Origin of the sequence: Streptomyces sp. ID05-26A, assembly GCF_033794685.1 — a bacterium.
Classification (GTDB): domain Bacteria; phylum Actinomycetota; class Actinomycetes; order Mycobacteriales; family Pseudonocardiaceae; genus Lentzea.
Window position 1 is genome coordinate 457,706 of record NZ_JARAYZ010000001.1, and the last position, 775,923, is coordinate 1,233,628.

General features: G+C 68.8%; 725 protein-coding genes, 3 tRNA genes, 8 pseudogenes and 3 riboswitches (1 of these 739 running past the window's edge). Of the genes and pseudogenes, 297 read left to right on the plus strand and 439 right to left on the minus strand.

The window, feature by feature from the left end:
- Positions 1-8,063, minus strand: partial view of a colicin E3/pyocin S6 family cytotoxin gene (locus tag PV646_RS02240; RefSeq protein ID WP_500339768.1) — the 5' portion only. The gene continues 1,057 nt to the left of window position 1, outside the view; the window shows 8,063 of its 9,120 coding nt (coding positions 1-8,063); its start codon is at positions 8,061-8,063; its stop codon lies beyond the left edge, outside the window.
- A gap of 278 nt (positions 8,064-8,341) precedes the next feature.
- On the opposite strand from PV646_RS02240, the gene PV646_RS02245 reads away from it, so the two are divergent.
- Together PV646_RS02245 and PV646_RS02250 are read left to right on the plus strand one after the other, a co-directional pair.
- Positions 8,342-10,306, plus strand: coding sequence for a tachylectin-related carbohydrate-binding protein (locus PV646_RS02245; RefSeq protein WP_500339769.1), 1,965 nt, complete (start codon positions 8,342-8,344; stop codon positions 10,304-10,306).
- A 119-nt stretch (positions 10,307-10,425) separates the two neighbouring features.
- Positions 10,426-12,345, plus strand: a complete 1,920-nt coding sequence (locus PV646_RS02250) for a tachylectin-related carbohydrate-binding protein (RefSeq protein WP_500339770.1) — start codon at positions 10,426-10,428, stop codon at positions 12,343-12,345.
- Positions 12,346-12,406: 61 nt separating this feature from the next.
- Here the strand turns inward: PV646_RS02250 and truB are convergent, their stop codons facing one another.
- From truB to rimP, 11 genes are all read right to left on the minus strand, one after another.
- Positions 12,407-13,300, minus strand: coding sequence for a tRNA pseudouridine(55) synthase TruB (gene truB / locus PV646_RS02255; protein WP_500342235.1), 894 nt, complete (start codon positions 13,298-13,300; stop codon positions 12,407-12,409).
- A gap of 5 nt (positions 13,301-13,305) precedes the next feature.
- Positions 13,306-14,631, minus strand: a complete 1,326-nt coding sequence (locus tag PV646_RS02260; RefSeq protein ID WP_500339771.1) for an MFS transporter — start codon at positions 14,629-14,631, stop codon at positions 13,306-13,308.
- Positions 14,632-14,768: 137 nt separating this feature from the next.
- Positions 14,769-16,070: an MATE family efflux transporter gene (locus PV646_RS02265; RefSeq protein ID WP_500339772.1), complete on the minus strand. Its 1,302-nt coding sequence runs from the start codon at positions 16,068-16,070 to the stop codon at positions 14,769-14,771.
- A 50-nt stretch (positions 16,071-16,120) separates the two neighbouring features.
- Positions 16,121-17,254, minus strand: a complete 1,134-nt coding sequence (locus tag PV646_RS02270; protein WP_500339773.1) for an ROK family protein — start codon at positions 17,252-17,254, stop codon at positions 16,121-16,123.
- Positions 17,251-18,237 (minus strand): DHH family phosphoesterase, encoded by a 987-nt coding sequence (locus tag PV646_RS02275; RefSeq protein ID WP_500339774.1) that lies wholly within the window; start codon positions 18,235-18,237, stop codon positions 17,251-17,253. The genes PV646_RS02270 and PV646_RS02275 overlap by 4 nt, the downstream gene beginning before the upstream one ends.
- 172 nt (positions 18,238-18,409) lie before the next feature.
- On the minus strand, positions 18,410-18,859 hold the full coding sequence (gene rbfA / locus PV646_RS02280; protein WP_189153683.1) for a 30S ribosome-binding factor RbfA: 450 nt from the start codon (positions 18,857-18,859) through the stop codon (positions 18,410-18,412).
- 13 nt (positions 18,860-18,872) lie between these two features.
- Positions 18,873-19,169, minus strand: a complete 297-nt coding sequence (locus PV646_RS02285) for a DUF503 domain-containing protein (RefSeq protein WP_090073823.1) — start codon at positions 19,167-19,169, stop codon at positions 18,873-18,875.
- Between the two features lie 70 nt (positions 19,170-19,239).
- Positions 19,240-22,455 (minus strand): translation initiation factor IF-2, encoded by a 3,216-nt coding sequence (infB, locus tag PV646_RS02290; protein WP_500339775.1) that lies wholly within the window; start codon positions 22,453-22,455, stop codon positions 19,240-19,242.
- A gap of 87 nt (positions 22,456-22,542) precedes the next feature.
- On the minus strand, positions 22,543-22,893 hold the full coding sequence (locus PV646_RS02295; protein WP_500342237.1) for a YlxR family protein: 351 nt from the start codon (positions 22,891-22,893) through the stop codon (positions 22,543-22,545).
- A 15-nt stretch (positions 22,894-22,908) separates the two neighbouring features.
- Positions 22,909-23,922, minus strand: coding sequence for a transcription termination factor NusA (nusA, locus tag PV646_RS02300; RefSeq protein WP_500339776.1), 1,014 nt, complete (start codon positions 23,920-23,922; stop codon positions 22,909-22,911).
- Complete coding sequence (rimP, locus tag PV646_RS02305; protein WP_500339777.1) at positions 23,919-24,443, minus strand: ribosome maturation factor RimP; 525 nt, start codon at positions 24,441-24,443, stop codon at positions 23,919-23,921. The genes nusA and rimP overlap by 4 nt, the downstream gene beginning before the upstream one ends.
- A 128-nt stretch (positions 24,444-24,571) precedes the next feature.
- Here rimP and PV646_RS02310 point away from each other — a divergent pair, with 128 nt between their 5' ends.
- Positions 24,572-25,015: a hypothetical protein gene (locus PV646_RS02310; RefSeq protein ID WP_500339778.1), complete on the plus strand. Its 444-nt coding sequence runs from the start codon at positions 24,572-24,574 to the stop codon at positions 25,013-25,015.
- Positions 25,012-25,440 (plus strand): ferritin-like domain-containing protein, encoded by a 429-nt coding sequence (locus PV646_RS02315; protein ID WP_500339779.1) that lies wholly within the window; start codon positions 25,012-25,014, stop codon positions 25,438-25,440. Before PV646_RS02310 ends, PV646_RS02315 begins: the two co-directional genes overlap by 4 nt.
- A 92-nt stretch (positions 25,441-25,532) precedes the next feature.
- Here the strand turns inward: PV646_RS02315 and PV646_RS02320 are convergent, their stop codons facing one another.
- From PV646_RS02320 to PV646_RS02335, 4 genes are read right to left on the minus strand one after another with little or no spacing between them, the layout of a single operon-like run.
- Entirely contained in the window at positions 25,533-26,264 is a 732-nt protein-coding gene (locus tag PV646_RS02320) for a hypothetical protein (RefSeq protein WP_500339780.1), read from the minus strand.
- Between the two features lie 55 nt (positions 26,265-26,319).
- Positions 26,320-27,273: an aminotransferase class V-fold PLP-dependent enzyme gene (locus PV646_RS02325; RefSeq protein ID WP_500339781.1), complete on the minus strand. Its 954-nt coding sequence runs from the start codon at positions 27,271-27,273 to the stop codon at positions 26,320-26,322.
- Positions 27,266-27,730 (minus strand): DUF4442 domain-containing protein, encoded by a 465-nt coding sequence (locus tag PV646_RS02330; RefSeq protein ID WP_500339783.1) that lies wholly within the window; start codon positions 27,728-27,730, stop codon positions 27,266-27,268. Before PV646_RS02330 ends, PV646_RS02325 begins: the two co-directional genes overlap by 8 nt.
- Before the next feature lie 11 nt (positions 27,731-27,741).
- Positions 27,742-28,695: a glycosyltransferase gene (locus tag PV646_RS02335; RefSeq protein ID WP_500339784.1), complete on the minus strand. Its 954-nt coding sequence runs from the start codon at positions 28,693-28,695 to the stop codon at positions 27,742-27,744.
- Between the two features lie 23 nt (positions 28,696-28,718).
- Between PV646_RS02335 and PV646_RS02340 the strand changes: the two genes are divergently transcribed.
- A complete protein-coding gene (locus PV646_RS02340) occupies positions 28,719-29,276 on the plus strand; it encodes a sugar O-acetyltransferase (RefSeq protein ID WP_500339785.1) in 558 nt (185 codons plus the stop codon).
- 4 nt (positions 29,277-29,280) lie between these two features.
- Positions 29,281-29,688 (plus strand): secondary thiamine-phosphate synthase enzyme YjbQ, encoded by a 408-nt coding sequence (locus tag PV646_RS02345; RefSeq protein WP_500339786.1) that lies wholly within the window; start codon positions 29,281-29,283, stop codon positions 29,686-29,688.
- On the opposite strand, the gene PV646_RS02350 is transcribed toward PV646_RS02345, so the two are convergent.
- Positions 29,584-30,561 (minus strand): YhgE/Pip domain-containing protein, encoded by a 978-nt coding sequence (locus PV646_RS02350; RefSeq protein ID WP_500339787.1) that lies wholly within the window; start codon positions 30,559-30,561, stop codon positions 29,584-29,586. The two genes, PV646_RS02345 and PV646_RS02350, sit on opposite strands and share 105 nt — an antisense overlap.
- A gap of 119 nt (positions 30,562-30,680) precedes the next feature.
- Here PV646_RS02350 and PV646_RS02355 point away from each other — a divergent pair, with 119 nt between their 5' ends.
- Positions 30,681-31,652 (plus strand): DUF8017 domain-containing protein, encoded by a 972-nt coding sequence (locus tag PV646_RS02355; RefSeq protein WP_500339788.1) that lies wholly within the window; start codon positions 30,681-30,683, stop codon positions 31,650-31,652.
- An 88-nt stretch (positions 31,653-31,740) separates the two neighbouring features.
- Here the strand turns inward: PV646_RS02355 and PV646_RS02360 are convergent, their stop codons facing one another.
- On the minus strand, positions 31,741-33,471 hold the full coding sequence (locus PV646_RS02360; protein WP_500342239.1) for a proline--tRNA ligase: 1,731 nt from the start codon (positions 33,469-33,471) through the stop codon (positions 31,741-31,743).
- A 147-nt stretch (positions 33,472-33,618) separates the two neighbouring features.
- Between PV646_RS02360 and PV646_RS02365 the strand changes: the two genes are divergently transcribed.
- Positions 33,619-33,978 carry a VOC family protein gene (locus PV646_RS02365; protein WP_500339789.1) on the plus strand — a complete coding sequence of 120 codons (360 nt, stop codon included), beginning with the start codon at positions 33,619-33,621 and terminating at the stop codon, positions 33,976-33,978.
- Here the strand turns inward: PV646_RS02365 and PV646_RS02370 are convergent.
- Positions 33,975-34,931: a GNAT family N-acetyltransferase gene (locus PV646_RS02370; protein ID WP_500339790.1), complete on the minus strand. Its 957-nt coding sequence runs from the start codon at positions 34,929-34,931 to the stop codon at positions 33,975-33,977. The two genes, PV646_RS02365 and PV646_RS02370, sit on opposite strands and share 4 nt — an antisense overlap.
- A gap of 86 nt (positions 34,932-35,017) precedes the next feature.
- On the opposite strand from PV646_RS02370, the gene PV646_RS02375 reads away from it, so the two are divergent.
- The gene (locus PV646_RS02375) at positions 35,018-35,773 is read left to right on the plus strand and encodes an SAM-dependent methyltransferase (protein ID WP_500339791.1); all 756 of its coding nucleotides are present in this window, start codon (positions 35,018-35,020) and stop codon (positions 35,771-35,773) included.
- Positions 35,774-36,055: 282 nt separating this feature from the next.
- Here PV646_RS02375 and PV646_RS02380 read toward each other — a convergent pair whose 3' ends face one another.
- Positions 36,056-36,283, minus strand: a complete 228-nt coding sequence (locus tag PV646_RS02380; RefSeq protein ID WP_500339792.1) for a hypothetical protein — start codon at positions 36,281-36,283, stop codon at positions 36,056-36,058.
- Between the two features lie 317 nt (positions 36,284-36,600).
- Between PV646_RS02380 and yaaA the strand changes: the two genes are divergently transcribed.
- From yaaA to PV646_RS02405, 5 genes are all read left to right on the plus strand, one after another.
- Positions 36,601-37,329: a peroxide stress protein YaaA gene (yaaA, locus tag PV646_RS02385; protein ID WP_500339793.1), complete on the plus strand. Its 729-nt coding sequence runs from the start codon at positions 36,601-36,603 to the stop codon at positions 37,327-37,329.
- 211 nt (positions 37,330-37,540) lie between these two features.
- The gene (locus tag PV646_RS02390; RefSeq protein ID WP_500339794.1) at positions 37,541-38,509 is read left to right on the plus strand and encodes a serine protein kinase RIO; all 969 of its coding nucleotides are present in this window, start codon (positions 37,541-37,543) and stop codon (positions 38,507-38,509) included.
- A 234-nt stretch (positions 38,510-38,743) separates the two neighbouring features.
- A complete protein-coding gene (locus PV646_RS02395; RefSeq protein ID WP_500339795.1) occupies positions 38,744-40,294 on the plus strand; it encodes a DEAD/DEAH box helicase in 1,551 nt (516 codons plus the stop codon).
- Between the two features lie 354 nt (positions 40,295-40,648).
- Positions 40,649-41,059, plus strand: a complete 411-nt coding sequence (locus PV646_RS02400) for a hypothetical protein (RefSeq protein ID WP_500339796.1) — start codon at positions 40,649-40,651, stop codon at positions 41,057-41,059.
- Positions 41,060-41,293: 234 nt separating this feature from the next.
- Positions 41,294-42,469 carry an MFS transporter gene (locus tag PV646_RS02405; protein ID WP_500339797.1) on the plus strand — a complete coding sequence of 392 codons (1,176 nt, stop codon included), beginning with the start codon at positions 41,294-41,296 and terminating at the stop codon, positions 42,467-42,469.
- Here PV646_RS02405 and PV646_RS02410 read toward each other — a convergent pair.
- From PV646_RS02410 to PV646_RS02480, 15 genes are all read right to left on the minus strand, one after another.
- Positions 42,408-44,246, minus strand: a complete 1,839-nt coding sequence (locus tag PV646_RS02410; RefSeq protein WP_500339798.1) for an ABC transporter ATP-binding protein — start codon at positions 44,244-44,246, stop codon at positions 42,408-42,410. The two genes, PV646_RS02405 and PV646_RS02410, sit on opposite strands and share 62 nt — an antisense overlap.
- Positions 44,243-45,973 carry an ABC transporter ATP-binding protein gene (locus PV646_RS02415; protein WP_500342241.1) on the minus strand — a complete coding sequence of 577 codons (1,731 nt, stop codon included), beginning with the start codon at positions 45,971-45,973 and terminating at the stop codon, positions 44,243-44,245. The genes PV646_RS02410 and PV646_RS02415 overlap by 4 nt, the downstream gene beginning before the upstream one ends.
- A 129-nt stretch (positions 45,974-46,102) precedes the next feature.
- The gene (locus PV646_RS02420) at positions 46,103-47,008 is read right to left on the minus strand and encodes a ricin-type beta-trefoil lectin domain protein (RefSeq protein ID WP_500339799.1); all 906 of its coding nucleotides are present in this window, start codon (positions 47,006-47,008) and stop codon (positions 46,103-46,105) included.
- Positions 47,009-47,087: 79 nt separating this feature from the next.
- Entirely contained in the window at positions 47,088-48,296 is a 1,209-nt protein-coding gene (gene cobA, locus PV646_RS02425; RefSeq protein WP_500339800.1) for a uroporphyrinogen-III C-methyltransferase, read from the minus strand.
- A gap of 51 nt (positions 48,297-48,347) precedes the next feature.
- Positions 48,348-49,061 (minus strand): PIG-L deacetylase family protein, encoded by a 714-nt coding sequence (locus tag PV646_RS02430; RefSeq protein WP_500339801.1) that lies wholly within the window; start codon positions 49,059-49,061, stop codon positions 48,348-48,350.
- A gap of 41 nt (positions 49,062-49,102) precedes the next feature.
- Complete coding sequence (locus PV646_RS02435; protein ID WP_500339802.1) at positions 49,103-49,879, minus strand: S1 family peptidase; 777 nt, start codon at positions 49,877-49,879, stop codon at positions 49,103-49,105.
- A gap of 123 nt (positions 49,880-50,002) precedes the next feature.
- Positions 50,003-51,370: a M4 family metallopeptidase gene (locus PV646_RS02440; RefSeq protein WP_500339803.1), complete on the minus strand. Its 1,368-nt coding sequence runs from the start codon at positions 51,368-51,370 to the stop codon at positions 50,003-50,005.
- 101 nt (positions 51,371-51,471) lie between these two features.
- Entirely contained in the window at positions 51,472-52,728 is a 1,257-nt protein-coding gene (locus PV646_RS02445; protein ID WP_500339804.1) for a cobalamin biosynthesis protein, read from the minus strand.
- Entirely contained in the window at positions 52,725-53,546 is an 822-nt protein-coding gene (locus PV646_RS02450) for a hypothetical protein (RefSeq protein WP_500339805.1), read from the minus strand. Before PV646_RS02450 ends, PV646_RS02445 begins: the two co-directional genes overlap by 4 nt.
- A complete protein-coding gene (locus PV646_RS02455; protein ID WP_500339806.1) occupies positions 53,546-54,598 on the minus strand; it encodes a cobalt-precorrin-4/precorrin-4 C(11)-methyltransferase in 1,053 nt (350 codons plus the stop codon). The genes PV646_RS02450 and PV646_RS02455 overlap by 1 nt, the downstream gene beginning before the upstream one ends.
- A 34-nt stretch (positions 54,599-54,632) precedes the next feature.
- Entirely contained in the window at positions 54,633-56,012 is a 1,380-nt protein-coding gene (locus PV646_RS02460) for a cobyrinic acid a,c-diamide synthase CobB (RefSeq protein WP_500339807.1), read from the minus strand.
- 91 nt (positions 56,013-56,103) lie between these two features.
- On the minus strand, positions 56,104-56,718 hold the full coding sequence (gene cobO / locus PV646_RS02465; protein ID WP_500339808.1) for a cob(I)yrinic acid a,c-diamide adenosyltransferase: 615 nt from the start codon (positions 56,716-56,718) through the stop codon (positions 56,104-56,106).
- A gap of 10 nt (positions 56,719-56,728) precedes the next feature.
- Positions 56,729-58,633, minus strand: a complete 1,905-nt coding sequence (locus tag PV646_RS02470) for a putative cobaltochelatase (RefSeq protein WP_500339809.1) — start codon at positions 58,631-58,633, stop codon at positions 56,729-56,731.
- Positions 58,634-58,671: 38 nt separating this feature from the next.
- A riboswitch (cobalamin riboswitch) is annotated at positions 58,672-58,802 on the minus strand.
- Positions 58,803-58,823: 21 nt separating this feature from the next.
- On the minus strand, positions 58,824-59,786 hold the full coding sequence (locus PV646_RS02475) for a threonine aldolase family protein (RefSeq protein WP_500339810.1): 963 nt from the start codon (positions 59,784-59,786) through the stop codon (positions 58,824-58,826).
- 19 nt (positions 59,787-59,805) lie between these two features.
- Positions 59,806-60,867, minus strand: a complete 1,062-nt coding sequence (locus PV646_RS02480; protein ID WP_500339811.1) for a cytochrome P450 family protein — start codon at positions 60,865-60,867, stop codon at positions 59,806-59,808.
- 37 nt (positions 60,868-60,904) lie between these two features.
- Here PV646_RS02480 and PV646_RS02485 point away from each other — a divergent pair, with 37 nt between their 5' ends.
- The gene (locus PV646_RS02485; RefSeq protein ID WP_500339812.1) at positions 60,905-62,104 is read left to right on the plus strand and encodes an 8-amino-7-oxononanoate synthase; all 1,200 of its coding nucleotides are present in this window, start codon (positions 60,905-60,907) and stop codon (positions 62,102-62,104) included.
- Here the strand turns inward: PV646_RS02485 and PV646_RS02490 are convergent.
- Together PV646_RS02490 and PV646_RS02495 are read right to left on the minus strand one after the other, a co-directional pair.
- Positions 62,058-62,516, minus strand: coding sequence for a GNAT family N-acetyltransferase (locus PV646_RS02490; RefSeq protein ID WP_500339813.1), 459 nt, complete (start codon positions 62,514-62,516; stop codon positions 62,058-62,060). The genes PV646_RS02485 and PV646_RS02490 overlap by 47 nt on opposite strands.
- Positions 62,517-62,529: 13 nt before the next feature.
- Positions 62,530-63,264, minus strand: a complete 735-nt coding sequence (locus tag PV646_RS02495; RefSeq protein WP_500339814.1) for a serine protease — start codon at positions 63,262-63,264, stop codon at positions 62,530-62,532.
- A gap of 148 nt (positions 63,265-63,412) precedes the next feature.
- Here PV646_RS02495 and PV646_RS02500 point away from each other — a divergent pair, with 148 nt between their 5' ends.
- Complete coding sequence (locus tag PV646_RS02500) at positions 63,413-64,021, plus strand: LysE family translocator (protein WP_500339815.1); 609 nt, start codon at positions 63,413-63,415, stop codon at positions 64,019-64,021.
- 14 nt (positions 64,022-64,035) lie between these two features.
- Here the strand turns inward: PV646_RS02500 and PV646_RS02505 are convergent.
- The 3 genes and pseudogenes from PV646_RS02505 to PV646_RS02515 form a co-directional block, all read right to left on the minus strand.
- Positions 64,036-64,746: pseudogene (locus PV646_RS02505) on the minus strand (S1 family peptidase); the annotation flags it as partial.
- Positions 64,747-64,760: 14 nt separating this feature from the next.
- Positions 64,761-65,537 carry a S1 family peptidase gene (locus PV646_RS02510; protein WP_500339816.1) on the minus strand — a complete coding sequence of 259 codons (777 nt, stop codon included), beginning with the start codon at positions 65,535-65,537 and terminating at the stop codon, positions 64,761-64,763.
- Between the two features lie 15 nt (positions 65,538-65,552).
- Entirely contained in the window at positions 65,553-66,461 is a 909-nt protein-coding gene (locus PV646_RS02515; protein WP_500339817.1) for a M48 family metallopeptidase, read from the minus strand.
- Between the two features lie 184 nt (positions 66,462-66,645).
- On the opposite strand from PV646_RS02515, the gene PV646_RS02520 reads away from it, so the two are divergent.
- From PV646_RS02520 to PV646_RS02535, 4 genes are read left to right on the plus strand one after another with little or no spacing between them, the layout of a single operon-like run.
- Positions 66,646-67,542 carry an alpha/beta hydrolase gene (locus tag PV646_RS02520; protein ID WP_500339818.1) on the plus strand — a complete coding sequence of 299 codons (897 nt, stop codon included), beginning with the start codon at positions 66,646-66,648 and terminating at the stop codon, positions 67,540-67,542.
- A gap of 34 nt (positions 67,543-67,576) precedes the next feature.
- The gene (locus tag PV646_RS02525) at positions 67,577-69,451 is read left to right on the plus strand and encodes an ABC transporter ATP-binding protein (protein ID WP_500339819.1); all 1,875 of its coding nucleotides are present in this window, start codon (positions 67,577-67,579) and stop codon (positions 69,449-69,451) included.
- Positions 69,448-70,083 carry a CatB-related O-acetyltransferase gene (locus tag PV646_RS02530; RefSeq protein WP_500339820.1) on the plus strand — a complete coding sequence of 212 codons (636 nt, stop codon included), beginning with the start codon at positions 69,448-69,450 and terminating at the stop codon, positions 70,081-70,083. The genes PV646_RS02525 and PV646_RS02530 overlap by 4 nt, the downstream gene beginning before the upstream one ends.
- A complete protein-coding gene (locus PV646_RS02535) occupies positions 70,080-70,622 on the plus strand; it encodes an AAA family ATPase (RefSeq protein ID WP_500339821.1) in 543 nt (180 codons plus the stop codon). Before PV646_RS02530 ends, PV646_RS02535 begins: the two co-directional genes overlap by 4 nt.
- Before the next feature lie 3 nt (positions 70,623-70,625).
- Here PV646_RS02535 and PV646_RS02540 read toward each other — a convergent pair whose 3' ends face one another.
- Together PV646_RS02540 and PV646_RS02545 are read right to left on the minus strand one after the other, a co-directional pair.
- Positions 70,626-71,468: a helix-turn-helix domain-containing protein gene (locus PV646_RS02540; protein ID WP_500339822.1), complete on the minus strand. Its 843-nt coding sequence runs from the start codon at positions 71,466-71,468 to the stop codon at positions 70,626-70,628.
- A 15-nt stretch (positions 71,469-71,483) separates the two neighbouring features.
- On the minus strand, positions 71,484-71,654 hold the full coding sequence (locus tag PV646_RS02545; protein WP_500339823.1) for a hypothetical protein: 171 nt from the start codon (positions 71,652-71,654) through the stop codon (positions 71,484-71,486).
- 123 nt (positions 71,655-71,777) lie between these two features.
- On the opposite strand from PV646_RS02545, the gene PV646_RS02550 reads away from it, so the two are divergent.
- The 4 genes from PV646_RS02550 (at position 71,778) to srmL (ending at position 76,142) form a co-directional block, all read left to right on the plus strand.
- Complete coding sequence (locus tag PV646_RS02550; RefSeq protein WP_500339824.1) at positions 71,778-72,311, plus strand: GntR family transcriptional regulator; 534 nt, start codon at positions 71,778-71,780, stop codon at positions 72,309-72,311.
- 33 nt (positions 72,312-72,344) lie between these two features.
- Positions 72,345-73,067 (plus strand): GntR family transcriptional regulator, encoded by a 723-nt coding sequence (locus PV646_RS02555; protein ID WP_500339825.1) that lies wholly within the window; start codon positions 72,345-72,347, stop codon positions 73,065-73,067.
- Between the two features lie 41 nt (positions 73,068-73,108).
- Complete coding sequence (locus tag PV646_RS02560) at positions 73,109-74,989, plus strand: patatin-like phospholipase family protein (protein ID WP_500339826.1); 1,881 nt, start codon at positions 73,109-73,111, stop codon at positions 74,987-74,989.
- Positions 74,990-75,113: 124 nt separating this feature from the next.
- Positions 75,114-76,142: a PheS-related mystery ligase SrmL gene (gene srmL / locus PV646_RS02565; protein WP_500339827.1), complete on the plus strand. Its 1,029-nt coding sequence runs from the start codon at positions 75,114-75,116 to the stop codon at positions 76,140-76,142.
- Here the strand turns inward: srmL and PV646_RS02570 are convergent.
- On the minus strand, positions 76,115-76,912 hold the full coding sequence (locus tag PV646_RS02570; protein ID WP_500342242.1) for an SAM-dependent methyltransferase: 798 nt from the start codon (positions 76,910-76,912) through the stop codon (positions 76,115-76,117). The two genes, srmL and PV646_RS02570, sit on opposite strands and share 28 nt — an antisense overlap.
- Positions 76,913-76,997: 85 nt before the next feature.
- Between PV646_RS02570 and PV646_RS02575 the strand changes: the two genes are divergently transcribed.
- Positions 76,998-77,702, plus strand: coding sequence for a hypothetical protein (locus PV646_RS02575; RefSeq protein WP_500339828.1), 705 nt, complete (start codon positions 76,998-77,000; stop codon positions 77,700-77,702).
- Between the two features lie 76 nt (positions 77,703-77,778).
- Complete coding sequence (lon, locus tag PV646_RS02580; protein ID WP_500339829.1) at positions 77,779-80,127, plus strand: endopeptidase La; 2,349 nt, start codon at positions 77,779-77,781, stop codon at positions 80,125-80,127.
- Between the two features lie 63 nt (positions 80,128-80,190).
- Here lon and PV646_RS02585 read toward each other — a convergent pair whose 3' ends face one another.
- The 3 genes from PV646_RS02585 to PV646_RS02595 all read right to left on the minus strand — a co-directional run bounded on the left by PV646_RS02585 (position 80,191) and on the right by PV646_RS02595 (position 81,929).
- The gene (locus PV646_RS02585) at positions 80,191-80,667 is read right to left on the minus strand and encodes an AMIN-like domain-containing (lipo)protein (protein ID WP_500339830.1); all 477 of its coding nucleotides are present in this window, start codon (positions 80,665-80,667) and stop codon (positions 80,191-80,193) included.
- Between the two features lie 63 nt (positions 80,668-80,730).
- A complete protein-coding gene (locus tag PV646_RS02590) occupies positions 80,731-81,180 on the minus strand; it encodes an AMIN-like domain-containing (lipo)protein (RefSeq protein ID WP_500339831.1) in 450 nt (149 codons plus the stop codon).
- Positions 81,181-81,245: 65 nt separating this feature from the next.
- Positions 81,246-81,929 carry a polysaccharide deacetylase family protein gene (locus tag PV646_RS02595; RefSeq protein ID WP_500339832.1) on the minus strand — a complete coding sequence of 228 codons (684 nt, stop codon included), beginning with the start codon at positions 81,927-81,929 and terminating at the stop codon, positions 81,246-81,248.
- A 177-nt stretch (positions 81,930-82,106) separates the two neighbouring features.
- Here PV646_RS02595 and PV646_RS02600 point away from each other — a divergent pair, with 177 nt between their 5' ends.
- The 3 genes from PV646_RS02600 to PV646_RS02610 all read left to right on the plus strand — a co-directional run bounded on the left by PV646_RS02600 (position 82,107) and on the right by PV646_RS02610 (position 84,947).
- Entirely contained in the window at positions 82,107-82,634 is a 528-nt protein-coding gene (locus PV646_RS02600) for a YbhB/YbcL family Raf kinase inhibitor-like protein (protein ID WP_500339833.1), read from the plus strand.
- A 461-nt stretch (positions 82,635-83,095) separates the two neighbouring features.
- Positions 83,096-84,469, plus strand: a complete 1,374-nt coding sequence (locus tag PV646_RS02605) for a mycothione reductase (protein WP_500339834.1) — start codon at positions 83,096-83,098, stop codon at positions 84,467-84,469.
- A 64-nt stretch (positions 84,470-84,533) separates the two neighbouring features.
- Positions 84,534-84,947 carry a hypothetical protein gene (locus PV646_RS02610; protein ID WP_500339835.1) on the plus strand — a complete coding sequence of 138 codons (414 nt, stop codon included), beginning with the start codon at positions 84,534-84,536 and terminating at the stop codon, positions 84,945-84,947.
- A gap of 5 nt (positions 84,948-84,952) precedes the next feature.
- On the opposite strand, the gene PV646_RS02615 is transcribed toward PV646_RS02610, so the two are convergent.
- Both PV646_RS02615 and PV646_RS02620 read right to left on the minus strand, forming a co-directional pair.
- Positions 84,953-85,357, minus strand: coding sequence for a VOC family protein (locus tag PV646_RS02615; RefSeq protein ID WP_500339836.1), 405 nt, complete (start codon positions 85,355-85,357; stop codon positions 84,953-84,955).
- Positions 85,358-85,448: 91 nt separating this feature from the next.
- The gene (locus PV646_RS02620) at positions 85,449-86,636 is read right to left on the minus strand and encodes an MFS transporter (protein WP_500339837.1); all 1,188 of its coding nucleotides are present in this window, start codon (positions 86,634-86,636) and stop codon (positions 85,449-85,451) included.
- A gap of 111 nt (positions 86,637-86,747) precedes the next feature.
- Between PV646_RS02620 and PV646_RS02625 the strand changes: the two genes are divergently transcribed.
- The 5 genes from PV646_RS02625 to PV646_RS02645 all read left to right on the plus strand — a co-directional run bounded on the left by PV646_RS02625 (position 86,748) and on the right by PV646_RS02645 (position 94,260).
- The gene (locus PV646_RS02625) at positions 86,748-87,413 is read left to right on the plus strand and encodes a FadR/GntR family transcriptional regulator (RefSeq protein WP_500339838.1); all 666 of its coding nucleotides are present in this window, start codon (positions 86,748-86,750) and stop codon (positions 87,411-87,413) included.
- Between the two features lie 53 nt (positions 87,414-87,466).
- Positions 87,467-88,570: an epoxide hydrolase family protein gene (locus PV646_RS02630; protein WP_500339839.1), complete on the plus strand. Its 1,104-nt coding sequence runs from the start codon at positions 87,467-87,469 to the stop codon at positions 88,568-88,570.
- Complete coding sequence (locus tag PV646_RS02635) at positions 88,567-89,658, plus strand: winged helix DNA-binding domain-containing protein (RefSeq protein WP_500339840.1); 1,092 nt, start codon at positions 88,567-88,569, stop codon at positions 89,656-89,658. The genes PV646_RS02630 and PV646_RS02635 overlap by 4 nt, the downstream gene beginning before the upstream one ends.
- 73 nt (positions 89,659-89,731) lie before the next feature.
- Positions 89,732-93,700: a phage tail protein gene (locus PV646_RS02640; protein WP_500339841.1), complete on the plus strand. Its 3,969-nt coding sequence runs from the start codon at positions 89,732-89,734 to the stop codon at positions 93,698-93,700.
- The gene (locus PV646_RS02645; RefSeq protein ID WP_500339842.1) at positions 93,697-94,260 is read left to right on the plus strand and encodes a hypothetical protein; all 564 of its coding nucleotides are present in this window, start codon (positions 93,697-93,699) and stop codon (positions 94,258-94,260) included. Before PV646_RS02640 ends, PV646_RS02645 begins: the two co-directional genes overlap by 4 nt.
- Before the next feature lie 238 nt (positions 94,261-94,498).
- Here PV646_RS02645 and PV646_RS02650 read toward each other — a convergent pair whose 3' ends face one another.
- On the minus strand, positions 94,499-95,392 hold the full coding sequence (locus PV646_RS02650; RefSeq protein ID WP_500339843.1) for a LysR family transcriptional regulator: 894 nt from the start codon (positions 95,390-95,392) through the stop codon (positions 94,499-94,501).
- Between the two features lie 72 nt (positions 95,393-95,464).
- On the opposite strand from PV646_RS02650, the gene PV646_RS02655 reads away from it, so the two are divergent.
- A complete protein-coding gene (locus PV646_RS02655; RefSeq protein ID WP_500339844.1) occupies positions 95,465-96,358 on the plus strand; it encodes an EamA family transporter in 894 nt (297 codons plus the stop codon).
- Here PV646_RS02655 and PV646_RS02660 read toward each other — a convergent pair.
- Positions 96,282-97,784: a cobyric acid synthase gene (locus tag PV646_RS02660; protein ID WP_500342243.1), complete on the minus strand. Its 1,503-nt coding sequence runs from the start codon at positions 97,782-97,784 to the stop codon at positions 96,282-96,284. The genes PV646_RS02655 and PV646_RS02660 overlap by 77 nt on opposite strands.
- A gap of 28 nt (positions 97,785-97,812) precedes the next feature.
- On the opposite strand from PV646_RS02660, the gene PV646_RS02665 reads away from it, so the two are divergent.
- On the plus strand, positions 97,813-98,493 hold the full coding sequence (locus PV646_RS02665) for an alpha/beta fold hydrolase (RefSeq protein WP_500339845.1): 681 nt from the start codon (positions 97,813-97,815) through the stop codon (positions 98,491-98,493).
- Here PV646_RS02665 and map read toward each other — a convergent pair.
- From map to dxr, 7 genes are all read right to left on the minus strand, one after another.
- The gene (gene map / locus PV646_RS02670; RefSeq protein ID WP_500339846.1) at positions 98,480-99,337 is read right to left on the minus strand and encodes a type I methionyl aminopeptidase; all 858 of its coding nucleotides are present in this window, start codon (positions 99,335-99,337) and stop codon (positions 98,480-98,482) included. The genes PV646_RS02665 and map overlap by 14 nt on opposite strands.
- Before the next feature lie 10 nt (positions 99,338-99,347).
- Positions 99,348-99,476, minus strand: a complete 129-nt coding sequence (locus PV646_RS02675; protein ID WP_500339847.1) for a hypothetical protein — start codon at positions 99,474-99,476, stop codon at positions 99,348-99,350.
- Positions 99,476-101,266, minus strand: a complete 1,791-nt coding sequence (locus PV646_RS02680) for a penicillin-binding transpeptidase domain-containing protein (RefSeq protein WP_500339848.1) — start codon at positions 101,264-101,266, stop codon at positions 99,476-99,478. The genes PV646_RS02675 and PV646_RS02680 overlap by 1 nt, the downstream gene beginning before the upstream one ends.
- A gap of 18 nt (positions 101,267-101,284) precedes the next feature.
- Positions 101,285-102,136 carry a GNAT family N-acetyltransferase gene (locus PV646_RS02685; protein ID WP_500339849.1) on the minus strand — a complete coding sequence of 284 codons (852 nt, stop codon included), beginning with the start codon at positions 102,134-102,136 and terminating at the stop codon, positions 101,285-101,287.
- A gap of 207 nt (positions 102,137-102,343) precedes the next feature.
- Positions 102,344-103,498, minus strand: coding sequence for a flavodoxin-dependent (E)-4-hydroxy-3-methylbut-2-enyl-diphosphate synthase (gene ispG / locus PV646_RS02690; RefSeq protein ID WP_500339850.1), 1,155 nt, complete (start codon positions 103,496-103,498; stop codon positions 102,344-102,346).
- A 28-nt stretch (positions 103,499-103,526) separates the two neighbouring features.
- Entirely contained in the window at positions 103,527-104,738 is a 1,212-nt protein-coding gene (locus PV646_RS02695; RefSeq protein ID WP_500339851.1) for a M50 family metallopeptidase, read from the minus strand.
- A 7-nt stretch (positions 104,739-104,745) separates the two neighbouring features.
- Positions 104,746-105,876, minus strand: coding sequence for a 1-deoxy-D-xylulose-5-phosphate reductoisomerase (gene dxr / locus PV646_RS02700; protein WP_500339852.1), 1,131 nt, complete (start codon positions 105,874-105,876; stop codon positions 104,746-104,748).
- A gap of 136 nt (positions 105,877-106,012) precedes the next feature.
- Here dxr and PV646_RS02705 point away from each other — a divergent pair, with 136 nt between their 5' ends.
- Positions 106,013-106,279, plus strand: a complete 267-nt coding sequence (locus PV646_RS02705) for a GlsB/YeaQ/YmgE family stress response membrane protein (protein ID WP_500339853.1) — start codon at positions 106,013-106,015, stop codon at positions 106,277-106,279.
- 60 nt (positions 106,280-106,339) lie between these two features.
- Here the strand turns inward: PV646_RS02705 and PV646_RS02710 are convergent, their stop codons facing one another.
- Positions 106,340-106,990 carry a response regulator gene (locus tag PV646_RS02710; protein WP_500339854.1) on the minus strand — a complete coding sequence of 217 codons (651 nt, stop codon included), beginning with the start codon at positions 106,988-106,990 and terminating at the stop codon, positions 106,340-106,342.
- A complete protein-coding gene (locus tag PV646_RS02715; protein WP_500339855.1) occupies positions 106,987-108,591 on the minus strand; it encodes a sensor histidine kinase in 1,605 nt (534 codons plus the stop codon). The genes PV646_RS02710 and PV646_RS02715 overlap by 4 nt, the downstream gene beginning before the upstream one ends.
- 186 nt (positions 108,592-108,777) lie before the next feature.
- Between PV646_RS02715 and PV646_RS02720 the strand changes: the two genes are divergently transcribed.
- Entirely contained in the window at positions 108,778-109,233 is a 456-nt protein-coding gene (locus PV646_RS02720) for a peptidase inhibitor family I36 protein (RefSeq protein ID WP_500339856.1), read from the plus strand.
- Between the two features lie 66 nt (positions 109,234-109,299).
- On the opposite strand, the gene PV646_RS02725 is transcribed toward PV646_RS02720, so the two are convergent.
- The 3 genes from PV646_RS02725 to PV646_RS02735 form a co-directional block, all read right to left on the minus strand.
- On the minus strand, positions 109,300-110,130 hold the full coding sequence (locus PV646_RS02725; RefSeq protein ID WP_500339857.1) for an ArsR/SmtB family transcription factor: 831 nt from the start codon (positions 110,128-110,130) through the stop codon (positions 109,300-109,302).
- 88 nt (positions 110,131-110,218) lie between these two features.
- Positions 110,219-111,025: an ABC transporter permease gene (locus PV646_RS02730; protein ID WP_500339858.1), complete on the minus strand. Its 807-nt coding sequence runs from the start codon at positions 111,023-111,025 to the stop codon at positions 110,219-110,221.
- A complete protein-coding gene (locus tag PV646_RS02735) occupies positions 111,022-111,861 on the minus strand; it encodes an ABC transporter permease (RefSeq protein WP_500339859.1) in 840 nt (279 codons plus the stop codon). Before PV646_RS02735 ends, PV646_RS02730 begins: the two co-directional genes overlap by 4 nt.
- Positions 111,862-111,905: 44 nt before the next feature.
- Between PV646_RS02735 and PV646_RS02740 the strand changes: the two genes are divergently transcribed.
- Positions 111,906-112,445 carry a TetR/AcrR family transcriptional regulator gene (locus PV646_RS02740; protein ID WP_500339860.1) on the plus strand — a complete coding sequence of 180 codons (540 nt, stop codon included), beginning with the start codon at positions 111,906-111,908 and terminating at the stop codon, positions 112,443-112,445.
- Positions 112,420-113,532, plus strand: a complete 1,113-nt coding sequence (locus PV646_RS02745; RefSeq protein ID WP_500339861.1) for a cytochrome P450 — start codon at positions 112,420-112,422, stop codon at positions 113,530-113,532. Before PV646_RS02740 ends, PV646_RS02745 begins: the two co-directional genes overlap by 26 nt.
- Here PV646_RS02745 and PV646_RS02750 read toward each other — a convergent pair.
- Together PV646_RS02750 and PV646_RS02755 are read right to left on the minus strand one after the other, a co-directional pair.
- A complete protein-coding gene (locus PV646_RS02750) occupies positions 113,519-114,649 on the minus strand; it encodes a polyamine ABC transporter substrate-binding protein (RefSeq protein ID WP_500339862.1) in 1,131 nt (376 codons plus the stop codon). The genes PV646_RS02745 and PV646_RS02750 overlap by 14 nt on opposite strands.
- Entirely contained in the window at positions 114,642-115,781 is a 1,140-nt protein-coding gene (locus PV646_RS02755; RefSeq protein WP_500339863.1) for an ABC transporter ATP-binding protein, read from the minus strand. Before PV646_RS02755 ends, PV646_RS02750 begins: the two co-directional genes overlap by 8 nt.
- A gap of 156 nt (positions 115,782-115,937) precedes the next feature.
- Between PV646_RS02755 and PV646_RS02760 the strand changes: the two genes are divergently transcribed.
- The gene (locus tag PV646_RS02760) at positions 115,938-116,195 is read left to right on the plus strand and encodes a DUF2631 domain-containing protein (RefSeq protein WP_500339864.1); all 258 of its coding nucleotides are present in this window, start codon (positions 115,938-115,940) and stop codon (positions 116,193-116,195) included.
- On the opposite strand, the gene PV646_RS02765 is transcribed toward PV646_RS02760, so the two are convergent.
- Positions 116,192-117,091 (minus strand): NADP-dependent oxidoreductase, encoded by a 900-nt coding sequence (locus PV646_RS02765; RefSeq protein ID WP_500339865.1) that lies wholly within the window; start codon positions 117,089-117,091, stop codon positions 116,192-116,194. The genes PV646_RS02760 and PV646_RS02765 overlap by 4 nt on opposite strands.
- Positions 117,092-117,170: 79 nt before the next feature.
- On the opposite strand from PV646_RS02765, the gene PV646_RS02770 reads away from it, so the two are divergent.
- Positions 117,171-117,557 carry a winged helix-turn-helix transcriptional regulator gene (locus PV646_RS02770; protein WP_500339866.1) on the plus strand — a complete coding sequence of 129 codons (387 nt, stop codon included), beginning with the start codon at positions 117,171-117,173 and terminating at the stop codon, positions 117,555-117,557.
- On the opposite strand, the gene PV646_RS02775 is transcribed toward PV646_RS02770, so the two are convergent.
- On the minus strand, positions 117,547-119,076 hold the full coding sequence (locus tag PV646_RS02775) for a serine/threonine-protein kinase (protein WP_500339867.1): 1,530 nt from the start codon (positions 119,074-119,076) through the stop codon (positions 117,547-117,549). The genes PV646_RS02770 and PV646_RS02775 overlap by 11 nt on opposite strands.
- A gap of 192 nt (positions 119,077-119,268) precedes the next feature.
- On the opposite strand from PV646_RS02775, the gene PV646_RS02780 reads away from it, so the two are divergent.
- From PV646_RS02780 to PV646_RS02790, 3 genes and pseudogenes are all read left to right on the plus strand, one after another.
- The gene (locus PV646_RS02780) at positions 119,269-119,760 is read left to right on the plus strand and encodes a hypothetical protein (protein WP_500339869.1); all 492 of its coding nucleotides are present in this window, start codon (positions 119,269-119,271) and stop codon (positions 119,758-119,760) included.
- Positions 119,761-119,845: 85 nt separating this feature from the next.
- Positions 119,846-120,223, plus strand: a pseudogene (locus PV646_RS02785) (ricin-type beta-trefoil lectin domain protein); the annotation flags it as partial.
- Positions 120,224-120,342: 119 nt separating this feature from the next.
- A complete protein-coding gene (locus PV646_RS02790) occupies positions 120,343-120,831 on the plus strand; it encodes a beta-class carbonic anhydrase (protein WP_500339870.1) in 489 nt (162 codons plus the stop codon).
- A gap of 30 nt (positions 120,832-120,861) precedes the next feature.
- On the opposite strand, the gene PV646_RS02795 is transcribed toward PV646_RS02790, so the two are convergent.
- From PV646_RS02795 to rlmN, 3 genes are read right to left on the minus strand one after another with little or no spacing between them, the layout of a single operon-like run.
- Positions 120,862-121,506, minus strand: coding sequence for a hypothetical protein (locus PV646_RS02795; RefSeq protein WP_500339871.1), 645 nt, complete (start codon positions 121,504-121,506; stop codon positions 120,862-120,864).
- Entirely contained in the window at positions 121,503-122,138 is a 636-nt protein-coding gene (locus PV646_RS02800; RefSeq protein ID WP_500339872.1) for a hypothetical protein, read from the minus strand. The genes PV646_RS02795 and PV646_RS02800 overlap by 4 nt, the downstream gene beginning before the upstream one ends.
- A 44-nt stretch (positions 122,139-122,182) precedes the next feature.
- Positions 122,183-123,289, minus strand: coding sequence for a dual-specificity RNA methyltransferase RlmN (gene rlmN / locus PV646_RS02805; RefSeq protein ID WP_500339873.1), 1,107 nt, complete (start codon positions 123,287-123,289; stop codon positions 122,183-122,185).
- A 77-nt stretch (positions 123,290-123,366) separates the two neighbouring features.
- Here rlmN and PV646_RS02810 point away from each other — a divergent pair, with 77 nt between their 5' ends.
- Positions 123,367-123,870, plus strand: a complete 504-nt coding sequence (locus PV646_RS02810; RefSeq protein WP_500339874.1) for a PadR family transcriptional regulator — start codon at positions 123,367-123,369, stop codon at positions 123,868-123,870.
- A gap of 1 nt (position 123,871) precedes the next feature.
- Here the strand turns inward: PV646_RS02810 and PV646_RS02815 are convergent, their stop codons facing one another.
- Both PV646_RS02815 and PV646_RS02820 read right to left on the minus strand, forming a co-directional pair.
- Entirely contained in the window at positions 123,872-124,849 is a 978-nt protein-coding gene (locus PV646_RS02815) for an aldo/keto reductase (RefSeq protein WP_500339875.1), read from the minus strand.
- Positions 124,850-124,871: 22 nt separating this feature from the next.
- On the minus strand, positions 124,872-125,687 hold the full coding sequence (locus tag PV646_RS02820) for a class I SAM-dependent methyltransferase (RefSeq protein WP_500339876.1): 816 nt from the start codon (positions 125,685-125,687) through the stop codon (positions 124,872-124,874).
- A 22-nt stretch (positions 125,688-125,709) separates the two neighbouring features.
- Between PV646_RS02820 and PV646_RS02825 the strand changes: the two genes are divergently transcribed.
- A complete protein-coding gene (locus PV646_RS02825) occupies positions 125,710-126,528 on the plus strand; it encodes a VOC family protein (RefSeq protein WP_500339877.1) in 819 nt (272 codons plus the stop codon).
- 13 nt (positions 126,529-126,541) lie between these two features.
- Here PV646_RS02825 and PV646_RS02830 read toward each other — a convergent pair whose 3' ends face one another.
- The 5 genes from PV646_RS02830 to rpsB all read right to left on the minus strand — a co-directional run bounded on the left by PV646_RS02830 (position 126,542) and on the right by rpsB (position 130,658).
- Positions 126,542-127,396 carry a phosphatidate cytidylyltransferase gene (locus PV646_RS02830; protein ID WP_500339878.1) on the minus strand — a complete coding sequence of 285 codons (855 nt, stop codon included), beginning with the start codon at positions 127,394-127,396 and terminating at the stop codon, positions 126,542-126,544.
- Between the two features lie 68 nt (positions 127,397-127,464).
- Positions 127,465-128,022 carry a ribosome recycling factor gene (gene frr, locus PV646_RS02835; protein ID WP_439661074.1) on the minus strand — a complete coding sequence of 186 codons (558 nt, stop codon included), beginning with the start codon at positions 128,020-128,022 and terminating at the stop codon, positions 127,465-127,467.
- Positions 128,023-128,083: 61 nt separating this feature from the next.
- Positions 128,084-128,794 (minus strand): UMP kinase, encoded by a 711-nt coding sequence (gene pyrH, locus PV646_RS02840; protein WP_301325822.1) that lies wholly within the window; start codon positions 128,792-128,794, stop codon positions 128,084-128,086.
- Between the two features lie 121 nt (positions 128,795-128,915).
- Positions 128,916-129,731, minus strand: a complete 816-nt coding sequence (gene tsf, locus PV646_RS02845) for a translation elongation factor Ts (protein WP_500339879.1) — start codon at positions 129,729-129,731, stop codon at positions 128,916-128,918.
- 72 nt (positions 129,732-129,803) lie between these two features.
- Positions 129,804-130,658, minus strand: a complete 855-nt coding sequence (gene rpsB, locus PV646_RS02850; protein ID WP_500339880.1) for a 30S ribosomal protein S2 — start codon at positions 130,656-130,658, stop codon at positions 129,804-129,806.
- Between the two features lie 370 nt (positions 130,659-131,028).
- Between rpsB and PV646_RS02855 the strand changes: the two genes are divergently transcribed.
- Complete coding sequence (locus tag PV646_RS02855) at positions 131,029-131,496, plus strand: M23 family metallopeptidase (protein ID WP_500339881.1); 468 nt, start codon at positions 131,029-131,031, stop codon at positions 131,494-131,496.
- Positions 131,497-132,590: 1,094 nt separating this feature from the next.
- Here PV646_RS02855 and PV646_RS02860 read toward each other — a convergent pair.
- The 4 genes from PV646_RS02860 to PV646_RS02875 form a co-directional block, all read right to left on the minus strand.
- Positions 132,591-133,382, minus strand: a complete 792-nt coding sequence (locus tag PV646_RS02860; protein ID WP_500342245.1) for a FliA/WhiG family RNA polymerase sigma factor — start codon at positions 133,380-133,382, stop codon at positions 132,591-132,593.
- Positions 133,383-133,560: 178 nt separating this feature from the next.
- Positions 133,561-134,538, minus strand: a complete 978-nt coding sequence (locus tag PV646_RS02865) for a tyrosine recombinase XerC (RefSeq protein ID WP_500339882.1) — start codon at positions 134,536-134,538, stop codon at positions 133,561-133,563.
- 411 nt (positions 134,539-134,949) lie between these two features.
- A complete protein-coding gene (gene dprA, locus PV646_RS02870; RefSeq protein WP_500339883.1) occupies positions 134,950-136,101 on the minus strand; it encodes a DNA-processing protein DprA in 1,152 nt (383 codons plus the stop codon).
- Positions 136,102-137,105: 1,004 nt separating this feature from the next.
- A complete protein-coding gene (locus PV646_RS02875) occupies positions 137,106-137,402 on the minus strand; it encodes a magnesium chelatase subunit ChlI family protein (RefSeq protein ID WP_500339884.1) in 297 nt (98 codons plus the stop codon).
- Here PV646_RS02875 and PV646_RS02880 point away from each other — a divergent pair.
- The 5 genes from PV646_RS02880 (at position 137,359) to PV646_RS02900 (ending at position 143,385) form a co-directional block, all read left to right on the plus strand.
- A complete protein-coding gene (locus tag PV646_RS02880) occupies positions 137,359-137,991 on the plus strand; it encodes a helix-turn-helix domain-containing protein (RefSeq protein ID WP_500339885.1) in 633 nt (210 codons plus the stop codon). The two genes, PV646_RS02875 and PV646_RS02880, sit on opposite strands and share 44 nt — an antisense overlap.
- On the plus strand, positions 137,988-138,956 hold the full coding sequence (locus PV646_RS02885; RefSeq protein WP_500339887.1) for a hypothetical protein: 969 nt from the start codon (positions 137,988-137,990) through the stop codon (positions 138,954-138,956). Before PV646_RS02880 ends, PV646_RS02885 begins: the two co-directional genes overlap by 4 nt.
- Complete coding sequence (locus PV646_RS02890) at positions 138,953-141,112, plus strand: hypothetical protein (RefSeq protein ID WP_500339888.1); 2,160 nt, start codon at positions 138,953-138,955, stop codon at positions 141,110-141,112. Before PV646_RS02885 ends, PV646_RS02890 begins: the two co-directional genes overlap by 4 nt.
- A 493-nt stretch (positions 141,113-141,605) precedes the next feature.
- Positions 141,606-142,220: a hypothetical protein gene (locus PV646_RS02895; protein ID WP_500339889.1), complete on the plus strand. Its 615-nt coding sequence runs from the start codon at positions 141,606-141,608 to the stop codon at positions 142,218-142,220.
- Between the two features lie 142 nt (positions 142,221-142,362).
- The gene (locus PV646_RS02900; RefSeq protein WP_500339890.1) at positions 142,363-143,385 is read left to right on the plus strand and encodes a hypothetical protein; all 1,023 of its coding nucleotides are present in this window, start codon (positions 142,363-142,365) and stop codon (positions 143,383-143,385) included.
- 45 nt (positions 143,386-143,430) lie between these two features.
- Here the strand turns inward: PV646_RS02900 and PV646_RS02905 are convergent, their stop codons facing one another.
- Entirely contained in the window at positions 143,431-143,760 is a 330-nt protein-coding gene (locus tag PV646_RS02905) for a hypothetical protein (RefSeq protein WP_500339892.1), read from the minus strand.
- Complete coding sequence (locus tag PV646_RS02910; protein WP_500339893.1) at positions 143,757-144,026, minus strand: hypothetical protein; 270 nt, start codon at positions 144,024-144,026, stop codon at positions 143,757-143,759. The genes PV646_RS02905 and PV646_RS02910 overlap by 4 nt, the downstream gene beginning before the upstream one ends.
- A 116-nt stretch (positions 144,027-144,142) precedes the next feature.
- On the opposite strand from PV646_RS02910, the gene PV646_RS02915 reads away from it, so the two are divergent.
- The 4 genes from PV646_RS02915 (at position 144,143) to PV646_RS02930 (ending at position 147,308) form a co-directional block, all read left to right on the plus strand.
- Positions 144,143-145,471: an NsdA family TPR-like regulatory protein gene (locus PV646_RS02915; protein WP_500339894.1), complete on the plus strand. Its 1,329-nt coding sequence runs from the start codon at positions 144,143-144,145 to the stop codon at positions 145,469-145,471.
- A 16-nt stretch (positions 145,472-145,487) separates the two neighbouring features.
- Positions 145,488-146,111: a 2'-5' RNA ligase family protein gene (locus tag PV646_RS02920; protein ID WP_500339895.1), complete on the plus strand. Its 624-nt coding sequence runs from the start codon at positions 145,488-145,490 to the stop codon at positions 146,109-146,111.
- 127 nt (positions 146,112-146,238) lie between these two features.
- Positions 146,239-146,853: a DUF433 domain-containing protein gene (locus tag PV646_RS02925; protein WP_360047355.1), complete on the plus strand. Its 615-nt coding sequence runs from the start codon at positions 146,239-146,241 to the stop codon at positions 146,851-146,853.
- Complete coding sequence (locus PV646_RS02930; RefSeq protein ID WP_360047356.1) at positions 146,850-147,308, plus strand: PIN-like domain-containing protein; 459 nt, start codon at positions 146,850-146,852, stop codon at positions 147,306-147,308. Before PV646_RS02925 ends, PV646_RS02930 begins: the two co-directional genes overlap by 4 nt.
- A gap of 19 nt (positions 147,309-147,327) precedes the next feature.
- Here PV646_RS02930 and PV646_RS02935 read toward each other — a convergent pair whose 3' ends face one another.
- Positions 147,328-148,317 (minus strand): site-specific integrase, encoded by a 990-nt coding sequence (locus tag PV646_RS02935; protein ID WP_500339896.1) that lies wholly within the window; start codon positions 148,315-148,317, stop codon positions 147,328-147,330.
- A 456-nt stretch (positions 148,318-148,773) separates the two neighbouring features.
- Between PV646_RS02935 and PV646_RS02940 the strand changes: the two genes are divergently transcribed.
- Positions 148,774-149,130 (plus strand): site-specific integrase, encoded by a 357-nt coding sequence (locus tag PV646_RS02940; protein WP_500342248.1) that lies wholly within the window; start codon positions 148,774-148,776, stop codon positions 149,128-149,130.
- A 118-nt stretch (positions 149,131-149,248) separates the two neighbouring features.
- Here the strand turns inward: PV646_RS02940 and PV646_RS02945 are convergent, their stop codons facing one another.
- The gene (locus tag PV646_RS02945) at positions 149,249-150,541 is read right to left on the minus strand and encodes an AlbA family DNA-binding domain-containing protein (RefSeq protein ID WP_500339897.1); all 1,293 of its coding nucleotides are present in this window, start codon (positions 150,539-150,541) and stop codon (positions 149,249-149,251) included.
- A 137-nt stretch (positions 150,542-150,678) separates the two neighbouring features.
- On the opposite strand from PV646_RS02945, the gene PV646_RS02950 reads away from it, so the two are divergent.
- The gene (locus tag PV646_RS02950) at positions 150,679-151,134 is read left to right on the plus strand and encodes a hypothetical protein (RefSeq protein ID WP_500339898.1); all 456 of its coding nucleotides are present in this window, start codon (positions 150,679-150,681) and stop codon (positions 151,132-151,134) included.
- Between the two features lie 73 nt (positions 151,135-151,207).
- Here the strand turns inward: PV646_RS02950 and PV646_RS02955 are convergent, their stop codons facing one another.
- Positions 151,208-152,020, minus strand: coding sequence for a hypothetical protein (locus PV646_RS02955; protein WP_500339899.1), 813 nt, complete (start codon positions 152,018-152,020; stop codon positions 151,208-151,210).
- Positions 152,021-152,147: 127 nt separating this feature from the next.
- Positions 152,148-152,729: a DUF6919 domain-containing protein gene (locus tag PV646_RS02960; protein WP_500339900.1), complete on the minus strand. Its 582-nt coding sequence runs from the start codon at positions 152,727-152,729 to the stop codon at positions 152,148-152,150.
- 351 nt (positions 152,730-153,080) lie between these two features.
- Here PV646_RS02960 and PV646_RS02965 point away from each other — a divergent pair, with 351 nt between their 5' ends.
- The 3 genes from PV646_RS02965 to PV646_RS02975 all read left to right on the plus strand — a co-directional run bounded on the left by PV646_RS02965 (position 153,081) and on the right by PV646_RS02975 (position 155,501).
- Positions 153,081-153,722, plus strand: a complete 642-nt coding sequence (locus PV646_RS02965) for a hypothetical protein (protein ID WP_500339901.1) — start codon at positions 153,081-153,083, stop codon at positions 153,720-153,722.
- Between the two features lie 248 nt (positions 153,723-153,970).
- Positions 153,971-154,546, plus strand: coding sequence for a hypothetical protein (locus PV646_RS02970; protein ID WP_500339902.1), 576 nt, complete (start codon positions 153,971-153,973; stop codon positions 154,544-154,546).
- Positions 154,539-155,501, plus strand: coding sequence for a hypothetical protein (locus PV646_RS02975; protein WP_500339903.1), 963 nt, complete (start codon positions 154,539-154,541; stop codon positions 155,499-155,501). Before PV646_RS02970 ends, PV646_RS02975 begins: the two co-directional genes overlap by 8 nt.
- Positions 155,502-155,552: 51 nt before the next feature.
- On the opposite strand, the gene PV646_RS02980 is transcribed toward PV646_RS02975, so the two are convergent.
- The 21 genes from PV646_RS02980 to PV646_RS03080 all read right to left on the minus strand — a co-directional run bounded on the left by PV646_RS02980 (position 155,553) and on the right by PV646_RS03080 (position 171,830).
- Positions 155,553-156,140, minus strand: a complete 588-nt coding sequence (locus PV646_RS02980) for a hypothetical protein (RefSeq protein ID WP_500339904.1) — start codon at positions 156,138-156,140, stop codon at positions 155,553-155,555.
- Between the two features lie 368 nt (positions 156,141-156,508).
- The gene (locus PV646_RS02985; RefSeq protein WP_500339905.1) at positions 156,509-158,062 is read right to left on the minus strand and encodes a relaxase/mobilization nuclease domain-containing protein; all 1,554 of its coding nucleotides are present in this window, start codon (positions 158,060-158,062) and stop codon (positions 156,509-156,511) included.
- The gene (locus tag PV646_RS02990) at positions 158,059-158,463 is read right to left on the minus strand and encodes a plasmid mobilization protein (protein WP_500339906.1); all 405 of its coding nucleotides are present in this window, start codon (positions 158,461-158,463) and stop codon (positions 158,059-158,061) included. The genes PV646_RS02985 and PV646_RS02990 overlap by 4 nt, the downstream gene beginning before the upstream one ends.
- A gap of 417 nt (positions 158,464-158,880) precedes the next feature.
- Positions 158,881-160,056, minus strand: coding sequence for an AAA family ATPase (locus PV646_RS02995; protein ID WP_500339907.1), 1,176 nt, complete (start codon positions 160,054-160,056; stop codon positions 158,881-158,883).
- Positions 160,053-160,295 (minus strand): hypothetical protein, encoded by a 243-nt coding sequence (locus PV646_RS03000; RefSeq protein WP_500339908.1) that lies wholly within the window; start codon positions 160,293-160,295, stop codon positions 160,053-160,055. Before PV646_RS03000 ends, PV646_RS02995 begins: the two co-directional genes overlap by 4 nt.
- Entirely contained in the window at positions 160,295-160,504 is a 210-nt protein-coding gene (locus PV646_RS03005) for a helix-turn-helix domain-containing protein (RefSeq protein ID WP_500339909.1), read from the minus strand. Before PV646_RS03005 ends, PV646_RS03000 begins: the two co-directional genes overlap by 1 nt.
- A 45-nt stretch (positions 160,505-160,549) precedes the next feature.
- On the minus strand, positions 160,550-161,275 hold the full coding sequence (locus tag PV646_RS03010; RefSeq protein ID WP_500339910.1) for a hypothetical protein: 726 nt from the start codon (positions 161,273-161,275) through the stop codon (positions 160,550-160,552).
- Between the two features lie 151 nt (positions 161,276-161,426).
- A complete protein-coding gene (locus PV646_RS03015) occupies positions 161,427-162,893 on the minus strand; it encodes a recombinase family protein (RefSeq protein WP_500339911.1) in 1,467 nt (488 codons plus the stop codon).
- 95 nt (positions 162,894-162,988) lie between these two features.
- A complete protein-coding gene (locus PV646_RS03020; protein ID WP_500339912.1) occupies positions 162,989-164,422 on the minus strand; it encodes a YifB family Mg chelatase-like AAA ATPase in 1,434 nt (477 codons plus the stop codon).
- Between the two features lies 1 nt (position 164,423).
- Positions 164,424-164,798 (minus strand): YraN family protein, encoded by a 375-nt coding sequence (locus PV646_RS03025; RefSeq protein ID WP_500339913.1) that lies wholly within the window; start codon positions 164,796-164,798, stop codon positions 164,424-164,426.
- Between the two features lie 209 nt (positions 164,799-165,007).
- Positions 165,008-165,334, minus strand: a complete 327-nt coding sequence (locus tag PV646_RS03030; protein WP_189153781.1) for a DUF2469 domain-containing protein — start codon at positions 165,332-165,334, stop codon at positions 165,008-165,010.
- Positions 165,334-166,125 carry a ribonuclease HII gene (locus tag PV646_RS03035; RefSeq protein WP_500339914.1) on the minus strand — a complete coding sequence of 264 codons (792 nt, stop codon included), beginning with the start codon at positions 166,123-166,125 and terminating at the stop codon, positions 165,334-165,336. The genes PV646_RS03030 and PV646_RS03035 overlap by 1 nt, the downstream gene beginning before the upstream one ends.
- On the minus strand, positions 166,122-166,988 hold the full coding sequence (gene lepB, locus PV646_RS03040) for a signal peptidase I (protein WP_500339915.1): 867 nt from the start codon (positions 166,986-166,988) through the stop codon (positions 166,122-166,124). Before lepB (PV646_RS03040) ends, PV646_RS03035 begins: the two co-directional genes overlap by 4 nt.
- A gap of 4 nt (positions 166,989-166,992) precedes the next feature.
- Entirely contained in the window at positions 166,993-167,733 is a 741-nt protein-coding gene (gene lepB / locus PV646_RS03045; protein WP_500339916.1) for a signal peptidase I, read from the minus strand.
- 3 nt (positions 167,734-167,736) lie between these two features.
- Positions 167,737-168,096 (minus strand): 50S ribosomal protein L19, encoded by a 360-nt coding sequence (gene rplS / locus PV646_RS03050; RefSeq protein WP_189153785.1) that lies wholly within the window; start codon positions 168,094-168,096, stop codon positions 167,737-167,739.
- Positions 168,097-168,246: 150 nt separating this feature from the next.
- Positions 168,247-168,993: a tRNA (guanosine(37)-N1)-methyltransferase TrmD gene (trmD, locus tag PV646_RS03055; RefSeq protein WP_500339917.1), complete on the minus strand. Its 747-nt coding sequence runs from the start codon at positions 168,991-168,993 to the stop codon at positions 168,247-168,249.
- Complete coding sequence (rimM, locus tag PV646_RS03060; RefSeq protein ID WP_500339918.1) at positions 168,983-169,498, minus strand: ribosome maturation factor RimM; 516 nt, start codon at positions 169,496-169,498, stop codon at positions 168,983-168,985. Before rimM ends, trmD begins: the two co-directional genes overlap by 11 nt.
- A 19-nt stretch (positions 169,499-169,517) precedes the next feature.
- Entirely contained in the window at positions 169,518-169,751 is a 234-nt protein-coding gene (locus tag PV646_RS03065) for an RNA-binding protein (RefSeq protein WP_500342251.1), read from the minus strand.
- Between the two features lie 2 nt (positions 169,752-169,753).
- On the minus strand, positions 169,754-170,197 hold the full coding sequence (rpsP, locus tag PV646_RS03070; RefSeq protein ID WP_500339919.1) for a 30S ribosomal protein S16: 444 nt from the start codon (positions 170,195-170,197) through the stop codon (positions 169,754-169,756).
- Positions 170,198-170,322: 125 nt separating this feature from the next.
- Positions 170,323-171,054, minus strand: a complete 732-nt coding sequence (locus tag PV646_RS03075; RefSeq protein WP_500339920.1) for a LamB/YcsF family protein — start codon at positions 171,052-171,054, stop codon at positions 170,323-170,325.
- The gene (locus PV646_RS03080; protein WP_500339921.1) at positions 171,054-171,830 is read right to left on the minus strand and encodes a CPBP family glutamic-type intramembrane protease; all 777 of its coding nucleotides are present in this window, start codon (positions 171,828-171,830) and stop codon (positions 171,054-171,056) included. Before PV646_RS03080 ends, PV646_RS03075 begins: the two co-directional genes overlap by 1 nt.
- A 251-nt stretch (positions 171,831-172,081) precedes the next feature.
- Here PV646_RS03080 and PV646_RS03085 point away from each other — a divergent pair, with 251 nt between their 5' ends.
- Positions 172,082-172,420, plus strand: coding sequence for an HIT family protein (locus tag PV646_RS03085; RefSeq protein ID WP_500339922.1), 339 nt, complete (start codon positions 172,082-172,084; stop codon positions 172,418-172,420).
- On the opposite strand, the gene PV646_RS03090 is transcribed toward PV646_RS03085, so the two are convergent.
- A complete protein-coding gene (locus tag PV646_RS03090; protein WP_500339923.1) occupies positions 172,421-173,296 on the minus strand; it encodes an RNA polymerase sigma-70 factor in 876 nt (291 codons plus the stop codon).
- Between the two features lie 114 nt (positions 173,297-173,410).
- On the opposite strand from PV646_RS03090, the gene PV646_RS03095 reads away from it, so the two are divergent.
- Positions 173,411-173,890 carry a carboxymuconolactone decarboxylase family protein gene (locus PV646_RS03095; RefSeq protein WP_500339924.1) on the plus strand — a complete coding sequence of 160 codons (480 nt, stop codon included), beginning with the start codon at positions 173,411-173,413 and terminating at the stop codon, positions 173,888-173,890.
- On the opposite strand, the gene PV646_RS03100 is transcribed toward PV646_RS03095, so the two are convergent.
- The 8 genes from PV646_RS03100 to PV646_RS03135 form a co-directional block, all read right to left on the minus strand.
- Positions 173,887-174,942, minus strand: coding sequence for an amidohydrolase family protein (locus PV646_RS03100; RefSeq protein WP_500339925.1), 1,056 nt, complete (start codon positions 174,940-174,942; stop codon positions 173,887-173,889). The genes PV646_RS03095 and PV646_RS03100 overlap by 4 nt on opposite strands.
- Positions 174,943-174,944: 2 nt before the next feature.
- Positions 174,945-176,510, minus strand: coding sequence for a signal recognition particle protein (ffh, locus tag PV646_RS03105; RefSeq protein ID WP_500339926.1), 1,566 nt, complete (start codon positions 176,508-176,510; stop codon positions 174,945-174,947).
- 26 nt (positions 176,511-176,536) lie between these two features.
- The gene (locus PV646_RS03110; protein ID WP_500339927.1) at positions 176,537-177,151 is read right to left on the minus strand and encodes an HAD family hydrolase; all 615 of its coding nucleotides are present in this window, start codon (positions 177,149-177,151) and stop codon (positions 176,537-176,539) included.
- Complete coding sequence (locus tag PV646_RS03115; protein ID WP_500339928.1) at positions 177,148-177,708, minus strand: AAA family ATPase; 561 nt, start codon at positions 177,706-177,708, stop codon at positions 177,148-177,150. Before PV646_RS03115 ends, PV646_RS03110 begins: the two co-directional genes overlap by 4 nt.
- A 69-nt stretch (positions 177,709-177,777) precedes the next feature.
- A complete protein-coding gene (locus tag PV646_RS03120) occupies positions 177,778-178,788 on the minus strand; it encodes a hypothetical protein (RefSeq protein ID WP_500339929.1) in 1,011 nt (336 codons plus the stop codon).
- Between the two features lie 276 nt (positions 178,789-179,064).
- Positions 179,065-181,389 (minus strand): [protein-PII] uridylyltransferase, encoded by a 2,325-nt coding sequence (locus PV646_RS03125; RefSeq protein WP_500339930.1) that lies wholly within the window; start codon positions 181,387-181,389, stop codon positions 179,065-179,067.
- Between the two features lie 18 nt (positions 181,390-181,407).
- The gene (locus PV646_RS03130) at positions 181,408-181,746 is read right to left on the minus strand and encodes a P-II family nitrogen regulator (protein WP_359845425.1); all 339 of its coding nucleotides are present in this window, start codon (positions 181,744-181,746) and stop codon (positions 181,408-181,410) included.
- The gene (locus PV646_RS03135) at positions 181,743-183,086 is read right to left on the minus strand and encodes an ammonium transporter (RefSeq protein WP_500339931.1); all 1,344 of its coding nucleotides are present in this window, start codon (positions 183,084-183,086) and stop codon (positions 181,743-181,745) included. Before PV646_RS03135 ends, PV646_RS03130 begins: the two co-directional genes overlap by 4 nt.
- A 175-nt stretch (positions 183,087-183,261) precedes the next feature.
- On the opposite strand from PV646_RS03135, the gene PV646_RS03140 reads away from it, so the two are divergent.
- Positions 183,262-183,972: a hypothetical protein gene (locus PV646_RS03140; RefSeq protein ID WP_500339932.1), complete on the plus strand. Its 711-nt coding sequence runs from the start codon at positions 183,262-183,264 to the stop codon at positions 183,970-183,972.
- Here PV646_RS03140 and PV646_RS03145 read toward each other — a convergent pair.
- The 9 genes from PV646_RS03145 to PV646_RS03185 form a co-directional block, all read right to left on the minus strand.
- Positions 183,969-184,958 carry an SAM-dependent methyltransferase gene (locus PV646_RS03145; protein WP_500339933.1) on the minus strand — a complete coding sequence of 330 codons (990 nt, stop codon included), beginning with the start codon at positions 184,956-184,958 and terminating at the stop codon, positions 183,969-183,971. The genes PV646_RS03140 and PV646_RS03145 overlap by 4 nt on opposite strands.
- Positions 184,955-186,733 (minus strand): FtsX-like permease family protein, encoded by a 1,779-nt coding sequence (locus PV646_RS03150; RefSeq protein WP_500339934.1) that lies wholly within the window; start codon positions 186,731-186,733, stop codon positions 184,955-184,957. Before PV646_RS03150 ends, PV646_RS03145 begins: the two co-directional genes overlap by 4 nt.
- 55 nt (positions 186,734-186,788) lie before the next feature.
- The gene (locus PV646_RS03155; protein WP_500339935.1) at positions 186,789-188,321 is read right to left on the minus strand and encodes an alpha/beta hydrolase; all 1,533 of its coding nucleotides are present in this window, start codon (positions 188,319-188,321) and stop codon (positions 186,789-186,791) included.
- 113 nt (positions 188,322-188,434) lie between these two features.
- Positions 188,435-189,427 carry an allantoicase gene (alc, locus tag PV646_RS03160; protein WP_500339936.1) on the minus strand — a complete coding sequence of 331 codons (993 nt, stop codon included), beginning with the start codon at positions 189,425-189,427 and terminating at the stop codon, positions 188,435-188,437.
- Positions 189,424-190,722, minus strand: coding sequence for an allantoinase AllB (gene allB, locus PV646_RS03165; protein WP_500339937.1), 1,299 nt, complete (start codon positions 190,720-190,722; stop codon positions 189,424-189,426). Before allB ends, alc begins: the two co-directional genes overlap by 4 nt.
- Positions 190,719-191,714 carry a glycerate kinase family protein gene (locus PV646_RS03170; RefSeq protein WP_500342252.1) on the minus strand — a complete coding sequence of 332 codons (996 nt, stop codon included), beginning with the start codon at positions 191,712-191,714 and terminating at the stop codon, positions 190,719-190,721. The genes allB and PV646_RS03170 overlap by 4 nt, the downstream gene beginning before the upstream one ends.
- Positions 191,715-191,719: 5 nt before the next feature.
- On the minus strand, positions 191,720-193,420 hold the full coding sequence (gene gcl / locus PV646_RS03175; RefSeq protein ID WP_500339938.1) for a glyoxylate carboligase: 1,701 nt from the start codon (positions 193,418-193,420) through the stop codon (positions 191,720-191,722).
- A 3-nt stretch (positions 193,421-193,423) separates the two neighbouring features.
- On the minus strand, positions 193,424-194,281 hold the full coding sequence (locus PV646_RS03180) for an NAD(P)-dependent oxidoreductase (RefSeq protein WP_500339939.1): 858 nt from the start codon (positions 194,279-194,281) through the stop codon (positions 193,424-193,426).
- Positions 194,278-195,024 (minus strand): hydroxypyruvate isomerase family protein, encoded by a 747-nt coding sequence (locus tag PV646_RS03185; protein ID WP_500339940.1) that lies wholly within the window; start codon positions 195,022-195,024, stop codon positions 194,278-194,280. The genes PV646_RS03180 and PV646_RS03185 overlap by 4 nt, the downstream gene beginning before the upstream one ends.
- A gap of 139 nt (positions 195,025-195,163) precedes the next feature.
- On the opposite strand from PV646_RS03185, the gene uraD reads away from it, so the two are divergent.
- A complete protein-coding gene (uraD, locus tag PV646_RS03190; protein ID WP_500339941.1) occupies positions 195,164-195,646 on the plus strand; it encodes a 2-oxo-4-hydroxy-4-carboxy-5-ureidoimidazoline decarboxylase in 483 nt (160 codons plus the stop codon).
- Positions 195,647-195,650: 4 nt separating this feature from the next.
- Positions 195,651-196,529: a factor-independent urate hydroxylase gene (pucL, locus tag PV646_RS03195; RefSeq protein WP_500339942.1), complete on the plus strand. Its 879-nt coding sequence runs from the start codon at positions 195,651-195,653 to the stop codon at positions 196,527-196,529.
- Here the strand turns inward: pucL and PV646_RS03200 are convergent.
- The 4 genes from PV646_RS03200 to aceB form a co-directional block, all read right to left on the minus strand.
- Positions 196,456-197,739, minus strand: a complete 1,284-nt coding sequence (locus tag PV646_RS03200) for an NAD(P)/FAD-dependent oxidoreductase (RefSeq protein ID WP_500339943.1) — start codon at positions 197,737-197,739, stop codon at positions 196,456-196,458. The two genes, pucL and PV646_RS03200, sit on opposite strands and share 74 nt — an antisense overlap.
- A 30-nt stretch (positions 197,740-197,769) precedes the next feature.
- Complete coding sequence (locus PV646_RS03205; RefSeq protein ID WP_500339944.1) at positions 197,770-198,237, minus strand: Imm1 family immunity protein; 468 nt, start codon at positions 198,235-198,237, stop codon at positions 197,770-197,772.
- A 76-nt stretch (positions 198,238-198,313) separates the two neighbouring features.
- Positions 198,314-199,483 (minus strand): DUF6986 family protein, encoded by a 1,170-nt coding sequence (locus PV646_RS03210; protein ID WP_500339945.1) that lies wholly within the window; start codon positions 199,481-199,483, stop codon positions 198,314-198,316.
- On the minus strand, positions 199,483-200,967 hold the full coding sequence (aceB, locus tag PV646_RS03215; RefSeq protein WP_500339946.1) for a malate synthase A: 1,485 nt from the start codon (positions 200,965-200,967) through the stop codon (positions 199,483-199,485). Before aceB ends, PV646_RS03210 begins: the two co-directional genes overlap by 1 nt.
- Before the next feature lie 76 nt (positions 200,968-201,043).
- Between aceB and PV646_RS03220 the strand changes: the two genes are divergently transcribed.
- A complete protein-coding gene (locus tag PV646_RS03220; protein WP_500339947.1) occupies positions 201,044-201,790 on the plus strand; it encodes an IclR family transcriptional regulator in 747 nt (248 codons plus the stop codon).
- Between the two features lie 405 nt (positions 201,791-202,195).
- On the opposite strand, the gene ftsY is transcribed toward PV646_RS03220, so the two are convergent.
- A complete protein-coding gene (ftsY, locus tag PV646_RS03225) occupies positions 202,196-203,485 on the minus strand; it encodes a signal recognition particle-docking protein FtsY (RefSeq protein ID WP_500339948.1) in 1,290 nt (429 codons plus the stop codon).
- Positions 203,486-203,599: 114 nt separating this feature from the next.
- On the opposite strand from ftsY, the gene PV646_RS03230 reads away from it, so the two are divergent.
- The gene (locus tag PV646_RS03230) at positions 203,600-204,730 is read left to right on the plus strand and encodes an anhydro-N-acetylmuramic acid kinase (RefSeq protein ID WP_500339949.1); all 1,131 of its coding nucleotides are present in this window, start codon (positions 203,600-203,602) and stop codon (positions 204,728-204,730) included.
- The gene (locus PV646_RS03235) at positions 204,718-206,277 is read left to right on the plus strand and encodes a sodium:solute symporter (RefSeq protein WP_500339950.1); all 1,560 of its coding nucleotides are present in this window, start codon (positions 204,718-204,720) and stop codon (positions 206,275-206,277) included. The genes PV646_RS03230 and PV646_RS03235 overlap by 13 nt, the downstream gene beginning before the upstream one ends.
- Here the strand turns inward: PV646_RS03235 and PV646_RS03240 are convergent.
- On the minus strand, positions 206,227-207,150 hold the full coding sequence (locus PV646_RS03240; protein WP_500339951.1) for a GNAT family N-acetyltransferase: 924 nt from the start codon (positions 207,148-207,150) through the stop codon (positions 206,227-206,229). The genes PV646_RS03235 and PV646_RS03240 overlap by 51 nt on opposite strands.
- A 90-nt stretch (positions 207,151-207,240) precedes the next feature.
- On the opposite strand from PV646_RS03240, the gene PV646_RS03245 reads away from it, so the two are divergent.
- The 3 genes from PV646_RS03245 (at position 207,241) to PV646_RS03255 (ending at position 208,884) form a co-directional block, all read left to right on the plus strand.
- Complete coding sequence (locus tag PV646_RS03245) at positions 207,241-207,678, plus strand: tetratricopeptide repeat protein (protein WP_500339952.1); 438 nt, start codon at positions 207,241-207,243, stop codon at positions 207,676-207,678.
- A 170-nt stretch (positions 207,679-207,848) separates the two neighbouring features.
- On the plus strand, positions 207,849-208,145 hold the full coding sequence (locus PV646_RS03250; protein ID WP_500339953.1) for a hypothetical protein: 297 nt from the start codon (positions 207,849-207,851) through the stop codon (positions 208,143-208,145).
- A gap of 25 nt (positions 208,146-208,170) precedes the next feature.
- Positions 208,171-208,884, plus strand: a complete 714-nt coding sequence (locus PV646_RS03255) for a lysophospholipid acyltransferase family protein (RefSeq protein WP_500339954.1) — start codon at positions 208,171-208,173, stop codon at positions 208,882-208,884.
- Between the two features lie 236 nt (positions 208,885-209,120).
- On the opposite strand, the gene smc is transcribed toward PV646_RS03255, so the two are convergent.
- Genes smc through PV646_RS03275 form a run of 4 tightly spaced genes read right to left on the minus strand, consistent with a single transcriptional unit; the run spans position 209,121 to position 214,264 of the window.
- Positions 209,121-212,759, minus strand: a complete 3,639-nt coding sequence (smc, locus tag PV646_RS03260) for a chromosome segregation protein SMC (RefSeq protein WP_500339955.1) — start codon at positions 212,757-212,759, stop codon at positions 209,121-209,123.
- 60 nt (positions 212,760-212,819) lie between these two features.
- Positions 212,820-213,455: an anti-sigma factor family protein gene (locus PV646_RS03265; protein WP_500339956.1), complete on the minus strand. Its 636-nt coding sequence runs from the start codon at positions 213,453-213,455 to the stop codon at positions 212,820-212,822.
- Entirely contained in the window at positions 213,452-213,958 is a 507-nt protein-coding gene (locus PV646_RS03270) for a sigma-70 family RNA polymerase sigma factor (RefSeq protein ID WP_500339957.1), read from the minus strand. The genes PV646_RS03265 and PV646_RS03270 overlap by 4 nt, the downstream gene beginning before the upstream one ends.
- Positions 213,959-213,991: 33 nt before the next feature.
- Entirely contained in the window at positions 213,992-214,264 is a 273-nt protein-coding gene (locus PV646_RS03275) for an acylphosphatase (protein ID WP_500339958.1), read from the minus strand.
- A gap of 81 nt (positions 214,265-214,345) precedes the next feature.
- Between PV646_RS03275 and PV646_RS03280 the strand changes: the two genes are divergently transcribed.
- From PV646_RS03280 to PV646_RS03290, 3 genes are all read left to right on the plus strand, one after another.
- Positions 214,346-215,077 carry a CAP domain-containing protein gene (locus PV646_RS03280; protein ID WP_500339959.1) on the plus strand — a complete coding sequence of 244 codons (732 nt, stop codon included), beginning with the start codon at positions 214,346-214,348 and terminating at the stop codon, positions 215,075-215,077.
- 22 nt (positions 215,078-215,099) lie between these two features.
- On the plus strand, positions 215,100-215,570 hold the full coding sequence (locus PV646_RS03285; RefSeq protein WP_500339960.1) for a hypothetical protein: 471 nt from the start codon (positions 215,100-215,102) through the stop codon (positions 215,568-215,570).
- A gap of 128 nt (positions 215,571-215,698) precedes the next feature.
- Positions 215,699-216,187: a hypothetical protein gene (locus PV646_RS03290; RefSeq protein WP_500339961.1), complete on the plus strand. Its 489-nt coding sequence runs from the start codon at positions 215,699-215,701 to the stop codon at positions 216,185-216,187.
- A 15-nt stretch (positions 216,188-216,202) separates the two neighbouring features.
- On the opposite strand, the gene PV646_RS03295 is transcribed toward PV646_RS03290, so the two are convergent.
- Together PV646_RS03295 and PV646_RS03300 are read right to left on the minus strand one after the other, a co-directional pair.
- The gene (locus PV646_RS03295; protein WP_500339962.1) at positions 216,203-216,883 is read right to left on the minus strand and encodes a response regulator; all 681 of its coding nucleotides are present in this window, start codon (positions 216,881-216,883) and stop codon (positions 216,203-216,205) included.
- Entirely contained in the window at positions 216,880-219,369 is a 2,490-nt protein-coding gene (locus tag PV646_RS03300; protein ID WP_500339963.1) for a DUF4118 domain-containing protein, read from the minus strand. Before PV646_RS03300 ends, PV646_RS03295 begins: the two co-directional genes overlap by 4 nt.
- A gap of 330 nt (positions 219,370-219,699) precedes the next feature.
- Here PV646_RS03300 and PV646_RS03305 point away from each other — a divergent pair, with 330 nt between their 5' ends.
- Entirely contained in the window at positions 219,700-220,140 is a 441-nt protein-coding gene (locus PV646_RS03305; RefSeq protein WP_500339964.1) for a MarR family winged helix-turn-helix transcriptional regulator, read from the plus strand.
- A 33-nt stretch (positions 220,141-220,173) separates the two neighbouring features.
- Here the strand turns inward: PV646_RS03305 and PV646_RS03310 are convergent, their stop codons facing one another.
- The 5 genes from PV646_RS03310 to PV646_RS03330 form a co-directional block, all read right to left on the minus strand.
- The gene (locus PV646_RS03310) at positions 220,174-221,301 is read right to left on the minus strand and encodes a DUF1700 domain-containing protein (RefSeq protein ID WP_500339965.1); all 1,128 of its coding nucleotides are present in this window, start codon (positions 221,299-221,301) and stop codon (positions 220,174-220,176) included.
- Positions 221,298-221,624 carry a PadR family transcriptional regulator gene (locus PV646_RS03315; RefSeq protein WP_500339966.1) on the minus strand — a complete coding sequence of 109 codons (327 nt, stop codon included), beginning with the start codon at positions 221,622-221,624 and terminating at the stop codon, positions 221,298-221,300. Before PV646_RS03315 ends, PV646_RS03310 begins: the two co-directional genes overlap by 4 nt.
- A 164-nt stretch (positions 221,625-221,788) precedes the next feature.
- Positions 221,789-222,391: a PASTA domain-containing protein gene (locus tag PV646_RS03320; protein WP_500339967.1), complete on the minus strand. Its 603-nt coding sequence runs from the start codon at positions 222,389-222,391 to the stop codon at positions 221,789-221,791.
- Positions 222,388-223,794 carry a toll/interleukin-1 receptor domain-containing protein gene (locus PV646_RS03325; RefSeq protein WP_500339968.1) on the minus strand — a complete coding sequence of 469 codons (1,407 nt, stop codon included), beginning with the start codon at positions 223,792-223,794 and terminating at the stop codon, positions 222,388-222,390. The genes PV646_RS03320 and PV646_RS03325 overlap by 4 nt, the downstream gene beginning before the upstream one ends.
- Positions 223,791-224,423 (minus strand): DUF4230 domain-containing protein, encoded by a 633-nt coding sequence (locus PV646_RS03330; RefSeq protein ID WP_500339969.1) that lies wholly within the window; start codon positions 224,421-224,423, stop codon positions 223,791-223,793. Before PV646_RS03330 ends, PV646_RS03325 begins: the two co-directional genes overlap by 4 nt.
- A 73-nt stretch (positions 224,424-224,496) precedes the next feature.
- Between PV646_RS03330 and PV646_RS03335 the strand changes: the two genes are divergently transcribed.
- Entirely contained in the window at positions 224,497-225,816 is a 1,320-nt protein-coding gene (locus tag PV646_RS03335; protein ID WP_500339970.1) for a TIR domain-containing protein, read from the plus strand.
- On the opposite strand, the gene PV646_RS03340 is transcribed toward PV646_RS03335, so the two are convergent.
- From PV646_RS03340 to PV646_RS03355, 4 genes are read right to left on the minus strand one after another with little or no spacing between them, the layout of a single operon-like run.
- A complete protein-coding gene (locus PV646_RS03340) occupies positions 225,817-228,423 on the minus strand; it encodes an ATP-binding cassette domain-containing protein (protein ID WP_500339971.1) in 2,607 nt (868 codons plus the stop codon). It lies immediately after the preceding gene.
- A complete protein-coding gene (locus PV646_RS03345; protein WP_500339972.1) occupies positions 228,423-229,595 on the minus strand; it encodes an OmpA family protein in 1,173 nt (390 codons plus the stop codon). The genes PV646_RS03340 and PV646_RS03345 overlap by 1 nt, the downstream gene beginning before the upstream one ends.
- Positions 229,592-230,689, minus strand: a complete 1,098-nt coding sequence (locus PV646_RS03350) for a hypothetical protein (RefSeq protein ID WP_500339973.1) — start codon at positions 230,687-230,689, stop codon at positions 229,592-229,594. Before PV646_RS03350 ends, PV646_RS03345 begins: the two co-directional genes overlap by 4 nt.
- Complete coding sequence (locus tag PV646_RS03355; protein WP_500339974.1) at positions 230,686-231,336, minus strand: hypothetical protein; 651 nt, start codon at positions 231,334-231,336, stop codon at positions 230,686-230,688. Before PV646_RS03355 ends, PV646_RS03350 begins: the two co-directional genes overlap by 4 nt.
- 249 nt (positions 231,337-231,585) lie before the next feature.
- Here PV646_RS03355 and PV646_RS03360 point away from each other — a divergent pair, with 249 nt between their 5' ends.
- Positions 231,586-232,482 carry a hypothetical protein gene (locus tag PV646_RS03360; RefSeq protein ID WP_500339975.1) on the plus strand — a complete coding sequence of 299 codons (897 nt, stop codon included), beginning with the start codon at positions 231,586-231,588 and terminating at the stop codon, positions 232,480-232,482.
- Positions 232,483-232,563: 81 nt separating this feature from the next.
- Here the strand turns inward: PV646_RS03360 and mutM are convergent, their stop codons facing one another.
- The 6 genes from mutM to PV646_RS03390 all read right to left on the minus strand — a co-directional run bounded on the left by mutM (position 232,564) and on the right by PV646_RS03390 (position 236,084).
- Positions 232,564-233,421 (minus strand): bifunctional DNA-formamidopyrimidine glycosylase/DNA-(apurinic or apyrimidinic site) lyase, encoded by an 858-nt coding sequence (mutM, locus tag PV646_RS03365; RefSeq protein WP_500339977.1) that lies wholly within the window; start codon positions 233,419-233,421, stop codon positions 232,564-232,566.
- A gap of 1 nt (position 233,422) precedes the next feature.
- The gene (locus PV646_RS03370) at positions 233,423-233,623 is read right to left on the minus strand and encodes a hypothetical protein (RefSeq protein WP_030467960.1); all 201 of its coding nucleotides are present in this window, start codon (positions 233,621-233,623) and stop codon (positions 233,423-233,425) included.
- Positions 233,624-233,631: 8 nt separating this feature from the next.
- Entirely contained in the window at positions 233,632-234,435 is an 804-nt protein-coding gene (rnc, locus tag PV646_RS03375) for a ribonuclease III (protein WP_189153834.1), read from the minus strand.
- Positions 234,436-234,451: 16 nt separating this feature from the next.
- The gene (gene rpmF / locus PV646_RS03380; protein WP_030467958.1) at positions 234,452-234,634 is read right to left on the minus strand and encodes a 50S ribosomal protein L32; all 183 of its coding nucleotides are present in this window, start codon (positions 234,632-234,634) and stop codon (positions 234,452-234,454) included.
- Between the two features lie 2 nt (positions 234,635-234,636).
- Positions 234,637-235,092: a YceD family protein gene (locus PV646_RS03385; protein ID WP_500339978.1), complete on the minus strand. Its 456-nt coding sequence runs from the start codon at positions 235,090-235,092 to the stop codon at positions 234,637-234,639.
- 275 nt (positions 235,093-235,367) lie between these two features.
- Entirely contained in the window at positions 235,368-236,084 is a 717-nt protein-coding gene (locus PV646_RS03390; RefSeq protein ID WP_500339979.1) for a hypothetical protein, read from the minus strand.
- A gap of 168 nt (positions 236,085-236,252) precedes the next feature.
- Here PV646_RS03390 and PV646_RS03395 point away from each other — a divergent pair, with 168 nt between their 5' ends.
- A complete protein-coding gene (locus PV646_RS03395; RefSeq protein WP_500342254.1) occupies positions 236,253-236,645 on the plus strand; it encodes a GNAT family N-acetyltransferase in 393 nt (130 codons plus the stop codon).
- Here the strand turns inward: PV646_RS03395 and coaD are convergent.
- The 4 genes from coaD to PV646_RS03415 form a co-directional block, all read right to left on the minus strand.
- The gene (gene coaD, locus PV646_RS03400) at positions 236,642-237,124 is read right to left on the minus strand and encodes a pantetheine-phosphate adenylyltransferase (RefSeq protein ID WP_086660746.1); all 483 of its coding nucleotides are present in this window, start codon (positions 237,122-237,124) and stop codon (positions 236,642-236,644) included. The genes PV646_RS03395 and coaD overlap by 4 nt on opposite strands.
- Before the next feature lie 52 nt (positions 237,125-237,176).
- Entirely contained in the window at positions 237,177-237,731 is a 555-nt protein-coding gene (gene rsmD, locus PV646_RS03405) for a 16S rRNA (guanine(966)-N(2))-methyltransferase RsmD (RefSeq protein ID WP_500342256.1), read from the minus strand.
- Between the two features lie 878 nt (positions 237,732-238,609).
- Positions 238,610-239,683, minus strand: coding sequence for an MBL fold metallo-hydrolase (locus tag PV646_RS03410; protein WP_500339980.1), 1,074 nt, complete (start codon positions 239,681-239,683; stop codon positions 238,610-238,612).
- Positions 239,684-239,808: 125 nt separating this feature from the next.
- Positions 239,809-243,186 carry a pyruvate carboxylase gene (locus PV646_RS03415; protein ID WP_500339981.1) on the minus strand — a complete coding sequence of 1,126 codons (3,378 nt, stop codon included), beginning with the start codon at positions 243,184-243,186 and terminating at the stop codon, positions 239,809-239,811.
- 318 nt (positions 243,187-243,504) lie between these two features.
- On the opposite strand from PV646_RS03415, the gene PV646_RS03420 reads away from it, so the two are divergent.
- Positions 243,505-244,785, plus strand: coding sequence for a coiled-coil domain-containing protein (locus PV646_RS03420; RefSeq protein ID WP_500339982.1), 1,281 nt, complete (start codon positions 243,505-243,507; stop codon positions 244,783-244,785).
- A 3-nt stretch (positions 244,786-244,788) separates the two neighbouring features.
- On the opposite strand, the gene PV646_RS03425 is transcribed toward PV646_RS03420, so the two are convergent.
- From PV646_RS03425 to PV646_RS03435, 3 genes are all read right to left on the minus strand, one after another.
- Positions 244,789-245,910 carry an exo-alpha-sialidase gene (locus PV646_RS03425; RefSeq protein ID WP_500339983.1) on the minus strand — a complete coding sequence of 374 codons (1,122 nt, stop codon included), beginning with the start codon at positions 245,908-245,910 and terminating at the stop codon, positions 244,789-244,791.
- 137 nt (positions 245,911-246,047) lie between these two features.
- A complete protein-coding gene (gene recG, locus PV646_RS03430; RefSeq protein ID WP_500339984.1) occupies positions 246,048-248,204 on the minus strand; it encodes an ATP-dependent DNA helicase RecG in 2,157 nt (718 codons plus the stop codon).
- 14 nt (positions 248,205-248,218) lie between these two features.
- A complete protein-coding gene (locus tag PV646_RS03435) occupies positions 248,219-249,829 on the minus strand; it encodes a DAK2 domain-containing protein (protein ID WP_500339985.1) in 1,611 nt (536 codons plus the stop codon).
- A 148-nt stretch (positions 249,830-249,977) separates the two neighbouring features.
- On the opposite strand from PV646_RS03435, the gene rpmB reads away from it, so the two are divergent.
- Positions 249,978-250,169, plus strand: coding sequence for a 50S ribosomal protein L28 (gene rpmB / locus PV646_RS03440; RefSeq protein ID WP_258947721.1), 192 nt, complete (start codon positions 249,978-249,980; stop codon positions 250,167-250,169).
- A 19-nt stretch (positions 250,170-250,188) separates the two neighbouring features.
- Here rpmB and PV646_RS03445 read toward each other — a convergent pair whose 3' ends face one another.
- The 5 genes from PV646_RS03445 to PV646_RS03465 form a co-directional block, all read right to left on the minus strand.
- Positions 250,189-251,406, minus strand: coding sequence for an MFS transporter (locus PV646_RS03445; RefSeq protein WP_500342258.1), 1,218 nt, complete (start codon positions 251,404-251,406; stop codon positions 250,189-250,191).
- Entirely contained in the window at positions 251,391-252,065 is a 675-nt protein-coding gene (locus PV646_RS03450) for a uracil-DNA glycosylase (RefSeq protein WP_382441118.1), read from the minus strand. Before PV646_RS03450 ends, PV646_RS03445 begins: the two co-directional genes overlap by 16 nt.
- 183 nt (positions 252,066-252,248) lie before the next feature.
- Positions 252,249-252,770: a gamma carbonic anhydrase family protein gene (locus PV646_RS03455; RefSeq protein WP_500339986.1), complete on the minus strand. Its 522-nt coding sequence runs from the start codon at positions 252,768-252,770 to the stop codon at positions 252,249-252,251.
- Positions 252,771-252,780: 10 nt separating this feature from the next.
- Positions 252,781-253,191: a GNAT family N-acetyltransferase gene (locus PV646_RS03460; protein ID WP_500339987.1), complete on the minus strand. Its 411-nt coding sequence runs from the start codon at positions 253,189-253,191 to the stop codon at positions 252,781-252,783.
- Positions 253,192-253,247: 56 nt separating this feature from the next.
- Complete coding sequence (locus PV646_RS03465) at positions 253,248-254,216, minus strand: thiamine-phosphate kinase (RefSeq protein WP_500339988.1); 969 nt, start codon at positions 254,214-254,216, stop codon at positions 253,248-253,250.
- A gap of 97 nt (positions 254,217-254,313) precedes the next feature.
- On the opposite strand from PV646_RS03465, the gene PV646_RS03470 reads away from it, so the two are divergent.
- Together PV646_RS03470 and PV646_RS03475 are read left to right on the plus strand one after the other, a co-directional pair.
- Positions 254,314-254,547, plus strand: coding sequence for an Lrp/AsnC ligand binding domain-containing protein (locus PV646_RS03470; protein ID WP_090008449.1), 234 nt, complete (start codon positions 254,314-254,316; stop codon positions 254,545-254,547).
- Positions 254,548-254,570: 23 nt separating this feature from the next.
- Complete coding sequence (locus tag PV646_RS03475; protein ID WP_500339989.1) at positions 254,571-255,134, plus strand: DUF3515 domain-containing protein; 564 nt, start codon at positions 254,571-254,573, stop codon at positions 255,132-255,134.
- Here the strand turns inward: PV646_RS03475 and PV646_RS03480 are convergent.
- Positions 255,131-256,180: a D-alanine--D-alanine ligase family protein gene (locus PV646_RS03480; protein WP_500339990.1), complete on the minus strand. Its 1,050-nt coding sequence runs from the start codon at positions 256,178-256,180 to the stop codon at positions 255,131-255,133. The genes PV646_RS03475 and PV646_RS03480 overlap by 4 nt on opposite strands.
- A gap of 57 nt (positions 256,181-256,237) precedes the next feature.
- Here PV646_RS03480 and PV646_RS03485 point away from each other — a divergent pair, with 57 nt between their 5' ends.
- Entirely contained in the window at positions 256,238-257,191 is a 954-nt protein-coding gene (locus tag PV646_RS03485) for a GNAT family N-acetyltransferase (protein ID WP_500339991.1), read from the plus strand.
- Here the strand turns inward: PV646_RS03485 and pdxR are convergent.
- The gene (gene pdxR / locus PV646_RS03490) at positions 257,175-258,545 is read right to left on the minus strand and encodes a MocR-like pyridoxine biosynthesis transcription factor PdxR (protein ID WP_500339992.1); all 1,371 of its coding nucleotides are present in this window, start codon (positions 258,543-258,545) and stop codon (positions 257,175-257,177) included. The two genes, PV646_RS03485 and pdxR, sit on opposite strands and share 17 nt — an antisense overlap.
- Positions 258,546-258,612: 67 nt before the next feature.
- On the opposite strand from pdxR, the gene PV646_RS03495 reads away from it, so the two are divergent.
- Entirely contained in the window at positions 258,613-259,302 is a 690-nt protein-coding gene (locus PV646_RS03495; RefSeq protein WP_500339993.1) for a pyridoxamine 5'-phosphate oxidase family protein, read from the plus strand.
- Here PV646_RS03495 and PV646_RS03500 read toward each other — a convergent pair.
- The 4 genes from PV646_RS03500 to PV646_RS03515 form a co-directional block, all read right to left on the minus strand.
- Positions 259,283-259,741, minus strand: coding sequence for a cysteine dioxygenase (locus PV646_RS03500; RefSeq protein ID WP_452255307.1), 459 nt, complete (start codon positions 259,739-259,741; stop codon positions 259,283-259,285). The two genes, PV646_RS03495 and PV646_RS03500, sit on opposite strands and share 20 nt — an antisense overlap.
- A 119-nt stretch (positions 259,742-259,860) precedes the next feature.
- Positions 259,861-260,928, minus strand: a complete 1,068-nt coding sequence (locus PV646_RS03505; RefSeq protein WP_500339994.1) for a cystathionine gamma-lyase — start codon at positions 260,926-260,928, stop codon at positions 259,861-259,863.
- On the minus strand, positions 260,925-261,935 hold the full coding sequence (locus tag PV646_RS03510; protein WP_500339995.1) for an NAD(P)H-dependent glycerol-3-phosphate dehydrogenase: 1,011 nt from the start codon (positions 261,933-261,935) through the stop codon (positions 260,925-260,927). The genes PV646_RS03505 and PV646_RS03510 overlap by 4 nt, the downstream gene beginning before the upstream one ends.
- Positions 261,936-261,937: 2 nt before the next feature.
- On the minus strand, positions 261,938-262,645 hold the full coding sequence (locus PV646_RS03515) for a lysophospholipid acyltransferase family protein (protein WP_500339996.1): 708 nt from the start codon (positions 262,643-262,645) through the stop codon (positions 261,938-261,940).
- Positions 262,646-262,716: 71 nt separating this feature from the next.
- On the opposite strand from PV646_RS03515, the gene cofC reads away from it, so the two are divergent.
- The 3 genes from cofC (at position 262,717) to PV646_RS03530 (ending at position 265,707) form a co-directional block, all read left to right on the plus strand.
- Positions 262,717-263,340, plus strand: coding sequence for a 2-phospho-L-lactate guanylyltransferase (gene cofC, locus PV646_RS03520; RefSeq protein ID WP_500339997.1), 624 nt, complete (start codon positions 262,717-262,719; stop codon positions 263,338-263,340).
- A 53-nt stretch (positions 263,341-263,393) separates the two neighbouring features.
- Positions 263,394-264,368, plus strand: a complete 975-nt coding sequence (locus PV646_RS03525; protein ID WP_500339998.1) for a hypothetical protein — start codon at positions 263,394-263,396, stop codon at positions 264,366-264,368.
- 172 nt (positions 264,369-264,540) lie between these two features.
- Positions 264,541-265,707, plus strand: a complete 1,167-nt coding sequence (locus PV646_RS03530) for an acyltransferase family protein (protein WP_500339999.1) — start codon at positions 264,541-264,543, stop codon at positions 265,705-265,707.
- On the opposite strand, the gene PV646_RS03535 is transcribed toward PV646_RS03530, so the two are convergent.
- Positions 265,629-267,065: an LVIVD repeat-containing protein gene (locus PV646_RS03535; protein ID WP_500340000.1), complete on the minus strand. Its 1,437-nt coding sequence runs from the start codon at positions 267,063-267,065 to the stop codon at positions 265,629-265,631. The two genes, PV646_RS03530 and PV646_RS03535, sit on opposite strands and share 79 nt — an antisense overlap.
- A 418-nt stretch (positions 267,066-267,483) precedes the next feature.
- Here PV646_RS03535 and PV646_RS03540 point away from each other — a divergent pair, with 418 nt between their 5' ends.
- Both PV646_RS03540 and PV646_RS03545 read left to right on the plus strand, forming a co-directional pair.
- Positions 267,484-269,769, plus strand: coding sequence for an RNA degradosome polyphosphate kinase (locus tag PV646_RS03540; protein WP_500340001.1), 2,286 nt, complete (start codon positions 267,484-267,486; stop codon positions 269,767-269,769).
- The gene (locus PV646_RS03545) at positions 269,766-270,686 is read left to right on the plus strand and encodes an NUDIX hydrolase (RefSeq protein ID WP_500340002.1); all 921 of its coding nucleotides are present in this window, start codon (positions 269,766-269,768) and stop codon (positions 270,684-270,686) included. The genes PV646_RS03540 and PV646_RS03545 overlap by 4 nt, the downstream gene beginning before the upstream one ends.
- A gap of 532 nt (positions 270,687-271,218) precedes the next feature.
- Here PV646_RS03545 and PV646_RS03550 read toward each other — a convergent pair.
- The 3 genes from PV646_RS03550 to leuC all read right to left on the minus strand — a co-directional run bounded on the left by PV646_RS03550 (position 271,219) and on the right by leuC (position 274,088).
- Complete coding sequence (locus PV646_RS03550) at positions 271,219-271,887, minus strand: HU family DNA-binding protein (protein ID WP_319977642.1); 669 nt, start codon at positions 271,885-271,887, stop codon at positions 271,219-271,221.
- 188 nt (positions 271,888-272,075) lie between these two features.
- Entirely contained in the window at positions 272,076-272,678 is a 603-nt protein-coding gene (leuD, locus tag PV646_RS03555) for a 3-isopropylmalate dehydratase small subunit (RefSeq protein ID WP_500340003.1), read from the minus strand.
- Positions 272,679-272,681: 3 nt separating this feature from the next.
- Positions 272,682-274,088 (minus strand): 3-isopropylmalate dehydratase large subunit, encoded by a 1,407-nt coding sequence (gene leuC / locus PV646_RS03560; protein ID WP_500340004.1) that lies wholly within the window; start codon positions 274,086-274,088, stop codon positions 272,682-272,684.
- Positions 274,089-274,161: 73 nt separating this feature from the next.
- Between leuC and PV646_RS03565 the strand changes: the two genes are divergently transcribed.
- Positions 274,162-274,863, plus strand: coding sequence for an IclR family transcriptional regulator (locus PV646_RS03565; RefSeq protein ID WP_053736944.1), 702 nt, complete (start codon positions 274,162-274,164; stop codon positions 274,861-274,863).
- 405 nt (positions 274,864-275,268) lie between these two features.
- Here the strand turns inward: PV646_RS03565 and PV646_RS03570 are convergent.
- The 3 genes from PV646_RS03570 to PV646_RS03580 all read right to left on the minus strand — a co-directional run bounded on the left by PV646_RS03570 (position 275,269) and on the right by PV646_RS03580 (position 276,463).
- A tRNA-Glu gene (locus tag PV646_RS03570) sits at positions 275,269-275,341 on the minus strand.
- Positions 275,342-275,504: 163 nt separating this feature from the next.
- Positions 275,505-275,576 (minus strand) — tRNA-Gln (locus PV646_RS03575).
- 149 nt (positions 275,577-275,725) lie between these two features.
- Positions 275,726-276,463 carry an HAD family hydrolase gene (locus PV646_RS03580; RefSeq protein WP_500340005.1) on the minus strand — a complete coding sequence of 246 codons (738 nt, stop codon included), beginning with the start codon at positions 276,461-276,463 and terminating at the stop codon, positions 275,726-275,728.
- A 379-nt stretch (positions 276,464-276,842) separates the two neighbouring features.
- Here PV646_RS03580 and PV646_RS03585 point away from each other — a divergent pair, with 379 nt between their 5' ends.
- Positions 276,843-278,099, plus strand: coding sequence for an FAD-dependent oxidoreductase (locus PV646_RS03585; protein ID WP_500340006.1), 1,257 nt, complete (start codon positions 276,843-276,845; stop codon positions 278,097-278,099).
- Here the strand turns inward: PV646_RS03585 and PV646_RS03590 are convergent.
- The 6 genes from PV646_RS03590 to PV646_RS03615 all read right to left on the minus strand — a co-directional run bounded on the left by PV646_RS03590 (position 278,089) and on the right by PV646_RS03615 (position 284,139).
- A complete protein-coding gene (locus tag PV646_RS03590; protein ID WP_500340007.1) occupies positions 278,089-278,748 on the minus strand; it encodes a LuxR C-terminal-related transcriptional regulator in 660 nt (219 codons plus the stop codon). The genes PV646_RS03585 and PV646_RS03590 overlap by 11 nt on opposite strands.
- A gap of 67 nt (positions 278,749-278,815) precedes the next feature.
- Complete coding sequence (locus tag PV646_RS03595; protein WP_500340008.1) at positions 278,816-279,574, minus strand: fumarylacetoacetate hydrolase family protein; 759 nt, start codon at positions 279,572-279,574, stop codon at positions 278,816-278,818.
- Between the two features lie 17 nt (positions 279,575-279,591).
- On the minus strand, positions 279,592-281,175 hold the full coding sequence (gene cimA / locus PV646_RS03600) for a citramalate synthase (RefSeq protein ID WP_500340009.1): 1,584 nt from the start codon (positions 281,173-281,175) through the stop codon (positions 279,592-279,594).
- Between the two features lie 203 nt (positions 281,176-281,378).
- Positions 281,379-282,359: an ABC transporter substrate-binding protein gene (locus PV646_RS03605; RefSeq protein WP_500340010.1), complete on the minus strand. Its 981-nt coding sequence runs from the start codon at positions 282,357-282,359 to the stop codon at positions 281,379-281,381.
- Positions 282,356-283,096 (minus strand): ABC transporter ATP-binding protein, encoded by a 741-nt coding sequence (locus PV646_RS03610; RefSeq protein WP_500340011.1) that lies wholly within the window; start codon positions 283,094-283,096, stop codon positions 282,356-282,358. The genes PV646_RS03605 and PV646_RS03610 overlap by 4 nt, the downstream gene beginning before the upstream one ends.
- Positions 283,096-284,139 (minus strand): FecCD family ABC transporter permease, encoded by a 1,044-nt coding sequence (locus tag PV646_RS03615; protein ID WP_500340012.1) that lies wholly within the window; start codon positions 284,137-284,139, stop codon positions 283,096-283,098. Before PV646_RS03615 ends, PV646_RS03610 begins: the two co-directional genes overlap by 1 nt.
- A 12-nt stretch (positions 284,140-284,151) precedes the next feature.
- Positions 284,152-284,287: riboswitch (cobalamin riboswitch) on the minus strand.
- Between the two features lie 96 nt (positions 284,288-284,383).
- Between PV646_RS03615 and PV646_RS03620 the strand changes: the two genes are divergently transcribed.
- Positions 284,384-284,794 (plus strand): YciI family protein, encoded by a 411-nt coding sequence (locus PV646_RS03620; RefSeq protein WP_500342259.1) that lies wholly within the window; start codon positions 284,384-284,386, stop codon positions 284,792-284,794.
- A gap of 72 nt (positions 284,795-284,866) precedes the next feature.
- Here PV646_RS03620 and PV646_RS03625 read toward each other — a convergent pair whose 3' ends face one another.
- The 3 genes from PV646_RS03625 to serA all read right to left on the minus strand — a co-directional run bounded on the left by PV646_RS03625 (position 284,867) and on the right by serA (position 291,294).
- Positions 284,867-285,904 (minus strand): 3-isopropylmalate dehydrogenase, encoded by a 1,038-nt coding sequence (locus tag PV646_RS03625; protein WP_500340013.1) that lies wholly within the window; start codon positions 285,902-285,904, stop codon positions 284,867-284,869.
- A 276-nt stretch (positions 285,905-286,180) separates the two neighbouring features.
- Positions 286,181-289,453 (minus strand): S8 family peptidase, encoded by a 3,273-nt coding sequence (locus PV646_RS03630; RefSeq protein ID WP_500340014.1) that lies wholly within the window; start codon positions 289,451-289,453, stop codon positions 286,181-286,183.
- 245 nt (positions 289,454-289,698) lie between these two features.
- Positions 289,699-291,294, minus strand: coding sequence for a phosphoglycerate dehydrogenase (gene serA / locus PV646_RS03635; protein WP_500340015.1), 1,596 nt, complete (start codon positions 291,292-291,294; stop codon positions 289,699-289,701).
- Between the two features lie 505 nt (positions 291,295-291,799).
- Between serA and PV646_RS03640 the strand changes: the two genes are divergently transcribed.
- Both PV646_RS03640 and PV646_RS03645 read left to right on the plus strand, forming a co-directional pair.
- Complete coding sequence (locus PV646_RS03640) at positions 291,800-292,105, plus strand: hypothetical protein (protein ID WP_500340016.1); 306 nt, start codon at positions 291,800-291,802, stop codon at positions 292,103-292,105.
- Between the two features lie 95 nt (positions 292,106-292,200).
- Complete coding sequence (locus tag PV646_RS03645) at positions 292,201-292,605, plus strand: hypothetical protein (RefSeq protein ID WP_500340017.1); 405 nt, start codon at positions 292,201-292,203, stop codon at positions 292,603-292,605.
- A gap of 100 nt (positions 292,606-292,705) precedes the next feature.
- Here PV646_RS03645 and PV646_RS03650 read toward each other — a convergent pair whose 3' ends face one another.
- The 4 genes from PV646_RS03650 to PV646_RS03665 all read right to left on the minus strand — a co-directional run bounded on the left by PV646_RS03650 (position 292,706) and on the right by PV646_RS03665 (position 296,576).
- Complete coding sequence (locus tag PV646_RS03650; protein ID WP_189153879.1) at positions 292,706-292,969, minus strand: DUF397 domain-containing protein; 264 nt, start codon at positions 292,967-292,969, stop codon at positions 292,706-292,708.
- Positions 292,970-293,070: 101 nt separating this feature from the next.
- Positions 293,071-294,084: a ketol-acid reductoisomerase gene (gene ilvC / locus PV646_RS03655; protein ID WP_500340018.1), complete on the minus strand. Its 1,014-nt coding sequence runs from the start codon at positions 294,082-294,084 to the stop codon at positions 293,071-293,073.
- A gap of 153 nt (positions 294,085-294,237) precedes the next feature.
- Positions 294,238-294,744, minus strand: coding sequence for an acetolactate synthase small subunit (gene ilvN, locus PV646_RS03660; RefSeq protein ID WP_030467896.1), 507 nt, complete (start codon positions 294,742-294,744; stop codon positions 294,238-294,240).
- Positions 294,744-296,576, minus strand: coding sequence for an acetolactate synthase large subunit (locus PV646_RS03665; protein ID WP_500340019.1), 1,833 nt, complete (start codon positions 296,574-296,576; stop codon positions 294,744-294,746). Before PV646_RS03665 ends, ilvN begins: the two co-directional genes overlap by 1 nt.
- A 232-nt stretch (positions 296,577-296,808) precedes the next feature.
- Here PV646_RS03665 and PV646_RS03670 point away from each other — a divergent pair, with 232 nt between their 5' ends.
- From PV646_RS03670 to ilvD, 3 genes are all read left to right on the plus strand, one after another.
- Positions 296,809-297,255, plus strand: a complete 447-nt coding sequence (locus PV646_RS03670) for a PH domain-containing protein (protein ID WP_500340020.1) — start codon at positions 296,809-296,811, stop codon at positions 297,253-297,255.
- The gene (locus PV646_RS03675; protein WP_500340021.1) at positions 297,252-297,677 is read left to right on the plus strand and encodes a vitamin K epoxide reductase family protein; all 426 of its coding nucleotides are present in this window, start codon (positions 297,252-297,254) and stop codon (positions 297,675-297,677) included. The genes PV646_RS03670 and PV646_RS03675 overlap by 4 nt, the downstream gene beginning before the upstream one ends.
- Positions 297,678-297,754: 77 nt before the next feature.
- Complete coding sequence (ilvD, locus tag PV646_RS03680) at positions 297,755-299,599, plus strand: dihydroxy-acid dehydratase (RefSeq protein WP_500340022.1); 1,845 nt, start codon at positions 297,755-297,757, stop codon at positions 299,597-299,599.
- Here the strand turns inward: ilvD and PV646_RS03685 are convergent.
- The 3 genes from PV646_RS03685 to PV646_RS03695 form a co-directional block, all read right to left on the minus strand.
- Positions 299,596-299,838: a hypothetical protein gene (locus PV646_RS03685; protein WP_500340023.1), complete on the minus strand. Its 243-nt coding sequence runs from the start codon at positions 299,836-299,838 to the stop codon at positions 299,596-299,598. The two genes, ilvD and PV646_RS03685, sit on opposite strands and share 4 nt — an antisense overlap.
- Before the next feature lie 10 nt (positions 299,839-299,848).
- Entirely contained in the window at positions 299,849-300,577 is a 729-nt protein-coding gene (locus PV646_RS03690; protein WP_500340024.1) for a DoxX family protein, read from the minus strand.
- Between the two features lie 69 nt (positions 300,578-300,646).
- Positions 300,647-301,561, minus strand: coding sequence for a 2-hydroxyacid dehydrogenase (locus PV646_RS03695; protein WP_500340025.1), 915 nt, complete (start codon positions 301,559-301,561; stop codon positions 300,647-300,649).
- A gap of 28 nt (positions 301,562-301,589) precedes the next feature.
- Between PV646_RS03695 and PV646_RS03700 the strand changes: the two genes are divergently transcribed.
- Positions 301,590-302,468, plus strand: coding sequence for an alpha/beta fold hydrolase (locus tag PV646_RS03700; RefSeq protein WP_500340026.1), 879 nt, complete (start codon positions 301,590-301,592; stop codon positions 302,466-302,468).
- 36 nt (positions 302,469-302,504) lie between these two features.
- Positions 302,505-303,665 carry a PQQ-dependent sugar dehydrogenase gene (locus tag PV646_RS03705; protein ID WP_500340027.1) on the plus strand — a complete coding sequence of 387 codons (1,161 nt, stop codon included), beginning with the start codon at positions 302,505-302,507 and terminating at the stop codon, positions 303,663-303,665.
- Here the strand turns inward: PV646_RS03705 and PV646_RS03710 are convergent.
- Entirely contained in the window at positions 303,622-304,602 is a 981-nt protein-coding gene (locus PV646_RS03710) for a LysR family transcriptional regulator (RefSeq protein WP_500340028.1), read from the minus strand. The two genes, PV646_RS03705 and PV646_RS03710, sit on opposite strands and share 44 nt — an antisense overlap.
- A 124-nt stretch (positions 304,603-304,726) precedes the next feature.
- Between PV646_RS03710 and PV646_RS03715 the strand changes: the two genes are divergently transcribed.
- The 3 genes from PV646_RS03715 to PV646_RS03725 are packed head-to-tail and all read left to right on the plus strand — an operon-like array spanning position 304,727 to position 305,972.
- Positions 304,727-305,251 (plus strand): hypothetical protein, encoded by a 525-nt coding sequence (locus tag PV646_RS03715; RefSeq protein WP_500340029.1) that lies wholly within the window; start codon positions 304,727-304,729, stop codon positions 305,249-305,251.
- On the plus strand, positions 305,248-305,616 hold the full coding sequence (locus PV646_RS03720) for an SgcJ/EcaC family oxidoreductase (RefSeq protein ID WP_500340030.1): 369 nt from the start codon (positions 305,248-305,250) through the stop codon (positions 305,614-305,616). The genes PV646_RS03715 and PV646_RS03720 overlap by 4 nt, the downstream gene beginning before the upstream one ends.
- Positions 305,613-305,972, plus strand: a complete 360-nt coding sequence (locus tag PV646_RS03725) for a VOC family protein (RefSeq protein ID WP_500340031.1) — start codon at positions 305,613-305,615, stop codon at positions 305,970-305,972. Before PV646_RS03720 ends, PV646_RS03725 begins: the two co-directional genes overlap by 4 nt.
- Positions 305,973-306,066: 94 nt before the next feature.
- On the opposite strand, the gene PV646_RS03730 is transcribed toward PV646_RS03725, so the two are convergent.
- From PV646_RS03730 to gatC, 8 genes are all read right to left on the minus strand, one after another.
- Entirely contained in the window at positions 306,067-308,568 is a 2,502-nt protein-coding gene (locus PV646_RS03730) for a M14 family zinc carboxypeptidase (protein WP_500340032.1), read from the minus strand.
- A gap of 211 nt (positions 308,569-308,779) precedes the next feature.
- On the minus strand, positions 308,780-311,158 hold the full coding sequence (locus tag PV646_RS03735) for a CHAT domain-containing protein (RefSeq protein ID WP_500340033.1): 2,379 nt from the start codon (positions 311,156-311,158) through the stop codon (positions 308,780-308,782).
- Between the two features lie 288 nt (positions 311,159-311,446).
- Positions 311,447-311,740, minus strand: coding sequence for a hypothetical protein (locus PV646_RS03740; protein WP_500340034.1), 294 nt, complete (start codon positions 311,738-311,740; stop codon positions 311,447-311,449).
- 221 nt (positions 311,741-311,961) lie between these two features.
- The gene (locus PV646_RS03745) at positions 311,962-312,669 is read right to left on the minus strand and encodes a hypothetical protein (protein ID WP_500340035.1); all 708 of its coding nucleotides are present in this window, start codon (positions 312,667-312,669) and stop codon (positions 311,962-311,964) included.
- 65 nt (positions 312,670-312,734) lie between these two features.
- Positions 312,735-314,237, minus strand: a complete 1,503-nt coding sequence (gene gatB, locus PV646_RS03750; protein ID WP_500340036.1) for an Asp-tRNA(Asn)/Glu-tRNA(Gln) amidotransferase subunit GatB — start codon at positions 314,235-314,237, stop codon at positions 312,735-312,737.
- A complete protein-coding gene (locus PV646_RS03755; protein ID WP_500340037.1) occupies positions 314,234-314,431 on the minus strand; it encodes a hypothetical protein in 198 nt (65 codons plus the stop codon). The genes gatB and PV646_RS03755 overlap by 4 nt, the downstream gene beginning before the upstream one ends.
- Positions 314,428-315,912: an Asp-tRNA(Asn)/Glu-tRNA(Gln) amidotransferase subunit GatA gene (gene gatA / locus PV646_RS03760; RefSeq protein ID WP_500340038.1), complete on the minus strand. Its 1,485-nt coding sequence runs from the start codon at positions 315,910-315,912 to the stop codon at positions 314,428-314,430. Before gatA ends, PV646_RS03755 begins: the two co-directional genes overlap by 4 nt.
- The gene (gene gatC / locus PV646_RS03765) at positions 315,909-316,208 is read right to left on the minus strand and encodes an Asp-tRNA(Asn)/Glu-tRNA(Gln) amidotransferase subunit GatC (protein ID WP_189154510.1); all 300 of its coding nucleotides are present in this window, start codon (positions 316,206-316,208) and stop codon (positions 315,909-315,911) included. Before gatC ends, gatA begins: the two co-directional genes overlap by 4 nt.
- Positions 316,209-316,424: 216 nt before the next feature.
- On the opposite strand from gatC, the gene PV646_RS03770 reads away from it, so the two are divergent.
- Positions 316,425-317,093: an ACT domain-containing protein gene (locus PV646_RS03770; protein ID WP_500340039.1), complete on the plus strand. Its 669-nt coding sequence runs from the start codon at positions 316,425-316,427 to the stop codon at positions 317,091-317,093.
- On the opposite strand, the gene PV646_RS03775 is transcribed toward PV646_RS03770, so the two are convergent.
- The gene (locus PV646_RS03775; protein ID WP_500340040.1) at positions 317,090-317,773 is read right to left on the minus strand and encodes a 3-keto-5-aminohexanoate cleavage protein; all 684 of its coding nucleotides are present in this window, start codon (positions 317,771-317,773) and stop codon (positions 317,090-317,092) included. The two genes, PV646_RS03770 and PV646_RS03775, sit on opposite strands and share 4 nt — an antisense overlap.
- A gap of 60 nt (positions 317,774-317,833) precedes the next feature.
- On the opposite strand from PV646_RS03775, the gene PV646_RS03780 reads away from it, so the two are divergent.
- Complete coding sequence (locus tag PV646_RS03780; RefSeq protein WP_500340041.1) at positions 317,834-317,956, plus strand: hypothetical protein; 123 nt, start codon at positions 317,834-317,836, stop codon at positions 317,954-317,956.
- 66 nt (positions 317,957-318,022) lie between these two features.
- Positions 318,023-318,256 carry a hypothetical protein gene (locus PV646_RS03785; protein WP_500340042.1) on the plus strand — a complete coding sequence of 78 codons (234 nt, stop codon included), beginning with the start codon at positions 318,023-318,025 and terminating at the stop codon, positions 318,254-318,256.
- Here PV646_RS03785 and PV646_RS03790 read toward each other — a convergent pair.
- Positions 318,253-318,687: a GNAT family N-acetyltransferase gene (locus PV646_RS03790; protein ID WP_500340043.1), complete on the minus strand. Its 435-nt coding sequence runs from the start codon at positions 318,685-318,687 to the stop codon at positions 318,253-318,255. The two genes, PV646_RS03785 and PV646_RS03790, sit on opposite strands and share 4 nt — an antisense overlap.
- Before the next feature lie 38 nt (positions 318,688-318,725).
- On the opposite strand from PV646_RS03790, the gene PV646_RS03795 reads away from it, so the two are divergent.
- Positions 318,726-319,142, plus strand: coding sequence for an SWIM zinc finger family protein (locus tag PV646_RS03795; protein WP_500340044.1), 417 nt, complete (start codon positions 318,726-318,728; stop codon positions 319,140-319,142).
- Here PV646_RS03795 and PV646_RS03800 read toward each other — a convergent pair.
- From PV646_RS03800 to PV646_RS03825, 6 genes are read right to left on the minus strand one after another with little or no spacing between them, the layout of a single operon-like run.
- On the minus strand, positions 319,131-319,640 hold the full coding sequence (locus PV646_RS03800; RefSeq protein WP_500340045.1) for a hypothetical protein: 510 nt from the start codon (positions 319,638-319,640) through the stop codon (positions 319,131-319,133). The genes PV646_RS03795 and PV646_RS03800 overlap by 12 nt on opposite strands.
- 60 nt (positions 319,641-319,700) lie before the next feature.
- Positions 319,701-320,201: a GNAT family N-acetyltransferase gene (locus tag PV646_RS03805; protein WP_500340046.1), complete on the minus strand. Its 501-nt coding sequence runs from the start codon at positions 320,199-320,201 to the stop codon at positions 319,701-319,703.
- Positions 320,194-322,317 (minus strand): NAD-dependent DNA ligase LigA, encoded by a 2,124-nt coding sequence (gene ligA, locus PV646_RS03810; RefSeq protein ID WP_500340047.1) that lies wholly within the window; start codon positions 322,315-322,317, stop codon positions 320,194-320,196. The genes PV646_RS03805 and ligA overlap by 8 nt, the downstream gene beginning before the upstream one ends.
- Before the next feature lie 33 nt (positions 322,318-322,350).
- Entirely contained in the window at positions 322,351-323,004 is a 654-nt protein-coding gene (locus PV646_RS03815) for a hypothetical protein (RefSeq protein WP_500340048.1), read from the minus strand.
- A gap of 5 nt (positions 323,005-323,009) precedes the next feature.
- A complete protein-coding gene (locus PV646_RS03820) occupies positions 323,010-323,567 on the minus strand; it encodes a YdeI/OmpD-associated family protein (RefSeq protein WP_500340049.1) in 558 nt (185 codons plus the stop codon).
- Entirely contained in the window at positions 323,564-324,079 is a 516-nt protein-coding gene (locus tag PV646_RS03825) for an LppU/SCO3897 family protein (protein ID WP_500340050.1), read from the minus strand. Before PV646_RS03825 ends, PV646_RS03820 begins: the two co-directional genes overlap by 4 nt.
- A 65-nt stretch (positions 324,080-324,144) precedes the next feature.
- Here PV646_RS03825 and PV646_RS03830 point away from each other — a divergent pair, with 65 nt between their 5' ends.
- Positions 324,145-324,624: a GNAT family N-acetyltransferase gene (locus PV646_RS03830; RefSeq protein ID WP_500340051.1), complete on the plus strand. Its 480-nt coding sequence runs from the start codon at positions 324,145-324,147 to the stop codon at positions 324,622-324,624.
- Here the strand turns inward: PV646_RS03830 and PV646_RS03835 are convergent.
- From PV646_RS03835 to PV646_RS03850, 4 genes and pseudogenes are all read right to left on the minus strand, one after another.
- Positions 324,611-325,714 (minus strand): hypothetical protein, encoded by a 1,104-nt coding sequence (locus tag PV646_RS03835; protein WP_500340052.1) that lies wholly within the window; start codon positions 325,712-325,714, stop codon positions 324,611-324,613. The two genes, PV646_RS03830 and PV646_RS03835, sit on opposite strands and share 14 nt — an antisense overlap.
- A 71-nt stretch (positions 325,715-325,785) precedes the next feature.
- A complete protein-coding gene (locus PV646_RS03840) occupies positions 325,786-327,639 on the minus strand; it encodes a glycoside hydrolase family 9 protein (protein WP_500340053.1) in 1,854 nt (617 codons plus the stop codon).
- Positions 327,640-327,731: 92 nt separating this feature from the next.
- The gene (locus PV646_RS03845; RefSeq protein ID WP_500340054.1) at positions 327,732-328,733 is read right to left on the minus strand and encodes a methionine synthase; all 1,002 of its coding nucleotides are present in this window, start codon (positions 328,731-328,733) and stop codon (positions 327,732-327,734) included.
- 265 nt (positions 328,734-328,998) lie between these two features.
- Positions 328,999-329,079: pseudogene (locus tag PV646_RS03850) on the minus strand (transposase); the annotation flags it as partial.
- 64 nt (positions 329,080-329,143) lie between these two features.
- Here PV646_RS03850 and PV646_RS03855 point away from each other — a divergent pair.
- The 3 genes from PV646_RS03855 (at position 329,144) to paaI (ending at position 331,334) form a co-directional block, all read left to right on the plus strand.
- Positions 329,144-330,475 carry an RNA-guided endonuclease InsQ/TnpB family protein gene (locus PV646_RS03855; protein ID WP_500340055.1) on the plus strand — a complete coding sequence of 444 codons (1,332 nt, stop codon included), beginning with the start codon at positions 329,144-329,146 and terminating at the stop codon, positions 330,473-330,475.
- On the plus strand, positions 330,436-330,711 hold the full coding sequence (locus PV646_RS03860) for a hypothetical protein (protein ID WP_500340056.1): 276 nt from the start codon (positions 330,436-330,438) through the stop codon (positions 330,709-330,711). Before PV646_RS03855 ends, PV646_RS03860 begins: the two co-directional genes overlap by 40 nt.
- A gap of 236 nt (positions 330,712-330,947) precedes the next feature.
- Positions 330,948-331,334 (plus strand): hydroxyphenylacetyl-CoA thioesterase PaaI, encoded by a 387-nt coding sequence (paaI, locus tag PV646_RS03865; RefSeq protein ID WP_500340057.1) that lies wholly within the window; start codon positions 330,948-330,950, stop codon positions 331,332-331,334.
- On the opposite strand, the gene PV646_RS03870 is transcribed toward paaI, so the two are convergent.
- Positions 331,273-331,671, minus strand: a complete 399-nt coding sequence (locus tag PV646_RS03870; protein ID WP_500340058.1) for a hypothetical protein — start codon at positions 331,669-331,671, stop codon at positions 331,273-331,275. The genes paaI and PV646_RS03870 overlap by 62 nt on opposite strands.
- A 38-nt stretch (positions 331,672-331,709) precedes the next feature.
- Positions 331,710-332,852 carry a hypothetical protein gene (locus PV646_RS03875; protein ID WP_500340059.1) on the minus strand — a complete coding sequence of 381 codons (1,143 nt, stop codon included), beginning with the start codon at positions 332,850-332,852 and terminating at the stop codon, positions 331,710-331,712.
- A 36-nt stretch (positions 332,853-332,888) separates the two neighbouring features.
- Between PV646_RS03875 and PV646_RS03880 the strand changes: the two genes are divergently transcribed.
- The gene (locus PV646_RS03880) at positions 332,889-333,392 is read left to right on the plus strand and encodes a DUF6584 family protein (protein WP_500340060.1); all 504 of its coding nucleotides are present in this window, start codon (positions 332,889-332,891) and stop codon (positions 333,390-333,392) included.
- A complete protein-coding gene (locus PV646_RS03885) occupies positions 333,389-334,240 on the plus strand; it encodes a serine/threonine dehydratase (protein WP_500340061.1) in 852 nt (283 codons plus the stop codon). Before PV646_RS03880 ends, PV646_RS03885 begins: the two co-directional genes overlap by 4 nt.
- 214 nt (positions 334,241-334,454) lie before the next feature.
- On the opposite strand, the gene mnmA is transcribed toward PV646_RS03885, so the two are convergent.
- The 8 genes from mnmA to PV646_RS03925 all read right to left on the minus strand — a co-directional run bounded on the left by mnmA (position 334,455) and on the right by PV646_RS03925 (position 342,022).
- Entirely contained in the window at positions 334,455-335,537 is a 1,083-nt protein-coding gene (mnmA, locus tag PV646_RS03890) for a tRNA 2-thiouridine(34) synthase MnmA (RefSeq protein ID WP_500340062.1), read from the minus strand.
- The gene (locus tag PV646_RS03895; protein ID WP_500340063.1) at positions 335,534-336,703 is read right to left on the minus strand and encodes a cysteine desulfurase family protein; all 1,170 of its coding nucleotides are present in this window, start codon (positions 336,701-336,703) and stop codon (positions 335,534-335,536) included. Before PV646_RS03895 ends, mnmA begins: the two co-directional genes overlap by 4 nt.
- Positions 336,703-338,046 carry an MFS transporter gene (locus tag PV646_RS03900; RefSeq protein ID WP_500340064.1) on the minus strand — a complete coding sequence of 448 codons (1,344 nt, stop codon included), beginning with the start codon at positions 338,044-338,046 and terminating at the stop codon, positions 336,703-336,705. The genes PV646_RS03895 and PV646_RS03900 overlap by 1 nt, the downstream gene beginning before the upstream one ends.
- Complete coding sequence (locus PV646_RS03905) at positions 338,003-338,875, minus strand: lysophospholipid acyltransferase family protein (protein WP_500340065.1); 873 nt, start codon at positions 338,873-338,875, stop codon at positions 338,003-338,005. The genes PV646_RS03900 and PV646_RS03905 overlap by 44 nt, the downstream gene beginning before the upstream one ends.
- Positions 338,872-339,648, minus strand: coding sequence for a GNAT family N-acetyltransferase (locus PV646_RS03910; protein WP_500340067.1), 777 nt, complete (start codon positions 339,646-339,648; stop codon positions 338,872-338,874). Before PV646_RS03910 ends, PV646_RS03905 begins: the two co-directional genes overlap by 4 nt.
- 129 nt (positions 339,649-339,777) lie before the next feature.
- The gene (locus PV646_RS03915) at positions 339,778-340,107 is read right to left on the minus strand and encodes a hypothetical protein (RefSeq protein WP_143022527.1); all 330 of its coding nucleotides are present in this window, start codon (positions 340,105-340,107) and stop codon (positions 339,778-339,780) included.
- Positions 340,108-340,272: 165 nt separating this feature from the next.
- The gene (locus tag PV646_RS03920) at positions 340,273-341,226 is read right to left on the minus strand and encodes an electron transfer flavoprotein subunit alpha/FixB family protein (protein WP_500340068.1); all 954 of its coding nucleotides are present in this window, start codon (positions 341,224-341,226) and stop codon (positions 340,273-340,275) included.
- A gap of 13 nt (positions 341,227-341,239) precedes the next feature.
- A complete protein-coding gene (locus tag PV646_RS03925; RefSeq protein ID WP_500340069.1) occupies positions 341,240-342,022 on the minus strand; it encodes an electron transfer flavoprotein subunit beta/FixA family protein in 783 nt (260 codons plus the stop codon).
- A gap of 236 nt (positions 342,023-342,258) precedes the next feature.
- On the opposite strand from PV646_RS03925, the gene PV646_RS03930 reads away from it, so the two are divergent.
- Both PV646_RS03930 and PV646_RS03935 read left to right on the plus strand, forming a co-directional pair.
- Positions 342,259-343,080 carry a DegV family protein gene (locus tag PV646_RS03930; protein WP_500340070.1) on the plus strand — a complete coding sequence of 274 codons (822 nt, stop codon included), beginning with the start codon at positions 342,259-342,261 and terminating at the stop codon, positions 343,078-343,080.
- 64 nt (positions 343,081-343,144) lie between these two features.
- On the plus strand, positions 343,145-343,294 hold the full coding sequence (locus PV646_RS03935; RefSeq protein ID WP_189153923.1) for a hypothetical protein: 150 nt from the start codon (positions 343,145-343,147) through the stop codon (positions 343,292-343,294).
- On the opposite strand, the gene PV646_RS03940 is transcribed toward PV646_RS03935, so the two are convergent.
- The 4 genes from PV646_RS03940 to PV646_RS03955 form a co-directional block, all read right to left on the minus strand.
- Positions 343,291-344,100: an isocitrate lyase/PEP mutase family protein gene (locus PV646_RS03940; protein WP_500340071.1), complete on the minus strand. Its 810-nt coding sequence runs from the start codon at positions 344,098-344,100 to the stop codon at positions 343,291-343,293. The two genes, PV646_RS03935 and PV646_RS03940, sit on opposite strands and share 4 nt — an antisense overlap.
- A gap of 144 nt (positions 344,101-344,244) precedes the next feature.
- Complete coding sequence (locus PV646_RS03945) at positions 344,245-345,243, minus strand: hypothetical protein (protein WP_500340072.1); 999 nt, start codon at positions 345,241-345,243, stop codon at positions 344,245-344,247.
- 11 nt (positions 345,244-345,254) lie between these two features.
- On the minus strand, positions 345,255-345,809 hold the full coding sequence (locus tag PV646_RS03950; protein WP_500340073.1) for an OmpA family protein: 555 nt from the start codon (positions 345,807-345,809) through the stop codon (positions 345,255-345,257).
- Positions 345,806-346,759: a hypothetical protein gene (locus PV646_RS03955; RefSeq protein ID WP_500340074.1), complete on the minus strand. Its 954-nt coding sequence runs from the start codon at positions 346,757-346,759 to the stop codon at positions 345,806-345,808. The genes PV646_RS03950 and PV646_RS03955 overlap by 4 nt, the downstream gene beginning before the upstream one ends.
- Positions 346,760-347,074: 315 nt before the next feature.
- Here PV646_RS03955 and PV646_RS03960 point away from each other — a divergent pair, with 315 nt between their 5' ends.
- On the plus strand, positions 347,075-347,917 hold the full coding sequence (locus tag PV646_RS03960) for a DegV family protein (protein WP_500340075.1): 843 nt from the start codon (positions 347,075-347,077) through the stop codon (positions 347,915-347,917).
- Positions 347,918-347,922: 5 nt separating this feature from the next.
- Here PV646_RS03960 and PV646_RS03965 read toward each other — a convergent pair whose 3' ends face one another.
- Positions 347,923-348,558: a TetR/AcrR family transcriptional regulator gene (locus PV646_RS03965; protein ID WP_500340076.1), complete on the minus strand. Its 636-nt coding sequence runs from the start codon at positions 348,556-348,558 to the stop codon at positions 347,923-347,925.
- Between the two features lie 120 nt (positions 348,559-348,678).
- On the opposite strand from PV646_RS03965, the gene PV646_RS03970 reads away from it, so the two are divergent.
- From PV646_RS03970 to PV646_RS03990, 5 genes are all read left to right on the plus strand, one after another.
- Positions 348,679-349,026: a hypothetical protein gene (locus PV646_RS03970; protein WP_500340077.1), complete on the plus strand. Its 348-nt coding sequence runs from the start codon at positions 348,679-348,681 to the stop codon at positions 349,024-349,026.
- 10 nt (positions 349,027-349,036) lie between these two features.
- Positions 349,037-349,765, plus strand: coding sequence for a class I SAM-dependent methyltransferase (locus PV646_RS03975; protein WP_500340078.1), 729 nt, complete (start codon positions 349,037-349,039; stop codon positions 349,763-349,765).
- A complete protein-coding gene (locus tag PV646_RS03980; RefSeq protein ID WP_500340079.1) occupies positions 349,762-351,225 on the plus strand; it encodes a 1,4-alpha-glucan branching protein domain-containing protein in 1,464 nt (487 codons plus the stop codon). The genes PV646_RS03975 and PV646_RS03980 overlap by 4 nt, the downstream gene beginning before the upstream one ends.
- 4 nt (positions 351,226-351,229) lie before the next feature.
- Positions 351,230-352,477 carry a glycosyltransferase family 4 protein gene (locus PV646_RS03985; RefSeq protein ID WP_500340080.1) on the plus strand — a complete coding sequence of 416 codons (1,248 nt, stop codon included), beginning with the start codon at positions 351,230-351,232 and terminating at the stop codon, positions 352,475-352,477.
- A 66-nt stretch (positions 352,478-352,543) separates the two neighbouring features.
- A complete protein-coding gene (locus PV646_RS03990) occupies positions 352,544-353,302 on the plus strand; it encodes an SGNH/GDSL hydrolase family protein (protein ID WP_500340081.1) in 759 nt (252 codons plus the stop codon).
- A 1-nt stretch (position 353,303) separates the two neighbouring features.
- Here the strand turns inward: PV646_RS03990 and PV646_RS03995 are convergent, their stop codons facing one another.
- Positions 353,304-354,056, minus strand: a complete 753-nt coding sequence (locus PV646_RS03995) for an acyltransferase (protein WP_500340083.1) — start codon at positions 354,054-354,056, stop codon at positions 353,304-353,306.
- Positions 354,057-354,113: 57 nt separating this feature from the next.
- Here PV646_RS03995 and PV646_RS04000 point away from each other — a divergent pair, with 57 nt between their 5' ends.
- The 5 genes from PV646_RS04000 to PV646_RS04020 all read left to right on the plus strand — a co-directional run bounded on the left by PV646_RS04000 (position 354,114) and on the right by PV646_RS04020 (position 361,207).
- Entirely contained in the window at positions 354,114-354,383 is a 270-nt protein-coding gene (locus PV646_RS04000; RefSeq protein ID WP_500340084.1) for a hypothetical protein, read from the plus strand.
- Positions 354,384-354,387: 4 nt separating this feature from the next.
- Positions 354,388-355,242: a nucleoside hydrolase gene (locus PV646_RS04005; protein WP_500340085.1), complete on the plus strand. Its 855-nt coding sequence runs from the start codon at positions 354,388-354,390 to the stop codon at positions 355,240-355,242.
- A gap of 58 nt (positions 355,243-355,300) precedes the next feature.
- Entirely contained in the window at positions 355,301-358,558 is a 3,258-nt protein-coding gene (locus tag PV646_RS04010; protein ID WP_500340086.1) for a GH92 family glycosyl hydrolase, read from the plus strand.
- A gap of 62 nt (positions 358,559-358,620) precedes the next feature.
- Positions 358,621-360,456 carry a hypothetical protein gene (locus PV646_RS04015; protein ID WP_500340087.1) on the plus strand — a complete coding sequence of 612 codons (1,836 nt, stop codon included), beginning with the start codon at positions 358,621-358,623 and terminating at the stop codon, positions 360,454-360,456.
- Between the two features lie 25 nt (positions 360,457-360,481).
- On the plus strand, positions 360,482-361,207 hold the full coding sequence (locus tag PV646_RS04020; protein ID WP_500340088.1) for a hypothetical protein: 726 nt from the start codon (positions 360,482-360,484) through the stop codon (positions 361,205-361,207).
- Here the strand turns inward: PV646_RS04020 and PV646_RS04025 are convergent.
- Positions 361,143-361,532 carry a DUF4267 domain-containing protein gene (locus PV646_RS04025; protein WP_500340089.1) on the minus strand — a complete coding sequence of 130 codons (390 nt, stop codon included), beginning with the start codon at positions 361,530-361,532 and terminating at the stop codon, positions 361,143-361,145. The genes PV646_RS04020 and PV646_RS04025 overlap by 65 nt on opposite strands.
- Positions 361,533-361,624: 92 nt before the next feature.
- Between PV646_RS04025 and PV646_RS04030 the strand changes: the two genes are divergently transcribed.
- Entirely contained in the window at positions 361,625-362,212 is a 588-nt protein-coding gene (locus tag PV646_RS04030) for a TetR/AcrR family transcriptional regulator (RefSeq protein ID WP_500340090.1), read from the plus strand.
- Here the strand turns inward: PV646_RS04030 and PV646_RS04035 are convergent.
- The 4 genes from PV646_RS04035 to PV646_RS04050 are packed head-to-tail and all read right to left on the minus strand — an operon-like array spanning position 362,171 to position 365,881.
- Positions 362,171-363,331, minus strand: a complete 1,161-nt coding sequence (locus PV646_RS04035) for a THUMP-like domain-containing protein (RefSeq protein ID WP_500340091.1) — start codon at positions 363,329-363,331, stop codon at positions 362,171-362,173. The genes PV646_RS04030 and PV646_RS04035 overlap by 42 nt on opposite strands.
- Before the next feature lies 1 nt (position 363,332).
- Positions 363,333-364,289 (minus strand): class I SAM-dependent methyltransferase, encoded by a 957-nt coding sequence (locus tag PV646_RS04040; protein ID WP_500340092.1) that lies wholly within the window; start codon positions 364,287-364,289, stop codon positions 363,333-363,335.
- Complete coding sequence (locus tag PV646_RS04045) at positions 364,279-365,058, minus strand: enoyl-CoA hydratase/isomerase family protein (RefSeq protein WP_189153944.1); 780 nt, start codon at positions 365,056-365,058, stop codon at positions 364,279-364,281. Before PV646_RS04045 ends, PV646_RS04040 begins: the two co-directional genes overlap by 11 nt.
- 55 nt (positions 365,059-365,113) lie before the next feature.
- The gene (locus PV646_RS04050) at positions 365,114-365,881 is read right to left on the minus strand and encodes an ABC transporter ATP-binding protein (protein WP_500342261.1); all 768 of its coding nucleotides are present in this window, start codon (positions 365,879-365,881) and stop codon (positions 365,114-365,116) included.
- A 164-nt stretch (positions 365,882-366,045) separates the two neighbouring features.
- Here PV646_RS04050 and glgX point away from each other — a divergent pair, with 164 nt between their 5' ends.
- The 4 genes from glgX to PV646_RS04070 all read left to right on the plus strand — a co-directional run bounded on the left by glgX (position 366,046) and on the right by PV646_RS04070 (position 370,568).
- Positions 366,046-368,160, plus strand: a complete 2,115-nt coding sequence (gene glgX, locus PV646_RS04055; protein WP_500340093.1) for a glycogen debranching protein GlgX — start codon at positions 366,046-366,048, stop codon at positions 368,158-368,160.
- Between the two features lie 246 nt (positions 368,161-368,406).
- Entirely contained in the window at positions 368,407-368,994 is a 588-nt protein-coding gene (locus PV646_RS04060; protein ID WP_500340094.1) for a cysteine dioxygenase, read from the plus strand.
- Positions 368,991-369,380, plus strand: coding sequence for a rhodanese-like domain-containing protein (locus PV646_RS04065; protein WP_500340095.1), 390 nt, complete (start codon positions 368,991-368,993; stop codon positions 369,378-369,380). Before PV646_RS04060 ends, PV646_RS04065 begins: the two co-directional genes overlap by 4 nt.
- Positions 369,381-369,446: 66 nt before the next feature.
- Positions 369,447-370,568 (plus strand): hypothetical protein, encoded by a 1,122-nt coding sequence (locus PV646_RS04070; RefSeq protein WP_500340096.1) that lies wholly within the window; start codon positions 369,447-369,449, stop codon positions 370,566-370,568.
- A gap of 71 nt (positions 370,569-370,639) precedes the next feature.
- Here the strand turns inward: PV646_RS04070 and PV646_RS04075 are convergent, their stop codons facing one another.
- The 4 genes from PV646_RS04075 to PV646_RS04090 form a co-directional block, all read right to left on the minus strand.
- Positions 370,640-370,963: a hypothetical protein gene (locus tag PV646_RS04075; RefSeq protein ID WP_285646903.1), complete on the minus strand. Its 324-nt coding sequence runs from the start codon at positions 370,961-370,963 to the stop codon at positions 370,640-370,642.
- 239 nt (positions 370,964-371,202) lie between these two features.
- Complete coding sequence (locus PV646_RS04080; protein WP_500340097.1) at positions 371,203-371,562, minus strand: hypothetical protein; 360 nt, start codon at positions 371,560-371,562, stop codon at positions 371,203-371,205.
- 486 nt (positions 371,563-372,048) lie between these two features.
- Positions 372,049-374,643 (minus strand): alpha-glucan family phosphorylase, encoded by a 2,595-nt coding sequence (gene glgP, locus PV646_RS04085; RefSeq protein ID WP_500340098.1) that lies wholly within the window; start codon positions 374,641-374,643, stop codon positions 372,049-372,051.
- Positions 374,644-374,796: 153 nt separating this feature from the next.
- On the minus strand, positions 374,797-376,383 hold the full coding sequence (locus PV646_RS04090; RefSeq protein WP_500340099.1) for a serine/threonine-protein kinase: 1,587 nt from the start codon (positions 376,381-376,383) through the stop codon (positions 374,797-374,799).
- 240 nt (positions 376,384-376,623) lie between these two features.
- Here PV646_RS04090 and PV646_RS04095 point away from each other — a divergent pair, with 240 nt between their 5' ends.
- The 4 genes from PV646_RS04095 to glgB all read left to right on the plus strand — a co-directional run bounded on the left by PV646_RS04095 (position 376,624) and on the right by glgB (position 383,935).
- Positions 376,624-378,600 (plus strand): alpha-1,4-glucan--maltose-1-phosphate maltosyltransferase, encoded by a 1,977-nt coding sequence (locus PV646_RS04095; protein WP_500340100.1) that lies wholly within the window; start codon positions 376,624-376,626, stop codon positions 378,598-378,600.
- A 113-nt stretch (positions 378,601-378,713) separates the two neighbouring features.
- Positions 378,714-380,441, plus strand: coding sequence for a maltose alpha-D-glucosyltransferase (gene treS / locus PV646_RS04100; protein ID WP_500342262.1), 1,728 nt, complete (start codon positions 378,714-378,716; stop codon positions 380,439-380,441).
- Between the two features lie 4 nt (positions 380,442-380,445).
- Positions 380,446-381,756, plus strand: a complete 1,311-nt coding sequence (locus PV646_RS04105; protein ID WP_500340101.1) for a maltokinase N-terminal cap-like domain-containing protein — start codon at positions 380,446-380,448, stop codon at positions 381,754-381,756.
- A 4-nt stretch (positions 381,757-381,760) separates the two neighbouring features.
- Entirely contained in the window at positions 381,761-383,935 is a 2,175-nt protein-coding gene (gene glgB, locus PV646_RS04110) for a 1,4-alpha-glucan branching protein GlgB (protein WP_500340102.1), read from the plus strand.
- On the opposite strand, the gene PV646_RS04115 is transcribed toward glgB, so the two are convergent.
- Positions 383,858-384,532, minus strand: a complete 675-nt coding sequence (locus PV646_RS04115) for a DUF7850 domain-containing protein (RefSeq protein ID WP_500340103.1) — start codon at positions 384,530-384,532, stop codon at positions 383,858-383,860. The genes glgB and PV646_RS04115 overlap by 78 nt on opposite strands.
- 132 nt (positions 384,533-384,664) lie before the next feature.
- On the opposite strand from PV646_RS04115, the gene PV646_RS04120 reads away from it, so the two are divergent.
- Entirely contained in the window at positions 384,665-386,035 is a 1,371-nt protein-coding gene (locus tag PV646_RS04120; RefSeq protein ID WP_500340104.1) for a neutral zinc metallopeptidase, read from the plus strand.
- A 60-nt stretch (positions 386,036-386,095) separates the two neighbouring features.
- Here the strand turns inward: PV646_RS04120 and PV646_RS04125 are convergent, their stop codons facing one another.
- From PV646_RS04125 to PV646_RS04135, 3 genes are read right to left on the minus strand one after another with little or no spacing between them, the layout of a single operon-like run.
- A complete protein-coding gene (locus tag PV646_RS04125) occupies positions 386,096-386,806 on the minus strand; it encodes a hypothetical protein (RefSeq protein WP_500340105.1) in 711 nt (236 codons plus the stop codon).
- The gene (locus PV646_RS04130; RefSeq protein ID WP_500340106.1) at positions 386,803-387,258 is read right to left on the minus strand and encodes a DUF6114 domain-containing protein; all 456 of its coding nucleotides are present in this window, start codon (positions 387,256-387,258) and stop codon (positions 386,803-386,805) included. Before PV646_RS04130 ends, PV646_RS04125 begins: the two co-directional genes overlap by 4 nt.
- A complete protein-coding gene (locus PV646_RS04135; protein ID WP_500340107.1) occupies positions 387,249-387,839 on the minus strand; it encodes a DUF6230 family protein in 591 nt (196 codons plus the stop codon). The genes PV646_RS04130 and PV646_RS04135 overlap by 10 nt, the downstream gene beginning before the upstream one ends.
- A 181-nt stretch (positions 387,840-388,020) precedes the next feature.
- Between PV646_RS04135 and PV646_RS04140 the strand changes: the two genes are divergently transcribed.
- Together PV646_RS04140 and PV646_RS04145 are read left to right on the plus strand one after the other, a co-directional pair.
- Complete coding sequence (locus PV646_RS04140; protein ID WP_500340108.1) at positions 388,021-389,463, plus strand: neutral zinc metallopeptidase; 1,443 nt, start codon at positions 388,021-388,023, stop codon at positions 389,461-389,463.
- A gap of 33 nt (positions 389,464-389,496) precedes the next feature.
- On the plus strand, positions 389,497-390,294 hold the full coding sequence (locus tag PV646_RS04145; RefSeq protein ID WP_500340109.1) for a helix-turn-helix domain-containing GNAT family N-acetyltransferase: 798 nt from the start codon (positions 389,497-389,499) through the stop codon (positions 390,292-390,294).
- Positions 390,295-390,302: 8 nt separating this feature from the next.
- Here PV646_RS04145 and PV646_RS04150 read toward each other — a convergent pair whose 3' ends face one another.
- The 6 genes from PV646_RS04150 to PV646_RS04175 form a co-directional block, all read right to left on the minus strand.
- Positions 390,303-390,782, minus strand: coding sequence for a YbaB/EbfC family nucleoid-associated protein (locus tag PV646_RS04150; protein ID WP_500340110.1), 480 nt, complete (start codon positions 390,780-390,782; stop codon positions 390,303-390,305).
- Positions 390,779-391,699: a hypothetical protein gene (locus tag PV646_RS04155; RefSeq protein ID WP_500340111.1), complete on the minus strand. Its 921-nt coding sequence runs from the start codon at positions 391,697-391,699 to the stop codon at positions 390,779-390,781. Before PV646_RS04155 ends, PV646_RS04150 begins: the two co-directional genes overlap by 4 nt.
- A gap of 14 nt (positions 391,700-391,713) precedes the next feature.
- Positions 391,714-392,034 (minus strand): hypothetical protein, encoded by a 321-nt coding sequence (locus PV646_RS04160; RefSeq protein ID WP_500340112.1) that lies wholly within the window; start codon positions 392,032-392,034, stop codon positions 391,714-391,716.
- 566 nt (positions 392,035-392,600) lie between these two features.
- A complete protein-coding gene (locus PV646_RS04165) occupies positions 392,601-393,572 on the minus strand; it encodes a tetratricopeptide repeat protein (RefSeq protein ID WP_500340113.1) in 972 nt (323 codons plus the stop codon).
- Positions 393,569-394,393 (minus strand): SCO6745 family protein, encoded by an 825-nt coding sequence (locus PV646_RS04170; protein ID WP_500340114.1) that lies wholly within the window; start codon positions 394,391-394,393, stop codon positions 393,569-393,571. Before PV646_RS04170 ends, PV646_RS04165 begins: the two co-directional genes overlap by 4 nt.
- Positions 394,394-394,542: 149 nt before the next feature.
- Positions 394,543-394,848, minus strand: coding sequence for an MTH1187 family thiamine-binding protein (locus PV646_RS04175; RefSeq protein ID WP_500342264.1), 306 nt, complete (start codon positions 394,846-394,848; stop codon positions 394,543-394,545).
- Positions 394,849-394,899: 51 nt separating this feature from the next.
- Here PV646_RS04175 and PV646_RS04180 point away from each other — a divergent pair, with 51 nt between their 5' ends.
- The 3 genes from PV646_RS04180 to PV646_RS04190 all read left to right on the plus strand — a co-directional run bounded on the left by PV646_RS04180 (position 394,900) and on the right by PV646_RS04190 (position 397,541).
- Positions 394,900-395,397, plus strand: coding sequence for a MarR family winged helix-turn-helix transcriptional regulator (locus PV646_RS04180; protein ID WP_500340115.1), 498 nt, complete (start codon positions 394,900-394,902; stop codon positions 395,395-395,397).
- A gap of 84 nt (positions 395,398-395,481) precedes the next feature.
- On the plus strand, positions 395,482-396,501 hold the full coding sequence (locus PV646_RS04185; RefSeq protein ID WP_500340116.1) for a phosphotransferase: 1,020 nt from the start codon (positions 395,482-395,484) through the stop codon (positions 396,499-396,501).
- Positions 396,498-397,541 carry a phosphotransferase gene (locus tag PV646_RS04190; protein ID WP_500340117.1) on the plus strand — a complete coding sequence of 348 codons (1,044 nt, stop codon included), beginning with the start codon at positions 396,498-396,500 and terminating at the stop codon, positions 397,539-397,541. Before PV646_RS04185 ends, PV646_RS04190 begins: the two co-directional genes overlap by 4 nt.
- On the opposite strand, the gene PV646_RS04195 is transcribed toward PV646_RS04190, so the two are convergent.
- The 6 genes from PV646_RS04195 to PV646_RS04220 all read right to left on the minus strand — a co-directional run bounded on the left by PV646_RS04195 (position 397,513) and on the right by PV646_RS04220 (position 405,263).
- On the minus strand, positions 397,513-397,836 hold the full coding sequence (locus PV646_RS04195) for a DUF3817 domain-containing protein (protein WP_500340118.1): 324 nt from the start codon (positions 397,834-397,836) through the stop codon (positions 397,513-397,515). The two genes, PV646_RS04190 and PV646_RS04195, sit on opposite strands and share 29 nt — an antisense overlap.
- 60 nt (positions 397,837-397,896) lie before the next feature.
- Positions 397,897-398,940: an ABC transporter permease gene (locus PV646_RS04200; RefSeq protein WP_500340119.1), complete on the minus strand. Its 1,044-nt coding sequence runs from the start codon at positions 398,938-398,940 to the stop codon at positions 397,897-397,899.
- The gene (locus PV646_RS04205) at positions 398,937-399,848 is read right to left on the minus strand and encodes an ABC transporter ATP-binding protein (RefSeq protein WP_500340120.1); all 912 of its coding nucleotides are present in this window, start codon (positions 399,846-399,848) and stop codon (positions 398,937-398,939) included. Before PV646_RS04205 ends, PV646_RS04200 begins: the two co-directional genes overlap by 4 nt.
- 77 nt (positions 399,849-399,925) lie before the next feature.
- Positions 399,926-400,720 carry a 3-methyl-L-tyrosine peroxygenase-related protein gene (locus PV646_RS04210; RefSeq protein ID WP_500340121.1) on the minus strand — a complete coding sequence of 265 codons (795 nt, stop codon included), beginning with the start codon at positions 400,718-400,720 and terminating at the stop codon, positions 399,926-399,928.
- 93 nt (positions 400,721-400,813) lie between these two features.
- Entirely contained in the window at positions 400,814-403,027 is a 2,214-nt protein-coding gene (locus PV646_RS04215; RefSeq protein WP_500340122.1) for an ATP-binding protein, read from the minus strand.
- Between the two features lie 28 nt (positions 403,028-403,055).
- Positions 403,056-405,263 (minus strand): GH92 family glycosyl hydrolase, encoded by a 2,208-nt coding sequence (locus tag PV646_RS04220; RefSeq protein WP_500340123.1) that lies wholly within the window; start codon positions 405,261-405,263, stop codon positions 403,056-403,058.
- Positions 405,264-405,635: 372 nt separating this feature from the next.
- Here PV646_RS04220 and PV646_RS04225 point away from each other — a divergent pair, with 372 nt between their 5' ends.
- The 7 genes from PV646_RS04225 (at position 405,636) to PV646_RS04255 (ending at position 413,656) form a co-directional block, all read left to right on the plus strand.
- Positions 405,636-406,619, plus strand: a complete 984-nt coding sequence (locus PV646_RS04225; RefSeq protein ID WP_452253008.1) for a LacI family DNA-binding transcriptional regulator — start codon at positions 405,636-405,638, stop codon at positions 406,617-406,619.
- 29 nt (positions 406,620-406,648) lie between these two features.
- Positions 406,649-407,647, plus strand: a complete 999-nt coding sequence (locus tag PV646_RS04230) for a class I mannose-6-phosphate isomerase (protein ID WP_500340124.1) — start codon at positions 406,649-406,651, stop codon at positions 407,645-407,647.
- Positions 407,644-408,408 carry an ATP-binding cassette domain-containing protein gene (locus tag PV646_RS04235; protein ID WP_500340125.1) on the plus strand — a complete coding sequence of 255 codons (765 nt, stop codon included), beginning with the start codon at positions 407,644-407,646 and terminating at the stop codon, positions 408,406-408,408. The genes PV646_RS04230 and PV646_RS04235 overlap by 4 nt, the downstream gene beginning before the upstream one ends.
- Positions 408,408-409,439 carry an ABC transporter permease gene (locus PV646_RS04240; RefSeq protein ID WP_500340126.1) on the plus strand — a complete coding sequence of 344 codons (1,032 nt, stop codon included), beginning with the start codon at positions 408,408-408,410 and terminating at the stop codon, positions 409,437-409,439. The genes PV646_RS04235 and PV646_RS04240 overlap by 1 nt, the downstream gene beginning before the upstream one ends.
- Before the next feature lie 17 nt (positions 409,440-409,456).
- Positions 409,457-410,431, plus strand: coding sequence for an ABC transporter substrate-binding protein (locus PV646_RS04245; RefSeq protein ID WP_500340127.1), 975 nt, complete (start codon positions 409,457-409,459; stop codon positions 410,429-410,431).
- Positions 410,432-410,597: 166 nt separating this feature from the next.
- Entirely contained in the window at positions 410,598-412,124 is a 1,527-nt protein-coding gene (locus PV646_RS04250; RefSeq protein WP_500340128.1) for an alpha/beta hydrolase, read from the plus strand.
- A gap of 14 nt (positions 412,125-412,138) precedes the next feature.
- Entirely contained in the window at positions 412,139-413,656 is a 1,518-nt protein-coding gene (locus tag PV646_RS04255) for an alpha/beta hydrolase (RefSeq protein ID WP_500340129.1), read from the plus strand.
- Positions 413,657-413,694: 38 nt separating this feature from the next.
- On the opposite strand, the gene PV646_RS04260 is transcribed toward PV646_RS04255, so the two are convergent.
- The 4 genes from PV646_RS04260 to wecB are packed head-to-tail and all read right to left on the minus strand — an operon-like array spanning position 413,695 to position 418,163.
- Complete coding sequence (locus PV646_RS04260; RefSeq protein ID WP_500340130.1) at positions 413,695-414,432, minus strand: hypothetical protein; 738 nt, start codon at positions 414,430-414,432, stop codon at positions 413,695-413,697.
- Positions 414,433-414,466: 34 nt separating this feature from the next.
- Positions 414,467-415,081: a hypothetical protein gene (locus PV646_RS04265; RefSeq protein ID WP_500340131.1), complete on the minus strand. Its 615-nt coding sequence runs from the start codon at positions 415,079-415,081 to the stop codon at positions 414,467-414,469.
- Positions 415,082-415,137: 56 nt separating this feature from the next.
- Positions 415,138-416,910, minus strand: a complete 1,773-nt coding sequence (locus PV646_RS04270) for a DUF2334 domain-containing protein (protein ID WP_500340132.1) — start codon at positions 416,908-416,910, stop codon at positions 415,138-415,140.
- Positions 416,907-418,163, minus strand: a complete 1,257-nt coding sequence (wecB, locus tag PV646_RS04275; protein WP_500340133.1) for a non-hydrolyzing UDP-N-acetylglucosamine 2-epimerase — start codon at positions 418,161-418,163, stop codon at positions 416,907-416,909. Before wecB ends, PV646_RS04270 begins: the two co-directional genes overlap by 4 nt.
- A 342-nt stretch (positions 418,164-418,505) precedes the next feature.
- On the opposite strand from wecB, the gene PV646_RS04280 reads away from it, so the two are divergent.
- Complete coding sequence (locus PV646_RS04280; RefSeq protein WP_500340134.1) at positions 418,506-419,828, plus strand: glycosyltransferase family 2 protein; 1,323 nt, start codon at positions 418,506-418,508, stop codon at positions 419,826-419,828.
- Between the two features lie 13 nt (positions 419,829-419,841).
- Here the strand turns inward: PV646_RS04280 and PV646_RS04285 are convergent, their stop codons facing one another.
- From PV646_RS04285 to PV646_RS04305, 5 genes are all read right to left on the minus strand, one after another.
- On the minus strand, positions 419,842-420,495 hold the full coding sequence (locus PV646_RS04285; protein ID WP_500340135.1) for a response regulator: 654 nt from the start codon (positions 420,493-420,495) through the stop codon (positions 419,842-419,844).
- Entirely contained in the window at positions 420,486-421,997 is a 1,512-nt protein-coding gene (locus PV646_RS04290) for a GAF domain-containing sensor histidine kinase (protein ID WP_500340136.1), read from the minus strand. The genes PV646_RS04285 and PV646_RS04290 overlap by 10 nt, the downstream gene beginning before the upstream one ends.
- Before the next feature lie 149 nt (positions 421,998-422,146).
- Positions 422,147-422,755: a hypothetical protein gene (locus PV646_RS04295; RefSeq protein WP_500340137.1), complete on the minus strand. Its 609-nt coding sequence runs from the start codon at positions 422,753-422,755 to the stop codon at positions 422,147-422,149.
- Entirely contained in the window at positions 422,752-423,702 is a 951-nt protein-coding gene (gene meaB / locus PV646_RS04300; RefSeq protein ID WP_500340138.1) for a methylmalonyl Co-A mutase-associated GTPase MeaB, read from the minus strand. The genes PV646_RS04295 and meaB overlap by 4 nt, the downstream gene beginning before the upstream one ends.
- A gap of 9 nt (positions 423,703-423,711) precedes the next feature.
- Positions 423,712-424,890, minus strand: coding sequence for an acetyl-CoA C-acetyltransferase (locus tag PV646_RS04305; protein WP_500342265.1), 1,179 nt, complete (start codon positions 424,888-424,890; stop codon positions 423,712-423,714).
- A gap of 137 nt (positions 424,891-425,027) precedes the next feature.
- Between PV646_RS04305 and mce the strand changes: the two genes are divergently transcribed.
- From mce to PV646_RS04320, 3 genes are all read left to right on the plus strand, one after another.
- Positions 425,028-425,468: a methylmalonyl-CoA epimerase gene (mce, locus tag PV646_RS04310; RefSeq protein ID WP_500340139.1), complete on the plus strand. Its 441-nt coding sequence runs from the start codon at positions 425,028-425,030 to the stop codon at positions 425,466-425,468.
- A 111-nt stretch (positions 425,469-425,579) separates the two neighbouring features.
- Complete coding sequence (gene ccrA, locus PV646_RS04315; protein WP_189153991.1) at positions 425,580-426,893, plus strand: crotonyl-CoA carboxylase/reductase; 1,314 nt, start codon at positions 425,580-425,582, stop codon at positions 426,891-426,893.
- 36 nt (positions 426,894-426,929) lie between these two features.
- Positions 426,930-428,192, plus strand: coding sequence for a chromosome segregation protein (locus tag PV646_RS04320; protein ID WP_500340140.1), 1,263 nt, complete (start codon positions 426,930-426,932; stop codon positions 428,190-428,192).
- Here PV646_RS04320 and PV646_RS04325 read toward each other — a convergent pair.
- Positions 428,164-428,709, minus strand: a complete 546-nt coding sequence (locus PV646_RS04325; RefSeq protein ID WP_500340141.1) for a histidine phosphatase family protein — start codon at positions 428,707-428,709, stop codon at positions 428,164-428,166. The two genes, PV646_RS04320 and PV646_RS04325, sit on opposite strands and share 29 nt — an antisense overlap.
- 24 nt (positions 428,710-428,733) lie before the next feature.
- Between PV646_RS04325 and PV646_RS04330 the strand changes: the two genes are divergently transcribed.
- Complete coding sequence (locus PV646_RS04330) at positions 428,734-429,279, plus strand: GNAT family N-acetyltransferase (protein WP_500340142.1); 546 nt, start codon at positions 428,734-428,736, stop codon at positions 429,277-429,279.
- Positions 429,279-429,971 carry an alpha/beta fold hydrolase gene (locus PV646_RS04335; protein ID WP_500340143.1) on the plus strand — a complete coding sequence of 231 codons (693 nt, stop codon included), beginning with the start codon at positions 429,279-429,281 and terminating at the stop codon, positions 429,969-429,971. The genes PV646_RS04330 and PV646_RS04335 overlap by 1 nt, the downstream gene beginning before the upstream one ends.
- A gap of 3 nt (positions 429,972-429,974) precedes the next feature.
- Here the strand turns inward: PV646_RS04335 and PV646_RS04340 are convergent, their stop codons facing one another.
- Positions 429,975-430,268 (minus strand): Rv1322 family protein, encoded by a 294-nt coding sequence (locus PV646_RS04340; RefSeq protein WP_500340144.1) that lies wholly within the window; start codon positions 430,266-430,268, stop codon positions 429,975-429,977.
- Between the two features lie 32 nt (positions 430,269-430,300).
- Between PV646_RS04340 and PV646_RS04345 the strand changes: the two genes are divergently transcribed.
- A complete protein-coding gene (locus tag PV646_RS04345; protein WP_319987431.1) occupies positions 430,301-430,507 on the plus strand; it encodes an FmdB family zinc ribbon protein in 207 nt (68 codons plus the stop codon).
- On the opposite strand, the gene PV646_RS04350 is transcribed toward PV646_RS04345, so the two are convergent.
- The 5 genes from PV646_RS04350 to dhaK form a co-directional block, all read right to left on the minus strand.
- Complete coding sequence (locus PV646_RS04350) at positions 430,504-431,109, minus strand: DUF3558 family protein (RefSeq protein ID WP_500340145.1); 606 nt, start codon at positions 431,107-431,109, stop codon at positions 430,504-430,506. The two genes, PV646_RS04345 and PV646_RS04350, sit on opposite strands and share 4 nt — an antisense overlap.
- A 44-nt stretch (positions 431,110-431,153) precedes the next feature.
- Complete coding sequence (locus tag PV646_RS04355) at positions 431,154-432,929, minus strand: 3-hydroxyacyl-CoA dehydrogenase family protein (RefSeq protein ID WP_500340146.1); 1,776 nt, start codon at positions 432,927-432,929, stop codon at positions 431,154-431,156.
- Positions 432,930-433,666: 737 nt separating this feature from the next.
- A complete protein-coding gene (gene dhaM, locus PV646_RS04360; protein WP_500340147.1) occupies positions 433,667-434,374 on the minus strand; it encodes a dihydroxyacetone kinase phosphoryl donor subunit DhaM in 708 nt (235 codons plus the stop codon).
- The gene (gene dhaL, locus PV646_RS04365) at positions 434,371-434,997 is read right to left on the minus strand and encodes a dihydroxyacetone kinase subunit DhaL (protein ID WP_500340148.1); all 627 of its coding nucleotides are present in this window, start codon (positions 434,995-434,997) and stop codon (positions 434,371-434,373) included. The genes dhaM and dhaL overlap by 4 nt, the downstream gene beginning before the upstream one ends.
- A 1-nt stretch (position 434,998) precedes the next feature.
- Positions 434,999-435,991 (minus strand): dihydroxyacetone kinase subunit DhaK, encoded by a 993-nt coding sequence (gene dhaK, locus PV646_RS04370; protein WP_500340149.1) that lies wholly within the window; start codon positions 435,989-435,991, stop codon positions 434,999-435,001.
- 144 nt (positions 435,992-436,135) lie between these two features.
- Between dhaK and PV646_RS04375 the strand changes: the two genes are divergently transcribed.
- The gene (locus PV646_RS04375) at positions 436,136-437,128 is read left to right on the plus strand and encodes an ABC transporter substrate-binding protein (protein WP_500340150.1); all 993 of its coding nucleotides are present in this window, start codon (positions 436,136-436,138) and stop codon (positions 437,126-437,128) included.
- Between the two features lie 20 nt (positions 437,129-437,148).
- Here the strand turns inward: PV646_RS04375 and PV646_RS04380 are convergent, their stop codons facing one another.
- From PV646_RS04380 to PV646_RS04395, 4 genes are all read right to left on the minus strand, one after another.
- Positions 437,149-438,654: an aldehyde dehydrogenase family protein gene (locus PV646_RS04380; protein WP_500340151.1), complete on the minus strand. Its 1,506-nt coding sequence runs from the start codon at positions 438,652-438,654 to the stop codon at positions 437,149-437,151.
- A gap of 85 nt (positions 438,655-438,739) precedes the next feature.
- A complete protein-coding gene (locus PV646_RS04385; protein WP_500340152.1) occupies positions 438,740-439,750 on the minus strand; it encodes a hypothetical protein in 1,011 nt (336 codons plus the stop codon).
- Positions 439,751-439,977: 227 nt separating this feature from the next.
- The gene (locus PV646_RS04390; RefSeq protein ID WP_500340153.1) at positions 439,978-440,214 is read right to left on the minus strand and encodes a hypothetical protein; all 237 of its coding nucleotides are present in this window, start codon (positions 440,212-440,214) and stop codon (positions 439,978-439,980) included.
- A gap of 11 nt (positions 440,215-440,225) precedes the next feature.
- Positions 440,226-441,917, minus strand: a complete 1,692-nt coding sequence (locus tag PV646_RS04395) for a sodium:solute symporter family protein (RefSeq protein ID WP_500340154.1) — start codon at positions 441,915-441,917, stop codon at positions 440,226-440,228.
- Between the two features lie 186 nt (positions 441,918-442,103).
- Between PV646_RS04395 and PV646_RS04400 the strand changes: the two genes are divergently transcribed.
- Positions 442,104-442,484 (plus strand): hypothetical protein, encoded by a 381-nt coding sequence (locus tag PV646_RS04400; RefSeq protein WP_500340155.1) that lies wholly within the window; start codon positions 442,104-442,106, stop codon positions 442,482-442,484.
- Between the two features lie 4 nt (positions 442,485-442,488).
- Here PV646_RS04400 and nucS read toward each other — a convergent pair whose 3' ends face one another.
- Positions 442,489-443,148 carry an endonuclease NucS gene (gene nucS, locus PV646_RS04405; RefSeq protein ID WP_500340156.1) on the minus strand — a complete coding sequence of 220 codons (660 nt, stop codon included), beginning with the start codon at positions 443,146-443,148 and terminating at the stop codon, positions 442,489-442,491.
- 54 nt (positions 443,149-443,202) lie between these two features.
- Here nucS and PV646_RS04410 point away from each other — a divergent pair, with 54 nt between their 5' ends.
- Positions 443,203-443,739: an NUDIX domain-containing protein gene (locus PV646_RS04410; RefSeq protein WP_500340157.1), complete on the plus strand. Its 537-nt coding sequence runs from the start codon at positions 443,203-443,205 to the stop codon at positions 443,737-443,739.
- Here the strand turns inward: PV646_RS04410 and PV646_RS04415 are convergent.
- Positions 443,730-444,647, minus strand: coding sequence for a GlxA family transcriptional regulator (locus PV646_RS04415; protein ID WP_500340158.1), 918 nt, complete (start codon positions 444,645-444,647; stop codon positions 443,730-443,732). The two genes, PV646_RS04410 and PV646_RS04415, sit on opposite strands and share 10 nt — an antisense overlap.
- Positions 444,648-444,757: 110 nt before the next feature.
- On the opposite strand from PV646_RS04415, the gene PV646_RS04420 reads away from it, so the two are divergent.
- Together PV646_RS04420 and PV646_RS04425 are read left to right on the plus strand one after the other, a co-directional pair.
- The gene (locus PV646_RS04420; RefSeq protein WP_500340159.1) at positions 444,758-445,336 is read left to right on the plus strand and encodes a DJ-1/PfpI family protein; all 579 of its coding nucleotides are present in this window, start codon (positions 444,758-444,760) and stop codon (positions 445,334-445,336) included.
- Positions 445,333-445,740, plus strand: coding sequence for a hypothetical protein (locus PV646_RS04425; protein ID WP_500340160.1), 408 nt, complete (start codon positions 445,333-445,335; stop codon positions 445,738-445,740). The genes PV646_RS04420 and PV646_RS04425 overlap by 4 nt, the downstream gene beginning before the upstream one ends.
- Here PV646_RS04425 and PV646_RS04430 read toward each other — a convergent pair.
- Positions 445,737-446,435, minus strand: coding sequence for an SDR family oxidoreductase (locus tag PV646_RS04430; RefSeq protein WP_500340161.1), 699 nt, complete (start codon positions 446,433-446,435; stop codon positions 445,737-445,739). The genes PV646_RS04425 and PV646_RS04430 overlap by 4 nt on opposite strands.
- A gap of 102 nt (positions 446,436-446,537) precedes the next feature.
- On the opposite strand from PV646_RS04430, the gene PV646_RS04435 reads away from it, so the two are divergent.
- The gene (locus PV646_RS04435) at positions 446,538-447,392 is read left to right on the plus strand and encodes a helix-turn-helix transcriptional regulator (protein WP_500340162.1); all 855 of its coding nucleotides are present in this window, start codon (positions 446,538-446,540) and stop codon (positions 447,390-447,392) included.
- Here the strand turns inward: PV646_RS04435 and PV646_RS04440 are convergent.
- Together PV646_RS04440 and PV646_RS04445 are read right to left on the minus strand one after the other, a co-directional pair.
- Positions 447,307-448,065 carry an enoyl-CoA hydratase-related protein gene (locus tag PV646_RS04440; RefSeq protein ID WP_500340163.1) on the minus strand — a complete coding sequence of 253 codons (759 nt, stop codon included), beginning with the start codon at positions 448,063-448,065 and terminating at the stop codon, positions 447,307-447,309. The two genes, PV646_RS04435 and PV646_RS04440, sit on opposite strands and share 86 nt — an antisense overlap.
- Positions 448,066-448,082: 17 nt before the next feature.
- Complete coding sequence (locus PV646_RS04445; protein WP_500340164.1) at positions 448,083-450,077, minus strand: protein meaA; 1,995 nt, start codon at positions 450,075-450,077, stop codon at positions 448,083-448,085.
- A gap of 103 nt (positions 450,078-450,180) precedes the next feature.
- Between PV646_RS04445 and PV646_RS04450 the strand changes: the two genes are divergently transcribed.
- Complete coding sequence (locus PV646_RS04450) at positions 450,181-450,468, plus strand: hypothetical protein (protein ID WP_500340165.1); 288 nt, start codon at positions 450,181-450,183, stop codon at positions 450,466-450,468.
- On the opposite strand, the gene murA is transcribed toward PV646_RS04450, so the two are convergent.
- Positions 450,458-451,723 (minus strand): UDP-N-acetylglucosamine 1-carboxyvinyltransferase, encoded by a 1,266-nt coding sequence (murA, locus tag PV646_RS04455; RefSeq protein ID WP_500340166.1) that lies wholly within the window; start codon positions 451,721-451,723, stop codon positions 450,458-450,460. The genes PV646_RS04450 and murA overlap by 11 nt on opposite strands.
- A 35-nt stretch (positions 451,724-451,758) precedes the next feature.
- On the opposite strand from murA, the gene PV646_RS04460 reads away from it, so the two are divergent.
- Complete coding sequence (locus PV646_RS04460; RefSeq protein ID WP_500340167.1) at positions 451,759-452,331, plus strand: cob(I)yrinic acid a,c-diamide adenosyltransferase; 573 nt, start codon at positions 451,759-451,761, stop codon at positions 452,329-452,331.
- 52 nt (positions 452,332-452,383) lie between these two features.
- Here PV646_RS04460 and PV646_RS04465 read toward each other — a convergent pair whose 3' ends face one another.
- Together PV646_RS04465 and PV646_RS04470 are read right to left on the minus strand one after the other, a co-directional pair.
- Entirely contained in the window at positions 452,384-452,776 is a 393-nt protein-coding gene (locus tag PV646_RS04465; RefSeq protein WP_500340168.1) for a DUF2550 domain-containing protein, read from the minus strand.
- Positions 452,777-452,837: 61 nt separating this feature from the next.
- Positions 452,838-453,194, minus strand: a complete 357-nt coding sequence (locus tag PV646_RS04470) for a F0F1 ATP synthase subunit epsilon (RefSeq protein ID WP_166044914.1) — start codon at positions 453,192-453,194, stop codon at positions 452,838-452,840.
- Between the two features lie 115 nt (positions 453,195-453,309).
- On the opposite strand from PV646_RS04470, the gene PV646_RS04475 reads away from it, so the two are divergent.
- The 3 genes from PV646_RS04475 (at position 453,310) to PV646_RS04485 (ending at position 455,939) form a co-directional block, all read left to right on the plus strand.
- Positions 453,310-453,798 (plus strand): SigE family RNA polymerase sigma factor, encoded by a 489-nt coding sequence (locus PV646_RS04475; protein ID WP_500340169.1) that lies wholly within the window; start codon positions 453,310-453,312, stop codon positions 453,796-453,798.
- Positions 453,789-455,027 carry a hypothetical protein gene (locus PV646_RS04480; protein ID WP_500340170.1) on the plus strand — a complete coding sequence of 413 codons (1,239 nt, stop codon included), beginning with the start codon at positions 453,789-453,791 and terminating at the stop codon, positions 455,025-455,027. The genes PV646_RS04475 and PV646_RS04480 overlap by 10 nt, the downstream gene beginning before the upstream one ends.
- A 47-nt stretch (positions 455,028-455,074) precedes the next feature.
- Positions 455,075-455,939, plus strand: a protein-coding gene (locus PV646_RS04485) for an IS5 family transposase (protein WP_500342266.1) whose coding sequence is annotated in 2 segments (ribosomal slippage) — positions 455,075-455,425 and positions 455,427-455,939 — 864 coding nt in all. Because the reading frame shifts where the segments join, the coding sequence is not laid out codon by codon here.
- Between the two features lie 15 nt (positions 455,940-455,954).
- Here PV646_RS04485 and PV646_RS04490 read toward each other — a convergent pair.
- Positions 455,955-456,929 (minus strand): hypothetical protein, encoded by a 975-nt coding sequence (locus tag PV646_RS04490; protein WP_500340172.1) that lies wholly within the window; start codon positions 456,927-456,929, stop codon positions 455,955-455,957.
- 127 nt (positions 456,930-457,056) lie between these two features.
- Between PV646_RS04490 and PV646_RS04495 the strand changes: the two genes are divergently transcribed.
- Positions 457,057-457,590, plus strand: coding sequence for a DinB family protein (locus PV646_RS04495; RefSeq protein ID WP_500340173.1), 534 nt, complete (start codon positions 457,057-457,059; stop codon positions 457,588-457,590).
- A 131-nt stretch (positions 457,591-457,721) separates the two neighbouring features.
- Here PV646_RS04495 and PV646_RS04500 read toward each other — a convergent pair whose 3' ends face one another.
- From PV646_RS04500 to PV646_RS04555, 12 genes are all read right to left on the minus strand, one after another.
- Positions 457,722-459,449: an ABC transporter ATP-binding protein gene (locus tag PV646_RS04500; protein ID WP_500340174.1), complete on the minus strand. Its 1,728-nt coding sequence runs from the start codon at positions 459,447-459,449 to the stop codon at positions 457,722-457,724.
- Entirely contained in the window at positions 459,446-460,951 is a 1,506-nt protein-coding gene (locus tag PV646_RS04505) for an ABC transporter transmembrane domain-containing protein (RefSeq protein WP_500340175.1), read from the minus strand. Before PV646_RS04505 ends, PV646_RS04500 begins: the two co-directional genes overlap by 4 nt.
- Positions 460,952-460,966: 15 nt before the next feature.
- Positions 460,967-462,133, minus strand: coding sequence for an MFS transporter (locus tag PV646_RS04510; protein WP_500340176.1), 1,167 nt, complete (start codon positions 462,131-462,133; stop codon positions 460,967-460,969).
- Positions 462,134-462,358: 225 nt separating this feature from the next.
- A complete protein-coding gene (atpD, locus tag PV646_RS04515) occupies positions 462,359-463,786 on the minus strand; it encodes a F0F1 ATP synthase subunit beta (RefSeq protein ID WP_500340177.1) in 1,428 nt (475 codons plus the stop codon).
- Position 463,787: 1 nt separating this feature from the next.
- A complete protein-coding gene (locus PV646_RS04520; RefSeq protein WP_500340178.1) occupies positions 463,788-464,702 on the minus strand; it encodes a F0F1 ATP synthase subunit gamma in 915 nt (304 codons plus the stop codon).
- An 8-nt stretch (positions 464,703-464,710) separates the two neighbouring features.
- Positions 464,711-466,357, minus strand: a complete 1,647-nt coding sequence (gene atpA / locus PV646_RS04525) for a F0F1 ATP synthase subunit alpha (protein ID WP_500340179.1) — start codon at positions 466,355-466,357, stop codon at positions 464,711-464,713.
- Between the two features lie 46 nt (positions 466,358-466,403).
- Complete coding sequence (locus PV646_RS04530; protein WP_500340180.1) at positions 466,404-467,231, minus strand: F0F1 ATP synthase subunit delta; 828 nt, start codon at positions 467,229-467,231, stop codon at positions 466,404-466,406.
- 9 nt (positions 467,232-467,240) lie between these two features.
- Positions 467,241-467,795 carry a F0F1 ATP synthase subunit B gene (locus PV646_RS04535; RefSeq protein ID WP_500340181.1) on the minus strand — a complete coding sequence of 185 codons (555 nt, stop codon included), beginning with the start codon at positions 467,793-467,795 and terminating at the stop codon, positions 467,241-467,243.
- 29 nt (positions 467,796-467,824) lie between these two features.
- A complete protein-coding gene (locus PV646_RS04540; RefSeq protein ID WP_500340182.1) occupies positions 467,825-468,085 on the minus strand; it encodes an ATP synthase subunit C-like protein in 261 nt (86 codons plus the stop codon).
- A 67-nt stretch (positions 468,086-468,152) separates the two neighbouring features.
- The gene (gene atpB, locus PV646_RS04545) at positions 468,153-468,929 is read right to left on the minus strand and encodes a F0F1 ATP synthase subunit A (RefSeq protein WP_500340183.1); all 777 of its coding nucleotides are present in this window, start codon (positions 468,927-468,929) and stop codon (positions 468,153-468,155) included.
- Positions 468,930-469,078: 149 nt separating this feature from the next.
- Positions 469,079-469,525, minus strand: coding sequence for a Cg1360 family ATP-synthase-associated protein (locus tag PV646_RS04550; protein WP_500340184.1), 447 nt, complete (start codon positions 469,523-469,525; stop codon positions 469,079-469,081).
- Positions 469,526-469,574: 49 nt separating this feature from the next.
- A complete protein-coding gene (locus PV646_RS04555) occupies positions 469,575-470,333 on the minus strand; it encodes an AfsR/SARP family transcriptional regulator (protein WP_500340185.1) in 759 nt (252 codons plus the stop codon).
- 128 nt (positions 470,334-470,461) lie between these two features.
- On the opposite strand from PV646_RS04555, the gene PV646_RS04560 reads away from it, so the two are divergent.
- Positions 470,462-470,848, plus strand: a complete 387-nt coding sequence (locus PV646_RS04560) for a hypothetical protein (protein WP_500340186.1) — start codon at positions 470,462-470,464, stop codon at positions 470,846-470,848.
- A gap of 9 nt (positions 470,849-470,857) precedes the next feature.
- Here the strand turns inward: PV646_RS04560 and PV646_RS04565 are convergent, their stop codons facing one another.
- Both PV646_RS04565 and PV646_RS04570 read right to left on the minus strand, forming a co-directional pair.
- Complete coding sequence (locus PV646_RS04565) at positions 470,858-472,000, minus strand: glycosyltransferase family 4 protein (RefSeq protein ID WP_189154032.1); 1,143 nt, start codon at positions 471,998-472,000, stop codon at positions 470,858-470,860.
- A gap of 81 nt (positions 472,001-472,081) precedes the next feature.
- Positions 472,082-472,732 (minus strand): L-threonylcarbamoyladenylate synthase, encoded by a 651-nt coding sequence (locus tag PV646_RS04570; RefSeq protein WP_500340187.1) that lies wholly within the window; start codon positions 472,730-472,732, stop codon positions 472,082-472,084.
- Between the two features lie 221 nt (positions 472,733-472,953).
- Between PV646_RS04570 and PV646_RS04575 the strand changes: the two genes are divergently transcribed.
- The 6 genes from PV646_RS04575 (at position 472,954) to PV646_RS04600 (ending at position 478,440) form a co-directional block, all read left to right on the plus strand.
- Complete coding sequence (locus PV646_RS04575; RefSeq protein ID WP_500340189.1) at positions 472,954-473,397, plus strand: type VII secretion target; 444 nt, start codon at positions 472,954-472,956, stop codon at positions 473,395-473,397.
- On the plus strand, positions 473,398-473,925 hold the full coding sequence (locus PV646_RS04580; protein WP_500340190.1) for a DUF3558 family protein: 528 nt from the start codon (positions 473,398-473,400) through the stop codon (positions 473,923-473,925).
- A 22-nt stretch (positions 473,926-473,947) separates the two neighbouring features.
- Positions 473,948-475,186 carry a hypothetical protein gene (locus tag PV646_RS04585; protein ID WP_500340191.1) on the plus strand — a complete coding sequence of 413 codons (1,239 nt, stop codon included), beginning with the start codon at positions 473,948-473,950 and terminating at the stop codon, positions 475,184-475,186.
- Positions 475,183-475,932, plus strand: coding sequence for an ESX secretion-associated protein EspG (locus PV646_RS04590; RefSeq protein WP_500340192.1), 750 nt, complete (start codon positions 475,183-475,185; stop codon positions 475,930-475,932). The genes PV646_RS04585 and PV646_RS04590 overlap by 4 nt, the downstream gene beginning before the upstream one ends.
- 508 nt (positions 475,933-476,440) lie before the next feature.
- Positions 476,441-478,120: an AbeC-like domain-containing protein gene (locus PV646_RS04595; RefSeq protein ID WP_500340193.1), complete on the plus strand. Its 1,680-nt coding sequence runs from the start codon at positions 476,441-476,443 to the stop codon at positions 478,118-478,120.
- The gene (locus PV646_RS04600) at positions 478,117-478,440 is read left to right on the plus strand and encodes a hypothetical protein (protein WP_500340194.1); all 324 of its coding nucleotides are present in this window, start codon (positions 478,117-478,119) and stop codon (positions 478,438-478,440) included. The genes PV646_RS04595 and PV646_RS04600 overlap by 4 nt, the downstream gene beginning before the upstream one ends.
- 3 nt (positions 478,441-478,443) lie before the next feature.
- Here the strand turns inward: PV646_RS04600 and prmC are convergent, their stop codons facing one another.
- The 5 genes from prmC to rpmE all read right to left on the minus strand — a co-directional run bounded on the left by prmC (position 478,444) and on the right by rpmE (position 483,322).
- A complete protein-coding gene (gene prmC, locus PV646_RS04605; protein ID WP_500340195.1) occupies positions 478,444-479,313 on the minus strand; it encodes a peptide chain release factor N(5)-glutamine methyltransferase in 870 nt (289 codons plus the stop codon).
- A gap of 15 nt (positions 479,314-479,328) precedes the next feature.
- Positions 479,329-480,714: a dihydrolipoyl dehydrogenase gene (gene lpdA, locus PV646_RS04610; RefSeq protein WP_500340197.1), complete on the minus strand. Its 1,386-nt coding sequence runs from the start codon at positions 480,712-480,714 to the stop codon at positions 479,329-479,331.
- An 11-nt stretch (positions 480,715-480,725) separates the two neighbouring features.
- Positions 480,726-481,934: an acyl-CoA thioester hydrolase/BAAT C-terminal domain-containing protein gene (locus tag PV646_RS04615; RefSeq protein ID WP_500340198.1), complete on the minus strand. Its 1,209-nt coding sequence runs from the start codon at positions 481,932-481,934 to the stop codon at positions 480,726-480,728.
- Between the two features lie 22 nt (positions 481,935-481,956).
- Positions 481,957-483,021: a peptide chain release factor 1 gene (prfA, locus tag PV646_RS04620; RefSeq protein WP_500340200.1), complete on the minus strand. Its 1,065-nt coding sequence runs from the start codon at positions 483,019-483,021 to the stop codon at positions 481,957-481,959.
- Positions 483,022-483,109: 88 nt separating this feature from the next.
- Positions 483,110-483,322 carry a 50S ribosomal protein L31 gene (gene rpmE, locus PV646_RS04625; protein WP_191301393.1) on the minus strand — a complete coding sequence of 71 codons (213 nt, stop codon included), beginning with the start codon at positions 483,320-483,322 and terminating at the stop codon, positions 483,110-483,112.
- Positions 483,323-483,589: 267 nt separating this feature from the next.
- On the opposite strand from rpmE, the gene PV646_RS04630 reads away from it, so the two are divergent.
- On the plus strand, positions 483,590-483,949 hold the full coding sequence (locus tag PV646_RS04630; protein ID WP_500340201.1) for a hypothetical protein: 360 nt from the start codon (positions 483,590-483,592) through the stop codon (positions 483,947-483,949).
- A 573-nt stretch (positions 483,950-484,522) separates the two neighbouring features.
- On the opposite strand, the gene rho is transcribed toward PV646_RS04630, so the two are convergent.
- The 6 genes from rho to argS form a co-directional block, all read right to left on the minus strand.
- Positions 484,523-486,586, minus strand: coding sequence for a transcription termination factor Rho (gene rho / locus PV646_RS04635; RefSeq protein ID WP_500340202.1), 2,064 nt, complete (start codon positions 486,584-486,586; stop codon positions 484,523-484,525).
- A 317-nt stretch (positions 486,587-486,903) separates the two neighbouring features.
- Complete coding sequence (thrB, locus tag PV646_RS04640; protein ID WP_500340203.1) at positions 486,904-487,758, minus strand: homoserine kinase; 855 nt, start codon at positions 487,756-487,758, stop codon at positions 486,904-486,906.
- Entirely contained in the window at positions 487,755-488,807 is a 1,053-nt protein-coding gene (gene thrC, locus PV646_RS04645) for a threonine synthase (protein ID WP_500340205.1), read from the minus strand. Before thrC ends, thrB begins: the two co-directional genes overlap by 4 nt.
- Positions 488,804-490,096, minus strand: a complete 1,293-nt coding sequence (locus tag PV646_RS04650; protein ID WP_500340206.1) for a homoserine dehydrogenase — start codon at positions 490,094-490,096, stop codon at positions 488,804-488,806. Before PV646_RS04650 ends, thrC begins: the two co-directional genes overlap by 4 nt.
- A gap of 28 nt (positions 490,097-490,124) precedes the next feature.
- Positions 490,125-491,543 (minus strand): diaminopimelate decarboxylase, encoded by a 1,419-nt coding sequence (gene lysA / locus PV646_RS04655; RefSeq protein ID WP_500340207.1) that lies wholly within the window; start codon positions 491,541-491,543, stop codon positions 490,125-490,127.
- On the minus strand, positions 491,543-493,180 hold the full coding sequence (gene argS, locus PV646_RS04660; RefSeq protein ID WP_500340208.1) for an arginine--tRNA ligase: 1,638 nt from the start codon (positions 493,178-493,180) through the stop codon (positions 491,543-491,545). Before argS ends, lysA begins: the two co-directional genes overlap by 1 nt.
- Before the next feature lie 142 nt (positions 493,181-493,322).
- On the opposite strand from argS, the gene PV646_RS04665 reads away from it, so the two are divergent.
- The 3 genes from PV646_RS04665 to PV646_RS04675 all read left to right on the plus strand — a co-directional run bounded on the left by PV646_RS04665 (position 493,323) and on the right by PV646_RS04675 (position 496,862).
- A complete protein-coding gene (locus tag PV646_RS04665) occupies positions 493,323-494,177 on the plus strand; it encodes a thioredoxin-like domain-containing protein (protein WP_500340209.1) in 855 nt (284 codons plus the stop codon).
- Positions 494,177-494,866, plus strand: a complete 690-nt coding sequence (locus tag PV646_RS04670) for a DUF305 domain-containing protein (RefSeq protein ID WP_500340210.1) — start codon at positions 494,177-494,179, stop codon at positions 494,864-494,866. The genes PV646_RS04665 and PV646_RS04670 overlap by 1 nt, the downstream gene beginning before the upstream one ends.
- Positions 494,867-494,987: 121 nt before the next feature.
- A complete protein-coding gene (locus tag PV646_RS04675) occupies positions 494,988-496,862 on the plus strand; it encodes an acyl-CoA dehydrogenase family protein (RefSeq protein WP_500340211.1) in 1,875 nt (624 codons plus the stop codon).
- Positions 496,863-497,073: 211 nt separating this feature from the next.
- Here PV646_RS04675 and PV646_RS04680 read toward each other — a convergent pair whose 3' ends face one another.
- Positions 497,074-498,252, minus strand: coding sequence for an ROK family transcriptional regulator (locus tag PV646_RS04680; protein ID WP_500340212.1), 1,179 nt, complete (start codon positions 498,250-498,252; stop codon positions 497,074-497,076).
- Between the two features lie 147 nt (positions 498,253-498,399).
- Here PV646_RS04680 and PV646_RS04685 point away from each other — a divergent pair, with 147 nt between their 5' ends.
- The gene (locus PV646_RS04685) at positions 498,400-502,629 is read left to right on the plus strand and encodes a GH92 family glycosyl hydrolase (RefSeq protein WP_500340213.1); all 4,230 of its coding nucleotides are present in this window, start codon (positions 498,400-498,402) and stop codon (positions 502,627-502,629) included.
- Between the two features lie 262 nt (positions 502,630-502,891).
- Here the strand turns inward: PV646_RS04685 and PV646_RS04690 are convergent, their stop codons facing one another.
- Complete coding sequence (locus tag PV646_RS04690) at positions 502,892-503,800, minus strand: cation diffusion facilitator family transporter (RefSeq protein WP_500340214.1); 909 nt, start codon at positions 503,798-503,800, stop codon at positions 502,892-502,894.
- 149 nt (positions 503,801-503,949) lie between these two features.
- Here PV646_RS04690 and PV646_RS04695 point away from each other — a divergent pair.
- A tRNA-Arg gene (locus tag PV646_RS04695) sits at positions 503,950-504,024 on the plus strand.
- Between the two features lie 824 nt (positions 504,025-504,848).
- Here PV646_RS04695 and PV646_RS04700 read toward each other — a convergent pair.
- Both PV646_RS04700 and PV646_RS04705 read right to left on the minus strand, forming a co-directional pair.
- Positions 504,849-505,010, minus strand: a pseudogene (locus tag PV646_RS04700) (recombinase family protein); the annotation flags it as partial.
- Between the two features lie 65 nt (positions 505,011-505,075).
- The gene (locus tag PV646_RS04705; RefSeq protein WP_500340215.1) at positions 505,076-505,270 is read right to left on the minus strand and encodes a hypothetical protein; all 195 of its coding nucleotides are present in this window, start codon (positions 505,268-505,270) and stop codon (positions 505,076-505,078) included.
- A gap of 475 nt (positions 505,271-505,745) precedes the next feature.
- On the opposite strand from PV646_RS04705, the gene PV646_RS04710 reads away from it, so the two are divergent.
- Positions 505,746-506,549 (plus strand): ABC transporter ATP-binding protein, encoded by an 804-nt coding sequence (locus PV646_RS04710; protein ID WP_500342267.1) that lies wholly within the window; start codon positions 505,746-505,748, stop codon positions 506,547-506,549.
- Positions 506,550-506,552: 3 nt separating this feature from the next.
- Entirely contained in the window at positions 506,553-509,057 is a 2,505-nt protein-coding gene (locus tag PV646_RS04715; RefSeq protein WP_500340216.1) for an ABC transporter permease, read from the plus strand.
- Between the two features lie 356 nt (positions 509,058-509,413).
- Here PV646_RS04715 and PV646_RS04720 read toward each other — a convergent pair whose 3' ends face one another.
- Positions 509,414-510,070 (minus strand): response regulator, encoded by a 657-nt coding sequence (locus PV646_RS04720; protein ID WP_500340217.1) that lies wholly within the window; start codon positions 510,068-510,070, stop codon positions 509,414-509,416.
- Entirely contained in the window at positions 510,058-511,272 is a 1,215-nt protein-coding gene (locus tag PV646_RS04725) for a sensor histidine kinase (RefSeq protein ID WP_500340218.1), read from the minus strand. Before PV646_RS04725 ends, PV646_RS04720 begins: the two co-directional genes overlap by 13 nt.
- A 291-nt stretch (positions 511,273-511,563) precedes the next feature.
- Here PV646_RS04725 and PV646_RS04730 point away from each other — a divergent pair, with 291 nt between their 5' ends.
- The 4 genes from PV646_RS04730 (at position 511,564) to PV646_RS04745 (ending at position 515,440) form a co-directional block, all read left to right on the plus strand.
- On the plus strand, positions 511,564-512,694 hold the full coding sequence (locus PV646_RS04730; RefSeq protein ID WP_500340219.1) for a serine hydrolase domain-containing protein: 1,131 nt from the start codon (positions 511,564-511,566) through the stop codon (positions 512,692-512,694).
- Positions 512,695-513,058: 364 nt separating this feature from the next.
- Complete coding sequence (locus PV646_RS04735; RefSeq protein ID WP_500340220.1) at positions 513,059-514,174, plus strand: serine hydrolase domain-containing protein; 1,116 nt, start codon at positions 513,059-513,061, stop codon at positions 514,172-514,174.
- 283 nt (positions 514,175-514,457) lie between these two features.
- Positions 514,458-515,339 (plus strand): RsbRD N-terminal domain-containing protein, encoded by an 882-nt coding sequence (locus PV646_RS04740; protein WP_500340221.1) that lies wholly within the window; start codon positions 514,458-514,460, stop codon positions 515,337-515,339.
- Positions 515,255-515,440: a helix-turn-helix domain-containing protein gene (locus PV646_RS04745; RefSeq protein WP_500340222.1), complete on the plus strand. Its 186-nt coding sequence runs from the start codon at positions 515,255-515,257 to the stop codon at positions 515,438-515,440. Before PV646_RS04740 ends, PV646_RS04745 begins: the two co-directional genes overlap by 85 nt.
- A gap of 1,456 nt (positions 515,441-516,896) precedes the next feature.
- Here the strand turns inward: PV646_RS04745 and ccsB are convergent.
- The 5 genes from ccsB to PV646_RS04770 form a co-directional block, all read right to left on the minus strand.
- The gene (gene ccsB / locus PV646_RS04750) at positions 516,897-517,739 is read right to left on the minus strand and encodes a c-type cytochrome biogenesis protein CcsB (protein WP_500340223.1); all 843 of its coding nucleotides are present in this window, start codon (positions 517,737-517,739) and stop codon (positions 516,897-516,899) included.
- Positions 517,736-518,116 (minus strand): hypothetical protein, encoded by a 381-nt coding sequence (locus PV646_RS04755; protein ID WP_500340224.1) that lies wholly within the window; start codon positions 518,114-518,116, stop codon positions 517,736-517,738. The genes ccsB and PV646_RS04755 overlap by 4 nt, the downstream gene beginning before the upstream one ends.
- Positions 518,109-518,489 (minus strand): hypothetical protein, encoded by a 381-nt coding sequence (locus PV646_RS04760; protein WP_500340225.1) that lies wholly within the window; start codon positions 518,487-518,489, stop codon positions 518,109-518,111. The genes PV646_RS04755 and PV646_RS04760 overlap by 8 nt, the downstream gene beginning before the upstream one ends.
- Positions 518,490-518,820: 331 nt before the next feature.
- Complete coding sequence (locus PV646_RS04765) at positions 518,821-519,474, minus strand: GNAT family N-acetyltransferase (RefSeq protein WP_500342268.1); 654 nt, start codon at positions 519,472-519,474, stop codon at positions 518,821-518,823.
- A gap of 138 nt (positions 519,475-519,612) precedes the next feature.
- Positions 519,613-520,479 (minus strand): quinone oxidoreductase family protein, encoded by an 867-nt coding sequence (locus PV646_RS04770; RefSeq protein ID WP_500340226.1) that lies wholly within the window; start codon positions 520,477-520,479, stop codon positions 519,613-519,615.
- 214 nt (positions 520,480-520,693) lie between these two features.
- On the opposite strand from PV646_RS04770, the gene PV646_RS04775 reads away from it, so the two are divergent.
- Positions 520,694-521,677, plus strand: coding sequence for an AraC family transcriptional regulator (locus PV646_RS04775; protein ID WP_500340227.1), 984 nt, complete (start codon positions 520,694-520,696; stop codon positions 521,675-521,677).
- Here the strand turns inward: PV646_RS04775 and PV646_RS04780 are convergent.
- Positions 521,670-522,353, minus strand: a complete 684-nt coding sequence (locus PV646_RS04780; protein ID WP_500340228.1) for a TetR/AcrR family transcriptional regulator — start codon at positions 522,351-522,353, stop codon at positions 521,670-521,672. The genes PV646_RS04775 and PV646_RS04780 overlap by 8 nt on opposite strands.
- 95 nt (positions 522,354-522,448) lie before the next feature.
- Here PV646_RS04780 and PV646_RS04785 point away from each other — a divergent pair, with 95 nt between their 5' ends.
- The 3 genes from PV646_RS04785 to PV646_RS04795 all read left to right on the plus strand — a co-directional run bounded on the left by PV646_RS04785 (position 522,449) and on the right by PV646_RS04795 (position 525,303).
- Positions 522,449-523,381, plus strand: coding sequence for a zinc-binding dehydrogenase (locus PV646_RS04785; protein ID WP_500340229.1), 933 nt, complete (start codon positions 522,449-522,451; stop codon positions 523,379-523,381).
- A 427-nt stretch (positions 523,382-523,808) separates the two neighbouring features.
- Positions 523,809-524,012, plus strand: coding sequence for a hypothetical protein (locus PV646_RS04790; RefSeq protein WP_500340230.1), 204 nt, complete (start codon positions 523,809-523,811; stop codon positions 524,010-524,012).
- Positions 524,013-524,457: 445 nt separating this feature from the next.
- Positions 524,458-525,303, plus strand: a complete 846-nt coding sequence (locus PV646_RS04795; RefSeq protein ID WP_500340231.1) for a trimeric intracellular cation channel family protein — start codon at positions 524,458-524,460, stop codon at positions 525,301-525,303.
- Positions 525,304-525,413: 110 nt separating this feature from the next.
- Here the strand turns inward: PV646_RS04795 and PV646_RS04800 are convergent, their stop codons facing one another.
- Both PV646_RS04800 and PV646_RS04805 read right to left on the minus strand, forming a co-directional pair.
- On the minus strand, positions 525,414-525,935 hold the full coding sequence (locus PV646_RS04800; RefSeq protein ID WP_500340232.1) for a hypothetical protein: 522 nt from the start codon (positions 525,933-525,935) through the stop codon (positions 525,414-525,416).
- Between the two features lie 39 nt (positions 525,936-525,974).
- Positions 525,975-526,202, minus strand: coding sequence for a hypothetical protein (locus PV646_RS04805; protein WP_500340233.1), 228 nt, complete (start codon positions 526,200-526,202; stop codon positions 525,975-525,977).
- A 465-nt stretch (positions 526,203-526,667) separates the two neighbouring features.
- Here PV646_RS04805 and PV646_RS04810 point away from each other — a divergent pair, with 465 nt between their 5' ends.
- A complete protein-coding gene (locus PV646_RS04810; RefSeq protein WP_500340234.1) occupies positions 526,668-527,135 on the plus strand; it encodes a hypothetical protein in 468 nt (155 codons plus the stop codon).
- Here PV646_RS04810 and PV646_RS04815 read toward each other — a convergent pair.
- The 4 genes from PV646_RS04815 to PV646_RS04830 all read right to left on the minus strand — a co-directional run bounded on the left by PV646_RS04815 (position 527,132) and on the right by PV646_RS04830 (position 533,887).
- Positions 527,132-529,213, minus strand: coding sequence for a M6 family metalloprotease domain-containing protein (locus PV646_RS04815; RefSeq protein ID WP_500340235.1), 2,082 nt, complete (start codon positions 529,211-529,213; stop codon positions 527,132-527,134). The genes PV646_RS04810 and PV646_RS04815 overlap by 4 nt on opposite strands.
- Positions 529,214-529,278: 65 nt before the next feature.
- Positions 529,279-531,837: an RCC1 domain-containing protein gene (locus tag PV646_RS04820; RefSeq protein WP_500340236.1), complete on the minus strand. Its 2,559-nt coding sequence runs from the start codon at positions 531,835-531,837 to the stop codon at positions 529,279-529,281.
- Between the two features lie 71 nt (positions 531,838-531,908).
- A complete protein-coding gene (locus PV646_RS04825; protein ID WP_500340237.1) occupies positions 531,909-533,225 on the minus strand; it encodes a HAMP domain-containing sensor histidine kinase in 1,317 nt (438 codons plus the stop codon).
- Complete coding sequence (locus PV646_RS04830; RefSeq protein ID WP_500340238.1) at positions 533,222-533,887, minus strand: response regulator transcription factor; 666 nt, start codon at positions 533,885-533,887, stop codon at positions 533,222-533,224. The genes PV646_RS04825 and PV646_RS04830 overlap by 4 nt, the downstream gene beginning before the upstream one ends.
- 152 nt (positions 533,888-534,039) lie before the next feature.
- Between PV646_RS04830 and PV646_RS04835 the strand changes: the two genes are divergently transcribed.
- Positions 534,040-535,251 carry a bifunctional glycosyltransferase family 2/GtrA family protein gene (locus PV646_RS04835; RefSeq protein WP_500340239.1) on the plus strand — a complete coding sequence of 404 codons (1,212 nt, stop codon included), beginning with the start codon at positions 534,040-534,042 and terminating at the stop codon, positions 535,249-535,251.
- A 38-nt stretch (positions 535,252-535,289) separates the two neighbouring features.
- Here the strand turns inward: PV646_RS04835 and PV646_RS04840 are convergent, their stop codons facing one another.
- Positions 535,290-536,069 carry a hypothetical protein gene (locus tag PV646_RS04840; protein ID WP_500340240.1) on the minus strand — a complete coding sequence of 260 codons (780 nt, stop codon included), beginning with the start codon at positions 536,067-536,069 and terminating at the stop codon, positions 535,290-535,292.
- A 299-nt stretch (positions 536,070-536,368) separates the two neighbouring features.
- Here PV646_RS04840 and PV646_RS04845 point away from each other — a divergent pair, with 299 nt between their 5' ends.
- The 3 genes from PV646_RS04845 (at position 536,369) to PV646_RS04855 (ending at position 539,476) form a co-directional block, all read left to right on the plus strand.
- Complete coding sequence (locus tag PV646_RS04845) at positions 536,369-537,679, plus strand: DUF2252 domain-containing protein (RefSeq protein ID WP_500340241.1); 1,311 nt, start codon at positions 536,369-536,371, stop codon at positions 537,677-537,679.
- A 76-nt stretch (positions 537,680-537,755) separates the two neighbouring features.
- Entirely contained in the window at positions 537,756-538,874 is a 1,119-nt protein-coding gene (locus PV646_RS04850; RefSeq protein ID WP_500340242.1) for a glycosyltransferase, read from the plus strand.
- Positions 538,871-539,476, plus strand: coding sequence for a TetR/AcrR family transcriptional regulator (locus tag PV646_RS04855; RefSeq protein ID WP_500340243.1), 606 nt, complete (start codon positions 538,871-538,873; stop codon positions 539,474-539,476). The genes PV646_RS04850 and PV646_RS04855 overlap by 4 nt, the downstream gene beginning before the upstream one ends.
- A 4-nt stretch (positions 539,477-539,480) precedes the next feature.
- On the opposite strand, the gene PV646_RS04860 is transcribed toward PV646_RS04855, so the two are convergent.
- Positions 539,481-540,410 carry a GGDEF domain-containing protein gene (locus tag PV646_RS04860; protein WP_500340244.1) on the minus strand — a complete coding sequence of 310 codons (930 nt, stop codon included), beginning with the start codon at positions 540,408-540,410 and terminating at the stop codon, positions 539,481-539,483.
- A 217-nt stretch (positions 540,411-540,627) separates the two neighbouring features.
- Between PV646_RS04860 and PV646_RS04865 the strand changes: the two genes are divergently transcribed.
- The 4 genes from PV646_RS04865 to PV646_RS04880 all read left to right on the plus strand — a co-directional run bounded on the left by PV646_RS04865 (position 540,628) and on the right by PV646_RS04880 (position 544,532).
- Positions 540,628-541,335, plus strand: a complete 708-nt coding sequence (locus PV646_RS04865; protein WP_500340245.1) for a hypothetical protein — start codon at positions 540,628-540,630, stop codon at positions 541,333-541,335.
- Positions 541,336-541,399: 64 nt separating this feature from the next.
- A complete protein-coding gene (locus tag PV646_RS04870) occupies positions 541,400-541,957 on the plus strand; it encodes a hypothetical protein (protein WP_189154086.1) in 558 nt (185 codons plus the stop codon).
- Positions 541,944-543,158, plus strand: a complete 1,215-nt coding sequence (locus tag PV646_RS04875; protein WP_500340246.1) for an MAB_1171c family putative transporter — start codon at positions 541,944-541,946, stop codon at positions 543,156-543,158. The genes PV646_RS04870 and PV646_RS04875 overlap by 14 nt, the downstream gene beginning before the upstream one ends.
- On the plus strand, positions 543,159-544,532 hold the full coding sequence (locus PV646_RS04880; RefSeq protein ID WP_500340247.1) for an FAD-dependent oxidoreductase: 1,374 nt from the start codon (positions 543,159-543,161) through the stop codon (positions 544,530-544,532).
- Here the strand turns inward: PV646_RS04880 and PV646_RS04885 are convergent.
- The gene (locus tag PV646_RS04885; protein WP_500340248.1) at positions 544,516-544,989 is read right to left on the minus strand and encodes a VOC family protein; all 474 of its coding nucleotides are present in this window, start codon (positions 544,987-544,989) and stop codon (positions 544,516-544,518) included. The two genes, PV646_RS04880 and PV646_RS04885, sit on opposite strands and share 17 nt — an antisense overlap.
- Before the next feature lie 82 nt (positions 544,990-545,071).
- Here PV646_RS04885 and PV646_RS04890 point away from each other — a divergent pair, with 82 nt between their 5' ends.
- Complete coding sequence (locus PV646_RS04890) at positions 545,072-546,025, plus strand: helix-turn-helix transcriptional regulator (RefSeq protein ID WP_500340249.1); 954 nt, start codon at positions 545,072-545,074, stop codon at positions 546,023-546,025.
- A 295-nt stretch (positions 546,026-546,320) separates the two neighbouring features.
- On the opposite strand, the gene PV646_RS04895 is transcribed toward PV646_RS04890, so the two are convergent.
- Entirely contained in the window at positions 546,321-546,800 is a 480-nt protein-coding gene (locus tag PV646_RS04895; protein ID WP_500340251.1) for a DUF4262 domain-containing protein, read from the minus strand.
- A gap of 371 nt (positions 546,801-547,171) precedes the next feature.
- Here PV646_RS04895 and PV646_RS04900 point away from each other — a divergent pair, with 371 nt between their 5' ends.
- The 4 genes from PV646_RS04900 (at position 547,172) to PV646_RS04915 (ending at position 552,680) form a co-directional block, all read left to right on the plus strand.
- Positions 547,172-550,204, plus strand: a complete 3,033-nt coding sequence (locus tag PV646_RS04900; RefSeq protein WP_500340252.1) for a TIR domain-containing protein — start codon at positions 547,172-547,174, stop codon at positions 550,202-550,204.
- A 119-nt stretch (positions 550,205-550,323) separates the two neighbouring features.
- The gene (locus tag PV646_RS04905) at positions 550,324-550,794 is read left to right on the plus strand and encodes an RNA polymerase sigma factor (protein ID WP_500340253.1); all 471 of its coding nucleotides are present in this window, start codon (positions 550,324-550,326) and stop codon (positions 550,792-550,794) included.
- Positions 550,787-551,818, plus strand: coding sequence for a tetratricopeptide repeat protein (locus PV646_RS04910; protein ID WP_500340254.1), 1,032 nt, complete (start codon positions 550,787-550,789; stop codon positions 551,816-551,818). The genes PV646_RS04905 and PV646_RS04910 overlap by 8 nt, the downstream gene beginning before the upstream one ends.
- A gap of 58 nt (positions 551,819-551,876) precedes the next feature.
- Positions 551,877-552,680, plus strand: coding sequence for an SAM-dependent methyltransferase (locus tag PV646_RS04915; RefSeq protein ID WP_500340255.1), 804 nt, complete (start codon positions 551,877-551,879; stop codon positions 552,678-552,680).
- Here PV646_RS04915 and PV646_RS04920 read toward each other — a convergent pair.
- Positions 552,677-553,045 (minus strand): annotated as a pseudogene (locus PV646_RS04920) (ricin-type beta-trefoil lectin domain protein); the annotation flags it as partial. The gene PV646_RS04915 and the pseudogene PV646_RS04920 overlap by 4 nt on opposite strands.
- Before the next feature lie 42 nt (positions 553,046-553,087).
- Positions 553,088-554,290: pseudogene (locus tag PV646_RS04925) on the minus strand (PI-PLC domain-containing protein); the annotation flags it as partial.
- A 151-nt stretch (positions 554,291-554,441) separates the two neighbouring features.
- On the opposite strand from PV646_RS04925, the gene PV646_RS04930 reads away from it, so the two are divergent.
- The 7 genes from PV646_RS04930 to PV646_RS04960 all read left to right on the plus strand — a co-directional run bounded on the left by PV646_RS04930 (position 554,442) and on the right by PV646_RS04960 (position 562,621).
- Positions 554,442-554,948: a SigE family RNA polymerase sigma factor gene (locus PV646_RS04930; protein WP_500340256.1), complete on the plus strand. Its 507-nt coding sequence runs from the start codon at positions 554,442-554,444 to the stop codon at positions 554,946-554,948.
- Positions 554,945-555,856 carry an LCP family protein gene (locus PV646_RS04935; protein WP_500340257.1) on the plus strand — a complete coding sequence of 304 codons (912 nt, stop codon included), beginning with the start codon at positions 554,945-554,947 and terminating at the stop codon, positions 555,854-555,856. The genes PV646_RS04930 and PV646_RS04935 overlap by 4 nt, the downstream gene beginning before the upstream one ends.
- A gap of 86 nt (positions 555,857-555,942) precedes the next feature.
- Positions 555,943-558,702, plus strand: a complete 2,760-nt coding sequence (locus PV646_RS04940) for a helix-turn-helix transcriptional regulator (RefSeq protein ID WP_500340258.1) — start codon at positions 555,943-555,945, stop codon at positions 558,700-558,702.
- Between the two features lie 143 nt (positions 558,703-558,845).
- On the plus strand, positions 558,846-559,766 hold the full coding sequence (locus tag PV646_RS04945) for a hypothetical protein (RefSeq protein ID WP_500340259.1): 921 nt from the start codon (positions 558,846-558,848) through the stop codon (positions 559,764-559,766).
- 63 nt (positions 559,767-559,829) lie between these two features.
- Complete coding sequence (locus PV646_RS04950; protein ID WP_500340260.1) at positions 559,830-560,345, plus strand: TetR/AcrR family transcriptional regulator; 516 nt, start codon at positions 559,830-559,832, stop codon at positions 560,343-560,345.
- Positions 560,346-560,377: 32 nt separating this feature from the next.
- Positions 560,378-561,454, plus strand: a complete 1,077-nt coding sequence (locus PV646_RS04955) for a nucleotide disphospho-sugar-binding domain-containing protein (RefSeq protein ID WP_500340261.1) — start codon at positions 560,378-560,380, stop codon at positions 561,452-561,454.
- A 21-nt stretch (positions 561,455-561,475) separates the two neighbouring features.
- Positions 561,476-562,621: a glycosyltransferase gene (locus tag PV646_RS04960; protein ID WP_500340262.1), complete on the plus strand. Its 1,146-nt coding sequence runs from the start codon at positions 561,476-561,478 to the stop codon at positions 562,619-562,621.
- A gap of 104 nt (positions 562,622-562,725) precedes the next feature.
- On the opposite strand, the gene PV646_RS04965 is transcribed toward PV646_RS04960, so the two are convergent.
- From PV646_RS04965 to PV646_RS04975, 3 genes are all read right to left on the minus strand, one after another.
- Positions 562,726-563,109 (minus strand): STAS domain-containing protein, encoded by a 384-nt coding sequence (locus PV646_RS04965; protein WP_500340263.1) that lies wholly within the window; start codon positions 563,107-563,109, stop codon positions 562,726-562,728.
- Positions 563,110-563,212: 103 nt separating this feature from the next.
- Entirely contained in the window at positions 563,213-563,344 is a 132-nt protein-coding gene (locus tag PV646_RS04970) for a hypothetical protein (protein ID WP_500340264.1), read from the minus strand.
- Positions 563,345-563,349: 5 nt separating this feature from the next.
- Entirely contained in the window at positions 563,350-564,345 is a 996-nt protein-coding gene (locus tag PV646_RS04975) for an FAD-binding oxidoreductase (protein WP_500340265.1), read from the minus strand.
- A 70-nt stretch (positions 564,346-564,415) separates the two neighbouring features.
- On the opposite strand from PV646_RS04975, the gene PV646_RS04980 reads away from it, so the two are divergent.
- Together PV646_RS04980 and tuf are read left to right on the plus strand one after the other, a co-directional pair.
- Positions 564,416-565,285, plus strand: a complete 870-nt coding sequence (locus PV646_RS04980) for a LysR family transcriptional regulator (RefSeq protein ID WP_500340266.1) — start codon at positions 564,416-564,418, stop codon at positions 565,283-565,285.
- A 207-nt stretch (positions 565,286-565,492) separates the two neighbouring features.
- Entirely contained in the window at positions 565,493-566,674 is a 1,182-nt protein-coding gene (tuf, locus tag PV646_RS04985) for an elongation factor Tu (RefSeq protein ID WP_500340267.1), read from the plus strand.
- Between the two features lie 77 nt (positions 566,675-566,751).
- Here the strand turns inward: tuf and PV646_RS04990 are convergent, their stop codons facing one another.
- The 7 genes from PV646_RS04990 to PV646_RS05020 form a co-directional block, all read right to left on the minus strand.
- Positions 566,752-567,117 (minus strand): hypothetical protein, encoded by a 366-nt coding sequence (locus PV646_RS04990; protein ID WP_500340268.1) that lies wholly within the window; start codon positions 567,115-567,117, stop codon positions 566,752-566,754.
- Positions 567,118-567,189: 72 nt separating this feature from the next.
- On the minus strand, positions 567,190-568,140 hold the full coding sequence (locus PV646_RS04995) for a TIGR03557 family F420-dependent LLM class oxidoreductase (protein WP_500340270.1): 951 nt from the start codon (positions 568,138-568,140) through the stop codon (positions 567,190-567,192).
- Complete coding sequence (locus tag PV646_RS05000) at positions 568,137-569,900, minus strand: thiamine pyrophosphate-requiring protein (RefSeq protein ID WP_500340271.1); 1,764 nt, start codon at positions 569,898-569,900, stop codon at positions 568,137-568,139. Before PV646_RS05000 ends, PV646_RS04995 begins: the two co-directional genes overlap by 4 nt.
- Positions 569,897-570,616, minus strand: a complete 720-nt coding sequence (locus tag PV646_RS05005) for a metallophosphoesterase family protein (RefSeq protein ID WP_500340272.1) — start codon at positions 570,614-570,616, stop codon at positions 569,897-569,899. The genes PV646_RS05000 and PV646_RS05005 overlap by 4 nt, the downstream gene beginning before the upstream one ends.
- Positions 570,613-570,861 carry a BON domain-containing protein gene (locus tag PV646_RS05010; RefSeq protein ID WP_090066705.1) on the minus strand — a complete coding sequence of 83 codons (249 nt, stop codon included), beginning with the start codon at positions 570,859-570,861 and terminating at the stop codon, positions 570,613-570,615. The genes PV646_RS05005 and PV646_RS05010 overlap by 4 nt, the downstream gene beginning before the upstream one ends.
- Positions 570,824-571,414 (minus strand): nucleotidyltransferase family protein, encoded by a 591-nt coding sequence (locus PV646_RS05015; protein ID WP_500340273.1) that lies wholly within the window; start codon positions 571,412-571,414, stop codon positions 570,824-570,826. The genes PV646_RS05010 and PV646_RS05015 overlap by 38 nt, the downstream gene beginning before the upstream one ends.
- 36 nt (positions 571,415-571,450) lie before the next feature.
- Positions 571,451-571,951 carry a GNAT family N-acetyltransferase gene (locus tag PV646_RS05020; RefSeq protein WP_500340274.1) on the minus strand — a complete coding sequence of 167 codons (501 nt, stop codon included), beginning with the start codon at positions 571,949-571,951 and terminating at the stop codon, positions 571,451-571,453.
- Between the two features lie 86 nt (positions 571,952-572,037).
- Here PV646_RS05020 and PV646_RS05025 point away from each other — a divergent pair, with 86 nt between their 5' ends.
- Positions 572,038-572,262: a zinc-ribbon domain-containing protein gene (locus tag PV646_RS05025; RefSeq protein ID WP_500340275.1), complete on the plus strand. Its 225-nt coding sequence runs from the start codon at positions 572,038-572,040 to the stop codon at positions 572,260-572,262.
- A gap of 58 nt (positions 572,263-572,320) precedes the next feature.
- On the opposite strand, the gene PV646_RS05030 is transcribed toward PV646_RS05025, so the two are convergent.
- On the minus strand, positions 572,321-572,905 hold the full coding sequence (locus tag PV646_RS05030; protein ID WP_500340276.1) for a DUF998 domain-containing protein: 585 nt from the start codon (positions 572,903-572,905) through the stop codon (positions 572,321-572,323).
- Between the two features lie 136 nt (positions 572,906-573,041).
- Between PV646_RS05030 and PV646_RS05035 the strand changes: the two genes are divergently transcribed.
- Together PV646_RS05035 and PV646_RS05040 are read left to right on the plus strand one after the other, a co-directional pair.
- Entirely contained in the window at positions 573,042-573,725 is a 684-nt protein-coding gene (locus PV646_RS05035) for an SRPBCC family protein (protein WP_500340277.1), read from the plus strand.
- Positions 573,722-574,543: an alpha/beta fold hydrolase gene (locus tag PV646_RS05040; RefSeq protein ID WP_500340278.1), complete on the plus strand. Its 822-nt coding sequence runs from the start codon at positions 573,722-573,724 to the stop codon at positions 574,541-574,543. The genes PV646_RS05035 and PV646_RS05040 overlap by 4 nt, the downstream gene beginning before the upstream one ends.
- On the opposite strand, the gene PV646_RS05045 is transcribed toward PV646_RS05040, so the two are convergent.
- The 3 genes from PV646_RS05045 to PV646_RS05055 are packed head-to-tail and all read right to left on the minus strand — an operon-like array spanning position 574,453 to position 576,686.
- Positions 574,453-575,658, minus strand: coding sequence for an MFS transporter (locus PV646_RS05045; protein ID WP_500340279.1), 1,206 nt, complete (start codon positions 575,656-575,658; stop codon positions 574,453-574,455). The two genes, PV646_RS05040 and PV646_RS05045, sit on opposite strands and share 91 nt — an antisense overlap.
- Before the next feature lie 27 nt (positions 575,659-575,685).
- The gene (locus PV646_RS05050; RefSeq protein ID WP_500340280.1) at positions 575,686-576,264 is read right to left on the minus strand and encodes a Pr6Pr family membrane protein; all 579 of its coding nucleotides are present in this window, start codon (positions 576,262-576,264) and stop codon (positions 575,686-575,688) included.
- Between the two features lie 23 nt (positions 576,265-576,287).
- On the minus strand, positions 576,288-576,686 hold the full coding sequence (locus PV646_RS05055) for a DUF2000 family protein (protein WP_500340281.1): 399 nt from the start codon (positions 576,684-576,686) through the stop codon (positions 576,288-576,290).
- Between the two features lie 50 nt (positions 576,687-576,736).
- Here PV646_RS05055 and PV646_RS05060 point away from each other — a divergent pair, with 50 nt between their 5' ends.
- A complete protein-coding gene (locus PV646_RS05060) occupies positions 576,737-577,498 on the plus strand; it encodes an AraC family transcriptional regulator (RefSeq protein ID WP_500340282.1) in 762 nt (253 codons plus the stop codon).
- Between the two features lie 4 nt (positions 577,499-577,502).
- Entirely contained in the window at positions 577,503-580,100 is a 2,598-nt protein-coding gene (locus PV646_RS05065; RefSeq protein WP_500340283.1) for an ATP-binding protein, read from the plus strand.
- Here the strand turns inward: PV646_RS05065 and PV646_RS05070 are convergent.
- The 3 genes from PV646_RS05070 to PV646_RS05080 are packed head-to-tail and all read right to left on the minus strand — an operon-like array spanning position 580,057 to position 582,480.
- Complete coding sequence (locus PV646_RS05070; RefSeq protein ID WP_500340284.1) at positions 580,057-581,091, minus strand: FAD-dependent monooxygenase; 1,035 nt, start codon at positions 581,089-581,091, stop codon at positions 580,057-580,059. The two genes, PV646_RS05065 and PV646_RS05070, sit on opposite strands and share 44 nt — an antisense overlap.
- Positions 581,092-581,126: 35 nt before the next feature.
- On the minus strand, positions 581,127-581,723 hold the full coding sequence (locus PV646_RS05075) for a DUF305 domain-containing protein (RefSeq protein WP_500340286.1): 597 nt from the start codon (positions 581,721-581,723) through the stop codon (positions 581,127-581,129).
- A gap of 4 nt (positions 581,724-581,727) precedes the next feature.
- Positions 581,728-582,480 carry a lytic polysaccharide monooxygenase gene (locus tag PV646_RS05080; protein ID WP_500340287.1) on the minus strand — a complete coding sequence of 251 codons (753 nt, stop codon included), beginning with the start codon at positions 582,478-582,480 and terminating at the stop codon, positions 581,728-581,730.
- A 282-nt stretch (positions 582,481-582,762) separates the two neighbouring features.
- On the opposite strand from PV646_RS05080, the gene PV646_RS05085 reads away from it, so the two are divergent.
- From PV646_RS05085 to pip, 3 genes are all read left to right on the plus strand, one after another.
- Positions 582,763-583,236: a hypothetical protein gene (locus PV646_RS05085; protein ID WP_500340288.1), complete on the plus strand. Its 474-nt coding sequence runs from the start codon at positions 582,763-582,765 to the stop codon at positions 583,234-583,236.
- 78 nt (positions 583,237-583,314) lie between these two features.
- The gene (locus PV646_RS05090; RefSeq protein WP_500340289.1) at positions 583,315-583,860 is read left to right on the plus strand and encodes a DUF305 domain-containing protein; all 546 of its coding nucleotides are present in this window, start codon (positions 583,315-583,317) and stop codon (positions 583,858-583,860) included.
- Between the two features lie 91 nt (positions 583,861-583,951).
- Positions 583,952-584,899, plus strand: coding sequence for a prolyl aminopeptidase (gene pip / locus PV646_RS05095; RefSeq protein ID WP_500340290.1), 948 nt, complete (start codon positions 583,952-583,954; stop codon positions 584,897-584,899).
- On the opposite strand, the gene PV646_RS05100 is transcribed toward pip, so the two are convergent.
- From PV646_RS05100 to PV646_RS05110, 3 genes are read right to left on the minus strand one after another with little or no spacing between them, the layout of a single operon-like run.
- Positions 584,896-586,440, minus strand: a complete 1,545-nt coding sequence (locus PV646_RS05100; protein ID WP_500340291.1) for a tannase/feruloyl esterase family alpha/beta hydrolase — start codon at positions 586,438-586,440, stop codon at positions 584,896-584,898. The two genes, pip and PV646_RS05100, sit on opposite strands and share 4 nt — an antisense overlap.
- Before the next feature lie 46 nt (positions 586,441-586,486).
- Positions 586,487-588,460 (minus strand): APC family permease, encoded by a 1,974-nt coding sequence (locus tag PV646_RS05105; RefSeq protein WP_500340292.1) that lies wholly within the window; start codon positions 588,458-588,460, stop codon positions 586,487-586,489.
- Between the two features lie 26 nt (positions 588,461-588,486).
- The gene (locus PV646_RS05110; RefSeq protein WP_500340293.1) at positions 588,487-590,616 is read right to left on the minus strand and encodes a bifunctional diguanylate cyclase/phosphohydrolase; all 2,130 of its coding nucleotides are present in this window, start codon (positions 590,614-590,616) and stop codon (positions 588,487-588,489) included.
- A 331-nt stretch (positions 590,617-590,947) separates the two neighbouring features.
- Between PV646_RS05110 and PV646_RS05115 the strand changes: the two genes are divergently transcribed.
- A complete protein-coding gene (locus PV646_RS05115) occupies positions 590,948-593,620 on the plus strand; it encodes an AfsR/SARP family transcriptional regulator (protein WP_500340294.1) in 2,673 nt (890 codons plus the stop codon).
- Between the two features lie 32 nt (positions 593,621-593,652).
- Here PV646_RS05115 and PV646_RS05120 read toward each other — a convergent pair whose 3' ends face one another.
- Positions 593,653-594,078 (minus strand): hypothetical protein, encoded by a 426-nt coding sequence (locus tag PV646_RS05120; RefSeq protein ID WP_500340295.1) that lies wholly within the window; start codon positions 594,076-594,078, stop codon positions 593,653-593,655.
- Positions 594,079-594,152: 74 nt separating this feature from the next.
- Entirely contained in the window at positions 594,153-594,572 is a 420-nt protein-coding gene (locus tag PV646_RS05125) for a DUF2690 domain-containing protein (RefSeq protein WP_500340296.1), read from the minus strand.
- A 130-nt stretch (positions 594,573-594,702) separates the two neighbouring features.
- Here PV646_RS05125 and PV646_RS05130 point away from each other — a divergent pair, with 130 nt between their 5' ends.
- From PV646_RS05130 to cobF, 3 genes are read left to right on the plus strand one after another with little or no spacing between them, the layout of a single operon-like run.
- A complete protein-coding gene (locus tag PV646_RS05130) occupies positions 594,703-595,365 on the plus strand; it encodes a DUF2306 domain-containing protein (RefSeq protein WP_500340297.1) in 663 nt (220 codons plus the stop codon).
- A 33-nt stretch (positions 595,366-595,398) separates the two neighbouring features.
- Entirely contained in the window at positions 595,399-596,037 is a 639-nt protein-coding gene (locus tag PV646_RS05135) for a peptidylprolyl isomerase (RefSeq protein ID WP_500340298.1), read from the plus strand.
- A 34-nt stretch (positions 596,038-596,071) separates the two neighbouring features.
- Positions 596,072-596,815, plus strand: coding sequence for a precorrin-6A synthase (deacetylating) (gene cobF, locus PV646_RS05140; protein ID WP_500340299.1), 744 nt, complete (start codon positions 596,072-596,074; stop codon positions 596,813-596,815).
- Here cobF and PV646_RS05145 read toward each other — a convergent pair.
- Entirely contained in the window at positions 596,812-597,336 is a 525-nt protein-coding gene (locus PV646_RS05145) for a TetR/AcrR family transcriptional regulator (protein WP_500340300.1), read from the minus strand. The two genes, cobF and PV646_RS05145, sit on opposite strands and share 4 nt — an antisense overlap.
- Before the next feature lie 92 nt (positions 597,337-597,428).
- On the opposite strand from PV646_RS05145, the gene PV646_RS05150 reads away from it, so the two are divergent.
- From PV646_RS05150 to PV646_RS05160, 3 genes are all read left to right on the plus strand, one after another.
- Positions 597,429-598,244 carry an oxidoreductase gene (locus tag PV646_RS05150; RefSeq protein ID WP_500340301.1) on the plus strand — a complete coding sequence of 272 codons (816 nt, stop codon included), beginning with the start codon at positions 597,429-597,431 and terminating at the stop codon, positions 598,242-598,244.
- Positions 598,245-598,302: 58 nt separating this feature from the next.
- Positions 598,303-599,196 carry a helix-turn-helix transcriptional regulator gene (locus tag PV646_RS05155; protein WP_500340302.1) on the plus strand — a complete coding sequence of 298 codons (894 nt, stop codon included), beginning with the start codon at positions 598,303-598,305 and terminating at the stop codon, positions 599,194-599,196.
- A gap of 176 nt (positions 599,197-599,372) precedes the next feature.
- Positions 599,373-601,142, plus strand: coding sequence for an alpha/beta hydrolase (locus tag PV646_RS05160; protein WP_500340303.1), 1,770 nt, complete (start codon positions 599,373-599,375; stop codon positions 601,140-601,142).
- Between the two features lie 56 nt (positions 601,143-601,198).
- Here the strand turns inward: PV646_RS05160 and PV646_RS05165 are convergent, their stop codons facing one another.
- Both PV646_RS05165 and PV646_RS05170 read right to left on the minus strand, forming a co-directional pair.
- Positions 601,199-601,807 (minus strand): SMI1/KNR4 family protein, encoded by a 609-nt coding sequence (locus tag PV646_RS05165; RefSeq protein WP_500340304.1) that lies wholly within the window; start codon positions 601,805-601,807, stop codon positions 601,199-601,201.
- A gap of 22 nt (positions 601,808-601,829) precedes the next feature.
- A complete protein-coding gene (locus tag PV646_RS05170) occupies positions 601,830-602,525 on the minus strand; it encodes a PP2C family protein-serine/threonine phosphatase (protein WP_500340305.1) in 696 nt (231 codons plus the stop codon).
- A gap of 53 nt (positions 602,526-602,578) precedes the next feature.
- Here PV646_RS05170 and PV646_RS05175 point away from each other — a divergent pair, with 53 nt between their 5' ends.
- Complete coding sequence (locus tag PV646_RS05175; RefSeq protein WP_500340306.1) at positions 602,579-603,961, plus strand: HsdM family class I SAM-dependent methyltransferase; 1,383 nt, start codon at positions 602,579-602,581, stop codon at positions 603,959-603,961.
- Positions 603,962-603,980: 19 nt separating this feature from the next.
- A complete protein-coding gene (locus PV646_RS05180; protein WP_500340307.1) occupies positions 603,981-604,928 on the plus strand; it encodes a serine/threonine-protein kinase in 948 nt (315 codons plus the stop codon).
- Here PV646_RS05180 and PV646_RS05185 read toward each other — a convergent pair.
- Positions 604,834-605,805, minus strand: a pseudogene (locus PV646_RS05185) (DNA-3-methyladenine glycosylase family protein); the annotation flags it as partial. The gene PV646_RS05180 and the pseudogene PV646_RS05185 overlap by 95 nt on opposite strands.
- Positions 605,806-605,835: 30 nt before the next feature.
- Positions 605,836-606,549, minus strand: coding sequence for a response regulator (locus PV646_RS05190; protein WP_500340308.1), 714 nt, complete (start codon positions 606,547-606,549; stop codon positions 605,836-605,838).
- Positions 606,550-606,753: 204 nt separating this feature from the next.
- On the opposite strand from PV646_RS05190, the gene PV646_RS05195 reads away from it, so the two are divergent.
- Positions 606,754-609,162, plus strand: a complete 2,409-nt coding sequence (locus PV646_RS05195; RefSeq protein ID WP_500340309.1) for an ATP-binding protein — start codon at positions 606,754-606,756, stop codon at positions 609,160-609,162.
- Here PV646_RS05195 and PV646_RS05200 read toward each other — a convergent pair.
- The 4 genes from PV646_RS05200 to PV646_RS05215 are packed head-to-tail and all read right to left on the minus strand — an operon-like array spanning position 609,152 to position 611,542.
- A complete protein-coding gene (locus PV646_RS05200; RefSeq protein WP_500340311.1) occupies positions 609,152-609,823 on the minus strand; it encodes an HAD family hydrolase in 672 nt (223 codons plus the stop codon). The genes PV646_RS05195 and PV646_RS05200 overlap by 11 nt on opposite strands.
- A complete protein-coding gene (gene ribB / locus PV646_RS05205; RefSeq protein ID WP_500340312.1) occupies positions 609,820-610,476 on the minus strand; it encodes a 3,4-dihydroxy-2-butanone-4-phosphate synthase in 657 nt (218 codons plus the stop codon). The genes PV646_RS05200 and ribB overlap by 4 nt, the downstream gene beginning before the upstream one ends.
- Before the next feature lie 42 nt (positions 610,477-610,518).
- Positions 610,519-610,698 carry a DUF397 domain-containing protein gene (locus PV646_RS05210; protein ID WP_500340313.1) on the minus strand — a complete coding sequence of 60 codons (180 nt, stop codon included), beginning with the start codon at positions 610,696-610,698 and terminating at the stop codon, positions 610,519-610,521.
- A 13-nt stretch (positions 610,699-610,711) separates the two neighbouring features.
- Positions 610,712-611,542, minus strand: a complete 831-nt coding sequence (locus PV646_RS05215; RefSeq protein ID WP_500340315.1) for a helix-turn-helix domain-containing protein — start codon at positions 611,540-611,542, stop codon at positions 610,712-610,714.
- Between the two features lie 287 nt (positions 611,543-611,829).
- On the opposite strand from PV646_RS05215, the gene PV646_RS05220 reads away from it, so the two are divergent.
- Positions 611,830-613,395 (plus strand): glycosyl hydrolase family 18 protein, encoded by a 1,566-nt coding sequence (locus tag PV646_RS05220; RefSeq protein WP_500342269.1) that lies wholly within the window; start codon positions 611,830-611,832, stop codon positions 613,393-613,395.
- Between the two features lie 61 nt (positions 613,396-613,456).
- Here the strand turns inward: PV646_RS05220 and PV646_RS05225 are convergent, their stop codons facing one another.
- The 5 genes from PV646_RS05225 to recD2 form a co-directional block, all read right to left on the minus strand.
- Positions 613,457-614,521, minus strand: a complete 1,065-nt coding sequence (locus tag PV646_RS05225) for a serine hydrolase domain-containing protein (protein ID WP_500340316.1) — start codon at positions 614,519-614,521, stop codon at positions 613,457-613,459.
- 2 nt (positions 614,522-614,523) lie between these two features.
- Complete coding sequence (locus PV646_RS05230) at positions 614,524-615,615, minus strand: serine hydrolase domain-containing protein (RefSeq protein WP_500340317.1); 1,092 nt, start codon at positions 615,613-615,615, stop codon at positions 614,524-614,526.
- Between the two features lie 82 nt (positions 615,616-615,697).
- A complete protein-coding gene (locus PV646_RS05235) occupies positions 615,698-616,780 on the minus strand; it encodes a serine hydrolase domain-containing protein (RefSeq protein ID WP_500340318.1) in 1,083 nt (360 codons plus the stop codon).
- A 13-nt stretch (positions 616,781-616,793) separates the two neighbouring features.
- Complete coding sequence (locus PV646_RS05240; protein WP_500340319.1) at positions 616,794-618,071, minus strand: M14 family zinc carboxypeptidase; 1,278 nt, start codon at positions 618,069-618,071, stop codon at positions 616,794-616,796.
- 290 nt (positions 618,072-618,361) lie between these two features.
- The gene (gene recD2, locus PV646_RS05245; protein ID WP_500340320.1) at positions 618,362-620,533 is read right to left on the minus strand and encodes an SF1B family DNA helicase RecD2; all 2,172 of its coding nucleotides are present in this window, start codon (positions 620,531-620,533) and stop codon (positions 618,362-618,364) included.
- 84 nt (positions 620,534-620,617) lie between these two features.
- On the opposite strand from recD2, the gene PV646_RS05250 reads away from it, so the two are divergent.
- The 5 genes from PV646_RS05250 to PV646_RS05270 all read left to right on the plus strand — a co-directional run bounded on the left by PV646_RS05250 (position 620,618) and on the right by PV646_RS05270 (position 629,328).
- A complete protein-coding gene (locus PV646_RS05250) occupies positions 620,618-621,307 on the plus strand; it encodes a response regulator transcription factor (protein ID WP_500340321.1) in 690 nt (229 codons plus the stop codon).
- The gene (locus tag PV646_RS05255; protein WP_500340323.1) at positions 621,304-622,302 is read left to right on the plus strand and encodes a HAMP domain-containing sensor histidine kinase; all 999 of its coding nucleotides are present in this window, start codon (positions 621,304-621,306) and stop codon (positions 622,300-622,302) included. Before PV646_RS05250 ends, PV646_RS05255 begins: the two co-directional genes overlap by 4 nt.
- 93 nt (positions 622,303-622,395) lie before the next feature.
- Positions 622,396-624,297, plus strand: a complete 1,902-nt coding sequence (locus PV646_RS05260) for a DUF4153 domain-containing protein (protein ID WP_500340324.1) — start codon at positions 622,396-622,398, stop codon at positions 624,295-624,297.
- Positions 624,298-624,397: 100 nt separating this feature from the next.
- Positions 624,398-628,135: a Pls/PosA family non-ribosomal peptide synthetase gene (locus PV646_RS05265; protein ID WP_500340325.1), complete on the plus strand. Its 3,738-nt coding sequence runs from the start codon at positions 624,398-624,400 to the stop codon at positions 628,133-628,135.
- The gene (locus PV646_RS05270; protein WP_500340326.1) at positions 628,132-629,328 is read left to right on the plus strand and encodes a M1 family metallopeptidase; all 1,197 of its coding nucleotides are present in this window, start codon (positions 628,132-628,134) and stop codon (positions 629,326-629,328) included. Before PV646_RS05265 ends, PV646_RS05270 begins: the two co-directional genes overlap by 4 nt.
- On the opposite strand, the gene PV646_RS05275 is transcribed toward PV646_RS05270, so the two are convergent.
- From PV646_RS05275 to PV646_RS05300, 6 genes are all read right to left on the minus strand, one after another.
- Entirely contained in the window at positions 629,306-629,950 is a 645-nt protein-coding gene (locus PV646_RS05275) for a hypothetical protein (protein WP_500340327.1), read from the minus strand. The two genes, PV646_RS05270 and PV646_RS05275, sit on opposite strands and share 23 nt — an antisense overlap.
- Complete coding sequence (locus PV646_RS05280; protein WP_500340328.1) at positions 629,901-631,115, minus strand: adenylosuccinate synthetase; 1,215 nt, start codon at positions 631,113-631,115, stop codon at positions 629,901-629,903. Before PV646_RS05280 ends, PV646_RS05275 begins: the two co-directional genes overlap by 50 nt.
- Positions 631,115-632,095, minus strand: coding sequence for a hypothetical protein (locus PV646_RS05285; RefSeq protein ID WP_500340329.1), 981 nt, complete (start codon positions 632,093-632,095; stop codon positions 631,115-631,117). Before PV646_RS05285 ends, PV646_RS05280 begins: the two co-directional genes overlap by 1 nt.
- 2 nt (positions 632,096-632,097) lie before the next feature.
- Entirely contained in the window at positions 632,098-633,102 is a 1,005-nt protein-coding gene (locus PV646_RS05290; RefSeq protein ID WP_500340330.1) for a protein kinase family protein, read from the minus strand.
- Between the two features lie 133 nt (positions 633,103-633,235).
- On the minus strand, positions 633,236-633,685 hold the full coding sequence (locus PV646_RS05295; protein WP_500340331.1) for a DUF4279 domain-containing protein: 450 nt from the start codon (positions 633,683-633,685) through the stop codon (positions 633,236-633,238).
- Positions 633,682-640,254 carry an RHS repeat-associated core domain-containing protein gene (locus PV646_RS05300; protein WP_500340332.1) on the minus strand — a complete coding sequence of 2,191 codons (6,573 nt, stop codon included), beginning with the start codon at positions 640,252-640,254 and terminating at the stop codon, positions 633,682-633,684. Before PV646_RS05300 ends, PV646_RS05295 begins: the two co-directional genes overlap by 4 nt.
- A gap of 349 nt (positions 640,255-640,603) precedes the next feature.
- Between PV646_RS05300 and PV646_RS05305 the strand changes: the two genes are divergently transcribed.
- The 3 genes from PV646_RS05305 to PV646_RS05315 all read left to right on the plus strand — a co-directional run bounded on the left by PV646_RS05305 (position 640,604) and on the right by PV646_RS05315 (position 647,603).
- Complete coding sequence (locus tag PV646_RS05305; protein WP_500340333.1) at positions 640,604-645,979, plus strand: LamG-like jellyroll fold domain-containing protein; 5,376 nt, start codon at positions 640,604-640,606, stop codon at positions 645,977-645,979.
- A 115-nt stretch (positions 645,980-646,094) separates the two neighbouring features.
- A complete protein-coding gene (locus tag PV646_RS05310) occupies positions 646,095-647,177 on the plus strand; it encodes a mechanosensitive ion channel family protein (RefSeq protein WP_500340334.1) in 1,083 nt (360 codons plus the stop codon).
- A 150-nt stretch (positions 647,178-647,327) separates the two neighbouring features.
- On the plus strand, positions 647,328-647,603 hold the full coding sequence (locus PV646_RS05315; protein WP_500340335.1) for a hypothetical protein: 276 nt from the start codon (positions 647,328-647,330) through the stop codon (positions 647,601-647,603).
- Positions 647,604-647,654: 51 nt separating this feature from the next.
- On the opposite strand, the gene PV646_RS05320 is transcribed toward PV646_RS05315, so the two are convergent.
- Together PV646_RS05320 and PV646_RS05325 are read right to left on the minus strand one after the other, a co-directional pair.
- Positions 647,655-650,888 (minus strand): S8 family serine peptidase, encoded by a 3,234-nt coding sequence (locus PV646_RS05320; protein WP_500340336.1) that lies wholly within the window; start codon positions 650,886-650,888, stop codon positions 647,655-647,657.
- 251 nt (positions 650,889-651,139) lie between these two features.
- Positions 651,140-651,682 (minus strand): hypothetical protein, encoded by a 543-nt coding sequence (locus PV646_RS05325; RefSeq protein WP_500340337.1) that lies wholly within the window; start codon positions 651,680-651,682, stop codon positions 651,140-651,142.
- A gap of 118 nt (positions 651,683-651,800) precedes the next feature.
- Between PV646_RS05325 and PV646_RS05330 the strand changes: the two genes are divergently transcribed.
- Entirely contained in the window at positions 651,801-652,487 is a 687-nt protein-coding gene (locus PV646_RS05330) for a hypothetical protein (RefSeq protein WP_500340338.1), read from the plus strand.
- 268 nt (positions 652,488-652,755) lie between these two features.
- Here the strand turns inward: PV646_RS05330 and PV646_RS05335 are convergent, their stop codons facing one another.
- Complete coding sequence (locus tag PV646_RS05335; protein ID WP_500340340.1) at positions 652,756-653,175, minus strand: cupin domain-containing protein; 420 nt, start codon at positions 653,173-653,175, stop codon at positions 652,756-652,758.
- A 74-nt stretch (positions 653,176-653,249) separates the two neighbouring features.
- Here PV646_RS05335 and PV646_RS05340 point away from each other — a divergent pair, with 74 nt between their 5' ends.
- Genes PV646_RS05340 through PV646_RS05350 form a run of 3 tightly spaced genes read left to right on the plus strand, consistent with a single transcriptional unit; the run spans position 653,250 to position 655,906 of the window.
- Positions 653,250-654,905 carry an FAD-binding dehydrogenase gene (locus tag PV646_RS05340; RefSeq protein ID WP_500340341.1) on the plus strand — a complete coding sequence of 552 codons (1,656 nt, stop codon included), beginning with the start codon at positions 653,250-653,252 and terminating at the stop codon, positions 654,903-654,905.
- 57 nt (positions 654,906-654,962) lie between these two features.
- Complete coding sequence (locus tag PV646_RS05345; protein WP_500340342.1) at positions 654,963-655,442, plus strand: NADPH-dependent FMN reductase; 480 nt, start codon at positions 654,963-654,965, stop codon at positions 655,440-655,442.
- The gene (locus PV646_RS05350) at positions 655,439-655,906 is read left to right on the plus strand and encodes a flavin reductase family protein (protein WP_500340343.1); all 468 of its coding nucleotides are present in this window, start codon (positions 655,439-655,441) and stop codon (positions 655,904-655,906) included. The genes PV646_RS05345 and PV646_RS05350 overlap by 4 nt, the downstream gene beginning before the upstream one ends.
- Here PV646_RS05350 and PV646_RS05355 read toward each other — a convergent pair.
- A complete protein-coding gene (locus PV646_RS05355) occupies positions 655,895-657,589 on the minus strand; it encodes an FAD/NAD(P)-binding protein (protein WP_500340344.1) in 1,695 nt (564 codons plus the stop codon). The two genes, PV646_RS05350 and PV646_RS05355, sit on opposite strands and share 12 nt — an antisense overlap.
- Before the next feature lie 192 nt (positions 657,590-657,781).
- On the opposite strand from PV646_RS05355, the gene PV646_RS05360 reads away from it, so the two are divergent.
- From PV646_RS05360 to PV646_RS05375, 4 genes are all read left to right on the plus strand, one after another.
- Entirely contained in the window at positions 657,782-658,882 is a 1,101-nt protein-coding gene (locus tag PV646_RS05360; RefSeq protein WP_500340345.1) for an LLM class flavin-dependent oxidoreductase, read from the plus strand.
- Positions 658,879-659,346: a GNAT family N-acetyltransferase gene (locus PV646_RS05365; protein ID WP_500340346.1), complete on the plus strand. Its 468-nt coding sequence runs from the start codon at positions 658,879-658,881 to the stop codon at positions 659,344-659,346. Before PV646_RS05360 ends, PV646_RS05365 begins: the two co-directional genes overlap by 4 nt.
- Before the next feature lie 180 nt (positions 659,347-659,526).
- Positions 659,527-661,560 carry an EAL domain-containing protein gene (locus PV646_RS05370; RefSeq protein ID WP_500340347.1) on the plus strand — a complete coding sequence of 678 codons (2,034 nt, stop codon included), beginning with the start codon at positions 659,527-659,529 and terminating at the stop codon, positions 661,558-661,560.
- A 66-nt stretch (positions 661,561-661,626) separates the two neighbouring features.
- Complete coding sequence (locus PV646_RS05375) at positions 661,627-662,457, plus strand: S1C family serine protease (protein ID WP_500340348.1); 831 nt, start codon at positions 661,627-661,629, stop codon at positions 662,455-662,457.
- A gap of 51 nt (positions 662,458-662,508) precedes the next feature.
- On the opposite strand, the gene PV646_RS05380 is transcribed toward PV646_RS05375, so the two are convergent.
- Together PV646_RS05380 and PV646_RS05385 are read right to left on the minus strand one after the other, a co-directional pair.
- Positions 662,509-663,741, minus strand: a complete 1,233-nt coding sequence (locus PV646_RS05380; protein WP_500340349.1) for a class I SAM-dependent methyltransferase — start codon at positions 663,739-663,741, stop codon at positions 662,509-662,511.
- Positions 663,742-665,049, minus strand: a complete 1,308-nt coding sequence (locus PV646_RS05385) for an FAD-binding oxidoreductase (RefSeq protein ID WP_500340350.1) — start codon at positions 665,047-665,049, stop codon at positions 663,742-663,744. It abuts the gene before it with no gap.
- A gap of 113 nt (positions 665,050-665,162) precedes the next feature.
- On the opposite strand from PV646_RS05385, the gene PV646_RS05390 reads away from it, so the two are divergent.
- Positions 665,163-666,701: an acyl-CoA dehydrogenase family protein gene (locus tag PV646_RS05390; RefSeq protein ID WP_500340351.1), complete on the plus strand. Its 1,539-nt coding sequence runs from the start codon at positions 665,163-665,165 to the stop codon at positions 666,699-666,701.
- A 6-nt stretch (positions 666,702-666,707) separates the two neighbouring features.
- Here PV646_RS05390 and PV646_RS05395 read toward each other — a convergent pair whose 3' ends face one another.
- The 4 genes from PV646_RS05395 to PV646_RS05410 form a co-directional block, all read right to left on the minus strand.
- Positions 666,708-667,859, minus strand: coding sequence for an acyl-CoA dehydrogenase family protein (locus PV646_RS05395; protein ID WP_500340352.1), 1,152 nt, complete (start codon positions 667,857-667,859; stop codon positions 666,708-666,710).
- A gap of 5 nt (positions 667,860-667,864) precedes the next feature.
- Positions 667,865-669,778 (minus strand): acetyl/propionyl/methylcrotonyl-CoA carboxylase subunit alpha, encoded by a 1,914-nt coding sequence (locus PV646_RS05400; protein WP_500340353.1) that lies wholly within the window; start codon positions 669,776-669,778, stop codon positions 667,865-667,867.
- A 2-nt stretch (positions 669,779-669,780) separates the two neighbouring features.
- Positions 669,781-671,370 (minus strand): carboxyl transferase domain-containing protein, encoded by a 1,590-nt coding sequence (locus PV646_RS05405; RefSeq protein WP_500340354.1) that lies wholly within the window; start codon positions 671,368-671,370, stop codon positions 669,781-669,783.
- Between the two features lie 138 nt (positions 671,371-671,508).
- Positions 671,509-672,294: an SGNH/GDSL hydrolase family protein gene (locus PV646_RS05410; RefSeq protein ID WP_500340355.1), complete on the minus strand. Its 786-nt coding sequence runs from the start codon at positions 672,292-672,294 to the stop codon at positions 671,509-671,511.
- 162 nt (positions 672,295-672,456) lie between these two features.
- On the opposite strand from PV646_RS05410, the gene PV646_RS05415 reads away from it, so the two are divergent.
- Positions 672,457-673,029 carry an SACE_7040 family transcriptional regulator gene (locus PV646_RS05415; protein WP_500340356.1) on the plus strand — a complete coding sequence of 191 codons (573 nt, stop codon included), beginning with the start codon at positions 672,457-672,459 and terminating at the stop codon, positions 673,027-673,029.
- Here the strand turns inward: PV646_RS05415 and PV646_RS05420 are convergent.
- From PV646_RS05420 to PV646_RS05430, 3 genes are read right to left on the minus strand one after another with little or no spacing between them, the layout of a single operon-like run.
- Positions 673,026-673,646: a response regulator gene (locus PV646_RS05420; RefSeq protein WP_500340357.1), complete on the minus strand. Its 621-nt coding sequence runs from the start codon at positions 673,644-673,646 to the stop codon at positions 673,026-673,028. The genes PV646_RS05415 and PV646_RS05420 overlap by 4 nt on opposite strands.
- Positions 673,643-674,761, minus strand: a complete 1,119-nt coding sequence (locus PV646_RS05425; RefSeq protein ID WP_500342270.1) for a sensor histidine kinase — start codon at positions 674,759-674,761, stop codon at positions 673,643-673,645. The genes PV646_RS05420 and PV646_RS05425 overlap by 4 nt, the downstream gene beginning before the upstream one ends.
- 5 nt (positions 674,762-674,766) lie before the next feature.
- Positions 674,767-675,849, minus strand: coding sequence for a DUF418 domain-containing protein (locus PV646_RS05430; protein WP_500340358.1), 1,083 nt, complete (start codon positions 675,847-675,849; stop codon positions 674,767-674,769).
- A 364-nt stretch (positions 675,850-676,213) separates the two neighbouring features.
- On the opposite strand from PV646_RS05430, the pseudogene PV646_RS05435 reads away from it, so the two are divergent.
- Positions 676,214-676,495, plus strand: a pseudogene (locus PV646_RS05435) (phospholipase A2); the annotation flags it as partial.
- Positions 676,496-677,807: 1,312 nt separating this feature from the next.
- Here PV646_RS05435 and PV646_RS05440 read toward each other — a convergent pair.
- Genes PV646_RS05440 through PV646_RS05455 form a run of 4 tightly spaced genes read right to left on the minus strand, consistent with a single transcriptional unit; the run spans position 677,808 to position 681,352 of the window.
- Positions 677,808-678,830 carry an acyltransferase family protein gene (locus PV646_RS05440; protein WP_500340359.1) on the minus strand — a complete coding sequence of 341 codons (1,023 nt, stop codon included), beginning with the start codon at positions 678,828-678,830 and terminating at the stop codon, positions 677,808-677,810.
- The gene (locus PV646_RS05445) at positions 678,827-679,531 is read right to left on the minus strand and encodes an alpha/beta hydrolase (RefSeq protein WP_500340360.1); all 705 of its coding nucleotides are present in this window, start codon (positions 679,529-679,531) and stop codon (positions 678,827-678,829) included. Before PV646_RS05445 ends, PV646_RS05440 begins: the two co-directional genes overlap by 4 nt.
- A gap of 52 nt (positions 679,532-679,583) precedes the next feature.
- On the minus strand, positions 679,584-680,237 hold the full coding sequence (locus PV646_RS05450; RefSeq protein ID WP_500340361.1) for a response regulator: 654 nt from the start codon (positions 680,235-680,237) through the stop codon (positions 679,584-679,586).
- On the minus strand, positions 680,234-681,352 hold the full coding sequence (locus tag PV646_RS05455; protein WP_500340362.1) for a sensor histidine kinase: 1,119 nt from the start codon (positions 681,350-681,352) through the stop codon (positions 680,234-680,236). Before PV646_RS05455 ends, PV646_RS05450 begins: the two co-directional genes overlap by 4 nt.
- A gap of 120 nt (positions 681,353-681,472) precedes the next feature.
- Between PV646_RS05455 and PV646_RS05460 the strand changes: the two genes are divergently transcribed.
- Positions 681,473-681,979 carry a hypothetical protein gene (locus PV646_RS05460; protein ID WP_500340363.1) on the plus strand — a complete coding sequence of 169 codons (507 nt, stop codon included), beginning with the start codon at positions 681,473-681,475 and terminating at the stop codon, positions 681,977-681,979.
- Here the strand turns inward: PV646_RS05460 and PV646_RS05465 are convergent.
- A complete protein-coding gene (locus PV646_RS05465) occupies positions 681,951-683,078 on the minus strand; it encodes an erythromycin esterase family protein (protein WP_500340365.1) in 1,128 nt (375 codons plus the stop codon). The two genes, PV646_RS05460 and PV646_RS05465, sit on opposite strands and share 29 nt — an antisense overlap.
- 81 nt (positions 683,079-683,159) lie before the next feature.
- Here PV646_RS05465 and PV646_RS05470 point away from each other — a divergent pair, with 81 nt between their 5' ends.
- Complete coding sequence (locus PV646_RS05470) at positions 683,160-683,327, plus strand: hypothetical protein (RefSeq protein WP_500340366.1); 168 nt, start codon at positions 683,160-683,162, stop codon at positions 683,325-683,327.
- Here PV646_RS05470 and metX read toward each other — a convergent pair.
- Both metX and PV646_RS05480 read right to left on the minus strand, forming a co-directional pair.
- A complete protein-coding gene (gene metX, locus PV646_RS05475; RefSeq protein WP_500340367.1) occupies positions 683,290-684,303 on the minus strand; it encodes a homoserine O-acetyltransferase MetX in 1,014 nt (337 codons plus the stop codon). The two genes, PV646_RS05470 and metX, sit on opposite strands and share 38 nt — an antisense overlap.
- Positions 684,303-685,589 carry a bifunctional o-acetylhomoserine/o-acetylserine sulfhydrylase gene (locus PV646_RS05480; RefSeq protein ID WP_500340368.1) on the minus strand — a complete coding sequence of 429 codons (1,287 nt, stop codon included), beginning with the start codon at positions 685,587-685,589 and terminating at the stop codon, positions 684,303-684,305. Before PV646_RS05480 ends, metX begins: the two co-directional genes overlap by 1 nt.
- Before the next feature lie 195 nt (positions 685,590-685,784).
- Between PV646_RS05480 and PV646_RS05485 the strand changes: the two genes are divergently transcribed.
- Entirely contained in the window at positions 685,785-686,792 is a 1,008-nt protein-coding gene (locus PV646_RS05485) for a Gfo/Idh/MocA family protein (RefSeq protein ID WP_500340370.1), read from the plus strand.
- A 64-nt stretch (positions 686,793-686,856) separates the two neighbouring features.
- On the opposite strand, the gene PV646_RS05490 is transcribed toward PV646_RS05485, so the two are convergent.
- Positions 686,857-687,555 (minus strand): NUDIX hydrolase, encoded by a 699-nt coding sequence (locus tag PV646_RS05490; RefSeq protein WP_500342271.1) that lies wholly within the window; start codon positions 687,553-687,555, stop codon positions 686,857-686,859.
- Positions 687,556-687,592: 37 nt separating this feature from the next.
- On the opposite strand from PV646_RS05490, the gene PV646_RS05495 reads away from it, so the two are divergent.
- On the plus strand, positions 687,593-688,540 hold the full coding sequence (locus PV646_RS05495; protein ID WP_500340371.1) for an SPFH domain-containing protein: 948 nt from the start codon (positions 687,593-687,595) through the stop codon (positions 688,538-688,540).
- Entirely contained in the window at positions 688,537-689,388 is an 852-nt protein-coding gene (locus tag PV646_RS05500; RefSeq protein WP_500340372.1) for a hypothetical protein, read from the plus strand. Before PV646_RS05495 ends, PV646_RS05500 begins: the two co-directional genes overlap by 4 nt.
- On the opposite strand, the gene PV646_RS05505 is transcribed toward PV646_RS05500, so the two are convergent.
- Entirely contained in the window at positions 689,320-690,579 is a 1,260-nt protein-coding gene (locus PV646_RS05505; protein WP_500340373.1) for an MFS transporter, read from the minus strand. The two genes, PV646_RS05500 and PV646_RS05505, sit on opposite strands and share 69 nt — an antisense overlap.
- A gap of 105 nt (positions 690,580-690,684) precedes the next feature.
- Here PV646_RS05505 and PV646_RS05510 point away from each other — a divergent pair, with 105 nt between their 5' ends.
- The 3 genes from PV646_RS05510 (at position 690,685) to PV646_RS05520 (ending at position 694,002) form a co-directional block, all read left to right on the plus strand.
- Positions 690,685-691,554 (plus strand): SGNH/GDSL hydrolase family protein, encoded by an 870-nt coding sequence (locus PV646_RS05510; RefSeq protein ID WP_500340374.1) that lies wholly within the window; start codon positions 690,685-690,687, stop codon positions 691,552-691,554.
- 166 nt (positions 691,555-691,720) lie between these two features.
- On the plus strand, positions 691,721-692,038 hold the full coding sequence (locus PV646_RS05515) for an SSI family serine proteinase inhibitor (RefSeq protein WP_500340376.1): 318 nt from the start codon (positions 691,721-691,723) through the stop codon (positions 692,036-692,038).
- A gap of 86 nt (positions 692,039-692,124) precedes the next feature.
- On the plus strand, positions 692,125-694,002 hold the full coding sequence (locus tag PV646_RS05520; protein WP_500340377.1) for an ABC1 kinase family protein: 1,878 nt from the start codon (positions 692,125-692,127) through the stop codon (positions 694,000-694,002).
- On the opposite strand, the gene PV646_RS05525 is transcribed toward PV646_RS05520, so the two are convergent.
- The gene (locus PV646_RS05525) at positions 693,999-694,403 is read right to left on the minus strand and encodes a hypothetical protein (protein ID WP_500340378.1); all 405 of its coding nucleotides are present in this window, start codon (positions 694,401-694,403) and stop codon (positions 693,999-694,001) included. The genes PV646_RS05520 and PV646_RS05525 overlap by 4 nt on opposite strands.
- A gap of 70 nt (positions 694,404-694,473) precedes the next feature.
- Here PV646_RS05525 and PV646_RS05530 point away from each other — a divergent pair, with 70 nt between their 5' ends.
- Both PV646_RS05530 and PV646_RS05535 read left to right on the plus strand, forming a co-directional pair.
- Complete coding sequence (locus PV646_RS05530) at positions 694,474-695,124, plus strand: TVP38/TMEM64 family protein (protein WP_500340379.1); 651 nt, start codon at positions 694,474-694,476, stop codon at positions 695,122-695,124.
- A 1,348-nt stretch (positions 695,125-696,472) separates the two neighbouring features.
- The gene (locus PV646_RS05535) at positions 696,473-696,826 is read left to right on the plus strand and encodes a winged helix-turn-helix transcriptional regulator (RefSeq protein ID WP_452253495.1); all 354 of its coding nucleotides are present in this window, start codon (positions 696,473-696,475) and stop codon (positions 696,824-696,826) included.
- A gap of 1 nt (position 696,827) precedes the next feature.
- On the opposite strand, the gene PV646_RS05540 is transcribed toward PV646_RS05535, so the two are convergent.
- Both PV646_RS05540 and gcvH read right to left on the minus strand, forming a co-directional pair.
- Positions 696,828-698,192 carry an L-serine ammonia-lyase gene (locus tag PV646_RS05540; protein ID WP_500340380.1) on the minus strand — a complete coding sequence of 455 codons (1,365 nt, stop codon included), beginning with the start codon at positions 698,190-698,192 and terminating at the stop codon, positions 696,828-696,830.
- Between the two features lie 43 nt (positions 698,193-698,235).
- Positions 698,236-698,619, minus strand: coding sequence for a glycine cleavage system protein GcvH (gene gcvH / locus PV646_RS05545; protein WP_500340381.1), 384 nt, complete (start codon positions 698,617-698,619; stop codon positions 698,236-698,238).
- Positions 698,620-698,680: 61 nt separating this feature from the next.
- A riboswitch (glycine riboswitch) is annotated at positions 698,681-698,773 on the minus strand.
- 225 nt (positions 698,774-698,998) lie between these two features.
- On the opposite strand from gcvH, the gene ald reads away from it, so the two are divergent.
- On the plus strand, positions 698,999-700,111 hold the full coding sequence (ald, locus tag PV646_RS05550; protein WP_500340382.1) for an alanine dehydrogenase: 1,113 nt from the start codon (positions 698,999-699,001) through the stop codon (positions 700,109-700,111).
- Between the two features lie 55 nt (positions 700,112-700,166).
- Here ald and PV646_RS05555 read toward each other — a convergent pair whose 3' ends face one another.
- Together PV646_RS05555 and PV646_RS05560 are read right to left on the minus strand one after the other, a co-directional pair.
- Positions 700,167-700,847, minus strand: a complete 681-nt coding sequence (locus PV646_RS05555; protein WP_500340383.1) for a TetR/AcrR family transcriptional regulator — start codon at positions 700,845-700,847, stop codon at positions 700,167-700,169.
- Between the two features lie 9 nt (positions 700,848-700,856).
- Complete coding sequence (locus tag PV646_RS05560) at positions 700,857-702,305, minus strand: MFS transporter (protein WP_500340384.1); 1,449 nt, start codon at positions 702,303-702,305, stop codon at positions 700,857-700,859.
- A gap of 431 nt (positions 702,306-702,736) precedes the next feature.
- On the opposite strand from PV646_RS05560, the gene PV646_RS05565 reads away from it, so the two are divergent.
- From PV646_RS05565 to PV646_RS05600, 8 genes are all read left to right on the plus strand, one after another.
- Positions 702,737-702,919, plus strand: coding sequence for a hypothetical protein (locus PV646_RS05565; protein WP_045312139.1), 183 nt, complete (start codon positions 702,737-702,739; stop codon positions 702,917-702,919).
- A complete protein-coding gene (locus PV646_RS05570; protein WP_500340386.1) occupies positions 702,919-703,356 on the plus strand; it encodes a hypothetical protein in 438 nt (145 codons plus the stop codon). Before PV646_RS05565 ends, PV646_RS05570 begins: the two co-directional genes overlap by 1 nt.
- A gap of 22 nt (positions 703,357-703,378) precedes the next feature.
- Positions 703,379-704,335 carry an ABC transporter ATP-binding protein gene (locus PV646_RS05575; RefSeq protein WP_500340388.1) on the plus strand — a complete coding sequence of 319 codons (957 nt, stop codon included), beginning with the start codon at positions 703,379-703,381 and terminating at the stop codon, positions 704,333-704,335.
- The gene (locus PV646_RS05580) at positions 704,335-705,207 is read left to right on the plus strand and encodes a hypothetical protein (RefSeq protein ID WP_500340389.1); all 873 of its coding nucleotides are present in this window, start codon (positions 704,335-704,337) and stop codon (positions 705,205-705,207) included. Before PV646_RS05575 ends, PV646_RS05580 begins: the two co-directional genes overlap by 1 nt.
- Positions 705,208-705,233: 26 nt before the next feature.
- Entirely contained in the window at positions 705,234-708,977 is a 3,744-nt protein-coding gene (locus PV646_RS05585) for an ABC transporter ATP-binding protein (protein ID WP_500340390.1), read from the plus strand.
- Positions 708,978-709,719: 742 nt separating this feature from the next.
- Positions 709,720-710,553 (plus strand): hypothetical protein, encoded by an 834-nt coding sequence (locus PV646_RS05590; protein WP_500340391.1) that lies wholly within the window; start codon positions 709,720-709,722, stop codon positions 710,551-710,553.
- A 352-nt stretch (positions 710,554-710,905) separates the two neighbouring features.
- Positions 710,906-714,538: a multifunctional oxoglutarate decarboxylase/oxoglutarate dehydrogenase thiamine pyrophosphate-binding subunit/dihydrolipoyllysine-residue succinyltransferase subunit gene (locus PV646_RS05595; protein ID WP_500340392.1), complete on the plus strand. Its 3,633-nt coding sequence runs from the start codon at positions 710,906-710,908 to the stop codon at positions 714,536-714,538.
- A 78-nt stretch (positions 714,539-714,616) separates the two neighbouring features.
- The gene (locus PV646_RS05600) at positions 714,617-714,796 is read left to right on the plus strand and encodes a DUF6104 family protein (protein WP_030471325.1); all 180 of its coding nucleotides are present in this window, start codon (positions 714,617-714,619) and stop codon (positions 714,794-714,796) included.
- A 1-nt stretch (position 714,797) separates the two neighbouring features.
- On the opposite strand, the gene PV646_RS05605 is transcribed toward PV646_RS05600, so the two are convergent.
- A complete protein-coding gene (locus PV646_RS05605; RefSeq protein WP_500340393.1) occupies positions 714,798-715,790 on the minus strand; it encodes an aldo/keto reductase in 993 nt (330 codons plus the stop codon).
- A 156-nt stretch (positions 715,791-715,946) separates the two neighbouring features.
- Between PV646_RS05605 and PV646_RS05610 the strand changes: the two genes are divergently transcribed.
- Entirely contained in the window at positions 715,947-717,113 is a 1,167-nt protein-coding gene (locus PV646_RS05610) for a S8 family peptidase (protein WP_500340394.1), read from the plus strand.
- A 38-nt stretch (positions 717,114-717,151) separates the two neighbouring features.
- Here PV646_RS05610 and PV646_RS05615 read toward each other — a convergent pair whose 3' ends face one another.
- Complete coding sequence (locus PV646_RS05615) at positions 717,152-718,036, minus strand: hypothetical protein (protein WP_500340395.1); 885 nt, start codon at positions 718,034-718,036, stop codon at positions 717,152-717,154.
- A 177-nt stretch (positions 718,037-718,213) separates the two neighbouring features.
- Between PV646_RS05615 and PV646_RS05620 the strand changes: the two genes are divergently transcribed.
- Positions 718,214-719,386 carry a S8 family peptidase gene (locus tag PV646_RS05620; protein WP_500340396.1) on the plus strand — a complete coding sequence of 391 codons (1,173 nt, stop codon included), beginning with the start codon at positions 718,214-718,216 and terminating at the stop codon, positions 719,384-719,386.
- A gap of 131 nt (positions 719,387-719,517) precedes the next feature.
- On the opposite strand, the gene PV646_RS05625 is transcribed toward PV646_RS05620, so the two are convergent.
- From PV646_RS05625 to PV646_RS05660, 8 genes are all read right to left on the minus strand, one after another.
- Positions 719,518-720,399, minus strand: a complete 882-nt coding sequence (locus tag PV646_RS05625) for a hypothetical protein (RefSeq protein WP_500340398.1) — start codon at positions 720,397-720,399, stop codon at positions 719,518-719,520.
- Between the two features lie 66 nt (positions 720,400-720,465).
- Complete coding sequence (gene hutI / locus PV646_RS05630) at positions 720,466-721,599, minus strand: imidazolonepropionase (RefSeq protein ID WP_500340399.1); 1,134 nt, start codon at positions 721,597-721,599, stop codon at positions 720,466-720,468.
- Positions 721,596-722,870, minus strand: a complete 1,275-nt coding sequence (locus PV646_RS05635; protein WP_500340400.1) for a formimidoylglutamate deiminase — start codon at positions 722,868-722,870, stop codon at positions 721,596-721,598. Before PV646_RS05635 ends, hutI begins: the two co-directional genes overlap by 4 nt.
- Positions 722,867-724,036, minus strand: a complete 1,170-nt coding sequence (locus PV646_RS05640; RefSeq protein ID WP_500340401.1) for an allantoate amidohydrolase — start codon at positions 724,034-724,036, stop codon at positions 722,867-722,869. The genes PV646_RS05635 and PV646_RS05640 overlap by 4 nt, the downstream gene beginning before the upstream one ends.
- Positions 724,036-725,676 carry a urocanate hydratase gene (hutU, locus tag PV646_RS05645; RefSeq protein ID WP_500340402.1) on the minus strand — a complete coding sequence of 547 codons (1,641 nt, stop codon included), beginning with the start codon at positions 725,674-725,676 and terminating at the stop codon, positions 724,036-724,038. The genes PV646_RS05640 and hutU overlap by 1 nt, the downstream gene beginning before the upstream one ends.
- Positions 725,676-727,181, minus strand: a complete 1,506-nt coding sequence (hutH, locus tag PV646_RS05650) for a histidine ammonia-lyase (protein WP_500340403.1) — start codon at positions 727,179-727,181, stop codon at positions 725,676-725,678. The genes hutU and hutH overlap by 1 nt, the downstream gene beginning before the upstream one ends.
- A 75-nt stretch (positions 727,182-727,256) precedes the next feature.
- The gene (locus PV646_RS05655; protein WP_500340404.1) at positions 727,257-728,153 is read right to left on the minus strand and encodes a hypothetical protein; all 897 of its coding nucleotides are present in this window, start codon (positions 728,151-728,153) and stop codon (positions 727,257-727,259) included.
- Positions 728,150-728,677: a SigE family RNA polymerase sigma factor gene (locus PV646_RS05660; RefSeq protein ID WP_189154231.1), complete on the minus strand. Its 528-nt coding sequence runs from the start codon at positions 728,675-728,677 to the stop codon at positions 728,150-728,152. The genes PV646_RS05655 and PV646_RS05660 overlap by 4 nt, the downstream gene beginning before the upstream one ends.
- A 113-nt stretch (positions 728,678-728,790) precedes the next feature.
- Between PV646_RS05660 and PV646_RS05665 the strand changes: the two genes are divergently transcribed.
- From PV646_RS05665 to PV646_RS05680, 4 genes are read left to right on the plus strand one after another with little or no spacing between them, the layout of a single operon-like run.
- Entirely contained in the window at positions 728,791-729,576 is a 786-nt protein-coding gene (locus PV646_RS05665) for an IclR family transcriptional regulator (protein ID WP_500340405.1), read from the plus strand.
- A gap of 36 nt (positions 729,577-729,612) precedes the next feature.
- Complete coding sequence (locus PV646_RS05670; protein ID WP_500340406.1) at positions 729,613-730,035, plus strand: MarR family winged helix-turn-helix transcriptional regulator; 423 nt, start codon at positions 729,613-729,615, stop codon at positions 730,033-730,035.
- Between the two features lie 11 nt (positions 730,036-730,046).
- Positions 730,047-730,889: a haloalkane dehalogenase gene (locus PV646_RS05675; RefSeq protein WP_500340407.1), complete on the plus strand. Its 843-nt coding sequence runs from the start codon at positions 730,047-730,049 to the stop codon at positions 730,887-730,889.
- Positions 730,890-730,898: 9 nt separating this feature from the next.
- Complete coding sequence (locus PV646_RS05680) at positions 730,899-731,885, plus strand: GNAT family N-acetyltransferase (protein ID WP_500340408.1); 987 nt, start codon at positions 730,899-730,901, stop codon at positions 731,883-731,885.
- A 31-nt stretch (positions 731,886-731,916) separates the two neighbouring features.
- On the opposite strand, the gene PV646_RS05685 is transcribed toward PV646_RS05680, so the two are convergent.
- The 4 genes from PV646_RS05685 to PV646_RS05700 are packed head-to-tail and all read right to left on the minus strand — an operon-like array spanning position 731,917 to position 735,198.
- Positions 731,917-732,813, minus strand: a complete 897-nt coding sequence (locus PV646_RS05685) for an ABC transporter substrate-binding protein (RefSeq protein ID WP_500340409.1) — start codon at positions 732,811-732,813, stop codon at positions 731,917-731,919.
- Positions 732,810-733,475, minus strand: a complete 666-nt coding sequence (locus tag PV646_RS05690) for an ABC transporter permease (protein ID WP_500340410.1) — start codon at positions 733,473-733,475, stop codon at positions 732,810-732,812. Before PV646_RS05690 ends, PV646_RS05685 begins: the two co-directional genes overlap by 4 nt.
- 5 nt (positions 733,476-733,480) lie before the next feature.
- Positions 733,481-734,119: an ABC transporter permease gene (locus tag PV646_RS05695; protein ID WP_500340411.1), complete on the minus strand. Its 639-nt coding sequence runs from the start codon at positions 734,117-734,119 to the stop codon at positions 733,481-733,483.
- Positions 734,116-735,198: an ABC transporter ATP-binding protein gene (locus tag PV646_RS05700; RefSeq protein ID WP_500340413.1), complete on the minus strand. Its 1,083-nt coding sequence runs from the start codon at positions 735,196-735,198 to the stop codon at positions 734,116-734,118. Before PV646_RS05700 ends, PV646_RS05695 begins: the two co-directional genes overlap by 4 nt.
- Before the next feature lie 132 nt (positions 735,199-735,330).
- Here PV646_RS05700 and PV646_RS05705 point away from each other — a divergent pair, with 132 nt between their 5' ends.
- The gene (locus tag PV646_RS05705; protein ID WP_500340414.1) at positions 735,331-736,881 is read left to right on the plus strand and encodes a bis-aminopropyl spermidine synthase family protein; all 1,551 of its coding nucleotides are present in this window, start codon (positions 735,331-735,333) and stop codon (positions 736,879-736,881) included.
- Here PV646_RS05705 and PV646_RS05710 read toward each other — a convergent pair.
- Positions 736,843-740,019, minus strand: a complete 3,177-nt coding sequence (locus tag PV646_RS05710; protein WP_500340415.1) for a sensor domain-containing protein — start codon at positions 740,017-740,019, stop codon at positions 736,843-736,845. The two genes, PV646_RS05705 and PV646_RS05710, sit on opposite strands and share 39 nt — an antisense overlap.
- A gap of 225 nt (positions 740,020-740,244) precedes the next feature.
- Positions 740,245-741,483 carry an NAD(P)-dependent malic enzyme gene (locus PV646_RS05715; RefSeq protein WP_500340416.1) on the minus strand — a complete coding sequence of 413 codons (1,239 nt, stop codon included), beginning with the start codon at positions 741,481-741,483 and terminating at the stop codon, positions 740,245-740,247.
- Positions 741,484-741,774: 291 nt separating this feature from the next.
- Here PV646_RS05715 and PV646_RS05720 point away from each other — a divergent pair, with 291 nt between their 5' ends.
- Complete coding sequence (locus PV646_RS05720; RefSeq protein WP_500340417.1) at positions 741,775-742,374, plus strand: dTDP-4-dehydrorhamnose 3,5-epimerase family protein; 600 nt, start codon at positions 741,775-741,777, stop codon at positions 742,372-742,374.
- On the opposite strand, the gene PV646_RS05725 is transcribed toward PV646_RS05720, so the two are convergent.
- Positions 742,364-742,645 carry a S24 family peptidase gene (locus PV646_RS05725; RefSeq protein ID WP_500342273.1) on the minus strand — a complete coding sequence of 94 codons (282 nt, stop codon included), beginning with the start codon at positions 742,643-742,645 and terminating at the stop codon, positions 742,364-742,366. The genes PV646_RS05720 and PV646_RS05725 overlap by 11 nt on opposite strands.
- Positions 742,646-742,742: 97 nt before the next feature.
- On the opposite strand from PV646_RS05725, the gene sodN reads away from it, so the two are divergent.
- Positions 742,743-743,150 carry a superoxide dismutase, Ni gene (sodN, locus tag PV646_RS05730; protein WP_093592081.1) on the plus strand — a complete coding sequence of 136 codons (408 nt, stop codon included), beginning with the start codon at positions 742,743-742,745 and terminating at the stop codon, positions 743,148-743,150.
- Positions 743,151-743,237: 87 nt separating this feature from the next.
- Here sodN and PV646_RS05735 read toward each other — a convergent pair whose 3' ends face one another.
- Both PV646_RS05735 and PV646_RS05740 read right to left on the minus strand, forming a co-directional pair.
- Entirely contained in the window at positions 743,238-745,877 is a 2,640-nt protein-coding gene (locus PV646_RS05735; protein WP_500340418.1) for an alpha/beta hydrolase family protein, read from the minus strand.
- Positions 745,878-746,051: 174 nt separating this feature from the next.
- Entirely contained in the window at positions 746,052-746,213 is a 162-nt protein-coding gene (locus PV646_RS05740) for a hypothetical protein (protein ID WP_500340419.1), read from the minus strand.
- Between the two features lie 68 nt (positions 746,214-746,281).
- Here PV646_RS05740 and PV646_RS05745 point away from each other — a divergent pair, with 68 nt between their 5' ends.
- The 3 genes from PV646_RS05745 to PV646_RS05755 all read left to right on the plus strand — a co-directional run bounded on the left by PV646_RS05745 (position 746,282) and on the right by PV646_RS05755 (position 747,899).
- Positions 746,282-746,878, plus strand: coding sequence for a histidine phosphatase family protein (locus tag PV646_RS05745; RefSeq protein ID WP_500340420.1), 597 nt, complete (start codon positions 746,282-746,284; stop codon positions 746,876-746,878).
- The gene (locus PV646_RS05750; protein ID WP_500340421.1) at positions 746,878-747,351 is read left to right on the plus strand and encodes a GNAT family N-acetyltransferase; all 474 of its coding nucleotides are present in this window, start codon (positions 746,878-746,880) and stop codon (positions 747,349-747,351) included. Before PV646_RS05745 ends, PV646_RS05750 begins: the two co-directional genes overlap by 1 nt.
- A gap of 125 nt (positions 747,352-747,476) precedes the next feature.
- The gene (locus PV646_RS05755; protein WP_500340422.1) at positions 747,477-747,899 is read left to right on the plus strand and encodes a DUF5684 domain-containing protein; all 423 of its coding nucleotides are present in this window, start codon (positions 747,477-747,479) and stop codon (positions 747,897-747,899) included.
- A gap of 76 nt (positions 747,900-747,975) precedes the next feature.
- Here the strand turns inward: PV646_RS05755 and PV646_RS05760 are convergent, their stop codons facing one another.
- The 3 genes from PV646_RS05760 to PV646_RS05770 all read right to left on the minus strand — a co-directional run bounded on the left by PV646_RS05760 (position 747,976) and on the right by PV646_RS05770 (position 750,143).
- Complete coding sequence (locus PV646_RS05760; protein WP_500340423.1) at positions 747,976-748,776, minus strand: SAM-dependent methyltransferase; 801 nt, start codon at positions 748,774-748,776, stop codon at positions 747,976-747,978.
- 154 nt (positions 748,777-748,930) lie between these two features.
- A complete protein-coding gene (locus PV646_RS05765; protein WP_500340424.1) occupies positions 748,931-749,641 on the minus strand; it encodes a S1 family peptidase in 711 nt (236 codons plus the stop codon).
- An 82-nt stretch (positions 749,642-749,723) separates the two neighbouring features.
- Positions 749,724-750,143, minus strand: a complete 420-nt coding sequence (locus tag PV646_RS05770; protein ID WP_500340425.1) for a hypothetical protein — start codon at positions 750,141-750,143, stop codon at positions 749,724-749,726.
- A 251-nt stretch (positions 750,144-750,394) separates the two neighbouring features.
- Between PV646_RS05770 and PV646_RS05775 the strand changes: the two genes are divergently transcribed.
- Both PV646_RS05775 and PV646_RS05780 read left to right on the plus strand, forming a co-directional pair.
- Positions 750,395-751,330, plus strand: a complete 936-nt coding sequence (locus PV646_RS05775; protein WP_500340427.1) for a diacylglycerol/lipid kinase family protein — start codon at positions 750,395-750,397, stop codon at positions 751,328-751,330.
- Positions 751,331-751,577: 247 nt separating this feature from the next.
- Positions 751,578-751,832: a WhiB family transcriptional regulator gene (locus PV646_RS05780; protein ID WP_015104912.1), complete on the plus strand. Its 255-nt coding sequence runs from the start codon at positions 751,578-751,580 to the stop codon at positions 751,830-751,832.
- Positions 751,833-751,995: 163 nt separating this feature from the next.
- On the opposite strand, the gene PV646_RS05785 is transcribed toward PV646_RS05780, so the two are convergent.
- Positions 751,996-753,474, minus strand: a complete 1,479-nt coding sequence (locus PV646_RS05785; RefSeq protein ID WP_500342275.1) for a histidine kinase N-terminal domain-containing protein — start codon at positions 753,472-753,474, stop codon at positions 751,996-751,998.
- A gap of 53 nt (positions 753,475-753,527) precedes the next feature.
- Here PV646_RS05785 and PV646_RS05790 point away from each other — a divergent pair, with 53 nt between their 5' ends.
- Positions 753,528-753,602, plus strand: coding sequence for a 50S ribosomal protein bL37 (locus tag PV646_RS05790; protein WP_369809028.1), 75 nt, complete (start codon positions 753,528-753,530; stop codon positions 753,600-753,602).
- A 63-nt stretch (positions 753,603-753,665) separates the two neighbouring features.
- Here the strand turns inward: PV646_RS05790 and rsrA are convergent, their stop codons facing one another.
- Together rsrA and PV646_RS05800 are read right to left on the minus strand one after the other, a co-directional pair.
- A complete protein-coding gene (gene rsrA / locus PV646_RS05795; protein ID WP_189154252.1) occupies positions 753,666-753,926 on the minus strand; it encodes a mycothiol system anti-sigma-R factor in 261 nt (86 codons plus the stop codon).
- Positions 753,923-754,555 (minus strand): sigma-70 family RNA polymerase sigma factor, encoded by a 633-nt coding sequence (locus PV646_RS05800; protein WP_500342277.1) that lies wholly within the window; start codon positions 754,553-754,555, stop codon positions 753,923-753,925. The genes rsrA and PV646_RS05800 overlap by 4 nt, the downstream gene beginning before the upstream one ends.
- A gap of 92 nt (positions 754,556-754,647) precedes the next feature.
- Here PV646_RS05800 and ybaK point away from each other — a divergent pair, with 92 nt between their 5' ends.
- Positions 754,648-755,124 carry a Cys-tRNA(Pro) deacylase gene (gene ybaK, locus PV646_RS05805; protein ID WP_500340429.1) on the plus strand — a complete coding sequence of 159 codons (477 nt, stop codon included), beginning with the start codon at positions 754,648-754,650 and terminating at the stop codon, positions 755,122-755,124.
- Here the strand turns inward: ybaK and PV646_RS05810 are convergent.
- From PV646_RS05810 to PV646_RS05825, 4 genes are all read right to left on the minus strand, one after another.
- On the minus strand, positions 755,121-755,621 hold the full coding sequence (locus tag PV646_RS05810; protein ID WP_500340430.1) for a hypothetical protein: 501 nt from the start codon (positions 755,619-755,621) through the stop codon (positions 755,121-755,123). The two genes, ybaK and PV646_RS05810, sit on opposite strands and share 4 nt — an antisense overlap.
- 129 nt (positions 755,622-755,750) lie before the next feature.
- On the minus strand, positions 755,751-756,293 hold the full coding sequence (locus PV646_RS05815) for a DinB family protein (protein ID WP_500340431.1): 543 nt from the start codon (positions 756,291-756,293) through the stop codon (positions 755,751-755,753).
- Positions 756,294-756,304: 11 nt separating this feature from the next.
- Positions 756,305-756,916 carry an alpha/beta hydrolase family protein gene (locus tag PV646_RS05820; RefSeq protein WP_500340432.1) on the minus strand — a complete coding sequence of 204 codons (612 nt, stop codon included), beginning with the start codon at positions 756,914-756,916 and terminating at the stop codon, positions 756,305-756,307.
- Positions 756,913-757,602 (minus strand): SOS response-associated peptidase, encoded by a 690-nt coding sequence (locus tag PV646_RS05825; RefSeq protein ID WP_500340433.1) that lies wholly within the window; start codon positions 757,600-757,602, stop codon positions 756,913-756,915. The genes PV646_RS05820 and PV646_RS05825 overlap by 4 nt, the downstream gene beginning before the upstream one ends.
- A gap of 67 nt (positions 757,603-757,669) precedes the next feature.
- Between PV646_RS05825 and aroA the strand changes: the two genes are divergently transcribed.
- From aroA to PV646_RS05850, 5 genes are read left to right on the plus strand one after another with little or no spacing between them, the layout of a single operon-like run.
- Positions 757,670-758,956, plus strand: a complete 1,287-nt coding sequence (gene aroA / locus PV646_RS05830) for a 3-phosphoshikimate 1-carboxyvinyltransferase (protein ID WP_500340434.1) — start codon at positions 757,670-757,672, stop codon at positions 758,954-758,956.
- Between the two features lie 3 nt (positions 758,957-758,959).
- A complete protein-coding gene (gene rsgA, locus PV646_RS05835) occupies positions 758,960-759,958 on the plus strand; it encodes a ribosome small subunit-dependent GTPase A (protein WP_500340435.1) in 999 nt (332 codons plus the stop codon).
- 28 nt (positions 759,959-759,986) lie between these two features.
- On the plus strand, positions 759,987-760,475 hold the full coding sequence (locus tag PV646_RS05840; protein ID WP_500340436.1) for a hypothetical protein: 489 nt from the start codon (positions 759,987-759,989) through the stop codon (positions 760,473-760,475).
- The gene (locus PV646_RS05845) at positions 760,472-760,939 is read left to right on the plus strand and encodes a hypothetical protein (RefSeq protein ID WP_500340437.1); all 468 of its coding nucleotides are present in this window, start codon (positions 760,472-760,474) and stop codon (positions 760,937-760,939) included. The genes PV646_RS05840 and PV646_RS05845 overlap by 4 nt, the downstream gene beginning before the upstream one ends.
- 54 nt (positions 760,940-760,993) lie before the next feature.
- Positions 760,994-761,722: an NAD-dependent epimerase/dehydratase family protein gene (locus PV646_RS05850; RefSeq protein WP_500340438.1), complete on the plus strand. Its 729-nt coding sequence runs from the start codon at positions 760,994-760,996 to the stop codon at positions 761,720-761,722.
- On the opposite strand, the gene pruA is transcribed toward PV646_RS05850, so the two are convergent.
- Positions 761,719-763,347, minus strand: a complete 1,629-nt coding sequence (gene pruA, locus PV646_RS05855) for an L-glutamate gamma-semialdehyde dehydrogenase (RefSeq protein WP_500340439.1) — start codon at positions 763,345-763,347, stop codon at positions 761,719-761,721. The genes PV646_RS05850 and pruA overlap by 4 nt on opposite strands.
- 36 nt (positions 763,348-763,383) lie before the next feature.
- Between pruA and PV646_RS05860 the strand changes: the two genes are divergently transcribed.
- The gene (locus PV646_RS05860) at positions 763,384-763,770 is read left to right on the plus strand and encodes a VOC family protein (RefSeq protein ID WP_189154265.1); all 387 of its coding nucleotides are present in this window, start codon (positions 763,384-763,386) and stop codon (positions 763,768-763,770) included.
- Positions 763,770-764,597, plus strand: coding sequence for a GNAT family N-acetyltransferase (locus tag PV646_RS05865; RefSeq protein ID WP_500340440.1), 828 nt, complete (start codon positions 763,770-763,772; stop codon positions 764,595-764,597). Before PV646_RS05860 ends, PV646_RS05865 begins: the two co-directional genes overlap by 1 nt.
- On the opposite strand, the gene PV646_RS05870 is transcribed toward PV646_RS05865, so the two are convergent.
- The 3 genes from PV646_RS05870 to PV646_RS05880 all read right to left on the minus strand — a co-directional run bounded on the left by PV646_RS05870 (position 764,594) and on the right by PV646_RS05880 (position 767,310).
- Positions 764,594-765,085: a DUF6912 family protein gene (locus PV646_RS05870; RefSeq protein WP_500340441.1), complete on the minus strand. Its 492-nt coding sequence runs from the start codon at positions 765,083-765,085 to the stop codon at positions 764,594-764,596. The two genes, PV646_RS05865 and PV646_RS05870, sit on opposite strands and share 4 nt — an antisense overlap.
- Positions 765,082-766,473, minus strand: coding sequence for a WS/DGAT/MGAT family O-acyltransferase (locus PV646_RS05875; protein WP_500340442.1), 1,392 nt, complete (start codon positions 766,471-766,473; stop codon positions 765,082-765,084). The genes PV646_RS05870 and PV646_RS05875 overlap by 4 nt, the downstream gene beginning before the upstream one ends.
- Before the next feature lie 171 nt (positions 766,474-766,644).
- Positions 766,645-767,310 (minus strand): phosphotransferase, encoded by a 666-nt coding sequence (locus tag PV646_RS05880; RefSeq protein ID WP_500340443.1) that lies wholly within the window; start codon positions 767,308-767,310, stop codon positions 766,645-766,647.
- Between the two features lie 105 nt (positions 767,311-767,415).
- On the opposite strand from PV646_RS05880, the gene PV646_RS05885 reads away from it, so the two are divergent.
- Positions 767,416-768,162, plus strand: coding sequence for a TrmH family RNA methyltransferase (locus PV646_RS05885; RefSeq protein WP_500340445.1), 747 nt, complete (start codon positions 767,416-767,418; stop codon positions 768,160-768,162).
- Between the two features lie 51 nt (positions 768,163-768,213).
- On the opposite strand, the gene PV646_RS05890 is transcribed toward PV646_RS05885, so the two are convergent.
- The gene (locus tag PV646_RS05890) at positions 768,214-768,513 is read right to left on the minus strand and encodes a hypothetical protein (RefSeq protein WP_500340446.1); all 300 of its coding nucleotides are present in this window, start codon (positions 768,511-768,513) and stop codon (positions 768,214-768,216) included.
- 84 nt (positions 768,514-768,597) lie between these two features.
- Positions 768,598-769,008, minus strand: coding sequence for an HAD-IA family hydrolase (locus PV646_RS05895; protein WP_500340447.1), 411 nt, complete (start codon positions 769,006-769,008; stop codon positions 768,598-768,600).
- 68 nt (positions 769,009-769,076) lie between these two features.
- Here PV646_RS05895 and PV646_RS05900 point away from each other — a divergent pair, with 68 nt between their 5' ends.
- Positions 769,077-769,487, plus strand: coding sequence for an Rv3235 family protein (locus tag PV646_RS05900; RefSeq protein WP_500340448.1), 411 nt, complete (start codon positions 769,077-769,079; stop codon positions 769,485-769,487).
- Positions 769,488-769,959: 472 nt separating this feature from the next.
- Here PV646_RS05900 and secA read toward each other — a convergent pair whose 3' ends face one another.
- Both secA and hpf read right to left on the minus strand, forming a co-directional pair.
- Positions 769,960-772,908 carry a preprotein translocase subunit SecA gene (secA, locus tag PV646_RS05905; RefSeq protein ID WP_500340449.1) on the minus strand — a complete coding sequence of 983 codons (2,949 nt, stop codon included), beginning with the start codon at positions 772,906-772,908 and terminating at the stop codon, positions 769,960-769,962.
- Between the two features lie 364 nt (positions 772,909-773,272).
- Complete coding sequence (gene hpf, locus PV646_RS05910; protein WP_500340450.1) at positions 773,273-773,938, minus strand: ribosome hibernation-promoting factor, HPF/YfiA family; 666 nt, start codon at positions 773,936-773,938, stop codon at positions 773,273-773,275.
- A gap of 990 nt (positions 773,939-774,928) precedes the next feature.
- On the opposite strand from hpf, the gene PV646_RS05915 reads away from it, so the two are divergent.
- Positions 774,929-775,546, plus strand: a complete 618-nt coding sequence (locus PV646_RS05915) for a ComF family protein (RefSeq protein ID WP_500340451.1) — start codon at positions 774,929-774,931, stop codon at positions 775,544-775,546.
- The last annotated feature ends 377 nt before the right edge of the window (positions 775,547-775,923 follow it).

Sequence of the window (775,923 nt, forward strand, 5' to 3'; positions counted from 1 at the left end):
CCGCTTCCCGTGCCGGAGCCGATGTTGCCATCGCCGAACCACCCCGCGCAGATCCAGAAGTAGACAAGGCAGAACCCACCGCCGCCGTCGTCGTCGCCGCACGGATTGCCGCCGGCGAAGGCGTGGCAGGGGTTGTGGCCGGTCGGGTCGACGTAGTTCACCGGCGAGCCGAGGCCGTAGGCGTAGCGGTTGGCCATGCCGGACGGCGACGGGGAGAGCGTCCACGAGTCACGCGACTGGAACCCGCCGCTGCCCGGGTTGTACCAGCGTGCGGCCATGTTGACCGAGCCTGTCGCCTGGTCGGTCCACTCGCCCTGGAAGCCGACCGAACGCTTCGCACCCGAGGTGACGACACCGAACGGGTCGTAGGCGGTGGAGTCCGCCAGCGACGTCATGGCACCGGCCGGGTCGAGGCTGCCGACGACGTCTCCGTGGTTGTCGGACACGGCGAGCTTCTTGTCGCTGCCCTGACCGACGGCCAGCAGCGCGCCGGCGGCGTCGCGACCGTAGACGGAGGTGCCGTCCGACACGACCGCACCGGACATGCCGTTGTACTGGAACGACTTGTCGTTGCGCTTGGCCACGCGGTCGAGCGAGTCGTAGGAGTACGTCTGCGAACCCTGACGCACCATGCGGTCGAAGGCGTCGAACGCGGCTGTGGTCCCGGCACGCGACGTCACACCGCCACGCGCGTTGTGGGAGACGACGGCCCCGTTCTCCGTGCGGAGGCGGTTGCGTTCGTCGTAGGTGGATTGTGCGTCGCCGACACGCGTGCGGTTGCCCGCCGCGTCCCAGCCGTACGCGACCGTGCCGGCCGGCGAGGTCCACGACTTCAGACGGCCTGAGTGGTCGTAGTCGTACGTCTGCTGTCCGGCGGAGGCCGTACCGGTCGACGTCTTGGTCGCCACCCTGCTCGCGCGGTCGTAGGTGTAGGCGATCGAGGCGGCTCCGGCGACCGTGTCCTTCGACAGTCGGGCTCCGTCGTCGTACTCGAAGGTCCGCGTGCGGCCGTTGCCCATGTTCAGCGACTTCAGCAGGCCGGCGGTGTCGTAGCCGAAGGTCTGCGTCAGACCGGTCACGCCGTCCTGCACGGACTGGGTGCGTCCGCTCAGGTAGGTGTACCGGGAGGTGCCGGACGCGTCGGTGCGGCTGGTCAGGTTGCCGTCGTCGTCGTACTCGCGGGACCCGGTGCCACCCGGCCCGGAGGACGTCAGCGGCAGACCGCGGTCGTTGTAGGTGAACGTGTCCGTGCCGTCCACGCCGGACGAGGCGACCAGGCGTCCCAGCACGTCGTAGTCGTAGCCGCGGTCGGCGGTGGCGGCCTCCGCGCCCGAGCCGGTCTCCTTCTTCAGACGGCCCATCGCGTCGAACGTGCGGGTGCGGACGACGCCACCCGGCGCCCGTTCCGCCACTGGGTCACCGGCCGCGTTGTAGGACGTGGTCCACGTGCGGTCGGCCAGAGCGGGGTGTTCGGCGGTGGAGGCCTCGATCGTGGACTCCGGCAGGCCGAACGTGTTGTAGGTGTAGGCGGTGCGGTTGCCGCGGCCGTCGACGAGCCGCGTGCGGTTGCCCGCCGAGTCGTAGCCGAAGGACGTGGTGATGGACTCGGTGTCGGAGACCGGCTCCACCTGGCCGGTCGTGCGGTTCAGCGCGTCGTGGGAGTAGGTGCTCTTGCGGCCCAGCGGGTCGGTGGCGGTGGTGAGGTTGCCGGCGGCGTCGTGGACGAACGTCGAACGGCTGACCAGCGCGCCGGTCACGCCCAGCTGACGGATCGACTCGACCCGGCCCGCCTGGTCGTACCCGGTGAACGTGGCGCGGCCCGCGCCGTCGGCCACCTTGATCCGGCGGCCGGCGAGGTCGTAACCGAGGGAGCTCACGACACCGGCCGCGTCGGTGCTGCGGACGAGCGAGCCGACCACGTCGTACTCGAGCTTCGACTCGTTGCCGAGCGGGGACCTGACCTTCTCCAGCCGGTTGGCGGCGTTGTAGGAGTACGTGGTCGTCAGGGTCTTCGCGGGCGAGCGTTCCAGCACGGTGCTCGTGGCGAGACGGCCGAACACGTCGTAGGTCGACTCGGTCCGCGCGTTGTTCTCGTCCACGGTGGACAGCAGTTCGCCCGCCCTGGTGAAGGTCCGCGCGACACTGCCCGCCGGGTCGGTGGTCTTCACCACGCGGCCCAGCTGGTCGTACTCGAACGTCGTCGAGCCACCCCGCGAGTCCACGGCTTCGAGCACGTTGCTCATGGCGTCGTAGCGCGCGGTCGAGAAGCCCTCGATCGACTGCGACGCGCCGGGTGGCGTGTAGGAGGGCTGGTAGGACTTGACCGTCCGGCCGAGTCTGTCCACTTCGGACCGATGCACGACACCGTTGGCGTCCTGCGCCTGCTGCGACTCGCCGAAGGCGTTGTAGCCGACCCTCGTCACGGGCCGGACGTTCGCGGGGCTGTTCTCGGCGGTCACGACGGAGACGGTGGGCGAGGTCGTGCTGACCAGGCGGCCCGCAGCGTCGTAGGCCAGGTCGGTCGTGAACGCGGCGGCGTTCGCGCCCTGCTCGTTGCCGCGCGGTGGCACCACCTTGCGCACGAGGCCGCGCTGGTCGTACTCCCACGTGGTGCGCAGCTTGCCCGTTCCCAGGCTCACCTGCTCCGACGTGCGCCGCCCGAAGGCGTCGTAGCCGTAGTCGACGATCTCCGCCGTCCCGGTCTGCAACTCCCCCGCGTTGGAGGAGTTGCCGCTGCGGACGACCTGGGTGATGCTGCCGTTCAGGTCGTAGGCGAAGGCGGTGCGCCTGTTCAGACCGGTGGGGTCGTCGGTGCTGGTGAGCGTGCGGCCGACGGCGTCGTAGGTGTACTTGGTGACGAGGTTGCCCGGCGCACGGCGTTCGACGAGGTTGCCGGCGCCGTCGTAGAAGTTCGTCTCCAGGTCGAGTTTCGGCGGCGCGCCGGTCCCCGTGTGCACGCCCAGCAACTTGCGCGACTGGATCAGGTCGTCGCCGTAGTACTCGCGCACCTCGGTGCGGTTCATGGCGTCCGTGCTGCGGATGAGCCGGCCTGCACGGTCGTAGCTGTTGCGCTGCACCACGAGGTAGCCGTTCGGCAGTGCCGGCGCGCCCTCCGGGTCACCGTTCCAGCCGCGCAGACGCACCTCGGAGACGGCATTGCGGGCCGTGTAGGCGAACTCGGTGCGAACACCGTTGCCGTTGACGACGAACGCGGTGTTGCCGAAGGAGTCGTACCCCAGCGAGGTCTCGCCGCCCTCGGCGTCCACCACCCGTTCCGGACGACCGCGCGTGTCGTGGTGCGTGAACGTCTCGCGGGTCGGGTCACCACCGGTGAGGTCGGCACGTGACACCTGCGTCCGGTTGCCGTCGGCGTCGAACACGACGGACGTCTGCACGGTGTGGGTCTTGCCGGTGATCACGTTCGAGACACCGGGAGACGTGACGCGCACGACCCGCGACAGTTCGTCGTACTGGTAGGTCGTCTGCAGCCCGTTCGGATAGGCGTCCGAGATGCTCTTGCTCGTGATCCGGCGGCCCAGACCGTCGTAGGTCGAGAGCTGCCGCAGACCGGCAGGCGAACGGACCTCGGCCACGTCACCGTTGCGGTAGTACAGGTACGTCGTGGTGGCGCCCTTCGGGTCGCGGCTCGTCTTCACCAGACCGGAGGGCTCGTTGCCACCGCCGACGGCCGCGGAGTTGCCGTCGGTGTAGGTGTGTTTGACGGACGCGCTGTCCGCCGTCACCTGCTCCAGCAGCCGGCCCTTCTGGTCGTACGAGTACTTCGTCAGATAGGTGTTGTCGGTGGCGTTGGCCGACCGACCATCACGGTGCTCGAGAACCTTGTCGTTGCGCGGGTCGGTCAGGTCGGACGTGTTGAGGTAGTAGGTGTAGTAGGCGAACTGGCAGTCGCTGTCGCGGCGGCACGTCTTGCGGGACTTCACGTTGCCGCGGTCGTCGTGCGCCAGGACGACCTGGTTGCCGACCTCGTCGGTGATCGTCGTCTGGAACCCGGCCTCGTCGTAGGTGAAGTTGCGCACGCCCTGGAACTCGACGTTCACGAAGCCGCCGCCGCCGGATACCGGGACATCGCAGAAACTTCCGTCGGGCTGCGGCGCGCAGGAGGGGTCGCCGGGTGCGGGTGCGGGAGTTCCCGGTGGACGGTCCTCCCTGCGGGTGTCCATGCCCAGCGGCGAGAGGTAACGCAGGATGCGGCCGCGCAACGGGTCGAAGTCGTAGAAGTGGTGGCGGTCGCCGGGATCGGTGACCCTGACCGTGCGCACCGGGTTCTGCTCGTTGCCGGTGAACGCGGGCGCGCCGAAGCGCCACGAGCCGCCGTTGCGGTCGATCTGCTCGCTGACCCGGTCCCGGACCGTGTCGTAGCGGACCTCGCTCGCGACCCTGCCGCTCGGCAGGGTCACCCCGGTGATCTGGGCACTCGGCATCTTCGCCGCCTGCACGTGGGCCTTGACCTCGTTGAGTCCCAACGGGTGCGCGTAGACCGCGGCCTCGTCGATCTCGCCCTGGAAGAACCACCTGGGCGTTCCCCACGCGGGGCCGGAGCTGTTGCCGGCGCCGAGCTGGCCGTGTTTCAGCGTCGCCGTCTGCACGTCGCCGGCGATGTCACCGATCCTGACGCCGTCGACGAAGAGGACCTGCGAGTTGACGTCCGCGCTGAGCACGACGTGGTGCCAGTTGCCGTCGTTGACCGCGCCCGGCGTCGTGATCGGTTCGGGCTGGGTGGCGGCGGTGGTGGCGAACCTGGCGCGCAACTTGCCGTCCGTGCCCACGTACATGCCGTTGAACCCGGCGTTCTCGGTGAACGGCTTGTCCTGGAAGGCCGCCAGCGGACCGGACTTCGTGGTCTTGAACCACAGTTCGACCGCCAGGCTGCGGTTCTTGCGGATGGCGTTGTCCGGCAAGGTGATCCGCGACTTCGTGCCGTCGAAGGACACCGCGCTGTCCGGTGAGCCCTGGGCCACGCCGGTCGCGCCGCGGGTGACGTCGACGTAGGTGGCCGCGTCGGCGCCCAGGTTGAGGCCGATCTGGCTGTGCGCCTTGGCCGAGCCGTCGGTCTCGCCCAGCGTCCAGTAGGACTCGGGCCTGGTGTCGAGGACCGTGCTGCGGTAGTGCGAACCCCAGCCGTAGGAGTAGCCGGTGCAGTTGCCCTTCGGGTCGCACACCTTCTCCAGCCTGCGCCCGCGGTCGGCCAGGTCGGTGGAGCCGGAGTAGGTGTAGGACCACTTCAGGTCGGTGCCGTCGACGGTCGCCTTGACCTCGGTGACGACGTCGCCGGTCCAGGTGAAGGACAGGGTGCGGCCGGACGCGGGGCTGCCCGCCGTCCTGAGCTTGCCGGTGACGCCGTCGTAGGTGAACTCGATCGTGCGGCCGGTGTTGTCGCCGATCTTCGACAACCTGCCGTCGGGGCGGAAGAAGTACCCGGTCGAGTTCTTGTCGACGAGGGTCCAGCCGCTCTCGTTGCGGAAGAACGTGGCGTAGCGGCCGGGCGGGGACGAGAACGTGCCGGCACCGTTGTGGCCGAAGCGGACCTGCTGGCCGTCGGGGTAGGTGACCACGGCGTTGCCGGAGCCGTCGGTGTCCTCGACGACGCTCATGTCGAACTGGGTGCTCCAGCCCGCGCCGAACGTCAGGTTCCGGCGGGGGTCGAGGCTGTTGTAGGTGCGGGCGACGCCGAGCGAGGGCCCGACACCGCCGACCGACAGATCGAGCGCACTGGTGCGGTAGTTGCCGACCTGCGCGTCCACCTCACCGGTGCTGCCGCTGTAGGGCGCGTTGCCGAGGTGCGAGGTGATCTCCGGCTGCGGCACGGCGGTGAGCAGGGTGCTGCCCTGCACCGGCTGGCTCTCCGCACCACCGGCGTCCTTGACGAACGCGTTCCACAGGTAGGTCTTGCTCCACTTCAACGCGCCTGCCGGCACCGTCCACGACTGGTTCGCGCTGTAGCCGGAGTCGGTGCAGGACTGGGCGTTGTCCTTGTCGCAGACCTTGAACCGGTACTGCAGGCCGGCGCCACCGTTGTCGATGTCGACGCCGTTGGCCCACAACGTCGGGCGCAGGGTCGGCGCCGAGTACCCGTTGGGCGGGTACTGCTCCTGCAACGCGGGCGGCACGTTCTGCATCTCGAGCCCCAGCACCGCTGGCGGGATCTGCTCGTCGACGAAGTACGCGTGTCCCTTGCGGTGCATGGAGAACTCGAACGTGTACTCACCCCAGTCGGCGGGTGGGAGGATCTTCGCCTCCAGCGAGACGGTCTGCCCGCGGCCGACATCACCAGACAGCACGGCGGAGTCGTTGACCTGCACCATGGGCGCGCCGCTGGCGGCGAACTGCCGATACGACAGCACGTACTCGCCGGGCGTCCACGTGGTGGCGCCCTTGTTCGTCACGCTGATGCCGATCGTGCCGGGAGCGCCGCCCTTGAGCAGCGCGGGCTTCGGCACCGGGCGGTCGAAGCGGTACTCGGCGTCGTACGGCGTGTGCGTGATCGACAACTTGGGCTTGTTCGCCGTCGCGTGCCCGTAGAACTTCTTCCAGCCGTAGACGTCGGTCTCGGAGGCCCGGACGGTGAGGCCGAAGTTGGCCTGCGCGCCCGTGACCCAGCGTTGCACCAGGTCGCGGCCGGCCGCGCCGAGGTCGATCGCCGCGGTCGACTGCGGGCAGTTGGACCGCGAGCTGCCCGGCGCGATGTGGCCGTAGGCGAACGACGAGCTCGCGAGCTCACCGCCGAAGGACGGGCCGGGGTAGGAGTACCTGGAGGCGAACCCGTCCCAGCCCTGCGTGACCGGGTGCACCGACACCGGCCGCGCCCCGCACGAGTACGACCACTCGTTGGTGATGCCGAGGGTGGCACCGAAGATCTTGTGGTTGCGCAGGTCGTTCTCGACGCCGGGGAACTGGAGGTAGGTCGCGGCGTTGATCCGCACGCCGTTGTCGACCACCGTGCCGGCCCTGAGCTGCGCGCCGTCCGAGTAGCTGGTGTTCGACGAGTTGCCGACGCGCTGCACGTACATGGTGTGGCCGGACTCCGGAGTGGTCACCGTCGGGTCGACCACGACCGGGTACTTGCGCGCCGGGTCCTTCAACCACGCGTCGTCGAGCGTCACGCGCAACGTCTGCCCGACCAGGTCGTACCGCACGCCCTGCGACTGCACACCACCGGCGGGGCCGTCGTGCGCGTCCACCATGAACCCCGCCGGCACGACGGCGACGACCTTGCCGTCCCTGCTCAGCTCCAGGTTGCCGTTGCTGATCCGCGGCGTGAGTCCCTTGAGGTGCAACGGGAAGTCGAACGTGCGCGGCGTGTCCGCCGAGTGCAGGACGATGGACTCCTTGACCGTGCCGGCGCTGACGTCGAACCTGAGGTCGACCCGCGGCTGGACGGCGGGATAGGTCACGGAGGAGCCGCTCACCCGACCGGCGGACGCGGCGGAACCTTGGAGGGAGAAGCCGAACTCGCGTTCGCCGTCGAGGGCGTAGCGGACGAGCGGCGCGGAGTTCGCCGTGGCGGCGAGCCGGATGTCGACGCTGTCCGAGGCGTTGCGCCAGCCGTTGCCCGCGGCGACCAGGTTCGAGTCGACGGGTGCCCAACTGCCGTCGGGCTTGCGGTGGTTGACCGGCTCCTGGCTGACCTCGGTGGTCTCGGTGCCGTCGGCGTTGGCGAACGTGCGGCTCGTCCCGGTGCGCCGGTCGGTCAGCTCCTTGCTGGTGGCGGCGTCGAAACCGCGGACGTCGGCACGCGGCTTCTCGACGACCTCGGCGGGGTTGTCCTTCGCCGACGGTCTGTCCTGGCCCTTGACGGGCTGGTACTTCGCCTTCAGCGACTGGGGATCTGCCTTGTTCGCGGCGGTTCCGCCGTCCGCGGCGGCCGCCTCGCCCCAGTGCTGGCCGGGTCCCGAAGCGGGTCCCATCGCGTTGATGGTGCGCTGCAACGCTTCCGGGAAGACCTCGGCGAGCGCCGGGCCGGCGACCGAGAGCACCATCACACCGGCGATGCCGACCAGGGCGGCACGTCGACCGCGCCGAAGTCCAGACCGTTTTTCAGGCACGCCAAAGAACCGTCGTTCAGCCACGTTGAAATCCCCCCAGAATTCCACCCAGTGCGCCCAGCCCGGCACCTGCCGGTGCGAGCTCGACGCAGCGGTCAGCATGGGACTCGGGGCAAGCGAACGCAAGACCCCTTGCGGTGAACGGGGTGCACGCAGCATGCTTCCAGCGCTGTGCACGGGCCGTTGGCAAGGCACCGGCGGCGCCACAACTTCACAAAACTTCCTGGGGGAACATGATGCGGCCTTCGCTGTCGCGAAGAAGAAGCACGTCCATCGCCGTGGCCGTAGCCGTTGTGCTCGGCACCGCGGTGGTGCCGAACACGGCCACAGTTGCACAAGCGGCCGACGACTACCTGACGTGCAACTCCGAGGCGCTCGTCTTCTCCGTCTACCCCAACGGCACGCTCTGGCTCTACCCGCACCAGGAGCCGGAAACCGGTGCCCCGCAGTGGTCCCAGTGGACCGAGATCGGCTCCGGCTGGGATTCCAGGGCGTTCGGCGGCCGCGACCGCCGGGTCTACGACGTGAAGCCGGACGGAACGCTCTGGCGCTTCCGGCTGGACCCGAACACCGGCTGGGAGGACGGGGGCGCGGGGCGCCAGATCGCCACCGGCTGGCAGGACCACGCCGACCCGAACTTCAAGAACCGCGTCACCGTCGACTCGCTCGGGCACTTCTACCTGGTGGACAAGCAGGGCAACCTGCACTGGCGCAGCTACGACGAGCCGAACAACACCTGGAATTCCACGATCCTCGACACGGGCTGGGATCAGTACGACCTCATCGCGGCAGCGGGCAACGGCGTGATCTACGCCCGCAAGCCGGGTGCCGCCGGTGAGCTGCACCGCTACCGCTACCACGCGCCGTCGCAGCGCTGGCTCCAGTACGCGAAGCCGGTCGGCTTCGGCTGGCAGATGTTCAACCGCGTGTTCTCCCCCGGCGGCGACGTGCTGTACGGCGTCAGGCCCGACACGGGCCAGTTGCTCTGGTACCGCTACAACGAAACGGCCAACACCTGGCAGGGCGACCCGGTCACCCAGCTGGGCAGGGAGGTCGGCAGCGGCTGGCACGACGACCTGTCGGTGTTCGCGTCGAGCGACAACTGCTCCCGCGTCACCGAGCCGAACCCGGACCGCCCGGTCGTCCCGCGGAACCGCCTGGCCGCCGCGGCGCTCACCAAGACGTCCAACGGACACCTGCAGTACGCCTACGTCGCGGACGACGGCAGGCTCGTCCACGCCGAGGTTCAGGACATCTACAACGTGGGACCCAACGGGTTCCAGGCGTTCCCCGGCCACACGAACTTCACCGGCGTCCCGTCCGTCGTGGACAACCAGAACGGTTCTCTGCGGATCGCCGCGCACACCGAGGACTCGGAAGCCCGCGGTGCTTTGCAGGCACAGCCGGGAAGTCCGTTCGGCAACATCGTCAGCCTCGCCGGCTGGATGCAGTCACCACCACAACTCGTGCGCACCGCCAACGGCCTCGTCTCGTACGTGGCCGTGGACAAGGACGGCTTCCTCTGGACGCGGTCGCAGAAGACCCCGAACGGCCGCCTGCTCCCGTGGCTGCAGGTGAAGGGCCAGTCGTTCCAGACCGGCGCACCCCGTCCCACCGGCCAGATCTCCGCGGTGAACACCGGCAACACCATCAAGGTCGTCGCGCTGCGCACCGACGGCACCTACGGCACCGCGGCGATCTCGCCGACCACGGAAACCGTTGTGTGGCAGAACAACGGCGGCACGGGTAACACCGGACCCACCACCGCGGTCGCGCTGGACGGCGACGTCCTGCAGCTGTTCGCCCGGCGCTCCGACGGCAAGATCTACACCCACAGTTCGGCGGCGAACGGCACCTGGACGCCGATCCTCGGTGATCTCACGCCCGGCGGTGTCAAGGCGGCAGGCCCGCCCGCCGCCGTCCTGGCGCCCAGCGGCACGCTGGAGGTGACCGTCCGCGGCGACGACGGCTTCGTCTACCGCACCGGCCAGAAGGTTCCGGCCGCGACGGCGTGGTGGGACTGGCACGAGATCACCGGGTACGCCGACGAGACCGACGTCGACCCGAGCATGTCCCGCGCCAAGGGCCTCACCCAGGACACCTGGGTCATCGCGTTCCGCACGGCGCAGGGCGTCCCCAAGCTGCGCCGGTTCGAACCGACGCCGGCCGGTCAGACCGCGGCGGCCCGTTCCGCGGCCGGCGACGGCAAGGGCTCGTTCATCGACGTTCCGCTGAGCCGCTAGTTGTCTCGGAGGGTGCCCGGCTGGTCCGGGCACCCCTGTCGTCCGCGATCGTCAACTTCACGCACCTGGGGGAAATCATGCGACTGATGCTGTCGCGCAAAAGATCACTGCCTGCGGCCATGGCCGTCCTCGCTGTCGCGGGTGTGCTGTCCGCGACACCGGCGCTGACGGACACGGCGAGCCCCGCCGCGGCCGCCGGTGAGTTCACCTGCAACTCCGGCGCGGCGTTGTGGGAGGTGCAGGGCAACGGGGGGTTGTCGAGGTTCGAGCACCTCGAGCCGGAGACCGGCATCGACTCGTGGGGCCCCGTCCAGCCGATCGGACAGGGCTGGCCGGCGGCCACGTGGGCCGCTCCGGACGGCTGGATGTACTTCGTGCGGCCGGAGGACGGTTCCCTCAACCGCCAGCGCTGGAACGGAGTCGCCTGGGAGGGCACCAGCAGACAGATCAACAGCAACATGGGCTACTGGGCCGACAACCCCGGCAAGCTCACGATCGACAAGACCGGCGCGTTCTACCTCGTCGACCAGAACGGCGAGCTCCGCCGCCGCACGTTCGACGCGACCACCGGGGCGTTGGACGAGGTGGTCATCGACGGCGGCTGGGGCGGCTACGACAAGATCTTCTCCGCCGGCGACGGCGTGCTCTACGCCGCCGACAAGGGAATTCTGCGGCGCTTCCGCTATCACGCCGGATCGCAGCGCTGGTTGCAGCACAACGTGATCGTCAACCCCCGCAGCGGCGGCCTTCCCCTTGCCTTCCTCTGGACCCGCACCGCCACGTCGCCGGGCGCCGACATCATCTACGGCATCGAGAACACCAAGCTCGTGTGGTACCGCTACAACGAGTCCACCGGCCTGCTGTCGCAGGGAACCCAGACCGGCACCTGGCTGGGCAACAGCAAGACGATCTCGGCCGCACCCGACTCGTGCCGGCTCGTCACCGAACCCAACCCCGACCGGCCGAACCTGAACCCGCCCGACCGCCTCGCGAAGGCGGCGCTGCTCAAGACCTCGAACGACCGCCTCCAGTACGCCTACGTCGACACCGAGGGCAAGGCGGTGCACGGCGAGTTCCACGACATCACCAACCCCGCGCCGGCCGGGTTCTCGACGCTGCCCGACCCCGCCGGCTTCACCGGAACCCCCGCGATCGGCGAGAACGCCGGCGGGTCGCTGCGACTGTGGGCGCAGGGCGTCGACGCCGACGTCCGCGGGTTCGGCAGGGCCGCCGGAGGCGTGAGCTGGGACTCCGCCGTCAACCGCTTCGGCCGCATGGCCACCCCGCCCCAGGCGGTGCGCACCGCCGACAACCGGGTCGCCTACTACGCGCTCGACTCGAACGGCCACGTCTGGACGAAGTACCAGACCCAGGCGGACGGCACGCTGTACGCGTGGCGGCAGTTCACCAGCGGTCCCGCGATGAGCTTCACCAGGAACTTCACCACCGTGGCCGTCGGCAACACGGTCCACCTGATCGCGCTGCGCACCGCCGGTGACTACTGCAAGATCACCATCGTGCCCGGCTCGGTCACCCCGTGGACGTGCGGCGGCGCCTCCGCGACGAGCGCTCCGGCCGTGGTTCCCATGCCGGACGGCACGCTTCAGCTCTTCGCGCGCCGCACCGACGGCAAGATCTACACCAGCCGCACCTCCGCGAGCGGCGACATCAACGGCGCCTGGACCCCCGCGGCCCCCGGCGACCTGCCGAACGGCGTCCAGGCGGTCGGCGACCCGGCCGCGCTGACGGCACCGGACGGCAAGATCCAGCTGGTCGTGCGCGGCACGGACGGCTTCACCTACCGCACCGGCCAGCAGGCCTCCGCCAGCACGGCGTGGTGGCCGTGGACGGAGATCACGAACTACGAGCACGAGACCGCGGTCGACCCGACCGTGACGACCGTCGCCGGCACCTGGGTGATCGCGTTCCGCACCCCGTCCGGCGTCCCGAAGCTGCTGCGGTGGCAGGCGAACGCGGCCGCACGCACGGCGAGCGCCTCCACCGCGGGCGAGTTCGTCGAGGTGCCGAGCAAGCGCTGAGCCCCCGCTCGGCACAGGGCCGCGGCGTGGACCTCTTCAGGTCCGCGCCGCGGCTTTCTCGTCAGCCTGCCGGGCTCAGGACCACCACGGGCTTGCACGCGGTGCCCTCGTCCTTGGCCAGCGCGATGACGTGGCCGTCCGGCCCGAACACGCCGTAGGTCCCCTCGATCCCACCGGCGCGCAACCGCTGCCCGTGCGACAGCGCCGACGCCTCGTTCGGGTCGATCTCCCGGCGCGGGAACGCCGTCGCGACCGCGGAGTCCAGGTCGAGCGACAGGCCGGGCGTCTCCTCCAACTGCTCCAGGGTCTTCGCGACGCGGAGGTCGAACGGACCGACCCTCGTGCGCCGCAACGCGCCCAGGTGCCCGCCGACGCCCAGCGCGGCACCGAGGTCACGGGCCAGCGCGCGCACGTACGTGCCGGAGGAGCACTCGACCATCACGTCGAGCAGCACGGTCTTGTCCTCACGGCGCGAGAACAACACGTCGAACCGGTGCACGGTCACGGGCCGTGCGGGGATCTCGACCTCTTCGCCGGCGCGCACGCGGGCGTAAGCGCGCTTGCCGTCGATCTTCACGGCGGAGACGGACGACGGCACCTGCTGGATGGGGCCGGTCAGCTTCGCGATCTCGGCGGCGATCGCGTCGTCCGCGACACCGGAGGCGTCCTCAGTGGACAGCACCTCGCCCTCGGCGTCGTCCGTGGTGGTGGACGCGCCGAGCACGATCGTCGCGAGGTAGGCCTTGCTGTCGAGGGCCAGGTGGCCGAGGAGCTTCGTCGCTCGTTCGATGCCGAGCACGAGCACGCCGGTCGCCATCGGGTCGAGCGTGCCGGCGTGGCCGACCTTGCGGGTGCCGAGGATCCTGCGCACACGCGCCACCACGTCGTGCGAGGTCATGCCGTCCGGCTTGTCGACGACGACCAGGCCCGGTGCAACAGAGGGTTTCACGGCGATAGAGCTTAAGCGACGTGCAGAGCGTCCCAGCGACGACGCCGGATCTGCACCGGCACGGTCTCCCCGCGCTCCTCCGCCTCGAACACCGCGGCACGCGCGCGCCGCCACCAGACGAGCATCCTCCAGCTGCCCAGGGCCAGCACGAGCACGCAGAAGCTGAACGCCACCCGGAACGCCGTGGCGGGCTCCAGAAGGCCCTCCACGAGGTCCAGCAGCACCCCGACGCCCAGCGCGGTCATGGTCACCGCGAGGAAGCCTCCGACGTTGACCAGGCCACTGGCCGTGGACTGCCGGTGCGACGGGTTGTAGTCACGCGCGAGAGCGAACGCCACGCCCGAGATCGGCCCACCGACGGTGAGCACCAGGAACACCACGGCGATGACCGGCCCCGGCACGTGCCCGCCCGGCCAGAGCAGCAGCACGCCCCACCCCGTGAACGCGAACGCCAGGAACCCGACGGAGATCGGCATGCGCCACTCGGGGTTGCGCGAGAACAGCCCGCCGATGATCGGGCTCGCCACGATCGCGCCGATCACGAGCAGGCCGAGCGTGGAGGACGCGGCGCGCGGCGACATCCCCTGCGCCTGCACGAGGTACGGGTACCCCCACAGCAGACCGATGACGGCAGGCGTCGACATGGTGCTGAAGTGCGCCCAGAACCCGAGCCTGGTGCCGGGCACGCTCCACGCCTGCCGCACCTTCGGCCAGATCCTCCTGAACGGCACGACCTCCGGCTTCGGTGCGACGAACCCCTCCGGCACGTCACGCACCCGCAGGAACGCCACGACCGAGTAGAGCGCCGTGACACCGCCCGCGATGAGGAACGCCCAGGTCCACCCGATCGAGCCGAGCATGAGCGTCAGCGGCACCGTGGCGACGAGGTTGCCGACACCGCCGATCGCGGCCGTGACGGCGACGACGAGCGAGTACTGGCGCGGTGGGAAGTGCGTCGCGACGAGGCGGATCACGCTGATGAACGTCATCGCGTCACCCATGCCGAGCACGGCGCGTGCGGCGAGCCCGAGGCCGTAGGAGTCGGCGATGGCGAAGAGCACCTGGCCGGTGCCCATGAGCAGGGCGGCGACCGTGAGCACGCGGCGCGGCCCGTAGCGGTCGACGAGCAGACCCGTGGGGATCTGCATCAGGGCGTAGACGCCGATCTGCAGCACGGTGAACACACCGAGCTGGGCGGGTCCGAGCCCGAATCGTTCGCTCGCCTCCAGTCCGGCCACACCGAGCGTGGTGCGGTGGAAGAGCGCGGCGAAGTAGACGAAGACGGCGGTGGTCCAGATCAGCCACGAGGTTCGGGTGGCGCGATCGACCGACGGCAAGGCGGCACTCTCCCAGGTCAGAAGCAGGGCGGATATTAGTTACATCGCACTAAGCAACCTTCTTGGTAACGGTTTCATGCCGTGAGGTCGCCCACAGCGCCCGTTCAGGGAGTCGCTCAGTGGCCCTGCTCACAGACCTACCGGACCGCGCCCTCGACCGCCCACTCCCCCGACCGCGTCCGCCACACCACGGCGAGCAGCCGCAGCACCATGAACGCCGACAGGCCCGTCCAGATGCCCGCGAGCCCCCAGCCGAACGCCAGCGAGGCCCACACGAGCGGCAGGAACCCGATCACCGCCGACCCGAGCGTCGCCGTGCGCATGAACTTCACGTCACCGGCGCCGAGCAGCACCCCGTCCAGGGCGAACACCACACCCGCGATCGGTTGCAGCGCGACGAAGAACCACCACGCGTTCGGGATCTCGGCCAGCACACCGGCGTCCGTCGTGAACGCCCGCGGCAACACGGTGACCAGCGCCGCGAACACCAGCCCCAGCCCGATGCCGAACACCAGCCCGTACCGCGTGATCTGCCAGGCGAGCTTCTCCGCCTGCCGTCGTTTCGACGCCCCCAGGGCCGCGCCGACGAGTGACTGCGCCGCGATGGCAAGCGAGTCGAGCACAAGTGCGAGGAACGTCCACAGCTGCAACACGACCTGATGCGCGCCCAACGCCCCGACGGACGTCCGCGCCGCCACAGAGGCCGCGCTGATGAAGCACGCCTGGAACGCGAGGCTCCGCAACACCAGATCGCGCCCCATGCCGAGCTGCGCGCGCATGGCGGTCCACTGCGGCTTCAACGACACGTGCTCCGCGAACAGGGCCTTGAAGAACAGCCCGGCCGACAGCACCTGCGCCACGACATTCGCGATGGCCGAGCCCTCGAGCCCCCAGCCCGCGCCGTAGACCAGCGCAGGACACAGCACCGCGCTGATGCCGTTGCCGATCAGGATGTACTTCAGGGGCCGCTTCGTGTCCTGAACACCGCGCATCCACCCGTTGCCGGCCATCGTGACGAGGATGAACGGCGCACCGAACAGCGCGATGCGCACCCACTCCACCGCCGCGTCCGCCACGGCACCAGGCCCGGCGAGCAGTTCCGCCAGCGGCCGCGCGAACAGCTGCCCCAGCAACACCACGAGCACACCGGCGGCCAACGCCAGCCACGTCGCCTGAACGCCCTCCTCGACGGCCTCCTGACGACGCCCTGCCCCGTGCAACCGAGCCGTGCGGGCCGTCGTGCCGTACGAGAGGAACGTCAGCTGCGTCGACACCTGCGTGAGCAGCACACCGCCGAGAGCGAGCCCGGCGAGCGGTAACGCCCCCAGGTGCCCCACGACCGCCGTGTCCACGAGCACGTACAACGGCTCGGCCGCCAGCACCCCCAGGGCGGGCACCGCCAGCCCGATGACCCGCCGAGCGGGAACCCGATCCTCCACCCGATGAACCTAAGCTTTGCGAAGCTCTTTCGTCCGGTGACGGCGGCCACTCACGACCGTTGGGGCAAGCCGAAGACCTGCTCGCGCGCCACGGCCAGCGCCGAGTGCAACGCGCCGGACCGGACCGGGTTCGCGGTGATCTGCGCTAGGTGCACGGGCGTCCGCGGCACGACGAGCTTCAACAGCTCCTGCGCCACGAGATCGCACAACGTGTCGCCGCCCGCGTGCGCCACCCCACCGGACAGCAACACCAGTTCGGGGTCGAGCACGCACACGACGTTCGCCAGCCCGAGCGCTATCCGGTGCGCCAGCACCGTCAGGAACGCCCTGCCCTCGGTCCCGGCGTTCAGCGCGTGCGCCACGGCCTCCAGCCCGGACGACTCGTTGATGCCGTGCTCGGCCGCGAGAGCCACGATCGCCTCGCTGTCGACCTGGTCGCCGTAGCGCCCGCCGGGCACCTGCATCGAGTCGATCTCACCCGCACCGCCCGTGACGCCGCGCAGCAGCACGCCGTTGATCACGACCGCCGAGCCGATCTCGTCCGCGGGCCAGAACAGCACGAAGTTGCGCACCCCGACCGCACGGCCGGAGCTCATCTCCTCCAGCGCGGCGAGGTTGATGTCGTTCTCGATCGACACCGACGTCCCGAGCAGGTCCCGCAACGTCGACGGCAGGTCGACGTCGACGAGACCCGGCAGGTGCGGCGCGAACCCGAGGTGCCCGGTGGCCGGTTCGACCGCACCCGGCGTGCCGACGACGACGTGCGACAGCGAGTCGAGCTTCAGCCCGGCCAGCGCCGCCGCCTTCTGCACCGTCTCCCGGAACGCCTGGAGCGTGTTGTCCTTGGGCATCGGCGCGCTGTGCTCGGCCAGCAACGACCCGGTGATGTCCGCGATGGCCACGTCGATCAGTTCCGGCGTCAACGCCACCGCGGCCACGTACCCGACACCGCCGTTGACGGCCCACATCTGCGCCCGAGGCCCGCGCCCGCCACCACGCAACCCGGTGCGGACGACCATGCCGTCCTCTTCGAGCCGCGCCAGCAACTGAGCGGTGGCGGGCTTCGAGAGCCCGATCACCTCTTCCAGTTCGGCCCGCGTCATCGCCCCGCTGCGCAGCAACGTCTCGATCGCGGCCCGGTCGTTGATCTCCCGCAGCAGCCGCGGGCTCCCTGTCCGTGTCATGACCCCACCCGCTCCAACGCGCCCTTCAGCGCGGCGACGACCTGCTCCGAGGTCCCGTCGAACGTGAACCCGGCCGCCAGCCGGTGTCCACCACCCCCGAGGACCTGCGCCACCTCACGAACGTCGACCCGGCTCACAGCCCGCAGCGACACGGACCAGAACCCCGGCCTGAGCTCCTTCACCACGGCCGCGACCTCGGCCTCGGAAGTCGAGCGCACCACGTCGATGACGCTCTCCACCTCTTCACTACGAACCTCTTGAGCGTCCTCGAGGCTCACCACCGCATGAGCAAGCCCCAGCCCGTGCGCAGCCTTTTGGTCAAGCTCAGCCTTGGCTAGAACACGCGACAACATGCCGAGGTATGCAAACGGATGCGCGTCCATCAACGGCCGCGTAACCGCATACGCGTCCACTCCGGTCTCCAACAACCGAGCAGCAGTCTGGTGAGCCTCCGGCCCGGCCTTTCTGAAGCCCCCGGTGTCGGTGACGAGTCCGGCGTAAATGCATCGCGCGATCGGCTCGTCGATCTCGACGTTCATCTCGTCGAGCAACTTGAGCGCAATGAGCGCCGTGGCTTCCGCGTGCTCGTCAATGCAGTGCAACGTCCCGTACCGCGTGTTCGACACGTGGTGGTCCACGACGATGACGGGTCCACGGCAGGCGGCGACACGCCCCTTGAGCGGCCCCAGCCGTTCCAGGCTGCCCGTGTCCATGACGACCAGCAACTCCGGTGCCTCAGGCACCTCGTCGCGATGAACGAGCAGCCCGGCCGTGTCCAACGCCCTGAGCGACTCGGGTACGGCCTCGGGCTCACCGAAGGCCACGCGCACCGCCACCCCACGCCGATGCAGCGCGAGCCCCACCGCCAACGCACTCCCGAGCGTGTCAGCGTCGGGGTTGATGTGACTCAGCAAGGTCACATCACGGGCGTCGGCCAGCAAACGCGCGGCCTCGGCAATGGTGGTGCTCAGGTCGTCTGCCACAGGGAGACGTTAGCCGCTCATTGACTCAAAGTGCTCTGCGGCACCCTCGGACAAGACAGTTTCCATCCAATTCCAGCGCCACTGTGCCAAGTGGACCACAGCAGAAACCCAGAGGGCGGACACGGTGAACGTGTCCGCCCTCTGGTCGTGCGAAGAAAAGTCCGACGAGGACTCAGTCCTCGTCCTCGGCCTCGCGAGGCGCCTTGTACGGGTCGGCCTCGCCGGCGGGAGTGGCTCCCGCCGACCGACGCAGCACCTCGGCGTCGGAGGCCTGGGCCTTGGCCAGCAGCTCTTCCATCTTCCGAGCCTCGTCCGGCACGGTGTCCGTCATGAACGTCAGCGTGGGCGTGAACCTGACCCCGGTCTGTGCTCCGACCATGGATCGCAGCACCCCCTTGGCCTTCTCCAGAGCCGCTGCGGCCCCGGCGTAGTCGGGTTCGACGTCCAGACGCTCGCCCAGGACGGTGTAGTAAACGGTCGCGTCGTGCAGGTCCCCGGTCACCCTGGTGTCGGTGATCGTGACCCGGGCCAGCCGCGGGTCCTTGACCTCGTGCTCCAAAGCCGAAGCGACGATCTGCGAGATCCGCTTGGCGAGCTTGCGGGCACGTGCCGTGTCGGCCACGAGCCTCCCCTTCCTAGTCGTCCTCCGGCCCGACGAAACGAGTCCGGGCGGAGAGCAGTTCGAGTTCGGGCCGTCCCGCGACCAGCCTTTCACAGCCGGCGAGAACGTCCCTGACGTGCTCCAGGTCGGCGGCGACCGCCGCGACCCCGATCAAGCTGCGCCGATGCAGGTCCAGATGACCGGCCTCGGAGACAGCGACCTCGAAGCGCTTGCGCAGTTCGGCCACGAGGGGCCGCACCACCGAACGCTTCTCCTTCAACGAGTGGACGTCGCCCAAAAGCACGTCCAATTCCAGAGCACCCACGTACATGGGCGAGATCCTCCAGAAGAAAAGGGTGCGGAGCCACCGGTTAAACGGCTCCGCACCCCTCACCTACCGACTAGGCGCGCGGCTTCTCGCGCATCTCGAAGGTCTCGATGATGTCTTCCAGCTTGAGGTCGCTGTAGTTGCCGAGCGTGAGACCACACTCGAAACCTTCGCGGACCTCGGTGGCGTCGTCCTTGAACCGCTTGAGCGAGCTGATCGGGAGGTTCTCCGCGATCACCTTGCCGTCACGGAGCAGGCGAGCCCTGGCGTTGCGACGGATCTCGCCCGACAGGACCATGCAACCCGCGATCGTGCCGACCTTGGAGGACTTGAAGACGTCGCGAACCTCGGCGCGGCCGAGCTGGACCTCTTCGTACTCCGGCTTGAGGAGACCCTTGAGTGCCGCCTCGATCTCGTCGATCGCCTGGTAGATGACCGTGTAGTAACGGACGTCCACACCCTCGCGGTTCGCGAGCTCGGTCGCCTTGCCCTCGGCCCGGACGTTGAAGCCCAGGACGATGGCGTTACCGGCCACGGCGAGGTTGATGTCGCCTTCGGTGATGCCACCGACACCGCGGTGGATCACGCGCAGCTCGACGTCGTCGCCGACCTCGATCTTCATGAGCGCGTCCTCGAGGGCCTCGACGGTACCCGAGTTGTCACCCTTGATGATCAAGGTGAGAGCGCTGGTTTCCTTGAGCGCTGCGTCCAGGTCTTCCAGGCTGACGCGCTTGCGCTTCGCCGCGTTGGCGGCGTTGCGGGTGCGGGCCTGACGACGCTCGGCGATCTGGCGGGCCACCCGGTCCTCGTCGACGACGAGGAACGAGTCACCGGCGCGCGGCACCGAGGTCAGACCGATGACCTGCACCGGACGCGACGGGGTCGCGACGGTGACGTCATCGCCGTGCTCGTCGACCATGCGGCGCACGCGACCGTACGCGTCACCCGCGACGATCGAGGAGCCGACGCGGAGCGATCCGCGCTGGACGAGCACCGTGGCGACCGGGCCGCGACCGCGGTCGAGGTGCGCCTCGATCGCGACACCCTGGGCCTCCATGTCCGGGTTGGCCCGGAGGTCCAGCGAAGCGTCGGCGGTGAGCAGGATCGCGTCGAGCAGGCTGTCGATGTTGATGCCCTGCTTCGCCGAGATGTCGACGAACATCGTGTCGCCGCCGTACTCCTCTGCGACGAGGCCGTACTCCGTCAGCTGCTGACGGATCTTGGAGGGGTTCGCACCCTCCTTGTCGATCTTGTTGACCGCGACCACGATCGGCGCCTGAGCGGCCTGCGCGTGGTTGATCGCTTCCACGGTCTGCGGCATCACGCCGTCGTCGGCGGCGACGACGATGACCGCGATGTCGGTCGCGTTCGCACCACGAGCACGCATGGCGGTGAACGCCTCGTGACCCGGGGTGTCGATGAAGGTGATGAGCCGCGGGTTGCCCTCGAGCTCGGTCTGCACCTGGTACGCACCGATGTGCTGGGTGATGCCACCCGCTTCGCCCTCGGCCACCTTCGCCTTGCGGATGGTGTCGAGCAGGCGGGTCTTACCGTGGTCGACGTGACCCATGACGGTCACGACCGGCGGGCGAACCTGCAGGTCGTCCTCGTCACCGGCGTCCTCGCCGTAGGTGATGTCGAACGTCTCGAGCAGCTCGCGGTCCTCCTCCTCGGGGGACACGACCTGCACGACGTAGTTCATCTCGGTGCCGAGCAGCTCCAAGATCTCGTCGGACACCGACTGGGTCGCCGTGACCATCTCGCCCAGGTGGAAGAGCACCTGCACGAGCGACGCCGGGTTGGCGTTGATCTTGTCGGCGAAGTCGGTCAGCGAGGCACCGCGCGGAAGGCGGATCGTCTCGCCACTGCCCTTGGGCAGGCGGACGCCACCGACCGAAGGCGCCTGCATGTTGTCCATGTACTCCTGGCGCTTCTGGCGCTTGGACTTGCGTCCACGACGCGCAGGACCACCCGGACGACCGAAGGCACCAGCGGTACCGCCGCGACCAGCGCCGCCGCCACCACCGGGACGACCGCGGAAACCGCCGCCACCGGCAGGGGCACCGCCACCTGCGCCGCCGCCACCACCGGGACGGAAGCCACCGCCGCCGCCACCGCCGCCACCGGGACGGAAGCCACCGCCGCCGCCACCGCCACCGCCGGGACGGAAGCCGCCACCGCCGCCACCGCCACCGCCGCCGGGACCTCCGCGGAAGCCGCCGCCACCGCCGCCGCCCCCACCGGGACGACCGCCGCCACCGCCGCCCCCACCGGGACGGCCACCGCCGCCACCGCCGGGACCAGGACGATTACCGGCCGGACGGTTGCCCGGCATCATGCCGGGGTTCGGCCGCGGGGGCATGTTGCCCGGGTTCGGACGGGGACCGCCCTGACCGGGGCCACCGGGACGAGGACCACCCTGACCGGGGCCGGGACGACCGCCACCCTGCGCTGCCGCAGGACGCGGGCCACCCTGACCCGGAGCGCCACTGGGGCGCGGGTTCGCCGGACGCGGGTCGCCGGGCTTCGGGCCGCCTGCGGGGCGGTCGCCGCCCTGCTCGGGCCGCGGGCCGGGACGGGGTCCGGGGCGCGCCGACGGAGCGTTGCCGCCACCGACGCCGAAGGGGTTGTTGCCAGGACGCGGGGCGCGCGGGCCTGCGGGCTTGGGAGCCTGCGTGCGCGGCGGCACCACGGACTGGGACTGCTGACCACCGGCGGCCGCGGCGGGTGCCTGCGGCTGCTGGGGCTGTTGAGGCTGCTGCTGCGGAGCCGGGCGCGGGCCGGGACGCGGTCCGCCACCCGGCTTGGTGCCGGGAGCCGGAGCGGCCTTGGGCTCAGCCGGAGCCGACGCGGCGGGTGCCGGTGCGGCGGCCGGAGCCTGGGGCTGGGCAGCGGGTGCCGGTGCGGGCGCCGCGGGGGCTGCCGGAGCCTGCGCGGCAGGAGCTGCCGGGGCGGGCTTCGGAGCCGGCGGGCGCGGGGCGGCCGGACGGGGTCCGGGCATGCCCTTGGGCGCAGCGGGCTTGTCGGCCGCAGGCTTCGACTCCGCCGGGGCGGCGGGCGCTGCTGCGGCAGCGGGTGCGGGTGCCTTGGGCTTCGGAGCGGACGGCTTGGGAGCCGGCTTCGAAGACTTGGCTTCGTAGGCGTCACGGAGCCGCCGGGCCACGGGGGCCTCGACGGTGGACGACGCGGACTTCACGTACTCGCCCTGTTCGGCGAGCTTGTTCAGAACTTCCTTGCTCGTAACACCAAGCTCTTTTGCGAGCTCGTGCACGCGGGCCTTGCCTGCCACTGCTCTCCTAGGTCGTGAGGCCGGCGGGCAAGTCCCATCGACCTCGTATTAACGTCGCGCGTTCATGTCTTCAGCTTCACGGCTGACTCATGACGGGTCGACCTGCTTCCTCGATGCGTGTTGGCCATGGGGCTGTCCCGCGGCCAGTTTCTCGTGCTGCTCCACGTGCTCGCGCAGCGGAGCGACGTCGAGTGCTCCCTGGACCTTGAGGGCCCGTGGGAACGCCCGTCGCCGCTCGGCGTTGCGGAGACATTCGAGATCGAAATGCAACCAAGCACCTCGACCAGGAAGCCGCCGATGGACGTCCGGAACCACCGAACCGTCCACCGCGACCACTCGCAGCAGCTCAGAGGGCAACGTCCGCGTGCGGCATCCAATACACGTACGAACAGGGCCGATGTGCTGGGAAGCCGCTCCCGACGTTGAACCGTTGATAATTCTATCCCCTGGAGCTCATTCAGCCGAACCGGAGGTGACCGCACCGGCGGCCGGAGCCTCCGCATCGCTGCGGATGTCGATGCGCCAGCCCGTCAGACGGGCGGCCAGGCGGGCGTTCTGCCCCTCCTTGCCGATCGCCAGCGAGAGCTGGAAGTCCGGCACCACGACACGGGCCGTCTTGGCACGCTCGTCGACCACCTTCACCGACACGACCTTCGCTGGTGACAACGCATTCCCGACGAAAGTGGCCGGGTCGTCGGAGTGGTCGATGATGTCGATCTTCTCGCCACCGAGCTCGTGCATGACGTTGCGCACACGGGCACCCATGGGGCCGATGCAGGCGCCCTTGGCGTTCACTCCGGCAACCGTTGATTTCACCGCGATCTTCGAACGGTGACCTGCCTCACGTGCCACCGCGGGGATCTCCACGGTGCCGTCCGCGATCTCCGGGACCTCGAGGGCGAACAGCCGCCGCACGAGGTTCGGGTGGGTGCGCGAAAGAGCGATCTGCGGGCCCTTGGCGCCGCGCGACACGCTCACGACGTAGCACTTGACGCGCTCGCCGTGGTTGTACTGCTCGCCCGGCACCTGCTCGGCCGGCGGCAGCACGCCCTCGGTGTCGCCGATCTGGACGACGACCATGCCGCGGGCGTTCGCGCGGGCGTCGCGCTGGACGACACCCGCGATGATCTCGCCCTCCTTGGTGGCGAACTCGCCGAAGGTGCGCTCGTGCTCGGCGTCGCGCAGGCGCTGCAGGATGACCTGCCGCGCCGTGGTGGCCGCGATGCGGCCGAAGCCCTCAGGAGTGTCGTCCCACTCCTCCTGGACCGCACCGTCCGGCCCCAGGTCCTGCGCGATCACGCGCACGACACCGGTCTTGCGGTCGATTTCCACGCGCGAGTGCGCCGCGTGCCCTTCGGTGTGCTTGTAGGCGGTCAGCAGTGCTGACTCGATCGCCTCCAGGACCGTCTCGAAGGGGATGTCCTTTTCACGTTCGATCGCCCTCAGGGCGGCGATGTCGACGTTCACCTCGGCTCCTCCTTCGGTGCTTTCCGAGTGAGCCGAGCCAGTTCCTCGACCGGCGGCTGCTTGAACTCGATCTCCATGACCGCGCGTTCGATGTGGCGGTACTCCACGCGTCGCAGCTCGTCCTTGTGCAGCAGCTCGACACCGGTCTCGTCGCACTCGCCGACCCGGCCGAACCACTCGGCCTGGTCGGGCTGCTTGATCTTCACGAGACGCAGGTGAGCGCGCTTCCAGTGGCGCGGGCGCGTCAGGGGGCGGTCGACACCCGGCGAGGTGACCTCGAGGGTGTACGGCCCGTTGATGATGTGATCGTGCTCGTCGAGAGCGGCGGAGACCACGCGGCTCGCCTCGGCGACCTCGTCGAGCCCGATGCCGTCCTCACCGTCCACGACGACCTTGACCAGACGGCGGCGCCCAGCCTGGTTCACGTCGAGCGCGTCGAGGTCGAAGCCGGCGGCTTCGAGAGCTTCCCGCACGACGGGTGCTAGCTGCGCGGAAAGCTCTCCGCGCGGCGGGCTGGACACGTGGTGTCTCCTTCAGTTCGAACGCATGAAAACCCCGGCCGACGCTGTTTCCGGCGGCCGTGGACGTTCAGACTATCTCGTTCGCCCGGCTCCCACCGACCCGCACGGCTGCTGGCACCATGGGTCGCGTGATCTCCGAATCGGTCAGCCGCCGCCGTGTGCTGCTCGCGGTGGCCGCCGCACCGCTCGCCGTCGCGTGCACCGCAGAACCGCCGCCGCCACCGCCCCCGGACCCGCTGTCGGCCCTCGCCGCGCAGGCCCGTGCGGACGTCAAGCTGGCCCAGGCGCTGACGACGGTGCCGGCGGCCGCCGAGATCGCGAAGGCCCGGGAGACGCACGCCTCGCTGCTGCAGGCGGAGGTCGACCGCGAACGCCCGCCGCTGTCGTCCACGGCGCCGCCCGCACCCACCTCGCCTCCCACCCCGCCGGACCCGCTGGCCGCACTGCGCACCGCGCTCGACGAGTCGGTCCGCGAGGCCTCGGCGGTCGTCGCCTCGCTGCCCGCCCACCGCGCCGGCCTGGTCGGCTCGGTGGCCGCCGGCTGCGCCTCGCTGCGGGAGGTGCTCGCATGAGCGTCGACTCCGTCCAGACCGCGCTCGGCACCGAGCACGCGGCGCTCTGGACCTACGGCATGGTGTCGGCGTTCCTGAACGACCAGGCCGCCGCCGTCGCGGAGGGCGCGAACCTGCACCGCGCGCGCAGGGACACGACCGAACGCTGGCTGCGCGACCGCAGCGCGACTCCGAACCCGCCCGCGGCGGCCTACCTGCCGCCGGCGCCGGTGTCGGACGGGCCTTCCGCGCTCGCCGCGCTCGTGGCCGTCGAGCAGGACACCTGTGCCGCGTGGCGCGGGGTGCTGGAGCGGACCGACGACTCCGCGCTGCGGACGTCGGCGCTGGAGGCGCTGACGACGGCCGCGGTGCGGGCGACGCGGTGGCGCAAGGCGGCCGGGTCGAACCCGGCATCGATCGCGATGCCGGGTGTCGCCTCGGGCTAGGCCCTGTCCTGCCAGTCTCGTCGGGCGACAGCGGCGGCCGAGGGCCCGCGTCTCTCCCCTGACGAACTCGCAGGACAGCACCTAGTGACGCGTCACTGGTCCGCGAACGAGGTCGCGAGCCTGATCGCGTCGTTGGAGACCTTCTTCATCTCCTTGTTGTGCGCGAGCGCGTCCGGACCCTTGGTCGGCGAGTCGGACTCCACGATCACGACCAGCTGGTCGCGCTGCTCGGAGGCGTACCCGCCGTTGGCCAGCGTGACCAGCGGCGGCACGCTGATGGCCTTGTCCAGCACCAGGTCCTTGACGTTGCCGGTGCCGTCCTTCTGGGTCAGCTCCCGCAGTTGCCGCGCCTCGTCCGCCGTCTTCATCTTCACGACGGACACCGACGAGTACACGGTGCGGCCGTCCGGCAACTTGGCCGTGTAGAAGGCACGCGTCAGCTGGATGCACGGCGTGGTCTTGAAGAACGCCTGCGTCTGGCTCGTCGCGTGGGCCGCGCAGTCGCTGTCCTTCACCGGTTCCGGCAACTCCGGGACGGTGACGAACTCGAACTCCCCCGCGGTCTTCTGCGGTGGTGCGACCGGCTGGTCGACCGGGTCCGACGGCTGCAACACCCACCACACGAACCCGGACATCACCGCGACGCCGACGAGCGCCAGCGCCTTGCCCACCCACGTCGTCTTGCGCTGGGGCGGAGGCGGTGGCGGGGGCAGGTGCCCCTGACGGTTGTCCATGATCGACTGGAGCTTCACGAGCTCGTCGGCCGGGTACAACGGCGCGGTGTCGGTGGGCCTCGGTGGGAAGCGAGGCAGGTTCTGGGTCACCTCTTCAGGTGACTGGCGTGGTTCCGACACAAGGACCCACGGTAACGGACGGCAGTCATGCGAGCGCTTCGAGCACCCGGTCAACGTCCTCGATCGTGTTGTACATGTGACATGCATACCGTGTGCGACCTGCACGAACCGAGGACACGACCCCCTGAACGGGTGGCGTTGTGACCGAGACGATCGCCGAGCCGGTGGACGGCAGGCCCAGACCGGCCAGGAGGCGATCCGTCAGATTCACGCAGTGCGCGCGTACGGCTTCGAGGTCCAAAGAGGCCACCCACGGGAGCGCGACCGCCGCGCCGACATGGGAGAACCACGTCGGCGAGAGGTCGAACCGCCGTGCGTCCGAACGGAGCACAAGCTCGGTGCCGTAGTTCTCGCCGGTGCTGTACCAGTTGGCCGCCAACGGCTTTATGAACTCCATCCGGTCCGGCCGCACCGCCATCCAGGCCGCGCCACGCGGTGCCATCAGCCACTTGTAGGCCACGCCGACGACGAAATCGGCCCACGCCAACGACAACGGCCGCCAACCGGCTGCCTGCGACACGTCGAGCAGCACCGGTTTCCCGCTCGCCTGGAGCGCGTCGAGGTCCGCGATCGCCCCGTCCGCCGACTGGACCACGCTCAGCGCGACGAGGTCGGCTTCCTCCACTGTGGACACGATCCGGTGGCCGGCCGCGACGAACGGCAGCGTGACGCTCGTGAAGTCGCCGGGGTCGGTGTAGACCTTCGAGCCGGCCGGCAGCGACTGCGCGACCAGCGACACGAACTGCGAAACCGTTGCACCGCAGGCGACCGAGGTCGCGGGCACGCCGACCAGTCGTCCGAACGCCTCGCGCGAGGTCTCCACGACCTCGTTGAACGTGGACGACGTGTCCTGGCCGCGCCGCCACCGTTCGTGAGACGCCATCACCGCGTCGGCGACGTGCCGCGGCGGCACACCGATGGACGCCGTGTTCAGGTAACCGGGCTCGACGTCGAAAACCGCTCCGAAGGCCTCACGCATGCGCGAGCTGCTTGTCGCGCTTGCGGCGTGCGTAGACCTGCTTCTTCACCCGTGCGATCACGGCCCCATCCTGCCCGACGACATCCGTGTCGAACCAGATCAAGGCCTTCTCGCCGTCCCTGGTCTGGCCCAGGACCTCGGCGACGTGCTCGTCGGTGAGCCGGAACTCGGCGTACACCGTGCCGCGGCCGGGCGCGACGAACTCGATCTCACCGGCCCGGTCCCACACGACGTGCTCGCCCTTGAGCTGGTTGAACAGCAGCAGCACCCAGAACGGGTCGGTCATCGCGAAGAGCGACCCGCCGAAGTGGGTCCCGAAGAAGTTGCGGTTCCACGGACGCAGGCGCATCCGCACCCGCGCGTACCGGTAGTCCGGCGAGATCTCGACGACGCGGATGCCGGCGAACAGGAACGGCGGCCACAGGTTCATCCCGAAGCGCAGGCGGCTTGCCTTCATAAAAAACAGTGTTACACAACGTCCGCCAGACTGTCCGCAACTTCTTCCGGCGAAGGCGTGTGACGTATCTCCCGAGCTATCTGACCAGCGGCTTCGCGGTAGGACGCGTCCACGAGCAGCTGCCGCACGCAGTCCGCGATCGGACCGGCGCTGAACGCGGCCGGGCGCAGCGCCGCACCGGCCGCGACGAGCGCGGCCGCGTTGCCGGGCTGGTCCGCCCCCTGCGGCAGCACGACCTGGGGCACCCCGGCGGCGAGCGCGCCCAGCATCGTGCCGCTGCCGCCGTGGTGCACGGCGACGTCCGCGTACCGGAGCACCTCCGCCTGGGGCAGCCACGGGTGCACCGTCACGTTCGGCGGCACGTGGTCCAGCTCGACGTGCGGCGCGGCCACGACCACCTGCGCCTCGGGGATCTTGCCGAGCCCCACGACCGCCTCGGCGAGCAGTTCGCGCGTGCCGAACGCGGTGCCGAGCGTGAGGTAGATCAGCTTCCCGGCGGTGCGCACCGGCACGTCGCCGGGCGGCGAGAACGGCACCGGCCGCAACGGGATCCGGTCCTCCCGCAGGAAGTCCGGGTCCTGCAACGAGGGCGGGCAGATGTCGAGGTGCCGCCCGCCGGTGGGCCGGACGAGGCCGATGCCCTCGCGGAACATCCGCCCGAACCCGTGCCACAGCGCGGGAAACCCGCGGCGCCGGGCCTCGGACACGACCTCGGGCACGGCCCACTCGCCGATCACCAGGTCCGGCAGCAGGCGTTCCAGCTCCTGCGCGATGTCCTCGGCGTAGATCTCCCCGAACACGAGTCCCGGGCGGAACGGCCGCAACCCGAGCTTCCCGAGCACCGGGTGCATGTCCTCGCCGACCGCGAAGTGCACCTCGTGCCCGGCTTTGCGCAGGGCCGACGCCAGCGGGATCAACGGGTACGTGTGGCCGACGGTGGCCATGCTGGCGAAGAGCACGCGCATGCTCGTGACGATACTGAGTCCTCATGGGAACCAACCGCGAGAAGATGATCAACGGCGAGCCCTATCTGCCGGCGGACCCCGAGCTGGACGCCGACCGGCGCCGCGGCTGGCGCGAGATGGCCAGGTTCAACGCGCACGACCCGGAAGACCTCGACGGGATGTACGACATCCTCAAGGGGTTCGTGGCGGAGATCGGCGAGAACTCGACGTTCATGCAGCGCCTGCAGATCGAGTACGGCTACAACACCCTCGTCGGCGCGAACAGCTTCATGAACTACGGCGGCGTCATCCTCGACTGCGGCCCGGTGACCATCGGCGATCACGTGATGATGGGTCCGAACGTGCAGCTGCTGACGGCGCTGCACCCCATCGAGGACCACGACGCGCGCATCGCGGGCTGGGAGACGACGGCGCCGATCGTCATCGGGGACAAGGTGTGGTTCGGCGGCGGCGTGATCGTGTGCCCCGGTGTCACGATCGGCAACAACACGGTCGTCGGCGCGGGCAGTGTCGTGACGCGTGATCTGCCTGCTCACGTGCTCGCGGTCGGCAACCCCGCACGGGTGGTTCGTAAGATCTGAGGTCATGCGCAGCGAGGAGATCCAGATCCGCACCGGTGCCGACGAGGTCGTGCACGACCTCACGCGTGAGTGTCAGCGGTTCCTCGAAGACGAGAACGGCGACGGCCTGCTGCACGTGTGGGTGCCGCACGCGACCGCGGGTGTCGCCATCATCGAGACGGGCGCGGGCAGTGACGACGACCTGCTGACCGCCTTGGAGCGCATCCTCCCCCGCGACGTGAAGTGGCGGCACCGGCACGGCACCCCCGGTCACGGACGTGACCACGTGATGCCCGCGCTGGTACCGCCTTACGCGACAATCCCTGTTCTAGGCGGTGTGCTGACGCTCGGCACTTGGCAGTCCATCTGCCTCGTCGACACCAACGTCGACAACCCCGTCCGCACGGTCCGTCTGAGTTTTCTTGCCGGCTAGTTCTGTTTTCTTCACGGCAAGCAGCACGAGCCCGATGAGTGCGATACCGCCGAACACCCACCACTCGGTGCTGATGGCGTTGTCGTACATGAGGCTGCGCAGGCCTTCCGCGGAGAACCTGAACGGCGTCCACGACCAGAGGACCGCCTTGTAGGCGGGGTTGAGCAACTCCGGGACCTGGCCCGCGACGGCCGGTGCCATCAGGTAGAGGATGCCGAGGACGCCCATCGCGCGGATGCCGAGGTGCTGGAACAGCCCGGCCTGCAGGAGCGCGAACGACGCGGCGACGGCGAGCATGAACGCGAGCGCCTGCGCGTTGAGCGTGACGCCCCACCACGCCAGCAGTCCCGCGGTCGAGCCGGTGACGAGGACGGCCGTGGTCAGCGCCGACAGCCACCGTCCGCGGGTGCCCTTCAGGACCACGAACAGCAGTCCGGCGATCATCCCGCCGACCCACAGCAGCGCGCTCGCGGCGAGCGGCGCGGTCCGTTCGGCGGCGGTGGGCGTGGCGGCCTCGACCTCGACGGGCAACCCGGCTCCCTGCGCGACGCCGGTCAGCACCTGCTGGGCGACCTGCGTGCCGGACGGGTTGATCGCGGGGTTCAGCCGGATCGTCGCCTGACCGGGCACGATCTCCAGCACTCCGTAGACCTCTTTGTCCCGCAACAGGTTCCGGGCCTCGTCGGCCTGCACGACCCTGATGTCGACCTCGGGCGAGTCGGCTCTCGCGACACGTTCCGCTATCGGTGGAGGCGCCACCACGGCGAGCGGGACGTCGTGGGGGTGCACAGTCGCCTGCACGCCGAACGTCAGCAGGCCCAGAAGAAACGCCACCACAGCACCTGCGACGGCGGTGACCAGCACGGTGCGCATCATCGATCCCCTTAGTTCATCATGCGTTGAATTTAACGAGCACGCTACGCCGCGTCCGTCCCGAAAGTCAACGCGTGATGAATTAAGCCTCTGTCAGACCCACCAGGTACCGTTCCCCCGTGACTTACCCAGGTGGCGGCGGACAGGGCGGCTGGAACGACCAGCAGGGCTGGGGCCAGCAGCAACAGGGTGACCACCAGAGCGGTGGCTACCAGACCGGCGGCTACCCGCAGACCGGTGGCTTCCCGCAGCAGGGCGGCTGGACCGACCAGCAGCAGGGCGGCTTCCCGCAGCAGGGTTACGGCGGGTACGGCGGCCTCGGCGTGTACGGCGGCTTCGACAGCGAACCGCCGAAGAAGAGCAACAAGACGCTCTGGCTCGTGCTCGGCACCGTCGTCCTGGTGCTGCTCGTCGGCGGCGGCCTCACCTGGTTCCTGCTCTCGCGCTCGGGCGGCACGACCGCGGAGCCCGGACCGTCCAGCACGGCCAGTTCGTCCTCGCAGCCGGCCGACGGCCCCTGCCCGAAGAGCGACGGCCAGCAGTGCGTGGAGACGGCGCTCGGCTTCAACTACGTGGTCCCGAAGAACTGGGACATCATCGCGGACGCCAAGATCCCGGTGGAGGGCATCGCCGGCATCTCGCTGTCCGGCGTCACCAGCTACGGCGACTACACCTGCGAGGGCAAGTCGTTCACCAAGGGCACCAACGGCGGCACGCTGCTCCCCAAGAGCGAGATCAACACGGCGGCCACCGACTTCACCAAGGCTCTCGCCACGCAGTACTACTCCTCGGGCGGCGACCCGAAGGTCACGACGACCCAGCCGAAGCCGGTGAAGATCCAGCACACCCAGAAGGACGGCACGAAGGTCACGATCGAGGGCGTGCAGGTCGACGCCACCGTCACGCAGACCGGCAACAAGTGCCTGGCGAGCAAGGGCATGGTGAAGGTCGTCGTGCTCAACGGCAGCAACAAGCTGCACGTGCTGGCCGTGAACGGCGACCTGGAGGGTGGCGGAGGCGGCTCCACCCCGCCATTGCCCAAGGAGTCGGACCTGCAGAAGATGGTCGACTCGCTGGTGCCGACCTCGTAACGTTCAGATCCCTTGTCCTGCGAGGGATTCCCGAAAAGCCGAACGCCCGGCCGCACAGTGCGGCCGGGCGTTTCAGTTGGTTCGGACGTCAGCTGGTGACGACCTGCACCAGGTGGTCGACGGCCTCCGCGACCGGCACCTCGACGCGCTCGCCGGAGCGGCGGTCCTTGACCTCGACGGTGCCGTCCTTCAGGCCGCGGCCGATCACGAGGATCGTCGGGATGCCGACGAGCTCGGCGTCCGCGAACTTCACGCCGGGGCTCGCCTTGCGGTCGTCCAGCAGGACCTTGAGGCCCTTGGCGCTGAGCTGCTTCGCGAAGTCCTCACCGGCGTTCAGCAGCGTCTCGTCCTTGCCGGCGACCACGACGTGGACGTCGGCGGGAGCGACGTTGCGGGGCCAGATCAGGCCGCGGTCGTCGTGCGACTGCTCCGCGATGACCGCGACGAGCCGTGAGACCCCGACGCCGTACGAGCCCATGGTGATGCGGACGGGCTTGGAGTCCGGGCCGAGGGCGTCGAGCGAGAACGCGTCCGCGTACTTGCGGCCGAGCTGGAAGATGTGGCCGATCTCGATGCCGCGTGCCGCGGTCAGCACGCCCTTGCCGTCCGGGGACGCGTCGCCCTCGCGGACCTCGGCGACGTCGATGACGCCGTCGGGGGTGAAGTCGCGGCCCGCGACCAGGTCGACGACGTGGTGGTCGGCCTTGTCGGCGCCGGTGACCCACGCGGTGCCCGTGACGACGCGGGGGTCGGCGAGGAAGCGGATGCCGTTGGCCTGGATGGCGCCCGGACCGATGTACCCCTTGACCAGGAACGAGTTCTTGGCGAAGTCGGCCGCTTCCAGCATCGCGACCTCAGCGGGTTCGAGGGCTGCCTCGAGGCGCTTGAAGTCGACCTCGCGGTCGCCGGGGACGGCGATCGCGAGCAGTTCCCAGTCCTTGCCGGGGTGCTTGACCTTGACCAGGACGTTCTTCAGCGTGTCCGCCGCGGTGAACTTGCGGTCGGTGTTCGCGTTCAGGAAGTCGACCAGCGTCTCGATGGTCGGCGTGCTGGGCGTGTGGTGCACCTGCGCGGCGGGCTTGTCGTCGATCGGCTGCGCGGCGGGCGCGGGGGTAGCGACGGCCTCGACGTTCGCCGCGTAGCCCGACTCGGTGCTGCGCACGAACGTGTCCTCGCCCGTCTCGGCGACGGCGAGGAACTCCTCGGACGCCGAACCGCCCATCGCGCCGGACGTGGCGGAGACGATCACGTACTCCAGGCCGAGCCGGTCGAAGATGCGGATGTAGGCGTCGCGATGGTTCTTGTACGACTCGCTGAGGCCCTCGTCGGTGAGGTCGAAGGAGTACGAGTCCTTCATCAGGAACTCGCGGCCGCGCAGGATGCCCGCACGGGGACGCGCCTCGTCGCGGTACTTGGTCTGGATCTGGTACAGCGTGACGGGGTAGTCCTTGTAGGAGCTGTACTCACCCTTCACGGTGAGGGTGAACATCTCCTCGTGCGTGGGGCCGAGGAGGTAGTCGGCGCCCTTGCGGTCCTTGAGGCGGAACAGGTTGGGGCCGTACTCCTCCCACCGGTTCGTCGCCTCGTAGGGCTCCTTGGGCAGCAGCGCGGGGAACTGGATCTCCTGCGCGCCGAAGGCGTCCATCTCCTCGCGGACGACGGCCTCGATGTTGCGCAGGACCTTGAGGCCCAGCGGCAGCCAGGTGTACCCGCCCGGCGCGACGCGGCGGACGTAGCCGGCGCGCACCAGCAGCTTGTGGCTGGGCACTTCGGCGTCCGCCGGATCCTCGCGAAGGGTGCGCAGGAACAGCGACGACATCCTGGTGATCACGGTGGGTACTCCTCGTTCACGGGCAGTTGAAGCAGCGTACTGGTTGGACGTTCCGCGAAATCGCGCGCGGTGCTTTGCGTGGGCTCTGACCTGCGGCGACCGGAATTGTCAGACCCCCTGAGTAGCGTCCTTCCCATGCCGCTGACCATTGACATGATCACTCTCGACACGGGCGACGCGCGCAAGCTCGCGGAGTTCTGGACGGCCGCTCTGGGCACCACGATCCAGAACGACTGGGGTGAGTTCCTCGTGCTCGCGCCGACCACCGAGTCCAGCGTCGTGCTCGGCATCCAGCAGGTGCCGGACGCGACACCGGGCAAGAACAGAGTCCACTTCGACTCGCACGTGCCGGACCGCCTGGCCGAGGTCGCCCGCCTCGTCGCGCTCGGTGCCACGGAGGTCGGGGTGCACAGCGTTCCCGGCCTCGTGTGGTCCGTGCTCGCCGACCCGGACGGCAACCAGTTCTGCGTCGGCCAGCCGGGCGAGGAGCTCTAAAGCTCGACGGGCTTCCCGTAGTCGATCCAGGTCCGCGCCACCTCGAACCCGGCGCGCTCGTACACGCCGAGCGCACTGGTCGCGTTGGCCGTGTCCACGGAGAGTCCCGCGCGGTGGTAGCCCTTCGCCCTGCCCTGAGTCAGCGTCCAGCTCAGCAGGGCGGAGGCCACGCCACGGCCGCGGTGCTCTTCCAGGGTGCCCACGTCCCCGATCCACAGTTCGCGGACGCCGGTGAGCTCCTCGACGACCGGGTAGTGCCGTGCGAGCACGAACCCGACCACGGAGTCGTTCGAGAGCGCGAGGAAGGAGGACTCGGGGACGAACCTCGGGCTGTCGGTGAAGGACGCCGCCCACTCCTGCGGGCTGCGCTCGACCGACCCCCAGTGCTGGGCGAACGCCACGTTGGCGACGTTGCGGACCTCTTCGTCGCGAGCGGCGGAGAACGGCACGATCTCGTAGCCGGACGGGATCGGCGCCTGGGCGAGTGACTCGCCCAGTGCCACCTCCAGTTCGTGAAAGTGGCGGTCGGCGGTGAAGCCGAGCCTCTCCGCCAGCGCGACGTGTCCACCGGACCGGCTCTCGATCATGGTGCACACGGAGAGCGGCATGTCCGGATGCCGTGCGACGTGGAGATCCCGTGCGAGCGAGGCAAGACGTGGCAGGAGCCGCAGTCCGATACCCGCACGCCGGAACTCGGGGTGCACCATGCCGTCGAGCCGGACCCGGTGCGTGCCAACAGGATTGTCGCGCAACGCGACGAGCCCGTAGGCCACCAGCGTTCCGCCGGCGAGCACGGCCAGCGATCCGCCGGGCAGGTCGGCCTCGCCGAACGACCGGGCGAAGTCCTCTTCGGACAACAGCTCGCCGGTGTCGTCGACCGCCTCGGCCGCGTTGTACAGCGCGGCCACCACAGGGATGTCCGCTGTCGTGAGCGGGCGCCACACGAGTTCCACGCCAACCGAAGCTACGGAAGGGAGGCACCTCCAACAACCGAATATCGCGTTGCCCGCGACGCACCGCCTGGGCCATCCTGCGAGCGATGACGACACCAAAGATCGCACCGCTGTACGAGGACGTGACGTTCCACGGCCCGTTGTCCGAGGAACGAGCAGCCCGCCTCATCCGCTCGTTGCTGCCGCTGGACGACGGCTACGTGATCGACCTGGGCTGCGGCTGGGCCGAGTTCCTGCTGCGCACCCTGGAAGCCGCCCCCACCGCCACGGGCACGGGAGTGGACCGCAACGCCGTGGACATAGCCCGCGCCCAGGCGAACGCGGACACCCGAGGCCTCACCGCCCGAGTCAGCCTCCAGGTGGCCGACGTGACCGAGTGGCAGCCGGACCGGCAAGCCGACGCCGTGATCGTCAACGGCGCCAGCCAGGTGTTCGGCGGAGACCCGTTGCACCACACGGTCAACGCACTCACCGCGGCCAGAAGCCTGCTCCGCCCCGGCGGCAGACTCCTGCTGGGCGAGGGCTTCTGGGAACGCGAACCCACCGAGGCCCACCTGGCAGCGATGCCGGTCCCCCGCGACCAGTACAGCTCGCTGGCCGACCTGGTGGACCTGGCCCTGACCCACGGCTACCGCCCGCTAGCGGTGGAACAGGCGAGCCTCGACGAGTGGGACGTCTTCGAGAACGGCCACGGCCTGGCCTGGGAACGCTGGCTGCGCGCCAACCCGGACTCCGAACACGCCGAGGAGATCAGGGCGAAGGCAGACCGCCAGCGCACCTACCGGCTACGCGGCTGGCGAGGCACGATGGGCCTCGCCTACCTGACCCTGCAGGCACCGTAAGCGGTCGAGGCGGCGAGCCGAGGCTTGAGCGCGCTGGGGAACGAACCTGGCCGGGCCGGCGCGCTCACCTGACGCTCATGTCCGGCAAGCCAGGGTTCATGTGCGGCCTGTACGGGGAGGCGTGCGGTTCCGTTGTGCGGCAGCACCATCGAGCCGCCAACGCCTTGCACGCCCACGGGCCGATCCGGCCGGCACCGCCAGCGGTACCGGACACGACACGCATCGCGTCCGCCTCGGCGATGACACGGTGCTCGGCGCCCGTCAGCGCGGGCCGGGGCCACCTCACGGCACCCGCCAGCGCGAGCAGGCTTTCCCACCAGCCCCGTTCAGCGCGGAGCCGGACCGCTCCGGCAGCGCCCGCCGGCGCGGGCCAGACCTCACCACGGCACCCGCCAGCACGAGCCCGCGCCGCACCACATCCGCCGATGCGAGCAGGCCTTCCCGCCATCGTCCGCCGATGTGAGCCAGCTCCAACAACACCGCCGGTGCGTGCAGCCACCCCCACAGCACCCGCCAACACGAGCCCGCCTCCTCGCAGCACCCGCCAACGCGAGCCCGCCTCCCCGCAGCGCCCACCAACGCGAGCCCGCGCCTCACCACAGCACCCACCAACGCGAGCCCGCGCCTCACCACAGCACCCACCAACGCGAGCCCGCGCCTCACCACAGCACCCACCAACGCGAGCAGACCTCCCCGCCAGCACCCTCGACGTCCCCAGACTCGTCCGGCCACCGAGCGACCCCGCGCACCCGGTCGAGCGCGTCCCCCGACCCCAGGAACACCCCGCAGGTCCAGCGGTTTCCCCCCGCTGCCCTACCCTTTGCACCGTGCTGGTGCTGCTCCCCCCGTCGGAGACCAAGGCGATCGGCGGCGAGGGTGCGCCGCTCGACCTCGACGCCCTGTCGTTCCCCGAGCTCAACCCCGTGCGCGACAAGCTGGTGTCCGCGCTGGCCGATCTCGCGCGGGACGTCCCGGCGAGTCTCAAGGCCCTCGACATCTCCGAGCGCCAGGTCGACGAGGTGCACCGCAACGCCTCGCTGCGCACGTCGGAGACCACGCCCGCGCTGCTGCGCTACACCGGCGTGCTCTACGACAACCTCGACTTCCCGTCGCTCCGCAAGGCCGAGAAGGAACGGGCCTACGAGCGGCTCGCGGTCTCGTCCGCGCTGTTCGGGGTGCTCAAGGGTGGTGACGCCGTGCCCGCGTACCGGTTGTCCGGCGGCAGCGCGCTCCCGTCGCACGGCAGCCTGCGCACGGTGTGGAAGCCCGCGCTGGAGCCGGTGCTGAAGGACGCCGACGAGTTCGTCGTCGACCTGCGGTCCGGCGCGTACTCGAGCCTCGCCAGGATCCCGCACGCCGTCGTCGTCCGGGTGGTCACCAGCGAGGGCAAGGTCGTCAGCCACTTCAACAAGGCGCACAAGGGCCTGCTCGCCCGCGCCATCACGAAGTCCGCTGCCGAGCCCGCGGACCTGAAAGGCCTGGTCAGGCTTGCGCAGAAGGCCGGGTTGAAGATCGTGCCGACGGGCGAGAGGACTGCGGACCTGATCACCGGTTAAATCGGTTGCGGGCGCGAGAGCCCGCAGTGCAAGCTTCTCCCCGAAGCGTGACAACGGAGCTGGATCGAGGAGGTGCGAGATGTCAGAGCCTGTCTTTGGGCGCGGCGCCGCATTCGCGACCCGTCCAGCCGTCCTTCGCGCCTGATCAGCACCGTTTGATCGCAGAGCGCCAGTAGGGCGGTCACCCTTCATCTCGCTGGGAGACCCCACCGTGCGCGAGCACGATCTTTTCGAACGTTACGAATCTGCTTTCGACGGCGCCGACGACACCATGCGGCGCAAGGGAAAGCGCACCAACCGCAAGGCCGACGACGCGGAACCCACGCGTCGCGGCCGCATGACCGAAGAAGAGAAGCTGCGAGTCGCGCGAGTGCGCGAGGACCAGCTCAGCACGGCGGACACTCCCGAGGACGGCGACCGCTGGTCCACGTGGGGTGACGCCGAGCAGGGTCCGAAACCGCATCCGAGCTGGCTCATCACGGAACTGGCCGCGGTCGACCGCGAGCTGGGCATCGTGAAGACCGGCAAGGAGGCGGACGTCTTCCTGCTGGAACGCGCGATGGGCGACCGGGCTTGCCTGCTCGCCGCGAAGCGCTACCGCAGCAACGACCACCGGATGTTCCACCGCGACGCGGGGTACCTCGAGGGTCGTCGCATGAAGAAGTCCCGTGAGACGCGGGCGATCGCGAACCGCACCGCGTTCGGGCGCAACCTGATCGCGGAACAGTGGACCGTCGCCGAGTTCGCGGCTCTCACGAAGCTGTGGCAGATCGGCGCACCCGTGCCGTACCCGGTGCAGCGCAGCGGTACCGAGCTGCTGCTCGAGTTCATCGGGGACGCTGACGGCAACGCGGCACCGCGGCTCGCGCAGACCCGTCCCGACGAGGACGAGCTGCTCGACCTGTGGCGCCAGCTGGTCGCGACGCTCATGACGCTCGCCGAGGCGGGCATCACGCACGGCGACCTCTCGGCGTACAACCTGATGGTCCACGACGGCAGGCTGATCATGATCGACCTGCCGCAGGTGGTCGACCTCGTCGCCAACCCGCGCGGCGTGGAGTTCCTGGACCGCGACGTCCGCAACATCTGCGGCTGGTTCGCCTCGCGCGGCCTGCCGGCGGAGATCGGCGACCCGTCCGCGCTGGTGGCAACGCTGCTGGACGTGGCGGGTATGGCGTGACCCACCTTGCGCGCCGGGCCGTGTCCAACGACACTGCCGGGCGCGCAAGGTCTCGCCATTGATCAGCTAGACTGTGCTGTACACCGATGAAGGCTTGACGGCCGTTGACCGGTGTTTCCACCCACTCATCAGCGGCGTGACCATCACGCCGGGCCCGTCCTTGTGATCGGCACCGCGGTAGCACGCGGGGCAGCCTCGAGACGTGCCATGTCCCGGAGGTTTGTTTTGCCATCAATGTCCGAAGGTCGTTCCGAGCACGCACAAAGCCGCAGGTCACCGCGGCGCCGCTCGGGTCGCCAGGGCAACTCCTCGCGTCCGCAGCAGCGGGTCGAGGAACCGATCGTCGCCGAGCACTTCGAGAGCACGTTGCCGGAAGGCCCGCTGCCCTCGTTCGCTGAGCTCGGCTTGGCTGACGCACTCGTCAAGTCGCTCGCAGCCAACGACATCACCGAGCCGTTCCCCATCCAGGCGGCCACCCTTCCCGACGCGATGTCGGGCAAGGACATCCTCGGCCGCGGCCAGACCGGCTCCGGCAAGACGCTGGCGTTCGGCCTCGCGATGCTGACGCGCCTCGCGTCCGGCCGCTCGATGCCGCACAAGCCGCGCGGCCTGATCCTCGTTCCGACCCGCGAGCTCGCGATGCAGGTGGAGACGGCGCTCATGCCGCACGCCCGCGCGCTGGGCCTGTGGTGCCGCGTCGTCGTCGGCGGCACGTCGTTCCCGCGCCAGATCGAACACCTGCGCCGCGGCGTCGACCTGCTGATCGCCACGCCGGGCCGGCTGTCCGACCACGTCCGCCAGGGCACGTGCGACCTCGGCTCCGTCGAGATCACCGCGCTGGACGAGGCCGACCAGATGGCGGACATGGGCTTCATGCCCCAGGTCCGCGCGATCCTCGACCTCACCCCGCAGGACGGGCAGCGCCTGCTGTTCTCCGCGACGCTCGACGGCGACGTGGACAAGCTGGTCCGCCAGTACCTGCACTCCCCGGTGACGCACTCGGTGGCCCCGTCCACCGCGAGCGTCACGACCATGGAGCACCACCTGCTGTTCGTGTCCGCAGAGGACAAGCAGAACGTGGTGACCGAGGTGGCCGCGCGCGAGGGCCGCACGATCATGTTCGTGCGCACCAAGCACCACGTCGACCGTCTCGCCAAGAAGCTCCGCTCGGTCGGTGTCGCCGCCGGCGCACTGCACGGCGGCAAGGCGCAGAGCGCGCGCACTCGCGTGCTCGGTGAGTTCCGCGAGGGCACCACGCCCGTCCTGATCGCGACGGACGTGGCGGCCCGGGGCATCCACGTCGACGACGTGTCCCTGGTCGTCCACGTGGACCCGCCGGCCGACCCGAAGGACTACCTGCACCGCGCCGGCCGCACGGCTCGCGCAGGCCAGTCCGGCACGGTCGTCACGCTGGTCACGCACGACCAGCGCCGCGCCGTCCAGGGCATGGCCCAGCGCGCGGGCATCCGTCCGGAGAGCACGAAGGTGCGCCCCGGCGACGACGACCTGGTCCGCATCACCGGTGCTCGCACGCCTTCGGGCGAGCCGATCATCGAGCGCGAGAAGCCGGCCCGTCGCAGTGGCGGCAGCGGCGGACGTCGCTTCGGTGCTCCGGCTGCCGGTGGCGGTCGCGGTGAGTACCGCGGTGGCTCCGGTCGTCGCACCGAGGGCGGCGGCGAGTTCCGCGGCGGTCCGCGCCGTTCGGAGCGCACCGAGGGTGGCCGTGGTTTCGGTCGCCCCGAGCGCAGCAGCGCGGGTCGTCCGCGCCGGGCGCCGCAGCACTGAGCTCGATCTGATCAACGGTTGAGGCCGCTTCCCTTCGGGGAGGCGGCCTTTGCCGTGTTCGGGGTCGCAGCCTCCACGGTGCGTGCGTGGTGAGTGTCCGCAGATCGGCAGTCGGAGGGTTGGCACGCGTGGACCATCACGGTCGACGTCGTGCAGAAGTGCTGGAACGACAACCGTCAGCGACAGGTCCGCATATGTGTTCATCAAGATCCATAAGCGTAAATCATTGCCCATACGCGGATGAGAGGCTATGGTCGCATTGTGAGCAGCCGCCATGGGGATGAAACCCCATACACGATTTTCGTCCCGCATGGACACGACAAGGTTCGACTAATCGGCCCAGGAGGAGTCGAAGTGATCGTGCAGTTCCGAGCCGTGTCGACCGAGACTGCCGACGCACCGCTTTTCACCACCGAGGTACGAGATCGAATCAATCGGTGGCGTCAGTACGACCCCGCCTCACCGGCACCCGACCTGGCCGAACGGCTGGTGCGGGAGTTCGGCTACGAGGTACAGCAGCCGCCGAAGTCAGGGGCCGAACTGCGATTCATCTTCGCCAAGCCCGGCAAGGGGGCCGCGACGCTCTGGATGAACACCACAGGCATCCACAGCATCGCGGCGCCTCAGACCGAGTTCGCGGCCAGATTGCAAGGCGCACAGAAGAAGGAAGACAACCGCGTCGTCTTTCTGTTTGACAGCGAAGACTTCGACTTCGACCTCATCGCGACCCGTTTCGCTGAGTGGGCGTCGAAGGAAATCTACTGACACAGCAACGAATCCCGGTCCACAACGGATTGGGATTCGTTGCTGTGTCAGGACGCGTTGCTGACGATGAACGGGGCACGAGGGTTCGACACGGTGCCGACAACGATGCGTCTCGTGGCCGGCTTGTCGGCGAGTTTGTTCAAGCGCTCGTTGGTCCTTCACCGCGTAGCCCACTGAGTTCGCGATGAGCGCCTGCGCCGTGTCGGCGTCGAGCACGCGTGTGTACGGTGCCCCATGGGGCGGAACTGGTACTTGCTGTGGAGCGGGAGCGCCGTCTCCGCGCTGGGAGACGGCATCTTCCTGGCGGCACTGCCGTTGCTCGCCACCACGCTCACCCAGGACCCGAAGCTCATCGCCGGTGTCAGCTTCTTCGGCACGCTGCCCTGGCTGCTGGTCTCGCTCTCGGCCGGAGCGGCGGCGGACCGGTACGACGGGCGGCGCCTCCTCCTCGCAGCGCTGTGGGTCCAATGTGCGCTGATGGCCGTCCTTGCCCTGTTCCACAACGCGCCCATCGCTTTCCTGTACGGCATGGCGTTCCTCGTCGGCACCGCCGAGACCGTGCCGAGAGCGGTCGGGCAGCCGCTCATCAAGGCCACTGTGGAGAATCATCTGCTGGAGCGGGCCAACGGCAGGCTGTTCGCGTCGCAGGCGGTCGCGCTGCAGTTCCTGGGGCCTCCGCTCGGCGGACTGCTGTTCGCCATGGCGGTTCCGGCGCCGTTCTGGGTCAACGCGCTGACGTTCGCCATCGCGGCGGCGCTGGTCACCAGGATGCGCACCAGCCACGAACGACCACCCGTCAGGCCGAAGGCCAGAGAAGGCCTGCGGTGGCTGATGAACCACAAGGCGCTCAGAACGATCACTGTCGTGTCGGCGACCACGAACCTGTGCATCGCGATGACCATGGCGACGCTGGTGTTGTTCGCGCAGCAACGGCTGGGGCTGACGAACGCGGGGTTCGGGGTCTTCCTGGCCACGCTCGCCTTCGGTGGCGTGGCGGGTGGACTGCTCGCCGAACGGTTGATCCGGTATCGCCACACGGTCGTGACCACCGTGGTGCTCATTCCCTTGATGTGGCTGGGAATTGCCACGGTCGCCCATGACCTCGAGACGGTCGCGGTGTTCGCGGTGGTGAGTTCGTTCTGCACGGCCGTGTGGGGTGTGGCGACCGCGAGCTTCCGGCAACGCACCGTGCCCACCGAACTGCTCGGGCGCGTCAGCAGCGCGCAGACGCTGATCACCTGGGGTGTTCAGCCGGTCGGCGCGCTGCTGGGTGGACTCACCGCGGACTACTTCGGGCTGCTGGCTCCCTGGTACGTGGCGATAACCTTGCGAACCGTCGTGGGGGTGCTCAGTCTGAGATCGCTGCAGCGAACTGCGCTGAGTACAGCCGGTGGTACGCGCCTTCCCTAGCCAGCAGCCCGTCGTGCGTGCCCTGTTCGACGATGCGTCCGGCCTCCATCACGAGGATCAGGTCGGCGTCGCGGATCGTGGACAGCCGGTGGGCGATGACGAACGACGTGCGCGACGACCGCAGGGCTGCCATGGCGTGCTGCACCGACGATTCCGTGCGGGTGTCGACGGAACTGGTGGCCTCGTCGAGGATCAGCAGCGTCGGGTCGGACAGGAACGCGCGGGCGATGGTGAGCAACTGCTTCTCGCCCGCCGAGACGTTCGAGCCCTCCTCGTCGATGACGGTGTCGTAGCCGTCGGGCAGGCATCGCACGAAACGGTCCACATAGGTCGCCTCGGCCGCGGCGAGGATCTCCTCCTCTGTGGCGCCTGGCTTGCCGTAGGCGATGTTGTCGCGGATCGTGCCGCCGAACAGCCAGGTTTCCTGCAGCACCATGCTGGCCTGTGCGCGCAGGTCCTCGCGGCGCAACGAGGTGATGTCGACGTCGTCGAGGGTGATGCGGCCGCCGTTGAGTTCGTAGAACCGCATGATGAGGTTGACGAGGGTCGTCTTGCCGGCGCCGGTCGGGCCGACGATGGCGATCATCTGGCCGGGTTCCGCGACCAGCGACAGGTTCTCGATCAACGGCTTGTCGGGCTCGTAGGAGAACGAGACGTTCTGGAACTCGACCTTGCCGCAGCGCCACGGGGGTGCGACTGCGCCGGCCGGGTCCGGGAGCTGTTCGGGGGCGTCGAGCAGTTCGAACACCCGCTCCGCCGACGCCACGCCGGACTGCAGCAGGTTCGACAGGGACGCGGCCTGGGTGAGCGGCTGGGTGAACTGGCGCGAGTACTGGATGAACGCCGTCACCTCGCCCAGGGTCATGCCGCCGGACGTGATGCGCAGACCGCCGATCACCGCGATGGCGACGTAGCTCAGGTTCGACAGGAACATCATCGACGGCATGATCAGGCCGGACACGAACTGCGCGCCGGCCGCCGCCTCGTAGAGTTGCGAGTTGCGGCGGCGGAACTCCGCCTCGGACTCCTGCTGCCGCCCGAACGCGGTCACGAGCTGGTGGCCGCTGAACGCCTCCTCGATGTGCGCGTTCAGCTCGCCGGTGTGCTTCCACTGCGCCACGAACTGCTTCTGCGCGCGCTTGCCGATCGCGCCCGTCAGCGCCACCGAGAGCGGGATGACCAGCATCATCACCCCCGCCAGCAGTGGCGAGATCACGAACATCATCACCGTCACGCCGACGAGGCTCAGGACAGCGGTCAGCAGCTGGCTCATCGTCTGCTGCAACGTCGTCGAGATGTTGTCGATGTCGTTGGTGACGCGGGAGAGCAGCTCACCGCGGGGCTGGCCGTCGAAGTACTTGAGCGGCAACCGGTGCAGCTTCTCCTCGACGCTCTCGCGCAGCCGGTAGACCACGCGCTGCACGACGCCGTTCAGCAGCCGCCCCTGCAGCCAGCTGAACAGCGAGGACAGCACGTAGAGGCCCAGCGCGAACGAGAGCACCGAGGCGAGAGCGCCGAAGTCGATGCCCGGGCCGCGCAGGCCGTTGAAGATGATGTCGGTGGCGTCGCCGAGGATCTTCGGTCCGAGGACGGTGAACGCGATACCGAGCACGCCGAGTCCGACGACGGCGACGAACGTGACGCGTTCGGGTTTCATCAGACCCGCCACGCGGCGGGCCGAGGTGCCGAAGTTCGCGGCCTTGCTCACGGGCGCCTGCATGGCGAACCGTCCGGCGGGGCCGCCCATCGGCCGCGGCTGCTCACGGGTGGTGGTCATGACGCCTCCTCCGGCGTGAGCTGCGAGTGGACGATCTCCAGGTAGGTGGGGCAGCTGTCCATCAGCTCGCGGTGCGTGCCCCTGCCGACGATCTCGCCGTTCTCCAGCACGAGGATCTGGTCGGCCTGGGCCACTGTGGACACCCGCTGCGCCACGACGATCACGGCGGCGTCGCGCGTGTACGGCTTCAGTGCCGCGCGCAACGCCGCGTCCGTCGCGAGATCGAGTGCGGAGAACGAGTCGTCGAACAGGTACACGTCCGGCCTGCGCACGAGGGCACGTGCGATGGAGAGCCGCTGCCGCTGGCCGCCGGAGAGGTTGGTGCCTCCCTGCGTGATCTTGGCGTCGAGACCGCCCATCGCCGTGACGAAGTCCCGTGACTGCGCGATGTCCAGCGCCGTCCACATCCGCTCGTCGGTGGCGTCGGGCGCGCCGTGGCTCAGGTTCGACCGGACGGTGCCGGTGAACAGGTACGACACCTGCGGTACGAGCCCGATCCGCGACCGCAACGCCCCGGGGTCCTGCGCCCGCACGTCGACGCCGCCGACCCGCACCTCCCCCGCCGTCACGTCGATCAGCCGCGGGATGAGGCTCATCAACGTCGTCTTGCCGGATCCGGTGCTGCCGATGATCGCGGTGGTCCGCCCCGCGCCCACGGTGAACGACGTGTTCCTGAGCACCGGCGCGTCGGCACCGGGATAGCGGAACTCCGCGCTGTGGAAGGAGACCTGACCGATCCCGGCGGGCGCGGGCACAGGTTCGGCAGGAGCGTGCACCGACGGTTCGGTGTTGATGACCTCCATGATCCGTCCGGCGCTGACGGAGGCGCGCGGCACCATCGTGGAGACGAACGACGCCATCATCACCGACATCAGGATCTGCAGGAGGTAGGCGAGGAACGCGGTCAGCGCGCCCACCTGCATCTCCCCGTCCGCCACCCGGTGCGCCCCGAACCACAGGACCGCGACGCTGGAGACGTTGAAGATCAGCATGACCGTCGGGAAGATCATCGCCTGCAACCGGCCCGCCCTCAGCGCGATGTCGGTGAGCTGCGCGTTGGCGTCGGCGAAGCGCTCGGTCTCGGACTTCTCCCGCACGAACGCCCGCACCACGCGCACGCCGGTGAGCTGTTCGCGCAGCACCCGGTTCACGTGGTCGATCCGCTCCTGCTGGCGGCGGAACAACGGCACCATCCGCACGGTGATCATGCCGATCGCGATCGCCAGGACCGGCACGCAGACCAGCAGCAGCCACGACAGCCCGACGTCCTCGCGCAGCGCCATGACCACACCGGCGACGGACATGATCGGCGCCGCGACGAACATCGTCGTCAGCATGACCACGAGCACCTGCACCTGCTGCACGTCGTTCGTCGTGCGGGTGATCAGCGACGGAGCCCCGAACCGCGCGACCTCCTGCGCGGAGAACGAGCCGACCCGGTGGAACACGCCCGACCGCACGTCCCTCCCGAACGCCATGGCGGTGCGCGTGCCGTACCAGACGGCCACGATCGAACAGGCGATCTGCAGCACCGAGACGACGAGCATCCAGACGCCCTGGTCCACGATGTACGACGTGTCACCGCGCGCGACACCGTTGTCGATGATGTCGGCGTTGAGGCTCGGCAGGTACAGCGAGGCGATCGTGCCGACGAGCTGCAACGCGACGACGATGCCGAGCTCCCGGCGGTACGGCTGCAGGTAGGTGGTCAGCAGGCGGGTGAGCACCCGGTCCCCGCCGGGCGGCGAGGCTGTCCGCTGAGTCGGCACGAAAGCTCCTGTGGGTCGAGGTGGAACACGAAAAACCACCGTCCAGACCGAAGCCTGAACGGTGGCTCGTGAAGCCGCAGAACGAGGTTACTTCTTGGCGGCCGCCTTGAACGTCCATTGGGCGGCGCTTCCGGAACACGACGCCGCGGTCACCTTTCCGGACGCGTCCCGATAACACTTCGTGTTGTACTGCATGTCCGAAATCGTCTTGTTCGGGTTGATCGACCATTGCTGGTTCGGGCCGCCGTCACACTTCTTCAGCAGCACCTTCCCGGACGACAGCGTCGTGCACTGCTGGGGCGACCCCTGCTCCATGAACGCGCCGTGGAACTTGAACTTCTGCTTCTCGGAGCCGTTGCAGGTGGCCGTCGTGAGCTGCGCGCCGGACGCGCCGCCCTGCAGGCACTTGCCGGTCGAGACGTTCTTGTACTCGCCGTTGGTGGTCTTGGGCTTCGCGCCGCCGTAGCACTCGCCGGTCGAGGTGTTGAAGATCGGCGTCGGGTCCACCTGCAGGTTCGACGGCGGGTTGAGGATGGTCTCCTCCATCACCGGCTTGCCGTCGTCGTGGTAGTTCGTCAGCGCGTCCTCGCAGTCGATCGCGTTCATGGCGTTGCCGCCCTTGCCGCCGATCCACGCGTCGAAGTGCCACAGCTTCGGGCCGCCGTTGGGGCCGTTGCCGTTCCAGTCCTGCTCACAGGAGGAACAGGAGTCCTCCATGACGAAGTACTTCTTGACCCGCGGGAAATAGATCTTCGTGCCCGGCTTGGCCTCTTTGCTGGACGTCGCGAACGTGATCGGGTCGGACCACGTGCCCTTTCCGCCGGCCGTGTCGTGCAGGCCCGGGTAGGCGATGTCACCACCGGGCGGCGTGTTGTCGTACCAGCCGTAGAAGGTCCAGAAGACCTGTTGGGACGCCGCGTTCGCCGGGGTCGAAACGACCAAACCGGACATCGCGAGCACAATGCCTGCCACCAAAGACAGGACGCGTTTCATGCGAGCCTCCGCAAACCGGTGGACTTGGCGGCGTGAATGCAGAGTCCACCGGCTGCGCGGCTTTTGTAAAGAAACTTATCTAACTATTTGCGGAGGCAATGTCGGCGACCGCGCCCACCACGATGATCGCCGGAGGACGAATCTCGTGGGCCTTCACGTCCGCGCCCAGCGAGTCCAAAGTGGACCGCAGTACGCGCTGAGCTGCCGTGCTGCCCTCCTGGACGACGGCGACGGGGGTGGAACCGGGACGGCCTTCCATCAACGCCGTGGCGAACGCACCGGCCCGTTCCACCGCCATCATCAGCACGACGGTGCCGCGCAGGCGTGCGATCGCCGACCAGTCGACGAGAGAGCGCGGGTCGTCCGGTGCGACGTGACCGGAGACGACGACGACCTCGTGCGCTACGCCTCGGTGCGTCACGGGGACACCAGCCAATGCGGGCACACCGAACGCCGACGTCACGCCCGGCACCACGGTCACGGGGATCCCGGCCTCGGCGCACGCCAGCAGCTCCTCGAAGCCGCGCCCGAAGACGTACGGGTCGCCGCCCTTGAGCCGGACGACGAACTTCCCCTCCTTGGCGCGGTCGATCAGCGTCTGGTTGATGAACTCCTGCGTCGCCGCCCGGCCGTAGGGGATCTTCGCCGCGTCCACGACCTCGACGTGCGCGGGCAGCTCCTCCAGCAGCTCGCGCGGGGCGAGCCGGTCCGCGACGACCACGTCCGCGTGCGCCAGCAAGCGCTTGCCCTGCACCGTGATCAGCTCGGGGTCACCGGGTCCGCCACCGACCAGCGCGACACCGACGGGCGGTGCGGCCTGGTCCGCGATGCGGCCGTCGCGCAACGCCGCCACGAGCCCGTCCCGCACCGAGGCCGACCGGCGGTGCTCACCACCGGCCAGCACACCGATCAGCATGCCGTCGTGCATCCCGCTGGCCGGCGTGACAGCCGTGCCTTCGACGGCGATGTCCGCGCGCACGCAGAACACACGCTGCGAGAGCGCCTCTTCGCTGATCTGCGCGTTCACCTCGACGTCGGACGTGCACGCCAGCACGTACCAGGCACCCTCGACGTCACCGGCCTCGAACAGCCTCTCGTGCCACGTCAGCTCCCCCGCGTCGACCATGCCCTGGACGGAGGGGGTGACGGATGGCGACACGAGCTCGACGACGGCGCCGGACGCGATCAGGCGAGGAAGACGGCGCTGCGCGACCGTGCCTCCGCCGACCACGAGGACGCGCCGGCCCCGGAGGTCGAGGCCGGCCAGGTAGTGCTGTTCAAAGGGCATGCGTAGAAGCATCCACACCGGACCCGCCGTGTCCAGCCGAAGGGAACATGGTCACACGGCCAGCAGCTCGAAAGAGGTGGCGAGCACCCCTCCGAAGCGCTTTCCCGCGGCCTCGGCCATCGAACGGAGGAACGTCGCCGGGTCGGCCATGTCGCCGCTCAACGCTTCCAAGTAGGCCTTGTGCGCGCGCAGAGAGACCACGGAGGCATAGAACGAGTCGGTGATGTCCACTGCGTGCGTCGCCAACGGCGAGGACGCCGCCGCCACGTACTTCACACCTTCCCACTTCTCCAGCCCGAGCTCCGGGAAGATCCACCGGTTGCCCGCGTCCCGGACCGCGTCGACCGCAGCGCGTCCGACGGCGATGTGGTCGGCCATGTTCAGGCCGCCACCGGGCCAGGTCTCGCGGTAGTTGCCGGTGATCACGAACTCCGGCCGGTGCCGGCGGATGGCCGCCGCGATGTCGCGGCGCAACGGAAGTCCGTACTCGATGGTGCCGTCCGGGTGATCCAGGAACTCGACCTCGGTCACGCCGACGGCCACGCACGACGCAATCTGCTCCGCGACCCGCAACGGCCCGCAGACAGTCGGCTCCAACGTATCGATGCCGTTCTCACCGCGGCACGCGAGCAGGTACGTGATGTTCTTGCCTTGGGCGGTCCAACGCGCGATGGCGCCCGCACCGCCGTACTCCATGTCATCGGGGTGAGCGACGACGACCAGCGCGCTCGACCAGTCTTCCGGCACAGGTTCCAGATCAGCCATGCGTGCAGGGTGCGCGCCGGAGCACGCACCCTGCAACAGGCTTACAGCTGAGCGGTGATCACGGAGTGGTAGGTCGCGATGCGGCCGTACACGCCGGGGTAGCCGGCGCCGGCACAGCCACGGCCCCACGAGGTGTCACCGATGAGCTTGCCGCCGTACACCAGCGGGCCACCGGAGTCGCCCTGGCAGGTGTCGGTGCCGCCCTGCGGGAAGCCCGCGCACACCATCGAGCTGTTGCTGTACTGCGGGTAAGCGGTCCGGCAGGTCGCGTCCGAGGTCAGCGGCACGTTCGCCTTGAGCAGGTAGCGCGAGGCGGAACCACCCGAAGAGGTGGTGCCCCAGCCGAGGATCAGCGCCGAGTTGCCCGCCGCGTACAGCGCGGTGTCGGACGGCGTGGCCAGCGGCAGGGTGGCCGAGTTGATGTTGCGGTCGAGCGTCAGCACGGCCACGTCGTAGCCGGACGTCGCGGAGCGGTAGCTCGGGTGCACCCAGATCCGGGTGACGCTCGCGACCGTGCCCGCGGTGCTCTGCTTGTCGTCACGTCCGTGCACGACACGCGTGCTGGAGGCCGAACGACCGGACACGCAGTGGGCGGCCGTGACGACCTTGTTGGCCTTCACCAGCGTTCCACCGCAGAACTGCGATCCGGACGTGGACGCCAGGTAGACGACCCACGGGTAGGTCGCGGTGCTCGCCCGCGTACCACCGACGATCATCGGCGACACGTCGCCCGCGTTGGCCGCGGGGGCGACGAAGAAGATGCTTGCGAGAGCTGACACAACGACGGACACGATCAGGCGATGCAGGGTTTTCGCCATGTTGCCAGTCCTTCCCAATGACGCTGTGTGTGCAGGGGGTGAAGCACGGCACACACAGCGTCAAGGGCGGGGATTCGGCGGCGTAACCGCCATTAGTCGGACATGTCCGACTTCACTTTTGACTCAGCCGATGCCACGCGCCGTGAAAGCGGCCTGGACGGTGGCGGCGTCAGCGTCGCCGTAGAGCTTCTTCGCCGCCGCGACGGTCGCCTTGGCCGCCGCCGCGAAGTTCGTCGACGGCGAGTAGGAGAACTGCGCCTCCAGCACGATCTTCGCCGACTTGTCGCGACCGAACTTCTGGTAGAGGTCCCACAACGCCCGCGACCAGATCTGGCCGTCGAAGTGGACCTCGCCCTTGCGGTCGGCGTACTTCAGGTCGGTGTCGGTGCGACGCAGGCAGTGCGGCGTCTCGGTCGTGTACGCCGTGGCGTCCCAGTCCATGATGCACGCCAACGGGACCGTGGCCGTGTCCTTGGCGTCCGCGGAGGACATGATCAACGCCCACCAGTCGCCGAAGCCCTCGCCGATCGAGCCGCCCTCGACCGTGGAACCGAAGCCGGGCACCTGGGCGTCCTGGATCGCGTGGCCGAGTTCGTGCCACACCACCTCGACGTCCTCGGCGTCGTCCACCCCGCCCGTGCCGAACGTGATCTGGTCCTTGTTCGGGTCGTAGAACGAGTTGTCCTCGGTCAGGCCGAGCGTGGTGATCTTCTGCGCCTCGTTGTTCACGTTCTTGAACCCGAGGCTCTGGATGTACTTCTGCGCCTCCGTCACGCCCCAGTAGGCGTTGACCTGCTCGAAGAGGTCGTTGGCGCGCGTGTACTCGAACTTGTTGTTCTTGTTGTACGCGAGCTTGCTCTTGGCACCGGTCAGCTGGGCGTAGTTGCCCTTGAGGTAGCCGGAGCCGTCCAGGTTGGACAGCGTGACCGTCTTGTACGCGGACGCGGGGACGGCCGAATCGGCGTCGTTGTCGTCCTTGAGGTTCTGGTTCTGCTGCGACGACACGGGGTTCGGGCTGAACACCTTGCCGGTGCCGTCCGCGTGCTTGACCAGGCTCTCGGTCTTCACGACCGCGCCGGACTCCGCGTGCACCAGCGTGCGCTCGGATCCCTTGCCGCTGTCGGAGATCACCTCGTAGACGAGGCCGGTGCCCGGCAGCACCTTGAGGTTCGCGCCTTCGGGAGCCGCGACCCTGGTCTTGGCGTCCTCGGTGGAGATGGCCGGCGTGACGTCGACGGAACCGACCGAAAGGCGGCCGTCGTCCACGGTCTTCTCGCCGGTCGCCTTGTCCACGTGCTCGACGTAGTACGCGCCCAGCACCGGTTTTCCGTCGTAGGTCTGTTCGTACCAGGTGTGCGTGGCGGTCAACGAGTCGCGAACGGTCAGCAGCCGCAAGCCTTCCTTGGGCGCGGCGGCCTGGGCGGTGATCGTCAGCAGGGACAGTGCGACGCCGGCGGTGCAGGCGACAGCGACGAGACGACGGGCTCTCATGCCGGTCTCCAGTGCTTTCGGGCCCGGGCAGGGTGGGCCGTGTGCGTGGCGACGCTAATCAAGAAAACTTCAGCGGAGACCCTACGAAAGAAGGAAAAACGTCAGTGTTCCCAGACTCCGGGAACAACAATTACGTCGGCTTCGACCGGATTGTCCAGCGTTGGTCCGGTTCCGAAAGCGACGAACGCGACGGCCGCACCCCGAGCGGCCAAATCGCACGCGCCCTCGTGGCGAACTTCGGTGCCGGAACGCAGAAGCGGGCTCACCACGGTGATCGCCTCGGGCGTGCCGACCACGAACGCCGCGCGCCGGATCTCCGCCTCCGCACGGGGCGTGCGCTGCTCGGCCGCACCCGGACCGAGCCCGACGAGAGCGAGCCGGCCGCGCGGCAACACCCGCGCCGCGGCCACGGTCACGTTGTCCCGCTTGAACTTCTCGGCCGCCAGCTCGATCGGCCCGCCGTGCCCGATGCTCCGCGCGCCCCGCAACGCCGCCGCCTCCGCGACGCTCGCGGTACCCATCGAGTTGCGCACCACCGAACTCGGGTTCGGCACCCCGATCTCGGCGAGCTCCTCGGTCGGGAACGTCAGCAGCTCGGCCGTGTCGCCGTGCCAGAAACCCCAGTCCTCCACGGCGTCCACGATGCCGGGTTCGTCCGCCTTGGCGTCCGCCGTCGCGAACGCCTTGATGGCCCGCAGATCCAGACCACCCTGAGTGTCCAACTCGGACAGTGCGGCACCGACGCTCGTGGCCGACGCACCGCGCGTCGAGCCCACTCCGACGACGAGCGTGCGCGGCACGATCCGCAGCACGTGCTCCTTCGCCGCCGCGGCCCGGTCGTCGATGACGATCACCCACGTCGCGTCCTCGCCGCCCGCCACCACGTTGGGCGGCAACGCGGGCAGCGGGAAGTTCAGCGGGTTGCGCAGCACGACCTTCTCGCCGGCCTCGATGGCGGCGGTGCAGGTCGCGACGTCACCGTCCGCCGTGGCGTCGAGCTGCTCGACCAGCTCGTCCAGCATCGAGTCGACCATCGGCCCGCTCGTCACGACGGCCGTGCGGTTGAGCAGGTCCGCGACGTGGTGGGTGAACACGTCCGCGTCACCGGCCAGCGCGACGACGAAGTGCTCGTCCACGCACACCACGGCGGGGTCGGATCGCCTGTCCCGCAACAGGGGCGCGACCAGCCGGACCGCGGACCCCGCGTCCAGGAAGAGCACGACGGCGCCGAGACGGGGCCAGAGGTTGCGGACGGCGGGCAGGACCTGGCCGTCGGGGACGACGGCGTCGGCACCGAGCAGGCCGGCGAGGTCGGCGGCGTCACCGCGCTGGGCGGGGCCGGCGAAGACTCCGATCACTTCTTGTTTCCCCACAACAGGGTCACCGGGACGGCCGGGGCGAATCCCGAGTCCAGCAGGCGCGAGGCGGTCCAGTGCACGCCCTCCACCTCGTACCCCGCGGCCACCAGCGCGTCCCGGGCGGGCACGATCTCGTCGACCCGTTCCGTCGCGACGACGACACGACGGGCCGACGCCGCCGCACTCGCCCTGACCGCGCCGATCTCACCCCGGCCGACGAACACCGCGTCCGGACGCGGCAACGAGGGCGCGTCCAGCTCGGACTCCTCGACGCGGACGTCGACACCGTGCGCGGACGCGTTCGCGATGATCCGCACGCACTGCACGGGATCCGGCTCGACCGCGATCACCGCGGCACCCAGCCGGGCGCACTCCACGCCGACCGCGCCGGAACCCGCGAGCACGTCCCACACCAGCACGCCGGGGCGCGGGGCGAGGCGGGCCAGCACGAACGCGCGCACCTCGGCGCCGAGCACGTGGGTGCGGCTCGCGAAGGCGTCGTCCGGGAGGGCCCAGCCGTCGCTGGAACGGAGGAACTCGTTGTCCGCCAGGCACAACACGGCGTCCGGCGCGGTCCAGCGGCGTGTCACCGCGTCCCGCGGGTCGACCGCGACCAGCTCGCCGGAGTCCTGCACCGTCAGCGTGCGGCGCCAGCCCGCGAGGCCCGCGCCGATCTCGGCGGGGCCGATGCCCTCGGCCAGCCTGACGATCACGGCGGAGTGGGCGCGGCACACGTTCAGCGCGGGGCGCAGGCCGTCCGCGGCGTCGACGACCTCGACCGGACGACCCGCTGCCACCAGCAGCTTCTCGAGGGACATCAGTTAGCGGACCGCTTGGGCTTGCGGACCGGCTTCTTGCGAGCGGAGGTCGAGGCGTTGACCGTCGGAGGCTTCGGCATCTCCGCCGCCACCACCGTCAGCTTCGGCTTCGGAGCGGGCTCCTCGGCGGGCTTGCGCACCGACTGCTGTATTTCCTCCACCGCCGTCCACGCCGGGTTCGGCTCGGCCACGGGAGCGGTGGGGACGGACGGCGCGGGGATGGGCTCGTCCGGGCGCGCCGGGATCGGCTCGTCCACGCGCGTCGCGATGCGCGAGGCGGCACGGCGCGACCACTTCGTCGGGCGGGCGGCGCGCAACGGCTCGTCGACCGACGTCGTCGCCGAGGTCGACACCCGGCGCGTGGGCGCCTTCACGGCCGCACCGACGAGGAACAGCGTCGGGCGGTACAGCTTGTGCTTCTTCACGACCGACTCCAGCTCACCGACCGTGGTGTGCACGACCAGTTCGTCGGCCTGGCTCACCTTGTACGCGACGACGACCGGCGTGGCCTCGGAGTACCCGCCCTGCAGCAGCTTCTCCACGAACTGGCCGGTGCGCGCGCCCGAGACCGTGGCGGCCATCGTGGTCTGCAGCGCGGCGAACTCCTGGACCAGCTCGCTGCTCTCCGGCGAGATCAGCACCGTGGACGACGCCTCGGTCTGCGTGAGCTCGCGGCCGATCTTGGCGGCCGCGGCGGCGACGACGGACACGCCGGGCACGACCTCGACCTCGAGGCCGAGGCGCACGCAAAGGTCGTGCTGCTCCTGGACGCCACCACCCGTCGCGGCGTCACCGGAGTGCAGGCGCACCACGACCTGGCGCGACGCGGCGGCGCGGCGGTACAGGTCCGTGATCTCCTCCGGCGTGACGCGCGAGAAGTCGACCAGTTCGGCGTCGGCACGGGCGTGTTCGCGCACGCACTCGACGTCCACCGCTGTGGGCGCCCAGATGACGACGTCGGCTTCGGCGATGCGGCGCGCGCCTCGGAGAGTGATGAGGTCGGCGGCACCGGGACCGGCGCCGACGAAGGTGACCCGACCGGTCGTCGTCACGACAGCTCCACAGGGGGTTTCGGGGGAGAGAGACTTAGGCGAAGACCGTACCGTCTGCCACTCCGGCCACGAACGGGTGGCAGGCCCGCACGAATCGGGCTACCGCCTCCGGATCACCGGCCGGGTGCGTGTGGAGGTACGAGGCGTGCACGCCGCCCACCACGAACCCTTCGGCGACAGGCCGTGAGTCGACGCCGCGCCAGTGCCACGCGGGCGGGGTCGAGTGCGGTGTGGACAGCTGGGTCCGGTGGAACTCGTGGCCGGTCACACGGCTGCCGGGCGGGTGCAGCGGGGAACTCGCGGACGCCACCGCGTCCCGGTAGCCCAGGGTCAGCTTCGGGGTCATGAACCCCTCGGCGTCGAGCACGCCGCACATCGGGTGCCCGTCGAGCGACCGCGCGAGGTACAGCAACCCTCCGCACTCGGCGTGGACCGGCGCACCCGAACGAGCGAACCGAACCACTGCTTCGCGCAACTTCGTGTTGCCCGACAGCGCTTCCGCGTGCTGCTCGGGAAATCCGCCCGGGAGGACGAGCCCCGCGGTGCCCTCCGGAAGGTCCTCGTCGTTCAGCGGATCGAGGACGGCCACCGCCGCGCCCGCCGCTTTCAGCACCTCGACGTGCTCGGCGTAGCCGAACGTGAAAGCCGCTCCGCCGGCGACCGCGATCACCGGTTCGTCCTCGATGCGTTCGACCTGCGGTTCCCACGCGGCGACGGCCATCGCGGGCACCGACCGGGCCAGCCTGCGGACCGCGTCGAGGTCGACGTGCTTGGCCACGGCGGCGGCGATCGCGTCCACCGCGGCCACGGCCTCCGACCCGTGCTCCGCGGCCGTCACGAGCCCCAAGTGCCGTGAGGGCAAGGAGAACTGCGGGTCGCGCGGCAGCACGCCGAGCACGTCGAGACCGACCTCGTCGCACGCCGACCGCAGCACCTGCTCGTGCCGTTCGGACCCGACCTGGTTGAGGATCACACCACCGAGCCGGACCGTGGGGTCGTAGCCGCGGAACCCGTGCAGCAGCGCGGCGAGCGACCGGCTCTGCCCGCGTGCGTCCACGACGAACAGCACGGGCGCGTTGATCAGCTTGGCGACGTGCGCGGTCGAGCCGATGCCGGCGGTGTCGATGCGGCCGTCGAACAGCCCCATCACGCCCTCGACGACGGCGATGTCACAGCCCTTGGAGCCGTGCGCGAAGAGCCCCGGGACGCGGTGCTCGCCGACCATGACCGGGTCGAGGTTGCGGCCGGGGCGGTTCGTGGCGAGCGAGTGGTAGCCGGGGTCGATGTAGTCGGGGCCGACCTTGAACGGCGCGACCCGCGACCCGGCGCGGCGCAACGCGGCCATCAGGCCCGTCGCGACGGTGGTCTTGCCGCTGCCCGAGGCGGGGGCGGCGACGACCAGCCTGTTCACCATCCCGGGCCCCGCAGACCCGGGCTGGTGACCGCGTCCGCCGACCCGTACACCACTCCGGTCCTCAGACCCGGGCCGGTGGCCATCAGCCGCTTCACCACTCGATCCCCCGCTGGCCCTTCTGACCGGCGTCCATCGGGTGCTTGACCTTGGTCATCTCCACCACGAGGTCGGCGGCGTCGATCAACTTCTGCGGCGCGTACCGCCCGGTGATCACGACGTGCTGGTGGCCGGGCCGGTTCGCGAGCGTGTCCACCACCTCGTCGACGTCGATCCAGCCCCAGTGCAGCGGGTACGTGAACTCGTCGAGCACGTAGAAGCCGTGGCGTTCGGACCGGATGCGGCGTGCGATCTCCGCCCAGCCCTCCTGCGCGGCCGAGGCGTGGTCGTCCTCGGTGCCCTGCTTGCGGGTCCAGGACCAGCCCTCGCCCATCTTGTGCCACTCGACGGCGCCGCCCTCGCCGGTCTCGTCGTGCAGCCGGCCGAGCGCCTTGAAGGCCGACTCCTCGCCGACCTTCCACTTGGCGGACTTCACGAACTGGAACACGCCGATGTCCCAGCCCTGGTTCCAGCCGCGCAGCGCCATGCCGAACGCCGACGTCGACTTCCCCTTCATCTCACCGGTGTGCAGCATCAGCAACGGCCGGTTGCGGCGCTGGCGGGTCGTCAGGCCGTCCTTCGGCACCTCGGTGGGTTGTCCTTGAGGCACAACGATCTCCTTACGCGGCCCGGACGACGCCGGCGAGGTGGTCGGCGGACAACTGATCGAGCCGGACGCACGTGCCCTGCAGCGCTTCGGCGATCTTCTGGGCGAGGCCGAGGCGGACGTGGCCCTGTTCGCAGTCCACGACCACGACAGCGGTCTGCTCCAAGAGGCCCGCGGCCTTCAGCGCGTCCTTGGTCGGGTCGCCGCCGAGGCCGGACGACGTCGCGCGGCCGTCCGTCAGCAGCACCACCAAGGGCCGCTTCCGCGGGTCGCGCATCCGTTCGATCTCGAGGACGCGGTGGGCCTTGAGCAGGCCGTCCGCGAGCGGGGTGCGGCCGCCGGTGCGCATCTTCTTCAGGCGCGTGGCCGCCGCGTCGACGGACGTGGTCGGGGGCAGGGCCACCTCCGCGGTCTGGCCGCGGAACGTCACCACGCCGACCTTGTCCCGGCGCTGGTAGGCGTCGCGCAGCAACGAGATCACCGCGCCGCTGACCGCCGACATCCGCTTCTGCGCCGCCATCGAGCCGGAGGCGTCGACGACGAACAGGACGAGGTTCGACTCCTTGCCCTCCCGGACGGCCTTGCGCAGGTCGGCGGCGGTGAGCAGCAGTCCGGGACCGCTGCGGCCCCGCGCCGCCTGGTGTGGCGCGGCGTTCGTCAGGGTGTCGACCAGGTGCAGCCCGTTGCCGTCCACTTTGGACGAACGGACGATCCGGCCGGTGCGGGCACGGGCCCGCGAACGCTTGCCGGGCGCGCCCTCGCCGACTCCGGGGACCTCCAGCAACCGCGCCTTGAACGCGGGCGAGGGCTCCGGTGCCGGACGGTCCTGGGGCGCGTTCCCGTTGCCCTTCGGGCCGTCCTGCGGTTCGGGCAGCTCACCACCGCCGGGGCCGTCGTCGTCCGGGCCTTCGTCGGGGTCGGAAGCGTGCTCGGCCGCCTGCTTCATCGCGTCCTCGAGCTGCTGCTCCTCGATGCCGGGCTCGTCGAACGGGTCGCGGCGGCGCCGGTGCGGCAGAGCGAGCCTGACCGCGGTCTCGACGTCGGTCTCCTCGACCTCCGAAGCGCCTCGCCACGCCGCGTGGGCGGTGGCGGCACGGGCGACGACGAGGTCCGCGCGCATGCCGTCGACCTCGAAAGCCGCGCAGACGGCGGCGATCCGGCGCAGCTCACCGTCCGGAAGGGACACTCCCGGCAGCTTCGAACGTGCCTCGGTGATCTGCTGCTTGAGCTCGGCGTCCGCACCGGCCCACTTCGCCGCGAACGTCACGGGGTCGGCCTCGTAGGCGAGCCGGCGCCGGATGACCTCGGTGCGCACACCGACGTCCCGCGCGGCCTTCACCGCCACGGTCAGCCCGAACCGGTCGAGCAGCTGCGGCCGCAGCTCGCCCTCCTCCGGGTTCATGGTGCCGACCAGCAGGAACTGGGACGGGTGCGAGATCGAGACGCCCTCGCGCTCGACGTGCGCGCGGCCCATGGCGGCGGCGTCGAGCAGAAGGTCGACGAGGTGGTCGTGCAGCAGGTTGACCTCGTCGACGTACAGCACGCCCCGGTGAGCCGCGGCCAGCAGACCGGGCTGGAACGCCCGCACGCCCTCGGTCAGCGCCTTCTCCAGGTCGAGCGACCCGACCAGCCGGTCCTCGGTGGCGCCGACGGGCAGCTCCACGAGCCGGGCCGGTCGCCGGTCGACGCCCTCGTGCGGCGCGTCGGGGCAGTCGGTGGTGCCGGGCACGCAGCCGAACCGGCACCCGGCCGAGACGTCGAGTTCCGGCAGCAGCGCGGCGAGGGCACGCACGATGGTCGACTTCGCGGTCCCCTTCTCGCCGCGGACGAGAACGCCGCCGATGCCGGGGTGCACGGCGTTCAGCAGCAGGGCCAGCCGGAGGTCGTCGTGTCCGACGACAGCCGAAAAGGGGAACATGCTCGGCGATGTCCTTTCCTCGGGTGTCCACGCCCGTGGTGAGGTGAAGAGGGGGACGAGTTCCTGACTCCCGACACGCGGTCGGTCACAGTCGCGGGACGGCGCCGGAGTCACACCGGCTTCCTCGCACTCCCCTCACAGCCCCGGCATCGTCGCACTTCGCACGGCCGGGTCCAACAGCCACGTCGTCCTAGATCAGGCTGAGGAACTCCTCCCAGGCCGCCCGGACCTCGTCCGCCGTCCACTCCAGCGCGGGCTCCGCGATCGTGACCTCGGTCTTCGCGAGCGTCCCGGCGCGCCAGAACCCGCCGAGGAACTTCCCGCTCACCTCCTTGAGGTGTGCGGGATCACCGGGCAGGTGCAGCGCGAACTGGTGGGTGTGCGGTTCGGGCAGGTCCATGGCGGCGGCCACGACCTTGGCGTGCTCGACGTACGCGCCGAGCCTCGGCAGCACGGTGTCCAGGCCGTGCAGCGCGGACAGCGCCGCGGGCCACTGCTGGAACAGCATGCCGCCGTACCGGTGCCGCCAGACACGTGCCTGGTCGACGAAGTCCTGGCTGCCCGCGAGCGCCGCTCCGGAGATGCCCTCCAGCGACTTGTAGAACGACACGTAGACCGAGTCGAACAGGCCGGCGATCTCGGCCAGCGGCTTGCCCAGGCCGTGCGTGCTCTCCCACAGCCGCGCGCCGTCGAGGTGCACGACCGCGTCCCGTTCGCGGGCGAGATCGACCATCGAGGTCAGCTCGTCCCAGGTCGGGAGCACGAACCCGGCCTCGCGGTCCGGCACCTCCAGCAGCAGCGTGCCGAACGGTTCGGGGCACGAGCCGATGTCGGCGTCGCGCACCTTGATCGGCCGCAGACCGGACAGCACGGTCAGCGCGTCGTCCTCGTGGTGCAGCGGGTGCGCCTGCGGGTGCATCGCGACGATCGGGTTGTGCGTGCGGTCGGCCCAGCACTTCAGCGCGATCTGCTGCGCCATGGTCCCGGTCGGCACGAACAGCGCGGCCTCGGTGCCCAGCAACTCCGCCACCCGCGTCTCCAGCGCCCCCACCGGGCCGCCGTCGCCGTAGCGGTCGGGGTCGACGTCCGGCACCGGGCCGAGCGTCTCCAGCAGCGTCTTCTTGCGGACTCCGGAAAGCTGACGGTTCAACACCCCAGCATCAAACCTCAGGTCAGCGGCTCACGGCCACCGACTTCGGCGCGCGGAACGACAGCAGGTTCAGCCACTCCGGCTTCGGGCCGACGAGGTGCAGCGACGGTTCGTGCTCGGCCACCGTCCGCAACGTCACAGCGGCTTCCAACCGGGCCAGCCCGGCGCCGAGGCAGAAGTGGCGCCCGTACCCGAACGCGAGATGCCGGGAATCGGTTTCCTTACCGCTCAACAACAACACGAGCTCCGCACCGGCAGGCACGCGCACACCGGACAACACCACGTCACGCGCGGTCAGCCGCCGCCACGTGACGACGGGCGTCTCGGTCCGCAGCACGTCCTCGACGAACGACTCGGCCACGCCCGGCTCAGGTAGTCGCGCCCACAGCGAACGGTCCTGCAACGCGCGGCGCAGCGCCGTGGACAGGAGCTGGGTCGTCGTCTCCTGGCCCGCGATCAGCAGGAAGTAGCAGAGCCCGGCGGAGTCCTCGGCGGACACTCCGGCATCGGCCAGCGCGCAGAACAGCTCACCGTCCCGCGCGTGGTAGCGCTTGATCAGCCACTGGTGGAAGTCGCCGACGTCGTCGACCAGTTCCAGCTGCCGTTCGCGGGTGATGTCGCCCCAGAAGAACTCCAGCGAACCGGTGCTCCACCGCTTCAACGTGGGGATGTCGACGTTCTGGAGTTCGAGCAACTCCGTCAGCACGATCGCCGGCAGGTCCCAGGCCAGGTCCCGCACGAGATCCGCGCCACCCAGCCGTTCCAAAACCAGCGACCGGATGCGAGGCTCCGCTGCGGCGACACGCGCCGGCGTGAAGAACGACGCCACGAGTCGCCGCAGGTCGGCGTGCGACGAGGACCCGTTGTTCGCGAGCGTCGGCGGCAGCGAGAAGCGGGCGCGGACCAGCGACCGCAACGCCGCCGGCGCCACCGGTGTCACGGCGGTCAGCGCGTTGTCGGGCAGGTACGTGACCGGATCGGCCAGCACGGCACGCACGTCGTCGTAGTCGGACACCACCCAGCGTCCGCCGATGAACTGCACCGGCGAGGTGAGTTCGGCGCGCGTGAAGGTGAACAGGTCCACGAGCGGCACGCTAGCGGGCGGATGGGAGACTCGGCCGGTGACCGTGAGCACAACTGAGGCGATTTCCAGTGACGGTGAGCCGACGCTCGACTGGATCGACGTCCGTTCTGAAGCGCGCGCCAAGGCCGGTCTGACCCGGCGGCTGCGGCCGCGCACGGCGGCCTCGACGGACCTCGACCTCGCGAGCAACGACTACCTCGGGCTCGCCAAGGACAAGCGGGTCGCGGGTGCCGCGGCCGCCGCCACGCTGAAGTGGGGCGCGGGATCCACGGGATCACGCCTGGTCACGGGCTCGACGGAGCTGCACGCGGAGCTGGAGTTCGAGCTCGCGAACTTCTGCGGCTCGCAGTCGGCACTGGTGTTCAGCAGCGGGTACATGGCGAACCTCGCCGCGGTCACGGCGCTGTCCGGCCCCGGCACGGCGATCGTCGCCGACCAGCACATCCACGCGTCCCTGATCGACGGCACGCGCCTGTCGAAGGCGGACGTCGTCGTCGCGGACCACTGCGACGTCGGCAAGGTCCGCCACGCGCTCGAGACCCGCGGCAAGCGGCGCGCGATCGTCGTCACGGACTCGGTGTTCAGCGTCGACGGCGACATCGCCCCGCTCAACGAACTGCACGAGGCCTGCCGCGCGACCGGCGCAGCGCTGGTCGTGGACGACGCGCACGGACTCGGCGTCGTCGGACCCGGTGGCCGGGGCGCGGTCGCCGAGGCGGGCATCATCAAGGCGCCGGACGTGATCACCACGCTGACGCTGAGCAAGTCGCTGGGCGCGCAGGGCGGTGCCGTGCTCGGCCCGAGCCGGGTGATCAGGCACCTGATCGACACCGCGCGTCCGTTCATCTTCGACACCGGCCTCGCGCCGAGCAGCGCGGCGGCGGCCCTGGCGGCGATCAAGATCCTGCGCGAGGAGCCGGACCGTCCCGAGCGCGCGCTGACGGTGGCGCACGACCTGAGCAACCGCCTGAAGGAGGCCGGTTTCCAGGTCAGCACCCCGACCGCCGCGGTCGTGAGCGTGCGCGCGCCCAGCCCGGAGCAGGCGTTCCAGTGGGCCGAGACCTGCCGCACGAGCGGTGTGGTCGTCGGCTGCTTCCGGCCGCCGTCGGTGCCGGACCAGATCAGCAGGCTGCGGCTCACCGCGCGCGCCGATCTGACCGAGGCCGACATCGAGCGCGCGGTGCGCGTGATCAGCGAGAGCGCCGCATCCGCAGGTGTGGGATCCCGTCGTCCATGAACTCGTCCCCCTCGGCGACGAACCCGAACGACGCGTAGAAGTCGGCGACGTACGTCTGCGCGTCGAGCACTGACGGCGTGGTGCCGATGTCCACGAGCGCGGCCTGCATCAGGCGACGGCTGTAGCCACGGCCGCGGGCCATGCGCGCGGTGGCGACGCGGCCGACGCGGAACGTGCCGTCCGGTTCCTCGAGCAACCGCAGGTACGCGAGCGGATCGTGCGATCCCTCGGCCTCCAGCCAGAAGTGCCGTGTGCCCTGCTCGAGATCTCGGCCGTCCGCGTCCGCGTAGACGCAGTTCTGCTCGACGACGAAGACTTCCTGGCGCAGTCGCAGGATCGCGTAGAGCTGGGCGGGGCTCAGGTCGAGCCCCCACTGCCGGCGGAGGGTGGCGGGAAACTGTGTGGTTCGCACCTGGTCGTGGATATCAGAAGCCCAGCGTCTGCCGGTAGTTCGCGAGCCGGGTGTAGACACCGGGTTCATCCGGCCGAGCACAGCCGCGGCCGAACGACACGACGCCCGCGAGCCTGCCGCGCACCACGAGCGGACCGCCCGAGTCGCCTGTGCAGGCGTCCCGGCCACCGCGTCCGGCGCACAGCATCGCGCCCGGCCGGTAGTCCGGTTCCTTCAGCAGGCACTCGGAGTCGGTCAGGATCGGCACCGTCACCTTGCGCAGCGACAGGGCGGGCGGGGTGTTCTCGGCGGTACGGCCCCAGCCGAGCACGACACCGTCGTCACCGACCTCGCCGAGCGCGATCGTCCGGTACGGCACCTGCCGGTCCAGCGTCAGGACCGCCACGTCGTCGCCCTTGGTGACCTCGACGTAGTCGGGGTGGCGCCACACGCCCGCGACGGCCGCCTCGACGCCCTCGCCCTTCTGCCGCAGGTCGGTGCGGCCGGCGACCACGCGCAACTGCTCGGCGGGACGCTGGTTCTTGCCGAGCACGCCCTTGATCGTCACGCAGTGCGCGGCCGTCATGACCTTGTCCGGCGCGACGAGCGCGCCGCCGCAGATCAGCTGACCGTCCGTGGTGGTGATCGCCACAACCCACGGGGTGTCCGCCACCCGCGCGGGTGTCCCCCCAACGATCGCATCGGCGGACGTCCCGCCGCTGACCAGGGCGATCACCGCCACCAGCACGGCAAAACGCTTACCCCTCACGGACCACTCCTCGTTGCGCCAGGTGGACGATCGGTCACCAACGGTAGCGATCGCGCTAGGACGGCGTCAAAACCGGAGATTCTCGTGTTAGTGTCCCGTCAGACCGGAGATTTTGCGGTCTGAGACTTAGATCACGGGGGTATGTACGGTGTTGTTCGACTTCGGCCAGGTTCCGGCCTTCCTCATCGCGTGCGCGGTCGTCATCGTGACCCCCGGCGTGGACGCGTTCCTGCTCCTGCGCACGTCACTGCGGTCCGGCACCCGCGCCGGACTCCTCGCGCTGGGCGGCATCCACACGGCCGCGGCGGTCCAGGTCGCCCTGGTCATCTCGGGCCTCGGGGTGGTGCTCGCGCAGTACCCGATGGCACTCACGGCGTTGCGTTGGATCGGTGCCGGCTACCTGCTCTACCTGGCGATTTCCATCACGCGCGGGCTCATCAGGCGCTCCGGCGGCGAGCCGGAGGAGGTCATGAGCGCGCGGCCGTTCCGGCAGGGCTTCCTGACCAACATCACGAACCCGAAGATGATCCTGTTCTCGCTGGCGTTCCTGCCGCAGTTCATCGGATCGGGTGAACCGGCACCTCAGCTCACGATGCTCGCGGCCGTGTTCCTCGGACTCGCGGCGGTCTGGGAGCTGATGATCGTGCTGGCGGCGTCCCGCGTGGCCGGGAAGCTCAAGCGGCCGGGCGTGACGACGGCGCTGGACGCGGTGTGCGCGGCCGTCTTCCTGACGATGTCCGTCGGCCTGGTGCTCTGACCGAGGTACGTCGCGACCCGCGTGTAGACGCCCGGCATGTTCGGACGTGCGCAGCCCGTGCCCCACGACACGATGCCCGCCAACCGTCCGTCGACGACGAACGGACCGCCGGAGTCGTCGGTGCACGCGTCGATCTCACCGCCGGGATAGCCCGCGCAGAACATGGCCCCGGCGTCGAACTGCGGGTACGTCGCGGCGCACTGCCCGTCCGGCACGATCGGGATGTACGCCTTGTGCAGCAACGGACTCTTGTTCGTGTCGTGCTCGGTCTGCCACCCCCAGCCGTACACGACACCGACGCTGCCGCCCATGTACGCGGTGGGCGCGGCGATCGGCAACGGCCGGTACGGCATCGGCTCGGTGAGCGTCAGCACGGCGATGTCCTTGCCGCTGGACGGCGTCGTGTAGCCGTCGACCAGGCGGAAGGCCGCCACCAGAGAGGTGGATCCGCCATCGGTGCGCAGGTCGAGCCGGCCGCCGACGGCGCTGATCGAACCGGGCATGCGGCCGTGGACGCAGTGCGCCGCCGTGGCCACCTCCCGCGGCCCGAGGAGCGCTCCGCCGCAGAACTGGTCACCCTGGGGTGTCGTCAGGGCGACCATCCACGGCGCCTCGTCCGCGTCGTCCACCACGACGCCGCCGACGATCCTGGGTTCGGCGTGAGCCGGGGTCACCGTGCTCACGAGCAGAGCCAGAACCGCCGCCAGCAGTCGCATGGTTCCCATCAGTACGCAGAGGCCTACGGGTCGACAACCGCAGGCGACGAAGCATCCACGACCGAGTGAAGTTCCTTGGCGTAGCGGGAGATCCGGACGTACACGCCCGGCTTGTTCCTGCGCGCGCAGCCCTCGCCCCAGGACGTGACGCCGACGAGCTTGCCGTCCGCCACGATCGGGCCGCCCGAGTCGCCCTGGCAGGTGTCGACCTTGCCGCCCTCGAAACCCGCGCAGAACATGTCCGCCCTGACGAACTGCGGGTAGGTGTCGACGCAGAACGCGTCCGGCAGCACCGGCACGGTGGCCTGCAGGAGGAAGCGGGACGTCTTGCCGTTCTCGGAGGTCCGCCCCCAGCCGAGCGCGCGCAGCTCCGTGCCGGGCTCGTACAACGCCCGATCGGACGGTTCGGCGAGCGGCAGCGGCGAGTACGGCAGCGCCTTCCTGAGGGTCAGCACCGCCACGTCCTCGCCCTCGTCGGCCGAGGTGTACTGCTTGTGGATCCAGATGCCGGTGACCGCGGCGACCACCCCGGCCTCGCGGTCGAGCTTGTCCTCACGACCGGCGACGACCTGCACGTCCCTGGGCGAGCGGCCGAGAGCGCAGTGGGCGGCGGTGAGCACCTTCGCGGGCGCGACGATCGTACCGCCGCAGAACTGGGTGCCGCGGTCGTCGAGGAGGTAGACGGCCCACGGGTTGGCCTCGATGGACGCCCGCTCGCCGCCGACGACCTGCACGTCGGCGGCAGCGGTGCCCGTTGAGGCGAGCAATGCGGTGAGGACCAGCACCAGGAGTCGTCTCATGACTCCAGATGGTAGCTACTCCGCTGGACCGTTCGGAGCAACCTTGCTCCACATCCGTCCCGCCGCGCCCATGACCGTCTCGCCGATGTCGTTGATCGTCTTGATCAGCGGGTCGGCGGAGTTGCTCATGGACTCCTTGTACGAGCGGGCGGCACCCTTGATGTCGTCGGTGAGGTTCGACGTCGGTTTGTCGTCCTCCCGGCGCGCGTACGTGCCCGTCAGGATCTCGCGGTACTCCTCGCTCGCCGACCAGCGCTGCAGTTCGGCGGCGCGCACCACGACGAGCGGGTGCGTGCGGGTCTCGGTGTGCAGGAGCTTGAGGATGCTGTCGCGGATGTCCTCGACCTCCTCGTACTCCTTGGCCTGGGCGAGGAACGACGCGATGTCGACCTGCCCGCCGAGGTCGCCCGCGAGCGCGAGGTGCGTGCGCAGCGCGGCCTGCGGGTCCTGGCAGGCCAGCAGGCCCGCCCGGTCACAGGAGAGCTCGGTCTTGCGCTGCCACTCGCGCAACGCCGCGATGACCGCGCGCATGGCGATCGCACCGGCCGGCACCCAGGCGAACGACGTCGTGAGGTCGACCAGCCTGCGCAGCAGCGTGTTGTAGAGCGCGTGGCCCGACATCGCGTGGCCCATCTCGTGACCGATCAGGAAGCGCAGCGACTCGTTGTCGAGCAGGTCGACCGAACCGGTGCTGATCACGATGAACGGCTTGTCGATGCCGTAGGTGTAGCCGTACGCCTGTGCGTTGCGCTCGACGAAGAGCTCGGGCACCTCGGCGAGGTCGAACGCCGCCGCCACCTCGTTGCGGATGCGGTCGAGCTGCGGGTACTGCTTGGGACCCACCCGGACGGACGACGCCACCTGAAGCAGGCGCTCACCCCGTTCGGTGAAGGCTCCGGCGACCGCCTTGAGGATCGGTGCCACGGCGGGCACCGCCCTCAGCACCGCGAGGGCGCCTCGGTCGGCAGGATGCTCATAGGCGCGTGGGCTGATCCCCGGGAACCGCACCCTCGATGACTGCTCAATATCCCCCGTCACGTCATCCAGGTTAGACACGATCCGGACAAGGCTGCACGGAATCGGCGTCAGACCGTTGCAAACTTGCGCGGTGAGCAGCGACGAAGACACCACGGTTCTGCCCTTGCGCGGCGGGGCCTCAGCGACCCTGGTCCGCCGCCGCGCGGTCGCCAACGACCGCGGCGCGATCCTCTACGTGCACGGATTCGCGGACTACTTCTTCCAGGAGCACGTGGCCGAGCACTACACCGCCCAGGGCTACGACTTCTACGCCGTCGACCTGCGCGGATACGGCCGGTCGCTGCGGGATGGCGAGCTGCCGAACTACACGACCGACATGACGGTGTACTTCGAGGAGATCGACGCCGCGATCGCCGTCGTTCGTGAAGAACACTCGCGTGTGGTCCTCATGGGTCACTCGACCGGTGGCCTCACGACGTCGCTGTGGGCACACGAGCGGCGTGCCAACGACCTGATCGACGCTTTGGTGCTCAACAGCCCGTGGCTCGACGTCGTCGAACCACCGTTGATGCGGCAGGTCGTGAAGCTGATCGGCGGTCTCGCGCCGAAGGTGAAGATCCGCGCGAACCTCGGTGAGGCGTACGGAGCGGCGATCCACAACTCGCGCAACGGCGAGTGGGACTTCGACCTCAAGTGGAAGCCGCTCGCCGGCTTCCCGGTGCTCGCCGGGTGGATCCGGGCGGTGCTCGTCGCGCAGGAGAAGGTCCACAAGGGACTCGACGTGCCGGTGCCGGTGCTGGTGCTGCACTCCGACAGGAGCGAGCTGAACGCTCGCGAGTGGAGCGAGGCCGTCTCGAAGGCGGACGCCGTGCTCGACGTCGAGGGCATGCGCAAGTGGGGCCCGAAGCTCGGCACGTCGGTCAAGGTCGTGGAGATCAAGGGCGGCATGCACGACCTGTTCCTGTCGCCTGCGCCAGTGCGTGCGGCGGCCCTCGCCGAGGTCGACGAGTTCCTGAAAACGGCTTGACCTCGTTGTAGGTCGAGGTTCGAGACTGGTCGTCATGAACATCGACTTCAACGCCTGGTACGCGCTCGAAAGCGCGATGCAGGACGAGAAAAGCCGTCGCGTGAGCCGGGCGACGTTGAAGCGTGTCGCCCGGTTCGCCCACCCCCAGCGGCGAGCCGTGTACTTCCTGCTGGCCATCAGCTCGGTCGCGGCCGTGCTGGCCGTCGCCTCTCCGGTGCTGGCCGGACGCGTCGTCGACACCATCATCGGCGGCCGTGACTACGGACTGGTTGTGTGGCTCGCACTGGCGATCGCCGGCGTGGCGGTGCTGGAGGCCGGGTTCTCGCTGGTCGAGCGGTGGCAGTCGTCGCGGGTCGGCGAGGACCTGATCCTGCGGCTGCGGCAGGCAGTCTTCGACCACGTGCAGCGGATGCCGATCGCGTTCTTCACCCGCACGCGCACCGGTGCGCTGGTGTCGCGGCTGAACAACGACGTGATCGCCGCGCAGCGGGCGTTCTCCGAGACGATCTCCGGCGTGGTCACGAACGTGATCGCCCTGGCGCTGACCCTGATCGTGATGCTGACGCTGTCGTGGCAGGTCACGGTGCTCGCGATGGTGTTGCTGCCGATCTTCCTGCTGCCCGCGCGGCGGATGGGCAAGCGTTTGGCGTCCATGCACCGCGAGGCCGCGAACCTCGACTCGGCGATGACGACCCAGATGACCGAGCGGTTCTCCGCGCCGGGCGCGACGTTGATCAAGCTGTTCGGCCGGCCTTCCATCGAGAGCGCGGAGTTCGGCTCTCGTGCGAAGCGTGTGCGGGACATCGGCGTGCGGACGGCCGTGGCGCAGTGGCTGTTCCTCGTCGCCTTGACGCTCGTGTCGTCGTTGGCGCTGGCGCTGGTCTACGGGCTGGGCGGGTACTTCGTGTTCGCCGGACAGATGGCGCCGGGCACGATCGTGACCTTGGCGCTGCTGCTGACGCGGCTGTACGCGCCGTTGACGGCGTTGGCCGGCGCACGGGTGGACGTGATGACGGCACTGGTGTCGTTCGAGCGGGTCTTCGAGGTGCTGGACCTGCCGCCGTTGATCAAGGAAAAGGCCTCTCCCGTCGCCGTGCCGGACGGCCCGGTGGAGGTCGAGTTCGCGGACGTGAAGTTCGCCTACCCGTCCGCGGACAAGGTCTCACTGGCGTCGCTGGAGGAGGTGGCGTCGCTCGACACCCGTGGCGGTGAGGAGATCCTCGGCGGGATCTCGTTCGTCGCCGCACCGGGTTCGCTGATCGCACTGGTCGGCGCGTCGGGTGCGGGCAAGTCCACGATCGCCTCCCTGCTGCCCCGCCTGTACGACGCGGACTCCGGCTCCGTACGACTGTCCGGTGTGGACGTCCGCGACCTGTCGTTCGACTCGATCCGCGAGACCGTGGGCATGGTGACGCAGGACGGGCACCTGTTCCACGAGTCGATCGGCGCGAACCTCCGTCTCGCCGCTCCCACGGCCACCGACGAGGAGATCTGGGACGCGCTGACCCGCGCCCGCCTCGCGGACCTGGTGGCGTCGCTGCCGGACCAGCTGGACACCGTCGTGGGCGAACGCGGCTACCGCCTCTCGGGCGGCGAACGGCAACGACTCACGATCGCGCGGCTGCTGCTGGCCAAGCCCCGCGTGGTGATCCTGGACGAGGCGACCGCTCACCTGGACTCGCGCTCGGAGGCCGCCGTGCAGGAAGCGCTGGTCGAGGCACTGGCGGGCCGCACGTCACTGGTCATCGCACACCGGCTCTCGACCATCCGGGCGGCGGACCAGATCCTCGTCGTGGACAGCGGTCAGATCGTCGAGCGTGGTACGCATGAAACGTTGCTGGCCAGGGAAGGCCACTACGCGAAGCTGTACCGCACTCAGTTCAGTGAAGAGCCGATCGGAGCACCTTGACCATCCCCTCGCCCGACAACCTCTACCCGTTGCCGGACTACGCGCGCACGGTGCTTTTGAAGCCGTTGGTGAAGAATCCGCAGATCGAGATCGGCGAGTACACCTACTACGACGACCCGCACCACGCCACGGAGTTCGAGCAGCGCAACGTGCTCTACAACTTCGGCGCCGAAAAGCTGGTCATCGGCCGTTACTGCGCGCTGGCCGAGGGCGTGCGGTTCATCATGTCCGGCGCCAACCACAGCATGGCGGGCGTGTCGACGTTCCCGTTCACGATCTTCGGCGGCGTCTGGGGCGAGAAGACGCTCGACATCGCCCTCGGCGCGCCCTCCCGTGGCGACACGGTGGTGGGCAACGACGTCTGGATCGGCTACAACTCCCTGATCATGCCGGGCGTGCGGATCGGCAACGGCGCGATCATCGCCGCCGGCTCCGTCGTCGTGTCGGACGTTCCCGCGTACGGCATCGTCGGCGGCAACCCGGCGAAGCTCCTGAAGACCCGCTACAGCGACGAAGACGTCGCACTGCTGGAGCGCATCGCCTGGTGGGACTGGCCGGTGGAGAAGGTGACAGAGCACGTCCGCACGATCATGGCGGGCACCCCCGCCGAACTGGCCGAGGTCGCGCCGTGAAGGCATTGCTGATCACCGGCCCGGTCGGCGTGGGCAAGACGACGGTCGCCGAGGAGGTCGGTTCGCGCCTCGCCGAGGCCGAGGTCCCGCACGCGGTGATCGACCTCGACTGGCTGTCGTCGTGCTGGCCCGCGCCCGCCGACGACCCGTTCCACTTCGAGCTGCAACTGCGGAACCTGCGAGCCGTGGTGCGCAACTACGCCGACGCGGGTGTGCACCGCATCGTGCTCGCGGGCGTCGTGGAGAGCCAGGCCGACCGCGAGCGGTACGCCGAGGTCGTCGGCGCGAAGCTGAACGTGTGCCGGTTGAAGGCGGACCTGTCCGTCGTGCACGAGCGGCTCGTGCGGCGGCACCACGCCGAGGCCGACCTGCGGTGGCACCTCAACCGGGCCGAGGAGCTGGAGATGCTCTTCGCGGCTTCGTGGATCGAGGACTTCGTGGTGTCCGCCGACCAGCCGGTGGCCGAGGTGGCGCAGGACGTGATCTCGTGGTGGCTGGCGGCGGAACGGCTGCCGAACGAACCTGTGGCGTCCGAGTGAACGTCAGCTGACTCGCGCACCGAGGGTCTCGTACGAGCGAAGGATCAACGCCTTGGACGCGTCCTCGTCCAAGGCACTGTCCTCTAGTGCGCGTACGACTCTTTCGTAGCCCTCGATTGCATCATCCGCCTCGATGAAGAGACTGGAGTTCTCGGTCTCGACCCACACCAATGGCCGGTACCTGCTGAACGTCAGCCGGGTGAACGGCCCGGCCGCCCCGGCATGCGCGCCCCGGGCCGCAGGCACGATCCGAATCCTGACGTTCGGACGGTTCGCCATGAACATCAGGTGCAGCAGCTGACCCGCATGTGTTTCAGCGCCACCGACAGGAAGGAGCAGCGCCAATTCGTGGATGATGAAGGTGCAGGCCATGCCGTGCTGGAGGAACGTCTGCATCGCTAGCCGCGCCTGCACGCGCTCCTCCCGTTCATCTGTCGAATCGGCATCCAGCACCTCGCGCATGTAGTCGGCCGTCTGCAGGAAGAGCGGCACCAGGTGCGTGTGCCAGCACGTCATCGTCGTAGCCACCTCCAGGTGCTCTACGACCGTGCGGCAACCGACGGGCGAGCACGCGCCGTGCTGCTGCCACCACCCCCGAACGTTCTTTTCGCAGTAAAGCGAGAGCAGGCGCGCAGCCTCGTCGGCCTTCACCCGGCAGACGCCCAGCAACAGTGCGACTTCGACTTGGCTGGCACCGCCTTTGCCGTTCACGAGGTTCGAGATCTTGCCTTCGTCCCAGTCCAGGACTTCGGCGGCGTGACGCGATGTCAGGCCTGCAGAAGCAAGTGCATCTCTCAGCACCGCACCGAATTCGCGCCCACGCGCGGTCGAGACCTTCGTCGGCATGCTTCCCCTCCGATCTCAGCGCACCCCGGCCACCGCTTGACGGAACAGCAACAGTCCTTGCATCGCGGTGTTCGTTTCTTCGCAATCCAGCGCCGACGTGACCACCACCGCAGCTCTGGCCAGCACCGCGACCTGCGAACGAGTCAGGTTCACGACTACCGGGACCATGTCCTCGGCACACGCCATGGTCAGCTCCTCTCGCCCCCAACCTTACTGCAATATCCGAAAGGTAGCAGACTCGACGCGAGCTGACCTTGCTGCCTTACGACTAAGGTCAACGCAGAGCCATCGGACCAAGGGAGTCGACCTATGACGAACGCCGGCCCGTGGACGAGCGTCTCGATGCCGTATGTGAGCGGCCGGCGCGGTGACGCATGGGGCGCCGAAGCTGCCGCGCACGGTGGCACCGGCACCCAGAAGTTGCTCGGCGTGGAAGAAGTGCCCGCCACGGCGGCCATCGCCGACATGCTCAACCTGGCCGCAGGCGATGCGGTGATCGCGAGACGCCGTCTGATGCTCTTCGACGACCACCCCGTCGAGATCACCGACTCGTACTACCCCGCAGCCATCGCCCGCGGTACCCGGCTGGCGGGGGCTCGTAAGATCCCCGGTGGCGCGGTCGCCCTCCTGGCCGACCTGGGTCATCAGCCACGGCACGTCCGCGAGGACGTCAGCGCACGGTTGGCCACCCAGGACGAACAAGCTGTGCTGCGACTCGGCATCCAGTCCTGCGTGTTGCTGCTCGCGCGCACGCTGTTCACGGAGAAAGATCTCCCTGTCGAAGCCAGCGTCATGACGATGACAGCGGACGGGCGGCGGTTGCGCTACGAGCTGACGCCATGATCTCCACGACGAATTGCCAACGAGGAGCCGGTTTTGCCCCGCGCGCGTGACCTTCGACCCAGGCACCAGCAGATCGCGGCAGATCTGCGCGATCTCATCATGCGTGGCGATCTGGGCCCGGGCACGCAACTGCCCTCCACCTCTCAGCTCGTCGCGCAGTACGGCGCCGCGAACGCGACTATCCAGCACGCGCTGAAATCCCTGAAGGACGAGGGTTTCCTCGACAGTCGTGTCGGCAAGGGCGTCTACGTGCGTGACCGGCAGCCACTCGTGGTCGAAGCCACCTCCTACATCGCACCCGCACCCGGTCGGTTCCGCTATCAACTGGTCGCCGTCACGACCGCGGCACCACCGGCGGACGTCGCTGACGGATTGCGGCTCGGTCCAGGCGCGACAGCGGTCGTGCGCACGAGGATCCTCTTTCACGACGACCAGCCAGTGGAGTTGTCAGCGTCGTACTACCCCACCGACATCGCCGCCGGCAGCAGACTCGCGAAGCCCGCGAAGATCCCCGGCGGCGCCCCGAAGGAACTCGCGGAGCTCGGCTTCCCGCAGAGGACCTTCGTCGATCGCATCTCGGCGCGTCCTCCTACCGTGGAGGAAGCCGAGTCTCTCGACCTTCCTGACGGAACGCCGGTGATCCGGCAGCTTCGTGTCGTCCACAGCGACGACGAGCGACCCGTCGAAGCGTCCGTGCTCATCAAGGGCGCGCACCTCTACGAGCTTCTGTACCGCCAGACTGTGGCGTCCGAGTGAACGTCTTGAGCCGCCGCCGCTGACCGCGCGATCATGGGCACATGGAGTACGACCGCTACTGCGACCTGACCATGCGGGGCGGCACGACCAGCGGAGTCGTGTACCCCCTCGCGGTCGCCTCGCTGGCCCGCCACTACGAGTTCAAGCAGATCGGTGGCGCGTCCGCCGGGGCGATCGCCGCGGGGTTCACGGCCGCGGCCGAACGCGGGCGGGCGACCGGTGGGTTCGAGAAGCTGGCCGGGCTGATCACGTGGTTCACGTCCGGTTCCGGTGCCGAGCGGTGGCGGATGGCGCAGCTGTTCCAGCCCGCCGAGAAGACGCGGGCGCTGTACCGGATCGTGGTGGCGTCCATGCAGAAGCGTGAGACGACCGGGCGCAGTGCGGTCACGTGCCTGTTCTTCGCGTTGCTCGGGGCGGTCGGTTTGCGGGCCAAGGCCGTACTGGCGCTGATGGCGTTGCTGTGGCTGGGTGGGCCCGTGCTGTACTCGGCGTGGCTCGCGCCGTCGGCCTATCCGGGTTGGCTCGCGGTGACCGTCGCCGTGGTGGCGCTGGCCTGTCTTGTCACGGTGTTGTGGCCGTTGCGGTCGAGTTTGTCCTGGCCTGTCTGGGTGTTCGCGGCGGTGCCGCTGGTGCTCGGGCTGGCGTTCTCCCGGCACTACGCGACCGCGGCGATCGTGCTCCTGGTGTGGCTGGTGCTGTCGCTGGCGGCCGTCAGCGCGCTGATCGTCACGTACGGGTACGCGATGCAGCGGTTCCTGAAGTTCAACGCCCGATCCATCCACTTCGGACTCGTGCCGGGCACGGGCGACTTCACGCCGTCGTGGCTCGACCGGCTGGCCGGCGTGCCGAAGTCGACGGGGGTGCCGCCGCTCGCCGACTGGATCGCCGACCAGCTCGACGACATCGCGGGTACGTCCGACGCCCTGACGTTCGGCGATCTCGGTGACATCAACCTCGTGCTGATGACGACCGACGTGTCCGAGGGGCGGCCGTACCGGTTGCCGTTCAAGGAGGAGTGGCAGTACTGCGACGAGTGTCTGAACTACGTGCTGCCGCAGCGGGTCGTCGAGCAGTTGAACGGACCCGAGACCGCCCTGAAGTGTCCGCTGCACGAGCACATGCCGCTGCGCACGTTGCCGCCGAAGGACCATCTGCCGGTCGTGCTCGCCGTGCGGATGTCGTTGTCGTTCCCCGGTCTGTTCGCCGCCGTGCCGCTGTGCCGGGACGGGCGCGTGCACTGGTTCTCCGATGGCGGCATCACCAGCAACTTCCCGATCCACTTCTTCGACGCGCTGCTGCCGCGCTGGCCCACGTTCGGCCTCACCATCCAGCCCTACCCGAACGGCGACAGGAACGACGTGTGGCTGCCCGAGCAGGACGCGTCGGCCTCCGGTACGCCGTACACCACGCTGGACTCCGTGCCGCGGTTCCTGGTGTCCATCCTGAACACCTTCCTGGACTGGCGCGACACCATGCAGTCGGCGTTGCCCGGGTATCGCGGCCGGATCGCGCACGTGCGGCAGTCCGAGGACGAGGGCGGTTCGAACCTGTTCATGCCGCCGGCCACGATCGAGCGGCTGGCGTTGCGCGGGCAGAAGGCCGGTGACCTGCTGCGCGAGCGGTTCCAGCAGCAGCACAACACCGACCGCTACCGCTGGATCCGGCTGCGCATGGCGTTGCGCGAGTACCAGGAGCTCGGGGTGCAGGCCGCCGACCGGGACGCGTTGTACGACGAGGTGCTGGCGCGGTTCGAGATCCCCGCCGAGCTGCACGAGTGGTTCCGCACTCCCCCGGCCGACGGTGATCCGTTCCGGGAGGAGATCGAGGTCGCGCTGGACCACGTCGGACGGCTGAAGGACGACGGGCCGTTCGACGGGGTGCCGCCGGTGGATCCCGATTTGCGGCTGACGCCACCCGAGTAGGCGCGCTAACCTGGTCCCGTGACGCGATTTAGCCACCCCCGACCCGCGTGGGTGGCGCGCGCCTGAAATTCCCGTTGGTCGGGGGACTCCGCACCCCACACCGACCAGCAGAACGGGAATCCCCATGTACCGCACCGAAGAACTCGTGCGCGCCCTGAACGTCCGCGATCTCACCGATCCCGCGCAGGGCCCGCACGCGCTGCAGCTCCTGATCGCCGATCTCACCGCCGTGCTGGACGATCCGCAGGAGGTCCGCCACCACCCGCTCGTCCCGATCGAGCACAACTACGAACACCTCGGCTACCCCAGGGACGCCATCACCCGCGAGGCCCGCTACACCCGGTACGTCAGTGAGACGTGCATGCTGCGCAGCCACACCTCGGCGATGATCCCGCCCGCGCTCGCACACGCCACCCCGGACGTGACGCTGGTCTGTCCCGGCCTCGTCTACCGCCGCGACACGGTCGACCGCCTGCACACCGGCACCCCGCACCAGCTCGACGTCTGGCGGATCAGCACCCGGGAGGAGTCACTCGACGACCTCATCCACCGGGTCGTCACGACACTGCTACCCGGTAAGCGTTATCGCACAACGGATGCCGAGCACCCGTACACGACGCACGGCAAACAGATCGACGTCGAGCACGACGGCGAGTGGGTCGAGATCGGCGAGTGCGGACGGGCCGCGCGGCACGTTGTCAAACACCACCCGCACGGCCTCGCGATGGGTCTCGGACTGGACCGGATCCTCATGCTGCGCAAGGGAATCCCGGACATCCGGCTGCTGCGGAACGCCGACGAGCGCATCGCGGCGCAGATGCTGGACCTCACCGAGTACCGCCCGATCTCCCGGCACCCGGCCGCGATACGGGACATCTCGATCATGGCGAGCAGCGACGAGGACGTCGAGACGCTCGGAGACCGCATCCGCGAACTCGTGCCCGAGGACGTGGTCGAGGAGATCGAGATTCTGAGCGAAACTCCTGCGGAAGACCTGCCCGAGCACGTCCAACGACGCCTGGAAGCCCAGCCCGGTCAGAAGAACGTGCTCCTCCGCGTGACGATGAGGGCGCCGGAACGCACCCTCACCGACCGCGAGACCAACGAGATCAGGGACAGGCTGCTTCAGCTCTTGCGGCCGACCGCGCCGTAGATGCCCACGTGGGCGTCGTCGAAGGAGTCCGGGCGCCAGTCGTTGACCGCGACGACGCCCGGCTCCAGCATCTCCATGCCGTCGAAGAACCTGGTCACTTCGGCGTGCGTGCGCATCGTGAGCTTGTTGTCCGAGTTGCTGTAGATCTGGGCGACCTGGCGCGCCTCGGCGAGCTCCTGCTCGGACAGGGTGTCCCAGGTGGCGTGGGTGATCGCCAGGTACGAGCCGGCGGGCAGCTCGGCCATGTACTGGGCGATGGCCTCGTACGGGCTGTCGGTGTCCGGGACGAAGTGCAGCGCGGCGATGACCAGCACGCCGACCGGCCGGGAGAAGTCGAGCGTCTCGCGGGCGCCGGTGAGGACCGCGGAGGTCGCGCGCAGGTCGGCGAGGATCGCGTTCGCGTTGGGGTTGTCGGCGAGCAGTGCGTTGCTGTGCGAGACGGCGACCGGCTCGAAGTCCACGTAGACCACGCGCGCGTCCGGGTTGTCGTGCTGGGCGATCTCGTGGACGTTGCCCACGGTCGGGATGCCGGAGCCCAGGTCGAGGAACTGGTCGACGCCCTGCGTCATGAGGTGGCGGACGACCCGGCGCAGGAACGAGCGGTTCGCCTGCGCGCTCTGGGCGACGCCGGGGAAGATCTGTTCCACCTGCTTGGCTGCGGCACGGTCGGCTTCGAAGTTGTGCGAGCCGCCCAGGTAGTAGTCGTACATCCGCGCCACGCTCGGGCGCGTGACGTCGACCGTGGACGGGACCCACTTCAGCTCTTCCATCACGTGCGCATCCTCCGTCGTCGCCGCACGGGTGTCCACCGCCACACAACCGAACCAGGACGGTTTCGGTCACGTGTGAGGAACCATGCACTCCAGCACCGCTGAACGCCACGCGAGGTTCCGCCTTCTCAGGGAACGCTCCCCGGTGCACTTCGACGCCGATATCGGTGGGTGGTGCATCACCCGTTACGACGACGTACTCACAGTGCTCGGCATCGATTCCGGTGGTCCACAGCCCCTACCCAAACGGGTGATCGCGCACGCCGTGAAGCTCGCCAGACCCGTGATCACCCTGAGCACGCTCGAAATGCTCGACGCCGACGACGCCACGTTCGCGCAGTCGGTCGCGGCCACGGCGGCCGAGGCGTTCACGCTCGCGCACGGCGTCGAGACGTTCGCTGCCCTCGAGACCACGCACGCGTTCCTCACCAACGCCCTGCGCGCGCTCCAAGACCATCCCGCTCAGGCCGAGCTGCTCAGGAACGACCCGGCACTCGCCGGGGACGCCGTCGAGGAGCTCCTCCGCTACGACACCCCGATCCCCATCGCTCCCGCTCGCCGGACGCCGGACGCGCTCGTGCTGAGCGGGCGTACGGTCGAGGCAGGTGAGGTGCTCGTGCCGTTCGTCGCGGCGGCCAACCGGTGCTCGGTGAAATTTCCCGGCGGCGACCGCCTCGACCTGCGACGCAAGCCCGTGGGAGTGCTGTCCTCGTGCCCCACGAGCACCGCTCTCGCCCGCGTGACCGGCGAGATCGCGCTGGTCAGACGCCTTCGGGCCGCTGCTCGCTGACAGCGAACACGTCAGGGGAACACCGGCAGACTCCAGTTGGTTGAGCGGTACAGACTCAACTTTGGAGGATGACGAGATGGGCGAAACCCTGGCCCTGCCGGTACTGCCGCTGGACGACGTCGTGGTGCTGCCCGGCATGGTCGTGCCGATCCGCATCTCCGGCGAGGACGCGAGCTCCGAGGCGCGTGCGGCGGTAGACGCGGCCACGACCGCGGCGAATCATCAAGTGCTGCTCGTCCCGAGGCTGGACGGGAAGTACGCGGCCGTGGGCACGCTGGCCGAGATCGAGCAGGTTGGCCGCCTGCCCGGTGGCGAACGCGCTGCCGTCGTGCGCGGCACCAAGCGCGTGCGCATCGGCACGGGCACCACGGGTCCGGGCGCGGCCCTGTGGGTCAACGCGACGATCGCGGACGACTCCGTGATCACCGACCGCACGCGGGAGCTCGCGAAGCAGTACCGCGCGCTGGTGACGAACATCCTGCAGACGCGCGGCGCGTGGCAGATGGTCGACTCGGTGCAGCAGATCAGCGACCCGTCGGCGCTGGCCGACCTCGCGGGTTACGCCTCCTACCTCGACGAGAAGCAGAAGATCTGGCTGCTGGAGACGAGCGACGTCACCACGCGGCTGGAGAAGCTCGTGGAGTGGGGCCAGGCGCACCTGACCGAGCTCGACGTCAACGAGACGATCGCGAAGGACGTCAAGGAAGGCGTCGAGAAGCAGCAGCGGGAGTTCCTGCTGCGCCAGCAGATGGCCGCGATCCGCAAGGAACTGGCCGAGCTCGACGGCAAGCCCGCGACCGAGCAGGACGACTACCGCGCCCGCGTGGAGGCGGCGGACCTGCCGGAGAAGGTCGCGAAGGCAGCCCTGGCCGAGGTCGACAAGCTGGAGCGCACCTCCGAGCAGTCGCCCGAGGTGGGCTGGATCCGGACGTGGCTCGACACCGTCCTCGAGATTCCGTGGAACGAGCGGACCGAGGACTCCTACGACATCAAGGCGGCGCGCGAGGTCCTCGACGCCGACCACGCGGGCCTCGACGACGTGAAGCAGCGCATCACGGAGTACCTGGCCGTGCGCAAGCGCCGTGCCGACCGCGGCATGGGCGTGGTGGGCGGGCGTCGTTCCGGCGCCGTGCTCGCGCTGACGGGCCCTCCCGGCGTCGGCAAGACGTCGCTCGGTGAGTCCGTGGCACGGGCGATGGGCCGCAAGTTCGTCCGCGTCGCCCTCGGCGGTGTGCGCGACGAGGCCGAGATCCGCGGTCACCGCCGCACGTACGTCGGCGCGCTGCCGGGCCGGATCGTCCGCGCGATCAGCGAGGCCGGGTCGATGAACCCGGTCGTGCTGCTCGACGAGATCGACAAGGTCGGCTCGGACTACCGCGGCGACCCCACGGCGGCGTTGCTCGAGGTGCTGGACCCGGCGCAGAACCACACGTTCCGCGACCACTACCTGGAGGTCGAGCTCGACCTGTCGGACGTGGTGTTCCTCGCGACCGCGAACGTGCTCGACACGATCCCGGCGCCGTTGCTCGACCGCATGGAACTCGTGCAGCTCGACGGCTACACCGAGGACGAGAAGGTCACCATCGCCGGCGGGCACCTGCTGCCCCGCCAGATCGAACGCGCCGGCCTCACCCCTGAGGACATCACGTTCGACAAGCCCGCACTGCACCAGCTCGCGAGCGAGTACACGCGGGAAGCCGGTGTGCGGCAACTGGAACGGGCCCTCGCGCGGATCCTGCGCAAGGCGACCGCGAAGGTGGCGCTGGGCGAGGCGGAGTTCCCGATCACGGTCGACCAGCCGTCGCTGAAGTCCTACATCGGCAGCCCGAAGAACACGCCCGAATCGGCGGAACGCACGTCGGTCCCCGGCGTGGCAACGGGTCTGGCCGTCACGGGTGTCGGCGGTGACGTGCTGTTCATCGAGGCCTCGCTGGCCCCGAAGGACACCGGCGCGTCCGGCGTCACGCTGACCGGCCAGCTGGGCGACGTGATGAAGGAGTCCGCGCAGATCGCGTTGTCGTACCTGCGTTCGCACGACGAGAAGGCCGCGGCGCTGGCCGACCGGGGAGTGCACATCCACGTCCCGGCGGGCGCGGTGCCGAAGGACGGACCGTCCGCGGGTGTCACGATGACGACGGCGCTGGCATCACTGCTCTCGGGCCGCCCGGTGCGTTCCGACGTGGCGATGACCGGCGAGATCTCGTTGACCGGCCGCGTGTTGCCGATCGGTGGCGTGAAGCAGAAGCTGCTCGCCGCTCACCGTGCGGGCATCACGACCGTGCTGCTGCCACAGCGCAACGAGCCGGACCTGGACGACGTGCCGGAGTCGGTGCGTGAGCAGCTGACGGTGCACTTCGTCTCGGACGTGGCCCAGGTGCTGGAGCACGCGCTCTCGAAGGAGGCCGTCGCAACCGTTGCGGCGTAACGGACACAGACCCCTCGTGGGGGCAGTAGCGGCGACTGCTGCCCCCACGAGGCTTTTCGCTGTCTAGAGGCCGACGTCGATGACGAGCCGGTTCGGGCTCGTCAGCGTGAAGACCCGGTGCCACGAGTAGGGATTGGTGTACCCGACGGCAACCCCGAGCGTGGCCTCGAAGTCGCACGTGAGCGCGACGCCGCGGACGTGGCTCAGGCCGGGAGTCGCGAAGTTCTGCGACCCCGTGTACGTCAGGTTCCCGTTGTCGTCGTGCGCCGCCGCACCGATCAGCGTGACCGACAGGATCTCGTTGATCCCAGGCCCCGCAACGGTGATCGGGTTGCCGGAAGCGCACTGCGACACGCTGGTGACCTCACTGACCCGGTGCTCCGTCGGCAGTCCGGTCAGGTCCAGCACCACGCGGCTGAACCCGACGTTCTGCCCGGTCCGGATGTTCGACAGCGTGGGAGTGCTCTGCGCCGATGCGACCGGCACGAACGTGAACACGGCCAGCGCCGCCGTGAGCACCGCGACAAGACGTTTGTTCATCTTCGGCCCCCTCTCAGGGCTCGCTTGATGTCTACAAGACGTGTGACCCAAGCCACAGTTGCGTCAGCTGTTGTCGATGTCGATCACGACCCGGCTCGGGTTGTCCAGGAACGAGACCGCGTACGACCGCCCCGTGCCCGAGTACCCGATGCCGAAGCCCAGGTGCGCCTCGAAGCCACACGTGTTCGTGACACTCCGGACCTTCCCGAGCCCAGGCGTCTCGAACGAGCGCGGCCCGGGATACGTGTACGCGTTCGCGGGCTGCATGGTGACCTCGAGGAACTCGTCACCCGTGGCCGAGATCGGCTTGCCGGACCCGCAGTTGTACAGCTCGGCGGTGACACCTTCCGTCACGGTCGGCCGCGGCCCGCTGAACTCGAACACCACCCGGTCGAACCCGGCGTGCACCCCGGTCCGGATGTCCGTCAGCTCGCTCACCTCGGCCGCCGAAGCGGCCGGCACGACACCCACCGCCATCCCCACGGCGACGAGCGCGACAGCAGTTCGCTTCATCTCTCCCCCTCTTCCCCGAAAGATGCCCGCGCAGTACACGCGCGATCGCACTCCGGGGTTGCCCGCTAGCCCAGGAAGTCCTCCAGCGGCACCGGCGTCAGCCCGTCCTGCTTCGCCCGGTTCAGGAAGGCCGTGAAGTCCTCGACGAACGTCGTCCGGAAGTGCATCAACACGATGTCCCCTGGATTGAGCCGATCCCCCTGCTGGAACTGCACCCGCCCGTCGTTGACCGCGGCAGTCCAGTTGACCAGCGCCTTGAACCCACAGCTGGCGGCAGCGTGCCGAGTGGTCGAGTCGTAGTTCCCGAACGGCGGCCGGAACAACGTGGGCCGCTTCCCGTACTCGGAAGCCAGGAAGTCCGCGTTGCCGCAGATCTCGTTCTTCTGGAACTCCAACCCCTTCCCCATCAGGTTGGGATGGTTCGTCGTGTGGCTGTGCACGGTCACCGGCAACTGCTTGAAGTAGTCCTTGTGCCCCTCGGCGTACTTCGTGTTCAGGAAGACCGACGGCCACACCCCGGCCGAGATCATCAGCTCCCGAGCCTTGGGGTGCTGCACAGCCCCGTCATCGATGGTGATGAACACGTACGGCTTGTCAGTCGGGATCCGCGTGAGAACGGGCACCATCCCGTCGACGACAGCGGGCGCCTTGGCCTGCACCGTCCCATATGGATAGGGCGGCTCGAACATCCGCGAGGGTCGCGGCACCGCGGTGGTGGTGCTCACCGGCCCGGCAGAGGTGGTGAGCACGGGCCCACCGGGTTGCGACTCGGCCGCGTCCGCACACGACACCACACCCGCAACCAGCAAAAACGCAGCAAGAAGCCGCAATCTGGACATCAAAATCCCCCTCTACGCGAAAGACGTCGCGCAGGCCCCCATGGTTGCACGGGACTAGGGTCGAGGTGATCACAAAAGGAGGACCTCATGAGCCTCGAGCGCCCAGTCGCTCCCGACCCCTACCAGCTGCTCCCGCAGGTAGGCACCTTCACCGTCACCTCAACGGACGTGCAGGACGGCGAACAGCTCCCCGACGCCCAGGTCTTCGAGGGCGGCAACACCTCCCCGCACCTGGCCTGGCAGGGCTTCCCGGAGGACACCCGCAGCTTCGTGGTGACCTGCTACGACCCGGACGCCCCCACCCCCTCGGGCTTCTGGCACTGGGTGGCCGTGAACCTCCCGGCAACCACCACAGAACTGCCCACAGGTGCAGGAGCGTCAGACGACACGCTCCCCGGCGACGCCTTCCACGTCCGCTCCGACTACAGCACCCGTGCCTTCGGCGGAGCGGCACCACCCAAGGGCGACCACCCGCACCGCTACTACTTCGTGGTGCACGCGGTAGACGTGGACAAGCTGGACGTGGACGAGAACGCATCCCCAGCGGTGGTCAGCTTCAACCTGGCCTTCCACACCCTCGCAAGGGCCATCATCACCCCGACCTACCAGCACTAGCCTGGTAGAACGCAACGCCGAAGGCGAGCCGTCCTCAGCAGGCGGTCCAGGCGGTGGGGTCCCATCACGAGTCGCGCCATAGCTCTTGCTGCATGCCTGGAGGGGTGTCAACTCGACGCGCTTTTTGTCGAGTTGACACCCCTCCAGGCATGTGGCCCGCTCTTGGCTCGGCTCGTGATGGGACCCCACCGCCAACGCAACCCTCAAAGCAACAGGCAGCCGCCCAACGCAACAGGCGTGCCATCAACCTGCTCGTGGCGCGGGCCCCCTGATCAGATTGCCGGGGGTCTGGGGGCAGCGCCCCCAGGGGAAGCACGCAAAGCGACCAGGCCGCCCGCAAGGTGACCACCCGCCCGGTCGCGGATCGCAAAGCAACCACCCAACGAAGCCGCACCCCCACGTAAGCCCCCCGTAACCCCACGAGGGGAACACCCCTCCCCCCAAAATGGTTGGATCCACACGTGAGGCACTTCGACCTGGTCATCATCGGCACCGGCTCCGGCAACAGCATCCCGACCGAAGCCACGGCAGGCTGGCAGATCGCCATCCTGGAAAAGGGCACCTTCGGCGGCACCTGCCTGAACGTCGGCTGCATCCCGACAAAAATGTTCGTCCACACCGCTGACCAGGCCGCAGCCCCAGCGAACGCCAAGAAACTAGGCGTGGACGCACACACCGACACGGTCCACTGGCCAGAAATCCGAGACCGGATCTTCAACCGGATCGACCCGATCGCCGAAGGCGGCCGCAACTGGCGCGCCAACGAGAACGCGAACGTGACGGTCTACGAGGGCACGGCCCACTTCATCGACGCCCACACGATCGACACGGGCACCGGCGAACAGATCACCGCCGACCGCGTCGTCATCGCCGCAGGCAGCCGCCCCACCATCCCGGCCATCGCGGACCTGGACACCACGGGCTTCCACACCAGCGACACGATCATGCGCCTCGACGAACTCCCCGAGAGCCTGATCATCGTCGGCAGCGGCTTCATCGCCTCCGAGTTCGCGCACGTCTTCAGCAGCTTCGGCGTCAAGGTCACGATGATCGCCCGCTCGAACCTCCTCCTCCGCCACGAGGACCTGGAGATCGCGGAACGCTTCACGAACATCGCGAAGGACAAGTGGGACGTCAAGCTCAACCGCAAGACCACCCGCGCCGAGAAGACAGCGACCGGCGTGAAGCTCCACCTCGAAGGCCCGAACGGCGAAGAAACCGTTGAGGCGCAACAGCTCCTCATCGCCGTCGGCAGGCAGCCGAACAGCGACCTCCTCCAGGTCGGCAACGCCGGGCTCGACCAGCACGAGGACGGCCGCGTCAAGGTCGACGAGTACCAGCGCACGAGCCAGCCGCACATCTTCGCCCTGGGCGACATCAGCTCGGACTACCAGCTCAAGCACGTCGCGAACCACGAGGCCAAGGTCGTCCAGCACAACCTGGTGAACCCGGACGACCAGATCCAGAGCGACCACCGTTTCGTCCCGGCCGCCGTCTTCTCCAGCCCGCAGATCGCGAGCGTCGGCCTGACCGAGGAGGAGGCGAAGGCCAAGGGCATCCGCTACGTCACCTCCAGCCAGGCCTACGCGTCCATCGCGTACGGCTGGGCGATGGAGGACACGACCGGCTTCGCGAAGCTGATCGCGGACCCGGCCACCGGCCAGTTGCTCGGCGCGCACATCATCGGCCCGCAGGCGTCGACGGTGATCCAGCCGTTGATCCAGGCGATGAGCTTCGGACTGGACGCGAAGTCCATGGCACGTGGGCAGTACTGGATCCATCCGGCGATGCCCGAACTGGTCGAAAACGCCCTTCTGAACCTGCCGCTGGACTGAAGGCCTTAAACGACAGGGACTTCCGCCGCTGCCGGAAACCGGCGGCAGCCACCACGATGCAGCGATGACAGACAGAGTCCTGGTCGCTTACACGTCGAAAATCGCCGCCACAGACGAGATAGCCGAGATCATCGGCACCGAACTCGCGGGCTGCGGGCTGAGAGTCACCGTGCTCTCGGTCGCCGCGGCCGAATCGCTGCACGGGTTCGGTGCCGTGATCATGGGTGACGCGGCGACGCGTGACGCCCACAGGTTCGTGAAGCGGCACCGGGTTTCCCTCAAGTACACACCGATGTGGCTGTTCCACCGCGGCACGCCTCCTGTGCCGAACGACGTCACGCGCATGGTCCGCAGGCTCAGTGCCGTCGGCCCGATCAGCTTCGGCGGCGCGGCACCGGACTGGGACCGCGCCAAGGCCTGGGCCCGGTACCTCGCCGACCAGCTCACCGTGCTGCACCGAGGTTTCGTCTCGAACTGAGAACGTCAGGCCTGCTGGATTCGCACGGTGTTGCCGGAGGGGTCGCGGAACACGCAGTCACGCGCACCCCAGGGCTGTGAGGTCGGCTCCTGCACGACGTCCGCTCCGCCCGCCTGCAGCTTGTCGAACACTCCGTCGAGATCCGGTGTGGCCAGGTTGATGAACGCGTACGAGCCGCTGTCGATCATCTCGGCGATAGCGGTGCGCTGCGAGTCGGTGAGCCCGTCCGCCATGGCAGGCGGCTCCAGCACCACAGCGGACCCCGAACCGACCGGGGCGACGGTGATCCAGCGCATCGTGCCCTGGCCGACGTCGGCCCGGACCTCCCAGCCGAGCAGGTCGCGGTAGAACACGAGCGAGGCGTCGGGGTCGGTGGCCGGGAGGAACGTGGCGTGAATGCTGATGTCCATGCCGACAACGCTAGGACCAGCGCGAACGCACCGCTTCTCGATTCCTGACCAGCTGGCCGGCGTGCACCGGCCGCCTGGCTGGGCGTACCGGCTAGACGTACCGCGGACGCCCGGCGACCATGCCGAGCACGGTCAGCGCGACCAGCAGCACCAGCTGCAGCGTCAACGACACCGTCCACGTCCCGGTGGCCTCACGCAGCACCCCGAACGCGAACGGCCCGGAAGCCGCGATCAGGTAGCCGAGGCTCTGCGCCATGGCCGACAACCGGGCGGTGTCCGAAGTGGACTTGGTGCGCAACGACATCACCAGCAGCGCCAGCGGGAACATGCCCATGCCGAACCCGATCAGCACGACCCACAGCCCGGGGGCGGCGGCGGGCGCCACCAGCATGCCCAGGATCCCGGCGAACGACAGCACACCCAGCGCCAGCACCATCGGCGCCTGGCTGGAGAACCGGGCGGCGATCGGTGGCACGAACAGGCTCACCGGAACGCTCAGCAGCATCGAGACCGCGAGCAGCATGCCGGCGGTGTTCCGGTCGACGCCGGAGTCGACGAGCATCGCGGGCAGCCAGCCCATGACGGTGTAGGCGAACAACGACTGCAACCCGAAGAACACGGTGATGACCCACGCGAGCGGACTGCGCAGCAGCGAGCGCTGCGCAGCGGGAGCGACCGACCGCACCACGGAGGCCGCCGAACCGTGCCGAGCGGCAGCGGCCCACACGACGACAGCCCCCAGCGACAGCAACGCCCACGCGCCGACAGCCAGCCGCCACGAGCCGAGCCAGTCCTCCAGCCGCGGGGTCAGCGCGGCGGCCAGCGCGGCACCGGCGGACAGCGTGCCCGTGTACACACCGGTGATCAGGCCGACCTTCGTGGGGAAGGAAGCCTTCACCACCACCGGGATCAGCACGTTGGACACCGCGATGCCCGCACACGCGATGAAGGTGCCGCCCAGCACGACCCACGGACCGTCGATCACGCGCAGCACGAGGCCGAGCGTGAGCACCCCCAGTGAAAGTCCGATCGCACGGGCCATGCCGAGGCGGCGACCCAGCCAGGGGGCCGCGAACGCCGCGAAGCCGAAGCAAAGCGCCGGAACGGCCGTCAGCGCACTGGTCCAAGCGGCCGAAACCCCAAGGGCGGCGCGGACATCACCGAGCACCGAGGCCAGACTGGTCACCGCAGGACGGAGATTCGCGGCAGCGAGGGCGACCCCGATCGCGAGCAACGCGGACCCGACCAGCGGAACGTGACGATTCAGGACGACCGTCACCCTGCGACCTCGATCGGTGGCAGTCTGTGCGGCAAGAGTCGTCTGCTTCATCGTCACGCGCTTCACTATCGCAGACGTAGGATGTTCGGATGAAAGGATGACGCTGTGCCGTTGGCCACTACCCGACGGGCGGGTCTCGTCGACCAGGTGATCGAGCAGATGCGCGGCGCGATCACGACTGGTGAATGGCCCGTCGGGCAGCGCATCCCGCCCGAGCCCGAGCTGGTCACAGCGCTCGGGGTGGGGCGGAACACGGTCCGCGAGGCCGTGCGCGCGCTCTCCCACGCCGGACTTCTGGAGGTGCGGCAGGGCGACGGCACGTTCGTCCGCGCGACCAGCGAGATCTCCGGCGCGGTCCGCCGCATGTGCGGGACCGAGCTGAAGGAGGTGCTCCAGGTCCGCCGCACCCTCGAGATGGAGGGCGCGCGCCTGGCCGCGAAGCACCGCACGGACGCCGAACTGGCGCGCCTCACCGAGCTGCTGCAGAAGCGCGACGCGGCGATGGAGGGCGAGCAGTGGACCGAGGTGATCGAGCACGACACCGCGTTCCACGTGCTGCTCGTGCAGTGCTCGCACAACACGCTTCTAGCCGAGCTCTACCAGGGCTTGACCGAGGCGGTCAAAGCTTCGGTGGCGGCCTCTGTCGACACCAGCCAGCCTGGTCAGGACCAGGTGTCGCACACCGGGCTGCTGCACGCGGTCCGGGACGGTGACCAGGAGAAGGCGGCGATCGAGGCGGGCGGTTTCTTCGAGGAGCTGATCGAGAAGTTCTGCTGATAGCGCTGAACCGCGGACAAAGGCTGTCCGCATGAGCTCATAGCGTGGGGGCCATGGAGATCACGCCGTTCCGCATCGAGATCCCGCAGACCGACGTCGACGACCTCCGCTCGCGTCTGGCCGGCACGCGCTGGCCGGAGGAGGACCTGCCCGGTGTCGGCTGGTCCTACGGCATCCCGCTGAGCTACCTGCGCCCGCTGGCCGAGTACTGGCGCGACGGGTTCGACTGGCGCGCGCAGGAGGAGCGGCTCAACTCCTACCCGCAGTTCACGACGGAGGTCAGCGGGCAGCGCATCCACTTCCTGCACGTCCGCTCGCAGAACCCGGACGCGACGCCGTTGCTGCTGATCCACGGCTGGCCGGGTTCGTTCGTCGAGTTCCTCAACGTCATCGAGCCGCTGTCCCAGGACTTCCACCTCGTCATCCCGTCGATCCCCGGCTTCGGCTTCTCCGGTCCGGTGAAAAAGCCCGGCTGGAACGTCCTGCGCGTCTCGTGGGCGTTCGCGAAGCTGATGGAGGGCCTGGGCTACGACCGCTACGGCACCCAGGGCGGCGACTGGGGTTCCGGCATCGCGCAGGAGATCGGCCGGGTGTTCCCCGAGCAGGTCATCGGCGTGCACGTGAACATGCTGCAGACCTTCCGGCCGCAGGGCGTCAACGACCTGAGCGACGAGGAACTGCGCGCGCTGGAATCACTCGACCACTACCAGAAGGAACTCTCCGGCTACATGCACCTGCAGCGCAGTCGGCCGCGCACGCTCTCCTACGCGCTGACGGACAGCGCGGTCGGGCAGCTCGCGTGGATCGCGGAGAAGTTCCACGACTGGACGGACAACGAGGGCGCGCCCGAGGACGCGGTGGACCGCGACCAGATGCTGACCAACGTCTCGATCTACTGGTTCACCGGCACAGCGGGCTCCTCGGCGGCCCTGTACAAGGAGCAGTCGGCGAACTGGGGCAACCAGCAGCCCTCGACCGTGCCGACCGGCGTCGCGGTCTTCCCGCACGACCTCAGCCTGCCGGTGCGATCGCTGGCGGAGAAGATGATCCCGTCGATCGTGCACTGGACGGAGTTCGACCGCGGCGGTCACTTCGCCGCGATGGAGGAGCCGGACCTGTTGGTCCAAGACATCAGGAAGTTCTTCGGATCACTGTGAGCACAACACTCTCGAACCGCACCCTCAACCGGACCCTGCTCGCGCGGCAACTGCTGCTGGAGCGGACGTCCATGCCGATCGTGGAGGCCGTCGAACACCTCGGCGGCCTGCAGGCCCAGGCACCGATCCCGCCGTACCTCGCGCTGTGGACGCGGCTCAAGCCGTACAAGGTCGACGCGTTGAGCAAGCTCATCATCGACCGCTCACTGGTGCGGATGACGTTGTGGCGCGGCACGTTGCACCTGATCTCGGCGAACGACGTCTACTTGATGCGCACGGCTTTGCAGCCGGAGCTCAACAAGTGGGCGAAGATCGTGATGCCGCCCGCCACGCGGGTCGAGATCGACCTCGACAAGCTGGCGCGCATCACGCGCGAGTACATCGACGCCGAACCGCGCACGGTCGCGGAGATCGGCGCGCACCTGGAGGAGCACTTCCCCGAGGCCAAGGCGCGGGAGATGTCGACGCAGGCGCAGATGCTGGTGCCGATGATCCAGGTGCCGCCGCGCGGGATCTGGGGCGTGGGCGGGGTTCCGCAGAACGTCGCGATGGCCACGTGGCTCGGGCGCGAACTGCCACCGCAGGCCGCCGTGCCGGAGCTGATCAAGCGCTATCTGCGGGCGTTCGGACCGGCGACGTTGGCGGACATGCAGGCCTGGTCCCGGTTGATCGGGTTGAAGGCGCACGCGGCGGATCTCGACCTCGTGGAGTACAAGAACGAGGACGGCAAGGTGCTGCTGGACGTGCCGGACGGCGTGATCGTGTCCGAGGACGTGCCGGCGCCCGCGCGGTTGTTGCCCGCGTTCGACAACGTGCTGCTGGGGCACGCGGATCGCCAGCGGATCATGAGCGAGGACGCGCGGTCGAGGTGGGGCGCGGTGCGCAACGGCGTGTTCCCGCCGACGTTCCTCGTGGACGGGTTCCTGCGCGGCACCTGGAACGTGGTGGAGAACAAGGACGCGGCGACGTTGACGATCGAGCCGTACTCCAAGACCACGAAGAAGGACATGGCCGGCGTCATCCGCGAGGCCAAGGCGGTGCTGAAGGTGATGTCCCCGAAGAAGCCGCACGTCATCATTGCCCCTTAGGGCGGTATTTCCTGCCCCCGAGGGTGTCTGACGGCCATGTCCGCGGCAGGCCCTCGCGGGACAGGCTCGGGGCATGGTCTCCGCACGCCGGGAAGCCGAGGGCACGGAGGCTCTCGCGGACGGCAGGCGTCAGGCTGTCCGCGTTTCCGGGAGCCCGCACGCCCTGCTCGCGTTGCAACGCAACGCGGGCAACGCCGCCGTGGGCGCGCTCATGGCGGCCAAGCAGAAGCAGCCGGACGAGAGCGCGATCGACGCGGCGTTGAAGGAGGTCCGCCGCGACGAGCCGGAGATCGACGTCGTCGAGAAGGGCCTGAAGGCCGCGCAGACGGCCGGGGTGCCGGTCACGCTGGAGGGCCCGAAACCACCGGCGTCCGCGCTCGCCGTGACGACGACGGGATTCGGCCCGAACGCGGTCGCGCCCAAGAAGCCCACGCCTCCCGCGAAACCGGTGCCCGCGCAGTCCAAGCTGGGCAAGGCGGGCGCCCGCCCCGCCACGAAGGCCGGTGGCTCGTCGGCGAAACCCGGTGCGGCACCGGCGGTTCCGGCCGTCGCCGCGGCCGATCCGGCGTTCGTGCAGGTGACCGAGAAGGTCAAGGGCTTCGCGGCGGCCAAGAAGGCGCACCCGCCCGCCTCGGCGAAGGCCAAGGAGGCGCAGGACGCCGCGCAGGCGCCGGCCGACGACCTGGCGGGCCAGGCGAAGGTGTCCAAGGTCGACACGATGGACGCCCAGCAGGCGGGGTCGTTCGACAAGCAGGCGTTCATCGCGGCGGTGAAGACCGCGATCGAGGCCAAGTCGCCGAAGACGTTGCAGGAGGCCACGGCGCCGCAGGGCAAGGCGGACGGTGTCGGCGCCGAGGTGAAGGGCATGGTCTCGCAGGGCAAGGACGGCCAGGCCAAGGACGTCGAGACTGCCACCGACGCTCCGCCGGACCAGTCGAAGGCCGTGCCGAAGCCGGTCACCCCGATGGCGCCGGAGAACCCCGGCACGGCACCACCGATCCCGGCCGCCGGTGCCGTCCCGAAGCCCGCGCCCCCCGCGCAGACCGATCTGAGCGCGGGCAAGAACCAGGTCGCGCAGGAACAGGGCGACGTCACCGACGAGCAGTTGCAGCACTCGAACGAACCGCAGTTCCAGCAGGCCCTGGACGCCAAGCAGACCGCCGCCGCGCACGCCGACACCGCACCCGGCCAGTTCCGTGCCCAGGAGCAGCAGGTGCTCGGCCAGGCCAAGGCCGACGCGGGTGCCGTGACCTCCGCGGGCGTCGCCGGCATGCAGGGCGCGAAGGGCGCGGCGCTGGCGAGCCTGGTGGCGGACAAGGGGAAGACGAAGACCAAGGACGAGGCGAAGCGCGCCGACGTGACGACGCGCGTGCAGAGCATCTTCACGGCCACCGAGACCGCCGTGAAGAAGATCCTCGAGGGCATCGACCCGAAGGTCGAGGAGGCGTTCACCAAGGGCGAGGCACAGGCGAAGCAGGCGTTCGAGTCGTTCGTCGCGGCCAAGGTCGGCGCCTACAAGCAGGACCGCTACAGCGGCTGGCTCGGCGGGTTCCGCTGGGCCAAGGACAAGCTGCTCGGCATGCCGGACAAGGTGAACGAGTTCTACACCGCCGGCCGCGAGGTCTACCTCAAGCAGATGGACGGCGTGATCTCGCGCGTCGCCGACATCGTGGGCGGCGACCTCTCCCTCGCCAAGCAACGGATCGCGTCCGGCAAGGCCGAGATAGCCGCGTTCGTGAAGACCCTCTCCCCCGACCTGCAGAAGGTCGGAGCCGAGGCGTCCGCCGAGATCGACGACAAGTTCTCGCAGCTGGAGAGCGACGTCACCGACAAGCAGAACGCCGTCGTCGACACCCTCGCCAGCAAGTACGTCGAGGCACGCCAAGGCCTCGACGAACGCATCGAGGCGCTGCAGGCCGAGAACAAGGGCTTCGTCGACGCGGCGATCGACGCCGTCAAGGGCGTGATCAACACGATCCGCGAACTCGCCGGAATGCTGCGCGACGTCCTGTCCCGCGCCGCCGGGGTGGTCGGCGACATCATCAAGAAGCCCGTCGAGTTCCTCGGCAACCTGGTCGCCGGCGTGAAGGGCGGCATCCTCAAGTTCAAGGACAACATCCTCGACCACCTGCGCAAAGGCCTGATGGGCTGGCTCTTCGGCGCGTTGGCCGAAGCGGGCATCGAACTCCCCGAGAAGTTCGACGTGCGCGGCATCATCAAACTACTGGCGTCGATCTTCGGCCTGACCTGGTCGAACATCCGCAACCGCCTGGTTCGCCAAATCGGCGAGAAAGCCATGGCAGCAGCCGAAAAGGGCGTAGAGATCTTCCAGGTCCTCACGTCCCAGGGCGTCTCGGGCCTGTGGCAGATGCTGCTGGACAAGCTCGGCGACATCAAGGAGACGATCCTCGCCCAGGTCAAGGACTTCGTGATCACGAAGATCATCACCGCGGGCATCACCTGGCTCATCGGCCTGCTCAACCCGGCCGCCGCGTTCATCAAGGCCTGCAAGCTCATCTACGACGTCGTGATGTTCTTCGTGAACAACGGCAGCCGCATCATGAAGTTCGTCAACACCGTGATCGACTCCGTCGCCGACATCGTGCGCGGCAACGTCAGCGGCGTCGTCAACAAGATCAACGACGTGCTCGGCCAGATGGTCCCGCTCATCATCGGCTTCCTCGCGAGCGCCATCGGGCTCGGCGGCATCGGCGCGAAGATCCGGTCGATCATCGAGACGCTGCAGAAGCCGGTGAACAAGGCGCTGGACTGGGTGATCAAGAAGGGGCTGGCGCTGGCGGGGCCGATCATCCGCGGTGTCAAGGGCGTCGGCGCCAAGATCAAGGCGAAGGTGCTCGGTGGCGACGACAGCCCGGAGGGGAAGCAGAAGCGCCTGGAAGCCGGCGTTCGCGGTGGCGTCTCGGTGGCCAACCGGTTCGCCGGCAAGAAGGTCGGCGACCGCGTGCTCAAGCCGTTGCTCGGCGCGGTGCGGATCCGGTACGGGCTCGCGACCCTCGAGCCGGTGAAGCAGGGCGCCCACTGGGCGGTGCAGGGCACGGTCAGCCGGATGGCCGAGAAGTCCGACGCCCTGGTCGTCGACTCGGAGGACCTGGACACGCTCAAGATCAGGCGCGATGCCACCAAGGAGGAACGAGAGAACGCGCACAAGGCGGTCACCGCGCTGGGACCGCCCGGCACGAGGCCGGAGATCGAGAGGGAGCTCGGGCAGGTCGACGCCGACTACGCCCAGAAGTCCAGCCGGGTCGACGCGATCGTGCACGCCAAGCAGGCCGCGCAGGGCGAGACGGAGGACCTCGGCCAGTGGTTCCTCACCGCGACCGCCCGCTACGACGATATCCGCGTGAAGGCGCTCAAAGCCGTCCCGCCCGCGTCCCCGCAGCAGGTGGAGGCGGACAAGCTGTTCAAGGACGCCAGAGCCGCTCTGGAGAAGGCGGACCAGGAGATGGCCAAGCCCGAGATCCAGGCAGGGCTGGTCATCCCGGCACAGGCACCGGAGCCCACGCCGATCGAGCGGATCCGCACCGCGCGAGCAGCGCTGCAGGCCGCCGTCGACGCGGCACCGACTCGGGTCACCGACGAGGCTCAGCTCGCGATCGTGCGAGGGTTGATCCAGCCGACCAGCTCCCTCACCAGGGCCGTCGGTGAGGCAGCGAACGAGATCAAGGCGGAGAACCAGGTGCGGACGCAGGTCGCGGCCGTCGACAACGTCTACAACGAGACGACCAACTACGGCACCGAAGGCGACCGGACCACGGAAGGCGCCGCCGACATCGAGATCAGGACCGGCCGGCCGGTCGCGGGCCGGTGGCACGGCGAGAAGTGCCGTGACTACGCGACCAACCTCGACACCATTATCGCTAACCTGAGCTTGCAGAAGGCGAACCTGCCCAAGCGGGTCCACCGCACGATCGACCAGGCGGTCAGCCGCGCGGAGCTACGCCGGGACAAGCTGCGGGCAGCGTGGGTGCGCTGGGACGCCCATCGAAGCAGGAACCCTGGATTCGGAGTGCGGACACCATGAGCGCGAACGACCTGAACACCAGATTCACCGAGGCGACGGAGTCCGGCGACCCGGAACGGATCGCCGCGGCATTGCACGAGCTCAGGGAAGTCTTCCCGCGAGCGCCGATCCAAGCGCCCCACCCGGACGTGCTGGACGCGTTCGCCGGCGGTGCTCCTGGTTCCGTGGTCATGGACTACGTCTGGGTGCTGGGCAACTATCGGCCGTTCGCGCCGCCGGTGGACGCGACCGAGATCCTGCGCTGGTGGGCGGAGGCTGTGGTCCGTCACCCCGACGGAGCGTCCGCCTTGCAGATCACCCTCTACCTCCGCCACGACAGCCTGCCGGCCGGTGCCGATGTGGGTGACGTCATCGCCTATCTCGCCGAACGAGGCGTGCGGTCGGGCAAGGAGGAGCAGGGCGCCGAATACCTCGCCCGCTACTTCCTCGATCATTCGCAAACTTACGCCCGCGCGGTCGCGACCCTCACGCTGTGGGTGGGCAAACCCGTGCTCGGCGACGTCCTGCGCCAGGTGACCCCGTACGTGCGTCCGGAAGACCGCGCCGGACTCGGGCTCTAGAGCGTCGGTCAGGTACTCACTGATCGACCGGTGCTCCAGCCTTGCCCCGAGCCGACGTGGCTGGCTACCCACCCCTGGCCCCGCCCACGTGGTCCGCCGTGTTGCCGGACCGCACGCGGGCCCCTCACGTTCGCTCCATCGAGGACGGCGAACTCGGCTCCGCCGAAGGAGAAACGGCCGGTGCCGACGCAATGGCAGTGCAGGTCCGGCGACCGCGGGGTGCCCCGATCTTTCAACATCAGTGGACCACGGACCTGATCACGTCCAGGGTCGCCGTGATAGCCGGCCTCCGGGAAGCCTGCGTCCGCCACACCGCGTACAACCGCCGCGTCGGCGTAGGCCGCAACGGCACCGCCACAACCCCGTCCGGCACCTCCTCCCGACCGAGCCGCGGGATCAACGCCACCCCGATCCCCTTGGCCAGCAACGCCATCTGCGTCCGATACTCGCTGATCCGGTACGCCACAACAGGTTCGATGCCCGCCCCGTGGAACGTCCGCTCCAGCCAGTCGAAGCAGATCGACCCCTCCGTCTGACAGATCCACCGCTCGCCGGCCAGGTCGACGGGCTCAAGGAACTCCCTGCGCGCCAAAGGATTCGCGACCGGGACCAGCACCTCGGCCACGTCGTCGCCGATGAACGCGCGCGACAGCGACTCCGGCACCGGCAACGGGGTGTTGGCCCAGTCGTGCACGATCGCCATGTCCAGCTCCCCGCGCGCGACGGCCTCGGTCGCGTAGGGCGGGTCGATCTCCGTGAGTCGCACGTCCAGGGCGGGGTGCTGCGAGCCCAGCGCCACCAGGACATCGGGCAGCAGGCCTCGGGACGCCGTGGCGAACGCGCCGATGCAGAGGCGGCCGATGGCGGCGCCGCGCTGTTCCTCCAGCGCCACCTCTGCCTCTTCTACGAGCTTCAGCACCTGGCTTGCGGTTTCGGCGAGCAGGCGAGCGGCGTCGGTTAGGCGGACGCCTCGGCCGTTGCGTTCCAGCAGCGTGGTGCGGGTCTCGCGTTCTAGTTTGGCGATCTGCTGCGAGACTGCGGACGGCGTGTAGCCGAGCACGTCCGCGGCGGCGCCTACCGTGCCGTGCACGGCGATGGCGTGCAGCGCCTTCAGCCTTCCCAAGTCGAGCATGTAGTGATGCTAAACCCATCACCTAAGTAATCGGAACTGGTGCTAAATAGTTAGCGCGCGCAAGCTTGGGGCATGAGTCCCCGTCACGTGCTGCTCGCCGTTCTCGTCGCCGCCATCTGGGGCTTCAACTTCGTCGTGCTCAAGGTCGGTCTGGACGAGTTCCCGCCGATCCTGTTCTCCGCACTGCGGTTCCTCGCGGCGGCGGTGCCCGCGGTGTTCTTCGTCGGACGGCCGTCGGTGGCGTGGCGCTGGGTCATCGCGGTCGGGCTGGTGCTCGGCGTCGCGAAGTTCAGCTTCCTGTTCATCGGGCTCAAGGCCGGCATGCCCGCGGGTCTGGGGTCGCTGGTGCTGCAGAGCCAGGTGATCTTCACGACGCTGTTCGCCGCGGTCGTGCTGCGTGAGCGGCCCAGGCCCGTGCAGGTCACCGGCATCGCGTTGGCGGTCGCGGGCATCGGCGTGATCGCGTGGGACTACGGGCTGAGCTCGCCGTTGCTCGGGTTCGCCCTGCTGGTTGCGGCGGCAGCGTGCTGGGGTGTGTCGAACGTGCTGATGCGGTACGCACGGCCTGCGGACATGGTGCGCTTCATGGTGTGGGTGAGCGCCGTGGCGGTGCTTCCGCTCTTCGCGTTGTCCGCGCTCACGGAGGACATGAGCGCGCTCGGCCGCCTCGACTGGGGCGGTGTCGGCGCGGTCGGGTACGTCGCGTGGATCTCGACGCTGCTCGGGTTCGGCATCTGGGGATTCCTGCTGCGCCAGTACGAGTCGTCGGTCGTGGCGCCGTTCTCGTTGCTCGTGCCGGTGTTCGGGATGTTCTCGGCCTGGGCGTTCCTCGGCGAGGAGATGAGCACGCTCCAACTCGCGGCCGGCGGGCTGGTGCTCGCCGGACTCGCTATCCCTCAGTTGCTGGGGCGCCGGGCGGTACGAACGGAAGTCCTGCCGGAGCCCCTCGTTCCAGCAGGTCGATGACGGCCAACGTGTCGAGGTGATCGGCGACCAGGTCGCCCAGCAGGTCCAACTGGGCCTCGCGGGCGGTCTGGAAGCTCACGTCCGCCACGGGTTCGAAGTCACGGCCCGCGCACTCGGCCGCCCAGCGCAGGAACTTCCGCCGGAACGCGTCGTTCTCCAGCAGGCCGTGCCAGTGCGTGCCGAGCACGCGGTCGGTCTGCGCGCCCTCCTCGCCGACCAGCGGCCGTTCCCCGCTCCGCACGACCTGGCCGTGGTGGATCTCGTAGCCGGTGACGGGTTCGTCCCACGCGACATCTGATGGCGTGGCCAGGGTCTTGCGCGTCTGGAAGCGAATGTCGACGTCGAGCAGGCCGAGCCCGTCGACCGTGCCGTGGCCCGACTCCACGTCGTCCTCGATGTGCTTCGACAGCATCTGGAACCCGCCGCAGATGCCGAGCACCGGACCGTCGAAGCGCTGGATCGCTTGCGCCAGGCCGGTTTCCCGCAACCAGGCGAGGTCGGAGACGGTGGCCTTGGAGCCCGGCAGCACGACCAGGTCCGCGTCGGCCAGCCGCGAAGGCTCCGTCACGAACCGCACCGAGACGCCCGGCTCGCAGGCCAGCGCCTCGACGTCGGTGGCGTTCGAGATGCGCGGCAACCGGATCACGGCGACCCGCAGCCAGTCCCGCACGGGCGGTCGTGGCCTGCCCACCACGCCGTCCGCGTTGTAGGACAACGAATCCTCGGCGTCGAGCCAGAGTTCCTCGCGCCACGGCAGCACTCCGAGCACCGGCCGCCCGGTCAACGCCCTGAGCTGGCGCAGCCCCGGTTCGAGCAACCTGGCGTCACCGCGGAACTTGTTGACGACGAAGCCGGAGATCAACGCCTGGTCCGCCGCGTCCAGCACCGCGACCGTGCCGAAGAGGTGCGCGAACACACCACCGCGGTCGATGTCGCCGACCACGAGCACCGGCAGGTTCGCGCGCGTCGCGAGCCCCATGTTCGCGATGTCGTTGGCGCGCAGGTTGATCTCGGCCGGCGAGCCCGCGCCCTCGCAGATCACCACCTCGTGATCGGCCCGCAACGAGTCCAAAGTAGAGAGAACGGTGCCGAGCAGCTGCTGCTTGCGTTCGCGGTAACTCAGCGCGGAGACCTCACCCACCGCCTGACCGAGCACGACCACCTGGGACGTGCGGTCACTGCCGGGCTTGAGCAGCACCGGGTTGAACCGGACGCTCGGCTCCTTGAACGCGGCCCGTGCCTGGAACGCCTGAGCCCGCCCGATCTCCCCGCCGTCGAGTGTGACGAACGAGTTGTTGGACATGTTCTGCGCCTTGAACGGCACGACGTCGACGCCCTGGCGTGCCAGAAAGCGGCACAGACCGGCCACCAGGACGCTCTTGCCCGCGTCCGAGGTCGTCCCACAGATCAACATCGCGCCCCGCATGGACGCCAATGCTGCCATCATCACCCCCATGGTCTCCGTCGTGCTCATGCACAGCCCGTTCCTCGGCCCGTCGAGCATGCGACCGCTCGCCGACGAACTGGCCTCCGACGGGGTGGCCGTCCTGCTGGTCGACCTGCAGATGACCATCAACGAGGCCCCGGTGCACCAGCGCCTGATCGGCGCGTTCGCCGACGCCCTGGAGGACTCCGGCGTCACCGGACCGCTCGTGCTGGTCGGCCACAGCGGCGCGGGCCCGTTGCTGCCGGGCTTCGCCGACGCCCTCGAACTCGACGTGGCCGGCCTGGTGTTCCTCGACTCGGACCTGCCGACGCCGGGCAAGGCGTGGCGCGAAACCGTCGACCCGGCCCTCGTGAGCCAGGTCAAGGCATCGGTGCGGGACGGCAAGCTGCCGCGCTGGGACCGCTGGTTCGACTCCGACCCGCTGCGGCTCGTGCCGGCGGGGCTGCGCGAGGAGATGCGCGACGAGGCACCCGAGGTGCCGTGGGACTTCCTGAAGGAGCAGCGCCCGAGCGTCGAGTGGTCCGGGCCTGCCGGGTACGTGCTGCTGTCGCCGGTCTACGAGGCCGCGGCCGCGCGAGCCGAGGAACTGGGCTGGCCGGTCGAGCGCGTCGAGTCGCACCACCTGGCGGCCGCGACGTCACCCTCGGCGGTCGCGGCCGCGCTGAAGACGGTGGTCAGCACACTGTGAGGATCTCCGAGCCGGTCTCGGTCACGACGATCGTGTGCTCGAACTGAGCGGTCCAGCTCTTGTCCTTCGTGGTGACGGTCCAGCCGTCGTCCCACATCTCGCCCTCGTAATTCCCGAGCGTGATCATCGGCTCGATCGTGAACGTCATGCCGGGCTCCAGCACCGTCTTCACCGACGGCTCGTCGTAGTGCAGGACCACGAGGCCGCTGTGGAACGTGCGGCCGATGCCGTGGCCGGTGAAGTCGCGCACCACGCCATAGCCGAACCGGTTCGCGTACGCCTCGATGACACGGCCGACGACGTTGAGCTCGCGGCCGGGCTTCACGGCCTTGATGGACCGCATCGTGGCCTCGTGCGTGCGCTCGACGAGGAGCTTGACCTCCTCGGAGACGGTGCCCGCGAAGAAGGTCGCGTTCGTGTCGCCGTGCACGCCGCCGATGAACGCCGTCACGTCGATGTTCACGATGTCGCCGTCCTCGACGACGGTGCTGTCCGGGATGCCGTGGCAGATGACCTCGTTGAGCGAGGTGCAGCACGACTTCGGGAAGCCGCGGTAGCCCAGCGTCGACGGGTACGCGCCGTTGTCGCACAGGAACTCGTGCGCCACCGCGTCGATCTCGTCCGTCGTCACGCCGGGCACGACGACCTTGCCGGCCTCCTGCAGCGCCTGGGCGGCGAGGCGGCCGGCGATCCGCATGGCTTCGATGATCTCCGGCGTCTGCACCCACGGGTCGGTCCCGCGCGTCGGCGCGGGCTTGCCGACGTACTCGGGACGCACGATGCGCGAGGGCACCTGCCGCCTTGGAGATTGCACACCGGGTTGCAGCGTCGCACGAACAGCCATGCCCTCCAGATTAGCCGCCTACGCGCGCACCACCTGGAACCTGGTCCTCCGCCCGCGGCTCCGGCACCCGAGGGACGGGCAACAGGATGCCCGCCCGGATCAGGCGTTCACGCGTGGTCAGTTCTCTGGTCTTGCTCATCACGGCACCGCCTTGAGGAACCTCGCCGCCACCTCCACGGCCGGAGTCGAAGTTTCTCCGCTGAGCACCAGCGTCGCGAACGCGAGATCGCCGCGGTAGCCCATGAACCACCCGTGTGAGTGCACGCCGTCACCGAACTGTGCGGTGCCAGTCTTGCCCCTCACGTCTCCGTACGGCTTGAGTTGCGGTGCAGTGCCGGACTCGACGACCTCGCGCATCATCGCGCGCACCGGCTCGAGCGACGCCGCGGGCGGCGCGACAGGCTGTTTGTCCGCTTTGGTCTCCTTGCCGCGCACCAGCTGCGGCACCGGCATCGAGCCCTTCGCGATGGACGCCGAGACGAGTGCCATGCCGAACGGCGACGCCAGCACCTTGCCCTGACCGAACGCGTCCTCGGCCCGTTCCACGACGTCGGTCGCGGGCGGGACGGACCCGGTGATCGTGGTGAGCCCCGCGACGTCGAAGTCGACGCCGAGGCCCAGCGACAGCGCGGCGTCCGGCAGCAGGTTCGCCGGCATGTCGACGGCGAGCTGCGCGAACGTCGTGTTGCACGAGAACGCGAACGCCGAGTGCAGCGGGATCGTGCCCTTGTCGAACTCGTTGGAATTCGGCACGATCCGCCGGCCGTCGATGGTGGTCTTGCCGGGGCACGGCAGCGGGGTGTCGGCGGTGACCTTGCCGGACTGGATCGCGGCCAGCGCCGACACGGCCTTCATGGTGGAACCCGGCGGGAAGCGGCCGGTCAGCGCCAGCGCACCCTGGGCGTCGGCGGGGTCGTTCTGCGCGACGGCGAGGATGTCGCCGGTCGACGGCTGGATGGCGACCAGGATCGTGGGCTGCGTCAAGGGCTCCACGGCGTCCTCGGCGGCGGCCTGGATCGCGCGCGACAACGCGATGTTCACGGCCTTGGCGGGCTCGGGCGCCTTCGAGTGCAGTTCCTCGACCTCGGTGCCCTGTGCGTCGACCGTGCTAACGCGGAAGCCCGCGTTGCCCGCGATGTCGTTCTCCATGAGCTTGCGCACCGCCGGCAGCACCTGGGTGCCGAAGTTGCGGCTCGGTGCCAGTAGCGACGTCTGCGAGCTGAACCGCACGCCGGGCAGTTCGTAGATCTTCGGCTTCACGGACTGGTAGTCCGCGTCCCGCAGCGCCGCCACCTGGTAGGCCTGGCCCTCCGGGGTCTTGCCCACGCCGTCGGTGATCGTCTGCTGGGTGATGGCCTTGTCGAGCGGGCCCAGCGCGTCCGCGAGAGCCTTGCTGACGGCTCCGACGTCACCGGCCTCCTTCCCGACGAGCAGGACCGACACGACGCGTTCGGGGGCGAGCAACGGCGTGCCGTCGCGGTCGAGCACGGGCGCCGGGTCCGGGGTGAGCTCGGTGAGCTTCACGGTCTGCTGCGGCGTGAGCTTGGGGTGCGCCACCGACGGCGCCCAATGCACCTTCCACGTGTCGCCTTCCTGGCGCACGTCGAACTTGGTCGGGTACGTCCAGTGGCGGTTCTTGCCGAGGTTCCAGTCGAACGTGACGGACGCTTCGGACGCCAGCTCGCCGTTCTTGCGGATCTGGTCGACCTTGGTGCTCAGACTCTCGGGCTTGAGCGCTCCGCGGAACTTCTCGAGTGTCTCCTTGGCGTCGTTCGGGTTGTCGGTCATCCCGGCGGCACCCTGCACGTCACCGGACGCGAGCTTCGCCAGGAAGTCGTTGGTGATCTCCGGCGGCCCGGGCTCCGACTCGAACAGCCCACAGCCGCTCACCGTCACCAGCACTACCGTGATCGTTGCGAGAAGGCGCACTCGCGCGAGTATGCCCGGTCAGAAGAGCACAGTGGCGTATTGCCCGACTTGTTCGAATCCGATTCGGCGGTAGGCGGCCTGCGCCACCTGGTTGTAGCCGTTGACGTAGAGGCTGGCCGTGCGGTTGAGCACCCTGGTCAGCCGGTCGGCGACCGCCGCCGTGCCTGCCGTGCCGATGCCCTCGCCGCGGCGGTCCGGGCGGACCCAGACCCCCTGGATCTGGCCGACCTTGCTCGACATCGCGCCAATCTCGGCCTTGAAGACGACCTCGCCGTGCTCGAACCTAGCGAACGCCCTGCCTGCGGCGATCAGCTCGGACACCCGCGCCCGGTAGCCCGCGCCGCCGTCCTCGGCGCACGGGTCGATGCCGACCTCCTCGATGAACATCGAGATGGCGGCGGGGAGGTAGCGGCCCAGCTCGCTCGGGCGGACCTGGCGGACCATCGGGTCCGGGGTGACCTTCGGCGCCGTCGAGATGGCCATCAACGGCTGGTCACCGCGCACCTCGCGGGCGGGCCCCCAGTCGGGCCGGAGCTCGTCCCACAGCGTCAGGACCTGCTCGGCGGGACCGACGAGGCTGGAGCACATCCGGCCCCGGCGGCGGGCGCGGTCGGCGAACATCCGCATGGCCGCCGCGCTGCCCTTGAGCGGGATGAGGTTGGGGCCGGAGAAGCAGAGACCTTCGACCTTGCCCCTGATCGGCTTGGAGTCGGAGCCCCACATCTCGCCGCCCAGGCGCCACGGGTCCAGGCCGGCGACCTCGACCCGTGCCGCGACCATGCACGACGCCACGGGGTCGTGGTCGAACACCCCGCGCACGTCGATCAGGTCGCGCTCGTCGAGAACACGCGCTCCGGCAAGCCTCAGCACGTCACCTAGCGTGCCAGATGGACCGTGTGGATGACATCAGCCAACAGTGCGCTGTGCCTGGACACACGGTGAGGGCCCGTCTCAGTTCGCAGCCCGGGGTGTGGGGTGCCCCCACCGAACACAGAAGGGACGAGGTGTGCCTGCGCTTTCTGCAGGCACACCTCGTCCCTCGGCCCGCAAGACGGGCCCTCAGTCGTTCGTGTGGATCTAGCCGACGGTGACGGCCGGAGTGCCGCCTTCGACGGGCTCCATCTCCTCGGCGAGGCGCATGGCCTCCTCGATGAGGGTCTCCACGATCGCGTGCTCGGGCACGGTCTTGATGACCTTGCCCTTCACGAAGATCTGGCCCTTGCCGTTGCCGGACGCGACACCCAGGTCGGCCTCGCGAGCCTCACCGGGGCCGTTCACGACGCAGCCCATGACGGCGACGCGCAGCGGCACCTCCATGCCCTCCAGACCCGCCGTGACCTGCTCGGCGAGCGTGTACACGTCGACCTGGGCGCGGCCGCACGACGGGCAGGAGACGATCTCCAGCTTGCGCGGGCGCAGGTTGAGCGACTGGAGGATCTGGTGGCCGACCTTGATCTCCTCGACCGGCGGGGCGGACAGCGACACCCGGATGGTGTCGCCGATGCCCTGGCGCAGCAGCGCGCCGAACGCGACGGCCGACTTGATGGTGCCCTGGAAGGCGGGGCCGGCCTCCGTGACGCCCAGGTGCAGCGGGTAGTCGCACTGCTCGGCCAGCAGTTCGTACGCGCGCACCATGACGACGGGGTCGTTGTGCTTGACGGAGATCTTGATGTCGTGGAAGTCGTGCTCCGCGAAGAGCGAGGCCTCCCACATCGCCGACTCGGCCAGCGCCTCGGGCGTGGCCTTGCCGTACTTGGCGAGCAGGCGCGGGTCGAGCGAACCGGCGTTGACGCCGATCCGGATCGGGGTGCCGTGGTCCTTGGCGGCGGCCGCGATCTGCTTCACCTGGTCGTCGAACTTGCGGATGTTGCCCGGGTTCACCCGGACCGCGGCACAACCAGCCTCGATGGCGGCGAAGACGTACTTCGGCTGGAAGTGGATGTCGGCGATCACGGGGATCTGGGACTTCCGGGCGATCGCCGGCAGCGCGTCCGCGTCGTCCTGCGAGGGGCAGGCGACGCGCACGATGTCGCAGCCGGACGCGGTGAGCTCCGCGATCTGCTGCAACGTCGCGTTGACGTCCGACGTGAGAGTCGTCGTCATCGACTGGACGGAGACGGGGAACTCGCTGCCGACACCGACGTTGCCGACCATCAGCTGCCTGGTCTTGCGTCGTTCGGACAGCACCGGCGGCGGCAGTGCCGGCATTCCGAGCATCACGCCGTCACTCATGGGTTGTGCACCTTTCCGTGGATCACTCTTATTGCAACCTGATCGGGTTGACGATGTCGGCGGTCACGGTCAGCAGCGTGATGGCGCCGCCGATGAAGATGACCACGTAGGTGAGCGGCAACAGGCGCATGTAGTTGACCGGGGCGCCGGCGGGCTTCCCGCGCAGCTTCCTCACCCAGTCTCGCACCCGTTCGTAGAGGTTGACGGCGATGTGACCACCGTCAAGCGGCAGCAGGGGCAGGAGGTTGAACACACCGACGAAGAAGTTCAGGCCCGCGAGCATAAGGATGAAGAACGCCCACAGACCGCGTTCGGCGGCGTCACCACCCAGTCGTGACGCGCCCACCACCGAGATGGGCGTGTCGAGGTCTCGCTCTCCGCCACCGATGGCCTTGACCACGGCCGGGATGCGCTCCGGGAAGCGCATGAGGCCCTTCCAGGTGTTCACGAACATGTCGCCGGTGAACGCGATGGAGGCCGGGACCGCCGCGAGCGGGCTGTACTCGAAGTTCTGCTGCCAGGTGACGCCGATGGCGCCGACGTCCTTGACCTCGCGGCCGCCCTTGCCGTCGAGCACCTCGCGGGAGACCTGCGGCACGTTCACCGTGAGAGCGAGCTCCTTGCCGTCGCGCAGGACCTTGAACTCGGTCGGGCCGCTGAGCGCGCGGGTGATCTCGAGCATCTCGGACCACGTCTTGATCGGCTTGCCGCCGATGGACGTGACCTCGTCACCGGGCTGCAGGCCCGCGTCCTTGGCTGGGGCCGGGGCGCCGGGCTGGCACGGCGCGGTGAGGCCGACGGTGTGGTCCTGCACGCAGGGCGTGATCTCGGCGAGGACCGGCAGGTCCTTGTTGTTCGGCAGGCCGAGCGACATCGCGAGGAACAGCAGGATGAGGAAGCCGAGGATGAAGTGCGTGATCGAGCCGGCGGACAGCACGACGACGCGCTTCCACACCTTCTGGTTGTAGAAGGCGCGCTTGCGGTCGTCCGGGTGCACGTCCTCCAGCGCCGTCATGCCGGTGATCTCGCAGAAGCCGCCGGCCGGGATCGCCTTCAGGCCGTACTCGGTCTCGCCCTTGCGGAACGAGAAGAGCTTCGGGCCGAAACCGATGAAGTACCGGGTGACCTTCATGCCGTAGAACTTCGCCGTCAGCAGGTGCCCGAACTCGTGCAGCGCGATCGAGACCGCGATGCCGAACGCGAACAACAGCACCCCGAGGATGTTGATGAATGTGTTCACGGAAAGTTCAGTTCCTTCCAACCAGCTCGCGGGCACGTGCGCGTGCCCAGTCCTCGGCGGCCAGGACCTCCGCGACGTCCGCGGGGTCGTGATGCCATTCGTTCGCCTCGCCGAGAACCTGGCCGATGGTGTCCACGATCGACAGGAACGACGTGTGGCCGGCGACGAAGGAGGCGAGTGCCTCCTCGTTCGCGGCGTTGTAGATGGCAGGAAGGCAACCGCCAGCGGTGCCGGCCTGCCGCGCGAGCTCGACCGCCGGGAACGTGACGCTGTCCAGCGGTTCGAACGTCCACGAGGTGGCGGTGTCAAAGGTACAGGCGGCGGCCGCACCCGCGACGCGCTCGGGCCAGCCCAGCCCCAGTGAGATGGGCAGCCGCATGTCCGGGGGCGACGCCTGCGCGAGCGTCGAGCCGTCCGTGAACGTGACCATCGAGTGAATGATGGACTGAGGGTGCACCACGACGTCGACGCGGTCGTACGGGACCCCGAACAACAGGTGCGCCTCGATCAGCTCCAGGCCCTTGTTGACGAGGTTGGCCGAGTTGATGGTGACGACCTGTCCCATCGACCACGTCGGGTGCGCCATGGCCTGCTGCACGGTGACCGATTCGAGCTCTTTGCGGCTTTTGCCCCGAAATGGCCCGCCGGAGGCCGTGAGAACGAGTTTGTGCACCTCGTTCTCGGTGCCGCCGCGAAGGCACTGCGCGAGCGCCGAGTGCTCGGAGTCGACCGGCACGATCTGGTCGGGCTTCGCCGCCTTCAGCACGAGCGGCCCGCCCGCGATGAGCGACTCCTTGTTCGCGAGCGCGAGCGTCGCCCCCGTCTCGAGCACCTTGAGCGACGGCTCCAGCCCCCTGGACCCGTCCATGCCGTTGAGGACGACGTCCGCCGGACACGCCTCGATCAGGTCGACCATGCTGGTCAGCGTCCTGACACCGGGCACGTCGGCGCCGTTGGCCACCGCGACCGTCTTCACGTCGAACTCTGCTGCCTGCTGCGCGAGCAGGTCCAGCTGACGTCCACCCGCGCCGAGCCCGACGACCTGGAAGCGGTCGCGGTTGCGCCGGATGACGTCGAGCGCCTGGGTGCCGACCGAGCCGGTCGACCCCAGGATCAGGACAGTGCGTGGAGTACTCATCGCCCCTCATTGTTCCGGAGAGTGCCTGAGAGCCTCGGCACAGCCCGTTACTTTGATAACGGAGTGGTTTTGGAGGTGTGAAGTCGCCAGATCGGGGGCATTCCAGCGTCGTCAAGTCGTTGGAAGGAGACTCTCGGTGGGCATCCTCGGATGGATCGTGCTCGGCCTGTTGGCCGGAGCCATCGCCAAGGCGATCATGCCGGGCAAAGACCCGGGCGGAATCATCATCACGATGCTGATCGGCATCGTTGGCGCGATCCTGGGCGGTTTCATCGGATCTGCCGTCTTCGCAACCGATCTCGGCTCGTTCTTCGATCTGCGGACGTGGCTGCTGGCCATTCTCGGGTCGCTGGTGCTGCTGGGCATCTATCGACTGGTGACGGGCAGGCGTACGCACGCTTAGCCGTACACGACGTTGGAGGCCGTCCGGGTGTCACCCGGACGGCCTCTCGTCTGTCCGGGGTCAGTTCGCGATGCCCGCGTCCCGCGCCAGCAACGCCGCCTGCACCCGGTTCGTCAGCCCCAGCTTCGCCAGCAACCGCGACACGTACGTCTTCACCGTCGCCTCGGACATGTGCAGCTTCGCCCCGACATCGGCGTTCGACATGCCCTGCCCGAGCAGCGCGAGCACCTCGACCTCGCGGTCGGTCAGCCCCTCGACGGCCTTCTGCGCCTCCTGCCGCTTCGGCTGTCCGGAGGTCGCCACCATCCCCACCACACGTGACGTGACCATCGGCGACAGATACGCCTCGCCGTTGTGCACGGCACGCACGGCCCTCAGAAGCTCTTCGGGCGCGGAGTCCTTCAACAGGAAGCCGGCCGCACCGTCGGACAGCGCGCGCACGATGTTGTCGTCCTCGCCGAACGTGGTCAGCATCACGACCCGCACCGACGGTGCCACGACGCGGAGTTCCTTGGCGCACGCGAGACCGTCCATGCGCGGCATGCGGATGTCGAGCACCGCCACGTCCACCCGGCGCTCGCGGACGATCTGCAGCGCCTCGCGGCCGTCGCCGGCCTCCGCCACGAGCTCGATGTCGTCGGCGGTGCCGAGGATGGCCTTGATGCCCGCACGCATCAGCGGCTCGTCGTCGGCGATGAGCACCCGGATCATTGACCTGTCCTCTGCACGTGGATCTTCTTCTCGACCAGCTTGCCGTCTCGGAAGCAGAAACGCACCACTCGGGTGCCCTTCGCTAGGTACGACTGCTCGTCGGTGATGTGGTAGACGCAGCGCGCGCCCGGCGGTTCGGGGGCGGCCTGGGACTTGCGTTCACCGTCGGCCACCAGGGGTTCGTCGCCCGCCGGGAGCATCCGGAGCACGTCCGCCTCGGACTGGCCCTCCTGGATCCGGTCGAGGTTCTCCTGGGAGACGACCTCGGTCACCGGCTGGGCGCCGAGGTAGGTGAAGCCGCCGATGATGATCGCCAGGACCACGGACGCGCCCGCGATGGAGCCGATGCCCGCCCACTTGCGGATGCCGCGCGGCGATTCGGTCTCGTCCTGCTCGTCCTCGGGCTCGTCCGGGAGCGGTGTTTCCTCGTACGGCAGCACGGCGGCGATGCGGAAGCCACCGGACGGCAGTCCGCCCACGTGCAGGATGCCGCCGGCCACGCGCACGCGTTCGGTGAGACCGATCAAGCCCACGCCCGGTGTGCCGTTGGAAGAGCCGTTGCGTGACGGGTTGTTGCGCACCTCCACGACGAGGGCGTCCGGCTCGTACTTCACCGTCACCTGCACGGCGGCGCCTGGCGCGTGCTTCGCGGCGTTGGTCAGGCCCTCCTGAGCGACGCGATAGGCCGCGTGAGAGACACGGGACGGCAACGGATGCGCCTGCCCGCCACGCACCAAGCTGACCAGAACGCCTGCCTTGCGCGCGTCACTCACCAACGAGTCGATGGACTCCGCGGTCCGTGTCGCGGGGTCGTCGTCGGGACCGTCCTCGGCGCGCAGGACGCCGATGATCGCCCGTAGCTCCCCCATGCCGGTCAACGCCGCCGAGCGCAGCACCCCGATCGCCTCGCGTTGCTTGTCCCCCAGCGACGGGTCGAGGGCGAGGGCGCCGGCGTGCACGGAGATCAGCGAGAGCCGGTGGCCGAGGCTGTCGTGCATGTCCTGGGCGATGCGGCTGCGTTCGCGCAGCCGGACCTGCCGTGACAGCAACTTGTGCTCGCCGCGCATGCGCGCCTCGCGGTCCTGCATGGCCTGCACCAGCGCCTCGCGCTGCGCGAGGTAGCGCCCGACGAGGAACGGCAGCGCCACGCCCACGCCGAAGATCGTGACCAGGATCAGCATCCCGTAGACGGGTTCGATCTCGAGCGGGCGCTGGTCCCAGTCCCACACCAGCACCACCACGACGAACGTGATCGTGGTCGACGCGACCGCCTTGACCCACGACTCGATCCGGCGGCCGGCGGTGTAGCTCAGCACCACCATCATCGCGGGTCCGATGAACGGGATCGCCGCGCCGGCGATCATGGCCGTCGCCGGCAGCAGGTGCCGCAGCGGGAGCAGCACCACGTAGACGACGGCGATCGCCACCAGCGTCCAGCCGGACGCCTTCGTCTCGGCCCACGGACCCGGCCACACGTCCAGCAGGACCGCGGCGACCATCACGATCAGGTCGCCGACGAGCCGGACCACGGTCAGCTCCCGGAACCGGGCCAGGGTGTCGGCGCGGAACGCCTCGGCCCTGGTCCGCACAGCGGTAATCACGCTTTCAAGCTACGAGACGTCCCATGTCCGCGCGGCACGCTGGAGTATCGATTTCCCGCGACGAAAGTTGACGCCCGCATCAGATCCAGGTCGTTCGGAATCCCTTCGACGAGGTTCGAAGGACCCTCTGCGCCCATGATCGTCTCGGCATACTCCGCCTCCTGCACATCAATCTCAGGGGGAAACATGAGAAAAGCGTTGTGTGTGCTGTTCGCCGCCGCGTTCGCGCTGATGTCGTTGCTGGGGACGGCAGCCGCGAAGCCGGTCGAGATCAACCTGAGCGGCCCGGCGGAGGTGGGCGCGCCTGCACAGCCGGACGTGTCGGCCCAGGCGCTGTCGTGCGGCAGCGGCAACATGTGCGCGTGGCCGGTCGGTGACGGCAGCAGCAGCCGCTGCAGCTGGGGCACCGCCGACCCCGACTGGCAGGGCGGGGACGTCAGGTGCTCCTGGTCGGGCACCCGTCCGGTGCGGGCCGCCGAGAACGCCGGCGCCAGCACGGCCTACACCAGGGTCTGCCTGTACCCCGGCGCGAATTACTCCGGCAGCATCGCCTACTACATCCCGCGAGGCGTGGAGGCACCGAACTTCCCGAACGTGCTGATCCGCTCCCACAAGTGGGTCACCGGGAACACCTGCTGGTGACCAGCTGAGAGCCGAGGGTCGTCGGCAGCGTCCGAAGTGGACGCTGCCGGCGGCCCTCGGTCGCGTTCACCGACCGGCGGCCAGCACCCGCAGTCCCAGCGGGGTGATCAGGTGCCGGGCGAAGTTCTCCTCGCGTTCGGTGGCGATGAGGCCCGCCTCGCGCAGCACACCGGTGTGATGGCTGACCGTCGCCGGCGCCACGCCCACCAGCTTCGCCAGCCTGGTGGTGGTGCTCCCGCCGATCACCGACCGCAGGATCGACGCCCTGGTGGCACCGAGCAGCGCGGTCACCTGATCACCGCCCGCGCGCCCGCCGGCGAGGAGCCGGGACTCGGTCCGGATCGGGAACACCAGCACCGGGCACGACCGGGGTTCCGCCGGCGCGACCGGCTGTCGCACGGCGAAGTAGCAGGGGATCAACGTGAGGCCCCTGCCGCCGAGGTGCAGGTCGCGGTCGTGCGCGTGGTCGACGGACAGCACCGGCGGATGCCATCGGGTGGTGTCCCCGAGCGACCTGAGCAGCCCCTCCGGGCCGGAGTGCAGGTACTGGTGGATCCTGGCCGCCGCGTCGGTGCACAGGCCGTCCTCGATGATCGGCAGATGCGGCTCGATCACGCACCGGCGGTAGACGCGCAAGGCCTGGAGCAACGCGGCGGGAAGGTCGTCGGGCCAGCAACAGGCCGCGTGCGGTGCCTCGGCCATCACGGTGTGCAGCGCCATCCGCAGGTCCGGGTCGCGAGCGGCCTGGTCACGCACGTGCCGACGCCACGAACCGAGCGCCAGGTCGTCGTCCTTGTGTCGCAGGACCTGAGCGCTACCGACGATCTCCCACGTCAGGTCGGTCTCCAGTTTCAACCGGGTGTGCGCGATGTCCCAATCAGTGAAGTGAATGCGCAACTGCGGCACGTCTTCCCCCAAAGAGCTGCCGATGAACTCATGGGAGAAGTCGCTCGCACACAGACGGAGATACAGCCCTGGCGCGAAGTTAGGCCAGCTGTGCGATGGATCCCGACCTGCGCGCCCGCCAGGACGCGATGACCACACCGATGATCAGCAGCAACGCCGTCGCGGCCACCATCAACGTCGACAACGCCACGATCTCCGGCGAGATCCCCCGCTTCGAGGCCTGCGCGTAGACGAACACCGGCAGCGTCGTCGACCCGACACCGGTCAGGTACGACGAGATCACCACGTCGTCGAACGACAGCAGGAACGCGAACGCCGCACCAGCCGCCACCGCGGGCGCCACCAACGGCAGCGTCACGGTGCGGAACGCGACGAACGGCGACGCCCCGAGGTCGGCCGCGGCCTCCTCCAGCCGGACGTCCATTCCGGACACCCGCGACCGCACCACGACGACCACGAAGCTCAACGAGAACGCCACGTGCGCGAACAGCAAGGCCCCGAAACCCAACGGCACCCCGGCGAGCTTCACGAAGAACCCCAGCATCGCCACGCCCATGACGACCTCGGGCACCACCAAAGGCAACGACAGCAACACGGTCCAGAGCCCACGACCGGGAAACGCGCGCCGCAGCCCGAAAGCGGCCAACGTCCCGATGACCGTCGAGATCACGGCCGACGCCAACGCCAACTGCAACGTCAGCTGCAAAGACGCGAACACGCGCGAGTCGTCAGCGAGCTCCGCGTACCACTGCAACGAAAACCCGCTGATCCGCGACAACGACCGCGACGAGTTGAACGACGCGATGGCGAGCCACGCGATCGGTGCGTACAAGAACAGGAAGACCAGGCACACCACAGCGCCGAGCACCCACGGACGACGGTTCACAGCACGTCCTCCCCACGCCGTCCGCGCACCACGAGCACGAACACCACCAGCACGAGCAACAACACCGCCATCGCCGACCCCAGCGGCCAGTTGTTGCCCCCGCGGAACTGGTCGTCGATCACCGACCCGAACGTCGACTGTTCCACCCCGCCGAGCAGCTTCGGCGTCACGAAGTCACCCGCCGCGGGCACCAGCACCAGCAACGACCCGGCCAGCACGCCACTCATGACCCCCGGCAGCACCACGCGGAAGAACGTCGACACCCGCCCGTGCCCGAGGTCGTACGACGCCTCCACCAATCGCACGTCGAACCGTTCGCACGCCACGTACAGCGGCAACACCATGAACGGCAGGAACCCGTACGTCAGACCGAGCACGACAGCACCGTCGCTGAGCAGGAACCCTCCGTCGCGGTCGAGCCCGACCCACCCGAGCACGGTGTTCACGAGCCCCTCGCCGTCCAGCAGCGCCTTCCACGCGTAGATCCGCGCGAGGTAGCTCGACCAGAAAGGGATCAGCACCGCCGCGAGCAGCGCCGTCCGATAACGCCCGCCGTACCGCGCGATGAACCACGCCACCGGGAACCCGAGCAGCAGGCACGCGACGGTCGTGGCGCCCGCGTACAGCAGGGTCCGCCCGAAGATCGGCAGGAACGCCGGGTCCAGCGCCGTCCGGTAAGCCTGGACCGTCCACGGCAGCACGGCGCGGGCGATGCCGGTGTTCCGCGTGGCGAAGCTGAACTCGACGACCACGACGAGCGGTGCGATCAGGAAGAACCCCAGCCAGAGGCCGGTAGGGGCGAGGAGGGCGTTGGCCTTCAGCCAGCGTCGGAGCACGAATCGGCATCCTAGGTCCTGAACATCTGTGTACCGTTGTGAACATGAGTGTTCACCTGCTGCAGACGGCGACGTCCGTGCTGCTCAAGGACCCGACCGCGTCCCTGGGCGATGTGGCGCGGGCGGCGGGTGTCGGCAGGACCACACTCCACAAGCGCTTCCCGACCCGGACGGACCTGGTCCGCGCCGTCGCGAACGACGCGCTCGACCTGATCGACTCCGTGGCCTGCCAGGTGGACTTCGACCGCGACGACGCGCTCGAGGACCTGATGACGCGCCTGGTCGCGCTCGGCCCGCGGGTGGAGTTCCTGCTCCGCTTTCCCGGCCTCGAACGCGACGCGGAACTGAGGGCTCGCATCGAAGCGATGGACCAGCCCGTCCTCGACCTGATCACCCGGCTGCAGGGCACCAGGCTGCGCCGCGACCTGCCCGCGTGGTGGATCCTGCACACCCTCTACGCCGGGCTCTTCAACGCCTGGGAAGCGATCAGCTACGGCCGTCTCGCGCCGCTGGACGCTCCCCGGTTCGTGCTCACCACGGTGTTCGAGGGGGTAGCAAGTGCTGGAGCAACTGACCGGACATGAAGACCCGAATCCGATCTACGAACAGCTACGCGCGCACGGCCCGCTGACGCGTGACAACGGCATGTGGCTGACGACGAGCCACCCGCTGGCCAACAAGATCCTGCGCGACCGCCGGTTCGGCGTCAGGTACACCGACGGCACCTATCCGGGCAACGCCGGTCTGCTGCCCGAGTCGTTCCTGGAGACGGACCCGCCGGACCACACCAGGCTGCGCCGGATCGCCACGCCGGCGTTCAGCCCGAAGAAGATCGACGAGTACCGCACGCGCGTCGAGAAGGTCGCGGATTCGTTGCTGGACAAGGACGAGTTCGACCTGATCACGGACTTCGCGGCGCCGCTGCCGATCTCGGTGATCAGCGACCTGCTCGGCATCCCGGACGCCGACACCGCCGAGTTCGCGGACTACGGCGCGCTCGTCGCGGCCTCGTTCGACACGGGTGTCACCGCGGAGATGGCCAACGCCAACGACAAGGTGCTCGCGCTGTTCGACCGCCTCATCGCGGAACGCCGCAGGACACCCGGTTACGACGTGATCAGCTCACTGGTCGCCGCCGAGGCCGAGCAGCGGCTGACCCCGCAGGAAATGCTCGGCACGCTGGTGTTGCTGCTGGTCGCGGGCTTCGAGACCACGGTGAACCTGATCGGCAACGGCACCCGCGCCCTGCTCGACCACCCGTCGCAGTGGCAGCTCTTCAAGGCCAACCCGGAACTCGCGCCCGCGGTCGTCGAGGAGACGCTGCGGTGGGCGCCACCGGTGCAGCTGACCAGCCGGATCGCGCACGAGGATGTCGACGGGATCGGCCGCGACGAGATGGTCACGCTGCTGATCGCCGCCGCGAACCGCGACCCCGAGGTCTATCCGGAGGCGCACAAGTTCGACGTGATGCGCGTGCACAAGCCCGAGCACCTCGCGTTCTCCAGCGGCATCCACTACTGCCTGGGCGCGACGCTCGCACGGATGGAGGGCGCCGTGGCGTTCCGCGCGCTGGCCCGCCGGATGCCGGAACTGCGGCAGACGGGCCCGATCGAGTTCCGCGACTCGGTGGTGATCAGGGGAATGAGGTCGATGCCGGTCAGCCGGTCTTGACCTTCGTCCAGGCGTCCGCGTAGAGCGCTTCGGCGTCGCCGCCGAGGTCCTTGGTGAACGGGAGCTTCGCGAGCTGGTCGTCCGGCGGGTAGACCACCGGGTCGTTCAGCAGTTCCTTGTCGATCAACGGCTTCGCGGCGGCGTTGGGGCTGCCGTACCGGACGGCGTTGGACAGCGCCGCGCCCGCCTCCGCGCCGAGGACGAAGTCCATGAACCGGTGCGCGTTCGCGGCGTGCGGCGCGTCCTTCGGGATGACGAGCAGGTCCACGTAGGACAGTCCACCCTCGACGGGGATGGCGTACCCGATGTCGTCGTTGGCGGCGCGGGCCTGGAACGCGTCACCGGAGTACGACTGCGCCAGCCGCACCTGGCCGGACGTCAGCGGCTCGATCACGTCGGAGGTGATCTGGCCGAGCTTCTTCTTCAACGACAGCAGGAAGTTCGCGGCGTCGTCGATCTGCCTCGCGTCGGTGGTGTTCGGGTCGTGGCCGAGTTTCAGCAACCCGATCGCCATGCCGTCGCGGGCCTCGTCGAGGATCGAGCTGCGGCCCCGGGCATCCGGCAGGTCGAAGGCGTCGAACCCGGTGACGTCGCCGCCGATCTGCGACTTCGAGTACGCCAGACCCGTCGTGCCCCAGGCCCACGGCACCGAGAACCGGTTGCCGGGGTCGTACTCGGCCTCCGCGAACCGGGGCTCCAGGTTGCGCAGGTTCGGGATCGCGTCGTGGTCCAGCGGCTGGAGCAGACCGGAACGCAGGAAGCGGCGCAGGAAGTTGTCCGACGGCACCACGAGGTCGTAGCCGGCCTGACCGGACGCGATCTTGGCTTCCATCTCGTCGTTGGTCGAGAAGTTGTCGTACGTGACCTCGATGCCGCTGACGGACGAGAAGCCCGGCAACGTCTCGGGCGCGATGTAGTCGGTCCAGTTGTAGAAGTTGAGCTTCGGCTCGTCGGTCAGGTTCGCCGCCTTGGCCGCACTCGTACCCCCGGCGTTCTCCGGTGCCGGGCCGACCGCGCAGGCGGCGAGCGCGAAGAACGCCATCGAGCCCAGCATCGTGCGCCGGGTCACCCGTGGGCTGTCGACGTCCCACAGCCGGGCGATCCGGAGCTCACCCATCCGAGGACTCCAGCAGCACGGTGAACTCCGGGTCCCAGGCCACCCGCACGGACTGGCCGGGCGCGCCCGCGTCGTCGATGCGCTGGGCGTTCTGCACGAACGCCGTCAGCACGCCGCCGGGAGTGTCGACCACGAACTGCGTGGACACGCCCGTGTAGACGACGTCCTGCACCACACCGGCCAGCACGCACCACCCGGTGGGCGGCTCGGCGGACTCGTTGAACAGGTGCACCTTCTCCGGGCGCACGGTCGCGGCGACCTTGCGCCCGTGGGTGACGCTGCCGGAGAACTTGGCGCGCAGGTTCGTGGCACCGGGAGCCGTCAGCGAGACCAGTCCACCGTCCACACCGGACACCTCGGCGTCGAGGATGTTCGACGTGCCGATGAACCCGGCGACGAACCGGGTCGCGGGCCGTTCGTAGACGTCCTCCGGGTAGCCGACCTGCTCGATCCTGCCCACGTTCATCACGGCGATGCGGTGCGAGAGGACCAGCGCCTCTTCCTGGTCGTGCGTGACGTACAGGAACGTCGTGCCGACCTCGCGCTGGATGCGCATCAGCTCGATCTGCAGTTCCTTGCGCAGCTTGGCGTCGAGCGCGCCGAGCGGTTCGTCGAGCAGGAGGAGCCGCGGGCCGGCGGCGAGCGCACGGGCGATGGCCACGCGTTGCTGCTGACCGCCGGAGAGCTGGGTGGGCCTGCGCCGGGCGAACTGCGACAGCCGCACCAGTTCGAGGTGCTCGCCGACGCGCTTCTTCAGCTCGTCGCCGCGGATCTTCTTGCGCTTGAGGCCGTAGGCCACGTTGTCCCACACCGACATGTGCGGGAACAGCGCGTACGACTGGAAGACGGTGTTGACGTCCCGCCGGTACGGAGGGACGCCCACCATGTCGTTGCCGTCGAGCTCGATGCGGCCCTCGTCGGGGTCGACGAACCCGGCGATCATGCGCAGGACCGTGGTCTTGCCGCAGCCGGACGGGCCGAGCACCGAGAAGAACTCGCCCTCGTGGACGTCGAGCGAGACGCCGTCGACCGCCACCTGGTCGGAGAAGCGCTTGCGCACACCGCGGAGACCGATCTCGACGGGGGCGAACGTGTCCGGGGCGGAGGCCTCGGCGGGAGAGAAGCCGGTCAAGTCGAGGCGCCTTCACAGGGTCGGACGGGTGTGGCCGCGTCGAGCGTAGACCGGCACGACCTCGCCGGTAAGCCGTGCGCGCGCGACCTCACACATCCGTGCTCACTCACATGTGCGACGATGGCCTCGTAATCCGGATGAGCAGTGGAGGAAACCGTGGCTACGTCCTCGGAACTGGACAAGCGTCCTGCCGTCGACCCTCACGAGGAGCCGTCGCACGAGTGGGGCTGGCACGGCCAGCTGCCCAAGGGCACGCGCATCGCCGGCTGGCTCTCCGCGATCTTCTGCTTCCTGATGCTGATCGGCAACCACCACGGCCAGACCGAGAACATCTGGCTCGTGCTCTCCGGTGTCACGATCATCGCGCTGCTCGTGTGGGACGCCGCGCGCCGCAAGAAGCCCTGGCGTCGCTAGATCGCCTCGAGCACGATCTTGCCCTGGGTGCGGCCCGTCTCGCCCAGGGCATGTGCTTTTCCGGCCTCTTCCAGGGGGAACGTCGCGTCGACGTGCACCCTGAGCTCCCCCGACTCGACCAGCGCCGCGATCGCCTCCAGGCCCGCGCGGTCGGGTTCGACCAGGATCGGGCTGGTCCTGATGTCGTCGCGCATCGGCCTGTCCACTCCGGACGGCACGCCGACGAACAACCCGCCGGGCCGCACCGAGGCCGGTGACGCGCCGCCGACGAGGTCCACGAACACGTCGACGTCGTTCTTGTCGTAGTCGCCCCGGGTGTAGTCGATCACCTCGTCGGCGCCGATGTCCTTCAGGAACGCGTGCTTCGGCTCGCGAGCGGTGCCGATGACGTACGCGCCGTGAGCCTTCGCGATCTGCACCGCGAGGTGGCCGACACCGCCCGCCGCGGCCGTGATCAGCACCTTATGCCCTTTGCGCAGGTCAGCGGTGTCGATGAGGATCTGGTGGGCGGTGAGTGCGGCCAGCGGCAACGCGGCCGCCTCGACGTGGGTGAGGCTCTTCGGCTTCTTCGCGAAGTGGCGGGACGGCGCCGTGACGTACTCGGCGTACGCGCCCGCAGCGCGCGGGAACCAAGGCATGCCGTAGACCTCGTCGCCGGGCTTGAGGGTCGTGACGCCGAAGCCGACCTCCTCGACCACACCGGAGACGTCCCAGCCGTTGATGAACGGGAAGGTCTGCATCCCGGCCATGCCACCGCCGGCGCGGGTCTTCCAGTCGACGGGGTTGACGCCGGCCGCGTGCACCCTGACCAGGACCTCCGTCGGGAGGGGCGTGGGCTTGGGGACGTCGGTGAGGGTGAGGGGACCGCCGAACTCGTTCTGGATGATCGCTCGCATGCCCACTAGCTTGGGAGAGCAGGTCTCTTTTCGCAATTAGGCACTATCTTGTGCACTAGGTACCTGATAGAAACTATCTGTGATCAGGGACGTTTACCTCAAGATGTGTCCGTGTCGCGACCTGCTGGACATGGTCGCGTCCAAGTGGACGGCATTGGTGATCGGCGCACTTGAGGACGGGCCCCAGCGGTTCGGTGAGCTCAAGCGCCGGCTGGAGGGCGTTAGCCAGAAGATGCTCACACAGACGTTGCGCACGTTGGAACGCGATGGGCTCGTCACGCGCACGGTCTACCCCTCGGTGCCGTTGCGCGTCGAGTACGAACTGACCGAGCTCGGGCGCAGCGTCACGGGACCGCTGGCCGCGCTGCGGGTGTGGGCGCAGGCGAACTACGAGTCCGTGGCCGAGGCCCGTGAGACGTTCGACAGCGCCGAGCCGGTCGGGCTGGAGCCCGCGATCAGCCGGTGACGACCCAGCCGTACGACCACTCCGTGCGCTGCCCCTCGCACTTCGGGTCGAGCGAGTCGAAGTGGGCGTTCTCGAAGATGCAGCGGTAGAGCTGCATGGCCGGGACGTCGGCGGGTTTGTCGTTGAAGACGTAGCCGAGGTCCCAGAGCTTGTCCTGTCCCTCGCAGTCAGGCCACGGCGACGTCATGTGGTCACCTGAGCCCTTCACGCGGCACGCGACCAGCAGCTTGGTGCCCGGCTCCTCCTTCGCGAGCATCTTGCCGAGGCCTCCGGTCTGCTCGGCGGTGAAGCCCGCGGGAGGCCCCTTGCCCGGCACACCGCTGTAGTGGAACGGCGTGCCCTGCTTGACGTACCGGGTGATCGCGAGCGTCTGCCGCGGCGGTTTCGGCTGTGTCGTCTGCTGCGGGGGCGGGGCCTGGCTCTGGGACTTCGACGTGCTCGACGGCGCCGAGCTGGACGAGACCTGGCTGCTGCTCGGGGCGGCCGAACTGCTGCTCGTCACCGCGCTCGACGACGCCGGGGCCGTGGTGGTCGTCGTCGCACCGACGTTCTGCTGGGCGACCGCAACCCCTTGCCGCGCATCGGGTTGGAGGATGAACACAGCGGCGAGCGCGATCACCACGAGCGCGGCTGCGGCCCCGGCGAGCACACCGATCTTCTTGCGGGACTTGGGTTTGTCGTCGTTCCAGTCGTCGCGCGTGTGCGTCTGCGGCGTGACGTAGCTGGTGACCGGTTCGATGACGACGGTCTGCTCGGACGGTGTGAGCGGTTTGACCACCGCGGTGGCGCCGCTGAGCCGTTCCCTCAGTTGGGCCGCCGTGAGCCGGCGGGTGTCGTCCTGGGTCAGCAAAGCCATGATCGTGTCGGCGAGCGGGCCCCTGGTCCGCCGCAGGACCGGCTCCTCGTACATGATCGCGTGCATGGTGGCCGCGGTCGTGTCGCGCTGGAACGGGGATCGGCCCTCGACGGCGTGGAACATGGTGGCGCCCAACGCCCACAGGTCACTCGCCGGTGACGGAAGCTTCCCCGCGAACAGTTCTGGAGCCATGTAACCGGGTGAGCCCATGATGCCGCCGGTCGCCGTCAGCCCCGGATCGTCCATCGCGCGGGCGATGCCGAAGTCGGCGAGCTTCACGCGTCCGTCGGGCAGCACCATGATGTTGCTGGGCTTGACGTCCCGGTGCACGATGCCCGCCGCGTGCGCCGCCTCCAGCGCGTTGAGCGTCTGCAGGCCGATGTCCGCGACCTCGTCCTCGGTCAGGGACCTGCGCGTCATGACCTCGGAGAGCGTGGGCGCCTCGACGAGTTCCATGACGAGGTACGTCGCGCCGTGCTCGACGATGACGTCGTAGATGCCGACGACGTTCGGGGTGTTCAGGCGGCCTGCCGTGCGGGCTTCCCGCAGCACCCGCTCGGTCTCGGTGGTCCGCAGCTCCTTGAGCGCGACCTGCCGCCCGATGACCCTGTCCTCGGCGAGCCAGACGACCCCCATGCCGCCCCGGCCCAGCTCTCTGAGCATCGCGTATCGGCCCGCGACCAGCCTTTGTCTCGTCCCCCACGACGCCGCATGGTAGCCGCACGGTCGTGTCGGCTGGTTTCCTGTCCTGTTCTGTCCGCTGACAGTGCGTGCCGGTTTCGCTACCGTTCGAGATGGTCTAGACCGCTTCCCTGTCATCGCGTTGAAGGCGGTCCGCTCAAGCGCGTCCAGGCCGTGTACGTGCGCGGCGACCAGTCAGCGGACCGTTGTCCGCAGTTGCTCGGCCAGTTCCAGACGTTCGCCGACCAGATCGACAACTCGTTCGTCGAGGCGGCGTCACGCCTGGGCGGCGGCGTCCGGCACGTGCGGTTCGTGACGCAGCCCGACTGCCGCACGAAGGTGGACAACGTTGTCGTCCCGCAGTCGGCGATGTCGTCCCCCTCGGCTGTCGCAGACCAACTGGCCGCGCGCGGGTACAACCGCACCGATCGCAAATACCTGTTCTGGCACGACTCCGGTGGCTGCGGCGTGGCGTGGGGCGCGCCGGGCGACGACCGTCCCGGCGCCGACAACGGCTACAACTCCGGACCTTCTTACGCCGCAGTGGGAACGGGCTGCTGGACGTGGCAGGCAAGCGGCCACGAACGGCGGCATCCCGAACCCGCCCGGTGGCCTGGTGAACGTCTGCCCCGGAGCCCCCGAGAACCAGCTCGACTGCGGCGGTGACGACTACTTCCACACCAACCCCGCTTCGGGCTCCTACCTGGCGACGCACTGGAACGTGGCGCGCAGCCAGTTCCTTTCGTCGTCGGGTTCGGGTTCCGGCGCGATCGTGGGCATCGGCGGGAAGTGCGTCGACGTCAGCAACTCCGGCACCGCGGACGGCACCGTCATCCAGCTCTGGGGCTGCAACAGCACCGGCGCCCAGCAGTGGTCGCGCTCCGGAGACACGTTGCGCGCCCTGGGCAAGTGCATGGATGTCAACGGTTCCGGCGTCTCCGACGGCACGGTCGTGCAACTGTGGACGTGCAACGGCACCGGCGCGCAGGTGTGGTCGCGCGTCGGGAACACGTTGCGCAACCCGCAGTCCGGCAAGTGCCTGGACGCCGCCGGCAACTCCTCCGCCGACGGGACGAGACTGCACATCTGGACGTGCACCGGCGGCGCGAACCAGAACTGGCGGCTGTAGAAGTGTCGGCCCCCGCTTGTGTCTGAGTGGGGGCCTTTCTCACCTGTCGGGCGCTGTTGCAGGTATGCGCATACGACAGTTTGCTCACCTATACATCCCAGGTGAGAGGACTTCGCATCATGTCGGTCACGGACGAGCTGCTCGCCAACAACGCCGCGTACGCCGCCCAGTTCTCGGGTCCGCTCCCCCTGCCTCCTGCCAAGCACGTGGCCGTCGTGGCGTGCATGGACGCCCGCATCGACGTGTACCGCGTGCTGGGCCTTCAGGAGGGTGAGGCGCACGTCATCCGCAACGCCGGCGGCGTCGTGACCGAGGACGAGATCCGTTCGCTCGCGATCAGTCAGCGCCTGCTCGGCACGCGCGAGATCATCCTCATCCACCACACCGACTGCGGGATGCTGACGTTCACCGACGACGAGTTCAAGCGCTCGATCCAGGACGAGACCGGCGTGAAGCCCTCCTGGTCCGCTGAGGCGTTCGGCGACCTGGAGGAGGACGTGCGCCAGTCGATCGGCCGCATCACCGGCAACCCGTTCGTGCCGGTGAAGGACTCGGTGCGCGGCTTCGTGTTCGACGTGGCGACCGGAGTGCTGACCGAGGTGAAGTAGCCGCACGAGACACCCGCGACTCGAGGCCCCTCAGGCGTGCACGCGATGCTCGTCGCAGTAGACCACGTGCAGCCAGTTCCAATGCTGTCGATCCTCGGTGATCTCCGCACAGCAGTGCTCGCCGGGGTTCTCGTGCATGAACTGAGGGCCGTCCTCGACCAGCCGGCGGAACTCCTGCCCCTGGGAGTGGAACGCGGTCGCACTGCCCACCATGAACAGGGTGTCGCTCACGATCTCGCCGCGCAGCACGTCCCGGTTGTCCCGCCAGTGCAGCCGTTCGTAGTCGGGCTCCGACCCGAACCCTTGGCACGTAACGGTGTGCGGCCGCGCCTGCCGGAGCTTGGCACGCACTTCCTTCCACTTCGACAACCGGAAACCCAGACTGTGGTGCACCAGCACCAGGTCGAGGAACGGGCCGTCGCTCCAGACGCACTCCTCCGCGCCACTGTGCTTCAACGGCAAGTACACCAGCGTGCGCGGCGACCGCATCGCGAACTCCCACGCCATGGCGATCGTCCGTGCCGCGGCTTTGTCCACAGACGCCTCAACGCCTACGTACCCCTCGTACAACGGCGCGTGCTTCACAGGCTGAGCAGGCTGCACCACGCGGTACTCGTCCTTGCCCAGCCTCACCGTGCTGACGAGCGTGCGCCACCGTTCCCCGTCGATCTTCATCGGCGTGTGCTCACCCGATGCTCGGCGCAGTACACGACGTGCAGCCAGTTCCATTGCCGGTCCTTCGCCGTGACCTCGGCACAACAGTGCGTGCCGGGCGCCTCGTGCATGTGCCGTGGACAGTCCTCGACCAACTGCCGGAACGCCTGCCCACCGGCCTGGAACGCAGGCCTGTCACCAACGACGAACACCGTGCTCTCCACGATCTCGCCGCGCGGCAACTCCTGCTTCCACCGAGGCACCGCCCGTTCGCGCGGCATCCCTTGGCACACAACGGTGTGCGGCCGCACCTGCCGGAGCCGTGCGCGCACGTCCTTCCACTTCGACAGCCGGAACTGAAGGCTGTGGTGCAGAAGCACCAGGTCCAGCGCAGGTCCGTCGCTGCTCCGGCACGCGCAGTCGCTCTGCCGCAACGGCAGGTACACCATTGTGCGCGGCGACCGCATCGCGAACGCCCAAGCCATGCTGATGCTGAGCGCCGACGCCTTGTCCACGCACGCCTCGACGCCCATGTACCCCTCGTACAGCGGCGCGTGCTTCACCGGCTGAGCAGGCTGCACCACGCGGTACTCGTCCTTGCCCAGCCTCACCGTGCTGACGAGCGTGCGCCAGCGTTCCCCCTCGAGTTTCATCGCGGGGAACGCTAGAAGGTCACCGGCTGTTCAGGCGACTGATTTCAGCCCTCGGCGGCGAGCTGACCGCAGGCCGCCGCGATCTCCTGCCCACGCGTGTCCCGCACGGTGCACTCGACACCCTGCTCCCGCACCCGCCGCACGAACTCCCGCTCCACCGGCTTCGGCGAGGCATCCCACTTGGACCCAGGCGTCGGGTTCAGCGGGATCAGGTTCACGTGCACCAGCTGCCCGAGGTGCTTGCGCAACTTCTTGCCCAGCAGGTCCGCACGCCAGCCCTGGTCGTTGATGTCGCGGATCAACGCGTACTCGATGCTGACGCGCCGCCCGGTCTTGTCCGCGTACCCGCGCGCCGCCTCGAGCACCTCGGCGACGTTCCACTTCGTGTTGACCGGCACCAGCGTGTCGCGCAGTTCGTCATCCGGCGTGTGCAGCGACACCGCGAGCCTGACCTGCAGGTTCTCCTCGGTCAGCTTCTTGATCGCCGGCACCAGGCCGACCGTCGACACCGTCACGTGGCGCTGCGAGATGCCCAGGCCGTCCGGCGCGGGGTCGCAGATGCGGTGCACGGCCTCGAGGATCCGCTTGTAGTTCGCGAGCGGCTCGCCCATGCCCATGAAGACGATGTTCGACAGGCGGCCGGGACCGCCGGGCAGGTCGCCGTCGCGCATGGCGGCGGCACCGAGGCGCACCTGGTCCACGATCTCCGCGGTCGACAGGTTGCGCTGCAGGCCACCCTGGCCGGTCGCGCAGAACGGGCACGCCATGCCGCAGCCGGCCTGCGACGAGATGCACAGCGTCGCGCGGTCCGGGTAGCGCATGAGCACGGACTCGATGAGCGTGCCGTCGTGCGCGCGGAGCAGCGTCTTCGCCGTGGTGCCCTCGTCGGCCGTGACCTTGCGCACGACCGTGAACAACGGCGGCATCAGGTCGGCGACGAGCTTGTCACGGGTGTCCGCCGGGATGTCGGTCATCTCGGCCGGGTCGACGGTCAGGCGGCTGAAGTAGTGGTTCGACAGCTGCTTCGCCCGGAAGGGCTTCTCACCAAGGGCCGCAACGGCTTCCGCGCGTTGGGCGGGCGAGAGGTCGACCAGGTGGCGCGGCGGAAGGCCGCGCTTGGGCGCGTCGAAGACAAGGGGAAGCGAGGTCATAGCACATCTAGTGTCCCACGAACTTCACCAACACAAGACCGTTGCATCGCGATAGCTTCCGATATATCGTTAGCGACATGATGATGAAACCACACCACAGAGAGCACCACCACAGGCATCGCCGCGGTCCCTTCGGGGGCGGCGGCAGGGGCGGCCGCCAGAGGCGCGGCAACGTCCGGGCGGCGGTTCTGTCCTTGCTGGCAGAACGGCCGATGCACGGCTACGAGATCATTCAGGAGATCGCCAGGCGCACCGGCGGCGTGTGGAGCCCGAGCCCCGGCTCGGTCTACCCGACGCTGCAGATGCTCGCCGACGAGGGCCTCGTCTCCGCGGCAGAAGAAGGAGGCAAGAAGCTGTTCAACCTGACCGAGCACGGCAGGACGGAGCACCCGGCCCCGCCCTGGCGCGACATCGAGTTCCAGCTCGACCCGGTCGACGGCGAACTGCGCTCGGCAGTCCGCCTGCTCGGCGCCGCGATGGAGCAGATCTCCCACGCGGGCACGCCCGAGCAGAAGACCCGCACTGTCGAGCTCTACAACGAACTGCGGCGCAAGCTCTACGCCATCCTCGCCGAGGAGTGACCTACCACCGGTCGTGCACGTGCGGCCGGATCAGCTCGTCGTACACCTCGGCGACGGCCTTGCCGTCCACCGGTTCGAGCGCGGCCGCACCCGAGTTGCCCCGCGCCTGCTCGACGTTGCGAGCACCGGGAATCACCACCGTGACGCCGGACTGGTCCACGATCCACCGGAGCGCGAACTGCGCCATCGTGGCCCCCTCCGGCACCAGCGGCCGAAGCCGTTCAACGGCCTCCAGGCCCACCTCGTAAGGCACCCCGGAGAAGGTCTCGCCGACGTCGAAAGCCTCACCGTTGCGGTTGTAGTTGCGGTGATCATCGGCACCGAAAGTCGTTGCCCTGTCGTACTTCCCGGTCAGCAACCCGGACGCGAGCGGCACCCGCGCGATGATCGCGACCCCGGCCTCGGCAGCCTGGGGCAGCACCTCTTCGAGGGGCTTGAGCCGGAACGCGTTCAGGATGATCTGCACGCTGGCCACGTGCGGACGCCTGATGGCCTCCAGCGCCTCCTCGACCTTCTCCACCGACACGCCATAGGCAGCAATTCGTTGCTGCTCAACCATTTCATCCAAGGTGTCGTACACCTCGTCACGGCTGTAAACGGCAGTGGGCGGACAGTGCAGCTGCACGAGGTCCAACGTGTCGACACCGAGATTGCGGCGGCTCCGGTCGTTCCACGCGAGGAAGTTCTCCCGGCTGTACCCCTCCGCGACCTGCGCCGGCAGCCGCCGCCCCATCTTCGTGGCGACGAAGATCCCGTCGTCCTTGCGCTCCTTCAGGAACCGCCCGACCAACGTCTCGCTACGGCCGTCGCCGTACACGTCAGCGGTGTCGAAGAAGTCGACCCCCGTGTCGGCCGCGGCGTGCAGCAACGCGAGCGCGTCGCTCTCGTCCACCTCACCCCAGTCGGCGCCGAGCTGCCAGCAACCCAGCCCGACGACGCCGACCTGGCGGTTCAACCTGCCTGCGTTTCGCTTCTCCACGAATCGAGAGCCTAGTCGCGAATCACACGATCAGCCCTGTTGGCTTGCGCCGGACGTGCAGCCGGTAGCCGACCTGAAAGCTCAACCCGGCCACGGAGGCGATGGCACGTTCGGCGACTTTCTCCGAGAACTCGATGCGCAACACCGCCTCCAGGTCCTCACGTTTCTCGAAACGCCATTCCGCGGTGACCCGCCGAAGCGAAAACCCGTTGTCCGCGAAGAACTTCTCGACCGCAGCCGGGTCGTAACGCGGTTCGTCCGCACGCAACCACGGACCGTACGGATCCGCCGTACCGTCCAAATCGACGATCGCGAGTGCGCCGCCCTGCCTCAGCACGCGGTCCGCCTCGTGCAGTCCAGGTTCACATCCGGGACCGAAGAAATACGCCGTGCGGGCGTGCACGAGATCCGCGGAAGCGTCGTCGAGCGGCAGCCGTTGTGCGGGACCGGAAACGACGCGTGCATTCGACATGGAAGCAATTCGGTGCTTGGCGCGCACGACCAGCGGCGGGTGCGGTTCCACGCCTGTGACGGACTTCGCGGTCTTCGCGAACAGCGGCAGGTGGAAACCATCACCGCAGCCGACGTCCACGACATCCCGGCCGACAAACGGACATTCTTCGCTTAACGCCGCCCAAATCGCGCCGTTGACGTCCTGTGCGCGGTTCTCGACCTCGTAGACGTCAGGCCAGTGCCAGATGTTCGGGCTCGGCACGACATCTACCGGACGCACCGCGTTCAACGCCGCCCGCACGAATCCCCTCACAAAACCACTGTAGGGCCTCCATTTGCCTGTGACCGTTCGAATTCGTCCAATCACGGCGTAGCGTGTTGGCATCTCGTTCCTGCAGGAGGCGGCAGTGTCGATCGCTCCCAACACGCCCAAGCTCGCGCCGTTGTTGTCTGGAAGTCCGTGCTGGGTCGAGCGAAGCGTCGACGACCTCAAGGGCGCGATCGAGTTCTACACCGGCCTGTTCGGCTGGCACTACGCCGACGACGCCGGCTACACGGTGGCGATGGTCGACGGCATCCCCGTCGCCGGACTGCCCCAGGGCGACGCGGACGCATGGCGGTTGTACCTGGTCACACCGCATGCACGCGCTACCGCGGAGAAGGCTTTCCACCTCGGCGGGTCGGTGCTGCGCAACCCCGAGGACGCCGCCGACCACACGCAGAGCACCGTGATCGCCGACCCGACCGGTGCCGTCGTCGGGTTCCGGCACGTGCCGCCGGACTGGCGGTTCGGCATGGGAGGCCACGGTTCCTACGCCTGGGCCGAGTTGAACACCCGGGACGGTGCGGCGGCCGACGAGTTCTTCGGCGAGCTGTGCCACTACGACATCACGCAGATCGGCGACGGGCACCGGCTGGACTACGCGTCGTGGTCCGTCGAGGGCACCGAGGTGATCGGGCGGCAGAAGATGGGGCGCGAGTTCCCGTACGGAGAGCGCTCCCACTGGATGGTGTACTTCAACGCCGCGCCCGAGATCGGCATCGACTCGGTGGCGTACCGGGTGCTGGAGCTCGGCGGCCGGGTGACCGTCGAGCCCTACGACACCCCGTTCGGCCGCATCACCGTGGTCGAGGACCATGCGGGGATGGCGTTCTCGGTGATCGACCCGTCCCGCGTGATCGAGGCCGAGCCGCGCACCGAGGTGGACGACCCGTACGACGACTGACGCGAAGGCCGGGCTACTGCACGAAGAGGTGCAGCAACAGCCAGGAGGCGACAGCGGACGGGAGGAGCGAGTCCATCCGGTCCATCAGGCCGCCGTGGCCGGGCAGCAGCGTGCCCATGTCCTTGATGCCGAGGTCGCGCTTGATCAGCGACTCGACCAGGTCGCCCGCGGTGGCCGTGACGACGAGCACGGCACCGAAGAGCGCGCCCTGCCACCACTGGCCGTCGAGCAGCGTCGTCACCGTGATCGCGCCACCGACCGCACCGGCGGTCAACGAGCCGGCGAAGCCCTCCCAGGACTTCTTCGGGCTGATCGTCGGCGCCATCGGGTGCTTGCCGAGGAAGACGCCCGCCGCGTAGCCGCCGACGTCGGACAGCACGACACCGATGATGAACGCGAACGCGCGGCCCGCTCCGTCCTCCGGGACGACGAGCATGGCCGCGAACGCCGCGAACAACGGGATGTACGCGACGGTGAACACCGACGCGCTGAGGTCGCGCAGATAGCCGTCCGAACCGCCGCGGAACCGCCAGATCATGCACACCAGCACGGTGACCACGAACGCGGTCATCATGCCGGAGCGCTCCAGCGGCCACGACAGCCAGATGATCGCCTGGCCGCCGATCAGCGCGGGCCAGAGGGCGACGTTGATACCGCTCTTCTTGAAGGCGTTGGCGATCTCCCACGTCGACACCGCCGCGGCGGCCGCGACGATGCCGATGAAGGTCTGCCGGACGGTCAGCAACGACACGATGATCATCGCGCCGAGGCCGACACCGACCAGGATCGCCGCCCGCAGGTCGCGCCCCGCGCGCGACGGCTTCGACGTGGGCACGTCCGCGGGACCGCCTGCCACCTGTGCTCCCATCAAGACCTCCGCCCGGCCTGGGCAATCACGCCTGCGGCGTCTCGGCCGGGCGAACCATCAGTGGAACATCAGACTTCGAGAAGTTCGGCTTCCTTGTGCTTCACGAGCTCTTCGACCTGCGCGACGTAGCGGTGGGTCAGAGCCTCGAGCTCCTTCTCACCACGTGCGCCGTCGTCCTCGCCGACCTCGCCGTCCTTGACGAGCTTGTCGATCTCTTCCTTCGCCTTGCGACGGACGCCGCGCAGGGAGACCTTCGCGTCCTCGCCCTTCGACTTGGCGACCTTCACCATGTCCCGGCGGCGCTCCTCGGAGAGCTGCGGGATGACGATGCGGATGATCGAGCCGTCGTTGCTCGGGTTGACGCCCAGGTCGGAGTCCCGGATCGCCTTCTCGATGGCGTTCAGCTGGCCCGCGTCGTACGGCTTGACGACCGCCATGCGCGCCTCGGGCACCGTGATGCTGGCCATCTGGTTCAGCGGCGTCATCGAGCCGTAGTAGTCGATGTGGATGCGGTTGAACATCGAGGGAGTCGCACGACCGGTTCGGACGGAGGAAAGGTTCTCCTTCGCGACCGAAACCGCCTTTTCCATCTTCTCCTCGGCGTCGAGGAGGGTCTCGTCGATCACGACTGCTCCTTGCTCTGCGTGTTCGTGCCCAATTCCCGGTCCTGGAGAGATCCCACCAGGTCTAGAAGGCCGGACGGCCACCGGGGGTGCTGACCAGAGTGCCGATCTTCTCACCACGCACCGCGCGGGCGATGTTGCCCTCGGTGAGGAGGTTGAAGACGAGGATCGGCATGTTGTTGTCCATGCAGAGGCTGAACGCCGTCGCGTCGGCGACGTTGAGGCCGCGCTCCAGCACCTCGCGGTGGGTGATGTTGTCGAACATCAGCGCGTCCGGGTCGATCTTGGGGTCGGCCGTGTAGACGCCGTCGACGGCCTTGGCCATCAGGACGATCTCGCAGCCGATCTCCAGCGCGCGCTGGGCGGCCGTGGTGTCCGTGGAGAAGTACGGCAGACCGGCGCCACCGCCGAAGATGACGACGCGCTTCTTCTCAAGGTGGCGCATCGCGCGGCGCGGGATGTACGACTCGGCGACCTGCGTCATCTGGATGGAGGTCTGCACGCGCGTGTCGATGCCGTGCTCGCGCTCGAGGAAGTCCTGCAGCGCCAGGCAGTTCATGACCGTGCCGAGCATGCCCATGTAGTCGGCTCGCGAGCGGTCCATGCCGCGCTGCTGGAGCTCGGACCCGCGGAAGAAGTTGCCCCCACCGATCACGACGGCCACCTGCACGCCGGACTTGTGGACCGCCGCGATCTGCCGGGCGACTGTCTGGACGACGTCGGGGTCAACGCCGACGCCACCGCCGCCGAACATCTCGCCACCGAGCTTGAGCATCACCCGGCTGTAGCCGTGGCTACCTTCTTCGCTCACAGGTCCTCTCCTTTGGCCCCGGGGAACTACTTGTGACACGCCAAGGGCGGGGTCGCTGGTACCTGCAACCCCGCCCTCTTGCGAATCAGCTCTGGCCGACCTCGAACCGAGCGAAACGGGTAACCGTCACGCCGGCCTCGTCCAGAAGAGCCTTGACCGTCTTCTTGCTTTCCGTCACGGAAGCCTGCTCGGTGAGCACGACGTCCTTGAAGAAGCCGTTGACGCGACCCTCGACGATCTTGGGGAGCGCACCCTCGGGCTTGCCCTCCTCGCGAGCGGTCTCCTCGGCGATGCGGCGCTCGTTGGCGACCAGCTCCTCCGGGACCTCGTCACGGGTGACGTACTTCGGACGCATCGCGGCGATCTGCATCGCGGCGCCCTTGGCGGCCTCGGCGTTGTCACCGGTGTACTCGACGAGCACGCCCACGGCGGGCGGCAGGTCGGCAGCGCGCTTGTGCAGGTAGACCGAGACGGTGCCGTCGTAGTCGACGGCCTTGGCAAGCTCGAGCTTCTCGCCGATCTTGGCGGAGAACTCCTGGACCAGCGCGTCCACGGTCTTTCCGTCGACCTCGACGGCCTTGAGGGCCTCGACGTCGGCGACCTTGTTCGCCTTGGCGAGCGCGACGATGTCGTCGGCCAGGGCGATGAAGTCGGCGTTCTTCGCCACGAAGTCGGTCTCGCAGCGCAGCTCGACCATCGCGCCGTCCTTGACGGCGACGAGGCCGTTGGACGTGGTGCGCTCGGCGCGCTTGCCGACGTCCTTGGCGCCCTTGATGCGCAGGATCTCGACGGCCTTGTCGAAGTCGCCGTCCGCCTCGTCCAGCGCCTTCTTGCAGTCCATCATGCCGGCGGCGGTCAGCTCGCGGAGCTTCTTGACGTCCGCGGTGGTGTAGTTCGCCATCGTTTTCCTTCTGCGATGTACGCGCTTAGGTCACGAGGTGCCCGCTTGTGTGCGGGCACCTCGTGGGGGAGATCAGGACTGGACGGGCTGCTCGGCCGGAACCTCGGCCTCGGCCTCGGCCGGGGTCTCGGTCGCGACGGCGGCGTTGGTGGTCAGGAGCTCCTGCTCCCACTCCGCCAGCGGCTCGTCGGCGGCGGGCTGGGGCTTGTCCTGGCCGTCAGCGGCGTCGCGGCGACCACCGGAGCGCTGCATGAGACCGGCGGCGGCGGCCTCGGCCACGACCTTGGTCAGCAGAGCGGCGGAACGGATCGCGTCGTCGTTACCCGGAATCGGGTAGTCGACCTCGTCCGGGTCGCAGTTCGTGTCGAGGATCGCGACGATCGGGATGTTCAGCTTGCGAGCCTCACCGACCGCGATGTGCTCCTTCTTGGTGTCCACGATCCACACGGCGCTGGGCACCTTGGACATGTCGCGGATACCGCCGAGCGTGCGCTCCAGCTTGTCCTTCTCGCGGTTCATCATCAGGATTTCCTTCTTGGTGAAACCCTGGAAACCGCCGGTCTGCTCCATCGACTCGAGCTCCTTGAGGCGCTGAAGCCTCTTGTGGACCGTCGAGAAGTTGGTGAGCATGCCGCCCAGCCAGCGCTGGTTCACGTAGGGCATGCCGACGCGGAGCGCCTCGTTGGCGATGGCCTCCTGCGCCTGCTTCTTCGTGCCGATGAACAGAATCGACCCGCCGTGCGCGACCGTCTCCTTGACGAACTCGAAAGCCCGGTCGATGTAGGTCAGCGTCTGCTGCAGGTCGATGATGTAGATGCCGTTGCGCTCGGTGAAGATGTAGCGCTTCATCTTCGGGTTCCAGCGCCGAGTCTGATGCCCGAAGTGCACGCCGCTGTCGAGCAGCTGCCTCATGGTTACGACGGCCATGGCCGGTTCGCACCTCATCTGTAGGACGCGCCAGGTCTGGCCTTTGCGCGTCGATCCGGTTGTCGCCTCTGGCCGGTCCGGCCTTCAGCCCTGGTGCCTTCGCCTACGTCCGCACCCGCGAGGCATCTCTGCACCCTCGGGACCGTCGGACGTCGTGACTCGACGCAGCTGGGATCAGCCGGTCGGATCTGCGTTGGCACGCGAAGTCGCCCCGCGCACAGACGGGACGCGCCCAAAAGTCTACTCCCCACCCCCGACAAACTCCGAATCGCCCCCGTCTCGCAGGGCGTAGTTGTCCACAACCGGCGAGTAATCCACAGATCCCCGATACCCGCTGGTCCCCGGCGTGCCCCTGGCCCACCGTTGACCCATGCCCCTCCTCCCCACCGCCCTGCTGCTCACCACCCTCCTGGCCCCGCCGCCCGACCGCTTCGCCTGGCCGCTGCCCCCACCGCACCCGGTGGTGCGCGCCTTCGAGGCCCCGGCCACCCCGTTCGGCCCGGGCCACCGAGGAGCAGACCTCTCCTCACCGTCCGACACCCCGGTCCTGGCCGCGGCCGACGCCACCGTCGTCTTCGCAGGCGCGGTGGCAGCCAGAACCCTGGTGTCGCTCCAGCACCGCAACGGCCTGCGCACCACGTACGAACCGATCACCCCCACCGTCACAGCGGGCAGCGCGATCCGCCGGGGCGAGGTGATCGGCCACCTGCAGCCGGGCCACTGCCCGACCCCGTGCCTGCACTGGGGCGCCCGCCGCGGCCACGCCTACCTGGACCCGCTCCGCCTGGTCACCTCGGGCCGAGTCCGCCTGCTACCGCTACCCGCCGCCCCCACCTAGGGGCCGGCCACGAGCCCGCGCCGCGACGTTCCCTCGCACGGCGCTCCAACGGGCGCCTCCCGCCGCTCCCTCACCGCGGCCGGACAACGCGGCGCACCCCGATCCCGCCGCAGCGCGCCCGTCAGGCGCCGGGAGGCGGCCACCCCTCACCTCGCCGCCTCCCGGCCCACCTGCCCAAGCCGTCCGCCATGTCTCTCAGCCACCAGCCGCCACGTTCCCACCCCCGATCGGCGTGGCGGCGAGTTGCTCGCCCGCCGGCCACGGCGGCGACCAAGCGCTCAGGTCACCTCAGCGGCAGACCCATGTCAGCGGAAGGCGCGGGTCAGCGAGAGGACCCACGCCAGCGGAAGGCTCCGATCAACGGGAGACGCACACCATGCGGAGGGCTTAGGCCAGCGAGAGACCCAGGGCGGAAGGCCCCAGGTCCGCCGAACGTCAGGTCCACCGAACGTCAGGTCCGCCGAAGCTTTGGTCCGTCGAACGTCAGGCCCGTCAGAACGTCAGGCCCGTCGAACGTCAGATGTGGTGAACGTCAGATGTGGCGAACGTCAGGCCCGCAATCGACACCTTGTCGAATCGCCTGCCCTGCCCCGGCCCGCCTTCCGACTCGTTCCCGCTCCCTCTGCCAGCCTGCATCCGCCCAGCTGCACATCCCCTGGCTGTGGGCCACTCATCTACTCGCTCCAGCGGTAGCCGATCGCCCGAATCCCAGCCGCCGTGTCCGCCGTCTGCCCGTTTCTCAGCGCGGCTGGTCGCGTCCCCATCAGCTGCCGGGTCAGGCGCTCGCGGGTGTCCGCCCTGCGGGAATTGTGGTCGACGACCACATCGCGGTGGTTCCGCGCGGCTCGGCGTCGGTGCGGCACTCGGCGCGTTCGGTCGGCGCTCGCCCGAGTCGTGGTTCGGGCGTTCGGCGGAATGCCCGAGTGGGCACTCGGCGTGCTTGGACCGAGTCCAACTGCCACCCGTTCGAGTGAATTAAGCCCGACAACGGACAGAAAGGGGGTTTGAGGCCCTTTGTGAGGGTTGCGAAGCTTCCCGGTACGGGTGTTCGGCAGCCGGCTTGCTCGCCTGGCTGCTGGGGGTTCGAGGTGCGGTCAGGCCTCGGACTGCTCGTTGAGCTTCGTGCGCAGCCGCAGGACGGCTCGGGTGTGCAGCTGGCAGACCCTGGACTCGGTCACGCCGAGGACCTTGCCGATCTCGGCGAGGGTCAGGTTCTCGAAGTAGTAGAGGGTCACGACCACGCGGTCGCGTTCTGCGAGCTGGGCGATCGCGTCGGCCAGCTGACGGCGGCTGTCCTGGTCGACGAGGCTCGCCACCGGGTCTTCGGCGGCGTCGTCGGGCAGCGACTCCGCGAGGGAGGAGCCGCCCTTGTTCGGGGCGATCAGCTCGTCGAGTGCCACGACGCTGGTGAGCTGGAGCTGGCCGTAGAGCTCGCGGAGCTCGGCCAGGCCGATCTTGAGCTCTGCGGCGAGCTCGCGGTCGGTGGGCGTGCGCTGCAGCTTGGCGCCGAGGCGTTCGAGGGCTCGTTCGACGTCGCGGGCGCGGCTGCGGACCGAGCGAGGCACCCAGTCCTGAGAGCGCAGGTCGTCGAGGATCGCGCCGCGGATGCGCTGCATGGCGTAGGTCTCGAACTTGAGGCCGCGTTCCGGCTCGAACTTCTCGATCGCGTCGACCAGGCCGAAGATGCCGGACTGGATCAGGTCGGCCACGTCCACGTGCGCGGGCAGGCCCGTGCCGACGCGGCCGGCGACGTACTTCACCAGCGGCGCATAGTGCAGCACCAGGCGGTCGCGCTGGCTCTGGTCGCGGGACTCGCCGTAGCTGCGCCACAGGGCGACGATGCCGGCCTCGACGTCGTCACCGGACCGCACGTCCGCGCGCGTCACCGCAGTCGGAACGGCCGCCGGCGTCCCGTTGACATGCGTGTTGGCACCGGGCTCGGGGGTCGCCTCGGTGCGTGGCGCGCCGTTCTGACGGTGCCCGTTGCTCGCCTGCTTCGACACTGGTGCGGGCAGGACGGGTTCAGGGGGCACGGTCGCCGTACGCGATCCTCCCCCTGCGGCGTCAGGAACGGGGGTGGGTTCGGTCATGGATCGCCTTCAGCCGTTCGACAGTGACGTGTGTGTAAAGCTGAGTCGTTGCGAGCGTAGCGTGACCAAGCAGTTCTTGGACGGTGCGCAGGTCCGCTCCTCCTTCCAGCAAATGGGTCGCAGCGGAGTGGCGCAACCCGTGCGGCCCGATGTCCGGTGCATCCGGTACCACGGCGACCACCTCGTGCACCAGGGTGCGAACAGCACGCTGGTTCAGCCGGCCGCCACGGGCACCGAGGAACAGAGCCGGTGGCGAATCCGGTGCTACCAGGGCGTTTCGCCCCTCGTCCACCCACCGCCGCAGCGCACGCTCGGCCGGCACGCCGAATGGCGTGCTGCGCTCGCGTCCACCTTTGCCCAGAACTCGAATCACCCTTAGGGAGTAGTCCACGTCGCCGAGATCCAGACCACAGAGTTCGGCCACGCGGATACCTGTGGCGTACAGCAACTCCACCACGGCCTGATCACGCAGCGCAACCGGATCGCCTTGGGACGCGCCAGAGGATACGGCCCCCATCACGTCTTTCGCCTGGTCTTCCCGCAACACCGACGGCAGCGTCCGATGCGGCCGCGGAGCAGCCAGCCTCGGCCCCGGATCCGAGGCCAAATGCCCTGCTCTGTGCGCCCACGCGGTGAACGCGCGCGAAGCTGCGGCACGCCGCGCGAGTGTCGTCCGGCTCGCACCGGCAGTGCGTTGCGCGGCAAGCCAAGAGCGCAGATTCGTGAGGTCGATGCGCTCGACATCTGCGTTTCCCGGGATATTCCGAGCGACGTGTCCAAGCAATGCCACCGCATCACCGATATAAGCGCGCACCGTGTGCGGCGACAGATCACGCTCCAACATCAGGTGCCGTTCGTACTGCCGCAGCACGTCTTCGACGTTCGCCGGCAGATTTTCGCGCAGGCGAACGAGATCGACACGACGTGTCCGACCATGCGGCGGCGGGGACATAGGCCAAGACGCTGCGCCAGTCGGGGCGATTGGTCAAGTATCGCCACACCCTCGCGCCATTTGGGAGCGCTCTCATGATCAGCAAGACGGCAAGGCTTCAACTCCCTGTGACGAGCGGAGGGTCGTCGGCCCTCACAGATCACCTTTCGGAGTAGCGGCGACGGCCGCCACGACCGCCCGAACAGCCGCTGGAGCCGGCCCGCCCAGACATGCCCGAGCAACCGACCGACACGCCCCACGCGGCCGGAGCAGCAGCGCCGTGATGCCGTTTCGCTCGAACCGGTCACGTTCCCGGTACCGAAAGGGCAACGAACCAGCTGAGCACCGCCGAGCACCGGACTGGCGAAAAATCGACTTGATGACCACCGAAGTCCCAGGTCAACTCGACCGACTATCCACAGTGGACGAACTTCATCCCACCTCCAGCTTCTGCCAGCCCTGGTCCACTTGCAACGCGAGCCCGGCGAGTTCCAGTTCGGGCAACAACGCCCGCACCCGGTCCAACGGCACCCCGGACTCGACCGAGACGGCCTCGTCGCTGACACCGTTCCGCTTCCCCAGGGCCTCGTACACGCGCATGGCCTCCCCCTGGGGCGCACCCAGGTCGCTCTCCTTCTCGGCGGGCTGCGTGGCGAGGTCGTCACCGAACCGCCCGACCGACTCGACGATCTCGGCCACCGAACTCACCGACACGGCCTGCCCGTCCCGCAACAACTCATGACAGCCGACCGAGCTCACAGACGTGACAGGCCCCGGCACCACCATCAACGGCCGCCCCAAGGCGAGCGTGATCGCGGCCGTGTTCTTGGCCCCGCTGCGCCGCCCTGCCTCCACGACAACGGTGCCGCCGCTCAACGCGGCGATGAGCCGGTTGCGGGTGAGGAACCGGTGCCGCGCAGGCGTCACTCCGGGCGGGTACTCGCTGACGATCAGTCCTTCCCGCGCGACCCTGGCGAGCAATCCCTGGTGACCAGCGGGATAGGCGTTGTCCACGCCGCACGCGAGGACCGCGATCGTCACCCCACGGCCCCCGAGCGCACCGCGGTGAGCAGCACCGTCGATCCCGTACGCGGCCCCAGAGACAACGGTCACCCCGGCCGACGCCAACCCGAAGGCGAACTCGCCGGCAACGTGCTCGCCGTACCCGCTGGCAGCCCGGGACCCGACCACCGCCACAGCCTTGTCCACCACGTCGGCGAGAAAGTGCGGCCCACGCACCCACAGCGCAAGCGGCTCACCTCCACACCGCCGCGCAGCCACGTTCTCAAGACCGAGCAACGGCCAGCGCGGCCACTCGTCGTCCTCGGGAACGACGAGCCGCCCACCACGCCCAGCGATGAACTCGAGATCAGCGCGGGCACGCTCCTCAGCCCGCCGCGCGGACGTCTGACTGGCCACCGACGGCGAAACTTCGCCGGCCCGCACCATCTCCGCAGCCTCGACCGGCCCGACCTCGGCGACCAACGCCGCGAGCGCAGCCGGGTAGGGCTCCGCGACGCGCGAAAGGTAGGCCCGGGCCAGGCGAACGGCGTCAGCGGCGGACCTGGTCCGCGGCGCGGTCATCGGAACCACCACCAGGGCAGCCAGCGCTGCCAGGGCTCTGGGCGCCACGGGCTCGGTGGGCCGGCACCGGAGGCGTGCCTTCGGACTGTGCACCGCAGGTGGAGGAGTGCGGGTACGGCGGCGGAGAGGGAGGTTGCGGCGGGGATGAGAAGTGGGGTCACGGCTGGGCTCCTTTCGAGCAGTTCAGGCGGTTCGAGGGGCGGACGGAGTCCACCGGGATGCGGGGCGAGCGGGAGGGCGGGTGAGCCGCGGGGCGGGGGGCCGGATGAGCCGGGGGCGGGGTGAGCGCAAGGGCGGGTGAGCCCGGGGTGCGGGGCGAGCGGGAGGGGCGGGGTGGGGCGCCTGCGGGCGAAGCAAAGGTGCGGCCTGGGGCGCGGGGGCCGGGGCGGGGCTGTGGCGGCTACTGAGTGAGCGGCCAGGTGAGGAGAGCGGCCAGGTGAGGAGAGCGGGTCGGTGAGGAGAGCGGGTCGGTGGGGTGAGCGGGTCGCCCGCTGGGAAGGGACGGGCGACCCGCTCGGACCGGGCGCGAGTTGAGGCTCGGAGCTCGCGTCCGGTGGTTCGGGCGCCTGGGTTGGGACAGGCGCCCGAACGTTTAGGTGCGGTGGGTGCCGGGCGCGGAGCGGGAGTGGGGCTTCGCGCCCGGCGGTCTGTGGGCGGGCTGGTGCCGCGCTTTGGGGTTGTGAGTGGGGCTAGTGCCGCGCCGCGCTCGGGGTTTGTGGGTGGGGCTCGTGCCGCGCTTGGGGTTGTGGGTGGGTGAGCGGGCGCTCGCAGGGGGACGAGCGCCCGCTCGGCTGGGGCCGGGCGCGGAGTCGGGGCGTTGGTGCTCCGCGACCGGCTGCTTGGGGTGGGCTGGTCGCTCTGGTGGCGACAGGGGAGGGAGCGCTGGGGGTTCGCGGCTCGGGGTGGGGCTGTACGTACTGCTTAGGGGAGGCCTGGCCGCTGGTTAGTGGAGGCCTGACCGCTGGCGGTGGTGGGGGTGGTGGGGGTGGTGGTGGGTTGCTGGGTCAGGTGTGGGCTCTGCGTTCTCGGAACTGGAGGGCTGCGGCCACGTGGTCTTGGGTTGGGGTGTCTGCCTCGGCCAGGTCGGCGAGGGTCCAGGCGACCGCGAGAAAAGCGAAATAGCTGAACTGGCGGGCCACCTCCAAGAACAAGGCAGCCCCGCCTGGTGCGCGAACACCAAGACGGGGCCTCGACCTGGACAACGGAGGTCCAAGCCGTGCACTCATCGTGCCAGGAGCCCCGACCGGCGGTGACGCCGTGAGCCTCGAAGCCATCACGTGGGCGCTCAACCACGCCCCCATCCCCCGCGACCGACGCGACGCCTCGTCTCTGGCCGTCGTCCTGCTGGGCCTCGCGAACCACGCTGGCCCCGACGGCTGCAACGCCTTCCCGGCCGTGTCCACTTTGGTCCGCTACACCCGCCTGTCTGAGCGGTCCGTCCAGTACGCGCTGCGTGCCCTGGAGGAACTGGAGCTGATCAGCGCGTCCGACCCGACGATCGTGGCCGCGTACGTGAAGCGCTCCGACCGTCGCCCGCGCGGCTGGGACCTGGCAGTCCACAGGACTGATCAGCCTGTGGATAACCCCCAGGACGGGGTGCAGAGTCTGCGCCCCGCTGACCAGCACGGGGTGCAAACTCGGGTCCACGGGGTGCAAGCAGCGACGGCACGGGGTGCAAACACTGCACCCGAACCGTCCTTTAACCGTCCTAAGAACCATCCCGCGTCGAGCGCGCCCGGCGGGCGCTCGACGGTGCCGCCGGAGTGCGGGCAGTGCGACGCCCGGCCCGGTGATCCGATCAGCGCCCGCGTCATCTGGACGGACAACGACCGCACCCGCTCCACCTCGTGCCCGCGCTGCGCGCCGCAGAGGTCCGGGGGTGCCCGGTGAGCACCCCCATCCCCATCCCCGAACCGAGTGACGACGACGTGGAGCGCGCAGTGGCCGAGCTGGAGAAGTTCGTGGCAGGACACGCCCCGGCTGTGCGGTCGGCTGACGAACTGCCCGCCTCGAAGCGAGTGCGGGAGCTGCGCGCCGAGGTGGCCGAGTCGCACGCCCTGCTGGAGTTGCAGGCCGACACCGCTCCCCTGCTGGTCGACACCGACCGCGTACGCCGCAGCCGCAAGCGCTCCGCCGAGGCCGCCCGCCTGCACGAGCTGGCGCAGGACCCGACCGCCCGTGCCTGGCAGGCCGCCCGCATCCGCTCCACCCTCACCACCGTGGCGCTGACCGCGCTGGTTGGCGCGCTGGCCTGGTCCACCACGGGTGTGCACCACACGCTGACCCGCACCATGACCGAGCAGGGCGCGGCCTGGTGGGGAGCTTGGGCCGTGGAGCCGGTCATCTCGGCCGTGCTGCTGGTGATCGTCGGAGCGCGTGCCTTCCTGGCCACCCGTGGCCGGGCGCTGCACCACCGCCACCTGACCGTGGTCGAGTACGGCGCGCTGCTGGTGACGCTGACGTTGAACGTGTGGCCGTACCTGCCGGGGCAGGCCGACCGGTTCGACCCCATTCAGCTCCTGGCACACGCCATCGGCCCCTTGGTGGCGGTCGGCGCGGTGGCCGTGCTGCCCATCATCTGGTCCGCGTTCGCCGACCTCGACCACGGCACTGCGGCCTCCCCTACTCCGAGCCCTACTCCCCCGGAGTACAGGGAAAACACCCCCCGCCTGGAGGCCGAGGAGCAGGGGTCTACCGACCCTCGCGCCGCCGTCCTGGTGGACCGCGTCCGCCGAATGATCGCGGCCGGGGAGCTGCCCGCCAACCCGTCCGCGACTCGGCTCCGTGAGGTGCTGGAGTGCGGCACGGACACGGCCCGCGAGGTCCGGGACGCACTGCGCGGAGGTGCCGCGTGAGCGCCCCCTATTACAAGGACACGGAGACCGGCGGCGAGCTGATCCCGTTCCCGAACGTGGCCGCCGCCGACGAGACCCAGGCCCGCAACGAGAACACGGCGGTGGACGCCACCCCGCCCGTGCTGGACGGCGAACTGATCACCGAGGAGGAGTACCGGCGCTCGAAGGCGCGGCGGCTCGCTGACTCGGCGGTGTCGCGCCTGCCCGCGCAGTGGCAGACCCCCGAGTCAGCCCGTCAGGCTGGCGCGGAGCTGGCGGGTCAGGTGGCGCTCGTTCCGGTGCGGTACCCGGCCGCTGTTGGGCGTGGCCTGGCGGTGTCTGCCCGCGCCTGGTGGGCGTGGGTGCGGGTCTCCGACTTCTACGAGGCCTCGAAGGCGGCCGACCGGCTGGCCGACAAGTGGCAGGAGATCGCGGTGGTGCGCCGCCGTCGGGGTGTGATCTCCCTGGTGGCCAGCGGGGTGACCGGTCTTGGCGTGCTGATCGTGGAGCTGACCGCCGGTTCCCTGCCGCTGCTGCTCACGGGCGGCGCGCTGTCGGCGCTGCTGGCCGTGGCCGGACGGCGCAAGGACGGCGCTGGCGGGCGCACGACCCGCCTCGGTTCGCGCTCGCTGGCGTGGCTGATGAACGGGGACCACCTGGTGGTGGCATTCCGTGAGGCGAAGCTGATCGGCCGGGACGAGTCGTTGATGCTGGTCAAGGCTCCGCGCCACGACGGCACCGGTTGGGCGCTGACCATCGACTTGCCGCCGTCGCGCAAGGCGTCGGACGTGATCGGCAAGCGGGAAGCGCTGGCCTCCGCCCTCGCGGTGGACGAGGTGCGCCTTATCGTGGAGCGGGTGCGGGGCGATGCCGGCCACGCCGGGCGGCTGGCCCTGTGGGTGGGCGACGCGGACCCGTACGCGGCCGACCCGGTCCCGAGTCCGCTGGCCACGGCGTCGAGCTGGGACCTGTGGCGTCCGGTGCCGTTCGGCACGACGGCGCGCGGCGTTGCGGTGAACCTGCCGGTCGTGTGGACCTCGCTGCTGATCGGCGCGATTCCCCGCCAGGGCAAGACGTTCGTGGCACGCCTGCCGCTTACGGCCGCCGCACTGGACCCGCACGTGCGCGTGATCATCGCGGACGGCAAGGGCGGCAAGGACTTCCGGCCGTTCGAGCAGGTGGCCCACCGGTTCATCCGCGGTTCTCGGGAGTCCGACGCCAGGCGGCTGATCAGCGTGTTGGAGGAGTGCGCCGCCGACGTGGCCGACCGGTTCGACCGGCTGGCCGAGATGGACGACGAGCTGTGCCCCGAGTCCAAGGTGACGCCGGAGATCACCCGCGACCCGGCCCACGGGATGCCGCTGACCGTGATCGGCATTGACGAGGTGCAGAACTTCCTGGGCCTGGACGTGCCGCTGGACCTCGACAACCCCAAGGGCAAGAAGGTGGGGACGCGGATCTGCGAGTTGCTGACCTACATCGCAAAGACCGGCCCGGCCGCCGGGTACTCGCTGGTCCTGGCGACGCAGAAGCCCGATGCCCAGGTGATCCCGGACGGTCTGCGCGGCCAGCTCGGGACCCGGTTCGCGCTGAAGGTCATGACCTACCAGGCGTCGGAGACCATCCTCGGCGCTGGCACCTACCGAGCCGGGATGGATGCCTCCAAGCTGCTGACCAGCCACAAGGGCGTGGGGCTGCTGCTCGGTGCGGACGGCGAAACGGAGCTGTCCGCCGGGGACGCGGTGACGGTGCGGACCCACCTGCTCCACATCGCGGCCATTCGCGCGGCGTGCGAGCGCGGCCGGGCGCTGCGTGAACAGGCCGGGACCCTCACCGGTGACGCCGCCGGAGACCACGACCTGGCGGCACTGGACCCGGCCGCGACCGAACGCCTGGCCTCCGAGGTGACCGCGACCATCCCGCAGGCCGTGGACGCCGAACTGGTGCACGAGCTGCCCGAGGTCCTGGCGCTCCTGGCCGACGTGATCGGCGACGAGTGCGGCCTGGTGCCCACTGGCGAGTTGGCCGCCCGCATCGGCTGGGAGACCAAGCCGTTCGGGGAGGCACTGCGCGCCGCCGGGGTGCCCTCGGCGGGCAAGCGCCGGATGCCGGGCCACGACAACCCCGTCAGCGTCGCCGACATCGAGGCCGTCAGGCAGGCGATCTCCAGCGCTTGAGGCCGGAACGGGGTCGGCACACACGACCGGCCCCAGTTCCAGCCGTTCCAGCCTCCACCGCCGGGCCACCAACCGCGCTGATCTGCACGAACGCAGAGCGTTCCGACCTAGAGCGCGGTCGGCCCGAGTCCCCTTCAGCACCCCGAATGAGCCCTGAACGGGGCTTTGTTCCAACCCCTCGGCACACCGCCGAGGCCGACAAACCCAGAGAGGAACCCGATGCCCACCATCAACAGCTCCCGCGAGTTCCGTCCCGGCCGCTGGCTCGCGCTTGTCGCCGCCGCGTGCTTCGCGGCCTACCTGTTCGGAGCAAACTCGGCAGCGCCCGCTGACCCGGCTCGCACGTCGTCTCCGGCGGCAAGCTGCGCGAACTGAACCCGCCACGACACGGGGCCGCCCTGGCGCAACGACAGGGCGGCCCCGTCATGTCTGCGGCCTTACCCTTCTGTCCTCATCTATGCGCCGACGCAGAGTCGGCGGGACGGAGGCGGAGGTGGACACCGGAGACGCGGCGACCTGGTTCGCGGCGGGGGTCGCGATCATCGCGGCAGTGGTCGCGATGAGCAACGCGAACTCCGCCAAGACGCAGGCCGGGGCAGCCCTCAAGCAAGCCTTCGAGGCGAAGAAGGCGCGAGAGGCCGCCGAAGCTCAGGTGGCCGAAGCACAGAAGGCCGCCACGGCTGCGGAGCAACAGGTCGAGATCATGCGACAGACTCTCGCCGCCGAGAACGCCGACCGCCACGAACGAAGTGGTCCTCAGTTCACCATCGCTGAAGGGCGACGACGAAGAGGGATGGGCAGAATCATCGGGGTCACGATGCTCTCTGGCCCAGCAGTCGTATGGGTGAGGCCAAGTTGGACGAACGACGACTCGGTGCACGAGACGGATGGCAATGATGTAGGCGCGCTCCAGTCAGGTGACTACGCGATCCAAAGGATGGTCACGAACCGCAGCTTTGACATCGAAGTCAGCCTTCCAAAGATCACGAAACCCGTCGAGATTGAGGTCTACCTCCACTGCACCGACGGCGCGGACGAGAACCGCATCTGGGAACGCACCTACTCAGTGACGTTGAACCCGCCTCCCAGCGTGAAGATCATTACCTAGCCGCCCGCATCAGAGGCCCCGTCCTCACAGCACCACTAGTTCGGGTGTCTGCATCGCCGCCTCCCGCAAGCTGCCGCTGTCTGGTCGTACTCTCACCAACTCAGACAAGCGCCGAGCGGGGACGGCGGGATGAGGAGCCCGTGTGGATGCAGGAAACTGGATCACGATCGCCGCTGCTTCTGTCGCTGCGGCGGTAGCCGCCTGGCAAGCGTATGAAGCTAGGAAGGCGCGTAAAGCCTCAAGAGACCAGGCTGACCGGGCGTTGGACGCTCTAGCGGAGAGCAAAAAACAGAGCGCGGCAGCCGAGAAGTCCGCGACATCGGCGATGCTGGCCCTTGGTACCGCAGAGCGAGCGGCAGATGCCGCAGAGGTTCAGGTACACCTAGCCCGTCGAGCGGTAGTCGCCGCTGAAGCACAGGCGTTTGAGGCCCGGAGGGCGAACGAAATCGCCCTCCTCAAGGACAGTGACCAGGACGAACGCGGTCAGCCAGCATCGGCAGATGTTGAGCCGACGGCACAGATGGAGGCGGAGGCCGCGGCACAGGCAGCTCAGGCCCGGCAGGTACGAGGGTCGCTGGCCAACATGGGCGGCCTCTCGCTCAAGGTGACGAACTACGGAGTCGAGACCGTTTTCGACCTTGAGCTCGAATCCATCGAAGCAATCGGCTTCCCCGATCTGCTGTGGAGAGCGAATCCCCGAACCATCCCGAGCAGGACCACGTGGGACACCCTCGAACCTCACAAGTCACGAACCTTCTACGTCGAGTTCACCGACGAGGAGGGCGTCGCGCACCGGGCACCCAGCAGGGAGTACCGCTTCACGATCAGCTACACCACGGCCAGTGGACGCTGGCGTCGGACTGGTAACGCGGAGCCGGTCCGCGTGGAGCAGGGCGATACGGAAAGCACGCGTGTCGCCGCTTCCGAGGCGAGCCGTAGGTTTCAGCTCCTTCGCGAACTCGCCAACCGGATCGCAGGCAACCACCAGATCAACATTGCGGCGTTGCCTGAGCAGCTGGGTGTGGACGATGACCTGGTCCAGGAAGACCTGCGTCGGTTGTACGAGGATCGCCACATCATCGCGCTGCCTGGAGATGACAGGATCGTGTCGGTACACGAGATCACCGCGATGGGACGGGACGCCTTGGAGCGGAGCGGCTACTGAGGTGCTCTGCTTGAGCATCTCGCGCCAGGACTGCGAAGCAGACCGCTAGCGCGGTCCCTTGCCCTTCGCCAGGCGCGGAGCTAGACGATCGGCGGGGTGGGGCAACACCATGAACTCGTGCACGACCTCGGCGAGCGCTCCGGCGAACTCCCACACGATCGCGTTGTCCCGGTCGGTGCGGATGCCAAGCGCGTCGTCCTCGTCCTTGCACCTGATCGAGTCCGTCCAGCCGCCGGGCCACTTGTGGAACCCGTCCAGGTAGTCCTGCTCCGGCTCCATCGGCAGGAACTTCCACCCGCCGTCCTTCAGGTCGAGCAGGTGTTGCAGGACCGGGTACATGGCGACGAGCCCAGAGCTGGGAACGATGAGGTTCACGACGCACGCCCCACGGGCGCAATGGAACCGTCCAGAGCGGCCAGGTCGGGGTCACTGGCCGCTCTGGACGGAGTCGGGTAGCGGGGTGCCTTGTCCGCGCCGCAGCGCTGGCGCAGCTCGGCCACGCTGATTCGGCCGGCCAGAGCCGCGCGGACGCGGTCGGCCTGGCGGCGGCGCAACGTCTCGCGGCGGACGTGGTGACCGAGCCAGCAGACCAGGCCAACGGCGACGGCCCCCAGCATCGTCACGATCGCAATTGCACCCATGTGCTCAGAGTCGACCGATCCCAGCAGCCGGTGCAGGGCATCACGCGGGGCAGATCGGGGCAGGCCGGGGCACGCAGCTCCATGACTCGCCGCATCAGCGCGGTTACGCTCGAATCGTGCCGGAGCCGAACCCCCTCCTCCGAGCGGTCCGCGAAGCCACCGCGTCCCGCCAGGTGACGGGTGCGCGCATGAGCCGCCGCGAGCTGGCCGAGGCCGCCTGCGCCTGGCTCTGGGAGACCACCCGCCAGCGCTTCCCGCTGGACGCGCACTACATCGCGAAGATCGAGCGCGGCGCAGTCGGGGTGCCCTCGGATCACTACCGGGCCGCGTTGCGTGCCGTGCTAGGCGTCGCGTCGGATGCCGACCTCGGCTTCAGCACGACCAACAAGACCTCGTCGGCACCGGCCGTCATCGTGTCGACTCCGGCGAGCGTGAGCACGGTCAAGGAGGTGCTGATGAGCGCGGCCGACGAGTCCGCCGAGTTCCTCGCGTGGGCCGAGTCCACGAACGTCGGTGAACTGACGATCGAGCAGATGCACTCCGAGGTGCGGCGCATCGCGCGCTCCTACCTCAAGATGCCCACGCTCCCTCTGTTCGCACGCACGAAAGCGTTGCGGGACAGGGCTTTCACGCTGCTGGCCGGACACCAGGCGCCGCAGATGTCGAGGGAGCTGTACGCGGCTGCTGGCTGGTCGCTCACCGTGCTCGCGTGGATGTCCGTGGACCTTGGCCGGCCAGACGCCGCCGAGGACCACGCCCGTACCGCGTGGCTGTGCGCCGAGCGTGCCGACTACAACCCGCTGCGCGCCTGGGTGCGGGCGACGCAGCACACCGCGTCGTTCTGGCAGGACGACTACCTGGCGGCAGCCGACTACGCGGCGGACGGGCTGCGCTACACCGCCACCGGCTCCGCCGAGCTGTACCTCTCCAGTGCCCTCGCGCTCGACCTCGCGCGGGCAGGTGACGCAGGTCCTGCGGCCGAGGCACTCCTACGCGCCCAGGACGCGGCGAACCGGCTCACCCGCGCCGATGACGAGCTGGCAGGGCCGTTCACGTGCTCTCTGGACCGCGCGGGATCGCTCTGGGCAGACACCCGGCTCTCCCTCGGCGAGGCAGACGAGGCCTTGGCCTACGCGGACCGGGCGGTGGCGGCGTTCGAGGAACAGCCCTCGCATCTGCGCAACCTCGGCTCCGAGCGCATGACCCGGCTCGTGCAGGTCAAGGCCCACCTCGTGCGCGGCGACATGGGCGGAGCCGAGCACACCCTTGGGCCGGTTCTGGAGACCGCGCCGCAGCTCCGCGTCCGGCCCTTGCTGCACCGCGTCGCCGAGGTCGACATGATCGCGGCGCAGACCGGCAACCCTCGGGACCCGATCACCCGCCGCGTGCGGGGCTCGATCGCCGAGTTCCAGCGTGACAGTGTGATCAAGGAGCTGTCCGCGTAGACCTGGGAGGCGTGCCGTGACCGAGCTGGAGCCCATGCGAGACCACTGGTGGTGGCGTCCAGGCTGGGAGGCCGGACGCTCCTTCTATACGTGGCACATCACGTTCGCGGACCAGCCCGAGGCGCACGCCCTCGTGGAGCATTACGCGCCCGTGCTCGCGCAGCTCCCCCAGCTCGACCCCGTGCCGGTGAAGTGGCTGCACCTCACGCTCCAGGGCATCGGCTTCACCGACGAGGTAAGCCGCGGTGACGTGGACCAGATCGTGGAGGCCGCACGCGCGAGGTGCGCAGCGTTGAAGCCGTTCACGCTCACCATCGGCCCTGCTCACGTCGACCCCGAGACCATCCAGATGCCTGGCCGGCCACTGGAGCCGGTGGCCGAACTCCGCCTTGCGATCCGTGCCGCGATTGGGGACGTGTGGGGCGTGAAGAACGTCCCGGAGCGAGAGGACGGGTTCCGGGCTCACGTCAGCCTCGGGTACTGCAACTCCGCTGGACCGGCCGAACCGGTCGCCGAGGCATTGAAGGCGCACGGAGAGCGCACGGCGAACGTGACCGTGTCCTCTGTGTCGTTGATCGACCTCAACCGGGACCGCAAGGCGTACGAGTGGACCGACGTGGCGACGGTTCGGTTGGGTTAGCCGAGGACGCGGTGGTAACACCAGGGCCAGGATCAGCGACCAATCCCCGAGACCACAGGACTGGCGGGGGTTGTGAGCATCCGTGATGATGACGCTTCGGTTTAGGCTTCGACGGGTGGTGAGGTAAATGGCATTTCCTAGCGCCCTGGCATCCATACTTACCGGCGCATCCCCTAGCCAGCTCGCCAACTGGCGGCAGCATCCCGCCCTCCTTGTCCCTGAGATTCAAACCTCTCCCAGGGCCTTGTACTCATTTCAGGACCTGGTGGCGCTTCGAACTTTCGTGCACCTGCGCAAAGAGGTACCCCTCCAGCGCATCCGAAAAGCGCTAGCCGGACTGCGTGAGCTGGACTTGACGGAACATCCGTCCCGCTATCAATTCACCACAGACGGCGAATCGGTGTTCCTAGTAGAAAATGGCGTAGCCGTTGACCTGGTACGCAAGGGGCAGATTGTAATAACGAGCCTTGAAAACGTCTACGGTCCTTTCATAAACCTTCAGGGCCACGAAGTCGTGGACTTTCAGCGGCCTCGCCCTCTTCTCCGCGTAGACGTTGCACGCCTTGGCGGCTGGCCCACCATAGACGGAACCCGAGTGGCGTTCGACTCGGTAGCGAGCCTGGTGGAAGGTGGCCTACCTCCCGAACGGGTGGCGAACTACTACCCCCGAGTGGGCCGGGAAGCCGCGCTTGACGCCCTGAGCCTCCAAGAGTCGATCAACCACGTCGGGGAGGCAGCGTGAAGTTCTTCCTGGACGAGAACGCCCCCATCACGATGCTGGGGCCACTGCGAGACCTCTTCTACGACCACGAGTTCCGCTCCGCAGAAAATGAAGGCACTACGGCAATGACGGACATTGCCCTGTTCGAGCTGCTGGGTTCCAGGAAGTTCGACGCCATCATCACGCGCGATCAGAACCAGCTCCGCGACGCTGACGAACGTGCAGCGCTAATCCACAACGGCCTTCACTGGATCGGCCTGGGCGGCGCATCGATCAAGGGCATACGCGGCATAGCGCTGGAAACCGCAGCCGTCATGGGCTCCATGCCCGAAATCGTGGAGCACATGCGGGAACTGGAATCCCCGTCCGCGTTCCACGTGAAGGGCCTCGGAGCGCAGCCAGGGCAGCGGTATCGCTTGAGTCCCATGCTTCTCCCGGACGGCTCGACCGGCCGGGCTCGCGCTGCGGCGGCCTGAGTAGCACTCCAGGCAGCGACTACAGCCCGATGCCGACCACCGCGTTGTCCGCCCACTGGTCCACGGTGCGCATGTAGTCGTAGGGGACCGGCGAGTTGGGGGCGTGGCCGGTGTGCTGGCTGATCGTCTTGGCGTCGTGCCCTGCCCGCCGCGCCTCGGTGGCCAGGCCCGCGCGGGCGGAGTGGCCGGTGAACCGCACGGTGACGCCCGCCCGCTCTCCTGCCGTGGTGATGATGGTCCCGACCGACTGGGCGGCCAGGCCGCCGAGGATGCGCCCGTGCCGGTTGATGCGCCGGAAGGCCGGACCCTCGGTGATGCTGGACGCGTCGAGCCACGCGCGCCAAGCCCTGACGGGACAGGTGCTCTCGTGCGAGCCGTACGGGACGGCCACGGTGCGCCCGCCGGTCTTGCCGGACCGGATGGTGATCACCAGGCCCTCCGCGGCTTCCACTACATCGGAGACGAGCAGGGCGGCCACCTCGGAGCGGCGGCCCGCGACGGAGAACGCGATCAGCACCACGGCGCGGTCCCGGACGCCGTTGAGGGTCTCGGGACACGCGGCGGAGATCGCGCGCAGGTGCTTGATCTCCATCGCCGGGGCCTTCCCACGGCCGCGCTTCTCCCCCGCCTCGGCGAGCCGACGCCGGTAGCCATTCAGTGCCGCCCTGGCGGCCTCTGTGGCGGCCTTGGGCGGCTCCGCGCCGTGCTGGCGGAGGCCGACGACAGCACCGGCCAGGCGGCGGTCCACGGTCGTCGGAGCGGCGTCCTGGCGCTCCAGCCACACGACGAAGCCGACGAGCGCCCCGGCGGTCGCGGAGTCCTCGGGGATGCCCAGCTCGGTGACGTACCGCGCCCAGACCTTCCAGTCACCCTCGTAGGCGCGCTGGGTGTTCGCGGGCCGCTGGGTGCGGACGTACTCCTGGGCCGCCGTGTCGAGCGCGGCGAGACGCTCCTCCGGGGTGGCGGGGAGGGCGTCAACGGGGGCGGCCTGGACCAGATCCTGACTCACGATATGGCAACTCGTCGACAACTGACCGAACATGATCAACAACCGTCTGAAGCGTGCTCGCGACGGAAGGTTTCTGCACGTACGTCTACGTCGCCATGCAGGACGTCCGACAGAAGGCGATGTCCCCACGGCCGGGCTGCGCCGACAGGCGGAGCCCGGAACGGCGCTGGCTTCATGCGCCAACAGGAGTCCGTCTTCCTCGACGCTCGGCTCGCCCAGGGCTTCTCTACCCTGCAGCAGCCGCGGGAGAAGACTTCCGGACCGGTCGCTCATATGAATCAGGGGCCAGCCAGGTGTTCTCGAAGTCCCTGCCTCGCCGTACCGATGACGGGGTCTACCGGGTCGACGGCCTCTGGCTCGCGTCGTGACAGATGAGTCATCGGGTTCTCCATCGCGTCCCGCCGCAGCGAGCTCTCCAGCCTCGACGTCGACGACGTCGTCGAGCAGCCAGAGGGACTGCTGGTCACCGTCCGGTTCGGTAAGACCGGCGCTCGCACCGTCGCGGTCGGCCCCGGCACCACCCCGCTGACCTGCCCGGTCACCGCGACCCAGGCCTGGATCGCCGCGGCGGAGCTGACCGAGGGGCCGCTGTTCCGGCGGATCACCCGCTGGGGCCAGCTGCTGCCCGACCGGCTCTCCGGCCGCGCGCTGGGCGAGATCGTCACGAAGACCGGGCAGCGTGCGCAGGTAGCGGTAAAGCTGACCGGGCACTCGATGCGCTCCGGGCTGGCCACCGAGGCCCGCCGCGCCGGCCACGACGCCAAGACCATCGCCGCCCAGGGCGGCTGGCGCCCGAACTCCAAAGAGCTGTAACGCTACATGCAGATCGTTGACCAGTGGAGCGACAACGCTCTCAACGGCATCGGCCTGTAGGGCCCCGGCCACGTGCGGCCGGGACATGGCTGCAGGCGCTGTTCGGCCTGGACCTCGGCTACTGGTCAGGCGTCTTCGTGTCACGCTCGGCAGGCGGGCCAAGGTAGCTGTCGGTCTCGTAGCGGTCGAGCACGCCGAACCCGCGGGCGAACCGCATCATCAGTCGGCGGGTCACCGCAGCCGGCTGCTCCGCGAGTTCGATGGTGCTGGCCATCGTGCCCGTCACGTAGCGGTCCTCGCTGAAGGTGTCGAGCTCCTCGGGATCGGTTCGATACTGCAGCCGCTCCGGCACCTCGTCCGCACGCCCCATCAAACCGGTCACGCCGACAGCGAACTGCCACTGCCCGGCATAGCCGAACTTGGCCCCGAGCGCGCCGGCCAGCTTGACCGTGCCGCGGACCAGGCCCAGCACGTGCCCGACTCGCACGGCCAAGAAGTCCTTGCCCACCAGCTTCATGTTGCTCGACATGGCGTTGGCGTACAGGGTGAGTGTGCCGTCGTCCCAGACCTCCAGGTCCGACGCGACGCGACGCCCCCGCTCTCCCGGCTCATGCTTCATCCGGCGGCCACGCAGGTTCGGCGAGCACCAGCCGACCCCTCTCGCCCGATGCTCGTTGTACTTCAGCAACCGGTGCCATGTCGTGTCCGCGTCGTCTGGCGCCGCTTCAAAGATCAGGGATCTAATCGCAGGGTCGATCAAGTGCTCGGTGAGCAGTTCCGGCGGGCTGGCGAGCGGCTTCGCCACCACATACAGGCGAGTATCACCGGACTTCTGGACCGGGTCCCGGGCGATCTCGTTGTCGATCAGTTCCTCGGCGAGGACCTGACGTGCGCGGCGTATGACGTGCAGGCGCTCGACTTCGGCATCGGAGAGCACGTGCTTCACCGAGTCGCCACGGCCGTGGTATTTGCCCTTGACCATGTGCGGCGCGAGCGGGCTGGGCGGCACTTCCACGGCCAGCACGCCCTGGTTCGCCCCGCCTGGAGCGCTGGGGTCGACGATGCGGTGGCACCGCACGAACAACGGCGGATCGCAGCGGTAGCGCACGATCTGCTCGATCTTCTCGGGGAGCCCGTCCAGCGGCTGCGGCTGCACGGAGAAGGTGCCTGCCTGCTTGTCCTCAACGATGCCGATCAGCAGCACGCCGCCGTCGTTGGCGAACGAGGCGAGGTCACGCGCCAACTCCTCCTTCTTCCCGGGGCTGAAGCCGACCTCCTGCTTGGCCTCAAGCCAATGGCCCTCGGCTAGCTCGCCGGCGTCGAGCAGAGCCTGGACGTCGGCAAGGGTGCGTGGTTGCCAGCGGGGCAGTTCAGGCCCCAGGTACAGCACGGTCGGTGCGGGCTCGATCATGCCGCCATCATCGAGCGTTCCGAGCCACGGCCGCCATCGCCGATCAGCCGCGCACACCCTGACCCGACGACCGACGTGCTGATCAACCCGAGAGGTAAGAATGAAGATCACTCGCATCGAAAGGACCGCATCCACCGATGAGCACCTACTGGTTGCGCACCCACGACGGCGTGCTCGTTCGCGCCGACTGGATCATGAACATCAGCCCTGTCCGGTCCCAGCGATCCAGCGCCGGGACCTACCAGGTCACCCTCACCACCGTCGTACCTGCCGGCGGCAGCGGACAGTTCGGAACCCACCTCGAACCGGTGTCGTACCCGTTCGCCTACCTCGACTCCCAGGCCGACGCTGATCTCCTGGCGTTCAACATCGTCGCCACGCTGGCCCAACCGCGCGACGACGCGGCGGTTCTGATCGTCGAGGACGGAGGACTGGACGTCGTCACGGCGGACGATTTCTATGCGTACGTGTCCGCAGTCGCGACCGCGGAGGGAACCCCGCTCAAACACTCCGAACCGCGGGTCAAGACCCGCTGGTCCTCGATCACTCCGCGCCGTAAGTCGTTGGCTAACAGGGACTCCGACGAGTCCTGACGGCCCCAAGGTCGACCTGGTCACTCGTGCGCCGCCTCGTCTGCGTCGACGTCGACATCGAACAGGGATGCCGCTACGACTGGCCGAGCAGCCACTGCCATCGTGTCTGGTTCCGATCGATCGCGGCCCTGGCTAGCCCGCCGATCACGGCGGGCAGTTCCTGCGGGTTTTCCCAGCCGTGGATGCGGGCGATCAGCCGCAGGGCGTGCTCGCCAAGCTGATGCACGGCCGCCTGGTCCCGGTCGCCGAGCCGCCGTCCACAGCCCAGGCACTCGTAGGAAACGGAGTCGCCCTGGACGAGCTCGCGTACCTGGCAGTCCCGGTCCAGCACCGGGACGACGTCGAGGATCGTGCGCCACGGTTCGCCGTCGCGCGTGGGGTTGCGCGCGGCGCGCAGGGCGACGGTGAGTTTTCCCTTGGCGTCGAAGTCCTCCGGGTCCAGCCAGGGACGCAGCAGGGCCGTCCACTCGCGCGTCACCCCGTTGCTGAGCATCTGCTCCGAGGGGTTGATCGTGCCGTCGGAGTTCCAGACCGGGGCGTCGGCACGGCCCCACACCCGGTAGCGCCACTCGCGTTCCCGCTGTTCGTCGGCGGTGAGCGAGAGTCCTGATGCCACGACGCGGATGATCCGCGCCCGCCTGCAGCGCAGGAAGACGTCCGGGAACCAGGCGTTGTCCGGGTCGGGGTGCAGCGCGCCCACGGGTTCTACTTCGTAGACGTCACCGGGAACCACCCGGCCGTCACGAGCGCAGTAGCGGCTGGCGAACCCGGCCGCGACGCCCTCGTCGGTGGTGAGGTAGGTCCAGGCGGGATCGTGCACGGCGTAGCGGGAGAAGTACCGGTAGGAGACACCGAGCTCGGCCGCGGACAACAGCACCGTGCCCACTGCCAGACCTGGCGCGCCTCCGTGGAAGTACGGGCCCCCGCCGGGGACCCGCCGACGAGCCCTCGCCGACTTTCCCAACACCGTCTCCTTCTCCGCCGAATGATCCTGCGGCCGGTGCTGATGGCGTTCAGCCGGCGGCGCCGGTGAATCGGCGCAGCTGATCCCACAGCAGGTCGTTGCGCCCCCAGACGGGGTCGACGATGTGCAGTTGCCAGGCATCGCCCAAGGCCTCGATCGCGGCTTCGGACAGGTCGTCGCCGTAGATGTCGTAGAGGTGGCCCAGGTCCGCCGGGCTGCCGAGCCAGGTGAACTCCTGGCCGTCGTCGACGGTGACGACTACCTGGCCGCCTTCTTGGCTGCCGGGCGGGAAGATGAGCGTGACCAGGTCGGTGTGCAGGGTCGCGCGCCGCAGCAGGTCCGCGGTGTGTTCGGTGCAGAACCCGTCCAGCGAGGCCCGTTGCGCGTGGCCGTCGACCAGGGGTTCGCCAGGCTGGGAGAAGGTGGTAAGCACGCCGGCCCGATTGACTGCGGCGAGCACCTCTACCAGCTCAGAGGTCTCCGGGTCGGGGCCTGGGGCGCCGTATCCCGGCTGATAGGTGATGGTGCCGTCGAGCCACTGCGCCATCAGCTCACCGAGCTGGCCGACAGTGGCCGGGCCCTTCCACAACAGGCGGTGCTCTTCGGCCCGGCCGTACTCGTCGACCTGCACGCGGTCCGTTCCTCTTCGCTCGAGTGTCCTATTGCGGTGGAGACTGCCCGATGTCATCGCAGGTCAGCGACTGGGTTGCACCGGCGTGAGCATCCCATCCGACCTACGCAGATATAGGCGGTGAAACAACAAGGCACCCCCTGGCGAAGTGCCTGAGGGTGCCTGATGTACACTACGAAGCGGATCTCTGTATGCATAGAGATCACGGCATCCTAGCTAACGTTTGTATCTGGCGATATCAAACTTAACCCCCAACGACGGGGGGCGTCAAGCCGAGTTGCCACCCGATCGGGCTGGCAGCGGTGACGTGCGACACGGGGTGCTGTCCTACGTTGAACAGGAGAAACACGTTTGAACAGCCCCAACATCAAGATCAGTGGCCTCGTCTGGCTCGACTACGTCCTGGCCGGTCCGCGTCGTGCGGTGAAGCTGGTCAAGGCGCACAAGAAGCGCTACCTCGATCCGGCCTCGATGGCCTGGTCCGGCTACGAGAAGTTGTTCGGCGCGATGCGCCAGTGCCTCAACTCGCCTGACCCGCAGGCGACGATGCAGGGCGCGGTCGCCTGGGCGGATGCCCGTCAGGACTGGCGCGGCCCGGTCTACCGCCAGGCGGCGGACGGGTTCCTCGCCCTGGTCGCGAAGCTGCCGGGACGCCGCCCGACCGGCGTCAAGGTTCAGCAGCCGCAGTGGATCGAGGGCGGGCTGACCGTCACGGTGCGCAACCTGCTGGGCATCCGCCTGAGTAACGGCAAGCTGTTGCTAGTGGCGCCGTACTGCAAGGAGCCGGAGCTCGACCAGGAGTCCGCAGACATCCTGCTGTACATCCTCGAGTCCGTCGTCGACCAGGCGCTGCCCGGCGCGACCCCGGTCCTGTGGGACCTGCGCCGCGGCAAGGCCTTCACCTTGCACGCCCGCGCGAACCGTCCCGAGCTGGACGTCGCGGTGCGCGGCCTGGTCGCGAAGTACCTCACCGAGTGGGATCTGGCCGCGTAGGCCACGACGCGGGGAGGAGACGCGCGCCGGCCTCGGCCGCGTTTCCTCCCCACACGCTGCCGCTGATCCGTCACCGGAGCCTGTGCCGCTGGTCAGCGGCCTGGTCCGTGTGCCCCTTCACCAGGACCGATGACGCCGTCCGCCTGCACGGCCCGGTGTTGTTGGTACTGCTGGCTACATTGCGAACACGTCCAGTAGCCGCGCCCTGATCCCAGGGCGCGTCACGCCCCTTTTGGAGAGTGTCGTTCGTGGATGTCTCTGTCGATCCCCGGTCCGAGTACCGCGCCGCACAGACACGACTCGATGAACTAGCTGGTCAGCTCGACGCCGCCGAGCCGGGTAGCTCCGCTCAGGTGGCCGCCTACAACGAGGTCTCCCGGGCGGTGAAGGAGCTCGCGCGGCTGCGCGGCGAACTGCCCGCCAAGCTGCGCGCACGCGACATCGCCCACCACGAGCCGCGCACGCGTTCCCTGGCGGCGGCGGGCGTGCTCGCCGGCGTCGGCGTCATCGCGGCCGTCGTCTTCGGTTCCACCAGCGCGGCGCTGCTGTTGCTGCTCGCGCCGCCGCTGGCCGGGTCGCTGCTGCTGGTGGTCCGGCCGGTGTCGTGGGGCACGGCCACGCCCGAGGACCACTACATGACCGCGCTGTTCGCGCTGGTCGCGACGCTCGGCTGCCTGGCCGTCGCCCTGCTCACCGCCTGGCTGCTGATCCTCGCGATCCCCGCGGCCGTCATGGCGACCGTGGGCTGGACCGACATGGTCGGCCTGATCTCCCTGCCCGCCACCACGAACTCCAGCACCGCCAAGGGGGCGCAGCGTGTCTGAGGACGTCGAGGAACTACAGAGCCAGATCGAGGAGCTCGTCGAGCGGCTGGACCGGCTCACCGGGCACGACTCCTGGATGAAGCTGTCCAGCGTCACCGACCGACTCGACGCACTGGAAGGCAGCGTCGAGCACCACTCCGTTCACGACCTCGCCGACGAGGTCGAGCGGCTGCGCCGCACCGTCACCGAGCTGACCGGCACCCCCGACGACCCCATCGTCTCGACCCGCAGCCTCGACGAACGCCTGCGCCTGCTCGAACGGCGCACCCGCATCACCGCCAAGACCAAGACCGCCGACCTGGACACCTGGCCCGCCAGCACCCAGAAACTGCTGCAGGCCATCCGAGACGGCGACACCTACCGCCCCTCACTGCTCGGCGATCACCAGCAGCGCGCCTACGACTTCCGCATCGCCGAACCGCAACGGCTCGACCAGCAACGCCAGCAGCACTTCAAGGCCAGCGCGGCGGCCGCGCACGCGATGGCCGCCGCAGGCGACGACGCCGCCGCGTGGGAACAGGCCCGGACCTCCTGGAACACGGCCGTCACCGCGATCCAGGACCTCGGCCCGCGACTCGACGAGGCTCAGGAGAGCTCCGCGGCCGAACGCGAGAAACTCGGCCTCGCGCTGTTCGCCCACAACGCCGCGGTCCCGATCGTCCTGGAGGGCGGGCGGTGCCGCACCGTACTGCAGACCATCATCCGCACCCGCCTCGCCGACGCGCTGCGCGACGACCTGCTGCTGCCCGGCTGGTTCGACCGCGTCCTGGGCCCCACCGCCCCGGCCGAGAACACCGAACTATGGCTCGACACCGCCGTTGACGTCATCCTCTACCGCCTGCAGCACGAGATCACCGACCCCGTGATCGCACTGGGAAGCCGCCCCAGTAGCCACGGCCAGCGGCAAACCCAGTTCGACCGGCTGAGCACCTCGTGCTCCTCACTCAGGACCTGACCCCATGCGCACGGCCGCCAAGCACCCAGGCGCGCTCGGCGGCCGTGCGGCTCAGGTCTTGAGGCCGGTGATGAGCCTGCGGGCGGCCGACTTGGTCAGCCGCTTGACCGCCGTCATCGCCCGCTCCCGCTCGCCGCGCGCCGCGATCTTCGTGCCCTTGATCGCGGCCGCGAACTCAGCGGCGAACCGCTCCTTGCTCGCCCCGGTGATCAGCGACTCCACGTACTTCAGCTGCGCCGGCGAGATCGGTTCGGTCTTGGACGCCGCCGCACGGGCACGCAGGGGCGCGTACATGCGATCGTTGTCGGCCTTGCGCTCAGCCTCGGCAGCAGGGCTGCGGTCAATGACGATGACCTGCTCGAACCAGTCCTGCGTGCTCAGCTCACCGGTGACGGCCTCCCACAGCGCGCCCGTGGTCAGCCGTTGCTCGTCGACATCCTCGGTCAGGCCGGGCCCGACGAACACGACGAAGCTGCCGCCGTCACGCACCACAGTGAATCCGGCCGGGACGGCGTGGTGAGTGATCCAGTTGTTCCCGCAACCGCAACGACTGTCGTGGTAGCGACCCCACTTGCCCGTCAACGCCTCGTAGACCAACCGGTCGCCGTAGTACTTCGGATCGCGCGTGAACCCTGACATTCCGCGATCCTCACACCCCGGATCAGCGCCTCCCGGCGATGACGAACGAGCGTCGGCCCACCATCGCCAAAGACCATCCGTTCGGGTGTCACGACCGCAGACGTGAGCAGCCGAGCGACTTATCGTGAGCCAGAGCCTTTATCCAGCGTTTTGTATCCGCGCCGCTTAGCCTGCCTGACATGGGTCGACCACCGCGCTGCTGCCCCAGAGCTGACCATGAACTCCATGGCGCGGTTAATCTTGCTGGCGCCCGCGTATCACAAAGATGGGCTGGCTGCCCACCCCTCGGGCGGTCAGGTCCAGGAGCTGACCGCCCGGCGCAGCAGCGACGCGCGCGTGAACAGCACTTGATCATTGCGCTGCCGCTATCAGCGTGCTCGGCCGCGATATGCGTCCGGTAGCGGATCATGTCCTCGTCTGGGTGGTCGCTGTCGGGTTGTGCGTCGTTGGTCTGGCTGTAGTCCCGGTGTCGTGTTAGGCGTCGGTGTGCCCGTGGCGTGGCGAGGCGCTCTCACACTGTTGTGCTCCCAGGTGCCGCCGTCGATGTTCACGAGGTCGGCAGCGCGTTGCGCCGCAGCGGCTTGCCGTGTTTGTCCGGCCTGTTGTCGCCATGCCGCGGTCTGGGCCAGGAGCCCGGCGAGGGCGACGAGCAGGGCGACAGCCGCCACGCTGGTGCTGGCGCGTTTGGACAGGATGCCTGCCTTGAGGAGTGCTCGGGCGGCGGTGCGGAGTTCGACGGCGGCCTGGGACCACTGGACGGGTTGGACCCGGTGGGGTGCAGTAGCAGCCCATTCGTAGGCGGCGGCGGCCTCGGTGAGGGCACCGGGTGTCGGTCTGTCGATCGTTGTCGCCACGGCGATGAGCATGTCAGCGGCGGCGTGGGTGATGCCGTCGCCACCTCCACCGGTCGAGGTGTCGCTCGCGTCGAGGAGTGCCGCTAGGTGGCTTCGAGCATTCTCGGTGGCCTGCGTCGCCCGCGCCAGCAGATCGTTCGCGTCGCGACGCGCCCCCGCAAGCTCGTCGTCGGGACCGGCCGCTGCGCTGGTGGCGGCCCAGCGGTTGGTGAGTTTGGGTGCGGACAGGTCGTGGGCGAGGCTGCCGCCGCCGTACCAGACCCGGCCGTCCGGCGAGGTGGTGCTCCAGTCCCCGGATGCCGCGACGCGGTAGCCGGTCAGGGAGCCGTGGTGGTCCCAGCGGGCTTCCACGGTCACCAGCAGCTCTCGTTGGAGGAGTTGGATGAACTCGGTCGCCGATGCCGCTTCGGCCGCGGCGGCGCGGACTGCCCGACGCAGGAAGTCGCGGCTGGTGCCGGGTCGGTGATTGCGGGCGGCCTTCTCGGTTTCGGCTCGGGTCGGGCGGATCGCCGCGGTCTTGTCGGCTGGGGAGGTGCGGGTGAGGCCGAGGCGGTTCTCGACGTCCAGGCACCATTGCCTCCAGCGGGGCCAGTCGCGGTAGGTGTCGGCGATGGTGCCGTCGCCCCGGACGAGGTTGACGGCGAGGTGGACGTGGTCGTTGCCGTCCTTGCTGGGGCCGTGATGGACCGCGACCCAGCGGCAGCCGGCGCGACCGTCGTCGGTCGGGCCGAAGCCCACGCGGTCGACGGCCTCCTCGACCAGTGCGCGCCACCGGGCGTCGCCGAGCTGTCCGTCCTGGCGGGGTAGGGACAGGGCGACGTGGTAGACGTGGCCGCCGTCGAGCTGGACGGCGTGCCCGGTCATGGGTGCGTCGATCTCCCGTGCCAGCCGGGCCAGCCACCCGCGTCGGCGTTCGGCGAACACACCGCCCGCCAGCCACTCGGGGTCCCAGGAGGCGATCAGGTGCGGGTTGGTGTGTTCGTTGCTCTTGCCGGGGCCGAACAGGTAGCGCAGCAGCCCGTAGGTGTCCTTGCCGTACTTGCCCTTGGCCGGTGCCTTGGCAATCACAGCGACTCCTCGCGCGAGGAGTCGGCCGGGTCGATCGCCTCCATCACCGTGCGGAGTTGGTCGAGCGTGACGGCGAGGTAGTCCAAGGCGGCGGGCAGCCCAGGTAGCGGATGGCCGGTGCTGTTGGCGACGGTGGCGATCTGGTTGAGGTTGGTGCTGATGCGGATAAGCCGGGTCTCGACGGTGTCGAGTCGTTCGGCCCACCACCGCTGCTGCCGCAGGCTCCACCCGGTGTCGGTGTCGCGCAACCCGGACTCGACCAGGTAGCGCGGCACCGACAGTCCCGCCACAGCGGCACGGACGATCAGGGCGGCGTAGGTGGTCTCGGTGGTGCGGACGTGGATGCTGACGGGCGAGCCGCCCCTCACGCGACGCTGCCGCCGCGCCTTCCGTTGCGTCATCAGTCCCCCCGACTGATCGGCGGGCGTGCCCCCTGCACGCCCGTTGGTGTCGGCCACGTCGTCGTGGCCGTGGTCTGGCATCCGGTTACCGGATGACTAACTTGCTGACCCGTCACCAGGCTGGCGCAGAAGTCCTTGCCAGTACTGGGTTTTTGCCCCGGTAACGCCCTGCGGAACTGGGTCCGTCGACGTCTGCGGCGTGCTTGAGTTCGCACCGGGAGCGGCGTCGGCAGGCGCGCGGAATACACCCGCCGACTCACCTTCCGGCAGCCGGCGGCCCGGCTCGGCACCGGTCCTGCGTGCCGCTGGCCGCCCTCGCCCCTGACGGATCGGTCGGACTCGGGGAAGGCGGCGGTCTCGTGCGCGCTCCCGACGGGCGCCGAGGGATCGCCATTCGGCTCATTGGGCTCAATCCGTTCACCCCCTGGTTGCTTGATCCGAATGAGCCGAATGAGGGTCGGCGGGCTCCAGCGACCACACCGATCCGCCCTTGTACCCGACGCGGGTGAACGTCACCCCTGCCTTCGATCGCGCCCGCTTGAGGGTCGACTCGGCGATCCCGTCCGCCCTAGCGGCAGTGAGGATGTCCCTGAACTTCGCCGAGCCGCCCTGCTCCACGAGGTAGCCCCGCAGCCACTCGGCGGCCTCGGTCCGCTCGGCCTGGGACTCCCCCTCGCTCGCCCTGGACTCGCGCAGGATGTCCTCCACCGAGCGCTGCGACTCGCCCAGGAACACGAACCGCCCCGTGCGGGCGACCCCCGCCGGGGTGGGGATCTCGGCCTCCTCGACCCGATAAGACAGCGACGGCAGGCGCCGACGCCCCAGGCTGTTCTTCACCTGGGTCACCACACCTCGGTCGTCGTCGACGGTGTCGTCGGGAGCGAACCCGAACACCGACCGCGGCACGTTCTTGAACGCCCCCGACCCGGTGATCAACGACGCGGCGTCGGCGTGCCCGCCCTTGCCGAAGTGCGCGATGCCCATCACCACCGCGCCCGTCCGGTCGGCGATCCCCGCGACCGGGTCCAGCACCTGCCGCACCTGCCGCTCCCGATGCGTGTCGATCCGCTCGGAGATCACCGACATCAGCGGATCGACCACGATCAGCGCCACCCGGTCGTGGACGATCGTCTGCTCCAGCAGGTCGTTGTCCACCGGCAGGGACAGTTGCACAACGCGGTCCAGTTCGGTCACCACGTCGAACCGCGCCACCTTGGTGAGGTCGGCTCCCGCTGCGATGAGCCGGGGCACCAGGGTGTGCTTCCAGGAGTCCTCCACCGCCACGTACAACACGGTGCGGACCTGCCCGTGGAAGGCACCGGGCAGCAGCCCGCGGGTGATCTGCGCGGCCATCCAGATCCCGAACGAGGACTTCCCGGTCCCCTCCCGACCGGCCGCCACCGTCAGCGATCCAGCCGGAATGCGGCCCTGTCCCTCGGGTTCCCACGCCCACGACACCGGCTCCGGCTCGATCTCGGAGGCCCACGTCAACCGAGCCCGGCGGCCGACGCCCGCGGGCGCGTCGGCCGCCGGGCCGGACGGCGCGGCCTGTGGGGCGGTGTGCCTGCTTGATGTGTCCGGTGACCGGGTCATCGCGCCCGCCTTCCGCCGTTGGAGGTGCGCCGCTCGATCCGGGTTCTGTGTGCGGTCGCACTGGTGCCCAGAAGGCTGGTCAGGCGCGCTTTCTGCTCGGTCGACAGCGGTGGGGCGCAGTCCACGAGCTTCTTGATGTAGTCCTCGAGGCCCGCGGTGGCGGGTGCCCAGACGGCGTCGCGGCACGTGCTCGTGCGGCGCGGATTCGGCGCGCGGCCGGGGTTTTCGTGGTGCGTCACTACCGCTCACCCGCCTGCCCGGTGACTCGGCGGGCGGCGGCGAAGGCGTCGAGATCGGGCAACGCGACACGGATCGCGCGCCCGAACCTGACGTAGGGCAGGTTGCCTTCCCGGATGGCCCGGCGCAGCGAGACCACGGAGAGGTTCAGGTACGCCGCCGCCTCGGTGATCTTGAGGTAAGCGGTCGGAATGGTGTTGTCGTCTGCCACGGTGTGGCCCTTCCAGCACAGGAAGGCCGACGACGGGCTGTGGGACTAAGGCGTTCCCCCCGGACGCTCACAGCTCGACGCGGCCCTCGCTGCAAGCGACAGCGAGGGACCGTCCCGTCCCGGCGCACGCGCGACACGAGGGCCTTGCATCACCAGGCGGCCTGGCGGCCGGACCACCTGGGGAGGTCTCTTCAGCACCGGCAGCCATCCCGCCGTACGCCGGGCGGTCGCCATGCCGGTGATCAGCCAGAGCAGAATCAGCAGCAACTCGGTGGGATACCGGCGCAGCGCGGTCAGGGACAGCAGGAGAAGCACGCGCACGATGCGCAGCGTGTCCTCCGCCAGTCTGTCCAGGGCCGCAAGCAGGTCCGGACGCGTGTACTGGAGGTTCCCCGCCGAGTGCCGGAACGCCGGTCGCTCGGCCGTGAGGATCGACTTCGGGTTGTGGAAGATCAGCTGGCCGAACTCGGTCCACGGCAGCCCGCCAGCGGGATGCAGCATCCGCTCCCGGTGACGATGCCTGCCCGCGATGCGGGCTCGCTCGCGGTCCCACTGCTCGACCTGCGCGAGGAAACCGTCCACCTGGCCCCTAGGCGTCTCGGCCAGCAGTGCCTCGCGGCGCTCCGCGCTCAACCCGGCACTGGCCTTGCGCCAGTACGCCGCTTTCCGGCGGATCTCATCCGCCGAGTAGCAGAAGCCGAGCTGCGCCGGACCCGCCAGCACCCTCGCCACATCACTCGCCGTCACATCGCGACCGACCACTACCCCCATACAGACCAGCGTAGATCACAAAAGAGCAGGAGGCGACCCACAAGATCCGTCACGGATTGTCACAGCGGGTCGCCTTCGGTGGGACATGACCACTGCACGACCATCGCGAGAAGCAGGCTTCCGGACCCTAGAACGCGGCACCAGGCGGGGGTCACCGAGCGCGCGAGCCCTTCCGGCCGGACGTCCCTTCGTCCCGCCACTTGATGGCGACCGTCTCCGGCCGGAAGGTCCGTGTGCCCCGCCCCACCAGATGAAGCCTGACGACCATAAGGGTGTCGATCACGGCACGGCGTTTCGCCGTGTTCATCGCCTCCCAGGCGTCGTCCACGTTGTCGGCCTGGACGAGGGGGCCGAGGATGTCCACCCGGCCGGCGTCAGCCAACTGGGCCTCGATCTCGGCGATCCGCGACCGCAGTCGGGCGGTGGCCGCCCGGAGTTGGGCCGGGGTGACCGTGTCGTCGTCGGCGAACTCGACCGCCACCTGCTCCAGCCGCGTCCGCTTCGCGTTGACCTCGTCGAGGAGTTCGCCGATGTTCGGCTTCTCGTAGTCCACCAGCAGCTCACGGGCATCAGGGCGCTTGAGCCGCTCCACGGCGACCATGCTCACGAACTCGTCCACCGGCGCCGCCATGCGATTGACGTGCTTGCCCGAGGTGCACCGGTAGACCGGCTTGCCATGGCTGGCCCCGCCGCCGTGGACCGTCAGTTCGCACCCCTTGACGCCGCACAGCGCGACCGCCGTCAGGAGCTGCTGCTCCGCCCTCGCACCGCTGTACCTGGAGGCGTCGTTCAGCAGGGCCTGCGCGGCACGGAAGGTCTCCTCGCTCACGATCTCCGGCCACAACGCCGGGCCGACCTCCTCCCCCCGATAACGGCGGATGCCCGCGTTACGCGGGTTGAGCAGCACAAGGCGGACCGTGTCGTGCGTCCACCTGGTCAGCGACCCCTGCGGCCCCTTCGGGCTGTCGAACTGCCGCGTCTGCCCGCTGAACAGGCCAGCCGCGTTCCAGTCCCGCCCAATCTGAGCCAGTGGTACGCCCGCCAACAGGTCGGCATACCCCTGCTTGATCGCCGCCGACTCCTCCGGGATCAACTCCATGCCGTTCAACTCGTACCCGAACGCCTTGCGGCCACCGACCCTGCGCCCCTGCTTCGCGGCCTGCTCCTGGGCGCGACGGTGCCGCTCACCCTTGACCTTGATCTCGCCGCGGGCCGCCGCCGCGAGGTGGTCGGCGACCTGCTGGCCGGTCGCGGTCGTCATGTCCAGGTCAGCGCCACGCGCGAACGCCATCACCATCCCGGCCTTCTCGCACTCCTCGTACAGCCAGACCTGGTCCCGACGATTCCGGAGGAACCGGTCCAGCATCCACGCGGTGACGACCCGCAACTCCCCGGCCTCGATGGCGTGCATCATCCGCACGAAATCGGGCCGGTCCCTCTTACCCGCCGCAGACAGGTCGTTGTCGACGAAGACGTGCCGCCGGTCCAGCGCCCACTTCCGCGCCTGGAACACCGCCAGCAGATCCTCAAAGTGCCGGTCTATCCCCAACTCATCGCCCTCGCGGTCCTCGGAGATCCTGAGGTAGACCCCGCCTTGGAGCTCGCCGCGCTCAGGCACCCCAACGAGCAGGTCGCGGTGGCGTTCTAGGAGTTGGCGGACGACGCCGCTGGAATCTCGGTGGCTTCGTGGTCTCACATCCGCTACATTACGTTTCAGGTGACCCGTAGGCAGCGGTCGGCCCCTCGGCCCGTCAGGGCGCCTACCGCCAGGGCTCGGTCCAGCAGGGTCGTTGTTGGTCTGGGGAGGGCGAACTCGCGGCGTAGGGCTGGGCCTGGGACCAGGGCGTTCGCCTGCCAGGTGTGGCCGTGGGACGACCAGCGGGTTGCGGCTCTTGTCCTGGCTTTGAGGACTCTGGCTCTTACCACCGCTGTTGGTTCTGGTGGGGTGGCGTCCGCGTTGGCCATGGCCGTCGTCGCCCTCATGCGGACCCTCAGGTCCACCCTGTCCAGGAGTGGGCCGGAGAGGCGGGACTGGTGGCGGCGGCGGACTGTGGCCGTGCAGATGCAGTCGGTTTCCTTCGGTGGGGCGCAGGGGCAGGGGTTGGTGGCGAGGATCAGCTGGAAGCGGGCTGGGTAGCGGGCTATGCCGTCTCGGCGGGGGATGCGGACCTCGCCCTCTTCCAGGGCTGTGCGGAGGGTGTCGATCGTCTTCTGGCCGAACTCGCAGGCCTCGTCGAGGAAGAGGACTCCCTTATGGGCTCTGGAGGCCGCGCCTGGTTTGGCCATGCCGCTGCCGCCGCCTATCAGGGCCGCTATCGACGTCGTGTGGTGCACGTTCACGAACGGCGGGCTGGCCACCAGGGGGTAGTCGGAGGACAGGACGCCTGCCACCGAGTGGACTGCCGTCACCGCGAGGGACTCCTGGCGGTTCAGGGGTGGGAGGAGGCCCGGGAGGCGTTCGGCCAGCATCGTCTTGCCGGTGCCCGGCGGGCCCGTCAGCAGGAGGTGGTGGGCTCCTGCTGCGGCCACCTCCAGAGCCCAGCGGGCCTCTGGCTGGCCCACCACGTCGGCCAGGTCCGGTACGGCCGGCAGTGGTGGGTCTGCCGGTTCGGGTGGCTCGTGCAGGGCCACTGCTTCGCCTCGGAGCCAGGCCAGGACCTCGGCGAGGGTCTGGGCTCCGTGCAGGGTGATGCCGTCGACCAGGGCTGCCTCGGGCAGGGCGTCCACCGGGACGATCGCGGTCGTGAGGCCTGCTCTGCGGGCTGCCAGCAGGGACGGCAGGACGCCTCGGACCGCGCGGACCCGGCCGTCCAGGGCCAGTTCGCCCAGCAGCACCGTGGTGGCCAGGCGCTCGCACGGGACCGAGCCGGCGGCGGCGAGGGTGGCGCAGGCGATCGCTACGTCGTAGCTGCTGCCGCCCTTGGGCAGGTTCGCCGGGGACAGGCCTAGGACGATGCGCTGCTTCGGCCACTCCTCCTCGCTGTTGCGGACGGCGGCCTTCACCCGCTCCTTCGACTCGTGCAACGACGCGTCGGGCAGGCCGAGGAGATGGGTGCGGGGCTGCCCCACCCCCACGTCGGCCTCGATCTCGACCGCCAGGCCGTCGACCCCGTAGAGCGCGACGGACCAGGCCTGCGCCAAGCCCATCTCAGGCTCCCCGCAGGTGCTGCAGGCACGGCTCGCCCGAGGGAGGCCAGGTGACCGAGATCAGGTCGACGCGGACGTTGCACCAGCCGACGCCGTGCGACGCCAGCCAGCGCAGGGCTGTGCGCCGCAGGCGCGAGAGCTTGCGTTGGTCGACCGCCTCGTCCGGGCGGCCCCAGACCGGGCCGGATCTGGTCTTGACCTCGCAGACGACCAGGCGGTCGCCCTCCACGGCCACGACGTCGAGCTCACCGTCGCGGCACGTCCAGTTCCGCGACAGGACGACCAGGCCCTGCCCCTCCAGGTACCTGCACGCCAGGTCCTCGCCCTGGCGGCCCTTCTCCTGCTGCCTGGTCTCGACCAGTGCCCGTTGCGCCACTGCTTTCGCCTCCCTGCGGGTCGTTGGTGTCGACCTTGCAGGGTGGGACGGGGTGAGCGACCGGGCCGCGGGGAATCTGTGGACAACTCAGCGGCTGTGGACAAGTCGGCCGTTGTGGATGTTGAGTCGGCGGAATTGTCGGTGGGATGTGCTAACGGCGCCGCCCTCGCGTTCCGGGGTCCGGGACGCGAGGGCGGTGCTGTGAAACCTCAGGAGGAGGGGAACGGCCCGCTTTCCGGCAGACGCAGGTCCGGCTTGTCCAGCTCCTCCACGTTCACGTCCTTGAACGTGATGACACGAACGTTCTTGACGAACCTCGCGGGGCGGTACATGTCCCACACCCACGCGTCCGACATGCGCACCTCGAAGTACACCTCGCCGTCGGCGTTGCGCACCTGCACGTCCACCGAGTTGGCCAGGTAGAAACGCCGTTCGGTCTCCACGACGAACGAGAACTGGCTGACTATGTCGCGGTACTCCTTGTACAGCGACAGTTCCATCTCGGTCTCGTACTTCTCGAGATCCTCTGCACTCATTACGCCTCCGCGCGGGTCATCTGCTCCGCGCCCTCCCTCGTCGCGAGCTCCCCGACGTCAGCCGGGGCTGCATCATTCTGGACCACGGCCGTCGCGGTCGTGGCGCGCGCCACCCTGTGCGGCGCGGCGAGACCGTGCTTGGCAGCCGCTGCTGCCACATTTACATACGACCAGCGATGCTCTGCACACGGGCCGTGCTCCATCAGCGCGGCCGTGTGATCGGGCGTGCAGTACCCCTTGTGCACGTTGAACCCGTACTCGGGATGACGATCATGCAGGTCCGCCATGATCCGGTCCCGCGTGACCTTGGCCAGCACCGATGCCGCCGCGACGCACGCCGCGGCCTGGTCCCCCTTGAGCACCGCCACGTTCGGCGCGGGCATCCCCGGCACCTTGAAACCGTCCGTGAGCACGTAACCGGGGTGCGTCGCCATCTGCGCCACCGCCCGCCGCATGCCCTCGATGTTCATGACGTGGATGCCCAGCCAGTCGATGTCGGCGGGCGAAACGACCACGACCGAGTGATCGAGCGCACGCTTGAGCACCAGGTCGTACATCCGATCGCGGGCCGCCGCCGTCATCAGCTTCGAGTCGTTCAGCCCTTCGAACCGCGAAGCATCACCCGGTCGAAGGACACACGCGGCGATCACCAACGGCCCGGCGCACGGTCCGCGCCCGGCCTCGTCGACGCCGGCGACGGGTCCGAGGCCCCGGCGCTCCAGAGTGCTCTGCAACGCCCAGTTCCCCGACGAGCCCCGCACCACCGCGCGGGGCGGCATCAGCATGGTCATCGGCGGAATCGGTCTCGCACTCGACGCCCGAGCAGCAGAAGCGGCCACGCCGCGACGATACCGAGCCCCAGCGGGACGTTCTGCTGCCATCCCGGTGCACCCATCGACACAGTCTGCGGGTCGTGGTCCGACACCCCGCCCCACCTCGACGGAGGCAGCACGATCACGCGCGCCTTGCCGATCACGTCGCTCACCGGCACGAGCCCGTTGAGCCCGCCCTGGCCCTGGCAGCGCGAGTCGCACGAGTGGTTGCGGTTGTCGCCGAGCACGAACAGCATCCCGTCCGGGATCTTGAGCTCCTCGAACGACTCCTGCTCGGCCGGCGTGCCCTCGTCGAAGTGCTTGTACGGCTCGTCGAGCGGCTTGCCGTCCACGGTCACGCGGTTCTGCTCGTCGCAGCACTTCACGGTCTGCCCGCCGACGGCGATCACGCGCTTGACGAAGTCCTCCTCGTTCGCCGACGGCAGCCCGATCAGCGACCCGAGCCACGACAGCCCCTGCGACACCGGGTTGCCCGGCTCGTCGGAGATGAAGTCGTTCTGCCACGACGGCGGCCCGCGGAAGACGATCACGTCGCCTGGCGCCGGGTCGGTGAAGCGGAAGGTGACCTTGTCGACGAGCACCCGGTCGCCGTAGCAGTCGGTGCACCCGTGCAGCGTCGTCTCCATCGACTCGGACGGGATCATGTAGACGCGGCCGAGGAAGATCTGGATGCCGATCGCGAGGCCGAAGGCGACCAGGATGAGTACGGGCAGTTCCTTCCAGAAGTTGCCCTTTTTCTTCTGCTTCTTACCGGGCTTGTCCGAAGCGTCCGAACTGGGCTCGTCACCGGGCGGGTTCTGCTCTGGAGCGTCGTCGACCACGAGATCAGCCTAGGGGCTGGGGGTTGTGATCCGACACAACACTCCACCGATCTTTCGGGAAAACGACGTACCGCGCCTTCCCGATGACGTTCTCGATCGGCACGGTGCCCGCTACGCCCCCGCCGCCCTGTTTGCGCGAGTCGGTGGAGTTCATCCGGTTGTCCCCCATCACGAACAACCGTCCATCCGGCACGCGGAACGGCGCGAACGGTTCGTGGTCCGCGGGCGAAGTCCCGGCCTGCCAATGCACATAGGGCTCGTCGAGTGGTTTGCCGTCCACAACGACACGGTGCTGCTCGTCGCAACACATCACTGTCTGACCGGGCAACGCGATCACGCGCTTCACGAAGTCGCGCTCGTTCGCGGGCGCGATGCCCAGCAGCGAACCGATGTTCTGCACGAAACCCGCGACGGGGTTGGTCGACCGGGGAGCGCGGAACTCGTTGTGGGTCCACGCCTCGGGGCCGCGGAACACGACCACCTCGCCCGGCTCGACGTCACCGAAGCGGTAGGTGATCTTGTCGACCAGCACTCGGTCGTTCTCGCAGCCGGTGCAGCCGTGCAGCGTACTTTCCATCGACGCCGAGGGGATCACGTAGACCCGCGCCACGAACGCCTGGATCAGCACCGTCAGCACGACGGCCGTCACGACGACGTAGAGAACATCTCTCCAAACAGGGGTACGCCCCCGCTCCGGTTCATCCGGTGCGGAGGCGTCCTCTGAGTCTTCTGGGCTCGAAGCCACCGATCAGGAGACCGGACGGGCCTCGCGCTTCTCCTTGATCTTGGCGGCCTTGCCGCGCAGCTCGCGCAGGTAGTACAGCTTGGCGCGACGGACGTCACCGCGGATGGCGACCTCGATCTCGGCGATGTTCGGGGAGTGCACCGGGAAGGTGCGCTCGACGCCGACGCCGAAGGAGACCTTGCGGACGGTGAAGGTCTCGCGGATGCCGCCACCCTGGCGACGGATCACGACGCCCTGGAACACCTGGACGCGCTCGCGCGAGCCCTCGATGACGCGGACGTGGACCTTCAGCGTGTCACCGGCGCGGAACGCCGGGATGTCGGTGCGCAGCGACTGGGCGTCGAGTGCGTCCAGGATGTTCATCGGTGTTCCTCACGTGTCTTGAACTCCCCAGAGCATGCTCCATGACAGTGCACGACATGATGGGGGTCGGCTTGTGTGCGCACGCCGATGTGCACCGGCTGCGGCAACTGTTCCAGTGTGCCAGACCAGGCACTCCGGAATGAAATCGGGCTACTCCCCACCCTCGCGCAGGTGCGTGAGCAGGGCACGGTCGTGCTTGTCGAACGCGTCCGCCGGCAACGATTCCAGCAGGTCGGGACGCCTTTCGAAGGTACGGGCGAGTGACTGGTCACGTCGCCAGCGGTCGATCAGCCTGTGGTTGCCGGAACGCAGGACGTCCGGCACCTCCAGGTCGCGCCACACGAGCGGCCGCGTGTAGCTCGGCCCTTCGAGCAGCCCGTCCTGGAACGAGTCCTCGGCGTGCGACTTCGGGTTCCCGAGCACGCCGGGCAGCAACCGCGCGACCGCTTCCACGATCGCGAGCACCGCCACCTCGCCACCGACCAGCACGTAGTCGCCGATCGACACCTCGTCGACGCGCACGCGCCGTCGAGCGTCATCGACCACACGCTGGTCAATGCCTTCGTAGCGACCGCACGCGAACACGAGGTGCGACTCTTCCGCGTACTCGTGCGCGACCGCCTGCGTGAACGGGCGCCCGGCCGGCGTCGGCACGATGAGACGCGTCTCGTCCGTGCACACGTCATCGAGGGCAGGACCCCAGATGTCGGCCTTCATGACCATGCCGGGCCCACCGCCGTACGGGCTGTCGTCGACAGCCTTGTGCACGTCCTGGGTCCAGTCACGGAGGTCGTGCACACCGACGCTGATCAGGCCCTTGTCGATCGCCTTGCCGAGCAACGCCGCGCGCAGCGGCGCGAGGTACTCGGGAAAGATCGTGACAACGTCAATCTGCATCGAGCAGGCCCTCTGGCGGGTCGATCACGACGCGACCGCCGCGAACGTCCACAGTGGGCACGATCTCGCGCACGAACGGAATCAGCGCCTCGCCCTTGTCACGGATGACGACGAGCAGCTCACCGCCGGGTCCGTGCAGGATCTCCTTGACCGTGCCGATCTTCGTCCCGTCGACGAGTTCGGCCGCGAGCCCTTCGAGCTCGTGGTCGTAGAACTCGTCCGGGTCGTCGATCGCCGGCAGGTCGTCGGTGCTGCCCAGCAACAGGGTGCCGCGCAACGACTCCGCGACGTCCCGCGTGAGAACTTCCTCGAAACGCACGAGCAGCCGCCCGGCATGAGGCCGGGCGGCTGACACGGTGAGGCTTCGGGACGTGCCGTCACGCAGCCTGGCCTGGAGCGTGGCTCCGAGCTTGAACCGCATTTCGGGTGAATCTGTGCGCACGTCAACGGAGAGTTCCCCGGTGATCCCGTGCGCCTTGGCCACTCGGCCGACGACGACGTCCATTTGCCCTTGAAGTTCGTTCTCAGCGGTCGGTGTCGACGACGTCGACCCGGACACCACGACCACCGATACCGGCCATCACGGTGCGCAGGGCCGTCGCGGTGCGACCGCCACGACCGATCACCTTGCCGAGGTCGTCCGGGTGGACGTGGACCTCGAGGGTGCGGCCGCGGCGGGTCGTGACGAGGTTCACCCGGACTTCGTCCGGGTGGTCGACGATGCCGCGAACGAGGTGTTCGAGGGCGTCAGCCAACAAACTCACGCCTCGTCCTTGGGCGCCTCGGCGTCAGCCTTGGGCGCGTCGTCGGCCTTCTTGGCCTTCTTCGCCTTGGGCGTGGTGGCCTCGGTCATCGGCTCCGAGTTCGCGGCGGCGAGCGCGGCGGCGAACAGCTCGGCCTTCGGAGTCTTCGGCTCCTTGACCTTCAGCGTGCCCTCGGCGCCCGGCAGGCCCTTGAACTTCTGCCAGTCACCGGTGATCTCCAGCAGGCGCTGGACCGACTCGGTCGGCTGCGCGCCGACACCCAGCCAGTACTGCGCGCGCTCGGAGTCGACCGCGATGAACGACGGCTCTTCCTTGGGGTGGTACTTGCCGATCGTCTCGATGGCCTTGCCGTCGCGACGGGTGCGCGCGTCGGCGACCACGATGCGGTAGTACGGCTGGCGGATCTTGCCGAGACGCTGAAGCTTGATCTTGACGGCCATGGGCCTGGTACTCCTCGAAAGCTCTGTGTTGATGGTTCGCACAGTCGCGGCCCGGGCAGAGGGGCCGACCACGACGGACAGCGCGCAATTGTGCCAGATGGGGACCGGTGGATCCGAATCGGGTCCTACGCGAACGGCGTCACGGTGCCGAGCGCTTCCCTCACCGCACGGGCGTGCGCGACCGCTCCCGGCGTGTCGCCGTGCACGCACAACGACTCCGCGGCCGTCTTGAGGACCGTGCCGTCGACCGCGACGAGCTCGCCTTCCAGCAGCCTTCGAGCCCGTTCGACGATCTGCGCGGTGTCGGTGAGCAGGGCGCCCGGCCTGCTGCGCGGGACGAGCGTGCCCTCGGGGGTGTAGCCGCGGTCGGCGAACGCCTCCTGGACCGGCCTCAGCCCGGCACGCGCCGCTGTGGCGAGCAGTTGGGAGCCGGGCAGGCCCAGGATCGGCAGGTCCTTGAACGCCTTGGTGCCGTTCACGACCGCTTCGGCCTGCTTCTCGTGGTGCACCGTCGCGTTGTAGAGCGCGCCGTGCGGCTTCACGTAGACGACCTCGGTGCCTGCTGCTCGTGCGCACGCGTCGAGAGCGCCGATCTGATAGAGCACCTCGTCCGCGAGTTCGACCGGGTCGGCGTCGATGAACCGGCGCCCGAACCCGGCGAGGTCGCGGTAGCTGACCTGGGCGCCGATCTTCACACCGTTCTTCGCCGCTTCCTCGCACACGCGACGCATCGTGGACGGATCACCGGCGTGGAAGCCGCATGCGACGTTCGCGCTGGTGATGACGCCGAGGAGCGCGGCGTCGTCGCCGAGCTTCCAGATGCCGAAGCCCTCGCCGAGGTCGCTGTTCAGGTCCATCAGATGACACCGGCCGACAGGAGCAGGAGGGACAGGCCGGGAAGGAAGTTGTTCAGCACGTGCGCCACCATGCTCGCCCCGAGGTTGCGGGTGATCAGCCGGGCCACGCCGATGGGGATCGCGATCACCAGGAGCAGCCACGTGCGCTGCGGTTCGAGGTGGCTGACCGCGAAGATCACCGTGGTCAGCACGAACGCCGCCCACCGGCTCCAGCCCTGCCGCTCGACCGCGCCCCAGAGCAGCCCGCGGAAGATGATCTCCTCGCAGATCGGGCCGATGAAGCTCATGTAGACGAACATCGTGATGGCCGCGGACAACGGCAGGTTCGCCTGGCTGAAGAGCTCGCCGATGGCGCTGGTGGCGTTCTCCTTGCCGACGAACTTCGCCCAGAAGTACGCCGCGAAGTAGGTGAAGAGCAGCCCGACGACACCGATCTTGAGACCGAAGACGACGTCCGCCTTGGTCAGGCGCAGTCTCAGGTCGACGACGGGACCGTTGCCGCGCACGTACGTGATCACGATGGCGAGCGCGGCGGCGAGCATGATCGGCACCAGTGAACCGACCAGCACGAGCGTGGTCGACGTCTCCAGGGTCGCGCCGAAGCTCGCGCCGACGGCCGTGATGAACACGGCGCTCAGGATGAAGACCGCCTCCACCAGGAGGAACGCGCCGAACCCCCAGCGCTGGCCGACCCGTTCCGGCTCCGGGTTGCGGCTGATGTCCCGCACGCTCTCGAGGAAGCCGCGCTTGGGCTTCAGGGCTTCCGGCTCGCTCACGCTCTGCAATTTAGTCACGCCGCGGCCACCAGCGGTGCAGCAGCAGGCAATGGCACTCTCATAGATCAGCCCACCTCGCGATCGACGCCGCCGGCCCCGGAATCCGAGGCTACTGTGCGGCATTGACGGAAACCGGGCCAAGCACCTGGCCAAAAGATGGTCAGATCGGGTCCCCGCCGAATGTCCCAACTCCTGTTGGTTGGATCGGCGTACAAACGCCGCTACTAAACCCCTGTGGCTAACGTCGTGGCATGGGGCCGGACTGGTACTGCGACGACGTCATCCCGGGCAACGTGCAGGTGGAGGTGCTCGCCCGCACCGCGAACACGCTCGCGTTCCGCCCGCCGATCCCCGGCTTCGGCACCGACCACGTCATCGTGATCCCGACCCGGCACGTGTCCTCGTTGCTGGAACTGGACGACGAACTGGCCGTGGAACTGCTGGCCTCGGTGAAGAAGGCGGCGGCGCACGTCGTCGAACTGCACGGCGGTTGCCAGGTGCTCACGACGCTGGGCGACGAGCAGCACAACAAGCACCTGCACTGGCACGTCGCGGCCGGCGCGGGCGTCGCGCGGTTCGTCGCCCGCTGATCACCGCCGCAGCGTCGTCTCCTCGGCCATGTGCGAGAGCTTGGCCGGGTTGCGCACCGCGTACAGGCCGCTGATCCGCCCGTCCTCCACCCGCACCGCGATCACGGTGTCGAGCTCGCCGCCGAACCGCACGACCAACGCCGGGCAGCCGTTGACCTGGGCCGGTTCCATCGACCAGCCGGTCACCTTCAGCAGGCCGCCGAGCAGCATCCGCGCGACCTTCGACGACCCCACGACGGGGCGTGGGACGGCCTGCTTCACGCCTCCACCGTCGCCGAGGAACACGACGTCCGGTGCGAGCAGGTCGAGCAGGGCCTGGAGGTCTCCGGTCTCGGTGGCGCGCTGGAAGGCGGCCAGGGCCTCGCGGGACGCCGCCTGGGTCACCACCTCGCGCGGGCGGCGGGCGGCCACGTGGGAACGGGCCCGGTGCGCGATCTGGCGGACGGCCGCCGGGTTCTTGTCGACGGCCGTGGCGATCTCGTCGTAGTCCACGTCGAAGACCTCGCGCAGGACGAAGACCGCGCGTTCGGTCGGGGTGAGGGTTTCGAGTACCAGCATCATCGCCATCGAGACGCTGTCTGCCAGTTCGACGTCCTCCGCCACGTCCGGAGTGGTCAGGAGCGGTTCGGGGAGCCAGGAGCCGACGTAGGACTCCTTGCGGCGGCCCAGGGTGCGCAGGCGGCCCAGTGCCTGGCGGGTGACGATGCGGACCAGGTAGGCGCGGTGGTTCTCGACGGTGGCGTGGTCGACGCCGACCCAGCGCAGCCAGGTCTCCTGCAGCACGTCCTCGGCGTCAGCGGCGGAGCCGAGCATCTCGTAGGCGATCGTGAAGAGCAGGTTGCGGTGGCTGACGAACGTGTCGGTCGCGGCGTCCATGGACACAAGACACCACCCGGCCGGGCTTTGTGACAGTGGGCCGGATCACAGTCACACGGAGCGCGGGTCCGGCATCTCGTGGTCGTCAAGCAAGTCCACGAGGGAGGAAAGACCATGGAACCGCGTTTCAACCTCTTCGGCACCGAGACCGGCAGCAAGCTCGCGAAGCGGTTCGCGGGGCTCGGGCAGGCTCTCCACCAGTCGCCGTTGCCCGCCATCACGTCGGAGCTCGTCAGCCTGCGGGCGAGCCAGCTCAACGGGTGCGGCTTCTGCCTCGACATGCACGTCAAGGAGGCCGTCGCGGCGGGTGAGGACCCGTTGCGGCTGCACCTGGTGGCCGGCTGGCGCGAGACCACGGTGTTCACCGAGGCCGAACGGGCCGCGCTGGCGTTCACCGAGGAGGGCACGGTGCTCACGCGGGACGGCGTGAGCGACGAGACCTGGGACAACGTGCGCAAGCACTTCGACGACGAGCAGGTCGCGGCGCTGGTCTGCCTGCTCGGGCTGATCAACGCCGCCAACCGGATGGCCGTCATCACGCACCAGAAGGGCGGCGACTACGAGGTCGGCGCGATGGCCGAGTTCAAGGCCTAGTGGATCCGGCCCCGGAGCATGACCATGCGCGGCGACCGGAGGACCTCCAGGTTCTCCCGCGGATCCTCGTCGTAGACGACGATGTCCGCGGCCGCGCCCTCGGTCAGCGACGGGAAGCCGAGCCACTCGCGGGCACTCCACGACGCGGCGCCGATGGCGTCGACCGCGCTCATCCCCACGCCGTGCAGGGCGACGATCTCGTCGACGATGCGGCCGTGCGCGATGCCTCCGCCCGCGTCGGTGCCCGCGTAGACGGGAACGCCCGCCTCGATCGCGGACGCGACCGTGGCGGAGACGCCGGCGTGCAGGTCACGCATGTGGTTCGCGTACTTCGGGTACTTGCTGGCCTTGTCCGCGATGCCGGGAAAGGTCTCGATGTTGATCAGCGTGGGCACCAGGGCGGTGCCGCGTGAGGCCATCAACGAGATCGTGTCGTCGGTCAGGCCGGTGCCGTGCTCGACGCAGTCGATGCCCGCGTTGATCAGGCCGGGCAACGCGTCCTCGCCGAACACATGGGCCGTGACCTTCGCACCCGCGTCATGGGCGACCTTGATGGCCTGGGCCAGCTCGTCGTCCGTCCACAGTGGAGCCAGGTCGCCCTCGGCGCGGTCGATCCAGTCGCCGACGAGCTTGACCCAGCCGTCGCCGTACGCGGCCTGCTCGGCGACCGCCGTGACGAGGTCGGTCTCGATCTCCACGCCGATGTGCGGGATGTAGCGCTTCGGCCGGGCGATGTGCCTGCCCGCGCGGATGATCCGCGGCAGGTCCAGGCGCTCCTGCAACGGCCTCGTGTCGATCGGCGAGCCGCAGTCGCGGATCAGCAACGTGCCCGCGTCGCGGTCGGTGATCGCCTGCTCGACGGCCTCGGGCAGCTCGACGCCGCCCTGCGGGCCCAGGCCGACGTGGCAGTGCGCGTCGACCAGGCCCGGGACCAGGAACCCGCCGTCGACGACGGTCTGCGCGCCCGGCACCGCCTTGGTGCGGACACGGCCGTTGACGACCCACAGGTCTCGCGGCTCGCCGTCCGGCAGGACGACGCCGCGCAGGTGCATGGTCACTTCTTCTTGTCGTCGCCGTCGAACTTGAACTTCGACGGGTCGAAGCCGGGGGGAAGCTCGTTCATGCCGCCACCGAGGGCGGAGAGGTCGGGCATCCCGCCGGGAGGCATTCCGGGCATGCCACCCGGCATGCCGCCGGGGAACATCCCGGGCGGGAAGCCGCCCTTGATCTTGGGGGGCGTCGGGCCGCGTCCGCCCTTGCCCTTCTTCCCCTTCTTGCCCTTGCGGGTCTTGCTGCCGCCACCGCCGCCGCCGAAGCCCATCCGGCCGGCCATCGACGCCATCATCTTGCGGGCCTCGAAGAAGCGGTTGACCAGGTCGTTGACGTCGCTGACCTTGACGCCCGAGCCGTTCGCGATGCGCAGGCGGCGCGAGCCGTTGATCATCTTGGGGTCGTCGCGCTCGGCCGGGGTCATGCCGCGGATGATCGCCTGGATGCGGTCGAGGTGCTTCTCGTCCAGCATGCCGAGCTGGTCCTTCATCTGCCCGGCGCCGGGCAGCATGCCGAGCAGGTTCGCGATGGGACCCATCTTGCGGATCGCGAGCATCTGCTCCAGGAAGTCCTCCAGCGTCAGCTGGCCGGTGTGCAGCTTCGCTGCGGCCTTCTCGGCCTGCTCCTGGTCGAAGTGCTGCTCGGCCTGCTCGATCAGGGTGAGGACGTCACCCATGCCGAGGATGCGCGACGCCATCCGGTCCGGGTGGAAGACGTCGAAGTCCTCGAGCTTCTCACCGTTGGACGCGAAGAGGATGGGCTGGCCGGTGACCTCGCGGACCGACAGCGCGGCACCACCGCGGGCGTCGCCGTCGAGCTTCGTGAGCACGACACCGGTGAAGCCGACGCCGTCGCGGAACGCCGTGGCCGTGTTGATCGCGTCCTGACCGACCATGGCGTCGACCACGAACAGGATCTCGTCCGGGTTGACCGCGGCCCGGATGTCGATGGCCTGCTGCATCATCTCCTCGTCGACGCCGAGCCGGCCGGCCGTGTCGACGAGGACGATGTCGTGCTGCTTGGCCTTGGCCTCCGCGATGCCGAGGCGCGAGACCTCGACGGGGTTGCCGACGCCGTTGCCGGGCTCGGGAGCGAAGACGGGCACGCCCGCGCGCTCACCGACGACCTGGAGCTGCGTCACCGCGTTCGGGCGCTGCAGGTCGGCGGCGACGAGCAGCGGAGTGTGACCCTGGCCCTTCAGCCACTTGGCCAGCTTGCCCGCGAGCGTCGTCTTACCGGCACCCTGCAGACCCGCCAGCATGATCACCGACGGGGGGTTCTTGGCGAGGTTCAGCCGCCGCGTCTCGCCACCGAGGACGTTGACGAGCTCCTCGTTGACGATCTTCACGACCTGCTGCGCCGGGTTCAGCGCCTGGTGGACCTCGGCGCCCTTGGCGCGCTCCTTCACCTTGGCGATGAAGTTGCGCACAACGGGCAGCGCGACGTCGGCCTCGAGCAGGGCGACCCTGATCTCGCGGGCGGTCGCGTCGATGTCGGCGTCGCTGAGACGGCCCTTGCCGCGAAGGCCCTGGAGAACCGTGGTCAGCCGGTCGGAAAGCGTGGAGAACACGCCTTCCAGACTAGCTAACCGGACGTTCACCCGATCCCGTGGCTCGCCAGCGCCTCCAACAGGACCGGTTCACGGCGTCCGACCGGAGCAGTGGTGATCCGCGCGAACCGCAGCCCGGCGGCGACCGCGGCACCGTCCGCGACCGGGTCGTCACCGACGTACAGGCACTCCGAGGGCTCGACTCCGAGGCGGACGCACGCCGCGTCGAAGGCCCGCGGGGACGGCTTCGAGACGCCGAGTTCGAAGGACAACAGGAAGGAGTCCACGGACAGCGACTCGCGGGCGAACACCCGCCGGATGTCCCAGGAGATGTTGCTCAGCACCCCGACCTTCAACGGCCGCGCCGCCTCCAGCGCGGCGGCGGTGTCGGAGTAGGGCAGCCAGAACGCCGGGTTGTGCAGCCGCTGGAACAGCTCGTCGTCGAACGGCAGCCCGGCGAGGCGGAACAGGATCCAGTGCGCCGACCGGTTCGCCAGCGCGGTGAGGTCGCGGGCGTCCCACACCGCGCGCTCGGCGGCGTTCATCCGCGCCACGAACGGCGCCGGCGCGCGCAGCACGGAGAGGTGCCGCTGCGACAGCCACTGGTAGGTCGGACGCCCGAAGAGGGTGCCCGCGAAGTCGAAGAGGACAGCCTTGATCACGACACCATGATGCGCAGACCACCCGAGGTCCTCGCACGGGTGAGGAGCGTCACGCCGCTGAATCCGAACGGCACCCAACCGGCCTCGAACTGGGAACGCATCGAATCACCGCGGCGAACGTGTCGCTCGAAAGCATGAGTGCGCACGACGCGCTTGCGGGCGATCTGGCCGTCGAGGGCCTGGGCCGCCGAGGCGTCCAGCCACAGGAAGTGGCGGGAGCGCCCCGACAGCAGACCGGCGAGCACCAGCATGAAGCGCGTGCCGGGCCGGGTGGACGGCTCGTGCACCACCAGCAGGCCCGTGCAGAACAGCGCTGCCCAGAAGACGCGCAGGCGGTGCGTGAGGTGCACGAACACGCGCCAGTACTTGTACGGCAGGCGCACGCGCGGCTCCAGCCACGCGCGCACCTGGTCGGAGTCGAGAACGGTGACCGGTTCGTCGGCGTCGAGCCGTGTGAGCAGCGTCGTCTTGCCCGCGCCGGGGATCCCGGCGAGGACGACGAGCGAGCGCGGCTTCACTCGGACGGTGGCGATCTGCGTGTTCAACACGGCGGTCATGTCCTAGAAGACGTTTCGGCCATCCCTCTCGTTCAGTTTGGTCCGATTTCGGGTGAAATGCACGGGGTTCTAGCGCCAGGCCACCGCGCGGTAGGTGCCGTCGGCGAAGGTCGCGACGCCGCTGACGTGCCCGACCTCGCTCAGACCGGTCACGGAGTGACGTGCGGCACCGGACAGCGCCGGCAGCACGGTCCGGGTGCCGCCCATGTCCCACGTGGCGGCCGAGGTGCCGACGGTGCCGGCGACGACCCAGGAGTTGTTGACCTCGGAGGCACGCGACGGTGCCGGTGCCAGCGTCTCCATCGAGCCGGTGAAGACGTCCCACCGGGTCGCCTGCGACGACAGCTCGCCGACTGCGGCCCCGTTGTCGTTGATGTCGAACGGCCGTGCGGTGGCACCCAGTTGCGTCTTGCCGTTGCGCAGCCACAGCACACCGTTGCCACCGGCGGTGCCGGTCGCCTCGCCGAGTTGGTTGGCACCGAGGAACACGCCCGCGTCGAGCACGGTGCGCACGCCCGAGGAGTTCCAGCGGACCACGTCGTTGCCACTGGTGCCGATGACCGTGTTGCTGGTGGTCACGTGCCGTGCGCTGCCCTCGCCCAGGATCGTGGCCTCACCCCACGAGGCCCACAGCACCGCCTGTGTGACGCCATTGATCGTGGCGGCTCCCGCGACCGTGCCGGAGTCGTTGACGTCGTAGGCGATGGAACTGGTCGCGCCCGGCACGGTCAGTTGCGTCAACTGGCCGGAGGAGCCCCACTTCACGGCCTGTGTCTGGCCCGCAGCGGTGATGGCGTACCCGGCGACCACGTAGTCGCGGTTGATGGCGGTCGCCCCGGAGTCGAATCCGAGGTCGGCGAGCTTCCTGATCTGTTCGAACCGGTCCCACCGCACCGCGTGCTGCGAGGTGCCGGAGCCGTAGGAGTTGCCGGCGACGGAGCCGGAGTCGTTGACGTCGACGGAAGCGCTGCGCAGATCACCCGGCAACGTGCCGAGGTCTTCGAGAGCGAGCGGAGCGGCTTGTGCGGTGCCCGGAACGAACAGGGCCGCGACGACGGCGGCCACCGTGGCGATTCTCAAGTTCTTCCTCCCCAGTCAGAACAACGAGATCTCGACCTTGCCCAGGTCTGCCGGAGCGTGTCCAGGAACCTGTCTCGTTGTCAGACAAGGGATTCGGCGGCGGTGCGGGTGCCCGGTACCTCCCCCGGCGCCGTCACCTCGCACCACCGCCTCTGCCAGTCCGGGAAGCCATCCACCCCTCGAGGACGCTTTCCGGACACCACGAACCCTGCCGTGTTTCCGGACCGCGCAGGAGCGTGAGCACCCGGAGAGGTTGTGCGTAGAGCTACTCAACCTCTACCTGGCCGCGTCGAGCACCGCCCGTTCGATCCGGCGCCGGTCGAGGTCGTCGCCCGCGATGCTGAACGAGTCGACGACCGTCGCGCCCAACGTGGACACGCGTGCCCACTGCACGTCGGCGCCGCACTGCTCCAGCGCTCCCGCGACGCGGTGCAGCAGCCCGATCCGGTCCGCGGCGCGCAGTTCCAGCACCACCGCTCCGGTCGCCTCGTCGTCGAACCACAGCACGCGAGCGGGCGGCGGGTCGAGCGGCGGGCCGCCGTAGTCGCGTTCCTTCGCGGCGAGCTTGTCGGCCAGCGGCAACGAACCCTCGATCGCGCGGGAGAGCTGTTCGCGCAGCAGTGAAGCGTCCGGCAGCGAGCCGAACCGCGGTGACACCGTGAACGCGTCCACCGTCGCACCGCCGTGCGAGCGCAACGTCGCCGCGTGGACCTCCAGCGAGTTCAGCGCGAGCACCCCGGCGGCCTTCGAGAGCATGCCCGGACGGTCCGGCGCGAGCACCGTCACGACCGCCGCGTGGTCCTGCTTCTCCAGCAGCACGTCCGGTTTCCCCGACGCCGCAACGCGTTCCGCCATCGCCACGTGCACGGGGTCGAGCGGTTCCGGCTTGGGCAACGCCTCCCCCGCCATCGCCGTGCGGCAGCGGGCGACCAGGTCGGCCAGCAGCGCGGCCTTCCAGTCCGTCCACACGCCCGGCCCGGTCGCGATGGAGTCCGACTCGGCCAGCGCGTACAGCAGTTCCAGCAGGACCGCGTCGCCGCCGAGCGTCTCGACGACCCGGTGCACGGTCGCCTCGTCCTCGACGTCGCGCCGGGTCGCGGTGTGCGGCAGCAGCAGGTGGTGGCGGACCATCGCGGCCAACGTCTCGACGTCCTGCGGCCACAGCCCGATCCGCTCGCCGATCTGGGTCGCCAGCGCGGCTCCCACCTCGGAGTGGTCCTGCTGGCGGCCCTTGCCGATGTCGTGGATCAACGCGCCCAGCAGCAGCAGGTCGGGCCGCGCCACCGTGGTCGCGAGCCGGGCCGCGTGCGCGACGGTCTGCACGAGATGCCGGTCGACCGTCCACATGTGCGCGGCGTCGCGGGGCGGCAGGTCCCGCACCGCGCCCCACTCGGGGAACAGCCGGCCCCACAAACCCGTGCGGTCCAACGCTTCCACGACGTCCACGAGCCCGTTACCGCTCCCCAGCAACGCCAGCAACTCCTCGCGGGCCTCCCTCGGCCACGGCTGGCGCAGCTCCGGCGCGGAGTCGGCGAGCCGGGTCAGCGTTCCGGCCGCGATCGGGTGCTTGCTGCGCGCCGCCGCCGTCGCGACACGCAACAACAACGCCGGGTCACGGCTGGGAATCGCGTCACGGGCGAGAGACACCTCAGACCCGTGCAGCACAACGCCTTCGTCCAACGGTCTGCGCGGGGGCTGGCCCCGGAGGAACGCACCGAGGCCCCGTTTCGGAGCGGCGGCACGAGCGGCGCGCATGGCCACGTCGAACGCGTAGACGACCGTGCGTGCGGCGGAAGAAAGCGAACGGGCGAGGGCGAACCGGTCCGCCAGCCCCAGGGCGGAGGCCACCTCGTCGCCGTCCTGCGCCCGCAGCACGTCACGAGGTTTCCGCGCCACCCGGCGGAGTTCGGTGCGCACGTCCAACAGCAACCGCCGTGCCTCACCGACGTCGGCGGACGGCCGGTCCACCAGCTGCGCGAGCGACAGCGCGTCCAGGATCGTGAGGTCTCGCAGTCCCCCGCGTCCGTGTTTGAGGTCGGGTTCGACGCGGTGCGCGATCTCGCCGCTGCGGGACCAGCGCTTCTGCGACGACTCGGCGATCTCGTCGAGCCGGTTGCGGACGTTGCCGCGCCACGCCTGCCGCGCGCCCTCCGCGAGCTTCTGCGTGACCTCGGGATCACCGGCGATGTGACGAACGTCCAGCAGTCCCAACGCCGTGCGCAGGTCACCCGCGGCGACCCGGAGCGCCTCCCCGACCGTGCGGACGGAGTGGTCGAGCCCGATGCCGGAGTTCCACAGCGGGTACCAGAGCTTCTCGGCGATCTCATCGATGTTCTTGACGCCGTTGTGCACGAGAACGAGGTCGAGGTCGGAGTAGGGCACGAGCTCCCGCCGCCCCAGCCCGCCGACCGCCACGAGCGCGATACCCGTTCCGGATATCCCCGCTCCCCCCGCGTGTTTGGTGAGCCAGAACTCGTGGAGGTCCACGAGTGCCTCGCGCAGCGGTTCGGCGGTCAAGCGACGACGACCTGGCACGAGCAGCCTTTCGCGTGCTCGCACCAGGTCGTCAGCCGTGACGACGGCCGTTTCGTTGTTCTCCACGGACCGTCTCCTATGCAGTTAAAGCGCGTCCGATCCACGTTCGCCCGTGCGCACACGAACGACTGTCTCGACCGGAGTCACCCAGACCTTCCCGTCGCCGATCTTGCCGGTGCGGGCGGCCTCGACCACCGCTTCCAGCACCTTGTCGACGGCGGCGTCGTCGATGACGACCTCGATCTTGATCTTGGGTACGAAGTCCACCGAGTACTCGGCGCCGCGGTAGACCTCGGTGTGGCCCTTCTGGCGGCCGTAGCCCTGCACCTCGCTGACGGTCATGCCCAGCACCCCGAGCTGTTCCAGGGAGCTCTTCACGTCGTCGAGCGTGAACGGCTTGATGATCGCGGTGACCAGCTTCATTTCTTGTTGCTCCCCTCGAGGACCGCGGTCGCACCAGCGGCCACGCTCGGCTTGCCGGTACCCCGTGCACTGGTGAGGCTGCCGTACTCGTACGCGCGCTCAGCGTGCTCGGACTCGTCGATGCTCGCGACCTCGGCCTCTTCCGAGGCGCGGAACCCGACGGTGAACTTCACCAGGTAACCGAGGGCGAGGCTCAGGACGAACGAGTAGCCGAGCACCGCGAACGCACCGACGGCCTGGCGCCACAGCTGGTCGAAGCCGCCGCCGTAGAACAGGCCGTTGACCTTGGCGGGCGCGGCGTCGCTGGCGAAGAAGCCGATCAGGATGGTGCCGGCGAGACCACCGACGAGGTGCACGCCGACGACGTCGAGCGAGTCGTCGAAGCCGAAGCGGTACTTGAGCGACACGGCCAGGGCGCAGAGGACACCGGTGATCGCGCCGATCGCGATGGCACCGATCGGGGTGACGGCGGAACAGGCGGGCGTGATGGCGACCAGACCGGCGATGACACCCGACGCGGCACCGAGCGTGGTGGCCTTGCCGTCGCGGATGCGCTCGATCAGCAGCCAGCCGAGCATCGCGGCGCAGGTGGCGACGATGGTGTTGACGAACGTGACGCCCGCAGTGCCGTTGGCGCCCAGGGCGGAACCGGCGTTGAACCCGAACCAGCCGAACCACAGCAGACCGGCGCCGAGCACGACCAGCGGCAGGCTGTGCGGCTTCATCGGCTCCTTGGGCCAGCCGACGCGCTTGCCGAGCACGATCGCGAGCGCGAGGCCCGCCGCACCGGCGTTGATGTGCACCGCCGTGCCGCCGGCGAAGTCGATCGCGAGGAGCTTGTTGGCGATCCAGCCGCCGGGGTCGATGACGTTGCCGGCCTCGTCCTTGCCGTCGAAGTCGAACACCCAGTGAGCGACCGGGAAGTAGACGATCGTGGCCCACAGACCGGCGAACAGCAGCCACGGGCCGAAGCGGGCGCGGTCGGCGATGGCACCGGAGATCAGCGCGACCGTGATGATCGCGAACATCGCCTGGAACGCGACGAACACCGTGCTCGGGATCTTGCCGAACAGCGAGTCCGCTGCCAGCAGCCCGTCCAGGCCGAAGTACTCGAACGGCTTGCCCAGCAGGCCTCCGCCGACGTCCGCGCCGAATGCCGTCGAGTACCCGAACAGCACCCACAGGACACCGACCACGGCCATCGCGCCCAGGCTCATCATCATCATGTTGAGCACGCTCTTCGAACGGACCATGCCTCCGTAGAAGAAGGCCAGGCCCGGCGTCATCAGCAGCACCAATGCGGCGCTGGTGAGCACCCAGGCGGTGTCCCCTGTATCCACTTCGACCTCCACTGCACGTCGGTTGCAGGGAGCATCGAGATGTCCTGTTTCACCGGGCGGCGTGGAACGTTTCGCGGAGGTGAACTGTGGGGCCGACGTTGTTACGTCCGCGTTTCGCGGTGTTCAACGCCCCGATTCGACCACCTCACGGGAGCCTTCTGATTACCGTGGGCTGATGCGCGCCTTCCTGATCGTGCTGATGGTCGTCCCCTGTTTGTTGCTCGCGGCACTCGGCGTGATCGGGTACAAGCTCCTGCACGCGTTCCCCGTTCAGCGGGGCGTGGAAACACCCGTCACCACACCACCGGAGCCCTCCCCTTACGAGCTGGCGGTCTCCAGCGCGGCAGAAGGCGGGTGGACCCTGCTGACGTCCTGGCGGCTGCAGGACGAGGGCGGTCCGGCCACGTGCGGAGAGGCCCACCGCCGCTACGCGTACCCGACGACGTTCGACGCGGGGCGCAGCGCCATGACCCTGAAGGCGACGCCGCAGTCCGGCCAGAAGCTCGTCCTGACCGCGGTGCGCGTCCGGTTCGTGAGCGCCGAGCCCCTCCCGCCCACGCCGCACCACCTGGCCCACTGCGCGGGTGACCACCAGCCCCCGGTGGTGCGCGCGGAGGGTCGCGCCGGCGAGGTCGTCGACGTCGGCGTGGCTCCGCGGGAGGTGGGTCCGGACGGCTTCCGCCAGGACTTCGCGGTCGAGGTGACCGGCACGCGGACGGCGACGTGGCAGGTCGAGGTGGACCTGACGATCGACGGGCTGGCGGTGACGAAGGTGCTCCCCAAGGCCTCCAGCGGACACCTGCTGGTCACCGCTCCCGTGCCGGCCGACGTCACCGGGCACGCGGTGTGGTGCGACCGAGCCTTCCGCGTCGGCGAGAGCTGCTAACCCGGCTTGCGCATCACCGCGCACCGGCCGAACCCGGTGACCGCGATGCGCACCAGTTCGAACCCGGCGGCCTCGGCCTCGGCGACCAGGTCCTCCGCCGGCCTGCCGAACGGCACGCCCCACCCCCGGTAGACCAGCCCGCGCAACCGGTACGCGCCCAGCCCCTCGCCCTCGGGCTCGGACTCCATCTCCTGCATGAACAGGTACCCGCCGGGTTCGAGCGCGGCCAAGACCATCGCGAGCGTGCCCGGCCTGCTGTCGCGCGGGAAGAACGGCTGCGCCCAGAACGCGGCGGAGAACGCGTCGCGTTCGGTGAAGTCGCGGGCGTCCTGGCAGCGGATGTCCACGCGGTCGGCGACGCCCAGCCGTTCGGCCGTCCGCCGGGCCTCCTCCGCCACCACCGGCAGCAGTTCGACGGCGGTCGCGCGGAGGTCCGGGTGCGACGACGCGAGGGAGAGCGTGGAGCCGGCGACGCCGCAGCCGACGTCCAGCCAGCGGCCGCGGCCGAGTGCGGCCGGGATCTCCTCCAGCTGGGTGAGCAGCAGGCCCATGACGGCGGCGCCCACCTCGCCCGCCCTGCCTCCCGCGGCACGGGCGATGGCCAGCGCGTCCTCTTCGGACAACGACGGGCCGCCGAGCTCCGGCACCGCGCGCAGCAGCACCAGCGCGTTGTCGAGGGAGTCGTCGAACCCGATGAACGCGTCGTCCGCGGTGAACTCCAGGAACGCCGGCGCGAGACGAGACGTCTCGTCTCGCAGCTCGGTCACCCCGTGCGCGACCAGCACGTCCACCACGTCGCGGACCCGTTCGACGGGCAGGCCGGAGAACTCCGCGAGCGCCTCGAAGCTCCTGGGCTCGCGCAGGAACCGGAACCAGCCCTGCTCCCGCAGCCTCGTCACCAGAGCCAGCACCTGGGCTCCCGCGGACCAGGACGACAGGCTCGCCTCGGCGGTCATGGCGAGCTGGAAGCGTTCCACGGGCGTCATCTGCCCATGATCGCCGATTCCCCGCTCGACCGCCGCAGCACGATCAACGGTGTGGACGCGATCAGCAACGCCACCACCAGGCCCGACACGATCACGACGGCGAACCCGGGGGTCGGCAGCGGTCCCTTCGTCGCGACCAGCGTGAGCACGCCCAGCACCACGCCGAGCCCGGTCATCGCCACCAGCGGCACGCCCGTCTCCAGCACCACCACGCGGCGCAGCTGGCCGAGAGTCGTCCCGCTCGCCCGCAGCAACGCGAACGAGCGGCGCCGTTCGAGCACTCCTCCGGCCGCGCCGGCGGCCAGTCCGCAGCCCGCGACCACCACCACGACCACGACGGCGAAGTGGACGACGGACTCGACGTCGTCCCAGAGCCGTTGCTCGCGCAGCACGAACTCGCGGCGGGTGTTGATGATGGCGTTCGGGGCGGCGACGGCCTCGCGGGTGCGGATGCGCTCCTCGTCGGCCACCGTGCCGTCGCTGACGATCTGCCGGTCGCCGCCGTCGTACACGGTCACCACGCCCGGAGGCGTCGCGGTGCCGGACTGGTCGCCGTACGCGCTGACCAGGCCGCTCAGGTACGTCGCCGCGAAAGCCGCGAACACCAGTGCGCTCGCCGCCCGGAACGATGCCTTCGGGTCCTGCTCGATCCGGCGCGCGGCCAGCACGGTCGTGGCGTCGGAGGCCCGCGCCAGCAACCGTCCGACCTGCAGGCACACCCACGGCCCGACGACGGCGACACCGACGAGGGTCGCGATCGCGAACAGCGCCGTCAGCTCGTCGAAGCCGGCCGCTGACGTGTACGTGACCAGGAACAACCCGCCGATCCCGACCACCAGCGGCAGCACCCGCACGGCGGTCGGCGGCTTGGCCGCGGCGCGCCGGATGATCCCGAGCGGGCCGATGTCGAGGCGGTGCACCGACGCCACGGCGACGAGCACCGCGAGCAACGGCACCGAAGCCAGCACGATCAACGGCGCACGCACGTCATCGGCGTGGAACGGAAAACCTTCGTACGTAACGGAAGAAGCAAGCACGCGACGCAAGCCTTCGTAAGCGAGCCACCCCACGAACGTCCCCGCCAGCGCGGCGATCCCGGTCTCCGCGGCCGCGATCGACGCCGTCTGCAACCGGGTGGCGCCGACCAGACGCAGCGCTGCCAATCGACGTTCTCGTTGTGCCGCAGCGATCCTGGTCGCCATCGCCACGAACACCACCACGGGCACGAGCAGCACCAGGGCAGCGATCCCGAGGATGATCCGGGTGAACGCGAAGAACGCGTGATCGGGCTCGGCGGCGATGCCGGACGCCCGGAACATGCCGGGCACCTGCCCACCGACCACGGCGACGAGCTGCGCGGGATGGGCCAGCACGTCCACGGGGATCGTGCCGGTGACGACACCCGGATACCGGTCGTCGAGCTGATCGTCCGGAGTGGACTCGAACAACCGCTGCATCGCCGGTGACGCAACGACTTCACCGTCACGCGGCAACGGGAAGCCAGGTGAAGGCGATGAGGGACCGACGTCCGCGACGTGGATCCGCAGCATCTGCTCGCCGTGGAAGTAGTCGGTGACGGCGAGCCACTGCACAGAGCCGGACCCCGGCGTGTCCGCGCGGGTGTACTGCCACGCCGAACGGTTGGACCGGCCCTGCAACGCGCTTTGGGCCGTGAGGCAAAGCATCAGCACCGTCACACCGACGGCCACGCCGAAGGCCGTGAACGCGAACCGCGCCCACGCATCCCTGCCGCGAGGCCACCACAGACCAGCCATGGCGCAGCACTATACCCCCGGCGTATACACCGGGGGTATAGCGGACGACCTGCTGTTAGGCGACCGAGAACGGACCCGCCGGGATCCGCGGCTTCACGGACATGGCCGACGGTCCGGCCGGCGGCTCGACAGCGGCACACGAGGTGCCGTTGCGCGGGAGCTTCAGCGAGACCAGGTACTCGTTGTTGATCTTCAGCGTGCACTCGCTGCGGTCGTAGACGCCATGGCCCCAGCCTTCGTAGGTCACGAAGACGGTGGTGTCACGGGACTGACGGTGCGCGTTGACAGCCCACTCGTACGCCGTCGCCGGGTCGTGCTTGGCGTTGGTGAGCAGGATCTTCGGCGCGTTCTTGATCTTCAGCGTGCGCTGCGGGTTCGTGGCCTTCGGGAACCCGACACAGCCCATCATGGCGCCGTGGCCGAGCGAGGAACCCCGCGTGTTCGGCGCGATCCGGTACTCCGACTTCGTCAGCGACTGGTACTCGCCCCACGAGCTGACGCGGAGGTTGTAGTCGTTGCAGAAGATGCCGGGGAACGGGTTGTCGAACGTCTCCTCAGCGAACGCCGAGAACGCCGACTTCGGGGCCTGCGCGCCGTCGATGATCTGCTTGATCTGCTCGGCGAACCGCTGCCAACTCGGCCCGTAGGCCATGCTGACCACACCGCCACCGAGGTCCTCCGGCGTCATCTTGACCGTCGGGTCCCACGGCGCGGGCACCTCACCGCGTTCCGCCTTGGCCAGCAGGTCCTTCCAGATCTTGCGGAGGTCCTGGCCGGCGAACGGCGAGGTGGCCGTGCGGTCGTTCCACTTGATCCACTCGTTGAACGAGTCCTCGGCGGTGCGTGCCTCGGAGTCGAGGAACTGCTTGGTGCCGAGGCTGTGGTCCATGTTGGAGTCGATGATCATGGCGCGGATGTTCTTGCCGAACTTCTCCGCGTAGTGCTGACCCATGATCGTGCCGTACGAGATGCCGTAGTAGTTGATCTTCTTCTCGCCCAGCGCGCGCCGGATGGAGTCGATGTCCTGCGCCACCTCCGCGGTGGAGGCGTTGTCGAAGATCGCGCCGGACTGCTTGCGGCAGTCCTCGCGCAGCGCCTTGTTGAACACGACCAGCGCGTCGAACTCGGCCTTGGTCTTCGGATAGCTCGACGGCGTCTTCTGCAACAACTCCGCCGAGCACTTGATCGGCGCACTGCGCGCGACGCCACGCGGGTCGAACCCGATGACGTCGAACTTGTCGACGATCTCCTTGCTGAAGTACCGGTCGGCGCCGAACGAGAAGTCGACACCCGACCCGCCCGGCCCACCGGGGTTGATCACCATCGCGCCGATGCGCTGGGACGGGTCGTTCGCCTTGCGGCGCGACACGGCCAACTGGAACTTCTCACCCCTCGGCTTGGCGTAGTCGATCGGCAACTCGAGGAAGCCGCAGTCGACCGTCGGCATCTCTTCGCACGGCTTCCAGTCGATCGCGCCGACCTTGTACTCCGGCTGCCCTTCCGGAGCCGCGATCGCGACCTGACTCGCACCTAGAACCAATGCAGAACTCGCGAGCGCGGCACCGAAGACGCGCACCATCGGTTGCATGGAATTCCTCCCTGGATCCCCGAACTTCCGGGAGGAACGCTTCCACCGATCGTGTGACGCAGACAACCAACCTAGGTAGGGATCAGAATCAGACCGTGGTCGGACAACCACCGTCAGTTAGTCGTTTTGGCCCACATCGTCTGAAGGTGTGCTACGCCGTCACTCGTAAGGGCGCCGAGGATTCGGAGGCGCGCCATGCCGCCGTCCGGATAGATGTCGAGGCGGACGGCCGTCGCCTCGGTCGCCTCCACGACGAACCGGTGCCGCGTGTCGGGCTGCAGCCGGGTGCGCGGGAGCAGGTCGAACCACGTGTCCGGGTCCGTGCGCTCGTCGCAGCCGCGGACGGACGCCCAGCCCGGCGCGTTGCCCTTGAAGTGGCTGGTGTCGAGCTCGACGAGCTGCACGACACCGGGTGCGGCGAGCCGGAGCGACACCCAGTCGTTGCCGTCGTCACGGCGGCGCGCGGTCTCCCAGCCCTCCCCCATGACCGTGGCCTGACCAGGGGCGATGAGGTTGTTGGGTGAGCTGTAGAACATGTTGCTGCAGCCGGTGACGACCGCGCCGTTCTCCAGCGCGGCGAGGTCGACTCCACCCACGAGCAGACGCGGGTCCGCGAGCGGTTCACCGTGCACGCGCAGCCGAGCCACACCGCCGTCGGGGTCGATGGTCAGCCGTACGTGCGTGACGCGGCGTCCTTCGGTGACGTCGAAGAAGTGCTTCTCGTCGCCCTTCAACGCGGTGCGTTCGACCAGCGGGAACCACTCGGTGATCTCGTCGGCGTTCGGGTAGCCCTCGACCTGGGCGCCCTCGACCCAGCAGAACGGCGGGTAGTTGCCCTTGAAGAACGCCGTGTCGACGACGATCCCACGCACGACACCGGGCATGCCGAGCCTGACCACGGCCTGGTCGACACCCTCCTCACGCCTCCGCCGGGTCTCCCAGCCGTCGTAGACCTGGCCTTTGTGGCCGAAGGTGTAGGTCTGGTAGACCGGCTCGGCGGGCTTGATCAGGTTCTCCCGCTCGGCGAACAGCTCGTCGTTCGCCCACACCACACCACCACCGGCCGCGCGCGAGGCGAGGTCGGGAAGCCGGGTCCACTCGGTCATGCTTCTCCTCTTCTGAGCAGTCTTCCTTGCGTCGTGCTGATCTCCTTGCCACGCAACCACGTCTGCCGCACGACGCCATGCAGCGTGCGACCGTGGTACGGCGTGACCGGGTTGCGGTGGTGGAGCTTGTTCTTGTCCACCACGAAGGTCTCGTCCGGCGCGAAGACCACGAGGTCCGCGTCCTTGCCGGCCTCGATGGCGCCCTTGGTCCCCAGCCCCACCTGCCGCGCGGGATGCGTGGACATCCAGCGGACGACATCGGTCAGGTGGAAGCCGCGTTCGCGTGCACCCGTCCACACCGCCGGCAGACCCAACTGCAACGACGCGATGCCGCCCCACGCGGTCGCGAAGTCGCCTTCCTTCAGCTCCACCGTGCTCGGCGAGTGGTCGCTGACGACCAGGTCGATCACGCCGTCGCGCAGGCCCTGCCACAGCGCCTCGCGGTTCTCCGCCTCGCGGATCGGCGGGCAGCACTTGAACTCCGTCTGCCCGTCGTGGATCTCCTCGGCGGTGAACGTGAGGTAGTGCGGGCAGGTCTCGGCGGTGATCGGCAGGCTTTCGCGCTTGGCGGCCTCCAGGATCGCGAGCGCGTCGGACGACGAGAGGTGCAGGACGTGCGTCCGCGCGCCGGTCTTGCGGGTCAGCGCCACGACGTCGCTGATCGCCTTGTTCTCGGCTTCGCGCGGCCGTGAGGCAAGGAACCCCGGATAGTCCGGTTCGGACTCACGGACCGTGTGCGCGTCTTCGGCGTGCACGATCGTCAACGCATCGAGCGTCGCCAACTGCCTGAGCGCCGCTTCCAGTTCGTCAGGGGTGACGGCCGGGAACTCGTCCACCCCCGAGTGCAGCAAGAAGCACTTGAAGCCGAAGACGCCGGCCTCGTGCAACGGCTTCAGGTCGGCGAGGTTGCCGGGGACGATGCCGCCCCAGAACCCGACGTCCACCGAGACGGTCGCCGCCGCCTTGCGCTTGATCTCCAGCGCGGCCGCCTCGACCGTCGGCGGGATGCTGTTGAGCGGCATGTCGATGATCGTCGTGACGCCACCGGCGGCCGCGGCGCGCGTGGCGGTCTCGAAGCCCTCCCACTCGCTGCGACCCGGGTCGTTGACGTGCACGTGGGTGTCGACCAGGCCTGGCAGCAGCACCTCGTCGTCCGCGAGGTGCACGACGTTCGGCGAGTCGAGGAACGGCTCGACGGCGACGATCCTGCCGTCGGCGACGCCCACGTCGCACGCGATCTCACCCTGCGGGGTCACGACCCTGCGGGCGCGGAAGACCAGGTCCATGTCCCTCACTGTGACACCCAGTCGCGGGCGATGCGACCGCCGAGAACGCCGAGGAGCGAATCTGCCCGGGCCATGCACCGGCTGACGTCCGGTTCGACGTCCACCAGCGCGTAGGCGGCCTTCAACCCCAGGTCACCGGGTTCGACCGAGCACTGCCCCGCCACCGCGACCACCGGCACGTCACCCGAGGCCTTCACGACCCCGTACGGCGCCTTGCCGTGCCGGGTCTGCGCGTCGAGCGAGCCCTCGCCGGTGATCACCAGCGACGCGTCCGCGACGGCCTCGGCGAACCCGGCCAGTTCCAGCACCACCTCGATGCCCGGCCGGAACCGGGCGCCGAGCACCGCCAGTGCCGCGAAGCCGATCCCACCGGCCGCACCCGCGCCGGGCCGTGAGGCGTGCTCCGGCCCGACCCGGTCGGCGAAGGCCCTGAGCCGTGCCTCGAGAAGCTCCACCTGCTCGGGTGACGCGCCCTTCTGCGGCCCGTAGACCGCCGCCGCGCCGGACGGCCCGAGCAGCGGGTTGTCCACGTCCGAGGCCAGCACCAGGTCGACGCCCGCGAACGACGCCCCGCCGAGCGCCTCCAGCATCCCCGCGCCGCCGTCCGTGCACGCGCTGCCGCCCAGCCCGAGCACGATCGTCGTGCAGCCGACGTCCAGTGCGGCCTTCAGCAGCTCGCCGACGCCGTAGCTGGTGGCGTCGAGCGGCGCGGGCCGCTCCAGCAACGTGAGCCCAGCCGCCGAGGCCACCTCGACCACGGCGGTCGTGCCCTTGACCGCGAAGGACGCGGGCACCGACCGGCCGACCGGCCCGGTGACCCAGCGCCCCACCTTCAGGAACCCGGCGGCGACGGCGGCGTCGACGGTCCCGTCGCCGCCGTCCGCCACCGGGAGGCAGCGCACGTCCACGTCCGGGACCGCCTCCCGCAGGCCGCGCGCGACAGCGGCGGCGACCTGCGGGGCGGTGAGCGATCCCTTGAACTTGTCCGGCGCGACGATCACGCGTGTCACGGCAGCGGCTCGAATTCCTTCATCGCGGCGATCGACGTGCCGTTCGCGGTGTTGCCCTCGCGTTCGATCATGATCTCCACGAGGACGGGTCGGCTGGTCCTGTCCGCCTCCTTGCGCGCCCACTCCAGCGAGGTGCGGATCTCGCTCGGATCGGCGACCCGGATGCCGGAGCAGCCGTAGGCCTCCATGATCTTCACGTTGTCCGAGCCGCTCGTGTCGTAGTGGATGTCGACCTCGTACTTCATGTCGTAACCACCGTGGTCCTCGGCCATCCTGATCAGGCCGAGGTACTCGTTGTTCAGCATGATCAGCACGAACGGCACGTCGTACTGGGCGCCGACCGCGAGTTCCTCCACGAGGAACTGGAACGAGTAGTCGCCGACGACACCGACGACCTCGGCGTCCGGCCGGGCCTTCTTCACGCCGATCGCCGCCGGGATCTCCCAGCCGAGCGGGCCGGCCTGGCCGCAGACCTGGTAGTGCCGCGGCTTGTGCGCCTTCTGGTGCTGGCCGGACCAGATCTGGTAGAGCCCGATGGCCGTGACGAAGTAGGTGTCCGGGCCGTAGAACTCGTTGATCTCCTTGAAGACCCGCGGTGCCTTGACCGGCACGGTGTCGAAGTCTTCTCGCCTGAGCAGCGTCCTCTTCAGCTCCTGGCACCGCTCCACCCACTCGCCCGCCGCGCGCGGACCACGAGCCTTCGCCTTCTCGAGGAGGGCCTGCAGGAACACCTTGGTGTCCGCGACGATCCCGAGGTCGGGCCCGAAGACCTTGCCGATCTGCGTCGGCTCGACGTCGACGTGGATGAACTTGCGGTCACCGCGGTAGGTCGCGAGGTCACCGGTGTGCCGGTCGCCGAAGCGCGCACCCAGCGCCAGCACCAGGTCCGACTCCAGGAACGACGCGTTGCCGTAGCGCTGCGAGGTCTGGATGCCGGTCATTCCCGCGTAGAGCGGGTGGTCCTCGTCGAGCGCGCCCTTGCCCATCAGCGTGGCCTGAACGGGGATCTGCAGGAACTCAGCCAGGTCCAGCAGCTCGGCGGACGCCTCGCCGAGGATGACACCGCCACCCGCGAGCAGCAGTGGGCGTTCGGCGGCGAGCAGCATCTCCAGCGCGCGCTCGACCCGTGCGTCACTCGGTGCGATTTTCGGCACTGGCAACGGTTCGTCGATCGTGGAGTCCCACTCGATCTCCTGCTTCTGCACGTCGATCGGCAGGTCGATCAGGACCGGGCCGGGCCGGCCGGAGCGGGCGATCCGGAACGCCTCGCGGAAGATCCACGGCATCTGCGCGGCTTCCTTGACCTGCACCGCCCACTTCGTGACGGGGGCGGCGATCGAGACGATGTCGACGGCCTGGAACGCCTCCTGGTGCAGCTTGGAGACGGCGGCCTGGCCGGTGATGCACAGGATCGGCACGGAGTCGGCCTGCGCGGTGTAGAGGCCGGTGATCATGTTCGTGCCGGCCGGGCCCGAGGTGCCGATCGCGACGCCGACGTTGCCGGTCGTGCGCGACCAGCCGTCGGCCATGTGTGTGGCGCCTTCCTCGTGCCGCACGATGAGGTGCTCGATCGAACCGTCCTGCTCCATCGCCTTGTACAGCGGGAGGATCGCGGCGCCGGGGCAGCCGAACACGACGTCGATGCCCTCGGACTTGAGGACCTCGACGACCGCTTGCATGACTGGGATCTTCGGCATGTGTCAGGCCCTTCCCGCGAAGTTCTCGATGACCTTGAGCAGCGCGGAGTGGTCGAGCGACCCGTAACCCTGCGCGCGTGCCGCCGCGACCAGTGCGGCGATCTGGTTGGTGACCGGCAGCGCGACGTCGGCGGCGCGTGCCGCGTCCAGTGCGATGCCCATGTCCTTGTGGTGCAGGTCGATCCGGAAGCCGGGCTGGAACTCGCGCGCGATCATGGACTCGCGCTTCAGGTCGAGGATCCGGTTCGCGGCGAGACCGCCGGCGAGCACGTCGAGTCCCGCCTTCGGGTCGACGCCACTCGCTTCCAGCAGCACGATCGACTCCGCGACGAGGGCGTAGATGCCGCCGACCATCAACTGGTTCGCGGCCTTCACGACCTGGCCCGCGCCGTGCGGTCCGACGTGGACGATCGTCTTGCCGACGACCTCCAGGAACGGCCTGGCGGCGGCGAAGTCGGCCTCGTCACCGCCGACCATGATGCTCAGCGACGCCTGGACCGCGCCGGTCTGACCGCCGCTCACCGGCGCGTCGAGCACGCGGACGTGCGTCAGCTTCTTCGCGATCTCGATCGAGGTGGACGGGCGGATCGTGCTCATGTCGATCAGCAGCGTGCCGTCGTCGAACGCGACCTCGTCGATCACCGCCTCGACCTGCGGGTGGTTCGGCAGCATCGTGATGACGACCTCGGCGCCGCTCACGGCCTCCTGAGCACTCGAAGCCGCTTTGCCGCCGTCTGCTTCCAGCTTCTCCAGCGAAGCCGAGCTGAGGTCGAAGCCCGTCACGTCGTGCCCGGCGGCTACGAGGTGGGCCGCCATCGGGCTGCCCATGATGCCGAGTCCGATGAAACCGATGCGGGTCATGCTTGATCCCTCCAAGCGAAGGAGTGGGTGACGGGCTTGTACTCGGCGCCGACGAAGCCCGTGTAACCGTTGGCGCGGAGCTTCGCGAGATGCCCGAAGAGGTCGAGCTCGCCGGTGCCGGGCTCGCCTCGTCCGGGAGCGTCGGCGATCTGCACGTGACCGATGCGGTCGACGTGGTCGGCGAGGAGGTCGAGGTCGTCGCCGTTCGTGGCGAGGTGGTAGAGGTCCGCGAGCAGCTTCACGTTGCCGCGGTCGATCTCGTCCATGAGCTCGAACGCCTGGTGGGCGGTCTTGATCGGGTACTTCGGCGCGCCGCTCAGCGGTTCGATCACGAGCTGGGCGCCGATCTCCGCCGCGACGTCGGCGGCGAAGCGGTAGTTGGAGACGGTCTGCGCGGTGGTCTCGAAGTTGCCGTGCAGCGCGTTGAGGGTGCGGCAACCGAGGCGGGCCGCTATGGCCGCGGTGATCTCGACGTTCGTGCGGAACTCCGTCTCGCGGCCCGGCCAGCTCGCGAGGCCCCGGTCTCCCGCGGGCATGTCGCCCGCGTAGAAGTTCAGCCCGACGAGGCGCACCTGCGCGTCGACGACGGCGCCTTCGAACGCCTCGATCTCACGTGTCTCGGGTACGGCGTCCGCGAACGGCCACCAGATCTCGACCGCGTCGAACCCGGCGGCGCGTGCCGCGGCCGGACGCTCCAGCAACGGCAGCTCGGTGAAGAGCATGGACAGGTTTGCGTCGAACATCTTGGGCTGTTCCTTCCCACCCGAGGGAAATTCCACTCTGCGGAAGTTGGATTTCGTACTACGGAGACACTAGACATCTCGCGCGGGCCGGGTCAAGAATGTGGAAGTTCAATTCCGCGATGTAGAAACTTGGAGAGCCGTGGACAGCTTCAACAGCGCCCCGGAGGCCGAACTCCGCCCTCTGCTCACCGAGTGCCTCGCGGTACCCCGCTGGATCGACGCGGTGGTGGCGGGCAGGCCCTACGCGTCGGTGGATGCTCTCCTCGCGGCTTCTTCGGTTGCCGCACAAGGACTTTCCGACGAGGAGGTGCTCGGCGCCATCGCCGGGCACCCGCGCATCGGCGAACGACAGAAGACAGGTGGGGTGTCGGCGAGGTGGTCGCGGTCCGAACAGTCCGGCGTCGACAGCTCCCAGGCTGATCGCCTGGCGGAGGCCAACGCCGCGTACGAGGATCGGTTCGGGCACATCTACCTGGTGTGCGCGACCGGCCTGAGCGGTGCGGAAATGCTCGGCAACCTGTCCAGTCGCATGGACAACCCGCCAGATGTCGAGCTCCGCGTCGTCAACGACGAACTCGCGAAGATCGCCGCCTTGCGGCTGCAGAAGCTGATCGGGAGCTGATTTCATGGCCATCGTCCTGGGCCCCAACCAGTACGGAAAGGCGGAGAACCGCCTCGTCACCGTGTCGCGCAACGGTTCCGTGCACACGATCAAAGACCTGACCGTCAGCACCTCGCTGCGCGGAGACCTCTCCGACACGCACCTCACCGGCGACAACGCCAAGGTGCTCGCGACCGACACGCAGAAGAACACCGTCTACGCGTTCGCCAAGGAGGCGCCGGTCGGGGAGATCGAGGACTTCGCGCTGCGCCTCGGCCGGCACTACGTCGGTTCGCAGGAACCGATCACGGGCGCGCGCATCCTGATCGACGAGCACTCGTGGGACCGCATCGACGGCCACGACCACTCGTTCGTCCAGGGCTCGAACGAGAAGCGCACCACCGCCGTGACGATCGAGGGCTCACAGGCGTGGGTCGTGTCGGGCGTGCGCGACATGGTGGTGCTGAAGTCGACGGGGTCGGAGTTCCACGGTTACCCGAAGGACCCGTACACGACGTTGAAGGAGACGAACGACCGCATCCTGGCTACGTCGGTGACGGCCCGCTGGCGCTACATCGGCACGGACGTCGACTGGGCGAAGTCGTTCACCGAGATCCGGTCCGTGATGCTGAAGACGTTCGCGGACAAGCACTCTCTCTCGTTGCAGCAGACGCTGTACGCGATGGGCGAGGCCGTGCTGCAGTCACGTCCGGAGGTCGCCGAGGTACGGCTTTCCATGCCGAACAAGCACCACTTCCTCGTGGACCTCAGCGCGTTCGGCCTGGAGAACGACAACGAGGTCTTCTACGCGGCGGACCGTCCGTACGGGCTCATCGAGGGGTCGATCCTGCGGGACGACGCTCCGGACGCGGGCCTTGCCTGGAGTACTTTGCCAGCCTTCTGAACACCACCGGGTTGAGCAGCGTCGCCGGCGAGGCGACCATGTGCACGACCCGGACGAAGCGGCGGAACAGGTCGGGGTCGTGCACGATCCCGGCCTGCCACTTCTTCAGGTACCAGCCGAGCAGCCCGCCGCGCGTGGCCTCCACCCAGTTGCGGTCGGCGTTGCTGGACATCGCCCAGGACGCCTTCGCGGTCCGGGCGATCTTCCGCTGGAACCGCCGGCACCCCTGAGCGCTGAAGTCCTCGTGCCGCCGGAACAGCAGAGCCTCCATCGTCGCCACGGTGATCCCCTGCCCGTACACGGGGTTGAACGCGCACACCGCGTCTCCCACCGCGACCAGCCCACCCGGCCAGTTCGCCACGTCCTCGAAAGCGTTGCGACGACTGGCAGTGCGGGCGAACAGGTAGACGGGCGTCAGCGGTTCGGCGTCGGCGAGCATCTCGGAAATGGGCACCCGCAACGAGTCCAGGAACTCCTGGTAGCCGTCGAGGTCGCGCGGCGGATGATCACCCAAGGCTCCCTGCGCGGTGACCATCAGCCGGTCACCCTCCACGCGCATCGCCGCGACCCCTCGCGGCAGGTTCGGCGCGGACAGGCTTTCGGCGTACACCACGGGAAAGCCGGCCGGCGCTGTGTAGAGGCGGGTCGCGTACCCGGTACCGGAATCGACCACCTCGGGTTCCGGCGTCGTGATCCCCGCCTCGGCGAGCCAGGACGGCAGCTTCGACGACCTGCCGGACGCGTCGACGACCAGGTCCGCGTCGACCCGGCCGTCCCGCGTGAGCACACCGTCGACCACGCCGTCGCGGAACGACAGCCCGGTGACGTGCACGCCGTCCACGATCTCGGCACTGACCCGCCGCCGGATGCAGGTCTCCAGCAGCGGGCGGCTCAACGACAGCAGCGGCATGCCCAGGTGTGTCTTGGCGAGCCAGCCGAGCGGGTTGAGGATCTGCATGTCCCCGGCGTCGGCGAGCACCGCGCCCTCCGCCACGAGCTCGGCGCGCAGGCCGGGGAACAACTCCTCCAGGAGTTCGCCGCCCCGCACCAGCAGTCCGTGCGTGTGTCTTCCCTGCGGCACACCCGCGCGGTACTCGGGCTCGTTCGTCAACTCGTCACGTTCCAGGACCACGACTTCGTCGCACGTCTCGGTCAGCACCCGAGCGGCGAGCAAGCCGGCGATTCCCCCACCCATCACCACGGCCTTCATACGGCCATCTAACCAGCGCTGGGCTGAGAGTCAGTGGTTCTCGGTCGCCCGCAACGACATCTGCTGATCACGCCACGAGTGGAACAGGTCCGCCTCGGAGTACCAGTCGACGCCGGTCGGCCGTTCGCCGGAGACCATGAACTCGATCAGCAACTGCCGGTACAGGTCGAGCGGAACGCCTGTGCCGGGCGGGAAGTCCGTGTACTTCTCGTTGACGTACGGCGCTTCCGCGAAACCCCTCGGCCAGCCCATGAAGCGGTTGTCGACGTAGTACATGTAGCCCCACGCACCGCGCACGGCCAGCACGACGTTGTGGTCCGGTTCCCCGTCGCTGGTGAGATCGCGGCCGAAGTGGTCGAGCGACCCGTCGTTGCACTCGGGCCGGCCGAGCAGCCGGATCAGCGTGTCCACATCCGCATCACACGCGACGACCTGGTACTTGTGCTCCGCGGAGTCGAGGTCGGGTAACCCGGTCCAGAGGCCGGCTCGCATGGTCATGCGAGCCACCCTGCACCCAAATGCCGGGAACATTCGACAGCCATGGACAGAACCACACGAACGGGTGATGCCCCGATCAGCTCGATCGGGTTACGAGCCCGCGCAGTGCTGACTCGTCCAGCCCCGTCGCGGCCTGCACCTCCACCGGATCGAGAGCACCGCAGTCCACCGCGCGGAGAAAGAACGCGGAGAGTGCCTGGGCGGTCGCCGGCTCGTCCAGCACGCCTCCCGAAACGTGTTCCACGTAGGCCTTCAAACGCGCGGCGTCCGCGGCCAGACCTTCGCGGTAGAAACCGTAAACAGCCGCATATCGTGTCACCAGTTGTGCCGGGTGCAGGTCCCAGCCCTGGTAGAAACCGTGTTCCAGCGAACGTCGCGTCAGCCGGTAGTGGGTGTCCCAGCCGAACTGCTTCTGGTCGCCGACGGGAAGCACGTTGCTGGACCCGTCCGAGAGCCGCACACCCGTTCCGGCCGCGGACACCTGCATCACGTGCCGGGCGAAGTCGCACGCGCCGTGCGCCAGGTGCTGCTGCGCCGCGGACAGCCCGCAGTCCGCTGTGTAGTCGTAGGTGCCGAAGTGCAGACCGGTCACGCGTCCACGCCCCGCCGCGATGAACCGGGGGATCGCCAGGCGCCCCTCACCGTCCACAACGGACCGAGTGGTCTCGACCTGGATCTCGAACTTCAGATCCTTGCCGAAGAGGTCGAGCACCTCGCCGAAGACCTCAACCTGCTCGACCGAGGTCACCTTCGGGAAGGTGATCACGAATCCCGGCGGCACGTCACCCAGCGCCGTCAGGAAGATGTCCAGCGTGCGCAGTCCGCGTTCACGCAGTTCGGCCGTGTCGAAGGACTTGATGCGCAGCCCGAAAGACGGTGGCGCGGTGCCTTCGGCGACCCAGCGCGACAACAGGATCGCCGTGCTCTCGGCGTCCATGTCCTCGACGTCGTCCTCGGGCGCGCCGTAGCCGTCCTCGAAGTCGATCCTCAGGTCCTCGACCGGTTCCCTGCGCAGCTTGGCCTCGACGCGCTCCAGCACGCCTTCGGGCAGTTCCGGCAGCAGTTCCGGCTCGATCGACTCGAGGGCCTCGCGCCCCCAGTCGGCGATCGTGGACCCGATGATGCGCCCGGCGGGCACGTAGCACGTGTGCACGGGCTGACGACCCACCGGCCAACTGCGTTCCACAGTGGACAAACGCGCGGTGAGTCGCGCGACGTCGTCGGGAGACAGCGATGTCTCGTACATCAGATGCGCTCGTACGCCGGCAGCGTCAGGAAGTCCACGAAGTCCTCGGACAACGCGACCTGTTCGAACAGCTCGACGGCGGCCGCGACGTGCGGTCCTTCGAGCTCGCCCCCGACCCGCGCCAGCACGTCCCGCACGGCGTCGGCGGTGACCTGCGTGCCGTCGTCGAGCACGACCTTGTTGTTGATCCACTGCCAGATCTGCGACCTGCTGATCTCCGCGGTGGCCGCGTCCTCCATCAGGTTGTGGATCGCCGCAGCCCCGTTGCCCCCGAGCCAGGACGCGATGTAGCGCACGCCCACGTCGACAGCGGCCTCCAGCCCGGCCCGCGTGGCGGAACCACCCGCGGACTTGAAGTCCAGCAGCTGTTCGGCGGTGACGCTGACCTCCGGACGCTGCTTGTCGATCTGGTTGGGCCGGTCACCCAGCACCCCGTCGAAGATCTCACGGCAAATCGGCACGAGATCAGGATGCGCCACCCACGACCCGTCGAAACCATCGTTCGCCTCGCGCGTCTTGTCCTCACGAACCTTGCGCAACGCGTTCTCGGTGACCTCGGGATCACGCCGGTTCGGAATGAACGCCGCCATACCGCCCATGGCGAACGCCCCGCGCTTGTGACACGTCTTCACCAGAAGCTCGGTGTACGCGCGCATGAACGGCGCCGTCATCGTCACGCTGTTGCGGTCCGGCAGCACGTAGTCAGCACCCGCGTCACGGAAGTACTTGATGACGCTGAACAGGTAGTCCCACCTGCCCGCGTTGAGCCCCGACGCGTGGTCACGCAGTTCGTAGAGGATCTCCTCCATCTGGAACGCGGCCGGAATCGTCTCGATGAGCACCGTCGCCCGCACAGTGCCGTGCGGCACTCCCAACAACTTCTGCGCCGTGGTGAAAACGTCGTTCCACAGCCGTGCCTCGAGATGCGACTCCATCTTCGGCAGGTAGTAGTACGGCCGCCCAAGCTCAGCGTTGTGGAAGAAGTGCAACCCGAAGTCCACCAGCGCACCGACAGCGTTCTTCCCACCGAACTGCAGGTTCCGCTCGTCGAGATGCCACCCACGCGGCCGCACGACGATCGTCGGGTACGGCCCACCCTTGAGCGCGTACTCCTTGCCCTCGGGCGAGGTGAACGAGATGGTCCGCCGCTCCGCCTCGTACAGGTTCACCTGCCCCTGCACGACGTTGTCCCAGTGCGGCGTGTTCGCGTCCTCGAGGTCGGCAAGCCACACCTTCGCGCCGGAGTTCAGCGCGTTGATCGTCATCTTGCGCTCGGTGGGCCCGGTGATCTCCACGCGCCGATCCCTCAACGCCTCCGGCGCCGGAGCAACCGTCCACTCCCCGTCCCGCACGTCCTGAGTCTCGGGCAAGAACCCGAGGGGCCGGCGCTCCTTGCGAAGGGCGAGCAACTCGTCCCTGCGGGCGGCGTGCGCCTCATGCAGCTTCGCGACGAACTCAAGAGCCTCTTCGGTCAGGACCTGCACCAGAATCCACCTCTCTCGGTTTTGCTGTGTGGACTATAGTTTTTGCATTGCGGAACTGCAACGGGAGGAGCCGCACGTGTCCACAGGTGGCGTGCAGTCCCTGCAAAGGGCCTTCGACCTGCTAGAACGACTGGCAGACGCAGGCGGTGAAGCGTCGTTGTCCGAACTAGCGACAACGTCCGGCCTCCCCCTGCCCACGATCCACCGCCTGATCCGCACCCTTGTCACGCTGGGCTATGTGCGCCAGAACAGCAACCGCCGCTACACCCTCGGCTCACGCCTGATCCGCCTGGGCGAGACCGCCTCCCGCCAATACGGCACCTGGGCAAGACCACTGCTGTCGCAACTGGTCGACTCGGTGGAGGAAACGGCGAACCTGGCAGTCCTGGACGGCGACGAGGTCGTCTACGTGGCACAAGTACCGTCAAAGCACTCGATGCGCATGTTCACAGAGGTAGGCCGCCGCCTACTGCCCCACGGCACAGGCGTGGGCAAGGCGATGCTCTCGCAACTACCGCGCAACGACGTACGCGCACTCCTGGAACGCACGGGCCTGCCCGCCTACACGTCGAACACGATCACAGACGCCACAGAACTCCTGAACGAACTGGACGAGATCTCGGCCCGAGGCTTCGCACTGGACGAGTCAGAACAGGAACTGGGCGTCCGCTGCATCGCAGTCCCAGTAGTAGGCGGCCCAACCCTGGCAGCAGTCTCGGTGTCGGGCCCAGAGGGCAGACTCACGAAGGACGCGGTAACCCGCATCCTCCCGGAGGTACTGGCAGTGGCAAAACGACTGGCAGACCAAGCAGCAACAGCCTGATCGCAAGCGACGCCGAAGGCGAGCCGTCCGTCTTTCGTCTTTAGCAAGCGGTCCAGGCGGTGGGGTCCCATCACGAGTCGCGCCATAGCTCTTGCTGCATGCCTGGAGGGGTGTCAACTCGACGCGCTTTTTGTCGAGTTGACACCCCTCCAGGCATGTGGCCCGCTCTTGGTGCGACTCGTGATGGGACCCCACCGCCAACGCAACCTTCTAAGCAACGTGCAGCCGCCCAACGCAACAGGCGTGCCATCTACCCACGGGCGGCGCGGGCCCCCTGATCAGATTGCCGGGGGTCTGGGGGCAGCGCCCCCAGGGGAAGCACGCAACGCAAGGTCGCCGCCCGCAAGGTGACCACAGGACAAGGTCAGCGGACCGCAAAGGCGACCACCCGCAAGCTGACGCAGATCAGCCGAGCAGAGCGTCGACAAACGCCCCAGGCTCGAACGGAGCCAGATGGTCGGCACCTTCCCCGAGCCCGACCAGCTTGACCGGCACCCCGAGCTCACGCTGAACCTGAAAAACGATCCCACCCTTGGCAGTACCGTCCAACTTGGTCAGCACGATCCCGGTGATGTCCACCTGCTCAGCGAACACCCGAGCCTGGGTCAACCCGTTCTGCCCGGTGGTGGCGTCCAGAACCAGCAGGACCTCGTCCACCACAGCCTGCTTCTCCACCACGCGCTTGACCTTGCCAAGCTCGTCCATCAGGCCCTTCTTGGTGTGCAACCGCCCAGCCGTGTCGATCAACACGGTGTCGACACCGGTGTCGACACCGCGCTTCACAGACTCGAACGCCACCGAGGCGGGATCCCCACCCTCAGGCCCACGCACAGTCTCAGCGCCAACCCGCTTGCCCCAGGTCTCCAGCTGGTCGGCAGCAGCGGCACGGAACGTGTCAGCGGCCCCCAGCAGCACAGTGCGACCGTCAGCCACGAGAACGCGAGCGAGCTTGCCGGTGGTGGTGGTCTTCCCAACCCCGTTGACACCGACGACAAGCAGCACAGCCGGCTTGCCGGCGTGCGGCAGAGCCTTCAGGGACCGATCCATCCGAGGCCCGAGCGCATCAACCAGAACCGTCCGAACCAAAGCCTGAGCCTCAGCCTCGGTCCGAACCCCGGCCCCAGCGATCTTCGACCGCAAAGTAGCAACGATCTCGGTGGTCAACGCCGCCCCGAGATCAGCGATCAGCAGCGTGTCCTCGACGTCCTGCCACGAGTCCTCGTCCAGATCACCCGCACCGAGCAACCCCAGCAACGAGGACCCGAACGCGTTGCGCGACTTCGAGAGCTTCCCGCGCAACCGCTCCAACCGCCCCGCGGTCGGCTCGATCTCCTCGACCTCGGACGCCTCGACGGGCAGGTCGACCTCGACGAAGCCGCGCTTCACCGAGTCGCGCGGCACGGAGGCGTCGTCCCCGACCCCGGGCTGACCGTCCACCTCGGTCCGGTCAGCGACCGGATGCGGCACCACCGGGGTCACCTCGGCGACGGCGACCGCCTCTGCCACAGGCGCGTCGGGTGCCGCCGGGGTCAGCGAGATCCCCGACGACGCCTGGTATCCGCCAGGCCTCGGCGTCTCCTCCTTCTGGGTCAGGCTGATGCGACGGCGACGCGTCAGCACCACACCGGTCACCAGCGCGGCGATCAGCAAGACCGCCACGACGACGAGGATCAGGACAAGGGAGGACGTCGACACGGACTCATGGTTTCACAGACCCGCATGTGACCTGTCAACCATGTATTGCTCAATTAGGCGAAAATTTCACCAAAGCTCTTGCGTCCGGCTGCGGTGTGGAATAGACCACACGTCGTGAGGGTGATCGGACTGATTTCCGGCACGTCGATGGACGGCATCGACGTCGCCGTCGCCGACCTGTCGATCCACGGCGACGTCGTCGAACTCGTACCGGTGCAGTGCGCCGAGCACCCGTTCCCGAAGGACCTGCTGGAGAAACCGCGGGACCTCGCTGAAGTGTGCGCCTTCGACACGTCGCTCGGGCAGGCTTTCGGCGAAGTCGCCGCCGGGTACCTGCCGGCGGACCTGATCTCCTCGCTCGGGCAGACCGTGCACCACGAGGTGCAGGACAGCGACTGCCTCGGCACCCTGCAGCTCGGCCAGCCCGCCTGGATCGCCGAACGGACGGGCGTGCCGGTGATCGCCGACCTCCGCGTGAGGGACGTCGCCGCGGGAGGCCACGGAGCGCCGCTGGCCAGCACGCTCGACGCGTTGTGGCTCGCCGGCATGGACGAGAACGCGGTCGCCCTCAACATCGGCGGCATCGCGAACATCACGGTCGTCAGACCCGGCACACAGCCCATCGCGTACGACACGGGTCCGGGCAACGCGCTGATGGACGCCGTCGTGGAGGTCCTTTCGAACGGCGCACGGCGCCAGGACACCAACGGCGAGTTCGCGAGCCGGGGCGTCGTCAGGGAGGACGTCCTCAAGAAGCTCCTCGCCGACCCGTACTACTCCAAGCCGTGGCCGAAGTCGACGGGCAAGGAGCACTTCAACGCCGAGTACCTCCAGGGCTTCCCCACGGTCCAGGCCGAGGACATGCTCCGCACGCTCGCCGAGCTCACCGCCCGCACCATCGCGGACGCCTGCCGCGCGCACGACGCGAGCACCGTCGTCGCGTCCGGCGGCGGCATGCGCAACCCGGTGCTGGTCGAGGCGCTCGAAAGGGCGCTCGACCCCATCCCGTTGAAGATCAGCGACTCGCTGGGCCTGCCGCGCGACGGCAAGGAGGCCTACCTGGCCGCACTGCTCGGATTCCTGACGTGGCACGGTGTTCCGGGCAACACGCCGTCCGCTACCGGCGCGTCCGGCCCGCGGCTGCTCGGCAGCATCACGCCCGGCAGCGGACCGCTCAGAATGCCCGAGCCCGTCACCACCGCAGTGACCAAGCTGAATGTGGGGGACCCGAAGTGCGCGGACTAGATCTCGCGATCATCGTCCTGTTCCTCGTCGGAATGCCGTTGCTCGGCATGTGGATCGGCGGCAGGCAGAAGTCGGCCACCGACTACTTCGTCAGCGAGAAGCGCATCTCGTGGTGGGTCGTCTGTCTTTCGGTGGTCTCGGCGGAGACGTCGACGCTCACGGTGCTGAGCGTGCCGGTGATCGCGTACATGGCGACGCCCGCGCAGGGCGGCATGACGTACCTGACGCTGGCGCTCGGCTACATCGTCGGCCGCATCATCGTGAGCTTCGTGCTGCTGCCGCGCTACATCGCCGGTGACCTCGTGACGGCGTACGCGTTCCTGGGCAAGCGGTACGGCAACGGCATGCGCGCCACGGCGTCCGTGACGTTCCTCTTCACGCGCCTGCTCGCGGACGGCATCCGGCTCTTCGCCACGGCGATCCCGATCAAGCTCGTGCTCGCCCAGTACGGCATCAACGCCGGCTACTGGACGATCATCCTCGCGCTCGGCATCGCGATGGTCTTCTACAGCTTCTTCGGCGGCGTGCGCGCCGTCGTGTGGGTCGACGCCATCCAGATGCTCTGGTACGTCCTGGGCGGCGTGGTCGTCATCTGGTGGCTGTCCGGCCAGCTGCCGGACGGCTGGTTCTCCAAGGCCGTCGACGTCGACAAGTTCCAGGTCTTCGACTTCACCTCGTCACCGCTGACCGGCGCGTACCCGTTCATCGCCGCGTTCTTCGGCGGTGCGCTGCTGTCGATGGCCTCGCACGGCGCGGACCAGCTGATCGTGCAGCGGCTCATGTCGACGAAGGACGTGAAGTCCGCGCAGAAGGCGTTGATCGCCTCCGGCTTCGTCGTGTTCCTGCAGTTCGCGTTCTTCCTGTTCATCGGCGTGATGCTGTGGGCGTTCTACAACGGCGTCGACCCGGTGAAGGACCTGAAGCTCGGCAACAAGGACGAGCTCTTCGGCCACTTCATCGTCAACTCGCTGCCGTCGGGCCTGTCCGGCTTCGTGATCGCCGGCATCCTCGCCGCCGCGCTGTCGTCGTCGTTGGGCGCCTTGGCCTCCAGCACCGTCACGGACGTCTACGAACGCATCCGCAGGACCCCGATGACCGACCGGGAACGCCTGCGCCACGGCCGGATCTGGACCCTGGTCTGGGCGGGTCTGCTGATCGTCTGCGCGGGTCTGTTCGCCTCCTCGAACAAGACCACGGCGGATCCGATCGTGGTGCAGGCGCTCGGCATCGCCGGCTACACCTACGGCGCGCTGCTCGGGGCCTTCCTCCTCGGCCTCATCTTCAAGCGCGCCACGCAGGTGGACGCGATCGTCGCGTTCGTGTCGACGGTGCTGGTCGTCGGTTTCGTGATTCTCGGCGTCAAGTTCGCCGGCAGCACGCCGACGATCAACTTCGGGAAGGCGACGGCCGACCTGAAGTCGTTGACGGGGTGGTGGAACACGCCCCTGGGGGTGGCGGTCACCTTGCTCGTGGGTGGATTGCTGTCATTGCGACACTCAGGCGGTGTGGCGGTACGCGACGAGCTCGACGTGAAGGCGGAATCCTAGGCGGGCGAACATGTTCTGCGACGATTCGTTGCCCGCGTGGATCGACGCGGCGGCCTGCGGTCGCGCACCGTGCTCCGCCGCGAGTTTCCACAGCAGTTCGGTGACGAGGGCAGCGCCCACGCCCTGACCGCGGACGTCGGGTTCGACGGCCACGAAGTCGATGTAGTACTCCTCGGGCTGGGCTTTGCCCGCGGCGTAACCGATGACGCGTTGACCGTCCATCGCGACGACGACGGTGCGCGTCTTCGGATCGGAGTCGACGAGTTGTTTGCCGGACAGGTAGGTGCGCGGGAAACATCGCTCGTGCAGCACGGCGACGGCCTCGTGCACGTGTTCGTCGGTGGGCAGGACGCGCATCTCCCGCTCGCTGGGGCACTTCGCGTCCCTCAGCAGCAAAGTGCGCAGCTCCCCGTTGTCGAGTACGTGGATGGCACTCGCCTTGCCGGCGCTGAAGGCGTGCCTCTCGGCGAACGCCGCCAACCGCCGGTGGGCCGTGTGCCCGTAGAGCTCGAGGTCGGTGATGCCGGTGAGGAGCTCGGTGGCGCGGCGGAACATCGCGTCGGCGGTCTGGTCCCAGATGCGGCTGCCCGCGGGGTGGTTGACCGGTACGTCGACGAACGGTCCGTGCAGCCACGCACGGCCGAGCTCGGCGTCGACCTCCACGCTGAGCATGCCGGTGATGTTGTCGTCTGCGTCGACGGCCACCACCGTGCAGTCCGCCCAGGTGGGCTCGAACTCGCCGAGCTCGGCGCGGAGCTCTTCGACTGTCTCACCGAGGTACCCGATGTGATGCGCGTTGTCGGCCTGGAGCCGGACCAGCAGCGCCATCGTGGCGCCGAGGTCGCCAGGTTCGGCGAAACGGATGTCGTACATAGGAGGAATGGTCACTCGCACGGCCGTTCGAAGCGAGGGAGTTTTCGGCGGTCCCAGGTCACGGACGCGCGGCCCGGTAAAATGACGTGGATGTCGTCCGAAGAACTGGCCGTGCGGACCGCTCGGGCCGAGGCCAAGGCCCACGCCGGAGACTTCAGGTCGGCCGCCTCCGAGCTCAGCGCGCTCGTGAAGGAACACGTGGCGGTGGCGGGCTCGGACGATCCCCGGACCCTCAACGCCCGGCTGAGCCTGGCGCGCGTGCTCGGCACCGCGAAGCAGTTCAGCAAGGCCGTCGGCGTCTGCGAACCGCTGCTGCGCGACCAGGTCCGCGTCCTCGGTCCGGAGCACCCGGACGTCCTGGAGACCCGGCAATTGCTCGCCAACCTGCGGTACAGGACGGGCGACTCCGAGGGGGCCGCGGAAGAGTTGGAGCGGCTCCACGCGGTGCTGTCGCGAGTGCTGCTGCCCACCCACGACCGGATCACGAAGGTCAAGCGCGACATCGCGTTCCTCAAGCGCTCCCCCTGACGTGGGAGACATCACTCACATCGACGCACTGCGTGACGCTGGTATGCCACCTCACGAACACCGACGTCGCAGGCACGGCACCCAGATTCGGGCTTGCAGGGCAGGTGAGGGTGGGGGACTCTTCTACGGTGAGTGAGGAAACGATCCAACTCGATCTCAACGAATCCGGGGTGGCCGTCGACCTGCCCTTGCCGCCGAACATCCGGGACGGTGTCCAGGGAGTTCCGTATCGGCCGGTCGAATTCCGAGACGATGATCTTCCGTCAGCTCTGGAACGCGCTGCCGCCTGGTTGCGGCAGACCCAGGACTGGCTGGGCGAACCCGTGGACGTGATCGCAGTCCATCTCGACTACGACGACACCCACGGCAACCCTTACTACGACCTCAAGTTGCTCTGCAACGACGAGGACCTGGCGGGCGTGCCGAAGGTCATGCGAGAACACGAAGGGTCCGCTACCGACCAGTAGGTTCCCTAGGCTACCGTTCGGAAGCATGTCGGATCGCGTATATCCCCCGGTGATCGCCGCAGCGAAGCTCATGTTCAAGGTGCTTGATCTGCGGATCACCGTGGAGGGGGCGCACCACATCCCTCGTACCGGTGGAGCGGTCCTGGCGTCGAACCACGTCAGCTACCTCGACTTCATCTTCGCGGGGTACGGCGCACGTCCCTCGGGGCGCCTCACGCGGTTCATGGCGAAGCACGAGATCTTCGCCAACAAGATCGCAGGCCCGCTCATGCGCGGCATGCACCACATCCCCGTCGACCGGAGCGCGGGCCAGGCCTCCTACCAGCAGGCCCTGTCCGCGCTCCGCACCGGCGAGGTCGTCGGGATCTTCCCCGAGGCCACGATCAGCCGCTCGTTCACGGTCAAGGACATCAAGTCCGGCGCGAACCGCCTGGCGCACGAGGCCGGCGTTCCGATCGTCCCCGTCGCACTGTGGGGCACCCAGCGCCTGTGGACCAAGGGCCGGCCCAAGAACCTGACCCAGCGGCACGTCCCGATCACCATCCTCATCGGCGAGCCGTTCGAGCCCTCCGCCGGCGACTCCGGTGACGAGGTGCTGCGCAAGCGGATGCAGGACCTGCTCGACACTGCGCAGGCCTCCTACCCGAACGAGCCCGGCGCCTGGTGGGCGCCGGTGCACCTCGGCGGCACCGCGCCGACGCCAGAGCAGGCGGCCAGGTTGGACTCTCGCGGCGCCTGACCAGGCGATACAAGGTTTTCACAAGGGCGGTCCGGCAGAGTGGTCCGTGCGCACCTGAAGTGGTGAGGTTGAACTGGGGGATCTCACCCGTTCAGGGCGCCGAACCGCGTCCGCACGGTGAAATTGGGGGTCTCTCCTGCTGTTCCAGGAGGAGAGTCACCGCGCTGACGCGGTTCGAAGCAGAGGCCGCGGCCGGGGTTGGTTGAAGCCCCCCAGGCACCGCCCCGTCCGCCCTCTCAGGCCTCCGCGTCCGCCGGTTCCGGCGAAGATTCCTCCACAGGCGCCTGCACGGCCGCACGAGCGGGCTCGTCGCCAGTCGTGCGCAGCCGCTGCGAGATCACCTGCGAGATGCCGTCACCGCGCATCGAGACGCCGTACAGCGCGTCCGCGATCTCCATGGTCGGCTTCTGGTGCGTGATGATCAGCAGCTGCGAGCGGTCGCGCAGCTGCTGGAACAGGCCGATCAGCCGGTGCAGGTTCGTGTCGTCCAGCGCCGCCTCGACCTCGTCCATCACGTAGAACGGTGAGGGGCGGGCGCGGAAGATCGCGACCAGCATCGCGACGGCGGCCAGCGACTTCTCGCCACCGGAGAGCAGCGACAGGCGCTTGACCTTCTTGCCGGGCGGACGGGCCTCCAGCTCGATGCCGGTGGTCAGCATGTCGCCGGGCTCGGTCAGCACCAGACGGCCGTCGCCACCGGGGAACAGGACCTTGAAGACGATCTCGAACTCACGCGCCACGTCCTCGTAGGCCAGCGTGAAGACCTCGAGGATCTTGTCGTCGACCTCCTTCACGACGGTGAGCAGGTCGCGACGGGTGTCCTTGATGTCCTCGAGCTGCGTGGAGAGGAACTTGTAGCGCTCCTCCAGCGCGGCGAACTCCTCCAGCGCGAGCGGGTTCACCTTGCCCAGCAACGACATGTCGCGCTCGGCGCGCTTGGCGCGGCGGGACTGGGTGTCGCGGTCGTACGGCATCGGCTGCGGCTCGGAGACCTGTTCGCCGCGGTCCTTGGCGGCCTGGTACTCGGCCATCTCGGCGGCGGAGGCGGGCACCATGACGTCCGGGCCGTACTCGTTGACCAGGTCTTCCAGCCCGATGCCGAAGTCCTCGGCGATCTTGGTCTCCAGCTGCTCGATGCGCATGCGCTGCTCGGCGCGCAGGACCTCGTCGCGGTGCACGGCGTCGACGAGCTTCTCCAGCTCGCCGGACATCTCACGCACCAGGTTGCGCACCTGGGTCAGCAGGAGTTCGTGCTGCGAACGGCGTTCCTGGGCCTGGTCGCGTTCACGGGCCGCGCGGGACAGCGAGAGCTCGATGCGTTCCAACGCCTTCTCGCCGCCGTGGGCGACGGCCTTCGCGACCACGGCACCGCGCGCACGGTGAGCCGTCGCGCGGGCATGGCGTTCGCGGGCCTCACGCTCAGCGCGTGCGGCACGACGCAGGCCCTCTGCCTTGCCCTGTACGGCCCGTGCGCGCTCTTCCGCAGTGCGCTGCACCAGGCGTGCGTCCATCTCGCCCTGACGAGCCTGAGCCAGTTCCGCGGACAACGCGTCGCGCTGCTCGGTGTCCGGCTCGTCGTCCATGGTCTGCTCTTCTTCGGCCATCAGCAGCCGCTCTTCGAGTTCGCCCAGCTTCATCAGGGCTTCCTCGCGCGACCGCTCGACCTTGGCGCGCTGCTCGCTGATGCGGCTGACCTCGGCCTCCGCCGAGCGCACCGCCGCGACCATCCGGTTCAGCCGCTCACCGGAGCGGGCCTGGCGGACCTTGGCCTCCTGCACGGCCTCCTTGACCGCGTCGAGCACCTTGCGGCGGGACTGCTGCTCGGCGCGGGCACCCTCCAGCGCGGCCGTCGCGTGCTCCAGCGCCCGTTCCGCGGTCGCGAGCTGCTCCTGCGCCTCGTCGACGGCGGCCTGCACCTCGATCACGCTCTGGCCCTGCGCGCCCGAGCCGCCGATGGCCCAGTCCGTGCCGAAGAGGTCGCCTTCACGGGTCACCGCGCGGCCGTCGAGGCGGGCGGCGGAGTCCAGGTCTTCCACGACCGCAAGGCGATCGAGCGCGCGGGCCAACGCCGGACGCAACGCCTCGGGGGCGTGCACGACGTCGATGGCCCACCTCGCGCCGTGCGGCAGGTAGCCCCACTGCGAAGTGTCCACAGTGGACCCGTAGGAGCCGATCAGCACACCCGCGCGGCCGGCGTCCTTCTCCTTCAACAGCTTCAGGGCGGCGAGCGCGCCGTCACCGGACGACACCGCGACGGCGTCGGCGATCGGTCCGAGGGCCGCGGCGAGCGCGACCTCGTAGCCGGGTTCGACGGTCAGCAGCGCGGCGACGGACCCCAGCAGGCCCGGCACGTCCGACGCGAGCAGCGCGCCCGCACCGTCCTTGCGCGTGAGCCCCAGCGAGAGAGCGTCGACGCGAGCACGCCACGACGCGATGTCGCGTTCCGCGGTGCGTTCGGCCTTCACCAGCTCCTCGACGCGCTGACGTGCCGCGTCATTGGACTGCACGGCGTGGCGATGGCGTTCGTCGAGGTCGTTGTCGCCCTCGTCCTCGTAGCCGGTGACCGCCTGCGCCTCGGCCAGCTCGATCGACGCGAACTCGACGCGTTCGGAGGCCTCGACGACCGTGACGGAGAGGCGTTCGATCTCCTCGGCGGTCGCGTTCGTCTTGCTGCGCAACGCCTCCACCTGACCGGAGAGGCGCGCGAGGCCCTCCCGGCGGTCGGCGATCGCGCGGACGGCGGCGATGTGCGCCTTCTCCGCCTGCGAGACCATGCGTTCCAGCTCGGCACGCGTCTCCACGGCCTCCGCCAGCGCGATGCGGGCCTCGGTCACGCCCTCCTGGAGCTCCAGCTCCATCTCGGCGGTCTCCTCGGCCTCGCGGTCGAGGTCGTCGGGGTCACGGCCGCGGCTCGGCGCGTCCACGACGTCGGACAGGTGCCGCGCTCGCTCCGCGGCGAGGCGGACGGTGCCGCGGAGGCGTTCCTCCAAAGCGGACAACCGGTACCAGGTGTCCTGCGCGGCCTGCAGCTTCGGCGAGTCGGCCGCGACCCGTTCCTCCAGCTCGTTCTGCTGGTACTGGGCCGCCTGCAACGACTTCTCGACCTCGGCGCGGCGCACGCGGGCCTTCGCCTCGTCGTGCTCCTCCTGCTGGATGGTCTCGCGCTGCGTCACCAGGTCGTCGGCGAGCAGGCGGAGTTTGCTGTCCCGCAGCTCGGACTGGACGACCTGCGCGCGGCGGGCGATCTCGGCCTGCTTGCCCAGAGGCTTGAGCTGGCGGCGCAGTTCGGCGGTGAGGTCGGTGAGACGCGTCAGGTTCGCCTGCATCGCCTCGAGCTTGCGCAGCGCCTTTTCCTTGCGCTTGCGGTGCTTCAGGACGCCGGCGGCCTCTTCGATGAACGCGCGCCGTTCCTCCGGTTTGGACTCGAGGATCGCGGCGAGCTGGCCCTGACCGACGATCACGTGCATCTCGCGGCCGATGCCGGAGTCCGACAGCAGTTCCTGGATGTCCATCAGGCGGCACGAGTTGCCGTTGATCTCGTACTCGGTGCCGCCCTCGCGGAACATGCGGCGGGTGATCGACACCTCGGTGTACTCGATCGGCAGGATGCCGTCGGCGTTGTCGATCGTCAGCGTCACCTCGGCGCGGCCGAGCGGCGCGCGGCCGGACGTGCCGGCGAAGATGACGTCCTCCATCTTGCCGCCGCGCAGGTCCTTGGCGCCCTGCGTGCCCATCACCCAGCGCAGCGCGTCGAGCACGTTGGACTTGCCGGACCCGTTGGGGCCGACCACACAGGTGATGCCGGGCTCGAAGCGCAGCGTGGTAGCCGAGGCGAAGGACTTGAAGCCCTTCAGCGTCAGGCTCTTGAGATGCACGCCGGGCAGAGTACCCAAGCGCTTGCGGGTGATGCGGGACCCCGCCGTTGACCTGCGTTTCTAGGGACGGAGAGTAACCAACAGCCCGCTCTCGTCGGAGACCTCCAACCGTTCGATCTGGTCGACCCGGAACGACGTGGAACCGGGAATGCGCTCGTCAGGCGCGTGGTCGGAGCCCCACCAGCCGCCGACCTCCCGCTGCCCCTTGCGGTCGAACACGATGACCTTGCAGCGCGCACCGGGCTTGACCTCGCCGAGCTTGAACCACATCTCGGTGCCCCAGGACTTCGAGACCATCTCGGCCTGGCCGTTCACGCCGGTGGCCGCGTCCTTCGAGGTCCAGGTGGGCGGGAGCGACGGGGACGGCGTGCTCGGTGCCGCGACGGGGGGTGTCGGCGCCGGCTGCAGGAAGAAGAGGCCACCGGCGAGCGCGAGCAGCACGAGGACCGCCGCGCAGGCGATCAGCACGCGGCGCTGGTCGTGCCTCGGTGCCGGCGGGAGGGCCGGGATCTCGTCGAGGTTCTCGACGTCCTCCAGGGTCAGTCGGCCGAGCAGCCCCGGCAGCGGGGCCAGCCGCAGCATCTCGGCCTGACAGCAGTCGCAGTCGCCGAGATGACGTTCGAACTCGGCTCGTTCCTTGAGGTCGAGCGAGCCGAAGAGGTAGGCGCCGACGTCGACGGTGTGCTGGCAGCTCACGCCTCGGTCACCCCTCTCTCCTCCAGTGCGTCGCGCAGCGCCCGCAGTGCGTAGAAGCAGCGCGACTTGACCGTGCCCGGCGGGATGCCGAGCGTTCTGGCGGCCTCCGCGACGGTGCGGCGGCGGTAGTACAGCTCGATGACGACCGTCCGGTGCTCAGGCGTGAGCGCCCGCAGCGCCGACGCGATCTGCCACGTCTGCAGCACGTGTTCGACCTGGTCGCTGACCGGCGGGAGGTCCACCGGTTCGAGCGGCACCTCGGTCGCGCGTGCGTTGCGGCGGCGGTAGCCGGAGATCACCAGGTTCTTCGCGACCGTGTAGAGCCACGGTGCCGCGTCGTCCGGTTTCAGATCTTCGTGGTTCCGCCACGCGCGGAGCAGCGTCTCCTGCACGACGTCCTCCGCCTGCTGGTAGTCGCCGTCGACCAGCCGCAGCACGTAGTGCAGCAGCGGGCCTCTCCAGCGCTCGTACAGCTGGATGAGGACTTCTTCCGAGGAGTCCACGATCTCCTACTACGCCGTCTCCCTGAAAACGGTTCAGCGCTCGATGAACCCGGTCAGGTCGCCCCTCGCGTCCGACCACTGCTCACCGACCGAGTCGACGTGTCCGGGGGTGTCACCCGAACGGAGAGCTTTCAGCAGTTGTTCACACTTCTCGCGCGAACCCTCGGCAACCACCTCGACCCGTCCGTCCGGCCGGTTCGAAGCACTGCCCACCAGGCCCAGTTCTAGTGCACGGGCTCGCGTCCACCAGCGAAAACCAACGCCCTGAACCCGGCCCCGCACCCACGCGTTTAGTCGCACGTCCACCTCCGAATGGTTGCGTAGTCACGCCAGGTGATCGAAGACGCACGCTGGGGTTGTCACCCATTAGTGGTACGGTCCCGACCCGTGAGTGCCCGCAGCCTCTTACTCGGCCTGCTGATCGGTGCAACCGGTATCGGCGGTCTCGCCGTCACCGGCAACTCCCCTCTCGGCATCAACTTCACCAATGCCGCGCAGCAGGAGACCACCGACGCAGCGAACCAGTTCGGAACGGGAAACGCCGCCGCACCCAACAGCAACAGACAGCCCTCCGACGGCGGCAACGCCGACACCGGCGCCCCCGCGCCCCAGACGTCCTCCTCGGTGCCCGCCACCTCGACGACGTCCGAGACGCCCTCCTCCACGCCTTCGACGCCCGCGGCCCCGTCCACCACGACGCCGCCGCCCGAGGCCCCAAAGCCGCCGGCGCAGACGCAGCCGCCGACCGGCCAGACCCCCGAGCAGGCCGTGCTCGCGCTCGTCAACGACGCCCGTGCCGCCGCCGGGTGCAAGGCCCTCGTGATCGACGACCGCGTCACGACCGCCGCGCAGGCCCACAGCACGGACATGGCGAACAAGAAGTACTTCTCGCACACCTCGCAGGACGGCAGGACGTTCGACGTCCGCATGCGCGAGGCCGGCTACCCGAAGCCGGGCGGCGAGAACATCGCGATGGGGTACCCCAACGCCGCCGCCGTCGTGGACGGCTGGATGAAGTCGACCGGCCACCGCGAGAACATCGAGAACTGCAGCTTCACCACGATGGGCGTGGGACTCGACACCCGCGGCAACTACTGGACCCAGAACTTCGGCCGCTGACCGTTCTAACAGGGGAAACTTCGTGTACGAGAGCCCGGAACCGGACTCGCGCCCGCGCTTCTTCCGAGGTGCACCGCAGGTCGTCCTCGCCGCCTCAGGTGTCGTGCTGGCGACCGTTTTCGCCGCCGTCGCCTCCATGGCGGCAGGCTCGGACACCGCGTCCGAGTCCCCGGCGACACAACCGCCGCGCAGGGAGGCCGTGCGCGACGCCCTGAGCATCGTGCCGACGTCCTCGCCGTCGCCGACCGCCGAGACGACGTCGACGACCACCGAGACGACGACGCCCCCGACCACCACGACGACGAAGAAGCAGACGCGCGTCACGACCATCACGCGTCCGGACGGCACGACGACCACGGTCACGACCGACGACCCGCCGCCGGTGATCACCTCGTCGTCCACGACGACGACCACCAAGGTGACGACCACGACGGACTCGACGACGACCACCACCGCTGGGTCGAGCACGACCACAACGACGCCGCCCGCTTAGGGTTACGCCAGTCACCGCCTTGTGACGCACTGCTACACGAAGGTGTGGCACGACTGAGGCGTTGGTTCGTTTCCGCCGATAACTCGAACGCAAGTCCATCCGACCGGGTTTCCCCCGAGGAGCGATCGGTGTTCGAGAAAGATCATCCGCAGTCACCGGCCGAGGCCCCGAAGAAGCGCAAGGGCACGGCGGTGATGCTGGCCGCGGGCGGCGTGGTCGTGGCGACCCTGTTCGCCACCGTGGCGTCCATGCTCGCCGCGTCCGGCCGCGAGGCGGCTCCCGAACGCACGGCGGCCGACGTCGTGCAGACCGTCACGAGCGTCGCACCGGACGGCAGCACCAGCACCGTCGTCGTCACCGTGTCCTCCGGCGCGTCCCAGAAGGCGTCCGCGCCGGAGCGCAAGCAGGCCGCGAAGCCTCAGGACCAGCCCAAGCCGGGCACGCCGGACCAGCCGCAGCTGACCACCGCCCAGCCCCAGCCGACGCAGACCGAGACGCAGAGCACGCCACCCCCGCACACGGAGCCGCCGTCGTCGACGCCTCCGTCCTCGGAGCCGTCGGTCACGCCGCCGTCGTCCTCGTCGTCGACCACGCCCCCGCTGGACCCGAAGCCCTGACCAGCTGACCGGCGGTCACAGCTCGAACCGGTACCCCATGCCGGGCTCCGTCAGCAGGTGTCGGGGCCGCGCGGGCTCCGGTTCGAGCTTGCGCCGCAACTGGGCCAGGTACACCCGCAGGTAGTGCGTCTCCTTCTCGTACGCGGGACCCCACACGTCGCGCAGCAGCTGTTTCTGTGCGACGAGCTTCCCCGCGTTGCGTGCCAGCACCTCCAGCAGACCCCACTCGGTGGGCGTGAGGTGCACCTCGGCGCCGTCCCTGAGCACGCGCTTCGCCGCCAGGTCGACGGTGAACGAGCCGGTCTTCACGATCGGCTCGTCCTCGGGACCGGTCACGGCCGAGCGGCGGACGGCGGCGCGCAGGCGGGCCAGCAGTTCATCCATGCCGAATGGTTTCGTCACGTAGTCGTCGGCACCCGCGTCCAGGGCGTCTACCTTGTCGGACGAGTCGGTGCGGGCGGACAGGACGATGATCGGCAGGCTGGTCCAGCCGCGCAGGCCCGCGATGACGTCGGTGCCGTCCATGTCGGGCAGGCCCAAGTCCAGGACCACGACGTCCGGTTTGCCGTCGGCGGCGAGCCGCAACGCCGTGGCGCCGTCGAAGGCGGTGAGGACCTCGTACCCGCGGGCCGAGAGGTTGATCCGCAGGGCGCGCACGATCTGCGGCTCGTCGTCGACCACCAGTACTTTTGTCACGCGACCCTCTCCTCGGCGGGGAGTGAGATCACCACGGTGAGGCCGCCACCGGGTGTGTCCTCCATGGTGATCGTGCCTCCCATGGCCTCCGTGAAGCCCTTCGCCACGCTCAGACCGAGACCAACGCCACCCGGCGTGCGGTCGCCCAGGCGCTGGAACGGCGCGAAGACCTGCTCAGCGGTGCCGCTGGGCAGGCCGCGGCCGTGGTCCACGACGCGCAGCTCCACCTCGGTGCCGTGGGCGGAGGCGCGCAACGCCACGGCGCCGGCGTAGCGCAGGGCATTGCCGACGACGTTCGCGATCACGCGTTCGAGCAGGCCCACGTCGGCGCGCACGGGCGGCAGCGACTCCGGCACGTCGACCTCGACGTCTCCCGCCTGGCCGACCAACGCCCGCGCGACGGCCTCGTAGTAGCCGACCGCCCGGAACCGCGGTGCCACGGCACCGGTCGCGAGGCGGGACGAGTCGAGCAGGTTGTCGACGAGGCCGGTGAGCCGGTCCGCCGACTCCTCGACCGCCTCCAGCAGTTCGGCGGTGTCCTCGGCGGACAACGTGAGCTCCGGGTCGCGCAACGAGCCGACGGACGCCTTGATCGAGGTCAGCGGCGTGCGCAGGTCGTGGCCGACGGCGCTGAGAAGTGCGGTGCGCAGCTCGGTGCGGGAGGCCTGGCGCTGGGCTTCGAGGGTCTGCTCGGCCATGCGCTGCTGCCGCAGGGCGAGCAACGCCTGACCCGCGGCGGCCTCCAGGACCCTGCGGTCGGACGCGGGCAGCGAACGACCGCGGAGCGCGAGGTGCACCTCCGGAGTCACGGCGATGTCGACATCAGCGTCGTCGGGCTCCTCGCACGGACCGACGCCGACGCACGCAACGCGCTCCCACGAACCATCGACGCGTTCCAACAGCGCGACGGACGTGAGGCCGAAGTTCTCCTGCACCTTCTCCAACAACCGTACGAGCGGCTGCGGGTTCGTCAGCACCGTGCGCGCGTACGACGCGAGGAGCGTGGCCTCGGTGCGAGCGCGCGCCGCCTGGGTGGCACGACGAGCGGCATAGTCCACCACCAACGCCGTGGAGACGCCCACGATGATCATCGCGAAGAAGGTCAGCACGTTCTGCTGCGCGTCGATGGTGAACGTGTAGATGGGCTCGGTGAAGAAGAAGTTCAGCAGCAACGCGCTGATCAGCGCCGTGGCGATCGCGGGACCCAGGCCGCCGACGATCGCCACGACGAGCGTCACCAGCAGGTAGCCGATGACGTTCGTGGAGAAGTTCAGCCCGCTGCGCAACGACGCCCCCGCCGCCGTCACCAGCGCGGGCCCGGCCACCGCGAGGAACCAGCCCCACGCGAGCCTGCTCGGTTTCAACGGGCTGCCGGCGAACCGGGCGCGCCACCCGCTGGTCGTCGCCGGGTGCGTGACCATGTGGACGTCGATCGCGCCGGACTCCTGCACAACTGTGGAGCCGATGCCCGCCGAGAACACGCGCGCGAACCGCGAACGGCGCGAGGTGCCGACCACGAGCTGTGTGGCGTTGACGCCGCGTGAGAACTCCAGCAACGCCGATGGCACGTCGTCGCCCACAACGGTGTGGAACGTGGCACCGACGTCCTCGGCGAGCTTGCGGTACTTCTGCAGTGAGTGCGGATCGGCGCCCGCGAGGCCATCACCGCGCAGCACGTGCACGGCGAGAAGGTCGCCACCCGCGCGCGTGGCGATGCGACGCGCACGACGGATGAGCGTCTCGCTCTCCGCGCCACCGGTGATGGCGACGACGACTCGTTCGCGCGTCTCCCACGTGTCGGTGATCTGCTGTTCGGTGCGATAGCGCAGCAACGCCACATCGACCTGGTCAGCGACCCACAGCAGCGCGAGCTCCCGCAGCGCGGTCAGGTTTCCGACGCGGAAGTAGTTGCCGAGCGCGGCGTTGATCTTGTTCGCCGCGTAGACGTCGCCGTGGGCGAGCCGGCGGCGCAGCGCTTCCGGCGTGAGGTCGACGAGCTGAGTCTGGTCGGCCTTGCGCACGACCTCGTCCGGCACCGTTTCCTGCTGCGGTACGCCCGTTATGCGATGGACGACGTCGTTGAGAGATTCCAGGTGCTGAATGTTGACTGTGGTCAGCACATCAATCCCGGCTTCGAGGAGTTCCTCGACGTCTTGCCACCGCTTTGCATTACGGGATCCGGGAGCGTTCGTGTGCGCCAGTTCGTCGACGACGGCGACCTGCGGAGCGCGGGCCAGCACGGCGTCCACGTCCATCTCGGTCAGTTCGACGCCGCGGTGCGTGAAGTGCCTGCGCGTGACGATTTCCAGGCCTTCGACCAGTTCAGCGGTCTTCGCCCGGCCGTGGGTCTCGACAAATCCGATGACCACGTCTGTGCCGCGTTCCCGCCGGCGGTGCGCCTCGCTGAGCATGGCGAAGGTTTTGCCGACACCGGGAGCGGCGCCGAGGTGGATGCGGAGCTCGCCACGTCTGGGTTTCGGACTCACCAGACCAGTCTGCTCCCGGCCGAACATGGACCGTTCGGGGGTACGCGCTGGGCCACCCGGCGAAACGAGTGCGCCTTCCCACAGTTCTGACAGGAGATCTGTCTTGTTGAATCATGCTTCAGCCCGGCGCCCGTTCGAGTGAGCTTCAGCGCGCTTTTTACGCCGTTTACCAGCACATTTAAGTGTGTCGGACGCGCGCCGTGACACCCCGTGTCACCACAACGGCCGAATGGGTTATCGGCAGTTGGCGGATAGCGCGCGGAGCGTGAATGAGGGAAAGTGCCAGGGTTCGTGTCCGAATTCGGACAATCACATGCGCGCGGAGAAACGATGCCCACCACCGTCACCAACCACGAGGCACTTCAACTCGTGGTGGCCGTGCACCGGCTGGTGCGAAGTCTTCGACAGGCCGCTCCGGCCCGTCGTTTGCAACCCACCCAGTTATTGGTGCTGTCAGAACTGAGCGCCCACGGCCCGATGCGGATCGGCGAGATCGCGGTGCGCGCGCTGTGCTCACAGCCGACCGCCACAACCGTCGTGACCAGCTTGGAGTCCACCGGTCTCGTCCGTCGCGAGCCTGACGCCGCCGACGGCCGGGCCACGATAGTCGTGCTCACCGAAGTCGGCCGCGAGACGATCCTGTCGCTCGCTCACGGCGAAGCCGAACTATTGAGTGAAAGAATGTCCGAACTTTCGACGGAAGACAGAGAACACCTGCGCTCGGCCATGCCAGTTTTGCGGCACCTGGCCGACCCGCAGGAGAACAAGTAGGAGCGGGACCCCCCGACGGGTCCCGCTCCAGCATTACTTGCTTGGTGACACAGAAGTAGGTGGCACCGAGCTCGGAGTTGCGCTTCCAGAACTCGACGGTGGCGTGTCCGTCGTTGATGGCGATGATGAAGACGCCGATGACGGAGCGGTCACGGTCGGTTCCACTGTGTAACAACTGCCGTTTTGGTAGTCGATGACCGGACGCGGATAGCGGTTGGCCGGAAACACCGGATCCGGATCGCTGCCGTCAGCACGCCCGCAACTGTTGTACGACCGCGGCGCGTTGATCGGCTGACCGTCCTGGTCGTACAGCGTCACGTTCGTGAGCAGCTTGTTGTTCTCGTCGTAGACGTAGATGTTCTCGTACGTCTGCATGACGGGACCCGAGTACGAAGACCTCGACGCGTTGTAGCCGAGCTGCCCCGCCGTCACGTCGATCACCTGGAACAGCAGCCCCACCGCCAGCGCCGAGGCAGGCAGGCTGAACCACAGCCAGCGCCGGTCGGTCTTGGCGCGCGGCCCGGCGAACACCGACACCACGGCGACGGCGGCGATCGCGAGGAACCCGAGGAGGTCGCGACCGGCGAGCAGCACGGCACCGAGGCCGAGCAAGCCTGCCCGCACCAGCCACCAGGCCGGTTGCAACGACTTGAGGTAGGTGATCGCCCGCTCGGCAGGCGTGCCCGCCTCCGGCGTCAGCCACTGCTTGAGCCTGATCGTCTCCGGCAGGTTCATGATCTCCTGCTGGACGGGCCCCCGGTCGTTCACCAGCGCCAGGCTCAGCACGAGGATCACCGCGGGCAGGAGCAGCACCGCCGGCTCCCGCAACGCCGCTGCTCCCGCGAGCACCGTGATGCCGGTGGCCGCCACCAGCCCCCACGCCGCGGCACGAGGCCGGCTCAGCACCTGCTTCTTCGTCGTGACCGGCAACCGCTCGGTCCGCGACGGGTAACCGGCGGCCTGACGAAGCTCCTGCGCGTACTGCTCCGGAGTGCCGAGGCGCTGCTCGAGCGTCTCGTCCTCACCGAGTTCGGTGGACAGCTCGGCGACGTGCGCCTCGGTGTCCTCCATGATCTCGGCGACCTCGTTGGGCGGCAGGTCGTCGAGGGCGGCGCGCATCCCAGCCAGGTAGTGCTCGACACCGAGCGCTTGCGTGTTCATGCTGCGACCTCCTCGATCAGGCCGTCCAGCGTGCTGGCGAACGACCTCCACGTCTCCCTCGACTCAGCCAGGCGCGCCCGCCCGGTCTCGTTGATGCTGTAGTACTTGCGGTGCGGCCCCTCTTCGCTGGGCACGACGTACGAGGTCAGCATCCCCGCGTTGTAGAGCCGGCGCAGCGTGCCGTACACCGACGCGTCGCCCACGCCGTTCAACCCCCCGGCACGCAGCCTGCGCACCACGTCGTACCCGTACCCGTCGTCCTTGCGCAGAACTGCAAGAACGGCCAGGTCCAGCACTCCTTTGAGCAGCTGGCTCGTGTCCATGACCCCTCCGCCTCACACGAACTCCGTCTTTCAGGAGTCGTCGCTGTAGCGCTGTGAACAGTACTACGCACTGCGCAGTACTGTCTAATCCAGAAGTACGGCGGGATCTCACGGCAACGGCCTCCCAGGTCAGCAACCCGGGAGGCCGTCTCAACAGGCGCGCGTCAGCTCTTGCAGCCGGACGCACCGGTCGGTTCGCCGAACTTCACCGCCCCGAGCGTGATCTTGGTCTTGGGATCGGGCGTGCTGCCCGCCGCCTCCGACTGGCTCACCACGACCCAGTTCCGATCGACGAGCTGCTGCCTGCCCTGCCCCGTCGCGTCCTCGGACCAGAGCACGAAGAACCCCGCCGCCTGCAACGTGTCCTGCGCCTTCTGCAGATCGAGGCACACGACGTTCGGCACGGCCCCCTTGGTCGTGGGCTCGGCGCTCGCGGAGGTGTCGGTCGGCTTGCGCACCTTCAACAACACCTGCGTCCCGCTCGGCGCCTCGGCCTCCGCCTCGGGCAACTGGGAGACGACCACCCAGTTCAACGGCTCGAGGATCTCCCGCGTCTGCCCGGTCTCGTCCTCCTCCGCCACCCGATACCCCTGCGCCTTCAACAACTCCCGCGCGTCGGCGAGCCGCATCTCCACGACCTTCGGCATCTTCGGCCCGCTCTGACTGGAGGACGCGGGAGTGGTGGTCGTCGTTGCCCGCGGAGTGGGAGCCTCGGCGCCGGAACACCCGGCGAGGACGAGCACGAGCAGAGCGATGAAGATCTTCATTCGGTGGTCTCCTCGGGAGCGGCGGGCGGAATGCTGATCTCGGCGAGCACCTTGCGCAGACGGTCCACCTCAGCGGGCGCGGCATCGGCGACGACCTTCCGGCGCCAGCGCTGCAACCGGTACGCGAGGTCGACGGTGACGAAGTGGCAGAGCAGCGCGGCGACGAGCGCGCCGGCGAGCAGACCGGTGTAACCCCGGGCGCCCTCGACGAGTGCGCCTGCCGCACTGCCGGCCACGGCGGCGACGAACAGCACGTGCACCGCGGGCAGCCAGACGACGGACCTGCGCAACCACGCCCACCGGGACAGCGCGGCGAGTGCGCGGAGTTGGTCCACGGCCCACTCGACCTGGCCGAACACGAACTCGACCTGCTCGCGCTGCCGTTTCGTGAGCAACGGCTGATGGTCCTTCATGAACCGCTCGGCGTGCGCGAGGGCACCACGGACGGATGCGGGGTTCGGAGCGAGGCTCGTGTAGGGCCAGAAGTCGCCCTTGCGCCGATCCCTCAGCCACCTGTCTCCGGCGGTGATGGCGAACCCGACGATCACCGCCATCGCGAGGAGCTGCCAATGCCACGACACCAGGTTGCTGATGAAGAGAACGATGAAACCCATGGCCGCCACGAACAGCCCGACGGTGATGTTGGTCTTCTGGTCGTGCGCGAGCTGGGCCAGATGTTCGTCGCTCTTGTCGAGCCTGGCCCGGATCACGTTCACGGCCGCGACCGTCCCCAACGGAATCAGCAGGGGGAAGACCATCGCGAGGGCGAGCGCGGTCAGCCAGACCTGTCTCGATTCCACTCCCGGCACCAGCAGCTGGACCAGCGACCAGGGTGCGGCAAGGCCGAGCAGAGCCGCGACCGCCACCGGCCAGAGGCCGCGCGGACGTGCTGGATCGGGCCGTTGCGGCGCAGGAGGTTCCTCGGTGGCGACGCGCCCTTCGAGCAATCGGATCAGCTCAGCGCCCGCCACCTGCCACTCCCCGAAGGGAATGCGCCGGAACTGCTGGTTGCCGAGCTCGGCGACGTCGGGGAACCGCTTCTTCTTCAGCGCCCGCTCGGTCGGCAGGGTGGCCTTGTCCAGCAACACCGGGATGACGTGCAACCCCAGCTCCAGGGCTGTCCTGACCTCCCAGCGGACCCAGTCGCCCTTCTCGTTCCTGCGCTCCACGAGGTCGTCGAGCCACTCCTGGTGGACGAACACGAGCACGACCTCGCTGCCCCGCAACCACTCCCTCAACACGGTCGGGAAGTGATCGCCCCCGATCATCTCCGTGTCCGCGCGGATCTTCTCCGAGCCGAAGTGGGTGCGCAGCCGTTCGATGAACGCCTCGACCGCCAGGGCCGTGCCGCGCCTCCCGCTGAGGTGGTTCTTGCGGTAACAGACGAAGATGCCGCCACTCATCGGTTCTCCACCACCGTGACCTCGAATCCCAGCGCTCGCAGCATTCCCGTGAGCATCGCCCTGGTGTTCTCCGTGGCCCGCTTGCGCAGCTCGGACTCCTCGGCCGCCTTGGCGATCCGCTTCTCGGCGGCCAGGTAGAACTCCTGCTGGCTCTTGGTGTCGAGCACCGAGCCCAGCCGGTCGAGCAGGCCGCGCTTCTGGTCGAAGACGTAGCTGCGCTCGTTGTTCAGGTTCGGCTTGTCCAGCGCCGGCTCGGGGATCCGCACCTCGACGGTCCTCCGGTCCGGCGACATGACCAGCATCCCGTCGGCGAGGCCGTTGAAGTCGACGTAGGCGTTGACGGTGCCCGCGCCGACGAAGAGCGTCCGCTCGCCCGCGAGGAAGTCGGGCAGCCACGGCGCGTCCTTCTCGATGTCGATGACGACCTCGTAGTCACCGGTGGCGGCGTGGTACTGGCTGAGGTTGCGGAGTTCCTTGAGCACAGCGGGGTGACTGAGGTCGATGGTCTTCCTGGCGAACGGCGAGAGGTTCGGCAGCGCGCCCGCCAGCTGCAGCACGGCACCCACCACGAGGATCACCGCCACCGCGACCAGACCCGGCTTCAGCCACCGCATCCCTACCAAGCTCATGCCGCGCATTGTGCGTAGTCACCTGCTTCCCATTACATGACAAGGAATCGCCACATCGGTGCGCTCATGTGTCATGTCGCGCACCGCGGAGATCCCGGTACGGTCGCTCGACATGGGCGGCACCTTCCTCAACTACCGGCGGCACGACGAGCGCATCGCCTTCGTCCGAACGCTCTACGCGCTGCTCGTCGCCGAGTTCGGGAGCGGCACCGTGTTCCTCGACTCCGCCACGATCGGGCACGGCCGCCGCTACCCCAACCAGTTGCGCCGCCACCTCGACCGGTCCGACGTGGTCGTCGTCGTGGTGCACGACGGCTGGGCGAAGGAGCTCAGGACCGACGGCGCGGACTGGGTGCACAACGAGATCAGGTGGGCGCTCGCCGCGGGAAAGACGATCATCCCGTTGCTGCTGGACGGCGCGAAGATGCCCAGGGCGCACGAACTCCCGCGCACCATCCGGGAGTTCGCCAACTTCCAGGCCCACCGCACGATCGACGACCCCGAGCACGTCCGGCTGTGCGAGAAGATCGCCGGCGAACCGCGTCGCCGTGCCGCCGTCGGGCAGACACCGGCGCGTCCGTGGGCGGGACCGCTCGCCGCCCTGCTCGGCCTCGCCGCGTTCGCCACGCCGGTGCTGACGCTGTCGGCGAGCACCAGGGAGGCCGCCGCACAGATCTCCTTCGCCGCCACCGCACTCCTGGTCGTGGTGCTGTTCTCGGTCGGCGTGGTCTCGCTGGGCCGCAAGCAGATCAACTCCGCGGAACGGCTCGCGCAGGACCTCGACCCGACGACGTACAACCTGCTGGTGGCCGCGCCGGGAGGCATCCTGCTCACCGGGTTCACCGTGGCGATCGTCTTCAGCTCGCCGGTCGAACCGCAGCTGCGCCCGCTGCTCGTCCTCATCGCCGGCGGCGGGGCGATGTACGCGATCTTCCTCGTGCTGGAGCAGTACAAGACCGAGAAGTTCCGCGAGAACCACTGGCCCGTGCGACTGAAGGAACCGGTGAAGCCCGCCCCGGTGCGCCGCGAGCTCGAACGCCTGTTGCGCAGGCAGGTGGCCGGTGCCGACCCGGAACGGATCAGCTGGCACATCACCCATCTCGAGAACGCCGCCGACGTGCTCTCCCGGGACGCGAGCAGGGGCCGGTGGACCTGGCTCACCGCGGACCACGCGCTCCCCCTGCTGCTGGCCACGGCCTGGGCCGCGGCGGCGGTCGGACTGATGACGTCGGCCGCGCTGCCCGCGATGCGCCTGTGGGTGCCCGCGATCGTGCTCGCCGCCATCGTCGTGACCGTCGGACTCACCGTCGAGGCCGCGTACCGGCGGCAGGTGTGGGTGCGCCGGCACGTCGCCGACGAGGTCCACGCCCAGATCCAGCGCATCCAAGACTGATCACCGCAACCTTCGGTTGAGCACGACCACCGCGAGCCAGGTGAAGAGCACGGTCAGAGCGGCGAGACAGCCCAGGTCGAACAGCAACCCGCTCTTCGTGTGCTGCCACAGGTCGTCCTTCGGCGCGAGTGGCGAGATCGCGGTCAGGTCCACGGTGGACGCTGTGGCGGCGAGTCCCCACCTGGCCGGCAGGACCTTGGCCGCCTGCGCGGCGAAGCCGCCGTCCGCGAGGCTCGTGGTGACGCCGTTGAGCGCGACCTGCGCCACGACGACCAGCGAGGTGACGGTCACCGCGATCTTCAGGTCCTTGCAGCACGCGGAGATGAGCAGCCCCAGCGACATCGCGGCCACACACGTCGCCATGAGCCCGCACATCAGCTCCACAGCAGAAGGCATCGCCGTGACGGCGTGTTCGGGCGAGTTCCGCCACCACACGAACACCCAGGCGGCGATCGCACCCTGGGCCAGGGCGATGACCGCGAACACCAGCCACTTCGACAGCACCACGGCGGCGGTGACCGTGCCGGTGCGGTGCTCCCGGACGATCACGCGGTGCTCCTCGACCAGGTTGCTGTAGCTCAGCGCCTGACCGGTCAGCACGCACAGCGTGACCAGGATGCTCAACGCGGCCATCGACGCCTCCGCCGCCGGACCGGCGCGCAGCACGTCGTCCTTCGACACACCGGCCGCGATCACCGCGGCGATGGCCGCGATGACGAACGGCATCACACCCGCCACCCCGGAGAACGTCAGCACGACCTGCCGCGCCACCAGGATCGGCAGCTGGTGCAGGAACGCCCGGACCTTGCCCCGCTCCTTCTCCGGCGTTGGTTCGTCACGCGACGCCTTGGCCTCCCGCACCGCCTGCGCGGCCCGCGCGACCACCGCGCTCCCCCGGTAGTCCGCGATCAGCCGGTCGACCCGCTCCTTGTCCTCCTTGCCCTCCAACAACTTCATCAGGTCCGCGTAGGTGTCCACCTCCAACGTGCGCAGCACACCGTCCGGCGGTCCGCAGTACACCGGACTTCCCCCCGGCGCGAGGATCAGCACCTGGTCGGCGAGGTGCAGGTGCTCGGTCGCGTGCGTCACCAACGCGACCGTGCAGCCGCGGTTCGCGCACTCCGACAGCATCACCATGACGTCGCGGTCCATGCCCGGATCGAGCCCGGAGGTCGGTTCGTCGAGCATCAGCAACCGCGGGTTGCTCAGCATCTCCAGCGCGACGGACACACGTTTGCGCTGTCCGCCGGAGAGCTTGTTCACCGGTTTGCCGATGTGTTTGGTCAGCTGCAACTGATCGCACACGTCGCTCACCACGTCATCGCCCGAAGCGCGGTCGGACGGCCGGCGCAGCCGGTCGGCGAAGTGCAGCAGCGACTCCACGGTCAACGCCCGGTGCATGTCGTCGTCCTGCGGCACGAACCCGAGCCTGCTGCGCAACTGCTCGCGGTGCGTCCGGACGTCGAGCCCCTCGAAGAACAGGTCGCCTCCGGTGTCGAGTTCGCCGAGCAACGCGGAGAAGAGCGAACTCTTGCCTGCTCCCGACGGGCCCAGCACCGCGAGAACCGTGCGTTCGCGCTGCACCAGCGACATCGCGGTGAGTCTCGGCCTGCTGTTGGGATCGTGGACCGCGGACAGGTTGTGCACGACCAGGTCGCACTCACCGAGCGGCGTGACGATCAGTTCCCGCTCGTCCTTGCTGATCTGGAACCGGTGGTCGGCGATGTCGAAGACGGACAACGCGACGAGCACGGTGCGCCGGACCCGCTTGCCGCCCTGGAACGTGCCGTCGGAGTGACCGAGGTCCCGCAGCTCCCACCGGTCGCCCTTGCGCTCGACGACGGCGTGCTTCTCGGCGACCTGGTAGCCGTCGATGCGGACCTCGCAGTCCTCGTGACGGCCGATGACCGTCCGCGGCTGCAAGGGAAAACGCCGGACGTCCGGGCCCTGCGGTTCCGGGGTGGGCTGGGGCGGTGCGGGATCCGGCGACTCCGGGCGCACCCGTTCCGGGTCGAGCCACTCGGGCAGGCCGGGATCGAGCCTGTCGATCCCCGACAGCGCCGCGGAGCCCCGTGGATGCGCCCGCACCAGCGCGCGCAGGTACACCGCGATCTGCCGGTGGGTGAGCCGGTGGATCCGCCGGCACCGCGCCGCCGCGACGGTCAGGTGCCGCTCGACCCGGTCCTCGACCGCGGCGATCTCCGCGTCCAGCCGGTCGAGGTCGGCCTGGGCGGACCGCACGGCGAGGTCGGCCTCCGCGACCGACTTCAGGTGCTCCCGGCCACGCCGCATCCTGACCACCGCGAGGCCCCGGCGTTCCTCACCGGGCCGCCGCGCCGTCAGCGCCTCCTCGGACGGCAGCACCTCGGCGCGGGTGAGCCCGGACTCGGCCCGCGCCAGCCGTTCGACGACGTGCACGCGGAACGTGCGCAGCCGCACCAGCTCCTCACGATCCACTGTGGACAGCGCCTCGTGCTCGACGCGTTCCTTCTCGAACGCCTCGTGCGCACCGCGGATCAGCACCTCCCGGTGCGGGGTCGACCGCGCACCGGGGGTCGGGATGCCGAGCCTGCCGTCGCGCGTGCCGTGCCACCAGGCGCCGAACATCACTGCTCGAGGCAGGTCAAGGTCGCGACGACCTTGCGGTTCTGCGCGGCGGGGCCGGGCAGCAGCACGTCACCGGGGCCGAGGTCGGTCACGTGGCCCGGCCAGTCCGTGCCGACTCCCCTGGTCGTGATCGTGTCGGCGGGAATGCCCAGCTCCACCAGCACCGACTTCACCGCGGCCGCGCGCTGACCGGACAGTTCCACCCGGCCCGCGGGTGGGCCGACGCTCGCCGTGGTGCCCATGAGGTCGGCCCTCTGCTTCTTGGCGCGCATGGTGTCCGCGAGCCGCTGCAACGTGGTGCGCGCCCCGGCCGGGTCGCGGAACTCGGCGCTGTCCGGCTTGAACGAGATGTTGTCGGCCTCGCCGAGCTCGACCGTGCCGCACGTCTTCGGTTCCACGGGCTTCGGTGGCTGCACGACCGAGACGGTGGGCGACTCGACGGCGGCGGCCGCGGTCGACCCGTGCAGCACCTTCGCCGCGCAACCGCCCGAGGCCTCGACGACGGACTTCCAGACGTCGAACACGTTGTTCTGCCAGCGCGGGTCCAGTTCCGGCTGCGGCGGCGCGGTCAGGCCGAGCCCGACCAGCACCACGGACCGGCCCGACAGGTCGGGCAGCTGCTTCTCCTTCGAGAGGAACGTGGCGACCTCGGCGGGATCCGCCGTCAGGACGTCGTCCTCACCGAACCGCAGCGGCGCCACCGTCTGCAGGCCCGAATCCATCACCACGATCGTGCCGCCCGGCCCGACCTTCTGCGAGGCGATCGTCAACGCCCGCAGCACGTTCGCCTCCGGGGCCTGCGCGCGGATCTTGTCCCGGAACGCCACGGTCATCCGGTTCAGGTACTGCTGGACCTCCGCTGCGTCGGTGTCGGGGTTCTCCGCCGCGGCCGGCGGGTTCTCGGTGAAGACGTACTCCGGCTTGCCGTCGAGCCGCACGAGCGTGATCGGCTGGTGCGCCCGTGCCACGCCGGTCATCAGGTTGTTCACCGCCTCGGGCACCTCGGGCTTCGGCACGTTCGCCCGCGCGCCGACGACGAACGCCATCGGCTGGTCGTGGGACACCGTGCAGGGGACGAAGTTCGGGCTGGGGATGGCGGTCTCGGCGTCGCACGCGGCCAGTGACGGCACGAGCAGCGCGGCGGCGAGGGTGGCGAGCAGGCGGCGGTTCATGCGTGCCTTCCGGAGGATCCGTTGGTGGAGTAGTCGTAGGGCCGTCGGTCCTGGGCGAGGATCGCGTCGGTGACCGACGGGTCACGGGCTTTTCCCGCCAGCAGCACCCGCGTGTACTGCTTGAGCTCCTCGGCGAACGCGAGCCGACGGGCCCGCTGCGAGGCGAGGACCTTCGCGGCCGCGTCCCTCGCGCTGATCTGGGCCTGCCACGTCGTGCGCGCGGCGCCGTGCTGGAGCTCGGTCGCACGGACCTTCTTGCCCGCCTTGCGGTTCGCGACGATCGCGGCGAGGAACGCGCTGCGGCCCGGGTGATGGGTGAGGTAGGCGCCGAGGCCCGCCGCGAGGCCGCTTCCCAGGTACAGCGCGAGGAAGAGCGCCGCTCCGGCGAACGCGAACTGCGAGTTCTCCTGGCTCGCGGCGGGCGTCACGGCGTCGAGCGAGATCTGGACCTTCGCGGTGGCCGGGGGTGGTGCGATCAGCCGCACCCACGCGGCCAGCAGTCCCATCGCGGCCCAGACGACCAGGCAGGCGGCCGCCGACTTCCACCTCCCGTCCCTGATCCGCACGCCGGCGAGGTGCGCCAGGTAGATCACCAACGCGGTGAAGCCGACGACGAGCATCACCGTCACCGACTGACGTTGCCGGCCGAGGAGGTTCACGACCTGGATGAACGCGGCGACGTCGGCCGCCGTCGCGCAGACCAGGGCGATCAGGTGGAGGTAGAGCGACCGGGGACGGCCGCCGAGCAGCGGCTTGTCACCGTCGAGCGCGCTGACCGCGGCGGCCCGCGCCTCGTCGGTCTCGTCGAGTCGCTTGGTGTCCTGCTGCTTCGCCACGTCCAGCTCGTTCAGCCGGGTGTTCGCCGTGCCGAGCGGTGCCTCCGCGCGGGCCAGGTAGAGCGCGTGCTCGGCCTCGACGTCGGCCACCCACTTGTCCGCCCACGCGTTGATCAGATTGTCGAGCGGGTGCCCGACGGCCTCGTCGACCGAGTGCCGCAGGGCCTCGGCGTGCCGCTCGATCTCGGCGCGCGCGGCCGCCTCGTCCACCGAGGACGGCGTGAACATCAGCGACTCCGGCTCTTCCTGCTTGCTCACAGGTCCCGTCCTCCCTCGTCGTCCCACGGCAGATCGGGTTCGCGCGGCGGTGTCTCGCCCGCCTTCTCGGCGTGGTCGCGGTGCGCGCGGGCGAAGTGCTGCCAGTAGCTGGCGATGCGGCGCGAGCCGTGCGCCCGCACCATGTCCGCCCGCAGCTCGACGACCTCCTCCAGTCGTTCGATCTCCCGGTCGATCATCGAGACGAGCTGCACGGCCTCACCGAGGGCGCGTTGCGCCTCGAAGTAGCGCAGCTCCACGTCCCGGCGGCGGGCGAGGTGCGCGGCACGCCGACGGCTCACCGCGAACTCGGGCGGGTGGCGGTGGTCGGCCAGTCGCACCGGTCCGTCGAGGTCCGGTTCCTTGTCCGCCTCGGCGAGCTCCAGCTCCAGCCGAGCCAGCCGGTCGCGCAGCGCCTCGATCGGGCTCGCCGCGATGCTCCTGCGGTCGGTCAGCTCGATCAGGTCACACTCACCGTCGACCCGTTCCCGGCTCACCCGCTCGGTCCTGAGCTCGCGCAGCGCCTGCAACCAGCCCGTCCTGCCCGAAAGTCCGGCACGGCCGTCCCGGCGTCCGTGCCGGCCGTCGAGCAGCCGGTCGTACCAGCGGTAGAGGAGTGGTTTCGCGGGCGGCCGTGTCCAGTCTCGCAAAGTGAACCTCGATGACGTGAAGGAGAATGCGCCCACTCGGGTGTCCACTACGACCATCCAGGTGGTGCATGTCGAGAAATGGTCACTGAACGCGACTGGACATTCCAGTCACATCGTCTGTCAGGTTGGCACGGCAGCTGTCATGTTTCTGCCCCGTTTCGATCGTCGAAATGGAGGAGAATGCAGGTCGTGGACGATCTGGCGGCACTAGTGGCCGCAAACCTGCAGCGCCTTCGAAAGAACCTCGGTATGCGAAATCGTGACCTGGACACACGGCTCGATCCCGAGTTCTGCGAGCTGTTCGGCGCATCCGGCGACGAGGTCGAGGCATTGCGGCGAAAACTCACCGTCTACCTGGAGGAATTGGTCACGCGATTGCCCGCGGAACTCCAGATCGCCGCCCAGCAGGGCCTGAACATCGCGCCGAGCGCCGCGGACGTCAATCTCACCGACCGCATCGACGAGCTCGCGGTGACGCTCGTCTGCGACGCCCGCACCGCGCGCAGGCGGATCGACAAGGCGTTCGCCGCCCTCGCCGAGCACGCCGCGTCCGGGTCGGCCCTGCTGTCGGGAGCGGGCCACGGCGGCAACGGCTGGTACGTCGACTCGTTCGACGTGGTGCTGCGGCTCGACGAGGAGACACCGGTCGCTTACGAACGCAGGCGCATCCTCGTCACGGCCCAGACGCTCGACGAGATCGCCACCTCGATCGACGTGCCGCGGCACCCCGCCCAGGACGAGCGGATCGGGCTGCACACCGACATCTGGTTCGGCGGCCTGCTCGCGGGCCGGCTGCAGGAGTCGACCACGAACTTCCAGACGACGGTCCGATTGCCGAAACGTTTGCGCAAGCACGAGCGACACACGTTGGGACTGATACATCGGATCCCGCCGGGCCAGCGAATGGCACCGCGATACGTTTTCGTGCCGTATCGCAGTTGTCGCCACTTCAGAGTGGTGGTGCGATTCGCCGCGGACCGGCGGCCGAACAGGGTGTGGCGGCACGACGGTGTCCCGCACAGCGTTGTCGCGGACGGAGTTCCCTCGACACAACAACTGGCGCTCGATCTCGCGAATGAGACGAGTGCCGAGTTCGTCAACCTCATCGCCGGGCTTTCCTACGGAGTGCAGTGGGAATTCTCGTAGCACCTACGCAGGATGGAGGGACGGCACAACCGCGCGGAAGGGGTTTCCCGTTTCCTCTTCACGCGGAGAAACGAGGAACAGTCAGTTTCGCGGGCGCGGCTGGCACCGCGGGCAGGAATACGACGAACGGTTCATGAACGGTTCGCGGACGATCGCGGCGCCGCACCGTTTGCACGGCCGGTTCTCCTGGCCGTACGCGCTGAGTGACCGGTCGAAGTACCCGGACTGCCCGTTGATGTTGACGTAGAGGGCGTCGAACGACGTGCCGCCCTGCCCGAGCGCCTCACGCATCACGTCCGTGGCGTGGTCCAGCAGCTCGGCGGCCTTGACCTTGGTCAGCTTGTCCGTCATGCGGGTGCCGTGCAGCTTCGCGCGCCACAGGGCCTCGTCGGCGTAGATGTTGCCGATGCCGGACACGAGGGTCTGGTCCAGGAGCGCGCGCTTGATCTCGGTGTGACGCAGGCGCAACGCGCGCACGGCAGCATCAGGGGAGAACAAGGGGTCCATGGGGTCGCGCGCGATGTGGGCGACCGAATCGGGCACCAGCGTGCCGTCGACCTCGACCAGCTCGGCGAGCGCGAGGCCGCCGAAGGTGCGTTGGTCCACGAAACGGAGCTCTGGTCCGCCGTCGTCGAACCGGAAGCGGACGCGCAGATGCTTCTCGTCGGGGGCCGACGAGGGCTGGATGAGCATCTGGCCGCTCATGCCCAGGTGCGCGAGCATGGCGGCTTTGTCGGCCAGTTCCACCCAGAGGTACTTGCCGCGGCGCCTGGCGGCGGCCATGGGCTGGCCTGCCAGGCGCGCGCAGAAGTCCAAGGAACCCAGGTCGTGCCGGCGGATGGCTCGTGGGTGCAGCACCTCTACCGAGGAGATGACCCGGCCGGCGACGTGGGCTTCAAGGCCGAGGCGTACTACCTCGACCTCTGGGAGTTCGGGCACGTCAGGCTTCGGACTTGCCCTCGTCGACGGGCTGAGCCTCGATCACGGCGGCCTGCGGCTTGGTGGGCTTGAGCACCCACACACCCGCGCGGCTCGTGTCCCTGACCAGCACAAGTCCCTGGATGCCTCCGCTGCGGGAGGTGTTCACCGGCCCGCGGACGGTGCGGGTGCGGCGGTTCGTGCGGTTCCTGGTCGCATACATTGCGTGTCTCAGTCTTCCTCGGTTGGGGCGGTCCCTGGCGTCACCGAGGCGCCATTCTGTCCGTTTGCGGATCGGACCGACTCCTGCTCGGCCTTGACCCGTTCCGACAGAACATGATAAGCCGCTTCGGCGGCTTTCTGCTCGGCTTCCTTCTTGGTGCGCCCATCACCCTTGCCGTAAGGCTGGCCACCGACGAGCACCGTTGCGGTGAACTCCTTGCGGTGGTCCGGCCCCTGGTCGTCCACGCGGTACTCCGGGACGCCGAGGCTGGCTTGAGCGGTGAGCTCCTGCAGGCTTGTCTTCCAGTCCAGTCCAGCACCCAAAAGCGGAGCTTTGGCCAAGAGCGGATCGAACAGCCGATGAACGAACGTTCGTGCGGTATCGATACCGAACTGCAGGTACACCGCACCGATGACGGCCTCGAGACCGTCAGCGAGAATGCTCGCCTTGTCCCTGCCGCCGGTCAGCTCTTCGCCACGACCGAGCAACAGGTGTGCACCGAGCCCGCCCTCACTCAGGTTGCGCGCGACGCCGGCCAGCGCGTGCATGTTGACCACGCTGGCACGGAGCTTCGCGAGCTGACCTTCGGGAAGGTCGGGATGGGTGCGGTAGAGGTGGTCGGTGACGACCAGCCCGAGCACCGCGTCTCCCAGGAACTCGAGACGCTCGTTCGGCGGCAAGCCGCCGTTCTCGTACGCGTAAGACCTGTGGGTGAGCGACAGCACGAGCAGCTCGGCGTCCAGGTGGACGCCGAGCGCTTCGAGCAGGTCCGCGCGGTCCGCTTGCGGTGCGCGCGGCGGCTTTCCCCCCACTACGTCGCCGAGGAGATCAGGCCGGCTGAGCGACCTGGCGGCCAGCGTACTGACCACAGGCCGGGCAGGCGACGTGCTGCGGCTTCGGCTGGCGGCAAGCCTTGTTGGAGCACGCCACCAGGTGCACGGCAGACGTCTTCCACTGGGAACGGCGCGCACGGGTGTTCGAACGCGACATTTTCCGCTTCGGGACGGCCACGACTACTTCTCCTCGTTGTTGTCATCGCTGAACCGCTCTTGCAACGCGGCCCACCGAGGGTCAATCGTCTCATGCCCGTGGTCGGGCCCGAGCTCCGCCCACCTGCCACCACACTCGGAGCAAAGCCCCTTGCAGTCCGGCTCGCAAAGCGGCGCCTGCGGCAGCGCGAGAACGATGGCGTCCCGCACCACAGGCTCGAGGTCGATCAGATCGTTGACGATCCGGCTGACCTCGTGTTCATCAGTGGTCTCGTCCGTGGTGCTGTCCGGCCACGCGTAGAGCTCCGTGACGCGGACTTCAACCTCATCGGTGAGCGACTCGAGACACCTCGAGCACTCCCCTTCGACCTTCGCGGACGCTGTCCCCGACACGAGCAGACCCTCGACGACCGATTCGACCAGGAGGTCGAGTTCGACCTCTCCGCCCTCGGGCACCGCTATCACCCCGAGCAGCCCCACGCCTTCGCCGGGGACCGACCTCGTGAAGGGTCGGCTCAGACCGGCTCGACGGCCGATGTCCCTGGTGTCGATGACCCAGGGACCGGATGCTGTGGGACGCGTGGACGCGTGACGATGCTCAGTCATGATTTTCGGGTTTTGCTGACGGGGACCTACCACGTCCAGCCGGTCCAGGGTACGGGACGACGCCCCCGCGCGTGAAATCGGCAGGTGATCGCACCTGTCCGACGTAGCGCGAATCACACGTTCAGTCGTCCCCGGACCGTGCTGGTTCGTCAGGAACCGTAGTCGAACGGTGCCGCGGCGCCCGCGACGGCCGGCCCGCGCAGGTGCGAACGGCCCTTGCCGACCGACCTGAGCGTGTGCGCGAGGAGGTCCTCGAAGTCCGCGAGCTTGCCGTCCACGTACGCGTCGCACTCCGACCGCAGCCGGATGGACTCGCTCTGAGCGGTGTCGAGCAGACGGGCCGCCTCGGCGTGCGCCGCCCGGACGACCTCCTGCTCGTTGACGAGCCTGGCCTGCTCGGCGCGGCCGTCCTCGGTGGCGCGCTCGTAGTTGGCCCGGCCCGCCTGGATCATGCGCTCGGCCTCGGAGTGCGAGCGACCCACCAGGTCGTCGTACTCCTGGCGGCCGGCGGACACGGTCCGTTCGGCCTGGTCCTCCGCCTCGGCGATCATCCGCTCGGCACGGGCGCGCGCGTCGGACAGCATCGCCTCGGCCTCGGCCTGCGCCTCGGCGAGCATGCGGTCCGCGTCGGAACGCGCCTTGGACACGCCGGACTCGGCCTCGTGCTTGGCCTTGCCGACGAGCTCTTCCTTGTGGTCCAGCACGTCCTGCGCGTCGTCGAGCTCCGCGGGGATCGCGTCACGCACGTCGTCGAGCAGTTCGAGCACGTCGCCGCGTGGCACCACGCAGCCCGAGGTCATCGGAACTCCGCGCGCTTCCTCGACGATCGTGACGAGCTCGTCGAGTGCCTCGAACACCCGGTACACGTCTCACTCCCTAACCCCTGTGGCTCCCACCCGCAAGTGTGCCCTGCCGATCTCCCCGGCACCGGGACTTCGGCAGGGCGTGTCAGGATTTCCCCACATCGACCTGGGGGAACCGTGAAGATCACAATCAGGCGGGCCACCGCGGCCGACGTCCACCCGATCGTGACGATGCTGGCGGACGACCCGCTGGGCGCGAAGCGCGAACAGCCGGGCGACCCGGCGTACCTGAAGGCGTTCGAGGTGATCGACGCCGACCCGCACCAGTTCCTGGCCGTGGCCGACGCGGACGGCGAGGTCGTGGGCACGCTGCAGCTGACGTTCACGGCGGGCCTGTCCCGCCTGGGCGCGACCCGCGCGACCGTGGAGGCCGTGCGGGTGCGCTCCGACCAGCGCGGCAACGGCCTCGGCGAACACCTGGTCAGGTGGGCGATCGACGAGGCCCGCGCACGCGGCTGCGGCATGGTGCAGCTGACGACGGACGCGTCACGCGTGGACGCGCACCGGTTCTACGAGCGGCTCGGTTTCGCCGCGTCGCACGTGGGGATGAAGCTGACGCTCTAGCGCGTCTCGGCGAGGCGCTGCTGCAGCCGCTGCTCGATGGTCGCGGGCAGCAGCGTCGAGACGTCGCCACCGTACGTCGCGACCTCCTTGACCAGCGAGGACGCCAGGTAGGAGTACTGCGGGCTGGCCTGCATGAACAGCGTGTCGACACCGGTGAGCTGGTGGTTCATCTGCGCCATCTGCAGCTCGTAGTCGTAGTCGCTGACCGCGCGCAGGCCCTTCACGATGGCCTTGATGTTGTTCTCGCGGCAGTAGTCGACCAACAGCCCGTGCCACGAGTCCACACGCACGTTGTCCCACTGAGCGGTGACCTCGCGCAGCATCTCCTGACGCTCCTCAACGTCGAACAAGGTGCGCTTGTTCTTGTTGATGAGCACGGCGACGACAACCTCTTCGAAGAGGTGCGCGGCTCTCCCGATGATGTCCAGGTGACCGTTGGTTACCGGGTCGTAGGAGCCGGGGTACACGGCACGCGTCATGGGCGGACGTTAGCACCCGATCGGACGCCTCCAGGCGTGTCCGTGGTTCTCGTCACCCATCAGTACGCACCTGGGCCCAGTACACAGCCGTGTCCCCGTAACGCTTGGCACGCAACGATTCCACTTCCTCAGGCCAAGCTGGTTCGCCACTTCGCGAAGCACGTTCCACGATCAAGATGGCCTCGTCCGCAAGCCGCGGCACGATCCCCTTGAGCACCTTGGCGAGCTCGTCGTCCCCCACCGCGTAGGGCGGATCGGCGAACACAAGGTCGAACTTCTCCCCCTCGGCCGCCACGTACGCCTCAGCAGTCCGGTTGACCACCACGGTCCCGGCGAACCCAAGCTCTTTGGCGTTACCTTTGAGCACGTCAGCGGCCCGCTTGTCCGACTCGACGAACGTGGCGTGCCCAGCCCCCCGGCTCAACGCCTCGAACCCCAGCGCCCCCGACCCGGCGTACAGGTCCAGCACCTTGGCCCCGTCAAGATCAACCATGGCCTCGAGGGAACTGAACAACGCCTCCCGCACCCGCTCGGACGTGGGCCGCGTGCCCTTGGGCGGAACCTTGAGCCTGCGACCCCCCGCAGTCCCGGCAACAATTCGTGTCACCCGCTCATCGTCCCAGGTGCATCCTGTCGCCATGACCCGCCACCGAGACTCGGGCGCCTGCCTCTGCACCCTGGCCACCACCCCAGTCCTGGCGAAGTGCCCGTCCTGCGCAGCCCAGGCCGTAATAACGAGCGACCGCCTCATATGCCCAACGTGCGCGCACACCCGCCCTTACAACCGTGTGTGGTGCTGGGACGCCACCAGCTACGTGCCAGACCTCTGGCTGACAACCTCATGCGCAGGCCACACCCTCTGGGCCCTGAACACCGCACACCTGGACCTGCTGGAGTCCTACGTAACAGCAACGCTGCGCGAGGACCCACCCCATTCGTCAATCCGAAGGATGACGATCTTGGCAAAGCTGCCGACATGGCTGAAGTCGGCAAAGCACCGAGACGAGGTCCAACGAGCCATCCGCCGCCTACGCACAAAAGCCACGGCCTGATCCCGCGATGCCGAAGGCGAGCCGTACTTAGCAAGCGGTCCAGGCGGTGGGGTCCCATCACGAGTCGCGCCATAGCTCTTGCTGCATGCCTGAAGGGGTGTCAAGCGGACACGCTTTTCGTCCGCTTGACACCCCTTCAGGCATGTGGCCCGCTCTTGGTGTGACTCGTGATGGGACCCCACCGCCAAAGCAACCAAACTAAGCAACAGGCAGCCGCCCAACGCAACAGGCGTGCCATCTACCCGCTCGTGGCGTGGACCCCCTGATCAGATTGCCGGGGGTCTGGGGGCAGCGCCCCCAGGGGAAGCACGCAGCAGCGACCCGCCACTCGCAAGGTGACCACCCGCAAGGTCGCGGAACGCAAGGTGACCACCCGCCTGGTCGCGGATCGCAAGGCGACCACCCGCAAGGTCGCGGATCGCAAGCTCAACGATCAGGCAAGCGCCTGCCACCACCCGTCAACCTCCCCAGGCGAATCAACATCAACCCGCTCCCCAGGCCGAGGCACAGCCAGCTTCATCCCCCGAGCCTTGACCTCCCGCCACACCCGGTCGATCGGCTCCCCCCAAGGATGCAGCGCAAGGTTGAACGTCGCCCAATGCACAGGGATCAACAACCCACCCCCCAAATCCTCAAAGGCCCGAACCCCGTCCTCAGGCGTCATGTGGATGTCAGGCCAAGCATCCCCATAGGCCCCAACCTGCATCAACACAGCGTCAAAAGGCCCATGAGCAGCCCCGATCGCCTTGTACCCGGCGAAATACCCGGTATCCCCGCTGTAGAACACAGACCGAGTCCCACGAGCAATCACCCAGGACGCCCACAACGTGACGTTCCGCTGCACAGACCGCCCAGAAAAGTGTTGCGCCGCAGTACAAGTGAGCGTGAACCCGTCGACCGAATGCGACTCGTCCCAGTCCAACTCGACGATCCGCGAAGCAGGAACGTCCCACCGAGCCAGATGCGCCCCCAGCCCCAGCGGCACCACGAACACAGCCGAACTCGAAGCGGTCAACGCCTGCACAGTCGCCATGTCGAGGTGGTCGTAGTGGTCGTGCGAGACCACAACCGCACTCACTTCAGGCAAATCAGACAACTGATGCGGAACCGGGTGCAACCGCCGCGGGCCGACGTGAGCGGACGGCGACACGCGGTCGCTCCACACGGGATCCACCAGCACCGAGGCGCCGTCGATCGTGATCAACGCGGAAGCGTGCCCGTACCAGGTGATGTGCACACCTTCGGACACCGGCGCGGCGGGTCCGACCAGCGGCACCGCCACGGAGGGCTTGCGGTCCTCGCCGCCGAAGATGAAGTCGCGCACGGAGAACGACTCACCGTCCGGAACCGTGCGGACTTCCTTGTCGTTGTGGAACTTCCCGTCCCGGAAGCGCGGCGAACGCGACATGTGGACCGGGTCCGGCTTGCCGCCGAGTTGCCGCGGCACGTCCTTCAGCGCCCATGCCACCCCTGCCAGGCCGAGCAGGCCGGCCAACGCCTTCTTCATGATGCGATTCCCTCTCCCTGACCCCGTGACCGGTGCAACGCACGAAATCGTCGTGGAGTTCCAGGCCTCCCGCAGCGCGAAAAGGCCCGGCCTCCGCAGAGACCGGGCCCTCGCGAACCGAAGAACTACTCCAGGACGATCAGCAGGTCGCCGCCTTCGACCTGCTGTGCGCCGCGCAACGCCAGGCGCTGCACGACACCGGCCTTGGGAGCGGTGATCGCGGCCTCCATCTTCATGGCCTCGATCGTCGCGACGGTCTGACCGGCGTCGACGCTGTCGCCTTCGGCCACCACCGCCGTCACCACGCCGGCGAACGGTGCCGCCACGTGGTTCTGGTTGCCGCGGTCGGCCTTCTCAGCGGCCGGGACGTCGGCGTCCACCGAACGGTCGCGGACCTGGATCGGGCGCAGCTGGCCGTTCAGGGTCGCCATCACCGTGCGGATGCCGCGCGCGTCGGCCTCGGAGATCGCCTCCAGGCCGATCAGCAGCCGGACACCCGGCTCCAGGTCGACGGAGTACTCCTCGCCCGGACGCAGGCCGTAGAAGAAGTCCTTGGAGCGCAACACCGACGTGTCGCCGTAGGCGTCGCGGTGCGCGCGGAACTCCTTGGTGGGCGCCGGGAACAGGAGCCTGTTCAGGGTCGCCCGGCGGTCGTCGGCGAGACCCGCCTCGTCCTGCGCGGAGAGCTCCTCCACCGGCTTCGGCGCGGGCCGTCCGGCCAGCGCCTTGCTGCGGAACGGCTCCGGCCAGCCACCGGGCGGGTCGCCCAGTTCGCCGTGCAGGAAGCCGATCACCGACGCCGGGATGTCGAACTTGCCGGGGTCCGCCTCGAAGTCCTTCGGTGCGACGCCCGCGCCCACGAGGTGCAGCGCGAGGTCACCGACGACCTTGGACGACGGCGTCACCTTCACGAGGTGGCCGAGCATGCGGTCGGCGGCCGCGTACATCGACTCGATCTCCTCGAACTTCTCGCCGAGGCCGAGAGCGACGGCCTGGGTGCGCAGGTTCGAGAGCTGACCACCGGGGATCTCGTGGTGGTAGACGCGGCCGGTCGGGCCGGGGATGCCGGACTCGAACGGCGCGTAGATCTTGCGCACCGACTCCCAGTACGGCTCCAGGTCGCAGACGTTCTGGAGGTTCAGGCCCGTCGAGTGCTCGGTGTGGTCGGTCAGCGCCACGATCGACGACAGCGGCGGCTGCGACGTCGTGCCCGCCATCGACGCGGTGGCGCCGTCGATCGCGTCCACGCCCGCCTGGATCGCCGCGAGGTACGTCGCGAGCTGGCCACCCGCCGTGTCGTGCGTGTGGAGGTGGACGGGGACGTCGAACTCCTTGCGCAGCGCGGTGATCAGGCGCGACGCGGCCGGAGCCCGCAGCAGGCCCGCCATGTCCTTGACGCACAGGACGTGCGCGCCGGCACCGACGATCTGCTCGGCCAGCTTGAGGTAGTAGTCGAGCGTGTACAGGCGTTCGTCCGGATTGGACAGATCGCTGGTGTAGCACAGGGCGACTTCCGCGACGGCGGTCCCGGTCTCGCGCACGGCCTCGATCGCCGGGCGCATCTGCTCGACGTCGTTCAGCGCGTCGAAGATCCGGAAGATGTCGATGCCGGTCTTCGTCGCCTCCTCCACGAACGCCTTGGTCACGGCCTCGGGGTACGGCGTGTAGCCGACCGTGTTGCGGCCACGCAGCAGCATCTGCAGGTTGATGTTCGGCACGGCCTCGCGCAGCGCGGCGAGCCGCTCCCACGGGTCCTCCGCGAGGAACCGCAGCGCCACGTCGTAGGTCGCGCCGCCCCAGCACTCCAGCGACAGCAGCTCGGGCGTCATGCGCGCGACGTGCGGCGCGACGGCGAGCAGGTCCTTGGTGCGCACTCGGGTGGCGAGCAGCGACTGGTGCGCGTCGCGGAACGTCGTGTCCGTGACACCGACGGCCTTGCTCTCCCGCATCCAGCGCGCGAAGCCCTCGGGGCCGAGTTCGACCAGCTTCTGCTTGGAACCGGGGGCCGGTTCGGCGTTGAGGTCGGCGACCGGCAGCTTCTCGCGCGGGTCGACCGCGGTCGGACGCGCGCCGTTCGGGTGGTTGACCGTGACGTCCGCGAGGTAGGTCAGCAGGCGAGTGCCGCGGTCGGCCGAGTGGCGCGCCGTCAGCAGATGCGGGCGCTTCTCGATGAACGACGTGGTGACGCGGCCCTCGTAGAAGTCCGGGTCGTCCAGGACCGCCTGGATGAACGGGATGTTCGTGGACACACCGCGGATGCGGAACTCGGCGATCGCACGACGTGCACGGGCGACCGCGAGAGAGAACGTACGGCCGCGGCACGTGAGCTTCACGAGCATCGAGTCGAAGTGCGGGCTGATGGCCATGCCGGAGCCGGCCGTGCCGCCGTCGAGGCGGATGCCGGAACCACCCGGCGAGCGGTAGGCGCTGATCGTGCCGGTGTCCGGGCGGAACCCGTTGGCCGGGTCCTCGGTGGTGATGCGGCACTGCAGGGCCGCGCCGCGCAGCTGGACGGTGTCCTGGGACAGGCCCAGGTCCTCCAGCGTCTCGCCGGACGCGATGCGCATCTGCGACTGCACCAGGTCGACGTCGGTCACCTCTTCCGTGACCGTGTGTTCGACCTGGATGCGCGGGTTCATCTCGATGAAGACGTAGTGGCCTTCGGGGTCGAGCAGGAACTCCACGGTGCCGGCGTTGCGGTAGCCGATGTGCCGTGCGAACTTCACGGCGTCGGCGCAGATGCGGTCGCGCAGCTCGGGGGCGAGGTTCGGCGCGGGCGCGATCTCGATGACCTTCTGGTGGCGCCGCTGCACGGAACAGTCGCGCTCGAAGAGGTGGATCACGTTGCCCTGGCCGTCGGCGAGGATCTGCACCTCGATGTGGCGCGGTTCGACCACGGCCTGCTCGAGGAACACCGTCGGGTCGCCGAACGCCGACTCCGCCTCGCGGGACGCCGCTTCGAGCGACTCACGCAGTGCGGCGGGCTCGTCGACCTTGCGCATGCCACGGCCACCACCACCGGCGACGGCCTTCACGAAGACTGGGAAGCGCATGGTCTTCGACGCTTCGACCAGCTCGTCGATGTCGGACGACGGCGGGCTCGACTCCAGCACCGGCAGGCCGGCCTCGCGGGCGGCGGCGATGGCGCGCGCCTTGTTGCCCGTCAGCTCCAGGACCTCGGCGACGGGGCCGACGAAGGTGAGACCGGCCTCACGGCAGGCCATCGCGAGCTCCGGGTTCTCGGACAGGAATCCGTAACCGGGGTAGATCGCGTCGGCGCCGGCCTTGCGGGCGGCCTTGATGATCTCGTCGACGGAAAGGTAGGCGCGGACGGGATGTCCGGGCTCGCCGATCTCGTACGACTCGTCGGCCTTCAGGCGGTGCAGCGAGTTTCGGTCCTCGTGAGGGAAGACGGCGACCGTTCCAGCGCCCAGTTCGTAGGCGGCTCGGAACGCGCGAATCGCGATCTCGCCGCGGTTGGCGACAAGAACCTTGCGGAACATCCGTGCCCTCCCGGTGTTACTCGGCGGTCATCAGTCGAGGCACGTTACCGTGCGACTCTTGCCAGTTGGGAGGACTGTCTCACGTGATGGGTGTCATCCTGATCGGTCTTGCTCACCCGATTCTCGCGTGATGAGAGGAAAGTGGATACCGACCACCCGGTCAGACTGCGGCCGGTAGTGGGTTTAACCAGATCGAGTGACGATCTTCGCGACTATCTCGGTAGGGTGAGCCATATGGCCGGGGCTGATGGAGCCGGGCAGCCTACTGCCCGCACACCGCATTTCGACGTTGTCCTCCGTGGTTACAACCAGCGACAGGTGAACGAACGAGTCACCCGGTTGGAGTTCGATCTCAAGAACTCGAATCGTGCCCGAGACGCGGCCGGCGCGCAGGTCGGAGAGCTCACCAAGCTCCTCAACGCCATGCGCGCGGACCTCGACAAGGCCAAGGTCCAACTCCAGAACCTGGCCAGCAGCCCGATCAGCGCGTCGAACGTCACCGAGCGCGTCCGCGTGATGATGAGCCTGGCCGAGGAAGAGATCGCGGACATCCGCAAGGACGCCCTCGACAAGGCCGCCGCGACGCGGGGTGAGGCCGAGAAGTGGGCGGCCGGCCAGCGCGAGGCCCACCAGCGCCTGCTCGCCGAGACCGAGGCGCGCCGCAAGCAGCTGGAGCTCAACTACCAGCAGCGCCACGCCGAGCTCGACCAGCAGACCGCCGGCCGCAGGTCCGAACTGGAGGCGGAGCACGCGTCGCTGCAGGCGAAACTCGCCGCCGAGCACGAGGCCCTGGTCGCCGACGTGCGCGCGAACGGTGAGCGGATCGCCGGCGACTTCGAGAAGAAGTCGGCGGACCTGGACGCCCACCGCGTCGAGCTCGACGCGAAGTACAAGGCGTACCACGACCAGCTGGACAAGGAGTACGACGGCCTGAAGGCGACGCTGACCGCCGAGCACCAGAAGGTGCTGGCGGACGCGAAGTCCGAGGCCGAGCAGATCGTCGCCGACGCGGAGGCCAAGCGGGCCGCAGCGCTGCAGAAGCTCACCGGTGAGCTCGAGGCCAAGCAGGCGGAGGCGGAGAAGGTCCTGTCCGACCTCGAGACCGAGACGCTGGCTCGCGCCGAGAAGACCACCTCCGACGCGTCCGCGCAGGCTGCCGCCCTGGTCAGCGCGGCAGAGGAGAAGGCGGCGACGACGCTGCGGGTGTCCGAGGACAAGGCCGCGGCCACCATCGCCGAGGCCGACCAGCGGGCCACGACCACCGTGCGCGACGCCGACGAGAAGGCCGTCAAGCTCGTCCGCGACGCGGAGGCACGCACGTCGGCGCTGGTGCGCGAGGCCGAGGAGAAGTCGGCCGCGTCCGTCGCCGCGTCGGACCAGCGCGCGGCCGCCGCGTCCGAGAAGGAGGCGTCGCTGCGTTCGGCGCACGACAACCTCGCGACGCAGTTCCACGCCGCGCAGGCAGCCGTGGACGCGGCGATGTCGGTGCTCAAGCCGCTGGAGGGGGACGGGCCAGCCGACGACGAACCCGCCTCGTCTGGTGGGTCTGCCGTGGAGCAGAAGACCGAGCAGCTGCCGAAGCCGCGGCAGAAGGACTGAGCTCTACCCGGGGAACGGCGGCAGGCTGCTCGTGGCCCAGCTCGTGTGGCAGCTGCCGTTCGCCGCGAAGTCGCTGGCGAACCCGATGAGCTCACGGCCGTCGAGCGACGCCACCCCGCTCGGGTGGTAGTTGGGGCAGCTCTCGTCCCGCGCGCCCGGCACCGGGACGGGCGCGGGGACCGCGTACCAGCCGTCCCTGCCGCCGTTCTCGGAGACGAAGACCGTCCGGCCGTTGCCGGGGTCGACCTTGCCGTCGGCGGACATCAGCATCTGTCCCATGAGGATCACGCGCCCCCGTGACGTGCCGTTGGGCGCGAGGGTGATCGACGGCGTGTGCGCGAAGTACTTGCCGTCCTTCGTCGTCGGCCTGGTGCCGTGCCACTTCGGGTCACCCCAGCCGACACCGTCGGCAGAACTGCGGTGGTAGGCCTCGCAGAAGTACTGGTCCGGCTGCGAGCAGATCTCGTACATCATGTAGAACTCGCCGGTCGGCAGCCTCTTGACCTGCGGCATCCCTGGCCGCAGCCAGCCGTCCGAGACAGCGACGACCTTCTCCTTGCCCGACCAGATGACGCCGTCACGCGACACCGACCGCCCGATGTACTGGCTGTGCTTCTCGTGCGTCTCGTCGGCGAAGTAGCAGTTCAGCCGCCCTCGGGCGTCAACGGACAGGTCCGGCTCCCACAGCCCGCCACCGGGCAGCGCCCGCGCGCACTCCGACAGGTGGTGCCACGTCTCGCCGGCGTCGTCGCTGCGCCAGATCCGCGCCTTGAGCCCTTCCTGCCGCGATCCCACCGACCCCGCCCACAACACGGTCCCGGCGGGCATCTCGCCGACCTGGCGCGGCAACTCGTAGAGGTGACCGCAGCAGGTCGCGTGGGCGCTCACCTCGTCGATGAACGTGCCGGCGGGCCGGAACTTCTTGCCGGCCCGGCCTGCGCGCAGGACGTTGACGGAGTGGAAGCCGTGCAGCGCCACGAGGATCGAACCGCGATGGGTGCCGTGTTCCAGGCGGATCGCGTGCGGGTAGCGGGACTCCTCGCCGGTGAGCAGGACCGGGTCCGCGAGGGCCGGGGCCGGGCTGGAGGCGAGGGTGAGAAGGGTGACGAGGGCAGTGAGGATCATGCGACGCACCGGTCGAACGTACCCAGACGTTTGGGCTCTACCGACCTGCCACGCGCACACCTTCAGGTGACGGAGGTGTGGAAGCCACGGGCGGTGGAGCCGCGGGTGCCGCCAGCTCCACCGGACACCGGAACCGGCTAGGTCTTCTCCAGGTACTCGGCCCGTTCCTCCGTCAACAGCGTCGCCACCATCGCAGCCAGCCCCGGATGCTCCACCAGGTCCGGATCGGCGTCCACGACCTGCTGAGCCGACGTGCGGGCGTCCGCGATGATGTCCTCGTCGCGCAGCAGCGACAGCATCTTCAGCCCCGACCGGCGGCCCGACTGGGCGGCACCCAGGATGTCGCCCTCGCGGCGCAGCTCCAGGTCGAGCTGGGCCAGCTCGAAGCCGTCCAGAGTGGACTCGACGGCGCGGAGGCGTTCCATCGTGGCCGTCATCTCCGGCATCTCGGTCACCAGCAGGCACAGGCCCGGTGCGCTGCCCCGGCCCACTCGGCCGCGGAGCTGGTGGAGCTGGGAGACGCCGAAGCGGTCCGCGTCCATGATGGCCATGACGGTGGCGTTCGGGACGTTGACGCCCACCTCGATGACCGTGGTGGCGACGAGGACGTGGACCTCGTTGGCCGAGAAGGCGCGCATCACCGCGTCCTTCTCGTCCGGGGGCATGCGGCCGTGCAGGATCTCGATGCGCAGGCCTCGCAACGGGCCCTGGGCGAGCATGGTGGCCACGTCGATCACGGACAGGGCCGGGCGCTTGTCCTCGTCGTCGGACTTCGCCGGTTCCTCGTCGCCGATGCGCGGGCAGACGAAGTACGCCTGGTGGCCCTTCGCCACCTCCTCGCGCACTCGGGCGAAGGCCCGGTCGAGCCACGTGGGCTTCTCGCGCACGGGCACCACCGAGGTCTTGATCGGGGAGCGGCCGCCCGGCAGTTCGCGCAGGGCCGAGACCTCCAGGTCGCCGTAGACCGTCATGGCGACGGTGCGCGGGATCGGGGTCGCCGTCATCACCAGGACGTGCGGGTTCTCCCGTTCGCCCCGCGCGCTCAACGCCGCTCGTTGTTCCACGCCGAAGCGGTGTTGTTCGTCCACGACGACCAGGCCGAGCGAGTGGAACTCCACCTTCTCCTGGATGATCGCGTGCGTGCCGACGACGATGCCCGCCTCGCCGGTCACGATGTCCAGCAACGCCTGACGGCGCTGGGCGGTGTTCATCGAGCCGGTCAGCAGCGTCACCCGCGTCGCGTCCTCGGCACCGCCGAGCTGGCCCGCCTGGGCCAGGTCGCCGAGCATCTCGGTCAGGGACCGGGCGTGTTGTGCCGCAAGGACTTCCGTGGGCGCGAGCATCGCGGACTGACGGCCCGCGTCGACGGCCTGGAGCATTGCTCGCAACGCGACCATGGTCTTGCCCGAGCCCACCTCTCCTTGCAGGAGGCGGTTCATCGGCACGGTCGACTCCAGGTCGGACGCGACCTGCTCGCCGACCTCCACCTGGCCCGCCGTCAGCGTGAACGGCAGCCTGGCGTCGAACGCGTCGAGGATGCCGCCGGACCGGCGGGCGCACGAGGGCGCGGGACGGGCCGTGGACGCCTTGCGGCGCTGGGCCAGCGCGAGCTGCACGGCCAGCGCCTCGTCCCACTTCAGGCGCAGCTGCGCCACCGAGATCTGCGCCCAGCTGTCCGGCCGGTGGATCGACCGCAGCGCGTCCTCCAGGCCGATCAGGCCCTGCTCCTCGCGGAAGTCGGCGGGCAGCGGGTCCTCCGGCACGCCGTCCCAGATCTCCAGCAGCTGCTTCACGCAGTTCGCGATGTTCCACGTGTTGATGTGCTGCGACGCCGGGTAGACGGGCAGGAACGCCTGCAGGAACGACGACCCGTCCTGCTCCGCGGTGAGGACCTCGAACGCCGGGTGGACCAGCTGCAGGTTCTGCCGGTAGCGGCCGACCTTGCCGGCGAACAGCGCGCGTGTGCCCGGCAGGAGCTCCTGCTCGGCCACGAACGCCGGCTTGCCGAAGAACACCAGGTGCAACTCGGACGTGCCGTCGGTGATCACGGCCTCGGTCATCTGGCCGCGGCGCGCCTTCATCTGGCGCTTCTGGCACTTGCGGACCTCGGCCTGCACCGTGACGTGCTCGTCGATTTCCAGCGAACGGATGTCTGTCAGCTTCCCGCGCTCGTCGTACCGGCGCGGGTAGTGGCGCAGCAGGTCACCGACCGTCGTGAGGCCGAGGCCGGTCTCCAGTGCGTCGGCGGTCTTCTTGCCGAGCAACGGCTGCAGCTTGTCGTCGAAGGAGATCATCGCGTCCCATTGAACTACTCGACACCGACAAAAATGACCGCGTCGGGCTGACCGCCCGGATAAGCGGTCACCTCGACCTCCGGATGGGTGACCCGCACGTGGTCCTCCAGCACGTCGGCCAGGCCCTCGGGCGCGTCGGCGCCCAGGATCACCGTGACCAGTTCTCCACCACCCGCCAGCATGCGGTCGACCAGCCGGCAGGACAGGTCCATCAACGACTCCGGCGCCGCAGGGCCCGGTTCGATCAGCACGACCTCGCCGTCCAGCATGCCCAGCAGGTCGCCGGGCTGGCAGCGGCCGACCCACGTCAGGGCTTCGTCCGCGGCGATCGCGAGTTCACCACGGCGCGTGGCGGCGGCAGCCTCGGCCATGGCGACAACGTCGTCACCGGCGCGCCGAGAGGAGTCGTGCACCGCCAACGCCGCGAGGGCCTGCACGGGCGAGAACGTCGGCACCACCACTACGTCCTGCCCAGCGGCCTGTGCGTACGCGACGGCTTCATCAAGTGCCTCACGGAGGTCCGGATCACCGGGCAGGACCGCGACGTGACGCGCGCGCGTCGACACGATGGCGGACAACAGGTCCGTGGGCGTCGCCGAAGAAGAAGCGAGGTCGAACACCGTGGCGCCTTCCGCACGGAACAGGTCCACGGCGCCGCTCACCACCACCACGATCGCCCGGTCGCGCACGAACCGAGAGGCCTGCGCGGCGATCTGATCGGCGAACCTCGCCACCGTGATGCGGTGCGGACGTCCAGCGCGCACACCCGACTCGATGGCCGCGCCGATGTCGTTGCAGTGCACGTGGACGGTCCACAGCGAGACGCCGTCCCCCACCACCGACACGCAGTCGCCCAGGCCGTTCAACGTGCCCCGCAGCTCGGCGACCAGCTCCTCCGAGGTGCCGTCGAGCAGGTACATGACCTCGTACTCGAACTCCGACGACCCGCTCTCACGCTCCGTCGTCAGCGACTCCGGGGTGCGCGGCAGCAAGGGCGCGTCCATCGGCGTCTCCACGCTCTGGCCGGTGATCACCGCCGCCAGTGTGTCCAACAACACAACGAGCCCACGCCCGCCCGCGTCGACCACCCCGGCCTTGGCCAGCACCGCGAGCTGACGGGGCGTATCGGCCAGGGCGACAGCCCCCGCGCGCGACGCCGCCATCACCACGTCGTCCAGTTCGTCCGATTCGCAGTCACGAGCGGCCTCGGACGCGGCGTGCAGCACCGAGAGCACGGTGCCGGGCACGGGCTTGGACACCGCGGCCGTGGCCAGCTCGTCCGCCCGGTGCAGGCCCTTGCGCAACGCCGTGCCGGTGACCAGCGAGACCTCCTGCACGGTCTCCGCCAGCCCCCTGAGCACCTGGGACAGGATCACGCCAGAGTTCCCGCGCGCCCCGGCCAGCGCACCGCGGGCGAGCGCCGACAGGGCGTCCCCCACCGTCGACATGGGCGAACGCAGCAGGGCGTCGAGCGCCGACTGCATCGTGTGCAGCAGGTTCGTACCTGTGTCACCATCCGGGACGGGGAAGACGTTGATCTGGTCGATCGACTCCCGATTGGCGTCCAACGACCGCACGCAGGCGTCTGCCCATCTGCGCACCGCGACCGCATCCATGACCTGCATGGCGGCGAGAGTATCCACCCGGTTTGGTCGCGGGTGAGCCCACCGGTTACCCTGACTGGGTTGCCGTGCCCGGTTGAGGCTTGTGCACGCTTGCGCGCCCACCGGGACGCGAGACCTACCGCTTGAGAAACCTGAAGGAGTGGCTGACGTGGCTGCCGTGTGCGACGTCTGTGCGAAGGGGCCGGGCTTCGGCCATTCGGTTTCGCACTCCCAGCGGAAGACGAACCGCCGCTGGAACCCGAACATCCAGTCTGTGCGCGCCAAGGTTTCGGCCTCGCAGCGCCAGCGGATCAACGTGTGCACGTCTTGCCTGAAGGCCGGCAAGGTCGTGCGCGGCTGATCACCGCCACAGTTCGTTTTTAGTGTGAGGAGAGCCCGGCTTCGGCCGGGCTCTTTTCGCGTTCCAGGGCACGGCGCACGAACACCAGACAGACGACGCCGACGAGCAACGCCCCGGTGCCGCCGATCGCGAACACCGCCCGCGGCCCCATGACGAGCAGCAACAACCCGGCCGCAGCCGTGCCGATCAAGTTCGCACCCGTCACCATCGATCCGACGGCGGCGAACGCACGCCCACGCATCTCCTCCGGCGTGCGCAACCGCACGATGGCGTTCATCGTCACGTTGTCCACGCCGTTCGACACGCCCCCGATGAACCACCCGATCACCGCCGCCGCGACGAACGGGAACGTCGCCGGGATGAGCACGGCGATGCCCGTGGTGATGCCGGTGATCGCCAACGCGTGGGCGAGCTGGGAGATCGACTTCAGCCGCGCCGCCAGCCGGTTGCCGACGATGATGCCGACCATCCAGCACGCCTGCATAGCGCCCAGCAGGAACTCGTTGCCGTGCAGCACGAACCGCACGAACGCGGGATCGGCCACGTTGATCACCACGGTCGCGCCGACGAAGCACGCCAGCCCGAGGATCGCCGCGAACAGCACGGAGTCCTGCCGCACGTGGCGGATACCGGCCATCGCGCTGGGCCGCGCCGCGTGTTCGCCAGACGGCCTGCGTTCGGACCGCACGAACGCAAGCAACGCCGCGTACGCGAGGAACGTGCAGCCGTCGATCAGCATCGCGGCCGGATGCCCGAAGAACCCGGCGAGCAGCGCTCCACCGGTGACACCGGCGATGTTGCCCACGCTGCGAGTCGTGCCGAGCAGGGCGTAGGCCCGCGTGGAGTTCTCCTCGCCCGCGATGTGCGGCACGAGTGCGGAGACGCAGGGCTGGGCGATCGCGCGGCCACAACCCGAGACGAACACCAACGCGACGACGAAGACCGGCTGCCCCATCAACGGCGCGATGGCCGCGATCGCGACGCCCTGGCACAGCAGGGCGACGATCAGCAGGCGTCGGTTGGGCAGGCGGTCGACGAGCATTCCGGCGAGCGGGGCGCCGAGCACGAACGGCAGCAGTTCGGCGACGAGGATCGCGGCGACCAGCAACGAACTGATCGGCGTCGCCCAGAACAGCAGGACCAGCAACGACAGGGCGTTGCCGAACTCGCTGACGGCCGCACCGGCGGCCGTCAGCGTCAGATCACGTCTTGACGGGGCAACTACGGGAGCTTCCAGTCGATCGGCTCCGCGCCCTGCTTCTCCAGCAGTTCGTTGGCACGGCTGAACGGCTTGGAACCGAAGAACCCGGAGTGCGCCGACAAAGGCGACGGGTGCGCGGATTCGATGGCGGGCAACGGTTCGAGCAACGGACGCAGGTTGCGCGCGTTGCGGCCCCACAGAATGGAGACCAGAGGTGCGTCACGGGCGGCGAGAGCCTTGATCGCCTGCTCGGTGACGGCCTCCCAGCCCTTGCCCTGGTGGGAGTTCGCCTTGCCGGGCTGCACGGTCAGCGCCCTGTTGAGCAACAGCACACCGCGTTCCGACCACGGCGTCAGATCACCGTTGGACGGAATCGGGTGGCCGAGGTCCTCGGCGTATTCCTTGTAGATGTTGATGAGCGACTTGGGAATGGGACGAACGTCCGGCGCGACCGAGAACGACAGACCGACCGCGTGGCCGGGCGTCGGATATGGGTCCTGGCCGACGATCAGCACCTTCACCTGGTGGAACGGCTGCTGGAAAGCACGCAGCACGTTCTCGCCCGCAGGAAGGTAGGTGCGACCGGCGGAAACCTCCGCGCGCAGGAACTCACCCATGGCGGCGATCTGGTCAGCAACGGGGGCGAGAGCTTCAGCCCAACCGGCTTCGACAACTTCAGTGAGGGGACGAGCCACGGCTGTGAACCCTATCTCACCTAGTGCCGCGTCAGTCGGCCTTTGCCCCGTATTCGATGTTCAGACGGTCGCATCGCGGTGCCGGCCCCGCGTCCCTGTACTGGTTGTACCGGGGCGCGGGGCCGGTGCCGCGAGGCGGCCTGCTGAGCGTCGAAGACGCGGCGACGGTCGGCTGACGCGGTACTAGTCAAGCCTACGGAGCTTCTCCCGGTACAAAGCGATGTTCTGAACGTATTTCTCCACGATGAATGCCCAGGCCTGTTCCGGCACAACGTGTCCGGCACGTTCTCGGGCGGGAACTCCCAGCACCATCGTGCGTTCGCGGACGTGTCCGTCGAACGAGACCACCGCGCCGGCGCCGACGATCGCGCCCTTTTCCACGATGGAACCGTTGAGCACCACCGAACCCGACGCGATGAGGCATTCGTCGGCGACGGTCGCGCCCTCGATGTGCACGTTGTGGCCGATGACGCAGGACGATCCGATGTGCACCGGGTGGACCTCGGTGCAGTGGACGACCGTGCCGTCCTGGATCGACGTGCGCTCGTCGATGACGATGCGCCCGTAGTCACCGCGCAGCACGGCTTGCGGCCACACCGAGGAGAACGCGCCGATGCGCACGTCGCCGATCACCGTCGCGTCCGGGTGCACGTACGCCTCCGGGTGGATCTGCGGCGTGTAGTCCCCCAGCGCATAGATGGCCATGCGCCTGAACCTACAACGACTTCCCGTAGCAGCGGCTCTCCGGGTGGTCCCGGTACACGCCGAAGTTGCCGATCCGCTCGTAGCCGCTGGAGGTGTACAGGCTGATCGCCTCCGGCTGGCGCAGTCCGGTCTCCAGCACCATCCGCTGAAGGCCGGCCTCTCGCGCCGTGGCTTCCAGGTGGGCGAGCACGAGCCGTGAGAGGCCTTTGCCGCGTGCGGAATCGATGACGTACATCCGCTTGATCTCGGCGGCGCCGGCCAGTTCGTCGTTCACGCGCCAGCCGCCGCACGCCACGGGCACCTCGTCCAGGTACCCGACGACGAAGTAGCCCAGCGGCGCGGCGAACTGCGCCGGGTCGACCGGCGTCACGTCGACGTCGCCGTAGCGCTCGACGTAGACCTGCTGGAGGTCCGCGATCATCTTGACCGAGTCTGGATGGTCATACGTGCGCGTGCATAGTTCCACGGTGTTGAAGTCTACGCGCGCCAGTGCTCCCAGCCAGGAGGTTTTTCGTAGACCCTGCCGTCGACCGTGACACCTTCGCCCGCGCGGACCGTGCCGATGGTCGTCCAGCCGGGCGGCACGGCCTTGGGTCCGGGGAACGTCGCCGCGAGGGCGTGGTCCTCGCCTCCGGTCAGGGCCCAGTGCCGCGCGTCTCCGCCGAGTGCCGACGCGACGTCGAGCAGGCGCGGGTGCAACGGCAGCAACTCGGTGCGGACGTCGATCGCGACGCCCGAGGAGTCCGCGATGTGACTCAGGTCCTGCAGCAGTCCGTCCGACACGTCGATCATCGACGTGGCGCCCGCCTCGGCGGCCCTGGGACCCTCCTCGTACGGCGGCTCCGGGGTGCGCTGGGCGTTCACGATGCCGACCGGCGAACGGAATCCGCGGCCGAGCACGGCGAGTCCCGCGGCGGCCCAGCCGAGCCTCCCGACGACCGCCACGACGTCCCCGACGAGCGCTCCGGACCTCGTGATCGGCTCGAGCCCGTTCATGTCTCCCATGGCGGTGATGGAGATCACGAGCGTGGCGGAGCTGACCATGTCGCCCCCGACGATGCCGGCCCCGGCCTTCGCCGCCTCGTCCCACAGTCCCGCCATGATCCCCTCCACGACGGACGCGGGGGTGTCCGCGGGGCACGCGAAACCGACGAGCAGAGCCGACGGCAGTGCTCCCATGGCGACGACGTCGGCGAGGTTCACGGCGGCCGCTTTTCGGCCCACCTGCTCGGGACTGGACCAGTCCAGTCTGAAGTGGACGCCCTCGACGAGCACGTCCATCGAGGCGACGACCCGTCCATCCGGGACGGCGACGACGGCCGCGTCGTCACCGGGACCGAGGATGGTCGTCTCCGGCTGCGCCCGACCGGTCGTCACCCGATGGATGAGATTGAACTCACCCACATCGGCGACCGTCTCCGCGTCGCGCGGCGGCTCCGGACGCAAAGTTGCCTCCCAATCTGAACAATCGGAACCCCAACTGGGGTACGTTGCGTGACACGTTCCTACCTCGACCCAACCTGTCGCGACGAAGGGGCACGCCGTGGTGCATGCATACATCCTCATCCAGACCGAGGTCGGCAAGGCCGCCGCAGTCGCCTCCGAGATCTCCGGGATCACCGGGGTAGCCACCGCAGAAGACGTCACCGGGCCTTACGACGTCATCGTGCGCGCCGAAGCGGAGACCGTCGACCAGCTCGGCCAGCTCGTGGTCGCGCGCATCCAGAACGTCGAAGGCATCACCCGCACCTTGACCTGCCCGGTGGTCCATCTCTAGCCAGCCCGTGTTGTCATAACCGGGTGACTCAGCAGGAATCCACGTCGGCGCTGTCCCGGCCGCTGCTCGCGGCGGTCGGACTCGCTGTCGTGCTCGCCATCGGTGTCGCCGGGCTCGGTCTGTGGCTGGGCACGGGAAACCAGTCCGAGGACGTACCCGGTCGCACGGGTCCCCTCGCGCTGGTCTCGATCGACGCTCCGTCGGCGGGCAGTCCGGAATGCGCTTCCCTGGTCGAGAAGCTCCCGCTGGGACTGCCGTCCGGCAAGGACATGCTGTCGCGCCGGGACCTCGCCTCGCCCGCTCCCCCCGCCACGGTCGCGTGGGGTGACGCCAAACACGATCCGGTGGTTCTGCGCTGCGGTCTGCCGCGACCGTCCGAACTGTCGGCGACCTCGCAGCTGCGCGTGATCTCCGACGTCCAGTGGCTCGAGCTGCCCGGTTCGGACAGCTCGACCTGGGTGATCGTGGACCGCGGCGTGTACGTGGCGCTGACGGTGCCCGCCGACGCGGGCACCGGACCGTTGCAGGACGTCTCGACGACGGTGCGCGACCTGCTGGCGAAGCAGCCGGTCAAGACGACCGCCTAACGAAGGCCTGAGCCCCGCGCGATCGCCGTCTCGATCAGCGTGGTCAGCAAGGTCTTGAAGTCGACGCCCGTCGCCTCCCACGCCTTGGGGTACATGGAGATCGGCGTGAAGCCGGGCATCGTGTTGAGCTCGTTGATGATCAGCTCGTGCTGCTCGGTGAGGAAGAAGTCCACCCTGGACAGACCCTGGCAGTCGAGCGCCCTGAAGGCGGTGACGGCCAGCTCGCGCAGCTGCGCGGTGATGTCGTCGTCGAGCTTCGCCGGGATGTCGGCCTCGTAGGAGTCGTTGACGTACTTGGCCTCGAAGTCGTACCAGTCGGCGCCCTCACCGACCGGGCGCAGCTCGGCGGGCAGCGAGGCCTCGACGCGGCCGTCCGGGAACTCCAGCACCGCGACCTCGATCTCGCGGGCGTTCTGCACACCGGCCTCGATGATGACCTTGGGATCGTGCCGGCGCGCCTCGAAGATGGCGGCGTCGAGGTCGTCCCAGTCGCTGACCTTCGAGATGCCGACGGACGACCCGGCGCGGGACGGCTTCACGAACACCGGCAGCCCGAGGTGCTCGCGCTCGTCGAGGGTCAGCGTGGTCGCGGCGCGGTCGAGGGCGACGAACCTGCCGACGCTGATGCCCTCGGCCTGCAGGATCTTCTTGGCGAACACCTTGTCCATCACGGCGGCCGACGCGAACACGCCGGGACCGACGTAGGGGACGCCGCCGAGTTCGAGCAGGCCCTGGATCGTGCCGTCCTCGCCCCACGCGCCGTGCAGCAGCGGGAAGACGACGTCGACGTCCTCGAGCGCCTGGCCCGGCTCCACCGCCGTGACGGTCCGGTTCCGCAGCGTCGGAAGCTTTCCGGCGCTCGACTCCAGCGCGGTCGGGTCCGTGCCGAGTGCCCACTGCCCCTGCGGCGTGATGCCGACCGGCACCACCTCGAACCGGTCCGCGTCGAGGTGCGGCAGGACGCTCTTGGCGGACTGGCAGGAGACCTCGTGCTCGGAGCTGCGGCCGCCGAAGACCACGGCCACCCTCGTCTTGCGCTGCGTCATGCGGGCGACCCTACCCGTTTGGGCGATTGTCCTTACCCGCCAGTTAGCCTCGGTCGCGTGCTGGAGATCAAACCGCTCGACCTGGGTGACGTGGCCCTGCTCGACGCCTACGCGGACGTGCGGATCGCGACCCTGGCGGGGACGGGACCGGGCCGGGAACGGATCGTCGAGTCGCTGCGGGAGACGAACCCGGACTTCAGCGAGGTGGTCCGGCTCGTCGCCCGGAGTGACGGCGAAGGCGTCGGCATCACCTCTGTGGGTCTGCTCGGTGGTGTGAACGCACGGCTGGCGGTCGGCCCGATCACCGTCCACCCGGAACACCTCAGGCAGGGCGTCGGCACCGCGCTGCTGGAGGCGTTGCTGCCGGAGCTGCGCGCTCGCGGCCGGGACACGTTCGAGAGCTGGGGCGTGGTCAAGGGCAGTGCGGGTGAGCACTGGGCGACGGCGCGCGGGTTCCACGTGGCCGCGTCCAGGGTGATCCAGACGCTCTCGATCGCCGGCGCCGTGCTGGAGCCGGTCGTCCCGACGGGGTACCGGATCGAACGGTGGATCGGCGCGACGCCGGACCACCTGCTCGTGTCGGTGGCCGAGACCCGGCAGTCGATCCACGACGCGCCCGCCACGACGTCCGCGGTGCGGGCACCGGAGTGGACGCCGGAGGTCGTGCGCGCCGAGGAGGCCGAGGCACGGGAGGCCGGCGTCGAGCAGCGCGTCGTCGTCGCGGTCGAGGAGGCCACCGGCCGGGTCGTGGCGCTGACCGACGTTCCGCTGCACCCCTCCGACACGACGCACTCCCGCTGGGGCAGCACGGTGGTCACGCCCTCCCACCGCGGCCATGGCCTCGGCCGGGTCATCAAGACGCACATGCTGCGCTGGCTGCGCACGGAACGGCCGGATCTGGAGCGCGTCGACACCGGGACGGACGCGGGCAACAGCCACATGATCCGCGTCAACGAGCAGCTGGGCTTCGTCGTCGACCGCGAGGTCGTCGTGGTCAGCCGTTCGTTCTGAGCAGGTCGGTGAGGACGGGCAGCGCGTTCACCAACTGCTCCCGCGAGCACGCGCTGTACCCGATGACGAGCCCGTGCAGCTTGGCCCGGTTCACGTAGTGCCGGGACAGGCCGTCGACCCGCAGTCCGCGTTCGAGCGCCTGCCTCGTCAGGTCGCGTTCCTGTTCGGCAGTGGGCAGCAGCACCACGACGTGGGCGCCCGCGTCGTCGCCGAGCACCTCGATGCCCGCGTCGGCGAACCTGTCGATGACGAGCGCACGCCGTTCGGACAGCTCCCGCCGGACCTTGCGCAGGTGGCGGCCGAGGTCGCCCATGCGTGCCAGCTCGACGACGACCCGCTGCCCCGCGGCCGCCGGGCTGGTGCCGGTCAGGTCGCGGTGTTCGAGGACGGTCGTGGCGATGTGCTCGGGCGCGACCATCCAGCCCGCGCCCAGGGTCGGTGTGAGGATCTTGCTCGTGGTGCCGAGGTGGACCACGACGTCCGGGGCGAGCGCGGCCAGTGACGGCAACGGCGCCACGTCGTAGCGGAGCTCACCGTCGTAGTCGTCCTCGATGACGAGCCAGCCGTCCCGTCGCGCGCGCTCGACCAGCGCGACCCGGCGACCGGCCGACATGCGACCGCCCAGCGGGTACTGGTGCGCCGGGGAGCAGTAGACCGCCTTGACTCCGGCGGGCACCGCCTCCGGGAGCAACCCCTCCGCGTCGACGAGCGCCTGCACGACCTTGAGGCCGTTGGCCTTGAAGACGCCGACCGCCCGCTGGTAGCCGGGTTCCTCGACGGCCACCACGTCGCCGCGCTCGAGCACCGCGACCGCGATCTCGGTCAGCACGGCGGTGGTGCCCCCGGTCGCCAGCACCGGGTCGGCGTTCACGGCCAGGCCTCGGTGACGCAGCAGGTGCTCGGCGATGGCCTCGCGGTACTCGGGCAGCCCCGCGCGTTCGGGACGGGACAGCGGAGGCGCGTCCGCCGCGGCCCGCCAGGCCCGGCGCCAGGCCGCCCGGTCCAGCCCGCTGGCCCACGGCGCGCCGGTGCCGAGGTCCACGAAATCAGTGATCACGGGCGTGACGGGCTTGCGCGAACGTTTGCGCAGCGGGCCAGGAGGCGTCGTGGTGACGTAGGTGCCGGAGCCGTGACGACCGGCGATCCACCCTTCCGCGTGCAACTGCTCGTAGGCGGCGGCAGTGACCGTGCGGGACACTCCCAGCGAGTCAGCCAACGCGCGCGTCGACGGCAGACGGTCGCCCGCACGCAGACGACCCTCCGACGCGGCGGAACGCAGGGCGTCGGCCAACTGGACGGCGAGTGGTTCGGCGGATTCGCGGTCCAGCGCCACGGGAAGCGCGGTCTCAGCCAAAGTGGCCTTCTCAAATCGATGGAAACTGGCGCTTCAATGATGCCACTTCGCAGCGCACAGTAAAACCATGACCTCTGACGTGCAGCTCTCCCCCACGCCCCGCAGCACCGTCGTCCGCGGCAAGAAGCGAGCCGTGGAAGACCGCCAGGTGCTCTACGACGTCCTCGACGCGGGCATGGTCTGCCACCTCGCCGTGGAGGTCGACGGGGCACCGTTCCTCATCCCCACCGCGTACGGGCGGGACGGCAACCGCATCTTCCTGCACGGCTCGACGGGCTCACGGTCCATCAGGAGCATGATCGAGGGCAAGCCGGTTTGCGTCGCGGTCACGCTCGTGGACGGCGTCGTCTACTCGCGCTCGGTGTTCCACCACTCGATGAACTACCGGTCCGCGATCATCCACGGCACCGCGAAGGTCGCCGAGGACTCCGAGCACGCACTGCGCACGATCGTCGAGCACGTCACGCCGGGCAGCTGGGACTACGCGCGCAGCCCGTCCAAGAAGGAGCTGGCGCAGACGGTCGCGCTGGAGATCGACCTGACCGAGGCGAGCGTGAAGGTGCGCGACGGCGGACCGGGCGAGGAGCCGTCGGACCTCGAAGCGAACCTCGTGTGGGCCGGGCACATGCCGCTCGTCCAGTCGTGGGGCGCACCTGTGCCGCACGAGACGGACAAGGCGATCCCGGCGCACGTGACCAGCCGCCGAGACGAGACGTCTCGTCTCGCGACAGGACAGGTCAGCGAACGGGGCCGTTGACCGGGTCGTAGCGGTACGGGGTCATGGCGCGTGTGCCGTGGCGGTAGACGTGGATCGACACCGCCGGATCCACGCCATCGTTGCGCACCTGGTGCACATAACCGGGCCCCCACACACGCGACTGACCGGCGTGCAGCGAGTGCACGACCTGGATCTTCGTGGTGACGACCTCGGTCAGCTGCCCGCTGACCACGGTGAACGCGCCGGAGGTGTGGTCGTGGTCGTGCAGCGACGCGGTCTGGCCGGGCAGCCAGCTCATCAGCCAGATCTCCTGGTCGTCGGTCTTGTCGACCAACGCCGAGAAGCGCTCCTCCATGTCGTACCGGAGCAGGTGCTTCCAGCGGTCGCGATCGGCGGACCACGACAGAGCCACCCGGACTGGGTGCAACAGGGCGGAGTTCTCAGGCAGAACGAGGCTGTTCTCGGGAACGGCGAACATCGGGAGAAAAGTCCTTACCAGGCGAATGCGCGAAAAGAGGACGCGGGACTATCGCCAGGTACAACAGCAACATGCGTTGAAGGACATGGAGCAGAGGGTCCCGGAACCGGGACCCTCCGTCAATCCAGTCCCAAGGCGTGGGACACGTCCGCGACCAGGTCTCGAGTGTCCTCACAGCCGGCCGAGAAACGCACCAGGCCCTCCGGCACCGGGTCGCCGAACTGCGCCCGCCGGTCCGCCGTCGAGTGCAGGCCGCCGAACGACGTCGCGGCCGACACCAGCTTCGAGCGCGACAGGAACTCGTTCACCGCGGCCACGTCCTGAAGTTCGAACGTCAGCACGCCGTTGAACCGCCGCATCTGCTGCGCCGCCACGAGGTACGCCGGGTCGTCCGACGCGCCGGGCCAGCGCAACCCGGCCACGCGGCCCTTGAGCAACGCGTAGATCGCCGCCGCGTTCTCGGCCTGCCGCGCGAGCCGCAGGTCCAGGGTTCCCAGGCCGCGCAGCGCGAGCCACGTCTCGAACGGGCCGGGGATCGCGCCGTTCAGCGTCCGCGCGTCGCGCACTCGTGCTGCCAGGCCGGCGTCCGCCAGTGTCACGTGTCCGAAAAGGACGTCGCTGTGCCCGGCGACCGCCTTGGTGTCCGAGGCGACCACGACGTCCGCGCCCAGCTCCAGCGGCCGTTGCCCCAGCGGCGTCGCGGTCGTGTTGTCCACGGCCAGCAACGCGCCCGCGGCGTGTGCCTGCGCGGCCAGCTCCGCGATGTCGCAGACGTCCAGGCCGGGGTTGGACGGCGTCTCCAGCAGGACGAGCCGGACGCCGTCGAAGGACGGGTACGGCCCGGCCGTCGGCACCTCGACCACGTTCACGTCCATTTCGGACACGAACCTGCGGGTCAGGAAGTAGCCGTCGGAGGGGACGACCAGAGTGTCCCCAGTGGACAGAACCGTTCGCAGCAACGTCGAGATCGCCGCCATCCCGGACGGGAAGACGACGCACTCGCCCCCTTCCAGGGACCCCAGGGCGTTCTCCAGGGCGCGCCACGTGGGGTTGCCCGCGCGGCCGTAGTAGTCCTGGCCGCCCAGGTGGTACGCCGACGCGAACACCGGCTGTGCGCCGAACGGGTCGCCCGGCGCTCCCTGAGTGGAGTGCACGACCCGCGTGCCGTCACCGAGTTCGGGGGTCACTGGCGCTCGTGCTTCCGGTCGCGGCCCAGCAGCGCGGCGCCGAGCTCGCGCACGCTCAGCCCGTCGTGGCAGACCTGGTGGATGCCTTCGGTGATCGGCATGTCGACACCGTGCGCGCCGGCCAGTTCGCGGATCGACGAGCAGGACTTCACGCCCTCGGCGACCTGTCCGTGCGCGGCTTCCTGCGCCTGCGCGAGGGTCTCACCGCGCCCGAGCCGTTCGCCGAAGGACCGGTTGCGCGACAACGGCGACGCGCACGTCGCCACCAGGTCGCCCAGCCCGGCGAGGCCCGCGAACGTCAGCGGGTCGGCACCCAGCGCCGCGCCCAGCCGCGCGGTCTCGGCCAGGCCGCGGGTGATGATCGACGCCATCGTGTTGTCGCCGTAGCCCATGCCCGCCGCCATGCCGCACGCCAGCGCGATGACGTTCTTGCACGCCCCGCCCAGCTCGCAGCCGACCACGTCGGTGTTGGTGTACGGGCGGAAGTACGAGTTCGAGCACGCGGCCTGCAGATCGACCGCCCGGTCGTGGTCCGTGCACGCGATGACCGTCGCCGTCGGCTGCTCGACGGCGATCTCCTTGGCCAGGTTCGGCCCGGACACCACGGCGACCTGCGACTCGTCGACGCCGGCGACCTCGCGGATCACCTCGCTCATGCGCTTCAACGTGCCGAGCTCGACGCCCTTGGACAGCGACACCAGGGTCGCGTCCGGCGGCAGCAGCTCCTTCCACGCCGAGAGGTTCACCCGCAACGTCTGCGACGGCACGGCCAGCACCACCGCGTCCGCCCCGTCCAGCGCCTTGGCCGGGTCGGAGGTGGACGACAGGTTGGCCGGCAACGAGATGCCGGGCAGGTAGCCGGAGTTCACGCGGGTCTCGGTGATCTCCGAGGCGACCTCCTGGCGCCGCGCCCACAGCACGACCTCGGGGCCGGAGTCCGCGATGACCTTCGCGAAGGCCGTGCCCCACGAACCGGAGCCGAGCACCGCAACACGTTCGATCGCCATGGTCAGGCCTTCCTCGGTCCGTAGAAGCCCTCGGGTGCCGTTTCCCCGCGCACCTCGGCCAGGTTGTCCTTGACCGCGCCCATCAGCAGGTCCGTCACCTCGCGCAGCAACGGGAGCGTCTCCTCCCTGCCGCGGTAGGCGGAGAGGTCGACCGGCTCACCGACGAAGTGCGTGATCGTCTTGCGCGGGAACGGCCGGAACTTCTTCTGGTAGTGGTTGTAGAGGTCGAGCGTGCCCCAGCGGGCGATCGGGATGACCGGGCCGTCGTGCTGCAGGGCGAGCCGGGCCACGCCCGTGCGGGAGTTCGCGGGCCAGCCGTCGGGGTCCTTGGTGATCGTCCCCTCCGGGTAGATCACCACGCACTTGCCGTCCGCCAGCGCCTCGTGCGCCGCGCGCAGGCTCTGCTGGGCGTCCGTGGTGCCCCGGTAGACCGGGATCTGCTTCGCGCCCTTCAGGATCGCGCCCATGATCGGCACGTTCCACAGGCTGTGCTTCCCGAGGAAGCGCGGCACCCGGTAGTTCTTGTGCACGAACATGGCGTCGTAGCACGGGTCGAGGTGCGAGATGTGGTTCATGACGAGCAGCGCGGCACCTTCGCGCGGGATGCGCTCCCCGTGCACCATCCGGTGCCTGCCCAGCACGAACGACATCGGGTAGACGATCGCGGCGGCGACCCCGACCCAAAAGCCGCCCTTCTCCCTTTTGGCCACGAGGCCTCTCCTCACCTGCGTAGATCTGCGCCCGACAGCACAGTAGTCGCCGAATCGTGGACTATGGCGAGGTGCGGGATGAAGTTGACCTCCTGGTTCCGGTGAAGACCCTGGACCGGGCCAAGACCAGGCTGACCAGCGCGACCGGCGGAGATCCGGTGTCACACGCGGCGCTGGCGCTCGCGCTCGCCCTCGACACGGTGAGCGCGGCCATGGCGACGCCGGGCGTGCGGCGCGTGGTCACCATCACATCCGATCCGGCCGTCGCGTCCGAAATGGCCGGACTGGGCGTCGAGTCGCTGCCGGAGCCTCCGCGACCCGGACTCAACGCGGCGCTCCAGCACGGCGCTCGCACCCTCCGGTCGGCCCGCGTCGGCGCTCTGCAGGCCGACCTGCCCGCACTCAGGTCCGACGAACTCCAGGCCGCGCTCGAAGCCGCACGCGGGCGGCGCGCGTTCGTCCCGGACCGTCAGGGCACCGGCACCACGCTGCTCCTCGCCACGCCGGGTGGAGAGCTCGACCCGCGGTTCGGCGTCGGATCGGCCGGGCACCACCGCGTTTCCGGTGCGGTCGCGCTCATCGGAGCGTGGCCGTCGCTGCGCTGTGACGTGGACACCGAAGAGGATCTGCGGCTCGCGCTGATGCTCGGCCTCGGCGCGCACACCGCGAACGCCTTGCCCGCCTGGACAACCTGAACAGTCGTCACACGTCTTCCGGGTCACTGGGGTGATCACGACTTGGGAGACTGATGCGAGCGCTCATCGCGCTGGCGGGTGTCACGGCCATCGCGGGCTGTGTCGCCGCCTATCCGATCGACCGGCCGTCCGACTACACGGCGGAGAGCAGGCTCAGCACCTGCCGGGTGGACCTGCCCCAGAGCTGGAAGGACCTGCTGGCCCGCGACCGGACGGAGGCGGGCCCGCACGAGAAGGTCACCGTCGTCGCGGCGAACGAGGACGCCGGCACCACGCTGGTGAAGACCACGCGGAACCGGACGACCGAACTCGTGCTGCACGACCACGGGAAACGCCAGCAGGTGATGGCGGTCCAGAACGACGGACAGCTCTTCGGCGTGGAGTTCGACGGCCGCTGGGTGACCTTCTCCACGACACCGAGCCCGGCCGACCACACCACCACGACCTACGCGTGGGACTCGCGCAACGACGGCGCGCCCATGAGGATCGGCGACAGCGGCGCCGTGGTGCACAACGGCAAAGCGGCCTGGTCGGACCGCGCGGGCGTGCACGTCTACGACCTGGCGAAGAAGAAGGACAGGGTCATCGGTCCCGGCGAGGAACCGGCCTTCCTCGGTGACTCGGTCATCTGGTTGCAGGACGGCCGGTTCCGCGCCGAGGGTGCGGTGCCCGAACAGCTGCGGAACGCGAAACCCGATGCCAGCGTGGCATCCGACGGCCGCACGGTGGTGTGGACGCAGGGCGAGAAGCTGCTCGGCTGGCGCGAGGGCTGGACCGAGACGCGGGAGCTGGCGGGCATCGAGTCCGCGCCGCTGACCGAGGGCATCGTGTTCCCGCGGGTCAGTGGCGACTTCGTGTCGTGGCAGTCGGAGTCCTCGTACGTCACGGACATCCGCAGCGGCGCGACCATGCACACCACCGAGGGCGGGTACTGGCTGGAGGTGCACGGCGGAGCGTTGACGCAGCAGGGCTGGCGGGTCGCGGCCACCGCGCCGCTGGCGAAGCTGTCGTCGCTCGACCGCTGCTGACGCGCGGGCATTTGACCGTTTCACGCCTGATCAGGCCGTGACGAACGCCACGAAAATGTTGGTTTGGGCAACGCAACAGGGAACCCCGGCACCTTTACATCCGTATCCCCCTGTGCCGACGACGTTCCCCCCGACGTCGTCCCCCGACGCGTTGCCCTGAGGTGTTTACTGCATGAGTTCCCTGACGCACGCCGACTACCTGGCGTTGCGCCGCTTTCCCGCTCTCGACGGCCTGCGCGCCATTGCCGCGGTGCTCGTCGTCTTCTTCCACTACGGCGGCCCTGACTGGCTCCAGGGCTGGGCCGGTGTCCAGATGTTCTTCGTCCTCAGCGGATTCCTGATCACCACGCTGATGCTGCGCGAGGAGCACCGGACCGGCCAGATCTCCCTCGGTGAGTTCTACCTGCGGCGGGCGTTCAGAATTCTCCCCGTCTACTTCGTGCTCCTGCTCGTGACGGTCGTGGCGTCCGCGTTCGCGGGCACGTTCCTGAGCAACGGCGTCGGCCCCGCGCTTCCGTACTTCCTCTCGTTCACCAACGAGTTCGCCGGCTCGAGCCCGTACGGACAGTCCTGGTCGCTGGGCATCGAGCAGAAGTTCTACCTGGTCTGGCCGCTGGTGGCGATCGCGCTCGGCACCGTCGTGCTGCGCCGCCGCGCCGGTGCCGCCGCCCTCGGCATGCTGCTCGCGCTCGTGGTCGTGAACTTCACCTCGGCGCACAGCAACCCCGGCTGGCCGTTGCACTACTTCTCGATCCTGGCGGGCGTGCTGCTCGCGATCGCGCTGCACAGCCCGCGCGGATACGCCCTGCTGCGCCCGCTCACGAGCAGGCCCGCGCAGGTCGTCGTCGCGATCGGATTCGTCGCGGTGCACCTGAGCGTGAAGCCGATCGCCGGTTTCCTCGACGGGCTCAACGGGATTCCCGGCCACGTGCTGGTCATCCCGGTGTACGCGCTCGCGACGGCGGTGCTGCTCACGGCGATGATCGCGCCGGGACCGGCCACGACCTTCCTGTCGCTCAAGCCGATGCAGTTCGTCGGCGAGCGCTCGTACTCCCTTTATCTGGTGCAGACGATCGCCGCGACGATCATCGCGTTCTTCTGGCCCGCTCTGTCCGGTCTCGGCCAGTCCGTCGTGGTCACGGCACTGGGACTGGCGCTGGCGAGTGTTCTCTACGTGACCGTGGAGATCCCGATGATCAACCTCGGCCGGCGCGTGATCACCCGCCAGCGCGCGAAGGCCGCCGTCAAGGCAGGCGTGGCTCAGCAGGGTGCGCCGCAGGCTCCCACGCCGCAGTCCGAGTCGTCTCGGCTCGCGACCATCGGGCAGGCCCAGCCGTAGAACGGGTTCGGGGCGAGCGGCACGGGTTCCCGGTCGCTCTCCCTGGCCAGTTCCCTGGCGTGGTGCGCGGTCAGCGTCACGGGAGTGCCGCTCGCCTGCGCCTCGTACGCGCCCTTCTCCAGCTGCAGGATCTCGACGCCGCGCGAGATGTCCGCCACGAACACGGTGCCGCGGTGCCAGTACGGCGCCCACGACGTCGCGGTGTCCGGCCTCCAGTACCCGATCTGGATCGGCTTGGCGGGGTTGGAGATGTCGAGGAACCGGGTGCCCTGGTTGTACCAGGAGTAGGCCACGATCCTCTTCTGCACGTCGAAGTAGTGCGCGGAGCACGTGACGTTGCCGGGGATCGTGCCCTCCTGGTCGTCCGGGCTCCAGATGCCGACGGTCTTCATCTCCTTGGGCGTCTCGCCCCAGCCCTCACCGTTGTGCGTGCCCTGCAGCGACGAGATGACGAAACGCCCCTCGGTCTTGCAGGTGGGCGAGCCGAACGCCTCCTCGGTGTGCAGCAGGAGCGAGCCCGGCGGGTTCTCCCGCGTGGGCAACGGACCGTCGAGGAGCGTGCGGCCGATCGGGCGGAACGAGTTGTGCGTGAACGAGGTCGGCATGTCCGCCTTGGGCACGGTGCCGCCCGCGTACGGAACGGGATCCCACGCCTTGGCCTCGCGGTACTTGCCGGTCAACGGGTCGCGGTGCCAGCCCTGCGTGTAGTAGCCGCGGGTGCCGTCGTCGCCCGCCACCCACGCGATGCCCTGGGCGTCGACCTGGACGTCGTGCGTGATCTTCCCCTCGCCCGCCTTGCCGCGGACGTCGACGTCGTACGGCAGTTCCCTGGGCGTCTTCGGATCGCGGATGTCCGTGACGAAGATCCGCCCGGTCTTGGCGTCCGACCGGTCGAGCCCTGCGGTCCAGAGGAACTGGCAGTCGTTGACGCAAGTACTCGTGTGACCGGTGTTCTGCCTGTGAAAGCTGAGGATCTTGAGGTCAGCGGGGTCCACAGCGGACACGATGTAGTTGCCGGTCGGACGGTCGCCGGGCAGCGCGCGGCCGAACGAGTTGACCTCCCGCGCCAGGAACGCGAGCTTGCGCTTGGGGTCGACGTTGATGTCCTCGTTCTCCCAGAAGCGCTTCGTCGGGTCGTCGCCCGGCAGCGCCATCTCCTCCTTGGTGAGGTGGTCGAGGAGCTTCGGCTTGTCGAGATCGGTGACGTCGAACGTCTTGAGGCCGGTCTCCATGCTCACGAACGCCACGTCGCGCTTGCCGTACTGGGCGAACGCGATCGAGATGGCCCGTTCGGTACCGGGAAGCGAGGCTTTCAGGCGAACGTTCTTGGCCGCCGCCTGCAGTCGTGGTTTGTCCACCTGCGGAGTCCGTGGTTCGGCGGAAGCCGCCGAAGCCAGGCCAGCCGTGGTGAAGGCCAACAGGGTCGCCGCAGTCAATGTGGCAATAACCTTCATGCATCGACCCTGGCAGCGCGCCGAACGAGACGTGTAGGTCCGAACGTCTAGGGTTCTGGTCCGTGCAGGCGACCGTGTCAACGTTCAACAGCGATGGTTCCGCCACCGTCCTTCGTGATGACGGCGTTCTCGTCGACGTGAGTGCCGAGGCCGTCACGGCGGGTGGCTGGCGGATGCTGCGTCCGGGCCAGAGGGTGACCCTCGAACGTAGCCCCGACGGAGCCGTTACAGCTCTTCGCATGCCTGTTCTGTGACGAGGAGTTCACCAGACGGTCGTCCTGGTTAGGGGCGCTCACGGCGATAGTGCGACACAATGCGTGACGTGAGCAAGGACGACAACGACGGCAAGGCGACTCCGTCCCGACGCCGTTCGACGCGCAGCAAGGCAGAGGCCACTCCACGCAAGGCGACGCCGAAGAGGGAGCCGCGCGCGGCGACCAGGCGGGCTTCGACCGCGCGGGCGAAGGCCGAACCGGAGCAGCAGCCGGCCGCCGCACCCATGCGCGGTATGCCTGCGGCGCCTCCCGCCGTGACGCCGAGCGTCCTGCCCACCGACCTCCCGGACGACCGGTACTTCAACCGTGAACTGTCCTGGTTGGACTTCAACGCCCGCGTGCTCGCACTGGCCGAGGACTCCTCGCAGCCGCTGCTGGAGCGCGCGAAGTTCTCCGCGATCTTCGCGTCGAACCTGGACGAGTTCTACATGGTGCGGGTCGCCGGTCTGAAGCGGCGGGCGGAGACCGGTCTCTCGGTGCGCAGCGCGGACGGGCTCACGCCGCGCGAGCAGCTCGTCGCGATCTTCAAGCGCTCGCAGGAACTCGTGGAGCAGCACGCCCGCGCGTTCCTCGACCACATCAGGCCGGGCCTGGAAGAGCACCGGATCAGCATCGTGGCGTGGGGCGACCTCACGGACTACGACCGGTTGAGGCTCTCCAACTACTTCAGCGAGCAGGTGTTCCCGGTCCTCACGCCGCTCGCGGTCGACCCGGCGCACCCGTTCCCGTACATCTCGGGGCTGTCGCTGAACCTCGCGGTGACCGTGCGCGATCCCGAGGGTGGCGGCGAGCGGTTCGCCCGCGTGAAGGTGCCGGACAACGTGCCGCGGCTGGTTCGGGTGGAGGCGGACCGGTCGTCGTCGTCCGCGACCTTCCTGCCGCTGGAGGAACTCATCGCCGCGCACCTGGGCGAGCTGTTCACCGGCATGGAGGTCATCGAGTGCCACGCCTTCCGCGTGACGCGCAACGCGGACCTCGAGGTCGAGGAGGACCGCGACGAGGACCTGTTGCAGGCGCTGGAACGCGAGCTCGCGCGGCGCCGGTTCGGTCCGCCGGTGCGCCTGGAGGTCGCCGACGACATGACCGAGCACATGCTCGAACTGTTGTTGCGGGAGATGGACGTCGACCCGCACGACGTCGTGACCGTGCCCGGCCTGCTCGACCTGTCGTGCCTGTGGCAGCTCTACGGTATCGACCGCAAGACGTTGAAGGACCCGGCGTTCGTGCCGGCGACGCACCCCGCGTTCGGTGAGCGCGAGACGCCGAAGAGCGTGTTCGCGACCCTGCGCGAGGGCGACGTCCTCGTGCACCACCCGTACCACTCGTTCTCCACGTCGGTGCAGCGCTTCATCGAGCAGGCCGCGGCCGACCCGCACGTGCTCGCCATCAAGCAGACGCTGTACCGCACCTCGGGTGACTCCCCCATCGTGGACGCGCTGATCGACGCGGCCGAGGCGGGCAAGCAGGTCGTGGCGTTGGTGGAGCTCAAGGCGCGCTTCGACGAGCAGGCGAACATCAAGTGGGCGCGAGCGCTGGAGAAGGCGGGCGTGCACGTCGTCTACGGCCTGGTGGGCCTGAAGACGCACTGCAAGACGTCGCTCGTGGTGCGCCAGGAAGGCTCGACGATCCGCCGCTACTGCCACATCGGCACCGGCAACTACAACCCGAAGACCGCGCGGTTGTACGAGGACGTCGGCATCCTGACCGCCGAGCCGACGATCGGCGCGGACCTCACGGACCTCTTCAACGTGCTGACGGGGTACGCGCGCCAGGACGAGTACCGCTCTCTCCTCGTCGCTCCCTACGGCGTCCGCAAGGGCATCGTGGACCGGATCAACCTGGAGATCGAGCACGCCCAGGCGGGCAAGCCCTCCGGTGTGCGCATCAAGGTGAACTCGCTCGTGGACGAGCAGGTCATCGACGCGCTGTACCGGGCATCGCAGGCCGGCGTTCCCGTGGACGTGGTCGTGCGCGGCATCTGCGGCCTCAAGCCGGGCATCAAGGGACTGTCGGAGAACATCCAGGTGCGCTCGATCCTCGGCCGCTTCCTGGAACACTCGCGCGTCTTCCACTTCGTCGCCTGCGACGAGTACTGGATCGGCAGCGCGGACATGATGCACCGCAACCTGGACCGCCGCGTCGAGGTCGCCCTGCGCGTGGCCGACCCGCGCCTGACCAAGCAGCTGGGCGGCATGTTCGACTCCGCGCTCGACCCGCACACGCGCTGCTGGGTGCTGCGCTCTGACGGAGAATGGGACGCCTCGCCCGCGGACGGTTCGTCCGTGCGAGACCACCAACTGGAACTGCTGCACAAGCACGGAGCTCTTGGGTGATCAAAGCTGCTGGGGCGGTGCTCTGGCGCGAGGCCGACGGTGACGTCGAAGTCGCGATCGTGCACCGCCAGCGTTATGACGACTGGTCCCTGCCGAAAGGCAAACTCGACGACGGCGAGACGATTCCCGCCTGCGCGGTGCGGGAGATAGAGGAGGAGACGGGCTTCTCCTGCGTTCTCGGCCGCCATCTCCGGCAGGTGTCCTATTCGGTGAAGAGCGTGCCGAAGACGGTCGACTACTACGCCGCCCGGGCCGTTTCCGGGGAGTTCGTCCCGAACGAAGAGGTCGATCTGCTGCGGTGGCTGCCGATCGCCGAGGCGTCGGAACTGCTCACCTACGAACCGGACCAGGACGTGCTGGCCGAGTTCGCCCGCCTGCCCGCGGACCTGCTGCTCGTCCTGCTGGTGCGGCACGCCAAGGCCGGCAAGCGGTCGGAGTGGAACGGCGACGACGACCTCCGCCCGCTCTCCGACGCCGGCTGGCGTCAGGCAACGGCGTTGCGCGCGTTGTTGCCCCTGTGGGCACCGGTACGCGTGCACACGGCGCCCAGGGTGCGTTGTGTGGACACCGTGCGGGCCGTGGCCGAGGACCTGGCCGTGGAGATCGCCGAGGAGCCGCGCCTCTCGGAGGAGGGCTATTGGCCCGACCCGGACGCCGGTCTCGTGCGGCTGCTGGAGGTCGCCGCTCTGGAAGGCCGCGCCGTCATCTCGTCGCAGGGCGGTGTGATCCCGTCGGTCGTGCAGTCGCTGGCCGAGATGGGCGGGCTGCGCCTGGACGAGATCCCCTGCAAGAAGGGCAGCACGTGGGTGCTGGCCTTCACCAGGCCGTTCGGCACCTGGTCCACTTCGGACTCGCCTTCGCGCTGGCCAACGCTGGTGTCGGCGCACTACCTGGCCTCACCGCTGCCTCGCCCGTAGGGGTCCGCCGCAGACGTTTTCCACCGCCGTCTTCCCGCTCCGACGAAAGTTCGCCTGTGGCAACCAAGTCGGGCCGGAAGGCGGCGGTTTCGCTTGTCCCGGGGGCGAACGGACGCGTGCCGGCGTTATTTCTATTGGCGGGCAGAGGGGTTCGACGAGCCGTTCGGGAGGCTCGTCGGGCAATCGTGGCGGGCGGTTCCGGAAACCGAGCGAAGCTCGGGGAGAACGATTCTCGGGGCCCGGTCACGCCCGCTCGTCGCCCCGCTGAAGTCCCGCGCCGCGCTTTCTTGATAGCCCGGCGCACGCCCCCGCCGCCCAGGTCGCGCATTCCCAGCGCCCCAGCGAACTCTCTCGTCACGCCCACTGCCTCCCAGGCGTGCCAAGCACCTCAGCGACCCTCTCGCACGCCTTTCGTGCAGGCCAACGACCTTCTCCGGCACCTTTCCCCGGACACGCGGAAGGCCCCGGTGTGCGCACACCGGGGCCTTCCGCGTGGTTCTGAAGTGACGCAGCCTCCCTCAGGAGGCCCGTCTCACTTCTTCTTGGCAGCCGTCTTGCGAGCAGCCGGCTTCGCAGCCGCGGTCTTCGCGGCGGGCTTGGCAGCAGCAGTCGTCTTGGCAGCGGCCGGCTTGGCAGCGGCCGTGGCGCGCTTGGCCGGAGCCTTCGCAGCAGCCGTCTTGGTGGCGGCGGCCTTGGTGGCGGTCGCCTTCGCGGGCGCCTTGGCAGCAGCGGGCTTCGCGGCAGCCGTGGTGGTGCGACGGGTCGCGGGCGCCTTGGTGGCGGCCGCGGCCGTGCGGGTGCGCGTCGTGGTCGTCGCGCGGGTCGTCGCGGCCTTGGTCGCCGGAGCCTTGGCAGCCGCGGGCTTCGCGGCAGCAGCGGCGGCGGGCTTCGCGGCGGCCTTGGCGGCAACGGCCTTCGGCAGCTTCTTCGCACCGCTGATGACGTCCTTGAACGTCGAGCCGGGGCGGAACGCGGGCACGTTGGTCTTCTTGACCTTCACGGTCTCGCCGGTGCGCGGGTTGCGCGCGGTGCGAGCCGCACGAGCGCGCTTCTCGAAGACGCCGAAGCCCGTGATGTTGACCTTCTCGCCCTTGTTGACGCTGCGGACGATGACGTCCACGAGGCCGTCAACAGCAGCGCCGGCGGTCTTCTTGTCTCCAAGGCGCTCGGCGAGCGCCTCGATGAGCTGGGCCTTGTTCACCGTCAGTCCCTCCCAGGACGCTTACGGCCCATAAGCGTCTGGGCCGACTAGAACGCAACGGTAGGCCCAAATCGCGAGAAATACCAATCGCCACGCCAGATTTTTCGTTGTGGCGTGGCTAATTGCGCCCCTTCGAGGGACAGGAGGCGCCGGATTCGCCCCTCTCAAGGGGAGAATCCGGCCCCCTCTCAGACCGCCGGAAGCGGATCCGTTGTGGGCAGCCAAGTCTGGCGATTGCCCTCGAATGCGCTGATCTCGGGCTCGTGGCGCAGCGTCAAAGCGATGTCGTCGAGGCCCTCGAGAAGGCGCCAGCGGGTGTAGTCGTCGATCTCGAACGGGGCTACCAAGTCCTTGGCGCGAACGGTCTTGTCGGTGAGGTCGACGGTGACCGGCGTGCCGGGTTCGGACTCGAGCAACTTCCACAGCAGCTCGACATCGGACTGGCTGCACTGCGCCGCCACGAGTCCCTGCTTGCCCGAGTTGCCCCGGAAGATGTCCGCGAACCGGGACGAGATGACGACGCGGAAGCCGTAGTCCATCAACGCCCAGACGGCGTGCTCCCGAGAGGACCCGGTGCCGAAGTCGGGGCCCGCGACGAGGACGCTGGCCGCCTTGTAGGGCTCCTGGTTGAGGATGAAGTGCTCGTCGGAACGCCAGGCGGCGAAGAGCCCGTCCTCGAACCCGGTGCGGGTCACGCGCTTGAGGTAGACGGCCGGGATGATCTGGTCGGTGTCCACGTTGGACCTGCGCAGCGGCACACCGACGCCCGTGTGGGTGGTGAAGGCGTCCATGACTCAGACCTCCAGGTCTGCGGGGGCGGAGAGGGTGCCGCGCACGGCCGTGGCGGCGGCGACGAGCGGCGACACGAGGTGCGTCCGGCCGCCCTTGCCCTGCCTGCCCTCGAAGTTGCGGTTGGAGGTCGACGCGCTGCGCTCGCCGGGCGCGAGTTGATCCGGGTTCATGCCAAGGCACATCGAGCAGCCGGCCTGCCGCCACTCGGCGCCCGCGTCGAGGAAGACCTTGTCCAGACCCTCGTCCTCGGCCTGCTTGCGCACCCGCATCGAACCGGGGACGACCAGCATCCGTACTCCTGAAGCGACGTGCTTCCCCTTGATGACGTCCGCCGCGGCGCGCAGGTCCTCGATGCGCCCGTTGGTGCAGGAGCCGAGGAACACCGTGTCCACGCGGATGTCGCGCAGCGGCGTGCCGGCCTCGAGGCCCATGTACGTCAGCGCCTTCTCGGCGGCCACGCGCTCGTTCTCGTCCGCGATCTTCTCGGGGTCGGGGACGGTCGCGCTCAGAGGCAGACCCTGACCGGGGTTGGTTCCCCACGTGACGAACGGAGTGAGGTCCGCCGCGTCGATGTGCACTTCGGCGTCGAAAGTCGCGTCGTCGTCGGTGCGCAGCGTCTTCCAGTACTCGACGGCCGTGTCCCAGTCCGCGCCGGACGGTGCGTGCGGACGACCCTCGATGTAGTCAAAAGTCGTGGCGTCCGGTGCGATCATGCCGGCGCGGGCGCCCGCCTCGATCGACATGTTGCAGACCGTCATGCGCGCTTCCATCGACAGCGCCTCGATGGCGTCGCCGCGGTACTCGAGCACATACCCCTGCCCGCCACCGGTTCCGATCTTCGCGATGACGGCGAGGATGATGTCCTTCGCCGTGACGCCCTCGCCGAGCGCGCCGTTGACGTTGATGGCCATCGTCTTGAACGGGCGCAACGGCAACGTCTGCGTCGCCATCACGTGCTCCACCTCGGACGTGCCGATGCCGAACGCCAGCGCACCGAACGCACCATGGGTGCTCGTGTGACTGTCGCCGCACACCACCGTCATGCCCGGCTGCGTGAGGCCGAGCTGCGGGCCCACGACGTGGACGATGCCCTGCTCGAAGTCGCCCATCGGGTGCAGCCGCACCCCGAACTCCGCGCAGTTGCGCCGGAGCGTCTCGACCTGAGTGCGCGACACGAGATCCGCGATCGGCTTGTCGATGTCGACCGTCGGAACGTTGTGATCTTCAGTGGCGATCGTGAGATCGGCCCTGCGCAGCTTGCGGTTCGCAAGGCGGAGCCCGTCGAACGCCTGGGGGCTGGTGACTTCGTGCAGCAGGTGCAGGTCGATGTAGAGCAGGTCCGGCTCCGCACCACTTCCGTGGCGCACAACGTGTGCCTCCCACACCTTCTCCGCGAGCGTGCGGCTCATCGCGACATCTCCCACAGTATGGACGTGCCGACAGATCTGGACTTCTCACTGTCTGGGAAGTTAGTATCGGCTTGTGGGACAGCATAGCGGGATCGGCGTGCTGGACAAGGCAGTGGCCGTGTTGAACGCCGTAGCAAAAGATCCTTGTGGCTTGGCCGAGTTGTGCAACCGCACCGGCCTCCCCCGAGCAACCGCACACCGCCTGGCCGTAGGCCTGGAGGTGCACCGGCTCCTGCGCCGAGGCTCCGACGGCCGCTGGCGCCCGGGCGCAGCTCTGGCAGAACTGGCAGGCGGCGCAACGGACCCGTTGCTGGACGCCGCTTCCTCAGTCCTGCCACGCCTGCGCGACATCACAGGCGAAAGCGTGCAGCTCTACCGCCGAGACGGCATGCAACGAGTCTGCGTCTCCTCGGCAGAACCCCCCTCAGGCCTGAGGGACACAGTCCCCATCGGCGCAAGGCTCCCCATGACAGCGGGCTCAGGAGCCAAAGTCCTGGCGGCGTGGTCGGACCCAGGCACCCAAAGGGCAGTCCTGGCAGACGCCGTCTACGGCGAACGCACCCTCCTGGAAGTCCGCCGCCGAGGCTGGGCCCAAAGCGTCGCAGAACGAGAACCAGGCGTCGCCTCGGTCTCAGCCCCGGTAAGAGACTCCTCAGGCGCCGTAGTGGCAGCAGTCTCGGTAAGCGGCCCCATCGACCGCATGGGCCGCCGCCCAGGAGCCCGCTGGGCAGCAGACCTACTGGCAGCAGCCGAAGCCCTACAAAGCCGCCTCTAAAGCCCCACCCACCACGGCCGCCCTCCCCCAGGGGAGAGGCGGCCGTCGCTTTCCCTCCACACGCCGCCACGACACAGGAAGGAACGGGAAGCCTCGGGATTGCGGTAAGTCCACGAGCCGGGATACCGACCCAGCAAGAAGACGCTGCTGATGACGCGGAAGAAATACCGAAGTCGACCAATCGGAATCCCGGTGACCCGCATCACCCACAATCACCCCGACAAGCGAAGCGAAGTCCACACACATTCGCAAGCGAAGCGACGCGCTAACCAGACTCATCGGTCAACACACAGGCGGGGGTCCGGGGGCGGAGCCCGCCGGCCGGGGTCTGGGGGCTTGGCCCCCAGAGGACAAAGCGAAAGAGGCCTGTCAGCGTGTTCCGCTGACAGGCCTCTCCCACCTCTGTAGCCCCGAAGGGATTCGAACCCTCGCTACCGCCTTGAGAGGGCGGCGTCCTAGGCCGCTAGACGACGGGGCCCTAGAACTTCTTGCTGGCTTGAACCTTATCAGATCGCTCTGTCCGGTCCAAATCCGGCTATTCAGTTCATTTACTGCTAGGTCTGACTAAAAACTACCAGATCTTGCAGTTCTTGCTTTCAGCAGCTCCAGAAGCTTACCCGAGGGCAGTTCTTCCTTCGCAGCTGGGGTACCAGGACTCGAACCTAGACTAACTGAACCAGAATCAGTCGTGCTGCCAATTACACCATACCCCATTGGCTTTCACGATCGACTTCGTTGTCCCGCGGGAGTTCCGAGGTCCTCGTTGCTGCCGAGAGAAATACTAGACCACGCCCCCGCCAGAAGTGAAATCGGCCCCCACCTGAACGCATACACGCAGGTGGGGGCCGGTCTCCGGCACTGCTCAGGCGCTGGCGGTGGAGAGCTCGCACACGAGGAGCTCCGGCAGTTCCGCGAGTGTCGTGATGGACGACAGGCCCGCGGGAAGTGTGCCGCCGGTCGGGCCGATGCGGTTGATCCAGACTCCGTGCATTCCGGCGTCGCGGGCGCCGATGGCGTCGGCGTGCAGGCGGTCTCCCACGTGGACGGTGTCACCGGGCGGAACACCCAGGGCGAGGCACGCGGTGTGGAAGATCACGCGGTCCGGCTTGGCGCAGCCGACCTCGCCGGCGATCAGGACGGCGTCGAAGTACTCGGAGAGACCGAGCTGGGCGATCTTCACGCGCTGGTGGTGGCCCGACGCGTTGCTGATCGCGGCGATCGGGAGGCCGGTCGCGCGCAGCCAGTCGAGCATCGGGATCGCGTCCGGGAACAGGCACCAGCCGGCGGAGAGGACCTCCTGGCGGCCGACCTCGCGGCGGGTCGCCTCCTCCAGCGACAGCTCCTCACCGAGCGCGGCGAAGAAGGCCTGCGTGCGGATGTTGCGCATGTCCTGGTACAGCAGCTCGCCGGCGAGCTGGCGGGAGACGTGGTCGTCGGTGATCCTCTGCCACAACGACCAGGCGTCGGCGTTACCGACCATCGAGGCCAACGCGGCTCGCGAAGAAGTGCTGTAGTCGACAAGTGTGTCGTCGACGTCCAGGCACACAGCGCGGATCTCGCCGGTTCTCTTACGCGTGAAAGTCGGGGACGCAGTTGTCACTCCGGAAGGTTAGGTGCGCGGGGGCCTCGTCCGATTCGGCTAACGAGGTGATTCCTATAGGTCCTTGCACGATCAAGCGGACCTTGAGGCCCCGAACGAACCAGTGACACTCGTCCGAGCGCCGAATGCAATCGCCCGGACGAGTGCTGTCTGACGGTGCAACGATCTCTGCCCGAACGGGCGGTTCCGCGAGCGCGACACCCTAGCTCGCACAACGACATTCCGCACCAGTCGCAACCTTTTCGAGGCCTGGCCCACCAGACCGTCCACATTGGACGGATCCGAACGAGAGCCACGCCACTGCGAACTCCGCTTGACGCGGACGGCGATCACGAGCATGCTGAGTTTATTCAACACCGGTTGAAAAGAGGGGATCGACATGGAGAGGACAACCTGTCTCGTCGTCGGCGGCGGACCTGCCGGAATGGTGCTGGGACTGCTCCTGGCCCGCGGTGGTGTCGAGGTCACGGTGCTCGAGAAGCACGGCGACTTCCTGCGCGACTTCCGCGGCGACACGGTGCACGCGTCGACGCTCACGCTGCTCGACGAACTGGGGCTGGGGCCCGCGTTCGAGCAGGTGCCACACCAGGACGTCGACAAGATCGAGGCACTGCTCGACGGCGGCGCCAAGGCGACGATCGCCGACCTGTCCCGGCTGCCCGGCCCCAACAAGCGCATCGCGATGGTGCCGCAGTGGGACTTCCTCGACCTGCTGGCGGACGCGGGCAAGCTCGAACCGACGTTCACGCTGCGGATGAACACCGAGGTCACCGCGATCACGAAGAGCGGCAACAAGGTCACGGGCGTGAAGTACCGGGATCGCGTCGACGGGCACGAGGGCGAGTTCACCGCCGACCTCGTCGTCGCGGCGGACGGACGGAGCTCGATCCTGCGCGCGGCCGTGGAGCTCCCGGTCTACAGCTTCGGCGCCCCGATGGACGTGTGGTGGTTCCGGTTGCCGCGCAACGAGAGCGACTCGGTCAAGGGAGGCGCGGGCAGGTTCAGCGCGGGCAGCGCGCTCGTGCTCATTCCACGCGGCGAGTACTTCCAGTGCGCCTTCCTGATCCGCAAGGGGACGGACCAGGCGGTGCGCGCCGAGGGAGTCGAGAAGTTCCGCGAACGCGTCGTCACGCTCATCCCGTGGCTCGCGGACCGGGTGGGCCACATCACGGACCTCGACGACGTGAAGCTGCTCGACGTGAAGCTGGACCGGTTGCGCCAGTGGCACGTCGACGGGCTGCTGTGCATCGGTGACGCGGCGCACGCGATGTCACCGGTCGGCGGCGTGGGCATCAACCTGGCGGTCCAGGACGCGGTGGCGGCGGCGACGCTGCTGGCGAAGCCGTTGCGGGAGGGCCGGGTCACGGGCAGGACGCTCGCGAAGGTGCGGGGGCGCAGGCTCTTCCCGACCGTGGCGATCCAGACCGTGCAGCGGGTGATCCACCGGCTGTTCCTCGGCCGCAAGCTCAACAGCACCGAGACGGTCTCCAGCACGGGCGTGCCGTTGCCGCTCAAGATCGCCCAGAAGCTGCCGTTCCTGCAGGCCGTCCCGGCCTACGTGGTCGCCATCGGACCACGTCCGGAGCACGCGCCGGACTTCGCGCGCAGGGCTCCGCAGACCATCGCTAGGTCGTGACGAACGCCTCGGAGCTCTCCCCGAGCACCATCGCCACGGCGTGGGCCCGGTCACGGGCACCGAGCTTGCGCAGGATGGCCTTCACGTGGGTCTTCACGGTGTCGTTGCTGATGAAGAGCCGTTGGGCGATGCGGGCGTTGTCCATGCCCTTCGCCATCTCGGCCAGCACGTCGAACTCGCGCGCCGACAGCCGGCCGAGCGAGGCGGGTGGGGGCATTCGCGCCGGTAAGCGCGCCAGCGACCCCACCCGCGCGTCGATCGTGGCGGGGGCGCCCCGCACCGCGGCCGCGATCAGCGGCAACAACTCGGCCACCGGCGAGGTCTTCAGCAGGTAGGCCACCGCGCCGGCGTCCAGCGCCGCGCGGGCCCAGCTCGGACTGTCCGCATTGGACAACACCACGACGCGGGCGCCCGGCCGGTACTGCGCCGTGTCCCGCACGGTGCGCAGCGGTCCGGCGCCCGGCACGTCGAAGTCCGTGACGACCAGGTCCACCAGCGTGCCGCGCAGACTCCGCGCAGCCTCGGCCACGGTGTGGGCGATGCCCACAACGCGGAAGCAGTGCGTGCGGTGCAGCGAAAGCCGCAGCCCTTCGGTGATGAGCTGCGAACCGTCGACCAGCAGCACTCGGGTGGACGCCAGGTCCGTCATGACACCGGGAAGTTACTCGCGGGTACCCGGATGCGTAACCTGCCGGACGCCGGATTGCTCCGTACGGCTACCTATTTGCGACCGGATTGGTGAGCGTGCCAAGGCCGTCCACAGTCACGGAGACCGTCTGTCCGGCCGCCATCGGCCCGACGCCGGCCGGCGTACCGGTCAGGATCAGGTCGCCCGGCAGCAACGTCATGATTCCGGACACGTATTCGACGAGCGACGGAATGTCGTGCACCATCAACGAAGTACGTCCGTCTTGTTTGACTTCCCCGTCGACCTCGGTGACGACGCGGACGTCGGACGCGTCGAACTCGGTCTCGATGAACGGACCCAACGGGCAAAACGTGTCAAAACCCTTGGCACGCGTGAACTGCACGTCCTTCTTCTGCAGGTCGCGCGCGGTGACATCGTTGGCGATCGTGTAACCCATGATCACACTCGCGGCCCTGGCGCGCGGGACGTCGCGGCACGGCTGGCCGATGATGACCGCGACCTCACCCTCGAAGTCGACGCGCTCGGACACGGCCGGGAGTTTGATCTCCACGTTCGGACCGACGACCGACGTGTTGGGCTTGAAGAACAGCAACGGCTCCGCGGGGACCTCGTTGCCGAGTTCCTTCGCGTGGTCGGCGTAGTTCCGGCCCACACCGATGATCTTGGTGGGCAGGATGGGGGCGAGCAGCCGCACGTCCGCCAACGGCCACTTCCGGCCGGTGAACGTGGGCGTGCCGAAGGGGTGTTCGGCGATTTCCGCGGCCTCGTCGCCTTGAACGGCGACGAAGGCCACGCCAGCGGGATGAGCAATTCGGGCGATGCGCACATCGCCAGCTTACGAGGTCAGCCGGAGCGCATCGACTTGTGCACCAGCGCGTCGCACAGCGCCAGCCAGCTCGCCTCGACGATGTTCCCGTGCACGCCGACGGTCGTCCACTCGCGCTCACCGTCGGTCGATTCGACCAGCACGCGCGTCACCGCGTCCGTGCCGGGATGCTCCGTCAGGATGCGCACCTTGTAGTCGGCCAGCTCCACGGTGTCCAACCAGGACAGGTGGGGCAGCAACGCCTTGCGCAGCGCAGCGTCCAGCGCGTGCACGGGCCCGATGCCCTCGGCGGTCGCGATGACCCGCTCCCCCGCCACGTGCACCTTGACCGTGGCCTCGGACACGATCTCGCCGTCCGACCGGTGGTCGAGCACGACCCGGTAGGACTCCAGGGTGAACGGCGGAGTGTCCAGTTCGGACAGCTCCCCGCGCAGCAACAGCTCCAGCGAGGCGTCGGCGGCCTCGAACGACCAGCCCTTCGCCTCGAGTTCCTTCACGCGCGCCAAGGCCGTGCCGACCTCGGTCCCCCGGCCGGCCAGGTCGAGCCCGAACTCACGTCCCTTGAGTTCGATGCTCGCCCGACCGGCCATCTCGGTGACCAGCACCCGCATGTCGTTGCCGACGGTGTCCGGATCGATGTGGTTGTACAGCTCCGGATCCACCTTGATCGCGCTCGCGTGCAGACCCGCCTTGTGAGCGAATGCTGACGACCCGACATAAGCCTGGTGGGTGTCGGGTGCGATGTTCGCGATCTCGGCCAACGCATGGGAGACACGGGTGAGCTCGGCCAATGCCCCGGTCGGGAGCACCTCCATGCCGAGCTTGGTCACGAGGTTTCCCACGACGGCGAACAGGTCAGCGTTGCCTGCTCGCTCGCCATAACCGTTGGCGGTGCACTGAACGTGCGTCGCGCCCGCCTGAACGGCCGCAAGTGTGTTCGCCACAGCGCAGGACGTGTCGTCCTGGCAATGAATTCCTACGCGGAAGCCCGTCTTCTCGACGATCTCCGAGACAGTCTCCGCGAGACCGAGAGGCAGCTGCCCGCCGTTGGTGTCGCACAGCACGACGACGTCGGCGCCACCCTCCACAGCGGACTCCAGCACGCGAAGGCTGGTGTCCGGCGAGAAGGCGTACCCGTCGAAGAAGTGCTCGGCGTCGAGGAAGACCCGCCTCCCGTGTTCCTTGAGGAACCGGACGGTGTCGCGCACCATCTTGAGGTTCTCGTCGGCGTCCGTCCGCAACGCACGCTCGATGTGCCGCAGGTCCGACTTGGCCACCAACGTGATCACCGGCGCCTGCGACTCCAGCAACGCCCTGACCTGCGGATCGTCCTCGACCTTGACCCCGGCCTTGCGCGTCGCCCCGAACGCGACCAGCTTGGCGTTCTTCAACTCCAGGTCACCGGCCGCCGCCCGCGCGAAGAACTCCGTGTCCTTGGGCAGAGCGCCGGGCCAGCCGCCCTCGATGAACCCGACGCCGAGCCCGTCCAGCAACCTCGCGACCGCGAGCTTGTCCGTGACGGAGTACGAAATGCCCTCACGTTGTGCGCCATCGCGCAACGTCGTGTCGTAGACGTGGAATGCGTCGGTCGGGCCGGCCATCGGGGTTCATCTCCTCATCAGGGCAAACAAAAAGACCCCCCGCGGGATGCGAGAGGTCTGCGCGTCGGGTGCCAGGGGCGGCAACTACCCGACGCGCTCGTCAATAATGATGGCGGTGAACTGAGCCATGTCCGGGATGGTGCCACAGCTCAGTTCGGCGTACCAAGCCACGGGAGGAAATCTCCCACTATCTGGTCATGGGTTCACGCCTGTGACAGGAACTTCGCGAACGCCTCGATGGACGCCGCGTTGCGCGGCGACTCGACCAGCGCCGCGTACGGCAGCGAGAAGAACCGCTTGTTCTTCACCGCGGGCGAGTTGGCCAGCGGAGCGAAGCCCTCCAGGAACGCCTGCTTCTGCTCGGGCGTGTTCGCCTCCCCGTCGGCGTAGTCCACGATGAGCACCACGTCGGGGTTGCGCTGCACGACGGTCTCCCAGTTCACCGTGGTCCAGCTGTCGTTCAGGTCACCGAACACGTTGTCCCCGCCGGCCTTGGAGATCACGTCCTGCGGTGCCGCGTTCTTCCCGGACGTGAACGGCTGGTCCTGCCCGCTGTCGTACAGGAACACTTTCGGCCGGGGCTTGCCCGCCATCAACCGACCGGCGTCGGCGATCTGCTTCTGGTAACCGGCGACGAGCTCCTCGGCCTTGGCCTCCACCCGGAAGATCTTCCCGAGGTTGCGCAGGTCCGTGTACAACGCGTCCAGCGCGGGCATGATGCCGCGTTGCTTGCCGACGCCGTTGCGGCAGGCCTCGGTCAGCTGGTAGGTGCCGATCCCGAGCTCCTTCAGCGCGTCCGGAGTGAACCCGGTGCTCTCGCTGAACCCGTAGTTCCACCCGGCGAAGACCAGGTCTGCGTTGGCCCCCTGCACGACCTCCTTGGTGACCTTGTCGGACAGGTGCTTCGCGCTGTCGAAGTCGGCCTTCCACGGCGAGGTCCGCACGTCGACGGAGTCCTTGCCGCTGATGACGTAGCCCGCCATCCGGTCCTTCAGCCCCAGCGCGAACATCAGCTCGGTGATGCCGGTGTCGTTGGTGACCACTTTGGACGGTACGCGGTCGAACGTGACCTGCTGGCCGCAGTTCGTGATGGTCACCGGGTCGGTCGCGGAAGTGTCGGAGGCGACCGTCGCGCCGCAGCCGGAGACGAGCAGCAGGGTGGCTGTGACAAGTGCGGTTCTCAAGGGGTGACCTCCTGGTCGAACAGGAGCTGGGGAACTCCTGTGGTGGGATGCCGCACGACGTGGGCGGTGACGTGGAAGACCTTGGCGATGAGCTCGGGCACGAGAACCTCCTCGGGGGTGCCGGAGGCGACGACGCGTCCCTCGTCCAGCACGTAGAGGCGGTCGCAGAACGACGCGGCGAGGTTCAGGTCGTGCAGCACGGTCAGGACCGTGATGCCCAAACCGCGCGCCAAAGAGAGAACGTCGAGCTGATGGCGGATGTCGAGGTGGTTGGTCGGCTCGTCCAGCACCAGCACGCGCGGCTGCTGGGCGATGGCCCGCGCGATCAGCACCCGTTGGCGTTCACCACCGGACAGGCTGAGGAAGCTGCGGGAGGCGAGGTGCGAGACGTCCACTGTGGCCAGTGCCTCGGACACCACCCGTGCGTCGAGAGCGGGGTCGCGGTCGTGCGGCAGCCGGCCCATCTCGACGACCTCGGCGACCGTGAAGTCGAACTCGACCTGCGACTCCTGGGACAGGGCGGAGAGGTCGCGGGCGACGGAGCGTCGCTTGTGGACGTTCTGGCCGTCGAGCAGCACCGCGCCCGCGTCCGGCTTCAACGCGCGGTAGACGCAGCGCAACGTCGTGGACTTGCCGCTGCCGTTCGGCCCGACGATGCCGACCACCTCGCCGTCGGCGTGCAGCGAGATGTCCGTGATGATGCCGCGCACGGTGACCTGGTCGATCTCGACGCGCATCAGCGGCCTCCGAAGACGTAGGACCTGCGGCGCATCAGGAAGATGAAGCACGGCACGCCGAGCGCGGCCGTGATGACGCCGAGCGGCAGTTCCTCCGGTGCCGCGAGCATCCGCGCGGCCACGTCGACCCAGACCAGGAACGAGGCTCCGGCCAGCGGTGCCAGGGCGAGCACCTTGCGGTGGTCGGCGCCCACGACCATGCGCGTCAGGTGCGGCAGCATCAGCCCGACGAAACCGACGGCACCGCTGACGGCCACCAGCACGCCGGTCATGGCCGCGGTGACGATGAACAGGTGCGTGCGGAACCGGTTGACGGGCACGCCGAGGGTGGTCGCGGTCTCGTCGCCCATCGCCATGGCGTTGAGCTGCCGCGCCTTGGTCGCCAGGTAGACGATCCCCGCCAGGGTCACCACGGCGGCGACGGGCAGCGACTGCCAGTTCGCGCCGCCGAGACTGCCGAGCAACCAGAACATCGCCGCCCGCGCCGCCTCACCGCGCGGCGCCTGGAAGACCAGCAGCATCGCCACGGCGGAGAACCCGTACGCCAGCGCTGTTCCGGTCAGCACCAGACGCAACGGTGTGAGCCCCCGGCTCGTGCGCGCGGTGATGTAGACCAGAGCCGTGGCTCCGAGGCCGGTCAGGAACGCCCCCACGGACAGCGCGTAGACGCCGAACCCGGACAGCACACCGAGCGTCGCGACGGCCGTCGCGCCCACGCTCGCGCCCGACGAGATGCCGAGCACGTACGGGTCGGCCAGGGCGTTGCGGACCATCGCCTGGATCGCGACGCCGACCGCGCTCAGCCCGGCGCCCACGACGGCGGCGAGCAGGACGCGAGGAAGCCGGATGTCCCAGACGATGTGGTACTGCCCGGCGAGGTCGGCGGGGACGGTGCCGCCGGTCATCGCCTCCCACAGCAGGCCGGCGGTGACGTCGAACGGCACGGAGACGGGGCCGAGCGCGACGCCCGCCACGAGACTGACGACGAGCACGCCGACGAGCGCGCTGATCTTGGAGATCACTGGGTCCTTCCCGCAGTCCACGGCGGAGTTGGAACTTCTCGGTCACCGTGAGCGGGTGTTCGGGCTCGTCCCCTGCCAGGAGACCTACCGTTGCGGGTCAGCGCCGGACTTCGACCGGTCTTCCCCCACGCACGACTTCAGTGACCCTACCTGCGAAAACAGAAAGTTCGGAAATTCTCGGGGTGTGATGTCGATCCGGTACCCGGCCCGTTCGACCTGGGGATGCCGAACGAGAACCAGAACAGGGAGACACACCGTGAAGTACATGCTGATCATGCGCGCCACCGACGAGGCCTTCGCGAACATGGGCGAGTTCGACTTCGACAAGATGCTGGAGACGGTCGGCGCGTTCAACGAGGAACTGATCCGCGCCGGTGTGCTGCTCGCCGCCGAGGGCCTCTCCGACACGTCCGAGGGCGTCGTCGTCGACTACTCGCAGGAGCCCCCGGTCATCACGGACGGCCCGTACGGCGAGACCAAGGAGCTGTTCAACGGCTTCTACCTCCTCAACGTCGCCTCGATCCAGGAGGCGATCGAGTGGGCGAAGCGCATGCCGATGACCGGGCCCGGGTTCAAGACCGAGATCCGCCGCGTGCCGTCGATCGAGGAGTTCCCGCAGGACAACGAGTGGATCAAGAAGGAGCGCGCGTGGCGTGAGGCCAACGGCCAGCTCTGACCTCCGGCGCGGAGAAACGCCGAAGCCCGGCCGGAGAAGATCCGGCCGGGCTTCAAGACGTTCCGAGCGAAATCAGCCCGTGCGCACGTTGGACGACACGAGCGCCGCGAGCCTGTCACCGATCGCGTAGGTCTGCCCCGGCGACTGGTGGTCGCGCGTCGCCAGGTCGAACGCCACGGAGGCCTCGATCCGGCGGGCGGACTCGTGCTCACCGAGGTGGTCGAGCAGCAGCGCGACCGACAGCACGGCGGCCGTCGGGTCCGCGATGCCCTGGCCCGCGATGTCCGGCGCCGAACCGTGCACCGGCTCGAACATCGACGGGTTGCGACGCGTGACGTCCATGTTCCCCGACGCGGCCAGGCCGATGCCACCCGTGACGGCGGCGGCGAGGTCGGTCAGGATGTCGCCGAACAGGTTGTCGGTGACGATCACGTCGTAACGGCCCGGGTCGGTGACCATGTGAATGGTCGCCGCGTCCACGTGCTGGTAAGCCACGGTGACGTCCGGGTGCTGCAGCGAGACCTCCTCCACGACGCGCGACCACAACGAGCCGGCGTGCGTGAGGACGTTCGTCTTGTGCACCAAGGTCAGGTGCCGGCGCTGACGGTTCGCGGCACGCGCGAAGGCGTCCCGGACCACGCGCTCGACACCGAACGAGGTGTTCAGCGAGACCTCGGTGGCGATCTCGTGCGGCGTGTCCTTGCGGAGCAGGCCGCCGTTGCCCGCGTACGGGCCCTCGGTGCCCTCGCGCACCACCACCATGTCGATCTCCGGCGGGTCCGCGAGCGGGCTGCGGACACCGGGGTAGAGACGAGCCGGGCGGAGGTTCACGTGGTGGTCGAGTTCGAAGCGGAGCCTCAACAGCAGGCCACGCTCCAGGATTCCGCTCGGCACCGACGGGTCGCCGACCGCGCCGAGCAGGATCGCGTCGTGCTGGCGAAGCTCACCGAGCACCGACTCGGGCAACAACTCTCCCGTGGCGTGCCAGCGCGCCGCGCCGAGGTCGTAACGAGTGATCTCGGCCGCCGGAACGACCTCACCGAGGACCTTCAGGGCCTCAGCGATGACCTCGGGCCCGATCCCGTCTCCTGGGATCACTGCGAGCCGCATCCACACACCTCCCAGGTGTCAGTCCCCAATTGGTGGGACTACTTTCCTTCGCGAAAGGCTACCGGCATGTCGGCCGCTCGCCGCATGCCGGACACCCCATCGGGGTGTTATCTCCCGTACTGCGGGACACCCACACGGCCCATATCACGCTTTCGAGTGTCACTCGACCGCAGGAACGGGGTCGCGTCAAGGGGTGACGACAGGCAGTTCCGGGCCGTGACATGCCAAGAGGCCCGGTTCCAAACGAAGAACCGGGCCTCTCGTAAAACATCCGATCTAGTAGGAGCCCCGCCCACCGGACTTCACCAGGACGACCGACGCGCGGTCACCGTTGGCGTTGTGGTGGTTGAGCACCAGCAAACCGTCGGACTTGTCGGCCTTCAGCGAGGCCTCGTTCTTGTTGACGACGAGCGCGGTACCCGGCTTCGCGAGGTACGAGAGCGCCGCGTCGCCGCCGCCCTGCGCCCACAGACCCGGCTTGAGCGGGTCGTAGGACAGGTTGCGGTCGATGACGTCGACGAGCTTGTTCGCGTTGCCCGGCGCGGCGTAGTAGCCACCGACGCCCACGACGTACGAGAGGCGTGCCGTGTCCTTCGACGCGTCGATGCCCAGGGCGCTCAGCAGCACCGGCAGGACGACGACGTTGGTGTCCTGGACGTTCGCGTCGACGTCGCCGAACAGGCCGTTCACGCCCTGGATGTCGACGGTCTCGCCCGTCTTCAGGTCCACGGTGGACGCGACCAGCAGGTCGGTGTCGGTCAGGCGGGTCGCGAACACCTCGAAGTCCGCCGTGCCGTCACCGTTGGTGTCGATGTCGACGAACGGGATGGTGTTCTTGCCCAGGTTGTACCAGTTGCCCCAGGTCGCCACACCGAACGCGAGCAGCGCCTCCTCGGGCTTGCCCTGCGCCTTCGCGAGCGGGGCCGTGGAGGCCGCGCCGACGTAGCGGAGGTCGCCGCCCTTGGCGGTCTCGTTGAGCGCGCAGTTCTCGGTGACGTTGCGCTTGCAGTCGCGCAGCTTCGGCGACTGGGCCTGCAACTCGAGGACGCTGATCAGCGAGCGGTAGGCCTGCGAGCCGGTGCCCTGGTCGATGCCCTTGCCGGACACGTTCAGGACGGCCTGCTTGTCGTTGCCGCGGAACTTGAGGCTGGACGCGGTCTTGATGTCCGCGACCGGCTTCGGCGCCGAGTAGACCGACAGGCGCAGCGGCACCGTGGCGCCGGCGGTCGGCGTGAAGGTCACGCGACCGGAGGCGTCCGCGAGGAACTGGCGCGGCGTGTCGAGCTGGTTCGCCTCGACCGTCGAGTCGACGGTCTTGCGCAGCGCCTTCGGGTCGGTGATCTTCAGCGTCACCTTGACCTTCGCGATGCCGCGCGGGCTCAGCTTCACCTTGTCCTGCGAGAGCACGTAGCTCACGCCGGGGATCGTGGTGGCCGCGGTGTAGCCGACCTTGTACTCCACGGACTTCGTGGACTTGTTGACCAGCTTGATGGTCTTGGACTTCTCGACCGCCTTCGAGACCTCGACGACGCCGAAGTTCGCGCTGACGTAGCCGTTGTCCTCCTCGACGTAGGCGAGGACCTGGTTGTCGATCGCGGACTTGCCGTCCACGCGGCCGGTGCCGACCCGGTTGGGGGCGAAGGTCTTGCCGTTCTCCTTCACGTCCGCACCGGCGGTGTTCATGATCGAGGCCTTGACCTCTTCGAGCGTCCAGTCCGGGTGCGCCTGGCGGACCAGGGCGGCGATGCCGGCGACGTGCGGGGACGCCATCGACGTACCGGAGATCACCGAGCGGTCGTTGCCGGAACCGACGGCGGTCGACGAGATCGTGTCACCGGGGGCCGCGACGTCCGGCTTGATGGACTGACCACGGGTGCCACGGCTGGTGAACGCGCTCGGGGTGTCCGAAATGGACTGGTCGTACGTCGCCGTGGAGGTGCGCAGGTCACCCGCGAGGCGGACGACCAGCGTGCCCGCGTCGAGCGCCGGGCGGATCGCCGCGGTGGCCGTGCCGGTGAACTGGAACATCGGGATGCCCGCGTTGCCGGCGATGCCCGCCGCGAAGTTCTCCAGGGTGGACGACAGGAGCACGCCCTGGCCGCCCGCCGCCTGCACGTTGTTCGCGCGGGCGGCCGAACCACAACGGCGCGTGGCGTCGTTGTCGTCCCACTCCAGCCACACGAACTTGCCCGCGACGGCGGGGTCGGTGATCGGGAGACAGCCGTCGGCGTTGCCCGCCTGGGTCACCTTCGCGACCGGCAGTTCCTTGTTGTAGCCCAGGTAACCGGTGAAGTTCTGGCTGTACTGGCCGGGCTTCTGCCCCTGGCCCTTCACCTCGGCGCCGTCCCGCAGCACGTACGAGTCGCGCACGGACGCGACGGTCAGCGCCTCGGGCGTGTTGCCCGGCGAACCGCCGATGTCGTAGAGGTCGCCGCCGTTGCCCGCGGAGAAGACCGGCATGACGCCGACCTTGTACAGCTTCTTCACGAAGAGGCTGTCGGGGTCGTCCGGGGCGCCGTAGTCGGAGCCGAGCGACAGGTTGACCACGTCGAGGTGGTCGGAGAAGTCGCCGTCGCCGTCGGGGTCGAGCGACCAGTCGAGGGCCTGCGAGGTGACGTTGGTCGAGCCCGTGCAGCCGAAGACCTTCAGCGCGAAGATCTGGGCCTTCGGCGCGGTGCCGGGGCCGATCTTCATCGCGTTGAGCTTCGCCGCGTCCAGCTTGGTGTAGTCGCCCTTGAACGTGCTGCCGTCGGCGTTCTCACCGAAACCGGCCGTGGTGCCCGCGACGTGCGAGCCGTGGCCGTCGCAGTCGATGGGGTTGGCGTCCGGCTTCGGCGTGTTGATCGCCGGGTCGGTGCTCTCCCCGTCGTAGTCCTCACCGACGAAGTCGTAACCACCGACGACCTTCGAGGTCGGGAAGTTCGGGTCGCTCTTGGTCGGGTCGACGGCCTTGAACGCCTCGACCGTGCCGGGGCCACCGAAGTTCGCGTGCGTGTAGTCGACACCGGTGTCGATGATGCCGACGCGGATGTCGTCGCCGAGCTTGCCGTACTGCTGCCAGACGTTGAGCGTCCTGGTGAGCTGGACGGCGTTCGAGTTCTGGCGCTTCTTCGGCACGACCGGGTAGACGGCGAGGACGTCCTGGCGCTGGGCCAGTTCGCGGACCTTCTGCGCGTCGGCCTTCACGACGACGCCGGGGACGCCGTTGGAGGTCCGGTAGATCTCCTTGGTCTGCGTGTCAGCGCTCTTGAGCTGGCCGACGACCTGGTCCGCGGTGGCGGACACGTCGTTCTTGGCCTGCTTGGCGGCCTGCTTCGCGACCTCTTTGCCCTGGCTCTTCTTCTCGTCGAACGCGTCGACGGCCGGCTTGCGGTCGAGCGCGACGAACGCGGTGACCGAACCCGCGGCGTTCAGCCTGGGAGAAACCTTGAGGTGCAACGCTTTCGCGTCCAACCCCTGTGCACCCTTGACCGGCTGCGCGAGCGGTTCGCTCTGCGCCTGTGCCGTGACGGGTGCGATCAGCAGTGTGGTGATGGCAGAGAACACCACCAGACTCGATCGTCTCTTCACAACGTTGCCCCAACCGAGGTGTGTGCCTTCGACCCGAGTGGAAACAGTGCCGTGCCCTCACAGCACCGGGTCAACCTCGTGGGGACGCTAATCGCTGATCGTGTCTCTGCGACTGCCCCGAAAGTATGAATGTGGTCTACAGATAGTTGCCTGTTACGACTTCGTTGTGAACAACGACAGACACGGGAAGGGGACTTTGACCGTCCCCTTCCCGTTTGTCGTGACTATCCGAAGTCGACAGAGCGAACGGTGCGCGCGCCCACGGCGGCACCGATCGGGTCGAGCACCTGCGTGTCGACCGGGCGGTCGACGCGCAGCACCATGACGGCGTCGTCGCCGGTCTGGCTGATCTGCGCGGCCTCGATGTTCACACCGGCCTCGCCGAGCAGCGTGCCGACCGTGCCCATGACACCCGGACGGTCGGGGTACTCCAGCAGCAGCACGGTGCCTTCGGCGCGGAGGTCGAAGTTGCGGCCGTTGATGTTCACCAGCTTCTCGACCTGCGCGATGCCGCTGACGGTGCCGGCGACGCTGAACGTGCTGCCGTCCGCGTGCACGGACTTGACCGTGACGAGGCTGCGGTGGTTCGGGCTCTCGGGCTCCTTGACGAGTTCGACGCTCACGCCCAGGTCGGCCGCGAGGCTCGGCGCGTTGACGAACGTCACCTGTGACTCGACGACCTTGGAGAACACCCCGCGCAGCGCGGCGAGCGGCAGGATCGCGACGTCCTCATTGGACAGTTCGCCGCGGACCTCGACGGTGACGCTGGTCGGGGCCTTGGGCGACAGTGCACTGAGGACGGTGCCGAGCTTCTGGACCAGCGGCAGGTACGGGCGGACCTCCTCGCCGACCGCACCACCCTGGACGTTGACGGCGTCCGGCACGAACTCGCCGGCGAGCGCGAGGATGGTGCTCTTCGCGACGTCGGTGCCCGCGCGGTCCTGTGCCTCGGCCGTGGACGCGCCGAGGTGCGGCGTGACGACGATGCCCGGCACGTTGAACAGCGGGCTCTCGGTCGTGGGCTCGGTGGAGAAGACGTCGATGCCGGCGCCGCCGACCTGGCCTTCCTTCACGGCCTCGGCGAGGGCTTCCTCGTCGATGAGGCCACCGCGGGCCGCGTTGACGATGATGACGCCGCGCTTGGCCTTCGCCAGCTGCTCCGCGCCGATGAGACCCTTGGTCTCCGGCGTCTTCGGCAGGTGGATGGAGATCGCGTCGGCCTTTTCGAGCAGCTCTTCCAGCGTGACGAGCTCGATGCCGAGCTGGGCCGCGCGGGCCGCGCTGACGTACGGGTCGTAGGCGATGAGCTCGACACCGAACGCGGCGATGCGCTGCGCGAACAGCTGCCCGATCTTGCCAAGACCGACGACACCGACGGTCTTGCCGTTCAGCTCGACGCCGTTGAACTTGGAGCGCTTCCACTCGTGGTTCTGCAGCGTCTCGTGCGCGGCCGGGATCTGGCGCGCGACGCTGAGGAGAAGCGCGACGGCGTGCTCGGCGGCACTGACGATGTTGGACGTCGGCGCGTTGACGACCATCACGCCGTTCTGCGTGGCGGCCGGGACCTCGACGTTGTCCAGGCCGACACCCGCGCGGGCCACGACCTTGAGCTTGCGCGTCGCCGCGAAGACCTCGGCGTTCACCTGGGTGGCGGAACGGACCAGCAGCGCGTCCGCGTCGGCGACGGCTTCGAGAAGGGCCGCGCGGTCGGTGCCGTCTACGTGGCGCACTTCGACGCCGTCGCCGAGAGCGTCCAGAACGGACGGCGCGAGCTTCTCGGCGATGAGGACAACAGGTCGGCTCGTGTTGCTCACGGACATCGCTCCCAGGAAGGGTCGGATCGTGGGGCGCGGGCGTGGTCGGGGGCGGCTGGCCCGCGCCGACCGGAGCACCGCAATGTGTCCGGACTGTTAACGAGCATAGACAGGGGCCTTGCGTGGGTATTCCGCCGGGTGGCTCAGGTCACTGCCCGCGTCTTGGAGTATGGGACGGGAGGGGGTGGACGTGGCGTTCGCTCGTCAGGGTGATGCCCAGTGGCTGGGAAACGGTCGGGCCGGGGTGGAGGCGGGCCGAGCGAGTGGGGCGCTGCGTGCGTGCGGGTGGTCGCGTTCCAACGGGGTTGATCGCGTTCCAGTGCCTCAGAACGAGGCCGATCCTGTCTGTCTCACACTCGCGGCATCTCGTTGTCCGAGTCAGGCACATCTCGTGTGACTCATCGGCTCTCCCCGTCACCCGGAGACCGATGTGCGGCAACGTTGCCGGTGCGGAACGCTGACAGGTCGGCCCGCCCGAGCGCGGTCAGTTCCAGCAGTTCGAGGAGACGCAGTGACGAACGACCCGATCACGAAGGACGGACGCCGCAAGGTCCGCGAAGCCCTGATGGATCTCCACGAGGCGACAACGGCTGAAGGACCTGCGAGCAGCGCTGAGGTCGAGATCCTCAGCGGATTGATGACGACGCTGTCCTTCACCGGCATCGAGGTGGCCCGGCGTGTGCACAGGGGCGCGGACCTGAGTCCTCGCGCGGCGCAAGTGCTGGACGAGTTCTTGGAGCACATCGTGCGCGCGGGCACACTTTCGCAGGTGTTCCTGGGGCTCGTGAAAGGCGAGGAAGGCCCGCCAGCGACGTGACCTGTTCACCCGATCGGGCAGTGGACCGGATACTCCGGTTGGGCCAGTGTCGAGCGTGAAGGGGATACGCGCATTGCAAGTTCCTTGGGGGAACGATGAAAACAGTCGTTGCACTGATCTCTGCCGTGTTGTTCGTGCTGGTGCATCCCGCCTCGGGAGCGACCGCCCATCAGCAGGATCTTCGGATGCCACCGCCTGGAGACTGCGGTGACCGGGTCCAGGCCTATGCGAAGACCGGCCAGCCTGTCAACGCCTGGAACATCAGGGTCACCGGACCCGGGCTGACCGACATTCTGCCTGGTCGTGCGGGGCGGGTATACCTCGTGTTCCACGATGACGATGCTGACGAGACGCGGGACGTGTTCATCGACGACAGTCATCCGCTCAACGTCTTCGCCACCGTCAACGGTCAGCGGATCCAGATCGTCGTGAGTGCGACGGACATCAACACCCGCGTCACCTACTGCACGAAGACGATCACTTTCAACCACAATCCCTGAACTGCGCCGGGCAAGAGCGGTCAAGGATCTGCCCAGGTTGACATGGTGCCCATAGAGCCAGTCCCAGGCCGCGGTATCAACGGAACGAGTGCGGCTGGTGTCACCAGGGCTCGTCGAACTCCCCGTCCTTCGCGCCCAGCACGAACGCGTCCCACTCCGCCATCGTGAACGTGAGCACGGGCTCGAGTTGCTTGGAGTTGCGCATGGCGACGTACGTGGCGCCGTCGGTGTGCTCGATGAAGGCGATCTCGACGTGGCCGTCTTCCGGTTCGGGCTCGGGCGGGCGCTTCCACTCCGCGTTGCGGAGGTCGAGCTTGCCGCGCACGTGGGCCTTGTCGTCGTAGATCGGCGCGCTATCCGTCATGCGGAAGAAGTTAGCGGATGGATGCGAACGAATACGGAAAGGCCCGCGGAGCGTCACACACGCTCCACGGGCCTCCCTTGAGGAAAGACCTGAGGTGAAGGTCAGGCAGTCTCGGTGATCGGGCGGTCGACCCACGACATCATGTCGCGGAGCTTCTTGCCGGTGACCTCGATCGGGTGGTTCTCACCCTCCTGCTGCAGCTTCTTGTAGTTCGCGCGGCCGTTGTCGTCCTCGGCCACCCACTCGTTCGCGAAGGTGCCGTCCTGGATCTCGGTGAGGATCTTCTTCATCTCCTCCTTGACCGAGGCGGTGACGACGCGCGGGCCGCGGGTCAGGTCGCCGAACTCGGCCGTGTCGGAGATCGAGTAGCGCATGCGGGCGATGCCGCCCTCGTACATGAGGTCGACGATCAGCTTGAGCTCGTGCAGGCACTCGAAGTACGCGACCTCGGGGGCGTAACCGGCCTCGGTCAGCACCTCGAAGCCGGCCTGCACCAGCGCGGACGCGCCACCGCAGAGGACGGCCTGCTCGCCGAAGAGGTCGGTCTCGGTCTCTTCCTTGAACGTCGTCTTGATGACGCCGGCGCGCGTGCCGCCGATGCCCTTCGCGTAGGAGAGGGCGAGGGCCTGGGCGTTGCCCGACGCGTCCTGCTCGACCGCGATGAGCGCCGGGACACCCTTGCCGTCGACGAACTGGCGGCGGACCAGGTGGCCCGGGCCCTTCGGCGCGACCATGGCGACGTCCACACCGGACGGGACCGTGATGAGGCCGTAGCGGATGTTGAAGCCGTGGCCGAAGAAGATCGCGTCGCCCTCGTTGAGGTTCGCGGCGATCTCGTCGGCGTAGATGTGGCGCTGCGCGGTGTCCGGCGCGAGGATCATGATCACGTCGGCCCACGCGGAGACCTCGGCCGGCGTACCGACCTCAAGGCCGGCTTCCTCGGCCTTGTCGCGGGACTTCGAGCCCTCCTTCAGGCCGATGCGGACCTCGACGCCGGAGTCGCGCAGGGACAGCGCGTGGGCGTGGCCCTGGCTGCCGTAGCCGATCACGGCCACCTTGCGGCCCTGGATGATGCTCAGGTCGGCATCGTCGTCGTAGAAGATCTCAACGCTCACTGTATTTCCTTCTGTCAGTGTTTGTTTGCCGCTGCTCCGCAGACGGCGGCGAGGTCGTCGAGAAGCCTGTCATCCGGCCACCGCTTCGCACAGATCGGGCTTCGCCGAATCTGCACGAAGGGGCGACCGGACGACAGGCACGACCTCGCGTTTCTAACGAACCGCGGTGGCAGTGATGGAACGAGCGCCACGGCCGATGGCGACCATGCCGGACTGGACGATCTCGCGAAGCCCGTAGGGCTCCAGCATGCGCAGCAGGGCGTCGAGCTTCTCAGAGGTGCCCGTGGCCTCGATCGTGACGGCCTCGGGCGAGACGTCGACGACCTTCGCGCGGAAGAGCTGAACGGTTTCGAGGACCTGCGACCGCACCGTCGCGTCCGCACGAACCTTAATCAACACCAGCTGCCGCTGAACGGAAGCCGTCGGCTCCAGCTCCACGATCTTGATGACGTTGATGAGCTTGTTGAGCTGCTTGGTGACCTGCTCCAGCGGCAGCTCGTCGACCGACACCACGATCGTCATGCGCGAGATGTCGGGGTACTCCGTGCGGCCGACCGCGAGCGACTCGATGTTGAAGCCGCGGCGGGAGAACAGGCCGGCGACGCGTGCGAGCACACCGGGCTTGTCCTCGACCAAAACGCTCAGCGTGTGCCTGGTCATCACAGGTCCTCATCGAACAGGGGGCGGATGCCGCGGGCGGCCATGATCTCGGAGTTGCCGGTGCCCGCCGCGACCATGGGCCACACCTGGGCGTCCTTGCCGACGACGAAGTCGACCACGACCGGCCGGTCGTTGATCTCCAGCGCCTTCGCGATCACCTCGTCGACCTCCTCACGCGACTCGGCGCGCAGACCCGCGCAGCCGAGAGCTTCCGCCAGGAGCTTGAAGTCTGGGATGCGGTGCTTGTGCGTCCCCAGATCCGTGTTGGAGTACCGCTCGCCGTAGAACAGCGTCTGCCACTGGCGGACCATGCCCAGGTTGCCGTTGTTGATCACGGCGATCTTCACCGGCAGGCCCTCGATGGCGCAGGTGGCGAGCTCCTGGTTGGTCATCTGGAAGCAGCCGTCGCCGTCGATGGCCCACACCGTGGTGCCCGGCACACCGGCCTTGATGCCCATGGCCGCGGGAACGGCGAAGCCCATCGTGCCGAGGCCGCCGGAGTTGATCCACGTGCGCGGGTGCTCGTACTTCACGAACTGTGCGGCCCACATCTGGTGCTGGCCGACGCCCGCGGTGTAGATCGTGTCCGCCGGGGACAGCACGCCGATGCGCTCGATGACGTACTGCGGGGACAGCGTGCCGTCCTCGGGCCAGTCGTAGCCCAGCGGGAACGTCTCGCGCAGCGACTTGAGCGTCGTCCACCACGGCGAGAGGTCGACGGCCTTGGCCGTCTCGCGCTCGGTGCGGACGGCGTCGATCAACTCGGTGATGATCTCCTTGCAGTCGCCCACGATCGGGACGTCCGCGCGGCGGTTCTTGGAGATCTCGGCCGGGTCGATGTCGGCGTGGATGATCTGCGCGTCGGGAGCGAACGAGTTGAGCTGGCCGGTGACGCGGTCGTCGAACCGGGCGCCCAGCGCGATCAGCAGGTCCGAGCGCTGCATCGCCGCGACGGCCGCGACGGTGCCGTGCATGCCGGGCATGCCCAGGTGCTGGTCGTGCGAGTCGGGGAACGCGCCGCGCGCCATCAGCGTCGTGACGACCGGGATGCCGGTGTCCTCGGCCAGGCGCAGCAGCTCGGCGTTCGCGTCCGCCTTGATGACGCCGCCGCCCACGTAGAGGACGGGCTTGCGGGCGTTGACGATCAGCTTGGCGGCTTCGCGCACCTGCTTGCCGTGCGGCCGGGTCGTCGGCCGGTAACCGGGCAGGCGCATCTCGGGCGGCCACGAGAAGCTGGTCTGCTCCTGCAGCACGTCCTTCGGGATGTCGACGAGGACCGGGCCGGGTCGGCCGGTCGACGCGATGTGGAACGCCTCCGCGATCGCCCGCGGGATGTCCGCCGGGTCGGTCACGAGCACGTTGTGCTTGGTGATCGGCATCGTGATGCCGCAGATGTCCGCCTCCTGGAAGGCGTCCGTGCCGATCAGCGGCCGCGACTGCTGGCCGGTGATCGCGACGATGGGCACGGAGTCCATGTTCGCGTCCGCGATCGGGGTGACGAGGTTGGTCGCACCCGGACCCGAGGTCGCCATGCAGACCCCGACCTTGCCGGTGGCCTGCGCGTACCCGGTCGCCGCGTGTCCCGCGCCCTGCTCGTGGCGGACGAGGATGTGCCGGACCTTCGTGGAGTCCAGCAGCGGGTCGTACGCGGGAAGGATCGTCCCGCCCGGAATGCCGAACACCACTTCACACCCGACCGCCTCAAGCGAGCGGACGAGGGACTGAGCCCCGGTCACTCGAATCGGCGCGCCAGTGGGCGGAGCCGGTTTGGGCCGCGGACCTGGACGTGGCGACGAGGGCTCGGAAGCCTGTCGCGATGGTGCGCTGGTCATTGGTTTGCCTCGTGGGTATCGGGGTCCGGACACGAAAAAACCCTCGACAACCCGAAGTTGGGTCGTGCGAGGGTCGCGCGTCGACGCAGGCTGTTCGGCTCAGGCGTCGACGCGCCTGAGAAGTACGAGAACGAGCGTGCGCTGCATGAAGCGGACGGTATCGCCTCGCGCAAGAGTGCGTCAACTCTGCGGGATGGAATTCCCGGATCGTGGACGTGGAACAATCGTCCGGGTGAAGAAGCTGGTCTTTCGCATCCCGGCAACAGCCCTGCTCGCGGCGGGTCTGATCGCCATCTGCGTCACCCCTGTGGCGTGGCTCGCACCGGGACTGCAAGCGCTCTACGTCTTTCCGCTCGGTTACGCGTACTGGGTGCTGCGCAACCGCACGACGGTCACCGAGGAGGAGATCGTCGCGCGTGGGGTGTTCGGCAAGACGACGCTCAAGTGGTCCGACGTGAAGTCGATCCGGCTGGTGCAGAAGGGCTGGCTGCGGGCCGTCAAGGAGGACGCGTCCGAGGTGACGCTGCCCGCCGTGCGGTTCATGCACCTGCCGGCGCTGTCGGTGGTCAGCGGTGGGCGCGTGCCCGACACGACGGTGCCCGAACCGGTCGAGGTCGAAGAGGTGGCCGAGGAGCCTGCCGAGGAGAAGACCGACGAGGTCGTAGAGTCGGAGAAGTGATCAAACGGGTTCCGCTGCTGAGCCTGCTGCTGTCCATCGCGGGCCTGCTGACCTCGGCTTACCTGACGTACACGCACTTCAACGCCGGCGCGCTGCTGTGCTCGGCGGACGCCGTCATCGACTGCGAGACCGTGACCACGAGCGAGCAGTCGGAGTTGCTGGGCATCCCCGTCGCGTTCCTCGGGCTGGCCTTCTTCGTGTTCCTGACCGTGATCTGCCTCCCGTTCGCGTGGCGGATCGACGCGCTCAAGTGGGTGCGTCTCGCGGCGGTCGGCGTCGGCGTGCTGATGGTGGTCTACCTGGTGGCGGCCGAGTTCCTCATCATCGGCAAGATCTGCCTGTGGTGCACCGTCGTGCACGTGATCACGCTCGCACTGGCCTGTCTGCTGGTCTCCGCGAGTCTGCGCACAAGTAACCTTTGAGGCACCGCTCCCAGACTGGTGGACGCCTCACCCCCGCGTCCCGCGCGCATTTTTCTTGAACTGAATCTGGAGGAGCAGTGCCTCAGCTCCGCTCTCGCACCACCACGCACGGTCGCAACGCAGCCGGAGCCCGCGCGCTCTGGCGCGCCACCGGCATGACGGACAGCGACTTCGGCAAGCCCATCATCGCGATCGCCAACTCCTACACGCAGTTCGTGCCGGGCCACGTGCACCTGCGCGATCTCGGGGACATCGTGGCCGAGGCGGTGCGCGAGGCGGGTGGCGTGGCACGCGAGTTCCACACCATCGCGGTCGACGACGGCATCGCCATGGGCCACAGCGGGATGCTCTACTCGCTGCCCAGCCGCGAGATCATCGCCGACTCCGTCGAGTACATGGTCAACGCGCACCAGGCCGACGCGATCGTCTGCATCTCCAACTGCGACAAGATCACGCCCGGCATGCTCAACGCGGCCATGCGCCTCAACATCCCCGTCGTGTTCGTGTCCGGCGGCCCGATGGAGGCCGGCAAGGCCGTCGTCGTCGAGGGTGTCGCCGTCGCGCCGACGGACCTGATCACCGCGATCTCCGCGTCCGCCTCCCCCGCCGTGAGCGACGACGGGCTCTCCGAGGTCGAGCGCTCCGCGTGCCCGACGTGCGGGTCCTGCTCCGGCATGTTCACCGCGAACTCCATGAACTGCCTCACCGAGGCGCTGGGGCTGTCGCTGCCGGGCAACGGCTCGACGCTGGCCACGCACGCCGCGCGCCGCGAGCTGTTCTCCGAGGCCGGCCGCGTCGTCGTGGAGCTGTGCAGGCGCTGGTACGGCGAGGACGACGAGTCGGCGCTGCCGCGGTCGATCGCGAACCGCAAGGCGTTCGAGAACGCGATGGCGCTCGACATGGCCATGGGCGGCTCGACGAACACCGTGCTGCACATCCTCGCCGCCGCGCAGGAGGGCGAGATCGACTTCACGCTGCAGGACATCGACGACCTGTCGCGCCGCGTGCCGTGCCTGTCCAAGGTGTCGCCGAACAGCGACTACCACATGGAGGACGTGCACCGGGCCGGCGGAATCCCCGCGCTGCTGGGCGAGCTCTACCGCGCGGGCCTGCTCCACGACGACGTCACGTCGGTGCACACGCCGACGATGGCGGAGTGGCTCGGCAAGTGGGACATCCGCGCCGAGAACCCGTCCGCCGAGGCGATCGAGCTGTTCCACGCCGCCCCCGGTGGCGTGCGCACGACCGAGGCGTTCTCGACGTCGAACCGCTGGTCCTCTTTGGACACCGACGCGGCCGGTGGCTGCATCCGCGACGACGAGCACGCCTACACCCGTGACGGCGGCCTGAACGTGCTGCGCGGCAACCTGGCCGAGCGCGGCGCGATCATCAAGTCCGCGGGCATCGACGAGGAGCTGTGGCACTTCGAGGGCCCGGCGCGCGTCGTCGAGTCCCAGGAGCAGGCCGTCTCGGCGATCCTGAACAAGGAGATCCAGGCGGGCGAGGTCCTGGTCGTGCGCTACGAGGGCCCGTCCGGCGGCCCCGGCATGCAGGAGATGCTGCACCCGACGGCGTTCCTCAAGGGCTCGGGCCTCGGCAAGAAGTGCGCGCTGATCACGGACGGCCGGTTCTCCGGCGGTTCGTCGGGCCTGTCGATCGGCCACATCTCGCCGGAGGCGGCGGGCGGCGGCACGATCGGCCTGGTCCAGAACGGTGACCGGATCCTGATCGACGTGCACGAGCGCAAGCTCGAACTGCTGGTGGACGCCGACGTGCTGGCCGAGCGCCGGGCGAAGATGGAGGCGTCGGAGCGGCCGTGGCAGCCGGTCGACCGGATCCGTCCGGTGACGGCGGCGCTGCGGGCGTACGCGCGGATGGCGACGGACGCGTCCACGGGTGCCGTGCGCAACCCGGATCTCTAAAGAACTGCCGCCAGAGCCATAGCGGCGCCGAACACGAGCCAGCCCGTCAGCGGTCCGCTGACGGGCTGCTCCGTCTTCTTGACCAGGACGCCGCCGACGATCAGGCCCGCGAGCAGGCCGAGCGGCGGGAGCAGGGACTTCGCGGTGAGGCCGAACGGGAACGCCACGAGGTAGACGATCGGGATCCCGACCACCAGCAGGGCGAACTGGAGCAACGCTCCCGTCAGGTTCTTCCGCATCCGTGAGTTCTTACCGGAAGACGAAGTACGTGACCGCGGCGCCGCCGATCCCGATCACCAGCGCGATGAACCCGGCTGCCAGAGGGTGGCGGAACCAGCTGCGGTTGTAGTCCAGCGCGGCCCGGCCGGGCCCGGCGAACAGCGCCGCGAACGCCATGCCCGCGAGTGCCAGCTCCAGCTCCACGCCGTTGGGGCCGAAGAAGCCGCCCTTGTACTGCAGCGCGATGACGTTGGCCATCACCGCGAGCAGGCCCGCCGCCGCGAGCGGCGTGAAGAGGCCCAGCACGAGCAGACCGCCGCCGGCGAGCTCGGTGATGCCGGTGACCCAGGCGAGGACCACGGACTCGCGGTAGCCCATCTTCTCGAGCGACTGGGCGAAGCCGTTGATGCCGGGGCCGCCGAAGAGCCCGAAGACCTTCTGCAGGCCGTGCAGCACGAAGATGCCGCCGAGCACCGCCCGCAGCCCGAGCAGACCGATGTCCGGGCCGGCGGTCCAGCCGAACTTCTTGCGCTCGTCCTCGAACGGGTCCTCGTCGCGGGAGTCCACAGTGGACGTGTCCAGCGGCGTGTAGGCCGTCGTGTCGAACGACTTCGTGGTCGAGTCGTACGGCGACAGAACGTCCGACCCGGCTCTGGTCGTGCCGTCGTCGAAGTGGTGCACTCCCCCTCCGCTGCTCGAGTAGAACGAGTCGTCGGAGAAAGCGCTCGAACTCGCCGAGCCTTTGTCGTGAGTAGCCACGCCCGCACGCTAGGGGGCCTCGTGCGGGCGCGCGAGAGCCGAACGGCAGCCCAGTTTCACCCGTTCAGACTAATAAGTCCCGTGGACCAGATTGCGGGGTTCCTCCCCGGCGGCGAACCGGGCGATCTCCGAGATGGCGATGGCGTACGCGCGACGTCCGCTGCCCGTGCACGACCCGGCCACGTGCGGGGTCAGGAACAGGCCCGGCGCGGTCCACAGTGGATGATCGGCCGGCAGTGGTTCGGGATCGGTCACGTCGAGGGCCGCGCGCAGCCGTCCGGAGGTCAGTTCGGCGAGCAACGCGTCGGTGTCCACGACCGGTCCGCGTGCCCCGTTGACCAAGATCGCGCCGTCCTTCATCGCTGCCAGGAACTTGGCGTCGACGAGGTGGTGGGTCTCCTCGGTCATGGGCGTGAAGACGACCACGGCGTCGAACTCCGGCAGCAGCTGCGGCAGCTCGTCCTGACCGTGCACGCCTTCCCGGGCGGTGCGACCGACGAGTGTGGCGGACGCGTTGAACGGTTCCAGACGCTTGCGCAGCTGCTCACCGAGATCACCGGCGCCGACGATCAAGACCTTCTTGTCCTGCAAGGTGTCCGTGGCGTGGAAGTCCCAGCGGCCCTCGACGCGTGCCTTCTCGAAGACGAAGAAGTCCCGGTAGATCGCGATCAACGCGCCGATGGCCCACTCCGCGGTGCTGCCGCCGTGCGCGCCCCGGCACGTGGAAAGCATCACACCGTCGGGCACCTTGCCGACGAAGTTCTCGGCGCCTGCGCTCAGGAGCTGCACCAGCTTGAGGTTCGGCAACTGCCCGAACACCTCGCGCGGGTCCGTGCCCGAGAGGAACCGCGGGATCAGGACCTCGGCGTGCGCGCCCTCCTCCGGCAACGGCTCCCCCGGCACGTAGCGAACCGGCCGGACACCGTCCACCTGAGACAGCGCTTGAACTCCGAAATCATCTGGCACGAGCACGGTGAGCGTCACAAGAGCAAAGTACGTCAGAATGTTCGTCATGCGGGAGCGCGACGTCATTGCGTGGGACGGCACGAAGATCCGGACGTGGCAGGTGCCCGGCGAGGGGACACCGGTGCTGCTGTGCCCCGGCGTGGGGTCCGGCCCCGAGTCGTGGCCTTCGCTGACCGAGCGCGAGGGCCTGCTCAGCTGGTACATGCGCGGCACGATGGGCTCCGACAGGCCGGTCGACGAGCGCAACATCTCGCTGGACGACCACGTGTCGGACGCGATCGCCGCGATGGACGACGCGGGGGTCGAGCGGTGCGTCGTCATGGGCTGGTCGATGGGCGTGACGATCGCGGCCGAGCTGGCGTTGCGTCATCCGGAACGGGTGGCGGGCCTGCTGCTCGTCGCGGGCGCACCGGGTGACTCGTTCGACGCCATGTTGCCGCTCGTCCCCCAGAACGTGCGCCGGTTCGTCGGGCTGACGGGCGCGAAGCTGTTGCAGCAGGCCGGTCCCGTGCTGGACAAGGTGCTGCACCACCTCCCGGTGACGGACGCGACGACGTTCCTGTTGCGGCACAGCGGCGTGATCAAGCCGTCGAGCGACCCGAAGGCCGTCACGCACGCGGTGAGCCGGTTCCTGCAGCACGACTGGCGCTGGTACTTCACGCTGGCGCTCGCACTGGGCGCGACGCCGCGGCAGGACCTGAGCCCGATCGTGTGCCCGGTCACACTGCTGGCCGGGCGGGACGACGTGCTGGCGACGACGGAGAGCATGTCCGGGCCGGTCGGTTCGCTGCCCCAGGCACGGCTGCGGCTGCTGCCGTGCAGCCACTACCTGCCGCTCGAGGCGCCCGAGGTGGTCAGCGCCGAACTCGACCTCCTGCTCGACCGGGTCAGCGCGGTCGACTTCGCCACGTCCGGGAGAAGTTGACTTCGGGTTCACGGTCGTCCACCTAACCTGGGGGACGTGGTTCGTTCCGTTGCGTTGCTGACCGCCGCCTGCCTGCTGGCAGGGGGCTGCGCGAGCTTTCCCGACGAGCCGGCGCCGACGCAGTGGAGCGTGCAACCACAGCTGACCCCGCAGGCAGGCCCGAAGCCCGAGCTGCCGGGTGAGTACCGCCCGACGCCGGGCGACCCCGGCCGCAACCCGGCGCCGCAGAGCGTGCCGCCGCCGCAGGGCTGCAAGGACTACCACCCGGCCGTCGTGGCCACGTGCCTCAACCCCGTCACAGGCGTCGCCCCGATCGGCGCGGACGCCAAGGGCGGAGTCGCGGCCTACGCGACCGAACGCGGTGGTCGCCTGCTCAAGGTCACCAAGGACGTCGACCCGGTCGTGGTCGCCCAGATCGAGGCCGACGCGTCGACCGACGGCGGACTGACGGGCCTGACGCTGTCGGCGACGTTCGCGGAGGACCAGCTCGCGTACGTCTACGTCACGACGGCGACGGACAACCGGGTGCTGCGCATCGCGCCCGGTGACACGCCCAAGCCGATCCTCACCGGCATCCCGAAGGGCCCGTCGGGCAACCGCGGTGTGCTGGCGAGCGACCGCAAGGGCGCGATCCTCGTCGCGACCGGTGACGCCGGGAACCCGGCGCTGGCCGCCGACCCGAACTCGCTGGCCGGCAAGGTGCTGCGGATCGACGGCTCCGGCCAGCCCGCCCAGGGCAACCCGACGGCCGGCAGCGCGGTCGTCTCGGCCGGGCTGCGCCTGCCCGGCGGCCTGTGCGTCTCCGCGGACAGCTCGAAGGTCTGGGTGACGGACTGGACCGCGAACGCCGACGTCGTCTACCGCGTCCAGCCGGGCAAGCTCGGCGAGGCCGCGTGGAGCTGGCCGGACAAGCCCGGTGTGATGGGCTGCGCGTCGTACTCGGACATGCTGATGCTGGCGACGTCCAAGACGCCCGGCCTGCAGTCGTTGTCGATGAACGCCGCCGGGGCCTTCACCGGCAAGCCCGAGCTCACGATGCAGGAGGACGGCTTCGGCCTGCTCGGGCCGGTGGAGATGCTGAACGAGTCGGCGTCGCTGGTCGGCACGGTCAACAAGGCCGGTGGTCAGCCCATCTCGTCGGACGACAGGGTCGTCATCGTCGTGCGTCCGGACCCCGCCGGTGGCTCCAAGGACTGAGGGCGAACCGCTCTCCTCCGTCGCGCCACCACCGGGCGTAGACCTCGCTCTCCTCGACCAGCTTCAGATACCCGGTCGCGACCTGCTCGCACAGGTCGTCGATCTCCTCGGCGACCGGCGCGTCCGTGCGCCAGGCCAGCACGACCTCGCGCACCAGCGGGTTCCCGGTGATCGGCAGGCGCGCGACGCCGGGCGGGGTGCTGCCGACCGGGTAGAGCGGGCAGACCGCCCCGGACTCCCTGATCAACGTGAGTGCGACGTGCGCCTCGCTGCTGAAGTGCGCGATCCGCTGCTCGAAGCCGCTCGCCGCGCACTCGCGGGCGAAGTGGGCGTTCATGCCGCTGTCGTCGGGCTCGGGCATGACCCACTTGTCGTGCGCCAGGGCTTCCAGTGCGATCTCGGGCTGTCGTGCGTGCGGGTGGTGCTCGGGCACACCGACGAACAGCGGTTCGCGGGTCAGCAGGCGATGGCCGGCGTTCGGCGGAAAGGTCAGCGGAGTTCCGGGGAATTGCCGCAGGACGGCGATGTCGAGTTCGCCGGTGGTGAGCAACGCGGTGAGCGTCGCCGTCTCCTTGACGGTGCGACTCGTGACGTTGTCCTTTAACGCGGCGACGAGTAGTCCGAAGTGATGAGCCGGAATTCCCGCGAGCCTGGTGGGAGCGCTGGCGCATTGCGTGTTACGGCGCGTTACGCGTTCCAGCGTGACGAGCTGAGTGAGCATCGACCGCGCCTCCTGCACGAAGTCCTGACCGGTCGGCGTGAGCTTGACGCCGTCGTTCGCGCGCAGGAACAGCGTGCCGCCCAGGTGGTCCTCGATGCGTTTGAGCTGCGTCGTCACCGCGGGCTGGGTCAGGTGGAGCCGGGCGGCGGCCTTGCGCAGGCTGCCGCAGTCGGCGATCGCCACGACCAGTTCGAGATGCCGCACTTCCAGACGCATGAGCCCGATGTTATCGCTCAATGTAATAGGTCGAACACCCTTCGCAGTCGATACGTTCGACCCTGTGATGGAATTGGCCGAGCGTCCGGTACGCACTGATGCGGTGCTGTTTTCGGATCGCGCTGTGAAGACGTTTCTGGAGGCCGCGTCCGCCGAATACTCGTTCATCACCGAGGACGAGCCGAGACCGTGTTTCGCGGTGTTGCTCGGCCGGTCCGCCGGCACCGAGGCGGTGGTGTCCGAGGTGGCGTTCGGCCGCAACGCGCGCCTGACGGACCCGTCGGCGCGGGAGGAGTTCGCGGCGACGATCGTGCCCCGGTTCGGCACGGCGTACGAGAACCCGGTGCGCGCGTGGTGGCTCGACCCCGCGGACCTGCTGACGATCACGCGGGCGGCGGACGCGCGGGACCTGGACGTGCTCGGCTCGATCCACCTGCACCCGGACTGGCACCGGCTGGGTCCTGAGTGCGAGCGGAACCGGCCGTTGAGCGACAGCCCGACGCCGATGGACGAGCACATGTTCCGCAACAGCGGATGGCCCGTGAACGTCGTCTGTTACCTCGAACGCCGCCATGGCGGTCTCTACTACTCGCTTGCCGCATGGGACGCGTCGTGCCTGCGCCTGCCGTTGAGGATGAATCACGCATGACAGAACAGATCTACGCGCTGTGGCACCGCATGGAGCAGGGCTGGGCTCAGGGCGACGGCACGGCGTTCGCGTCCGTCTTCGCCGAGGACGTCGACTTCGTGACCGTGCGCGGTGAGGAACTGTTCGGGCGCCGCGCGGTGGCGGTGGGCCACGGACAGCTCTTCGCCGGGCCGTACCGCGACACCAAGCTCACCGCGGAGATCAGCCTGATCAGGCCGCTGACCTCGGACGTCTCGGTCGTGCACGTCACGTCGTCGATCGCCCCGGCGGGCATCACCACCCACGCGCAGGCCGTCGTCGTGCGGCGGTCCGACGGCTGGGAGATCGCCGCGTTCCACAACATGATCCCGAAGGGACAGTCATGAGCAGGCCCAGGTTGCGGCACATCGCGTTCGTCGTGCAGGACGCCGAGGAGATGGCTGACTTCTACACGTCGCGGTTCGGGATGTCGTTGTTCCACACCGATCCCGACGGCAGCCACTTCGTCACCGACGGGTACATGAACCTGGCGTTGATCCAGCAGCGGCTCGACGGGGACGTGCCGGCCGGGTTCAACCACTTCGGGTTCCAGGTGGAGGACGTCGCGCCGTTCCTGGAGACGCTGGAGCCGCGGCCCGCGCTGAGGGGTGGGGACCGTCCGTTCGCCGAGTACCGGGCGATCGATCCCGAGGGCAACTGGTTCGACCTGTCGGCGCACGGTTTCCTGCCGCCAGGGGTCTGAGGTTTCAGGCTTGGTGGTCCTGGGCAACCTCGGTGTGGGGTACGTGCAAGAGGGGCGGGGACGGCTGTCGGGGCCTCCCCGCCCCTAGCTACGTCTACTGCGTGCCACTCCAGAAGATGGCGCGTGCGACCTGCGCGTACAGGCCCTTCGGGTGGTTGCGGAACATCGGCTCGGTGCCGAACAGCACGACCTTCGCGCCGTTCGCCGCCGTGCCCGACACGACCGCTGCCTGACCCGCTGCCGCGTCCTGCCCGCCCGTGCCGTTGTCACGTGCGTGCCAGTGGCCCGCGGCGATCACCGTGCTGCCGTAGCGCTGTTCGACCGTCACGCCGGTGCCGAGGTTCGTGAACCACTGCGGGGCGTAGACGAACGAGTGCGGCAGTGCGCCCGTGCCGATCGGACCGGTGCCGTTGACGACGTTCACCACGCCGTTGGCGTCCTCCCAGCCGGCCGTGGGCGTGGCCTGCAGGAGCTTGGCGTCGGTGTTGAACCTGCTGCCCGTCGCGCCGCGCGTGACCACTCCGCCGCGCTTCAGGAACTCGTCCAGCGCGGCCTTCGCGGTGGCGTTGAGCTGCGTGTAGTTCAGGCCCGCGCCCACGTACAGCGCGTCGATCCGCGACCAGTCGAAGCCCGCGTTCAGCACGGCCGTGGAGATCGTGCGGACGTCGAACCCGGACTCGCGCAGCACCTGCAGTTCGTCGGCGGAGACCGCGGCCGCGATCGTCTTGCGCTGCAACGCCTGGCCGCCGGGCCTGGCGGTGGAGAACCGCACGCCGTAGCGGTCGGCGACCTCCTTCGCGGCGGCCCTGTCCCTGGCCGGTACGACGATCGTGCCGTCGTCCTGGCGGCGCAGTTCGAGGCCGCGGCCGAGCAGGTCGTTGACCGCGCTGACGTCCTTCTGGTCGGTCAGCTTCAGAGCGAGGTCGGCGCCGGGTGCGGCATCGACGTCCCCGGTCGGTGCGGCGGCCACGACGGGCTTGCCGTCGAAGCGGAACTGGCCGCTCTTGTAGATGTCGACCGACGCGCCCCAGAGCAGGCGGTGGCTCCAGCCGGAGATGTCGTACATGACCGGTGCCTTGTCGGAGATGTCGCTGCCCTGCTCCAGCATCACGTTCGCGAGGCCGCGCTTGGGCTGGTGCATGTCCACGACGTACGACCCGGCCGGATAACGCTTGCCGCCCAGCGTGAACGGCTTCTCGGCGCGTTCGACCCGGACGTCGTGCCGGACGAGCTGGTCGACCAGCCGTGCGGTGGCGGGCGCGGAGCGTTCGTTCGTGATCACGTAGGCGCGCGGGAACTCCGTGCTGAAGCGGTCTTCCGGGCCGAAGCCGGGCACGAAGCCGTCCGGGATCTGCCGCTGCTTCTCGCCTGCCGCGCCACGGCGGAACATCTCCGTCTGGTTCGAGATCAGGCTTCTGCGGTTGTCGTCCACGTAGTCGAGCGTGGTCTTGATGGTGGCCTCGACGACGTCCGTGTTGATCTTCGACCGGCGCTGGAGCTCCTGGGCCGGCAGGGCGTCGTAGTCGGCCCGGTTGACGCGCATCGGGATCTCGATCGTGTACGAGACGGCACCGTGGTACATCGAGTACTGCGCGGTGTAGATCGGCGCCCAGCCGTCCCACTCGCCGACCGGGTAGTCGCGGAACGGGATCTCCGGCTTCGCCGCCTCGGGATGTCCGAGAGCCTGCACGGCCTTCTCCATCGCGAGGCCGCCCGCGTAACCGTGCTTGATGTACAGGTCGAAGTCGTAGTTCTGGCCGTGCGGCGGCGTGGTCGGCTCGATCAGCGTGTTCGCCACGTAACCGTGCTCGTCCAACATCATCAACGGCTGAGTGCGCTCCACGATGTCCTGCATGGCCCGGTTCTCGGGCTGGGAGTTCGTGACGAAGTCGCGGTTGAGGTCGAAGCCCGCGTTGTTCGCGCGCGTGCCGGCGACACGACCGTCCGGATTCGCCGTGAGGTTGAAGTAGACCCTGCTGCGCTGCAACAGTTTCCGGGTCTCCGCGTCGTCACTCGTGGCGAGGTGCTCGATGACCCGCAACGCGCCGTCGGTGCCCTCCCACTCGTCGCCGTGGATGTTGTTGTTGACCCAGATCGGTGCCTTGTAGAGCCCCGCCGGGACGTTGCGCCCCTCTTCGATGGTGGCGCGGAACCGTTCCTGGACCCTGGTCTCCGTCGCGCTCTCCGGCGCGGTCAGCGTGACCAGGTACAGGTCGCGGCCGAGTCCCGACTGGCCGACGACCTCGACGGAGATCCTGTTGCTCTTCTGCTGCAACGCGTTCAGCTTCGGCGCGAGCGAGTGGTACGGCGCGAGGCCGAGCTTGATGGACTTGTCGGCCGTGTTCTCCGGGTACGTCCGCAGCGTCGTCCGGCGCGGGTAACCCTGGTGCCTGTCGGCCTTGTTCTCCCCCTGAGCCACGACGGACAGGGCTTGGAAAGCGCTGTCCAGGGTGGCGACGTCGTTGCGCTCGGGCCCGTTGCCCGGTTCTCGGTCTGTGACCGGAGATGGTGGTGCAGTCGGTTGCGCCGTTCCGTTGACGGGAGCCGCTACCACCGCGGCGGCCGCAAGAAGAACAGCGAGCAGAGTTCTGCGCATACGGACTTTTCTCGCACAACGGCCCGCGTATCGACTAGAGCCGATAGGCGGGCCGTTGCATCCCCTCGGTCAAGACCTGTGCCGTCGAGAGTGGCACAGACAGTCGACGATCGGCGAGAGAAGTTCACCAACCGCCCGTCTTAAATGGGGCACAAATCACCGCTGACCAGCGCGTTCATTTCACTGAACGACGTACAACCACTCGAACGGACTAGCCGGACCCCAGACAGAGGAACGGCCGGCGGAACGGATCCTTGGCCATCGCCTCGGCCAGAGCCACCGCGGGCGCCGCCCCGGCGACCAACGCCCGGTGGTAGTCGGCCATCGCCGCCGCACTGGCCTCGTCACCGACCTTGCTGGCGGCGGCGACCACGGTCCGCGTGCCCCCGGCCAGCATCGCTCCGGCGAACCCCAGCGCCTCGTCACCGGGCCTGATCCGGTTCAGCGCCAGCTCGCACGCCGCGAGCACCACGTGCGCGGGAGGCTTCCGCAACCTGCCCAGTTCGTGCGCGAACAACGGCCCGTCGACCAGTTCGAGCCGGGAGAACAGCGCGTTCTCGGTCTCGTGCTCACCGTGGGCGGCGACGTGCACCAGGTCGGCCCCGTCGAGGTGCGCGAGGACCTCGGTGGCGGTGGCGACATCTCCGGACAGCATGGTGGCGTTGGCGTGGTAGGTCGCGAGCTTCTCGACCTCGGCGTGCCCGAAGAGCAGCCCGGGCCCCTGCACCACCAGCACCCGGTCGGTCCTCGGCTGACCGCCCTGAGCCGCGGCGATCCAGGCGGTAGCCGAGGGAGCGGTGGCGACCGGCCGTCCCTGCAGGCTCGGCAACACACCCCACGGCACCGCGTACAGCTCACCGGTCGGCACCATGACCAGCTCGCGATCGCCGATCAGGTGGGCGAGAGGCTTGATCAGCAACGCGTCGAGCCGGTCGGCCTGCCGGTGCGCCGATCCCCCGATGACCTGCACCAACGGCTGTGGCAGGTGGTCGGGCGCGAGGGCGTTGAGGTCGAAGTGGAGTTTCTGTGCGCTCTCCAGCGCATCGGCCGCGCCACCGAGCCGCACGAGGCTGACCCGACCGCCGGCGATCACGACCGCCGCCACCTTGCCGCCGGACACGACGTAGCTGACCATGGCCCGCTCACCGAGTTCCGCGATCACCTCGCCGACACCGGCGACGGGCCGGGGCCTGCCCCAGCGCTGCGAGTGCCAGCCGAGCCGGTTCGCCTCGCGCTGCGCCTTCACGAGCTTGCCGCGCAACTCCGCGGTCGGCTGCCCCGACAGGCCGTGGCGCAGGATCGCCCAGCTGAGGTTGCGCACCTCGGTGATCCGCTCGGCGACCTCGTTGTTGTCGGTCGCCTCCAACGGCTCATACCGATACGTCTGCGCCCGCGTGCGTTCCAGCCAAGCGAAGAGCCGCCGGGCGTTCGCGTCCTGGAGCGCGAGCGTGATCGCGAGCTCGCTCAACTCCCTGCCGTGCACGGCGGTGGCGGACACCAGCTCCAACCCACCGAGTTGGTCACGCACGCGACCCAGTTCGTCGAGCGCCTGACGGGCGTGCGTCAACGCGGCGCGCCGACTTCCCTTGGCCAGCGCCAGTTCCGCCAGCACGAGCCGGCGTTGCATGCGGTGGTCGAGCGGCGTGACCGCACGGGGCCCCGGCACCTTCTTCAACAGCACTTCGGCATCTGCCAGCCTGCCGCGCCGGATCTCCAGCCGGGTCGCGAGGAGCAGCGCCAGCCGCGACTCGTCCACGAGGTGGTTGGCCGCCAGCTCTTCGGACAGCGCCAATGCCTTCTGCACCAACGCGTTCGAGATCCGCCCGGTCCGCATGGCGTGCCGGCCGTGAGCCCACAGCTCGATCAGGCCGGCCATCATCCACCAGGTGCTGCCGCGGCGGACGAGCTTGCGTTCGGACCGCTTCGCCATGCGGCGCGCGAGGTCGAGCTGGCCGTCCAGCAGCGCGGCCGAGGCGCGGAACATCTCGACCTCGGCGATCTCCTGGCCGAACTTCTCCTTGCGCATGACCGGAAGTGCCTCGTCGAGGTGTTTGCCGGCCTCATCGGACAGCCCGATCATAAGCATGGCCTCGGCCTGGTCGAACTGCAGGCGGGCCAGCAGGGCAAGCCGATCATCGGCACGGAAGATCCGTTCCGCTTCCTCGTACCGCCTCAGCGCCTCAGCCAGCTCACCGCTCTGCTTGTGCACATTTCCCAGTGCGTGCACCAAGAACGGGTAGAAATGGAGAAGTTCGTGCTCACGAGCGAGGCGGATTCCGCGTTCGAGGTCGGCGATGGCCCGTTCGCTCCTGCGCACCGCAGCCAGCGCGAACCCGCGGTTCAGCAGGGTGGAGACCAACATCTGCACCAGTGCACGATTCTCACCGGTTGTGGTGAGGCCGACGTCTTCCCCGACCGACTCGATGAACCTGGTGAACCAGTCGACAGCCTTCTCTGGTTGACCCATGCGCATGACCATGAGGCCTTGGTTGTGGTCCACACCCGCGTTCAGCAGCGTCCTGATCGCGAGGTCCTCAATGGTCCCGATCTCGTGGCGAGCGAAGTCGAACGCCTCGACTGCGAGCTCCATGCCACTGGTCTCGCCTTGGCACAGTCCCAAGGTGTAGAAGATGCGAGCACGAATCGCCGCTCGTTCTGGGCTTGGGTCTACGCGCTCACTGCGCACGAGCGCACGCTTGAGGAGCCGGGTGGCCGAGGGAAAGCGGAACTTCGCCTGCTCCGCCCAACCTCTCTCGTACAACTCGCGCGCTCTCTCCAGGGAACGAGCGGGCATGTGATCATCACACCACACGTGTCCACGCAGCGCTGCCCGCCAACCAGGCACAGCGCCTGGCAGCGGGCAGAGCACGCTGAGTTACTAGCTGGCCTTGTTGTCCGGGTGGTTCGGGCAGTCGTGCGTGTGCTCGACGTCGCCGCCCGAGTCCATGGCGCCCTCAGTGATCCGCAACGGACGCCTGAAGGGGGCCCCGGGGCCGCCGCCACAGCACATCGGCGTGACTTCGGGGTCTTCCTTCTTGTCCGGCTTCGGCACCTCGGTCGGCGGCGCCGGGATCGGGTCCGGCTCGACGACCGGCGTGCCCTCGAGCACGGACTCCGCCTCCTGAACGACCTCGTTCTCGACCACTTCCAGGTTGTCGCGCTGCACAGCCATGAGGTTCCCCCCTCGTTTGGACTACTACTTCTCATCCCCCCAGATGAGCTGCACGGAGAGAGTGACACACACGGCTACACGCACACGTCTCAATTAGCTAACAGCCACTCGGAAGGCCTAAGATCACCAACGCTGACCTGCACTAACAGGTGACCCTTTGTGATTTTTGTGGCGAATGTGTATCTACCGGCAGCCGGCGTGCACGGCCGGCCGAATCGGCCCTAGATCACGGGCGTCGTCGTGAGCCCCGGAGGCAGGCGCAGCCAGGCCGTGGACTCGGCGTCCCACCCGGTCAGCATCGCCGGGCCGTGCGGTGTGGCGACCGGGACGTGTTGCGCGGTGAGGAGACCGGTGACGGTCAGGTGCACGGCGTCGAAGTCCTCGGCCACTCGCGGCCAGTCCACCCGGGTGCTCGCCGGGCGTGGGTAGCGGTTGACCAGGCGCTCGTAGTCGGCGGGTGATCCGATGGCGCACAGCCTGACGCCGGTCGGGTCGAAGGCGAGCGCGTGCAGTGGCCGGTCGCGGCCGAACTCCGCCCACTCACCCCACTGCCACATGCTCGTGCCGTCCGGCAGGAAGGACGAGGTCCACAGCGCTCCGGCCGGTTTGTCGTCCTGGGTGGGCCGGTCGATCAACGTGACCGCGGAAGGCACCGCACTCCGCGCGAACCGCGACTGGGGTGATCGCGGGGCGGTGGCGGACAGCGGGCCGGAGGACAGCCGTCTCATCACAGCGGCGGCGATGGCGTCGAGCTCGGGAACGCGCCGGGCGGTGAACGCGCGGCCGGAGTGCCGTTGGGACGCGGCGAAGGTGATGTGCCGGTAGAGGTCTTCGTCGGCAAGCCGGTCGAGGAGGACCTCGTCGCCGATGAACCCGCACAGTTCGAGGAGCACGGGGCTGCTGACCCCGTTGAAGACGTGGTCGGTCATGGAAGTCGCGGCGGCACAGGCGAAGCGGGAGCTGGACGCGGGTGAGGCGTCCAGCTCCCGACCCGTCAGCTGCAGCGTGCGAGCACGATCTCGCGCACGCGGGCGGCGTCGGCCTGGCCCTTGGTGGCCTTCATGACCGCGCCGACGATGGCGCCGGCCGCCTGGACCTTGCCGTCGCGGATCTTCTGCGCGACGTCGGGCTGGGCCGCGAGGGCCTCGTCGACCGCCTTCTCGAGGGCCGAGTCGTCCGAGACGACCTTGAGACCGCGCTTCTCGATGACGTCCTCGGGGGAGCCTTCGCCCTCCAGGACGCCGTTGACGACCTCGCGGGCGAGCTTGTTCGTCAGCGTGCCCGAGTTCACCAGCTCGATCACCTTCGCCACCTGGGCCGGGGTGATGGCGAGGTCGGTGAGCTCGACGCCCTTCGAGTTCGCCTGCTGCGCGAGGTACGACACCCACCAGGAGCGGGCCTCGTCCGGCTTCGCGCCCGCCTCGACGGTGGCGATGATGACGTCCAGCGCGTTGGCGTTGACCAGGTCGCGGAGGACCTCGTCGGTGAGGTTCCAGTCCTTCTGGATGCGCGCGCGGCGCTCCCAGGGGAGCTCCGGCAGGGTGCCGCGGAGCTCGTCGACCCACTCGCGCGACGGCGCGATCGGGACCAGGTCGGGCTCCGGGAAGTAGCGGTAGTCCTCCGCCGTCTCCTTCTTGCGGCCCGGTGACGTGCTGCCCGAGGACTCGTCGAAGTGACGGGTCTCCTGGATGACCTCGCCGCCGGACTCGAGCACCGCGGCCTGACGCGTCATCTCGAAGCGGACAGCGCGTTCGACGCTGCGCAGCGAGTTGACGTTCTTGGTCTCGGTGCGGGTGCCCAGAGCGCCGGTGGTCTTCGGGCTGAGCGACACGTTCGCGTCGCAGCGCAGCGAGCCCTGGTCCATCCGGACGTCGGACACGTCGAGCGCCTTGAGCAGGTCCCTCAGCGCCGTGACGTACGCACGGGCGACCTCGGGGGCGCGCTCCTTGGTGCCCGGGATCATCTTCGTGACGATCTCGATCAGCGGCACGCCGGCGCGGTTGTAGTCGAGCAGCGAGTGCTCGGCGCCGTGGATTCGACCGGTGGCACCGCCGACGTGCAGCGACTTGCCGGTGTCCTCCTCCATGTGCGCGCGCTCGATCTCGACGCGGATGACCTCGCCGTCGTCCAGCGTCACGTCGAGCCAGCCGTTGAACGCGATCGGCTCGTCGTACTGCGACGTCTGGAAGTTCTTCGGCATGTCCGGGTAGAAGTAGTTCTTCCGCGCGAACCGGCACCACTCGGCGATCTCGCAGTTCAGCGCGAGGCCGATGCGCATCGCCGACTCGACGGCCTTGCCGTTCACCACCGGCAGCGAGCCCGGGAGACCCAGGCACGTGGGGCAGGTGTTCGTGTTCGGCTCGCCGCCGAAGACGTTGGCGCAGCCGCAGAACATCTTCGTGTTGGTGTGCAGCTCGACGTGCACTTCCAGGCCCAGGACGGGGTCGTACTTCTCGATGACCTCGTCGTAGTCCATCAGCTCAACCAGGGAGGTCATGCCAGGTCGTCCTTCCGCAGAGCGCGAGCGGCCAGCGCGGCACCGGTGACGGCGACCGCGATGCTGGCGATCGCGTTCGCCAGGGCCAGCTTGTCCTTGTTCGCGCGGGCGGACTTGAAGCCCGAGAACGCGCCCACGGCTCCTGCGACGGCGCCGGCGAGGCCGAGGAAGCCCCTTGCCTTCTTGATGTTCACAGCGACGGACCTCCGAACGCGCCGCGCGCGGCCTCGTAGGCTGCGGCCACCCGGTACATGCGGTGGTCCTGCAGCGCCGGAGCCATGATCTGCAGGCCGACCGGCATTCCGTCCTCATCGGACAGACCGCTCGGGACGCTCATGGCGGGGGTGCCCGCGAGGTTCGCGGGAATGGTGCAGAGGTCGGCCTTGTACATGGCCATCGGGTCGTTCGCGCGCTCGCCGATCTTGAACGCCGTGGTCGGCGTGGTCGGGGAGATGAGCACGTCGAACTTCTCGAACGCCTTCGCGAAGTCCTGCGTGATGAGCGTGCGGACCTTCTGGGCCGAGCCGTAGTACGCGTCGTAGTAACCGGACGACAGCGCGTACGTGCCGATCATGATGCGGCGCTTGACCTCCGGGCCGAAACCGGCCTCGCGGGTCAGCGACATGACCTCCTCGGTGCTGCGCGTGCCGTCGTCGCCGACGCGCAGGCCGTAGCGCATGGCGTCGAACCGGGCGAGGTTCGACGAGCACTCGCTCGGCGCGATGAGGTAGTACGCCGGGAGCGCGTAGTCGAAGCTCGGGCACGACACGTCCGCGATCTCCGCGCCGAGCTCCTTGAGCTGCGACACGGCGGCCTCGAAGCTGCGCGCGACGCCCTGCTGGTAGCCCTCACCGCTGAACTGGGTGACGACACCGATGCGCAGGCCGGACAGGTCGCCGTTCAGGCCCTCGCGGGCAGCGGCGACGACCGGCGGGACCGGGGCGTCGATGGACGTGGAGTCCATGTGGTCGTAGCCCGCGATGATCTCGTGCAGCAGCGCGGCGTCGAGCACCGTGCGCGCGCACGGACCGGCCTGGTCCAGCGACGACGAGAACGCCACGAGGCCGTAACGCGACACACCGCCGTAGGTGGGCTTCACGCCGACGGTGCCGGTGACGGCGCCGGGCTGGCGGATCGAGCCACCGGTGTCGGTGCCGATCGCGAGCGGCGCCTGCAGGGCGGCCAGGGCGGCGGACGAGCCACCGCCGGAGCCGCCGGGGATGCGGTCGAGGTCCCACGGGTTGTGCGTGGGGCCGTACGCCGAGTTCTCGGTCGACGAACCCATGGCGAACTCGTCCATGTTCGTCTTGCCGAGGATGACGACGCCGGCTTCCTTGAGCTTGCGCGTCACCGTGGCGTCGTAGGGCGGGATCCAGCCTTCGAGGATCTTGGAACCGACCGTGGTCGGCACGCCCTCGGTCGTCATGACGTCCTTGAGCGCCAACGGCACACCGGCGAGCGGCGAGACCTGCTCACCCGCCTTGACGGCCTCGTCGACCCGGCGGGCCTGCGCGAGCGCGCCCTCGGTGTCGACGTGCAGGAAGGCGTGGACCTTCCCGTCGGTCTCGGCGATGCGGTCCAGGTGGGCCTGCGTGACCTCGACGGACGAGATCTCGCCGCTGTGGATCTTCGCGGCGAGTTCCGCCGCGGTGGCGTGGATCAGGTCGTTGGTCATGCTTCCTCACCCAGGATGCGGGGCACGCGGAACCGGCCGTCCTCGGCCTCAGGAGCGCCGGAGAGCGCCTGCTGCTGACCTAGGCTCGGACGGACCACGTCCTCGCGGAAGACGTTGGTCAGCGGAACGGCGTGCGACGTCGGCGGGATGTCGGCCGTGGCGATGTCGCCAACGGAAGCCACCGACTGGAGGATCACGTCGAGCTGGCCGGCGAACAAGTCGAGCTCGTCCTCGGACACAGCCAGCCTGGCGAGCTTCGCCAGGTGCGCGACCTCGTCGCGGGAGATGCTGGGCACTCCTGTCAACCCCCGTAGGGTCGGGATTACGAATCGGGAACCCCGTGAGTCTATGGGCTGGTCAGGCGCGCCTTCGAACGGGTTACCGCCTCTATGGTTGACCGGCACGTCAACTTAACCGGTTCGCAACGCGGACAGCAGGTCATGCGTTGACGATGCGTCTGCGAGAATCACCGACCGGCAACGGCGCGAGACGCGGGGTCTCTCGCACGAGCTATGGAGGCGTTCACCTTGTCGTTCCTGATCCGGGTCCAGCTCCCGGACCGTCCCGGCACCCTCGGCGCGGTCGCAACGGCATTGGGCGAGATCGGGGCGGACATACTCAGCGTCGACGTGGTGGAACGCGGTTCCGGCGTCGCCATCGACGACCTCGTCGTGGAACTCCCCTCCGGCCGCCTGCCGGACACGTTGATCACCGCCGCCGAGTCCATCGAGGGCGTCGAGGTCGACGCGGTCCGCCCGTACGCGGGCATCCTCGACACACACCGCGAGCTCGAACTGGTGGAGGAGATCGCCGAGGAACCGCGCAAGGGCCTCGAGATCTTCACCGAGGGCGTCCCGAAGATCATCCGCGCCGGCTGGGCCATCGTCGTCGGCCCGCAGGGCACCGGCATCACCCGCCTGACCGCGTCGTCGGCCGCCCCGGAGACCCGGATGGCGGACGTGCCGTGGTTCCCGCTGGAGCGCGCGACCGTGCTCGACGGCGAGGAGGAGTGGGTGCCGGAGACCTGGCGCGAACTGGGCACCGAACTCGCCGCCACGCCGCTGGGCAAGCCGGACCGCGTCCTGGTCGTCGGCCGTCCGGGCGGCCCGATGTTCCGCGCGGCCGAGGTGGCCCGCCTGGCGCACCTGGCGGGCATCGTCGCGGTCGTGCTTCCCGACTAACTCGGAGCCCTCGTCCGCTGGCGCTTCCTGGCGAGCGCGACGAGTTCCGCGTTGTTCTTGGCCGTGCGGCCGTCGGGCATCCGGAGCGTGTCCTCCAGACCCATGCGCACGTGCAGTTCGAGGAGCGCGGCGTAGTCGAGGACGGTCCAGGCGTCGGCGTCGCGGCCGTGCAGCAGGACCGGCAGCCCCAGTGGTTCCACCTGAGCCAGCAGGCTTTCCGCCGTGTCCCTGGTCGCCGTGACGGTGATGCGGCTGACGCCTGGCGGCAGGTCGGTCAGCTGAGCCGGGGCCGCCACGACCAGCTCGACCCTGACGTTGACTTGGTGCAACGCCTGCGCGAGGTCCCGCCAGCCGGGCTGGTCGACGTGCACGCTCGCGATGTCGGGCCGCCCCGCCGCGAGCGGCGCCCAGCTGCCGATCAGCCTGGTGCGGGCGCCGGGCACGTCCGTGGACACGCTGATCTCGATGCCCGGCACGGCGGCGCGGACCGTCGCGATCGTCGTGGCCACCTCGGGCCCGACGAGCGTGAGCGCGCCGATGACGTCTCTCGGGTGGATGTGCACCGACGTGACGCCGAGCGCGGCGACGTCAGCCGCGTCCTCGGCGAGGCGTTCGGGGGACAACGGCAGGGCCGGGTGCTCCTCGGCTGTGCGGGAGCCGTTCAGACAGGCTTGCAGCACACCTCATACGGTCCCACACAATCCTCGTTCCGGCGTTGCTCCAAGGGCTAGCTTGAGGTCATGCGACTGGCTCTGGTGGTGGCTCAGGCGAACGGTGTGGCGATCGGTGATCTGGCGCTCGGGGTGGCCGGGGTGCTCGCGGTGGCGGCGGTGATCGTGGTGGCGCTCAAGCGGAAGCGCTGACTCGCCCTGCGGGATTCGTGAAGTGACCCCAGAATCTGCCGTGATCGCCCCACTTCTGCTGGAGGTATGAAGATCATGGCCATCACCGTGAACCTCGACTCGCTCCTCGACAAGGCGTACGAGGACAAGCCGCTCACCGACATCCTGGACGCCCCCGTCGACGCGCTGCAGGGCGTGAGCCCCGGAGACGCGGAGAAGCTGAAGGCCGCGTTCAACATCAAGACCGTGCGGGACCTGGGCACCAACAAGTACTTCCGCGCGGCCGTGACGTTGCTCGACCTGGAGACGACGGCCCGCTAGAGCACGATGCGGTAGTGGACGAACTGCGTCTTCTCCGCGACCTGGTCGTAGAGCCTGCGGGCTGTCCCGTTCGACTCCTGGGTGTGCCAGTAGACGCGGACGCAGTCCTGTTGCCTCGCCCATTCCGCGACCGCCTCGACGAGTGCGCGGCCGACGCCCCGGCCGCGCGCCTCGGGGGCGGTGAAGAGGTCCTGGAGGTAGCAGACGTCCGGGCCGGACGTGCTGGGGTGCTTGAAGAAGTGCACGATGCCGGCGAGATCGCCGTCCGTGCGGGCACATAGGGCGTGGATGGTTTTGTCCTCTTGGAACGCTTCCCACTTCTCGTCGTAGGTTTCCGCTGGCAGCGTGCGTTCGTAGAAGGTGTTGTATCCCTCGAAGAGCTTCTGCCACGTCGCTCGGTCGGCGGGCTGGAGTGGGCCGATCGCGATCATGTTGATCCTTTCTGTGGTCACCCGGTTGGATGACCCCCGTGTCGACGACCCTCACCACCGAGCTGCTGTTGCACCGCGCGGGTACCAAGTCGTACTGGCGCGGTCTGACCTACCGCGAGGCCGTGCTGTCCCTTCGGGTGCACAGCAGGCACGTGGCGGCGCGGGTGCGGGGCGGTGACGAGGACGCCTACCTGGTGGAACTGTCGTGGTCGGGGACGCTTCTGATGGGGGCGTGCAGTTGCCCGCACGGGTCCGAGGGGTTCTTCTGCAAGCACTGCGTGGCCGTCGGGCTGGTGCTGCTCGACCGAGGTGAGACGGTGCCGCCGCCGGACGCGGAGGACGTCGAGCTCAAGGACGTGCTGAGAGCGCTGCCCGCCGAGGTGCTGCGGGACCTGCTGTACGAGCAGGCCGCGGGGGACTCGAAGCTGCGGGCGCGGATCGTCTCAGCACTCTGACGGGCGCTGTGTCTCCGGCAGCAGCGCGCAGTGCTTGTAGTGGCCGAGTGCGACGTCGGCGAGCACCCAGCCCTCGGCCGTGCGGGTGAAGGTGAGCAGGTGGGGCAGGCCGTAGCCGGTGAACGGAACCGGGCCCGGCTCGGCGAAGTACAGCTCGGCGTGCTCGTCGACGCGTACCACCACGGTCCGGCCGGTCTGGTCGGCGTGGAACCGCACGGCGCGTGTCTCGACCACCGCCGCCCGGTAGCGGGTGTGGGCCGACGCGCTGGCCGCGGCGAGCTTCGTCTCGTGCACGGCCAGTTTCCCGGCCAGCGCCTCGGTGACCGGCACACCGAAGCCCGGCGTCTGCGGGCCGGTGGTGACCTTCTGCGCCCTGTTCTGCAGGTACCGCTGCGCGATGCCGAGGATCTCGCCCTGGTCGGCGTCGGCCAGCGCCACCGGGGTGGCCGAGGCGCCCAGCAGCGCCGCGGCCACGAGCAGGACAGCGGTTGCTCTCACGGTGCGAACCCCCATTCGCCGACGGCTACCCGATGGACGTCCGGTGGCCCGTCCGGTTGCTCAGAGCGGCAGCCCGTACGCGTACGCCCTGAGGTTCACCCCCGGCAGCGGTGACCAGTCGCGTTCCGGCAGCCGGGTGAACCCCAGCCGCTCGTACAACCGGTGTGCCGCCAGCATCTTCTCCGACGACGACAGCACGACGTCGTTCGCGGCGGCGGCACGAGCCTTGTCGATCACCGCGCGCACCAGGGACTCGCCGACGCCACGGCCTCGCGCCGCCGACGACACCGCCAGCATCCGGAACTCCAGCTCACCCGGCTTCGAGATCTCCGCGTAGGGCGTGCCGGGGCGCACCACCGTCACGGAGCCGAGGACCGTGCCCGACTCGTCCTGCGCGACGAGCAGCTCGGCGTCGCGGAAGCGGGACGCCGCGTCGGCGAGCAGGGTCGCGTAGTCGTCGTGGTCGCCCACGATGCCGTCCGCGCGGTACGCCTCGACCGTCAGGGAGCCGACCGCGGGCAGGTCGGCCTCCGTCGCCGGGCGGATGATCAGGTCAGCCATCTGCGCCTTCTTCCACTGAGCCCTCGTCGACCGGAAGGGCCACCTCCCTCGCCGCGTCCGGACCCTGCTCCAGCAGGACGCGGAACCCCGCCTCGTCGAGGACGGGGACCTTCAGCGAGACGGCCTTGTCGTACTTGGATCCTGGCGAGTCGCCGACCACCACGAAAGCGGTTTTCTTGGACACCGAGCCCGCCGCCTTGCCGCCGCGGGCGAGGATCGACTCCTTCGCCGAGTCGCGTGAGTACTCCGTCAGCGAGCCGGTGACCACGATGGACAGACCCTCGAGGTTGCGCACGATCGACTCGTCGCGCTCGTCCTCCATCCGCACGCCCGCGGCCCGCCAGCGCTCCACGACGCCCTGGCGCCACTCGGTCTCACGCCACTCGACCACGGCCGTCGCGATGGTCTGGCCGACGCCCTCGGCGCCGGCGAGAGCCTCCTCGGGAGCCTCGACGATCGCGTCCATCGAGCCGAACTGCTGCGCCAGCGCGCGGGCCGCCGTCGGGCCGACGTGGCGGATCGACAGCGCGACCAGCACCCTCCACAGAGGACGCTCCTTCGCCGCCGCCAGGTTGTCGATCAGCTTCAGCGCGTTCGCCGACAGCTCGCCCTTCATCGTCAGGAAGCGCTCGACCTGCCGCAACGCGTCCGCGTCGAGGTCGAACAGGTCGGCCTCGTTCGTGTAGATCGTGGACTCGGTGATCGCGGCCGCGGCCTCGTAGCCGAGCACCTCGATGTCGAGCGCGGCACGGGAGGCCAGGTACGCCAGGCGTTCGCGCAGCTGACCGGGGCACGTCTCCGCGTTGGGGCAGCGGATGTCGACGTCGCCCTCCTTCATCGGGCGCAGCACCGAGTTGCACTCGGGACAGCGGGTCGGCATCTCGAACTCGCGCGCGTCGGCCGGGCGCGCGGCCAGCACCGGGCCGAGCACCTCGGGGATCACGTCGCCCGCCTTGCGGATGACGATGCGGTCGCCGATCAGCACGCCCTTGCGCTTGACCTCCGACCCGTTGTGCAGCGTGGCCCGCGCGACCGTCGAGCCCGCCACCTTCACCGGCTCCATCAGCGCGAACGGCGTCACCCGGCCCGTGCGGCCCACCTGGACCTGGATGTCGAGCAGCGTGGTGGTGGCCTCCTCCGGCGGGTACTTGTACGCGATGGCCCACCTCGGCGCCCGCGACGTCGTGCCCAGGCGCCGCTGCAACGACACCTCGTCGACCTTGACCACCAGCCCGTCGATCTCGTGGACCGCGTCGTGCCGGTGCTCGCCCCAGTACTCGACCTTCTTGCGGACATCCGCCGGGTCGGTGAGCACCTCGGTGTGCGGGGACGTCGGCAGGCCCCACGCTTTCAGCGCCTCGTACGCGAGCGACTGGCTGGCGGCGTCGAAGCCCTGGGACTTGCCGATGCCGTGGCAGATCATCCGCAGCTTGCGCGACGCGGTGACCTTCGGGTCTTTCTGCCGGAGCGATCCTGCCGCCGTGTTGCGCGGGTTCGCGAACGGCGGCTTGCCCTGCTCGACCAGCGAGGCGTTCAGGGCCAGGAAGTCGTCCACCGCGAAGAAGACCTCGCCGCGCACCTCGACCAGATCCGGCACCGGGTACTCGGCGGACCCCTTCAGCACCACCGGGACGTCCGCGATCGTGCGGACGTTCAGCGTCACGTCCTCGCCCGTGCGGCCGTCGCCCCTGGTCAACGCCCGCGTCAGCCGGCCCTTCTCGTAGAGCAGGTTGATCGCGAGGCCGTCGATCTTCAGCTCGCACAGGAAGTGCGTGCCGGCGCCGATCTCCTTCTGGACGCGCTCGAACCAGCCCGTCAGCTCGTCCTGGGCGAAGACGTTGTCCAGGCTGAGCATGCGCTCCAGGTGGTCGACCGCCTTGAACTCGGTCGAGAAGGTGCCGCCGACGAGCTGCGTCGGCGACTCCGGTGTCGCGAGGCCGGGATGCTCGGCCTCCATGGCCTCGAGCCGCTTGAGCAACGTGTCGAACTCACCATCGGTGACGATCGGGTCGTCCAGCACGTAGTACCGGAACTGGTGCGAGCGCACCTCTTCCGCGAGCACGGCATGCCGCTCGCGCACCTCTGCGGGGACGTCTTCAAGGCTCTCGCTGGTCACGTCACACAGCTTAGTGACCAGGTCCGACAGTTTTCAGCGGTCCGAAACCCCGGCGAGTTCGCGTACCAGGGAACGCAGCTCCAGCAGGCTGATCGTGCCCTGCGGCTCCAGTTCCGCGGTCTCCACGCGCCGCAGCCGCTCCCCCGCCAGCCGCTCGCCGAGAGTGACGTCGAGGGGCAGGAACGTCATCGTCTGCCGGTGCTGGTCGCTCAGGTCCGCGAGCGCCGGGTGGTAGACCGCGACGTCCACGACGTCACCGTCCACCTGGGCCACCACGCGGTAGTCGCCGAGCCGCACCTTCACCTGGCCGAGGTTGACGATCACCTCGGTCGGGTCCGGCACCGGCGGCACCGAGTCGTGGAACTCCCACACCATGTCCGACGGCGGCGCCGCCTCGATCCACGCGTCGGTGTACGGGCGCAGCCTCGGGTCCTCCTGACCCGTGACCACCAGTGCGTACATGGCCAGGTGGCCCTGTTCGAGCGAGAACCTCAGGTCCGGGTGCAGCCCGCTCACCAGGTCCTGCAACTCGTCCTCGACCCGGTGCGGTTCGCCGTCGCCGAGCGCCGCGCTGACCGCCGGCACCAGCTCGAACCACCGTTCCCAGAAGCGTTGCGCTGCTTCCTCCGCGTTCGGCACGTGGGTCGGGGCGACGTCTTCGGCTTTGCGGCGGCGGAACCACTTCATGATTCTCAAGAGTAGAGCTTTCGTCCGTCCGCCAGCATTTGAACGAACTGGGCGATGCGCTTCTGCCTCGTCTCCGGCCTCTTCGCGTCGTGGATGCGCAGCAGCACGGCGTACCGGTTCTGGCTGTTCAGCGTCTTGAAGAACTCGGCGGCCCGAGGGTTGGCGTTCAGCGCCTCGGTCAGGTCGTCCGGCACCTCGATGGTCGCCGGCCCCGCGTACGCCGCGTCCCAGCGTCCGTCGGCCTTGGCCTTCTCGATCTCGGCGAGCCCCGCCGGCAGCATCTTGCCCGCGGCGATGAGTTCCTCGACCTTGCCGCAGTTGCGCTTGGACCACTTGCTGCGCGGCCTTCGCGGCGTCCAGCGCTGCGAGTAGTAGGTCTCGTCCACGGACCGCGTGAGCCCGTCGATCCACCCGTGGCACAGCGCGACGTCTAGCGCCTCGGCATAGGTGATCGTCTTGATCCCCGAGCCCTTCTTGGCGTACTTGAGCCACAGCTCGGTCTCGTTCGCGCCGTTCTCGTGCAACCACGCGTCGAACTGCGCGGGTTCCTCGAAGACGATCAACGCACCCTCCTCAGGCAGAGCGTCATCTCCTCATAGGGAACACCGAGTTCGGCCTCTTCGGGGCAACTTTCGCTCGCGATCTCGACGACCTGCACGTTCACCCGCGGCGCCGCGCAGTCGAACTTGGACACGACGGACCGCTGCAGGTCGTCGGTGTCGAACTCGAAGCAGTCGCCCTCGGCCGCGTTGGGCAGCAGGCACAGCGCGGCGTTGTGCCTGGTGTCGCGCAACACCTTGTAGTCGCCGCGCGGACACTTGCCGCTCGTGTCGCCGAGGACGGTGCCGATCTTCAACGCGGCTTTCGCGCCCTTGCAGTCGACGACGGTCAGGCCCAGGTCGTTCTCGCCCGGCCCGTCGAACCTCACGCAGTTGCCCTTCTCCGCCTTGGAGTAGTCGGTGAGGAACACCGGCACCGTCGGCGCGGGTTCGTCTTCTTCGCTGAACCCCCACCACACGGCGAGATAGGCGACCACGGCAAGTACGCACACCATCACGGTCTGTCTCACGACCACGCCGCGGAGTATGGCGGCAGAAACTGAGTGGCGCGCGGCGACGCGTTTGGCCACAGTGCGGGGTCATGCTGATCCGGCGGGAGACACCCGCAGACATCGACGCCATCCGCGACGTGACCAACCTGGCCTTCAAGGACGGGCCGGAGGCTCCGCTGATCGACTGGCTGCGTGCCGACGAAGGCTGGATCCCGGAGTTGTCGCTGGTGGAGGACGGTGTTCTCGGCCACGTGGTGTGTACGCGCGGGTACGTCGGCGACGTGCCCGCCCTCGGACTCGGGCCGATCGCCGTGCACCCGTCGCACCAGCGGGCGGGGATCGGGTCGGCGCTCGTGCACGCCGTGCTCGGCGCGGCGGAGGCTCGGGGCGAGCGCGCGGTCATCCTGCTGGGTGACCCCGGGTACTACTCGCGCTTCGGTTTCCGGCTCGCCTCGGAGTTCGGGATCACGCCGCCGGATTCCGCGTGGGCGCCGCACTTCCAGGCCCGGCTGTTCGGGGACGTGCCCGCGGGAGCGTTCCGGTACGCGGAGCCGTTCAACCGGCTTTGAGCACCTTGCCTTCCGCCGTGCGCGCGTAGACCGTGCCGTCGGGTTGTGCGGACACGGTGTCGATGAAACGGACCTCGGTGAGCGCTTCCCACGTGGTGGTGAGGCGGTGCGGGCGGCCGTTGATGATCGTGTAGAGGCCGACCGTCCCGTCTGGACGGAGCACCGCTTCCGGGGAGGCTTCGAGGCCGCCGGCGATCTCGCGCCAGATGCCGGCGGCGCTCGCCATGAGCTTGGTGCCGGAGCGGACGTAGACGGAGGCGGAGCCGTCCGGGTAGGTGATGACGGACGGCTTGCCGGTGGCGAAGCCGGTGGGGCTCAGCGGAATCGATCCCGACTGGCGGGCCCCCTGGGGGGATTCGGCCCCCATCCCAATCATCCCAAGCGGGTCTGACAATTTCGCGACGCTGCCGTCGGTCAAGATCGCGTACAGGTCGACCGTCCCGTCCGGACGTGCCACCGCCTCCGGGTCACCGGCCACGCCCGACGCCACCACCCGCGAGGCCCCGCCCGCCAGTGCTCTGACCTCGCCACGAGCCGTCCGCGCGTACACGGACCGCCCGGCCGCCGAAGGCCGTCCCACGAAGTCGCCGGACATGCTCAACCGCACACCATCGGCCCACACGTCGCCGTCCAGCACCACGTGGACGACCCCGCCGACCACCTCGGGACCGCCCTGCCACGCTTGCCGCATCATCGCCCCGGCCCGTGTCTCGGCCTGGTCGTACCGCTCCGGACAACACGACCGCTGCACCGCGTCGGCGAGCAGTCCGGCGGACAGACCGGGCTTGTCCACCCGCACCGCGTACTCGAAGAACCGCCGCGCCGCGTAGGACACGTCCATGATCTGCTCGGGTGTCCCCCACCCCATCGACGGCCGCTGCTGGAACACGCCCAGCGAGTCGCGGTCGCCGCACGACAGGTTGTTCATGTGCGACTCGACCCAGCCGGCCTCGAAGCCGGCGAGCATCACCTTGTCGCTCACGCGCAGAGAAAGACCAACGGCGTGCACGGCGCGGATGACGTCCGCGTCGTGCACGCCGGGAACTCGGCACCTCACGTCCAGCGGCAACGCGTGTGCCGTACCGGACATGAGCAGAACGAAGACCAGCGCGAGCCTCAGCACAAGTCCGAATTGGACACCGAGGCCCGCACCGGCGCCACTCAGGAGTGGGCGATCAGCGAGAAGCCGAGCACGCCCGTCGCCGTGAAGTCGATGGCCGGCTCCGAACTCGGCCACGAGCGCAGGTCGTCGGCGAACACGGACTTCGCGGAGTTGAACTCGAGCGTGTACGGCTTGGTGCAGCTGACGGAACCCGGCGGCATCTCACCGAGGTCGCCGAACAGGGAGGCGTCGTTCGGGCCGTTGATCACGGCGCCGACCAGCACCTTCGAGCCACCGTTGACGGAACCGGAGAGGTTCGCGGCCTGGTGGTGCGGGCACTCGGGGAACTTCGTGCCGACGCCGACGATCAGCGAGGTGCCCCACGCGTTGGTGCCGAGGGCGAAGCCGCGCTGCTGCGTGCCGAAGGTCGAGTACTCCTTCGAGCCGGTGAGCTTCTGGTACAGCGCCGCGGTGGTGATGTAGCCGAACGTGCGCGAGCCGACGTCCCAGGTCTCGACGTTGGCGGCGGTGCGGAACGGCGAGGTCTTGGCCGCGTCCGCGCCCTTCTTCAGCTGGCGCTGGATGTCGCCCACGATCTGCTTCTCGGTCACCTCGGCGCCGGGAACGCCCTTCTTCAGCAACGGCGCGAGGTCCGCGTGCCCCAGAGCGGAGATGTTGTAGACGTTGAGCGTGTCCGGGTCCTGCGTCGCCAGGAACTCCTTGGCCCAGTGGGTGGCCGCGCGGGCGAACTGGCCGTAACGCTTGTCGTGCAACGCCTTGGCGGCCAGTGCGAGCTGCGTCGCGCCGAACTCCATGTCGTCGGTCCACGACTCTTCGGGGTAGTACGCGTGCGGGAACGCCGTCACGAGCTCGCCGACGTTCTCGGTCTTGGCCAGTGCGAAGAGCTGTGCGGCCTTGTCCAGGTACGAACGGGCGACGCGCGGGTTGCGGTGCGCCTCGATCTGGGCGGCCAGCGCGAACGAGCCGGCCACGCGGCCGACCAGGTTCGGACTGATCTTCTCGCCGGCGACGTTCGCGCGGAAGACGGGGCGGTGCTTGATGAAGTACTCGCTGTCGCCGGGCTTGACGTTCAGCTGGTCGTCGGCCTCGGGCAGGCGCCACACGTCGTGGTCGCCGACGAACCCGAACTCCTCGGAGCCGGTGCCGATGCCGACCTGCGCGTAGAGCGTGCCGGTCTTCTCGTCCCACGCCTTGTCGAGCCACTTGAGGCCGAACTTGGCCTCGTCGTACAGGGCGTCGTTGTGCTTGTTGCGCAACGCCAGCAGCATCGACGCCGTGGAGTACGACGACGCGTGCGTGAACTTCACGAAGTCACCGGCGTCGAACCAGCCACCCTCGAGGTCGACCTTCGCGCCCGTCGGCTTCAGCGGAGCCGCGATCTGGTCGCCGCCCTCGCCCGCGAACACCGGCGCCTCGTAGACGAGCCCCTCGCGGTCGGTGAGGTGCGCGGGCTTGCGGTTCAGCCTGCCGGGGATGACGTCGGCGCCGTCGCGCTGCGCCTGGAAGAACTCGACGGTGTTGTGCGCGACCGGCGAGAACAGCTTCTTCAGCGAGTCGACCTTGAACACCGGAGAGGTCGTCGAGCCGACCTTGATCCGGTACGTCCCCGACTTCTTCAACGCGGAGAAGTCGATCGGGTGCACGGCGGGGAACGTGTCGCTCCACGACCCCGTCGAGGCGCCCGTCTTCCCGGTCAGCACGGTCCGGCCGCGGCTGTCCACGACGGAGAACCTGGTGTCGGCGGCACCTCCGAGCACGTACGCGTGCTTCTGCTCGGAGGTGCCGAACCCGACCTGGTCCAGCCGGATCTGGCCGGTGGGGGCGGCCTGTGCAGGCGCCACGACCACGCCTGTGAGCACTGCGGCGACGAGTGCCGCAAGTCTGATGCGCATGAGGGGAACTCCCGGTCCAGGCCTCGGCGTTCGGCCTTCGGTTAAGAAAGTTTCCTAATAGTTCGCAGCAGACTAGCCGCACAAACCGGACATCACCAGCCCTCGGGCGGTTCCGAAAAGGCAGACGAGAGATCACGGGTCAGCGACAGCGCGCGTTTGACCCAAGTGGACGTCGCACCCGCTAGACCGCACGTCGGAGTGGGCAGCGCCCTCTCGGCGAGGATCGACCGCGGGAAGCCGAGACGGTCGACCAGGGTGAACGCCCGCTGCCCCAGCTCCTTCAGCGTCACCGGCACACCGGGGTCGAGGCTCGGCACCAGCCCGAGCGCGAGCGTCGTGCCCGCCTCCCAGGTCTCGCCGATCTCGTCGAGCGCCTCTGCACCCTTGATCAACGTCGCGTCGAACGCGATCGCCGTCGCGCCCGCTTCGCGCAGCAACGTCAGCGGCGGGTGCGGCGCGCAGCAGTGCACCATCACCTCGTGGCCCTTCAACGCCTCGATGACGGTCGCAAGGACCGCACGGGCGTCCGGACCCGGCACGGCGGGCACTGTGCCGAGCTTGGACGGCGTCGGCAGCAGACCCTGCAGCACGGCGGGCAGGCCCGGTTCGTCGATCTGCACGACGACCTTCGCTTTGGTGCGCTTGGCGACCTCGGCCGCGTGCAGACGGAGCCCCTCGGCAAGGGACTCGGAGAACTCCTTCACGGCGCCACGGTCCGTGAGCACCCGATGGCCGCGCATCAGCTCGATGTTCGACATGAGCGTCCACGGCCCGACGGCCTGCACCTTGACCGTCTCGGGGTGCGCACCCGCGCGTTCCAACGCCTCGTCGAACGCGTCCAGGTCACCACGCAGAAGATCGACGGCACGGCGGTGGTCACGGCCGGGGCGGGGGGTCACCCGATAACCGGAGGTGACGACCTCGATCGCCAGGTCGACGAGCAGGCCGGCGGTGCGGCCGACCATGTCCGCGCCGACCCCCCGGCCAGGCAGCTCCGGGACGTGCGGCAGCTCAGGCAGTTCTCCGACGACGACGCGCGCCGCCTCGTCGATGTCGGTTCCGGGCAGCGATCCAATACCAGTTGCTCCACGCACCCGCCGAATTGTTCCACTGTCCGGCGGACAGAAGAGGTCTAGACCCATTGACGCTATGGTCTAGGCCACTTACCGTGATTGAGCAGGCGCTGAACGTACGGGCGCCTCCCTGTACGTGGTGCAGGACCGCGACGCGCCCCGTGGTCCTGCACCACTCCCTTCCTCCCCTGCCGGAAGGACCACACCCGATGGCCCGCTTTGCCGTCTTCGCCGCCGGGGCCGCCACCGCACTGGGAATCCTGCCGCATCCTGCGGGAGGAGCGACCTTGAGGCTGTTGATCAGTTTCGAGATCGCGACCTTGGGCGGAAAGCCCACCAGCAGGTGCACGTGATTGTCTTCGCCGTTGACTCGGCCAGTACGAACACACCGACGAGATCTGGCATGCAACCACCCGAATAGAATGATGTTCGTGCAGCTTCGGTACAACTTCCGCGTCTATCCGACGCCCGCCCAGCAGCACGCGCTGGCGCGGACGTTCGGGTGTGCGCGGGTGGTGTTCAACGATGCGCTGCGCGCACGCCAGACCGCCCGTGAGAACGGCTGGCCGTATCCCTCGGACGGAGAGTTGTCCAAGCAGGTCATCACCCTGGCCAAGACGACGCCGGAGCGGGCGTGGCTGGGTGAGGTGTCGGCGGTGGTGCTGCAGCAAGCGCTGGCGGATCTGAACCTCGCGTACCGCAACTTCTTCGCCTCGGTCACGGGTGAGCGCAAGGGCCGTACGGTCGCCCCGCCCCGGTTCCGGTCCCGCAAGGACAACCGGCTGACTGCGCGGTTCACCCGCAACGCCCGGTTCGCGGTGCTGGGCAACGGGCGGTTGCGGCTGCCGAAGATCGGTGACCTGGAAGTGCGCTGGTCCCGTCAACTGCCCGCCGAACCGTCCTCGGTGACGATCGTGAAGGACGCGACCGGGCGGTACTTCGCCTCGTTCGTCGCCACGACGAAGCAGGACGAGACACTGCCGGCCGTCGAGTCCGAAGTCGGCATCGACCTGGGCCTGACGCATTTCGCGGTGCTCTCGGACGGCACGAAGGTGGCCGCGCCGAGGTTCCTTCGCCAGGCGGCGCGCAGGCTGGCGCGGTTGCAGAAAGCCCTGTGCCGCAAGGTCAAGGGCTCGAACAACCGCAGGAAGGCTGTAGTCAAGGTCGCCCGCGCGCACGCGAAGGTGGCCGACACGCGGCGGGACTGGCAGCACAAACTGTCCACGGCGATCATCCGCGACAACCAAGCGGTGTACGTCGAGGACCTGTGCGTGACCGGTCTGGGCCGCACCAGGCTCGCGAAGTCCGTGTACGACGCCGGATGGGCCGGTTTCACCGGCATGCTGCAGTACAAGGCGGACCGCTACGGGCGTGTCTTCGCCCGGATCGACCGATGGATGCCGACCTCGCAGACCTGCTCGCAGTGCGGACGGATCGACGGGCCGAAACCGCTGTCCGTGCGGTCGTGGACGTGCCCGTGTGGCAGCGTCCACGACCGGGATGTCAACGCCGCCCGCAACGTGTTGGCCGCCGGACAGGCGGACAACTCAAACGACCGTGGAGCGCAGGTAAGACCAGCACGGGTGCTGGCACCGCGCCGTGAAGCGGTAACCCACTCAGACGCCGCGCGGTCCACGCGCAGCGTGGAGAGAATCTCCGCCGTTAGGACGGAGAGGATGTCAAACGATGCGCATCCAGGGCCGCGAACGCCACCCTCGGGCAGATGCGCGCCATCTGGCCGTCGAAGTCCGACGCGCAACTGAAGGCACTGCTGGGCCTCACGCCGATGATCGGACGCAACGACACCGGCCCGACGACCACGCAGGACGACGCCCGCAAGGTCCTCGACTTCGCCAAGGCCAACCACGTGGGGCGCGTCGCGTTCTGGTCAGCCGGCCGCGACAAGGGCTGCCCCGGCGGCGGAGTTTCGCCCACGTGCAGTGGAATCTCCCAGGCCAACTGGGAATTCACGAACCTGTTCAAGACCTACACGGGCTGATTCACCCCTGCCGAGCGAAGGCCGTTGTGGGAACTTCCGTCCCCACAACGGCCTTCCTCACTTCATCAGAGCGTTCAGCAGGAGCTGCAGCATCCGCAGCCCGGACCCGTACACCCGCCGCAGCAAGAACAACCAGCCATGGTGACCACCTCCGATGTTGAACGATCATGCATTCGGACAGTAAGGCGCCTCGAACGCTGCGTGACACCACCGCCAGGGTGATTACGCTGCCACGAATGAATGGTCCTGCTGAGATGTTGGCCGCCGACAAGGCCTCGACCGGCCTCGGCATAGCGCCGATCGAGCTGCGCGACGGTTACGCGTTGCTGCGGATGACGGTCGCGGAGAACATGATCAACGGCCACGGCATCGCGCACGGCGGTTATGTCTTCCTGCTGGCGGACACCGCGTTCGCCTGCGCCTGCAACAGGGCCGGGTCCGTCACCGTCGCCGCCACGGCCGAGATCGACTTCATCAAGCCCGTGCACGAGGGTGACGAGCTGGTGGCGGAGGCGGTGGAACGGACCCGGTTCGGCCGCAGCGGGATCTACGACATCACGGTCAGGCGTGGGACCGAGGTCGTGGCTGAGTTCCGGGGACGGTCGCGGACGCTGCGCGCCTGAGACCGACGAACTGCAGCACCGCGAAGCCCAGCACCGCGAGCCCCTGAACCAGCACCAAGGCGACGCCCATGTCGGTGAGCGGGAACCACTTCAGTTCCGCGAGGAGAATGCTGTCGAGTGCCCAGACCGCGTTGCCGATGATGACCAGCAGCACGATTCGGCGGTCCGGGACGGCGCGGGTTCCCAGGAAGAACACGCCCAGGCCGTAGACGACGCAGAAAGAGCCGAGCCCGATCTGCCAGCCCGCCGGCATTCCGACCTCCGGGCGAATCAGGAGGGTGAGAAGGCCGAGAGCGAACGAAGCGACACCGTCGAGTTTCAGAGCGAATTTCAGCATGGCCCGACCATGGCCCGCTCAACGCTGCCAAAACCACGTCAAGCGCTGCCAACTCCTGCCATCAGGTCCGCCGCGACCAGGCGTGCGGCGGCGTTCTGCCAGTTGTGCAGTGTTCGCTCCGGCACCTGTGTCACGAACCACTGCAGCGCGCGCCGGTCCTCCGCGTCGAGGTCCTCGCGCTTGGTCCGCACCGAATACGGCCGGATTCCCTTGACGTAGTAGAAGTAGACGGCGTTGTAATAACGCCATTCGTCGCTCGTGCCGAAGTCGCCGTCGACCGGTTTGAGTCGTTGAATGCTCGCGAGCAACATGCTCTTCAACTGCGCGGCCCGATCCAAGGGCGGACCGTCGTCGGTCAACGCGATCAACGGGCTTGCGACGAGCTTTCCGATATCGCCGTAATGGCTCAACGCCTTGCGGGTGAGCCGGGCGAACTCCGCCTCGTCCTCGGTCACCAGCGGGCGGCGCTTGGGCAACGCCTCGGCGGCGTCGCGCAGCTCGGCTCGTTCGGCCGCGACACCGGGCACGGCGAGACGGTCGACGACGGACGCGAGCGGGTTCGCGAGCACCTGGACCGCGATCGCGGCGGCGACGGTGGTGTAGGCGAGCAGGTCCGGGCCGCCGAAGAAGATCACCTGAGAGCCGAACAGCACCGCCGTGAACGCCGCGATGACGAGCGACCGCAGCATGTCCGCGCGGATCGCCTCGCCCTCCTCGACCGCGTCGGTGACGGCGACCAGCACGCCGAACACCACCACGTCGATCCCGAGTGAGGGCAACGTGATCGCGTCCGGCAGCAGACCGAGCAGGAACGCACCTGACGAGAGCCCGAACATCACCCCAACGAGTGAAAAGTAAGCACGTTTTCTTATGGCTAGAACCGTGGCGGCGGCCAGCGGAAGCAATACGACCCACGGTACGAAGAAGGACGCGGCGAAGAACGGCAGCAGCGCGAGCAGCCACCACCTGATCAACTCGGGGCGGGCGAGCAGCAGCACCGCACCCGTCCAGGCGAGCGCCGGTACCCCGATGACCACGGGATGTGGCACGACGACGGCCACCGAATAGCCGATCATCCCGGCGCCCGCCCACCACAGCAGCGGCTTGCGGGGGTCGCGGGCGAGCAGGTACAGACCCAGCCACCAGGCGAGGCCGGAGACCAGCAGCGATAGGCCGAACACGGGTCAAAGCTAGCCCTACCTGCAAAACTGGTCTTCATGCCGGTAGAGCTGACGCTCGGCAAAGCGGCCGAGGAGTTGCGGCGAGGTGACCTCGCCAGCGTGCTTCGCGCACGTCAGCGCGTCGCCGGGCTCGTGGGCACCTTCCCGGACCGGCTCGACCTGCGGGAACGTCTCGCCGAGGTCTACCGCGTGCTCGGCCAGCCGGCCCAGGCGGGCCGCTGGACCTACCTCTCCGAAGAACGCGACCCCGGCGAGCTGGAGGCCTTCGAACGCGCCTACCGCCGCGCGGACGCCCGGCTGGTCGCGCTCTCCTGGCAGGGCCGCGTCGACGAGGCCCCGACCGAGACCGCCCGCACGCGCCTCGCGTCGCTCTACCAGGAGGCGCGCGGCGAGCTGCAGCGCGACCTGGACAGCACGCCGAACGAGGAGACGTCGTGGGGCGCCTGCCTGATCGTGATGGCCGGCGGCACGTTCGTCCTGGTGTGTTTCATCCTGGGCATCGTGACTCTCGTGCAGTTCTTGTGGAAGCTGGTCTCATGAGAACGCTGTCGCGGTACGTCCGCCGCACCCCGATCATGCGCGTCACGGCGGACGGGCGCCCGCTCGTGTTCAAGCTGGAACACCTGCAGCTCACCGGCTCGTTCAAGCTCCGCGGCGCGGTCAACACGCTGCTGTCGCTGAACGTCTCCGAGGTCGTCACCGCGTCCGGCGGCAACCACGGCATCGCCGTGGCGCAGGCCGCCCAGCTGCTCGGCGCGCACGCCACCGTGTTCGTGCCGGTGACCGCGCCCGAGACCAAGACGAGGCGCATCGAAGCGTTGGGCGCCAAGCTGATCCGTCACGGCGCCACTTACGCCGAGGCTGCCACGGCCGCCCGCGAGCTCGGCCTGCCCTACATCGAGGCGTACGACGACGCCACGGTCATCGAGGGCCAGTCCACGGTCACGCGGGAGATCGTCGAGGACGCCCCGGACGTCGACACGATCTTCGTCGCGGTCGGCGGTGGCGGACTCGTCGCGGGTGCCGCGCTGGCGTCCGGTGGACGGCACATCGTCGCCGTGGAACCCGAGAACTGCTGTGCCATGCACAACGCGCTGGAGGCCGGCGAGCCCGTCGACTCCGTCGTGAACTCGATCGCCGCGGACGCGCTCGGCGCCACGCGCGCGGGTTCGCTGTCGCTGGAGATCCTCAAGCAGCACAACGTGTCCTCGGCCCTGGTCACCGACGAGGAGATCCTCGCGGCCCGGGACCGGTTGTGGGAGGAGTTCCGGCTCGCGGTCGAACCCGCGGGCGCGGCGGCGTTCGCGTCGTTCCTCAGGGGCGACGTGTCGACTGAGCTGCCCTGCGTGCTCCTGTGCGGAGCGAACTCGGAGTGGCGTCCCAGCTAGTCCGGCGGAACCGGCGCGCGCCCAGCCGGCGCAACGGTGACACCACCCAGACCGGCATGTCGTCGCGACGGGCGTGCCCGCTCAGCTTCCGCCGGTCCGCGGGACTGACGAAGCACCGAAACGCGGTGCGAGCCCGCGCGGCGAGGTCGAACTCCGTGTCAATGAACGTCACGCGGCGAACGCTAGATCCGCTTCCACTGGCGCTACAACCGAATTAGCTGGTGGCGTCGATGGTCGCGCTGGCCAGGACGACGTCGCCCGCCGCGTCCTCGCGGTAGATCGCCACGGCCTGGCCGGGGGCCACGCCCTTCAACGGCTCGCGCAGCTGCACCCGCAGCACGCCGTCGACCAGTTCGGCGACAGCGGGTGCGGTGCCACCGTGCGCGCGCACCTGGGCAACGCACTCCACGGGTCCGTCGAGTTCGACGTGCGCGACCGGCGCCGACGCGGAAATCCCCGTCACCGCGAGCTTTTCGACCGCGCCGACCCGGACGTTGCCCGACACCGGCTCCAGCGCCAGCACGTACCGCGGACGGCCGTCGGCGGCGGGACCGTCGAGGCCGAGCCCCTTGCGCTGCCCCACGGTGAACTCGTGGACGCCCGCGTGCCGGCCCAGCACCGCGCCGGTCGCGTCGTCGATCAGCAGGCCCGGCTTGGTCTCCATGCGGCCCGCGAGGAACTTCTGCGTGTCGCCGTCCGGGATGAAGCAGATGTCGTGGCTGTCCGGCTTCTTCGCGACCGACAGCCCGCGCGACGCCGCCTCGACGCGCACGTCGTCCTTCGTCGTGTCCCCCAACGGGAACATGGCGTGCGAGAGCTGCTCGGCCGTCAGCGACGCCAGCACGTACGACTGGTCCTTGCCGAGATCGGCGGAGCGGCGCAGCTCAGGACGGCCCTCGACCATCTCGAGGCGCGCGTAGTGGCCGGTGCAGACGGCGTCGAAGCCCAGCGCGATCGCCTTGTCCAGCAACGCCTCGAACTTGATGCGCTCGTTGCAGCGCAGGCACGGGTTCGGCGTGCGGCCCGCCGCGTACTCCGCGACGAAGTCCTCGACGACCTCTTCGGTGAAGCGCTCGGCGAAGTCCCAGACGTAGAACGGGATGCCCATCAGGTCGGCCGCTCGACGGGCGTCGTGCGCGTCCTCGACCGTGCAGCAGCCACGTGCGCCCGTGCGCAGGGTGCCGGGCTTCGCCGACAACGCCAGGTGCACGCCCGTCACGTCGTGTCCCGCTTCGACGGCTCGTGCCGCCGCCACCGCGGAATCGACACCACCGCTCATCGCCGCGAGGACCTTCACTGCTTGACCACCTTCCGGGAACGCCTCATGCCTGCCAGGCCCGCCGTGCGAGCCCTCTCCACCACCGGTCCGATGACCGACACCAGCTTCTCAACGTCCGCGTGGGTCGACGTATGCCCGAGGGAGAACCTCAGTGAGCCGCGCGCCAACGCCGGTTCGACGCCCATCGACAGCAGGACGTGCGACGGTTGCGCGACACCGGCGGTGCACGCGGAACCCGTCGAGCACTCGACACCGCGTGCGTCGAGCAGCATCAGCAGACTGTCGCCCTCGCAGCCGGGGAACGTCAGGTGCGCGTTGCCCGGGAGACGATCGACCGGGTCGCCGTTCACGATCACGTCCGGCACGACCGCGCGCACCGACGTGATCAGCTCGTCCCGCAGCGCCGCGATCTCCACGGCCCGGGAAGCCTGTTCCTCCACCGAGATCCGCACCGCGCGGGCCAGGCCGACGATCGACGGCACGTCCAGCGTGCCGGACCGCACGTCGCGTTCCTGGCCGCCGCCGTGCATCAACGGCGTGCACTTCACATCGCGCGCCAGCAGCAGCACGCCAACGCCGTACGGCCCGCCGACCTTGTGGCCGGTCATGGTGAGCGCGGAGGCACCGGAAGCGGCGAACCCGACCGGGATCGCGCCCACGGCCTGCACCGCGTCCGTGTGGAACGGCACACCGCGTGCGGCGCACACGGCAGCGATCTCGTGCACGGGGTTGATGGTGCCGACCTCGTTGTTCGCCCACATCGTGGTGACGAGCGCGACGTCGTCGTCCAGCGCCTCTTCGACCGACTCCGGCGACACCCGCCCGTGCTGGTCGGTGGGCAGCCAGGTGACCTCGGCGCCCTGCTGCTCCAGCCACTCGACGGCGTCCAGCACGGCGTGGTGCTCGACGGCCGAGGCCAGCACCCGGCGCCTGCCGGTCGCCCAGTAGATGCCCTTGACCGCGAGGTTGTCGCTCTCCGTACCGCCGCCGGTGAACAGCACCTCGGACGGCCGGGCGCCCAGGGCGTCGGCGATGTTCTCGCGGGCCTCCTCGACCGCCCGCCGCGCCCGCCTGCCGGAGGTGTGCAGCGACGAGGCGTTGCCCGTGGTGGACAACGCCTCGGTCATGGCCGCGACCGCCTGGGGGTGCATGGGGGTCGTGGCCGCGTGGTCGAGATAAGCCATCAGGACTCAAGGGTAGCCCGCATGCGGGGCCCGGTCAGAATCGCTCCCACCACCGCCAACGCCGCCATCGACAGGTTGAGCACCACCACGCCCGCGGTCGGCGCCGTCGCCACGACGAGCACACCGCCGAGTCCGATCATGGTCGCGGAGAAGAGCATGTCCGAGATCTGCAGCGCGGCGGAGTTGAAACCCCGGTCGGCCTCGGGAGATGCGGCCATCATCAGCACGCCGACGCTGGAGGTCGCCATGCCCATGCCCGCGCCCGCCACGGCCCACAGGACCGGGGTGAGGAAGGCCGGACCCCACGTGGGTGCGATGAGCGTCACGGCCGCGACACCGGCCGCGACGAACACGAACCCGGTGCGAACGAGGGTGTACCTCTCGATCTCGGGGTGCCTTGACGCCCACATCGACGCGCTCGCCCAGCCGAGCGCGCTCAGCGTGAGCGGAATGCCCGCCTCCAGGGGCGAGTAGCCGTGCACGACGGACAGCGTGAGCGGGATGAAGCCCTCGACCGCGAAGAACGTGCCCGCGAGCAGACCGCGAGCGAGGATCGTGACGGGGAGGCCGCGACGGGCGAGGAGCGTGCCCTTGGGCAGCAGGATGCGCAGTGCGGGCGCCAGCAGCAGCAACGCCGCGGCGATCAGCCACCACGTGCGGTGCTGCAGGCCCCAGCTCAGGCCCACCACGCCCAGACCCACGGCCACGGCGGCGAGCGGCAGGTGCTTCCTCATCGGCGGGGTCTCGGCGTGCGGGGGGAGCTTCCCCAGCACCGGCACGAGCAGCACGATGCCGAGCAGCACCAGCGGGATGATCCCGAGGAACACCCACCGCCAGCTCAGGTGCTCGGTCGCCCAGCCCGCGACCGCCGGCCCCACCAGCGACGGGATCACCCAGGCCGCGGACAGCGCGCCGAACACGGCGGGGCGGCTGTCCTCGGGGTAGGCGACCGCGATCAGCACGTACACGGCGACGATCAGGAAGCCCACGCCGAAGCCCTGCAGCACCCGGCCGGCGAGCAACACCGTCATGTTCTCGGCGATGCCCGCGACCACGAGCCCGGCGAGGAACAGGATCACGCCGATCAGGATCGCGGGCTTGGGGCCTCTGCGGTCCGAGAGCCGTCCGGAGAAGACCGTGGCCATGACGCTCGCCGCGAGGTTCGCGAGGAACGGCCACGCGTACAGCGCCTCGCCCTTCAGTTCGCGGACCATCGTGGGCATCGCCGTGCCGACGCCCATCGCCTCGAAGGCGAAGAGCGTGACCAGCAGGAGGATGCCCGTCGTGGGCCAGCGGCGTTCAGGCGACCAGAGGCGTGATGGTGCGGGCTCGGTGAGTGTCACCTGTAGATGGTGCAATCTCCAGTTCGGTCGAGGTCAAGCGGTTTGATTGCTCTTCGGCAAGTTTCGCCAGTTCGCGTCGTGTTCCGGCGCGTCCGGGAGCGATCTCGTCCAGCACGTGGACCTCGACGACCAGATCGCGGGCTTTCAGCACCCGGCGGATCGAGTCGACCAGCGTGTCGCCGCCGACGAACGCGGGCTGCGTCGTCAGGTGGTCGCCGATCCGGTAGCGCAGCACGATCGGCCGCACCGGCACCCCGGCGTCGAGCGCGGCCTGGAACAGCGCCGGCTTGTAGTGCCCGGACGCGAGCCCGCACCATGTCGTGCCCTCGGCGTGGATGCCGACCGCGCTGCCGTTGCGCAACGTCGTGGCCAGCTCGTTCACGGTCTTCGGCAACTCGCGGAGCTTCTCGCGGTCGAGGTAGACGGTGCCCGCCGCGGTGATGATCGGGCCGAGCACCGGCCAGCTCTTGATGTCCTTCTTGGCCACGAGCTTGATCGGCTGCACCGAGTCGATCGCGAGCTCGTCGAGCCACGACACGTGGTTGCTCGCGACGAGCACCCCGCGCTTCGGCACCTCCTGGAACCTCCTGGCTCCGTGGACCTCCAGCTTCACGCCGAACGCCCGCAGCACGGCGTGGAACCACAGCCGCACGACGCCTTCACGCTGTTTGCTCGGCAGGAGCAGTGCGAGGGCGATCCACGCGCCGCACAGGATCGCCGTGACGGCCGTGAAAGCGCGCCAGGCCTGCCTGAACCTGCCCGCCTCTCGTGGTGAGCTGCCGACACACCCGTCACCGCACGGCGACGCGGGCATCCACGCGTGGCTCATGGTGTCTCCCCCAGGAAGAACTTCAGGTAGCGCTGGTCCATGTGGTCCAGGCCGAGCAGGATGAAGAGGTCGGCGACGCCGAAGTCCGCGTCGAGCGCGGGTCGTCCGCAGATCTTGGCGCCGAGCCGCAGGTACCCCTTGAGCAGCGGCGGCAGCACCGTCCTGTCCGGCCGTGCGACGGCGTCGACGTCCCACGGGTTGTGCGGCGTGACCCGGTACTGCTCGGGTGCGAGGTGCTTGGCGTTCACCACGTCCCAGACGCCGGCCGCGAGGCCGCCACCGTCGTGCAGCGGGATCGACGCGCACCCGACGAGCCACTTGTGGCCGCTCAGCAGCATGTACCGCGCGATACCGGCCCACACGAGGCTGACGACGGCACCGTTGCGGTGGTCGGGGTGCACGCACGAACGCCCGGTCTCGACCGTCGAGCTCCGGATGCCGTCGAGGTTGGTGAGGTCGAACTCGCCGTCGCTGTAGAGCCTTCCGGCTTCCCTGGCCCGTTCGGGCGGCAGCATCCGGTAACCGCCGACGATCTGGCCGGTGCGGTCGTCCCGCACCACGAGGTGGTCGCAGTGCTGGTCGAACTCGTCGACGTCGTGGCCGGGCACGCTGGTGTGCAGCGTCGCCCCCATCTCACCGGCGAACACCTCGTGGCGCAGTCTCTGCGCGGCGACCACCTCCGCGCTGTCGTCCCTGGCGACGAGGAGGGAGTAGCGGGGTGCGTTCCCGTCCTGCTGGACGGGGGTGCTGACAAGCAGTTCCGGCTGCGTCATGCGAACCAGGGTGAAGCCGGATCGGCGAATCGCAGCAGGTCGGAACGATGACCGGTCAGTGGCAGGTGGGTTAACCCCCGGAGATGCGAAAAGCCCCTCCTCGCGGAGGGGCTTCGCAGGTCGTGGGACTCAGCACCACTTCGGCTTGTTGTACTCCGCGATGCCCTTGAGCCGGTTGTACTCGAAGGACCGCGTCTCTCCGAACGGGATGCTCTTGCAGTCCGGGTCGAAGCCGCGCGAGACGTCGATGCTCGCCTTGCGCTTGGTCGCGTGGCAGTTCAGCAGCGTGACGATGCCGCTGCCGCCGAAGTTCGCGTCCTTCTCGCCCATGAAGTAGAGCTTCTGCTGCCGTCCGGTGCACGGGCGGTCGGCGCTGGCCGGTGCGGCGGCGAGAGTCATGAAACCGGCGGCCATCGTCAGGCCGAGCACCACGGACGCCACTCGCTTGATCTGTCGCATGCGAACTCCTCACTAGGTCGAATGCGGACAGACTTCGCCAAAGCCCTGACAAATCACTGACGACACTTAGCATCCCGAAACGGACAGTCATGTCAGGCGACGCGCGCAACGCGAAACGGCCGCCCCACCGAGGTGGGACGGCCGTTCGTTCGTGAGCTGGAGTGCTCAGCCCTTGCGCTTCTTGACGTCCTCGGTCAGCTGCGGCGCGACGTTGAACAGGTCGCCCACGACACCGAAGTCGGCGATCTCGAAGATCGGGGCCTCGGGGTCCTTGTTGACCGCGACGATCGTCTTCGAGGTCTGCATGCCCGCACGGTGCTGGATGGCACCGGAGATGCCCAGCGCCACGTACAGCTGCGGCGAGACCGTCTTACCGGTCTGGCCCACCTGGAACTGGTGCGGGTAGTAGCCGGAGTCGACGGCGGCGCGCGAGGCACCGACGGCGGCACCGAGCGAGTCGGCGAGCTCCTCGACGACGGAGAACTTCTCGGCCGAGCCGACGCCGCGGCCACCGGAGACGACGACCGACGCCTCGGTCAGCTCCGGGCGGTCGCCGCCGACGACGGTCTCACGCGAGGTGATGCGAGCGGACTTGGCGGTGTCCACGGAGATGGAGACCGACTCGTCCAGCGTGGCGTCCGCGGCGGACTCCTCGGCCTCGACGCCGCCGGGGCGGACGGTGATGACCGGGATGCCCTTGCTGACCTTCGCCTTGACGACGAACGCGCCACCGAAGATGGACTGCACGCCGGTGCCGTCGGCCTCGACGTCCACGACGTCGACCAGCCAGCCGGAGTCGATGCGCACGGCGAGACGGCCCGCGACCTCCTTGCCCTCGATCGTCGCGGAGACGAGCACCGCGGACGCGTTCGGGGCGAGCGCGGCCAGCGCGTCGACCTTCGGGGTCGTGAGGAAGCCGGCGGCGTCGTCGGACTCGACCGCGTAGACCTTCGCGGCGCCGTACTTGCCGAGCGACTCGCGGATCTTCGCCGCGGTGCCGGGTGCGCCCACGACCACCGCGGCCGGGGTGCCCAGACGGCGCGCGGCCGTCAGCAGTTCGTAGCTGACCTTCTTGACCTCGCCGTCGACGTGGTCGACCAGTACCAGGACTTCAGACATGTTCTCCCCTCCCTCAGATGAGCTTCTGGCCGACGAGGAACTCGGCGATCTTGGACCCGCCGTCGCCACCGTCCTCGACGCGCTGACCCGCGCTGCGCGGCGGCTTCGGGGAAGCCTCCTGCACCTGGGTGTACGCACCGGACAGGCCGACCTCGGACGCGTCGATGCCCAGGTCCGCCACGGTGAGCGTGGAGACGGGCTTCTTCTTCGCGGCCATGATGCCCTTGAAGGACGGGTAACGCGGCTCGTTGATCTTCTCGGTCACCGACACCACGGCCGGGAGCGAGGCCTCGAGGAACGCGACGCCCTCGTCGGTCTCGCGCTCACCCTTGATCGTGGAGCCCTCGACCGTGACCTTGCGCAGCTGAGTGACCTGCGGCAGGCCGAGCAGTTCGGCGATGATGGCCGGAACCGCACCCGCGCGACCGTCTGTGGCCTCGTTGCCCGCGACGACCAGGTCGACGTTCTCGACCGTGCCGATCGCCTTCGCGAGGACCTTCGCCGTCGCCAGCGAGTCCGAGCCGTGCAGCGCCTCGTCACTGACGTGGATCGCCTTGTCCGCACCCATCGACAGCGCCTTGCGAATGGCGTCGGTGGCGCGGTCGGGACCCATCGCGATCACGGTCACCTCGCCGCCGTGGGCTTCCTTCAGCAGAAGGGCCTCTTCGACGGCGCGCTCGTTGATCTCGTCGAGCACGGCATCCGCGGATTCGCGGTCAAGGGTGTGGTCGGCGTCCGTGAGCTTGCGCTCGGACCAGGTGTCAGGCACCTGCTTGACCAGGACAACAATGTTCATAGGTCCTCTTCGACCTCCTGCGGACGGGCGGCGACGCTTGCGCAGAGGACTCTAGAACTGCGTCGCCGGGTGGTCACGACCCTGCCATCACCCGGATGTTACCCGCCAGTAGCACCCCTGCAAACAGGAGCAAGCACCCCGCTAGCGTGACAGTTATCACCCGTTAACGCCACCAACTGAGACCTACCCCATTCGAGCGACTAGGGTGCGCGGACATGTACCGGCGAGTAGCGATCGTGACAGACTCCACCGCTTGTCTCCCGGCGCAGCTGACTGATCAACTCGGCATCGAAGTGGTGCAGATCCAGGTCCGGATCGGCGACCACACCGACGACGAGTCCCGCATCCCGGTTCCCGAACTGGTTTCGGCCATGCGCTCCAACGTGCCCGTCGCGACGATCCCGCCCGATCCGGGCGCGTTCTTCTGGATCTACAACGAACTGGCCGCCCAGGGCGTTCGCTCGATCGTGTCCGTGCACGTGTCGAGCCGCCAGTCCGCGACCGTGGAGGCGGCCCGTGAGGCCGCCGCGAAGGTCCGGGTGCCCGTGCACGTCGTCGACACGCACACCTGCGGGATGAGCATCGGCTACGCCGTCCAGGCCGCCGCCAAGGTGGCCGAAGCGGGCGGCAACGTGGAGAAGGTGCTCGCGACCGCGCAGCGCCGTTTCGACAGATCGACCGAGCTGATCTACGTCGACACCCTCGAGTACCTGCGCCGCGGCGGCCGCATCGGTGCCGCCGCCGCGCTGGTCGGCGGTGTGCTGTCGATGAAGCCGCTGCTGACCATGGCAGACGGCCAGATCACGCCGCTGGACAAGGTGATCGGCGCCGACCGCGCGCTCAACCGGATGATCGACATCGCGATCAAGCGCGCGGGCACCGACACCGTGGACGTCGCCGTCGAGCACTTCGACGCCGAGGAGAAGGCGTCGCGACTCCTGCGCACGTTGCGGCGCAAGGTTCCGAACGTCCGCCAGTTCATGTTGACGCAGGTCAGCTCGGCCATCGGCGCCCACGTGGGCCCTGGTGCGTTGGGGATCACCGTTTCACCGGTGTGACTCTCGGGAACTCTGGGAACGGTTTCGTCCGTTGAACTGGACGTAACGGACACCTGGAGGACCAATGGCCGGCTTCATGGACAAGATCACCAGGTTCCTGCGCAGCCCGCAGGGCCACAAGCTGCAGATGAAGGCAAGGCAGATGGCGCAGGACCCCCGCAAGCGCGCGCAGGCAGAACAGCTCCTGCGCAAGTTCAAGGGCAAGAAGCACTAACTCCTGCTGAACAAGGCGTTGAGGTCGCCGTAGTCGATTCCGCCCTCAACGCTGTCGTACGTGCCTTTGGCCAGCATCTCCTCCGCTGCCCGCCTGGCGACGGCGTAGGCGGCCTCAGCCACCGCGGAGCCGAGGCTGACCCGCGCCACGCCCGCCTTCGCGAACTCGGCGACGGCGGGCGCGCCGGACCCCACCAGAACGTTCAGGGGCGCGGCGATGTTCTTCGCCAACTCCGCCGCTGTGCCGAGGTCGACCACTCCCGGCACGAAGATGCCGCTCGCACCGGCCTCGATGAACTTCGCAGCGCGCTCTACAGTGCGCGCAAGCCGAGTCTCCGGATCGCCAACTCCGCGCAGGAAAGTGTCGATGCGCGCGTTGATGTACAACTCCGGCGCGGCCTCACGAGCCGCCTCATACCGCTCGACCTGCTCGGCGACGTCCCGCTGACCGCCCCCGAGCCCGTCCTCGATGTTGACGCCGGACGCCCCCGCTCCCGCGATCGCCCGCATCGTCTCAGCCACTTCGTCCGCCGTGGCGCCGAACCCGGTCTCGATGTCCGCGCTCACCGGGATGACCACCGCGTCCACGATCCTGGCGACGAGATCGACCACCCGATCCCGCGCGACGTGGTCACCGTCGGCGGCCCCGAGACTCCACGCCACACCGGCACTCGTCGTGGCGACCGCTTGGGCGCCGGCGGCCTCGACGATCAGTGCTGACGCGACGTCCCAGGCGTTGGGGAGGGCCAGCGGGCCGGGGCGGTGCAGGGCGTGGAAGAGCCGGGTGCGATCCGTGGCGGAAGTCATGATCGATTGATATCAGCCGGTGGCGTCGGTTTTCCGGCGGTTTTCGGACGGGAACCGATGAGTTTCGGACATGGCTCCCCCCGTCCGCTGTTCAGCTGCCGCGCTTCGGTTGCTGTTTTTCAGTTGCTGTTTCGGTTGCTGCTTTCAGTTGCTGCCCGCCTTGCGGCGCACCTCTTCGAACGTCCGCAGGTAGCGCTGCCGGAAGTCCTCGCGTTCGACCCACGTCGTGTGTTCGACGGGCTGCGGGGAGGCGGGCGGTGGAAGCACCGGAGTGTCGGTGCTCGGCGCTACGGTTGATTCGGGGGCTTCGGGTTCCCCCAAGGGGGGATCGAGGTCCCCATCCCAATCGTATCCAGCAGCACCGACAGTCCCGGATTCCGAAGCAGGTTCGGGTTCCGCGACCGGTTCGGGCTCTGCGGCCCGTCCGAACTTCACGACCGGCTCGGGCTCTGCGGCCCGTCCGAACCTCGCGGCCGGGTCGGGTTCCGCAGGCCGTTCCAACTTCACGGCCGGGTCGGGCGCTGCGGCCCGCTCGACACCCCCGATCGGCTCGGGCTCCGCAGACCGCTCGAACTTCACGGCCGGGTCGGGCGCTGCGGCCCGCTCGAACTTCACGACCGGCTCGGGCTCCGCAACCAGCTCGGGCTCCGCAACCGGCTCGAGTTCCACGACCGGCTTGAGTTCCACGACCAGCTCGGGCTCCGTGACCAACTTGGGTTCCGCAGTCGGCTTGGGTTCCGCAACCAGCTTGGGTTCCGCAACCAGCTTGGGTTCCGCTACCAGCTTGGGCTGCGCAACCAGCTTGGGCTCCGCGGCCTGCCTCGGCTGCGCAGCCTGCCTCAACCGCGCGACCGGTGCGGGCTGCGCGACCGGCTCGGCCAGCACTGCCAGCGCCGGCTCCAGCTGCGGCAGCCCCATCACCGGGTTGCGGTGGATCGGCCTCGTGTCGTAGTCGGCGTTCACCGGCTCGACCGCCGGCTTCGCCACCCACGTCCGCTTGTCCGACATCGCCGGCGCCGCCGACTCGGGCGCGTCGTCTGACGCGGCGTCCTCTCGGCGCCGCACCAGCACGTACATCAGGGCCGCCCCCAAAGTGAAGGACAGCACGCACAGCCCGAAGACGATTCCGACTGCCCCTGCCATGGCGAAGGCTCCTAGTTGACGAGGACGTCGATCTGAGGTCCGAAGTCCGAGGGCGGGCCCCAGGTGGGGTCCACGATCACGCGGGTGGCGACGACCTTGTCCACGCCCTGTTCGGCGAGGTACTGGCGGAGCAGGCCCGCTCGTTCCATCGCGAGGACGTCGCAGCGGTGTGACGCCGTCTCGCCGTTCCACGCGTGCGCGATCAGCGTCACCGAGCCGGTGGCGTTGCGCAGCACGCTGGCCAGCGACCGGCGCACCTCCTCGCCGCGGCCCACGAGGGAGGCGGTGCCCGGCGCGAACGTGATGCCCTTGACGGCGTGTGAGGTGAAGAGCTCTCGCACTGCCTGCTGGGCGACGGGCGCGGACACCAGGATCGGGGCGGGCGGCTCCATCCGCAGCGGCGCCACGAAGTCGGAGACCGGGACCGGGCCCGCGAGCACTGCCGGTACGGCGGGTGACGACGACAGCGCCGTCTCCAGTTCGTCGCCGTAGACGGAGAAACCGAACGCCGTCACCGAGGCCGGGACCATCAGCGCGCCCACGAGCAGCGGGACCCAGCGCTTCATGACGCGGCCACCTGCTGTTCCGGGATGTGCACCGGCGCCACGCGATCGGCGGCCACGGACAGCGCGGCCCGGGCGGCGGACAGTTGCGAGTGGACGACTCGGCGCAGCTCTTGCAGTTCGTCGGTGCGGTCGGCGACCTCGGCCAGGCGGCGGTGGGCCTCGCGGCACGCCATCTTCACGACGAACTCCGAGCGGGCCCTCGCCAGGGCCTCCTGCTCCTGCAGGTGTTGCGCGGCCTCGTTGCGGCGCCGAGTCATCGTGAGTTCGAAGAACTGCTGGGCCTTCTCGCGCTTGCGTTCGGAGTCGGCCTCGATCGAGTTGCACTGGAGCGCGGTCTCCCGCAGCAGCCTGTCCGCGTCGATCTGGGCCTGCTCGACGGCCTCGGCGCACTCGCGCTCCACCTCGTCGGCGCGCTGGCGGTGCTGCGCTTCGAGGTCGGTGCAGCGGCGTTCCATCTCCAGCTCACGTCGTTCCATCGCGGCGGCGCGGGTGGCGCAGTCCTGACGGGACGCGTAGAGCTCGGACTCGGCCTCCGCGCGCATCGCGGCGGATTCGCGCTCGGCGTCGGCGCGCAGCGCGGCCATCTCGACGTCGGTGCGCGCGCGGAGGTCGGTGCACTCGCGCTCGGCCTGCAGGTGCATCTCCGCCGTCTCGTCCTCGGCGAGGCGGAGCATGCGATGCATCCGTTCCGTGGCGCTCGCGTGCGAGCCGGAGGTGGTCTCCAGGCGCTCGATCCTGGCGCGCGCCTCCTCCAGGTCCTGGCGCGTCATTTCCAGCAGCTTGCGCAAATCCGCCGCCTGCGCCAGGGCTTCGGCCCGGTCGAGACTCGTGAAGCGCAGCTGCTCCTCGAGATTCTCGATGTGCTCGATGACCTGACGTCGATGAAAACCTCGGTACACAACGTCGAAACCGGCGTGCAGCGGAACTAGTTCCTGCTCTTTTGCGCCCATGGTCACCTACTCACTCAACCGGGCTGAAGATTGTGCGAGCTTACCCACGGCCGATGGGGCCAACCAGCGTCGAAAGTGGACGGACAGCGATGATGTAACACGTGGAATAATGCCCCTTTCCTGCGCAAACAGGGCTTCCCTAGATCAACACCAAACAACGTCCAGTCACCCGATTGTGTCAACTAGGGCGCCATTCCGGGGTGTTCACTCCGTGCGTTCGCCGTGCACGGAAAGCAACCACTCAGGCCTAGATCACACGAATTGCCTTCCATCGGTCGTGGCTACTTCGATCACCCTTCGTTAACCTTCTCGTTCGTGTCCTCACGAGTAGCCGTCGTCACCGACTCGACCGCGTCACTCCCGGCCCGTCTGGCGGACCGGTTCAACATCATCACGGTCCCGATGCAGCTCAAGATCGGGTCAGAACTGATCGACGAGGCCTACGTGCCGACCGACAGGCTGCTGCAGGCGATGGAGGCGCAGATCCCCATCACGACGCAGCCGCCGGCACCGGACGCGTTCTTCTGGGCCTACCAGGACGCGTGGGCCAAGGGCGCGGAGACGATCATCTCGGTGCACGTGACGCACAAGCTCTCCCCCGCGACCGACGCGGCGAAGGTGGCCGCCGCCAAGTCGCGCGTGCCGGTGTTCATCGTGGACTCGCACTCGTCGGGCATGACCCTCGGCTTCGCGGCGCTCGCGGCCGCGCGGATCGTGCAGAGCGGTGGCAACGTCCAGAACGCGCGCGGTGTCGCCGAGCAGCGCGGTCGCGACGCCAACGTGCTCATCTACGTCGACACCCTGCACTACCTGCGCCAGGCCGGACGGGTCAGCGCGGCGGCGAAGCTCTTCGGCGACGCGCTCTCGGTGAAGCCGCTGCTCACGGTCGTGGACGGCGAGGTGGAGCCGTTCGACAAGGTCGTCGGCCGCGACCGGGCACTGGCGAAGCTCGTGGACAAGGCCGTGGCCCTCGCCTACGGCCGCAACGTCGACCTCGCGGTCGAGCACTTCGCGGCCGAGAAGGACGGCCACGAACTGCTCCAGATGCTGCAGAAGCGGATCCCGCACGCCCGTGACGTCGTGTTGACGCAGGTCAGCGCGGCGATCGGCGCGAACGTGGGACCGGGCGCGCTGGCCGTCACCGTCTCACCGTTCTGAGCCGGTCAGAGGTCCGCGACCTCCTCCGCGAGGAGGAGGCCCGGGTCGAACCCCATCGGCGTGAGGTGCCCGGCGAGCTCGAGTGAGAGCACGCCCTGCAGACGCGTCCAGAACGACAGCGCGCGGTGCACCGTCGGCGACGACGCCGGAAGCGCGCCCGCCCAGCCGCGGTCCATGCTCAGGAAGACGTCGAACGGGCTCTGCGGCGCGTCTTCCGCCGAGCCGCAGACCTCCAGCAGCACCGCCAGGATCTCGTTCGAGATCGCGGTGATGTCGTCGGGCGCGTGGTAACCGGGCACGGGCGTGCCGTAGATGAGCAGGTAGCGCTGCGGATCGCTCAGCGCCCACTCCCTGATGACCGCGGCGAGCGCCACGACCGTGGTGCCGGCCTCGTGCGCGGCGCGGACCGTGTCGGCGAGGCTGCGGTAGGCGTCCCGGATGAGTGCGGTGATCAGCTCGTCGCGCCCGGCGAAGTACCGGTAGAGCGCGGGCCCGCTCATGCCCATCTCCTTGGCGATGGCGTTGAGTGACAACGCTGTCACCCCGGCTGCGGCGATCTGCTCCCACGCGTGCCGCTTGACCTCGTCGCGCACCTGGGCCCGGTAGCGCTCGCGCGGCTTCTGCACCGACTCTGCCGTCATGGTTAGACCCTCTCACATTCGTTATTGACACTCACGCTGCCTTCAGCTTAGCTTCTGCATGTCACAAAAGTTAGAGCTTCTAACTCCAGCTACTGCCACTAACGAACGAGGGAGCCCGTCATGACCACGACCAGCACCAACACCACGCACCCGTCGAAGTCCGTCCTGGTGGCGGCCTGGGCCGCACCCGTGATGGTGATCGGCAAGTTCGGCCTGCTGTCCGGCATCCCGATCGCCGTCGTGCTCGTCGCGAGCCTGCGCAAGGGCCGGTCCAAGGCGCTGCGCTGGTGGTCGGGAGCGCTCACGCTGGCCTACGCGACACCGTTGACGATGTGGCTGGCCGGGCCGAGCGAGGCACCGAGCCTGTCCAAGTACATGGACACCACGACGACCGCGGCGCTCGCCGCCGCCGGAGTCGCCACCGCCATCGCACACCAGGTAGTTCGCCGGCGGACTACTCACAAGTAACCTGGCGGGCGTGACCCTCCCCCTGACCGGCGAACGCACGGTGCCCGGTATCGCGGAAGAGAACTACTGGTTCAGGCGCCACGAGGCTGCGTACTTGCACCTCATCGGCCACTGCGCGGACGCCGTCGTGCTGGAGGCGGGCTGCGGCGAGGGCTACGGCGCGCAGCTGATCCGCACAGTGGCGCGCCGGGTGATCGCCCTCGATTACGACGAGTTGACCTCCCAGCACGTGTCGCGCGCGTACCCACAACTCGACGTGCTGCGGGGCAACCTCGCCACCCTGCCGTTGCGCGACGGCAGCGTCGATGTCGTGGCGAACCTGCAGGTCATCGAGCACCTGTGGGACCAGGAGGGGTTCCTCGCGGAGTGCCTGCGGGTGCTGCGTCCCGGCGGGAAGCTCATCGTGACGACGCCGAACAGGATCACCTTCTCGCCCGGCCAGGACACCCCGCTGAACCCGTTCCACACCAGGGAACTCGCACCGTCCGAACTGGACGAGATGCTGCGCGGCGCAGGTTTCCGCGTTGACGAACTGACGGGACTGCGTCACGGACGGAGGCTTGACACGCTCCTGAACGGACAGATCATCAACGCACAGGTCGAAGTCGCCCTGTCCGGTGCGCCGTGGCCGGTCGAGCTCAAGGAGGCTGTGGAGTCGGTGACGGTGGAGGACTTCGACATCACCCCTGACGACATGGACGCCTGCCTCGACCTCGTGGCCGTGGCGGTGCGCCCGTGACGGCCAAGACTTCCGAGGGCACGTTCTGCCTGGTCCTGCACAGCCACCTGCCCTGGCTCGCGCACCACGGCGCATGGCCGGTCGGTGAGGAGTGGCTCTACCAGGCGTGGGCGCACTCGTACCTGCCCGTCGTGGACATGCTGCGCCGGTTCGCCGAAGAGGGCCGCCAGGACGTCCTGACGCTCGGCATCACCCCGATCCTGGCCGCGCAACTGGACGACCCGTACTGCCTGCGCGGCATGCACGACTGGCTCGGCAACTGGCACCTGCGCTCGCACTTCGCCGGGGAACGGCTGCCGGAGCTGTCCGCCTACGAGCACCGCGCGTCCTCCTGGGCGCTCGACAGGTTCGAAAGCCAGTGGCGGCACGGGTTCTCGCCGGTCCTGAGGTCCCTTGTGGACTCCTCAACGATCGAACTGCTCGGCGGTCCGGCCACGCACCCGTTCCAGCCGTTGCTGGACCCTCGGGTGCGGGCCTTCGCGCTGCGGACCGGCCTGGACGACACCGCGCTGCGCGTCGGCCGTGCGCCGGAGGGGATCTGGGCGCCGGAGTGCGGTTACTCGCCCGGCATGGAGGCGGGCTACGCGGCGGCGGGCGTCCGGAGGTTCATGGTCGACGGGCCCGCGTTGCACGGTGACACGTCGTCCGCGCACCCCGTCGGATCGTCGGACGTGCTGGCGTTCGGCCGTGATCTCGAGGTCTCGTACCGCGTCTGGTCGCCGAAGGTCGGCTATCCGGGCGATGCCGCGTACCGGGATTTTCACACTTATGATCACCCGACGGGCCTCAAGCCGTCGCGCGTGACGGGCAAGAACGTGGCGCCCGAGGACAAGCGGCCGTACGACCCGTTGCTGGCGCGTGAGGCGCTCGACCGGCACGTGGCCGATTTCGTGGAGACGGTCGTGCGACGGTTGCGCGCGATCGACGGCGGGCTCGTCGTGGCGGCCTACGACACCGAGCTGTACGGGCACTGGTGGCACGAGGGTCCGTTGTGGCTGGAGGCCGTGCTGCGCGCGTTACCGGAGGCGGGCGTGCGCGTGACGACGTTGCGGGGCGCGGTCGAGGCGGGGCACGTGGGCGCGCCGGTCGAGCTGCCGGCGTCGTCGTGGGGCAGCGGCAAGGACTGGCGCGTGTGGGACGGCGCGCAGGTGTCGGACATCGTCTCGGTGAACGAGTCGGTGCAGAAGGAGCTGCTGGACCTGGACTTCTCCGCCGAGGCGAGGAATCCGGTGCTGGACCAGGCGGTGCGCGAGGCGCTGCTGGCGTTGTCGAGCGACTGGGCCTTCATGGTCACCAAGGACTCGGCCGCCGACTACGCCCGGTACCGCGCGAAGATTCACAGCGATCGTTTCAGCGAGCTCGCGGCGTTGGCGCGCAGCGGTCGTGGACAGGCGAGAGCGGCGGAGCTCCGCGCGGCGGACGGCCCGTTCGGGCATCTGGACGCGCGAGGAATGGGGTAACGGGATGCGCGTGCTGATGTTGTCGTGGGAGTACCCGCCGGTGGTCGTCGGCGGGCTGGGCAGGCACGTCCACGCGCTCGCGACACAGCTGGCCGCGCAGGGGCACGACGTCGTCGTGCTGTGCCGGCAGCCCTCCGGCACGGACGCGATCACACACCCCACCACCGACCTGGTGAGCGAGGGCGTGCGGCTGGTCCGCGTGGCCGAGGACCCCGCGCACTTCGTGTTCGAGAAAGACCTCCTGGCCTGGACGCTCGCGATGGGGCACGCGATGACGCGCGCCGGGCTGGCGTTGGGCTCGTGGCGTCCGGACGTCGTGCACTCGCACGACTGGCTCGTCACGCATCCAGGCGTGGCACTCGCCGAGGCCTTCCGCGTGCCGCTGGTCGCCACGATCCACGCCACCGAGGCCGGCCGTCACTCGGGCTGGCTCTCGCACCCGCTGAACCAGCAGGTGCACTCGGTGGAATGGTGGCTGGCGAACCGCGCCGACTCGCTGATCACCTGCTCGTCGGCGATGCGCGGCGAGGTCGGGCATCTGTTCGAAGTGGACACCGCCGATGTTTCCGTGCTGCACAACGGCATCGAGCCCGGTGGCTGGAAGGTGCGCGCGAAGGACGTCGGCGCGGCCCGGCGGACGTACTCGCCGCACGGTGATCCGCTGCTGCTCTTCTTCGGCCGGATCGAGTGGGAGAAGGGCATTCAGGACCTGATCGCCGCACTCCCCCGCATCCGCCGCTTCCACCGCGGCACGCGCGTCGTCGTGGCCGGTGGCGGTTCGCAGACCGAGTGGCTGCAGGACCAGGCGCGCAAACACCGCGTGCTGCGGGCCGTGGAGTTCGTCGGCCACCTGTCCGACCGGTCCCTGGCGGCACTGCTCACCGCGGCCGACGCCGTCGTGCTCCCGTCCCGCTACGAACCGTTCGGCATCGTGGCCCTGGAGGCCGCGGCCGCCGGCACGCCCCTGGTCGCGTCGACCGCGGGCGGGCTCGGCGAGGTCGTGCTGGACGGCGTCACCGGACTGTCGTTCGCCCCCGGTGACGTGGACGGACTCACCCGCGCCGTGCGGGACGTGCTGTCGGATCCGACCTCGGCCGCCACTCGTGCGCGCGCCGCCAAGGCCCGTCTGGTCACCGACTTCAACTGGGCCACGATCGCCACCGACACGGCAGCCGTGTACGCGGGGGCTGTCGTGCGCGAGCCACGGGTCCTGGGCCGCCCCAAGATCGCGACCGGAAATCTGTTCACCTAGGTCCGCTACAGTCGCCGGTCCCGTTAACAACAGGCGACCGAGGACTTAATGACATACCAACGCTTCGTGGCTCTCGGAGACAGCTGCACCGAGGGCCTGGACGACCTGCTCCCCGACGGCCGGTACCGCGGCTGGGCGGACCGGGTCGCGTCCGCCCTGGACGCGCCGGGCTTCCGCTACGCCAACCTGGGCGTGCGCGGCCGCCGCCTCGACCAGATGCTGGTGGAGCAGGTCCCGTCCGCTCGGGCGCTGGAGCCGGACCTCGTCGTGCTCTTCGGTGGCGGCAACGACGTGATGTCCAACGCCACCTTGGAACAGATCGCTGAGCGAGCGGACGCGATGGTGCGCGCCGTGACGTCGTTCGCGCCGACCGTCGCCGTCTTCACGTTGAGCGACATCTCGCACCGCATGCCGTTCGGCTGGCGCATGCGTCCGCGCATCGACGCGTTGAACACGGCCTTGCGTGGTGCGGCTTCGCGCTATGGGGCGGTTCTGATCGACGTGGAGGCCGACGAGTGCGTGCACGACTCACGCTACTTCGGCCCCGATCGGCTGCACCTGTCGTCGTTGGGGCACAGGCGGTTGGCCGGTCATGTGCTGTCGGCGCTGGGGATTTCGTTCGATCCGGCTTGGCTCTCGCCGCTGGAGGGTGTGGCCGCTCGCGCTTCTGTTGTTGACCACTGGCGGTGGTTGCGGGATCAGGTGTTGCCGGTGGCGTACACGCGGACGCGGAACAAGCTCATCGGGCGGCAGCCGGGTGACGGGTTCGTGCCCAAGCGCCCGCAGCTCGCGCCGCTGACCTTGCCGCAGCGCGTAGCTCGCTGACTCAGGTGGACGCGTCTTCCGCCCGTTTGGTCAAGGCGTCCTTGGCCTTGCGGGCCATGTCCGCGATGTCCGCCCGCCGCTGCGCATCCGCCTCGTAGTCGGCACGGCGATCCCGCACCACCCGAGCCGGCATCCCGACCGCGATCTTGAAGTCCGGGATGTCCCCGCGCACGATCGCATGCGCGCCGAGCACGCACCCACGCCCGACGCGGGTCCCGCGCAGCACCGTCACCTTGGCGCCGAGCCAGCAGTCCGGCCCGATCCGCACCGGCGACTTCACGATGCCCTGGTCCTTGATCGGCAGCGTGATGTCCTCGACCTTGTGGTCGAAGTCGCAGATGTAGACCCAGTCCGCGACCAGCGACGACGCGCCGATCTCGATGTCGAGGTAGCAGTTGACCGTGTTGTCCTTGCCGAACACGACCTTGTCGCCGATGCGCAGCGACCCCTCGTGGCAGCGGATGGCGTTGCCGTCGCCGATGTGCACCCAGCGACCGATCTCGAGGCGGCCGAAGCCGGGGCGGGCCATCACCTCGACCCGCTTGCCGAAGAACACCATGCCGCGCAGCACGACGTGCGGGTTGAGCAGGCGGAACTTCAGCAGGCGCCAGTACCGCACGAGGTACCACGGGGTGTAGGCGCGGTGGCGGAGCATCCAGCGCAGAGAGGCCATCGTGAGGAACCGCGCCTGCATCGGGTCACGGCGCGACCTGCGCCAGCGCGTCCAGACGGGTGCTCCCCACATCGAAGTCATGGACGGCACCTTAACTTCAGGCGGCCGACACGCCCGAAACGGTTCTACAGTGGCCCCATGTGGGCGGTCATCGGCGTCTGGGACATCAGTCCCGAAGCGATCGACGCGCTGCGGGCGCAGGTGCCGCTGATGGCGTCGAGCAAGGTCGGGTTGCCTGGGTTCGTGCACGGCACGTGGACGCTCGACGGGCACATGATCCAGGTCTACGACAACGAGGCGGATGCTCGCCGGTACCACCAGGACATGCTCGACCAGGGTGCGACGGAACCGCCCGGCGTGCGTTGTGTGGTGTGGGACGTCGCCGAAGTCGGCGCTGAGGCACCCTAGGGGCATGGCGACTTCTCTCTTCATCGACACCGACCCCGGCGTCGACGACGCGTTCGCGATCGCGCTCGCTGCCCGCAGCCCCGAGGTGAAGCTGGAGGGCCTGACGACGGTCTTCGGCAACGTCGGGCTGGAGCACACGACGGCGAACGCGCTGCGGTTGCTCACGTACCTCGGGCGGACCGACGTGCCGGTGGTCAAGGGCAACGAGGGGCCCGGTGGGGCGGCGGACGTGCACGGGACGGACGGGCTCGGCGGGCAGGCGCACACGTTGCCGGAGCACCCGGAAGGGCTCTACGGCGACGACATCATCCGGTTCCTCTCGGACGAGCTCATGCCCGACTCCGTCGTCGTGGCGATCGGTCCGCTCACCAACATCGCCGAGGCGCTGGACGCCGGCATCCAGATCCCGCGGCTGATCGTCATGGGCGGCGGGTTGGGGCTGGGCAACATGACGGCGCGCGCCGAGTTCAACTTCTGGGCCGACGCCGAGGCCGCGCAGACCGTCATCCGCCGGGGCAACCCGTTGATCGTGCCGCTCAACCTGACGCAGCGGTGCATCGCGGACGTCGAGTTCCTCGCGACCATCGACCCCGTGCTCAGCAACCTCACCGGCACCTACCGCGAGTACCTGACGGCGAACCCGGACCAGAACCACTCGGACCGGCCCGAGGGCATCCTCGTCCACGACGCGGTCGCGGTGGCCGAGGCGATCGTCCCCGGCACCCTCAAGACCAGGCTCCACAGCCTCGACGTCGACGACGAGGGCGCGCTCGTCGAGGGAAAGCACCAGGTAGAGGTCGCGGAAGACTGCGACTGGCCCGCGCTGAGGGCCTTCATGGAGCAGCGCTTGTCCGTTTGACGACAACTTCGCGTCGCTCTCTGGGGTTGTGCGGGCACGGTAAGTAGGGTCCGCGTCCATGCAGCGAAGAGTCCTCACGACAGCTGCGGTGGCGGTGGCCATGACGTTCGGAGTGGTCCCTGCCTCCGCTCAGCCCCAGATTCAGGTGGTGCCCGATCCGGCGGCCCACGTGAACCCGTTCATCGGCACGACCAACCTCGGGAACACCTTTCCCGGCGCGGTCGTGCCGTTCGGCATGTTCTCCTTCAGCCCGGAGGCCAGTCGCGGCAACACCCTGCGCGCCGCGGCTCCTGGTGGTTACCGGTACGACGCCACGAAGATCCGCGGCTTCAGCCTCACCCACATGTCGGGCACGGGGTGCGCGGGCGGCAGCGGTGACATCCCGATCTTCCCTCACGTCGGGACCGTCACGAGCAGCCCGACGACGGACGCGACCGACGCGATCTACGCCAGCGACTTCGCGCACGCGGACGAGGTGGCCAAGCCCGGCCGTTACGACGTGACGCTCAAGTCCGGCGCCAAGGCCGAGCTGTCCGCCACCGAACGCACCGGTGCGGCGCGGTTCAGCTTCCCCGCCGACAAGCCGGCGACGGTGCTGATCAACACCTCCAAGTCGCAGGTCGGCAGCAGTGACGCGCAGACCGTGGTCGACAAGGACAAGCGGACCATCACCGGTTCCGTGACCAGCGGGAACTTCTGCGGTTACATCAACCAGGTCGGTCGCCGCAGCTACTACACGCTGCACTTCGTGGCGGAGTTCGACCAGGACTTCACCGACGTCGGCACGTACCAGGACAACGTTGTCACGCCCGGAAGCACGTCCTCGAAGGGCGGCACGACGTACGGGACGAACGGCTGGCCTGTGCTCGGAAAGGGGTCCGGCGCCTACCTCGGGTTCGCGCCCGGCAGCCAGGTCGGTGTCAAGGTCGGCATCTCCTACGTGAGCCTGGAGAACGCCAAACAGAACCTCGCGGCCGAGAACAAGGGTCAGTCCATTGAGGACATGAGGGACAACGCGTACATCGCGTGGCAGAAGCAGCTCAAGCGCATCGAGGTCGGCGGCGGCTCCGATGACGAGCGGACCAAGTTCTACACCGCGCTGTACCACTCGCTGTTGCACCCCAACCTGTACAGCGACGTCAACGGCGAGTACGCCGGGTTCGACGGTAAGACGCACAAGATCGACAAACGTCGGCAGAAGGCCCAGTACGGCACGTTCTCCGGCTGGGACATCTACCGCTCGCAACTGCAGCTGCTCACCATGCTCGAACCGCAGATCGGCTCGGACATCGCGCAGTCGCTGCTCAACCAGGCCGAGCAGAACAACGGCGTGTGGGACCGCTGGACGCACAACGGCGGTGGCACCCACGTCATGAACGGTGACCCGGCGCCGATCGCGCTGGCGGCCATCTCGGCGTTCGGCGGCGACAAGTACGACCTCAAGTCGTCCCTGAAGAGCTTGGTGAAGGCCGCGACCGTGCCCACGGCGCTGGACCTGAGCAAGGACGGCTGGGCCGTCATGTCGGTCGGGCAGCGGCCGTCGCTCGACAAGTACCTGCAGAACAAGTACATGCCGGCCGTGTCGAACGCCTGGGGTGGCGCGGCGGAGACCCTGGAGATCTCCGCGGCCGACTTCGCGATCAGCCAGCTCGCCGAACGCGCGGGCGAGAAGAAGACCGCGAAGACGTTCGCCGAACGTTCGCAGTGGTGGCAGAACAACTTCGACCCGGTCGCGGACTCCACCGGCGGCTACATCCGCAACCGCAACGCCGACGGCACGTGGGTGAAGGACTTCACGCCCGACACCGGCAACGGGTTCGTCGAGGGCAGCAGCGCCCAGTACACGTGGATGGTCACGCACAACGTCGCCGGGCTCGTCGACTCGCTGGGCGGCCGTGAGCGCGCCACCAAGCGGCTGGACGACTTCTTCCACAACGCCGACGGCACCTGGGCGTTGACGGGACGTGGTGGCGCGAAGTCCGAACTGGACAACGAGCCGTCGGTGAACGTGCCGTGGCTCTACAACTACACGGGCCAGCCCGCCAAGGCGCAGGAGACGCTGCGCGAGACCATCAACACGCTGTGGAAGAACGCCCCCGGCGGCATCCCCGGCAACGACGACCTCGGCGCGATGTCGTCGTGGTTCGTGTTCACGTCGATGGGCATCTACCCGCAGGTGCCGTCGCGCGCCGAGCTGGTGCTGAGCAGCCCGCTGTTCACTTCGGTGAAGATCAACCGAGGGGGCGGCAAGGACATCACGATCAACGCCCCGCAGGCCAACGCGGCCACGAAGTACGTGCAGTCGTTGAAGGTCAACGGCAGGGCGACCTCCAAGACCTGGCTGCCCGAGTCGTTCGTGGAACGCGGCGGCAAGCTGGACTTCGTGCTGGGCAAGGCTCCTTCGGCCTGGGGCACGGGCGCCAACGACGCCCCGCCGTCGTTCCGCGACGGCGAGAAGCCGATCAAGCACGACCAGCCGTACTTCCTCACGGTCGAACCGCGCCAGCTCGTGGTGGAGCCCGGGAAGTCGGTCACGGCGAAGGTCAACTCGGTCAAGCTCTACGACGGTGACCCGAAGGCGACCTACACGATCACCGGACCCGACGCGCTCACGTTCACGCCGACGACAGGTGCCGTGCCTTCGGAGTTCACGGTCACGGCCAAGCCAGACACACCGCAAGGCTTCTACGACATCACCGTGACGGTGAACGTCGAGGGAGCCACGAAACCGGTCGTGCTGCCGCAGATCGTCAAGGTCGCGCCGGCGGGCAGTCTGCTCGCCGCCGTGAACAACGTCGGTGCCTCGGCCGACGCCACCGGCGAGGGCGACTTCGACGGCGGTGGCTACAGCTACTCGCGGGAAGCGCTGGCCACGGCCGGTCTCCCGCCGGGCGGCACGAGCACCGTCGACGGCCTCACGTTCACCTGGCCGTCGTCGCCTCCCGGCCGGCCCGACAACGCGACGGCCGCGAAGCAAACCCTTGCCCTGTCCGGAACCAAGCTCTCGTTCATCGGTTCCGCGGCCAACGGCGCCCGGACGAAACAGGCGACGGTGACGTTCACGGACGGCACCACGGCGTTGGTGGACATCGGTTTCAGCGACTGGACGCTGGGCGGCGGCGGGGCGGCACCGAGCTTCGGCAACGTGATCGTCGCGAACACGCCGTACCGCAACCAGTCGGGCGGGGGCAACGAGAAGGTCGCCACGCACATCTTCGCGACGAAGACGTACGTGGCTCCGGAGGGCAGGACGCTGGCGAGCGTCGTGCTGCCGGATGACGTCAACATGCACGTCTTCGCTGTGGCACTCGGGTAGTTCTCGGTGCGGGCGGCTCCGTTTCGCGAACGGAGCCGCCCGTGCGCGGGGATGATCCGGGAGTGACCGACATCGAGCAGCGGCTCGTCGAGGCGGCCCGCAACGGCGAGTGGCTGATGTGCGAAGAGCCGGACAACGTGGTGCGCGCCGGGCTGATCAGGGAGTTGCTGCTCGGCCGCCACGGCGAACTCGACCCGAACGGCGTGAGGCTGAGCGGAGCCCGGATCGAGGGCGTTCTCAACCTCGTCCGCGTGAACTCCTCGGCCGGCCTGGCCTTCAGCGACTGCACGATCGGCGAACCGATCGAGGCCCGGTCCGCGAGTCTGCCGGAGCTGCACGTCTACGGCGGCAGCTGCGCCGGGATTCACGCGGACGGACTCCAGGTCCGCGGTGACCTGTTCCTCCGCCGCGGACTTCGCATCGCTGGAGACGACGCGCGCGGCACGATCAGGCTGCTCGGTGCCCGCGTCGCGGGCGACGTCGAGTTCACGGGCGTGGAGATCACCAACCTCGGCGGCATCGCGCTGCACGCCGAGGCTCTCAAGGTCGACGGCAACCTGACCTTGCGAGACGGTGCGCGGATCACCGGGAACGGGGGCAGCGCGGTCAACCTCTTCGGTGCTCAGGTCGCAGCGAACTTCGAGGTCACGGGCGCCCAGATCACCAACGCGACCGGCTCGGCGATGATCATCGACAGCATCGGCGTCGGCGGGAACCTCGTGCTGGAGGGCGGCAACCGGATCACCGGGCACGGCGAACAAGGATCGCTCCGCCTGGTCAGCGCGCACATCTCAGGGCACGTCATGTTGTCCCACTCGGAGATCACCAACTCCGCGGGGGTGGCGCTGGAGGCGAACGGCGTCCGGATCGACGGAAACGTCCTCCTGCGCAAAGGACTCGTCATCACCGCACACGACGAGTACGGCGCGGCCGACCTGACCAACGCTCACATCGGAAACATCGTCGAGTTCGTCGACGCGACCCTCTCGAACACGGGCGGCCCCGCTCTCTCCGCCCACCGCGCCCACATCGGCGGGACCCTGGCCCTGAGCGGCCGGACCCGGTTCTCCGCCGACGAGGACGGCCCCGCGCTCAGCCTGGTCGGGACCCGCGTCGGTGGCAGGTTCGGCTGTACCGACTCGGTCGAGCTGACACCGAGAACGGCTCTGGTGATGAACCTCAGGGACCTGACGGTGGGAGTGTCGGCGAGGTTGCCACACCTGACGTTGTGCCCGGCCCACGGACGCGGCCCGACGTGCGAGCACAAGAGCCTCATTCGTCTCGACGACTTCACCTACGCCTCGCTCGCACCGGACTGGGACTGGCAGGAGTGGCTGCACGTCATCCGCTGCCACACCCCCGCCTACCACGCGTCCGCCTACCAGCGACTGGCCGCGGTCGAGCGCGCCGCCGGGCACGACGGCACCGTGCGGCGGATTCTCATGGCACAGCAGACCGATCTGCGCCGCCGCAGTCCGCAGTCGCTGGGTGGCCCGTTGACGCGGTGGTTCCACTGGTTGTGGGGAGTGCTGGCCGGCTACGGCTACCGCGCTCGCCGCACCGCCGCCGCGCTCCTGCTGGTGCTCGTCACCGCCGGGGCGATCGGCTGGTGGGCCGGGCAGGTGTCCACGCGGCCCGGACATCTGGTCGCGGAGCGGGTCGCCGCGGCACCGGCCGGGGCCGGGACTCCCTGTTCCACGGTGGAACTGGTCGGGCTGGGTCTCGATCGCGGGTTGCCGCTGGCCATGACCGGGATGCGGGCCCGTTGCGACCTGGACACGGCGTCACGCAAGGGGCAGGCCTTCACGGCGGCGATCTGGCTGGTGCAGCTCGCGGTGTGGGGGCTCGCGACGCTGGCGCTGGCCGGGTACACGAACCTGGTGCGCAAGCCGGGCTGAAGTCGTGCCCCATAGGGTTGAGGACGTGTTCTCGGTTTCCGAACGCGACCAGCTGCGCCGCGACCTCGTCAACGCCGCCGACGTCGACCCTCGCGTGGTCGGGGCCGCGCTGACCGGGTCCGCCGCGGTGGGCAGGGAAGACCGCTGGTCCGACATCGACTTCGCCCTGTCGGTCGAGCGGGACGTCGACGCGGTGGTGGTCGACTGGACCGCGTTGATGTACGCGTGCGGGGCGGTCGGTCATCTCGACGTGCGGCACGGGACGACGCTGTTCCGGGTGTTCCTGATGCGGTCGACGTTGCAGGTGGACATCGCGTTCTGGCCCTCGGACCAGTTCGGGGCCACCGGGCCCACGTTCAAGCTGTTGTTCGGCGAGACCAACGAGGTGCCGCAGTCCGGGCAGCCCGATCAGGAGCATCTCGTCGGGCTCGCCTGGCTGTACGCGTTGCACGCGCGGTCGTCCATCGCGCGGGGGCGCGGGTGGCAGGCCGTCCACATGATCAACGGGATGCGGGACCACGTGATGTCGTTGTGGTGCCTGCGCGAGGGTGTGAACGCGGTGCAGGGGCGGGGCCTGGACGACCTGCGGGACGCCGGGGCGTTCGCCGGGACGCTGGTCTTGTCGACGCATCCCGACGAGCTGCGGCGGGCGTTCCACGTGCTGACCGAGTTGTTGCTCGGGGAGATCAGTGAGCCTGAACTGCGTGAGGCCGTGCGGGCGCTGTCTCCCGGAGCAGCAACGCAGCAGTGATCAGAACGAGCACGGCCGCCGAGCCGTGCACCGCGAGCGCGTAGCCCACCGTGCCTCCGTGGGTCATCACGGCGATGCAGTCGCCGATCGGGATGATCGAGTCCGCCAGGACCACCCAGCCCAGGGCTCGGCGGTGGCCCATGAGCAGCAGGATCAGGGCGGTCAAGGCGTACGCGATGTCCCGCACGCCCTTCACGACGTAGTAGCCGGCCGGGTCTGCGATGCCGAAACCCGCCGCCGCGCCGTCGCCGTTGAGCAGGTAGCTCAGGCCGAAGTAGAAGCCCGCCAGCACGACGAGCCACCCCATGATCGTGGTCAAACGCATTGCATCCTCCGCAAGAATCTAGCGCTGCTAGCGATTGGAGCGACGCTAACACTGCGGGCGCTCGGATGTCTAGCGGTGCTAGATTCTTCGGCGTGACCATCCAGAACCGGCGCGAGCGCGAGCGGGCCGAACGCCATCAGCTGATCATCGACGCGGCCAGGGACCTGGCCGAGACGGAGGGCTGGGACGCGGTCACCACGCGGCGGCTCGCCGAGAAGGTCGAGTACAGCCAGCCGGTGCTCTACAGCCACTTCAAGGGCAGGGACGCGATCGTGCGCGCGGTCGCGGTCCAGGGCAGCGGCGAGCTGGCACGGCTGCTGCGGAAAGCCCGCCCCTCGCGTGGGGAGTCACGGCTGCGGGCGGCAGCGGAGGCGTACCTGGAGTTCGCGAGAGAGAGGCCTGCGCTCTACGACGCGATGTTCGTGCAGCAGGTCGACCTCCCGTGGGGCACGAGCGAGGTGCCGCAGGAGTTGCTCGACGCGTTCGGCGAGCTGGTCGCCGCCGTCGAACCCGTCCGGGGCGAGCGGGACCTGGAGGCGTTGACGGAGCTCTTCTGGAGCACGCTGCACGGCATCGCGACGCTCAAGCAGGGCGGGAGGCTCCGGCCGGAACACGACGAGACCCGCCTCGACCTGGCGCTAGGTGCGCTCAGCCTCACAAAGGACGAAGACCGGCTTTGAGCCGACGCGGGTCAGCACGACCGTCGCCGAGCCGGGCCCGGAGAGCTTCAGGCGCTTGCGCATCGTGTTCGGGTCCACGTCCAGGCCGCGCACCAGGATCTCCAGCCGGCCGATCGAACGCGTCTTCAGCAACGACTTGAGCGACTTCTCCGTGTAGTGCCCGTGTTCGAGCACGCGGAACGCCCGGATGCCGGGCGGGGGTGCGGAGCCGCTGAGGTACGCGATGCGTTCGTCGAGCTGCCACAACCCGTGCCGCGCCGCGTAGTGGCGCACCAGTCCGGCGCGCACGACCGCGCCGTCCGGGTCGACGAGCCACTCACCGGGAGCGGAAACCGGGCAGTCGTCGGGTTCGGCGTCCGTCAGGGTCCACGACGACGAGCCGTGCAGCACCGAGGCCCGGCGCGACACCCCTGGCGTGGCAAGGCCTCGCGTCCACAGGCAGGCTTCGCGGACGGCGCCGTCCAGCGACACGACCTCGATCTCGGCGGCCCACGGCGCGACGGCGAAGTCGATGCCGGGAGCGCACTTCACCGCGAGGTCCACGCCCGCGTAGACCTCGGACAGCTCGTCCAGCGGCGGCACGAAGTCCGACGGGTTCCACTTGCGACGGCCGGAGGAGTCACGACGCGCGGGGTCCGCGGTGACGGCACCGGCCTTCGACACCGGCTTCAGGGCGTCGGCCTGGACGACGAGTTGCCCCGGAACGTTGTGGCGCGCCATGGCGAGCCGCACCGGATCCAGGTCGGAGCCGACGCACACGGACGCGACCTCGCTCAACGCGAACAGGTCCGCGCCGACCGAGCAGGTCACGTCGTGCACGGAACGACCGGCGAACCGCGACGCGCGATGCCGGGCGACGACGGAGGCCGTGGCCTGCTGCATCGCGTCGTCGGTGAAGAGCCACGACGCGGCGGAGTCCAGTTTGGACACCGCACGACGCCGCAGCAGCACGGTTTCCACGACCGGGGCGAACGACGGCCCCAGCCGCTTGCGAGCGGTCTCGACGTCGCGCACCCGGGAGGCGTCCGAAAAAGGCAACGCGTCCACCTCGGCGAGCGCGGCGGTTCCGGCGGCGGAGCGCAGGAACGCCACGTCGGCCGTGGTGAACGCGTAGCCCAACTCAGGCGGTCTTCTCGCCGGTGATCGACACGTTGTAGAACACCTCGCGCGGCAGCACCTTCGAGAGGACGTTCTGGTCGACCCACGTGAGGTTCTGCCAGGTGCGGTAGGCGAACATCGCCCACCCGAAACCCAGCTTCTCGCGCGGCACGGCGGCTTCGAACGTGCGCACCGGCCAGCCGAACAGGGCCGCGGACAGCTCGTCCGTCACCGCGCGAACGGACACCGCGCCGGCGCGCCGGGCCGTGGCCTCCAGCTGGTCCGGGTCGAACGTGTGCAGGTCGACCACGGCTTCGAGGGCAGCCGCGCGGGAGGACTCGTCGAGCTCCTCCTGCGGACGGCGCCACTCGCCCAGCACCGGCACGGCCTTGGTGATGTTGGTGGTGAGCCACCACGTCGCCTGGCCGAGCTTGCGGGCGTAGAAGTTGCCGATGTTCGTCGGGTCGCCCGCGAACACGAACTTGCCGCCGGGCTTGAGCACCCGCAGCACCTCGCGCATCGCCGACTCCACGTCCGGGATGTGGTGCAGCACCGCGTGCCCGACGACGAGGTCGAACGTGTTGTCGTCGTACGGGATCCGCTCGGCGTCGGCGACGCGGCCGTCGACGTCCAGACCGAGGTGCTCGGCGTTGCGCAGCGCGACCTCGACCATGCCGGGCGACAGGTCGGTGACCGAGCCCTTCTTGATCACTTCCCCCTGCATCAGGTTCAGCAGGAAGAAGCCCGTGCCACAGCCCAGTTCCAATGCGTGCTCGTACGGTCCGACGTCACCGGCGGCGGCGCGGAAGCGGTCCGTCGCGTAGGTGATGCAGCGGTCGTCGTAGGAGATCGACCACTTCTCGTCGTACGTGCCCGCTTCCCAGTCGTGGTAGAGCACCTGGGCGAGCTTGGTGTCCTTGTAGGCCGCCTCGACCTCTTCCGCGGTCGCGTGCGGGTTCGGTGCCGGATCAGTTGCCACTGAACTTCGCCTTTCCGGGACCGTTCGCGATGAACGACTCCACGCCGTTCTTCTTGTCCTCCGTCGCGAACAGGGCCGCGAAGAGGTGGCTTTCGAGCTTCAGGCCCGACTCCAGGTCGGTGTCGAGGCCGCCGTCGACGGCCGCCTTGGTCGCCGCCAGGGCGAGCACCGGGCCGTTGACGAACTGCTTGGCCCAGCGCACCGCAGCCGCGTAGACGTCGTCCGGCGCCACGACCTCGTCGACCATGCCGAGTTCGAGCGCCTCCTGGGCGCCGACGAACCGGCCGGTGTAGAGCAGGTCCTTGGTCTTCGACGGACCGATCAGCCGGGCGAGGCGCTGCGTGCCGCCACCGCCGGGGATCAGGCCGAGCAGGATCTCGGGCTGGCCGACCTTCGCGTTGTCGCCGGCGATCCGGCGGTCGCAACCCAGGGCGACCTCGAACCCGCCACCGAGCGCGTAGCCCGTGATGGCGGCGACCGTCGGCTTGGGCACCGAGGCCAGTGCGCCGAGCGCGTCGGACAGGCCCTTGGCCCGCAGCGTCATCTCGGCGTGGGAGATCTGCGCGAACTCCTTGACGTCCGCGCCGGCCGCGAAGACCTTCTCGCCGCCGTACACGATGACCGCGTAGACGTCCGAACGCTCCGACGCCTCCTTGGCGGCGGCCTGGAGCTCGGTCTGCACCTGCCGGTTCAGGGCGTTCATCGGCGGCCGCTCCAGGCGGATCGTGCCGATCCCGTCCTCGACTTCCAGCCTCACGAACTCAGCCACGCGGCCCTCCATCAGTTGTCGCGACAGCAGTGTCACGTTACCCGGCAGTAGCTTGTCAGACCTTGCGGCGGGCGAAGAAGCGGTCTCCCGCCTTCTGCAGCTCCAGGTCCTGCCCGAACGTCTTGGACAGGTTCTCCTCCGTCAGCACGTCGTCCAGAAGCCCCTGCGCCACGATCGACCCCTCGCGCAGCAGCAGCGCGTGCGTGAAGCCGGGCGGGATCTCCTCGACGTGGTGCGTGACCAGCACCATCGCGGGCGCGTCCGGGTCGAGCGCCAGCTCCGAGAGCTTCGCGACCAGGTCCTCGCGGCCGCCCAGGTCGAGGCCCGCGGCGGGTTCGTCGAGCAGCAGCATCTCGGGGTCGGTCATCAGCGCGCGGGCGATCAGCGTGCGCTTGCGCTCCCCCTCGCTCAGCGTGCCGTAGAGGCGGTCGGCGAGGTGGGCCATGCCGAGGGTGCCCAGCAGCTCGCGGGCGCGGTCCGTGTCCTGCTTGCCGTACTCCTCGCGCCACCGGCCGAGCACCGCGTAGCCGGCGGAGACGACCAGGTCGACGACCGTCTCGTCGGGCGGGATGCGGCCACCGAGGGCCGCCGAGCAGAGGCCGATTCGGGGCTTGAGCTCCTGGACGTCCGTTTTGCCCAGACGTTCACCCAGGAGGTGGACCTTGCCCTTGGTCGGGTGCAGGTCGGCACTGGAGAGCCTTAGCAGGGTCGTCTTGCCGGCACCGTTCGGGCCCAGCACCACCCAGCGCTCATCCAGTTCCACGCTCCAGTCGATGTTTCCGACCAGCGTGTTCTTGCCGCGGCGGACAGACACGCCCGCCATGTGCACGACCAGATCTGTCACGTCGACGTCCGCCACGGCTCCATTCTTCCGAACGGCCCCCCACCTACCACTCATCGGGGTGTCCCTCGCGCAGGGTGACACCGCTGCGCCGCCTGTGTGAACTCTCAAGTTTTCTGTCGGTGTCAGATGCCAAGATCGGAGGCATGGCTACTCGACCCGAGTCCGAGGTGCTGGCAGGCCGACCGTTCCCACTGGGGGCACACGCCGAGGCAGGCGGTGTCCGTTTCGCGGTGACGTCCCACGTCGCCGACGCGGTCGAGGTCTGCCTCGTCGACGACGACGGCACCGAGAAACGGGTCGAGCTGACCGAACGGACGTTCGGCGTCTGGCACGGCCTCGTGCCCGGCGTCACGCCCGGCCAGCGCTACGGGTTCCGGGTGCACGGCCCGTACGACGCGGGCCGCGGGCTGCGCTGCAACCCGGCGAAGCTGCTGGTCGACCCGTACGCGCGGCAGATCGAGGGCGGCATCACGAACCTCGAGGCCTCGCTCGGGTACGTCGGCGACCCGATGCACGGCCCGCCGTCCGCGATCGACTCGCTCGGCAGCGTCCCGCTCTCCGTCGTCAGCTCACCGGGGGGCGCGGACACGGGGGTGAAGCCCGACGTGCCGTTCGAAGAGGCAGTGATCTACGAGATGCACGTCAAGGGCTTCACGAAGCGCCACCCGGAGATCCCGGAGAAGCTACGCGGCACGTACCTGGGCCTCGCGCACCCGGCGGCGATCGAGCACCTCACCCGGCTCGGCGTCACGAGCGTCGAACTGCTCCCGGTGCAGGCGTTCCAGGACGAGCCCTCGCTGCTGAGCCGGGGTTCGAGCAACTACTGGGGCTACTCGCCGCTGGGCTACTGCGCGCCGCACGCCGCGTACGCGAGCGAGCCGGGCAACGAGATCCAGGAGTTCCGCACGATGGTCGCGGCGCTGCACGCGGCGAACATCGAGGTGCTGATCGACGTCGTCTACAACCACACCTGCGAGGGCGGGCCGGGCGGGCCGACGATCTGCTTCCGCGGCTACGACGCGCCGGGGTACTACCTGCACGCCGGTGGTGGCAGCACGGTCGACATCACCGGCTGCGGCAACACGCTGGACGCCGGGTCGCCGCAGGTCGTGCGCCTGGTCACGGACTCGCTGCGGTACTGGGCGGACGAGATGGGCGTCGACGGGTTCCGGTTCGACCTCGCCTCGACCATGGGCAGGCCGGGCGGCGGGTTCTTCGACCGCGACAGCGCGCTGCTCACGGCCATCACGACGGATCCGGTGCTCTGCCGGGCCAAGCTGATCGCCGAGCCGTGGGACGCGACGGGCGACGGGTACCGGGTCGGCGACTTCGGCATGCAGTGGGCCGAGTGGAACGGCCGTTATCGCGACACGGTCAGGGACTTCTGGCGCGGTCACACGTCCGTGCGCGACCTCGCGTACCGGCTCTCGGGGTCGAGCGACCTGTACGCGGACGACCTGCGCCGGCCGTGGCAGTCGATCAACTTCATCACCGCGCACGACGGCTTCACGCTGCGGGACATGGTGTCGTACAACGACAAGCACAACGACGAGAACGGCGAGGAGAACCGCGACGGCACGAACGACAACCGGTCGTGGAACCACGGTGCCGAGGGGGAGACGTCCGATCCGGAGATCCTCGCGCTGCGGGCGAAGCAGGCGCGGAACCTGCTCTCGACGCTGCTGCTGTCGACCGGCACGCCGATGATGACGGCGGGCGACGAGATGTGGCGCACCCAGGGCGGCAACAACAACCCGTACTGCCTCGACAACGACGTGTCGTGGGTCGACTGGACGACGAGCGACGCGGGCGAGGCGTTGCTGGGGTTCACGCGGCGGCTGATCGAGCTGCGCGCGTCGTCGCCGGCGTTGCGGCAGCCCGAGTTCTTCGAGGGCCGCACGACGCCCAGCGGCAACCCGGACCTGGTGTGGTTCCGGCCGGACGGGCAGGAGATGGCCGAGACGGACTGGTTCGACGAGGGCCGCCGCACGCTCGGGATGTTCATCGACGGCTCGAACTGCCTCTCCCGCACACGGGACGGTGAGCTCGTGTCCGACGACTCGTGGCTGATGCTGATGCACGCGGGCGCGGAAGCCATCGACGTGACGCTGCCGCACGAGCGCTACGGGCCGTCGTACGAGCCGTTCCTCGACACGACGACGGCCGACGGCTCCCCCGCGAATCCCGGTTCTTTCCCACCGCGCGGGAAGCTCAGCGTCCCCGCGCGCTCGTTGGTGCTGCTCCGCATCCCGCGCTGAGAGTTCTTGCTGCCATTTGGCTCTGTGTCAGACGTTCTTCCGCCAAATGGACGCTCTAGCCACACTCAGAGTGCGTCTGGCACCATCACGTTCGTGGTCGTCTATTGCTGGACCGACCGCACGATCGACCTCGTTCTCGTGGCGTCGTGCGGGTGTAGCTCGACGCGACGCACGCGCTGACACAAGCGCCCTGCGTCGCGTCTTGATCGCTACCCCCGGTACCGACGCGGCCCTTGGAGCGAGTGCGTGACCTCGACGTATGCACAGCAAGATCAATTCGACCTCCACCCGACGCTGGACAGTCAGCTGCTGCGTGACGTGATCCACCCGTCGCGCGACCTGTGGACACCGCGCGAACTGCGCGACCTCACCTCGTTCGTGGCCAGCGAGCTGACCACGGGACTGCTCCAGATCCTCGACTACTCGACCGAGCACCGCTGGTGGGCGCGGCTGGGACTGACCGAGGGCGTCGAGCTGTGGCTGCTGTCGTGGCTGCCCGGCCAGGGCACCGAGCCGCACGACCACGGTGGTTCGGCCGGGTCGTTCACGGTGCTGACGGGCAGGCTGCGAGAGGACTACCGCTACCCCGCCGGGCCGATCCGGTCCGCGGTGCGCGACACCGGGGACGCGCTGGGCTTCGGCTCCGGGCGCGCGCACCAGGTGCTGAACCCGTTCGAGGCGCCGGCCGCGACCGTGCACGCCTACTCGCCGCCGCTCGTGCCGACCCGCGAGTACGCGTCGCTGCACGACATCCCCGACTCGATCCCGCCGCTGCCCGCGCAGCGCCTGCCGCTGGCCGAACTGCGCCAGCGTGCCGACCTGGAGGGCCCGTGAGCAAGCTCGACACCATCCTCGAAGAGGCGCGTTCGCACCTCGAGCGGCTCGAACCGCACGAGGTGCTCGGCCTGGAGGACGTGCTCGTCGTCGACATCCGGCCGGCCCACAACCGGCTGGCCGAGGGCGAGATCGAGAACTCCGTCGTGGTCGAGCGGATCGTGCTGGAGTGGCGGCTCGACCCGGCCGGCGACTGGCGGCTGCCGGGCTTCACCGCCGACACGACCGTCGTCGTGGTGTGCAACGAGGGCTACTCGTCGTCGCTCGCGGCCAGGGACCTGCAGCGGGTCGGGCTGCCCCGCGCGACGGACCTCGTCGGCGGGTTCCGGGGCTGGCGTGCCGCCGGGCTGCCGATCCGCGAGGGCGGCTCACAGCCCGTGGTCTGAGCTCGTGGTCTGAGCTCGTGGTCTGAGCCTGGGGAACCACCGCCCCACCGGTAGCGTCTGCTGATCGTGACAGTTGTGCGCTGGGTCGTGACGGCACTCGTGGTGGCCGGCACGATCGCCTGGACCCTCTCGGAGTTCCCCCTCGGCCTCGCCGGCGCGCTGGTGGGCCTGGTCGTGGAACTGACCGCGGCCCAGGCGGGTCTGGCGCTCGGCGCCGTCCTCTTCGGACTCCGGATCACCCACGTGATCATCGGTGTCGGCAGCGAACTCAAGTCGTGGACGTGGACGCACCAGCGGCTCGTGCTGCGCGCCATCCCGGTGCTCGCGACGGTCGGGTTCACCGGCCTGAAGCCCGGTGTGCGCCGGCGGGAGGTCCTGACCGGGGCGTTCGCGATCGTCTTCTGCGCGGCGGTCGCGGCCCTGACGTGGCTGGCCACCGGTTCGTCGTTCGGCAAGGGAATGGCGCTCGCCGCCACCGCCTGCCTCCTGTGGCAGATCGTGCCGGTCGAGAAGGCAGGCCACACCAGCCTGGGCTGGTTCGTGTTCACCCTGCCGAGGATGACCGGGCGGCCGCTCGGCGAACTGGAGGCGCGGCCCCGCGTGCTCACCGGCATGGACGCCTACCAGCGCGGTGACCTCGACGAGGCCGAGCGGATCCACGCGGAGCTGGCGGCGGAGCACCCCGAACTGCTCACCGTCGTCGGGCTCAAGGTCGTGACGTCGTGTGCGCGCGAGCGGTACCTCGAGGCGCTGCAGGCGGTGATCGCGCTGAACGGACGCGAGGACCTGAGCCAACGCGACCTGGCGTTCGTCATGGCCTCCACCGCCGGGGTCGCCGTGCTGGCGGTCGAGGCGGGCCAGTTCCCGGCGGAGGTCGGACTGGAGACCGCGCGCAGCATGTTCGACAACGCCTACCAGGCCGGATACCCCCGATCCCGGGCGAACGGGACGCTGGCGATCATGGCGCTGATCGAGGGGGACACGGCGAAGGCCCGGCAGCTCGCGGGGTACTCCGCCGAGACGAGCGACAACGCGCAGGGCCGTGCGGACGACCTGATCACCATCGCGCGGGCGTGGATGGCGGACGGCGACAACGCGAAGGCCCGCGAACTCGCGGCCGAAGCGCACGAGCTCGCGGGCTGGAGTCCGCGGGTGGCGGCGACCCGCGCCCGTCTGGGGATCAGCTGACCCGGGGAAGGTGACCGGTGTGGAACACCCGGTCGTGGGTCAGGCCGGCCAGACGAATCGGTGACGGCGGATCAGCCGGGGAAGCCGGGCGAATTGTTGCCGTTCCCGCCCGAGTTGCCCGCGCCGACGTTGTTGCCTCCGCCTCCGTTGCTGTTGCCGTTACCGCCGTTGTTGTTGTTCCCGACGTTGTTGCCATTGCCTCCGATGTTGCCCGATCCGGTGACGTTGCCGTTGCCGGGCGTCCACGGGTTGTGCGACAGCGCGGTGATGGAGATCGGACCCACCAGCTGCGTGTCCAGCACATCCCGGCTCTGGGTGGGAGCGGCGTGCGCGGTGGACGCGAACAGTCCCATGCCCGCGATAGCGGCACCGAGGACGATTGCTTTCTTGATCATCTGCAGTTTTCCGTTCTTCGAGCAGCGGATCGAGCAATTGCAGATTAACCACAACTTCAGGCAGATAACGAATCGGTAGCACCATTGTGTGCAATTCCGAAAATCGCTTGTACTACGACGAATGGGTGATCGCGCAGCTCATACCACTATTCCGCTCTCGATGGAATACTACGCACCGCACACGGCAAAGGGCCCGTCACCGAGACCGGTGACGGGCCCTTTCCCACCCCGCGAACGGATCAGCTGTTCTGGATCGGCAGAGGCAGGCCGGGCAGCGCGGGCAGACCACCGGGAGGCGCCGGGAGGCCGCACTTGCTCAGCAGGTCGGTGACGGTCTTGAGCAACGTCGTCAGCAGGCCGGTGAGTTTGCCGACGTCGGGAAGGGCGCCGCCGGCAGCACCCAGGACCGTGCCTCCCAGCCCGGCGATGGTCGAGATCAGGTTCAGCACGACCGGCAGGCACTGGTCGACCGGGCCGCTGTACTCGACGGCCTTCACCGGTATCGGTACGCCCGGCACGCTCACCGGAGGTGTCGGCAGACAGCCGGAGCTCTGCAACGCCGTCACGAGGCCGAGCAGGTCACCGATCAACGGTGTCACGGCCCCCACGTTGGGCAGGGGCAGGAGACTGCTGACGGTTTTCGTGAGTTTTCCGGCGAGGTCCGTGACGAGACCGGCGCAGGCGGCTGGGAGTTCTGGCGCGGCGGGCGACGCACTGGCAGCCGGGATGGTAGAGGCGGTGAACAGAGCTGCAACGAGCGAGAGTGCGGTAATCGTTTTCTTCACGGCTACCTTCTTCCTCAATGCGCAATTCACTGGAGCCGCGCCGGGAATACCTTTTCGGAATTCAGGAGCGGTTCATTCCATGCCAAGGAGCGTAAGCCCGAATCCGGGCCCCTACCAGCGGAGATCACGAATTCACCCACTCGAAAAAGTGGTCATTCGTTTGAGGGAAGGGACGGGCGAGGTACACGCCTGACGCTCACTACGAGCAGTGAACAGGCAACAAGGAAGACGAACACATCAGGGCATCCAGCTCGCCGTTTGAAGGCGAACCGGATGCCCTGTGTCGATCTGGTAAAGCGATCAACTAGCCAGAACGACCCTGCCGAGTTCCGCAGGCGTCGCCAACAGGCCGTGCCGCGGCAGCACGCGCACGGTGTAGCCGAGCGCTCCTGCGTGCGGCAGCGGCACCTCGGCCTCGTAGTTGCCGTTGCCCGCGTAGTTCATGGGCGACGACACGATGTCCTTCAGCTCGTCGGAGTCGTGCGACACCTTGCCCAGCACGACCTGGACGTCCACTTCGGACGGCTCCAGCCCGGCCAGCTCGACGCGCGCCCGCACGATGACCGGCGCCCCGAGCACCGGCACCGAGGAACCGCTGATCACCAGGTCGCTGTCGAGCACCCGCACCCGCGTCCACGACGCGCGCAGCCGGTGGCGGTACGAGGAGAGCTCCTTGGCGCCCCGGTAGCCCTCACCGATGACGTTGTGCGCGGACGCGGCGGCCGGCGCGTAGTACGTCTCGACGTACTCGCGGACCATGCGCGAGGCCTGCACGACCGGGCCGAGCGAGGCCAGGGTGTGCCGGACCATCGACATCCAGCGGGTCGGCACGCCGTCCTCGCCGCGGTCGTAGAACAGCGGCGCGACCTGCTGGCCGAGCAGCTCGTACAGCGCGTTGGCCTCCAGGTCGTCCCGGCGCACCGGGTCGTTGACGCCGTCCGCGGTCGGGATGGCCCAGCCGTTGGAGCCGTCGTACAGCTCGTCCCACCAACCGTCGCGAATGGACAGGTTGAGGCCGCCGTTCAACGCCGCCTTCATGCCGGACGTGCCGCACGCTTCGAGGGGGCGCATCGGGTTGTTCAGCCACACGTCGCAGCCCCAGTACAGGTACCGGGCCATGGACATGTCGTAGTCCGGCAGGAACACGATCCGGTGCCGCACGCCCGCCTCGTCGGCGTAGCGCACGATCTGCTGGATCAGCGCCTTACCGCCGTCATCGGCCGGGTGCGACTTGCCCGCCACGACGAGCTGCACGGGCCGTTCGGGGTGCAGCAGCAGCGAACGCAACCGCTCCGGGTCGCGCAGCATCAGCGTGAGGCGCTTGTACGTCGGCACGCGCCGTGCGAAGCCCACGGTCAGCACGTTGGGATCGAAGACCGAGTCGGTCCAGCCCAGTTCCAGCGCCGACGCGCCGCGCTGCAACCACGACTCGCGCACCCGGCGGCGCACCTCGTCGACCAGGCGGCCGCGCAGCGTCGACCGCAGCTCCCACAGCCCCGAGTCGGTGACCGGCTCGAACGCGCCGATGCCCAGGCCCATCCGGCCGCTGTCTACTGTGTCTGACTCGGACGCGCCCAGCAGCTTGCTCATCTCGGCCGCGGCCCAGGTCGGACCGTGCACGCCGTTGGTCACCGACCCGATCGGCACCTCGGTGCCGTCGAAGTTCGGCCACAGAGCGCGGAACATGTCCCGGCTGACCTCACCGTGCAGTTTGGACACACCGTTCGCGCGCTGGGCGAGCCGCAGGCCCATGTGGGCCATGTTGAACATGCCGGGGTTGTCCTCGGCCCCCAGCGCGAGGATGCGCTGGGTGTTCACGCCCGGCACCAGGTTCTCGGCGCCGAAGTAGTGCTGGACCAGGTCGACCGGGAAGCGGTCGATGCCGGCGGGCACGGGCGTGTGCGTCGTGAAGACAGCACCGGCGCGCGAGGCCGTGAGCGCCTGGTCGAAGTCGAGACCGTCGTTGGTGATGTACTCGCGGATCCGCTCGAGGCCGAGGAACCCTGCGTGGCCCTCGTTGGTGTGGAACACCTCGGGCTGGGCGTGGCCGGTGAGCTCGCAGAACGTCCGCACGGCGCGCACGCCGCCGATGCCCGCGAGGATCTCCTGGCGGATGCGGTGGTTCTGGTCGCCGCCGTAGAGCCTGTCCGTGACGCCGCGCAGGTCCTCGTCGTTCTGCTCCACGTCCGAGTCGAGCAGGAGCAACGGGATGCGTCCGACCTGCGCCTTCCAGATCTTCGCGCGCAACGTCCGGTCGCCCGGCATGGCCACGTGCACGAGCAGCGGCAGCCCGGACGGCTCGGTCAGCAGCTCCAGCGGCAGCCCGCGCGGGTCGAGCGTCGGGTAGTGCTCGATCTGCCAGCCGTCGAGCGACAGCGACTGCCGGAAGTACCCGGACCGGTAGAGCAGACCGACCGCGATCAGCGGAACGCCCAGGTCGGAGGCCGCCTTGAGGTGGTCGCCGGCGAGGATGCCGAGACCGCCCGAGTAGTTCGGCAGCGCCTCGTGCACGCCGAACTCCATCGAGAAGTAGGCGACGCTGGTGGGCAACGGTGTGTCGGGCGCCCCGTGCTCACGACGCTGGGTGATCTCGTCCTGCCGGCGCTGGTACCAGCGCGGACCTTGGACGTACCGCTCCAGGTCGGTCGCGAGCGCGTGGAGCTTGAGCAGGAACTGCTCGTCTCTCGCGAGGTGCTCCAGCTTCCCGGCGTCGACGACGGAGAGCAGGCGCAACGGATCGCCACCCACCTCGGACCAGACGCGCGGGTCGATCGAGGCGAAGAGGTCCTGCGTGGGCGGGTGCCACGTCCAGCGCAGGTTGGTGGCGAGCGTGCTCAGCGCGGACAAGGGCTCCGGCAGGCTGGCTCGGACGGTGAACCGGCGAAGTGCTCGCATGACGAGCGAACTTACCTGCCACCCCTGAGGGCCTGACAACGTTCCCGGTCACACCTGCAACGACTTGCAGAACCGGTCAAGACGGGGACAGGCCGTGAGCAGGCAAGACGTGCCTCTCGACCGTTCGTCCATTCGGCACGGGACGTCCCCCGGTCAGTTCCGCTCCTCGCCCGTGATCAGCAGCCGCTCACCCTTGCCCGAGATCGTGAGGACGTGCTCCGCGGCCTTGGCCGAGTTCGACTCCTTCTCGGTCAGTTCCAGCGCCGTCGTGACCGTGAACGTGCCGTCGTCGTCGGCCTGGGTCAGCGGGCCCTCCTTGATCACGACCTTGGAGTACCTGCCCCAGAACTCCTTCTCCCCCGCCTCGCTGGGCGCCTGGTTCTGGTCCCAGTCGGCGCGGGCACCGGGAACGTTGCCCGGCAGCTTCCCGTAGTGCGTCTTCACGAACTGGATGACCTGGGCCGGGGTGAACTTGGTGGCCGGCGGCTTCGTGGTCGTCGTCGGGTTCGGCTTGGACGACGGCGTCTGCTTCTCGGTCGTCTTCGTCGGGGGGTTGGTCGTCGGCTGCTCGTAGGTCTGCTCTTGAGTCTGCGAGGTGGTCGTCGGCGTGGACGGGTTGAGGCCGGCCGTCCTGTCCTTGTCACCGTCGCCCATCGTCGCGATCGCGTAGATGCCGCCGCCGACCAGGAGCACCCCGAGGATCGCGGCCACGACCACCAGGCCCCGGTTCTTCTTCGGCTCCGGTTCGGGCTCGTAGTCGTCGTAATCGTCGTCGTAGGTCGCGGGCAACGGCGCGGGCGGACGGGTGCGGGGTGCCTGCTGGGTCGGCATCGGGCGCGGGGTCTGCGTACCGGGGCCGGCCGCTCCCATCACGGCGGTGCCGGCGGGCGGCGTCATCGGGCGCGGCGGGATCACGCGGGTGACCGGGACGGGGGCGCCGGCCGCGATCGCCTTCAGCTCCTCGGCGGCCTGCGCGGCGGTCGGGCGCTGTGACGGCTCGTTCGCCAGCAACCTCGTCAGCAGGCCGGTGAGCGGGCCCGAACGCATCGGCGGGCGGGTCTCGCCGCGGGCGACCTTGTAGAGCAGACCCAGGTCGTTCGTGCTCTTGCCGAACGGCGGCTCACCCTCGGTCATCGCGTAGATCGTCGCGCCGAGCGAGAACACGTCCGAGGGCGGCGCGGGCTCGGCACCGCGGGCCAGCTCCGGCGCCAGGTACGCGGGCGTGCCGGCGAGCATCCCGGTCTTCGTCACGGCCACATCGCCCAAAGCACGCGAAATGCCGAAGTCGGTGATCTTCACCGTGCCGTCACGTCCAATGAGGACGTTGCCCGGCTTGATGTCGCGGTGCACGATGCCCGCGCCGTGGGCGGCGGCCAGCGCGGCGGCGGCCAGCGAGCCGATCCGCGCGGCCTCCATCGGCGCCATCGTGCCGCGGTCGGACAGGATCGACGACAGGTTGCGGGACGGCAAATACTCCATGACGAGACAGGGCTTGCCGTCCTCGACCACGACGTCGTAGACCGCGATCGCGTTCGGGTGCTGCAAGCGCGCGGCGATGCGGCCTTCACGCATGGCGCGCTGCACGGCCTCGTGGAACTCGTTCGACTCGACATCGTTGAGAAGCAGCTGCTTGACCGCAACGTCGCGGTGCAGGAACTCGTCGCGTGCCCGCCACACGACACCCATGGCACCGGCGCCGAGCTGATCGAGCAGGACGTAGCGACCGCCAAGCTTGTTCACGCGCGCACGGTACCCGTAGCGCGTGCGTAACACGGTGAGTTGTACGTGAAGAGTCCAATGAAGAAGACCCAAGCATTGGGAACGTGGCCGAGAGACCCTGGACACGATCAGCGCTTGAGGTGTGCGATCGACGGTGTCGGGGTACGGATCTAGATGGGGTAACCCGCTGTCAGACGACTTGATCGAGCAAGGCAGGATTTGACGCATCAAAGCGAAGCGACACGGCGAAGGGCGCTGCCGATGAGCGGACGGCTCGGTATCGACGACGTGACCCCGGCGGTGTCGGCTGGCAGATATCCAGCCAAAGCCGTTGTGGGAGAACACATTCCGGTCCAAGCGACAGTGTGGCGCGAGGGGCACGACAAACTCGCGGCGACGGTGAGCTGGCGCGGACCGAACGACCGAGTCGCTCGACAGACCCGCATGCACGAGGTCGGAATCGGCCTCGACCGGTGGGGCGCGACGGTGGTTCCGGACCTCGAGGGTGCCTGGACCTTCAGGATCGATGCGTGGAGTGACCCCTGGGGGACCTGGAACCACGCCGTTGAGGTGAAGATCGCGGCGGGTCAGGGCCCCGGTGATCTCGCAAATGACCTTGAAATCGGGGCCGGGCTACTCGATCGAGTGGCAAGGCGACCCGATAGGCGACAAGAGCGAGCTCTTCTCACGTCTGCCGCGGAGGCACTGCGCGACACGGACCGGCCGCTGGCCGAACGCGTCGCTCCGGCGATGGCCGCCGACGTGCAGAAGATCATGTTCGAGCACCCCGTGCGCGAGCTGATCACCAAGGGCAAGACGCACAAGATCTGGTGCGACCGGAAGAAGGCCGCGTTCGGTTCCTGGTACGAGTTCTTCCCGCGCAGCACGGGCGGGATCGACGAGACCGGGCAGGCGGTGCACGGCACGTTCGCCACGGCGACCAAGGAACTGGACCGGGTCGCGGCGATGGGCTTCGACGTCGTCTACTTCCCGCCGATCCACCCCATCGGCCGGGTCAACCGCAAGGGCCCCAACAACACGCTCGTCGCGACGCCCGAGGACACGGGATCACCGTGGGCCATCGGCGCGGACGAGGGCGGGCACGACGCGATCCACCCGCAGCTCGGCACGATCGAGGACTTCGACGCGCTCGTGGCGCGGGCGAACGATCTCGGCCTGGAAGTCGCTCTCGACTTCGCGCTGCAGTGCGCGCCTGATCACCCGTGGGTGCTCAAGCACCCGGAGTGGTTCACGACGCAGCCCGACGGCACGATCATGTACGCCGAGAACCCGCCCAAGAAGTACCAGGACATCTACCCGATCAACTTCGACCTCGACCCGCAGGGCCTCTACCACGAGGTGCTGCGCGTGGTGCTCTTCTGGGCCGAGCACGGGGTGCGCATCTTCCGGGTCGACAACCCGCACACCAAGCCGCCGGACTTCTGGCAGTGGCTGATCTGGAAGGTGAAGGAGGTCTACCCGGACACGCTGTTCCTGGCGGAGGCCTTCACCCGACCGGCCCGGCTCTACGGCCTGGCCAAGCTCGGCTTCACCCAGTCCTACACGTACTTCACGTGGCGGACGGGCAAGCAGGAGCTGATCGAGTTCGGCGAGGACGTCCGCGACCACTGGGACGAGGCACGGCCGAACCTCTTCGTGAACACGCCGGACATCCTGCACGAGTCGCTGCAGCACGGCGGCCCCGGCATGTTCGGGCTCCGCGCGGCGCTCGCGGCCACGCTCTCCCCCACGTGGGGCGTGTACAGCGGTTACGAGCTGTTCGAGCACGAGGCCGTGAAGCCCGGCAGCGAGGAGTACCTCAACTCCGAGAAGTACCAGCTGCGGCCGCGCGACTACGCCCGCGCACTGGCGGACGGGCGCAGTCTCGAACCGTGGCTGCGCAAGCTGAACCACATCCGCAAGGCGCATCCGGCGCTCCAGCAGATGCGCACGCTGAAGTTCCAGAGCATCGAGAACGACGCGTTGGTCGCCTTCTCCAAGCGTGATCCGGAGTCCGGCGACACGGTCGTGGTCGTCGTCAGCCTCGACCCGAGCAACGCGCAGGAGGGGACGCTGTACCTCGACCTGCCCGAGCTCGGGTTCGACTGGCACGAGCGCGTGATCGCGCACGACGAGGTCACCGGCGAGACCTGGGACTGGGGTCAGGCGAACTACGTCCGCCTCGAACCGTGGCGTGCCACCGCGCACGTCGTGAGCCTCCAGCGGCGTTTCAGCTGATCAACCGCACAACCCCCGACGAGGTGGGAACCATGGCCGACGACTCCCGTCCCGACGCTGCACTCGGGTTGGAGGGTGTTCCTCACACCGGAGAAGCCGTCGACGACGACGGCATGCTGATCGAACCGCAGGCGGAGGACTTCAGGTCCGCGAAGCCGGCTTCCGCGAACCCGGACTGGTTCAAGGGCGCCGTCTTCTACGAGGTCCTCGTGCGGGCGTTCAGCGACTCCAACGGCGACGGCACGGGTGACCTCAGAGGTCTCGCCTCGCGCCTCGACTACCTGGAGTGGCTGGGCGTCGACTGCCTCTGGCTGCCGCCGTTCTACGCCTCGCCGTTGCGCGACGGCGGATACGACATCAGCGACTTCCGCTCGGTGCTGCCGGAGTTCGGCACGGTCGAGGACTTCGTGTACCTGCTGGAGGAGGCGCACCGGCGCGGGATCCGCGTGATCACCGACCTGGTGCTCAACCACACCTCCGACGCGCACCCGTGGTTCCAGCAGTCCCGTCAGGACCCGACGGGCCCGTACGGCGACTACTACGTGTGGAGCGACGACGATTCGGCGTACAGCGACGCGCGGATCATCTTCGTCGACACGGAGTCGTCGAACTGGACGTACGACCCGGTGCGCGGGCAGTTCTTCTGGCACCGATTCTTCAGCCACCAGCCGGACCTCAACTTCGAGAACCCGGACGTGCAGGAGGCGATGCTCGACACGCTGCGCTTCTGGCTCGACCTCGGCATCGACGGGTTCCGCCTCGACGCCGTGCCGTACCTCTTCGAAGAGGAGGGCACGAACTGCGAGAACCTGCCGCGCACGCACGAGTTCCTCAAGAAGTGCCGCAAGGTCGTCGACGACGAGTTCCCCGGACGGGTGCTGCTCGCGGAGGCGAACCAGTGGCCGTCCGACGTCGTCGAGTACTTCGGTGACGCGGAGGTCGGTGGCGACGAGTGCCACATGGCGTTCCACTTCCCGCTGATGCCGCGGATCTTCATGGCGGTGCGGCGGGAGTCGCGGTTCCCGATCTCGGAGATCCTCGCGCAGACGCCGTCGATCCCCGAGAACGCGCAGTGGGGCATCTTCCTGCGCAACCACGACGAGCTCACGCTCGAGATGGTCAGCGACGAAGAACGCGACTACATGTACGCCGAGTACGCCAAGGACCCGCGGATGAAGGCGAACATCGGCATCCGCCGACGGCTCGCCCCGCTGCTGGAGAACGACCGCAACCAGCACGAACTGTTCACCGCGCTGCTGCTGTCGCTGCCGGGCTCGCCGGTTCTGTACTACGGCGACGAGATCGGCATGGGCGACAACATCTGGTTGCAGGACCGCGACGCGGTGCGCACGCCGATGCAGTGGACCCCGGACCGCAACGCGGGCTTCTCGAGCTGCGACCCCGGCCGGATCTACCTCCCGGTGATCATGGACCCGGTCTACGGCTACCAGGGCCTCAACGTCGAGGCCCAGCTGAACAGCTCCACGTCGTTGCTCAACTGGACCCGGCACATGATCGAGGTGCGCAAGCAGCACCACGCGTTCGCCGAGGGCGACTTCACCGAGCTCGGCGGGTCGAACCCGAGCGTGCTCGCCTTCAAGCGCCAGTGGAAGCGGCCCGACGGGCGCGAGGACATCGTGCTCTGCGTGAACAACCTGTCACGCTTCCCGCAACCCGTCGAGCTGGACCTCTCGGAGCACCGCGACCACGCTCCGATGGAGCTCACCGGAGGTGTCAAATTCCCCGCGATCGGGGAACTCCCGTATCTGCTGACCCTTCCGGGTCACGGTTTCTACTGGTTCCAGCTGGTAGAGGCGGGCGACGACGGCGAGATGAGGTGAACGCGTGACGGATCCCCACGAGCTTGTCGACAAACTGGTCGCCTCACTGCCCGATCTGCTCCCGGCCGCACGGTGGTTCGGCGGCAAGGACAAGCCGATCACGGCCGTCCGTCCACTGAGGACGACGGTCGTCGACGGAGACCTGGTGCACGTGGTGTTCGAGGTCGAACAGCCCGGCCGCACCGAGAGCTACCAGGGCGCGCTGAGCCTGAGCACCGGCGAGTGGGACGTGCTGCTCGACCCCGAGCACAACGGCGTCCTGCTCGACCGGATCGCGTCCGGGCACGAGGTCGACGGCATCACGTTCGCGCACGAGGCGGGCACGGAACTGCGCTCGGGCCTGCGCGGGCGGCCGATCGGCGTCGAGCAGTCCAACACGTCGCTGATCTACGGCCAGCAGTACATCCTGAAGATCTTCCGCAAGCTCGCGACCGGTGAGAACCGCGACCTGACGATGCACCGCGCGTTGCGTTCGGTCGGCTGCGAGCACATCGCGCTGCCGCTGGGCTCGATCTCCACGGTGCTGGACGGTCAGCAGGTCACCCTCGCGATGCTGCAGGAGTTCCTGCCGGACGCGGTCGAGGGCTGGGACATGGCCAAGACCTCGGTGCGCGACCTGATGGCCGAGGCCGACCTGCACGCGTTCGAGGTCGGCGGAGACTTCGCCGGCGAGGCGCAACGCCTGGGCCACGCGGTCGCGAAGGTGCACGCCGACCTGGCCGAGGCGCTGGGCACGCGGATGGCCGACGACGACGCGATCTCGCGCGCCATCGAGGGCATGCAGCGGCGCCTTGGCGTCGTGCTGGAGTCGGTGCCGGAGCTGGGACGCTACGAGGACTCGTTGCGCGCCTCGTTCGAGGAGGCACGCCACCACATCGGCGCGATCCCGATCCAGCACATCCACGGCGACCTGCACCTCGGTCAGGTGCTGCGGACCGTGCACGGCTGGCTGCTGATCGACTTCGAGGGCGAGCCGGCCGCGTCGGTCGAGGACCGGCTCGCGCTGCGGTCGCCGTTGCGCGACGTGGCGGGGATGCTGAGGTCGTTCGACTACGCGGCACGGCAGCTGCTCGTCGGCCAGCCCGACGACGACCAGCTCGCCTACCGTGCGATGGAGTGGACGAAGCGCAACCGGGCGGCGTTCTGCGACGGGTACGCCGAGGTGGCGGGCGACCCGCGCGACCACGCGCACCTGCTGCGCGCTTTCGAGCTGGACAAGGCGGTCTACGAGGTCGCTTACGAGCACGCCAACAGGCCGGAGTGGTTGACGGTTCCGCTGTCGTCGATCGCCCGGATGACCAGCGGAGGAGAATAGAACCGTGAAGGCCGACCTGGACCGACTCCTGTCAGGTGCGCACCACGACCCGCACTCGGTGCTGGGTGTGCACTCCGTCGGCGACCAGGTGATCGCGCGGGCCCTGCGGCCGGGCGCGACGTCGGTCGCGGTGGCGTGGGGCGACAAGCAGGTCGAGCTGCCCCGCATCGCCGACGCCCTGTTCGAGGGCGAGCTGCCCGAGGCGCCCGGCGACTACCGGCTGCTGGTCAAGTACAACGGCGGTCCGGCGATCGAGGTCGACGACCCGTACCGGTGGCTGCCGACCGTCGGAGAGCTGGACCTGCACCTGATCGGCGAGGGCCGGCACGAACGGCTCTGGGACGTCCTCGGGGCGCACGTGCGTTGCTACGAAACGGCTGCCGGTGACGTCACCGGTGTCTCGTTCGCGGTGTGGGCGCCGAACGCCCGCGGTGTGCGCGTGACGGGTGACTTCGACGGCTGGGACGGGCGCGCGAACCCGTTGCGCTCCATGGGTTCCAGTGGGGTGTGGGAGGTGTTCCTGCCGAACGTCGTGGTGGGGTCGCGGTACAAGTTCCGCATCCTCGGCCAGGACGGGATCTGGCACGAGAAGGCCGACCCGATGGCGTTCGCCACGGAGGTGCCGCCGCAGACGGCCTCGGTCGTCACGCGCACCGAGTACGAGTGGCAGGACGCGGAGTGGGAGGCCCGGCGCGAGGCCACGAACTGGGCGAACGCGCCGATGTCGACCTACGAGGTGCATCTCGGTTCGTGGAAGCCCGGCCTCAGCTACCGCGAGCTCGCGGTCGAACTCGCGGACTACTGCGAGGACATGGGCTTCACGCACATCGAGATGCTGCCGGTGGCCGAGCACCCGTTCGGTGGTTCGTGGGGCTACCAGGTCACCTCGTACTACGCGCCGACCTCGCGGTTCGGCACGCCGGACGACTTCCGGTTCTTCGTCGACACGCTGCACCAGCGCGGCATCGGCGTGCTGGTCGACTGGGTGCCCGCGCACTTCCCGAAGGACGCGTGGGCGCTCGCGAAGTTCGACGGCACGCCGCTCTACGAGCACGCCGACCCGCGGCGCGGTGAGCAGCTCGACTGGGGCACGTACGTCTTCGACTTCGGGCGCAACGAGGTCCGGAACTTCCTGGTGGCGAACGCGCTGTACTGGATCGAGGAGTTCCACCTCGACGGTCTGCGCGTGGACGCCGTCGCGTCGATGCTCTACCTCGACTACTCGCGGCCGGAGGGGCAGTGGCTGCCCAACGAGTTCGGTGGCCGGGAGAACCTGGACGCGGTGCGGTTCCTGCAGGAGCTGAACGCGACGGTCTACAAGCGGCACCCCGGCGTGGTCATGATCGCCGAGGAGTCGACGGCGTGGCCGGGCGTCACGCGACCGACGCACCTGGGCGGGCTCGGGTTCGGCTTCAAGTGGAACATGGGCTGGATGCACGACTCGCTGCACTACCTGTCGCGCGAGGCGGTGCACCGTTCGTTCCACCACAACGAGATGACGTTCTCGCTGGTGTACGCGTGGAGTGAGAACTTCGTGCTGCCGCTCTCGCACGACGAGGTGGTGCACGGCAAGGGCTCGCTGTGGCAGCGGATGCCGGGCGACGACTGGAACAAGGCCGCCGGCGTGCGGTCGCTGCTCGCGTTCATGTGGGCGCATCCGGGCAAGCAGCTGCTGTTCATGGGCGGCGAGTTCGGGCAGCGGCAGGAGTGGTCGGAGTCGCGGTCGCTCGACTGGCACCTGGTCGAGCAGGAGCCGCTGCACCAGGGCATCCAGTCGCTGATGCGCGACCTGAACTCGGTGTACAAGACGGCGGCGGCGCTGTTCAGCCACGACGTCACGCCGGAGGGGTTCCAGTGGATCGACGCGAACGACTCGGGCGGCAACGTCCTGTCGTTCCTGCGGATCGGTGAGGACGACTCGACCCTCGCCTGCGTGGCGAACTTCTCCGGGTCGCCGCACCACGACTACCGGGTCGGTCTGCCGTCCGCCGGTCGCTGGAAGGAACTCGTGAACACCGATGCCGCGCACTACGGCGGTTCGGGTGTGGGCAACCTCGGTGGTGTCGAGGCCGAGGCGAAGCCGTGGCACGGGCGGCCGTACTCAGCGATCCTGCAGCTGCCGCCCTCGGGTGTGCTGTGGCTGGTGCCCGACCCGGTGACCGAGGTCGAGACCCTCTGATCGGTCCGGCAGCGCGCCGTTCCAGTACAGGGCGCCGGTCACCGTCACGGGACCGGCGCCTTCGCACGTCCAGACCACCTCGTTCGTCAGGTCGAACGGCTCTCCGCAGCCGGTGATCCTCAGGTCGGTCAACGGCTCGCTGCCGGTGTTGGTGATCGTCACGGTGTCCTGCCGCCGCCTGACCTCGTAGGCGGAGACTCGCAGGAACACACAGGTCCAGTGGATCTCCGTGGTCGTGGTGGCGAAGAACCGGACGGTGGCGGCGTCACGCGGTGCGACCATGCCGTAACTGTTCTGGCGCTTCGGTTCTCCTCGCGCGGGCCGCAGGGCGTAGGTCCGTCCGGTCTGGGCGCCGGTGCGGTCGAGGAACCGCAGCCCGGTCGCCGTCGCGGGTCCCGGTCTGCGGGTACCCGCCCAGACGGACAGGTCGTAGACGCCTCCCGGGACCGCGTCCAGCGCCGAGTGTGCGGTGCCGGGCCCGGTGATCATGCCCACTCGCGGCTCGGGAGCGATGCCGCCGACGCAACCGGGCATGGTCGGATCGGCCCCTGTCGGAGGGCCCAGGAGGAGCAACGCCGCGCAGAACACTTCGCGCACGAATGGAATGTAAGTCGATCGGGCGACTCCAGCCCGGTGAACCTGATCAGGCTGCCGCACGTTGCCCCTTGTATGCGCCTGACTTGGACGACAAGGACGCCCCCAGAGCCGACCGGCAGGCACAATGGGTCCATGCGGCACAAGAGCATCGCGCTGATCGTCGTCACCGCCCTGCTTGCCGCAGGGTGCACCGCCCAGATCCCGGGGCGTCCCCGCGCCGCCAAGGTGGTGAAGAAGGAAGCCTCCACCACCACCATCCAGGTGCGCGGCACGGACAACGGGCCGATCGACAAACTCGCGGCCACCGCGCTGACGGACATCGACGAGTTCTGGAAGGACTCGTTCCAGTCGACGTTCAACAAGTCGTGGAAGCCGCTGGGCGGTGGGTACTTCTCGGTCGACACGGCCGACGCCGCCGCGAAGCCGCCGCCGTGCACGCAGAAGGCGTCGGACGTGGAGGGCAACGCGTTCTACTGCCCGGCCGCCGACGCCATCGCCTGGGACCGGGCGTCCCTGCTGCCGGTGCTGCAGGACCGCTTCGGCGAGGCGGCCGTGGTCGTCGTCCTCGCGCACGAGGTCGGCCACGCCGTGCAGAACCGCATGGGCATCACGCCCGAGGCCGAGCGCCGCGAGCCGGAGAAGTACCCGACGATCCTCACCGAGGCCCAGGCCGACTGCTTCGCGGGCGCGTTCGTGCGCAACGTGGCGGACGGCAAGTCGCAGCGCCTCGACATCAACGCGGACGCCCTGGACAAGGCACTGGGCGCGCTGATCACGTTCCGCGACCCGGTCGGCACCTCCCCGGAGGACGAGCAGGCGCACGGCAGCGCGTTCGACCGCGTGGCGGCGTTCCAGGACGGCTACGAGCAGGGCACCAAGTTCTGCTCGCAGATGTCGGTGCAGAACCGCCAGTTCACGCAGCGCGCGTTCACCAGCGTCAAGGACCGCGCGAACGGCGGCAACCTGCCGTTCGACGACATGCTCGAAGCCGTCACGCCCGACCTGGACGGCTTCTTCAAGAACCTCGCGACGACCGCCGGCAAGACCTGGCCCTCGCCGCGCGCCGAGGCGTCCCAGACCGAGCCGGACTGCTCCGGTGACCAGGGCCCCGTCGCGTACTGCCCGGCGGACAAGACGATCAAGATCGACACCAAGGACGAGCTGCCTGCGTTGCACAAGGAGCTCGGTGACTACGCGACGGGCACGCTGATCGCGACCCGCTACGCGATGGCCGAGCTCGCGGTGCTGGGCAAGCCGATCGAGGGCGAGGACGCCTCCGCGGCGGCGTTGTGCCTGGCCGGGGCGTACACGGGCGCGGTGTTCCAGCGCAAGGACGGGTTCGGGCTCTCGCCCGGCGACTTCGACGAGGCCGTGACGGTGCTGCTGCAGTTCGACTACGCGGCGCGCGACTCGAAGGGCAAGGACCCGGTGGATCCGGGGTTCGAGCGGGTCGCCCGGTTCCGGGAGGGCGTGTTCGAGGGCGCGAAGAAGTGCGGCGTCTGACGTTCCGGGAGTTCCCCTGACGAGCGGAAGCCCGCACCGGCTCGAGGCCAGGTGCGGGCTTCAGCGTCTTTCGACCGGTGCCTGGTCGGACACCACGGAGATCCGCGCGCCCGGGATCTTCAGCGTTCCGCCGATCAGGTCCGTGTTGCGCACCGTGACCTCGGTGAAGGTCGCGAACGGCACGTTCAGCGGCGGTGGGTGCGCCGCCGTGTAGTCCACCGGGATCTTGATCCCGAGGATGTCCAGGTTGCCCTTGAGCTGGACCGTGAACAGCTCAATGCGTCCCGACGACACCGTGGACGTGCTGCCCGGCCGTGCCGCGGTGACCAGCTTGACGCCCGGTGAGATCTCGCCGGACTGCACCAGGTCCTTGATCTTCATGTCGTTCGCGGTGAACTTCAGGACCTTGACGACCTGCCCCTTCACCAGTGCGTCGACGACCCCGACGAAGTTGAGGCCGCCGAGTTCGAGCCGGGACGCCGTCAGGGTCCACTCCCGCCCTCCCACCGCCACCGGGGCAGGGGCCGGTGGCGGAGGCGCCGGTGTCGAGGACGGCTGCGTGCCGGTCGGTTCGGCCGGCGCGGAGGACGACGACACCGGCGGTGGGGTGGCACTGGTGCTCGACACCGGTGGTGGCTCCGACGTGGTGCTGGTCGGGGCCGGTGAGCTGCTGCCGGGACTGGTCGACGGCTCCGGTTCGGTGCTCGACGGCGGTTGCAGCGCCAGCACCACGACCATCGCCATGGCGGTCAGCGGCTGTGTTCGCATCATGTGGGTTGAACCCTCTGGGTCGTCTCCGGCTCTGGTTCCGCGTGCTCCTCCCGTGCCTTCTTCGACCCCTTCGCCTCCTTCGGCGTCTTGGGCTCGGTCGTCCACGCCACGGCGAGTGCGCCGCCGAGCAGGCTCAGGAGCGTGCCGACCACGAAGCCGCCGAGGTTGGTCACGACGATCGCGACCAGCGACAGCAGCACCGTGACGATGCCCGCCGCCAGGCGGAACTTGGGCTGCAGCCACAACGTGGCCGCGCAGATCCACAACAGCACGCCGATGAGCAGCGCCGACACGCCGCCGAGCGTCTGGATGGAGATCATCATGTCGCCGAACTTCAGGTTGGCGAACGGCGGGAACACGATGACGAGCCCGCCCAGGGCGACGAAGAGACCGGCCCAGAAGGGCCGGCCACGTCGCCACGCGGTGAAGCCGCGCCAGAACCTCAGAAGCACTCTTGCTTCCCCTGGCGAATGGTCAGGTTCATGCCCTTGAACCTGATGGTCTGGGCCGTGGTGGCCCAGGCGGTCTGCTGCAGGGAGGTGATGTTCGCCGTGTCAGCCTGCAGACCGAACGACCCCGGAAGACCCCGCAGGTTCTCCGGTCCCTTCGTCACCTTGCTCGCGTCGATGCCGATCTCGGGGTTGCCGAGGACCAGGTCACCGTTGAGGTCCGTGAGGTTGACGACCAGGTTGTCGGCGGACATGCCGCCCACGCTGTCCGCGGTGATGCGCATCGTCACGTCACCGACGATCGGCATGCCGGGGACGTACACCGACTGGCAGAACTTGTCGAGCCTCGCCGTCTTGAACCCGCTGACTGCGACGACGTGCACCTTGCCCGCACCCGCGTCGACACCGCCGAACTGGACGAATCCCTGGCCCGTCAAGTTGTCGGCGGACACCTTGAAGTTGGTGCCGGACACCGCGAACGAGGCGGCCAGCGCTCCCTGGGACATGCCGAAGAGGAGGACACCGGCGCCGACGGCACCGAAACCGACCACACCGACGAACCGTGCCCAGCGCGTTCTACCCATACCGCCAAACTCCTTCCACACTGAAGGCTTGCGGGACGGACTCTGCGCTCCGGAACATCGGCAGGACAACGAAAACGAGCCCGCACAGTCTTGAAATCACCCCGGGGGGTGAGAAGGTTTCACGTTTGGCCGCAGGTACTTGCCGAACGACCTCGAAACGCGCTTAGTAGGGTCTGAGCTCATGGGATTCGGACGAATCGCCGTCGCGCTGGCCGTGACCGCAGCCTTGACCGCCTGCGCCACCGTGGTCGAGGGCGAACCGAAGGGCGAGCGCCCCGACCCGACCAAGGTCGCGGGCCTGGAGATCTCCAACGGCCCGTCCGGCCCCAAGAAGGGCGTGCCCGACGCGGACCTGAGCGTCGAGAACGGCGACGGCGGTGAGATGGACCGCCTGGCCATCAACACCCTCGCCGACGTGCAGGAGTTCTGGAAGGCCGAGTTCCCGGGGTCGTTCGCGGGCAAGACGTTCGAGCCGGTGAAGCGCTTCCTCTCCTACGACTCCAACGGCAAGGGGGTCGAGGTCTGCAAGCTCAACACCACCGGCATCGCCAACGCGTTCTACTGCGCCCTGGACGACAGCATCACCTGGGACCGCGGCGAACTCCTCCCGATGCTCAAGGACTCGTTCGGCCCGATGGCCGTCGTCACCGTCCTGGCCCACGAGATGGGCCACGCCGTCCAGTACAAGCTCGGCCCGGCCTCCAACATCGGCGCGAACACCCCGTCGATCGTCAAGGAACAGCAGGCCGACTGCTACACCGGCGTCTTCATGCGCTGGGTGGCCGAGAACAAGTCGAAGCACTTCGAACTCTCCACTGGCGAGGGCCTCAACCAGGTCCTGCAGACGATGTTCTTCATCCGCGACAGCGCCGGCACCTCGTTCGAGAAGCAGGGCGCCCACGGCAGCGCGTTCGACCGCGTCTCGGCCTTCCAGTTCGGCTTCACCCGAGGCGCGGCCCGCTGCGCCGAGATCAACGAGGCCGAGATCGCGAAGCGCATCACCGAACGGCCCTTCGACCTCACCGACACAGACCAGGGCCAGGGCCGCGGCAACGCCAAGATCGACGAGGACAAGTACCAGCGAGCCCTGGAGGAGTCCCTGCGCGACGCCTACAAGTCGAGCGGCGCGGCTTTCCCCGCCTTCGACAGGTCGGGCATCAAACCCTGCGCCGACGCCCAGGCGACGTCACCGGCCTCCTACTGCCCGGCGCTGAACCAGATCCACCTGGACCTCCCGAACCTGGTGAAGATCGGCACGCCTCCGAAGAAGGGCAGCAAGGGCGGCATCGGCGACTTCGCGGCGTTCGCCGTCATCGCCTCCCGCTTCTCGCTCTCCATCCAGCACGCCACGGGCTTCAAGCTGGACGACGACGCGGCGGGCCAGCGCACCGCCTGCCTGACGGGAGCCTGGGCGGGCCTCACCAACCGCCCCAACGCGGCAGCGGGCCTGCGCCTCTCCCCGGGAGACCTGGACGAGGCGGTGGCAGAGCTCCTGGTGGACGACAGCCTCATCGCCGCGGACGTCAACGGCAAGGCGGTCCCGTCGGGCTTCGCCAGGGTGGAGGCGTTCGGCGACGGCTTCTTCCGCGGCCTCTCGTTCTGCGTCAAGAAGTATTCGATTTGATTCCTCCATCGACCCACATCGATACTCAATCCCGTGCTCACAGATGAAGCCGCGACCTACGCCTCGTGGTTCTCGACGCTGTCCGACCCGACCAGGGTCCGCCTGCTGCACCACGTCGCCTCCGCCCCGGCGCCGGTGACGGTCGGCGAACTGACCGCGCTCCTGGGCGTGAGCCAGTCCACCTGCTCGCACCACGTCCGCAAACTGGCGGACGTCGGCTTCCTCCGCATCCAGCGAGAGGGCACCACCACTCTCGTCACGGTCAACCCGGCCTGCTGCACGGGCCTGCCCCACGCGGCGGACGCGGTGATGGGCGCCCTCTCCTCGGGCACGGTGAACCCGGTGGCGGGCGTGGCGATCCGCTCCATGACGACCGAGGACTGGCCGGAAGTCCGCCGCATCTACGGCGAGGGCATCGCGTCGGGCAACGCGACGTTCGAAACGGAGGTCCCGTCCCGCAGGACCCTGGAGTCCAAGTGGCTACCAGACCACCGCTGGATCGCCGAGGTGGACGGTGAGATCGCGGGCTGGGCGGCCGCGACCCCGGTCTCGGCCCGCGAGTGCTACGCCGGTGTGGTCGAGACCTCGATCTACGTGGCCGACGCCTCGCAGGGCAGGGGCGTGGGCAAAACCCTGCTGCACCACCAGGTCTCAGCAGCGGACGCGGACGACCTGTGGACCCTGCAGGCCGTGATCTTCCCGGAGAACCGGGCCAGCATCGCGTTGCACCACAAGGCGGGCTTCCGCACGGTGGGCGTACGAGAACGAATCGCCCAGCACCACGGCGAATGGCGCGACACCGTCCTTTTGGAACGCCGCCGCGCCGGCTGATCGCGCGGTCACCAGGGATCGTCCTTGAGCCAGCTGTCCGGCGGCCCTTCCTCGGCGCTGTCCCGTGCCCGTTTCGTGGACGCGTTGCCGCGCACGGGCAACGCCAGCGTCACCGCCCCGGCTTCGGGCGCGGGCAGCAGGAACGGCGGCAGGGACCGGATCACGCCCTCGTTCTGCAGCCGCACGTACACCTCGCGCACCTGGTTGCGCGCGTCGGCGGTGGCCTGGCGCACGACCCCGGTGATCGCGTGCGCCAGGTCCTCGTGCTTGGCCTGCTTGGTGAGGGGCGACAACTCGAGCCGCAGCAACAACCCGGAGTGGTCGACGGTCGCGGCCACGTCACCGTGCTCGCTCCGCGCGGTGCCCCGAACCGCGGCAACCTGCTTCTCGGCCCACTCCTTCGCCTGAGAACGGCGATCGACGGCGGTGGCGCCTTCCTCGGATTGAGCGCGCAGCCGGGCCGCGCGCGCCTCCGCGTCCTCCGTCACAGCCCCGGCCGAGCGGACCCGCTGTCCGCTTCCTTCGGCTCCTCCACCAGGTCGTCGTGACTGATCCCGCCCGAGGGCTTGCGACCGTCCTGGTGGAAGTCGTCGGGGTTGAAGCTGTCGTCAGTCACCAGACGCGGCCGCGGCGGGTTGACCTCGGGCATCCCGGCGCCCGCCAAGGTCGAGCCCACCGCCTGGAAGCCCGCGCGGACCCTCTCCATCTGGCGGCGACCGGTCTCGAGGATGTCCTGACCCTTCCCCGGCAACTTGCCGACGACCTCCTCCACGCTGCCCGCCTCGAGGAAGGTCGCGTTGACCCCGGCCGCCCCGGTCTGCAACGCGTCGCCGACCGCCAGCGTGGCGAGGAACGCCGCACCGGCACCGGCGGTAGCGGCCGCGACACCGATCGACGCCGCCGCGGACGCCAGGGTGATCATGATCTTGGCTTCCCGGACCTCACCGGCCTCGACGCCCTTCTGCCCGGCCTCGACCAGGGCCAGCACGTCGTCACGGAAGCTGGTGATGGCCTTCTCGTAGGCCTGCATCGCGTACTTCGAGGCCCGCACGACGTCCCGCTTGCGGGCAAGCGCCCCCTCGATGCTCGGCTGACCACGCAGGTACGACCGGAAGCCGTCGGCGGCATCGCCCTCCCAGTTCTCCAGGTAGAGGTCCATGTCGTTGAGGACGCCCTCGCAGAAGTCCTGGTCGATGTCGTCCGCCGCCTTGTCCAGCAACGAGATCTCCTCGCGCACACCAGCGAGTGCCACGTCGACCTCGATGAAGCGCCCGAACTCGGCGAAGAGGGCCTGGACGTCCTCCTTGGCCGTGGGGTAGCTCGCGTTCTCCTCCAGGTGGTCGGGGAAGAACCAGTCGTCCTGCTCGTCGAACTTCTTGCAGAAGTAGTCAGCGTGCTTCCGCATGTCTCCGGCCCAGCTCACGACAGGAACCCCCCGAACATCCGCTGCTGGTCGGAGTCCACGGCGATGTAGCGCTCGGCGACCTCGATCAAGGCCTCCTGCGCCAACTCCAGGTTCTCCTCGTTCTTGGTGAACACATCGAGCAACATCGAGCGCGCACCGCGCCACTCGCCCAGCGCCGCGTAGACCTCCACGTCCCCCGAGAACGCCCGGCCGTCGACGTGCTCGGTCTCGGCCAGCTTGGTCCTGGCGGTGTGCGTGTGGTCGATGAGCTTGCCCATGTCGTGCTTGGCCGTGTGCTTCAGCCCTTCCGGTTCAGCGTGGAACCCCGAGCCCATCTCTCCCCCTGGCAGTCTCAAATGGATTCGACGGCGCCAGGTTATGTCAGCCGTTCGGGTGAAGATCGCGCGGTGGGGATGTCAGCGAAGTGTCAGCGGCCGCAGTCAGACTGGCCTGTTCCAGGCACAAAAAATGGCCCTGACATGGAGAAACCCTCGATCGAAACGATCAAGGGTTTCATGCCGAGCCAAACCGAACGCGAAGCCGAAGGCGAGCCGTCCAGTCCTTCGTCTTTCGCAGACGCTCTGGGCGGTGGGGTCCCATCACGAGTCGCGCCACAGCTCTTGCTGCATGAGAGAAGGGGTGTCAAACCGCCACGCTTTTCGGCGGTTTGACACCCCTTCTCTCATGTGGCCCGCTCTTGGCTCGGCTCGTGATGGGACCCCACCGCCAACGCAACCCAGGTACGCAACAGACAGCCGCCCAACGCAACAGGCGTGCCATCTACCCGCGAGCGGCGCGGGCCCCCTGATCAGATTGCCGGGGGTCTGGGGGCAGAGCCCCCAGGGGAAGCACGCAAGGCGACCACGCCGCACGCACCAGGGGAACGCACGAAACCGGAGCGTCAGTACAACGCCGAAGCCAAACTCCGCCGAGCCGCAGCAACCCGAGGATCATCTGCGGGGAACAACTCGAACAGCCCGACCAGGTGCTGCCGAACCCGATCCCGATCCTCCCCGAACACCCGCCGAACGGTCTCGACGAGCCGGGAGAACGCCTCCTCGACCATCTGCCCGGCAACCTGCGCATCCGCAGCCGCAAGCTGAGCATCAACGTCCTCAGGCGCCCCATCGGCCTTGGCGATCACAGCGGGGTCGACAGCCTCGGCCCGCTCAGCGAACCGAGCCTGGGCCAACCCTTCCTTGGCCAGCTCGTTCCCAGGCTCGGAAGCCAGGATCTCGGAGTAGAACCCTTGAGCAGCAACGTAGTCGCCACGCTCGAAGGCCTCCTCGGCAGCGACGATCCGCGGGTCCTCGGGAACCTCCTCGGGCTCCACCGGCCCTCCGGCGCGAGCCTCCCCGGCCCGAATCCCGGGCAACCGCTCCCGCAGAGCGTCCAGCAACCGGGCGATCCACTGCGACAACTCGGCGTCGTCGATGGGCCCGGCAAAAGCATCAATCGGCTGACCAGCGGCAACAGCCACAGTGGTAGGCACGGACTGCACGCCGAAGGCCTGACCGATCCGAGGCGCACTCTCGAGATCGACGCGGGCGAGAATCCAAGACCCACCAGAAGCCGAGGCGAAGCGGGTCAGGGAGGCAGCCAACTGCTGCGACTCGGGACTGTAGGAGGCACCCAGCAGCACCACGACGGGCACCTGCAGGGACTGCTCGACCACAGCCTGGAAGGAGGCCTCGGTGACGTCCACGATCCACGGCGCGGAGCCGTTGTCAGGCGCAGCGGAGCCAGGAGCGGCGGCAGGCGAGGCAGCGGCGGTGCGGGCCGCGTCGGCTCGGGCCTTCAAAGCGCCCAGATCGACGGCGCCCGAGAGCGCGGCGGACAGTGCGGCGGTCTTGCGAGGATCAGGCCTTGTCACGTGTTCCATCCTGGCACGGCTAGTTCCCGGACCGGGTCCAGGGCCATCGGGTTGACGCGCATCGCCTCGTTGGCCGAAGCGATGCGTAAAGCGAGCGGTGTCATCAGGTCGATGAACCGCGTTGTACCAACTGCACCCAGCGCTTTCCACGGGTCCAGAGCGGCCGCGTCGGTCGCTCTTTCCACCGCAGGGAGATCGCCGGGCAGATCAGCGACTGCTTCCCATTCTTCGACTGTCCAACCACGAGCGGTTCGCATGTATGCCGGATCGAGGGAATGCTCACGCGCGTAGAGCGCAAGCGCTTGGCAAGGGCCGATGCCCGCGGCCACCAGCGCGGCCACGTGACCGTCCCCACGCGCCTCGCGCAGGATCGTGCAGGCGTGCCACAGCGCCAGATGAGGCTCGATGGGCCACGGCAACGCCCGGTTCGCGGCCGACAGCGGACGGCCGGCGACGGGAGCCGCCAGCGCCGCCGTGCGGGCCAGCGAGGCGGCCTCGGCGATCTGGGACGTGTCCACCGAGCCCAGCAGGCGTCGCAACGCGCCGTCGGCACCTGCCAGCCGGACACGCAGGTACTCCGACGGCGAGGCGACCGCCCACGCGTCCGGCAGCGCACGGCGGACCATGCGCGGCGCGAAGTTGTAGAAGACCGCCGTCACCAGCTCCGGCGACGCGGCGCCCAGCGGTGCGGCGCGCATGCCGAAGTAACCCATCCAGCCGCCCTTGCAGCCCAGCGCGTCCGTCGCCGCGCGGGATTCGGACGTGAAGTACGTGACGTCGTGGTAGGGCTCGAACCTCAACCACAGCTGCCTCGCTTCCACGCCCGACACGCTAACCCAGTCGACGCCGGTGCACGGGCTTGCTCACCGTCCCGGCGTAGGGGGTTCGGCCATCCGAGGAGACGAGCGAGGTCTCCACACCACGTTCCCCTTCCAGACCGCCGAATCCGGACCCCCGAACGGGGTCCTGATCACACCGTGTCGGTGAGGTGCTCCTCGATCCGTGCGACCTTGGCCGCCAGTTGACCGGAGTAGCCGGGCCTGATGTCCGCCTTGAGCACGAGCGACACGCGCGACGCACTGGCCTGGACGGCTTCCGTCGCGCGCTTGACCACGTCCATCACCTCGTCCCACTCCCCCTCCACCAAGGTGAACATCGCATTCGTCTCGTTGGGCAGTCCGGACTCCCGCACGATCCGGACCGCCTCGGCGACCGCCTTCGCGACACTTCCGGATTCGTCCGAACCGGACGGGGCAACACTGAACGCGACGAGCACGTGCACCTCCTGGTGATCCACGGGTTGTACTGACTGGTAGCTTCCGTGCTCATGACACCGCTGCCGTTCGACCCGATCGCCCGCGCGGCCGAGATGTGGGACGAACGGGTGGGTTCCGCGACCTCGATGGCCGCGGTCACGAGCGTCATGCGTGTCCAGCAAATCATCCAGTCCGCCGTGGACGCAGCCCTCAAACCGCACGGACTCACGTTCGCGCGCTACGAGGCGTTGGTGTTGCTCTACTTCTCCCGCAAGGGCGCGCTGCCGATGCGCGTGATGGGCGAGCGCCTGCAACTGCACCCGACGAGCGTCACCAACATCGTCGACCGGCTGGAGAGCGACGGCCTCGTCCGCCGCACACCGCACCCGACCGACCGCCGCACCACGCTGGTCGAGATCACCGACGCCGGCCTGCAGCGCCGTGAGAGCGCGACCGCGGCCGTCGTCGACGTCAACCTCGGCCTCAAGGGCCTGACCGACCGCCAGACCGAGCAGCTCACCGACCTGCTCGCGAAGGTGCGCCGGGCCAGCGGCGACTTCGAGGACTGAGAAAACCGTTTGGACGGTCAGGCCGTCCTGTGGCCTGATGAGCCCATGATGTGGGATCGACCGGACCGTTCGGCAGTCGCGCTCGTGAGCACCCCGAGCGGGTTCACCGGACGCACCGGGGTGTTCGGAGTCGAGACACCGAACTGGAACCACGTCGAGCCGGTCAACACCGCCCTGCGCGACCTCCTCGGCGTGGAGACGAGCGTCCTGCGCCTGCTCTCGGTCGAGGGCGGCAGGGTGCCGTTCGGTGGTGTCGTCACCTATCACGTCGAAGCGCACGAAGAGCCGGACCACGGCCTGCTCGACCCCGCCGACGCGCCCGAACCCGACGCCGAGCACCGGCTGCCCTGGGCACGCCTGGGAGGCCCGGCCGAACTGGTCGCGTGGGCGGACTCGGTGATCACCCGCACCGGCCCGGCGGTCCAGGGGCGGACCTGGAACCTGTCGAGCGTGCACCGCCTGCCCACCGCGGACGGGCAGGTGTGGCTCAAAGCCGTGCCGCCGTTCTTCGCCGACGAGGGCTCGGTGATCAAAATGGTCGCCGCGCACGACCCGACGCTCGTGCCGGAGGTGCTGGCCAGCGCGCCGAACCGGGTGCTGCTCAGCCAGGCCGAGGGCGCCAACTGCTGGCCGGTGACCGCCGCGCAGATCGAGGACGTCGTACCGCGCTGGGTGGCCGTGCAGCACGCGCTGGCGGGTGAGGCGCGGCTGCGGCCGTCCGCCGTGCCGATGCCGGACTTCGGCCTGCCCGACACGCTCACGCACGGCGACTTCCACCCCGGCAACTGGCGCAGCAGCGGGGTGGTCATCGACTGGTCCGACGCCGTCTGGGGCCACCCGGCGCTCGACGCGTGCCGGCTCATGGAGTACGCCGATCCCGGCCTGCACGACCTGATCCGCCGGGTGTGGAGCGAGGCGTGGCTGACGCACCGCCCGGACAGCCGGCCGTTGGAAGCGCTCGAGATCGCACCTCGCGCGTCCCGGCTGCACAACGCGGTGAAGTACCAGGAGTTCCTCGACAACATCGAGGAGTCTGAGCGGATCTACCACCGCGGAGACCCCGAGATCGAGCTCCGCGAGGCGCTGCGACTGGTCACCCCGTGAGCGAACGATCGATCATCGCCCTGGTCAGCACTCCCGGTGGGTTCGCCGGCCGGACCGACCCGATCGGGGTCGATTCGCGCTGGTGGGCCGACACCGAGCCGGTGAACGAGGCGCTGGAACGGCTCCTGGGCGTCCGGACGAGCGTACTCAGGCTGGTCTCCGTCGAAGGCGGCGAACGGTCCGGTGGTGGCCTGGTCACCTACCACGTCGAGGCGCACGGCGAACCCGACCGGACCCGCCTGCACCCTGCCGAGGAGCCCGCCCCGGACGCCGAGCACAGGCTGCCGTGGGCGCGACCTGGCGGTCCGGACGAGCTGGTGGGCTGGGCCGACGCGCACGTCGAACGCACCGGCCCGCCGGTGCAGGTGAAGTCGTGGAACCTGTCGAGCGTGCATCGGCTGCCCACCGCGAACGGCTCCGCGTGGCTCAAGGCCGTGCCGCCGTTCTTCGCCGACGAGGGCTCGGTGATCGAGATGGTCGCCGCGCACGACCCGACGCTCGTGCCCGAGGTGCTCGCGAGCGCACCGAAGCGCGTCCTGCTCGGTCAGGCCCGGGGCGTGGACTGCTGGGACACCACGCCGGAGAACGTCGAGAAGATCGTGCCGCGCTGGGTCGCGGTGCAGCACGCGCTGGCGGGCGAGCCCCGAGTGCGGCGGTGCGTGGTGCCGATGCCGTCGTTCGGACTGCCGGACACGTTGGTGCACGGCGACTTCCACCCCGGCAACTGGTTCAGCAGCGGTGTGGTCATCGACTGGTCCGACGTCGTGTGGGGCCACCCGGCACTGGACGCGGGCCGGCTCATCGAGTTCTGCCGGCCGGAACTGCGCGACCACATCCGCCACGTGTGGAGCGAGGCGTGGCTTCGGCACCGGCCGGACAGCCGCCCGCTCGACGCGCTCGACGCCGCACGCCGGGCCTCACACCTGCTGCTCGCGGTGCAGTACCAGCAGTTCCTGGACAACATCGAGGAATCCGAGCGGATCTACCACCGCGGCGACCCCGAGAGGCAGCTCAGAGCTGTTCGGGCGTTGCCTCGGTGAGACGGCCGGTCTTCGAGGCCCAGCGCTCGAAGAGCACCGTGCCGAACGGCGGGATGCTCGACAGCAGGCCCAGGACCAGCGTGCGGGCGTCCCACTTCAGCGGTTCCTTCGTCATCAGCGTGACGAGGATGAAGGCGACGAAGACGAAGCCGTGGATCGGGCCGAAGATCTTCACGCCGATCTCGTTCTGCACGACGACGTACTTGAAGAACATCCCGAGCAGCAGGCCCGCCCAGGACAGGGCCTCGGCCAGGGCGAGGATGCGGAACCGTCCGACCACGCTGGAGAACGTCATGGCTCCCCATCATGAACCGTGACGGGGAGCACACGACGACCGGGTCTGTCCTGATATGTCCTATTCCTCCCACTTGAAGACGCGGGAGGCGATGAACCCGACCACGAGCGAGAAGCCGACGAGAATCGCCGACGGCACCACCAGCGCCTCGATCCCCTTGCCCCGCACCAGCACGTCGAGCATGCCGTCGTTCATGTGCCGCAACGGGAAGACCTTCGAGACCGCCTGCAGCCACGCCGGCGCCTGGTCGACGGGGAAGAACGTGCCGGACAGGAACGCCATCGGCAGCACCACGATGTTCGCCGCCGCCGACGCCGCCTCCTCGGTCTTGGCGAACGCGCCGACGAGCATCCCCAGTGCGAAGAACGCGACGGTCCCCAGCAGCAGCAACGGGATCGCGAGCCACCACGACCCGGACAGCTGCAACCCGAACACGGGCAGCGACGCGATGCCGATGAAGGTCGCACCCTGCACCAGCGCGACGCCCGCGCTGACCAGGATCCGCGACGACAACACGGAAGTCGTCGAGATCGGCGCCAGGCGGATCCGCCGCAGCACCTGCTTGCGGCGCCACGACACGAGGGTCAGCGCCGAACCGAACACCGCCGACACCGCCACACCCCACGACAGGATGCCCGGCGTCAGGTACTGGATCGGTTTGAGCGACGCGTCCTCGACCTTCTCCGCGGCGAACGTGAAGGTCGGCGGCTGACCGGTCGCGGCGAGGTTCGCCTTGTCCACGAACCCGTTGATGATCCCGAGCACGGTCGCGGACTTGACCTGGTCGCTCTGCGCGAACCGGACGTCCAACTGCTGCCCTCGGATGATCAGCGCGGCGGGCAGGTCGCCGTCCTTGACCTTCTGCACGGCGGAGTTCTCGTCGTTGTAGGGCTCCAGCTCCAGCGCACCGCTGTCGCGCAACGCGGACACGATCGGGCCGTCGCCGACCACCGCGATCCTGGTCTTGTCCGCGCCGGCGTCGCGCAGGAGCAGGCCGAAGATCACCAGGAACATCAACGGGAACAGGAAGGTGAAGAACAACGTCACCTTGTCCCGGATGAACCCCTTGAGCATCGCCACCGAGAGCGTCTTGAACGCGGTCACGCGCGGTACTCCCGTCCGGTCAGGTTGAGGAAGACGTCTTCGAGGGTGGCCGTGCGGACCTGAAGGCCGTCGAGCGCGCCCCGTTCGGCCAGCGCCGACAGGACGGGAGCGGGCCGGCGCGTGGAGAGCGTCAGCGACACCTCGTCCTCGTGGGCCTCCTCGACGCCGTCGAGCGCGGAAGCGTCCACAACGGACAGAACACCCTTCTGCAACGTCACGTGGGTCGGCGCGTCGAGTCCGCGCACCAGCACCGCGGGCGGGTCGAGCGCGAGGATCCGGCCCGTGTCCATGATCGCGACGCGGTCGCAGAGGATCTCGGCCTCGTCGAGGTAGTGGGTCGTGTAGACGATGGTCTTGCCGCGTTCCCGGATGGCGCGCAGCACGTCCCAGAGGTTGCGGCGGGCCTGCGGGTCCAGCGCGGCGGTCGGTTCGTCGAGGAACACGATGTCCGGGTCGTGCACCAGTGCGCACGCGATCGAAAGCCGTTGGCGCTGACCGCCGGAGAGCTTGTTCTCCTGCTCGTTCGCCTTGTCCGCGAGGCCGACCAGTTCCAGCATGTCCGCGGCCGTGCCGGCACTCACGCCGTAGAGCGCGCCGAACGTCTGCAGCTGCTCCTTCGCCGTCAGCTTCTCGAAGAACGACGACGCCTGCAGCTGAACACCGATGCGCGGCAACAACTTCACGTTGCGTGGCCACGGGCTCTCACCGAGCAACCGCACCTCGCCGCTGTCCGGCTCGCGCAGTCCCTCGACGATCTCCAGCGTGGTCGTCTTCCCGGCGCCGTTGGGCCCCAGGATGCCGAAGAACTCGCCCTCGGCCACGGTGAACGAGACCCCGTCCACCGCTTTCAGTTCGCCGTAGCTCTTGCGGACGTCCCGCACCACGACCGCCGACCGTTCCTCCGTCATGGGCGAGACGCTAGGTCAGCTCAGGGCGATTCCCGCTGTGAAACGACGAAAGTCGCCGCGAAGTCGAGACGAAAAGGTCAGCCGCCGGCGACGAGCAACGGGCAAGAGGTGTAGACGTCGTTCAACCTGCGCAGCGCAGCGGCGAACTGCTCGAAGCGCGCCCTCGGCACAGCAGCGCGCACATCGCCGAGCACCTGCCACAGGTACCGGTGCTCCGCGGTCTCCACAACGGGCAGCGGCCCGTCGCCCGGAACGTCGACGGTGAACGCGAGCGCCACCGCGGCAGCGCGCAGGCACGCGGTCGCGAGCGTCACGCAGTCCTCGACGAGCGGGCAGTCGTCCTGCGTGCGCACGACACCGCTGACGGCGAACCGGGCGGCCTGCATCAGCGCGAGGTAGAGGCGCTGGCCTGCCTGCGCGCGTTCGAACGGGAGGTTCTCGGTGCCGCAGCCCGGCGTCACCACGGTCATGCCGACCTGGGGGCGGCGCAGCACGTGGTCGAAGAGCGCGGTCGGGGCCCAGAGCAGGGTGCGCCAGGAGTCCTCGGGGATCGAGGTGCCCATCCTGGCCGCGTTCTCCAGCACGTCGAGGTAGGCGATGAGGACGCCGGAGAGGAACACGCCGCCGCGGTCGCCGCCGACCCGCACGACGCCGAAGCGTTCGTCGAGGTCGCCGTCTTGGACGCGGTAGCCGGGCGTCCACTCGATGACGCCGCTGCTCGCGAGCACCACGCGCGCGAGACGCTGGTGGACGGGCGACGCCGAGAGCACCGTGTCGTCGAGGCCCATCTGGACGAGCGTGGACGCGGCGTGCTGCAGCGACTCACGCCGCTGTGGCACGAGGTCGGGGTGCAGCAGACGGAACGGTTCCACGTCACCCCTCCCTTCGTCGTCGTACCCACGATGAACGGCGAGGGGCCAGAAGTCATCCGGATGAACCGCAGCGTTACGTCTCAGTTGGACGCCTCAGTGCGACTGGGCCCAGGCCGCGAGCTGCGCGCGGGTCGAGAGGTCCAGCGCGGTCTTCACGTGGTGCACGTGGGACTCCACGGTGCGGTGCGAGATGCCGAGCTTGCCCGCGACCTGCGCGTTCGTCAGGCCCTGCGCCACCAGTTCGACGACCATGCGCTGCCGGTCGCTGAGCACCGGGTGCCGCACGATCTCCTTGTCCAGCGCCGTTTCCAGGGCGTGCCGCGCGTCCATCGCCCGGCCCGCGCCGAGTGCCCGCTGGAACGCCGCCGAGGACAGGGATTCCCGTGCGAGGTCCAGCGCGGCGGTCATCTTCCGCCGCCACCACGGCTCCCACGGGACGACCCACGTCGTGCGCATCTGCTGACAGGCGGCCAGAAGCCGCACGCCGAGCTCGTGCCGTCCGGACGCCATCGCGACCAGGCCACGGCCCTCGACCGACTCCAGCGCGGTCCGCGGGTTGTCCGCCGTCAGACGTGCGCTCTCGGCGAAGCGCGCCCCGGCCGTCACCAAGTCCTCACGTTCCAACGCGATGCAGCCCGCCGTGTGCACCGCGACGGCCACGACGTCCTGCCGCGCATGGACTCTGAGCACCGGCAACGCGTCCTCGACCAGCGCGGCGGCGGCGTCCACGTCACCCTGGACGAGCAGTCGCCAACCGAGGTTCTGGCTGGACACGGCGACACTCACGTCGTTGCCGTTGCGTACGCCGTACTCGATCGATCGACGCAAGGACGCTGCCGCGTTCGGCACATCGCCCAATCCGTCGTAAGCGCCCGCCAACGTCCGGAACAGGCGGCACATGATCAGGTCCTGACCGCCGGCCTCCGCTGTCTCGACGGCTTCGAGGGCGTGCCGCACCGCCTCGTCGTGCCGTTCCTCGTGACTCGCCAGCAGAGACGCGTACTCCAGCGCGAGGATCCGGTAGCGGGCGTCGGCGGGCGACTGGTGCAGCACCTGCATCAGCACCGCGCCGGCCTGGGCGAAGTAGCCGCGATCGAAGCAGACCCTGAGCAGCATCGTGGCGAGCATCAGGCGCCGATCGTCCTGCGGTGCCACCAGATGGGCGAACGCGTACGCCGCGTTGTCGTACTCCTCGTGCAGCGCCCGCACCTGCTCCGGCGTGAGGATCGACGACGAGACGCCAGGCTCGCCCTTCTCGCACAGCCAGGAGGTGATCCGTTCAGCTGTCACCTCGTGCTCGCCGTGCTCCTCCAGCTGTTCCGCGGCGTAGAGGCGAACGGATTCGAGCATCCGGAACCGGCCGTCGTTCTCCCGTGCCACCAACGACTTCGCCTGCAACGCCGTGAGCAGCCCGATCACCGCGCCACCGTGCACGACCTGGGCGATCTCGAGGCCGAACCCGCCGGGCAGCAACGCGAGCCGCCGGAACAGCTCCTGCTCGCCGGCGGTCAGCAGGTCGTGGCTCCACGCGATGGCGCCCCGCAGGCCGCTGAGCAGGTCGAGCCGGTGATCGAGGCTGGCCGCGAGTTCCGGGAGCGGGAGGGAGAGCCTCGCGGCCAGTTCGACGGCCAGCGGCACCCCGTCCAACCGAGCGCAGATCGCCTCGACCACGTCGGGGTCGCCGCTCGTGCCGGCGCGGTCGACGAACAACCTCGCGGCGTCCGCCTCCAGGCCGCGCAACGGGTAGACGACCTCGCCCATCGATCGCAGCGCTTCCCTGCTGGTCGCGAGCACCTGCACGTTCGGGCAGCGCGACAGCAGCGCGTCCACCACCTCGCAGCACTCCTCGACGAGGTGCTCGCAGTTGTCGACGAGCACCAGGATCCGCCGGTTGCCCAGTTCGTGCAGCAACGTCGTCCGCAGGGCGACACCCGCTTGCTGGTACACCCCAACGGCTTCCGCGAACGCCTCCACCACCTGCCCCGGCCGGCTCAGCCTGCCCAGCTCGACGGTGCGGACCTCGGCCCGTTTGACGCGGCGGGCCAGCTCGACCGCGAGCCGGGTCTTCCCGACCCCGGCCGACCCGACGAGCGTGAGCATCCTGTGCTTGCGCAGCAACAAAAGCAGCTCCGCCAGCTCGCTCTCCCTGCCGACGAACGCGTCGGCGTACCCTGGCAGCTCGGCGACCACAGTGGACGTACCCGCGGAACGCCGGCGGTAGGCGCGCTGACGGCACGCGTTCGAGCAGTAGCGCGCTCGCGACGGCAGGGGCGCGAAACCCGTGCCACAGCTCGCGCAGACGCCCATCACATGAGCGTACGACCGTTTCCGCGTCTCAATTGGAAAGTGTGTGGAGGTCGACCTCGAGCCTGGTCCCCGAGAACAGCTCCGCGAGTTCGATCCGGTCCTTCGACTTCGACAGCCAGCCGCTCCGGATCCGCTGCACCACCTGCGTCTTCGCGACGTCGGCGGCCTCGGCCTCGATCACGACGTCCTCGCCGTTCTCCAGGTGGATGACGGCCTTCGTGAACCTGGGGGCGTGCGGCACGAACTCGCCGGTGCCGGGCACCGCCGGGTACATCCCGAGCGCGCTGAACACGTACCAGGCCGACATCGTGCCGAGGTCGTCGTTCCCGGTGACGCCCGCCGGACCGTTGACGAACAACGTCTGCGCGGCCCGCACGACCACCGACGTCTTCTCCGGCTTGCCGATCAGCGCGTACATCCACGGCGCGTGCAGATCAGGTTCGTTGTTCGGGTTGTACCTGAACTGGTTGTAGTAGTCGTAGGGCCCGACGACCCACTTCTCGCGGACCGTCCGCTTCGGGTCGACGAGCAGGTCGGCGTACGCGAAGAAGTCGTCCAGCCTCGCCTCGGCCGCCGCCCTGCCGCCGAGCGCCGTGATCAGTCCGGTGATGTCGTGCTGGCAGAGCCACTGGTACTGCCACGCCGTGCCCTCGTGGAAACCCTCCGGCCCCTGCGGGGTGAACGGGGTGAGCCACGCGCCGTTGCCCAGCTTGGGCCGCGGGAAGCCGGTGAAGCCCCGGTCCGTGACGCTGTTGTCCCAGAGGGCGCGGTGGTTGAGGCCTCGGGCGCGCAGCCGTTCCGCGTCCTCCTTGTGGCCCAGCGCTTCGGCCATGATCGCGAGCGTGGCGTCGGCCAGCGCGTACTCCAGGGTCGCCGACGCACCGTGGTGCGGGTCGGTGTCCTGCCCCTTCTTCGGGAAGCGCTTGTCGTACTGGACGAACCCCCTGGCGAGGTAGTTCGGGTTGCCGGAGCGGCCCTGGAACCTGCTCGCGGCCGGGGGGACGCCGTCCGCGTTCTGCAGCAACGCCCGGTACGCCTGCTCCTCGAACCCGTCGAGGTGGCCGAAGCGCCACAGGTCGACGAGGAACGGCGTGACCGGGTCGCCGGTCATGCAGTTCGTCTCCTGGTTCGCGTACGCCCAGCGCGGCAACCAGCCGCCCTGTTCGTGGATCGCCAGGATGCTCCGCGCGATGTCCTTGCTCCGCTTGGTGCGGATCAACGCGAGGAGCTGGTTGTGCGCGCGGTAGGTGTCCCACAGCGAGTAGTACTCGTAATACGTCCAGCCGTCGGCCTGGTGGACCTGGTCGTCGAAGCCGCGGTACCGGCCGTCCGCGTCGCTGCCGGTCAGCGGTTGCAGCAGCACGTGGTAGAGCGCGGTGTAGAAGACCGCGCGCTCGTCCCAGTCCCCCGTCTCGATCTCGATGCAGTTCAGCTCCGCGCGCCAGGCGTCCTGAGCCTCGTTGCGGAGATCGTCGAAGGTCTTGCCGGTGGTCTCGGTCTCCAGGTTGTTCGCGGCACCCCGCTCGTCCACTTGGGACAGTGCGGTCATGGCGGTGACCGGGCCGGGTTCGAACGTCACCCACGCGCCCCTGAGTCCCGCACCACCCGCGGACTCCCGTTGCCCTGGTTTGGGTCCTGCCGGACCCCACGTGCCGAACTGCGTGAACGGGCGGTCGAACCTGGTCGTGAAGTACGTGATGTACGGACGGCCGCCGCAGAACGCCTGCGTCTCCACGGTTCCGACGATCGTGCGGTCGTCCACGACCCGGACGGAACTGGCGCTGACGGGCTCTTTGTCGTTGGCCTGGCCGACGTTGACGAGAAGCGTGCCCTTGACACCACTGGGGAACGTGTAGCGCTCGACGCCGGCGCGCGTGGTCGCGGTGCACTCGACGGTGATGTCGCGATCCAGCTTGACCTTGTAGTAGCCGGGTTTGCCGATCTCGCCGTCGTGCGTGTACGCGGTGGCGTACCGCTTGTGGTCGAAGCTCTGCGGCAGTCCGGTCACCGGCAGGATCGGGACGAGGCCGCCCTGCTCCCAGCAGCCCGCGCCGGACAGGAAGAAGTGCCCGAAGCCGCGGATCTGCTGGTCGTCGTAGCGATACCCCGCGTAGTGGGAGCCGATCGGGCTGGAGTGCGCCTTGCCGAACGGCATGGACGCGCCGGGGAACGTGTTGCCCTCGTCCTTCGTGCCGATGAAGGTGTTGACCGACTCGATGGGATCCAGTGCTTCCACGACAGTCACCCTAGTTGCGATTCCGGGCCTCGGCGGGGTGGCCGAGTGGTCCGGTCGGGTGGTGAGGGACCGGGCCGGGGTGCAACCGCCGCCGCATGCTCACCCCGGCCCGGGGGCCTTCTCGACGGACCGCGCCGCCTCCAGAGGCCGGCAACGCTGTCCGTCACCAGATCATCGCTGAGCGCACACGGGCAAGGTCAAGACCATGACGATCACTTGTCCGGTTCTGGACATAAGCCTCCGTGATGGCAGCGCTGAACCGGTGAGGAAACGGTTGACAAGGCCGTAAAGCCGGGGTGAGATACGGCCACTATGACAACGTTGTCCCCCAGCGGGCCCGTAGCCGGTCAGCGCAAGGTACGTCGCGCGACGATGAACGACGTCGCGCGGCTCGCGGGCGTGAGCATCAAGACCGTCTCGCGCGTGGTCAACGACGAGCCTGGCGTGCACCCGTCCACCGCCGAGCGCGTGCTCGCGGCCATCGACCAGCTCGGGTTCCGGCGGAACCTGAGCGCCCGCAACCTGCGCCGGGGCTCGTCCACCGGCACGATCGGGCTGGTGCTGGAGGACGTCGGCAACCCGTTCTACTCCGGCGTGACCCGGGCTGTCGAGGAAATCGCCCGTCTGCGCGGCAGACAGGTGATCTCGGGGTCGTCCGACGAGGATCCCGGACGGGAACGCGAGCTGGCGCTGGAGTTCTGCTCACGCAGGGTGGACGGGCTGCTGATCGTGCCCGCCGGTCTGCAGCACAGCTATCTGGTGCCTGAGATGCGCGCCGGGACTCCCGTGGTGTTCCTGGACCGGCCCGCGGGTGACGTCGTGGCCGACACGGTGCTGGTGGACAACATCGGCGGCACGGTCGAGGCGGTCACGCACCTGGCCGCGCACGGACATCGCCGCATCGCGTTCCTCGGTGACGCGCCGGACATCTTCACCGCCAACGAGCGCCTGCGCGGCTACCGCGAGGGGTGCGTGCGGGCCGGCATCGGCTACCACGAGGAGCTCGTGGCGATGGGGCCGCACGACGAGAGCAGCGTCGCGACCACGTTGCAACGGCTGCAAACCATGCGTGAGCCCGCCACGGCAGTCGTGGCCGGCAACAACCGCATCACCGTGTACGTCCTCCGCGCGCTCGCGGGCGTCGCGGAACGGCCCGCCCTGGTGGGCTTCGACGACTTCGAACTCGCCGACCTGTTGTCGCCGCCGGTGACCGTGATCGCGCACGACGCGAGCGCGCTCGGCAAGGCGGCCACCGATTTGTTGTTCGCCCGCTTGGACGGCGACAACTCACCACCGCGCCGCGTCGTGCTGCCGGTGCGCTTGGTGCCACGAGGATCCGGGGAGGTCCACGCGTGAGTTCTGGTGTTCTCCACCAGCCTGTCAACTTGCCCGCCAACCAGCCGAAGCAGTTCTACCGGGGTGGTGAGGCGATCGCCGCGTTGCGCGGCGGTACGAGCGGCGACTTCGGCCCCGAGGACTGGGTGGCGTCCACGACGACGCTCTACGGCCGCAGCGACGCCGGGTTGACAACGTTGCCAAACGGCGTGCTCCTGCGCGACGCGGTGCAGGCAGACCCGACGGGATGGCTCGGCGCGGACCACGCGGCGAAGTTCGGCGGCGACACGGCGTTGCTGGTCAAGCTGCTCGACGCGGGCCAGCGCCTGCCCGTGCACTGCCACCCGTCGAACGCCTTCGCGTCCTCGCACCTGAACTGCCGTCACGGCAAGACGGAGGCGTGGATCGTCGTCGGCACGACCGGCCCGGACCCGACCGTCTACATCGGATTCCGCGACGACGTGCCGGCCGAGACCGTCGCCGAGTGGGTCGCCACGCAGAACACCAGGGCGATGCTCGACGCGCTGAACCCGGTGTGCGTCCGGGCCGGTGACACGGTGTTCGTGCCCGCCGGTGTGCCGCACGCGATCGGCGAGGGCGTCTTCATCGTCGAACTGCAGCAGCCCACGGACTTCTCGGTGACGCTGGAGTGGCAGGGCTTCCTCGCCAACGGCGACATCGGCCACCTCGGCCTCGGCTACGACGTCGCGCTCGACTGCGTCGACCGGCAGGGCTGGAGCGGCAAGCTCGAGGAACTGGTGCGCCAGACGTCGGAGAAGTGGGCGCCGTCGGTCGATCTCCTCGGCCACGACGCGGACCCGTTCTTCCAGGCCGACCGCCTGCACGTGGAGGGCTCCTTCGCACTGGAGCCGTCGTTCGCCGTGCTGGTCGTGCTGGAGGGTTCCGGCAAGCTCGGCGAGCAGGAGGTGCACAAGGGCAGCACCCTCGTCGTGCCGCACGCGGCCGGTGAGCTCGCGCTGTCCGGTGACCTGGTGGCGATCCGCTGCCGTCCGCCCGTTCTATCCACTGTGGAGGATGTGACGCCGTGAGCCAGCCGTTGCTGGAGGCTCGTGATCTCACGAAGAACTACGGCACCGTGGAAGCTCTCCGCGGTGCCTCGTTCACCGCCTATCCCGGCGAGGTCGTGTCGCTGATCGGCGACAACGGCGCGGGCAAGTCCACCCTGGTGAAGTGCCTGTCCGGGGTGGAGCAGCCGACCAGCGGCACGCTGACGTTCGACGGCGCGCCGCTGGTGCTGAACTCCCCCAACGACGCCCGCGACCTCGGCATCGAGACGGTGTTCCAGGACCTGGCGGTCGCGCCGGACCTCGACCCGGCCGCGAACATGTTCCTGGGCAGGGAGATCCTCAAGCCCGGCGTCCTCGGCTTCTTCGGCGTGCTGGACAAGAAGGCGATGCGGCAGCAGGCCTCCGAGCACTTCACCCGGTTCGGCGCGACGCTGCAGAGCATCGACGTGCCGATCGCGGCGTTGTCCGGCGGCCAGCGCCAGTCCGTCGCCGTCGCGCGGTCGGTGGCGTGGGCGTCGAAGCTCGTGTTCATGGACGAGCCGACGGCCGCACTCGGCGTGGTGCAACGGGAACGCGTGCTGGAAGTGATCAAGCGCGTGCGCGACGAAGGTGTCGCGGTCGTGCTGATCTCGCACAACATGCCCGAGGTGCTCACGGTCTCCGACCGCGTCGAGGTGCTGCGCCTCGGCCGTCGCGTGGCCCGTTTCAAGGCTTCCGACACCAGCGTGGAAGAACTCGTCGGCGCGATGACCGGAGCGCTGACCCAGGAGGACGCAGCCTGATGACTGAGAAGACAACGTTGTCATCTCTTACGGACGAGCGGCGCACCCCGTTGCTCAAGCGGCTGACCGGCGCGAACACGCTCTGGATCGGCCTGGTGCTGCTGGTCCTGGTCGCCACGTTCGGCGCGATCCGGCCGGACGCGATCTTCCAGGTGACCACACTGCAGTTCCTGCTCGCGGAGACCGCGGTGCTGCTGGTGCTCTCGGTCGGCATGACCTTCGTGATCATCACGTCCGGCATCGACCTGTCCGTCGGTTCGGTGCTGGTGTTCGCCTCGGTGTCGAGTGCGATGGCGATGAACGCGGTGTCCGGCGGAGACGCGACCAAGGCCGGCTGGGGCGTGATCGGGTTCGGCCTGCTCGTCGCGGTCGTCAGCGGCGCCGCATGGGGTCTGCTCAACGGTTTGCTGATCTCGCGGGCGAAGATCCCGCCGCTGATCGTGACGCTGGGGTCGTTCGGCGCGGCGCAGGGCGCGGCCCTGTTGCTGAACAACGGTTCCAACGTCTCCGGCATCCCGGACAGGCTGAACCGCACGTTCGGTTCCGGCACGTACCTCGGCATCCCGAACATCGTGATCGTGGCCGCGGTGGTCACCGCTCTCGGCGCGCTCCTGCTGACCACCACGCGTTTCGGCCGCTACACCTACGCGGTCGGGTCGAACGAGGAGGCCGCCAGGCGGGTCGGCATCTCGGTGCGCGGCCACCTGACGAAGGTGTACCTGCTCGCCGGCACCCTGGCGGGTCTCGCGGGGTTCATGGGCAACGCGTTCTTCCGCGTCGCGGTCGTCACCGGCCACGAGACGGACAACCTGAACGCGATCGCCGCCGTCGTACTGGGTGGCACGAGCATCTTCGGCGGGATGGGTTCGGTGCTGGGCACGGTCTTCGGCGTGTTCATCCCCGCGGTGCTGGAGAAGGGCCTCGTGATCATCGGGGTCAAGGAGTTCTGGCAGCCGATCGCCGTCGCGATCGTGCTGGTGGCCGCCGTGTGGCTGGACCAGACACGGCGCCGGGCGCGCAACCAACGCTAGGGAAAGGTGCTGGACCAATGAAGATCCGCTCCGCAGTGGTTGTCTCGGCCGCCTTCCTGCTCGCCGCGTGTGGCGGGGGTGGGCAGATCGGTGACTCGAACTCGGGAGACTCGGCCGCGAACAAGAAGCTGGTGCTGATCCCCGGCATCACCGCCGAGCCGTTCTACATCTCGATGCAGTGCGGTTTCGAGGAGGCGGCGAAGGCCGCGGGCTACGAGTACGACACCCAGGCCCCCGCGAAGTTCGACGCGGCCCAGCAGACCCCGATCGTCACCGGCATCCTCGCCTCGAAGCCGGCCGCGGTCCTCATCGCGCCGACCGACGACAAGGCCATGGCCGGCCCGATGAAGCAGCTCAAGGACGCCGGCATCAAGGTCGTCGAGGTCGACACCAAGCTGCAGGACACCTCGATCGGCGTCTCCTCGATCTCGTCCGACAACGAGCAGGGCGGCAAGCTCGCCGCCGAGACGCTGAACAAGCTCACCGCCGGCAAGTCCGGCTCGGTCCTGGTGCTCAACACCAAGGCCGGCACCTCCACCACGGACGCCCGCGCCAAGGGTTTCGAGGACGCCATCAAGGCCTACCCGAACCTCAAGTACATCGGCCAGCAGTACACCGACAACGAGCCCGCCACCGCGGCCTCGAAGGTGACCGCGACCCTGGCCGCGAACCCCGACCTGATCGGTGTGTTCGCGACCAACCTCAACTCAGGTGAGGGCGCGGCGACCGGCCTGCGCAACGCGGGCAAGACCGGCGCGGTGAACCTGGTCGGCTTCGACGCCTCGCCGAAGCAGGTGGAGGACCTCCAGGCGGGCATCGTGCAGGCCCTGATCGCGCAGGACCCGGCCACGATCGGCAAGCAGGGCGTCGAGCAGGCGCTGGCCGCGATCGACGGCAAGGAGAACAAGCGCGACATCGAGACCGAGCTCGTCGCCATCACGAAGGACGACGCGTCGGCCAACTCGAAGTACTTCTACAAGAAGTCCTGCTGACCCGGATCGGACGCACCAGGGCCATCCCTGGTGCGTCCGATGACGTACGTCATCAGGGTTTGCCCGCAACGGCGTAAGACGAGAGTCGTACCCGTTCGCCTCCGAAAGGCCGATGCTGCCGCCCCCTGCGAACCGATGAGCTGTAGGCACATTGGAGGGGGCTCGAATGCTACGAAGGAAAATCTCGGCGGCACTCGCCGTCGTCACGACGACATCACTGCTGGTCGCACCACAGGCGCTGGCGGATCCGGTCCAGCAGATCCAGTGGCAGAAGTGCTTCGACACTCCGCCGCCGGGCTTCCCCGCGGGCTCGGAACGGCTGGAATGCGGCAGCTTCACCGCGCCGATGGACTGGAACAACCCGCGCAACGGCAAGACCATCACCATCGCGGTCAGCCGCCTCACGCCGAAGAACGGCAAGGCGAAGTCCACTGTCTTCACCAACCCCGGCGGTCCCGGTGGCCCCGGCCGCACGATGCCGCTGCTCTACCTCGAACGGCCGAAGCTCAGCGAGAACGCCGAGATCATCGGGATCGACGTGCGCGGCACCGGCGCGAGCAGCAACGTCACGTGCGGCAGCTTCAACACCGACGGCCGGATCGACCCTCGTGACCGCAGCAAGGCGAACCTCGACCTGCTCTACGGCAGCATGGAACTGCTCGCCAGGTTCTGCCAGACCAAGTCCGGTGAGCTCGGCAGGTACGTCAGCACCGACCAGACGGTGAAGGACCTCGACCTGCTGCGCCAGGTGCTCGGCAAGAAGAAGGTCAGCTGGCTCGGGTACTCCGGCGGCAGCTGGATGGGCGCCTACTACGCCACCTACTTCCCCAAGACCCTCGACAGGATCGTGCTCGACTCCAACGTCGACTGGACCCTGCCGTGGCAGCCGATCTTCGACGACTGGGGCATGGCGTTCGAACGGCGGTTCCGCGTCGACTTCCTGCCGTGGGTGGCGAAGTACGACGACGTCTACCACCTCGGCAAGACCGGCGAAGAGGTGCGCCAGTCCTACGAACGCACCCGCGCCAAGCTGAACGAGCAGCCCGTCACGCGGCCTGAGGGCGTGTACAACGGCGTGACGCTCGACTTGTTGCTGCGAGGCACGCTCTACGGCAAGGACAACTTCGCCGGTAGCGCGCAGCTGTTCGCGGAACTGGCGGGCGCGGCGCCCGCGCGGATGAACGCGTTGGCGAGCTATCCGGACGCCCAGACGGGCACCGCGTACTCGATCCTCTGCAACGACACGCCGTTCCACGGTGGCAGGAAGTTCCTGGAACGCGACGGCGCGCAGGACGGCGCCAAGTGGCCGCTCGTCGGTTACACCCAGATCGCCGGCCCGTGCGCGTTCTGGGACCGGCCGGACCTGAAGCTCAAGCAACCCACCGGGATCGGCGTCGCACCGACGTTGATGGTGCAGTCGGTGCGCGACCCGGCGACCCCGATCGAGCAGGCGCAGCGGGCGCACCGGAACTTCAAGGGCTCCGTGCTGCTCACCGTCGAGGACGAGGGTGACCACGGCATCTACGGGTTCGGCAACGCGTGTGTGGACGACATCGTCGAGCGCTACCTCGTCGACGGCGTCACTCCCGCCAAGGACCTGAAGTGTCCCGGCGTTCCGCTGCCCGCTCCGGGCGACACCAGCGGCACCTCGCTCGCGGACGCACGAAGGCTCGCCACCCAGCTCGGTTGGTAGAAGGGGGAAAACGCATGTACCGCAAGAGAATCGCGGCGACGCTCACCGCCGTCACGGCCACCTCGCTGCTCATCGCACCCCAGGCCCAGGCAGCCGGCCTGGCCGACCAGAAGATCACCTGGCAGCAGTGCACGGACGAACCCGGTTTCGAACGGCTGCAGTGCGGCAGCTTCACCGCGCCGATGGACTGGAACAACCCGCGCAACGGCAAGACCATCACGATCGCCGTCAGCCGCACGGTTCCGAAGTCCGGCAAGGCGAAGTCCGCTGTGTTCACCAACCCCGGCGGCCCGGGCGGTGAGGGACGCACGATGCCGATGCTCTTCCTCGACCGCCCGAAGCTCAGCGAGAACGCCGAGGTCTACGGCATCGACGTGCGCGGCACGGGTGCCAGCGACAACGTCACGTGCGGCGAGTACCAGCACCGGTTCACCGTCGACTGGCGCGACCGCGGCAAGGCGAACCTCGACCTGGTCTACGGCAGCATGGAGCTGCAGGCGAAGTTCTGCCAGGCCAAGTCCGGCGAGCTCGGCCGGTACATCACGACCGAGCAGACCGTGCGCGACCTCGACCTGCTGCGCCAGGTCATCGGCAGGAAGAAGGTCAGCTGGGTCGGGTACTCCGGCGGCAGCTGGATGGGCGCCTACTACGCCACCTACTTCCCGAAGACCCTCGACAAGGTCGTGCTCGACTCCAACACCGAGTTCACCGAGTCGTGGCAGAAGGTCTTCGAGAACCTCCCGCCCGGCGCCGAGCTCCGGTTCCGCGCGGACTTCCTGCCGTGGGTGGCGAAGTACGACGCCGTGTTCCACCTCGGCAAGACCGCGGAGGAGGTGCGCCAGACCTACGAGTCCACACGCGCCAGGCTCGCCGAGCAGCCGTTCACGCTGCCCGACGGCACCGTCGTCACGTCCGTGCTGCTGGACGCCCTGATCTTCACGGGCCTCTACAGCAAGGACTCGTTCGAGCCGACGGCCCAGCTGTTCGGCATGATCGCCAACCCCGGTGTGCAGGCGCTGGCCGCACCGAAGCAGTACCCGGACCGCGTGATGGGCACGCAGATGGCGATCGTCTGCAACGACACCCCGTTCCACGGCGACCGGAAGTCGTTGGAGCGCGAGGGGAACCGGAGCGTCAAGAAGTACCCGCTCGTCGGGGGCTTCCAGGTCACCGGGCCGTGCGCGTGGTGGGACCGTCCGGACGTGAACCTCAAGCGCCCCACCGGCAAGGGCGTCGACTCGGCGCTGATGGTGCAGTCGGTGCGCGACCCCGCGACGCCTCTCGCAGGTGCCCAGCGAGCGCACGCCAAGTTCGCGAACTCCCGCCTGCTGACGGTGCGGGACGAGGGTGACCACGGCATCTACGGGTTCGGCAACGGCTGCGTCAACGACGTGGTCGAGCGCTACCTCGTCGACGGCGTGGTGCCGCCGAAGGACCTGAGCTGTCCCGGGGTCCCGCTGCCGGAGCCGGGTCAGAGCACGGGCAACCCGCTCGCCAAGGCCCGCGAACTGGCGGTCCGGCTCGGCTGGTGATGTTCGGTACCGCGGCGGTCGTGCGTCGACCGCCGCGGTCACTGGCCGTGGTACGCCGGCGGTGTCCACGAGGTGAGCAGGTGGTCGAGCAGCGTGCCTACCACCGGCTTGCCGGTGCGGGACTGCCGGCCGACCGGCACCCACTCGCGGTTCTCGTCGTAGCGCTCGTAGAAGCGGAGACGGAGGCTCCCGAACGCGTCCACGCCGGAGTGCTCCCGGTACAGGACGTACGGGTCGTCCAGGCGAGGGTGCTCGCGGTTCACGACGGCGAAGTGGCGGAACTCGGCGTCCCCGAACACCCGTCGCGCCAGGACCTCCTCGATCCGGTCGGACTCCTCCTCGGTGACGCGGACGAGCCGTCCCGCGGTCTTGCCCCGACTCCAGGAGAGATCGGGCAGGTACGACAACCACACCCGGTTGCCGTACAACTGCTCGTGCACCAGGTCCACCGGATCGTCGAACGGGTGTCCGCGGGCCTCGACGGCGAAGCGGAGGTACACGTCGCCGTAGCCCTCGATGGCGTACATCATCCGCTCGGTGTTGCGCGGGTTCCACTTCTCGTCGTCCAATGACGGCGGTGGGCCGACCCGCGCGATCATCTCGTCCACATCGGAGATCCGCGTGTTCGGAAACCACTCGCGGTACCTCGGGTCGGCGCGAACCCAGCCGCGGGCCGGGTCGAAGATCTTCTCCCGGCGACCGTCGATCCGCACGACCGCCAGCGGGTCGGCGACCGGGTAGCCGGTGCCCTCGGTCAGAACGACGTGGAATCTCATGCAGTCCCCCCAGACCGGTCGAGACCCACGACTATCAGCTCGGCGGCGAAACCTCCAGCACCGCCTGCGCGAAGGTGGTGTACCAGGGGCTCTCGGTGAACCGGGGCCCGGTCTCCTCGCCCAGGTAGAGGTCGACGTGCCGGTCCCCGCCGAGTCCCGGCGTGAACTCGTCGGTGATCTCCCACGACGAGGCCGCGAGCTTCTGGCACACGGTGGCGTCGACGTTGCCGCCCTCGGGGGTCTGTCCACACGAGACGAGTTTGATCCGCGAGCCCGTCCTCACCCCGTCCGCGGCGGCCGAGACGAAGGGCCGCAACGGCTTGCCGAACGAGTCACGCGGTTCGGTGTCGAGCCAGTAGCCCTTGTCGTAGGACCAGTTGAGGTACCGGCCGTCCGCCGTGCGGCCGGTGCCCTCGTCCTTCACTGCCTTCGCGAACGACTGCGGGAAGGTGCCGAGCACGTCGTTCCCGTTCTCGCAGTCGATGACCGGGCAGCCCCGCACGGGAGCCCGAGGTCCACTGTGGAACGACTCGACCGCCGTGTAGTAGACGGTGACCTGCCAGCCCTCGCCGGTCGTCGGAGGCTGCGGTCGCCCCGGAGCCGAACACCCGGCCAGCACCACCAGCAGCACGGCCAACGCCCAGCGCACAACGACCTCCTGGTCGGCCGGGAGATCCCGCAGAGATCTCCCGGCCTCATTCGGGATCAGCCGGCCATGAGGGTGCCGACGGACACGAACTGGTAGCCCGCGCCCTTCAGCCCCGCGACGGTCTGCTGCAGGTACCCGGTACCGAGGTACGGGTGGTAGAAGAAGCTCGCGACACCATCATCGACCACCTTGAGCTGGTTCGCCGTCTTGACCAGGTCGGCCGGCAGGCGGGCGGGGTGGTTGTTGAACGGCTCGGGCTCGACGTTGCCCACCGCCTCCGGCGCCACGACGGAGCCGTAGATGTCGCGGACCAGGTACGGGAAGTACTGGCCGTAGATCTTGTCGTACTGCGGCGTGCCCGTGCCGCACGCGCCGCCGGGGCAGTACCCGCCGAAGTACAGACCGCGGTCGTAGCGCTTGCCGAAGTTCTGCTGGATGACCTGGTAGTCCACTGCGGACGCGGCGTAGTGCGGCGGCTCGAAGATGGCGGGCTTCGCGAAACCGGCCAGCGCGAACGCGGTCGTCGCCGAGTTGATCCGGCCCTGCATCCACGCGGCCGAGTCACCGGGTACCGGTCCGTCGTAGATCACGCTGTCGTTCTCGTTGACGTGGGCCATGTAGAACTCGAAGTCGTTGCCGCTGCGGCCGTCGTACGGGTTGACCGCCTTGCCGAACTGGTGCGTGTAGCCGTGCATCAGGATCGTGCCGCCGCGCTGGGTCATGTACCGCAACGCACTCACGACCTGAGGCTTCTGCGCCAGGTTCGCCGCCTCCGGCACGCCGTTGTTGTCGGCGCCCAGCGGGTTCTCGTAGCGCGGGTAGACCGCGATGGTGAACGGCACGTTCTGCGCCTTGAGGTAGTCCGCGATCGCGCGCAGCTCGTTCGGGTCCGCGTCGGGGCCGACGTCCTCGATGCGCACCAACGCGCGCTTGCGGTCGACCATCGCCGGGTTCGAGATCTTGCTGATCAGGTCCGCCGCGGCCAGGTAGCGGTCGCCGTGGTCGACGTAGCTGAACGGGATCTCGCCGATGTAGGTCAGGTTCTTGGCCTTGGTGGCCCAGTTGATCGGACCGGCGGCGGACCCGGTCGCGACGGCCGGTGCCGACGCGATCGCCGGGTTGGTGATCGAGGTGATCATCAGACCGGACGGTGCCGCGAGCGGGTTGCGGCCGAGGTCGGTGTTCTCGTACCGGACCGTGTTCGCGGAGCCGAAGTCGTACTGGACCCAGTTCCAGCCGTACGTGGTGGCGAAGCTGGGCGCGCGGGCGGTGAGCTGCCAGATGTTGCTCGCCATCCACAGCACCGGCTTGCTGCCCGCCAGCACGTCGTCGAGGAACGCCACCGGGATCGGCTCGTCGTAGGTGGAGCCGATGTAGATCACGCCGGTGTAGCCGGACATCTCACCGGCCACATAGGACCCGACGGGGTGCATGACGTACGGGCTGCCGTGCGAGACGAGGTTGCCCGCCTGGACCGCGTACGCCTCACCGAGCCAGCTCCACGCACCGGTGCTGTCGTAGAGCACCAACGTCTTCTGCGTCGACTTGGCACCGGGCGCGCCGCCGCCGTTCGTGCCCGTCGCCGCTGCCGCCTTGGCCAGCGTGCCCACGACGGACGACACCGCGGTGGGCTGCGTGGTGCGCTTGGCGATGCGAGTGCTGGACGTCGCGGGCTTGGTCTGCGGTTTCGGCGGCGCCGGCAGCGCGTTCTCGACGAGTTCGCCGACCGGGTCGAGGTTCAGCGAGATGGGCGCCGCCTGGGCGGGCGCCGGAATCATCGCGACCGCGAGCGCCACTCCCGCCGCGGCCTTGAAGAGTCGGCTTCTCATGCGACATCAACCTCTCCGGACACGCGCACGGTCGCGCTGCCCGCGTAAGGAGTGAACTCAACGGGTCGCTGCTGTTGCAGACCCAGCAGCCAGGCCAGTGCCTGTTCGGTGCGCACGGACGCGAGCCCGTCGCCGAACGGGTTGCCGTCGGCGGTCATCGCCTCGCGTGCGGCGGGGTTGTCGAGCAGTTGGAGGGTCAGCGCGGTGATGCGCGCCCGGTCGGTGCCGACGAGCACGGCGCAGCCCGAGTTGACGGCCTCCATGCGCTCGGTCACGTCGCGCAGCACCAGCGCCGGAACGCCGAACGACGGCGCCTCCTCCTGGATGCCGCCCGAGTCGGACAGCACCAGCGTGCACTGCGCGAGCAGCCGGGCCATCTGCGCGTACGGCAGCGGGTCGGTGATCGTGACGCGGGCGGCGCCGCCGAGCACGTCCAGCACCTGCCGGCGCACAGCGGGGTTCGGGTGCGCGGGGAGCACGACCTCGACGTCGGGCCGGGCCGCCACGACGTCCGCGACGGCGTGCAGCACGTGGTCGAGCGGCTCACCCCACGACTCGCGGCGGTGCGCGGTGACGAGCACGAGCCGTGACTGTCCGCTGTGGACCCGGTTCTCGATCTCCTGCAGCGTGGCGTCACCGTACGGCGCGCGGCGGGCGGCCACGTCGAGCACGGCGTCCACCACGGTGTTGCCGATCGTCAGGACGTTGTTGCCCTGCAACGACTCCGCGGCGAGGTGCGCGGCCGAGTCAGCGGTCGGCGTGAGGTGCAGCGACGCGAGCTGGCCGACCATCTTGCGGTTCCCCTCCTCGGGGAACGGCGAGGTGAGGTCGTGCGAGCGCAGGCCGGCTTCCAGGTGCACGACGGGGATCTGCCGCCAGAACGCGGCGAGCGCGCCGGCGAGCGTCGTCGTGGTGTCCCCCTGCACGAGGACGGCACCCGGCGAGCGTTCGGTGAAGAGCCGGTCGAGTTCCTCGATCAGCTGGCTGGTCAGCTCGGCCTGGCCGCCCGTGACGCGGTTCAGCTTGAGCCTGACGTCGGCCACGAAGCCGAACGACTCGAGCGCCTGGTCGACCATCTCCGGGTGCTGACCGGAGTTCACGAGCACGGGCCGAATGCGGCCGCACGCGAACATCGCGGCGGCCACGGGTGCCATCTTCACTGCTTCGGGACGCGTTCCCGCGACCAGGAAAACCTCGGGAACCTCGCCCTTCCAGAACTGCCGAGGGCCGGGCACAAGGGCACTTAGTCCCATCTTCTACCTCTTTGAACAGTCCAGGCACGCGCGGCGAACGTGCGCCAACACCGCAGCGGGTCGATCTCCGCTGACAATCAATTGGTACCCGTCTCGCGGGGGTACCGCCATATCGGTGATCAGCTTTGCGAAGTGTGTAACGAAGGTCTATTCGTTCCCGATATGGCCGGTTGACGCTCTGCTCTGCTAGCCATAGTCTCGCCACGAACACCAGCTCCTGGCCCTGCTGTCTGGTATCTCGCACCGGCCCAGCGCTTCGTTACCAGGAGCCAGAATGACTCAACTCCACATCCGGTTCGCTGTTGTTGTCCCCGCAAACGCTTTTGTAGACAGGTTTGTGTCATGACAGACACGACACAATTCGCGACGTTCATGCTCGTTCTGCTCGTGTTTTGGCCCAGTTACAACCTGGTGCTCGCACTGTTCGTCTGGTGGCGCCCGAAACCGGGCGGACCGGAAGTTCCCACGCGGCATCCGCTGGAGTACTGGATCATCATTCCGGCCTTGAACGAGGAACGAGTCGTAGCCAACACAGTGCGCTCCGCACTCGCATTGGACGATGCGCGCACTCCGGTTCAGGTCGTCGTCGTGGACGACGGTTCTGACGACCGCACTCCGCACGTGCTCGCCGAGATCGACGACCACCGGCTGCACGTCCTGAGACGCACCCCGCCGGAAGCCCGCAAGGGCAAGGGCGAGGCGCTGAACCACGCCTTCGCCTACATCCGCGGCATCGCCGAGGAGGCCGGCACGGTCCACCGCACGATCATCGGCGTGATCGACGGTGACGGCCGCGGTGAGCCCGGCATGCTGTCCGAGATCTCCGCGTACTTCGCCCAGCGCGGCGTCGGTGCCGTGCAGTGCCGCGTGCGGATCCACAACCGCACCAACCTGCTGGCGTTCCTGCAGGACCTGGAGTTCAGCTGCGTGGTCGACGCCTCGCAGTCGTTGCGGGACGTCCTCGGCACGGTCGGACTCGGTGGCAACGGCCAGTTCGTGCGTCTCAGGACGTTGATGGACCTGGGCGAGGCGCCGTGGTCGGCGTGCCTGGTCGAGGACCTGGAACTGGGCCTGCGCGTGCACCTGACCGGGCAGCGGATCCGGTACGCCACGCACGCGACGATCACCCAGCAGGGCCTCGTCGACGTGCAACGGCTGCTGCGCCAGCGCACCCGCTGGGGCCAGGGCAACCTGCAGTGCCTCGGCTACGTGCCGAAGCTCGTCCGGGCCAAGCACGTGGGTTCCTTCGCACTGCTGGAGTTCCTGCAGTACCTGCTCACACCGTGGCTGGTCGCGCCGATGACGTTGCTCATCACCGCGCTGGTGGGTTTCGGCTTCTACGCCCAGTTCGCCGGGCACGAGATCGCCGGACTCACCACCAGCGGCTCGAACGTGGCTCTGGCGTTCGGGATCTGGCTGGTGGCACTGGTGCTGCCAGGCCTGATCTGGGGCGTGGTGCACCGGCTCAAGCACGGCGACGAACCGCTGTGGAGGTGCCTGCTCGTCGGACTGGCCTATCCGCTCTTCCTCATCCTGGGCTCGGTCTCGACGCTGCGCGCGCTCTACCGGCACTTCGCCGGGCGCAACACGTGGGCGAAGACGGAACGCCTGGCGGAGAAGGAAGTTCCCGTGGTGACGGCGAAACCGGTTCCGAAGATCGCCTAGCCAGGAGGAGTTCCTAGAACGTGCCGGGGTGGGTGCGTCTGCGCCGGGCCGCGTAGACGCCCGCCTCGGTGCGGCGGTCGAAGCCGAGCTTGTGCAGCAACGACGACACGTAGTTCTTCACGGTCTTCTCCGCCAGGAACAGGCGGTTGGCGATCTGCCGGTTCGTCATGCCCTCGGCGATGAGGTCGAGGATGCGGCGTTCCTGAGGGCTGAGCGCGGCGTAGCGCGGATCTTCCTCCGGGCCGCCGCGAAGCCGTTGCAGGACGGTGGCCGTGACGCCGGCGTGCAGCAGCGATCCGCCCGAGGCGAGGGTGCGGACGGCAGCCACGAGATCGATGCCGGAGACCTCCTTCAGCATGTACCCGGACGCACCGGCCATGATCGCGCCGAACAGCGCCTCGTCGTCCGAATAGGACGTGAGCATCAGGCACGCGGGTGGCGGCTGCACGATGCTCCTGATCTCCCGGCACACCGTGACGCCGTCGCCGTCGGGCAACCGCACGTCGATGATCGCCACGTCGGGCCTGAGCCGCGGTGCCTGCGCGACCGCGGCCGTGGCGCTGTCCGCCTGGCCGACGACCTTGATGTCCTCCGCCTGCGCCAGCAACTGCACGAGTCCGCGTCGCACGATCTCGTGATCGTCCACCAACAGCACCGCTATCGCCATCTCGCCTCCTGCAGGACCAGCGGAACGAACCAGGTGATGCTCACCCCCGTGCCGGGGATCGAGTCGACCGCGCAGTCGCCGTGGTGGCGCCGCGCCCGAGCCGCCATGTTCGCGAGTCCGCCGGCGTGGTGCGGCACCTCACCGGAATCGTCAGCCAACGGCAAGCCTCTGCCGTCGTCCTTGACCATGAGCTCAAGACTCGTCACGGTGCGATCGACGCTCACGGAGACAGCGACGTGCTTCGCTCTCGCGTGCCGCACGACGTTCGTGAGCGCCTCTCGCAGGGTCGCGAGGAGATCGGGCCGGACCTGGTCCGGCACCACGGTGTCCAACGGCCCTTCGAGCGACACGTCCGGTTCGAACCCCAGCAGCCGTGCGGACTCGTGCACCGCGTTGAGCAACTGCCCGCGCAGGCTCGTGCCCCCGGACGGCGGTCCCTGCAGGGAGAAGATGGTGCGGCGGATCTCGCGGATCGTGTGGTCGACCTCCTCCACGAACCCGCTGATCCGCTCGACGACCTGAGGCCTGCCGCTCATCCCGGTCAGGCCCTGGAGGCCGAGACCCAGCCCGAACAGCCGCTGGATGACCAGGTCGTGCAGATCCCGCGCGATGCGGTCGCGGTCCTCCAGCACCGCGAGCCGCTCGGTGTCGCCCCTGGCCCGCGTGAACTCGAGCACCAGCGCGGCCTGCGCGGCGAACGCCTCGATCAGATCGGGGTCGTCGAAGCTGGGTTCGTCCGGTGGCCGCGCGACGATGAGGACGCCGATCGTCCGTTCCCCCACCGTGAGCGGCACGACGGCGCACGGCCCCGGCACCGCCTCCAGCCTGCCCTCGTCGTGACACTCCCCCATGCCCGACTCGAAGACCCGGTAGGTGACGGTGCCTTCTCGCGGCACCCGCATGCCCTCGGCGTCGTACCTGCCGCCGTCGGTCACCTCGATGACGAGGTCGCCGTTGTGGTCGGGCAGGACGACCGCGGCGAACTCGGCGTTGGCCGTGAGGCGGGCGGTCCTCGCCACGAGGTAGAGCGCGTCCCTGCCGTTCGTGCCCAGCAGGAGGTCGGTGGTCACCTCGGCGGCGGCCCTGAGCCACACCTCGCGCTTGCGCGTCTGCTCGTAGCGGTCGAGGTGGCCCACGGCGCTGCCCGCGGCCGTCGCCAGTGCGGCGAGGACGTCGCGGTCCTGGGCGGTGAACGCCGGTTTCCCGGCGAGGAAGAGGTTGCCGAAGGTCTCCTCGTGGACCTTGATCGGGGCACCGAGGAAGTCGGCCACGCCGATCGAGCGAGGGTCACCGGACGTGATCTGGACCTGGCCGTCGTGGGTGGCGGTGAACTCGGTCAGCTCTTTGTGGCCGTTGATCACGGCCAGCGCGCCGTAGGGAGCGCCGATCAGATCGCAGGCCGACTCGACGACGTGGCGCAGGAGTTCGGGGAGGGTGTCGTCCTCGGCGAAGGACAGCACAACGTCCAGCACGCGCTGCTCTGTGCTCACGTTGCCGCCCACGGCTTCACCCCTTGGGGGGATAGAAGTGACACCGCACGAACGACTGAGGGTAACTCCCCTGCGTAGTCAAGGGGGAGACCATCACTGCAAACAGTGAACTTTGGGACTACTGAGAGTAGAGGTGCGTCTTGTTTGGCAGACGCGGCGGCTCAGTGCAGGCCGACCGTGAAGCCCTCGTCGACGACACCTCGGTAGATCTGCGGCGCGAACGTGCGCAATCCGTGGTCGAGCGGCGCGATGAACCCGGCCGAGTCACCGAGCGGCAACCGGTACCCGTTCTGCACCCGGTGGAACTCCCACATGGGCTCCATCGTCGGGTGCGCGGGCCGGAACTGGTGCGGGTCGCGCGGGTACAGGTCCACGCGGACCAAAGTGCGGCGCACCAGGGCGTCCGCGAGCTGGACGGCGCGTTCCCGGGTCCGGGAGATCGAGATCGCGCCCAGCTCCTGCCAGGCCACGGCCCACGGCATGCCCTGCGGGTCGTCCAGGCGGATGCCCTGCTGTTCGATGATCAGCCTGCGCGGGCGGGAGATCGTCTTCCACTTCACCACGGCCATCACGCCGATGCCGGTGAAGGCGATGCCGATGACCGCCGCGATGCTGCCGCCCACCGGCTCGCCGTCCACGAACGCGGTGACGGCGCCGACCAGGGCGAGGATGCCCAGGACGCCGGCGACCGAGCCCCCGACGAGGACTTTGCGGGTGTCGCTCTTGCCTAGGTCGACGACGACGGGCGGAGGCGCTCCCCAAGCGGTCATGGCCGCAGATTACCGCTGATCAACACCTCTGCGGCGGCGAACGGGTCGAGCTCACCCCCGACGACGCGCTCGGCCAGCCGGTCGACCGGACCGAACCGGGTGCGGACGCGTTCGACGGCGATCGCCTCGATCTCGGCGCCCGCCCGGCGCAGGCGGCGTTCCCGGAGTTCGCCGTGCTCGGCCATCCAGGTCTGGTGTTCGGTGATCGCCTCGACGACGCGGTCGAGGCCTTCCATCCGCGCGGCCACCGTCTTCACGACGGGTGGGCGCCACAGCGGGCCGTCGCGGTCACGGCGGCCCAGCGAGATCATGTACTTGAGGTCGCGCGCGGTCTGGTCGGCGCCGTCGCGGTCGGCCTTGTTGACCACGAAGACGTCCGCGATCTCCAGGATGCCCGCCTTCGCGGCCTGGATGCCGTCGCCCATGCCCGGTGCGAGCAGCACGACGGTGGTGTCGGCCAGCGCGACGATCTCGACCTCGGACTGACCCACGCCGACCGTCTCCACGAGGACCACGTCGAACCCGGCGGCGTCGAGCACGCGCAACGCCTGCGGGGTGGCCCAGGACAGACCGCCGAGGTGGCCGCGCGTGGCCATCGAGCGGATGAAGACGCCGGGGTCGGTGGCGTGGTCGCCCATGCGCACCCGGTCACCCAGCAGCGCGCCGCCGGAGAACGGGCTGGACGGGTCGACGGCGATCACCGCGACCCGTTTGCCCTCCTCGCGGAACGCGCGCACGAGGGCGTTCGTGGAGGTCGACTTCCCCACGCCGGGAGCGCCGGTCAGGCCGATGACCTGGGCGTTGCCGGTGTGCGGGGCGAGCGCCGCCGCCACCTCCGGAAGAGCTGAGCTCGCCTGTTCCACCAGGGAGATCAGCCTGGCGACCGCGCGCGGCTCGCCGTCACGCGCGCGGTCGACCAGTCCTGCTACGTCAACAGCTGTGCCCACGGGCGCAGACTAGGCCTTGGCGGGCACGCGGATGATCAGAGCGTCGCCCTGACCACCACCGCCGCACAGCGCCGCGGCACCCACGCCGCCGCCACGCCGCTGCAGCTCGAGAGCGAGGTGCAGGGCGATGCGGGCGCCGGACATGCCGATCGGGTGGCCCAGCGCGATGGCGCCGCCGTTGACGTTGACCTTGTCCTCGGAGATCCCGAGCTGACGTGAGGAGACGATGCCGACCGCCGCGAACGCCTCGTTGATCTCGATCAGGTCGAGGTCGGCGGGGTCGATGCCCTCCTTGGCGCAGGCGGCCTTGATGGCGTTGGACGGCTGCTCGTGCAGCGAGGCGTCCGGGCCCGCGACGACGCCGTGGGCGCCGATCTCCGCGATCCACTCGAGGCCCAGTTCCTCGGCCTTCGCCTTGCTCATCACGACCACGGCCGCCGCGCCGTCGGAGATCTGCGACGCCGAGCCCGCGGTGATGGTGCCGTCCGCGGCGAACGCCGGGCGCAGCTTGCCGAGCGAGTCGGCCGTCGTGTCGGCGCGGACGCCCTCGTCCGTGGCGAACAGGACCGGGTCGCCCTTGCGCTGCGGGATGGAGACCGGCGCGATCTCGGCGTCGAACACGCCGTTGCCGGCGGCCTTCGCGGCGAGCTGGTGCGAGCGCGCGGAGAACGCGTCCTGCTCCTCGCGCGTGACGCCGTAGCGGCCGTTGTACTTCTCGGTCGAGACGCCCATCGCGACCTGGTCGAACGCACAGAACAGGCCGTCGTGCGCCATGTGGTCGACCATCGTCACGTCGCCGTACTTGAACCCGCCGCGCGACTTCGGCAGCAGGTGCGGCGCCTGCGTCATCGACTCCTGGCCACCGGCCACGACGACGTCGAACTCACCGGCGCGGATCAGCTGGTCGGCCAGCGCGATCGCGTCGATGCCGGACAGGCACACCTTGTTGATGGTCAGCGCGGGCACGCTCATCGGGATGCCGGCGGCCACCGCGGCCTGGCGGGCGGGGATCTGACCCGCGCCGGCGGTGAGCACCTGACCCATGATCACGTACTGCACCTGCTCGGGGGCGACGCCCGCGCGCTCCAGTGCCGCCTTGATCGCGACGCCACCCAGCTGGGCGCCCGAGAAGTCCTTGAGCGACCCCAGCAGTCGGCCCATCGGGGTGCGCGCCCCGGCGACGATCACGGAACCGGACACAACTGCCTCCATTGGAAGAGCGAACGGTCGTTAACTAGGCACCATACCTGGGGCTACCGGGCGGTAATCGTGTGAGACCTCGCACAGGAGCACCTGCACCGATCACGTGGCTACCCTCGCCAACCATGAACGCAGACATCACTCGATTCGTGACCGCGATCGACCACGTGGGCATCGCGGTGCCCGATCTCGACGCGGCCATCGCGTTCTACCGCGACAACTTCGGGCTCGAGGTGGCGCACGAAGAGGTGAACGAAGAGCAGGGCGTGCGCGAGGCGATGCTGCACGCGCCCGGCGACTCCGGGGGCACCGCGATCCAGTTGCTGGCGCCGCTGAACGAGGACTCGACCATCGCCAAGTTCATCGGCCGCTCCGGCCCCGGCCTGCAGCAGCTCGCCTACCGGGTGTCCGATGTGGACGTCGCGGCGGACGCGTTGCGGGCGAAGGGCCTGCGGCTGCTCTACGACGCGGCGCGGCGCGGCACGTCGAACAGCCGGGTCAACTTCGTGCACCCGAAGGACGCCGGTGGCGTGCTCGTCGAACTGGTCGAGCCTGCGGCGCACTAGCGCGTCCGACACTTCGGAGTGGAATCCCTCACAAGCGGGATTCTGAATCGGTTACTAGTGAGTAACCTCCGGCAACCTGCGACTATCCCTCACTAGGGAAGGAATGCCGCCGTGCAGAAGATCCTTGACGCGATCCTGGCCGACGAGCTGGACGCGATCGGTTCGTTGGACGTTCCGGAGAGCTATCGGGGCGTGACCGTGCACGCGGACGAGGCCGACATGTTCTCGGGCCTCGAGACGCGGGACAAGGACCCGCGCAAGTCGCTGCACGTCGACGAGGTCGCCACGCCGGAGCTCGGTCCGGGCGAGGCCCTGGTCGCCGTCATGGCGTCCGCGATCAACTACAACACCGTGTGGACCTCGATCTTCGAGCCGGTGTCCACGTTCGGCTTCCTGCGCAAGCTGGGCGGCCGCCACGACCTGCCGTACCACGTCGTGGGATCGGACCTGGCCGGCGTCGTCGTGCGCACGGGGCCCGGCGTCACCGCGTGGAAGCCGGGCGACCGCGTCGTGGCGCACTGCCTGGACGTGCCGCTGGAGGCGCCGGACGGCCACAACGACACGATGCTCGACCCCCAGCAGCGGATCTGGGGCTTCGAGACGAACTTCGGTGGCCTCGCGGACCTCGCGCTGGTGAAGTCGAACCAGCTGATGCCGATGCCGAAGCACCTCACGTGGGAGGAAGCCGCGTCGCCCGGGCTCGTGAACTCCACGGCGTACCGGCAGCTCGTGTCGACCAACGGCGCGAACATGAAGCAGGGCGACACCGTGCTGATCTGGGGTGCGTCGGGCGGCCTCGGTTCGTACGCCACGCAGTTCGCGTTGAACGGTGGCGCGACGCCGGTGTGCGTCGTCTCCTCGCCGGAGAAGGCGGAGATCGTCCGTTCCATGGGTGCCGAACTGATCATCGATCGTTCGGCCGAGGGCTACAAGTTCTGGAAGAACGAGCACGAGCAGGACCCGCGCGAGTGGAAGCGGTTCGGCGCGAAGATCCGCGAGCTGACCGGCGGCGAGGACCCGGACATCGTGTTCGAGCACCCCGGCCGGGAGACGTTCGGCGCGTCCGTGTTCGTGGCGCGCAAGGGCGGCAAGATCGTGACGTGCGCGTCGACCTCCGGGTACATGCACCAGTACGACAACCGCTACCTCTGGATGAACCTCAAGCACATCCTCTCCTCGCACTTCGCGAACTACCGCGAGGCGTGGGAGGCGAACCGCTTGATCGCCAAGGGAAAGATCCACCCGACTCTGTCCAAGGTGTACTCAATGGACGAAACGGGCCAGGCCGCGCACGACGTGCACCGCAACGCGCACCAGGGCAAGGTCGGCGTGCTCTGCCTTGCGCCGGAAGAAGGTCTTGGTGTGCTGGATCACGAACTGCGCGCGAAGCACCTCACAGGTATCAATCGATTCCGGGGTGTGTGACCTTCCGGGGCCACTCGAACGGGTAGCGTGAGGGGCATGGGCCTCGCCGACGACCGTGACCTCGTCCCTCTGGGATCCGGCTTCGACATCGTCAAGCGCGGGTATGACCGCAACCAGGTCGAGGATCATCTCGAACGCCTCGACTCGGACCTGCGCCTGCTCGCCGCGGACCGCGATGCCGCCGTGTCCCAGACGTCCGACCTGGCGCGCCAGCTGGAAGCCGCACGCTCGGAGATCTCCGAGATGCGCAACCAGGTGGAGCGCCTGTCACTGCCGCCGACGACGCTGGAGGGGCTCTCCGAGCGCCTCCAGCGCATGCTGCGGCTGGCCCAGGACGAGGCCAACGAGATCAAGGCCCGTGCCGAAGCGGAGGGCGGGCACATCCGCGCCAAGGCGGAAGCCGACGCGGGTGTGCTGCGCCAGCGCTACGAAACGCTGATCGCCGAACTGGACGAGCGCCGCGCCGCCATGGAGGCCGAGCACAAGGGCGTCCTGGAGACCGCGCGCACCGAGGCCGAGAAGATCGTCTCCGAGGCCGAGTCCGCCGCACGCAAGATCGCCGACGAGTCCGAGCAGCGCCGCGTGACCGTCGAAGAGGACTTCGAGATCGCGATGGCCGCCCGCCGCTCCGAGGCGATGGCAACGTTGGCGACGCAGGAGGCCACCTCCAAGGGTGAGGCCGACCGCCGCATGCGTGAGGCCGCCGAGGAGGCCGCACGCGTCCGCGCCGCGATCGCCGCCGAGCAGGCGGGGTCCAAGGCCGAGGCCGAACGCCGGGTCCGCGAGGCCACCGAAGAGGCGAACCGCCGCCGCCACGACTCGGTCTCCGAGGCCACCGCGCGCATCCAGGAAGCGACCGACGAGTCGAACCGCCGCGTGCGCGAGGCCACCGAGGAGGCCAACCGCCGCACCACGGCCGCCACCCAGCGCGTCGAACAGCTCCGCAACCTCCGCAACCGCCTGTCGCACCAGCTCCACAACGTGCGGACGGCGTTGCAGGAGGTCGTGCCGCTGCTCGACCCGGTGGAGGAGGAGAAGCCGGCCGCTGCTCCGGCACCGGCTCCTGCTCCGGCGGCGCAGAGCGCTCCGGCCCAGCCCGTGAAGGCTCCGGCCGCTGTCCCGCAGCCGCCCGCTCCTGCCCAGCCCGTCAAGGCTCCGGCCCCCTCCAGTCCGCAGGCTCCGGCGCAGCAGGCCGCTCCCGCCGCGCCGAACAAGCCCGCTCCGAACAAGCCCGCGCCGTCGCCTCAGCTCGACGGTCCGACGGCCCAGATCACGCGTCCGCAGGCAGCGAAGAAGTGACCTCGTAGATCGCCGGCATCGGCATCGCGCGGCAGGAATTCCAGTCCGCGTGGTGCCCTGCCGCGATCAGCGCACGCGACAGGAACGTCCCGTGGGACCCGACGAGCACGGTCGCGTCCGGGTACTCCACCGCCATGCGCGCCAATGCTTTCCCCGCCCGCACGGTCACCGCGTCGAGGCTCTCCCCCGCCCCGTGCGCGGATTCCGGACGTGCCCAGCTCCGGGTGTGGAGGTCCTCCCAGTCCGCGCTCGGCAGCAGGCCTGACTCCCACTCCCGCAGCTCGGGCCACGTCGTGACTTCCAGGCCCAGCTCACGTGCCGCAGGTGCGACGGTCTGCACGGCGCGCGTCTGCGGGCTCGACAGCACCGCGGCGGGCGCGTACGCGACAAGGCGCTCGCTCAACGCCTCCGCCGCTGCCAGACCGGCCGCGGTCAACGGCCGCCCGTCGTCGTCGGGCACGCCGAAGCGCGGCGGGACGGACTGCGCATGGCGCACGAATACGATTCGCGTGATCACAACACACCATCTTGGGGGAACAGGATGTTCGTGAAATCGCTGGGCACGCACGGTGCCGAGCTCAGGCCGCTCGACCCGTGGCAGGCCGAGGAGTTCTTCGCGCACATGGAGCGCGGCCGGGAGTTCATCGGGCAGCACATCGGGTTCGCCGACAGGGCGAAGGACCTGGAAAGCGCGCGCGATCTCCTGCAGGACTACGCGGACAAGGCGGCCGCCGACGTCGGGCGGATCTTCGGGATCTGGCTGGACGACAAGCTGGTCGGCGGCGTGCTGATCCGCGTGATGGACATCCCGCAGGGCCGTGCCGAGATCGGGGTCTGGCTGGAGCCCGCCGCCACCGGCAAGGGGCTGATCACGCGGGCGTCGACGATCCTGATCGACTGGCTGATCAGCGAGCGCGGCGTGCATCGGGTTGAGTGGCTGGTGTCGTCGGCGAACGCGCCCAGCATCGCGGTCGCACGGCGGCTCGGCATGAGCAAGGACGGGGTGCTGCGCTCGTACTTCCTGTTCCGCGGGGTTCGTCAGGACCTCGAGGTCTGGTCGTTGCTGGCGCCGGAGTGGGAGAGCTGATGGACGATCTGGTGCTGCTGCACGCCTTTCCGCTCGACGCGCGGATGTGGGACGTGCCGGGCGCGCTCACGCCGTCGTTGCGCGGCCACGGCGAGCCCGATCTCGACACCGTCGCCGCCTCGGTGCTCGGTGTGCTCGACGAGCGGAAGCTGGACAGCGTCGTGCTCGGCGGCTGCTCGATGGGCGGCTACGTGGCGATGGCGTTGCTCAGGCGTGCGCCGGAACGAGTCAAGGGCCTGGTCTTCGTCGACACCAAGCACACCGCGGACGCGCCGGAAGCGGCCGCGAACCGGCACGCGATGGCGGACCGCGTCGAACGCGAGGGCGTCGGCGAGTGGCTGGCGGAGGCGATGCTGCCGAACCTCCTCGGCCCCGACGCCTCGGACACGGCACGGGCGCTGGTGCGCACCATGATCCTCGACCAGCAGGCCGAGGACGTGGCGTGGTGGCAGCGCGCGATGGCGAAGCGGCCCGACTCGACGGACGTGCTGGAGTCGGTGAACGTCCCGTCGCTCGTGCTGGTGGGTGAGCACGACAAGCTCACACCGCCCGACGTGGCCGCGAAACTCGCGGTGACGTTGGTGCACTCCACCAGCGAACGCATCGAGGACGCGGGCCACCTGCCGCCCGTCGAGAGGCCGGACGAGTTCCGCTTCCGGCTGGAGCGGTGGCGCGAGCAGGTCGGGATCTAGGCGTTACCAGCGGCGCGCGGTCGGCCCACGCCGGCCGCGCGAGTCCCAGCACGCCTGGTGCCAGTGGCGGCGTTCCTCGACCGAACCCGTGTCCTCCGCCGGCCACGCCACGACGTGGGCGACACCGGGGCGGATCTCGTGGTCGCAGCCGGGGCAGCGGTAGGTCTTCTGCGCCTGCGCGCCCGAGATGGCGCGGACCAGCCAGTCGCCGTCCGGGCCCGACTCCGTGCGCGCCCAGCCCACACCCCCACCGAGGGGACGTGGGTCTTCTGGCTTGGGGCTGTTACGACGTGGCACGACAACACGTTAACCGCTCGTAGAATCAGCCCGTGCCGACCTACGAGTTCCGTTGCCGAACCTGCGACGACACCTTCGACGTGCAGCGCCCGATGAGCGAGTCGTCCTCGCCGGCGAGCTGCCCCGAGGGCCACCCCGACACGGTGAAGCTGCTGTCCATGGCCGGGATCGGCGGCACGCAGCAGGCCGCGCCCGGTGGTGGTGGCGGCGGGTGCTGCGGTGGAGGGTGCTGCGGTTAGGACGCCTCGCGGTCGATCATGACCTCGGCGACCTTGCGGCCCTGGTCGCAGACGCCGCCGAACTTGCCGGTCGAGTCGATGACGATGATCCCGAGCCCGCCACCGCTGTAGGGCAGGGTCAGCACGCAGGACGGCTCGACCTCCTGCTCGCCGGTGCGGTCGAGGTACGAGATCTTGTGGCCCTTCACGTCCCACTCGCCGGTGGTGCGCTCGATCTTGATCTGCCTGCTGTCCCGGAACCGCAGGGAGACACCGACCTCGACGTCGTCGATCTTCGTCGTCCAGCGGCACGACTCCTCGAACGTCGAGTCGTAGTTGATCTGCGTGGGCGGCGTCTCGGCCTTGGCGCCGGGGTAGGGCAGGTCCGTCCACTTGAGCTTCGCGCAGTGGGGTGTGATCTCGCCGTCGATCGGCGCGGTCTCCGGATCCTCCGACTCGCTGGGCTCGGTGCTGGGATCCGTGCTCGGGTCGGTGGACCCCTCCTGGTCGAACGGCGAGGACGCGTCGAGGGGTGCCTGCGCGACCGGGCTGCCCTCGACGGTCGCACGCGCACAGCCGGACGCGAGCACGAGGACAGCCAACAGGAGCACCAGTCGCCGCATGGCCACCACCATGCCAGACGGGACATGGTGCCCCTGTGAGCGGCTCACGAGTAGTCGCGGAACCCCTTGCCCGTCTTGCGGCCGAGACGTCCGGCCGTGACCAGGTGCTCCAGCAACGGCGCCGGCGCGAAGCCGGGCTCGCGGAACTCGTTGTAGAGCGTCCGCTCGATCGCCAGCGACACGTCCAGCCCCACGACGTCGAGCAGCGCGAACGGTCCCATCGGCAGGCCGCAGCCGACCTTCATGGCGTTGTCGATGTCGTCGGCCTCGGCGTAGTGCGCCTCCAGCATCTTCACCGCGTCGTTCAGGTACGGGAAGAGCAGCGCGTTGACGATGAAGCCGGCCACGTCGCCGCAGTGCACCGGGTGCTTGCCGAGGTCGAGGCAGATCTTGCGGGCCGTCGCGACCACGTCGGCGCTCGTGGAGATCGTCTCGACGACCTCGACCAGCTTCATGACCTGCGCGGGGTTGAAGAAGTGCAGCCCCACGACGTCCGCCGGCCGGCTGGTGGCCGCCGCGACCTCGATGACCGGCAACGACGACGTGGTCGTCGCGAGCACCGCGCCGGGCTTGCACACCTCGTCGAGCGCCGCGAAGACCTCCTTCTTGATCCCGATCTCCTCGGCCACCGCCTCGACGATCAGGTCGCAGTCCGCCAGTTCCACGAACTCGACGGCGGGCGAGATGCGGGCGAGCGTCGCGTCGCGGTCCTGCTCCGACAGCCTGCCCTTGCTGACCGCGCGCTCCAGCGACTTGCGCACCGCGCCGATCGCCTTCTCGGCCTTGTCGAGGCCACGCGCCCGCAGCACGACGTCGTACCCACGCTTGGCGAACACCTCGACGATGCCCGTGGCCATCGTGCCCGTACCGATGACACCGACCCGTTGAACCTCCCGGGTCTGCACCGAGCTGTCCACTTCGGACGGTGTGTGCACGTCCTCGACGACGACCGGCGAGTCGGGCCCGTCGTAGGTGTAGAAACCCCGCCCGGACTTCCTGCCGAGCAGCCCGGCCGTGATCATCTGCTTCAGCAACGGAGCCGGTGAGTGCAACCGGTTGCGCGACTGGTGGTACATCGTGTCGAGGATCTCGTACGCGGTGTCGAGACCGATGAGGTCCAACAACGCCAACGGCCCCATCGGGTAACCACACCCGTACCGCATGGCCGCGTCGAGGTCCTCACGCGTCGCGTACTTGGACTCCAGCATCTTCACGGCGTGGTTGAGGTACGGGAAGAGAAGGGCGTTCGCGATGAAACCGGCCCTGTCCCCGATCACGACCGGCGACTTGCCCAGCCGCTCCGTGAACGCGACCACGTCCGTGATCACGTCCGGCTCCGTGACGACCGTGCGCACGACCTCGACCAGCTTGAGGACCTGCGTGGGGTTGAAGAAGTGCAACCCCACGACCTTGCCGGGCCGCTTCGTGACGACACCGATCTCGGTGATCGACAGCGACGACGTGTTGGACGCGATGATCGCCTCGGGCTTCAGGACCCCGTCGAGCTCCTTGAAGATCCGAGTCTTCAGCCCGACGTTCTCCGGCACGGCCTCGATGACGAGATCGCAGTCCGCGAGACTCCCGATGTCGAGACTCGTCGTGACCCGCTCTTCGAGCGCCACCTTCTCGTCCGCGGTCAACTTCTCGCGCTTCACGGCCCGCTGCGTCGAGTGCTCGAGGTGCCCGAGGCCGCGCTCGACGCCGGCCGCGTCGACCTCCACCACCTTCACCACGAGCCCGGTGCGCGCGAGTACCTCCACGATGCCCGCGCCCATGGTTCCGAAGCCGACGACTCCGACGGTGTTGATTTCGCGCGCCACTGCAGACCTCCCTGCGGGGTAAAGCGTGGGCTACCAAGGAGTAACTTGCGGGCGACTATGCCACTCCCAGCGGTGGGCGGCGTCGTGAGCTTCGCCATCGGGATCGAAACAGTTATCGGTCTAGCGGACGGGTTGCGGTGGCCTTTTGCCTGATGAACCCGTGTGGGGGAACGGGGAGTTGAGCCGATCGAGGTGGGTGGCGGCTCGGATCGGGCTGTCGGGGAACGCGCCGTACGGCGCGCCAGGGAAGCACGGCGAACGCAGAGCGGCGCGCCAGGGACCGGGGACGTGAGTTCCAGGCGGCTGGGCAGAGGCGGCTGGGCAGAACCGGCCGGGCAGAGTCGGCTGGGCAGAGTCGGCTGGGCAGAGTCGGCTGGGCAGAGTCGGCTGGGCAGAGTCGGCTGGGCAGAGTCGGCTGGGCAGAGTCGGCTGGACGACCTGGAAGGCGAGGCTGACGCCAAGGTCTCGGGAGCTGTGGAGCGGAGTCGGGCACCAGAGTTCGGCAGGCATCCGGAAGGCTGGCTTGCTCTCGATTCACCGCACCACCGAACCCGCGCTGGCAGGACCGGAAGCGGTAGCCGGAGCCCACAGCAGCCAGCAGGGACGCGAGACAGCAGCCAACGAGGGCGCGAGACAGCAGTTCGCCAGGGCCCACAGCAACCCGTAGAGGCGCGAGGCAGCAGCCAGCCGGGCCGCAATGCCCAGCCGACGCCACGGCCCCGAGGCCCCAGGAGCCGTCAGTCGTCGAACCCCCTCTCCGCCAGCTCCTCGATACGCCGCACCGCCTCCGCCGCGTCCTTCCCGGTGGCCACCACGGTGATCGACTTACCGCCGGGCGCGCTCAACCCCATCAGGGCCAGCACGCTGGCCGCGTTCGCCTCCTCGTCGCCGTAGCGGACGACCACGTCGGCGTCGAGTTCGGCGACGGTGCGGGCCAGCAGGGCCGCTGGGCGGGCGTGGAGGCCCACCTCGTTGGTCAGCGGCACTTCCGCCGACACGGCGTCCGGCACCAGGTGCAGTGCTGGGCGGGCGTCGGTGACCACCGGGGTTTCGCCGGAGGCGCCCTCGGCCGCGCTGGCCACGTCGGCCAGGGTGGCGCCTCCCTGGGCGGTCACGGCCGCGGCCACCGCGCCTTCCACCAGTGGGGCGTCCACCACCGCGTAGCGGGTCGGGTCGTCTGCCGATTCCACGGCCATCTCGGCCGTCATCTTGGCGCTGCCCAGGTCGTAGAGCACCACGACGCCCGCGCCCGCGTCGGCGTCTGCCAGGGCTTCGACCACTGCGCCGTAGTCGGTGCCCAGGCCGCCCTCCTCGGTGCCGCCCACCGGGAGCACCGCGACGTCCGGGGCCATCTGGGCGGCCAGTTCCGCCACGCCGTTGGCCAGCATGTCGCTGTGCGAGACGACCACCAGGCCCACGCGGGTGGTGCCGGCTGCGGCCGTCATGCCTTGGCCGCCTCGTCCGCGAGGGCGCGCAGGAGCAGCGCTGTCGACCTTGCCCCTGGGTCCATGTGACCCGCGCTGCGGTCGCCCAGGTACGAGGCCCGGCCCTTGCGGGCCACCATCGGTACGGTCGAGGTGGCTCCCTCGGCCGCCGCGTCGGCTGCCGCGGAGAGGGCTGCGGCTGCCGTGCCCTCGGCGCACGCCGCCGCCGTCACGGCCGGGGTGAGGGCGTCGACCATCGTCTTGTCGCCCACCACGGCCTTGCCGCGCGCCACCACGCCGTCCAGCGCGGCCTGCAGAGCGCGGGCCACCGCGTCGCCGTCCAGCTCCGCAAGGTCACCCACCGCGGACGAGGCACGCAGGAAGGCCGTGCCGTACAACGGGCCCGCCGCGCCGCCCACCGTGGAGATCAGCGTGGTGGCGACCAGTTTCAGCACCTTGGCCGGTGTGTCCGGTGGCTCCGCGTCCAAACGGGACAGCACCGCGGTGAAGCCCCGCCTCATGTTCTCGCCGTGGTCGGCGTCGCCGATCGCCTGGTCGAGGCGCACCAGTTCGTCCCGGTGGTCCTGGACCACGGCCGCGGCGGCTCGAACGGCCGCGATGACGTCCGCTGCCGTGCATCCCACCTCAGACTCCCCACCGCAGTGCGGCCGTGTGGACCGGCGCGTCCCACAGCTCGACCATCTCGTCGTCGAGGCGCAGCAGCGTGAGGCTCATGCCCTGCATCTCCAGGCTCGTGATGTACGGGCCGACCAGCCTGCGTTCCACCGTGATCCCCCGATCCGCCAGCAACTGCTCCGCGATGCCGTGCGCCAGGTACAGCTCCAGGAGAGGTGTGCCGCCCATGCCGTTGGTGAACAGCAGCACCCGATCACCGGACGAGAAGGGCAGGTCCTCCAGGATCGGCTCCAGCAGCGCCGCCACCATCTCGGACGCGGACCCGGTCTTCACCTTCCGCCGGCCCGGTTCGCCGTGGATGCCGATGCCGATCTCCATCTCGTCGTCGGCCAGCTCGAACGACGGCGAGCCCACGTGCGGCACCGTGCACGCGGTCAGCGCGAGCCCCATCGACCGCACCGAGGAGATCACCCGTAAAGCCAGCGCCTCGCAGGCAGCCAGGTCGTCACCGCGCTCGGCCGCCGCGCCCACGATCTTCTCCAGCAGCACCGTGCCGCCGACACCGCGCCGCCCGGCCGTGTACGACGAGTCCTGCACCGCCACGTCGTCGTCGATCACGACCGACCTGACCTCCGACTCCGCGAGCTCCGCGGCCATCTCGAAGTTCAGCACGTCGCCCGTGTAGTTCTTCACGATCAGCAACGCCCCCGCGCCGCCGTCGGTGCGCGCGATCGCGTCGACCACCTGGTCCGACGTCGGCGACGTGAACACCGGCCCCGGACAGGCCGCGGAGAGCATGCCGCGCCCGACGAACCCGCCGTGCAGCGGTTCGTGGCCGGAACCCCCGCCGGAGATGATCGCGACCTTGCCCCGCACCGGCGCGTCCGCGCGCACGACGACCGCTGGGTCGTGGTGCACGGTCAGCAGATCGGCATGGGCTGCCTGCATCCCCCGCAGCGCTTCCTGCACCACGGTTTCCGGATCGTTGATGATCTTCTTCATCGTTGCGCCCTTCCGATCGGCGGTGACCGTGTTCCTTCTTACTCCGGGGGTCTGACACTCGGAACTGGCAAAGGACCCGGCTACCGTTAGCCTGCCCTAATAAATGCAGGTCAACATCACGTTCCGTAGTGGAGGAACAACGTCGTGTCGAAGAGAGCAGCGCTGCTCGTCGCAGTCGCCCTGACCCTGACCGCCTGCTCCAGCACGCCGGACAAGCCGACCGTCGCCCAAGGTGGCGAGGACTTCGGCAAGGCGTACGAGCTCAGCAACGGGTTCGGCACGACGCAGAAGCCCGGCGAGTTCCCCCGCACGATCAAGCACGCGATGGGGGAGACCAAGCTCGAGAAGAAACCCGAACGGGTGGTCGTGCTCGACACGGGCGAGCTCGACAACGTCGTGGCGCTCGGCCTCAAGCCCGTCGGCATCGCCTACACCGACGGCTCCCCCACCATGCCGTCCTACATCGGCGACAAGGGCGGCACGCCGGAGAACGTCGGCACGACCAACAACCTCAACCTCGAGGCGATCACCAAGCTGGAACCGGACCTCATCCTGGGCTCGCAGCTGCGCGCGGAGGCCCTCTACCCGAAGCTCGCCGCGATCGCCCCGACCGTGTTCAGCGTGCGCCCCGGCTACGTGTGGAAGGAGAACTTCCTCCTCAACGCCGCCGCGCTCGACCGCCAGGCCGACGCAGCGAAGATGCTCGAGGACTACACGAACAAGGCCACCGAGACCGGCAACGCCATCGAGAAGAAGCTCGGCGTGCGCCCGGCCGTCACGGCGCTGCGCTTCATGCCGGGCCGCATCCGCCTGTACGCCAAGAAGTCGTTCATCGGCACGATCCTGATCGACGCCAAGATCGGCCAGCCGAGCCCGTCCCAGGTGGACGACCTGGCCGCCGAGGTCAGCGCGGAGCAGATCGGCAAGGCCGACGGCGACTTCGTCCTGTACTCCACCTACGGCGACCCGGCCAAGACCGCGCAGGCGTCCGTCCTCGGCGGTCCGTTGTGGACCGGCCTGAACGCCGTCAAGGCGGGCAAGGCCAAGCCGGTCCTCGACGAGACCTACTTCCTCGGTCTCGGCGTGCTCGCCGCGAACGTGGTCCTCGACGACATGAAGACCCAGCTCGGCGCCTAGAGAACCTCAGCGGATGCTCTTCAGCGACCGAAGAGCATCCGCGCGAGGCGCAGCATCTGCTTGCCCGCCATGGACGACCTGTCGAACGTCGCCATGTTGATCAGCGACTTGAACTTCAGCTTCGTCACGGCCTTGGCGTAGGCGAACTCGCGCAGCCCGTCCTCGCCGTGGATGCGCCCGAACCCGGAGTCGCCGACCCCGCCGAACGGCAGCCCGGGGATCGCCGCGTAGGTCAGCACGGAGTTGACCGACACCATCCCGACCCGCAGTTCGGCCGCCAGTTCCTCCCCGCGCGACTTCGAGAACACGGCGGCACCCAGCCCGTACTTCGACTGGTTCGCCAGCCGCACGCCCTCCAGCGCGTTCGGCACCCGGTTGATCACCACGGTCGGCCCGAAGGTCTCCTCCGTGACCGCCAGCGAGTCCTCCGGCACGTCGACCAGCACGACCGGCTCGACGTACGGCGGCCTGATCGAGTCCGGCCCGCCCACCAGCGCCTTGCCACCGCGGTCCAGCGCGTCCTGCACGTGCTCGCGGATGATCTCCACCTGCGACGGCATCGTGATCGGCCCGAGGTTCGCGTTCGGCTCGCCACCCGGCTTGAGCTTGTTCGCCCGCTTCACCACGATCTCGGTGAACTCGTCGGCGACGTCCTCGGCCACGTAGATCCGCTCGACGCCCGCGCACGTCTGGCCGGCGTTCGACACCGCGCCCCAGATCGCGGCCTCGGCGGCGGCGGTCAGGTCGGCGTCCGAGTCGACGATCAGCGCGTCCTTGCCGCCGCACTCGACCAGCACCGGCGTCAGCGACGCGGCGGCCGCGGCCATGACCTTCTTGCCGGTCCGCGTGGAGCCGGTGAACGCGATCTTGTCGACACCCGAGGCGACCAGCGCCGCACCCGTCTCGCCGAAGCCCGTGACCACCTGGAACACCGGGTACTCCGGTACCGCCTCGGTGAACGTCGACGCGAGGAACGTGCCGACGCCGGGCGTGAACTCCGACGGCTTGAACACCACGGCGTTGCCCGCGGACAGCGCGTACGAGATCGACCCCATCGGCGTGTGCGCGGGGTAGTTCCACGGCCCGATGACGCCGATGACGCCCAACGGCCGGTACTCCAGCGTCGCGCTGTGGTTGAACATCAGCATGCCCGAGGACACGCGGCGCTTGCCCAGCACACGACCGGCTTGCCGCGAGGCCCAGTGCAGATGGTCCATCACCAGCGCTACCTCGACGCGGGAGTCGTCCGCGGGCTTGCCCGTCTCCGAGCTGATCAGCGCGATGAACTCGTCCGAGCGCTGCGACAGGATCTTGCGCCAGGCGTCGAGCTTGGTCTTGCGGCCCTCGAACCCGAGACCCGCCCACCACGCGGCGGCCTCGCGCGCCGAGGACACCGCGTCCTCGACCTCGGCGGCCGTGTGGATCGGGTGGTGCGCGACGACCTCACCCGTGCGCGGGTCCAGCGATGCGAACCGCCGCTGCTCGCCATCGGCCGACAGCGCGCTGTCCGAAGCGGTCTGCGTCATGGGGGGTCCTCCAGGTACTCGCCAGTAACCTCGACACTAACGCGTACTCGGGGAACTTTCAGCCCCCGCCTGGTCCCGCGGGACGTCAGGCTTGGGGCAGCAGGGGAAGAACCGCCTTGGCGAACGTTTGCGCCGCCTGGCAGCGATCCAACTCCTTCTCCTTCGAAGCCGCGACCATGAACTCCGCGATCTCACCCGCGTCGCTCTGGTCCTTCGTCCGGACCAGCACCAGCTCGCACGTCGGGAACGCGCCGTCCTTGAACGCCTGGTAGCCCTTCAGCCCGCCGCCGAGATCGGTCTCGACGGACCTGCTGTCGAACTTGCCGTCCTTCGGGATGCGCACCGTCTTGAACTCGAGCTGCATCTGCGCGCTCTGCCCCGTCCACGAGCACTGGTGCAGCCCGTACGGCAGCGCACGCGGCGAGGCACCGAGCACGGGCGCGAGCGTCGACCTCTCGACGATCGCGCACGGGTCGACCTCGACCGGCGAACCCTTCGGCGGGGTGTACTTCTGCGGGTTGCCCCTGAGCTTGCGGACGGCACCTTCCAGCACCTTGCGTCCCGGCTCGCACGCCTCGCCGCCGTCGGTGCCGGTGTTCACCTGCAGTCGCACGGCCTGTGCGGGGTTCTCCTGCGTCACGGCCGAGATGAAGCACGAGGTGTTGTTCAGCTTCGTCTCGGCGCTCTTGAGGCCCGCGACGTCCTTGGTCGCCTTCTTGAGCTCCGACGACGTCAGCGAGTAACCGATGTCGATGGTGATGCTGAGCGTCTTGCCGGCCTTGTCCTTCATGTAGTTGGCGCAGCGCGTGTAGGAACTGCTCGTGTACCTCGACGGCGTACCGACCGTCTGCAGCAGTTCCTTCTCGATCAACGCGCACGGGTTGATCAGCCGCAGCCGTTCCGCCGCGAACGCCGGATCGACGGGCTTGCCCGCCTGCGCCGACGGCTTGGTCGACGGATCGGTCGTGGTCGCGTCCGCACCAGCCTGCACGGTGCGGCGCGGCGAGTTGGTCTTGGCGAGACCCGGCCCGGTCGCACAGCCGGCCATCAGCAACGCGGCGGCGGCGACCACAGCGGTGGCACGAAAACGAGGCACGACGTGCACGGTAGCGACCTTTGCGGGTGTTCGTGGGCGGTACCCCGAGTTACCCCGTGGCACATGTCACCCTGCGCTACGGGAACGATTCAGAAGATCGACGCGCTGTACCTGGTGAAGACCCCGACAGAAGGAGAGACGTGCGAAACCGAATCCGTCGCGCATTCAACTGGCTCGACGCGTGGACCATCGAGGCCTTCAACCCTGTTTACCCTGGTCGTCCCCTGTCATAGTTCCTTGAGCGGCTCCTTGTCCGTCTCCGCGAACTGAGGCCGCAGCGTCGCCCACGCGGCGAACACCGCCGCCAGCACCACCATGGCGATGCCGGCCCACAGGTTGATGTTGACCCCTTCGGCCTTCTTCAGGTCCTCGTCGGTCGTGAAACCGAACCCGATGACGACCAGTACAACGCCGTACACGCCGAAGAGGAAAGCGATGATCAGTCGCAGGTCGAACAACCTCATGGCAGCCTCCCTCAGGCGAAGATGAAGTAGAGAACGGTCGTCAGGGCCAGCACTCCGCCGCCGAGCAGGGCGGGCGAGCGGTACCAGCCCGCGTCCTCACCGGTGGTGGAGTGCGCCCTGTCCTCCTTGGGCGTCAGGCTGTAGACCAGCCCGCCGAGCTCGCTGTCCGGCTTCGGCCGCGTGACGAGGCTGACCGCGAAGCTCACGACGATGTCGACCACGAACGCGAGACCCGCGCCGAGGAAGCTCGCGCCCTGACCCGGCAGCTCCAGCAGCTCGATGCCGAACGACGGCTCCGAGATCGCGTAGATGAAGATCGCCGTGAACGTACCGGCGAGCAGACCGACCCAACCGGCGGTCGGCGTCATCCGCTTCCAGAACATGCCGAGGATGAACGTCGCGAAGAGCGGCGCGTTGAAGAACGAGAACAACGCCTGGATGTAGTCCATGATGTTGGACCCGCCGAGCGACGCCGCGATGAACGCCGTGCCGATCGCGAGGACGCACGCACCGACCGTGGCCAACCGCCCGACGCGCAGGTAGTACTCGTCCGGCCGGTCCTTCTTGATGTAGTCCTGCCACAGGTCGTACGTGAAGACGGTGTTGAACGAGCTGACGTTCGCCGCCACACCGGCCATGAAGCTCGCCAGCAGACCCGTGATCGCGATGCCGAGGATGCCGTTGGGCAGCAGGTCGCGCATCAGCAGCGGCAGCACGTTGTTGTAGACCACACCGCTGCTCGTGTCACCGGCCTTGAGCTGCGCCATCTCCGGCACGATCACCGCGGCGATGATGCCGGGGATGATGATGATCGCCGGGATCAGCGCCTTCGGGTACGCGCCGATGATCGGCGTGCGCTTGGCCGCGGACATCGACTTGGCGCTCATCGCGCGCTGCACCTCGGCGAAGTTCGTCGTCCAGTACCCGAACGACAGCACGAAGCCGAGACCGAACACCAGACCGATGACACTCCACACCGGGTGCTCGATGCCGGTGAGTTCCGTCGCGGGCCAGGCGGACAGCTGCTCCTTGTCCGTCACCTTCTCGACCAGGCCCTGCCAGCCGCCGACCTTGATCAGGCCGAGGATCGTCAACGGCGCCAGCGCGGCCACGATGACGAAGAACTGCAGGACCTCGTTGTAGATGGCCGCGCTCAGGCCACCCAGCGTCGTGTACGCGAGCACCACCAGCGCCGCGACGCAGATGGACACCGGCAGCGGCCAGCCGAGCAGCGCGTCGATGATCACCGCGAGGGCGAAGAGGTTGATGCCCGCGATCAGGATCTGCGCGACGGCGAAGCTGATCGCGTTGACCAGGTGAGCGGGCTTGCCGAACCGGCGGCGCATGAACTCGGGAACGCTGCGCACTTTCGAGCCGTAGTAGAACGGCATCATCACCAGACCGAGGAACACCATCGCGGGAATGGCGCCGATCCAGTAGTAGTGCACGGTCGCCATGCCGTACTGCGCGCCGTTCGCCGTCATGCCCATCAACTCGAGCGCGCCGAGGTTCGCGGAGATGAACGCGAGTCCGGTGACCCACGCCGGCAGCGACCTGCCGGACAGCAGGAAGTCGAGGCTGGAGGAGACGGATCGTCTCGCCATCACGCCGATGCCGAGAACCACCGCGAAGTAGATCAACAGCAACGCGTAGTCGATCGGTCCCGCGTCCAGCCGCAGGTCCGCCTCAGCCAAGATCGACACCGTCCACCTCCCAAGACTTCAAACAAAGTCGAACATCATCGACCAGGAGAGGACAGTACTCCAGGTGAGCGCAGTCCTACCCCGTGTGGATGATCACCAAACCACGGCGTTTGAAGAGGCGCTCGCCGAAGCCGGGGAGCAGGAAATTCGGAGGCGCGGACCGATGTCGGCGCCGAGACTGATCACGTGGACAGCATGAAGTGCTCGCAATGCGGCAACACTCCGGCGCGGACCAGGGAAGGCCACACCTACTACCCGCTGTGCGACGAATGCGCCCAGCGGCAGACGAGGTGGTCCTGCCCCGGCTGCGGCCGTGACATGTACAGCGATCTGACGGCCTCGACGGGCGACCCGTGCTTCGGGTGCGAGCCGGAGCTGGTGTTCGCGGCGCAGTGCCCGCAGACCCGCGACGAGATCGACACCGCCATCGTGAGCCTGCCGAACGTCATGGCGATCATGCGGATCCGCGAGCTGACCGGGTGCGGTCTGCGCGTGGCGTTGGGCATCCACGGCGACCGTCACCAGGCCAGGCGCGAGCGCGAAGCCGATGCGGGCGGTCTGAAGTGACCGCTCAGAACAGCCGGAACTCGTCCGGCTCGATCCCGCGCAACGCGTCGTAGTCCAGCACCACGCACCGGATCCCGCGGTCCTCCGCCAGCACCCGTGCCTGCGGCTTGATCTGCTGCGCCGCGAACACACCGGCGACCGGCGCGATCAACGGGTCGCGGTTGAGCAGCTCCAGGTACCTGGTCAGCTGCTCCACGCCGTCGATCTCACCGCGCCGCTTGATCTCCACGGCGACCGACGCACCGGCCGAGTCCCGGCACATCAGGTCGACCGGGCCGATCGGGGTCGGGAACTCGCGGCGCACCAGGGTCCAGCCGTCGCCCAGGGTCGTGACGTGCTGGGCGAGCAGCTTCTGCAGGTCGGCTTCGACACCGTCCTTCTGCAGGCCGGGCTCCGGGCCGAGCTCGTGCTTGGAGTCGTGCATGACCTCTTCGAGGGTGATGATCAGCTTCTCCCCCGACTTGTTCTGCACCGTCCAGACGTCGGGATCTTCGATGAGCCAGCACGGCGGGCTCATCCAGTTCAACGGCTTGAACGCGCGGTCGTCCGAGTGGATCGACACCGAACCGTCGGCCTTGATCAGCAGCAGGCGCTGAGCCATCGGCAGATGGGCGGTGAGTCGTCCGACGTAGTCGACCTGACAGCGAGCAATGACGAGACGCACCGCGACAGGCTACGGGGTGCGTCCAGAATCCAGTCGTTAGGTACGGTCCGTGGCGTGGAAAGCCTCGGCACCCGTCAGGTGTACGCAAACCCGTGGATGACCGTTCGCGAGGACGAGATCCAGCGCGCGGACGGTTCGAGCGGCATCTACGGCGTGGTCGACAAGCCCGACTTCGCGCTGATCATCCCGCTCGACGGTGAACGGCTGCGGCTCGTCGAACAGTTCCGCTACCCGATCGGCCTGCGCCGCTGGGAGTTCCCCCAGGGCACGGCGCCCGACCGCGCCGACACCGGCCCGTTGCAGCTCGCCGCCCGCGAGCTGCGCGAGGAGACGGGGCTGCGCGCCGGCAAGATGGTCGAACTCGGCCTGCTCGACGTCGCGCCCGGCATGTCGTCGCAGCGCGGCCGGGTGTTCCTCGCGACCAACCTCACCGAGGGCTTCCACGAACGGGAGCACGAGGAGCAGGACATGCGCTCGCGGTGGTTCCCGCGTGCCGAGTTCGAGTCGATGATCGCGAAGGGCGAGATCACCGACGCCCAGTCGATCGCCGCGTACACGTTCTTGCTGCTGCACGAGCACTCTCAGCCCTGAAAGGCCGCCCGGTAGCTCTGCGGTGAGGTGCCGGCGATCCGCTTGAACCTGTCGCGGAACGCCGTCGCCGACCCGAAGCCGACTCGGCTCGCGATCAGCTCGACGGGGTCCCTGGTCGTTTCGAGCAGGTGCTGGGCCTGCCTGACGCGCGCCCGGTGCAGCCACTGCAACGGCGTCGTGCCGGTCTGCTCGCGGAACCGCCGGTTCAACGTCCGAGTGCTCATGCCCGCCTGTTTGGCCAGGTCCTCCAGCGTCAGCTCGCTCGACGCGTTGGCGTCCATCCACAGCAGCAGGGGTTCGAGCTCCGCTCCCTGAGGCGCCACCGGCGGCGTCACGATGAACTGCGCCTGCCCGCCCTCCCGTTCCAGCGGCATCACGGCGAACCGCGCCGCGTCGGCCGCCACCGCGGACCCGTGGTCGCGCCGGATCATGTGCAGGCACAGGTCGAGGCCCGCCGCGGCACCGGCGGACGTCAGGAACTGGCCGTTGTCGACGTAGAGCACGTCCGGGTCGACGTCCAGGGCCGGGAACCGCGCCGCCAGCTCCTCCGCGCCCAGCCAGTGCGTGGTCACCCGGAGCCCGTCCAGCAACCCGGTCTCGGCGAACACGAAGGCGCCCGTGCAGATCGACGCGATCCGGGCGCCCCGGGCCGCGGCCTGCCACAGCGCCTCGACCAACGGCCGGGGCACCACCATCGCCGGATCGTGCCCCGGCAGGACGATGGTGTCTACTTCGGACAGCAACTCCAAGCCGTGCGGGACCTTGATCTCGAAACAGCCCGCGTCGACCGTCCTCTTCGGACCGCAGACCCGCACGCGGTACCGGCCGACCCAGTTGAACGCGTCCACCGGCGTCGCGAAGTCGAACGGGACGACGCTGTCCATCGCTACCACTGCCACCTCGTGCACGTCCACCACCGTAGCTGGCGAGAATCCGTTGGAACATGGCATTCCAGCCAGTTCTCGACGGGATCCCGCCCTCCTACGGTTTTGATCACCGACGCGAGGGAGCAGGTGCTGTGAAAACTCAAGTGGTGTTGTTCGACGGCTTCGACCCGTTGGACGTGATCGGCCCGTACGAGACGTTGACCGCGGGCGGGGTCCAGGCCGAACTGGTGACGGTCGAGGGACCACGCGAGGTTCCGGCCGGCCTGAACCTGTTGTCCCTCAAGGCCACGGCTCAGCTCGACCCCGCTACGGACCTCATCGTCGTGCCCGGCGCGGCGGCCCTCCAGGACGAGGAGACGTTCGCGCTGCTCAGCGCGGGCGCCGCCACGCTCGGACCCGCGCTCAGGGAGACCAGCGCGCTCCTCGCCACGGTGTGCGGAGGTTCGTTGCTGCTGGGCATCGCCGGCCTGATCAAGGGCCGCAACGCCACCACGAACCACCTCGGTCTGCACGCGCTGGAGTCCATGGGCGTGAACGCGGTCCGCGCCCGCCTCGTCGACGACGGCGACCTGGTCAGCGCCGCCGGTGTCACGTCGGGCGTCGACCTCGGCCTCTACCTGCTCGAACGCGAGATCGGCGCCCAGCAGGCCCTGCGGGTCGAGACGCTGTTCGCCCACGAACGCCGCGGCACGGTCTGGAGCGCGGCGTGAGCAAGTTCTTCCTCTCGCTGCACGTCCTGGCGGCGATCATCGCGATCGGCCCGGTCACCGTCGCGGCCAGCATGTTCCCGAAGGCCGTGACCACGGCCGGCAACCCCGAACTCCTGCACCGGATCTGCCGCGTCTACGCGCTCATCGGCATCTCGGTGCCGGTCTTCGGGTTCGCGACGGCGGGCGTGATGGGCGTGACCGGCCACCCCTGGGTGATCGTGTCGATCGCGCTCACCACCGCCGCCGCGTTCGTGCTGGCCCTCAAGATCCTTCCCGGTCAGGAGAAGGCGTTGAAGACCAAGGACGTCAAGCAACTGGCCATGTACACGGGGATCTTCAACCTGCTGTGGGCGACCGTGACCGTGCTGATGATCCTCCGGCCGGGCTCGACGACCGGCGCCTAACGCTGCGCCACCGGTCGCACGACGATCTCGTTGACGTCGACGGACTCGGGCTGCGAGATCGCGTACGCGATGGCGTCACCGATGGCGGACGCCGGCAGCGCGATCTTGCGGAAGTCCTCCATCAACTCCGCGGCGAAGTCCTCGGTGATGGTGTCCGCCAACTCGGACTCCGTGACACCGGGCGAGATCACGGTGACGCGCACGTCGTCGCGTTCCTGCCGCAACCCCTCGGAGATCGCCCACACGGCGTACTTCGTCGCGCAGTACACGGCGGCGGTCGGCATGACCATGTGCGCGCCGATCGAGGCGACGTTCACGACGTGCCCACCACTCGCGAACCGGGGCAGCACGGCGGCGATGCCGTACAGCACGCCCTTGATGTTCACGTCCACCATGCGGTCCCACTCGTCGACCTTCAACGAGTCCATGAGGGACAACGGCATCACGCCCGCGTTGTTCACGAGCACGTCGACCCGTCCGTACCGCTCGACCGCAGCATCCACAAAGGACTGGAACGACTCACGCGACGTCACGTCCAGTGGCGCATACCCACCACCGATCTCTGATGCCAACGCCGCCAGCCGGTCCTCACGCCGTGCCCCGAGGAACACCTGATGTCCTGCCGCTGCCAGCACACGGGCCGTGGCCTCACCGATACCGCTGGAAGCTCCACTGATCAACACGACTTTGCTCATGGCCACAACACTCGCCGGGCAGAACGGTCCCAACCAGGACACCTTCTCCCTAGGAGTGCCACACCCAGGCAGACGACGACCACTCCGAATATCCTCGGAACCGTGCTCGGCGAGTTCCTGAAGGCCCACCGCGCCCGCGTCGACCCCCAGGACGCGGGCCTGCCGAGCCACACCCAGCGCAAGGTCAAGGGCCTGCGGCGGGAAGAGGTCGCGGTGCTCGCCGGCGTCAGCGCGGACTACTACGCCCGCCTCGAACAGGGCCGCGAGACCAACCCGTCAGCGCAGGTCCTCGACGCCCTCAGCCGGGCGCTGCACCTCGACACGGACGCCCGCGCGCACCTGCACCGGCTGGCCGGGGTCGTCTCGGACGAGGGCCACACCAGCGACAAGGTCAGTCCCGAGCTGCGACGGCTCATGAGCGGCATGCACGACATGCCAGCATTCGTGATGAACGGGTTCCTGGACATGCTGGCCTCGAACGCACTGGCCGACGCCCTCTACGAGCCCTTCACCCCCGCCGACAACGCGGCCAGGATGACGTTCCTCGACCCGGTGGCCGCGAGCTTCTACCCGCGCTGGAACTGGGTCGCGCAGAGCACCGTCGCGCACCTGCGGCAGACCGCGGACCCGAAGTCCGCGCGCCTCAGGCAGATGGTCGCGGAACTGAACCAGAACCCGGTCTTCAAGGAACTCTGGGAGCACCACGAGGTGCGCGGAAAGACCCAGGACGCCAAGGAGTTCGTGCATCCCGCGGTCGGCCCGCTCAAGCTGAGCTACCACTCGTTCGACGTGCGCGAGGCACCCGGCCAGTTCCTGGTGGTCTACCAGGCGGAGCCGGGCCCGAACGCCGACGCGCTGAGGCTCCTCGCGACTAGTCGGGCCACACGGGCGGCCGCTTCTCCAGGAACGACGCCCGTCCCTCTTTGGCTGACGGGGACTGCGAGGTCTCGGCCATGACCGACAGCGCGATCTCGTAGCCGTCCGCCTCGGGCCGGTCGAGCTGCGCGTAGACCGTCCGCTTGCCGATGGCCTTGGACGCACGACTCCCCCGCGTGGCACGGGCCAGCAGATCGTCGACCTCAGCGTCCAACCGGTCCGAGGGCACGGCCCGGTTGATCAGTCCCCACTCCACCGCGGTGGCCGCGTCGATCACGTCGCCGGTCAGCACCAGCTCCATCAACCGCTTGCGCCCGATCGACCGCGCCACCGGCACCGCGGGCGTGTGGCAGAACCAGCCGGCCTTGCCACCGGGCAACGAGAACCCGGCCGTGTCCGACGCCACCGCGAGATCACATGACGCCACCAACTGACACCCGGCAGCCGTTGCCAACCCCTGCACCCGTGCGATCACCACCTGCGGTGCGGACTGGATGGTCTTCATCAGCACGGTGCACAGCTCCAGCAGCAGCCGCACGCCTTCCTCGTCACGCGCGTGCACGTCCGCGAAGTCGTGCCCGGCGGAGAACACCGGCCCGTCGGCGGCCAGCACGATGCCGGCCGCGTCCGACGCGCGCACCTCGCGGAACGCGTCCAGCAACTCGCTCAGGTGCTCGGCGGACAGCGCGTTGCGCTTGGCCGCGCGGTTCATCGTGATCCGGACTACCGACCCGTCCCGCGCAACGTCGACCATGCCGCGACAGTAAGGCCCTAGCCGAGCTCGCGCACCTCTCGGATCACGGTGACGATCTCGTCCATGATCTCGGTCAGCTCGTAGTCCTTGGGCGTGAACACCCGCGCCACACCACGCTCGCGCAGCTTCGCGGCGTCGTCCGGCGGGATGATGCCGCCGACGATCACCGGGATGTCCCCGGCACCGGCCGCGCGCAGGCCGTCGACCACCGCGGGCACCACTTCGAGGTGCGAGCCGGACAGGATCGAGAGGCCCACGACGTGCACGTCCTCCTGCACGGCCGCCGAGACGATCTGCGACGGCGTGAGGCGGATGCCCTGGTAGACGACCTCGAAGCCGACGTCGCGGGCGCGCACGGCGACCTGCTCGGCGCCGTTGGAGTGGCCGTCGAGGCCCGGCTTGCCGACGAGCATCCGCAGGCGCTCGCCCAGTTCCTCGCCGGTGGCACGCACGCGGTCGCGGACGCGGGCGATCTCCGAGCCCGCCTCGCCCGACGCGGAGGCGCCGGAAACGCCTGTGGGGGCACGGTATTCGCCGAACGTCTCACGCAACGCCTGCGACCATTCGCCCGTCGTCACACCGGCGCGCGCACAGGCCAGCGTCACCTCCACGAGGTTCTGGTCTGTCTTCGCGGCTTCGCGCAGTGCGTCCAGAGATGCTTCGACAGCTGCGTTGTCACGGGAGGCGCGCCACTGCTGGATGGCTTCCACGGCGTGCAGTTCGACGATCGGGTCGATGGTCTCGATCGCGTTCGCGCCCTCGGCCTGCAGCGGCGACGGCTCGGTCGTGTCGAACTTGTTGACGCCCACCACGATGTCCTCGCCCGCCTCGACGCGGCGGCGGCGATCTGCCAGTGAGGACACCAGGTTCGACTTCATGTAGCCGGACTCGACGGCCGCGACGGCACCGCCCATCGCCTGCACGCGGTCGATCTCCTCGCGAGCACCGGCGAGGATCTCGCTGACCTTGGCCTCGATGACCGGTGAGCCGTCGAAGATGTCCGCGTACTCCAGCAGGTCCGTCTCGTAGGCGAGGACCTGCTGCATGCGCAACGCCCACTGCTGGTCCCACGGGCGCGGCAGGCCGAGGGCCTCGTTCCACGCGGGAAGCTGGATGGCACGCGCACGGGCGTTGCGGGACAACGAGACCGCGAGCATCTCCAGCACGATGCGCTGAACGTTGTTCTCCGGCTGCGCCTCGGTCAAGCCCAGCGAGTTGACCTGCACGCCGTAGCGGAACCGGCGGTGCTTCGGGTTCTCGACGCCGTAGCGCTCCAGCGTGATCTCGTCCCACAACTGGGAGAACGCACGCATCTTGCACATCTCCTCGATGAACCGCACACCGGCGTTCACGAAGAAGGAGATGCGAGCGACGACCTCACCGAACTTCTCCTGCGGCACCTGACCGGAGTCGCGCACCGAGTCGAGGACGGCGATCGCCGTGCACATCGCGTACGCGACCTCCTGTGCCGGCGTCGCGCCGACCTCCTGGAGGTGGTAACTGCAGATGTTGATCGGGTTCCACTTCGGCACGTTCGTCACGGTCCACGCGACCATGTCGGTGATCAGCCTCAACGAGGGTCCCGGCGGGAACACGTACGTGCCGCGGGACAGGTACTCCTTGATGATGTCGTTCTGCGTGGTGCCGGCCAGCGCCGACGGGTCCGCGCCCTGTTCCTCGGCCACGGTGACGTACATGGCGAGCAGCCACATGGCCGTCGCGTTGATCGTCATCGACGTGTTGGCGCCGGCGAGCGGGATCTGGTCGAAGAGCTGCCGCATGTCGCCGATGTGGCTGATGGGCACACCGACCTTGCCGACCTCGCCCTTCGCGAGCTCGTCGTCGGGGTCGTAACCGGTCTGCGTCGGCAGGTCGAACGCCACCGACAGCCCAGTCTGCCCCTTGGACAGATTCCGGCGGTACAGCGCGTTGGAAGCCGCGGCCGAAGAATGACCCGCGTAGGTCCGCATCACCCAGGGGCGGTCGCGTTCCCGGTCGGCTGGGTACGGCACAGCAACCTCCCACATCGTCGTTCCACGGAGCGTACTGGCCGGTAACCATTGCTGCGCGTGCGCTTGCTCACTGAATCGAGACCAGAAAGAGCATGATGAGGAGGTGACGGGCTTCTACCAGACAGGGATCGTGTTCGGGGTTCTCGGCCTGCTGGCTCTGGTGTTGCGGTACTTCGCGGGCAACGACAGGCGGGCCGTGCCGGATCTGGACGGCACGGACTTCGGGTTGCTCAGCGAGGTCGCGGTCGTGCCCACGGAAGAGGCCGCGAACGTCCTCGTGCAGAAGCTGAAGCGCAACGGCGTGCGCGCCACGCGCTCGCGACACGCGCCGTACCAGGTGATGGTGTTCCCGGCGGACGTCCCGAACGCGCGGCTCGTGCTCAGGAGCTGACGCGCTCCACGTCGGCGCCGAGCTTGCGGAGGTTCTCCACGAACCCGGGGTACCCGCGCTCGATGTGGAAGATCTCGTAGACCTCGGTGGCCCCGTCAGCGCACAGACCAGCGAGAACGAGTCCGGCACCAGCGCGGATGTCCGACGCCCACACCGGCGCGCTCGACAGCGTCTCGATGCCGCGGATCACGGCGTGGTGGCCGTCCGTGCGCGCGTCGGCCCCGAGCCGGATCATCTCGTCGATGAACCGGAACCGGGACTCGAACAGGTTCTCGGTGATCATCGCGGTGCCCTCGGAGACCGTGGACAGCGCGATCGCGAACGGCTGGTTGTCCGTGGCGAAACCGGGGTACGGCAGCGTCACGAAGTCGACGGCCTTGGGCCGCCCCTCCATGACCACGCGGAACCCCTCGTCCTCGCCCTCGTAGACGGTGACCTCGGCGCCGGCCATGCGCAGCTTCTCGAGCACCAGGTCGAGGTGGTGCGGGTTCACGCCGCGCACCCGCACGTCACCGCGCGTCATGACAGCGGCGAAACCCCAGGTGGCGCCCACGATCCGGTCGCCGATGACGCGGTGCTCGGTCGGCTTGAGCTCGGTGACGCCGTGCACGGTCAGCGTGGACGTGCCGGCGCCCTCGACCTTCGCGCCCATCTGGTTGAGCATCAGGCAGAGGTCGACGATCTCGGGCTCGCGCGCGGCGTTGTCGATGACCGTCGTGCCGGTGGCCAGCACGGCCGCCATCAGGATGTTCTCGGTGGCACCCATGCTCGGGAAGTCGAGCCAGATCTGCGTGCCGTGCAGCCCCTCGGCCTCGGCGACGATGCACCCGTGCTCGATCCACGTGGTCGCACCGAGCTTCTCGAGCCCGCTCTGGTGCATGTCCAACGGCCGCGAGCCGATCGCGTCACCACCCGGCAGCGCCACGACGGCACGCTTGCAGCGCCCGACGAGCGGCCCGAGGACGCAGATGGAGGCACGGAGCTTGCCCATCGCCTCGGAGTCGGCCCGGTGGCTCAGCTCGGCGGGCGTCGTGATCCTCGCCACGTCGTCCTCGAGCTCGACCTCACACCCGAGGCTGCGCAACGCGTCCGCCATCAGCGGCACGTCGAGGATGTCCGGGCAGTTGGTGATGGTCGTCGTGCCCTCGGCCAGCAGGGCAGCGGCCATCAGTTTGAGCACGCTGTTCTTGGCGCCGACGACATCAACTTCGCCGACCAGCCTTGCGCCACCGTGTACCCGGAAATGCTCGCTCACGCGGCAATCCTACGTACGGCCTTAAAGTGCCAGCCATGGCGGTACATCTCACCAAGATCTACACGCGGGTCGGCGACGACGGCACGACCGGCCTCGGCGACTTCTCCCGCGTCCCGAAGACCTCACCACGCATCGAGGCCTACGCGGACGTGGACGAGACGAACGCGTCCCTCGGCGTCGCTCTGGCCCTGGGAAACCTGGCCCCGGACGTCTTCGAGGTGGTGCGCAAGGTCCAGAACGACCTCTTCGACGTCGGAGCGGACCTCTGCACCCCGATCGTCCCCGACCCGAAGTACCCGCCGCTGCGCGTGACCCAGGCCTACGTGGACCGCCTGGAGGGCTACTGCGACACGTTCAACGAACGCCTGGGCAAGCTCGACTCGTTCATCCTGAACGGAGGCACGCCCGGCGCCGCGTTGCTGCACCAGGCACGCACGATCTCCCGGCGCGCGGAACGGCGGGCGTGGTCGCTGATCGAGGACGACGCCGAGCACACGAACGTGCTCACGGCCAAGTACCTGAACAGGCTGTCCGACCTGCTGTTCATCCTCGCTCGGGTGGCGAACCCCGACGGTGACGTGCTCTGGCAGCCGGGCGAGAACGCCTGAGAACGACGAAGGGCGCGTCCCCCCGAGGGGAACGCGCCCTTCACGTCAGTGATCAGGAAGCCCAGGGTATGGCTCGCCCAGGAGGCGAGGACTCGAGCCAGGACAGGAACCCGGTCAACGCGTCCGGCCCCATGGCGATCTCGACCTCACCGGAAGCGGACCGGCACCGGAGCACCGTCGCCCCCACCGGCATCGCATAGGCCTCCGGCCCGGTGGGCTCCCGCCGGGCGTCGATCTCCAGCCCGTCCCGGGAGATCAGCTCGTTCGGCCCGGACCCGAGCGACAACACCCGGAACCACGCGAACGAATCACCCCGGTAGTGGCCCACGCCCAGGTGCCAGCCACGCCCGCGGTCGTCGAAGACGCTCCGCAACGCGACGTGCACCCCACCCTCACGCAGCAGCCGGATCCGGCGCCAGGCGAAGTAGGTGATGACGATCGCCACCCCAAGAAGGATCAGGCCGGCAATCTCGGTGATCCCCACGGCTGCGGCCTCGTGCCCGGTCTCAGGCCGACTGTTCCACGGCCCGCACGCGCGCTGCCGCACGTGCGCGCTCTGCGTCGTCCGCGTCCTGCAGCGCAGTGCGCGCCGCGTCCACGTCGATCTCGCCCGCGAGCTCGGCGTCCTCGGCGAGAATGGAAACGCCGGTGCCGGTCACGGAGAGGAAGCCACCATGCACGGCGGCGGTGACAAGGCCACCGTCCGTCGTGCGCACGCGCACCACGCCACCCTCGACCAGCTGGCCGAGCACGGGCTCGTGACCGGGCAGGATGCCGATCTCACCCTCGGTGGTCTGCGCCGAAACAGAGGTGGCCTTACCGGACCACAAACGGCGTTCAACGGCGACCAGTTCAACGGTCATCTCGGCCACGCGTATCTCCCTCGTCGTCTGGAGTCGATCTGAGTCTAAACGGTCGCCTGACAACCTTGCCGCCCCGCCCGGTGTCAGTACCTTCGACGGCCGCCGAAGGGGGGACATGCAGGACTTCGAGGACTTCGTGGCGTTGCGTTCGCAGGCATTGCTGCGCACGGCATATCTGCTGTGCGGCGGCGACAAAGGCGCCGCTGAGGACATTCTGCAGGACGTCCTCATGAGCATGTACGGCAAGTGGCGCCGGATCAGGTCCTCACCGGAGGCGTATGCCCGCGCCGGGCTGGCGAACGCGGCCGCGAACCGCTGGCGACGGCGCTCACGCAAACCGGAGGCACCGCTGGAACTGGGGGCGGTACCTACGGCGCGCGGGCACGAGCAGCAGGTGGTCGACGCGGACAGCGTGGTGCGCGCGCTGGCGCAACTGCCGAAGAGGATGCGTGCCGTCCTGGTGCTGCGGTTCTTCGACGACCTCAGCGAGGCCGAGACGGCACGGGCGCTCGGCTGCGGCATCGGCACGGTCAAGAGCCAGACCTCGCGCGGTCTCGCCCGCATGCGGGAACTGATGGGTGAGCAGGTGCTGACGTGGAACTGAAGCAGGCGATGGAGGCCGCGACGGCGGAGCTCGACGTGCGGCCCGGCTTCGTGGGCGACGTGATGGCGGGGGGACGGCGGATGCGCACGCGCAGACTGGTGGCGGTGACCGCGGCGGCGGCGCTGCTCGCCGGCGTGACGACGGGGGTGGTGCTGACCCGGACGCCGGACCAGCCGGCGGACCCGCGGCTGACGGCGGCGCCGGTCGGTCCGCTCGCCGGCGACGCCGAGTTGACCGCGACCGCGCTGCACCTGTGGACCGAAGCGCAGGCGGACGAGCCGTGGAAGCGGGACGAGCCCGTGGCCGAGGTCTCGTCGAAGCCGAACGTGTTCTGGACCGGGCAGACGCCGACCGGCCCCGCGGCGCTGGTCGCGCAGGAGGTGAAGGTGCTCACCTCCGCGCGCCCCGCGACGCTCGTCGGTCTCGTCGCCGACGGCAAGGTGGTGGACCGCGAGGTCGTGCTCTCGGAGGCCAGGGACCGCGAGGCAGGGCTCTACCGCTTCGGGCCGCTCGGCGACCAGTACGTCGTGCTGACCCTCGGCAAGACGGTGTTCTGGTCGCAGAGCCCGAAGCGCGGCCCCGACCGTCGGCTGACCCGTACGTGGGCCTCCGCGCCCCACGACCAGGACGGCGTGGTCTTCACCGTCGCGCCGGCGGACGAACGCCCTGTGTTCGTGCGCGGCGACGTCACTCCCCGGTCCGACGACTTCACCCAGCCCGCGATCATCAGCGGCGACCTGCAACCGGACCTGCCGTTCGAGCCCCACCCCGGCCTCGGCTGGGAGGGGAACTTCTGCGCCACGGACTCCCCGGAGCAGACCCCCTCGCAGAAGAGGGTGTGGCAGGCCCTGACGATGCAGAAGGTGCGGCAGGAACTGCAGAAACGCGCGGTGCTCGACTACGTCGTCAGCTGGGAGGGGACCACGGACTGGAGCGTCTGCGCGTGGCTGCCCGACGGCCGCTACGCCCTGATGTTCGAGTCGTACGGCGAGCTGTACGGCGCGCTCTACCGGCCGGACGGCACGTTCAGCGCCCCCGTCGTCGGCAGGGCCGTGGCCAAGGGGGACCCGGCGGTGCTGCCGCTGCCCGACGGCCAGGGCACGATCGTCGCCGACTTCAACGCCACCGTCGGCCCCCAGGAGCGCGACCACGCGTGGCTGGCCCCCGCGGGCACCAGGGAGGTCACCGTGCGCCAGAAGGGCGTGCCCAGGGTGATCCAGCTGCCCTAGAGCCTGTCCTGCAAGCCGTTGATCTGGGCATCTGGTACTTGCCTGCGGTGGTTGGTCGCGGTGAGTTGACGGATCGGGCGTGGGCGGCGATCGCGCCGTTGCTGCCGCCGGTGTCGGGTGGTGGGCGGTGGCGTGATCACCGGCAGGTGATCAACGCGATCCTGTGGAAGTCACGAACCGGTGCGCCGTGGCGTGACCTGCCCGAACGGTATGGGCCGTGGAAGACCGCGCACGAACAGCTGCGGTTGTGGACCAAGTACGGCACCTGGGCCCGCGTCCTGGACGAGGTGATCGTCAAGGACGACTCCGTCGGAGATGTCGAGTGGGTGATCAGCGTGGACTCCAGCGTTGTCCGGGCGCATCAACACTCGGCCGGAACCCGGAAAAGAGGGCTACGGCACCGAAGTCGAAGCCCTTGCCGTCGACGGGGAAGGGCTCGCTCGCTCCCGCGGAGGACTGAGCACCAAGATCCACCTCGCGGTCGACGGACGCGGCCTGCCGATGCGCGTGCTGCTCACCGCCGGCCAGGCCGGAGACAACCCGCAGCTGCTGCCGCTGCTCGACGGCATCCGCGTCCGACGTGACGGGCCTGGGCGTCCGCGATCACGACCGCATGTCGTGATCGCGGACAAGGCCTACTCACATCCCTCGACGCGGCAAGCATTACGCCGCCGGAAGATCACGTTCGTCAGTCCGGAACGCACCGACCAGATCGCCCTCCGCGTGAGCAAAGGCGCCCGTGGCGGGCGGCCACCGGCGTTCGATGCCGAGTTGTACAGGCAGCGCAACGTGGTCGAACGATGCTTCAACCGGCTCAAGCAGTTCCACGACCTCGCGACCCGCTACGCCAAGCGAGTTGCCTACTACCAGGCCGAACTCACCATCGCCGCCATCGTGCTCTGGCTCCGATGACGTACAGGACACGCACTAGTCGCAGCTCCAGCGCAGCGGCCCGGCGTTCGACGTGGCGAAGAGCTCGTCGTCGTCACCCACGACGAAGTTCGACGACGCCACGTCGGTGTGGCCGCTCGGCAACGGCAGCTCGGCCTCGAACGTCGTGTTCCGCCAGACGCCCGGCTTGCCCCAGAGCGTCGAGACGTGCCCGGTCACCAGGCCGCCGGCGTTGATGCCGTCGACGTACGCCGCACCCGCGATGGGCGTCACGGCACCGCTGCCGTCCCACAGCAGAGCCTGCGCGCTGGGCGGGTTGCCGACGACCTCGTAGCCGATGACCTTGCCGCCCCGGATGCCCGAGACGAAGCGGGTGTTGCCGGTGGAGGCGAGCGGCGTCACGACTCCGTCGCGCCACAGGGATCCGCCGTTCCCGGACGAGTCCCTCAGCAACACGGTGCCGTCGTCGTCCAGATCGTCGGGGATGCCCCAGGTCCGTTCGATCACCGTGGCCGCGCCTCCCGTGGCGGGCCACAGCAGTCCCACGAGCGCGCCGTCGGCCGTCCTGTCCGCGCCGCCGAGCACGTCACCGCGTTCGTTGAGCGCGACGGGACCGTAGCTCCGGTAGCCCGCGGGAGCGTGCAGTTCGGTGAACGTTCCCGAGGTCCCGTGCGCGTCCGTGTACAGGTATGTCGCGTAGCCGCCGCCTGAGACGAGGGCCAGCAGCAGCACGGTGCCCGAGCTGTTCTCGTCGATCACGTTGAAGAGTTGCACGTTGGGGTCCGGGTGCTTGAGCACGCGCGGCTGCCCGTTGGTCCAGATCACCGGCTCGGTCGTGCGGCCCTGCCCCTGCCGCGGCGAGTCGCCGGAGTAGTTGCCCTTGCTGTCCGTGCCTCTGACGTTCGTGTACTTGGCCTCGTAGCCAGCCGGCACCGGCACTTCCGACACGGCCCACGCGCACGCCGACTGTTCCGCCGCGACGGCGTTCGAGACGGTGAAGGTGGTGCACACCAAGGCAATTGCAGCGACCAGCGCTGATCGACGCATCATGGATTCCCCCAGAATCACGTAGACGACGTGTCCTAACACCTACACCAATCCACGTGCGGAGAACACCCTTTGTACCCAAAATGACGCGGTGACCACCGAACGTCCCAGCCCGCCGCTGCAAGCGGGCGAACGCGATACCCTGCGCGCGTTCCTCGACTTCCACCGCGCCACCCTCGCGATGAAGTGCGAAGGACTGTCCGATGAGGACCTTCGCCGCCGCTCGATGCCTCCGTCGACGCTCACGCTGCTCGGCCTCGTCCGGCACATGGCCGAAGTGGAGCGCACCTGGTTCCACAGGGTCATCAACGGCGAGGACGTCACGAACGTCTGGTCGGCCGAGAGCGACTCCCAGGTCGCCTACGACGCCTCGGACTCGACGCGGTCCGCGGCGTTCGCGGCGTGGCAGGCCGAGGTCGAGCACTCGCGCCGGATCGAACGCGAGGCCGAATCCCTTGACGTGAAGGGGTTTCAGCCACGCTGGGATGAGCACGTGTCGCTCAGGCTCGTCCTGCACCACCTGTGCCACGAGTACGCGCGGCACAACGGTCACGCCGACTTCCCGCGCGAGGGGATCGACGGCATGACCGGTGCCCAGGTCGTGTCCTGCGAGTTCATTCGGTGAGAGGCGCGGGCGAGCGCCCGGAGACGGTGCCTCCGCGATGCCCTCATACCGGGCGTATCCGGGCGTTGCGGCGGCACCGTCTCCGGGGCCCTCGGCTGCCACTATCGCCCAATGAACTTGCAAGACAAGGCCTAGCCGTGCCACGAGCGCCAGAGCGTCGCGTAGGTGCCGTCTCTGGCGACCAGGTCGTCGTGCGATCCCAGCTCCACGACCCGCCCCGCGTCGACGACCGCGATCCGGTCGGCGTCGCGTGCGGTCTGCAACCGGTGCGCGATCGCGATCACCGTGCGGTTCTCCCGCACGGCCGCGATCGCGCGCTCCGCGTGTCTGGCCGTCGCCGGGTCGAGCGACGACGTGGCCTCGTCCAGCACCAGCGTGTGCGGATCGGCGACCTCGACGCGAGCGAGCGCCAACTGCTGCGCCTGCGCGGGATCCAGTTCCAGCCCGCCCGCACCGAGTTGTGCGTCCAGGCCTTCGGGCAGGGCCTCGAACCACCGCGCGTCCACGGTGCGCAACGCTTCGAGCAGCCGTTCGTCCGGAGCGTCCGGGGCCGCCATCGCGAGGTTCTCCCGGACGGTGCCGATGAACACGTGATGTTCCTGCGTCACCAGCACGATCCGCTGCTCTCCCGCTGCCGCCAGGTCCGCGACGGGCACTCCACCGACCAGCACGGAGCCCTCCCCCGGCCGGTCGACACCAGCGATCAACCGGCCCAGCGTCGACTTGCCCGCGCCGGAGACACCGACGATCGCCAGTCGTTCTCCCTGCTGCACCACGAGATCCACGCCGTGCAGCACCTCGTGGCCGTCCACATAGGAGTACCGAACCCCGCTCACCTCGATGCGGTCGCCGTCCGGTTCCCCGACGACGGGCGGGGGTTCGACGTGGGCCCCGATGCCCTCGATCCGCGCGAACGACGCACCGCCGCGCTGCAGGAACTCGACCCAGAACAGGATGCGGTCCATCGGCTCCACCAGTCGCCACACCCAGAGCACGGCCGTGACGACGACCTCGATCCGCACACCGTCGGACATGTAGAAGAAGCCACCGACGAGCAGCACCAGCACGGCCGGCAGCACGTTCACGAAGGTGGTCACCGGGAACAGCACGTTCCTGAGCGCGAGCGTCCGCAGCCGCGTCCGGTACGAGCGCGCGATGGCGCTGTCCGCCGCCGCCACCATCCGATCCCTCAGGCCGTACGTCTCGATCGTCCGGCTGCCCTCGCCGACCGCCGCGGACATCTCCGCCACGTCGCCGTTGGCCTCGCTCTCCGCGAGGTACGCCGCACGCGCACGGGCCAGGTACCAGCGCACCACCCACACCACGAACGGCATGCCGACCAGCGAAACGAGGCCGAGCAGCGGGTCCAGCCAGAACACCGCGACGAACACGACCAGGAGGTGCACGGCCCCCGCGAGCAGTTCGGGCACGCCGTCCCGCAACGCCAGGCCGACCGTGCCGACGTCGCTCGTCACGCGGGTGAGCAGATCACCGGCGCTCAGCCTGTCGACCACGCGCGCGGGCAACGCCAGCGTGCGCGTCACCGCCTCCTCGCGCAACGAGGCCAGGAACCGTTCGCCGAGCCGTGCCGTCAGCAGAACGCTGTACCGCACCAGCAACAGGTGCACCACGGCCGCACCGAGCACCCCGAGCGCGAGCTTGTCCACAGTGGACAGCGTCAGCGACCCGGCCTCCGCCCCACCGACGATCTTGCCGAGCAGGTAGGGCCCGACGAGACCCGACAACGCCGAGAGCGCCGTGAGCACGAGCACCACGACCAGCGCGGGCCGCTCACCCCGGAGCAGCCGCCCGGCCGCCTCCCGGACCTCACGACGGCCGGCGATCGGCAACCTGGTCATCGGGTCTCCTCCAGGTGCACGACCTGATCCGCCTGCCCCGCCCACAACGGCGACGCCGACACGACGACGGTGGTCCGCCCCGACCGTCTCTCCCGCACCCGCTTCGCCACGGCCGCCTCGGTCACCGCGTCGAGCGCGGACGTCGGCTCCACCAGCACCAGCAGGTCCGGTTCGCTCAGCAACGCCCGGACGAGCCGCAGACGTTGCCGCTGACCGCCGGACACGTTGCGCCCCTGCGACTCCAGGTGCGAGTCCAGTCCGTCCGGCATCGCCTCCACGACGTCCACGGCGGCCGCCGCGTGCAACGCCGCGTCCAGTTCGGCGTCACTGTGCACGGCAACGGACACCGCCTCCCGCACCGTCCCCGCGAACAGGTAGTCGTCGTTGTCCGCCACCACCCCGGGCAGCCGGTCGACGGACTCCCTGGCCAGCGTCGCGTTCGCCGAGACGACCACGGTCAGCGCCCCGGTCTTGACGTCCAGCGGCCCGGTACCGTCGTCCTTCTCCTCCGGCTGCAACCGGAGGACGTCGATGACCCGCCGCGCCGACACCAGGGCACGCGGGATCGCGTCGGCCCCCTCCATGAAGAAGGCGACCGGCACCGTCAGCGTGGTGACGTACAGGTAGACCGCGACCGTCTCCTCGATCGTGATCGCTCCGGTCACCACCATCCGCGCGACGATCCACGTGACCACGGCGAGGAACAACGCGGGCAGCCCCCACGTCAGCGCCTGCACCCAGCTCAGCCAGGCCGACACCCGGTAGCCGTCCCGGAGAACCTCCCGGGACAGGGTCCGGAACCGCGTCTCGAACGCCGGCTTCCCGCCGATCCCGGACAACACCCGCAACCCGCCCACGATGTCCCCGGCCCGCGAGCTCAACTCCCCCTGCCGCTGCCGGTAGTCGGCCTCGACGGCGTGCAACCGCCGCAACACCGGCCCGGTCACCACGGCGAGCACCGGCACCCCGAGCAACACCACGACGGCGACCAGGGGTGAGATCCGCACCAGCAACACCGCCGTGGCCGCGTACGCGACCACCGCCCCGACCCCGGGCCCGGTACTGGTCAACGCGTGCGCGATCCGCGCCGTGTCCCCGTTCTGCAGGTACGTCAGCTCCCCGGTGGACAGCTTCCGCCGCACCACCCCGCCCAGCCGGGTGACGTGCCGGACCACGACCTGCGCCGTGCGCAACGAGGCGTCGGTCCGCACCAACGTCATCGTGCGGTGCCGAGCGATGAAGACGAGCGCCATCCCGACGGCCACCGCGAGCAGAGCACCGCACCACCCCAGCAACGCACCCCGGTCGCCACCGCGCAGACCGTCCTCGACGGCCCGCGAGATGAGGTACGGCGGCAGGATCAGCAGGCACATCGACAGCGACCCCCACCACGCCCCGGCGAGCACCCGCCGGCGCTGCACGAGCACGAGCCACCACAGGTACCGCCAGGGCGAACGAACGTCAGGCGTCCCGGGGTCGTCGTAAGGAACGTGTAGGGCCATACGACGACCTTGCCATCACCCAGCCGTCCCCACGACCGATTTCGCCTTCAGCCCAATCGCACCAACGGCCGTAGCACCCAACGCAGCTATGAACGCAAACGCGTAGAAGCCCCACGGATGCGCCATCCCAGCCGTGAGCAACGCACCGCCAAGCAACGGCCCACTAATGGCACCCAACCGCCCAATCCCAGCGGCCCACCCGATACCGGTGGCCCGGTTCTCCTCGTAAACCCGCCCCGCATAGGCATAAACGAGCACCTGGGCGCTGAACACGAAACACCCGGCCAAGAACACCGCGACGTAAACCCCGACCCCGGGCAACTTGATGCTCAACAGAGCCAAGAACACCACAGCACCGGCGAACCACCCGATGGCAGCAGGCCGAATCCCGACCCGGTCAGCAACAGCACCGGCGATCACAAGCCCGACCACAGCACCGACGTTGAGCGTCAACAACAACGCCAACGCAGTCCCGAGCTCGTACCCGGCGCTGCGCATGATCTGCGGCAACCAGGTGTTCAACCCGTACACGAGCAACAGCCCCATGAACGAGGCGACCCAGAACGCGACAGTGGCCCGCCGAAGCCCGGGCCGGAACAACGACCCGACAGCCTCCAACGCAGGAGCCCGACGCACCGCGGTCTCAGGCAAGTACTTGACCATCAAGGGAATCAACACCAACGCGGGCAACGCCCCCACGACGAACAGCGACCGCCACCCCACCTGAGGGATGAGCACGATCCCGAGCAACGCCGTGATGACGGCACCCACGTGATACCCGGTCATGATGAGCGTGGTGGCCCGCCCACCCTGCTGGGGCCGAGCCTCGTTGACCAACGCGATAGCGGTGGGCAAACACCCACCGAGCCCAAGCCCGGCAAGAAAGCGCAGCACGCCGAAAGTCGTGGCATCAGGCGCGAACGCACAGGCCAACGTGAACACGGAAAACCCGGCGACGGCAAAAATCATCACCTTGCGCCGACCGACGACATCGGTGATGGTCCCGATCACCAACGCACCGAGCATCATCCCGACCAACCCGGCCGTGGACACAACGCTGGCCGACCCGGTGGTCAGCAACTTCTCCTGCAACAACACAGGAATCACCGTGCCGAGCACCACGAGGTCAAAGCCGTCCAAAAGGACGGCGGTCCAGCAGAGCGGCAACACCCACTTGTTCACAAGCACTCCCTCGCCCCCGACAGCCTTGGCTTGAGCTGCCGTGAATGGTGCGGCGAGACCACCAACAAGGGGAGCCCGATTTCCACTGAACGGAAACCCGAAGCCGAAGAACGGGGAGGCGACCAACCCCGCTGGAACGCGACCACACGCACCCAACCGCACCCCGAAAACCCAAAGGGCCGCTCCTCCACAATGGAGGAACGGCCCCAAGAGTCAGGCAGAAGCTCAGTTACCGGCAAGCTTCTTGGCGTTGGCCTCGACGTCGTCCAACCCGCCGCAGGAGAAGAACGCCTGCTCCGGGAAGTGGTCGAACTCGCCCTTGCAGACCCGGTCGAAGGCCTCGACCGTCTCCTTGATCGGGACGAACGAGCCCTTCTGGCCGGTGAACTTCTCCGCGACGAAGAAGTTCTGGCCGAGGAAGCGCTCGAGACGACGCGCGCGACCGACGAGGACCTTGTCCTCTTCGGACAGCTCGTCCATGCCGAGGATGGCGATGATGTCCTGCAGCTCCTTGTACTTCTGCAGGATCCGCTTCACCTCCTGGGCCACCCGGTAGTGCTCCTCGCCGACGATCGACGGCTCGAGGATTCGAGACGACGACGACAGCGGGTCGACGGCCGGGTAGATGCCCTTCTGGGAGATCGGACGGGAAAGCTCCGTCGTCGCGTCCAGGTGGGCGAAGGTGGTCGCCGGGGCGGGGTCGGTGTAGTCGTCCGCGGGCACGTAGATGGCCTGCAGCGAGGTGATCGACCTACCGCGCGTCGAGGTGATGCGCTCCTGGAGCTCACCCATCTCGTCGGCCAGCGTCGGCTGGTAACCCACGGCGGAAGGCATGCGGCCCAGCAGGGTCGACACCTCGGAACCGGCCTGGGTGAAGCGGAAGATGTTGTCGATGAAGAGCAGCACGTCCTGGTTCTGCACGTCGCGGAAGTACTCCGCCATCGTGAGAGCGGACAGCGCGACGCGCATACGCGTGCCGGGCGGCTCGTCCATCTGACCGAAGACGAGAGCGGTGTCCGGGAGAACACCCATCTCTTCCATCTCGAGGTGGAGGTCCGTGCCCTCACGGGTGCGCTCACCGACGCCGGCGAACACCGACGTACCGGAGAACTCGCGGGCAATACGCGTGATCATCTCCTGGATGAGCACGGTCTTGCCGACACCCGCGCCGCCGAACAGGCCGATCTTGCCACCCTTGACGTACGGGGTGAGCAGGTCGATGACCTTGACGCCGGTCTCGAGGATTTCGGTCTTGCCCTCGAGCTGGTCGAACGACGGAGCCTTGCGGTGGATGCCCCACTGCTCGCCGTCGCGGCCGAGGCCGGGCACGTCGAGGCAGTCACCGAGGGCGTTGAACACGTGGCCCTTGACGACGTCACCGACGGGCACCGAGATGGCCTTGCCGGTGTCGGACACCGGCGCGCCGCGGACCAGACCGTCGGTCGGCTGCATCGAGATGGTGCGGACGAGGTTGTCGCCGAGGTGCTGCGCGACCTCGAGGGTCAGCGTCTTGGCGACGGCCTCGAAAGTGATCTCCACTTTCAGGGCGTTGAACAGCTCGGGCACGGCGTCGCGCGGGAACTCCACGTCGACGACCGCACCGATCACCCGGACCACACGGCCGGTGCGGGTGGTGGTGGCAGTAGCACTCATGTCACTCATCACTTCCTGCGCCACCGGTAAGCGCGGCAGCGCCACCGACGATCTCGCTGATCTCCTGGGTGATCTGGGCCTGACGGGCCGAGTTCGCCGCCCGGCTGAGGTTCCGGACCAGCTCCGTCGCGTTGTCCGTCGCGGCCTTCATGGCCGTACGACGGGCAGCCGACTCCGAAGCCGCCGCCTCCAGCATGGCGGAGAACAGGCGAGTCTTGACGTACTTGGGCAACATCGCGCCCAGCAGCGTCTCCGCGCTCGGCTCGAAGTCGTACACCGCGCGCGGGCCCTTGGGGGTCTCGCCGGTGTACTCGACGTCCATCGGCGCGATCCGCCTGGCGGCCGGCGTCTGGACGAGCATGGACTTGAACTCGGTGTACACGACGTGGATCTCGTCCACGCCCTGCGCGCCGTTCTCCGTGCCCTCCAGGAACGCCTCCACCACCGCGTCACCGGCTTCGACCGCGTTCACGTAGTGCGGGGTCTGCGAGAACCCGCTCCACGCGCCCGTGACCTCGCGGCGGCGGAACTGGTAGTAGCCCTGGCCCTTGCGGCCGGCCACGTACAGCACCGGCTCCTTGCCTTCGGACCGGAGCAGCTGCAGCAGCTGCTCGGCGGCCTTGAGCACGTTGGCGTTGTAACCGCCGCACATGCCCTTGTCGCTCGTGATCACCAGCACTGCGGCGCGCTTCGGGTTCTCGCGTTCCGTCAGCAGCGGGTGGTCGAGGTTCGCCGAGGCCTCGGCCAACGCGGAGAGCACGTTAGTGATCTCTTCCGCGTACGGCCGGGAGGCCGCGACCCTGGTCTGCGCCTTCGCGAGGCGAGACGTCGCGATGAGCTCGTAGGCCTTCGTGATCTTCTTGGTCGAGTTGACCGTTCGGATCCGCTGGCGGAGCTCCCGAATCTGTGCGCCCATGGCTCAGATCACTTCTTGGTCGGCTCGGGCTTGTTGACCTTCACCGATTCCTGGCCGACCTTGTCGGCGTCGAGCGCCTTCTCGGGGGCCTCGTTGACGATGGTCGAGCCGTCCGAAGCGGTGAACTGCTTCTTGAACTCGTTCACGGCGTCGACCACGCGACGCTGGGCGTCGTCACCGAACTGCTTGGTCTCGACGATCGAGCCCAGCAGGTCGGCGTGGTTGCGGCGCAGCGAGTCCTTGAAGTCGGCCACGAAGCGACGGATGTCGGCGACGGGGACGTCGTCCAGGTGGCCCTTGGTCGCGGCGTAGATCTCGACGACCTGCTCCTCGACGGGGACCGGGGAGTACTGGCCCTGCTTGAGCAGCTCGACCAGACGGGCACCGCGGTCCAGCTGGGCGCGCGACGCGGCGTCGAGGTCGGACGCGAACGCGGAGAAGGCCTCCAGCTCGCGGAACTGCGACAGGTCGAGACGCAGCGAGCCCGCGACCGACTTCATCGCCTTGATCTGCGCGGCACCACCGACGCGGGAGACCGAGATACCCACGTTGACGGCCGGACGCACACCGGCGTTGAACAGGTCGGACTCGAGGAAGCACTGACCGTCGGTGATCGAGATGACGTTGGTCGGGATGTACGCCGACACGTCGTTCGCCTTGGTCTCGATGATCGGGAGACCCGTCATCGAGCCGCCGCCCATCTCGTCCGACAGCTTCGCGCAACGCTCGAGGAGACGCGAGTGCAAGTAGAAGACGTCGCCGGGGTAGGCCTCGCGGCCCGGCGGGCGACGCAGCAGCAGCGAGATCGCGCGGTACGCCTCGGCCTGCTTGGTCAGGTCGTCGAAGATGATCAGGACGTGCTTGCCCTGGTACATCCAGTGCTGGCCGATGGAGGAACCGGTGTACGGCGCCAGCCACTTGAAGCCCGCGGAGTCAGAAGCGGGGGCGGCGACGATCGTCGTGTACTCGAGCGCGCCCGCCTCCTCCAGCGCGGTCTTGACGCCCGCGATGGTGGAGCCCTTCTGGCCGATGGCGACGTAGACGCAGCGCACCTGCTGCTTGGGGTCGCCCGACTCCCAGGCCTTCTTCTGGTTGATGATCGTGTCGATGCAGACCGCGGTCTTGCCGGTCTTGCGGTCACCGATGATCAGCTGACGCTGACCGCGGCCGATCGGGGTCATCGCGTCGATGGCCTTGATGCCGGTCTGCATCGGCTCGGACACCGGCTGGCGCTGCAGCACGGAAGCGGCCTGCAGCTCGAGCGCGCGGTTGTCGTCGGCGACGATGTCACCGAGGCCGTCGATCGGCTGGCCCAGCGGGTTGACGACGCGACCGAGGAAGCCGTCGCCGACCGGCACGGACAGGACCTTGCCCGTCCGGCGGACTTCCTGGCCCTCTTCGATCTTGTCGTAGTCACCGAGGATGACCGCACCGATGTTGCGGACCTCGAGGTTCAGGGCGACGCCGAGGACGCCGCCGGGGAACTCGAGCAGCTCGTTGGTCATCGTGCCCGGAAGGCCTTCGACGATGGCGATGCCGTCGTAGGTCTCGGAGACGGTACCGACCTCTTCCCGGCTGACCTCCGGGGAGTAGCTCGAGACGTACTTCTCGATCGCACTGCGGATCTCGTCCGACGAGATCGTCAGCTCCGCCATGTCGTTCCTGCTCTCACTTCTTCGTTCTTGGGAAAGGGCTCGGGGGCTAGCTGGCGAGATTGCGGCGCAGTGCCGCCAACCGGCCGGCGATGCTTCCGTCGATGATCTCGTCGCCGATCTTGATCGTGAGGCCGCCGCCCAGCGAAGGGTCGACCTCCACGTGCAGAGCGATCGGGCGCGAGTAGATCGTGGTCAGCGTCGCGGTCAAGCGGTCGACCTGCTCGGCGGTCAGCTCCACCGCGGACTTCACGTGCGCGACGGAACGCTGACGGCGCTTGGCCGCGAGGTCAGCGAGCTCGGAGAGCCCGTCCGCCACGCGCACTCCGCGCGGGTGACGAACCAGCTGGTCCACCAGCGTCTTGGTGACCGGGCTGACCTTGCCCTCGATCAGGGAGTCGACCAGCACGACCTTGCCGGAGACGTCACCGGCGGGGTCCGCCAGCAACAGCTCGAGCTCGTTCGAACCAGCCACGATGCGGCCGAGGCGGAACAGCTCGTCCTCGGTCGAGTCGAGCTGGCCGTCGCGCTCGGCACGCACCAGCAGCGTGGTGCGGGCGAGCGACTCGACACCGTCGACGAGCTCGCGCGGGCTGGACCAGCGCGAGGTCACGACGGCGACCAGGATCTGCAGCGTCGCGTCGCTCACCTTGCCCGCGAACAGGCCGCGAGCCAGCTGCTCACGACCGGCGGCCTCGGACGAGGCGTCGGCCAGCGAGCCGCGCAGCGTCCGCTGCTCGATCAGCAGGCCGAGCACGGCGAAGAGCTCCTCGCCGAGCTTGGCGAGGTCGTCCGTCGACGTGGTGGCGTCGGCCAGCTCCAGCAGCCGCAGTTCCGCGGCTGCCAGAGCTTCACGACTTGCGGCATGCAACGTCATCGGCTGCCTCTACTTGCTCGCCGGCGCCGCGACGGCGTCCAGCTCGTTGAGGAAGCGGTCGACGGTGCCACGGCGGCGGGAGTCGTCCTCGAGGGACTCGCCCACGACCTTGCTCGCCAGCTCGACGGCGGTGCGGCCGAGGTCGGCGCGCAGCTCCGCGACGATCTGGGCGCGCTGGGCGTCCAGCTGGTGCTGGCCCTGCGCGACGATGCGCGCGGACTCGGCCTGCGCCTGCTCGCGCAGCTCCTCGACGATCTGCAGGCCCTCGGCCCGAGCGTCGTCACGGATGCGCGCGGCCTCGGCGCGAGCCTCGGCCAGCTGCTCCTTGTACTGCTCGAGAGCACGCTGAGCCTCGGCCTGAGCCTGCTCCGCCTTCTCGATGCCACCCTCGATCTTGGCCGTCCGCTCCTCGTACAACGCCTCGAAGCGCGGTGAGACGAACTTCTTGACCACGAAGAGGAGGAGCAGGAACGCGACGAGACCGAGGATGATCTCCGAGGTGTGCGGAAGGACCGGGTTGACCTTCGCAGGGTCCTCCGCGGCCACGATCAGAGCGTGGAACACGACGTCTCCTAACGCGTTGAAGGGTTAGGTCAGGCGCCGGTCGCGGCAGTCGCGATGAAGTACACGACGAAGCCGATCAGCGCGAGGACCTCGACGATGGCGAAGGTGGTCCACGCGAGGCTGAGCAGCACGCCGCGGGCCTCGGGCTGGCGGGCGGTGCCGCTGATGACCGAGGAGAAGATCAGGCCGACACCGATGCCGGGGCCGATCGCGGCGAGGCCGTAACCGATGGCCGCAAGACCCGGGTTGATGTTTCCGTCGAAGGCCTGGGCGATCTGGAGAGCGCTCACTGTTGCTGTTCCCTTTCCAACTCGGCCCGCGAGTGTTCGCGGATCGGAGGCTTTGTGGTGCTTTTACTCAGTGCTCTTCTGCCAGCGCCATGCCGATGTAGCTGGCAGACAGCAGCGCGAAGATGTAGGCCTGCAGGCACATGATCAGTGCCTCCAGGAAGGTCAGCGCGATGGCGAAGGCGAAGGACACCGGCGCCACGATGACGGTGATCCCGCCGTTGAGCAGCAGGAACTCACCGGCCAGGGTGAAGACCAGCAGCAGGAGGTGACCCGCGAACATGGCGGCGAAAACTCGGATCGCCAGCGTGAGCGGGTTCAGGATGAACTTCTGGAAGAACTCGATCGGAATCAGCAGCGGGAGCACGAACCACGGCGCGCCCGGCGGAATCGTCTGGTGCTTCAAGTAGCCCACGAAGCCGTGCCGCTTGAACCCGACGAAGTGGTACACGGGGTAAACGACGAACAACGAAACGGCGAGCGGGAAGCCGATGTGCGACATCGTGGGGAACTGCACGATCGGGACGAGCCCGAACAGGTTGTTCACCAGGATGAAGCAGAAGATCGTGAGGATCAGCGGGATGAAGGGCTTGAAGTCCTTCGCGCCGATCTGCTCGCGGGCGATGTTGTTGCGCCCGAAGTCGTAAACCGACTCGGCGGCGAACTGGAACTTGCCCGGGATCACCTTCAGGTTCCGGGTGGCCACAATGAAGAAGAGGCCGATGATCACGATCGACAGCACCAGCAGGACCATCGGCTTCGTGACCGAGCCGAAGATCGGCGGGAGGAAGAAGTCCTTCACACCGGGAGCGACGAACTCGCCCCCCGAAGCCAGCAACTTGGTCACTGTGTTCCTTCCGGTTCTCCCGGCCGGCGTTCACTCCGCCGGGGGAATCGTCACGATCTGGACTTAACGTACCTTACGGTTCGCAAGCGACTGCCAGAGGCACCCCTGCTATCGGGTGTCCCTGGTCTGCGCGGACCATATCAGCAGGTCTAGGCGCCGTCGGAGGCGGGGACGACCATCTGGCTACGACTGCGCTTCGAGGCTCTGGCCTCCAGAAACGACGTCACGAGCACAGTCGCCACCAGGGTGATTCCAAGGGCCTTGGGTTCGAGCCACGACTGGTTGCGCAGCAGGATCACCGCGAGTAGCAGCACGAGCAGCTTGCCCATGAATCCGCCGAGCGCGGCGACCATCACGAACATCGGATCGAGGCTCGCCGTCTTGCTCATCAACAACAGCGTCGCGAGGCTGGAAACGATGGCGATCGCACCACCGATCAATGACCCGTAGAGACCAGCGGTCCCCCAGATCACAGTTGACACGGCCACACCGAGGACAAACGTGCCGAGCGCGGCCCACGCGGCCGCTCGGAACATTTCCCCGGCGAGCCGCTGGACGACCAGCTCGTGCGTGACGGCCTTGTCCGCGTCGCTCATGTCCCGAAGTGTAGGAACTCGCACACGAGGCTTTGCGGGCAGCCCCTCGTTAACGGCGGTTAAGCGGCCCCAAACAAGATGGCGAGCCAATTTCACGGCCGCACAGGATCTGATCGTTGAGCTCTGCCAGCCGCCGTCCGGGCCGCACACCCAACTCGTCGGCGAACATCCGGTGAACAACCCGGTAGACCTCCAAGGCATCCGCCGAACGCCCTCCCCGGTGCAGCGCCACCATCAGGAACTCCGCGAACCGCTCGCGCAAGGGGTGCAGCCGGGTCAGCGCACGCAGTTCGGGCACCAGTTCGCGGTGCGCGCCCAGCCCTATCTCCAGCTCCATCCGGCGCTCGACGGCGACGAGTCGTTCCTCGTCGAGCCGGTCAGCCTCGAACCGCATGCCTTCAGAAGTCACGTCAGCAAGCGCGGGCCCACGCCAGAGCGCCAGTGCCTCACGGAGATCACCGAGTTCGGTCCGGGCGTCGGGGTCGTGACGCGAGGCCAGGCTGCGGAACCTGTGCAGGTCGACCTGCTCTGCGTCCACGTCGATGCGGTAGCCCGTGCTGCTGCGCACGACAGAGCGACCGAACGACCCCAGTGCGTGCCTCAGGCGAACGACGTAGACCTGCAGGGTCGAATTCGCCCGCGATGGCGGCTCGTCCCAGATCCGCTCGACCAGCTCGCACTGCGACACCGGGTTCCCCGCGTCCAGCAGAAGCGCGGCGAGCAGGCCTCGCAGCTTGCTCGCGTTGAGCGTCACCGCGCCGTCGTCGATCGACAGCTCTCCGAGCAGACCGAAGCTGCAGCTATCCATGGTTGTCGTTCCCCCCAGTCGGTCAACCACGTCCGACGCTACTCCATTCGCCTACGTCACATGTAGGTGAATTGGCGCAACGGACAGTTAGCTTCGGTCACGTTGGCCACCACGATTCGGGGGATCCGATGAGCAAGTTTCGAACGATTTCCATCGCACTGACCGCCGCGACCTCGGCGTCATTGATGTTGGCGCCTGCCGCGCACGCGGACGAGAGCGGCATCAACGGCAGCATCGCGGTGAAGGCGACCGGCAGCGGCGGACACGTGCACCAGGTGCAGGGCAAGGTCACGTCGGTCGGCACGTACCTGGCGTTCGACGGCTACTTCCGGTTGTTCGGCCCGGACTACAGCGTGACCTCCGAGACGCGGCGATGGGGTCAGGGCAGCGTCTACTACTACAACGTGGACCGCGACTACGCCGATGGGCAGAAGCACTGCGCGGAGGGGTGGATGAAGAAGGACGACGGCACCTTCGAACTGATCGGCCGCCCGTGCGTCGAGAACCCGATCTGACCTGTTCCCTCAGGACTTGCTGCGGGCGTCCCGCAGCCGGGGAATCACCGAGACCACGAACGTCACGATCAACCCGATGACGAAGCACGTGGCCACGATGATCGGGTCGAACAGCGTGAGAGCGACCGCGCCGAACGCCAGGACGCCCGCCCACAAGTAGATGAGCAGGACGGCACGGCGCTGCGAGTGCCCGATCTCCAGCAACCGGTGGTGCAGGTGCATCTTGTCCGGGGAGAACGGGCTCTCGCCGCGGCGGGTGCGGCGGATGATGGCCATCAGCAGGTCGAGCAGCGGCACGAACAGCACCGCGGCGACCACGATCAGCGGCGAGAGCAGACCGAGCAGGTCGGCCGCGCTGCCGGTGGACTGGTTGATCTTGCCGGACGCGCTGGTGGTGGCGGCGGCGAGCATGAGGCCGATGAGCATGGAGCCCGAGTCGCCCATGAAGATGCGCGCGGGGTTGAAGTTGTGCGGCAGGAAGCCCAGGCACGCGCCCGCGAGCACGGCGGCGATCAGGGCCGGCGGGTAGGCCTCGACGGCTCCCTGGCGTTCGACGAGCAGGCCGATCGAGAACGCGGCCGTGGCGGCGGCGGCGATGAGGCCGATGCCGGCGGCGAGTCCGTCGAGGCCGTCGACGAAGTTCATCGCGTTGATCATGGTGACCGCGAGCAGCACGGTCAGGAGCGCGCCCTGGTTCTGGTCGAGCGAGATGGTCGCGCCGCCGTCCCACGGCACCCACGCGATCATCCACTGCAGACCGAACAACACGAGGATGCCCGCCGCCGTGACCTGGCCCGCGAGTTTGGTGAGCGAGTCGAGTTCGAACCTGTCGTCGATCGCGCCCACGAGCACGATGACGCCGCCCGCGACGATGACGCCCCACGGGTCGTTGGAGAAGTCGAACGCCGCCCGCAGCACCGGCAACTGGTGCGCCACGAACATGCCGGCCAGCACGCCGCCGTAGATGGCGACACCGCCCATGCGAGGCATCGGCTGCACGTGCACGTCCCGTTGCCGCGGGTAGGCCACCGCCCCGAGCCGGAACGCCATCGCGCGCACCAGGCCCACGAGCAGGAACGTCACGACGGCAGCGATCAACGCGACGAGCAGGTACTCGCGCACGGGAAGGACGAACGAGGATGCGGGCCCCACGGGCCTACCAATCAATCGGGGGTGTTCGGGGTGCTCACCACGGTACTCGCGGCGACCATGATCAATTCTGGCAGCCGCAAGCTACCGCGCGACCTCGACCTCGATGCCGAGCACCTCGTTGACGTCTTCCTTGGTGACCGCGCCTTCGCGCAGGATCAGCGCGTCGGGCCCGGTGAGGTCGACGATGGTGGAGGCGACGTTCTCGCCGCTGAGCCCCCCGTCGAGGTACACGGGCACGGAATCCCCGAGCTGGTCACGAGCCTCCTGCGCACTGGACGCGGGCGCGTGCCCGGTCCTGTTCGCGCTGGACACGGCCATCGGCCCGACGTCGCGCAGGAGTTCGAGCGCAACGGGGTGCAACGGCATGCGCAACATGACGGTGCCGCGCGTCTGCCCCAGGTCCCACGCCAGGCTCGGCGCGTGCGGCAACACGATGCTCAACCCACCGGGCCAGAACGCCTCGATGAGAGCCCGCGCCTGCCGGGGCACGCTGAGAACCAGCCCGTCGATGGTGGTCCAGGACCCGACCAGCACGGGCACGGGCATGTCGGGCCCGCGCCCCTTGGCCTCGAGAAGACTCCGGACGGCTTCGGCGTCGAACGCATCGCAGCCGATCCCGTAGACGGTGTCGGTGGGCAGGACGACGAGGCGTCCGCTCCGCACCGCGCCGGCGGCGGCGGCAAGTCCGGCCGCGCGGTTGTCGGGTTCGCTGCAGTCGTAGACCGTGCTCACCTCGGTGAGCCTAGCCAGCCTTCCCGACCGGGTGACGCAGAGCCCGCCTTGTCACCACCGGGAACCTGTGTCTCCGTTCTCACTTGGAGCACCCGAAGGCTCCCCGACCAGGCAATGTTTTGTCTCAAACGGGTTGGGTTGTTCAACGCATCCCCCAAATGGACGCGCAACTGTAGGGTCATGGGTCGACCACAGAGCGCAATGGGGGAGGTCGAGCTTCTGTGTCCGAGGAAGTGGTGACGAGCGGCAAGGTCGGCAGCTTCGCCGACAGAGCGTCCGGGGGCGCTTGGGACAGCATCTTCAGCGGTGGCTTGAGCGCTGTCATGGACGCGGGCAGGGCTGTCGCGGTGGCCGTGGAGACGCAGCAACTGTCCGTCGACCCGCAACTGGTCGACGCAATGATCAAAAAGTTGACGGCGATGAAGGACGAGCTTGAAAAGGTCGGCCTGCGATCGTTGGAGCTGAGCCAGGAAACCAAGCTCGGCGGGGGATACGCCGAGGCGATCAGTCAAGGCAACAGGGCGTTCGGAACTGCCGCACGGCAGTCTCTCGTGGACCTGGCCACGGCGATCGACGAACTCAAGACGCAGATCGAGAAGAGCCGCGCGTCGTACTCGAACGCCGACCACGCGAGTGCCGACTCGCTCAAGAAACTTGGGAAGTAGATGAAGCGCCTCCTCATTGCCACGACGATCGGCTTGAGCGTCCTCGCTGCCGGCTGCACCGGCACGACTGGCACCCCCACACCGACGTCCGGTGGCACCACCACGACCAGCGAGTCCGCCTCAGGGCTGGAAGTGGTGGCTCAAAAGCCCTGTGAACTGCTGACGGAGACCGAGGTGACGAGCCTCGGCATCAAGTCCGCAGGCGAGGCGGCGAAGGTCGGTACCGCAGAGGGCTGCGATTGGAACGAAAGCGGCAAGGGCGGGCTCCGGGTGGGCATCCGCACGAGTTCCGGGCTCAAGGACCTGAGTCCCGGCGGCGAGAGTTCGCCGACCAAGGTCGGGAAGTACGACGCGATCAAGGTCGAGGCACCGGACGGCGCCCGAGGCGCGTGCACCTATCTGATCGCAGTCAGCGAGTCGTCATCGGTGTCGATCATCGGAAGCCTCGGCCTCACCTCGACGGACACCGCGGCCGCATGTCAGCGCGCGTCCAAAGCCGCTGACCTGATCGCACCGAAACTGCCCTAACGACGCCCGAGGGGGGATTCTCATGGCACCCGTCGTCAAACCCGCTGTTCCCACGCCGAACGCGCACTATCCGGGCCAGCAGCACGAGCAGATGAAGGCGCAGGTCACCCAGAACTACGTCCCGGACACGGCGACAGCGGTCAGCGACACCTGGAAAACGATCGGCAGCACCTTCAAGGATCTGGCCACCGACTTCGGGATCCTGGTGAACGGTTCTCAGGATGCTTGGCAAGGGCGGGCCGCGGAAGGGGTCCGGGCTGCTCTGGGCAAGGTGGGGACCTTCTCGGAACAGACCGGCGACGCCTTCATGCGGACCTCGGATGCCATTGCGCAGCAACGGGATGCGGCCGTCCAGGCGAATCGCAGCATGCCCGAGCCGGTCAAGTTCAGCCCCATGGACACGTTGAAGAAGTTCGCGGTCCCCGCGGTCATCTTCCCGCCGGCCATGGTCGGCGCGCCCTTCGAGATGATGGCCCAGCACAGCGCGCAGCAAGAGGCCAAGGCCGAAGCCGTCCAGGTCATGCAGACGCGTGACAACACGATGATGGCCGCCGCGATGTCCATGCCCGCCATGGAGTCCACGCCGCAGGTCACGCAGGACCAGGGCGTCACGCAGACGAGCAGCAGCACGAGTTCGCAGAGCTTGAGCAACGTCAACGCCAACCAGCACTTCAGCAACAACTCGGGCGTGCCGTCGATGCCTTCGAGTTCCAACAACGGCAACGGCACCACCAACACCGCGTGGACCGCGCCTCAGGTCAAGGACCCGTCGCTGCAGCCCGGTGGCAACAACAACCAGAACAACCCCGGCGGTCAGAATCGGCCGCCGTTCACACCGCCCGGGATGCTCCCTCCCGGCATGCGGCCGCCCGGTGGCGGCCAGAACGGCAGGCCCGGCGGTGGCGGACCGGGCATGCGTCCCGGCGGCGGCCCCGGAGGTGGCGGTGCCGGTGGCGGCCGCGGCATGGGGCCCGGCGGCATGGCCGGCGTGGGCGGCTCCGGTCGTGGCATGGGCAGCTTCGGGCCCGCCACTCCCGGTGGCAGCGCGGGTGTCGCGGGCGGTCCCGGTGGCGCAGCGGGTACGGCCGCTGGTGCGGCGGGTCGTGGTGGCGCGGGTGCCGGTGGCATGGGCGCCGGGGGTGGCGCCGGTGCCGGCCAGGGTGGCGAGGAGGACAAGGAGCACAAGTCGAACTACCTCCTGCCCACTGACGAGTTCTTCGACGACGACCGCATGGTCGCGCCGCCGGTGATCGGCGGATGAGGCAGATCGCGCAGCTCTCCCTGCCCGCGTTCGAGGTCCTCTGGGAGGACCTGCGGGCGGGGAGCGTCCCCTACCCCTTCGAGGTCAGCCAGCACGGTGAGACGCTCGACGAGCGCGCTCGCGTCAAGACCGCCGTGCGCGCCGACCTCGAACGGCGCGGCCTCGCTCGGCGCGGACGGCCGGAGCCCGATCTCGAGGACGCGCTGAACCTGTTGGCGCGTCCCGATCTCCGCGTCGTCGCGCTGTGCACACCGGACGTGAACCAGCAGAAGCTGGTGCGCGCCAGCGTGGTGGCCCGTGGCGGTTACGCGGTGCTGGTGACGCAGGAGGAGGCCGGAATCACGCTGAACCTGCTGCAGCCCAACGAGATCGCCACGAGCCTGGCGAACGCCATGCCCTCGGGCAGGCCCGGTCCGGGCAAGCTCGTCACCGTCCCGGTCCAGGCTTTCGAAGGCCAGCAGCACCAGGACGGCTTCCGGCAGGCGGTCCGCAGGATGGAGAACGACGACGTCCGCGTCGCCAAGCAGATGCTGACCGGCCCCGCCATCGGCAACGGCCACTTCCTCGTGCAGATGGGCCAGGGCCGCGCCAGGCGGGACTTCCCGCCGGTCACCTGGATCGACACGCGGCAGGGCCGGTACTCCAACGTCGAGACCCGCAAGGGCTGGTTCACGATCGGCCCCGCCGACAACGCAGGCCTCGCACGGCACCTCGGTCAGGTACTGGCGATGACCAGCGAACGATGAGCCTGGAACAGAATTTTCCCCGACGGGAGCGGCGAACCACCAAGCCATCGCCCCGTCTGCGTGGCGATTTCGTCTGACCCGCGAGTGCGGCCAGGCAGGCGCACACGCGGTCACGCGCGAGGCGGCGGTTCCTCGAGCGCGTGACCGCGTGCCCTCCCCACGGCGAACATAGGACCGTTCAGCCTCAACGTGACGAAAGGTCGCGTTATTGGCCAGGATTTGTCCACACTTCACCCGGCGGACACGCCCGGAAGCAGCGACTCGGCGAGTGCGGCTGAGGAGAGCGCGATTTGCCCTCTTTCGGCGCATTGACAATAGGCAATTCCGCCACCTGCACCCCATTCCGATCAGGAACGACTATCGTGCCATCAGCAGAACCGAATTGAGTGTTGTTCGTTGTCTCACCATGTCCCTGACCAGCACAAACACAGAGTGCTTGATTCAATGACAGAAAGTAGACAGGACAATGTCAACTCCCGCGCCGACGAAGGGAAAGGATTCTCCCCGGTTGCGCGACGACACGACCCGCTTCCTCTGCGGAGCCGCTCACCGCGACGAGGAGTTCGCGGATTCCGCCATTCGCGAGTACCTCGTGGAGGCCACTCGGTCGATTCCGCGTTCGCCCGGCGTCAACTCCGGCGCGGTGTTGCGGGAGGCGGTGGCGGCGCGGACGCGGCGCAAGGTGCGCGACGCGGTGTTGCTGGTGCTGGCGGTGGTGGCGCTGTTCGCCGCGAGCGGGACGCTGCTCGTCGGGTGGCTGGTGGTGGCCGCGCTCGCCGCGCTCGGCACCGGGGCTCGGATGGCGTTCACGCGGCCGCGGCGGTCCACGCGGCGCGGGCCGGTCGTGCTCGGCTCGATCGCCGGCGCGATCGCGCTCTTCTTCGTGCTGTACAAGTTCATCGAAGAGCTCGACGCCAGCAGCAACTACTCCACCAGGTACTGCAGGCCCAGGTACGAGGACTGCGTGGAGGAGAGCAGCGGCGCCGGGATCGCGTTTTTGATCACCGCGATCGTGCTGATCTTCGCGGTGCTGTTCGCCGACCGGGTCGTGACCTGGCTGCTGGTGACGAAGAGCTTCCGGCGCGCCGGGTTCCGCACCAGCCGGGGCGAGCGGGAGCTGTGGCGAAACGAGTGGGCGTTCCGGGGGCTTGGGCACTCGAGCTACGCCGAAGCGCTCGCGCTCTACCCGATCGAGGGCAGCGACGAGCCTGACGACGCGGACGAGGCGCAGGTGATCGTCTACCACGGTTATCGCCCGTTCGTCGGCTCCGGCACGATGTTCGAACCGTGGTCCATGGCGCTGCCCCTCAAGCCCGCCGAGGGGAAGAGCGACGCGCCGTTGCCCGGGTTCGCCCTCCCCGAGCTCTACGACCGCATCACGAGCGAGCTGGTCAAGACCGGTCGTTCACCGTCGCTCTCACCGGGGCACCGGTTGCGGGACCTCAAGACCGGCGACCGCGTCGTCATCTCCTCGGTCGAGCTGATCGACCACATCGACGACGCCGAAGCGCGGATCGTGTTGCCCGACAAGGACCACTCGCCCGAGTCCGCGGTCGCCAGGTCCGTTGTGGACGATCTGATCGCCCGGCCGATGGAGTGGATGCGCTACTTCCGCTCGTTCCAGGTCGAGACGTGGGACCGCGACGTCGTCGTCTCGGCGTACCTGACGTTCGGGCTCGACGACGAGATGCTCTACGTCGAGTGGACGCCGTGCATCCTGCACCCGATCCACTCCGAGCACCGGACGATCGACGTGCTGCCGGAGCAGTCGCTGCGCCCGTTCGGCGACGCGATCGTCGACCTGCTGAAGTTCCCCGCCTCCATACCGAAGCGGTTCGCGACGGCGCTCGGCTGGATGACCCCGATCCACCAGGCGGAGGGCACGTACGTCGCGGAACGCTACGGCGCCAGCAACAGCCTCCGCGAACTCGCGAGCAGGAGCCAGGTCGACAACTACTTCCAGCTCACCGACGTCGAGCGCTACGTCAAGGTGCTGGAGTCACGGCTGCTGCGCACGCTCGGCGAGTTCCTGGAGAGCAAAGGCATCTCGGTCACCGAGTTCATGGAACAGGCCATGCAGGTGACGAGCAACAACGTGCACATCACCGGCCCGGTGATCTCCAGCAACATCGGCACGTCCGGCAAGGCACGCACGGGCAAGACGAGCGTCGGCAAGGGAAGCTCATGAACGAACGCGACTTCGAGATCCGTGGACCGGTCATCGGCAGCAACATCGGCACCAGTGGGCGCGCCAGGACCGGGGACGTCCACATCGGACACATCAGGGACGTGAGCACCGTGCTGCGGCTGCTCGACGAGTTGCGCGAGGACCTGAACGAGGCCCAGGCGCCCACGTCCACGATCGAGGCGGTGGACGACCTCCGCGCCGAAGCCCGCAAACCCCAGCCCAGCAAGGACGTCGCGGACCACCTGATGGACAAGCTGTCGGACCGGGGCCTCGGCGAGCAGGTGAAGGACCTGTCGAAGGCCTTCGACGCGTTGTTCTAGATCTCAGCCGACCTTGCGGGCGGTCGCGAACCGCGGCCGTCCCGCCAGGTCGAGATGATCGACGGCGTCCGTGAGCGACCGGCGTGCGGCCAGCAGCGCCGGCACGGACTCCCCCTGCGTGTCGTCGTGCTCGATGCCGATGGACCCACCGGGCTTCAGCCACCGCGCCGCCGCCCACACGACGTGCCGGATCACGTCCAGCCCGTCCGCGCCGGAGAACACCGCGTGGTGCGGATCGTGCACGCCGACCTCGGGCTGCACCGGCGTTCCCTCCGGCACGTAAGGCGGATTGCACACCACGAGGTCCACCTGACCGTCCAGATCGGACAGCAGCGACGGGTCGGTGGCGTCACCGGAGTGCAGCCGGATCGGCGTGTCCCCGGCGGCCACCCGCGCGTCGGCGTTGCGGCGCGTCCATGACAGCGCCTGCGGATCGATCTCCACGGCGTGCACCACCGCGTCGGGCCGGGCCGCCGCGATCGACAACGCCAGCGCGCCCGTTCCCGTGCAGAGGTCGACGACGACCGGCGAGGTGACCCCCGCCAGCGCCTTCAGGCCCCACTCCATCAGCAGCTCGGTCTCGGGCCGCGGCACGAACACCCCGGGCCCGACCTCGACGGAGATCGTGCCCATCGGCGCCCAGCCGAGGATGTGCTGCAACGGAATCCGCGAGGCCCGCACGCGGACCAGCTTGTGCAGCTGGTCGATCACGGTCGGATCGACCAGCGGGATGAGCGGCAGCCGCCCGCGCTCGACGCCGAGCACGTGCGCGGCCAGGTACTCCGCGTCGACGCGCGGACTGTCCACCCCCGCCTCGGCGAGGATCTTGGCCGCCTCGGAGACGGCGAGGCGGAGCGGCTGCCGGTTCATCATCGAAGTGAAGTTATCTCAGAAGTTGATCATGTGCCCGGCCAGGCCGTGCACCGCTTCCTTGACCGCCTCGGACAGCGTCGGGTGCGCGTGGACGTTGCGCGCGACCTCGTGGACGGTGAGGTCCCACTGCTGCGCCAGCGTGAGCTCGGGCAGCAGTTCGGTCGCCTCGGGGCCGATGATGTGGCCGCCGAGCAGCTCGCCGTGCTTGCCGTCGCTGATCAGCTTCACGAAGCCGCCGGGCTCCGCGAGGCCGTGCGCCTTGCCGTTCGCCGTGAACGGGAACTTCGAGACCTGGACGTCGTAGCCCTTCTCGCGCGCCTGCTTCTCCGTGTAGCCGAAGGAGGCGATCTGCGGCTGGCAGAACGTCGCCCGCGGGATCATCACGTAGTCGAGCTCCATCGTCTCGGCGCCCGCGATGGTCTCCGAGGCGATGATGCCCATGGACTCGGCGGTGTGCGCGAGCATCAGCTTCGCGGTGACGTCACCGATCGCGAAGATGTGCGGCACGGACGTGCGGCCGCGGCCGTCGATGTCGATGGCACCGCGGTCGGTCAGCTTCACGCCGGTGTTCTCGAGGCCGTAGCCCTCGACGCGCGGCACGAAACCGATGGCCTGCATGACCTTGTCGGTCTCGATGACCTCTTCCGCGCCGTTCTTCGAGACGGTGACGCGGACCTTCGGGCCCGACTCGTCGATCGACTCGACGCGGGTGCCGAGGCGCACGTCGACGCCCAGCTTCTTGTAGCGCTTGAACAGCTCGGCGGACACCTCTTCGTCCTCGAGCGGCACCATCCGGTCGAGGAATTCGACGATGGTGACCTTCACGCCGTAGTTGTGCATGACGTACGCGAACTCGACGCCGATCGCGCCCGCGCCGGCGATGACGATCGACTCGGGCAGGTCCTCGGTCATGATCTGCTCTTCGTACGTCACGACGCGGTCGGACTTCTGCGTGTTCGGCAGCATCCGGGTCGTGGCGCCCACGGCGATGATCGCGTGGCCGAAGGTGATGGTCTCGTCCCCGACCGTCAGCGTGTGGTCGTCGGTGAAGTTGGCCCACCCGTTGTACTCGGTGATGCCGTTCTTCTTCATCAGGAAGTGCACGCCCTTGACGCGCCCGTCCGCGACCTTGCGGCTGCGCTGCCACGCCGCGCTGTAGTCGAAGCTGACGGTGCCGTCGACCTTGATGCCGAACGTCTTCTGCTCGTGCGTGAAGATGTGCGCCAGCTCAGCGTTGCGAAGGAGTGCCTTCGACGGGATGCAGCCCACGTTCAGGCAGACACCGCCCCAGTACTTCTCCTCCACGATGGCGGTCTTCAGCCCGAGCTGAGCCGCACGGATCGCGGCGACGTAGCCGCCCGGACCCGCACCCACGACGACGACATCAAAGTGTGCGCTCATAAGCACACAACCTAGCTCCCGAGCTGCTCCCGCAAGAACTCAACCGTCCGTTTCCAGGCGTTCGCGCGGGCGTGCGCGGTGGCCTGCGGCGAACCACCACCCGAGAAGGTGACACCAGGCCCCGGATAGGTCACGTCGGTGGCCGGCCGGTGCGGCGGGCCCGCGATCAGGTGTCCTGCCTCGGGATACACGACGTGCTCGTACGGGAACGGGTGTTCGTGGTCCTTCAGCCGCCGCATCGCGACGTCGCTCAGCTCGGTGCTGGGCCAGCCGTCGTCCTGTCCGGACGAGATGAGCAACACACCGCCGACGATCCGTTCGACGGCGATCTCGGTGTCCTCGGGGATGCCGTCCTCGGTGCTGAAAGCGAGCCTGAGCGGCACCGGTTCGCCGTTGACGATCCTGGACCGCAGCTCGCCGCCGATCTCGTAGGGCAGGTACGGCAGCGGTTCGTCCTTGAGCGTCCAGGACGCGGCCTCGTGCGAGAGCTTCTGCAGCAGGTTGCGGCCGGGGCCGATGGCCTGCGTGACGACACCGCTGCCGACCACGCTGACGACTGCGCTGACCTGCGGGAACGTGGCGCCGACGAGGAGCGCCAGCTCACCTCCGCGCGACCCGCCGACAACGCCGATCTCGCCCGCGTGGTCCGAGAGGAAGTCGATGGCCTTGCCGAAGTACTCCAGCGGCACGTCGACGAGGTTCTCGGGCAGGCCCTTCAGTCCGAAGTAGCCGAGGGCGAGCGTGACGAACCCGTGCGCGGCCAGCAGCGCCGCGTCGGTCTCGTGGATGCCGCCCTCGGACCCTCCGAGCACGATGACGCCCGGTAGCTCGCCTCCGTCGTCCTCAGGGGCGAAGAGGGTGCCCACCAGGCCGCTCTCGCGGACTTCGAGCCGTTCGACGCCCTCGGGGACCTGCTGCCGTTCGAGGACTCGGTCTCCCACGCCCTCCACGGAGAGCACCGTGGGACCGGCCTTGCCGCCCGTGCGTTCCAACGACCAGAAGAGGCCCATCGGGTCTACGCCGCGATAGCTGCCGTCGAGCGGTGCGTGCCTGGTCAGGTCGACGACGCCACGGTCGTCCGCCTCGAAATCGGCGTGTGAGGAGCGATCACCCGTGGAGAGCTGCACGGTGATCGGCTGGCCGGGTTTCAGCCCGACGACGAGCACGTCGACCGCTTGGTCGAGGGGCGCTGTCTGCGGATTCACCAGGATCTCGGCCACAACGCGCCCCTCTCACGTCGGATTACCCGCCTGCGAGCCGTTCTGCCCGGTCAGCGGCGGCCAGTGCGTCGACCACCGCGTCCAGGTCACCGTCGAGGACCTGGTCCAGGTTATGCGCTTTGTACCCAACCCGGTGATCGGAGATGCGTGATTCGGGGAAGTTGTACGTCCGGACCCGCTCGCTGCGGTCGACGGTGCGGATCTGCGTGCGGCGCGCGTCCGACTGCTCCTGCGCCTTCTGCTCCTCGGCGAGGGCGATCAGGCGGCTCTGCAGCACCTGCATGGCGCGGGCCTTGTTCTGGAGCTGGCTGCGCTCGTTCTGGCAGGACGTGACGATGCCGGTGGGCAGGTGCGTGATGCGGACCGCGGAGTCGGTGGTGTTGACCGACTGACCGCCCTTGCCCGAGCTGCGGTAGACGTCGATCCGCAGGTCCTTCTCGTCGATCTCGACCGCGGCGGTCTCCTCGGTCTCCGGGAAGACGAGGACGCCGGCGGCGGACGTGTGGATGCGCCCCTGCGACTCGGTGACGGGCACGCGCTGCACGCGGTGCACGCCGCCCTCCCACTTCAGCCGGCTCCACACCCCGTCCGGGACCGCGCTCTTGGCCTTGATGGAGACCGTGACGTCCTTGAACCCGCCGAGGTCGGAGTCGGTGCCGTCGAGCATCTCGACCTTCCAGCCCTGACGCTCGGCATACCGCGTGTACATACGCAGTAGGTCCCCGGCGAACAGCGCGGATTCCTCGCCACCCTCACCGGACTTGATCTCCAGCAGCACGTCGTCGCCGTCGTGCGGGTCGCGCGGCAACAGCAGTTCGTTGAGCTTCTCCTCCAGCCTGGGGAGCTGCTCCTCGATCTGGTCGACCTCCTCCTGGAACGACCTGTCCTCGGCCGCGAGCTCCTTGGCCGCCTCCAGGTCGTTCCTGGCCTGCTCGATGTCCCTGGCCGTCTTCACGATCGGGCCGAGCGCCGCGTACCGCTTGCCGAGCTTGCGCGCTCCCACCTGGTCAGCGTGCACGGAGGGGTCGGCGAGCTTCTTCTCCAGCTCGTCGTACTCGGCGAGCAAGCTGTCCAGCGACTGCGACACGTCTCCTGCTTTCGGTTCGGGATTCCCTGGAAACGGCGACGGCGCCCGCCCCAGCCTCGTGAGGCCGGGTCGAGCGCCGTGAAAGCAGCTACTTGCTGCGCTTGCCGTAACGCGCCTCGAAGCGCGCGACGCGACCGCCGGTGTCCAGGATGCGCTGCTTGCCCGTGTAGAACGGGTGGCAGTTGGAGCACATTTCAACGCGAACCTCGGACGCCGAGGTGGTGCTGCGCGTGGTGAACGCGTTGCCGCAGCTGCAGGTCACTTCGGTGACCGTGTACTCGGGGTGGATGCCAGTCTTCAAGATCTTGTCCCTTTCAAGGATGGCCGCCGGGTCCCAGTTGGTGAACGGGTGAACCGGAGCCGGACTCGACCGTTTAGTTTGCCAGACCGTTCAACACGTGCAAAAACGCGGTTGTTCCCAGGGCCCCGCCGTGGGTTAGGTCACAGCCGCTCGACCTCTCTGGTAAGCCGTTCGGCGCAAGGTGTGGCCGTTCGGCCAGATGTGGGTGCGTGTTGTTGGTGGGTGTCCATCAGACTGTGTCGCGTGTTCTGCACCTCGGAGCGGCCCATGGACCAGCGCGCGTGGCTGGTCCTGCCGTTTGCGTTCGCCGCGGCGGTGTTTGGCCTGATGGGGGCCGCTGGACTGCTCACCGCCGCGTGGAGCACCGTGCCGTTGTCGCCTGTTGTGTCCGGGGCTGGGGTGGCTGTGGCTGCTGCCGTTTCCGGTGGGGTTCGGTGGCGGCGGGCCTGGCTTCGGTCGTTGCGGTGGGTCTGGCTGGGTGCGGTGCTGGTGCTCGGGGTTGTGGTCGGGGCGGTGGAGGTTCCCGCGTTGGCTGCGACCGTGGTGGGGGTGCCGGTGCTGTTGGGGCTGGTTTTTCAGTTGCTCGTGCAGAGTGACGAGAGTCGGCAGACCGCTGGGTGCCGGTAGTTCTTGGCGGCTGACGCGGGTGCTGTTGCGCGCGGGTGGTCACGTTCCAGCGGGGCTGGTCGCGTTCCTGGGGTTCGGTCGCCTTGCGAGGGTGGTCCCGCAGGTCCAGACGTATCAAGGGCTGGCGATTGGGGCTTGACCTCGAGCCTCTGGCGGGATGCATGACGGCCGGAAAAGGCCGGGCTGAAAAGCGCCCGGCCGTGCCCGAGAAGGTGGCATCCCGCCCACTCAAGGTAAAGCCCCAATCGCCAAGAGCGGGGCCTATCGCTACCCAGAGCACGAGGTTCACACGGCTCGCTCCGCATCGCCACGCCAGGCGCCGAAGGTGGTGGCCTGCGTTTGCGGCTTCCGGTTGGCACCACGCGCCGGACCTGCGTCCGTGGTTGCCCTGCGTTGGCGAGTGCGGTCGACAGCTCGCGCCGGGCTTCGTCCGAGGTTGCCTGCATTGGCGAGTGCGGGTGCCGCCGCGCGGGGGTCGTCTTGGCTGCTGCTGGTCTCGGCATTCGAGTGATGCGCATGAAAAAGCCCCCGCTGACCTGCAGCGGGGGCAATTTCACGTGAAACTTACACGCCTCAGTCCTGCTCGGCGCCTGGCGTCGTCTTCGCCACCTGCATCAGGAACTCGATGTTGGTGCGGGACTTGCGCAGCCGGTCCAGCAGGAGGTCGATGGCCTGCTGGCCGTCGAGGGCGTGGAGCACTCGGCGGAGCTTGTGCGTCACGGCCATCTCGTCCGGCGAGAGCAGGAGCTCTTCCTTGCGGGTGCCGGAGCTGTCGACGTCGACGGCCGGGAAGGTGCGCTTGTCGGCGATCTTGCGGTCGAGCTTGAGCTCGGCGTTGCCGGTGCCCTTGAACTCTTCGAAGATCACCGAGTCGCCGGCGGAGCCGGTTTCGACCAGGGCCGTCGCGATGACGGTGAGCGAGCCGCCGCCCTCGATGTTGCGGGCCGCACCCAGGAAGCGCTTCGGCGGGTACAGCGCCGTCGAGTCGACACCACCGGACAGGATTCGGCCGGAGGCCGGGGCTGCCAGGTTGTAGGCGCGGCCCAGGCGGGTGATCGAGTCGAGCAGCACGACGACGTCGTGGCCCATCTCGACCAGGCGCTTCGCCCGCTCGATCGCCAGTTCGGAGATCGTGGTGTGGTCCGACGGCGGACGGTCGAAGGTCGAGGCGATGACCTCGCCCTTCACCGAGCGCTGCATGTCGGTGACCTCTTCCGGACGCTCGTCCACCAGGACGACCATCAGGTGGCACTCGGGGTTGTTCGTCGTGATCGCGTTCGCGATCGACTGGAGCACCGAGGTCTTGCCGGCCTTCGGAGGCGACACGACGAGGGCGCGCTGGCCCTTGCCGATCGGCATCACCAGGTCGATGACACGGGTGGTGAGGATGTGCGGCTCGGTCTCCAGGCGCAGACGCTCGTTCGGGTAGAGCGGCGTCAGCTTGGTGAAGTCCGGGCGGTTGCGCGCCTCTTCCGGGTCCAGGCCGTTGATCTTGTCGACGCGGACCAGCGGGTTGAACTTCTGGCGCTGCTGCTCGCCGTCGCGCGGCTGGCGGACGGCGCCGGTGAGGGCGTCGCCACGGCGCAGGCCGTACTTGCGGACCAGCGAGAGCGAGACGTAGACGTCGTTCGAGCCGGCGAGGTAGCCGGAGGTGCGGACGAACGCGTAGTTCTCCAGCACGTCCAGGATGCCCGCGACCGGGAGCAGGACGTCGTCGTCGCGCACCTCGGTCTCACGGTCGCCACGGCCACCGCGGTCACCCTGCTCGTCGCCACGGCCACCGCGCCTGCGGCGGTCGCGGAAGCGGCCACGACGGCCGTCACCGTCGTCGTCGGACGGGCCGCCACCCTGGCGGTCTCCGCCACGGTCGCCGCGGTCGGAACGCTCGCCGCGGTCGCGGTTGCGGTCACGGCCGCCGCGCTCGTTGCGGTCGCCACGGTCCTGACGCTCGCCACGGTCGGAACGCTCACCACGGTCAGAGCGCTCGCCACGGTCGGAACGCTCGTTGCGGTCGCCACGGTCCTGACGCTCGCCGCGGTCGGCACGCTCAGCGCGCTCACCACGGTCGGAGCGCTCGGCACGCTCGGGGCGTTCGCCCCGCTCAGGGCGCTCGGAACGCTGCTGCTGCTCCTGCTGCGGCTGACCCTCGCCCTCGGCGTTGCCGCCGCCACGGCCGGAACGGCGGCGACGGTTTCCACGGCGCCCCCCGTCCTCGGACGAGCGGGAGTCGTCAGACGCGGCAGGCTCGGCAGTGGGCTTCTCCGCTACCTCGAGCTGCTGCTGAACAGGCTTCTCAACGGCCTTTTCCGCCTTGGCAACGGCCGGCTTCTCAGCAGGGGCCTCGGCCTTCGCGGCACCTTTCTCGGCCACCCTGGCAGCGGGCTTCTCGGCCTTCGCCGGGGCTCCGGAGCCCTGCTTCTCCTTGATGGCCGCGATCAGGTCGCCCTTGCGCAGGCCTGCGGTTCCGGTGATGCCCATTTGGCCGGCGAGCTCGCGCAGTTCAGCGAGCACCATGCCGGACAGACCCGCGCGGCGGCGCGGCGTCGTGCCGTTCGATGGGGTGGACAGAGCGTTCTCCTCGGCTCCAGAACCAGCGGCAGCTGCGACTTCGCTGCTCAGCAAATCGGTGTTGGTCACACAAGTCCTTCCTGACCAGGCCCCGCCTCCTACGCGGCCCAGCGGACCCGCCTTCCCACTTCAGCGGGGAACGGCGGTCAAGTCCGATGAAGACGGAAGCACGACGGCTTCCCTCGAGCACGGGACTTTTCTCAGATCACGGCGATCGGGTGCCTCTTTGCGTCCGCCCCGCCCGCACGGCACAGAGCCGGAACACAAAAGGATTGCGACCCGGAACGAGTGTCCGGGCGCGACACCGGCGCCCGTGCGCGCAGTGACTGATCGCCCCCGAGGGTAGACGCCGGTCCCCCCGCATGCAACAACCGGGGTCGGGCGTGTCAGTCCAATGGACGAACGCGCACGCCGGCGGCGTCGACGTCGAGTCTGCGCACGTCGAAGCCGTGCGTGTCGACCTCGGCCGGAAGATCACCGAAGGCGATCACGGTGGGTCCCGCTCCGCTCACGCAGGCGGGAACTCCGAGCTTGCGAAGATCGTTGATCACCCGAACGGTTTCCGGCCATGCGGGCTCTCGGTAGTTCTGGTGGAGTCGATCCTCAGTCGCGGCAAGGAGAACCGTCGGGTCGACGGTCAGCGCGTGTACCGCGAGGGCGGCCCGCCCGGCGGCGTGCGCGGCGTCCGCGTGCGGCACTTCGGCCGGAAGCAGACCGCGTGTCGTCTTGGTGGACGACTCCTGCGACGGGATGAGGACGACCGGGCGCACGCGTGCGTCGGCGTCCATCCGCACGGCGCGGTAGCGCTCTCCTTCGGACCACGCAACGACAACGCCGCCGAACAACGAAGCCGCGGCGTTGTCCGCGTGCCCCTCGAATTCGGCGGCGATTTGCAACGCGTCCGTGTCCACCTCGCGACCCGACAGGGTGAATCCGGCTACGACGCCCGCCACGATCGCGGCGGCCGACGAGCCCAGTCCCCGTGCGTGCGGGATGGTGTTGCGGCACCTCAGGGCCAGACCACCGGTGTAGCCGGTGGCGCGGATGGCCCGCACGACGAGATGGGTCTCGTCGAGCGGGACATCGCCGGATCCGGCACCGTCGACGGTGATCGAGAGGCCCTCGACACCCTCGCCGCCGGCCACCTCCACGTCGTCGTACATGCCGAGCGCCATGCCCAGCGCGTCGAACCCCGAACCGAGGTTCGCGGTCGACGCGGGGACGGAGACGAGGAACTTCACGCCAGCTCCAGGGCGTGCGCGACGGCGCCGGGGTCGACCGGGACCGGCTCGACCTCGGTGGTGCCGAGCAGCGCGGTGTCGGGGTCCTTCAGACCGTGACCGGTGACGGTGCACACAACCGTGGACCCGCGAGGCAGCCTGCCGTCCTCGGCGGTCATCAGCAGACCGGCGATGGACGCGGCCGACGCCGGCTCGACGAAGATGCCCTCGGACGACGCCAGCAGGCGGTACGCGGCGAGGATCTGCTCGTCGGTGACGGCGTCGATCAGGCCTCCGGACTCGTCGCGGGCCTTGATCGCACCCGTCCACGACGCCGGCGACCCGATCCGGATGGCGGTCGCGATGGTCTCCGGGTTCGGCACCGGCTGACCGGACACCAGCGGAGCGGCGCCTGCGGCCTGGAACCCGAACATCTTCGGCAGGCCCTTGTCGTACGACGTGTAGCCCTTCCAGTACGCGGTGATGTTGCCCGCGTTGCCGACCGGGAGGCAGTGCACGTCCGGCGCCTGGCCGAGCACGTCGCAGACCTCCCACGCGGCGGTCTGCTGGCCGACGAGGCGCACCGGGTTGACCGAGTTCACCAGCGTGACCGGGTACTCGGCGGCGGTCTTGGACGCCAGCTCCAGGCAGTCGTCGAAGTTGCCGTCGATCTGCAGGATCTTCGCGCCGTGCATGACGGCCTGCGCGAGCTTGCCCATCGCGATCTTGCCGCTGGGCACCAGCACGGCCGCCGTCAGGCCCGCCTTGGCCGCGTAGGCCGCGGCCGACGCCGACGTGTTACCGGTGGAAGCGCAGATGACCGCCTTCAGGCCGGAGGCGAGCGCGTACGTCATGGCCACGGTCATGCCGCGGTCCTTGAACGAGCCCGTGGGGTTCGCGCCCTCGACCTTGACCCAGACGTCGGAGCCGGTGGCCGCGGACAGGCGGCGAGCGTGCACCAGCGGCGTGCCGCCCTCGTGCAGCGTCACGACCTCGGCACCCTCGGGGATCTCGATGCGGTCCCGGTAGGCGTTGATGAGCCCGGGCCAGCCCGCTCTTGAGGCGTTCACTCTTCGCCCTCCACCCTCATGACGCTGACGACGTCCCGCACCACGGGGAGGCCACCGATTTTGTCCACAGTGGACCGCAGCGCGGCGTCGGTCGCCGCGTGCGTGACGATCACCAGGCTGGCGTCCTCGATCCGGCCTTCCTGGCGGACAGCGGCGATGCTGACGTCGTGCTCGGCGAACACCGCGGCGACCTGCGAGAGGACACCGGGCTTGTCCGCCACGTCGAGGCTGATGTGGTAGCGGGTGGGCGTGTTCCCCATGGGCTGCGCGGACAGCGCGGCGTAGGCCGACTCGCGCGGGCCGTGCCCGCTCGCGACCATGTTGCGCGCCACGGCGACCAGGTCGCCGACGACCGCGCTCGCCGTGGGGGCGCCACCGGCACCCTGCCCGTAGAACATCATCTCCCCCGCCGCGTCGGCCTCGACGAACACCGCGTTGAACGCGCCGTTGACCGAAGCCAGCGGATGCGTCCTGGGGATCATGGCCGGGTGCACTCGAACGGCGACTGATTCCTGGCCGGACGGGCTCACCACGCGCTCGCAGATCGCGAGCAGCTTCACCGTGCGGCCGAGGCCCTTGGCCGCCGCGATGTCCGCCGCGGACACCGAACGGATGCCCTCGCGGTACACGTCCGACGCCGTCACTCGCGTGTGGAACGCAAGGGACGCAAGGATCGCGGCCTTCGACGCGGCGTCGAACCCGTCCACGTCCGCGGTCGGGTCGGCCTCGGCGTAACCGAGGCGCGAGGCCTCCTCGAGCGTCTCGCCGTAGCCCGCGCCCGTGGCGTCCATCGCGGACAGGATGAAGTTCGTCGTGCCGTTCACGATGCCCATGACGCGCGTGATCCGGTCTCCCGCAAGGGATTCCCGCAACGGGCGCAGCAACGGGATCGCGCCGGCGACGGCGGCCTCGAAGTAGAGGTCCGCCCCGGACGCGTCGGCCGCCTCGAACAGGTCCGACCCGTGCTCGGCCAGCAGCGCCTTGTTCGCCGTGACAACGGACTTGCCGCCCCGCAGCGCCTCCAGCAGCAGGCCTCGCGTCGGATCGATCCCGCCGATGACCTCGACGACCACGTCCACGTCGTCCGACTTCACGAGCGCCTCGGCGTCCGTGGTGAGCAGGTGCTCCGGCACCTCGCGGTGCTTGTTCGGCCTGCGCACGGCGATGCCGACGATCTCCACCGGCGCGCCGATGCGCTGCGTGAGGTCCTCGGCCTGGTCCGTCAGCAGCCGGACTACCTCCGTGCCCACCGTGCCGCACCCCAGCAACGCGACGCGAATAGGTTTCACGTGACCCGGCTCCTTCGATGACACAGCCCTATACCTCCAGACGGAACAGATCGTCCTCGGTCTCGCGACGCAGCAACAGCCGCGCCGCTCCATCGGTCACCGCGGCGAGCGCGGGCCGTGGAAGTCGGTTGTACCCGCTCGCCATCGAGTAGCAGTAGGCCCCTGTGGCGGCGATCGCAACCAGGTCGCCCGGCGCCAGGTCGTCCGGCAGCCAGCAGTCGCGAACGACGATGTCGCCGGACTCGCAGTGCTTGCCCACGACACGACACAGCACGGCCCTCGACTCGGGCTCGGACGCGCGTGAGACCAGCTTGCAGTCGTAGACCGCGTCGTACAGCGCGGTGCGGATGTTGTCGCTCATGCCGCCGTCGACGCTGACGTACCGGCGCCGCGCGCCACCGTCGAGCTCGATGTCCTTGATCGTCCCGACCTCGTACACGGTGATGGTGCCGGGGCCGACGATCGCGCGGCCGGGCTCGACCGCGATGCGAGGCATCTCCAGGCCGTTGTGCTCGCACTCCTTCTGCACGATGTTGTGCAGCTGCCGCGCGAGCTCGGCAGGCGGGGGCGGGTCGTCGTCCGGCGTGTACGCGATGCCGAGACCGCCGCCGAGGTCGACGACGTTCAGCGACGGGATCGCGCCGTGCTCGGAACGGATGTCGGCGAGCAGGCCGATCACGCGGCGCGCGGCGACCTCGAAGCCGGACGCGTCGAAGATCTGCGAGCCGATGTGGCTGTGCAGGCCGACGAGCTCCAGGCCACTGGCCTTGAGCACGCGGCGGACGGCCTCGGCAGCGTCGCCGGAGGACAGCGAGAAGCCGAACTTCTGGTCCTCGTGCGCGGTCGCGATGAACTCGTGCGTGTGCGCCTCGACGCCGACCGTCACGCGGATCAGCACCGGCTGCACCACGCCGCGGTCGCGCGCGATCTGGTCGAGGCGCGCGATCTCGTGGTACGAGTCGACGACGATCCCGCCGACGCCCGCCTCGACGGCCGCGATCAGTTCGGGAACGCTCTTGTTGTTGCCGTGCAACGCGATGCGCTCGGCCGGGAACTCGGCCCGCAGCGCGATCGCGAGTTCGCCGCCGCTGCAGACGTCGATGGAGAGGCCTTCCTCGGCCACCCACTTCGCGATCTGCACGCTCAGGAACGCCTTGGACGCGTAGTGCACGAGCGTCGGGTCGCCGAACGCCTCGGCGTGCTCGCGGCAACGTGCGCGGAAGTCCTGCTCGTCCATGACGAACAACGGGGTGCCGTACTGCTCGGCGAGCGCGCGCACGTCCACGCCCGCGAGCTCCAGGACGCCCGCGTCGTTGCGCTTGGCGTTGCGGGGCCACACGGTGGGGTGCAGGTGGTCGAGCTGGTCGGTGGAGGAGGGACGGTCGCCGGCGGTGCTGCCGGGTGCCGTGACGTCGGCGTGCCGAGGTCCGGCGGGGTGTGCTCGCATTACATTCGCTCCGGTGCGGTGACGCCGAGCAGGCCGAGGCCGGCTCCGAAAACGTGCTTGGTGGCGGCGCAGAGCGTCAGCCTCGCCTGGTGCAACGGGGTGGTCTCCTCGTCGCCCTGGGGAAGGACGCGCACGCCGTTCCTGCGGTCGTAGAAGCGGTGGAACGAGCCGGCCAGCTCTTCGAGGTAGCGCGCCACCCGGTGGGGTTCGCGCAGCTCGGCCGCGGTGGCCACCACCTTGGGGAACTCCCCGATCGTGCGGATCAGGTCGCCTTCGCGCTCGTGCACCAGCAGCGAGAGGTCTTCTCCCTGGGTGACGCCGAGGTCGGCGGCGTTGCGCAGCACCCCGGAGATGCGGGCGTGCGCGTACTGGACGTAGTAGACCGGGTTGTCGTTGCTGTGCTTGCGCAGCAGGTCGAGGTCGATGTCGAGGCTGGAGTCGACGCTCGACCGGATCATGGCGTAGCGGGCCGCGTCCACGCCGACCGCGTCGACCAGGTCCTCCATCGTGATGACGGTGCCCGCGCGTTTGCTCATCCGGACGGGCTGGCCGTCGCTGACGAGGTTCACGAGCTGGCCGATCAGCACCTCGACGCTGTCCGGGTCGTCGCCCAGGGCGGCCGCCGCGGCCTTGAGGCGCGCGATGTAACCGTGGTGGTCCGCGCCGAGCATGTAGATGCACAGGTCGAAGCCGCGGCCGCGCTTGTCGACGAGGTACGCGATGTCGCCCGCGATGTACGCCGGGTTGCCGTCGCTCTTGATGACGACGCGGTCCTTGTCGTCACCGAAGTCCGTGGACCGCAGCCACCAGGCGCCATCCTTCTCGTACAGCGAGCCGTTCGCCTTGAGCTTCGCGACCGCCTCCTCCACGCGGCCGCTCTGGTGCAGCGAGTCCTCGTGGAAGTAGACGTCGAAGTCGGTGCCGAACTCGTGCAGGCTGCTCTTGATCTCCTCGAACATGAGCCCGACGCCGACCTGGCGCACGGTCTCCGGGTCGCTCAGGGCGCCCGGTTCGCGACGGAGGACCTCGGCGGCGATGTCGCTCACGTACGTGCCCGCGTAGCCGTCCTCGGGGGCCGGCTCGCCCTTCGCGGCCGCGATCAGCGACCGGACGAACCTGTCGATCTGCGCGCCGGCGTCGTTGAAGTAGTACTCGCGGGTCACCTCGGCGCCACGGGCCCTCAGCACCTCGCCCAGCGCGCCCCCGACCGCGGCCCAGCGCGCGCCGCCGAGGTGGATCGGGCCGGTCGGGTTCGCGGAGACGAACTCCAGGTTGATCCGCTTGCCGCCGAGTTCGGCGCCGGTGCCGTAGCCGGGCTCCAGGGCGGCACGAACGATCGCTCCCTGGGCCTCGGTGGCGATCGTGAGGTTCAGGAAGCCCGGACCGGCCACGTCGGCCTTCGCGATGGCGTCCTGGGTCAGCAGGGCCTCCGCGAGCCACGTCGCGAACTCACGGGGCGCCACGCCGGCCTTCTTGGCGAGCTGGAGGGCGACGCTGGTGGCGTAGTCGCCGTGTTCGGGGTTCCTGGGTCGCTCGACCGTCACCTGCTCGGGGAGCGCGGTGGCGTCCAGACCTCGGTCCGCCAGCAACTGGGCAACCGTGGTCCGGACGAGATCAGCGAGCGCTTCGGGTGTCACGCCAGAAGAGTTTAGAGAAGCGTTGTCGCAGGTCTCGACCGGGTTACCGGGTCTCGGAGGGTGAGACGGCAAGTGTTAACGCGCACGTGGTATCGCCCTGCGCTGACAGTGATCAGACACGATGTCCCTACACTGGCGCCGGTTGACCAGGACGACATCTGAGGCGGACATGACCAGCGGCAAGAAGACGAAGGCCACACGCAACAGCGTGGCCGCAGCCCGTTCCTCGGTGGTGGCGAGCAAGCCGAAGCCGTGGGGCACGATCATCGCGGTCATCGCGGTGCTGGGCCTCGCGGGCGGTGTTTTCGGGTATGCGTACTCGCAGATCCACGCGAACAACGTCAAAGAGGCCGCCCTGGCCAAGTGGAAGCCCTCGGACACGAACAAGGACCCGTCGACCGCGCTCGCGGGCATCGTGTCCAAGGAGTACAAGGGCTCCCGCCACGTCGAGCCGACCCAGCGCGTCGCGTACGACCAGACTCCCGCCTTCGGTGGCCCGCACGACGCCCAGTGGGCCGACTGCACCGGCGTCGTCTACGACAAGGCCGTGCGCACGGAGAACATGGTCCACGGCCTCGAGCACGGCGCCGTGTGGATCGCCTACAACCCGGACCAGGTCAAGGACGACGCGCTCACCAAGCTGAAGGCCAAGGTCGAGGGCATCCCGTACATGATGCTGTCGCCGTTCCCCGGCCTCAACAAGCCGATCTCGCTGCAGTCCTGGGGCCACCAGCTGAAGCTCGAGAAGGCCGACGACGAGCGCATCGACCAGTTCATCTCCTCGCTGCTGCGCAACCCGAACACCTACCCCGAGGTCGGCGCGTCGTGCGAGAACACGGCGTTCCTGTCGAACCCGGCCCCGTTCGTGGCCGAGAAGCCCGGCGCCGACGCCGTCCCGATGGACGGCGGCAAGGACGACTCCGTCACCGAGGGCCAGCCGCAGCAGAACCCCAGCACGCCCCCGTCGGGCTCCGCCTCGACGCCCCCGTCGAGCTGATGACGTCTGACGAGACCGTGTCCGAGCGTCCCTCCGGGGTCGCTCGGACCCTCGTGATCAGCGCCGCCGTCCTGGCCGTCCTCCTGCTGGGCGCGGCGGTGGGCCTGCTCGTGAAGCTCCCCGACTCCACCTCCTCGTCCGCGGCACCGGCCTCCGGCTCCGTGGACGTGGGCTTCTGCCAGGACATGTCCATGCACCACCTGCAGGGCATCCAGATGGCGAACATCGCCCGGGACCGCTCGACCAACCCGGAGATCCGCCAGCTCGCCTTCGACATCTCCTCCACCCAGCTCGAACAGGTGGGGCGGATGAAGGGCTGGCTGATGATGTGGAACGAGCACGAGCAGAACATCTCCGGCGTCTACATGAAGTGGATGGACGCCGCGGGTGTGCACGGCCACGGCGCCACCACGCCCGAGGCCGGCAAGCCGATCATGCCCGGCATGGCCACGACCGACGAGCTCACCAAGCTGCGGACGATGCCGGCCGGGGACGGGTTCGACGTGTACTGGCTGCAGCTGATGCTCCGCCACCACACGGGCGGCGCACCGATGGCCGAGTACGCCTCGACCGCCGCCGGTCAGACGTTCGTGCGGACGCTGGCCGACAACATGCTGAAGTCGCAGTCCGCCGAGACCGATCTGATGAAGGACTACCTGGCGAAGCGCGGAGCCGCCCCGCTGCCGTAGCCACGAAGCCGCTTCGCGAGAGGGCCGTTCCCCCACCAGGGGAGCGGCCCTTTCGCTTCTTCAGGCCATGGACAAGCGCCTACCCCTGAGTAACGTAGGTCACACCTACCGGGAGGTAACCATGACCGTCGATGAGCGCGCGGCCAGGAAGGTCGCCGAACAAGCACGGGAAACCCGCTGGCAGCGACCGAGCTTCGGCAAAGAACTCTTCCTCGGTCACTTCCGCATCGACCTGATCCACCCCCACCCGAGCGGCACGGCCGAAGACCGCGCACGCGGCGAGGCTTTCCTCGAGAAGCTCCGGAAGTTCACCGAGTCGCACATCGACAACACCGTCATCGAACGCGACGCGCAGATCCCCGACGACGTCCTGAAGGGCCTCAAGGACCTCGGCGCGTTCGGCATGAAGATCAAGCCGGAGTACGGCGGCATCGGCCTGACCCAGGTCTACTACAACCGGGCCCTGATGCTGGTCGGCTCGGCCAGCCCGGCCATCGGCGCGATGCTCTCGGCCCACCAGTCGATCGGCGTCCCCCAGCCCGTCGCGATGTTCGGCAGCCCGGAGCAGAAGCAGGAGTTCCTGCCGCGGTGCGCCAAGGGTGAGATCACGGCGTTCCTGCTGACCGAACCGGACGTCGGCTCCGACCCGGCCCGCCTCGGCACCATCGCCACTCCGGACGGCGACGACTACGTCCTCGACGGCGTCAAACTGTGGACCACCAACGGTGTCGTGGCCGACCTGCTGGTCGTCATGGCCCAGGTCCCGGGCAAGGGCATCACGGCGTTCGTCGTCGAAGCGGACGCCGAGGGCATCACGGTCGAGAACCGCAACGCGTTCATGGGCCTGCGGGGCCTGGAGAACGGCGTGACGAGGTTCCACAACGTCCGCGTCCCGAAGAAGAACGTCATCGGCAAGGAGGGCGCCGGCCTCAAGATCGCGCTGGCGACCCTGAACACCGGCCGTCTGAGCCTTCCCGCCCTCTGCGCGGGATCAGCCAAGTGGTGCCTCAAGATCGCCCGGGAGTGGTCCGGCGAGCGCATCCAGTGGGGACTCCCGGTCGGCAAGCACGAGGCGGTCGCGGGCAAGATCGCCTACATCGCCGCCACGGCCTACGCGTTGGAAGCCGTGCTGGACCTCAGTTCCGAGCTCGCCGACGCGGGCAAGCACGACATCCGCATCGAGGCGGCCCTCGCGAAGCTCTACGCGAGCGAGAAGGCCTGGCTGGTGGCGGACGAACTGGTGCAGATCCGCGGCGGGCGAGGCTACGAGACGGCGGAGAGTCAGGCGGCGCGCGGCGAACGCGGCATCGCGGCCGAGCAGGTCCTGCGGGACCTGCGCATCAACCGCATCTTCGAGGGCTCGACCGAGATCATGCACCTGCTGATCGCCCGCGAGGCCGTCGACGCGCACCTGTCCGTCGCCGGCGACATCATCGACCCGGACGCCGACCGCAACGCGAAGATGAAGGCCGCGGCGAAGGCAGGCGGTTTCTACGCCAAATGGCTGCCCACGCTCGTGGTCGGCAAGGGCCAGACCCCGGTGGGCTACACGGAGTTCGGGCCGCTCGCGAAGCACCTGCGGTTCGTCGAACGGTCGGCGCGCAAGCTGGCGCGGCAGACGTTCTACGCCATGTCGCGGTGGCAGGGGAAGATGGAGCGCAAGCAGCGGTTCCTGAGCCGGATCGTGGACATCGGGGCCGAGCTGTTCGCGATCAGCGCCGCGTGCGTGCGGGCCGCGCAGGACACGAACCCCAACGCGCAGGTACTGGCGGACGCGTTCGCCAAGCAGGCGCGGATCCGGGTGGACGAGCTGTTCGAGAAGCTGTGGACGAACACCGACGACAGCGACCAGGTGCTGGCCAAGCAGGTCCTGGACGGCGCCTACACGTGGCTGGAGGACGGCATCGTCGACGCGTCCATTCCCGGCGACTGGATCGCGGACTCCACGCACCACGCGTCGACGGCGGACAACGTCCACCGGCCGACACCCCGCTGACGCCCGTTGCTGCACTGGGCAGGCTGATGGTGGTGCGGGCGCGGCACCTGCCCAGTGCACGGCCGGTAGGGGGCTACGTCCCCCGCATCCCCCTACCGACTCCCCTTGCAACGGAAGGACACAACCCTCCAGGTGGAGGTGCCGGTAACGCTAAGCCACAAAACGCCGTTAACAGTTGCGACGATTGAGTGAATTACCAGGTGAGGGGTACTCAACTACTCTCAGAGAGTAACTTCAAAGACCATTGACGGGCGGCTTCGAGGCCCATCGCGAGGGCCCCGGAGAGCACCGCGCCGTCGCCGAGCGAGCCCGCCACGATCGGGGGCGCCAGCGGCGTCATCGTGCGGAGCGTCGCCTCCAGCGGCTCGAGCAGCAGGTCGACGTTCGACCCGACACCCCCGCCCAGGACGACCAACTCCGGGTCGATCACCGCGGCGACGGCGGCCACGAGGAACGCGAGCCTTTCCGCTTCCTGTCGCACGATCTCCGCGGCCGTGGCACCACCGGAACGCGCCTGCGAGAACACCTCACGAGCCGTGCGCGCCGTCAGTCCACGCTCACGTGCCCGCGCCACAACGGATCCCGCCGATGCCGCATCCTCGAACTGTCCACGACGGACGTCCGAAGCGGACTTCCCGTACGGCAGGAACCCGACCTCGCCGGCCGCCCCGTGCGCACCGCGGAACAGCTTGCCGTCCACGACGATTCCCATGCCGACGCCGGTGCCGACCGTCGCGCACACGAACACGCGCGCTTCCTGCGCGGCCCCGTACACGTGCTCGCCCAACGCAGCGAGGTTGGCGTCGTTCTCCACCACCATCACCGGACCGAGTGACGCCTCCAGCCCGTCCAGGACACCGTTCGACTCCCAGCCCGGCAGTTGCGGCGCGTGGCGCACCACCCGCGAACGCTGATCGATCACTCCGGGGCTGCCGATCACCTTCACCACGACGTCCGTGAGAGCGATCCCAGCGTCCGCCGCGGTGCGTGCGGCGAGCTCGGTCACGACGCGTACCAGCGCAGCGGCTGACCGGCTGCGGTTGCGTTCGTCCACACGGGCCACGACGGACCCGCCCAGATCGGCCACCGCCGCCCGGATCCGTTCCCTGCCGATGTCGACGCCCAGCACGTACCCCGCGGTGGGATTCGGTTCGTAGACCACGGCTGACCTGCCGGGACCCGTCGTCGTGCGGCCGGTCGGGCGGACCAGCGCGTGCCGTTCGAGATCAGCGAGTGCCTGCCCCACCGTCGGTTTCGACAGCCCGGTGTCCCTGGCGATCTGCGGACGGGTGGCGGCACCCAGACGGCGCAGCAGGTCGAGCACAGCGCGTTGGTTGAGCACGCGCATGCCCGCCGGGGTACCCACCTCTGGCGGCTTGCGGTCGCTCACCGGTCGATTCTAGATCTTGATCCACTCGCATTACCCGCAACTGTTGAAGAGACAGGTTGCACGACAAGTCCTGTCCTGTCCCTTGACAACGATGTCACGTGCAGAAACGCTCCCTCCCAAATGGGGCAGGCGGGCGGAAGGGTTGCAATGAGGCACCTGCGCAAGAGACGAACTACAACCCTGTTGAGCGTTGCGATTACTGCGACACTGGTGAGCGGCGTCACCAACGGCTACGCGGCCGCCGCACCAGAGGAGCCAGGAGTGGGTTTTTCGTCGTCCTTTGAGGACGGTCAGCCACAACCGTCGTGGTCCAACACCGTCGAGACCGACGCGGCGGGGCAGCCGAAGTCGGCGGGCGTGATCGGCTCGAGCGGCACCGGGCTGCCCGGCAACGTCGCCGACAAGGCGACCTTGGCGGTCAACGGCGAGAACTCCGGCTCGGGCGAGGGCAAGGCCGAGCTCGTCGACGGCACCACCAGCACCAAGTGGCTGGTCTTCGCCAGGACCGGCTGGGTGACGTTCGACTTCGGGACGGGCCCTCAGACGATCAAGAAGTACTCGCTCTCCTCGGCGAACGACGCACCGGAGCGCGACCCGAGGGACTGGACGCTGCAGGGTTCGGCCGACGGCACGAACTGGACCGTCCTCGACACCCGCACCGGCGAGAACTTCACCGACCGGTTCCAGACCAAGGTCTACGACATCGCCTCCCCGGCGTCGTACCGGCACTACAAGCTCGACATCACGGCGAACCACGGCGCGGACATCGTGCAGCTCGCCGAGGTCGAGCTGTCCGACGGCACAACCACGCCCCCGCCGCCGAACATGCGCAGCATCGTCGGCAACGGTCCCACTGGCGGTTACACGGCCAAGTCACGGGTCGGCTGGACGGGCCTGAAGGCGTTCCGCGCCCAGGGCAAGCACACGACCGAGGGCCGTGCGTACAGCTACAACAAGGTCTTCGACGTCGACGTCCCGGTCAACGCCAAGACCGAGCTGTCGTACATGGTCTTCCCGGACTTCATCACCGACAACCTGAACTACCCGAGCACGTACTCGTCGGTCGACCTCGCGTTCTCCGACGGCACGTACCTGAGCGACCTCAAGGCCGTCGACCAGCACGGCGCGACGCTGTCGCCGCAGGGTCAGGGCGCGGGCAAGTTCCTGTACGCCAACCAGTGGAACAAGGTCGCGTCCACGATCGGCGCCGTCGCGGCCGGCAAGACGATCAAGCGGATCCTGGTCGCCTACGACGGTCCGAAGGGCCCGACGGAGTTCGGTGCGTGGTACGACGACATCCGCATCGGCGACGTCGTCACCAAGCAGTACGCGAAGCCGTCGGACTACGTGCTGACCACGCGTGGCACGAACTCGAACGGCTCGTTCTCGCGGGGCAACAACTTCCCGGCGACGGCGGTGCCGCACGGCTTCAACTTCTGGACCCCGATGACCAACGCGGGTTCGCAGAGCTGGCTGTACGAGTACGCGCAGCGCAACAACGCGCAGAACCTGCCGACGCTGCAGGCGTTCACGACGTCCCACGAGCCCAGCCCGTGGATGGGTGACCGCCAGACGTTCCAGGTCATGCCGTCGAACATCGCGCCGACCCAGGACCGTGCGTTGCGTTCGCTGCCGTTCAGGCACGACAACGAGGTCGCGAAGGCGCACTACTACGGCGTGACGTTCGAGAACGGCATGAAGACCGAGATCGCGCCGACGGACCACGCGGCGGTGTTCCGGTTCACGTTCAACGACGAGGGCCAGAAGAACCTCGTGTTCGACAACGTGAACAACCTCGGCGGTGTCACCCTCGACGCGGCCAATGGTGTCGTCACGGGCTACTCGGACGTCAAGAGCGGCCTCTCCACCGGCGCGACCCGCCTGTTCGTCTACGGCAAGGTCGACAAGGCGGTCACGGCGAGCGGCCGGCTGACCGGCGCGGGCCGCGACAACGTGGGCGGCTACTTCTCGTTCGGCGAGAAGACCGTCGAGCTGCGGATCGCCACCTCGCTGATCTCCGTCGACCAGGCGAAGTCGAACCTGGAGCAGGAGGTCAGCGGCTCGGACACGTTCGAGTCGGTGCGTGACAAGGCGCAGGCGGCGTGGGACAAGATCCTCGGCATCATCACGGTCGAGGGCGCGTCCGAAGACCAGCTGATCACGATGTACTCCAACATGTACCGGCTCTACCTCTACCCGAACTCGGGCTTCGAGAAGGTCGGCGACAAGATCCAGTACGCGTCCCCGGTGTCGCCTCCGGTCGGTGAGAGCACTCCCACTCGCACCGGCGCGAAGATCGTGGACGGCAAGGTCTACGTCAACAACGGGTTCTGGGACACCTACCGCACGACCTGGCCCGCGTACTCGTTGTTCACGCCGTCCAAGGCGGGCGAGATGGCCGAGGGCTTCGTCCAGCAGTACAAGGACGGTGGCTGGATCTCGCGCTGGTCCTCCCCCGGTTACGCGGACCTGATGACGGGCACGAGCTCCGACGTGGCGTTCGCGGACGCCTACCTGAAGGGCGTGTCGAACTTCGACATCAAGGCGGCCTACGACGCGGCGGTGAAGAACGCGTCCGTCGTGCCGCCGAGCAACAACGTCGGCCGCAAGGGCATGGACCGGTCGATCTTCCTCGGCTGGACCGGCAACGACCAGCTGCACGAGGCGTGGTCGTGGGCGATCGAGGGCTACCTCAACGACTTCGGCATCGCGTCGATGGCGAAGGCGCTGCACGAGAAGACGGGCGAGAAGCGGTACGCGGAGGAGTACGAGTACTTCCTCAACCGCGCCCAGAACTACGTGCTGACGTTCGACAAGCGGATCGACTTCTTCCAGGGACGCAACGTCGACGGCTCGTGGCGCGTCGAGGACCCGGCGAAGTACAACCCGCAGGACTGGCGCTACGACTACACCGAGACGAACGGCTGGAACATGGCGTTCACGGTGCCGCACGACGGACAGGGTCTCGCGAACCTGTACGGCGGTCGGGACAAGCTGGCGCAGAAGCTCGACTCGTTCTTCACCCTGCCGGAGACCGCGAAGTTCCCCGGCGGCTACGGCGGCGTGATCCACGAGATGATCGAGGCGCGGGACGTGCGGATGGGCCAGTACGGCCACTCCAACCAGCCGTCGCACCACATCGCCTACATGTACAACTACGCGGGCAAGCCCGCGAAGACGGCGGAGAAGACGCGGGAGATCCTGTCGCGCCTGTACGTCGGCTCGCAGGAGGGTCAGGGCTACGCAGGCGACGAGGACAACGGCGAGATGTCGGCCTGGTTCCTCTTCTCCTCGCTCGGCTTCTACCCGCTGCAGATGGGCAAGCCGGCCTACGCGATCGGTTCGCCGCTGTTCACCAAGGCGACCGTGAAGCTGGAGAACGGCAAGAAGCTCGTCGTCAACGCGCCCAAGAACAACGCGAAGAACATCTACGTGCAGGGCGTGAAGGTCAACGGCAAGGCGTGGAACAAGACGTCGCTGCCGCACGACGTGCTCGCGGCCGGTGCCACAATCGACTTCGACATGGGCCCGAAGCCCTCTGCCTGGGGCACCGGCGTCAACGACGTGCCGGACTCGATCACCACCGGTGACGCGGTCCCGACGCCGTTGCGCGACGTCGCTTCCGGCGTTTCCACCGCTGCTCTGGTGGACAACAACTCCTCGACCTCGGCGGTGGTGAAGTCCTTCGACTTCAAGGCCGCGGACGTGAAGGAGAAGGCGGAGTTCTACACGTTGACCAACGCCAAGACGGGCACGTCGCCGTCGGCGTGGGAGCTGAAGGGCTCCTACGACGGCAAGACGTGGTCGACGGTCGACAAGCGTTCCGCCGAGAACTTCCAGTGGCAGCAGTACACCCGCTCGTTCAAGATCGCCTCGCCGGGCCGGTACAACTTCTACCGGCTGGAGTTCTCCGGCGACGTGGCACTGGCCGAGTTCGAGCTGATGTCGAAGCCGCTGCCGGCCGCCACCACCACGGTGACGGGCACGGTCAACGGTCCGCTGCAGGTCAAGGGCGTGACCTATGTGGACGGTGCCACGATCAACGGTCCGGTGACGGTGGCCCGCGGCGCGACGCTCTACGTCTTCGGCGGCGAGATCAAGGGCCCGCTGTCCGCGGCGGACGCGGCGTCCGTGGTGCTGGTCGGCGTCAAGGTCGGTGGTCCGGTGTCGGTCCACGGCTCTTCGACGGAGGTAGCGGTCGAGAACTCGACGGTCGGTGGCCCTGTGTCACTGACGTCGAACAAGACCAGGTCAGTCGTGGCAGCCACCGCGGTCGGCGGGCCGTTGTCCTGCACGGGCAACAACCCGGCGCCGTCGAACAACGGCTTCGCGAACGACGTGAAGGGTCCGAAGGCAGGACAGTGCGCTGGGCTGTAACGCCTAACTGATCCTTGTGGACACAAGAAAGGCCGCGTTCCGTCACGGAACGCGGCCTTTCCCGTTCACCTGAAAGGATCTATCCCCATCAGACATACTTCGATGAGATCTTGGCTATTCACGCTTGGCGTCTGGGGAGGCTGTTGTGGTGCCGTTCGAACGAGGCCGTGTCTGGGTCGCGGTGCCACACCCCCGCGAGCCGCTCGTTCCGTCACGAACGGGAACGCAGTCCACTAAGGACGCGATCCGAGACCTGCCCCGGTCACCAGCTGAGCTCCCGGCACCGCTGCGCTGACGAGCCGCCCTCGACCTGCAGCGTGGCGTGCTCGATGTGGTACTTGGTGGCCAGCAACGACTGCGCCTCCTTCAGCACGATCGCGTGATCGGCGTCCTCGGCCGTCGCGAGGTGAGCCGAACACACCTCCATGCCACTGGTGAGCGTCCACACGTGCAGGTCGTGCGCCTCGGTGACGCCGGCGATCTGCGTCAGGCTCTTCTGCATCTCCGTCACGTCGAGCCGCTCCGGCGCGTGCTGGAAGAGGATGTGCAGGGCGTTCTTGGCCAGGCTGTACGTCCGCGGCAGCACCCAGACACCGATCAGCACACCCATGATCGGGTCCGCGTACTTCCAGCCGGTCGTGATGGTGACGATCGCCGAGATCAGCACCCCCACCGACCCGATCAGGTCAGCCAGCACCTCGAGGTAGGCACCCTTGACGTTGATGCTCTCCTTCGCCCCCTCCTTGAGGACGCTGAAGGAGACGAGGTTGGCCACGAGCCCGGCCGTGGCGGCGATCAGCACAGGCCACCCCGGCACGCTGGGCGGGTCCTGGAACCGCCCGACGGCCTCCCAGATCACGTACCCGGCCACCCCGAAGAGCAGTACCGCGTTGGCCAGCGCCGCCAGCACCTCGGCCCGGTAGAAGCCGAACGTGCGGTTCTTCCCGGCCTTCGCGCGCTGCGCGACCATGATCGCGGCCAAGGCCATGCCCACCCCGAGCACGTCGGTGAGCATGTGGGCGGCATCGGAGATCAGGGCGAGCGAGGACGTCGCGAACCCCACGACGAACTCCACCACCATGAAGACCGCACCGATGCCGAACGCGATCCACAGCTTGCCGGCGTGCTGCCCGCTGGCGCTCGCCGATCCGTGCCCATGCCCGTGACCCATGCTTCGGAACATATAGCGACATGCGCATGAGTGCAATCCGACGCATTCCTCGTCACGGCGCGGAGTGATGGAGGACACGCTTCGTGGCTACCGGGGGTAGGTGTGAAACTCGGTCGCGGGAGTGCGCTAGGATCTTCCACGTAGCTACGGCCCCCGTAGCTCAGGGGATAGAGCACCGCCCTCCGGAGGCGGGAGCGCAGGTTCGAATCCTGCCGGGGGCACCAGCACCATCCGCACAAGCGCCGGTCAGACTCTGACCAGGCGCTTGTTGCTTTTCGGCGACCTGTTCGCTGATGATCTCCGCCGCCCTGGTGATCTCGGGGACCGTGTCGTCCGGAATCCGGATGCTGATGGTCAAGTGATCGCCGTCGTCCGTGAGCTTCACGGTGAGACTGGTTGCCTCGAACAGCGTGCGTAGCAACGGTTCCGGCGCATCGGTCAGGTTCTCGCTCATGAGCGGCAGGGCGTTCAACAGATCGACATCGCCTACGTCTGGTCGGGCAGGCCCAGCCTTGTCGGCGGCGTCCAGCGATGTGATGGCGGGAAGTGCTGCCGCCCGTTCGGCGTCCAGGTCGTTGTAGGTGCCACGCAGAGCCCGCGTGAAGGGGTCATCAGGGTCCCCGTCCTGCGCCTGCCTCATGACCGAGTTCTGACGGCGCACGAGGTCCACCAGCGTGCGCTGAAGGCGTTCCCTGTCGGCGTCCCGTGCCAGCGCTTCACGATCGTCGAACGTCGCGAGGTCGGCAGCGAGGATCGCTCGACGATCAACGCCGAACACCCGATCGCCGTAGAAGCCGGACAGGGCGTCCAGGATCGCGTCCTCACGGATGTACACGACTTTGGGATGCCGGACGTACTTGTCCGATCGTCCACGGTTGTTGCTCTTGGGCCAGCACATGTAATAGGCGGCGTTGTGGCGATAGTTGCCGTTCATGCGCCGCCCGCACGAGTCGAACAGCATCGCCCGCAACACGTAGGTCCGCGTCGTCTCCGGATGAACGTTGAGGTCGTTGCCGTCACGCGGTCCGCGCCGCACTTGCCGCCGCGCATTCAGTTCGTCGAACATCCATTTCGGGATCAACGGTTCGTGCGCGGGCACAGTCGACCACACCCACAGCGCCGGGTCGTTGACCTTTCCGTGCCGCGACCGCGAGGCACGGCGATTGAACACCTGATACCCCGTGTACTTCGGATTCTTCAGAATCTCATAAACGGAAGTCTTGCCTCACGCTCCACGTGCCCGCGTCTTTCCGGGCGACACAGGCGGCGGATACTTCACCGGGTCCGCGAATCCTCACGGTTCTTGCGGTAGTTGAAGAACAGAGCGATGCCGCTGGCGATGGCGATCAGTCCGAACGCGGCGCTGATGTAGAGGCTCAGACCGAAGGCTTGAGCGGCAATGTTGGCCACGACGCTGACTGCCAGGACCGTCGCGAGCAGGGCTCGGCTGAGGGTGGGCGAGAGGTTCATGACGAAGAAGTTAGTTGTGTTCGACAGCGTCGCCGATACCGCAGGCTCCCAAGTGTCAGGTAGAGCAGGCTGCACCTCGATTCTGCGCCCTGGTGCGATGACTTCGAAACGCAGCAGACCTCTGCTCGGTTCCGCGAGCTCGTGTGCCGTCGTCAGCCCAACGTGGCCAGGGTTTTCCCTGCCCCGGCTCGAGCAGCGGACTCCGTCGCTCTGGTGCGTTGTGCGCGGAGAGGGACCGGCTCTGAGTCGCCCTGCTTTCATGTCCGCCATCGACCGGCTTGCCGACTCCGCCGTTGTCGGTCAGCTGATGTCACGCCGATGACGTCCGCGTCGTCGAATCCAGGCTGGGATTGCCGCGGAGAAAAAGGTACAGCCTGCGCTACCAGTGATCACCTGCTGCCTGGGTCGTTTCGACGGGCGGGCGAGATTACCGTCCTGCCTGGGAAATCGACGAATAGGACCTCGGGTTTTTGTGATGTCAATCCATGATGTGCAAGTTGACGGGACTTCTGGTGCGGGCGTTGCCAGGCCCGCGCCGGCGGTGCGGGTTCAGGGCCTGAGAAAGGTCTACGGCGCGGAACTGCAGGCGGTGACTGCCCTTGCGGGTGTCGATGCGATGTTCGAGCGGGGCACGTTCACCGCGGTGATGGGGCCGTCCGGTTCGGGCAAGAGCACGTTGCTGCAGACGGCGGCGGGGCTGGACCAGCCGACCGGCGGCCAGGTGTGGGTTGGCGACACGGAGTTGTCGCAACTGTCGGAGACCGATCTGACGAAGCTGCGGCGTTCGAAGATCGGGTTTGTCTTTCAGGCGTTCAACCTCATCGGAGCGTTGACGGTGCGGGAGAACATCGTGTTGCCGTTGCAGCTGTCGGGAAAACGCGCCGACGCCGCATGGTTGCGGCAGGTCGTCGAGCGGGTCGGGTTGACTGATCGGCTGTCGCACCGGCCGTCGGAGCTGTCCGGCGGTCAGCAGCAGCGGGTCGCGATCGCGCGGGCGTTGGCGACGCGCCCGGAGGTCATCTTCTGTGACGAGCCGACCGGTGCGCTGGACACCCAGACCGCGGGCGAGGTGCTGAGCCTGCTGCGTTCGGTGGTGGACGAGGCGGGGCAGACGGTGATCATGGTGACGCACGACCCGGTGGCGGCGTCGTACGCGGATCGTGTGATGGTGCTGGCCGACGGCCAGATCGTGCATGACGTGCCGCAGCCTGGTGCGGAACGCATCGCGGAGCAACTGGCCTTGCTGGGCCGCCGTCAGCGCGTCACGCAGGAGCGCTGACCGATGTTGAAGCTGGCTGCGAAGATGCTGCGCCACCGCAAGGGCAGCGCGGTCGCCACTCTGCTGGCCTTGACGGCCGGAGTGGTGCTCTTGATGTCGATGGGACTGCTCGTGGAGTCCGGCCTGCGGTTCGAGGCCGCGTCGAAGCGCTACGCCGCAACGGACGTCGTCGTCGCCAATCGCGACATCACGCTCACGACGAGCGATGAGGAGAAAGTCACCGTAGAGCTACCTGAAGGGGGCACTGTCCCGGCCTCGATGGTCGAGCAGTTCCGGCAGCTACCGGGTGTGGCCACGGTGGTGGGTGACACGTCGGTGACGGCGATCCTGGAGAACGGCGGGGCCACCGGACATGGGTGGAGCAGCACGGTGCTGACCCCCTACCGGCTGGTTTCGGGTGCCGAGCCGAAGAAGGCGGAGGAGGTCGCGCTGGATGAACGCCTGGCCGGTTCGGTAGCGCCCGGCGACGAGGTCCCGATCCTGATCGAGGGGACGGCACGCGTGTACCGGGTCAGCGGCCTCGTGCGCAACGCCGGCCCCAGGCCTGGCCCCGACGCGTCGCCCGAGGTGTTCTTCACCGACGAGCACGCGGCGGCCGTGTACCCGCGGCAGGGCCGGGTCGACGCCGTCGACATCATCGCTGAGCCGGGTGCCTACAACGCCGCACTGGTCGCAGACGTGCGCAAGCTGGCCACCGAGGCCGGTTTCAAGGCCTACGCCGGCGCCGAGCGCGGACTGTTGGAACAGTCCGCGGACCTGGCGGCCAGCGACATGCTGGTCCAGCTCGGCATTGTCTTCGGCGGATTCGTGGCGCTGCTGGTGATGTTCGTCGTGGCCGGAACCATCGGCCTCGCGGTCCGGCACCGGCGACGCGACCTCGCCTTGCTCCGGGCCGTCGCCGCGACCCCAGGCCAGATCGCCCGGTTGATCCTCACCGAGGTGGGGCTGCTCAGTCTGTTGTCGGTCGTGATCGGTGTGCCCTCTGGCTGGTTCGCCACTCGATGGGTGCGCGGGGAACTGGTCGACCGCGGGTTCATCCCGAACACGTTCCTGTTCAGCGACGGTGCACTGACTGCGGCCGCCGTGGTGGGGGCGACAATGGCTGTGGCAGTGGGGGCCGCGCTGATCGCCGCCCGTCGGACAATGCTGATCCGCCCGACAGAGGCGCTCGGCGAGATCGCCGTGGAACCCACTCGGAACAGCAAGATCCGGCTGTTCGTCGGGTTCGTCACCCTGGCCGGTGCCATCTACCTGACCACGCTCAGCACGACGCAGAAGGGGAACGCTGCCCTCGGCACCGCGCTCGGCATGCTGTCCGCGCTCATCCTCGCGGTCGCCCTGCTCGCCCCCTGGATCAACCGGACGGCTGCCCGGCTGCTCGGCCCGGTGCTGCGTGCGGCGTGGGGCGACAGCGGCTACCTGGCCGCGGCGAACCTGCGCGCCAACGCCCAGAGCATGGTCACCGTGCTGACCGCACTGGTGCTGACTGTCGGCCTCGGTGGCTCGATCTGGTTCCTCCAGGACAACCTGCTACGACAGACCGTCACCCAGACCCGCGCCGGGATGCTTGCCCAGCACTCCGTGGGCTCCGCCGCCGGCCTGCCTGAGACCGCTCTCGCAGAAATACGCGAGATTCCCGGCGTGGTGGCCGCCACCGGAGTGCGGAACACCTCGATCATCCTCGGCGGGAGCGGGGAGAGCGGTGGTGTGCAGGCCGTCGATCCGGATGGCGTCGAGCACACCATGGACCTCCAGGTTCGCAGCGGAAGCCTGTCCGACCTGCGTGGGTCCGCCATGGCGGTGTCGGCCCTGCAAGCCGATTCGAACGGCTGGAAAGTCGGTGACCAGGCCGAGGTGCGGCTCGGCGACGGCACACCGGCCACGCTGCGCATCGTCGCGATCTACGGCCGGGGCATAGGCTTCAACGACTTCACCGTCACCAAGGACGTCATCGTCGGCCACACTGCCTCCACCGGCTACGAGCGGATTCTCGTCCGCGCCGAACCGGGCACCGACATCACCACTGCCCTGGCCGACGTCACCGGCCGGTACCCCGGCAGCACCGTGACGAACACTGCAGGGCACGCTGGCCAGCTTGCCAACGATCTGGCGCTCAGCGCCTGGTTGAACAAGCTGCTGATGGGCATCATGATCGGTTTCGCCGCCATGGCCGCCGCCAACACCATGGTCATGGCCGCTCTCACCCGTGGCCGTGAACTGGCTTCACTGCGCATGGTCGGCGTCACCCGGAAGCAGTTGAAAAGGATGGTCCACGCGGAACAGTCCGGCCTGCTCGGCGTTTCCCTGCTCATCGGTGGAACCATCGCGGCAATCACATTGGTATCGGTGGTGCGCACTCTCACCGGGCAGAGCGTTCCCTACGTGCCCCCGCTGGGATGGGTGTCCATCATCGGCGGCACGACGCTGCTCGCCCTGCTCACCACCATCCTGCCCATCGCACGACTGCTCCGCGTCCCGCCGATCGCCGGCATCGGCGTCAAGGAGTAACGGTCACCTGGGGACGGCAGAGGTCCCCGATCCAGTTGAACGACAACCGACGGGCGTGCACGCATCGCGAGGACGCCAGTCGGTTGTCGTCGTCAAGCGTTCGGCCGGAGAGGACGCTGACGGCGGCGTTCGGAGCCCTGTGCCGCAGGTACACGTCGACCGCCTTCACCGCCTGCGGCTGGCTTCGGTCCACAGTCGTGGGGAACTCGGTTCGCACCCGTAGCCGGGCCGGTTGCTCGGCCAGGATGACGCAGCCACACGTCTCACGCTTCTGGGTCTCACGAGCCCATCTGCCGAAGCCGGGGTGGCGACGGTCGATCGCCGCAGCGTGACTCCGCTCGCCGCGGTGACCGGCGCTATCTGGGTCCGGTGCCTTCGAGGTAGCGCAGGACCGCGGTGACGCGCCGGTCGGCCCGGTCGTCGGGTGCGAGGTCGAGTTTCGCGAAGATGCTGCGGATGTGCTTGTGCACTCCGCCTTCGGTGATGACGAGCTTCTCCGCGATGGCGGTGTTGCCGAGGCCTTGGGCCATGAGCGCGAGCACGTCTCGTTCCCGTGGGCTCAGCCGGCCCAGCGCGCCGGCGTTCGGGTTGCGGGCCAACAGCTGGCCCACCACCTCGGGGTCCACGGCGGTGCCGCCGCTGGCCACGCGGTGCAGCGCGCTCAGGAACTCGTCGACCCGCCCGACGCGTTCCTTCAGCAAGTAGCCGAGCCGGCTGGCGCCGCCGGTCAGCAGTTCGGTGGCGAACGTCTGCTCCACGTACGCGGAGAGCACGAGCACCGCGAGGCCGGGCTGCCGCCGCCGCGCTTCGACGGCCGCCAGGATCCCCTCGTCGGTGTGGGTGGGGGGCATCCGCACGTCGACGATGGCGACGTCCGGCTCGTGTTCTGCCACCGCGGCCAGGAACGATCCCGGCGTGTCGGTGGTGGCCACCACGTCGAGCGACTCGGCGCGCAGCAGCAGCGCCAGCCCTTCGCGCAGCAGGAGGTCGTCTTCCGCGATCACGATCCGCACGGCAGCTCCACTCGCATCGTCGTCGGCCCACCGGCGGGGCTGTCCAGGGTGAAGCGCCCGTCGTAGGCCTCGATCCGCCGGCGGATGCCGGCCAGGCCAGACCCGCCGTTCTCGTCCGCGCCGCCCTTGCCGTCGTCGTCGATCCGCAGCACCAGCCGATCGCCTCGCCTGGCCACCTGCACCGCGGCGGTCGTGGCGCCGCTGTGCTTGGTCACGTTGGAAAGAGCTTCGGCGACCACGAAGTACGCGGTGGCCTCGACGGAGGCGGCGCAGCGGCCCGGTACGTCCACCACCAGCTCGCAGGGCACGCCGCAGCTGCCTGCGAGGCCGGCCAGGGCGCCGGCGAGCCCGCGGTCGGCGAGCACCGGGGGCAGGATGCTGCGGGCCACGGCACGCAGTTCGGAAAGCGCTTGCTCGGCAGCGTCCTGGGCTCGGTCCAGCGCGGCGTGGGCCGTGGCGGGATCTCGGTCCACGGCCCGCCGGACGGCGCCGAGCAGCACGTTCACCGTGACGAGCCGGTTCTGCGTGCCGTCGTGCAGCGACCGTTCGATGCGGCGCAGTTCGGCGGCGTGCGCGTCGAGGGCGGCGGCACGGGTGGCGGTCAGCTCGGCGATCCGCAGCGAGAGGTCAGCACCCGGCGGAGGCGCCAGCAGGTGCCGGCCCGACCACTCCTGCACCCGCATGAGCGCCGGCCCGAACGCGACGATGAGGGCGCCGCAGAGCACGCCGGCCATCCCGACGGCCCAGGGACCCTTGACGGTCCAGAAGAAGAAGCTGGGAGCGTTGTCCTCGGGCGGCAGCAGGTGGTACCAGAACGGGTAGGTCGTGTTCTGCAGCATCGTGACCGGCAGCGCGAGCCCCATGAACCCGACGGAAAAGCCGACCGTGGCGTGCAGCGGCAGCCAGGCCAGCTCACGCCGCACAGTCACATCGCGCAGCAAGGCGCGCAGCGCGGCGCGCGTCTCGCGCGGCACCGGGCCGGGGGCGAGAACATCGAGCCGGACCCGTTCCCGGTTCGCGCCCGCCCGTAGCAAACGCAGGGCGGAGGGCACCAGGAGAACGCCGACACCGACACAGCAGAGCAGCGCGACCACGCCGATCCAGACGAGGACGGCCATCGCGAGCAATGCCGTGCCCAGGCCGCCTATCAGGCGCGCAACGGCATCGAGCGACGCCCACAGGCGCTGCCACACCCGTGTCATCCCACCTCCCGAGCCGGGACCCTATCCGATCAACGCAATTCCACATCGGATCGAGTCGGCTTGCCCGTCGCCGCCGACCCACCAGGACAAGGGAAGCCCCGACCTGGTGGTGCTACCACTACCTCCGTTGTTCAGCGAGCTGGATTGTCCACTTGGGAGGAGATGAGCAGCCTGGACTCAGTCGGTCAACGCAAGACCGACGTTCGTGGAACCCAGGAGTTGGCTGCATTGTTCAGATTGTCTTCCCAGCGATATCGATCTTCTTCCTCGGGGTATCACCGTGTGGCCGCCATGACAGCGGCGGCAGCGGTCGCGGCGGGCGGTCTCGCGTTCGCCGGCACGGTCCCCGCCGCCCAGGCCGAGCCCCGCGGCGATGCGGTGCAGCAGAGCATCGACAAGCTCGTCGGTGTCGACCGGCATCCAGGAGCCCTGGCCGCTGTCCGGGACCAGCACGGCCGGACCCGCCACTACACGGCCGGGGTCGGTGATCTGCGGACCGGTAGCAAGGTACCGGCGAACGGCAGGGTGCGAATCGGCAGCGCCAGCAAGATGTTCGCCTCTGTGGTCGTACTGCAGTTGGTGGGGGAGGGCAAGGTAGAGCTCGACGCATCGATCGAGAAGTACCTGCCGGGCCTGGTGCGGGCTGAAGGCGTGGACGCGAAAAAGATCACGGTCCGCCAGCTGCTCCAGCACAACAGCGGCCTGCCCGACTACACCGACTCGATGTTCTCGGCCCTTGGCGACTTTCTCTCGTACCAGCACGTCTACCTCGAACCGCGGGAACTGCTCGACCTGGCGAACGCCCGGCCAGAAGGCAGGCCCGCCGGCAGCGGCTGGTCCTACAGCAACACGAACTACGTCGTGGCCGGCCTGATCGCCCAGCAGGTCACCGGTCGCCCGTTCAACGAATTGGTGACCACCAGGGTCATCGAGCGGATCGGCCTGCGCGACACGTACGCGCCCGAGGTCGGCGAGCAGGACATCCGCGGCCGGCACCCCAAGGGCTACCTGCGCAACCCGGTGACCGACAAGCTGGTCGACTTCACGCAGATGGACCCGAGTTGGGGCTGGGCAGCCGGCCAGCTGGTCTCCACGCCCGGTGATGTCAACACCTTCCTGGGTGCGCTGATGGGCGGGAAGCTTCTCGAACCGGCCCAGCTGGCCCAGCTGCGCACCACCATCCCCACGGACCCGGAGTCGGGCCAGGGCTACGGACTCGGCATCTTCAGCATGCCGTTGAGCTGCGGAAAGGTCGCGTGGGGCCACGGCGGCGTCATCCCGGGCTTCGCGAACGACAACGCGGTCACCGATGACGGCCGCGCGGCGACCATCGTGGTCACCGCGACGCAAGGATCGGTGAAGGACCAATCCGTCGCCGCGGACCGGGCCGCGCTCTTCGACGCCGCACTCTGCGCGAACTGACCCCCGGCAGAGCACAGGCAGCTTCCGCGCTGGGGAAGCCACACAACGACAAGGGCTCGGGCGGGTGCTCAACGCATCCGCCCGAGCCCTTGCCGCACGTGCGTTTCCGGCGGATCCGACCGGCCGGGCGTCGATGGAGGTAGTGCTGGCTGTACCGGACTTGTGCAGTACGTGGGATCGCGAGAGCACCGGGACGGTGGCGAAACTGTGCGTGTCAGTGCCAACAGTCCAATTCGGAGAGTGTGCCTTGCCGAAAGATCAGAGTCGTATGACTGAAAACAGCCCGGCCCCCGTGCGCCGGCGTCGTGGTGTGTTCGCCGCGGCAGTAGCGGCGGTAGCGGTCGCCGGACTCACTCTGACAGACGTGGCTTCGGCGGGCGCGTTGGACGACAGGTCGAGGTCGATTCGGGACAAGACGCTGCAGGCGGACATGGACGCGCTGGTCAGTGACGGGTCGCTGCCCGGCATGCTGATGTCGGTGCGGGACCGGAACGGGCGGGTGACGAACTACACCGCCGGGGTGGGTGACATCCGGACGAAGTCGAAGGTGCCGACGGACGGTTACGTGCGGATCGCCAGCAACACGAAGATGTTCACCGCTGTGGCGATCCTGCAGTTGGCCGACGAGGGCAAGCTCGCACTGGACGACGCGGTGGAGAAGTTCCTTCCGGGCGTGGTGCGGGGCACCGGCGACGGTGCGGCGGTCGACGGCCGGAACATCACCATCAGGCAGCTGCTGAACCACACCAGCGGGATGCCTTCCGCGGTCCCCGCGTTGTCCAAGGGAATCCTGCCGATCAAGGACCGGTACTTCGACGCCAGGGAGCTGCTGGACGCGGCGTTGACGCAGGCGCCGACCTTCGTTCCTGGGCAGGACAGGGTGTGGTCGTACAGCAACAACGGTTACACCCTGCTGGGTCTGGTGGCGCAAAAGGTGGCGGGACGCCCCCTCGCCGAGGTCATCACGGAACGGATCATCAATCGGATCGGGCTCAAGGAGACCTACTACCCCGGTCCGGGCGACCGCGACATCCGTGCCCCGCACCCCCAGGGCTACCTGGGGGCTGTGGACGACCAGGGCAAGCCGATCGCCGGCAAGTTGACCGACATCACCCGATTCGACCCGTCGGTCGCCGGGGCGGCGGGGCAGATGATCGCCACCCCGAGCGACATCAACAAGTTCCTGGTCGCTTTGCAGGACGGTCGGCTGATCCAGCCCAGCAGGCTGGCGGAGATGCGTCAGACGGTGGAGGCGCCCACCCCAGTCGCTAGTTGGCAGCGCTACGGCCTGGGCACCTTCGAGATGAAGCTCAGCTGCGGGATCACCGCGTACGGTCACGGCGGCGACGCCGACGGTTTCCAGACCCGCGCCGCGATCACCCTCGATGGCCGGGCGGTCACCATCGCCGGGACGAACGACGAAGTCAAGATCTTCGAAGTCATCGACTTCTTCGACAAGGCCCTATGCGCCGCGAAGTAGCAGCCGTCGTGCCCTGAACACGCTCACCGGCGGTGCGATGGAAGAATCACCGCACCGCCGGTGAGTTCTGTCGAAACGACCCACCTTTCTGACCGTGCTCATTCTCAACAGGACAATGCGCGCCCGGCTCAGGCTCTGCCCAGCGTCGGCCGTGGACCGGCGTTCGACCCGGACGCCTGCGCGCGTCAGTCCCACCCGGACAGCGGGTGCATGCCGCTTCGGGAGATCGCGTGCCGATCTCAGGCGCACTGAGAATGTTGTGCACCAAGGGAAAGGCCGATCAGTGCCCGAGCCGCTCGAGACCCACCTCGCCCTGATGGCCACACAACTCTTGCAGCAGGCCGACGAACTGGTGGCAGCGCAGTTGCGGGTGGCCGATGCGATCGGCTCGTACCGTGTGGCTCCCCTGTCGGAGATCCGGCCATCCGCGCACCGCAACGTCTTGCGCGTGGTCGCCGCTTTGCGCGGTGAGGACCACCTGCCGGCCGGCGTGGCGGTGGACGAGCGAGAAACCGGACGGCGCCGGGCGTTGCAGGGCATACCCAGCGCGGATGTCCTGACCGCCTATCGCAGTTGCATCACGTTGCTGCGCGACGAGTTCCTCGGCGGTTACTGGGAAGCCGAGCTCGACCTCACCCGTTGTGCGGAGCAGCAGCAGACGATCCTGCTCGCCCGCTCGCTGGAAGGCGCGATGACGACGGCTCAGATGGTCGCGGCGGGGGTCGGGTTCGGACTCGCCGCAGACAAGCACTACTGGGTCCTGCGGGCACGATCCGACGGCACCGATCCGCTCGCGCTCAGCCGCCGCCTGAAACGCGCGGCCGTTGCACAGGACACGGCCCTGGTCAGCACCTATGGCGGTGATGTGGCGGCCGTGTTCTCCCGGCCCATCACCGGCGAACTGACCGACGACGTCACGGTCGGACTGGCCGGCCCGGCCGGGCTGTCACAGTTGCACACTGGATTCGCGGAAGCCACGCAACTGCTCGAGGTCGCCACCAGGTTCGGCCACCGCGGAATCGTGGACCACAGTCGGATGGCACTGCGGCTGGCGGTCGCGAAAGAGCCGGAGCTCGGAAGATGTCTTCACGGCCGGTACGTCGACCCGGTCCAGCCGAGAGTGCCATCGGCGAGGCTTTGCTCACGAGCGTCGAAACATATCTGACCCGGCGGCGGTCGATCCCCGACGCCGCCACCGCTCTGTCCGTCCACGTCAACACACTGGGATACAGGTCGGAGCGTTCGCGATCTCCCAACCTCAGGTGATCAACTCTGCGTCTGCTCAACCGTGATCGTTCCGAAGCGGAGCGCTACTGGTACCAGACGCTCGAATCAGAACCGCCTGAAGTCGATGCTGAACCGCTGTCCGCCCCTCTGCAACCACCGTCGACCATGCAGAGCGAAGGCACAACCCGCCTCTGCGATCCGGTCGCCTGATCGCAGAGGCGGGTTGTCAGGCCATACGTCGCAGATCATGAACTCGGTTTTGTTGCAGTGATCGTCACCATCACGCAGAGCACAGTTGCTCCGAGTGCGAACCATCTCGGCCCCCAGCGTCCACGCCGCTGCTGCCGCCGCGAACTGGAGGCGATCGCTACTGGGGTGATCGCCGTGCTGACGCCCGACGGCACTCGCCTGCTGATCACCGACGTGGCCGCCGTGGCACGGGACTACGACGCCGCACTGGACCTGCAGACGCGCTGGATGACGACCGAGTGAGCGCTTTGGTGCGCGAAGCAGCCGAAACCGTCGGTCGGACCCATCAGCCCCTGGTATCCACCCACGTCGTCGAGTCGCCGTTGTCGCCAGGTGCACGGCTGCACGCCGGGCCGCAAGGCGACCCGGACGTGCGAACTGCCGCCGCGCGCTACTGGACCTCAATGGTGTGACCGCGGTGTGCACGGCCACTACCTCGAACCCGCTCGAGCGGATCACGACGCCGGTCAATCGCCGAGTCACTCGACTCGGCCGCGCGGCAGGGCGAGCTCGCCGACCTGCTGGACACGTTCGGATGGCCGCCGTGTTGGACGCCGCCACGACTCCGCCGAGCAGGAGATGCGACGTCAGATCCAAGAGCGGTCGAGCTGACCGAGCACGCTTCGGAGAACGATGTCCGGGTTACCGCAATGGTCGTGGTCGATGAGGCAGATGTCGTGGACGCGGTGCCGAGATCAGGCATCGCACCCGCATTGCCGCACTGTTGAACGACGATCGACGTCCTGATCGATGAACAGGGCGTCGAGGCTGCCCGGAACACGGCGGTCGGACTCGTCGCTGTGCTCGACCTGGCTCACCTCTTTGGCGTGCTGGAAGCCCTGGCAGGGCAACGACCACGCCGAGGTACACGCAGGCGCACTTTATGACGTGCTCGATGCTCTCGACGCAGGTGACCGCGCGCACCTGACCGGGCTGCTACTCGACATCGCTGTGCGGATCGACACCGACTCGCAGGCGTGGAACAGAGGGTGTGGAAAGAGCCGTTCGGCGAGGAGGTCGCCGAACGGACCGACGACGAACGGGAGGCCACCGTGGTGTTCCAGGAGTTGGACGACCAGAGCTGAGAGCTCCTGTGGACGACGAGACGGGGACGAGATGAGCGCTCCCGTGTTACCGGCTCACAGGGTCGTCACGCTGCTCAACCCCGGCGCTCCTTCGTCCATCCGGCTTGTCGGTGGCGTGTTCGCCAGCAACTTCAAGGCTCACTCACCTGACTTCTTCGATTTCAGTCCGTGCCGGCGTAGGAGTGCAGGCTGGACACCACGAGGTTGACGAAGAAAAGATTGAACAGCACAGCGAGCATTCCGACGACGTTGACCCAGGCCGCTGGCTTGCCGCGCCACCCGGCCGTTGCGCGGGCGTGCAGGTACGCCGCGTAACAGATCCAGGAAACGAACGCGACCGTCTCCTTCGGATCCCAGCCCCAGTAACGGCCCCATGCTGCCTCGGCCCAGACCGCGCCGGTGATGATCGCGAAGGTGAGCGTCACGAAGCCGACTGTGCCGGTGCGGTAGGCGACTTGGTCGAGGTGGTCGATCGGCGGAAGACGTTTCACCGGGCGGTGCGAGGCCCACAGGTGCAGGCCGCTGATGATGCCGGACAGCAAGAAGACGCCGCTCGCCATCAGGGCCGCCGCTACGTGGATCGCGATCCAGTACGACCGCAGGGCGGGCTGCACCGGAGCGACCTCGACGTAGAGTTGATTGCCCGCGATGAACAACATCAGGGCCAGCGGCAGGAGTACGAACAGCGATAGCCGCCGCATCTCGTGACGCCACACCACGTAGAGCCAAGCGATCATCACGACCAGTCCGAACGAGGACAGGTACTCGTACAAGTTCCCCCATGGAACACGTTGCGCGGCAATGCCTCGCAGCACAAGTGAAACGAGGTGCAGGACCGCACCCAGCACGGTCAGCGCGACGCCGAGCCGTCCACATCGGATAGCGGCGGGTGGCGGTGAGTCCGAGTAACGCGTAAGAGACCACTCTGCGGCACAGAGCAGAGCAGCGGCCATGTAGATCCCGAACGCGCTGGTGAACAACCAGTCGCTGAACACGCCGATCACGCGGTCCTCCTCAACCACCACAGGCCGAGAACCGGCAGCACCAATGGGACGAAGCCGTAGCCCATTCCGAAGAACGACCACACCGTCGCGTCGGGGAAAGCGTTGGGCGTTACGTGGCTGGCCGCGCCGACCGCGAGCACGCCGACGAGTTCGACGGCGCACGCGGCAAGTGCGATCCGCCGTGAGTCGACCGCAAGGGTGACAGTGGCCAGCACGTAGACCCCGGCGGCGAACGCGGACAGCACGTACGCGATGGGTGCTTGGTCGAAGCGGGTGCCGAGTTGTACTGCCGACCGCGAGGTGGCGGCGATGGCGAAGATCCCGTAGACGGCGACCAGCATGCGGCCCGGTCCTTGGCCGATCGATGTGTCACGCATGTCCGGCCCAGATCTGGCCGAGCCGTAGAACCATGACGGGCACACTGAAGCAGGCGACCGCCAGCACGCCCGCGCTCCATCGGGTGCGTTCCGCTGCCGACCACACGACGGCGACCGGGAGGATCAGCGGCGGTCCGGCGAGGTAGCCGACGAACGACAACCGGTCGATCTCCCTGTCCAGGCCGAGCATCTGCACGACGCCGACCACAGCCTGGATCAGCAGCCCGATCTCGAGCGCGGCGAGCAGGCCGACGAGTCCTCGCTTGGCTCCCGTCAGCGGCAGCAGCGGCTTGTCCGCCGCGATCAGCGCCAACGACCAGGCGACGCAGAGCAGGGACAGGATGGTCAACACCGCCTGTGGTGCGGAGAACATGAGGCTCGTTTCCAGAGGCTCCGAGAAGCAGAACGGATGGCAAGCTGCCGGTGGCTTCATCTCGGTCGCCGAGCCACCGGGTTTGTCGTACATGGGTCTCGTTCCTCGGCTTTGCGGAGAAACCGGACGGTAGACGTGCTCAGCCGTCGACGCCTGGCGCCAAGCAATCGCGAGCTGTGTGGAATCGTTGATTCCAGGGGAGAACGTAATGTCGCCTGCCGGGTCAGAACGACCCAGGCTGCGGGTGTTTCTTGGTAGTGCAGGCTGTACCTTTCGCTCCGCGGCGGCGATGCTGGCCCGGCTCGAGCCGCGGACGGCCCAGCCCGTCCTATCAGTCGCCGTCGGGCCCGGATGCGAGCGGGCGGACGCGGGAGAACATCTCCACGTCGGACCGTCGCCCACCCATGACCTGCCAGTTGCGCAGCAGCCCTTCCCGAACGAACCCCGCGCTCAGCGCCACTCGCTTCGACGGTTCGTTCCACGGCTCGATGCACAGCTCGACGCGCCAGCTTCCGAGCCGGTCGAACGCCCAGTCAGCGAGCCACGCCACGGCTTCGCGAGCCACCCCCCGGCCGCGCGCCGACGGCAGAACCCAATAGCCGAGTCCGAGCCGGTCGAACGCCCAGTCAGCGAGCCACGCCACGGCTTCGCGAGCCACCCCCCGGCCGCGCGCCGACGGCAGAACCCAATAGCCGAGTCCGACCCGGCCGAGGTCGAGATCGCGCAGGCGGAGGCTGACATGTCCGACGACTGTGCCGGTGACCCGGTCCGCGATCGCTCGTGGCACTGTGACTCCGTCGGCCGACAGCTCCGTCATCCGGTGCAGGAAGCCATGTCGCGCTTCGGTCGTGCAAGTGACTGGAACCGTCGTGATCGATGTGATGTAGGGGTCGGTCGCGGCTTCCACCAGTACACCGAGGTCGCTCTCCCGCCACGGTCGCAGCACGAACCGTTCGGTCGCCACCTCAACAGTTGCCCAGTCCACAGTCTGCAACACGCGCCACCCCCTCAATGCCTCGCACGGCGACACCCGGCGGCGTGGGGTGGTACCCAGAAGTCTTCATCGCCGTTCTGGTCCGTGCCGTTGTTCGAGTGCTGAACGTGGCAAACCGCGGAATCGGTTTCAGGGAACGAGCACGATCTTGCCGAAGGCGGCACCGGACTCGAGCTTGTCATGTGCCTGCGCCGCGGCTGCGAGAGGGAACGTTTCATCGATCAGACTGGCGACGGTTTTGCCGGCGACGAGCTCGAGGAGTTTTTCCATGCGTGCGCGGAGCTCTGCACGGCTGATCGAGGAGAGGCTGAGCATGAGCAGGGTAGGGGATGCCGTGAACCGGCCGAGCAAGGTCGAGCCGAAGTCCGGCGCGGGGAAACCCGCCACTCCTCCGCACAGCACGTACCGGCCGTTGGGAGCCAGCTTCCCCAGGAAGCGATCGAACTCCGGGCCGCCGACCGGGTCGATGATGATGTCGTATTCCTCGTACGCTTGGGCATCGGCAAGACGGTTCACGACAGTCGACGCACCCAGCGCCACCAGCCGTTCACCGCGAAGAGCGGAGCTCGTCACTACCGTCACGGCGGCCCCGAGGTGGATGCCCAGCAGGGTCGCCATGAGCCCCACTCCACCACCGGCACCACGGACCAAAGCCTTGTCTGCTTTGCGCACCTGGGCGCGTTCGAGTGACGTCAGAGCGGTCAACGCGTTGAACCCGAGCGCAACCGCTTCCGCTGCACTGACCTGGTCGGGAAGAGCGACGACATCCTCGACGTTTGCCGTGACCAGCTCGGCATAACCACCACCGGTCTGGTCCAGCATCGCGTAGACGCGGCGGCCGTCCCACGCGTCGTCGACGTCCTCACCGGTGCCGACGACGACACCGGCCACCTCGATGCCCGGCACGAAACCCGGAGAGAAGGAGCTACCGAACTCACCTCGACGGGACATGACGTCGACGTGTCCCACACCGGCCGCCTCGACTTCGACCAGCACCTCTCCTGGTCGCGGCCGGGGATCGGGGAGGTCGGCCAGGACGAGGTTCTCCGCGCCTCCGAACGCCTTCAGAACAACAGCCTTCATGATCGGTGTTTCTCCTCGGTGGGGGCTGCGTCCGAGTGGATCGCAATATCACTGTATGAGGCCTTGTTCAGCACATGCCATGCGCAAATGTGCCGTATTCATGCGCGAGTGTGCCTATGCTTTCGGCATGGACGTGTTCAGCGATGTGATCGGCAGCATCCGGGCCGGGCGTCCGTCGTTCTGTCGCACTTCCGGCAGCGGCGCCTGGGGGCGGAGCTTCGACGACTTCACCGGTGCGGGCTTCCACGTGCTGCTCCGTGGTGCGTGCTGGCTTCTGTTGCCTGGTCGGACGCCGTTGGCGCTCAGCCCGGGTGACGTGGTGCTCCTGCCGCACGGCACTCGGCACGGGTTGAGCGAGCGACCGGATCGGCCACTGGCCGATCTGCCGAGGGAGGAAAGCCTCCCCCCAGGAGCCAATTTGCGGCCGGAAGTGCCAATCGACCCCACAGTGGCGCACGCGGACATGGTGTGCGGCGCTTACGAGTTGCAGCTCCGGCCGCTGCACCCGTTCTTGCGGGCGCTGCCGGACGTCGTCCACGTGCCTGCGCGGGCCGGCCGGCACCCGGCGCTACGCGCGGCGGTCGACCTTCTGGCCGCCGATGTGGTGGACGCACTCCCCGGTGCTGACGCGGTGGTGCCCGCGCTCATCGACCTGGTGGTGATCTACACGCTCCGCGCGTGGTTGCAGGAGGAGTCCGAGCGCACAGCCAGCACCGGCTGGTGGGCCGCGCTGGCTGATCCCGCGATCGCTGAGGCACTTCAGCACATGCACCGGGAACTCAGTCGCAAGTGGACGGTTCAGGAGCTGGGTGAGGCAGTTGGCCTTTCCCGAACCGCGTTCACCCGGAGGTTCACCTCCATGGTCGGACAGCCCCCGCTGATCTATCTGACGAACTGGAGGCTGGGCAGGGCCGCCCAGCTGTTGCGGGAAACCGATGATCCCCTCGCCCTCATCGCGCGTCAGGTCGGCTACGGGTCCGAGTTCGCCTTCGCCAACGCCTTTCGCAGAGCGTTCGGCGTGCCCCCTGGACGGTTCCGGCGCGCTGAGCTACCCGTCGGCCGTGGCACTGAGAGCCGTCGGAAAGCCGGCGCCACCGCATCCGTCAGGTAAGTCCTCCCACCTGCGCTCGGTTGGCCGGTGCGGCAGCTGTGAGGGTGAGGCTGCCGGGGATCGCCGCGAAGGCCGCGAGCGCGTCGGTGGCGAGGTGCTCGGCGGTGGGGTCCTGTGGCCGGTCTGCCCAGGTCTCCAGCGCGCGGTGGAAAGCGGCGACGAGGATGTCCAGCGCGAGGCGGGGACGCAGGTCGTGCGGGTCGAGCCCGAACCTGTGGTGCAGGACGTCGAGGGCGGCGCGGACGGTGACGCCGCAGAAGTACCGGCAGTGCGCCTCGATCGCCGGAGTCCTGCCGGCCAGCCGTGTGCAGGACAGCAGCCGATGTGCCCACTCGCCGGTGTCCATGGTCTGCATCGCGGCGAGCACAGCGTCTTGCAGCACCTGCAGGATCGAGCACTCCGCGGCCACCGGCCGGGTTTCCAGCTCCTCGATGAACGCTTTCCACATGTCCTCGTACGGCGCCATCGCCACTTCCTCTTTGCTGGCGAAGGTGCGGAAGAACGTTCGCTTGGACACCTCTACCCGATCGCACAGCTCGTCCAGCGTCACGCTGTCGAAATCACGTTGTGTGAACAGGCTCAGCGCGGTGTCGATGAGCGCCTCGCGCGTGCGCTGCTTCTTGCGCTCCCGCAGCGTCGGCCGCGGGACGGAAGACGGCGCGGAATCGGTGGCCATGCGGCGATCTTACCTCGGTGCCATACGCCACTTGAAAGCAAACGCCACTCAGTGGCAGACTGCCGAATGAACGATCATCGACCTGGGAGGCACCCATGCAGGCCCTGCTCCTCGACCACTCCGCACCCGGCAACCTCCGGCTAGGCTCAGTTCCCGACCCGGAGCCAGCCGCCGACGAGGCCGTCATCCGCGTGATCGCCAGCTCCGTCAACCCCGGCGACCTGCACCTGGATGCCGCTCCGGAGGGCAGCGTGCCCGGTTACGAGGCCGCGGGAGTGGTCGTGCGGGCGGCCGCGGACGGCTCAGGACCGGCTGTCGGCACACCGGTGACGACGCTCGGCTTCGCCGGCGGGTGGGCCGAACTCCGCGCGGTCCGGACCGGTTGGATCGGCGTTGCCCCGACCGGCGCCGACCTCGCCGCCGTCAGCACGGTTCCAGTGGCGGGCACCAGTGCACTGCGAGCGCTGCACAGGCTCGGCCCGATTCTCGGCCGCCGGGTTCTCGTGACCGGCGCCACCGGTGCGGTGGGCCGATACGCCGTGCAACTGTCCCGGCTCGGCGGCGCGTACGTCGTGGCTTCCACCAGCGACCCGGACGCCAACGGCGACCAGCTGCGGGCACTGGGCGCGGACGAGGTGGTCCGCGAGCCGGGAGACCTCGACGAACCAGTGGCCGGCGTCATCGACGTGGTCGGCGGTGAACACATGGTGCAGGCGTACGAGAAGCTGGCCGAAGACGGCGTTCTGGTGTCGGTCGGGCACATGAGTGGCGGAGGGGAGCACTTCCCCGCCCTGGCCTTCTCCGGTCACGACGGCCGGAACAACCGCAGCATCACCTCCTTCTTCCTGGGCGCCCACGCCGAACTGTCCGCGGACCTGTCCTGGTTGGCCGCGCGGGTCGCGGACGGCACCCTGAACCCAGGCATCTTCCGGCGCGAGGACTGGAAGAACGCGGGCGCAGCCGTTCAGGCGCTCGCCGAAGGTCGCAACCGCGGCAAGCTGATCCTCGACATCGGCCAGCACGCTTAGTGCACAGTGCTGACCGCTCCTGGTGGCTACCAGCCATGGCGCCCGCTCCCGAGCGAGCCGAGCAGCTCTGCTTCGAGCTCGTCCTGCGCCAGATGCAGGAGTCACTGACTTCAGCGATGACCGACGTGCTCAGCAGTCCGTTCCCCTGTCTGGGAAGGCGACGATGCACGAGGTAGAAGAGGTGTACTCACCGGCGTCTCTGCCAGCCTGGACCGCCTGTCCGCCCGTAGGCCCGCGCCGAGAGACACGTCATCCGCACCGGCCTCGACCTGACCGGTTCAGTCCGAGTGCGGCTTCACAGACGCTTCCCCGGTATCGGAAGCGGAACCATCGCACCAGGTCACGGGGTCGAGTACAGCCTGCACTACCTGACAGCCGGAAGCCTGCGGTATGGCCGACGCTGGCGTACACATCTAACTTTCTTGTCATGAACAAGGAAGTGAACTCGTCGCTCACCCGCACCCGAGCGCTGCTCGCGATGCTCCTGGTCAGCAGCATCGTGGCCAACGTCGCCACTCAAGCCTTCGGCCTGAGTTCCTACATCAGTGCCGTTTTCGGGATGATCGCCGTCGCCAGCGGTATCGCACTTTTCTCCAACTACCGCAAGAACCGCGAAGATTCGCGGAACTGAAGCGTGTGCCGCGCGACAACTCATGGTCGCTGCGGATCATGTAGCTGGCCGGCGGACCACGCCCGGTTGCGCGGGTTGACGTCATAGGTTCTCGCCTACAACAAGTCCAAATGGGACCAATCCATGCGACAGGTGAGCATCACCTACAGCATCGCTCCTCCCAGCGGACGATTGACGGGCGGCTCGATCGCCCAACTACGTGGCGTTGGGATTTACACCGAATGTTTTACAGTTCCCATCGTTCGCGCCTACTGGCAAGAAGGTTGCTGCCATGCGAAGAACCTTGCCCGAAGGGCACCTTTAGGTGACCCAGTGCCCTTCCCGCAGGGACTTGCTCGTAGGACTGCGCGCTGTGGCCACACTGTTGGCGTATGGCGAGATCGTCGTCGGATCCTTCACCTGCTTTCGGTAACTCCCGCATTCTCGGACGTCTTGGGGTCGCGCTGTGTTCGTGGTCATGGAGGTTTTGGGCATCTTGGCTTTCGCGCTCGCGGGCGCCATGGATGCCGCACGGTCGCGTCTGGACCTGTTCGGGATCGGCACGGCAGCGATCCTCACCGCGATCGGCGGTGGCGTGCTGCGGGACGTCCTCCTCGGGGTCGAGCCACCGATCGGGTTGCTGACCGCGTGGTACTTCGTGGCCAGCTTGGTGATAGCGGCGATTGTGGTCCTCTGGTACCCGCGGCTGCGGCGGTTCGACATGCCCGTGCAGTTCTGCGACGCGGTCGGACTGGCCATGTTCGCCATCACCGGTGCGACGAGGGCGATGGAGCACGGTACGCCGGTCTACGTGGCCGGCATCATCGGCATGATCAACGCTGTCGGCGGTGGCCTGATGCGCGAGGTACTGGTCATGAGAGTGCCGACGGTGCTGCACAAGGAGATCTACGCGTTGCCCGCGTTCGGTGGTGGGATCCTTGTAGGACTCGGGATCACCCTGCATCTGTCCCCCGAGGTCGTGGCGGTCGTGACTGTGCTGGTGGTGGTCATCGTGCGGATGTTGGCGGTGGTCCGGAAATGGAACCTCCCGACGGCCCGGATTCCCCAGACCCGGAACGCGCCTTCACGCGAACTGCGGCCTGATCCAGTTCTGTCGGGACTGGCCTTGCACAGACAGGAGGATGTCGAACGCACGCTCGAAATGTTTCCTGCCCTGTCCGGTAGGCAGGTCATCGGCCAACGAACGGCGCAGCATCCGCACAGCAAGCGGGTCGCCCTGGGCGCGATACCTCAAGCCCAGCCTCGTCGGACCGGCCGCCCGTATGACGGGCGACCGAGAATGACCAGGTGATATGGGGTTTCCGCAGGCCAACGACGGTGGAGCTCCTGGCGTCCATGCGCCCCGAAGATGCTGAGCACGCAGGGAGCCTTGCGTCGAAACTCACCGTAGCCCGAACATTGTCAGACTCGTTCGCGCTGCGAGAGTTGAAGGTTCTTCACGTCAGAATGGAGCGCGTCAGCCTCGGTCAGACGACCACACATCTGCCCGTCGAACTCGTCTCGGACAATCTTGACCAGCTGACGGGCAGGGGCGGCGCCGATTCGCAACCGCGCCCGCAGGTTCTCAGCAGAGATCGGCTTCTGGTGAGCGGCACGATGGGCCTTGTCTTCGACTCTCGCCCTGTCGAGGTACGCCTCGATTGGATAGCCGTGAGCCGTCCGCTCACGCGACTGCTTTGCTTCCGGCGCAAGGCATTCAGCCTCGTTCATCTGCGCACCGAGCTCCGCGAACTCCTCCTTCTGGAGATGCCGGTGGTCGCCACCAATACCTCCAGCGGTAATCGACGGAGCGGCAGCCTTGATCGCGTACAGCACGCCTGGGCCAACCTCCGCCCAACCAATCAGCATCAAGGGGCCGACAGCGTCGAACGCCGCCTTCCCGTACTCGCCCGCGACAATCGGGTCCGCCACGTTCAACGCCAACGTAACCGTGCTCGCGAACATCAACAGGCGACGCGCGGGTCACAGAACCTCGTCGGAGGCGCCGGCGAGTGCGAGGTGCCGGATGCCCAGCAGGAGACCGAGGATCGAGAGATCCACCGCGGGCGCTACGAGCGGCGCCACCCAAAACGGCGCTCCTAGGCGAAGCCCCAGGCTCAGCACGTTGCCGAACCCGAACAGGAACGTGAGCCCGACGACCGTTCCCATGATCACCGTCACGGCCCGCACGACAACGTCTGGGCCTGTCATCGAGATGCTGCCTGAGCTGGCCATCAGGCACCGCCTCCAGGGTCATCGGCCTGAACTGCCCTCAATCACCAGCATTCCGCCGGAAACTCGCTGTTCAGGCGCGGGACCGTCTGCGTATAGCCCTGCCGGGGGCACCGAAGTCGAGGGCGATCTGTGTTCGCGGAGTGCGCGAACCGGGTCGCCTTCGGGCGTTTTCTGGGGGCCGAGCCCCCAGACCCCAGCCGGGGGCGTCAGCACCATCCGCGCCGGTCCCCGTCGGCTGGGACCATTGCGACGCGCCTGTTGTTGTTCGCGTCCCGCACGACTTGTCGGACGAGCAGCCGTCGTCGCATGTGGCCGGTGGACGGCGCTCCGGCGTAGCGGCGCCTTGGACGGCTGCAGTGTCCACGGATCCTGTACCACCACTGAGTGCACTTGGGCGTGTGCGGCGGCGCGGTGCTCACTACTGCCAACAGACTGGGGTGCGTGGACACCAGGAAGCGAGTCGATCCCGTCCGGCGCGGTCGCACCATCCTGGGGGCGTCGTTGCTGGTCACAGCCGTCGCCGCGGGGGCGAGAGCCGCCGTCGGGTTCGGCTACGCGCCTGAGATGGAGTCCGCTGTCCGCGCGAAGAACGGCCTCGACCTCACGATCGCGTTGCACACCGGGCTGACGTACGCGTGGCTGGTGTTCGCCGTCAGTACTGCGATCGCGGCGCTTCCGTTGCTGGTCAACGGCTCGGGGCGGACGTTCGCGGCCGGTGTCTGTTACGCGCTCGGCATGCCGTTGCTGTTGTTCAGCATCGGCGTGATCGCGCCTGTCGGCACGGTCCAGACGCTGACGTGGCTGGCGTGCGGCACGGTCCTGCTGACGGCGTGCTTCGTGATGCTCACTTCAGGGCCCGTGCAACAGGCTCCGGACCGGCGCGGGCCGGTCCGGAGTCGTCGCCGCTAGCCGGTCACCGTGCAGGTCGCGGTCGCGGACCTGCCCGGGTTGCTCTCCGACACGGCCGTCAGCGTCACCTTGGACATGATCGAGCCGTTGCCCCGCAGGGCGTGCACCGGAACGTCGACGCGGCCGCCGAACTTGGCCGTGGCCAGCGCGTTCGGCACGGAGACGGTCCAGCCGTTCGACGCCGTCGCCTTCACGCGGTAGACGTCGCCGTCGAGGTACTGGTCGACGGGTTCCGGGTGCTGGCCGCCGGGAGGTGCCGTGCGGCCGGTGTTGGTCAGCGGGAAGCGGCACGTCGCCACGCCGGACGAGTCGGCACGAGCCGCGGCCGGGTTGACCCGTACGCCGCGTTGCTGCGGTCCCGCACCGTCGAGCGACCGGATCGCCACCGTGTAGGACAGCACGCCACGGGAGTCGCGTTGCAGGTCCAGCACGTAGAAGTGCAGGCGGTTGGCCGTGTCGACGAACTCGAACTCGCTGCCGGAGTTCGTACCCGCGTGGAACAGCGCGTCGGACAGTTGGCGGTAATCGCCGATCGTGATCGGGACCTTGGTGCCGTCGGGCAGGACGTAGTCGGTCATGCCGATGTCCTGCGGGTTGGCGTCGATCACCCACGTGAACGGTGCGGCGTCGACGTTCTTGGTCTTGGCCAGCATCACCCCGGAGTCCGGGGTGAACGAGTCGGCGCCCATCCGGTCCACGACCTCGAGCGTGTAGTTGTTGTAGCCGCCGCCGTCGCAGAACGGGTCGGTGGACACGTTGCAGGACGGGGACTTGTCGCCGGTGCCCAGCGCGAGGTTGATGCCGGTCAGGCCGCTGGCACCGGGATTGACCTCGCGTGCGGTGATCTTCGCGATGACCGTGCCGGAACCGGCCAGTGCCTCGCGGGACAACCGCAGGACGTTCTTCTCGTCCACGATGCCGAGCTTGATCTTGTTGCGCAGGGTTTGTTGTGCTCCCAGTGACGCGCCGCCCGTCGCCGGGATCGTCCACCGCGAGTGCGGGCCGCCGGGGCCGTTGAACGAGCCGCGCGACAGCATGTCCCACGGGCCGCTGTAGTCACGGCGCGGTGGGCTGCCGTACGGGTTGTTGTAGTTGTCGCCGATGCCGAGGATGTGGCTCAGTTCGTGCGCGTAAACGCCCTGGCCCGAGCTCTCGGCCTGGGTCGACGAACCGCCGCCCGCGTTGGGCCAGATCGACGAGCCCGCGGCCCACGACGTCCAGTCGACGTACCGGGTGCGCGACCAGTTCGGCAGCGCGGGGTCCGGCGGGCCGAAGTCGTCGGTCACGTCCTCCTTGGTCCGGAACTTCATCATCCCGAACTCCTGCCACGTGCCGGACTCGTCCTGGCCCGCCGACAGGTAGTAGATGAAGTCGTAGCCCGCCGGCACTTCCGCGCCCACGTCGGCGACCCACGCGGAACGGCCGTCCGTGCGGATGTTGCGGTTGCAGGAGTCGCCTGCGGGACAACCGGTTCCGCCCTGGAACTCCATGGCGTACTCGTGGTCCTTGCCCGGCATCGTGTACGGGCCGAACGCCTTCAGCTCGACGCCGTAGCGCCCGCCGGAGGTCTCCATCCAGTACTCGTGCACGGTGTGGCCGCGGTTGAGGGTGTTCGGCTTGTTCAGGAAGTCCTGGTAGAACTGCCCGACCTGGGCGCGCGGCACGCCCGACGCCTCCGCGCTCGGGTTGCCGAACACCGTGGAGTTCTTGGCCTGCGTGACGACGAACGGCTGGTTCGGGTAGTCCAGCAGGACCAGCGCGCCCTTGAAGTTGCGCACCGAACCCTTGACCGCCGGGTCGGCCCAGTTCGTACCCGGGATCTTCGTGTAGTCCCGTTCCCACGTCATGTGGTCGGGGTTGACCCAGTTCTGCGGGTCGACCGGGCCCGGGAACCCGGCCTGCGCGAGCACGCGGGCGGAGTCCCTGGACTGCTGCCACGGCTGCTGCTGCGGCCAGTGGTCGTACTGCCAGTGGTTCGTGGGTTCTTCCGGAGCGGCGACCGAGTTGCCGGCGTTGAACATCGCGATCGAGAGGAGCGCGGTGATCAGCAGGGCAGGGCGCCGGTGTGTGCGCTTCATCCCACCACCGTGGTGCAACCCCGCCCGTGCCAGCCACCCTCGATCGTCTGCTGCTCAACGGATTTCTAACGCACGGCGTGGCTCGTCCAGAAGCCCGCGTGCACGGACACGGCCCCGGTGACCGGGTTCGCCGCGCAGTCGGTCGCACCGGTCTCGCAGACCCGGACCGGCTGCCCGCGGTTGTCCAGCGTCCCGTCGCCGACCTGGCCGCGGTCGTTCTTGCCCCAGCCGACGACCACGCCGCCGGTGATGGCCAGCACGTGCTCGCTCTTGCTCGACGACAACGCGGTGACGCCGGTCAGCGGGCCGGCCGCGCAGTCGGTCGCGCCGACCGCGCACACGGGACCGGGCAGGCTCCGGCCGGTGAACGTGCCGTCACCGAGCTGGCCGGCCCAGTTGGTGCCCCAGGAGAACGCGGTGCCGTTCACGACCGCGACGCTGTGCTGGAACCCGGCATCGATCGCCGTCACCCCGGTCAGCGAGCTCCCGCATCCGCCGGTCGCGCAGACCACCGACGGCCGGTACTGGTCGGCGTGTTGCCAGTCCTTGCCGAGCTGGCCGCTCTGGTTGCTGCCCCACGCGGCGACCGTTCCGTTCGACAGCAGCGCGAGGACGTGGCTGTAGGCGGCGACGTCGGTGACGCCGGTGAGCGGGGCGGCCTCGCAGTCGGTCGCACCGGGGGCGCACACCTTGCCGGGCGTCGTGCGCTTGTCGGCCTTCTTGCCGTCACCCAGTCGGCCGTCCTCGTTGGTGCCCCACGACACCAGGGTCCCGTTGGACAGCACGGCGAGGCTGATCCCGTTGCCCGCAGCCACCTTCACGACGCCCGTCAACGGGTTCGCGGCGCAGTCGGTCGCACCGGGCGCGCAGACCTTCACCGGCGTGGTGCGGGTGGCGGTCGTGCCGTCGCCCAGTTCGCCGCCGACGTTGTAGCCCCACGACACCACGGTGCCGTCGGTCAGCAACGCCAGGCTGTGGTTGCCGCCGGCTGAAACGGACGCGACGCCCTGGAGCGGGTGGGCACCGCAGTCCGTCGCCCCGACCGCGCACACCTGCACCGGGCGGCTCCGGTTGATCGTCGTGTTGTTGCCGAGGTTGCCGAACTGGTTCGAGCCCCACGAGGCCACGGTTCCGTTTTCCAGCAACGCCAGCGTGTGAGACATGCCCGGCGCGATCTTGCGTGCGGCACGCAGCGGGTTCGCGGTGCAGTCCGACTCCCCCAGCGCGCACACGTTGGCTGGCGTGGTGCGGCTCCACGAACCGTTGTCGGAGAGCTGACCGATCCCACCCGTGCCCCAGGTGAGCACGGTGCCGTCCTGCCGCAGGCCGACCGTGAACGCCAGGCCGGCCTTGACCGCGGTCAAGCCCGTGAGAAAGGTGCCGTCGCAGCCGGTGATCTCCAGCGCGCACACGGGAACCGGCGCGAACCGGTCGGTCAGGCTGCCGTCTCCGAGCTCACCTTGCGCGTTCTCGCCCCAGGCGAGCGTGGAACCGTTCGTCAGCACGGCGTTGGCGTGGTCGAAACCGACGGTCAGGGAGGCGACACCGGTCAGCGGGAGCTGGACCGGGGTGCTGCGGATCTCCCTCGTGCCGTCGCCCAGCTCTCCGCTGTAGTTGCCGCCCCAGCCGACCGCCGCGCCGGCATCGGTGATCGCGAGCGTGGTCATGTTGCCCGAGTCGACGGACTTGATGCCGGACAACGGGTTCGCGGTGCAGTCGGTCGCCCCGGTCGCGCAGACGCTGACCGGTGTCACGCGGTCGGTCCTGGTGCCGTCACCGAGGTCGCCCACCGCGTTGTCGCCCCACGCGACCACGTGGCCGTCGGCCAGCCGTGCGACGCTCTGCGCTCCACCGGCGGTGAGCTGCGCGACGCCGCTCAGCGGGGTCGTGGTGCAGTCGGTGGCGCCGATGGCGCACACGGGCACGGGGGTGGTGCGGTCGGTGGTCGAGTTGTCGCCGAGCTGACCGTCCCAGTTGCGGCCCCACGAGACGACGGTCTGGCCGGAGCGCAGGGCGAGGCTGTGGCCAGAGCCCGCCATGATCTGCGTGATGCCGGTCAGCGGGTTCGCGGCGCAGTCGGTCGCGCCCGGCGCACACACCCTGACCGGCGTGGAACGGCCCGTCGTGGTGCCGTCGCCCAACTGGCCGGAGTCGTTCGAGCCCCAGGCGACGACGGTGCCGTCGGTCAGCAGGGCGAGGTTGTGGTAGCCGGTCGTGCTGATGGCCGTGACGCCGCTCAGCGGGGTGGCGGCGCAGTCGGTGGCACCCACCGCGCACACAGGTACCGGCGTGGTGCGGTTGACGGTGGTTCCGTCGCCGAGGCGACCGCCGTAGTTGGCGCCCCACCCGACGACCGTGCCGTTGTTCAGGAGCGCGAGTGCGTGGTAGTTGCCCACCGCGATCGCGCGGACGTCGTTCAGCGGCGCTGAGTAGCACTCGGTCGCACCGGGAGCACAGGCGGGCGAGGGCGTTGTCCGGGTGCTCGAGCTGCCGTTGCCGAGCGCCGCGCCCGCGCTGTCACCCCACCCCTGGACCTTGCTCGGCACCGGGTCGGCGTGAGCCGCCGGTGCGAAGAACAGACAACACAGGAACGCCACAACGGCAGCACGAACTCTTCGGCTCATCTCTGACCCCCCAGTCGAGCGGTTGCCCCCAACCGCCGCCGAGGACGATAGGGCCGCGAGCGGGGGGACCGCTAGGACGTTGTGGGCAGATCGACGCGAACGGACGCACCGCGTGGTCCCGGCACGAACCGCACGCTGCCGCCGTGCACGGCCACGACGTCCGCCACGATCGCCAGGCCCAGGCCGGATCCGGGCAGGCCACGGGCGCCGGGCGCGCGCCAGAACCGCTCGAACGCCGAGGTCCTGTGCTCGAACGGCACTCCTGGTCCCTCGTCGCTGACGGTCAGCCAGCCCGGCTGCGAGCGGACGGTGATCGTGGAGCTCGCCGGGGAGAACTTCACGGCGTTGTCGAGCAGGTTGAGCACGCTGCGTTCCAGCGCGCCGGCGTCTCCGACGATCGCCCAGTCCGCGCGGTCGACGTCGAAGCGGTGGTCGTGGGCACGGCTGCGGGCACGGGTGACGGCCCGGTCGATCACCCCGGCCACGTCGACGGGCTCGCTGGCGAGTTCCCGGTCGTCGCGGGCGAGCACGACGAGTTCGGTGACCAGATCGCTGAACTCCTGGCTCTGCGCCTGCAGCCGGTCGAGAACCTCGGCGCGCTGGGGCAGCGGGCGGCCGGTGCGTTCGCTGCGCACCAGAAGGTCGATGTTGGTGCGCAGGCTGGTCAACGGCGTGCGCAGCTCGTGCGCGGCGTCGTTGACGAGATCTCGTTGGCGGCGGCGGGATTCGGCCAGGGCGGCGGTCATCGACGTGAACGCGCGACCCAGCCTGCCCACCTCGTCCCGGCCGTCGACGGCGACCTGGGCGGTCAGGTCGCCCGTGCGCGCGATGTGTTCGGCGGTCTCGGTGAGGCGTTCCATCGGGGCCAGCGCGCGGCGGGTCAGCCACAGGCCGGTTCCGGCCACCAGCAGCGCGCCGAGGAGCGACACGGCGATCAGGACGCCGCCGAGCGTGGTCAGGGTGCTGTCGATCTCGGCCTTGCTGCGGCTCAGGACCAGCACCTCACCGGTGCCGGTCGGTTGCAGGAGAACGCGTGCCCGGGCGCCGGACTCGGTCACGCCGTCGCGGAACGCCGGCGCGGTCACGAAATCGGCGGCGGTGGTGACGACGGGGTCGACACCGGGTGGCACGCAGGACGACGTGCCGTCGGGATTCAGGGTCTGGATGCCCTGCAGGACGTGGCGCAGTCCCCCGGCGGGAGCGCCCTCGTCACACCGGATCTTCATCATCGGCGGCGGCAGGCTCGCCAGCAACGACTTGTCGAGCTGCGAGCTCAGGTTGTGTTCGGTGGCGAGCCAGGTGACGACGCTGATCCCCGCGATGGCGACCGCCACGACGAACGCCGTGATGAGCGCGAGCCTGCTGCGCAACAGGACCGGGCCGTTCATGGCGACTCGCGCAGGATGAAACCCATGCCCCGCACGGTGTGCAGCAAGCGGGGACGGCCACCGGACTCGGTTTTGCGGCGCAGGTAGCCGATGTAGACGTCGAGCAGGTTGGTGCCCTGGTCCTTGCCCCACACGGCGTGCTTGAGGTGCTGCTTGGTCAGCAACCGGTCCGGATCGCTCAGGAAGACCGCGAGCAGGTCGAACTCGGTCGGAGTCAGGTCGAGGCGTTCGCCGCCGCGCAGGACCTCGCGGGCCTGCGGGTCCATCCCGAGGTCGGCGAACCGGAGCAACCGCGGCGCCGGGCGGTGCCGGTTCTGCTTGAGCAACGCCCGGACGCGGGCCAGGAGCTCTTCCAGCGCGAAGGGTTTGACCAGGTAGTCGTCGGCGCCGGCGTCCAGGCCGGTGACCCGGTCGCCGAGCGCGTCGCGGGCGGTGAGCATCAGCACGGGCAGGCGTTCCCCGGCCGCGCGCAGGCGGCGGCAGGCCTCGGAACCGTCCAGGTTCGGCATCATCAGGTCGAGGATCGCCAGGTCGGCGTGGTGCACGAGCGGGAGTGCCTCGGCGCCGTCCGTGGCCGTGGTGACCTCGTAGCCCTCGAACTCGAGGCTGCGCCGCAGACTGTCCCTCACGTCCGGGTCGTCGTCCACCACGAGCAGTCTCATGTCCAGGACGGTAAGGCCGTTCGCTGTGAGCCACCTGTGCATCCGCGCTCTCACGATTCTCTCAGCGGAAGCCAAGGCTGTTCTCACGACAACGTCAGCAGGCTCGGTTTCACAACGGTCACCGCTGGTGTCCACAGTGGAACGGAGAAGCCATGACAGCGGTGAGCACCGCACAGGCCACGGGAACGGTGGACATCATGATCCCCGTCTACAACGAGGAACGCGCGCTGCCCGGCTGCGTCGAGGTGCTGCACGGGTTCCTGAGCGAGCAGTTCCCGTTCGACTGGTCGATCGTGGTCGTCGACAACGCGAGCACGGACCGCACCCTGGAGGTCGCGGAGGAACTGGCCGCGAAGTACGAACGGGTGCGCGTGCACCACCTCGACCGCAAAGGCCGCGGGCTGGCGTTGCGGGAGTCGTGGGGTTCCAGCGAGGCGGCGGTCGTCGTCTACATGGACGTCGACCTGTCGACGGGACTGGACGGGCTGCTGCCGCTGGTCGCGCCGCTGCTCAACGGGCACTCGGACCTCGCGATCGGCTCACGGCTCGCGCCGGGCTCGCGCACCGTGCGCGGACCGCGGCGGGAGCTGGTGTCGCGGGCCTACAACGCGTTGATCAGGCTCACGCACGGCGCCCGGTTCAGCGATGCCCAGTGCGGGTTCAAGGCCGCGCGCACCGAGGTCGTCCGGCCGTTGCTCGGCCAGGCGCGCGACGAGGCGTGGTTCTTCGACACCGAACTGCTCCTCTTGGCTGAACACAACGGATTGCGCGTGCACGAGGTGCCGGTCGACTGGGTCGAGGACGTCGACAGCCGGGTCGACGTCGTCCACACCGCGCTCGACGACATCAAGGGCCTGGTCCGCGTCGCCCGCGCGAAGGCCAACGGCACCGCGCGGGTGAACGGGCTGCCGCGACGGCCGTCGCCCCGCGCGATCCACCCGGACGCCGTCTTGAGCCGCAGCGAGGGCGGACTCTCCTGGCAGATGCTGTCGTTCGCGGTGATCGGGGTGATCTCCACGCTCGCGAACCTGGCTCTGTACGGCGCTTTCCGGCAGTGGTGGCCGGTGCTGGGGGCGAACCTCGCCGCGTTGGTGATCACGACGTTGTTCAACACGGAGGCCAACCGGCGCTTCACCTTCACGGCCCGCAACACCGCCCGCGGCAGAACACACCTGCAAGGGCTCGTGGTGTTCGGGCTCTACTACGCGTTCACGTCGGCGGCGTTGCTCGTGCTGCACGCGGTCTCCGCCTCTCCGTCGCGCACGCTCGAGCTGATGGTGCTGCTCGGTTCCTCGGCGCTGGGCACGGTGGGACGGTTCTTCCTGTTGCGCAGCTGGGTGTTCCGCCGCAAAGACCGGGCATGACCGCCACCGCGCGGTGGCGGCACGCCCGTCGGCCGCGGTCAGGGCGCGAGTGCCCAGGCCTGTTGTGCGCTGGCCTTGCAGAAGGCGAGCCACCGGCTCTGCGTGGTGATCGCGCCGTCGGACCCGGCACGGGCGAGGGCGGTGGAGGAGTTCGCCTGCGTCTGCGGACCCCAGTCGCCGTCGATGCCGGTCGTGATGCCCCAGATGTACTGGCAGGCGGCCTGGACGAAGTACGTCTGGGTAGCCGAGCCGGTGTTGAAGCTGGAGTCGCCGCTGCCCGAGATGGCGTTGTCGATGTGGGCGTGGTTGTGGTGCTCGGCGTTGTCCAGGTACGAGATGACGTGCCGGAAGTGGTAGTGCAGCGACGCCATCGTGCCCCAGTAACGGATCCGCGCGGTGCGCAGCGCGTCGCCGGTGGAGTTCTTCCACTGGTCGTAGCGGGCGTTGAAGGCGGTGAACGTCGCGCCGGTGTCACGGTTCGTGATGAGCATGCGCGCGAGGTCGAACGCCCTGCCCTCACCGTGCATGCCGGACTTGTTGACGTACGCGCCGTACGAGTAGATCTTGTGCGGCGCGGTCCAGTGATAGGGCGTCCAGTTGCGCCAGTGGACGTGCCACTGCTCGAGGCGGGAGTAGAAGCCCGCTTCGTAGCGGAACGACGTCGCGGCGCCGTTCACCTCGTAGAAGGTCGGCTGCGAGTTGATCTCGCTGTGGGTGACGAGGGTCGCCGCGGAGGCGTTCCCGGTGCCGAGCAGAACCGCCGCAGAGCCCGCCACACCTGTGGCGAGGATGCTCCGGCGTGACATCGATCCGTTCATGCCCGGCAGTCTTTCGCCGGGCATGAACGCGTTCCCTAGTCCTGAGGACAGTCTTCGACCTCGACCGGCACTTCCTCACCGGCCTGCCGCGCCTCTTCGAGCACGCGGCGCACCTGCTCCTCGCTCGCACCGAACATGAAGCACATGTCCGCGACGGTAGGCGTGCCGTGGCCGCCGGGCTTCTCGATTCCTGCTCGCTCTTCCGGTTTGACTGGCTTTCGTGGCCGACTCGGGTGAAACCTCGGGCGAAATTTGCAGGCGCACGGCTTCTCCCGGTCGCTCACGTGCTGGGATGCACCATGACTGATCGCGGCGACCGCATCGTGAGCGTGCTCGAAGAGGCCTTCGCCGGCCTGATGGCGGCCGACCCCGCCGCGTTCCGGCACAAGTTCCGCAAGATGGCGGCCGAGCCGTTCACGTTCTACCGCGGCAGCGCGTGCCTGTTCTACGCCGACATGGCCGACCTGCCCGACGAGTGGGCCGACGAGCGCACCGGCCGCATCTGGATCCAGGGCGACCTGCACGCGCAGAACTTCGGCACGTACATGGACTCCGAGGGCACGCTGGTGTTCGACGTGAACGACTTCGACGAGGCCTACCTCGGTTCGTTCACGTGGGACCTGCGCCGCTTCGCCGCCTCGATGGCCCTGCTCGGCTGGCGCAAGGCCCTGCCCGACAGCGTGATCATCGACCTGATCCGCACCTACGTGACCGCGTACGTCGCCCAGGTCCGGTCGTTCGCCGAGCACCCGGACGACGAGCTCTTCAGCCTCCGCCTCGACAGCACCGAGGGCGCCCTGCACCGCGTCCTGCAACGCGCCCGCCTCGCCACGCGGATCGGTCTGCTGGAGGAGAAGACCGTGATCGTCGACTACGAACGCCGATTCCGCCGCGACCGCGAAGGCATCCACGAACTGTCCGAGGACGTCCTCGAGTCCGTCGCCCGCGCGTTCGCGTCCTACCTGGACACCATCCCGACCGGCAAGCGGGCGTCGAGCCGCACCTACGCCGTGAAGGACGCGGTGGGCCGGAGCGGGTTCGGCATCGGCTCGGCCGGCCTGCACGCCTACAACATCCTGGTCGAGGGCCGCTCCCAGGCGCTGGAGAACGACGTCGTGCTGTCGATGAAGCAGGCCAACGTCGCCGCCCCCAGCCGCATCGTCCCAGACGCCCGGATCCGCGACTACTTCACCGACCACGGCCACCGCACCGCCGTGTCGCAGCGGGCGTTGCAGGCCCACGCCGACCCGTGGCTCGGCCACACCGAGATCGACGGCGTCGGGTACGTGGTCTCCGAGCTCTCGCCCTACGAGGCCGACCTCGACTGGTCCGACCTCACCGAGCCCGCGGACATGCTGCCCGTGCTCGGTTACCTGGGGCGGGCCACCGCGAAGATGCACTGCGTGGCCGACTCGGACTCCTCGCAGACCCTCGTGGACTTCCAGTGCGAGGAGGCGATCGCGTCGGTCATCGGAGACCGGGACGAGGCCTTCACCGAGTCGATCGTGGAGTTCGCGCTCGACTACGCGCGGCAGACGCGGGAGGACCACCGGTTGTTCGTGGACGCGTTCCGGGACGGCCGCATCAAGGGCGTGGGTTCAACGGCCTGACCTGGACGAAGATTCCGCTCAACGGCGTGATTCAGAAGACACTGCGCATATTCGTTAGATGACTACTCTGATGAATATGCGCATCCTCTTCTCAAGCGTTCCCCAGCACGGCCACCTGCTGCCCCTCTTCCCGCTCGCGCGTGCCTTTGCCGAACGTGGCCACGAGGTCGCGGTCCTCACCGCGGCCGGCATGGCGCCGGTGATCGAGGCGCAGGGGCTCGGGCACCTGCCGGCCGGACCGCTGCCGGACGTGTTGTTCGCCGAGGTCGCGCGCCGGACCGGCGCCGACCCGGCGAGTGCGCCCACACCCGACTCGGTGGCGGAGTTCTTCGCCGGCACGCGCGTCGACCTCACGGCGGACGAGGCGCTGGCCGCCGCGAAGAACTTCGAGCCGGACCTCGTCGTGGCCGAGTTGTGCGACTTCGTGGGGCCGTTGGTGGCCGCCGCGACGGACACGCCGGTCGCGACCCTGGCGTTCGGGCCACCGCTGCCGCCGGTGTTCACCGACGCCATGGAAGCCCTGGCGCGCACCCGGCACGAGGCGCGTGGCCTGCCGTGGCAGCCGCGCCAGTGGCTGCTCGACACGTGGCCCGCGTCGATGCGCGCGGACGAGTGGCAGCAGCCCGAGGGGTGGCTGCCCCTGCGTCCCGAGGCGTTCCGGCAGCCCGGGAACTTCGAGAAGCTGCCCGTGTCGGAGCGGCCTCGGGTGCTCGTGACGTTCGGGACGTGGTTCGGCGAACCCGCGAAGCTGAGCCCGCTGCTGCGCGCGTTGTCCACTGTGGATGCCGACATCGTGGTGACGCTCGGGCTCGCCACCCAGCCGGAGGAGTTCGACGTCGACCACGAGCGGATCACGTTCGTCGGGTTCACGCCGATGGAGGAACTGCTCGACGGCGTGGACGTCGTGGTGACGCACGGCGGTGCGGGCACGACGGCGGCCGCGTTGATGAAGGGCGTGCCGCTGGTGGTGCTGCCTCAGGGCGCCGACCAGTTCTTCCAGGCCGAGCGGGTGGCCGCCGCACGGGTCGGCATCGCGCTCGACCCGCCTTCGCAGACGCCGCAGGCGCTGGTCGACGCGGTGCGGACGGTGCTCGGCGACGTGAACATCCGGGAGAACGTCACTACGATCTCCAAGGAGATCACCGCGATGCCGGACGCGCACGAGGTGGCCGCGACACTGGAAGCCGGTCCATGACGAGGTCCTACCACTCCCCGCGCCGCGCGCGGGACGCCGCCGACACTCGGCGGGACATCCTGCGTGCGGCCACGGATCTGTTCTCCGCCAACGGGTACGCGCGCGTCACCGTGGCGGAGATCGCCAAGCTCGCCGGGGTGGCGCCGCAGACGGTGTACTCGAGCGCGGGCAGCAAGTCGGAGATCCTGCGTGCGATCGTCAGCGAGTCGATCGCACGCAGCGACGCCGCCTCGGTCACGGAGGCGATCCGGCAGACCGAGGGCGTCGCCGCGGCGCTGACCTTGCTGGCCAAGGGCACCCGGACGGGCAACGAGAGCGAACAGCAGGTCGTCGAGGTGCTGTTCGCGGCGATCCCGGCGCACGAGGACGGCGCCGCGTTGTGGGAGCACAGCACCGGCAGTTACCGGCTGGCCCTCCGCGATACGGCGGAACACCTGCGGGACAAGGGATTGCTGAAGATGGACGTCGAGCGGGCCACGGACGTGCTGTGGTTCTGCTTCGGGTTCGGCGCGTGGCGGACGCTCGTCAAGGAGTGCGGCTGGTCGTGGGACGACGCCGAGAAGTGGCTGGCCCAGCAGGCCATCACCACCTTCACCCACTGAGGCCCTAGTGGACGAGGCCGTGGTGGCGGTTCGTCCACGCGGCGACGGCCGGCAGCACGTCCGTGATCCACTCGCGGGCGGCGGCCGTCAGTTCGTAGCGGGCCGCCCGGCGGAGCACGAAACCGTTGTCCTGCAGCCGTTCCAGGGTCAGGATCACCTTCGGGCCGAGGAACGAGAGCAGTTCCTCCGCCGTCTTGGCGCCGTCGGACAGCGCGACGAGGACCTGCGGCAGCTGGTCACTGCTCATCAGGTCCTGCAACGCGAGCAAGTGGTGCAGGGCCGCGGAGTCCGCCTTGCGCTCGGCGCCGAACGTGCTCGGGTCGTGCACCTGGACGCGGGCCCGGCCGGCTCGCTTGGCGCGCTGCAGGGCCGCGTCGGTGTCGCGGACCAGGTCGATCAGCGTGGCCTCGGGGGCGGGCACGTGCGCGGCCACGCCGATGGACGCCGTCTGGCCGTGCAGGGTGACGTGGTAGCCGTCGTTCGTGGTGATCTCGGTCTGCAGTGCGCGGATGCCGCGCAGGATGCGTTCGGCCACCATGGCCGCTTCTCCGCCCGTGGTGCGGGGCAGCAGCACGAGGAACTCATCGCCACCGTGGCGGCACACGAGGTCCGTCGGGCGCGTGTGCGCGGTCAGCACGGCGGCGACATCGCTCAGCACCACGTCGCCCGCGGGGTGGCCGTAGTCGTCGTTGATCTTCTTGAAGCGGTCGAGGTCGATCATGAGCAGCGCGACCTGCTCCCACCGACGCTGGGCTCGGCGGTACGTCGCGGGCGCTTGGTCGTCCCAGCCCCACCGGCCGAGAAGGCCCGTCAGGCGGTCAGTTGCCCACGCGCCAACAGGTTGTGCGCACGAACCACAGCGCGAAGGAGCGCTTTCGTCGTGCAGGCGCAGAGAACCGTGGTCCACCGGCAGCCCCACCCGCGCAGTCGCCATGAGTCCCCCCAGACTTCAGCTCCGACTGGCCCGTATCTGCCTCTTTCAACTGAGGTGACGTCGTTCGGATCAATCACGACACATCAGTGCAAGCGGCGGAGTGTGATCATAGGGCTACGGACTGGTGGATTCAACCCTTGTGATGCCATATGCTCGCTTGGTTCCACAGCAGTGGAAAGATCCCCCGGGCCCCTGGTCGCTCCAGCGGAGGTGTGGCGTGAGGCCGTTCGCCGAGGTCCTCAACGAGCTGTGCAACAACCCGCCCGACGGCCGGGGCAAGGTCACCAACGTAGCGCTCGCCGCCGCCGTGAAGTCGCGGGGCGGGGACATCGGGCACGGTTACATCTCGCAGTTGAAGCTCGGCGTGAAGGACAACCCGACCTGCCAGGCGATCGTCGACCTCGCCGGTGCGCTCGGCGTTCATCCCGCGGTGTTCCTCGGTGGGCGCCGTGAGCTGCACACGGCCGAACAACCCGGTTGGCGCCCAACGGCTGTGAGCACGCTCTTCGAAGCCGTGCACCCGCCGGACCGAGGCCCCTGGTCGCCGGAGGAGGTCGCGGCCGCGATCAGCTCGTCCGGCCAGTTCGGCAGCATCTCCGCCAGCTACATCCGCGAACTCCTGAGCAACGCCAGCGACAACCCGCGGCTCAAGCACATCCTCGGCCTGGCCGACCACTTCGGCGCCGACCCGGCGTACTTCTTCGACGAGGACCTCGCGGCGAGGGTCGATTCGGAACTGACGGACTTCCTCGCCCTGCGCGAGCTCGGGGTCGTCGAATTCGTCACCCGTCTGGCCGAACGCACGGGCGATCTGTCCCCGCAGGCCAGGGCTGCTGCGGTAGAAGGGTTCCGGCAGGCGCTCGAAGGCGGCGAGGGCTGGTCGTTCCCGCTGAACAGCCGCCGTACGTCAGCGGACCACACTTGATGACGTCGCCGGCGTGAAGATCTCGGCCTGGACCGCTGCAGACGACATCGAGAGGAGGCGACGGGTGAACCGCAGGAAACTGCGCAAGCTGGTCGACGAGGTCGCCCGGGACCTCGGCCTGCCGCCCGACGCCACGCACCAGGAAGCCAGCCGCAGGGTCTGCGAGCTGATGAGCGAACGACTGGGGCGTGCCGTCGACGTCCGGTTCGCCGCCATCACGAACGCGGTCTGCCTGAGCGGTGCGACCGCGTTGCTGGAGAACGGCACGTACCTCGTCATCTGCGCGGACTCCCCGTCCTGGTACCACCGCCTGCACGTGCTGCTGCACGAGTTCGCGCACGTGTTGCTCGAGCATCAGCCCGTCGCGCTCACACGGGACGAGGGCATGCGCCGGCTCGCGCCGCACCTGCTGCCGCGGATGGCGAAGATCATCGCCGGGCGGACGACGCTGACCGAGGACGAGGAGCGCGAGGCCGAGAACCTCGCCGACCACCTGCTGGAAAGACTGACGGAGCACCGGGTGTGGGCCGACACCGCCGCGACCGAGGAGCCCGCGCACGTGCGGCGGGTGGCCGAGTCGCTCGAGGGAAGATCTCGCTGGGTGCGTCGTGGCGATCTTTAACCTGATCTACCTCTCGTGCGGCATCGTCGGCCTGTTCCTCCTCGCGTACAAGATCCGCTCGCTGCGGTCGAGCTGGGGCAGTCCCCGCGTGGTGGCGTTGATCTCCACCGTGTTCTTCTCGGCGTTCGCCCTGCTCTTCGCGGCGCCCGCGAACATCAGCTGGATCAACCGGACGAGCGGCGTGCCCAACTTCGCCGCCCTGGTGGTCTACAGCCTGGTGGTCTGCTTCGCCGGTTCGGCGTTCGCGCTGGTGCTGTACTGGCGGTACCCGGCGGCCCAGGCGTGGCAACGGGTCCGGCTGATCGTCGTCAGCTACAGCACGATCGTCGCCGCGATGGTCGTGCTGTTCTTCAAGTCCGAGGTCGGCGAGGAGCGCCAGGTCGACTTCGACACGTTCTACGCCACGCAGCCGACGATCGCGGTGTTCCTGTTCATCTACTTCGCCGCGACGATGGTCGGCTGTGGCGGGCAGGCCTACCACTGCTGGCAGGGTTCGCGGGACGAGGCGATCTCCGCACGGCCGTGGCTCCGTCTCGGGTTGCGCTGGTACTGCTCGGCGGCGTTGTTCCCCATGGCGTTCGCGGTCATCAAGCTGTTCGTGCTGCTGATGGACTGGGCCGGTGAGCGCAGCTTCGACGTGCTGAGCACGACCGCACCGCTGATGGCGTCGTTGTCGATGATCCCGCTGGTGATCGCGATGGCGCTGCCGGTCTTCGGGCCGCGCCGCCCGTCTCCCTCGCTGTGGGTGAGGCGCTGGCGCACGTACTTCGCGCTGCGGCCGTTGCACCGCGCGCTGGTGCACGTGAACCCCGGCATCGTGCTGGTGGCGCCGGGCAAGTTCCTCAACCCGCACCACCGCGTGCGGCGGCAGATCATCGAACTCAACGACTGGCGCTGGGCTTTGACGCCGTACTTCGACCTGACCGTCGGCGAGGCCGCGACGTCCCTGGCGCGCAAGGCCTCGCTGCCCACGGACGAACTGACCGCCGTCGTGGAGGCCGCCCAGCTCCGTGCCGCGGGGTCGTCCGACGGCCGTTCGCGGGCTCCCCAGCGCCGTCCCGCCGCCGTGATCGTCGACGGCACCGATCTCGCCGCCGAGCACGACAGGTGGGTCCGGATCTCGCGTGCGTACCAGCACTCGCCGATAGTCGACGCCGCCGTCGCCGACGCCCGCGTGGAAGCAGCAGGGGGAATGGATTAGATGGCACCCACACACGCCGTGGTCCTGGGCGGTGGACTCGCGGGCATGCTCGCGGCGTCCGTCCTCGTCAAGCACGTGGACGAGGTCACCGTGGTGGAGCGCGACAAGCTGCCGGACGGGCCGTCGCCGCGGTCCGGCGTGCCCCAGGCCCGGCACGCGCACCTGCTGATGTCCGGTGGCGCACGGGCGATCGAGACGCTGCTGCCCGGCACGCTGGACGCGCTGGTCGCCGCCGGCGCACACCGGGTCGGCGTGCCGAACGACCTGGTGTCGCTGAGCGCGCAGGGGTGGGTGCCGCGGTTCCCCGAGATGCAGTTCATCGTCTCGTGCAGCCGTTCACTGCTGGACTGGGTGGTGCGCGGTCAGGCGTTGCGGGACAACAAGATCTCGGTGCTGACCGGGACCGAGCCGGTGTCGTTGCTCGGCGACCGGCACGCGGTGACCGGGGTGCTGGTCGAGGACCGGGTCTCGCGCTCGCAGGTGACGCTGGAGGCCGACCTGGTCGTGGACGCGACCGGGCGCGGCTCGCGGCTGCCCGCGTGGCTGGTCGAGTTCGGGCTGCCCGAGGTGGTGTCCGAGAGCGTCGACTCCGGACTCGCCTACGCCACCAGGATCTTCCAGGCACCCCCGACTGCGGCGTCCGGTTTCCCGATCGTCAACGTGCAGGCGAACCCGCGCGATCCGTTCCCCGGTTGCACGGCGACGCTGCTGCCCATCGAGGACGGCAGGTGGCTGGTCACCCTGTCCGGGACGCGCGGGGGCGAGCCGACGACCGACGAGTCGGAGTTCGTCGCGTTCGCCCGGTCGGTGCGCAACCCGGTCGTCGGCGAACTGATCGCCTCGGCCGAGCCGCTGTCCCCGGTGTACGGCTCGCACAGCACCGCGAACCGGCGGATGTTCTTCGAGCGCTTGAAGTCGTGGCCTCGCGGTTTGCTGGCGCTGGGTGACTCGGTGGCCACGTACAACCCCGTTTACGGGCACGGGATGTCGATCGCGGCGCAGAGCGCCCTGGCGTTGGACGCCGGTCTTGCGGCCGGGCACTCCGCGCAGCAGATCCAGCGCGGCATCGGCAAGGTGGTCGACGGAGCCTGGGCGATGGCCACCAACCAGGACATCCTCTATCCGGGGGCGGTCGGAAAGCCGTTGCCGTTGGCCGGGCGGGTGTTGCAGCGCTATGTGGACCGGTTGGTGCGCACGGCGACAACTGAGGCTCCGGTGACTCGGGCGTTCCTGGAGGCGTTCACGTTGTCGGCGCCGATGGCGAACCTGCTCAGCCCCAAGATGATCTGGGCGACCCTGCGCGGGCCCCGGTCGGAGTCGCCGGAGCCGACGCTGACGGCGGACGAACGGGACCGGGTCACGTCCGCGGAGTGAAGTCCGCGCTCTGCACGTAGGCCATGGCCTCGACGAACACCGGATCGGTCATCCTGGCGTTCAGCTCGTCCGCGGTGGGCTGCGCGACCCGCTGGTGCACCCACCAGAGGTTGCCGAACGGGTCGGCGAACCGGCTGATCCGGTCACCCCAGAACAGCTCGGTGGGCTCGGTGACGAGCCTGCTGCCCCTGGCCACCGCGCGCTTCAGGGTGGTCGCGTCGTCGGCGACGTAGAGGCGCAGGAACGCGGGCGTGGACGGCCAGTCGGGCACGTCGAACAGCATCACGACCGAGTCGCCGATGCGGACCTCCGCGTGACCGATCTCCGGCGCCTCACCGACGCGGCCCAGTTCGGTCGCGTCGAACACGTCGGTGATGAAGTCGATCAGCTCGGCCGTCCGGCCTCGGCTGATCAGCCACGGCGTCACGGTGTGGTAGCCCTCGGGCACGACGTTCATGCGGTCTCCCCTTTGCTCGATGGAGCGACCGTATGGCGCATGTAGGACGAGTTCGGTCCTAGTTCCGGGCTAGGTTGGGGGCATGAGTGATGCGGCCCGGTTGTTGCGCCTGTTGTCGTTGCTGCAGACACCGCGCGAGTGGCCCGGCAGCGAACTCGCGGCACGGCTGGAGGTCACGCCACGGACCGTGCGGCGCGACGTCGACCGGTTGCGCGACCTCGGGTATCCCGTCGAGGCCTCGATGGGGTCGCTCGGCGGGTACCGGCTCGTCGCGGGCACGGCGATGCCACCGCTGCTGCTCGACGACGACGAGGCCGTCGCCATCGCGGTCGGCCTGCGCACCGCCGCCCGCCAACCGGTGGCGGGCATCGCCGAGGCGTCACTGCGCGCCCTGGAGAAGCTGCAGCAGGTGCTGCCACCCCGGCTGGCTCGCCGAGTCGCGTCGCTCACCTCGGCCACCGCACCCGGCGCGGCCACGTACGCCTCGCTGGTCGACCCCGGACAGCTGACCGTGATCGCCGGCGCGATCGGTTCTCGCGAGCGGGTGCGGTTCGGGTATGTGGCCAACGAGAACGTCGTGTCGAAGCGGCACGTGGAGCCCATTCAGTTGGTAGCGCTGGGCCGGCGCTGGTACCTCCTCGCCTTCGACGTGGAACGGGACGACTGGCGGATCTTCCGGCTGGACCGCGTCTCCGCCGCGCTGGCCACCGGCGCCCGCTTCGCACAGCGGGTGCCGCCCGGCGGGGACGCGACGGAGTTCGTGACGCGGAAGATGTACGACTCGGCGCCGACCTTCCGGGCACGGGTGACCCTGCGGTTGCCGGTGGAGCTCGCACGGGCGCGGCTGGCCGACTTCGCCGGGGATCTGGCCGCGGTCGGCGACGGGTCCTGCTCCTGGCACAGCGTCGAGGACACCGTGGACTACCTCGCGTTCCGGCTGACCTTGCTCGGGTGCGACTTCGTGGTGCACGGGCCCGATGAACTGGTGGAGCACCTGCGGGGGGTGGGTGAGCGGATCGGGCGGGCGGTGGGGTGAGGCGGCAGGCGGGCGGGCGGTGGGGTGAGACAAAACGGCCGGGAGGTGGGGAGAGACGGCAAACGGCCGGGCGGTGGGGTGAGCCTCCGGCCGGTGACGAGCGGCCGGTTGCGGCGTCGGGGGCGAGGTGTCTCGCAGGCTCGCGAGCCGTGCCCTCGCGGGCAGCCACCAGGGGCCCGGAGCGCCACAACCCCGCAGTGGCGCGAGCCGACGGCGCCGGTGGAGACCCGGTAGCCAGTGAGCACCCACCGGCCTGACCGGTCACCGACCCGGCAACGGGCTCACCCCCGCCGGCTCACCCGCCCGGCGGCCCCGCTCTCACCCCCAGCACCGGCTGCCCTCCCACCACGCCCTCGTAGGAGCGGTCCCAAGGCCAGCACCCGGACTCGTCGGCGTGCACGAGCTGCAGGGCCTCGATGCCCTCGCCGTACAGCCGCGCGGACACCAGCAGGTGGGCCCAGGGGCGCGCCACGCGGACGACCTCCAGCAGCGGACCGCCGGGCACGGTGAAGCGGTGGCCGGGGGTGGGCAGGCCGCTGTGGACCAGGTGCTCCGCCATGTCGTCGAGCAGGCGGCCCGCTTCCAGCACGGCCATGCCCGTCACCACGAGTTCGGGGAGGCCTCGTGGGGTCAGGCCGACGGTGTAGGCCCAGGGCGGGTGGGCCCTGTCCCGTTCGATCGCCTGGACGGCCCAGCCTCGGACGTCGATGCAGCGGCGCAGGGTGGCCAGGTGTTCCTGCATGCGGTCGGCGGGGTGGTCGCAGTCCCAGCACATGGTGGTCTCCTCGGATCGGTGGTGGATCCAGTGTGCCGAGGAGCACCGACAAGATCGTTTGAGCAGTTCGTTGACAGAAAGTGGACAAACGATCTGTGGGCCGTCTGGATCGTTAATCTGCGACGCACGGAGGATCGTGCATGCGCCCACGAAGGCTTCTCATCGCGTTGGTCGCGGCTGTGCTCGTCGCGGCCGCGGGCAGTGTGACGTCATTCGCGGCCGACGCGAAACGCTTGTCCGCGCTGGAGGTTCGCCACGGCGAACTTCCCGGGGACCAACAGAACCAGCCAGGGCCGGAAGTCAGCCAGGACGGAGCCGGACAGCGCAGCCAAACGTCCACAAAGGACGGACGAGGGAGCTGCGGGGACTGAATGCACTTCGAACCCGGCACCCCACTCGCGGACGCGGTCAAGGCCGCCAGGTCCGCCGCCCTGCGCGGCAACGTCCTGGGCGTCGACCTCGCCTACGGGAGGGCCGCGAAGATCAGTCCGGCCGTCGCCCAGGACCACTGCGCGACCCTGCTCGAGCTCGGCGCCATCGCCAGGGCCGCGCGCCGGTGCGACGAGTACCTGATGGGTGGCAACGACACCTCGCTGAGGATCCTCCGGGCCCAGATCCGCAGTGCCGCAACGGATCACGTCGCGGCTGAGCAGGACGTGCGCGAGTTGCGCAAGCTCACCCTCACCGAACTGGAACAGGCCCGGCTCGCCAGGGTCGCCGCGCTCGCCGCCGCGGACCGTTACGACTACCCCACCGCGGAAAGCGAGCTCGACGCCGCCGAACGCCACTTCCGCCGCGCCGGCCGGCCCGAGCACCTCGAGCACATCGGCCGGGACCGGCTCCTGCTGGACGTGCGCAGGGGCACGCGCGTCTCGCGGCTGCGCACCCGGACTCCCCGCGCCCCGGCCGAGTTCCTGCAGCACGCCGCCGCGCTCCGCCGTGAGGTCCGGTACGAGGAAGCGCTGGCGTTGATGACGAGGTGCGTCACCAGCTACCAGATCGAACCCGCGCTGAGGTTCGCCGTGCTGTACGAGCTGACGGTGCTGCTCGTCATGACCCGGCAGGCGGGCACGGCGCGCAGGCTCTTCCCGCTGCTGGCCGCCACGGCCGGCCCTGAGGTGATCTCGCAGCTCCCGGACGCGACCAGGACGCTCCGGCCCGAACGCCGGCTCAGCCACGTGCGCCGCCTGATCGCCGAGGACGAACTGCTCAAGGCGGAAGGCATGCTGGGCGAGGGGAACTCGCCGTTGTGGCACCTCACCGCCGCCGAACTCGCGTACGCGCAGGGGCAGCTCGAACAGGCCGCGCGGCACTTCGAGATCGCGAGCAGGGCGGGTCACACCGAACTCACCGCGCTGGCCCTGCGCAAGCTCGGCGACACGTTCGCCGACGCGGGCCATGAGGACCTGGCCGCCCGGCACTGGGCCGAGTCGCACCGCGTCGAGGAGTCCATCGCGGACCACCGGGACAGCCCCAGCGTCAAGCTCCGGATGTTGCGCGCGGCCCCTGACGTGCGGGACGGCCGGGTGCGCGCGGCGGCCCGGCGGGCTCGGCGCGACGGCCGCAAAGCGCTGGCGGGGCTGGTGGTCGCCGTCGAGGCGGCCCGGGAGGAGCCTCGGGATCTCCCCGGTTTCGCCGACCTCGCGGCCGCCAGGCGCTGGCTCGCCGGGACGACGAGGCACCTGCCGCGCGACCAGGTCGTGTGGATGACGCACGCGACACCGGACCAGCTCCACCACGTGATCATCGGTCGCGGGATCACGCACGTGACGACCTCGGTCCACATCGGCGACCTCACCGACACGATCCGCCGGCTCAGGGCGTGGAAACCCAAGTACGACAAGGCGATCCTCGGCGCGCTGCTCACCGAGCTGGCCGGACTGATCGGACTGGCGGACGTCGTCGCGGCCCTGCCGGCCAAGGCACGCAGGATCGTCGTGGTGGCGGACGAAGTGTTCGCGGACGTCCCGCTGGCCGGCCTGCCCGTCCCCGGCACGACCGTCTTCCTCGGCACGACCTACGCGCTCTCCACCCTGCCGGACCTGTCGACGTTGCGGCCCCTGCAACGCAGCTCCCACCGGCAGAGGGGCGACGAGACAACGGTCTGCGCGACAGCCTCCGAGCTACGGCGAACTCTCGGCGAAGGCCGTGCCCGCCGCATCCGCCTAGACGCCAAGAGCGCCCACGACCGCATGAACCCCGCTCAGTCGTGGCTGCAGTTCAGTGACGAACGGGTGTCCGTGGAAGCGTTGGGAAAGATGGACTTCAGCGCGTGCGGCACGGTCGTGCTCGGTGCCTGCGAGCCCGGCGTCGTCCGCGCGGCCCGTACGGCGGGGGCGGGAGCGGTCGTCTCCGCCCGCTGGCAGGCCGACGGGGGGACCGCGCGGAAGGTGCTCGACGCGTTCGGCCGCCACCTCGCCGCTCTCCCCCGGGATCGCGCTCTGCAACACGCATTGCGAGAAGTCGCCGACCGGCACCCGGCCGACTGGGCGTGCTGGTCCCTGCACGGCGACGCGGGCCATCAGACCTCAGCGGGCCCGCTGCGCAGAAGACTGAGGAAGAACGGAGACCCCGTGCCGCTCGAAACCCGCCCCAAGGTGTTCCTGTCGTTCGCCGGAAAGGACCGCGCACACGCCGAGCAACTCCGTGCCGAGCTGGAGTCCCGCAACGTCAACGCGTACCTGGACGAGAACGAGAGCACGCCCGGTGACAACGTCGCCACCGCCATCGACGAGGCCCTGGCCACCTCCGACTACTATGTCCTGCTGTGGTCGGCGAACACACCTCAGCGCGAACTGACCGCGACGGAGTGGACAGCGGCGTTCAACTTCGAGATGACACGCCGGCGGGCGTTCCTGTTCATCGTGCGGCTGGACGAGGAACCGCTGCCGCCCCTCCTGGCTCCGCGCAAGCACATCGACCTCGTGGACGCCGCCGATCGCCTCGTCGCGATCTGGCGCTCGGACCGCAAGTCGGAGCTTCCCGTGTTCCCGCAACCGGTCCCGCCGACGCCGGACGGCCCGACCGTCGCGATCTCGGTGCGCAGCCACGACCTCGGCACCACGCACGTCGTGATGACCCCGCTGCACCTCACCGGCACCTCGCTGTACCGGTCGGTGTTCGACGCGCTGCAGCTGCCGACCGAGCAGGTCACGTTCGACGGCACGATCGGCATGCGGTTCACCTACGAGCTGTACCAGCAGAACGAACCGATCCCCGCCGACGAGTCCACTGTGGAACTGGCATCGGACGTGGTGGACATCGCCGTGCGCGTCGAGTCGTACGGCGGGCGCGGCGCGCACAACACCAAGGAACTCCACCAGGACGAGGAGATCGACGAAGGCTTGGACGTCGACCAACAACGCATGCTGCTGGTCGCCGCCTTCCGCCACCTGCTCCCCTAGGGCCTCCGAACGGGTGAATTCCCTCCTCTCTGTCAGCCTTTGCTGGTTTCAGCGCCTGTAACCGGTGAAGGTCGCCTCCAGGCGGTCAACGACACGAGCGGACGCTGAAGGGAAGGCCGTTGAGCGCACCGGATCTGGGCTTCGCGGAGTTCTTCCGCCGGTGCCTGCCCGTGGTCACCAAGACGCTCACGGCTTTGAGCTGCGACAACCGCGTGGTCGAGGACATCGCGCAGGACGCGTTGCTGATCGCGCAGCACCGATGGAGCGACATCCACGCGTACGACAAACCCGAGGCATGGGTGCTCAAGGTCGCGATACGGCTGATGCGACGCCGGCAGCAACACGACCACGAGACGCCACTGGCCGAGGTGCCGGAGGTCGTGCAGCCGGCCTTCGAGGCGGAGACACTCCACGCCGCGGTGCGCGAACTCTCCCCCAGGCATCGCGAGACCGTGGCGTTGCACCACCTGCTCGGCTATTCGGTCAGTGAGATCGCCGGCGTGCTGATGGTCGGCGAGTCGACCGTGCGCACGCACCTCACCCGCGGCCGTGCCGAGCTGCGGCGGATCCTCGGAGGCAGTGATGAGTGAGCTGCTGGACCGGTTCGAGTTCGACGAGGCCGTCGAGCACCAGTACCGCCTGGGCGAGGCCGCGGAACGAGCCGGGCGGCTGCGGGAGGCGGCCGTGCACTTCCGGGTCGTCGCCGACCAACGCCTCGGAGACGGTGCCGTGAGGCTGGCGCACGTACTGTTCGAGCTCGGCGAGAAAGCCGAGGCCGCGCGGTGGTGCGAGGCCGCCGTTGCCGACGGCTTTCCCGAAGCCGAGGAGATGGTCCGGAAGGACTCCGAGTCGCATCAACGGTTTCTGGAGCACGCGGCCCGGATCATGGTGGGTGCGCCGACGTTCGACTGGGTCCCGTCCGGAATGCCGTCCCGTCGTGTCTCCGCCGAGGTGATCGCGACGCGCACGCGGGCGTTGCGCGCGCTGGACCAGCGGTACGGCGGAATCGCCTGCCACACATCGGTTCTGGAACACCTGGCCGACGTCGAACCGATGATCGTCGTCGACGATTCCACGTGGACCGCCGTCGCCGAGGTCTGCGAACTGGCGGGCTGGACGGCGTTCGACAGCGGGCAGCCCGGCACCGCGCTCCCGCACTTCGCCCATGCGCTGACGCTCGCGCGGCAGGCCGAGAACGAGTCACTGATCGCGTCCGTCCTGACGCGTGCCGGCCGGATGTTCCTGCACCACAACGCACCTGACGACGCTTTGAAGGCTTTCCAGCTCGGTCTCGTGGCGGCGCACAACGCGTGGGCCGACCGGTGCACGTTGGACGATCCGCCCCAGGCCATCGCCGCACTGGCGACGAAGGTCGGCACGTACGCCGAGGGCCGGGCACGCACTCTCGCGCTGACGGCGTTGGCCCGCAACCATCTCGCGCTGGGCGACGTCGCCGCAGCCACCGAGTTCGCCGGAGACGCCGTGGCGTCAGCGCGGAATCTCCGATCGAGCCGCGCCGAGGACCAACTGCGGCGCCTCGGCAGGGAAGCCCGCGCGGCCGGCGCATCTGTGCTGGCAGAGCAGGTTTCGGCCGGTTTCGCGCGGGCGGGATGACGCTTTCACCCGATCCGGGCCGCTACACACGTGCGCGCATGCGAGTAAGTTCTGCGGCATGGCCGAGCCTTTCTCGTGGGTCCCCGCAGGAATCAACACGGACGTGCCCAGCGCAGCGCGCGTCTACGACTTCCTGCTGGGAGGTGGCCACAACTTCGCGTCGGACCGCATGGTCGGCGACAAGGTGCTGCAGATCCTGCGCGACGGCCGTGCGATCGCCGCGTCGAACCGCTCCTTCATGCGCCGCGCCGTCCTGCTGATGATGGAGCAGGGCATCACGCAGTTCCTCGACCTGGGCTCGGGCATCCCCACGGTCGGCAACGTCCACGAGATCGTGCAACAGGCGAATCCGGACGCACGGGTCGTGTACGTCGACTACGACGAGGTGGCCGTCTCACACAGCCAGCTCATCCTGGAGGGCAACGAGAACGCGGGCGTCGTGCAGGCGGACATGTGCCGCCCCGACGACGTCCTGTCCGATCCGGTCGTGAAGGACCTGATCGACTTCTCGAAGCCCGTCGGCCTGCTCATGGTCGCCGTGCTGCACTTCGTCTCGGACGACAAGGGCCCGGCCGAGGTCGTCGCCCGCTACCGCGACGCCATGCCGTCCGGCAGCCTCATCGCCCTCTCGCACCTCACGGCCGACTTCAAGCCGGACGAGATGGGCGGCGTCGTCGAGGCCATGAAGCACAGCCGCGACCCCATGTACTTCCGCGCGCTCACGGAGTTCGAGCCGATGTTCGCCGGCCTGGACGTGCTCCGGCCGGGCGTCGTCCCGGCGCCGAACTGGCACCCGGAACTCGGCCCGGCCGGAGAAGGCGGCCCGGAGGACGTCTACGTGGGCATCGGCAGGAAGGTCTAGCGGAACTTCCAGGCCTGGGCCGCGGAACCGTTGCAGCTCCAGATGTTCAGGCGCGTGCCCGGAGTCGTTGACGCAGCGGGGTTGTCCAGGCACAGCCCCGACTGCGGGTTCTGCACCGATCCGTCGGACCGCACGCGCCACTGCTGCGCGCCCGTGCCGTTGCACTGCCAGAGCTGGACGATCGTGCCGTTGGTGGTGCCGCCGTTGTCGACGTCGAGGCACTTGCCGGCGATGGCGATGGTGCCGTCGGCGACGACGCGCCACTTCTGCGCGTAGGTGTTGTTGCAGCTCCAGATCTGGACGGGGTTGCCGTTGGCGGTGCCGCCGTTGTTGTTGTCCAGGCAGAGGGTCGAGGCAGCCGAGAGCTGGACGGAGCCGGCGCCGGACGGGTGTCGTTCGGCCGGGAGCGACGGCGTGTTGAGGTGGTAGAAGTCGACGGCCAGGTAGTTCGGGGTCTTGCGGGCCGCCGGCTCGCAGAAGCGCTGGGCGCGGTTGACGAACTTCGAGTTGTCCGTCGAGACGGTGCCCTGCATCGGGACGTCGCGGAAGTGGTTCATCACGAACAGCGGGCGGAAGTTCGTCTCGGTGGCGGTGAGCGGCTTGTCACCCCAGCGGGAGTAGCAGGACCAGTCGGAGGCGCCGGCGCCGGAACCCATCGACCAGTAGTTCTCGACGGTCCAGTCGCGCTGGTAGAGGACGCCGGAGTTCTCGCGGCCGTCGCGGCTGTGGTCGGTGAAGATGAGCAAACGCTTGCCGGACGCCCTCATCTGGGACAGCGTCGGCCAGCCGTTCTCGCGGACGCCCTCGGCGCGGAACAGGACGTCGTTGAGGCCCTGGACGCGTGCCAGTTCGGAGCGCAGGACGTCGGCGGAGACGTAGTCCTCCAGGAACACCGTGACGATCTCGGTGGGGCGTGACTTCAGGAAGTCGACGATGCGCTGGACGTCGACGTTCAGGGCCACCGGCCTGCTGACGGCCGTGCAGCTGTTGTGGCAGAGGATCGCGCCGTCGGGGGTCTGGTGGATGTCGAGCATGAAGCCGCGGACGCCGTCGTTGAGCTGCTGCACGATGCCGCGCGACTGGTTCGGGGCGATGTTGGCGAACATGAACCCGCCGTCGACGCCGTTCGCGTAGGCGTTGTGCGAGGTCAGGAACGTCATCTCGTCCAGGCGCGGGTCTGCGGGGGTCTGGACGCGGACGGGGTTGACCGGGGTGAGGAACCACGTGTCGGTGCCGGTGCCGACGCGGACCTGGTCGGTGCCGGACGCGATCAGGTAGCGGTCGGCGCCGGGGTCCTTGAAGCGGTAGCGGTCCTGGTCGTCGAGCAGGCCGACCCACTGGGCGTCGGCGCTGGAGCAGCTGACCATCTGGGCAGCGTCGCCGGAGCGGCCGAGGCACTGGCCGCCCTCGGAGAGGGTGCTGCCGTTCCAGGAGAACTGCTGGCGGTCCTCGTTGCCCTTGGGGCGGTGCTGCTGCACCGAGGAGCCGGAGACGGCCGCGTTCTGGCCGGTCACGGCACTTTGCAGGTAGTAGTTGCCGTTGGGGGCGGCGGCCGCGTCGACGGGGACGAGCAGCAGCGACAACAGCGCGAGCACAGGGATGATGCGCATGAGGTGAAGGCTGACCCATGGACGTGAACATGAAAAGGATTCACACCGAAATCCGTCCGAACCGAGACATCCGCGTGAAGTCGATGCAGCGGATCGGGTGGTGAAGGGGGTTTCCCAGACCGCAAACGACCGAGGACGGGAAGGGGGCGGCGTGGGTTTCGACCAGTTCGTGGCTGATCGACTGGACCGGCTGCTGGGGTACGCCACCGCGATCACCTGCGACAAACACCTGGCGCAGGACATCGTGCAGGACGTGCTGCTGCGCGCACAGGGCAAGTGGGAACGCATCGGGGCAATGGACGCGCCCTATCTCTACGTGAAGCGCATGGTGACCAACGATTACCTGTCTTGGCGGCGCCGCAAGGCCGCGAAGGAGATCGCCGTTGAACGCGCAGAGCTCGCCAGGCACGTGCCGTCGATGGCCGATCCGGCAGACGCGCACGCCGAACGCGACGCCATGCGCGCACGGATCGCAGTACTGCCGCGCAAGCAACGTGCCGCGTTGGTGATGCGGTTCTACGAGGACTCCAGCGACGCGGAGATCGCACAGGTGCTCGGGTGCACGGAATCGACCGTGCGCAGCCAACTCTCTCGTGCGCTGCAGACGCTGCGCACGCACGAACTCGCCCGGTCCGCCACCCTGGGGGTGCACTCATGAACGACCTGATCCGCCAAGCCATCGCAGCTGAAGCCGAGGAGCGCGTCGACTCCCGGACCGTGCTCGCGAACCTGCACAAGGCCAAGAAGCGCAAACCGCTCGGGTTGATCGTCGGGGTCGCCACGCTGACCGCCGCCGCCGCGGCCGCCGCCGTCGTCGTCCCGACGGCAATCAAGAAGACCGAGGCCGCACCGCCCGCGACGGCGCTGACACCCACCATCGAGAACGTGCTGCTGCTCGGCACCGACGACACCGGTCGTGCCGACGCGATCGTCTTGGCGCAGTTCCGCGAGAACGGCTCGCTCATCGTGGTCTCGCTGCCCAGGAACACCGAGTTCCAGGGGAAGAGACTCAGCGAACTGGGGTCGCCGGCGAAGCTCGTCGAGGCCGCCGAGCACCTGACGGGGTGGAAGCCTCACCACTACGCCGCGATCAAGATGTCCAGCTTCGGCGCGATTTCGCAGGCCGTGGGCGGCGTCGAGGTCTGCCTCAGCAAGGCTACGAGTGACCCGCACAGCGGGGCGAACTTCCCCGCCGGCAAGAACACGCTGATGGGCGACCAGGCACTCGCGTATCTGCGGCAGCGGTTCAACCTGTCCGGCGGTGACGAGAACCGGGCTCTTCGGCACCGGGCGTTCCTCACCGGGCTCGGCGCGAAGATCACCAAGGACAACGCCGTCCCCCTGGCCCGCGAGATCGGCAAGTCGATCGAGGTGGACGCCGGATGGGACGTGGTGGAGTTCGCCAGGAGGTTCCAGGGACCGATCGAGGTTCGCTCGGCCATGACCGTCGGCGGCGCGTTCTCCAGCGAGCCGGTCGAGCCACCGTTCAGCTCCCCCGCTCCGGGAAAGCCGTTCGTCACGATTTCAGGCGAAGTCGCCACGAGCGCGATCGAGTGCACGGAATGACGATCACTCCAATGGAGCATCAAGTCGCCCTTCTGCGCAGCCGATGACCTGCATGTGACGCGCGAGACGGCCGCTACGATCGATCAGTGCGCGAACCACTTGAACGTGACTCCGAGATAGCGCACATTCGCGAAGCTCTGGACGCAGCCACCCGTGGTGAGGGTCGCGTCGTCGTCATCGAGGGCCGTGCGGGCATCGGCAAGACCAGGCTCGTGCACGAGTGCCGTGAGCTGGCCAAGGAGCGCGGGTTCGGACGGCTGCAAGCTGTCGGTGACGCCATGGAGAGCGCCATGGCGTGGGGCGTCGTCCGGCAGCTCGTCGAGCGGTCGATCTCGCGGTACTCCGGTGAGGTCCGCGAGAAGATCCTGGCCGGGCCGTCCGGGGCGGCGTTGAAGGCGCTGGACGACGCGGCGCTCGATCCCAGCCAAGCCGAGCTCGCACGCACGCTGCACTCCCTGTGGTGGGTCGCGGTGGACCTCTCCTCCACCCGCCCGCTGCTGATCACGGTGGACGACGCGCACTGGGCGGACCACTCGTCCCTGCAGTTCCTCGTCTACCTGTCCCGCCGGATCGCGGACCTGCCGATCGCGCTGGTCGTCGCGACCCGGCCGCCGATGGACAGCTTCGGGCCGCTCGCGCAGCTGAGCGTGTCCGCCGACCGGTTGCTGCCGCGCCCGCTCACCACGGACGCGCTCAGCGCGCTGGTCGGCGGGCACGCCGAGGTGATCACCGCCCTGCACGCGGCCAGCGGCGGGAACCCGTTCCTGTCCGGCGTCCTGGTCGACGAACTCGCGGCGCTCGGGCTGCCGCTGGACGACGCCGCGACGGCCGAGAAGGTCGGCACGCTCGGCCCCAGCACCGTTTTCCGCGCCACGCTGGGAAGGCTGCCCGCCGAAGCCGTGTCGCTCGCGGGCGCGGTCGCCGTTCTCGGCACGCACACCGATCCGTGGCAGGCCGCCGAACTGGCCGGGGTCACCGACCTCCCGGCCGCGGTCGAGGCGTTGACGGCGGCGAACGTGCTGGTCACCGGTGAGCACCTGGAGTTCGTGCATCCCGTTGTGCGAGAAGCGGTGCTGGCCGGCCTGGGGGCGATCGCGCGCGCCTCGCTGCACGCGAAGGCCGCGAAGTCGTTGCAGGAACAGCACGCGCCGGCCGATCGGGTGGCCGCACATCTCGTGCACGCTCCCAAAGGGACACTGCCGAACGCCGCGGAAGTGTTGCGGAAGGCCGCTTCGACGTTGCTCTCGGCCGGAGACCCGCGCACCGCGGCAGGACACCTGGCGCGAGCGGTGGACGAGAAGCCCAACGACGCCGGACTGCGCGCGGAGCTCGGCCGCGCGTTGCTGCGACTCGGCGACGCGGTCAACGCCCAACGGCACCTGAAGGCTGCGGCACAAGGACTTCCGGACGCCGAACTGGTGGCCGCGGCAGCCTCGGCGACGGCGGCGCTGGAGGGTCCGGCAGCGGCGATCGCCGAGCTGACCGACGCCATCGAGGCCCGCCCGGACGGCGAGTCGCGGCTGCACCTCGAAGCACGGCTGGCGGTCTTCCGCTCGTTCCTCCCCGGCCAGCGCCAGATCGCGTCCACGCACCTCAGCGGCTACGCGGGTCTCGCGGGCGGCACCCCGGACGAACGCACGTTGCTCGGCCTCCTCGCCCAGATGGGCCGCTACGAGGTGTGGCCGCACGACGAGGTCGCCACGACGGCGACGCGCGCGCTCGCGAACGGTGCGTACCTCGACGACGCGACGGGCAGCACGGACGCCATGGTCGCGTGGCTGGTGGCGTTGCTCGCGCTGATGGCCGCCGACGGCGTGGACACCGCACGGCACGAGATCGAGCGGGCCAGGCTGAAAGTCCGCCAGCACGGGTCGCCGATCGAGTTCGCGATGGTGGCGAACGCGTCGCTGTTCCTGAACTGGCGCTGCGGCAACATGCAGGCCGTCGAGGCGGAGGCCGAGGGCGCGCTGGCCGCCGTCGCGCACGAGGACCCGGTGTCCGAGGTGATCAGCCTGCGCGCGACCTCGACGCACTTCGCGGTGTACGCGGCCCTCGAACGGGGCGACGTCGCGGCGGCGTCGGCGTTCATCAGCGCGTTCGACGGCGCACACGCCGATGCACGACTGACCATGCCGATGATCTGGCTGCACGAGGTGCGCGCGTTGATCGCACTGGCCGAGGGCGACGCACGGCGCGCGATGTCCGAGGCCTACCGCCAGCGCGACGCGATGCACCAGGTGCACGTCGATCCCCCGACGATCCCGTGGCGTGCGGTGGCCACCCGCGCGGCACTGTTGCTCAACCAGCAGGAACTCGCGCTGGAGCTGGCCGCCGAGCAGCTCGAAGTGGCCCGCAAGTGGGGCGCGGCGACCGAGGTCGGCGCGGCTCAGAGGCTGCTCGCGCACGCCTCCCCCGACGCACGGCTGGAACTGCTGACCGAGTCGGTGACCGTGCTGGAGCAGTCCCCGTCACGCCTGGAGCTCACCCGTTCGCTGGTCGACCTGGGCGAGGCGCTGAGGGTGGTCCGGCGCCGGACGGACGCCCGCGAGCCCTTGCACCGGGCCATCGACCTGGCCGGGAAGTGCGGCTCGACGGTGCTGCAAACGCGCGCGGTCGAGGCGTTGGAAGCACTCGGCGACCGGCCGCGACGCCAGATCGTGGTGGGGGCGGAGGCGCTGACGGCGTCCGAACGGCGCGTGGCCGACCTGGCGGCGGCGGGCCGGGCGAACAGGGAGATCGCGCAGGAGCTGTTCGTGACGCCCAAGACCGTCGAGAACCACCTCGGCCGGATCTACACGAAGCTCGGAATCGCAGGTCGCAGGGACCTCGCACGCGTCCTTGCCTAGTACAGAGCGACGTGGGGGTGTGCCTGATACACCCAACTTTCGAGCTCGAGGGTTGAGGGATCTCCCCTCATGCCTTTGGGGGTTCGCCTCGGCGAATCTTGTGTCACCGCAGGGGAACACAAGAACTCGAAGGGGAAACCGAAATGATCCGCAACGCTCTGATCGCCGCCGCCGCTCTCACCGCCGTCGTCGCTCCCGCCACCGCCGTGGCGGACCCGATCATCGGCACGCCGCCCCCGTGCGTCGGCGCCTCCGACCTGGCCGGTGCGGACTTCAACGTGAAGAAGTGCGGTGTCAGCGACGTGGACCAGTTCCGCGCCGGCCTGGAGAACAACGGCAACGCGTACTGCGGTCCGGCCTCCCTCTACAACGTCCTGCACTACTGGGGTCATGAGAAGGACGCCCCGGTCGGCTGGCTGACCACCAAGGTCGGCAACCTCAACCCGAAGGACCCGGCCGACTACAGCGTCATCACCAACTCGATCGGACGCATCGGCGTCGACGCGAAGTACGACGGCGGCACCAGCCTCGGCAACCTCCGCACCGCGTGGAACATCGCCACCAAGCCCGCCCGTGACGCCGGTTGGACCACCTCCACGGGTGGCGTGAGCACGCACGAGAACCCGGACTTCGCCGGTGAACTCGCGAAGAAGCTCAACGAGGGCCCGCTGCAGCTCGTGTACGGCCGCTACAAGGCGGGCCCCACGACCGGTTCGTTGCAGCGCAGCGGTGGCCACATCGTCACCGTCGTGTCCGCGACCGGTTCGTTCAACGGCAGCACGGTCAAGCTCAAGCTGGCCGACCCGGGCCGCGCGCTCGACAGCGGCCAGGGCAACTACCTCTACACCCAGTCCTCCTACGAGTCGCTCGACGTCACCCTGACCAAGCGCTCCATCAAGGAGTACGTGCCGGTCAAGGACGACGAGAACACCCGCGAGGACGAGTCGCTGGAGCCGGGCACCTACCGCACCGTGACGCGCTGGGAGCTCACCGGCGACCGCTACGTCAGCGACACCACCCGTCAGATGGTCGAGGGCTTCAGCTGGTTCGACATGGCCAAGTAGTTCTCGAGCGAGACCGGGGCCGCACTCTTCAAGGGTGCGGCCCCTTCGCCATAGCCTGGTGTCATGCACAGCCGCGATCGGGAACGCACCCGCCGCCGGTTGCTGGACGCCGCGTTCGTCGAGTTCGCCGCCTACGGGATCGCCGGGGCGCGGATGGAACGCATCGCCCGCATCGCCCGGTGTTCCGCGGGCCTCGCCTACAACTACTACGGCGGCAAGGACGAGTTGTTCGACGCCGTGCAGTCGGAGGTGGTGGGCGCCGCCGTGGTGGAGTTCGACGCCCGCGACCTGCCGGGGTACGCGGGCCGGTTGTACGACCTGCAACACCAGCACCCCGAGTTCGCGCGGCTCGCGACCTGGCAACGGCTGGAGCGGCGCGGGTCGGTCAGCCGGGTGGCGGACGTGGAGGCGATCCGGTCCGCTCAGGAACTCGGAGTCGTGTCCTCGCGGTTCTCCGCCGAGCAGGTGTTGCAGCTGGTGCTGGCGGTCGCGTCGATGTGGTCGAACGGGGCGGGATCGGACCACGTGGAGCGGCGGCGGACGGTCGAGGACGCGGTGCGGCGGCTGGTCGAACCATGAGGCACTCCGTCTCATGTGGTTAACCTGGATCTATGCGTGTTCTCGTGGTCTCCGCTCCCCTCCTGGGTCACGTCTTCCCTCTGATGCCGCTGGCCCTGGCGTTGCGCGAGGCGGGCCACGAGGTCGTGGTCGCGACGGGCGGTGAGGCGCTGCGGGTCCGCGACTCCGGCCTGCGGGTCGAGGACGTGGTTCCCTCGAACGTCCGCTTCGGACCTATCGCGTTGCGCATCATGGTCACGCACCCGTTGGTGGCCAAGAGGGAGATGCGCGGGAGCGGCCGGCTCGACTTCGTGTCGCGGATGTTCGGCGCGGTCGGCGACGCGATGACGGCGCCGTTGCGGGCGTTCGCGCGCACGTGGCGGCCGGACGTCGTGGTGCACGAACCGCTGGCCGCCGCCGGGTCCGCGCTGGGGGTGCCGTCGATCGTCCACGACGTGTCGCTGTTCGACGGGCTGGTGCTGACGGACGCGGTCGGGGCGCGGATGAAGGCCGAGGTGCGTTCTCCCGCAACGGTTCTGCGCACGGCGCCGCCGTCGCTCGCGGAGTTTCCCGGCGGGGAACGGATGCGGTTCGTGCCCTACAGCGGTGACGGCGAGGTGCCGCAGTGGCTCGCGGAGCCGTCGGGCACGCCGCGCATCCTGGTCAGCCGGAGCACCGCGCCCGGTCCTGGCGCGGGCCGGATGATGGCCGCCGTGGTCAAGGCGGCCGAGCAGGTGGACGCCGAGTTCGTGCTGGTCCGTCCGGAACGGACCGAGGGCCTGCCGGGCAACGTCCGGACGGTCGGGTGGGTGCCGATCCCACGCGTGCTGCCGTTCTGCGACGGGATCGTGCACCACGGTGGCGCGGGGACGCTGCTCGGCGCGCTCGCGGCCGGGGTGCCGCAGCTGGTCGAGCCGGGGCCGGGCGACCGGACGGTGCACGCGACGGCGATCACCGGGCGCGGGGCCGGGCTGAGGGCGGGGCCCCGGGAGGTCACGGCGGAGCTGCTCACCCGGTTGATCGAGGACTCGAAGCTGCAGCGGGCCGCCGGCGAGGTGCGCGCCGAGATCGCGTCGATGCCATCGCCTCACGAGGTGGCGGAACGGTGGGAAAGTCTCCCGGGACAATAGGAGAACACCTAATGTGACCGGGTGCGCATTCTCTTCTCGAGCCTAGGCTCACACGGACACGTTTACCCGATACTCCCGCTCGCGATCGCCGCGCGAGCGCAGGGACATGACGTTCTGTACGCCGTCGACTCAGGATTCCACGCGACCGTGGAAAAGCTGGGCTTCACCGTCGTGGACGCGGGCATCAGCATCTGGGCCGCGTTCCGCCAGGCCAACGAACTGCACGGCACGGGCGAGTTCCGGCGCGACATGCTGCGCCAGACCGCCGTCGACGCGTTCGGGTCCTTGCTGCCCAGGGCCTTCGTGAACGATCTGGAACCGGTGCTCGAGCGGGACAAGCCCGACCTGGTCGTCTTCGAGGTCATCAACGCGGGCGCCGGCCTCGCCGCGATGCGCGCCGGGATTCCGGCGGTCTGCCACGGATTCGGCAAGATGGACGAAACCCTCGTCCCGGAGGCGATGAGCGACCTCCTCCTGGAGTACGTCGACGAACTCGGTATCACCCTGCCGAATGGGCAGCATTACGGACTCGGATCGACTTATCTCGACGTCTTCCCGCCGTCTTTGCAGGACCTGAACTTCCTTTCGGACGTCGATCGAATTCCGATGCGTCCGGTTCCGTTCGCCGAGCCGGGCGAATTGCCCGAATGGGTCGTGAGGCACGAGAGGCCGCTGGTCTACCTGACGTTCGGCACCGCGTTCTCGAACCCGGACGTGCTGCGGACCGCGATCACCGGGCTGTCCGGTGTGGACGCCGAGGTGCTGGTCGCGACGGGGCCGCAGGTCGACCCGTCCGTGCTGACCGACATGCCGGCCAACGTGCACGTGCTCCCGTGGGTGCCCCAGGCGGATCTGCTCGCGCACGCAGATCTCGTCGCGCACCACGGTGGTGCCGGCACCACCGTCGCCGCCATGACGAACGGCCTGCCGCAGCTCGTGCTGCCGCAGGGCGCGGACCAGTTCCGCAACGCCGAGATCGTCGCGGACACCGGGCTGGGCGGCCGGCTCGTCGGCGAGGACTTCACGGCGGACGCGGTGCAGGAGGTCGCGCGGAAGCTGTTGCGGGACAACGACGTTCAGGCAGCGAACGCCCGCATCGCCGCGGAGATCGCCGCCATGCCGTCGCCGGACGAGGTCGTGCCGAGGCTGGCCGACCTCGCCGGCTGACGACGTGCGAACCGGTGCCTAGGCGCTGTCCTGCGAGTTCGTCAGGTGAGAGACGCGGCCGAGAGTCCCGCCGCTGTCGCCCGACGAGACTTGCAGGACAGCGCCTACTCGGTGGGCACCGGTTTCAGCGCGGACAACGCCTCCTCGACGGAGTCGTACAACGCCAGGACGTCGGCCACCCCCGTGACCTGCAACGGACGCCTGACGGCCCGCTGCGGCGCCACGACGTGCAGCTTCTTGCCGTTCTCCTCGGCCAGCTCGTGGGCCGAGATCAGCGTGGAGATGCCGGTCGAGCCGAAGAAGCTCACCAGCGTGAGATCGGCGACCAGGGCCGGGCCACCGGAGGTGAAGCCGAGCCGCACCGCGTCGAGCACCTCGTCGGCCGTGTCGACGTCGATCTCGCCCTCCACGGCGACGACCGCGACTCCGGCGACGTCCACAGCACTGACTGTGAGCAGCGGCGATTCCTTGAACAGTTCTTCGTTCACCAGCACTCCCCGGTGGCCGAAGGCGCACGAGACTCGGACTCCGAGCACGCTGCTGAACCCGGCTGTCGCCCCGACGTTACGGCCGTTGCTTCCCCATCACAACTTACCGTCCGCCCGGCCTCCGGAGGGCGGCGAGCTGCGACCGCGCGCCGAGCTGGTCGAGGACGCGCTGCACGTGGTTACGCGCGGTGCTGCGGGCGACGCCGTGGTCCTCCACGAGAACCACTCGGGTCATGGGAGTCAGCGTACGGCGTACCGGAAGTTCCGCGACCGTCCTGACACGAACGGTCGCACCGCCTCGAACACCTCTTGGTGCTGCTCCTCGACGCCCAGCCGCGGCGAGATGACCTTCAGCAGATGGGTGGCGTCGGTGGCGAGCGCGCCGCCGAGCGGGAGCACGCTGAGGAAGATCTCGGCGCTGGAGTTCTCGGCGATCTCCCTGGCTCGTTGCAGCGCTTCCAACGGCAGGTCGGTCAGCAGGACGTTGTCGCCCTGGTAGGCGTGCGGGGGCAGTGGTTCACCGGCGGCGTCGGCGAAGGGCTTCGCGCTGAACTCCTCCTTCAGCGTCGGCGCGACGCGGAGGTGGCTGATGTCGAACGGTTTCGAGCTCGCGAAGGTGACGCGCACGACGTCGCCGAGGGTGGTGAGCGCCGGGGTGACATGACCGGGCAGGTCCCAGCCGTGGAACGCCTCGAAGACCGCTTTCGCGTGCCGCGCCTCGAAGAACAGCTCGCCCGCGTGGACGTGGGTGACGGGCAGGAGCTCGAACTCGATGGCGGTGACGACGTCGCCGGCCTTCTCCGTCGCGCGGACGCGGTCGCTCGCGAAGCCGAACTCCCTGGCCAGCACGCTGAATCCACCGCCGAGCGTGTACCCGACGACGCCGACGTCACTCGCGTCACCGCTGAGCGGGGCGAGGCCGTGCGGTGCCGCCTTCTCGATCACCTGCTGCCAGACCGCGCCTGCCTCGGCCCTCGCGGTGTTCGTCGCGGGGTCGACCTCGACCTGGTTCATGCGTTTCGTGGAGATGAGGACGCCGGTGGTCGCCGTGGTCAGGCCGTGGCCGGTGGCCTGGATCGCGTACTCGAGGCCGTGGGTCTCGGCGTGACTTACGGCTTCCTCGACGTCTTGGGCGGTCTCCACGGCGAAGATGACCTGGGGTTCGTGGCGGAGTCCGGTCTGGAAACCACTGCGTTCCTCGTCGTAACCGGCGTCTCCGGGGTAGAAGATGTGCATGTCTTGAGGGTCGCTGGCCTGCGTCTATATGTCCAAGAGCCAGTCGGTACGCCTTCTATAATCATTGGTTATGGAGCTTCGGCAGCTGGAGTACTTCGTCGCGGTCGCGGAATCAGGCTCGTTCACGCGAGCGGCGGAACGGGTCCACGTCGCGCAGCCCGGGGTCAGCTCGCAGATCCGGCGGCTGGAGCGGGAGCTCGGACACGACCTGCTCGACCGGTCGGGGCGCACGGTCACGCTGACCGACGTGGGTGCGGCTGTGCTGCCGCTGGCGCGGGCGGCACTGGGGTCGGTGGAGTCGGCGCGGCGGACCGTGGAGGAGATGGCCGGGCTGGTGCGCGGTGCCGTGCGCGTCGGGATGGTCGTGTCGTGCGGGATCACGGACCTGCCCGAGCTGCTGTCGGCGTTCCACACGTCGTTTCCCGCTGTCGAGATCACGTTGTCCGAGGCCAACTCCGACGAGCTGATCTCGTCCCTTGTGGACGGTTCACTGGACTTCGCTCTCGTCGGTTACGCGGGTGCTGAGCCGGACGGGTTGTCCGTCCGGGTGCTGGCGGACGAACCGCTCGTCGCCGCCGTGTCCAACACGGATCCCTGGTGCGGCAGGGAGTCCGTGAGGCTGGACGAGCTGCTGGAGCGCGGGTTGATCAGCCTGCCGCCGGGCACGGGGTTGCGCGGGGCGCTGGACGCGGCCTGTGGCTCGCGCAAGCCGCGGATCGCGTTCGAGGCGTCGGCGCCGTCGATGGTGATCACGCTGGCGGAGCGCGGGCTCGGTCCGGCGATCCTGGCGGCGTCGATGGCCGGCGGGCTGCACGCCGTGCGGATCACCGATCCGTCACCGCACAGCAGGCTCGCGTTCGCGTGGCGCGCGGAGGGTCCGCGCAGCCCGGCCGCGCGGGCGTTGATCGGGCTCGCGGAAAACCAGGTGACAGCGATCTAGACGCCTGTCACGATCAACGCATGTTCCTGACGGCTGAGCACAAGACGTACGTGGGTGTTCCCGCGTGCGCGCTCGCCGTCGCCTCGGCACAGCTGAACGGCGCCCGAGTCTGACCCTTCTCCAGTCCATCCTTCAGGACCACTGGAGGAGGGTTGTAGCGGTCCGCGGTTCTGAGACTCCAGCTGTGACACCTGAGGACACAGGGCAATGAAGCAAGAGTTCGTGCGTGCCAAGCCACATCTCAACATCGGCACCATGGGGCACGTCGACCACGGCAAGACCACGCTGACCGCGGCCATCACCAAGGTTCTGTCCGAAAAGGACCCTTCGGGCACCACCTTCACGGCGTTCGACCGGATCGACCGGGCGCCCGAGGAGCTGGCCCGCGGCATCACGATCAACATCGCGCACGTCGAGTACGAGACGCCGACGCGTCACTACGCGCACGTCGACATGCCCGGCCACGCCGACTACGTGAAGAACATGATCACGGGGGCGGCGCAGCTGGACGGCGCGATCCTCGTGGTGTCCGCGGAGGACGGTTCGATGCCGCAGACGCGTGAGCACGTGGTGCTGGCGCACCGTGTTGGTGTGCCGTACATCGTGGTGGCGCTGAACAAGGCCGACGCGGTGAGCGACCCGGAGCTGCTCGACCTGGTCGAGCTGGAGATCCGGGACCTGCTCTCCCAGTACGGCTTCAACGGCGACGCCACCCCGGTCGTGCGGGTCTCGGGCCTGCGCGCGCTCCAGGGCGACACGGTGTGGGTGGAGTCCGTCGTGGCGTTGCTCGACGCCGTGGACGCGCACGTGCCGGTGCCGGTCCGGGATCTGAGCGGCGCGTTCCTGATGCCGATCGAGAACGTCCTGACCATCACCGGCCGCGGCACGGTCGTGACCGGTGCGGTGGAACGGGGTGTGCTCGGCCTCGGCGACCAGGTCGAGGTGCTCGGTCTCGGCGACTCCGTGTCGTCCGTGGCCACCGGCATCGAGACGTTCGGCAAGCCCATGCAGCAGGCCCAGGCGGGAGACAACGCCGCGATCCTGCTGCGGGGCGTGAAGCGCGGCGACGTCCGGCGCGGCCAGGTGCTGGCCCTGCCCGGCAGCGTCGCGCCGCACACCCGGTTCCGCGCGTCCGTGTACCTGCTCTCGCACGCCGAGGGCGGCAGGCACACGGGGATCGCGTCGAACTACCGCCCGCAGTTCCACTTCCGCACCGGCGACGTCGTCGGCGTGGTGGAGCTCGACAGGACGCTGGCCCTGCCAGGTGACACCGTCGAGGTCACGGTGGAGCTGGGCAAGGCGGTGGCGATGGACACCGGGCTGGGCTTCGCGATCCGCGAGGGTGGCAAGACCGTGGGTGCCGGCACGGTCGGTGAAATCCTCGCCTAGGCGGCGGTGACGACCCGAGAAGGTGGTCGCGCTGCCTTGCAGAGCGCGGCGGGACTCCTTGTCCCGCCGCGCTCTTGTCATCCTTCGACCAGCAACAGCTCGCGGATGTGGGCGTGTTCGGGAACGGGCAGCGAGCGGGTCAGGTAGAGCTCGTCCAACGGTTCGAGGAGGGTGCGGAGTTCGCGTGCGGCTTTGCCGGGCAGCGCGGCCAGAGCCATCCGCAACATGTACCTGGCCGTCACCGGATCGTCGGCGTCGTGCCAGTCGTCGGTGTAGGTCAGGTCGGCGACGATCGCGCGAGCCGGGCCGTGCACGAAGCGGGACCAGGCGTGCAGCGACTGGGCGACCAGGCCGGGGTGGGAGCGAGCTCGTTCGAACTCGCGAATGGCACGGGACGTGGCCGCGGAGACACGGGCCACCTGAACGAGGCGCCTACGCGGCATGGCCCTTTCGGTTAGTCATACCGCCGATCCTAACCCGTCCTGTCGCTCGCCGAGTGCGGTGCGCCGAAACCGTCAAGCATCGAGCAAAGGCACGACTTCCTTGGCCCAGAACTCGAAGAACTCCTCCTGCCGCGGACCGATCTGCTGCACGTAGACCTCGTCGAACCCGGCCTCCGCGAACTCCCTGACCTTCTCCGCGTACTTCTCGGGGTCCGGACCGCACGGAATCGCCTTCGCGATCATCTCCGGCGTCACGAGCTCCGAGGCCTGCTCGAAGTGCTTGGGTGTCGGCAGCACCTGGGCCAGCTCACCGGGCAGGCCGTCGTTGGGCCACAGGCGGTGCGCGGTGGCGACAGCGTCCTCTTCGGACTGCGCGTAGCAGACCTTCAGGCCGCTCTGCGCCGGGCCGCGACCGCCCTCGGCGCGATACTGCTTCACCAGGTCTCCGGCCGGGCCGACGCACACGTAGCCGTCGCCGCACCGGGCCGCGAGCCGGACCGCCTTCGGGCCGAACGCCGAGACGTAGACCGGCACCGGGCGTTCGGGCACGGTGTAGATGCGGGCGTTCTCGACGGTGTAGTACTTGCCGTGGTGCGTGACCTCGTCGCCCTGGTGCAGCGTGCGGATGAGGCCGATCGCCTCCTCCAGCATCTCCAGGCGCACGCCGGCGGACGGCCAGCGGTCGCCCAGCACGTGTTCGTTCAGGGCCTCGCCGGTGCCGACGCCGAGTACGAAACGGCCCTCGGTCTGCACCGCGGCGGTGGCGGCGGCCTGGGCGATGACAGCCGGGTGGATGCGCGCGATCGGGCAGGTCACCGCCGTGGTGATCGGCAGCGTCACGGCCTCCGACAGTGCGCCGATCGTGCCCCAGACGAACGGCGACTGGCCCTGCTCGTCGTTCCACGGGTGGTAGTGGTCGGAGATCCACAACGCCTCGAAGCCGTGCTCCTGCGCGAGCCGGGCGTTCTGGACCAGCTCACGCGGCCCGTGTTCTTCCGAGGAAAGGAAATAGCCCAGTTTCACGGCAGCAACTCCTGGATCTTGGTCTGCAGACCGCGGCGCAGCACGTCCCACGCGTCGGGGTCGCCCCGCAACACGGCCTCGGTCATGTCCTTGATCTGCTCGAACGTCGCGTGCGGCGGGATCGGCGGCACGCTCGGGTCGCAGCGCACGTCGAGAACGGTCGAGCCGTCGAACGCGAGCGCCGTCTCCCACGCCGTGCCGAGCTGTGCCGGGTCGTTGATCTCGATGCCCTGCAGGCCGATCGACCGGGCGAACGAGGCGTACGAGATGTCCGGCAGCGTCTGCGACTCCTCGAACTTCGGCGCCCCGCCCATCGCGCGCAGCTCCCACGTGACCTGGTTGAGGTCGTTGTTGTGGAACACGCAGACGACGCATCGGATGCCGTACCGCTTGAGCGTCAGCAACTCCGCCATGCCGTTCATCTGCATCGCGCCGTCGCCGACCAACGCGATCAACGGACGGTTCGGCTGGGCGAAGGCGGCCCCCAGCGCGTACGGGACCGCACAGCCCATCGTGGCCAGCGTGCCGGACAGCGAGGACCGGACGTTGCCGCGGATCTTGAGCAGCCGCGCGTACCAGTTCGTCGCGGAACCCGAGTCCGCGGTGACGATCGCGTTGTGCGGCAGGCGTTTCGAGAGTTCGGAGACGATCCGCATCGGGTTGACGGGGTCGGCGGGCACCTGCGCCTGCCGCTCCATCACCGCCCACCAGTGGACGACGTTCTCCTCGATCGTCGTCCGCCACGAGCGGTCGGTCTTCTCCTCCAGCAACGGGATCAGCGCGCGCAACGTCTCCCGCGCGTCACCGACGAGGTTGACCTCGGTCGGGTAGCGCATGCCGATCACCCGGCCGTCGACGTCGATCTGCACGCCGCGCGCTTTGCCGTACTGCGGCAGGAACTGCGAGTACGGGAAGTTCGATCCGACCATCAGCAACCGGTCGCAGTCGCGCATCATCTCGTACGACGGCCGGGTGCCGAGCAGCCCGATCGACCCGGTCACGTACGGCAGGTCGTCGGGCAGCACGTCCTTGCCCAGCAACGCCTTCGCGACACCGGCACCGAGCAGGTCGGCGACCGCGCGCACCTCCTCGGCGGCATCGCGGGCACCCTGACCGATCAGGATCGCGACCTTCTCGCCGCTGTTGAGCACCTCGGCCGCGCGCCGGACGTCGTCCAGGGCGGGCACGACCGACGACGAGGGACGGGACGGCGGGCTTGACGGGATGTACTTGAACTCGTGCTTGGGAGCGGCGTACTCCTGCTCCTGCACGTCGTTCGGGATGATCAGCACCGCGGGCGCGCGGTCGGCCTGAGCCGTGCGCATGGCCCGGTCCAGCGCGTTCGGCAACTGCTCGGGCACCGTCACGTCGACCAGGAACGAGGCGACGTCGCGGAACAACGAGTGCAGGTCGACTTCCTGCTGGTAGCTGCCACCCATCGCGGTGCGGGCGGTCTGACCGACGATCGCGACGACCGGCACGTGGTCGAGCTTCGCGTCGTACAGGCCGTTGAGCAGGTGGATCGCGCCGGGACCACTGGTGGCCAGGCAGACACCGACGTCGCCGCTGAACTTCGCGAAGCCGACGGCGGCGAACGCGGCCATCTCCTCGTGCCGGGTCTGGATGAACTTCGGGTCGTTGTCCGCCTTGCCGAACGCGGCCACGATCCCGTTGATGCCGTCACCGGGATAGGCGAACACCTGCCGCACGCCCCAGTCGCGCAGGCGCTGGACGACGAAGTCCCCGACGGTCGTCGTCACGAGTTCCCCTCCATCACGTAGACCGTGTACGCGGACCGGATGATCGGCTGCGCGACGTTGCGCACCCGCACCCCGCCCGGCGTCATGCCCTGCTCGGTGCCGAAGTGCGCGTGGCCGTGCACCGCGAGATGCGTGCCGGTCGCGTCGATGGCCTCGCCGAGCAGGTACGAACCGAGGAACGGGTAGATCTCCGGCGGTTCGCCGCGCAACGTGTCGGGCACCGGCGCGTAGTGCGTCAGCGCGACCTTGATGTCGGTGTCCAGTTCGGACAGTGCGTCCTGCAGGTTCTCGGCGATGCCGACGGTGTGCTGGATGAACGCCTTCATCTCGCGCTCACCGAACGCACTTCCGCACTTGCCCGCGAACCCACCGCCGAACCCCTTGACACCCGCGATGCCGATCGAGCACCCGTTGACCCGGTGGGTGAACGTCGTGCCTTCCAGCACGTGGATGCCCTTGTCCTGCAACGTCTTCGTGACTTCGAGCGGTTTGTCGTCCTGGTGGTCGTGATTGCCCAGCACGGCGACCACGGGCACCGGCAGGTCCGCGAACTCGTCCGCGACGACCTCGGCCTCGACGACCGTGCCGTGCCGCGTCAGGTCACCCGCGAGCAGCAGGACGTCCGCGTGCTCACCGACCTTCTCCAACGCCGGCCGCAGGTGCCCGCGCATGTCCTCGCCGAGGTGGATGTCCCCGACCGCAGCGACTCGGATCATCGCAGGTCCTCCTCACCCTCCGGTTCGCCCGCAGGTGTCACGCGCACGTCGTTGTAGATCGTCAGTTCGGGGGCGGCCTCGTGCAGGACCTCCTCCAGCGCGGCGCGGCGATCCGCACAGGCGACGTCGCCGGAGAGCATCACGTGGTCGCCGCGCACCGTGACGCGGACGCCCAGTTCGGCGGTGCGAGGGTCCTCGGCGACCGCCCTACGCAGATTTGCCGCCAGGTACTGCTCGGAACTCATGGGTCCTCCCGATGATGTCCAGGCGTTCGATGAGCATCAGGAACGCTTCGGCGTAAGGAGAGTCCTTGGTCTCCTCGCGCACCTGGTCCCAGTCGATCTGTTCTCGCAACGCCCGCGCGAACGGCAACAGCTCGCTGAAGTCGCAGCGGTGCCCGTCCAGCACGAGCAGCTTGCTGCTCAGCACGAACGTCGCCGGCATGACCGGCAGCATCACCGAACCGACGGGCATCTCCTCCGCCATCGCGAGGATCTCGTCGGTCACCGGCCGTTCGTTGGGCCGGAACAACAGGTCCACCAGCGAATCGCCGTCGTAGACCTTCAACAGCCAGTCCTCCGGCGGCTCCGCACCGCGCAGTCCTGCCTCCACCAACACCCGCACGGCCTCGTTGACGTCCTGTTCCTTCACCAGGAGGTCGACGTCGTGCTCACTCACGGGTCCGCCTCGCGCATAACCGGCACAACCACCGGTCAGGGCGAACGGAATCTCCGCTCCACGTAAGACCTTGGCGACCTTGGTCAAAGTCAGCAGCAGCTCGGCCTGCACGTCGCTCATGCGCTCCCGGTTACCCGGCTGATCGCAGAGTGAACCTCAGTCCGTGGCGAGGCGGGCGTGAGTTTCGGTGTCGAACCGGATCCCGTCGTAGAGCAGCCGCGCCCGTTCGACGCCTTCCACGGCGAAACCCGCCCCCGTCGCGACACGACAGGAGGCGGGGTTGTCCACGCGATGAGCGAGTTCCAGCCGGAACAGGCCGAGCTCGGAGAAGGCGAACTCGCTGACCGCGACGCAGGCCTTCGTGGCGAGGCCCTTGCCCCGGGCCTCCTCGCGCATCCAGTACGAGATCCACCCGGTGAGGTGACGGCGCTCCACGCTCGACACGGCGACGTTGCCCACCGGCACGCCCTCGTGCAGCACCGCGAACGAGTAGGCGGCGTCGTCGTCGCGACGGGCCGTGAGCAGCGCGATCCAGTCCTCGGCGGCGGCCAGCGAGTCGATCGGGGCGGTGAACTGGCGGGCCATCATCTCCTCACCCGCCGCCGCGAGGATGACCGGAGCGTCGTCGGGGGTCCAGGGCCGCAGCAGGGTGTCCACACCGTCCACCTTCCGAATTCGCGGGTCCGGCTGCAACTCAGGGGGCATCCCACACGTCAGAAGAACAACGGACAAAGGGAGAGCAGATGGTCATTTTCGGCTGGCGGACGACGATCGAGCAGCTGCGGATGCTGACGCTGGTGTGCGGACACTGCCACCACCAGTCGGCGCACAACCTGTTCCGGCGCTACACGAAGCCGACGATCTTCTTCATCCCGCTGTTCACGATCAGCAGCAAGTACGGGCTGCAGTGCACCTTCTGCGGCGTCTCGTACGACATCAGCAAGATGCACGCGCATCAGCTCGTCTGACAGGCCTCGCAACCGGGCGCGTGCTCGTCGGTGGTGACGCGCCCGCACTCCGGGCAGATCAGCTCGAGAAGGCAGGCCGGCTCAGCCTCAGGGACACGATCGACGTCCACACCCAGCCGATCGTCGCGACCACGTAGAGCAGCACCGTCCCGCCGGGGTTGCCCAGGAACGCCATCGGCACCACCAGGAGCACGCCCGTCAGGCCGCTCATCACCGCCAGCCATCCTCCGAGCCTACGCGCGAACACGAAGCACGCCCCGATCCAGCCGATCATCGCGAGCCCGAACGCGGCCGCGTGCAGGGCGCCGTGCCAGGACAGCGCAGCCGGTGGGCCGTCGGGCGCTCCGGCGGGGAACCCCATGGCCGGATCGGCCACGAACACCCCGCCGAGGATCATCCCCACGCCCATCAGGCCGATCAGCCTCGCTCCCCACCTCGTGTGCTTAGCCATGCCCGTCGCGGCTACCAGGAACAGCGCTCCGCTGACGACGAAGTTGGCGATCTGGATCCAGCCGAGCGAGCCGAGGCTGAGCATGCTGAACGGGTGTCGTGCCAGGTCGAAGCCCTCCCGGGTGAACGCCTGGGCGTACCCGACGACGAGGTAGAGCGGACCGGCGACGACGCCACAGGCGATGCGGGACATGAGGTTCCTCCAGTTCGTGGTGTGGCGAGAACGGAACCACCGACAACTTTTTTTGTCAAGACTAGTCTCACTGTCTTGACGAGAGGAATTGTCGGGAGCAGGATGAGACCATCCACGAACCAGAAGGGGAGAGCAGATGGGCCACGAGTTCACGAGCACCGACGAGATCGAGGTGCCGGCCTCCGTCGAGGACGTCTGGACGGCCATCGCGACGGGACCAGGCATCGACTCGTGGTTCATGGGCCGCAACGAGGTCGCGAACGGCCAGGTCAAGATGGCCTTCGGCGGGTACGAGCCGACGAGCGAGGTCACCGCGTCGGATCCCCTGCGCCACTTCGCGTACGACTCCGGCAAGGCACCCGACGGCCGGTTCATCGCCTACGAGTTCCTCGTCGAGGGCCGCGAGCACAGCAGCACCGTGCTCCGCATGGTCACGAGCGGCTTCCTGCCCGGCGACGACTGGGCCGACGAGTTCGAGGCGATGACGCTGGGCGGCGCGCTGTTCCGGCGCACGCTGCTCGAGTACCTGACGCACTTCCCCGGCCGCACGGCCCGTCCGCTCACGGTCTTCGGGCCGATGATCGGCGACTGGGACGAGGCCTGGAAGAAGCTCGACGCGGCGATCGCCGAGAAGCTCCCGGACGCCGTCGAGTTCCACCGCAACGCCCACACGGTCGCCCTGCGCACCGAACACGGCATCTACCGCTTCATGCGCGGGTTCTTCGGCCCGGTCATCGCCGCACACAACATCTTCGAGGGCGACGAGTCCGAACAGGACTGGCAGGACTTCCTCGACAGCACGCTGGGAGAGCAGAAATGACGCGCTTCACGACTTCCGCCGACGGCACCGAGGTCGCCTACTCGATCACCGGTTCCGGACCCGCGCTGGTCATCGTGGACGGCGCGATGTGCCACCGGATGTTCGGCCCGACCACGGAACTCGCATCGGTGCTGGACAAGAACTTCACCGTCTACACCTACGACCGGCGCGGCCGCGGCGAGACCGGTGACGGCGCGACGCCGTGGTCTCTGGAGCGCGAGGTCGAGGACATCGACGCCGTGATCAGGGAGGCCGACGGCAGCGCGTTCGCCTTCGGCGTGTCCTCGGGCGCGGTGCTGGCGATGGAGGCCGCGTCACGGCTGCCCGGCATCTCCCGGCTCGCGATCTACGAGGCGCCGTTCGTCGTGGACGACACGTACAAGCCTCGTCCCGCCGACATCGTGCGGCAGATGAACGACATGCTCGCGCGCGGCGACCGTTCCGGGATGCTCTCGACGTTCATGAAGATGGTCGGCGTGCCCGGGATCGGCCTCGCGGTCATGAAGCTGACCCCGATGTGGAAGAAGCTCAAGCTGGTCGCGCACACGCTGCCGTGGGACCTCATGATCCTGGGCGACGACGGCCGCGGCTCGACGCTGCCGGCCGACCGTTGGAACGTGCGGGTGCCGACGCTCGCGATGGACGGCGGCAAGAGCCCCGAGTACCTCCGCAACACCATGAAGAACGTCGCGGAGGTGCTGGGAGCCGACCACAGGACGCTGCCCGGTCAGACGCACATGTACAAGTCGTCGGTCATGGCACCGGAGCTGGTGGAGTTCTTCTCGCGGGCCCAGCGCACCGCGGGTCCCATCGCGTAACCGGCGACGACGAAGAGCCCGCCGACCAGCAGCCAGCCGACGGCGCCCCAGCCGAGCACGACGGTGGTGAGCAGGGCGGGGCCGACCATGCGCGCGACGGCCGTTCCGGTCGCGAAGAAGCCCTGGTACTGGCCCTGCCGGTCGGCGGGTGCGAGGGAGAAGCTGATCTCCCAGGCACCCGACGCGAGCATCATCTCGCCGAGCACCTGCAACGCGGCGGCCGCGATCAGCAAGGCCGCCGCGGGCCAGGCGCCGACGCCGAACGCCGTGGCGGCGAAGACCGCGCAGGACGCGAGCATGATCAGTCCGGCGTGCCGCACGAGCTTCGACGCCCGGTCCAGGCCGTCGGCGCGGCGGGCGATCCTGACCTGGAACAGCACGACGGCCGCGGTGTTGAGCACCAGCAACCCGGCAGCGAGCCACGTCGGCGCCTCGGTGCGCTGCACGATCCACAGCGGGATGATCAGGCTCAGCAGCGGCATGTAGAGCAGCATCACGGCGTTGATCACCGTGATCAGCGCGTACGGGCGGTCCTTCAGGACGTCGAACTTGCCCTTTGCCCTGGTCATCACGGTCTCGGGCAACGTGCTGAGGATCGCGGCGGCGATGAGGAACGCGACGACGTCGATCACGAACACGGCCATGTAGGCGGCCTCGGTGGCCAGGTGCAGCGCGAACCCGCCCGCCGCCGCACCGATCGCGATGCCCGCGTTGGCCGTGGACTGGATGCGCGCACGGACCCGTGTGCGTTCCTCCGGCGTGGTGAGGCCGGCGAGCAGGGCCTGCCTGGACGCCTGCAGGCCGCTCTGGAAGCTCGCGTACAGGCACATGACCACGACGAACGCGGCGAAGTTCCGCGTGAAGAGCAGGATGCCGATGCTCGCGGCCGTCGCGGCGGCGAGCACGACCGCGGTGGTGCGCGGGCCCATGCGGTCGGCGAAGTGGCCCAACGCGACTCCGGCGACCGCTCCGACGCCCCACGCGAGCGTCAGCGCGAGGCCGACCTTCGCCGCGCTCAGGCCGACGACCTGCGTGAAGTAGAGGGCCGAGACGACGAGGAAACCGCCGTCGCCGATCGAGTTCGTCAGCTGCGCGTACGCGAGTCGCCTGGTCATGTTCTGACCGTAGAGCGGTGATTGGCCCTAACTTTGGGACAAGGAATGCTTCTGTTTCTGGGCCAATTTGGTACCCGTCCAGGACACCGCGAACGCCAGCGCGACGAAGACGACCGTGACGACCAGGCAGTTCAGGAACACCGCGCCGTAGCCGTTGGTGCGCGGATCCATGAACGGGTACGGGTACCAGCCCACGATCGGGCCCCTGACCAGCGTGTACACCAGGTAGGCCAGCGGGAACGACAGCCAGAGCCACGCCCGCCTGGTCCGTTCCGGCGCAAGAAGCCACTCCGCGACCACGAGGATCGGGACGATTGTGTGCAGCACCCAGTTCGCGTAGGCGGGCGTCTGCACGTCGATGCCCCGCAGCAGCAGCCAGTACACGATCCCCGTGGTGCCCATGTAGAGCACTGCCGCGCCCCTGATCTGCGCGGACACCGGGTTGAACACGCCGAGCAACGCCACAACCGCCGCGAAGACGTTCGAGAGCACGGTGAAGTAGCTGAAGTGGTCGGCCGGGCGGAACCTGTCCCCCAGCACGACCACCAGGTAAACCTCCGCCGAAAGCACCAGCAGGAACACGGCCATCCGGAGCAGCTTGATCACTCGGGCATTAGAACCCGGTTTCGTCAGGGGTGCATCCGGGCGCCCTTGAAGATCTTGTCGACGGCGTTCTTCTGGCCGTGGACCGCGATGCCGACCAGGTCGAGGTCCTGCGTGTGCACCTTGCGGACGGCCGCGCGGTTGTCGTCGTCGTTGCCCGTCGCGAACAGGTCGGCCGTGAAGATGGTCATCGGCTGGCTGCGGTTCAGGGCGCGTTCGTGGGCCTTCTTGAGCAACTCCGCGGTGCCCTGCAGCACCACGACGGGCTGGCCGAACATGGAGAGGTAGTGCACGTCGTCGGCGTCGACGTAGGGCTCGCCCCGGAGCGTCTCGGGCAGCCCGCTGACGAGGAAGGCGGTGACGTTCAGGGCCTGCCAGCCGGCCAGGTCGTCCCGCAGCAGCACAGCGATCTTGGTGTCGAACATGGACTCCACGATCGTGGGCGGCCATGTTCGCCGTCTTGTACGTTTCTGACATGAGCGTCACCGCGTGGAGACCGGCGGTGGACGGCATCAAGGAAGCCTTCCATGCGTCGTTCACCACGCACGTCTACCCAACGCACACGCACGACGCGTGGACGTTGATGGTGCTCGACACCGGCGCCGTGCGGTACGAACTGGACCGTCACGAGCACGGCGCGCTCGTCTCCGGTGTCACGCTGTTGCCGCCGCACGTGCCGCACGACGGCCGTTCCGCTCATTCGACGGGCTTCCGCAAGCGCGTGCTCTACCTGGACGACTCGGCGTTGCCGGTCGAGCTGATCGGCAAGGCCGTCGACACCCCGATGCTGCCCGATTCGCTGCTGCGCCAACGGATCCATCAGCTGCATCTGGTGCTGGACGAACCGTTCGAAGCCGCCAGCCGGCTCTCGTTGATCACAGAACGCCTCCGGCACCACTTCGCCGGCACCGCACCCGTCGTGCATTCCGACCCGACGCTCGCCGACCGGTTGCGACAGTTGCTGGACGCTTCGCTGCCGTCGGGGATCACGCTCGCGGAGGCCGCGGCGGAGCTGCAGACCAGCCCGACGCACCTCGTGCGGGCGTTCAGCCGCCGGTTCGGGTTGCCGCCGCACAAGTACCTGACCGGCCGCCGGGTAGATCTCGCGCGCGGGTTTCTGGTCGACGGAAGACCGGCCGCGGAGGTGGCGGTGTTGGCCGGGTTCCACGACCAGTCGCACCTCACGCGCCATTTTCGCCGGGTGCTGGGTACGAGTCCTGGACGCTTCGTACGCTGACACCGTGCAGGTCGGCATCCTCGGGCCCGTTGAGGCGCATTCACCAAGCGGCAAGATCGCGGTGGGTGGCCCACGGCCGCGCACCCTGCTGGCGCTGCTGGCGATCCGGGTGGGAGAAGTCGTCCCGCTCGACCGTCTGATCGACGAGCTCTACGGCTCCGAACCGCCGTCGGACGCCGCGAACGCGTTGCAGGGCCAGGTCTCGCGCCTGCGCCGGGCGCTCGGGGACGCGGCGCTGATCGAGTTCCACCCGGCCGGGTACCGCCTGGTGCTGCCCGCCTCCCAGGTGGACGCGCACCGGTTCGTCACGCTGAGCGCGGACGGCCGGCAGGCGTTGGAGCAGGGTGACCCGCAGGCGGCGGAATCCCTTCTGTCCGAGGCACTCCGGCTCTGGCGCGGTCCGGCGCTCGCGGACGTCGCCCTGGCGGACCACGCGACCCGCCTGGAGCAGCAGCGCGTCGACGCCGCGGGTTCGCTGGCCGCGGCCCGGATCCGGCTCGGCAAGGCCGACGTCGCCGAGGTCCAGGACCTGGTGCGGCGGAACCCGTTGGACGAACGGCTGCGCGGTTACCTGATGCAGGCGCTCCACCAGCAGGGCCGGCAAGCCGAAGCGTTGCAGGCGTTCGAGGACGCGCGCGCTCTGCTGGCCGATCAACTGGGCACCGACCCGTCGCCCGAACTGCGTGCCGTGCACCTGCGGGTCCTGCGCGGCCAGACCCACCGCGAACTGCCGGCCCAGCTGACGAAGTTCGTCGGCAGGCAGGCCGAACTCGCGCGGATCGCCTCGCTGTCCGCCCGGCTGATCACCCTCACCGGGCCCGGTGGCGCGGGCAAGACGAGGCTCGCGTTGCAGGCCGCCGATCCCGGTGCGATCTTCGTGGACCTGGCTCCGGCCAAGGACGTGGCGGCGGCGACGCTGCAAGCGCTGGGGCTCAAGGAGGCCGTGCTGGAGCCGGAGGAGCGGCTGACGCTGGCGCTGCGCGAGCGCGACACGTTGCTGATCCTGGACAACTGCGAGCACCTGATCGTCCAGGCCGCTCAGCTGGCCCAGCACCTGCTCAGCACGTGCCCGTCGTTGCGCGTTCTCGCCACGAGCCGGGAGGCGCTCGGCATCACCGGCGAGACGCTGTGCCCGGTGCCGCCGCTCGACCCCGAGCAGAGCGTGGCGCTGTTCGCCGACCGCGCCCGGCTGGTGAACCCGGCGTTCGTGCGGGACCGGCACACGATCGACATCTGCCGGGAGCTGGACGGCCTGCCGCTCGCGATCGAACTGGCCGCGGCGCGCACACGCACGTTGACGACCGAGGAGATCGCCGACCGCCTGAACGACCGCTTCCGGTTGCTCACCAAGGGAAATCGGGCCGCCGCACCCCGGCACCAGACGTTGCGGGCCGTCGTGGAGTGGAGCTGGGACCTGCTGACCGAGGACGAACGCGACCTGGCCGCGTGCCTCGCGACGTTCAGCGGCGGGGCGAGCCTGGAGGCCGTCGAGGAGGTCTGCCGGCACGACCTGGAGACGCTGGACGCGTTGGTGGACAAGTCGTTGGTGGAGGCGAGCGACGGCCGTTACCGGATGTTGGAGACGATCCGCGAGTTCTGCTCGGAGCACAAACGCGTCGACGCCGCTCACGCCGCGTACTTCCACGACCTGGCCCGCCGCGCGGATCCCGAGCTGCGCCAACGGGATCAGGTGCGGTGGTTCGCCCGGCTGACGGCCGAGCACGCGAACCTGATGCAGGCCGTCGCCTGGACCACGGCGTTCGAACCGGAACGCGCGCTGCGGCTCGTCAGCGACCTCGCCTGGTACTGGTACGTGAAGGGCAGCCGCGTGGAAGTCCAGGGCGTGGCGGAGGAACTGCTCGCCCGCGTGCCCGAACAGTCCACGGAGGAGTACGCGGTCCTGCTCGCCCTGGCGGCCCCGGAACGCGTGCAGGACAAGCTCCTCGAGCTGCGTGGCCCGATCAGGCAACCGTTCGTGCTCATCGCGTGGGCCATGCTCAGCGGCCCGCCCGACCCGTCCGCCCCGCGCACGCCGTTGCACGACGAGGTGGAGAGCAGCGAGGACCCGTGGATCCAGGGCCTGATCGGGTTCAGCAACGCCTACACCTCCTGGGCCGCGAGCGGTGACCGCGCACGAGCGGTCGAGGAGTCCCGCGCGGCCTTGCGGCGGTTCCAGGACCTGGGCGAGCGCTGGGGCTCGGCGCAGGTCCTGGACGTGCTGGCCACCATCACCGAGGACCCGGCGGAAGCCCTGGCCCTGACGGACGAGGCGCTCCGGGCAGTCGCGGAACTCGGTGCGAAGGAAGAACTCGCCGAACTTCGAGGCCGGCGTGCGGACCGGCTGCTCGACATCGACGAGGCGGCGGCGGAACGCGACTACCTCCAGGCCCTGGAGCAGGCGACGGAAGCGGGACTGTCCGCCACCCGAGCACTCGCGAAGGCCGGGCTCGCCAAGATCGCCCATCGGCGGGGAGATCCGGCAAGGGCGGAACTCCTGCTGCGCGAGGCGCAACGGGAACTCGGCTTCGGGTGGATGCACGCGGCGGCCGAGCAGCACGTCAACGAGGTGCTCGAGGAGCTGTCGCGTACTCGGGAAGTGTGATCGCGGTGGCGGCCCGCATGTCCGTGCGCGCGACCATCGGCATCTTCGGCAGCAGGCCGAACATCCGGTCGCGCACCCACATGCCGAACCTGCTGCCCGGCGCGAGGAACGGCCCGGGGTTGCCCTGGCAGCCGCGCGCGTAGGGGCCGATGAGGGCTTCGTAGCGGGCGAAGGCGTCGCCTCCCGCCGCCAGTTCCCCCGCCAGCACGTAGGCGGAGACGACCGCGAGCCCGGTTCCCATGCCGCCCAACGTGGATCCGTAGCCGGCGTCACCGATCAGCGTGGCCCGCCCGGAACTCACCGCGGGCATCCGGACCTGGCTGATCGAGTCGAAGTAGACGCCCGGTGCCACGATCTCCTCCGGCATCAGCTCGGGTGGCGCGGAGGACTTGTACATCAGCCACCCCGGCGCCGTCAGCACTCCGGGCGAGCACGTCAGGTCGTGGTCGTCGCCGTCCGCGTTCCAGATCGCGAAGTAGTAGCCCTGGAACTTGGGGCGGTACTCGGGAAAGACCAGCCGCCGCACACCGGACCGCATCCCGTCCGCGCCGACGACGAAGTCGAACCTCCGGGACTGTCCGCGGGCGAACGTCACGTCCACACCCGCACCGTCGTCGTGCAGCGACGTGATCCAGTCGCCGAAGACGTACTCCACGTCGGCGGCGGTGTGCTCGTACAACAGCCGCGAGAGGTCGCCGCGGAGGATCTCGACGTCCCCCGCGGTGAACGATCCGGGCAACCGCGCCCGTTCCCGTCCCGCGAGGTCGCGGAACACCATGTCGCGCGGAGAGGTCCGCGCGGCCTCGACCGCGTCGAGCACGCCCATCCGCCTCAGCACGGACAGGTGCGCCTCGCCGCGGAAGTCGACGGCCTGGCCGCCGGCGCGCAACGAGGGCGCGCGTTCCACCACCACCGCGGAGATGCCGAAGTGCGTCAGCCAGTGGGCCAGCGCGGGCCCGGCGATTCCCGCTCCCGAGATCAGTACGTCCATGCTCGGGATGCAACGCCGGGCCGCTGACCGAACGCCTACGGTCCGCTGATGATCTTCAGCATCTGCTGGATCTGGCCCTGCCGGGTGTTGACCACCCGCTCGGCGTAGGCCGTGGTCTCCGGGTTCATGCCGTCCTTCTTCTCGGCGAGCGCCATCTCCACGCCCGCCCCCTGATGCCCGGTCATCAGGTTGAGGAAGAGCGCGTCGAACTCAGGCCCGCTCTTCTCCTTGGTCTCGTTGATGACCTTGTCGTCGAGCAGCGGCTGACCTCCGTGGGCGGCGTGCAGGTTGGCGCCGTCGCCTTCCGGTTTGCCCCAGAGCTTCAGCCACGACTTGAGCATCGTGAGCTCCTCGCGCTGGGTCACGTCGATCGCGCCCGCAAGGTCCTTCGCCTCAGTGCTGGCCGCCTTCGCCAGCCCCACCTGCGACAGGCTGATGCCGAGTTGCAGGTGGTCCACCATCATCTGCACGAACATCACGTCCGCGTCGTTGAACCTCGCACTGGCACCCGGAACGGGTGGCGCGGCGGACGACGCGCCGTGCCCGTGGGCTCCTCGGCCCTCCGGCACGATCGCCTCGCCGCCGCACCCCGCCAGCGCCAGGACCGCGACAGCGATCACCAGGCGCTTCATGAGATCAGATCTTCTCCCAGAGCGCCGCCACGTTCGGCGGTTCCCAGCCGGTCAGCGAGGTGTGCGCCTGACGGCAGCGGTAGGACGAGCCGCCGTAGGTGACGGTCTGGCCGACCGCGTACGACGTGTTCGCCGCCCACGTGCCGCCGGCCGGCGGCTGCTGCGTGGTCGTGGTCGTGGTGGTGGTCGGAGGACGGGTGGTTGTCGTCGTGGTGGGCGGCGGGGTCGTGCCGCCACCACCGTTGATGTTGAGGTCGATGCACGAGTAGAACGCGTTCACCGTGTCGCCGATGTTCCAGATCGCGAACAGCTTCTGGCGACCGGAGAACCCGCCGAGGTTGATGTTGTGCGTGGTCGGGTTGTTCGGCTGCTGGTTGTTGCCGGCGAAGTAACCGACGCGCGTGTTCCCGATGAAGTACTCGTAGTCACGCGTGGCGTGCCGGGCGGTGAAGGTCCAGGTCAGAGACAGGGTCTGACCGGTGTTGGTGACCTTCCAGGGCAGTGAGTCGTTGTCAAGCGGGGCGAAGGCGCCGTTGTCGCCGCTGCAGTTCTTCTTGCCCTTGACACCCTCGGCGCTCTGAGGCTCGTACTTCGCCTGGCCGCACAGGCTCTCGGCGATGTCGCCCCGGGCACACTGCGCGGATCGGCTGGCAGGCGAGGACACGTAACCGTGTGCACTGGCCGAGCCGACCGGCGTGATGAGGACGATTGCAGGGACAGCGGCCAGGACGAGCGCCGCTTTGCGCATGTTCTTCATTGGTCCGAACTCCTTGGATCGTTCCCAAACGGGTTGACCCGTAAGCAGGGGGCGGGAACCGGGAGCGCTCTAGATCGCTCTCCGATCCAGTTTCGGTCTGTGGTCTAGACCATAAACCGAGGTTCAGAAAGTGGTCAAGTGACCACCGAACGCGGAAGAAAAATGACTCATACCAACAAGTCCACGCAAGTGCGGTGGTCCTGTCCTCCGCCATTCGGGTCACTGGACCAGACCAATCAGCCCACTGATTAGGAGTCGTCACACTCTGGGTAACCCCGTTCCATGCGCGATTTCGACGAGCCCAGCAGAACGGCCGGCCCCGGCGTCGTCTCCGACGGACCCGCAGGCGCCGCAACGGTCCTCGTGATCGATCCAGCAGGAGAGGCGATCCACGACGAGATCCCCGCGACCTGGCGACCGCTGACGTCCGACATCCGCATCGTGTGGCTGCGCGTCCCCGCCGCACCGGGCTGGAAGTCCACAGTGGACGCGTTGCTGACCAGGCACCGCGACGACACCAGGACCGTGCTGGACGTGGTCGCGAGCGGCCCCATCGCCGCGGATGTCATCGATGTCGTGGCGGGCCACCCGAACCTGGTGCGCTCGGTCCTGCTGGTGGATCCCGAAGTGCCGGTGGAAGCCACGTTCGCCCAGGTCATCCACCACACCAACGACGTGGAGGCACCCCTCCCGCTGGGCCACCCGGACGTCGTCCAGGCCGTGGTCGCGGCACTCGAACTGCACCGAACCACTTAGGTTCCGAAACTTTCGCTGAACCGGACACTTCGACCACCCGTATCCCTCGGCAGGGAACCGAGACACGGGAGAGACTTCATGCGAGCGCGTCTGCTCATCATCGTGCTAGGGCTGCTTGCGTTGACGGCCTGTTCGTCTGTCGGCGGCGGTGGCGGCTCGGGCGAACCGGCGGCCAACGAAGCGGACGCGACGTTCTCGTTGCGGATGATCCCCCACCACCGCCAGACGATCGAGATCGCCAAGGTCGCCATGGAGAAGTCCAAGGACGACTTCGTGGTCAACGTGGCCGACAAGATCGCCACCGCCGAGGCGGGCGAGATCGAGCAGATGGCCACCTACCTGCGCAGCTGGAACATCCAGGTGCCGGGCGACGACGCCAACGCGACGCACAAGATGGCGGGCATGATGACCGTCAAGGACGTCGAGGCCCTGAAGTCCGCCACGGGCAAGCAGTACGACGACCTGTTCCTCGCCACCCTCTCCCGCCACCTCCGCAGTGGCGTCGACATGGCGAAGGACGCCCAGGCCAAGGGCGAGCACATCGGCTCGAAGGCGTTGGCGGGCAAGATCATCGTGTCGCAGACCGAGGTCCTGGACCAGATCAGCGCCAAGCAGAAGTCCTGACCCCGCAGCAGGACCAGCACACGTCCACGGCCGCCGCGGCAGTGGACGTGTCGTTGTGTCCGGAGCCGGTGCCCCCAATACCCTCCCCGGCATGTACCCACAGGTGGAGCCCTACGCCCAGGGCATGCTCGACGTAGGCGACGGCCAGCACGTCCACTGGGAAGCCAGCGGCACCCCGACCGGCAAACCCGCCTGCGTCTTCCACGGCGGCCCGGGCTCGGGCTCCAACCCGCGCTGGCGCGAGGACTTCGACCCGGACCACTGGAACCTGATCCTCTGGGACCAACGGGGCTGCGGTCAGAGCACCCCGTCGACCGCAGACCCGGCGACCAGCATGGAGCACAACACCACCCAGCACCTGATCGACGACGCCGAGAAGCTCCGCGACCACCTCGGCATCGACAAGTGGATGCTGGTCGGCGGTTCCTGGGGCTCGACGCTGATCCTCGCCTACGCCATCCAGCACCCCACCAGGGTCAGCGAGATCATCATCCCCGCGGTGACAGCGGGCAGACCGGTGGAACTCGAGTGGATCACCCGCGGGCTCGGCATGTTCTTCCCGGACTACTTCGAGGCCTTCCGCGACGGCGTGCCACCCGAAGAGCGCGACGGCAACCTGGCCGCGGCCTACAACAAGCTCCTCGACTCGCCGGATCCGGCAGTCAGGGAGAAGGCGGCCTGGGACTGGAGCAAGTGGGACCTGTCCACGATCACCGGTGGCGACAACGACTTCACGGGTACCCGGTACGCCGATCCGGTCGAACGCTATCGGCTCGCGCGAACGGTGTCGCACTACTGGGGCAACGACTGCTTCCTCGATCCCACCTACATCTTCGACAACCTCGACAAGCTCAGCGGCATCCCCGGCATCCTGATCCACGGGCGCAACGACTTCGGCGGCCCCCTGTACACCGCTTGGGAGATCGCGAAGAGGTGGCCCGACGCCGAACTGGTCGTCCTGAACGACGCCGGGCACGTCATCATGGAGGGCAACAGCATGGACAAGGCCATCACCGCCGCCGTCCACAGGTTCCGCTAGAGCGCGACGGGTCCGGACCGGTAGAGGTCCTCGCCTGCCCAGCGGATCCGGTCGCGGAAGCCGAAGCCCGGTGCGGGGACGAAGTTCGCGGCGTCGTCCACGGAGCCCGAGCCGTCGTACCTGGCCCGCAACGGGTACGGGAACACCGGACGGGTGCGCACGACGTTGCCCTCCGCGTCACGGCCGGTGGCGATGATCCGATCAGGCGCCTGGCCGCCTTCGACCCACGACACGAGTGCGCGGAACGGGTCGAAGCCGGTCAGGGTGTCGCCGCCGTCGCAGTGCCACATCGACGGCACCACGAAAAGCCTTGCCCAGGAAGGGTTCTCGCCACCGGTCAGGCGCTGCCAGTAGTCGAGCGTGCCCTCGAACGGGATGCCCTGGTCGCCGGCGCCGTGCCAGATGATCAGCTTGCCGCCCGCCCGGTGGAACGCGCGCAGGTCCAGGGACAAGGAGTTCGCCTTGACGGTCTCGGGCACCACGCGCCGGAACTCCCGGACGGTGAACTCGAACGACTCCAGGGACGAGTGCGGCTTGCCGATCGGGTAGACGAGGTGCTTCAGGCCGTTGTCCGCCAGTTCCGCGGCCACACCTCGGCCGAGACCCGGAGACGGGTTGAGCCAGAACGTCCACGAGATCTCCGAACCGTACGGCTGGCCGCCGGGGTAGAGGCGGACGCCGTGGTCGGACGGGCCCGCGTACAGACGACGAACGCGGGTGATCTCGTCGTCGGTCAACTGGCCCGCCAGCGTGCCCGGATCGAACCTGCACAGGCGCGGGTCGTCGATCTGCCCGTCCACCAGACCGTCGAGGCCGTCGCACGCCGCCATCACCGCGCCGTGCAACACGAAGAGCTTGTCGTTGGGAATGGTGTTGCGCGCGATCCACGCCTGGTAGCCGATCAACGCGGTGTAGTAGGCACCCGGTGCGGCGGCGATGATGCCGTCGAAGTCACGTGGATAGCGTTGCGCGAGCAGCAATCCCTCGCGGCCGCCGTTCGAACAGCCGGTGAAGTACGACTTCTTCGGCGCCTTGCCGTAGAACACCGAGATGATGTGCTTGGACACCTTCGACAACGCGTGCGGTGCGCGGTAGAAGTAGTCGTCACGGGCCTTCTGGTCCGAGATGGCCCAGGTCGTGTCGAACGGGTTCTCGATCGACACCTGGTGCCCGTCGTCGGTCGCGGCCACCGCGGCGTCACCGAAAGCGGGACCACAGCCGGCCGGGAAGGCCGGATCGCCGATGATTCCACAGAATCCGCCACAGCCGTACTGCACGTAACGGCCCTGGTAACCGCGGACCGGCAGCTTCAGCTGGAAACCGACGTTCGGCTCGATCGTGCCGCGCACGTCGCAGAACTCCACCGCACCAGGAACAACCGCGGCCGACGTGACACGGGTGCGGGCGTCCGGCACGTCGAACGAGCGCACCAGATCGGCGCACGAACGCACCGGACGGTTTCCCTGGGAGGCGGCGGCCGGCGCTACACCGGCCGCGACCGTTCCCAGGACAACGAGTGATACCAACAACTTGCGGATCATTGAGCGTCCTTCCCCCTTAGTCGGACGTACAGGGGAAGTCTTCCAGCTAACTGACGTGCACGCGTGGCCGTCGAGTCGGATCCGACTCAGCCGAGCGGATGATTTCCCGTACGACCGGAGGCGTGTCACCGCGGCCGAGGATCAGGTAGCGGAACAGGTGCCCCAGCGGGTTCCCCTCCGACCACTCGAAGTGCGCGTGCGGGATGACGCCGGTCGAGTCGCGCAACGCCAGCAGGATCGCGGCGATCGCGTTCGGGGCGGCCGGTGCGGACGCGCGCAGGACGCGATGGCCGTCCACCTCGACGCCGGACACGCACAGCACGTTGCTGAACGCCGACGGGTCGACGATGTCGATCTCCAGGAAGATCACGTCCGCGGAGCCCGGCACGGGGTTCATGCCCCGCTGCTCGGTCTCCTTCTCGTCGTACTCCTCCTTGTCACCGGCCTGGCGGCGGTTCGCGATCAACGTGATCTGCCCGTCGTGCGAGATGGTGTCGGTGATGAACCTCCGCGCGGTCTCATCGAACTTGATCTTCTCGACGCGCAGCTCGGTGGTCCGGGACACCCGCGACACCAACGAGATCACCACGATGCCGATGATGAAGCCGATCGAGATCGTGATGCCGTCCGGCTTCTCGATCACGTTCTCCACCAGCGCGTACAGCAGCACCAGCGTCAGCACGGTGAACCCGATCCCCGCGCCGCGCTGCCTCTTGCGCCACGCGGACACCGTCACCGCGAACGATCCGGACACCATCATCGCCAGGATTCCGGTGGCGTAAGCGCCGGCCTGCGCGTTCACGTCGGCGTTGAAGATGATCGTGATGATGATGCAGATGACCGTGTAGACGATCACGACCGGACGTACGGCACGGCCCCATTCCGGTGCCATGCCGTACGAAGGCAGATAGCGCGGCACGATGTTGATGAGACCGGCCATCGCCGAGGCACCGGCGAACCACAGGATCAGGATGCTGCTGATGTCGTAGACCGTGCCGAACACCTCGCCGAGCAGTTCGTGCGCGAGGTACGCCAGCGCACGGCCGTTCGCGGGCCCGCCGGGTGCGAACTTGTCCTGCGGCACCAGCACGGTCGTGATGAACGACGTCGCGACCAGGTACACGGACATGATCAGCGCCGCGGTCGTCAGCAGCTTGCGCGTGTTGCGGACCCGGCTCTCGAGGCGCTGCTCCGGCGTCTCACCGGACGCCGCGACCAAAGGCATCATGCTCACGCCGGTCTCGAAGCCGGACAGGCCGAGCACCAGCAGCGGGAACGCCAGGATCGCCGGGCCGACCACCCCGAAGAAGCCGTCGCCGTGCGCACCGAGCGCGGAGATCCAGCGATCGAGCGCGTCCGGCGTCGCGAAGACGTCCACGAGCCCCACCACGGCCACGACGGCGTTCAGGGTGAGGAACACCGCCACCAACGGGATCGCGACGCTCACGGCCTCGCTGAAGCCCATCAGGAACACACCGCCGAGGATCAGCAGCAGCACGATCGTCAGCCAGAGCTCGGCGCCGTGCAACGACTCCGGCACGTACGGGTTCTCCAGCGCGTGCACCGAGGCGTCGGCCGCGGACAGCGTGATCGTGATGATCCACGACGTCGCCACGAACCCCAGCAGCACCAGCACGAAGATCTTGCCGCGCCAGAACGGCAGCAGGTCCTCCAGCATCGCCACGGACCCCTGGCCGTTCGGGCTCTCCCGCGCCACCCGCCGGTACATCGGCAGCATGCCGAGCAGCGTCAGCGCGACGATCAGCAACGTCGCCAGCGGGGACAGCGCACCGGCGGCCAGTGCCGCGATGCCGGGCAGGTACGACAGCGTGGAGAAGTAGTCGACGCCGGTGAGCGTCATGACCTTCCACCACGGGTGCGGCTTGGCGTGCGACTCGTGGCTCTCGGGGCCTGACGGCGCCACCCGGTCCGCGAGCAACCACCTGCCGAGCGGACCACCCGGCGGGGCCGGCCGTTCCGGACTCGGAACCTCGGCGGGGATGGCGAACTCCGTGCTCATGCGCGAAGCATGGCACGGTCAGTCGATCATGGACGGAAGTCCGCCGGGAAGCCGGCCTCCTGAATGGACAATCCGGACGGACGCAACGTTCCGATGCTGCCCTGTGTGTGCAGATCGAGAAAAAGGTCCACTACGTCCGGATCGAACTGCTGTCCGCGACCCGCCCAAAGTTCGCGCCGGGCACGGTTCTCGTCCAAAGCGGTCTGATGTGGACGATTCGACCTCATCGCCGCCCACGCCACGCACACGGACAAGATCCTTGCTTCCGCACGGATGTCCGCGCCGCGCAACCCGTCCGGGTACCCGGCGCCGTCGTAGCGCTCGTGCTGCTGCCTGATCACGTGCGCCACGCCCGCGAACCCCGGCACCATCCGCGCGAGCCGGTAGCCGAAGTCGGGGTGCTGGCGCAGCAGCCGCCACTCCTCTTCGGACAACGCGCCGGGCTTGGTCAGCACCACCTCGGGGATGATGACCTTGCCGATGTCGTGCAGGCGGCCCGCGAGCTGCGTCACCCTGATCGTGGGCGCGTCGAGTCCGAACTCCCCCGCCGCCACGCCGGCCCAGCGCGACACCGAGCGGCTGTGGTCGTAGCGGTGCAGCCAGCCGTCCACCCGGTCCGCGACCTGGCAGAGGAACTCCGCCATCGCGCCGTCGGTGTCCGGGTCGACCGCGGGCAGCGGCTCGGGACCGACCGCGATCCTGTTGCGGCCCGCCGCCTTCGCCGCGTACAGAGCGCGGTCCGCGATCACCACGATGTCGTCGGGGCCGTCGCCGTGCGTCGGGAAGCTCGCCGCGCCGACGGACACCGTGACGAACAACGGGATGTCGTCGTTGCCCGCGTTGACCGGGATCGGCCTCTCCGCGACGCGTTCGCGCAGCCGGTTCGCGATCACGGACAGCCGGCCGGGCCCGGCGTTCGGCACGAGCAGCGCGAACTCCTCGCCGCCGTACCGGGCGAGCACCTCACCGGACCGCGACGCGGCGCGCAGCCGGGCCGCGACCTCCATCAGCACGTCGTCACCGGCGGGGTGGCCGTAGTTGTCGTTGATCGACTTGAAGCGGTCGACGTCGATGATGAACACCGCGACGGACCCGTCGCCCCGCCGCGCCCGGGATATCTCGAGCGGCAGCTGGGCCTCGAAGAACCTGCGGGTGTGCAGGCCCGTGAGGCTGTCGGTGATCGCGAGTTTGCGCTGGTCCGCGACGAGTCCCGCGAGCCTGGCGATGATCAGCAACGACAGCAGCGCGCTGCCGGCTGCGATCACCAGGACGTCCTGCGACGACTGGCCGACGTCGTGCACCAGCATCAGGATCGGCGCGGCGAGGGCGGCCGAGCACAGCGCGATGATCCGGCCGCGGCTCAGGCCGACGTCCTTGACGTGCGCGCGGTCGACGAGCCGCGCCATCGTCGGGTGCAGCGCCGCCGCGCCCATGCAGAGGTTCGCCGACAGCCAGATGGCGTCGAGGAAGTTGCCCGCGTGGTAGCTGCCGTCGAGGCGCTGCAGCACGTAGATCGTGTCCGCCGTCAGGATGCCCAGCAGGTTGCACGTCAGCAGCACGAACGCGCGCGGCCGGGGACCCGCCCCGAAGATCAGCCGCAGCGCCACCACGAACAGCGCCAGGTCCATCATCGGGTAGCCGAGCGACGCGATCTTCACCAGGACCGGTGAGGTGAGGCGGGCCTGCGGGCCGATGACGTAGAGCCAGGACGCCATGCCCGCGACGACCGCGAGCACCGCGGCGTCGAGCAGGCTCGGCAGGTCGAGGCCCGGAGTTCGGCGGCGGATGAGCAGGATCACGCCCGCCACCATCAACGGGTAATGCCCGAGGTAGAAGATGTCCGCGTACGAGGGGTAAACCGTGTACTCGAAGATGTAGTGCGATGCGTAGAACGTCAGGTCGGCGATCGCGTAAACGACCTGGCTGAGTGCGAGGAACAGCCACGGCCGCCTCCATTGGGGACGGTTGCGCTTCACACCGGCGAATGTCGCGATCGCGGCGGAAGCGCTGATCGTGCAGTAGAGCACCACCCGAACCGTTTGCCCCGATGTCCCGGCAGGGCTCACCGGAATCAGGTAGTAGACGCCCAGCAGCAGGTGACCTGCCACCAGGTACATCCACCACGCTCCGGTGCGGCCGGCACGGAAGATGGTCACACGAGACCCCTCGTTCTACGACATCGGTCGAGCCAGGTGATGATGCCCGACTTGGGATGATCGCGGCACCGTCGTTACTCCAATGAGGTGATCCACCATTGCGGACGCTACCGCAAATCCCTGTTCTGTTTTCCACCCACTGCGACGGGTGGTGCCCCTCTGGATTTTCGCACGACTTTTCCCTGCTGGACGGTGATTCGTGCACCTTGTGCCACTGATATTTCCGACCTGCTGGTCGGCAAACGGGTTGCACGACGTTCGTCGTTGACCGTTGCTCGCGTGCAAGTTGCTGATGACGTGAGCGAGACGATCAACGGACTATCGTGATCCGGTGGACGGCGTTCGGTTCGGGGTGCTGGGGCCGCTGCTCGTCACGCACGAGGGGCGCGAGGTCCGCGTTCCCGCAGGCCAGCCCCAACAGGTCCTGGTGGTGCTGCTCCTGCACGCCGGCCGGACCGTCAGCGTCGACCACCTCATGTCGGTCCTCTGGGACGGCGATCCGCCTCTCAGCGCGCGCAAGGCCGTGCAGGTGCACGTCTCGCAGCTCAGGCGGGCCCTGAAAGAACTCCCGGGCGTGTCGCTGGAGTGGGTGCGGCACGGCTACCGGCTCGACATCCCCGAACGGTCGCTCGACCTGCGGCTCTTCCGCGACGCCCAGGACCCGGACGAGGCCCTGGGGTACTGGCGGGGGCCCGCGCTGGCCGAGCTGACCACGGACACCCGGCTCGCGCACCAGCTGGAGGAGGAACGGCTCGGGGCCGTCGAGAGACGCGCCGACAAGGCGATCAGGGCCGGCCGCCACCACGACGTCATCGGTGAGCTGACCGGGTACGTCACCGAACACCCGACCAGGGAACGGCTGCGCGGCGCGCTGATGGTCGCCCTGCACCGCAGCGGACGGCAGGCGGACGCGCTCAGAACGTACGACGAGGGCCGCCGCCGACTGGCCGAGGAGCTGGGCCTCGACCCCGGCCAGGAGCTCAAGGACCTGCACGCGGCGATCCTGCGGGGCGACATCCCCGCCGTGCCGCGCGAACTGCCCGCGAGGCCTGACCCGTTCGTGGGACGCGCTGCGGAGATCGAGCTGATCACGGACTCGGCCGACACCGTGATCGCCGTGCACGGGCCGGGTGGGCAGGGCAAGAGCGCGCTCGCCACCGCCGCCGCGCACGCGATGGCGGAACGTTTCCCGGACGGACAGCTCTACGCCGACCTGCACGGCGCGACACCGGGCCGTTCGCCGCTGTCCCCCGCCGAGGTGGTCCGACGGTTCCTGCGCGCTCTGGGCACGCCGCCGCTGGCCGTTCCGACGGACGCCTCCGAGGCCGCCGCGCTCTACCGGTCGACGCTCGCCAGGCGGAAGGTGCTGGTGCTGCTCGACAACGCGGTGGACGCGGCTCAGGTCGGCCCGCTGCTGCCCGGCGAACCCGGTTCCACGGTGCTGATCACCAGCCGCCGGATGCTCGCGACGCTGAGCGCCCGGCACGTCCGGCTCGACCCGTTGCCCGAGGCCGACGCGCTGCGGTTGCTGGGCGACGACAGCGCGGCGGCCAAGCAGGTCGCGCGGGCCTGCGACCACCTGCCGCTGGCGCTGACGATCGCGGCCGCCCGGCTGCGGTCGAGGCCGGACTGGACGACCGCGACGCTCGCGAAACGGCTCGCGGACCGGCGGCATCGACTGGACGAGCTGGACTTCGACGACCTCGGTGTCCGGTCGAGCTTCCAGCTGAGCTTCGAGGGCCTGAACGCCGGTTCGACCAGGGCGTTCAGCCTGCTGTGCTGCCTGACCGTGCCTTCCGTCAGCGAGCCGGTGCTGCAGGCGTTGCTCGGGCAGGACGACGTGGACCGCGCGCTGGACCCGTTGGTGGACGCCAAACTCGTGGAGCCGTGCGGACCCGAGCGGTACCGGGTGCACGACCTGCTGCGGTTGTTCGGCGCCGAGCACGTGACCGACGAGAAGCAGGACGCACTGGCCCGCGCGCTCACGCACTACCGCTCGACGCTGGCCGCGGCGCTGAAGAAGCTGCGGCCACACGCCTATGGCGCGCTCACGTACGCCGCCGCCCAGCAGGACATCGGCGAACCGTTGCGGTGGCTGACCGACGAGGCGGAGAACCTGCTGGCGGCAGCGCGTTCCACGGTCGGATCAGCGGCCTTGGCCGAGCACGCCCTCGCGATCGCGCACATGCTCTACCCGCACCTGTTCAAGCAGGACAGGGTCGCGGACCTGATCGAGCTGGGCCAGATCGCGGACCAGGCCGCGCGCACGGTCGGCACCTCGGCCGCGGTGCAGACGGCGCTGCTGGTCCAGTCTGCGGCGAACCGCCGGATCGGCTCGTTCGAGATCGCCCGCGCCCAGCTGGAGGAGGTGCTGGAGGCCCGCTCGAACGACCCGTTCGGACAGGGCCGTGCGCTCGCCGGCATCGGCACGATCCAGCGCGAACTGGGTGAGCTGGAGCAGGCGGCGTTGACCCTGACGCGGGCGATCGAACTCACCGAGGAGCACGGACCCGCTGGCGCGCAACGGGTTCCGCTGTCCGCACTGGCCCAGGTGCACCAGGTCGCCGGACGGTACGAGCTCGCGCTCGACGCGGCGACGTCGAGTCTCGAGCACGCGCGTGAGCACGAAGACGCCGCGGGAACGGCGTACGCGCTGGCTTCTCAGGGGCAGGCGCTGTTCAAGCTCGGGCGGCTGGCCGACGCCGAGGCCGTGCTGAGCGAATGCATCGAACTGTGCCGCGTGACGGGTGAGCACAACGACGAGTGGCAGGCGTTGCTGTGCCGCGCGGAAGTGCTGCTGGCGGCGGGAAAGACCGAACTGGCCACAAAGGACGCCGAGCGGTGCGTCGAGATCACCGGCGCGCGAGGCGACCGTTACGGCGAGGGCGTCGCCCATCTCGTGCTCTCCAGGGCAGGCCTGGAAAAGCACGCGGACCGGGCGGCCGAACTGCTCGGCACGCCCGGTCTGCGCAGGGACAACCTGTTGGACGGTCTGCTCCGCTGATCAGGGAGCCGTTACCGCGGTCGTGCGGAGGTTCAGCACCGCTGGCTCGTCGCGGCGGAACCCTCACCGCCGGACCATTCGAGCTGGCCGTACGCCTTGGTGCACTTGGTCAACGTGTTGGCACCGGAGGACCAGACCTCCTTCTGGTGGTTCCCGCCGCACTTGTAGTCCTCCAGGCCGGAGCTGGTGGACACCCCCGAGCAGGCCCACCAGGTGCCGCTGTGCGAGTTGCGGAAGCCCTCCCACACGTAGGTGTAGGACCAGTTCTTGTTGCAGCCCTTGAACTGCTTCACCGAGGCGATCGTCGTGCCGCCCGACTTGACGTAGGCGGTGGTGCCGATCTTCGTCGAGTCGGTGCAGTGCGGGTTGGTCTCGGCGTTCGCCGGCGACGCGATCCCGAGCAGCGCGCCCATGACGAGCGCCGCGGTGCCGACGATACCGGCGATCTTGCTGAACATGCTTCTCCCTCAACGGTTCTTGCGGTGGCGTGCACGAAGTCAGTCGGTGATGTAGCCGGTCACGGCGCGCCCCCTCAGCAAGCGCTCGACGCGAGACGGGCGGTGCGGTGCACGCCGTTCTTGTCGACGTAGAGCACCTCGCCGCGGGCGCAGCCGGGCGCGTGGACCATGTTTCCCCAGTGGTCGCCGGACGTTCCCGCCGCGACGAAGCCGACGCGGTCGCTGCCCGACCACACGGTGATGCGCAGAGCCGAGTCGCCGCCGGAGTAGTTCGAGACGCGCACCCAGTTCGTCCTGCAACCAGGCGACCACCGCAGCTCCGCGGTGCCGCCCGTGTACATGGGCGCGGTGTCGGCGGTCGTCGAACCACCGCCGCACCCGGCGGACACCGGGTCCTTGTCGTTGCATCCACGCCCGCTGCAGGACGCGGCCTGCGCGTCCGGTGCCAGGAGGAGCGTGAACGCGGCTGCCGCGATCAGGGCCGTCGACTTCATGGCGCCGACACTGCTGATGAGCGCTCACAGCGACCTGACAGCTACACCTCGTCAGATGTCAGCGGGGTGTCAGAAGGGCACGTCAGCGAGCGGTGCGTGATCGGTCAGCGGCGCCGGTCAGGGTGGCGCCATGACGTGGTTGCGCAAGCCCTGGGTGGGCCCGTTGGCGTTCGTGGTGGTGGCGTTCGTGGCGTTCTCACTACCGCCCTACCTGACCGGTGATCGTCTGCAGTCACGCGTGCAGTCGGACTGGGGACCGCATTACCCCCTGCTCGTCGTGCACGTCGTCTGCGCGTCGATCGCCATCATCACGTGCGTGGTGCAGATCTGGCCGTGGTTCCGCAGCCGCTTTCCCGCATGGCACCGCCGTATCGGCCGTGTCTACGTGCTGGCCGGTGTGCTGCCGTCCGGTCTGGCCGGCCTGGTCATCGGTTACATGACGCCGTACGGCCCGGTGGCGATGGTCAGCACGCTGATGCTCGCCCCGTTGTGGCTGGCCTTCACCCTGCTGGCGTGGCGTGCGGCCCGGCAGCGCCGGTTCGGCGACCACCGCAAGTGGATGATCCGCAGCTTCGTGCTGACGATCTCGATCATCACCAACCGGATCTGGGGCGCGATCGCGTTCGTGCTGCTGGCGGACCGGATCCCCGAGGCGGAACTGCCGAACACGATCGCGGGGATCGCGACGTGGACCGGGTGGACGATCCCGCTGCTGGCCTCGCAGTGGTGGCTGGAGCGCAAGCCCCGGCGCAAGGTTCCCGTCGAGCAGCGCGAGGCCGTCAGCGTGGGCTGACAACGGGTTGGGGGGCGGCTACGGTCAGTTCGCATGAGGCTACTGCTCGCTGTCCTGATGATGGTCGTCCTCGCCCCGGTCGCATCCGCCGCACCGGCGACTCCCACGGCGAAGTGCGAGTTCATCCCGACGCCGGACAACCCGGCCGCACGCCCGGTCCAGCCGCCCAGCGCCGTCGTGCCCGCGCGCGGCACCGTGAAGGTCACCATCGTGACGAACTACGGCGTGGTCGTCGCGAACCTAGACCGCGCGAACGCCCCGTGCGGCGTGGAGAACTTCGCCCACCTGGCGCGGAGCTGGTTCTACACGATGTCGCAGTGCTGGCGCCTGACCGACACCACGCGCCTGGGCGTGCTGCAGTGCGGCGACATCTACCGCGCCGAGGAGGGCGGCCCCGGCTACCGGTTCGCCGACGAGGTGACCGGCGAGGAGACCTACCCGCGCGGCACCATCGCGTACGGGAACCAGGGACCGGGCACGAACGGCAGCGAGTTCTTCATCGTGCACTCGTTCGCCAACATCAAGCCGCTCTACACCGTGATGGGTCACGTCACCTACGGCATGGACACGCTGGACCGGATCGTGAAGGCCGGGATCGTGCCGCAGCCGGACGGCCTCCTCGACGGGGCACCGAAGAAGCCGGTCAAGATCCTGCACGTGCTCGCCCACTAGGAAGGCGAGTCCCCGCGGTGGTTAGTGTGGGCCGGTGCGAAAGATCCTGGTCATCGGCATCGGCGCGGGCAACCCCGACCACCTGACGGTGCAGGCCGTCAAGGCGTTGCAGACGGTCGACGTGTACTTCGTGCTGGACAAGGGTTCCGTGAAGCAGGAGCTCGTCGACCTGCGCGCGTCGATCCTCACCGAACACGTGACGCGCCCGTACCGCTGGGTGGAGGGCCGGGACCCGGACCGCGACCGCACCCCCGCCGACTACCAGGCGACGATCGACGCCTGGCGCCGCGACCGCGCCGACGTCGTCCTGGGGCTGTTCTCCGAACTGGGCGAGGACGAGGTAGGAGCTTTCCTGGTGTGGGGCGACCCGTCGCTCTACGACTCGACCCTCGCGATCCTCGACGACCTGCTGGCGCGCGGCGAGTCGTTCGAGGTCGAGGTGATCCCCGGCGTCACGTCGGTGGCCGCCCTGACCGCGGGCCACCGCGTGGCGCTGAACCAGGTCGGCAAGCCGGTGCAGATCACGACCGGCCGCCGCCTGGCCGCCGGGTGGCCGTCCGATGTGGACGACGTGGCCGTGATGCTGGACGCGTCGTACTCGTTCGAGGGCGTGGACCCGGACACGTGGATCTACTGGGGTGCCTACCTCGGCATGCCGGACGAGATCCTGGTGTCGGGGCGGGTCGGGGACGTGGCGGCGGAGATCCGCGAGGTGCGCAGCGAAGCCCGTGAGCGCAAGGGCTGGATCATGGACACCTACCTGCTGCGTCGCCCCTAGGCCAGGAGCTTCGCGACCGAGCGGACCACCAGGTCACGGGACGCGACCGGCGTCGAGAACGCCAGTATCGACATGTGCACGACGAGGCTCAGCAGCTCCTCGGCACCGAAGTCCGCCGGCACCCGGCCGTCGCGCTGCGCCTCCTCGATGGCGGCGACCTTCACGACGTGCGCGTCGGCCTCGGCCTTGTTGATCGCCTCGAAGCCGCTCTCCAGCCGGTGGTAGCCCGCCAGGCGCAGCAGTTCGGGCTGCCGCTCGTAGGTGTCGAAGAGGCGGCCCGCGTACCCCGGCAGGTCGTCGGGGGTGATGGGGGTCGCTTCGAGCACCAGGGAGATCTGGATCTTCAGGACCTCGTCGAAGAGCTCCTCCTTGCTGCCGAAGTAGGCGTAGATCATCGCCTTGTTGCACCCCGCCTTGGCGGCGATGCGGTCGACCCGTGCTCCCGCGATGCCGTACGTGGCGAACTCCGCCAGCGCCGCTTCCAGCAGTTTCGTCTTCGTCGCCTCTTTGTCCCTCACCACGGCCTCAGCTTAACCAACTGGTTGGTTGACAGCCAGCGCATGCCGTGCCAATCTGGCAACCAACCAGTTAGTTGCAAAGCAAGGAGTCGGACATGAAGGTCGCACTGGTCACGGGAGCGTCGTCGGGCATCGGCGAGTCCACCGCGGTCGAACTGCACAAGGCCGGGTACACGGTCTACGCGGCCGCACGCCGGGTGCAGCGGATGGAAGGGCTGGCGCAGCAGGGCATCCGGGTGCTGGAGATGGACGTGACGCGGGACGAGTCGATGGTCGCGGGGGTCAAGAAGGTCATCGCGGAGGCCGGCCGGATCGACGTGCTCGTGAACAACGCCGGCTACGGGTCGTACGGCGCGGTCGAGGACGTGCCGCTGGACGAGGCGCGGTACCAGTTCGAGGTCAACGTGTTCGGGCTGGCGCGGCTGGTCCAGCTGGTGTCGCCGCACATGCGGGAGGCCGGAAGCGGGCGGATCGTCAACGTCTCGTCCATCGGCGGGCGGATCTACGAGCCGCTCGGGGCCTGGTACCACTCGACCAAGTTCGCGGTCGAGGGGTTGAGCGACTCGCTGCGGCTCGAGCTGAAGCCGTTCGGGATTGACGTCGTGGTGATCCAGCCCGGCGGCATCAAGACCGAGTGGGGCGGGATCGCGGTCGAGAACCTGAAGAAGACGTCCGGCGGCGGGGCGTACGCGGGGCAGGTCAAGCAGTTGGCCGGGGTCTTCTCGCAGATGGAACGCGCGAGCGAGCCCAAGGTGATCGCGGACGTGATCGTGAAGGCGGCGCAGGCCCGCAGGCCCCGCACGAGGTACGCGGCGGGGTTCGGGGCGCGACCGATCCTGTTCGCCCGCAGGGTGTTGTCCGACCGGGCGTTCGACGCGATGTTCCTCGGGGCGATGCGCCGGTTCGCCTAACCTCTGTTGATCCCTTTTGACCAGGTACCTTCGGTTCAGAACCACCGAGGGGAGTCGTGTGCACGAGGGGCTGTCGCCGGAGGCCGAGAAGCTCTACCTGGCGATGCTGCGGGGAGACGGCGACGCGGGATCCGGCGGGGCGCGCGAGGAGCTCGAACGGCTCGGGCTGATCCGCAACGACGACGTGCGCCCGCCGCGTTCGGCGCTGGCCGCGATCGCGTCGGGGCACGAGGCCGCAGCCGTGCGGGCCAGGGAGACGGCGGAGGTCCTGGCCGCCGCCTATGCCGAGCGCGGTGCGAAGGAGGTCGACTTCGTCGAGGTCCTCAAGGACGCGGACGAGGTGATCAGCGCGTTCGAGGAGATGCAGAGCCAGGCCAAGACGGAGATCCGGGCGCTCGATCCCGGGTCGTACCTGAGCCCGCAGCCGGAGGCGAGTCCCGCGCAGCCGCCGGCGTTGCTCCGCGGTGTCGGGTACCGGGTCGTGTACGAGTCGGCGTTGTTGCAGACCGAACGCGGGTTCGCGTCGGTGCAGGAGAGCATCGCCGTGGGCGAGCAGGCGCGGACGTTCCCCGGTGTGCCGCTCAAGCTCGTGATCGCCGACTCGGACCGGGCGTTGATCGCGGTGCCGACGGTGACGGGCGGGAACGTGGTCGCACTCCTCATTCACCCGTCCGTGCTACTGAGTGCGTTGATCGAGTTGTTCGAGGCGTTCTGGCGGATGGCGGTGTCGATCACGCCCGGCGGCCAGGAGGACACGCAGGAAGAGCCGACCACGGTGACCCGCCGGTTGATGGCGCTGCTCAGCGCCGGTCTGACGGACGAGTCGATCGCGCGTGAGCTCGGCGTCAGCGAACGCACGGTGCACCGCAGGGTGAGCCGGCTGCAGCAGTTGCTGGGGGCGCAGACCCGGTTCCAGCTCGGCGTCCAGGCGTCACGGCGGGGTTGGCTCTAGTCACCCTCAGCAATTGAGACACTGATCTTCATCACTCTGTGAACACGATCGGTGACGGTTTCCAGACATGGCGACTTTCTGCCATCACCCAGGAGTGTTAAACGCAGTTTTTTCCTTTCTCCTCTGTTGCAAGCGCGGTCTCACCCAGGCCGTGCGGGGGCAGGAAGGGATCCACAGTGAGGCAGTACTTCAGAGGCGGCATCGCCGCGGTCACAGGGGCGTTGATCGCGACGAGCATCGTGCTCACGCCGGCGGCCGGCGCGGCCGCCAAGCAGGACCCGGACACGGCCAAGCTCTCCGGCGCGCTCGCGACGCAGAAGGTCACCTGGGAGGAGTGCACCTTCCCCGGCGTCGCACCCGAGACCGTCGCCAGGTTCAAGACCGTCAAGGGTCTCGCCTGCGCGACCATCCAGGTCCCGCGCGACTGGCACAACCCGGCCGACGGCAACACGATCGGCATCCGCGTCTCCAAGACCGAGACGGCCTACAAGGGCACCAGCCGCCAGGGCATCGCGCTGGTCAACCCCGGTGGCCCCGGCGGCTCCGGCCTGCCGTGGGGCGCGGCGATGGCCCTGCGCACCCCGGTCCTCGCGGGCCAGTACGACTTCATCGGCTTCGACCCGCGCGGTGTCGGCCTCTCCTCGCCGCTCACCTGCAGCTACACCGTCCCGAACAGCACCGACGTCAACGTGCTGAACAAGGCGAAGGTCGACGGCTGCCTCGAGAACCCGCTGACCAAGTTCATCACCACCGAGCAGACCGCATACGACATGGACTTCATCCGCGTCGTGCTCGGCGAGAAGAAGATGAGCTACATCGGCTACTCCTACGGCACGTGGCTCGGCACCTGGTACGCCGCCACGTTCCCGAGCAAGGCCCACCGCTTCCTGCTCGACTCGGCCGTCGACGCCTCGCAGTCGACCCTCGAGAACACCTGGGACCTGCAGCCGCGCACCCGCGACCGCCAGTTCCAGGAGGCGCTGCTCCCGTACATGGCGCGCAACGACGCCGAGTACGGCCAGGGCACCGACCCGATGGAGATCCGCCGCAACTGGGAGAAGGCCGGCGGCACCCGTGAGTTCCTGGGTCAGCTGTTCGTCGCGTGGTTCGTGATTCCGGCCATGTACGACACCACCCAGTACCCGACCGCCGCCGCCGCGGTGTCCGCCGTGATCGGCACCCCGGCCACCGGCACCGACGCGGAGAAGGTCGAGCAGCTCGTCGCGAAGATGCTGACGACGCCGGGCCTCACCGCCGAGAACAAGGCGTTCATCGCGAAGGCCAAGGACAACGCCCTCGCCGCCATCGCCAAGAAGGAGCGCGTCGCGGTCAAGTCCACGACCGCCGCCGCCGAGGTCGAGACCTGGGACGCGACGTTCGAGGCCATCCGCTGCCAGGACGGTCAGTGGAACCAGAACCTGCACTACTGGAACTACTGGCTCGCCGACCTGACCGTGAACGCGCCGTTCATCGCGCCGTTCATGAGCACGCCGCTGTGCGCCTACTGGCCGACGAAGAACGCCATGCCGAAGCCGGACAAGAAGACGTTCCCGCGTCTGCTGGTCGCGCAGTCCGAGCTCGACGCCGCCACCGCCTACGAGGGTGGCCTCGCCACCGCGAAGGCGCTGCCGAACGCCAAGCTGCTCAGCGTCGACAACGAGGGTTCGCACGGCCTGTTCCCGTACAACACGGACTGCGTCGACGACCCGATCGTCTTCTACTTCCAGACCGGTGCGACCCCGCGCAAGCAGTTCACCGGCTGCCAGGCGCTCCCGCTGCCCGGTGAGGACAAGACGTTCGAGGTCGGCGGCAAGATGACCAACGGCAAGGTGAAGATCAAGATGATCACGCCGGCCGTGAAGGAAGCCAACAAGATCGTGAAGGACCTGCTCTCCGGTTCCTCCACCGCGGCCGCCGACGAGTCGGGCATGCCGGCCAACCTGTAACACCTCTCAGAGCTGCGGCCCCCGGTGCGATGCGCCGGGGGCCGTTTCCATTGCGGCTACAGGTAGTCGCTCCAGAACGGCACGGTGGCACGCGGCGCCCGGTCGCCCGGGAGAGCGGGCGCCGCGAACTCCCGGTTCACGTAGTCGAGCAGATCCGTGCCGTAGCAGATGATGTCCGTTCCCCACATGGACAACACCGGGTGCCCGGACATGTCGCGCCCCGCGGGCACGAACCTGTGGCCGTAGACGGGGAGCAGCCTGGGCACCTCCGCCAGCTCCTGCCGAGCCACCTCCACCGCTGTCTCGAGCGCGTCCGGCCGCTCACCCCAGGCCGGGTTCCAGTGCTCGCCCCGCTCGACTTCTCCCAGCACCATCTTGACCGGCCAGTCGAGCTGCAGGCGGAGTTCCTCCGGGTCGTCGCCACCCCACTCCGGCCACGGCTGCTCCCAGGTGTGGAAGACGCCCGCCTCCGACATGTAGGGCGTGTTCACCGGCAGACCGGCCTGGAGGAACGCGCGGTGGTCGTCGGCGAACTCGAAGCCGTGCTCGGCCTCGATGCGCGCGAGCTCCGCGTCGGTCAGCCCTGGCGCGATGTCACAGCAGTCCAGTTCGGCCAGGCGACGCGCGGCCGCCGCGCCCAGACTGAGGCCCCCACCAGTCGTCATGCCGTGACCGTAGCGGGATTCGTTAGCGCTGCCACCACTTCTTACGCACCACGTCGATGATCACGCACGTGATGTTGTCCGGCCCGCCGTTGCCGTTCGCCAGCGCCACCAACTGCCACGCCGCCTCCGTACCGTCCTCAGTGGACAGCAGGATCTCGTGCACGTCGTCGAGGTCGGTGTAGTCGGTGAGGCCGTCGCTGCAGAGCAGGTACCGGTCCTCCACCTTCGCCTGGTGCCACGTGAGGTCCGGGTCGTGCGAGTTGCCGGACTGCAGGGCGCGCAGGACGTACGCGCGGCGCGGGTGGTCGCGGGCCTCCTCCGGTGTCATGCGGCCGGCGTCGACCAGGGCCTGGACCATGGTGTGGTCGTGGGAGATCTGGCGGAGTTCGCCTTCCCTGAGCACGTACGCGCGGGAGTCGCCGACGTGCGCCAACTGGAAGGCGAGGCCCTCCCAGCGGATGGCGGTCAGGGTCGTGCCGGCGCCCTGGGGGGTTTCGGCGTCGAGTCTGCGGGCGATCTCGGCGACCGCCGGGCCCAGGTCGCCCTCCCAGCCCGCGAGGACGTTCACCGCGAGTGCGCTGGCCACTTCGCCGTGCTCGTGGCCGCCCATGCCGTCCGCCACGGCCTGCAAGTCCGCGCGGACGTAGACCGAGTCCTCGTTGTGCTCGCGAACGAGCCCAGGATCGGTCGCCACGGCGATGCGCAGCTCGTGTGTCATGTCTCCAGTAGAGCAGTTGTGAAGTGAGTTCACAAGCAATACGGTTGTGAACCATGGATGAGACGGTCAACGCCGGGGACATCGCTCGCCTCGCCGATGTGGGGCGAGCGGCGGTGTCGAACTGGCGGCGGCGGTTCGAGGACTTCCCGTCACCGGTCGGCGGGACGGCCTCCAGTCCGTTGTACCTGTTGCGCGACGTCGAGTCATGGTTGAAGAGCAACGGGAAGCCGTTCCGGGTCTCGCCGGCCGAGCGTATGTGGACCCAGCTGCGGACGCACGATGACCTCAGGCTCGGTGAGGCGCTGGCCGGGGTCGAGGCCGACGCGGAGACGTTCGAGTTCCTCCACGAGCGGTACCTGGAGGCCCATTCGCGGCTGCTGAACCCCACTCCGCCTGAGATCGTCGAGGTCGTCCTGGCCACGACGGACGGCGACACGGTGGTCGACCCGGCGTGCGGCACGGGGAGTCTGCTGAAGGCCTCCAAGGCGCGCAACAAGATCGGGCAGGAGCTCGATCCCGTGTCCGCGGTGATCGCGCGGCGCCGGCTGCCGCACGCGCAGATCTTCACCGGCGACTCGTTGCGGCACAACGGGATCCAGGAGAAGGCCGACGCGGTGGTGTGCGATCCGCCGTGGCACGACCGGACGTGGGGGCACGAGGAACTGGTCGGCGACGCCCGCTGGACCTACGGGCTGCCCCCGCGCGGCGAGCCGGAGCTGGCGTGGCTGCAGCACTGCCTGTCGCTGGCCAAACCCGGCGGGCTCATCGCGATCCTCCTGCCGTCTGCGGCGGCGTCGCGCAGGCCCGGCAAACGAATCCGCGGCAACCTCCTCCGCGCCGGGGCGATCCGGGCCGTGATGACCGTGCAACCGGGACGGGACCTGTGGTTGCTGCGGAACCCGATCGGCCGCGCGCCCGAACACATCGCGCTACTCGACACCCCCGGACCGCTCGACCCGAACACGCGCGTCATCGACCTGCTGGACGACGACGTCGACCTCAGCCCGTCGCGGCGCACCGGCACCGACGCGTCCGCCTACCTCGCGGCCCAGCCGACGTTCGCCCTGCCCGCACTGCCTGAGCTGCGCGAACAGGCCGCTCCCCCGATGACCACCATCGGCGAACTGGTCCGCGCGGCGCCCGGCCGGCACGTCGTCACGTCCCCCACCGGCGCGACGTACGAGATCGACCCGCGCAAGGTCGACCCGGACTTCCTCGAGGGTGTGCTGCGCGCCGCGTTCGCCCGGACTCCGACGGGATCGACCCGGCTCGACGTGCGCCGCACCCAGGTCCCGTCGCTGCCGATCGACGGGCAACGGCGCTATGGACAGGTGTTCGCGCAGCTCAAGGCACTCGAAGCCGGTCTGGAAGAAGCAGCCTCGCTCGTTCACCTCGGGTATCACGGACTTCTCAACGGGCAGATCAAGCCGGCATGACGGCAGTTAGGCTTCGCGGGTGCTGATCGCCGACCGCTACGAGATCGACGACCTGCCGCTGGGGCGGGGCGGCATGGGTGCCGTGCACAAGGGCCGGGACCTGCGCCTGGATCGCCGTGTCGCGGTCAAGCTGCTGCGCCTGCCCGGCAGTGACGACGAGGTGGCGCAACGGTTCGCGCGCGAGGCCCGGATCGTCGCCAGGCTGGAGCACCCCGGCGTACCCGTCCTGTACGACTACGGGACGTTCGAGCAGCGCCTCTTCCAGGTCATGCAGTTCGTCGACGGCGTCACGATCGACGAGTTGGTCGGCGAGTTCGGCCCGCTCCCGGAGGCATGGGCCGCGAACATCGCCGCGCAGACGGCGGCGGTCCTGGCGGCGGCGCACGAGGAAGGCATCTGCCACCGGGATCTCAAGCCCACCAATCTGATGCTGTGCCCGGACGGCGCGGTCAAGGTGCTCGACTTCGGCCTGGCGCTGCTCAAGGAGAGCGACGTCGCGCCGTTCAGCCGAGCGGGCCAGATCCTCGGCACGCCGAGCTACATGGCCCCGGAACAGATCCAGCGCGGCACCGCCGAGCCCCGCAGCGACCTGTACGCGCTGGGCTGCGTGCTGCACGAGATGCTGACGGGCGAACAACTCTTCACCGGCCCGACGGCCTACGCGGTGTTCGACAAGCACGTCAAGGAGGCGCCGCGACCCGTCCCGGGCGCGCTCGACCCGTTGGTGCAACGCCTGCTGGCCAAGGACCCGGGCGGACGCCCGGCGACGGCACTGGAGGTTTTCGAGGCCCTGCAAGGACGTGCGCAGGATCCACCGGCGCTGCCCGGTTTCGTGCGGGACGGCTCGACGGCGATGTACTCGAGCGTGCAGGTCAGGCCGGGATTCGGTTCACCTCGTGATCACCGGTCGCCCACAGGTGCTGCACCGCGTACGCCCGCCACGGCCGCCACGCCTCCGCACGCCTGACCAGCGCCGCCGGCGTCGAGGGCAGCCCCAAAGCCTCCGCGGCCAACCGGATTCCGAGATCGGTCGGCAGGAACGCGTCGTCGTCGCCCAAAGAGCGCATCAGGATCGACTCGACGGTCCACGGCCCGAAGCCCGGCAGCGCCCTGAGTCCTTCGCGCGCGACGGCCCGGTCCGCGCCGGGCGACAGGTCCAAACCGGACTCCAGCGCCCCCAGCAACGCGGCCATCGTGCGCCGGCGGGACTCCGGCATCGCCAGCTCACCGACGTCGAACGACAACGGGAACAGGAACAGGTCGCCCACTGGTGTGCCGTGAGCCGCCACGAGGCGTGCGGCGTGCGTGCGCGCGGCCTTCGTCGACACCTGCTGCCCCAGCACAGCGCGAATGGCGAACTCAGCACCGTCGACCGTGCGCGGCACACGTCGTCCGGGAGCGGCCGAAACCAACGGCGCCAAAAGCGGATCCGCGGACAACGCCGCATCCACCACGAATGGATCGGCGTCGAGGTCGAGCAGAAACCGGCAAAGGTCTAGAGCACTGACCAAATCGCTAGGATCGGACAGTTCCAGCGTGCACGCGATGTGATCTGTGAACGGCCGCAAAGACGCGATGCCGAAACCGGAAGGAAGTCGCAAGGTGCGCCGGTAGACACCGTCCCGCCACTCCTCTACGCCGGGCACGGCGGTGGCGATGAGGTGGCCGAACAGGTTGTCGGGACACAAGGGTGCTTGAAAGGGCAACCGTTCCGAGAACGTGCTCAGCCGCATGCCTGCCAGTGTGACGCCATTCCAACCGAGACGCTGGCGGGAAAGCGACATCATTCCGGACGGGGCCAACCGGGTGACCTGCTTCGCGGCGCGAAAATCCGTGGCTAGGCTGACCATCGCGCCGTTGCAACAGATGTCAGTTCAGCATGGAAGGGCGGCGTCGCGTGCGATGAGAGCGGCCTGGACGCGGTTGTCGCACCGGAGTTTCGTCAGCAGTCGGCTGACGTGGGCTTTGATGGCCCCTTCTGAGAGGTACATGAGCCGTGCGATCCGTGCATTCGCCATGCCCTGCGCCAGGTACACCAACACTTCCTGCTCTCGCCGAGTGAGCAGGCTGATGCGGCTGCGCGCGGCGTCACGACGTTCCGAGTCGGCGCCGGTGAAGTGGTCGATCAACGCACGCGTCGCGGACGGCGAGAGGATCGCCTCCCCGGCGGCGACGGCACGCACGGCCTTCACGAGCGCGTCGGGTTCGCCGTTCTTGAAGAGGAATCCGGCGGCGCCGGCCCGCAACGCGGGGAAGAGCATCTCCTCGGTCTGCTGGGTGCACAGCATGATCACCTGCGTGCCGGGCACGTGCCTGCGCACCAGCCGAACTGCCGCGAGCCCTTCCATGCCGGGCATGGACGCGTCCATCAGCAGGACCTGCGGACGCTGGCGCCGCGCGAGTTCGAGCGCTCCGCCGCCGTCCCCCGCCTCGCCGACGACCACGACGTTGCCGGAGCGTTCCAGCAGCCCGCGGACGCCCGTGCGGATCAGGACCTCGTCGTCGGCGATGCCGACCGTGATCGTGCGCGGCTTGTCCACCAGTTGCAGACCTGCGCTCGCCCACGAGGTGCTCGTCGTCAACGTCATGCGCACTCCCTGTCAGACCGGACCAGTCACCAGTTTGTTCCCGAACGAGAGCTACCGGAAGGTAGGCATAACGAGCAGGTTGCGAACCGTCTCGCGCATGCAGTGCCGTAACGGGTTGCACATAACGGCTCACCACCCACCACCTGCGCGAACGCCGCACCGAGACAGGAACGGCCTGCCGTTACGGCTTGAGGAGAAGGACTCATGACAAGCAACGGGCGTTGCGCGCTGTGCGACGGCACGATGCCTCCCGCCACCTCCGAGCAACGCAGGTCCTACTGCTCCAACGCGTGCCGCCAACGGGCCTACCGCCGCCGGGTCACGGTGTCCACGGCAGCCCCCGCCACCAGGCAGAACGTGCGCGTGCTCTCGAACCTGCCCGCCGCGCGCGACACGTTCGTCGGGCGCCAGCAGGAACTGTCCAAGCTCGACCAGCTCCTGCGCCGGCATCGTCTCGTTACGCTCGTCGGCGGTGCGGGTGCGGGCAAGACGAGGCTCGCGCTGGAGGCCGCCGGACGGATGCGGCGCGGCCGGACCGACCGAGTGCTCCTCGTCGCGCTGGGCGAGATCACCGCTTCCCGAGACGTCATGCCAGCCCTCGCTGACGCGCTCGGAGTGACCGCGGTGACCGACGAACCGTTGCGCGACACCGTGGTCGAGACGCTCGTGAACATGAAAGTGGTCGTGGTCCTCGACAACTGCGAGCACCTCCTCGACACGTGCGCCGAACTCACCGACGTGCTCCTCAGCCGCTGCCCCGGCATCCGGGTGCTCGCGACGTCCCGCGAGGCCCTGTGGATCACCGGCGAGGTCAGCTTCCACGTCGAGGGACTGCCCGTCCCCTCAACGGATCGGGACCTGGTGACGACGGCGGCACCACGGTCCGACGCCGTGAAGCTGTTCGTGGACAGGGCTCGCGAGCGCAAGCCCGACTTCCGGCTCACCCTCGACAACACCGCCGCCGTCGCGTTGCTGTGCGCCCGGCTCGAGGGCATGCCGCTCGCCATCGAACTCGCGGCGCGCTGGGTCCAGTTGCTGCCGGTCGCGGACATCTGCGACCGCATGGACGAGCCGCTGGAGCTGTTGACGCTGGGCTGCCGCAAGTCGCCGTCGCGGCAGAGTTCGTTGCGCGAGGCCATCGACTGGAGCTACCAGCTACTGCAGCCCGACGAACAGTTCGCGTTGCGGCGGCTGTCCGTCTTCGACGGCGGCTTCGACCTGACGGCGGCCAACGAGGTCTGCTCGTCGGAACGTTCCGCGGAACCGGTGCTGGACGTGCTGTCGCGGCTGCAGGCGAAGTCGTTGCTGACGGCCATCCCCGGCACGACCCGGTTCCGGCAGCTGGAGACGATCCGGCTGCACGCCAGGGAGAAGCTGCTGGCGGCCGGCGAGCTGGACGTCGCCTACGAGGCGCTGGCCCGCTGGTTCACGGACCTGTCGGACGTGCTGCTCACCGCGCCGCTGTCGATGTCCGCGGACGTGCAGCACAGGCTCGACAACCACGTCGACAGCCTGCTCGGCACCGTCGAGTGGGCGGCGGACCGAGGCGACGAACGCCTGCTGCTGCTCACCTCGGCACTGGCAGACTGCGCCGCTCGACGCGGCCGGTTCGGGCAGGCGCGGGTGATGCTGCGGGACGCGTTGCGCCGGCCGTCCGCCCGCGACGACTACCGCTGCGTGGCCCTGAACCACGCCGCCCGGTTCGCCGCCGAGCAGGGCGACCACGACGAGGCCCTGGAGCTGTCGAGCGAGGCGTCGCGGCTGGTCAGGAGCATCGGACAGCCCGCGCTCGTGATGAGCAGCCGCAGCACGCTGGCGGCCGTGCAGCAGTCGTCCGGCGAGTGGGAGGCGTCGGACGTGAGCAACACCGAGTGCCTGCGCGTCGCGGAGTTGCTGGGCGAACCTCTCGCCCGTGCGACGGCGTTGGTCGATTTGGCACGCACGGAGCTGTCGCTGGGCAAGCACGAACGCGCCGAGAAGAACGTCATGTCCGCGTTGCCCATCTCACGCGCGTCAGGCGTCCCCGCGCGCATCGCGTCCGCACTGAACACACGCGGCGCCGTCGCGTTGGTGCAGGGCGACCTGGACGAGTCCACGCACGCCTTCCAGGAGGCACTGCGCATGGACGGCCTCAACCCGTTGACGGCCCCCGACGCGTTGGAAGGCCTGGCCGTAGTCGCATTGACGCGCGGACAAGCCGAGCGCGCGCTACGGCTGGAAGCGACCGGACGAGCCATGCGCCGGTCTGTCGGTGTGGTGCCGAACCCGTTCTGGGCGGAGAAGGTCGCCGGGGCCATGCGCACCGCACGGCTGGTGCTCTCCGTCGCGCGCGCAGAGGCGGCCTCCACGCCGTTGACCGCGGCGGAGACCGAGGCGTTCATCCAGGACGAGCTGTGGCTCGACCGCACGGAAGCCGCGTTCGACTCTCTCGACGACCACGAACGGCGCGTGATCGCGCTGCTCACGACGGGCCTGACGAACCAGCAGATCGCCAACCGCCTGAACGTCTCCGTGCGCACCGTGGCCTCGCGACTGCTGCGGCTGCGCGACAAGCTGGGCCTGCAGAGCCGCGAGGACATCGCCGCGTGGGGCGCGGAGCGGGCTATCGGCTGAGGGCGTACACGTCGACCCACAGCCGGCAGATCTCCTTGGCGGCCACCCGCGCGTCGGACGCCGTGCACGCCGCCAGCTCGAGCACCTCGGTGTCACGGGCCGTGGTGGCGTTCGGAATCGCGAGCACGGTCATGCCGGCCGCGTGCGCCGAACGGATGCCCGAGGCCGAGTCCTCGATCACGAGGCAGTTCTCGGGCTCGAGCCCGAGCTTGCGCGCGGCGAGCAGGTACGGGTCGGGCGCGGGCTTGCCGTGCGTGACGTCGTCACCGGTCACGATCGCCTCGACGTGCCGCCGCAACCCGGACGCGGACGCCGCGGCGCGCACGTACCGTCGCGGCGACGCCGACACCAGCCCGACCGGCCCGAGCTCCGCCGCCAGGGCAACGAGTTCCGCCGCGCCGGGCATCATCCCGAAGGCGCCGCGCGAGATCGCGTCCACCATGCCGTCCACGCACTCGGACGACGCGCGCTCGGGCGTGAGGCCCTGGCACCGTTCAGCGAGGTAGGCGCTCCACGTCGAGGTGCCCTGCATCGCAGCCCAGTCGGCGGGCGTCCACCGGTAGTCGTGGCGGGCGGCGACGGCACCGATCACCTGGTTCCACGTCCCGGCGCTGTCGACGAGGGTCTCGTCGAGGTCGAAAATGGTCGCCAGAAGCGTCACAGCGCCACCACACCCTCCGGCACGAAGGCCGCGATCTGCTCGATGGACACGAGCTTGAGCGCGTGCTCGTCCGCGAACGCCCTGAGCAGCGGGAACCTCGCGACGCCCCCGTCCTCGTCGCACACCTCGCTGATCACGGCGACCGGAGCCTCCCCCGCGAGCCGCATCAACTCGACCGCGGCCTCGGTGTGCCCGCGCCGTTCGGCGAGACCGCCCGCCCTCGCGCGCAACGGGAACACGTGCCCAGGCCGACGCACGTCCTGAGGCGTGCTCACGGGGTCAGCGAGCACACGGAGCGTGCGTGCGCGGTCAGCGGCGGAGATGCCGGACCCGATGCCGTGCGTGCTGTCGACCGACACCGTGTACGCGGTGCCCTCCGGGTCTTCGTTGTCCTGGACCATCAGCGGCAGCCGCATCCGGTCGGCGACCTCCGCGCTCAGCGGCGCACAGATCAGACCGCTCGTGTGCCGGACGTAGAACGCGAGCGCCTCCGGCGTCGCGTGCCCGGCCGCCATGACCAGGTCGCCCTCGTTCTCACGATCTTCGTCGTCGACCACGATCACGGGCCTGCCGGCGCGCAGGTCTGCCAGCGCGGCGTGGATCGAGTCGAGGCTGGGTGTTCGTTTTGCCTGTTCAGGAACGCTGAAGGTCACTCGGCCATCGTCGGCGCGAGGTGGGTGGGGGTGCGCGGCGGACTAGGTGGTTTGACCCGAACGTGCGAACTTCCCGGCTTTCACGGAGAGCAGGAACGCGGACCACGAAGGCGGCGCGACAGGGAGGTGGGTGGCGGGGGATTTGCTGTCACGCACGCCGACACGACGACCGACCTCGACGCAGTTCTGGGCGTTCGCGCTGTAGCTGCTCTTGCGCCACATGACCGGCGCCTCCTCAGGTCGCTAGCTTGGTGATCCTCTCTCGCGATTGTTCCGCATCCAACGCAATCGCCTTGAGTGATGTCAGCACCTCGCTGTGCGCCTTGACAGCGGCAGCGCTCTCGACGATCAGGGTCGAGTTCTCGGTGTCCAGGAAGACCGTGGGTTCGTACCTGTCGAACGTCATGAGGTCGAAGGCGCCACCGAACCCCGCGTGCGCACCGGCGTCCGTGGGAATGATCCGGACGTCGATGTACGGCCGCACCAGCATCCTCAGCAGGTGGTGCAACTGGTCTCGAAGCACGTCCCAGCCACCAACGGGAAGCACGAGCACCTGCTCGTGGATGTAGAAGGTGCACTCAAGCCGCTGCTTGAAGACTTCCTGCGTCGCCTGGCGAGCGGCCACTCGTTGCTCCACCTCCTCACGAGGGGCGTTCGCGCTCGCGAGGATGACGGCCCGCGTGTAGTCCGGCACCTGGAGCACGCCAGGAAAGAGCAGAGGGCACCAACTGGTGAAGTCCTTGGCCTTCCGCAAGTGCTCGAACCACGTGCGAGGCAGGATCGGCTGGTGGTCACCGTGTTTCTGCCACCAGTCCTTGGTGTCTGTCTCGCGGAACAGTCGCAGCAGGTGGTCGCGCTCCTCTGGAGCGATTCGGCAGAAGCTGAGCAGGATCGCCATGTCGACCTCTGAGCAGCCACCCTTGCCGTTCAAGAGGTCGGACAACTTGCCCGGGTCCCAGTCGATCTTCTCGCAGATCAGGCGCGCGGTCATGCCCGTGGCGGCCAGCGCGGCACGCACCGCGTCACCGAACTCGCGCCCACGCGCCGTGGAGAAACGCTTTGGCATGGAACGAAGTTAGGGCCGACCGTCCTCTTTGTGCAGTCGCTCAACCGAAACTCAACCCGAAGGGCTGTTGTCTCGGAACCCCTCCAATGGTTAACCAACTAGACCAGAACCGGACATCCCGGCCCTACTAAACCGTTTTCGAACTGCTCCATTCGAGTGACGGCAGAGGTCTAGACCTTGACCTTCGAGTGGTCTAAACCACATCGTTCCGGTACCCCCTGCGACTGAGGAGACCGATGTCCAAGTTCCGATGGCATCTAGCTGCTCTCTTCGCGGCAGTCGCCGCGATGGTCCTCGGAATCGTCGTCGTGCCCGCTGCCAGCGGCGCCGGTGGCGTTTCCGCCACGTTCTCCAAGGGTTCGGACTGGGGAACGGGCTTCGAGGGCAAGTACACGATCAAGAACAACAGCGCGGCGGCCCTGTCGTCGTGGACCGTCGAGTTCACGCTTCCCGCCAACCACAAGGTCACCTCGCTTTGGGACGGCTCGTACACCACGAGCGGTCAGACCGTCACGGTCAAGAACACCTGGAACGGCAGCATCGGTGTCGGCGGGTCGGTGAGCTTCGGCTTCAACGGCTCCTACTCCGGCACGTTCGGTGCGCCGACCAACTGCAAGCTCAACGGTGGTTCGTGTGAGGCCGGCGGGACCAACCCGACGACCACCACGACCACGTCGACCACCACGTCGACGACGACCACCACCACGACCACCACGACCGGCCCGCCCCCGCCTCCGGGGAAGATCAACCTGGGCTACTTCGCGGAGTGGGGTGTCTACCCGGCGCGCAACTACCAGGTGAAGAACATCGACACCTCGGGTTCGGCGTCGAAGCTCACGCACATCAACTACTCGTTCGGCAACGTGATCGGTGGCAAGTGCACCATCGGCGAGACCTTCCCCGCCATCGAGAAGTCGATGACGGCGGCGGAGAGCGTCGACGGCGTTGCTGACGTGTGGGACGCGCCGGTGCGCGGCAACTTCAACCAGCTGCTCAAGCTGAAGAAGAAGTACCCGCACATCAAGGTGCTCTACTCGTTCGGTGGCTGGACCTGGTCCGGCGGTTTCGGTGAGGCTTCGCGCAACCTGCCTGCCTTCGTCGACTCCTGCTACAGCCTGCTGAAGGACCCGCGCTGGGCCGGCCTGTTCGATGGCATCGACATCGACTGGGAGTACCCGAACGCGTGTGGTCTGTCCTGCGACACCAGTGGTCCGGCCGCGTTCGCGAACATGGCTCAGGCGCTGCGCAACAAGTTCGGCCAGAACTTCCTCGTCACCGCCGCGATCACGGCTGACGGTTCGGCCGGCGGCAAGATCGACGCCGCCGACTACGGTCCCGCGTCGCAGTACCTCGACTGGTACAACGTCATGACGTACGACTACTTCGGTGGCTGGGCGGCGCAGGGCCCGACGGCTCCGCACTCCCCGCTGACGTCGTACACCGGCATCCCGACCGCCGGCTTCAACTCCGAGGCCGCGATCTCGAAGCTGCGCTCCAAGGGCGTTCCCGCCAGCAAGCTCCTGCTCGGCATCGGCTTCTACGGCCGCGGCTGGCAGGGTGTGACGCAGGCTGCCCCCGGTGGCACGGCGACCGGACCGGCTCCGGGCACGTTCGAGGCCGGTATCGAGGACTACAAGGTCCTGAAGACGAAGTGTCCCGCCACCGGCACGATCGCCGGCACCGCCTACGCGTTCTGCAACGGCCAGTGGTGGAGCTACGACACTCCGCAGACGATCACCAGCAAGATCCAGTGGGCACGCAGCCAGGGTCTCGGCGGCGCGTTCTTCTGGGAGCTCACGGGTGACACCGCGAACGGTGAGTTGATCACAGCGATGAAGAACGCCCTCGGGTAGTCCTTCTACAACGCCGGGAGGGGAGCTGGGTCAACCCAGCTCCCCTTTTGTTTTGCCCGGATCAGCAGAAGACCACGTCCAGCAGCTTGCGATACCCCTCGCCCGGCCCGATGCCGCTGCCGTCCTCGGTGGCCGACAGCTCGAACCGCGTGCCGGTGGGCGTGCCGAGCATCAACGACGCGTAGCCGTGGATCGAGCTGTCGTGGCCGTAGACCGTGGTGCCGCAGGGGAGTTTCGCCACCGCGACGCCCAGGCCGTAGCCCGGACTCACCTCCGTCGTGCGCAGCAGTTCCTCCTGCTGAACCGGCTTCAGCAGCTTCCCGGCGAGCAGCGCCGCCAGGAACGTGTCCAGGTCGCGGGTCGTCGAGATCATCTCCCCCGCCGCTCCTCCCCACGACGGGTTGAGGCGCGTGACGTCGACCGGCTTTCCGTCCGCGCCGGGGTAGTAGCCGTGGGCGTGCCGACCGGGAACGTCCACAGTGGTGCGTGGCAGCATGGTGTCCCTGAGCTGCAACGGCTTCAGGATCCGTCGTTCGACCGCCTCCTGGTACGGCCTGCCGGTGAGCTTCTCGATCAGCAGCCCCAGCACGACGTAACCGGTGTTGGAGTAGCTCTGCGCCGTGCCCGGGGTGAAGCCGAGCGGGCGGCTCGTGGAGATCGAGACCAGTTCCTGCTGGGTCCACGACCGGAAGCGGATCGAGGGAAACCCGGCGGGGTCCAGCGGGAGTGCTTGCGCGTAGTCGTAGAGGCCGCTCGTGTGTTGCAGCAGCTGACGAACGGTGATGCGCACGTCCACCAGGCCCGGCAGGTACCGGACGACCGGGGCGTCCAGGTCGAGCCTGCCTTCGCCGGCCAGCTGCAGCACGACGGTCGACACGAACGGCTTGGTCACGCTGCCGATGCGGAAGGTTCCGCCGTGCGGCACGGGCTTGCGAGTGCCGAGCTCGGCGACGCCGGAACGGACCGTGTCACGGCCGTTGATCCGCGCCTGGATGCCGACGGCGCCGCCGGACCTCGTCAGCTCGTCGATGATCTCCTGCACACCACCCCGCCCGTCCGGTGCCGCGGAGGCGACACCGGACGTGGCGATCAGGGCGGCGGCGGTGAGGGTCGCCACCAGTCTCATGATCAGCAGAAGACCTCGGTGAGGATCTTGTTGAAGGCGTCACCGGGGTCACCGTCGGTGGGTCCGCTGGTGGCGTTCATCTCGAAGCGCTTCTTGCTGTCCGGCGTGCTCAGCAGCTGTGAGGAGTAGCCGGGGATGCCACCTCCGTGGCCCCACACCTTCGTGCCGCACGGCAGGGTCTCGACCTGCAGGCCGAGTCCGTACTGCGGGCTGACGGCCGTGGTCTTGCTGATCTCCTGCTGCTGCGCGGGCTTGAGCAGCTTGCCGCCCGACAACGCGGTGATGAACGTGTCGAGGTCACGCGTCGTGGAGATCATCTCGCCGGCGGCCCAGGCGACCGACGGGTTCATGCGGGTGATCTCGGACGGCTTGCCCGCCACGGTCCAGTAGGCGCGGGCGTGCGGGCCGCTGATGGCGGCCTTGTTGCCGGGCACCTCGGTGTCGTTGAGGCGCAACGGCTTCAGGATCCGCTGCTCGACGGCCTTCTCGTACGGCTTGCCGGTGAGCTTCTCGATCAGCAGACCGGCGACGACGTAGTTGGTGTTGGAGTAGTTCCACTGGGTGCCGGGCTCGAAGTCGAGCGGCTTGGACGTGGAGAGCGCGAGGAGTTCCTGCGGCGACCAGTTCTTGTAGCGGATCTTCTCGAACTCGTCCGGGTTGAGCGGCAACGTGTTGGTGTAGTTGAAGAGTCCGCTCGTGTGCTGCAGGACCTGGCGGACGGTGATGCGGCTGTCGATCAGCCCCGGCAGGTACCGGACGACCGGCGCGTCCAGGTCGACCTTCCCCTCACCCGCGAGCTGCAGCAGCACCGTCGACACGAACGTCTTGGTGATGCTGCCGACGCGGAACCTGCCGTTCTCCGGCACGGGCCTGGTGGTGTTCAGTTCGGCCGTGCCGGAACCGGCGGTGAAGCGCTGCCGTCCGTCCGTGATCCTGGCCTGCACGCCCAGGGCCGCCCCGCTCTGCGTGACCTGGTCGAGCGCCTGCTGGATGACCTTGCGGTCGACCGACGACGTGTCCGCCGACGCGACCCCCACGGTGGTCAGCGCCAGCAGGCTCGTCGCGGTGACTGTGGCTACCAATCGAATCCCCATGCCCCACAGCTAATCGAGGCTGGGCATCACCGCGCATCCACCTTCAGTCGTACGTAGTCCCTAGGGGTTTTGCTGAGAGTCGTCAGCAGAAGATCTCGTTGATCAGCTTGGTGTACGCGTTCGTCGGGTCGCCGGTACCGACGCCGGAGCTGATCGAGAGCTCCACGCGGCGCTGGAGGTCCGGGGACGAGTAGGCATAACTCGCGAAGCCGGGAACACCGCCGGGGTGCCCGATGATCGTGGTGCCGCACGGGGCCTTCTCCACGAAGACGCCGAGACCGTAGTCGGTGCTCACCGCGGTCGTCCTGGTCAGTTCGGCCTGCTGGGCGGGCTTGAGCAGCTTGCCTCCGAGCAACGCGGCGTAGAAGGCGTTGAGGTCGCGGGTGGTCGTGATGACGTCACCGGCGGCCCAGAACACGGACGGGTTCCAGCGCGTGGTGTCGACCGGCTTCCCGTTCACGATGCCGTAGGAGTGGGCGTGCGGTCCGCGGATCTCCACGTCGTCGCCCGGGAAGGTGGTGTCGTCGAGGCGCAACGGCTTCAGCACCCGCTGGGCGACGGCCTTCTCGTAGGGCCTGCCGGTGATCTTCTCGATCACCAGGCCGAGGACGACGTAGTTGGTGTTGGAGTAGTTCCACTTCGTGCCCGGCTCGAAGTCGAGCGGCTTCGCGGTGGCGATGGCGACGAGCTCCTCCGGCTGCCACCGCCGGAACCTGATGGGCTCGAAGCCCTGCGGGTCGAACGCGAGCGAGTCCGTGTAGTTGTAGAGGCCGCCGGTCATCTGGAGCAGGTGACGGACGGTGATCCGGCTGTCGACCAGGCCAGGCAGGTAGCGGACGACCGGTGCGTCGAGGTCGACCTTCCCCTCGCCCGCGAGCTGCAGCACGACGGTCGACGTGAAGGACTTGGTGATGCTGCCGGCGCGGAACCGGCCGTGGAGCGGGACCGGACGCGGACTGTTCATCTCGGCGGTGCCGGACCGCGCGGTGAAGCGGGTCCGGCCGTCCGTGACGTGCGCCTGAGTGCCCTGGGCGACTCCCGTGGCGGCGAGTTCGTCCAGCCCTTCCTGAACGATCCGGCGGTCGACCTGCGTGTCGTCGGCGACCGCTGTTCCAGTGAAGAGCAGGCTGAATGCGGCTGTGGTGGCCAGTAGACGTGTCCCCATGCCCCCACAACGCTCAATAGGGGCGTTTTGCTGCCTTCATGGCCGAAACCAGCATGGGACGCACTTTCGGCCAATGTGCTTCCCGCTGGCACGAGAACGGCGGCAGGAAGCCACCGCACCTGCCCGAGTTCGTGCCGATCTCCCAGACGAAACTCGGCACGCCCAGGTCGTCGTACACCCAGTCGTCGGTGGCGCCGGAGGCGTTGTAGAGCACCTCGCCGGGCTGGCCGGCCGTGAACCCGGACAGCGCGGCCATGTCGTTCGCCATCTTGCGCAGCGCCGCGTCGTTGCCGGACTTCTGCGTGCTCCAGCCCCACGGGAAGAGCACGTAGTCGCCGTAGCTGTGCATGGAGATCACGGCACCGGTCGTGTCGGCGGAGGCCGCCGCGGTGTCGCCGGGCGCGCGCGTGTCGCGGTAGAGCTTGCGCCACAACGACTCCAGCGCCTGGACCTCCACCTCGGAGTCGGCGCGCGGTCCCCGGTACGTCTCGCTGCACTTGCTCGTGGACGAGCCGACCTCACCCCAGTGCGAGCCCGCGTTGCGGTTGAGGTCGACGCCGCGCGAGCCGGAGGTGCAGGTGCCGTTGGCGTTCTTGCGCTGCAGCACGGGCGAGTCGCCGCCGGACTCGACGATCTCGACGCCGTCCGGGTTGGCGATCGGGACGACCCAGACCTCCAGGTCGGCGAGCATCGTGGTGAGGTCCGAGCCGACCAGGTCGTCGATGAACCTCCACGCCATGTCGCCGGTGGTGATCTCGCGGGCGTGCAGCTGGCCCATCACGAACAGGCGGGGCTTCGGCGCGGTCGGCGTCAAAGCGCAGTCTCCGGGGCCTTTCCGCGTGATGCAGACGGCTTTCAGGTCGTAGCCGCCGTTGCCCTGGGTCTTGCGCCAGGAATCGCCGTAGTCGACGACGGTCGCGAGATCGGGGTGTTCGCGGGCGACCTCGTCGAGGTGGGCGAGGTGCGAGGTGATGGTCCGGTAGCCGCCGTAGTAGGTCGCGTCGCCGAGCGAACGCGGTGCCCACGGGGACGGAGGCATCGTCTTCTCGACGGTGGACGGGTACCCGTCGGTGCGGAGCTCCCGCGAGGTCTTCTGGTCGCCGACGACGAACAGGTCGTCGCCGTCGCGCTGTTCCAGCACGTCGTAGCCGAGAGCCAGCAACCGTTGCGCGGACTCACCCTTCGGGGCGGGCACGCGCAGCACGTACGTCGCTTGTGGACCTTCCGCTGGGGCCGGAGCGGGACTGGACAGGAGGGCGAGGGAGGCGAGCAGGGCGACGGCGGTCCGCATGATCGACGATGATGGGCCGTTCGGCCGATCATCGCCACTCCGTTCGACCGACCGGATGATTACCGTCCGGTTCTTGGGACGCCAATGGTGGCGACTTGGCGCGGTGTGACGAAAATCAATATCATTCCGCCTGGCATCACAGCGGTCGTCGTGCGGAAGCGGGAGTGCAAGCCATGGACCACCTTTACAACGACGGTGTCGCCGAGATGTCCTTCCCGTGGCGCGGCTCCCTGACAGACGACGACGAGGGCCTGGAGCCCGTCATCGTCCGCAGCGTGGACTGACGAAAATCAGAACGTCTGTGCTGTTCTGAGGCGGTGGGCCAGCGCTGTGTGGCGACGGCCCGCCCCGACCGTGCGCACGGCCTGGCCGATGGCGCGTTTGCTGCCCACGAGCACCACGAGCTTCTTCGCGCGGGTGACGGCGGTGTAGAGCAGGTTCCGTTGCAGCATCATCCACGCGCTGGTCGTGATCGGGATGACCACGCACGGGTACTCGCTGCCCTGTGAGCGGTGGATGGTCATGGCGTAGGCGTGGCTGAGTTCGTCGAGCTCGGAGAACTCGTAGTCGACTTCCTCGTCCTCGTCGGTGCGGATGGTCAGCTTCTGCTCGACGGTGTCCAGCGCGATGACGACGCCGAGGGTGCCGTTGAAGACGCCGTTCTTGCCCTTGTCGTAGTTGTTGCGGATCTGGGTGACCTTGTCGCCGAGCTTGAACACCCTGCCGCCGAAGCGCTTCTCGGGCAGGTTGTCCCTGGACGGCGTCAACGCCTCCTGCAGCACGGTGTTGAGCGCGCCGGCACCGGCCGGGCCGCGGTGCATCGGGGCGAGGACCTGGATGTCCTTGCGCGGGTCGAGGCGGAACTTGCGCGGGATGCGGTTCGCGACGACGTCGACGGTCAGCGTGGCCGCGTCCTCGGCCTCGTCGGCGCTGAAGAGGAAGAAGTCCGGCATTCCCTGGACGATCGGGTAGTCGCCGCTGTTGATGCGGTGGGCGTTCGTGACGACGCCGGACTCCTGGGCCTGGCGGAAGATGTGCGTGAGGCGGACGTTCGGGATCGGGCTGCCCTGCGCCAGCACGTCCCGGAGCACCTCGCCCGCGCCGACGGACGGCAGCTGGTCGACGTCACCGACGAGCAGCAGGTGGGCACCGGGCGGAACGGCCTTCACGAGTTTGTTGGCCAGCAACAGGTCCAGCATCGAGGCCTCGTCGACGACCACGAGGTCCGCGTCGAGCGGGTGGTCGCGGTCGTACGCCGCGTCGCCGCCGGGCTTGAGCTCGAGCAGGCGGTGGACGGTGCGGGCCTCGTGGCCGGTCAGTTCGGTGAGGCGCTTCGCGGCACGTCCGGTGGGGGCGGCCAGCACGATCTTGGCGCCTTTCGCCCGGGCCAGGCGCACGATCGAGCGGACCGTGAAGCTCTTGCCGCAGCCGGGACCGCCGGTCAGGACGGCGACCTTCTCGGTGAGCGCGAGCTTCACCGCCGCCGCCTGGTGCTCCTCCAGGTCGGTGCCGAGCCAGGCGAGGGCCTTGTCCCAGTCGACGGTCGCGAAGCTCGGCATGCGGTCGGCGTCGGCGTGCAGCAGGCGTTTGAGCTGCGAGGCCATCGAGATCTCGGCGCGGTGGAACGGCACCAGGTAGACGGCGATCTCGTCGTCGGGGAGTTCCTCGCGGACCACGCCCTCTTCCTCGACCAGTTCCGCGAGGCAGTCGATGACGAGGCCCGTGTCGACCTGGAGGATCTTGATGGCGTCCGCGATGAGGGCCTGTTCCGGCAGGTAGCAGTTGCCGTCGGTGGTGGCCTCGGAGAGCGTGAACTGCAGGCCCGCCTTCACGCGCTGCGGGCTGTCGTGCGGGATGCCGACGGCCTTCGCGATCACGTCGGCGGTCTTGAAGCCGATCCCCCACACGTCACTGGCCAGGCGGTACGGCTCGTCCCGGACGACGTCGATGGACTTGTCCCCGTACTGCTTGTAGACGCGGACGGCGAGGCTCGTGGAGACGCCGACGCCCTGCAGGAAGACCATGACCTCCTTGATGGCCTTCTGCTCCTCCCAGGCGTCCGCGATGAGCTTGGTGCGCTTGGGGCCGAGCTTCGGGACCTCGATCAGGCGTTCCGGGGACTTCTCGATGACGTCGAGGGCGTCCACGCCGAAGTGGGTGACGATCTTGTCCGCGAGCACCGGGCCGATGCCCTTGATCAGGCCGGAGCCGAGGTAGCGGCGGATGCCCTGGATCGTCGCGGGCAGGATCGTCGTGTAGTCGTCGACGAGGAACTGCTTGCCGTACTGCGGGTGCGAGCCCCAGGTGCCGCGCATGCGGATCGACTCACCCGGCTGCGCGCCGAGCAACGCGCCGACCACCGTGACCAGGTCTCCTCGGCCCGTGTCGACCTTGGCGACGGTGTAGCCGTTGTCCTCGTTGGCGTACGTGATCCTCTCCAGGACCGCTTCGAGGACGTTCATGGCACGAACCTACCTCGCAGGTCTGCACACGATCTTCACAACTTGTCCCGGCGTCCTCCACGACATACCCATAAAGTCGCCGCCATGACAGGTCAGCGCAGGGTGCTCGTCGTGGAGGACGACATCACGATCGCCGAGTCCGTGGCCGCGCGGCTGCGGGCGGAGGGCTTCGAGGTGGCGGTGGCCCACGACGGGCCGTCCGGGGTGGCGCTCGCGGCCTCGTTCCTCCCTGACCTGGTGGTTCTGGACGTGATGCTGCCGGGGTTCGACGGGCTCGAGGTGTGCCGGCGGATCCAGGCGTCGCGGTCGGTGCCGGTGCTGATGCTGACCGCGCGGGGGGACGAGACCGATCTGCTGGTCGGGCTCGCCGTGGGGGCGGACGACTACCTGACCAAGCCGTTCTCGATGCGCGAACTGGCGGCACGGGTGCACGTGCTGCTGCGGCGGGTGTCGCGCGCGGTGGCGTCGCATTCGATGGAACTCGGCGACCTGCTGATCGACCTGGCCTCGCGCCGGGTGTCGAGGGCGGGCGTCGAGGCCCACCTGACTCCGACCGAGTACGACCTGCTGGTGTTCCTGGCCGAGCGGCCGTCCGCGGTGCAAGCGCGCGAACGGCTGCTGGCGGAGGCGTGCGGGTGGCACGAGGGGGCGTCGTCGCGGACGGTCGACAGCCACGTGAAGGCGTTGCGGCGCAAGCTCGGGGCCGACCTGATCCGGACCGTGCACGGGGTGGGGTACGCGCTGGAGGTACCCGCGCGGAAGGTGTCACCGTGAAGCGCCTGCTGGACCTGCTCGACCTGTTGCCGCGTCCGCTGGACTCGGTGCGGTCGATCAAGCTCAAGCTCGGCATCGTGATCGTGGTGTCCGGGTGTGTGTCATTCGCGTACTTCCGTTACGTGACCGGGTGGTTGCCGCCGCGGACGACGTTGATCGCGTTGGTGCTGGGTCTGTTGACCTCGCAGTTGCTCGCGCACGGCATGACCTCGCCACTGCGGGAGATGACCTCCGCCGCCCGGTCGATGGCGTCCGGGGACTACTCGCGGTCGGTCCGGGCGACGTCCTCGGACGAGGTCGGGCAGCTCGCCGAGGCGTTCACGGTGATGGCCGCCGACCTGGCCGCCGCCGACCAGCAACGACGCGAGCTGATCGCGAACGTGTCGCACGAGCTGCGAACACCGATCTCGGCGTTGCAGGCCGTGCTGGAGAACGTGGTCGACGGCGTGGCCGTGGCCGACGCGGCGACCATGAAGACCGCGCTCGCCCAGACCGAACGGCTGGGACGCCTGGTCACCGAACTGCTCGACCTGTCGAAGATCGACGCCGGGGTGCTGTCGCTGAACCGGGAGACGTTGCCGGTGTCCTCCCTGGTGGCCGACGTGGTGGCGGAGGCCGCGGTGTCGGCGCCCACCGCCTCGTTCTCGATCGACGTCGCCGGAGATCTGACTGTTTTCGCTGATGGGGAGCGTTTGCACCAGGTGTTGGTGAACCTGGTGGACAACGCTGCCCGGCACGGACCCACCGGGGGGTTGGTGTCCGTGTCCGGGTTCGCGTCGGCAACCGCTGTGGTGCTGGAGGTCCGCGACGAGGGGCCCGGCATCGCGGTCGAGGACCGGTCGCGGATCTTCGAGAGGTTCACCCGAGGGGAGAGAGCGGGTGGTGGCGGGACCGGGCTCGGGCTCGCCATCGCCCGCTGGGTGGTGGACCTGCACGGCGGCACGATCGGCGTGGTGGACCCCGGGTCTTGCATCCGGGTGACTTTGCCTCGCTGAACTGGGCATCTGCCCGCTTTCGACTGACTCTTGTCCGCACCGCTTCGCCGGTGTGGCGGTGAAGCACGCCCTTTTCGGGCTTGGGAGAGAGACATGACTGACGACAAGGCCGCTGGGCGGCCGAAGTACCGGAACCTGCGGAAGACCGGGTATCGGCCGGTGGCCGGGAAGCCGGAGGGCGCCGAGGGTGCGCCGGAGCCCGAGAAGGACGCCGAGGCAGGCTCGCGCAGGGGTACCCCCGAGCTGGGAACCCCTGCGACTCAACCTACTCAGGAGGTCCGACAAGATCAGCCGGCGAGCGAGAAGCCCGAGGCCGCAGGCGAGCCCAAGCCCGAGAAGTCCGCAAGCGAGCCCAAGCCCGTAAAGGCTGCGGACACGCCCAAGCCCGCAGGCGGGCCCAAGCCGGTGAAGGAGCCCGAACCCGCCACAGCTCCCCGGCCCGCTCCCCCTGCCCAGCCCGCCGAGGTGGTCGCCGCCACCCTCCCCCCGGCCTCCCCGTGGCAGGCGCCGCCCCGCTACCCCACCCCCGCAGGCGCCATGACCGCCCCCGGCGTCCCCTTCATGCCCTGGTGGCGCCCACCCACGACCGGCGCCCCCGGCAAGGCCATGGTCGCGGGCCTGGTCGCGGGCCTCGGCGGTGCGTTCCTGGCCGTCCCGAACAACGGCATCGGCTGGTTCCTCGCTGGGCTCGTGGGCGTCGGCGGCGTGCTGTTCTACGCGGGCAAGCCGACCGTCGAGCGCGCGCTGTGGCTGGCCGGTGCGCTGGCCTTCCTCGCGATGGGGTTCCTGCGGGCTGCGGAGTGGGTGTTCCCGCTGTCGCTGATGGCGTCGATGCTGTGCGGCTCGATCGCCATGGCCGGCGGCAAGACCGTGCGCGGGCTCGTGTTCGGGGCGCTGGGTGTCGGGCTGGGTGCGCTGCGGTCCATCCCGTGGGTGGCCAAGGGGTTCCGGCGGCGCGGGCCGATCGGGATCCGGCCGTTCGTCTCCGTCGGCGTGGCACTGGTGTTGTTGCTGGTCTTCGGGTCGTTGCTGGCCGGGGCGGACAAGGGCTTCAACGACTTCCTCGAAGGCCTGATCCCGGACCTCGACATCGACGACTACGTGCAGCAGACGTTCTTCGGGGTCGTCGCGGCGCTCGGGGCGTTGGGGGCCTGCTACCTGGTGGCGGCGCCGCCGGAGATCTCCGAGGACGCCGAGGACGCCGAGGTGAAGCCGGGGTCGTTGCGGCTCAAGGACTACGGGTTGCCGGTCGGTGCGCTCGTGGTGCTGTTCACCGGGTTCGTGGGGACGCAGCTCGCGGTGCTGTTCGGTGGTGAGGCCTACGTGATGAAGACGGCGGGCGTCACGTTCGCCGAGTACGCGCGGTCCGGGTTCTGGCAGCTGCTGTGGGTCACCATCCTCACGCTCGGCGTGATCGCCGGCGTCGCGCGGTTCGCCGTGAAGAAGACGCAGCGGGATCAGTTGTGGCTGCGGGTTTTGCTGGGTTCACTGGCTGTTCTCACACTTGTCATCGTCGCGAGTGCCTTGAGTCGCATGTGGTTCTACCAGCAGGCGTACGGGTGGACGGTGCTGCGGCTGCTCGTCGCGTCGTGCGAGGTGTGGCTGGCGGTGGTGTACCTGATGGTCATCGCGAGCGGGATCTCGTTGCGCGCCAACTGGTTGCCGAAGGCGATCGTCGCCACCGGTGCCGCGTTCTTCCTCGCCGTGGTCGCGTTGAACCCCGAACGGGTGGTCGCCGACTACAACGTGTCGCGGTTCGAGGCGACGCAGAAGATCGACACGTACTACCTGTCGCAGCTGTCCGAGGACGCGGTGCCCGCGTTGGTCAGGTTGCCGCAACACGAACGCTCGTGTGCCTTGCGGTGGATCAAAAATCGCACTCCCGAGGCCGACTGGCGGGAGTGGAACCTGGCGCGCCACAACGCGAGGAAGTCACTCGAAAGTGTTGCGGTGACTGAAGTCACCTGTGAAGGTGCATACTCGTCCGAGAGGTAGTCCGTTACGTGGCTGTAAAGTTGTACGGCTACCGGTTGCCGAGAGGGTGAGAAGTGACGCTGACGTGACGATTGCGGCTGAACCCGTTGTCCTTCGATCGATGTTCACGGCAGGCGAGGCGCCTTCACCGCGCACCCTCCTGGACATCCTGCGCACGAGTGCCGAGAAGCACCCGGACGCGCTGGCCGTCGACGACGGCACCACCGCGCTGACGTACCGCGCACTGATCACGGAAGTACTGGAACTCAAGGAAAAGCTCTCCGCCGAGGGCGTCGGGGTCGGCGACCGGGTCGGCATCCGCGTGCCTTCGGGCACCGCCGACCTCTACGTCTCGATCCTGGCGACCCTCGCGGCCGGCGCGGCCTACGTGCCGGTCGACTTCGAGGACCCGGACGAGCGTGCCGAGCTCGTTTTCGGTGAGGCGCAAGTGAGTGCCGTGCTCGGCGAGGGCCGTTCCCTCGTGCTGCACGGCACCACGCTCGGCGTCCCCGGCGAACCCGGCCTGGACAACGACGCGTGGATCATCTTCACGTCCGGTTCGACCGGCAAGCCCAAGGGCGTCGCGGTCACGCACCGCAGCGCCGCCGCGTTCGTCGACGCCGAGGCGAACCTGTTCCTGACCGAGGAACCGATCGGCCCGGAGGACCGGGTGCTGGCGGGCCTGTCCGTCGCGTTCGACGCCTCCTGCGAGGAGATGTGGCTCGCGTGGCGTTACGGCGCCTGCCTGGTGCCAGCGCCGCGTTCGCTGGTGCGCACGGGCATGGACCTGGGGCCGTGGCTGGTCGAGCAGGAGATCACCGTCGTCTCCACGGTCCCGACGCTGGCCGCGCTGTGGCCGGTCGAGGCGCTGGACGACGTCCGGTTGCTGATCTTCGGCGGCGAGGCCTGCCCGCCCGAACTCGTGGAGCGGCTCGCCGTCCCCGGCCGCGAGGTGTGGAACACCTACGGCCCGACGGAGGCGACGGTCGTCGCCTGCGCCGCCCAGATGACCGGCACGGGGCCCGTGCGCATCGGCCTGCCGCTGGACGGCTGGGACCTCGTCGTGGTCGACGCGGCCGGTGAGGTCGTGCCCATGGGCGAGTCCGGCGAACTGGTCATCGGCGGTGTCGGCCTGGCCCGCTACCTGGACGAGGCCAAGGACGCCGAGAAGTACGCGGCGCTGCCGTCGATGGGCTGGGACCGCGCGTACCGCAGCGGCGACATGGTCCGCGCCGAGCCGGAAGGCCTCGTCTTCCTCGGCCGCGCGGACGAGCAGATCAAGCTCGGCGGCCGGCGCATCGAACTGGGAGAGGTCGACGCGGCCCTCGCGGCGCTGCCCGGTATCGCCGGTGCCGCCGCCGCCGTGCGCACCACGCGCGGCGGCAACCAGATCCTCGTCGGTTACGTGGTGGTCGACGGCGAGTTCGACCAGGACACCGCCGTCGAGCAGCTGCGCACCGAACTGCCGGCCGCGCTGGTGCCGTTGATCGCGGTGGTCGAGACGCTGCCGACGCGCACGTCCGGCAAGGTCGACCGCGCCGCGCTGCCGTGGCCGCTCGCGTCGATGGACACCGCCGGAGTGGTGTTCTCGGGTGTCGAGGGCTGGCTCGCGGAGCAGTGGGCCGCCGTGCTCGGTTCCGGGCCCGCCTCCGAGGGTGCGAACTTCTTCGCCTCCGGCGGCAGCTCGCTGGGCGCCGCGCAGCTCGTCTCGATGGTCCGCACGCGCTACCCGAGCACGTCGGTGTCGGACATCTACCAGAACCCGACGCTCTACAAGCTGGCCCGCCGCCTGGAGTCGTACGGCGAGACGGCCGAGGTGCACGAGGTCGCGCCGACGCCGCGCTGGACCGGCGTCGTCCAGACGCTGCTGATGATCCCGCTGCTCACGATCTCCGGCGCGCGCTGGGTCGTGGCGCTGACGGCGTTGTCGAACGTGCTGGGCTGGACGTCCGTGTCGTGGTGGTGGGTCGCCGCGGGGTTCGTGGTGTTCCTGAGCCCGGCCGGTCGCCTCGCGATCTCCGCCGGTGGCGCGCGGTTGCTGCTGCGCGGCGTGAAGCCCGGCGAGTACCCGCGCGGTGGATCCGTCCACTTGCGACTGTGGACCGCCGAGATGCTGGCGCAGATGTCCCGCGCCACCGAGCTTTCCGGTTCGTGGGTCACGCACTACGCACGGGCGTTGGGCGCGAAGATCGGCGAAGGCACCGACCTGCACTCGCTGCCGCCCGTCACGGGCATGCTGAAGGTCGGGCGCGGCGCCGCCGTCGAGCCCGAGGTCGACCTGTCCGGCTGGTGGCTCGACGGCGACCGGCTGCGCATCGGCCGCATCCGGATCGGTGCGGGCGCGACGGTCGGTGCGCGCAGCACGCTGTTCCCCGGCGCCAAGATCGGCAAGAAGGCCGAGGTGGCGCCCGGTTCGGGTGTACGCGGGTCGGTGCCGACCGGTCAGCGCTGGGCCGGTGTACCCGCGATCCGCGAGGGCAAGGCGGCGCGGTCGTTCCCGTCGCGTCGTCCGGAGCGGTCGCGCTTCTGGAACCTCATGTACGGCTTCTCGTCCGGCCTGCTGGCCGTCCTGCCGCTGCTGGCGGCGGCCCCGGCCCTGCTCTACGTGCTGCGCGGGCCCGTGTCCCTGACTTCGGCGCTGTGGGACGTCCCGGTCGCCTCCGCGATCTGGTTCGGCTCGTACGCGCTGATCGTGCTGGTCGCGGTGCGGCTGCTGGGCATCGGTATGCGCGAGGGCCACTACCCCGTGCACAGCCGCGTGGCGTGGGCGGCGTGGACGACCGAGCGGTTGATGAACAACGCGCGCACGGCCCTGTTCCCGCTGTACGCGTCCCTGTTCACGCCGGTGTGGCTGCGACTGCTCGGCATGAAGGTCGGCCGCCACGTCGAGGCGTCCACGGTGGTCGCGCTGCCGAAGATGACCAGGGTGGGCGACGGCGCGTTCCTGGCCGACGACACGATGGTCGCGACGTACGAGCTCGGTGGCGGCTGGTTGCGCATCGCCACGGCACGCGTGGGCAAGCGGGCGTTCCTGGGCAACTCGGGCATGACCGCGCCCGGTCGCAACGTCCCGAAGGGCGGGCTCGTCGGCGTGCTGTCGGCCGCGCCGAAGAGGGCCAAGGCCGGGTCGTCGTACCTGGGCATGCCGCCGATGAAGCTGCCGCGCGCCGCCGAGGTGTCGGACCAGTCGCGCACGTTCGACCCGCCCAAGCACCTCATGTGGGCGCGGGCGCTGGTCGAGCTGTGCCGGTTCGTCCCGGTGATGCTGAACGTGGCTCTCGTCGTGCTGGTGCTGTTCGCGCTGAAGGAGTTCGGGCTCTGGGCGTCCGGCCTCGTGCTGCTGGGCGCCGGTGTCGCGGCCTGTCTGGTGGCCGTGATCGCCAAGTGGACGCTCGTGGGCCGTTTCAAGGTGCGTGAGTACCCGCTGTGGTCGGCGTTCGTGTGGCGCAACGAGCTGGCGGACACGTTCGTCGAGGTGCTCGCGGTGCCGTGGCTGATCGGGTTCTCCGGTGGCACGCCGATCATGAACCTGTGGCTGCGCTCGCTGGGCGCGTCCGTGGGCCGTGGTGTGTGGTGCGAGTCGTACTGGCTGCCCGAGGCCGACCTGGTGAAGCTGGGTGCCGGCGTGTCCGTCAACCGCGGCTGTGTCGTGCAGACGCACCTGTTCCACGACCGGATCCTGCGGATGGACCGGGTGGAGCTGGGCGCCGGTTCCACTTTGGGCCCGCACGGCATCGTGCTGCCGGGCGCGTCCATCGGCGCGAACACGACGATCGGACCCGCCTCGCTCGTCATGCGCGGAGAGGATGTACCGTCGGGAACCCGTTGGCTGGGCAACCCGATCTCCGCGTGGACATGAGCTTCTCCGTACACCATTACGCGCTAGAGCTTGACTACAAGCCGCACTCCGCACGCCTGTCCGGGCGTGCGGTGCTGCAGGCTTCCTGCACCTCGCTGTCGTCGTTCTCGCTGTCCTTCGGTCCACTGCGGATCTCGAAGGTGCTGGTGAACGGCAAACCCGCGCGTTACGGCCACGCCGGTGGCGTCCTGAACGTGCGCGCGGCCGTGCGAGGGGCCTTCACGGTCGACGTCCGGTACTCGGGCACGCCCAGGCCGATCTCGACGCCGGAGTGGGGCGATCTGGGCTGGGACGAGCTCACGGACGGGTCGATCGTGGCCTCGCAGCCCATCGGGGCGCCGTCGTGGTTCCCGTGCCTGGACGAACCGCGGTCGAAGGCCTCGTACCACCTGGAGGTGACGGCGCCGTCGCCGTACACCGTGGTGTGCAACGGGGTGCTGGTCGACGGCAAGGTCTCCGGCAGCACGACCCGGTGGACGTACTCGATGGCCGCGCCGATGGCGACCTACCTCGCGACCGTCCAGATCGGACAGTACGTCGAGGCGCTGCCGGACGTGTGGGCTCCCGCCCGGCTGAGCAGGCTGGTGGCACACGACTTCGGCCGGCAGAACGCCATGATCGAGCTGTTCTCGTCGCTGTTCGGGCCCTACCCGTTCGTGAAGTACTCGGTCGTGGTGACCGATGACGCGCTCGATGTTCCCGTTGAGGCGCAAGGGTTGTCGACGTTCGGCGCGAACCACGTGGACGGGCGGCGAGGTTCGGAACGGCTGGTGGCGCACGAGCTGGCGCACCAGTGGTTCGGCAACTCGGTCGGCATCGCCGACTGGGAGCACATCTGGCTGAACGAGGGCTTCGCCTGCTACTCGGAATGGCTGTGGTCCGAGGCTTCCGGCGGCCGTTCCGCCGACGCCTGCGCGGCCTCGGCCAGGGACCTGCTGCGCCGCCTGCCGCAGAACCTCGTGATCGGACGACCGCCGCGTGCGGACTGGTTCGACGACAGGGTCTACAAGCGAGGGGCGCTGACGTTGCACGCGTTGCGCCGCGAGATGGGCGACGACTCGTTCTTCGCACTGCTGCGCGAGTGGTGCGCCCGCAACCGGCACGGCGTGGTGACGACCGAGGACTTCATCACCCTCGCCGGGCACCGGGACCTGCTCGACCGCTGGCTGTTCAAGCCTGAACTGCCTCGCTAGCCCACTTCCACACCAGCGGCGGCCGGCCGCCCTTGGGCAGCGCGGCGGCGTGTTCGCTGGTGCGGCCGAGGCCCGGTACGCGGTCCATCGTGCGGCCCAGGTTGGCCGGGTAGGGCCGGTCGCCGGTCAGCGACTCGGTGACGTCGAGCGCCTGTGCCGTCGTGAACTCGGGCCCGAGCAGCCCCGCCGTGAACGGCACGTCGCGCCAGAGCTTGTCCGCCAGCAGCGGCCGGGAGTCGGCGACGATCCGGTCGTGGTCGAAGGCCAGCGACGGCACGGCGTCGAGCCTGGTCCAGACGGCCAGGTCACCGGTCGCCCTGGTCACCGTGGCCCACAGCGCGATCGACAGCGTCGGCCCGCGCGGGTCACGCGACGGTTCGTCGAAGGTGGCGAGCTGGCCCGTCGCGGTCACGGACTTCTCGGCGAGGCCCAGCTTGCCCGTGACGGCCCTGGTGGTCGCGTCGCGGAGCCGCTCGCCTCTGCCCAGCAGGACGCCGGGCAGTGCCAGTTCGCCCGCGAACGGCTCCTGTGCGCGCGGTGCGACCCCCACGAGCACCGCGCGGGCCTCCGGATCAAACCGGAGCACGATCACGTCCACCGATACCAACGTCGACTCGATCACGTCGTGGATTGTCCCGTACCGCGTAGTCCGCCCTGGTCGGCCCCGCGCCGGTGACGAGCACGTCGACATCGAGCAGGCCTTCCAGGTACGCGACGGGATCGGACAGTTCTTCCAGTTCGGACCCGGTGGCCACCTTCAGGCCGCGGGCGTCCAGGTGCGTCACCGCCAGGCCGTCGACACCCCCACAGCAATCGACGGAGTAGCGCAGCAGGTTCGCGTCCAGGTGCCCGGCCCGCCACGCGCCCTGGAACTCGCCGGTGCCGTTGTGCCGCTCCGGGAACCGGGCGAGCACGGCCGGATCCTCGGTCGGCAGCGGACCGGCGCCGTGGCGCGTCTGGTAGGTCCTGGTCACGCCGATCACCCGCGCCGGACGGCCTTGCAGCAGCTCACGGGCGTTGCGCGGCACGACCGTGGACCAGGTGGTGTGCGGGTGGAAGCCGTAGGTCTCGTCGAGCAGGACTCCCTGCGCGCCCTCGAAGACGACCCGTCCGGCGTCGAACAGCCCCTCGTCGCCGTTCGTGATCCGCACGGCGTCCGCGAACGCGCCGTAGAGCCCGACCAGGTCGTCGACGCTCGGTCCCTCGCCGATCAACGGCTCGTAGAACCGGGCGAGCGCGTCGAGCTTGCGGCGCAACGCTCCCGGGTTCCGGCAGTCGCCGACGGTGGGAGCGGGGCCCGGCTCGCCGAGCACCCGCTGCCCCTCCACCACGTCCCCCTCGCGCGCCCCGGCGAGCAGCCCGTACCAGGCCGTCTCACCGATCCCCTTCCCGCACGAGCCGTGCCGGTCGCCGCCCCTGGCCCTCTCCCTGGCCCGGTTCGCGGCGACGTGGAACGGCGTGGTGAGCAGCGCCCTGGCGTCGACCGAGACCAGCGAGAGCGGGTTCGCGACGCCGAGCGCCTCCAGTTCACGTGACTCGGTCGCCAGCGCGATCGGCTCGACGAGCACGTACCGCGACAGCCAGGTCGGCACACCCGCGAGCGTGCCGGACCCGAACTGGCTGAAGGTGTGGTGCCGGCCGTCGGCGATCACGTTGTGCGCGGCCTGCGCGCCGCCGTTGAACCGCACGACGGTGGACACGCTCCCCTCCGCGCACAACGCGTCGACGACGGCCCCCTTGCCCTCGTCACCGAACCCCAGCCCGACGACGATCACGTGGTCGTTCATCAGCTCAGCGCCACGTCGTCGGGGCCGTCGATGCCCATGGGAGCGGCAACGACCGCGCGCTTGCTGCCACCGACCGCGACCAGTGCCTTGCCGACGGCCTTGCTCTCGGCGACCGACCCGATCTCGGCGAGGTCGACGAGCGCCTGGTCGAGGTCGACCACCTGCTCCTCCATGCCGATCGTCGCCGCGATGAGCTCGCACACCGCGCCGGGGTCGTCCAGCTTGAGGAAGTTCTGGCCGAGGATCGTCCGCCAGTGCTCACCGATGCTGTCGTCGTTGTAGTACGACGACTGGTTGGGGAGGATGAAGTAGACGTTCCACTTGCGGGCGAGCTCGCGGTAGACCGACACCGGGTCGATGTCCTGCTTCACGTCGTCACCGATGATCCGGCGGATGTGCCGGGCCTCCAGCCGCGGCTTGTTCAGTTCGTCGCCGATGATGAACAGGTACCCCTTGCGGCCGCGCTTCTGCCACGCGTCGGTGACCACGTGCCGCGCCACGAAGTACGCGGCCAGCTCGTAGGACTCGCTCTTCTGCCCGCCGCCGTTGCCCTCGAGGAAGATGTCCCGCAACTGCTCGTCCATGCGGTTGTCCGACTCGAACTGCCCGACCTGCAACGGCACGCGGTCACTGTCAGCGTCCCCGATCCCACCGAACATCAGCTGCGGGTCGGCGAGATATCCCTTGCGCTGCAACAACCCGTGCAGCTTGCCCAACTTGCCCTGCATGATCCGCGGCACTGCCCCCATCGACCCGGTGACGTCGAACAGCACCGCGATCGGTGTCGAGTCGGCGTGGTCGGGCGAGTCGCGGCACTCGCGGTACGCGACGTTCAGCGGGTCGAGCGACGGCGCGGCCTTCCAGCTCGACGCCGGGTTCGACTTGATCGACGCCGTATAACCGAAGTCCGCGATCCCCTTGGCAGCGCGGAAGGTCTTCGCCGCGGCGTACGCGTTGTCATCCCACTTGCCGTGTCCCATGGTCATGCTCCTTCTGGAAGTGCGAACGGGCGAAAAACCCGTGGTCCGTACAGTTCTTCGAGCAGGTCGTCGTACTCGCCGAGCAGGTCGGCGGCGTCGGGCCTGCGTTGCGGATGCTCCTGCAGACAGCCCCTCGCGAAGGCGATCTGCCGATGTTCGTTGTGGTGCAGCAGTTCGGCCATCAACGTGTGTGCCATGTGGACGTCCATCGCGGCCGTGACCGGTTGCTGCTTCTCGACTTCCGGCGGATAGGCGATGGTCTTGCTGGTCGCGAGGAGCCGCTGGCCGGACTCGACGGCGAACGACCAGCCGACGAGCACGATGCCGTGCTGTTCGGGGTGCACCAGGACGTTCTCGGCGGTGACAGCCCCGTGCACCAGCCCGATCTGGTGCGCGCCGGCCAGCGCTTTGAGCAACCTGCGGTGCATCCACGCGTAGTCGCGCCCGTCCAGCCCGTTCGGGTAGGCGGTTTTGACGTCCTTCAGCGTCACGAAGCCGTCGAGCAGCGGGTCGAGGACCGTGAACGCCCTGGATCCCTTGGCCACGTCACCGGACGTGTCGAGCAGCCGCGGATAGAAGGCCCGCAACCACTGGTTCCGGTCGGTGAAGCGTTCCAGAGCCCGCAGCGCGTGCCACTCGCCGTGCAGCAACGGGTTGAGCGCCGGGTTGCGCACCACCTTGACCACGTACGGACCGTCGGCCTCGTAGAGGTTGGCGATGCTGCCGACCGCGAACGGCTCCCCGACGCGGTAGGTGCCGGTCCTGGTCGTGAGCTCGACGGTCGTGCCGTTGGTCCACTCGTGGTGCAGGCGGGTGAGGTTCGCCGACGCCGCGTGGGCGCGGGTGTTGGCCGGTCCGACCACGTCGGGGTGCAGGACGGCGGCCAGTGCGTGGTAGCGGCGCCGCACCTCCTTGCGCTTGCCGGGGTCGGTGGTGCGAGGCCCGAAGAGGGCCTCCGCCGACGCGGCGCGCTCGACCAGTCGCAGCGCCTCCGATGTGGTGAACATGGTTTGAGTCTTACAGACTCAAACCCGAAGCGCAAGGGGATTCTGGTCGCCGCGACTCAAACCTGGAATGCAACGGGGCCGGTGAGGACCATCTGGCCCTCACCGGTCCCTACGACAGCTCGCCCGGCGCTCGTCAACTACCTGCCTGAACGCCCTCTCGCGCCTCGTCACAGTCGTGGAGGATGTACTGATCGATGTCCAGGGACGACCGGGCCGTGCTCAACCAGGCCATCAGGTCCGCGGACAGAAAGATCCCCTTCGCCTGGGTGTCGTCCAGGTCTCGTATCTTCTGCACGATCTCCAGGGAAGCGACAGCATCGCTGGACTCGACCAGCAGACCGAGCTTGCGAGCGAAATCCAGTCCCCACCCCAGGATGACCGGCTCCACGTGTTCGGGCCGTCCGCCGGCCTCGGTGGCTTCGGCCCGCCTGATCCAGGTGCTCTCGCGCCGCGGAGCGGCTCCCGGCCACTTGCGGCTGCCTGCCGCATGCGACTCATCAGGCTCCACCCCGAGGTGGCCCGAAATCTGCTCGGGCAGCAGATCTGCGCTCACCACGCGGAGATAGACGCGAAACGCGCTCACGGCACGTACCTCCACTCTGTTGGCACCAAGATCGTTCCATCCTTGCTGACGAGAACGATCCTGCCGTCGCCATCTCGCGTCGCGTCGAACCTCGACACGTTCGGCTTACCTACATACCCCTCCTTGAAGCTGTGAGCATCTTCTTCGATGCTCTCGAGAGACTTCTCCAACTGCTTCTCCTTGAGCTTCCGCAGCGAACCCCGGTCGATCTCGCTCGCGTCCGGGGCCAATCCGGGGATCCACTCGCAGTGCGGGGCGTTGTGCACCAGGATCGGCGTGCGGCCGGCCAGGACGAAGAACGTGTGAACGGCTGCGACGGACAGGTTGTACGTGCGCGACTGAGCCTCGTACGGACGCACAGCGTTGACGACGGCGCGGCCGATCCCAGGGGTGTCGAGTTCGTCTCCTGCCACCAGGTCAGCGACGTGGACCCAGTCACCGGCGGTGACGTTGTAGAACCGGTGATGAGCGGTCGCCTGGATCCTGCCCGCTCCTTGTGCGGTCTGAACGGTCAGGTCGATGTAGCTCTTGTCGTCGTCCGAGACGTGGACGAACGTCACTTCGTTCTGTTCGGTGTTGTCGCTTTCCGGATCGCTGTTGGCTACCGCATCGCCGACCCTGATCTCGTCGATCCGCTTGGTCGACCCGTCAGCCATCAACACCGGTGTGTCGCCGGTGAAGCTGTTCGCACCGACGCAACTCTCGGCGGTCCGGCTCTTGGTGGTACTCGGCGAGCGGGGCCCCTTCGTGTCCATCGCCGCGTTGACCTGGGCCTCCGGCCCCTCGTTCATCGCGATCAGCAACCCGACAGCCATCGAAGCGACCGCACAAGGCGCAAACCTGTTGCACACGAACTGGAACGCCACCTCGAGAATGGCCTTGCCCACCGGATTCGGCTCCAACAGCCCCATGGCATCGGCCGCACTGCAGAAGTCCCGATCCGCGGCACTAGCGCGCTGACAAGACTGCTTCGCCCAGGCCTCGACACCTTCCAAGTAGTCGTTGTGAGCGAACGTGCCGTAGACGACCCTGCTGTTGAGCTCCTTCAACGTGGGCACGCGCCGGCCGCCGATCGTCGGCTGCTTGGTCGTGTCCTCGTTGCGGCCGGTGCGGATCTGGTACGAGAGGTCGACTTCCTCCTGCGAGCGGCACGAACCGGTCGGGTCGTACGAGCAGCCAACGCCGTGGTTGTCACCACTGCCCGCGTATTCGCAGCCGTCGCAGAACAGGCCGGACGGGTCCGCGAACGTGGTCGGGTTGTTGTTCGCGTAGGTGTAGCCGGTCCAGGTCTGCGGGGCGGTGAGGTCGAGCAGCGGGTCCACCGAGATGAAACGGCCGGTCGACGCGTCGTACTTGCGGGCGCCGATGTCCGTCAGGCCCGTCACGGCTGACACGGGTTTGTCGAGGAAGCCGCGACCGGAAGGCCATGGGCCGCCGGTGATCTCGCCCAGCACGTTGCCGTACGGGTCCGACGCGCGGCGGGTGACGTCGCGTGAGACCGAGTCGACGGTCAGCTGGCCCGTCTGGTGGAGGTCGGACACCTCGAACTTGAAGTTGCCGCCGGCGACGCGCATGCCGACCTTGGTGCCGTTGTGCGCGTAGTAGCGGGTGCCGGTGACGATGCCGGACTCGTGGTTGCGGACCAGGTCCTGGCCCGGCGTGAACAGGGTGGTCTTGTCCGGGTCGCGGCGGATCAGCTGGTTGCCGTCGGCGTCGTAGATGTACGACGTCGTGCCTTCCGGCGCGGTGACGGACTTCAGCCTGCTCGAGTAGTCCCAGTCGAGGGTTTGGACGCCGGTGGGCAGGGTGCGCGTCTTGGTGTTGCCCGAGGCGTCGTAGGTGTACGAGGTGCCGTCGGAGGTGCTCGTCAGCGAGTGCGGACGGGCGGTGCCCGCGGCCGGATAGTCGTAGGTGGTGGTCTTGTCCGGCTGGCCCGCGGTCAGGCTGTGCGCGACCTGGGTCTTGCGCAGGCCGGTGGGCTCGAACGTCCACGAGTGCCAGTACGGCGACAGGGTGCCGAGGGTCAGTTTGGACGGGGCTGTGGCGCAGGCGTCGGTCGACGTCCTCGCCTCGGTGAGTCGTTGCAGCGCGTCGTAGGCGAAGCACTGCGAGCGGATGCCGCGGTCACCCTGGTTGTTGATCTGCTTGAGCAGGTTGCCCGCGTGGTCGTAGCCGTAGGTGGTCTCGTCGATCAGGGGTGCCGTCCCGCCGGAGAGCTTGGTGAGCGCGAGGCGGCGGGTGTGGGCGTCGTAGTCGAAGGACAGGTCGGTGGCCGCGTTGTTGGCGCCCAGCACGTACTTCAGCGGTTCACCGAACGGCGTGTAGGTGGACGCGGAGACGTACGCGTTGTAGCCCTCGGTCTTCTCCGCCAGGCCGTACTTGGTGTACGACGTGGCGATCGGGACTCCGGGGAGTCCACCCTTCGCCGGCAGCGTCAGGGTTTTCGGCAGGCCGGTCGTCGTGTAGGCGGTCCTCGTCGTGTAGGTGCCGGCCAGGCCGTGTTCCGACGTCGGGACACGCAGGATCTGGTCGGTCACCCTGCCCGCGCCGTCGTAGGCGCTGGGGCCGGAGTCGAAGTTGCCGTTCGCGGTGTAGCGCGTGGTGTAGAACGGAAGACCGACGCCGTTGGTGGCACCGTCGTAACGCCACTGTGCGAGCATCGCGCCGGTCTTCGAGTCGGCGCGCTCGACCGTCCTGCGGCCGAGTTCGTCGTACTCGTAGAACAACTTCTGGCCGGCGGCGTTGCTGGTCGACTCGATCTGGCCGAGCGCGTCGTAGGTGGTGCTCACCGTGCCCGCGTCGGGATCGGTCTGACTGACGACGCGGCCACGCAGGTCGTGGTTGAACGACCACTCGTTGCCGACCGCGTCCTTGATCTGGTCCATCAGGCCGTTGGCGGTGTACCGGCGTGTGGTCGCCTGGAACGTGCCGCCGGAGACGACGGATCCGTTGACCGCGGGCGCGGTCGTGTACTGGCGGGTTTCCACGACACGGCCGCGGGCGTCGTTGAGCTGTTCGTTGATCACGCCGCCGGTCGGCGGGAACGTCGTGGTGCGATCGCCGCCGTAAACGGTCTTCGTCTGTTCGACCGCCGTGAGTCCCTTGTAGGACGTCGCCTGCACGCTACGGCCCGAGCCGTCGTACTGGATGACGGAGCGGTTGTCGACGGACGCTTCCGCGACATCGACCAGCGTCGTGCTCGGGGCTCCCGCTACCAGGTAGTTGTTGTTGCTCGACACCACCCAGCCGTGCGAGTCGTAGAACGTCTCGCTGATCACGCGGTTGGCCGAACCGTTGAGCGCTTCCGACTGCGTCTGACGTGCTTGGCCGAAAGCGTCGAAGAGGCTGACCGCCGTCACGTAGTTCTTGCTGGTCCCGTTGTCGACGAGCGTCTTCGACGTGACCGCGAGCGGTCCGTCGGCGCGGAGCACGTACTCGTACTTCACCGACGGATCGCTGATGCCCCTGGCCTGCCCCGGATTCCACAACTGGGTCAGGCGGCCGAGTGCGTCGTAGGTCGCCTCCGTGACGCGGTTGCCCACGTCGGTGGTTTTGACGGTGGCGTTGCGCGACGGCTCGAACTCGACCGTGCTGGTCTGGTTCTTCGCGTTGACGGACACGATCTTCGAAAGGCGTCCGCCGTCGGCCGGGGTGTAGCTCGTGAGGGTGGTGCGGTTGGACGCGTCGACCGTCTTGCTGGGCCGTCCCGATGAGTCGTAGGAGATGGTGCCGCTCAGCTGGTCCGTGAGCGAACCGTCAGGGGCGCGCACCGCCTCGGCGGTGCTGGTCGGGTTGCCCGCGCCGGGAATCGCGCCGAGCGTGGCGGAACCGTCGAAGTAGGTGCGCACCCGCTTGGTGACCGGTCCCGGCTCCACGCCTGCCGCCGGGCACGCCTGCTGGGACTGGACGACCTCCTGGATCCTGTCGCGGATCCCGAGGGTGAGGTTCTCCGCGAACTTGCTCGTCGTGCAGAGGTCGGGAAGGCCGTCTGCGGAGTCGGTCTTCGCGACTACGCGGCCAAGGGCGTCGTGGCGGTTGACCGTCGAGGCCTTCTTCTCCCCGCCCGCGGCGAGGTAGGTGACCGACGCGGTGCCGGCGACCTCGACCACGTTGGCGGTCAACGGATCCAGGCCCGGACGGGCCCGGCTTGCCGTCGGCGTGCCGACCACCGTCTGAGTGGAGAAGCTCGACGACAGGCGCGTGCCGCCGTCGCCGTCGAAGACCTCTTCCTCGCGCACGGTTCCGGCGAAGAGGTTGTTGTCCACAACGGACTGCCCGCGCGAGTCGGTGATGTTGCCGCCCATGCCGCGGTAGAAGGTCGACCGGGTCAGGGTCTCCTTCTCCGGGCCGTCGCCGTCACCCTTGAGGACCTCCGCCTTCTCATAGCCGCGGAACTGGCCGTAGGTGCGGTGTTCGGCCTTGACGAGCTCGTTGTCGTCGAAGTGCCACGCGGGTGTGCCCAGGTAGCGGTACGTCGTGATCTGCTGCGGGGACACGGGCCGGGGCGGGGTGTCGCCGACCTTGTTGCTGTCCTCGACGACGACCTTGCGCACGACGTACTTGTGGAACAGGTCGAGCACGGGGTCGGTGTTGAACGGCATCGCCCAGTACACCGGGTAGCAGAGGCGGTCGTTCTGGGCGAAGTTCGTCGGGTGGCTCGACGCGGTGCAGTCCGGATCGCTGTAGGTGACGCTGATCCGCCCACCGGTGTCGGTGTTGACCTTCGTCAGGCGCCAGTGGAAGTACGCGCCGGTCGAGTTGTAGCCCTCGATCCGGTTCGCGAGCGCCTGGCTCTCGAACGTGATCGGCGGCATGGCGATCGACGTGCCGTCCGGGTGGTGACCGGTGCGCTTGATCGAGTCGAGCCGCAGTTCCTTGTCCGCCAGCTCGGGATAGGTCTGCCCGAGCTCGAAGACGTCCACGGGCTTCGTCGTGCCACCGGCGGTGTACTGGGTGGTGATCTTGGTCAGCCGCTGGGTGGAGAAGAACGACGGGGCGTGGTTCTCACATGTCGCACCCTGCTTGCAGATCTGGTCCTGGGGCAGGTCCGGCCAGTACTTGGCCTTGGACTCGTCGAGCTGCCCGAGGTCGCAGTTGTAGCCGTCCGCCGGGACGCACCGGGCCGCCGGGGTGAACACGATCTGGTTCGGGGCGGGCGCGGTGTAGATGGAACCACCGACCTTGCGCAGGCCGTAGTCGATGCGGCTCAGGACACCGCCGCGGATGTACTCGACGCCCGTGTTCTTGCCGTTGGCGCCGTAGAAGTTCGTCTCGGGCGTGTAGTAGTACGAGCTGACGTTGCCCTGCGGGTCCTCGACGAAGTCGAGCATCCAGCGCCAGCCGCGCTTGCACCACGAGTCGGCGAAAGTGGCGCGGTAGCAGCTGTCTCCGGCCTTCGGGTAGTAGACCGGCACGCCCCAGGCGGACTTGGTCTCCTCCTGGCCGTTGTAGCCGTCACCGCGGTTGCGGCCGAAGTAGTAGCTCACGCCGTCGGTCGTCGTGACCTTCCAGTGCTCGCCCTCGGCAAGGCCGTTGTTCGCGCCCTGCACGAGTTCCACCCTGGCGCCGTGGTCACCCGAGGTGCGCCAGACGCCGGTGTTGTCGTCGCGCACGAGCTGGTTGGACTGGCCACCCAGGTTCATGGTGACGACCTGGCCCTGCCAGCAGTTGTCGGCGGTCTGCTGCGCCTGCGGGAGCGTCTTGTCCTCGCTGCACGACTTGTAGGACCGCTCGATGAAACCCGGGGTGTAGTCCCAGCCTTGACCGATCCACGACGCCTGGCCGTTCGTCGCCGAGGTCCGTCCGTCCACACTGGATGAGCTGTAGGCCAACGAGAGCTTCGGGGCGACCCTGCCCGAGGCCGGGGCCGGGACGTCGATCGGGTAGGACCAGCTGAACGAACCGGTGCCGGGGGAGACGGACCAGTTGCCGGACGGGCCGAGGGAACTCGCCTTGAACGTGCCCTGCGGGCCGGACGAGTCCGCCACGGCGGCGAGCAGCATCGGCTCGGCCGGGACGTCGGCGGAGACCGTGCGCTTGGCGCGGTCGTTGTGCGACGGGATGCGTTCCTGGACGCGGCACTCGGGGCGGTCCGGAGTGGTCAGTGCACAGGCCGGCAGCTTGGCCAGGCCCAGGCGTGAACCGAAGGAACCGCCGATCGCCTTGTCGAACTCCGCATAGGAAAGACCCACTGAGAGTGTGTCTTCTTCGGCCTTGGCTGCGCCGGTCGGGCGGACTTCGAGCACGACGCCGGAGACACCGGCCTTGCGGCTCTGGCCCTGGTCGATCACCGCCGCTGCCACGACCTGCGGCTTGCCGGTCTTCTTCGCGACGGTGACCGGGGTCTTCGCGACCTGGCGGGGAGTGCTCGTGGCCAGCACGGTGCCGCGGCCGCCCGAGGGCCAGCGCGCGTCGCGCAGCTCTCCGTTCTCCGGCGCGGGCGACTCTTCCCGTTGCGCCACGGGGAGATCGACGTGGTCGAGGACACGCGCAGAAGCGGTGCCCGTCTCCTGCGTCGACGACCTGGTCACCGCGATGGCCACTGCGGTCGAGGACAGGATGGCGAGCACCGCGAGAAGTGCGATCCTGGTTCGATTGCGTCTGCGTCTCAGGCCCTCACCGGCCGATTCAGAACGCGCGAAATCTCCGTCCACCACGTACACCCCCCAGCGCACTGGTACCCCGCACGGAGCACCGCGACCGGGACTGTAAGCCAGTGACAGCCGATTCGGGAAGATGCATTTCGGATGTTGTCCGCCTCGTCACCCGAGTGGCCAACATCCCTCTGGCCTCTGAGGACTCGGCGGAGTTATCGTGCGCCTCGCTCGCATCTCGCGAGCCGTCAGACCTGGGGGGGTTGTTCAAGTGCGTCCAAGATCGTTTCCTGGCAGAGGGTCCAGAACCAGGCTCGCCGTCGCCGTGCTCGCCGCGGCAGCGACGGCGTTGAGCCTGACCCAGCCCGCGGCGGCGGCACCCCGGCCCGAGCTCGCCGCTCCGCGGCCCGCCGCCGCACCGCCCAGCGAGACGAACGCGGTGACCGAGGCCAAGCGCACCGGACAGCCGGTGGAGATTCCCGAAAAGACAACGGAAAACTCCGTCGTGCGTGCCAACCCGGACGGCACGATGACCCTCAGCGTCCACAACCAGCCGGTGCGGGTGAAGCGCGACGGGAAGTGGATCTCCGCGGACAACTCCCTGGTGCAGCACGCGGACGGGAGGATCACTCCCAAGGCGTCCACTTCGGACCTGACGTTCTCGAGTGGTGGCGACGGCCCGCTGGCGACGTTGAAGGACGGCGACAAGTCGGTCTCCCTCAACTGGGACAAGCCGCTGCCCAAGCCCGTGGTCGAGGGTGACTCGGCCACCTACCCGGGAGTGCTGCCCGGTGTCGACCTCAAGGTCAAGGCGAACAACCTCGGCTACTCACACGTCCTCGTGGTGCACAACGCGGAAGCCGCCGCCAACCCCGAGCTGGCGGCCATCAAGTACCGTCTCTCCGGCAACGGTGTGCAACTGTCCGAATCGGACGATCTGCTGAAGGCCAGTGACAGCAAGGGGAACATCGCGTTCGGCGGCTCTTCGCCGATCATGTGGGACTCGTCGAAGGCGGGCAAGCCCGGCTCGGTGAAGGAGATCGACCCCGTCAACGGCAAGATCTCCAAGCTGGAGGTGACCGCGAGGCCGGCGGGCGACGGCTCCACCGAGGTGGAGATCAAGCCTGCGCCCGGCGCGCTGATCGGCGCCGACGTGAAGTACCCGGTCTACATCGACCCGCCGCTGTCCAAGAACCGGACGAACTGGGTCACCGTCACCAGCGCCGGCTGGAAGACCTGGAACACCGCGGACTGGGCCAAGGTCGGCTACTGCGACAAGTGGCGCGACAGCAGCTGCGGCACCAGCAGCTTCAAGGCCCGCTCGTACTTCGACTTCCCCGTGAGCGAGCTCAACCGCCGCTTCGGCTACGAGGCGACGATCTTCGACGCCGGCTTCTGGGTCACGCAGGCGCACACCGCGATGGGCTGCACCTCGGAGCCGACCGTCGCGATGATCGGTTCCGGCATCAACTCGGGGACCTCGTGGCCCGGTCCCGCCAGCACCACCGACATCGACACCAAGTGGTCCAACGTCGGTGACCAGTGCGGAGGCGCGCGCGAGGTGGAGTTCGAGGTCGAGGGCGTGGCGAGGGACGCGGCCAAGTGGGACTACCAGTGGCTCAACCTCGGCCTGCGCGCTCCCGGCAACGAGGACACGATGGACCACTGGAAGCGGTTCGGCAACAACCCGCGCCTGGACATCAAGTTCTCCTTCCGGCCGCAGAACCCGAAGCCGTACTCGGTCAGCAACGCCGTGTTCTGCAACGGCACCGTCTTCACCCCGGACGCCAAGCCCACCGTCGCCTCGACGATGGAGGACAGCAACAACCCGCCGCTGAACCTGCACGTGTTCCACGACATCCACAACGGCGCGGGAACCCTCGTCGCCCAGACCGGTGTTCCCGAGGAGATCTCCTCCGGCGGCGTCAGCCGGTTCACCAGCGACAACGTGCTGGCGGACGGGCCGTACAGGTTCAAGGCCAAGGGCCGGAACATCTACCCCGGCAACACCGGTTACTACCTCTGGTCCGACGACTCGCCGTCCTCCAACTTCACCGTTCGCGGCACCCCTCTCACCCAGGTTCCGACCATCACGAGCGACGACTACGTCCGGGGCTACTGGTCGAGGCCGCAGAACCAACCGGGCAAGTTCAGCTTCAACGCCAGTGGCGGCAAGTACATCGCCGGTTTCTCCTACACGTTCGCCGGATCCGGCACCGAGACGCTCCCGTCCACAACGGACTGCGACTACAACAGGACGTTCACCGGCGGCGGCTGGGTCGCGGCCGCCAACGGCACCGCGTCCATCACGGTGCCGCAGAACCTCCCGCCAGGCCGGCACACCGTGCACGTGCGCAGCTTCGACGAGGCCCACAAGCTGTCGCCGGAGTCGCAGGCCTTCGAGTTCTACGTCGCGCCATCGCTCACCACACCGGCTCCGACCGCCAAGTACGAGTTCGAGAACACCCCCGACGTGTACTCACCGGAGTCGCAGGGGATGGAGTTCAGCTTCGTCCCGGACGCGGCCGCGTCCGGCGGCAAGTACCTGCAGATGCAGTCGACCACCGACGGGGCGTGGGTGAACTTCCAGTTCCGGGTGCCCGCCACCGGTGACTACGACATCACCCTGGGCCTCATGAACAGCACGACCTCCTGGCCCGACCAGCTCACCTTCGGCCTCGACGGCACACCGGTGAGCAAGCCGTTCGTGTCCGACGCATCGACCGCCCGTTCCGATCGGCAGAAGATCGCCGGAGTACAACTCACGGAGGGCTGGCACCAGTTCAGGACGAAGCTCACCAAGAAGGCGGACTCGACGGCGACCACGTTCAAGGCCGGTATCGACTACCTCGAGCTCTCGCCGACGGTCAGGCTGGACGCCGAGGCGATGCCCGTGGTGTCCACCGACAAGACGCTGATCCACATGGCGAACTGCTGCGGCATCACCTGGAACAGCGGAGCACAGCGCCGTTTCGAAGGTGACGAGCCGGGCAAGTCCTTCACCTTGGAGTTCACGACGCCGATCGAGGCCGACTACTCGGTGGGCGCCGGGATCACCCTCGCGAACCACTACGGCAACTTCGCCGTCAAGATCGACGACAAGCCGATCGGCAACACGGACACCACGCCCGTCGTCGGCTACGAGGCCGGCGCCGCCTACACGAAGTTCGTGCCGCTCAACGGTGTCCACCTCACCGCGGGCAAGCACAGGATCACGTTCACGCCCGTGAGCACCGACCCGAACGCGATCCACCTCAAGTACCGGATCGGCCTCGACTACCTGACGTTCCTCCCGATCAACAACGTCACCGCGTCGAGCTTCACCGACGCCATGAACAACAGGGGCATCGGCAACGACACCGGCCCGACCGCGGCACTCGACTACGTCAACTCCGGTCTGTCGATCGAAGCCATGGCCGCCTCCGGGCTCGCTCCCGGGTCCGTCCTGTCGATCAACGGCGCGACGTTCACCATGCCGGCGCGGAACACCACGACCGGCAACGACAACGTCGTGGCGATCGGCCAGACCATCCCGTTCCCCGCCACCCAGCAGGTCAAGGCGAACTCGGTCGGGCTGCTCGTGCTGAGCACGGCCGGTGAGACCCCCGCGCGCAACGCGACGATCACCTACACCGACGGCACCACATCGGACCCGACGATGCCGTTGGTGGGCGACTGGACCGCGGCACCCAAGCTCACGGACGAGATCGTGCTGCCCTACTGGAAGGTCCTCAGCGCGGTCGACCGCACCCGTCGGCCTGTGATCAGGCCGGTGTTCCTGCCCACCGATCCGAACAAGACGCTCAAGTCGATCACTCTGCCGAACTCCGGCGCGAGCCTGATGCCCGGTGTGGGGTCGACGGCGCTGCACGTCCTGTCGATGGCCCCCAGGCCCGTGGACACGGGCTGGGTGGGCACGTGGGCGGCGCCCGCCGACGGTGCGGTGGTCCCGCCGGACGGTCACTGGTTCACCGACCGGACGTTGCGCACGGTCCTGAAGCCGACCGTGCGGGGAACTCAGGTGCGCGTCAAGTTCTCCAACGTGGGCAACGACTCCCCCGTCCAGATCGGTGCGGCCTCGGTGGCCGCCCAGTCGGGCACCGACGCGGCGACGGCCGGCACTCCGGCCGCGCTGAAGTTCTCCGGCGCCACCTCGGTCACCCTGGCCGCAGGCGCGGAGATCTACAGCGACCCGATCGCCATGCCGGCCGGCGGCAGCGGCAACCTCCTGGTGAGCCTGCACATCCCCACCGGCACGACGCTCGCACCGGTGCACGGCGGCGCTTCGGCACCGACGTTCCTGGCGTGGAACAACAACGTCGCCGACTCGACGGGCACGCCGTTCGCGACCACGTTGCCGGGAAGCTACTTTGTGTCCGCGGTCGATGTGTCCACAACGGACACGAGCCATGGCACCGTGGTGGTCCTGGGGGACTCCCTGTCGGCCACCGCACCTCCCGGCTCGGCCCAGCGCGACACGTGGGTCGACCTCCTGCCCGGCAAGCTGAACTCGGTCGGACAGGTGCTGCCCGGTGGCCTGGTGAACGCGAGCCGTTCGGGTGTGCCGGATGTCGCGCGGTGGAAGCTGAACGACGGCGCCGGTGTCGTCGCCCAGGATTCGAGCGGGAACTTCCCTGCGACCGCGAGCGGCACCGTGGCGTTCAGCCCCGACCACAACGGCAGCGTGGTGCTGGGCGGTAACGGCGGTTCGCTGGCGACGAGCGGGAAGGTCCTCGACACCACGAGGAACTTCAGCGTGTCGGCCTGGGTGAAGACCCTGTCGCTCACCACCGCCCAGACCGCGGTGAGCCAGGAGGGCACCGCCACCGACGGGTTCGCCCTGCGCTACAACCCCACGACGAAGCGCTGGACCTTCACGCTGCGCGGCTCGGACAGTGCGACCAGCCCGTGGGTCAGGGACGTGCCGGCCTGGGGCGAGGCGACGCTGGACTGGACGCACCTCACCGCGACCTTCGACGCGGAGACCAGAACGGCCAGGCTGTTCGTCAACGGCGTGCTGAACGGCGCGGCCCACGACGTCATCCCGTTCGCCGCCGGCGGGAAGTTCGTGATCGGCCGGTCGAGGTCGGACGCGAACGCCGTGAACTGGTTCAACGGCTCCGTCTCCGACGTGCGGGCGCACCAGCGCTCCCTGTCGCCGAACGACGCCCTGCTCTCGTTCCAGCAGCCGACCACGGCGGCGGCGTTCCCGAACACGGGTGTGCTGATCGGGCCGGACTACAAGACCGAGATCGAACGCTCGGTGCTCAGCTCGGCGAGCGCGCGGACGGCGTTGGTCGCCCTCGGCAGCACGGAGCTCCTGCGCGGCCAGTCCGCCGACCAGGTTCGCGCCTCGCTCACCGATCTCATCAACACCCGCACCGGCCTGAAGAAACAACTCAGGCAAGACGGCACCGCCCTGCACGTGGTGTTGACGACGATCCCGCCGCTCGGGCTCGCCGCCAATGATCCACGTGAGGTGCAGCGGCGCCAGCTCAACGCGGACATGCTGGTGAACTACCGCAACTACGACGCGGACCACATCGTCGACTTCGACGCGGCGGTGCGCGACTCGGACGACGCGGGCAAGGTGGCGGCGCAGTACGTGACGAACGGGCTGCCGAACAACGCCTACCACGGCAGGCTGGCCGAGTACCTGGCCGAGGCGGTGAACGACTTCCCGCCGAGGGCCGAGCTCTGACGCGATGAGAAAGAGGCGGGCAGCTACGGCTGCCCGCCTTTTTCGTGAGCTGGTTCATGGTGTTCCCCGCCCCGGCTACCGGGTACCCCGTCCCGATACCCAGAAGGAGGGAAACGTGCTGTTCGTAGTCATGGGCTGCTCCGTGGCCTTCGCACTGCTGGTCGTGGAGGTGGTCCACCGGCTGGTCCGCCGCTTCACCCACAGCGGCAAGATGTACCGCCCAGGCCAGGTGTTCGGAGCGCTCCTGGCCGCCCAGATAAGCCTGAGCGTCTACCCGGTGGACGCGCCGGTCGTGCTGCACGTGCTGGGCATCGCGCTGATCCTGGCCGGCGCCTGGTTGCTGGCGGCGCTCATCAGCACCCTCGTGGACATCTCGCTGTCGCGGGTCCGCACGGACGTCACCGACAACCGGCACGCGCGGCGGGTGCACACGCAGGTCACGTTGGTGCGGCGGCTGGTGCTGGTGGTCATCGGCGTGCTGGCCGTGGGCGCGATCCTCATGACATTTCCCGGTGCGCGGGCCGTTGGGTCCACCGTGCTGGCCTCTGCCGCTGTCATTGGCGCTGTGGCGGCGTTCTCCGCGCAGTCGTTGCTGGGCAACCTGATCTCGGGGCTGCAGATCGCGTTCAGCGACGCGGTGCGGCTCGACGACGTTGTCGTCGTCGATGGTGAGTGGGGGCGGGTCGAGGACATCACGCTTACGTACGTGGTGCTGCACCTGTGGGACGACCGGCGGATGGTGCTGCCGACGTCGTACTTCCTGAAGACGCCTTTCGAGAACTGGACGCGCACGCAGTCGGCGTTGCTCGGCACTGTCGAGCTCGATCTCGACTGGACGGTGCCGGTCGAGGCGATGCGGCAGGAGATGCGCTCGATGTTGGAGGGCAGCGACCTGTGGGACGGGCGGGTGTCGGTCCTCCAGGTCACGCAGGCGACGCAGGGGTTCGTGCGGGTGCGTGCGCTCGTGAGTGCTGCTGACGCCGGGAAGTTGTGGGACCTGCGCTGCCTCACCAGAGAGCACCTGGTCGACTGGGTGCACCGCCAGCACACCGGTGCGTTGCCCCAGATCAGGACGCGGGCGGTCACCGGTGCCAATAAGGCTCAACCGGCCTCTGACCAGCACACGGACGCTCGCGTGTTCGGTGAGAGCGCGGACGGGGAGTTGCGGGAGCAAGCGTTTGCGGGTCCCCGGCAGTAGAACTCCGGGGAAATTCGGTGCAACCGCCCGCGGAGCCCGTTCCGTCCTTCGATCATGAGAAGACCGCTCGCCGTCGCGTTTTGCGCGCTGGCTCTCGGCAGCTGTGGTACGAACGGGTCTCCAGCCGTGCCCTTGGCGGAGGTGCCGATCGTGTCCTCAGCAAAACCGGACAAGCTCCGGATCGAGCAGGCGAAGCGCGACGGCCACCTCACAGTGCCACTGATGATCTCCGTGCAGCAGGGACGCGACGAGGAGGTCGAGCAGGCACTGGAGAGGCTGGGGGCGACCGTCGAGTCGCGAGATCCCAGAATCGGTTACCTGCGGGCCGAGATGCCGGTCGACAAGGTGGAAGACGCGTATCTGATCACCGGTGTGTCCAAGGTGGATGTGGACGAGCCGCTGAACAACAAGCTCCCTGAACCGTAGAAAGCCCCAGGATCTCGTGGACCCTGGGGCTTTCTGCGTTGCTACGAGCTACTAGCTGACTGCCTGGACGATCACGGCGCCGCCACCGACGACGGTGTTGTCCGCCGTGCGCACCTCGAGCTCACCGCGCAGCACGCGGCCCGCACCGGGCTGGCCCAGCGGCGTGATGACGCCCGTGGCGTTCCACGACGCACCGGCGGCGCGGTCGGCGTTGCTGTCCGAGACGGTCAGCGTGCCGAGACCGGCCGAGGTGAAGACGTCGAAGTAGTCGAACGCCGTGGTGCCCGCGGGCACCGCGTAGCCGTCCACCAGGGCGATCCAGTTGCCGGCTGCCGGGTTGTTGATCGTCACCGACTCCTCGGAGTCCGCGTCCGCCGACTGACCGGCGAGCACGCAGGTGCCCGTCGAGCAGTTGTAGACGGACAGGTCGAGGTCAGCGCCCTGGTCGGCGGTGTTGCCGATCGTGACGGTGAGCTTCGACGCGCCGGCCGCGACGGCGATCGGGTACTGCTGGGACTCCAGGTTCGCGATCGTCGGACGGGCCGTCTTGGCACTGCCGACAGCGCCCGCCGCGAGCCGGCCGTTGAAGTTGGCCTGCGTGTTCGTGACGGTGTAGCTGCGCTCGATCGGGGTGCCCAAGGTGCCGGACGCGATGGTGTCCGGGTTCGGGCTGATCGTCGTGCCGAGCACGGACGCGGTCACCGAGTACGGCGCCACGTCGGCGTCGGAGGTGCGACGCGCCTCGATCACGATCTCCCAGACGCCGGCCATCGGGCTGGCGACCGTGCGGCTGGTCGGCGTGCCACCGGCACAACCGGCACCCGCGTCGGGGTTGTAGCAGTTGGTCGAGCTGGTCACGTCGAGCGGCACACCCTGCGGGGTGAAGCGCAGGAAGCGGACCTGGCCCTTGCCTGCCTCGGCGCCACCGGCGTTCATGTCGACCTTCAGCGCGGTCGTGCCCTTGGGCACGTTCACGAAGAGGCTGGTCGACTGGTTGCGCGCGATCGTGCCCGACTTGGTGACCGAGAACTTGTTGGCGGCGTTGAAGTTCTCCGCCGCGAACACGGTGTTCAGGGTCTGCGCGTCGACACCGGGGGTCTCCGGGTTGTCGAGCTGCAGGACGGCGCTGTGCACGCCCGCGGTCTTCGCCTTGACCTTGACGGCGAACTGGACGGGCTTGTTCAGCGGCAGGTCGACCTTCTTCGGCGCCGTGAACGTGCCGTCGTTGCCCTTCCACGAGACCTTGTACGTCTCGTCGTCATGGCCCGTGGTGCGCGTCAGCGTGTAGGTGCGGGTGTACTCCTGGCCCGCGGTCACGCCTTCACGGTCGTGGATGCCGACACCGACGTTCGGGGTGGCCAGCAGTCCACTGAGGACGGTGTTGACCGCGACGGACGTGGTGACCTGGTCCGGCACGGAGTGCTTGTCCAGCAGCTTCCACGCGGCGTTGGTGTTGAAGAGACCCGCGCCCTGCTCGTAGGCACCGAGGGTGTCCACGTAGCTCGCGCTGCGCTGGATCGCGTAGCGCAGCTCGGCGCTGGTGGGCTTCTGGCCGTCGTGCGTGGCCTTGTACGCGCTCACGAGCAGCGCGGCGGCACCGGTCGCCTGCGGGGCGGCCATCGAGGTGCCGTTGAACTGCGAGTAGCCGGGCGGGAGGGCGTAGGTGCCCGCCACCGGGCCGCCGGCCTGCCAGCGCGGCGTGGTGGAGATCGCCGAACCGGGCGCGACGATGTTCGGCTTGAAGCCGCCGTCCTCACGCGGGCCGCGCGACGAGAAGCCGTGCAGGTTCTGCTTCTGCGCGGTCTTCGAGCCGTAGTTGGAGAGCCAGGTCTCCTTGGTGATGTACGAGCCGACGCTCACCGCGTCCGTGGCGACCGACGGGTCACCGACGGTGTTGGCGCCCGCGCCCGAGTTGCCCGCCGAGATGAAGATCTGGACGTTGTACTCGTTGATCGTGCGGTTGTAGAGCTCCGCACGGGCGTTGTTGCCGTCGTTGAGGGCCGGAAGGCCACCGATGGAGATGTTCACGACGTCGGCGCCGTTGCGCGCGGCGTAGAGGACACCGTCGATGAGACCGGAGCTCGTGCAGGACGGGGTGGAGAGGCAGGCCTTGATGGCGATCAGCTTCGCGCCAGGCGCGGCACCGGCCATCTTGCCGTCGAACATCTTGTTGGCGGCCGTGATGCCGGCGACGTGCGTGCCGTGTGCGGCACCCGAGATGCCCAGGTTGACGTAAGGCGTGCCCGCGTTGTCGTAGATCGAGCGGTCGGTCTGCACGACGAACGAGACGCGCTCGACGACGGGGGTCGCGGGGTTGTCGGTACCGAAGTAGCCGACGTCCTTCTTGACCTTGTAGTCGATCATGCGCTTGTTGTTGGTGAAGTCACCGTCACCGTCGACGTCGACGAAGACTTCCTTCGTCGTGATGTCCTGGATGACACCGAAGGCGTCCGTGCGGTCGCCGTCGCGGTTGATGTCACCGCCGGTCTCGCTGTTGGCGAGGTTCAGGTCACCCGCGGTCTCGTTGAAGAGGCCGAACGAGTAGGGCCCACCGGTGGCCGGCGCCGTGTACTGCTTGCCGCCCTCGGTGAACTTGCCGACGCGGCCGGTCTTGGTCATGGTGACCCAGGTGCCGTCGCCGGAGTTCGTGGCGTTCGCGTTGTACCAGTCGATGATCTTGCGCTCACCGGTGCTGGTCGTCTGCAGGGCAGGCGTGTCCAGGTCGATGCCGGAGTCGATCACCGCGATGGTGGTGCCGCGGCCGTCCCACTTCGGGTTCGCGACGGCGAACTGCGCCGCCTGCGTGTCCTGCGTCGGCATGTACGGGTTGACGCGCGGCGTCTTCGAGTCCGGCGCCTTCTGCGGAGCCGGGTTCTCCATGCCCTCGGGACGCGGGTTGTCGAGGGCGACGAGGCCGTCGACGTCCACGGTGCTGACCGAGGCCAGCTTGGCGGCCTTCGCCGCGTTCTCCCGGGGGATGGTCACCTTGACGTAGTCGACGTCCTTCTCGGTCTTCTGGACCGTGGCGCCGAGCGCCTTGAGGTCGTTGACCGCGGCGTCGGTCTTGCCGTTCTCGGCGGCGACCAGCAGGTCGACGGTCGCCTTGCCCTCGCGGGCGGCCTGGTCGACGAGCGCCTTGTCCTGCTTGTCCAGCTGCTTGTCAGCGGCCGGCTGCTGCTGCGGTGCGTTCTGCGCGATGGCAGGGGTGGCGGCGAAGCCGAACCCGGTAGTGCCCAGCACCGCGGTCAGCAAGACCGTTCCGGTGCGGCGTCTCCAGTTCTTCACGGCGCATGTGCCCTTCGTGGGGTAAAGAGTGCTCCGTAGCACATCTCTTCGCCTCGTAAGGGGCAATCGTCTTCCTGGAGTATTTTCGGGATCCACATTGGACTGTTCAGTCGCTTGAAAAAGCGCGCTTTTAGTGCCACGCATTTCTTTTCAGCAACGGAACGAGCAACCACCCTCCAGTCAAGAGCTGATAGAGGGGAATGTCAAGGCTGCGTCAACGGTGAACGATGTTGACGTGTAACGACTTCCGGTCAGCGGGCGATGGACCGATCGCTATTCCCGCCCATTAGCTCACGCAATCTCGTTCGCAGCCGACCGACGATCCCCTGCCGGGTCGCGAGCGCTTTGGGCTGCGCTCCGCACGCCGGACAGTTCGCCCGGTGCACGGCAAGCGCCTGCTGGAGTTCCGTCACGTGCTTCGCGGTCCGTTCGGGCACGGACTCCTTTTTGATCGAGAGCAGGCTCAGCTCGGTCAGCGTCCGCTTGCCGCTGTGGAGCCTGATCATCGGCGCGATGGTGTGGAAGAAGATCAGATTCCGCTTGCGCCGCGGTTCGACCCTCTCGACGTCGCACCACTCGATGGTGGTCTGCCGGTCGAGGCCGTTCGACGTGATGCCTTCCGGGGTGAGCTTGGTGCCCAGGCTCACCGTGCGCCACGCGACGGTCGCGCCCATCAGGAACCACAGGCCGCCGAACACGTAGGCGTACCAGGGGCCGTTCCTGGCCGCGAGCGGACCGATCGCGGCCACGGCGACGCCGAGGCCGAACAGGACCCATCTCCACCTGGTGTGCATGTCTCCATCCTGTTTACCCGATTCCGCACGACCCACCCACCTCCTCAACGCCCGCGACGCCGGAGTTGTTGAGATCGTTCGGCAGGACTGAGGGCTTTTCAGGCGCTACCTTGCGCCCATGGACCTGAAGCCGGTCGCCGACGAGCTCTACGGGCTGCCACCGAAGGAGTTCACCGCGGCCCGCAACGCCGCGGCCAAGCAGACCGACGACAAGGACCTGGCCAAGGCCATCCAGGACCTCCGCAGGCCGACGGTGGGCGCCTGGGCGGTCAACAAGCTCGTCCGGGACGCTCCGGAGGGCCTGGAGGAGGCCCTGGGGCTCTCCACGGCCCAGCTGACCATGCGCGAGCTGGGACGCAAGCGCAAAGAGCTGATGGAGGCCCTGGTCTACCGCACCCTGGAGCTGACGGGCCCGCTCGCGGACGACGCCGTCACGCAGGTGCGCAACACCCTGACCGCCGCGATGGCCGACCCGGAGTCCGCCGAGCAGGTGCGCGCCGGCCACCTCACCAAGGGCCTGGAGTACTCGGGGTTCGGGTTCGCGCTGCCGACGCCGGAGCCTGCGCAGGAGGGCGAGGACGCGCTCGCCCGCAAGCGGCGGGAACGGCAGGAGAAGAAGCGCGCCGAGGCCCAGCAGGCGGTGGACGAGGCGGAGCAGGCCGTGGGCGAGGCCCAGGCCGACCAACTGGCGGCGCAGCGGGCGTTCGACCGGGCCGCGGAACGGCTGGAGGACGCCAAGCGCGTCACGTCGGCGGCGGAGAAGGCGCGGAAGGCCGCCGAGCGCAGGCTCCACGACCTGGCGTGAGCGAGTGATCACCGCAAGGCGACGAACCTGAAGGCCGGCTGAAGGAATTGAGCCTGGTCACAGTGAAAGCCGACCGGAACACAGCGGTCCGGTTGTACGTTCAACAATGTGGTTGGCCGCTGGCGCTCGAGCTGCGCGCCGGGGCGATCCGACACCCCCAGGTCGGAAATGCCCTTCCGCAGGTGTGCGTGCTCGCGCCGCGGTCAACCCGCCGTCGGCCGGCACTCCGGTAAACCCCCCTCACCGGTAGTGGCGGTCGGCGGCACCCTCAGAGGTTGTATTGGTCGTGACGCTCGTAGAACGCGACCAGCTCCTCCTCCGACAGGCCCTTCGCGGCCCCGACCTCCAGGAAGAAGTCCTCGCGGGCGATGCCGGGCGAGAACAGGATCAGCATCCGGACCGGGGCGTCGCTGTCGTTGCGGAACGCGTGCGGCCGGTCGGCGGGCACGTAGAGGAAGTCGCCCTCGCCGGCACGCACCCACTCGTCGCCGTCCAGCAGCGTGATCTCGCCTTCGAGCACGTAGAACGACTCGGAGAACGTCTTGTGGAAGTGCGGACGCGCGCCCGGCTGACGGGCCTCCATCCGCCACTCGAACAGGCCGAACTCGCCGTTCGTCACGGAGCCGGGAGCCACGAAACGCGTGGTCCGGGTCGTGAAGCCCACCTCGGAAGCCGGTCGGAAGCTCATGCGGACAGCTCTCCCCAAAAAGTGAAATTGACTCAGGTCTCGTGCGTGACCAGCGGTCGATCTAGACTCGCCCGATGGCACATGACGCGGATGTCATCGTCGTCGGCGCGGGCCTCGCAGGTCTCGTCGCGACCGCAGAGCTCGCCGACGCGGGTCGCAAGGTCATCCTCCTCGACCAGGAGCCGGAAGCGTCGCTCGGCGGCCAGGCGTGGTGGTCGTTCGGCGGGCTGTTCCTGGTGGACACCCCCGAGCAGCGACGGCTTCGGGTCAAGGACTCGCACGACCTGGCGTTGCAGGACTGGATGGGCTCGGCGGCGTTCGACCGGGACGAGGACCACTGGCCCCGGCTGTGGGCACAGGCCTATGTGGACTTCGCCTCCGGCGAGAAGCGCTCCTGGCTGCACAACATGGGAGTCCGTTGGTTCCCGTTCGTGCAGTGGGCGGAGCGCGGCGGCTACCTGGCCGACGGGCACGGCAACTCGGTGCCGCGCTTCCACGTCACGTGGGGCACCGGGCCGGGCATCGTCGAACCGTTCGAGCGCCGGGTGCGGGAGGGTGTCGCGAAAGGACTCGTGACGCTGAAGTTCCGCCACAAGGTCACGAGCGTCGACGTCACGAACGGCGTGTGCGACGGCGTGTCCGGTGACGTGCTGGAGCCCTCGTCGGTCGAGAGGGCCGAACCCAGCTCGCGGACCGCGGTCGGCGAGTTCTCGCTGAAGGCGCAGGCCGTGATCGTCACGTCCGGTGGCATCGGCGGCAACCACGACCTGGTGCGCAAGAACTGGCCCGAGCGGATGGGCAAGCCGCCGAAGTTCATGCTCGCCGGTGTGCCGGACTTCGTCGACGGCTCGATGCTGGAGATCACCCAGAAGGCCGGCGGCGCGATCATCAACTCCGACCGCATGTGGCACTACCCCGAGGGCATCGCGAACTACGCGCCCGTGTGGTCGCGGCACGGCATCCGCATCCTGCCCGGCCCGTCGCCGCTGTGGCTCGACGCCGACGGCAAACGCCTGCCGATCCCGCTGTTCCCCGGCTTCGACGCGCTGGGCTCGCTGGAGCACATCACCAGGAACGGCCACGAGCACTCGTGGTTCGTGCTGAACAAGCGGATCATCGGCAAGGAGTTCGCGCTGTCGGGCTCCGAGCAGAACCCCGACCTGACGGGCAAGGACACGCGGGCGGTGCTCAAGCGCGCGCTGCCGGGTGCCGTCGCGCCGGTCGAGGCGTTCGCGCAGAAGTCCAAGGAGTTCATCCAGGCGGGCACGGTCGCGGATCTCGCCCGCGGCATGAACGCGCTCACCGGTGACGGCAGGATCGACGCGGCCGCGCTGGAGAAGGTGATCGTCGAGCGCGACCGCCAGGTGACCGCGGGGCTGAGCAAGGACATGCAGATCAACGCGATCCGCCAGACCCGGAACTTCCTGACGGACAAGCTGATCCGGGTCGTCGAGCCGCACCGGCTGCTCGACCCCAAGGCCGGTCCGCTGATCGCGGTCAGGCTGTCGGTGCTCACCCGCAAGACGCTGGGCGGCCTGCACACCGACCTGTCGTCGCGGGTGCTCGACCCGTCCGGCGAGGTGCTGCCGGGCCTGTACGCCGCCGGTGAGGCCGCCGGGTTCGGTGGCGGCGGTGTGCACGGTTACCGCGCGCTGGAGGGCACGTTCCTCGGCGGCTGCCTGTTCTCCGGACGGGTTGCCGGACGGTCGGCGGCGGACGCCGTCAAGTAGTTCTCGCGTGGTGGACGCGGGTTGACGGTCCCCGAGCTTGCGGCTGTGCTGGAAGGCATGACGCAGATCGGTGTTCTGGTCGGCAACCCGCGGCCCGCCTCACGCACGCTGCAGGCGGCCCTGGCCCTGCGCGAGGCCCTCGCCGCGACGCTGGGCGTGCCCGTCGAAGGGCCCGTCGTCGAGGCGGCGGAGCTGGCACCCGCCGTGTTCACGGAACCGGACACGATCAAGGCCGCACTGTCGACCCTCGGCCAGGCCGAGGTCCTGGTCGTCGCGACGCCGACGTACAAGGCCGCGTACACCGGCCTGCTCAAGGCCGTGCTGGACCAGGCACCACCGGGCTGGCTCCGCGGCAAGCTGGTCGTACCGCTGCAGATCGCGGCGGCCGACAAGCACGCGCTGGCCGTCGAGGTGCACCTGCGGCCGGTCCTGGCCGAGCTGGGTGCCGTTGTGCCCCAGGCCTTCTTCCTCAACGAGTCGGCGCTTCCCGCCGACGCCGCGGACTTCGACCTCGACGCGCTGAAGGTGCTGCGATGAAGGAACAACTGCGCGACGCGTTGAAGCACCACGCCCAGGCCGTCACGATCGTCACGGCCACCGGCCCGGAAGGTCCGGTCGGCACCACGGTCTCCTCGTTCACGTCGGTGAGCTTCGAACCGCCGCTCGTCGTCGTGTGGATCGGCGAGGGCGCCTCGGTGTGGCCGGTGCTGCGGACCGCTCCCCTGTTCGCCGTGCACCTGCTGGAGGCCGCGCAGACCGGGCTGGCGGACCTGTTCGCCACGAAGGGCGTCGACCGGTTCGGACCCGGGACGCGGTGGCAGGAGGACGAGGACGGCGTGCCGTGGTTGCTGGACGCGCCGGTCCGGTTGCGGTGCAGGACTGCCCGGCGGATCGCGGTCGGTGATCACGTCGCGCTGGTCGGGGAGCCGTTGGACATCACGCACTCCGACATCGCGACGCCCCTGGTGCGGCACCAGGGGCGGTACACCTCAGTCGCCTAGGACTTTCAGGATCTCGCGCGCCAGCACGTCGTTCTGCCGGAACGCGGGCGCGTTCGTCTGAGGCCGCGCGAAGGCCGCGAACGCCTTGCCCGTGGTGTAGGGCCCGACCGCGAACCTGGCCGGGTCCTCGTCACCGCGCTCGTTGATCAACCGCCCGACCGGTGACACCCGCACCAGGCCGGCGGCGTCCTCGGAGACGTCGCCGACCGCGCGCAACGACCTCAGCACCGGATCCGCCGTGCGCGACAACGAGTGCGTGGGCAGGCGGGCCTCGATCAGACCGTTGGCGCGCACCACGTCCGGTGTCGTCGCGCTGCCCGCCACGAAGGCGTCCTCCTCCGCCTCCACCCACATGTCGGCGCCGAGGAACCGGACGATTCCCGCGCGCGACAACGCCAGCAGCTCCTCCAGCCGGTCCGGCGGCGGGCCCGAGGCCAGGTAGCTGAAGTAACCGTGCCACCAGCCGTCGAACGGCATGAGGCCCGCGAGCTGGCCGTAGACCGACAACAGAGCCAGGAACGCCCCCAGATCGGCGCTGTGCCGGGGATCGGAGCGCCTGGCCACATCCGCCTCGACATACGCGCGCAGGTGCTCCTGGAACTCCTCGGCGGTCGCGAAGGTCACGCCCGCCAGCGGCCGATCCAGCCGTTCGAAGTCGATGCGGTCGGCCGGGTCGGGCACGGCCAGCTCCTCCAGCTCACGCATCTCGTTGCTGTACCAGGGCAAAGCCGTGAACGACGCGGCGAACTCCACGAACGGCATCCGCACCAGACCGGGGTGTCCGGTGAAGAGTTCGTGGTAGTGACCCCACGCGATCTCCTTGGCCATCAACGGCCACACGTCGTCCCGGAAGTCCAGCTCACGTCCCTGCAAGGCGTCCGCGACGAAGAAGTGCGGCAACGACGGACGTGTTCCCTGCAGCCGGTAGCCGGTCTTCGAGTGGTAGGGCACGCCACGCCGTGAGCCCACGTACAGCGTCGGCTCCAGACCCGATGGCACGTAGGAAAGTCCCTCAGCGGTCCGCACGTACCGCCCGCCGCGTCCCTCGGTCAGCAGCACCATCAGGTCGACGAACGCGAGCCCGAACCCGCGCAGCACCACGTCACCGGACACCGCGGAGAGGTCCGCGTCGGCCGAGTAGAGCGGCGGCACGTAGGTCAGGCCGTGCTCCGACGCGTGCTCGGCGAGCTTGCGGTGCTCGGGTTCGAGGTCGGCGTCGAGGTGCCCGAGCGCGAGCACCAGCACGTCGCCCCGCAACGACTCCCCGTTGTCCAGCCACACCCAGTCGCCGACGACCTTCAGAGCCGTGGCCTGATGCACGGTCACAGAGATGCTCGGAGGCAGAGATTTCCTTACGTGGTCGAAGAACCACTCCAGGTACCGGCTCTGCACCTGACGTGACGGGAAGGCTGTCGGGTCGACGTCGGTCCACTCGGCCAGCGACGGCCCCGGGCGAACCGGGCCGATGCCGTCGAACGAGGAGTCCGTGAAGACCGTCACGTCCTCGGCCATGGAGTTCATGCGCAGCAACGGGGATTGGGCGTGCCGCCACACCCGGCCCGCACCGGGCGGGAACGGGTCGACCACGTGCACGGCCAGCGGCACCGCGGGTGACTGGGCGGCGAGGCGTTCCAGCAGGCCGGCGGCACGAGGGCCGCCACCGATAACGACGAGTGAGCGCATGCGCGTCTTTCCGTTGGAGGACAACGAGAAACGAGCCGCGCCCCTCAACGCGAACACCACCACGGTACCCCGCGCGTGCAAGCAAATCCCGCTCTGTGGACATCGTTGCGGCATCCCCGATCGAGGTGTGCACTCGAAGGCGCGCCTCCCTCAACGCGCCCTCACTCCCACTACCAGTTCGGGGAATCGGTCATGCCAGTCGAGTTTCTCGGGATCGCCGCCACGAACGACGAATCGGAAACGACGCCGCGTTCGTCCAGCGGCGCGTTCGACAAGGACTACACGCTCAGGCTCGCCAGGGCGCACGAGGAGCACGGGTGGGACCGCGTGCTGTTCGCGTACGGGTCGGGCGCGCCGGAACCGTCCGCAGCGGCCGCCTACCTCGCCAGCAAGCTCGACAAGTTGCAGATCCTGCTCGCCCACCGCCCGAACGTCAGCTACCCGACGTTCGCCGCCAAGACGTTCGCGACGCTCGACCAGATCAGCGACGGCCGGCTGACCGTGCACTTCATCACCGGCGGCACGGACCACGAGCAGCAGCGCGAGGGCGACTACCTGTCCAAGGACCAGCGCTACGGCCGCACGCGCGAGTACATCCAGATCGTCAAGAAGGCCTGGACCAGCAGGTCCGCGTTCGACCACGACGGCGAGCACTACCACTTCGCGGACTTCGTGAGCGACGTGTTCCCCGTGCAGCAGCCACGCCCGAACGTGTCGTTCGGCGGTTCCTCCCCCGCGGCCTACGCGGCGGGCGGCGCGGAGGCCGACATCTTCTGCCTGTGGGGCGAGCCGCTGGCCGAGACCGCGCAGCAGATCGAGTCCGTGAAGCAGGCGGCGAAGGACGCCGGGCGCACGGACTCCCCGCGCATCCAGGTCGCGTTCCGGCCGATCATCGCGCCGACCGAGGAGTTGGCCTGGGAGAAGGCTCACCGCACGGTCGACCGGATCGAGGCGCGGAAGGCCAACGGGCCGTTGAGCCGCCGCCACTCGCTGACGAACCCGGAGAACACCGGTTCGCAACGCCTTCTGGCGGTCGCGGAACGCGGTGAGCGATTCGATCGTGCTTTGTGGACGCCCACCGCGAAGGCGACCGGTGGCGCGGGCAACTCCAACGCGCTGGTCGGCACTCCGGAGACCGTCGCGCAGGCGTTGCTGGACTACTACGACCTCGGCGTCGACATCCTGTCCGCGCGTGGGTACGACCTGCTCGACGACGCGATCGACTTCGGCCGGTACGTGATTCCGATCGTGCGCGAGGAGGTCGCCAAGCGCGACCGGGCCAACGCCGCATGACGACTCTCGAAGTGCGCCGCGTCCGGCAATCGGATCCGGAAGCGGCGCCATTGGTCGCCGAGCTCACGTACGAATACACGTCTCGATACGGCCCGATGGGCGCAGAAGAGATGCAACGACCGGCGGACGTGTTCGAGCCACCAAACGGTCAGTTCCTCTTGCTCATGGAATCCGGCGTCGCGGTCGCCGGTGGTGCGTTCAAGCGGTACGACGCCGAAACAGCCGAGATGAAGAGGATTTGGACCCATTCGCAACACCGCAGGCGTGGATTGGCACGGCGGGTTCTCGTGGAACTGGAGAACGAGGCCAGAACGTTTGGATACAACAGGATCTACCTGACCACCGGGCCGCGCCAGCCTGAGGCGAAAGGGTTGTACCTGGCGACCGGTTACACACCGTTGTTCGATGTTGAGACAGACCCCCTCACAATTGGCCCGCTGGCCTTCAGCAAGGTGATTCATTAGTTCAAACGAGTGAATTCGTGGCGGATCAGTCGATTCCAGACCGGGATTCGAGGTTCGGTTGGACAGGTCGTGACTGATCAGTAAGCTTGCCGGTTGGACCCACTCATGGTGGTGGTACCGCGCCAGGCGATCAGCAGTTCACCCCGGTCCCCACGAATGGCCACCTGAAGCTGAATGAACATGGTCGACACCCGAGAGCCAGCCGTTCACTGGGCGGCGGCGATCTCCAACACCCTCGTCGCGAACTTCACGCGCGAGAAGCTCGAGCGACTGCTCGCGGGGTACGTCGAGCAGTTGCTCGGCGGTGGGGTGCGCGAGGCGCGGCAGGTCGGCCGGTCCATGGTCGAGCACGACTTCATCGCCCCGTCGACGCTGGAGCAGTCGCTCGCGTCGCTCAGTGAGCACACGGCGGCCACCCAGGCCCAGCTGGCCGCGCTCGCCGCCGGGTACGCGGAGGAGCTGCGCAACCGCACGCTCGACCAGCAGGAGCTGAGCCGCACGGCCGCGATCACCACGATGCGCCGGGCCGAGGCCGCGGTCAGGGCGAGTGAGGCGAAGTTCCGGGCGATCTTCGAGAGCGCGGCGTTCGGCATCGTCGTGAGCGACCTCAAGGGCGACATCATCGACGTCAACGAGGCGTTGCTCGTGATGCTCGACTACAAGCACGACGACGTCCGCAAGATGAGCGGCCGCGACCTCGTGCACCCGGACGACCGGGCGGGACTGCGGGAGCTGACGAAGCAGCTGATCGCGTCCGAGCACGACAACGTCAGGGTCGAGAAGCGGATGGTCCGCAGCGACGGTGAGACCATCCAGACGCACATGGCGATCTCGGTGGTGCGCGAGGAGGACGGCACACCGCCGTATCTCGTCACGATGATCGAGAACATGAGCGAGATGCGCGCTCTGCAGACCCAGCTCGTGCGGCAGAGCCTCAACGACGTGCAGACGGGCCTGCCGAACCGCGCGCAGTTCCTCGGCTGGCTGGAGGGCGCGGTCGGGTCGAAGGGGCCGGAGTCGCTCGCCCTCGTGCAGGTGGACATCGACGGGTTCCGCGGCATCAACGACGCGTTCGGGCACGAGACGGGCAACCGGGTGCTGATGCACGTCGCGACGCAGCTGCGGACGGTGTTCCCCGAGGAGGTCGCCAGGGTCGCACGCATCGGCGAGGACGAGTTCGGCGTCCTGGTCAAGGACCCGCGCGACACCACGTCCGTGATCGCCCTGATCGACGAGTTCACCGCGCTGCTGGAGGAGCCGACCTGGATCGACGGCCACGGCGTCGGCGTGACGACCAGCGTCGGCATCGTCCCGCGCGCGGCCCGCGGCGGTGACGCGGCGGACCTGCTGCGCGCGGCGGACGTGACGGTCGCCTGGGCCAAGCGCGACGGCAAGGCGCAGTGGGCGTTGTACGACAGGGAACGGGATCAGCGCGACCGGGAGAGGTTCGCGCTCGCCGCGTCGATCCCCGGCGCTCTGGAGGAGGACCAGTTCCGCATCGACTACCTGCCGGTGCGCTCGCTGACCGACTCCTCGGTGCTCGCCCTCGAAGCCAAGATCGTCTGGGACCACCCCTCGCGGGGCGTGCTGTGCCCCGAGATGTTCCTGGGCCAGGCCACCGGCAACGGCATGATCGTGCGGCTCGCGCGCTGGGCCCTCGAAGAGGCCTGCACGCAGATGAGCTCGTGGCACCAGACGCTCGGCTCCCGGACGCCCGAGCTGACGATCGACCTGCCGCTGCGGCTCTGCCAGGAGCCGGAGCTCGTCGCCGAGGTCGTCCGCGTGCTGGAGCGGACGGGCCTGCCCGCGTCGTTGCTGCGCTTCGAACTGCACGAGCACGTGCCGACGTTGCTGAACGACGACCAGCTCGACGAACTCACGATCCTCGCCGAACGCGGTGTCGGCCTGGTGGTCGACCAGGTGAGCGGAGGCAACGTCGGCGTCGGCCGGCTGCGCGTGCTGCCGTGGAGCGGCCTGAAGTTCAACAGCGCCGTCTCGCACGCCTTCGGCCCCGAGGCGCTCCGGATGGAGGAGACCGCCGCGGTGGCCCTGCTGCGGTGGGCGGTGATGCTGCGCCTGCCCCTGTACGCCGACGGCGTGCAGACCGCCGCCGAGGCGTCCCGGCTGGCGGAGCTGGGCGTGACGGGCGCGCAGGGCCCGCACTTCGGCCACGCGCTGTCGGCCGCAGAGGTCTCCGCGCTGCTTCTCAGCTAGTTCTTATCAGGGTTTTCGAGGGTTTCGGCACAGGTGGCTCACATGATGGGGGTCCATCGTGGAGTCATGACCGAGCAGAGCTTCCCCGCGATGAGCGGGTCACTGGTGGAACCGCAGCCCGTCGTCGTCGCCCCGAAGTTCTGGCGCCGAACGGCCCCGATGCTCACGGCCGCGGCACTCGTCGCCGGCCTGTTCGGGGGCGTCACCGGAGCGGTGATCGCCTCACCGGACAGCACACCCACGTCGACTTCCGTCTCCGCGCAGACGATCTCGAACACGTCCACACTGGACTGGAGCAGCGTCGCCTCCGACGTGCTGCCCTCCGTGGTCCAGGTGAACGTCGGCAACGGCCTCGGCTCCGGCGTGATCCTCTCCGCCGACGGCAAGATCCTCACCAACAACCACGTCATCGCCTCCGCCGGCGGCCAGATCACGGTGAAGTTCAACGACGGGCGCGAACTGCCCGCCACCGTCGTCAACGCGGACGCCACCTCGGACCTCGCCGTGCTGCAGGTCTCCGGAGCCTCCGGCCTCACGCCGATCAAGTGGGCGAACTCGGACTCGGTGAAGGTCGGCGACGCGGTGATGGCCATCGGTTCGCCGTCCGGGCTGCAGGGCACCGTGACGACCGGCATCGTGTCCGCGCTGGACCGCAAGGTGACCGTGCCCGGTGAGACCCGGCGCTCACAACCCGTGTCGTACCAGGCGATCCAGACCGATGCGTCGATCAACCCCGGCAACTCCGGTGGCGCGCTGGTGAACGCGGCCGGTGAGCTGATCGGGATCAACTCGGCGATCTACTCGCCGGCCACGAGCAGCGGGGAGGCCGGGAGCGTGGGGATCGGGTTCGCGATCCCGGCCGACACGGCCAAGCAGATCGTGAACCAGTTGAGCTGACAGCCCTCAGAACTCAGGGCCGCGGCACCGAGCCGCGGCCCTTCGTCGTTGTCAGGACAGCCAGTCCGGGCGCAACGGCATGTGCGACGTCGTCCCCTCCAGCTTCACCCCGAGGATCTGGTGCAGCTGGATGTTGTTGCGCTCGAACCCGAGCCGCGACGCCGCCAGGTACAGCCGCCACACCCGCGCCCTGGCCGCCCCGACCTCCTCGACGGCCTCGTCCCAGTGCTCCTCGAGGTTGCGGGCCCAGGCGGCGAGGGTCAGCGCGTAGTGCTCGCGGATGTTCTCCTCGTGCCGCACCTCGAACCCGGTGTCGTGCATCTGCGACACGAGCAGCCCCGGTCCGACGAGTTCGCCGTCCGGGAACACGTACCGGTTGATGAACGGCCCGGACAGCGCCCGCTGCTTGTTGTCCGGGCGGGTGATGCAGTGGTTCAGCAGCCGTCCGCCCGGCTTGAGCTTGCGGTACAGCGACGCGAAGTACGCCGGTAGCTGCGCCTTGCCGATGTGCTCGGTCAGGCCGATGGACGACACCGCGTCGAACCCGGTCTCGCGCACGTCGCGGTAGTCGAGGTGGCGCACCTCGGCGAGGTCGGACAGGCCGGCCTCGAAGATCGCCTTCTGGGCGAACTCCGCCTGGTTGCGGGACAACGTCACGCCGATCGCGCGCACGCCGTACTCGCGGGCGGCGTGCATGACCATGCCGCCCCAGCCGCAGCCGACGTCCAGCAGCCTCATGCCGGACTTCAACCCCAGCTTGCGGGCCACCAGGTCGTGCTTCTCGAACTGGGCTTCCTCCAAAGTGGACTCGAGAGTCGGGTACACCGCGCACGTGTAGGCCATCGACGGGCCGAGGACCCACTCGTAGAACTGGTTCGAGACGTCGTAGTGGTGAGCGATGGCCTGCGAGTCGCGGGCCTTCGAGTGGCGCATGCCGTGCAGGCGGGTCTCCTGCGGCGGCGGTGCCACCTTGTGCGCGAACCGGATCCGTCCGAGGAACCGGAGCAGCTCCACCCGTTGCAGCACGGGCAGTTCGCGCAGCGAGAACTCGGAGAGCTGGGCGAGCCCGGCGTGCACGTCGCCGAGTATCTCCAGGTGACCGGTCACGTAGGCGCGGGCGAGGCCGAGCTCGCCCGGCGCGGAAGCGAGGTAGGACAGGGCTTCCGGTGTCCTGATGTCGATCGAGACCGGAGCTGAGTCAGGCCCGGCGGCACTGCCGTCGTAGGCCTTGAACCGAACGTCGTTGCCACCCGTGATGCGCTGGAAAATGGAGGCCAACCGCATTCATCGTCCCCTGACACACTTGGCGTACAGATCAGGCAGGCGGTTCGTCTGGTCGTACCGGGCCTTCACGGACCGGTAGTGCGAACCGTTGTAGTGCCGCCAGAACTCGTCCTCGGTGTAGTAGGAGTCCGAGTACAGCGACTTGTGGCCGCCCAGCCGCGCCACCTCGCGCTCGATCAACCGGTTGCGGTCACCCATCTTCTCCCCCGGTCGTACCGGGACCTCCGACCAGAAACCGACGTTCACGTACAACTTGTCCGCGTCCATCGGGTAAAGCGGCCAGCCCGTGTCGTCACGCAGGCGGACCGGGCACAGCCACACCGGCGAGATGCCGATCTCGCGGTCGAAGAAGTCGAGGAAGTCGGCGAGTCCTCCGACCGGGATCTCGACGTCCTGGATCACCGGCTCGACGTCCGTGCGCGGCCGCAGCTGCCGGTGCTTGGCGACGAGCTTCCGGTACACGTCCGAACGCAGGTAGCGCTTAGGCCACATGCGACGGACGACCGGGTTCTGCGCGCCGAACGCCCGCGAGCACCAGAACCAGTCGGTGTCCCAGCGCCACAGGTAGTCGTGGATCGTGAGGTGGTCCGTGCGGCGCTTCTGGATGGACCGGTAGTAGATCTGGTTGCCGGTGTAGTCCGACGTGTAGGGCGCGATGTCGGCGTAATGGCCCAACGTCAGGTACATCTCGCCCCGGGAGAACACGGTGCCGTCGACGAAGTCCGCAGAGCCGTCCTCGCAGACCTCCTCGATGACGGCGGCGCACTCCTCGAACGAGCCGAACGGCACGTGCCGCAACCGGACGTACTGGCGCACCGGTTCCAGCTCGATCTCCAGCCGCAGCGCGTAACCGAGCGTGCCGTAGGAGTTCGGGAACGCGCGGAACAGGTCGTCGTCCGGCTTGGAGACGACGACCTCGCCGTCGCCGGTGAGGATCTCCAGCTCCCGCACGGACTCGTGCGGCAGCCCGTTGCGGAAGGACGTGGACTCGATGCCGAGTCCCGCTACCGCACCGCCGATGGTGATGGTCTTGAGCTGCGGCACCACCAACGGCATGAGGCCGTGGGGAAGTGTCGCGGCGACGAGGTTCTCGTAGGTGGTCATGCCCTGCACCTGTGCGGTGCGTCCGACCGGGTCCACGGACAGGACCTGGTCGAACCTGCCGACGTCGAGTCCGCCGGCCTGGTCGGCGCGAAACCGGAAGAGGTTCGACGTCTTCTTCGCGAGCCGCACCGGCGCACCTTCGCGCATCGCGGCGTACTGCGCGCTCAGCGCAGCCACGGCCGAGCTGTGCCCATGGTCACTCACCAGAACGACGTTATTCCTCGTCACCGCCGTTGTCGCGCCCAAAAGCCCGAATGGGCCAGCGATCTCCTCCGGCACCCTGTCCGAAGTTACTTGCGAGTAGTAACGTGCGGGGCATGGCTACGCACGAGGTGACCAACCAGGTCCCGCCACTGAGCGGTCACGACGTCGCGGACGACCCCGCCCTGCTCAGCTGGGTCGACGACGCCGAACTGCACGCGCTCGGCAGGCTCGCGGGCAGCCGCGAGTGGCAGGAGCACGGCAGGCTCGCAAACGCTTTCCCGCCGGTGCTGCACACGCACGACCGGTATGGGAACCGGATCGACGAGGTCGAGTTCCACCCTGCGTGGCACGAACTGATGAACGTCGCCGTTTCGCACGGTTTGCACGCCTATGTCGACGGTGGGCACTTGGAGCGCGCGGCCAGGTTCTACGTGTGGTCCCAGGTCGAGGCCGGCCACGGATGTCCGATTTCGATGACTTACGCGTCCGTGCCCGCTTTGCGCGTGGCGCCGGAACTGGCCGAAAGTTACGAACCCCTTCTCACCGCACGGAACTACGACTTCGGCCTCGACCCGCCGCTGTCGAAGCGCGGCCTGATCGCCGGCATGTCGATGACCGAGAAGCAGGGCGGGTCGGACGTCCGCGCGAACACCACGGTCGCCAGGGCCGTCCAGGACGGGTACGTGCTGACCGGGCACAAGTGGTTCACCTCGGCGCCGATGTCGGACGTGTTCCTGACGCTCGCGCAGGCGCCCGGCGGCCTGACGTGCTTCCTCGTGCCCCGCGTGCTCCCGGACGGCACGCGCAACCGGTTCTTCCTGCAGCGTCTGAAGGACAAGCTGGGCAACAAGTCCAACGCGTCCGCCGAGATCGAGTACGACGAGGCCTTCGCCCACCGGGTCGGTGACGAGGGCCGCGGCGTGCGGACCATCATCGAGATGGTCAACATGACCAGGCTCGACTGCGTCCTCGGCACCGCGGCGGGCATGCGGCTCGGGCTACGGCAGGCAGCGCACCACGCCGCGCACCGCAAGGCGTTCGGCAGCTACCTGATCGACCAGCCCGCCATGCGCAACGTGCTGGCGGACCTCGCGATCGAGTCCGAGGCGGCGACCACGACCGCGATGTGGCTGGCCGAGCACCGGCCGCGACTCGGGCTCGCGATCACCAAGTACTGGGTCTGCAAACGCGGCCCGGTGCACGCCGCCGAGGCGTTGGAGTGCCTGGGCGGCAACGGCTACATCGAGGACAGCGGGATGCCGCGGCTGTTCCGCGAGTCACCGCTGATGTCGATCTGGGAGGGCTCCGGCAACGTCGCCGCGCTCGACGTCCTGCGCGCCATGAAGAGGGAACCCGATTCGGTGCAGGAGTTCCTCGCGGCCGTCACCGGGGTCGACCGGCGCATCGACAGGGCGTTGAACGAGCTCGGCACCGCGCTGTCCGATGTGGACGAGTCGCAGGCGCGCCGGGTCGTCGAGAAGATGGCGCTGATCCTGCAGGGTGCCCTGCTCGTCAAGCACGGGCACCCCGCCGTCGCGGACGCGTTCCTCGGCTCACGGCTCGGCGGTGACTGGGGAGTCGCCTTCGGCACGCTCCCCAGGTCGACCGACTTCGCCTCGATCATCGACCGGGCGGTGCCGAAGATCCAGTGACGTGACTCAGAGACCCAGTTCGCGGGCGATCAGCATCTTCTGCACCTCGGAGGTGCCCTCGCCGATCTCCAGGATCTTGGCGTCGCGATAGAACCGGCCGACCGGGTACTCGTTCATGAACCCGTACCCGCCGAAGATCTGCGTGGCGTCGCGGGCGTTGTCCATCGCCGCCTCGGACGAGACGAGCTTCGCGATGGCCGCCTGCTTCTTGAACGGCTCGCCGCGCAGCATCCGGGACGCCGCCTCGTAGTAGGCCAGGCGCGCGGTGTGGACGCGGGCCTCCATCTCGGCGATCTTGAACTGGATCGCCTGGTACGTCCCGATCTTCGCGCCGAACGTCTCGCGCTCGTGGGCGTAGCGGACCGACTCGTCCACGCAGCCCTGGGCGAGGCCGACCGACAGCGCGGCGATGGCGACGCGGCCCTCGTCCAGCGTGCGCAGGAACTGGGCGAAACCGCGGCCACGCGTGCCGAGGAGGTTCGCGGCGGGGACGCGGCAGTCCTGGAAGGACAGTTCGCGGGTGTCGGAGGCGTTCCAGCCGACCTTGGAGTACTTCTTCGACACCGTGAAGCCCGGGGTGCCGGACGGGACGATGATCGAGGAGATCTCCTTGCGGCCGTCGGGCTGCGTGCCCGTGACCGCGGCGACCGTGACCAGGCCGGTGATGTCCGTGCCGGAGTTCGTGATGAACGCCTTGGTGCCGTTGATGACCCACTCGTCGCCGTCGAGGCGCGCGGTGGTGGCCAGAGCGCCCGCGTCGGTGCCGGAGCCGGGCTCGGTGAGGCCGAACGCGCCGAGCTTCTCGCCGGACGTCAGTGAAGGCAGCCACTCGGCCTTCTGCTCGTCGGTGCCGAAGCGGTAGATCGGCATGGCGCCCAACGAGGTCGCCGCCTCCACCGTGATCGCGACGGACGAGTCGACGCGCGCGAGTTCCTCGAGCGTGAGGCACAGGGCGAAGTAGTCGCCGCCCATGCCGCCGTGCTCCTCGGGGAACGGCAGGCCGAGCAGGCCCATCTGCCCCATCTTCGCGACGATCTCGTACGGGAACTCGCAGCGCTCGTAGAAGTCGCCGATGACCGGGGCGACCTCGTCGCGCGCGAACTCCTCGACGGTCTTGCGCAGGTCCTCGTACTCGCTCGGGAGCCTGAAGTCCAACATAACTGTCACTCCTCGTGAGAGACGACGAGGGCCAACACCTGGTCGAGTGCGACCTGCTGGCCTGCTTGCACGTTCACTTCGGCGAGCACGCCGTCGACCGGTGCGGTCACGGTGTGCTCCATCTTCATGGCCTCGACCACGAACAACGCTTGACCGGCGGTCACTTCCTCGCCCTGCCGGGCCCGGACCACCAGAACGGTTCCCGGCATCGGCGACTTCACCGGACCACCGGACGCCTGAGCACCGTCGGCGGCACCGACCAGGAACTCGGCCTCGACCAGCGCCCAGGAGGCACCGTCGTGGCCCAGCCACAGCACGTCGCCATCGCGGGCCATCGCGTACCGGCGCGAGCCGACGAGCAGGTCGGCGCCTTCCCTGCGCGCCTTCGCGCGGACCGCTTCTCCGGCGCCCACAACGACCTCCTCGCCGCGCACGCGCACGTCGACGTCGTTGATCCGCCAGGTCGTCCAGGCGTGGTCGCCGACGCGCCAGCCAGAGAGCTGATCCCACGGGTCGTCGCCGTGCGGCTGCAACGAACGCTCCAGGCCGGCCGCCACGTACACGTCGTCCGGAATCTCGGCGGACGTCAGCGCGTCCAGCTTGCGCTCGACCAGGCCGGTGTCCAGAGCACCCGCGCGGACGTCCTCGTCGCGCAGAAGTGCCCGCAGGAACGGGATGTTCGTCGTGACGCCGAGCAGCACCATCCGGCCGAGCGCGTGGTCGAGGCGCCTGAGCGCTTCCTCTCGGGTGCGGCCGTGCGCGATGACCTTGGCGAGCATCGGGTCGTAGTCCGAACCGACGACAAGTCCTTCGTACAGCCCGGAGTCCACGCGGACGTCGGACGGCTCGCTCAACGCCAGCACCCGGCCACCGGTCGGCAGGAAGCCGCGCGACGGGTCCTCGGCGTAGACGCGGGCCTCGACCGAGTGACCGTTCAGTTCGACGTCGAGGTCCAACACCTCACCGGACGCCACGCGGAGCTGCCACTCGACGAGGTCGACGCCCGTGACCATCTCGGTCACCGGGTGCTCGACCTGCAGCCGGGTGTTCATCTCCATGAAGAAGTAGTCGCCGGAGGCACCGTCCACGATGAACTCGACGGTGCCCGCGCCGACGTAGCCGACGGACTTCGCGGCGTCGACCGCGGCGGAACCCATGGCCTCGCGGACCTCGGGCGTGAGGAACGGCGACGGCGCCTCCTCGATGATCTTCTGGTGCCGCCGCTGGAGGCTGCACTCGCGCTCACCGAGGTGGATCACGGTGCCGTGCGCGTCGCCGAGGACCTGGATCTCGATGTGGCGCGGGTTCGTGATGAACCGCTCGATCAGCAGCGTGTCGTCACCGAACGACCCGCGCGCCTCCCGCCGGGCCGACTCGATCGCCTCGCGCAGCGCCGATTCCTCGTGCACCAGCCGCATGCCCTTGCCACCACCGCCGGCGGAAGGCTTGAGCAGCACCGGAAAACCGATCTCCAGGGCCGCTTCGGCGATCTCGTCGTCGGACATGCCCGCACGGGTGCGGCCCGGCACCACGGGAACGCCCGCCGCCGACACCGTCAGCTTCGCGCGGATCTTGTCGCCCATCGCGTCGATCGCCGACGCGGGCGGTCCGACGAACACGATTCCCGCTGCGTCACAGGCAGCGGCGAACGCGGTGTTCTCGGCGAGGAAGCCATAGCCGGGGTGGATCGCCTGCGCGCCAGTGGACACGGCGGCCGCGACGATCTTCTCGATGGACAGGTAACTTTCGCGGGCCGCGGCGGGCCCGATCCGCACGGCCTCGTCGGCCAGCTTGACGTGCAACGCCTCGACGTCCGCGTCGGAGTACACGGCGACGGAACGAATCCCGAGCGACCGCAACGCGCGGATCACCCTGACCGCGATCTCTCCGCGGTTCGCCACCAGAACGCTGTCGAACATGATCACATCCGGAAGACGCCGTAGGAAACATCGTCGATGGGGGCGTTCGCCGCACTGGACAGGGCCAGTCCCAGCACCGTGCGGGTGTCACGCGGGTCGATCACACCGTCGTCCCAGAGCCGCGCGGTCGAGTAGTACGGGTTGCCCTGGTCCTCGTACTGCTGGCGGATCGGCGCCTTGAACTCCTCTTCGTCCTCCGCCGACCACTCGTCACCGAGCTGGTCGCGGCGGACGGTCGCCAGAACGGACGCCGCCTGCTCCCCGCCCATCACGGAGATGCGGGCGTTGGGCCACATCCACAGGAAGCGCGGCGAGTACGCCCGGCCGCACATCGAGTAGTTGCCGGCGCCGAACGAGCCGCCGATGATCACGGTGAACTTCGGGACGCGCGCGCAGGCCACCGCCGTCACCATCTTGGCGCCGTGCTTGGCGATGCCGCCCGCCTCGTACTCGCGGCCGACCATGAAGCCGGTGATGTTCTGAAGGAAGACCAGCGGGATGGACCGCTTGTCGCACAACTGGATGAAGTGCGCGCCCTTCACGGCCGACTCGCCGAACAGGATGCCGTTGTTCGCGATGATGCCGACCGGGTGGCCGTGGATGCGCGCGAAGCCGGTGACGAGCGTCTGCCCGTACTCCTTCTTGAACTCCTGGAACTTCGAGCCGTCGACGACCCGTGCGATCACCTCTCGCACGTCGTAGGGCGTCCGGGAATCCGTCGGCACCACGCCGTAGAGATCGCTGTCGACCGCGGGGGCCTCGATCGGCGCGACGTCCCACGGCCGCTGCACGCGCGGGCCGAGCGTCGAGATGATCGAGCGGACCATCCGCAACGCGTGCGCGTCGTTCTCCGCCAGGTGGTCGGTGACGCCGGACGTGCGCGAGTGCAGGTCGCCGCCGCCGAGGTCCTCGGCACTGACCACCTCACCGGTCGCGGCCTTCACCAGCGGCGGACCGCCGAGGAAGATCGTGCCCTGGTTCCGGACGATGATCGCCTCGTCGCTCATCGCCGGCACGTACGCACCGCCGGCGGTGCACGACCCCAGCACGGCGGCGATCTGCGGGATCCCGCGCGCCGACATCGTGGCCTGGTTGTAGAAGATCCGGCCGAAGTGCTCGCGGTCCGGGAACACGTCGTCCTGCTTCGGCAGGAACGCACCGCCGGAGTCGACGAGGTAGATGCACGGAAGGTTGTTCTGCAGCGCCACTTCTTGCGCGCGCAGGTGCTTCTTGACCGTGATCGGGTAGTAGGTGCCGCCCTTGACCGTGGCGTCGTTCGCGACGATCACGCACTCACGGCCGGACACACGCCCGACGCCCGTGATGATGCCCGCGGCCGGTGCATCGTCGCCGTACATGCCGTTGGCAGCCAGCGGCGACAGCTCCAGGAACGGCGAGCCGGGGTCGACCAGCGTGTCCACGCGCTCGCGGGGCAACAGCTTGCCCCGGTCGACGTGACGCTGACGCGCCTTCTCGGGACCGCCTCGCGCGGCGACGGCCAGCTTGCTCCGCAGCTCGTCGACGAGCGCGGTGTGCTCCTTGGCGTAGCGGTCCGACGGCTCGGCTGCGCTGCGCAGGACAGGTGCGTCCATGCTCCCCAGACCTCAGGTTAGCGGGCGTTAACAAGGCCATGTTAACGCCCGCTCACCTAGCGGTCCACAGGAACGGCTCGAGAGTGACCCGAACGCAGGTCAAGCGGCACTTCGGGCACTCTCACGTTCCGGAATGCGCTACCCGATGGCAGCCCGCAGAGCGGGCAGGTAGCCGCTCTGGTGACCCGCCCTGTTCGGGTGGTACGACTCCTCGACCGGCCAGCTCAGGCTGTTGAGCCACCAGCTCGACGAGCAGATCTCGTGCCCGGTGAACGCCCCGCGCACGTCGACGTAGCGGAACCCGGCAGCGGCGGCCCGCGCCCCGATGGTGGCGTGCAGCGCGTCGGAACCGGAGTTGATCGCGGCCCGCTTGGTGTCGCTCAGGCCGACGTTGCAGGAGCCCGGCACCTTGTACATGCGCGGGTAGCCCAGCACGACCACACGCGCCGCCGGGGACTTCGCCTTGATCGTGCCGTAGACGTTGTTGAGCAACCCGGGAAGCGTGTTCGCGGCGTAGGTCTTCGCCTGGTTCACCCGGTTGACGCAGTCCTGATCCGACCCGAACGTGCAGGTGGTGATGACGTCGGTGAAGCCGGCGTCGTTGCCGCCGACCTGCACGGTGACCAGGTTCGTGGCCGCCGTGAGGTTGCTGGCCTGAGTCAGGACGTCGCCTGTTCGCGCTCCGGAACAGGCGACGGACTTGAACGTCGCGGGCGCTGTCGCCGCGGCGTAGAGGGCCGGGTACGCGACCGGGCCGCGCTTGCAGCTACCGCTGGCACCGTCATAACTGCCGGTCCCGAGCCCGGAGGCGTACGAGTCGCCGAGCGCGACGTAGTTGACGGGGGCGGCGCTGGCCGGGTTGGCGAGCGCGATGACCGCCGCAGCGGCGGTGACCACTGAGGCGAAGAAGTGAGCAGGACGCATCGATGACTCCCGGAGGGGCCGCAGGGTTGATGCATTGCGGGTCAATGGTTACCCACGAGTAAGACCTGTGTGAAGTATTGGTCAATAGTCAACATTCAGGGCTTGCACCTGCGTGAATTCCACCCATCGGACGACCATGTGAACGCCTGCTAACCTCCTTCCGTGGTCGAGAAACCCTCACGTCGGGACCAGATCCTCAACGCCGCGGCCGAACTCTTCGCGCGCCACGGCTTCCACGGCGTGGGCATCGACGACATCGGCGCGGCCGTGGGCATCTCCGGCCCGGCGCTCTACCGGCACTTCCGCAGCAAGGACGCGATGCTCGGCGAGATGCTGACGTCGATCTCCGAACGGCTCCTCGACGGCGGCCAGGCACGGGTGGACGCCGCCACGGACGCCGAGGAGGCGTTGCGCGAACTGGTGGGCTGGCACGTCGACTTCGCGCTGGACGACCCGGCGCTCATCACCGTGCAGATGCGCAACCTCGCGAACCTCACGGACCCGGACCGCCGGCGCGTGCGCGCCTTACAGCGGCGGTACGTCGAGGTGTGGGTCGAGACGATCCGCCGGACCGTACCCGGATTCGACGAGCCGACGGCGAGGGCCGCCGCGCACGCCGTGTTCGGGCTCATCAACTCGACGCCGCACAGCGCCCACCTCGACCGCGACCAGATGGCAGCGCTGCTGTCGCGCATGGCACTGGCCTCGCTGACGCCCGCCGTGGTGGCTTCCTAGATCAACCCGCGCTGGTGCGCCGCGGACACCGCCGACGCCCGGTCCGGCACCTCCAGCTTCGCGTAGACGTGCTGCAGGTGCGTCTTCACCGTCGCCTCGCTGATGTGCAGCGCCGCCCCGACCTCGCGGTTCGTCCTCCCCCGCGCGACCAGCGCCAGCACCTCCCGCTCGCGGCTGCTCAACGCGGAGACCGGAACCGGCGTGCGCACCCGCTGCACGAGCCGCGCCGCGACCGAGGGCGACAGCACCGTCTCGTCGCGCGCAGCCGCCCGCACCGCACGGAACAACTCCTCGCGCGGCGCGTCCTTGAGCAGATAACCGATCGCGCCCGCCTCGATCGTCGGCAGCACGTCGGCGTCCGTGTCGTGCGTCGTCAGCACCAGCACGCGCGTCGCCGGTGCGCACGCACGGATCTGCCGCACCAGGTCGGCCCCTGAAGGCGCGGGCAGGCGCAGGTCGGTGACGGCGACGTCCGGGCGCACGGCCGCGATCACGGTCAGCGCCTCGGTTCCGCTCGCGGCCTCGCCGACGACCTCGAAGTCGTCCTGCGTGCCGAGCATGCCGCGCAGGCCGTCCCGCACCACCGGGTGGTCGTCGACGACCACGACGCGGATCATCGGGCGTCCAGCGTGACGTTGACGGCGGTTCCGTTGCCGGGCGCGGACTCCACGGTCACCGTGCCGCCGAGCAGCGCCACCCGTTCCTCCATCGCGGTCAGGCCGAAGCCGCGCACCGACGGGTCGAAGCCCGCGCCGTCGTCGAACACGTCCAGCACGACCACGTCCTCCATGTACGACAGTGTGACGTCCACGCGAGAAGCAACGGCGTGCCTGCCCGCGTTCGCCAAGGCCTCCTGCGCCGCCCGCAGCACCGCGACCTCGGTCTCCGGCGACAACGGGCGCGCGTCCCCGGTCACGGTGCACGAAGCGGGCACGCCGTACTCCTCGCGCCACGCCACCACCGCGCGTTCCACCGCCTCACCGAGCCGGGCGTCGCGCAACGGGCCCGGCCGCAGGGCCTCGATCGACCGCCGCACCTCCACCAGGCTGTCGCGCGCCAACCGGCGGGCGGTGGCGATGCGTCCCCGCACCGGTTCCGCCAGACCCAGTTCTTCGGCGACCTCGAGCTGCGTGACGATGCCGGTGAGGCCCTGCGCGACGGTGTCGTGCATCTCTCGCGCCACCCGCGCCCGTTCCTCCAGCACCTGCAACCGCGCGTTCTCCGCCGACAGCGCCGTGAGTCGCTCGTGCATCTCCCGGCGGCGGATCACCTCGCGTTCCATCACGCGGATGATCCAGCCGATCAGGATCGCCATCGGGGTGGTGACGCCGAGGTTCACCATCAGGGTCGCGCCGACGTTGGTGCCCTGCGGCACCAGCCACAACCCGCTCACCACGACCACACCCGCGTAGGCGAGCCAGCCCGGCAGCGCCAGGAAAGCGAGGCCGTAACAAGCCGGCACGAAGATCGCGAACGCGCCGTCGTGCAGCAGCAACACCACAGTCGCGCAGAGCACGCCGGCGAAGTACAGCAACATCAACCCGGTCCGGCGCTCCCACCACTCGGGGTGCGCCATCACGAACCACCAGTGCCACGCCGCCAGCAGTCCGACGACGACCAGCGGCACCGGGGTGACCGGCCGGGTCACCAGGTAGACGCCCGTCGCCACGGCCAGCAGGCCGTACGGCGCGAGCGCCCACACCAGGTTCCACCGGCGTTCCTGCTCCACCATGGACGTCACGCCGGTGAGCTTCGCAGTTCCCGTGCCTTGCGGAGCAGGGTCTCGGCAGGTCCGCGCAAGTCCTTGCGCCGCAGCACATCGGCGAGCAGCACCGACACGCCCCACGTCGCCAGCCCCAGCAGCGCGACCTCCGCCGACCCGAGCGTCGCGCCCAGCCCGAGCGTGTAGGGCTTGAGCAGCAACACGAAGACGACGGACTGGAACAGGTAGCAGCTCAGCGACCGTTCCCCGCACGCCGTGATGGCCCGCACGACCGCGTTGGGCTGCTTGATCCGCGTCGCGATCAACCCGATGAGCGCCGCGTACCCGAGTCCGCCCGCGACGCCGGTCACCGCGTGCAGAGCGCCGAGCTGCCACAACGCGGTGGTGTGCCAGAAGCCCGCGACCGCGAGGCCACTGGGCAGTCCGCCGAGCACGGCGGCGGTGAGTCCCCAGCCCGCGACGTGCCGCAGCAGCCGCCCGTGCCGCTCGGGCTCGGCCAGGACCTCGCGGCGCGCGGCCCACACACCGACGAGCGCGGCGGCACCGACCCCGAAGAGCCCGAACGGGACCAGCAGCCATTCGACCGGGTGCAACGCGATGGCGGCCAGCGGGTCCGCGGTCTCGAACGACCAGAAGAACGAGCGTTGCCCGTTCGGTGGTGACGCGTAGGCCTGGCCCTGGACCACGGCGGTCAGCACGAGCCAGACACCCGCGACCGCGAGCAACGTCCGGTCCTTCAGCCTGCTCATCGCGATCACCGCGAACCCGAGCAGGCCGTAGAGGCCGAGCACGTCACCGGGGAACAGCAGCAGGGCGTGCACGAACCCGAAGACGATCAGCCAGACGTTGCGCGACCTGGCCCGTTCCGGTGCCATCCGCGCGACGCCGTACGCGAACAGGAACGCGAACATCGGGTACGCGCGGGCGTCGACGAACGTCACCACACCGGCGCTGACCAGGCGATCCACGAGGTCTGTCTCGACGACGTGCTGGCGCACGCCGTACGGGCGGCCGTAGAGGTACACGGCCGAGTTCGCCAGCGCGATCAACGCGAGCATGCTGCCGCGGGCGAGATCTGGTGTGAGCAGGCGTTTCATGCTTCCGAGCCTGTCGGCGCGCTCCGCAGCGCGACATCAGCCGTGTCGTGGGCCCGGATCCACCGATCGACGGATGGCGCGCGGCTGACCTGGCGAACTGGCGGTCAGCCGAGACCTGTCCGTAACCTGGCCCGCAATGGGCGCGCGCAAACTCCTCCTCCGGCTTCCGGCCTGGTTCCGGTTCACGGTCATCACCCTCGCGGTGTTCGTGTGCGGTGTGATCGCCTCCAGACCGGCGACCGGTGACAACGGGATCCCGCCCAGCGCCGACGTGATCGCGGCGGCCAACGCCGTCGACGCGTTCGTGATGCCGTCGGCGACGCACGACCCGTACGTCAACCTGCCCGCGGACTTCGCACGCGAGATGGGTCGCGACCCCAAGACCATCACGGCACCGGACGGGACGCTCCGGGTCGTCGACGCGGGCGGCGGGTGCTCGGGCCCGGCGGGCGACACGGAGTGGGACTTCAGTGCCGCGTGCCGTGCGCACGACCTGGGCTACGACCTGTTGCGCTACGCCGACCACAAGGGCGAGCCGCTCGGACCGCAGGCACGCAAGGCACTGGACGACCGGCTCACGACGGACCTGCACGCGCAGTGCCGGCTCAACCCGCGCGGCGCCGGGCAGAGCTGCCACGCGGTCGCCGAGACCTACGCGCTGGGGCTGAAGTTCAACTCGTGGCGGCAGCGGTGGGGAGCACCCGGCCACGAACCCGTGGTGGCGTGGGCGTTCGGCAGCGCGATGGTCGTGTTCCTCCTGCTGGCGCGGCTGCACGGCCGCCGTCGCGAGGACCCGGTCGCGAACTCGCTGCCGCTGGTGCTGGCCCACGCCGAACAGGACAGGTACGCGACGTTCCTGCGGCTCTTCAGCCTCGCCCTGCTCGTGCTCGGCGAGACGGTCGCGATGCTCGCGCACCTGAGAGGGTTCGGCACGTCGTGGCTGTGGGCGTTGCAGGCGGTGCCGCTGTTCTTCTTCGCCGGCGGGCACGCGAACCTGCGCAGCTGGCAGGCACATCAGGGCGGCTTCGGCTGCTGGGTGTCGAGCCGGACGTCGTGGCTCCTTCGGCCCGTGCTGGCGTTCGTGCTGCTCTGGGTGGTGCTGTTCGCGGCGCTGAACCTGATGGACGTCAAGGTCGACGCGTACAGCCGGTTGATCACGCATCCGTTGTGGTTCATCGGGGTCTACCTCCTCGCCGTGGCCGCGACACCGGCGGCCGCGTGGCTGCACGAGCACTTCCGCCGCACCACGCCGTTCGTGCTGGTGCTGGTGACGCTGGGCGTCGAGATCGCGCGCACGTCGACGGACTGGAAGACCGGCGGCTACGTGAACCTGATCGTCGGCGCGTTGCTGATGCAGCAGATCGGGTTCTTCTACGCGGACGGCACGCTGACCTCGCTCTCGCGCAAGCTGCTGGCCGCGCTGGGTGCCATCACGTTGCCCGCGCTGGTGTTCTTCAGCGACTACCCGCGTTCGATGATGGTGCTCGGCGTGGCGCAGGTGTGCGTGGCGTTGCTCGCGCGCGGCCTGGTCACCTCGTGGCTCGAGGGCCGGATCTGGCACGTCGTGACGTTCGTCCGCCGGTCCCCGATGACGGTGTACCTCGCGTACCTGGCCGGGGTCGGCGCGCTGGTCGGGCTGCTCGGCCTGACGCAGGCGCCGATCTGGCTGGTGCTCGGGCTGGTGCCGCTCATCCTGGTGTTCCACCGGTTCGAACGGCGTCTGGTCAGGTCCACGACGCTGGCGCACGAGTCGCACCGCACCCGGCTCGCGACGGCGATGGGCGTGTCGTTCGGGACGCTCGGCGTGCTCGGGTTCGTGGTGAGCGGGTTCCTCGGCGACGGCGTGCTGGTGCTGCTGCCGGTCGACCCGTTGCAGAACCTCATCCACCTGCTGCTCGGCTGGTACCTGATCCACACCGCCCGCACTGGCAGCTGCGACACGCGTCTGCCGTGGCTGCTCACGGCACTGGCGTGCGTACCGCCGATGCTGGCGCTGGATCCGGCACCGCCGGTGGTGGTGCTGCACGCCGCGGCGATCGGGCTTGCAGCGCTCGGAGCCATCCCCAGGTCACGACCGCGCACACCGGCAGCCACAGCAGCCGCTGCCACACCCAGTCCGGATGATCTGGTGGCTGCTGGAGCCCCGGCAACGGCCCCCACGCGCTGAGCGTCAGCGCCACGGTGATCAGCGCGCTCTGGTGGGTCAGGAAGATCCCCAGCGCGCGCTTGTTCAGCCACGCCACGGGTTTCGCCGTGCCAAGCCTCGTCAGCAGCGGCGCGATCGTGAGCACCAGGCCGATCTGCGCGAACGCCAGCGCGAGCGTCGCGTAGTTCGGCGGGTTCAGGTTCGAAACGGCCTCGCCCGGGATGCCCACTGCCGCCACCGGATAGCCGCCAAACGTCGTCAGCAGCGCGTACCCGAGCACGCCCGCGACGAGCAACGGCGGACCGGGAATCCGCCAGCGCGCCAGCGAGTGCCCGAGCTGCCAGGCCGCCCACCACACCGCGTACGGGACCACGAGCACCAGCACGACCGGGACGAGCACACCCCACGAGTACTCGTCCAGCTTGCGCACCAACGGTTTCATCGCCAGCAGCACCAGGTAGACGCCGAAGAACCACAGCGGTGTCGTGACCAGGAAGCCGATGTTCCAGGCGGTGCCCTGGTCGACGCCGCGCAACGTCAGTCCGAAGAGGACAGCCGCCCAGCAGCCGAGCATCAGCAGCGTGGGCACGGCGAGCTGCCTGAGTCTCGTGAGGAACGACGTCTTCGAGTGCGCGGCCGCGTACCCACCGACGAAGAAGAACAGGCCGAGCGTCTGCAACACCCAGCTCACGGGAGTGAGCTCGCTCAGGTGTTTCAGAGGACTGTCGATGTACATGCCGGTCGGGGTGTCTACCAACGCCGTGACCAGCCAGTGGCCGAGCACAACGGTGACGACGGCAAGAGCCCGCACGGCGTCGATGAACGGATTCCTCACAGCTGGTCCCCCGATGCGATTCGCACGAGCGCGTCCAGCGTCTCGGTGCCCGGTTCGTAGTAGGTGTCGTGCTTCCCGCCCTCGAAGCGCAGGACCGTGGCCCCGAACGCGTCAGAAGCCGGATCGGTGCCGTGCCCCAGGTCGAACAACCGCGCGTTGGGCACGAACCGCATCCAGTCCCCGCTGGTCCGCACCGCCCACACGCGGGCCCGAGTCCCCAACGCGGCTGCCGAATCCGCCCGCACACCAGGACTTCCGGTGAACACGATGTCCGCCACGTCCAGGTCGTGCGCCGCGAGCCCGACGACCACCGACCCGTAGCTGTGGCCGATGACGTGGATCCGGGCCCGCGTCCGCAACGCCCGCACGAAGTCGACCAGTGCGTCGGCCCCCTGACGTGCCAGCGATCCGGTCATCGCGTCCACGCCGAGCCCCTGCGGCGTCCGGTACCCGAGCCACGCGATCACCGCGAGGTCGTCGCGATGCGCCTGCTCGTAGAGGTTGGACGCCATCCGCCCGACCGTGCGGTCGAACCGGTCGACGTCCACGTCGGACCCCGGCACGACGACCACCACGTCCCGTGCCGTCGACAGGTCACCGACGACCGCGACCCGGCGGGCGACGTCGGTCCGCCACTGCGCGATCGACGGCGCGACCGACGGCAGGGCGATCAGGAGGAGGAACAGGACGGCTCGGCGCATGTCCCAGAAGCTAGGAAGGTGACACGCCTCGAATCGTCACCCCGGAGAGCCGTTACCCCGGTATCACGAGCCCGCTCTCGTAGGCCGCGATCACGGCCTGGGCGCGGTCTCGGAGGCCGAGCTTGGTGAGCACGCGGCTCACGTGCGTCTTGACGGTCTGCTCGGCCAGCACCAGGTGCGCGGCGATCTCCATGTTCGACAGGCCCTGCGCGACCAGCACGAGGATCTCGGTCTCGCGTTCGGTCAGGACACCCAGCTGCGCGGGCCGGACCCGTTCACTGCGCCGCGATCGCACGAAGTCCTCGATCAGCCGCTTGGTGATCGAGGGCGCCAACAGGGCCTCTCCGGCGGCCACCACGCGCACGGCGTTGAGCAGCTCACGGGCCGGCGCGTGCTTGAGCAGGAACCCGCTCGCCCCGGCCTGCAACGCCTCGTAGACGTAGTCGTCCAGATCGAACGTGGTCAGCACCAACACCCTCAGGTCGTCGGTGCCGTCGAGCAGGAGCCGGGTCGCGGTGAGACCGTCCATCTCGGGCATGCGGATGTCCATCAGCACCACGTCCGGTCTGACCGTGCGGGCCAGCGCGACGCCCTGCACGCCGTTGCCCGCGGCGCCGACGACCTCGATGTCGTCCTGCGCGGCGAGCAACGCGGAGAAGCCCTCGCGCACCATCTCCTGGTCGTCCACCACGACCACCCTGATCACTTGTCCCCCAACGGAATTCTCGCCCTGACCAGGAACCCGCCGTCCTCGGTCGACTTCACGGTCAGCGTGCCACCGTGCACGGCCACGCGTTCCCTCATCCCCACCAGGCCCTGCCCGCCGCCCCCACCGCGGGACGGCCCTCCGGCGGTGTTGCGCACCAGCACGTCCAGCCGGTCGCCGTCCCTGCGCACGTGGACGGACGCCTTGGAGCCGGGCGCGTGCCTGGTGGCGTTCGTGAGCGCCTCCTGCACGATCCGGTAGGCGGTGAGGCCGACCGCCTCCGGCACGTCGTCCACGTCGACCTCGGCCTCGTCCCCCGGCCTCGTGAGCTCGGGGATGCGGCTGATGCCGGGCTGCGGCTCGCGTTCCGGCGCGTCACCCGTCGTCCTGAGCACGCCCAGCAGGCGTTGCATGTCGGTGATCGCCTCCCTGGCCGCCTCACCGACCTCCGCGAACTCCCTCTGCGCTTCCTCGTTGAGCCCTTGGAGGCGGTAGGGGGCTGTTTCGCAGCGCACGACCACCAACGACATGTGGTGCGCCACGACGTCGTGCATCTCGCGCGCGATGCGTGCCCGTTCCTCGAGCGCGGCCTTGGCGTCACGCTCCTCCTCCAGTTCGCGCTCCGCCCTGCCGCGGGAACCGAGCAGGTAGACCACCGCGGCGATGATCGGCACGAAGAGCGCCCTGTCCGCGGACTGCGGTTCGGAGGCGATGATCAACGCCATGGTGATCGCCGTGGTCGTGATGACGATCCCGCGCGAGTAGAACATGACGATCACGACGAACAACGGCACGGCGGTCCAGTACTGCGACGCCGCAGCACCCTCGCCCGCCATGAGGAAGCTGACGAAGTAGAACCCCGGCACCGCCAGCCGCAGGGCGTAGAGCGGCGACCAGTACAGCAGGACGTACGGCCCCAGCGTGGCGAGGAAGATGATCACCCACCAGCCGTCCGAATCGTCCTGCCGGACGTAGGTGGCGCTGGAGACGACCGCCCAGACGAAGGCGTAGATGATCAGCGCGGCGAAGGCGGGCAGCCACAGCCGGCCGAGCGCTCTGGGGAGAACTCGGGTGCGGTCGGGACCGAGGACGGTCCGGTACGACGTGCGGAACACCACCCGATGCTAGGTGGATCGGTGAATCCGCACATTGACCTGCGGAGTGACATACCCGGGTATGACTCTGATCAAGATGGGGCATTGCGAACGCGTGACACCGCGCGGTAGGCAGTACCTGTGAAACCACCACAGGATCCAGATCGCTGGTCACGGCTCACCGCCGTGGCCGGTGAGGCGCTGGCCGCGGCCAGGGCCGGGGAAGACGCTGTGGCGGTAGACCTCGTGACCGGGTACCTCAGCGGGTCGCCCGAGGGCAACGAGGAGATCCGTGAACTGGTGCTCCTGCTGTTCGCGGAGTGCAGCAGCATGGTCAGCGCGCTCGGTTCCGGCGGCGCCACCCCGGTGAAGATGCAGGTCTTCGACGAGGAGGGCAACGAGGTCCAGATCGACGACGCGGACCCGCCCGTCCGCACGGCGATCCGCGCGTTGCTGGCGGAGGTGCACGGCGACCAGGACGCGGCCTCGGAGCAGATCGAGATCGCCCTGGCCAACGGGCAACCGCAGGAGCTCGCGACAGTCGTCTTACAAGCCCTGCGGTGGACCCTGAAGCTGGCCATCGAGTGCGAGACGCGCGACCTGCCCGTCGCGACGTGGATCACCGCGTCGCTGGACGACCAACCCTGATGTGCAGCAGAGCGTCCACACCGTCCATGAGGTGCTGGTCGAGCGGGAAGTAGCCGATCTTCAGCATGGGATCGGCGCCGGTGTCGGCGCGCTGCACCCCCTGCGGCTTGTCGCTCGTGATGCCCCAGGTCGTGAACCGGCTCTGCAGCTGACCTTCGAGGGTGGCTTTGTCCGGTTCGCCCAGTCCGATGGAGTCGTTGCGGCCCAGCGTGCCACCGATGACGGTGTAGGTGTCGCCGAGGACCGGCGCCACGAGGGCGCCCGCGGAGAACCACTCGACCCGTTCGCCGGCCATCTCCATCGAGGAGTTGGTGCGCTGCAGGTGGGCGTTGTGCGCGAACACGAACGTCGGTCCCTTCGCGGCCTCGGCCCGTCGGATCTCCAGCAGGTTGCGAGCCATCACGCCGTCCCGCATCTGGCACAGGCGGTTGAGGCGCACACCCAACGGGTTCGGTTCGGCGGCCTCCCGGTGGTACTGCAGCAGGCTCAGCCCGGCCGTGAGATGCGTCTCCGCTCGCGCCCAGGCCTCGTCGGTGCTCCGGCGCTCGTGCAGCCTCTTCAGCAGGCCGGCGCCGATCTCCCGCAGCCTGAGGGCTTCTTCCGACTGCCCCGGCGACTGCTCGGCGTACAGGATCGCCTCGTCGCGGCTCCACCTCTCGTCGTCGATCGTCAGGTCCACGTCCTCGCCCAGGTAGTCGCGGGCGTGTTCGAGGTAGGGACGCGGGCTGGGCGCGCTGGCCGTCTCGCCCTGGAAGTCGAACCCGTGGAAAGACAGGCGTTCCTGTTCGGGCTTGTCCGCGTTGTACTCGCGCATCCACCGCACGAGCTCGCGGTTGGCGGGCCAGTTCTCACCCATCGAGTGGGAGAAGCCCTCCTTCATGACCGTGTCGAGGTCACCGGCGCCGCCGTGCACGTAGTCGTTGACGACCAGCCCCCGGATCCGGCAGCTCTCCAGGGCGATCGAGCGGAAGCCGAGCCCCGCGAGCTGCTCGAACAGCTCGTTGCGGATCCAGGCGTGGGCGTGCTCGAGGTGCGTCGGCTCGCCGAACCCCAGCAGCTCGGTGAAGGGGCTGATGAACTCGCGAATGTCCTGGCTCATGAGATTCAACCGTAACATTGAAAGCGCTGTTGAGACTTTTCTGCGTTTTTGGCTCTTGATGGTCGCTAAAGTCTCAACTGTGTGACCCGCTCGCCGAGCGCACTCCGTCCGGCTACCGCGGCGGGCGGCACCGACACGCTGGGTGCCGCCCTGACCGACTGGCGCCGCCTCACCGCACGAGGACTGGCGATGCTGGCCGCCTCTGCCCGTCTCAACGAGTACCTGAACGCACGGGCACCAGCTCCGTGACGAGCGCGCCGACCTGTTCGCTCTCGATCAGGAACGCGTCGTGCCCGTACGGCGACTCGATCACCCGCAGCCCGTCCGCTCCGGGAATCCCGGCGGCCAGCTCTTCCTGTTGCGCCAACGGGTACAACCGATCCGAGTCGACCCCGGCGACGATCGTCCGTGCGGTGACGTTCCCGAGGGCGGCCTTGATCCCGCCCCGCCCGCGCCCGACGTCGTGGGAGTTCATCGCCTCCGTCAACGTCACGTAGCTGGCCGCGTCGAACCGCCGGGTCAGCTTGGCCGCGTGGTGGTCCAAATAGGACTCGACCTCGAACCGCCCGTCCTCCTGCCGCTGCCTCCCGAACCGCGCCTGCAACTCCTGCTCGCTGCGATAGCTGATGTGCGCGATCCGCCGCGCGATCCCCAGTCCCTCACCGGGATCGGCCTTGATCGCGTGCACCTGCGCCGACGCCAGCGCGATCTGTTCGGCGGACGCCGCAGCCGTCGTCGCCAGCAACAGCAGGGACTCGACCCGTCCGGGCTCGCTCACGGCCCACTCGACGGCCCGCATGCCGCCCATCGACCCGCCGAGCACCGCGGCCCACCGCCCGATCCCGAGGTAGTCCGCGAGGTGCACCTCGGCCGCGACCTGGTCGCGAATGGTGACGTCGGGAAAGCCCGGGTACTGCCACGGTCCGGTGCTGCCCTGACAGCCACCGAGCACGTTCGGCGCGACCACGAAGAACCCGTCGAGCGGCTTTCCGCTCCCCACCAGGGAATCCCACCAGCCCGGCGTGGGGTGACCCGGCTCCACACCCCCGGCGACATGGCTGTCACCGGTCAGGGCGTGGAGCACGAGCACCGCGTTGGAGGCCTCGGCGTTCAAGGTCCCCCACGTCTCGTACGCGAGCTGGAAACCCGGCAGTTCCCCGAACGGACCGGCGTGGCTGAACCACTTCCGCCGGCCGTTCGGATCGCCGAACCGCCAGCCGCCCACTACAACTCGGACTTCGCCGCGGTGAAGCCCGCCTCCAGGTCCGCCTTGAGGTCCTCCAGCCCTTCCAGTCCGACCGACAGCCGCACCAGACCGGGCGCCACACCCGCGATGAGCTGCTCCTCCGGCGTGAGCTGGCTGTGCGTGGTGGACGCCGGATGCACGATCAACGACCGCACGTCACCGATGTTCACCAGCTGGCTGAACAGAGTCGTACCGTCCACAAAGGCCCGACCGGCCTCGACACCGCCGCGCAGCTCGAAGCTCACGACCGCACCGGCCCCCTTGGGCAGGTACTTCTGTGCGTTGGCGTGGAACGGCGACGACGCAAGGCCCGCGTAGTGGACCTTCTCGACCTCGTCCCGCCCCTCCAGCCACTCGGCAAGCGCTTGCGCGTTCTGCACGTGCCTCTCGATGCGCAGCGACAACGTCTCGATCCCCTGGATCACCAGGAAACTCGTCAACGGCGCGATGGCCGCACCCGTGTCCCGCAGCCCCTGCACCCGCAGCTTCGCCGCGAACGCCCCGTGCCCGAGCACCGGCCAGTACTGCAGCCCGTTGTAGCTGGGGTCGGGCTCGTGGAAGTCGGGGAACTTCTCGGCCCCGTACTCGAACTTCCCGCCGTCCACCACCACACCGGCGATGGCAGTTCCGTGCCCGCCGAGGTACTTGGTGGCGGAGTGCACGACGATGTCCGCCCCGTGCTCCAACGGCCGAAGCAGATACGGCGTGGGCACGGTGTTGTCGACGATCAACGGCACCTGGTTCGCGTGCGCGACACCGGCGACACCCTCGATGTCCAGCACGTGGGACCGCGGATTGGCCAACGTCTCCGCGAAGAACAACTTCGTGTTCGGCCGCACAGCCGCCTGCCAGGCGTCCAGGTCATCCGGGTCGTCCACGAACGACACTTCGATCCCGAGCTTGGGCAACGTGTACTTGAACAGGTTGTGCGTTCCGCCGTACAGCGACGCGCTGGACACGAGGTGGTCCCCGGACCGAGCCAGGTTCAGGATCGCCGCGGTCTCCGCAGCGGACCCGGAGGCGAACGCAACGGCGGCAACGCCCCCTTCGAGCGCGGCGACCCGCTGCTCCAGCACGTCCTGCGTGGGGTTGTTGATGCGCGTGTAGATGTTCCCGGGCTCCGCCAGCGCAAAGAGATCAGCACCGTGCTGCGTGTCCCTGAAGACGTACGAGGTGGTCTGGTAGATCGGCGTGGCGCGAGCGCCAGTGGCCGGGTCGGGCGCAGCGCCCGCGTGGATCTGAGCAGTCTCGAAGGACCAGGACATGGCTGTGCTCCAGCGTGGTTGATTGAGCGGTTTCAGGCTGAGATCAACGGGAGCGGCGACAGGCCATGCTGGTGACGCGCACGTAGTCGACGTGGCGCCGGCTAACCAGGAACATGGTCATGGTCGACGAATGTAAGGGTCCACACGGCCCTGCCGACACCCCGTCCACCAGGTGAGACCGCTTAGGCTGATCGCATGCGCACAGCGGTGGTCGGCTACGGACTAGGTGGGGCGGCCTTCCACGCCCCGTTCATCGAGGCGACGGAGGGCCTGACCCTCTCCGCGGTCGTCACGTCGAACCCGAAGCGCCAAGCAGAGGTGGCGGCCCGCTACCCGAACGCCCGCCTGCTGTCCTCACTGGACGAAGTCTGGACGGGCGACTTCGACCTGGTGGTGATCACCACGCCGAACCGCTTCCACGCGACCCACGCCCGCCAGGTCCTGGAGCACGGCCTCAACGTGGTGGTCGACAAGCCCTTCGCGGGCTCGGCGATGGAAGCGAGAGCACTGGCCTCCATCGCGTCCTCACGAGGCCTGATGCTGGTCCCGTTCCACAACCGCAGATGGGACGGCGACTTCCTGACCGTCCGCAAGCTCCTGGACGACAAGGTCCTGGGCGCGGTCCACAAGTTCGAGTCCCGCTTCGAACGCTACCGCCCGGAGATCAAGTCGTCCTGGAAGGAATCCGGCGACCCGGCAGACCTCGGCAGCATCCTCTTCGACCTGGGTACCCACCTGGTGGACCAGTCGGTGGCCCTCTTCGGCCGCCCGCAGTCGGTCCACGCGGAGATCTCCACCGTCCGCCCCGGTGCTCGCGCCGACGACGACGTCTTCCTCTCCCTGACCCACGAGAACGGTGTCCGCTCCCACCTCTGGATGAGCGCACTGGCAGCGGACCTGGGCCCCCGCTTCCGGGTGCTCGGCCACGACGCGGCCTACGTCAAGTACGGCATGGACCCCCAGGAAGACCGCCTGAAGGCAGGCGAAACCCCGGCGGGCCACAACTGGGGCGAAGACCCGGAAGAAGCCTGGGGCAAGCTGAACGGCGTCCCGCACCGCACGGAACCAGGCGCCTACCAGGACTTCTACGCCCAGGTGGCAGCAGGCAAAACCCCGGTACCGCCACAGGACGCGGTGACGGGCCTGGAGGTGATCGAGGCGGCGAAGCAGTCAGCCCACACAGGTGACGCGGTACGCCTCTGAATCGCTCGTGCCGCGGTGACTCGTCCTGAGGTGCCCCGCACGCTTCCGTCTGCGGGACACCTCTTCAGGCAACCGGCGCGCGCACCAGTGGCGGACTCAACACACCGGCATCCCCTCGCCGGTACAGAGCAGCCGGCCGCCCCCCGTCCCGGCTGGTCGTCTCGCCGGTGGCCACCAGCAACCCGCCCACCCCCGTGACCTTCCGATGGAAGTTGCGGGGATCCAGGGCAACGCCCCACACGATCTCGTAGACACGCCGCAACTCGGCCACGGTGAACTCAGGCGGACAAAACGCGGCCCCCAAGGCCGTGTACTCCAACTTGGCCCGAGCCCTCTCCACCCCGTCGCTCAAGATCCGGGCGTGGTCGAAGGCCAACGCCGAGACCTCCTCGACAGGCACCCAGGACGCCGCGGCAGCGTCCGTCCCGGCCACGGGCACCGGCAGATCGGGCGCCAACGCCAGGTAGGCGACGGAGACGACCCTCATCCGAGGATCCCGCCCTGGCTCCCCGTAGGTCCCGAGCTGCTCCAGGAACAGCCCGGACACCCCGGTCTCCTCGGCGAGTTCCCGAGCAGCCGCGTCGTCGACGGCCTCGTCGACCCGAACGAACCCCCCGGGCAACGCCCACTGCCCGAGGAACGGCTCCTCCCCCCGCCGGACCAGCAGCGCACACAGCGCATCCTCGCGCACGGTCAACACCACCAGGTCGACCGTGACAGCGAAGGGAGGGAAATCACTTGGCTCGTACACCCCACCAAGCATAGGCTTATCGTCAACACGACGATAAGGAGCCAGCGCGATGGCCGACATCAGCACCTACCCGGGACTCCGCCACCTCAGAGGAGCCCCCACCGTCCACATCCGACACGTCAAGAGAGGCAAGCTCGTCCACGAGGGCACGGGCTTGAGCTTCTGGTTCCGCCCCAGAACCGCGGTCCTGTCGGAAGTCCCCATGGACGACCGCGAGCTCCCGATGCTCTTCCACGCCAGGACCCAGGACTACCAGGACGTGACGGTCCAACTGACCATCACCTACCGCTGCACCAACCCGGAAACCGCGACCTCGAGGATCGACTTCTCGATCGACCCGGACACGGGAACCTGGCGTCAGGACCCGCTGAGCCAGATCGCGAACACCCTCACCGAGAGCACCCAGCAACACGCCCTCAAGACCCTCGGCACGGCAACCCTGGAAACCGCCATCAAGACCGGCGTGGAACGGGTCAAGCAAGCGGTGACCGAGAACCTGACCGCGGACCACATCGGCCTGGAGATCATCGACGTCAGGGTCGTGGCCATCCGCCCGGACGCGGACCTGGAGAAGGCGCTCCAGACCACCATCAGAGAACGCGTCCAGCAGGAGGCCGACAAGGCCACCTACGAACGCCGAGCCATCGCGGTGGAACGAGAGCGAGCGATCAGCGAGAACGAGCTCCAGAACCAGATCGAACTCGCGAAGCGAGAAGAACTCCTGGTGGTCCAACGAGGAGCCAACGCCCTCAAGAAGGCGGAAGACCACGCCAGGGCAAGCAGAATCGCCGACGAGGCCAAGGCAGACGGCATCCGCAAACTCGCAGAAGCCGAAGCAGCAGGCGAGAAGGCCAGACTGGACGCCTACAAGGAGATCCCCCAGAGCACCCTCTACGCCCTGGCAGCCAAGGAACTGGCCGGCAACCTCCCGGAGATCGGCAGCATCACCCTGACCCCGGACATCATCCAGCCGATCCTGAACCGGCTCGCGCGATGAGCCTCGCACCGCGAATTGTGCTGGTGCACCGCCGCACCGAGCTGACAGAGTTGCTGGCAAGGCACGGGACGCGAGGACAGGTCGAGTTCTTCCTCAAGTCCCGCAACAGGACTCTGGACGAGGTGGTGGAGCGTGACCAGCAGGCCAGGAGGGCGTTGGGAGACGTCAGCGCCGCGATCCCGCTGGACTGGCGCCGTGGCGTCGTCGAGCGGGAAGACCTGTCGCGGTTCCTGTTCGCGCCCGAGGACGTAGTCGTCATCGTCGGCCAGGACGGGTTGGTCGCCAACGTCGCCAAGTACCTCGACGGCCAGCCCGTGATCGGCATCAACCCGGACAGGGGCGTGCTCGCGAAGCACTCCCCGTCCGAAACAGCGGAACTCCTGCACAGCACCAACAACACCGAAGACCGCACCATGGTCGAGGCCAGGTCGGACGACGGCCAGACCCTCTACGCGCTCAACGAGATCTACGTCGGCCACCCGAGCCACCAGACCAGCCGCTACCGCATCCACCACGAACGCCAGGCCTCGTCCGGCATCCTCGTCGGCAGCGGCACGGGAGCGACGGGCTGGTGCAGTTCCGCCCACCGCGAACGACAGAGCCCGATCACCCTCCCCCAGCCGACCGAGCACCGCCTCGTCTGGTTCGTCAGGGAGGCCTGGCCGTCACCGAGCACCGGCATCGAGCACACCGAAGGCGAGATCACCGATCAACCGCTCGACGTCGACGTCGAGTCCGACGGCCTGGTGGCGTTCGGCGACGGCATCGAGAGCGACGCGCTACGACTGGGCTGGGGCCAGCGGCTGAGCATCGGACTCGCCGCCCGCCGGCTCCGCCTCGTGCGCTGACCCGATCACCAGCAGGCACACCCCGGACAACACGGCGCCACAGATCAGGTACAGCGCGATCGCCCAGGTTCCGGTGCGCAGCAACGACTGCGCGACCAGCGGAGCGAGCCCGCCGCCGAGCACCGCCCCGAGCTGGAAGCTCAACGCCACCCCGCTGTACCGCACGCGAGTCCGGAAGAGCTCGGCGAAGTACGCGGCGGACGGCCCGAACAACGCGGCCGAGCCCACGAACCCCAGCACCATCGCGAACGTGAACCAGCCGGAGTCCGTCAACCAGAACAACGGGAACGCGAACGCGGCCTGGAAGATCGCCCCGCCGAACATCACCGGCAACCGCCCGATCCGGTCCGACAGCAGAGCAAAGGCAGGCACCGCAACGACTTGCGCCAAAGACCCCATCACGGTCGCGATCAACAGGTCGTCCGCGGAGATCTTCAACGCCGTGCGCCCGTACCCGATCATGAACACGCTCAGCACGTAGATGAAGATCGTGAAGCCGAGGTTCACGCCCGCGCCCAGCAGCACCACGCGCCACCGGTCGCGCAGCACCTCGGCGATCGGTAGCCGCGCCTTCTCGACCCGCGCGAACCGCGGCGACTCCGACACGCGCAACCGGATGTAGAGCCCGATCCCGACCAGCACGATCGAGAACAGGAACGGCACCCGCCAGCCCCAGCTCAGGAAATCCGGCCCGGAAGCACGCGAGGACAGGTACATCGCGAGGTTCGCCAGCACGAGGCCGACCGGCGACCCGATGAACACCCAGCTGCCGTACCAGCCCCACCGCCCCGGCGGCGCGTGCTCGACCGCCATCAGCGACGCGCCACCCTGTTCGCCGCCCATGAAGAAGCCCTGCACGATCCGCAGCAGCACCAGCAGCAGCGGCGCGAGAATCCCGACCTGGGCGTACGTCGGCAGCAGGCCGATCAGCGCCGTCGACAGACCGGTCGCGGACAACGTGATCACGAGCATCGGCCGGCGCCCGATCCGGTCGCCCAGGTGCCCGATCACCGCACCGCCCAGCGGACGGGCGAAGAAGCCTGCGCCGAACGTGGCGAACGCGAGCAGCACGCCGACGCGCGAGTCGAACTGCGGGAAGAAGATCTTGTCGAACACGAGCGCCGAAGCCGTGCCGTAGAGCAGGAAGTCGTACAGCTCGATCGTGTTGCCGACCGCCGATGCGGCAGCCACTTTGCGTACCCCCGTCATCGTTCCAGCCTGGTCGAGGGATTGACACTGCGCAATGGTCCGGTCACCCTTCGTCCTACGTTCCTACTCTTCAGTAACGAGGTAGCAATGACGCGCCGAGTGACTGTTGTTTCCCTGCTCACGGCCCTGATAGCGGCCCTGCTGGCACCGCACGCCAGTGCCGCCCCGAAGTACCGGAACTACGTCTCGCTCGGAGATTCGTTCGTGTCGGGACCGTTCATCCCCCTGCAGCGGCTCGACCCGCTGAGCTGCTTCAAGTCCACCCAGAACTACCCGTCCGTCCTCGCGAAGAGGCTCGGGATCGCCAACTTCACCGACATCTCCTGCGGTGGCGCGCAGACCAAGGACATGGCGGGTGTCCAGACGGGCATCCCCGGTCAGTCGGTGACCCAGTTCTCCGCCCTGAAGGCCGACACGGACCTCGTCACGGTGTCCATCGGCGGCAACGACATCGGCTTCTCCGACATCATCCTGACCTGCGCCGGCAAGAGCGTGCTCGACCCGCACGGCGCTCCCTGCAAGGCGAACTACGGCGACTCGCTGACCCAGCGCGTCGACGCCACCGGCGCCAAGGTGGCCGCCGTGCTCGCGGGCATCAAGCAGCGCAGCCCGAAGGCCAAGATCGTCGTCGTCGGCTACCTGCGCATCCTGCCGTCGTCCGGCGGCTGCTGGCCGATCGTGCCGATCTCCCGCGGCGACGTGCCGTACCTCGACGGCGTGCAGAAGCAGCTCAACGGAATGCTCGGCGCACAGGCGAAAGCGGCCGGTGCCACGTTCGTGAACCCCTACGACATCAGTTCTGGTCGCGATACGTGTGCGGCGCCGTGGGACAAGTGGGTCGAGGGCATCATCCCGACGAGCCTCGCGTTCCCGGTTCACCCGAACGCCAAGGGAATGGCTGCGGTGGGTAAGCAGGTGGCCGCCGCCCTCGCCGGGACGGAACTGACCGGCGTCTAGTTGCACGCACTTTCGGCGGTTTACACGATGTGGTGCTTACCGCTCAGTTGGTTGGAATTCCGGGTCCTTGCCGCGCCAGAGTGTTGGCATGGCAAGGACCCGAATCTTGTTTGCCTGTCTCGCGCTCGCCGCCCCGCTCATCCCCGCGACGGCACAAGCAGCGCCTTTGACAGCGCCCCTCCTCCCCGCATCCGGCCTGGTGCTGTCGGTGCAACCGGAGATGGGCACGCTCAGCACCACGCAGCTGAACTGCGAACCCGCAGGCGGACTGCACAAGAACGCCACTCAGGCGTGCGACCAGCTCCTGCCCGTCGAAGGTGACTTCCGCAGACTGGAAGAGACCGGCGCGATGTGCACGATGGAGCTGAACCCGACCAAGGCGACCCTGCGCGGCAAGTGGCGCTCCAAGAGGATCGACTTCCAGCAGGTGTTCTCGAACCCGTGCGTGCTGCGCGCGTTCACCGGCAAGGTCTTCGACTTCTGACCCCCTGACCACACCGGGCGTTCCAGCACACCGCCGTCGTGCTGGAACGCCCGGTGCCCTCAGCATCAACGCCCTAGGCTGCGATCATGGGGGACTTCCTCGTCTACACGATCGGCTTTCCGATCACGTTCCTGCTGCTGGTCATGGGCATGTCCCTGGCCGCGCGGCGCATCCTCGGCCTGCGCGTCGGCCTGCTCCGCACCGGGTTGATGTGCCTGGTCGCGATGTCGATCGCGACGAGCATCTTCGGCGAGACGAGCACCGAGCCGTCCGCCGCCCTGGTCACCGTCCAACTCGGCCTGTCGATCCTCGTGGTGATCGGCCTGCTGGCGTTCGCGGAGATCATCGTGCCGACCGGCTCGATCCCGCCGCCGACCGAGTGGTGGGGCATGCTCCGCCGCCGCGTCGCCCGCACCCGGCGGTACTCGCGGATCACCGCGATCGCCGTCCGGCACGGCCTCGGCCCGTACCTGCGCGGCCGCGAACGGACCTCCACCGGGCTCTCGCGCTCGCTGCGGCTCGCGCTGCAGGACGCCGGTGTGACGTTCGTGAAGCTCGGCCAGGTGCTGTCGACGCGCGCCGACCTCCTGCCGCAGGACTTCGTCGACGAGCTGAGCCTGTTGCAGGACAAGGTTCCCGCCGCCAAGTGGGAGCAGGTCGAAGCCGTGCTCGACGCCGAGGTGGGGCTCGACGCGTTCCGCGAAGTCGATCCCGAACCGCTGGCCGCGGCGTCGATCGCGCAGGTGCACCGCGCGGTGCTGAAGTCGGGCGCCGAGGTCGTCGTCAAGGTGCAGCGGCCGAACGTCCGGGCAACCGCGGAGGGCGATCTGGACATCGTCACGCGGCTCGCCGAGAAGCTGCAGCGCACCCGGTGGGGATCGGCGCTGGGTGTCCGCGACCTGGCCGCCGGGTTCGCCGCCGCGTTGCGCGAGGAACTCGACTTCAAGATCGAGGCCCGCAACATCACGACCGTGGCCGCGGCGTCGGACTCGTCGGTCGGACTGCCCCACGTCCACTTCTCGACGTCCCGCGTGCTCGTGATGGACCGCCTCGACGGCGTGCCGTTGCGCGGCGCCGAGGAGAACGAGGGCCTCGCGCGCACCCTGCTGCGGTTCGTGCTGCGCCAGGTGATGCTCGACGGCGTCTTCCACGCCGATCCACACCCCGGCAACGTGCTGCTGCTCGCCGACGGACGCCTCGGCCTGCTCGACTTCGGCTCGGTCGGGCGGATCGACTCCGCGCTGCGCTCGGCGTTGCAACGCCTGCTGCTGGCGATCGACCGCAGCGATCCGGCGGGCCTCACGGACGCGTTGCTGGAACTCACCTCACGGCCCGAGGACATCGACGAGCAACGGCTGGAGCGCACGCTCGGACAGTTCATGGCCCGGCACCTCGGCGCGGGCATGCGCCCGGACGTGGAGATGTTCGGCGACCTGTTCCTGATCGTGTCGCGGTTCGGCCTGAGCATCCCGCCGGAGATCGCGGCCGTGTTCCGGGCCCTGGCGACGCTGGAGGGCACCCTGGCGACGCTCGCTCCGGGCTTCAACATCGTCGTGGAGTCGCGGTCGTTCGCCGCCGAGCAGATCTCCCAACGGCTCACCCCGGAGTCGGTGCAGCGGACCGTGGCCGAGGAACTGCAGGCCGTGCTGCCGATGCTGCGCCGGCTGCCGCGGCGGATCGACCGGATCACCGGGGCGGTGGAGCAGGGCCGGCTGAGCATGTCGATGAGGCTGTTCGCGGACGAGCGCGACCGGTCGTTCATCACGGGCCTGCTGCACCAGGTGATGCTGACCGCGCTGGGCGCGACCGCCGGGGTGATGGCGGTGCTGCTGCTCGGGTCGACCGGCGGCCCGCAGATCGCGGCGGACGTCGGGCTGCACCAGGTGCTCGGCTACAACCTGCTGATCATCGCGGTGCTGCTCGGGCTGCGTGTCGTCGTCACGGTGCTCAGACCGCGCCACTAGAACTGCCGGCGGTAGACGGAGACGTCGTCCCGCCACACCCCGAACACGTCCGGAGCGGACTGGACGACCGTCATCTCGTTGAGGTGGCCGAGCACCCGCCAGGCGCGCGCAACCGCTTGCGACCCCGCGTACGCGATCGTGCAGAAGCGGCGTGGTTCCACGACCGTGCGCACGCGGTCCACGTGGCCGACGCTCATCGGCGTGTCCTGCCACAGGTCCAATGTGTACCCGGTGCGGATCGGGTCGCCGGACCCCAGCACGCCCTCGATGGTGACGACCAGCCTGTCGTGCTCGAGCCTCAGGTCGTAGTGACCGCTGCGCGGCGGTGTGCCGCCGGTGTACGCGGAGCGTGCCGGGTCGAGCACCCAGTGCCCCAGAAAAGGCACGAGATCGTCACTCATGAGTGTCCCTTCGCGGAACCTGCGCCACTGGCGGATTGTCCGGCGGATCGACGTGGGCGACCATCACCCGATGAGTTATGAGACGGGCGTTCGGTGGAAGTGGATACCGGCCGTCGTGCTCGGCTTCGTCCTGCTGAGCTGGATCGTGTTCGAGGCACTGGACCTCATCGACTTCGACGGGGTCGTCGCGTGGGTGCGCGGCATCGACCCGGTGTGGGCGGCGGCGGCGATCTTCGGCCTGCTCGTCGTGGACGTGCTGCTGCCCGTGCCGTCCACTCCGCTCATCGTGCTGGCCGGAACGGCACTCGGCCTGCCTTTCGGGCTGGCACTCGCGGTCGTCGGATCCCTGGGTTCCTCTGCCGCAGGGTACGCCCTGGGCCGGTTCGCGGGCCCGTGGCTGGTGCGGCGGGTGGTGACCATCGAGGAACTGACCGAGATGCGGCGCTGGGGCCGTCAGTTCGGGCCCTGGTTCTTCGGAGTGGCACGCGGCATCCCGATGATGGCGGAGACCGTGTCGGTGTCCGCCGGGGTGTCCAGGGTGTCGTTCCGGACCTTCATGTCGTTCACGCTCATCGGCACCCTGCCGATCTGCGCCGCCTACGTGTTCGCGGGGTCGCAGGCGGACACCGTCGAGCAGATCGTGATGATCAGCGCCGTCGGATTCCTGCTGACGGTCGGCCTCTTCTACCTGCTGCGCCGGCTCGTGAAGGCGGCGCCTTAGAGAACCCTTTGCACGGCGTGGTTGTATGAATGAGCGCCCGGTGCGCAGCAGAGGGTTGACCGAACTGCAACCGGGAGCACAACCCGTTCACACCTTGACCTCGGGTACACGAGAGTTCATATGTGGCTCGGCGACCCTCGCGGCTGGCGTGCTGTTCGCGACAATCGCAACGTCACGGCTGAACGAACGCCTCCGGGGTCGCGCCTAGCCAGATTTCTCGATACCTCCGGCTTTGTCGCGCGCGAACCGGTGCGACGGCAGGGTTGTTGAGGTGCTGGTAGTTGGTAGTCAACGAGTGGCAGTTGGGGCACAGCAGCCGCACCTCGTGCGGCCGGTTCCTCTTTCGGCCACCTGTGATGTGATCGACGTGCAGTGGAACTCGTCCACTGGCCGGGTTGACCTCGGCCCACTTGCATTCCTCGCACTGCTGCCCGCGAAGGAACACAAGGGCTTGCCGCACCCTGTCGTCGGGTCTCCCGTCCTCAGTCGTCCCTGAGACCTGACCTGAGGTCCACGCTGCGATCCACCTGGCGAAAGAGCCCGTGCGGTCATATCGGCCTTCGTCGAAACATGCCCATGAGCAGTACGGTCCTCCACGGCGGCTCCCGACCCGCTCGCGCGATTCGCATCGGCGGCATTGGTCGGGCTGACGACGGCGCATCGCGTCTGAACACGGTCGACTACACGCCTTCGCACCCCTGGTGACGGCGCCGACTCCGCACTGAGGGCACGTTGACCGAGGCTTGCGCAGTCGTGCCGATCGCTGCTCCTGGGTACCACTGAGATGACAGGCATTGCTACAGAAACGCGGGTTGCGCGTCGTCGTCTCACAGTGTTCGCATGGATGTGGATCGGCACGGGGAGCGGGCAAGGACCAATCCTTCGTCAGAAGGGGACGAACAACTCCACACGTAGCCCGAAGTCACGACAACGAAGGTTACAAGGCGTATTGAACCATTAGCCCACACCGACTTGGACGCCAGAAACAGGATTAGAACGCGCGTGCGAGGTACGCATGAAGTTACGCGCCCCCGAGATCAAGAGTGCCGACGGCGGATCGATTTCGAAGAAGTAGCCGTCAGCTACACCAGGAATTCAAGACCAACGGTAGCCGACCTGGTCATGTTAGTTGCCAACGGGTGGCTGACCGCAGTGTGATCAGCACTCGGCCAACCCTGGCCAAGTGTTCCGCAGATACAACGGCGTGTTCATCCGCGACCGATTCTCCAGCCGACCCCGCGACCAAGGTGCGCACGGCCCGCCGAGCGTCGACGAGCCGTTCCGATCACCGCATACCCCGAGGTGACACTAACTCCTGGTTAGCGCTATCTCAGGGTATGCTTTGCCGATGGAGTACAACGTGTTCGCGAAGGCGTGCCCCTCGCGTCCGACGCTGGAGCACGTCACGGGCAGGTGGGGCGGCCTGACGCTGGGCGTGCTCGTGGACGGTCCGCTGCGCTTCAACGAGCTGCGCCGCCGCGTCGACGGGGTCAGCGAGAAGATGCTGTCCCAGACGTTGCAGGCGCTCGAACGCGACGGGCTCGTGCACCGGGAAGCCCAGAACACGAACCCGCCGCGCGTCGACTACAGCCTGACGCCGCTCGGGCGCGAGACGGCGGACAGGCTGCTCGCGCTCATCCACCTGCTGGAGGCGCGCATGCCGGACGTGCTGGCGGCTCAGGCCGCCTACGACGCCCGCTGACCTAACACTCGATGACGTTCACGGCGAGGCCGCCGCGTGCCGTCTCCTTGTACTTCACCGACATGTCCTTGCCGGTGTCCCGCATGGTCTTGATGACCTTGTCCAGCGACACGAAGTGCGAGCCGTCGCCCCGCAAAGCCATGCGCACGGCCGTGATGGCCTTGATGGACGCGACGGCGTTGCGTTCGATGCACGGGATCTGCACCAGGCCGCCGATCGGGTCGCACGTCAGCCCGAGGTTGTGCTCCATGGCGATCTCGGCGGCGTTCTCGACCTGTTCTGGGGTGCCGCCGAGGACCTCGGCGAGACCGCCGGCGGCCATCGAGCAGGCCGAGCCGACCTCGCCCTGGCAGCCGACCTCGGCGCCGGAGATCGACGCGTTCTCCTTGAACAGCACGCCGATCGCGCCCGCGGTCAGCAGGAACCTGACCACGCCGTCGTCGGACGCTCCCGGCACGAACTTCGTGTAGTAGTGCAGGACCGCCGGGACGATGCCGGCCGCGCCGTTGGTCGGTGCGGTGACGACACGGCCGCCCGCCGCGTTCTCCTCGTTGACGGCCAGCGCGAAGAGCGTCACCCAGTCCATGACCCTCAGCGGGTCGGTGACGAAGTGCTCGCCCTGCAGGGACTTGCGCATCTCGGCGGCGCGGCGGCGGACCTTCAGGCCGCCGGGCAGGATGCCGTGCTCGGTGCAGCCGCGTTCGACGCACTCCTGCATGACGTGCCAGATGTGCAGAAGTCCTTCGCGGACCTCGGCTTCCGTGCGCCACGACAGCTCGTTGGCCATCATGATCTCGCTGATCGACAGGCCGGTCTCGCGGCAGCGCGCGAGGAGCTGGTCGCCGGTCAGGAACGGGTGCGCCAACGGCGTCGAGTCGGGTTTGATCCGGTCGGTGCCCGACGCGTTCTCGTCGACGACGAAACCGCCGCCGATCGAGTAGTAGACGGCGTGCTCGACGGACTTGCCACCTGCGAACGCCTCGAAGCTCATCCCGTTGGGGTGCAACGGGAGTGACTTGCGGCGGTGCATGACGAGGTCGCGGTCGTGCACGAAGTCGATCTCGTGCGCGCCGCCGAGCTTCAGCCGTCCGCTGGAGACGATCTCCTCGACGCGGTGGGCCGCCGCCGTGGGATCGACTTCTTCCGGAAGGTTGCCTTCGAGGCCCAGGAACACGGCTTTGGGGCTGCCGTGGCCGTGTCCGGTGGCGCCGAGCGAGCCGAACAGCTCGACGTGCACGCGGTCCACTGAGGACACGTGTGGGCCGAGCTTGTCCACGAACATCGCGGCCGCGCGCATCGGGCCGACCGTGTGGGAGCTGGACGGTCCGATGCCGACGGAGAAGAGGTCGAAAACGCTGATCGCCACTGATCAGTCCTTCGTGGTGGTGGAGCGGTCAGTCAGGCCCATGTCAGTCGGACTTGGTGAGCTCGGCGTACTTCGCCGCCGTGAGCAGGTTCTCGGCCGAGTCCACGCGGACCTTGAAGAGCCAGCCGGCGCCGTACGGGTCGCTGTTCACGACCGCCGGGTCGTCCACGACGGCGCTGTTGACCTCGAGCACCTCACCGGTGACGGGCGAGAACAGGTCGCTGACGGACTTGGTGGACTCCAGTTCGCCGCAGACCTCGTTGGTGACGACCTTGGCGCCGACCTCGGGCAGCTGGATGTACACGATGTCGCCGAGAGCGTCGGCGGCGTACTCGGTGATTCCGCAGGTCAGCGGGTCCTGGGTGCCCGGCGTCCAGTCGACCCACTCGTGCTCGACGGTGTAGAGCAGGTTCTCGGGGAACTCCACGGCGACTCCTCTGGCTGTGACGGATCAGGAAACTTGCGCCCCCTCCGCCGTGCAGAGTTGCCTACCCCGAGTGGTCTTGCTGCCTGAGAGTGTGCGGGAGCTTGCCCCTTCGGCGCCCCGACCGGTTCGTCGAGGTCTCTCCCACGCGGGTTCTGGCGCTCGCGCGCCGCGGCCGGTGTTCAGTTGTCCGGGCCGAACGCTATGTGCGGTCCCCGCCGAGTGTCAACGCGGAACGGTCAGGCGGAACGCGAACGAGCCTCAGGTCGCTCTGTCCCAAGTGAACAAAAGGAGGGGTGGCAGATAGTGCTACCCGCACAGTGACATGACCTTGCGACTGGCCCACATTATGAGATGTAGGCCACCGAACGGAGGAGTCATCGTGCGGATCGCTGTTCCCCGCGAGATCAAGAACCACGAGTACCGCGTCGCTCTCACCCCCGCCGGTGCGCACGAGCTGACCAGCCGCGGGCACGACGTCTACGTCGAGCAGGGCGCCGGTCTCGGTTCCGCGATCACCGACGAGGAGTACCTCGCCGCGGGCGCCAAGATCCTCGCGACCGCCGACGACGTGTGGGCCGAGGGTGACCTGGTCCTCAAGGTCAAGGAGCCGATCGCCGAGGAGTACCCGCGTCTGCGCGCCGGTCAGACCCTCTTCACCTACCTGCACCTCGCCGCCGACAAGCCGCTGACCGAGGCGCTGCTCGCGTCCGGCACCACGGCCATCGCCTACGAGACCGTGCAGCTGCCGAACCGCTCGCTGCCGCTGCTCGCCCCGATGTCCGAGGTCGCGGGCCGCCTGGCCCCGCAGGTCGGCGCGTTCTCGCTGATGAAGCCCTCCGGCGGCCGCGGTGTGCTGCCCGGCGGCGTCCCCGGTGTCGCCCCGGCCCGCGTGGTCGTCATCGGCGGCGGCGTGGCCGGCGTCAACGCCGCCACCATCGCCGTCGGCATGGGCGCGGACGTGCAGATCCTCGACACCAACGTCGACCGCCTGCGCCAGATCGACGCCCAGTTCCAGGGCCGTCTGCGCACGCTGGCCTCGAACGCGTTCTCGGTGGAGCAGGCCGTCCGCGAGGCCGACCTGGTCATCGGCGCCGTGCTCGTCCCCGGTGCCGCGGCCCCGAAGCTCGTGTCGAACGCGCTCGTCGCGGACATGAAGCCGGGTTCGGTGCTCGTCGACATCGCGATCGACCAGGGCGGCTGCTTCGAGGACTCCCGCGCCACCACGCACGCCGAGCCGACCTACGAGGTCCACAACTCGGTGTTCTACTGCGTCGCGAACATGCCGGGCGCCGTCCCGCGCACCTCGACCTACGCGCTGACCAACGTGACGCTGCCGTACGCGGTCGCGCTGGCCGACAAGGGCTGGACGCAGGCGCTGAAGGACGACCGTTCGTTGGCCCTGGGTCTCAACGTCCACGCCGGTCAGCTGACCAACGGCCCGGTGGCCGAGGCGACCGGTCTGCCGCACACCCCGCTCGAGAGCGTGGTCTGAAAGCCAACTGAATGAATGAGGCCCCCGCACGCGTGAATCGCTGCGGGGGTTTCGCCTATCTGAGGGCCGCGACCTGGGCCTTGATACCGGCGATCACGCAGTCCAGTCCGAACTCGAACTGGCCTTCGAGCGTCCACAGGTCCGGCTCGTCCAGCATCGCGACGTACCGGGGGTGCTTGTCCCGGTAGAGGTCGGCGATCTTGTCCATGTCCGGTGGCGGCGAGTCCATCCCACCGCGCCCGATGAAGTTGACCTCGGCGATCGCGTACCCGTTGACGTAGCTGCCCACCGCGGAGATCGACTGGGCCGCGGCCACGGTCGACAGTCCGGCGTGCAGCATCGGCCCGAACATGGCGTCCGCGTACGCCACCGCGTTCGGGCCGATGGTGTTGTACTCCCCGATCCCGCGGATCCACCACGGGTGCCTGAGCGCGAGCTGACGCAGCTCGCGCATCATCGCGCGCACCGCGGTCTCCCAGCCGGTCTCGGGATCGGGGAGGGTGAACTCGCCGTAGACCTCGTCGAGGCAGAGCTCGATCAGCGCGTCCTTCGTCGGCACGTGCCAGTACAGCGACATCGGCGCCGCGCCCAGTTCCGCCGCGAGCTTGCGCATCGAGAGCTTCTGCAAACCGTGCGCGTCCAGGATCTCCATCGCCTTGCGGACGATCGCCTCACGGCTCAGACCGAGAGGTTGACCGCTGCTGGGCCTGGGTTTGCCGAACCACACGCTGTCCACAGGCCGATCCTATGCACGCCTGAGCAGGACGCTGGCCACAACACCTCCCAGGAACACGGCGATCGCGCCGACCACGAGGCTCACGCTCATGCCGTTCGAGAACGCCTCGCGCACGACCGTGATGTCCGCACCGCTGTGCAACGCCTCGGTCAGCGAACGCCCCGGAACGCCGTCCGGCAACGAGGCCACGAACCGCGCCGACAGCAACGCGCCGAGCACCGCGATGCCGAACGAGGACCCCAGTTCCGTCAGCGTTCCCGAGAGCCCGGACGCGATGCCGGCGCGTTCCGGCGGGATCGAGCCCATCAGCGCGTTGACCGCGACCGGTTGGGACACACCGACACCCACGCCGATGAGGACCAGGCCGGCGAGCGTCGGCGGGTAGGTCGTGCCGATCGACAGCAGTCCCACGCCGCCCGCGACGATCGTCATGCCGAGCAGCATCGCCCTGCCCGCGCCGAGCTTCATCACGAGCTGTCCCAGCGTGTTGCTGGTGACGAGCAACGCGATCGCCATCGGTGCCACGCGCACGCCGGCCTCCAGCGGGCTGTAGCCGAGCACACCCTGAAGGTGTTGCGTCAGCAGGAAGAGCGAGCCCGCCATGCCGAACGCCGCCAGCACCCCGGACGCCACCGCGCCGGTGAAGCGGCGGTTCCCGAAGAACCCGAGGTCGAGCATCGGGTCGGCGGTGTGCCGTTCCCACAAGGCGAATCCGGTCATGGCCACCAGGCCGACGGCCACCGGCACGCCGAACTCCGCCGAGCCGAACCCGTGTTCCGGCACCTCGATCACCGCGTACACGATCGACACCATGCCGATGATCGACAGCACCGAGCCGAGCACGTCCGGTTTGCGCACGGTCGGGTCCTTGGACTCCGGCACCAGCATCGCGACGGCCGCGATCGCGAGGACCGCCACCGGCACGTTGATCAGGAACACCGAGCCCCACCAGAAGTGCTTGATCAGCGCGCCACCGATCACCGGTCCGGCCGCGAACCCGAGGCTCGTGACGGCGGCCCAGATGCCGATGGCCTTGGGGCGTTCCCTGTCGTCGAAGAGCTGCATGAGCACGGCGAGCGTGCCCGGCATCAGCACCGCGGCGCCGATGCCCATGAAGCCGCGGGCCGCGATCAGCGCCTCGGACGAGCCCGCGTAGGCCGCGACCGCGCTGCCCGTGCCGAACAGCACCAGACCTGCCAGGAGTGCGCGCTTGCGGCCGAACCTGTCGCTCAGCGACCCCGTCGTGAGCAGCAGGCCCGCCAGCGCCAGCGAATAGGCGTTGATCATCCACTGGATGTCGGCGGTGCTCGCGTCCAAGCCCGTCGAGATGGACGGGATCGCCACGTTGAGCACGGTGTTGTCCAGCACCACGACCATCACGGACAGACAGAGCACGCCGAGCACGGCCCAGCGTTGCGGGTGCGGCTGCACCACGGCCTTCTCGGTCGTCGAAGTCATCGTTCCTCCCCCTTACGGTGTACGAGGAACTTACAGCGTACGGGACCCGGGGGCGCAAGCGGTTTTCACTCAGGAGAGAAAGGGGAGAGCGAAGAAGGACCCGGGGGTTCGGGGGCGTCCCCCGACAAACACTGCGGGCTCCGGCGAAATTGGTCGAAGACCAATGAGCGCCGGAGCCCGCCACGTAAAGGGCGGCCGCGCTCAACCAGCCTGGGGGTCACTGGGAGCGGGGCCGCCGTGGACAAATATAGCGGGCTTTGGCCGGGCGCGCCCAGCACCCCCGCCGAAACGCGACCCAAAAGTTTCCCCGAGTGGACCACTGCCCGAGTCCCGCCCGTCCAGCAAACGAGTGAATTCCCGAGTTCGCGGTGCGGCGAGCAGGGGGTTCGGCCGATGAAGACGAAGTCGGGTGTCCCTCGAAGGGAGATTCCATGGCTGAACCACAGGGATGGATCCACTGCCACGACCCGTTCGGTCGTGACAGATCGATGACCGTTCTGGTGGAGAACGATCGGGTCCTGCTGGTCACGCCGCCGGGCGAGACCGCTGTGATGTCCGCCACCCAGACTCGCCGGCTGGGCTCTTTGCTCGACCAGGCCACGGCGAAGATGTGATGGACGAGACCCTGCGCGACGCGGTGCTGCAACGCCTGGCACTGCTGGACAAGGTCGCCGAGCACGGCGAAGCGGAGGCACTGGTTCCGCTCGCCCGCGCGGAGATCCACCGCCTCGCGGACGGCTGGCGACTGTTGCTGACGGTGCACCAGCCCGACGAGGACGGCCGGTGCAGGGCCTGTCCCGGCTGGCTGCGGCGCCGCCGGTGGCCGTGCCAGATCTGGAACATGGCACACCAGCACCTGATCGGCGAAGGGCTCCCCCACCGCGAGCGGCGGCGGCCGTTGCGCAACCCATTCACTCGATCAGGTGTTATCGACGTGCCGGAGGAGACACCGGCCGAGATGACCGCGGAACTGCCGATCTTGGCCGACGGTCCACCGGTCGTGCACCGGGCGCCCGTCGTGTCTCGTCCCAAGCACGCCTTGCCGGAGTGACGTTTCAGGCAGGATGGGCCGCATGCATGACGGCAGCGGCCTCATCGCGGTCCAGAACCTGACCAAGCAGTTCGGTCCGGTGGCCGCGGTGCAGAACCTGAGCTTCACCGTGTCACCCGGCAGCGTGACGGGCTTCCTGGGTCCGAACGGCGCGGGCAAGACGACGACCCTGCGGATGTTGCTGGGTCTCGTGAAACCCACGGCCGGCACGGCGACGATCAACGGACGACCGTTCCACCAGCTCGGCCAGCCCGGCCGCGTGGTGGGCGCGGTGCTGGAGGCGCAGGGTTTCCACCCCGCCCGCTCCGCCCGCAACCACCTGCGCGTGTACGCGTCGGCCATCGGCGTGCCGGACGCTCAGGCCGACCAGGTCCTCGGCCTGGTCGGCCTGAGCACCGCGGCCGATCGCAAGGTGGGCGGGTTCTCGCTCGGCATGAAGCAGCGGCTGGCGCTGGCCACGGCGTTGCTCGGCGATCCCCAGGTGCTCGTCCTGGACGAACCGGCGAACGGGCTCGACCCCGAGGGCATCGCGTGGCTGCGGACGTTCCTGCAGTCGTACGCGCGGATGGGCCGCACGGTGCTGATCTCCAGCCACCTGCTGGCGGAGGTCGAGCAGACCGTCGACCAGGTCGTGATCATCTCGCGCGGTCAGACGATGTTCTACGGGCCGTTGGAGCAGTTGCGGCAGTCGCAGCAGAAGCGCGTTCTCGTGCAGCCGTCGGACCACAACGCGCTCGCGACCGCTCTTCGTGCCGCGGGAGTGCAGGCGATCGAGCAACTGCCCGACGGCAGGCTCGCGGTGTCCGGTGTGGACTCCCGGCAGGTCGCCGACACCGCGCTGCAGGCGGGCGTGTCGATCTACGGCATCCAGGAGGAGCAGATCGACCTGGAGCGGCTGTTCTTCCAGCTCACCAGTGGCCAGTACGCCGGGTACGCGCCGGCCCCGGCACCGTTCAAGCAGCAGGGTGGTTGGGCCTGATGGGCAACCTCGTACAGGCGGAGCTCCGCAAGACGACGACGACAGGGCTGTGGTGGGGTCTGCTGATCCCGACCGCGGTGCTGGCGCTCGGCTGGGGGCTCGCGACCGGCCTGCTGGGACAGTTCTTCGTGGACCTGGCGTCGAGCAGTGAGGTCGACGAGGTGTCGGACTTCATCGGCGTCACGCCGGACCAGTGGAAGATCTCGCTGTTCGGCATGGCTCGGGCGATCAACATCTCGACGATCTTCCCGATGATCTTCGGTGCGATGGCGATCTCGGGTGAGCTCAGCCGCCGGACGATCACCACGACGTTCCTGACCGCGCCGTCGCGCGTGCACGCGATGCTGGCGAAGATGCTGGTCTACGTCCTGTGGGGCGCGATCTACGGCCTCGCGATCATGCTGTTCCTGGGCATCGGCGTGGTGCTGACCAGCGACTCGGGCCAGCTGCCGGACGCCGGTGGCTGGGTGATGCTGACGCTCGTCTGCGTGCTGTCGTCGATCCTGATGACGATGTTCGGCGTCGGCGTGGGCGCGCTGATCCCCAACGTGGCCGGGGCGATCGTGCTCCTGCTGCTGTACTTCCTGGTGATCGAGAACGTGCTGCACGGAGTGCTCGCGTACCTCGAGGTGCCGACGGTGATCGGCTTCCTGCCGAACGGGTCGATCAACGGGTTGACCGGGTCGGTCGCGGTCGACCTGTTCCTGTCCGCGGCGGGGGTCGTGCCGCCCGGGATCGAGGACGTGCTGCGGGCGATCGCCGGTGCGGCCGGGGCGCAGGACTGGTGGCTGTCGGGGATCGTCTTCCTCGGCTGGGCCGGTGTCGTGTTCGCGGGCGGATGGGCCGTCACGCAGTCCAAGGACATCACCTGAACTGCGGTTTCTGACGTCACGATTTTATGTCGGACCCCAGACGTACTGTGGGTCCCGTGACGAAGGGCTGGATCCGCCGACTGACCGCAGCGTGCTGGCAGCACCCCCGCCTGGTGGTGCTGTCGCTCCTCGCCGCGGTCGTCGGCGTGGGTCTGCAGGCGGCGGGGCCGTTGCTGCTCAAGACGGCGATCGACGACTCGACGGGCGGCCGCACCGATCGGCTGTGGCCGTTGATGGTGGCGTTGATCGTCCTCGAGGTGCTGACGTTCGGGTCGGCGTTCCTGCGCCGGTATCTGGGCGGGCGGCTGGCGCTGGGCGTGCAGCACGACCTGCGACTCGGCGTGTTCTCGGCGGTGCAGCGGCTCGACGGCGCGAAGCAGGACGAGCTGCGGACCGGGCAGATCGTGTCGCGCTCGATCACCGACCTGCAGCTGGTGCAGTCGTTGCTGATGATGGCGCCGCTGGCCGTGGGCACGGTGGTGTTCGCGCTGGCCGCGCTGGCGGCGATGATCTACCTGTCGATCCCGCTGACGATCATCGCGGTGATCGTGCTGCCGCTGGTGGCGTGGCTGGCCGGGCGCACCCGGCTGACGTTGTTCCCCGCCACGTGGTCGGCGCAGCAGCGCGCCGCCGATCTGGCGCAGCACGTCGAGGAGACCGTCACCGGCGTCCGCGTGGTGAAGGGCTTCGGCCAGGAGGCGCGTGAGGTCGCCCGGCTGGAGAAGCACGCCAAGTTCCTGTTCGCCGAACGGATGCGGGCGGCCAGGCTGTCGTCGAAGCCTCTCGCGACGGTGACGGCGCTGCCGTTGCTCGGCCAGGTCGCGGTGCTCGGCCTGGGCGGCTGGCTGGCGTTGCACGGCCAGGTCACGCTGGGCACGTTCCTGGCCTTCACGACGTACGTGGCGAACCTCGTCGGCCCGACCCGGTTGCTGTCGAGCCTGATGGTGTCCGCGCAGCTGGCCCGCGCCGGCGTGGAGCGGGTGTACGAACTGATCGACTCGCAACCCGACGTGACGGACGGCCCCGGTGAGGTACCCGGCGGCCCGCTCGGGATCTCGTTCTCGGACGTGTCCTTCGGTTACGCCCGCAGCGAACCGGTGCTGCGGGACTTCTCGATCTCGGTCGAGCCGGGCGAGACGCTGGCGCTGGTGGGCACCGCGGGCTCGGGCAAGTCGACGGTGTCGTTGCTGCTGCCCCGTTTCTACGACGTGCACACCGGTTCGGTCCGGGTCGGTGGCGCGGACGTGCGCACGCTGAAGCTGGAGTCGTTGCGCGGCGCGGTGGGCGTGGTGTTCGAGGAGGCCTTCCTCTTCTCCGACACGGTGTTCTCGAACATCGCGTACGGCAGCCCCGACGCCTCCCGTGAGGAGGTCGAGCGCGCCGCGAAGGCCGCCGAGGCCCACGACTTCATCAACGCGCTGCCGCTCGGCTACGACACGGTGGTCGGCGAACGCGGCCTCACGTTGTCCGGTGGCCAGCGCCAGCGCGTCGCCCTGGCCCGCGCCCTGCTCTCGGACCCGCGCATCCTCGTGCTGGACGACGCGACGTCCGCGGTGGACAACACGACGGAGGCGGCGATCCACGCGACGCTCGCCTCGGTGACGGCGAACCGCACCACGCTCCTCGTGGCGCACAGGCGTTCCACGCTCTCCCTGGCCGACCGCATCGCCGTCCTCGACGCCGGCCGCGTGGTCGACATCGGCACGCACGCCGAGCTCACGGCCCGGTGCTCTCTCTACCGCGACCTGCTGGCGGGTCCCGGCGAGGCGATCGAGTCCGCCGCGCCGGTCAAGGCAGGCGAGCTGTGGCCGGCGTTGTCCCAACAGGACCTCGACGACCGCCTGATCGCCGAGGCGAAGACCTCGACCCCGGCCGCGTCCGGCAGGCGTGGTGGCGGCGGAGGAGGCGGGGGCGTCGGCGGGGGCATGGCGGCACTGGCCGGAGGCCCACCCACTCCCGAGTTGCTGGCCCAGGTCCGTTCGCTGCCCCCGGCCACCGAGGTCCCGGTCCTGCACGGCGAGGACCCACGCGCTCCCGACCCGGCCTTCCGCCTCGCCCGCCTGCTGAACCCGGTCCGCTGGGCCCTGGGCGGTGTGGCGGCCCTGGTGGTGCTCGACGCGCTGGTGGGCATGGGCATGCCGTCACTGGTGCGGCTGGGCATCGACGGCGGCGTGGTGGGCGGCGCCGAGTCCGCGCTGTGGCAGGCCGTGGTGCTGGGCGTGGGCCTGGTCGTGGTCGGCTGGTTCACGACGGCGGGCAGCACGGTCTTCGCCGCCCGTCTGGGCGAACGCCTGCTCTACCTGCTGCGCGTCCGCAGCTACGCGCACCTGCAACGCCTCGGCCTCGACTACTACGAGCGCGAGATGGCCGGCCGCATCATGACGAGGATGACGACGGACGTCGACGCCCTCTCGACCTTCCTCCAAACGGGCCTGGTCACCGCCGTGATCAGCCTGATCACCGTCGTGGGCATCACCGCGGCCCTGGTAGTCACCGACGCCTCACTGGCCCTGATAGCTCTCTCGGTGCTCCCGATCCTGGCCGTCGCGACGGTGCTCTTCCAACGCCTCTCCTCCACCGCCTACGCGGAGGCCCGCGAACGAGTCAGCGCCGTCAACGCCGACCTCCAGGAGAACGTCTCGGGCCTGCGCGTCTCCCAGGCCTACACGAGGGAACGCCGCTCCGCCGAGGCCTTCGCCGAACGCAGCGACGCCTACCGCCGCACCCGCCTACGGGCTCAGCGCTACATCGCCACGTACTTCCCTTTCGTGGCAATGCTCTCCGGCGTGGCCCAAGCAGTGGTCCTCGCCGTAGGCGCCCACAGGGTGGCGACGGGCAGCCTCACCCCAGGCGTCCTGCTGGCGTTCCTGCTGTACCTGGGCCTGTTCTTCAGCCCGATCCAGCAACTCTCGGGCGTCTTCGACGGCTACCAGCAGGCCAGGGTCGGCCTCCGCAGGATCGGCGACCTGCTCCGCACCCCGAGCACGGTCGAACCACCCGCAACCCCGGTAGCGGTCCCACCCCGCCTCAAGGGCGAGGTGGAGCTCCGCAACGTCTCCTTCACCTACACAGGCGCCGACACACCGGCCCTGGACAACGTCACGCTGCACGTGACGCCAGGCGAAACAGTCGCCCTGGTAGGCGAAACAGGCGCGGGCAAGTCGACCCTCGTCAAACTCATAGCCCGCTTCTACGACGCCACAACGGGCACAGTCCTGGTGGACGGCAAGGACATCCGCACCTACGACCTGAGCGCCTACCGCCAACGCCTGGGCGTGGTCCCCCAAGAGGCCCACCTCTTCGGCGGCGACCTGGCCACCAACGTCGCCTACGGCCGCCCAGAAGCAACAGAACAAGAAATCCAACAGGCAACCGAAGCCGTGGGCGCCCTCCCGATGGTCGCCACCCTCCAGAACGGCTTCCGCCAACCCGTGGGCGAACGAGGCAACCACCTCTCAGCAGGCCAGCGCCAACTGGTGGCCCTCGCCAGAGCAGAACTGGTGAACCCAGACCTCCTGCTCCTGGACGAGGCGACAGCAGCCCTGGACCCAGCCACAGAATCGGCAGTCCTGGCAGCCAGCGACCACCTGACAGGCGCCAGAACCACCTTCGTGGTGGCCCACCGCCTCGCCACAGCAGCAAGGGCAGACCGAATAGTCGTCCTGGCCAACGGCCGAATCATCGAACAGGGCACCCACGCCGACCTCTTAACGGCCAACGGCACCTACACCCGCCTATGGCACCACGGCGACACCCCAGAAGCCGCCTGACCACAACCGAACCCGCCGAAAGGCAACGGCACAGCCGAAGCTCTCCCCGCATGCAACGGGTGACGGCGAAGCCGAGCCCCTGCCGCCAACAGCAATGGCGAAGCCGAGCCGTCCCTCCGCACACACCAGGGCAATGCCGAAGGCAAGCCACCCTGCCGCCAACGGCAAGGGCGAAGCCGAGGCGTACCTACCTGGGTGCGCCGGGTAGCGGTGGTGACGTGACCAGCCCGGCGATTGGGGCTTGACCTTGAGGGGCTGGATGCAATCGTTGAAGGGATCGGATGGGCTCCTGGACCCATCTTTTAAGTCCGATCTGGCATCCAGCTAGAGGCTCAAGGTCAAGCTCCAATCGCTATCGTCGCGCAGCGGCGATGACCGGCACCGGCTCGTCTGGACCTGCGCAACCACCCCAGCAAGGTGACCACCCGCCAGGCAGGCGACCCCTCCGCTGGAACGCGACAGTCCAACGCAAGCCGACCCGCACAGCGCCGCCGCAGCACAGCACCGCCACAGCGCAGCAGACCCGGCATCACGTCGTCCCTCAACGCCACCAGCACCTCGCGCCACTCTCGGCACCGCCACGTCAGCCATGCGCCCGTCAGCCATGCGCCCACCACCCACACCCCCGCCAAGCGCCCGCGGCCACCGTGGCCCCCACCACGATCCCGCGCCCCACCCCACCCAATCCCGTAGAAACCCCTCCAGCCCCCAGATCACCCCAGCCCCAGCCCCAGGAGCCCCCATGCGCCCCTCAGTCCTCTACGTCTCCAACCTGGCCTACCCAGCCCAAGGCCGCCGCTACTGCGACGAGGACATCAACCTGACCTCACATCTGAGAACCCACTTCGACATAGCCATCTGCCACCCAGAAGACGCCACCGCCCTCATGCACAACCACGACACGGTGGTGATCAGAAACAGCGGCCCGACCAAGGACTACGAACAGGCGTACCAAGCCTTCCGCACCCAAGCGAAGGCCACGAACCAGCGCGTCTACAACCCGCTCACGGGCAAGGGCGACATGGCCGGCAAGCAGTACATGATCGACCTGACCGACGAGGGCTACCCGGTCATCCCCACGGTCGACACCGCGGCCCACCTCGACCGCCTCCCCCAGGCCGCCGAGTACGTCGTGAAGCCCAAAGCCGGAGCCGACTCGCACGGCCTGGAGTTCGTCGCCGAACGAGACCTCCGCGCGAATCTGGCGGCGAAAGCCGACTCGAACGAAGAAGTCCTGGTCCAGCCCAAGATCGATTTCCGGTACGAGGTGTCGTTCTACTTCGTGGACCACGACTTCCACTACGCCCTGAACGCTCCGGATCCGGCCCAGCGCTGGGAGCTGAGCCGATACGAGCCCACCGGTGAGGACCTGGATTTCGCGCAGCGGTTCGTCGACTGGAACAGCCTGGACCACGGCGTCCAGCGCGTCGACGCGTGCCGCACCACGCAGGGTGACCTGCTGCTGGTCGAGCTGGAGGACCTGAACCCGTACCTGTCCCTGGACCGGACGACCGACGACGCCAGGACGAGGTTCACCACGGCGATGGCGGCCTCGATCGAGCGTTCACTGGGCTGAACAAGATCAATCCGCAGGGCGACCGCGATGTACCTATCGTGAACTGATCACTGCACTCGGTGCGTATGCCCGTCCAACAGCTCAGTGAGCATTACCCGAAAGGGAGGCGACGTAGTGAGACGCACATCAAGAATTGCTCAACTGCGGGTGACGGCGGGCCCTGTCCTGATCGATCCTGTGACCGAGCACTCCTTGCCTTGTGCCTCCAGTGTGTGAAGGCCCGGGCCAGGGGGACTAACCTGGCTACCGCATGAGTCAACACCAAGAGCGAGATGGATAGAGGCGAGCGACAGCCGTGTCCAGCAGCAGTCCTGCGTCACAGTTCGGGCCGAACGAATGGCTCGTCGAGGAGATGTACGAGCAGTTCCTCGCGGACCCGTCATCGGTAGACCCGGCATGGCACGACTTCTTTGCCGACTACAAGCGTGCGGGCGGCAACGGTAGCGCCGCCACGGCCAGCGCGGGTGGCTCCACGAGCACCACGACCGCGACCGTGACGCCGCCGGCCGCCGACAACGGCAAGCCCGCGCCCGCCGCACCCAAGCCTGCCGCCGCGCAGCCGAAGCCCGCGGCCACGCTGCCGCAGACCGGCAAGCCCGCGCCGCAGCAGGCCGCGAAGGCCGCCCCGGTCAAGCCGAGCGCGCAGCCCGAGCAGAAGCAGTTGCGCGGTGCCTCCGCCGCGATCGCGAAGAACATGGAGCTGTCGCTCACCGTTCCGACCGCGACCAGCGTGCGTGCCGTGCCCGCGAAGCTGCTGGCCGACAACCGCATCGTCATCAACAACCACCTGAAGCGGACGCGTGGCGGGAAGGTCTCCTTCACGCACGTGATCGGCTACGCGGTCGTCCGGGCGCTGCAGGCGTTCCCGAACATGAACCGCCACTACGCCGAGGTCGACGGCAAGCCGTTCGTCGTCACGCCGGAGCACGTCAACTTCGGTCTGGCGATCGACCTGCCCGGCAAGGACGGCAGCCGCACGCTGGTCGTCGCGTCGGTCAAGGGCTGCGAGAACATGACGTTCACGCAGTTCTGGCAGGCCTACGAGGACCTGATCCGCAAGGCCCGCGGCGGTTCGCTGACGGCGGACGACTTCTCCGGCACCACGATCTCGCTGACCAACCCCGGCACGATCGGCACGAACCACTCGGTGCCGCGTCTGCAGGCCGGTCAGGGCGCGATCATCGGCGTCGGCGCGATGGAGTACCCCGCGCACTTCCAGGGCACCAGTGAGCAGGCGCTCACGGACATGGGCGTCAGCAAGATCATCACGCTGACCTCCACGTACGACCACCGCATCATCCAGGGCGCGGAGTCGGGCGAGTTCCTCAAGCGCGTGCACCAGCTGCTGCTGGGCGAGGACGGCTTCTACGACGACATCTTCGCGTCGCTGCGGCTGCCCTACGAGCCGATCCGCTGGGTCGCCGACATCCCCGAGGGCGCCGTCGACAAGACCGCCCGCGTCATCGAGCTGATCGACGCGTTCCGCACGCGCGGTCATCTGATGGCCGACACGGACCCGCTGAACTACCGCCAGCGCTCCCACGCCGACCTGGACGTGCTCAGCCACGGCCTGACGCTGTGGGACCTGGACCGCGAGTTCCCGGTCGGCGGCTTCGCCGGCAAGGAGCGGATGAAGCTCCGCGACATCCTGGGCGTGCTGCGCAACTCGTACTGCCGCACCGTCGGCGTCGAGTACATGCACATCCTCGAGCCCGAAGAGCGCCGCTGGATCCAGGAGCGCGTCGAGGTCCCGCACGAGAAGCCGCCGGCCACCGTGCAGAAGTACATCCTCAGCAAGCTGAACGCCGCCGAGGCGTTCGAGACGTTCCTGCAGACGAAGTACGTCGGCCAGAAGCGCTTCTCGCTCGAGGGTGGCGAGACCGTCATCCCGCTGCTCGACGCGGTGCTCGACAAGGCCGCCGAGCACGAGCTCGACGAGGTCGTCATCGGCATGCCGCACCGCGGCCGCCTCAACGTCCTCGCGAACATCGTCGGCAAGCCGATCTCGCAGATCTTCCGCGAGTTCGAGGGCAACCTCGACCCCGGTCAGGCGCACGGCTCCGGCGACGTGAAGTACCACCTCGGTGCCGAGGGCAAGTACTTCCGCATGTTCGGCGACGGCGAGACCAAGGTGTCGCTGACGGCGAACCCGTCGCACCTCGAAGCGGTCGACCCGGTGCTCGAGGGCATCGTGCGCGCCAAGCAGGACCTGCTCGACAAGGGCGGCGACTTCTTCCCGGTGCTGCCGGTCGCCATGCACGGTGACGCGGCGTTCGCCGGTCAGGGTGTCGTGGCCGAGACGCTGAACCTGGCGCTGGTCCGCGGTTACCGCACCGGTGGCACGGTCCACATCGTCGTGAACAACCAGGTCGGCTTCACCACCGCGCCGGAGAACTCGCGGTCCTCGAAGTACTCGACCGACGTCGCGAAGATGATCGGCTCGCCGGTCTTCCACGTGAACGGCGACGACCCCGAGGCCTGCTACTGGGTCGCGAAGCTGGCCGTCGAGTACCGCCAGGCGTTCGCCAAGGACGTCGTGATCGACATGGTCTGCTACCGCCGCCGCGGCCACAACGAGGGCGACGACCCCTCGATGACGCAGCCGGCGATGTATGACGTGATCGACCAGAAGCGCTCGGTGCGCAAGACCTACACCGAGTCCCTGATCGGTCGTGGCGACATCACGGTCGAAGAGGCCGAGAAGGCGCTGCAGGACTTCTCCAGCCAGCTGGAGCACGTCTTCAACGAGGTCCGCGAGCTCGAGAAGCACCCCGTGACGGTCAGCCCGTCCGTGGAGGCCGAGCAGCAGATCCCGGCGAAGCTGCCCACGGGCATCAGCCGCGAGACGCTCGAGCACATCGCGGACGCCCACGTGAACCTGCCGGAGGGCTTCACGCCGCACGCGCGCGTCAAGCCGGTGCTCGACCGCCGCGCCAAGATGGCGCGCGAGGGTGGCATCGACTGGGCGTTCGCCGAGCTCCTCGCGTTCGGCTCGCTCGCGATCGAGGGCCGCAACATCCGCCTGGCCGGCCAGGACTCGCGCCGCGGCACGTTCGTGCAGCGCCACGCGACCCTGATCGACCGCAAGACCGGCGCGGAGCACACGCCGCTGCAGCACCTGTCCGACGACCAGGGCAAGTTCATGGTCTACGACTCGGTGCTGTCGGAGTTCGCGGCCGTGGGCTTCGAGTACGGCTACTCGGTGGCGAACCCGCAGGCACTGGTCCTGTGGGAGGCGCAGTTCGGCGACTTCGTCAACGGCGCCCAGCCGATCATCGACGAGTTCATCTCGTCCGGTGAGGCCAAGTGGGGTCAGCGTTCCGACGTCGTGATCCTGCTGCCGCACGGCCACGAGGGTCAGGGCCCCGACCACACGTCGGGCCGCATCGAGCGCTGGCTGCAGCTGTGCGCCGAGGGCTCGATGACCGTCGCGGTGCCGTCGACTCCGGCGAACTACTTCCACCTGCTGCGTCGCCACGCCCTCGACGGCGTCGACCGGCCGCTGATCGTGTTCACGCCGAAGTCCATGCTGCGCCTCAAGGCCGCGGTGTCCGGGACCGACGAGTTCATCAACGACCGCTTCCACTCGGTCATGGACGACCCGACGATCAAGGACCCGAACGCGGTCACGAAGGTCCTGCTGTGCAGCGGCAAGATCTCCTACGAGCTGCACGCCGAGCGCGAGAAGCGCGGCGGCGGCGACGTGGCGATCGTGCGCGTCGAGCAGCTCTACCCGGTCCCGGCCCGCAAGCTGACCGAGACCCTGGAGCGCTACCCGAACGCGAAGGACGTCCGCTGGGTGCAGGAAGAGCCGGCGAACCAGGGCGCGTGGCCGTTCTACGGCCTGGCCCTGCCGGAGCTCCTCCCCGAGCACCTGGGCACCGTCCGCCGCGTGTCGCGCCGCCCGATGGCCGCCCCGTCGGCCGGTTCGAGCAAGGTGCACGAGGTCGAGCAGCGCGAGATCATCACCCGCGCGTTCGAGTAAGCCGGTACTGAACGAAACGAGCCGCCGGATCCACCAGGGTCCGGCGGCTCGTTTTTAAGCCCTCACAGGAGTTTCGCCATGTACCACACCGATCGCGGCATCGAGGAGCTCGAGAAGCGCCGCGGCGAGGAGGAGGTCACGTTCGCGTGGCTCGCCGACAAGCTGCGGGAGTTCGTCGACGCCAACCCCGACTTCGAGACGCCCATCGAGCGCTTCGCCACGTTCCTGGCGCGCGACGACGACGACTTCGAGGACTGAGCTACCAGGCGTAGGCCTCCGGCGCCGGCTTCGACCCGTTCGGCCCCGGCGCCGGGAACAGCTCGTCCAGCTTCGCCAGCACCTCGGCGTCGAGCTTCAACTCCGCGGCACGCAACGAGTTGTCCAGCTGCTCGATGGTGCGCGGCCCGATGATCGGCGCCGTGACCCCGTCCTGGTGCAGCAACCAGGCCAGCCCGACGTTGGCCGGGTCCTCGCCGATCTCGGCGCACAGCTTCTCGTAGGCCTCGATCTGGTCGCGGCTCTTCTCCAACGCGTCTGCGGAACGCCCTGAAGCGGACCGGGAGACCCCACCTTCACGCTGCTTGCGCAGCACGCCACCGAGCAACCCGCCGTGCAGCGGCGACCACGGGATCACGCCGAGGCCGTAGTGACGAGCGGCCGGCAGCACCTCCAGTTCGGCCCAGCGGGTCATCAGGTTGTAGATCGACTGCTCGGACACCAGGCCGAGGAACCCTCGGGTGCGCGCGGCCTCGGCGGCCTGGGCGATGTGCCAGCCCGCGAAGTTGGACGAGCCGAAGTAGATGACCTTGCCCTGCTGCCTCAGTACGGAGAAGGCCTCCCAGATCTCGTCCCACGGCGTGTCCCGGTCGACGTGGTGCATCTGGTAGAGGTCGATGTAGTCGGTCTGCAGGCGGCGAAGGGACGCGTCCGCGGCGCGGCGGATGTTCAGCGCTGACAGCTTGGTCTCGTTCGGCCAGTCACCCATGCTGCCGTAGAGCTTGGTGGCGACGACGGTCCGCTCGCGGCGGGTGCCGCCCTGGGCGAACCAGTTGCCGATGATGTTCTCGGTGACGCCCTCGCCCTTCTTCCAGCCGTAGACGTTGGCCGTGTCGAAGAAGTTCAGTCCGTGTTCGTGGGCGCGGTCCATGATCGCGTGGCTGTCGGCCTCGGACGTCTCGGGACCGAAGTTCATCGTGCCGAGGCACAGGCGGGAGACGGACAGGCCGCTGCGACCGAGCTGGGTGTACTCCATGGCTTCCACCCTGCCTCGCGGCGCGGCATTGTGCCACGTGGAGTTGCTCCAGCTCGCCACAGAGTTGACAGTATTGGGGACCAAATTTTCTCCCCTGTCATTTCACCCACTCGTGAAGTTACTTTTCATCGCGTTCGCCCCTGCCTGGAGGAACCGATGAGAATCAAGATCTGCATTGCGGCGGCATTGTTCGTCACCGTTCTTCCCACCCCTGCCGCCAGTGCGGAAAAGGATGTCGTCGGCACTGGCGACGCCGTGGCGAACAGCTACATCGTCGTCCTGAAGGACGGTGCCGACGTTTCCCCGCCGACGTTGCTGCGCAAGTACAAGGGCACGCTCAAGCGGACCTACAAGGCCACGATCAGCGGTTTCTCTGTCCGGGAGATGTCCGAGAAGCAGGCCAGGCGCCTTGCGGCCGACCCGAGCGTCGACTTCGTGCAGCGCAACCTCCGGATGTCCGTGCAGGACACGCAACGCGGCCCGGTCTGGGGGCTGGACCGCATCGATCAGCGCGCTCTCCCGCTCGACAACAGTTACACCTATCCGGCTGCCGCGGCCGAGAACGTGCGCGCCTACGTCATCGACACCGGAATTCGGACCACCCACTCCGAATTCGAGGGACGCGCGTCGAACGGCTACGACTTCATCGACGACGACCCGATCGCGGACGACTGCAACGGGCACGGCACGCACGTCGCGAGCACGATCGCGGGCCGGACGTTCGGCGTGGCCAAGCGGGCGCAGGTCGTCGGGGTCAAGGTGCTCGGCTGCAACGGCTTCGCGGAGGGCGACAGCGTGCTCGACGGCATCGACTGGGTCACCGCGAACGGCGTGCGCCCGGCCGTGGTCAACATGAGCCTCGGTGCCCAGGGCGACAACCCCGCCCAGGACCGGGCGATCCGCCGTTCGATCGCGGCCGGCTTCACCTACGTGCTGGCCGCGGGCAACTCCGGTCAGGACGCGTGCGGCTTCACCCCGGCGAAGCTGCCGGAGGCGATCACCGTGGCCGCGACCGACCGCAACGACAACCGCGCGGTGTTCAACTGGCGCGAGTCGTCGAACTTCGGTCCGTGCGTCGACATCTGGGCGCCCGGCGGGGAGATCCGGGCCGCGTCGCGCAACGGCGACTTCGCCACCGAGGTCCGGGGCGGCACGTCGATGGCGGCCCCGCACGTCGCCGGCGCCGCGGCGCTGCTCCTGAGCGCGAACCCGAACGCAACGCACCAGCAGGTGCGCGACGCCCTCGTGAACGGCGCGAGCACCCCGAACCTGCGCGACATCCGCGACGGATCGCCCGACAGGCTGCTGCGCGCCGGGAACTAGAACCGGCGCACAGTCGTGGGAGTGGCGAGCGAGGGCCGCTACTCCCACTCCCACTTGATGCCGTAGACCCAGCCGGGCTGGGCCTCGTGCACGACGAGGTGAGCGGAGGCGGTCGTGCCGATCCACAGCTCACGGGTGTCGGCGTCCGGCGCGCCCGGTTCGGGACGGCTGAAGCTGTGACACCGCACCGGAACCGCGTCCGGGTGGAACTCGACCTCCAGCACGTAGTCACGGAGCGGCCGGACGAACCGGCGGTCCGCGGAGACGCTGTCCGCGCCGGGGTCGGAGGTGTAGCGCAGGTCGACGAGCGCGGTGTCCCCCGCCCGCAGCACCCGGTCGAGGATGATCTCCGCGACGTACAGCTTGTGCTCGTCGTCCCTGCGCACCCGGCCGACCCGGCACGACCTCTCGGCGAAGATCCCGCCGGGCGAGCGGTCGTCCTCGTCCGCGTACTTCGCGACCAGGATCCGGTCCACGCCGTCCTCAAAAGCCTCGATCACCGAACTGGTCCGCATCTCGACCTCGCGCCGGTCCGGGCCGATCACCGTCAGGTCCCGGACGGACAGGTACTTCGCGGGGTACGGCAGCAGCTTGTCGACGCGGGCGATGGCGCGGCCGAGGTCGATCGCGGCCTCCTGCCAGATCCCCTCCAGCGCGGCGGCCCGCTCGACCCACCGCCCGCGCGGCCTCTTGTCGCCGAGGCTGCCGGTCAACGCCCCCGGCTCCACCCGCAGGATCTCTTCGAGAGCAGCGACGGCCTGCAACGACTCCGGCCGTTCGGGACGGCTGCGCCCACGCCGCCAGTACGAGAGCGTCGACAGGCTCACCTGCAGGCCGCGCAGTTCGAGGTGGTGCTGGATCCGCTCCAGGCTGAGTCCGCTGGCCTCCACGGCCTTCGTCAACGCCCCGGCGAATTCCTGCACGACCGAATGCTACGGCCCGTGATCGAATCCGGCTCGCCCAGCCACGGCGAGTGGCTGAAAACGGTATCGACACAGTTTTGACAGTATTGAGAACTGAAGTTTCGAACCTGTTATCCGAAGCACATGTCGAGTTAGTTTCTTCGTGTTCCCCAGTTCATTCCCTGCCAGGAGGAACTCATGGCACTTCGGCGTCATGTCGCCATCGCCGCGGCATTGGGCATCGCCTCCACGGCGATGTGGACGCCCACCGCGATCGCCGAACAGGCAGTGCTCCCCGGTGCGGGCGCACAGGCGGTCGAGGGCAGCTACATCGTGGTGCTGAAGGACGGAGCGCGCACCCCTGCCAGCGCGTTGGCGTCCCGCTACCAGGGCAACGTCAAGCACACCTACAGCGCCGCGCTGAACGGGTTCTCGGTCACCGGAATGTCCGAACGTCAGGCGCGGCGCCTCGCGGCCGACCCGGACGTGCAATTCGTCGAGCGCAACACGTTCGCCACGATCCAGGCCACTCAGTCGAACCCGACGTGGGGTCTCGACCGGATCGACCAGGCGAACCTGCCGCTGAGCAAGTCCTACACGTACCCGAACACCGCGTCGAACGTGACGGCGTACGTTCTCGACACCGGAATCAGGAAAACGCATTCCGAATTCGAGGGCCGGGCGAGTGACGGTTACGACTTCATCGACAACGACGCCGTCGCACAGGACTGCCAGGGCCACGGCACGCACGTCGCCGGCACGGTCGGCGGCAAGACCTACGGTGTCGCGAAGAAGGCCAAGCTCGTCGGCGTCCGCGTCCTCGACTGCAACGGCAGCGGCGCGTGGGACGGCATCATCCGCGGCATCGACTGGGTGACTGCCAACGGCAAGAAGCCCGCCGTCGTCAACATGAGCCTCGGTGGCAGCGGCACGAACAGCTCGTTGGAGAACGCGGTCAGGCGCTCGATCAGCGCGGGCTTCACCTACGTGCTGGCGGGCGGCAACAGCGGCCAGGACGCCTGCAACTTCACCCCGGCCCGCACGCCGGAGGCGATCACCGTCGGCGCCTCGGACCGCACCGACAAGCGGTCGATCTACTCCGCCGGCTCGTCGAACCACGGCAAGTGCCTGGACATCTGGGCACCGGGCAGCGACATCACGAGCGCCTCGCACAGCAACGACACCGGCACGCGGTCCATGGGCGGCACGTCGATGGCCTCCCCGCACGTAGCCGGAGCGGCCGCGCTCCACCTGAGCGCGAACCCGTCCGCGACGCCCGCCCAGGTGCGCAACGCCCTGGTCGGTGCCGCCACGCCGAACAAGCTGACCGACATCAAGACGGGTTCCCCGAACCTCTTGCTGAAGGTCTAGGGACTTGCCGTCGCCGCCTCCCTGCAGCGGCGACGGCCATCCTGGGCGCCCTCGATGCCCACGGCCGAATGCGGCTCGGCCGAAGCATCATCACAACTGGGGGGCGCTTGCGGTGGGAGTGGGAGTAGCGGCTACTCCCACTCCCACCGCACTCCATAGATTCCGGGCTTCGAGTTCCGCACGTGGATGTGCGTCGACGCCGTCGTCCCGATCCACAGGTCGTTCAGAGCGGTCTCCGGCTCGTGCAACGACGGCCGGGCGAACTGGAAACAACGTGCGGGCACCGCGTCCGGGTGGAAGTCGATCTGCAGCGTGTAGTCGTTCACCGGGCGCAGGAACCGCCGGTCGCACACCTCGCTGTCGGCCCCCGGTCTCATCCGGACCACGTAGTCGACCAGGGCCGTCTCGCCCGCTCTGAGCATCCGGTCGAAGAGGATCTCCGCGACGAGGAACCCCGTCGAGTCCTCACTGCGCACTCGTCCCAGCCGGCACGGTGGCCCCGCCTCGATCGACGGCACGCCGAGGTCCGTGGCATCGGCGAGCTGGATCGCGAGGAACCGGTCGACGCCGTCCTCCAACGCCTGGATCACGCCCGTGCAGCGGTTCGAGACCTCACGACGATCCGGCCCGACCACCTGCCGGTCCTGCACGCTCAGGTACGTCGACGCCGTGGGCTGCAGCCGGTCGATCCGCGACATGACGTCGCCCAGGTCGGTGGCACGCGAGTCCCACATGTCCTCCAGGGACAGTGATTGGTCCACCCAGCGGCCCCGTGGCCGCTTGTCGCCCAGCCGGTCGGTCAGGAAGCCCTCACCGAGGTCGAGCAGTTCCTCGAGGGCGGCGACGACCTTCAGCGACTCCGGGCGTTCCGGACGGCTGCGGCCGCGGCGCCAGTAGCTGAGCGTCGAGATGCTGACCTGCATGCCCCGAGCGGCCAGGTGGTGCTGGATGCGTTCGAGACTGAGGCCGCTGTTGTCGACGGCTTTCGTCAGGGCCTCCGCGAAATCCACCACGGGGACACCGTACGGCCCCGCACCTTCCGCCAATAGGCCCACACGGAGGGTAATGAGACGCCAGTCTCAATTGGCGCGTTCCCCCCGACGCCACACGGAGTGCGTCAACGGGACTCCCGGCCGGTACGCCAGATGCGTGATCGAGGGTGCGTCCAGAACGTGGAGATCAGCCCTCGCACCAGGCCTGATGACACCCACGTCGGTGCGCCGCAACGCCTGCGCGCCGCCCGCCGTCGCCGCCCAGACCGCTTCCTCGACGCTCATCCGCATCTGCAGGACCGCTGTCGTCACGCAGAACGCCATCGACGAGGTGTACGACGAACCGGGATTGCAGTTGCTGGCGAGCGCCACCGTCGCACCGGCGTCGAGCAGGGCGCGGGCGGGCGGCAGCGACTGGCGGGTCGAGAGGTCGCACGCCGGAAGCAGCGTGGCGACCGTGTCCGACGACGCCAGCGCATCGACGTCGGCTGCCGACAGGTACGTGCAATGGTCCACCGACGCGGCGCCGAGTTCGACGGCCAGCCGCACTCCGGGGCCCTCACCGAGCTGGTTGCCGTGCACGCGCAGGCCCAGGCCCTTCGCCCGGGCCGCCTCCAGCACGGCCTTCGACTGGTCGTAGTCGAAGGCGCCCTTCTCGCAGAACGCGTCCGCCCAGCGCACGAGCGGTGCGACGGCGTCGAGCATCGCGCCTCGGACCAGGTCGACGTAGGTGTCGGCGTCCTCGCCCGGCGGCACGAGGTGGGCGCCGAGGAACGTGACCTCGTCGGCCTGCTCGGCGGCGATGCGCGCGGACCGCACCTCGTCGGCCACGTTCAGGCCGTAACCGGTCTTGGTCTCGATGAACGTCGTGCCCTGCCTGAGGGCTTCGGCGATGTGCCTGCGCAGGACCGCGGCCAGTTCCTCGTCGGTCGCGGCACGGGTCGCGTTCACCGTCACGGCGATGCCGCCCGCGGTGTAGGGCTTGCCGGCCATGCGCGCGCCGAACTCGGCGGTGCGGTCGCCCGCGAACACCAGGTGGGTGTGGCTGTCGACCCAGCCGGGCAGCACCGCGCGGCCCTCGACGTCGACGCGCTCGTCGGCCGCCGGGGCGTTCGACGCGGTGCCCACCCAGGCGATCTCCGCGCCGTCGATCACCAGCGCGTCACCGGCGGACTCGCTGTTGGTCGTCAGCTCACCGATGCCGGTGATCAGCACGCTCATGCCCACAGCTCCTCGATCGCGTCCGCCAGCAGCCTGCCGACGTCTCCCAGCTTCTCGTGCACACCACCACTCGTCACCACCCGGCCACCGACCACCACGGTGTCCACATCGGACGCCGTCGCGGACAGGAGGACCTGCTGCGGCAACGATCCCGCGGTGCGCGGTGTCGAGCAGCTGATCGCCACCAGGTCACAGGGTGCTCCCACCTCGATGCGTCCGCCGTCCCAGCCGATCGCCGAGTGACGGGTCGCCGCTTCGAGCAGTTCGGCCGGCGAGAACCGGCCGCGCTGACCGGTGCGGAGGCGTTCGTCGTGTTCCAGCGCGCGGGTTTCCAGCAGCGGGTCGATCACCGCGTGCTGGTCGCTGCCCAGCGAGATCGGGCTGCCCGCGTCGGCCAGTTCGCGCGCCGGGCCGATGCCGTCGGCCAGGTCCGCCTCGGTCGTCGGGCAGAAGCACGCACCGGTGCCGGACGAGCCCAGCAGTGCGATGTCCTCCGGCGTGAGGTGCGTGGCGTGCACGGCCGTCGTTCTGGGTGACAGCGCGCCGGCCTCGTGCAGCAGGCCGGTCGGCGTCATCCCGTACGCGGCGAGGCAGGCCTCGTTCTCGGCGGGCTGTTCGGAGAGGTGCACGTGCAGTGGAGCGTCCGGAAACGCTTGTGCCACCGTGGAAAGCTCGGCTCGCGGTACCGCGCGGACCGAGTGGATCGCGGCACCGACGCGCATCACGTCGTCGGGCTTCAGGTCGGCGACCCGGGTCGCCCACGCCTCGGCCGTGCCGTCGGAGAAGCGCTGCTGCACCTCGTTGACGGGCTGGTCGATCCCGCCCGCGAGGTAGCAGGTGTCGAGCAACGTCAGCCGGATTCCGGCATCGGACGCCGCCTCGCGCAGTGCGTACCCGAACTCGTTCGACCTGTCGTGGACGTAGTGGAACTCGCCCACGGCCGAGACCCCGGCGAGCGCCATCTCGCCGTAGACCGCACGGGCCAGGCGGTAGTACGACTGCGGGGTGAGGCGGGAGGCCAGCGCGTACATGCCCTCGCGCCACGTCCAGAACGTGCCACCGCCGTCGTGCGTCCGGCCCCGCAGCGCCCGGTGGAACGCGTGCGAGTGGGCGTTCGCGAAACCGGGCACGACGACGCCGTGCAACCGGCGCACACCCAGCGGGATCGTGTCCACTGTGGACACGGAGGCGATCACGCCGTTCTCGACCCTGATCAGGACGCGCTCGGCGAGCCCGGCGGGCAACCAGGCTCGCTCGCACCAGAAGTTCACGAGCCGAGGTGTTCGATCGTCGCGGCCAGCGCCCGGACGCCCTCGTCGACGTCGGCCTGCTCGGCGAACTCCTCCGGCGCGTGACTCACGCCGGTGGGGTTGCGCACGAACAACATCGCGGTCGGCACGTGCTCGGCGAGGATGCCCGCGTCGTGGCCGGCGCCGGTCGGCAGTGCCGGAACACCACCGAGCGCACCCGCGATGTCGTCCCGCAGACCTGAGTCGAAGTACACCGTGTCGCCGTACGACTCCTCGGTGATCCGCAGCTCGCAGCCCTCCTCCTTGGCGGCCTGGTGAGCCGCCTCGGAGATCTCTGCGACCATCGCACGGGTGCGTGCGTCGTCGCTGTCCCGCGCGTCCAGCCAGACGTCCACGGTGGACGCGATGACGTTGGTGCCACCGGGGTTGGGGACGAGCCTTCCCACGGTGGCACGTCCGCCACCCCTGGCCGCCTTCCTGGCGGCGAGGACGAGCTGGGACGCCGGGAGCATCGGGTCACGACGGTCTTCGATCAACGTCGCCCCGGCGTGGTTTCCCTCGCCGGAGAAGGTGAAGCGCCACCGGCCGTGCGCGAGGATGCTGGAAGCGACGCCGACCGGAACGGTGAGGCCCCGGCCCTGTTCGACGTGCAGCTCTACGAACTGGCCGATGCGCTTCAACGCCCGTTCGTCGCGGCCGGCCAGATCGGGGTTGTAGCCGGCCGCCTTCATCGCCTCGGCGAGCGTGATGCCGTCCGGGTCCTTGAGCGCCAACGCCTTCTCCGGCGAGATGGCGCCGGTCAGCAACCGCGAACCGAGGCACGCGACACCGAACCGTCCGCCTTCCTCCTCGGCGAAAACCGTGATCGCGAACGGCCGAGCAGGCGTAAAACCCTTGGCCTGCAAGAGATCCACGGCTTCCAGCGCCGACGTCACCCCGAGCGGCCCGTCGAAGGCGCCACCACCGGGAACCGAGTCCAGGTGGCTGCCGGTGATGAGCGCGTTGTCGCCGCGCTCGCCCCACCACGCCCAGAGGTTGCCGTTCTGGTCGGTCTCCACGTTGAGACCGCGCCGGACCGCCTGTTCCACGAACCAGTGCCGCAGTTCGAGTTCGGGCTTGTTGTAACCGTGGCGCGAGTAACCGCCGCGCTTCGGGTCCTTGCCGACGTCCGCGATCTGGTCGAGCATCAGCCCTCCATCGGAATGCGCACACCCTTGTCGGCCGCGACCGACCTGGCCTCGTCGTACCCGGCGTCCACGTGCCGGATGACGCCCATGCCGGGGTCGTTGGTCAGCACGCGCTCGATCTTCTGCGCCGCGAGCTCGGTGCCGTCCGCGACCGTCACCTGACCGGCGTGGATCGAGCGCCCGATGCCCACGCCACCACCGTGGTGGATCGACACCCAGGTCGCACCCGAGGCCGTGTTGACCAGGGCGTTGAGCAGCGGCCAGTCCGCGATCGCGTCGGAACCGTCGGCCATCGCCTCGGTCTCGCGGTACGGGGAGGCCACTGAGCCGCAGTCGAGGTGGTCGCGGCCGATGACGATCGGCGCGGACAGCTCGCCGGACGCGACCATCTCGTTGAACTTCAGGCCCGCGAGGTGCCGTTCGCCGTAGCCGAGCCAGCAGATGCGGGCGGGCAGGCCCTGGAACTCGACGCGCTCACCGGCCATCTTGATCCAGCGGTGCAGCTGCTCGTTCTCCGGGAACAGCTCGAGGATCGCCTTGTCGGTCTTGGCGATGTCCTCCGGGTCACCCGAGAGCGCGGCCCAGCGGAACGGGCCCTTGCCCTCGCAGAACAACGGGCGGATGTAGGCGGGCACAAAACCGGGGAACGCGAACGCGCGGTCGTAACCGCCGAGCTGCGCCTCACCGCGGATCGAGTTGCCGTAGTCGAACACCTCGGCGCCGCGGTCCATGAACCCGACCATCGCCTCGACGTGGTCGGCCATCGACTTGCGGGCGCGGTCGGTGAACTCGTCCGGCTTCGCGGCGGCGTAGTCCTGCCACTCGTCCAGCGAGACACCGACTGGCAGGTACGCCAACGGGTCGTGCGCCGACGTCTGGTCCGTGACGATGTCGACGGCGACCTCGCGGCGCAGCAACTCGGGCAGGATCTCCGCCGCGTTGCCCACGACACCGACGGACACGGCCTCACCGGCGGCCTTGGCGGCCAGCACGCGCTCGATGGCGCTGTCGAGGTCCTCGGCCAGCTCGTCCAGGTAGCGGGTCTCCAGACGACGCTGGGCGCGGTGTGGGTCGACCTCGATGCACAGCGCGACACCGTCGTTCATCGTGACGGCGAGCGGCTGCGCGCCACCCATGCCGCCGAGGCCCGCGGTGACCGTCAGGGTGCCCTTGAGAGTCCCGTTGAAGCGCTTGGTGGCGACGGCGGCGAACGTCTCGAAGGTGCCCTGCAGGATGCCCTGGGTGCCGATGTAGATCCACGAACCGGCGGTCATCTGCCCGTACATCGTGAGGCCCTCGGCCTCCAGGCGGCGGAACTCGGGCCAGTTCGCCCAGTCCGGCACGAGGTTCGAGTTCGCGATGAGCACGCGCGGCGCCCACTCGTTCGTGCGCATGACGCCGACCGGACGGCCGGACTGCACGAGCAACGTCTCGTCGGCTTCGAGGTTCTTCAGCTCGCGGGTGATGGCGTCGAAGGACGGCCAGTCGCGCGCGGCCTTGCCTGTGCCGCCGTAGACGACGAGGTCCTCGGGACGCTCGGCGACGTCGGGGTCGAGGTTGTTGTGGAACATCCGCAGGGCGGCCTCGGTGGACCAGTTCTTCGCGGTCAGTTCCGTGCCGCGGTCAGCGCGTACGACCATCACAGGTCTCCACTTCGAATCAGGGCCTCGGCGGCGGCGATCTCGGGTGCGAGGTGGCGGTCGGGGCCGGGCCCCAGGACCGTCTCGCGCAGCTTCGCCACGGCGGCGGCCGTCGCGGGGGCGGGCTTGAGGGGCGCACGCAGGTCGAGCGCCCGTGCGGCGGTGAGCAGCTCGATGGCCAGCACGGTCGTGAGACCGTCCACGGCCTTGCGCAGCTTGCGAGCAGCAGACCAGCCCATCGACACGTGGTCCTCCTGCATCGCGGAGGACGGGATCGAGTCGACGGACGCCGGCACCGCGAGGCGCTTGAGCTCGGACACGATCGCCGCCTGGGTGTACTGGGCGATCATGTGGCCGGAGTCGACGCCGGGGTCGTCCGCGAGGAACGGCGGCAGGCCGTGCGAGCGCGAGACGTCGAGCATGCGGTCGGTGCGGCGCTCGGCGATCGAGGCCACGTCCGCGAGGGGGATGGCCAGGAAGTCGAGCGCGTAGGCGACCGGGGCGCCGTGGAAGTTGCCGTTGGACTCGACCCGTCCGTCGGCCAGCACCACCGGGTTGTCGATCACGGACGCCAGCTCGCGGTCGGCCACCGTCGCCGCGTACGCCACGGTGTCGCGGGCCGCGCCGTGCACCTGCGGGGAGCAGCGCAGCGAGTACGCGTCCTGCACGCGGGTGCAGTCCGGGCCGCGGTGCGACGCGACGATCTCGGAGTTCTTGAGGAACGCGAGCATCCGGGCGGCGCTGAGGTTCTGGCCGGGGTGCGGGCGCAGCGCGTGCAGCTCCGGCTCGAAGACCCGGTCGGTGCCGAGCAGGGCCTCGACGCTCATCGCGGCCGTGAGGTCCGCGATGTCCAGCAGCCTGGTGAGGTCCGCGATCGCCAGCGACAGCATGCCGAGCATGCCGTCGGTGCCGTTGATCAGCGCGAGGCCTTCCTTCTCGGCCAGCTGCACCGGTTCGATGCCCGCTTCGGCCAGCGCGTCGGCGGCGGGCACCAGCTCGTCGCGGGAGTTGCGGACCATGCCCTCGCCCATCAACGCCAGCGCGTTCGCGGAGAGCGGCGCGAGGTCGCCGGAGCAGCCCAGCGAGCCGTACTCGTGCACGATCGGCGTGATGCCGGCGTTCAGCATCCCGGCCATCGCGTCCACAGTGGACAGCCGGACGCCGGTGTGGCCGGTCGAGAGCGTGCGCAGGCGCAGCAGCATCAGCGCCCGCACGACCTCGCGTTCGACCTCGGGACCGGACCCGGCGGCGTGCGAGCGGATCAGCGACCGCTGCAGCTGGGCGCGGCGGTCCGGCGGGATGTGCCGGACGGCGAGCGCGCCGAACCCGGTCGAGACGCCGTAGGTGGGGCGTTCGGCCGTGGCGAGCTGTTCGATGTGGGCGCGGGCGGCGGTGACCGCCTCACGGGCCGCCGCGGTGATCTCCACCGGGGCGCCGTCGCGGGCGACGGCATGAACGTCCTCGAGGGTCAGAGGCTTCGGACCCAGCTCCACCGGTTGTCGCATGCAGACATCACAGCGCTCCGGGGCCGACTCAGCGACCCCGGAGCGCCCGATGGTGTCTGGGATGCCAGACGAGGGCTAGATGCCCTTGCCGATCCAGTCCGCGTCGGCCGAGCTCACGAGCTCGACCTCGTTCACCAGTTCGACCAGCCGGTCGGAGTAGGCGCTCGAGGTCGCCCAGATCCACCGGCCGCCGTCGGAGACCGCCACGGTGGCGCCCGAGCGCAGACCCTCCCTGCCGCGCACGGACACCGGTTCGGCCGCGGCCAGTTCCGGCTTCTGCGTCGCCACGTGCACGGTGGCCGAGCCCACGTTCAACGACGCGTCCCACCGGTCCGCCGCGGCGCCCGACATCTGGTCGGCGTACTTGCCCTCGACCTTGAACGGCGCCCGGTGCGTCGCCTTGGCGTCGGCACGCACCGATTCGGCCACGCGCAGGGCGACGGTCCGCACGTCGTCGACACCGCGGACCGACACGTCCAGGGCGTCCTGCGCCTTCCAGACGACGGACGCGGCGCCGTCCGCGACCCGTGCCCAAGCCTTCAGCCCGCGCACGGTGACCTCGTCCCAGCCGGAGGTTTCCGGCATCCCGCCGAGGGCGGTGAGGACGACGCTCGCCTTGCCGTCCGCGAGACTCCACACCCGCGTGACCGCGTTGTTCGTCGTGCGGGAGGTCTCGCCGAAGCCTTCCGGCAGCCAGTGCGGGGCGTACTTGAGCGAGACCTCCCCGCTGCCGACCGGCACGAGCGCGGCGGCGGCGTCGTTGGGGATCGGCGGCGCGTACCTGTCGCTCGCGATGAGTCCGCCGAAGACCAGGACCGCGACGGCGGCGACGCCGGCCGTGGCGATCAGGAAGATGTTGTTCCGCTGCCTCTTGCGCTTGCGCCGCAGCGCGTTGAGCGTCGGCCCCGGATGCGGAGTGCGTTCGGCCAGCTGGCCGAGTGCCTCCTTGATCAGCTGTTCGGTGTCGTTCACGACAGGCCCTCCCCGAGCCGCAACCCGACACCAGCGGGTTCCGGCGTGTGGTCCAGGCGGAGTGTGGCCAGCGCACGTGAGATGTGGCTGCGCACTGTTCCCTCGGCACAACCGAGCATCTGTGCGATCTCCGAGTCCTCGTAGTTCTCGTAGTAGCGGAGCACGACGGCGGCCCGCTGTTTGCGGGGGAGCTTCGCGATCCGCTGCAACATGGCTTCCCGCTCGTCGTAGTGGTGCGTCGTGTCGCCGACGGGCGGGGTGACGGACTCGAGGGTCGTGTTGCAGAGAGCAACGTCCTTCGCGGCCCTGCGTCTGCGCCACGAGAGGTACTCGTTGGTCACCATGCGCTTGACGTAGGCGTGAGGGAGGTCGACTGAACCGATGCGTTCCCATTTCTGCTGCGCTCGCAGCAGCACTTCCTGGACCACGTCCTGGGCCAGGTGCGGGTCGCACGTGAGCACGGTGGCATAGCGCAGCAACGGGGTTACCTGTTCCGCCACGAAGTCATCGAAACTCGGTGTCAATCCCGACCCCCTTCAAAACCGTCACTCCCCTGCAACGCTCCCCGAGCGTGTTCTGTTGAGTCTGCCCTGATGTAGTAACGGCGTGGGCTGCATCACGTGGGAAAATCACAGATGTGGGCAGCAGCAGTGACGTTCCCGCGCTTCGGCGAGGGCTAGCGGTCCTCCGGCTGCTGGCGGGCAGACCGGGGCCCGTCTCCGCGGCATCGGTCGCGCGTGAGCTGAACCTGCCCAGGTCAACGACCTATCACCTGCTCTCGGAGCTGACCGAGGCGGGCTTCGCGACGCACTTCCCCGAGGAGAAGCGCTACGGCCTGGGCGTCGCGGCGTTCGAACTCGGCTCGGCCTACCTGCGCCACGACCCGCTGGAGCGCCTGGCTCGCCCGCTGCTGCGCAAGCTCGCCGATCGGATGGAGAAGGTCGCGCATCTGGGTGTTCTGCACGGAGCGGAGGCCCTGTACCTGGTACGGGAGCAGCCCCGGCAGCCCCAGTCGATCGTGTCCGACGTCGGTGTCCGGCTGCCCGCCCACCTGACGGCCTCGGGCCGCGCGATGCTGGCTCACCTGCCTCCGGCGCAGGTCAGGGCGGTACTGCCGTCCGTCGCGGCGTTCGTCGACCGGACCGGGCGCGGGCCGCACAACCTCCCGGCGCTGCGCCGGTTGCTGACGCTCGAACGACGTCAGGGCTGGTCGGTCGAGGACGGGTTCGTCACGGCGGGGTTCGCCTCGGTGGCGGCGCCGGTGTTCGACCACGGCGAGCGGCCGATCGCGGCGATCACGCTGACGTTCCGGCACGTGTGCGACACGCCGTGCGGCCAAGCATGGCCTGACCTGGCCAAAGAGGTGCGCAAGGCAGCCGAGGAGCTGACGGTCCGGATCGGCGGTCACGCGGCTTCGAGTTAGTAGCCATGTACATAGTAGCCATGTACCGTATCTGCCATGAGCAGTGCGGGACCGACGCCTGGGCACCTCGTGTGGCGTCTGGCGATGAAGTGGCGGACGGCCGTTGACCGCGCGTTGGACCCTCTCGGGCTGACGCACGCGCAGTACGTCGTGCTGTCGTCGCTGGTCGCCCTCGATCGGCCGTCGCAACGCGAACTGGCCGACCACACCGGTCTCGAACCGCTGTACGTCTCGAAGCTGGCACGCTCGCTGGAGGCCTCGGGGTTCATCTCGCGCACCCGTGACGCCGTCGACACCCGGACCATGCGGCTGGCCCTGACCCCGCACGGTCTCGAAGTCGTCGAGCCCGCCATCACGACGGTCCGCTCCCTGATGGACCGCCTGCTGACTCCGCTGGGAGACAGGACCGACGCGCTGTCCCGCGACCTGACCGCGCTGCTCGCCGTTCCCCTCGACTGAGGAGCACCTCGATGCCCGTCGTCCCCGTCCTCGACTCGACCATGCACCACGAGGAGCACGGCACCGCGCCGTTCGTGTTCCTGCACGGCAACCCCGCCTCGTCGCACATCTGGCGCAACGTGCTGCCGGAACTGGGCGGGCTCGCCCCCGACCTCATCGGCATGGGCAGATCCGGCAAGCCGGACATCGGTTACTCGTTCGACGACCACTCCCGCTACCTCGACGCGTGGTTCGACGCCCTCGAACTGGACCGCGTCGTGCTGGTCGGCCACGACTGGGGAGGCTCGCTGGCGTTCGACTGGGCGGCCCGGCATCCGGACCGCGTCGCGGGCGTCGCCTTCTTCGAGACGATGCTGAAGCCCATGAACAGCGCCGACCTCCCGCCTGCCGCGCGGGAACGGACGCGCAGGTTCCGCACCCCCGGCGTCGCCGAGGAACTGGTGCTGGACCAGGACACCCTCGTGCGCCAGGCGTTCACCGGCGGCGTCCGCACCCCCGTCTCGGACGAGGACCTGGCCGTGTACCTGGCGCCGTTCCCCGACCGGGAGAGCCGCCGCCCGTTGCTCGCGTGGGTGCGCCAACTCCCGGTCGACGGCGACCCGCCGGCGCTCATCCCCCGCATGAAGGCCTACGGCGAATGGCTGGGCACGTCACCCGTGCCGAAGCTGTTGATGACCTTCGAGAACTCTCCGACGCTGGCCATCGGACCGGCGCTCGTCGCGTGGTGCAAGGAGAACGTGGCCGCGCTGGACGTCGTCGCGCTGGGCGAGGCCGGGCACCACGCGCAGGAGGACCGGCCGAAGGAGATTGCGGCCAGCGTCACGGCCTGGGCAGATCAGCACAACCTTGCTTAGATCGAAGGTATGGGGGCAAAAGACGAGCAGTATCGCGGGGCGACGGAGGAGTTCGACTTCGTCTCCGCTTCCGCAGAGGACCGGCGCGCAATGTACGAGGCGGTGTCCGCCTGGGTGGTCGAGGAGTCACCCGGCAAGGAGCCACCGCCGTTCGAGGCCTGCGTCGCCATGTGGGAACTCCGCGACGACATCGGTTTCGAGCCGCCGCGCTTCGTCGTCGCACGAGAAGCCGGGAAGATCATCGGCTACGGCGAGGTGCGGATCTCCGAGGTCGAGGCGAACGCGCACCTTGCCACGGCCAACGTGGTGGTGCTGCTGGACCACCGTCGTCGCGGCATCGGCACGGCGTTGCTTCGGGCCATGGTGTCGCTGATGAACGGCCGCACCGTCGTCGAAGCGTGGAGCGTGTTCGGGGGCAGCCCGGGCGAACGATTCGCCGCCGCTCGCGGGTTCCGCGTCGTCTCCACCATGACGAGGCAACGGCTCACCCTCGGAGACCCGCCCGAGGTCGGCGAACTCCCGGCCGAGTACGAGCTCGTCACGTGGAAGGGCGCGGCACCGGAGGAGTTCGTCGAGGCGTACGTCGAGGCGCTCAACGGCATCAGGGACGCGCCACAGGGCGAAACGGCGCTGGACCTCACGCGCAACACGGTCGAGAGCATCCGGCGGGAAGAGGCCTGCACCGTCCCGGTCCGCTGGATCGTCCTCCTGCTGCACGAGGGCGAGGCCGCCGGTGTCACGGTCGTCGAGCTGAACCCGGCCGTGCCCACCGTCGCCGAGCAACTGCACACCGTCGTGCTGCCCGCACATCGCGGCCGAGGGTTCGGCAGGCTCATCAAGGCTCGCATGCTGCACAACCTGGAAGGCGTCGAAACGATCAACACACGCACCAGCAGCGACAACGAGCACATGCTGCGCGTGAACCACTCGCTGGGCTACGAGGACCGCTTCATTTACATGGGCGTACAAGCGAAAACCGCCGACCTGCAGGCGTGAGGCCTGCGGGCCGGCGGTTCTCAGGGGCCGATCAGATGCCGGCGGAGGCCAGCCACTCCTTGGCGACCTTCTCCGGCTCCGGCTTGTCCGGCGCCGACAGCTTCTGGTTGAGGTCCAGCAGCGTCTTCGTGTCGAGCTTCTTCGAAATGGCGTTGAGGGTGTCGCGGACCTGCTGCGACGCCTTCTTCTCGTTGATCAGCGGAAGCACGTTCTGCGCGGCGAAGACGTTCTTCGGGTCCTCCAGCACCACGAACTCGTTGGCCTTGATGGCCGCGTCCGTCGTGAAGAGGTCGGCCGCCTGCACCGTGTTGTCCTTCAGACCCGCGACGGTCACCGGGCCGCCGACGTCGAGGACCTTGAACTCCTTGAACTCACAGGCGTACTTGGCCTTCAGGCCCGGCAGGCCGTCCGCGCGGTCCTGGAACTCCGGCGGGCCGCCGAAGACCAGGTCCTTGCAGTACGGCACGAGGTCGTCGATCGACTTCAGGCTGTACTGGGCCGCGATCTGCTTCGTGACGACGACCGCGTCCTTGTCCTCGGCCGAGGACTTGTCGAGCACGATCAGGTTCTGCGGCAGCGCCTTCTTCAACGCCTCGTACACCTCGTCGGAGCCGACCTGGGTCGCCTCCTTGTTGATGTACTTGAGCAGCACGCCGGTGTACTCGGGGATCAGGTCGATCGAGCCGTCCTGCACACCCTTGTAGTACAGCTCGCGGTTGCCGATGTTCAGTTTCTTCGACACCTTGACGCCCTTGGCGGCCAACGCTTCCGCGTAGATCTCCGCGAGCAGGCGCGACTCGGGGAAGTTGCCCGAACCCACGACGATCGTGTCCGTCGGTGCCGGGTTGTTGGCGCCGCCCGTCAGCGGGTCACCACCGCACGCCGACAGAAGCATCACGGCTGCGACAGCCGTGGCGATGCGCTTCATCTCTTTCCTCCGGTTCCCACTGGACGCAGACCTGGCGAGACCGTCAGCCGTTGCAGGCCGGCGAATCCCAGATCGACGAGAACGGCGAGCAGTGCCACGAGCACCGCGCCGGCGAGCATCTGTCCGAAATCCTGCAGGGCGAGGCCGTCGAAGACGAACCTGCCGAGACCACCGGCGCCCGTGTAGGCGGCGATGGTGGCGGTCGCGACCACTTGCAGCGCGGCGCCGCGGAAACCGCCGTAGATCAACGGAAGCGCGTTCGGGATCTCCACCTGGAGCAGCACGCCCGACTCGCGCATGCCGACGCCCCTCGCGGCATCGACCGTCACCGGGTCCACCGCGCGGATGCCGGCGTACGTGCCCGCCATGATCGGTGGGATCGCCAGCAGCACCAGCGCGACGTACACCGGGAAGTCACCGAGGCCCGCCCACAGCACGACGAGGATCAGCACCGCCGTGGTCGGCAGCGCCCTCAGCGCGTTGGAGAGTCCGACGATCACGAACCCGCCCTTGCCGGTGTGCCCGACGAACGCGCCGAGCGGGATCGCGATGAGCGCGGCGATCACCAGGGTCAGCAGCGTGTAGCCGAGGTGTTCCAGCAACCGCACCGGAATCCCGGTCGTGCCGGACCAGTGCGCGGGGTCGAAGAGCCAGCCACCCATTCAGCTCACCTCCCCACCCGTGCCCACGGCGTGAGCAGCCGTCCGATCAGCAACAGCAGGCCGTCCGCGAGCACCGCCAGCACGACCGTCCCGATGAGACCCGCGAGGACCTTGTCGGTGTTGTCGGTCTGGTAGCCCTCGGTGAAGAGCTGGCCGTAGCCGCCGAGACCGACGAGCGCGCCCACGCTCACCATGCTGATGTTCGACACGGTCGCGACCCGCAGGCCCGCGATCGTGACCGGCAGCGCCAGCGGGAAGTCGACGGTGAGGAAGCGCCGCAACGGCCGGAACCCCATCGCGTTCGCCGCGGCGACCACGTTGCCCGGCACCGCGGCCAGCGCGTCCGCGACCGATCGGATCATCAGCGCCACCGTGTAGACGGTCAGCGGCACGATGACGTTGATCTCGTCGAGGATCTTCGTGCCGATCAGCACCGGCGTGATCACGATCAGCGCGATGGACGGGATCGTGAAGAGCACGTTGGCGAACGGGAAGAGCACCGCGCGCGCCCTCCGCGACCGGCTCGCCCACCACCCGATCGGGATGGCGAGCACAAAACCGATCAGCACCGGCACGACGGAGAGCCGGAGGTGCACCTCGGTGACTTCCCAGAACCTTTCCCAGTTCTCGAAAATCCAGGTCACTTCGGGACCTCACCCGCCGCGCGGGCCTTCGCGAGCGCCTGGATCACGTCGTCGGCCCTGACCACGCCGGTGACGGCACCGGCGTCGTCGACCACCACGCCGAGCGCCGACGGCGAGCTGAGCGCCGCGTCGAGCGCGCCCCTGAGACTGGAACCGTCGTAGAGCGAACCACCGGAGATGAGGTCGCGTTCGGTCACCTCGACCTCACCGTCCACACCGGACAGCCAGCCCTTCGGCCGGTTCTGCTCGTCGACGACGAGCGTCCAGTCGGTGATCGTGACGCGCTCACCGAGCTTGGCCGTCGTGACGGGGTGCACGGGCACCTCGGCGTGCAGGAACGTGAGAGTGCGGTAGCCGCGGTCCCGTCCGACGAACGAGGCCACGAAGTCGTTGGCGGGCGAGCTGAGCAGCTCCGTCGGCTTCGCGTACTGCGCGAGGTGCCCGCCCGTCTGGAACACCGCGACGCGCTCGCCGAGCTTGAGCGCCTCGTCGATGTCGTGCGTGACGAACACGATCGTCTTGTCGAGTTCCGCTTGCAGGCGAAGGAGTTCGTTCTGCAGGTCCTCGCGCACGACCGGGTCGACGGCGCTGAACGGCTCGTCCATGAGCAACACGGGCGGGTCCGCCGCGAGCGCGCGGGCGACACCCACGCGTTGCTGCTGACCACCGGAGAGCTGAGCCGGGTACCGCTTGCCGAAGTTCGCGTCGAGCCCGACGATCTCCAGCAGTTCCGCGGCCCGCGTGCGCGCCTTGCGTTTGTCCCAACCGGACAGAAGCGGCACGGTCGCGATGTTGTCCAGCACGGTCCGGTGCGGGAAGAGCCCGGCCTGCTGGATCACGTAGCCGATGCCACGCCGCAGCGTGGGCGGGTCGACGGTGAGGACGTCCTTGCCGTCCACCAGGATCGTGCCCGACGTGGGGTCGATCATGCGGTTGACCATGCGCAGCGACGTCGTCTTGCCACAGCCGGAAGGACCGACGAACACCGTGATGGTGCCCGCCTCGACCGCGAGGTCGAGCTCGTCGACAGCGATGGTCCCGTCCTCGAACCGCTTGGTTACGGCCCGGAACTCGATCACCCTTCGGATCCCTCCGGTCGTGACGACCACCCCGATTGGGCCGCCCTGGATGTAGATCCCAAAGACCTTAACTCGTTCGGCGTACCCCGGCACAACGTTCCACTATGTGACGGGCCGTATGGTTTAGCGCTTGTGACGATCGATCAGGTCCGGCAGTTGGTGGCGGAACGCGGCGTGCACGCCCGCAAAATCCGCGAGGTGTTGTCCCTGCTCAGTGAGGACTGGCACCCGCTGGCAGAACTCGTGCGCCTGCCCGCCGTGCCACGCCGCACCGTGCAGGACCTGCTCAAGGCGCTGGGCGACGACGCCGAATCTTCAGGCGATCGTTACCGCATCGCTCCCGGGCTGGTCGGCGCCTACCGCGCGGAGTTCGGTGTTTCGGGTGTGCGCGACCACACCGACGTGCTGCGGCAGATCCTCGTGGACATCGCGGACGTGCCGCAGCCGTTGTCCTCGTTGGACCACGTGCAGGCGACGGCGGAGACCGCTCTCAACCGCGCGGTGTGGCTGGACTCGGCGTACGACCTGGCGGGCAAGCGGTTGCTGTGTCTCGGTGACCACGACCTCACGTCGCTGGCCGTCGCCGCCGTCAACCCGACCGTGTCGATCACGGTCGTGGACCTCGACGAGCGCCTGCTGGAGTTCATCGACTCACGCGCTCAGGCACGCGGGCTCGACATCCGGACGTTGCACTGCGACATGCGTTTCGGTCTGCCCCAGGCCGTTCTGGAGTCCGTGGACCTGGTCTTCAGCGACCCGCCGTACAGCGCCGAGGGCATGGGCCTGTTCGCCGGCCGCGCCATCGAGGCGTTGGAGGACATCGCTTCCGGCCGGCTGCTGCTCGCGTACGGCTTCTCCGACCGCACGCCCGCGCTCGGCCTGAAGGTGCAGCAGGAACTGCAGAAGCTCGGGCTGGTGTTCGAGGCGATCCTGCCCGCGTTCCACCGCTTCGACGGCGCGCAGGCCATCGGGTCCGCCGCCGACCTCTACGTGTGCCGGCCGACGGGTCGCCGCGCGGTCGCCGGTGGCACGCGGATCTACACGCACGGCGCGCAGTCCGTGGAGTCGTCCGGCCCGTCGCAGGAGGCTTTGTCCGCCCTGTCGGAACTGGCGCCGCGGCCGGAGTCCTCGCCGCCGCCGAAGCCCCGTGCCGCCGGCTGGGCCGAGCCCGTCGGGAAGGGCGCGGCCTCACTCGCCGTGGATCTCTCGGCGGACCCCGGGCCGTGGCTGCTGCGGACCCTCCTCGCCTCGTCTCCCGCCCGGCTGGCGTGCCTGGTGCCGAACAACCATCCCGCGGTGTCGTCCGAGGCCGGGCAGAAGGAACTGCAGGAACTGGTGCAGACCCGGTTCAAGTTGAAGTTCCTGCGCAACAACCCGGACGGCAAGACGACGATCGTCGTTGCCGACCAGGTCCTCGCCGGATCGTTGTCGCTGGGCGAACGCACGGTCCGCGAGGTGCTGATGAAGGCGCACGGCAAGCTGCGCAACGTCTGGCGCGAAGCGTTGATCACCGCGGCGCAGGGCGTGCTGACCAAGCGCCAGGCCGCGGAGATCGTCGACAACGCCTCGGTGTCGCAGGAGGACCTGGACCTGAGGTTGATCGACCTGCCCAAGCACCGGATCGCGGCGCTGCTCCGCGAGATCTCAGCCAGCGCGGGGTATGTGGAGCGGCCCGAGAGCTAGCACCGCGCGGAACTCCTTGGGCGGCACCGGACGCGAGAACAACCAGCCCTGGTACGCGTCCACGCCGACCCCGCGCAGGACGTGGAACTGGGTGGCGGTCTCCACGCCCTCCGCGACGCACTTGCGGCCCATCGCCCGCGCCATGTCCACGACGGCGCGGGCGACGGCGAAGTCCGAGGAGTCGTTGCCCACGCCCGAAACGAAGCGCCGGTCCACCTTGATGATCTGGGCGGGCAGGTCCTTCAGGCGCGCGAGTGACGAGTAGCCGGTGCCGAAGTCGTCGACGGCGAACTGGACGCCGCGCTTCACCAGTTCGTCCATCGACTGGCGGACGCGCGAGGGCAGGTCGACGAACGCCGTCTCGACCAGCTCCAGCACCACGCGTTCCCACGGGACACCGGATTCCATGATCGCGGTCGACACGATGTCGACGAACTCCGGATCACCCGGCACCAGGCCCGCGAGGTTCACGGCGACGGACACCGGACGGCCGTCGGGCGCGGGCCAGGTCGAGGCCTCCTTCAGCGCCGTCCGCAGCACCCAGCGGTCGAGTTCGCGCATCAGGTCGCCCTGCTCGGCGACCGGCAGGAACACGTCCGGCGGCAGCAGTCCGCGATCGGGGTGCGGCCAGCGGACGAGGGCCTCGGCGGTCAGCACGGCGCCGTCGACTCCGACGACGGGCTGGTAGTGCAGCGCCAGGCCGTCGTTCTGCAGGGCCTCGCGGAGCTGGCCTTCGAGGTGCACCTGGCGGTCCGCGGACGCGATCAACGCCGCCGACGCCAGCGACACGCGTCCGGCGCCGGCCCGCTTCGCCTCGAACATCGCGGCGTCGGCGAACCGGAGCAGGTCGGCACCGTTGGCGCGCGAGCCGTTCGGGACGGCGGCGCCGATCGACGCCGAGACCCGGACGAGCTGGCCGTGCACCGGAACGGCGGTCCTGAGCAACGAGGCGACGCGGGTGGCCAGGGCGTCCACACCGCCGACCGAGTCGATGTCCTCGGAGATGATCACGTACTCGTCACCGGACAGGCGGGCGGCGGTGCAGCCGTCGGGCAGGCCGCCCTCCAGCCGTCGCGCCAGTGCCACGAGCAGCTCGTCGCCCGCGTCGTGGCCGAGGGAGTCGTTGACGCGCTTGAAGTTGTCGATGTCGCAGAAGAGGACGGCGACCTTCGCGCGGTCCGGGCCCTCCAGCGCCTTGCCGAGGATCTCCTTGACCAGCGCGCGGTTCGGGAGGCCGGTCAGCTCGTCGTGGGTGGCCTGGTGGCGCAACGCCTCGGCGGCGCGGCGGCGTTCGGTGATGTCGAGGAACACGATCAGCCAGAAGCGGCGGCCGTCGTCCTGCACGGACAGCGCGATGTGCAGTTCGCAGTAGACCTTCTCGCCGTCCGGGCGGACGAGGATGCGCTGCGGGATCTTCTGCGTGCGCTCGGCGGCCCACTGCAGGCCCGGCGACGTGTCCTCGGGGTGGGTGAGCTGCTCGGCGGTCATGCCGCGCAGCTGCTCCAGTTCCATGCCGAGCAGGTCGCACAACGCGTCGTTCGCGTCGACCAGGCGCTCGCCCTCGTCGAACAGGCCGATGCCCACCGGCGTCACGGACACGAGGTCGGTGAAGCGCTGCGAGGAACGCTTCATGCGCGCTTCGGCGGCACGCTGTTCGGTGACGTCCTGGGCGGTGCCGACGGCGAGGTGCCTGCCGTGCGGGCCGTGGACGATCATGCCGTGGCACCGGAAGATGCGCGTCGAGCCGTCGCGGCGCACCACGCGGTGCTCGAACTGCGAGGCGATCTCGTCCACCACCAGCTGGCGGCACGTGTCGTCGACCCAGCCGCGGTCCTCGGGGTGCACCAGGTCGAGGTAGGCCTGGTAGCTGCCGGGGAGTTCGGCGGGCAGGCCGAAGAGCTCGCGCAGCATGTCCGACCACACGACGTCGCCGGTCGCCGGGTTCCACTCCCACATGCCCAGGCGTGCGGCCTGCTGCGCGTCGGCGAGTCTTCGGCGGTCCTCGCGCATCTGACGTTCGAGCGCACGCGCTTCGGTGACGTCCTGGATGGTGCCGTGGTAGCGCTCGATGCGGCCGGACGGCGAGATCTCCGCGCGGGCCCGGCACATGTAGACGCGCTCGCCGACCTCGCTGCGGACCTCGACCTCGACCGGTTCGCCGTCGCTCGCGTGCAGCAACGAGTGCCGGAGAGACTTGACGGCCTCGCGGTCCTCCGGGTGCACGCCGCTGAGCAGGTCGTCGTCCGGGTGCATGCCCAGCTCGGCGTACATCTCCATCAGCACTTCGCTGCGGTGCACGGCCCGCGTGCCCGTCTCGTACGCCCAGCTGCCGATGCGGGCGATGCGCTGCGCCTCGAGCAGCCGCGCCCGTTCCTGGGCGAGCTCGGTGGCCGCGCGCTTGGCCTCGGTGATGTCGCGGATGTAGCCGGTGATCTTGTCCAGGGCGCCGGCGTCGTCCAGCCTCGCCTCGGCGACGCCGCGGATCCACCGCAGCTGGCCGTCCGGGCGGACGATCCGGTACTCGATGTCGATCGGGTCGCCGGTGATCTCGCGACCGTGCCAGTACGTCTCGACCATGTGGAAGTCGTCCGGGTGCACGACGTCGAGAACGGCCTGCGCGCCCGGCACGACGGAGCCGCGGTCGAGGCCGAGGAGCTCGTAGTGCGTGTCCGACCAGACGGTCAATCCGGTGCCGGGGTCGAACTCCCAGGAGCCCAGGTTCGCGACCCGCTGCACCTTGCGCAGGCGGCGCTGCTCGTCGCGCAGCGCGTCCGCGGCGGCGGCCAGGTCGGAGACGTCGATCAGCAGAACGGCCTGCAGGCCCGTGCCGGGAACGGCGTGCCGGGCGACGCGCACCGGCAGTTCGGTGCCGTCCGCGCGCAGCAACCGCAGGTCGGCGGAGTTGCCGAGGAGCAGCTCACCGAGCGCGTGGCCGACCAGGTCGTCGGCTCCCTGCGCGTTCGCGAGGTCCACGGCGGCGGGGTTCGCCTGCATGACGACACCCTTGGCGTCGACGAGCAACGACGGCGCGTCGGGCAGGGTCAGGCCGTCCAGCGTCATCGGAGGTTTCCCGTTCGCCGAAGCAGCCGTCCGTGCCCGGCCGTTCACCACTGTCGCGCGTCCCACCCACTTGGGCACCGACCCACCCTCTCCCGCATTCACCGCCCGCGGCAATTCGGGTGGGCACGACAACGGCACCCGAACGGCGGCAAACACGAACCCTCTCCTCGGGTGAACACCCGAGGAGAGGGACGGTAGCGCTTCAGAGCGTCATCGCCCACCCCTGCACGGGTTAACGAAAAGCCACGTTCGTGGTTCCGGTCTCCGTGGAGATGCAAATGAGTGGCGAATACAAGGGTGCGATCAGGCGACTCCGTCGGCCTTCGCCGCAACGGCCACAGCCGCTGCGACCTCGGGTCCGACGCGCGGATCCAATGCCGAGGGCACAATTCGATCTGGGCCCAAATCATCCTTCGCGACCGCGAGAATGGCATCCGCGGCGGCGAGTTTCATGCCTTCCGTGATCCGTCGCGCACCCGCGTCGAGAGCCCCGCGGAAAATGCCGGGGAACGCGAGCACGTTGTTGATCTGGTTCGGGAAGTCGCTGCGTCCGGTCGCCACGATCGCGGCGTGCCGGGCGGCGACCTCCGGGTGCACCTCGGGGTCCGGGTTCGACAGCGCGAAGACGATCGAGCCGGGCGCCATGCTCGCGATCAGGTCCTCGGAGACCTTGGACGACGAGACGCCGATGAAGACGTCCGCACCCCGCAGCGCCACGTCGATGCCGCCGTCGAGGTTCGTCCGGTTGGTGACCGCCGCGATCTCCTCCTTGACCGGGTTGAGACCGGCCCGGCCCGTGCGGACGATCCCGCGCGAGTCGAGCAGCGTGATGTCGCCGGCACCGGCGGCGAGGAGGATCTTGGCGATCGCGATGCCCGCGGCGCCCGCACCGGAGATGACCACCCGCTGGTCGGCGATGCTCTTGCCGAGGACCGTGTTCGCACCGTTGAGCGCCGCCAGCGACACGACGGCCGTGCCGTGCTGGTCGTCGTGCATGACCGGGCAGTCGAGCGCCTCGATCAGCTTCTGCTCCAGTTCGAAGCAGCGCGGGGCGGAGACGTCCTCCAGGTTCACCGCGCCGAACGACGGGCGGAGCCGGACGAGCGTCTCGACGATCTCGTCCACGTCCGTCGTGTTGAGCACGAGCGGGATGGAGTCGAGGCCGCCGAACGTCTTGAACAGCGCGGACTTGCCCTCCATGACGGGCAGCGACGCGCTCGGGCCGATGTCGCCGAGACCGAGCACCGCGGTGCCGTCGCTGACGACGGCGACGAGGCGGTGCGCCCACGTGTACCTGGCGGCCAGCGAGGGGTCCTCGGCGATGGCCTTGCTCACTCGTGCGACACCAGGGGTGTACGCGATGGACAGCGCCTTCGGGTCAGCGAGCGAGGCGGTCGCGCCGACCTCGAGCTTCCCGCCCAGGTGCGCGTTGAAGATCTCCTCGTCCGTCAACTGCGTCGGATCGGAGTTCTCGATACGGGCTTCGTTCACTGCTGTCACGGCGTCCCTCCTGCGGTGCGGGCGGCGTAGTGGCCCAGACATGGGCTCATCACCAAACGGCGCACCGGCCCAGCGTTGTCACGCCGGGTGCACGGGGCCTGGAAACTCGGTCGATGCCCTCCGACGAGTTGCGTCGGAGAGTCGCCCGAGTGTTGCGGGTTCGGGAAGTGTGGCAGGGTCCCGCGTCGCTGTCTGCGGCGGGGATCACACTTTTTCCGCAGGTCAGAGGGCATGTAGCAAGACGTCCGTCCGGTTTTCTGCACCGACCGGTCAGTTTCCGCTGGCAGGAAGCACCCGATCGGTCAAGAAAGATTGACGCCTTAGAGTGACGGCATGCAGGCGAGTTCGCTGAAAATTGAAGGCGCGTTCGAGTTCACCCCTCGGACTTTTCCCGACGACCGCGGCGTGTTCGTCTCGCCGTACCAGGAGGCCGCCTTCACCGAGGCGGTCGGGCACCCGCTGAGGGTCGCCCAGACCAACCACAGCGTCTCCCGCGCGGGGGCGATCCGCGGCATCCACTACGCGGACGTGCCGCCGTCCCAGGCGAAGTACGTCTTCTGCCCGCGCGGCTCGTTCATCGACGTGATCGTGGACATCCGCGTCGGCTCCCCCACGTTCGGGCAGTGGGACGCCGTGCTGGTGAACTCCACGAAGTGCAACGCGGTCTACCTCGCCGAGGGCCTCGGCCACGCGATGATCGCGCTGGAAGACGACACGACCATGAACTACCTCTGCTCCACCGTCTACAACCCGACCGGCGAACACGGCCTCACGCCACTCGACCCGGCACTCGACCTCCCGTGGCCGCGCGAGCTCGAGTTCCTGTTGTCGGAGAAGGACACCGCCGCCCCGACCCTCGCCGAGGCCCACGAGGCCGGCGTCCTGCCGCGCTACGAGGACTGCCTGGCCCTGTACGCGTCCCTCAAAGCCTGAAACCAGGCCTCGGCCATAGTCGAGCTTTGACGACTCCGAGCACCTCCGCAGGTCCGAGGTGTTCGGAGTCCGTGCTCGCGAACGGGTTGTCTCCCACGACGTGCCACCCCCCGTCCACTTGATGAGAGACACGTTTGATCGAGAGCTGTCCCGGCCTGCTCGCCCATTTCACCAGCACGACGTCGTGGGGCTTGGGCTTCGCACCCCACCTGACCAGCACGATGTCGTCGTTGCGAAGGGCAGGGGCCATCGACGGCCCCCGCACGAGCACGGTGGAGAGACGCGGTCTCAACGATCACCCTTCGGTTAGCCGGAGTAAGGTTCTCCTCGTCGGAGCATCCACTGTTTTTTCATTTCTGGGAGGAACGATGCGACTCGTGTCGCGCATTCTCCGCCCGCGCGTCGAAGCCACCGCGCACTGCGACCTGCCGTGCGGCGTCTACGACCCCGCGCAGGCCCGCATCGAGGCCGAGTCGGTCAAGGCGGTCCAGGAGAAGTACCAGGCCAACGAGGACCCGGAGTTCCGGGAGCGCGCCATCCTGATCAAGGAGCAGCGCAGCGAGCTCGTCAAGCACCACCTGTGGGTGCTGTGGACGGACTACTTCAAGCCGCCGCACTTCGAGAAGTACCCCGAGCTGCACGACCTGTTCAACCGCGCCACCAAGGCCGCGGGTGCGGGCGGCACGAAGGCGTCCATGGACCCGGCCTCGGGTCAGGCGCTGCTCGACCTGATCGCGCAGATCGACAAGATCTTCTGGGAGACCAAGCAGGGCTGAGCCCTTCCTGGCCTTCTCGTCGAACGGCGCCGCTCCCCCGGGCAGGGAGCGGCGCCGTTCGGCGTTTCAGGCGCCGACCACGACCCGTCAGGCCGCGTCGGTGACCTTGCCGATCACCTCGAAGCCGATGCCGGTGGGCGACAGGCCCTCGAACTTCAGCCTGACCTGTTCCTCACCCTCCGCCTCGGTGTCCGCGGCGGTCGGCACCTCGAACTCGAACGTGGTCTCGCCCGTCCGGATGAAGGCGTAGATCCCGACCTGCGTCGACGACAGCGGTCGCGACGGCAACGCTTCCTCTCCCGAGTACCGCAGGAGCCAGTCGGCGTTGACGTCCGTTGTGGACAGTTCGGTGCCGGAGGCGGGCGCCACCGGCGCTCCGTGGAGCGAGACCGACGAGTCCACTGGCTCGGACAGGGTCAGCTTCCACTTCAGGACGCCGCCCTCCACCACGCTGCCGGCGACGGGCGTGACGGTCACCTCGGGTGCGGGGTCGTCGTTGCGAACCAGCAGTCCGCCGGTCGCGGAGCCCACGACCGCGTTGGAGATCGCCTGCACCGAGACCGGATGGCGGACGTCGGCGCCCCACCTGGTGTTGGCGGTGTAGGTCACCGGGATCTCCGCGCGGTTCTCGCCCGGCGCCAGCGTCACGAGCTTGGTGGCGGGCTTGTTGCCCGGCTCGTTGTAGAAGAGCCGGATCACGCGGGTGCCGTTGCCTCCGGCGGTGACGACGATGTTGTGGGTCTGCTCACCTGAGTCACCCTCGTCGACTGTCGTGACAGCGGCGTCGACACGGCCCAGGCGCGTGGGAAGCACGGGAACGAGCCCCTTGTCCCAGCCGTGGGCGTCGATCAGCCACGCCTCGCCGGACGCGGACTCCGGGACCAGTTCCAGCGACGCGACGCGGCCGATGCCGGACGGCAGCGGCACGCGGACTTCCTGCGCCCACAACGAACTCGTCCGGTCGGTGCCGGGCAGACCGGCGACCGAGACGGACCCGAGCGCGTGCTTGCGTCCGTTGTGGTCGGTCACAGCGACACCGAACTTGGACTCCACCGCGTTCGGCGGAACGGCCAGGCGCAGCGCCAGGTCCCGCGAACCGTTCAGCGACACCGGCGCGGACGGCGTGATCACCCCGGCCTGCCCCGCGGCCGTCCACTTCAGCGCGACCGACAGGCGTTCGGGCTGGGCCACCGCACCGCGGAAGCCGACGAAGTGCGGCGAACGTGTGGCGCTGCAGGCGACGGTGACGTCACGCGAGGTCTGCTGGCAGACACGGGCACTGCCGGACACACCGGTGGAACCGTCCGGCACGACGAACGACCTGCGGTCACCGCCGATGGCGTGCGAGAGAACGCGGGCCGGGTCGGCGGACGGGGCGCGGACGCCCGAACCGTCGAGCAACGGCAGCACGGACTCGTCGCGGCCGAGGAACAGCCGCGCGGACGCCGCGAGGTAGGTGGCGCCCATGGTCTGCTGCTGCTCCGCCGTCAGTCGCGTCGGAGCGCCCGGCGTGCACAGCGGATCCGGCTGCTGGCCGGGCCAGAAGTCGTCGGACGCCGGCGCTTCCGCCTGGCCGGGAGTCCACTCGCTGTTGAAGTAGTTGTGGTTCGCGCCGATCATGTACAGGGCGCTGTGCAACGCCTCGCCGCGACTGAGGCCGCGGGTCTGGTCCACGAAGATCTGGCCCTGCAGGTCCGAGACGTCACCGTCGCAGCCGGGCAGGTACGTCACCGAGGGCACGTCCGGCGCTGGGTTGTGGCCGAAGATCGTGGGGCCGATCAGCACGTTCCCGCGGATGTTCCAGCGCACCGGACCGCTGAACCCGGTGTCACCGGGCGGCGGGGTGAGGGTGTCGGTGGCGGCGCGGTTGACGCCCTCACCACCGCGGGAATGGCCCATCAGCAACACCTTGGACAGGTCGGCGGCCGGTCCGGACTTCACCGCGGCGGGCACGGCACCCCGGCCGGAGGCCCAGTCCGCCCACTTCGCCAGGTGGTGGCGCACCAGCGACGAACGACCCTGCGCACCGGCGTCGGCGGTCATCGCGTCCTGGGCGTTGACGCCGTTGGCGGAGATCGACACCGTCAGATATCCCTGCGACGCCAGCAACTGCTGCGCCTTCAGATATCCCTTGTGGCTCGGCACGGCGGTCAGACCGGCGGGACACGGCCAGTTCATCCTGATCTGGTTCGGATCGGACTTGCTATAGCACGTGAAGTGCCTGCCGTGCAGGAGGAGCACGAGCGGCCGTTTGCCGGGTGCACCCTTGGGCGCGACGACGACGGCCTCCATCTCGATCGGCGCCGCGTACTCGGGCAGCTTGATCGGGTCGAGCGCGTACTCACCGGTGGTGGTGGCGTACGGCCCGGGCTTGCCCGGATCCACGTCCGCCGGCGGACGCGGCGCCGGCAACTCGGGCACGGACAGACCGGCGGCCGGAGGCTCCGGCACGTCCAGCCGCTTGCCGGCCGACCGCACCTGGAGCGCGGCGGGGTCCTTCGGCGCGGCCTTCAACGTGAAGCTCCGCAGGTTCGCCGACTCCTGGGCACGGCCGAGGAACCGGTCGCCCTCCCAGAACTCCACACCCGCGTCGAGCAGCGGCACGGGTGCTGGGGTGGTCCACCGGATCTCGTCTCCGGAGACGGTCCAGCCAGGTGGGGAAGGTGGTTCCGGCGCGGCCGACGCGGGCAGCGCCGGTAGTACCGCGACCATCAGAACGGGTAACAAAAGCGCGATTGAACGTCGCATAAGTGGGTCCCCCTCAAAAGGACGATCCACTCCGTTCTAGCGACGTCGTGCAGCACACGGCACGTGATGCGGCCTGGAATCCGCCATTCAAAACGACAATCAGACGGGAGTATTACGCCGTTCGGCCCATGACCCGTGGTGTGGCGGGCACTTTCACACCCCTCTGGTGTCCGTACCCCGCTCGTTCTGACTCAGCTTGTTCCACGTCGAGGTCAGCTCCGCCCGGAGGCGTGCGACACGAACCCCGAAGGCCTCGCGGATCTCCTGGGCGTCGACCTCGTCGGGCGCGCCGTGGTCGGGATGCTCGGCGGTCATGGCGCGCTGGGTACCTCAGAGGAGGACTCCCCCAAACGTGCGCCCCGTCACTCCCTAGGATCGAACAGGTGAGCACCCACCTCTACCTGCTGCGTCACGGCCAGACCGAGTGGTCCGAGAGCGGCAGGCACACGGGACGCACTGACATCGAGCTGACGCCCGAGGGCGAGCAGCAGGCACGCCGCGCGGGCGCCTTGCTCGCCCGGCTGAGAGGCACGGACCAGGCCCCCGCACTCGTGCTGACCAGCCCGCGGCAGCGCGCCACCAGAACGGCCGCGCTGGCCGGGCTGGAGGTCGGCGTGACGACCGAGGACCTGGCCGAGTGGGACTACGGCGACTACGAGGGCATCACCACGCCGCAGATCCGCGAGCGCGTGCCCGGCTGGACGGTGTGGACACACCCGAACCCGAACGGCGAGTCGCACGCGGACGTGCAGGAGCGGGCGCGGAAGGTGCTCGGCGAGGTGCGCAAGATCCTGCCCGGCGGCGACGTCGTGCTCGTGGGTCACGGGCACTTCAGCCGCGTCCTGATCGCGGCCTGGCTCGGCCTCGCGCCCGACCAGGGCGTCCACTTCGGACTGGACCCGGCCGGCATCTGCCAGCTGGGCGACGAGCGGGGCGACCCGCAGGTGCGCAGGCTCAACGTGCCTGCCTGGGAGGTGTGATGATCCGGCGGGTGGAACCGCGTGACGTCGACGCGGTCGTGGCGCTGGTCTACGAACTGGCGCTGTACGAGAAGGCACCGGAGCAGTGCCACCTCACCTCGGCGCAGTTGCACACCGCGTTGTTCGGCGAGAGCCCCGCGCTGTTCGGTCACGTGGCCGAAGTGGACGGTCAGGTCGTCGGGATCGCGTTGTGGTTCCTCAACTTCTCGACGTGGGACGGCGTGCACGGCATCTACCTCGAAGACCTGTACGTCACGCCGGACCAGCGCGGCAAAGGCCTCGGGAAGCAGTTGCTGGAAGCGCTTGCCCAGGAGTGCGTCGCGAAGGGCTACAGCCGTCTCCAGTGGTGGGTGCTCAACTGGAACGAACCCAGCATCGGGTTCTACAAGTCCTTGGGTGCCATACCGATGGACGAGTGGACGACCATGCGCGTCTCGGACGAGGCCCTGGTCAGGCTCGGCACTGCACGCTGAAGGTTGACGGAAGGTCTCGAAAGGCTCACGAAACGGTGATTCCACTCTGGACGGGTCCACGGTGCTGGCAGCGTCCCCGCTCGCCGATCCCCCGGCACCAGTAAGCGTGGAAAGAAGGAACGACCGTGGGCACTGACCCGACAACCGAGATCGACCCGTCCGCCGCCGCAGGCATCGGCATCGTCGGCACCATCATCTACCTGGCCGTCCTGGCCTTCGCCATCGTCGCGATGTGGAAGGTGTTCGCGAAGGCCGGTCAGCCCGGCTGGGCCGCGATCATCCCGTTCTACAACATCTACGTGTGGCTGAAGATCGCCGGCCGTCCGGGCTGGTGGCTGGTCCTGATGCTGATCCCGTTCGTCAACATCATCATCGCGGTGATCGTGTCGATCGACATCGCGAAGTCCTTCGCCAAGGACACCGTCTTCGGCATCGTCGGCCTGTGGCTGTTCAGCATCGTCGGCTACGCGATCCTCGCGTTCGGCGGCGCGCAGTACCGCGGCCCGGCGGCCCTCGCCGGCCAGCAGCAGGGTGCATACCGGGGCTGAGAAGCCTGAACACGTCAAGGCCGGGCCGGAAGCCACCCCTGTGCTTCAGGCCCGGCCTTTGCCGTGTCCGGAGAACTCAGACCATCCCGACGGCGCCGTACGTCGACGCGTCGGCGATGGCGGAGGTACCGGGCACCTCGCCGTCGGCCCTCCAGTGTGCCGCGAGCACCAGTCCGGGCTCCAGCAGCTTCAGGCCGCAGACGAACTCCTCCACGTCCTGCTTGGAACGCGGCACGAGCTCGAACCCCATGTCGTCGCCGAGGTCGACCAGCTGGCCGACGAACTCCGGCTCCACGTCCTTCGTGAGATGAGTCAACGCGAGGATGCTGCCCTCGGACAACGCGGATAGGTAGCGCGCCACGACGCCGGCGGGCTCGTCGGTGACGTACGGCAGGACACCGATCATCAGCACGGCCGTCGGCTTGGTGAAGTCGATGAGGCGACGCGTCTCCGGATGCCGCAGCACGGCACCGACGTCGCAGATGTCGGACTGCACGATCGCGGCGCTGAGGTTGTCGCGCAGCATCGTGCGGGCGTGGGCCACGGTCACCGCGTCGTTGTCGACGTAGACGACGTTGCACGACGGGTCGAGCGACTGGGCGACCTCGTGGACGTTGCCGGCGGTCGGGATACCGCTGCCCAGGTCGAGGAACTGGCGGATGCCGTACTCCTCGACGCACAGGCGCACCACGCGCCGGGAGAAGGACCTGATCGTGCGCGCGATCTCGGCGACGGGGAACTTCGCGATGCTCTCCTCGGCCAGGGCGCGGTCAACCGCGAAGTTGTGCGCTCCACCGAGGTAGTAGTCGAACAGCCGAGCACCGTTCGGGCGCTCGGAATCGCCGGTTGTCGTCACCCGCTTCGGGCCGTTCTGCACTGCGCACCTCACCTGCTCCCGAGCGGCGCGAACGCTGGGGGCACGGTAACCGGCTACTCCGTTCGTGTCCATCCACCATTAGTGAACACGCAGGGTGATGGCCCCCGGCCGGAGCCGAGGGCCATCGCAGGGTTACCGCTGGTCAAGCTGTGTGTCAGACGCCCGCGTTGCTGGTGATCCAGGAACGGTAGGTGGCGATGCGGGTGTAGTTGGAGCGCGTCGCGCGGTCCGAGGTGGACGCGACACCGACCTGCTTGCCGGCACCGAACATCGGGCCGCCCGAGTCACCACCGGCGGCGATGCCGTCGACGCGCGACACGGAGATCGCACGGCCACCGCGGTAGTCGGTGCCGTTGGGGTTCGTGACCCGCGTGTTCGCGACCTTCAGGTAGCGCGACTGGCAGTTGATCTCCGGCTGGTTGGTGCAGGTGGCGCCCCAGCCGTAGAGCTGCACGGTCTGGCCGGTCGCCACGCCGTCGTTGCTGGAGGCCAGCGGCGCGAACGGGCCGGACATCGTCGTCGAGACCCGCGCGAGCGCGAGGTCGGCCGACGGGTGCTTGATGATCCGGTTCGCGGTGACCAGCTGGCCACCGGAGGTCTGGTCCAGGCTGCCCGCGCGGAACGTGTACGTGCCGTTGCCCGAAACGCAGTGCTCAGCGGTCAGGATCCACTGAGGTGCGATCTTCGTGGCGGAGCAGTTCTCCCGCCCGTTGAAGAACAGGCGAGCCGCGTACGGGAAGTTCTGGGCGTAGCTGCCGCCGATGATCATCGGCGACATGTCCGGGTTCTCCGGAGCGGCCGTGGCAGCAGGGGCGAGGGAGAGAGCCGCCAGGACGGCACCCGCGATCGCAATGGTCAAACGCATGGCTGGTCACCTCATGAGTGCAGGGAGTGGTTAAGCAACCACGCACAGCTTCACCCGGCCGTGTGACCGTGACCACCCTCCGTTAGTCGGCTTTGTCGACTTCTGATTCGTCGATGTAGCCCATCGCCCACTTGCGGCCGTCGTTCGTGAACAGGAACACGAGCACCACGACGCAGTAGATGCCACCGAGCGAGCCGATCAACGGCTGCTCCGACGGCCCGTACGCGTACCAGGCGCAGCCGAGCAGCAGCAGCTGCGTGACGATCACGGGCGTGCGGGCGCCGTGGTGACCGCGGAACAACATGACCGTCGCGAAGAGCACGGCACCGAACCAGAGCACGAGCACACCGGCCGCGCCGAGGATCGGGCCTGCGGGGGTCGACCCCTCGATCACCCGGATGACGAGGGCGACGGCCAGCGCGATACCGCCCAGACCCTGCACGAAGGTGAGGGCCGAGGCGATGCGCACCGGGCGCGGCGGCGCCTGGGTCTGAGTGCTCACGGGAGACCTTTCCTCACGTTCTGTACTGGTCACGGATCGTATGCCACCCGGTTGGAGGGCTCTCCGAGCACGTCCGGCGCGGGAAGATCAAGGGGCCTTCAGCGAGCCGGCGGTCGTCCGGGGTGCACTCGGCTGCGAGGTGAACGCGGTGATGACGGAAGGGAGATTTGCGCCACTTTCGTGAGGCTGTAGCCACCCTGAGGGAGGACATGCGAGCCGCGGACGGTCACGCACTGTCTTACTCTCAAGTAGTGCGCGCTCTTCTCGTGGTGAACCCGCAGGCGACTACAACGACGCCGGCGGGCCGTGACGTGTTGGCGCACGCACTGGCCAGCGACGTGAAGCTGGAGGTCATCGAGACCTCCTACCGCGGTCATGCGGCGGACGCCGCGCACCAGGCCGCGGCGGACGGGTTCGACCTCGTGATCGCCCACGGCGGCGACGGCACGGTCAACGAGGTGGTCAACGGCGTCCTGCGCGGCGGCCCCACTTCCACCACGCCGATGCTGGGCGTCGTGCCCGGCGGGTCGGCCAACGTCTTCGCGGGCGCGCTCGGCATTCCGCGCGACCCCGTCGAGGCCACGCACGTCCTGCTGCAGGCCATCGAGCACGGCACCACCCGCCGGATCGGGCTCGGCCGCGTCTTCGCGGACGTCATCGAGGACGGCCGCTGGTTCACCTTCAACGCGGGCATGGGCCTCGACGCCGATGTCGTCGCCGGCGTGGAACACAAGCGCGCCAAGGGCCGCAACGCGAGTCCCGCCCTTTATCTGTCGGTCGCCCTCAAGGCTTACGCGCACCTCGTGCGCAAGCCGCAGCACTTCGTCGTCGAGGTGCCGGACGAGGCGCCGTTCGACGACGTCGGCATGGTGTTCGTGTCGAACACGGACCCGTGGACGTACTTCGGCGACAGGGCGATCCAGCTCAACCCCAGCACGTCGTTCGACGGCGGCCTCGGCCTGAGTGCGTTGAGGACTTTGCGGGTACCCACCGTCGGGCGCTACATCGCCCAGGTCCTGGCCACGGGCAATCCGAAGAGCGGGAATCTCGTTCGGCGTGATGACGTGGGCTATGTCAGAGTGAAGTGCGAGGAGCCCGCCAACCTCCAGGTCGACGGAGATTTCCTCGGAACGACCACCGCGGTGGAGTTTCGGGCGGTCCCCGACGCGTTGACTGTTGCTGTATAAGGAACTTGACAGTCCGTGATCGGTTCGTGACCGTCTCGGTACCCACCTGCGATGTACTGCAGTCGAGTGACAGCAGAGCGTGAAACCCCAGGTGAACGCTGTCGATCTTTTGGGTGAGTTCACTCACCGGGTCAGTGCTTACCCCTTGACATCTCTGCCGTTCGTGAAAGCATTCACAAGCACCCCAAAAAACGACCGCTGACAACCGGCGTGCCCTTGTGCGCGCCTAGGCTGAGGAGTAGTTCCAATGGACTGGCGCCACCGCGCGATCTGCCGCGACGAGGACCCCGAGCTGTTCTTCCCCGTTGGGAACAGTGGTCCCGCGCTGCTTCAGATCGCCGAGGCGAAGACCGTCTGCCGCCGTTGCCCCGTCGTCTCCGACTGCCTCGCGTGGGCACTCGAGAGCGGCCAGGACGCCGGCGTCTGGGGCGGGATGAGCGAAGACGAGCGTCGCGCCCTCAAGCGCCGCAACGCCCGCACGCGCGCCCGCAGCAACGCCTGAGCAGGCTGTTCGCCGCAAAGCAGAGCACTGTGCTTGTTTAGAACTTGATAAAGAAGAAGCCCGACACCGTGCCAGGTGTCGGGCTTCTTCTTTTGTTTGCACACCCTCCCGCATGACCACGTGAGACCGCTGAGGCTGATCGTCACGTGTGCACGGCGTTAGTTTAGCGCCGCCCTCTGAGCGGCACGCGCAGGACCGCCTCAGTACCGCCTCGGGGCCGTCGCCGCAAGCTCAAAGAGCCTCTCAATTCGGAATCGACGAGGGTCCGAACGATCTGCAGACCCAGACGATCCGTGCGTTCCAGGGAGAAACCCTGCGGAAGACCCTTGCCGTCGTCGGTGATCGTCACGTCGAGCCACTTCGCGGACCGCTCGGAATGCACGACGACCTCCCCGCGCTGGCCAGGGGCGTACGCGTGCTCGAACGCGTTCTGCACGAGTTCGGTCAGCACCATCACCAGCGGGGTGGCGATCTCGGCCGGCACGATGCCGAACCCGCCCTCGCGGCGCACGCTCACCTGCGTCTCGGTGACGGCCACGTCGCCCATCATCGGGATGACCTTGTCGACGACGTCGTCGAGGTCGACCCTCTCGTCGACGCTCATCGACAACGTCTCGTGAACCAGTGCGATGGAGGTCACACGGCGGACGGACTCGGCGAGCGCCTCCTTCGCCTCCGGGTTGCTCAACCTGCGGCTCTGCAGCCTGAGCAGCGCCGCGACGGTCTGCAGGTTGTTCTTCACCCGGTGGTGGATCTCGCGAATCGTGGCGTCCTTGGACATCAACGCACGGTCACGACGGCGCACCTCGGTCACGTCGCGGCACAGCACGATGGCGCCCGCGGCCTGCCCGCGTGGCCGAAGGGGCAAGGAACGGATCAGCACCGCCGCACCACGCCGTGACTCGGCCTCGATGCGCATCGACGGCTGACCGTCCAACGCCTGCCGAATGCGCTGGGCGACCTCGGTGGCGTCGAACGGGTCGCTGATCAGGCTGCGGGTCAGCGGTGCGAGGTGCACGCCGACCAGGTCCGAGGCGTGCCCCATGCGGTGGTAGGCCGACAGCGCGTTCGGCGAGGCGAACACCACCGCGCCGGACGGGTCGAGCCTGATCAGGCCGTCCCCGACGCGCGGACTGGTGTGCACGTCCGGTGAGGGTTCGGGCGCGGGGAACGTGCCGTCCGCGATCATCTGGCACAGGTCGGCCGCGCTGCCCAGGTACGAGATCTCCAACGGTGACGGCACGCGCGGCACCGCCAGGTTGGTGCTGCGGCTCAGCACCGCGATGACCTGCGCGCCCAGCCGCACCGGGATGGTCTCCCGACGCACCGGCACACCCAGGTGCCAGCGCGGGTCCTCCTCGCGGCAGATCCGCGACTCGTCCATGGCCCGGCGCAACTGCGGGTGCTCGTCGGTGTGCACCTCGCTGCCGACGACGTCCTCGGGGTGGGCCGTCGGCGCTGTCGTGGGACGGGCCTGGGCGACGCAGAGGAACATGTCGTCCTCCAGCGGCACCCACATGACGAAGTCCGCGAACGACAGGTCGGAGAGGAGTTGCCACTCCGCGACCACCAGCTGCAGGTGGTCGACGGCGGCGCCGGAGAGCTTGGTGTGCTCGGCCAGAAGGTCCGTGAGCGTGCTCAGAACTCCTCCATGAGAAACTGGTCGTTGAAGCAGTCTGATCCTAGGAGAAACCCATGTCGAAGCGTGCTCGCAAGCGCCGCGACCGCAAAAAGGGCGGCGCCAACCGAGGCAAGCGCCCCAACGCCTGAGTGCTGCGAAAGGCCCTGGCCACCACCACGGTGACCAGGGCCTTTTGTCTTGCGGAGGACTTCTCAGTCCTCGGTGCGAATCTCCACGATCGTCGCCCGGATGCGCGCCTTCAGATCAGCGGGTGCGTAGTCTCCGCCACACTTGCGGGCGAGCAGCGCCTTGAGGTGCTCCTCCAGCCCGAACTGCTCCAGGCACGGATGGCACTCGTCGAGGTGCGTCTGCAGTGCCGCGCGCCTGCCCTGGTCGCATTCCTGGTCCAGGAACAGCCAGACCTCGGACAGCACCTCGGAGCAGTCGGTGTCGTGGGGTTCGCCGCAGTTCATGACGCGTCTCCGTTGCTGCCGTTGCCGCTGCGGAGGAAACCGCGGTCGCGGGCGACGTCCGCCAGCATGTCGCGGAGCTGGCGACGACCCCGGTGCAACCGGGACATCACCGTGCCGATCGGGGTGCCCATGATGTCTGCGATCTCCTTGTACGCGAAGCCTTCGACATCGGCGAGGTAGACCGCGATCCGGAACTCCTCCGGCAACCGCTGCAATGCGTCCTTGACGTCGCTGTCGGGCAGGTTGTCGAGTGCCTCGACCTCGGCGCTGCGCAGCCCGGACGAGGTGTGGCTCTCCGCCTTGGCCAGCTGCCAGTCCGTGATCTCGTCGGTCGGCTGCTGGATCGGCTGGCGTTGCTTCTTGCGGTAGCCGTTGATGTAGGTGTTCGTCAGGATCCGGTACAGCCAGGCCTTGAGGTTCGTGCCCTCCGAGAAGGACGCGAACGCCGAGTAGGCCTTGAGGAACGTCTCCTGCACCAGGTCCTCGGCGTCGGCCGGGTTGCGCGTCATGCGCAGGGCCGCCGAGTAGAGCTGGTCGAGCATGGGCATGGCGTCGCGCTCGAAACGCGCAGCGCGCTCCGCCGTCGTCTCTGTCGTGCCGGTGGCGGGCACCGCGCTCCCTTCCCACAGGTTCTGGGTCGGGACTGACTTTACGCGTGACCGCTCAAGCATGTTCGTTGCCACGTTCTGGGTAACAACGGAGGTGCTGGTAGTAATTCCGCATGGCCGGACGTGGGACCCCCGCCACAGCGCTGCTGGACAAGCAGCGGGTGGCGCACACCTTGCACTCGTACGAGCACGACCCCCGCCACGAGTCCTACGGGCTGGAGGCGGCCGAGGCACTCGGGATCGTGCCGGGGCGCGTGTTCAAGACGCTCGTCGCCGAGGTCGACGGCAAGCTCGCGGTCGGCGTCGTGCCGGTGACCGTCCAGCTCGACCTGAAAGGTCTCGCGGCGGCGTTGAAGGGCAAGAAGGCGAAGATGGCCGTCGTCGCCGACGCCGAGCGTGCGACGGGTTATGTCGCCGGCGGCATTTCCCCTCTCGGACAGAAGAAACGCCTTCCGGTCGTGGTCGACGAGTCGGCGTTGCAATTCGAGACGATTTTCTGCAGCGCGGGCAGGCGTGGCCTCGAAGTCGAGATCACGCCTGCCGAACTGGTGCGACTCACCAGTGCGGTGGTCGCCAGGATCAGTGCTTAACTGACCGGCTCCGTGATGCCGCCCATCCGAACGTTCGCGCCGATACCGGACGCCGGCCACGCGATGGTGACCAGGTCGCCCGTCCGGCCCTGGCCGGGCAGGGTGAAGCGGACGAACGCAGGGTAGATCTGCGGACTCTGGAGTTGCGATGCCACGTAGGTGACGGCATACCGGCCGTCGCCGACCGTCGTCTCGGTGTACGGAGGCTGACCTCCGTTCTGGGAGGCGTTCATGTTGTTGCCCTGCGCATCGAGGAAGCGCACGTTGCTCACGGTGCCGCCGATCCGGCAGGAGGCACCCTCCGCGGCGACGAACCTGATCGCGTGCGCCTTGCTGGTCGAGGGCGACGGCGAGCGCATGTCGTGGACGCTGATCGCAAGATCGGCGCCGGTGCACCACGGGCTGTCGGCCTGCCCGGCGAGAGCCGCGGAGGCTCCCGCGCCGGTCACGAGGGCGGCACCGGCCAGGACGATCGCGGCCTTGCGGAACTTGTTCACGTGCTTCTCCCCGAATACGTCTCGATTGGTGTTTCCCCTACGCCTCAGGTGACGCCTTCGATTCGCATTCGGTTGCTGCTGATAAAAATTGTCGTAATTCTGACCGATTCGATGTCCGATCGGCCAGCGCTATTCGCCCGTCTGGCCGTCGATCTCCTCGCGAATGAGGTCGGCATGGCCGTTGTGACGGCTGTACTCCTCGACCATGTGCGTGAGGATCCAGCGCAGGCTCAGCTTGCGGCCGTCCTTCCACGGCGCCCGCTTCGCGAGCTGACCCAGGTCGCCGGTCTCCAGCGCTTCCTCGACGGCCTTGCGGGCGCGGTCGACCTCGGCCTGCCAGAGGGCGAGGAGCTGCTCCGGGGTGTCCTGGGCGGCCGAGTGCCAGTCCCAGTCGTTGTCGGCCTTCCAGTCGACGCTCGCCCACGGCTCCAGCGGCTCGCGGTCGTGCAGGACCGTGTGGAACCACTGCTGCTCGACGTACGCGAGGTGCTTGATCAGGCCGCCGAGGGTCATGGACGACTTCGCCGCCGTCTGGTTCAGCTGCTCAGCGGTGAGGCCCGCGGTTTTCCACGTGAGGGTGGCGCGCTGGAACTCCAGGAAGCCGTTCAGGGTGGCCAGCTCGTCGCCGTCCAACGGCGGTTCGGGCCGGCCCTGCTCGTCGAAGTCGCTCATGCGCCGCGACGTTAGTCGAGCGGGCGCAGCACCCGGTCCAGCCATTCGCCGACGGACCGGCCGACGTCCCCGACCGACGCCTTCAACGAGTGGTCGCCCTTGAGCAGCACGACTTCCCGGTGGAGGGCACGGCTGGGCTGGCCGAACGGGTCGTTCTCACCCTGCACGACCAGCGTGGCGACCTCGACGCCGTCGAGCTCGGACATCCGCGACTTCTCCGGCCTGCCCGGCGGGTGCACCGGGAACGCCAGGCACAGCACCGCCACGGCCTGACCCTCGACCGACGTCCGGCAGGCCACCCGCGCGCCCGACGACCGGCCCCCGAACACCAGGGGCAGGCCGTCGAACCAGCGTTCGCCCAGGTCCTCGACCACCGCGAGCCAGGCCGTGTCGAGCTGGTTCGCCGGGGCCGGGGCACGCCGGCCCGCGACGCGGTAGGGCTGTTCGATCAACGCCACGTGCACGCCGACGGAGTTCGCGGCGTGGCACGCGGCGACGAGGTCCGGGGCCTCGACGCCGCCACCGGCGCCGTGGCCCAGGAGCAGTGCCGCACGCGGCTCGTGGGCACAGTGCAGTGAGGCCCTCGCGGGGCCGTGCGGCGTGTCCACCACCAGCGTGGTCACGACAGCACTGCGCGTTCGATCAGGGAGGCGTTGTTGTTCTTCACGCTGTTCACGTCGGTCGACACGGGGCGCAACTCAAGGGCCTCGACGATCGACATGTCCGGGGTCAGCAGGCCGGACGGGTCGAGCGACGCCGGGTCGAGCCACTCCGACCAGCGGTCCTGCGGCAGCAGCAACGGCATGCGGTTGTGCACCTCGGTCAACGCGCCCATGGATTCCGTGGTGAGCACGGCGCACGTGACGGTCGGAACGTCGTCCTTCCACCACACGGACCAGATGCCCGCCATCGCCAGGGACGTGTCCTCCCCGAGCGTCATGAAGTACGGCTGCTTGCGGCCCTCGGCCGGCTGCCACTCGTACCAGCCGGCGGCGGGGATGATGCAGCGCCGCTTGATCGCCGACTGCTTGAAGGCGGGCTTGCTCATGATGGTCTCGGCCCGCGCGTTGATCATCTTGGCCGCGCCGGAGAGGTCCTTGGCCCAGTGCGGGACGAGACCCCAGCGCATGACGCGGACGCTGCGCTCCAGCTCCTCGTCCTCCGGCTTGCGCTCGACCACGGCCATGACGTGCTTGGTGGGAGCGATGTTGAAATCGGCTCCCGGTGCCTCGTCGCCGGTCCCGTCCACCGCGTCGAACTCGGCCGCCAGCAGCGCCGGGTCCTTGGTGGAGGCGTACCTACCGCACAAAACCGATCACCTCCGAAGTCTCGATAATCCCACGTCCCGCACACCAGTGCGAACTGTCCTGGGACTAATGCGGGATCATCTGTGCATGACTCAGCACTGGTCAGCCCCCAGCGCGTCCGGCCCAGTCCACTCGACGGTGCCGGTGCCCGGCTCGAAGTCGATCACGAACCGCGTTCTGGTGCTCGCGGCGCTGGCCGATGGACCCTCCACGGTCCACGCCCCGTTGCGCAGCCGCGACACGGTGCTGATGACCGCCGCGCTGGCGTCGCTCGGTGTCGGCGTCACCGACCGCGAGGACGGCGGCTGGGACGTCATGCCCGGTCTGCTGCGCGGCCCGGCCGACGTCGACTGCGGTCTCGCCGGCACGGTCATGCGCTTCCTGCCGCCCGCCGCCGCACTGGCCGAGGGCGAGATCCGGTTCGACGGCGACCCGCACGCGCGGACGCGGCCGATGAGCACCGTGCTGGGTGCGCTGCGGTCGCTGGGCGTCGAGGTCGACGGGGACGCGCTGCCGTTCACGTTGCACGGCACGGGCTCGGTGCCCGGCGGCGAGGTGACGATCGACGCGTCGGGCTCGTCGCAGTTCGTGTCCGGGCTGCTGCTGTCCGCCGCGCGGTTCGAGAAGGGCGTGACGATCCGGCACGACGGCAAGCCCGTGCCTTCGTTGCCGCACATCGACATGACGGTCCAGACGCTGCGGTCCGTCGGGGTCGAGGTGGACACGAGCGTGCCGAACGTCTGGCGCGTCGAGCCCGGTGTGGTCAAGGCCCGCACGTGGCACGTGGAGCCGGACCTGTCGAACGCGACGGTGTTCCTCGCGGCGGCCGCGGTGACCGGTGGCGAGGTGACGATCCCGCACTGGCCGTCCACCACGACCCAGCCCGGTGACGCGGTGCGCGGCATCCTGGAGCGCATGGGCTGCGAGGTCGAGGTGTCGGAGCGCGGCCTGACGGTGCGCGGCCCGGCGAAGTTGTCCGGTGTGGACATCGACCTGCGGGACGAGAGCGAGCTCACGCCGACGGTCGCGGCGCTCGCGGCACTGGCCGAGGGCCGCACGACCATCCGCGGTGTCGCGCACATCCGCGGCCACGAGACCGACCGGATCGCGGCGCTGGTCAACGAGATCAACGCGATCGGCGGCACCGCGACCGAGACCGAGGACGGCCTGGTCATCGACCCCGCTCCCCTGCGCGGCGGGGTGTGGAAGGCCTACGCCGACCACCGGATGGCCACGGCGGGCGCGATCATCGGGCTGGTGGTGCCGGGCATGTCCGTCGACGACATCGGGTCGACGACCAAGACCATCCCGGACTTCCCGGGCATGTGGAACGCCATGCTCACCGGGGGCGCGTAGACAGTGAGCAAGCGGGACTGGCGCAAGCTCGACGAATCCGACGTGCGCGTGCGCCCCGGCAAGGGGACGCGGCCGCGCAGCAAGATAAGGCCGGAACACGCCGACGCCGAGATCGCGATGGTGATCGGCGTCGACCGCGGCCGCTGGACGTGCGCGATGGAGTCCGGTGCCGTCGTCACCGCGATGCGTGCGCGCGAACTGGGCCGCACACCCGTGGTGGTCGGCGACCAGGTCGGCATCGTCGGCGACACCTCGGGCCAGCCGGACACGCTGGCCCGCATCGTGCGCGTCGAGGAGCGGTCGTCGGTGCTGCGCCGGACCGCGGACGACACCGACCCGTTCGAACGGGTCGTGGTCGCGAACGCCTCCCAGCTCATCATGGTCGTGGCGCTGGCAGATCCCCCGCCGCGCACCGGTTTCATCGACCGGTGCCTGGTCGCCGCGTACGCCGGCGGCCTGGAACCGGTGCTGTGCCTGACGAAGTCGGACCTCGCCTCGGCGGACGAGTTGCTCGCGCTCTACACCGAACTCGCCGTGCCGGTGGTCGTGACGAGGTCCGACGAGGAGCCCGCCGAACTGCGCGCGCGGCTGGCGGACACGGTCTCGTGCCTGATCGGCCACTCCGGCGTCGGCAAGTCCACTTTGGTCAACAAGCTCGTGCCGGACGCGAACCGCGCGGTGGGCGTGGTGTCGGGGGTCGGCAAGGGCCGGCACACCTCCACCCAGGCCGTCGCGCTGCGGCTGCCCGAGGGCGGCTGGGTGGTGGACACGCCGGGCATCCGTTCGTTCGGCCTCGCGCACATCACGCCGGACGACATCGTGAAGGCCTTCCCGGACTTCGCCGAGGCCGCCGAGGAGTGCCCGCCCGGCTGCGGTCACCTGGGGTCGCCCGAGGACCCCGGCTGCATGCTCGACGAACTGGTGCCGGACGCGCCGGGGCGGTTGACGTCGCTGCGGCGGTTGCTCGCGTCCCGGGCCGGAATGGACGACTACACGGATTGAGGTTGCGCAGGTCAGTCACACTTCCCCCGTGAACAGAAGCCTGGGGGCTGTGGCATTGCTGGCCGTGCTGACCGCGTGCTCGACGCCTGCCCCGCCACCCGCACCCGCCACCCCGAAACTGCGCGACCTCGCCACGGTCGACGCCTGCACGTTGCTCGTCGAGTCGGACTTCGCGAAACCCTTCACGAAGGCACCGGAGCAGCTCAACGAGCCGTTGAGCTGCCGTTGGACCATCGACGCCCAGTCCGTCTGGATGAGCGTCGAGAACGAGACCCTGGAGCAGGCGAAGATCCGCGTGAACGACGGATCCGAGCTCACGGTCGAGGGGCGCAAGGGGTGGTGGGGCGTCACGTCCGAGAGCTACGCGACGCCGCCGACGAGCACGGGCGTCGTTCTCACCGAACTGGCGCCGGACCGCGTGCTGGTGATGACCGCGCAACGAACCCCGCCCAACTACGACATCGGCATGGTCGCCCGCACCCGGTCCGTCGCGGCAATGCAAAGGTTGTTCTCATGATCCGACTGCTTCCGGTGTTGCTCCTCGCCCTGACCGCGTGCTCGGCCACCGACGGCAAGCCGGCGTTCGCCGACGTGGACCCGTGTTCGCTGCTGCAGTCCGGTGACGCGGGCGGACTCAGCGGGACGCCGGCCAGGTCCGGCAAGGCGTGCGACTTCGACTTCGACTCGCTGACCGTGAAGCTGACGCTGGCGGAAGCGGCGTTCGCCGACGAGTCGCAGAAGCTGCTGTCCGACGGGGGCTACGGCGGTGTGATCGCCGGTGGCGAGGGTGAGAGCAACAACCGCCCGCTGACCCGCAGGTGTTCGGAGGCGTCCGGCGAGGTGACGTGCGAAGCCGTCCTGGAGGTGCGGGAACGGCAGCTCGTCCGGCTCGAGGTGGCGCAGCGCGGCACCGATCCCAACGCCGTCGGGCAGGTCGTCCAGGGCCTCGCGGCCAAGGCCTTCGAACGGCTTCCGAAGTGAGCGCCCTCACACCGGCGTCCGTCACGTCCTGACGCGCTGTCTCGTCCCTCTGTCATGAAGGTATTCGTGATCGGTGCGACGGGTGTGCTCGGACGGGAAGCGGTCCCCCAGCTGAGGGCGGCCGGACACGAGGTCGGGGTGCTGGACCGGCACACGACCTCGCTGTTCGACGTGGACCAGCTCACGGCCGCGTTCACGGGCTACGACGCCGTCCTGAACCTCGCCACCCGCATCCCGCTCAGCGCCAAGGCCGTGCTCGCCAGCGCGTGGGCGGAGAACAACCGCCTCCGCACCGAGGGCAGCGCCGCCGTGGCGGAGGCCGCGACCAGGGCCGGGGTCGGACGGGTCGTGCAGGAGGGCATCTCGTTCGTCTACGCCGACGGCGGTGACCGGGAGCTCGACGAGAGCGCACCGCTCCGGCCCGTCGGGCACATCGCGAGCTCGGTCACGGCGCAGCAGAACGTCCTGAAGCACCCCGGCGGCGTGTTCCTGCGCATCGGGATGCTGATCGGGGGCGACGCCCAGTCGCCGCCGGTGCTGGTCGGCGACGGCTGGATGTCGGTCGTGCACCCCGCCGACGCCGCCGCGGCAGCGATCGCCGCGCTCGACGCGCCACCCGGGATCTACAACGTCGGCACGCCGGTGCTCAAGCGGGACACGGGAATCACGCGCCTGCCGAAGTTCCTGGGCGGGCTCGCCGCGTCGTTCGAGGTCTTCGGGCGTTCGCAGCGAGTGGTGAGCACGAAGCTCACCGAGGCCACGGGCTGGAAACCCCAGCACTAACCCATGTGCGGATACCGGTGATCCGTCGGCGGCACCAGCGTCTCCTTGATGGCACGCGGGCTCGTCCACCTCTGCAGGTTGTAGATCGAGCCCGCCTTGTCGTTGGTGCCCGACCCGCGCGACCCGCCGAACGGCTGCTGCCCGACGACGGCACCGGTCGGCTTGTCGTTGACGTAGAAGTTGCCCGCCGCGAACCGCAGAGCACGATGTGCCTGCTCGACGGCCGCCCGGTCGCGGGCGAACACGGCACCGGTCAGCGCGTACGGCGTGGAGGTGTCGATGGTCTCCATGATCTTCGGGTAGTCCGCGTCCTCGTAGACGTGCACGGCGAGGATCGGGCCGAAGTACTCGGTCGTGAAGATGTCGTGGCGCGGGTCGGTGCCCAGCAGCACCGTCGGCTCGACGAAGTAGCCCACCGAGTCGTCGCACGAGCCGCCGGCGAGCACCTCGACCGAAGTGGACGCGGACGCCATCAGCAGCGCTTCCTCGTGCTTGGTGAACGCGCGGTGGTCGATGACCGCGCCGCCGAACACCGACAGGTCCGTGACATCGCCGTAGGACAACGACTTCGTGACGTCGAGCAGGTGGTCGCGCACTCCGCCCTCCCACAAGGACCGCGGGACGTACGACCGTGACGCCGCCGAACACTTCTGGCCCTGGTACTCGAAAGCACCGCGCACCAGCCCGGTGACGAGCGCGTGGGGGTCGGCGGAAGCGTGTGCCAGCACGAAGTCCTTGCCGCCGGTCTCGCCGACGACGCGCGGGTAGGCGCGGTAGTGGTCGAGGTTGGCGGCCATGGTCTGCCACAGCGCCTTGAACGTGCGGGTGGAGCCGGTGAAGTGCAGGCCGGCGAAGAACCTGTCCCGCAACGCGACCTGGCCCAGGGCCTGGCCGTCACCGGTCACGAGGTTGATCACGCCCGGCGGCAGGCCCGCCTCCTCCAGCAGCCGCATGGTGAAGTGCGCGGCCAGCTGCTGCGTCGGCGACGGCTTCCACAGCACCGTGTTGCCCATCAGCGCGGGCGCCAGCGGCAGGTTGCCCGCGATGGCGGTGAAGTTGAACGGCGTGATCGCCACGACGAACCCGTCGAGCGGCCGGTGGTCCATCCGGTTCCACACACCCGGCGACGAGATCGGCTGCTCCTCGAGGATCCGGCGGCCGAAGTGGACGTTGTAGCGCAGGAAGTCGATCAGCTCGCACGCCGCGTCGATCTCGGCCTGCTGCACGGACTTCGACTGGCCGAGGATCGTGGCGGCGTTGAGCGTGTCGCGCCACGGCCCGGCAAGCAGGTCGGCGGCCCGCAACAGCACGGCGGCGCGTTCGTCGAACGGGAGCTCCTGCCAGCCCGGTGCGGCGTGCTGGGCGGCGCGCATGGCGTCCGCGACGTCGGAGTTCGTGGCCTGCGCCGTCACACCTAGGACGTGCCTGTGGTCGTGGGGCTGGACGACGTCGATGCGGTCGCCACCGCCCATGCGCTGCTCACCGCTGATGGTCATCGTCAGCTCGTGCGACGTGCCTTCGAGCTCGGCGATGCGTGCCTGCAGGCTGGCCCGTTCGGCGCTACCGGGTGCGTAGGTCCGCACGGGCTCGTTGACCGGTTCGGGTGCAGACGTGACTGCGTCCATTCCCCCATCGTGGCACGCGGTAGTAGGGTCCGTCGGGTGGCGCGGGTGACTGGCATCGGCGGGGTTTTCCTGCGTTCAAGGGATCCTGTGCGCCTGGCGGCCTGGTACCGCGACAACCTGGGCGTGCCGATGAGCGAGAAGGGCACCGTCACCTTCCACTGGCTCGACACGGCGACGAACGAGTTCCCCGGCACGACGACCATGGCGTTGTTCGCGCAGGACACGGAGTACATCGGCGAACCCCACCAGCGCACCATGCTGAACCTGCGCGTGGACGACCTGGTGTCGTTGATGGCCAAGCTGAAGGCGCGCGGTGTCGAGGTGCTGCCCGACACCGAGGATTCGGAGTTCGGCCTGTTCGGGTGGTGTGTCGACCCCGAGGGCAACCGGATCGAGCTGTGGGAGCCCGCGGAGGGAATGTGATGCTGGACGAAGCCGTGCGCGCGTTGCGCGACTGGCAGCACGACGACGAGCCGTTCCAGCTCCACCCGGGAGATGTGGGCTGGTACTGGCGTTTCGGGGCCGAGGCGACGGCCGCGGCGGTCCGGACGTGGCGGCGCGACGGGCGGATCGTCGCCGTGGGACTGCTCGACGGCGAGGACCTGCTGCGGTTCACGATCGCGCCGGACGCCCGTGCCGACGAAGCCCTGGCTACGCGGCTGGCCGACGACATCGGCGATCCCGAACGCGGTGTCCTTCCCGCCGGGACCGTCTACGTGGAATCCCCTCGGGGCACGCGGTTCCAGGAGTTGATGTTCGAACGCGGCTGGAAGTCCGACGTGCCGTGGACGCCGTTGCGCCGTGAACTTGCCGCCCCCGTGCCTGATCCGGGCGTGCGGGTCGAGGTGATCGGGCCTGATCGGGCCGACGTGCACGCGAGCGTGATCAGGGCGTCGTTCGAGAAGTCCACGTTCACCGAGGAACGCTGGCACGCGATGGCGTCCGGCTCACCGCACGCCGACGCCCGTTGCCTGGTCGCGTTCGACTCCCAGGACAACGCCGCGGCGGCGATCACGGTGTGGTCGGCCGGTGCCGGCAAGCCCGGGTTGATCGAACCGATGGGCGTGCACCACGACCATCGGGGCAAGGGTCTCGGCAAGGCGATCACGCTCGCCGGCGCGGCCGCGTTGCGCGAACTCGGCTCGTCGAGCGCGATCGTGTGCACGCCGTCGTCGAACGTCGGTGCGGTCGCGACCTATCGGGCAGCCGGGTTCACCGCGCTGCCCGAGGTGTTCGACCAGCGTCGTTAGAGCAGTTCCAGTACGAACGGCAGCTCCTGCGCCGCGTACCAGGCCAGTTCGTGGTCCTCGGCGCTGCCCAGCGCGAACTCCGCGTCCGGGTCGCCGAGGTCCGCGGCGTCGATGACGTCCGCGGCCGCGCGCACGTCCTGCTCGGCCTCCGCGGTGTCGAGGTGCACGGCGGCGACGTCCTTGATGGTGAACGAACCCCCGACCTTCACCACCGAGAAGTCGAGGTCCGGGCGCAGCGTGACGTCGTCCATGTCCACCGCGAGCACCGCACGCCGCGGTTCGGCCTTCTCGTCGGCCGCCAGCAGCCGCAGGGAGGCGCGGGCGGCGTCGAGCATCGCCGCGTACTCCAGTTCCTCCGTGTCGCCCGCCGCGTAGGACTCCCGCAGCGCCGGCGTCAGCGCGAACGCCGTGCCGGTCACCGGAGCCAGTTCGCCGCTGTCGACGAACGTGCGCAGCATCGGCACCGTGGCCGGGATGTAGACCCTCATGCGCTCGCCGTCCCCATCAGTTCCTCCACCGACTCCTCGACCATGGTCGCGAGAACGTCCACATCGGACATGGCGTCGCGGTCGCCGTTCAAACCGAAGTACACACCGCCGTCGTACGACGTCACCCCGATGGCCAGCGCCTGGTTCTTGGCGAGCGGCACGACCGGGAAGATCTCGGTCATTCTCGCGCCCGCCGCGTACAGCGGCACCTGCGGGCCCGGAACGTTGGTGACGATGACGTTGAACAGCCGGCGGCTGAACGAGCTCGCGGCCCGTGCCCCGAGCGCGTGCAGCGTCGGCGGGGCGAAGCCGGAGACCTTCACCAGCGCGTCGGCGGCGACGGACTGACCGGACTCCTGGTGCGCGCGCATCGCGTGGCTCACGTGGTGCAGGCGGACTACCGGGTTCGGCTCGCCGACCGGGAGGTCGACCAGGTAGGCGCTGACGTTGTTGCCCGAGTCCGGGTCGGCCTCCCGCACGGACAACGGGGCCATCGCGCGGATCGTGGTGCTGCCGGTGACGTTCTCGCCGCGGCTGAGCAGCCAGTTGCGCAGGGCCCCGCTCAGCGCCGCGAGCACCACGTCGTTGACCGTGCCGCCGTGCTGCTTGCGGATGGCGCGCAGGTCGTCGAGCTGGGCCCTGGCGACGGCGAACCGGCGCTGAGGCGAGGTGATGCGGACGTTCAGCGGGCTGCCGGGCGCGGGTGTCGCGGCGGTGCGGACGGCGCTCGCGAGCACGCCGAACGCGTTGAAGACCTTCTCGACCGTGTTGACGGTGTCGAGGGCGGCGCTGCGGACGTTCTCCACGAGCTCACCGGGGCTGTGCACGATGTCGGTGACCGCGTCGGCCACGAGCTGCAACGAGCTGGGCTCCGGCTGCGGCATCCAGAGGTTCTCGACGTTCGTGCGCGGCGTCGGCGAGACGTCCAGCATGACCTGGCCGATCTCCAGCGACGCGATGCCGTCGATCATGGCCTGGTGGGTCTTGGTGATGACCGCGGTCCGGTTCTCCTCGAGGCCCTCGACCAGGTAGATCTCCCACAGCGGGCGGGAGTGGTCGAGCGGGCGCGACATCAGGCGCGCGATGAGGTCGTGCAGCTGCGTCTCGTTGCCCGGCTTGGGGAGCGCGGACCGGCGCACGTGGTACGTGACGTCGAAGTCCGGGTCGTCGACCCACACGGGCCGTGCGATGCGTCCGGGGACGTGCACGACCTTCTGCCGGTAGCGCGGCACGAGGCTGAGGCGTTGCTCGATGAGGTCGACGAGCTTGTCGTAGTCGAAGCCGGCCTTGGGCCGTCGGAACACCGCCACGCCGCCGACGTGCATCGGCGTCGTGGAGTCCTCCAGGTACAGGAACGAGGCGTCCAGCGCTGACAGTCGGTCCGGCATGCACCCCAGCCTAGTGGTGCGACTCAGAACATTGGCGGCGAATCCGCGCTCAGCGGGGCGCCTCGCGGCACCGCCCCCACACCCCCGTACAACCAGTACGAGAACGTGGGCGCGGCACCACGAGACACCCGTCTGACCACGAATACACCGGCAACGTTCTGAGCCACACCACTAGTGGCGTTCGCGGTCCATCAGCTTCTGAAGTGCGGCGCGTTCGCGCGGATCGCGGTCGTGCCTGGCGAGCCTGATGCGCGCGGCCTCGGGGATCGCGTTCTTCGCCTCGGGGTCCACGTTGGCCATGAACGACCTCAGGAACCGCCAGCGCGTGAGCTTCATGACCGGCGCGAGGTGCGCGACGGCGAGCGACACCCAACTGAGCGCGACGTCGAGCCTGCGGTCGCCTTTGCCCGCGCTCGCCCAGTCGAGGACCACTGGCCCTTCCGGGCCGAGCACGACGTTGCCGGGGTGCAGGTCGAGGTGCAGCAGGTTTCCCTCGCCGGACAGGAAGCCGGGCGCCGGGATGAGGTCGAGGCGGTGGTGCAGGTCCGCGAGCTCCTCGCCGAGGCTGCCCGCGAGCCACGGCTTGCGGCCGATCTCCTCGGACATCCGCGGGCCGGGCACGTACTGCATGACGAGCTCGTCCTCGGTGGCCTCGTACACGCGCGGGACGGGGATGCCGTGGCCGCTCAGGTACAACATCATCTCAGCCTCGCGCCGCAGGTCACGGCCGGTGCGCGTGCGTTTGACGAGCAGGCCGTCGGACCGGATGAACACATCCGAGTCCTGCCCGCTCGCGAGATGTTGACGTTGCGCGACGCTGCGCATACCTGCCGTCATGTGACGATCATCATCGATATGATCCGAAACACAAGGGCCGAACGGCTCTAGTGCAGCTCTTCACCCGTTTGAGCCCCGCGTGCCTCCCTCTGGCACTCTCTTCCGGTGGAGATCTCGCCCAAGGACCGCTTCGTCACCGTCTACGGCCGCAAGCCAGTGCTGGAAGCGCTGGACGACCAGACGCTCACGGTCGACAAGGTGGTGCTCGCCGACACGGCTCGAGGCGCGGCCGCGCACGAGATCCTCGACGCCGCCCGTAGCCGTGGCGTCCAGGTGCAGAGGGCGACCGCGCAACGCGTGAAGGTGCTGGCCGGCAACGGAAAGCAGGACCAGGGCGTGCTCGCCGACGTGGTGGCGCCCCGCATGAAGCCGCTGGCGCTGGCCCTGGAAGAGGGCGGGCTGAACTCCGTCCTGGTGCTGGACGGCATCACGACGCCCGCGAACGTGGGCATGATCCTGCGCACCGCGACCGCCGCGGGCATCGACGGCATCGTCGTCCCCCGCCGGGGCGTCGCCTCGATCGACCCGCTCGTGGTGAAGGCCTCCGCCGGAGTGGCTTTCCGCGCGCCCGTGTTGCGCTGCGGCACCTCGGCGGAGGCCTCGGCTTTGTTGCGCGCGTCCGGCTATTCGCTGTTCGCGCTCGATTCCCACGCCACCGACACGATTTATTCCGCCACATTCCCGTCGCGCGTGGCATTCGTGCTGGGCAGCGAAACTTCCGGAATCACCGACGACGTGCGTCCACACGTCACGTCACGGCTGTCGATTCCGATGGCGGCAGGCGTGGAATCCCTCAACGTGGCATCAGCGGCAGCCGTGCTCTGCTTCGAACTGGTGCGCCGGGCCCAGTGATCAGATCCAGCCGGTGATCAGATCCAGCCGGCGATCAGGTCCGGCGAGTGATCAGATCCAGTCGACGTGGTACCCGTTGACCCGCGGGTACCCGAGCAGCGACGAGCAGGCGGCCACCGACGCCTCGCCCCTGACCCGGCCGATCGTCCCGTAGGAGTCCCAGACCCCGAGCCCGTTCGTGCAGTGCGCGACGGCCCGGAACCGCCCGGGACGCCCCTCGTCGCAGAAGACCTCGACGGTCCGCCCGTCCCGCAGGTAGTCCTCGAAACAACCGCGTTCCTGAGCCTGCGCGGGTGATGCAATTGCCGTGGCTGCAATGGCGACCGCAACACAAGCGACAATTCTTCGCATTTTCTCCCCTATGCAATCGGCTACTGACCAAAAAGACGCTAGTACGTGGCCGAAAAAGGGGCAATGACGCTCCGGGGTGAACCCTCAATCGCGGAGCGCGATCGCTAGCAGGATTTCCAACTCCTCGAGGGTGGACCGTGTCGACCGATGGTGGACACCGACCATCCCCGCCTCGGCGGCACCCCGGACGTTGACCGCGAGGTCGTCGACGAACACGCACTCCGCCGGTTCGAGACCCAGCTCGGTGGCCGTCAGCAGGTAGATGTCGACGTCCGGCTTGGCGAGCCCGACCTCACCGGAGACGATCGTGACGTCCAGGAGTGCGGTGAGCACGGCCGGCGGCTGCCACCACCCGTCCGCATTGGACAGCAGCGCCGTCTTGAGACCGTGCCGCTTCGCCTTGCGCAGCACGGTGAGCAACGGCGGCTCGGCGGGGTTGTCCTCGCCGGGATCGGTCAGCACACCGCCGTAGTCGAGCACCAGGGCTTTCAGCATGGTGGGACCGTAACGCCACTTTCGGGTGTTCGACGTCCTGATCCACCCGCTGGCGCGCCTGCTCAAGCATGCCCCCAGTTGTTCGCCGCCTGCCCGCCTACGAGCCGCCCGTGGGTTCCTCGGGTTTCGTGATTCCCCTGCCCCGGTCCCGGCCTGTCTGGGTTCCGGTGCCGGAGCCGCCCTCGCCTGCCCTGGATGCCGCTCGGCTCGTCGGGGTGGTGCTGGAGGTGCTGGACGGGCGGCGTGCCGTCCGGTTGTTGCGGGAGGTCGCGGTGCCCGGTCTGGCTGCCCGGTTGTCCGGGATGGTCCGGGCTTCGAGCACCCGGATGGTCCGGGCGCCCCGGGTTTGTCATCCGGCTCGGTTCGTCGCCGAGATCTCGGTGACCGTTCGGCGGTCTGGGCGGGTTCTGGCTGTGGCTGCTCGGGCTGAGCATCGAGGTGGGAGGTGGTGGTTCACGTCGTTCACGGTGGTGCGGTGAGGGTTGTGCGGGTCGGCTTGCGTTGGTCTGTCGCGTTCCAGCGGAGTGGGTGGGCCGCTTAGGTCGCGTCACCTTGCTGGGGTGGTTGCGCAGGTCCAGACGAGCCGGTGCCGGTCATCGCCGCTGCGCGACGATAGCGATTGGGGCTTGACCTCGAGCCTCTAGCTGGATGCCAGATCGGACTTGAAAGATGGGTCCAGGAGCCCATCCGATCCCTTCAACGATTGCATCCAGCCCCTCAAGGTCAAGCCCCAATCGCCGGGCTGGTCACGTCACCACCGCTACCCGGCGCACCCAGGTAGGCACGCCTCGGCTTCGCCATTGCCGTTGGCTGACCTGACCTGGCCCACAACCTTCTCCACTCCCGCCGATCCCTGCGAACCCGCGCTCTCGGTGTCTCCTGGCTCCCCAACGCCGCGTGGGCCGCGCTCCCGAAGGAACGCGGCCCACGCGGTGGTGGTGCGGTGAAGGACTAGCGGTTCTTGTTGCGGTTGTTCTTCGCCGCCTGGCGGGCCGCCTCACGGCGCTCCTTGCGGGTGCCGCCCTGCTGGCCTGCCGCGCCGTCCGGCTCGCCGTGCTCCTCGACGCCGCCGTCCTCGGCCGGGCCGCTGTAGCTCAGGTTCTGCTGGCCCGGACCGCCGAGGCCCTTGCCGCGCAGGGCGGGCGGGATGGCGTTGCCGCTGGCCAGCTGGGCCATGGCCGGGCCGGAGGGAGCCTCGGGCTGGCGCTGGGCCTCGGCCTGCGCGGCTGCCGCCGCGCGGGCGCGTGCCCGTGCGCCGGTGCCTCCGCCGTTGCCCGAGACCTGCGGGAGGGCCTGCGGGGCCGCGCCCAGGGTCACCGGGACCTCGGGCTGGGCGGGCTCCGGCTCCGCTGCTTCGACCTGGAGGTTGAAGAGGAAGCCGACGGTCTCCTCGCGCAACGCGTCGAGCATCGCGTTGAACATCTCGAAGCCCTCGCGCTGGTACTCGATGAGGGGGTCGCGCTGCGCCATCGCGCGCAGGCCGATGCCCTCCTTCAAGTAGTCCATCTCGTAGAGGTGCTCGCGCCACTTGCGGTCCAGGACGGACAGCAGGACGCGGCGCTCCAGTTCGCGGATCGCGCCTTCGCCGACTCGGCTGTCGATGTCGGCCTCGCGGGCGCGGTAGGCGTCCATCGCGTCCTTCACGAGGAGGTCGCGCAGGTACTCGCGCGTGACGTCCTCATCGGACTCGAGGATCTCCTTCGGGTCCTGCGAGACCGGGTAGAGCGTCTTGAGGGCGGTCCAGAGCTTCTCGAAGTCCCAGTCCTCGGCGTAGCCGTCGGCGGTGGCGCCGTTGACGTACTCCTCGACGACGCTCTCGATCATGTGCTCGACCTGCTCGCGGAGGTCTTCGCCGGCGAGCACGCGGTGGCGCTCGGCGTAGATGACCGTGCGCTGGCGGTTCATGACCTCGTCGTACTTGAGGACGTTCTTGCGGATCTCGAAGTTCTGCTGCTCGACCTGGGTCTGCGCGCTGCGGATCGCGCGGGTGACCATCTTGTGCTCGATCGGCACGTCGTCCGGCACGTTCAGGCGCGTCATGACCATCTCGACCATGGACGCGTTGAAGCGGCGCATCAGTTCGTCCTGCAGGGACAGGTAGAAGCGCGACTCACCGGGGTCGCCCTGACGGCCGGTGCGGCCGCGGAGCTGGTTGTCGATGCGGCGCGACTCGTGGCGCTCGGTGCCGAGCACGTAGAGGCCACCGGCCTCGCGGACCTCGTCGGCCTCGGCCTTGCCCTGGGTCGTCAGTTCCTCGACGACCTTCGCCCACTCGTTCTCGTACTCCTCCGGCGTCGTCACCGGGTCGAGGCCGCGGTCACGCAGCTCGTGGTCGGCGATGATGTCCGGGTTGCCGCCCAGCACGATGTCCGTACCGCGGCCGGCCATGTTCGTCGCGACGGTGACGGCGCCCTTGCGGCCCGCCTTCGCGATGATCAGCGCCTCGCGGTCGTGGTGCTTCGCGTTCAGCACCTCGTGCGGGATTCCCCTGCGCACCAGCAGCTTCGAGAGGTACTCGGAGCGCTCGACGCTCGTCGTGCCGATCAGGACCGGCTGGCCGTTCTCGTGCTTCTCGGCGATGTCGTCGGCGACCGCGTCGAACTTCGCCTCCTCGCTCTTGTAGACGAGGTCCGGCTGGTCCTTGCGCTGCGGCGGGCGGTTCGTCGGGATCGAGACGACACCCAGCTTGTAGGTCTGGTGGAACTCGGCCGCCTCGGTCTCGGCGGTACCGGTCATGCCGCCGAGCTTCTCGTACAGGCGGAAGTAGTTCTGCAGCGTGATCGTGGCGAGGGTCTGGTTCTCCGCCTTGATCTCGACGTTCTCCTTGGCCTCGATGGCCTGGTGCATGCCCTCGTTGTACCGGCGACCGGAGAGCACACGACCCGTGAACTCGTCGACGATCATGACTTCACCGTTGCGGAGGATGTAGTCCTTGTCGCGGTTGTAGAGCTCCTTCGCCTTGAGGGCGTTGTTCAGGTAGCCCACCAACGGCGTGTTGGCCGCTTCGTACAGGTTGTCGATGCCGAGCTGGTCCTCGATGTACTCGACACCGAGCTCGGTGACGGCGACCGTGCGCTTCTTCTCGTCGTACTGGTAGTGGTACGACTTCGACTTCTCCTCGATGACCTCGATGCGGTCCTTCTGGGAGAGCTGGGTGACGTCGATGCCGCGCATCCGCGGGACCAGGCGCGCGAACTCCGTGTACCAGCGAGCCGACTGCTCTGCCGGGCCGGAGATGATCAGCGGCGTGCGGGCCTCGTCGATGAGGATCGAGTCGACCTCGTCGACGATCGCGAAGTAGTGGCCGCGCTGCACGCACTCGTCCAGGCTCCACGCCATGTTGTCGCGCAGGTAGTCGAAGCCGAACTCGTTGTTCGTGCCGTAGGTGACGTCCGAGTTGTACGAGACGCGACGCTGCTCGGGCGTCATCTCGGAGAGGATCGCGCCGACGGTGAGGCCGAGGAAGCGGTGGACACGGCCCATCCAGTCCGCGTCGCGCTTGGCCAGGTAGTCGTTCGTGGTGATGACGTGGACGCCCTTGCCGGCGATGGCGTTGAGGTAGACGGGCATGACCGAGGTCAGCGTCTTGCCCTCACCGGTGCGCATCTCGGAGATCTGACCGAGGTGAAGTGCCGCTCCGCCCATGAGCTGAACGTCGTAGGGGCGCTGGCCGAGGGTGCGCTTCGCGGCCTCACGGGCCACGGCGAACGCCTCCGGCAGCAGCTCGTCCAGCGACTCGCCCTCGGCGTGGCGCTTCTTGAACTCCTCGGTCTTGCCCCGCAACTCGGCGTCGGAGAGGTCCACCACCTCGTCTTCCAGGTGGTTGATGTGCTGTGCGATGTTGCGGAGGCGCTTGAGCATCTTGCCCTCGCCGGAGCGGAGCAGTCGGGACAGCACCATCTGGATAGACCTCATCACCTGTATCGCGGCGCGCCCACGTCGGACGCCTTTCCCCTGCCCATCGTAGGCAAGTCGCCAAGATGTGTGCACGGACACAGGCGGATTGGCACGCCCGACCTGGTATGCGCAGGTCAGGTGCGGTTTCTGCGATCTTCCCAGACCACCTGTCGCCGTTGCCCCCACCTCGGCTACTGATGTGGAGAACGCAGGAGGGCCGCGCAAAGGTTCCTGGTCCGGCCGATTTCACCTTCACGGTGAACGCGACGGCGTCAGATTGGGGCCGACCGGGGGTAGACGCGCGCCGCCGCCCCGCACACGAGGGGTGCGGGGCGGCGGCGGTCGAAGGAACGAGGGTCGAGCGGGGTCAGGCGAGCCTGATCACGCCGTAGTCGAATCCCTTCCGGCGGTAGACGACACTCGGGCGTCCGCACTCGGTGTCGGCGAAGAGGTAGAAGTCGTGTCCGACCAGTTCCATCTCGTAGAGGGCCTGGTCGACGGTCATCGGTTTGGCGGCGTGCTCCTTCTCGCGTACGACGCGTCCGGGCAACTTGTCTTCGAGGCCGTCGTCCCAACGCTGCGTGGGCACTTCCGCCATGCCCTCGTAGTCGGCCTCGGGTGCGTCGAGCACCGCGGTCTTGGCGCGGCGCGACGTCATGCTTTCGCCTGCGGACGGGGCAACCAGTCCGCTTGTCGCTTCGGCCACCGAGATCGGGGCCCGCGCCCCGTGGTGGACGCGCCTGCGGTCGTGTGACCGACGCAGACGGTTCTCGAGCTTCGCGACCGCAGCATCTAGCGCGGCGTAGAAGTCACCCGCGCAGGCTTCGGAACGGACCACAGGTCCACGTCCCTTGCCGGTGATTTCGACCCGCTGGCAGTTCTTCGACTGGCGGCGGTTCGGCTCGTGGAAAAGTTCCACGTCGAAGCGGATGACCTTGCGGTCGTAGCGCTCAAGCCGGGCCAGCTTTTCGGCGACGTGAACCCTGTAGTGATCGGGCACCTCGACGTTGCGGCCCTTAACGACGATGTCCATACACGACCTCCCTCGCTTTGCTGCGAGCTATGGCTGGACTGCATTTAAAACGCCGTGGCGATCTTGGATCGCAGATGTGTCGCAGAGGGTCGTCTCCCTCAGCTCTCACGGCGCCAGGATCATGGGCTGTTCGCCTCCTCCCCGCGGGCCGGGAACGCTGATAGCGGTGCACGTTAGCTTGGGATTCACCGTCGCGTAAGCCCCCTTGCCGGGGGAACGACGAGATTTTTCGGTGACTACGCAGCGCGACGACTCCGCGTTGTCAGTCGTTTCCCGAGCGTGCGCCGAACCAAACGCGGCAACGCTTCGCTCACCCGAACGGCGCACGCCCGCACCTGCACTCGACGGCAGCCTCGCTGCGTCGAACGGGTCCAGTCGCGGCCTCATACCCAGCCAACGGGCGACCCGCGCGTCATGTTCCCGAAACCGGGAAGAGATCGATTCCGAACCACTCGGTGGACGCCCGGCGCACTTCTTCCCGCCGGACCGAGCGGCGCGGATGCCCGATCACAGCCCTGTCACGCCCGGCTGAACGGCGGATTTAGCCCATTGCCGGACAAGGCAGTCGATCACCGACACTGCGGGACGTAGTGCCTATTCAATGAATAACCGCTGGTCAGCTCCATACGTGAATAGTCGTTAACTTCTCGGGTGTGCAGTGGGCACTCGGGCGGGCCACCCCAGGGGGTGATCGTCAGGCGTCCGGGACCGTTGATCGACGGCCCCGCATGCGGACGCCTCAGTTCTGAAACGTCCGCTCAACAGACGTTGGGACAAACGGGTCGAAACGAGTTACAGGATCTTGGAAGACCGTCACAGAACTCGTGCCGGGCAGGGCATTTCCGCCGCGCGAGGACGCCCCGGAGATCGACAACGTCACCTGAACTTCACCCTTGTGGGCGGTGCCGAAAGACCCCGCCGGGCCCCTTCCGGACCCGTTGCCGGATCCGGCCCGAATTTTCTGTCGGACCTCGCCGCCATCCTGTTCCCATGACACCTTTCGACCTGCTCGTGCCGGCCGTCTGCTCGGGCTGCGGCCGCTCCGGCACCGAGTGCTGCGCCCGGTGCCTCGACGCGTTCGGCCCGCCCACCCGACTCCAGGTCCCCGGTGTGGGGCCGCCTGTGTGGACGCTGGCCGCCTATCACGGCGCCGCGAGGGAGTTGGTGCTCGGCTTCAAGGAACGCGGCGCACGAGCCCTCGCAGCCTGGTTCGGCGCACTGGTCGCGGCAGCGCTGGTGACGGTCGGCCCTCCACCTTGGACGCTCGTCCCCGCACCGTCACGCCGCAGTGCCGCTCGGGACCGCGGCGGTGATCACATGCTGCGGATCGCGCGGGAGGCGGACATCGCCACCGTCGCGCCCGTGCTCGGCCTCGCGCCCGGCGTGGCCGATTCGGTGGGCCTGGGCGCCGGGGCGCGGAGGCGGAACCTGGAGGGGCGGGTGCTGGTCCGTGGTCCGTCGCCGCCGGGGACCACCGTGCTGCTGGACGACGTGGTCACCACCGGGGCCACGGCGTCGGCCTGCGTGCGTGCTCTGCGGCAGGCCGGGGTGCGGACGAACGCGGTGCTGGTGCTGACGTCGGCCCGGCCGCACCGGCCGGGGCAGTGAGCGGACGCGCGGGTTCGGGGCGCCTCAGCGGCGGCGGTACGGGGGGAGGTCCGTGCTCGGTGCGGGTGCGGCTCGGCAGGCGCGGGCGGGAACTCGTGTCGACGGGCGTTTACCAGCGCTCGACGCGATCACGTCGCCCCAGAAGGTGCGGACCGACCCCGTTGTCCCGAAACCCACGTGCTCGGCGTCAGGCCGGACGCAACCGTGCAGCCCCCCAGCCGGATGGGCGGCCACACCCGAACTCACGTCCGTCCAACCCACGTCTGCCCGGCTCGCGTCTGCCCGGCTCGCGTCTGCCCGGCTCGCGTCTGCCCGGCTCGCGTCTGCCCGGCTCGCGTCTGCCCGGCTCGCGTCTGCCCGGCTCGCGTCTGCCCCGG

What these genes read in the sequence shown, in the direction of transcription:
- PV646_RS02450 (WP_500339805.1), bottom strand. Translation starts at nt 53,546, where the DNA reads ATGTCCCTCGAGAAGCTGCTGGTGGCAGCGGGTCGTCCGGTCGAGGTC.
- PV646_RS04895 (WP_500340251.1), bottom strand. Translation starts at nt 546,800, where the DNA reads ATGTGCTGGGACTGCGACCACCCCGCCGACCGCATGCAGGAACACCTG.
- PV646_RS04000 (WP_500340084.1), top strand. Translation starts at nt 354,114, where the DNA reads ATGTGGGCGGTCATCGGCGTCTGGGACATCAGTCCCGAAGCGATCGAC.
- PV646_RS04730 (WP_500340219.1), top strand. Translation starts at nt 511,564, where the DNA reads ATGACAGCGGCGGCAGCGGTCGCGGCGGGCGGTCTCGCGTTCGCCGGC.
- PV646_RS02435 (WP_500339802.1), bottom strand. Translation starts at nt 49,879, where the DNA reads ATGGCGAAAACCCTGCATCGCCTGATCGTGTCCGTCGTTGTGTCAGCT.
- PV646_RS02865 (WP_500339882.1), bottom strand. Translation starts at nt 134,538, where the DNA reads ATGTCCCCGCCGCCGCATGGTCGGACACGTCGTGTCGATCTCGTTCGC.
- PV646_RS04755 (WP_500340224.1), bottom strand. Translation starts at nt 518,116, where the DNA reads ATGCGTGACACATCGATCGGCCAAGGACCGGGCCGCATGCTGGTCGCC.
- PV646_RS05025 (WP_500340275.1), top strand. Translation starts at nt 572,038, where the DNA reads ATGGTCATTTTCGGCTGGCGGACGACGATCGAGCAGCTGCGGATGCTG.
- PV646_RS04990 (WP_500340268.1), bottom strand. Translation starts at nt 567,117, where the DNA reads ATGCCGCGTAGGCGCCTCGTTCAGGTGGCCCGTGTCTCCGCGGCCACG.
- PV646_RS05560 (WP_500340384.1), bottom strand. Translation starts at nt 702,305, where the DNA reads ATGACTTCGACGACCGAGAAGGCCGTGGTGCAGCCGCACCCGCAACGC.
- PV646_RS05580 (WP_500340389.1), top strand. Translation starts at nt 704,335, where the DNA reads ATGGGCAACCTCGTACAGGCGGAGCTCCGCAAGACGACGACGACAGGG.
- PV646_RS04155 (WP_500340111.1), bottom strand. Translation starts at nt 391,699, where the DNA reads ATGCGGAAGCACGCTGACTACTTCTGCAAGAAGTTCGACGAGCAGGAC.
- PV646_RS03780 (WP_500340041.1), top strand. Translation starts at nt 317,834, where the DNA reads ATGCGACTGGCTCTGGTGGTGGCTCAGGCGAACGGTGTGGCGATCGGT.
- PV646_RS04840 (WP_500340240.1), bottom strand. Translation starts at nt 536,069, where the DNA reads ATGAACGGATCGATGTCACGCCGGAGCATCCTCGCCACAGGTGTGGCG.
- PV646_RS04380 (WP_500340151.1), bottom strand. Translation starts at nt 438,654, where the DNA reads ATGACGCAGACCGCTTCGGACAGCGCGCTGTCGGCCGATGGCGAGCAG.
- PV646_RS05640 (WP_500340401.1), bottom strand. Translation starts at nt 724,036, where the DNA reads ATGCTCGACCAGATCGCGGACGTCGGCAAGGACCCGAAGCGCGGCGGT.
- PV646_RS03620 (WP_500342259.1), top strand. Translation starts at nt 284,384, where the DNA reads ATGCTGATCATGCGCGCCACCGACGAGGCCTTCGCGAACATGGGCGAG.
- PV646_RS02585 (WP_500339830.1), bottom strand. Translation starts at nt 80,667, where the DNA reads ATGAACAAACGTCTTGTCGCGGTGCTCACGGCGGCGCTGGCCGTGTTC.
- secA (WP_500340449.1), bottom strand. Translation starts at nt 772,908, where the DNA reads ATGGTGCTGTCCCGACTGCTCCGCTCCGGCGAGGGCAAGATGCTCAAG.
- PV646_RS04975 (WP_500340265.1), bottom strand. Translation starts at nt 564,345, where the DNA reads ATGCACATCTTCTACCCCGGAGACGCCGGTTACGACGAGGAACGCAGT.
- PV646_RS04555 (WP_500340185.1), bottom strand. Translation starts at nt 470,333, where the DNA reads ATGGATAGCTGCAGCTTCGGTCTGCTCGGAGAGCTGTCGATCGACGAC.
- PV646_RS05680 (WP_500340408.1), top strand. Translation starts at nt 730,899, where the DNA reads ATGGGGGCAAAAGACGAGCAGTATCGCGGGGCGACGGAGGAGTTCGAC.
- PV646_RS02250 (WP_500339770.1), top strand. Translation starts at nt 10,426, where the DNA reads ATGGCCGTCCTCGCTGTCGCGGGTGTGCTGTCCGCGACACCGGCGCTG.
- PV646_RS04775 (WP_500340227.1), top strand. Translation starts at nt 520,694, where the DNA reads ATGGACGTGTTCAGCGATGTGATCGGCAGCATCCGGGCCGGGCGTCCG.
- PV646_RS05850 (WP_500340438.1), top strand. Translation starts at nt 760,994, where the DNA reads ATGAAGGTATTCGTGATCGGTGCGACGGGTGTGCTCGGACGGGAAGCG.
- sodN (WP_093592081.1), top strand. Translation starts at nt 742,743, where the DNA reads ATGCGACTCGTGTCGCGCATTCTCCGCCCGCGCGTCGAAGCCACCGCG.
- PV646_RS04745 (WP_500340222.1), top strand. Translation starts at nt 515,255, where the DNA reads ATGTCTTCACGGCCGGTACGTCGACCCGGTCCAGCCGAGAGTGCCATC.
- cobA (WP_500339800.1), bottom strand. Translation starts at nt 48,296, where the DNA reads ATGCCCTTTGAACAGCACTACCTGGCCGGCCTCGACCTCCGGGGCCGG.
- PV646_RS04470 (WP_166044914.1), bottom strand. Translation starts at nt 453,194, where the DNA reads ATGACCGTTGAACTGGTCGCCGTTGAACGCCGTTTGTGGTCCGGTAAG.
- PV646_RS02800 (WP_500339872.1), bottom strand. Translation starts at nt 122,138, where the DNA reads ATGAAACTCGAGGGGGAACGCTGGCGCACGCTCGTCAGCACGGTGAGG.
- PV646_RS04715 (WP_500340216.1), top strand. Translation starts at nt 506,553, where the DNA reads ATGTTGAAGCTGGCTGCGAAGATGCTGCGCCACCGCAAGGGCAGCGCG.
- gcl (WP_500339938.1), bottom strand. Translation starts at nt 193,420, where the DNA reads ATGCCGAAGATCCCAGTCATGCAAGCGGTCGTCGAGGTCCTCAAGTCC.
- PV646_RS05590 (WP_500340391.1), top strand. Translation starts at nt 709,720, where the DNA reads ATGCGCCCCTCAGTCCTCTACGTCTCCAACCTGGCCTACCCAGCCCAA.
- hutI (WP_500340399.1), bottom strand. Translation starts at nt 721,599, where the DNA reads ATGAGCGTGCTGATCACCGGCATCGGTGAGCTGACGACCAACAGCGAG.
- PV646_RS03435 (WP_500339985.1), bottom strand. Translation starts at nt 249,829, where the DNA reads ATGCAGGTCATGGATGCGGTCGCGGTGCGCAGATGGGCAGACGCCTGC.
- PV646_RS02540 (WP_500339822.1), bottom strand. Translation starts at nt 71,468, where the DNA reads ATGCCGACGAAGGTCTCGACCGCGCGTGGGCGCGAATTCGGTGCGGTG.
- PV646_RS05420 (WP_500340357.1), bottom strand. Translation starts at nt 673,646, where the DNA reads ATGATCCGCGTCGTGGTCGTCGACGACCACCCGGTGGTGCGGGACGGC.
- PV646_RS04250 (WP_500340128.1), top strand. Translation starts at nt 410,598, where the DNA reads ATGCTACGAAGGAAAATCTCGGCGGCACTCGCCGTCGTCACGACGACA.
- PV646_RS04135 (WP_500340107.1), bottom strand. Translation starts at nt 387,839, where the DNA reads ATGGGTAGAACGCGCTGGGCACGGTTCGTCGGTGTGGTCGGTTTCGGT.
- PV646_RS05595 (WP_500340392.1), top strand. Translation starts at nt 710,906, where the DNA reads ATGTACGAGCAGTTCCTCGCGGACCCGTCATCGGTAGACCCGGCATGG.
- PV646_RS04910 (WP_500340254.1), top strand. Translation starts at nt 550,787, where the DNA reads ATGAGTGAGCTGCTGGACCGGTTCGAGTTCGACGAGGCCGTCGAGCAC.
- PV646_RS05045 (WP_500340279.1), bottom strand. Translation starts at nt 575,658, where the DNA reads ATGACCAGGCGACTCGCGTACGCGCAGCTGACGAACTCGATCGGCGAC.
- PV646_RS05675 (WP_500340407.1), top strand. Translation starts at nt 730,047, where the DNA reads ATGCCCGTCGTCCCCGTCCTCGACTCGACCATGCACCACGAGGAGCAC.
- PV646_RS05220 (WP_500342269.1), top strand. Translation starts at nt 611,830, where the DNA reads ATGGTCCTCGGAATCGTCGTCGTGCCCGCTGCCAGCGGCGCCGGTGGC.
- PV646_RS05370 (WP_500340347.1), top strand. Translation starts at nt 659,527, where the DNA reads ATGGTCGACACCCGAGAGCCAGCCGTTCACTGGGCGGCGGCGATCTCC.
- PV646_RS03210 (WP_500339945.1), bottom strand. Translation starts at nt 199,483, where the DNA reads ATGTACGAGACATCGCTGTCTCCCGACGACGTCGCGCGACTCACCGCG.
- PV646_RS03255 (WP_500339954.1), top strand. Translation starts at nt 208,171, where the DNA reads ATGTCGGATCGCGTATATCCCCCGGTGATCGCCGCAGCGAAGCTCATG.
- PV646_RS03085 (WP_500339922.1), top strand. Translation starts at nt 172,082, where the DNA reads ATGGGGCCGGACTGGTACTGCGACGACGTCATCCCGGGCAACGTGCAG.
- PV646_RS04050 (WP_500342261.1), bottom strand. Translation starts at nt 365,881, where the DNA reads ATGGCGGGCGTGTCTGTCCGCCGCGGCAAGAACACGCTGGTCGGAAAC.
- lpdA (WP_500340197.1), bottom strand. Translation starts at nt 480,714, where the DNA reads ATGAGCGCACACTTTGATGTCGTCGTCGTGGGTGCGGGTCCGGGCGGC.
- PV646_RS04140 (WP_500340108.1), top strand. Translation starts at nt 388,021, where the DNA reads ATGGGATTCGGACGAATCGCCGTCGCGCTGGCCGTGACCGCAGCCTTG.
- PV646_RS05070 (WP_500340284.1), bottom strand. Translation starts at nt 581,091, where the DNA reads ATGGACGTACTGATCTCGGGAGCGGGAATCGCCGGGCCCGCGCTGGCC.
- PV646_RS03840 (WP_500340053.1), bottom strand. Translation starts at nt 327,639, where the DNA reads ATGCGCATCAGACTTGCGGCACTCGTCGCCGCAGTGCTCACAGGCGTG.
- PV646_RS05175 (WP_500340306.1), top strand. Translation starts at nt 602,579, where the DNA reads ATGGATGAGACGGTCAACGCCGGGGACATCGCTCGCCTCGCCGATGTG.
- PV646_RS03185 (WP_500339940.1), bottom strand. Translation starts at nt 195,024, where the DNA reads ATGTTCGACGCAAACCTGTCCATGCTCTTCACCGAGCTGCCGTTGCTG.
- PV646_RS04705 (WP_500340215.1), bottom strand. Translation starts at nt 505,270, where the DNA reads ATGAACCTCTCGCCCACCCTCAGCCGAGCCCTGCTCGCGACGGTCCTG.
- PV646_RS03415 (WP_500339981.1), bottom strand. Translation starts at nt 243,186, where the DNA reads ATGTTCCGCAAGGTTCTTGTCGCCAACCGCGGCGAGATCGCGATTCGC.
- pip (WP_500340290.1), top strand. Translation starts at nt 583,952, where the DNA reads ATGTACCCACAGGTGGAGCCCTACGCCCAGGGCATGCTCGACGTAGGC.
- PV646_RS05285 (WP_500340329.1), bottom strand. Translation starts at nt 632,095, where the DNA reads ATGGGACACGGCAAGTGGGATGACAACGCGTACGCCGCGGCGAAGACC.
- PV646_RS03955 (WP_500340074.1), bottom strand. Translation starts at nt 346,759, where the DNA reads ATGGGCGCAAAAGAGCAGGAACTAGTTCCGCTGCACGCCGGTTTCGAC.
- PV646_RS04225 (WP_452253008.1), top strand. Translation starts at nt 405,636, where the DNA reads ATGAACGACGTCGCGCGGCTCGCGGGCGTGAGCATCAAGACCGTCTCG.
- PV646_RS02775 (WP_500339867.1), bottom strand. Translation starts at nt 119,076, where the DNA reads ATGCTCAGAGAGCTGGGCCGGGGCGGCATGGGGGTCGTCTGGCTCGCC.
- PV646_RS04585 (WP_500340191.1), top strand. Translation starts at nt 473,948, where the DNA reads ATGGCACCCGTCGTCAAACCCGCTGTTCCCACGCCGAACGCGCACTAT.
- PV646_RS04285 (WP_500340135.1), bottom strand. Translation starts at nt 420,495, where the DNA reads ATGGCGATAGCGGTGCTGTTGGTGGACGATCACGAGATCGTGCGACGC.
- PV646_RS03200 (WP_500339943.1), bottom strand. Translation starts at nt 197,739, where the DNA reads ATGAAGGCCGTGGTGATGGGTGGGGGAATCGCCGGCTTGCTCGCCGCT.
- PV646_RS03915 (WP_143022527.1), bottom strand. Translation starts at nt 340,107, where the DNA reads ATGCGACAGATCAAGCGAGTGGCGTCCGTGGTGCTCGGCCTGACGATG.
- PV646_RS04320 (WP_500340140.1), top strand. Translation starts at nt 426,930, where the DNA reads ATGGGCCTCGCCGACGACCGTGACCTCGTCCCTCTGGGATCCGGCTTC.
- PV646_RS05015 (WP_500340273.1), bottom strand. Translation starts at nt 571,414, where the DNA reads ATGAGCGACGTGCAGGCCGAGCTGCTGCTGACTTTGACCAAGGTCGCC.
- gatA (WP_500340038.1), bottom strand. Translation starts at nt 315,912, where the DNA reads ATGACCAACGACCTGATCCACGCCACCGCGGCGGAACTCGCCGCGAAG.
- PV646_RS02950 (WP_500339898.1), top strand. Translation starts at nt 150,679, where the DNA reads ATGAGCACCTACTGGTTGCGCACCCACGACGGCGTGCTCGTTCGCGCC.
- PV646_RS05170 (WP_500340305.1), bottom strand. Translation starts at nt 602,525, where the DNA reads ATGACACACGAGCTGCGCATCGCCGTGGCGACCGATCCTGGGCTCGTT.
- PV646_RS04955 (WP_500340261.1), top strand. Translation starts at nt 560,378, where the DNA reads ATGCGTGTTCTCGTGGTCTCCGCTCCCCTCCTGGGTCACGTCTTCCCT.
- prmC (WP_500340195.1), bottom strand. Translation starts at nt 479,313, where the DNA reads ATGATGAACCGGCAGCCGCTCCGCCTCGCCGTCTCCGAGGCGGCCAAG.
- PV646_RS03075 (WP_500339920.1), bottom strand. Translation starts at nt 171,054, where the DNA reads ATGGACCTGAACAGCGACCTCGGCGAGGGCTTCGGCATCTGGAAGCTC.
- PV646_RS05610 (WP_500340394.1), top strand. Translation starts at nt 715,947, where the DNA reads ATGAGAATCAAGATCTGCATTGCGGCGGCATTGTTCGTCACCGTTCTT.
- PV646_RS03305 (WP_500339964.1), top strand. Translation starts at nt 219,700, where the DNA reads ATGCCCACCACCGTCACCAACCACGAGGCACTTCAACTCGTGGTGGCC.
- PV646_RS05525 (WP_500340378.1), bottom strand. Translation starts at nt 694,403, where the DNA reads ATGAGTGACGATCTCGTGCCTTTTCTGGGGCACTGGGTGCTCGACCCG.
- PV646_RS03180 (WP_500339939.1), bottom strand. Translation starts at nt 194,281, where the DNA reads ATGACCCGCATCGGTTTCATCGGACTCGGCATCATGGGCAGCCCGATG.
- PV646_RS04010 (WP_500340086.1), top strand. Translation starts at nt 355,301, where the DNA reads ATGCAGCGAAGAGTCCTCACGACAGCTGCGGTGGCGGTGGCCATGACG.
- PV646_RS03785 (WP_500340042.1), top strand. Translation starts at nt 318,023, where the DNA reads ATGAAGATCATGGCCATCACCGTGAACCTCGACTCGCTCCTCGACAAG.
- hpf (WP_500340450.1), bottom strand. Translation starts at nt 773,938, where the DNA reads ATGGACATCGTCGTTAAGGGCCGCAACGTCGAGGTGCCCGATCACTAC.
- PV646_RS02375 (WP_500339791.1), top strand. Translation starts at nt 35,018, where the DNA reads ATGACGACACCAAAGATCGCACCGCTGTACGAGGACGTGACGTTCCAC.
- PV646_RS05535 (WP_452253495.1), top strand. Translation starts at nt 696,473, where the DNA reads ATGGAGTACAACGTGTTCGCGAAGGCGTGCCCCTCGCGTCCGACGCTG.
- PV646_RS05090 (WP_500340289.1), top strand. Translation starts at nt 583,315, where the DNA reads ATGCGAGCGCGTCTGCTCATCATCGTGCTAGGGCTGCTTGCGTTGACG.
- PV646_RS05740 (WP_500340419.1), bottom strand. Translation starts at nt 746,213, where the DNA reads ATGACCGCCGAGCATCCCGACCACGGCGCGCCCGACGAGGTCGACGCC.
- PV646_RS03950 (WP_500340073.1), bottom strand. Translation starts at nt 345,809, where the DNA reads ATGAAGCGCTGGGTCCCGCTGCTCGTGGGCGCGCTGATGGTCCCGGCC.
- rlmN (WP_500339873.1), bottom strand. Translation starts at nt 123,289, where the DNA reads ATGACCTCGCTTCCCCTTGTCTTCGACGCGCCCAAGCGCGGCCTTCCG.
- PV646_RS03510 (WP_500339995.1), bottom strand. Translation starts at nt 261,935, where the DNA reads ATGGCGATCGAACGTGTTGCGGTGCTCGGCTCCGGTTCGTGGGGCACG.
- PV646_RS05780 (WP_015104912.1), top strand. Translation starts at nt 751,578, where the DNA reads ATGGACTGGCGCCACCGCGCGATCTGCCGCGACGAGGACCCCGAGCTG.
- PV646_RS02980 (WP_500339904.1), bottom strand. Translation starts at nt 156,140, where the DNA reads ATGTCAGGGTTCACGCGCGATCCGAAGTACTACGGCGACCGGTTGGTC.
- PV646_RS02550 (WP_500339824.1), top strand. Translation starts at nt 71,778, where the DNA reads ATGACGAACGCCGGCCCGTGGACGAGCGTCTCGATGCCGTATGTGAGC.
- pucL (WP_500339942.1), top strand. Translation starts at nt 195,651, where the DNA reads ATGGCCATCGTCCTGGGCCCCAACCAGTACGGAAAGGCGGAGAACCGC.
- PV646_RS03345 (WP_500339972.1), bottom strand. Translation starts at nt 229,595, where the DNA reads ATGAACCGCCGCCTGCTCGCCACCCTCGCCGCCGCGCTGCTCGTGCCG.
- PV646_RS02395 (WP_500339795.1), top strand. Translation starts at nt 38,744, where the DNA reads ATGTCCGAAGGTCGTTCCGAGCACGCACAAAGCCGCAGGTCACCGCGG.
- pruA (WP_500340439.1), bottom strand. Translation starts at nt 763,347, where the DNA reads ATGGACGCAGTCACGTCTGCACCCGAACCGGTCAACGAGCCCGTGCGG.
- PV646_RS04710 (WP_500342267.1), top strand. Translation starts at nt 505,746, where the DNA reads ATGTCAATCCATGATGTGCAAGTTGACGGGACTTCTGGTGCGGGCGTT.
- PV646_RS05765 (WP_500340424.1), bottom strand. Translation starts at nt 749,641, where the DNA reads ATGCGTTTGACCATTGCGATCGCGGGTGCCGTCCTGGCGGCTCTCTCC.
- PV646_RS03090 (WP_500339923.1), bottom strand. Translation starts at nt 173,296, where the DNA reads ATGGACGCCGCGACCGACACGTTCGTCAGCCACCGCAACCTGCTCTTC.
- PV646_RS03095 (WP_500339924.1), top strand. Translation starts at nt 173,411, where the DNA reads ATGGAACCGCGTTTCAACCTCTTCGGCACCGAGACCGGCAGCAAGCTC.
- tsf (WP_500339879.1), bottom strand. Translation starts at nt 129,731, where the DNA reads ATGGCGAACTACACCACCGCGGACGTCAAGAAGCTCCGCGAGCTGACC.
- PV646_RS03995 (WP_500340083.1), bottom strand. Translation starts at nt 354,056, where the DNA reads ATGACTTCGATGTGGGGAGCACCCGTCTGGACGCGCTGGCGCAGGTCG.
- PV646_RS04855 (WP_500340243.1), top strand. Translation starts at nt 538,871, where the DNA reads ATGACGAGGTCCTACCACTCCCCGCGCCGCGCGCGGGACGCCGCCGAC.
- PV646_RS05500 (WP_500340372.1), top strand. Translation starts at nt 688,537, where the DNA reads ATGAGCCTCGCACCGCGAATTGTGCTGGTGCACCGCCGCACCGAGCTG.
- PV646_RS03925 (WP_500340069.1), bottom strand. Translation starts at nt 342,022, where the DNA reads ATGAACATTGTTGTCCTGGTCAAGCAGGTGCCTGACACCTGGTCCGAG.
- PV646_RS03665 (WP_500340019.1), bottom strand. Translation starts at nt 296,576, where the DNA reads ATGACCAGCGCACCATCGCGACAGGCTTCCGAGCCCTCGTCGCCACGT.
- PV646_RS02590 (WP_500339831.1), bottom strand. Translation starts at nt 81,180, where the DNA reads ATGAAGCGAACTGCTGTCGCGCTCGTCGCCGTGGGGATGGCGGTGGGT.
- PV646_RS04005 (WP_500340085.1), top strand. Translation starts at nt 354,388, where the DNA reads ATGGCGACTTCTCTCTTCATCGACACCGACCCCGGCGTCGACGACGCG.
- dhaK (WP_500340149.1), bottom strand. Translation starts at nt 435,991, where the DNA reads ATGAAGAAGATCATCAACGATCCGGAAACCGTGGTGCAGGAAGCGCTG.
- PV646_RS05150 (WP_500340301.1), top strand. Translation starts at nt 597,429, where the DNA reads ATGAAGGTCGCACTGGTCACGGGAGCGTCGTCGGGCATCGGCGAGTCC.
- PV646_RS03740 (WP_500340034.1), bottom strand. Translation starts at nt 311,740, where the DNA reads ATGGCTGTGCAGCGCGACAACCTGGAAGTGGTCGAGAACGAGGTCGTT.
- PV646_RS03940 (WP_500340071.1), bottom strand. Translation starts at nt 344,100, where the DNA reads ATGACTTCCGCCACGGATCGCACCCGGCTCTTCCACGCCCTGCACCGC.
- PV646_RS04785 (WP_500340229.1), top strand. Translation starts at nt 522,449, where the DNA reads ATGCAGGCCCTGCTCCTCGACCACTCCGCACCCGGCAACCTCCGGCTA.
- PV646_RS02420 (WP_500339799.1), bottom strand. Translation starts at nt 47,008, where the DNA reads ATGAAACGCGTCCTGTCTTTGGTGGCAGGCATTGTGCTCGCGATGTCC.
- PV646_RS03745 (WP_500340035.1), bottom strand. Translation starts at nt 312,669, where the DNA reads ATGACCGACCACGTCTTCAACGGGGTCAGCAGCCCCGTGCTCCTCGAA.
- PV646_RS03395 (WP_500342254.1), top strand. Translation starts at nt 236,253, where the DNA reads ATGCTGGCGGACGACCCGCTGGGCGCGAAGCGCGAACAGCCGGGCGAC.
- PV646_RS04245 (WP_500340127.1), top strand. Translation starts at nt 409,457, where the DNA reads ATGAAGATCCGCTCCGCAGTGGTTGTCTCGGCCGCCTTCCTGCTCGCC.
- PV646_RS03335 (WP_500339970.1), top strand. Translation starts at nt 224,497, where the DNA reads ATGTCGCGCACCGCGGAGATCCCGGTACGGTCGCTCGACATGGGCGGC.
- PV646_RS05215 (WP_500340315.1), bottom strand. Translation starts at nt 611,542, where the DNA reads ATGCCAAAGCGTTTCTCCACGGCGCGTGGGCGCGAGTTCGGTGACGCG.
- PV646_RS02875 (WP_500339884.1), bottom strand. Translation starts at nt 137,402, where the DNA reads ATGGGGGCGTGGTTGAGCGCCCACGTGATGGCTTCGAGGCTCACGGCG.
- PV646_RS05330 (WP_500340338.1), top strand. Translation starts at nt 651,801, where the DNA reads ATGGACCTGAAGCCGGTCGCCGACGAGCTCTACGGGCTGCCACCGAAG.
- PV646_RS05390 (WP_500340351.1), top strand. Translation starts at nt 665,163, where the DNA reads ATGGCTACGCACGAGGTGACCAACCAGGTCCCGCCACTGAGCGGTCAC.
- PV646_RS04980 (WP_500340266.1), top strand. Translation starts at nt 564,416, where the DNA reads ATGGAGCTTCGGCAGCTGGAGTACTTCGTCGCGGTCGCGGAATCAGGC.
- PV646_RS05405 (WP_500340354.1), bottom strand. Translation starts at nt 671,370, where the DNA reads ATGGACGCACCTGTCCTGCGCAGCGCAGCCGAGCCGTCGGACCGCTAC.
- PV646_RS04215 (WP_500340122.1), bottom strand. Translation starts at nt 403,027, where the DNA reads ATGGGCGTCTGCGCGAGCTGTGGCACGGGTTTCGCGCCCCTGCCGTCG.
- PV646_RS03770 (WP_500340039.1), top strand. Translation starts at nt 316,425, where the DNA reads ATGGAGGCGTTCACCTTGTCGTTCCTGATCCGGGTCCAGCTCCCGGAC.
- PV646_RS04095 (WP_500340100.1), top strand. Translation starts at nt 376,624, where the DNA reads ATGAGCGGACGGCTCGGTATCGACGACGTGACCCCGGCGGTGTCGGCT.
- PV646_RS05365 (WP_500340346.1), top strand. Translation starts at nt 658,879, where the DNA reads ATGACGACTCTCGAAGTGCGCCGCGTCCGGCAATCGGATCCGGAAGCG.
- PV646_RS02720 (WP_500339856.1), top strand. Translation starts at nt 108,778, where the DNA reads ATGAGAAAAGCGTTGTGTGTGCTGTTCGCCGCCGCGTTCGCGCTGATG.
- treS (WP_500342262.1), top strand. Translation starts at nt 378,714, where the DNA reads ATGCTGATCGAACCGCAGGCGGAGGACTTCAGGTCCGCGAAGCCGGCT.
- PV646_RS04580 (WP_500340190.1), top strand. Translation starts at nt 473,398, where the DNA reads ATGAAGCGCCTCCTCATTGCCACGACGATCGGCTTGAGCGTCCTCGCT.
- PV646_RS03495 (WP_500339993.1), top strand. Translation starts at nt 258,613, where the DNA reads ATGACCTCTGACGTGCAGCTCTCCCCCACGCCCCGCAGCACCGTCGTC.
- PV646_RS02570 (WP_500342242.1), bottom strand. Translation starts at nt 76,912, where the DNA reads ATGGAAGAGCTGAAGTGGGTCCCGTCCACGGTCGACGTCACGCGCCCG.
- PV646_RS03500 (WP_452255307.1), bottom strand. Translation starts at nt 259,741, where the DNA reads ATGTTCGCCGTTCCCGAGAACAGCCTCGTTCTGCCTGAGAACTCCGCC.
- PV646_RS02855 (WP_500339881.1), top strand. Translation starts at nt 131,029, where the DNA reads ATGCCCCTCCTCCCCACCGCCCTGCTGCTCACCACCCTCCTGGCCCCG.
- PV646_RS04890 (WP_500340249.1), top strand. Translation starts at nt 545,072, where the DNA reads ATGAGTGATGCGGCCCGGTTGTTGCGCCTGTTGTCGTTGCTGCAGACA.
- PV646_RS04195 (WP_500340118.1), bottom strand. Translation starts at nt 397,836, where the DNA reads ATGACGTTCTCCAGCGTGGTCGGACGGTTCCGCATCCTCGCCCTGGCC.
- PV646_RS05335 (WP_500340340.1), bottom strand. Translation starts at nt 653,175, where the DNA reads ATGAGCTTCCGACCGGCTTCCGAGGTGGGCTTCACGACCCGGACCACG.
- PV646_RS02410 (WP_500339798.1), bottom strand. Translation starts at nt 44,246, where the DNA reads ATGACCACCACCCGTGAGCAGCCGCGGCCGATGGGCGGCCCCGCCGGA.
- PV646_RS05750 (WP_500340421.1), top strand. Translation starts at nt 746,878, where the DNA reads ATGATCCGGCGGGTGGAACCGCGTGACGTCGACGCGGTCGTGGCGCTG.
- glgP (WP_500340098.1), bottom strand. Translation starts at nt 374,643, where the DNA reads ATGCGAGCACTTCGCCGGTTCACCGTCCGAGCCAGCCTGCCGGAGCCC.
- rsrA (WP_189154252.1), bottom strand. Translation starts at nt 753,926, where the DNA reads ATGAACTGCGGCGAACCCCACGACACCGACTGCTCCGAGGTGCTGTCC.
- PV646_RS02765 (WP_500339865.1), bottom strand. Translation starts at nt 117,091, where the DNA reads ATGCGAGCGATCATCCAGAACGAGTTCGGCGGTCCCCTCACCCTCACC.
- PV646_RS02795 (WP_500339871.1), bottom strand. Translation starts at nt 121,506, where the DNA reads ATGAAGATCGACGGGGAACGGTGGCGCACGCTCGTCAGCACGGTGAGG.
- cimA (WP_500340009.1), bottom strand. Translation starts at nt 281,175, where the DNA reads ATGGCCGGCCCGACCGACGCATTCCACGTCTACGACACGACGTTGCGC.
- PV646_RS05080 (WP_500340287.1), bottom strand. Translation starts at nt 582,480, where the DNA reads ATGAAGAACATGCGCAAAGCGGCGCTCGTCCTGGCCGCTGTCCCTGCA.
- PV646_RS02405 (WP_500339797.1), top strand. Translation starts at nt 41,294, where the DNA reads ATGGGGCGGAACTGGTACTTGCTGTGGAGCGGGAGCGCCGTCTCCGCG.
- rimM (WP_500339918.1), bottom strand. Translation starts at nt 169,498, where the DNA reads ATGGACGTCGTCGTCGGCCGAGTGGCCAAGGCGCACGGGATCACCGGG.
- PV646_RS05030 (WP_500340276.1), bottom strand. Translation starts at nt 572,905, where the DNA reads ATGTCCCGCATCGCCTGTGGCGTCGTCGCCGGTCCGCTCTACCTCGTC.
- PV646_RS05225 (WP_500340316.1), bottom strand. Translation starts at nt 614,521, where the DNA reads ATGAGACTGGTGGCGACCCTCACCGCCGCCGCCCTGATCGCCACGTCC.
- PV646_RS03920 (WP_500340068.1), bottom strand. Translation starts at nt 341,226, where the DNA reads ATGTCTGAAGTCCTGGTACTGGTCGACCACGTCGACGGCGAGGTCAAG.
- PV646_RS05130 (WP_500340297.1), top strand. Translation starts at nt 594,703, where the DNA reads ATGACGTGGTTGCGCAAGCCCTGGGTGGGCCCGTTGGCGTTCGTGGTG.
- PV646_RS02365 (WP_500339789.1), top strand. Translation starts at nt 33,619, where the DNA reads ATGCCGCTGACCATTGACATGATCACTCTCGACACGGGCGACGCGCGC.
- PV646_RS05165 (WP_500340304.1), bottom strand. Translation starts at nt 601,807, where the DNA reads ATGACGACTGGTGGGGGCCTCAGTCTGGGCGCGGCGGCCGCGCGTCGC.
- PV646_RS02430 (WP_500339801.1), bottom strand. Translation starts at nt 49,061, where the DNA reads ATGGCTGATCTGGAACCTGTGCCGGAAGACTGGTCGAGCGCGCTGGTC.
- PV646_RS05890 (WP_500340446.1), bottom strand. Translation starts at nt 768,513, where the DNA reads ATGCGAAGAATTGTCGCTTGTGTTGCGGTCGCCATTGCAGCCACGGCA.
- PV646_RS02350 (WP_500339787.1), bottom strand. Translation starts at nt 30,561, where the DNA reads ATGCGCACCGTGCTGGTCACCGCCGTCGCAGGTGCTGTGGTGGCGTTT.
- PV646_RS02510 (WP_500339816.1), bottom strand. Translation starts at nt 65,537, where the DNA reads ATGAGACGACTCCTGGTGCTGGTCCTCACCGCATTGCTCGCCTCAACG.
- PV646_RS05125 (WP_500340296.1), bottom strand. Translation starts at nt 594,572, where the DNA reads ATGAAGTCGACGGCCCTGATCGCGGCAGCCGCGTTCACGCTCCTCCTG.
- PV646_RS03480 (WP_500339990.1), bottom strand. Translation starts at nt 256,180, where the DNA reads ATGACGCAGCGCAAGACGAGGGTGGCCGTGGTCTTCGGCGGCCGCAGC.
- PV646_RS03645 (WP_500340017.1), top strand. Translation starts at nt 292,201, where the DNA reads ATGAAAACAGTCGTTGCACTGATCTCTGCCGTGTTGTTCGTGCTGGTG.
- glgX (WP_500340093.1), top strand. Translation starts at nt 366,046, where the DNA reads ATGGCTACTCGACCCGAGTCCGAGGTGCTGGCAGGCCGACCGTTCCCA.
- PV646_RS05360 (WP_500340345.1), top strand. Translation starts at nt 657,782, where the DNA reads ATGCCAGTCGAGTTTCTCGGGATCGCCGCCACGAACGACGAATCGGAA.
- PV646_RS03815 (WP_500340048.1), bottom strand. Translation starts at nt 323,004, where the DNA reads ATGAAGTGGTTCCGCCGCCGCAAAGCCGAAGACGTCGCCCCGACCCAC.
- PV646_RS04460 (WP_500340167.1), top strand. Translation starts at nt 451,759, where the DNA reads ATGGCGGTACATCTCACCAAGATCTACACGCGGGTCGGCGACGACGGC.
- PV646_RS04850 (WP_500340242.1), top strand. Translation starts at nt 537,756, where the DNA reads ATGCGCATCCTCTTCTCAAGCGTTCCCCAGCACGGCCACCTGCTGCCC.
- PV646_RS05875 (WP_500340442.1), bottom strand. Translation starts at nt 766,473, where the DNA reads ATGCCGGACCGACTGTCAGCGCTGGACGCCTCGTTCCTGTACCTGGAG.
- PV646_RS05035 (WP_500340277.1), top strand. Translation starts at nt 573,042, where the DNA reads ATGGGCCACGAGTTCACGAGCACCGACGAGATCGAGGTGCCGGCCTCC.
- PV646_RS05720 (WP_500340417.1), top strand. Translation starts at nt 741,775, where the DNA reads ATGCAGGCGAGTTCGCTGAAAATTGAAGGCGCGTTCGAGTTCACCCCT.
- PV646_RS02830 (WP_500339878.1), bottom strand. Translation starts at nt 127,396, where the DNA reads ATGGGAGCACAGGTGGCAGGCGGTCCCGCGGACGTGCCCACGTCGAAG.
- PV646_RS05480 (WP_500340368.1), bottom strand. Translation starts at nt 685,589, where the DNA reads ATGTCCTGGTCCTTCGAGACTGCTCAGATCCACGCGGGCGCTGCGCCC.
- PV646_RS03150 (WP_500339934.1), bottom strand. Translation starts at nt 186,733, where the DNA reads ATGGCTGGTCTGTGGTGGCCTCGCGGCAGGGATGCGTGGGCGCGGTTC.
- PV646_RS04835 (WP_500340239.1), top strand. Translation starts at nt 534,040, where the DNA reads ATGACAGCGGTGAGCACCGCACAGGCCACGGGAACGGTGGACATCATG.
- PV646_RS02675 (WP_500339847.1), bottom strand. Translation starts at nt 99,476, where the DNA reads ATGAGCAAGACCAGAGAACTGACCACGCGTGAACGCCTGATCCGGGCG.
- PV646_RS04520 (WP_500340178.1), bottom strand. Translation starts at nt 464,702, where the DNA reads ATGGGCGCACAGATTCGGGAGCTCCGCCAGCGGATCCGAACGGTCAAC.
- PV646_RS03425 (WP_500339983.1), bottom strand. Translation starts at nt 245,910, where the DNA reads ATGATCCTCACTGCCCTCGTCACCCTTCTCACCCTCGCCTCCAGCCCG.
- PV646_RS05240 (WP_500340319.1), bottom strand. Translation starts at nt 618,071, where the DNA reads ATGCGGACCGCCGTCGCCCTGCTCGCCTCCCTCGCCCTCCTGTCCAGT.
- PV646_RS02615 (WP_500339836.1), bottom strand. Translation starts at nt 85,357, where the DNA reads ATGGACATCAGCATTCACGCCACGTTCCTCCCGGCCACCGACCCCGAC.
- PV646_RS05005 (WP_500340272.1), bottom strand. Translation starts at nt 570,616, where the DNA reads ATGATCCGAGTCGCTGCGGTCGGGGACATCCACCTCGGCGAGGACATG.
- PV646_RS02740 (WP_500339860.1), top strand. Translation starts at nt 111,906, where the DNA reads ATGAGTGTTCACCTGCTGCAGACGGCGACGTCCGTGCTGCTCAAGGAC.
- PV646_RS03525 (WP_500339998.1), top strand. Translation starts at nt 263,394, where the DNA reads ATGCGAGCGCTCATCGCGCTGGCGGGTGTCACGGCCATCGCGGGCTGT.
- pyrH (WP_301325822.1), bottom strand. Translation starts at nt 128,794, where the DNA reads ATGCTCAAGCTCGGTGGCGAGATGTTCGGCGGCGGTGGCGTCGGCGTT.
- PV646_RS04550 (WP_500340184.1), bottom strand. Translation starts at nt 469,525, where the DNA reads ATGAGCGACGCGGACAAGGCCGTCACGCACGAGCTGGTCGTCCAGCGG.
- PV646_RS03340 (WP_500339971.1), bottom strand. Translation starts at nt 228,423, where the DNA reads ATGTTCGGCGCCTGGTGGCACGGCACGCGCGACGGCAGGCTCGGCATC.
- PV646_RS05350 (WP_500340343.1), top strand. Translation starts at nt 655,439, where the DNA reads ATGAAGGAACAACTGCGCGACGCGTTGAAGCACCACGCCCAGGCCGTC.
- coaD (WP_086660746.1), bottom strand. Translation starts at nt 237,124, where the DNA reads ATGACGCGTGCCGTGTACCCCGGCTCCTACGACCCGGTAACCAACGGT.
- PV646_RS03910 (WP_500340067.1), bottom strand. Translation starts at nt 339,648, where the DNA reads ATGACGCAGCCGGAACTGCTTGTCAGCACCCCCGTCCAGCAGGACGGG.
- PV646_RS04180 (WP_500340115.1), top strand. Translation starts at nt 394,900, where the DNA reads ATGACACCGCTGCCGTTCGACCCGATCGCCCGCGCGGCCGAGATGTGG.
- PV646_RS04830 (WP_500340238.1), bottom strand. Translation starts at nt 533,887, where the DNA reads ATGAGACTGCTCGTGGTGGACGACGACCCGGACGTGAGGGACAGTCTG.
- PV646_RS05865 (WP_500340440.1), top strand. Translation starts at nt 763,770, where the DNA reads ATGCTGGACGAAGCCGTGCGCGCGTTGCGCGACTGGCAGCACGACGAC.
- PV646_RS03410 (WP_500339980.1), bottom strand. Translation starts at nt 239,683, where the DNA reads ATGAAGAAGGCGTTGGCCGGCCTGCTCGGCCTGGCAGGGGTGGCATGG.
- PV646_RS03240 (WP_500339951.1), bottom strand. Translation starts at nt 207,150, where the DNA reads ATGTACGACATCCGTTTCGCCGAACCTGGCGACCTCGGCGCCACGATG.
- PV646_RS03205 (WP_500339944.1), bottom strand. Translation starts at nt 198,237, where the DNA reads ATGACCATGCGAGCCGGCCTCTGGACCGGGTTACCCGACCTCGACTCC.
- PV646_RS05445 (WP_500340360.1), bottom strand. Translation starts at nt 679,531, where the DNA reads ATGCGCCGAGCCGTCCTGTTCCTCCTCCTGATCGCCCTGCCGTCGGTC.
- PV646_RS05530 (WP_500340379.1), top strand. Translation starts at nt 694,474, where the DNA reads ATGAGTTATGAGACGGGCGTTCGGTGGAAGTGGATACCGGCCGTCGTG.
- PV646_RS05210 (WP_500340313.1), bottom strand. Translation starts at nt 610,698, where the DNA reads ATGTGGCGCAAGAGCAGCTACAGCGCGAACGCCCAGAACTGCGTCGAG.
- PV646_RS03730 (WP_500340032.1), bottom strand. Translation starts at nt 308,568, where the DNA reads ATGCGCAGAACTCTGCTCGCTGTTCTTCTTGCGGCCGCCGCGGTGGTA.
- PV646_RS04880 (WP_500340247.1), top strand. Translation starts at nt 543,159, where the DNA reads ATGGCACCCACACACGCCGTGGTCCTGGGCGGTGGACTCGCGGGCATG.
- PV646_RS05465 (WP_500340365.1), bottom strand. Translation starts at nt 683,078, where the DNA reads ATGAGCCAGGACATTCGCGAGTTCATCAGCCCCTTCACCGAGCTGCTG.
- PV646_RS05565 (WP_045312139.1), top strand. Translation starts at nt 702,737, where the DNA reads ATGGCTGAACCACAGGGATGGATCCACTGCCACGACCCGTTCGGTCGT.
- alc (WP_500339936.1), bottom strand. Translation starts at nt 189,427, where the DNA reads ATGACCGAGTGGACCCGGCTTCCCGACCTCGCCTCGCGCGCGGCCGGT.
- PV646_RS02630 (WP_500339839.1), top strand. Translation starts at nt 87,467, where the DNA reads ATGGAGATCACGCCGTTCCGCATCGAGATCCCGCAGACCGACGTCGAC.
- PV646_RS03650 (WP_189153879.1), bottom strand. Translation starts at nt 292,969, where the DNA reads ATGACGGATAGCGCGCCGATCTACGACGACAAGGCCCACGTGCGCGGC.
- PV646_RS03315 (WP_500339966.1), bottom strand. Translation starts at nt 221,624, where the DNA reads ATGGACACGAGCCAGCTGCTCAAAGGAGTGCTGGACCTGGCCGTTCTT.
- PV646_RS05040 (WP_500340278.1), top strand. Translation starts at nt 573,722, where the DNA reads ATGACGCGCTTCACGACTTCCGCCGACGGCACCGAGGTCGCCTACTCG.
- PV646_RS04475 (WP_500340169.1), top strand. Translation starts at nt 453,310, where the DNA reads ATGCAGGACTTCGAGGACTTCGTGGCGTTGCGTTCGCAGGCATTGCTG.
- PV646_RS02325 (WP_500339781.1), bottom strand. Translation starts at nt 27,273, where the DNA reads ATGCGTGAGGCCTTCGGAGCGGTTTTCGACGTCGAGCCCGGTTACCTG.
- PV646_RS04970 (WP_500340264.1), bottom strand. Translation starts at nt 563,344, where the DNA reads ATGACCCGAGTGGTTCTCGTGGAGGACCACGGCGTCGCCCGCAGCACC.
- PV646_RS03905 (WP_500340065.1), bottom strand. Translation starts at nt 338,875, where the DNA reads ATGAGCCACGCGTGGATGCCCGCGTCGCCGTGCGGTGACGGGTGTGTC.
- PV646_RS02360 (WP_500342239.1), bottom strand. Translation starts at nt 33,471, where the DNA reads ATGTCGTCGCTGTTCCTGCGCACCCTTCGCGAGGATCCGGCGGACGCC.
- PV646_RS04600 (WP_500340194.1), top strand. Translation starts at nt 478,117, where the DNA reads ATGAACGAACGCGACTTCGAGATCCGTGGACCGGTCATCGGCAGCAAC.
- PV646_RS03970 (WP_500340077.1), top strand. Translation starts at nt 348,679, where the DNA reads ATGACCACGACCAGCACCAACACCACGCACCCGTCGAAGTCCGTCCTG.
- PV646_RS04330 (WP_500340142.1), top strand. Translation starts at nt 428,734, where the DNA reads ATGTTCGTGAAATCGCTGGGCACGCACGGTGCCGAGCTCAGGCCGCTC.
- PV646_RS04860 (WP_500340244.1), bottom strand. Translation starts at nt 540,410, where the DNA reads ATGGCGACTGCGCGGGTGGGGCTGCCGGTGGACCACGGTTCTCTGCGC.
- PV646_RS03790 (WP_500340043.1), bottom strand. Translation starts at nt 318,687, where the DNA reads ATGATCGCGATCGGCCCACTCCAGCCCGCCGACCGAGCGACGTGGCAG.
- PV646_RS03685 (WP_500340023.1), bottom strand. Translation starts at nt 299,838, where the DNA reads ATGCGGAAGAACCTGACGGGAGCGTTGCTCCAGTTCGCCCTGCTGGTG.
- dhaM (WP_500340147.1), bottom strand. Translation starts at nt 434,374, where the DNA reads ATGACGGCCGCAGCCGGCACCACCCGCGTGGGCCTGGTGGTCGTCTCG.
- PV646_RS02660 (WP_500342243.1), bottom strand. Translation starts at nt 97,784, where the DNA reads ATGCGGGGCGCGATGTTGATCTGTGGGACGACCTCGGACGCGGGCAAG.
- PV646_RS05250 (WP_500340321.1), top strand. Translation starts at nt 620,618, where the DNA reads ATGACAGGTCAGCGCAGGGTGCTCGTCGTGGAGGACGACATCACGATC.
- PV646_RS04760 (WP_500340225.1), bottom strand. Translation starts at nt 518,489, where the DNA reads ATGTTCTCCGCACCACAGGCGGTGTTGACCATCCTGTCCCTGCTCTGC.
- PV646_RS02995 (WP_500339907.1), bottom strand. Translation starts at nt 160,056, where the DNA reads ATGACCCGGTCACCGGACACATCAAGCAGGCACACCGCCCCACAGGCC.
- map (WP_500339846.1), bottom strand. Translation starts at nt 99,337, where the DNA reads ATGGCTGTTCGTGCGACGCTGCAACCCGGTGTGCAATCTCCAAGGCGG.
- trmD (WP_500339917.1), bottom strand. Translation starts at nt 168,993, where the DNA reads ATGCAGATTGACGTTGTCACGATCTTTCCCGAGTACCTCGCGCCGCTG.
- PV646_RS05510 (WP_500340374.1), top strand. Translation starts at nt 690,685, where the DNA reads ATGACGCGCCGAGTGACTGTTGTTTCCCTGCTCACGGCCCTGATAGCG.
- PV646_RS04885 (WP_500340248.1), bottom strand. Translation starts at nt 544,989, where the DNA reads ATGAACGTCGTGCCCGAGGGCTACCACACCGTGACGCCGTGGCTGATC.
- PV646_RS04160 (WP_500340112.1), bottom strand. Translation starts at nt 392,034, where the DNA reads ATGGGCTCGGGGTTCCACGCTGAACCGGAAGGGCTGAAGCACACGGCC.
- PV646_RS05075 (WP_500340286.1), bottom strand. Translation starts at nt 581,723, where the DNA reads ATGAAGCGCCTGGTGATCGCTGTCGCGGTCCTGGCGCTGGCGGGGTGC.
- PV646_RS03155 (WP_500339935.1), bottom strand. Translation starts at nt 188,321, where the DNA reads ATGCAACCGATGGTGCGCGTCTTCGGTGCCGCGCTCGCGAGTTCTGCA.
- PV646_RS03245 (WP_500339952.1), top strand. Translation starts at nt 207,241, where the DNA reads ATGTCGTCCGAAGAACTGGCCGTGCGGACCGCTCGGGCCGAGGCCAAG.
- PV646_RS04780 (WP_500340228.1), bottom strand. Translation starts at nt 522,353, where the DNA reads ATGGCCACCGATTCCGCGCCGTCTTCCGTCCCGCGGCCGACGCTGCGG.
- PV646_RS02315 (WP_500339779.1), top strand. Translation starts at nt 25,012, where the DNA reads ATGAGCGTCGACTCCGTCCAGACCGCGCTCGGCACCGAGCACGCGGCG.
- PV646_RS03140 (WP_500339932.1), top strand. Translation starts at nt 183,262, where the DNA reads ATGCGCGCCTTCCTGATCGTGCTGATGGTCGTCCCCTGTTTGTTGCTC.
- PV646_RS04025 (WP_500340089.1), bottom strand. Translation starts at nt 361,532, where the DNA reads ATGCGTTTGACCACGATCATGGGGTGGCTCGTCGTGCTGGCGGGCTTC.
- PV646_RS03330 (WP_500339969.1), bottom strand. Translation starts at nt 224,423, where the DNA reads ATGAGCTTGGTAGGGATGCGGTGGCTGAAGCCGGGTCTGGTCGCGGTG.
- PV646_RS02525 (WP_500339819.1), top strand. Translation starts at nt 67,577, where the DNA reads ATGAACATCGACTTCAACGCCTGGTACGCGCTCGAAAGCGCGATGCAG.
- PV646_RS05190 (WP_500340308.1), bottom strand. Translation starts at nt 606,549, where the DNA reads ATGACGTTGACGACGAGCACCTCGTGGGCGAGCGCAGGTCTGCAACTG.
- PV646_RS05100 (WP_500340291.1), bottom strand. Translation starts at nt 586,440, where the DNA reads ATGATCCGCAAGTTGTTGGTATCACTCGTTGTCCTGGGAACGGTCGCG.
- leuD (WP_500340003.1), bottom strand. Translation starts at nt 272,678, where the DNA reads ATGGACGCCTTCACCACCCACACGGGCGTCGGTGTGCCGCTGCGCAGG.
- PV646_RS03935 (WP_189153923.1), top strand. Translation starts at nt 343,145, where the DNA reads ATGGCCGGCTTCATGGACAAGATCACCAGGTTCCTGCGCAGCCCGCAG.
- PV646_RS05485 (WP_500340370.1), top strand. Translation starts at nt 685,785, where the DNA reads ATGCGCACAGCGGTGGTCGGCTACGGACTAGGTGGGGCGGCCTTCCAC.
- PV646_RS05290 (WP_500340330.1), bottom strand. Translation starts at nt 633,102, where the DNA reads ATGTTCACCACATCGGAGGCGCTGCGACTGGTCGAGCGCGCCGCGTCG.
- PV646_RS03860 (WP_500340056.1), top strand. Translation starts at nt 330,436, where the DNA reads ATGCGCGCCATCTGGCCGTCGAAGTCCGACGCGCAACTGAAGGCACTG.
- PV646_RS05870 (WP_500340441.1), bottom strand. Translation starts at nt 765,085, where the DNA reads ATGAGGGTCTACATCCCGGCCACGGTGCCGATGCTGCGCACGTTCGTC.
- PV646_RS05815 (WP_500340431.1), bottom strand. Translation starts at nt 756,293, where the DNA reads ATGAGCGACTTCGACGAGCAGGGCCGGCCCGAACCGCCGTTGGACGGC.
- PV646_RS04430 (WP_500340161.1), bottom strand. Translation starts at nt 446,435, where the DNA reads ATGAGCAAAGTCGTGTTGATCAGTGGAGCTTCCAGCGGTATCGGTGAG.
- gatB (WP_500340036.1), bottom strand. Translation starts at nt 314,237, where the DNA reads ATGACCTCCCTGGTTGAGCTGATGGACTACGACGAGGTCATCGAGAAG.
- PV646_RS05430 (WP_500340358.1), bottom strand. Translation starts at nt 675,849, where the DNA reads ATGAAACGCCTGCTCACACCAGATCTCGCCCGCGGCAGCATGCTCGCG.
- PV646_RS04805 (WP_500340233.1), bottom strand. Translation starts at nt 526,202, where the DNA reads ATGACAGGCCCAGACGTTGTCGTGCGGGCCGTGACGGTGATCATGGGA.
- PV646_RS02345 (WP_500339786.1), top strand. Translation starts at nt 29,281, where the DNA reads ATGCGCAGCGAGGAGATCCAGATCCGCACCGGTGCCGACGAGGTCGTG.
- PV646_RS05585 (WP_500340390.1), top strand. Translation starts at nt 705,234, where the DNA reads ATGTCGGACCCCAGACGTACTGTGGGTCCCGTGACGAAGGGCTGGATC.
- PV646_RS05270 (WP_500340326.1), top strand. Translation starts at nt 628,132, where the DNA reads ATGAGCTTCTCCGTACACCATTACGCGCTAGAGCTTGACTACAAGCCG.
- PV646_RS05055 (WP_500340281.1), bottom strand. Translation starts at nt 576,686, where the DNA reads ATGTTCGACACCAAGATCGCTGTGCTGCTGCGGGACGACCTGGCCGGC.
- PV646_RS02945 (WP_500339897.1), bottom strand. Translation starts at nt 150,541, where the DNA reads ATGATCGAGCCCGCACCGACCGTGCTGTACCTGGGGCCTGAACTGCCC.
- PV646_RS04590 (WP_500340192.1), top strand. Translation starts at nt 475,183, where the DNA reads ATGAGGCAGATCGCGCAGCTCTCCCTGCCCGCGTTCGAGGTCCTCTGG.
- PV646_RS02335 (WP_500339784.1), bottom strand. Translation starts at nt 28,695, where the DNA reads ATGCGCGTGCTCTTCGCCAGCATGGCCACCGTCGGCCACACGTACCCG.
- PV646_RS05230 (WP_500340317.1), bottom strand. Translation starts at nt 615,615, where the DNA reads ATGGGGATTCGATTGGTAGCCACAGTCACCGCGACGAGCCTGCTGGCG.
- PV646_RS02340 (WP_500339785.1), top strand. Translation starts at nt 28,719, where the DNA reads ATGGGAACCAACCGCGAGAAGATGATCAACGGCGAGCCCTATCTGCCG.
- PV646_RS02655 (WP_500339844.1), top strand. Translation starts at nt 95,465, where the DNA reads ATGAGTCCCCGTCACGTGCTGCTCGCCGTTCTCGTCGCCGCCATCTGG.
- PV646_RS03735 (WP_500340033.1), bottom strand. Translation starts at nt 311,158, where the DNA reads ATGGAGCTCGCAGTCGAGGCGTTCGACTTCGCTCGCCACGAGATCGGG.
- PV646_RS03320 (WP_500339967.1), bottom strand. Translation starts at nt 222,391, where the DNA reads ATGAAGATCTTCATCGCTCTGCTCGTGCTCGTCCTCGCCGGGTGTTCC.
- PV646_RS04915 (WP_500340255.1), top strand. Translation starts at nt 551,877, where the DNA reads ATGGCCGAGCCTTTCTCGTGGGTCCCCGCAGGAATCAACACGGACGTG.
- dprA (WP_500339883.1), bottom strand. Translation starts at nt 136,101, where the DNA reads ATGACCGCGCCGCGGACCAGGTCCGCCGCTGACGCCGTTCGCCTGGCC.
- PV646_RS05715 (WP_500340416.1), bottom strand. Translation starts at nt 741,483, where the DNA reads ATGTCTGGGCCACTACGCCGCCCGCACCGCAGGAGGGACGCCGTGACA.
- PV646_RS05915 (WP_500340451.1), top strand. Translation starts at nt 774,929, where the DNA reads ATGACACCTTTCGACCTGCTCGTGCCGGCCGTCTGCTCGGGCTGCGGC.
- PV646_RS05380 (WP_500340349.1), bottom strand. Translation starts at nt 663,741, where the DNA reads ATGCGGTTGGCCTCCATTTTCCAGCGCATCACGGGTGGCAACGACGTT.
- PV646_RS03805 (WP_500340046.1), bottom strand. Translation starts at nt 320,201, where the DNA reads ATGGCTGACCTGATCATCCGCCCGGCGACGGAGGCCGACCTGCCCGCG.
- PV646_RS04125 (WP_500340105.1), bottom strand. Translation starts at nt 386,806, where the DNA reads ATGATGCGAACACAGCCGCTGACCGCCATGGCGATGGTCGTGGTGCTG.
- PV646_RS04440 (WP_500340163.1), bottom strand. Translation starts at nt 448,065, where the DNA reads ATGGTCGACGTTGCGCGGGACGGGTCGGTAGTCCGGATCACGATGAAC.
- dxr (WP_500339852.1), bottom strand. Translation starts at nt 105,876, where the DNA reads ATGAGTACTCCACGCACTGTCCTGATCCTGGGGTCGACCGGCTCGGTC.
- rpsP (WP_500339919.1), bottom strand. Translation starts at nt 170,197, where the DNA reads ATGGCCGTCAAGATCAAGCTTCAGCGTCTCGGCAAGATCCGCCAGCCG.
- PV646_RS02750 (WP_500339862.1), bottom strand. Translation starts at nt 114,649, where the DNA reads ATGGGTGAGCTCCGGATCGCCCGGCTGTGGGACGTCGACAGCCCACGG.
- PV646_RS04350 (WP_500340145.1), bottom strand. Translation starts at nt 431,109, where the DNA reads ATGCGGCGACTGGTGCTCCTGTTGGCTGTCCTCGTGCTCGCGTCCGGC.
- PV646_RS05490 (WP_500342271.1), bottom strand. Translation starts at nt 687,555, where the DNA reads ATGCTTGGTGGGGTGTACGAGCCAAGTGATTTCCCTCCCTTCGCTGTC.
- PV646_RS05195 (WP_500340309.1), top strand. Translation starts at nt 606,754, where the DNA reads ATGACAAGCAACGGGCGTTGCGCGCTGTGCGACGGCACGATGCCTCCC.
- PV646_RS03310 (WP_500339965.1), bottom strand. Translation starts at nt 221,301, where the DNA reads ATGAACACGCAAGCGCTCGGTGTCGAGCACTACCTGGCTGGGATGCGC.
- PV646_RS04690 (WP_500340214.1), bottom strand. Translation starts at nt 503,800, where the DNA reads ATGGGTCACGGGCATGGGCACGGATCGGCGAGCGCCAGCGGGCAGCAC.
- PV646_RS05355 (WP_500340344.1), bottom strand. Translation starts at nt 657,589, where the DNA reads ATGCGCTCACTCGTCGTTATCGGTGGCGGCCCTCGTGCCGCCGGCCTG.
- PV646_RS03885 (WP_500340061.1), top strand. Translation starts at nt 333,389, where the DNA reads ATGAGAACGCTGTCGCGGTACGTCCGCCGCACCCCGATCATGCGCGTC.
- PV646_RS04270 (WP_500340132.1), bottom strand. Translation starts at nt 416,910, where the DNA reads ATGAGAAGCCGACTCTTCAAGGCCGCGGCGGGAGTGGCGCTCGCGGTC.
- PV646_RS05280 (WP_500340328.1), bottom strand. Translation starts at nt 631,115, where the DNA reads ATGAACGACCACGTGATCGTCGTCGGGCTGGGGTTCGGTGACGAGGGC.
- PV646_RS02650 (WP_500339843.1), bottom strand. Translation starts at nt 95,392, where the DNA reads ATGCTCGACTTGGGAAGGCTGAAGGCGCTGCACGCCATCGCCGTGCAC.
- recG (WP_500339984.1), bottom strand. Translation starts at nt 248,204, where the DNA reads ATGATCTCCTTCGACGACAAGCTGCAGCCGTTGCTCGGCAAGAAGACC.
- PV646_RS03360 (WP_500339975.1), top strand. Translation starts at nt 231,586, where the DNA reads ATGCGAAATCGTGACCTGGACACACGGCTCGATCCCGAGTTCTGCGAG.
- PV646_RS04530 (WP_500340180.1), bottom strand. Translation starts at nt 467,231, where the DNA reads ATGACGTTGCATGCCGCAAGTCGTGAAGCTCTGGCAGCCGCGGAACTG.
- PV646_RS02545 (WP_500339823.1), bottom strand. Translation starts at nt 71,654, where the DNA reads ATGGCGTGTGCCGAGGACATGGTCCCGGTAGTCGTGAACCTGACTCGT.
- PV646_RS05010 (WP_090066705.1), bottom strand. Translation starts at nt 570,861, where the DNA reads ATGAGTTCCGAGCAGTACCTGGCGGCAAATCTGCGTAGGGCGGTCGCC.
- PV646_RS04935 (WP_500340257.1), top strand. Translation starts at nt 554,945, where the DNA reads ATGAACGACCTGATCCGCCAAGCCATCGCAGCTGAAGCCGAGGAGCGC.
- PV646_RS05570 (WP_500340386.1), top strand. Translation starts at nt 702,919, where the DNA reads ATGGACGAGACCCTGCGCGACGCGGTGCTGCAACGCCTGGCACTGCTG.
- atpD (WP_500340177.1), bottom strand. Translation starts at nt 463,786, where the DNA reads ATGAGTGCTACTGCCACCACCACCCGCACCGGCCGTGTGGTCCGGGTG.
- PV646_RS05060 (WP_500340282.1), top strand. Translation starts at nt 576,737, where the DNA reads ATGAGCGTCACCGCGTGGAGACCGGCGGTGGACGGCATCAAGGAAGCC.
- PV646_RS03455 (WP_500339986.1), bottom strand. Translation starts at nt 252,770, where the DNA reads ATGGCCATCTATGCGCTGGGGGACTACACGCCGCAGATCCACCCGGAG.
- PV646_RS02285 (WP_090073823.1), bottom strand. Translation starts at nt 19,169, where the DNA reads ATGTACGTGGGTGCTCTGGAATTGGACGTGCTTTTGGGCGACGTCCAC.
- PV646_RS05575 (WP_500340388.1), top strand. Translation starts at nt 703,379, where the DNA reads ATGCATGACGGCAGCGGCCTCATCGCGGTCCAGAACCTGACCAAGCAG.
- paaI (WP_500340057.1), top strand. Translation starts at nt 330,948, where the DNA reads ATGAATGGTCCTGCTGAGATGTTGGCCGCCGACAAGGCCTCGACCGGC.
- PV646_RS03710 (WP_500340028.1), bottom strand. Translation starts at nt 304,602, where the DNA reads ATGCGTCTGGAAGTGCGGCATCTCGAACTGGTCGTGGCGATCGCCGAC.
- PV646_RS03585 (WP_500340006.1), top strand. Translation starts at nt 276,843, where the DNA reads ATGGAGAGGACAACCTGTCTCGTCGTCGGCGGCGGACCTGCCGGAATG.
- PV646_RS03720 (WP_500340030.1), top strand. Translation starts at nt 305,248, where the DNA reads ATGACAGAACAGATCTACGCGCTGTGGCACCGCATGGAGCAGGGCTGG.
- PV646_RS04945 (WP_500340259.1), top strand. Translation starts at nt 558,846, where the DNA reads ATGATCCGCAACGCTCTGATCGCCGCCGCCGCTCTCACCGCCGTCGTC.
- PV646_RS04505 (WP_500340175.1), bottom strand. Translation starts at nt 460,951, where the DNA reads ATGGCCCTACACGTTCCTTACGACGACCCCGGGACGCCTGACGTTCGT.
- PV646_RS04255 (WP_500340129.1), top strand. Translation starts at nt 412,139, where the DNA reads ATGTACCGCAAGAGAATCGCGGCGACGCTCACCGCCGTCACGGCCACC.
- PV646_RS04205 (WP_500340120.1), bottom strand. Translation starts at nt 399,848, where the DNA reads ATGACGGAGGAACGGTCGGCGGTCGTGGTGCGGGACGTCCGCAAGAGC.
- PV646_RS05265 (WP_500340325.1), top strand. Translation starts at nt 624,398, where the DNA reads ATGTTCACGGCAGGCGAGGCGCCTTCACCGCGCACCCTCCTGGACATC.
- PV646_RS03530 (WP_500339999.1), top strand. Translation starts at nt 264,541, where the DNA reads ATGAGTTCCCTGACGCACGCCGACTACCTGGCGTTGCGCCGCTTTCCC.
- PV646_RS02470 (WP_500339809.1), bottom strand. Translation starts at nt 58,633, where the DNA reads ATGTTCCCCTTTTCGGCTGTCGTCGGACACGACGACCTCCGGCTGGCC.
- PV646_RS02330 (WP_500339783.1), bottom strand. Translation starts at nt 27,730, where the DNA reads ATGAAGGCAAGCCGCCTGCGCTTCGGGATGAACCTGTGGCCGCCGTTC.
- PV646_RS05880 (WP_500340443.1), bottom strand. Translation starts at nt 767,310, where the DNA reads ATGACGGCAGGTATGCGCAGCGTCGCGCAACGTCAACATCTCGCGAGC.
- PV646_RS04950 (WP_500340260.1), top strand. Translation starts at nt 559,830, where the DNA reads ATGCACAGCCGCGATCGGGAACGCACCCGCCGCCGGTTGCTGGACGCC.
- PV646_RS04120 (WP_500340104.1), top strand. Translation starts at nt 384,665, where the DNA reads ATGCGGCACAAGAGCATCGCGCTGATCGTCGTCACCGCCCTGCTTGCC.
- PV646_RS05340 (WP_500340341.1), top strand. Translation starts at nt 653,250, where the DNA reads ATGGCACATGACGCGGATGTCATCGTCGTCGGCGCGGGCCTCGCAGGT.
- srmL (WP_500339827.1), top strand. Translation starts at nt 75,114, where the DNA reads ATGTACCGCACCGAAGAACTCGTGCGCGCCCTGAACGTCCGCGATCTC.
- ybaK (WP_500340429.1), top strand. Translation starts at nt 754,648, where the DNA reads ATGGCCGGACGTGGGACCCCCGCCACAGCGCTGCTGGACAAGCAGCGG.
- leuC (WP_500340004.1), bottom strand. Translation starts at nt 274,088, where the DNA reads ATGAGCCGCACGCTCGCGGAGAAGGTGTGGGAGGCACACGTTGTGCGC.
- mce (WP_500340139.1), top strand. Translation starts at nt 425,028, where the DNA reads ATGAACGCAGACATCACTCGATTCGTGACCGCGATCGACCACGTGGGC.
- PV646_RS04685 (WP_500340213.1), top strand. Translation starts at nt 498,400, where the DNA reads ATGAGGCACCTGCGCAAGAGACGAACTACAACCCTGTTGAGCGTTGCG.
- hutH (WP_500340403.1), bottom strand. Translation starts at nt 727,181, where the DNA reads ATGCGACAACCGGTGGAGCTGGGTCCGAAGCCTCTGACCCTCGAGGAC.
- PV646_RS05900 (WP_500340448.1), top strand. Translation starts at nt 769,077, where the DNA reads ATGCCCCCAGTTGTTCGCCGCCTGCCCGCCTACGAGCCGCCCGTGGGT.
- PV646_RS04260 (WP_500340130.1), bottom strand. Translation starts at nt 414,432, where the DNA reads ATGAGATTCCACGTCGTTCTGACCGAGGGCACCGGCTACCCGGTCGCC.
- PV646_RS03460 (WP_500339987.1), bottom strand. Translation starts at nt 253,191, where the DNA reads ATGATCGCGGACCTCCAGCAGGTCTACGTCGAGCGCTACGGCGACGTC.
- lon (WP_500339829.1), top strand. Translation starts at nt 77,779, where the DNA reads ATGGGCGAAACCCTGGCCCTGCCGGTACTGCCGCTGGACGACGTCGTG.
- PV646_RS04500 (WP_500340174.1), bottom strand. Translation starts at nt 459,449, where the DNA reads ATGACCAGGTTGCCGATCGCCGGCCGTCGTGAGGTCCGGGAGGCGGCC.
- PV646_RS02925 (WP_360047355.1), top strand. Translation starts at nt 146,239, where the DNA reads ATGGCATTTCCTAGCGCCCTGGCATCCATACTTACCGGCGCATCCCCT.
- PV646_RS05105 (WP_500340292.1), bottom strand. Translation starts at nt 588,460, where the DNA reads ATGAGCACGGAGTTCGCCATCCCCGCCGAGGTTCCGAGTCCGGAACGG.
- PV646_RS03895 (WP_500340063.1), bottom strand. Translation starts at nt 336,703, where the DNA reads ATGGCTTATCTCGACCACGCGGCCACGACCCCCATGCACCCCCAGGCG.
- PV646_RS03835 (WP_500340052.1), bottom strand. Translation starts at nt 325,714, where the DNA reads ATGTCCGGTACGGCACACGCGTTGCCGCTGGACGTGAGGTGCCGAGTT.
- PV646_RS05325 (WP_500340337.1), bottom strand. Translation starts at nt 651,682, where the DNA reads ATGCACACCAGGTGGAGATGGGTCCTGTTCGGCCTCGGCGTCGCCGTG.
- PV646_RS05600 (WP_030471325.1), top strand. Translation starts at nt 714,617, where the DNA reads ATGTACCACACCGATCGCGGCATCGAGGAGCTCGAGAAGCGCCGCGGC.
- PV646_RS04670 (WP_500340210.1), top strand. Translation starts at nt 494,177, where the DNA reads ATGACGTCTGACGAGACCGTGTCCGAGCGTCCCTCCGGGGTCGCTCGG.
- PV646_RS03945 (WP_500340072.1), bottom strand. Translation starts at nt 345,243, where the DNA reads ATGGCAGGGGCAGTCGGAATCGTCTTCGGGCTGTGCGTGCTGTCCTTC.
- PV646_RS03145 (WP_500339933.1), bottom strand. Translation starts at nt 184,958, where the DNA reads ATGACGCCCGTGGAACGCTTCCAGCTCGCCATGACCGCCGAGGCGAGC.
- PV646_RS02910 (WP_500339893.1), bottom strand. Translation starts at nt 144,026, where the DNA reads ATGGGTGCAATTGCGATCGTGACGATGCTGGGGGCCGTCGCCGTTGGC.
- PV646_RS04675 (WP_500340211.1), top strand. Translation starts at nt 494,988, where the DNA reads ATGACCGTCGATGAGCGCGCGGCCAGGAAGGTCGCCGAACAAGCACGG.
- PV646_RS02460 (WP_500339807.1), bottom strand. Translation starts at nt 56,012, where the DNA reads ATGGTGAACAGGCTGGTCGTCGCCGCCCCCGCCTCGGGCAGCGGCAAG.
- PV646_RS03880 (WP_500340060.1), top strand. Translation starts at nt 332,889, where the DNA reads ATGCCGGTAGAGCTGACGCTCGGCAAAGCGGCCGAGGAGTTGCGGCGA.
- PV646_RS04390 (WP_500340153.1), bottom strand. Translation starts at nt 440,214, where the DNA reads ATGAGGTTGTTCGACCTGCGACTGATCATCGCTTTCCTCTTCGGCGTG.
- PV646_RS03325 (WP_500339968.1), bottom strand. Translation starts at nt 223,794, where the DNA reads ATGAGTGGCGGCATCTTCGTCTGTTACCGCAAGAACCACCTCAGCGGG.
- rpsB (WP_500339880.1), bottom strand. Translation starts at nt 130,658, where the DNA reads ATGGCCGTCGTAACCATGAGGCAGCTGCTCGACAGCGGCGTGCACTTC.
- PV646_RS04845 (WP_500340241.1), top strand. Translation starts at nt 536,369, where the DNA reads ATGACTGATCGCGGCGACCGCATCGTGAGCGTGCTCGAAGAGGCCTTC.
- PV646_RS03610 (WP_500340011.1), bottom strand. Translation starts at nt 283,096, where the DNA reads ATGCGCGTCGAGATCGACCAGGTCACCGTGCGCGGCATCATCACGGAC.
- wecB (WP_500340133.1), bottom strand. Translation starts at nt 418,163, where the DNA reads ATGGGACTAAGTGCCCTTGTGCCCGGCCCTCGGCAGTTCTGGAAGGGC.
- PV646_RS02575 (WP_500339828.1), top strand. Translation starts at nt 76,998, where the DNA reads ATGCACTCCAGCACCGCTGAACGCCACGCGAGGTTCCGCCTTCTCAGG.
- PV646_RS05620 (WP_500340396.1), top strand. Translation starts at nt 718,214, where the DNA reads ATGGCACTTCGGCGTCATGTCGCCATCGCCGCGGCATTGGGCATCGCC.
- PV646_RS05395 (WP_500340352.1), bottom strand. Translation starts at nt 667,859, where the DNA reads ATGTTGGACTTCAGGCTCCCGAGCGAGTACGAGGACCTGCGCAAGACC.
- PV646_RS05690 (WP_500340410.1), bottom strand. Translation starts at nt 733,475, where the DNA reads ATGGGTGGCTGGCTCTTCGACCCCGCGCACTGGTCCGGCACGACCGGG.
- PV646_RS02560 (WP_500339826.1), top strand. Translation starts at nt 73,109, where the DNA reads ATGGAGTACGACCGCTACTGCGACCTGACCATGCGGGGCGGCACGACC.
- PV646_RS03130 (WP_359845425.1), bottom strand. Translation starts at nt 181,746, where the DNA reads ATGAAGCTGGTCACCGCGATCATCAAGCCGTTCACGCTCGACGACGTG.
- PV646_RS02820 (WP_500339876.1), bottom strand. Translation starts at nt 125,687, where the DNA reads ATGCCAACACGCTACGCCGTGATTGGACGAATTCGAACGGTCACAGGC.
- atpA (WP_500340179.1), bottom strand. Translation starts at nt 466,357, where the DNA reads ATGGCGGAGCTGACGATCTCGTCGGACGAGATCCGCAGTGCGATCGAG.
- PV646_RS02665 (WP_500339845.1), top strand. Translation starts at nt 97,813, where the DNA reads ATGGTCTCCGTCGTGCTCATGCACAGCCCGTTCCTCGGCCCGTCGAGC.
- PV646_RS04335 (WP_500340143.1), top strand. Translation starts at nt 429,279, where the DNA reads ATGGACGATCTGGTGCTGCTGCACGCCTTTCCGCTCGACGCGCGGATG.
- PV646_RS05605 (WP_500340393.1), bottom strand. Translation starts at nt 715,790, where the DNA reads ATGGAGTACACCCAGCTCGGTCGCAGCGGCCTGTCCGTCTCCCGCCTG.
- PV646_RS04295 (WP_500340137.1), bottom strand. Translation starts at nt 422,755, where the DNA reads ATGACCGCTTGGGGAGCGCCTCCGCCCGTCGTCGTCGACCTAGGCAAG.
- PV646_RS05135 (WP_500340298.1), top strand. Translation starts at nt 595,399, where the DNA reads ATGAGGCTACTGCTCGCTGTCCTGATGATGGTCGTCCTCGCCCCGGTC.
- PV646_RS02810 (WP_500339874.1), top strand. Translation starts at nt 123,367, where the DNA reads ATGATGATGAAACCACACCACAGAGAGCACCACCACAGGCATCGCCGC.
- PV646_RS05520 (WP_500340377.1), top strand. Translation starts at nt 692,125, where the DNA reads ATGGGGGACTTCCTCGTCTACACGATCGGCTTTCCGATCACGTTCCTG.
- PV646_RS04725 (WP_500340218.1), bottom strand. Translation starts at nt 511,272, where the DNA reads ATGACACGGGTGTGGCAGCGCCTGTGGGCGTCGCTCGATGCCGTTGCG.
- PV646_RS02710 (WP_500339854.1), bottom strand. Translation starts at nt 106,990, where the DNA reads ATGATCCGGGTGCTCATCGCCGACGACGAGCCGCTGATGCGTGCGGGC.
- PV646_RS03100 (WP_500339925.1), bottom strand. Translation starts at nt 174,942, where the DNA reads ATGCACCTGCGCGGCGTCGTCCTGCCGGACGGCGAGCCGCGAGACCTG.
- serA (WP_500340015.1), bottom strand. Translation starts at nt 291,294, where the DNA reads ATGTCCGTGAGCAACACGAGCCGACCTGTTGTCCTCATCGCCGAGAAG.
- PV646_RS03010 (WP_500339910.1), bottom strand. Translation starts at nt 161,275, where the DNA reads ATGGGGGTAGTGGTCGGTCGCGATGTGACGGCGAGTGATGTGGCGAGG.
- PV646_RS05495 (WP_500340371.1), top strand. Translation starts at nt 687,593, where the DNA reads ATGGCCGACATCAGCACCTACCCGGGACTCCGCCACCTCAGAGGAGCC.
- PV646_RS03725 (WP_500340031.1), top strand. Translation starts at nt 305,613, where the DNA reads ATGAGCAGGCCCAGGTTGCGGCACATCGCGTTCGTCGTGCAGGACGCC.
- tuf (WP_500340267.1), top strand. Translation starts at nt 565,493, where the DNA reads ATGAAGCAAGAGTTCGTGCGTGCCAAGCCACATCTCAACATCGGCACC.
- ilvN (WP_030467896.1), bottom strand. Translation starts at nt 294,744, where the DNA reads ATGACCAGGCACACGCTGAGCGTTTTGGTCGAGGACAAGCCCGGTGTG.
- PV646_RS04560 (WP_500340186.1), top strand. Translation starts at nt 470,462, where the DNA reads ATGAGCAAGTTTCGAACGATTTCCATCGCACTGACCGCCGCGACCTCG.
- PV646_RS05410 (WP_500340355.1), bottom strand. Translation starts at nt 672,294, where the DNA reads ATGCGTCCTGCTCACTTCTTCGCCTCAGTGGTCACCGCCGCTGCGGCG.
- PV646_RS04280 (WP_500340134.1), top strand. Translation starts at nt 418,506, where the DNA reads ATGACAGACACGACACAATTCGCGACGTTCATGCTCGTTCTGCTCGTG.
- rplS (WP_189153785.1), bottom strand. Translation starts at nt 168,096, where the DNA reads ATGAACATCCTGGACGCACTCGACGCCCAGTCGCTGCGCACCGACATC.
- PV646_RS03370 (WP_030467960.1), bottom strand. Translation starts at nt 233,623, where the DNA reads ATGTATGCGACCAGGAACCGCACGAACCGCCGCACCCGCACCGTCCGC.
- PV646_RS04790 (WP_500340230.1), top strand. Translation starts at nt 523,809, where the DNA reads ATGAACAAGGAAGTGAACTCGTCGCTCACCCGCACCCGAGCGCTGCTC.
- PV646_RS05845 (WP_500340437.1), top strand. Translation starts at nt 760,472, where the DNA reads ATGATCCGACTGCTTCCGGTGTTGCTCCTCGCCCTGACCGCGTGCTCG.
- PV646_RS05425 (WP_500342270.1), bottom strand. Translation starts at nt 674,761, where the DNA reads ATGGTGGAGCAGGAACGCCGGTGGAACCTGGTGTGGGCGCTCGCGCCG.
- PV646_RS02600 (WP_500339833.1), top strand. Translation starts at nt 82,107, where the DNA reads ATGAGCCTCGAGCGCCCAGTCGCTCCCGACCCCTACCAGCTGCTCCCG.
- recD2 (WP_500340320.1), bottom strand. Translation starts at nt 620,533, where the DNA reads ATGAACGTCCTCGAAGCGGTCCTGGAGAGGATCACGTACGCCAACGAG.
- PV646_RS05235 (WP_500340318.1), bottom strand. Translation starts at nt 616,780, where the DNA reads ATGGGGACACGTCTACTGGCCACCACAGCCGCATTCAGCCTGCTCTTC.
- PV646_RS05400 (WP_500340353.1), bottom strand. Translation starts at nt 669,778, where the DNA reads ATGTTCGACAGCGTTCTGGTGGCGAACCGCGGAGAGATCGCGGTCAGG.
- PV646_RS04820 (WP_500340236.1), bottom strand. Translation starts at nt 531,837, where the DNA reads ATGAGCCGAAGAGTTCGTGCTGCCGTTGTGGCGTTCCTGTGTTGTCTG.
- hutU (WP_500340402.1), bottom strand. Translation starts at nt 725,676, where the DNA reads ATGGTCGTACGCGCTGACCGCGGCACGGAACTGACCGCGAAGAACTGG.
- PV646_RS04900 (WP_500340252.1), top strand. Translation starts at nt 547,172, where the DNA reads ATGCACTTCGAACCCGGCACCCCACTCGCGGACGCGGTCAAGGCCGCC.
- PV646_RS02610 (WP_500339835.1), top strand. Translation starts at nt 84,534, where the DNA reads ATGACAGACAGAGTCCTGGTCGCTTACACGTCGAAAATCGCCGCCACA.
- PV646_RS03830 (WP_500340051.1), top strand. Translation starts at nt 324,145, where the DNA reads ATGCTGATCCGGCGGGAGACACCCGCAGACATCGACGCCATCCGCGAC.
- PV646_RS02640 (WP_500339841.1), top strand. Translation starts at nt 89,732, where the DNA reads ATGGTCTCCGCACGCCGGGAAGCCGAGGGCACGGAGGCTCTCGCGGAC.
- PV646_RS02990 (WP_500339906.1), bottom strand. Translation starts at nt 158,463, where the DNA reads ATGACGCAACGGAAGGCGCGGCGGCAGCGTCGCGTGAGGGGCGGCTCG.
- PV646_RS03590 (WP_500340007.1), bottom strand. Translation starts at nt 278,748, where the DNA reads ATGACGGACCTGGCGTCCACCCGAGTGCTGCTGGTCGACGGTTCGCAG.
- PV646_RS05085 (WP_500340288.1), top strand. Translation starts at nt 582,763, where the DNA reads ATGCGCGATTTCGACGAGCCCAGCAGAACGGCCGGCCCCGGCGTCGTC.
- PV646_RS03035 (WP_500339914.1), bottom strand. Translation starts at nt 166,125, where the DNA reads ATGACCATGCTGATGCCGCCCCGCGCGGTGGTGCGGGGCTCGTCGGGG.
- PV646_RS03985 (WP_500340080.1), top strand. Translation starts at nt 351,230, where the DNA reads ATGCGCGTGCTGATGTTGTCGTGGGAGTACCCGCCGGTGGTCGTCGGC.
- PV646_RS02440 (WP_500339803.1), bottom strand. Translation starts at nt 51,370, where the DNA reads ATGAGAGCCCGTCGTCTCGTCGCTGTCGCCTGCACCGCCGGCGTCGCA.
- PV646_RS05895 (WP_500340447.1), bottom strand. Translation starts at nt 769,008, where the DNA reads ATGCTGAAAGCCCTGGTGCTCGACTACGGCGGTGTGCTGACCGATCCC.
- PV646_RS03115 (WP_500339928.1), bottom strand. Translation starts at nt 177,708, where the DNA reads ATGACCGCCGTGTTGAACACGCAGATCGCCACCGTCCGAGTGAAGCCG.
- PV646_RS04825 (WP_500340237.1), bottom strand. Translation starts at nt 533,225, where the DNA reads ATGAACGGCCCGGTCCTGTTGCGCAGCAGGCTCGCGCTCATCACGGCG.
- PV646_RS04815 (WP_500340235.1), bottom strand. Translation starts at nt 529,213, where the DNA reads ATGAAGCGCACACACCGGCGCCCTGCCCTGCTGATCACCGCGCTCCTC.
- PV646_RS05260 (WP_500340324.1), top strand. Translation starts at nt 622,396, where the DNA reads ATGACTGACGACAAGGCCGCTGGGCGGCCGAAGTACCGGAACCTGCGG.
- PV646_RS02645 (WP_500339842.1), top strand. Translation starts at nt 93,697, where the DNA reads ATGAGCGCGAACGACCTGAACACCAGATTCACCGAGGCGACGGAGTCC.
- PV646_RS03870 (WP_500340058.1), bottom strand. Translation starts at nt 331,671, where the DNA reads ATGCTGAAATTCGCTCTGAAACTCGACGGTGTCGCTTCGTTCGCTCTC.
- PV646_RS03700 (WP_500340026.1), top strand. Translation starts at nt 301,590, where the DNA reads ATGCGGGAGCGCGACGTCATTGCGTGGGACGGCACGAAGATCCGGACG.
- aroA (WP_500340434.1), top strand. Translation starts at nt 757,670, where the DNA reads ATGCGGGATCATCTGTGCATGACTCAGCACTGGTCAGCCCCCAGCGCG.
- PV646_RS03030 (WP_189153781.1), bottom strand. Translation starts at nt 165,334, where the DNA reads ATGAGTGCAGAGGATCTCGAGAAGTACGAGACCGAGATGGAACTGTCG.
- PV646_RS05670 (WP_500340406.1), top strand. Translation starts at nt 729,613, where the DNA reads ATGAGCAGTGCGGGACCGACGCCTGGGCACCTCGTGTGGCGTCTGGCG.
- PV646_RS04075 (WP_285646903.1), bottom strand. Translation starts at nt 370,963, where the DNA reads ATGATCAAGAAAGCAATCGTCCTCGGTGCCGCTATCGCGGGCATGGGA.
- PV646_RS05685 (WP_500340409.1), bottom strand. Translation starts at nt 732,813, where the DNA reads ATGAAGCGCATCGCCACGGCTGTCGCAGCCGTGATGCTTCTGTCGGCG.
- PV646_RS02790 (WP_500339870.1), top strand. Translation starts at nt 120,343, where the DNA reads ATGTCGGTCACGGACGAGCTGCTCGCCAACAACGCCGCGTACGCCGCC.
- PV646_RS03625 (WP_500340013.1), bottom strand. Translation starts at nt 285,904, where the DNA reads ATGCGGCTCGCAGTGATCCCAGGAGACGGGATCGGGCCCGAGGTCATC.
- PV646_RS03965 (WP_500340076.1), bottom strand. Translation starts at nt 348,558, where the DNA reads ATGACGGCAGAGTCGGTGCAGAAGCCGCGCGAGCGCTACCGGGCCCAG.
- PV646_RS03020 (WP_500339912.1), bottom strand. Translation starts at nt 164,422, where the DNA reads ATGGGCTTGGCGCAGGCCTGGTCCGTCGCGCTCTACGGGGTCGACGGC.
- PV646_RS04240 (WP_500340126.1), top strand. Translation starts at nt 408,408, where the DNA reads ATGACTGAGAAGACAACGTTGTCATCTCTTACGGACGAGCGGCGCACC.
- lysA (WP_500340207.1), bottom strand. Translation starts at nt 491,543, where the DNA reads ATGCGAGCACACCCCGCCGGACCTCGGCACGCCGACGTCACGGCACCC.
- PV646_RS05375 (WP_500340348.1), top strand. Translation starts at nt 661,627, where the DNA reads ATGACCGAGCAGAGCTTCCCCGCGATGAGCGGGTCACTGGTGGAACCG.
- PV646_RS05120 (WP_500340295.1), bottom strand. Translation starts at nt 594,078, where the DNA reads ATGTTCAGCAAGATCGCCGGTATCGTCGGCACCGCGGCGCTCGTCATG.
- ispG (WP_500339850.1), bottom strand. Translation starts at nt 103,498, where the DNA reads ATGAGTGACGGCGTGATGCTCGGAATGCCGGCACTGCCGCCGCCGGTG.
- PV646_RS02270 (WP_500339773.1), bottom strand. Translation starts at nt 17,254, where the DNA reads ATGACACGGACAGGGAGCCCGCGGCTGCTGCGGGAGATCAACGACCGG.
- PV646_RS05345 (WP_500340342.1), top strand. Translation starts at nt 654,963, where the DNA reads ATGACGCAGATCGGTGTTCTGGTCGGCAACCCGCGGCCCGCCTCACGC.
- PV646_RS04630 (WP_500340201.1), top strand. Translation starts at nt 483,590, where the DNA reads ATGGACCAGCGCGCGTGGCTGGTCCTGCCGTTTGCGTTCGCCGCGGCG.